This window comes from Methylomonas sp. 11b, from assembly GCF_000515215.1.
Lineage (GTDB): Bacteria > Pseudomonadota > Gammaproteobacteria > Methylococcales > Methylomonadaceae > Methylomonas.
This window is the reverse complement of the sequence record NZ_KI911557.1, coordinates 2693177-3615922: the sequence shown is the minus strand read 5'-3', so window position 1 is coordinate 3615922 and position 922746 is coordinate 2693177. Positions and strand designations below refer to the sequence as shown.

851 protein-coding genes, 3 tRNA genes, 3 rRNA genes, 1 other RNA gene, 6 pseudogenes and 2 riboswitches (2 of these 866 only partly in view) are annotated in these 922746 nt (G+C 51.7%); of the genes and pseudogenes, 435 read left to right on the top strand and 429 right to left on the bottom strand.

Translation table 11 applies throughout. The features are described from left to right. The 6 genes from metK to rpsU all read right to left on the bottom strand — a co-directional run. Nucleotides 1–609 carry the 5' portion of a methionine adenosyltransferase gene (gene metK, locus METH11B_RS0117385; protein WP_026603105.1) on the bottom strand. The gene continues 552 nt to the left of window position 1, outside the view, so the window shows 609 of its 1161 coding nt (coding positions 1–609); the start codon lies at nt 607–609; the stop codon falls past the left edge of the window. 68 nt (nt 610–677) lie between these two features. Beyond that, a tRNA-Ile gene (locus METH11B_RS0117380) sits at nt 678–754 on the bottom strand. 33 nt (nt 755–787) lie between these two features. Then, nucleotides 788–2599 (bottom strand): RNA polymerase sigma factor RpoD, encoded by a 1812-nt coding sequence (gene rpoD, locus METH11B_RS0117375; RefSeq protein ID WP_020483608.1) that lies wholly within the window; start codon nt 2597–2599, stop codon nt 788–790. 76 nt (nt 2600–2675) lie between these two features. Beyond that, complete coding sequence (gene dnaG / locus METH11B_RS0117370) at nt 2676–4415, bottom strand: DNA primase (RefSeq protein WP_036276119.1); 1740 nt, start codon at nt 4413–4415, stop codon at nt 2676–2678. Between the two features lie 15 nt (nt 4416–4430). Next, nucleotides 4431–4880 (bottom strand): GatB/YqeY domain-containing protein, encoded by a 450-nt coding sequence (locus METH11B_RS0117365; protein WP_020483610.1) that lies wholly within the window; start codon nt 4878–4880, stop codon nt 4431–4433. A gap of 8 nt (nt 4881–4888) precedes the next feature. Beyond that, the gene (rpsU, locus tag METH11B_RS0117360; protein WP_020483611.1) at nt 4889–5122 is read right to left on the bottom strand and encodes a 30S ribosomal protein S21; all 234 of its coding nucleotides are present in this window, start codon (nt 5120–5122) and stop codon (nt 4889–4891) included. 104 nt (nt 5123–5226) lie between these two features. Here rpsU and tsaD point away from each other — a divergent pair, with 104 nt between their 5' ends. Next, nucleotides 5227–6237, top strand: coding sequence for a tRNA (adenosine(37)-N6)-threonylcarbamoyltransferase complex transferase subunit TsaD (gene tsaD / locus METH11B_RS0117355; protein WP_026603103.1), 1011 nt, complete (start codon nt 5227–5229; stop codon nt 6235–6237). Here tsaD and plsY read toward each other — a convergent pair whose 3' ends face one another. Next, the gene (plsY, locus tag METH11B_RS0117350; protein WP_026603102.1) at nt 6238–6810 is read right to left on the bottom strand and encodes a glycerol-3-phosphate 1-O-acyltransferase PlsY; all 573 of its coding nucleotides are present in this window, start codon (nt 6808–6810) and stop codon (nt 6238–6240) included. It abuts the gene before it with no gap. 89 nt (nt 6811–6899) lie between these two features. Between plsY and folB the strand changes: the two genes are divergently transcribed. Next, nucleotides 6900–7253: a dihydroneopterin aldolase gene (gene folB, locus METH11B_RS0117345; RefSeq protein WP_026603101.1), complete on the top strand. Its 354-nt coding sequence runs from the start codon at nt 6900–6902 to the stop codon at nt 7251–7253. A gap of 2 nt (nt 7254–7255) precedes the next feature. After that, on the top strand, nt 7256–7738 hold the full coding sequence (gene folK / locus METH11B_RS0117340; RefSeq protein WP_026603100.1) for a 2-amino-4-hydroxy-6-hydroxymethyldihydropteridine diphosphokinase: 483 nt from the start codon (nt 7256–7258) through the stop codon (nt 7736–7738). 13 nt (nt 7739–7751) lie between these two features. Here the strand turns inward: folK (METH11B_RS0117340) and METH11B_RS0117335 are convergent, their stop codons facing one another. Together METH11B_RS0117335 and METH11B_RS0117330 are read right to left on the bottom strand one after the other, a co-directional pair. Further along, entirely contained in the window at nt 7752–8483 is a 732-nt protein-coding gene (locus tag METH11B_RS0117335) for a pteridine reductase (protein ID WP_026603099.1), read from the bottom strand. Then, nucleotides 8484–8771, bottom strand: a complete 288-nt coding sequence (locus METH11B_RS0117330; RefSeq protein ID WP_020483617.1) for a hypothetical protein — start codon at nt 8769–8771, stop codon at nt 8484–8486. A 175-nt stretch (nt 8772–8946) separates the two neighbouring features. Between METH11B_RS0117330 and METH11B_RS0117325 the strand changes: the two genes are divergently transcribed. Beyond that, entirely contained in the window at nt 8947–9357 is a 411-nt protein-coding gene (locus METH11B_RS0117325) for a hypothetical protein (protein WP_026603098.1), read from the top strand. 59 nt (nt 9358–9416) lie between these two features. On the opposite strand, the gene METH11B_RS0117320 is transcribed toward METH11B_RS0117325, so the two are convergent. The 8 genes from METH11B_RS0117320 to METH11B_RS0117285 all read right to left on the bottom strand — a co-directional run bounded on the left by METH11B_RS0117320 (nt 9417) and on the right by METH11B_RS0117285 (nt 17320). Beyond that, the gene (locus METH11B_RS0117320) at nt 9417–9770 is read right to left on the bottom strand and encodes a DUF2782 domain-containing protein (RefSeq protein WP_033194224.1); all 354 of its coding nucleotides are present in this window, start codon (nt 9768–9770) and stop codon (nt 9417–9419) included. A gap of 161 nt (nt 9771–9931) precedes the next feature. Then, the gene (locus tag METH11B_RS0117315) at nt 9932–11332 is read right to left on the bottom strand and encodes a hypothetical protein (protein ID WP_026603096.1); all 1401 of its coding nucleotides are present in this window, start codon (nt 11330–11332) and stop codon (nt 9932–9934) included. A 79-nt stretch (nt 11333–11411) separates the two neighbouring features. Continuing rightward, nucleotides 11412–11696: a hypothetical protein gene (locus tag METH11B_RS0117310; protein WP_026603095.1), complete on the bottom strand. Its 285-nt coding sequence runs from the start codon at nt 11694–11696 to the stop codon at nt 11412–11414. A gap of 77 nt (nt 11697–11773) precedes the next feature. Then, nucleotides 11774–13789: a transketolase gene (gene tkt / locus METH11B_RS0117305; RefSeq protein WP_026603094.1), complete on the bottom strand. Its 2016-nt coding sequence runs from the start codon at nt 13787–13789 to the stop codon at nt 11774–11776. Nucleotides 13790–13938: 149 nt separating this feature from the next. Continuing rightward, on the bottom strand, nt 13939–14586 hold the full coding sequence (gene hxlA, locus METH11B_RS0117300) for a 3-hexulose-6-phosphate synthase (protein WP_036276114.1): 648 nt from the start codon (nt 14584–14586) through the stop codon (nt 13939–13941). 221 nt (nt 14587–14807) lie between these two features. Then, the gene (locus tag METH11B_RS0117295; RefSeq protein WP_020483624.1) at nt 14808–15389 is read right to left on the bottom strand and encodes a UbiX family flavin prenyltransferase; all 582 of its coding nucleotides are present in this window, start codon (nt 15387–15389) and stop codon (nt 14808–14810) included. 11 nt (nt 15390–15400) lie between these two features. After that, nucleotides 15401–16345 (bottom strand): prolyl aminopeptidase, encoded by a 945-nt coding sequence (pip, locus tag METH11B_RS0117290; protein ID WP_026603092.1) that lies wholly within the window; start codon nt 16343–16345, stop codon nt 15401–15403. A 69-nt stretch (nt 16346–16414) separates the two neighbouring features. Next, on the bottom strand, nt 16415–17320 hold the full coding sequence (locus METH11B_RS0117285) for a hypothetical protein (RefSeq protein WP_026603091.1): 906 nt from the start codon (nt 17318–17320) through the stop codon (nt 16415–16417). A 314-nt stretch (nt 17321–17634) separates the two neighbouring features. Here METH11B_RS0117285 and METH11B_RS0117280 point away from each other — a divergent pair, with 314 nt between their 5' ends. Then, nucleotides 17635–18738, top strand: a complete 1104-nt coding sequence (locus METH11B_RS0117280; protein WP_026603090.1) for an NAD(P)/FAD-dependent oxidoreductase — start codon at nt 17635–17637, stop codon at nt 18736–18738. After that, the gene (locus METH11B_RS0117275) at nt 18735–19751 is read left to right on the top strand and encodes a quinone-dependent dihydroorotate dehydrogenase (protein WP_026603089.1); all 1017 of its coding nucleotides are present in this window, start codon (nt 18735–18737) and stop codon (nt 19749–19751) included. The genes METH11B_RS0117280 and METH11B_RS0117275 overlap by 4 nt, the downstream gene beginning before the upstream one ends. 78 nt (nt 19752–19829) lie before the next feature. Here METH11B_RS0117275 and METH11B_RS0117270 read toward each other — a convergent pair whose 3' ends face one another. From METH11B_RS0117270 to METH11B_RS0117240, 7 genes are all read right to left on the bottom strand, one after another. Further along, nucleotides 19830–20591 (bottom strand): ABC transporter permease, encoded by a 762-nt coding sequence (locus METH11B_RS0117270; RefSeq protein ID WP_026603088.1) that lies wholly within the window; start codon nt 20589–20591, stop codon nt 19830–19832. After that, nucleotides 20588–21532, bottom strand: a complete 945-nt coding sequence (locus tag METH11B_RS0117265) for an ABC transporter ATP-binding protein (RefSeq protein WP_026603087.1) — start codon at nt 21530–21532, stop codon at nt 20588–20590. The genes METH11B_RS0117270 and METH11B_RS0117265 overlap by 4 nt, the downstream gene beginning before the upstream one ends. A 108-nt stretch (nt 21533–21640) precedes the next feature. Continuing rightward, a complete protein-coding gene (locus METH11B_RS0117260) occupies nt 21641–23098 on the bottom strand; it encodes an efflux transporter outer membrane subunit (RefSeq protein WP_026603086.1) in 1458 nt (485 codons plus the stop codon). 120 nt (nt 23099–23218) lie between these two features. After that, complete coding sequence (locus METH11B_RS0117255; protein ID WP_026603085.1) at nt 23219–26305, bottom strand: efflux RND transporter permease subunit; 3087 nt, start codon at nt 26303–26305, stop codon at nt 23219–23221. Further along, nucleotides 26302–27639 (bottom strand): efflux RND transporter periplasmic adaptor subunit, encoded by a 1338-nt coding sequence (locus METH11B_RS0117250; protein ID WP_026603084.1) that lies wholly within the window; start codon nt 27637–27639, stop codon nt 26302–26304. The genes METH11B_RS0117255 and METH11B_RS0117250 overlap by 4 nt, the downstream gene beginning before the upstream one ends. A 3-nt stretch (nt 27640–27642) precedes the next feature. After that, a complete protein-coding gene (locus METH11B_RS0117245) occupies nt 27643–28098 on the bottom strand; it encodes a PaaI family thioesterase (RefSeq protein ID WP_026603083.1) in 456 nt (151 codons plus the stop codon). Between the two features lie 96 nt (nt 28099–28194). Continuing rightward, complete coding sequence (locus METH11B_RS0117240; RefSeq protein WP_026603082.1) at nt 28195–29010, bottom strand: oxidoreductase; 816 nt, start codon at nt 29008–29010, stop codon at nt 28195–28197. 102 nt (nt 29011–29112) lie between these two features. On the opposite strand from METH11B_RS0117240, the gene METH11B_RS0117235 reads away from it, so the two are divergent. Both METH11B_RS0117235 and METH11B_RS0117230 read left to right on the top strand, forming a co-directional pair. Next, entirely contained in the window at nt 29113–29556 is a 444-nt protein-coding gene (locus METH11B_RS0117235; protein WP_026603081.1) for a winged helix-turn-helix transcriptional regulator, read from the top strand. A gap of 92 nt (nt 29557–29648) precedes the next feature. Next, on the top strand, nt 29649–30374 hold the full coding sequence (locus METH11B_RS0117230; protein ID WP_026603080.1) for a glutathione S-transferase family protein: 726 nt from the start codon (nt 29649–29651) through the stop codon (nt 30372–30374). Here METH11B_RS0117230 and METH11B_RS0117225 read toward each other — a convergent pair. Next, the gene (locus tag METH11B_RS0117225; protein ID WP_026603079.1) at nt 30335–31291 is read right to left on the bottom strand and encodes a LysR family transcriptional regulator; all 957 of its coding nucleotides are present in this window, start codon (nt 31289–31291) and stop codon (nt 30335–30337) included. The two genes, METH11B_RS0117230 and METH11B_RS0117225, sit on opposite strands and share 40 nt — an antisense overlap. A gap of 430 nt (nt 31292–31721) precedes the next feature. Here METH11B_RS0117225 and METH11B_RS0117220 point away from each other — a divergent pair, with 430 nt between their 5' ends. Then, nucleotides 31722–32201 carry a tautomerase family protein gene (locus METH11B_RS0117220; RefSeq protein ID WP_026603078.1) on the top strand — a complete coding sequence of 160 codons (480 nt, stop codon included), beginning with the start codon at nt 31722–31724 and terminating at the stop codon, nt 32199–32201. Between the two features lie 102 nt (nt 32202–32303). On the opposite strand, the gene pmbA is transcribed toward METH11B_RS0117220, so the two are convergent. From pmbA to METH11B_RS0117190, 6 genes are read right to left on the bottom strand one after another with little or no spacing between them, the layout of a single operon-like run. Then, a complete protein-coding gene (gene pmbA, locus METH11B_RS0117215) occupies nt 32304–33635 on the bottom strand; it encodes a metalloprotease PmbA (RefSeq protein WP_026603077.1) in 1332 nt (443 codons plus the stop codon). A gap of 58 nt (nt 33636–33693) precedes the next feature. Further along, nucleotides 33694–35133: a metalloprotease TldD gene (gene tldD, locus METH11B_RS0117210; protein ID WP_026603076.1), complete on the bottom strand. Its 1440-nt coding sequence runs from the start codon at nt 35131–35133 to the stop codon at nt 33694–33696. A gap of 43 nt (nt 35134–35176) precedes the next feature. Further along, nucleotides 35177–35641: a hypothetical protein gene (locus METH11B_RS0117205; protein WP_026603075.1), complete on the bottom strand. Its 465-nt coding sequence runs from the start codon at nt 35639–35641 to the stop codon at nt 35177–35179. Between the two features lie 2 nt (nt 35642–35643). Continuing rightward, nucleotides 35644–36510 carry a 23S rRNA (adenine(2030)-N(6))-methyltransferase RlmJ gene (locus METH11B_RS0117200; protein ID WP_026603074.1) on the bottom strand — a complete coding sequence of 289 codons (867 nt, stop codon included), beginning with the start codon at nt 36508–36510 and terminating at the stop codon, nt 35644–35646. A 38-nt stretch (nt 36511–36548) separates the two neighbouring features. Next, nucleotides 36549–36899 carry a DMT family protein gene (locus METH11B_RS0117195; RefSeq protein ID WP_026603073.1) on the bottom strand — a complete coding sequence of 117 codons (351 nt, stop codon included), beginning with the start codon at nt 36897–36899 and terminating at the stop codon, nt 36549–36551. Further along, nucleotides 36896–38143, bottom strand: a complete 1248-nt coding sequence (locus METH11B_RS0117190) for a multifunctional CCA addition/repair protein (RefSeq protein WP_026603072.1) — start codon at nt 38141–38143, stop codon at nt 36896–36898. Before METH11B_RS0117190 ends, METH11B_RS0117195 begins: the two co-directional genes overlap by 4 nt. A 45-nt stretch (nt 38144–38188) precedes the next feature. On the opposite strand from METH11B_RS0117190, the gene METH11B_RS0117185 reads away from it, so the two are divergent. From METH11B_RS0117185 to pqqE, 7 genes are all read left to right on the top strand, one after another. Next, nucleotides 38189–39025, top strand: coding sequence for a sulfite exporter TauE/SafE family protein (locus METH11B_RS0117185; protein ID WP_026603071.1), 837 nt, complete (start codon nt 38189–38191; stop codon nt 39023–39025). A gap of 154 nt (nt 39026–39179) precedes the next feature. Further along, nucleotides 39180–39254: a pyrroloquinoline quinone precursor peptide PqqA gene (pqqA, locus tag METH11B_RS28730; RefSeq protein ID WP_054760176.1), complete on the top strand. Its 75-nt coding sequence runs from the start codon at nt 39180–39182 to the stop codon at nt 39252–39254. A gap of 109 nt (nt 39255–39363) precedes the next feature. Then, nucleotides 39364–40275 carry a pyrroloquinoline quinone biosynthesis protein PqqB gene (gene pqqB / locus METH11B_RS0117180; protein ID WP_026603070.1) on the top strand — a complete coding sequence of 304 codons (912 nt, stop codon included), beginning with the start codon at nt 39364–39366 and terminating at the stop codon, nt 40273–40275. 11 nt (nt 40276–40286) lie between these two features. Beyond that, the gene (gene pqqC / locus METH11B_RS0117175; RefSeq protein ID WP_026603069.1) at nt 40287–41015 is read left to right on the top strand and encodes a pyrroloquinoline-quinone synthase PqqC; all 729 of its coding nucleotides are present in this window, start codon (nt 40287–40289) and stop codon (nt 41013–41015) included. Beyond that, nucleotides 41015–41578 (top strand): Uma2 family endonuclease, encoded by a 564-nt coding sequence (locus tag METH11B_RS0117170; protein ID WP_026603068.1) that lies wholly within the window; start codon nt 41015–41017, stop codon nt 41576–41578. The genes pqqC and METH11B_RS0117170 overlap by 1 nt, the downstream gene beginning before the upstream one ends. A 33-nt stretch (nt 41579–41611) precedes the next feature. Beyond that, complete coding sequence (gene pqqD / locus METH11B_RS0117165; RefSeq protein WP_026603067.1) at nt 41612–41884, top strand: pyrroloquinoline quinone biosynthesis peptide chaperone PqqD; 273 nt, start codon at nt 41612–41614, stop codon at nt 41882–41884. Next, a complete protein-coding gene (gene pqqE / locus METH11B_RS0117160) occupies nt 41862–42986 on the top strand; it encodes a pyrroloquinoline quinone biosynthesis protein PqqE (protein ID WP_026603066.1) in 1125 nt (374 codons plus the stop codon). Before pqqD ends, pqqE begins: the two co-directional genes overlap by 23 nt. A gap of 44 nt (nt 42987–43030) precedes the next feature. Here the strand turns inward: pqqE and msbA are convergent, their stop codons facing one another. Further along, nucleotides 43031–44803: a lipid A export permease/ATP-binding protein MsbA gene (gene msbA, locus METH11B_RS0117155; protein ID WP_026603065.1), complete on the bottom strand. Its 1773-nt coding sequence runs from the start codon at nt 44801–44803 to the stop codon at nt 43031–43033. Between the two features lie 78 nt (nt 44804–44881). Here msbA and METH11B_RS0117150 point away from each other — a divergent pair, with 78 nt between their 5' ends. The 5 genes from METH11B_RS0117150 (at nt 44882) to METH11B_RS0117130 (ending at nt 49605) form a co-directional block, all read left to right on the top strand. After that, complete coding sequence (locus tag METH11B_RS0117150) at nt 44882–45985, top strand: glycosyltransferase family 9 protein (RefSeq protein ID WP_036277739.1); 1104 nt, start codon at nt 44882–44884, stop codon at nt 45983–45985. 90 nt (nt 45986–46075) lie between these two features. Then, nucleotides 46076–46801 (top strand): glycosyltransferase family 25 protein, encoded by a 726-nt coding sequence (locus METH11B_RS0117145; protein ID WP_026603063.1) that lies wholly within the window; start codon nt 46076–46078, stop codon nt 46799–46801. A gap of 11 nt (nt 46802–46812) precedes the next feature. Beyond that, nucleotides 46813–48033, top strand: coding sequence for an O-antigen ligase family protein (locus tag METH11B_RS0117140; protein ID WP_231499630.1), 1221 nt, complete (start codon nt 46813–46815; stop codon nt 48031–48033). After that, nucleotides 48026–48775: a glycosyltransferase family 2 protein gene (locus METH11B_RS0117135; RefSeq protein WP_026603061.1), complete on the top strand. Its 750-nt coding sequence runs from the start codon at nt 48026–48028 to the stop codon at nt 48773–48775. The genes METH11B_RS0117140 and METH11B_RS0117135 overlap by 8 nt, the downstream gene beginning before the upstream one ends. After that, a complete protein-coding gene (locus tag METH11B_RS0117130; protein WP_026603060.1) occupies nt 48772–49605 on the top strand; it encodes a glycosyltransferase family 2 protein in 834 nt (277 codons plus the stop codon). The genes METH11B_RS0117135 and METH11B_RS0117130 overlap by 4 nt, the downstream gene beginning before the upstream one ends. On the opposite strand, the gene METH11B_RS0117125 is transcribed toward METH11B_RS0117130, so the two are convergent. The 29 genes from METH11B_RS0117125 to hxlA (METH11B_RS0116985) form a co-directional block, all read right to left on the bottom strand. Then, nucleotides 49602–50024 (bottom strand): DUF2802 domain-containing protein, encoded by a 423-nt coding sequence (locus METH11B_RS0117125; RefSeq protein WP_026603059.1) that lies wholly within the window; start codon nt 50022–50024, stop codon nt 49602–49604. The genes METH11B_RS0117130 and METH11B_RS0117125 overlap by 4 nt on opposite strands. Beyond that, entirely contained in the window at nt 50024–50188 is a 165-nt protein-coding gene (locus METH11B_RS29210; protein ID WP_155931137.1) for a hypothetical protein, read from the bottom strand. The genes METH11B_RS0117125 and METH11B_RS29210 overlap by 1 nt, the downstream gene beginning before the upstream one ends. Nucleotides 50189–50216: 28 nt before the next feature. After that, nucleotides 50217–50690, bottom strand: a complete 474-nt coding sequence (locus METH11B_RS0117115; RefSeq protein WP_020483661.1) for a chemotaxis protein CheW — start codon at nt 50688–50690, stop codon at nt 50217–50219. 21 nt (nt 50691–50711) lie between these two features. Further along, entirely contained in the window at nt 50712–51443 is a 732-nt protein-coding gene (locus METH11B_RS0117110; RefSeq protein ID WP_026603058.1) for a chemotaxis protein CheW, read from the bottom strand. Then, on the bottom strand, nt 51440–52243 hold the full coding sequence (locus METH11B_RS0117105) for a ParA family protein (RefSeq protein WP_026603057.1): 804 nt from the start codon (nt 52241–52243) through the stop codon (nt 51440–51442). The genes METH11B_RS0117110 and METH11B_RS0117105 overlap by 4 nt, the downstream gene beginning before the upstream one ends. Continuing rightward, nucleotides 52240–53121 carry a flagellar motor protein MotD gene (motD, locus tag METH11B_RS0117100; protein ID WP_026603056.1) on the bottom strand — a complete coding sequence of 294 codons (882 nt, stop codon included), beginning with the start codon at nt 53119–53121 and terminating at the stop codon, nt 52240–52242. The genes METH11B_RS0117105 and motD overlap by 4 nt, the downstream gene beginning before the upstream one ends. Before the next feature lie 10 nt (nt 53122–53131). After that, nucleotides 53132–53878 carry a flagellar motor protein gene (locus tag METH11B_RS0117095; RefSeq protein WP_020483665.1) on the bottom strand — a complete coding sequence of 249 codons (747 nt, stop codon included), beginning with the start codon at nt 53876–53878 and terminating at the stop codon, nt 53132–53134. After that, nucleotides 53878–54972: a protein-glutamate methylesterase/protein-glutamine glutaminase gene (locus tag METH11B_RS0117090; protein ID WP_026603055.1), complete on the bottom strand. Its 1095-nt coding sequence runs from the start codon at nt 54970–54972 to the stop codon at nt 53878–53880. The genes METH11B_RS0117095 and METH11B_RS0117090 overlap by 1 nt, the downstream gene beginning before the upstream one ends. A 9-nt stretch (nt 54973–54981) precedes the next feature. Then, nucleotides 54982–57186 carry a chemotaxis protein CheA gene (locus tag METH11B_RS0117085; protein WP_026603054.1) on the bottom strand — a complete coding sequence of 735 codons (2205 nt, stop codon included), beginning with the start codon at nt 57184–57186 and terminating at the stop codon, nt 54982–54984. 10 nt (nt 57187–57196) lie between these two features. Next, the gene (locus tag METH11B_RS0117080; protein ID WP_020483668.1) at nt 57197–57919 is read right to left on the bottom strand and encodes a protein phosphatase CheZ; all 723 of its coding nucleotides are present in this window, start codon (nt 57917–57919) and stop codon (nt 57197–57199) included. A gap of 17 nt (nt 57920–57936) precedes the next feature. Beyond that, on the bottom strand, nt 57937–58323 hold the full coding sequence (gene cheY, locus METH11B_RS0117075; protein ID WP_020483669.1) for a chemotaxis response regulator CheY: 387 nt from the start codon (nt 58321–58323) through the stop codon (nt 57937–57939). An 87-nt stretch (nt 58324–58410) separates the two neighbouring features. Next, nucleotides 58411–59157 (bottom strand): RNA polymerase sigma factor FliA, encoded by a 747-nt coding sequence (locus METH11B_RS0117070; protein WP_026603053.1) that lies wholly within the window; start codon nt 59155–59157, stop codon nt 58411–58413. Next, nucleotides 59154–59987 carry a MinD/ParA family protein gene (locus METH11B_RS0117065; protein WP_033159408.1) on the bottom strand — a complete coding sequence of 278 codons (834 nt, stop codon included), beginning with the start codon at nt 59985–59987 and terminating at the stop codon, nt 59154–59156. The genes METH11B_RS0117070 and METH11B_RS0117065 overlap by 4 nt, the downstream gene beginning before the upstream one ends. A 31-nt stretch (nt 59988–60018) precedes the next feature. Then, nucleotides 60019–61425, bottom strand: coding sequence for a flagellar biosynthesis protein FlhF (gene flhF / locus METH11B_RS0117060; RefSeq protein WP_026603051.1), 1407 nt, complete (start codon nt 61423–61425; stop codon nt 60019–60021). A 15-nt stretch (nt 61426–61440) separates the two neighbouring features. Then, nucleotides 61441–63546: a flagellar biosynthesis protein FlhA gene (gene flhA / locus METH11B_RS0117055; protein WP_026603050.1), complete on the bottom strand. Its 2106-nt coding sequence runs from the start codon at nt 63544–63546 to the stop codon at nt 61441–61443. A gap of 19 nt (nt 63547–63565) precedes the next feature. Continuing rightward, nucleotides 63566–64693, bottom strand: a complete 1128-nt coding sequence (gene flhB, locus METH11B_RS0117050; protein WP_026603049.1) for a flagellar biosynthesis protein FlhB — start codon at nt 64691–64693, stop codon at nt 63566–63568. After that, complete coding sequence (fliR, locus tag METH11B_RS0117045) at nt 64694–65470, bottom strand: flagellar biosynthetic protein FliR (RefSeq protein ID WP_026603048.1); 777 nt, start codon at nt 65468–65470, stop codon at nt 64694–64696. Beyond that, nucleotides 65467–65739 carry a flagellar biosynthesis protein FliQ gene (gene fliQ, locus METH11B_RS0117040; RefSeq protein WP_020483676.1) on the bottom strand — a complete coding sequence of 91 codons (273 nt, stop codon included), beginning with the start codon at nt 65737–65739 and terminating at the stop codon, nt 65467–65469. Before fliQ ends, fliR begins: the two co-directional genes overlap by 4 nt. Nucleotides 65740–65748: 9 nt before the next feature. Further along, nucleotides 65749–66468 carry a flagellar type III secretion system pore protein FliP gene (gene fliP / locus METH11B_RS0117035; RefSeq protein WP_409521203.1) on the bottom strand — a complete coding sequence of 240 codons (720 nt, stop codon included), beginning with the start codon at nt 66466–66468 and terminating at the stop codon, nt 65749–65751. A 19-nt stretch (nt 66469–66487) separates the two neighbouring features. Then, nucleotides 66488–66931, bottom strand: coding sequence for a flagellar biosynthetic protein FliO (gene fliO / locus METH11B_RS0117030; protein WP_026603046.1), 444 nt, complete (start codon nt 66929–66931; stop codon nt 66488–66490). Further along, nucleotides 66931–67383, bottom strand: coding sequence for a flagellar motor switch protein FliN (gene fliN / locus METH11B_RS0117025; RefSeq protein WP_026603045.1), 453 nt, complete (start codon nt 67381–67383; stop codon nt 66931–66933). The genes fliO and fliN overlap by 1 nt, the downstream gene beginning before the upstream one ends. An 18-nt stretch (nt 67384–67401) precedes the next feature. Further along, nucleotides 67402–68382 carry a flagellar motor switch protein FliM gene (fliM, locus tag METH11B_RS0117020; protein WP_020483680.1) on the bottom strand — a complete coding sequence of 327 codons (981 nt, stop codon included), beginning with the start codon at nt 68380–68382 and terminating at the stop codon, nt 67402–67404. After that, nucleotides 68383–68931: a flagellar basal body-associated FliL family protein gene (locus tag METH11B_RS0117015; protein WP_026603044.1), complete on the bottom strand. Its 549-nt coding sequence runs from the start codon at nt 68929–68931 to the stop codon at nt 68383–68385. 283 nt (nt 68932–69214) lie between these two features. Then, entirely contained in the window at nt 69215–70294 is a 1080-nt protein-coding gene (gene fbaA, locus METH11B_RS0117010) for a class II fructose-bisphosphate aldolase (RefSeq protein WP_020483682.1), read from the bottom strand. Nucleotides 70295–70397: 103 nt separating this feature from the next. Beyond that, on the bottom strand, nt 70398–71384 hold the full coding sequence (locus tag METH11B_RS0117005; protein WP_020483683.1) for a transaldolase: 987 nt from the start codon (nt 71382–71384) through the stop codon (nt 70398–70400). 284 nt (nt 71385–71668) lie between these two features. Next, nucleotides 71669–72349, bottom strand: coding sequence for a hypothetical protein (locus tag METH11B_RS0117000; RefSeq protein WP_152428860.1), 681 nt, complete (start codon nt 72347–72349; stop codon nt 71669–71671). Between the two features lie 71 nt (nt 72350–72420). After that, a complete protein-coding gene (gene tkt, locus METH11B_RS0116995) occupies nt 72421–74436 on the bottom strand; it encodes a transketolase (RefSeq protein WP_026603043.1) in 2016 nt (671 codons plus the stop codon). Nucleotides 74437–74638: 202 nt separating this feature from the next. Further along, nucleotides 74639–75172 (bottom strand): 6-phospho-3-hexuloisomerase, encoded by a 534-nt coding sequence (hxlB, locus tag METH11B_RS0116990; protein WP_020483686.1) that lies wholly within the window; start codon nt 75170–75172, stop codon nt 74639–74641. 3 nt (nt 75173–75175) lie between these two features. Further along, on the bottom strand, nt 75176–75823 hold the full coding sequence (gene hxlA / locus METH11B_RS0116985; protein WP_033159179.1) for a 3-hexulose-6-phosphate synthase: 648 nt from the start codon (nt 75821–75823) through the stop codon (nt 75176–75178). Nucleotides 75824–76256: 433 nt separating this feature from the next. Here hxlA (METH11B_RS0116985) and thpR point away from each other — a divergent pair, with 433 nt between their 5' ends. Next, complete coding sequence (thpR, locus tag METH11B_RS0116975) at nt 76257–76763, top strand: RNA 2',3'-cyclic phosphodiesterase (protein ID WP_026603040.1); 507 nt, start codon at nt 76257–76259, stop codon at nt 76761–76763. Nucleotides 76764–76786: 23 nt separating this feature from the next. Next, nucleotides 76787–77134 carry a phenylpyruvate tautomerase MIF-related protein gene (locus METH11B_RS0116970; protein WP_026603039.1) on the top strand — a complete coding sequence of 116 codons (348 nt, stop codon included), beginning with the start codon at nt 76787–76789 and terminating at the stop codon, nt 77132–77134. A 95-nt stretch (nt 77135–77229) separates the two neighbouring features. Here METH11B_RS0116970 and METH11B_RS0116965 read toward each other — a convergent pair whose 3' ends face one another. From METH11B_RS0116965 to METH11B_RS0116950, 4 genes are all read right to left on the bottom strand, one after another. Further along, a complete protein-coding gene (locus tag METH11B_RS0116965; protein WP_026603038.1) occupies nt 77230–77556 on the bottom strand; it encodes a ComEA family DNA-binding protein in 327 nt (108 codons plus the stop codon). A 133-nt stretch (nt 77557–77689) separates the two neighbouring features. Beyond that, nucleotides 77690–78661 carry a tRNA 5-methoxyuridine(34)/uridine 5-oxyacetic acid(34) synthase CmoB gene (cmoB, locus tag METH11B_RS0116960; RefSeq protein ID WP_026603037.1) on the bottom strand — a complete coding sequence of 324 codons (972 nt, stop codon included), beginning with the start codon at nt 78659–78661 and terminating at the stop codon, nt 77690–77692. Beyond that, nucleotides 78658–79389, bottom strand: coding sequence for a carboxy-S-adenosyl-L-methionine synthase CmoA (cmoA, locus tag METH11B_RS0116955; protein WP_036277736.1), 732 nt, complete (start codon nt 79387–79389; stop codon nt 78658–78660). The genes cmoB and cmoA overlap by 4 nt, the downstream gene beginning before the upstream one ends. Nucleotides 79390–79450: 61 nt before the next feature. Further along, complete coding sequence (locus METH11B_RS0116950) at nt 79451–80098, bottom strand: MlaC/ttg2D family ABC transporter substrate-binding protein (RefSeq protein ID WP_231499629.1); 648 nt, start codon at nt 80096–80098, stop codon at nt 79451–79453. A gap of 139 nt (nt 80099–80237) precedes the next feature. Between METH11B_RS0116950 and hemB the strand changes: the two genes are divergently transcribed. The 8 genes from hemB (at nt 80238) to METH11B_RS0116910 (ending at nt 89123) form a co-directional block, all read left to right on the top strand. Beyond that, complete coding sequence (hemB, locus tag METH11B_RS0116945) at nt 80238–81254, top strand: porphobilinogen synthase (protein WP_026603034.1); 1017 nt, start codon at nt 80238–80240, stop codon at nt 81252–81254. 22 nt (nt 81255–81276) lie between these two features. Beyond that, complete coding sequence (locus tag METH11B_RS0116940; protein WP_020483696.1) at nt 81277–81852, top strand: hypothetical protein; 576 nt, start codon at nt 81277–81279, stop codon at nt 81850–81852. Further along, a complete protein-coding gene (gene aroE, locus METH11B_RS0116935) occupies nt 81839–82687 on the top strand; it encodes a shikimate dehydrogenase (RefSeq protein ID WP_036276102.1) in 849 nt (282 codons plus the stop codon). The genes METH11B_RS0116940 and aroE overlap by 14 nt, the downstream gene beginning before the upstream one ends. A gap of 73 nt (nt 82688–82760) precedes the next feature. Then, a complete protein-coding gene (locus tag METH11B_RS0116930) occupies nt 82761–84041 on the top strand; it encodes an HDOD domain-containing protein (protein WP_026603032.1) in 1281 nt (426 codons plus the stop codon). A gap of 4 nt (nt 84042–84045) precedes the next feature. Then, nucleotides 84046–85335 (top strand): HDOD domain-containing protein, encoded by a 1290-nt coding sequence (locus METH11B_RS0116925; protein ID WP_026603031.1) that lies wholly within the window; start codon nt 84046–84048, stop codon nt 85333–85335. Between the two features lies 1 nt (nt 85336). Next, nucleotides 85337–86701, top strand: a complete 1365-nt coding sequence (locus METH11B_RS0116920; RefSeq protein WP_026603030.1) for an HDOD domain-containing protein — start codon at nt 85337–85339, stop codon at nt 86699–86701. 34 nt (nt 86702–86735) lie between these two features. Then, nucleotides 86736–88775 carry an oligopeptidase A gene (gene prlC / locus METH11B_RS0116915; protein WP_026603029.1) on the top strand — a complete coding sequence of 680 codons (2040 nt, stop codon included), beginning with the start codon at nt 86736–86738 and terminating at the stop codon, nt 88773–88775. A gap of 60 nt (nt 88776–88835) precedes the next feature. Further along, the gene (locus METH11B_RS0116910) at nt 88836–89123 is read left to right on the top strand and encodes a hypothetical protein (RefSeq protein WP_026603028.1); all 288 of its coding nucleotides are present in this window, start codon (nt 88836–88838) and stop codon (nt 89121–89123) included. Between the two features lie 63 nt (nt 89124–89186). Here METH11B_RS0116910 and tssJ read toward each other — a convergent pair whose 3' ends face one another. Next, nucleotides 89187–89693: a type VI secretion system lipoprotein TssJ gene (tssJ, locus tag METH11B_RS0116905; RefSeq protein ID WP_026603027.1), complete on the bottom strand. Its 507-nt coding sequence runs from the start codon at nt 89691–89693 to the stop codon at nt 89187–89189. A 198-nt stretch (nt 89694–89891) separates the two neighbouring features. Between tssJ and METH11B_RS0116900 the strand changes: the two genes are divergently transcribed. Next, complete coding sequence (locus tag METH11B_RS0116900) at nt 89892–90188, top strand: antibiotic biosynthesis monooxygenase (RefSeq protein ID WP_026603026.1); 297 nt, start codon at nt 89892–89894, stop codon at nt 90186–90188. A gap of 2 nt (nt 90189–90190) precedes the next feature. Next, nucleotides 90191–91387, top strand: a complete 1197-nt coding sequence (locus METH11B_RS0116895) for an iron-containing alcohol dehydrogenase (RefSeq protein WP_026603025.1) — start codon at nt 90191–90193, stop codon at nt 91385–91387. Between the two features lie 601 nt (nt 91388–91988). Here METH11B_RS0116895 and METH11B_RS0116880 read toward each other — a convergent pair. The 22 genes and pseudogenes from METH11B_RS0116880 to METH11B_RS29525 all read right to left on the bottom strand — a co-directional run. After that, the gene (locus METH11B_RS0116880; protein WP_155931136.1) at nt 91989–92627 is read right to left on the bottom strand and encodes a hypothetical protein; all 639 of its coding nucleotides are present in this window, start codon (nt 92625–92627) and stop codon (nt 91989–91991) included. Further along, the gene (locus METH11B_RS0116875) at nt 92617–96993 is read right to left on the bottom strand and encodes an RHS repeat-associated core domain-containing protein (RefSeq protein WP_026603023.1); all 4377 of its coding nucleotides are present in this window, start codon (nt 96991–96993) and stop codon (nt 92617–92619) included. The genes METH11B_RS0116880 and METH11B_RS0116875 overlap by 11 nt, the downstream gene beginning before the upstream one ends. A gap of 151 nt (nt 96994–97144) precedes the next feature. Continuing rightward, a complete protein-coding gene (locus METH11B_RS0116870) occupies nt 97145–99097 on the bottom strand; it encodes a type VI secretion system Vgr family protein (RefSeq protein ID WP_026603022.1) in 1953 nt (650 codons plus the stop codon). Between the two features lie 46 nt (nt 99098–99143). Then, a complete protein-coding gene (locus METH11B_RS0116865; RefSeq protein WP_026603021.1) occupies nt 99144–99392 on the bottom strand; it encodes a PAAR domain-containing protein in 249 nt (82 codons plus the stop codon). A gap of 55 nt (nt 99393–99447) precedes the next feature. Then, nucleotides 99448–100041 (bottom strand): DUF6931 family protein, encoded by a 594-nt coding sequence (locus tag METH11B_RS0116860; RefSeq protein WP_026603020.1) that lies wholly within the window; start codon nt 100039–100041, stop codon nt 99448–99450. Between the two features lie 77 nt (nt 100042–100118). Continuing rightward, nucleotides 100119–100652 (bottom strand): papain-like cysteine protease family protein, encoded by a 534-nt coding sequence (locus tag METH11B_RS0116855; RefSeq protein WP_026603019.1) that lies wholly within the window; start codon nt 100650–100652, stop codon nt 100119–100121. A 469-nt stretch (nt 100653–101121) separates the two neighbouring features. Further along, the gene (locus METH11B_RS0116850) at nt 101122–101682 is read right to left on the bottom strand and encodes a hypothetical protein (protein WP_026603018.1); all 561 of its coding nucleotides are present in this window, start codon (nt 101680–101682) and stop codon (nt 101122–101124) included. Between the two features lie 36 nt (nt 101683–101718). Continuing rightward, a complete protein-coding gene (tssH, locus tag METH11B_RS0116845; RefSeq protein WP_026603017.1) occupies nt 101719–104415 on the bottom strand; it encodes a type VI secretion system ATPase TssH in 2697 nt (898 codons plus the stop codon). Nucleotides 104416–104448: 33 nt separating this feature from the next. Next, the gene (gene tssG, locus METH11B_RS0116840; protein ID WP_020483715.1) at nt 104449–105504 is read right to left on the bottom strand and encodes a type VI secretion system baseplate subunit TssG; all 1056 of its coding nucleotides are present in this window, start codon (nt 105502–105504) and stop codon (nt 104449–104451) included. Next, nucleotides 105486–107372, bottom strand: coding sequence for a type VI secretion system baseplate subunit TssF (gene tssF, locus METH11B_RS0116835; RefSeq protein ID WP_026603016.1), 1887 nt, complete (start codon nt 107370–107372; stop codon nt 105486–105488). The genes tssG and tssF overlap by 19 nt, the downstream gene beginning before the upstream one ends. Nucleotides 107373–107374: 2 nt before the next feature. Further along, nucleotides 107375–107878 carry a type VI secretion system baseplate subunit TssE gene (tssE, locus tag METH11B_RS0116830; protein WP_026603015.1) on the bottom strand — a complete coding sequence of 168 codons (504 nt, stop codon included), beginning with the start codon at nt 107876–107878 and terminating at the stop codon, nt 107375–107377. Further along, nucleotides 107878–108684 (bottom strand): type VI secretion system accessory protein TagJ, encoded by an 807-nt coding sequence (locus tag METH11B_RS0116825; protein ID WP_026603014.1) that lies wholly within the window; start codon nt 108682–108684, stop codon nt 107878–107880. The genes tssE and METH11B_RS0116825 overlap by 1 nt, the downstream gene beginning before the upstream one ends. Nucleotides 108685–108744: 60 nt before the next feature. After that, nucleotides 108745–109227 (bottom strand): type VI secretion system tube protein Hcp, encoded by a 483-nt coding sequence (locus tag METH11B_RS0116820; protein ID WP_026603013.1) that lies wholly within the window; start codon nt 109225–109227, stop codon nt 108745–108747. Nucleotides 109228–109393: 166 nt separating this feature from the next. After that, nucleotides 109394–110881 (bottom strand): type VI secretion system contractile sheath large subunit, encoded by a 1488-nt coding sequence (gene tssC, locus METH11B_RS0116815; RefSeq protein ID WP_026603012.1) that lies wholly within the window; start codon nt 110879–110881, stop codon nt 109394–109396. Between the two features lie 3 nt (nt 110882–110884). Beyond that, nucleotides 110885–111415 (bottom strand): type VI secretion system contractile sheath small subunit, encoded by a 531-nt coding sequence (gene tssB, locus METH11B_RS0116810; RefSeq protein WP_026603011.1) that lies wholly within the window; start codon nt 111413–111415, stop codon nt 110885–110887. 45 nt (nt 111416–111460) lie between these two features. Then, nucleotides 111461–112492 (bottom strand): type VI secretion system protein TssA, encoded by a 1032-nt coding sequence (gene tssA / locus METH11B_RS0116805; protein ID WP_020483722.1) that lies wholly within the window; start codon nt 112490–112492, stop codon nt 111461–111463. A gap of 713 nt (nt 112493–113205) precedes the next feature. Then, entirely contained in the window at nt 113206–114753 is a 1548-nt protein-coding gene (gene tagF, locus METH11B_RS28720) for a type VI secretion system-associated protein TagF (protein ID WP_026603010.1), read from the bottom strand. After that, the gene (tssM, locus tag METH11B_RS0116795) at nt 114750–118262 is read right to left on the bottom strand and encodes a type VI secretion system membrane subunit TssM (protein ID WP_231499628.1); all 3513 of its coding nucleotides are present in this window, start codon (nt 118260–118262) and stop codon (nt 114750–114752) included. Before tssM ends, tagF begins: the two co-directional genes overlap by 4 nt. A gap of 45 nt (nt 118263–118307) precedes the next feature. Continuing rightward, nucleotides 118308–119564, bottom strand: coding sequence for a type IVB secretion system protein IcmH/DotU (icmH, locus tag METH11B_RS0116790; protein ID WP_231499694.1), 1257 nt, complete (start codon nt 119562–119564; stop codon nt 118308–118310). Between the two features lie 70 nt (nt 119565–119634). Then, on the bottom strand, nt 119635–120975 hold the full coding sequence (gene tssK / locus METH11B_RS26930; RefSeq protein WP_036276097.1) for a type VI secretion system baseplate subunit TssK: 1341 nt from the start codon (nt 120973–120975) through the stop codon (nt 119635–119637). A gap of 79 nt (nt 120976–121054) precedes the next feature. Continuing rightward, nucleotides 121055–122422, bottom strand: a complete 1368-nt coding sequence (gene tagH, locus METH11B_RS0116780) for a type VI secretion system-associated FHA domain protein TagH (protein WP_197026973.1) — start codon at nt 122420–122422, stop codon at nt 121055–121057. A gap of 397 nt (nt 122423–122819) precedes the next feature. Continuing rightward, nucleotides 122820–122972, bottom strand: a pseudogene (locus METH11B_RS29525) (IS3 family transposase); the annotation flags it as partial. A 400-nt stretch (nt 122973–123372) separates the two neighbouring features. Here METH11B_RS29525 and METH11B_RS29205 point away from each other — a divergent pair. Next, nucleotides 123373–123534 (top strand): annotated as a pseudogene (locus tag METH11B_RS29205) (IS3 family transposase); the annotation flags it as partial. 12 nt (nt 123535–123546) lie between these two features. Beyond that, nucleotides 123547–123714 (top strand): annotated as a pseudogene (locus tag METH11B_RS28710) (IS5/IS1182 family transposase); the annotation flags it as partial. Between the two features lie 14 nt (nt 123715–123728). On the opposite strand, the gene METH11B_RS0116760 reads toward METH11B_RS28710, so the two are convergent. From METH11B_RS0116760 to amoC (METH11B_RS0116745), 4 genes are all read right to left on the bottom strand, one after another. Next, the gene (locus METH11B_RS0116760) at nt 123729–124133 is read right to left on the bottom strand and encodes a hypothetical protein (protein WP_026603004.1); all 405 of its coding nucleotides are present in this window, start codon (nt 124131–124133) and stop codon (nt 123729–123731) included. Between the two features lie 115 nt (nt 124134–124248). After that, nucleotides 124249–125493: a bacterial ammonia monooxygenase, subunit AmoB gene (gene amoB / locus METH11B_RS0116755; RefSeq protein WP_026603003.1), complete on the bottom strand. Its 1245-nt coding sequence runs from the start codon at nt 125491–125493 to the stop codon at nt 124249–124251. An 89-nt stretch (nt 125494–125582) separates the two neighbouring features. Then, nucleotides 125583–126332, bottom strand: a complete 750-nt coding sequence (amoA, locus tag METH11B_RS0116750; RefSeq protein WP_026603002.1) for a bacterial ammonia monooxygenase, subunit AmoA — start codon at nt 126330–126332, stop codon at nt 125583–125585. Between the two features lie 117 nt (nt 126333–126449). Beyond that, complete coding sequence (amoC, locus tag METH11B_RS0116745) at nt 126450–127202, bottom strand: bacterial ammonia monooxygenase, subunit AmoC (protein ID WP_020483731.1); 753 nt, start codon at nt 127200–127202, stop codon at nt 126450–126452. 989 nt (nt 127203–128191) lie between these two features. Here amoC (METH11B_RS0116745) and METH11B_RS27925 point away from each other — a divergent pair. Beyond that, the gene (locus tag METH11B_RS27925; protein WP_026603001.1) at nt 128192–128416 is read left to right on the top strand and encodes a hypothetical protein; all 225 of its coding nucleotides are present in this window, start codon (nt 128192–128194) and stop codon (nt 128414–128416) included. A 259-nt stretch (nt 128417–128675) separates the two neighbouring features. Here the strand turns inward: METH11B_RS27925 and grxD are convergent, their stop codons facing one another. The 16 genes from grxD to METH11B_RS0116665 all read right to left on the bottom strand — a co-directional run bounded on the left by grxD (nt 128676) and on the right by METH11B_RS0116665 (nt 143861). Beyond that, on the bottom strand, nt 128676–128996 hold the full coding sequence (grxD, locus tag METH11B_RS0116735) for a Grx4 family monothiol glutaredoxin (RefSeq protein ID WP_026603000.1): 321 nt from the start codon (nt 128994–128996) through the stop codon (nt 128676–128678). 133 nt (nt 128997–129129) lie between these two features. Then, a 5S ribosomal RNA gene (rrf, locus tag METH11B_RS0116730) occupies nt 129130–129245 on the bottom strand. Between the two features lie 153 nt (nt 129246–129398). After that, nucleotides 129399–132294: ribosomal RNA gene (locus tag METH11B_RS0116725) — 23S ribosomal RNA — on the bottom strand. A 315-nt stretch (nt 132295–132609) separates the two neighbouring features. Next, nucleotides 132610–132685, bottom strand: a tRNA-Ala gene (locus tag METH11B_RS0116720). A 118-nt stretch (nt 132686–132803) separates the two neighbouring features. Further along, nucleotides 132804–132880, bottom strand: a tRNA-Ile gene (locus tag METH11B_RS0116715). A gap of 60 nt (nt 132881–132940) precedes the next feature. Next, nucleotides 132941–134474: ribosomal RNA gene (locus METH11B_RS0116710) — 16S ribosomal RNA — on the bottom strand. Together the 16S, 23S and 5S rRNA genes with 2 tRNA genes alongside form the textbook arrangement of a ribosomal RNA operon. A 400-nt stretch (nt 134475–134874) precedes the next feature. After that, nucleotides 134875–135765, bottom strand: coding sequence for a tyrosine recombinase XerC (xerC, locus tag METH11B_RS0116705; RefSeq protein ID WP_036277729.1), 891 nt, complete (start codon nt 135763–135765; stop codon nt 134875–134877). A 5-nt stretch (nt 135766–135770) separates the two neighbouring features. Next, on the bottom strand, nt 135771–136460 hold the full coding sequence (locus METH11B_RS0116700) for a DUF484 family protein (protein WP_026602998.1): 690 nt from the start codon (nt 136458–136460) through the stop codon (nt 135771–135773). Further along, entirely contained in the window at nt 136457–137284 is an 828-nt protein-coding gene (gene dapF, locus METH11B_RS0116695; RefSeq protein ID WP_036277727.1) for a diaminopimelate epimerase, read from the bottom strand. Before dapF ends, METH11B_RS0116700 begins: the two co-directional genes overlap by 4 nt. Before the next feature lie 5 nt (nt 137285–137289). Further along, nucleotides 137290–138540: a diaminopimelate decarboxylase gene (gene lysA, locus METH11B_RS0116690; RefSeq protein ID WP_026602996.1), complete on the bottom strand. Its 1251-nt coding sequence runs from the start codon at nt 138538–138540 to the stop codon at nt 137290–137292. Nucleotides 138541–138543: 3 nt separating this feature from the next. Beyond that, a complete protein-coding gene (lptM, locus tag METH11B_RS28705) occupies nt 138544–138669 on the bottom strand; it encodes an LPS translocon maturation chaperone LptM (protein WP_081607937.1) in 126 nt (41 codons plus the stop codon). 141 nt (nt 138670–138810) lie between these two features. Next, nucleotides 138811–141048, bottom strand: a complete 2238-nt coding sequence (gene pilQ / locus METH11B_RS0116685) for a type IV pilus secretin PilQ (protein ID WP_026602995.1) — start codon at nt 141046–141048, stop codon at nt 138811–138813. Between the two features lie 2 nt (nt 141049–141050). After that, nucleotides 141051–141608, bottom strand: coding sequence for a pilus assembly protein PilP (locus tag METH11B_RS0116680; protein ID WP_026602994.1), 558 nt, complete (start codon nt 141606–141608; stop codon nt 141051–141053). Beyond that, nucleotides 141605–142231: a type 4a pilus biogenesis protein PilO gene (locus tag METH11B_RS0116675; RefSeq protein ID WP_020483741.1), complete on the bottom strand. Its 627-nt coding sequence runs from the start codon at nt 142229–142231 to the stop codon at nt 141605–141607. Before METH11B_RS0116675 ends, METH11B_RS0116680 begins: the two co-directional genes overlap by 4 nt. Further along, nucleotides 142228–142800, bottom strand: a complete 573-nt coding sequence (locus METH11B_RS0116670) for a PilN domain-containing protein (protein WP_026602993.1) — start codon at nt 142798–142800, stop codon at nt 142228–142230. Before METH11B_RS0116670 ends, METH11B_RS0116675 begins: the two co-directional genes overlap by 4 nt. Beyond that, a complete protein-coding gene (locus tag METH11B_RS0116665; RefSeq protein WP_020483743.1) occupies nt 142800–143861 on the bottom strand; it encodes a pilus assembly protein PilM in 1062 nt (353 codons plus the stop codon). The genes METH11B_RS0116670 and METH11B_RS0116665 overlap by 1 nt, the downstream gene beginning before the upstream one ends. Before the next feature lie 212 nt (nt 143862–144073). Between METH11B_RS0116665 and METH11B_RS0116660 the strand changes: the two genes are divergently transcribed. Beyond that, a complete protein-coding gene (locus METH11B_RS0116660) occupies nt 144074–146437 on the top strand; it encodes a penicillin-binding protein 1A (RefSeq protein WP_026602992.1) in 2364 nt (787 codons plus the stop codon). 70 nt (nt 146438–146507) lie between these two features. On the opposite strand, the gene rpmE is transcribed toward METH11B_RS0116660, so the two are convergent. The 3 genes from rpmE to nhaD form a co-directional block, all read right to left on the bottom strand. Beyond that, on the bottom strand, nt 146508–146708 hold the full coding sequence (gene rpmE, locus METH11B_RS28700) for a 50S ribosomal protein L31 (RefSeq protein ID WP_081607938.1): 201 nt from the start codon (nt 146706–146708) through the stop codon (nt 146508–146510). A 198-nt stretch (nt 146709–146906) separates the two neighbouring features. Next, complete coding sequence (locus METH11B_RS0116655) at nt 146907–148298, bottom strand: AmpG family muropeptide MFS transporter (protein WP_026602991.1); 1392 nt, start codon at nt 148296–148298, stop codon at nt 146907–146909. Nucleotides 148299–148558: 260 nt separating this feature from the next. Beyond that, nucleotides 148559–149866, bottom strand: a complete 1308-nt coding sequence (gene nhaD, locus METH11B_RS0116650) for a sodium:proton antiporter NhaD (protein ID WP_231499692.1) — start codon at nt 149864–149866, stop codon at nt 148559–148561. A gap of 212 nt (nt 149867–150078) precedes the next feature. Here nhaD and METH11B_RS0116645 point away from each other — a divergent pair, with 212 nt between their 5' ends. Then, nucleotides 150079–151731 (top strand): nitrite/sulfite reductase, encoded by a 1653-nt coding sequence (locus tag METH11B_RS0116645; protein ID WP_026602989.1) that lies wholly within the window; start codon nt 150079–150081, stop codon nt 151729–151731. Further along, a complete protein-coding gene (locus METH11B_RS0116640) occupies nt 151718–152173 on the top strand; it encodes a DUF934 domain-containing protein (protein WP_026602988.1) in 456 nt (151 codons plus the stop codon). Before METH11B_RS0116645 ends, METH11B_RS0116640 begins: the two co-directional genes overlap by 14 nt. Nucleotides 152174–152287: 114 nt before the next feature. Here METH11B_RS0116640 and METH11B_RS0116635 read toward each other — a convergent pair whose 3' ends face one another. Together METH11B_RS0116635 and METH11B_RS0116630 are read right to left on the bottom strand one after the other, a co-directional pair. After that, nucleotides 152288–153652: a S41 family peptidase gene (locus METH11B_RS0116635; protein ID WP_020483749.1), complete on the bottom strand. Its 1365-nt coding sequence runs from the start codon at nt 153650–153652 to the stop codon at nt 152288–152290. A 37-nt stretch (nt 153653–153689) separates the two neighbouring features. Then, entirely contained in the window at nt 153690–154931 is a 1242-nt protein-coding gene (locus tag METH11B_RS0116630; protein ID WP_026602987.1) for a murein hydrolase activator EnvC family protein, read from the bottom strand. Between the two features lie 369 nt (nt 154932–155300). Between METH11B_RS0116630 and METH11B_RS0116625 the strand changes: the two genes are divergently transcribed. The 24 genes from METH11B_RS0116625 to METH11B_RS0116510 all read left to right on the top strand — a co-directional run bounded on the left by METH11B_RS0116625 (nt 155301) and on the right by METH11B_RS0116510 (nt 181464). Beyond that, nucleotides 155301–155612: an ArsR/SmtB family transcription factor gene (locus METH11B_RS0116625; RefSeq protein WP_020483751.1), complete on the top strand. Its 312-nt coding sequence runs from the start codon at nt 155301–155303 to the stop codon at nt 155610–155612. A 179-nt stretch (nt 155613–155791) separates the two neighbouring features. Continuing rightward, nucleotides 155792–156082: a rhodanese-like domain-containing protein gene (locus METH11B_RS0116620; protein WP_331280416.1), complete on the top strand. Its 291-nt coding sequence runs from the start codon at nt 155792–155794 to the stop codon at nt 156080–156082. Nucleotides 156083–156115: 33 nt separating this feature from the next. Further along, complete coding sequence (secB, locus tag METH11B_RS0116615; RefSeq protein WP_020483753.1) at nt 156116–156589, top strand: protein-export chaperone SecB; 474 nt, start codon at nt 156116–156118, stop codon at nt 156587–156589. 5 nt (nt 156590–156594) lie between these two features. After that, on the top strand, nt 156595–157596 hold the full coding sequence (gpsA, locus tag METH11B_RS0116610; protein WP_026602985.1) for an NAD(P)H-dependent glycerol-3-phosphate dehydrogenase: 1002 nt from the start codon (nt 156595–156597) through the stop codon (nt 157594–157596). A 393-nt stretch (nt 157597–157989) separates the two neighbouring features. Continuing rightward, nucleotides 157990–158457: a division/cell wall cluster transcriptional repressor MraZ gene (gene mraZ / locus METH11B_RS0116605; protein WP_026147052.1), complete on the top strand. Its 468-nt coding sequence runs from the start codon at nt 157990–157992 to the stop codon at nt 158455–158457. Between the two features lie 5 nt (nt 158458–158462). Next, nucleotides 158463–159392, top strand: a complete 930-nt coding sequence (gene rsmH / locus METH11B_RS0116600; RefSeq protein WP_026602983.1) for a 16S rRNA (cytosine(1402)-N(4))-methyltransferase RsmH — start codon at nt 158463–158465, stop codon at nt 159390–159392. After that, a complete protein-coding gene (gene ftsL / locus METH11B_RS0116595; RefSeq protein ID WP_020483757.1) occupies nt 159392–159664 on the top strand; it encodes a cell division protein FtsL in 273 nt (90 codons plus the stop codon). Before rsmH ends, ftsL begins: the two co-directional genes overlap by 1 nt. Beyond that, complete coding sequence (locus tag METH11B_RS0116590) at nt 159665–161392, top strand: peptidoglycan D,D-transpeptidase FtsI family protein (RefSeq protein WP_020483758.1); 1728 nt, start codon at nt 159665–159667, stop codon at nt 161390–161392. Further along, nucleotides 161389–162840: a UDP-N-acetylmuramoyl-L-alanyl-D-glutamate--2,6-diaminopimelate ligase gene (locus METH11B_RS0116585; RefSeq protein ID WP_026602982.1), complete on the top strand. Its 1452-nt coding sequence runs from the start codon at nt 161389–161391 to the stop codon at nt 162838–162840. Before METH11B_RS0116590 ends, METH11B_RS0116585 begins: the two co-directional genes overlap by 4 nt. Next, nucleotides 162837–164201 (top strand): UDP-N-acetylmuramoyl-tripeptide--D-alanyl-D-alanine ligase, encoded by a 1365-nt coding sequence (locus METH11B_RS0116580; protein ID WP_026602981.1) that lies wholly within the window; start codon nt 162837–162839, stop codon nt 164199–164201. Before METH11B_RS0116585 ends, METH11B_RS0116580 begins: the two co-directional genes overlap by 4 nt. Continuing rightward, the gene (mraY, locus tag METH11B_RS0116575; protein ID WP_026602980.1) at nt 164201–165283 is read left to right on the top strand and encodes a phospho-N-acetylmuramoyl-pentapeptide-transferase; all 1083 of its coding nucleotides are present in this window, start codon (nt 164201–164203) and stop codon (nt 165281–165283) included. Before METH11B_RS0116580 ends, mraY begins: the two co-directional genes overlap by 1 nt. 2 nt (nt 165284–165285) lie before the next feature. Further along, a complete protein-coding gene (murD, locus tag METH11B_RS0116570) occupies nt 165286–166656 on the top strand; it encodes a UDP-N-acetylmuramoyl-L-alanine--D-glutamate ligase (protein ID WP_026602979.1) in 1371 nt (456 codons plus the stop codon). After that, entirely contained in the window at nt 166650–167816 is a 1167-nt protein-coding gene (ftsW, locus tag METH11B_RS0116565) for a putative lipid II flippase FtsW (protein WP_026602978.1), read from the top strand. Before murD ends, ftsW begins: the two co-directional genes overlap by 7 nt. Next, complete coding sequence (gene murG / locus METH11B_RS0116560) at nt 167813–168877, top strand: undecaprenyldiphospho-muramoylpentapeptide beta-N-acetylglucosaminyltransferase (RefSeq protein WP_026602977.1); 1065 nt, start codon at nt 167813–167815, stop codon at nt 168875–168877. Before ftsW ends, murG begins: the two co-directional genes overlap by 4 nt. Continuing rightward, complete coding sequence (gene murC, locus METH11B_RS0116555) at nt 168874–170301, top strand: UDP-N-acetylmuramate--L-alanine ligase (protein ID WP_026602976.1); 1428 nt, start codon at nt 168874–168876, stop codon at nt 170299–170301. Before murG ends, murC begins: the two co-directional genes overlap by 4 nt. Next, the gene (murB, locus tag METH11B_RS0116550) at nt 170301–171179 is read left to right on the top strand and encodes a UDP-N-acetylmuramate dehydrogenase (RefSeq protein ID WP_026602975.1); all 879 of its coding nucleotides are present in this window, start codon (nt 170301–170303) and stop codon (nt 171177–171179) included. Before murC ends, murB begins: the two co-directional genes overlap by 1 nt. After that, the gene (locus METH11B_RS0116545; protein ID WP_026602974.1) at nt 171176–172126 is read left to right on the top strand and encodes a D-alanine--D-alanine ligase; all 951 of its coding nucleotides are present in this window, start codon (nt 171176–171178) and stop codon (nt 172124–172126) included. Before murB ends, METH11B_RS0116545 begins: the two co-directional genes overlap by 4 nt. Continuing rightward, nucleotides 172113–172856: a cell division protein FtsQ/DivIB gene (locus METH11B_RS0116540; protein ID WP_026602973.1), complete on the top strand. Its 744-nt coding sequence runs from the start codon at nt 172113–172115 to the stop codon at nt 172854–172856. Before METH11B_RS0116545 ends, METH11B_RS0116540 begins: the two co-directional genes overlap by 14 nt. Before the next feature lie 20 nt (nt 172857–172876). Next, the gene (gene ftsA / locus METH11B_RS0116535) at nt 172877–174103 is read left to right on the top strand and encodes a cell division protein FtsA (RefSeq protein WP_020483769.1); all 1227 of its coding nucleotides are present in this window, start codon (nt 172877–172879) and stop codon (nt 174101–174103) included. Nucleotides 174104–174126: 23 nt separating this feature from the next. After that, on the top strand, nt 174127–175287 hold the full coding sequence (ftsZ, locus tag METH11B_RS0116530; RefSeq protein WP_020483770.1) for a cell division protein FtsZ: 1161 nt from the start codon (nt 174127–174129) through the stop codon (nt 175285–175287). 108 nt (nt 175288–175395) lie between these two features. After that, nucleotides 175396–176322, top strand: a complete 927-nt coding sequence (gene lpxC, locus METH11B_RS0116525) for a UDP-3-O-acyl-N-acetylglucosamine deacetylase (RefSeq protein ID WP_026602972.1) — start codon at nt 175396–175398, stop codon at nt 176320–176322. A 421-nt stretch (nt 176323–176743) separates the two neighbouring features. Next, a riboswitch (cyclic di-GMP riboswitch) is annotated at nt 176744–176818 on the top strand. A gap of 445 nt (nt 176819–177263) precedes the next feature. Beyond that, nucleotides 177264–178013, top strand: coding sequence for a VPLPA-CTERM sorting domain-containing protein (locus METH11B_RS0116520; protein ID WP_026602971.1), 750 nt, complete (start codon nt 177264–177266; stop codon nt 178011–178013). A 195-nt stretch (nt 178014–178208) separates the two neighbouring features. Beyond that, nucleotides 178209–179045 (top strand): hypothetical protein, encoded by an 837-nt coding sequence (locus tag METH11B_RS29515; RefSeq protein WP_026602970.1) that lies wholly within the window; start codon nt 178209–178211, stop codon nt 179043–179045. Between the two features lie 217 nt (nt 179046–179262). Beyond that, nucleotides 179263–181464, top strand: coding sequence for a cytochrome-c peroxidase (locus METH11B_RS0116510; protein ID WP_026602969.1), 2202 nt, complete (start codon nt 179263–179265; stop codon nt 181462–181464). Nucleotides 181465–181715: 251 nt separating this feature from the next. On the opposite strand, the gene METH11B_RS0116505 is transcribed toward METH11B_RS0116510, so the two are convergent. From METH11B_RS0116505 to METH11B_RS0116490, 4 genes are read right to left on the bottom strand one after another with little or no spacing between them, the layout of a single operon-like run. Further along, on the bottom strand, nt 181716–182183 hold the full coding sequence (locus tag METH11B_RS0116505) for a DciA family protein (RefSeq protein ID WP_026602968.1): 468 nt from the start codon (nt 182181–182183) through the stop codon (nt 181716–181718). Beyond that, a complete protein-coding gene (locus tag METH11B_RS0116500; protein ID WP_026602967.1) occupies nt 182180–183829 on the bottom strand; it encodes a hypothetical protein in 1650 nt (549 codons plus the stop codon). The genes METH11B_RS0116505 and METH11B_RS0116500 overlap by 4 nt, the downstream gene beginning before the upstream one ends. 25 nt (nt 183830–183854) lie before the next feature. Next, nucleotides 183855–184220: a membrane protein gene (locus tag METH11B_RS0116495; protein WP_026602966.1), complete on the bottom strand. Its 366-nt coding sequence runs from the start codon at nt 184218–184220 to the stop codon at nt 183855–183857. Between the two features lie 3 nt (nt 184221–184223). Continuing rightward, the gene (locus METH11B_RS0116490; protein ID WP_026602965.1) at nt 184224–185663 is read right to left on the bottom strand and encodes a UbiA family prenyltransferase; all 1440 of its coding nucleotides are present in this window, start codon (nt 185661–185663) and stop codon (nt 184224–184226) included. Between the two features lie 290 nt (nt 185664–185953). On the opposite strand from METH11B_RS0116490, the gene METH11B_RS26915 reads away from it, so the two are divergent. Together METH11B_RS26915 and METH11B_RS0116480 are read left to right on the top strand one after the other, a co-directional pair. Next, nucleotides 185954–186709, top strand: a complete 756-nt coding sequence (locus tag METH11B_RS26915; RefSeq protein WP_026602964.1) for a pentapeptide repeat-containing protein — start codon at nt 185954–185956, stop codon at nt 186707–186709. Between the two features lie 13 nt (nt 186710–186722). After that, a complete protein-coding gene (locus METH11B_RS0116480) occupies nt 186723–188117 on the top strand; it encodes an amino acid permease (RefSeq protein ID WP_026602963.1) in 1395 nt (464 codons plus the stop codon). A gap of 625 nt (nt 188118–188742) precedes the next feature. On the opposite strand, the gene METH11B_RS0116475 is transcribed toward METH11B_RS0116480, so the two are convergent. From METH11B_RS0116475 to speA, 3 genes are all read right to left on the bottom strand, one after another. Beyond that, nucleotides 188743–190062 carry a UDP-glucose dehydrogenase family protein gene (locus METH11B_RS0116475; protein ID WP_026602962.1) on the bottom strand — a complete coding sequence of 440 codons (1320 nt, stop codon included), beginning with the start codon at nt 190060–190062 and terminating at the stop codon, nt 188743–188745. 16 nt (nt 190063–190078) lie between these two features. After that, a complete protein-coding gene (locus METH11B_RS0116470; protein ID WP_026602961.1) occupies nt 190079–190945 on the bottom strand; it encodes an NAD(P)-dependent oxidoreductase in 867 nt (288 codons plus the stop codon). A 118-nt stretch (nt 190946–191063) separates the two neighbouring features. Further along, on the bottom strand, nt 191064–192890 hold the full coding sequence (gene speA, locus METH11B_RS0116465; RefSeq protein ID WP_026602960.1) for a biosynthetic arginine decarboxylase: 1827 nt from the start codon (nt 192888–192890) through the stop codon (nt 191064–191066). Nucleotides 192891–192973: 83 nt separating this feature from the next. Here speA and speE point away from each other — a divergent pair, with 83 nt between their 5' ends. From speE to METH11B_RS0116445, 4 genes are all read left to right on the top strand, one after another. Further along, a complete protein-coding gene (speE, locus tag METH11B_RS0116460; RefSeq protein ID WP_026602959.1) occupies nt 192974–193819 on the top strand; it encodes a polyamine aminopropyltransferase in 846 nt (281 codons plus the stop codon). Nucleotides 193820–194076: 257 nt separating this feature from the next. Beyond that, nucleotides 194077–194991, top strand: a complete 915-nt coding sequence (locus METH11B_RS0116455) for a GGDEF domain-containing protein (RefSeq protein WP_026602958.1) — start codon at nt 194077–194079, stop codon at nt 194989–194991. Between the two features lie 161 nt (nt 194992–195152). Next, nucleotides 195153–195590, top strand: coding sequence for an exosortase system-associated protein, TIGR04073 family (locus METH11B_RS0116450; protein ID WP_020483869.1), 438 nt, complete (start codon nt 195153–195155; stop codon nt 195588–195590). A 35-nt stretch (nt 195591–195625) separates the two neighbouring features. Further along, nucleotides 195626–196321: an OmpA family protein gene (locus METH11B_RS0116445; protein ID WP_026602957.1), complete on the top strand. Its 696-nt coding sequence runs from the start codon at nt 195626–195628 to the stop codon at nt 196319–196321. Nucleotides 196322–196403: 82 nt separating this feature from the next. Here the strand turns inward: METH11B_RS0116445 and METH11B_RS0116440 are convergent, their stop codons facing one another. The 6 genes from METH11B_RS0116440 to METH11B_RS0116415 all read right to left on the bottom strand — a co-directional run bounded on the left by METH11B_RS0116440 (nt 196404) and on the right by METH11B_RS0116415 (nt 202891). After that, on the bottom strand, nt 196404–196607 hold the full coding sequence (locus tag METH11B_RS0116440) for a hypothetical protein (protein ID WP_020483867.1): 204 nt from the start codon (nt 196605–196607) through the stop codon (nt 196404–196406). A gap of 42 nt (nt 196608–196649) precedes the next feature. Further along, a complete protein-coding gene (locus tag METH11B_RS26910; RefSeq protein WP_020483866.1) occupies nt 196650–196925 on the bottom strand; it encodes a late competence development ComFB family protein in 276 nt (91 codons plus the stop codon). Nucleotides 196926–197062: 137 nt separating this feature from the next. Further along, nucleotides 197063–198262, bottom strand: coding sequence for an ABC transporter permease (locus METH11B_RS0116430; RefSeq protein WP_026602955.1), 1200 nt, complete (start codon nt 198260–198262; stop codon nt 197063–197065). A gap of 1 nt (nt 198263) precedes the next feature. Then, entirely contained in the window at nt 198264–199469 is a 1206-nt protein-coding gene (locus tag METH11B_RS0116425; protein WP_026602954.1) for an ABC transporter permease, read from the bottom strand. Nucleotides 199470–199619: 150 nt separating this feature from the next. Beyond that, entirely contained in the window at nt 199620–200834 is a 1215-nt protein-coding gene (locus METH11B_RS0116420; protein ID WP_026602953.1) for an amidohydrolase family protein, read from the bottom strand. Between the two features lie 65 nt (nt 200835–200899). Next, entirely contained in the window at nt 200900–202891 is a 1992-nt protein-coding gene (locus tag METH11B_RS0116415) for a TonB-dependent receptor (protein ID WP_026602952.1), read from the bottom strand. 298 nt (nt 202892–203189) lie between these two features. Here METH11B_RS0116415 and METH11B_RS0116410 point away from each other — a divergent pair, with 298 nt between their 5' ends. Next, entirely contained in the window at nt 203190–204155 is a 966-nt protein-coding gene (locus tag METH11B_RS0116410) for a helix-turn-helix transcriptional regulator (RefSeq protein WP_026602951.1), read from the top strand. Between the two features lie 148 nt (nt 204156–204303). Then, a complete protein-coding gene (locus METH11B_RS0116405; protein ID WP_026602950.1) occupies nt 204304–205218 on the top strand; it encodes a DMT family transporter in 915 nt (304 codons plus the stop codon). A 32-nt stretch (nt 205219–205250) separates the two neighbouring features. Here the strand turns inward: METH11B_RS0116405 and METH11B_RS0116400 are convergent, their stop codons facing one another. The 6 genes from METH11B_RS0116400 to METH11B_RS0116375 all read right to left on the bottom strand — a co-directional run bounded on the left by METH11B_RS0116400 (nt 205251) and on the right by METH11B_RS0116375 (nt 210672). Beyond that, nucleotides 205251–206150 carry a hypothetical protein gene (locus METH11B_RS0116400; RefSeq protein ID WP_026602949.1) on the bottom strand — a complete coding sequence of 300 codons (900 nt, stop codon included), beginning with the start codon at nt 206148–206150 and terminating at the stop codon, nt 205251–205253. Between the two features lie 65 nt (nt 206151–206215). After that, the gene (locus METH11B_RS0116395; protein WP_026602948.1) at nt 206216–206626 is read right to left on the bottom strand and encodes a hypothetical protein; all 411 of its coding nucleotides are present in this window, start codon (nt 206624–206626) and stop codon (nt 206216–206218) included. Between the two features lie 113 nt (nt 206627–206739). Further along, a complete protein-coding gene (locus METH11B_RS0116390) occupies nt 206740–207411 on the bottom strand; it encodes an ABC transporter ATP-binding protein (protein ID WP_026602947.1) in 672 nt (223 codons plus the stop codon). Then, complete coding sequence (locus METH11B_RS0116385) at nt 207408–208544, bottom strand: efflux RND transporter periplasmic adaptor subunit (protein WP_026602946.1); 1137 nt, start codon at nt 208542–208544, stop codon at nt 207408–207410. Before METH11B_RS0116385 ends, METH11B_RS0116390 begins: the two co-directional genes overlap by 4 nt. A 107-nt stretch (nt 208545–208651) precedes the next feature. Then, nucleotides 208652–209107, bottom strand: a complete 456-nt coding sequence (locus tag METH11B_RS0116380) for a DNA polymerase III subunit chi (RefSeq protein WP_026602945.1) — start codon at nt 209105–209107, stop codon at nt 208652–208654. An 80-nt stretch (nt 209108–209187) separates the two neighbouring features. After that, nucleotides 209188–210672, bottom strand: coding sequence for a leucyl aminopeptidase (locus METH11B_RS0116375; RefSeq protein WP_026602944.1), 1485 nt, complete (start codon nt 210670–210672; stop codon nt 209188–209190). 91 nt (nt 210673–210763) lie between these two features. On the opposite strand from METH11B_RS0116375, the gene lptF reads away from it, so the two are divergent. Together lptF and lptG are read left to right on the top strand one after the other, a co-directional pair. After that, nucleotides 210764–211897, top strand: a complete 1134-nt coding sequence (gene lptF, locus METH11B_RS0116370; RefSeq protein ID WP_026602943.1) for an LPS export ABC transporter permease LptF — start codon at nt 210764–210766, stop codon at nt 211895–211897. Next, a complete protein-coding gene (lptG, locus tag METH11B_RS0116365; protein WP_036277702.1) occupies nt 211897–212964 on the top strand; it encodes an LPS export ABC transporter permease LptG in 1068 nt (355 codons plus the stop codon). Before lptF ends, lptG begins: the two co-directional genes overlap by 1 nt. Before the next feature lie 79 nt (nt 212965–213043). On the opposite strand, the gene METH11B_RS0116360 is transcribed toward lptG, so the two are convergent. Genes METH11B_RS0116360 through METH11B_RS0116350 form a run of 3 tightly spaced genes read right to left on the bottom strand, consistent with a single transcriptional unit; the run spans nt 213044 to nt 214134 of the window. After that, entirely contained in the window at nt 213044–213430 is a 387-nt protein-coding gene (locus METH11B_RS0116360; protein WP_026602941.1) for a hypothetical protein, read from the bottom strand. 59 nt (nt 213431–213489) lie between these two features. Continuing rightward, a complete protein-coding gene (locus METH11B_RS0116355) occupies nt 213490–213954 on the bottom strand; it encodes an RDD family protein (protein ID WP_026602940.1) in 465 nt (154 codons plus the stop codon). After that, the gene (locus tag METH11B_RS0116350) at nt 213955–214134 is read right to left on the bottom strand and encodes a hypothetical protein (protein WP_020483849.1); all 180 of its coding nucleotides are present in this window, start codon (nt 214132–214134) and stop codon (nt 213955–213957) included. Nucleotides 214135–214521: 387 nt separating this feature from the next. On the opposite strand from METH11B_RS0116350, the gene pcnB reads away from it, so the two are divergent. The 5 genes from pcnB (at nt 214522) to panD (ending at nt 218403) form a co-directional block, all read left to right on the top strand. Next, on the top strand, nt 214522–215772 hold the full coding sequence (pcnB, locus tag METH11B_RS0116345) for a polynucleotide adenylyltransferase PcnB (RefSeq protein ID WP_409521202.1): 1251 nt from the start codon (nt 214522–214524) through the stop codon (nt 215770–215772). Continuing rightward, nucleotides 215759–216262, top strand: a complete 504-nt coding sequence (folK, locus tag METH11B_RS0116340) for a 2-amino-4-hydroxy-6-hydroxymethyldihydropteridine diphosphokinase (RefSeq protein ID WP_026602938.1) — start codon at nt 215759–215761, stop codon at nt 216260–216262. The genes pcnB and folK (METH11B_RS0116340) overlap by 14 nt, the downstream gene beginning before the upstream one ends. Further along, nucleotides 216259–217068, top strand: coding sequence for a 3-methyl-2-oxobutanoate hydroxymethyltransferase (panB, locus tag METH11B_RS0116335; protein WP_026602937.1), 810 nt, complete (start codon nt 216259–216261; stop codon nt 217066–217068). The genes folK (METH11B_RS0116340) and panB overlap by 4 nt, the downstream gene beginning before the upstream one ends. A gap of 4 nt (nt 217069–217072) precedes the next feature. Next, entirely contained in the window at nt 217073–217924 is an 852-nt protein-coding gene (gene panC, locus METH11B_RS0116330; RefSeq protein WP_026602936.1) for a pantoate--beta-alanine ligase, read from the top strand. A gap of 98 nt (nt 217925–218022) precedes the next feature. After that, nucleotides 218023–218403 (top strand): aspartate 1-decarboxylase, encoded by a 381-nt coding sequence (panD, locus tag METH11B_RS0116325; RefSeq protein WP_020483844.1) that lies wholly within the window; start codon nt 218023–218025, stop codon nt 218401–218403. Nucleotides 218404–218449: 46 nt separating this feature from the next. Here the strand turns inward: panD and fliW are convergent, their stop codons facing one another. Next, nucleotides 218450–218908, bottom strand: a complete 459-nt coding sequence (gene fliW / locus METH11B_RS0116320; protein WP_020483843.1) for a flagellar assembly protein FliW — start codon at nt 218906–218908, stop codon at nt 218450–218452. Between the two features lie 137 nt (nt 218909–219045). Next, nucleotides 219046–219263: riboswitch (cobalamin riboswitch) on the top strand. A gap of 119 nt (nt 219264–219382) precedes the next feature. Here fliW and METH11B_RS0116315 point away from each other — a divergent pair. The 4 genes from METH11B_RS0116315 (at nt 219383) to cobD (ending at nt 223842) form a co-directional block, all read left to right on the top strand. Next, nucleotides 219383–221206, top strand: a complete 1824-nt coding sequence (locus METH11B_RS0116315; RefSeq protein WP_026602935.1) for a TonB-dependent receptor domain-containing protein — start codon at nt 219383–219385, stop codon at nt 221204–221206. Between the two features lie 19 nt (nt 221207–221225). Then, nucleotides 221226–221801 carry a hypothetical protein gene (locus METH11B_RS0116310; RefSeq protein WP_026602934.1) on the top strand — a complete coding sequence of 192 codons (576 nt, stop codon included), beginning with the start codon at nt 221226–221228 and terminating at the stop codon, nt 221799–221801. A 111-nt stretch (nt 221802–221912) separates the two neighbouring features. After that, complete coding sequence (gene cbiB / locus METH11B_RS0116305) at nt 221913–222830, top strand: adenosylcobinamide-phosphate synthase CbiB (RefSeq protein WP_026602933.1); 918 nt, start codon at nt 221913–221915, stop codon at nt 222828–222830. Continuing rightward, nucleotides 222823–223842, top strand: coding sequence for a threonine-phosphate decarboxylase CobD (gene cobD, locus METH11B_RS0116300; protein ID WP_026602932.1), 1020 nt, complete (start codon nt 222823–222825; stop codon nt 223840–223842). The genes cbiB and cobD overlap by 8 nt, the downstream gene beginning before the upstream one ends. Here cobD and METH11B_RS0116295 read toward each other — a convergent pair. Continuing rightward, the gene (locus METH11B_RS0116295) at nt 223813–224535 is read right to left on the bottom strand and encodes a hypothetical protein (protein WP_026602931.1); all 723 of its coding nucleotides are present in this window, start codon (nt 224533–224535) and stop codon (nt 223813–223815) included. The genes cobD and METH11B_RS0116295 overlap by 30 nt on opposite strands. Before the next feature lie 216 nt (nt 224536–224751). Next, nucleotides 224752–225546, bottom strand: coding sequence for an RMD1 family protein (locus METH11B_RS0116290; protein ID WP_026602930.1), 795 nt, complete (start codon nt 225544–225546; stop codon nt 224752–224754). Nucleotides 225547–225652: 106 nt separating this feature from the next. Here METH11B_RS0116290 and aroG point away from each other — a divergent pair, with 106 nt between their 5' ends. The 6 genes from aroG to trmB all read left to right on the top strand — a co-directional run bounded on the left by aroG (nt 225653) and on the right by trmB (nt 230367). Beyond that, nucleotides 225653–226732, top strand: a complete 1080-nt coding sequence (gene aroG / locus METH11B_RS0116285; protein WP_026602929.1) for a 3-deoxy-7-phosphoheptulonate synthase AroG — start codon at nt 225653–225655, stop codon at nt 226730–226732. Between the two features lie 3 nt (nt 226733–226735). Beyond that, nucleotides 226736–227713, top strand: a complete 978-nt coding sequence (gene thiS / locus METH11B_RS0116280) for a sulfur carrier protein ThiS (RefSeq protein ID WP_026602928.1) — start codon at nt 226736–226738, stop codon at nt 227711–227713. Nucleotides 227714–228222: 509 nt separating this feature from the next. After that, nucleotides 228223–228414, top strand: a complete 192-nt coding sequence (locus METH11B_RS0116275; protein WP_020483833.1) for a (2Fe-2S)-binding protein — start codon at nt 228223–228225, stop codon at nt 228412–228414. 13 nt (nt 228415–228427) lie between these two features. Next, nucleotides 228428–228745 carry a hypothetical protein gene (locus tag METH11B_RS0116270; protein WP_026602927.1) on the top strand — a complete coding sequence of 106 codons (318 nt, stop codon included), beginning with the start codon at nt 228428–228430 and terminating at the stop codon, nt 228743–228745. Between the two features lie 188 nt (nt 228746–228933). After that, entirely contained in the window at nt 228934–229455 is a 522-nt protein-coding gene (locus METH11B_RS0116265) for a hypothetical protein (RefSeq protein ID WP_020483831.1), read from the top strand. 222 nt (nt 229456–229677) lie between these two features. Beyond that, entirely contained in the window at nt 229678–230367 is a 690-nt protein-coding gene (trmB, locus tag METH11B_RS0116260) for a tRNA (guanosine(46)-N7)-methyltransferase TrmB (protein ID WP_026602925.1), read from the top strand. A gap of 73 nt (nt 230368–230440) precedes the next feature. Here the strand turns inward: trmB and METH11B_RS0116255 are convergent, their stop codons facing one another. From METH11B_RS0116255 to METH11B_RS0116245, 3 genes are read right to left on the bottom strand one after another with little or no spacing between them, the layout of a single operon-like run. Further along, nucleotides 230441–230995 carry a DUF2058 domain-containing protein gene (locus METH11B_RS0116255; RefSeq protein WP_026602924.1) on the bottom strand — a complete coding sequence of 185 codons (555 nt, stop codon included), beginning with the start codon at nt 230993–230995 and terminating at the stop codon, nt 230441–230443. Nucleotides 230996–231049: 54 nt separating this feature from the next. Further along, complete coding sequence (locus tag METH11B_RS0116250) at nt 231050–232228, bottom strand: hypothetical protein (RefSeq protein WP_231499627.1); 1179 nt, start codon at nt 232226–232228, stop codon at nt 231050–231052. Nucleotides 232229–232273: 45 nt separating this feature from the next. Then, entirely contained in the window at nt 232274–233119 is an 846-nt protein-coding gene (locus METH11B_RS0116245) for an outer membrane protein assembly factor BamD (RefSeq protein ID WP_020483827.1), read from the bottom strand. Nucleotides 233120–233202: 83 nt separating this feature from the next. Here METH11B_RS0116245 and rluD point away from each other — a divergent pair, with 83 nt between their 5' ends. From rluD to METH11B_RS0116230, 3 genes are read left to right on the top strand one after another with little or no spacing between them, the layout of a single operon-like run. Further along, the gene (gene rluD, locus METH11B_RS0116240) at nt 233203–234156 is read left to right on the top strand and encodes a 23S rRNA pseudouridine(1911/1915/1917) synthase RluD (RefSeq protein ID WP_026602922.1); all 954 of its coding nucleotides are present in this window, start codon (nt 233203–233205) and stop codon (nt 234154–234156) included. Further along, a complete protein-coding gene (gene pgeF, locus METH11B_RS0116235; protein WP_026602921.1) occupies nt 234137–234862 on the top strand; it encodes a peptidoglycan editing factor PgeF in 726 nt (241 codons plus the stop codon). Before rluD ends, pgeF begins: the two co-directional genes overlap by 20 nt. Before the next feature lies 1 nt (nt 234863). Beyond that, entirely contained in the window at nt 234864–235739 is an 876-nt protein-coding gene (locus tag METH11B_RS0116230) for a ZIP family metal transporter (protein WP_026602920.1), read from the top strand. 74 nt (nt 235740–235813) lie between these two features. Here the strand turns inward: METH11B_RS0116230 and METH11B_RS0116225 are convergent, their stop codons facing one another. Further along, nucleotides 235814–236278 (bottom strand): hypothetical protein, encoded by a 465-nt coding sequence (locus tag METH11B_RS0116225; RefSeq protein WP_026602919.1) that lies wholly within the window; start codon nt 236276–236278, stop codon nt 235814–235816. Between the two features lie 871 nt (nt 236279–237149). Between METH11B_RS0116225 and METH11B_RS0116220 the strand changes: the two genes are divergently transcribed. From METH11B_RS0116220 to glgC, 3 genes are all read left to right on the top strand, one after another. Further along, nucleotides 237150–239042, top strand: coding sequence for a transketolase C-terminal domain-containing protein (locus METH11B_RS0116220; protein ID WP_026602918.1), 1893 nt, complete (start codon nt 237150–237152; stop codon nt 239040–239042). Nucleotides 239043–239345: 303 nt separating this feature from the next. Then, nucleotides 239346–239819, top strand: coding sequence for a hypothetical protein (locus tag METH11B_RS0116215; protein WP_026602917.1), 474 nt, complete (start codon nt 239346–239348; stop codon nt 239817–239819). Nucleotides 239820–239920: 101 nt separating this feature from the next. Then, nucleotides 239921–241186, top strand: coding sequence for a glucose-1-phosphate adenylyltransferase (glgC, locus tag METH11B_RS0116210; protein WP_026602916.1), 1266 nt, complete (start codon nt 239921–239923; stop codon nt 241184–241186). A gap of 55 nt (nt 241187–241241) precedes the next feature. Here the strand turns inward: glgC and METH11B_RS0116205 are convergent, their stop codons facing one another. The 3 genes from METH11B_RS0116205 to METH11B_RS0116195 are packed head-to-tail and all read right to left on the bottom strand — an operon-like array spanning nt 241242 to nt 244025. Next, nucleotides 241242–241829 carry a phosphoheptose isomerase gene (locus METH11B_RS0116205; RefSeq protein WP_020483819.1) on the bottom strand — a complete coding sequence of 196 codons (588 nt, stop codon included), beginning with the start codon at nt 241827–241829 and terminating at the stop codon, nt 241242–241244. Between the two features lie 5 nt (nt 241830–241834). Continuing rightward, nucleotides 241835–242203, bottom strand: a complete 369-nt coding sequence (locus METH11B_RS0116200) for a YraN family protein (RefSeq protein WP_020483818.1) — start codon at nt 242201–242203, stop codon at nt 241835–241837. A gap of 1 nt (nt 242204) precedes the next feature. Next, entirely contained in the window at nt 242205–244025 is a 1821-nt protein-coding gene (locus tag METH11B_RS0116195) for a penicillin-binding protein activator (protein WP_026602914.1), read from the bottom strand. 21 nt (nt 244026–244046) lie between these two features. Between METH11B_RS0116195 and rsmI the strand changes: the two genes are divergently transcribed. Next, nucleotides 244047–244898 carry a 16S rRNA (cytidine(1402)-2'-O)-methyltransferase gene (gene rsmI, locus METH11B_RS0116190; protein WP_026602913.1) on the top strand — a complete coding sequence of 284 codons (852 nt, stop codon included), beginning with the start codon at nt 244047–244049 and terminating at the stop codon, nt 244896–244898. 7 nt (nt 244899–244905) lie between these two features. On the opposite strand, the gene METH11B_RS0116185 is transcribed toward rsmI, so the two are convergent. Next, complete coding sequence (locus tag METH11B_RS0116185) at nt 244906–245091, bottom strand: YjfB family protein (RefSeq protein WP_026602912.1); 186 nt, start codon at nt 245089–245091, stop codon at nt 244906–244908. 345 nt (nt 245092–245436) lie between these two features. Here METH11B_RS0116185 and METH11B_RS0116180 point away from each other — a divergent pair, with 345 nt between their 5' ends. Continuing rightward, nucleotides 245437–246462, top strand: coding sequence for an HD-GYP domain-containing protein (locus tag METH11B_RS0116180; RefSeq protein WP_026602911.1), 1026 nt, complete (start codon nt 245437–245439; stop codon nt 246460–246462). Between the two features lie 117 nt (nt 246463–246579). Next, nucleotides 246580–250707, top strand: a complete 4128-nt coding sequence (locus METH11B_RS27920; protein ID WP_026602910.1) for a PAS domain-containing protein — start codon at nt 246580–246582, stop codon at nt 250705–250707. 85 nt (nt 250708–250792) lie between these two features. On the opposite strand, the gene METH11B_RS0116170 is transcribed toward METH11B_RS27920, so the two are convergent. Continuing rightward, on the bottom strand, nt 250793–251038 hold the full coding sequence (locus tag METH11B_RS0116170) for a glutaredoxin family protein (protein ID WP_026602909.1): 246 nt from the start codon (nt 251036–251038) through the stop codon (nt 250793–250795). Nucleotides 251039–251049: 11 nt separating this feature from the next. Next, nucleotides 251050–254721, bottom strand: a complete 3672-nt coding sequence (gene metH, locus METH11B_RS0116165) for a methionine synthase (RefSeq protein WP_026602908.1) — start codon at nt 254719–254721, stop codon at nt 251050–251052. A gap of 76 nt (nt 254722–254797) precedes the next feature. On the opposite strand from metH, the gene METH11B_RS0116160 reads away from it, so the two are divergent. Next, the gene (locus tag METH11B_RS0116160) at nt 254798–254989 is read left to right on the top strand and encodes a DUF2970 domain-containing protein (protein WP_020483809.1); all 192 of its coding nucleotides are present in this window, start codon (nt 254798–254800) and stop codon (nt 254987–254989) included. A gap of 55 nt (nt 254990–255044) precedes the next feature. Here METH11B_RS0116160 and METH11B_RS0116155 read toward each other — a convergent pair whose 3' ends face one another. After that, nucleotides 255045–255446 (bottom strand): hypothetical protein, encoded by a 402-nt coding sequence (locus METH11B_RS0116155; protein WP_020483808.1) that lies wholly within the window; start codon nt 255444–255446, stop codon nt 255045–255047. Nucleotides 255447–255677: 231 nt separating this feature from the next. Between METH11B_RS0116155 and METH11B_RS30010 the strand changes: the two genes are divergently transcribed. The 3 genes from METH11B_RS30010 (at nt 255678) to METH11B_RS29510 (ending at nt 258087) form a co-directional block, all read left to right on the top strand. Then, the gene (locus METH11B_RS30010) at nt 255678–255806 is read left to right on the top strand and encodes a hypothetical protein (protein ID WP_020483807.1); all 129 of its coding nucleotides are present in this window, start codon (nt 255678–255680) and stop codon (nt 255804–255806) included. A 134-nt stretch (nt 255807–255940) separates the two neighbouring features. Beyond that, entirely contained in the window at nt 255941–257848 is a 1908-nt protein-coding gene (locus METH11B_RS0116145; protein WP_026602907.1) for a DCC1-like thiol-disulfide oxidoreductase family protein, read from the top strand. A 101-nt stretch (nt 257849–257949) separates the two neighbouring features. Further along, nucleotides 257950–258087 carry a hypothetical protein gene (locus tag METH11B_RS29510; RefSeq protein WP_020483805.1) on the top strand — a complete coding sequence of 46 codons (138 nt, stop codon included), beginning with the start codon at nt 257950–257952 and terminating at the stop codon, nt 258085–258087. A gap of 383 nt (nt 258088–258470) precedes the next feature. On the opposite strand, the gene METH11B_RS0116135 is transcribed toward METH11B_RS29510, so the two are convergent. Genes METH11B_RS0116135 through glyQ form a run of 4 tightly spaced genes read right to left on the bottom strand, consistent with a single transcriptional unit; the run spans nt 258471 to nt 262725 of the window. Further along, complete coding sequence (locus tag METH11B_RS0116135; protein WP_036276077.1) at nt 258471–259235, bottom strand: lysophospholipid acyltransferase family protein; 765 nt, start codon at nt 259233–259235, stop codon at nt 258471–258473. Next, a complete protein-coding gene (gmhB, locus tag METH11B_RS0116130; protein WP_026602905.1) occupies nt 259201–259743 on the bottom strand; it encodes a D-glycero-beta-D-manno-heptose 1,7-bisphosphate 7-phosphatase in 543 nt (180 codons plus the stop codon). The genes METH11B_RS0116135 and gmhB overlap by 35 nt, the downstream gene beginning before the upstream one ends. Next, nucleotides 259740–261809 carry a glycine--tRNA ligase subunit beta gene (glyS, locus tag METH11B_RS0116125; protein ID WP_026602904.1) on the bottom strand — a complete coding sequence of 690 codons (2070 nt, stop codon included), beginning with the start codon at nt 261807–261809 and terminating at the stop codon, nt 259740–259742. Before glyS ends, gmhB begins: the two co-directional genes overlap by 4 nt. Before the next feature lies 1 nt (nt 261810). Further along, nucleotides 261811–262725 (bottom strand): glycine--tRNA ligase subunit alpha, encoded by a 915-nt coding sequence (glyQ, locus tag METH11B_RS0116120; protein ID WP_026602903.1) that lies wholly within the window; start codon nt 262723–262725, stop codon nt 261811–261813. Between the two features lie 324 nt (nt 262726–263049). On the opposite strand from glyQ, the gene METH11B_RS0116110 reads away from it, so the two are divergent. The 13 genes from METH11B_RS0116110 to METH11B_RS0116040 all read left to right on the top strand — a co-directional run bounded on the left by METH11B_RS0116110 (nt 263050) and on the right by METH11B_RS0116040 (nt 285225). Next, nucleotides 263050–265215: a zeta toxin family protein gene (locus METH11B_RS0116110; protein WP_026602902.1), complete on the top strand. Its 2166-nt coding sequence runs from the start codon at nt 263050–263052 to the stop codon at nt 265213–265215. 96 nt (nt 265216–265311) lie between these two features. Then, entirely contained in the window at nt 265312–266028 is a 717-nt protein-coding gene (locus METH11B_RS0116105) for a VPLPA-CTERM sorting domain-containing protein (protein ID WP_026602901.1), read from the top strand. 241 nt (nt 266029–266269) lie between these two features. Next, entirely contained in the window at nt 266270–268042 is a 1773-nt protein-coding gene (locus tag METH11B_RS27915) for a DUF1175 family protein (RefSeq protein ID WP_026602900.1), read from the top strand. Beyond that, complete coding sequence (locus METH11B_RS0116095) at nt 268012–269700, top strand: hypothetical protein (RefSeq protein ID WP_026602899.1); 1689 nt, start codon at nt 268012–268014, stop codon at nt 269698–269700. Before METH11B_RS27915 ends, METH11B_RS0116095 begins: the two co-directional genes overlap by 31 nt. Then, a complete protein-coding gene (locus METH11B_RS29195) occupies nt 269697–270491 on the top strand; it encodes a hypothetical protein (protein WP_026602898.1) in 795 nt (264 codons plus the stop codon). The genes METH11B_RS0116095 and METH11B_RS29195 overlap by 4 nt, the downstream gene beginning before the upstream one ends. Before the next feature lie 519 nt (nt 270492–271010). Continuing rightward, a complete protein-coding gene (locus METH11B_RS0116085) occupies nt 271011–275705 on the top strand; it encodes an MG2 domain-containing protein (protein WP_231499626.1) in 4695 nt (1564 codons plus the stop codon). 255 nt (nt 275706–275960) lie between these two features. Then, entirely contained in the window at nt 275961–277133 is a 1173-nt protein-coding gene (locus METH11B_RS26895; RefSeq protein WP_026602895.1) for a hypothetical protein, read from the top strand. A gap of 196 nt (nt 277134–277329) precedes the next feature. Next, on the top strand, nt 277330–277866 hold the full coding sequence (locus METH11B_RS0116070) for an REP-associated tyrosine transposase (protein ID WP_026602894.1): 537 nt from the start codon (nt 277330–277332) through the stop codon (nt 277864–277866). Between the two features lie 197 nt (nt 277867–278063). Then, nucleotides 278064–279314: a dicarboxylate/amino acid:cation symporter gene (locus METH11B_RS0116065; protein WP_026602893.1), complete on the top strand. Its 1251-nt coding sequence runs from the start codon at nt 278064–278066 to the stop codon at nt 279312–279314. Nucleotides 279315–279475: 161 nt separating this feature from the next. Beyond that, nucleotides 279476–279991, top strand: coding sequence for an RNA polymerase sigma factor (locus METH11B_RS0116060; RefSeq protein WP_026602892.1), 516 nt, complete (start codon nt 279476–279478; stop codon nt 279989–279991). Between the two features lie 120 nt (nt 279992–280111). Then, entirely contained in the window at nt 280112–281116 is a 1005-nt protein-coding gene (locus METH11B_RS0116050; RefSeq protein WP_331280433.1) for a FecR family protein, read from the top strand. Nucleotides 281117–281331: 215 nt separating this feature from the next. Further along, a complete protein-coding gene (locus METH11B_RS0116045; protein WP_026602889.1) occupies nt 281332–283848 on the top strand; it encodes a TonB-dependent siderophore receptor in 2517 nt (838 codons plus the stop codon). Between the two features lie 144 nt (nt 283849–283992). Next, nucleotides 283993–285225, top strand: a complete 1233-nt coding sequence (locus tag METH11B_RS0116040) for a PepSY-associated TM helix domain-containing protein (protein WP_026602888.1) — start codon at nt 283993–283995, stop codon at nt 285223–285225. On the opposite strand, the gene METH11B_RS0116035 is transcribed toward METH11B_RS0116040, so the two are convergent. Further along, complete coding sequence (locus METH11B_RS0116035; RefSeq protein WP_036277675.1) at nt 285222–285827, bottom strand: Uma2 family endonuclease; 606 nt, start codon at nt 285825–285827, stop codon at nt 285222–285224. The genes METH11B_RS0116040 and METH11B_RS0116035 overlap by 4 nt on opposite strands. A 167-nt stretch (nt 285828–285994) precedes the next feature. Between METH11B_RS0116035 and polA the strand changes: the two genes are divergently transcribed. The 3 genes from polA to METH11B_RS0116020 all read left to right on the top strand — a co-directional run bounded on the left by polA (nt 285995) and on the right by METH11B_RS0116020 (nt 290631). Beyond that, nucleotides 285995–288772 (top strand): DNA polymerase I, encoded by a 2778-nt coding sequence (gene polA, locus METH11B_RS0116030; RefSeq protein ID WP_026602886.1) that lies wholly within the window; start codon nt 285995–285997, stop codon nt 288770–288772. Between the two features lie 22 nt (nt 288773–288794). Then, nucleotides 288795–289694, top strand: coding sequence for an MBL fold metallo-hydrolase (locus METH11B_RS0116025; protein ID WP_026602885.1), 900 nt, complete (start codon nt 288795–288797; stop codon nt 289692–289694). A gap of 400 nt (nt 289695–290094) precedes the next feature. Beyond that, nucleotides 290095–290631 (top strand): REP-associated tyrosine transposase, encoded by a 537-nt coding sequence (locus METH11B_RS0116020; protein ID WP_026602884.1) that lies wholly within the window; start codon nt 290095–290097, stop codon nt 290629–290631. 56 nt (nt 290632–290687) lie between these two features. On the opposite strand, the gene METH11B_RS0116015 is transcribed toward METH11B_RS0116020, so the two are convergent. From METH11B_RS0116015 to METH11B_RS0115995, 5 genes are all read right to left on the bottom strand, one after another. Next, nucleotides 290688–291197, bottom strand: coding sequence for a PEP-CTERM sorting domain-containing protein (locus METH11B_RS0116015; protein ID WP_026602883.1), 510 nt, complete (start codon nt 291195–291197; stop codon nt 290688–290690). 791 nt (nt 291198–291988) lie between these two features. Continuing rightward, nucleotides 291989–293170 carry a lytic murein transglycosylase B gene (mltB, locus tag METH11B_RS0116010; protein WP_026602882.1) on the bottom strand — a complete coding sequence of 394 codons (1182 nt, stop codon included), beginning with the start codon at nt 293168–293170 and terminating at the stop codon, nt 291989–291991. A gap of 17 nt (nt 293171–293187) precedes the next feature. Further along, the gene (locus METH11B_RS0116005) at nt 293188–294321 is read right to left on the bottom strand and encodes a PilT/PilU family type 4a pilus ATPase (RefSeq protein WP_020483880.1); all 1134 of its coding nucleotides are present in this window, start codon (nt 294319–294321) and stop codon (nt 293188–293190) included. Nucleotides 294322–294336: 15 nt separating this feature from the next. Continuing rightward, a complete protein-coding gene (locus tag METH11B_RS0116000; RefSeq protein ID WP_026602881.1) occupies nt 294337–295374 on the bottom strand; it encodes a type IV pilus twitching motility protein PilT in 1038 nt (345 codons plus the stop codon). Between the two features lie 116 nt (nt 295375–295490). Further along, nucleotides 295491–295832: a TraR/DksA family transcriptional regulator gene (locus METH11B_RS0115995; protein ID WP_020483882.1), complete on the bottom strand. Its 342-nt coding sequence runs from the start codon at nt 295830–295832 to the stop codon at nt 295491–295493. 146 nt (nt 295833–295978) lie between these two features. Here METH11B_RS0115995 and METH11B_RS0115990 point away from each other — a divergent pair, with 146 nt between their 5' ends. Genes METH11B_RS0115990 through METH11B_RS0115980 form a run of 3 tightly spaced genes read left to right on the top strand, consistent with a single transcriptional unit; the run spans nt 295979 to nt 299786 of the window. Beyond that, nucleotides 295979–296884: an AAA family ATPase gene (locus METH11B_RS0115990; protein WP_026602880.1), complete on the top strand. Its 906-nt coding sequence runs from the start codon at nt 295979–295981 to the stop codon at nt 296882–296884. Beyond that, nucleotides 296881–297831: a DUF58 domain-containing protein gene (locus METH11B_RS0115985; protein ID WP_026602879.1), complete on the top strand. Its 951-nt coding sequence runs from the start codon at nt 296881–296883 to the stop codon at nt 297829–297831. The genes METH11B_RS0115990 and METH11B_RS0115985 overlap by 4 nt, the downstream gene beginning before the upstream one ends. Before the next feature lie 2 nt (nt 297832–297833). Beyond that, nucleotides 297834–299786, top strand: a complete 1953-nt coding sequence (locus METH11B_RS0115980; RefSeq protein ID WP_026602878.1) for a transglutaminase TgpA family protein — start codon at nt 297834–297836, stop codon at nt 299784–299786. A gap of 168 nt (nt 299787–299954) precedes the next feature. On the opposite strand, the gene METH11B_RS0115975 is transcribed toward METH11B_RS0115980, so the two are convergent. Then, nucleotides 299955–300218, bottom strand: coding sequence for a hypothetical protein (locus METH11B_RS0115975; RefSeq protein ID WP_020483886.1), 264 nt, complete (start codon nt 300216–300218; stop codon nt 299955–299957). Nucleotides 300219–300319: 101 nt separating this feature from the next. Here METH11B_RS0115975 and METH11B_RS0115970 point away from each other — a divergent pair, with 101 nt between their 5' ends. The 9 genes from METH11B_RS0115970 (at nt 300320) to rimK (ending at nt 307051) form a co-directional block, all read left to right on the top strand. Continuing rightward, complete coding sequence (locus METH11B_RS0115970) at nt 300320–301240, top strand: SPFH domain-containing protein (protein WP_026602877.1); 921 nt, start codon at nt 300320–300322, stop codon at nt 301238–301240. 2 nt (nt 301241–301242) lie between these two features. Further along, nucleotides 301243–301689, top strand: coding sequence for an NfeD family protein (locus tag METH11B_RS0115965; RefSeq protein ID WP_026602876.1), 447 nt, complete (start codon nt 301243–301245; stop codon nt 301687–301689). A gap of 173 nt (nt 301690–301862) precedes the next feature. Beyond that, nucleotides 301863–302081 carry a hypothetical protein gene (locus METH11B_RS29190; protein WP_155931134.1) on the top strand — a complete coding sequence of 73 codons (219 nt, stop codon included), beginning with the start codon at nt 301863–301865 and terminating at the stop codon, nt 302079–302081. Nucleotides 302082–302802: 721 nt separating this feature from the next. After that, nucleotides 302803–303444: an FMN-binding negative transcriptional regulator gene (locus METH11B_RS0115960; RefSeq protein ID WP_026602875.1), complete on the top strand. Its 642-nt coding sequence runs from the start codon at nt 302803–302805 to the stop codon at nt 303442–303444. Nucleotides 303445–303907: 463 nt separating this feature from the next. Next, an RNA gene (gene rnpB, locus METH11B_RS28190) (RNase P RNA component class A) lies at nt 303908–304257 on the top strand. A gap of 33 nt (nt 304258–304290) precedes the next feature. After that, nucleotides 304291–304917: a methylthioribulose 1-phosphate dehydratase gene (locus tag METH11B_RS0115955; protein ID WP_026602874.1), complete on the top strand. Its 627-nt coding sequence runs from the start codon at nt 304291–304293 to the stop codon at nt 304915–304917. Next, nucleotides 304914–305471 (top strand): 1,2-dihydroxy-3-keto-5-methylthiopentene dioxygenase, encoded by a 558-nt coding sequence (locus METH11B_RS0115950; RefSeq protein WP_026602873.1) that lies wholly within the window; start codon nt 304914–304916, stop codon nt 305469–305471. Before METH11B_RS0115955 ends, METH11B_RS0115950 begins: the two co-directional genes overlap by 4 nt. Beyond that, on the top strand, nt 305468–306142 hold the full coding sequence (gene mtnC / locus METH11B_RS0115945; protein WP_026602872.1) for an acireductone synthase: 675 nt from the start codon (nt 305468–305470) through the stop codon (nt 306140–306142). Before METH11B_RS0115950 ends, mtnC begins: the two co-directional genes overlap by 4 nt. Before the next feature lie 18 nt (nt 306143–306160). Continuing rightward, nucleotides 306161–307051, top strand: coding sequence for a 30S ribosomal protein S6--L-glutamate ligase (gene rimK / locus METH11B_RS0115940; protein WP_026602871.1), 891 nt, complete (start codon nt 306161–306163; stop codon nt 307049–307051). Nucleotides 307052–307137: 86 nt separating this feature from the next. Here the strand turns inward: rimK and METH11B_RS0115935 are convergent, their stop codons facing one another. From METH11B_RS0115935 to METH11B_RS0115925, 3 genes are read right to left on the bottom strand one after another with little or no spacing between them, the layout of a single operon-like run. Then, nucleotides 307138–307548 carry an ExbD/TolR family protein gene (locus METH11B_RS0115935; RefSeq protein ID WP_026602870.1) on the bottom strand — a complete coding sequence of 137 codons (411 nt, stop codon included), beginning with the start codon at nt 307546–307548 and terminating at the stop codon, nt 307138–307140. A gap of 4 nt (nt 307549–307552) precedes the next feature. After that, a complete protein-coding gene (locus METH11B_RS0115930) occupies nt 307553–308233 on the bottom strand; it encodes a MotA/TolQ/ExbB proton channel family protein (RefSeq protein ID WP_020483896.1) in 681 nt (226 codons plus the stop codon). A gap of 15 nt (nt 308234–308248) precedes the next feature. After that, nucleotides 308249–309040 (bottom strand): energy transducer TonB, encoded by a 792-nt coding sequence (locus METH11B_RS0115925; protein WP_231499625.1) that lies wholly within the window; start codon nt 309038–309040, stop codon nt 308249–308251. 225 nt (nt 309041–309265) lie between these two features. On the opposite strand from METH11B_RS0115925, the gene METH11B_RS0115920 reads away from it, so the two are divergent. Beyond that, nucleotides 309266–311152, top strand: coding sequence for a potassium transporter Kup (locus METH11B_RS0115920; RefSeq protein ID WP_026602868.1), 1887 nt, complete (start codon nt 309266–309268; stop codon nt 311150–311152). A gap of 25 nt (nt 311153–311177) precedes the next feature. Here the strand turns inward: METH11B_RS0115920 and METH11B_RS0115915 are convergent, their stop codons facing one another. Together METH11B_RS0115915 and METH11B_RS0115910 are read right to left on the bottom strand one after the other, a co-directional pair. Then, entirely contained in the window at nt 311178–311630 is a 453-nt protein-coding gene (locus METH11B_RS0115915; protein WP_026602867.1) for a hypothetical protein, read from the bottom strand. Nucleotides 311631–311703: 73 nt separating this feature from the next. Further along, the gene (locus METH11B_RS0115910) at nt 311704–312579 is read right to left on the bottom strand and encodes a fumarylacetoacetate hydrolase family protein (RefSeq protein WP_026602866.1); all 876 of its coding nucleotides are present in this window, start codon (nt 312577–312579) and stop codon (nt 311704–311706) included. 337 nt (nt 312580–312916) lie between these two features. On the opposite strand from METH11B_RS0115910, the gene mmoX reads away from it, so the two are divergent. From mmoX to METH11B_RS0115840, 14 genes are all read left to right on the top strand, one after another. Beyond that, complete coding sequence (gene mmoX, locus METH11B_RS0115905) at nt 312917–314500, top strand: aromatic/alkene monooxygenase hydroxylase subunit alpha (protein WP_026602865.1); 1584 nt, start codon at nt 312917–312919, stop codon at nt 314498–314500. A 28-nt stretch (nt 314501–314528) separates the two neighbouring features. Then, nucleotides 314529–315707: an aromatic/alkene monooxygenase hydroxylase subunit beta gene (gene mmoY, locus METH11B_RS0115900; protein WP_020483902.1), complete on the top strand. Its 1179-nt coding sequence runs from the start codon at nt 314529–314531 to the stop codon at nt 315705–315707. Nucleotides 315708–315716: 9 nt separating this feature from the next. Next, nucleotides 315717–316142 (top strand): methane monooxygenase regulator MmoB, encoded by a 426-nt coding sequence (gene mmoB, locus METH11B_RS0115895; RefSeq protein ID WP_020483903.1) that lies wholly within the window; start codon nt 315717–315719, stop codon nt 316140–316142. Nucleotides 316143–316151: 9 nt separating this feature from the next. Continuing rightward, complete coding sequence (gene mmoZ / locus METH11B_RS0115890) at nt 316152–316649, top strand: aromatic/alkene monooxygenase hydroxylase subunit gamma (protein ID WP_026602864.1); 498 nt, start codon at nt 316152–316154, stop codon at nt 316647–316649. A 156-nt stretch (nt 316650–316805) separates the two neighbouring features. Continuing rightward, complete coding sequence (mmoD, locus tag METH11B_RS0115885; protein ID WP_026602863.1) at nt 316806–317066, top strand: soluble methane monooxygenase-binding protein MmoD; 261 nt, start codon at nt 316806–316808, stop codon at nt 317064–317066. Between the two features lies 1 nt (nt 317067). Next, a complete protein-coding gene (mmoC, locus tag METH11B_RS0115880; protein WP_026602862.1) occupies nt 317068–318105 on the top strand; it encodes an aromatic/alkene monooxygenase hydroxylase FAD-binding subunit MmoC in 1038 nt (345 codons plus the stop codon). A gap of 115 nt (nt 318106–318220) precedes the next feature. After that, entirely contained in the window at nt 318221–318514 is a 294-nt protein-coding gene (locus tag METH11B_RS0115875; protein ID WP_026602861.1) for a hypothetical protein, read from the top strand. A gap of 20 nt (nt 318515–318534) precedes the next feature. Then, nucleotides 318535–320217 carry a chaperonin GroEL gene (gene groEL / locus METH11B_RS0115870; protein WP_026602860.1) on the top strand — a complete coding sequence of 561 codons (1683 nt, stop codon included), beginning with the start codon at nt 318535–318537 and terminating at the stop codon, nt 320215–320217. Between the two features lie 212 nt (nt 320218–320429). After that, nucleotides 320430–322217 carry a sigma-54-dependent Fis family transcriptional regulator gene (locus tag METH11B_RS0115865; protein ID WP_026602859.1) on the top strand — a complete coding sequence of 596 codons (1788 nt, stop codon included), beginning with the start codon at nt 320430–320432 and terminating at the stop codon, nt 322215–322217. Between the two features lie 108 nt (nt 322218–322325). After that, the gene (trpE, locus tag METH11B_RS0115860; RefSeq protein WP_026602858.1) at nt 322326–323810 is read left to right on the top strand and encodes an anthranilate synthase component I; all 1485 of its coding nucleotides are present in this window, start codon (nt 322326–322328) and stop codon (nt 323808–323810) included. Beyond that, entirely contained in the window at nt 323807–324397 is a 591-nt protein-coding gene (locus METH11B_RS0115855) for an anthranilate synthase component II (RefSeq protein ID WP_026602857.1), read from the top strand. The genes trpE and METH11B_RS0115855 overlap by 4 nt, the downstream gene beginning before the upstream one ends. 62 nt (nt 324398–324459) lie before the next feature. Further along, on the top strand, nt 324460–324633 hold the full coding sequence (locus METH11B_RS28675; protein WP_197026970.1) for a DUF4160 domain-containing protein: 174 nt from the start codon (nt 324460–324462) through the stop codon (nt 324631–324633). Beyond that, nucleotides 324593–324862 (top strand): DUF2442 domain-containing protein, encoded by a 270-nt coding sequence (locus METH11B_RS28670; protein ID WP_081733824.1) that lies wholly within the window; start codon nt 324593–324595, stop codon nt 324860–324862. Before METH11B_RS28675 ends, METH11B_RS28670 begins: the two co-directional genes overlap by 41 nt. 289 nt (nt 324863–325151) lie before the next feature. Beyond that, nucleotides 325152–326384, top strand: coding sequence for a TIGR03862 family flavoprotein (locus METH11B_RS0115840; protein WP_081733823.1), 1233 nt, complete (start codon nt 325152–325154; stop codon nt 326382–326384). Between the two features lie 217 nt (nt 326385–326601). Here the strand turns inward: METH11B_RS0115840 and METH11B_RS0115835 are convergent, their stop codons facing one another. Next, nucleotides 326602–327444 (bottom strand): hypothetical protein, encoded by an 843-nt coding sequence (locus METH11B_RS0115835; RefSeq protein WP_026602855.1) that lies wholly within the window; start codon nt 327442–327444, stop codon nt 326602–326604. 448 nt (nt 327445–327892) lie between these two features. On the opposite strand from METH11B_RS0115835, the gene trpD reads away from it, so the two are divergent. The 4 genes from trpD (at nt 327893) to trpC (ending at nt 331196) form a co-directional block, all read left to right on the top strand. Beyond that, nucleotides 327893–328900 (top strand): anthranilate phosphoribosyltransferase, encoded by a 1008-nt coding sequence (trpD, locus tag METH11B_RS0115830; protein ID WP_026602854.1) that lies wholly within the window; start codon nt 327893–327895, stop codon nt 328898–328900. A 26-nt stretch (nt 328901–328926) separates the two neighbouring features. Then, a complete protein-coding gene (gene brnA, locus METH11B_RS0115825; protein WP_026602853.1) occupies nt 328927–329166 on the top strand; it encodes a type II toxin-antitoxin system BrnA family antitoxin in 240 nt (79 codons plus the stop codon). Between the two features lie 427 nt (nt 329167–329593). Next, a complete protein-coding gene (locus METH11B_RS0115815) occupies nt 329594–330055 on the top strand; it encodes a GNAT family N-acetyltransferase (RefSeq protein ID WP_026602851.1) in 462 nt (153 codons plus the stop codon). A 343-nt stretch (nt 330056–330398) separates the two neighbouring features. Beyond that, nucleotides 330399–331196, top strand: a complete 798-nt coding sequence (gene trpC, locus METH11B_RS0115805; protein ID WP_026602850.1) for an indole-3-glycerol phosphate synthase TrpC — start codon at nt 330399–330401, stop codon at nt 331194–331196. Nucleotides 331197–331420: 224 nt separating this feature from the next. Here trpC and METH11B_RS0115800 read toward each other — a convergent pair whose 3' ends face one another. Next, nucleotides 331421–332164 carry a methylenetetrahydrofolate reductase gene (locus METH11B_RS0115800; RefSeq protein ID WP_026602849.1) on the bottom strand — a complete coding sequence of 248 codons (744 nt, stop codon included), beginning with the start codon at nt 332162–332164 and terminating at the stop codon, nt 331421–331423. Between the two features lie 261 nt (nt 332165–332425). Between METH11B_RS0115800 and METH11B_RS0115795 the strand changes: the two genes are divergently transcribed. Genes METH11B_RS0115795 through METH11B_RS0115785 form a run of 3 tightly spaced genes read left to right on the top strand, consistent with a single transcriptional unit; the run spans nt 332426 to nt 338129 of the window. Next, complete coding sequence (locus METH11B_RS0115795; RefSeq protein WP_026602848.1) at nt 332426–333826, top strand: efflux transporter outer membrane subunit; 1401 nt, start codon at nt 332426–332428, stop codon at nt 333824–333826. Then, nucleotides 333823–335001 (top strand): efflux RND transporter periplasmic adaptor subunit, encoded by a 1179-nt coding sequence (locus METH11B_RS0115790; RefSeq protein WP_026602847.1) that lies wholly within the window; start codon nt 333823–333825, stop codon nt 334999–335001. The genes METH11B_RS0115795 and METH11B_RS0115790 overlap by 4 nt, the downstream gene beginning before the upstream one ends. Continuing rightward, nucleotides 334998–338129: an efflux RND transporter permease subunit gene (locus METH11B_RS0115785; RefSeq protein ID WP_026602846.1), complete on the top strand. Its 3132-nt coding sequence runs from the start codon at nt 334998–335000 to the stop codon at nt 338127–338129. Before METH11B_RS0115790 ends, METH11B_RS0115785 begins: the two co-directional genes overlap by 4 nt. 150 nt (nt 338130–338279) lie before the next feature. Here the strand turns inward: METH11B_RS0115785 and METH11B_RS0115780 are convergent, their stop codons facing one another. Next, nucleotides 338280–339233 (bottom strand): IS110 family transposase, encoded by a 954-nt coding sequence (locus METH11B_RS0115780; RefSeq protein WP_026602845.1) that lies wholly within the window; start codon nt 339231–339233, stop codon nt 338280–338282. A 677-nt stretch (nt 339234–339910) separates the two neighbouring features. Between METH11B_RS0115780 and METH11B_RS0115775 the strand changes: the two genes are divergently transcribed. The 10 genes from METH11B_RS0115775 (at nt 339911) to METH11B_RS0115725 (ending at nt 350416) form a co-directional block, all read left to right on the top strand. Further along, on the top strand, nt 339911–342208 hold the full coding sequence (locus tag METH11B_RS0115775) for a PKD domain-containing protein (RefSeq protein ID WP_026602844.1): 2298 nt from the start codon (nt 339911–339913) through the stop codon (nt 342206–342208). Between the two features lie 290 nt (nt 342209–342498). Beyond that, the gene (locus METH11B_RS0115770) at nt 342499–344385 is read left to right on the top strand and encodes an ATP-binding cassette domain-containing protein (protein WP_026602843.1); all 1887 of its coding nucleotides are present in this window, start codon (nt 342499–342501) and stop codon (nt 344383–344385) included. Nucleotides 344386–344387: 2 nt separating this feature from the next. Beyond that, entirely contained in the window at nt 344388–344897 is a 510-nt protein-coding gene (locus tag METH11B_RS0115765; RefSeq protein WP_026602842.1) for a hypothetical protein, read from the top strand. An 8-nt stretch (nt 344898–344905) separates the two neighbouring features. Continuing rightward, nucleotides 344906–345349: a universal stress protein gene (locus METH11B_RS0115760; RefSeq protein ID WP_026602841.1), complete on the top strand. Its 444-nt coding sequence runs from the start codon at nt 344906–344908 to the stop codon at nt 345347–345349. Next, complete coding sequence (cobU, locus tag METH11B_RS0115755) at nt 345342–345869, top strand: bifunctional adenosylcobinamide kinase/adenosylcobinamide-phosphate guanylyltransferase (RefSeq protein WP_026602840.1); 528 nt, start codon at nt 345342–345344, stop codon at nt 345867–345869. Before METH11B_RS0115760 ends, cobU begins: the two co-directional genes overlap by 8 nt. Nucleotides 345870–345876: 7 nt before the next feature. Continuing rightward, nucleotides 345877–346917 (top strand): nicotinate-nucleotide--dimethylbenzimidazole phosphoribosyltransferase, encoded by a 1041-nt coding sequence (gene cobT / locus METH11B_RS0115750; RefSeq protein WP_026602839.1) that lies wholly within the window; start codon nt 345877–345879, stop codon nt 346915–346917. 176 nt (nt 346918–347093) lie between these two features. Further along, nucleotides 347094–347507, top strand: a complete 414-nt coding sequence (locus METH11B_RS0115740) for a TM2 domain-containing protein (RefSeq protein WP_026602838.1) — start codon at nt 347094–347096, stop codon at nt 347505–347507. Between the two features lie 2 nt (nt 347508–347509). After that, a complete protein-coding gene (locus METH11B_RS0115735) occupies nt 347510–348232 on the top strand; it encodes an adenosylcobinamide-GDP ribazoletransferase (RefSeq protein WP_026602837.1) in 723 nt (240 codons plus the stop codon). Continuing rightward, entirely contained in the window at nt 348229–348942 is a 714-nt protein-coding gene (gene bluB, locus METH11B_RS0115730) for a 5,6-dimethylbenzimidazole synthase (RefSeq protein ID WP_026602836.1), read from the top strand. Before METH11B_RS0115735 ends, bluB begins: the two co-directional genes overlap by 4 nt. Beyond that, the gene (locus tag METH11B_RS0115725) at nt 348914–350416 is read left to right on the top strand and encodes a cobyric acid synthase (RefSeq protein ID WP_026602835.1); all 1503 of its coding nucleotides are present in this window, start codon (nt 348914–348916) and stop codon (nt 350414–350416) included. Before bluB ends, METH11B_RS0115725 begins: the two co-directional genes overlap by 29 nt. A 102-nt stretch (nt 350417–350518) precedes the next feature. Here the strand turns inward: METH11B_RS0115725 and METH11B_RS0115720 are convergent, their stop codons facing one another. From METH11B_RS0115720 to amoA (METH11B_RS0115705), 4 genes are read right to left on the bottom strand one after another with little or no spacing between them, the layout of a single operon-like run. Beyond that, nucleotides 350519–351754, bottom strand: a complete 1236-nt coding sequence (locus tag METH11B_RS0115720; RefSeq protein WP_036277660.1) for an MFS transporter — start codon at nt 351752–351754, stop codon at nt 350519–350521. A gap of 54 nt (nt 351755–351808) precedes the next feature. Continuing rightward, nucleotides 351809–352582: a bacterial ammonia monooxygenase, subunit AmoC gene (amoC, locus tag METH11B_RS0115715; protein WP_026602833.1), complete on the bottom strand. Its 774-nt coding sequence runs from the start codon at nt 352580–352582 to the stop codon at nt 351809–351811. Between the two features lie 16 nt (nt 352583–352598). Beyond that, the gene (gene amoB / locus METH11B_RS0115710; RefSeq protein ID WP_026602832.1) at nt 352599–353837 is read right to left on the bottom strand and encodes a bacterial ammonia monooxygenase, subunit AmoB; all 1239 of its coding nucleotides are present in this window, start codon (nt 353835–353837) and stop codon (nt 352599–352601) included. Nucleotides 353838–353848: 11 nt separating this feature from the next. After that, complete coding sequence (amoA, locus tag METH11B_RS0115705; RefSeq protein WP_026602831.1) at nt 353849–354601, bottom strand: bacterial ammonia monooxygenase, subunit AmoA; 753 nt, start codon at nt 354599–354601, stop codon at nt 353849–353851. Between the two features lie 251 nt (nt 354602–354852). On the opposite strand from amoA (METH11B_RS0115705), the gene METH11B_RS0115700 reads away from it, so the two are divergent. Beyond that, nucleotides 354853–355788 (top strand): LysR family transcriptional regulator, encoded by a 936-nt coding sequence (locus tag METH11B_RS0115700; RefSeq protein ID WP_026602830.1) that lies wholly within the window; start codon nt 354853–354855, stop codon nt 355786–355788. Here the strand turns inward: METH11B_RS0115700 and METH11B_RS0115695 are convergent. The 4 genes from METH11B_RS0115695 to METH11B_RS0115680 all read right to left on the bottom strand — a co-directional run bounded on the left by METH11B_RS0115695 (nt 355785) and on the right by METH11B_RS0115680 (nt 358250). Beyond that, complete coding sequence (locus METH11B_RS0115695) at nt 355785–356879, bottom strand: L-dopachrome tautomerase-related protein (RefSeq protein ID WP_026602829.1); 1095 nt, start codon at nt 356877–356879, stop codon at nt 355785–355787. The genes METH11B_RS0115700 and METH11B_RS0115695 overlap by 4 nt on opposite strands. A gap of 386 nt (nt 356880–357265) precedes the next feature. Continuing rightward, nucleotides 357266–357487 (bottom strand): hypothetical protein, encoded by a 222-nt coding sequence (locus tag METH11B_RS0115690; RefSeq protein ID WP_020483943.1) that lies wholly within the window; start codon nt 357485–357487, stop codon nt 357266–357268. A 168-nt stretch (nt 357488–357655) separates the two neighbouring features. Next, nucleotides 357656–357817: a hypothetical protein gene (locus METH11B_RS29505; protein WP_020483944.1), complete on the bottom strand. Its 162-nt coding sequence runs from the start codon at nt 357815–357817 to the stop codon at nt 357656–357658. Nucleotides 357818–358013: 196 nt separating this feature from the next. Then, nucleotides 358014–358250 (bottom strand): hypothetical protein, encoded by a 237-nt coding sequence (locus METH11B_RS0115680; protein ID WP_026602828.1) that lies wholly within the window; start codon nt 358248–358250, stop codon nt 358014–358016. Between the two features lie 671 nt (nt 358251–358921). Here METH11B_RS0115680 and METH11B_RS0115665 point away from each other — a divergent pair. Both METH11B_RS0115665 and METH11B_RS28660 read left to right on the top strand, forming a co-directional pair. Further along, on the top strand, nt 358922–360355 hold the full coding sequence (locus METH11B_RS0115665) for a hypothetical protein (RefSeq protein WP_026602826.1): 1434 nt from the start codon (nt 358922–358924) through the stop codon (nt 360353–360355). 68 nt (nt 360356–360423) lie between these two features. Continuing rightward, nucleotides 360424–360585: a GNAT family N-acetyltransferase gene (locus METH11B_RS28660; RefSeq protein ID WP_081733819.1), complete on the top strand. Its 162-nt coding sequence runs from the start codon at nt 360424–360426 to the stop codon at nt 360583–360585. 499 nt (nt 360586–361084) lie between these two features. On the opposite strand, the gene METH11B_RS29185 is transcribed toward METH11B_RS28660, so the two are convergent. The 4 genes from METH11B_RS29185 to ileS form a co-directional block, all read right to left on the bottom strand. Further along, complete coding sequence (locus METH11B_RS29185) at nt 361085–361261, bottom strand: hypothetical protein (protein ID WP_155931133.1); 177 nt, start codon at nt 361259–361261, stop codon at nt 361085–361087. Between the two features lie 35 nt (nt 361262–361296). Beyond that, nucleotides 361297–362883, bottom strand: coding sequence for an anti-phage dCTP deaminase (locus METH11B_RS0115655; RefSeq protein WP_026602825.1), 1587 nt, complete (start codon nt 362881–362883; stop codon nt 361297–361299). A 485-nt stretch (nt 362884–363368) separates the two neighbouring features. Next, nucleotides 363369–363848 carry a signal peptidase II gene (gene lspA, locus METH11B_RS0115650; RefSeq protein WP_026602824.1) on the bottom strand — a complete coding sequence of 160 codons (480 nt, stop codon included), beginning with the start codon at nt 363846–363848 and terminating at the stop codon, nt 363369–363371. After that, nucleotides 363841–366672 (bottom strand): isoleucine--tRNA ligase, encoded by a 2832-nt coding sequence (ileS, locus tag METH11B_RS0115645; RefSeq protein WP_026602823.1) that lies wholly within the window; start codon nt 366670–366672, stop codon nt 363841–363843. The genes lspA and ileS overlap by 8 nt, the downstream gene beginning before the upstream one ends. Before the next feature lie 327 nt (nt 366673–366999). On the opposite strand from ileS, the gene METH11B_RS0115640 reads away from it, so the two are divergent. Then, nucleotides 367000–367602 (top strand): nitroreductase family protein, encoded by a 603-nt coding sequence (locus METH11B_RS0115640; RefSeq protein WP_026602822.1) that lies wholly within the window; start codon nt 367000–367002, stop codon nt 367600–367602. 46 nt (nt 367603–367648) lie between these two features. Next, entirely contained in the window at nt 367649–369046 is a 1398-nt protein-coding gene (locus tag METH11B_RS26885) for a sensor domain-containing diguanylate cyclase (protein ID WP_026602821.1), read from the top strand. Here METH11B_RS26885 and METH11B_RS0115630 read toward each other — a convergent pair. Then, a complete protein-coding gene (locus METH11B_RS0115630; RefSeq protein ID WP_036277650.1) occupies nt 369043–370116 on the bottom strand; it encodes a TIGR03790 family protein in 1074 nt (357 codons plus the stop codon). The genes METH11B_RS26885 and METH11B_RS0115630 overlap by 4 nt on opposite strands. A gap of 170 nt (nt 370117–370286) precedes the next feature. Between METH11B_RS0115630 and METH11B_RS0115625 the strand changes: the two genes are divergently transcribed. Next, nucleotides 370287–370718 carry a DUF2721 domain-containing protein gene (locus METH11B_RS0115625; RefSeq protein ID WP_036277648.1) on the top strand — a complete coding sequence of 144 codons (432 nt, stop codon included), beginning with the start codon at nt 370287–370289 and terminating at the stop codon, nt 370716–370718. Between the two features lie 75 nt (nt 370719–370793). On the opposite strand, the gene METH11B_RS0115620 is transcribed toward METH11B_RS0115625, so the two are convergent. Next, a complete protein-coding gene (locus tag METH11B_RS0115620) occupies nt 370794–371420 on the bottom strand; it encodes a DUF998 domain-containing protein (RefSeq protein ID WP_026602818.1) in 627 nt (208 codons plus the stop codon). Between the two features lie 213 nt (nt 371421–371633). On the opposite strand from METH11B_RS0115620, the gene METH11B_RS0115615 reads away from it, so the two are divergent. The 4 genes from METH11B_RS0115615 to METH11B_RS0115595 all read left to right on the top strand — a co-directional run bounded on the left by METH11B_RS0115615 (nt 371634) and on the right by METH11B_RS0115595 (nt 375529). Beyond that, complete coding sequence (locus METH11B_RS0115615; RefSeq protein ID WP_026602817.1) at nt 371634–372314, top strand: SDR family NAD(P)-dependent oxidoreductase; 681 nt, start codon at nt 371634–371636, stop codon at nt 372312–372314. Between the two features lie 47 nt (nt 372315–372361). Further along, nucleotides 372362–373621 (top strand): NAD(P)/FAD-dependent oxidoreductase, encoded by a 1260-nt coding sequence (locus METH11B_RS0115610; protein WP_026602816.1) that lies wholly within the window; start codon nt 372362–372364, stop codon nt 373619–373621. 253 nt (nt 373622–373874) lie between these two features. Then, nucleotides 373875–374291 (top strand): hypothetical protein, encoded by a 417-nt coding sequence (locus METH11B_RS0115600; protein WP_026602815.1) that lies wholly within the window; start codon nt 373875–373877, stop codon nt 374289–374291. 284 nt (nt 374292–374575) lie between these two features. After that, on the top strand, nt 374576–375529 hold the full coding sequence (locus METH11B_RS0115595) for an IS110 family transposase (protein WP_026602226.1): 954 nt from the start codon (nt 374576–374578) through the stop codon (nt 375527–375529). A gap of 170 nt (nt 375530–375699) precedes the next feature. On the opposite strand, the gene METH11B_RS0115590 is transcribed toward METH11B_RS0115595, so the two are convergent. The 6 genes from METH11B_RS0115590 to METH11B_RS0115570 form a co-directional block, all read right to left on the bottom strand. After that, nucleotides 375700–376344 (bottom strand): DUF6928 family protein, encoded by a 645-nt coding sequence (locus tag METH11B_RS0115590; protein WP_026602814.1) that lies wholly within the window; start codon nt 376342–376344, stop codon nt 375700–375702. Between the two features lie 67 nt (nt 376345–376411). Then, entirely contained in the window at nt 376412–376903 is a 492-nt protein-coding gene (locus METH11B_RS0115585) for a DUF4240 domain-containing protein (RefSeq protein WP_026602813.1), read from the bottom strand. Nucleotides 376904–377003: 100 nt separating this feature from the next. Next, a complete protein-coding gene (locus METH11B_RS28650; RefSeq protein ID WP_081733818.1) occupies nt 377004–377414 on the bottom strand; it encodes a GFA family protein in 411 nt (136 codons plus the stop codon). A 25-nt stretch (nt 377415–377439) separates the two neighbouring features. Continuing rightward, nucleotides 377440–378681, bottom strand: a complete 1242-nt coding sequence (locus METH11B_RS27905) for an alpha/beta fold hydrolase (protein WP_026602812.1) — start codon at nt 378679–378681, stop codon at nt 377440–377442. Beyond that, a complete protein-coding gene (locus METH11B_RS0115575; protein ID WP_026602811.1) occupies nt 378656–379243 on the bottom strand; it encodes a hypothetical protein in 588 nt (195 codons plus the stop codon). The genes METH11B_RS27905 and METH11B_RS0115575 overlap by 26 nt, the downstream gene beginning before the upstream one ends. Nucleotides 379244–379286: 43 nt before the next feature. Beyond that, a complete protein-coding gene (locus METH11B_RS0115570; protein WP_269319501.1) occupies nt 379287–379919 on the bottom strand; it encodes a class I SAM-dependent methyltransferase in 633 nt (210 codons plus the stop codon). Nucleotides 379920–380034: 115 nt separating this feature from the next. Between METH11B_RS0115570 and METH11B_RS30050 the strand changes: the two genes are divergently transcribed. Together METH11B_RS30050 and rep are read left to right on the top strand one after the other, a co-directional pair. Then, complete coding sequence (locus tag METH11B_RS30050; RefSeq protein ID WP_313733074.1) at nt 380035–380190, top strand: hypothetical protein; 156 nt, start codon at nt 380035–380037, stop codon at nt 380188–380190. A gap of 36 nt (nt 380191–380226) precedes the next feature. Next, entirely contained in the window at nt 380227–382233 is a 2007-nt protein-coding gene (rep, locus tag METH11B_RS0115565) for a DNA helicase Rep (protein WP_026602809.1), read from the top strand. A gap of 2 nt (nt 382234–382235) precedes the next feature. On the opposite strand, the gene METH11B_RS0115560 is transcribed toward rep, so the two are convergent. Continuing rightward, nucleotides 382236–383576, bottom strand: coding sequence for a DegQ family serine endoprotease (locus tag METH11B_RS0115560; RefSeq protein WP_020483970.1), 1341 nt, complete (start codon nt 383574–383576; stop codon nt 382236–382238). 152 nt (nt 383577–383728) lie between these two features. Here METH11B_RS0115560 and METH11B_RS0115555 point away from each other — a divergent pair, with 152 nt between their 5' ends. Further along, nucleotides 383729–385060: a cyclic nucleotide-binding domain-containing protein gene (locus tag METH11B_RS0115555; RefSeq protein WP_026602808.1), complete on the top strand. Its 1332-nt coding sequence runs from the start codon at nt 383729–383731 to the stop codon at nt 385058–385060. 59 nt (nt 385061–385119) lie between these two features. Here the strand turns inward: METH11B_RS0115555 and rpmG are convergent, their stop codons facing one another. Then, a complete protein-coding gene (rpmG, locus tag METH11B_RS0115550; protein WP_013816853.1) occupies nt 385120–385275 on the bottom strand; it encodes a 50S ribosomal protein L33 in 156 nt (51 codons plus the stop codon). A gap of 11 nt (nt 385276–385286) precedes the next feature. Then, complete coding sequence (gene rpmB, locus METH11B_RS26875; RefSeq protein ID WP_026147067.1) at nt 385287–385523, bottom strand: 50S ribosomal protein L28; 237 nt, start codon at nt 385521–385523, stop codon at nt 385287–385289. A gap of 139 nt (nt 385524–385662) precedes the next feature. Here rpmB and gshB point away from each other — a divergent pair, with 139 nt between their 5' ends. The 18 genes from gshB (at nt 385663) to METH11B_RS0115455 (ending at nt 409129) form a co-directional block, all read left to right on the top strand. Then, complete coding sequence (gene gshB, locus METH11B_RS0115540; protein WP_036276050.1) at nt 385663–386613, top strand: glutathione synthase; 951 nt, start codon at nt 385663–385665, stop codon at nt 386611–386613. 1 nt (nt 386614) lies between these two features. Then, nucleotides 386615–387508 (top strand): energy transducer TonB, encoded by an 894-nt coding sequence (locus METH11B_RS0115535; protein WP_026602806.1) that lies wholly within the window; start codon nt 386615–386617, stop codon nt 387506–387508. A gap of 16 nt (nt 387509–387524) precedes the next feature. After that, nucleotides 387525–388091, top strand: coding sequence for a YqgE/AlgH family protein (locus METH11B_RS0115530; RefSeq protein ID WP_026602805.1), 567 nt, complete (start codon nt 387525–387527; stop codon nt 388089–388091). Further along, nucleotides 388084–388530 carry a Holliday junction resolvase RuvX gene (gene ruvX / locus METH11B_RS0115525; RefSeq protein WP_026602804.1) on the top strand — a complete coding sequence of 149 codons (447 nt, stop codon included), beginning with the start codon at nt 388084–388086 and terminating at the stop codon, nt 388528–388530. Before METH11B_RS0115530 ends, ruvX begins: the two co-directional genes overlap by 8 nt. Before the next feature lie 100 nt (nt 388531–388630). Next, nucleotides 388631–389152, top strand: coding sequence for a bifunctional pyr operon transcriptional regulator/uracil phosphoribosyltransferase PyrR (pyrR, locus tag METH11B_RS0115520; RefSeq protein ID WP_036277634.1), 522 nt, complete (start codon nt 388631–388633; stop codon nt 389150–389152). Beyond that, nucleotides 389149–390114 carry an aspartate carbamoyltransferase catalytic subunit gene (locus tag METH11B_RS0115515; protein ID WP_026602802.1) on the top strand — a complete coding sequence of 322 codons (966 nt, stop codon included), beginning with the start codon at nt 389149–389151 and terminating at the stop codon, nt 390112–390114. Before pyrR ends, METH11B_RS0115515 begins: the two co-directional genes overlap by 4 nt. 70 nt (nt 390115–390184) lie before the next feature. Continuing rightward, entirely contained in the window at nt 390185–391474 is a 1290-nt protein-coding gene (locus METH11B_RS0115510) for a dihydroorotase (RefSeq protein WP_026602801.1), read from the top strand. Between the two features lie 55 nt (nt 391475–391529). Then, a complete protein-coding gene (locus tag METH11B_RS0115505; protein WP_020483980.1) occupies nt 391530–392234 on the top strand; it encodes a TIGR00730 family Rossman fold protein in 705 nt (234 codons plus the stop codon). A gap of 66 nt (nt 392235–392300) precedes the next feature. Further along, the gene (locus METH11B_RS0115500) at nt 392301–393287 is read left to right on the top strand and encodes an AAA family ATPase (protein ID WP_026602800.1); all 987 of its coding nucleotides are present in this window, start codon (nt 392301–392303) and stop codon (nt 393285–393287) included. Next, nucleotides 393288–394205: a DUF58 domain-containing protein gene (locus tag METH11B_RS0115495; protein WP_026602799.1), complete on the top strand. Its 918-nt coding sequence runs from the start codon at nt 393288–393290 to the stop codon at nt 394203–394205. Nucleotides 394206–394223: 18 nt separating this feature from the next. Beyond that, nucleotides 394224–398381: an EAL domain-containing protein gene (locus METH11B_RS0115490; protein WP_026602798.1), complete on the top strand. Its 4158-nt coding sequence runs from the start codon at nt 394224–394226 to the stop codon at nt 398379–398381. Nucleotides 398382–398390: 9 nt separating this feature from the next. Beyond that, nucleotides 398391–398858: a DUF4381 domain-containing protein gene (locus METH11B_RS0115485; protein WP_026602797.1), complete on the top strand. Its 468-nt coding sequence runs from the start codon at nt 398391–398393 to the stop codon at nt 398856–398858. Continuing rightward, nucleotides 398855–399841 (top strand): vWA domain-containing protein, encoded by a 987-nt coding sequence (locus METH11B_RS0115480; RefSeq protein ID WP_026602796.1) that lies wholly within the window; start codon nt 398855–398857, stop codon nt 399839–399841. The genes METH11B_RS0115485 and METH11B_RS0115480 overlap by 4 nt, the downstream gene beginning before the upstream one ends. After that, nucleotides 399838–401625 (top strand): vWA domain-containing protein, encoded by a 1788-nt coding sequence (locus METH11B_RS0115475; protein WP_026602795.1) that lies wholly within the window; start codon nt 399838–399840, stop codon nt 401623–401625. The genes METH11B_RS0115480 and METH11B_RS0115475 overlap by 4 nt, the downstream gene beginning before the upstream one ends. 103 nt (nt 401626–401728) lie before the next feature. Then, a complete protein-coding gene (locus tag METH11B_RS0115470) occupies nt 401729–403027 on the top strand; it encodes a hemolysin family protein (protein ID WP_026602794.1) in 1299 nt (432 codons plus the stop codon). 135 nt (nt 403028–403162) lie between these two features. Further along, nucleotides 403163–404299 (top strand): efflux RND transporter periplasmic adaptor subunit, encoded by a 1137-nt coding sequence (locus METH11B_RS0115465; RefSeq protein ID WP_051427008.1) that lies wholly within the window; start codon nt 403163–403165, stop codon nt 404297–404299. A gap of 3 nt (nt 404300–404302) precedes the next feature. Then, nucleotides 404303–407428, top strand: a complete 3126-nt coding sequence (locus tag METH11B_RS0115460) for an efflux RND transporter permease subunit (protein WP_026602792.1) — start codon at nt 404303–404305, stop codon at nt 407426–407428. 12 nt (nt 407429–407440) lie between these two features. After that, the gene (locus METH11B_RS0115455; protein WP_036277630.1) at nt 407441–409129 is read left to right on the top strand and encodes a BatD family protein; all 1689 of its coding nucleotides are present in this window, start codon (nt 407441–407443) and stop codon (nt 409127–409129) included. Nucleotides 409130–409182: 53 nt separating this feature from the next. Here the strand turns inward: METH11B_RS0115455 and nudE are convergent, their stop codons facing one another. Together nudE and METH11B_RS0115445 are read right to left on the bottom strand one after the other, a co-directional pair. After that, nucleotides 409183–409734 (bottom strand): ADP compounds hydrolase NudE, encoded by a 552-nt coding sequence (nudE, locus tag METH11B_RS0115450; RefSeq protein ID WP_026602790.1) that lies wholly within the window; start codon nt 409732–409734, stop codon nt 409183–409185. 71 nt (nt 409735–409805) lie between these two features. Then, the gene (locus METH11B_RS0115445) at nt 409806–411317 is read right to left on the bottom strand and encodes a methyl-accepting chemotaxis protein (protein WP_026602789.1); all 1512 of its coding nucleotides are present in this window, start codon (nt 411315–411317) and stop codon (nt 409806–409808) included. Nucleotides 411318–411494: 177 nt separating this feature from the next. On the opposite strand from METH11B_RS0115445, the gene yrfG reads away from it, so the two are divergent. Then, the gene (yrfG, locus tag METH11B_RS0115440; RefSeq protein WP_026602788.1) at nt 411495–412151 is read left to right on the top strand and encodes a GMP/IMP nucleotidase; all 657 of its coding nucleotides are present in this window, start codon (nt 411495–411497) and stop codon (nt 412149–412151) included. Here the strand turns inward: yrfG and rhlB are convergent. Beyond that, nucleotides 412090–413430 carry an ATP-dependent RNA helicase RhlB gene (gene rhlB / locus METH11B_RS0115435; protein WP_026602787.1) on the bottom strand — a complete coding sequence of 447 codons (1341 nt, stop codon included), beginning with the start codon at nt 413428–413430 and terminating at the stop codon, nt 412090–412092. The two genes, yrfG and rhlB, sit on opposite strands and share 62 nt — an antisense overlap. 101 nt (nt 413431–413531) lie before the next feature. Between rhlB and trxA the strand changes: the two genes are divergently transcribed. The 5 genes from trxA to METH11B_RS0115410 all read left to right on the top strand — a co-directional run bounded on the left by trxA (nt 413532) and on the right by METH11B_RS0115410 (nt 418750). Further along, nucleotides 413532–413858 (top strand): thioredoxin TrxA, encoded by a 327-nt coding sequence (trxA, locus tag METH11B_RS0115430; RefSeq protein WP_020483995.1) that lies wholly within the window; start codon nt 413532–413534, stop codon nt 413856–413858. 174 nt (nt 413859–414032) lie between these two features. Next, complete coding sequence (gene rho / locus METH11B_RS0115425) at nt 414033–415289, top strand: transcription termination factor Rho (protein WP_020483996.1); 1257 nt, start codon at nt 414033–414035, stop codon at nt 415287–415289. Nucleotides 415290–415539: 250 nt separating this feature from the next. Continuing rightward, nucleotides 415540–417210, top strand: coding sequence for an ABC transporter ATP-binding protein/permease (locus METH11B_RS0115420; protein WP_020483997.1), 1671 nt, complete (start codon nt 415540–415542; stop codon nt 417208–417210). Nucleotides 417211–417251: 41 nt separating this feature from the next. Continuing rightward, nucleotides 417252–418355 (top strand): glycoside hydrolase family 5 protein, encoded by a 1104-nt coding sequence (locus METH11B_RS0115415; protein ID WP_026602786.1) that lies wholly within the window; start codon nt 417252–417254, stop codon nt 418353–418355. Between the two features lie 134 nt (nt 418356–418489). Further along, on the top strand, nt 418490–418750 hold the full coding sequence (locus METH11B_RS0115410; protein WP_026602785.1) for a hypothetical protein: 261 nt from the start codon (nt 418490–418492) through the stop codon (nt 418748–418750). A 5-nt stretch (nt 418751–418755) separates the two neighbouring features. On the opposite strand, the gene METH11B_RS0115405 is transcribed toward METH11B_RS0115410, so the two are convergent. Both METH11B_RS0115405 and METH11B_RS0115400 read right to left on the bottom strand, forming a co-directional pair. Further along, the gene (locus METH11B_RS0115405) at nt 418756–419211 is read right to left on the bottom strand and encodes a molybdenum cofactor biosynthesis protein MoaE (RefSeq protein WP_036277627.1); all 456 of its coding nucleotides are present in this window, start codon (nt 419209–419211) and stop codon (nt 418756–418758) included. A gap of 4 nt (nt 419212–419215) precedes the next feature. Continuing rightward, nucleotides 419216–419449, bottom strand: a complete 234-nt coding sequence (locus METH11B_RS0115400) for a MoaD/ThiS family protein (protein WP_036277624.1) — start codon at nt 419447–419449, stop codon at nt 419216–419218. Between the two features lie 53 nt (nt 419450–419502). Here METH11B_RS0115400 and moaC point away from each other — a divergent pair, with 53 nt between their 5' ends. Further along, nucleotides 419503–419991 carry a cyclic pyranopterin monophosphate synthase MoaC gene (gene moaC / locus METH11B_RS0115395; RefSeq protein ID WP_036276046.1) on the top strand — a complete coding sequence of 163 codons (489 nt, stop codon included), beginning with the start codon at nt 419503–419505 and terminating at the stop codon, nt 419989–419991. Between the two features lie 15 nt (nt 419992–420006). Here moaC and METH11B_RS0115390 read toward each other — a convergent pair whose 3' ends face one another. From METH11B_RS0115390 to rlmH, 6 genes are all read right to left on the bottom strand, one after another. Further along, nucleotides 420007–420588 carry an outer membrane protein assembly factor BamC gene (locus METH11B_RS0115390; RefSeq protein WP_026602781.1) on the bottom strand — a complete coding sequence of 194 codons (582 nt, stop codon included), beginning with the start codon at nt 420586–420588 and terminating at the stop codon, nt 420007–420009. A gap of 5 nt (nt 420589–420593) precedes the next feature. Next, entirely contained in the window at nt 420594–421412 is an 819-nt protein-coding gene (locus tag METH11B_RS0115385; protein WP_026147072.1) for a carbon-nitrogen hydrolase family protein, read from the bottom strand. Nucleotides 421413–421480: 68 nt separating this feature from the next. Further along, the gene (locus METH11B_RS0115380; RefSeq protein ID WP_026602780.1) at nt 421481–425284 is read right to left on the bottom strand and encodes a YhdP family protein; all 3804 of its coding nucleotides are present in this window, start codon (nt 425282–425284) and stop codon (nt 421481–421483) included. A 9-nt stretch (nt 425285–425293) separates the two neighbouring features. Next, complete coding sequence (gene rng / locus METH11B_RS0115375) at nt 425294–426751, bottom strand: ribonuclease G (protein WP_020484006.1); 1458 nt, start codon at nt 426749–426751, stop codon at nt 425294–425296. Further along, nucleotides 426751–427323 (bottom strand): Maf family protein, encoded by a 573-nt coding sequence (locus METH11B_RS0115370; protein WP_026602779.1) that lies wholly within the window; start codon nt 427321–427323, stop codon nt 426751–426753. Before METH11B_RS0115370 ends, rng begins: the two co-directional genes overlap by 1 nt. A gap of 4 nt (nt 427324–427327) precedes the next feature. Then, nucleotides 427328–427792 carry a 23S rRNA (pseudouridine(1915)-N(3))-methyltransferase RlmH gene (gene rlmH / locus METH11B_RS0115365; RefSeq protein WP_026147073.1) on the bottom strand — a complete coding sequence of 155 codons (465 nt, stop codon included), beginning with the start codon at nt 427790–427792 and terminating at the stop codon, nt 427328–427330. Between the two features lie 283 nt (nt 427793–428075). Here rlmH and METH11B_RS0115360 point away from each other — a divergent pair, with 283 nt between their 5' ends. From METH11B_RS0115360 to METH11B_RS0115305, 11 genes are all read left to right on the top strand, one after another. Then, a complete protein-coding gene (locus METH11B_RS0115360) occupies nt 428076–429548 on the top strand; it encodes a complex I subunit 4 family protein (protein WP_026147074.1) in 1473 nt (490 codons plus the stop codon). Further along, nucleotides 429545–429889 carry a hypothetical protein gene (locus METH11B_RS29180; RefSeq protein WP_155931132.1) on the top strand — a complete coding sequence of 115 codons (345 nt, stop codon included), beginning with the start codon at nt 429545–429547 and terminating at the stop codon, nt 429887–429889. The genes METH11B_RS0115360 and METH11B_RS29180 overlap by 4 nt, the downstream gene beginning before the upstream one ends. Before the next feature lie 19 nt (nt 429890–429908). After that, nucleotides 429909–433106 carry a DUF2309 domain-containing protein gene (locus METH11B_RS0115350; RefSeq protein ID WP_026602777.1) on the top strand — a complete coding sequence of 1066 codons (3198 nt, stop codon included), beginning with the start codon at nt 429909–429911 and terminating at the stop codon, nt 433104–433106. A 2-nt stretch (nt 433107–433108) separates the two neighbouring features. Next, nucleotides 433109–434680 (top strand): proton-conducting transporter transmembrane domain-containing protein, encoded by a 1572-nt coding sequence (locus METH11B_RS0115345; protein ID WP_026602776.1) that lies wholly within the window; start codon nt 433109–433111, stop codon nt 434678–434680. Next, on the top strand, nt 434677–436218 hold the full coding sequence (locus tag METH11B_RS0115340; RefSeq protein WP_026602775.1) for a complex I subunit 4 family protein: 1542 nt from the start codon (nt 434677–434679) through the stop codon (nt 436216–436218). The genes METH11B_RS0115345 and METH11B_RS0115340 overlap by 4 nt, the downstream gene beginning before the upstream one ends. Continuing rightward, complete coding sequence (locus METH11B_RS0115335) at nt 436211–437782, top strand: complex I subunit 4 family protein (protein ID WP_026602774.1); 1572 nt, start codon at nt 436211–436213, stop codon at nt 437780–437782. Before METH11B_RS0115340 ends, METH11B_RS0115335 begins: the two co-directional genes overlap by 8 nt. 148 nt (nt 437783–437930) lie before the next feature. Beyond that, nucleotides 437931–438563, top strand: a complete 633-nt coding sequence (gene can / locus METH11B_RS0115330; RefSeq protein WP_020484014.1) for a carbonate dehydratase — start codon at nt 437931–437933, stop codon at nt 438561–438563. Nucleotides 438564–438595: 32 nt separating this feature from the next. Then, nucleotides 438596–440155, top strand: a complete 1560-nt coding sequence (locus METH11B_RS0115325; RefSeq protein ID WP_026602773.1) for a SulP family inorganic anion transporter — start codon at nt 438596–438598, stop codon at nt 440153–440155. A 247-nt stretch (nt 440156–440402) separates the two neighbouring features. Continuing rightward, nucleotides 440403–442766, top strand: coding sequence for a penicillin acylase family protein (locus METH11B_RS0115320; protein ID WP_051427007.1), 2364 nt, complete (start codon nt 440403–440405; stop codon nt 442764–442766). A gap of 340 nt (nt 442767–443106) precedes the next feature. Beyond that, a complete protein-coding gene (locus METH11B_RS27900; RefSeq protein ID WP_026602770.1) occupies nt 443107–443595 on the top strand; it encodes a DUF4410 domain-containing protein in 489 nt (162 codons plus the stop codon). After that, a complete protein-coding gene (locus METH11B_RS0115305; RefSeq protein ID WP_155931131.1) occupies nt 443546–443998 on the top strand; it encodes a hypothetical protein in 453 nt (150 codons plus the stop codon). Before METH11B_RS27900 ends, METH11B_RS0115305 begins: the two co-directional genes overlap by 50 nt. A 464-nt stretch (nt 443999–444462) precedes the next feature. Here the strand turns inward: METH11B_RS0115305 and METH11B_RS0115300 are convergent, their stop codons facing one another. The 4 genes from METH11B_RS0115300 to METH11B_RS0115285 are packed head-to-tail and all read right to left on the bottom strand — an operon-like array spanning nt 444463 to nt 447829. Next, nucleotides 444463–445527, bottom strand: coding sequence for a phosphotransferase enzyme family protein (locus METH11B_RS0115300; RefSeq protein ID WP_026602769.1), 1065 nt, complete (start codon nt 445525–445527; stop codon nt 444463–444465). Then, the gene (gene rdgB / locus METH11B_RS0115295) at nt 445524–446111 is read right to left on the bottom strand and encodes an RdgB/HAM1 family non-canonical purine NTP pyrophosphatase (RefSeq protein WP_020484021.1); all 588 of its coding nucleotides are present in this window, start codon (nt 446109–446111) and stop codon (nt 445524–445526) included. Before rdgB ends, METH11B_RS0115300 begins: the two co-directional genes overlap by 4 nt. A gap of 5 nt (nt 446112–446116) precedes the next feature. Next, complete coding sequence (rph, locus tag METH11B_RS0115290; protein WP_026602768.1) at nt 446117–446866, bottom strand: ribonuclease PH; 750 nt, start codon at nt 446864–446866, stop codon at nt 446117–446119. A 57-nt stretch (nt 446867–446923) separates the two neighbouring features. Continuing rightward, nucleotides 446924–447829, bottom strand: a complete 906-nt coding sequence (locus METH11B_RS0115285) for a serine/threonine protein kinase (RefSeq protein ID WP_020484023.1) — start codon at nt 447827–447829, stop codon at nt 446924–446926. A gap of 55 nt (nt 447830–447884) precedes the next feature. On the opposite strand from METH11B_RS0115285, the gene METH11B_RS0115280 reads away from it, so the two are divergent. Next, on the top strand, nt 447885–448736 hold the full coding sequence (locus METH11B_RS0115280; RefSeq protein ID WP_026602767.1) for a YicC/YloC family endoribonuclease: 852 nt from the start codon (nt 447885–447887) through the stop codon (nt 448734–448736). Nucleotides 448737–449092: 356 nt separating this feature from the next. On the opposite strand, the gene METH11B_RS28635 is transcribed toward METH11B_RS0115280, so the two are convergent. Further along, nucleotides 449093–449740: a TnsA endonuclease N-terminal domain-containing protein gene (locus METH11B_RS28635; protein WP_081733816.1), complete on the bottom strand. Its 648-nt coding sequence runs from the start codon at nt 449738–449740 to the stop codon at nt 449093–449095. Nucleotides 449741–449907: 167 nt separating this feature from the next. Continuing rightward, nucleotides 449908–450372, bottom strand: a complete 465-nt coding sequence (locus METH11B_RS0115270) for a helix-turn-helix domain-containing protein (protein ID WP_231499624.1) — start codon at nt 450370–450372, stop codon at nt 449908–449910. Between the two features lie 71 nt (nt 450373–450443). Between METH11B_RS0115270 and METH11B_RS28630 the strand changes: the two genes are divergently transcribed. Then, on the top strand, nt 450444–450611 hold the full coding sequence (locus tag METH11B_RS28630) for a helix-turn-helix domain-containing protein (protein ID WP_081733815.1): 168 nt from the start codon (nt 450444–450446) through the stop codon (nt 450609–450611). A gap of 39 nt (nt 450612–450650) precedes the next feature. Here METH11B_RS28630 and METH11B_RS28625 read toward each other — a convergent pair whose 3' ends face one another. The 5 genes from METH11B_RS28625 to METH11B_RS0115245 all read right to left on the bottom strand — a co-directional run bounded on the left by METH11B_RS28625 (nt 450651) and on the right by METH11B_RS0115245 (nt 454679). Beyond that, on the bottom strand, nt 450651–450821 hold the full coding sequence (locus METH11B_RS28625) for a hypothetical protein (protein ID WP_197026968.1): 171 nt from the start codon (nt 450819–450821) through the stop codon (nt 450651–450653). 162 nt (nt 450822–450983) lie between these two features. Continuing rightward, the gene (locus tag METH11B_RS0115260) at nt 450984–451469 is read right to left on the bottom strand and encodes a 3'-5' exonuclease (protein WP_026602764.1); all 486 of its coding nucleotides are present in this window, start codon (nt 451467–451469) and stop codon (nt 450984–450986) included. Continuing rightward, nucleotides 451462–452373, bottom strand: coding sequence for an ATP-dependent nuclease (locus METH11B_RS0115255; RefSeq protein WP_026602763.1), 912 nt, complete (start codon nt 452371–452373; stop codon nt 451462–451464). The genes METH11B_RS0115260 and METH11B_RS0115255 overlap by 8 nt, the downstream gene beginning before the upstream one ends. 19 nt (nt 452374–452392) lie before the next feature. Continuing rightward, nucleotides 452393–453076: a restriction endonuclease gene (locus METH11B_RS0115250; protein ID WP_026602762.1), complete on the bottom strand. Its 684-nt coding sequence runs from the start codon at nt 453074–453076 to the stop codon at nt 452393–452395. A 508-nt stretch (nt 453077–453584) separates the two neighbouring features. After that, nucleotides 453585–454679 (bottom strand): Fic family protein, encoded by a 1095-nt coding sequence (locus tag METH11B_RS0115245; RefSeq protein WP_197026967.1) that lies wholly within the window; start codon nt 454677–454679, stop codon nt 453585–453587. Between the two features lie 60 nt (nt 454680–454739). Between METH11B_RS0115245 and METH11B_RS28620 the strand changes: the two genes are divergently transcribed. From METH11B_RS28620 to METH11B_RS0115230, 4 genes are all read left to right on the top strand, one after another. Beyond that, on the top strand, nt 454740–455195 hold the full coding sequence (locus tag METH11B_RS28620) for a hypothetical protein (protein ID WP_081733922.1): 456 nt from the start codon (nt 454740–454742) through the stop codon (nt 455193–455195). 140 nt (nt 455196–455335) lie between these two features. After that, a complete protein-coding gene (locus tag METH11B_RS0115240) occupies nt 455336–456901 on the top strand; it encodes a recombinase family protein (RefSeq protein ID WP_026602760.1) in 1566 nt (521 codons plus the stop codon). Next, complete coding sequence (locus METH11B_RS0115235; RefSeq protein WP_026602759.1) at nt 456898–457797, top strand: plasmid partitioning protein RepB C-terminal domain-containing protein; 900 nt, start codon at nt 456898–456900, stop codon at nt 457795–457797. The genes METH11B_RS0115240 and METH11B_RS0115235 overlap by 4 nt, the downstream gene beginning before the upstream one ends. 2 nt (nt 457798–457799) lie before the next feature. Then, the gene (locus tag METH11B_RS0115230; protein ID WP_036276038.1) at nt 457800–458681 is read left to right on the top strand and encodes a plasmid partitioning protein RepB C-terminal domain-containing protein; all 882 of its coding nucleotides are present in this window, start codon (nt 457800–457802) and stop codon (nt 458679–458681) included. Between the two features lie 284 nt (nt 458682–458965). Here the strand turns inward: METH11B_RS0115230 and METH11B_RS29175 are convergent, their stop codons facing one another. The 5 genes from METH11B_RS29175 to dnaA form a co-directional block, all read right to left on the bottom strand. Continuing rightward, entirely contained in the window at nt 458966–460117 is a 1152-nt protein-coding gene (locus METH11B_RS29175; RefSeq protein ID WP_026602757.1) for an ATP-binding protein, read from the bottom strand. Between the two features lie 146 nt (nt 460118–460263). Further along, entirely contained in the window at nt 460264–462669 is a 2406-nt protein-coding gene (gene gyrB / locus METH11B_RS0115220) for a DNA topoisomerase (ATP-hydrolyzing) subunit B (RefSeq protein ID WP_026602756.1), read from the bottom strand. Between the two features lie 120 nt (nt 462670–462789). Beyond that, nucleotides 462790–463863 (bottom strand): DNA replication/repair protein RecF, encoded by a 1074-nt coding sequence (gene recF, locus METH11B_RS0115215; RefSeq protein WP_026602755.1) that lies wholly within the window; start codon nt 463861–463863, stop codon nt 462790–462792. Between the two features lie 14 nt (nt 463864–463877). Further along, nucleotides 463878–464981 (bottom strand): DNA polymerase III subunit beta, encoded by a 1104-nt coding sequence (gene dnaN / locus METH11B_RS0115210; protein WP_020484043.1) that lies wholly within the window; start codon nt 464979–464981, stop codon nt 463878–463880. 189 nt (nt 464982–465170) lie between these two features. After that, nucleotides 465171–466487 (bottom strand): chromosomal replication initiator protein DnaA, encoded by a 1317-nt coding sequence (gene dnaA / locus METH11B_RS0115205; RefSeq protein ID WP_036276035.1) that lies wholly within the window; start codon nt 466485–466487, stop codon nt 465171–465173. Nucleotides 466488–466608: 121 nt separating this feature from the next. Here dnaA and gmk point away from each other — a divergent pair, with 121 nt between their 5' ends. The 4 genes from gmk to METH11B_RS26860 all read left to right on the top strand — a co-directional run bounded on the left by gmk (nt 466609) and on the right by METH11B_RS26860 (nt 469752). Continuing rightward, nucleotides 466609–467223, top strand: coding sequence for a guanylate kinase (gene gmk, locus METH11B_RS0115200; protein ID WP_020484045.1), 615 nt, complete (start codon nt 466609–466611; stop codon nt 467221–467223). 17 nt (nt 467224–467240) lie between these two features. Further along, on the top strand, nt 467241–467684 hold the full coding sequence (locus METH11B_RS0115195) for a hypothetical protein (protein WP_026602753.1): 444 nt from the start codon (nt 467241–467243) through the stop codon (nt 467682–467684). 111 nt (nt 467685–467795) lie between these two features. After that, nucleotides 467796–469076 carry a glutamate-1-semialdehyde 2,1-aminomutase gene (hemL, locus tag METH11B_RS0115190; protein WP_026602752.1) on the top strand — a complete coding sequence of 427 codons (1281 nt, stop codon included), beginning with the start codon at nt 467796–467798 and terminating at the stop codon, nt 469074–469076. Nucleotides 469077–469152: 76 nt separating this feature from the next. Then, a complete protein-coding gene (locus tag METH11B_RS26860; RefSeq protein ID WP_026602751.1) occupies nt 469153–469752 on the top strand; it encodes a hypothetical protein in 600 nt (199 codons plus the stop codon). 140 nt (nt 469753–469892) lie between these two features. Here the strand turns inward: METH11B_RS26860 and METH11B_RS0115180 are convergent, their stop codons facing one another. Continuing rightward, nucleotides 469893–470402, bottom strand: a complete 510-nt coding sequence (locus tag METH11B_RS0115180; RefSeq protein ID WP_026602750.1) for a phosphate-starvation-inducible PsiE family protein — start codon at nt 470400–470402, stop codon at nt 469893–469895. A gap of 212 nt (nt 470403–470614) precedes the next feature. Between METH11B_RS0115180 and METH11B_RS27890 the strand changes: the two genes are divergently transcribed. The 5 genes from METH11B_RS27890 (at nt 470615) to METH11B_RS0115155 (ending at nt 478313) form a co-directional block, all read left to right on the top strand. Then, nucleotides 470615–471238 (top strand): hypothetical protein, encoded by a 624-nt coding sequence (locus tag METH11B_RS27890; RefSeq protein WP_026602749.1) that lies wholly within the window; start codon nt 470615–470617, stop codon nt 471236–471238. Nucleotides 471239–471268: 30 nt separating this feature from the next. After that, nucleotides 471269–472609 carry a DNA recombination protein RmuC gene (locus METH11B_RS0115170; RefSeq protein ID WP_231499622.1) on the top strand — a complete coding sequence of 447 codons (1341 nt, stop codon included), beginning with the start codon at nt 471269–471271 and terminating at the stop codon, nt 472607–472609. Between the two features lie 556 nt (nt 472610–473165). Continuing rightward, nucleotides 473166–474092, top strand: coding sequence for a hypothetical protein (locus METH11B_RS0115165; protein WP_026602747.1), 927 nt, complete (start codon nt 473166–473168; stop codon nt 474090–474092). A gap of 40 nt (nt 474093–474132) precedes the next feature. Then, nucleotides 474133–475200, top strand: coding sequence for an efflux RND transporter periplasmic adaptor subunit (locus tag METH11B_RS0115160; RefSeq protein ID WP_231499621.1), 1068 nt, complete (start codon nt 474133–474135; stop codon nt 475198–475200). Continuing rightward, a complete protein-coding gene (locus METH11B_RS0115155) occupies nt 475197–478313 on the top strand; it encodes an efflux RND transporter permease subunit (protein ID WP_026602745.1) in 3117 nt (1038 codons plus the stop codon). The genes METH11B_RS0115160 and METH11B_RS0115155 overlap by 4 nt, the downstream gene beginning before the upstream one ends. A gap of 156 nt (nt 478314–478469) precedes the next feature. Here METH11B_RS0115155 and METH11B_RS0115150 read toward each other — a convergent pair whose 3' ends face one another. The 10 genes from METH11B_RS0115150 to hldE all read right to left on the bottom strand — a co-directional run bounded on the left by METH11B_RS0115150 (nt 478470) and on the right by hldE (nt 488529). After that, complete coding sequence (locus METH11B_RS0115150) at nt 478470–478859, bottom strand: lipocalin family protein (RefSeq protein ID WP_026602744.1); 390 nt, start codon at nt 478857–478859, stop codon at nt 478470–478472. 102 nt (nt 478860–478961) lie between these two features. Then, entirely contained in the window at nt 478962–479609 is a 648-nt protein-coding gene (locus tag METH11B_RS0115145) for a glutathione S-transferase family protein (RefSeq protein ID WP_026602743.1), read from the bottom strand. Nucleotides 479610–480004: 395 nt separating this feature from the next. Further along, the gene (locus METH11B_RS0115140; RefSeq protein WP_026602742.1) at nt 480005–480454 is read right to left on the bottom strand and encodes a nucleoside deaminase; all 450 of its coding nucleotides are present in this window, start codon (nt 480452–480454) and stop codon (nt 480005–480007) included. A 241-nt stretch (nt 480455–480695) separates the two neighbouring features. After that, nucleotides 480696–481559 (bottom strand): 4-hydroxybenzoate octaprenyltransferase, encoded by an 864-nt coding sequence (gene ubiA, locus METH11B_RS0115135; RefSeq protein WP_026602741.1) that lies wholly within the window; start codon nt 481557–481559, stop codon nt 480696–480698. A 56-nt stretch (nt 481560–481615) separates the two neighbouring features. Continuing rightward, nucleotides 481616–481816 carry a hypothetical protein gene (locus METH11B_RS0115130; protein ID WP_026602740.1) on the bottom strand — a complete coding sequence of 67 codons (201 nt, stop codon included), beginning with the start codon at nt 481814–481816 and terminating at the stop codon, nt 481616–481618. Next, the gene (locus METH11B_RS0115125; protein WP_026602739.1) at nt 481813–482250 is read right to left on the bottom strand and encodes a PIN domain-containing protein; all 438 of its coding nucleotides are present in this window, start codon (nt 482248–482250) and stop codon (nt 481813–481815) included. The genes METH11B_RS0115130 and METH11B_RS0115125 overlap by 4 nt, the downstream gene beginning before the upstream one ends. 39 nt (nt 482251–482289) lie before the next feature. After that, nucleotides 482290–486282 carry an NACHT domain-containing protein gene (locus METH11B_RS0115120; RefSeq protein ID WP_026602738.1) on the bottom strand — a complete coding sequence of 1331 codons (3993 nt, stop codon included), beginning with the start codon at nt 486280–486282 and terminating at the stop codon, nt 482290–482292. 119 nt (nt 486283–486401) lie between these two features. Beyond that, the gene (locus tag METH11B_RS0115115) at nt 486402–486761 is read right to left on the bottom strand and encodes a helix-turn-helix domain-containing protein (RefSeq protein WP_026602737.1); all 360 of its coding nucleotides are present in this window, start codon (nt 486759–486761) and stop codon (nt 486402–486404) included. Beyond that, nucleotides 486758–487012 (bottom strand): type II toxin-antitoxin system RelE family toxin, encoded by a 255-nt coding sequence (locus METH11B_RS0115110; RefSeq protein WP_026602736.1) that lies wholly within the window; start codon nt 487010–487012, stop codon nt 486758–486760. The genes METH11B_RS0115115 and METH11B_RS0115110 overlap by 4 nt, the downstream gene beginning before the upstream one ends. Before the next feature lie 86 nt (nt 487013–487098). Next, nucleotides 487099–488529, bottom strand: a complete 1431-nt coding sequence (gene hldE / locus METH11B_RS0115105) for a bifunctional D-glycero-beta-D-manno-heptose-7-phosphate kinase/D-glycero-beta-D-manno-heptose 1-phosphate adenylyltransferase HldE (RefSeq protein ID WP_026602735.1) — start codon at nt 488527–488529, stop codon at nt 487099–487101. Nucleotides 488530–488601: 72 nt separating this feature from the next. On the opposite strand from hldE, the gene arsC reads away from it, so the two are divergent. Beyond that, nucleotides 488602–488949 carry an arsenate reductase (glutaredoxin) gene (gene arsC / locus METH11B_RS0115100; RefSeq protein WP_036277603.1) on the top strand — a complete coding sequence of 116 codons (348 nt, stop codon included), beginning with the start codon at nt 488602–488604 and terminating at the stop codon, nt 488947–488949. Then, nucleotides 488949–489536 (top strand): NAD(P)H:quinone oxidoreductase, encoded by a 588-nt coding sequence (wrbA, locus tag METH11B_RS0115095; RefSeq protein ID WP_026602733.1) that lies wholly within the window; start codon nt 488949–488951, stop codon nt 489534–489536. The genes arsC and wrbA overlap by 1 nt, the downstream gene beginning before the upstream one ends. 13 nt (nt 489537–489549) lie before the next feature. Here the strand turns inward: wrbA and blaOXA are convergent, their stop codons facing one another. The 9 genes from blaOXA to METH11B_RS0115050 all read right to left on the bottom strand — a co-directional run bounded on the left by blaOXA (nt 489550) and on the right by METH11B_RS0115050 (nt 494200). Continuing rightward, on the bottom strand, nt 489550–490332 hold the full coding sequence (gene blaOXA, locus METH11B_RS0115090; RefSeq protein ID WP_026602732.1) for a class D beta-lactamase: 783 nt from the start codon (nt 490330–490332) through the stop codon (nt 489550–489552). Then, on the bottom strand, nt 490333–490806 hold the full coding sequence (locus tag METH11B_RS0115085; RefSeq protein WP_026602731.1) for a VOC family protein: 474 nt from the start codon (nt 490804–490806) through the stop codon (nt 490333–490335). Nucleotides 490807–490852: 46 nt separating this feature from the next. Next, a complete protein-coding gene (locus METH11B_RS0115080) occupies nt 490853–491329 on the bottom strand; it encodes an SRPBCC family protein (protein ID WP_026602730.1) in 477 nt (158 codons plus the stop codon). After that, on the bottom strand, nt 491326–491886 hold the full coding sequence (locus METH11B_RS0115075; protein WP_026602729.1) for an SRPBCC family protein: 561 nt from the start codon (nt 491884–491886) through the stop codon (nt 491326–491328). Before METH11B_RS0115075 ends, METH11B_RS0115080 begins: the two co-directional genes overlap by 4 nt. 35 nt (nt 491887–491921) lie before the next feature. Further along, nucleotides 491922–492404 (bottom strand): DUF1579 domain-containing protein, encoded by a 483-nt coding sequence (locus tag METH11B_RS0115070; RefSeq protein WP_026602728.1) that lies wholly within the window; start codon nt 492402–492404, stop codon nt 491922–491924. A 24-nt stretch (nt 492405–492428) separates the two neighbouring features. Continuing rightward, on the bottom strand, nt 492429–492782 hold the full coding sequence (locus tag METH11B_RS0115065; RefSeq protein ID WP_026602727.1) for a YciI family protein: 354 nt from the start codon (nt 492780–492782) through the stop codon (nt 492429–492431). An 11-nt stretch (nt 492783–492793) separates the two neighbouring features. Beyond that, nucleotides 492794–493201 (bottom strand): VOC family protein, encoded by a 408-nt coding sequence (locus METH11B_RS0115060; RefSeq protein WP_026602726.1) that lies wholly within the window; start codon nt 493199–493201, stop codon nt 492794–492796. Between the two features lie 9 nt (nt 493202–493210). Continuing rightward, nucleotides 493211–493702, bottom strand: a complete 492-nt coding sequence (locus METH11B_RS0115055; protein WP_026602725.1) for a VOC family protein — start codon at nt 493700–493702, stop codon at nt 493211–493213. Nucleotides 493703–493822: 120 nt separating this feature from the next. After that, complete coding sequence (locus METH11B_RS0115050) at nt 493823–494200, bottom strand: YciI family protein (protein ID WP_026602724.1); 378 nt, start codon at nt 494198–494200, stop codon at nt 493823–493825. A 231-nt stretch (nt 494201–494431) separates the two neighbouring features. Between METH11B_RS0115050 and METH11B_RS0115045 the strand changes: the two genes are divergently transcribed. Beyond that, nucleotides 494432–494926, top strand: coding sequence for a YchJ family protein (locus METH11B_RS0115045; RefSeq protein ID WP_026602723.1), 495 nt, complete (start codon nt 494432–494434; stop codon nt 494924–494926). After that, entirely contained in the window at nt 494923–495687 is a 765-nt protein-coding gene (locus METH11B_RS0115040) for a YkgJ family cysteine cluster protein (RefSeq protein WP_026602722.1), read from the top strand. The genes METH11B_RS0115045 and METH11B_RS0115040 overlap by 4 nt, the downstream gene beginning before the upstream one ends. A gap of 43 nt (nt 495688–495730) precedes the next feature. On the opposite strand, the gene METH11B_RS0115035 is transcribed toward METH11B_RS0115040, so the two are convergent. The 4 genes from METH11B_RS0115035 to METH11B_RS0115020 form a co-directional block, all read right to left on the bottom strand. Beyond that, nucleotides 495731–496222 carry a DUF4411 family protein gene (locus METH11B_RS0115035; RefSeq protein WP_026602721.1) on the bottom strand — a complete coding sequence of 164 codons (492 nt, stop codon included), beginning with the start codon at nt 496220–496222 and terminating at the stop codon, nt 495731–495733. Further along, a complete protein-coding gene (locus METH11B_RS0115030) occupies nt 496219–497358 on the bottom strand; it encodes a helix-turn-helix domain-containing protein (protein ID WP_026602720.1) in 1140 nt (379 codons plus the stop codon). The genes METH11B_RS0115035 and METH11B_RS0115030 overlap by 4 nt, the downstream gene beginning before the upstream one ends. A 537-nt stretch (nt 497359–497895) precedes the next feature. Beyond that, nucleotides 497896–499122: an RNA polymerase sigma factor gene (locus METH11B_RS0115025; protein WP_026602719.1), complete on the bottom strand. Its 1227-nt coding sequence runs from the start codon at nt 499120–499122 to the stop codon at nt 497896–497898. A gap of 6 nt (nt 499123–499128) precedes the next feature. Then, nucleotides 499129–499611, bottom strand: a complete 483-nt coding sequence (locus METH11B_RS0115020) for a MarR family winged helix-turn-helix transcriptional regulator (protein ID WP_197026966.1) — start codon at nt 499609–499611, stop codon at nt 499129–499131. 71 nt (nt 499612–499682) lie between these two features. On the opposite strand from METH11B_RS0115020, the gene METH11B_RS0115015 reads away from it, so the two are divergent. Continuing rightward, nucleotides 499683–500843: an aminotransferase-like domain-containing protein gene (locus tag METH11B_RS0115015; protein WP_026602717.1), complete on the top strand. Its 1161-nt coding sequence runs from the start codon at nt 499683–499685 to the stop codon at nt 500841–500843. 1 nt (nt 500844) lies between these two features. On the opposite strand, the gene METH11B_RS0115010 is transcribed toward METH11B_RS0115015, so the two are convergent. Beyond that, complete coding sequence (locus METH11B_RS0115010) at nt 500845–501651, bottom strand: helix-turn-helix domain-containing protein (RefSeq protein ID WP_026602716.1); 807 nt, start codon at nt 501649–501651, stop codon at nt 500845–500847. A 127-nt stretch (nt 501652–501778) separates the two neighbouring features. On the opposite strand from METH11B_RS0115010, the gene METH11B_RS0115005 reads away from it, so the two are divergent. From METH11B_RS0115005 to METH11B_RS0114985, 5 genes are all read left to right on the top strand, one after another. Further along, nucleotides 501779–502249: a hypothetical protein gene (locus tag METH11B_RS0115005; RefSeq protein WP_026602715.1), complete on the top strand. Its 471-nt coding sequence runs from the start codon at nt 501779–501781 to the stop codon at nt 502247–502249. A 106-nt stretch (nt 502250–502355) separates the two neighbouring features. After that, complete coding sequence (locus METH11B_RS0115000) at nt 502356–502760, top strand: MbcA/ParS/Xre antitoxin family protein (protein ID WP_026602714.1); 405 nt, start codon at nt 502356–502358, stop codon at nt 502758–502760. Next, nucleotides 502760–503458: an RES family NAD+ phosphorylase gene (locus tag METH11B_RS0114995; RefSeq protein WP_026602713.1), complete on the top strand. Its 699-nt coding sequence runs from the start codon at nt 502760–502762 to the stop codon at nt 503456–503458. The genes METH11B_RS0115000 and METH11B_RS0114995 overlap by 1 nt, the downstream gene beginning before the upstream one ends. Nucleotides 503459–503467: 9 nt before the next feature. Then, a complete protein-coding gene (locus tag METH11B_RS0114990) occupies nt 503468–503944 on the top strand; it encodes an MEKHLA domain-containing protein (protein WP_026602712.1) in 477 nt (158 codons plus the stop codon). A gap of 40 nt (nt 503945–503984) precedes the next feature. Continuing rightward, nucleotides 503985–504461 (top strand): CreA family protein, encoded by a 477-nt coding sequence (locus METH11B_RS0114985; RefSeq protein WP_026602711.1) that lies wholly within the window; start codon nt 503985–503987, stop codon nt 504459–504461. A gap of 14 nt (nt 504462–504475) precedes the next feature. Here METH11B_RS0114985 and METH11B_RS0114980 read toward each other — a convergent pair whose 3' ends face one another. The 5 genes from METH11B_RS0114980 to METH11B_RS0114955 form a co-directional block, all read right to left on the bottom strand. Beyond that, nucleotides 504476–506404: an ATP-binding protein gene (locus tag METH11B_RS0114980; RefSeq protein WP_026602710.1), complete on the bottom strand. Its 1929-nt coding sequence runs from the start codon at nt 506402–506404 to the stop codon at nt 504476–504478. After that, nucleotides 506401–506910 carry a YfiR family protein gene (locus METH11B_RS0114975; protein WP_026602709.1) on the bottom strand — a complete coding sequence of 170 codons (510 nt, stop codon included), beginning with the start codon at nt 506908–506910 and terminating at the stop codon, nt 506401–506403. Before METH11B_RS0114975 ends, METH11B_RS0114980 begins: the two co-directional genes overlap by 4 nt. A 17-nt stretch (nt 506911–506927) precedes the next feature. Then, the gene (locus METH11B_RS0114970; protein ID WP_026602708.1) at nt 506928–508955 is read right to left on the bottom strand and encodes a TonB-dependent receptor plug domain-containing protein; all 2028 of its coding nucleotides are present in this window, start codon (nt 508953–508955) and stop codon (nt 506928–506930) included. A gap of 286 nt (nt 508956–509241) precedes the next feature. After that, nucleotides 509242–510090 (bottom strand): aldo/keto reductase family protein, encoded by an 849-nt coding sequence (locus METH11B_RS0114960; RefSeq protein WP_026602707.1) that lies wholly within the window; start codon nt 510088–510090, stop codon nt 509242–509244. A 154-nt stretch (nt 510091–510244) separates the two neighbouring features. Continuing rightward, a complete protein-coding gene (locus tag METH11B_RS0114955; protein ID WP_026602706.1) occupies nt 510245–510757 on the bottom strand; it encodes a hypothetical protein in 513 nt (170 codons plus the stop codon). Nucleotides 510758–511660: 903 nt separating this feature from the next. Between METH11B_RS0114955 and ltrA the strand changes: the two genes are divergently transcribed. The 7 genes from ltrA (at nt 511661) to METH11B_RS0114915 (ending at nt 519505) form a co-directional block, all read left to right on the top strand. Beyond that, nucleotides 511661–512950, top strand: a complete 1290-nt coding sequence (gene ltrA / locus METH11B_RS0114945; RefSeq protein ID WP_026602705.1) for a group II intron reverse transcriptase/maturase — start codon at nt 511661–511663, stop codon at nt 512948–512950. A 381-nt stretch (nt 512951–513331) separates the two neighbouring features. Then, entirely contained in the window at nt 513332–515821 is a 2490-nt protein-coding gene (locus METH11B_RS0114940) for a hypothetical protein (RefSeq protein WP_026602704.1), read from the top strand. 6 nt (nt 515822–515827) lie between these two features. Further along, nucleotides 515828–516163 (top strand): J domain-containing protein, encoded by a 336-nt coding sequence (locus METH11B_RS0114935; protein ID WP_020484094.1) that lies wholly within the window; start codon nt 515828–515830, stop codon nt 516161–516163. Then, a complete protein-coding gene (locus tag METH11B_RS0114930; RefSeq protein ID WP_026602703.1) occupies nt 516160–516810 on the top strand; it encodes a nucleotide exchange factor GrpE in 651 nt (216 codons plus the stop codon). Before METH11B_RS0114935 ends, METH11B_RS0114930 begins: the two co-directional genes overlap by 4 nt. Nucleotides 516811–516827: 17 nt before the next feature. Then, on the top strand, nt 516828–518564 hold the full coding sequence (locus METH11B_RS0114925; protein WP_026602702.1) for an Hsp70 family protein: 1737 nt from the start codon (nt 516828–516830) through the stop codon (nt 518562–518564). After that, entirely contained in the window at nt 518561–518968 is a 408-nt protein-coding gene (locus METH11B_RS0114920; protein WP_026602701.1) for a hypothetical protein, read from the top strand. Before METH11B_RS0114925 ends, METH11B_RS0114920 begins: the two co-directional genes overlap by 4 nt. A 66-nt stretch (nt 518969–519034) precedes the next feature. Further along, the gene (locus tag METH11B_RS0114915) at nt 519035–519505 is read left to right on the top strand and encodes a hypothetical protein (RefSeq protein ID WP_026602700.1); all 471 of its coding nucleotides are present in this window, start codon (nt 519035–519037) and stop codon (nt 519503–519505) included. Nucleotides 519506–519529: 24 nt separating this feature from the next. Here the strand turns inward: METH11B_RS0114915 and METH11B_RS0114910 are convergent, their stop codons facing one another. Continuing rightward, the gene (locus METH11B_RS0114910) at nt 519530–520279 is read right to left on the bottom strand and encodes a hypothetical protein (RefSeq protein ID WP_026602699.1); all 750 of its coding nucleotides are present in this window, start codon (nt 520277–520279) and stop codon (nt 519530–519532) included. A 143-nt stretch (nt 520280–520422) separates the two neighbouring features. On the opposite strand from METH11B_RS0114910, the gene METH11B_RS0114905 reads away from it, so the two are divergent. After that, on the top strand, nt 520423–520944 hold the full coding sequence (locus tag METH11B_RS0114905) for a GNAT family N-acetyltransferase (protein WP_026602698.1): 522 nt from the start codon (nt 520423–520425) through the stop codon (nt 520942–520944). Nucleotides 520945–520989: 45 nt separating this feature from the next. Here the strand turns inward: METH11B_RS0114905 and METH11B_RS0114900 are convergent, their stop codons facing one another. The 4 genes from METH11B_RS0114900 to METH11B_RS0114885 all read right to left on the bottom strand — a co-directional run bounded on the left by METH11B_RS0114900 (nt 520990) and on the right by METH11B_RS0114885 (nt 525475). Then, entirely contained in the window at nt 520990–521907 is a 918-nt protein-coding gene (locus METH11B_RS0114900; protein WP_026602697.1) for a response regulator, read from the bottom strand. 299 nt (nt 521908–522206) lie between these two features. Next, on the bottom strand, nt 522207–524591 hold the full coding sequence (locus tag METH11B_RS0114895) for a Lon protease family protein (protein WP_026602696.1): 2385 nt from the start codon (nt 524589–524591) through the stop codon (nt 522207–522209). Nucleotides 524592–524599: 8 nt separating this feature from the next. Beyond that, the gene (ribA, locus tag METH11B_RS0114890) at nt 524600–525208 is read right to left on the bottom strand and encodes a GTP cyclohydrolase II (protein WP_020484109.1); all 609 of its coding nucleotides are present in this window, start codon (nt 525206–525208) and stop codon (nt 524600–524602) included. A gap of 27 nt (nt 525209–525235) precedes the next feature. Next, nucleotides 525236–525475: a DUF7230 family protein gene (locus METH11B_RS0114885; protein WP_026602695.1), complete on the bottom strand. Its 240-nt coding sequence runs from the start codon at nt 525473–525475 to the stop codon at nt 525236–525238. Nucleotides 525476–525529: 54 nt separating this feature from the next. Here METH11B_RS0114885 and mnmG point away from each other — a divergent pair, with 54 nt between their 5' ends. The 16 genes from mnmG to METH11B_RS26850 all read left to right on the top strand — a co-directional run bounded on the left by mnmG (nt 525530) and on the right by METH11B_RS26850 (nt 540479). Then, nucleotides 525530–527398, top strand: a complete 1869-nt coding sequence (gene mnmG, locus METH11B_RS0114880) for a tRNA uridine-5-carboxymethylaminomethyl(34) synthesis enzyme MnmG (RefSeq protein WP_036277597.1) — start codon at nt 525530–525532, stop codon at nt 527396–527398. Beyond that, nucleotides 527398–528024: a 16S rRNA (guanine(527)-N(7))-methyltransferase RsmG gene (rsmG, locus tag METH11B_RS0114875; protein WP_026602693.1), complete on the top strand. Its 627-nt coding sequence runs from the start codon at nt 527398–527400 to the stop codon at nt 528022–528024. Before mnmG ends, rsmG begins: the two co-directional genes overlap by 1 nt. Next, nucleotides 528017–528793 carry a ParA family protein gene (locus tag METH11B_RS0114870; protein ID WP_026602692.1) on the top strand — a complete coding sequence of 259 codons (777 nt, stop codon included), beginning with the start codon at nt 528017–528019 and terminating at the stop codon, nt 528791–528793. Before rsmG ends, METH11B_RS0114870 begins: the two co-directional genes overlap by 8 nt. After that, nucleotides 528790–529638 (top strand): ParB/RepB/Spo0J family partition protein, encoded by an 849-nt coding sequence (locus tag METH11B_RS0114865; RefSeq protein WP_026602691.1) that lies wholly within the window; start codon nt 528790–528792, stop codon nt 529636–529638. Before METH11B_RS0114870 ends, METH11B_RS0114865 begins: the two co-directional genes overlap by 4 nt. A gap of 310 nt (nt 529639–529948) precedes the next feature. Further along, entirely contained in the window at nt 529949–530317 is a 369-nt protein-coding gene (locus tag METH11B_RS0114860; RefSeq protein WP_026147084.1) for an ATP synthase subunit I, read from the top strand. A 17-nt stretch (nt 530318–530334) separates the two neighbouring features. Next, the gene (gene atpB, locus METH11B_RS0114855; RefSeq protein WP_026147085.1) at nt 530335–531099 is read left to right on the top strand and encodes a F0F1 ATP synthase subunit A; all 765 of its coding nucleotides are present in this window, start codon (nt 530335–530337) and stop codon (nt 531097–531099) included. 42 nt (nt 531100–531141) lie between these two features. Beyond that, nucleotides 531142–531426 carry a F0F1 ATP synthase subunit C gene (gene atpE, locus METH11B_RS0114850; RefSeq protein WP_020484117.1) on the top strand — a complete coding sequence of 95 codons (285 nt, stop codon included), beginning with the start codon at nt 531142–531144 and terminating at the stop codon, nt 531424–531426. Between the two features lie 84 nt (nt 531427–531510). Next, nucleotides 531511–531984, top strand: coding sequence for a F0F1 ATP synthase subunit B (locus METH11B_RS0114845; protein WP_026602690.1), 474 nt, complete (start codon nt 531511–531513; stop codon nt 531982–531984). Between the two features lie 3 nt (nt 531985–531987). Then, nucleotides 531988–532518 carry a F0F1 ATP synthase subunit delta gene (locus METH11B_RS0114840; RefSeq protein ID WP_020484119.1) on the top strand — a complete coding sequence of 177 codons (531 nt, stop codon included), beginning with the start codon at nt 531988–531990 and terminating at the stop codon, nt 532516–532518. 21 nt (nt 532519–532539) lie between these two features. Then, nucleotides 532540–534081 (top strand): F0F1 ATP synthase subunit alpha, encoded by a 1542-nt coding sequence (gene atpA, locus METH11B_RS0114835; RefSeq protein WP_020484120.1) that lies wholly within the window; start codon nt 532540–532542, stop codon nt 534079–534081. A gap of 11 nt (nt 534082–534092) precedes the next feature. Continuing rightward, a complete protein-coding gene (atpG, locus tag METH11B_RS0114830) occupies nt 534093–534956 on the top strand; it encodes a F0F1 ATP synthase subunit gamma (RefSeq protein ID WP_020484121.1) in 864 nt (287 codons plus the stop codon). A 44-nt stretch (nt 534957–535000) separates the two neighbouring features. Then, nucleotides 535001–536374 (top strand): F0F1 ATP synthase subunit beta, encoded by a 1374-nt coding sequence (gene atpD, locus METH11B_RS0114825; RefSeq protein WP_026602689.1) that lies wholly within the window; start codon nt 535001–535003, stop codon nt 536372–536374. A 24-nt stretch (nt 536375–536398) separates the two neighbouring features. Continuing rightward, entirely contained in the window at nt 536399–536821 is a 423-nt protein-coding gene (locus tag METH11B_RS0114820; RefSeq protein WP_026602688.1) for a F0F1 ATP synthase subunit epsilon, read from the top strand. A 72-nt stretch (nt 536822–536893) separates the two neighbouring features. Further along, complete coding sequence (glmU, locus tag METH11B_RS0114815; protein ID WP_026602687.1) at nt 536894–538315, top strand: bifunctional UDP-N-acetylglucosamine diphosphorylase/glucosamine-1-phosphate N-acetyltransferase GlmU; 1422 nt, start codon at nt 536894–536896, stop codon at nt 538313–538315. 1 nt (nt 538316) lies between these two features. After that, nucleotides 538317–540146, top strand: coding sequence for a glutamine--fructose-6-phosphate transaminase (isomerizing) (gene glmS, locus METH11B_RS0114810; RefSeq protein WP_026602686.1), 1830 nt, complete (start codon nt 538317–538319; stop codon nt 540144–540146). 54 nt (nt 540147–540200) lie between these two features. Beyond that, nucleotides 540201–540479, top strand: a complete 279-nt coding sequence (locus METH11B_RS26850) for a hypothetical protein (RefSeq protein ID WP_036276024.1) — start codon at nt 540201–540203, stop codon at nt 540477–540479. Nucleotides 540480–540844: 365 nt separating this feature from the next. On the opposite strand, the gene METH11B_RS0114800 is transcribed toward METH11B_RS26850, so the two are convergent. Further along, nucleotides 540845–541900 carry a hypothetical protein gene (locus tag METH11B_RS0114800; RefSeq protein WP_026602684.1) on the bottom strand — a complete coding sequence of 352 codons (1056 nt, stop codon included), beginning with the start codon at nt 541898–541900 and terminating at the stop codon, nt 540845–540847. Nucleotides 541901–542140: 240 nt separating this feature from the next. Between METH11B_RS0114800 and METH11B_RS0114795 the strand changes: the two are divergent. Then, a pseudogene (locus METH11B_RS0114795) lies at nt 542141–542685 on the top strand (REP-associated tyrosine transposase). A gap of 598 nt (nt 542686–543283) precedes the next feature. Continuing rightward, nucleotides 543284–543754 (top strand): hypothetical protein, encoded by a 471-nt coding sequence (locus tag METH11B_RS0114790; protein ID WP_026602682.1) that lies wholly within the window; start codon nt 543284–543286, stop codon nt 543752–543754. A gap of 745 nt (nt 543755–544499) precedes the next feature. Here the strand turns inward: METH11B_RS0114790 and METH11B_RS0114775 are convergent. From METH11B_RS0114775 to METH11B_RS0114765, 3 genes are all read right to left on the bottom strand, one after another. After that, nucleotides 544500–549134: an EAL domain-containing protein gene (locus METH11B_RS0114775; RefSeq protein ID WP_026602680.1), complete on the bottom strand. Its 4635-nt coding sequence runs from the start codon at nt 549132–549134 to the stop codon at nt 544500–544502. A gap of 69 nt (nt 549135–549203) precedes the next feature. Continuing rightward, a complete protein-coding gene (locus METH11B_RS0114770; protein ID WP_026602679.1) occupies nt 549204–549893 on the bottom strand; it encodes a tetratricopeptide repeat protein in 690 nt (229 codons plus the stop codon). Nucleotides 549894–550124: 231 nt separating this feature from the next. Beyond that, nucleotides 550125–550598: a CYTH domain-containing protein gene (locus METH11B_RS0114765; protein WP_026602678.1), complete on the bottom strand. Its 474-nt coding sequence runs from the start codon at nt 550596–550598 to the stop codon at nt 550125–550127. Nucleotides 550599–550722: 124 nt separating this feature from the next. Here METH11B_RS0114765 and sodB point away from each other — a divergent pair, with 124 nt between their 5' ends. Continuing rightward, on the top strand, nt 550723–551304 hold the full coding sequence (sodB, locus tag METH11B_RS0114760) for a superoxide dismutase [Fe] (protein ID WP_020484147.1): 582 nt from the start codon (nt 550723–550725) through the stop codon (nt 551302–551304). 223 nt (nt 551305–551527) lie between these two features. Here sodB and METH11B_RS0114755 read toward each other — a convergent pair whose 3' ends face one another. Next, a complete protein-coding gene (locus tag METH11B_RS0114755; RefSeq protein ID WP_026602677.1) occupies nt 551528–552178 on the bottom strand; it encodes a glutathione S-transferase family protein in 651 nt (216 codons plus the stop codon). A 115-nt stretch (nt 552179–552293) separates the two neighbouring features. Here METH11B_RS0114755 and METH11B_RS0114750 point away from each other — a divergent pair, with 115 nt between their 5' ends. Next, nucleotides 552294–552866 (top strand): TetR/AcrR family transcriptional regulator, encoded by a 573-nt coding sequence (locus METH11B_RS0114750; RefSeq protein ID WP_026602676.1) that lies wholly within the window; start codon nt 552294–552296, stop codon nt 552864–552866. A 105-nt stretch (nt 552867–552971) separates the two neighbouring features. Beyond that, entirely contained in the window at nt 552972–554453 is a 1482-nt protein-coding gene (locus METH11B_RS0114745; RefSeq protein WP_026602675.1) for a polysaccharide biosynthesis C-terminal domain-containing protein, read from the top strand. Here METH11B_RS0114745 and METH11B_RS0114740 read toward each other — a convergent pair. Beyond that, the gene (locus METH11B_RS0114740) at nt 554450–554680 is read right to left on the bottom strand and encodes a DUF1289 domain-containing protein (RefSeq protein ID WP_026602674.1); all 231 of its coding nucleotides are present in this window, start codon (nt 554678–554680) and stop codon (nt 554450–554452) included. The genes METH11B_RS0114745 and METH11B_RS0114740 overlap by 4 nt on opposite strands. After that, nucleotides 554677–555621 carry a bifunctional riboflavin kinase/FAD synthetase gene (ribF, locus tag METH11B_RS0114735; protein ID WP_026602673.1) on the bottom strand — a complete coding sequence of 315 codons (945 nt, stop codon included), beginning with the start codon at nt 555619–555621 and terminating at the stop codon, nt 554677–554679. The genes METH11B_RS0114740 and ribF overlap by 4 nt, the downstream gene beginning before the upstream one ends. A gap of 156 nt (nt 555622–555777) precedes the next feature. Here ribF and METH11B_RS0114725 point away from each other — a divergent pair, with 156 nt between their 5' ends. Beyond that, nucleotides 555778–556368, top strand: coding sequence for a TIGR00730 family Rossman fold protein (locus METH11B_RS0114725; RefSeq protein WP_026602672.1), 591 nt, complete (start codon nt 555778–555780; stop codon nt 556366–556368). 107 nt (nt 556369–556475) lie between these two features. Then, nucleotides 556476–557360 carry a PilZ domain-containing protein gene (locus METH11B_RS27885; protein ID WP_197026965.1) on the top strand — a complete coding sequence of 295 codons (885 nt, stop codon included), beginning with the start codon at nt 556476–556478 and terminating at the stop codon, nt 557358–557360. Nucleotides 557361–557438: 78 nt separating this feature from the next. Here the strand turns inward: METH11B_RS27885 and METH11B_RS0114715 are convergent, their stop codons facing one another. Continuing rightward, complete coding sequence (locus tag METH11B_RS0114715; protein WP_026602670.1) at nt 557439–557795, bottom strand: hypothetical protein; 357 nt, start codon at nt 557793–557795, stop codon at nt 557439–557441. Between the two features lie 409 nt (nt 557796–558204). Here METH11B_RS0114715 and METH11B_RS0114710 point away from each other — a divergent pair, with 409 nt between their 5' ends. From METH11B_RS0114710 to METH11B_RS0114675, 8 genes are all read left to right on the top strand, one after another. Then, nucleotides 558205–559197: an SPL family radical SAM protein gene (locus METH11B_RS0114710; protein ID WP_026602669.1), complete on the top strand. Its 993-nt coding sequence runs from the start codon at nt 558205–558207 to the stop codon at nt 559195–559197. Next, complete coding sequence (locus METH11B_RS0114705; protein ID WP_026602668.1) at nt 559185–559898, top strand: SDR family oxidoreductase; 714 nt, start codon at nt 559185–559187, stop codon at nt 559896–559898. Before METH11B_RS0114710 ends, METH11B_RS0114705 begins: the two co-directional genes overlap by 13 nt. A gap of 6 nt (nt 559899–559904) precedes the next feature. Further along, the gene (locus METH11B_RS0114700) at nt 559905–561509 is read left to right on the top strand and encodes an NAD-binding protein (RefSeq protein WP_020484158.1); all 1605 of its coding nucleotides are present in this window, start codon (nt 559905–559907) and stop codon (nt 561507–561509) included. Beyond that, on the top strand, nt 561506–562210 hold the full coding sequence (locus tag METH11B_RS0114695; RefSeq protein WP_026602667.1) for a potassium channel family protein: 705 nt from the start codon (nt 561506–561508) through the stop codon (nt 562208–562210). The genes METH11B_RS0114700 and METH11B_RS0114695 overlap by 4 nt, the downstream gene beginning before the upstream one ends. Continuing rightward, entirely contained in the window at nt 562191–562688 is a 498-nt protein-coding gene (locus METH11B_RS0114690) for a disulfide bond formation protein B (protein ID WP_026602666.1), read from the top strand. Before METH11B_RS0114695 ends, METH11B_RS0114690 begins: the two co-directional genes overlap by 20 nt. Nucleotides 562689–563119: 431 nt before the next feature. After that, on the top strand, nt 563120–565327 hold the full coding sequence (locus tag METH11B_RS0114685) for a primosomal protein N' (protein WP_026602665.1): 2208 nt from the start codon (nt 563120–563122) through the stop codon (nt 565325–565327). Nucleotides 565328–565502: 175 nt separating this feature from the next. Further along, nucleotides 565503–566255, top strand: coding sequence for a DUF5765 domain-containing protein (locus METH11B_RS0114680; RefSeq protein WP_026147088.1), 753 nt, complete (start codon nt 565503–565505; stop codon nt 566253–566255). Between the two features lies 1 nt (nt 566256). Then, on the top strand, nt 566257–566928 hold the full coding sequence (locus METH11B_RS0114675; protein WP_026602663.1) for an NAD(P)H-dependent oxidoreductase: 672 nt from the start codon (nt 566257–566259) through the stop codon (nt 566926–566928). On the opposite strand, the gene METH11B_RS0114670 is transcribed toward METH11B_RS0114675, so the two are convergent. The 9 genes from METH11B_RS0114670 to METH11B_RS0114630 form a co-directional block, all read right to left on the bottom strand. Next, on the bottom strand, nt 566925–567419 hold the full coding sequence (locus tag METH11B_RS0114670; RefSeq protein WP_026602662.1) for a C40 family peptidase: 495 nt from the start codon (nt 567417–567419) through the stop codon (nt 566925–566927). The two genes, METH11B_RS0114675 and METH11B_RS0114670, sit on opposite strands and share 4 nt — an antisense overlap. A gap of 353 nt (nt 567420–567772) precedes the next feature. Then, nucleotides 567773–568282 (bottom strand): hypothetical protein, encoded by a 510-nt coding sequence (locus tag METH11B_RS0114665; protein WP_026602661.1) that lies wholly within the window; start codon nt 568280–568282, stop codon nt 567773–567775. A 72-nt stretch (nt 568283–568354) separates the two neighbouring features. Beyond that, the gene (locus tag METH11B_RS0114660; RefSeq protein ID WP_155931130.1) at nt 568355–569365 is read right to left on the bottom strand and encodes a hypothetical protein; all 1011 of its coding nucleotides are present in this window, start codon (nt 569363–569365) and stop codon (nt 568355–568357) included. Between the two features lie 368 nt (nt 569366–569733). Continuing rightward, nucleotides 569734–571158, bottom strand: coding sequence for a hypothetical protein (locus METH11B_RS0114655; protein ID WP_026602659.1), 1425 nt, complete (start codon nt 571156–571158; stop codon nt 569734–569736). Further along, on the bottom strand, nt 571158–572549 hold the full coding sequence (locus tag METH11B_RS26840) for a bifunctional glycosyltransferase family 2/GtrA family protein (RefSeq protein WP_026602658.1): 1392 nt from the start codon (nt 572547–572549) through the stop codon (nt 571158–571160). Before METH11B_RS26840 ends, METH11B_RS0114655 begins: the two co-directional genes overlap by 1 nt. Nucleotides 572550–572647: 98 nt before the next feature. Then, on the bottom strand, nt 572648–573742 hold the full coding sequence (dinB, locus tag METH11B_RS0114645) for a DNA polymerase IV (protein WP_026602657.1): 1095 nt from the start codon (nt 573740–573742) through the stop codon (nt 572648–572650). 6 nt (nt 573743–573748) lie between these two features. Further along, nucleotides 573749–574051 (bottom strand): DUF4389 domain-containing protein, encoded by a 303-nt coding sequence (locus tag METH11B_RS0114640; RefSeq protein ID WP_020484170.1) that lies wholly within the window; start codon nt 574049–574051, stop codon nt 573749–573751. Nucleotides 574052–574058: 7 nt separating this feature from the next. Continuing rightward, nucleotides 574059–575078, bottom strand: a complete 1020-nt coding sequence (locus tag METH11B_RS0114635; RefSeq protein WP_020484171.1) for a DUF2333 family protein — start codon at nt 575076–575078, stop codon at nt 574059–574061. A gap of 108 nt (nt 575079–575186) precedes the next feature. Further along, complete coding sequence (locus METH11B_RS0114630) at nt 575187–575459, bottom strand: YcgL domain-containing protein (protein WP_026602656.1); 273 nt, start codon at nt 575457–575459, stop codon at nt 575187–575189. A gap of 86 nt (nt 575460–575545) precedes the next feature. On the opposite strand from METH11B_RS0114630, the gene METH11B_RS0114625 reads away from it, so the two are divergent. From METH11B_RS0114625 to METH11B_RS0114590, 7 genes are all read left to right on the top strand, one after another. Continuing rightward, complete coding sequence (locus METH11B_RS0114625; RefSeq protein WP_020484173.1) at nt 575546–576136, top strand: CPBP family intramembrane glutamic endopeptidase; 591 nt, start codon at nt 575546–575548, stop codon at nt 576134–576136. Nucleotides 576137–576145: 9 nt separating this feature from the next. After that, nucleotides 576146–576613, top strand: coding sequence for a hypothetical protein (locus tag METH11B_RS0114620; RefSeq protein ID WP_036276016.1), 468 nt, complete (start codon nt 576146–576148; stop codon nt 576611–576613). Nucleotides 576614–576707: 94 nt separating this feature from the next. Beyond that, complete coding sequence (guaB, locus tag METH11B_RS0114615; protein WP_026602653.1) at nt 576708–578174, top strand: IMP dehydrogenase; 1467 nt, start codon at nt 576708–576710, stop codon at nt 578172–578174. 87 nt (nt 578175–578261) lie between these two features. Beyond that, nucleotides 578262–579221 (top strand): class I SAM-dependent methyltransferase, encoded by a 960-nt coding sequence (locus METH11B_RS0114610; RefSeq protein ID WP_231499620.1) that lies wholly within the window; start codon nt 578262–578264, stop codon nt 579219–579221. Nucleotides 579222–579294: 73 nt separating this feature from the next. After that, on the top strand, nt 579295–580881 hold the full coding sequence (gene guaA, locus METH11B_RS0114605; RefSeq protein WP_026602651.1) for a glutamine-hydrolyzing GMP synthase: 1587 nt from the start codon (nt 579295–579297) through the stop codon (nt 580879–580881). 1364 nt (nt 580882–582245) lie between these two features. Beyond that, on the top strand, nt 582246–582752 hold the full coding sequence (locus METH11B_RS0114595; protein ID WP_026602649.1) for an RNA polymerase sigma factor: 507 nt from the start codon (nt 582246–582248) through the stop codon (nt 582750–582752). A 151-nt stretch (nt 582753–582903) separates the two neighbouring features. Beyond that, nucleotides 582904–583848, top strand: a complete 945-nt coding sequence (locus METH11B_RS0114590) for a FecR family protein (protein WP_026602648.1) — start codon at nt 582904–582906, stop codon at nt 583846–583848. A 110-nt stretch (nt 583849–583958) separates the two neighbouring features. Here the strand turns inward: METH11B_RS0114590 and METH11B_RS0114585 are convergent, their stop codons facing one another. Continuing rightward, nucleotides 583959–584459 (bottom strand): septal ring lytic transglycosylase RlpA family protein, encoded by a 501-nt coding sequence (locus METH11B_RS0114585; protein ID WP_026602647.1) that lies wholly within the window; start codon nt 584457–584459, stop codon nt 583959–583961. A gap of 272 nt (nt 584460–584731) precedes the next feature. Between METH11B_RS0114585 and METH11B_RS0114575 the strand changes: the two genes are divergently transcribed. From METH11B_RS0114575 to METH11B_RS0114550, 4 genes are all read left to right on the top strand, one after another. Beyond that, a complete protein-coding gene (locus tag METH11B_RS0114575; RefSeq protein ID WP_026602646.1) occupies nt 584732–586033 on the top strand; it encodes an NAD(P)/FAD-dependent oxidoreductase in 1302 nt (433 codons plus the stop codon). A gap of 25 nt (nt 586034–586058) precedes the next feature. Beyond that, the gene (locus tag METH11B_RS0114570) at nt 586059–586580 is read left to right on the top strand and encodes a YcxB family protein (protein ID WP_020484184.1); all 522 of its coding nucleotides are present in this window, start codon (nt 586059–586061) and stop codon (nt 586578–586580) included. Nucleotides 586581–586773: 193 nt separating this feature from the next. Further along, the gene (locus tag METH11B_RS0114565; protein WP_155931129.1) at nt 586774–587355 is read left to right on the top strand and encodes a hypothetical protein; all 582 of its coding nucleotides are present in this window, start codon (nt 586774–586776) and stop codon (nt 587353–587355) included. A gap of 821 nt (nt 587356–588176) precedes the next feature. Further along, nucleotides 588177–589697 (top strand): fumarate hydratase, encoded by a 1521-nt coding sequence (locus METH11B_RS0114550; protein ID WP_036277585.1) that lies wholly within the window; start codon nt 588177–588179, stop codon nt 589695–589697. A 43-nt stretch (nt 589698–589740) separates the two neighbouring features. Here the strand turns inward: METH11B_RS0114550 and METH11B_RS0114545 are convergent, their stop codons facing one another. Beyond that, entirely contained in the window at nt 589741–590310 is a 570-nt protein-coding gene (locus METH11B_RS0114545; RefSeq protein WP_026602642.1) for a Uma2 family endonuclease, read from the bottom strand. A gap of 151 nt (nt 590311–590461) precedes the next feature. Here METH11B_RS0114545 and METH11B_RS0114540 point away from each other — a divergent pair, with 151 nt between their 5' ends. From METH11B_RS0114540 to METH11B_RS0114520, 5 genes are all read left to right on the top strand, one after another. Next, nucleotides 590462–591466, top strand: a complete 1005-nt coding sequence (locus METH11B_RS0114540) for an AraC family transcriptional regulator (RefSeq protein WP_026602641.1) — start codon at nt 590462–590464, stop codon at nt 591464–591466. Nucleotides 591467–591629: 163 nt separating this feature from the next. Further along, nucleotides 591630–592919, top strand: a complete 1290-nt coding sequence (locus METH11B_RS0114535; RefSeq protein WP_026602640.1) for an NAD(P)H-binding protein — start codon at nt 591630–591632, stop codon at nt 592917–592919. Then, on the top strand, nt 592916–593389 hold the full coding sequence (locus METH11B_RS0114530) for a DUF2269 family protein (protein WP_026602639.1): 474 nt from the start codon (nt 592916–592918) through the stop codon (nt 593387–593389). The genes METH11B_RS0114535 and METH11B_RS0114530 overlap by 4 nt, the downstream gene beginning before the upstream one ends. A gap of 3 nt (nt 593390–593392) precedes the next feature. After that, on the top strand, nt 593393–593974 hold the full coding sequence (locus tag METH11B_RS0114525; RefSeq protein ID WP_026602638.1) for a DUF4166 domain-containing protein: 582 nt from the start codon (nt 593393–593395) through the stop codon (nt 593972–593974). A 223-nt stretch (nt 593975–594197) separates the two neighbouring features. Continuing rightward, a complete protein-coding gene (locus tag METH11B_RS0114520) occupies nt 594198–594692 on the top strand; it encodes an SRPBCC domain-containing protein (protein WP_026602637.1) in 495 nt (164 codons plus the stop codon). A gap of 76 nt (nt 594693–594768) precedes the next feature. On the opposite strand, the gene METH11B_RS0114515 is transcribed toward METH11B_RS0114520, so the two are convergent. Then, the gene (locus METH11B_RS0114515; RefSeq protein WP_026602636.1) at nt 594769–595845 is read right to left on the bottom strand and encodes an alkene reductase; all 1077 of its coding nucleotides are present in this window, start codon (nt 595843–595845) and stop codon (nt 594769–594771) included. A gap of 494 nt (nt 595846–596339) precedes the next feature. On the opposite strand from METH11B_RS0114515, the gene METH11B_RS0114510 reads away from it, so the two are divergent. Next, nucleotides 596340–596603, top strand: a complete 264-nt coding sequence (locus METH11B_RS0114510; RefSeq protein ID WP_197026964.1) for a hypothetical protein — start codon at nt 596340–596342, stop codon at nt 596601–596603. A gap of 211 nt (nt 596604–596814) precedes the next feature. On the opposite strand, the gene METH11B_RS0114505 is transcribed toward METH11B_RS0114510, so the two are convergent. The 5 genes from METH11B_RS0114505 to METH11B_RS0114485 are packed head-to-tail and all read right to left on the bottom strand — an operon-like array spanning nt 596815 to nt 601919. Continuing rightward, complete coding sequence (locus METH11B_RS0114505) at nt 596815–597033, bottom strand: DUF3820 family protein (RefSeq protein ID WP_020484197.1); 219 nt, start codon at nt 597031–597033, stop codon at nt 596815–596817. A 58-nt stretch (nt 597034–597091) separates the two neighbouring features. Further along, nucleotides 597092–598138 (bottom strand): NUDIX domain-containing protein, encoded by a 1047-nt coding sequence (locus METH11B_RS0114500; RefSeq protein ID WP_026602634.1) that lies wholly within the window; start codon nt 598136–598138, stop codon nt 597092–597094. Between the two features lie 11 nt (nt 598139–598149). Then, the gene (locus tag METH11B_RS0114495; protein ID WP_026602633.1) at nt 598150–599850 is read right to left on the bottom strand and encodes an NAD+ synthase; all 1701 of its coding nucleotides are present in this window, start codon (nt 599848–599850) and stop codon (nt 598150–598152) included. A 20-nt stretch (nt 599851–599870) separates the two neighbouring features. Beyond that, a complete protein-coding gene (gene pncB / locus METH11B_RS0114490) occupies nt 599871–601061 on the bottom strand; it encodes a nicotinate phosphoribosyltransferase (RefSeq protein ID WP_026602632.1) in 1191 nt (396 codons plus the stop codon). Between the two features lie 9 nt (nt 601062–601070). After that, a complete protein-coding gene (locus METH11B_RS0114485; RefSeq protein WP_026602631.1) occupies nt 601071–601919 on the bottom strand; it encodes an isochorismatase family protein in 849 nt (282 codons plus the stop codon). A gap of 75 nt (nt 601920–601994) precedes the next feature. Between METH11B_RS0114485 and METH11B_RS0114480 the strand changes: the two genes are divergently transcribed. After that, entirely contained in the window at nt 601995–602756 is a 762-nt protein-coding gene (locus tag METH11B_RS0114480; RefSeq protein ID WP_231499619.1) for an NUDIX hydrolase, read from the top strand. On the opposite strand, the gene yfbR is transcribed toward METH11B_RS0114480, so the two are convergent. The 4 genes from yfbR to METH11B_RS29170 form a co-directional block, all read right to left on the bottom strand. Beyond that, nucleotides 602751–603374, bottom strand: coding sequence for a 5'-deoxynucleotidase (gene yfbR / locus METH11B_RS0114475; protein ID WP_026602629.1), 624 nt, complete (start codon nt 603372–603374; stop codon nt 602751–602753). The two genes, METH11B_RS0114480 and yfbR, sit on opposite strands and share 6 nt — an antisense overlap. Next, on the bottom strand, nt 603374–604159 hold the full coding sequence (locus METH11B_RS0114470) for a retropepsin-like aspartic protease family protein (RefSeq protein ID WP_026602628.1): 786 nt from the start codon (nt 604157–604159) through the stop codon (nt 603374–603376). The genes yfbR and METH11B_RS0114470 overlap by 1 nt, the downstream gene beginning before the upstream one ends. A 421-nt stretch (nt 604160–604580) precedes the next feature. Further along, a complete protein-coding gene (locus METH11B_RS0114465; protein ID WP_020484205.1) occupies nt 604581–605036 on the bottom strand; it encodes a hypothetical protein in 456 nt (151 codons plus the stop codon). Between the two features lie 488 nt (nt 605037–605524). Further along, the gene (locus METH11B_RS29170; protein WP_155931128.1) at nt 605525–605809 is read right to left on the bottom strand and encodes a hypothetical protein; all 285 of its coding nucleotides are present in this window, start codon (nt 605807–605809) and stop codon (nt 605525–605527) included. Between the two features lie 281 nt (nt 605810–606090). On the opposite strand from METH11B_RS29170, the gene METH11B_RS0114450 reads away from it, so the two are divergent. Continuing rightward, nucleotides 606091–606903, top strand: coding sequence for a sulfite exporter TauE/SafE family protein (locus tag METH11B_RS0114450; RefSeq protein ID WP_020484207.1), 813 nt, complete (start codon nt 606091–606093; stop codon nt 606901–606903). 68 nt (nt 606904–606971) lie between these two features. On the opposite strand, the gene typA is transcribed toward METH11B_RS0114450, so the two are convergent. The 4 genes from typA to METH11B_RS0114430 form a co-directional block, all read right to left on the bottom strand. Next, nucleotides 606972–608780 carry a translational GTPase TypA gene (gene typA, locus METH11B_RS0114445; protein WP_020484208.1) on the bottom strand — a complete coding sequence of 603 codons (1809 nt, stop codon included), beginning with the start codon at nt 608778–608780 and terminating at the stop codon, nt 606972–606974. Nucleotides 608781–608887: 107 nt separating this feature from the next. After that, nucleotides 608888–609280: a rhodanese-like domain-containing protein gene (locus tag METH11B_RS0114440; protein ID WP_026602625.1), complete on the bottom strand. Its 393-nt coding sequence runs from the start codon at nt 609278–609280 to the stop codon at nt 608888–608890. A gap of 12 nt (nt 609281–609292) precedes the next feature. Next, a complete protein-coding gene (locus tag METH11B_RS0114435; protein ID WP_026602624.1) occupies nt 609293–609862 on the bottom strand; it encodes a class I SAM-dependent methyltransferase in 570 nt (189 codons plus the stop codon). After that, nucleotides 609859–610761: a LysR family transcriptional regulator gene (locus tag METH11B_RS0114430; RefSeq protein WP_020484211.1), complete on the bottom strand. Its 903-nt coding sequence runs from the start codon at nt 610759–610761 to the stop codon at nt 609859–609861. The genes METH11B_RS0114435 and METH11B_RS0114430 overlap by 4 nt, the downstream gene beginning before the upstream one ends. Before the next feature lie 527 nt (nt 610762–611288). Here METH11B_RS0114430 and METH11B_RS0114420 point away from each other — a divergent pair. The 8 genes from METH11B_RS0114420 (at nt 611289) to METH11B_RS0114385 (ending at nt 616748) form a co-directional block, all read left to right on the top strand. Then, nucleotides 611289–611609 carry a phosphoribosyl-ATP diphosphatase gene (locus METH11B_RS0114420; protein WP_026602623.1) on the top strand — a complete coding sequence of 107 codons (321 nt, stop codon included), beginning with the start codon at nt 611289–611291 and terminating at the stop codon, nt 611607–611609. A gap of 23 nt (nt 611610–611632) precedes the next feature. After that, the gene (gene tatA / locus METH11B_RS0114415) at nt 611633–611848 is read left to right on the top strand and encodes a twin-arginine translocase TatA/TatE family subunit (protein WP_026602622.1); all 216 of its coding nucleotides are present in this window, start codon (nt 611633–611635) and stop codon (nt 611846–611848) included. Between the two features lie 8 nt (nt 611849–611856). Further along, nucleotides 611857–612180 (top strand): Sec-independent protein translocase protein TatB, encoded by a 324-nt coding sequence (gene tatB, locus METH11B_RS0114410; protein ID WP_026602621.1) that lies wholly within the window; start codon nt 611857–611859, stop codon nt 612178–612180. Beyond that, a complete protein-coding gene (gene tatC / locus METH11B_RS0114405; protein ID WP_026602620.1) occupies nt 612155–612910 on the top strand; it encodes a twin-arginine translocase subunit TatC in 756 nt (251 codons plus the stop codon). The genes tatB and tatC overlap by 26 nt, the downstream gene beginning before the upstream one ends. Next, nucleotides 612903–613586: a YggS family pyridoxal phosphate-dependent enzyme gene (locus METH11B_RS0114400; RefSeq protein WP_026602619.1), complete on the top strand. Its 684-nt coding sequence runs from the start codon at nt 612903–612905 to the stop codon at nt 613584–613586. The genes tatC and METH11B_RS0114400 overlap by 8 nt, the downstream gene beginning before the upstream one ends. A gap of 57 nt (nt 613587–613643) precedes the next feature. Next, entirely contained in the window at nt 613644–615401 is a 1758-nt protein-coding gene (argS, locus tag METH11B_RS0114395) for an arginine--tRNA ligase (protein WP_026602618.1), read from the top strand. Beyond that, a complete protein-coding gene (locus tag METH11B_RS0114390) occupies nt 615401–616042 on the top strand; it encodes an SPOR domain-containing protein (protein WP_026602617.1) in 642 nt (213 codons plus the stop codon). Before argS ends, METH11B_RS0114390 begins: the two co-directional genes overlap by 1 nt. 145 nt (nt 616043–616187) lie before the next feature. After that, a complete protein-coding gene (locus tag METH11B_RS0114385; protein ID WP_026602616.1) occupies nt 616188–616748 on the top strand; it encodes a FlgO family outer membrane protein in 561 nt (186 codons plus the stop codon). A 91-nt stretch (nt 616749–616839) separates the two neighbouring features. On the opposite strand, the gene METH11B_RS0114380 is transcribed toward METH11B_RS0114385, so the two are convergent. After that, a complete protein-coding gene (locus METH11B_RS0114380; RefSeq protein ID WP_026602615.1) occupies nt 616840–617856 on the bottom strand; it encodes an asparaginase in 1017 nt (338 codons plus the stop codon). Nucleotides 617857–617912: 56 nt separating this feature from the next. On the opposite strand from METH11B_RS0114380, the gene METH11B_RS0114375 reads away from it, so the two are divergent. The 6 genes from METH11B_RS0114375 to phoU all read left to right on the top strand — a co-directional run bounded on the left by METH11B_RS0114375 (nt 617913) and on the right by phoU (nt 625276). After that, nucleotides 617913–618419, top strand: a complete 507-nt coding sequence (locus tag METH11B_RS0114375; protein ID WP_026602614.1) for a dihydrofolate reductase — start codon at nt 617913–617915, stop codon at nt 618417–618419. A gap of 119 nt (nt 618420–618538) precedes the next feature. Beyond that, nucleotides 618539–619528: a PstS family phosphate ABC transporter substrate-binding protein gene (locus tag METH11B_RS0114370; protein WP_026602613.1), complete on the top strand. Its 990-nt coding sequence runs from the start codon at nt 618539–618541 to the stop codon at nt 619526–619528. Nucleotides 619529–619744: 216 nt separating this feature from the next. Further along, a complete protein-coding gene (locus tag METH11B_RS0114365; protein WP_026602612.1) occupies nt 619745–622024 on the top strand; it encodes an ABC transporter permease subunit in 2280 nt (759 codons plus the stop codon). Continuing rightward, nucleotides 622021–623676 (top strand): phosphate ABC transporter permease PstA, encoded by a 1656-nt coding sequence (gene pstA / locus METH11B_RS0114360; protein ID WP_036276009.1) that lies wholly within the window; start codon nt 622021–622023, stop codon nt 623674–623676. Before METH11B_RS0114365 ends, pstA begins: the two co-directional genes overlap by 4 nt. A gap of 36 nt (nt 623677–623712) precedes the next feature. Beyond that, nucleotides 623713–624546 carry a phosphate ABC transporter ATP-binding protein PstB gene (gene pstB / locus METH11B_RS0114355; RefSeq protein ID WP_020484227.1) on the top strand — a complete coding sequence of 278 codons (834 nt, stop codon included), beginning with the start codon at nt 623713–623715 and terminating at the stop codon, nt 624544–624546. Nucleotides 624547–624556: 10 nt separating this feature from the next. Further along, nucleotides 624557–625276, top strand: a complete 720-nt coding sequence (phoU, locus tag METH11B_RS0114350; RefSeq protein ID WP_020484228.1) for a phosphate signaling complex protein PhoU — start codon at nt 624557–624559, stop codon at nt 625274–625276. Between the two features lie 199 nt (nt 625277–625475). Here the strand turns inward: phoU and METH11B_RS0114345 are convergent, their stop codons facing one another. From METH11B_RS0114345 to METH11B_RS0114330, 4 genes are all read right to left on the bottom strand, one after another. Then, entirely contained in the window at nt 625476–625976 is a 501-nt protein-coding gene (locus METH11B_RS0114345; RefSeq protein ID WP_026602610.1) for a YfiR family protein, read from the bottom strand. Between the two features lie 66 nt (nt 625977–626042). Next, the gene (locus METH11B_RS0114340) at nt 626043–628031 is read right to left on the bottom strand and encodes a TonB-dependent receptor plug domain-containing protein (RefSeq protein WP_197026963.1); all 1989 of its coding nucleotides are present in this window, start codon (nt 628029–628031) and stop codon (nt 626043–626045) included. Between the two features lie 98 nt (nt 628032–628129). Further along, on the bottom strand, nt 628130–628747 hold the full coding sequence (locus METH11B_RS0114335; RefSeq protein WP_026602608.1) for a class I SAM-dependent methyltransferase: 618 nt from the start codon (nt 628745–628747) through the stop codon (nt 628130–628132). Between the two features lie 6 nt (nt 628748–628753). After that, nucleotides 628754–629725, bottom strand: a complete 972-nt coding sequence (locus tag METH11B_RS0114330) for a Tim44 domain-containing protein (protein ID WP_026602607.1) — start codon at nt 629723–629725, stop codon at nt 628754–628756. Nucleotides 629726–629865: 140 nt separating this feature from the next. Between METH11B_RS0114330 and METH11B_RS27880 the strand changes: the two genes are divergently transcribed. The 6 genes from METH11B_RS27880 (at nt 629866) to METH11B_RS0114300 (ending at nt 636963) form a co-directional block, all read left to right on the top strand. After that, on the top strand, nt 629866–630261 hold the full coding sequence (locus tag METH11B_RS27880; RefSeq protein ID WP_026602606.1) for a hypothetical protein: 396 nt from the start codon (nt 629866–629868) through the stop codon (nt 630259–630261). A gap of 127 nt (nt 630262–630388) precedes the next feature. Then, nucleotides 630389–631699 carry a TolC family protein gene (locus METH11B_RS0114320; RefSeq protein WP_026602605.1) on the top strand — a complete coding sequence of 437 codons (1311 nt, stop codon included), beginning with the start codon at nt 630389–630391 and terminating at the stop codon, nt 631697–631699. After that, the gene (locus METH11B_RS0114315; protein ID WP_026602604.1) at nt 631696–632787 is read left to right on the top strand and encodes an efflux RND transporter periplasmic adaptor subunit; all 1092 of its coding nucleotides are present in this window, start codon (nt 631696–631698) and stop codon (nt 632785–632787) included. The genes METH11B_RS0114320 and METH11B_RS0114315 overlap by 4 nt, the downstream gene beginning before the upstream one ends. Then, nucleotides 632787–635849 (top strand): efflux RND transporter permease subunit, encoded by a 3063-nt coding sequence (locus METH11B_RS0114310; RefSeq protein ID WP_026602603.1) that lies wholly within the window; start codon nt 632787–632789, stop codon nt 635847–635849. Before METH11B_RS0114315 ends, METH11B_RS0114310 begins: the two co-directional genes overlap by 1 nt. Further along, entirely contained in the window at nt 635846–636151 is a 306-nt protein-coding gene (locus METH11B_RS0114305) for a DUF3240 family protein (RefSeq protein WP_026602602.1), read from the top strand. Before METH11B_RS0114310 ends, METH11B_RS0114305 begins: the two co-directional genes overlap by 4 nt. 98 nt (nt 636152–636249) lie before the next feature. Beyond that, nucleotides 636250–636963, top strand: coding sequence for a DUF3240 family protein (locus METH11B_RS0114300; protein ID WP_020484238.1), 714 nt, complete (start codon nt 636250–636252; stop codon nt 636961–636963). A 94-nt stretch (nt 636964–637057) separates the two neighbouring features. Here the strand turns inward: METH11B_RS0114300 and fdxA are convergent, their stop codons facing one another. The 5 genes from fdxA to METH11B_RS0114275 all read right to left on the bottom strand — a co-directional run bounded on the left by fdxA (nt 637058) and on the right by METH11B_RS0114275 (nt 641838). Beyond that, nucleotides 637058–637381, bottom strand: a complete 324-nt coding sequence (fdxA, locus tag METH11B_RS0114295; protein WP_020484239.1) for a ferredoxin FdxA — start codon at nt 637379–637381, stop codon at nt 637058–637060. Between the two features lie 147 nt (nt 637382–637528). Continuing rightward, a complete protein-coding gene (fusA, locus tag METH11B_RS0114290; protein WP_020484240.1) occupies nt 637529–639634 on the bottom strand; it encodes an elongation factor G in 2106 nt (701 codons plus the stop codon). 220 nt (nt 639635–639854) lie between these two features. Then, the gene (locus METH11B_RS0114285) at nt 639855–640793 is read right to left on the bottom strand and encodes a ketopantoate reductase family protein (protein WP_026602601.1); all 939 of its coding nucleotides are present in this window, start codon (nt 640791–640793) and stop codon (nt 639855–639857) included. After that, nucleotides 640790–641482, bottom strand: a complete 693-nt coding sequence (gene hda, locus METH11B_RS0114280) for a DnaA regulatory inactivator Hda (RefSeq protein WP_026602600.1) — start codon at nt 641480–641482, stop codon at nt 640790–640792. The genes METH11B_RS0114285 and hda overlap by 4 nt, the downstream gene beginning before the upstream one ends. Nucleotides 641483–641493: 11 nt before the next feature. Beyond that, nucleotides 641494–641838, bottom strand: coding sequence for a DUF2069 domain-containing protein (locus METH11B_RS0114275; protein WP_026602599.1), 345 nt, complete (start codon nt 641836–641838; stop codon nt 641494–641496). 106 nt (nt 641839–641944) lie between these two features. Between METH11B_RS0114275 and METH11B_RS0114270 the strand changes: the two genes are divergently transcribed. Continuing rightward, nucleotides 641945–642511 (top strand): YceI family protein, encoded by a 567-nt coding sequence (locus METH11B_RS0114270; RefSeq protein WP_026602598.1) that lies wholly within the window; start codon nt 641945–641947, stop codon nt 642509–642511. Nucleotides 642512–642587: 76 nt separating this feature from the next. After that, entirely contained in the window at nt 642588–643046 is a 459-nt protein-coding gene (locus METH11B_RS0114265; RefSeq protein WP_331280432.1) for a GNAT family N-acetyltransferase, read from the top strand. 272 nt (nt 643047–643318) lie between these two features. On the opposite strand, the gene METH11B_RS0114255 is transcribed toward METH11B_RS0114265, so the two are convergent. The 3 genes from METH11B_RS0114255 to METH11B_RS0114245 all read right to left on the bottom strand — a co-directional run bounded on the left by METH11B_RS0114255 (nt 643319) and on the right by METH11B_RS0114245 (nt 647365). Continuing rightward, nucleotides 643319–645679, bottom strand: coding sequence for a TonB-dependent siderophore receptor (locus tag METH11B_RS0114255; protein WP_026602596.1), 2361 nt, complete (start codon nt 645677–645679; stop codon nt 643319–643321). A gap of 97 nt (nt 645680–645776) precedes the next feature. After that, entirely contained in the window at nt 645777–646766 is a 990-nt protein-coding gene (locus tag METH11B_RS0114250) for a FecR family protein (protein ID WP_197026962.1), read from the bottom strand. A 77-nt stretch (nt 646767–646843) separates the two neighbouring features. Then, nucleotides 646844–647365: an RNA polymerase sigma factor gene (locus METH11B_RS0114245; protein WP_026602594.1), complete on the bottom strand. Its 522-nt coding sequence runs from the start codon at nt 647363–647365 to the stop codon at nt 646844–646846. Nucleotides 647366–647734: 369 nt separating this feature from the next. Between METH11B_RS0114245 and METH11B_RS0114240 the strand changes: the two genes are divergently transcribed. After that, the gene (locus tag METH11B_RS0114240; RefSeq protein ID WP_026602593.1) at nt 647735–648001 is read left to right on the top strand and encodes a hypothetical protein; all 267 of its coding nucleotides are present in this window, start codon (nt 647735–647737) and stop codon (nt 647999–648001) included. 71 nt (nt 648002–648072) lie between these two features. On the opposite strand, the gene METH11B_RS0114235 is transcribed toward METH11B_RS0114240, so the two are convergent. From METH11B_RS0114235 to METH11B_RS0114215, 5 genes are all read right to left on the bottom strand, one after another. Continuing rightward, nucleotides 648073–650454 carry a TonB-dependent siderophore receptor gene (locus METH11B_RS0114235; protein ID WP_026602592.1) on the bottom strand — a complete coding sequence of 794 codons (2382 nt, stop codon included), beginning with the start codon at nt 650452–650454 and terminating at the stop codon, nt 648073–648075. 159 nt (nt 650455–650613) lie between these two features. Further along, nucleotides 650614–651597: a FecR family protein gene (locus tag METH11B_RS0114230; protein WP_026602591.1), complete on the bottom strand. Its 984-nt coding sequence runs from the start codon at nt 651595–651597 to the stop codon at nt 650614–650616. 71 nt (nt 651598–651668) lie between these two features. After that, the gene (locus METH11B_RS0114225; protein ID WP_026602590.1) at nt 651669–652196 is read right to left on the bottom strand and encodes an RNA polymerase sigma factor; all 528 of its coding nucleotides are present in this window, start codon (nt 652194–652196) and stop codon (nt 651669–651671) included. Between the two features lie 372 nt (nt 652197–652568). After that, nucleotides 652569–653792, bottom strand: a complete 1224-nt coding sequence (locus tag METH11B_RS0114220; RefSeq protein ID WP_026602589.1) for a sialidase family protein — start codon at nt 653790–653792, stop codon at nt 652569–652571. Nucleotides 653793–653882: 90 nt separating this feature from the next. Then, the gene (locus tag METH11B_RS0114215) at nt 653883–654434 is read right to left on the bottom strand and encodes an RNA polymerase sigma factor (RefSeq protein ID WP_026602588.1); all 552 of its coding nucleotides are present in this window, start codon (nt 654432–654434) and stop codon (nt 653883–653885) included. A 543-nt stretch (nt 654435–654977) separates the two neighbouring features. Between METH11B_RS0114215 and METH11B_RS0114205 the strand changes: the two genes are divergently transcribed. Both METH11B_RS0114205 and mtgA read left to right on the top strand, forming a co-directional pair. Continuing rightward, nucleotides 654978–657386, top strand: coding sequence for a TonB-dependent siderophore receptor (locus METH11B_RS0114205; protein WP_026602586.1), 2409 nt, complete (start codon nt 654978–654980; stop codon nt 657384–657386). Nucleotides 657387–657887: 501 nt separating this feature from the next. Continuing rightward, a complete protein-coding gene (gene mtgA, locus METH11B_RS0114200) occupies nt 657888–658628 on the top strand; it encodes a monofunctional biosynthetic peptidoglycan transglycosylase (RefSeq protein ID WP_026602585.1) in 741 nt (246 codons plus the stop codon). Nucleotides 658629–658635: 7 nt separating this feature from the next. Here mtgA and yjgA read toward each other — a convergent pair whose 3' ends face one another. Together yjgA and METH11B_RS0114190 are read right to left on the bottom strand one after the other, a co-directional pair. Further along, on the bottom strand, nt 658636–659280 hold the full coding sequence (yjgA, locus tag METH11B_RS0114195; protein WP_026602584.1) for a ribosome biogenesis factor YjgA: 645 nt from the start codon (nt 659278–659280) through the stop codon (nt 658636–658638). 1 nt (nt 659281) lies between these two features. Continuing rightward, nucleotides 659282–659464, bottom strand: coding sequence for a hypothetical protein (locus METH11B_RS0114190; protein ID WP_020484262.1), 183 nt, complete (start codon nt 659462–659464; stop codon nt 659282–659284). 482 nt (nt 659465–659946) lie between these two features. On the opposite strand from METH11B_RS0114190, the gene rdgC reads away from it, so the two are divergent. Next, a complete protein-coding gene (rdgC, locus tag METH11B_RS0114185; RefSeq protein ID WP_026602583.1) occupies nt 659947–660855 on the top strand; it encodes a recombination-associated protein RdgC in 909 nt (302 codons plus the stop codon). Continuing rightward, nucleotides 660855–661817 carry a L,D-transpeptidase family protein gene (locus tag METH11B_RS0114180; RefSeq protein ID WP_026602582.1) on the top strand — a complete coding sequence of 321 codons (963 nt, stop codon included), beginning with the start codon at nt 660855–660857 and terminating at the stop codon, nt 661815–661817. The genes rdgC and METH11B_RS0114180 overlap by 1 nt, the downstream gene beginning before the upstream one ends. A gap of 66 nt (nt 661818–661883) precedes the next feature. On the opposite strand, the gene METH11B_RS0114175 is transcribed toward METH11B_RS0114180, so the two are convergent. Then, nucleotides 661884–662162 (bottom strand): Lpp/OprI family alanine-zipper lipoprotein, encoded by a 279-nt coding sequence (locus METH11B_RS0114175; protein ID WP_026147103.1) that lies wholly within the window; start codon nt 662160–662162, stop codon nt 661884–661886. Between the two features lie 84 nt (nt 662163–662246). Next, complete coding sequence (locus METH11B_RS0114170) at nt 662247–662801, bottom strand: L,D-transpeptidase family protein (protein ID WP_026147104.1); 555 nt, start codon at nt 662799–662801, stop codon at nt 662247–662249. Between the two features lie 72 nt (nt 662802–662873). Here METH11B_RS0114170 and METH11B_RS0114165 point away from each other — a divergent pair, with 72 nt between their 5' ends. Further along, nucleotides 662874–664508 (top strand): alpha-D-glucose phosphate-specific phosphoglucomutase, encoded by a 1635-nt coding sequence (locus tag METH11B_RS0114165; RefSeq protein ID WP_026602581.1) that lies wholly within the window; start codon nt 662874–662876, stop codon nt 664506–664508. Nucleotides 664509–664554: 46 nt separating this feature from the next. Here METH11B_RS0114165 and METH11B_RS0114160 read toward each other — a convergent pair whose 3' ends face one another. Next, a complete protein-coding gene (locus METH11B_RS0114160) occupies nt 664555–666666 on the bottom strand; it encodes a hypothetical protein (RefSeq protein WP_036275996.1) in 2112 nt (703 codons plus the stop codon). A gap of 295 nt (nt 666667–666961) precedes the next feature. Between METH11B_RS0114160 and METH11B_RS0114155 the strand changes: the two genes are divergently transcribed. After that, the gene (locus tag METH11B_RS0114155) at nt 666962–667168 is read left to right on the top strand and encodes a cold-shock protein (RefSeq protein ID WP_020484269.1); all 207 of its coding nucleotides are present in this window, start codon (nt 666962–666964) and stop codon (nt 667166–667168) included. Between the two features lie 212 nt (nt 667169–667380). Then, nucleotides 667381–667647, top strand: a complete 267-nt coding sequence (locus tag METH11B_RS0114150) for a hypothetical protein (RefSeq protein WP_020484270.1) — start codon at nt 667381–667383, stop codon at nt 667645–667647. Between the two features lie 228 nt (nt 667648–667875). On the opposite strand, the gene METH11B_RS0114145 is transcribed toward METH11B_RS0114150, so the two are convergent. Next, on the bottom strand, nt 667876–668556 hold the full coding sequence (locus tag METH11B_RS0114145; protein ID WP_026602579.1) for a zinc ribbon domain-containing protein: 681 nt from the start codon (nt 668554–668556) through the stop codon (nt 667876–667878). A gap of 260 nt (nt 668557–668816) precedes the next feature. On the opposite strand from METH11B_RS0114145, the gene mutY reads away from it, so the two are divergent. From mutY to METH11B_RS0114130, 3 genes are all read left to right on the top strand, one after another. Next, entirely contained in the window at nt 668817–669884 is a 1068-nt protein-coding gene (gene mutY, locus METH11B_RS0114140) for an A/G-specific adenine glycosylase (RefSeq protein WP_026602578.1), read from the top strand. Next, the gene (locus METH11B_RS0114135) at nt 669868–670137 is read left to right on the top strand and encodes an oxidative damage protection protein (RefSeq protein ID WP_036275993.1); all 270 of its coding nucleotides are present in this window, start codon (nt 669868–669870) and stop codon (nt 670135–670137) included. The genes mutY and METH11B_RS0114135 overlap by 17 nt, the downstream gene beginning before the upstream one ends. Nucleotides 670138–670293: 156 nt before the next feature. Next, nucleotides 670294–670827: a hypothetical protein gene (locus tag METH11B_RS0114130; protein ID WP_026602576.1), complete on the top strand. Its 534-nt coding sequence runs from the start codon at nt 670294–670296 to the stop codon at nt 670825–670827. A gap of 59 nt (nt 670828–670886) precedes the next feature. Here the strand turns inward: METH11B_RS0114130 and METH11B_RS0114125 are convergent, their stop codons facing one another. The 4 genes from METH11B_RS0114125 to aceE form a co-directional block, all read right to left on the bottom strand. Then, nucleotides 670887–671333 (bottom strand): hypothetical protein, encoded by a 447-nt coding sequence (locus METH11B_RS0114125; protein WP_020484275.1) that lies wholly within the window; start codon nt 671331–671333, stop codon nt 670887–670889. Nucleotides 671334–671430: 97 nt separating this feature from the next. Further along, a complete protein-coding gene (gene lpdA / locus METH11B_RS0114120) occupies nt 671431–672846 on the bottom strand; it encodes a dihydrolipoyl dehydrogenase (protein WP_026602575.1) in 1416 nt (471 codons plus the stop codon). A 10-nt stretch (nt 672847–672856) separates the two neighbouring features. Further along, nucleotides 672857–674152, bottom strand: coding sequence for a 2-oxo acid dehydrogenase subunit E2 (locus tag METH11B_RS0114115; RefSeq protein WP_026602574.1), 1296 nt, complete (start codon nt 674150–674152; stop codon nt 672857–672859). A 13-nt stretch (nt 674153–674165) separates the two neighbouring features. Next, complete coding sequence (gene aceE, locus METH11B_RS0114110; protein WP_026602573.1) at nt 674166–676838, bottom strand: pyruvate dehydrogenase (acetyl-transferring), homodimeric type; 2673 nt, start codon at nt 676836–676838, stop codon at nt 674166–674168. A 284-nt stretch (nt 676839–677122) separates the two neighbouring features. On the opposite strand from aceE, the gene METH11B_RS29500 reads away from it, so the two are divergent. Then, a complete protein-coding gene (locus tag METH11B_RS29500) occupies nt 677123–677734 on the top strand; it encodes a VPLPA-CTERM sorting domain-containing protein (protein ID WP_020484279.1) in 612 nt (203 codons plus the stop codon). Nucleotides 677735–677796: 62 nt separating this feature from the next. Here METH11B_RS29500 and METH11B_RS0114100 read toward each other — a convergent pair whose 3' ends face one another. Both METH11B_RS0114100 and METH11B_RS0114095 read right to left on the bottom strand, forming a co-directional pair. Further along, on the bottom strand, nt 677797–679632 hold the full coding sequence (locus METH11B_RS0114100) for a retention module-containing protein (protein WP_026602572.1): 1836 nt from the start codon (nt 679630–679632) through the stop codon (nt 677797–677799). 112 nt (nt 679633–679744) lie between these two features. Further along, a complete protein-coding gene (locus METH11B_RS0114095) occupies nt 679745–681349 on the bottom strand; it encodes a protein adenylyltransferase SelO (protein WP_026602571.1) in 1605 nt (534 codons plus the stop codon). 110 nt (nt 681350–681459) lie between these two features. Between METH11B_RS0114095 and bamE the strand changes: the two genes are divergently transcribed. Both bamE and METH11B_RS0114085 read left to right on the top strand, forming a co-directional pair. After that, a complete protein-coding gene (gene bamE / locus METH11B_RS0114090) occupies nt 681460–681804 on the top strand; it encodes an outer membrane protein assembly factor BamE domain-containing protein (protein WP_026602570.1) in 345 nt (114 codons plus the stop codon). Between the two features lie 12 nt (nt 681805–681816). Further along, entirely contained in the window at nt 681817–682758 is a 942-nt protein-coding gene (locus METH11B_RS0114085; RefSeq protein WP_026602569.1) for a peptidoglycan DD-metalloendopeptidase family protein, read from the top strand. Here the strand turns inward: METH11B_RS0114085 and METH11B_RS27875 are convergent. Both METH11B_RS27875 and METH11B_RS0114075 read right to left on the bottom strand, forming a co-directional pair. Beyond that, on the bottom strand, nt 682755–684995 hold the full coding sequence (locus METH11B_RS27875) for a PAS domain S-box protein (protein ID WP_026602568.1): 2241 nt from the start codon (nt 684993–684995) through the stop codon (nt 682755–682757). The genes METH11B_RS0114085 and METH11B_RS27875 overlap by 4 nt on opposite strands. A gap of 143 nt (nt 684996–685138) precedes the next feature. Continuing rightward, the gene (locus METH11B_RS0114075) at nt 685139–686338 is read right to left on the bottom strand and encodes an MFS transporter (RefSeq protein ID WP_026602567.1); all 1200 of its coding nucleotides are present in this window, start codon (nt 686336–686338) and stop codon (nt 685139–685141) included. Between the two features lie 156 nt (nt 686339–686494). Between METH11B_RS0114075 and METH11B_RS0114070 the strand changes: the two genes are divergently transcribed. Further along, nucleotides 686495–687280: a dienelactone hydrolase family protein gene (locus METH11B_RS0114070; RefSeq protein WP_026602566.1), complete on the top strand. Its 786-nt coding sequence runs from the start codon at nt 686495–686497 to the stop codon at nt 687278–687280. Here METH11B_RS0114070 and METH11B_RS0114065 read toward each other — a convergent pair whose 3' ends face one another. Beyond that, nucleotides 687281–687976, bottom strand: a complete 696-nt coding sequence (locus METH11B_RS0114065; protein ID WP_026602565.1) for a TetR/AcrR family transcriptional regulator — start codon at nt 687974–687976, stop codon at nt 687281–687283. Nucleotides 687977–688112: 136 nt separating this feature from the next. Between METH11B_RS0114065 and METH11B_RS0114060 the strand changes: the two genes are divergently transcribed. After that, on the top strand, nt 688113–689282 hold the full coding sequence (locus METH11B_RS0114060) for an efflux RND transporter periplasmic adaptor subunit (protein WP_231499618.1): 1170 nt from the start codon (nt 688113–688115) through the stop codon (nt 689280–689282). Next, a complete protein-coding gene (locus METH11B_RS0114055; RefSeq protein WP_026602563.1) occupies nt 689282–692344 on the top strand; it encodes an efflux RND transporter permease subunit in 3063 nt (1020 codons plus the stop codon). The genes METH11B_RS0114060 and METH11B_RS0114055 overlap by 1 nt, the downstream gene beginning before the upstream one ends. Before the next feature lie 19 nt (nt 692345–692363). Here the strand turns inward: METH11B_RS0114055 and crp are convergent, their stop codons facing one another. Then, nucleotides 692364–693017, bottom strand: coding sequence for a cAMP-activated global transcriptional regulator CRP (gene crp / locus METH11B_RS0114050; protein ID WP_020484290.1), 654 nt, complete (start codon nt 693015–693017; stop codon nt 692364–692366). Nucleotides 693018–693145: 128 nt separating this feature from the next. On the opposite strand from crp, the gene METH11B_RS0114045 reads away from it, so the two are divergent. Both METH11B_RS0114045 and speD read left to right on the top strand, forming a co-directional pair. Then, entirely contained in the window at nt 693146–693565 is a 420-nt protein-coding gene (locus tag METH11B_RS0114045; protein WP_026602562.1) for an OsmC family protein, read from the top strand. Nucleotides 693566–693569: 4 nt separating this feature from the next. Further along, nucleotides 693570–694349, top strand: a complete 780-nt coding sequence (speD, locus tag METH11B_RS0114040; RefSeq protein ID WP_020484292.1) for an adenosylmethionine decarboxylase — start codon at nt 693570–693572, stop codon at nt 694347–694349. A 57-nt stretch (nt 694350–694406) separates the two neighbouring features. Here the strand turns inward: speD and METH11B_RS0114035 are convergent, their stop codons facing one another. The 3 genes from METH11B_RS0114035 to apaG form a co-directional block, all read right to left on the bottom strand. Further along, nucleotides 694407–694727 (bottom strand): periplasmic heavy metal sensor, encoded by a 321-nt coding sequence (locus METH11B_RS0114035; protein ID WP_026602561.1) that lies wholly within the window; start codon nt 694725–694727, stop codon nt 694407–694409. 75 nt (nt 694728–694802) lie between these two features. Next, nucleotides 694803–695636 (bottom strand): symmetrical bis(5'-nucleosyl)-tetraphosphatase, encoded by an 834-nt coding sequence (locus METH11B_RS0114030; RefSeq protein ID WP_026602560.1) that lies wholly within the window; start codon nt 695634–695636, stop codon nt 694803–694805. Further along, nucleotides 695636–696013 carry a Co2+/Mg2+ efflux protein ApaG gene (apaG, locus tag METH11B_RS0114025; protein WP_020484295.1) on the bottom strand — a complete coding sequence of 126 codons (378 nt, stop codon included), beginning with the start codon at nt 696011–696013 and terminating at the stop codon, nt 695636–695638. Before apaG ends, METH11B_RS0114030 begins: the two co-directional genes overlap by 1 nt. Nucleotides 696014–696084: 71 nt before the next feature. Between apaG and METH11B_RS0114020 the strand changes: the two genes are divergently transcribed. The 4 genes from METH11B_RS0114020 (at nt 696085) to METH11B_RS0114005 (ending at nt 700345) form a co-directional block, all read left to right on the top strand. After that, complete coding sequence (locus METH11B_RS0114020; RefSeq protein WP_026602559.1) at nt 696085–696606, top strand: ankyrin repeat domain-containing protein; 522 nt, start codon at nt 696085–696087, stop codon at nt 696604–696606. Nucleotides 696607–696668: 62 nt separating this feature from the next. Then, complete coding sequence (gene mpl / locus METH11B_RS0114015) at nt 696669–698039, top strand: UDP-N-acetylmuramate:L-alanyl-gamma-D-glutamyl-meso-diaminopimelate ligase (protein WP_036275987.1); 1371 nt, start codon at nt 696669–696671, stop codon at nt 698037–698039. 3 nt (nt 698040–698042) lie between these two features. Continuing rightward, nucleotides 698043–698330 (top strand): SelT/SelW/SelH family protein, encoded by a 288-nt coding sequence (locus tag METH11B_RS0114010; RefSeq protein ID WP_026602557.1) that lies wholly within the window; start codon nt 698043–698045, stop codon nt 698328–698330. A gap of 44 nt (nt 698331–698374) precedes the next feature. Beyond that, on the top strand, nt 698375–700345 hold the full coding sequence (locus tag METH11B_RS0114005) for a serine/threonine protein kinase (RefSeq protein ID WP_026602556.1): 1971 nt from the start codon (nt 698375–698377) through the stop codon (nt 700343–700345). A gap of 153 nt (nt 700346–700498) precedes the next feature. Here the strand turns inward: METH11B_RS0114005 and METH11B_RS0114000 are convergent, their stop codons facing one another. From METH11B_RS0114000 to METH11B_RS26825, 3 genes are all read right to left on the bottom strand, one after another. Then, nucleotides 700499–704542: a hypothetical protein gene (locus tag METH11B_RS0114000; RefSeq protein WP_026602555.1), complete on the bottom strand. Its 4044-nt coding sequence runs from the start codon at nt 704540–704542 to the stop codon at nt 700499–700501. A gap of 374 nt (nt 704543–704916) precedes the next feature. Continuing rightward, nucleotides 704917–705312, bottom strand: coding sequence for a diacylglycerol kinase (locus tag METH11B_RS0113995; protein WP_026602554.1), 396 nt, complete (start codon nt 705310–705312; stop codon nt 704917–704919). A 3-nt stretch (nt 705313–705315) separates the two neighbouring features. Beyond that, nucleotides 705316–705951: a phosphatase PAP2 family protein gene (locus METH11B_RS26825; protein ID WP_026602553.1), complete on the bottom strand. Its 636-nt coding sequence runs from the start codon at nt 705949–705951 to the stop codon at nt 705316–705318. Nucleotides 705952–706036: 85 nt separating this feature from the next. On the opposite strand from METH11B_RS26825, the gene METH11B_RS0113985 reads away from it, so the two are divergent. Next, nucleotides 706037–706354 carry a hypothetical protein gene (locus tag METH11B_RS0113985; protein WP_026602552.1) on the top strand — a complete coding sequence of 106 codons (318 nt, stop codon included), beginning with the start codon at nt 706037–706039 and terminating at the stop codon, nt 706352–706354. A gap of 15 nt (nt 706355–706369) precedes the next feature. Next, nucleotides 706370–706675, top strand: coding sequence for a hypothetical protein (locus METH11B_RS0113980; protein WP_026602551.1), 306 nt, complete (start codon nt 706370–706372; stop codon nt 706673–706675). 109 nt (nt 706676–706784) lie between these two features. On the opposite strand, the gene METH11B_RS0113975 is transcribed toward METH11B_RS0113980, so the two are convergent. From METH11B_RS0113975 to METH11B_RS0113965, 3 genes are all read right to left on the bottom strand, one after another. Further along, nucleotides 706785–707489, bottom strand: a complete 705-nt coding sequence (locus METH11B_RS0113975) for a DUF2490 domain-containing protein (protein ID WP_026602550.1) — start codon at nt 707487–707489, stop codon at nt 706785–706787. A gap of 396 nt (nt 707490–707885) precedes the next feature. After that, a complete protein-coding gene (locus METH11B_RS0113970; RefSeq protein ID WP_020484306.1) occupies nt 707886–708320 on the bottom strand; it encodes a hypothetical protein in 435 nt (144 codons plus the stop codon). A gap of 186 nt (nt 708321–708506) precedes the next feature. Next, a complete protein-coding gene (locus METH11B_RS0113965) occupies nt 708507–710069 on the bottom strand; it encodes a bifunctional aminoglycoside phosphotransferase/ATP-binding protein (RefSeq protein WP_026602549.1) in 1563 nt (520 codons plus the stop codon). Between the two features lie 317 nt (nt 710070–710386). Here METH11B_RS0113965 and METH11B_RS0113960 point away from each other — a divergent pair, with 317 nt between their 5' ends. The 6 genes from METH11B_RS0113960 (at nt 710387) to METH11B_RS0113935 (ending at nt 717656) form a co-directional block, all read left to right on the top strand. Next, nucleotides 710387–711214 (top strand): undecaprenyl-diphosphate phosphatase, encoded by an 828-nt coding sequence (locus METH11B_RS0113960; RefSeq protein WP_026602548.1) that lies wholly within the window; start codon nt 710387–710389, stop codon nt 711212–711214. A 61-nt stretch (nt 711215–711275) separates the two neighbouring features. Further along, nucleotides 711276–712259, top strand: a complete 984-nt coding sequence (locus METH11B_RS0113955) for a calcium/sodium antiporter (protein ID WP_020484309.1) — start codon at nt 711276–711278, stop codon at nt 712257–712259. A gap of 2 nt (nt 712260–712261) precedes the next feature. Beyond that, nucleotides 712262–714928, top strand: a complete 2667-nt coding sequence (locus tag METH11B_RS0113950; RefSeq protein WP_026602547.1) for an MMPL family transporter — start codon at nt 712262–712264, stop codon at nt 714926–714928. A gap of 116 nt (nt 714929–715044) precedes the next feature. Then, complete coding sequence (motA, locus tag METH11B_RS0113945; RefSeq protein ID WP_020484311.1) at nt 715045–715890, top strand: flagellar motor stator protein MotA; 846 nt, start codon at nt 715045–715047, stop codon at nt 715888–715890. Nucleotides 715891–715901: 11 nt separating this feature from the next. After that, nucleotides 715902–716873, top strand: a complete 972-nt coding sequence (gene motB / locus METH11B_RS0113940) for a flagellar motor protein MotB (protein ID WP_026602546.1) — start codon at nt 715902–715904, stop codon at nt 716871–716873. Nucleotides 716874–716915: 42 nt separating this feature from the next. Next, entirely contained in the window at nt 716916–717656 is a 741-nt protein-coding gene (locus METH11B_RS0113935; RefSeq protein ID WP_026602545.1) for a hypothetical protein, read from the top strand. A 99-nt stretch (nt 717657–717755) separates the two neighbouring features. Here METH11B_RS0113935 and METH11B_RS0113930 read toward each other — a convergent pair whose 3' ends face one another. From METH11B_RS0113930 to pyrF, 10 genes are all read right to left on the bottom strand, one after another. After that, nucleotides 717756–719594, bottom strand: a complete 1839-nt coding sequence (locus METH11B_RS0113930; RefSeq protein WP_026602544.1) for a polysaccharide biosynthesis protein — start codon at nt 719592–719594, stop codon at nt 717756–717758. Continuing rightward, nucleotides 719591–720622 carry an MraY family glycosyltransferase gene (locus METH11B_RS0113925; RefSeq protein WP_026602543.1) on the bottom strand — a complete coding sequence of 344 codons (1032 nt, stop codon included), beginning with the start codon at nt 720620–720622 and terminating at the stop codon, nt 719591–719593. The genes METH11B_RS0113930 and METH11B_RS0113925 overlap by 4 nt, the downstream gene beginning before the upstream one ends. Before the next feature lie 7 nt (nt 720623–720629). Then, entirely contained in the window at nt 720630–721583 is a 954-nt protein-coding gene (locus tag METH11B_RS0113920) for an NAD-dependent epimerase/dehydratase family protein (RefSeq protein ID WP_026602542.1), read from the bottom strand. 71 nt (nt 721584–721654) lie between these two features. After that, on the bottom strand, nt 721655–722113 hold the full coding sequence (locus METH11B_RS0113915; RefSeq protein ID WP_026602541.1) for a DUF411 domain-containing protein: 459 nt from the start codon (nt 722111–722113) through the stop codon (nt 721655–721657). Between the two features lie 10 nt (nt 722114–722123). Next, complete coding sequence (locus METH11B_RS0113910; protein ID WP_020484318.1) at nt 722124–722543, bottom strand: secondary thiamine-phosphate synthase enzyme YjbQ; 420 nt, start codon at nt 722541–722543, stop codon at nt 722124–722126. Between the two features lie 156 nt (nt 722544–722699). After that, the gene (gene hemE, locus METH11B_RS0113905; protein ID WP_026602540.1) at nt 722700–723764 is read right to left on the bottom strand and encodes a uroporphyrinogen decarboxylase; all 1065 of its coding nucleotides are present in this window, start codon (nt 723762–723764) and stop codon (nt 722700–722702) included. Nucleotides 723765–723787: 23 nt separating this feature from the next. Continuing rightward, nucleotides 723788–725350 (bottom strand): AAA family ATPase, encoded by a 1563-nt coding sequence (locus tag METH11B_RS0113900; protein WP_026602539.1) that lies wholly within the window; start codon nt 725348–725350, stop codon nt 723788–723790. Continuing rightward, entirely contained in the window at nt 725340–726422 is a 1083-nt protein-coding gene (aroB, locus tag METH11B_RS0113895; protein WP_026602538.1) for a 3-dehydroquinate synthase, read from the bottom strand. The genes METH11B_RS0113900 and aroB overlap by 11 nt, the downstream gene beginning before the upstream one ends. Beyond that, nucleotides 726394–726948, bottom strand: coding sequence for a shikimate kinase (locus tag METH11B_RS0113890; protein WP_026602537.1), 555 nt, complete (start codon nt 726946–726948; stop codon nt 726394–726396). Before METH11B_RS0113890 ends, aroB begins: the two co-directional genes overlap by 29 nt. A gap of 237 nt (nt 726949–727185) precedes the next feature. Continuing rightward, nucleotides 727186–727911, bottom strand: coding sequence for an orotidine-5'-phosphate decarboxylase (gene pyrF / locus METH11B_RS0113885; RefSeq protein WP_020484324.1), 726 nt, complete (start codon nt 727909–727911; stop codon nt 727186–727188). A gap of 301 nt (nt 727912–728212) precedes the next feature. Here pyrF and METH11B_RS0113880 point away from each other — a divergent pair, with 301 nt between their 5' ends. The 14 genes from METH11B_RS0113880 to METH11B_RS0113810 all read left to right on the top strand — a co-directional run bounded on the left by METH11B_RS0113880 (nt 728213) and on the right by METH11B_RS0113810 (nt 744470). Beyond that, nucleotides 728213–729634 (top strand): undecaprenyl-phosphate glucose phosphotransferase, encoded by a 1422-nt coding sequence (locus METH11B_RS0113880; RefSeq protein WP_020484325.1) that lies wholly within the window; start codon nt 728213–728215, stop codon nt 729632–729634. Between the two features lie 1021 nt (nt 729635–730655). Continuing rightward, on the top strand, nt 730656–730808 hold the full coding sequence (locus METH11B_RS29160) for a hypothetical protein (protein WP_155931126.1): 153 nt from the start codon (nt 730656–730658) through the stop codon (nt 730806–730808). Between the two features lie 188 nt (nt 730809–730996). Next, on the top strand, nt 730997–731407 hold the full coding sequence (locus METH11B_RS0113870) for a VanZ family protein (RefSeq protein ID WP_026602536.1): 411 nt from the start codon (nt 730997–730999) through the stop codon (nt 731405–731407). 366 nt (nt 731408–731773) lie between these two features. Continuing rightward, a complete protein-coding gene (locus tag METH11B_RS0113865; RefSeq protein ID WP_026602535.1) occupies nt 731774–732766 on the top strand; it encodes an acyltransferase family protein in 993 nt (330 codons plus the stop codon). 148 nt (nt 732767–732914) lie between these two features. Further along, nucleotides 732915–734405 (top strand): lipopolysaccharide biosynthesis protein, encoded by a 1491-nt coding sequence (locus METH11B_RS0113855; RefSeq protein WP_081733808.1) that lies wholly within the window; start codon nt 732915–732917, stop codon nt 734403–734405. A gap of 10 nt (nt 734406–734415) precedes the next feature. After that, the gene (locus METH11B_RS0113850) at nt 734416–735468 is read left to right on the top strand and encodes a glycosyltransferase family protein (protein WP_155931125.1); all 1053 of its coding nucleotides are present in this window, start codon (nt 734416–734418) and stop codon (nt 735466–735468) included. 23 nt (nt 735469–735491) lie between these two features. Further along, entirely contained in the window at nt 735492–736709 is a 1218-nt protein-coding gene (locus tag METH11B_RS0113845) for a glycosyltransferase family 4 protein (RefSeq protein ID WP_197026961.1), read from the top strand. A gap of 20 nt (nt 736710–736729) precedes the next feature. After that, nucleotides 736730–737347, top strand: a complete 618-nt coding sequence (locus METH11B_RS30005) for an acyltransferase (RefSeq protein ID WP_026602531.1) — start codon at nt 736730–736732, stop codon at nt 737345–737347. Between the two features lie 58 nt (nt 737348–737405). After that, a complete protein-coding gene (locus tag METH11B_RS0113835) occupies nt 737406–738677 on the top strand; it encodes an O-antigen ligase family protein (protein ID WP_026602530.1) in 1272 nt (423 codons plus the stop codon). Nucleotides 738678–738682: 5 nt separating this feature from the next. After that, nucleotides 738683–739570 carry a glycosyltransferase family 2 protein gene (locus tag METH11B_RS0113830; RefSeq protein WP_026602529.1) on the top strand — a complete coding sequence of 296 codons (888 nt, stop codon included), beginning with the start codon at nt 738683–738685 and terminating at the stop codon, nt 739568–739570. An 8-nt stretch (nt 739571–739578) separates the two neighbouring features. After that, the gene (locus METH11B_RS26815; RefSeq protein WP_026602528.1) at nt 739579–740526 is read left to right on the top strand and encodes a glycosyltransferase family 2 protein; all 948 of its coding nucleotides are present in this window, start codon (nt 739579–739581) and stop codon (nt 740524–740526) included. 261 nt (nt 740527–740787) lie between these two features. Next, nucleotides 740788–741933 (top strand): glycosyltransferase family 4 protein, encoded by a 1146-nt coding sequence (locus METH11B_RS0113820; RefSeq protein WP_026602527.1) that lies wholly within the window; start codon nt 740788–740790, stop codon nt 741931–741933. 286 nt (nt 741934–742219) lie between these two features. Beyond that, a complete protein-coding gene (locus tag METH11B_RS0113815) occupies nt 742220–743380 on the top strand; it encodes a glycosyltransferase (RefSeq protein WP_026602526.1) in 1161 nt (386 codons plus the stop codon). A 40-nt stretch (nt 743381–743420) separates the two neighbouring features. After that, nucleotides 743421–744470, top strand: coding sequence for an acyltransferase family protein (locus METH11B_RS0113810; protein ID WP_197026960.1), 1050 nt, complete (start codon nt 743421–743423; stop codon nt 744468–744470). A gap of 450 nt (nt 744471–744920) precedes the next feature. Here METH11B_RS0113810 and METH11B_RS0113800 read toward each other — a convergent pair whose 3' ends face one another. From METH11B_RS0113800 to METH11B_RS29155, 6 genes and pseudogenes are all read right to left on the bottom strand, one after another. Beyond that, entirely contained in the window at nt 744921–747002 is a 2082-nt protein-coding gene (locus METH11B_RS0113800) for a right-handed parallel beta-helix repeat-containing protein (RefSeq protein ID WP_197026959.1), read from the bottom strand. Further along, nucleotides 746992–747153, bottom strand: a complete 162-nt coding sequence (locus METH11B_RS29495) for a hypothetical protein (RefSeq protein WP_197026958.1) — start codon at nt 747151–747153, stop codon at nt 746992–746994. The genes METH11B_RS0113800 and METH11B_RS29495 overlap by 11 nt, the downstream gene beginning before the upstream one ends. A 259-nt stretch (nt 747154–747412) precedes the next feature. Next, nucleotides 747413–748392: pseudogene (locus METH11B_RS29800) on the bottom strand (IS5 family transposase); the annotation flags it as partial. Nucleotides 748393–748561: 169 nt separating this feature from the next. Further along, nucleotides 748562–750667 carry a right-handed parallel beta-helix repeat-containing protein gene (locus tag METH11B_RS0113785; protein WP_026602521.1) on the bottom strand — a complete coding sequence of 702 codons (2106 nt, stop codon included), beginning with the start codon at nt 750665–750667 and terminating at the stop codon, nt 748562–748564. A gap of 274 nt (nt 750668–750941) precedes the next feature. Further along, nucleotides 750942–753053: a right-handed parallel beta-helix repeat-containing protein gene (locus METH11B_RS0113780; RefSeq protein WP_026602520.1), complete on the bottom strand. Its 2112-nt coding sequence runs from the start codon at nt 753051–753053 to the stop codon at nt 750942–750944. Between the two features lie 647 nt (nt 753054–753700). Then, nucleotides 753701–753871, bottom strand: a complete 171-nt coding sequence (locus METH11B_RS29155; RefSeq protein WP_155931124.1) for a hypothetical protein — start codon at nt 753869–753871, stop codon at nt 753701–753703. A 396-nt stretch (nt 753872–754267) separates the two neighbouring features. Between METH11B_RS29155 and METH11B_RS0113770 the strand changes: the two genes are divergently transcribed. Next, on the top strand, nt 754268–754888 hold the full coding sequence (locus tag METH11B_RS0113770; protein WP_026602519.1) for a hypothetical protein: 621 nt from the start codon (nt 754268–754270) through the stop codon (nt 754886–754888). A 355-nt stretch (nt 754889–755243) separates the two neighbouring features. Then, nucleotides 755244–756023, top strand: a complete 780-nt coding sequence (locus tag METH11B_RS0113765) for a WecB/TagA/CpsF family glycosyltransferase (protein ID WP_026602518.1) — start codon at nt 755244–755246, stop codon at nt 756021–756023. 245 nt (nt 756024–756268) lie between these two features. On the opposite strand, the gene gltA is transcribed toward METH11B_RS0113765, so the two are convergent. The 9 genes from gltA to METH11B_RS0113720 all read right to left on the bottom strand — a co-directional run bounded on the left by gltA (nt 756269) and on the right by METH11B_RS0113720 (nt 765888). Further along, nucleotides 756269–757564, bottom strand: a complete 1296-nt coding sequence (gene gltA, locus METH11B_RS0113760) for a citrate synthase (protein ID WP_026602517.1) — start codon at nt 757562–757564, stop codon at nt 756269–756271. 346 nt (nt 757565–757910) lie between these two features. Next, on the bottom strand, nt 757911–759035 hold the full coding sequence (locus tag METH11B_RS0113755; protein ID WP_026602516.1) for a HupE/UreJ family protein: 1125 nt from the start codon (nt 759033–759035) through the stop codon (nt 757911–757913). Beyond that, entirely contained in the window at nt 759035–759661 is a 627-nt protein-coding gene (locus METH11B_RS0113750; protein ID WP_026602515.1) for a hypothetical protein, read from the bottom strand. The genes METH11B_RS0113755 and METH11B_RS0113750 overlap by 1 nt, the downstream gene beginning before the upstream one ends. A 69-nt stretch (nt 759662–759730) precedes the next feature. Next, complete coding sequence (locus METH11B_RS0113745) at nt 759731–760108, bottom strand: copper resistance CopC family protein (protein ID WP_026602514.1); 378 nt, start codon at nt 760106–760108, stop codon at nt 759731–759733. Between the two features lie 23 nt (nt 760109–760131). Next, nucleotides 760132–761322: a sialidase family protein gene (locus tag METH11B_RS0113740; RefSeq protein ID WP_026602513.1), complete on the bottom strand. Its 1191-nt coding sequence runs from the start codon at nt 761320–761322 to the stop codon at nt 760132–760134. 373 nt (nt 761323–761695) lie between these two features. Continuing rightward, nucleotides 761696–762250, bottom strand: coding sequence for an HXXEE domain-containing protein (locus METH11B_RS0113735; protein ID WP_036277543.1), 555 nt, complete (start codon nt 762248–762250; stop codon nt 761696–761698). A 200-nt stretch (nt 762251–762450) separates the two neighbouring features. Continuing rightward, the gene (locus tag METH11B_RS0113730) at nt 762451–763863 is read right to left on the bottom strand and encodes an ATP-binding protein (protein WP_026602511.1); all 1413 of its coding nucleotides are present in this window, start codon (nt 763861–763863) and stop codon (nt 762451–762453) included. Next, complete coding sequence (locus METH11B_RS0113725; protein ID WP_020484350.1) at nt 763863–764522, bottom strand: response regulator; 660 nt, start codon at nt 764520–764522, stop codon at nt 763863–763865. Before METH11B_RS0113725 ends, METH11B_RS0113730 begins: the two co-directional genes overlap by 1 nt. A gap of 136 nt (nt 764523–764658) precedes the next feature. Continuing rightward, complete coding sequence (locus tag METH11B_RS0113720; RefSeq protein WP_026602510.1) at nt 764659–765888, bottom strand: NADP-dependent isocitrate dehydrogenase; 1230 nt, start codon at nt 765886–765888, stop codon at nt 764659–764661. Between the two features lie 291 nt (nt 765889–766179). On the opposite strand from METH11B_RS0113720, the gene METH11B_RS0113715 reads away from it, so the two are divergent. From METH11B_RS0113715 to METH11B_RS0113690, 6 genes are all read left to right on the top strand, one after another. Continuing rightward, nucleotides 766180–767937 (top strand): GMC oxidoreductase, encoded by a 1758-nt coding sequence (locus METH11B_RS0113715; RefSeq protein WP_026602509.1) that lies wholly within the window; start codon nt 766180–766182, stop codon nt 767935–767937. A 23-nt stretch (nt 767938–767960) separates the two neighbouring features. Further along, the gene (locus tag METH11B_RS0113710; protein ID WP_026602508.1) at nt 767961–769700 is read left to right on the top strand and encodes an alpha/beta fold hydrolase; all 1740 of its coding nucleotides are present in this window, start codon (nt 767961–767963) and stop codon (nt 769698–769700) included. A gap of 11 nt (nt 769701–769711) precedes the next feature. After that, nucleotides 769712–771310: a hypothetical protein gene (locus METH11B_RS0113705; RefSeq protein WP_026602507.1), complete on the top strand. Its 1599-nt coding sequence runs from the start codon at nt 769712–769714 to the stop codon at nt 771308–771310. Nucleotides 771311–771376: 66 nt separating this feature from the next. Continuing rightward, nucleotides 771377–771961, top strand: coding sequence for a MarR family winged helix-turn-helix transcriptional regulator (locus tag METH11B_RS0113700; RefSeq protein ID WP_026602506.1), 585 nt, complete (start codon nt 771377–771379; stop codon nt 771959–771961). A gap of 5 nt (nt 771962–771966) precedes the next feature. Next, the gene (gene ubiK / locus METH11B_RS0113695) at nt 771967–772218 is read left to right on the top strand and encodes a ubiquinone biosynthesis accessory factor UbiK (protein WP_026602505.1); all 252 of its coding nucleotides are present in this window, start codon (nt 771967–771969) and stop codon (nt 772216–772218) included. A 6-nt stretch (nt 772219–772224) separates the two neighbouring features. Further along, entirely contained in the window at nt 772225–773733 is a 1509-nt protein-coding gene (locus METH11B_RS0113690) for a YifB family Mg chelatase-like AAA ATPase (RefSeq protein WP_026602504.1), read from the top strand. Between the two features lie 19 nt (nt 773734–773752). Here METH11B_RS0113690 and METH11B_RS0113685 read toward each other — a convergent pair whose 3' ends face one another. The 4 genes from METH11B_RS0113685 to METH11B_RS0113670 all read right to left on the bottom strand — a co-directional run bounded on the left by METH11B_RS0113685 (nt 773753) and on the right by METH11B_RS0113670 (nt 780495). Continuing rightward, entirely contained in the window at nt 773753–775036 is a 1284-nt protein-coding gene (locus tag METH11B_RS0113685; protein ID WP_020484358.1) for a TolC family protein, read from the bottom strand. After that, on the bottom strand, nt 775033–778140 hold the full coding sequence (locus METH11B_RS0113680) for an efflux RND transporter permease subunit (protein ID WP_026602503.1): 3108 nt from the start codon (nt 778138–778140) through the stop codon (nt 775033–775035). The genes METH11B_RS0113685 and METH11B_RS0113680 overlap by 4 nt, the downstream gene beginning before the upstream one ends. 12 nt (nt 778141–778152) lie before the next feature. Beyond that, nucleotides 778153–779292 carry an efflux RND transporter periplasmic adaptor subunit gene (locus tag METH11B_RS0113675; RefSeq protein WP_026602502.1) on the bottom strand — a complete coding sequence of 380 codons (1140 nt, stop codon included), beginning with the start codon at nt 779290–779292 and terminating at the stop codon, nt 778153–778155. A gap of 600 nt (nt 779293–779892) precedes the next feature. Beyond that, nucleotides 779893–780495, bottom strand: coding sequence for a peroxiredoxin (locus METH11B_RS0113670; RefSeq protein WP_020484361.1), 603 nt, complete (start codon nt 780493–780495; stop codon nt 779893–779895). A 250-nt stretch (nt 780496–780745) separates the two neighbouring features. On the opposite strand from METH11B_RS0113670, the gene METH11B_RS0113665 reads away from it, so the two are divergent. Beyond that, nucleotides 780746–781258, top strand: coding sequence for a hypothetical protein (locus METH11B_RS0113665; RefSeq protein ID WP_020484362.1), 513 nt, complete (start codon nt 780746–780748; stop codon nt 781256–781258). Nucleotides 781259–781274: 16 nt separating this feature from the next. Here METH11B_RS0113665 and nadC read toward each other — a convergent pair whose 3' ends face one another. Further along, nucleotides 781275–782102, bottom strand: coding sequence for a carboxylating nicotinate-nucleotide diphosphorylase (gene nadC / locus METH11B_RS0113660; RefSeq protein WP_026602501.1), 828 nt, complete (start codon nt 782100–782102; stop codon nt 781275–781277). 105 nt (nt 782103–782207) lie between these two features. Between nadC and ampD the strand changes: the two genes are divergently transcribed. Then, entirely contained in the window at nt 782208–782825 is a 618-nt protein-coding gene (gene ampD, locus METH11B_RS0113655) for a 1,6-anhydro-N-acetylmuramyl-L-alanine amidase AmpD (protein ID WP_026602500.1), read from the top strand. Between the two features lie 56 nt (nt 782826–782881). Here the strand turns inward: ampD and METH11B_RS0113650 are convergent, their stop codons facing one another. From METH11B_RS0113650 to METH11B_RS30000, 14 genes are all read right to left on the bottom strand, one after another. Then, nucleotides 782882–784813 carry a dynamin family protein gene (locus tag METH11B_RS0113650; protein WP_026602499.1) on the bottom strand — a complete coding sequence of 644 codons (1932 nt, stop codon included), beginning with the start codon at nt 784811–784813 and terminating at the stop codon, nt 782882–782884. Between the two features lie 102 nt (nt 784814–784915). Beyond that, nucleotides 784916–785554 (bottom strand): orotate phosphoribosyltransferase, encoded by a 639-nt coding sequence (pyrE, locus tag METH11B_RS0113645; protein WP_026602498.1) that lies wholly within the window; start codon nt 785552–785554, stop codon nt 784916–784918. A gap of 48 nt (nt 785555–785602) precedes the next feature. Next, complete coding sequence (gene hemW / locus METH11B_RS0113640; RefSeq protein WP_231499617.1) at nt 785603–786778, bottom strand: radical SAM family heme chaperone HemW; 1176 nt, start codon at nt 786776–786778, stop codon at nt 785603–785605. Next, on the bottom strand, nt 786745–787185 hold the full coding sequence (locus METH11B_RS0113635) for a VOC family protein (protein ID WP_026602496.1): 441 nt from the start codon (nt 787183–787185) through the stop codon (nt 786745–786747). Before METH11B_RS0113635 ends, hemW begins: the two co-directional genes overlap by 34 nt. 276 nt (nt 787186–787461) lie before the next feature. Beyond that, nucleotides 787462–788292 (bottom strand): CheR family methyltransferase, encoded by an 831-nt coding sequence (locus METH11B_RS0113630; protein ID WP_026602495.1) that lies wholly within the window; start codon nt 788290–788292, stop codon nt 787462–787464. A gap of 185 nt (nt 788293–788477) precedes the next feature. Continuing rightward, a complete protein-coding gene (locus METH11B_RS0113625; protein WP_026602494.1) occupies nt 788478–790391 on the bottom strand; it encodes a HAMP domain-containing methyl-accepting chemotaxis protein in 1914 nt (637 codons plus the stop codon). Between the two features lie 72 nt (nt 790392–790463). Beyond that, nucleotides 790464–791039 carry a chemotaxis protein CheW gene (locus METH11B_RS0113620; RefSeq protein ID WP_026602493.1) on the bottom strand — a complete coding sequence of 192 codons (576 nt, stop codon included), beginning with the start codon at nt 791037–791039 and terminating at the stop codon, nt 790464–790466. Between the two features lie 9 nt (nt 791040–791048). Beyond that, nucleotides 791049–794051, bottom strand: coding sequence for a methyl-accepting chemotaxis protein (locus METH11B_RS28585; protein WP_026602492.1), 3003 nt, complete (start codon nt 794049–794051; stop codon nt 791049–791051). 55 nt (nt 794052–794106) lie between these two features. Then, nucleotides 794107–794292, bottom strand: coding sequence for a hypothetical protein (locus METH11B_RS0113610; protein ID WP_026602491.1), 186 nt, complete (start codon nt 794290–794292; stop codon nt 794107–794109). A gap of 184 nt (nt 794293–794476) precedes the next feature. Beyond that, entirely contained in the window at nt 794477–799414 is a 4938-nt protein-coding gene (locus tag METH11B_RS28580; protein WP_026602490.1) for a methyl-accepting chemotaxis protein, read from the bottom strand. Nucleotides 799415–799457: 43 nt separating this feature from the next. Next, nucleotides 799458–801632 (bottom strand): chemotaxis protein CheA, encoded by a 2175-nt coding sequence (locus METH11B_RS0113600; protein WP_026602489.1) that lies wholly within the window; start codon nt 801630–801632, stop codon nt 799458–799460. 12 nt (nt 801633–801644) lie between these two features. Further along, nucleotides 801645–801932 (bottom strand): STAS domain-containing protein, encoded by a 288-nt coding sequence (locus tag METH11B_RS0113595; RefSeq protein WP_020484375.1) that lies wholly within the window; start codon nt 801930–801932, stop codon nt 801645–801647. Between the two features lie 70 nt (nt 801933–802002). After that, on the bottom strand, nt 802003–802371 hold the full coding sequence (locus tag METH11B_RS0113590; RefSeq protein ID WP_020484376.1) for a response regulator: 369 nt from the start codon (nt 802369–802371) through the stop codon (nt 802003–802005). Between the two features lie 11 nt (nt 802372–802382). Next, nucleotides 802383–803465: a methyl-accepting chemotaxis protein gene (locus tag METH11B_RS30000; protein WP_269319480.1), complete on the bottom strand. Its 1083-nt coding sequence runs from the start codon at nt 803463–803465 to the stop codon at nt 802383–802385. 264 nt (nt 803466–803729) lie between these two features. Here METH11B_RS30000 and METH11B_RS0113580 point away from each other — a divergent pair, with 264 nt between their 5' ends. Next, nucleotides 803730–804065 carry an ASCH domain-containing protein gene (locus METH11B_RS0113580; protein ID WP_026602487.1) on the top strand — a complete coding sequence of 112 codons (336 nt, stop codon included), beginning with the start codon at nt 803730–803732 and terminating at the stop codon, nt 804063–804065. On the opposite strand, the gene METH11B_RS0113575 is transcribed toward METH11B_RS0113580, so the two are convergent. From METH11B_RS0113575 to nth, 5 genes are all read right to left on the bottom strand, one after another. Beyond that, entirely contained in the window at nt 804043–804801 is a 759-nt protein-coding gene (locus METH11B_RS0113575; RefSeq protein WP_026602486.1) for an HvfC family RiPP maturation protein, read from the bottom strand. The two genes, METH11B_RS0113580 and METH11B_RS0113575, sit on opposite strands and share 23 nt — an antisense overlap. Further along, nucleotides 804801–805652, bottom strand: a complete 852-nt coding sequence (locus METH11B_RS0113570) for an HvfB family MNIO-type RiPP peptide maturase (protein ID WP_026602485.1) — start codon at nt 805650–805652, stop codon at nt 804801–804803. The genes METH11B_RS0113575 and METH11B_RS0113570 overlap by 1 nt, the downstream gene beginning before the upstream one ends. Nucleotides 805653–805655: 3 nt before the next feature. Beyond that, a complete protein-coding gene (locus tag METH11B_RS0113565; RefSeq protein WP_026602484.1) occupies nt 805656–806228 on the bottom strand; it encodes a DedA family protein in 573 nt (190 codons plus the stop codon). Between the two features lie 29 nt (nt 806229–806257). Continuing rightward, complete coding sequence (locus tag METH11B_RS0113560) at nt 806258–806830, bottom strand: hypothetical protein (RefSeq protein WP_026602483.1); 573 nt, start codon at nt 806828–806830, stop codon at nt 806258–806260. 107 nt (nt 806831–806937) lie between these two features. Beyond that, complete coding sequence (nth, locus tag METH11B_RS0113555; RefSeq protein ID WP_026147118.1) at nt 806938–807573, bottom strand: endonuclease III; 636 nt, start codon at nt 807571–807573, stop codon at nt 806938–806940. Between the two features lie 211 nt (nt 807574–807784). Here nth and smbP point away from each other — a divergent pair, with 211 nt between their 5' ends. Beyond that, nucleotides 807785–808120, top strand: a complete 336-nt coding sequence (gene smbP, locus METH11B_RS0113550) for a small metal-binding protein SmbP (RefSeq protein WP_026602482.1) — start codon at nt 807785–807787, stop codon at nt 808118–808120. An 81-nt stretch (nt 808121–808201) separates the two neighbouring features. Here the strand turns inward: smbP and METH11B_RS0113545 are convergent, their stop codons facing one another. Further along, nucleotides 808202–809035 carry a thymidylate synthase gene (locus METH11B_RS0113545; protein WP_026602481.1) on the bottom strand — a complete coding sequence of 278 codons (834 nt, stop codon included), beginning with the start codon at nt 809033–809035 and terminating at the stop codon, nt 808202–808204. Nucleotides 809036–809537: 502 nt separating this feature from the next. On the opposite strand from METH11B_RS0113545, the gene METH11B_RS0113535 reads away from it, so the two are divergent. Next, complete coding sequence (locus METH11B_RS0113535) at nt 809538–810380, top strand: PEP-CTERM sorting domain-containing protein (protein WP_026602479.1); 843 nt, start codon at nt 809538–809540, stop codon at nt 810378–810380. 334 nt (nt 810381–810714) lie between these two features. Here METH11B_RS0113535 and METH11B_RS0113530 read toward each other — a convergent pair whose 3' ends face one another. Next, entirely contained in the window at nt 810715–811182 is a 468-nt protein-coding gene (locus tag METH11B_RS0113530) for an EAL domain-containing protein (protein ID WP_269319479.1), read from the bottom strand. A gap of 89 nt (nt 811183–811271) precedes the next feature. Between METH11B_RS0113530 and METH11B_RS0113520 the strand changes: the two genes are divergently transcribed. The 3 genes from METH11B_RS0113520 (at nt 811272) to METH11B_RS0113510 (ending at nt 813237) form a co-directional block, all read left to right on the top strand. Continuing rightward, entirely contained in the window at nt 811272–811862 is a 591-nt protein-coding gene (locus tag METH11B_RS0113520) for a DUF4124 domain-containing protein (RefSeq protein ID WP_026602477.1), read from the top strand. Then, nucleotides 811859–812692 carry an SDR family oxidoreductase gene (locus tag METH11B_RS0113515; protein WP_026602476.1) on the top strand — a complete coding sequence of 278 codons (834 nt, stop codon included), beginning with the start codon at nt 811859–811861 and terminating at the stop codon, nt 812690–812692. The genes METH11B_RS0113520 and METH11B_RS0113515 overlap by 4 nt, the downstream gene beginning before the upstream one ends. 68 nt (nt 812693–812760) lie before the next feature. Next, nucleotides 812761–813237, top strand: coding sequence for a hypothetical protein (locus tag METH11B_RS0113510; protein WP_231499616.1), 477 nt, complete (start codon nt 812761–812763; stop codon nt 813235–813237). 81 nt (nt 813238–813318) lie between these two features. On the opposite strand, the gene METH11B_RS0113505 is transcribed toward METH11B_RS0113510, so the two are convergent. After that, nucleotides 813319–814140, bottom strand: coding sequence for a 5'-methylthioadenosine/S-adenosylhomocysteine nucleosidase family protein (locus tag METH11B_RS0113505; RefSeq protein ID WP_026602475.1), 822 nt, complete (start codon nt 814138–814140; stop codon nt 813319–813321). 109 nt (nt 814141–814249) lie between these two features. On the opposite strand from METH11B_RS0113505, the gene METH11B_RS0113500 reads away from it, so the two are divergent. Beyond that, a complete protein-coding gene (locus tag METH11B_RS0113500; protein WP_026602474.1) occupies nt 814250–814687 on the top strand; it encodes an Rsd/AlgQ family anti-sigma factor in 438 nt (145 codons plus the stop codon). A 37-nt stretch (nt 814688–814724) separates the two neighbouring features. On the opposite strand, the gene METH11B_RS0113495 is transcribed toward METH11B_RS0113500, so the two are convergent. Both METH11B_RS0113495 and METH11B_RS0113490 read right to left on the bottom strand, forming a co-directional pair. Next, nucleotides 814725–817361: a UPF0182 family protein gene (locus tag METH11B_RS0113495; RefSeq protein WP_026602473.1), complete on the bottom strand. Its 2637-nt coding sequence runs from the start codon at nt 817359–817361 to the stop codon at nt 814725–814727. Nucleotides 817362–817821: 460 nt separating this feature from the next. Continuing rightward, a complete protein-coding gene (locus METH11B_RS0113490) occupies nt 817822–819552 on the bottom strand; it encodes a multicopper oxidase domain-containing protein (RefSeq protein ID WP_026602472.1) in 1731 nt (576 codons plus the stop codon). A gap of 255 nt (nt 819553–819807) precedes the next feature. Here METH11B_RS0113490 and METH11B_RS0113485 point away from each other — a divergent pair, with 255 nt between their 5' ends. Next, a complete protein-coding gene (locus METH11B_RS0113485; RefSeq protein ID WP_026602471.1) occupies nt 819808–821508 on the top strand; it encodes a glycoside hydrolase family 17 protein in 1701 nt (566 codons plus the stop codon). A gap of 237 nt (nt 821509–821745) precedes the next feature. After that, nucleotides 821746–822432: a hypothetical protein gene (locus tag METH11B_RS0113480; RefSeq protein WP_026602470.1), complete on the top strand. Its 687-nt coding sequence runs from the start codon at nt 821746–821748 to the stop codon at nt 822430–822432. A 126-nt stretch (nt 822433–822558) separates the two neighbouring features. Here the strand turns inward: METH11B_RS0113480 and METH11B_RS0113475 are convergent, their stop codons facing one another. The 4 genes from METH11B_RS0113475 to METH11B_RS0113460 form a co-directional block, all read right to left on the bottom strand. Then, nucleotides 822559–823869, bottom strand: a complete 1311-nt coding sequence (locus METH11B_RS0113475) for a GGDEF domain-containing protein (protein ID WP_026602469.1) — start codon at nt 823867–823869, stop codon at nt 822559–822561. A 15-nt stretch (nt 823870–823884) separates the two neighbouring features. Further along, nucleotides 823885–825411, bottom strand: a complete 1527-nt coding sequence (locus METH11B_RS0113470; RefSeq protein WP_020484399.1) for a diguanylate cyclase — start codon at nt 825409–825411, stop codon at nt 823885–823887. A 125-nt stretch (nt 825412–825536) separates the two neighbouring features. Continuing rightward, nucleotides 825537–826142 carry a thiol:disulfide interchange protein DsbA/DsbL gene (locus tag METH11B_RS0113465; RefSeq protein WP_026602468.1) on the bottom strand — a complete coding sequence of 202 codons (606 nt, stop codon included), beginning with the start codon at nt 826140–826142 and terminating at the stop codon, nt 825537–825539. Nucleotides 826143–826516: 374 nt separating this feature from the next. Then, complete coding sequence (locus METH11B_RS0113460; RefSeq protein ID WP_026602467.1) at nt 826517–827200, bottom strand: c-type cytochrome; 684 nt, start codon at nt 827198–827200, stop codon at nt 826517–826519. A gap of 110 nt (nt 827201–827310) precedes the next feature. On the opposite strand from METH11B_RS0113460, the gene yihA reads away from it, so the two are divergent. The 4 genes from yihA to METH11B_RS0113440 all read left to right on the top strand — a co-directional run bounded on the left by yihA (nt 827311) and on the right by METH11B_RS0113440 (nt 829833). Further along, a complete protein-coding gene (yihA, locus tag METH11B_RS0113455) occupies nt 827311–827931 on the top strand; it encodes a ribosome biogenesis GTP-binding protein YihA/YsxC (protein WP_026602466.1) in 621 nt (206 codons plus the stop codon). A gap of 501 nt (nt 827932–828432) precedes the next feature. Continuing rightward, nucleotides 828433–828819, top strand: a complete 387-nt coding sequence (locus METH11B_RS0113450) for a hypothetical protein (protein WP_020484403.1) — start codon at nt 828433–828435, stop codon at nt 828817–828819. After that, the gene (locus METH11B_RS0113445) at nt 828819–829214 is read left to right on the top strand and encodes a glycine zipper family protein (protein ID WP_020484404.1); all 396 of its coding nucleotides are present in this window, start codon (nt 828819–828821) and stop codon (nt 829212–829214) included. Before METH11B_RS0113450 ends, METH11B_RS0113445 begins: the two co-directional genes overlap by 1 nt. 103 nt (nt 829215–829317) lie before the next feature. After that, the gene (locus METH11B_RS0113440) at nt 829318–829833 is read left to right on the top strand and encodes a septal ring lytic transglycosylase RlpA family protein (protein WP_026602465.1); all 516 of its coding nucleotides are present in this window, start codon (nt 829318–829320) and stop codon (nt 829831–829833) included. 235 nt (nt 829834–830068) lie between these two features. Here the strand turns inward: METH11B_RS0113440 and METH11B_RS0113435 are convergent, their stop codons facing one another. The 5 genes from METH11B_RS0113435 to METH11B_RS0113415 all read right to left on the bottom strand — a co-directional run bounded on the left by METH11B_RS0113435 (nt 830069) and on the right by METH11B_RS0113415 (nt 837291). Next, nucleotides 830069–831538, bottom strand: a complete 1470-nt coding sequence (locus METH11B_RS0113435) for a methyl-accepting chemotaxis protein (RefSeq protein ID WP_026602464.1) — start codon at nt 831536–831538, stop codon at nt 830069–830071. Between the two features lie 3 nt (nt 831539–831541). Then, a complete protein-coding gene (locus tag METH11B_RS0113430) occupies nt 831542–832081 on the bottom strand; it encodes a PAS domain-containing protein (RefSeq protein WP_026602463.1) in 540 nt (179 codons plus the stop codon). Between the two features lie 157 nt (nt 832082–832238). Then, nucleotides 832239–833033, bottom strand: coding sequence for a response regulator (locus METH11B_RS0113425; RefSeq protein ID WP_026602462.1), 795 nt, complete (start codon nt 833031–833033; stop codon nt 832239–832241). A gap of 3 nt (nt 833034–833036) precedes the next feature. Continuing rightward, the gene (locus METH11B_RS0113420) at nt 833037–834479 is read right to left on the bottom strand and encodes an HDOD domain-containing protein (protein ID WP_026602461.1); all 1443 of its coding nucleotides are present in this window, start codon (nt 834477–834479) and stop codon (nt 833037–833039) included. A 4-nt stretch (nt 834480–834483) separates the two neighbouring features. After that, nucleotides 834484–837291 carry a valine--tRNA ligase gene (locus tag METH11B_RS0113415; RefSeq protein WP_026602460.1) on the bottom strand — a complete coding sequence of 936 codons (2808 nt, stop codon included), beginning with the start codon at nt 837289–837291 and terminating at the stop codon, nt 834484–834486. Between the two features lie 534 nt (nt 837292–837825). Between METH11B_RS0113415 and METH11B_RS0113410 the strand changes: the two genes are divergently transcribed. The 3 genes from METH11B_RS0113410 to METH11B_RS0113405 all read left to right on the top strand — a co-directional run bounded on the left by METH11B_RS0113410 (nt 837826) and on the right by METH11B_RS0113405 (nt 839302). Then, nucleotides 837826–838143: a hypothetical protein gene (locus METH11B_RS0113410; protein ID WP_026602459.1), complete on the top strand. Its 318-nt coding sequence runs from the start codon at nt 837826–837828 to the stop codon at nt 838141–838143. A gap of 171 nt (nt 838144–838314) precedes the next feature. Beyond that, on the top strand, nt 838315–838557 hold the full coding sequence (locus METH11B_RS30180) for a PEP-CTERM sorting domain-containing protein (RefSeq protein ID WP_442919033.1): 243 nt from the start codon (nt 838315–838317) through the stop codon (nt 838555–838557). Nucleotides 838558–838744: 187 nt separating this feature from the next. After that, complete coding sequence (locus tag METH11B_RS0113405; protein WP_026602458.1) at nt 838745–839302, top strand: MOSC domain-containing protein; 558 nt, start codon at nt 838745–838747, stop codon at nt 839300–839302. 110 nt (nt 839303–839412) lie between these two features. Here METH11B_RS0113405 and METH11B_RS0113400 read toward each other — a convergent pair whose 3' ends face one another. The 6 genes from METH11B_RS0113400 to METH11B_RS0113375 all read right to left on the bottom strand — a co-directional run bounded on the left by METH11B_RS0113400 (nt 839413) and on the right by METH11B_RS0113375 (nt 842919). Then, complete coding sequence (locus METH11B_RS0113400; protein ID WP_036275967.1) at nt 839413–839685, bottom strand: BrnA antitoxin family protein; 273 nt, start codon at nt 839683–839685, stop codon at nt 839413–839415. Next, nucleotides 839660–839938: a BrnT family toxin gene (locus METH11B_RS0113395; protein ID WP_026602456.1), complete on the bottom strand. Its 279-nt coding sequence runs from the start codon at nt 839936–839938 to the stop codon at nt 839660–839662. Before METH11B_RS0113395 ends, METH11B_RS0113400 begins: the two co-directional genes overlap by 26 nt. Before the next feature lie 110 nt (nt 839939–840048). Then, nucleotides 840049–840810, bottom strand: a complete 762-nt coding sequence (locus tag METH11B_RS0113390) for a hypothetical protein (RefSeq protein ID WP_026602455.1) — start codon at nt 840808–840810, stop codon at nt 840049–840051. Nucleotides 840811–840813: 3 nt separating this feature from the next. Next, nucleotides 840814–841236 (bottom strand): YqaA family protein, encoded by a 423-nt coding sequence (locus METH11B_RS0113385; RefSeq protein WP_026602454.1) that lies wholly within the window; start codon nt 841234–841236, stop codon nt 840814–840816. 59 nt (nt 841237–841295) lie between these two features. Further along, complete coding sequence (locus METH11B_RS0113380) at nt 841296–842192, bottom strand: multicopper oxidase (RefSeq protein WP_036275964.1); 897 nt, start codon at nt 842190–842192, stop codon at nt 841296–841298. Nucleotides 842193–842325: 133 nt separating this feature from the next. After that, complete coding sequence (locus METH11B_RS0113375) at nt 842326–842919, bottom strand: hypothetical protein (protein WP_020484418.1); 594 nt, start codon at nt 842917–842919, stop codon at nt 842326–842328. 311 nt (nt 842920–843230) lie between these two features. On the opposite strand from METH11B_RS0113375, the gene pgi reads away from it, so the two are divergent. Next, nucleotides 843231–844868, top strand: coding sequence for a glucose-6-phosphate isomerase (gene pgi / locus METH11B_RS0113370; RefSeq protein ID WP_026602452.1), 1638 nt, complete (start codon nt 843231–843233; stop codon nt 844866–844868). A gap of 226 nt (nt 844869–845094) precedes the next feature. On the opposite strand, the gene METH11B_RS0113365 is transcribed toward pgi, so the two are convergent. After that, entirely contained in the window at nt 845095–845928 is an 834-nt protein-coding gene (locus METH11B_RS0113365) for an alpha/beta fold hydrolase (RefSeq protein ID WP_026602451.1), read from the bottom strand. Nucleotides 845929–846078: 150 nt separating this feature from the next. Further along, nucleotides 846079–846825, bottom strand: a complete 747-nt coding sequence (locus tag METH11B_RS0113360) for an Lcl domain-containing protein (protein WP_081733802.1) — start codon at nt 846823–846825, stop codon at nt 846079–846081. 198 nt (nt 846826–847023) lie between these two features. Here METH11B_RS0113360 and METH11B_RS0113355 point away from each other — a divergent pair, with 198 nt between their 5' ends. The 9 genes from METH11B_RS0113355 to METH11B_RS26795 all read left to right on the top strand — a co-directional run bounded on the left by METH11B_RS0113355 (nt 847024) and on the right by METH11B_RS26795 (nt 855498). Next, a complete protein-coding gene (locus tag METH11B_RS0113355; RefSeq protein ID WP_026602449.1) occupies nt 847024–848082 on the top strand; it encodes a hypothetical protein in 1059 nt (352 codons plus the stop codon). Nucleotides 848083–848227: 145 nt separating this feature from the next. Beyond that, nucleotides 848228–848620 (top strand): hypothetical protein, encoded by a 393-nt coding sequence (locus tag METH11B_RS26800; protein WP_026602448.1) that lies wholly within the window; start codon nt 848228–848230, stop codon nt 848618–848620. Nucleotides 848621–848741: 121 nt separating this feature from the next. Next, complete coding sequence (locus METH11B_RS0113345; RefSeq protein WP_026602447.1) at nt 848742–848942, top strand: hypothetical protein; 201 nt, start codon at nt 848742–848744, stop codon at nt 848940–848942. Nucleotides 848943–849147: 205 nt separating this feature from the next. Next, a complete protein-coding gene (locus tag METH11B_RS0113340) occupies nt 849148–850101 on the top strand; it encodes an IS110 family transposase (RefSeq protein WP_026602446.1) in 954 nt (317 codons plus the stop codon). 330 nt (nt 850102–850431) lie between these two features. After that, nucleotides 850432–851082 carry a response regulator transcription factor gene (locus METH11B_RS0113335; protein WP_026602445.1) on the top strand — a complete coding sequence of 217 codons (651 nt, stop codon included), beginning with the start codon at nt 850432–850434 and terminating at the stop codon, nt 851080–851082. Next, nucleotides 851082–852899, top strand: coding sequence for an ATP-binding response regulator (locus tag METH11B_RS0113330; RefSeq protein ID WP_026602444.1), 1818 nt, complete (start codon nt 851082–851084; stop codon nt 852897–852899). Before METH11B_RS0113335 ends, METH11B_RS0113330 begins: the two co-directional genes overlap by 1 nt. 91 nt (nt 852900–852990) lie before the next feature. After that, nucleotides 852991–853395 carry a hypothetical protein gene (locus METH11B_RS0113325; RefSeq protein ID WP_026602443.1) on the top strand — a complete coding sequence of 135 codons (405 nt, stop codon included), beginning with the start codon at nt 852991–852993 and terminating at the stop codon, nt 853393–853395. A gap of 134 nt (nt 853396–853529) precedes the next feature. Beyond that, nucleotides 853530–854585 carry a MerR family transcriptional regulator gene (locus METH11B_RS0113320; RefSeq protein WP_026602442.1) on the top strand — a complete coding sequence of 352 codons (1056 nt, stop codon included), beginning with the start codon at nt 853530–853532 and terminating at the stop codon, nt 854583–854585. Nucleotides 854586–854700: 115 nt separating this feature from the next. Then, complete coding sequence (locus tag METH11B_RS26795; RefSeq protein ID WP_026602441.1) at nt 854701–855498, top strand: hypothetical protein; 798 nt, start codon at nt 854701–854703, stop codon at nt 855496–855498. Nucleotides 855499–855549: 51 nt separating this feature from the next. Here the strand turns inward: METH11B_RS26795 and METH11B_RS0113310 are convergent, their stop codons facing one another. After that, nucleotides 855550–856623 carry a class I SAM-dependent methyltransferase gene (locus METH11B_RS0113310; RefSeq protein ID WP_026602440.1) on the bottom strand — a complete coding sequence of 358 codons (1074 nt, stop codon included), beginning with the start codon at nt 856621–856623 and terminating at the stop codon, nt 855550–855552. Nucleotides 856624–856753: 130 nt separating this feature from the next. On the opposite strand from METH11B_RS0113310, the gene METH11B_RS0113305 reads away from it, so the two are divergent. Then, nucleotides 856754–857770, top strand: a complete 1017-nt coding sequence (locus tag METH11B_RS0113305; RefSeq protein ID WP_026602439.1) for a GlxA family transcriptional regulator — start codon at nt 856754–856756, stop codon at nt 857768–857770. 22 nt (nt 857771–857792) lie between these two features. On the opposite strand, the gene METH11B_RS29490 is transcribed toward METH11B_RS0113305, so the two are convergent. Together METH11B_RS29490 and METH11B_RS26790 are read right to left on the bottom strand one after the other, a co-directional pair. Beyond that, nucleotides 857793–858116: a helix-turn-helix domain-containing protein gene (locus METH11B_RS29490; protein WP_269319500.1), complete on the bottom strand. Its 324-nt coding sequence runs from the start codon at nt 858114–858116 to the stop codon at nt 857793–857795. A 36-nt stretch (nt 858117–858152) separates the two neighbouring features. Then, on the bottom strand, nt 858153–858920 hold the full coding sequence (locus METH11B_RS26790) for a GlxA family transcriptional regulator (protein ID WP_026602437.1): 768 nt from the start codon (nt 858918–858920) through the stop codon (nt 858153–858155). Between METH11B_RS26790 and METH11B_RS0113290 the strand changes: the two genes are divergently transcribed. Then, complete coding sequence (locus tag METH11B_RS0113290; RefSeq protein ID WP_026602436.1) at nt 858919–859719, top strand: sterol desaturase family protein; 801 nt, start codon at nt 858919–858921, stop codon at nt 859717–859719. The genes METH11B_RS26790 and METH11B_RS0113290 overlap by 2 nt on opposite strands. Nucleotides 859720–859861: 142 nt before the next feature. Here METH11B_RS0113290 and METH11B_RS0113285 read toward each other — a convergent pair whose 3' ends face one another. From METH11B_RS0113285 to METH11B_RS0113265, 6 genes are all read right to left on the bottom strand, one after another. After that, nucleotides 859862–860443 (bottom strand): DUF2452 domain-containing protein, encoded by a 582-nt coding sequence (locus tag METH11B_RS0113285; RefSeq protein ID WP_026602435.1) that lies wholly within the window; start codon nt 860441–860443, stop codon nt 859862–859864. A 140-nt stretch (nt 860444–860583) separates the two neighbouring features. Further along, complete coding sequence (locus METH11B_RS0113280) at nt 860584–862146, bottom strand: cryptochrome/photolyase family protein (protein WP_442919032.1); 1563 nt, start codon at nt 862144–862146, stop codon at nt 860584–860586. Further along, a complete protein-coding gene (locus tag METH11B_RS30175; RefSeq protein WP_081733800.1) occupies nt 862110–862259 on the bottom strand; it encodes a DUF2256 domain-containing protein in 150 nt (49 codons plus the stop codon). The genes METH11B_RS0113280 and METH11B_RS30175 overlap by 37 nt, the downstream gene beginning before the upstream one ends. Continuing rightward, nucleotides 862259–863779 (bottom strand): FAD-binding domain-containing protein, encoded by a 1521-nt coding sequence (locus tag METH11B_RS0113275; RefSeq protein WP_026602433.1) that lies wholly within the window; start codon nt 863777–863779, stop codon nt 862259–862261. The genes METH11B_RS30175 and METH11B_RS0113275 overlap by 1 nt, the downstream gene beginning before the upstream one ends. Nucleotides 863780–863782: 3 nt before the next feature. Next, nucleotides 863783–864019: a TIGR02450 family Trp-rich protein gene (locus METH11B_RS0113270; RefSeq protein WP_020484438.1), complete on the bottom strand. Its 237-nt coding sequence runs from the start codon at nt 864017–864019 to the stop codon at nt 863783–863785. Nucleotides 864020–864104: 85 nt separating this feature from the next. Further along, nucleotides 864105–865238 (bottom strand): S1C family serine protease, encoded by a 1134-nt coding sequence (locus METH11B_RS0113265; RefSeq protein WP_026602432.1) that lies wholly within the window; start codon nt 865236–865238, stop codon nt 864105–864107. Between METH11B_RS0113265 and METH11B_RS0113260 the strand changes: the two genes are divergently transcribed. Both METH11B_RS0113260 and METH11B_RS26785 read left to right on the top strand, forming a co-directional pair. Further along, nucleotides 865230–865505, top strand: coding sequence for a hypothetical protein (locus METH11B_RS0113260; RefSeq protein WP_026602431.1), 276 nt, complete (start codon nt 865230–865232; stop codon nt 865503–865505). The genes METH11B_RS0113265 and METH11B_RS0113260 overlap by 9 nt on opposite strands. Nucleotides 865506–865604: 99 nt before the next feature. After that, nucleotides 865605–865871, top strand: coding sequence for a hypothetical protein (locus METH11B_RS26785; protein ID WP_026602430.1), 267 nt, complete (start codon nt 865605–865607; stop codon nt 865869–865871). Nucleotides 865872–866090: 219 nt separating this feature from the next. On the opposite strand, the gene tadA is transcribed toward METH11B_RS26785, so the two are convergent. From tadA to METH11B_RS0113235, 4 genes are all read right to left on the bottom strand, one after another. Beyond that, a complete protein-coding gene (gene tadA, locus METH11B_RS0113250; RefSeq protein ID WP_026602429.1) occupies nt 866091–866555 on the bottom strand; it encodes a tRNA adenosine(34) deaminase TadA in 465 nt (154 codons plus the stop codon). Between the two features lies 1 nt (nt 866556). Continuing rightward, complete coding sequence (locus METH11B_RS0113245; protein WP_026602428.1) at nt 866557–867525, bottom strand: L-threonylcarbamoyladenylate synthase; 969 nt, start codon at nt 867523–867525, stop codon at nt 866557–866559. Nucleotides 867526–867676: 151 nt separating this feature from the next. Next, complete coding sequence (oadA, locus tag METH11B_RS0113240; protein WP_026602427.1) at nt 867677–869500, bottom strand: sodium-extruding oxaloacetate decarboxylase subunit alpha; 1824 nt, start codon at nt 869498–869500, stop codon at nt 867677–867679. Between the two features lie 16 nt (nt 869501–869516). Continuing rightward, the gene (locus METH11B_RS0113235) at nt 869517–870935 is read right to left on the bottom strand and encodes an acetyl-CoA carboxylase biotin carboxylase subunit (RefSeq protein ID WP_026602426.1); all 1419 of its coding nucleotides are present in this window, start codon (nt 870933–870935) and stop codon (nt 869517–869519) included. 436 nt (nt 870936–871371) lie between these two features. Here METH11B_RS0113235 and METH11B_RS0113230 point away from each other — a divergent pair, with 436 nt between their 5' ends. The 3 genes from METH11B_RS0113230 (at nt 871372) to METH11B_RS0113220 (ending at nt 874147) form a co-directional block, all read left to right on the top strand. Continuing rightward, nucleotides 871372–871836 carry a hypothetical protein gene (locus tag METH11B_RS0113230; protein ID WP_026602425.1) on the top strand — a complete coding sequence of 155 codons (465 nt, stop codon included), beginning with the start codon at nt 871372–871374 and terminating at the stop codon, nt 871834–871836. 238 nt (nt 871837–872074) lie between these two features. Beyond that, entirely contained in the window at nt 872075–873157 is a 1083-nt protein-coding gene (locus METH11B_RS0113225; RefSeq protein WP_026602424.1) for a GNAT family N-acetyltransferase, read from the top strand. A 39-nt stretch (nt 873158–873196) separates the two neighbouring features. Then, nucleotides 873197–874147 (top strand): glycosyltransferase, encoded by a 951-nt coding sequence (locus METH11B_RS0113220; RefSeq protein WP_026602423.1) that lies wholly within the window; start codon nt 873197–873199, stop codon nt 874145–874147. 10 nt (nt 874148–874157) lie between these two features. Here METH11B_RS0113220 and METH11B_RS0113215 read toward each other — a convergent pair whose 3' ends face one another. After that, nucleotides 874158–874757, bottom strand: a complete 600-nt coding sequence (locus METH11B_RS0113215; protein ID WP_026602422.1) for an arylesterase — start codon at nt 874755–874757, stop codon at nt 874158–874160. Here METH11B_RS0113215 and METH11B_RS0113210 point away from each other — a divergent pair. From METH11B_RS0113210 to METH11B_RS0113190, 5 genes are all read left to right on the top strand, one after another. Beyond that, entirely contained in the window at nt 874756–875448 is a 693-nt protein-coding gene (locus tag METH11B_RS0113210; protein ID WP_026602421.1) for an ABC transporter ATP-binding protein, read from the top strand. The two genes, METH11B_RS0113215 and METH11B_RS0113210, sit on opposite strands and share 2 nt — an antisense overlap. Next, a complete protein-coding gene (locus METH11B_RS0113205; RefSeq protein ID WP_026602420.1) occupies nt 875445–877925 on the top strand; it encodes an ABC transporter permease in 2481 nt (826 codons plus the stop codon). Before METH11B_RS0113210 ends, METH11B_RS0113205 begins: the two co-directional genes overlap by 4 nt. A 124-nt stretch (nt 877926–878049) precedes the next feature. Further along, a complete protein-coding gene (ubiD, locus tag METH11B_RS0113200; protein ID WP_026602419.1) occupies nt 878050–879513 on the top strand; it encodes a 4-hydroxy-3-polyprenylbenzoate decarboxylase in 1464 nt (487 codons plus the stop codon). A gap of 40 nt (nt 879514–879553) precedes the next feature. Then, on the top strand, nt 879554–880690 hold the full coding sequence (locus METH11B_RS0113195) for a PP2C family protein-serine/threonine phosphatase (protein ID WP_026602418.1): 1137 nt from the start codon (nt 879554–879556) through the stop codon (nt 880688–880690). Between the two features lie 207 nt (nt 880691–880897). Beyond that, a complete protein-coding gene (locus tag METH11B_RS0113190) occupies nt 880898–881983 on the top strand; it encodes an HD domain-containing phosphohydrolase (protein WP_026602417.1) in 1086 nt (361 codons plus the stop codon). Between the two features lie 91 nt (nt 881984–882074). On the opposite strand, the gene METH11B_RS0113185 is transcribed toward METH11B_RS0113190, so the two are convergent. From METH11B_RS0113185 to rlmKL, 6 genes are all read right to left on the bottom strand, one after another. Then, the gene (locus METH11B_RS0113185; protein ID WP_020484454.1) at nt 882075–883310 is read right to left on the bottom strand and encodes a heme biosynthesis HemY N-terminal domain-containing protein; all 1236 of its coding nucleotides are present in this window, start codon (nt 883308–883310) and stop codon (nt 882075–882077) included. 12 nt (nt 883311–883322) lie between these two features. Next, nucleotides 883323–884489, bottom strand: coding sequence for a uroporphyrinogen-III C-methyltransferase (locus tag METH11B_RS0113180; RefSeq protein WP_026602415.1), 1167 nt, complete (start codon nt 884487–884489; stop codon nt 883323–883325). Continuing rightward, a complete protein-coding gene (locus METH11B_RS0113175) occupies nt 884473–885255 on the bottom strand; it encodes a uroporphyrinogen-III synthase (protein ID WP_026602414.1) in 783 nt (260 codons plus the stop codon). Before METH11B_RS0113175 ends, METH11B_RS0113180 begins: the two co-directional genes overlap by 17 nt. Continuing rightward, entirely contained in the window at nt 885252–886178 is a 927-nt protein-coding gene (gene hemC / locus METH11B_RS0113170) for a hydroxymethylbilane synthase (protein WP_026602413.1), read from the bottom strand. Before hemC ends, METH11B_RS0113175 begins: the two co-directional genes overlap by 4 nt. A 202-nt stretch (nt 886179–886380) precedes the next feature. Next, the gene (locus tag METH11B_RS0113165) at nt 886381–886653 is read right to left on the bottom strand and encodes an acylphosphatase (RefSeq protein ID WP_020484458.1); all 273 of its coding nucleotides are present in this window, start codon (nt 886651–886653) and stop codon (nt 886381–886383) included. Then, nucleotides 886650–888845, bottom strand: coding sequence for a bifunctional 23S rRNA (guanine(2069)-N(7))-methyltransferase RlmK/23S rRNA (guanine(2445)-N(2))-methyltransferase RlmL (gene rlmKL / locus METH11B_RS0113160; protein WP_026602412.1), 2196 nt, complete (start codon nt 888843–888845; stop codon nt 886650–886652). The genes METH11B_RS0113165 and rlmKL overlap by 4 nt, the downstream gene beginning before the upstream one ends. 364 nt (nt 888846–889209) lie before the next feature. Between rlmKL and METH11B_RS0113155 the strand changes: the two genes are divergently transcribed. Further along, nucleotides 889210–889845 carry a chemotaxis protein CheD gene (locus METH11B_RS0113155; protein WP_026602411.1) on the top strand — a complete coding sequence of 212 codons (636 nt, stop codon included), beginning with the start codon at nt 889210–889212 and terminating at the stop codon, nt 889843–889845. A 418-nt stretch (nt 889846–890263) separates the two neighbouring features. Here METH11B_RS0113155 and METH11B_RS0113145 read toward each other — a convergent pair whose 3' ends face one another. The 3 genes from METH11B_RS0113145 to METH11B_RS0113135 form a co-directional block, all read right to left on the bottom strand. Continuing rightward, the gene (locus METH11B_RS0113145; protein WP_026602409.1) at nt 890264–890686 is read right to left on the bottom strand and encodes a hypothetical protein; all 423 of its coding nucleotides are present in this window, start codon (nt 890684–890686) and stop codon (nt 890264–890266) included. Nucleotides 890687–891365: 679 nt separating this feature from the next. Beyond that, entirely contained in the window at nt 891366–891851 is a 486-nt protein-coding gene (locus tag METH11B_RS0113140) for an FKBP-type peptidyl-prolyl cis-trans isomerase (protein WP_026602408.1), read from the bottom strand. Nucleotides 891852–891887: 36 nt separating this feature from the next. Beyond that, nucleotides 891888–892478, bottom strand: coding sequence for a transglycosylase SLT domain-containing protein (locus tag METH11B_RS0113135; protein WP_081733799.1), 591 nt, complete (start codon nt 892476–892478; stop codon nt 891888–891890). Nucleotides 892479–892544: 66 nt separating this feature from the next. On the opposite strand from METH11B_RS0113135, the gene METH11B_RS0113130 reads away from it, so the two are divergent. Continuing rightward, complete coding sequence (locus METH11B_RS0113130; protein ID WP_026602406.1) at nt 892545–893177, top strand: PilZ domain-containing protein; 633 nt, start codon at nt 892545–892547, stop codon at nt 893175–893177. Between the two features lie 31 nt (nt 893178–893208). Here the strand turns inward: METH11B_RS0113130 and METH11B_RS0113125 are convergent, their stop codons facing one another. Both METH11B_RS0113125 and cyoE read right to left on the bottom strand, forming a co-directional pair. Beyond that, complete coding sequence (locus METH11B_RS0113125; protein WP_026602405.1) at nt 893209–894207, bottom strand: glycosyl transferase family protein; 999 nt, start codon at nt 894205–894207, stop codon at nt 893209–893211. Next, nucleotides 894204–895094, bottom strand: coding sequence for a heme o synthase (cyoE, locus tag METH11B_RS0113120; protein WP_026602404.1), 891 nt, complete (start codon nt 895092–895094; stop codon nt 894204–894206). Before cyoE ends, METH11B_RS0113125 begins: the two co-directional genes overlap by 4 nt. A 107-nt stretch (nt 895095–895201) precedes the next feature. Here cyoE and METH11B_RS0113115 point away from each other — a divergent pair, with 107 nt between their 5' ends. The 22 genes from METH11B_RS0113115 to METH11B_RS0113010 all read left to right on the top strand — a co-directional run bounded on the left by METH11B_RS0113115 (nt 895202) and on the right by METH11B_RS0113010 (nt 916389). Continuing rightward, complete coding sequence (locus tag METH11B_RS0113115) at nt 895202–896572, top strand: M16 family metallopeptidase (RefSeq protein ID WP_026602403.1); 1371 nt, start codon at nt 895202–895204, stop codon at nt 896570–896572. After that, complete coding sequence (locus METH11B_RS0113110) at nt 896562–897860, top strand: M16 family metallopeptidase (RefSeq protein ID WP_026602402.1); 1299 nt, start codon at nt 896562–896564, stop codon at nt 897858–897860. The genes METH11B_RS0113115 and METH11B_RS0113110 overlap by 11 nt, the downstream gene beginning before the upstream one ends. A 2-nt stretch (nt 897861–897862) precedes the next feature. Continuing rightward, nucleotides 897863–898447 carry a 16S rRNA (guanine(966)-N(2))-methyltransferase RsmD gene (gene rsmD / locus METH11B_RS0113105; RefSeq protein ID WP_026602401.1) on the top strand — a complete coding sequence of 195 codons (585 nt, stop codon included), beginning with the start codon at nt 897863–897865 and terminating at the stop codon, nt 898445–898447. Between the two features lie 26 nt (nt 898448–898473). Beyond that, nucleotides 898474–898959, top strand: coding sequence for a pantetheine-phosphate adenylyltransferase (gene coaD, locus METH11B_RS0113100; protein WP_026602400.1), 486 nt, complete (start codon nt 898474–898476; stop codon nt 898957–898959). Between the two features lie 2 nt (nt 898960–898961). Further along, nucleotides 898962–899207, top strand: a complete 246-nt coding sequence (locus METH11B_RS0113095) for a YfhL family 4Fe-4S dicluster ferredoxin (protein ID WP_020484474.1) — start codon at nt 898962–898964, stop codon at nt 899205–899207. 86 nt (nt 899208–899293) lie between these two features. After that, nucleotides 899294–900343: an NAD(P)-dependent alcohol dehydrogenase gene (locus METH11B_RS0113090; protein ID WP_026602399.1), complete on the top strand. Its 1050-nt coding sequence runs from the start codon at nt 899294–899296 to the stop codon at nt 900341–900343. 198 nt (nt 900344–900541) lie between these two features. Next, the gene (locus METH11B_RS27870) at nt 900542–904504 is read left to right on the top strand and encodes a CHASE domain-containing protein (protein ID WP_026602398.1); all 3963 of its coding nucleotides are present in this window, start codon (nt 900542–900544) and stop codon (nt 904502–904504) included. Between the two features lie 133 nt (nt 904505–904637). Continuing rightward, entirely contained in the window at nt 904638–905264 is a 627-nt protein-coding gene (locus tag METH11B_RS0113080) for a glutathione S-transferase family protein (protein WP_026602397.1), read from the top strand. Between the two features lie 28 nt (nt 905265–905292). Beyond that, nucleotides 905293–906141 (top strand): glutamate racemase, encoded by an 849-nt coding sequence (gene murI / locus METH11B_RS0113075; RefSeq protein ID WP_026602396.1) that lies wholly within the window; start codon nt 905293–905295, stop codon nt 906139–906141. A gap of 57 nt (nt 906142–906198) precedes the next feature. After that, nucleotides 906199–906675: a cupin domain-containing protein gene (locus tag METH11B_RS0113070; RefSeq protein WP_026602395.1), complete on the top strand. Its 477-nt coding sequence runs from the start codon at nt 906199–906201 to the stop codon at nt 906673–906675. A gap of 15 nt (nt 906676–906690) precedes the next feature. Beyond that, a complete protein-coding gene (locus tag METH11B_RS0113065) occupies nt 906691–906972 on the top strand; it encodes an antibiotic biosynthesis monooxygenase (protein ID WP_020484480.1) in 282 nt (93 codons plus the stop codon). Further along, nucleotides 906962–907300 (top strand): DEAD/DEAH box helicase family protein, encoded by a 339-nt coding sequence (locus METH11B_RS0113060; protein ID WP_026602394.1) that lies wholly within the window; start codon nt 906962–906964, stop codon nt 907298–907300. The genes METH11B_RS0113065 and METH11B_RS0113060 overlap by 11 nt, the downstream gene beginning before the upstream one ends. Then, on the top strand, nt 907297–907980 hold the full coding sequence (locus METH11B_RS0113055) for a TIGR04283 family arsenosugar biosynthesis glycosyltransferase (RefSeq protein WP_026602393.1): 684 nt from the start codon (nt 907297–907299) through the stop codon (nt 907978–907980). The genes METH11B_RS0113060 and METH11B_RS0113055 overlap by 4 nt, the downstream gene beginning before the upstream one ends. Then, complete coding sequence (locus METH11B_RS0113050; RefSeq protein ID WP_026602392.1) at nt 907980–908771, top strand: sterol desaturase family protein; 792 nt, start codon at nt 907980–907982, stop codon at nt 908769–908771. Before METH11B_RS0113055 ends, METH11B_RS0113050 begins: the two co-directional genes overlap by 1 nt. Before the next feature lie 224 nt (nt 908772–908995). Beyond that, a complete protein-coding gene (locus METH11B_RS29485) occupies nt 908996–909145 on the top strand; it encodes a hypothetical protein (RefSeq protein WP_197026957.1) in 150 nt (49 codons plus the stop codon). 157 nt (nt 909146–909302) lie between these two features. Further along, complete coding sequence (locus METH11B_RS0113040; protein ID WP_020484488.1) at nt 909303–909578, top strand: DUF5710 domain-containing protein; 276 nt, start codon at nt 909303–909305, stop codon at nt 909576–909578. 25 nt (nt 909579–909603) lie between these two features. After that, entirely contained in the window at nt 909604–909990 is a 387-nt protein-coding gene (locus METH11B_RS0113035) for a hypothetical protein (protein ID WP_026602391.1), read from the top strand. A gap of 84 nt (nt 909991–910074) precedes the next feature. Next, nucleotides 910075–911520: a site-specific integrase gene (locus METH11B_RS0113030; RefSeq protein ID WP_026602390.1), complete on the top strand. Its 1446-nt coding sequence runs from the start codon at nt 910075–910077 to the stop codon at nt 911518–911520. Nucleotides 911521–911527: 7 nt separating this feature from the next. Beyond that, complete coding sequence (locus tag METH11B_RS0113025; RefSeq protein WP_026602389.1) at nt 911528–913432, top strand: hypothetical protein; 1905 nt, start codon at nt 911528–911530, stop codon at nt 913430–913432. Continuing rightward, on the top strand, nt 913429–915441 hold the full coding sequence (locus METH11B_RS0113020; RefSeq protein WP_026602388.1) for a hypothetical protein: 2013 nt from the start codon (nt 913429–913431) through the stop codon (nt 915439–915441). The genes METH11B_RS0113025 and METH11B_RS0113020 overlap by 4 nt, the downstream gene beginning before the upstream one ends. A gap of 1 nt (nt 915442) precedes the next feature. After that, nucleotides 915443–915826 (top strand): hypothetical protein, encoded by a 384-nt coding sequence (locus tag METH11B_RS0113015; protein ID WP_036275947.1) that lies wholly within the window; start codon nt 915443–915445, stop codon nt 915824–915826. A gap of 56 nt (nt 915827–915882) precedes the next feature. Beyond that, complete coding sequence (locus METH11B_RS0113010) at nt 915883–916389, top strand: YgjP-like metallopeptidase domain-containing protein (RefSeq protein ID WP_026602386.1); 507 nt, start codon at nt 915883–915885, stop codon at nt 916387–916389. A gap of 405 nt (nt 916390–916794) precedes the next feature. Here the strand turns inward: METH11B_RS0113010 and METH11B_RS0113005 are convergent, their stop codons facing one another. Further along, nucleotides 916795–917121, bottom strand: a complete 327-nt coding sequence (locus tag METH11B_RS0113005; RefSeq protein WP_026602385.1) for a helix-turn-helix domain-containing protein — start codon at nt 917119–917121, stop codon at nt 916795–916797. Nucleotides 917122–917211: 90 nt separating this feature from the next. On the opposite strand from METH11B_RS0113005, the gene METH11B_RS0113000 reads away from it, so the two are divergent. Continuing rightward, nucleotides 917212–917493, top strand: a complete 282-nt coding sequence (locus tag METH11B_RS0113000) for a transposase (protein WP_026602384.1) — start codon at nt 917212–917214, stop codon at nt 917491–917493. Nucleotides 917494–917958: 465 nt separating this feature from the next. On the opposite strand, the gene METH11B_RS0112995 is transcribed toward METH11B_RS0113000, so the two are convergent. Together METH11B_RS0112995 and METH11B_RS29795 are read right to left on the bottom strand one after the other, a co-directional pair. Continuing rightward, nucleotides 917959–918294 carry a hypothetical protein gene (locus tag METH11B_RS0112995; RefSeq protein ID WP_026602383.1) on the bottom strand — a complete coding sequence of 112 codons (336 nt, stop codon included), beginning with the start codon at nt 918292–918294 and terminating at the stop codon, nt 917959–917961. A gap of 87 nt (nt 918295–918381) precedes the next feature. Then, nucleotides 918382–918943, bottom strand: a pseudogene (locus tag METH11B_RS29795) (IS30 family transposase); the annotation flags it as partial. 577 nt (nt 918944–919520) lie between these two features. Here METH11B_RS29795 and METH11B_RS0112980 point away from each other — a divergent pair. Then, nucleotides 919521–920474 carry a retron St85 family effector protein gene (locus tag METH11B_RS0112980; protein ID WP_026602380.1) on the top strand — a complete coding sequence of 318 codons (954 nt, stop codon included), beginning with the start codon at nt 919521–919523 and terminating at the stop codon, nt 920472–920474. Then, a complete protein-coding gene (locus METH11B_RS0112975) occupies nt 920474–921415 on the top strand; it encodes a retron St85 family RNA-directed DNA polymerase (protein WP_026602379.1) in 942 nt (313 codons plus the stop codon). The genes METH11B_RS0112980 and METH11B_RS0112975 overlap by 1 nt, the downstream gene beginning before the upstream one ends. Nucleotides 921416–921524: 109 nt before the next feature. On the opposite strand, the gene METH11B_RS0112970 is transcribed toward METH11B_RS0112975, so the two are convergent. Then, nucleotides 921525–922746, bottom strand: the 3' portion of a protein-coding gene (locus tag METH11B_RS0112970; protein WP_026602378.1) for a hypothetical protein. Its footprint extends 230 nt past the window's final position; only the last 1222 of its 1452 coding nucleotides appear in the window; its start codon lies beyond the right edge, outside the window; the stop codon is at nt 921525–921527.

Sequence of the window (922746 nt, the reverse complement as noted above, 5' to 3'; positions counted from 1 at the left end):
CGCTTCTTCAAGCTGTTTGCCACCGATCTCCGGGGAATGCTGGGTAGACAAAACAACTGCATCAATGGCGACCGGTTTGTTGTTTTCGTAACGGAAAGTCACCTGACTTTTTGCGTCCGGACGTAGCCATGTCAGGGTTTTATTCTTACGCACCAAGGCTTGTCTCTCAACCAAGCGATGCGCGTAGGTGATGGGGGCCGGCATTAATACATCGGTTTCGTTGCTGGCATAACCAAACATTAAACCTTGGTCGCCGGCGCCTTGTTCGTGGTCTTCGGATTCATCGACACCCATCGCAATATCCGCCGATTGTTTACCAATGGCATTCAATACCGCGCAGCTATTACCGTCAAAACCGATTTCGCCGTTGTCGTAACCGATATCGCAAACTACTTTTCTTACCAATTCTTCGGTATCCACCCAAGCATTCGTGGTAATTTCGCCGGCCAAAACCACCATGCCGGTCTTGACCAATGTTTCGCAGGCTACCCTGGAACGCGGGTCTTGAGCCAGCAAGGCGTCAACAACAGCATCGGAAATTTGGTCAGCAACTTTGTCCGGATGACCTTCCGAAACAGACTCTGAGGTAAAAAGGTAGTTTTTATTCACGGTTACACCCTCGCCAAAATTAAAACTTGCGCGTATAAAAAAAGGCCGCGCAAACGGCCTGTTATCTGTGGTGGGCCCTGTAGGACTTGAACCTACGACCTGCCGATTATGAGTCGGAAGCTCTAACCAACTGAGCTAAGGGCCCTTAATTATCTAGCCTACGAATAATAGAAACGCCTTACTCGCCGTCAAGAAAACATCTCAACTGCTCTGATCTGGAAGGATGTCTTAATTTCCGCAGCGCTTTCGCTTCGATCTGACGAATCCGCTCACGGGTCACGTCAAACTGTTTACCAACCTCTTCCAACGTATGGTCGGTGTTCATGTTGATACCGAAACGCATCCGAAGCACCTTGGCCTCTCTAGCTGTCAAGCCCGCCAATACATTTTGAGTAGACTCGCGAAGGCCGGCGATTGTAGCAGACTCTACCGGCGAAAGCATCTTGGAATCTTCAATAAAATCACCCAAATGCGAATCTTCGTCGTCACCAATCGGTGTCTCCATTGAAATCGGCTCTTTGGCGATCTTCAACACTTTGCGAATTTTGTCCTCGGGCATTTCCATACGCTCAGCCAATTCTTCAGGCGTGGCTTCCCGACCCAATTCTTGCAAAATCTGTCTGGAGACGCGATTCAGCTTGTTAATGGTCTCGATCATGTGCACCGGAATACGAATAGTTCTGGCCTGATCAGCAATGGAACGGGTAATCGCCTGACGGATCCACCATGTTGCGTATGTAGAAAATTTGTAGCCGCGCCGATATTCAAATTTATCGACAGCCTTCATCAGACCGATGTTACCTTCCTGAATCAAATCCAGAAACTGCAAGCCGCGATTGGTGTATTTTTTGGCGATAGAAATAACCAAACGCAAATTAGCTTCGATCATTTCCTTTTTAGCGCGTCTCGCCTTAGCTTCACCTAGGGAGATACTACGACAAATACTTTTCAGGACCGCAATACTCAAGCCGTAGCGAGACTCGATATCGGCCAATCGCTGCTGTGCAGCCCTAATATTATCGCGGTGACTGCTGAAAACCTCGGAAAAATTAGGCCTCGCAGCGATAAACTGATCCAGCCACTCAAGGTTAGCCTCATTCTCCGCAAAAGCGTTGATAAAGTCCTTACGCGGCATTTTTGCTTTCTTAACGCAAACATCCAGTATAAAACGCTCTTCTTCGCGAATAGCTGAAATCAACTCTTCAGAAATCGATACCATTTTTTTCAAATACTGCGGCGTCCATTTAAACTCGCAAAATATTTCGTCTATCGCATCGAACAGTTTTTCGGTTTTGTCATGGCCGTAACCATGCTTTTTAACTGAGGTTGTCGCGGCTTTTAAAGCCTTTCTGAGTAAATCGACTTTTTGCTTAACTTCTTCGTAATCGACTGTTTTGCTCTCTTCTTCAGCATCCTCAGCGGGCTCTTCAATCTCAATACCGCTGACGTCAATGTCCTCAACCTCTGTGAGATCGACAAAACCCAACACCAAATCGTTGAGTCGCACGCCGGAGTCTTCAACCTGAACGGAATCAAAGGCGTCTATAAAAGACTCTACGATGAATCCGGAGCGAGCAATAGCACCTACTACTTGGCGCTGCCCCTCTTCAATCCGTTTCGCAATCTTTAGTTCTTCCTCACGAGTCAACAACTCGACCGAACCCATTTCGCGCATATATAAGCGCACGGGGTCAGTAGTTCTGCCGAACTCGCTATCGACAGACGCCAAGGCCGCGACTTCAGCCACTTCCTCGTCGTCATCTGCAGTGACTACGGCATCAGAGGTGATCAGTGAGTCGTCGTCATCCGGCGCCACCTCATAAACCTGAATCCCCATATCATTGATCATGCCGATAATATCGTCGATTTGCTCGGGATCGATAATATCGCTAGGCAAATGGTCGTTGACTTCCGCATAAGTTAAATAACCCTGCGCCTTACCTTTTGCTATCAGTTGTTTCAGTTGGGATTGCTGTTGTTCTTGATTCATTCTTTACTCACAATACGTTTTCAGCACCAAGCGCCGCAGAACAGGAAATTATAACGGCAAAAATTAATGCGGTCACCTAAGCCTTGTCCCTTAAAAGCTTCCGCAGTACCTCTTTTTCTTCAATCATTAAGCCTTCTCGACTCTCCTTCTCGATCAATCGGGTTAGCATAGCTTCCTTGGCCTGTTTGCAAAGTTGTTGCAACGCACCGCAAAACTCGGACTCTTCCCCGCCCACCGGCACATCGAGATCTAAACTAGCTAAAGCTTTTACAGCTTTTTCCTGGGATGTTCCTCGGAAAGACTCCAACAAGATGGCGCTATTTTCTGGCTTTTCAAGGGCGATCCGCTGCAAAACCTCTCTTAATAACTCGACCCCGGCAAAACTCAGATCATCGAGCACGACTCCCTCACGCTCAATCAAACTTGCAAAATGCGGGTGTTGAAGTAACAACCCTAAGACCTTGCGAGCCAAACTGATTCTTGGCGAGGAGATGCCTTTTTTGCCGACATCAAATTTAGACTTAAGTCTAGCCTGATTTTCGACAACATCCACAGCAATTCGGGAACCCGACAACTCCTGCAAACGGGTAAACATCATTTCCCTAAAAAACCCGGCAGGGACCTTTTCCAGTAAAGGTGTTGCCGCCGCCAGCAACTGAGACCGCCCCTCAACGGTTGTCAATTCCAATTGACCGACAATATTCTCGAAAAAGTAATCAGACAAGACCTGCGCATTACCAATTCGTTCCATAAACGCGGATAAATTTTCAGCGCGCAACAGAGAATCAGGATCTTGCCCCTGCGGCAATAGCATTATTTTGATTTGCCTACCATCACGCAAACAAGGTAAAGCAGCATCGGTAGCCTTCCAGGCCGCCTGCCTACCGGCATTGTCACCATCGAAACAAAACACCAATTCGGAGGTAAATCGGAACAATAAATCGATTTGCGCTTTCGAAGTCGCAGTACCCAGAGCAGCGACCGCATTGAAAATACCAAACTGAGCCAGGGCAATCACATCCATATAGCCCTCTACCACCAGTATCCGGCTGGGCTTACTATTCTTTTCTAAAAGCTCACAAAGCCCATAAAGCTCCTTACTTTTAGAAAAAACCGCAGTCTCGGGCGAATTAAGGTATTTTGGCAAAGAGTCATCCAGTACTCGGCCACCAAACCCCACTACCCGCTTCCGTTTATCTCGAATCGGAAACATCAATCTCCCCCGAAAGCGGTCGTAAACCTTGCCATCATCCCTGACCACCAGCATACCAGCGTCGATCAACTCCGCTTGACCGAAACGCGCCACCAGAGCATCCCATTTATTCGGCGCATAACCCAGGGAAAAATCTCGCGCTACCTCACCACTAATGCCCCTGGCTTTCATATACTCTACAGCTTGCCGACCTTCCGGATTTCCGCGCAATTGCTCCGCATAAAACCCGGCGACCCCCGCCAAAACCTCGTAAACATGCAACACATTTTTTTTATCAGGCAGCCCAGACTCGCCATCAATCAAATCCCTAGGCACATCCACGCCTGCAAAGGCCGCCAAATCTTCGACCGCCTCGACAAAGCCCAGATGATTAAATTCCATCAAAAAGCTGATCGCGTTACCGCCGGCGCCGCAACCGAAACAGTGATAAATCTGCCGACCGCGATTGACTGAAAAGCTTGGAGTTTTTTCCGTGTGGAATGGGCAGCGCGCCATAAAATTGCTGCCGGATTTTTTAAGGGGGACGCGCGAATCGATTAGATCGACAATATCGACCCGCACCAAAAGATCATCTATAAACTGACGAGGTATCCTGCCGGACATGTTACCGACAAGATATTAAGCGATAAAACAGGCCTTAATTCTCGCACTGACATTCGCCATGTCAGCTCTACCTTGCATTTGCGGCTTAAGCAAAGCCATCACACCACCCATGTCTTTTACCGATGTAGCGCCCACTTCAGCTATAGCATCGGCGACCATGCCATCGATTTCAGCATCGCTAAGCGGTTGCGGGAGAAAATCCTGAATAACCAACACTTCAGCCTCCTCGATTTCCGCCAGATCGTTGCGACTGGCATCTCGGAATTGCTTGATGGACTCGCGCCGCTGCTTCAGCATTTTGTCGAGCACCAGTATGATTCTCTCATCACTTAGCTCGATACGCTCGTCGACTTCAACTTGCTTGATGGCAGCCAAAATCATGCGGATCACGCCCAACCTAGCTTTTTCGCCGCTTTTCATCGCGGCTTTCATATCGTCCGTGATACGTTTTTTTAACGCATCCATTGTCTTCCTTAAATTTGCGGACGACCGCGACGTAAGTTTTTCAACGCATAACGCTCGCGTGCCAGCTTTTTCAAATGACGTTTAACTGCCGCAGCACCTTTGCGCTTACGCTCGGTGGTTGGCTTTTCATAAAACTCGCGACGACGTACTTCAGCCAAAACACCGGCTTTTTCGCACGCACGTTTAAAGCGACGAATCGCGATGTCAAAATGTTCGTTTTCTTTAACTTTAACTGATGGCATTATCAATAATCCGATTTATGTTAGTATCTTTTGACGCTATCGGCGATAGCAAGCCCGCCGAAAACGGCCGATTATACTCATAAAATTCTTTTATTCAAAAACTAATGTACGTTTTAGGCATAGAAAGCTCTTGCGACGAAACGGCAGTCGCCGTGTACCATGCTAGCAAGGGCTTAATTGCCCACACCTTATACAGCCAAATTGCCACGCATGCCGAGTATGGCGGCGTCGTTCCTGAGCTAGCCTCAAGAGACCATATCCGCAAATTGGTTCCGCTGATCAAAACGCTATTAAAAGAAGCCAAATTAACCGCCAAAGACATTGAAGGCATTGCCTATACCGCCGGCCCCGGCTTAATGGGATCGCTACTAGTCGGCGCCGCCACAGCTCAAAGCTTAGCCTGGACCTGGCAAATACCTGCTATTGCCGTGCATCATATGGAAGGCCATTTATTAGCACCGATGCTGGAGGATAATCCGCCCGCCTACCCGTTCGTCGCATTACTCATTTCAGGCGGCCATACCCTGCTTATCGAAGTCCGCGCGATTGGCAAATACCGCTTACTTGGCGAATCACTGGACGATGCCGCGGGCGAAGCTTTCGACAAAACCGCAAAGCTCTTAGGCCTGGACTATCCGGGCGGCCCCAAATTGGCTGAGTTAGCGCGCAGCGGCCAAAACCGCTTTAAATTCCCAAGACCAATGACCGACAGACCAGGATTGGAATTTAGTTTTAGTGGCCTGAAAACCTTCACAATGAACGCCCTGCATGCCACCGAGCAAACCGAGCAGGACAAAGCGGATATCGCTTTCGCATTTCAACAAGCCGTTGCGGAAACATTAAGCATCAAATGCAAAAGGGCTTTACAACAGACGCAGTTGAAAACACTGGTAGTGGCTGGCGGCGTGAGCGCCAACCACGAAATCCGGAAACAATTACAACAGATGGCCGTAAAAGAAGGAGCAGAAATACGCTTTCCCCGTCCGGAATTTTGCACCGATAACGGCGCGATGATTGCCTATGCGGGATGCCAAAGATTAATGGCGGGGCAAACCCAAAATCTGGAAATCTTTGCCCGGCCGCGCTGGCCGATGGAGCAGCTAATCAGCCTTTGATCAAGACTCTTGCCCAGCCAGTAGCCGCTGAATATTACTCTTATGCCGCCACAGCAAAATCAGAGAAATAATGGTGAAGGTAGTGGTCAAATTGACATCGCCGACAATCAGCCAAACATACAGAGGCGTTAATGTTGCCGCCACCAAAGCGGCCAACGACGAAATTTTGCCTATTTTGTAAACGACAAACCAGGTGGCGGCAACCACCAAACCCAGCAGCCAAGCAACACCGAGCGTCACACCCAGCGATGTTGCCACGCCTTTGCCACCTTTAAATTCAAAAAAAATCGGATAAAGATGCCCCAAAAAAGCGGCAAACACCACCAAGGACAGCACCTGGCTGTCTACAGCCAATGCCTTCGCCAATATCACCGGCAACAGCCCTTTTAAAGCGTCACCCACCAAGGTAATCGCCGCTGCCTTCTTACCGCCGATACGCATCACATTGGTTGCCCCCGGATTACCGGAACCGTTTTCCCGAGGATCCGCCAAACCCATCATCTTACATACGATAATCGCGCTCGACACCGAGCCGGTTAAGTAGGCCAAAGGCACCAACAACCAATCCATCATTTAATCAACCTCTCGTCAATACTTGTACAGCGGCGCTATTTACTCGATACTGCCGCCTCTTCAAGAAATATAATAACCGGAAAGCAACGATGGACATCATCTTTTTAGGCGGGCTTGAAATCGATACCGTAATCGGTATTTACGACTGGGAAAGGAAGATCAAACAAAAAATCATCCTGGACATCGAAATGGGCTTTGACATCCAAAAAGCCGCCGCCAGCGACGACATCACACACACACTAGACTATAAAGCCGTTTCGGATCGCGTTGTCAGCTTTGTCGAGCACAGCGAATTTTATTTGGTGGAAAAGCTGATAGAAGAAATTGCCGGAATTTTACGCAGCGAATTTGCGATTCCGTGGGTAAAGATCACCCTAAACAAAAAAGGCGCCATTAGCCGCGCTCGTGACGTCGGCATCATCATCGAACGCGGCGAAAGATAGTCATGCCTACCGGATTTATCAGCATCGGCAGCAATATAGATAAGGAAATCCACATTCCCTCCAGCCTGGAAACACTACGTGAACTGTTCGGAGAACTGACAATTTCCAGCATCTTCGAAAGCGAGCCGGTGGGCTTTGTTGGCGACAGCTTTCATAACCTAGTCGTGCAATTCGAATCGACATTATCCGCGAAAGAAGTCGCCAAATTGCTAAAACAAATCGAATTGGACCATGGCCGCAGCAGGGAGAGCCAAAAATTCTCCGCCAGAACGCTGGATTTGGACTTGATTTTATACGGCGACCAAATTATCAGCGACGGCAGACTACAAATTCCACGCGATGAAATAGAACACTATGCCTTCGTGCTGGAACCTTTGGCGGAAATTGCGCCAAACGCCACTCATCCGATAAGCAAGCGTTGTTACAAAGATCTTTGGCATGATTTCGACAAACGCGATTTACGCCAAACCAAACTCGAGAAATAACGCTCTGAAACCTTTACCGAAACAGAGTCCGTCCACCATCCACAGTCAATACTTGGCCGGTAATATAATCGGCGTTTCCAACCAAAAACCTTACTGCTTTAGCAATATCGTCTGCTTCGCCGCAACGCTGCAAAGCCACTTTTTTTAAGATTTCCACCCGCTCCGCGTCAGCTACATCTTGTTCCGGCCATAAAATGGCCCCCGGAGCCACCGCATTAACGCGAACTTCCGGCGCCATTTCCCTGGCCAATACCTTCGTCATCGCCACCAAGCCGGCTTTAGCCATACTGTATACCGGATAGCCCGGCAATCCTGTTTCCGCGTGAATATCGGCGATATTGACGATACAGCCCCGTTTAGCTTTTAGTGACGACCACAACGCTTGCGACAAAAAGAACGGCGCTTTCAGATTGCTGGCCATTGTCAAATCCCAATCCTGTTCCGTAACCTGCCCGATGGGCACTGATTGAAACAACGACGCGTTGTTCACCAAGACATCGACATCACCCCATTGAGTAAGCGCTTCTTCAGCCAACTTCTGGATGCTACTGAATACCGATAAATCGGCGTTTAATAACCTTGCCGAATCGGCTCGCACAGCATTCAACTCAACGGCTAAACGTAAAGCGTCTGCATCGGAGCGGTTGTAATGCAAAATCACATTACACCCCTCACTGTGCAGTAACCGGACACACGCCGCGCCGATACGTCTTGCCGCACCGGTAATCAGCACATTTTTAGACACTTATTGACCAGCGGCAGGCAAACTGGAGATCAATTTTTTTCTGATAAGATAACAAGCAGCCAGCGCGACGAACACCGGTAATTGGGTTAGCAAAAATTCAGTCACCGAATGCTTGGTTACCATGCCAGCCAGAGGCACCACGATCAGCATCTTGGATAACCACCAAGTCAGCCAGTACCCTATCAGACCAATCACAGACCAATTAATTAACGGACCGCCGTGATTTTTAGCCGTCAAATAAAACCAAACCAAGGTCAAAATACCGCATAACTTAGCCAGAAATAACATCTTCTCCCCCATTTTTATTGTTGTAAAAAGCAAACCAGACCGTAACTCAATGTAAACCAATCCCGGCAGAAAGATCAAATCAATACCATCAGACCGCTTATAGCTTGTGCTTCAAACTTGCAGACTTAGAACATATAATCGCCGCCATCCTAAAACAAGAACATGAGGAATACCCATGCACGCACGTCTTTTTGCCATAGCATTGCTAACTATCGGTTTTGGCAATTCTGCTTGGTCGCAATCCACACCGAGCCATGGCGGCCACGGCGGAGCGAGCGGCGGAGATGCTGGCGGATGCATCAATGCTAAAATTAGCCGCTATACGCCGGAACATTTAGCCACAGTCAGACCGGGCTCAGAGTTTTCGTTCGCGGTTTCCGGCAGCAATGGCCCAGGCCACATTCACGTCAGCATTAAACAGCAACCGGTCTCGGTTCAAATTGAAGACAAGGACACGTTCTATTTGGTAAAAGGTAAACTGCCTGACGAGCTTAAAAACACTGTCGTCAGAATCTCGGTAAAAGCCAAAGCAAAAGTCAGTAAATGCGATGCGGACGGCGGCTGGCTGTTAAAAGTTTCCGAATGATCTCAGGTGCAATGCCGGCAAGATACACTCAATTAGATAAATTGTTTTCGATCACAAGATCAGTTGAAATCCCATTCGAACAGTGTCCACTTGTTGATATTGGTGTTTTCGTCCAAATCATTTTTCTTCACATCCATCTGCTCATCACCGTTAGTATCCAACATATAGTAGGCCGGCCCTACCTGGGGCTGGATTTTCACCATGTATAGCTTGCCGTTGCGGCGAAACTCCTGGATAGTGTCTTTGCCTTTACGAATAATGGTAATGTCGGGCTCCATCTCTTCCCCGGACTGCACCGGAGCCGGCAAATCAGGCGGCTCCGGAACCGGCGCCAATTCATTGGCATCAGGGCCTGCGGCAAAAGCAAAGATCGGTAAAAACAGCATCAAGCTAAAACCCAATAAACGAGACATCAAGATCCCTGCAAAAATTTGAATGTGGGCGGTCATGATAATACAGATTCGGTAATGCCGCATAAATCCCTGGCTTGCCGACACCCTTCGACGCACTAAAACTAGCAGGCATAAAAAAGCCGGCACTACCAAAAGGAAGTGCCGGCTTAATCAGCTAGACTTTAGGCTTGTTTACGTAAGTACTTCTCTACACCCGTCGTTCTAGCCACAACCTCGTCCTTGGACTGCAAGGCTTGCTTTGCCATGTAACGCGCGACACCCGACACGCCAGGCGCATCCTTCGCTAATGCATCCTGTTTGGACATATATCTGGCTACACCAGTGAGTTCTTTCGAATCCTTATCCAGCAACTCATGTTTAGTGACATATCGGCTAACCGAGCTCACTTCGGCAACAGGTTTTTGCGCTAATATTTGCTTGGCTAAATACTTGCTGACACCCGTAGGCGGCGGCAACTGTCTGGTCAATATTGCCTGCTTGGCAAGGTAACGGGCAACACCGGTTAAAGGCTCTGCCTGACTTTGCAATTGCAACTGTTTAGCCAGATATTTGGCAACACCGGTTGGCTTTGGTGCTTGCTGAGCAGACGCAGCCTGTCTGGCAAGGTAACGCTCAACAGCGGAACCCTCAAATGCCAACTCCTCGGCCAATTCTTGCTGAGCATTTTGTTCTTGATTCAACTGGGCCTCCGCTTTTTCCTGTTGAGCTAGCGCTTCCGCTGCAACATATCGTGCAATCAAAGCCGCAGCGGCCGCTTTTCTCTCCGCCGCCGCCTGTTCCGCCAAAAATTTAGCCACGCCGGTTAAAGGGGCCTGTTCTTTCAATAAGCGTTCCTGTTGAGCGACATACTTAGCCACACCGGTTACTAATGGCGCATCTTTTGCCAACAAAGCTTGTTTGGTGACGTATTTGCTCACACCAGTTGCTATTGGCGCTTCTTTTGCCAATACATCTTGCTTCAATACATATTTGGCAACGCCTGTAACCAATGGCGTCGAACCGATCTGCATATTTTGCCGAATGACGTATTTAGCGACATTGGTCACCGCATGGTCTTCGCGATCATTTTTGGTAATGTATTTAGAAACCCCAGTCACCGGCGCTTCTTTAGACAAAATGGACTGTTTGATCAGGTATTTAGCCACCCGAGTAACCGGGTTTTCCGCTTGTTGAGTCAAATATTTATCGACGCCTGTCGCAACCGGCTCGCTCTCGGTAAATTCTTCGACAACTTCTTCCACTACGTCTTCGATAACTTCTTCAACTTCTTCTTCTACTGCTTCCTCGACAACCGGCTCCACAACAGCCACCTCTTCGGCGGCTTTCCGGGCAGCTTCCAATTGTGCTTGTAAGGCTAGATATTTCGCCACCCCGGTCAACGGCTGGCCGTTTTCGTCCAGTTCCGGCTTAGGCGGCTCAAGTTTTTGCAGATAACGGGCTACACCGGTCAATTGCGCGTCTTCGCTGTCGACACGAGAATAAGCTTCTGACCGACTATCACTACTGCTCGAATTGTCGAACAAAAAGCCGAATAAGCTATTCATCAAACTGTTTGTTGCCATTTGAGAATACTCCTGAATGTAATAATTGTTATGTGTCTAGACGACGAGTTCATCAAATTCACGGTATAGCCTAAAAATACTAGGAACCCGCTGCGCTGAATACTACTTTAGGCTGAAAATTGGCTGCCGGGTACTTGGCGTCAATTTCTGAGGTCTGCTCATGCTTTGTTTCGGCGCAAGGCGCGCTAGAATTACTGGTAGCGGCGACCGGAGAGCTGGCCTTGGCTACTTCAGCAATAGCCGGATCTCTATAGACAACCTTAGGTTGAAAATCCGCAGCAGGATAATCTTGAGCACTGACCGCGGCCGATACGGCTAACAGCAAGCCCGTTAAAAACTTCTTAATCAATTGCGTGTTTATCATGATTCCACCTTACTCTATTGATTAAAGACAAGCCCGCCGGCAACATTGTCACCGACAGGCCTTTTACTTAGTGCCTATTAAAGCACAGCTTCCACATTAGCGACGACATTGTCCACGGTGAAGCCGAACTCTTTGAAGAGTTGACCTGCCGGGGCCGATTCGCCGAAACGGTCCAATCCTACGACTCTACCCGCGCTGCCGGCATATTTCCACCAGCTGTCGGTTACTCCCGCTTCTACTACCACGCGCTTGGTGACGCTTGGCGGCAATACGCTGTCTTTGTACGCTTGGTCTTGCGCTTCAAAGACGTTGGTCGATGGCAAGGACACCACGCGGATGTTTTTGCCTTTGGCTTCCAGCGCTTCAGCGGCTTTAACCGCCAATTCCACTTCAGAGCCGGTGGCAATGATGATGGCATCCGGGGTACCGGCACTGTCTTTCAGGATGTAGCCACCTTTACTGATGCCGTCAATCTGGGCTTGGCTGCGCGCCATGTGCGCCAGGTTTTGCCGGGAAAAGATCAGGGTGCTTGGTCCGTCAGTGCGTTCGATCGCGACTTTCCAGCACACGGCCGACTCGACGGCGTCGCAAGGACGCCAGACCTGCATGTTCGGAATCATGCGCAGGGTGGCGGTTTGTTCGACGGGTTGGTGAGTCGGACCGTCTTCGCCCAGACCGATAGAGTCGTGGGTGTAAACGAAGATGGTCGGAATTTTCATCAACGCGGCCATGCGCAGGGCGTTACGGGCGTATTCACTGAACATCAGGAAGGTAGCGCCGTAGGGCTTGAAGCCACCGTGCAGGGTGATGCCGTTCATGATGGCGGACATACCGAATTCACGCACACCGTAGTAGACGTAGTTGCCGTCGAAGCCCGGTTGGTTGACGTCTTTGCAGCCGGACCACAGGGTCAGGTTGGAGCCGGCCAAGTCGGCGGAACCGCCCAGCAGTTCGGGCAACAAGGGGCCAAAGCCGTTCAGGGTGTTTTGTGAGGCTTTACGGCTGGCGATGGTTTCGCCTTTTTCGTTGACGGCGGCGATGAAGGCGCTGGATTTTGCCGCCCAATCGGCTGGCAGTTCATTTTTGATGACCCGACGTTCGAATTCGGCCGCCAGTTCAGGATGTGCGGCTTTGTAGGCAGCAAATTTGGCGTTCCAGGCGCTTTCCAGTTGGGCACCTTTGGCGTTGGCATCCCAACCGGCTTTGATGTCGGCAGGAATGTCGAACGGCGCATGCGGCCAACCCAGATTTTCACGGGTCAGGGCAATTTCCGCTTCACCTAAGGCCGCACCGTGGCATTCTTCTTTGCCTTGTTTGTTCGGCGAACCGAAACCGATGGTGGTTTGGCAGCAGATAATGCTCGGTTTGTCGGTGACTTTTTTAGCGGCTTCGATGGCGGCTTTGACAGCATCGGCATCGTGACCGTCGACTTTAGGGATGACATGCCAACCGTAGGCTTCGAAACGTTTGGGGGTATCGTCCAGGAACCAGCCGGCGACATTGCCATGACCACGCACTTCACCATCGATAGAGATGTTGTTGTCGTCGTAGAAGGCGATCAGTTTGCCCAGCTTCATGGAGCCGGCCAGGGAGCAGGCTTCGTGGGAGATACCTTCCATCAAGCAGCCGTCACCCAGGAAGACGTAGGTGTGGTGGTCGACGATGTCGTGGCCCGGACGGTTGAATTGACCGGCCAGGGTGCGTTCTGCCAGGGCAAAACCGACCGCGTTGGTGATACCTTGCCCCAGTGGACCCGTAGTGGTTTCGACCCCTTCGGTGTAGCCGTATTCAGGGTGTCCTGGGGTTTGCGAGTGCAGTTGGCGGAACTGTTTCAGTTCTTCGATCGGCAAATTGTAGCCGGCCAAGTGCAGCAAAGAATAAATCAGCATAGAGCCGTGGCCGTTGGACAGGATGAAGCGGTCGCGGTTAGGCCATTTAGGGTTGCTGGGGTTGTGCTGCAGAAAATCGTTCCACAATACTTCTGCGATGTCGGCCATCCCCATCGGTGCACCGGGGTGCCCGGAGTTGGCTTTCTGTACGGCGTCCATGCTGAGTGCGCGGATGGCGTTCGCTAAGTCTCGGCGCGAAGGCATGTTTAATTCTCCTTTGAATCTGGTAGTGCGAGCCGGCTCATGATCGACCGTGCCCGGTAAAAACTGGGGGTTATAACGAACGAAAGGACGAGTGGCGTTAACCACCCGTCCTTAATATTTCCTAAAAACTAGGTATTGCCAAAGCTGGCTTATGCAGCAGCAGCGTCAACCAGTTCGCGGATTTCGCGAGCAGCTGTTGCTGGGCATGGCGCGCCATAGATAGCAGCACCGACAACGATGATGTTCGCGCCAGCTTCAACGACTTGTTGTACAGTCGCTTGTTTGATACCGCCAGCGACAGAGATACGCACATTCAGGCCCAAACGAGCGATGTCGTTCAGATCGGTAAATGGTGTATGACCGGCTGCTTGCGCGTCCAGACCGGTGTGAATACCAACGATTTGCGCGCCCAATTTAACGGACTCTCTCGCGCATTCGGCTTTGTCGGCAACGTTGATCAAGTCGATTTGAGTTTCAGCGCCGTGTTTTTTCGCGGCTTTGATAACGCCGGCGATAGTGGCCAAACCGGATACGCCCAGTACGGTGCAGATGTCCGCGCCAGCAGCATAGAAAGCACCGGCTTCGTATTCGCCTGCGTCCATGGTTTTCAGGTCAACCAACAACAATTTATCTGGGTAACGCTGTCTCAGTTCTTTAACCAGATTGATACCGTTGTATTTGATGCAAGGAGTGCCGATTTCAAAAATATCAACATAAGGCGCTACTTTATCAGCCAATTCGACAGTTTGGTTGAAATCCAGTGAATCCAACGCCATTTGAATTAATGGTCTTGCCATATTTATGTGCTCCGATTGTTATAGTTACAGTTATTGTTTTAAGACCCACCCCCCGACCAAAACGCCATTTTCAGGTCATTAAGTCGAGAGCGCCGCAAGCCTTTGTCGATGGGCAGTTTTCGCGAGTGCGGCAACTCTAAATCAGAATAAGGCACCCTGTCAATTGAAGACCGACTATTTACTCAGTAAAAACCTTGTATTCAGTCCGGACCGATAAAAACTTAACCGTCCAGACCGGTCCATGGTTTGAAAAGACCGGTCGCATCAACCCCAAACATATCCAGGATTCGACCCACACCTTCATCAACCATCGCCCTTACGGAATCGGTCTTGTTGTAAAAAGCCGGCATCGGCGGATAGATAATCCCGCCCATTTCCGTGACGCTGGCCATATTGCGGATATGCGCCAAATTTAACGGGGTTTCACGAGGCACCAGCACCGTTTTGCGGCGCTCCTTCAATGCCACGTCCGCCGCCCGAGAAATCAAGTTGTCGCCAAACCCATGCGCCACAGCCGCCAGGGTTTTCATCGAGCATGGCGCAATCACCACGCCCTCGGTCTTGAAAGAACCGCTGGCAATACAGGAGGCAATATCGTTTATGCCGTGCGTAACATCCGCCAACTCATACAAGGTAGCGCGATCCATATCCAGCTCGTATTTTAGATTAACGAAACCAGCTGTCGATACGACGAGATGAGTTTCCCATTCGTCTCGCTCCCGCAACACTTGCAGCATCCGGACGCCGTAGATGGCCCCGGTAGCGCCGGTCATGGCAATAACCAGTCGTTTTTTGTTGCTCATAATTCCCTTGTCTACGCTAAAAGCTTGGCCATTTCATCGGTCGCGGATACCAAAGCATCGATCATTTCGTCGCCCCGCGCAATGTGCCCGGCATTCGGCAACACTACGTAACGAGATTGCGGTAAGGCCTGATGCAGGCGCCAGCCGGCTTCTATAGGACAGGTCAAATCGTTTCGGCCGTGAATGATGATAGTCGGTATCGCCTGTAACCCTGCACAGTTTTCCAGGATTTGATTTTCGCGGATGAAATAATCATGTATGGCATAAGACAATTCCATTTTTACTTGCCGCAACATCTGCTCGCTGACCGACTCCATACTCTCCAAATAGTCATTCCCCAGAGCCACTTGTCCGCTCCAAGCCTGCCATTGTTGAGCAGCGCGCCTGGCGGCGTCCTGATCGGCACCGAAAATTGCCTCCACCAATCGCTCCAAAACATTGGCGTCCGGCAAATTGGGCAAATTATCCAATAAGACCTGCCAACGCTCCGGATAGATTTTATTGACGCCGTTTCCCAGAAACCACTCCATATCGGCCTGCCTCGCCAAAAACACGCCGCGCAAGATCATTGCCAACACGTGACTCGGATACTGCTGAGCGTAAAGTAACGCCAAGGTCCCACCCCAGGAACCGCCGAATAACAACCATTTTTCAATACGTAACTGACTGCGGATACGCTCCATATCCGCCAATAAATCCTGAGTGGTATTGCCTTGCAATTCACCAAACGGCTCCGATAATCCGCAGCCACGCTGATCCATCAAAATAATATGATAGTACTCGGGATTGAAAAACCGCCGATGATCCGGCTTGGTACCGGAACACGGACCGCCATGCAAAAATATCACTGGAATGCCGGCCGGATTGCCGGATTGCTCGACGTAAACGCGATGCTCGCTATCGGTTTCCAGAAAGAAAGTATGGAAGGGCGAAACGTCCGGATAGAGGGTTTTCATTGTTTTTCATCCATAAAAAAAGGGAAGGCTGTTACGCCTTCCCTTTTTGCGTGCTAACTAAGCGTCAACTTAGAATTTGAAACCTAAATAACCGCCAGCACTGAAACCGTCGGTAGGTGTACCGTCCAATTTGCTGGTTGAGTAGTGGTAACGCACATCTGAACCCAATACGATGCCTCTGAAGATGTCGTATTCGGCACCGGCGCCGAAGTTCATGCCGGCGTTCAGCACGGAAACCGCGTTGGATGGAACGCCCAGGATGTTGATATCCAGACCGACCGGAATGATCCATGGACGCAATTTGCTGTCATGCATGAATTTAATTTTTGGTGAAGCATTGATTCTCAAGCGGGCATCGGTTGCTTGAGTGTTGTCTGTAATCGCCGTAGCATTGCCGAGTGACGGCACAACGTAACCACTTGATACGGTGTTTGCACCAGTACCGTATTGGGCATATTCAATACCCAACTCAACTTCAAAAGAAGTGTCGTCCATCAAACCGAACAGATCGTTGTTGACGTTAAAATCAAATGCACCACCGAAGTAAAAGCCTTCGTTGTTTTGGTTATTCGACAAAAATGCGCCATTATGCGTTGGAAAAACAGTGCTTCCTCTGGCATGATCCAAAGCTTGCCAACCGCCACGAACCGCAACCAAGTTGTCTTTAGCAGACGCTTGAGCAGGTGTTGATTTAACAGAGGCCATCCATTGATCCAGCTCTTGAACTTTTGCACTGGCAGCAGTAGAACTAGAAGTTGAAGATTTAACGCGGCTCAACTCGGCTTGCATGGCTTGCATTTGATCAGCCATTTGTTGCATTTGCGCTTCCAGAGCTTCGGTTTTTCTCGCCGCCGCATCAGCTACGCGCTCAGCGCTGGAACCAGCTGCTTGTGCTTGTGGGGCAATGAATGCTCCAGCCATTGTCAAAGTCGCTGCGGCAACGCCCAGCGCTAATTTGGTTTTAGTAAAACTCATTGTTGTTCCCCCCAAGGGTAGTTATTGTTAAGACTGAATTGGCTTTATAGCAACACAGGATTTCTTCACGTGGGCAATAATAGCAGCAAAACACTAGCCTTACAAGTTTTAAGTCTATTTTTTTTACTCAAAAACTTTGTTTTATATCAATAAGATACAAATACTTTATAAACTATAATCCATATTTGTCAAAAATTAACAACAGCCATTTGCTTTTTTACACACCCATCGACAATCGGCAAACCCTATCTAAATACGCCGGCTTCGTGTTACCTTAAAAAAGCCTTCTTACACCCGTTTTCCTCGGCATTTGCATGACCACACACCTGGATATTCTGATCATCGGCGGCGGTATCAGCGGCCTGTTAGCCGCACGAGAACTGCGCCTTGCCGGACGCGACGTGACGATCCTCGACAAATCCAAACCGGGCCTGGAATCCTCATGGGCCGGCGGCGGTATTTTGCTGCCGATTTATCCTTGGCGCCAAGCCGCTGCGATCTCCGAATTAGCCGTCAACAGCTTAAAAAAATACCCCGCCTTAAGCCAGGAACTGCTGGCCGCTACCGGTATCGATCCCGAGTGGTATGACTGCGGCATGCTGATCTGCAAAAACCCGGACTACGAACAAGCTATACAATGGTGCGAACGCTACCGCATCGACTGCCAGCCTGCCGCACCGAGATTAACCGAGCCGTTTACCAGCAATCTCGACCAACCGCTGTGGCTGCCGGGAATTGCCCAGGCCCGCAATCCAAGATTGTTGAAATCGCTCCACGCTTACTTAATCCAAGCAGGCGTGCAATTTCTGGACACTACCGAAATTCGTAAGATCAACATCGCCAACCGCCAAGTTGAGAGCATTGAAACCACCGACCGGCGCTACTCCGCACAGCACCTGATCGTCAGCGCCGGCGCCTGGACGACCGATTTAATGCAGGATTTATTGCCCGATTGGCCGGTAGACTTGCAAATCAAGCCGGTCAGAGGCCAGATGCTGCTGTTCGACGCCACGCCAACCACCCTGCCTTATATGGTGTTGGACGGAGATCAATATTTGATCCCACGCCGCGACGGAAAAATCCTGTCGGGCAGCACCGTGGAGCAAGCCGGCTTTAATAAGATCACTACCGAAGACGCCAAACAACAGCTTTACCAATTCGCCACCGAATTACTGCCGACCTTGAAAAACTATCCGGTTTGCCATCATTGGGCAGGCTTGCGCCCCGGCAGTCCGCAAGGCATCCCCTCTATTGGACAGCATCCCGACATTGACAACCTCAGCATCAATGCCGGCCATTTTAGAAATGGTTTGGTAATGGGGCCGGCATCCGCAAAATTGTTGGCGGATCTGATTCTGGATCGCCCCACCGAAATAGACCCGACCCCGTATTCGCTAACTCGAGCAACCGCACCATGAACCTTTATCCTTTGCTACGCCCCCTACTGTTCTCCCTGGACCCGGAAACCGCGCATCATGTCACGCTGGATTTGTTAAAGCTGGCCAAGCAAACCGGCTTGTCGGCTTTGAGCAGACCAAGATCCAGCGGAAAGCCGGTTAAGGTGATGGGCTTGAACTTTAAAAATTCGTTGGGACTGGCAGCGGGCTTGGATAAAAACGGCGACTATATCGATGCGCTGGCCGAGCTGGGTTTTGGCTTTATCGAAATCGGTACCGTCACCCCGCGCCCGCAACCCGGCAACCCCAAGCCACGCCTCTTCCGCCTACCAGAACATCAAGCCATCATTAACCGGATGGGCTTTAACAATCTGGGTGTCGATCATTTACTGGAACAAGTCGACAAATGCCAGTATCGCGGAATATTGGGCATCAATATCGGTAAGAACGCCGACACCCCGCTGGAAAACGCTACCGAAGATTATCTGATCGGCTTGCGCAAAAGCTACGCGGCAGCAAGCTATATCACGATCAACATTTCCTCGCCCAACACCAAGAATTTGCGCCAATTGCAGCAAGGTGACGAGATCAAGCAATTGTTAAACGCTTTGAAGGAAGAACAACTGAAACTTCAGACGGCGCTGGGCAAATACACGCCCATCGCGGTGAAAATCGCGCCGGATTTAAGCGATGAGGAAATTAGCCACATCGCGGCATTGCTGTTGGAATTTGCTATCGACGGCGTGATTGCCACCAACACCACCATCGCCCGCGATAAAATCCAGGGGCATATCCACGCCAACGAAGCCGGCGGCTTGAGCGGCGCACCGGTTAAAGACAGTTCGACTCGGGTAGTGAAAGGCTTGGCGGCGGAATTGAACGGCAAACTGCCGATTATCGCGGCCGGCGGCATTCTCAGTAGCGCAGACGCCCAGGAAAAACTCGCGGCCGGCGCCAGCCTGGTGCAGATCTATAGCGGCTTGATTTATAGAGGCCCGGCGTTGATCGAAGAGATACTGAGCGCCATCCGATAAACCAAAGGGTACGCGGTGCGTACCCTAACAAGCTATTCCTTGGTGGAGTGATGAAGCGCCGTCTAGGTTGCTTCAGACTCAATTTCTGATCTTGTACCCGGTTTTAAATACCCACCAAACAAAAATCAAACAGACGCTCAGAAAGCCAAACGTCATGCCTATGCTCATTGCCACATCCACGTCGGCCATGCCGTAAAAGCTCCAGCGAAAGCCGCTAATCAAATACACCACCGGATTGAACAAAGTGACGTTCTGCCACAAGGGCGGCAGCATATTGATCGAATAGAACGCGCCGCCCAGGAAGGTCAGCGGAGTCACAACTAACATCGGCACTACCTGCAATTTCTGAAAACTGTCGGCCCACAGGCCGATAATGAAACCGAACAGACTGAAGGTCACGGCCGTCAGCAGCAAAAAGCCGATCATCCACAGCGGATGAGCTATCTCGTAAGGCACGAATAGGCGGGCTGTGCCCAAAATCAGCAGGCCCAACAGCACCGACTTGGTCGCCGCCGCCCCCACATAACCCAACAGCACTTCGATCCAGGACACCGGTGCCGACAGCAACTCGTATATCGTACCCGCCCATTTGGGCATGTAAATGCCGAACGAGGCGTTGGAGATGCTTTCGTTGAGCAGATTCAGCATCACGAGGCCGGGAATGATGAAGGCGCCGTAGCTAACGCTGTCGATGTCGCCCATCCGCGAGCCAATGGCTTTGCCGAAGACGATGAAGTACAACGACGTGGTCAGCACCGGCGCGGCGATGCTTTGCGCCAGCGTGCGAAAGGTGCGGGCCATTTCGAAGCGGTAAATGGCGCGGATGCCGTAGATGTTCATGATTGCGTCCCTTGTGATTGGTGGACCAGGCTGACGAAAATGTCTTCCAGCGAGCTTTCGCTGGAGCTAAGGTCTTTGAAATCGATACCGTGCTCGCTTAGCCGGCGCAGCAGTTCGGCAATACCGGTCTCTTCTTCCTGAGTGTCGAAGCTATAGACTAAGCGTTGGCCGTCTTCTGTCAGCGTTAACGCCCAGGCGTCAAGCTCAACCGGGATCTCGGTCATGGGCTGGCGCAAAGTCAGCGTGAGTTGTTTCTTGCCAAGCTTACGCATCAGTACGGCTTTGTCTTCCACGACGATCAGTTCGCCCTTATTGATGACGCCGATGCGGTCCGCCATATCTTCGGCTTCTTCGATGTAGTGGGTAGTTAAAATGATGGTGGTGCCATTGGCGCGCAGTTCGCGCACCATGCGCCACATGTCGTGGCGCAACTCCACATCGACCCCGGCGCTAGGCTCATCCAAAAACAATATCGTCGGCTCATGCGCCAGAGCCTTGGCGATCAGCACGCGGCGTTTCATACCGCCCGACAGCGACATGATTTTCGCATCGCGCTTGTCCCACAACGATAAATCGCGCAGCACTTTTTCCAAATAAGCATGGTTGGGCGGCTTGCCAAACAGTCCGCGGCTGAAATTAACCGTGGCCCACACCGACTCGAAGGCGTCGGTGTGCAGTTCCTGAGGCACCAGGCCGATGGCGGCGCGCACGGCGCGGTAGTCCCGCACGGTGTCGTGGCCGTCGGCGATGATGCTGCCGGCACTGGCGTTGACGATGCCGCAGATGACGCCGATCAACGTGGTTTTGCCGGCGCCATTGGCGCCGAGCAAAGCAAATATCTCACCGCGCTTTATGTCCAGGTTGATGTTTTTCAGGGCTTGCAAACCGCCAGCATAGGTCTTGTTTACGCCGCGTATGGAAATAATGGGGTCGGCATTCATGGACAATTCGTGTTTAAGGGTTGCCGATAAGGTTTCGTCATGTGGTTTTCCTGTATATATGATCTTGAGATGACTTTCGTTGATATTGCTATTACTGGTAACGGCTAGCTATCGAGACCTTGTCGATCCGCCCACCGATGAATCGACTGTCCAGCCGCCGCCGAAAGCTCGGTACAGCGACACCATTGCCACGCCGACCGCGGTTTCGGCTTTGGCGCGTTCGTCGTCAGCGGCGAGCTTACTGCGTTGGGCATCCAGAACGGCCAGATAATTCCCCGCTCCGCGACTATACAACGCATCGACCAACCGGTAAGCTTTTTCCGCCGAGGCTTCCGCTTCAGTCAATCGGCCGAAGCTATCGGTCGCGGCACGATGGGCGACGAAGGCGTTTTCCACATCCTCCAATGCCAACAAAAAAGTCTTCTCGTAATTGGCCGCGACTTGTTCCAGCCGGGCATCGGCGGCGGTAATGTGGGCGCGGATGCGACCGGCATTGAAGATAGGCGCGGAAAGGCCGGAGCCCAGCGCATAAACGCTATCGGCCAGACTCGGAAAACCGCCGACCGCCAATGCGCCGACGCCACCACTGACCGACAGCACTAGCTTTGGATAGAGATCGGCCCGCGCCGACCCAAGGCCGGCCGCCGCCGCGCTGACTTCGGTTTGCGCCAGGCGCAAATCGGGCCGCTGTGTCAACAAATCCGCCGGTAGCAGGTTCGGCATGGCCGGCGCTTGTTTCGGTAACGGGCCAACAGCGGCCAAGCGGTTTCCTAGGCTTTCCGGCGGCTCGCCCAATAACACGCCCAAACGATGGATCAGGTTTTGCTCGGCGTTGGCCAGTCCCGGCAGCGTCGCTTCGGTGCCCTGCAACAGCATTTCCTGGCGGGCAAGGTCCGCCTCGTTAGCCAGTCCGGCTTTAACAAATGCCTGCAATGTCCGCAAGCGTTCGCGTTGCAAGGCGATATTGTTTTGCAGAATGCCGGTGCGTTGCTGCACGCCGCGCAGCTGCAGATAGTTGCTCGCCACTTGGGCCAGCAGACCGACTTGCGCCGCATGCAAGCCTTCCTGGCTGCCTTCGGCTTGCGCGGCGGCGGCTTCCGCTTCCAAATGCCGACTGCCGAACAAGTCGATTTCCCAGCGCGCCGCCAAGCCGCCGCTGACCGCATCGGCGGTAGGTGTAATCAATTTGATGCCCTGCCCGCTTGGTACGCCGACGATGCGGTCGATGCGTTTTTCCCGGCCGCCGGACAGCGAGAAATCGAGGCTGGGATACAGCGCCGCTTCGGCGACGGTGACCATCGCGTTGGCTTCGCGAACGCGAGCGGTGGCGATTTTCAGATCGTGGTTGGCGGCCAAGGCTTTGTCTATCAACTCGTTCAGCAAGGGATCGTTGAAACCTTGCCACCAAGTCGTCAGGTCAACCGCATCGGTGGCTTGAGCATTAGCCGCGTGTTGCCATGCTGCCGGGCTATTGAGCGCTACCTGGTCCCCGACGCGGGTCGGCGTACAGGCGATTAGACTAGCCAGGGACAGTATGGTTAGCGATGTTAAATATCGATTATTCATTGTAAAACTCCGTGGTCGCATCGCGCGGTACCCGCGAGGATTATCGTAAAAGCGGGGTTTATTCCTTCTCCCCTTGGGAGAAGGTTAGGATGAGGGCATATAAAACAAAGCCTTATCCCCTCACCCCAACCCTCTCCCGGCGGGAGAGGGAGTTTTTGCGTCGGTACGCTCCACCCTGAACCAAGCCGCATACAACGCCGGCAGGAAGAACACCGTCAACACGGTCGCCACCGTCAGCCCGCCCATGATGGCGATAGCCTGCGGGCCGAAGAAATCGTTACGCGACAGAGGTATCATCGCCAGAATGGCCGCCGCTGCGGTCAGCATGATCGGCCGGAACCGCCGCACCGTCGATTCGACGATGGCCGACCAGGTGTCTAGCCCTGACTGTTCATCCTGATCGATCTGATCCACCAAAATCACCGAGTTGCGCATGATCATGCCGGCGAGCGCCAGAATGCCGAGTAGGGCCATGAAACCGAACGGCGCGCCGAACAGCAGCAAGGCAAAGGCTGCGCCGATTACGCCCAGCGGTGCGGTGCTGAACACCATGAACGTCCTGGACAGGTTCTGCAACTGCATCATCAACAGGACCAGCGTGACGATCAGCACCAGCGGAATCCAGATCAAAATCGATTTTTGCGCGGTCCAGGCATCTTCCTTGGCCGCGCCGGTCTCAATGAAATAGCCGGCCGGCAACTGCTTTTGTATGGTCTCAAGCTTGGGAACGATTTGCGCCGCCACATCGGGTGCCAGCATGCCGTCGGCCACATCGGCGCGCACCGAGATGGCTGGGAAGCGGTTGCGCCGCCAACGCACGCCGTCCTCGAACACGGTCTCGAACTTGACGAACTGCGACAGCGATACCGACTTGCCATTGGCCGTACGAACCGCGACGTCCTGCAATTCGTCGGCTGCGCTGCGCAATTCGGGGCTGGCCCGCCAGACGATGTCGATCAACTTATCCTGCTCGCGCAGTTGCCCGACCGGTATGCCGGCGTAATGCGCCTGCAAGGCTTGCGACAGGCTGGCGGTCGACACGCCAAGCGCCCGGGCTTTGTCCTGGTCCAACATCAGGCGAAATGAAGGCATGCGCTCATGCCAGTCGTCGTTGACGTCCACGGTATTGGGATTGGCGCGCACGACCTCGGCTACCCGGTCGGCAATGCCGCGCACGATGTTGGGGTTTTCGCCGAGCACGCGGAACACCACCGGATAATCCATCGGCGGCCCGACATTCAGGCGCATCACCCGGCCGCGCACGTTCGGGAAATCCGTGGTTAATGCCTGCCGGACGCGCTGCATCACCCGCTCGCGGGCCACGTTATCCTTGGTCATTACTACCAATTCGGCCAGATTGGTGTTCGCCAGTTGCTGCACGATCAGCAGGAAAAACCTCGGCGTGCCGCTGCCGACATAGCTGGCGACATGTTCCACGTCCTCGTCCTTGGCTAATAGCGCTTCCATCCGCTTGGCCGCGGCTTCGGTTTGTTCGAAGGAACTGCCCTCCGGCAACCACAAATCGACGATGACTTCCGGCCGATTCGACAAAGGGAAGAACTGCTCGGGAACATGAGCTAAGGTCACGATACCGAGGCCGAACAAAGCCAGCGTGGCGATAATGACTTTTTTGCGGTGTGCTACGCAGGCATCCACCCAGCGGCGCAACCGGTTATAAAAAGGCGTATCGAACAAGTCGTGAACCGGACCGTCGGCGTTGCTGTGTGTCTTGAGGATGAGAAATCCCAAATACGGGGTAAACACCACCGCCCCTATCCATGACAGCAGCATCGAAATACCCACCACCTGAAAGATCGACACCGTGTATTCGCCGGCTTGCGACTTAGCTAAACTAACCGGTAAGAAACCGGCGATGGTGATCAAGGTGCCGGTCAGCATCGGAAAAGCGGTAGCGCTGTAGGCATAGGTCGCCGCACGAATCCGGTCCCAACCTTCTTCCAGCTTGCGGGCCATCATCTCGACGGCAATCATCGCGTCGTCCACCAACAGGCCCAACGCGAGGATCAATGCACCCAAGGAAATCCGTTGCAGATCAATGCCGCACAGCAGCATGACCAGCAAGGTGGCGGCCAGCACCAGCGGCACGGTCAGCGCCACCACGGAACCGGTGCGCCAACCCAGGCTCAAGAAGCTGACCACCAACACGGTCGCCAAGGCTTCGAAGAAAGTGCGACCGAATTCCGCCATCTGGTTTTTCACCACATGCCCTTGATTGGCGACCGGCTCCACGTCCAGTCCGATTGGCAACTCGCTTGTTACGCGGGCCAGCGTCTCATCCACGGCTTGCTCCAGGTCGATCACGTTGCCTTTCTTGTTCATCGTCACGCCCAGGCCAAGGGCCGGCTTGCCGTTGAAACGCATCTTGAATTCGGCGGGATCGACATAGCCGCGCGTTACCTGGGCGAAATCTTTGACCTTGAAGGTCCGATTTGCGATGCGTACCGCCATATTGGCGACGCTGTCTTCCGAGTCGAACGAGCCAGTCAGGCGTATCGGCAGATTGCGTTGCGCGGAAAACACCGTGCCGGCCGGCGCCATGCCGTTCTGGGCCTGCAAGGCCTGGGCAACCGCCGCCGTATCCAAGCCCAGTTCGGCCAGCTTTTTGTCGGAAAACTCGACGAAAATCTTTTCGTCCTGTACGCCGATCAGATCAACCTTCTCAACAGCCTTGACCCGCAACAATTGTTGGCGCACCGAATCGGCAGCCAACTTCAGCTCGGCATAACTAAAACCCTCCCCGGAAAAGGCGTAGATCAGGCTATAGGTATCGCCGAATTCGTCGTTGAAAAACGGCCCTATGCTGCCGGGCGGCAAGGTCATGCGAATGTCGTCGACCTTTTTGCGCACCTGATACCAAAGCTCGGGAATCTCCTTGGGCGGCGTATCTTCGCGAGGCGTGACAAAAATCACCGATTCGCCGGGTTTGGAATAACTGCGCAGATAATCCAGATTGGGCAGTTCCTGGATTTTCTTTTCCAGTCTGTCGGTCAACTGTTGCTCGACTTCCAGCGCGGTGGCGCCGGGGTAGAGGGTTTTGACCACCATGATTCGAAACGTGAATGGCGGATCTTCCTGCTGGCCCAGCTTGTAATAAGCGAACACGCCGCCGAGCACCACCAATGCCAGCATAAAACCGGTGAAGGAGCGATGCTTGAGCACCCATTCGCTGAGGTTGAATTCTTTCATAGCTGTGCCTTATTTAGATTTTCCTGGCCACCGTGATTCTTAGGCAATCCCGATCCTTCCGGCAAGCGAACAGCTTGCCCCTCGGCCAGACGTTGCACGCCGGCGCTGACCAACAATTGACCGGCGGCGAGGCCCTCGACGGCAATGCGTTCGCCGGCCAGTGTTTCGCCCAGCTGCACCGGCACGGATTTGACGGTGGCAGCCTGCTCGTCGACCAACCAGACAAACGGATGATCGGGCTGATTTTGCGGGGTATAGACGGCGGAAAGCGGGATGGCGATGCGGGAAGCGGTGTTCGCCGCGATATGAACGGTCGCCGACATGCCTAATTGTGCGGCGTCCAGGCCTTCCAGCAAGCTTGCCTTGACGCGGTAGGTGCGACTGGCCGGGTCGGCCGCCGAGGCGATTTCACGGATTTTAGCCTTGAGCACCCGTTCGTCGTCCAACCACAAAGACACGCTAACGGCTTGTTGGCGTTGGATTTCCGTCAGGCGATGCTCGGGCACGTCGAAATGGATTTCCTTTTCGTCGAGCTGGGCCAGCGTCACCACGGCCTGACCGGCAGCCATTACTTGCCCCGCCTCGACAGCCAAGGCCGTGACCACGCCGTCGCGGTCAGCATGCAATTCGGTATAACTCAGCTGGTTGTTCGCCTCGGCCAATTGCGCTGCCAGCGCCGCCGTCCGCTCCCGCGCCGTGTTATAAGCGGTTTCGTGCCGCTCGAACTCCGGCTGACTGATGACTTGCTGGGTCAGCAATTCGCGGTATCTCACCAGATCGTCCCGCAAGAAAGTGCTGTCGGCCTGCGCGGCAGCCAGTTGAGCCTTTAGACCTTGCACGGCAAGGTGGTAATCGTTGCCGTCCAGTATGGCCAGCAGTTGGCCTTTACGTACCGAGTCGCCAACATCAACTTTGCGCTCCAGCAGTTTACCGGCCACTCGGAAGGATAACGGCGTCTCGATTCTTGCCCTGACTTCCCCGGCAAAGCTTCTAGCACCTGCAACGGCATGGTCCTCGATCCGAAACACTTTCACCGGGCGGGCAACCGCTGGCGCTGGTTTGTCCTGGTCGCTGCATCCGACGCTGATCGTCAGTGGCAGCAACAAAACGGCCAAAAACCGGGCATTGGCTGCGCATCGGAACTGAGGCCGGTCACGGCGGGTGGGCATTAACGGGATGTTGGGTTTCGGCATGTTGCTTCCTCCTTCGGCAAAAGGTTCGGTACTATTCGAAATAATCATTCGATGCTGTTTGCTATCAGTATCTCGGCGGCCAACCGGCATCAATAGCCGCGCCGAAATAGCGCTGTAATTGTTCGGAAAAGAAATGGTCATCACTTAGCCTCTTCGCCCGAAGATCAATAATGTCGATGTGGCCGAGGCATAGAGTCGGTCTTCAGCATCAATGAGACGTGCCTCGGCAAAAGCAGCCCGCCTCCCTAACGACAAAACCCTGCCTTCCGCTCTGACTAAGCCCGTGTTCTTGGTCATGGCCTTGTGATAGGAAACCTTCAACTCCAAGGTGGTGTAGGCCTGTCTCTCGGTTAGTCTGGAATGGACAGCGCAGCCGCAGGCGGAATCCAGCAAGGTGGCCGCATAGCCGCCGTGAACGGTGCCCAGAGGGTTATAAGCATGTTCGCCGGGCTTGCCGGCAAACACGGCTTTGCCTAAGTCGACCTCCACCAGCTCAAAATCCAGCGACACCAGTATCCCCGGCTTATCCCCCGAGGCCATCAGCACCCGCAACTGGTCAAGGCCATTGCGCTCGACATCGGTTTTGATCACTAAATTCATACGGCTACCGTCCCTTCTCCGATATGCAGAATCGCGGCGGGTACAGTCGACGTGGCATTGTTTGAACAATGAATCATGTCCTTATCCTTCCGTTATTCAGACTATCGGCAGCTGGTTAAACTTGCGTAAGCTCTTGTCTACCAAGGCTTCCGGGAGGAAACGACGCAGAAAACGCACTTGGCTTGCCTGTTTTCCGGCGGTGTAACGTCTTCTGGGTAGTGCGTCAGTCGCGGCTTTTAATATCGTACTGGCCACTACGTCCGGCGCATCGCCCGCATTCACCCCTTTACGCATCAGTGCCGCCATGTCGCTACGCACAGAGTCATAGACGGCAAGCGGTTGATCGGGCTTGGTTAAGCTTGCTTCGAATGCGGTGCGGGTAAACGCCGGTTCAACCAGCACCACCCGGATGCCGAAGGTGCGCAGTTCGTGGTCTAGCGATTCGGAGTAACCTTCGACCGCATGCTTCGTGGCGGCATACAGAGCGTTGTAGGGAGACGGAATCAGACCCAAGACCGAGCTGATATTGATGATGCGGCCTTTCCCCTGCCTGCGCATGGTCGGCAACACGGCATTAGTGACGCGGGTGATGCCGAACACATTCACGTCAAACAAAGCCTGAGCCTGCGCGGTGGAGGACTCTTCCGCGCCGCCGAGTAGGCCGACACCGGCATTGTTGACCAGCAGATCGATGCGTCCGGCCTGCTTCATGACCTCGGCGACCATGTTGCTTACCGATACTTCGTCGGTGACGTCGCAGGTCAACATCGTGATGCCGTCGGCGCTGGCAAGCACTTTGCGGCTGGTGCCAAATACTCGATAACCTGCTTGTTGCAGGGCATTGGCGGTTACCAGCCCAATTCCCGAGGATGCGCCGGTGATCAGGGCTACGCCAATGTCTTTATTGCTCATATCAAATCTCCTTCTGAGGTGGATAGTCTGTCGACTAAGTGTTACTATCATTTTGAAAGCAATGTTACTATCAAAATGAAACCAAGTCACTACTAAAAGCGTATGAACGATAAAAATATTTGTGATGAGCCGTGTCCTATCGCGCGTAGCCTGGCTTTCCTCGGCGATGAATGGAGCTTATTGATCCTACGAGACGCCCATTTCGGTCTAACCCGATTCGATCAATTTCGGAAAAGTCTCGGCATCGCACCGACGATGCTGACCCGGCGCTTGGCGACGCTGACGGAGGAAGGCATGTTGGAAAAACGGTTGTATTCTGAGAGGCCGCCGCGTGAGGAGTATGTGTTGACGGCCGCCGGCCGCGATTTCCTGCCGGTGCTGATCATGATAGGCGCCTGGGGTCGCCAATACCGTAGCGGCGGCAAGCTGGTATATATCGAGGACGCCGAAACCGGGCAGGAAATTAAACCGGTGGCCATCGACGAGGTCACGGGCGCAAAGATAGGTTCTCGGCCGATACGCTTTGTGCTGCCGGAAAATAGCTAATTTTTGGCCGATTTCTCAGTATTGGCTGGCTATGTCTAACATTTCTAAGAGACATGTCGCCGATTTTTAGAGAGGCATAAACAAAGTTCCGCATGATTACGTTGTATCAATTTCCCAGAGCCTGGAGCATTCCCAATCCGGGCCAGTTTTGCGTAAAGCTGGAAACGTATCTGCGCATGGTCGGCATCGAATATCGAATCGCCGAAACCCTGCCGCTTTATGCGCCATTGGGCAAGCTACCTTTCATAGAAGACAACGGCTATAAACTTGCCGATAGCCGGATGATTATCCGCTATCTGCAACAACATTATGGCGATAGCCTGGATGCGCATCTGTCAGCCGAGCAAAACGCCCTGGCCCTGGCTTGGCAACGCTTATTGGAAGAACATTTGTATTGGGTATGCATGTATAGCCGTTGGCAATACGGAGCGGAGAACTGGCAAATCAATAAGCAGGCGATCTTCCAAGGCCTGCCGCAACCCATGGCGGACATGGTAGCCGCGATCTATAGGCTGCGGATTCGCGGACAGATGCGCGGCCATGGGATTGGCCGGCTAGCCGCCGCCGACATTTTCGAATTGGGCAAGCACGATGTGGTGGCTCTTTCCGCCGCGCTTGACGGCAAGACGTTTTTGTTGGGAAACCGGCCCAGCAGTATCGATGCCTCGGCCTTCGGCGTATTGATCAATCTATTGGCCTGTCCGGTCAGCTCACCGGTTAAGGACTATGCCTTAACGCAATCTTCGTTAGTCGATTATTGCCGGCGCATCCAGACTCGCTATTTTCCTGAGCTGGGCGAACCGAAGTTTGGCGAATGATGGTCCAGCGCGGCGCAAGCGGCGCGAATTTCATCGCGTAGCCAGCGGTTGGCAAGATCCTGGTCTTGTAGCGGATGCCAGACCATGACCGTGTCGTAATGCGGCAAATCTAACGGCAAGGGCACCAATTGCAGCGGCAAGTTCCGGGCGAATTGCTCGGCAGTGCGTTTAGGAAAAGCCATGACCATATCCGTTTGCGCCACGATCAACAATGCGGACAGAAAATGCGACACAGTCAGCGCCACCCGCCGCTCCCGACCGCGTTCCGCCAACCAGGCGTCTACTTGTCCCATGCTGGCCCCAGTTCTGGATACCAGAATATGCGGCAGGTCTATATAGTCTTCCAGCACTAATGCCGCAGTGACCCGGGGGTGACCAATGCGAGCCATGCAGACCATGAAATCGTCGAACAAGCGTTCGGAATTTAGATGCTTGGGCGCATTCAGCATCACGTCAAAACCCAGTATCAGGTCTATATCGGCTTGCTCCAGCGCATTGAAAGGAAAACGGCTGCTGGTACGTTTGAAGTGGATATCCACGCCCGGTGCTTGCCTGGCAATACGCGGCGCCAATATGGGCAACAATAAGGCTTCCACGTAATCCGTCGCCGCAATATTAAAGGCGCGCCGGCAAGTGGCGGGATCGAACGGCGCCGGTGCGCGAATCAAACTTTCCACCTCTTTAAGTACCGTCGCCACGGGTTCCACCAAAGACAGGGCCCGCAGCGTCGGCGTCATGCCCGCCGGGGTTTTTACCAACAACGGGTCTTCCAATTGTTGCCGCAAACGCTGTAGTACGTGGCTCATCGCCGATTGGCTAATAAACATTTTTTCCGCCGCCCGCGACACATTGCGTTCCTTCATCAGCAGATCGAAGGCGATCAATAGATTCATATCAAACGTTTTTAAGTTGGCCATGGCTGGGATTCCAAAATGTAAACGCGGGTTATGTTATCGAAAATACCTGGGGTGTTTGGCATCAAATATTTTCATAGGCGCATGAATACAAAGCATTTTACCGTTTGCCTTCTCAGGCATAGATTTATCCCCGACGCAGCCGCCAACGTTTAGTTTCTACTCAAGGAACCTGCATCAGTTTCCCCCAAGGAATTTGCAAGTTAACGTGGCTGCGGCGTCGCCTCGCTCTCTATCGTGCAGCAAGCGTCTGATATTGCCGGGAGGTATATGGCAAACGCGTTTGCCAATCATGATGTTGAGCCGATGGTCGGAGAAAGGGCGCTCGCAAAACATTGACGATAAACGTCGGGTTTTGCCGGAACGCTAATTCGGAAAAACAAGGTGGTCAATAGGATCGCCAACACTTAATTTCAGTTACAGGAGAATCATCATGCCTTTGTGGAAAGTCTATCATCCCAGCGCAGCCTTCAGCGCGGACGACAAACAAGAGCTGGCTGAACGAATCGTAAACATATATGCGGCTGTACCAATCCCAAGATTTTACGCGGTAGTCATTTTCGAAGAAGTGATTAAAGGCAATTGTTTCGTCGGTGGTGTGCGGAATGACAAGTTTATTCGCTTCAAGGTCGACCAAATCGCTCGAACGCTACCGGGTCCCATCATACGAGAATGGTGGATGCGAACGCTTGACGAAGTCATTGCACCCTTTGTTAAAGAACGCGGTTTCGATTGGGAAATTTCGATTGACGAAACCCCATTTGATCTTTGGTCACTACAGGGCGAATTGCCTCCGCCCTTCGAATCGATAGCGGAAAAGCGCTGGGTTGAAGAAAACAAGGCCAGCCCTTACACGTACCAAGAAAAACTACCCTCAGGTCACTTTTTATTGACCCCAGGCGTAACGGGTTGATTGATGATTAATCCGTGATAAATAGGGCTGGGTAAATGATTCCAAAGGGGGCTGGGGCGCTTAGACATATATTATCGGCCGCACAGAGAACCCAGAGAACATTTACTCGCCCGCAATCGCCATCCGCTCCAGCAAGATCGAACCAACCCGGATATTGCCGCGCAAATCCACATCGTTGCCGATGGCGACGATATTGCGCAGCATGGACTTTAAATTGCCGGCAATGGTGATTTCTTGCACCGGATACTGGACTACGCCGTTTTCCACCCAAAAGCCGGATGCGCCGCGCGAATAATCGCCGGTCACCCGATTAACGCCCTGCCCCATCAACTCGGTCACCAACAAACCGGTATCCAGCAATTTCAGCATGCCGGCAAAATCGTGACTGCCGGGCTCGACGGTCAGATTGTGCACGCCGCCGGCATTGCCGGTGGTTTGCATGCCCAACTTACGGGCCGAGTAGGTGCTGAGTACGTACGATCTTAAAATACCGTCGCTGACAATATCTCTGGCTCTGGTCGCGACACCTTCGGAGTCGTAACTGGCACTGCCCAGCGCACCGCGCAGGAACGGTTGCTCATGAATCCGCACGAAGTCCGGCAAAATTTGCGTATCCAGCGTATCCAGCAAAAACGAAGATTTGCGATATAAACTGCCGCCGCTGATCGCACCGATCAACGCGCCGATCAAACCGGACGCCATTTCCGACGCGAATAATACCGGACATTGCCGCGTACTGAGACTACGCGCATTGAGGCGGGCTATGGTGCGTTGCGCGGTTTTTTCGCCGACTTGTCTAGCCGATTCCAGGCCGTTGGCATTGCGGGCCACGCTATACCAATAATCGCGCTGCATCGCATCGCCGCTGCCGGCCAACACCGAGCAACTCAAAGAATGCCTGCTGGACTGGTAACCTTGCAAAAACCCCAGGGAATTACCGAATACCCGCGTGCCTTGATGCGTGTTGACCGACGCGCCTTCGGAATTGCTAATCGCCTTATCGTAGCCGCGCGCGATGTTTTCACATTCGATGGCAATGTTTATCGCCTGTTCGGCATTAATGTCCCAAGGATGATTCAAATCCAAATCAGGGAACTCGGTAGCCAGCAACTCGGCATCCGGTAAGCCGGCATAGTCATCGTCGCTGGCGTAACGGGCGATGCTGCAAGCAGCCTTGACGGTTTCTTTCAAGGAATCGGAAGAAATATCGTTGGTGCTGGCGGAACCTTTTTTCTGCCCGAAATAAACCGTGACGCCTATGCCTTGATCGCAGTGATACTCGACGGTTTCCACTTCCCCCAAACGCGCCGACACAGACAGTCCGTTGTCGACACTGAATGCTGCTTCAGCGGCACTGGCACCTTGATGCTTGGCTTCGTCCAACAGCTGCTGAACGACATTTTTTAAGCGATTAATTTCTTCCTGATTTTGCACGGTAAGTCTCTTAGAATTCGATTACATGTGTGGGCCGAAGCATGTTGGCCCGGGGCAATTAAACGCTGGTGCCGCCGACGGTCAAGCCGTCGATTTTCAAGGTAGGCTGACCGACGCCGACCGGCACGCTTTGCCCGTCCTTGCCGCAGGTACCGACGCCGCTATCCAGGGCCATGTCGTTGCCGACCATCGATACTTTCGTCAATACGTCAGGACCGTTACCGATCAGCGTCGCGCCTTTCACTGGGCGGGTAATTTGGCCGTTTTCGATCAGATAGGCTTCGCTGGTGGAAAACACGAATTTGCCGGAGGTAATATCGACCTGGCCGCCACCGAAATTCCTAGCGTACAAACCTTTTTTAACCGAGCGGATAATCTCCTCCGGGTCGCTGCTGCCGGGCAACATGTAGGTATTGGTCATGCGCGGCATCGGCAAATGCGCATACGATTCGCGGCGGCCATTGCCGGTGGGCTTCACGCCCATCAAGCGGGCATTGAGCTTGTCCTGCATATAGCCTTTCAAAATGCCTTTTTCGATCAACACGGTGTTTTCGGTAGGCGTGCCTTCGTCGTCGATATTCAAGGAACCGCGCCGCCCAACTAAGGTGCCGTCGTCGACCACGGTGCATAAATCTGAAGCCACCCGTTCGCCGACGCGACCGCTAAATGCGGAAGTGCCCTTGCGGTTGAAATCGCCTTCCAGGCCGTGCCCGATGGCCTCGTGCAGCAAAATGCCCGGCCAGCCCGGCCCCAACACCACGGTCATATTACCGGCCGGCGCTTCCTGGGCCTGTAAGTTGACCTGTGCCAAGCGCACCGCTTCGCGGCCGTATTCAAAAGCCCGGTCGTTTTCCAGAAAGAAACTGTAATCACTGCGACCGCCGCCGCCCATGCTACCCGGCTCGCGCCGACCATTTTCGACCATAATCACCGTCACGTTCATCCGCACCAAGGGCCGCACATCGGCAGCCAGGGAACCATCCTGATTGGCAATCAAGACACTGTCATAGGCCGCAATCAAACTGACCATCACTTCTTCGATACGACTGTCCAACTTGCGAGTTTCGCTGTCGACGCGTTTCAATAAATCGATTTTTGCTTGATCGTCCAGTGACTTTAAGGGGTTCAGCGGCTGGTACAACTGCGGCCAGCTCTTGGCAACTTCGATCTGACGCTGCGCCTGCTGTCCTTGTCTGACAATGGCTTTGACGTTGTTAGCGGCTTCCAGCAAAATCGGCAATTCGATGCGATCACTGTAAGCAAAACCGGTTTTGTCACCGCTGACGACTCGCACACCGGCACCGTGCTCTATGGAATGACTGCCTTCCTTGATGATGCCGCCTTCCATGGACCAGGATTCGAAATGACTGGACTGAAAGTAAATATCCGCCGCATCGACAGGTACGCTGAGCAGCGTCGCCATCACTCGATCTATATCCTGGGTTTGCAAGCCATTGACGGCAAGAATGGATTGGGTAACTTGTTCTAGTAATGGCATAAGAAAATTAAAAATAAAACGGTTTCGTCAAGGATGCGCATAATCACATCACGAAAAATGAAGCGATATAAGCAACAGCCACGGCAGTGACGGCAATAGCCACTTTGTCCCTTATCGTCAGCGACAGCCAGTACAACTCTAATTCGGTTTTCCGCCGCACCCAGGTATTCAGCAGCATTTGTTTAAAAGATGCCCAAAGCCGGGGCACTAATTTCGAGAGTCGATAAAACCCAAACCAAGCAATGGTGACCAAAATATAAAACGTCACCACCTGGCTGCCGTGGCGGTCGGACTCGAATAAATACTCGATGATTTCACCGATATCCAAAACGTGGAATACCAGTTCGACCGCTTCTTCAATGCCTAGCTCGACGTACTCGAAGACTACATGAAATCCTTCGAACACCAGATGCATCAATTCACCCAGCAGCTCCAGCGTCACATCGTACATGACGATAGCAAGTACCACAAAACCGACGATGATCAAGTCGAGATTCTTTCTAATCATGACTAATTCCTTACCGCACTCGCCGCTATCGACTCCGGCACCTGCCATTCGACTTTCCAATACCCCTTGCTGTCCGCCAAGGCTTGATTCAACCAAGGCAACAAGGCTTCCGCCTGGCTATCCAGCTGCCAAGGCGGATTGATAAACAACATGCCGGAACCGGTCATGCCGCGCCCCGGGCCATCATCGGCTATGCAGTGCTCGATCCGCAACTGGCGGGGTATACCGGTTTGCGCCAATTGCCGCATAAAGTTTTCGGTCGCCGCGCGGTCGATGACCGGATACCACAGCGCATAAATACCGGTAGCAAAGTGCTTATGTGCGGTGGTTAAAGCCGCAACGATTTTTTTATATTCGTCGCGCATTTCGTAACTGGGATCGATCAAGATTAAGCCGCGCTTTTGGATAGGCGGCAACTTCTTGCTCAAGTTTTGCAAGCCATCTTCTTTGGCGACAGCCACCTGTTTGTCGCCGGCAAACAATTGCTGGAGAGCTTCTACATCGCTACTGTGCAATTCCGACAATACCAATCGGTCTTGCGCCCGGACCAAGCGCTTTACCAATTGCGGCGAGCCAGGGTAGCGCACTAGTTGCCGCCCGGTATTTTCCGCGCGCACCGCGGACAGATAATCTTTCAATTCCGGCGGCGCATCCTGACTGTCCCAAAGCTTGGCTATACCTTGCTGATATTCGCCGGTTTTTTGGGCAAACTCGGATTTAAAAGAATATTTACCGGCGCCGGCGTGGGTATCGATGTAAACAAAAGGTTTATCTTTTTGCTTGAGTGTGTTGATCGCCAGCGTCAGCAGACTGTGCTTTAACACATCGGCAAAATTGCCGGCGTGGAACCCGTGACGATAACTAAGCATGCTGTCTACCCATTTTTATTATTCCAATCCGTTCAAATTCAGCTTAATTTGGCTCTGAACATAAAAAACACCGCACCCAGCAAACATAAACCGGCCCAGAGATAATCCAGTTTCAACGGCTCTTTCATGTAATAAACCGAGAAAGGTACAAAGACGCTCAGCGCAATCACTTCCTGCATAATTTTCAGCTGGGCGACACTGCACTGCGTGTAACCGATGCGATTGGCGGGCACTTGTAACAGATATTCGAACAGCGCGATGCCCCAACTGATAAATGCGGCCAGCAACCAGGGTTTGTTATTCAGTTCCTTCAGGTGCGCGTACCAGGCAAAGGTCATGAAGACATTGCTGCAAATCAGTAATCCGGCGGAGATCAGGATGGCATTCATGCTGATTCTACTGTTGGGTGCTGATAGCCTTGTTTGTAATCGCTGATGGCTTGGGTCCGCAACTTCCGGATGGCAAGACCAATCTGTTCGCCTTGCAAGCCTTTCAGCAAAGCAGCCGAGGTATCGACGGCTGCCGCGGCCATGGCCGCCGAACGAATGTAGTCAGCTTGCGGGTAGGGCCTGTCTTCGAATCCGGTTCGGCCGCGCGCGTCGGCTTCGCAAGCCTGCAAAAATTCCTCCAAGCGACTATCGGGCTTGAACGCGCCCAGGGTTTGCAACATATCGGTCAAGGTATCCGCACGTAATTCCAAAGCCCTGTGGCAATGTGTGTGATATTGCATGACCTGCGCGCACAGCGATTTAAAATTATTCGGCACCCGCAATCTTTCGCACAGTTTGGTCAGCACCGGCAAACCTTTTTGCTCGTGGCCGTGATGGCTAGGCCAATGCTGGCTGGGCGTCAAGGCCTTGCCTAAATCATGCAACAAGGCCGCCAAGCGCACCTCGGCCTTATCGGAAAGCCGCGCGGCTTGCTCCAGCACCATCAATGAATGCACGCCGGTATCGATTTCCGGATGATATTTCTCCGGTTGCGGCACCTCGAATAAAGCATCGATCTCCGGAAAAACCACTCTCAATGCGCCGCAGTCTTTCAGTACCTGAAAAAACGCCGCCGGTGTCCGCTCCAGCAAGGCTTTATGCAATTCCGCCCACACTCGCTCGGCAACCAAAAAATCAGTTTCGCCAGCGGAGACCATCTCGCGCATCAGTTGCAGTGTTTCCTCAGCGACAGAAAAGCCCAAATGGGCGTACCGGGCCGCAAAGCGGGCCACGCGTAAAATCCGCACAGGATCTTCCACAAATGCCGCAGACACATGTCGCAGAATCCGACTATCCAAATCCCGCCGCCCGTTGTAGGGGTCGATCAATGCGCCGTCGGCATCAATTGCCATTGCATTGACGGTTAAATCCCGTCGCAACAGATCCTCTTCCAATGTCACATCCGTAGCCGCATGCACCGCAAATCCCTTGTAACCGGGGGCAGTTTTACGTTCGGTGCGCGCCAAGGCATATTCTTCGTGATCGATAGGATGCAAAAATACCGGAAAGTCTTTGCCAACCGGCCGAAAACCGGCGGCCAGCATGCTGTCCACAGTCTCACCGACCACCAGCCAGTCACGCTCCTTAACCGGATAATCCAGCAAACGGTCGCGAACTGCGCCGCCGACCAGATACGTTTTCATGCCTTACCAACTCGCCTGCTAAATGGATCAAAAGACACAGTATAAATGAGTCGCTATCATAGTGCTTTGCTTATTCCCCAGCCATTATTCATCATGACGGAAATTTTTTTAGCCAGCCTTTTATTGGGCATTCTCGCCGGCATCTCCGCCGGTTTATTCGGTATAGGCGGCGGCGCATTGATCGTGCCGGTCCTGGTCTGGCTCTTTCAATCTCAGCAGTTCCATCCCGAACAAATCATGCTGATTGCCGTCGCCACCTCATTGGCAACTGCGATATTTACGTCAGCGGCCTCGGTGCGAACACACCACAAACTGGGAAACATCGATTGGCGCCGGGCTTGGCACTTAGCCCCAAGCATGCTGCTGGGCGCCGGCGGCGGCGCGGTGCTGGCCGAATATATCAGCGCAGATTTACTGCGCTGGTTTTTCGTTGCCTATCTACTTTATACCAGCGTACAAATGGCAATGCCCAAGCCAATCAAAGCCTCATCCCACCCCGCCAGATCCTTTCTGGATTATCCGATGGGTCTGTTGATCGGTTTGTTATCGGCCATTTTAGGCATCGGCGGCGGCACCATGACCGTACCTTACCTGGTGAGCAACGGCTTAATCATGAAAAACTCGGTCGCCACCTCCAGCACCTGCGCAATCCCCATCGCCCTGTCGGCTGCAACCAGTTACGCGGTATTAGGTTGGCAAGATAGTGAATTACCCGCCGGTAGCCTAGGCTATCTGTACCTGCCGGCATTTGCCGGCATCGTGCTAACCAGCGTATTCACCGCACCGTTGGGCGCCAAATTGGCTCACCGTTTGCCGGCACAAAAATTGAAACGTTACTTCGCGATCGTGCTGTTGGCGCTTGCGCTGAAAATGGCCTGGTAAGGCAGGGAACTTAAGCGCAGAGACATCGCTCCAAGCAGTGCTAGTTCCGGTTTGATTGCTCTGTTGCGCAAAGAAAAACTTCATCGTATACTTCGGCGCAGCTTTCTCGATCAAGCTATCGCACACAACAACAAAACCTCTGGAGGGTATATAAATGAAATGGGAAACACCAGCTTATAACGACATGCGTTTCGGTTTTGAAGTTACCATGTACATCTACAACCGTTAATCCTTAGGGTTGACGATAAGAAAGGGGCATTTTCCTGCCCCTTTTTTTTGCCTGGCGTTTTTTAATCCCGTATCATGCCCCGCTCGTTCACCAACCCTTATAAGCGAACATGAAGATAAGAGTTCTCGGCGCCGGTGCCGGCGGCGGTTTTCCGCAATGGAACTGCAACTGCGACAATTGCCGACGCTTGCGTAACGGCCAATTCAACGGCAAAGCCCGCACCCAATCGTCCATAGCAATCAGCACCGACAACCGCAACTGGCTGCTGTTTAACACCTCGCCGGACATTCGCGCTCAATTGGAAGCGTTTCCCGCCATTCAGCCTAAAGAAGGCATCCGCGATACCGGTATCAAGGCTGTACTGTTGATCGACAGCCAGATCGACCACACCACGGGCATGCTGATGCTGCGCGAAGGCAAGCCGTTAAACGTGTACTGCACCGAGATGGTAAAGCAGGATCTGACCAGCGGCTTTCCGCTATTCAATATGCTGAAAGACTATTGCACAGTCAATCATCATCCGATTGCCTGCGACGAAACACCCTTCGAGATTCCCGGCATCGATGACATCCGCATATACGCCCATGCCCTGAAAAGCAAAGCGCCGCCCTATTCACCGCACCGCCACGACCCGCACGACGGCGACAACATCGGCGTGATCGTCGAGCAGATTTCCACCGGTAAAAAACTGTATTACTCGCCCGGCCTTGGCGAAATCGAACCACACGTATTGCAGGCGATGCTGAATGTAGACTGCCTGATGGTGGACGGCACGTTTTGGACCGACGATGAAATGGTCACGCGCGGTATCAGCCACAAACGTGCGCGCGAGATCGGCCATTTGCCGCAATCCGGCCCCGGCGGCATGATTGAAGTTTTAAATGGCGTACCCAAGGCCAGGAAAATTTTGATTCATATCAACAACACCAACCCGATTCTCGACGAAGATTCGCCGGAGCGTAAAACGCTGGATGCCAACGGCATCGAAGTGGCTTACGACGGACTGGAAATTGACTTATAAAAAGGTGTTACATGACTGCTGATAATCAACCCTGGAGCCGCGAAGAATTCGAAGCGAAACTGCGCGGCATGGAAAAGTTCTACCACATTCATCATCCGATGCACACGCTGATGAACGAGGGCAAACTAACCCAACAGCAATTGCAGGGTTGGGTCGCCAACCGCTTTTACTATCAGGTGATGATTCCGATCAAGGACGCCAACATCATGGCCAATTGCCCGGACCGCGAAACTCGCGCCAAGTGGGTACAACGCATTCTCGACCACGACGGCCACCCTGGCGACCCAGGCGGCATCGAAGCCTGGATACGTTTGGGCATCGCAGTTGGGCTAACCCGCGAAGAGATCACTTCGCTGGAACACGTGCTGCCCGGCGTGCGTTTTGCAGTCGATGCCTATGTCAACTTCGCCCGCCGCGCCGAATGGCACGAAGCCGCCAGTTCCTCTCTGACGGAACTGTTCGCCCCGAAAATTCATCAACAACGCTTGGATAACTGGCCCGACGTCTATCCATGGGTGGAACAAGAGGGTTACACTTACTTCCGCAAACGCCTGACCGAAGCCCGCCGCGATGTCGAGCACGGTCTGGAACTGACGCTGGACTGGTATAAAACCCGCGAGCAGCAAGAACGCATGGTGCAAATTCTGAAATTTAAACTGGATGTGTTGTGGAGCATGGCCGATGCGATGTATCTGGCTTATGTTGCCGACATGCCGCCGTATTTCAATATCGAGCAATAATGCAGACAGCCGAACAGCTTCGTTTTAACGCTACCGATTTTCTAGCTTGGGAAGAAACCCAAGTCGAGAAGCACGAATTCGTGGCCGGTGAAGTATTTGCGATGACGGGCGCTCGGCGTGAACATGTTGTCGTCAGCCTAAATATTGCCTCGGCCTTGAAAGAACGCTTGCGCGGCTCATCCTGCCAAGCCTATATCGCCGATCTGAAACTACGTGTCGAGGCCGCCGACGCTTTCTTTTACCCGGACGTGATGGTGTCCTGTCACCCGGAAGATAACAAAGCCAAACAATTTATTTCGCAGCCGACATTAATTGTCGAAGTACTGTCCGATTCAACAGCAGACTACGACAGAGGCGGCAAATTCGTCGCTTACCGCAAGCTGGAGTCGCTTCAGGAATACCTGATCGTCGACATCGACGCCCGCCGAGTTGAATGCTTCCGCCGCACTCCGGACAACGATTGGCTGTTGCACGATTACCTCGGCGAAGTCGATTGCCAACTGCATAGTTTGAGCCTAAGCCTGCCGCTGGCGGAAATTTTTGAAGACATCGACGTTGCTTGAATCTGCAGCCGTTTGCCTAAACACCGGAACTCTATGACCATCACCCCCGATCAACTTATCCAGTTCTCGCCGCTGCATCGGCTGCAATGGGAAGAAGCCCAGCAAAAGTACGTGATTCTTTATCCCGAGGGCATGGTCGAGTTGAACCAAAGCTCGGCGGAAATACTCAAGCTGTGCGACGGTAGCCGGATGCTGGAACAAATCGTCGCCGAATTGGAAGAAAAATTCGCCACGTCCGGCCTGACCAATGACATCACTAACTTTTTGAACGTAGCATTACAAAATGGCTGGATCAAGCAAGCTTAATATCACCCCGCCCCGCTGGCTGTTGGCCGAGCTGAGCTACAAATGTCCGCTGCAATGCCCATATTGCTCCAATCCGCTGGATTACGTTAAATATCCGGACGAATTAAGTACCGAGGATTGGAAACGCGTATTGAGCCAAGCCCGCAAAATGGGTGCGGTGCAGTTGGGGTTTTCCGGCGGTGAACCACTAACCCGGCAGGATTTGACTGAATTGGTCGGCTATGCGCGCGAGTTGGGTTATTACTCCAACCTCATCACCTCCGGCTACGGCTTGAGCGAAGAAAAAATCGTCGAATTGAAGCAAGCCGGTTTAGATCACATCCAAATCAGCATCCAGGCCAGCACCCAGGAACTGAACGATCATATCGCCGGCACCGCCACTTACCAACACAAACAGGACGTGGCAAAACTGATTAAAAAACACGGCTATCCGATGGTGCTATGCGTGGTAATCCACCGCGAAAACATTCACCAAATGCCGCAGATACTGGAGATGGCCGAAAACCTAGGCGCCGATTATCTGGAACTGGCCAACACCCAATATTACGGCTGGGCACATTTGAATCGCGACGCCTTGCTGCCAACCAGGGAACAATTCGAAGAAGCGGAAAAAATTGCGCAGGCTTACAAGGAAAAAGTCGCCGGTAAGATGAAGATTTATTACGTGGTGCCGGATTATTACGAAGACCGGCCGAAAGCCTGCATGAACGGCTGGGGTACCACCTTTTTGACCATCGCCCCCGACGGCACCGCGTTACCCTGCCATTCAGCGCGCGAGTTACCCGGACTGGACTGCCCGAACGTGAAGGATTTCAGCATAGCCGAGATATGGAACGAATCGAAAACCTTCAATTTCTTCCGCGGCACGGAATGGATGCAGGAGCCTTGCCGCAGCTGCGACGAGAAACTCAAAGACTTTGGCGGCTGTCGCTGCCAGGCGTTCTTGTTCAACGGCGATATGTACAGCACCGATCCGGTATGCAGCAAATCTCCGGAACGGCACCGAATTGACGCGGCGATCAATTCAGCGCGCGAAATAGCCCTGTCGGATCGGGAAAAGCCGTTGATATTTCGCAACAGCAAAAACTCCAAGCAATTTTAAACAGCTACTCAGTCGGCTGCGCATCCATTCGACCGACTGATTCGTCACTCCGGCAACGCCGGGCTTGCCGATTGCTCCACTGGTGCAGTTTGACCAACATCCTGAAACTGCATCTTGTGCAATTTGGCGTAAGCACCATCGCGAGCCAAGAGTTCGCGATGCGAACCTTGTTCGACTATCCGGCCCTTATCCATCACCAAAATCACGTCAGCACTTTCTATAGTGGATAAGCGATGCGCCACCACCAAGGTAGTACGGCCTTGCATCACGCGATTCAGCGCGGCCTGGATGTAGCGTTCGGATTCGGTGTCCAAGGCCGAAGTCGCCTCATCCAAAATCAAAATCGGCGCATCCTTCAATAATGCTCGCGCCAGCGCTAAGCGTTGACGCTGGCCGCCGGACAATTTAACGCCATTCTCGCCAATTTCTGTCTCCAGCCCTTGCGGCATTTTGCTGATAAAGTCCATCGCATAAGCATCGACCGCGGCCTGCTCTATTTGCTCTCTGGCCGCACCTTGTAACGCGCCATAGGCGATATTGTTCGCGACGGAGGCGTTGAACAAGGTGACGTTTTGCGTGACCAAGGCAATCTGCCGGCGCAAACTGTCCAATCGGTAACGTTTCAACTCCACGCCATCGATCAAAATCTCGCCCTGCTCGTACTCGTAAAAACGCGGCAACAAGTTAATCATCGTGCTTTTACCGCCGCCCGAAGCACCCACTAACGCCACAGTCTGACCAGGCTCGATAGTCACATTGATATTATTCAAGGCCGGGTTTTCGCTGCCGGGATAACTAAAACTAAGATTTTTGAATTCGATGCGTCCTTGACTGCGCTCGACCTGATAATCGCCGCCGTCGATTTCGGCTGGTTCGTCCAACACTTCAAACAAAGACTCCGCCGCCGCGATACCGCGCAAAATCTCGGAATTCGCATCGCTTAATTGGCGAATCGGTTTTGGCAACAAGAACGCCGCCGTAAAAAAGCCGACAAATTCACCCGGGCTGGATGACTTCATCATGATCAAGGCCAGATACATCATGCCGGCCAAAGCAAAAGAAATGACTAACTGCATCAGCGGGTTATTCAGCGACACCGTCATGATCAGTTTGCGGTACTGGGCACGATTATCCAGGCTGGCCGTTTTAAAACGCTGCCGTTCGTAATTTTCGCCGCCAAAACTTTTCACGATTCGGTTTCCGGAGACCATTTCCGAAGTGATATGCGTCAAATCGCCGACCGTATCCTGCATATTGCGGCTCAAGCGTTTCAAACGCTTGCCGACATAACGCACCATGATCGCCACTACTGGCGCAATCGCCAAAAATACCAGCGATAGCTGCCAGTTGGTATACGCCAGATAACCCAGCAAACCCACCGCAGTAAAACCTTCCCGGACGAACGAACGTATCGAATCGGAGGTAGCGCGCGTGACTTCGCCGATATTATTGGTAATCCGCGAAATCATGTAACCGCTGTTATGCGCATCGAAATATTGCACCGACAAGCGGGTGTACTGATTAAAAATCTCGCAACGCAGCTTGTGAATCAAATTGCCGGAAATCCGCGCCAGATAGTAATTACCCAAAAACGAGCCGATACCGCGGACCAGAAACAACACCACGAAGGCCAGCGGCAAATACTGAATATCACTTCTGTCCGGCGCCCCAAAGCTGTCGATGATGCGTTGAATAATCATCACCACCGCCGGCTCGGTGGCGGCGTAGATCGCAAAACCGATGGCGCAGACCACAAATAAACGCCAATACGGCACCACAAACGCCAGCAAACGCTTGTACACCTGGCCGTCCGTCATTGTTTTGCGCGAATTTTCTAACGTGTTCAATACTGTTTACCTTTAAAATGTACAGCCATGTTGATCAGCCAACGCTCCATGCCCAACCAAAAACCGCTCAATATACAACCTAAACGCATTTTGGTGATAACCCTGCGTTATTTGGGCGATACCCTACTGGTGACGCCATTAATTTCTTCGCTGAAGCAAGCCTATCCGGATGCGGAAATCGATGTTTTATTGCCTGCAAGTAACGCGGGCATGCTGGAAGGCAATCCCGACGTCAAGCAGTTGCTGATCTTGGAAGGCAAGTCCAGCGGGCTGGCATTCGCCAAACTGTTATTTAACCAGTTTCGCCGATACGATTTAGCCATCTCCACACAAGCCGGCGACCGACCCACGTTACTTGCGGTGATAGCTGGCAAGACCAGCATAGGCTTTGTGCCTGACGATACAGGCAAGGCTTGGTGGAAGAAAGCACTACTTAACCGCTGGTTGTTATTTAGGACCGATTACGGCCACGCCGTCTTGGAAAATTTGCGCTTCTGCAAGCTACTCGGAATAGCCCCTTACTATCGCCTGACTCCGCCGCAAAGCTCGACACCGATACCAGCCATAACCACCCCATACGCCGTACTGCATATTATGCCGCAATGGCGCTATAAACAGTGGCATGCCGACGGCTGGCGGGAGCTCGTCGCCTTTTTAGGCCGGCAAGGCCTCCAAATCGTATTGACCGGCAGTGGCAACCCCGCCGAACTCGACGCGTTGCGAGAATTACAGCAACGACTGCCATCGGATGTAATCAATCTTGCCGGTCAACTGTCACTCGGGCAATTGTCCGCCTTGATCGGCAAAGCCAGATTATTCGTGGGTCCCGACACCGGTATCACCCACTTGGCTGCGGCCACCGGCACACTGACTTTTGCCTTGTTCGGCCCCACCGACCCGGAGAAATGGGCACCCTGGCCGTATGGATACAGTGAGAATAAAACGCCTTTCCCGTCTCGTGGTTCGGGCCAAGTACATAATGTGTATCTGCTGCAAGGCCAAACCGAACAAAATTGCCTACCCTGCCAACTGGAAGGTTGCGATAGGAACCGCAATAGCCACAGCGCCTGCCTCGATCAGTTATCCGGGGCCCGGGTGATTGAGGTAATCGCGCAAACATTGCAAGCCAAACAGCCATCCGCATCGCGATGATTACCGGACAACAGTAATGACGTTGATGTTATTTTCCACAAAACCGTCGATAATCGCGGCTTTTCGTCAGCTACCTGATTCCAAATTCGCATGATGCTATCGCCAAGCCTTGACCGCATTTTGGTTTTGAATGTTAAGAAATTCGCTCAACGCCGTATTTTCATGGAACAACAGTTGCGCAAATTCGGCTTATCGGCCGAATTTATTTTCGACTGGGACATTGAAGACTTGACTGACAGCGTAATGGCCGAATTTTTCCGCGACAACCAGCTTACGGCCGGCCAACAATCCTGCGCATTAAAACATGTGGCAGCTTTACAAAAAATTGCCGATGCTGGCGGACAGGGCTATTCATTAGTGCTGGAAGACGACGCGGTGTTTGGCAAGGATATTAAGCTTGGTTTAGAGCGGGCTATCGCCCAAAGCGCTCGCTTTCCGGGTGACAAAGTGATCTACATTGGCTCCGGCGGTAATTTTTTTACCCCCAAGAGCCAACGCGAACCCGGTCAATACCTTTATCTAGGTCATCGCGGTCGTTTTGCCGACTCGTACTTGATCGATGCCAGTACCGCTCGCCGGCGACTGGACTGGATTAAAGCTCACAAAATCGCTGAACCGATAGACAATCAATTCGAAAAGATCGACAAACAGCTCGGCATTCAAATGATTTGGCTGGAGGACCCGGTCATCGAACAAGGCAGCAAAAACGGCTTATTCAAAAGCGCATTGGAAGCCGATCCGCCCACCTGGCTGAAAGGACTGTTTTTCCGCTGGGAAAAACTCAAGCGTAAACATATCTACCAATTATGGCGTTAAGACCACAAAACATGTTTGCATCCCCCCTGACGTCCGAGACATCACTCAATATCTGTCGCAGCATGACTATTGTTGCAGCCATCGCCGCGCCCATTTCCACGGCCATCGCGAGCATAGCCAGTGTGGCTTTGTTAGTATTCTGGCTACTCTCCGGCCAAGCAGTGCAGACCCTCAAGCTATCTTGGCGGCAACCTCTCGGAAAAATGATCTTGCTATTCATTGCCTGGTTGATAATTGGCACTCTTTACGCGGATACAGACTGGCACAGCAAATTGGAGACATTATCCAGCTGGAAAAAGCTGCTATATGTGTTCCTGCTAATCGGCATTTTTCAGCAACAGGCTTGGCAAAAACGGTTTGTCTACAGCTATTTCATCGCCATGGTTGGAGCTGGCATTATCGCCATACCACTTTGGGCTTTCGATCTTGTAGTGAGACAAGACCGTGAAGTCGGCATTTTCATGACCAATCACGCCACACAGAGTACCGCTTTTGTGGCGGCCCTGCTCTGCGCTATCTTCCTGGTGCAAGAACCGCTAAACACCCGGCAAAAATATGCAGTTTGGGCCGGAATAGCCATCTTTCTATTCAATATTTTCTTCGTTAGTACGGGTAGAAGTGGCTATTTAGCCGTACCCATCGCCGCAGTTTTTGCATTGGGCTCAATATATGGCTACAGCAAACTACCACAGATTATTGGGATAGCCGCCATCGTGCTGGTGGCATTTGGCCTTAGTTCCAGCACATTGCAAGAACGATTCAGACTGGCTTGGGACGAACAAGCTAGTTATCAAAGCAGCCAGGATTTAACCTCAGTAGGCATTCGGGTGGTTTTTTATCAAAACACCTTAGAGCTTATTGAGAAAGCGCCTTGGTTCGGGTACGGCACCTCATCGTTCAAACCGACCTACAGTAATTATGCCTCGGCGAAAAGCCAGGGATGGCAGGGTACCAGCACCAGCGATCCGCATAATCAATACCTGTTCATTTGGCTGGAAAATGGCTTGGTCGGCTTGCTGCTGTTTTTTGCTTACATTTATGTCGCATTGCGCCAAGGTATGAATAACCTACCCTACGGTCCAATTGCCGCCAGTTTTTTAGTAGCCATCTGTGCTTCAAGCCTGTTCAACTCGCATTTCAAAACTTTTGCTGAAGGTTATTTGCTGGCGTTTTTTCTCGGCGCCTTGCTAAGTCGTCCGGCCGATTCCAGCCTTCGTCAGGCCGATGCTTAGCGTTATCGTCATCACCAAAAACGAGGCGCAACATATCGGCCGCTGTCTGGCATCAGTTGCCTGGGCCGATGAAATCATCGTTCTCGACTCGGGTAGTAGCGACGAAACGGTGGCGATTTGCCGACAATTTACCGATAAAGTCTTCATCACCGACTGGCCCGGATTTGGCCCGCAAAAGCAGCGAGCATTGGATAAAGCGTGCGGCGACTGGGTATTTTCTATCGATGCCGACGAGGAAGTCGGCCCGACCCTAAAAGCCGAAATCCTGCAAGCCATGCAGCAAAACGACGTGCAAGGTTTCGAAATCCCCCGTTTATCCAGCTACTGCGGCAAGCAAATCAAACATGGCGGCTGGTGGCCGGATTATGTGCTAAGGCTGTTTCGCCGCGATGTCGGACGTTTCAGCAACGAAATCGTGCATGAGCGTATTGAAGTTAAGGGGACTATCCGTCAACTTAACAATCCACTTTTGCATGAAGCCTTCGTAGATCCGGCGGAGGTACTGAATAAGATCAACGCTTATTCTTCGCTGGGCGCCGAGAAACTGTTCACCAACGGTAAGCGCGCCAGCTTGGGTAAAGCCATCGGCAAGGGTTTGTGGACGTTCATCCGCACTTACTTCGTCCAGGCAGCTATTCTGGACGGCGAGGAAGGCCTGATGTTGGCCATCTCCAACGCCGAGGGCAGTTATTACAAATACCTGAAACTACGCGAGCTTTGCCGCAAAACAGCCAGCAAATGAACGGCTTGATCTCGGTCATCGTCACCACCTATAACTGGCCGGAAGCGCTTTCCGCCTGTTTACTCGCACTAATGGCTCAACAAGATCGCCGGTTCGAAATTATCGTCGCCGACGACGGGTCCGGCGCTGCAACGCAGAAATTGATCAAAGACTTTATCGAAACCAGCGAAATTCCGTTGCGGCATATTTGGCATGAGGATCAGGGATTTAGGGCCGGCACCATTCGTAACAAGGCGGTTGCCGACAGTCGCGGCGATTATCTGCTATTTATGGACGGCGATTGCGTAGCGCTACCGGATTTTATTAGTCATCATCGACAATTGGCCGAAACCGGTTATTTCGTTCCGGGCAACCGGCTATTATTGAACGAAGCTTACACATCACTGGTATTAGGGCAAAAAATACCGCTGCATGAACAGTCCCTTGGCTTTTTTTTATGCCAATGGCTGCGAGGCCGCATCAATCGTCTGTTGCCTTTGCTGTATTTACCGCTATACGGCTGGCGTTATTGGCAACCGCAGAATTGGCAAAAAGCCATGACCTGCAATCTGGCGGTCTGGAAAGACGATTTCCTGGCAACAAATGGTTTTGATGAAGTCTTCGAAGGCTGGGGATATGAAGACTCGGATCTGGTGATCCGTTTGATTCATTACGGCGTCAAACGCAAGGAGGGCCGCTTCGCGGTGCCTGTGTTACATCTTTGGCACCGACATAACGATAGAAGCCAACACGATGAAAACTATCAGCGTTTATTACAGCGAGTTGCGGATACAACGATGATGCGCGCGGAACTGGGGGTGGATCAGTATATGGAAACGATCCGCAGCTAACCCAAGCCGGAACGCTTACCGCCGCCATGTAAGCGCATCAATAAAACCGCTTCGTCGCGGGTTAGCCCGCAATCCCTGACCAATTCTTCAATACCGACGCCATTGCGGATTTTTTGGATCACATCTTCATAGCCGCTTGCGGGGATAGGTTCTGCGGGCGCGACGTTAGTAACAGTTTGCCGCTGCGTATTGACTTGATCCACAATGCTATTTAAGCGCGAGTCGTTCGCGGCCAGCCGCCGATCAACAGCCACAGCGGCGGAACAAAGGCCGGCGACGTCGTCGTTGCTACGCTGTACCCGCTCTTCAAGGAGTTGAAATTGCTGTTTTAGTGTTTGCTGCTGACGCAATAACCAAACCAAGATCGCTAGTACAAATACGACTATACCCGCCAAAACCAGCAATAAATATTCACTCATCACACTATTTCGTCAACATGCTCGGCAGGCTGTTTATTGTTTTTGTTCTGGTCGGGCTTGGTTTGCGGTTGTTTTTGCGGTGGGCGTTTTTCACGTTCTTCCCGCTCTACCTTGTATATCGTATGCACTGGAGAAAAAGGCGTGATCGGTGTTATCTGGGTCATGTTGCACCTCGCATGCCTAGTCAGGCAATCAAAACATATCCAGCTCGGCTTTTTCGTCGTCGCTGAGGAATTTATTCAAATCCACCAGAATTAACAAATGATTGTCGCGACTGGTAACGCCTTGAATGTATTTTGAGCTTTCTTCATTGCCGACGTTAGGCGCGGTTTCAATCTCGGAAGCGCGCATTTCCACGACTTCAGCGACACTGTCCACCAGAATGCCGATAATATGCCGGTCGGTTTCGATAATCACCACCCGCGAAGCATCATCGGTGTCCTTGGAAGGCAAGCCGAAACGGTTACGGGTATCGATGACCGTCACCACGTTACCGCGCAAATTGATGATACCCAATACGTAGGAAGGCGCGCCGGGCACCGGGGCAATCTCGGTAATACGCAACACCTCTTGCACCTGCATAACATTAATGCCGTACTTTTCGTCGCCTAGACAAAAAGTCACCCACTGCATGATAGGGTCGCCTTGTTTTTTATCTTCGCTCATTTTGCTGTATCCAGATGCTGTTTAACTATTTTTTCTATGCGGTACCAACTGTTTAACATCGATAATCGCTGTTAACTCGTCTATTACCGTACCAATTAACCATGGCTTTTTTTGTCTGGCCGTTCGCCACCTGACACCGTCCGGCTTTACTTTACCGATGGAGAGAATTTCATCACACACTAACCCCCACTTTTTGTCCTGGGTTATTAGAATGCGCTCGAACGGATATTCTTCGCTATCCGGCTGCAAGCCTCGGCTTTTGCCGAAAATCAACTGCCGGGTATCAAGCACGCCGATACGGCTATCATGCTCGTCCAGCAAACCCAAGAACCAAGAGGGTTGTCCGGGAATTTTCGTGGGTTTGCGATCGATTTTTATCGTTCTGGACAACTCGATCAGCGGCGTTGCCAATATCAGCTTATCAACCTTAAAAAACAAAGCCTGAAACTCGTACTGCGACCAATCCGGCATTATAGACAGTGCCTGTAGTTTAGCCGGGATTTCCGGCTCTACAAGCTTGGGTTGTCGGTTCCTGACTAATGCTTTGGAGCTTGCTTTTGGACTGCTGGTCACGACCGGAACAGGATCCGGCAACTTGATCGGCTCCTCAACGACAAGCCGTTCCAGCGCTATCGCCGGTTTTACGCTAACAGCTTCCTCTGCCTCGGGCACCTCATCCAACAGAGTCTGCAAATAAACATCGAGCGCTAACTGTTGATGAACGATACTGGGGGGTGGTTTTGCCTGAGTCATTTATGCGGCGCCAAGTTTTTGTCTGGACTCTTATCAAGCAATAACAGTTCCAACAATTCGGCATACGCTTCCGCTGCACGTGCACTTTTGTCATACAGGGGTAATGGAATACCGGCCTGGCTAGCATCCCGCACTTTAGTATCTACCGGTACCACAGAACTCCAGGCATTCTCCGGGTACTGCTGATGTAACGCCGCTAAACTGTCACGGGCCGCCTTGGTGCGTTTGTCAAACATGGTCGGCACGATAGTGAATTTAGGCGGCGTTTTCCGGGAATGGAACACCATTTTTATGGTGTGCACCATTCTATCCAGACCTTTTAAGGCCAGAAATTCGGCTAAAACCGGAATAATTAAATGATCGCAAGCCGCCAACGCATTGATCATTAACACCCCCAACATCGGCGGACTATCGATAATCACGTAATCGTATTGGTCGGCCACTTTGTTTAATGCGGTAGCAACCACCAAGCCCATGCCGCCGATTGCGGCGACCTGCCTATCCAAAGTGGCGATAGCAGTCGATGCGGGCAAGACATCGATTCCATCAAAGTCGGTCTTGGCGATATAGACCTGAGGATCGATGTTTTTCTTTTTCTCGCTGGCATCGAGAAATAAATTGTAAACACCAAGCTCGATCTCATCCGGATTCATCTTGAAATAGCTGGTCAACGAACCGTGCGGATCCAAATCGACCAGCAGAGTCCTAAACCCCCAGGAAGACAGCAAGCCACCCAGCGTCACCACGGTAGTCGTTTTACCGACTCCGCCTTTTTGATTGGAAACTGACCATATTTTCATAACTGAGCCGGCAGTTCCGGCGACTTTTCAACTGCGGTTTCAGGTGGAGGGCTGGGCTGCGACGGCGCCAAATTAAGCACTTTCGCGCGTTCATCGTCAGTCATACCGTAACGAGCAAAGGCTTGCGACATCAACACTAATACGACTCGCCGATTCTTAAAGCGCCCTTCTTCGTCTTTGTTATCGGCGATCGGATGAAATTCTCCATAGCCCACCGCCGATAATCGTGTCGCCGGAATATTGTTTTTTACCAATTCCTTGACCACGCTGGTCGCCCTGGCCGAGGATAAGTCCCAATTGGACGGGTAAAAGCCAGTGGAAATAGGCACGTTATCCGTGTAACCCTCCACGTTAATCACATTAGGCACATCTCGTATCACTTCCGCGACTTTTGCCAGCACGGGGAGCGCTTTAGCGGACAGTTCGGCCTTGCCGCTGGCGAACAGCAATTCGCTGTTCATTTCCAATTCCACCCAGAAATCGTGCTTTTTAATACCGACGAGCTTGCTTTCGACATAAGGCTGCAAAGCGCCTTGAAACTGTTCGGAGACTTCGCTAAGCCGCTGCTTTTCTTGCAAAATCTCCTCGCTTAGTTCACGTTCTTCGGCTGTAGCCAAATTAGGCAGCTCGATAGGTTGGATCGTAGTAGGAATCACACCGATCTGAATCGGCTCGGCTTCCTTTTGAATCTTCTCGTTGTGAAACAGTGCCTGGTCCAGCGATTCGGAGAATGTTTCGTATTTACCCTTATTAACCGAAGAAATCGAATACATCACCACAAAAAAGGCAAAGAGCAAGGTCACAAAATCAGCGTAAGACACCATCCAGCGATCGTGATTATCGGCCTCTTGCAATGGCCTGCGTCTGCGCCGACTCATAAGGCCTCCATTATTTTTCCAATAAAAAACCGGATAATTTCAATTCGATATTACGCGGGTTTTCGCCCTCGGCTATCGAGGAAATGCCTTCTATCACCATCTCCCTGGCTTGCGATGCTTCGAAAATCAGACTCTTCAGCTTATTGGCTATGGGAATAAACAATAGATTGGCTAGGCCGACACCGTAAATAGTCGCGACGAAGGCTGTCGCGATGCCGCTACCCAACAACTCCGGTTTGGCTAAATTCTGCATGACATGAATCAAGCCTATTACCGCACCAATAATGCCGATAGTCGGCGCATACCCGCCCATTGCCTCGAAAACCCTGGCAGCCTGGATATCCAGATGCTCTTTTGTCGTTAGCTCAACCTCAAGGCAATCGCGTATCACTTCCGGCTCGTTACCATCGACCAGCAACTGCAAACCTTTTTTGGCAAAACTGTCTTTTTCGGTTTCGATAACGGATTCCAACCCCAGCAAGCCTTCCTTGCGCGCCAGAGAGCTCCAGCGTACGATCTTGTCGATTTGCTTTTTAAGCTGCAAATTTTGCGGCACAAAGATCCAACTCAAAATTCGTAAACTGCGCAGAAATACCTTGGGCGGAAATTGCAACAGCGTGGCTCCCAGCGTACCCCCCACCACAATAATGAAGGCATGAAAATTGATTAGGGACCCGAGCTCTCCTCCGCCCATTAGGTTACCGCCGATAATCGCGGAAAAACCTATCAACACGCCCAAAATACTGAGAATATCCATCAATGTAATTTTTTAAATTGGTTGGCAATCTCTTCCAGAGAATAAATATGATCCGCCAGACCGGCTTCTGCGATGGCTTTAGGCATGCCATAGATAGTACTTGTCGCCTCGTCCTGCGCCCAGATTTGCGCGCCGCGCTGCCTTAACTTCATAGCACCAGCCTTGCCGTCGGCCCCCATGCCGGTCAACACCACCGCCAACACATGCCCGGCGAACACCTGGGCAAGCGAGTCAAAAGTAATATCGACGCTGGGACTATAAATTTCCCCGCTTTGCTTGGCCCTCAATGCAATCCGCCGCTCACCGGCTACTTGCTTTACTTGCATCTGCATTGCCCCTGGCCCTAATAATGCGGTACCCGGCTGCAATACGTCACCATCTCGCGCTTCCCTGACATTAATGTTGCACAGCAAATTCAAGCGTTCGGCAAAGCTTTTGGTGAAATTAGGCGGCATGTGTTGCACCAGCAATATGGGTATCGAACACTCAGCCGGAATTTTGCTCAGCACGTATTGCATGGCGACCGGACCGCCGGTCGAGGCGGCAACCACTAAAAGCTCGATTTTGCCGCTAGTTGCTGTCTTGGACCACGCCGACGCAGCGCGTATCGGCTTAGCTGCGGGGCTTTCTGCGGTTGAGCTCTGATGTTCTTCTAGGCTCGCGCGGGCCAGAGGTCGAGGGGAAGTCATTCTAGTAGCCTGAGAAGCCACCATCCTCACCCGATATCTCAGCAAGTAGCGGGCCGTTTCACGATTAGCATCGATGTCTTCCAACTGCTTGGGCAAAAAGTCGATAGCGCCGGCATTTAACGCATCCAGAGTGGCTTGAGCGCCGACTTGTGTCATTGCCGAAAACATCAGAATCGGACAGGGCCGGGTGCCCATGATTTTTTTGACTGCCGTGATACCATCCATGATTGGCATCTCCACGTCCATGGTTATAACATCCGGTTGCAGACTTGCCGCAAGCTCTATGGCTTCGCGACCGTCATGGGCGACGCCTATCACTTTAAACTCTTGATCCTCTTCTAAAATTTCCCGAATTCTTTTACAGATAAAATTGGAGTCGTCGACGATCAGCACCCGAATGGTCATATTGCCGCGTCACATCGCATACTTCTTCATTAGACCCGGCACATCGAGTATCAGCGCTATCTTGCCGTCACCGGTAATGGTTGCTCCCGCCAACCCTTCCAATCCATGTAACTTGGCACCCAGCGCTTTAATCACCACCTCTTCCTGACCGATCAATTGATCCACCACAAAACCAACATGCCTGCCGCCGGCGTTCACCACCACCACATGATTGGTCGGCTGCGTTTCGCCCGTGAAATAAGAACCCCTGACCAGCCATTCGCTTAAATAAAACAGCGGTAAGGCCTTGTTTCTGACCATTACCACCAATTGACCATCTACCTTATTGGTTTTGCTCAAATCCAGATCGAGTATTTCCAGAACGCTGGCCAAGGGCAACGCGAAAGCCTGTCCGCGCAGCTTCACCATAAGGGTCGGCATGATAGCCAAAGTCAGCGGCACCTTGATCAGAATAGTGCTGCCCTTGCCTTCCACCGAATCGATTTCCACCACGCCGTTCATTTGCGCGATACGGGTCTTCACCACGTCCATGCCGACACCGCGACCGGATACGTCGGAAATTTCGGTTTTGGTGGAAAAGCCGGGTAGAAAAATCAGGTTGTAACATTCCTTATCGTCAAGACGGGCGGCGCTTTCTTCATCCATCAAGCCTTTTTCCACTACTTTGGCGCGCAGTATGTCGGGGTTCATACCCTTGCCGTCGTCTTTGATGGACAACTGGATATGATCGCCTTCCTGAGAAGCTTTCAATATCACCACGCCTTCCCGAGGTTTGCCGTTGGCTTCGCGCTCATCCGGCGATTCGATACCGTGATCTACCGCGTTTCTGACCAAATGCACCAAAGGATCCGCCAGGGCTTCGACCAGATTTTTGTCGAGATCGGTTTCTTCACCCACCAACTCCAGCCTGATTTCTTTTTTCAGACTTCTAGCCAAATCGCGTACCACACGCGGAAAACGCCCGAAGACTTTTTTGATAGGCTGCATCCGCGTTTTCATCACCGCCAGTTGTAAATCGGCGGTCACCACATCCAGATTGGATATAGCCTTGGACAACTGTTCGCCAGCTTCGGCATTGGCTTTAAGGGTTTGGAAGCGATTGCGTACCAGCACCAACTCCCCGACCATATTCATAATATCGTCCAAAATCTGGGTATCTACCCTGACAGTGGTATCGGCTTGCGGTGTTGCGGCTTTACTTTTGTCGGAAACGGAATCTACTACCGGCGCTACTTTGCCGAGGTTATTTTCGGGTTCCACATCGGCGGGCGGTTTCTCGACCGGCTCGGGTTTAGCAGCCACCACCGGTTTCTCGACAGGCGCCGCCACATTTTTAATTGGTGCGTCTTTTTCACCCGCAGCTTGCTCGTCAATCTTGCCCAAATTGGCAGCATCGAACTTACCCTTACCGTGTAAAGCATCGAGTACTTTATCGAACTCCTCGTCGGTAATATCGCCCGAATCGTTGGCTTGAACAGGCGCCTCGGCTTTTACCGAAAACTTGCCTTTGCCATGCAACTCGTCGAGTAAATTTTCAAACTCGTCTTCACTAATTTCGTCATCCGCCGCCGGGGCTGCCGATTGCGGCGCTACGTGTACAGTAGGAGAACCACCTTTACCATGCAAAGCATCTAGCAAATCCTCAAATTCCTGTTCGGTAATTTCGTCGGCATCTTCCGAGGCGGATTCGCTGGCCAATAACTCCTCGGGATCGAGCATCGCATCGTAATCTTGCGCTGCGGATTCTTGAGGGGATAATTGATGAGATTCCGGAGTTTCATTCACTATAACCGTTTCTACCGCAACCTCAGCAGCGGTAGCTTCGGCCGGACCAGCGTAGGCTTTCAAGCGTTTTAAAAGGCCTTGATCGGCCGATTTTGGCGTATTGCCTGAACGGACTTGCCCGAACATCTCGTTGACGATGTCCACTACTTGCAAAATCACATCCATCAAATCCGGGGTGACTTGGCGATCACCCTGCCTGAGCACGTTAAAAACGTCTTCGGCGTTATGACAAACATCGACCAGAGCGCTGATAGCCAGAAAACCGGCACCGCCCTTTATGGTGTGGAACCCGCGAAATATCGAGTTGAGGAGATCAAGATCGCCGGGTGATTGCTCCAGTTCTACCAGTTGTTCACCCAGTGAATCGAGAATCTCCCCGGCCTCGACCAGAAAGTCCTGCAATATTTCGTCGTCCAGATCGATCGCCATGTTGTTTTCCTCAGAAACCTAGACTAGACAGTAAATCATCAACATCGACCTGACTGGTGGCGACATCGCCGGCTCTGTCATCTACTCCGGGGACAACCGGTCCGGGCACTTCGGGCTGCAACGCCGCTCCGCTGCTTGGCGTGATTTTGCGACTGGAAATTTTGATCAGATTAACCATGCTGCCTTCTAGATCCTGCACCAAATCGATAACCCGGCGGATAATCTGCCCGGTAATATCTTGAAACCCTTGCGCCATCAAAATATCGTTTAAACCCGCCTGGATTTTTTCCAGAGACACTTGCGATTGCTCAAAATATTGACTGAGGTCGGCGCTCATCGCCTTAAACTCGTCGAACGGCATTTCCCGATCCAAAAAGCGATTCCATTGCGCCGACAATTGTTTAACCTGCCCGTTCAGTTCATCCGATACCGGCAACAACTCTTCAACGGCGGTTAGCGTCTGATCTGCGGCTTGTTCGGTCATGGCGATCACATAATGCAGGCGCTCCTTGGCGTCCGGAATATCGTGCTCAGCCATGGCCGCTATTTTAGAATCGACGGAAAAACTAACCATGGTGTCGTGCAATTGGCGAGTTAGGCGGCCAATTTCTTTAAACAATTGTGTTTCTCTTAATCCGGCTACTTGATCGAGAATTTCATCGGCAGCCGCTTCGTCGCATTTTTCTAATGCTGCGACCAAATCTCGGGCCAAACTCAGCAGGTCAGTATTCATCGTAATCTCCCTGTGCTTCAGCCGTCGATGCGTTCAAAAATCTTTTCGATTTTCTCTTTAAGCGTAGCAGCAGTAAAAGGCTTGATGACATACCCATTTACACCGGCCTGCGCAGCCATAATGATTTGCTCGCGCTTGGCTTCGGCTGTGACCATCAACACCGGCAGATTGGCCAAACTGGGAGTAGACCTGACGGCCTTCAATAAATCGATGCCGGTCATACCCGGCATATTCCAGTCAGTAATCAAAAAATCGATACCGCCTTTTTCCAAAATAGGCAGTGCCGTTTTACCGTCGTCCGCTTCCACAGTGTTGGTAAAACCCAGATCTTTCAACAGGTTTTTTACTATTCTCCGCATTGTCGAAAAGTCATCGACAACCAGAATACGCATATTTTTATCCAAGGATAATCTCCACCCAGATTACTTTATTGTTAAGAAACCTCTAATTTGTGGCTAATAATTGCGAAAAATTCCTGCAATAACCACATATTAGCTGCACTTTTCATTATCTTTCCCTTCCACCCAATCCGCAAGTCTAGCGCGTAAGCGCAACATCGCCTGACTACAAATTTGGCTAACCCGCGATTCGCTGACATCAAGCACCTTGCCAATCTCACGCAAATTCAGCTCTTCGTCGTAATACAGCGATATCACCAAGCGCTCCCGTTCCGGTAATTCCGAGATGGCCTTGGCCAGGGCTTTTTGAAAATTCTGTTGGATCAGCACCTCATCCGGCTGCTGATTGCCGTGCACATCGTCAATGACGCTGTCTTCGCCTTGCACCAATTCTTCGACGCTAAAGGTCTTGCAAGACACCGCGTCTTGCAGAATATGATGGTATTCGGTCAGATCGATACCCATATGCCCGGCCACTTCGGTATCCTTGGCGTCGCGACCCAGATGGTTTTCAACCTCGCGTATCGCCTCCGCCACCATCCGGGCTTTCTTGTGCACCGAACGAGGCGTCCAATCCGAACGGCGCAATTCATCCAGCATAGCCCCGCGAATGCGGATGCCGGCGTAAGTATCAAAGCTGGCACCCTGGCCGGCATCGTAATGTTTCAGAGCTTCCAGCAAACCCAGCATGCCGGATTGAATCAAATCATCAAGCTGCACCGTATCGGGCAACCGGCCCATCAAGTGGTAGGCAATGCGTTTTACCAGCGGCGCATGTTGAATGACTAAAGCATCAACATTTCCAGCCTGCACGGCAGCATACATTGCCGCTCCGCTCATGCAACATCCTCTTTCGCGCTGTACTGGATCATCCGTTCGACAAAAAACTCCAGGTAGCCGCCCGCTTTGGGCTTGATGGGCCAGCTGTCGATTTTCCGCGCCAGATTCTTGATGGCCAGTGCCGCTTTACTTTGCGGGAACGCTTCCACCACCGGGGTTTGCTTTTGCACGGACTTTTTCAAATATTCGTCCTGCGGTACTGCGCCGACAAACTGCAAGGCCACATCCAAATAACGGTCCGTCACTTTACTCAACTTATTGAACAAAGCCTGTCCATGTTCTGCGGACTGCACCATATTCGTAATGATGTGAAAGCTGTTAAGCCCGTAATCTCTATTCAACAATTTGATGTAAGCATAGGCGTCGGCCAGTGAAGTCGGCTCATCGCAAACCACCACAATGATTTCCTGACAAGCACGGGCAAAATTCACCACGCTTGCCGAAATACCGGCAGCGGTATCGACGATCAACACATCCAACTCTCGGTCGATTTCGCTAAAAGCCCTTATCACGCCGGCTTGCTCGATACTCGACAAATCGGACATCCGCTGAATACCCGACGAAGCCGGAATGATTTTTAGCCCGGAAGGCCCGGTCATCATGATTTCCTTCAGACTTTTTTCGCCGCTCAATACATGCGACAAATTGAATTCGGGAAACATCCCCAACAAAATATCGACATTAGCCAAGCCCATATCGGCATCGAGTATCGCCACGCGCCTGCCCATTTTGGACAGCGCCACGCCGATATTCACGGAAAGATTGGTTTTACCAACCCCACCCTTGCCACTTGTTACAGCGATTACTCGCACCGGTTTCATATGTCTCATTTGTCTAATTCCAGCTGCCTGATCGAATGACTTATGCATGGCTTTCCGCCAGCCAATCTTCAACATTCACGTCGTCGCCATAGCCATGGTCCTGATCGACATTTTCCATACACTGCTGAATCAAACCGTTGGCATCGGGTAAGTAAATATCCTCTGGAACCTGCTGACCGTCAGTGATAAATGACAATGGCATTCGCCGCTCGATAATCGCCGACAACGCGGTACCTTTGCTAACTGCCTCATCAAACTTCGTTAGTATAGTCGCTTGTGGTTCGAGTATTCGGAACGCGTCCATAATTTCCAGCATTGCTTTATATTGCGTGGTGGCGGACATCACCAAATAGGAGCGTATAGGCAAATCGCCATGTTGCAAGGTTTTCAGCTGCTCCGCCAAGCGCATATCGCGCTGACTCATGCCGGCGGTGTCGATCAAAATCAGGCGTTTGTCGGAAAAACTATTGATATGCCTGCGCAATTCCTCCGCATCGCCCGCCACTCTGACCGGCACATCCAGGATTCTGCCGTAAGTATTGATTTGCTCGTGGGCACCGATCCGATAATTGTCCGTGGTAATCAGCGCAATCTGCCGGGAGCCGTGTTTTAAAATAAACTGAGCGGCCAACTTAGCGACTGTCGTGGTTTTACCAACGCCGGTCGAGCCGACCAATGCAGCAATACCGCCTTGATCCAGCAAGTTGTCATCGGCTATCGGCACGAGTCTAGCTAACATTTCCTGGGCTTTGCCGATGGCCAAATCGAATTGTTTATGACTACCAAGCCGGTTGGCTATCTTGCCCGCCAAATTTTTCGAGAAGCCGCACTCCAGCATCCGATCACGCAAATCGTCGTGTAAAGGTAGTCCGTGTTGGGGCATTTGCATGACTATATTCGACAGCTTACTATCCAACATGGTCCGCAGTTCTTTCATTTCCGCACGCATTTCGTCGATGAATTTATCGCCATTGTGCGCTTGCACCGGACGCGGCTCGGTCAACGGTTTTAATTTTGGATCGGCATTCGCCCACGCTGGTTTTTCGACTTGGCGAACTTTTTCGGAGATTTTCTGCGCGTTGTTATGACCGACCTGGAGTTTTTCGGCATAACCGACGTATTGATCCAGATTACGGCGTATCGGATTTTCCGGAATACTGCCTTCTGCGCCGCGTTTTCTGGCGCTGCTTAAAACATGCAACGATTTTTTTTCGGCTTCGAGATCAGGCAAATCGACTTTTTTAACTTCATTAGGCGGCGATTTTTCATCTTCGCGTTGCTTGAGATTTTTATGAATGACCTGCTCGTCAAAGTCGCGGGCCGCCACGATTTCCACGCCGCCATCCACCGAACGGTTGGACATAATCACTGCATCGGCGCCCAATTCTTCTTTGACCATGCGCATGGCCTGCCGTATGTCTGCTGCAAAAAAGCGTTTAATTTTCATCGCGCAACCTCTGTTTTATTGTCCACGCTGTCCCACTGTGGAAACCACTCGGATCTGCCGATCTTGCGGGATTTCATTATAGGCCAGCACATGTAAGCCGGATATCGAATGACGAACGAAGCGAGCCAACCAGGGGCGGATATAAGAGGACACCAACAATACTGCGGTTTGTCCTTCCATTTCCATCCTTTGCGCACTTTCCTCCAGGGATTTGTGCATCTGCTCGGCCAAGCCAGGCTCTAAACCCGCACCACCTTCGCCCGCCGTCTGCAATGACCTATGCAATATCTGTTCCAACCCTGGATCGAGCGTAATAACCGGGATTTCCGTCTGTACGCCATTGATTTCATGGACAATTGAGCGCCCCAAGGCCGCCCGTACCGCCGAAGTCAAGATGTCCGGATCTTGACTCTTCACCCCGTACTCCGCCAAAGTTTCGGCGATGGTCCGTAAATCGCGAATCGAAACCCGCTCTTGCAGCAAATTTTGTAAAACCTTCACCAAAATACCCAAGGGCAAGGTTTTCGGTACCAGATCCTCGACCAGCTTCGGTGCCACTTTGGACAAATTATCCAGTAACTGCTGCGCCTCTTCGTAACCAAACAATTCGTGCGCATTGCTTTGCAGAATATGACTGAGATGCGTGGCAACCACGGTGCTGGGATCGACTACCGTGTAACCCAGAGTTTGCGCCTGGTCTTTTTGATTGGCATCGATCCAGATAGCATCCAAGCCAAAAGCCGGGTCTTTACAAGGCGCGCCTTGCAATGTGCCGAACACCCGGCCTGGGTTAATCGCCATTTCTTTCTCGGGCATGATATTGGCTTCGCCGACGCTCACCCCCATCAAGGAAATCCGGTATTCGGTAGGCGACAAATCCAGGTTGTCCCGAATATGCACCGAAGGAATTAGAAACCCCAGCTCTTGCGACAATTTCTTGCGCACGCCCTTGATGCGCGTCATTAATTGCCCTCCCTGATTTCTATCTACTAGCGGAATCAAGCGATACCCCACTTCCAGACCAATCGCATCGACCGGCATCACATCGTCCCAGCCTAATTCCTTGATCTCGGTTTTCGCCAGCTGTTGCGGCGAGACGATGCGTTCCATTTCCAGGGCTTTTTCTTCCTCCAGCTTACGGCGTCTGTCGATAAGATAAGCACCGCCGACCAGTGTCAACGCCAGCAAGATGAACACTAGATTCGGCATGCCGGGAATGATGCCTAAGATGCCCATAACCGCCGCAGTGACCAGCAGCGTGCGCGGATCTTCGAACAGTTGCGAACTCAACTGCTTGCCGATGTCCTGCTTGCTGCCGCGAACCCGAGTGACCACCATCGCGGCAGCGACCGATAATAATAGCGATGGAATCTGCGCCACCAATCCGTCGCCGATGGTCAGTAACACATACACATTGGCGGCATCGGCGAAGCTCATGCCGTGCTGGCCCACGCCTATCGCCAAGCCGCCTATCATGTTTACGAACAAAATGATGATGCCCGCTACCGCGTCGCCGCGCACGAATTTACTGGCGCCATCCATCGATCCGTAAAAATCGGCTTCGGCAGCCACTTCTTCGCGGCGGGCACGAGCTTCATCTTGGTTGATCAACCCGGAATTCAAATCGGCGTCGATAGCCATCTGCTTGCCCGGCATCGCGTCCAAGGTAAAACGGGCGCTCACCTCCGCTACCCGTCCGGCACCTTTGGTTACCACCATAAAATTGATGACAACCAAAATCGCAAACACTACGATACCCACCGCAAAATTGCCGCCGATGACGAACGAACCGAAGGCTTCGATCACTTTGCCGGCGGCATCCCCACCCTCATGGCCGCGAATCAACACCACCCGGGTGGAAGCCACGTTCAAGGACAGCCGCAACAAGGTTGCCACCAAAATCACAGTGGGGAAGGACGCAAACTCCAACGGTTTGAGGGTGTAAATCACCACCAGCAGGATAATCAGCGAGAACGCAATATTGAAGGTAAAAAACAAATCCAGCACAAACGGCGGCAGCGGCAAGATCAACAATGCCAGCAACATCACAATCAACAGTGGCGCACCCAAGCCCAAGCCGGTCAATGCTTTCAGTGCGTTGAGTAGTTTCGTAAAATCCATAATTCAGTTCGATACCGGGCTATTGCTTAAAGTCGTCGGGTACTTGCACATCGGTGGGTGGAACCGGTTTGTTCCAGCCGTATTGCGTCGAAGCCCGTAATTGAAAAACGTAGGCCAATACTTGGGCGACCGCTAAGAATAAGCCGCGCGGTATTTCCTGATTCAGGTCGGTGGAATAATATAAAGCTCTCGCCAGCGAAGGGGCTGCGACCAAGGGTACTTGCGAGGCCATTGCCAGTTGCCGAATCTGCGCGGCTACCAAATCGGTACCTTTGGCAACCAGCAAGGGCGCGCCATTGCCGCTCTGATCATATTTTAAGGCTACCGCGAAATGGGTGGGGTTGGTGACGATGACATCGGCACTAGGCACTGCATCCATCATCCGCCGTTGTGCGGCCTCCATCTGCATCCTGCGAATTTTGCCTTTAACTTCCGGATTACCCTCTTGATCCTTGGCTTCATCGCGAACCTCCTGCTTGGTCATTTTCAATTGGCGCTGGTGATTCCACAATTGATAGGGCGCATCCAGCATCACCAACAGCAAAAAGGTAGCGCTTAAAATCACCAAACAGAAGGAAATAATATCGCCGACATGATGGATGGCTTGATCGAGGGGCAAGCGGCTCAAACCCATAAAATCGTCGAAGTACAGTTTGAACAAATTCCAGGAGACAATCGCAACCAGTATGGTTTTGATGATGGCCTTGACCAGTTCGACCAAGCCTTGAATTCCGATGATTTTTTTTATCCCGGTCAGCGGATTCAGCTTGGAAAACTTCACCTCGAAGGCTTCGCTGGTAAAGTTCCAACCGCCCAACATCATCGCCGCAGCCAAATCGGCAACCACCAATACCACCAAAAACGGCAGAATTACCCACAAACCTTCGGCAAACGCCGCCTTCAAATAAATCAAAGGCGTCGCCGGATCGAACACAGCCTCCCGCGACAACTGCAAGGGATGCCTCATCATCTCCAGCATGCTACGCCACATACCTTGCCCGAAATAGAAAAATAGCGCCGAACTGGTAATCAATGTTACAAAGGTGTTGAGTTCCTTGGACCGCGGAACCTGGCCTTTTTTACGTGAATCGGTAAGTCGCTTACCGGTGGGGTCTTCGGTTTTATCTTGACCGGAATCTTCTGCCATTTATTGCAACCTCAACAATGCACCGACCAGCGCGAAGCCGTTGTGCAGCATATCGCTAAAGCCTTCCAGCATGGTCGGCAGGCCAATCCAGATTAAGCCCATACCCAGCATGATGGTGATTGGGAAACCGACACCGAATATCTGTAACTGCGGCGCCGCTTTTGACGCAACGCCGAAACTGATGTTGACGAATAACAATGTCGCCATCACCGGCATGGCCAGCAGCAGGCCGTCAGCAAATATCAGACTGCTCCAACTGATTACCCGCCACAAGTCAGTCTTATCCATACCGATACTACCCACCGGCAAAGTATGGAAGCTTTGCGCCAACATCTCGATCAGCAATAAATGACCATCCACCGCGAGAAATAACAAGCTGCCGCTAATTACAAATAATTGGGCAATCACCGGCACCTGCACCCCAGTTGCCGGATCGACCATGGATGCAAAACCCAAACCCATGCTGTAAGCGATAGTCTGTCCGGCAAACAACATTATGGAAAAAACCATCTGTAGGATAAATCCAGTGGTCAGGCCCAAGGCAACCTGCTGTACCGCCACCAGAAACCCTTGGTAGCCAAACATTTCAATGTCCGGCATCGCCGGCAAAGTCGGCATAATTACCCAGGTAATCAATAGGCTGGCGATTAATCTTACTTTGGCCGGCACCGCTTTGACGCTAAAAACCGGCACGGTGATAAACATGGAACTGATGCGAAAGAATGGCCAGACAAACGAAGCAAGATACCGCAGTAACTCGTCTTCGCCGAAGTTCATCCTATTAGCGTAGGAATATCGCGCATCAAATCTTGGAAATAATCGATGAGCATTTGCAACATGCCGGGACCGGCTATCATCAATACCGCGATAATAGTCGCCAGCTTGGGGATAAAGGTCAGAGTCTGTTCTTGAATCGAGGTTGCGGCCTGAAACATGGACACCAGCAAACCAACAACCAAGGATGCAATCAAGATGGGCCCCATTAATTTTAAGGAAATCAATACGGTGTCCTGGGCTATTGCCGAGATGGTTTCCGGTGTCATCATCGGCTTGGCCTATACGTAAAAGCTGGCTGCCAGCATTTCCATCACCATGGTCCACCCGTCCGCCAGCACAAACAACATAATCTTGAAAGGCAACGAGACGATCATCGGCGACAGCATCATCATACCCATGGACATCAATACACTGGCTACCACCAGATCGATGACCAGGAACGGCAGAAAAATCAGGAAACCTATCTGAAAAGCAGTTTTCAACTCACTGGTCACATAAGCCGGCACCAACAAGGAAAACGGCACATCTTCCGGTTTATCGATTTGCTCGCGGCCGGAAATCCGCACAAAGGTATCCAAATCCGCCTCGCGGGTTTGCTTGAGCATGAACTGTTTGAACGGCTCCGAGGCATTTTGCAACGCAGTTACGGCGTCAATTTTTTCTTCCATATAAGGCTGCACAGCAGTTTCATTAACCTTTTCTAACACTGGCATCATGATGAAAATAGTTAGAAATAGCGATAGCCCCAATAACACTTGATTGCTTGGCGCTTGCGCGGCACCTATGGCTTGGCGCAGCAGGCCCAGTACGATCATGATGCGAGTAAACGAAGTCATGGATAATAACAATGCCGGCAACAAGGTCAGCATCGTCATCAACGCTAAAATCTGGATGGTGACCGTGTAGGTTTCGCCGCCTTTAGGGTTGCTGGTCACCGTAATGGCATCTATGCCTACTGCGGCGTAAACAACTTCCGGTAAAAACAGTAAGCTGATCATCAGGCACGAAAAAATCAACTTAATCATGGTGCTTACCTTGCATGACTTGCAGCAATTTCTTGGCAAATACGCTGGTTTCCTGCCCCTCTGCGCTATTCATAAACAAGCGCTGGTCGCCTTCGAGCTCAAGCAGTTTATCGATACGTCCGCTACTAACACCTAACAGTAGCTGTTTCTCACCGACTTTAACCAACACCAATTTTTCGCGCATACCCAACGACAATCCGGCCAACACCGCTAGCTGACTTTTACCGACAAAAGCCAAACTACCGCTTTTACGTAATAGCCACACCGACAGAAAAAATAGCGCCAATACCAATAACAATGCCAACAGCCATTGTGCGACATCTCCGGAAGTCACTACTTTCGCGGTCTGCCTGGGCAACGCAGCGGTTTCGTCAGCCCATACAGCAGGTGCAATTAATACCGAAATAATTTGGGTAGCCAAGCGAGATAAAGACATCAGCCTAGCTTTCTGACCCGTTCCGACGGACTGATAATGTCGGTCAGCCGAATACCAAACTTGTCGTTGACCACCACTACTTCGCCGTGAGCGACTAAAGTACCATTCACCAGCACATCCATCGGTTCGCCTGCAAAACGATCCAACTCCACAACTGAGCCCTGGTTTAGCTGCAACAAATTTCGAATATTGATTTTGGTTCGACCGATCTCCAGCGACACCGTCACCGGCACATCGAGAATGACGTCCAGTTTGACTTCATCATTGCTAGGACCGTTATTTCTGGATTTTTGCTCGCTAAACTCGGGGAACTCGGCGGCGGCAAAACCTTGCTGAGAGCTCTTGGCGGCGTTTGCTTGTTCCTTCAGCGCGTCGCCCCAATCAGCTTCAGCATCGGCTTGCTCGTTCATCGCTGCGGCCCAGTCGTCGCCGATTTCGTCGTTTTCACTCATGCTTATCCTTCCCTGCTGTTAAATATTATCCAGCGTCATTTTTTCTGTAATTTCGATGGCGTAGTTACCATCCGAAAGACCCAATTTGCCTCGAAAAACCGGTACGTCTTCAACTTCGAGTAATACGGTTTCCGGCATTTCTATAGGAATCACGTCGCCCTTTTTAAGTTCAATCACTTCACTGATAGACATTTCTTTTTCTATCAGTTTACTGTTGACGATCACTTCGCTACGCATAATTTCGACTCTTAGCGAATCTTGCCAACGGCCATCGACCTCACCTCGGTCGCTGGTTACCGCATCCAGCAACTCTCTAATCGGCTCAATCATGGAATAAGGCATCGCGATATTGATATCGCCGCCGCCGCCTTCCAACTCCACATGGATAGTGGAAATCACCACTATTTCCGAAGGACTGACGATGTTAGCAAACTGCGGATTCACTTCCGAATTGATATATTCAAAGTCGATATCCATTACCGGCTTCCAGGCTTCAGCCAAATCCTTGAAAATCATATCGATAATCAGCCGAATAATGCGCATTTCGGTTGGGGTAAACTCCCTGCCCTCAACCTTGTTATAAAACTGACCGCCACCGCCGAAAAAGTTATCGACAGCGGTAAAAACCAAACGCGGTTCCATTACGATTAATGCCCGGCCGCGTAAAGGCGACATCCGAATAACATTCAAATTTGTGGGTACGAATAAGCCCTGAATGAATTCAGAAAACTTCTGTACCTGAATCCCGGAAACGGAGATTTCCGCAGCGCGCCTTAAAAAATTAAATAACGCTATCCGGAAATGGCGAGCAAAACGCTCATTGACCATTTCCAAGGTGGGCATCCGCCCCCGGACAATCCGTTCCTGACTATTAAAATCGTAGACTCTAGCCGTGCCCCGACTATAGTCATCATCAACTCCTGTATCGACATCACCGTCGTCCACGCCATGCAGTAACGCATCGATTTCGTCTTGTGATAATAGATCGGCGGTTGACATTTATTGCATTACAAATTCAGTGAAGTACACATCTTTAACGGTATTTTTACCGGCCATTTTTTCCAAAACTTTGCCAATTTCTGCCTGCATCATAGCTTTTAGTTCTTGCTTTCCTTCCAAGGTTTTCGCTTTTTCCGCACCCACCGCACTAATGGCCATCAACAAATTATTGCGTATCATCGGCTCATGTTTTTTCATTGCATCCTTACTCGCCTCGCCTTTCATCAGTATTGTCAGGGAAATTCTGATCACTTTTGCGCCAGAGCCGGCGGGAAAATTAACCAATAAGGGACTTGGTAAATCATAATAAACATCAGGCTCAGCGACTTTTTCATGGTCGGCTTCTTCTTCATGCGCGGCTTCTTCCTTGTGCTCCTCCTTGCCGTGCTTGGCATCACCTTCTTCTTTATGCTCGGCGTCAGCTGGCTTATTCAGAAAGAAATAAGCCCCACCTCCTGCGCCAGCCAAAATCAATATAACCGCGGCGATTATTATGATTATTTTCTTGGAAGACTTCTTACCTTCGTCTTTCCCATGGGCTTCTGCCATTTTCCACCTTTTAAATTTTTACAGCACAATACGCGCCAAAATACTCAAGTTCAATCAGACCACAGCCCTAAAAACAGCTGGATTTGATCATACAAGAAAAAACATCGTTTTAGAATAATAGTATAGCCGTCACTTGAAAGCAGTTAGGCATAAAGCGGAGTTCAGGTATGCAAAATATACCTGGAAGAATTGTAGCTCCTAAGTCAAATTTTTGACTCAGATTGTGAATGTTTTACAGAAAGGACTGCAAAGACCTCATGGCCTTTGCAGTTTTATCAAGATATTACAGCGAATTAACGGCGTTTAATTCTTGGAAGGCTTGCTCTAAACGAGTCACCATGCCAACTTGGCCGGCACGTTGCCAAACCCGTGGGTCATAGTATTTTTTGTTCGGCTTATCAGCACCTTCCGGGTTACCGATTTGGCCTTGCAAATAAGCTTCGTTTTTCTTGTAAAACTCCATCACACCGGCCCAAGATGCCCATTGAGTGTCGGTATCGATGTTCATTTTAACGACGCCGTAGCTGATAGATTCTTTAATCTCTTCTGGAGAAGAGCCGGATCCACCATGGAACACGAAGTTCAATGAGTTTTGCGGCAAGCCGAATTTTTCTGAAACGTATTTTTGCGAGTTAGCCAAAATTGTCGGCGTCAATTTAACGTTGCCCGGAGAGTAAACACCATGAACATTACCGAACGACGCAGCAATAGTGAATCTGTGGCTGATTTTGCTCAGTTGCTCGTAAGCGTAAGCAACATCTTCCGGCTGGGTATACAACGCAGAATGATCCATACCGCTGTTGTCGACACCGTCTTCCTCGCCGCCGGTACAACCCAGTTCGATTTCAAGAGTCATACCCATTTTGGACATGCGCTCCAGATATTTACCGCAGATTTCAATGTTTTCTTGCAAGCTTTCTTCGGAAAGATCCAGCATGTGCGAGCTGAACAATGGCTTGCCGGTTGCAGCAAAGTGCTTTTCACCCGCATCCAACATGCCATCAACCCATGGCAACAATTTTTTCGCCGCATGGTCGGTATGTAAAATAACAGGGACGCCATAATGCTCAGCCAAAGCATGCACGTGATGAGCGCCAGAGATCGCACCAACAATTGAACAACCTTGCCCTTCCAACTTCAAGCCTTTACCGGCAACAAATGCCGCACCACCATTGGAGAACTGAATCACAACCGGCGACCTTACTTTCGCCGCTGCTTCCAATACCGAGTTGATCGTATCGGTGCTGATCACGTTCACAGCAGGTAAAGCAAATTTATTTTCTTTGCAAATTGCAAAGATTTTTTGTACATCTTCACCGGTTACGACACCGGGCTTAACAACATCTAATATTTTTTGAGACATGCCATAAATCCTGCTTAGAAATCGGGTTGCTCAATAAACAGGCAACCCGAGAAATTCGTAATGGAACACTGGCAACAAGAACAACTCGCTGCCAGCTATCTTTTTAAGCTTCCAAACTAGCCAAACGCTCTGACAACAATTTTTCCAAAGCTTCCAAAGCTTTGGCGAAGCCGTCGATGCCTTCAGCCAATTTTTCTTTGGCCATACGGTTTTCTTCGTGCATCCGCTCAAAAGTTGCTTTATCGACAGTGATTTTTTCGATTGCGGCGTTCGCTGCATTAGCAGGATCCAGTTTACGCGGCAGGTCACCTTCAACGGATTGCAGTTCAGCCAACAGCGATGGAGCAATAGTCAACAAATCACTACCGGCCAGTTCGGTAATTTCACCGATGTTTCTGAAACTTGCACCCATTACTTCGGTTTTGTAACCGAACTTTTTGTAGTAGTTGTAGATTTCAGTTACTGACAATACCCCTGGATCTTCAGTCGGGGCATAAGAGTCGCGGCCGGTGTCTTTTTTGTACCAATCCAGAATGCGACCGACGAATGGCGAAATCAGTGTGATGCCGTTTTCTGCGCAAGCAATCGCTTGATGCAAGCCAAACAACAACGTCAGGTTGGTGTGAATGCCTTCTTTTTCCAATACAGCAGCAGCTTGGATACCTTCCCATGTTGCAGCAATTTTGATCAGCACGCGCTCTTTAGAAATACCGGCGGCTTCGTATTGTTTAATCAGGTCCCGGCCTTTGGCAATGGTTCCTTCAGTATCGAAAGATAAGCGCGCATCTACTTCGGTTGATACACGACCCTCGATGATTTCCAGTATTTTTAGGCCAAAAGATACCGCCAAACGGTCAAATGCCAAAGAAACGACATCCGCGGCAGCGGCGGCAGCACCCAAGGTTGCTCTTGCACCTTTCAACGTATCATCAACGATACCTTGATACTGCGGCATTTGCGCGGCAGCGGTAATCAATGATGGATTAGTGGTCGCATCGCGTGGTTTAAATGTTTCAATCGCTTGAATGTCACCGGTGTCGGCAACAACAACAGTCATTTCGCGGAGTTGTTCGAGTAAATTTTTTGCCATAGGATTATCCTCAGATGTGTTGTTAATTTTTCCCCCTCGTTTGAACCGAGCTTTACAAGTAAAAGATGTTCAGCAATTCTTGCAGGAGATTGATTGCAAAAGAGTCCCTGGTGATGAAACTCTATTTTTAGATAATTTGATAAGACTGAATCGCCACTTGGCATATATTCAAAGCCGAAACAAACGCTTTAAAACATACGAAGTGGCGATCATTTAAATCTGCCGGATAAGAGTTAACGCTTAACCCTTAAGTTCCCGCGATCAGCATCATAAATCAGATGCTATTAAGCTTTATCACGTAAATACTTTTCCACGCCAGTCGCTTTCGCAGCGGCAGCTTCCCGATCTCTTACGATTTGCTTTGCCATGTATTTAGCAACGCCTGTAGCAGGATTGGAATCTTGTTTTTCCAAGTATTTGGCAACACCGGTTTTATTCGCACCCATCTTTTCCAAATACTTTTCCACGCCGGTAGCACCAGATGCAACTTGGTAATCATTAGCTGAAGAACCTTTGGCACTTTTAGGCGATTTTTTGTTGTAAATAAAAAATCCTGCTACCGCCAGCAAAACCAAGCCAATGTAGGAAAAATCTGAGGACGCGGCTTTTTCTGTTTGTATAACATCTACCGCTGCTTCCGCAGAAGTTGTGGAGGCAGATGAGCTTGACGATTTAGCCGCACTTGGTGCTGCTGCGCTGTGCTTATACTCAGCATCGCTGTATAACACTTTAGGTTGAAAATTCGTCGCAGGGAAAGCTGGATCCGCTTCAACTTCTTTTGCAGCAGGTTTCGCCGCAGGTGCTGGAGCAGCAACTGGCGCCGATTTGCTGTCGTTATATTCAGGATTGGTATAGAGCACCTTTGGCTGATAATCAGCCGCCGGATAATCCGATCCCGCCATAGCTAAGGAACTGGTCAGCATTAGAGCTGCCATCACGCCTTTCGTTAATTCATTTCTTTTCACGTCTATCACCTATGCTGTTAGAAACGTGAGGCTTCGGTCATTTAACCCAAGCCTCACCTAAGTTTACAAAATTAAAGAACGGCTTCCACATTAGCGACGACATTGTCCACGGTAAAGCCGAACTCTTTGAAGAGTTGACCTGCCGGGGCCGATTCGCCGAAACGGTCCAATCCTACGACTCTACCCGCGCTGCCGGCGTATTTCCACCAGCTGTCGGTTACTCCCGCTTCCACTACTACGCGCTTGGTCACACTCGGTGGCAATACGCTGTCTTTGTACGCTTGGTCTTGCGCTTCAAAGACATTGGTCGATGGCAAGGACACCACGCGGATGTTTTTGCCTCTGGCTTCCAGCGCTTCAGCGGCTTTAACCGCCAATTCCACTTCAGAGCCGGTGGCAATGATGATGGCATCCGGGGTACCGGCACTGTCTTTCAGGATGTAGCCACCTTTACTGATGCCGTCAATCTGGGCTTGGCTGCGCGCCATGTGCGCCAGGTTTTGCCGGGAAAAGATCAGGGTGCTTGGTCCATCTTGACGCTCAATCGCGGCTTTCCAGCACACAGCCGACTCGACGGCGTCGCAAGGGCGCCAGACCTGCATGTTCGGAATCATGCGCAGGGTGGCGGTTTGTTCGACGGGTTGGTGAGTCGGACCGTCTTCGCCCAGACCAATGGAGTCGTGGGTGTACACAAAGATGGTCGGGATTTTCATCAACGCGGCCATGCGCAGGGCGTTACGGGCGTATTCACTGAACATCAGGAAGGTAGCGCCGTAGGGTTTGAAGCCACCGTGCAGGGTGATGCCGTTCATGATGGCGGACATACCGAATTCACGCACACCGTAGTAGACGTAGTTGCCATCGAAGCCCGGTTGGTTGACGTCTTTGCAGCCGGACCACAGGGTCAGGTTGGAGCCGGCCAAGTCGGCAGAGCCGCCCAGCAGTTCGGGCAACAAGGGGCCAAAGCCGTTCAGGGTGTTTTGCGACGCTTTACGGCTGGCGATGGTTTCGCCTTTTTCGTTGACAGCGGCGATGAAGGCGTTGGATTTATCCGCCCAATCGGCCGGCAGTTCATTTTTGATGACCCGACGTTCGAATTCGGCTGCCAATTCCGGATGTGCGGCTTTGTAGGCAGCAAATTTGGCGTTCCAGGCGCTTTCCAGTTGGGCACCTTTGGCATTAGCATCCCAACCGGCTTTGATGTCGGCAGGAATGTCGAACGGCGCATGCGGCCAACCCAGGTTTTCACGGGTCAGGGCGATTTCCGCTTCACCTAAGGCCGCACCGTGGCATTCTTCTTTGCCTTGTTTGTTCGGCGAACCGAAACCGATGGTGGTTTGGCAGCAGATAATGCTCGGTTTGTCGGTGACTTTTTTCGCGGCTTCAATGGCAGCTTTGACGGCGTCGGCATCGTGGCCATCCACTTTAGGAATGACGTGCCAGCCGTAGGCTTCGAAACGTTTGGGCGTGTCGTCCAGGAACCAGCCGGCGACGTTGCCATGACCGCGGACTTCGCCGTCGATGGAGATGTTGTTGTCGTCGTAGAAGGCGATCAGTTTGCCCAGCTTCATGGAGCCGGCCAGGGAGCAGGCTTCGTGGGAGATACCCTCCATCAAGCAACCGTCACCCAGGAATACGTAGGTGTGGTGGTCGACGATGTCGTGGCCCGGACGGTTGAATTGGCCGGCCAGTGTACGTTCCGCTAAAGCGAAACCGACGGCATTGGTGATGCCTTGGCCCAAAGGACCGGTAGTGGTTTCGACGCCGTCGGTGTAACCGTATTCAGGATGACCTGGGGTTTGCGAGTGCAGTTGACGGAACTGTTTCAGTTCTTCGATCGGCAAATTGTAGCCGGCCAAGTGCAGCAAAGAATAAATCAGCATAGAGCCGTGGCCGTTGGACAGGATGAAGCGGTCGCGGTTGGGCCATTTAGGGTTGCTGGGGTTGTGTTGCAGAAAATCGTTCCACAATACTTCTGCGATGTCGGCCATCCCCATCGGTGCACCGGGGTGCCCGGAGTTGGCTTTCTGTACGGCGTCCATGCTAAGTGCGCGGATGGCGTTCGCTAAGTCTCGGCGCGAAGGCATGTTGGTCTCCTTTTTATTTTGTTATTTTAGTTGCGACATTTGATTACTCAAACATCACTCTGGCTGAGGCTGGTAAATACAAGGAAGACCAAAACCACACTCTCGTTCATTCAGACTGCTGGAATCGGTATCGCCTTGACACCCGAATGTAATGTAAAAAACCCGTGACCGAATTGCTCCGGCCACAGGTTCACACGCTAAGTTATTCCAAATTGGCGTGTCTTGATCTCATTTCTTCTTCTGCAATACCTTTATCGTGGATTACATGCGAAATTGTCGCTTCCAGGAAAAACAAGGTAGATAATTCAAACACAGTACCCATAGGCATGCCTTTGACTTTACCGTATTGTTCGGATCTGCCGATTTGCAAAGTGACATCAGCCATGTCGCCAATCGTTGAATCGTCCTTAGCCGAAATCAACACAATCTTTGCGCCGACTTCTTTGGCTTTTTTGGTAAAGGCAATCAACTGCTCGGTTTCACCGGAGCCGGAAATAATGATCAACAAATCGCCAGCTTTGATGCTTGGCGTAACAATTTCACCGACAACGCTAACGTCATAGCCGCCATGCATCAAACGCATAGCAAAGAAATTGCCGACTAGCTTTGAACGGCCAGCGCCCGATATAAAAATGCGCTTAGCCTGATCCAGCATGTCCACCAAGGTTTTGTCATGCGAGTCGGGTGTCGCTTCCAGAATCCCTGAGATTTTGTCAATAATTAACTGCTGATGCATGACTTATACCGCCGCTGCGTCAACCAATTCACGGATTTCACGAGCTGCTTCAGCAGGTGAAGGAGCACCGTAAATAGCTGCACCAACAACGATGATGTTAGCGCCAGCTTCAACGACTTGTTGTACAGTCGCTTGTTTGATACCGCCGGCAACAGAGATACGCACATTCAAGCCCAAACGAGCGATGTCGTTCAGATCAGTAAACGGTGTGTGACCGGCTGCTTGCGCGTCCAGACCTGTGTGAATACCAACGATTTGCGCGCCCAATTTAACGGACTCTCTAGCGCAGTCTGCTTTGTCGGCAACGTTGATCAAGTCGATTTGAGTTTCAGCGCCATGTTTTTTCGCAGCCTTGATAACGCCTGCGATAGTGGCCAAACCGGATACGCCCAATACGGTGCAGATATCCGCGCCAGCAGCATAGAAAGCGCCGGCTTCGTATTCGCCAGCGTCCATGGTTTTCAAGTCAACCAACAACAATTTGTCCGGGTAACGTTGTCTCAGTTCTTTAACCAAGTTGATACCGTTGTATTTAATGCAAGGAGTGCCGATTTCAAAAATGTCGACATAGGGTGCTACTTGATCTGCCAATGCAACTGTTTGGTTGAAATCCAGTGAATCCAACGCCATTTGAATTAATGGTCTTGCCATGTGATGTGCTCCGAAAGTTTTAATTTTTAGTAATAGCCGATTCTTGCAAATTGCCACAACCCGCTAGGCTTGTCACGTACGTGTGATGCATTTGTAACTGTAAGGTAGAAATGGGATATATGTCAATGCTTAGCAACTACGCGCAGTCTATAGGTTATGCGGACAAATTGTTACTAGACAATTCCGCGACGGAACCTAAAGCTGAACAAACCCACAGGCAAGCCGAGCAAAATTCAATTTCCATTTTAGGATTCACCGCTTACGAGCTGATAAATCTTGATTTTTTTTTGGCGAATTGCCTATCCTCGCAGCAATTGAACAGCATCCTTTAGCCTGATCGCCAGCTCTCGGCACCCAAATCGCAGTATTTTGCCTACCATCGAAAATATGAAAAAGTCATACCTCCATCTAACAACAACCGGAGAAGGACAGCTTGAAACGTCTCTTTTTTGCCTTATGGCCGGAACAAAACGCCAGACAACAATGCGCGGCGTTAATCAACAAACTAAACCGGACCGGAAAACCTGTTAAAGAAGCAAATTTACATGTCACCGTGTTGTTTTTAGGGAGAATTTCTCCAGAACAACAGGCCGTAATCACCGGGGAAGCGGGAAAACTGCCATCGCCGCCGATAACGTTGAGTTTTGACCGCCTGAGTTTCTGGAAAAAACCTGCCGTACTATGCCTGACTGCCTGTCAATTCGATCAAAGCGTGTCGATATTGAACGAAAACTTGGCCCGCATAGCCGAACAACAAGGCATACCCATCGAAAACAGACCGTTCAAGCCGCATGTCACTTTAGTTAAAAAGGCTAATTCGGCAATCGATCTCGATTTCGCCCCCATTCTTTGGCGGTCAAACGGCTTCTGCTTGGTAGAATCCTGCTCAGGTTCGGATGGTGTTGAATACCGGATCATTCAACGCTGGCCGACAATCTAGCCCCAAAAAACAGGAGACTAATCATGCCTTTTTTAAAATTGAACACCAATTCAACGCTCGACACGGAACTGAAATCAAAATTGCTAGGCGAACTATCGCAACTAGTGTCCAAAGAGACAGGCAAGCCGGAGCGCTACGTCATGATTAGTATTGAGGAACACAACGCCATGCTGTTTGCCGGCAACACATCGCCCTTGGCATATCTGGAATGCAAGAGCATTGGCCTGAGCAGCAGCCAAGCCAAAAGCTTGTCCGCATCAATATGCCAATTGCTCAATACCCGGCTTTCAATCCCTCAAGATCGGATTTATATCGAGTTCAGTAACTGTCCGGCTGATTTTTGGGGCTGGAACGGCTCGACATTTGGCTAAACTACCCGGACGTCGAATAAATACGAGCGCGCATTTCAGACAAAACAGACTCAATGAGTTGGCGAGCCAATACCAAGCACGCCAACTCAGTCGCCTTATTTTGATTTTTTGGCTTCTTGGAGTTTTTCCGGCTTCTCTGGCTTATCGGCTTTCACGGCAGTAGCGGGGGCTGGATCGCCAATCAAGATATTCTTTTCATTCTGCTGGATGGTTTTCTCACCAATTCCCGGCACATTTTCCAGATCTTTCAATGATTTAAAATCACCATGCTCTTTCCTGTATTGGACCACGGCCTCGGCCTTCTTCGGACCTATGCCGGTCAGCGTCTTGGCAATAGTGTCAGCATCGGCTTGGTTGATATTGATAGGATCGGCCAAAACGACAAAAGAACACAGCATTAAAAGCATAAATAACTTTTTCATGGATTTTCTCCGACTGTAAGATAAATAAAGAACGCCCGGACTAATCAGCGCATGAAAAATCAGCTGATCTTGTGAGCTAGGCAATCTTAGCCCTTTCTTTCAATTTTACAATTCAAAAACAAAAATCCACTGATTAATCGACGCTAGCCACAATCACAGCCCGAACCGGCGCCGGCAAGCCTTCGCAAGTCACATCCGGAGAATGCGGATCGAGAAAATCTGCCAAGGAATGAAACCGCATCCATTCGGTACTGCGCTGCTCCTCAAGAGAGGTTTTGGAAACATCCGCTAGGCGAATATTTTTAAACCCGCAACGACGCATCCATAACATCAAAGCTGCGCAGCTAGGCAAAAACCACACATTGCGCATTTGCGCATAACGCCCCTCCGGCACCAACACTTGTTCCGAATTGCCTTCAACCACCAGAGTCTCCAAAATCAATTCGCCGCCCGAACGCAAACAGCCCTTTAATTCCAGCAAATGATCGATCGGCGAGCGACGGTGATACAACACCCCCATCGAAAACACCGTATCGAACAACCCCATGTTGGGCGGCACATCTTCTATCCCCAGCGGCAACAGATAAATCGGCGCTTCGCCGTGCAGCTTACGGATAGCCTGAAACTGCATCACGCTGAGCAAAGTAGGGTCAATGCCAACCACCAGTCTCGCTCCCGCACCGAGCGTGCGCCAACAATGATAACCATTGCCACACCCGACATCCAAAACCAGTCGATTCCGTAGTGGTGCAATCTGTTCTTTCACCCTATCCCATTTCCAATCCGAGCGCCATTCGGTATCGATGTCGATGCCAAATATCCAATAAGGCCCTTTCCGCCAAGGATGCAACTGCATCAATTGTTCGCGCAAACCGGCCCGCACCTCTTCGGAAATATCCTCTGCCTGACCTATTCTGACACTCTCCAACAAATCGACACTGGACGGCATCAAGTCCGGCAAATCCTCTACCGCCTGTTGCCAGCGCCTTAGATCGCCATGCGACGAATCCGCAAAAGCCGCCGCCAATTGCTCAGGCAAACGGTTTACCCAGACTTCGTCGCCGGCCGCCGCCAATGCTTGATAAAGACCTTCGTAAAGCGTCATTTCAATGCAATCATCGAAGCGAAGTTGAAATACTGAAACCAAACTTCCGCGCTGGCGAAACCCGCCACTTTCAAGCGCTGTTGATGCGCAGCAAAGGTTTCCGGAATCAGCACATTCTCCAAAGCGCTGCGCTTCTGGCTGATTTCCAGCTCGCTATAGCCTTGGGCTTTTTTAAATAAATGATGCATATCAATCTGCAAAGCCTGCTGTCGAGCATCGTCGAACGCCAGCTTTTCGGACAAAATCAAAATCCCGCCCGGCAACAAACCGCGATAGATCTTGGCCAAAAAAGCCTGCCGATCAGCCAACGGGATAAACTGCAAGGTAAAATTCAGCACAACCACCGAGGCATTGCTAATCGGCATGTCGCGAATATCCGCACATATGATTTCTATCTCGGCTCCTTCGGAGGCAACCGACAGATTTTTCCGACATTGTTCGACCATTGCGGCGGAATAATCCACAGCAACGATTCGGCAATTCTTAGTAGTGATTTGCTGGTGCATAGCTAAGGTTGCAGCACCCAACGAACACCCCAAGTCGTAGCAAACACTATCTTCCTTGGCAAAGCGCGCCGCCAATAAACCGATCGCCGAGATGATAGTGCTGTAACCGGGAACCGAGCGCTGAATCATGTCCGGAAAGACTTTGACGACAGCGTCGTCGAAGGTAAATGCTCTGATTTCGCCCAGCGGACTGGCGTAAAGAGAATCTTTAACGGATTGCATACTGATGATCATTCCCGGCTGCCCTGAACGGCACAACCGGGAACACTAAGAGGGGAAAAGCTTATGAATTATTCTTGCTGTTTAACGCTTCGGTATTGCGCTTGGCCAATTGGTTGATAACCTCTTGCAACGAACCGGTGCGCTCCACTTCGTTTTTGAAGCTGGTGCGATAGTTGGTCACCAAACTTACGCCTTCGATCATGATGTCGTAAGCTTTCCATTGGCCTTTGACGTTCAGCATCCGATAGTTAACAGCGATAGGCTGCAAACCGGGTTGCAGCACTTCGGTTTTAATCAGGACTTTTCTTTCGTCTTCTTCCGGGGTGATCGGCAAAAACCGCACGGACCAATCTTTAAATTCAAAGAAAGCTCGGGAATAGGTCCTGATCAACAACACCTGAAACTCTTTTTTAAAGCTTTCTTTTTCCGCCGGCGAAGCATCCTTCCACATTTTCCCCAACACCAGCGAAGAAATCAGATCGAAATCCACATTTGGATAAATCACTTCCTGGACGAAGGCATTGATTTTTTGGAAATCATGCGGAAAGGCAGGATCCTGCAAGCGTTGCTTCAACTTGTTGGACGCCTCCTCAATAGTGCGTTGCGGCTCGCTCAGATCAGCCGCGGCAGCAGGCAAAGACAAAAACATGCCGGCAAACAAGCTAAAAACCACTACAAATATAAAATGCATATGACGTTTGATATTCATAAAAACCATCTCAAAAAAGTATCGCCGGCTAATTTCAACCGCCTTCATTCGATACACTGCTAAAATAAAGGCCGAAGCACTAAACCGGCTCCAGATTCTAGCCAGCCCACGGGGCCGGCAAGTACCCCATTATATTACTATGGAAGAGATGTCATACCCTAACGACTTTTTCCCGGCCACCCGGATGCGCCGGATGCGTTATCAGGCATTTTCCCGACGGTTGATGCGGGAAAATCGCTTAAGCAGCGACGACTTAATCTGCCCGCTATTTGTTATCGAGGGCAATAATAAACAAGAAGCTGTCGCCTCCATGCCGGGCGTCAGTAGATTATCCATCGACCTGGTGCTACGCGAAGCCGAAACCTTATTAAATCTGGGCGTACCCGCCATTGCCCTATTCCCGGCGACCGATCCGGACAAAAAATCCTTAAGCGCGGAAGAAGCTTACAACCCTGACGGCCTGGCACAACGTTGCGTTCGGGCTTTGAAAGATGCTCTGCCGGAATTGGGCGTAATCACCGATGTGGCGCTAGACCCTTTTACCTCACACGGCCAGGACGGATTGCTGAACGACCAAGGCTACGTCGTCAACGACGAAACTGTCGAAGTGCTCTGCAAACAGGCCTTGTCGCATGCCGAAGCCGGTGCCGACATCGTCGCCCCCTCCGACATGATGGACGGCCGTATCCGTGCGATCAGAACCGCCCTGGAATCACATGGCCATATCAATACCCGAATTCTGGCCTATTCGGCCAAATACGCCTCCAGCTTCTACGGCCCGTTCCGCGATGCGGTTGGCTCAGCGGGTAATCTCGGCGGCGGCAATAAATACAGCTATCAAATGGATCCGGCCAATTCCGATGAAGCGTTACGGGAAATTGCGCTCGATTTACGCGAAGGCGCCGATATGATCATGGTCAAACCCGGCATGCCCTATTTGGACATCATCCGCCGCGCCAAGGATCAATTCGGCGTACCGACCTTTGCCTATCAGGTCAGCGGCGAATATGCGATGCTGAAAGCGGCATCCCAAAACGGCTGGCTAAACGAACAACAAGTGGTGATGGAATCCCTGCTGGCATTCAAGCGCGCCGGCTGCGACGCCATACTGACTTACTACGCGAAATCCGCTGCCCAGTGGCTAAAACAACAATAACAACTACACAAATGGACTCGGCATGAACGACGACCTAGATTTCGATGACAACAACTCGACCGACGAACCGCCTGAACAGCGCCGACGTTACTTCGGCCTGGAACAGGCGGTATTTATCCTGCTGGTTGTTTTGTCGCTGCTTGGCATCGCTATCACCGAATTCAACCCACACGATGGCTATGGCTATTGGTTATTCATGGTGATCGTGTTTGGCATGCTGTCTATTTTCGTGTCCTGGCTGCAAACCAGAACCAACGACAACGACTTTGGCGACATCGTCAAAGCCCAGGGTCTGCATTGGTTGCACACTCTGGTAGTCGTGATTGCAGCCGCATTACTTAACAAATCCGAAGAGTTGTCCGACAGAAGCGCCAGCTTGGTGATTTTGTTGATCCTGGCCTTGGCGACGATGCTGGATGGCATACGCATCGGCTGGCAATACAGCTTACTCGGCTTTTTCCTCGCGACCTGCGCGCTGATCGTCGCCTATTTTGAGAACTTTATGCCTATCAGTATAGGACTGGGCGTGCTGGTGACAGCCTGCACCTTCCTCTGGGAATATTGGCGCAGCAAATACAGTACCGATGATGAAAATTGACAATTACGCGGTATTCGGCCAACCGATCAGCCACAGTAAATCACCGCGCATCCATAAATTATTTGCCGAGCAAACCGGCCAACTCATGGATTACGTCGCCCAGGAGGTCCCTGCGGAAAATTTTACAGCGGCGACAACCCATTTTTTCGCCGAAGGCGGCAAAGGCCTGAACTGCACCGTCCCACTCAAGGAACTGGCTTGGCAATATGCCGATCATTTGACAGAGCGCGCTCTTCAAGCAAAAGCCGTCAACACCTTAGTCCGCCAAGCGGATGACAGCATTTTGGGCGACAATACCGACGGCATCGGCTTGCTTAACGACTTAACAATAAACCATGCCATCACGCTGAAGGACGCCAAGATTTTGATTCTAGGGGCTGGAGGCGCCACACGCGGCATCGCCCCCCCCCTACTGGAACAACGGCCATCGACATTGGTCATCGTCAATCGCAATGCGGGCAAAGCCCAAGCGATTGCCGAGGATTTCGCGGAACTAGGCGCGGTGCAAGCTTGCGATTACGCTAATCTTATAGATCGCCAATTCGATTTGATCATCAACGCCACGTCGGCCAGCCTCAGCGGCGATTTGCCGCCCTTGCCCGCCGCGCTGTTGAAAGCGGGCGGTAGTTGCTACGATCTGGCTTATGCCAACCAAGCCACTGCATTTGTGACATGGGGCTTGGCGAATAACGCTGCTCACAGCCTGGACGGCTTGGGCATGCTGGTAGAGCAGGCCGCCGAAGCGTTCTTTATTTGGCGAGGCGTGCGTCCGCACACATCGCCGGTGATTGGCCTGTTAAACGCCGAAAGAGAATTAAACAACACGAACGGATGAAATTATTGACCGGGGCGATGTCCATGGTAACAATCTCCCCAAACCGCCCGCCATTAACGTTTACTGGAATACTATGAGTGGAATTAGAGCTTTTTTTGAAAAATCCCAAGCTAAAGGCAAACCGCAGAGCGGTGGGCAACGCATTACGCCGGAAACTCTAAAACAGTTATTCCCCATCAGGAATTTAAGCGACGAGATATTACAAACTTTCGCCACTGAAAATCACGTCGAAACCCTGCCAGCCGGCAGCACCTTGTTCAGCGTCAATCAGCAGGCGACTTGCGCAATGTATTTGTTGCGCGGCACAGTGATCCTGGCCGACCACAACGGCAAAAGCTATGAAATATCGGCAGGCAGCGCACAAGCCAAATTCCCGATATGCAGCGGTATCAAGCACACCGCCACCGCGACCGCAAAAACCGAGATAGACCTGTTGCGGGTATCCCTGAAAATCATGCTGACGCCGAGCCGCCAAGACCACGGCAAACTATCTATCCCGGAAGAGTTGCATCACAATCGGCTATTGAGCTTATTCGTCGAACACTTCGAAAATAACGACCACGAGATAGAAATCCCCTCATTACCCGAAGTGGCGATCAATTTACGCAAAGCCATCCAAAAAGATGTCAACATCGACGAAGCCGTCAAAATCATCCAACTGGACCCTGCCATCTCCGCGAAATTGATCGAAGTCGCCAATTGCCCGTTATATCTGACCAACGTACCGGCGAAAAACTGCAAAGACGCTGTCGTGCGTATCGGCTTGAATGCCACGCGCAACCTGGTAACAGCGTTGAGTATGAAGCAGATTTTCAAAAGCAAATCGCCGCTGATTAAAAATCATTTGGAAGATCTGTGGAAGCAAAGCCTTTATCTGTCCGGCCTGTGCCATGTGCTGGCCAGCCACAGCATGCAGCAAAATCCGGAGAATGCCTTACTGGCCGGACTGGTCTGCGACATCGGCGTGATTCCCTTTCTGAGTTTTACCGCCAACTTACCACCCGAATACCATAATGACGCCGAAATCATGGAAGCCATGCCCATCATCAAAGGCCCGGTCGGCGCCGTGGTGTTGAAAGAATGGGATTTTGCCGAAGAATTCATCGACGTGGCCAAGTCGTCCAGCGACTGGTTTCAAAACAGCGGCGATACCTTGACGGTGACCGATATAGTAGTCCTGTCCAGACTCCATGCCTTGATCGGCAAAAAAGCCACCGCCGATCTGCCGGCGATTACCGCCATCCCCGCCGCGGCCAAATTGAAAAACTTCTCTTTGTCTCCGGAAAATACGCTGGCAATCTTGCACGATGCCAAAACTAAAATTCACGAAGCATTGAGCATCTTTTCGTCCTAGCCGCATGATCTGGAAATTTTTAAAAAAATCACCGGACAAAACGCCGACAGAGAGCAGCCCCCCCGCAGCAACCGTCAACCAATTGCCCTTGAGCTACCTGCAAAAGCTCATCCCGCTGGGGGACTTGCCGGCGGCAGACTTGTTGGCAATACCGGTGACCATGCGGAACTTCAACCCCGGCGACATCATATTTAACCGTGGCGCCGAGGCCGAACAATTAAGCTATCTGTACACCGGCAACGTCTATCTGGAAGCGAATAATGGCGCCGGTTATACGGTCGAAGCCGATACTTTTAAAGCCTGTTATCCGCTGGCAACATCCGGCGAACACGCGTTCAGCGCGATTGCCAAATCACCGACCCAAATCATCTACATGCCGCTGTCCAACTTGCAGCACAGCAGCAAACCCGTCAACAATCCGCTGATCAACCCGGAGAGCATTCCGCCCAAGCTGCGAGACAGCTTTTTTTTCGACAGCTTTTGCGATGCGTTCAGAGCCGACAATCTGCATGTTCCCAGCCTACCGGATGTTGCCTTGCGTTTGCGCAGCGCCTTGCAAAAAGACATCAGCATCGCCGATGCGGTCAAAATTTTAAACCTGGACCCGGTTATATCCTCCAAATTGATTCAGGTCGCAAACAGCCCAATCTACCGCGGCAGCAACCCGATCACCAGTAGCCATGATGCCGTGAACCGGCTGGGGTTTAAAACCACGCAAAACCTGGTGACCAGCATCAGCCTGCACCAGTTGTTCAGAAGCCGCAACCGGCAATTGAACAACATTATTCAGACACTTTGGAAACAAAGCATCCAGATTGCCAGCCTCAGCCACACCTTGGCCGGACTAACCCGAAAAGTGAACGCCGACGAAGCCTTACTGGCCGGGTTAATTCACAATATTGGTGCTTTACCTATCGTCACCTTTGCCGAAAGCCTTGATATTTCAAAGTATACCGAAGAAGAATTACAGGCTAGCATCGCCTGTCTGCAAGGTTTGTTAGGCACCTATATTTTGAAAAAATGGCATTTCCCCGATAGTTTTCAGCAAATTCCCGTCAATACCACAAATTGGTACTTCGACGACGGCCAGGGTTTGCAGTTGTATGACGTCGTTTTGTTAGCCAAATTTCACAGCCAACTCGGCGGCGCCAATACCCAAAAACTGCCGCCACTCAACACCTTGCCGGCCTTTCAAAAACTGGACGATAGCGCACTGACGCCAGATATGTCGCTGAAAGCGCTACAGGACGCAAAACAACAAATTGCCGAGGCCATAAACTTTTTCAGGACATAAGATGAACTGGTTTTCCAAGCTACTGGAAAAAAATACCGCCGCCAAAAGGCCCACCCCGAGAGCAGTGACACCTGGCGCTGAACGCCCGTATAGTCAGCCAACCGACAGCGCGGCATCCAAACCCAACACCACCCATCAGCAAACTCTTACAGTCGCACAACTGAAAAAATTCGCTCCCTTGCGTGATCTGGATGACGCCGCCTTAAGCTCATTGCCGCATCTCAGTTTGGCCTACGCCAAGGGGGCGATTATTTTTACCCTGGGGCAACCGACCAGCAGCGTCCTGTATTTGTTGGCCGGACAACTGTCTATGCAGCCGGATAGTGCTAGCCGCTATCAAATCGACGCCGATTCCACGTTAGCCAATCTGCCGCTGAACAGCGGTAGCCGCTGCGGCGCTACCGCCACGGCGCTCAGCGATGTGCGCATTTTGGAAATCCCTATCCAACTCAACCGTTTGTGGACGGATAAAAGTCAGGAAAGCGCCAATTGCGTGGAACTGGTCGATATTCAACTGCCGGAACCGATTAACGGCAGCCGCTTCTTCAACAGCTTCGCCCAAGCCTATCGGGAAAACAAACTCCGCCTGCCCTCCTTACCTGACGTAGCACTGAAACTGAAAGATGCGGTGCAAAAGGACATCGGTATCCGTGGGGCCGCTGACATTATTCAACTGGACCCGCCTATCGTGGCAAAATTAATCCAGGTGGCGAACAGCCCCTTGTATGCCACAGAAATACCGATCAACAATTGCCATGACGCGGTAGCCCGCATCGGCCTGAATGCGACGCGGAATCTGGTGATGGGCATCAGTATGAAACAATTATTCAGCTGCACCGACCCGGAACTCATGAAAGGCATGCAGACATTATGGAAAAACAGCCTATATGTCTCAAGTTTAAGCTTCGTGTTGGCACAGGAGTGCAGCAACATCAACCCGGAGGACGCCCTGCTGGGCGGTTTGATTGCCGACATCGGCGCGATTCCCTTACTGCATTTTGCCGAACAATTTCCCGACGGCGGCCCCAGCTTTCAGGAACTAAAAACCGCGCTGCCCTATTTACGCGGCCCGGTCGGAGTGCTGATGCTGCATACCCTCGGATTTCCCGAACAACTGGGCAACATTCCGCATCAAGCAGAAAACTGGCTGTACGACAGCGGCCCGGAACTAACGATGACCGACATCGTCATCCTCGCCAAATTGCACAGCTATTTCGGTTCCGGCAATGCCCGGGATCTGCCTTATATCAACTCGATTCCGGCTTACAGCAAACTAAATCACGGTAAACTGAACCCTGACTTTTCCTTGATGGTGTTGAAAAAAGCCCAAAACCGGGTCAACGCCGCCATGCATTTATTATCCTAATCATCCCGATATTCATATCAGACTGGCTACCGACATGACCAATCCTTTGCTTGAAAACACCGAACTGCCGCAATTTTCTAAAATTCTGCCCGAACACGTGGAACCTGCGATCAATCAGCTGCTTAGCGACGCTCGACAAACCATCGCCCGACAGTTGGCAGCCGGCGGACCTTACACCTGGCAAAACCTGATCGAACCGATTGAAGCCGCCGAAGATCGCCTCAACAAAGCCTGGTCGCCGGTCAGCCATATGAATTCGGTGGTTAACAGCGAAGCGATGCGCGATGCTTATAATGCCTGCCTCGGCAAACTCAGCGAATATGCCACCGAAACCGGCCAAAACCGCGCCTTGTACGAGGCCTACCAAGCCATCCACGACAGCGCGGACTTTGCCAAACTCGATCAAGCGCAGCAAAAAATTGTCAATAATGCCTTGCGCGATTTTCATTTATCCGGCGTGGACTTACCGCCCGAGCAACAAGCGCGTTACAAAGACATCAACCAACAGCTATCAAAACTAGCCAGCCAGTACGAAGAAAATTTGCTGGATGCCACCAACGCCTGGCATAAACAGATCACCCATATCGAAGACTTGGCCGGACTGCCGGAATCGGCCCTGGCGCAAGCCAAACAAGCGGCAGAAACCGAAGGCAAGGAAGGCTGGCTGATCAATCTGCAATTTCCATCCTATCTGGCGGTAATGACCTACGCTGATAATCGGGAACTGCGCCGCGAACACTACGAAGCCTTTTGCACCCGCGCCTCCGATCAAGGCCCCCATGCCGGACAGTGGGATAACTCGGAGATCATGGAGCAAATCCTGGCCTTGCGCCATGAAAAAGCCCAACTGCTGGGATTTAACAACTACGCCGAATATTCGTTGGCTACCAAAATGGCCAAATCCACCGACGATGTCGTGAAGTTTCTGGAAGACCTGGCCGATAAATCCTGGCGTCAGGCCCGCCGCGATTTGACCGAACTGAAAGAGTTTGCCGCCGCCGAACACGGCCTCAGCGACTTGCAAGCCTGGGACATCGGTTATTATTCGGAAAAGATGCGTCAGCACTTCTATCAGTTATCACAGGAAGAAGTAAAAGCTTACTTCCCCGACAATAAGGTCGTACCCGGCCTGTTTGCCATTGTTGAAAAACTCTACGGCTTGCAAATCAGCGAGATCAAAGACTTCGACGCCTGGCACCCGGACACCCGCTTTTATCAGATTTTGGACAAGAACGGCCAATTGCGCGGTCGCTTCTTCCTGGACTTGTACGCCCGCGCCAAAAAACGCGGCGGCGCCTGGATGGACGATTGCGTCTGCCGTAAAAAAATCGGCGACGCATTACAAACACCCGTCGCTTATTTGACCTGCAACTTTACGCCGCCAACAGTTAGCGATCCGGCTTTGCTGACGCACGACGAAGTGGAAACCCTGTTTCACGAGTTCGGCCACGGTTTGCACCACATGTTGACCCAGATCGACCACCTAGGCGTATCCGGCATCAACGGTGTCGAGTGGGATGCGGTGGAACTGCCCAGTCAATTCATGGAAAACTGGTGCTGGGAAAAAGAAGCGCTGGGTTTAATTTCCGGCCACTATCAGACCGGCGAACCGCTGCCCGATGCCTTGTACGACAAAATGCTGGCGGCGAAGAACTTCCAAGCGGGGATGATGATGGTAAGGCAACTGGAATTCAGTTTGTTTGATTTCAAGATGCACCTGGATTACAGTCCAGCCAAGGGAGGCCAGATTTACAGCGTCCTGAAACAGGTTCGGGATCAGGTGGCCGTGGTTAAGGTGCCGGAATTCAACCGTTTCGCCCATAGCTTTTCGCATATTTTCGCTGGTGGTTACGCCGCCGGTTATTACAGTTACAAATGGGCGGAAGTGTTGTCGGCGGACGCATTTTCCTTGTTCGAAGAGAAAGGCATTTTCGACCGCGATACAGGCGAGTCATTCCTGCACAACATCCTGGAACAAGGCGGCAGCAGCGATGCGATGACCTTATTCAAAAACTTCCGCGGCCGCGAACCCAATATCGACGCCCTGCTCAGACATAACGGTATCGCTGCGTAAATGTTTCCTGCATTGCCTTGATGCTCGTCATCAAGGCAATCGAGTTTTTCAGGAGCAAAAATGAAAAACTGCCCACAATGCGGCCAGCCCAGGTTGGGCGAGGCATTTAAATGTCCGAGTTGCGACGTGTTTTATTCCCAGCTCGACGAACTGCTTTACGCAGAACAGCAAAAACAGGAAAGTCTGACCCTAAAAGGCGCGTTTAAACGCATCCGCGCCGCCGAAAACCATTCGCAAGCCCTGCGAGATGAGTTGAAAACGCTGTGGCGCAACACGCCTCTGAAAACCAAGATCGTGATTTGGACGGTAATCGCCTTCGTATTTGTGCTGGTCGTGCCGATTTTTTAAACGCTTTTAACGATCAGGGACTAAGGGTGTAGAAACCGATAGTCCCGCAAATTTTCTCTCCGGCTAATCTTCTTTAGGTGCCGCAGGCGGTGGCTCGGTTGGCGTATTGGTGACGGTTAAGGTATTCCCATCCAGCGTCAGTTCAACCGCGTTGTTCTGATGAGCCTTCAACTCGGTCAACGAGCGCCAGCCGGCGTTATCCAGTTTACGAAAAGCCGCGAAAAAACCCAGTATCCGCGTATCGGCGGCTGGCTCGATCCGCAAGGTTTTAATCTCGCCGGGTTTTAACACCAACTCTTGCTTACGGACCAAATCCGCGCCCAAAGTGGCCTGCTCTTTATCGAATATGGCAAAAAAATCGGCTCCGCTAAAACCGCTCTGCTCCCTTAACTCATAGACTCTTAACACCACCGGCGACGCTTTGCCGTCGGCGTCGGGGTTAATTGAAGCGGTACTTTTTAGCGTCAACTCCACTACTGTCGGCGGTGGCGGGGCCGGTTGCTCGGGCACATCGGCACATGAGGCAAGAATGGAAGCAAACAAAATCGGCAGCATTCTGGGTAACAACATACGATCTTCCCTTAAAAACATAAATGAATACATTCTGCCATAGACGGCCTGAGTTGGCGTAAGGATTCGAGCAAACGCACGCACAAACAACCGAATTCAGAAATTTTGCAAGATCGGGGCTTGGGCAGCCTGGCGTTGCCATCGCCGCCGGTTTTCGCCTATGCTTAGCGGCTGGTATCACTTCTTAATTCGTTAGCCATGCACGTTACCCTCGTTCACGTCCACGTCAAACCCGACCACATCGACGATTTCATTACCGCCACCCGCCTGAACCACTTGGCTTCGGTACAGGAATCCGGCAACCGCCGCTTCGACGTGCTGCAAGTCCCAGACAACCCCAGCCAGTTTATCCTGTACGAAGTCTACGCAACCGCCGAAGACGCGGCGGCGCACAAACAAACCGAACATTATCTGGCCTGGCGCGACACGGTCGCTGACTGGATGGCCCAGCCGCGCCAAGGCGTTCCTTATAAAGCCTTGTTTCCGGAGGCTTGAGCATGCAGGCTTTCAAACCGTTTTACATTGCCCGCTTGCCCAGGATTTTGTTCGGCCGCGGCCGCTTAAACGAAGCGCCGGCGCTGATCGCCGGATACGGCCGCAAAGCATTGCTGGTTACTGGCAAACAGTCTTTTTTCGGCACGCCGCGCTGGCAAAGCTTTATTGACGCGCTGGCCGGGCAAGGCGTCGAATGGCGGCATTGCGCGGTGTCCGGCGAACCGTCACCGCAACTGATAGACGACACAGTGGACCAATTCCGTAACGAGCATATTGAAGTCGTGGTCGCTATTGGCGGCGGCAGTGTATTGGATGCCGCCAAGGCCATCGCCGGCTTGCTACCCAGCGGCGACTCGGTGCTGGATTATTTGGAAGGCGTAGGCCGCAACAAACCGTATCGCGGTCCCAGCACACCGTTCATCGCGGTGCCGACCACCGCCGGCACCGGTAGCGAAGCCACCAAAAATTCGGTGCTCAGTGTCCAAGGCCCGCAAGGCTTCAAAAAATCGTTTCGCGACGAATGCCTGGTACCCGAATACGCCATCCTCGACCCGGACTTGTTGGCCAGCTGTTCGCCGGCACTACTCGCCGCCGACGGCATGGACGCATTGACGCAATTGCTGGAATCCTACGTCTCGGCCAAGGCCAATCCGTTCACCGACGCGTTGGCCTGGAGTGGCATGCAGGCCGTCAAAGACGGCTTTTTCGCAGCCTGGCACGGAGCCGAACCGGAAGCCGGCGAAGGCCGCGCCGCGATGGCTTACGCCGCGCTGTTGTCCGGCATCACGTTGGCACAAGTGGGCTTGGGTTCCGTGCACGGCTTGGCATCCCCCCTGGGCGCCTTCTTCCCGATCCCGCACGGCGTGGTATGCGGCACGCTAGTCGCTGTCGCAACCGACGTCAACATCCGCGCAATGCAAGCCCGCGAACCGGCCAATCCGGCCCTCGCCAAATACGCCGCAGTCGGCCGGTTACTAAGCGGCCAAAACGAACTAGACGACCAATTGGCCCGCGACGCATTGATCGCGCTGCTGGCCGACTGGAGTAATAGGCTGAAACTGGACCGTCTTAGCGTCTACGGTATTACCGAGGCCGACTTCCCGCACGTCATCGCCAATGCGCGCGGCAGCAGCATGCAGACCAATCCGATTGTGTTGGCGGATGAGGAGATTGGTGAAATTTTACGAAAAAGACTTTAATTCTGGCTAGCCTTGATGAATGCCGAGATGATCCAGATGGTAGTGGTAGAGGCATTCCCGCTGGCTTGGGTGTTGTCCTGTTCGTGCAGCGCCAAGGGCCGGAAGCTACCGGGTTCGAATAGATAGGTGCGGCTGCGCTGGCTATCGGTTTCTGCGAGCAGGCGCGGGCCGTCGTATCGAAACAGGGTTTCGCCTTGCGCGGTGTGTTTGGCGATGCGCCGGCCCAGGGCATCGTAGCTGTATTGGGTGATGCCGTTTGGCGTTTCGGCGCGGACTAGGCGGTTGTCGCTGTCGTATTGGTAGCGGGTGACAATGTGGCCGGCCTTGCCGCGTTTTTCTTATATTCGGTTGCCGTCCGAACGAGAACCAAGCTTTCTGATTCAGGGCTTAACTGCGAATCAGTGCACTTCCTTGCGCACGATTACGCTGACGCTAACCGTACCTGCGGGCTGAATGCCTGGCGAGGTGGGGCAGATGGAGGCTTACATAGCTACAATCTGAAGCACAAGGTGAGCCGAATATCCCCTTAGCCTGACAGACACCTATAAAAATCCAGTAACTACCAGATTAAGTTTTAACCACTACAAATTATAGGTCTGAATTAATTCAGCAATGTTCTTACAAGTTCCGGATTACCAAGCACCAAAAACCCGACCTCGCAATCATCAAATTCACCAATTTTCTTAAAAATCAATGCACCCTTATTTTGTAAGGAAACAAGCATTTTAGAATCCTCGTTAAGGTCACCGCTCCATCCCATTTCTAGCACATCTCGAATTCCACAATGACCAGGGAAGGCAACAATATAAGCGCAACGCTCATCCGCAATAGCCTTAATAACATCCTCGATTGCATGTTCATAGAATTGAGTTGCTCCAAAAAATTTCACTTTCCCATTGCTTTCCATGAGAATCTCAAGTGAATTTTCTGAATCAGGTATAACCATTCCCCTAGCTTTCAGTGCTCCCCAAAGCTTTCGATAACGAACAACACGCGTATCGGGCTGCCAAGCGGAATTACCGATCAATAGCCAAACATCGTATTCCGGAATATTTTTCGAAAATAAACCAAAAATAAAGCGCAAAATCATACAAAGCGAGTCACGGGAAGGAACATTCTTAACAGTCCAACTGGCCCCTGCAACAACATGGTCGCTCGGCCATACACCTTCCTTGAAATTAAAAACTTCGTTTTTTTCTGATAGATCATCAGTAACCCCAACCATGATTTCAGTAGTCATAATGGTTACCTGCTTCGTCATTGAAGTGCGCCCCCCGATTTTGAGAGTTGCCAACTCCGAAATCATGACCACCTGCGTCATCACGAATCCTAACGGTTTTAGTACCTCCACCCGATGTGGGAACCTCATATTCGTATATCCGACCTGGTTGGGTGTTACCCCGCCGATCCACATTCGGCAGTACCCGGCTCGGTTGTTGACTCGTAGGAACACCCGATTGACGCTTAGCCTCATTGAAAGCGCCGCTCCGTCCTGAACCAGGGGGGCTCATGTTGGGAGGCCTTGTCTCGTCCTGAAGCCCGCAATCCTTTCCGGTCAATCCTAAAGGATCAATCCAGTTCACTGGATTCTGAACATATTGGTAAAGATTACTTCCACCGGCCAACCCAATCGGATCCTGATGAACAAACCGCCCCGCATTAGGATCGTAATACCGGTTCAGGTTGTAATGCAAACCGGTTTCGGCGTCGTAGTACTGGCCTTGAAAGCGTAGCGGATTGTCGATTTCCTCAATATCTGCCAGGGCTAGGTTGCCGTAGGCGCGGTAGCGGGCAGACCAGACGATGTGGCCTTGACCGTCGGTCAACTCCCTAGGGGTGCCGAGATGATCCAGGTGGTAGTGGTAGGTGGTGCCGCTGGCATGGGTGTTGTCCTGTTCGTGCAGCAACAAGGGTCGGAAACTGCCGGGTTCGAATAGGTAGATACGGCTGCGCTGGCTATCGGTTTCTGCGAGCAGGCGCGGGCCGTCGTATTGAAACCGGGTTTCTCCTTGCGCGGTGTGTTTGGCGATGCGCCGGCCCAGGGCGTCGTAGCGGTATTGGGCGGTGCCTTGCGGGGTTTCCGCGCGCACCAGATGGTTGTCGGCGTCGTATTGGTAGCGGGTGACGATTTGACCGGCCTTGCCGCGTTTTTCTTCGATCAGGTTGCCGGCGGCGTCGTAGCTGTAGTGGCGGTCGCCCATCATCAGCAAGCGGTCGCCTTCGATTCGGCCGCCTTCCGCGCTGGCACCTAGCAGGTTTCCGGCCGGGTCGTGAACGAAGCTTTCCGGGCTGAGGCCTTCGCTACGGATCAGGCGGGCGGCGGGGTCGTAGTGGTATTGGCTGCGGCCCTGGCGCAGGTCGTCCAGTTCGCGGAGTTTGCCGGCCGCATCGTAGTTGTACTGGCGACCGATGAGCACCGCTTGGCCTTTGAGCGCGGCGCGTTGCCGCAACAAGCGCCCCAGCGGATCGTAGTCGTAGTCGGTGTTGAGTTGGCCTTGGCTACGGCCGATTTCCCGGCCCAGTTCGTCGTAGCGGTGGCTGGTGAGGGTTTGGCCGTCGAATTCGATGCTGTCCAGGTAGCGCTCGCCGAAACGGTAGTCGATGCGATGCCGGTCCGGGGTTTCGGTGTGGATGCGCCGGCCCAGCAAGTCGTATTTGTGGCGGACGATGGCGCCGTTCTGGTTTTCCTGGTTGATCTGACCCAGTGCGTTGTACCCCAACAGCACCAGGCTGTCGGCATTTTTGGCTAGTTGCAAGCGGCCCAGCGGATCGTAGCCGTATTGGCTCAGGCTGCCGTCGGCGGCATGCTTTTTCAGCAAGCGGCCGAGACGGTCGCGTTCGAAGCGGGTGACGCTCCAATCGCCGTCGGCGCCGGGTTGCAGGTAGGCTTCCAGCGCACCGGCGGCGTTGTAGCGGTAACGCTGGATACGGCCGTCGAAGCCGATTTCTTCGACCAGATTTTCGTCGCGGTCGTAGTTAAGGCTGTAGGTTTCGCCTTTCGGGTTGATCAGGCCGATCAGATTGCGTTCGCTGTCGTAGCGATAACGCATTTCATGACCCAGCGGATCGATGCGGGCGGTAGGTTGGGACAGGCCGTCGTCGTAGCGATATTCGGTGGTGTTACCCAGGCCGTCGAGGTAATGGGTCAACAAGCCGGCGGCGTTGTAGCGCAATTGCACAGTGCTGCCGTCCGCGTGCTGCACGGCCGTGACCCGGCCTGCGGCATCGTAGCCGTAACGGGTGGTGCGTTTGTCCTGATCGACGATGGCGACAATTCGATCGTCATCGTCGTATTGGTAGCGAGTCTTGATGCCATCGAAGCCGATCTCGCCGACCAGGCGCAACTGTTCGTCCCACAACAGCGAACGCGTCCGACCCAGCGCATCGGTGATGCGCACCGGTACGCCTTGGGCATTATATTGATACTGGGTGACCGCGCCGTTGGCGGCGACGGTTTCTTCCAGCCGGCCGCTAGCGTCGTAGCGGCGCAGCCAACGCTGATCCAAGGCATCGATCAGCTCTACCGGATTGCCTTGTTTGTCGTACTTGACGCGTTGACTAAAACCCAGCGCATCGGACACGCCGATCAAGCGGCCTTCTTTATCGTAACTAAAGCTGGTGATACCGCCGTCCGGCGCCACGGTTTGCGCCAGTTGATTGTCGGCGTTGTAGCTGTGGCGGGTTTCCCGGCCTTCCGGGCTGCGCTCCGAGAGTAACAGGCCTTGCGGATCGTGCCGATAAATCGCGACGCCGCCGCGCGAGTCGATGGCGTGGCTAACGCCGTCCGGCAACCATTCGAAACGGTAATCGTAGACGCCGTTATCGCCCCAGTTGTGCAGGCATTTACCTTGCGGCGTGTCTTGGTCCCATTCGAAATAAAAGTTAAAGCCGCTAGCCAGGGTACGGCGGGCGATGACGTGGTTGCGATAGGCGTAGTTCTCGCCTTGCTCGAGCCGATCGCGAGCGCCGATTAAATCGCCTTCATCGCTATACAGATAGCTCACCAACGGCTCGCCGGCCGCTTCGAATCCGCTTCCGCTACGCTTGCCGGGACGAATCGCGACAATGCGCCGGCCTTGGCGTTCCAACAGTAAATGTTTGTTCCAGCTGGCGGAGATGCGCTCGACGTCGCCGTTGGCGTCGCGGTGAAAATACAGGCTTTGGCCCTGGCTGTTGTGCCAGGCCCGCAGAGGGCAACGGCCAGACCGACCGGTGAAGGTTTTCGCCAAACCGCTAGGATCGACGATGCGATACTGGCCGTTTTCCCGGTACAGGCGAACCTGTTCCGGTAGATTAATGCTATAGGCTCCGGGCTTGGGCAAGGGCAAATCGATACGCTGACCATCGGCATTGCAGAACGTCACGCGCTCGCCGATTTCCAGCCATTCGTCCAACGGCGTCAGCCAACCATAGCCCAATTGATGATCGACATCGGATTGGCTGCTACGGTAATAACGCCGCCAAGCCAAGGGCAATGGGCCATCCCAAGTAAAGTCGATTTTTTCCAGCATTTCCTCGCCGGTGAGCATGCTGATCGGCTCGCCGGCGGTTTTGCAATCCTTACCCGGACATGCGGTTTGTTTGGAGGTGGAGGCCCCGCCAGCGGCTTCCCCCTCCGCCGCCGCGCCCGCGCGTGCCGGCGCTTTACCGGATGCCGATTTGCCGGTTGCTTGCGATGGCGTTACTGCTTCCGAGGCGGCTCCCGATTCGCGGGCCAAGCCTTTTTTTCCGCGTAAAGAACGCACTTTTGCCAACAGCGCGACGAAGGCCGCTACACCGATCACCGCGATGGCGTCCGCCAGATGCGTGGCAGCTTCGTCTAGATCTTGTTCATTGCCGGCAGTGGCCGTGATCGCCAAAAATTCGCCCAAATCGCGGGCGACACCGAATACCGCGAGCCCGAACATCAGGATGCCGCCGACCAGCATCAGAATATCGACGATTTCGCCAACCCCAAACACGTGGGCGCCAGCCCAAATAACCAATGTTGCGGCCATGATCGCCAAGCTTTCCGGACTGAGCAGCGCTTCAAACTCGCGGCGCATACTGCCGGGCAGTTTCGGCGCGGTTAAACGCAAGACTTCGGAAAATTTGCGTTCCAGCGTCCAGCTCCCCACCGTTTCCACCGGTATCGGCATAGGCATGTTAGGCGCGGGAGCCGGTTGGACCGCGCTACTACTGGCACTTGCGGGTGGCGGTGGAGGCATCGGTGCAGCGACTTTCGCTTTATCCCCCTTCAGCAGATAAAACCAGGTGTCTTTGCCTACGATGCCGTCGGCGTTAATGCCGACGCTTTGTTGATACTGGCGCACGGCATTCGCAGTAGCCTGAGCAAACCGCCCATCAAGGGCCAGGTTTGGCGACGGACTAAGACAGGCGTTGAGTAAGCCTTGCAACTGCCGAACCTCGGCACCTTGCGAGCCGGGCTTTAATGTCGATAAACCGCTACGACTCGGTACTATGCGCGGCGCGGCCTTGGCCGGTTGGCCGGGCAATACGCCTATGGGTGCCGGCCGTGGCGAAGCATCGCGAATCGTCGTGCCGGCATCGATGTTGCGCGGCCTGATTTCGGAACCCGTTGGCCTGGGGTCTTTCCATCCGGCCATCTATGCCATCCTCGGAGGCAATGCGATAGAGAAGACTGACGAAGCCTCCTCGCGCTCCAGCCTGACGCCGGTCCGGCGCCGCTTATCCCTAAAGTATCCCAGCATAATCCTTACTCAATCCGTATTGTTCTGCGCGGCGGCAAAATGACCATCAGTTAATCATGACCATCCCGCCTTTAAGGGTCAGCATGCCATCACCACTCACCGTGGTCTGCAAGCCCTTCAATTCGGCCTGGGTGTCTGCCTGGATTTTAACGGTCATACCTTTGATCGTTACGCCGCTTTGGTCGATTTTGATGCTGTTGGAGCCCACTTTAAGCTCTATGGACTGCCCGGCTTCCTCGGAAATGCTGCCGGCATTGACTTTGATGGTCCGGTTCCCCTGAGTGACTGTCAAACTATCGTTGCCTTTGTCGATTTCAACGGTGTGATTGCCGGTTTTGACCGTCAATTTATCGTTGCCTTGGTCCAGCGTGATGGTGCGGTGATTGTAGATGTCCACGGTTTGGTCGCCGGCATCTTTTTTCTCGAAGCCGATTTTTTGCACATCGTTGTTTTCAACGATACGCGTAAAGTTTTTCTCGGCGTGGATATACAGCTCTTCGTTATCTTTCTTGTCTTCGAAACGAATTTCGTTGAAGTTTTCAGCAGCCCCATTCGGCGTACTGCGGGTCTTGATACCGCTTTGGGTTTTGTTGGCATCCAAGGCATACGGCGGCATTTGTTGGGCGTTGTAAACTCGCCCGGTGATGATGGGGTTATCCGGATTGCCTTCCAGGAAATCGACGATTACTTCCTGGCCGACGCGCGGAATAAACATAGACCCCCAATTATTGCCGGCCCAAATCTGCGCAACCCGCACCCAAAATGAGCTATTTTCATTTTTTGTGCCGAGCCGATCCCAGTGAAATTGCACCTTAACCCGTCCATATTGATCGGTCAGGATTTCGTCGCCGCTTGCCCCGACGACAATCGCGGTTTGCACCCCTTGCACCACCGGCACACGGGTCCGCCGCGGCGGACGGTAGGCATATTCGGTACTGATAACGGAATAGGTACATTGAAACTCGTCCATGCCGCCCGCTTCTGCAATACCATAATCATTATTTTGAATCTGGAATTGGGTGGATACCGTCAGGTATTCGCGGTTTTGATCGGCGCGCGGAAATTCCGACAAGGTGAATTTTTGCCCCACGGCCAGCGTGCGTATATTGCCGAGGGCAACGGTTTGCTCGTGCTCCGCGCGTAGCTCTTCCATACGCAAGCGCGAGTAGCGTTCACCTTCGCTATCCACTTTGAACTCCCCCGGATAGTCGTAGACCGACTTACTGGCTTGAGCATGTTCGCCAGGCAGCTCTGTGACTTTATCCAAAGGCGCGGTCGTCGCCTCGAAATCGAAATCCTTTAAGCGGTAACTGCCGGAACGAATTTGCCGTCCGAGCCGCCATTGGTAAAAATGCTCCTCGTCGCGCCCGCCCTGATTTGCGGCTGGGTAGTATTTGACCGTGGCCGGTGTCGCTGCCGTCAACTTGGTAATGTCGTCGCATAAAACCAGGGAATGAATGCTGTCGGTATGCGTGAAGTAATAGTAGATACCTTCTTCTTCGAGCAGCCGGCTAATGAAATTGAAGTCGGTTTCCCGGTATTGCACACAAAAATCGCGGGGCTGGTAAGTGGTGGAAAATTTTGTCGTCACGTCGGTATAACCGTGCTCGGCGAGAACAGCCTTGACCATGTCCGGCACGTTTTTTGTTGCCGGCGCCGGCGATAATACTCGGCAGTTACTGGCTTGCGTCAGTAACCACACTTTCGGATGCACAATAGCCCGGTAGAAATACAGATCGCCGAGCATGCCGAATTGGTTAATCTGCGTGACAATGCCGTTGAACGGGCGTAGCGCGCCGTTATCAAGTTGCAATTTGACGGTAATGCTGGTGCCCAACACCGTTTGCAGATCAATATCGCCGTTCTCGCTCAGCAATTCCAACTCGTACTCAAACAAACTGCTCAATTGTTCTTTACCAGTCATCCGATACAGCACAAAGGTATCCGCACCGGCGGCCGTAACCACCGAAGCGGTGCGAGATTCTTGAGAAAGTGGCATGGTGAAATCCTAACGCTAAAACGATAATTTTTTGATAAAGCCGGCGTCAGCCACCGATCAATACCGTAGGGTAACCAAGGACAATGGTGCCGCCATGGGCGCACATATCGCCCATCCTGGCGGCCGGCATATTGGCTATCAAAACCGTCGCCGAGCCTTTGGCAATAGTATCCGGCGGGCCGACGCACGTCGCCATGTCGGTAGCGCGTGCTGCCGGCATTTTGCCTATCATCACCGTCGGCGCACCAGGAGGCAAAATCGGGCCACCGACGTGCGGCACGGGGCCGGTAAACATTGGACAAACATGCATATCAGTTATACGTGCAGCTGGCTGTCCCATCGCAATCTCCTTAAGCAGCCTGCCAAAGTCGGCCATTACCGCCGTTGGCAATATCAATAGCCTGATCGATAAAAAACTGGTATTTCTCATAGGCTTTTTCCGGCTGGGTCAATACCGCCGCCAACATCACCGCACCGGCCACCGCCTTGGCCGTCAGATTGTCCGCCGGAGGAACCGATGGCGCATCTTCCGGCGCCATGCTGCCATCGCTCCAAAACGCCGCCATGGCTGCCCATGCGGCAGGATTTTCGAAAGACGCACTGTGCGCGGCCTCGTTGGCGGCCCGGCGATTCGGTTCGGTTGGCTTAAATACCCATAACTCCGCAGCATCAAGCGCTTTAACGACTTCAGGGGCAGTTTGCGGGCTAACCACACTGCGCGCAGAAAGACAGGCCCACCAGGTCGCTTCCCGCTTGGGTAGCGCTCTGGCCAAAAACCGCACTGCATCGGGATAAAGTTTCTGCTCGAGCAGCGTATTCAAAAAGTCAACCGGAGCAGGATCGGCAACCAGACCTGCAACTGCCTGCTGATCCAATTGAATATCCCGGCAAATCGCCGAAGCTTTAGGAATTGATACTTTTGTTAAGGATGCCGCGCCTGCCATGTATTCCCCACTTTCCGTTCACCTTGTCGATATAAATCTGAAAACCATTCGCTAAATTCACAGTGTCTACGGCTCTTTTACCTTTTTTGGTGTGGCTGGCCCTTTCTACGTATCAATGCTCTATTTCCCCACATTAACTTAGTGTTGAAATCATTTAGCGACATCCGGGAGTTTGGCGCATTTTCCGGGTCGTGGTAGATCACTTGATTCTTATCAGTGTCCACACCGATGACAACGGAAACATGTGCTCCGGGAGCTCTCCATGACATCATCAAAGGTCCATATTCTTTAAGCAATTTAGCAAGCTGCCAACCTTTCCATTTTTTGTCAGCGGGCTCTGGAACTTCTTCCAATCCTTCGTTCTGCATCATTTTCAATTCAGCAGCGCCGCCGATAGGAAAATGACCAACATCTGTGCCGTGTATATTTTTATCGAGCGGCTTATTAAATAACTCAGGATTACCTAAACGAGGGCCTGCTTCAAAGTAATAACCCACCATACATAAACTAGCATACCAGCACCCAGTAGGGTCATCTCTGGCTGTAGCAGGATCGACATGTGCGCCAATGCCGAGTTGCGTTACAAAAGGTAAATCTAAATAAAATGACATGGCAGTTCTCCAAATTTATAACAAAACTAATGGGGATTGCCCCAGTTGGTTTGGCCCCAAAAATAGCCTTATCGGCTACCCATAAAAAACGGAATTAAGCCTTAAGGCGGTTTCACAACAGCAAATCGTCATCCAACCCAAAATAAATCGATACCGTCTGAGCAAACAGCCGGAACAAATTGCCGCCAGCCTATCCCCAGGTGGATTGTCGTACGGCGAATCCTCCATACGACCGTTTTCAAAAATTTGCACGGGGCTAGCGGTTTTTCTGCATGTATTCAGCATGCGTGCCTCGAAAAGACATTCCTCCAAGCTAGGTAGAAAATCTCATGCTATCTGCTTTTGTTTCGGAATGTGCCGGGGCCCCAGTTCTTCGAAAACATCTTGTAACTAATGCATATAAAGCCTGTTAGGCGAAAACGATCTGCCAATCAGCCCAATATGCAACCCTAAATAAAAAACCAAGTTGTTATACCAATTTGGTTTTGCCGTCTATGTAACTTTGGGATGAGGGAAAGTGCGTCACTATTTGAGCGTTGGCCGCACCACCGCCGGACTCAATCGCCACGGCGATATAATTACAAGCCGTGGCGGCTCCTCCGTTTCCGTAAAGGGTCTGTCCGCCGTAACCATCCGGGAACGTTATAGCAACAACAAATCGTGTCGCGGTACCTCCTTCCCGGAATTCACCAGAACCTTTTGAAGCCTCCCCCAAGGCATGGCTAAGAAGCTTCCAACAATCATTTATGTCGACAGGATGGTATGAGGTCTCTATCGTCATTTCATATTGCTTGAGCTTCTTGGGCGTAGGTCTTACATACAACACATCGTTATCCGTCTTTCTGGTCCACTTTTCCTTGACCTCTTTTCTCCAGTAGTAGCCACACACCGGTTTGTGATTCAAGGCAGCAATCGCGTTCTGCTTACTCCAATGACTCTTGTCATGGAATTTGGCATTATTGGCTACAGCATTGACAGAGCCGTTAAGCGCCTTGGCTGCCGCGATTGCATCACTTTTAGATACTGGCATCTCAAACTCCCCTATAAAAAACTCTTAGTATTCGCATTACAAAGATTCAAAGTCATAGCCAAACTCCCCACCAATAACCTGTACATGTACCCGTCCAATCTCGCGGCCCTCCATCATCCTTGTCAAAAACTCCTCGCTAATCTTCGGCAACACAGTATTGGTCAGGATCGCGTCTATCATCCGGCCACCGCTTTCCAACTCGGTACAACGGCTGGCGATAAGTTTGATGACCTCGTCGTCGTAAGTGAACGGTACTTTGTGCGATTCTTCGACGCGCTTTTTGATCCGGCCCAATTGCAAACGGGCGATTGCGCCTATCATTTCGTCGTTGAGCGGGTAGTACGGAATCACTACCAAACGGCCCAGCAACGCAGGCGGGAACACTTTTAACAAGGGCTCCCGAAGAGCCTTGGCAATGCCTTCCGGCTCCGGCATTAAATCCGGGTCTTTGCACAAGTTGGCGATTAGGTCAGTGCCGGCGTTGGTGGTCAGCAAGATCAAGGTATTTTTAAAATCGATGACCCGGCCTTCGCCATCTTCCATCCAGCCTTTGTCGAACACCTGGAAGAAAATCTCGTGCACATCGGGATGGGCTTTTTCCACTTCGTCCAGCAACACGACGCTATAAGGCCTGCGGCGCACCGCTTCGGTCAACACCCCGCCTTCGCCGTAACCGACATAGCCCGGAGGCGCACCTTTCAAGGTGGAAACGGTATGCGCTTCCTGGTATTCGCTCATGTTGATGGTGATGACATTTTGCTCGCCGCCATATAAGGTTTCGGCCAGCGCCAGCGCGGTTTCAGTCTTACCCACACCGGAAGTACCGGCCAGCATGAATACTCCAATTGGCTTGTTTGGGTTATCCAGGCCGGCTCGGGAAGTCTGGATGCGCTTGGCAATCATCTCCAGCGCATGGCGTTGGCCAATGATGCGTTGCTCCAGCAAATCCGGCAGTTTCAACACGGTTTCTATTTCATTTTTGACCATGCGCCCAACCGGAATGCCGGTCCAATCTTGCACGACCGCACCTACCGCCTGTTGATCGACGGTTGGCAAAATTAGCGGCGACTCGCCTTGTTGCGCATGTAATTGGGCCTGCAAGGCTTTCAATTCAGATAGCCAGGCATCGCGGTCATTGGCCGCGGCATCGGCATCTCCGGACGGTTCGGCTGCATCAACGGCATGCCCAGCCGATCTGAGTTTGCCGCGCAATTCCAAAATTTTTCCGACCAACTCTTTCTCAGCATTCCAACGCTCTTCCAAACCGCTTAGGCGCTGTTGTTCAGCTGCCAGTTTTTCATTCGCCACCTGCTCCCGCACAGTCACTTCGACACCTACTGCTTTTTCCCGGCCGATGATCGCTAACTCGGTTTCCAAGGCTTCTATGCGTTTACGGCAGTCGTCCACTTCGGCGGGCACCGCGTGTTGGCTAATGCCAACCCGGGCACAGGCGGTGTCCAACAAACTGACGGCCTTATCCGGTAATTGCCGGGCAGGTATATAGCGGTGGGATAGTTTGACGGCAGCTTCCAGCGCTTCATCCAGAATCAACACCTGGTGATGTTTTTCCTGCACTGACACCACGCCGCGCATCATGCCTATCGCTTTGGCTTCACTAGGCTCCAACACTTGCACGACTTGAAAACGACGGGTCAAGGCCGGGTCTTTTTCGATATGTTTTTTGTATTCTGCCCAGGTCGTGGCCGCGACGGTGCGCAATTGCCCACGCGCCAAAGCCGGTTTTAATAGATTGGCTGCGTCGCCGGTACCGGCCGCGCCGCCGGCGCCGACCAAGGTATGGGCTTCATCGATAAACAAAATGATGGGTTTGGGCGAGGCTTGCACTTCTTCAATCACTTGCCGCAGGCGGTTTTCGAATTCGCCTTTCATACTGGCGCCGGCCTGCAATAAGCCGACATCCAAGGTGCGCAAGCTCACATCGCGTAGTGACGGCGGTACGTCGCCGGCGACGATTTTCAAAGCAAAACCCTCGACGACCGCAGTTTTGCCGACGCCGGCCTCACCGGTCAGAATCGGATTATTCTGCCGACGGCGCATCAGAATATCGATGACCTGTCGAATCTCTTCCTCGCGACCGACGATAGGATCGATTTTGCCGTTACGCGCCTGCTCGGTCAGGTCGACCGTAAATTGTTTCAGCGCTTCCTGCTTACCCATCGCCGCCGGCGCAATCGCGCCGCTGGCTTCACCGGGGGTAGCACCGACCAACGAACCATCATTGGCAACCAAACCGTCTTCCGGTGAACCCGACACAATCTTCGGCAGCTCGTCGGAAACGGTATCCGGTTTGAGTTTCTCAAACTCTTTGGAAATGCCTAGCAACTCGTTGCGCAAGGATTTGGTTTTCAACATACCGACCAACAAATGGCCGCTACGTACTTGGGCTTCGCCGAACATCAGCGTGCCGAATACCCAGCCACGTTCGACGCTATCCTCGATATGCGGTGAGAAATCGGAAATAGCCGTGGAACCGCGCGGCAGGCGGTCCAGGGCGGTCGTCACGTCCTTGGCAATCACCGAGGCATCCAAACCGTAATGTTTGACCAAGCGGTGCAAATCGGAGTCTTGCAGTTGCAACAGTTGGCTCAACCAATGCACCAGCTCGACATAGGGGTTGCCTCTCAGTTTGCAAAACACCGTCGCGCCCTCGACGGCTTTGTAACAAACCTTGTTCAATTTCCCAAACAACTTGACTCGGCTAATTTCCGCCATGGTGTTTATTCCTCGCTAAAGTTTAAGTGTGGTTCAGCAGGCAGCATCAGCCTGTATAAACGGATTAAGCGTTAAATCATCGGCATCGCTTTCATCGCGACGCGGCCCCAACCAAGTACTCCAACCCAATTGAGCATCACCGTTCATGCTATTCGCACCAGTCGTTTCAGGTTTTCCTAAGGCCAGCTCTTCCGGTACTTCGGTTTTTTCCAGAATCAATTGTGCGTCCCAGACCATTTCGTCACCGGCATAATTACGGACAATAGCCACCAATTTGGGCAACAGCGCCCCTCCCGGCAGCAACGCCAAATACAGGCTACGGCGCAACGGCCCTATCACGACACGAAATTTATGTTGGCAACCCCAGACGCTGGCGCCGATTACGACAGAGCTCCCCAGAGAACAGGTGTCTGTGCTCCAGCCCAAACGCGTTTGCTCACGGGGCTGAATGTCCATCCACTCGCCAACGAATTCAGCAACGCGGACCGGCACTTTAAAAATATCCGAGACAATGGCCTGTAAACCTTCAGGATGTTTGGTCTGTGCGGCAAAATGCCCGGCATAAAACAATTTCCCCCGGTCTGTCAATGCGTCCCGATTCTGAAACGGCGCACCGGAAAGACCCAGCATGGCCCCAACGTAAAACCCGAAGCGATCGGAGTCCGGCCGGTCGTAATGCACTTCAGGCCGGGCGTTGGCCCAAGCCCGGTAAAACAAACTAATCATCCGATGATGGAATACATCGGCGAAACGAGAGAAAGTCGGATCGTGATGGTGGCGCTGTCGCTCCCGGGCGTATTCGGTCAAATGCAGCGGCAACGGACCATTGGGACCGAACAACCCCATAAAATTGACTGCCAATCTCGGTTTAGCCGAACCGATGCCGGCTGGAGAATAGTAATCGACTGCGGTAGCAGGAAATTCCAGCTCCGGCTCCTGGGAAAAACGCACTGCGTCATCAACCGCTTTGACGCTGGTACCGAAACGCGGTTTGTCCCTGTTCATGCATTCGATCAAGCGCACCGCCTCAAAAAAATCGAAGCGCGACGCATCCTTCGTCAATTCACCGATTAAATCGTGTGCCGACATCCCATCCTCGCAGGCCAGCGCGCCACTTCACCGCGGTCGGTGGTACGAACCACCGTCTCGACGAAAGAATTGATCGATACATACCGAGCGAAAAAGCGCTCCAATACCGTTGCCAACAGAAAATAGCCGCCACCTTCAAACGCCGACTCGTCCAGCGTGACAGTAATTTCCAAACCGCGCCCGAACACCATCGGCCCCTTGGCATCGATGCGTCTGACTACATTTTTGGAGGCTACGGAAATCACGCCCTCGATCTGCTTCTTGATGGCCGGTTCACGTTGATCGGCATACAGGCCCAATAATTCCCGCAATGCCGCCGCGCCGGTCTTGGCATCGGTATCCAGCAGCGACAGATAGTTCAGTGACAAATGATTGATTAGCCGCCACACGGTATCCGCCTCATAAGCAGCGGGCAACGGCCGGGTCGGGCCGGCGATGCAACGTATCGACTTCACCGGCGCACTAACCTGCAAAGTAAAGTCGGTATCACCTTGACCGACAGGCATCACCAGCGGCAAATCACGGTTAGTGCATAATGTTTCCAAACCCAATTGCGCCAATTTACTGGAATAAGGTGTCTGAGCCGCATCGACCAACGACACAAAAACTTCGCTGCCGATATAACTGGAACGTACGCCCTTGCGACGCTGATTGGATGACAGCACCCGATTCACGCGCCGTAGACTGAAAAATGCGGTTTCACCTGCGTGTTGGTAGGACGCTTTAGAGCCGTAAAAGGGCAAAAAGACCTGCTCATTACCCTGATCAGCACCAAAACCAGTGGCTTCATTGACACTATGCACTTCGTAATCCATCGGCCGGCTGCGATCCACCACAACGTGATATTCAGACTGACGCTGGTCGATATGGATCCGGTCGGCACGTTTAGGGAACAAGTTGATAGCCGGCACGCAGAACAAAGCCAAATTGTTCTGATCCAATACGTTAATCAGTTGCGGCTCGCTGCGGTCAAACAGCACGAACAACTCAATTTGTTCGCTATCGCAGGCGGCCGCCAGATCGCCGAGTCCGCTAAGTTCGACAAATAGATAACGATCCGGGAAAGCGAAATATTCCTGCAATATTCGATAACCGTCGAACGAGCGCGGCGTCTGTCTGAGTAAAGCCTCGTCCGGTTCGAAACCCAGCCCGCGTATTGCGCCAGCAGATAGCGCACGAATTTCCGTCGAGGCACCGTTATGGAAACTGCCGACGATGCCGCTGGCATTCGCCAGCAGTTGTTCGTACAAGCGATACGGGATATTACCGACACCGCGCAGAAAGAGCGGCAGCCGGTCCAGGGCAATTTCGTTGAACTTTAAACCGCCGACACTGTTCAGGACGATACGTAATGCCGCCTTGACCGGTCTGCGAAAATGTTTGGCCGTCAAGCCGCGACTGGAAACGGCGGCCAAACTCGGCAGATATTCAATTTGGCCTATTTGCAACGGCAACAGTTGCACGTCTTGCGACGTACGGTACTCGCAGGCGGTTTGTTCGCCTCTGGCGATCTGGCTGCGCAACACCGTATCCTTGGTTATCGTGACCCCCTCTGCCAGAGCCGCTTCGGCAAAATCCGGTTTTAACTCCACCACGGTCATCGAAGGCGTAGCCGACAAATAGTGTGGATAGATAATCTGCAATAATTGCTGGGTAAAGTTGGGGAATTCGGAATCGACCTTCAATTGCACCCGAGCAGCCATAAAGGCAAAGCCTTCGAATAAGCGCTCTACGTAGGGGTCGGAACATTCGAACGTATCCAACCCCAAGCGATTGGCTATTTTCGGAAACTCTGCGGCAAACTCCGCGCCTACTTCACGGACGTATTGCAATTCGCGGTTATAGTATTTAAGCAGCCGGGGATCCATCGTTAACCGTCCAGTTCCTTCACGCTGATTTCGCCGGTTTCCAAATCCAGATCGCTGCGAATGTATAAATGTATCGGCAACGGCTGCGCCCACAAATCGCCTTCGATACGAAACGACAGCGCCTTGTGATTCATTTGATCATCGGCTTTCGCCAATTCCACCGACAGCGAGTCCGCCAAGATTCTCGGCTCGAAATCGTTAATCGCCTGCCTGACTTTGCGTTCGATCTTTTTAACGTCAATCCCGGTCAGCGAAACGCCGGAAAGGACCGGCGTTCCGTAATTCAGTACCGAACGCGCTACAAACGGATAGTCGGCCAAATTGACCATGCTCTCAAACGCCGCGGTATTAAGCAGCCAGCTTAAATCACGTAATACGCTTTGCCGCAACTGGCGTAAGGACATCACGCGTTGCTCGCGGGTTTCCGCGCGTTTGTCGGGAGCTTCATCGGTCAACCGATCCAGCAGGGATGGTTGAAGACGTTCCGCATGCAGTAAATCGGCCATTATTCAAGCCCTGCCGGCGCATTGAATTCTATAGTACGGACATCCAGCAACGCGTAATCGTCGACGTCGGTGGCCAATAAGCGCTGTCCCTTACCATGCATTACAGCGTCGGCGACTTCGTTCCATTCGGTTAGACGCGACAGGCGGATGCGAGCGTCCGAGTCGGCTTCCGAGCCCGGATAACGGCAAGGTATCAAGCCGCTGGCTTCGCCGCCATTGATCCAGGTAAATTGCGCCGGTATCCATACCAAATCGCGTAAATCGGTGGGTTTTTCCAGCTGTATCTTGCTGATCTGCATAAACGGCACCCAGTAGTAGCGGCCATTGACGATGGCCTCCAACACCGGCCCCAAACGGCTATCAGCGTCCGCTAACCACTCAAACGGCGTACCGTCCAGCGCTCCGGCAGTAGCCGGTGCCTGCTGCAAAGCCTCTGTTCGTAACGCTGCGGCCTGCTGAAAATCACCGTTGTTTTCCCGTATTAGGGCTTCTAGCAGTAAAGCCAACCACGCTGGCGGCTCGCCAAAAATCAGCGGCGTTTTGCGTGCGGCAAACACGTCCTTGCGCAACGCTTCGCAGAGTAAAACTTGTTCGTAGGTACTAACCATCAATAAGGTGGAGGCGTCCAAGTCGCGCAGCACATTAAGCTGATTTAGCGCCTTGTCCCATAAGCCCTGCACGCAATACAGCTGAAACAGCAGGATCCGAGATTTAGGATCGGCCGGATTTTGTCTGATGTGCTGCTGGGTCTGCTGCAATGCCGCGTCCAGCTCGCCTTCGGCGATAAGACGTGAAACGTCCTGCATACGATTCTCCGATGAGTGTAAAAATAACCCCAGTGGTGTTGGTTCCACCGGGGTCGGGGATTACACGGTTTCGTTTTTCATCAAGTTCCAGCCTTTGAATGCGCCGGCGGCCGGTGCTTCGCCTTCGCCGAAAGTGTTGTACTTCATTTTTATTTCGTTGAAGTTGATGGATATGCTCTCGTGAGGGCGGTCACCGCCGCTGGATTGGCTGTAGCCGCTGATGATAGCGTCGGCCAGTTCGATTTCCAGATACACTTGACCCTTGGCATCTGCGCCGCCGGTTTGAATGAAATGGAATGTTGCTGTGCCTAAGCTTTTGCCGCAGATAGACTGCATCCACAGGTCCACGGACGCGATGTCCATGCTTTTAGTCAGGGTGACTTCGGAAAACGAAGGATTGCTGGTATCGCGGTCTTTGCCGACGCCGCTGGTGGAAATAGAACGACCTACGCCCATTTGCAAACTGTCTACGGTAATCCAGTCCGTATGGCTGGCTACGGTGCTATCGCCTTTAATTTCTGTCGCGAATTTTAATAAGATCATAATGCTCTCCTTTCGAAGTTAGTGATAAAAATATAAACGGGTATCCACCCACTGATTTACAGCTCCGGCAAGCCGGGATATAAAACGACTTACCGCCACTGCCGGGAATTTCGTATTACTACCCCGGCAACTAGCGTACTTCCTAGCCTTATTCAACGAATAGGACCTAACCTTTTTGCGACGGTAATTTAGATGTCAGTCGCAAGGAAACCGTCAACCCTTCCAACTGATAGTGCGGCCTCAGGAAAAACTTAGATTGATAATATCCAGGATTACCCTCGACTTCCTCGACCACCACTTCCGCGCCAGCCAATGGTCGACGCGCTTTATCTTTTTCGGTGGCCACAGCCGGATTGGTCAACACGTATTGGCTAATCCAGGTGTTCAACCACGCCTGCATGTCTTGGCGCTCCTTGAACGAGCCGATTTTGTCTCGAACGATGCATTTCAGGTAGTGCGCAAACCGGCAGGTAGCAAACAAGTAAGGCAGACGCGCCGCCAGATTGGCGTTGGCGGTAGCATCCGGATCAGTGTATTCAGCCGGTTTTTGCAGCGATTGCGCACCGATGAATGCGGCGAAATCGGTATTTTTTTTGTGCAACAAGGGCATGAAACCGCTTTTGGCCAATTCCGCTTCACGGCGGTCGGTAATGGCGATTTCGGTCGGGCACTTCATGTCGACGCCGCCTTCATCGGTCGGAAACGAATGCACCGGTAATCCTTCCACTGCGCCACCCGATTCAATACCGCGAATCTGCGAACACCAACCGTAATATTTGAACGAGCGATTGATGTTGACTGCCATCGCGTAAGCAGCATTAGACCAAGTATATTTACTGCTATCGGCCCCAGAGGTATCTTCTTCGAAATCAAACTCTTCGACCGGATCGGTTTTCGAGCCATAGGGTAAACGGCTCAGGAAGCGCGGCATAGCCAAACCGAGGTAACGCGAATCTTCGGACTCCCGCAACGAGCGCCACGCCGCGTATTCCGGCGTTTGAAAAATTTTGGTCAAATCGCGTGGATTGGCCAATTCAGACCAACTTTCCATTTGCAGCACCGATGGCGCCACGCCGGAAATGAACGGGGTATGCGCGGAGGCGCTGATTTTTGCCATCTCGCCCAACAATTCCACATCTTGCGGACTGTGATCGAAATGGTAGTCGCCCACCAAGCAACCGAAGGGTTCGCCGCCAAACGTGCCGTATTCTTCTTCGTACAATTTTTTGAACAGGGGGCTTTGGTCCCAGGCAGTACCTTTGAATTTTTTCAGCGTTTTACCCAGCTCGTTTTTGGTGATATTCAACACCCGAATTTTCAACATTTCGTCGGTTTCGGTGTTGTTGACCAAGTAATGCAAGCCGCGCCAAGCGCCTTCCAGTTTTTGAAAATCGGGATGGTGTATGACGAGATTCAATTGTTCGGTGATTTTCTGATCCAGGCTGGCGATAATCGACTGGATCGTTTTAATGGCATCGTCGGATACTTTGGAAACATCCTGCAACGCGTATTGCGCCAGCGTTGTTACTGCGGTATTGACCTGATTGGCTGCCTCGGTGCCTGGTTTGAACTCCTTGGATAATAATGCGGAAAAATCGTCCAATTCCAGGGTTTGGGTAGCGCCTTGTCCGCCTTGGGTTTCTAATTCAGCCATGGCTTACTCCCCTTTTCCTTCAGCCGCATCACCGCCTGCTTCCGCCGGTTTCGCCGAAGCAGCCAAGGTTTGTAACAACGCGGGGTCGTTAACTAACTTCGCGATTAATTCCTCTGCGCCGGTTTTGCCGTCCATATAGGTAATCAAATTGGACAACTGGGTTCTGGCTTCCAACACTTTGTCCAAACCTGCCACTTTTTTGGCAACGGCTGCCGGAGAAAAGTCATCCATACTTTCGAACGTAATGTCGACGTTCAAATTGCCTTCACCGGTCAAGGTATTGGCAACTTGAAACGCGACCCGCGGTTTCATCGATTTCAATCGATCATTGAAATTATCGACATCGATTTCCAACAATTTACGATCAGCCACCGGTGCCAACGGTTCAGCCGGCTTGCCGGACAAATCCGACATGACGCCCATCACGAACGGCAACTGCACCTTTTTCTCGGAACCATAGAGTTCGACATCGTATTCAATCTGCACCCGGGGAGCCCGGTTTCGTTGTATAAACTTCTGACTACTTTCAGCCATTGTATTCTCCGCTTGACATTAAGAAGGACTACCAAAAATCAGTTTCTAACTCGGGTCGGGACCCTTTATCGCAGTTATTTGGGAAAGCGCATCCGGCATTAAGTTTTGGACGATTTCCAGGAAATCCGCGTTTGCCAGATGCTTGGCCCGGCGCAACAAAATGGGCACGGGACTAGACGGCTCGTAATCCGCATAATATTTACAAAGCGCATCCAAAGTTCTCACCACATCTTGACGCGACTCAATAGCACCGCCCACTGCTTTGGATTTGACTGGCTTTACATCATTACCTGCCTCGGCGGTGCTGCCATCGTCGATTGCCTCACTCTCGACATCGCTAGACAACCGCGACCCGGCGTAATGATCGAAATCATCCCGGACTTCCTTCAGTAAAGCTTTCAACGGCGTCAATACCGCGCCTTGGCTGGCTCCGACTTTTTCGTTAACGAAAGCGTCGATCCGCTCGACAATTTTGATGCTATCAAGTACCGCCTGATAATTATCGGTTAACGCCGCGTCATCCATATCCAGAAAAGCCGCGTTGATAGCGCCATTGTCTGGCTTTGCAAGGCCCTTGGGCACTTCCAGCCGGTCGGTTGCATACTGAATGTCACGCAAACAAAACCTGCCGATTGCTTTCGACTCAACCAGCACCGCCAAACTTAGGGGCCTGATTATCAGGTCGAAGCTGGCAAGCTCTTCCAAAATATTGATTCGCGACGTCGGATCCATACCATCGTCGGGATCAAGCTGAGGGTGTATGGAATCCCAATAACGAGTCAAAGATTCTTCCAGAAAGCCCAGTCCATCGCGAAAACCTCTCCAACCTTCAACGTTGATCAGTGTCCGGATCAAGTACAAAATGACTTGCAAATCTTTGGAACGTTGCAACAACGCCAAGGCCTCTTTATAGACCTCGCGCCAGTTAGGCGGTAGCGCTTTCTCTCCAGAAAACTGATTTTCCGGGGTCCCTAAAATATTGGTGTCCAACGCCACTCTGGCATTGTCATACTCAAGGTTATCGCCACAAGGCTGCTCGGCCGAAACAGGTTCTAGTAATCCGGACAAATCCGCCATTTTTACGCCTCTATGGTCATGCAATTGTTAACATCAACCGATTGAAAAGCTGCAACGAAACCTTGTGCCTGGCGCCCCGTTTCTTACAATCGACCCAATTCTATACTGCCCCGGACTTGTTACGCCTTTATTAAGCCCAAAACTAATTCGCATTAGTCTAGTCGGTTTTTCATGTCACGCTTTAAACTAAAACAACCCTAAATGTCGCAGAATCTTATACCTATCAATTTGCATTTGCTCATCAATAGGTAACTCATCTTTATCATTTAACATGCCAACTTATGAACCCATCGCCAAGCAAACTATAAGACATTGAAATAAAATAACTTACAACTGAATCAGCGTATTAAATCGCAACATGGACACACCATTGCAAAGACAAGTCGGCACGATATTTCGTAACGGATACGATATTCGGTACTTGCGGATGGGCTACCGAGATGGGAAATACCGTTTTCCATTGAGAAAATCCGTCTAGTGTTTCGTGGCGCTAAAACCTCGCGGTCTTAGCGTCGCCAAATGATCACATCGGCTTCTTCACGTCATTTGGTCTATCTGCACTAAGCACTCATTGACAGACATTACCCAAAGACACCACCGAACACCGCCGCCCGTTCGGGAATTCACGCGTTTATACAATTGTTGAATCGTATTTTCCCAAAGATGCTTGAAACCTAAGATTCCGGACTTTAGGACAACATCCTGATTTCGGCTTAACCACTAAATTCGGCGACTAATACGGTAATGTTATCTCGGCCGCTTCTGCTTAACGCCTGGTTAATCAGGGCTTCGGCGGCCGACTGACAACTTCCTAAGCCCATCAATTCCGCAATCTCGGCTTCCGATAACTCTTTATCCAAGCCATCGCTGCATAGCAGATAACGATCACCGCCGGCCGCCTGAAAGCGCAGCACATCCAATGCCAGCGTCAATTGCCCGCCCACCGCGCGGGTAATCACATTCGCGCCAACTTGTTGGGCCGCGACTTCCCGGGTCATCACACCGGAATCCATCAATTCGTCAATTAAGGTATGGTCGCGGGTAATCTGCGTAAACTCGCCTTGGCGCAATTGGTACAAGCGACTGTCACCAGCCCAAATCGCCGCGCACTTGTCCCCCTTAGCCAGTAAGGCCACTACCGTGGTTCCGACAATACTGCCTTGCTGAATGCCCGAGGCAAAGCGGCATAAATCTTCGTTGATCTTATGTAATTTGCGGGAAACCTCTTCGACCTGATTATCCAGGTTTTCGGTAAATTCCAACGTCGATAGAGAATCCACCACCAAGCGGCTGGCAACATCGCCGGATTGATGCCCACCCATGCCATCAGCAACCACCCATAAGCCCAGTGACGGGCAATCGAGCAAGGCATCTTCATTATGCTTGCGCTTATTGCCGACCACTGTAACCCCGTAGGACGCCCACATTGTCGAGTTAGGCGGCGTTAAGACCTGACTCGCCGCAGCGCCTACCGCAGATGCACTTGGCTCGCTCTCGATTTTTTTGACACTTTGGTCTTGCCGATAACTCTGCATATGCCAAGATCTGCCAGCCTGCGGCATACCCTGCAAAAAACTCGCATAAGCATCGATAGGCGGCAAACCTTCGCAAACCAGCAAACTCGGACGATTCGTCTGGCCGCCTTCACTCGCCCAAATGCTGTAACCGGGCATAAAGCGTTCCAGCAAACTCTGACTCAAGCGTGGAAACACTGCATCCGTCTGATCCAGGCCCTCCAAATCGAAACGAAACGCGGGCTTGCCGTTGGATGCAGCCAAGCCGCCGTTAGAATCAGCTTGAAAACGCTGCGGCGTCAGGCTGTCAGCCGAACCGATTTCCATCAGCCCCTTATCAAACCGATCCAGATCGCAGGACTCGTTCAACACCGATAGCGCGGCGTCTTCCAATTGTGCAAACCAATCCGATTCCGGCGAAAACAATGACAGCAACGATTCCGCACTTACAGCTTGCGCCAAAGTCAACGGATAATAGCGGCCCACCCTATCGACGCTGGGCATCATGACACCGGCCCAGGCACTCGCACCGCACACACCCGGTCTCAGAGCAAAACGCCAAAGCGGGCTAACCAAAAACAAGGATAACCAGCTCTCTCCTAATGTTTCCTGGCTGGAACGCATAGAGGCTTGTAACCAATTATCCCATGGCTCGATAAAGTGCCTGGGCAAGCGCCGACTGACAAAATCCCCCAATCCCGGTACTTTCCCAAAAAAGCCGACGCTCAGCCCATCCATAGAATTCATAGCGACTCCGGGCAACGGAAACTTTGATATTCACTGATGCCAAATGGATTATTGACGCTGGCTGCGCGCAATTCGAACTTAGCGGTATAGCCCTCCAGTTGTACGGTCAAATTAAAGCGGTCCGGCAAGCCGGTAGGCTGGATATTGAACTCGTCGAACATTCTAAATAGTGCCCAAGCCCCTTCCTTGGACTTGCTAAGCTGTTTGCCATCCAAACCTTCAAACACCACTCTGACACCGGCACTGTTATTGGTGCCGGGCCACTGAAACTTGGTAAGTTGCTCAGGACCGTGGCGATAAACCAACTCCTGGCCTTCGACATTTAATCTGAAGGTACTGACTTTGTCGTCCAATGCCAAGGGTTTTAACTCGAATTGCACTTGCGGCACCGCGCCACCACCGGGAAAAAATGCGTCACGAATTTTCGCGGCGATCTGAAACTGGCGAATACTGGCTGCCGATAAACCTAAAGCCTTATCAGAGCTGAGTTCCTGCCATTGCACCGCTGTAGTATCGACAAATGCCTTGAGATTCGTGTTAAAAAATTGATCGACAATCCCGTTAGCGGCAAACACTTTGCCGAAATCAGCCATCAACACGTCCTGCTGAGTATTTTTTGCAAACGGATAACGGCCGGCCAAAGCGCTTTTGCAGGGCATCGTCACCGCGGTTTTCAACATTTCATTGAGTTGCCCTTTCGCGCCGGTTTTGATTTGTTGTCCGCCCGTGCTGGTCAACGCGTTCAGTGAGGCTGCAACCGGACCAGGTAAACGGGCAAATTCCATTTTTGCGGATTGCAAAGGATCGACACCACCGCCGGCAAACCGCGCCGCCTCAGTAGACAAGGCTTGGCCACCGCTATTGGGTGCCGAACCAATCTGCATCAGATAATCGTGCAGATTTTTGATACTCGCCATCGTCGCATTGATCGGAGCCGGCCTATCGGCTGCACCCCGCACTTGCATATTGTAAGGTTCGAAGTAAGTCTCCAAGGCCTTGACCGGGTCAACACCGCCGTCACTTTGCTTAGCCATTGCCAACAGTTTTTGGGTAGCGGCTTCCGGAACCGCCAAGGCGCCGCCTGTGGATTTTGCCAACGCATCGGCCAATTCGGACGAGAGCTTGCTTAACGCGGTATTTTTTTCGACCAGTTCCAATAACAACTTCAATGGCGAATCTGGACGCGACAGCAGATCCAGCGTATCTACCAGCTGATTATTGTTGAGTTGCGGACGGAATTTAACCGCCGTCAGCACGCCATCCCAGGTCTTTTGATAATCCCCCAAATACAGGCGTTTGAAATCGCTATATAAACGATCCATTTCGACAGGCGTACTTGCTCCGTTTACGCCGAGCACCCAATTCTGTTCACTGACTTCCTTGACGTAAACCATGCCTTTTTTCAGAAACAACTCCGTATAACCGTAACTGCTAAACAGACCGGGCACAACCAAGGTATCCAATTCCTTGCCGTTCGCAGTAAACACTCGGCCGCCGTTCGGTGCCAACTGCCCGGCGACCGAAATGTCGTGACTGCGATCAAATAGCGCCTCGCTTTTAAAGCGGCTATACAGTTGATTGACCAAGGGAATTTGCGTCAATTTATTGCGCACCGCGTCAACAAAGCTGCTGTCTAGTGCGGCCGGATCCAAATTCAAAGCCAACAAATTATCCAGATGTAACTGCAATTTGGCTTGAGTCTCCGGGTCGGTGGCAAACATTTGCTCCCAATCCAATTTCACCCAAGGCTGCGCAACCTTGGCGTCCATCCGTTGCGGCTCGCCGAACATCAAATAGACGCGCAACAGTTGATAGAGTACATCCAGATTCTTGCCTTCATCGCTTTGCATACGTTCTTTCAAGCGCAGCGTAATCAAGGCCTGAAAATTTTCGCGAAGTAAGCGTTGATAGGCAATATCGATAGCAGAATCGATTTTATCGCCCTGATATAAGCCAAATCCGCTGCTCCAGCCGGTTTGAGCATAAACATCCTTGGCGGCTTGCAGGGCATTTAGCTTCGGCAGCAACGCCAAGAAGCCGGAACGTGAATCTGTTGGAGAAAGATTACTGGCTCGGTAAATTTCTATCTGTTTTTCGACATCGGCAATCGCCGACTTATTGGTGGCAAAACTGACCATCCACATCACTACAGCTATCGCCACAATCACAAAGGTGGCAGCAAAGCCGGCTAGGTTCATCAAACGAAAACGCCGCTCGACCTTTGGATCCACGCCAACCAATTCGGCTTCGGGAAACACTACTTGCTTCAGAAGCTTAGTCAGAAAATAGCTTTTACCGCGCCCGCTCATTAACGGTGTTGCTTGCCTTTCCAATCTAAAGCTTGAGGCCAACGCCGCCATCACCCGGTCAATCGGTGTCCCTTCCTGGGTGCCGCTGCTGAAATACACGCCGCGTAACAAGAAAGGCTCTTCGTAGCGATTGGTGGAAAACGCGGCATCCAGAAACCCGATTGCCACCGACTTAAACAGCATCATTTGTTGCGGAAAGTCGAAAATAGCCGTACGCCGCTGCACATCGCGCTCTTCCTGGATACGCTTCAATCGGCGTTGTACCAACCTTTCGGTCAATTCGTCATAGGCCTTTTCAAATTGCAGTAAGTGAGCGGCCAGATCTTCTTTATCGTTATCTGCACGAATAAACGTCTCACCCCACACCTGGCTGCGCTCGTCTTCCGTTAAATTGGCGAAAAAATCGCTAAACCCCGCCACGAGGTCGACTTTCGTAAACAATACATAGACTGGCAATTGCACACCCAGTTGCGCATTAAGTTCCGTAATCCGCCGCCGAATTGCTGCGGCATGTTGGCGTGATTCTTCCTCAGTCTGCTGGATTAAATCGCTGACGCTCACCGCCACAAATACCCCGTTCAGAGGGCGGCGTGGTCGGTATTTTTTTAACAGCTGCAAGAAACCGTGCCAGGCCGTAGCATCCACTTCTTGATGGCTATCTTGGGTGGTATACCGACCGGCGGTATCCAATAACACCGCTTCGTCGGCGAACCACCAATCGCAATCCCGCGTGCCGCTGACGCCTTTTACCGAATGCTTGCCCAAGCGTTCGGCCAAGGGGAAATGCAATCCGGAATTGATTAGCGCTGTGGTTTTGCCGGAGCCCGGTGCACCGATAATGGCGTACCAAGGTAATTCGTAAAGATACTGCTTCCGGCCGCGCTGTTTGGAGCTGGTGGTTTTCAGTAATGCCAAAGCCTCATCGAACCCCCGACTCAACACATCCAGCTCGGCTGCGGAGGCCGTTTGCGCATCGTTTGCATCGGCTCCGCCAGCCAAATCGGCCATTAAACGCTGCTCGCGCTTACGCGATAACAGCCACGCGACCAACCGGTAAAGCAACCAACATCCGAATATGAAGCTTATGGTTATAATCCGGCTTAAATCGGTTTCCAAGGGCACACTGCTGGCAATTGCGATTAAAGGCCCGATAAACCAAATCAGTACCGACAAAATCACGATACCGATCAGTTCAAGCACCCACTTTGTTATAAAAAAACTGATTATCCGTTCCACGCGGTATTCTCACTTTATCAGGATGTCGACGCGCCGATTTAAGGCTCGATGTTCAGGAGTGTCATTCGGTGCCAAAGGCTCGCCGTCGGCCCGGCCTTCAGCTCTGGCCGAACCTTTTAATTGGGCGGATGCGGTCAAAATCGCCAATACGTTTTTAGCGCGTGCCGCAGACAAATGCCAATTGGACGGAAAGCGGGCGGATACGATGGGTTTATCATCGGTATGCCCCGTTACCAAAATCGAGTCTTGTTCATTCTCAAGTTCCTTGGCGATTTTTTTCAACATGGGCAGAAACTCCGGTTTGACTTGATCGCTACCCGATGGGAAGGAATTACGAACGCGAATGATGCTATCGTCCACCACTTCAACCATATTTTGGGAAATTTCATCGCGCAATAAAGGTTTAAAGCGTTCCAATCTGTTGGCAATATCCGGTGCAGGTGCAGGTGCAGGTGGCGCTATCGTTGCGGCCGCTGCAACCTGCACTGGCTCCTTGGCCAGTTTTAGCAAATCCCGATACGCCGGATCGGATGCCGAATTAATAAAAAACGCAAAACCTAAATAACAAAGCAACAATATCCCGCCTGCCACGCTGGCGAACACCCATAGCGGCACTTGCGTGATCAACGAGCTATTTCCGCTTTTTTGCCCATGCCAGCGCGGCGACAGCTCCGCTGGAAAATCTCCTCTTACTCGCTGAATCAATTGGTACAACTCAAGCCGTTGTTTTTCCAATTCGTTGGCGCCATTGGCCATGACCCGATATTTGCCTTCGAATCCAAAACTTAACAACACATAGCAAAGCTCGATGAGCGGTAAATTTTGCGCGGGTTGTTTCACCAGATGTTCGAGTATTTGGAAAAAGCGTTCGCCGCCCCAGGCTTCTTTATGAAAAAGGATAAGCAGGCTTTGATGCCCCCAATTACTCTGCGAACCCCAAGGCGTGTTTTGGATAATTTCATCCAGAAAAGTACATAAATCGTAGCTCGCCATTCGCATAGTTTCTTGCTGAAACCCTGCATTCAACCCACGGTTCTCAAATTCCCTGACCTCTTTAGCCAACTTTTGCTTTAGTTCATCAACCCCTGAATAGCTAACGGTTGTTCTTAGTCTAGCTGCCAAGGACAAAATACCCGCTGATAGGGTCAGTAATGAACCGCTATCCGCTCCGGAAAGCAAACTGAGCGCGGGAATATTGATATTTGAAGTCGGCTGCTGGGGCGGCGGGGATGGCGGTATTTGCGTAACTGAAGGCTGCTGCGGCATTCTTCCACCAGGCGAAGGCCGTAACACTGTTTTGTCGTCGTCGCCGAAAGGTCCTTGTTGCACCATGTCATCACCCTTTTTTTATTGCCCAGAATTCCAACTCCAATCCCGGAAAATTACCACCAATATGAAACGCAAAACCGCCGGAATCCATCATCTTCTTCCAGTACGGGCTTTGCTTATCCAATTCGAAATAAGAGCATCCGGCGTGATACGGCAATTGCCTGGGGGCAACGGGCAAAGGATGAATTGAAATACCGGGCAGTGCAGCAGTGACCAACTGCGTGATCTCTTCCACCGGACCAATTTTCACCTGCGGAGGAAAATGCGTGCGCAACATCTCCGAAGATACTTGCGCGCTGGCAGCCAAGATGTAAATTGCCTGCTCCAATAATTTCACATCGGGGCGACCCGAGTAATAAACCGACTGACTATGTTTGGTTAAAGGAATTTGGATCGCATTTTGTTCAAGCACCATGCTTAGCAGGCGTCGTAGCTCATCAATTAACGGGATAAAGCAAATACGCAAGTCGTCATGTCTATATTCGGGCAGCACTGCGGGTCGTTTATTTTGACGGTAGAAGGTCGCTAGATCTCCCATCAACTGCAAGCACAACGAAAACAATGTTTCCGGATGCAACAGCGCATCTCCAGCCAAATGTGCCAGCAATGGCTCATAACGATTAATGGTTTGCAGCAACATAAAGTCTGCAACCTCCGCCACCCCGGCACCTTGCGACGTTCCCGCCACTCGGGCCGCCAACGCCTCCCCTCTGGTATGCAACAGGCCTTGCAGTTCCCGGACGAAGCCGTTCAAAATATTACTGGCTGACGATTGCAACACTACGGGAATGTATTTGTCATCCAGTACGACTGTTTTGTCGGCGCGCACCTCAATGATATTGGCGACCCCTAAGCACAGATAGCCTGATCTTTCTTGGTTGCCAAGCATAAGTCTCGGACGAATGCTGCCTATTTGTACTGGATAACGAGCGTCGTAACCCGCATTGTTGTCTCTGACGTCCCTATGAGTAATTCGATATCTCGCCAATCCATCGGGGTTTTGATCGCTATCAACTTCGACAGCATCCGGACGACTCAGCGGCAATGCTAAATACACCACTTCATTGGCGATATCTTCTGAGACATCAAGTGGTAGCGGCAGTTCGTCCTCGTCTGGTAAATGGAATGGGGTACCGTCCTGAAAAATCCCCCTAGCAGCCGCCAGAGTTATTTTTCCAATCGCCAATTGCCCACCATCCAGCTTTAACGAAGAAAAACCCCAATCATATGCCCTGATTCCATAACAACGGCCATCAATACGGCTTTCAAGATAACGATCATGTTGTTGAAAGTGCTGAGGTCTAAGGAACATGCCTTCCGACCAAACAATCCTGTTATTGATTGACATACTCTATTAGGTACCGTTTATTATTTAATAACAATGAGTTATGAAAATTGCATTACTAACTCAATTGAGTTGCAAACTTTCACCGCCTCGCAAATAGACGCATCTGCTTTTCATAAGCTTCAGCGAACTCTTCCCCAAAAAATCCTTCAATTGCTTGTGTTTTCAGTTCCGGATATTTTTCGCAAAAAAGCTCCCAACACTTGGCTTTTCGCTGAAACACAATCCCTTCGCCCAGAACTTTTTCGAAAGTGTCAGGATCGAAACGATGCAAAATCTCCCCTAATGCGGCCTGTATACCCGCCGTCATCGCCAATTGATGAAACTTAACATCCTTGAACGCTTCAGTTACCGCATCATTTGAATTTATAAACGCGGGATTATTCGGCGCGAGCATCAGCTTGAGTACACTTTCCACATCAGGATTGAATTTTAGCGGGTTATTGTCAAATGAGCGGATTGTGGTGACAGAAACTCGAAATTCACTTTTCATTTCTGCGCGTGCGCGTAAAACATCCATCAAGCCTTCGATCAAATTTCGGAATAACACACCGCTCGCTTTCATCGCCTCCGGCCACTGCTCTTCTGTCAAAAACGATTGATCTTTTATTCCCGCACCATCCAGAAACATCTTCATGAGCGCCGCATCACCCGATTTAGGACTGATATATGGCTCCTTATTCGGTGTTAGCGCAATCCCTACATCGGCTTGCGGAGCTTTCGGCTCATCCTCGCGCTCAATATTAGACGTATTTTGGAATAGGTCTTTAGAGTCTAAGGCGATGTTCGAAGAACTAGGCTCGGATAAATTTATTGCTTCCGAATTCGGGAACTCTAACTTGGGAGGCGCTGTGAATGGTGTATCCAACGCACCTAAGGAATCTAAGCCTTTTAAGAATTCGGCAATATCTTTACCATCGCTCTCGGGAGATAACACCTCTGGCGCCGCAAAGTGATCGTGAAAAGGGGAAGCAGGGGGGCGCTCTCCGAAGGGAGAACTCGCTGCGTTATGGGGAATCGAGAAATTCAGAGGTTCGTTGACTATTGACTGTTGGTCATTTTGAAACGATTCGGCGAATGGTGAAGGCGAAAGACTCTCAATGCTAATGGGTGAAACTGGAGATATTTCGCCTGATGACAGTTCCACAATAATTTCATATTCGCCGATGCGCAAAATTTCACGATCTAGCAATCTTGCTTGAGTATCATTTATATTCAGTCCGGCATTTGATAAATATGTACCATTTTTGCTTGTGTCCTTTATCAAATAACCACCGTCCTCATAAATGATTTCAGCATGATGGCCTGATACAAAGTTTTCCGCATCAGGTAACACCAAGGTATTTCCTGCTTTTCTGCCTATTGTTCCGCCTAACTGACCGAATTCGGCACTCAATTCAGCAGGTAATGGCAAACCTTTGTAAGAAAGTACTTTCAAGATAATTGGCACGATTGTCGTCCTACCGTTAGCATTAGTTAAATAGCTTAGCAACTTACATCAGCTTTTATCTAAAAACTTGGTTATTTTAGCAGTCTAACCTTGATCTTACCCCCTAACTCCAAGGCACCCAGCTAAGAGAGTAATCTCGCAACCTGAGGAGCCTTATGAAAACCAATCAATCCAAGCCATCATCACTCAAGCGAACTCAATTGTAGTGGTTCAATAAAAATTGACACCAAAATAGATTGATAAACTATCCACCGTCAGGGTGGAACGAATGAAACGAGAAAGGCAAAGTTTTGATGCGGCGTTCAAGCTGCAAGTGGTAAATATTTTCCAGGAGCAAGGGCTGAGGTTGGATCAGGTTTGCCAGGAACTCAAACTGGGTGGGACTGCGGAGGTGTCAGACATGCTCCATTTTTAAATTGAGAAAGAAGCGCCCCATTACCGGATTATCCCAGCAGCTGCCCTCACGACTCATGCTGCCTTGAAAGCCGTAGCGCATCAGTAAATCCCGTTTCTCTTGACTGGCGTACTGGCTGTCACGGTCGGAATGCACTTATTCAGGCCTGGCGACTGCCATAGCATTGACCGATGGCTTCGAACGGACTGCGCAAGCGAACCCGCGTGCCGAAAGGCGTTTTGGGCTGATGAATTCGCCTCCGAGCCGCATAAAATCCCGAACGGCTGACGCCCAACAACTGGTAACCCTGCTGCACCGTGACGACCTTATCTGCCGTTAACTAGTGGATCACTTGGTGTTTCATCGCAGTTCCTTGGCAAAGATACCCACAGGGCATAAAAGGCCGAAACCGTTTTTAGTACTTAGTTATCCGTACGCAGTTGACAATTTTCTTGTTCCAACGGCCGAAAACGCTGCTGATCCGGCATTAACGGCTTGCCAATGCCCGATTGACCGGATTGTTCAGACTGCACCTGCTTCAGCCAAAAACGTACCGCAGTATGCCAACCACAGCGGGGCTATCCGCGACATCACCGACTATATCGTCAATTTCTACAACAGTCGGCGCTTGCATTCGTCATTGGGCTACCTTCCGCCCAATGGCTATGAAATGAAAATGGCAGAACAACAATCTATTGGTGTGTCCGAAAAAAGTTGACCACTCCACATTGGCAATGATGCCGTGGATTGGTGGCTCTATAAGTATCACCACCTGGTTGAAAATGAATTTGCTAGACTGAAACATTTCAGAGCCATTGCAACACGGTATAACAAACTGAAACGCAATGTTGGAAGCGCCATCGCTTTGGCTTGTGCTTTTATATGGCTACCCATGTGAAACGGCAACAGCCCCTATTTTGCATTTTTCAATTTTTCCTCTCCGCCAGTCACTAAACCGGACATACATTCGACTACGCTTTCGACATAATTTGAATGTGCTTCTGCGAGCTCTTTAGCTGCACCGAAACTTTCTCGTAATTCGATTAAGGTCTTTTGTGGATCCGTTGACTTATTAAGATCTAACATCTTCGCGTAATTTTTATATGCTTTGCGCCTTTCAGGATCTAATAGGAACAACCCTGGCATATCATTAGACGAAGTATCGACGACACATTTTGTCATTACTTCCGGCTCAATTCCGTAGTCCTTAATATCTTTATCTTGCTTCATCTGCTCTAAGACTACGGACTGATATTCTTCCTTCTCCGAGCAACCGCTTAGTACTAATATTCCTACAATTACTAACATCTTTTTCATTTTTTACATCTTCCTGCATTTTCAAAGCGTATTTTCCAAAAAAAACCCCCGCTATCTTTCAATAGCGGGGGTTTCAATTTCTTCCTAAGTATTTCGACTTAGAAAACTTTCAGTATTAGATGAAAGTTGGAATCAGAGGAGCATCAACTGTTACCAATTGACGGTTACCTTTTTCATCCCAGAAGAACAACAGACCTGCGAAGCGGCTGTCTGGATCGTAGATCAAGTCAGCTAAACGATATACTTCCCAAGCAGCATCAGAAGCAGTAACTTCGACAGTGCGTGTTTCGCCTGGAGCCAGAGGGCTGTTATCGCTAACAGTTAAGCCTTCTTCAGCCAACAAATCATCTGGGTAAGCAGTATCATCTTCATGAACCGCTGGATCTAAGAAACGGACACCTGCTGTGTTGAACTCACCCAAACGAACAGCTGAATCGCCGTTGTTTGTGATGGTCAAAGTCATTTGCATTGCACGACCTGGAACACGGTATGTAGCATCATCAACTTTAACTGAAACGTTAGCTTCAGGCATTTGATAAGTTTTCATACCACGCAACAAACCAGCTTGCAAAGGAGTAGTTACAGGATATTTTTCGTTGGTAGCGCCCATAGAAGCAGCAACGATAACCATAGTACCTACACCGAACAGCATACCGATTTTTTTGTCGCCGGCTGAGATCAGAGAATCTGCTTTGCCAGTGCTAACAGCGATATGACGTGGAACGAACAATGGACGTTTGATCCAGAACAACAACCATGCGAACGCGATTGCGAACCATACTGCGTGCCAGAAATAAACGTTGTCCAGAGCATAGTTTTCCAAGTTAATTGTTTGACCAGTCAAAGTTGTAACTGGGTTAACAAACTCGCTCATAGAACCAGTAATGGTTACCCATTTGCCTGGGCCGATGATAGGGCCACCGCCTTGTACGTTCATCATAGAGTGAACGTGCCAGTCGCCTGGACGACGAGCTTTCAACAGAACTTTAAACTCGTAAACTTCGCCCAATTCCAAAGACACTGAACGAGGAACCAATTGACCGCCGATCCAAGAACCTGCACGGATAAATACAGGACCAGGGATACCAACGTTCAAAAATGAAACTTCTGGTTTATCAACAGTTTCTGGCCAGCCTGCGAATACCAGGAATTTACCAGAAATTGTCATAGTTTCATTAACAGGCACTTCTTCTTTTGACCAGTTCAGGTCAAACCAGTGAATCGTCCGCATACGCATGAACGCAGCCTGTGATTTTTCACCATGAGCAGATGCTGTTGGAGCATAGAACATCGCTGCTGTCATTGCGACCAACAGTGCGACAAAGGACAGTTTTGCAACTTTGTCTTTTATTATTTTCATATTTCCTCCTCTATCACTAGAGAATTTTAATTAAGACTTTCTGGCAGCTATCTAGAACCACCAGGTTCATTTTCTTACTATTCTTCTAATTAAGACGCGTCGTCAGCGATGAAGTCGGTTTTAGCGAACCATCTGCCGAAGAAGTGCCACAAGAAGTAAATAATGATAGAAACGAATCCAGAGAAGAACGCTGATACTGGAGCAACGTCTTTACCGAAAGTTCTTAATGTACCTTTCTCTACCATACGGATGTACTCAGGTGTACCGGTACGAACATAGTGGTAACCTTGTAAGTCAGCCAAAGTCATCATCATGCCGTTGTATTCTACAGGCACGTGCAACGGAGCGATAACAGGCCAGTTACCTGGGTAGAACAACAGGCCATAAGCCAAGCCACCAACAACAGCGGTCAGAGTCATGCTGTTACCCATCATCAGGATAACGTCAAGAACGATCGCACCTGGCAACAGGTTAGATGGGAAGCAAATGTTTACTGGGAAGTAAGTCCAGCCCCAGAAGTTCATGTAACGGTTAATCCACTCACCAACCATCAGAGCAACTACAGAAAGAGTTGCGCCAACTGGCAAACGGTATCTCCACCACAAGCAAGCTTGAACAGCCGCAGGGAATGTAATAGAAACGATAGGAGCTACGGTTACCCATAGACGTCTATCTTTCCAGTCGGTCCAGAAATCCCAGTCACCGCCAGTCAACATATAGTGAATGTGATAACCGCCCAGAACCGCTGTGAACAGTGTAAAAAGAATCATCCAGTCGAACGTACGGGAAACTTGTACCGCTTCCGCACGTGAACGTACAGCTGATTGAGATGCGCTCATTAGCTTACCTCCTAAAGAATTAAAATTATATTTTTTTCACTTCTCTTTATCCTACCGCCACTTGAAAAAAGCAGCGGCAGGAAAGGAGATAGTATTTTTACTTTTAAAGATAAGCTATTAAGCCAAATCTTTTTTCAGCAATTTTGCAATTGCCATTACTTCGGTGTTCACAACACCCATTATAGCCAGAGCAGCCCAACCAAAGAATACGAAACCGTAATGCAATGGAGCAACGAACAACTCTTCCATAAACCAGAATGTGTGACCCCACTCATTCAAGCCTACGTTAGGCAAGATCATGAATGGACCGATAACCGCAATCAGATACATCAAGTGCAGACCTTCGTGGTATGTAGGCAATCTTGTTTTTGCATACATGAAAGAAGCTGAACCAGTGATGATGTAGATTGGGTATGACAGGTAGAACTCGATGATGTGACTTGGAGTAAAGTCAGTATCACGAACGATAGTTTGGTGCCATGTACCGTCTTGCTCTGTGAAGTAAGAAGCACCCCAGTAGATAGCCCAGCCGTAGCAAACCAACCATGTCCAGTGTGTAAAGTGTCTTCTCAACTCTTCACGTGGAGTGATTGACATAACTTTACGGTCACGAGTTTTCCAGATATAGCCGTTGATACCAGCAAACAACAGTACTTCGATAACGATCTCGATATACAGCATGTTCATCCAGTATGTTTCAAACTCTGGAGCAAAAGAGTCTAAGCCAGCTGACCAGCCGTAAACACCTTCGTACCAACGAATGAAAGAATAAAAAACCAGGTATAAGCTGATGCCAGCCCACAGGTTTTTTTGATTTAAAAGCGGTGCTTCCGCAGCATCAGCCTTAACTGATTCAGTTGTAGCAGCCATTTCTACCTCCTAAAAGATTATCTAAATCCCCGATCAAATCGGGAGTTCTTTGTTTTTCCATGTTATTTAGCCTTCGTATCGAAGACACCCCGGTCCCTTGAGGTGCGTGGCAGTCTACCACTTGCCAAATCCTTGTCAAGATAAATTAAGCTATTTTATCTGAGCGCTTGAGTCTGTAGTGATCAACTTTTTTCGTACACCGAGATAGGTCGATACCCATCACTCTTCAAGGTGGAACGAATAAAACAAGAAATAAGGAATTGCGATGAGGTATTCAAGCGGCGATTCGTGAAGATGATCCAGGAGCAAGGCCTGAACAGTGACCCTGGCTTGCCAGGAACTATAGCTGGGCGATAAAGGAGTGCGTCGCTGACTAAAGCATGTGTAAGCCGAGTAGTTGAGCCAACCCGTTAACCCTGGAGAAGCAGCGTATTCGGCTACTGGAACAGAAAAGTTGGCAACTGCGGGCGAATAACGAATTACTAAAACAGGTTTTGGCCTATTATGTACCATGGATATCTTTGCCAGGGAACAGCAATGAACATCAAATGATTCGGACGTAAACAGGGGAGAAGACCATCTCGGCGCAACAGGGTTCTTAGCTGTTGGACAAGCCTTCGGGATTTTATGTGGCCCGGCAGCTAGTTCGTTAGCCTAAAACGACCTGCATCACGCGGCTTCAGCTGGGCAGAGCGTTCGGGGCTAGTAGTCAGTCATATGGTAGCCGCCTACTTCGCAAGGCATTGGCAGAGCAGAGCATCAAGATCCGGCGCTATCGTTTGCGCCGGCTGATGAAGGAACTTCAGCTCGATCCAAGCTCGAAGCCTTAGTTCGGGCATACCCCGACAGCAACCAAAGCCTGCCGCTGTAAGATGATGCGCTGGACGCCAGTCTGAGCAAGTAGCCGCTAATCGAGCCAGACTTTCAGACATCAATTGCACGCGGACACTGAGTGGTTGATCTAGTCCCCTTGGGTATATTTGGCGGCCGTGTTAGACCTGTATTCGCGTAAATTCGCCGAGTGGACTGGTGCCCACCATGCCAGCAGAGCTGGCTTGCAGGTCTTCTTGCGGGTTACCATTGCCTGGTTTCGTCCGCAGGGGCTGTCAATAGCTAGTCACGAGTACCAGGATTTCCTAAGCCGCCATGAGATTCAAGGCAACATGAGTAGCAAGGACAACTACCGGGATAATGCGGTCATGGCACGATTCTGACTCAATCTAAAAATAGGGCGCGCCTAGCGCCTCCAGCATGCCAATCACGCCGAGACTATTCGTGCGTGACTTGACCGAATATATCTTCAATTTCTACATCAGTAAGCCTTGCATTCATCATCCGACTAACTGAGTCCCAAAGGCTTTGAGATAAAAATGGCAGACAACGGCCTATACTTATTTCGCCTCGCGGATTTTTAGCGCTGGATGCTCAGAATAGCGTTTCCTATAAACGGAGCACAGAACTAAGACTGCACACCTATTGCGCTACGGTCACGTTAGCCAGCATATTATTCAGTTCACCTTTATTAAACAGATCGATAACGATGTCGCAGCCGCCAACTAATTCGCCGTTGATGTAGAGCTGGGGATAGGTAGGCCAGTGCGAGTATTCTTTCAAGGCTTCACGCACTTCAGGATCTTCGAAGATGTTGACGTGAGCATAATCAGCGTTGCAAGCATCCAAGGCTTGCACCACCCGACTGGAAAACCCGCATTGGGGGAAATCAGGGGTGCCTTTCATGTACAAGACGACGGGATGACTGGCTAGTTGGGCTTGGATTCTATCTATTGCACTCATGACTTTTCTCGCTAAACATTGATGAGACGGGATTCTAACAACCACTACTGCAAAATTGAAGCGTGATTATTGATGAGGGACTTTAGAGTCAAAAAAAAGCCCTGCTAGCGTTAGCAGGGCTTTTGGGATAGGCGCTTGGCGATGACCTACTTTCACATGGCAACCTGCCACACTATCATCGGCGCTAAGCGGTTTCACTTCCGAGTTCGGGATGGGATCGGGTGGTTCACGCTTGCTATGTTCACCAAGCAAACTGGTTAGGCTGTTGTTGCAGCCGTCATGCGCAGGTTTTAAGCGTTTCGCTTTGACCTGCTTTCATGGAAATCTGTATTGAGTTTGTCGTTCTCTTGCGTGTTCAGCTACTGTTGTCTTTTGACTTTACCCAAACGCATTGGGTGTTATATGGTCAAGCCTCACGGGCAATTAGTACACGTTAGCTTCACACATTACTGCGCTTCCACACCGTGCCTATCAACGTCGTAGTCTCCGACGGCCCTTCAGGGGACTTAAAGTCCCAGTGAGATCTCATCTTGGGAGGGGCTTCCCGCTTAGATGCTTTCAGCGGTTATCCTGTCCGAACGTGGCTACCCGGCAATGCCATTGGCATGACAACCGGAACACCAGAGGTTCGTCCACTCCGGTCCTCTCGTACTAGGAGCAGCTTCCCTCAAATCTCAAACGCCCACGGCAGATAGGGACCGAACTGTCTCACGACGTTCTGAACCCAGCTCGCGTACCACTTTAAATGGCGAACAGCCATACCCTTGGGACCTGCTTCAGCCCCAGGATGTGATGAGCCGACATCGAGGTGCCAAACACCGCCGTCGATATGAACTCTTGGGCGGTATCAGCCTGTTATCCCCGGCGTACCTTTTATCCGTTGAGCGATGGCCCTTCCATACAGAACCACCGGATCACTAAGACCTACTTTCGTACCTGCTCGACTTGTCCGTCTCGCAGTCAAGCACCCTTATGCCTTTGCACTCATTGCCTGATTTCCGACCAGGCTGAGGGTACCTTCGTGCTCCTCCGTTACTCTTTAGGAGGAGACCGCCCCAGTCAAACTACCCACCAGACACTGTCCCTAACCCGGATAACGGGTCGAGGTTAGAACTCCAAACATACCAGGGTGGTATTTCAAGGTTGGCTCCACGAGAACTGGCGTTCCCGCTTCAAAGCCTCCCACCTATCCTACACAAGTAGGTTCAAAGTCCAGTGTCAAGCTATAGTAAAGGTGCACGGGGTCTTTCCGTCTAGCCGCGGGTACACTGCATCTTCACAGCGATTTCAATTTCACTGAGTCCCAGGTGGAGACAGTGTGGCCATCGTTACGCCATTCGTGCAGGTCGGAACTTACCCGACAAGGAATTTCGCTACCTTAGGACCGTTATAGTTACGGCCGCCGTTTACTGGGGCTTCGATCAAGAGCTTCTCCGAAGATAACCCCATCAATTAACCTTCCAGCACCGGGCAGGCGTCACACCCTATACGTCCACTTTCGTGTTTGCAGAGTGCTATGTTTTTGCTAAACAGTCGCAGCCACCGATTTTTTGCAACCCCCTTCCGCTCCAGTCGCGAGGACCTTCACGTAATGAGGGCATACCTTCTCCCGAAGTTACGGTATCATTTTGCCTAGTTCCTTCACCTGGGTTCTCTCAAGCGCCTTAGAATTTTCATCCCACCCACCTGTGTCGGTTTAGGGTACGGCCACTAGTAACCTGAAGCTTAGAGGTTTTTCCTGGAAGCAGGGCATCTATCACTTCGCTGTTCTTTCGAACCGCTCGTCATCACGTCTCGGCATAAAGCACCCCGGATTTGCCTAAGATGCATGCCTACCTGCTTAAACTGCCACTTCCAACCGACAGCTGATATAGCCTTCTCCGTCACCCCATCGCAGTTACTACTGGTACAGGAATATTAACCTGTTTTCCATCGACTACGCTTTTCAGCCTCGCCTTAGGTGCCGACTAACCCTGCGTCGATTAACGTTGCGCAGGAAACCTTGGGTTTTCGGCGAGGGGGTTTTTCACCCCCTTTATCGTTACTTATGTCAGCATTCGCACTTCCGATACCTCCAGCCCACTTCTCAATGAACCTTCGCAGGCGTACGGAACGCTCCTCTACCACTCACGCTTAACGCGTAAATCCGTAGCTTCGGTACTATGCTTAGCCCCGGTAAATCTTCCGCGCAGACCGACTCGACCAGTGAGCTATTACGCTTTCTTTAAAGGATGGCTGCTTCTAAGCCAACCTCCTGGCTGTCTGTGCCTTTCCACATCGTTTCCCACTGAGCATAGATTTGGGGACCTTAGCTGACGGTCTGGGCTGTTTCCCTTTTCACGACGGACCTTATCACCCGCCGTGTGTCTCCCGTGCTTGCACTTGCTGGTATTCGGAGTTTGCATCGGGTTGGTAAGTCGGGATGACCCCCTAGCCGAAACAGTGCTCTACCCCCAGCAGTGATACACGAGGCGCTACCTAAATAGCTTTCGAGGAGAACCAGCTATCTCCGAGCTTGATTAGCCTTTCACTCCGATCCACAGCTCATCCCCGTCTTTTTCAACAGACGTGGGTTCGGCCCTCCAGTTAGTATTACCCAACCTTCAGCCTGGCCATGGATAGATCGCCCGGTTTCGGGTCTACACCTTGCGACTAAACGCCCTATTAAGACTCGCTTTCGCTACGCCTCCCCTATTCGGTTAAGCTTGCCACAAAATGTAAGTCGCTGACCCATTATACAAAAGGTACGCAGTCACCCCACGAAGGGGCTCCCACTGCTTGTACGCATACGGTTTCAGGTTCTATTTCACTCCGCTCTCCGCGGTTCTTTTCGCCTTTCCCTCACGGTACTAGTTCACTATCGGTCAGTAAGGAGTATTTAGCCTTGGAGGATGGTCCCCCCATATTCAGTCAAAGTTTCACGTGCTCCGACCTACTCGATTTCACTAAAAAAAGGTTTTCGTGTACGGGGCTATCACCCTGTATCGCCGGACTTTCCAGACCGTTCCACTAACCTTATCCTAGCTTAAGGGCTAGTCCCCGTTCGCTCGCCACTACTTAGGGAATCTCGGTTGATTTCTTTTCCTCCGGGTACTTAGATGTTTCAGTTCTCCGGGTTCGCTTCAGTGAGCTATGTATTCACTCAAAGATGACGTGCTGATGCACGCCGGGTTTCCCCATTCGGACATCTCTGGATCACAGCCGGTTTGCAGGCTCCCCAAAGCTTTTCGCATGCTACAACGTCCTTCATCGCCTCTTACTGCCTAGGCATTCACCGTATGCGCTTATTCACTTGACCATATAACCCGAATACGTCTGTACTTTGGTTATACTGTCAGCTGACATTTTCGCTGATTTTTTCTGCTTGAGAACGACATGCTGCTTGCTTTCCATCTTTATCTTTCGACATTGACTTCATTCAAACCGCAACTCGTTTCAGTTTCGATCATTGCTGATCGTTACTATAGTTACAGATTTCCATATTGTTAAAGAGCTATCGGTACGAATACCAATGCTATACAGTCTTTATCATGCGATAAAACCGTATAGCGCTGATGTCCACATCCAAGTGCTTACATTTGACGAACTGGTTTACCCTCAGCGTTCAGCGTGATGGTGGAGCCAGGGAGGATCGAACTCCCGACCTCCTGCGTGCAAGGCAGGCGCTCTCCCAGCTGAGCTATGGCCCCTAAAACAGACTAAAGACCAAGACTCAAGCCGGAATCCAACTATGCACAACCCTACCCATTTCTAACCAGGAGTGTTGTCTGATCGTTTTCCGCCTTATTGCTTTCGCCTTTTATGCGTTGGTGGGTCTGGGAGGAGTTGAACCTCCGACCTCACCCTTATCAGGGGTGCGCTCTAACCAACTGAGCTACAGACCCAGGTGCGTCTTTCAATCGAAATAATTTGTTGTGAGTACGTGTAACGGTGTGCCGTCTTTGTAAGGAGGTGATCCAGCCCCAGGTTCCCCTAGGGCTACCTTGTTACGACTTCACCCCAGTCATGAATCACAAAGTGGTAAGCGCCCTCCCGAAGGTTAAACTACCTACTTCTTTTGCAACCCACTCCCATGGTGTGACGGGCGGTGTGTACAAGGCCCGGGAACGTATTCACCGCGGCATTCTGATCCGCGATTACTAGCGATTCCGACTTCACGCAGTCGAGTTGCAGACTGCGATCCGGACTGGGACCGGCTTTTTGGGATTCGCTTACTCTCGCGAGTTCGCAGCCCTCTGTACCGGCCATTGTAGCACGTGTGTAGCCCTACCCATAAGGGCCATGATGACTTGACGTCGTCCCCACCTTCCTCCGGTTTATCACCGGCAGTCTCCCTAGAGTTCCCGGCATGACCCGCTGGCAACTAAGGATAAGGGTTGCGCTCGTTACGGGACTTAACCCAACATTTCACAACACGAGCTGACGACAGCCATGCAGCACCTGTCTCAGAGCTCCCGAAGGCACTCCGCTATCTCTAACAGATTCTCTGGATGTCAAGGGTAGGTAAGGTTCTTCGCGTTGCATCGAATTAAACCACATGCTCCACCGCTTGTGCGGGCCCCCGTCAATTCATTTGAGTTTTAGCCTTGCGGCCGTACTCCCCAGGCGGTCAACTTAATACGTTAGCTCCACTACTAAGTTCTTTAAGAACCCAACAGTTAGTTGACATCGTTTACGGCGTGGACTACCAGGGTATCTAATCCTGTTTGCTACCCACGCTTTCGTACCTCAGCGTCAGTTTTAGTCCAGGGAGCCGCCTTCGCCACTGGTGTTCCTTCAGATCTCTACGCATTTCACCGCTACACCTGAAATTCCACTCCCCTCTACTAAACTCTAGTTGCCCAGTATCAAATGCAGTTCCCAGGTTAAGCCCAGGGCTTTCACATCTGACTTAAACAACCGCCTACGCACGCTTTACGCCCAGTAATTCCGATTAACGCTTGCACCCTCCGTATTACCGCGGCTGCTGGCACGGAGTTAGCCGGTGCTTCTTGTATAGGTAATGTCAGTCTACCGGGTATTAACCGGCAGGTATTCCTTCCTATTGAAAGTGCTTTACAACCCTCAGGCCTTCTTCACACACGCGGTATTGCTGGATCAGGCTTTCGCCCATTGTCCAATATTCCCCACTGCTGCCTCCCGTAGGAGTCTGGGCCGTGTCTCAGTCCCAGTGTGGCTGATCATCCTCTCAGACCAGCTATGGATCGTCGCCTTGGTAGGCCTTTACCCTACCAACTAGCTAATCCAACATAGGCTCATCTATTAGCGCCAGGTCCGAAGATCCCCAGCTTTCCCCCGTAGGGCGTATGCGGTATTAGCGTGAGTTTCCCCACGTTGTCCCCCACTAATAGGCAGATTCCTATGCATTACTCACCCGTCCGCCACTCGTCAGCGCCCGAAGGCCTGCTACCGTTCGACTTGCATGTGTTAAGCATACCGCCAGCGTTCAATCTGAGCCATGATCAAACTCTTCAGTTTAATTTTAACTTGTCACTAAATAAGATTAGTGACCAATCTTGGCTCGACTACAGAACATCTTTTCTTGCGAATTGACGTGGTTTCTGTGTCGACTATTTTTAAACAGCACATAGTCGCTACACATACCCACACAAATTATTTCGATTTCGTTTGTTAAAGAGCCAGAGCATTTCGCCCTGTTGAGCCGACATATTCTACAGCGTTTTCAGTTCCTGTCAAATTTATTTTTAAGCCATTTCAAAAACCGAAACACTCAAAACAAACCCGCCACTCACAACCTTAAACCCGCCGAACCCAGCCGACTCCTTCACCGCCAAACCCAAAAAGCTAAAGCAGTGAAGAGCCGCGCATTTTAATCACCCATACACCCCGCGTCAAGAACTTTTTTATCCAACAGCCTTCAACCCTTGCGTGATCGCGGATGTGCTTGATCATATACGGCCGCTAAATGCTGAAAATCCAGGTGCGTGTATATCTGCGTAGTAGATATATTGCTATGCCCTAATAACTCTTGCACAGCCCTAATATCTTTACTAGCTTCAAGCAGATGGCTTGCGAACGAATGTCTTAACATATGCGGATGAAGGTGTTCGGCTATACCGTTTTTTTTACCCCAACGATCCAATCTAAGCTGCACACTTCTTCGAGATAATCGACGACACTGCAAGGAAACAAACACCGCTTGCCCCCCCTCAGGCCGATTTGTCAGCCAAACCTTAAGCGCATCAAGTGCTTTACTACCAACAGGCAATTGCCTTTGCTTGCCGCCTTTACCAAAACGCACTCTCAAAAAGCCTTCGCTAAGATCAATGTCCGACAAATCAAGCATCACTAACTCGCTCAGTCGCAACCCTGATGAATAGAACAATTCGAACATCGCCAAATCGCGGACTTCCAAAACCGAATCTGGCGTCGCATTTAACATCCCCATCATCTGATCAACATCCAACACATGAGGAAGCCTTTTTGACACTTTAGGCGCCTGCACATGCTGAGCAGGGTTATGCGTCACTTGGTTAGTTTTGAGCAAAAATCGATAAAAACTACGTAGCGCAGCAAGTTCGCGCTGAATCGTCTTGCTTCCTATCCCGTTTTTATGGCGTCCAGCAATATAGTTCCTCACATCGCGATCTTGAACTTGCTGCCAAAGCCTAAGCTCTTGCACATTGCAAAAACTTCTAAAACGCTTTAAATCCCGCTGGTAATTCGTCGACGTATGGTCGGCAACACGCTTTTCCGAAACCAGATAGCAAAAATACAGCTGCAAGGCGTCATCCGCTTCGGCATGCATAACAATCAATCCGTTTGTTGTAGCAATGAAATAAGACGCGTCCCGATAATTTCGCTCATTTGGGTAAGAAATATACTGCCCATACTATAGTGAAACCGCGATTCATCGCGGCTGCCGATTGCCAACAGCCCATCAAGCTGAGTGAACACCATAGGAATGATTGCACAAGAGCGAACTTCCGCAGCCACATCACCAAATAAAAACCTCGCTTGAGGCAAGGTCGGCCGACCGCATTTCGGCTGGTTTGTGGTTAATTCATTGGAAAAATGCTTCAAATTAGCATCATCCGCCCCGACAAATAAATTACTGATCGGCGATAGCGGTTGCTCTTTAATGATTTTAATGGCCACGAAATCAGTGAAAAAACATTCAGCCAACACCTCGCTTAAATTAGCGACCGCATCCTCCAAAGAATTTGCTTCCAGCATAGCTAAGGTCAACTCATGCATGCGATTGAACGACGCGTCGTTTTCCCGAGCAATATCAATCAATGCGGTTAGTTGATTTTCTTGTTCCTGGTGCTTCGCTCTGAAAATTTCCAGTTGCTTGGAGATTAGCGATATTGCATTTCCGCTGGGGTGAGGGATATGCATCTTCTCCAGCAAATCCAGGTGATTCTGGAAAAACTCAGGGTGGTCTTGCAAATAAGCCTTAACGTGGGCTTCGGTCAATAAGACTTTTGGTTCGCTGCTCATAACTTTACTTGTCCCTCAAAAACCGTGGTAGCCGCGCCCGTCATCAGTACAGGATGACCGCTGCCGATCCAACTAATAGTTAGCTCCCCGCCAGGCAATTGAACCTGAACAACCTGATCCAACAATCCCTGTTCGATACCAGCGACCACGGCGGCACACGCCCCGCTACCACAAGCTAAAGTTTCGGCTGCACCGCGTTCGTAAACTCGCAATTTGATGTGCCGGCGATTAACAACTTGCATGAACCCGATATTAGCTCGCTCTGGAAACAACTCATGACACTCCAGTCTAGCTCCGATAGTCGAAACAGGCGCGTTCGCCACATCATGGACCTGAATAACTGCATGAGGATTACCCATGGATACCGCGGCGAACTGAACTTCTGTTTCCGCCAACTTCACTTTATACAGCTTGGACTGTTCGGAAGCCTTCAGCGGTATCTGCTTAGGCTCAAGTGCCGGGACACCCATTTCAACGGTGATCAAATCTCTTGCATCGAATCGCAGTGTCAGTTGTCTTGCATCGGTATCGACAATAATTTCGTCATTATTGCTTAAGCCTTTGTCACGCACAAAACGAGCAAAGCAACGCGCACCGTTTCCACACTGAGAAACCTCGCTACCGTCAGCATTGAAAATCCGGTATTTAAACTCGGCGTTATCACTAATCGGCTTTTCCACCAATAACAATTGATCGCAGCCCACGCCAAAATGGCGATCCGCCAAAAATCGAATCTGTGCGGTCGTCAATTGTATTTGCTGGTTTATAGCGTCGATCACGACAAAATCATTTCCCAGCCCCTGCATTTTGGTGAAGTTAATTATCATAGCTACTCCGGCAAAAGCTGCTCGCCAACCCACAATTGATCCAGAGTTTCTCGGGCTCGAATAAGATGTGTTTTATCGCCATCCACCATTACCTCCGCCGCTCGAGGCCTTGAGTTATAGTTTGAACTCATCGTAAATCCGTAGGCACCGGCTGAGCGAACCGCTAATAAATCACCTTGTTTTAGCTTCAATGCCCGAGCCTTTCCTAGAAAGTCACCCGTCTCGCAAACTGGCCCAACGATGTCCCAATCCAACTCGGGCTGATCACTTTCGGCATTCGCCGGAATGATTGCCTGCCACGCCCCGTATAAAGCCGGTCTGACCAGATCATTCATTGCCGCATCAACAATGGCAAAGTTTTTATTCTCTGTCGGCTTAAGGTATTCCACTCTGGTTAACAATATTCCGGCATTGCCAACGATTGCTCGCCCCGGCTCCAATAAGATTTCGAAGTTTCGCCCATCCAGACGCTGCAGCAACGCCGCGATATATTCAGAAGGTTGCGGGGGACACTCATCGCGATAACAAATACCCAGCCCTCCCCCTAAATCAAGGTGGTGCAATTCAATACCTTCCGCCTGCAGTTCGTCGACCAACGCCAACACCCTATCCAACGCGTCCAGAAACGGCACGGCTTCCGTTAGCTGGGAGCCGATATGGCAATCAATACCGACTATTTCGATATTCGGCATCTGGGCGGCTCGCCGATATTCGTGAATAGCTTGCTTGATATCGATCCCGAATTTATTCTCTTTCAAACCAGTGGAAATATAGGGATGCGTCTTGGCGTCAACATCGGGATTAACCCGAAAAGACACGGGTGCGACAACCCCCAACTCACCGGCTAAACAGTTGATACGATCCAACTCACCGCTGACTTCCACATTAAAACAGCGTATACCTATTTTCAGCGCTGCCAAAATTTCATCTTCGCGCTTGCCTACTCCGGAAAACACAATTTTGTCCGGACTTCCGCCCGCAGCTAGCACGCGCTGCATTTCGCCAAGCGACACGATGTCGAACCCAGATCCCAGTCGTGCTAATAAATTGAGAATAGCAATATTTGAATTTGCTTTTACGGCATAACAAATAAGATGAGGGTGACCGGCAAAGCCTTGATCGAAAGCTTGCCAATGTCTTTCCAAGGTAGCTCGCGAGTAGACATAACAGGGAGTGCCGTAGTTTTCGGCAATTTCGTCAACAGGAATGCTTTCGGCAAACAGTTCATGTTGCCGATAATTAAAAAAATCCATGGCTTATTTATCTTGTTTGGGTACGTAAATTGGCGGCGGGCTATCCGGCATATATAAAGGCCCTGTCTGACCGCAGGCCTGCAACAACAGCGCCCAAAGAACTAGAGTTAAAATATTGTTTGTCGTCATATTCGTAACGATTGTCTGGTGAACGCGGAATATAGCATAGCCGGCGGCTTAAAAGAACGAACACGAGGTGGCCGCCCAATCTCGGCAAGCCACAAAAAAAGGGGCATGAAGCCCCTTTTTGCCACTAAGTCAAACGACGCTTCACTTTGCCGTCATAGACTCTTTCACCACTTTAGGCGTGATGAACACCAATAACTCTTTTTTGGTATCGTTTTTTACACTTTTCTTGAACATCCAGCCTATCACCGGCAAATCCGACACCCAGGGCACGGTATTAAACGATTCCTGAACGGTTGACTCGTAAATACCGCCCAACACTACCGTCTCGCCATCTTCAACTTGAACTTTGGTTTTCAACTGCCGGGTATCGATGGGTACGGTAGCATTACCGCCCGTAGCAAGCGGCGTTCCCGGAGAATCTTTTTTGATGTCGAGCAACATGATAACACTGCCGCTTGGCGTAATCTGCGGCGTGACATTCAGCTCCAACACCGCATCGACCAGCTCCGTCACCGGACCTGTTGCCTGGCTTTGGGTTTGATACGGAATCTGTACACCTTGTTTGATTGAAGCTTGCACCATATCGCTAGTCATTACCCGCGGATTGGATACCAACTCGCCTTTGCCGTCATCCTGCAAGGCACTTATCTCAAGATTCAACAGATAATCCGCACCGCGCGCCAAAGTCAATGCCAAGGCACCACCACTGGAGGCAGCCAATGCGGACCCCAAATCCGACAAAATTTGAGAATTTTCACTTGTTTCAACACCGGCACCAGTCATCCCATATTGGGTGCCACTATTGACATCGGCTTTATGCGCCACCCCAAATTTGGTACCCAAGTTCTGCGCAAATGATGTATCAGCTATTACGATCCGCGATTCGATCAATACTTGGCGTACTGGCACGTCCAATAGCTTGATCATTCTTCTTACATCTTCCATAGCCTTTGCAGTGTCTTTGACAATCAGCGTGTTGGTCCTGGCATCGACAATCGCCGTACCGCGTGGCGACAGCAAGCGCATACTTGCCGAGCCACCGCCTTGACTATTCTGCCCGGCTCCGGACTGTTGCGAGGCTACGGAAGCACCTCCTCCTCCGCCGCAACCACCACCTCCGCTCGCGCCTGCCCCCGACTGCCCACCCTGCGAGTTATTACCTACCCCCATTAATACACCGCAAATCTCCCCTGCTTTCGCGTAATTGATTTGAATATTTTCGGTTTTTAACGGCTCCAACTCTTCAAATATTTTTTTCGAATCCAGCTCTTCCTGCTCTATTTTCATGATTTCGGCAACCGGCGCCACCATCACCACATTACCATTCTGTCTTTTTGCCAATCCTTTAGCTTTTAGAATCAATTCCAAAGCCTGATCCCAAGGTACATCGTTCAATCTAAGCGTCACGTTGCCCGCCACAGAATCGGCGGCAATGATATTAAGCTCGGTAAAGTCGGCAAGAATTTGCAGGACCGAACGCACTTCGATATCTTGAAAATTCAATGACAACTTGTTACCGATATACGGGAATTTTTCTTTTTGCTGCGCTTCCTTTTCCGCCGGCGTCAACGGTCGAAACTCAACCGTCAATAGATTATCGGACTGATAGGACGAGTAATCGTAATTACCGTTGTTAGGTGTTATGACGATGTTGACGCTATCACCTCTTGGAGAGGCTTCGATTTTTTGCACGGGTGTCGCAAAGTCCGATACGTCGAAACTTTTAACTAACGACTCCGGCAACCTGGTATTTAGGAAACTTAATACCACTTTACCGCCATTTTGCTTAGCGTCCACGACAGTATTCGCCGCTGATAAACCCAGCAACAAGCGTCCCTCACCGTTGGGGCCGCGTCTAAAATCAATACTTTTTATGTTTTGTTCCGGCAAAAACTTACTAATCACCGAATCCTTCGCGGTGGGCGCTTGCTGTACCGCCCGATTTACCGCAGCGACAGTTCCACTAGACCTCAAAACCACATAAAATTTATTGCCCTCAATTTTGGTTTCGTAAGGCACTTTTTCTATCAGATTGATAATAACCCGAGTCCGCCCCGACGCCTCTACTACATAAACCGTACCCGCGGCTCCTTGGTTAATAGGAAAGCTTTTTTTCGCCAAATTACTTTTTACCCCGGCAAAGTCCAAGGCGATTCTGGAAGGATTATCGGTCTGAAAAATTTTTGGCGCCACTATCGGCCCATCCATTTCCAGTTGCACCTGCACTTGGTTTCCGGCCAAGGTGGAAAACTCTAAGTTGTTTATAGCTCCGTCATCAGCGCGCACCAGCGCAACGTGCATAAAACAACCCAGCAACACTGAACACCAGAAACCGAAGCCGGCCGCTTTCCACCCGTTTTTATTTTGTTTAGTACTCATTTCTATAACCCTTTTTCATCGGCCAATGCCAGTGAAGACTGTTGTTCGCGCCAAGTGCCCGGCTTATCAGGTACGATTTCCATTAGCTCTATTTTGTCGTCGAGAATTCGCAGAATCTTGCCGTAATTTTGCCCCATATGATGCCCGACCTGGACCCGATGGATAGTCCCGTCCCTAGCCCTTATCAAGCCCCAATAGCCTTTATCGTTACGTAGCGTTCCAACCATGCGCAGGCTATCAAGCGGATAAGCTTCCAACTCTTCCTTCCGACGCTCTATATCGGGCTTAACACCGTTTATGCCGGAAACGTCGATACTGCTATCGTCATCCTTTCTTTCGATAGACCGAAAAGGATCCCGCAAACCATCGGGTTTAAATATGAATGATTCCACCACTTTAATCTCGGGCAATGGTTCGATAGGAGCCTTGGGGCGGGCTTTTACTTCTTGAATATATTTTGTTAGATCGCTGACATCATCCCCACCGCAACCCGTCATACCGATCAAAAGCACACTCAATACCGGCAGAGTCGAATACACTTTCACGCTACCGCACCTCATTGACCTCTCCTTTTCTTAGCTGCCGATCCGCCAGCGGCTTGCGCTGTTTCACCCTCGTTATAGGTTTTTATGGTTGCAGTCATACTCATACCATCTTTGCCTTCTTTACCCAGCGGTGTCATCACCACATCATGCACCGTCACAATCCTTGGTAACGAAGCCAAACCACTGACAAACAATCCCAATTCTTCATACTTGCCGACAACATGGATACCAATCGGCAATTCGGAATAAAACTCTCTGTTAATTTCGGTGCTGGGTTGAAACAATTTAAACTCTAAGCCACTTGCCAAACCGGTTTGAGAAATATCGACCAACAAGCTGGCCACTTCAGCCTTGGTGGGCATTTGCTTTAACATCTCACCTAGCGACGCTTCGATTTGATCCAGCTGGTCGCGGTAATCCTGGAGGTTGACAGCCTTTTTCTGCTTAACTTCAAACGCACTTTTCAAACTTTCTTCTTGTTTTTCAAGCACATCCAATTCATCCAGCTGCGGCACCGTCACAAAGTACACGCCCGCAGCCGCTGTTAATACCGAAAAAATAAGTATGACAATGATTTTTAGCGGCGTCGGCCAGCTACCCGCCGAATTGATGTCCCAATTTATTTCAGACAAATTCATTTGACGGCTCCTTGTTGCGGCTTATCGGTCTTCTTACCTTGCTTGGCAGTCATCGTGAAGTCGTTCATCTGCCCGTCTTTTTTACCTTCACCTTTGATTACAGTCAGCACAGAGGTATTCATCCACGGCGAGTTATCGATAGCCCGCATGTATGCAGACACCCGCGCATTCGATTCCGCCTTCCCGTCCAAAGTCAAAACCGACCCGGCTTGGGCGAATTTCGTCAGGTAAATACCATCCGGCGTGGTTTTAGCCAATTCATCGAACAAATGCACCACCTCGGGCCGACTTTCCTGCAATTTTTGGATCACTTCAATCTTGGTCAATAACCTATTTTTCTTGTCTTCAATTTCCTTGATTTCTTGAATTCGCTTATCCAAGATGGCTATTTCGTTTTGCAGAAGCGTGTTTCTACGGGTCTGATATTCTTTGATCCCTTCGATATACATAAAGACGACGACCAAAATCAGTGCTGTCACCAAAATACCGGCACCGATACCCGCCACAAAATCCTGCTGCTTTTTTTTACGTAGCTCTTCTCGCCAGGGGAGTAAATTAATTCTTGCCATTAATCAAAACTCCTTAACGCTAACCCGCACGCTATCATCATCGCCGGCGTATCGTTACTCAGACTTTGCGGCTTGACCCGATTAGAAAGCGCCATATTGATGAACGGATTGGCGATGTAAGACGGGATGCCCAGATCACGTTCCACCAATTTGTCCAAACCGGCGATGGATGCGCAACCCCCGGCAAGCACCAACGCATCCACACCTCGATTAGCGCTAGAGGAAACGAAGAATTGCAACGATCTGGCGATTTGCTGCAACATGGCTTTTTTGAAGGGTTCCAGCACATCGGTTACGTAATTGTCCGGCAAGCCGCCGTGCTTCTTGGCCAAACCGGCTTCTTCATAAGACAACCCGTAGCGGCGCTGAATCTCTTCGGTTAGCTGTTTTCCGCCGAAGCCCTGCTCCCGGGTATAAACAGTTTTACCTTCATGCAGAATGTTCAGAGATGTCATGGTTGCGCCAATGTCGGCGATTGCGACAGTCATATTGCCGGCACCTTCCGGCAACTGATCCGCCAACAAGGAAAACGCATTTTCCATCGCAAAAGCTTCCACATCGACCACAACAGCCTTCAGGCCGGCATAGGCCAGCGCGGCCACCCTGTCCTCGATATTTTCCCGCCGAGAAGCCGCCAGCAACACATCGACCATATCCGGATTATTTTTGGTGATGCCCTGAACTTCGAAATCGAGATTGACTTCGTCCAACGAATAAGGAATGTACTGATCGGCCTCCACCATGATTTGCTCTTCCATGTCCCTATCGGACAAGGAGGCAGGCATCGAAATAATCTTGGTCATCACCGATGAACCCGCAACCGCAACGCTCGCCTGTTTTGCCCGAGTACCGGATTGCTTTACCGCCGCTTTTATTACCGCGCCGATTTGCTCTATATTGGTGATGTTCTTATCGACTATCGCATCCTGAGGTAACGGAGCCACCGAGTAACTTTCTACCCGGTAACGCGCACCAACCCGGCTCAATTCCAACAATTTAACCGCAGCTGTACTAATATCCACACCCAGCACAGCCGACGGATTCCTGCTCAACCAGCTCATGAATGAACCCTTTTTAGATCGAATATGATTGAATTTGGCTCAAGCATGCTCAGACGAGGCTTGCAGAACCCACATGGGCCTGAAGTATAGTAGATTTTTTTATTTTCATCCTCTTAGATAAACCACTTTACAAGTAACTTTAGGTTGTTCCTAAAATCAAAAGGGTTTATTTTGACCGGCAATTTGTATTTTAGCAGTGCGTTTGAATTTCAGTGCCCATTAAGAAAGCCCCCAAACCCAAATCCCTGATCAAGACACTTTTTAAGTGGCTGGCCTTCTGCTCGTTGGCTTTTATCGGCACATTTCTGATTGCTGTTTATTTTTTCCTGCTCGAACTCGACAAGGAGTTGCCGGATATAGACCAGTTACAACACGTTCAATATCAGATGCCGTTGAACATCTACAGCCAAGATAACCTGCTGATAGCTCAGTTTGGCGAGAAGCGCAGAATCCCGACCAGCATCGCGCAAGTGCCACCACAATTGATCAAGGCTTTCATCGCGGCCGAAGATGATCGTTTTTATAAGCATAACGGCGTCGATTTCAAAGGCCTGCTGCGCGCGGTAAGCCAATTAGCCCTCACCGGCAAGAAGCGGCAAGGCGGCAGCACCATCACCATGCAAGTGGCCCGTAATTTCCTGCTCAGCAACGAAAGAACCTACTTACGCAAACTCAAGGAAATCATTCTTGCACTGAAAATTGAGCGGCAATTTTCCAAAGATCAGATTATGGATCTTTATTTAAACAAAATTTACATGGGTCAACGTGCCTATGGTGTAGCAGCAGCCGCACAAACCTATTACGGTAAAGATATTTCCGAGTTAGCCCTACATCAACAAGCGATGATTGCCGGCCTGCCGAAAGCACCATCCATTTACAATCCGATAGCCAATCCGCAGCGCGCCATAGAGCGGCGGAACTACGTGTTGCGCCGAATGCTGGATCTAAACTACATAAGCCAGCACGATTACGAATTTGCCGTGCAAGCAGTTGATAATGCGGAGATTCAGCCGATAAATGTCGAGCTGCAGGCGCCATACATCGCGGAAATGGTTAGGCAAGAAGTCATGTCCAAATACGGCGAGACAGCCTATACCTTGGGTTTGAAAATTTTCACCACCGTCCCTAGTCAATTTCAGTTAGCAGCAGAAGACGCTTTGCAAAAAACCCTGCACGAATATGACGAGCGCCACGGCTATCGAGGCTTTCCCCATAAAAATACGCAAAAAAACGGCGCTCAGCTAACCGACAATGTTGTTGGAGATACCCGGCAAGCCCTGATAACGGCAGTAGCCGATTCCGGTGTTACCGCAAAACTCTACGACAACACGCAAATTGCCATCGCCTGGAAAAATATTGAATGGGCAAAACCTTACCCGGAAAAAAATATCGGTACCGCAAAAGCATTTCTTAAGCCGAACGACATCATCTGGGTTAGAGAACTCGTAAAGGACGAATGGGCGCTCACGCAAATTCCGGACGCCGAAGCTGCTTTTGTAGCGCTCAATCCCAACAACGGCGCAATTTTGGCCTTATGTGGCGGCTTTGATTTTTATCACAGCAAATATAACAGGGCTACTCAGTCCAAACGCCAGCCTGGCTCGGGATTCAAACCTGTTATTTACACAGCCGCATTAGAAAAAGGTTTCACCGCAGCCAGCATTATTAATGACGCACCCATCGTGATCGAGGATCCTTCACAAGAAAACGACTGGCGCCCGGAAAATTATAGTCGCCGTTATCTGGGCCCGACATCACTGCGGGTTGCGCTCCGGGAATCGATCAATCTGGTCTCAGTGCGCTTGCTGCAGGAAATCGGCGTATCCCAGGCAATAGATACGGCCATGCGCTTTGGTTTCGACAAAGAGCAATTACCCGGCACGCTGTCTCTGGCCTTGGGTAGCGGCTATGCCTCACCATTGCGCATGGCATCGGCCTATGCGGTCTTTGCCAATGGCGGTTTTTTGGTAAAACCCTATCTCATCGAACGCATCGAAGACCACAAAGGCAACTTGTTGTTTCAGGCAAACCCACCGCTGGCATGCGCCGATTGTCCGGATCAGGACCCGCGGCCGCCAAACCGCGCGCCTCGCGCCATTTCAGCAAAAATCAATTTCCTGGCAAACAGCTTGCTAAGAGATGTTGTACAACGCGGCACGGCAACCCAGGCCAAACAATTGGGCCGTAACGATTTGGCCGGCAAAACGGGCACCACGAACGAGCAAAGAGACGCTTGGTTCAACGGTTTTGCTACGGATATAGTGGCCTCTGCATGGATAGGCTTCGACAATTCATTACCGCTTGGTCACGGCGAGACTGGCGGCAAAGCGGCCTTACCGATGTGGATTAAATTCATAAAGGCCGTACAACAAAACTTCCCGGAAAAGCCATTAGCGCAGCCGAGCGGTATAGTCCAGGCATACATTAATCCGGCGGACGGATTATTGCTCGATCAGGAAGCGAGAGGCGGTATTTGGGAATATTTCAGTGAAGAGACGGTACCAACGGCAAAATCTGCACCTAAATCTGAAGACCCTGCAGAGGAAGAGATTTTTGCTGAAGAAGCGTTATTTTGAAGGTGTTATATAGTTCGGAAGAATCTGGCCGCCAATTGACCGACGGCCGAACAAGACTTCTCGAAAATCTTTATTTCCCGAATTTTTTACGGAATTTATCAACACGACCCGACGTATCAACGACGCGCTGTTTACCGGTATAAAACGGATGGCAAGAAGAACACACCTCAATGTGTAAATCAGAAGCCAGCACAGAACCGGTTTGAAAAGTATTGCCGCACCCGCAGGTGACGGTAATTTGTTTATATTCTGGATGTATTTCTGGTTTCATAGCGCTCACATACCCGTTCCGGGCTACATACTTGATAGAGAACTGCTTATGATACGATCTCGTAAGGCGATCTGCAAGAACTTTGGCTATTCACTTAGGATTCGAGAGTAGCACTGTTATCAGCCATGCTCATCAGCAACGCCAATAAAATCACTACCGCTAGACCAATTGGCTCAAAACCAGGTAAAGACCAGAGTTCTATCGTTTAATATTCTGCACACGCCAAAGCAGCAGCAATAACAGCAGGGGCGGCACCGCAGTCAGACCAGTGGCCACAAACGCGGTAGCATAGGCTCCGAGCAACCCGTAGATCGGAGTGAGCGTTTCAACCGCAATCCCGGAGAATCCTTTCAGAAATTTGCCAAGCAAGGCATAGGTTGAGGACAGCATGGCGTACTGAGTAGCGGTATAGCCCAGACTGGTCAGGCTCGACATATAGATTACTAGGGCCACGCCAGCGAAGGACTGGGCAAAAGCGTCGAGCGTCATGATTGCGGCGAAAATTGCCGTGTCAGCGTTGACGCTGAGCAAGGCGAATGCCGCAGTGCCACAACCCTCAAACACAAGCCCCGCGATCAGTGTTGGTAATAGACCTAGTCGAGCCGCACTGAGACCCGCAGCGGCAATACCGAAAAAAGTGGCAACCAGCCCGAATGAGCCGCGCACCCAAGCCACCGTATCCTTGGAGAGCCCCAGATCGTGATAGTACGGATTGTACATTGGCCCCATCACAAAGTCGGGCAGACGATAGAGCGCCACCATCAGCAGCATAAGCAATCCGGCCACCTTGTGGTTGGCGAAGAAATCGATAAATGGGCCGATGACCGCATTGGCGAGACCGCGCAAGGTCAATAACGGAGGCTTCTGGTGCAGCACCACCTCGGCGCGGACTGGCTCAGAGGCAAACAGGGTTGCCATTGTGCAGAATGCCATCAACATTGCCATGGCAGCGTAGGACATGCTCCACCCGATACGGGCCGCCGCAGCAATGATCAAGGCATCGGTAATGATGAGGGCGACGCGGTATCCGACCTGCGCCGCCGAAGTCATCAAACCCACTTCGTCGGTGTCGGAAGCGGATTCGATTCGCCAAGCGTCGATGGCGATGTCCTGAGTAGCTGACGCGAAGGCCGTCAACAAGGCGAACACACCAATTGCCACCAACCCGCCTGCCGTCCCGACAGTGGCCATGCCAAGCAACCCGATGGCGACCAGAATCTGGCACAGTAGCATCCAACCGCGACGCCGTCCCAGACGCCCCAGCAGCGGCACATCGACATGGTCCACCAGCGGCGACCAGTACACTTTGAAAGCGTAGGCGAAGCCAACCCAGGAGATAAACCCAATGGCAACCAGACTAGTACCATCGTCCCGCAGCCAGTAGCCGAAAGTGTTGGCCGTCAGCAGGAAGGGCAGGCCTGAGGCGAAACCCAGCGCCAGCATGACAGCGACCTTGGGCTGTTTAAGCTCACGCATCACTTCCAGCGCAGAGCGTTTACGGCGCGCGGCGGAGCTAGTCGCGGTTATTGAATGGGCTTCTTGCGACGACTTGTCAGGCAAAGAGGGAGTACCGTTCGTTGGCGTGCTCATGCAGAAACAATACTTTACCCGAGCAAGCTACGTCCGCCAGACCGAAAAAACTAATAGTTAACAGCGAAACCGGTCCATCGACCAGCCAGACAGATAAAGACGAAGAACCCAACGAGAACGGAGGCCGGCCGAAATGCCGAGAAAAGTCTGCTGCACACGCTCTGTGCGAAGCAGAAACAGAGAAAGCGCTACTCCAACTTTTGACAGCCTTTGTCACGCGCTTTCCCTGGTTTTAATACAGCTTTATCAAAATCGACGAATTAACCGTTGATCAGATAGTGAGTAACGATACTCGCCGCATAGCCTGCAGCGATAACTGGCGTCCATTTCAAGTGACTGAAGAAGGTATACTTGTGATTGGATTGCCCCATCAACGCTACGCCTGCCGCAGAACCCACCGAGAACAATGAACCTCCGACACCAGCAGTCAATGTCACCAGCAGCCATTGGTACAAATCCATATCCAGATTCATGTTCAGTACCGCAAACATTACCGGGATGTTATCAACCACCGCAGAAATGATACCCACCAGGATGTTGGCGGTGGTTTGACCCAAGCCGTCATACATTGCACTGGATAACAACTCCAGATAACCGATATAACCCAGGCCGCCTACCGCGAAGACCACACCGAAGAAGAATAACAAGGTATCCCACTCAGCTTCTTTTACGCGGTCAAATACATCAACGCGGGAACCATCTTCCGCAGGAAAGCGAACTTTCAAGTAGTAGCTAAACAGCATCAATATCGACAGACCAAACATCATTCCCATGAATGGTGGCAAATGCAGCAACTGCTTAAAGCTAACAGCCAAACCGATAGTGACGCCAAATAAGCCGCAAACCACCCAGCCACCTGGCTTCAATTCCACGGCTGCTTCATTGGTTGCCAACGGTTGACCGTTTGGAATCGCTTGCGCCATGAAGAATGCAGGCACCACGAAGTTCACAACTGACGGAATAAACAGCTTGAAGAAGTCAAAGAATTCAGCGTAACCAGCCTGCCACACCATCAGAGTAGTGATGTCTCCGAAAGGACAAAACGCACCACCAGCATTGGCCGCGATCACCAAGTTTACAAAGCCGATAGACACGAATTTCTCGTTGTCAGCACCGACCGCCATCACCACAGCCCCGACCAATAACGCGGAAGTCAGGTTGTCGGCAACTGCCGACAGAAAAAATGTAATGATGCCAGTGATCCAGAACAATTGCTTGTAGCCGAATTGTTTTCTGATAAGCCAAGAACGCAACGCTTCGAATACATTGCGTTCCGCCATGGAGTTGATGTATGTCATCGCCACTAGCAAAAACAACATCAATTCGGCATATTCTTTTAAGTCATGTTCGAAAGCCTTGTGTAGCTCCTCACCTGACACACCGGCTTCCTGAGCCAGTATCGCTACATGCCCCCAAATCACAGCTGCGGCGAAAATGACTGGCTTAGATTTACGCAAATGCGTAAATTCTTCGGCCATCACGAAACCATAGGCCACCAAAAAGATCAGAACGGTGTAGATGCCCCGCTCGGTTCCGGTTAAGCCGAGGTTGTGAAACTCTTCAGCCATGGCGATTTCCGGCAAAAACAGCAAGCCGGCCAAAATTAACAGTAAGCGCAACAAGATAGCCCCCTTTATCCTCTATGTTTTAGTCATTATTGAAAGCGGAAAAAACTAACCGGGCATGTTATCACCATACAATATTCTTTGTCATTTAATCCCGGCCAGTATATTATTCAGATACCTAGCAAAATAGTATGTAAACCAAGCATCGCCTTTAAATGTATCAATATAACAAGCAAGATCAAACACTTATCGAGGAGCGCGTCAATGAGTTTCGCGGTCAAACCCAACGCTTTTTAAGCGGCGAACTCGGCCCCGACCAATTCAGAGCCTTACGCCTAATGAACGGCTTGTATGTGCAAACTCATGCGCCCATGCTTCGTGTCGCAGTACCTTACGGACTGCTCTCGTCCAAGCAATTACGCAAGCTGGCATCGGTAGCTCGCGACTATGACAAGGGCTATTGCCACTTCACAACCCGCCAAAACGTCCAATACAACTGGCCAGAGCTTAGCCGGGTACCCGACTTGCTTGCCGAACTGGCGACCGTGCAAATGCACGCCATTCAAACCAGCGGCAACTGCCTGAGAAACACAACCTCCGACCCCTTAGCCGGCATTTGCAAGGACGAAATCGAAGATCCGCGTCCGTATTGCGAGATCATCCGGCAATGGACGACACTGCATCCGGAATTTGCCTTTTTGCCGCGCAAATTCAAGATCGCAGTTAGCGGCGCCACGCATGATCGCGCAGCCGTGCAGTTCCACGACATTGGAGTGTATCTGGTAAAAAACGAAGCGGATGAAATCGGTTTTAGAATCCTAGCCGGCGGCGGCCTGGGCAGAACGCCCATCATTGGCCAAACCGTTAGACCCTTCCTGGAAAAACAACATCTGCTGTCGTATTTAGAAGCGATTTTAAGGGTCTACAACCTGTTCGGAAGACGAGACAACAAATATAAAGCCCGCATCAAAATCCTGGTCAAGGAAACCGGCCTGGAAAAATTTACCGCCATGGTCGAAAAGGAATGGCTGCGCATCAAAGATGAAATGCTGCTGAGCAATGAACGTATAGAAGAGATGAAAGCGCAGTTTGCACCACCGCCATACGATGCGTCGGCAAGCAACGATAACGCCTTCAACGCGCACTTAGCCGCTGACACAGCCTTTGCAAAATGGGTTAAATACAATACCGTCGAGCATAAAATCGTCGGCTACCGTGGCGTTTACGTTTCGCTAAAAGCCCCTGACTCGCCTCCGGGCGACATGACCGACAAGCAACTCGAAGCTGTAGCCGATTTAGCTGATAAATACAGCTTTGGCGAAATTAGAAGCACGCATAGACAAAACCTGGTCTTGGCTGATGTGAAACAAGCCTACCTGTTTACAGTATGGCAGCAACTAGACGCCATCAAATTGGCTACGCCTAATATCGGCACCGTCACCGACATGATTTGCTGCCCGGGCCTGGATTTTTGTTCCCTGGCCAATGCCGGCTCTATCGGTGTAGCGAAAGAACTCAACGAAGCATTGGATGATTTGGATTATATCCACGACATCGGCGACCTTAAAATCAACATGTCCGGCTGCATGAACGGCTGCGCCCATCAAAGTGTCGGCCATATCGGCATTCTCGGCGTCGATAAGCATGGCGAGGAGTGGTATCAAATCACCTTGGGCGGTTCTTCTGAAAACGAAGCGGCAATAGGCGAACGTTTAGGGCCATCGGTTCCCAAGGACCAAATCACTTCTACCATCACAACGATATTAGACGTTTACCTCAAGCAACGCCTTGAAGACGAAGCATTCTTAGAGACCGTCAAACGCGTTGGCCTGGAACCATTTAAAGAAAGAGTTTATGCAAATCATTAAAGATCGACAGTTGGTAGAAAACACCTGGACTTTTATTGCCGACGACAGTCCGCTGCCAGAAAATGGCGACATTACAGTCACATTAGCTCGTTGGCTGGCAGATAAAGAACAACTAATCAAACGTTCCAGCCAAACCGGCGTTCGACTCATCCCCAGCGATCAAATTGAACCGCTGACTGACGACCTGAGTAAAATTGGTGTAATAGAGCTTAATTTTCCGATATTCGGCGATGGCAGACTTTTTTCGCAAGCACGTTTGTTAAGGAGCCGCGACGGTTATCAAGGGGAAATTAGAGCCGTCGGCGATTACCTGCCTGACCAAGTATTTTATTTGGCGCGCGTGGGCGTGAATGCGTTTGAGTTTTCCGATCCCAACCATATCCAAGAGGCCCTGGCAGCCATGAACAATTTCTCGGTACGCTATCAGGCATCGACGAACTAAGCCAAAGTCGGAGAATTGCCTTAAGCACCTGACAAGAAGTACAAAAAACAGACAATAAAAAACCCGCTTGACGAATATAGCCAAGCGGGTTTTTATTTGCCTAATACATTTAGGTTACTTTCTCATAATACTGATACCTTTCAGCAGATTCAACGCTTCATGCAAAGGGTAGTCGCGAATTTCCGCTTCTGAGGATTCGTTAGTATCTCCGTCTTTTTCAGACTGATCTTTCGCATCATCTTTATCCTCTTCTTCGGATTTTTTCTCAGGCTTCGCGTTACCATTAGTCAAGTGGTGCGTCAGATCAGCTTCTTTAATCGACTCGATCTTGGCTTTTTCCAACGACTCCAACTTCACTCTTGCCAAAGTCACATCAGGCTCAATGCCCTGCGCCTGAATGGAGCGACCGGATGGCGTAAAGTACCGGGCTGTGGTCAACTTCACCGCCGCGCCATTACTGGTCGGCAGTATGGTTTGCACCGAACCCTTACCGAAAGACTTTTCGCCCATGATGATGGCTCGTTTGTGATCCTGCAACGCACCCGCAACAATTTCCGACGCGGAAGCCGAGCCGCCATTAATCAGCACCACAATCGGCGCACCGTTGATAATATCGTCAGGCGTGGCACTAAAACGCATTTCTGAGTTTTTGATTCTGCCCTCGGTATACACGATCAAACCGGACTCGATAAACGCATCACTGACATCGACAGCAGCATTCAATACACCGCCCGGGTTGTTACGCAAATCCAACACAATACCTTTCAACGGGCCTTCGTTTTCTTTTTTCAGTTCGTCGACCGCGTCCACCAAACCTTGCCCGGTACCGGATTGAAAACTACTGATTCTCAAGTAACCGTAATTTTTTTCCAGCAGTTTGTTTTTCACGCTTTTGACTTTGATGATGTCACGGGTCAACGTAAATTTCAGCGGCGCCTCTTCACCTTCGCGAACCACGGTCAACACGATATCGCTACCCGGCTCGCCGCGCATAATTTTTACCGCATCGGCCAGTGTCATACCCTTGACCGGCTTATCGTCCAGACGCACGATCAAATCGCCCGCCTTGATGCCGGCTCGCTGGGCAGGCGTATCGTCAATCGGAGAAACGACTTTAACAAAGCCGTTTTCCATGCCCACTTCAATTCCCAAACCGCCAAACTGCCCAGTAGTGCCTTCTTGCAACTCTTTGTATTCTTCGCTAGCCAGATAAGCCGAGTGCGGATCCAGACCGGACAACATACCGCGGATCGCATCTTCCAATAGCTTTTTGTCGGATACGGGCTCTACATAATCCTGCTTGATTCGCCCGAATATCTCGGTAAACGTCCGCAACTCATCGAAAGGCAAGGCCTGTAAATCATCCACCTTCGTCGAAACGGGCGATTCCTTTTCCGCCAGGACACTGCTGCACAAGCTCAGCGTCGCACCCAAAATAAAACCGACCAATAAAATCAAAATATTTCTGTTTTTTAGCATGTGTTTTAAAACTCCAACAACCTGTTCCTGTAAATGATTAACCCTTGGCCGGCTTACGGCACCATTGCTCGGGATCAATGGGCCGACCTTTTTTCCTGATGCCGAAGTACAACGCCGCATCCGCACGCCCACCGCTACGTCCAACCGAAGCCAGTGTCTCGCCGGCTCTAACATGCTCTCCCACGCTTTTATGCAAACTTTGATTGAATGCATACAAACTCATATACCCTTTACCATGATCGACAATGATCATCAAACCATAACCCCGCAACCAATCGGCGTAAACAACTCTCCCGGCATTAACCGCATGAATATCGGCACCTTCACGAGCGCTAATCACCACACCGTCCCAGGTTGTCTCGTAGCGGCGACTGCCGAAACGATCAGTTATCGCACCTTGCACCGGCCAAGGCAGCTTTCCTTGCAACTCGGCAAAAGATAGACCCACCGGCTCGCGAACCGGGTTGGCTTCGGATTTTTTAGGCGGTTCGGGTTGTTCGGCAGGCTTTTCGCGTTTCTCAAGCACGCGCTCCGGCTCAACCGCGGGCTCATGAGCTTCATTATCATCAGTTTTCTGTAATGATGCTACCAAGGCCTGCAATTTTTTCTCGTCATGCATCAACCCAGCCAGCTGAACACTTTTCGATGCATAGTCTTGCTGAATGTCGGCAAGCAATGTTTCTCGCTGTTTTTTCAGCGCCTGCATCGCCTCGGTTTCTTGCTGTTTCTTCTCGAGAGACACTTGCAACAGCTGAGTTTCCGTGTCTTTTTGTGCTTCCAACTGCCGCAAAACCTTGAAATCCTCAGCCATCGCCTGCAGCTTTTGTAAGCGGGCCTTACTAATGTAATCGTAGTAAACCAACATTCGGCTTGATACCGCCGGATTATGCTGATTGAGAATAACCTTCAAGCCTTCTTTATCGCCGCCCATCGCATAAACCGACTTGATCAGCCCCTCAAGCTCCTTCTCCTGGCTACGCATGTCTTTTTGGGTGGCAACGCTTTTATTACGCACTTCCTGCAATGCCTGCTCTTGCTGCCTGATTTCGGCTTTGATGCCGCGCAGACTATTTGCAAGCTCCCCGTATTGCCGCTCCAGTTTTTGCAACTGCTCTAACAATCGAGACTTTTCAGCTCCCAGGCTTTTCACGTCATAGCCAACTTGCTGAATTTGCGATTGCACCTCTGCCAAACTGCGGGCTTTTACGGAATCGCTCTTAGCGGGCAAAGCCCAGACAATCGCAACCCAAGTGAGCAAAAAATAGCTGCCGACACGCATCGACTAGGCAACCAACAATGACCGTCCAGTCATTTCCACGGGTAGCAACAGTAACAGTTTTGATTGGCGGGCCATTTGTTACAGACTCCAAACATTAAATGTGTAGGCGTTAATGAAGATAAAATTTGGCCTCATCAAAAAGCGAGTCCACCCGCGCAGCCCCGAGCTATTTTCCTAAGCCTCTAGCCGAGGGTATTGAACAATAAAGCCCACTCTGTTAGATTTGCTCACCTTTTATTGCGTTAGCGCAAGCAATTAAACCCACTTGCACCATAGCGACATTATACCAGCACAAGGATGTCGTCATAGTTCGAAAAGTACCATTGTTCGCTCACTGTTCTTAACCTTAGCCACGATCATCGTTAATAAATGGAAGACAAAAACGATACCATCCACTACGACGACAACGATATTAATCGGGCTGCGCGCTGTTTGAAAGCGATGTCTCATCCGTTGCGCCTAAAAATCCTGTGTGTGCTCGGTAATAATTCGATCAGCGTACAAGACATCGTTGAGCAAGTAGGTACGAGTCAAAGCAATATTTCCCAGCACCTGGCAATCCTGCGAGACAAAGGCATTCTCGATTACAAAAAAGAAGCCAATCGGGTTTACTACTTTATCGACGATGAGCGCGTAATACATCTGATTCAAATGATGCGCAGCGTTTTTTGCGGCACGTAAACAGCATTCCATAACCACTAAAATAAACCACCGCGATGGACCAATATATAGAATTTGCCACCAATCACTATTTGCTAGCATTCTCGCTGGTATGCGTTATTTTCTTACTAATCCAGGACTTGCTCGCGAACTCATTCAATAAGTACGAAAGCATTTCTCCACTGATAGCCGTAACCAAAATGAACAGCGACGATGTCGTTGTGCTCGACGTCCGGGAAACCAACGAATTCGTCAAAAGCCACATCGAAAATGCGATCAATATCCCCTTAGGCAAATTAGAAGAACAAATTGGCTCTTTGGAAAAGCATAAAAATCATCCCATGATCGTTACCTGCCAGACTGGCGCCCGCTCCGTAGCCGCTTGCAAAACGCTCACCAAAGCCGGATTTGATAATGTATTTAATATGACTGGGGGCATGCAATCCTGGGAAGACAACAAACTCCCCATCAAAGTCAGCAGTAAAAACTAAAGATTAATCAACCAAACCCAACAAATAATCATCATGGCCGAAATCAACACATCCAGCGAAAAGCAATTCGCGATTCAAAAGATTTATACCAAAGACATTTCTTTTGAGACCCCCAACGCTCCAAAGATATTCACCCAAAAATGGGAGCCCGCGCTGGATCTTAATCTCGGCACACACGTTCAACCCATCGAAAACTCGATGTACGAAGTATCCCTGACATTAACTGTCACCGTAAAAATAGCCGACAGCACTGCCTATTTAGTTGAAGTAAATCAATCTGGGATTTTTTCGATAGCCGGCTTCACCGAACAAGAAATGGGCCCAATGTTAGGCAGCTTTTGCCCCAACGTCTTGTTCCCGTATGCGAGAGAAGTAATTTCCGATCTTGTCAATAAAGGCGGCTTTCCTCAGTTAATCTTGGCGCCGGTCAATTTCGACGCATTGTATATGCAGCACCTGCAACAAGCACAAGCTGAACAGGAACCTGAAGCAAAAACGCTAAATTAAGCGGGATGCCACCATCAATCAGTATTCTTGGCGCCGGCTCATGGGGGACCGCTTTAGCGGTACAGGCAGCCAGAAATGGCTGCGATACCCTTTTGTGGGGCCATAATCCCAGACATATAGCCGCACTAAAGCAAACCGGCGAAAATAAACGGTATTTACCGGGCGTACATTTTCCAGAAAACCTGCAATTCACCGACAATCTTGAGGAAGCAGTGGCTTTCAGCTCGGTATTGCTTATTTCAGTCCCCAGCCACGCCTTTAGGGACTCATTGGCGCAAATCAAACCCATGCTCAGCGCAAGCTCGCGGATTGCCTGGGCCACCAAGGGTTTCGATTGCCAAGATGGCGCCTTGTTAAGCGAGGTAGCGGCACAAGTGCTGGGCGCGAATATCGAAAGCGCCGCACTCTCCGGCCCTACGTTTGCTCAAGAAGTAGCCGCCGACCTGCCAACCGCACTCACCATTGCCTCTACCTCAGAAAGCTTCGCCGCCCAACTCAGCGAACGATTGCACAACCAACGTTTTAGGATCTACACCAGCAACGATATAATTGGCGTTCAGGTAGGCGGAGCCTGCAAAAATGTTCTGGCAATCGCGGCGGGCATAGCCGACGGCCTTGGCTTTGGCGCCAATACCCGAGCCGCACTGATCACTCGCGGCCTAACCGAAATCATGCGCCTCGGCATCAAACTTGGCGGCCAAGCCGACACCTTCATGGGGCTAGCCGGACTCGGCGACCTGATTTTGACTTGTACCGACAATCAATCCAGAAACCGCCGCTTTGGCTTGGCATTAGGCCAAGGCAAAGACCAAAAATACGCTTTAAGCGAAATCAATCAGGAAGTCGAAGGCGTATCGGCCGCCCGAGAAGCGCACCGCCTATCGCAAAAATACGGCGTCGAAATGCCAATTACCGAACAAGTCTATAAGGTGTTATTCGAACATCTCCCGCCTAAACAAGCCGTCCAAAACCTGCTGACACGCGATCAAAAGCCGGAAAGTTTGTAAGCTTTGCCTTACTATTCAACGATATTGAGCCCAATGGCTCGATGGCCACTACCCAAACCCCAGTGACCACCAAACTTTTACCAAGCAAAGCCAGTCTCGCGCCAAGCGATTCAATCTGCTCACTACAACAAATCGCCTTCAAAAAAGTGAGAATTAGCACTTAATAACTGCAATCCACATCAAAAACCATCATTAACTTTTTGATAAAAATCATTTTTACCCAAAACCCTTACCCCTAGCACCCAACACACCTCAACCCTGCGTAAGTCCTTGTAGAAAAAGAAAGAATTTAATTTAAATGCCTCTTGACTAAGCCCCCTTTGAAAACTATAGTGGTGCAAAAGTGATGTAAAGTGGTTAGAAATGGATTTTTTTGGAATTTTGAGGTTCATCTTGTTTCGAGGCATAAGTTCAATCAGTTTGGATGCGAAAGGGCGCATTGCAATTCCTACCCGCTATCGGGAGGAGTTACAGGAATCCTGCGACCGCCAAATGGTTGTGACTGTTGCCGTTGACGACAAATGCGTCGGCGAGCCGGGCTGCCTATGGTTATACCCGTTACCGGAATGGGAAAAGCTCGAACAAACCATCAGCAAATTGCCGACTCTAAACAAAATGGCCGGCAAACTGCGGCGTTTTGTGATCGGTAACGCCTCGGAATGCGAAATGGACAGCCAAGGCCGCCTGCTGCTGCCGGAAACCCTCAGAGAGTTTGCCGGCATGGAAAAACATATCATGCTGGTTGGTCAGCTGAATAAGTTTGAAATCTGGAACGAAGCGGCCTGGAAGGCCAAAGAACAGGAATGGATGGACGGTAACGACACAGAGGGCCTTGAAGAACTTGGCTCGCTGTCGTTTTGACGGAGATGCCCGCCCATCAGACGGTTTTGTATGAAGAGGCCTTAGAGCAGCTCAACATAAAACCGGAAGGTATTTATCTGGACTGCACTTTCGGACGCGGAGGACATAGCAGCGGCATTCTGAAGTTACTGAATAGCTCCGGCAGATTACTGGCGCTTGACAGAGACATGGACGCCATCGCGAGCGACGAAGCCAAACGCCTTTCGGAAGACAGCCGTTTTAGTTTACATCACGCCAGCTTTGCCGATCTGAGCGCCGTCATTGAACAGCAAGGCTATACCGGCAAAGTCGACGGCATTCTGATGGATTTGGGCGTATCGTCCCCGCAACTGGACAATGCGGAACGCGGGTTCAGTTTTTTACGCGATGGTCCTTTAGACATGCGTATGGATAGCAATCACGGTCTATCGGCGGCGGATTATTTGGCACGAGTCGAGGAAAAAGAATTGGTTCGCGTGCTGTTTGAATATGGCGAAGAGCGCTTTGCCAGACGAATTGCCAACGCTGTTGTCAGCCAACGCCAACAGCAGCCGCTGCAGACCACTCTGCAATTGGCAAAATTGATCGAAAATAGCGTGCCGTTTCGCGACAAGCACAAACATCCTGCAACTCGCAGCTTCCAGGCAATCAGGATAGAGATTAATCAAGAACTCGAGCAGATTAAAACCGGATTGAAACAAGCAGCGAACGTATTGGCACCGGGCGGACGTTTAGTGGTGATCGCCTTCCATTCATTGGAAGACCGCATCGTCAAACGCTTCATTCGCGACCAAGCCGGCCCGAAAACCAATCCCGGCAAGCTGCCGATTAAAGAGCAGGACATCGAACAAGGCCAGTTACGCAAAATAGGAAAGTCGATACGGGCACAACAACAGGAATTGCAACAAAACCCACGCGCACGTAGCGCGGTAATGCGAGTTGCGGAGAAACGTTAATGGCGATTGCAAGAAATATCCTGCTGACATTGCTGGTGGCGATGCTGATGATCTCCGGAATTGCCGTGATTTACAGCAAATACCAATCGCGACTGCTGTTTATCGACATTCAGAAAAAAGAAAAAGAGCTCGACGACTACGAAGTGGAATGGGGTCGGCTACAACTGGAATTGACGACGCTCACCGAAGAAAACCGGGTTGAAATCGAAGCAAGGACACGGCTGATGCTGACTTTGCCGGCCCAAGACAAAATTATTTATATAAAGCCGTAAATGCGAATTGCCACCGGTGCGGGCACGATACCGCGCCAAAATACAGATTTTGTGATCCGGCGCAGATTGCTGCTTTCGGTGATGTTGTTGGCCATGTTGGCCTTGGTGGGCCGCGCGGTATACCTGCAAATTCTCGATAAAGAATTCCTGCAGGACAAAGGCGATATGCAGCACGTCGGCGTGGTGTCGGTTTCGGCTTATCGCGGGCAGATTAAGGATAGGAACGGCGAACCGCTGGCGATCAGCACTCCGGTGCAGTCAATTTGGGTCAACCCGCGGCAACTGCGAGATGCCGAACAGGACAAATTGACACCGATGGCAAAGATCCTTGGCTTTCCGGAAAAGGAACTTCGAGCCCTCTTGAAAAAGGAAAAAGACGCCAACAAGCGTTTCGTCTATTTGCGCAGACAGATTAACCCGGATATAGCCGAAAAAGTCAAAGCCCTGGAAATTACCGGTGTGTACTTCGAACGGGAGTTTAAGCGTTACTACCCGGCCGGTGCGGTATCAGGGCATTTATTGGGCTTTACCAATATCGACGACATCGGCCAGGAAGGCATAGAGCACGGCTACGAGCACATTCTGCGCGGCCAGCCCGGCAAAAAGCGCGTGATTAAGGACGGCAAAGGTCAGATCATCAAGGACGTGGAAAATATTGAAGAAGCCATCCCGGGCCGCGACCTGGTGTTGACTATCGACGAGCGTCTGCAATACCTGGCTTACCGGGAATTACAGAATGCAATGATTCAGAACAAAGCGCATTCGGCATCGCTGGTGGTGCTGGATGCCAAAAACGGCGATGTATTAGCGACTGTCAGCCAACCGGCTTTCAATCCCAATAATCGCAAAGAATTGAGCAGTAACCGCTACCGCAACCGGGCCATGGTGGACAGTTTTGAACCGGGCTCGACGGTCAAACCCTTTGTGGTGGCGGCGGCACTGGATGGCGGCTATATCAAGCCCAACGTAATGATAGAAACCCATGGTGTATATCACTTGGGCCGCAACGTGGTTAAGGATGTGCATAACTACGGCACGATGGATTTGACCCACGTGCTGCAAAAATCCAGCAATATCGCGGTCACGCAAATCGCGATGACCATGCCACCGGAGTATTTTTGGGGCGTATATAGCCGGTTAGGCTTTGGCACCTCCGCCGGCGTCGGTTTTCCGGGAGAAGCTAGCGGCTCCTTACTGGATTATCAAGGCTGGCATGAATTCGACCAGGCGATTTTATCGTTTGGTTACGGGGTTTCCACCTCGATTTTACAATTGGCCAGAGCCTATACCGCTTTGGCGGACGACGGCATCATTCATTCCGTGGCTTTACTGAAGCGCGACGAAGATCCTGACGCCCAACGGATTTTCAAACCCGAAACCGCTAGAAAGGTTCGGGAAATGCTGGAACACGTGATCAGCAAAGAGGGCACTGCGTATCAGGCCAGAGTCGAGGGTTATCGGGTAGCGGGTAAAACCGGTACCGTGAAAAAGGCCGGCGCCGGCGGTTACAGCGAAGACAAATATTTATCGGTATTTGTGGGCATGGCGCCGGCCAGCAATCCGCGCTTCATTATCGCAATTGTGGTCGACGAACCCACCACCGGCCAGTATTACGGCGGCCTGGTGGCGGCTCCGGCATTCTCTAAAGTGATGGCGGGTGCTCTAAGAGTTTACGGCGTTGAGCCTGACGGCATGGACAACATGCATTTGTTGTTGAGCAAACAATGAAACTGGCCGAATTGCTAAACGGACTGACAGTATCGCCACCGGATTTGGAGATTAGCGGCTTGTGTTTGGATAGCAGAAACATAAAGACTGGGGAGGCTTTTATTGCACTGAACGGCGCAATTCAGCATGGCATCGCACATGCGGAACAGGCCATTACCAACGGTGCGATAGTAGTGCTTTACGACCCAATCGGCGCCAATGTTGATAAGTTGAAAGTACCAAGTTTGCCGATAACCGACTTGCCCCAAAAGCTGGGCGAGATTGCTGCAAGATTTTACGGTAATCCATCGCAATTATTGGATGTGATCGGCGTGACCGGCACCAACGGCAAGACCACCTGCAGCCAATTAATCGCGCAGGCTTTGCCCGCGTGCGGCGTAATAGGCACATTGGGCTGGGGCGATGTTGGCAACTTGCAGCCAACCGCCAATACCACACCCGATGCACTGACGGTGCAGCAGATGCTGAGTGAGTTTGTAAAGCAAGATAAGCGTAACGCGGCCATGGAAGTTTCCTCGCACGGCTTGCACCAGGGCCGGGTTAACGGGGTCAGATTTAAAGGCGCGGTATTTACCAATTTGAGCCGGGACCACCTGGATTATCACGGCAGCATGGCGGAATACCTGCAAGCCAAACTGGCGTTGTTCAAGACACCGGGGCTGCAATTTGCGGTGGTCAATCTCGACGATCCGAGCAGCGCCGAGGTTTTGCAAAGCGTACCGAACGCCGTTGAGAGTTGGACTTTCAGCGCGACCGGCCGACGCGGTATTGCTAAGGAAGCCGTAAGCGCCGAACAAGTAAAACACAGCGCTGGCGGCATTGAATTCGATGTCGTCTGGCGTGAGCAAAAGTGCCGGGCTACAACATCGCTGGTTGGTGGCTTTAACCTGGATAACGTGCTGGCGGTGCTTTGTGTACTACTGGCGACCGGCAGCAAATTCGAAGCCGCCGTCGCGCAGTTGGCCAAATTAAGTGCCATTGCCGGCCGCATGGAAAAATTCGGCGGCCACGGCAAGCCTACGATATTTGTGGATTATGCGCATAGCCCGGACGCACTGGAAAAAGTGCTGAAAGCCGTCAAAGGCGCAAACCGGTTAAGAGTCGTGTTTGGCTGCGGCGGCGACCGTGACAAGGGCAAGCGCCCGCAGATGGGCCGGATTGCCGAAACCTGGGCGGATCAAGTTATCGTCACCGACGACAATCCGCGCGGTGAAGTACCAGCAGCAATTATTAAAGACATTTTGAGCGGCTGCCAAAGCCAAAAAATAACGGTAATTAACGATAGAACCACGGCCATAAACACAGTGATACGACAAGCAGACCCAGACGATTGCGTAGTGATAGCCGGCAAGGGCCATGAGGACTACCAAGAAATCGGCGGCGTGAAGCAGCCGTTCAGCGATAGCGCTGTCGTCATGCAAGCACTGGCGGCGTGGAGCAAGCCATGAAACTGCTACTTAGCGAAATCGCCCAAGCCGTCAACGGCAAACTGATAGGCGAAGACAGAGAAATTAGCGCGACGGGTATCGATACCCGCACCTTACCACCCGGCGCGCTGTATATCGCCATCAAAGGCAAGAATTTCGACGGCCACAGCTTTATCGATAAGGCTGAGCAAGCCGGCGCGGCAGCGCTGTTAATCGAACAGGCCTGCTCATCGGCGTTGCCGCAACTCATCGTCACCGATACCCATTTGGCATTGGCGGAACTGGCCGGTTTTTGGCGCAAGCAATTACCTGTCAGAGTAGCCGGCGTCACCGGCAGCAACGGCAAAACCACTGTTAAGGAGATGATTGCGGCGATTTTCGCCACCCAAGGCCACACGCTTTCGACTCAAGGCAATCTGAACAACGACATCGGCGTGCCGCTGACGCTCCTGAAACTGGACGATTCCCATCGCTACGCAGTGATTGAAATGGGCGCCAATCACCCCGGCGAAATTGCCTATACCAGCCGCTATGCGCAAGCCGATGTCAGCGTCATCACCAATATCGGTGCCGCCCATATCGAAGGTTTCGGCAGTATTGAAGGCGTCGCCGAAACCAAAAGCGAAATCTTCAAAAGCCTCGGTGAAAATGGCGTGGCGGTATTAAATCGCGACGACGCTTTTTACGATTTCTTACTAGCCGTGGCCGGCAGCCATCGAAGCGTATCCTTCGGCTTGAGCCCCGCGGCAGACATTACTGCTTTAAATATTGACACATCCTTAGACTCCCAAGGCTTTAACACCTATTTCGAATTAAAAACGGCGACTGACGTTTTACCAATCCGATTGCATCTGGCCGGCGCCCACAATGTGAAAAACGCCTTGGCTGCAGCGGCAGTTGCACTGCAATTCGGGATCAGCCTATCAGACATTAAACAAGCCCTGGAACAACTCCAGCCGGTTACCGGCCGCATGCAACCCTTATCGGGCCGTAAGGGCAATATCGTCATCGACGATACCTATAACGCCAACCCCAACTCCTTGAGAGCCGCGTTGGACGTACTGACCGATTGCGGCAGCGAAGCGTGGGTGGCCCTGGGCGCTTTCGGCGAACTCGGCCCGGACAGCCCGGCGATACACCGGGAAATGGGCGAATTAATCAAGGCAAAATCGGTGAAGCGTTTGTTTGCCACCGGTGCATTGGCAAAACATGCCGTTGAAGCCTTTGGCGACGGCGGCCAGTTTTTCGACGATCAGGAACAATTAATAGACACACTGACGACAGCCATCACAGGGAAGGAAACCCTATTGGTTAAAGGCTCGCGCGCCCAGAAAATGGAAAACGTGGTAGCGGCGATGGTCAACAATTTCAGAGCAGCCTAATGTTACTTTTACTCGCGGATTATTTAAGCAATATCGACAGCGGCTTCCGGGTGCTGCACTACCTGACCTTTCGCGCGATTTTGGGCGTACTGACGGCACTCAGTATTTCCTTGATGGTCGGCCCGGCCATGATCGAAAAATTGACCCGAAAAAAAATCGGCCAAAGCGTGCGCGACGACGGTCCGCAAAGCCATTTTTCCAAATCAGGCACACCCACCATGGGCGGTGCGATGATTTTGTTCGCGGTAGCGATCAGCACCCTACTCTGCGCCGATCTCAGCAATCGTTATGTCTGGGTGGTGTTGTTGGTGACACTAGCCCACGGTGTAATTGGTTTTATCGACGACTATAAAAAAGTCCTGCTCGGCAATAGCGACGGCCTGTCCGCCCGCGCCAAATATTTCTGGCAATCGCTGGTAGCGCTGAGCGCCGCCTTATACCTTTACAACACCGCCCAGGTCGCCGCGGAAACCCAGTTTATCGTGCCGTTTTTCAAAAACGTCACCGTGGACATCGGCTGGGGCTACGTAGTGCTGACCTATTTCGTCATTGTCGGCTCCAGTAACGCGGTCAATCTGACCGACGGCCTGGACGGCCTGGCCATCATGCCGACCGTGATGATCGCCGCCGCCTTGGCGATTTTTGCGTATTTATCCGGTCACGTTAATTTCTCGCAGTATCTGGCTATCCCGCACATCCCCAAAGCCGGCGAGCTGGTGGTATTTTGCGCGGCCCTGGTCGGTTCCGGCTTGGGCTTTTTGTGGTTTAACACCTATCCGGCCATGGTTTTCATGGGCGACGTCGGCGCGCTGGCCCTGGGCGCTGCGCTGGGTATCGTCGCAGTTCTGGTTAGACAGGAAATCGTCTTGGTGATCATGGGCGGCATTTTTGTGATGGAAACCATCTCGGTGATCATCCAGGTCGCCTCTTTCAAAACCCGCAAAAAGCGGGTGTTTTTGATGGCCCCCATTCATCATCATTACGAATTAAAAGGTTGGCCGGAGCCGCGCATCATCGTCCGATTCTGGATTATCTCGGTCATCCTGGTGTTGATCGGTCTGGCCACGTTGAAACTGAGATAAGCATGAACACCACCGCCCTACTCAGTAATCTGGAAACCCATTTCAACTTAAATCCGGATAGCGCTCGCCTATTGATCGTAGGTCTGGGCGCTACCGGCTATTCAGCTGCGCAATTTTTGCAAAAGACGCCGATTAAATTCGCGGTGATTGACAGCCGAAAAAACCCGCCGCTGATCGACAATCTACGCGAACAGATGCCGGACGTGCCGGTGTTTTCCGGCGGTTTCGACCAATCCGCGCTGGATGTCGCCACTCACTTGCTGGTCAGCCCTGGCGTGTCTTTACACGAAGCGGCCATCCAAAAAGCCGTACAGGCGGGCGTTACCGTACTCAGCGACATCGACTTATTCGCTTGCGCCACTGATAAACCTGTTATCGCCATCACCGGCTCCAACGGTAAAAGCACCGTTACCACCATGCTGGGCGAAATGGCTAACGCCGCCGGCGTCAAAACTGCCATTGGCGGCAACCTCGGCACACCGGCTCTGGATTTGCTGCAACAAGACGCCGAACTTTACGTATTGGAACTCTCCAGCTTCCAGCTGGAGCGCACCAAAGCGTTAAACGCCAAAGTCGCCACCGTATTAAACGTCAGTCCGGATCATCTGGATCGCCATGACGGCATGGCGGGCTATGCGGCGGAAAAGCAGCGTGTATTCCGGGGCGACGGCGTGATGATCTTGAATGCCGACGACCCGATGGTCATGGCCATGCGCGATCCCGCCCGGCAAACATTGACTTTTTCCACGCAAACTCAAGCCGACTTTTATCTGCGCCGCGGCGAAACCGATACTTTGATGCAAGGCGAACAAGCCCTAATGGCGGCAAGCAAATTGCGCCTGGAAGGTAGCCATAACATCGCCAATGCGTTGGCAGCGCTGGCTCTGGGCACGGCTGCCGGCCTAAGCATCACCAAAATGTGCGATGCGCTCAGACAATTCAAAGGCTTGCCGCACCGCATGCAAAAAGTCGCGGAAAAAGGCGGCATCAATTGGGTTAACGATTCCAAAGCCACCAACATCGGCGCCTGTATCGCAGCCCTAAACGGCTACGAGCATAAAGTGATTTTAATTGCCGGCGGCGAAACCAAAGGCGCGGACATGAGCGAACTCGTACCGGTCGTCACCGAAAAAACCAAAGCCGTGGTGCTGATAGGCAAAGATGCACCATTGATTGCACAGGCTTTGAATAACTGTGTGCCTGTCCATTTCGCCGGCAATATGAAAGAAGCAGTCACCATCGCCGCCAGTTTGGCCAGCGCAGGCGACAGCGTACTGCTATCACCGGCCTGCGCCAGCCTGGATCAATACCGCAGCTATGTTGACCGCGGCAACAAATTCGCCGAAGCAGTGATGAGCCTGCCTTTATGTTGAAACCCACCACCAAGCCCCGCGCGCAAAACCGCCTGCACATCGACCCGGTGTTGATGTTGGCGTGCTTCAGCCTGCTTGGCATCGGTTTCATGCTGGTCACCTCGTCCTCTCTGCATTTGGGCGTCAAAATGGCCGATGACATTTCGCACTATCCGTTCAAGCAATTGATACATATTGCGTTCGGCTTGGGCTTTTCCGCGATCATTTTGAACATCCCGATGCAAAGCTGGGAAAGAATGGGCCAAACCCTGTTTATCGCCGGCCTGGCTTTGTTATTGGTGGTATTGATTCCCGGTGTAGGCATCCGGGTTAACGGCAGTATCCGCTGGCTATCCATTCTGGGTTTGCGGATCCAGGTATCGGAAGTCGTGAAATTCATCTCGGTGATTTACATGGCCGGTTACGTCACCCGCCACTCGGAACATGTCCGCCGCTCCGCATTCGGCTTGGTCAAACCGTTGATGCTGTTTTCGGTCGCTTGCGTACTGTTATTGCTCGAGCCTGACTTCGGCTCCGCAGTGGTCATTCTGATCATTGCCATGGGCATGATGTTCCTGGGCGGTGCCCGTATTTCCCAGTTCATTATCTTATTGGGCCTGGTCGCTAGCTTGGCGACGATATTGGTCATTGAGTCGCCCTATCGATTGGCGCGGGTCACCAGCTTTATGGACCCCTGGGCCGACGCCAGAGATACCGGCTTTCAGCTAACCCAGGCCTTGATTTCTTTCGGTCGCGGCGAATTTTTCGGCGTTGGCTTGGGGAACGGCTTGCAAAAACTGTTTTATCTGCCGGAAGCGCACACCGATTTCCTGTTTTCTGTGCTCGGTGAAGAACTCGGCCTGCTCGGCGTGCTGCTGATCATCGGCCTGTTCGCCGCCTTGGTGGTCCGCGCCTTTGCGATTGGCGAACAAGCCGAACAAGCCGGCCTGAAATTTTCTGCCTTGGCGGCATACGGCCTGGGCATTTGGTTTGGTTTCCAATCCTTCGTCAACATGGGCGTGAATATGGGCATGCTGCCCACCAAAGGCCTGACCTTGCCGCTGATGAGCTACGGCGGCGGCAGTATGATCGTCATGTGCGGCGCGATGGCGGTATTGTTTAGGATTCATTACGAAGTCACCGAACACAATAAAAGCAATGTGAAGGGGAAACACGCATGAGCGGCCGCATCGTCATCATGGCAGGCGGCACCGGCGGACACGTGTTTCCGGCACTGGCAGTTGCGCAGGAGATGCGCGAACGCGGCTGGCAAGTCAGCTGGCTGGGTACCGAGAAAGGCTTGGAAAGCCGGGTAGTGCCCGCCAACAATATCGACATAGACTGGCTGGCGGTAGCCGGTATGCGCGGCAAGGGCTTGCTGTCCAAACTGGGCGCCGGTATTAAATTGATTCAAGCCTGCCTGCAAGCACGACGCATACTGAAGCAACGCCAACCTAACGTGGTATTGGGCATGGGCGGTTTTGTGGCCGGACCGGGCGGATTGATGGCCAAATGGCTGGGCATCCCGCTGGTGATACACGAACAAAACCGGATACCGGGCACCACCAACCGTTTGTTGGTGAAACTCGCTGCCAGCAAAGTATTGGAAGCGTTTCCGGATAGCTTCGCCAAGTCGGTACACGCCATCTGCACCGGCAATCCGTTGAGAGATGCGTTCATTGACCTGCCTGAAAAATCCGAATGGCATCCACAAGCCGGACGCAATTTAAGGATTCTGACCTTGGGCGGTAGCCAGGGCGCTAAAGTCCTGAACGACACTGTGCCGGAGGCCTTGGCCGGATTGAGCAATCTTGACGTAAAACACCAGACCGGCAGCGCCATGCAAACTGAAGTGGCCGAGCGTTACCGCAAACTGGGTCTGAACGCCGAAGCCTTGGCCTTTATCGAGGATATGGCCGCCACCTACCAATGGGCCGACTTGATTATTTGTCGGGCCGGTGCGATGACGGTCAGTGAAGTGGCGGCCTGCGGCTTGCCGGCGATTTTCGTGCCCTTGCTGCACGCCATCGACGATCACCAGTCCGCCAACGCCAAATATTTAACAGAAGCCGGTGCCGCATTGTTGCTGCCGCAACCCGAATTAAACGCGGACAATCTGCGTAAAACCATAGAACAAGCCATGACATCATTAACATCCATGAGCCGGGCCGCCAAAGCCAAGGCCAGACTCGCCGCCACTCAGACTGTGGCCGATATTTGCGTTGCGGAGGCCGCCGTATGAACCGCCCCAACATCGAAAACCAAGCGCTAGGCGACATCGACAAAATCCATTTTGTCGGTATCGGCGGCACCGGCATGAGCGGCATCGCCGAAGTTCTCTCCAATCTAGGTTACACCGTGTCCGGGTCGGATATTAAAGGCTCGGCGGTTACTGATCGCCTGCAGGCCATGGGTGTGAAGGTCTACTTTGGCCACCACGCCGACAATGTCATTGATGTCGATGTGGTCGTGACTTCCACCGCCGTCGATAGAACCAATCCGGAAATCGTCACCGCCTACGAAAATCGCATTCCGGTGATTCCGCGCGCGGAAATGCTGGCCGAATTGATGCGCTTTCGTTTCGGCATCGCCGTCGCCGGTACTCACGGCAAGACTACCACCACCAGCCTCACCACCATGATGCTGGCAGAGGGCGGCCTGGACCCCACTTTTGTAATCGGCGGTCGCTTGAACAGCGCTGGCGCCAACGCTAAATTGGGCTTGGGTAAATATCTGGTCGCCGAAGCGGACGAAAGCGATGCGTCGTTTTTGTATTTGCAACCGATGATGGCGATTGTCACCAACATCGATCAAGACCACATGGAAACCTACGGCGGCAGTTATAGCCGTTTGAAGGATACTTTCATCAAGTTTCTGCACCAATTACCTTTCTATGGCTTGGCGGTTTTATGCAGCGACGACCCCGGCGTCTGCGCCATTTTGCCAAACATTTCCAAACCGGTGAAAACCTACGGCGTCAATGAAGACGCGGATGTGCGCGCCATCGACATCAAACAGGATGGTTTGCGCACGCATTTCACCGTGTTGCGTTGGGGCGGACAACCACCGCTGAAAGTCACGCTAAATCTACCCGGCTGGCACAACATGCTGAACGCCTTGGCGGCCACGACTATCGCCACCGCATTAGGGGTAGACGATGCCGCTATCGTCAAAAGTCTGGCCGAATTCAAAGGCGTGGGCAGACGTTTTCAAATCAACGGAGATGTGGATTTCCAAGGCGGCAAGCTGACATTGGTCGACGATTACGGCCACCATCCACGTGAACTGGCCGCCACGCTGGAAGCCTTGCGCCAAGCCTGGCCGAGCCGGCGTAAAGTCGTCGTGTTTCAACCGCATCGCTACACCCGCACCCGCGACCTGTTTGAAGATTTCGTCGAAGTGTTGTCCAGCGTCGATGTATTGATTTTGTTGGATGTGTACTCGGCTGGCGAAACACCGATTACCGGGGCCGACGGCAAAGCGCTGAGCCGCTCAATTCGGGTGCGCGGCCAAGTTGATCCGGTATTCGTGCAAAACCGTGAAGACTTGGCCACCATTCTGGCCGGCATCGTCGAAAAAGACGACGTGGTATTGACCATGGGCGCCGGCAATGTCGGCCAGATCGCTGCTGAATTGCCGCAACAATTGGCTGAGGCCCTGAGGTAATGGTGACCAGAGGCACTTTATTAAACAACGAGCCGCTGGCGAAATACACCAGCTGGCGCGTCGGCGGTCCAGCCCAACACCTGTACATTCCGGAAAACAAAGCCGACCTGATCGAATTTATCGCCAGCCTACCCGCTGGCGAGCCGCTGTATTGGATGGGCTTAGGTAGTAACTTATTGGTGCGCGACGGCGGCATTCGCGGCACGGTAATCAACACCCGTGGCCGTCTGAAAGAAATGTATCTGGCCGACTCCGAACGAGTTTACGTAGAAGCCGGCGTACCTTGCGCCCATGTCGCCCGCTTTTGCGCGGATTTAGGCCTGACCGGCGCCGAATTTTTAGCCGGTATCCCCGGCACGATGGGCGGTGCATTGAAAATGAATGCCGGCGCCTTTGGCGGCGAAACCTGGAGCATTGTGGAACGGGTGGAAATGATCAACCCGCGCGGCGCAGTGACCGAACGCGACCATCACGAATTTGAAGTGGCCTACCGTTCGGTAAAAGGTTTGGCCGACGAATGGTTTTTATCTGCTCAGCTGAAATTGAGCAAAGGCAACAGCGAGGCCAGCCAGCAACATATCAAAGCCTTGCTGGAAAAACGCAACGCCTCGCAACCGACCAACAAACCGACTTGCGGCTCGGTATTCAAGAACCCGCCCGGCGATTACGCGGCACGCCTGATCGAAGCCTGCGGCCTGAAGGGCTTTGCAATAGGCGGCGCGGTGGTGTCGGAAAAGCATGCCAATTTTATCGAGAATCGCGGCAACGCCAGCTCTGAAGATATAGAGACCTTGATCGAACATATTCAAACTCAAGTACAAACGCAATTCGGCATCAGTCTGCAAACTGAAGTCTGCCGGGTAGGTGATAAAGCATGAAGCCATTACGCATCAAAAATGCCGCCGATTTCGGCAAAGTCGCGGTCCTGCTGGGCGGTTCGGCCGCCGAGCGCGAAATATCCTTGAACAGCGGCAACGCAGTGTATCAGGCCCTGAAGGCGCAAGGCGTTGACGCGGTCGCGATAGACGTCACCGCTAGCCCAATCGATGCGTTGGCAGGCGTCAAAGCCGACAGAGTGTTCAATGTGATCCATGGTCGTGGCGGTGAAGACGGTGTCTTGCAGGCCGTCTTGCAAGTAATGGGTTTGCCGTATACCGGTTCCGGCGTGATGGCTTCGGCATTGAGTATGGACAAATTACGCACCAAGTTGTGCTGGCAAGGTCTGGGCTTGAGCACGCCGCTTTGGTTCATACTGAAAAACGAGACCGATATTGACGCCTGCATCGCCAAACTGGGATTTCCGGTGATCGTTAAACCAGCGCAGGAAGGGTCCAGCATCGGCATGAGCAAAGCCACCAACCGTGACGAACTGGTCGCCGCACTGCAATTGGCCAAGCAGTATCTATGCGACGTTTATGCCGAGCAGTGGGTGCAGGGTCAGGAATACACTGTCGGCGTGCTGGACGGCGAAGCGCTGCCGGCAATCAGATTGGAAACGCCGAATACCTTTTACGATTTCGATGCCAAGTATCGAGCTAACACCACGAAATACCACTGCCCCTGCGGCTTGAGTGCGGAGCGCGAACAACAATTACAAGCCTTGGCGGTACAAGCCTGTCAGGCATTGGACGTGAAAGGCTGGGCGCGTGTCGATGTATTTATCGACGCTAACGACCGGTCGCAACTGATCGAAGTGAATACCGTACCCGGCATGACCGACCACAGCCTAGTGCCGATGGCGGCCAAGGCGGTGGGGATTAGTTTCGAAGAATTGGTTTGGCGCATTTTGGAAACCAGCATGGCAGGTGCAGGTGAGCCGGTTTAGTGTGATCTTGATGACCGCGCTGTTGATCGGCGGCGGCTGGTGGGCTTGGCAGCAATTCGGCGCCAGCGCGCTGAGCAGCAAGCCGATCCGCTACGTCAAGATTGAAGGCGCGTTCCAATACACCAGCAAGGACAGACTGAAAGAAGTGTTGGCGCCGCAAATGAAACAAGGCTATTACCAGGCAGACATGAATGCAATTCATCAAGCGATTAAAGCCCTGCCCTTGGTAGATAAGGTCGATGTAAAGCGGGTGTGGCCGGATGCGGTGCATATAAAAATTACCGAGCAAAAGCCGGTGGTGCGCTGGGGCAAATCGGCACTGCTGAACAAACAGGGCGATTTGCTGGTACCGGACAATATCGACGAATTTAAAAATTTACCGCTGATTACCGGCCCGGACGGCCAGGAAAAGAAACTGTTGGAGATTATGAAAGGCGTCTACATCGTCTTGAAGGATAAATCGATGCAGCTCGCCGAGTTTCACGTCAACGAACGACGAGCCTGGCGGATCAAGTTAGCCAGCGGCATGGAAATGCAGTTGGGCAGAAAGGCGCCGCTGGAAAATATGCAGCGCTTTCTAAGAACCATGGATTTATTGGGTGAGGAACAGCTAGCCATGATAGCGAGCGTGGATACCCGATACCCGAACGGCTTTGCAGTGACCTGGAAACCGGAAGTCACCAATATCGATTGGAAAGCAATCGTGGAAAAAAACAAAAACCTGATTTAAACGCTTACCGAGCATAAACAATGGCCAAAAAGACAGATCGAAATTTATTAGTGGGGCTGGATATAGGCACGTCGAAAGTCGCTGCCATCGTCGGTGAATACCGAGGTGGCGACGAAATCGAAGTGATCGGTATCGGCACCGCACCGTCCAAGGGCCTGAAAAAAGGCATCGTGGTCAATCTGGAATCGACCGTGCATTCCATCCAACGGGCGATTGAGGAAGCCGAATTAATGGCGGGTTGCCAGATCAAATCGGTGTTTGCCGGTATCGCCGGCAGCCATATCAAAAGCCTGAATTCACACGGCATAGTGGCGATCAAGGAAAAGGAAGTCACCCAACACGACATCGATAGAGTAATCGATTCGGCGCGGGCGGTGGCGATTCCGGCCGATCAGAAGATCCTGCACATCCTGCCGCAGGAGTTTGTGATCGACCAACAGGAAGGCATCAAAGAGCCGATCGGCATGTCCGGCATTCGTTTGGAAGCCAAGGTGCACATGGTCACCAGCAGTGTCAGCGCCGAACAGAACATCGTCAAATGCATCCGCAAATGCGGACTGGATGTGGATGACATCGTGTTGGAACAACTGGCTTCCTGCGCGGCGGTTTTGACCGACGACGAGAAAGACTTGGGGGTGTGTCTGATCGACATCGGCGGCGGCACCACCGATATTGCGATTTTCTCGGAAGGTGCGATCAAGCATACAGCGGTGATTCCCATCGCCGGCGATCAAGTCACCAACGACATCGCCGTGGCGCTGAGGACGCCGACCAAAAACGCGGAGGAAATCAAACGCCAATACGCTTGCGCGTTGACGCAATTGGCCGATCCGCAACAAACCATCGCGGTCCCCAGCATCGGCGACCGTGAGCCGCGCAAGATCTCCGCGCAAAACCTGGCGGAAATTGTCGAGCCGCGTTACGAAGAATTAATGCTGCTGGTACAAGCAGAGTTAAGAAGAAGTGGGTATGAAGATTTAATTGCGGCCGGCATGGTAATTACCGGAGGCAGTTCGCAAGTAAGAGGATTGGTCGAGTTGGCGGAGGAAATATTCCATATGCCGGTTCGCATGGGTGTACCGCTGCATGTATCCGGCTTGACCGATGTAGCGGAAAACCCGATTTATTCGACCGCGGTGGGTTTGTTGCTGTATGGCAAGGATCATCACGGCCGGGCGTTAGGCATGAACGATGATGGCGCGGATCTGTTATCAAAAATCAAGAGCTGGTTTCAAGGAAATTTTTAATTTTTTGTCTGGAGGGTGTGAAAATGAAATATGAATTATTGGATAGTAGCGGCACCGCGGTTATCAAGGTCATCGGCGTCGGTGGTGGTGGTGGCAACGCGGTTAATCACATGGTGGAAGATGGTATCGACGGCGTGCAATTTATCTGTGCCAACACCGATGCCCAAGCCCTGCGGGAAATGAGCGTAGAGTCCATTGTGCAACTGGGTGTAGAACTAACCAAGGGCCTGGGAGCAGGCACTCGTCCTGAAGTAGGCAGAGCCGCAGCGGAAGAAAATCGCGACCGCATCCGCGAAGTAATTGCTGGCGCCGACATGGTATTCCTGACTGCCGGCATGGGCGGCGGTACCGGTACTGGTGCTATCGCGGTATTTGCCGAAGTAGCCAAAGAACTGGGCGTACTGACCGTAGCCGTCGTATCCAAACCTTTTGATTTTGAAGGTTCCAAGAAAAAAGGCGTGGCCGATGCCGGCTTGCGCGAACTGGAAAAACTGGTCGATTCATTGATCATCATTCCAAACCAAAAATTGCTGCCGACTTTGGGCAACAATAAATCGCTGGTGGAAGCGTTCCGAGCGGCTAACGACGTATTGCGCGATGCGGTGCAAGGTATTACCGAGCTGATTACTCACCCAGGCCTGATGAACGTCGACTTCGCCGACGTCAAAACCGTGATGTCCAATATGGGCAGCGCGATCATGGGTACTGGCGTCGCCAGCGGCGAAAACCGCGCGCGTTTGGCAGCAGAAAAAGCCATTGCCTGCCCTTTGTTGGACGACAACAATCTGCAAGGCGCACGCGGTATTTTGGTGAACGTTACCTCCAACGGCGACTTGGGCTTGAACGAGTTCGACGAAATCGGCAGCATCATGCATGCATTCGCTTCCGAAGACGCCGACATGAAAATCGGTATGGCGGTCAATCCAGCCATGGGTCAGGAAATTAAGGTCACCGTCGTCGCCACCGGCATGGGCGAAAAAGCCAAGCAAGCCGCTTCGCCAATCAGCTTGGTGAAAAAAGTCGCGGCCGGCGAGATCAATTACGATCAATTGGACAAACCGACCATCGTCCGCCAGCAAAAACAGGAATCGGCTCGGGAATCTCGCTTTGGCGCGCAACCTAGAAACGATGTGGACCTGGATTACTTGGACGTACCGGCCTTCTTGAGACGCCAAGCAGACTAAGGGTCGCTTGCGGCACGTCTATGAGGCAGCTGAGCCAAGTTCGGGGGGAGCTATCGCATAATCTGTGATAGACTCCCCGACTTTGTTTTACCTATTTGTCGGCATTTCATGATTAAACAGCGTACTTTAAAAAACACCATCAGAGCCACCGGCGTCGGTTTGCATACCGGCGATAAGGTCTATCTGACCCTGCACCCCTCCGAGCCCGATACCGGCATCCGTTTTCGCCGCGTGGATTTGGAAACGCCGGTGATGATAGCCGCGCGCCCAGAAAATGTTGGCGAAACCAAGCTGTCCACGACTTTGGTCCGCGACGGCGTTAAGGTGTCCACCGTCGAACATTTGCTGTCGGCTTTGGCCGGCTTGGGCATAGACAACGCGATTGTCGATGTCAGCGCCGCCGAAGTACCGATTATGGATGGCAGCGCCGGACCATTTGTGTTTCTGTTGCAATCGGCTGGCGTGGTCGAGCAGGATGTCCCCAAGCAATACATCCGCATCAAACGGGCAATCCGCGTGGAAGACGGCGATAAATGGGCCGCGTTCGAACCGTTCGATGGCTTTAAAGTCACCTTTACCATCGATTTCGAACATCCGGCGTTTTCCGAACATCTAAAAACCGCTGTGATGGACTTTTCTTCGACTACGTTTGTGAAGGAAGTCAGCCGGGCCCGCACTTTCGGTTTTATGAAGGACATCGAGTTTTTGCGTGAAAACAATCTGGCGCTGGGCGGCAGCCTGGATAACGCCATCGTGGTGGACGACGACAAAGTATTGAACGAAGACGGTCTGCGTTATGCCGACGAATTTGTGAAACACAAAATCCTCGATGCCATCGGCGACTTATATTTGCTGGGCTACAGCCTGATCGGCGAATATCAAGGCTTCAAATCCGGCCACGCGCTGAACAACAAGTTGTTGCTAAGTCTAATGAACGACAAAGACGCCTGGGAAATGGTGACTTTCGAAAATGCCGAAGAAGCACCCATATCCTTCATGCATTCCGCGCAAACTTCGGCTAGAGCTACCGGCTAAGACCAACCCCGCCAAATACCCGGAATAAACGGCGGAGGCCCAAGCCTCCCCGTCCCTTCCAGCCAATTTTTAAAGAATTTTCCAGCTAATATTGCCCTAAATGAGTAGCCATGGCCCTTTCAGAAATGGCCGACTCTCTAGGCTGGCTCTAATTCATCTGCTCATCCCGATGGCAAAGTCTATCCCTGCAAAAAGTAAGGGATATAACTCAAAATACGTGAAATAACTCATCCCCTAGTATTAAAGCCAGCTGGAGCCCCGGAAAACAGCCACGCTTATTGCAGCCCCACCATCTCAAAGCAAACCATTTATCCCCTTGTTTTATATATAAATATTCATACAAAAAAGCTGACCACCCACACTTAGCGTTATTCTGGCGCATATTTTGCTTAGCTATTAATGCTGCACCCTCTGGGCGCAGCCAACAAGTCGCCACACTCGTCGCAAGGCGGGGCCGGAAAGCTGCGGATCTGATTCAGATAGTCGAGCTACCTCTTTTGAGCAGGCAAGAGAAGGGATTAGCGGGTCGATATGGAAACGACGACAACTATCCCCTAGCAGTCGCTCACTGGTCAGGAATAGTTTGTTATATCACCTGATTGGTCTGAACCCATTGTTTAACACACTGTGCAAACTAGCCCGGTATTTCAAACTCTTTGGACTGCTTCTCTCGCAAACATAGCGCGGCATGATCAATCCGGGAATATTGAAATACTTAGTGGTTTTAAGACCGTTCAAATTGCGCGGGAAGCCGTTGGTCAAACGGCCAGCCCTAGGCCCTTACCGTACGAACAGGATCGAACAGTAAGAGCCTGGCATCGCGGCAGCGGGCACATGTGCGTTAGACAACAACTCGTAAAGGGAAATACGAAACCTTGAATGTCGCCGGTAGAGACTACCGGTAAAAATCTACGTCTTACTCTATTTAAAGGAATTGAATTATGTCTGTTAACACTAGAAATGCCCAAACCTTAAAAAAGGTGGCTGCAACACTTGCCATTTCACTTTTAGGCCTAAGCAGCGCACAGGCCGAGGTCGTAAACGGAACCATCTATAAGACCGTCGACCCGGTTCACGGCGCCGGTACCACAATCGATTTCTATTCGTTTTCGTTGTCATCGGCTGCCAATGTTGTCATCGATGTGCTGGCGAATGAAGGCTACGCAGCGGGCTGGGGCGCACATCCCGGCGCCTATGTCGATATCAACGGCGACGGCGAACTAACCCTGGCGGATAGCCAATTCCGCATTTTTCAGGATACGGTCTCACTCACTACGGAAATAGTCAGCGGCGACGACAGTCCAGCCTACACCATACCTGGCAATACCGGCGGATGGGCCGACGGCAGCTTGTTGAGCCGAGACTCCTATCTGGCGACTGCTTTGGACGTAGGCAATTACATTATTGCTTTTGGAGATTACTCTCTCACCATTGAAGAAGCCGTGCTGGGTTTCAATAAGGGCGACACGATTACCGGTGCAACTGGCCTCAACCCTGTAACTGGCACCACAGGTCAGGATCATTTTGACTATCAAATAACCCTTACCGCTAACGACTACGTCACTGGAGCCAACCTGCCTTTAACCATAACTGCACAGGGCGTTAGCGCAGTACCGGTGCCAGGGGCCGTTTGGTTGTTTGGTTCTGCGTTAGCGGGATTAGGCGTATTCGGCAAACGCCGCACCGCATAAACCACAGGGAGTAAGAGCGAGTAGGTAAACCGACATCAGCTATCGACTTACCCCTCGCAATGCATATTAAAACTTTGGAATCGTCCACTTTTGGCTGCCAGGCCCGAAACACCTCAGACGAATCCAGATTAAACAGCAACTTAAATCTACCACAATCGTAAACCGCGATGTGGTGGATATTGGAGACACTCAAAAATGAACATCGATTTACAAAACATTTTCAAAATCACCCTATCTTCCGCTGCCTTATCCTTTGCCTTCGCTCAACCCGCCGCGGCGGCTTGGACAGGTGCCGATAACACCCTTGAGTTGGGCACTAGCATCTCAAACCCCAGTTTCAATTCCAGCAATCTGGGCTTCGCGGGCAATCCGGCTCTGTCCAACGATGGCTGGGGCATGCAAGGCGCATTTACCAACTTCTATCTAAGCTCATCAGCCCAATCCGTGACCGTAGACGCGCGCTCATCCGCTGCAAACTTTCCGGCGTTTTCAATCTTCAGAACCAATGTGGCTTATTCGGGCGAAACGGTCGGCGTCGATACACCGGCAGAGCTAACCGGCCAAATCCATAAATTCAACTCGGTCGGCCAAGCCGGAGATCCAGGCATCATCTGGGCAACAGGCGCTGACGGCATTGTCGAAACGCTGGGCTACGTCAGTTCCTCCAGCAAAAACTACGTTAACTCGTTCGGCGACGTCATCGACTCCGGTGCACACGATGTCAGTATCGACGACCTCTATGAAACCGGCGTATCCGGCTCGACAGGTGTCACCGGTAACCCTGCGTTTGCCAACACCAAAAGATACGCTACCTTGACGCTGAACGATTTGCAGGCCGGCTGGTATGCAGTGTTCGTCGGCGGCGCAGACGTCCTCGGCTCCAGCGCCGGTATCTCCTTGAACATTTCCGCGTCGGCGGCCGCCTCTACATACACCCCACCTGCCGCGGTACCCGTGCCTTCGGCTGTTTGGTTGTTCGGTAGCGCGCTGGCCGGCTTTTTGGGCATAGGCCGAGGCAAACGCAACGCTTAAGCGTTAACCAACACACAAGGAAGCGCTTAAACCCAAAAGACTTAAGCCTGTGTTCGTGTAAATACGGAATTTGGCGAGAGACTTCGCTAAAGGAATAAGGATGGCCGATAAATTACTTGCTGTGGTTTATCGGCCTTTTTTCGTTCACGCCCGCCCGTTGTAAGCGGTTTGGGCAGTATTTTTTCGCCACTTAACCATTTCTCAGTGGAGTTTCACCATGACATTGTTTCGTCATAGCCTATTAGCGATTGTCTTAGCCGGAACTGCGCTGCTCAGTTTCAATGCAGCCGCGTTCGAATTGGCGCTAGGGCCGATGCCGATAAGCCTGAAGCATTTGCCCGTTCCGCCCGTCCCTGGATTATTGGACGGCCCGGACCCTATTGTCGTCAACAAGAATGCCGCGATTGTCTTGGGCAAGGCGCTATTCTGGGATACTAACGTTGGCAGCGACGGCATGGCCTGCGCATCTTGCCACTTTCACGCCGGCGCCGACGGCAGGGTAAAAAATCAGCTTGCACCGGGCGGCCAATCCAGCCCTTTAAGCAACCAAGAATTCAGCAATGCCATGACTGGTGCGTCGTTGGGACCGAATCATACCCTCAGCGCCGGCGACTTCCCGTTACATCAACGAGAAGACCCACTACAGGAACATTCCACGATCCTCTACGACACCGACAATGTAGTCGGTTCGTCCGGTACTTTCGGCGGGGATTTCAGAGCAGTAGACCGCTACACCGCCCCTAACGACTCGTGCAGCCGCAGCGCCGATAGTCTATTTCATGCCGGCGCCGTCGGCACCCGCAAAGTGACGTCGCGCAACGCGCCCAGCGTCATCAATGCGGTGTTTAATCATCGCAATTTTTGGGACGGTCGCGCCAACAATGTGTTTAACGGCAGCAGCCCCTGGGGCGACCGCGATCCCAACGCCGGCGTCTGGGTAAAACAGAACGCCACGACGCTCAGCAAACAACGCCTGCATTTGCTCAATTCCTCGTTGGCGTCATTAGCGGTAGCTCCACCGCAAAACACCACCGAGATGGCCTGCCGCAACCGGACCTTGATGGAGCTCGGCAGAAAACTGCTGTTACGCCGCCCTTTGCAAAACCAGAAAGTGCATCCTGAAGATAGTGTATTAGGACCTTACAGCCTGAATACGAAACCAGGCATGAACACCATGTATAAGCTGCTGGTCATGCAGGCATTCAATCCCAAATACTGGTCGTTCAACGGTAGCACGCCAATTCCGGTACCCAAAGGGTTGGCGCCATACAATCAGACCGAAGCCAACTTTGGGATGTTTTTTGGTCTGGCCATCCAACTGTATGAAAGCACATTGATTTCGGATGAATCGCCCTTCGACAACAGCGCCCGCGACGCCGGCAATCAACCCATAGAGCTAAGCGCTTCGGAGTTGAACGGCTTGAAACAATTCAGAAAAAATCAATGCGCACTCTGCCATCTGGGCCCCAACTTCAGCGCCGCATCGATCAACGCCAACGCAGCCATTGCTAAAACCCATCCAGAAGCATTTGGCGAGCCGGCCTTCTACATCAGCGCATCAACCAATGTGGTGAATCGCATCCCCTTGTTTATCCAAAACGCGCCAGTCACGGCGTTTTTCGATACCGGCTTCTCCTCCACCGGGGTAACCGAGGCAGCCGCTGATATTGGCGTGGGCGGCATCGACGACTTCGGCAACCCGTTATCGTTCAGCCGGCAATATTTACAGTATCTGGCGGGGAATAGCGCCGGCGTGCTGGAAGAGGATGTCGAGAAAGTCCGCGCCTGCGATTTTCAGGAGGCGCTTGCCCTAAATCTGAAGCTGCCTTATTCACTGCCGAGTTTGTTTGCGATTACCGACGGCATAAGACCCCAGCCGCAAAGTACGGAAAACTGTTTTCTACCGGCCAGCAATGCCTTTTTGCCCACCACAGCTGCCGCTTTAGCGGAGTTGAACAAGCCCAACAGCAAGAAAATGGTTGCCGCCGTCGATTCGACATTTAAAATACCGTCGCTACGAAATATCGAGTTAACCGGACCGTACATGCACAACGGCAGCATGGCCACGCTGGAACAAGCGATAGAGTTTTATTCGCGAGGCGGGAACTTCGCCTACGACAGCAAGCAAGTTACTCGGGTGTTTCCGCAGCCCAATTTACAACTGGATGCACAAAACCGAGCCGACCTGATCGCCTTCCTGAAGACCCTGACGGATGACAGAGTCCGGTACGAAAAAGCGCCCTTCGATCATCCTGAAATCAAAATACCTCATGGTCACGTGGGCACTGAGCAGGCAGTAAGCGGTGGCAATCCGCTGGCCAGCGTTCTCGCTAAAGATCAATTCCTGACCATTGAAGCGGTTGGCGCGCAAGGCAACTCATCGCCGATACGGCCTTTCGAAGAATATTTGGCACCATAGCGGGCTTAAACTTCAATCCACAGTCACCGGCTTTGGCCGGTGACTTCTGAAAACGGCGAGATTAAAATCATCGGGGTCTTTATCTCAAAACGCTAGGCTGCAAGTGCAGCCCCTGACTACTAGCCGCAATCAATCCCTCAGAGCGCTCATTCTGAGCTTATTCCAGTTTGATAGTAGATCCGACAACTGCGGCCAAAGCAGCCGTATGTTTTTTAGGGTGATCGCCCATATCTACGAAGCAAGCTGACTACCTACCTGCCTTCCATCAATCGCTTGTTAAGTGTCGCCCCTAAGCGCGCCAGAGCTGCGCCCAACACGTCTAGCTCATCGCCTCGCTGCGCTTGATCGCAAATCAAACCGATATTTTCAACCGACGGTAAACACGGCACGCGTTTCGGCTGAACCGGCTCGGCTATCGGCGGAACGATGCGCACTTGCAATCGGACAATATAGGGATGCCCTGCGCCATGCAACTTGTCTAAAATCGCTCGATTGAAAAACCGTATTTGCGATGCCCAGCTGGCCGAATCGCAGTACAACAGCAGCTGCGAACCGGAGGCCACGCAATGTACGGCGTGCGGGGCAATATCAGCCGGTAACGCCGTTCTAACAATAGCAAGCAAGGCTTGTTGCTTGGTAATTTGCGCCAAACACAGATTCAGCTGCTTGTTGTCAAAATCCAGCGCAGTTTTAAATGCATTTTTGCGATAGCGAGTCATAGCGCATCCATTTGCTGGATGCCGACTTTTGAATATTCCAGAATCAGGCCCTGTTGATCATTTTTAATAATTTGCCAGCCTTTTGCCGCTACTTGCCGCTCATCAACGGCTGACAAAGGCAAATTTTCAGGCCCCACACCGAATCGGCCCGGAAATAAACCGACGCGTATTGGTCTGCTGCCAGCTTGCTGTTTTATATCGCTGACAGCATCGAGCACTGAAACATACCCATCGCCGGCGGACATGAATGCTCGCATTTCATCGCCCTTTGCCCCAGCCGTAATTGCCTCAATCTGGCGGACTCGTGCGCCGCACTCTATCCGAAATACATGCGCCCAATTAGACACCAAGTAAGTGTCTGCCTGATTGCCGCACAAATAGGCTTTTCCCGTTGAAAATGCCTTCGCCAATTTCGGGTATTCGTTATCGCTATTGCGGAAACTCTCCGAATTGACCGCATAGTTAACATGGAAAAACACCAAGCAGACAGAAATCGCCAACTTGGCCTTCTTCCAGCCATTAAGATGAAGAACGGGCTTCTTGCCATAATCTGCCATCAGCGCAAACATTCCAGCCAATAAAAAGGGGGAATATTGCAGGGTGTGGCGAAGATTAATCAGTTCCCCCCATTGATAGCGGGTACGGGCGGCGACGACCACACAGGATCCCATAGCCAGATAAATCGTTGAAATAGCGAAGGCTTTTTTGCCGGAAGTCGGTAGATTGGACCAGCGGTATTTATAAACCGCGTAGGCAGCGGCGATAATTACCCCCCCGAAACCCAGTAAACCCGGTAGCGACCAAGCCACATAACGGGCACATTCGCTGCAAGCCGTTCCATCCTTTAGCAAAGCCTCGATATAAGTGCGCAGATTCTCGACAAAACCTATCGTGCTTGGCCCCATCAAATACGGATTCGGCGAGCCGAATATCACTATATTTCTGAGTAACAGCGGCGCTACAATCACGGCCATACCGAACATCGTCGCGACAGCCTGTAGCAAAACAGCGCGCCGTTCCCCCGCAGCGCCGCTTAACCAGCCATAACAAAAATATAAAACAATGGTGACCAACAATGCTAAATGGGCATTTCTGATCGCATAAGCCACACCCGCGAGCAAACCGGCGAAGATAAAGCCGGAGATAGACCGCGAATTCAGCATCAAACCAATCACAGCCACCGCTAACCATAAACCGAATACATCGGTCAGCCCCATCAGCGAATGCTTGAGCACACCCGGCGATAACGCAGCCAGTCCGGCCAACAGCAAGGAGAGGATGGGACCTATGCTACGGCGAAAACTAAAGAACAATAGCCAAGGCAGCGTGATCGCGGAAAAATGCGCCAGACCTATAGCCGCATCTTTCGCATCGATACCAAAACTGGAAACGGCCGCCAACACCACGGCAAAGCCGATGGGAAACAAGCGATTCTCGATCTGATCCTGGTCGCCCGGCGCCAAGCCATACGGGGTAATCAGCAAGCTGCCGGAATCGAGAAAGTTTCTGGCTTGTTCGATATAACTGGCGCTATCCGGCGTAAACGGAAAACTCGGCGACCTGTAGTGCAAATGCACCATCACCAGTAGCGATATCGCCGACAGAATGAATAATTGATGTAACAGTGCTCTAAGTTGCCAAGTCATACTTGTTAAATATCTCGGAACAGAATTAGGAATTGGCCACCAACCAAACGCCCTCGCAAATCAACAAAATGCCCAAGACGCGGAAAGCGGTGACAGTCTCGCCGAGCAGCATCCCGATCAGCACGGTTAACGCAAAGCCCAAGCCTACTAAGGGATAGGCTTTACTGACATCCCATGATGCCAACACCTTCAACCAAACTATGGCGCCGACGCCGTACAAGGTAAAACCAGCAAACACAAATTTGTTGGTAAATACGATCCAGGGCAGACGCGGCGTCAGCGGCCCGGCCATGGCCTGTTTGACATCCAAACTGGACATACCGAGTTTCAACATGAATTGCGCGGCAACAGACAGCACGATGCTAAAAATGGCGATCAGTAGAATTTGCATGAGTTATTCCCAAGGTAAAAAATGAGCGGCAAGCGTAGCGAATAGCATCAACAGAACTGTCATCCGGCTACCGAAATCGCGAACCGCAAACACCAGCGGGTCATCGTGCATTTCCCCGCGAGCGGTTTTAATCCACAGGCGCGCCAACCAGTAAATCAGGCCTATCGCGACCAACCACAATAGTTGCGGATTTAAGTAACGCGCCTGCGTGTCTGCCGAGGTAATAAACAAACCAAACACCACCACCGCGCACAATGCGGAACTGACGCCCAAGGGCCAAAGCACTACCAGATCCACCGCCCGGTAATCTCGACCGTGCGTGCTTTCTCGCCCCTTTTGTTGTAAGGCCACGAGCTCGGAACAACGCTTGACTAAAGCCAGACTGAAAAAGATAAACACCGAAAACGCCAACAACCAGGAACTGGTCGCTACCGCCGCAGCCACGGAACCGGCAATAATCCTGAGTGTATAAAGCAACGAAAGCACCATCACGTCAATCAATACATAGGATTTCAACAGCCATGTGTAAGTAGTGGTGACGAATAAATACAGCAGCAGCATGCCCAAAAAAGCCTGCGATACGGTCAGAGCTAAAACCAGGCCGATCAGCAATAGTCCACAAGCGGCTGCCAGGCCTTTCAGAATGGGCAATTCGGCGCTGGCAAACGGTCTGAATTTCTTGCGTGGATGGTTGCGGTCGCTGTCCAGATCCCACAAATCGTTACCCATATACGTGGCGGAAGCGGCCAAGGAAAACCCGAAAAAGCCCAGCACAACAGTGCCTAGCTTATCCAAATCGTCAAACGAAAAGGCCGTTAACAGCGGTACGAATATCAATAGATTCTTCATCCATTGATGCACCCGCAACGCCCGCAGCCACAAGCGGAGTTGATTGACGCCGGAAGTAAACTCCTGTTCTATCCGGGTATTTGTCCGCACAGTTTTAGCGACGGACTTTGAGGTATTGACCAGTATCGCCGCCTGCGCAGCCTGCCAAATCGGCAAATCGGCCTTGCTGTCGCCCGCATAGACAAAATTAGGCCCCACAGCCTCGCGGATGGCCTCCAGCTTGTTGACGCCTTTTAGGTTATGGTTTTCATCGCTACCTAACACCTTATCGAACAAATCCAGATGCTTGGCAACCGCATCGGCAATATCGGTATGCGCTGCGGTAGCCAGCACCAACTGTCTGCCCCGGCGCTTTTCCGCGCGCAAATACTCCAGCAAATCAGTCCGATAAGGCAAACTCTCGACATCAAGAGACGATGCTTGCGCTACGCGGGTTTTAAAAACTGCCCGCCCCTTCATTAACCAAAACGGCAATTTGAATATAGCGTGCGGCTGCCGTTTGCAGACCTGTAATACCGATTCGACCAGGGTATCGGTGGGCGTCAGCGTGCCATCCAAATCAACGACAAGCGCGGCTAGCGAAGTTTCTGTCATGTTATTTTTCTATAAGGCAATTAATGCAACGCTGAAAAGTCGAAAACACCTGGGCTATCAAACACATTGTAATGTAACAGCAATTCCGCAAGCTACGTTTAACTGGGCCGGCATCACAATGCAAAGCCATTCCCCCTGCCAGGTTCCGCATAATCCCGATAAAAACCCAAGGACAATCCCCGCCGCATTTTTCTCGTTGAGTCTGTCTGTGACCCTGTTACTATCAACGAAAATACGGTCCTGAGCAGCGGATTATCCGAATCAACAATGACAATATTGCGGAGGTTTTAATGACAAACTTATCGATCAAAACAGTAGTAACGCTATTTCTGGCTAGTCAAAGCATAGCCTATGCCGCCGATCTCACCCGCGCCCAAGTCGAGCAAATGCTGGCCAAAGCGGACAAACAACATCCCGCCGACCTGCGTCGTAAGGATTTGACCGACCTGGACTTGTCCAATCTGGATTTTCGCAACGCTGATTTATGGGGCGCCGATTTACGGCGTTCCAATCTGAATAAAAGTAACCTGCAAGGCCTGACCTTGGATTTAACGGTGATGACCAATATCAAGCTCAGCGCCGCGAATCTAGCCAACACCAGCATCTTCGGCGTCAGCCTGATGCACGCCGACCTCAGCAACGCCGACATGAGCGGCAGCCGCGTGGTAGCAATCATGGACGGTGCCAATTTGAGCCACGCCAATCTCAGTAACGTGCAATGGGCGGCGGATATGAAAAACCAATCAATGGGCTTGATGCGCGCCAGCTTGAAAGGCGCCAATCTGACCGGCGCCAACCTCAGCAATGCCCAGCTCGGCCGAGCCATGTTGAAACACGCCAAACTGAATAACGCCAACTTGCAAAACGCCGACCTGTATTCCGCCGAGATGGATGGCGCAAATCTGACCGGAGCCAATCTGACCAATGCCAATTTCTCGCAAGCCAAATTGCACGATGCGATTTTCACCGAGGCGGTGACTACCGGCACCCGTTTTGACGGCGCCCAAAACCTGCCCGATTCAGTAAAGCCGGCCCCTTCCAAATAATCGAGACCACTTCATGCAAATCCCCAAGCAATTACTGCAACGTAAATCCGTCGAAGCCTTGACCGATGTTCAGCACGGCTTAAAGCAAACCCTCACCGCCAAGGATTTAACCATCCTGGGCATAGGCGCGGTGATCGGCGCCGGCATCTTCGTCCTGACCGGCATTGCCGCGGCCAAATACGCCGGCCCGGCCATCGTGGTGTCGTTCATTTTGGCCGGCATCGCCTGCGGCTTAGCGGCGATGTGTTACAGCGAACTGGCGGCGATGATTCCGGTATCGGGCAGTGCCTACAGCTATGCGTATGCGACGATGGGCGAACTGATGGCCTGGATCATCGGCTGGGATTTGATCCTGGAATATGCCCTGGCCAGCAGCACGGTGGCGATAGGCTGGGCCGGCTATCTCACCAGTTTTCTGGAAAATCTAGGGATACATTTACCCACCTATCTGACCACTGCTTATCTGGCCAATCCGGAGGCCGGCTTCATCAATTTGCCGGCCGTGACGATCATTTTATTACTGACCGGCTTGCTGGTGATCGGTATCCGCCAGTCGGCGATCTTCAATTTCGTCATGGTCTTGATCAAACTGTCGGTAATTGTAGTGTTCATTGTCGCCGGCTCAGGACATATCCAAACCGAAAACTGGGCGAATTTCACACCCTTTGGTTTCGGCGGCGTCTTGACCGGTGCCGGGGTAATTTTCTTTGCCTATATCGGCTTTGATGCGGTATCCACTGCCGCCCAGGAAGCCGTTAACCCTCAGCGTGACGTACCCATCGGCATTATCGCCTCGCTGGCCGTCTGCACCCTGCTCTACATACTGGTAGCCGGCGTGTTGACCGGCATCATCCCTTACACCGAATTGAACGTCCCGGCCCCCATTGCGCTGGCGGTCGATCATGTCGGCATGAACTGGCTGTCACCGATCATTAAAATCGCCGCCATCGCCGGCTTAACCTCGGTAATGCTGGTATTGCTGATGGGCCAAAGCCGCATATTCTTCTCGATGGCCAAGGATCAATTGTTGCCGCCATTGTTCGCGCAAGTCCACCCCAAGTTCCAAACTCCGCATTTATCCACCATCCTGGTCGGGGTGGCCGTGTCTTTGCTGGCCGGCTTCATGCCTATCGAAAAACTCGGCGAACTAGTCAGTATCGGTACTTTGTTTGCATTTGTGCTGGTGTGCGGCGGTGTTTGGATCCTGCGCAACAGCCACCCGGAAATGGAACGCCACTTCAAATGTCCGGCCGTGCCTTATGTGCCGATTGGCGGGATTTTGGTGTGTCTGAGTTTGATGGCGGGATTGCCGATTGATACTTGGATTAGGTTATTTGTTTGGTTGCTGATTGGGTTTTTGATTTATTTTGGGTATGGGGTGAAGCATAGTCAGCTTCGGTCTTCTTAGGTTTGTGTCGCTAGCGCGACGGCTATGTTGAAGTCGGGTCTCGGCCCGACGGCCGAGATACTTTCTTTTGCTCCGCTAAAAGAAAGTATCCAAAGAAAAGGCGGCGCGGCATTCGGGGGAAGAAACCACCCCGCAATTGCAGCTCAAACCAATCTATCTCGTTCTCTCACCCCGAGAGGGAACGAAGAATTTTATCCGCGTTGAACCTAGTTAGGCTGGTGACATATGCCAAGATTGCCTGCCATATTGCCTTTTCTACCTGGACTATCTCCGTACTTCGCCCTACAAAACTTCGTAAACAATAAGCTGCGGATTTGGGGCGGGGGGTCTCCCGTATGCCGCGCCGAGCACCGGAGCTTTTGGCGGGATCAGCCCGAAGGGGTGCGGCAGGGATGCCGCACGTTGACGAAGGGGCAGGAAGCCCCTTTCGTCACCCCCCGGCGAAAGCTTCGGAGCGCAGGGAACAAGCGGCATCCGGGCCGCCTTTTCTTTGGGTACTTTCTTTTGGCGGAGCAAAAGAAAGTATCGCGGTTGTCGGTCCGCGAACCGACATTAAATCAAGCCGTCGTGCCAGCGACACCAAAATCTCCTCACCCCAACCCTCTCCAGCAAGAGAGGGAGAGTATTACCGCCCGATCGCGTAATACTGCAACCCAAACTGCTTAACCAACCTCGGCTCATACATATTCCGCCCATCAAATATCACCTTGTCTTTCAACAAGCGGCTCAAGTCATCGAAATCCGGGCTGCGGAATTGTTTCCATTCGGTAACGATGATCAACGCATCCACATCGCTTAAGGTGTCTGCCTGTTTCGCGCAATACACCAATCCGGTTTTGTCGCCATAGATGCGCTGCGCTTCTTCCATCGCTTCCGGGTCGTAAGCGCGTACTGTCGCGCCGGCATCGATCAGGGCTTCCAGCAATACCCGGCTAGGGGCTTCGCGCATGTCGTCGGTGTTGGGTTTAAACGCCAGGCCCCACAAGGCAAAGGTTTTGCCTTTCACGCCGCTTGGGTAATGCGTGGAGACTTTTTCGAATAAGCGGTGCTTTTGCCGGTCGTTAACGTTTTCGACCGCGCTAAGCAGCTCGGCTTGATAGCCGTAATCTCGGGCGGTGCGTTCCAGGGCTTTGACATCTTTCGGAAAGCAGGAGCCACCGTAGCCGCAGCCCGGGTAAATAAAGCTGTAACCGATGCGGCTGTCGGAACCAATGCCATGGCGGACGTTTTCGATGTCGGCACCCAATCTTTCCGCCAAATTGGCCAGCTCGTTCATGAAGCTGATTTTGGTCGCCAGCATGGCGTTGGCGGCGTACTTGGTCAATTCTGCGGAACGTATGTCCATCGTGATAACTCGTTCGCGGCTGCGATTGAACGGCGCGTAAAGCGCTTTCAACAATTCGGCAGTTCTGGGGTTGTCGGTACCGATGATGATGCGGTCCGGTTTCATGAAATCGTCCAGCGCAGAGCCTTCTTTCAAAAACTCGGGATTGGAGACGACATCGAATTCCAACTCCTGGCTGCGCTCGGCCAAAACGTCCTTGATGGCCTGTTTAACTTTGTCAGCGGTGCCGACCGGCACGGTGGATTTATCGACGACGATTTTGTAATCGCTCATGTGTTCGGCGATGCTTTTCGCCACCGCCAACACGTATTTCAAATCGGCGGAGCCGTCTTCGTCCGGCGGCGTACCCACCGCAATAAACTGAAACAAACCGAAATCCACGGCTTCTTTGACGTCGGTGGTAAAGCTCAAACGGCCGGCAGCGACATTGTCCTTAACCATTTCATCCAAACCAGGCTCATAAATCGGAATGACACCTTGCTTAAGTTGGTCGATTTTGCGCTGGTCGACATCCATGCACAGCACTTGATTACCCACTTCGGCCAGACAGGCGCCCGTCACCAAACCTACATATCCACTGCCAAACACCGTAATTTTCATCGTTACACCTTGTAAACTAATTGGAAGTTCGTTTCTGTTTTAATCGATACAACGCGGAAATGTCCTCGTCGCCGTAACCTTTGGCCATCAGTTTGGCATAATCGGCCAGCGTAGTAATGGTTAGCGAGCAACCTACGCCGGCATGCTGAGCCATATGCTGAGCTATTTTTAAGTCTTTATGATGAAGCGCTAGTTTAAAACCCGGCGGGAATTGGTTTTGCGTCATGGTCTTGCCGCGATGCTGCAAGAACCAATTACCGGCCGCGCCACCGCTAACAACATCGATGACTTTTTCCATCGGTAATCCCTGAGCCTCGGCAAAGGCCAAGGCTTCCGTCACTGCCTGGTTAATCCCGGCGCACATGATTTGGTTCACCGCCTTGCAGGCTTGCCCGGCGCCGACACCACCCATATGCTCGATACGTGCGGTCATTGCCGCCAACACTGGGCGAACCCGTTCCAAAATTTGTGCGTCGCCGCCGACCATCATGGCCAACGTACCTTTGTTGGCGCCTTCCACGCCGCCGGATACGGGTGCATCCAGGAAGGCAGCCTGTTTTTCCGCTAGTTTTTGAGCCGCCACAGTCGCCGTCTCGCCGCTAACCGTGGACATATCCACCACCACGCAGCCGGGCCGGATAGTTTTGGCGATAGCATCCACCACCATCAACACGTCTTTATCGGCCGACACACAGATCAACACGACATCGACTTGACCAGCCAACTGTTCGATAGTCTCGCAAGCCTGGATTTGCAATTCCGCCGCTAACGTCTCGGCTTTACTAGCGGTCCGATTGTAAACCGTAGTCAAGCATCCTGCCTTGGCAAGGTTGCGCGCCATGCCCTGGCCCATTGCCCCCAATCCGATCAAGCCTACCCGCATGTCATAACCCCTTTAATGTTTTGGGAGCCATTATAGCGCCTTGGTCTGGCCCTGACAGACCGCACTGCGATTTACAAAACGCCACGCTGTCGCAGTACCGAAACTGCAATCGTCGCGCTTATTTTTCCAAGTAGGTATAAGCGTTCAATCCGGCCAGCAACTCTTGCTCGAAAGCCTGCTTTTGCCCGGCCGACAATCCGCTGCCGTCTAGCTTTTGCCGATAGGCGGTTTTCAAAGCTTCGGTATTAATATGCACATAATCCAGCAATTCGCTGACATCCTCGCCTTCCATGAAGTCGCCGAAGCGATAGCCCTGTTCGTCCAATTCGATATTAATCGAATGCGTATCGCCGAACAGGTTATGCATATCCCCCAAAATTTCCTGATAAGCACCGACCATGAAAAAGCCGATCAGATAATCCTGATCTTCGGCGATGGTATGCAACGGCATGGTGTTGGCGATGTTCTGATGATCGACGTATTGATCGATACGGCCGTCCGAGTCGCAGGTCAAATCCTGCAACACCGCGCGCCGGGTGGGTTGCTGGTGCAACTGGTGAATGGGCATGATCGGGAAAATCTGGTCTATACCCCAAATGTCGGGCATCGATTGAAACAGGGAAAAATTGCAGAATACCTTGTCCGCCAGTTTTTCGTCTAATTCCTGCAAAATCTCCCGGTGATGATGGTTATCCAGGTTCAACTCGCGCTGAATTTGCTGGCACAAGCTCACATAGTATTTCTCGGCTTCCGCCAGTTCGGTCAACGACAAATCGCCTTGCACGAACTGAGCGCGGGCTTCGGCCATGTTGAATTGGGCGTTGTGATAGGCTTCCGCGATATTTTGCCCGGATATTTCCACCGGCGCAGCAGCGCCTTGAAGACTTTCCACTTCGGTGACATTGGTAATCAACACCGCGTGGTGAGCAGTGATGGCTCGGCCTGATTCTGTGATGATATTGGGCTGCGGCAAACCCTGTTGCTCAGCCACTTCGGCAAAAGCGCGGACGATGTTTTCTGCGTATTCGTTGACGCTGTAATTGATCGAACATTCGCGCCGCGAACCGCTGCCGTCGTAATCCACGCCCAAACCGCCGCCGGCATCGACGGTGGTAATGTTGGCGCCGAGTTTATGCAATTGCAGATAAAACTGGCCGGCCTCTTTCAAGGCCAGCTTGATGTCGTGGATATTGGCAATCTGCGAGCCCATATGAAAGTGCATCAGCTGCAAGCAGTTCAACATATCCAGTTGCTGCAAGCGGGCGATGAGTTGCAATACTTCGCTGGCATGCAAGCCAAACTTGGATTTTTCGCCGCCGCTGTTTTGCCATTTGCCGGCGCTGATAGTCGATAGCCGCACGCGCAAACCGATCATTGGTGTTACTTGCAGTTTAGCGGCCTCTTCGATAATCATCTCCAGCTCGGAAGGCTTTTCAATGACAATGAACACCGACAAACCCATCAACTGTCCCATCAAGGCCATGCGGATGTAAGCCCGGTCTTTATAACCGTTGCAGACAATAGTGCCGCTGGGTTTGGCCAGCCCTAAAATCGCCAATAATTCTGGTTTGCTGCCGGCTTCCAGACCGATATGCTCGGCGGCAACGATGCTTTCCACCACATTGCCTTGCTGATTAACCTTGATCGGATACACCGGTGTGTAATGCCCGTTGTAACGATGTGAGGCTCTCGCTTGATCAAATCCCTGCTGTAGCTGGCGGATGCGGTCGCGCAAAATGTCGGTAAAACGCACCAGCACCGGAAAATTTAAACCTTTGTCCCTCAGAGCCTGGGCGATGTCGAACAGATCGATTTCCGTTGCACAATCGGCTTGCGGCTTGACGCAGACATGACCTTGGTCGTTAATCGAAAAATAACCGTTACCCCATTGCTGGATAGCGTAAAGCTGCTTGGATTGTTCTATCGACCAGGGTTGTGTTGGCACGCGTTCTACTCGGACTGTCATAAAGAGGTAGAAATTCTAAAGTATAATGATGAACGTTATATGACTTTTTACAGGACTTCATCATGCTCGACGACCAATGGTTCAGCGAAGCGCAAACCGCTACCGGTACTGCCTTTTCATTAAAAATCACCCGTAAACTCCATGAGGAGCAATCCGAATTTCAGTTTCTGGAAATCTACGAGACCGAACAATTCGGCAACCTGATGGTGATCGACGGCTGCACCATGGTCTCTACCCGCGATAATTTCTTCTATCACGAGATGATCAGCCACCCGGTGTTGTTTACTCATCCCAATCCGAAAAACGTGTTGATCATCGGCGGCGGCGACTGCGGCACCCTGCGCGAAGTGTTGAAACATCCCGGCGTTGAATCAGCTGTGCAAATCGACATCGACGAGCGCGTCACCCGCTTGGCGGAAATCTACTTTCCGGAATTGTGCGAGTCCAACAACGATCCGCGCGCCGACCTGAAATTCATCGACGGCATCAAATGGGTAAAAGAAGCCGCGCCGAACAGTGTGGACATCATCATCGTCGACAGCACCGATCCGGTCGGTCCGGCGGAGGGCTTATTCAGCGCCGATTTTTACAGAGATTGCTATAAAGCCTTGAGCGCGAACGGCATCGTTGTGCAACAAAGCGAATCCGCCTTGCTGCATATGAAAATCCTGAAAGAAATGCGCGCGGAAATGCGGACCGCCGGCTTTGAACACCAGCAAACTGTGTTCTTCCCGCAATGCATTTATCCCTCGGGCTGGTGGAGCGCGACGATGGCCAGCAAAACCAACCTGTCTTCGTTCCGCGAACAGGACGCCGCCAACAAGGGCTTCGAAACTGTTTATTACAACAGCGACATTCACAAAGCCAGTTTGGCAATGCCGGAGTTTTTCAAAAAAGCCTTCGTTTAAACCACAAGGGAGCCGAAGCGGATCCGCGCTTCGGCTACTGCTGAGCAACATTCCACGCCGCACACTACCCTCAATCGCTTTTCTACCTTCAGCTCGACATCGCTAACCTTGATAGCTGTCCGACTATCTGAGACACTACATTTTGTAGGGTTGCGCCTACAGCCCTTACCCGCTCGACCACATAATCTTCCGGTTAGTCGAACAATCGAAAAAGCTTATTTCATTAGTCACGCCAGGAGATGATTAGGAATCAACCGATGACCACGCCTCCTGACAAAACCCAGGTAATCTTGTCCAACACCTTAGTCGGCAAACTATCCGAAAACGGCCGCGACCTTTCGGAGCTCGAGCCGTATTTGGTGGTTTTATCCGGTAGCGAACAAGGCAAGCAATTCAAATTACTCAATCATCAGCATGTGTTGGGCCGCGAACCGTCCGTGGATATTCTGATTCCCGATCCTAAGGTCTCCCGGCGCCACGGCAGGCTTTGGGTTCAAAGCCAGCATATCCTGCTCGAAGACTTAAACTCCACCAACGGCACTTACGTCAACGGCAGGCGCGTCGCAAAACATAAACTCGAATTACTCGACAGAATCCTGTTGGGCGACACCTACCTTAAAATCGATTACAAACGCTTCAACGAAGCCAAATCCGAACAGGCGCTTTACGCGGCAGCGAATCTGGATGCGATGACCAACATCCTTAACCGCAACGCCTTCATGCTGCGCGCGCAACAAGAATTGTCTTTTTGTAAACGTAACGAAACCCGATTGACGGTGATGATGTGCGACGCCGACCATTTCAAGCGCACCAACGACAATTTCGGCCACCTCGCCGGCGATCAGGTCCTTAAAGAATTGGCGAAAATCCTGAATGCGGAAATGCGTCAGGAGGATTTTCTGGCCCGTTACGGCGGCGAAGAATTCATCATGTTATTGCGGGAAATATCCAGCGATGCCGCAGCCGCCTTGGCGGAACGCATCAGACATACGGTGATGCAGCATACGTTTCAATACCAAAATAAGCACATACCTACCACCATTTCGATTGGCGTCTGCTCGTGCAGGATAATGGCCGACACCTCCCTGGAAGCGATTATTCAAGCTGCCGACGACGCACTTTACCGCGCTAAGAAAAACGGCCGCAATCGCGTAGAAATCGACGCCCGATAACTTTGGCCTGCCAACCTGGCAATACAAACACCAAGCCTCATAAGGTATTTGCATTTATCCGCGCCGTGCGTTACTGTCCAACTTCCAGTGTTTTCGGCGTTCTGCTGCTATGCTTAGCACGTCAGTAGAATCAAATTTGTAACACCACGGGAGTATCCAACATGAATAAAAATAAATTCCTCACCACCTGTTTGCTGTCAGGTGCATTGTTAGCAAGCCAAACGGCAATTGCGGACGAAAACCATACGGGTTATTTGGCGGGTTTCACTTCCAGAGTTAGCCAAGGCTTTGCTAACACCGCCTTCAGTTTTATCGAAATCCCTAAAAACGTGACTAACATTACTCACGACCAAAACTTCCTGCTTGGCTCGACTTGGGGCGTGCTACGTGGCGTGGCGCACACCGTCAGCCGCACTGTGATAGGCGTGGCGGAACTGATTACCTCGCCGATACCCACCGATGAATTTATCTCTCCGCCATACGTCTGGGACCGTTTTAGCGAGGATACCCGTTACTTCGGCCTGCATTTCCCCGGCTACTGGACGCATTTCGGCCCGCTGGATCACGGCTATTCCGACACGCTGGATCATGGCAAGTAACGCGGACGATACCGCTCGATTTAGAGGATAAGATCATGAAAAAAAAATACGTATACATCCCGCTTGCCGTTCTGGCCCTCTCGCTGACCGCCTGTTCCACTCCGAAAAAAGATGTAGCGGGACTTAGTGCGGAAATTGATGCCGCATCCAAAGGTCATTACGGTCAAGCCTTGCTCCACGCTTCAGCGGCTGAACAAGACTTAAAAACGGCCAACCATGTGCTGAAACACTGGCAAAACGATTACTACTGGAACATCGACGAGAGTCTAAAAGCGCAAGAGGCTGCAAAATCAGCCGCCGCACACATTTTGGCCTCGGAAAAAGAGTATTGCCAATGGCTAACCGAGGTGCATTCACAAAATCACCACAACGTGGAAACCATTCATGAAACCGTAGCCTACTTCAAAACCGGTAGCCACGTGCCGTTCAAAACCAAGGAAGACACCATCGGCCACATTGGTCACTTTTTGCACGACCACCCCGATGCCACAGCGACCGTAACAGCTTCCACCGACACAGTAGGAAAGCCAGCCTATAACCAAGCCCTGTCAGAAAGAAGGGCTAAATCCGTTAGCGAACTGCTGATTAAAAATGGTGCCAGAGCCTCGCAACTGGTCTCTAAAGCTATCGGCGAAGCTCACGGCCCCGATAATACGGCTGATCAAAGTCACCGCGTTGCCGTGGTTATTTCCGCGCACCCTGACTATCTCGACTGCCCTAAACTGAAGTAAGTCCAACCCGCCCTGCACGCGCCAGCGGCAGGGTACTGGCGGCGGAGATTCAATAACATCGCTTATCGAATCTCTGCCCACCTTACATCTCATCTGCCTGCCGTTTCTGCCGGTCCGCACTTTCAAGAATCTGCTTTTCCGCGTCCCGGGCCTGATCCATGGGCTGCTTGATTGCATCCACAAGCGGCGGCTGGACTGCTTTAGGCGGGTTGGGTTTATCGGCCGGAGCCGAGTCGCAAGCCTGCAAACCGCAAGCCACTAGTAAAAAAATCAAAGCGTTTTTCATGGTTTTACAGAATCGGCGGATTCAGTGGCTAATGGCAAAAACTCAATCATTCCGGTGCTCGCGCGGCCGGCGCAAAACCTGCTGTATCGCCTGCTCCACCGCCATATCGACAGCACCGGCCATCTCCTGATATTGCTGCTCGCTGACATTAATACCTTTATCGATGGTGTTCCGCACATAACACGGCGGTAATTTATTCAGCGCCAGACAAGCCACGTCTTCCTGAAATGCTTGACTGAATGGCTCGTCGGCCTGCTCAGCAAGCTTCCAAAGCCGGTCTATCACCAATCGCTCGTAATAATTACTAATATTCAGCATAAAGGCCTCTTGAAAAACATTGGCTACAAATGCTGATAAGCATAGCCCAGAATCCGACTTGGCCGAATCCATTCGCCAAGCTGACAGACGCCCCGATAACCATCATTTTTTTACAGTGGGGATGGACATTATGCAGATCACTCGGCCCGTAAAGCTTCCAGCGGATTCAATCTAGCGGCCTTGATGGCCGGCACCACGCCTGCCGCGATGCCGATAAACAAGGAAATCGCAAAGGCGGCAACGATGTAATTCCAGGCCAATTGCACCGGTAGCGCGGGAACAAAAGCGGCGGCGAGCTTTACCAGCGCCACGCCCAACAAAACACCTCCAGCCCCGCCGACCAAACTCAGCAACATCGCTTCACCGAGAAACAAGTTGAACACCATCCCGCGCTCGGCGCCGATGGCCCGCAACAAACCTATCTCCGACACCCGTTCCGATACCGCAATGGTCATGATAGTGAGAATGCCTACCGAGCCCACCAGCAGCGAGATACTACCCAGCGCCGCCACCGCCAAGGTCAAGACACTCAATACCGAATCCATTTTTTCCAGCATCTGGTTCTGGGTAACAATCGTAAAATCTTCAGCACCGTGTCTGGCGATCAAGCGGCGTTTGATGGCTTGCTCCACCGTTTCCGCACTGGTCTCGCTGCTGTATAGCAGATCGATTTCCATCAAACTTTGCCGATCGAACATCTCCATGGCCTTGCCGCTGGCGATGAACACCGTGTCGTCCAGGTCAAACCCCAACATCTGACCTTTGGCCTGCATCACGCCGATCACCCGAAACCGGTCACTGCCGATACGGATGCGCTGCCCCAAGGGGCTAGCGTTAGCAAATAATTCGGTGCGCATCTTACTGCCCAGCACCGCGAAAGCGCGCGGATTATCCAGGCCATCATTGGGCAGAAAGCGGCCGCTATCGACTTTCAACTGCCATACCTGCGGCAACGCGGCACCGACACCAAACACATTGGCCCGGCGCTGTTTAGCGCCGGCCTCGATCCGGGCATTGCCTTGTACCATAGGCATCGCCGCCAACACATGATCCAGATTTTCCAGACTGGCAGCATCGGCGGTGGATAAAGGCCGCACCGTGCTGATGGTGGCGCCGGACAACCCGAAGGTAGTGGTTTTACCGGGATAAACCGCGATCAGATGCGTACCGAACTGGGTAAATTCCGCCAACACGAAACTATGAATGCCCCGACCTATCGAGGTCAAAATCACCACGGCGGCGATGCCGATAATCAAACCCAACGCGGTGAGTAAAGAGCGTTGTTTATGACTACTAATGCTGCGCAGCCCCAGTTTGGATAAATCCAGCCAATTCATCTTAGCGCCTCGCCAAAGCCGCGACCGGGTCCAGCCGCGCCGCCTTGCGGGCCGGCATTACCCCGAAAATCAAACCGGTGACCAGCGCCACCGCCAAGGCGGACAATCGGGCCCAAAGCGGCAAAGCGACCGGAAAATTAGGATACAGCCATTGCAATACCAAGATACCGAACTGGCCTATCACGCTACCGACCACTGCGCCAGCCAGGGATAGCAGGGCCGCTTCGCATAAAAACCAGCGTTGCAACTGGCCTTGGGTGGCGCCCAAGGCTTTCAGCAAACCAATTTCCGCGGTGCGTTGGCTAACGCTGACCAGCATCACATTCATCACCAACACGCCCGCCACCGCCAGACTGACCGCTGCAATACCGGCCACGGTAAAAGTCAACGCGGTCAGGATTTTGTCGAAGGTATTCACCACGCTGTCCTGGGTAATCACCGTCACATCGTCCTCGCCTTCGTGGCGTAATTTGATGATGTTGCGGACCTCGTCAACGGCCTTGTACATGGCTGCTTCCGAATGCGCCTCAATTAAAATCCGAAACAAGGAATGGCTGTCGAACAAGGCTTGCGCGGACGCCACCGGCACGATGATTAATTCGTCAAAACCGGTGCCTATCGATTGGCCTTCCTTGGCTAACACGCCAATCACTCGAAACCGGCGGTCGTTGATGCGCAGCCACTGCCCCACCGCTTGCTGGTGCGCAAACAATTCCTCACTGATGGTTTTGCCGATCACGCACACCGAAATTTCCTTATCGGCGTCGGCTTCCGGCAAAAATTGGCCTTGGGCCATCGTCAAGTGCCGCACGCGCAGCAAAGCGCGCGTAGAACCCATCACATTGGTTTCCCGCTCCAGACCGCCGACCGACACCGGCGCCGAGCCGATGCTGACCGGCGCAATGGCCGCGACGTGCCGGCTGCGGAACAAGGCGGCAGCATCGTCCAACGTCAAATCGCGCGGCGTTTCGCCAAATAGGGGTGGGTGGCCGCCGGTGGTTTCGGTGCGGCCGGGCAGGACGATGACCAGATGCGTGCCCAACGACTCGAATTCGTGGACTACATAATTGCGGGCACTATCGCCCAATGCGGTCAACACGTTCACGGCAGCCACGCCTATGCTCATCGCCAAAATTATCAGCGCGGCGCGTAGGGGTTGAGTCCGGATGGCTTTGCCGGCCTGAAGGAGTAAGTCTTTACTGAGCATGGCGATTGGGTAACAAGCTTACTTGGCAGTTTAGCCGGAACCGCCAACAAATACCCAGCTAAAACGCAAGCGCTCCATAGACAGCGAGATTAGAACCTTGAGCTTAGGTTTTCCAGAAGCTGAGCGCAGCCCCTATAGAACCGGAACCGATCAATTTCCGAAGTAATTGATTATCAGCTTGCCACCGGACATCACCAAATCAGGGTATTCCAACAATTTAAGCTTTTGCGTCGGATCACCTTTTACCGCGATCAGGTCGGCGGGTGCGCCGGGCAGCAGAGTGCCCAGTAGAGGTATATTCAGATACTGACCGGCTTTGGAGGTTGCGGTCCGCATCACATCCAACGGCGCCATGCCCGCCAGATGTTGCAGGTACAGCAATTCCTGGCCGTCTATGCCCCAGGGAATGTCGGGATGCGCGATTTCCGCGCCATACAAAAACTCCGCTCCCAACTCGGCTAAGCGTTTGACATTGCTGCTCACGCCCGGACATTTGGACAGGGTATCGATGGTACTGACGATTCTGACATGCTGTGCCACGGCTCGCTGCAATTGCGCATCCGGCAATGTGTTGCAGGGCTCGTGCGCCCATTCGTCGACGCCGGCATCCAAGGCCAATTGTGCGCCTTTAGACTCGGCAAGATGCGCCGCCACCCGACGACCCAATTGATGCGCTTCGTCGACGATGGCCGTCAACACAACCGGAGATAACATCGGCCAGCTACGAGGCTTATCGTGCGTGTTGGTGTGCGAGTGTTGGGAGTGAGCGTGAGCGTGCCCGCCAGACCAGGGCGCGCCTGCTTCGCCACCCGGCTCCAACGCCACTTTGATCACGACTGCGCCGCCGGCTACCAACTTCTGCACCGCTTGCCGAGCTTGCTGGGCATCGGCTACCGGCAAGGCAATATCGGATTCGCCCAGATTCGGTATCGGATAGCCTGCCGGCGCGGTTAAAATCGGCCCAGACGTCATCAGCCTTAAACTGCCGTCGCCGCCATAGGGTGGATGCAGAGGCCCGCCGACATCGCGCACCGTGGTGATGCCATGGCGCAACACGGTATCGGCCGGGACATGTTGATAGCTTAAATGCGCGTGCAACTCGATAAAACCGGGCAGTAGGGTTGCATCGCCGAGATCGAGCCGGGGCGCATCGCTATCGTTAAAGGCTTCCCGGTCGTCTATCCTGGCAACCTTGCCTTCGCTGATCAGCACCGCTGCATCGTTTCGGAGCCTATAGCCATCGAAAACCCGCGCTGCCGCGATGAGCAACGGTTGGTCTTGGGCGAAGGCGACGCTGCCCGGCAAGGTCAGCACCAGCGCGGAAAGCAATTGGAGGCAGCGGTTGAAACTAGATTGAGATTTCATGGCTATTTCGCAAAAAGCAGTGCCGGCGAAAGCCGGCGCTGTCGAGTTGATGGGGATTAAATCGCCTAGAAGCTAGCGGCAATACCGATTTGTCCCCAAATACCCGGCATTTGATAACCTGGGCGATAGACGTAGCGTTTGTCGAACAAATTTTCCACACTGACAAAGACTTCGCCTTTTTTGCCTAACTCGGCAATCGGATAGGCCAGCCGGGTGTTTGCCACGGTAAAGGCGTCGACACGCTGGTTATTCACTTCGCCGACATTCCGGGCTCTGTTCAACGCCCAGGTTCTTGATTGGTATTGCAGGTCGAAGGAAAAGCGCAGCGGACCGATGGGGCCGTTGATGCCGGCGGTCACCGCTTGCTCCGGGGTGTAGGGCAAATTCGGGATGCTGGGGTTGAGCAAAGTCAATCCGGCAAACATGCTCCAGTCCGCGATCAGCTCTTGTTTTACAGACGCTTCCAAGCCGCGCATCCAGTACGAGCCGTAATTGAGATACGCACCCTGGGTTAAATCGAATACGTAGCGGTTCTTGACGTTATCGATGAAAAAGCTCAGATCGATTTGCGTGCTTTTGAACGGCGAGGCTTTCAAACCCACTTCGGCATGATCGACGTTTTCCGGCGACAAGTTTTGCCAGCCGTCGGCTGAAAAATTCGGTAAAAAGCCGCCGGAAAACAGATTGAGGGGCACATTCGACAAGGCCCCAGAGTTAGCCGCCGCGTCAATGCCGGGATAGTTGACGCCATTAGAGACGTTGCCGAACACGGTTAAATCTTCGGAGACAAATGACAAACCGGCATGCGGCGAGGCTTTGGATTGGTAGTGGCTGTGATCGTAAAAACGGACGCCGATAGACGGCACCATCACCCAGTCTTTACTCAAGACAACATCATGATTCAACGCCACATAAGGACTGGTCAGCCTGAAAGTGGGTGTCGCGAATTGATAGACTTGGTTGCCGGTTTGCGTGCCCAGGTTAGTCACTTTACCGTTCAGCCATTCGTTATCGATACCGGCCAGTAAGGTGCCGCCCTGCCACGGCGAAAACTGTTCTTTCCAGCGAAAACCGTCCATGCTGTATTGACTGAGCAGATTGGAACGGTTGTCGGCAAAACCGGTGAAATAAGTGTTTTGACTCAACCAGTTACCGTCGCCGCCGTTATGGTAGAGGGTGAATTTACCCTGCCAATCGCCGTGCTCATGGCTAACGCTGGCGGCGACCATACCCGCAACCGTATCGTACTCGCCGATAGGCGGCGTTACCCCGTATTGTCCGGGGTCGCCGGCTTTGTTATCCGCGTAAAGAAACGTCACATCCGAGCGCCATTGCGGATTCAGTTGATAGCCGGCTTTACCCATCACATTGCGCAATTCGCCATAGCCATTTTGGCGATGGCCGTCCGATTTGGCATAGCCTTGCGCCAGCGAGAAATCGAAATCGCCGTACTTGCCCTGCACATCCGCTTGTTCGGCAATCGTGCCGAAAAAGCCGCCGGACAAACGACCGCTCCCGTGGATCCCATCCTCAACCGCAGTTTTGGTTTGCAGGTTGATCGAGCCGAAGTTGTTGCCGTTGATATGCGGTTGCGGGCCCTTGTACACCGTAATCGATTGCATGCCGTTGACGGGCAACAAATCCAGTAAGGGGTGGTTCCAGGTAGCCATATACATCGGAATATCGTCGATATAGGTTTTAATCTCGCTACCCGGACGGCCCGAGCCCTGACCGCGAATCGAAACCGCTCCGCCCTGGTCGCCGCCGAACGCGCCGACCGGGTTATAGCGCGAGATTTGCACACCGGGGGTTCTTTTCAATACGGATGCCAAATCCAGCGCATTCTGATCGCGGATTTGCTCTTCGGTCACGACCGCGGATACGCCGGAGAACTCGTCCACATGGTTTTCTTCGATAATGGGACTGGCGACTACCTCGGTGGAATCGAGCTCGTCAGTCTTTTCCTCCGCCATCACGGCGGCACTGGCTTGTAGTAGCGCCAAGGAAACCAAAAAGGGCTTGGGTAAATTCAGTAGGGGCAGCAAGGCGTATTTCATGATAATTCCAGTCAACATTCGGCAAATATAAAACCCGATCCACCGAACCTTTAGCGATTAATGTTCGAATATGGAAAGCGTTTATCACAACGTTGATTTTAACGAATCACCCGCAGCCGCCTAAGCTCCTTTCATATGCTAAAAGTAATATTTTTTATGCTATAAGTAGCAACCGATCATGCCTAGTTGTTCGATTATTTCATCCAAAAAACTCGACAGCCTATTTAATAACTATTAATTAAGCCAAATAACATAGTTTAAATAAAATTTTCTTATTGGTAACAACACAGAAATTACGATGACGAAAAAAACGGCGGGACGCTGGCGTATCAAAAACGAAGAATTGCAGTCCCAACAGCAAGGCAATTGCCTGACTGAGTATCTACCGCATGAAATGGGCAAAGGCCACTCGACTCTGTTTCCGCTCGATCAAGATCTTAACTATATCGAAACCCATTATCAGCCCAGTCAGGATTTAGCTATCCTGACCCGGATGGATCAGCACAACCCTCGTCTGGTCGTGACGTTGGGCATGCAAGGGCAGTCGCGATTCGTCGATGCGCAAGGCCGCGAAATTACTTTTAATGAAGGCTATACGTCGATAACTGCATTTAGCTCCAGTATTGGCGAGCGCCAATATCAAGCCAATAATCCGATGGCTCAAGTGCGCTTTTCGATGAGTAAATCCTGGTTAACTAGATATTTCGGCGAAAATACCGCAACGCGATTTTTTAATAAGAATGGTATTAGTTTAATAAGCTATAAACCGATTTCGAACGCGGCATTAATTGCCACGCGACAGTTATTAAATTGCGATCCGGACAATCCGGTAAAACATCTGTTTATGCACGGCCAAGCCATGTCGATATTAGCCGCCGAAATGGGGCATCTATGGCAAGACAATCAGAAGAGCTCGCCGGTATTTTCGCAAAAAGACAAGGCCATAGCCCAAGCCGCGCGTAGTATTCTATTAAATGAATATAAAAACCCGCCGTCTGTTGCGGAATTATCAAAACGTGTCGGCACTAATCAATTTAAATTAAAGCAATTGTTTCATCACTTTTTTGATACTACGCCGTATGGCTTATTATTAGAGATTCGAATGAAAACCGCATATCAGTTATTGGAATCCAGCCGTTGCCAAATCGACATTGCCGCCGCCCACGTCGGATACAATCACGCCAGCAATTTCAGCAGCGCTTTTAGCAAATATTTCGGAATAGCCCCCGGCAATATTGCCAAAAACCACACATCCAAACCTTAAGGGTTTAATATAGACGCGGCTCCGACTAAATTTGTGTGTCGGTAAGCCGGCGGGATCATAGATATTCTGGATTTGCAGGCCATCAGGCCGAGCCGACACAGTCTGATTATCGACTACTTAGCCCTTACCTCTCTTAAACCAAGCATCAGTGCCCGCCGCCACTAATCAGCCGCAATCTATTCAAAAACCCAAACCTATCTTGCCGCCGTCTAACAGCCGCCTCGGCCTAATCTACATGCTGGTCGCTTGTGTGTTGTTTTCGGTTATGAACGCCGGCGCATACGCGATTGGTCTACTCGATCCCGGCTTGCCACCCAGCATGATCAGCTTTATCCGCGTCCTGGCCAATTTATTGATTCTGATAATCCCGGCGCTGATCGGCGGCCGACTGATAGGTCTGTTCGGCGACGCCCGCCCTTCGCTGTGGTTGCGCGGCTTGTTCGGTAGCACAGCCTTGATGCTGTCATTCGCCGCCATCGCCCGCATCGGTCCCGGCGAAAGCGCGTTTCTTACCGCCAGCAGCGGTGTGTTCGTAATGCTGTTGGGGCCGTTGGTACTGGGCCAGAAAAACTCGCTGCTGGTTTGGCTGGCGATTATTGGGTCGTTTTGCGGAGTATCTTTGCTATTTGACCTGCACAATAGCCATAACCTGTTTGGTCAAGCCATGGCGTTGCTGGCCGGTCTGCTGTCGGCGCTGGCATATTTGATGGTGGCGCGCGCCGGGCGCAGTAATACGCCGCAAACGGTGATTTTCTATTTTTGTTTGGTCGGCTTGGTGTTACACGGTTTTTATTTTGCGCGCTTTGGCTATCGCCTACCTGGTTCGCCGGAAAGCTGGGGCTTATTACTCTTGGTAGGTCTATCGGGCAGCGGCGCGCAACATTACATGACCCGGGCTTATCAAGCGGCGCCCGCGGCCTTGGTCAGCTCCATCGGTTATTTGGCCCCGGTATTAAGCCTGGCCTGGAGCGTCGTGCTGTTCGAACAAATTCCCGGCCAAACGGCCCTGCTCGGCGCCGCGCTGATTTTAGTGTTTGGCGTGATGTTGCCGTTTTTACGTTAGCCCAGATTGGCCGGCGCTTTCGAGACCAGACTTTAAGCAGCAACCTTGCAATAAGACGGAATCCAACTGCGGGCGATCATGTAGTCCGGCAATTCATTAAAATCAAACGCTTCGCCATGGGCGATCATTTGTTTGACATCGAACAATTCGCCCACTTCCGGAATGTCCTGGTAGAACAGGATATAAAAGGGTTTAACCAGAAAACGGGCTATTTTAATGCCCAACGGGCCGATGAAATTACGACGCTGGCCGACATGCGCGACCTCGTCGATGGTGATTTCGTCCAGCAAGGCTTTCAGACGATCCCGAACTTCCGGCTCGTCGGCCAATAACTCGTCGAATAACTGATACAGATGGCAATAGAAGCTGACGCCCATCAACTCCGTGACGAAGGCCGGCGTATCCATCAATACCCCCGGCAACTTGGGAAACTGTTCGTAGATCATTTCTTTAAACGGGGTCAACGGTTCCCAGACCACCCGCTCTAATCCGCAGGTTTTCAGCATTTCATCGAACAAACGCCAATGGCAAAATTCTTCGGCCAGATGCACTCGGGAAATTTTGTCTTCCACGCTATGCGAATTAGCCATATCCGGCACCACATCCCAGGCACCTTTGATCCCCACCCATTCGTGGCGCGCAAATTTATAGATACCGCAGAGTAACAAGGTCAGCTTGTCCAGGGATTTTGGCTCGTCCACCATCTTCACATAATTGCGATAAAACGCTTCCGGATCCGCCAAGGGTTTGTGCAAGCGCACCGGATTATTTTGAAAATACGCCAATCGTTCGCGCTTTTTTGCCAAATCCCGGTCCGCTTCCAATAACTCACCACCATGTTGTTGGGTAAACAGCCAATAATCGGCAAAATTTTCCTGCCGTTGCGCGTCGCTGGCTGGCGTAAAAATAGAACGATATTTGGCCTGAGTCACAAAAAATTTCCCAATCTGTGGATAAAGACGCAGATTCTAACGAATTAATGACTTAAGGGTGGATTTTAAAATTTTTCCGTCAAAGACATTGCTTGATGATTCGATTCCCGCTGCATTCCCAACCAAATCAACGCATCGTCGCGATTATTGAAAATCCGATAAACCCAATCGGCATCCCGCGGCATTGACAACATAACTTGGGTGGTTAGCTGGCTGATATGGCTATACACCACAAATGCCGCCGCTTTAATACCGAGCAAAGTGCCCATAGCGGTTTGCGAGGCAAAGTCATAGTGGTAGGCGTTTACTTTGTGCACCAACAGCAAATAGGGCCTCTGCAAATGCGCCACGATCCAAGCATGATATTCGTCGACAAGAGCCAAGTTCAGTTCCACACCCTCATCGACAATAAACTCCACCAAATCCTCATCCAGCTTGATGGCATTACAAAAACTTAATCTATATCGCTCCATCATCCCTCCTCGGCCCACTGGCGCTTTAACTCTGCGGACAGTATCGCACAACCAGGAAAACTCTAACGACAAAGTTATCGCTACCAAGCATTTTCAGCACCGCCCAAACTGAAAAACTAAACCGAGCGATCTGCCAAAAGTCCATCGACAATTCGCAATTGCCGCTTAGCCCTGCCACCGATATTTTGATCGTGAGTGATGATGATCAAAGTCACGCCTTGCCGATTCAGATTTTCCAACAACTCGATAATGTCCTGACCTGACTTGCTGTCCAGATTACCGGTCGGCTCATCGGCCAGCAGGATACCGGGCTGCATGATCATTGCCCTGGCGATGGCTATACGTTGCAACTGGCCGCCGGACAATTGATTGGGCTTATGCTCTGCCCGATCCAGTAAATTAACCGAGGCCAACGCCTCTAGCACGCGTTGCTTGCGCTGCTTGCTATCGACCCCGGCCAATATCATCGGCATTTCGATGTTTTCCGCTGCGGTGAGCCGGGGTATCAAATGAAAAAATTGAAACACGAAGCCGATATTGTCGCGGCGAATCCGCGCCAGCTCGTCGTCACTTTGCCGGGTGACATCGGTGCCGTTTAGTAAGTAATGGCCCGACGAGGGCTGGTCAAGCAGTGCGACAATGTTTAACAGCGTCGATTTACCTGATCCGGACGGCCCCATCACCGATACATATTCGCCGGGACCGATAGACAGGTCTATACCGTTCAAGGCCTGTACGGTCTGCTCGCCCACCTGAAATTCCCGGCGAATGCCGCTGAGTTGAATCATGGCTTGACGCGGACCGTGACGCCGCCCGCGACTCCTTCCTTGCCAACCGATGTCACCACCTGGTCGCCCGCCTTCAATCCAGAGAGTACTTCGGTGAAACTCCAGTTGGACAGACCCGGCTGGAAGCTTTGTTCATGCAGCACATTATCTTTGTCTATCAACAACACGCGGTGATTGTCCAGAATCGCCTCGGCGGGCAAACGCAGCGTGCGGTCTTTTTGGCTGAGTAATACTTCGATGTCGGCGCTGTAACCCGGCAATAGTTCTGCCAAATCTTTGGGATCGCGCAAAGTTACTTCCACTTCTACCGTGCGCGCCTGTTTTTCCTTTTCCAACACATAGGGCGCGACCCGGGTAACAACGCCGGAACAACGCTTATCCGGGAACGCATCCAGCGATACGCAAGCACTCATGCCGGTCTTGATACTGGCCGCGTCCACTTCGTCGATGGGTGCCGAAACCGTCAAACAACTCACGTCCAACAAATCGATAGGGGGCAAGGTTGGAATCCCCGGTGGCGACGGCGTGACAAACTCGCCCAATTCGGCATTCACCTCCGCCACTGTGCCATCGAACGGCGCTTTAACCAAAGTGCGCTGTACAGCCGCCTCGGCGACGCCCAATTGCGCCTCAGCCACTTCAATGGCTTGCAGCGCTGCCTTGCACCCGGCGCGTTGCGATTTGCCGCCGGTCACCGACTTATCCACCTGCTCTACCGAAACCACATTTTTGTGTTTCTGCAATTCGGTCATCCGCGCCGCTTCCCGCTCCGCGCCGCCTGCCAACTGGCAAGCCTGTTCGGCACTGGCCCGGCTGGCATTGATTTGGGCTTTTTGCAAAACCACTTGCGCTTTCAAATCCTGATTCCACACTTCCAGCAACACCTGCCCCTGCTTAACCTTGTCGCCTTCCTTGACCAACAAACCCGCCACTTGCCCACCCGTGGCCGGCGCCAGATACGCCCGGCGACAGGCTTTCACCGTCCCCACCCGCGTATTCGCCACCGTCGCCCGCACCTCCCCTTCCGCCACGGTATAAACCTCCACATCAACCGGTTGCGGGCGGCGGCTATAGAAAAATAGTGCGGCGATGGCTATAAGCAAGGCGGCAACAATCAGCGTTTTACTTTTCATGGAGCAAGTGGGCGGATAAGGGGTAGACCGGTAGCCTACATCGACAACGCCTGATTGCCAAGCGGTGAACTAATTCCTCTTCACCACTTGCTCACTAGGATATCCCCCTACATTTTGTGGGTCGTAATCGCCAAATCGGCTTGCTGGTAATGCCGGTAACGTTGCCGGCCGGCCTGCTTACACTCTTCACTGTTATCCAATATTTCCAGAATGCGTTCGGTCGGAGCAGTGGTAGGAGGGTAAAGACTCGAGAGGTTGACGACGATTTTCTGCCAACCGTCCGGGATGTTTTCACCGCCAATCAGAATGGTGCTGGTAAATGCCGGGATTTCACCGCGATAGATTTGGTGGGGAATAAAACTGCCGGCCCGAAAGGTCCACAGGACTTTATCGATTTGCTCGGCTTGTTCCGCCGAGTCGGTCATTACATACGGAAAGTGGCCGCTGCGATAGATTTTCTCGATTAGCTTGCAGGCAAAGTCTTGGCGTTGCGCTTGGTCGTGCGTCGCCAGCACGTAGAAGCTGACTTCGGGGAGAGATAGCGAATGACTATGCTCTGTCATGTCGTTTAAAGTTTGTGGAATGAAAGAGGGACTTTTGCCGCGACCATTGATCGCAACTAAAGCCCCTCTTGCAGCCAATGTTAAACCGCAGCGCGGTTCAACAAATATTGACTAACCAAAGGCACAGGCCGACCGGTAGCACCTTTGTTGGCGCCGGTGCGCCAGGCGGTACCGGCGATGTCGATATGCGCCCAGCGGTATTCTTCGGTAAATTTGGATAAAAATACCGCCGCCGTGATGCTGCCGCCGTCCGGGCCGCCGATGTTGGCCAAATCGGCGAAGTTGGATTTTAATTGTTCCTGATATTCTTCCCAGATCGGCATGCGCCAAACTAAGTCACACGCGGTGTCACCGGCGCTCAACAAATCATTACACAGCTTATCGTCATTACCGAACAAGCCGCTGGGTACCCGGCCCAAGGCGACGATGACTGCGCCGGTCAGCGTTGCCATGTCGATGACGACATCCGGATTGTATTTTTTGGCATAAGTTAGCGTATCACAGAGAATCAAGCGGCCTTCGGCATCGGTGTTCAAGATTTCGATGGTTTTGCCGGACATGCTGGTCCAGATGTCGCCGGGTTTGTTGGCTGCGCCATCCGGCAGGTTTTCCGAGGCCGGAATCAGACCAACGATGTTCAGCTTCAGATTCAACGTTGTCGCCATGCGCATTAAACCTAACACGCTGGCCCCGCCGCACATATCGTATTTCATTTCGTCCATGCCCAGGCCCGGCTTCAAGGAAATTCCACCGGCGTCAAAGGTCAGACCTTTGCCGATCAAGACGATAGGCTTGGCGTTGCTGTCGCCGCCTTGGTAATCCAGGCAAATCAATTTAGCGGGCTGGCGGCTGCCGCGCGATACGGACAGAAAGGAACCCATGCCCAGCGCTTCCATGTCGCTTTCTTCCAGGATCTCGCAATTCAATTTGTCGTGCTCGCCGGCCAGAGCCAGGGCTTGTTCGGCCAGATAGGTAGGGGTGCAGATATTGCCGGGCAGATCGGCCAAATGTTTGGCCAATTCCATGCCTTTGGCGATGGCGACGCCTTGTTGCAGGCCGGATTCGGCCAAAGCTTTTTGACTATCATCGGCCACTACAGTCAGCTTTTGCAGCGGATTTTTGTCGTCAACTTTTTTGGTGGCGTTGTATTGGTACAGGCCATCGTTAAATACTTCCACGACTTGGCGGGCTTTCCATTGGCTGTCAGCGCCGTTGACATCAATATCCAGCAGCGCACAGCTGGCGGCACCGACTTTGCTGTCCTTGATGGTTTTGATCGCTGCGGCCAGGGCTTTGCGGTATTGCTTGCGGGTGACTTTGCCGCGCTCGCCAAACCCGAGCAACACGATGCGGGCGATATTGCCTTCCGGCAGGTTGTTGACCAGCAGGGTTTCGGCGTTTTTGCCCTTGATGTCGCCGCGACTGATGAGTTTAGTCAGCAAACCACCGAAGAGGCTATCCAATTGGGTTGCCGCCGGGCTGAGTTGTTGATTTTCGTAGATTCCGACCAGCAGACAGTCGCTTTGCAGTTTGTCTAAGGGTGAGCTTTCTATAGAATAGTCCATGAGAATAGTCTGTAAGTGTCTGGGATTGAGGGTTTGCGCCGGGTGCAGCGGTCTGTGGTTCGATTATACCTTAGAAATTAGGAGTGAGTTGTTGAGCATTGAGCGAGGATTACCCAGCGCGGGCCGACCTTTCCGGCTGTTGACGGTGCTGGATAAAATGATAATCAAGGAGCTGTTTCAGACAGTCACCGCCGTATTGGTGGTATTGGTGGTGATCATCGTCAGCCGCAAATTTATCAAGGTGTTGGCGCAAGCTATCGAGGGCAATATCGCCAACGATACGGTGATGACCTTATTGGGTTTGAAAATCATCATCGCCACTACTACCTTCTTGCCGGCCGCGCTGTTCATGGCAGTGTTAATGGTGTTGGGCCGCATGTATCGCGAGCAGGAGATGGCGGCGATTTCGTCGGCCGGCGGCAGCGTGTTTACCATTTATCGGGCGATATTCATGCTGGTGGTACCGTTAAGTCTGGCGGGTATGGCGCTATCGATGCTGGCTTCGCCGTGGGCGGAGGCCAAAACTGAGCAGTTGATGCATCAGGATAAACAAAATGCCGATATTCGCGGCATCGCCGCCGGCCGCTTCAGCGAGTACAGCGACGGCGAGTTGATTTTTTACACCGAAAACGTCGACGACGAAGGCCGCATGCATAAGGTGTTTGTGCAAAACAAACAAGGCGACAAAACCGGCGTGGTGAATGCCGAATACGGCTGGTTGAAAAATCTGCCCGGCGGTTTGTATCTGGTGTTGGAAAATGGCGAGCGAATTCAAGGCGTACCCGGTAACAAGGATTTCACCATTGAGGCGTTTAAAGAATATGCCGTGTTGATCGAAAAAAAGGTCACCATTTTGAATTTGGGGCGCGAGGCCGCTGCCACCGAGAATTTATGGCTGTCGCCAGAATTGCGGGATGTCGCCGAATTGCAAGACCGTTTCAGCACGCCGTTGGGGGTGTTTTTATTGGCTTTTCTGGCGGTACCCTTAGCCAAACTGTCGCCGCGCGGCGGCATATACGGCAGTATGCTGGTGGCTTTCGGGATTTATTTCGTGTACGGCAATTTGCAACGGGTTAATCACAGCTGGGTGATCAGCGGGGCGTTACCGTCCTGGTTGGGCTACTTCTGGGTGGATACTTTATTACTGGTATTGGGTTTATTGATGTTGATGCGCTTATACGGCTGGCAATGGTTGTCGCAACGTCTTAAGGAGAAGCTGGCATGATCAACGTATTGACCATTTATATCGTCAAGGAAGTCGTCAAGGGCTCCTTGATTGCGGTGTTATTGCTGTTGACTTTGTTCAACCTATTTAGCTTCAGCGATGAGTTAAAAGATTTGGGGCAAGGCGGTTACGGCTTGAAACAGATTTTGTGGTTTTTGACCTTAACCTCGCCACGGGTGTTTTACGAATTGGTACCGTCGGCGGCTTTGCTGGGTAGCTTGTTCGTGGTGGGCTCGATGGCGAATAATCGCGAAATCGTCGCGATGCGCGGCGCGGGTTTATCAATCGCCTGGATCATCAGAACCATTATGCTGGCGGGTTTGTTGCTGGTGACTGTTGCCGTGCTGGTGGGCGAATTCGTGGCGCCGTCATGCGAGCGCGCCGCGCAAGTGCTGAAAACTACGGCACTACATGACGGCGTGGTGATGCGCTCCCAATATGGCATGTGGCTGAGAGAGGGCAACAGCTTTATCAACGTGCGGAAAATTCTCGATGACGGCTCGCTGGCCGACGTGCGGATTTACGATGTCGATGAGGCGCATAAACTCAACCGCATCACGCAAGCCGAGCATGCGCAGTTTTTAGGCGATAAACAATGGCGTCTGGAAAGCGTCAAACAATCAGAAATCAATCGCCAGCAAATATTTGCCGGCACCCAAGCCGAACAGGCGTGGAAATCCAGCATCGATTCGGATTTGTTGAAAGTGGCCGTAGTTAAATCCGACAATCTGTCGCTTTACGATTTGTTCATGTACATAGACTTCCTGAAACAGAACAATCAAAAATCGCAAATTTACGAGTTGGCATTCTGGAGCCGTTTGATCAACCCGTTTGTGACCTTTGTGATGTTGATGGTGTCGGCGCCGTTCGTGATCGGCATCGGTCGCGGCACCAGCACCGGCGCGCGCATCATGATGGGCATCGTGATTGGGATGACCTTTAACATTTTCGACAGGATTGCCGGCCATGTCGGTCTGGTTTACGACATGAATCCGATGTTGATGGCAATGTTGCCCAGTGCGTTGGTATTTTGCGGGGCGCTGATCGCGGTTAGGCGGGTCAGCTAGTTGGAATTAGTGGCCCCTCTGCGGAACGGAAAACAATTGCTTCCGTTCCGTGGAGAGTCGGCCAACCTTATGACTGCCGTTATTTGCGAGTCATGAACAAATAAAGAAATTTACATTTCAACACCACATTTTTGTCGTCCATTTCCACGACAGCGCAATCTTCGTATTTTTCCCTGCCTGGCGTGATTTGTTTTTTGATCACACCATCAGCCACGCTATATTTGATCGGAATGGTCATTTCGCCAATGCCGCTACGCGCATCTTCACCGGTGGTTATCAAGGTGCCGTCCTTTTGAAATTCCCAAGTCACATGCAGGGGCTTCTTTTCGCGATCAAGAGCCAAGGCTTCGTGTGTAACCTGCCATTTGCCCAGCAGCTTGGAATTGTCTTGCAGTTTGATCTCGGCACTGGCTGTAGATGTCGCCAATGCAGCAAGCAAGGATAAAAGTGTTGTTATTGTTTTCATTGTATGCTCCCGGGTGAGAGATTGATCGAGCCGCGAATATAGCATATCCGCTTTTGCCGTCAGCGCTTTTCTTCCTGAAAAACCAAGCGGGTTTTTGACAGAGAATCGTGCCAGCATTGGCCGTTTTTATCGAATAGACACCAGAAAAACCCCAGCCCCAAACAAGCCCAGGATAACAAGCCGCCCACGAAGCGCATGCCGGCCTGCCGCCAATCGAGAGATTGACCGTCCAGAGTACATACTTTTATTTTCCAGGCGCGCAAACCCAGGGTTTGGCCTCCGTGAGTCCAAAACCAGCCGTAAAAAACAAAGCTGATGACCAGCAGATAGAGCGGATAAAAAAACTGATCACTGGCGAATGCCTGGCCGGCGTTGAAGGGCAGAGCGATGGCTGTGGCGAAAAACCATATCGCCAGCAGTAAGAAAGCGTCGTAGCCAGCGGCTGCCAGCCGACGCAAAAAACCCGGCGCGGACGGTGAATCCGCGCCGGGTTTTGGGATACTTGATTTAGAGGATTGTCGCAATTATTTGTCGAAAATCGCCAGTTTTTGCCCCATATACATGCTCATGCCCACCAACGCGCCGATCATGACAATGGAAAACAGAAAGGGCGGTCTATGGAAAACCAACAACGCGAAATCGGCGACGAATAGACTAGTAAATACAGGCTGGTCTACAAAACCCAGTAAAATTTTTTTAAACATACGCTCCACTCTCCGATATAAATTCCCCGTCGCCGGCCTAAGGGCGACAAGTACAGCCAATTTTTATGTTATTACACCAAAATATTCGGCGAATGGCGAAATTCTACATTTAACACAAGGGAATGTAAAAGAATGTGCTGGATTGAGCTTAAATCTGGCGAGGTGTTATGATAAGCCCGCTAGGACGTTCGCGCCCGAAGCCTCGAAAAATCTGGCACACGTCATTCTAAAATAAGGGATAAAGTCATTTTTAGTTTCTTCAAAAAAATCTTTTCACCGGTTGAGCAAGTTGCCGAACCGGTCAATGAGTCGGCGGGGTCGAGTGCCGTGAAGATTTATCCGCGTTCAGAGCATTGCATTTCCCGTGCGCAAATCAGTGAAAATGCCCTGAAAGTATTGCAACGCCTGAAAAAAGCCGATTACGAGGCCTATCTGGTTGGTGGCTGTGTCAGAGATTTGCTGCTGGGGAGGGAACCCAAAGATTTCGACGTCGCGACTAACGCCAGTCCGGAACAAATCAAGCAAGTATTTCGCAATTGCCGGATTATCGGCAGGCGCTTTCGCTTGGCGCATGTGTTTTTCGGGCGTGAAATCATTGAGGTGGCGACCTTTCGCGGCTCCGAGCAGGAAGAATCCGACCAGCATGTGGTGCATGAAGACGGTCGCTTACTGCGTGATAACGTGTTCGGTACGCTAGAGCAAGACGTCTGGCGCCGAGATTTCACAGTTAACGCGCTGTATTACAACATCCGCGATTTTTCCGTGGTCGATTATACCGGAGGCATGCAGGATCATGCCGCAGCGGTGATGCGCCTAATCGGCGACCCGGAAGTACGCTATAGAGAAGACCCTGTGCGGATGCTGCGCGCCATCCGTTTTGCCGTGAAGCTGGGTTTTACGCTGCATCCGGATACCGAAAAACCGATTTACGCCCAAGCCGATTTGTTGAAGAGCATCCCTTCGGCGCGTCTTTACGACGAAGTCATCAAGTTGTTTCTGTCCGGCTACGGCCTGCAAACCTTCGAAATGCTCAGACATTACGGCTTGTTTGCGATTTTATTTCCGGATACCGACCGCTGCCTCGCCAGCGAAGACCACGATTTTCCGCGCTTGTTCTTGATCCGGGCCTTGGAAAATTCCGACACCCGCTTCAACGACGGCAAAACCCTGACACCTTATTTTTTACTGGCTGCCTTGTTGTGGGAACCGCTGCAATTGGCTGCGCAAAGACGCATCGCCCACGGCGAAAACGAAACGCTGGCCTATCAGAACGCCGCCAACGAAGTGCTGACCAGACAAATCAAGGTGACCGCACTACCGCGCCATATCACCCAATCCATGCGCGAAGTGTGGTTCTTGCAGAACAAGTTCTCCAGAACGGTTGGCCCCCGGCCTTATCGTTTGCTGGAGCAGCCCAAATTCAGAGCGGCGTACGACTTTTTGCGGCTACGCGCGGAAACAGGCGGCGCCGATCCGGAACTGGTTGAATGGTGGACAGGTTTTCAAGAAGCCGATGACGCGGAGCGGGAAAGAATGACCGCGCCGCCAAAATCCGGCGGCGGTAAACCCCGTAACCGAAAAACCGGCCGGTACCGTTCTCGAGGCAAACCAGCCCCCGTCGGCAATGACGCTAGCTAAGTCAGCTGCCGAGGCCTATATTGGCTTGGGCAGCAATCTCGAAGACTCTGTCGATCATGTCAATCGGGCCAGGCTGGAAATTTCGGCCTTGCCGGGCGTGGCCGAAATTGCCTTTTCTCCCTTGTACCGTAGCACACCGGTTGGCCCGCAAGATCAACCCGATTATGTCAATGCGGTAATGCGAATTTCTACTGAGTTGGAGCCCCTGGCTTTGCTCAGACAATTACAGCAAATCGAAAACCAGCATGGCCGGCTGCGCAGTGTGCGTTGGGGAGCTAGAACGCTGGATTTGGATGTATTGCTTTACGCGCAACAGAGCATTAATGAACCGGACCTGATTGTGCCGCATCCGGAGTTGTCCAAGCGCGCCTTTGTGCTGTACCCCTTGGCTGATGTGGCCAGCAGCGATTTGAAGATTCCGGGCCTGGATTCATTGTCGCAACTCTTGGCAGCTTGTCCACCCGACGGCTTGCGGAAAATAACCGCATGAGTTTATATGCCGATACCTTAAAAACGCTGACTATCAGTGATCTGGCGGCGATGAAACGAGCCGGTGAGAAAATCAGTTGCCTGACTGCTTACGACGCCAGTTTCAGCGCGCTGCTGGACCGGGTCGGCATCGATGTACTGCTGATCGGCGATTCATTGGGCATGGTGATTCAAGGGCATGGCAGCACTTTGCCGGTCACGGTGAACGATATGGTGTATCACAGCCGTAGCGTGGCAATGGCCAGAAAGCGAGCTTTTATCGTTACCGATTTACCGTTTGCCAGTTATGCCACGCCGGAGCAAGCATTGCTTAATGCGGCAAGCTTGATGCAGGCTGGCGGTGCGCAAATGGTTAAACTGGAAGGCGCCAAGATCGACGTCATCCGCTTTCTAGCTGATCAAGGCATTCCGGTCTGCGGCCATCTGGGTCTGTTGCCGCAATCCGTAAATCGCTTAGGCGGTTATAGAGTGCAGGGGCGTGAAGAACAGCAAGCCCGGCAAATTGTGGCGGATGCGGAAAAAATCGAGCAAGCGGGCGCCGGTCTTTTAGTGTTGGAATGCGTGCCAGCGCAGCTAGCCGCCGAAATAAGTCAGCGGCTGAGTATTCCCACTATCGGCATCGGCGCTGGTGTTGATTGCGATGGCCAGGTGTTGGTGCTGTACGACATGCTGAATATCAGCACCGGCAAGCGGCCGCGCTTTTCCAAAGATTTTATGGCCGACGCCTCCAGCATAGAAGAGGCGGTGCGCCTGTATCATCAAGCGGTAAAATCCGCGCAGTTTCCAGCATCCGAACACAGTTATTAAGCGTATGCAAATAGTCACCAGCGTCGCCGCGTTGAGAGAGGTAATCCTGCAATGGCGGCAAAACGGGCAAAGCGTCGGTTTCGTGCCGACCATGGGCAATCTGCATGCCGGGCATATCAAACTAGTTAGCACCGCGAGGCAAGGGGCCGATAAAGTGGTGGTCAGTATCTTCGTCAACCCCACGCAATTTGGACCGAACGAGGATTTTGCCAGTTACCCGCGCACCGAACAGCAGGATCAGGAAAAACTGCTAGCCAGCGGTGCTGATTTACTGTTCTTGCCGTCGGTGACTGAAATGTATCCGCAAACCACGCAAACCGGTATTTCAGTCAGCGGCTTGTCGGCCCTGCATTGCGGGGCCAGCCGGCCCGGGCATTTTGACGGCGTGGCATTGGTGGTTTGCAAGCTATTGAATATGGTGCAGCCCGATGTGCTGCTGCTGGGGGAGAAGGATTTTCAACAGCTGACGCTAATTCGGCAAATGGTTGCTGATTTGAATATACCGGTTACCGTCCAAGGCGTGGCAACGGTTCGGGAAGATGACGGTCTGGCGATGAGTTCTCGCAATGGCTATTTATCCGAACAACAAAGACAACAGGCACCTAAGCTCTATCAAGCCTTGTGCGCAGCGCGCGATGATATTTTGGCAGGCTATGACGATTATCCGGCGGTGGCTGAAAAGCAGCGGCAGAATCTGCAACAAGCCGGTTTTGCCGTCGATTATTTCAGTATCTGTCGTAGCGCGGATTTATTGCCTGCCTACGCTAGCGACTCTAATCTGCTGATTTTGGCTGCTGCCAGACTGGGCAAGACGCGTCTAATCGATAACCTCTACTTTTCTAAAACAAGTATCTGACGTTACTGTTTTTTTGCCTGTAAAAGCTAATGCTTAAATTTGATAGCAGGGTTAAATTCAGGCATAATCGCCGGCCCTAGTATTCGACCTTGTTTACCATGAACATAAACATGCTTAAAGCTAAGTTACACCGTGCGCGGGTAACGCATTCCGAGCTGGATTACGAAGGATCGTGTGCTATAGACGGCAAAATTTTGGATTTTTCCGGGATTAGGGAATACGAGCAAATCCATATTTATAACATTAACAATGGTCAGCGCTTCACCACATACGCGATTCGCGCCGAAGAAGGTTCCGGTGTGTTTTCGATTAACGGCGCAGCTGCAAGGTTGGCGTGTCCTGGCGATTTGATTATCGTCTGCGCGTTCGCTAGCCTAGATGAGAAGGAACTGAAGAACTACAAGCCGACTTTGGTGTATTTCGACGGCAACAATCATATTAGCCATTCCAGTCATTCCATTCCTGTTCAGGCCGCCTGATTTAAATAACCGCCGGCGACTCAGTCTCCGGCGGTTATTTGCATTTTTAAGCTTCCGATACGTCTATTTCGCTGACTTTCTCGGTCAGGGTGATGCTTTGCTCAATAGCCACCAATACTTTTTGCATGCCGATGCGTTTGTTGGCGTTGATCAATATCGGCGACTTGATTGAGCCTTTGATAGTCGGCTTGCCGTTATCCTGCTCGTTGTCCTTGTGCAGTAGAATTAAAATCACCAACTCGTCGCCCGGCTCTATTTGCAACAGCGCTTCTTCCGGATCAGTTACCGTAAAGTTGTAATTGATGTTGAAATTGGCCGGATGCGCCGCGGAAAAGGTTAGCTCCGCGTTATCGACCGATTGCAGCCAAAACACTATTTCGCTGCCTTCCTGATGAAATAACTTAAAGCGGGTCTGATCTTCGAAACCGGGTAGGCCGCGCGGAAAATTGATGATAGTGTCCGGATTGATGTCTTGGTTGCCTAACAATTTCGATTGAATTTCCATAGTCCCGCCCGTATTCGTTGAAGTCTAAGTTAACAGCATTAATCAATGCACCAATGTATAGCACGGAAAGGGGTATTTGCAATGCGGATTGTCGGTAACTACCAGGTATTCTTGCTTTATCGCGGCCGACTCCCTACAATTGCGCGCTTCTTTCAGGTGTTTGCGCCGTTTTCTCGGCCAAGCTTAAACAGGAAGTCGGTGCGGCGGTTTTAACCGCCCATGCCGACGCTGCCCCCGCAACGGTAGATAAGTAAAGAGCTGCGTTTTTGCCACTGTGCGCTTTGCATGGGAAGGTCGTAGATCAGGCGTAAAGCCACTTATAAGCCCGGAGACTGGCCCGGAAGATCATTCGAGACAGCGGAGGGCTGTTTACGGAATGGTCTGAGTCCATGCCTAGCCTGCCTCCGCCTTTTTCGTTTTCCGTTTTTCCTCTGTCCTTTTTCACCCGGATGCGCGGCGGGCGCAGAGGACAATATGCAATCAATTTTATACAGATCTTTATTTCTGGCGAGTACGCCTTTTACGGTGTTGGCGGCGACTAGCGACGAGTCGATTAACCTTGCCGAGACAGTTGTCACGGCTACTCGAACCGAAACTCGTCAGAACGAGTTGGCCACGGCGATGACGGTTTATACGCGCCAGGATATAGAGAAACTTCAGGTTAGAACCCTACCCGAGTTACTGAAAGGCACGCCGGGTGTCGATATGGTGCAAAGCGGCGGTTACGGCAAGGACACCAACGTCTATCTGCGCGGCACTAACTCCGATCATGTACTGGTTTTAATCGACGGCATCAAGGCCGGCTCGGTGACCACCGGCACCAGCGCGTTTCAGTTTATTCCCATCGATCAAATCGAACGTGTGGAAATTACTCGCGGCCCGCAATCCAGCCTTTATGGCTCGGAAGCGATTGGCGGGGTGATTCAGATATTTACCCGCAAGGGCGGCAACAGCGAGCGGCCGAACATCGCACTGGAAGCCGGCGGCGGCTCTTACGACACATATAATGGCTCGGCGGCCGTCAACGGCAAATGGGGCAAAGCGTGGTATAGCTTGGGTGCCGCTCAATTGGGCAGCCAGGGCATCAATGCATTGAGTGGTGTCAGCGTTGCGAATGGTTATAATCCGGATCGCGACGGCTATAACAACACCAGTCTGAATGCCAAAACCGGTTATCGGTTCGACAACGGCGCGGAATTGGAAGCGTTTTTCCTGCGGGCCGAAGGCGAAACCGAGATCGACAACTCCATCAGTAGCACCACTGAGTTTGTCAATCAGACGTTGGGGGCGACCGCCAGCGCTAATTTCAGTGATATGTGGCGATCCACATTACGCATAGGACAAAGCGTGGACGATGCCGATCAATTTCGGCATAACGGTCGATTTACCAGTCGTTTCAACACCACGCGCTGGAATGCGAGCTGGTTGAATGAATTGGCCTTGCATAAGGATCACCAATTAACGCTGGGCACCGACTACCGTTTTGATGAAATCGACAGCACCACGCGTTACGCGGAAACGTCCCGCTACGATGTAGGCGCATTTGCCGAGCTGCATAGCCGGGTCTTCGATAAGCATTTTTTGAATGCTTCTTTGCGTTGGGACGAAAACCAAGCCTTCGGCGACAGCGTCACCGGCAATTTCGGCTGGCGGTTCAATTGGGATTACGGTCTCAGCGCTTTTGCCAGTTTCGGTAATGCCTTTAAGGCCCCGACTTTCAATCAGTTATACTTCCCCGGTTTCGGTAACCCTGGTTTGCGGCCGGAAAAATCCACCAGTTTCGAAGCCGGTTTTGCCGGACGTCACGATTGGGCAAATTGGGAACTGCGCGCTTATCACACCAATATCGAGGATTTGATTGTATTCAGTGGTACGCCATCCACCGCCAGAAATATCGGCAAGGCGCAAATAGACGGCATAGAAGTGGAAGTGTCCACGCAAATTTTCGGCTGGAACAATAAGTTGAGCATGAACCTGATGACGCCTAAGGACAGGCAGACCAATTTACGCCTGCCGCGTCGGGTGACGGAAAGCTTGTCCTATGATGTCTCGCGTTCGTTCGGCGACGTTGATATTGGCGCCTCCGTGCTGGCTCAGGGCGAACGTTTCGATAATAGTACCAATACCGTGCGGTTGGGCAGCTTCATGACCGCCGATCTGCACACCGCTTATCGCATCGACAAAAATTGGATGTTAAGCGCCAAACTGAATAATATGTTCGACAAACGCTATCAAACGGTTAACACCTATAACAGCTTCGGTAGAAATTTCTATTTTTCGATCCATTACAATTACTAAACCTTTTCTGGAGAACCCTATGAATCTGAATCAAACCCTGGCTGTCAAACCCGGCGTGGTAGCGCTGATGGCGTTGATGGCTGCCACCCGCTTTCACCATTTCGGTACGCCGTTTGCGTTGCCGGACGCTTCGCTGGCGGTGTTTTTTTTCGCCGGCTTATGGCTAGGCGGTCGCTATTTGTTCGCCTTTTTGCTAGCTGAAGCGGTGCTGATTGATTATTTGGCGATCACTAAACTCGGCGTCAGCGATTTTTGCGTGTCAAAGGCTTACGGGTTTCTGGTGTTTTCTTATGGCGCAATGTGGCTGGGTGGCAAATGGTGCCGACAATTCACTGCGCTGTCAGTTGCCACAGTTGCACAGCGTTTGATGGCTCTGGTAGCGGCTACCTCCATCGCGTTTTTGTTTTCCAACGGCAGCTTTTACTGGCTGTCCGGCCGCTATCCCAACGGCTCATTCACACAATATATTGAGCGCGTCGCGATGTATTATCCGCCTTACCTGACGAATACCTTGATCTATGGCGTGGTCATTTTCGCTCTGGTCAGTGCTGTAAAATCCTTGCTGGCCGCCAAAGCCACTCGCGAAGCCATCTAAGCATTCAACCCAGCGGGGCGATTTTCATCGCCCCGCAATCGAGATCGTGTCAGTTTTGTTAACCCCAGCCGTTCTTCCAGTTTTGCAATACCTGTTTATCCAGCGTTAATCATGATTCTCACCATCAGCATTTTGCTGGCCGTCGCTATCGATTTTTGGCTGGGCGAGCCGCGTAATGCCTACCATCCATTAGTGATGTTCGGCAAATGGGCGAGCACTGTGGAAATGCGACTGTTAAACAACGAGCAAGCGGCTGTTCGCCAGCGCGTCAGCGGTTTTTTGGCGGTGGCGATAGTCTTAATGCCTTGCCTGCTATGGTTGCTGCTTTTGCCGAGTTGGCCGCCACTGCAACTTGCTGTCGAGGTACTGGTTTTATATTTTTGTATCGCTGCCCGCAGCTTACAACAACATGCGCTGGCCGTTCATTCCGCCTTGTCGGATAGCGATTTACCATTAGCGCGGCAACAGGTGGGCAAAATCGTCAGCCGTGAAACCAAAGCGATGACCGAAATCGATGTACGCCGCGCAACCATCGAATCGGTGCTGGAGAACGGTGCCGACGCGGTATTTGCGCCCTTGTTCTGGTTTGTCATATTGGGGCCGTTCGGCGCCTTGCTCTACCGCTTCAGTAATACCCTGGACGCCATGTGGGGTTACAAAAATCAACGATATTTATATTTCGGCTGGGCCGCTGCCCGCTTCGACGATTTGTTGAATTGGCTGCCGGCACGCTTGACGGCATTGAGCTATGCCCTGCTCGGTAACACCGCACAGGCCATCAAGTCCTGGCAGACGCAAGCGCATCTATTGGAAAGTCCAAACGCCGGGCCGGTGATGACCGCTGGCGGTGGCGCGTTGCTGCTGCAACTGGGCGGGCCGGCCTGTTATCACGGCCAACTGAAACAAAAGCCCTGGTTCGGCGGCTCCCAACTACCGGAAAACGACGATATTAAGCGCGCATGCAACCTGATGTACCGGGCTCTGCTGTTGTGGCTGATCGTGATTGCTGTGGGAGATGTAATTGCTTGAGCACGGTGGGCGCTTGCGGCTAGCCGCAAGCCAATATGGTATTGCTCTGACAGATTGGCTGGATTTGTCCACCGGTATCAATCCCAACGGTTGGCCCGTGCCGCCTATACCCACCGAATGCTGGCAACGCCTGCCGGAAGATGATGACGAGTTACTTGCGGCGGCACGGGCTTACTACCAAAACGACTCCTTGCTGCCGGTAGCCGGGTCGCAAGCGGCGATTCAATCATTACCTTTGTTACGACCAAAATCGCGGGTTGGCGTACTGCATCCTGCCTATGCCGAGCATGCCGGCAGTTGGCAAAAAGCCGGGCATCAAGTTGTCAGAGTCGAGGCGGATGCAATTGACGACCGTCTGGAAGAGCTGGATGTGTTGATTCTGGTCAATCCCAATAACCCCACCGGCCGACTATGGAGCCGGCCACAGCTATTGAGTTGGCATGAAAGTCTTAGCCGGCGCGGCGGCTGGCTGCTGATCGACGAAGCATTTATAGACAGCCTGCCTGTTGAATACAGTCTAGCGCCATTAGCGGTGCGGCCTGGCTTGATCATATTGCGTTCGGTGGGTAAGTTTTTCGGCTTGGCCGGCATTCGTTGCGGCTTCGTGATTACCCAGCCGGATTTGTTGGCGAAACTTGCGGAGTTGCTGGGGCCATGGACTATCAGTCATCCCGGCCGCTATGTCGCGGCGCTGGCGTTGGCCGATCAAAACTGGCAATCAGCCAATGCTGCATCATTAGCAATGCTAAGCCTGCGCCTGAGACAGCTTTTGACCGACTGCGGCTGGCCACCGGGCGGTGGCTGCGATTTGTTTCAATGGGTGAAATGCGAACAGGCGGCTAAGCTACACGATCTATTGGCTGGGCAGGGTATTCTGACCCGCTTGTTTCAGGAGCCTGCAAGTCTGCGTTTCGGCTTACCGAAGGACGAGTCAGCCTGGCAACGCTTGGCTCAGGCGCTGACTCATCCTGATATCAGGCAATTAAGCTGGTTTGCGCATCCGCAAACCTAATCCGGCGATAACGCTTGCAAATAGCCACGCCGCGCCAGGTAACGGCACGGGGGTAAACACGTGAGTGTCGACAATGTCACTGGCGGTAATGATGCCGGCGCCACGAAAGTCTTCGCTGTCGCCTAATTTTCGGTTCACTTCAAACACCAAAAACTTCAAATTATCGGCAAAGGCTAAGCCAAACAGGCTGGGCAATTTAGTGGGATCAAGGTCTACCCCGCCCAGTAATAGCTGATTAAAAAAAGCTGTCACCGAAAATTCCGCACCGGATACCAACAGGCCATTTTCATCGTATTGGTTGCTCGCCGATTCCATATGGAGCGTCAGGATGTCATAAGTACCCGGCATTACTTGGGCGGCGGTAAATCCTTGACTGTTTATCTGAGCTTCACTGATAGTGGTGTTATCGACGATATTTAGCACAGCATGGTCGTTATCGATCTCCAGCGCTTGTCCGTTAGCTAATATGGAAAGCGGAGCGCTTAGCGAGTAGCCCAAACGTAAACTGGCGGATTCGCTGCCTGACGCCGGAAAAACGTCGCTGGAGCTCGGTGACAAGACATCAACGGTTACTTGCCCTGAAAAATTGCCGGTGCTGAAATTGACGAAATCGCCTGAAAAAGTAAATTCAAGAGCCGCAGTCGCGTTAGCCGAATACAAAAACGTCGCTAATAGGGCAGATAGTATTTTCATGGTTTGTCCTTAAAGTAAATTTAGTGATACGACTTCTTAGACTTAGCAGCAAGACTAAGTGGAGGCGCAGGGGATACCAATATTTTTGTGAGCGAGTTCAATCTCTGTGCCGATTATCGCGGCAGCCGGTCGATACCGTCAACCCTTGATTTTCCTGGGCAAGCGTTAGCTTGCTACAAACCAGTTGTCAAATTGGGACGCTGAGAGTCGGGCTAACTAAAAAAGCTTGTCCAAAATCGACATCACAATCTCCACGGCAATCAGCCAGATAATGATCCACTCCAAGGCCGAGGAATGCTGGTGTTTTTGTTCATCTGCCAGCATTTCCAGCAGCTCATGTATCGTCTCAAGCTTTTTTGACAATACGTCGGTGCGTTGCTGAATTTCCAGGTAATTGGCTGCCATTGAATAAATATGCTGGTATTCGGGATGTTCCCAAAAAAATTCCGGGGTATCCAGCAAGTCGTAATTCAGGATGATGTCACTCTTCGTCAGGAACAGCTGGCCGCGGATCATGGCCATGGTTTTCCGGTTGAGTTTGATCTTGCCTTCCCGCGCCAGCGATTGCGGTAAATGGCTGGTGGCGCGGATCGTGTCGATGGCATGACCTTCGAAAGCCGCCAACTTGATCGATTGCGCCATCGCGTGCGACAGCGCCAACAGCACTTTGAAGTCGGCCGATTGGAGCTCCAAGTGATCATGCTGAAAACGGTCTTGCTCGCAGCCCACTTCGTAACTGAAATTGTCTTCCTGCGGTTCGGCGTCAGGTTTGATCGCATAATCCAGCAACAAATCCTGCAAGGCCCGGCGGTCGTCGAGATTGAGGTTCCAACACACCATTACGCCATAGGAGAACACAATCGCGCAACCGGTTTTGTAATCAATCACCAGGGCGTTTCTGAACAGTTGCGCACGGGTGGTATCCAGCAGTTTTTCCCGCAATTGTGCGAATTCGAACGATTGCGCCAGGCATACCGTCAGGCAGCGTTTAATGGGTCTGTCGTCTGTCATGTCCGGGTTGTCTTAGGTCGGTTTCGGCATTAGTTTGTAACACCGACAGGCAAAACGGTTAAAATAGCCAATTAATCCATCTACTGAAAGCGTATTGCTGAGTGTCATGCCAACTAACTATAACACCGATGATTTAAGAATTTGTGAAACCAAGGACGTGGTGGCGCCGATTCAGGTTCATGAAGAAATCCCGATGACCGAGCAGGCCGCAACCACCATTCTGCATACCAGGGAAGCGATTCACAACATTCTGACCGGTGCCGACGACAGATTGCTGGTGATTATTGGCCCTTGCTCTATCCACGACCCGGCAGCGGCGGTGGAATACGCCGGGCGCTTGAAACTCATCATGGACGAATTGAAAGATGACCTGGTGATCGTGATGCGGGTGTACTTCGAAAAACCGCGCACCACGGTGGGCTGGAAAGGCCTGATTAACGATCCCGACCTCAATTCCAGCTTCAACATCAACAAAGGCCTGCACATGGCCCGGCAGTTATTGTCGGATGTGAACAACCTGGGTGTGCCGGCCGCTACCGAATATCTGGACCTGATTACACCGCAGTATGTCTCCGATCTGATTTCCTGGGGCGCCATCGGTGCCCGCACCACCGAGAGCCAAGTGCATCGGGAATTGGCGTCTGGATTATCCTGCCCGGTCGGCTTCAAAAACGCCACCGACGGCGGCATTAAAATTGCCATCGACGCGATCAACGCCGCGATGAGCCCGCATCACTTTTTATCTTTGACCAAAGAAGGCCGCTCGGCGATTTTTTCGACGCGCGGTAACGAAGACGCCCACATCATCCTGCGCGGCGGCAACAACCGGCCGAACTACGACGAAGTTAGCGTCGAGCAAGTAGCCGAGGGCTTGGTGGAAGCCGGCCTACGCCCCAACATCATGATCGATTTCAGCCACGCCAACAGCTCAAAAAAATACGAAAGGCAAATGCTGGTAGCGCAAGATGTGGCCGGGCAAATCCGCGGCGGCGATACCCGCATCATCGGCGCGATGGTGGAAAGCCATCTGGTTGGTGGTCGGCAGGATGTCGAGGAAGGCAAGCCGCTGACTTACGGGCAAAGCATTACCGACGCCTGCTTGTGCTGGGAAGACAGCGCGGAATTGTTACATCACTTGGCCGGTGCCGTAGAACGCCGCCGCGCCGCGAAAACACACAAGGTTTAAAGCATGAAAATACAGGTCAATGGCGACAATCGCGAATATGGCGAGAACGCCACCGTTGCCGACGTAATTGCCGATTTGGGCTTAACCGGCAAACGCATCGCCGTGGAATTGAACAAGGAAATTTTGCCGTTTACCCAACACGCCAGCCAGCGCTTGCAAAACGATGACCGCCTGGAAATCGTCCAGGCCATCGGCGGCGGTCAAGACGACTATTTCACGCTGGCCGGCAAAAACTATCGGTCACGGCTGTTGGTCGGTTCCGGTAAATACAAGGATTTGGAAGAAACCCGCTTGGCCACCGAAGCCAGCGGCGCCGAGATCATCACTGTCGCTATTCGCCGCACCAATATCGGCCAAAATCCGGGAGAACCCAGCTTGCTGGATGTGATTTCACCGGACAAATACACGATTTTGCCCAACACCGCCGGCTGTTACACTGCCGAAGATGCGGTGCGCACCTGTCGTTTGGCGCGCGAGTTATTGGGTGGTCATAAATTGGTCAAATTGGAAGTATTGGCCGATCAACTGACCTTGTTTCCCGATGTGGCCCAAACCTACATAGCCGCCGAGTTGCTGGTCAAAGAGGGGTTTGACGTGATGGTCTACACCAATGACGACCCGATTGCCGCCAAGCGCCTGGAAGAAATTGGCTGCGTGGCGGTAATGCCGCTGGCCGCGCCAATCGGTTCCGGTTTGGGCATCCGCAACCCTTACAACATCCTGACCATCGTCGAAAACGCCAAGGTGCCTATCCTGGTCGATGCCGGCGTCGGCACAGCGTCCGATGCTGCGATGGCGATGGAGTTAGGCTGCGACGGCGTGTTAATGAACACCGCCATCGCCGCAGCCAAAAATCCAGTGTTAATGGCCTCGGCGATGAGAAAAGGCATAGAAGCCGGTCGCGAAGCCTTCCTGGCTGGACGGATGCCGCGTAAACGTTTTGCTTCGGCCTCTTCGCCGATTGATGGCTTGTTTTTGTAAGCTCGTATTAGATTAGGTAGTGGAGGAAACTATAAAATTTGTTCTAAAGTTGGTCCACTTAGCTTTTACTGTTTTTTTGCAGAAACTTGGCTATTCCGAAAACGATGCTGAAAATGTTTCTAACAGAATTGGTTGGGGCGTTTTAGCTGGTTTTATGGCGTTGTTGGTTTTTGTGACAATCAAATACGGAACGTAGGTCGGGTAAGCGGAGACTCCGTGGAAATATCAGAGCGCTTAGTAATAAAACTTCTGATTTTAGCGATTACTCTTGGGGTCTATTTTTTATTAAATACTATAATCCCAAATTTGGATTTCGAGAGTTTACAAAAGAGAGTAATACTGATAGTTGCAGTAACTTCAATTGGATTTTTTATCTTTGTAACTTTTAAATACGGAATGTAGGTTGGGTTAACAATCCCATAGGGCTTGTTGAGCCAACATTTCAAGCCAAACATGTTGAGTGAAACCGCCGTAACGGAACTTGCCTCGATACGCTAAATGCCTAGATTATGAACGCCGTTCAACCAAACACTGAGAACAATGTGCTTTGCTATTGCAGCGGCACCACCGAGCAGCAAATCAAAGCCCTGCTAGCCGAGGGTATCGTCGATCCCGAAAGAATCTCCCGCATCACCGGCGCTGCGTCGGGATGCGGTGGTTGCGAGTTCGAATTGCAGCAACTTATATTCGATCATACTTAAGAAGCATAAGGTAATGGCCTGTTGCGATGATCCCACCGAACCGAAAAAACTCGATCGCCGCGACTTGATCCGCTTACAGGAACAATACGGCGAATTGGTAAGGGATTTGTTTACCGAAGATCCGGAAAAGGTCGTTCTGAAGCTGTTAAACGACGCCAATACTTATTTGACGGAGTTGGCGGCCTTGCATGCCCATCATCCCTCTGTGCGCTTAAGGGCTGTTGAGTTATTGGCACAACCTAGTGCATCGGTGTTGCAACAAATTCTTCAAAAAGAGCCGGATTCCCCGTTCGGTATGGCCGCTCAAGCCCGGCTAACGCAATTGAGGTAGATCATTCGCATACAAACTTCGTTGAATAGCTTGATACTTGTGTTATCTCAACTACATTAGTGAAGCGCTCAACGTAGACTGATCAAATGCTTGGTAGCATGCTATCGCGCATTTCGCGCATGACTTGTCATGATAACCTGCAACAAGATCAGTCACCTCTCCCATCTTAAAGTCTTAAGGATTTCATCATGAAATTGTCGACAGTTACAATTGCGGTGCTAATGTCTCTAGTATCCGGAAATTTATATGCAGACCAATATATATGCAAAAATATTAGTGGGACAATACAGCCGTCCACTGTTGACCCGGATTGCAATATTCTAAAATTCAGGGATCGCCAGTTTCCCGATGTAACTTTTTTGGGACCACTACCTCCCGGCGCGCCACCAGTTTGCTTTATCGGCACCTTAACCGCCACATTAGGCAAAAACCTGAAGCTGACCGGAACGGCATTCTCCGGGCTGTTTGCAAATGGACTGGGTCAATTAACCGGAGCGTCGGCAATTAAATTGAGTGCCGGGCCGGTTGATCTGGGGCGGGTTTTTACTAAAGATCTGATTTTTAATCCTGAAGGTGCGACGACAGAATTATTAACGATGGTTGGCGGCAGCAAAACCTTTAAAGACGGTCGGGGACAATTTGAAATTACCGGCAACATTCTTTATGAGAGCGCGCCATTTACCGGCCAGTTGTGTGTAGAGGACGACTGATTCGGTTTGTACAATTTAGATAAATACGTTTCTAATATGTGTTTTTCGGCAGCTTATCGTTGACGAAAAACACACTTTTTTGCTGACGGAATGCGGCACTAATTTGCTGCAATAGTTACAGGAAACGCTTTTCGCTTCCCTGGACATAGCGGATGTTTAAACTTCAGCTGATATACTCGGCAATCCATATTTAGTTTCACCCGTTTAACGGTCGCTATTCCGATGATTGAACTCCAAAAAATCGACCCTACCCGAATCAAAAGCTTCATCCGCCGCCAAGGCCGCGCTACCGCCGGCCAAAAGCTGGCACTGGAAAGCCATTGGGATAAGTATTGCCTATCGCCGCAAGCTGATTTTGATGCCGAGCGAGCCTTTGGTCGGCAGGCGCCGTTGATCGTCGAGATCGGTTTCGGTAACGGCGACAGTCTGGCGGCGATGGCGGCAGCCAATCCGGATTTGAACTATTTAGGCATCGAAGTACATCGGCCCGGCGTCGGACATTTAATGATGTTGCTGGAACAGCGCGGCATTAACAATGTACGGATTTACCATCACGATGCCATCGAGATTCTGGAGCAAAAAATCGCCGACCACAGCCTGGCCGGTGTGCATTTGTTCTTCCCCGATCCCTGGCAAAAGCGCCGCCATCACAAACGCCGCATCGTCCGTCCCAGTTTCGTGGAATTGCTGAACAAAAAATTGCTGGCCGGCGGCTATTTTCACGCCGCCACCGATTGGGAGCATTACGCCAAAGATATGCTGGGGATTTTGTCGGCGGGCACCGGTTTGCAAAACAGCAGCTCCAGCAACGATTTCTGCGAGCGGCCTATTTATCGGCCCTTAACCAAGTTCGAAAACCGTGGTTTGGGTTTGGGTCACGGGGTTTGGGATTTGATTTTTCGCAAGGTTTAAACGGGGCGAGACGCGATAACCCGGTCGCTGAGCGGAGCCGAAGCAATTGCCGGCGCTGCTCAGCCGGCGGTCTTCACCACATCAAATCGTCCGGAATCTGAAACTCCGCATAAGGATCGTCGGCGGCCGCCACGTCTTGCGTCGCTTCGTTCAACACCACAATACTAGCTTTATCCCGCGCCTGTACTTTACGGGCAACTTCCGCCGGCACAATCTCGTAATGTCCGTCTATTTTGGCGATGCCGGCCCGGCCGTTGATCATGGCCTCCCGCACTTTTTCAGCCACGTATAGGGTTTTGACTTTGTTGTCGTCGGTGAAGTTGTAAGCCAAGCCGTTTACGTCCTGAGCGATACGGTTCATGTCGACGATTTGCTTGATTTGCGCGCCCAGGGCTTTTTGTTCCTCGGCCAGCTTGCGTTGCCGATTCAGTTCGCGGTCGCGCTCTACTTGTTGCTGGCGCAGTTGTTCCGCGCTGAGTTTGACCTCATCGACGATTTCGACGCCATTATTGCGTTCCAGCTTGCCTTGCTTGCGCTTCTCGGCTTTGACTTGTTTGAGCTTGGCGTCGTTACTTAGACCGGATTTAAGCAGTTGTTCTTGCAGGGATAGGGTTTGCGGTTTTTTCATGGCTAGACAGCAGTTTAGCAAGGTTAAAATTCCAGGTCAGCATAGCACAAAGTATTACTGGCCCAGCATCTTGCCGGTGGCGTACTGCCACCAGCTCAATGGTTTGGTCAGCGGCACCTCGCAGCGGTCGTAACCACGGTATTCGATACCGCGAAAAATGTCTTCGCGCAGCCATTGATAGGCGGCCGGCGCGCTTTGTTGCAAGCGTTCCGGGATCAGGATGTATTGCGCCACCAACTCGGCGAGTTTTTCTTGCGTGGTACCGTCGTAACGGCCTTCGTTCACTTCACCCAGATATTCGAAAGCCTCAAACCATTTCGACGGCCACAACGCCAATTTGGCCTCGGCGATGATTTTCATGATGTCTTCGTCGTTGGAAATCTTGTGGTATTTGTAGAAAAAATACAGATCGTCCTGGCCATTCCAGAAATGGAAATTATCGATGGTGTGAGCGATTTCATGCACCACGATAGGCAAGCGAAAATCCACCAGATATTGCACGCCGATGTCGCGATAGGTCCCGCCTTCCTTGCCTTTGTCGAAAGCCTTCACGGTAAACACGATCAGATTCTGACCGCTGAATACCTGGGCCACGGTTTGCGAGCGAAAGCCTATGCCCGGCACCAGCGTCAACGGGTGAGTGTGATCCTGCCAGATGCTGTTTTTGTAGTCTTCTTGAAACGCATCGCGTATCAGCTCCTGCATCACCGTCGGTTTATCGGCAATTTCCTGTTCCAGATTATCTACCGGTTTGGCTTTGCTGATGCTTTGTCTTAAAAAGGCCGGAATCTTGCGAATGGCTTTTTCGAACAGGCGCAGGTGGTCGGCGTTGAAGCGCCGCACTTCGTAGCGATAGTCATCGCTGTGTTTGACCACAGTTTTGGTGTCGTAGAACAAGGCCAATGCCCGCCACGCGGCTTCACGGTCATCCCAATATTTTTCCAGTACGCAGAGTTCGCCGGCGGTGTTGTTGGCGCAGTCTTCGCGGTAATCGGCCAAATCGTCGAGATGGTCCTGATTCTTATGATCGGTCAGCACGGCCACCGCTTGTTTACGCAGGCCGGGATGGTCGGCTTCGTAAAAACGGATGATGTCTGCCAGCGCTGCGGTGGGAGTAAATTGTTGCTGGCTTGTAGCGCAAACCAACTCGGTGTTTTGCGACAGCGGGAAAAAGCGGTTTTGAAACAGCGGCGCCGGTTCGGCGGCGTTGACAGCGCCAGCATATAACAGCAACCATCTTAAGCAAGCGCGCCGCAAAACGCTCAAACGGCGCAAACCTTATTTATCCAGACCCATGGCGTCCCACACTTTTTGAATGGCGCCTTCATCCTTGTAATTGGCTTGCGGCGCACCGGCCGGGTAATTCAAGGTGTAAATCCGTTCAGCATCGGCGGCCAATTCGTCCATACCCAGCTGCCGATAGCCGTCCTGCATGATTTGCAAGGCAAACGGCACTGCCGGAGTGCGTTGATATTCCTTGATGATGTGATTGGCACGATTTACAGCGGCGACATAGGCTTTACGGCGCATGTAAAAGTCGGCGACATGGACTTCGTACATTGCCATATTGTTACGGAGTGCGATCATCCGCAGTTTGGCGTCGGCGACGTACTGGCTGTTGGGGTAGCGCCGAATCAGCTCTTGAAAATTATCGTAAGAATCCTTGGCGGGGCCGGGATCACGCTGTGACGAGTCAGTGGGCAGGAAGCGATCAATAAAGCCGATGCCGCGGTTGTAATTGATCAGGCCTTTCAAGTAATAGGCATAATCTACATTTGGGTTACGCGGATGGATTTTAATGAAGCGGTCGGCAGCGGCCAAGCCCGCTTCCGGATCGTCGTTTTTATAGTAAGCATACGCAACATTTAATTGCGCCTGAGCCGCGTAATCGCCGAACGGATACCTCGATTCCAGGGCTTCGTAGAGGGTAACGGCTTTTTGGTAGTTTTTATTGTCCAGCGCTTCCTTGGCTTTTTCATGAAACATCTTGTCATCCCAGCCGGCGTACTCTTCCTCTTTGCCGGCGGAAGAATCCTTGCTCATAAAGGCGTCCAGGGTTTCGCAGCCTTGCAGCATCCAAGCCAGACTGGCGATAAAAACGGTTTTTACTAAAACTAATCGCATACGTTTATCAACACGTTGTAATATTGCGGGTTTTTTGCAGCTTTTGGCGGCGTTCTGGCCGCGAGTATAACTTAAAAACGACTATGACGATATTGACGGCAAGGGTTCCAGAGGAACTGGCGGGTATGCGACTGGACCAGTGTCTGGCCGAAGTGTTTCCGGATTATTCGCGCAGCAAACTGCAAACCTGGATCAAAGCCGGTCGGGTATTGGTGGATGGCGAGATCATGAAAGGCCGCGAAAAATTGGATGGCGGCGAAGAAATCGAGCTGGATGCCGAAGCCGAGCGTGTCATCGAATACGCGCCTCAGGAAATCCCGCTAGACATTATTTATGAAGACGATTCTTTACTCATCGTCAACAAACCAGCCGGCTTGGTCGTGCATCCCGCGGTCGGCAACTGGGACGGCACTTTAGTCAATGCCTTGCTCAATCATGTACCCAGTTTGGATACTCTGCCGCGCGCCGGCATTGTGCATCGCATCGACAAAGACACCAGCGGTCTGTTGATGGTGGCCAAAACCTTACAGGCTCATAACAGCCTGGTCGAACAACTGCAGGAGCGCAGTATCCACCGTGAATATCTGGCGCTGGTAAAAGGCTGGATGACTGCCGGCGGCACCGTGGACGAGCCTATCGGCCGCCATCCGGTGGACCGTAAACGTAATGCGGTGGTGCGTCGCGGCGGAAAAGAAGCGATTACCCATTACCGCCTGGAACAGCGCTTTAAGCGCCATACTCTGATTCGCGTGAAGCTGGAAACCGGCCGCACGCATCAGATTAGAGTGCATATGACGCACATCAATTACCCGCTAGTGGGTGATCAAGTTTACGGCGGTCGCTTTCAAATGCCCGCCGATTGCAGTCCGGCACTGGCCGACGCCTTGCGCAATTTCAAGCGTCAGGCCCTGCATGCCGCCAAACTAGGTCTGGAGCATCCGGAAACTGGCGAGTATTGCGAATGGGAGCAACACATCCCCGAAGACATGCAAAATCTATTGAAACTACTGGCCGAAAATGAATTGGATCAAGCCTGATTGGCCGCTGCCGGCGCATGTGCACGCCGCCGTCACCTTGCGCACCGGCGGCGTCAGCACTGGCCCTTACGCCAGTTTGAATCCGGCCAGCCACGTCAACGACGACCCGCAGCACGTTAAAACCAACCGCTACATCATCAAGGATATGCTGCAACTGCCGTCCGAACCGGTCTGGCTACAGCAAGTGCACGGCACACGCGTGGTGAACGCCGACGAAACCGAGGGTCTGGAGGAAGCGGACGCCAGCTTTGCCGATCAATCCGGCACGGTGTGCGCGATACTGACGGCGGATTGTCTACCGGTACTATTCTGTGGCGACGACGGCGAAGTGGTCGCCGCCGCCCACGCCGGTTGGCGCGGCTTGCAGGCCGGCATCATCGCCGAAACCCTGTATGCAATGAGTTGTCAGGATGTGCATGTTTGGCTGGGTCCGGCGATAGGCCCTGATAATTTCGAAGTCGGCGACGAGGTGCGGGACGCTTTTATTAAAGACAACCCGATTACCGCAGTGGCATTTCGTGCCAGGCAGCCAGGCAAATGGCTGGCCGATATTTACCGCTTGGCGCGCATTAAACTTGCTGAACTGGGCGTGGAACAAGTGTACGGTGGCGACTTCTGTACAGTCGCCGATCCTCATCGTTTTTACTCGTACCGCCGCGACGGCGCGACCACTGGCCGCATGGCCAGCCTGATTTGGAGAGACTAATTTGACTGTGTTGTTGTCGATTATCTTGTTTACCGCGCTGGGTGGTGTGCTTAGCGTGCTGGCTGCTGCGGTCTTTTTATTGCTGCCGGAACACAAGCAAAAGCATGTGCTGCCGCACGGCATCAGCTTTGCGATTGGGGCTTTATTGACCGGCGCATTTTGCGGCTTGATCCCGCACGCTTTCGAAGAAGTGCCGGTCGAGGATATGTCTAGCCTCTCAGCGACGATTCTAGCCGGCATCCTGCTATTTTTTGTGTTGGAAAAACTACTGGTGTGGCGGCACTGCCATTCTCACGCCTGCGAAGCCCACGGCGAAGAATCGCACGACCACCAGCATCACGACCACGGCCATAGTCATTCTGTCCAACCCGCCGGCCACCGCCCTGCCGGCATGTTTATCATCCTCGGCGACAGCATCCATAATTTTGTCGATGGTGTGCTGATCGGCGCGGCGTTTCTAACCGACGTGCAGTTGGGTATCGTCACCAGTCTAGCGGTGGCGGCGCACGAAATTCCACAAGAAGTTGGCGACTTCGCCATATTGCTGCACAGTGGTTACAAACGCGGCGAAGCTTTGTTTTACAACGTTCTTGCCAGCTTAAGCACGGTGGTTGGCGGCGTGTTGGCGTATTTCAGTCTGGGTGACCTGCATCACATCTTGCCCTACTTTTTAACTTTGGCGGCCTCCAGTTTTATTTATATTGCGGTTGCCGATTTGATCCCCTCTTTACATCAAAAGACCGACATCAAAACCTCATTGCAACAGATTGGTTTTATTTTGGCAGGGGTGGTGTTGATTTTGGTGATGCAGAGCATAGCGCATCGGTTTGAAGGCAAAATTGACGAGGGTAGAGTGGAGCAAACAGGTATTGTTTGATCCAGACTTTATAAGGTCACGATTCAGCTATCTCTTCGCCGTACGGACAAAACTTAGACTGCCAGTGCCGTGGCTTAGTAATCATAAGCGTCATCTCGCAATCGGCGGCTAATTTGATAAATGTTTTCGGTATCGAATACATTCGTGTAAGCAGCGGCTTGCCCTTCATGCTTGATATTGCAGCGCCGTTCGCCTTTACGCTTTTCGAGTATGTCTGTCGATACCGGCTTTTGCGTTAAGCGTCTGTCGTTTTTGTGCGAACGAATAAAATATTCTCTGACTTCGACGATTTTATTTTTGAAGCGCTTGCCATGCAGTTTTTTGATGGCAAGTTTACCGGCTTTTTCATCGTCAATAAAAATACGGCCGTGAAACGACAGCACATTGGTCTTGATATTTTTAAGACAAAAGATGTCCGTTTTCAGAATATTGCCAAGCTTGAAGGGAAGTAACAGACAAAACTTGAGGGCGGGGGCGACAAATTCCCCCAACTCGCTTTCTTGCGTAATAGACGGGATATTTTTAATAATCAATATCATAAAGACGCTCTGGTAGTACTTAGCTGTATCCCTCGGATGTTTAATAAGGTCTGGGCCAACACTCACTGCCCTCAATGCGGGAAACATGAAAATCAAGTTGCCGGACTGCTCCCATTGCCCGTAAGTTGATTGGCTTTGACCGTCTTGCTTGTCCTATATAGCGTCAACCAGTCGTTTTACTTTAGGTGCTGGAAACATAGTCCACGTTTCGGATAAATACAACTAATGTGACCTTTCCTTTTGGACAAACCACGTGCGCCGTTTTGCGATTCCTTGCCGCCCCCTTGTCTTGGGCTAGAGTCATCTTTGAACTTACCTATTAGAGCTAGAACGAAGCTAATGGTTCCAAGGCCGCGCTCTTATCCCGCCGATGAGCTGTTTGATATTTTTCTGCTTGCGATTTGGGGTTGTGTATAGGTGAGGCGTATTTCGGCAACACACTACAATCCATTCAATTTGTCCCGCAAAGCCGCGCCGCCGCAAAAAATAAAATAAATTTTTTGCAGCTTATAATCCCCAGGTAGTAGAAACGGCTTGAATAACTAATTGATTTTCCATAGAACGTATTCTGTTACTTGTCTCACAGCTATACAGGCTATCCGTTTCAATTTATATACAGATTAGTAGGTATTTAATAAGTCTTGCAAAGCCCGTTTTAATGGGTGTAAGGTTCGATATGACGGCATGAAAAACAAATTTGAGACTACAAAATAGCAACGGCTTGTGTAAAAAAGCAGCGTTATTGTAGTTAATTAGCAACGGATATTTGCCGGGGCTAAATATTATCTTTGTTCTATGTCGCGTTTAAAAATGACAGCGTAACAACTAGATACGCGTCTATAAAAATAATGTCCTCACCATGAGATTAGTTATGTCCAAATTTCCAATCGATCTTGGCGCTTATCAGCGCATCAGCTTAGATCCAAAAAACCCAACCTTGACCGATGCACAACGTGCCAGCCTGAAAGCCAACATTCAGTTGTGCCGTGATGCGATTGTCTATTTCACAGCCAACGGTGCAGCTCGCGGTGTAGGCGGTCATACCGGCGGTCCATACGATACCGTGCCGGAAGTCATGATCATGGATGCACTATTCCATAGTTCCAATGATTTTGTGCCTATCTTCTTTGATGAAGCCGGTCACCGTGTCGCCACCCAGTATTTGATGTCCACCCTGAACGGCGATTTACCGGCAGAACGCTTGATAGAATACCGTGCCGCACATTCGCATTTGCCGGGCCACCCGGAATTGGATTTCACCCCCGGCGTGAAATTCAGCTCTGGTCGTTTGGGCCACATGTGGCCGTATGTCAACGGCGTAGCCATCGCCAACCCGGCCAAAACCGTTTTCTGCTTGGGTTCGGACGGCTCACAACAGGAAGGTAACGACGCCGAAGCCGCGCGTCTGGCTGTGGCGCAAGACCTGAACGTTAAACTGATCATCGACGACAACAACGTCACCATCGCCGGCCACCCATCCGAGTATTTGAAAGGCTGTAGCACCGCCAAAACCTTGGCCGGTCAAGGCGTCACTGTGCTGGAAGGCGACGGCGAAGATCTGGACGATTTGTACAAACGCATTATCACCGCCATTAACACTCCAGGTCCGGTTGCGGTCATCAACCACCGCCCGATGTGCCCTGGCATTGTCGGTTTGGAAGGCTCGACCCACGGTCACGACGTTGTGTCGGTGAAAGTGGCGCTGGAATATCTTGAATCGCACGGCCAACAAGCCGCTGCCGATGCATTGCGCGAAGTCAAAGCACCGAAAAACGACGCGGTATTTTTGGGTTCCAGCGATAAATGGGATGCCAACCGCAACGTCTTCGGTGATGCTTGCGTTGAAGTGCTAGGACGCTTGAGCGAAGCGGAACGGGTTGCCAAAGTGCGGGTAGTGGACAGTGACTTGGAAGGCTCTTGCGGGCTGTTCAAGATCCATAAAGCCTTCCCGGAAGTGTTTATCTCCTCCGGCATCATGGAGCGTGGTAACTTCTCCGCTGCAGCCGGTTTTGGTATGGAAGCAGGCAAACAAGGTATTTTCGGCACCTTCAGCGCATTCTTGGAAATGCTGATGTCCGAAATCACCATGGCCAGGTTGAACAAATCCAACGTGCTGAGCCACTTCTCGCATTCCGGTATCGACGACATGGCCGACAACACCTGCCATTTCGGTTTGAACAATATGTTCGCCGATAACGGTTTAAGCGACGGCTACGAAACCAAACTGTATTTCCCTGCAGATCCGTTGCAAATGAAAGCGTGCGTGGAAAAAGTCTTCTTCGATCCGGGCTTGCGTTTTATCTTCTCCACCCGTTCCAAAGTGCCGACCATTCTGGATAGCAACGGCAATGAGTTCTTCGGCGGCGATTATAAATTCGTGCCCGGCAAAGACGAGGTCATTCGCGAAGGTACGGCGGGTTATATCGTCAGCTTCGGCGAAGCCTTGTACCGAGCCCTGGATGCCGTCGAGCGTCTGAAACAACAAGGCGTCGATGTAGGCTTGATCAACAAAGCGACCTTGAACGTCATTGATGAAGACATGCTGGCCAAAATCGGCAAGTCACCGAAAGTGATGGTGGTTGAATCCTTCAACCGCAAAACCGGTTTGGGGAGCCGCATGGGCACATGGTTGCTGGAGCGTGGCTACACACCAAAATACGCTTATATTGCGACGCATAAAGAAGGTTGCGGCGGTTTGTGGGAGCAATTCCCGCATCAAGGTATTGACCCGGCGGGCATCATGGCCAGCTTTTTAAAGGGTTAATCCTCCCTCTCTACTTGGGGCGCAAGGAAGCGCCCATATTTTTCTGCTGCGGTTTGGGAGCAACAGCCATTTGCAATCAGCAATTGCCGCCAGGCAAATTCGCAGTAAAACACTCAGCTCTCACCGGGACCGAGCCATGCCGACATTCCTTATTTCTAAACAGCGCGATGTTAGGCATGCGGTGCTTACCTATTCAATTACGGAGCAATCGCACTCAAGTTAAAGATTTCAATCAATCCCGACAAACAAAAACCGGATTCAAATCATTTCGACTGATTAACACAGTCCTACTCCAGGTAAACCATGCAAAAAAGAATTATCGGTGACAGTCGGCTCGACACAGCCTGTTTAATGACAGAGCAGTTGAATTTAGATGCACTTGTTGACGTTGAAGTCTCGTCCGAGGACCAGGAGCACCCTATCGAAGCCGCGCTACTGCCTGGCTTTAGCGGCGGGTGGAGGGCGGGCATGCCGGGATCACAAGTTATCCGGTTACTGTTTAAGCAGGCCCAGCCTGTGCAATGTATTCAACTGGATTTTTTGGAATCGGCTATAGCCAGAACACAAGAATACGTCCTTCGTATTTCTGCAGATAACGGACAGCTGTTTCGCGAAATCGTCCGCCAACAATGGCATTTTAATCCGCAAGGCTGCACAGCGGAGTCGGAACAACACGTTGTCGACTTGCCCGCGGTAAGTATTATCGAACTACATATCACTCCGGATATTAGCAACTCAAGCGCGTTTGCTTCGCTTGAAACAATGCGTGTATTTTGAGTTTTCGCCGTTAATTTTTAGGTTTGAAAAAGCCTTGGGAAAACCTGATACACCCTATAAAACCTATTCGGCCAGCAGTTTATTTTTCTGAAGATTTAACCATGTCAGCGCCCACACACAATATCCATCAATTAACCAAAAATACTATCGCTTTAATTCTTGCCGGCGGACGCGGTTCGCGGCTAATGAATATGACGGATTGGCGGGCTAAGCCAGCCGTACCTTTTGGCGGCAAGTTTCGGATTATCGATTTTCCCTTGTCCAATTGCGTTAACTCCGGCATCCGTAAAATCGGCGTGATGACGCAATACAAAGCCGATTCGCTGATCCGCCATATCCAAAAAGGCTGGGGATTCATGCGCGGCGAATTTGGCGAATACGTCGACATAATGCCGGCGCAACAACGCATAGACGAAACATCCTGGTATAAAGGCACTGCCGATGCTGTATTGCAGAATATCGATATTCTGCGGGCCCGCCGGCCAGATCATATTTTAATCCTGGCCGGCGATCATATTTATAAAATGGATTATGCGGCAATGCTAATCGACCACGTCGAAAAAAATGCCGACTTAACTATAGGCTGTCTGGAAGTATCGTTAAAAGACGCGTCTGCTTTTGGGGTGATGGACGTGGATGAAAATCGTCGGGTCAGAGCCTTTGTCGAAAAGCCTGCCAATCCGCCTGTCATGCCGGGTAGAACCGATACGGCACTGGCCTCGATGGGTATTTATATCTTTAATGCCGATTTTTTATGGCAGCAATTAATTAAAGACTCTCAAATTGAAGATTCCACCAACGATTTTGGCAAAGATATTATTCCCGCCGTCATCGACGATCATATTGTTAATGCCTATCCCTTTTTGGATTTACAAAGCGGTCAACAAAGTTATTGGCGGGATGTAGGGACGATAGATGCCTATTGGGCTTCCAATTTGGAATTAATCGGCGTCGAGCCGGATTTGAATTTATACGACACGACCTGGCCCATATGGACTTATCAGGAACAAACGCCGCCAGCCAAATTTGTCTTCGATGATAACGGCCGGCGCGGTCTGGCCGTGGATTCGATGATTGCGGGCGGTTCTATTATTTCTGGTGCAACCATCAAGCACTCCATGGTGTTCTCCAATGTCACGGTGAACGAATCATCGCTTATCCAAGACAGCATCCTGTTGCCGCAAGTACGCATCGGTCAAAATTGCCGTATTACCAAAGCCATCGTCGAGAAAGGTTGTGAAGTGCCGGCCGGCACGGTAATTGGCGAGAGTCTTGAAGACGATAAAAACAGATTTTATGTCAGCGAGGGGGGGGTCGTGCTGGTAACTGCCGAAATGTTGGGGCAAAAACTACATTACGTCAGGTAACAAGCTATGCAAAGCGCCCGTTTATCGGCTCGGATGATAACGGGCGTATAAGGCCTTAGCCGCCAAATAACTGGTGGTCGATTAAATCGCATAGGCAATGTGAAATCAACAGATGAACTTCCTGAATGCGGGCGGTGGAATAAGACGGTACGCGGATTTCGATATCGGCTTCGTTTAACGCACCGGCCAGTACGCCGCCGTCTTTACCGCTTAGTGCAATCACCGTCATGTCGCGGTCGTGAGCCACTTTCACGGCCTTGATAATATTGCCGGAATTGCCGCTGCTAGTGTAGACCAGCAAGATGTCGCCAGCCTGCCCAAGCGCCCGTAACTGCTTCGCGAAGATTTCGTCGTAGTGGTAGTCGTTGGCGATGGAGGTGATGGTCGAGGTATCGGTACTCAACGCTATTGCCGGAAGAGCGGGACGTTCGCGTTCGAAACGGTTGAGCATTTCCGAGGAAAAATGCTGAGCATCCCCAGCCGAACCACCGTTGCCGCATGTCAGCACTTTTTTATCATTGACCAAGGCCTCGACGATTTTTTGCGAGGCGAATTCGATCAGCTCGCACAAGCTGGCCATCGCATCCTGTTTGGTTTGAATGCTGTCGGAAAAGTGGGCGATGATGCGGTCTTGTAAACTCATAGTACTCAGGTTTGAAAAGCGTTTTTGATCCATTCCAGACGGTTGTCGCCGGATACAGCAACTACGTCGAAGCGAATCGAGACGTTGCTCAGGTTGTTGATTATGACATAGTGTTGTGTGGCAGCGACAATGCGCGCCTGTTTTTGCCGGGTGATACTGGCTAGAGCGCCGCCGAATTGCTCGGATTTTCGAAAGCGTACTTCCACAATCACCAGCGCCGCGCCGTCTTTCATCACCAAATCCAGCTCGCCCATTTTGCAGCGGAAGTTGCTGCACACCCATTCCAGGCCTTGCTTTTGCAAATAGGCCGAGGCTAATTGTTCGGCACTATCGCCCTTTTGCAAGTGGGCTGGCTTGGCTCTGCCGAATAACATGCTATTCGATAAAGCCCGAAGCGACCGGCACGCCGCCTTTAAACTGCGCACAGACCAGTTTGCGGGTAACGCGATTCTCGTTGTTTAAAGACAAGCGACCGGTTGCGCCGGCGTAAGACGATCCGGCCAACTGCGGTAATTGGCCGATGATGTTATAGGCATCTATGCCCAAAGCCACCAGTTTAACCTGGCTATCGCTGAGACTTTGCCAGGTATTCTGCACGGCTTGTTGGCTGAGCGCGCCAGTATAGGCGTCGGCAAACACCCAGGGTAAATCGCAGAAATTAATCTTGCCCAATTCGCTGTCGCGAATCGGGTTTTGCCGGCCGCTGTAGATATTCGGCATCGCATAAATCGACAATTCGCTGCTTTGTGAGTACTTCAGTTGCGGCGCCAGCTCTCTAGCCAATTCCGGGCTGGCGCTAACAAACAAGGCCAATGATTGTTTCTGACCATTCGCGCTGACGTTGGTGCTGAGCAAGGTTTTTACAATAGCTGCGAAATCGTGTTGTTTCGGATCATAGCTTTCCACTCCAACCACTGCGCCGCCGACCGCTTGCCAGGCAGTCATCAAATAATGGCGCACGCGTTGGCCTTGTGTGGTATCGGGCGTCAGCAGCACTGCGTTCTGTTGGCCATCGCGCTTGGCTTTTTGCACCAATTGTTCCGCGTCGTCTATCGGGCTAAGGCCGAATTGATACAGATTGGTTTTGCTCAGATTTTCCACATGATTCAGCGCCAACACGGGCACGGATAAGTCGGTGGATTGCGCCAGACTTTGGATTTGTTCTTTCACCAAGGGCCCGATCACCTGTTTGGCGCCGTCGCTGACGGCTTGCCGATAGATATTGGCTATATCGTCTTTTTCGCTGTCGTAATACTTTAACGGCATTTGCGGCGCGGCACTGGCGGCCAGACGATGGGCTACCGTTAATCCTTCCCTGATGGCTTTAGCCGCGCTGGCATAAGAACCGGAGTTGGGCAACAACACGGCAATGCTTGCGCCCGGAGCAGGTGGTTGCGCGGGTTGTTCCGGTTCTTGGGCTACTTGCTGAGTGACGGGTGGTGGATTCAGATAGGCTTGCAGATAATCCGCATTGGCGGGATGACCGGGATACATTTGCCGCCATTGCTGAATTTGTCCGGCTGTGTCGAAACTTGCCACATTGCGTTGCTTAAGAATTTTAGCCAAGGCCATCCAGCCGCTCAGTTCGTCGACAATGGGTGACGAACCGCTTAGCGTTTCCAGTGGCAACACGCTGAGCGCGTCCAGGATAGCGATGATGTTTTGTTTTTGTTGCTCGGGTTTTTGCAGCAGACGGCCCAGTTTAAGACGAGCCCTGACGCTGGGTAACACATCGCCCAACAGAGCATGTACGAAGGCGACGGATTGGTAATAAGCAATTTGATCAGCATCGGTGAGTATTGCTGGGCGCACGCCCTCTAGCTTTTTCAAGGCTTGCTCGGCATCGCCCATGCTCAACGCCACTTGAGCTTGGAGTAATTTGTATTTGCTGAATAACTCCGGTGGCAACTGTTCGGCGTTGATTTTATCCAGGGCTTTTTGCGCGGCTTGGCTGTCGCCGGCTTGCAGACGGGTGTCGGCATCCAGCAGATGCAGGCTGTTTTGATTGTCGGCCATCCGGTAACTGCGCGGCGGTTCGGCCGGTTTGGCTTTCCGGGCACTGGGTTGCGGGCGCACTTCCAGCTGGGTCTTGTTTTTGACAGGCTGTTCGCTGCAAGCAGCCAGTATCAACAGGCCGAAAAACCAGCGGTTTAAAACACGACGCGGCATAATGGCGGCAAATTTGCGATCAGACATAACACGGGGCCTGAAGAATAAATGTACGGAAAATTATACGTGGTTGCCACGCCAATAGGTAATCTGGCCGATTTCAGTTTTCGAGCGGTGGACATATTAAAACAAGTGGACTTGATTGCCGCCGAAGACACCCGCCACGTCAAAATGCTACTGCAACATTACGGTATCAATAAGCCGCTACAATCGCTGCATCAACATAACGAAGAACATGCGTCGCAAGGCCTGGTCGACAAAATTCGCGCTGGCCAGTCGGTGGCCTTGGTGTCAGATGCCGGTACGCCGATGATCAGCGATCCCGGCTTCCCTTTGGTGAAATTGGCCAGGCAACAAGGTGTGGATGTGTGCCCCATTCCTGGTGCCTGCGCACTGATCTCAGCTTTATCGGTGGCGGGATTGCCAACCAGTCGTTTCAGTTTCGAAGGCTTTCTGCCACGAACAGGCTCGGCGCGGCGCAGCTTTTTCGAAACTAAGCTCGCCGACAATTCAACTTGGGCTTTTTACGAGTCCAGCCATCGCATCCAAGCTGCGTTGGAAGATATGCTGACGGTATTTCCGGCTAACCATCAAATCGTCGTGGCCAGGGAAATCACCAAATTGCATGAAACGATTGTCGATGACGCACTGGCCAAGGTATTGGAGAAAGTCCAGCGCGACGAAAACATGCGCAAGGGTGAGTTCGTGGTGCTGGTAGCCGGACGCGAGCCTAGCGAGCAAGATGACGAATTAAACGACGAGCAGCGGAGGATTTTGGGAATATTGCTAACGGAATGCTCGACCAAAACCGCCGCCGCGCTGGCTGCAGAGATTACCGGCCAACGCAAAAAGACACTGTATCAGGCGGCGTTGGCGATGCAGGACAAGCAGGCCGGTTAATTTGCCATCAAACCCGGATATCGATACCGCTGTTCGGCACACTGGCCGACTCCAATAACTTCAGGGCGTTTTGCCCTTGTTGCTCCTGCATTTCCTTGGCTTTAACCAGCATGGCCACTTCGACTTGCTGAGCGGTTTTTTGGGTGGACATTTGCGTCGCCAGCGCGGCGATGGAAGAGACGGAATCAAGCATGACGTGGCCTCGTCGGGTTGGTTTAGGAAAGCGGTCGCAGTAAGGCAACGCGCGGGTACGCTAGGTTATCGAACAACAAGCCGATAACTTTAGAATATTTACAAAAATAGCCGCATACCGGCACTATGGATAAACTTACTCGCGACCTGCGGGGGCGTGGGGCGTAAACTATAATGGCGGGCGGAGCTGGATACATCGGCGCCATTTAGAATCGAGCTGCGTCCAAACAGTGCCGAACGAATTGGCCTTCTGGCACCGCAAACTATGGGCATTGGCATTTTTTGCTGAAAACTGCGTTTGGCAGGGTATCCTGGCAGCGTTACGGCAAACTGATTAAAGATTTTTATGACACATAAAGGCAATATTCTCGCCGTGGACGATACCCCGGCATCCTTAAAGTTGTTAACGGATATTCTGAAGGACGAAGGCTACGAGGTTCGTTCCGCTATTAGCGGTGAATTGGCCCTGAATTCCGCTCTGAAAAACCCGCCGGAACTGGTGCTGCTGGATATCCGCATGCCGGAGATGGATGGCTTTGAAGTCTGCCGGCAACTGAAGGGTAACCCGAATACTTGCGATGTGCCGGTCATCTTCGTCAGCGCGATCATGGATATCGACGAAAAAGTGCGCGGCTTTGACATGGGCGCAGTGGATTTCGTCACCAAACCTTATCAGCGCGACGAATTATTGGTTAGGGTACGCACTCATTTGGAGTTTGACCGCCTGCGCAACCACCTGGAAGAACAGGTGGAAGAGCGAACCCGTAAACTCATGGAAAGCGAGAAAAAGTTGCGCGCCGGCATGCTGGATTTCGTCACGGCGATTGCGGCCACTATCGAAGCGCGCGACCCCTACACCGCTGGCCATCAGCGCCGCGTTGCCCACCTCGCCACCGCTATCGCCCGCGGCTTGCAATTGCCGGAAGAGCGGATAGAGGGGCTGACCTTGGCGAGCGTGGTACACGATATCGGCAAAATTCGGATCCCCGCCGAAATACTTTGCAAGCCCGGACGGCTGGACGATTTGGAATTCAGCCTGATCAAGCGACACGCCGAGACTGGCTACGACATCCTCAAATCCATCAATTTCCCCTGGCCAATCGCGCAAATCGTCTTGCAACATCACGAACGTCCCAACGGCAGTGGTTACCCGTGCGGCCTAAAAAAAGGTGAGATTTTACTGGAAGCCGAGATTCTGGCGGTTGCCGATGTGGTGGAAGCGATGAAGTCTCATCGCCCCTACCGAGCCGGTTTGGGCTTGGATGTCGCTTTACAGGAAATTTCCGACAATCGCGGTGTGTTGTATAACTCCGAGGTAGTCGAGATTTGTTTAAAGCTCTTTCGGGAACGGGATTACAGCCTGCCTGCTTGATCGGCTCCTTACGCGTTTAGCCGCGCGCTTTGGCGAATGTAAGGAATACGAAGAGACCGTTTGCCCGAAACTACCTCAGGGCAGCCCGTAAACCACAACAGTCTTGTGAGTTCAGCTATGTCAGGTCAGCTTGATTTTCCAAACAATATCTCCAGGCGGCTGGTTGCCGGGGTGGTACTGCTTAATCTGTTGGTTATCGTCACCGTGGGATTTGCGCTGTATCGCAGCTTCGACAAATATCAACAGCGCGCCGAAATCACGACGCAGAACCTGACCAAGGTTATCGCGCAAAACTTAGATAGCCTTATCGAAAAGGTCGACTTAGGCGTGTTGGTGGCTGTGGAGGAAATCCAGCGGCAACAGGCTTTGGGGAGCGTTGATGCTGAGGCGCTGTCGGTTTTTATGCAGCGCTTACAATCGCGTTTGCCATGGGTTATCGGTCTTCGGGCTACCGACGAGCAGGGTTGGCTAGTCTATGGCGTGGATGTGCCTAAAGATACGCGGCTCAGCATGGCGGATCGACTCTATTTTTCTAGTTTGCGCGATAACCCGGCGCTTGGGCTATTTATCAATAAACCGGTGATGTCTTATGTCAATAAGGTTTGGGTGGTTAATTTTGCGCGCCGCCTTAACCGTGCCGACGGCAGTTTTGCCGGCGTGGTTTTTGCCAATGTTTCATTGGATAACCTGGGAAAAGCGATTTCCAACGTTGATATTGGCAGTCGCGGGGCGATTAACCTGAGAGATGCGGACATGGGCTTGATCGTTCGTCATCCCGTCCATGCAGAGCCCGGCAGCGTGATTGGTGATAAAACCATTTCGCCGGAATTTCGCCGGATGCTCGCATCCGGACACACCTCGGGTGTCTTTCACACGCCTCTCAGCTTCGACAATACCGCCAGGGTGGTATCTTTTCGCAAACTAGACGCCTACCCGCTATGGGTGAGCGTCGGCCTGGCTAGGGACGATTTTCTGGCGGAGTGGTGGAATGAAGTCCTGGAAATGGCCGGCCTGGTTCTTCTGTTTGCCTTGATTTCGGTTAGTAGCGCCCGGTTCATCGTCGGTGCGTGGCGAAAGCAATTGCAGGTTGCCGCCAAGTTGGCGGCCGAAGAGGAAAAGTTCCATACCGTCGCGGACTACACCTACGACTGGGAATATTGGGAAGGCGACGATCAGCAGATTTTGTATATGACACCTTCCAGCTTGCGGGTTACCGGCTATGCGGCCGAGGAGTTTATGGCCGATGCCGGGTTATTGCCGAGCATCATACATGCCGACGACCGGCACTTAATGACCGATCATCGCCACGATGTCGAGCATTTACGCCTCGCTGAAGTAGACTTTCGCATTGTCCGCCGCGACGGCGAAATACGCTGGATCTCGCATTGTTGCCAGGCCGTGTTCGGGGCGGACAATAACTACCGAGGCCGGCGCATCACTAACCGCGACATTACAGAACGCCACCTATTCGCCACCGAAATCAATCGGCTGGCGCAAGCGGCGGATCAGAATCCGACCGGCATCCAGATTACCGACCTTCAGGGCATATTGACCTATACCAACCACGCTTACACGCGCATTACCGGTTATACGTTCGGCGAGGCTTACAAAATGACGCCTCGCGCATTATTGTCCAGTGAAATAACTGCCGACGAATACCAAGCCTGCCAGGCAAAATTGGCAGCAGGCAAACTATGGAAATCCTCGCTGACCAATCGCCACAAAAACGGCGAGTTGCGCTGGGAACAGATCACCGCGTCACCGATTTACGACGAAGCCTATCAGGTTTGCAATTATCTTTATTTACGCACGGACATCACCGAAGCCAAGCGAACGGAAGCGGCCTTATACAAGCTCAATCGCGAGTTGCGCGCGATCAGCAATTGCAATCAGGCCTTGCTGCGTAATGACGACGAACCTAGCCTGCTCAAAGAAATCTGCCGTATCGTCTGCGATGAGGCCGAATATCGCATGGCGTGGGTCGGCTACTTGGAAAATGGCTATCCCAAAACAATACGCCCGGTGGCCTGGGCCGGTTTTGAAGACGGCTACCTGGCAGCCACCGATCACAGTTGCGGAGATCTGGCGGGGGCACACAGTCCCGCGGCGGCCGCCATTTGCAGCGGCGAAAAAGTCTATGTTCAGGATGTCTGCACCGATACGCTGATGGCTTCGGCACGAGACGCTGCATTGCTACGCGGCTATCGCTCGGTTATTGCCTTGCCTTTGGCCGATCAAAGCGCGGATATTTTCGGCGCGCTGACGATTTATTCAGCAGAACAAAACGCGATCACGGCAGCGGAGATTCGTTTGTTAGAGGAGTTGGCCGGAGATTTGGCCTTTGGCATTTCCGTGCTCCGCGATAAGGCTGAGCGTTTACGCACAGAGGAACATTTACGCGACTCGGAGGAGCGGTTGCGGTTGACATTGGAAGCCGCCCAGGTTGGGATTTGGGACTGGGATGTAAAAAACGACCAATGGTATGCTTCGCCGACCTATTACACGATGCTCGGTTATCCTGCTCGGACCGGCATGGCTGATCGGCGCGAATGGTTCGAAAGCGTTCATCCGGAAGATCAAGCGGAAGTCAGCGACAACATGAGCGCCGTGTTGTCCCCGGATTTCACGGAATATCAATATCAAGCGCGCATGCGCCACGCCGACGGCAATTATCGTTGGCAGTATGTGCGCGGTTTCGGTATTCAGCGCGATTCGGACGGCAAGGTCATTCGCATGCTGGGTATTCGCATGGACATCAATGATCGCAAGCAAAACGAGGAAGAATTACGGCGCTATAAAGAACACCTAGAAGATGAAATCCAGCAACGTACCGCCGACTTGATAGTAGCGCGCGATGCGGCAGAAGCGGCAAATAGGGCCAAGAGCGTATTCCTGGCCAATATGAGCCACGAATTGCGTACTCCGCTGAACGCAATTCTCGGTTTCTCGAAATTGATGCGGAAAAATCCCCAACTGTCGGACGAGCAAAGGCAAAACCTCGATATTATCAATCGTAGTGGCGAACATTTGTTGGCGTTGATTAACGACGTATTGGAAATGGCTAAAATCGAAGTAGGCCGTCTGCATCTGGAAAACGCGCCTTTCGATTTGGGCAATATGGTGCGCGATATTACCGATATGATGAGTGTCCGCGCCGCCGAAAAAGGCCTGAGGCTATTGATAGACCAGGCATCGCAGTTTCCGCGTTTCATTGTCGGCGACGAAGCCCGCTTGCGGCAAGTGCTGATTAATCTGGTGGGCAATGCCATTAAATTTACGCAGCAAGGCGGTGTTACCTTGCGCCTAGGCACCCGTAAAAATCGCATTTCGCATCTACAGATCGAGGTCGAAGATTCCGGTGTGGGGATCCCGGCGGCTGATCAGCAACGTATTTTCGAACCGTTCGTACAGCTAGGCGAGCAAAGGGATAGCCAAGGCACCGGGTTGGGATTGACCATTACCCGCCAGTTTGTGGAACTGATGGGCGGTACGCTTACGTTGGAAAGCCACCCGGATCAAGGCGCTTTATTTAGAATAGATTTACCGCTCGCCGAGGTGAATCAGGCGGATATTGCCGACCGCAGCTTCGATAAAGCAGAAGCCGGTGCCGTCATCGGCTTAGTTGAGGGGCAAAAAGATTACCGCATATTAGTTGTTGAAGATCAGCCTGAAAATCAGTTATTGCTAGCCAAGTTGATGGAATCGGTCGGGTTTTCCTGCAAGGTAGCCGGCAACGGTTCGGAAGGCATAGAGTTATTTCAAACCTGGCAACCGCACTTTATCTGGATGGATAGGCAAATGCCGGTAATGGACGGCTTGGAGGCTACGAAAAGAATCCGTGAATTGCCGGGCGGGCGGGAGGTCGTCATTGTTGCCGTCACAGCCTCGGCATTCCTGGAGCAGCGTAGCGAACTACTGGAAGCCGGTATGAACGACTTTGTGCGCAAGCCTTATCGCTTCAGCGAAATCTATGACTGTCTGGCTAAGCACTTGGGCGTGCGTTATGTCTACGAGGGCATTCCAGAACAAAACCGGCCAATCGCGCTATTAACGCCGGATATGTTAACCGGCTTGCCGGCATCGGCACGCGAGGAATTGAAAAATGCACTGGAGAGTCTGGAGCCGGAACGTATAGCAAATGCGATAGCTCTGGCAACGCCGCAGGATCGTGAATTGCGCAAAACCCTGGCCTATTTGGCTGATAACTTTGACTATCCGGCCATTCTGAGGGCTTTGCCCAGCTGATTTTATCGTTCGCCGCTTTGCGTTGCGATGTTCCGGCAGTTGCGATTTGACTACCGCTAAACCGATACTGCGTCCGGCATGCTGGCTAGTATTCGACTGTATCGATGGCGGTGCTAAACGCTTTTAATTGTAGGCTATCGAATGGCCAATTCAGTTGATTTTGGCTTTGGGCGTGCCACAACACCGGAATCAACAAACCATACTCCACCTGCCATTGCTCGTTGTCCATAATGTCCCGACTCATAAAATCCAGCCCGGCGGCTACCAATAACGCTTCCGCCTCTTCGCACAAATGACAGCCTTCGGTGCCGAACAGGATAAAATCCGTCATTACTTTAGCGGTTAATGGTTTAAATGCGCCGCCAACCAACGTTCTGCCACTTCGATCTTCAAGCCTTTGCGCCGCGCATAGTCCTCCAACTGGTCCTGATCGATCTTGCCGACGTTGAAATACTGCGAATCAGGGTGCGAGAAATACCAGCCGCTAACCGCCGCAGTCGGATACATAGCAAAGTTTTCGGTTAGTTCGATGGTGGTGTTTTCGGTGACGTTCAGCAACTCGAACAACTTGGCTTTTTCGGTGTGGTCTGGGCAAGCCGGATAGCCAGGCGCCGGACGGATACCTTGATACGCTTCCTCGATCAGCGCGTGGTTATCGTGTTGTTCATCTTCGGCATAACCCCAGTAATCCCGGCGTACGGCTTGATGCATGTATTCCGCAAAGGCTTCGGCTAGACGGTCGGCTAACGCTTTCAGCATGATGGAGCTGTAGTCATCATGATCTTTTTCGAACTCGGCCAGTTTGGTTTCGATGCCGATACCGGAGGTCACCGCGAAACCTCCCAGATAGTCGGCAATGCCGCTACCGATCGGAGCGATGAAATCGGAAAGACAGTAGTTTGGCCGACCCGGCGCCTTGACGTTTTGCTGGCGCAAATGGTGCAGCGTTTCGCGTGGCTGGCTACGGGTGTCGTCGGTATACAGCACGATGTCGTCGCCGTCGCTGTTGGCCGGGAAGAAGCCTATGACGGCCTTGGCTGTCAACCATTGCTCGCGAATCAGGTGTTTCAGCATCTCCTGAGCGTCTTCGAATAGCTTGGTGGCTTCGACGCCAACCACGTGATCGCTAAGAATGGCCGGATAGCTGCCGGACAATTCCCAAGTCTGGAAGAACGGCGTCCAGTCGATGTACCAAACCAGCGTATCCAGCGGGAAATTATCGACTACCTTGGTGCCGAGGAACTTAGGTTTAACCGGCTGATGGCTGGCGTAATTGAATTTGTTCTGCCGGGCTTTTTCCAGATTATGTTGTGGATTCTTAGCGTGTCGCCCCTTGTGACGCTCGCGCACCACTTCATACTCGGCACGGGTTTTTTCCACGAAATCGGCTTTTAAATCGTCGCTGAGCAGGGAGCTGACCACGCCGACACTGCGCGATGCATCGGTGACATAGACGGTCGGCGACTGATAGTGCGGTTCAATTTTTACGGCGGTATGCGCGCGCGAAGTCGTCGCGCCGCCTATCATCAATGGAATCGTGAAGCCTTGGCGTTGCATTTCTTTGGCGACATGCACCATTTCATCCAGCGACGGCGTGATCAGGCCGCTGAGGCCGATCACATCGACATTTTGCTCGCGGGCAGTTTTCAGAATCGTCTCGGCCGGCACCATCACGCCCAAATCGATGACTTCATAATTATTGCATTGCAATACCACGCCGACGATGTTTTTGCCGATGTCGTGTACGTCACCCTTGACGGTGGCCATCAGCACCTTGCCGTTGGTTTGCCGCTCGCTGCCGTCTATTTCAGCGTCCATAAACGGCATTAAATACGCCACGGCTTTTTTCATGACTCGCGCCGATTTGACCACTTGCGGCAGAAACATCTTGCCTTCGCCGAACAAGTCGCCGACCACATTCATGCCGTCCATCAAAGGCCCTTCGATGACGTGTAACGGTTTTTCTGCTTCCAGCCTTGCCGCTTCGGTATCTTCTTCAATGTAATCGGCAATGCCTTTCACTAACGCATGTTCCAGGCGTTTAGTGACCGGCCATTCCCGCCATTCCAGGGTTTCCACCTTGGCTGCCTGGCCGCTGCCGCGATATTTTTCGGCGATTGCCAGCAGTTGTTCAGTGCCCTCCGGCGTGCGGTTCAGGATGACGTCTTCGACGGCGTTACGCAGTTCTTCCGGGATGTCGGCGTAAATCGCCAATTGGCCGGCGTTGACGATCCCCATGTCCATGCCGGCTTGTACGGCGTGATACAGGAATACCGCATGGATCGCTTCGCGCACCGGATTGTTGCCGCGGAACGAGAACGACACGTTGGAGACGCCGCCGGAAATTAAGGCGTGCGGCAGAGTCTGTTTGATGATGCGAGTGGCTTCGATGAAATCGACGCCGTAATTGTTGTGTTCTTCGATGCCGGTGGCGACCGCGAAAATATTCGGATCGAAGATAATATCTTCCGGCGGGAAGCCGATTTGTTCGGTCAGAATTTTATAGGCGCGGGTGCAGATTTCAACTTTGCGCGCCATCGTGTCTGCCTGACCTTGTTCGTCGAACGCCATCACGATCACCGCCGCGCCATAACGGCGCACCAGCTTGGCATGCTTAATAAACGCTTCCTCGCCTTCCTTAATGGAGATCGAGTTGACAACACCCTTACCCTGGATGCATTTCAGACCGGCTTCCAGAATCTCCCATTTGGATGAGTCGAGCATGATCGGTACTTTGGCAATGTCCGGCTCGGCTGCCAGCAGGTTCAAAAAGCGCACCATCGCGGCTTTAGAATCCAGCATGCCTTCGTCCATATTGATGTCGATGATTTGCGCGCCGTTTTCGACCTGCTGTTTGGCAACGTCCAAGGCTTCTTCATAACGCTCTTCAATGATCATTTTTTTGAACACTGCCGAGCCGGTGACGTTAGTGCGCTCGCCGACGTTAACGAACAGCGTTTCCGGACCGATGCTCATAGCTTCCAGGCCAGCTAGGTGGCAGCGTTTTTCCAATTCCGGAATCCGGCGCGGCGGATATTTGTCTAGCGCGGCTACGATGGCCCGAATGGTATCGGGCGAGGTGCCGCAACAACCGCCGATGATGTTCAGATAGCCGCTGGCGGCCCAGTCGGCCAATTCGGCGGCCATTTGCTCCGGCGTTTCGTCGTATTCGCCGAATTCGTTCGGCAAGCCGGCATTAGGGTGAGCGGAAACGTAGGTATCGGCGATGTTGGACAGTTCTTCTATATACTGGCGCAATTCCTGGGCGCCTAGCGCGCAGTTGAAGCCGATCGAGATCGGTTGCACGTGCTTCAACGAATACCAGAACGCGGCAGCGGTTTGTCCGGACAGCGTGCGGCCGGAGGCGTCGGTGATTGTGCCGGAGATCATCACCGGCAGTTTGTAGCCGAGTTTGTCGAAGGTTTGTTCGACCGCGAAAATCGCCGCTTTGGCATTCAGCGTATCGAATACAGTTTCTATCAGGATGATGTCGGCACCGCCGTCGATCAAGCCTTGGGTGGCTTCGCTGTAGGCTGCAACCAAGTCGTCGAAGGTAATGTTGCGGAAGCCCGGATCATTTACATCCGGTGACATTGAGGAGGTGCGATTAGTTGGTCCCAACACGCCGGCAACGAAACGGGGTTTGTCCGGCGTTAACGCGCTGACTACCTCTGCGGCCTGTTTGGCAACCCGTGCCGAAGCGACATTGATTTCGTAAGCCAGGTCTTCCATCCGATAATCGGCCATCGCGATACGGGTGGAATTGAAAGTATTGGTTTCCAGAATATCCGAACCGGCATCCAGGTAGGCGCGGTGAATCGCCTTGATTACCTCCGGCTGAGTAATCGATAATAAATCGTTGTTGCCCTTAAGATCGACAGGCCAGTCGGCGAAGCGAGCGCCGCGATAATCCTTCTCCTCCAATTTGTAGCTCTGTATCATGGTGCCCATCGCACCGTCCAGAAACAAAATCCGCTGAGATAATAACTGGTGTAATCTTTGTGTGCTGTTCATACTGCCTGATGGTCGCAAGGGTGAATGTACGGTGGGCTAGTCCGTATTGTTATCAAACCAATTTTTGAGGGAAATCATGTCTAAACCCAGTCTATTGCATGTCGTAAAAAGCGTAATTGCCGCCGTGATCGGCGTGCAAAGCAATAAGAACAGAGAGGTTGATTTTCAGCATGGCTCTTTGCCTGCCTATATTGTCGTGGGGCTGATTGTGACTGTGTTGTTTATTTTAACAATAGTCAGCATCGTATCCGCAGTTACCGGCGGCTGAGGAATTTCGGTCGGTAACGAAGCCCAAGCAACCTTGGGCTTCGGAGTCAGCCTGTTTAGTTGCTGGAGGTTTTAAAGCTGTTTTTGATGCTGACGAACAACTCTTTGATACCGCTGAACAGATTGGCCGGAGTCAACGCTTGTTTCAAAATAAACTGACAACGAATCAAAGCCACGGCCAGCACACCGGCAAACGGCGGCAGTAATTCGAAGAAAACCGGCATGAACCAGCCGCCGGCACCTTCCTGGGTTTTTCTATCACCGACGCTGGTCAGGTCGCGATCATATTCGCCGCCGACATCTTTACCGTCCAAACCGTCGATGATCATGATGTTGATGTTGTAGAACATCACCTGAATGACCAAGAACACTATGGCACAGCCGGCTACCCACATCAGAACATTACCCGTTTTGGCTTTTATCAGGGTTTGATATACCCAGATTGCCGTCAAAATCATTATTACGCCACCAATCATCTCTATTCCCCTTGTTGTAACTGTTTTTATAATTCTCAAAATTCAGGTTGAGAAGGCATACTACCATAATCCACCTGGATGGCAATTGCGGTCGGATGTTTCCGCGATAGCCATGAATCGCTTGACTTTGAAGGTGGCTAAAGTAACATATGAAGCTCGACCGCCAAAGACATGGCAAATTTTATAACAACTAACTAAAGGTAGGAGGCACCCATGGGAGCGATCTTAGATTTAACAGAAATGCTGAAAGAACCGTCGGGCATGATTGGAGCGCTGGTTATCATCGCTGCAGGATACTTTTTTGTAAAATGGGTTTTTGCTGAGCCTAAAGACGAAGAGTAAGCTACACCCCTCGCTTACAAAGCTTTTCTGGAAAAAGCGGCTACGGATAGATCCCGTAGCCGCTTTTTTTTTGCCTGAAGCATGCCTAGTTTAAATACCTTATAATCCGTGGCCTTTTGGCCTGCCGACCCGCTATGTACAAACTGTTAGTTCAGAAAATAAACGCGCTTTATTCCAAAAAAGTACCCGCTACCGGCGTAGGCCTTTTCAGGCTATTGTTCGGGTTGGTGACACTACAGGAAGTATTCTTTCTGCTGTATTTCAACCACTTGATATTCGATCCCATCCCGTTCATGGATGTCGAATTTCCGATGATCCCGTTCTTTTTATGGCTATGGGCAGTGGTGGCGTTTTGCTTGGTCATCGGCTACCGCTGCCAGGCGGCCAGTATTGCAAATTACATTTTTTGGTTGCTGTTCGTCAATTTCACGCCAATGCAGCGCGATTTCGACGGCGGCTTTGATTTGTTCATGATCGGCGCCAATTTTTTTCTGATCTTCATGCCGATGGATCAGGCTTTCTCTGTGGATAGCCTCAGAAAAAAATTGCTGCGCCCGTTCGTGCATTACTCTCAATACCAGGCTTCAGAAGTGTCTGCATTGACCTATTATCTGCCTGTCGCGATTTGTCTGGGATTTTTATACTTCGATTCGGCGATCCACAAGATGTTTGCCGAACATTGGCGCAACGGCTTGGGTGCCTGGCTGCCGTCTTCGATTCCGTATTACATGTCCGCGCTGGATTTGTCCTGGTTGTTGAACATCGAGATTTTGCAGAAAATTATCGGTTACACCATCATCGTGTTCCAGTTTACTTTCCTGTTGTTTTTCCATCGCCGCCAGTTTAGATGGCTGTATTTTCTGCTGGGTATCTCGCTACATATCGGCATCACGCTGTCGTTCAATATTTACCCGTTTGGCATGGGAATGTTGATTTTTTACGTTTTAGTGATGCCGTTTGCCTGGTATAGAAAAATCGGCGTCTTTCTGCGGGTCAAACAGCCGCTATTGACGGTTTTTTACGACCAGCAATGCCCTTTGTGTAACCGTACGGTTTTAACGCTCAATCATTTCGACGTTTTGCACGGCGTCGATTTCAAACCCGCACAAGTGTTTGCAATCGACTATCCAGCTCTAGCCGAGTTGGGCGAAGAGCAGCTACTGACTGATTTGTACGCGGTGGATAGTGACGGGCGGGTTTATGCCGGCGTTGATACTTACGCGCAGATTTTAATCTCGATGCGCTATACCGCGATGATAGGCTGGGCCATGAAGCTACCACTGCTTTATCAGTGGATATGCGGGCGTTATCGGGCAATTGCCGATTCGCGTGCACGTTTGGTTTGCGATGTGAGTTGTCTGCCTACATCAGCCGAAAGCCTGCCGCCGAGCTTCTACGAACGAATTTTCGAGGCGGAGCATGCACTACCCGCCAGAAGTCGCGTACACAAAATCAGCAAAGTGCTGTTGGTATTGATCTTGTTTCAGTTCAACAGCAGCTTTCACTATGGCTTGTTGTATCGACTGCATGTCAACACCCGTCAGTCGCCGATAACCAGCATGCTGGCGGATATGAGCAATGCTGTTTTGATGATGTCTCACACGTTTTTAGGTATCACTCCGCATGCCTTGTATTTGCACGACCATTTCGAAGGCTACGACCGTTTACTGGCCATTACCTACTTGGATGCCAACGGCGAAGAGCAATGGTTACCGTTTGTTGATCGGCAAGGCCGCCTGTTGGCGCCGAATTGGGGACGGGTGCATTCCATGTGGGCCAACATTGCGGTAACGCCGAATATCGACGAGCTCCGCTTGAAAAAATTCATCATGAAAGTTACGGCGTTCTGGGGAAAAAAAACCGGTTTAGAGCTGGATAGCACACAATTTATCGTCAAAATGAAGAGAATTCGAGCACCGTTTGTGTGGGAAAAAGACCTCAGGAACAGCAACTTGGCCGGAGAATGGCAAGCAATAGGCTCCGCACAGTGGGCAGGAAAGGACATAAAGATCAATCTGCCGAAAGACATCGATATTTTGTAAACATCTAGGGTATTGCATACTCGGTTTTGTCATGCTATAAATTTTGCGTGCTTGAATTTGAGTACACACAAAAATAAAAAACCTTTAAATCGGAGGATGTTATGAAAAAAGTATTTTCTGTCTTGGCTATGGTGATGATGATTGTAAGCTTGAGCGGTTGCATGGACGACCCAGACCAAGGCAATCCAAAACCAAAAGGCTATGGTTCACCTAGCCAACAAGGTTCAGGGGTTAAATAATCCTAGCCCTGGCAGGATATTCCTTCCTGAGTAAGGCCCACGCAAGTGGGCCTTATATTCCAGATTTTTTTCCTCCAAACAGATTTAGTTTGCGCCAAACTGCTTCGGCATGTTTAAATCTCGCCGTGCTTAATTTTTTGTTTAGATTCAGTACACGAAAAAATATAAAAAACTTTTATTTGGAGGATGTTATGAAAAAAGTATTATCTCTTTTAGCTATGACCCTGATGATTGTTGGCCTGAGCGGTTGCATGGACGATCCAGATGCGTCAAAACAAAAAGTTTCTAGCTCTACTTCTGTAGCGCTTTAATCTTTAAGCTTGAAAAAAGGCCCGCGAAAGCGGGCCTTTTTTGTGGGTCAAGTTTTAATACCCTATTTCGATTTACCCCTCAGTTCGTTCCTCGTCGATTTCCTGCATCGCTTTATTGATCCATGCCTCCGCCTCTGCATTTATATCTTTCGATTTTTTATCGATGCTGCTAATGGCCGGCCCAATCTTTACCTTAATGACGCCCGGATATTTCAAAAAGCTGTTACGTGGCCAATATTCGCCAGCATTGTGCGCTAAGGGGATCACCGGAAAACCCGATTTTTGCGCCAGCATAGAGCCGCCGGCGTTAAATTTTTTATGCGCTCCCGGCGCCACTCTGGTTCCTTCAGGAAACACCACTACAAACAAGCCTTCCTGCAAACGCTCGATACCCTGATCGATCAGCATTTTTAATGCTTCTTTTTGATTCTGCCGATCAATCGCAATCGGCTTTAACGTCGCCAAGGCCCAGCCGCCGAATGGAATTTGCAGCAACGATTTTTTCAGAACCGCGGTTTGCGGGGAAATAAATTGCCGCAAGGCCACCGTTTCCCAGGCCGATTGATGTTTGCTGAGGATAATCGCCGCGCTATCACGCGGAATGTTTTCTAGGCCTTCCACTTCATAACTTAAGCCGCAACACAACTTCAGCATATACAGCAGGCAGTTGATCCAAATGTCGGCGATTTTGTAGCGCATCGGAAACGGTAGAAAAAAACCGCCCAAGATGGCCACACCGACGATCAGTGTCGAGAATACTATGTAAATGAACAACAATGTCGAGCCTAAATAGACTCTGAAATCAGGCTGTCGAGACGATGTGCGTGGCTGCGTCATAAAGATTATCGAAAATAGGAACGTTGAGGTGGGGATTATCAATAGCGGTTTTTTCGCCTTTCCCGGTTCTGACCAAAATCGGTTTGGCGCCGGCTGACTCGGCGGCCTTAATATCGCGTAAGGAGTCGCCAATCGCATAAGTCCGACTCAGATCGGCTCGCGTGTCGAAGGCAAAACGCCGAAACAGACCGTCCAGGGGTTTGCGGCAATCACAACTGTCGTTTGGGCCATGAGGGCAAAAATAAATGGCTTCTATGCTCCCGCCCGCCTTGGATGCTAATTGCAGCATTTTGGCGTGTATCGCCTCCAACATCGCCAAATCGAACAAGCCTCTGGCAATCCCCGACTGATTGCTGATCACCACGACTTTGTAACCGTGCCGATTCAACAAAGCGAGTGCTTCCAGGCTGCCGGCCAGCGGCAGCCATTCCTCCGGAGATTTGATGAATGCGTCGGAATCGACATTGATAGTGCCGTCCCGATCCAGAATAACGTAACGCTCGGTCACGATTGCAGTTTAGATATATCGGCAATTTTCAGGAATTGATTGGACAATTTGGCCAGCAATGCCAAACGGCTATTGCGTAAAGCCTCGTCGTCGGTATTGACCATGACATTATCAAAAAACGCATCAACGCTATCGCGCAATTGCGCTAAACGGCTCAAGGCCAGCGGATATTTCTGTTCTGCCAGCAAGGGCAGAATGTCGGTTTCCGATTGCTCGGCCGCCGCAAGCAGGTTTTTCTCGGCTGCCTCGACCAGGGCGCCAATGCTCTCGGTAGGCGCTTGATCCGATTTTTTCAGGATGTTGATAATGCGCTTGTTCGCGGCCGCCAGACTTTCCGCTTCCGGCAAGGCTCTAAAGCTTTGCACGGCGCGAATACGTAGCATGAAATCCAAGGGGCTGGTCGGATTGACCGCTAGCACCGCTTCGAATTCATGGCTGGTGTAGCCCTGATCCAGACAATAGCCTTTTAAACGGTCGAACAGAAAAGCGATTACCTTTTGCCGGGTTTCGGCTTTGTTAAAGCTATGGCTGAACTGATCCAGCGCTGCATCCAGCAGTTCGACAACATCCAGCGCAATACCATTTTCGATCAGTACCCGCAAGATACCCAGTGTGGCTCGGCGCAAGGCGTAAGGATCTTTATCGCCAGTTGGAATCAAGCCGGCGCTGAAAATGCCGGCCAGGGTGTCTATTTTTTCCGCCAGCGCCAACACCTGGCCGATTTGGCCGCTCGGTGTCGCGCCGCCGGATTGCTTGGGATAATAATGTTCTTCCAAGGCCAACGCCACGTCGGCATGTTCACCGTCTGCCGCCGCGTAATAACGGCCCATCGTACCTTGCAGGTTGGCGAATTCGCCGACCATATTGGTCATCAAATCGGTTTTGGCCAACAGTGCAGCGCGCTTCGCTAATTCGACATCGGCGCCCAACTTCTCGGCGATCAAGGCCGCCAAGCTGGCGACGCGCTGGGTTTTATCGAACAAGGTGCCCAGATCTTTCTGAAAAACGATACTTTTCAGACTCTCGACGCGCTCGGCCAGCGACTGTTTCCTATCCTGTTTCCAAAAGAACTCAGCGTCAACCAAGCGTGGCAACACCACGCGCTCGTTACCTTGACGAATGGCGTCAGGGTTGAAGCTTTCGATATTGGCGAAGGTAATGAAATGCGGTAACAGCCGGCCCGCCGCATTCTTCACTGGGAAATATTTCTGGTTTGATTGCATCGTGGTGATCAACACCTCCTGCGGCAACGCCAGAAAACGCGCGTCAAAATTACCCACGACCGGTACCGGCCATTCGTTTAATGCAGCCACTTCTTCCAGCAAATCGTCTTCGATATGGGCGATACCGCCAACGTTGCTGGCAGCTTGATTCGCGGCGTCGCGGATAATGGTCATGCGTTCTTCGAAGTCGGCAAGCACCTTGCCATACTGTTTCAGAATATCCACATACTCATGCGGGCTGCCGATGCTCAAATCCAGCGGTGAATGAAAGCGATGGCCGCGGGTAACTCGGCTGGTGGTGCGACCGAGAATATCGGTAATTAGAATCTCGGAACCAAACAGCAAAACCGCCCAATGCACCGGCCGGGCAAATTCAGCGTCGAAACTGCCCCAACGCATGCGTTTGGCAATCGGCAGATTGACCAGGCTTTTACGAATAATGTCCGGAATCAATTCTGCGGTTGCCTGACCTTTTACCGCCTGTTTGAAGACCAACCAAGAACCTTTGTCGGTTTCCAGCTTTTCCAATTCCTCAAAGCTGGCGCCGCAACTGGCGGCAAAACCCAGCGCCGCCTTGCTCGGTGAGCCGTCTGGACCATAAGCCGCCTGAATTGCCGGTCCGCGTTTTTCCACGACTTTATCGGCTTGAAAGGTTTGTAGATCGTCGATCAAAACCGCCAACCGACGCGGCGTGGCATAAGCCCGGCCTTGGTCGTAGCTCAAACCGGCTTCCTGCAAGCCTGCCAGAATGTTGTCCAGCAAGGCCTGACTGAGTTTTTTCAAAGACTTCGGCGGCAACTCCTCGCAGCCCAGTTCGAACAATAAATGATTAGTCTCGGTCATGTTACGCTCCCTGTCTGGCGAGAATCGGAAAGCCTAGCGCTTCCCGGCGGTTGTAATAGGCTTCGGCGACCGATTTTGCCATGTTCCGTACCCGTAAGATGTAACGTTGACGCTCGGTGACCGAAATGGCGTGGCGGGCATCGAGCAGGTTAAAGGAATGCGAAGCTTTTAACACCATTTCGTAAGCCGGCAGCGGCAGATTTTTCTCCAGCAACATCAGGCATTCGCGCTCGTAAGTGTCGAAGCACTGAAACAGGAAATCAACGTTAGCGTGATCGAAGTTGAACTCCGACATTTCCACTTCATTTTGATGGAACACGTCGCCATAGGTCACCACGCCTTGCGGGCCGCGCGTCCACACCAAGTCATACACACTTTCCACGCCTTGCAGATACATCGCAATCCGCTCCAGGCCATAGGTTATCTCGCCGCTCACCGGCCGGCATTCCAGGCCGCCGACTTGTTGAAAGTAGGTAAATTGGGTGACTTCCATGCCGTTAAGCCACACTTCCCAACCCAGCCCCCAGGCGCCCAGCGTTGGCGACTCCCAGTTGTCCTCGACGAAGCGAATGTCGTGTTCCAGTAAATCCAATCCCAAATGGCGTAGTGAGCCCAGATATAGCTCTTGAATATTATCCGGCGACGGCTTCATGATCACCTGAAACTGGTAATAATGCTGCAAGCGGTTGGGGTTTTCACCGTAACGGCCATCGGTCGGACGGCGCGAAGGTTGCACGTAAGCGCTGTTCCATGGCTCCGGACCGATGGCGCGCAAGAAAGTGGCGGGGTGGAAAGTGCCGGCGCCGACTTCCTGATCCAAAGGCTGCAACAACACACAACCCTGATTCGACCAGTATTCCTGCAGGGTCAGAATCAGGCCCTGAAAAGTAGAGACATCGTTTTTGCTATTCGACACGTCGGGAGCCACTTGATAGATAAAAAATGAGTTTATTGTACCTGAAAAGCGCTCGCCAGACAGGCGTCAAGGGGCTTTAAAGAATCCTGCCCAAGCCCGCTAACATCGCTCCAGGCAAGCAGAATCATCTGTGCACTGATGCGCCGAATCCCCACTAGCGTCGTCATACACCGGATCGCCATAACGCAACGCAACGGACTTACTCAGCTGCCAACAATAGCGGTTCTCCGTTGAAAGACATTCAGCCAATATTCCTTCTCCGTCAATAACCAGTTAAGATCAGCTCCCAGAAAATAATAACTATAAAAAATAAGAGGGTGGATCATGCAAAACCCCTGCCGGCACATTCCCGGTTACCGACCGCTAAAACGCCTGCGTACCGCGTTAGCTATTGCTCAAGGTGCCGGATTATTGTCGACCTTGTTGCAAGAGCTGGAAATCACCGTCTCGCACGATCAGACCAAACGGGTTACATATATGACCGGCTTGTACTCGCGCATTCATCGCGAGATGTTCAGCGATTGGAAAGAACAGCCTACTGTCACCCACCGACCCGGTACCATGCCGGATGCCGGCAAGCGCAAACAGTTCCGCGAGGCGATCGAGCGCTTGGTGTTGGATGGCGACAGCAATGCCGATAGTGCGATTTTCGATAACAACGGCTTTGTCATCCACAGCGAGGACATCGCCGAGCGACTGGCCAGCTTTTATCATTCCCTACGGGTGATTCGGCCTTTTGGCTACGGCAATCGCATGACGCTGGATTTTTTCATTTCCACACTCGGTAATTTGCCGGCCTTCAAGGCCGTATATGAGCAAGGCATTGATTTTCGCCGCCTAACCGCCGAAGATGCTTTGGTGCTGCACGATCACAATAGCCAACACCGGGCGCTGAGCCGCGCCTTTGCCCATGCGCTGGATCCCCGCCGGATTAAAAGCCTGCATAACCAAGCCAACCGCTATGGCAAATGGCCGGAGAACAAACGCTTTTTGCTGGGGATTCCGTTTCTATCGCATATCACCAGCGACGGAGTGGAATGCCTGATCACCGTGACTGGCGGCCTGGTGCCGCTGAGCAGTATTACCGCAGAACAATTGATTGCCGGCCAGCATTTTGCTGACAATCCCTTAAGTGTGTCCGAGCACGTGATCGGTTATCTGCCGGGCACCGAAGATTTGCGCGCCCCCGGCAAAAACGAGATCGACGCGATCCCCATCCGCGAGGACGGCGTTGCGCCCTTGTTTTGCTTGGACGTGAACATGCTCACCGGTTTGCGCTCCCCCAGCCAAGCCGAACTAATAGACTTATTGAAACAATGTGCCGGCGAGCAGGCCAATTTGTTTTTATTAGGGGACAACGAAGCCTTAAAACAAAGAATGCTGGTCGCCGCTCGCAACGAAACCCGTTTGCGCCGCACCGTGGAAATTGCCTACGAGCGTTTAGGTAAGATCACCCGGATTTTATTGGCGGCCCGCGACGCGATTTTCGCCGGCAAAACCCCGGTCGATCAACCGCAGTTTTTGATGAGTATGGGCGGTGCCGGTGTCGGCAAAACCGCAGTCGAGGAAATCGCCACCGCATTGTGTGGCGACAATTTCGTCATCGCTTCCTTGGACGAATTTAGAAAGCTCAGCGATTTGTACCGACTGCTGACTGCCGCCAATCACCACAGCGACGACTACGTTTATGTCGAGCCTTTTGCGAACCGACTGCGCGACTTGGTAGCGCAGCATGCCCGCGAGCTGCGGATCAATATTTTGTACGACGGCACCGGCATCCCCTACTCTCCGCGTTATTCCACCGCCATCAAGCACTTTCAGGCCGCCGGCTTTCGCACCCAAATTGCCGCCGTCGATGCTTTTCTAGTCAAGCCGGCGGGCCGTGAACAAGAGCTCTCGCGTTCGGGGGTCATCGGCAGCGTTAAGTCGCGGTTTGAAGCGACCGGTCGCGCCTTACCATGGGTAGTGACCATCGATAAGCATATCCGCTCCCCGCAAGAATTTCTCAATGCCTTGGAGGATACCGCGGTGGCGAAAATCTCGCTGTTCGCCAATGACGGCGAGCGCGATCGGCATTATTTGGTAGCAGAAAGCTTTTTATGCAGCGACACAGAGCTAGAGCAATTGCAACAGCAACAACTGGCCGGCAATTTGGTCGAGCACCTAGTGAAATTGATACGCTTGCATCCGGATTCGGTATTGAAAAGCCTGGCCGGCGATTGTGAAACCAAATTGACAGCGCTGATTACCCGAAACCCGGATTTGAGCGAAGACAATGTCGGCTACTTAATCTACAAAGGCAGCGAGGGCAATCGAGTACTACTGGTTTATCACCTAAGACGCTTGATCGACTTTGTAGAAAAACGCCAACTTAATCCCAACGCCTCCGGCGAAGAAGGTTTGTTGCACAAACCGGTGGCGCTGGCGTTTCATGTCGACCCGAATGCTAAAGATGCTTGGATTACCCGGCTGCAAGGGACTCTCGAATAAATTTATCCTTCGTTTATGCCCTTTTGGGAGGGTTGTGAGTGATTTGCTTAGTCTATAGAATGAATCATCGCTTTTTAATTCATTAGGAACCTTGCAATGAAATCGTTCGTTTTAAGCAAATCGTTTGTAGCAGCTGGAGTGTTGCTGTTATCCAGCACCCAAGTTTTTGCGTCGCCCATAAGCTTGGATTTTACCCGTGTTACTAATAACAGCAGTCAAAACGTGGCTAGCCAATTGAGTGTTGAGGTATACAATTCAGCCGATGCTCTAACATTTTTAAACCAAAGTATTGGTGCCACTGACGTGTTATTCACGTTTAAAAATGCTGTTGGCATTGCTTCCAATATCGCCGAGATCTATTTTGACGATAGCAACTTTCTGCTGTCTCAATACGCCCCATTTCTGCAGCTTGGAGGCACTACCGATTTCGGTACTACCCTGAACCCAAGTAATTTGCCAGGTGGCAACACAATCGGTTTTGTTGCAACTTCTGGTTTTGGTGCCGATGTTAATCCAGGCAATCCCAATAAAGGGATCAACGCCAGTAACGATTTGCTGGGTATTCGTATAGCCTTACAGACTGGTGTTAGCTTTTTGGACCTTGCGCATGGCCTGCAAGACGAAGCTTTACGCATCGGCTTACATGTCAGATCAATTGGTACGGACGGAGACAGTGATTCATTTGTTAGCGATGGTGACACAGCCGGCGGCGGCGGTTTAGGTTCTCCGGTGCCTCTGCCAGCAGCGGCCTGGATGTTCTTGACTGGCTTGGTCGGCTTTTTGGGTCTGCAACGACGTCGGACTGCCGTTTAATCCTGACCATGGAGTAATCGGCCCAGCTTAAAGAGTCGCCTGTCGGCGTTCTTTCTTTTGTCGTTTATCTCTTGATGAAGAAGATCCCTCTCTCCAGCCGGAGCGGGGGATTTTTTTTTGCGCCAAAAAAATGTGGCCTGTCCACGTTATGCAGAACAACCGGCAGTTAGATTTGCCGTTAGCGGATTTGCTTGCTACATTTCCAGCACTTACAAAATCCGGTAGACCGACGGAGGCCTTAATGCGGATACCTCACTTGTTCGATATTCGCTGGCTAGGCGGGGTTACAGCCTTTCTGCTGGTTTTATCGGCTCAAAGCCCCGCCGCTCCTAGCGACGATCCAGATATTCTGGCCAGGCGTGGCAGACAGCATCCAGTAACAACCGAACCTGCCACAGCCCCCACGCTGACGCTGAGCAAACCAGCCGGCGGTTGGACCGGCGGTTTGCAAATCGCCGTGGCCGGCACCTGTTCCGACCCGACTGCCGATCCGATTGTGGTTAACATCAACGGCGTGCGCTATTACGTGCGCAATGTCAACGGCAGCTTTGCGCGCGCGTTTCCCGCCGCCAAAGGCAAAAACACCGTGATTGCCGAATGTGCCAACAGCGCCGGTGTTGCTAAAGCGTCGACTACGGTCGATGCGGTGATTTCATCGATAGGTTTAAAAGTAGTACTCACCAGCGATAGCGACGGCGTTTATACCGATTTACACATTTACGAGCCGGATAACAGCCACGTCTATTGGGCCGACACCAATTCCAACAGCGGCGGTATCTTCTTTTTAAATCAAAGCGGCGACAATTTCGACCAGGCGGGCTACGGGCCGTATTTATATGTGCATCCGGCCCCGCCGCTCGGTGTGTTCCGCATCGACACCAATTACTGGCCGGGCGGCGCAGTGCAACATACCTTGGCTAATCTGGATATTATTCTGGATGAAGGTTTACCCACGGAAAGCCGGCGCCGAGTGCAAAAACCCTTGGCTCGGCCCGGCGAAACCAAAACCCTGGCTTATGTAGTGATCCAAGGCAATCGCCAGCCGGCGAAAATCTATGTGCCGGGGCAGGATGCCGAACGGGATATGCCAATAGAAGTAAAGGAATACATCAAACACGAACCCAAGCGGGAAGGTGAAGCCGAGGACAGCGCTGAAGAGTTGGGCTATCTGGACCCGCCTGAATCGGGAAGCAACGCAACTCCATCTCCCGCTGGAAACGAGCTTCTCGTAAAAGCCAAAATAGAACCCTCTCCCTCCGGGAGAGGGCAGGGTGAGGGTTTGCAAATAAATGATTCACCTTATTTGATTTCCCTCACCCCAACCCTCTCCCAAGGGGAGAGGGGGCTGTCACAGCAGCCTATAGAGGGCGGTGGTGTGGCGCATGTAAACAGGCAAACTTACTTGCCGGCACAAGATGCCGAAGCTCTGCGCAAAGTCGTCACCGACATAGCCTTGCTGCAAGCCCGTAAACTCAGCCCGCTCTGGGAACCGAAGCAACGCGACTGCGCAGGCTTGGTGCGTTTTGCCTACCGCACCGCTTTAGAGCCACGCGATGCCGCGCGCACCGCCAAACTCGGCGTACCGGCCAAACTGATGTTGCCGCCCTTGTCCGAACAGGCTCGCAAAGCCGTCCCCGCCTACCCGCAAATCTGGCAAACCGGCTTGAACAACGGTAAAGCGCGCTACGGCCATTTCGCCGACGCGGAAACCCTGATCGGCTACAACTTTCGCTTAAAATCCCGCGACCTGGCAACGGCAAAAAGCGGTGATTTACTGGTGTACCAAAAGCCCCTAATCAACGACGAGCCATATCATCTGATGATGTTCGCCGCCGGCCATCCGGAAAATCTAGCGGTGTACCACAACGGAGCACAGGGTGCCGACGCCCAAGTGCGGGTGGTCAGCGTCGCCGAATTATTGCAATCGCCCGATCCGGTGTGGATCCCCCGCGCTGAAAACCCCTATTTCCTTGGAGTGTACGAATGGAACCGCTTAGCCCCGCAAAACGCCTGACCGTGATTGCCTCGGCGGTGGTGCTAACCGCTACCGCTGGTATCGTCGGCTATCAGGATTATTCCCGGCAGCCAATAAGCCGCTTGATGCGTGCCGGCTTGCCCTTGCTGGATTTGACCGTGAAATTGCGCGACTCCGCCAATAACGACTTGGATGCCGGTACCTCGCTGGTTGGCAGTAACGACGAGGTGCCGGCCGGCGACGACCATTGTCCGGCCCTGACTGGCGGCGATGTCGGCTCGGGCACCACCATGGATGTCACGGTACAGCGTCCCGCCGATTGTCCGAAGCAGGCGACTTGGTATGTGAAAAAACATCCGGTGGCCTTTACCTTGAACTTCAATGACGGCGAAGCGTTTTTAAAATGGTGGGATGCCCAGCCGCAAGTACAAAGCTTGCTCGGCAATCGCTTCGTGCAAGGTTTGTTTTTTGGGTTATTGCAAAGCCTGAAAGTGAAAGCCGAGCAACTCAATCTGGAAGGCCTGCAAGGCGAGTTTCTAGCGCAGCTGCTGCGCGATGCCGTCGCCGCCAATGCCGAGCTGCATTACGACATGGCCCATGCCAGCCAGGGCTGGGTCATCAGCTACTCGCGTAGCGACAGCCAGTTTGCCGATCAAGCCATGCCGGCCTTGGCCGGCGTGCTGGCCAGCAGCGGTTACCGTCTCAACAAACTGCCGGAACCGATCCTGGAAGCCCGGATTGGTTTACAGAAGCTGTTTTTTACCCAGTTCCGCGAGCGGATTTATCTGGCGCAAAGCCTGGAAGCGTTATTGAACGTGATCGACAGCATCGCCCCGCAAAGCCGCCGCAGTGATGTGCCCTTGAGTTTAACGCTGCGATCCGAAGCCTTTATCGATAATTTGCTGCCGGTGCTGACCGGCGCACCGACCTATCCGCTGCAATGGGATTTTGCCTTAACAGACGGCCAACTGGGTACCTTGAATCTGCCGGCGGCGGCTTGGCAAAGCCAATTACACGGACAATTGTTTGAAGGCGTTTTAGCCAGCATTCCGCATGATGCCTTTGCCGGCGTCGCTGCCAGTCTGGCCTTATCCCCCGATTTAACCACAGCCGACTGGCAAACACTGGCAGCCAATGGCCCGTCAACTAATCCCCCCAGTGCCGAGCCGGCTGGCGTGGGTTTGGTTTGGGATTTCACCGCCGATAGCCCGACCGGCGCGGTGGGCATCATCGTCGCCAATCCCCAGCAGCCACAAGCCAGCGCCGCGTATGCGCAATATTTAAAAGACCCGGACTTGGGCGCGGAATGCGCCGGCGGCAGTTTGTTTCTGGCTGCCAGTTCGGAAAGCTTGCTGACCCGGATGAAAGACGCCTGCAACAAACAGTCCTTAAGCCCCTTGGATTGGCAACGCGGCATCGAAAAACCACGCTGGCAAGCCGCGCAGCTGACAGCCTTCGTCAACCCCGGCGCGGCAGTGCGCGAACTATTTCTGGCCGGCGGTGCGGGTAACGCGCAGGAAGCCAATGAGTTTGCCCCGCGCTGGCAGCAAGACTACGAAGCCGCCAAAGCCGCGATGCGGCAGGAGGGGGATAAGTTGTTTTTCGGCTTGCCGATTTTGAGTTATGCGGGGCGGGTTGAGGGGGATTCTGGTGCGCGTTTGGAAGGTAAGTTGATAGCTCAGGAAGGTGGGAAATGATTATTTTGACTTTGCTGTTTGGGTTGTTGTTATTGAAAGTGTCGCTAAACGCGACGGTTTATTTAATGTCGGTGCTCGGACCGACAGCCGAGATACTTTCTTTTGCATCGCCAATAGAAAGTATCCAAAGAAAAGGCGACCCGGATGCCGCTTATTCCCTGCGCTCCTCGCTTTTGGTGGGGGTTGCCGAAAGGGGCTTCCTGCCCCTTCGGCAACGCGATGCATCCGTGCATCGCCCCTGCGGGCTATTCCCACCAAAAGCTCCGGTGCTCGGCGCGGCATACGGGATTCCCACTGTCTCAATCGCAACAGTCACCTATCTAGTGTTATTGGTATTTCTGGTTTGGTCGAATGTTGGTTCTGCCTGTAAATCACTGTACTACCCGCCTACATTTCCATTAGAGAAGTTGAAGGCGTATGACCAAGTCTACGTGATAAACGTTGATACAGTTAACTATAGCAAGCCCCTTAGTGATAGTTGGTATGCGCCAAATTTTGACTTCGAAGGTCGAATCGTTGAGGTTTTGAAGGGAGCGGGAAAGCCTGGAGATGTCGTTCAGGGGGCAACAGACTCAACTGAGCAGGCTAACGCAAGATGCCCCGTTTTCCTAGAAGCAGGAATAACCTACCTGCTATTCCTGCTAGGTGATCGCTCACCTTACGTACTACCCCGTTTTGGCTCTCTGTATACCCCATCGTCGGATTCCTATGATTCATCCACAGCTGCGCTGTTTCGTCACTATGTCACTGAAATTCGTCGTGCTCAAAAAAGGCGGCATAAAAAACAGTAATGACACTAACAAACATTGGGGTCGAAAATGCCTAAGCACAATTTAATAGCAATAACCAGTATCAGTGTTGCGATTCGGAAAGTTGGAGTAGGTTTTCTCCCGTATGCCGCGCCGAGCACCGGAGCTTTTGGCGAGAATTGCCCGTTAGGGGAGCGGCAGGGATGCCGCTCGTTTTCGGAGGGGCTGGGAAGCCCCTTCCGAAAACCCTCGACAAAAGCTTCGGCGCGCAGGATCAAAGCGGCGTCCGGGTGGCCTTTCTTTTGGATACTTTTCTTTGGCCAAGCAAAGAAAAGTATCGCGGTTGTCGGTCCGCGAACCGACATTAAACAACCCGTCGCGACAGCGACACAAAATCCCAGCGCGCTACTCAAAGCCATCAGCCATTTCTTACTGCTTGTAACATTACTAACCGCAACCGCTTCATGGGCTGGCAGCCCATTCTACCTAACCGCCGAACGCAGCTTCACCAACACCGAAGCCCCCAACATTCGCCTCGATTACACCCTCACCGACCAGCCGATGCTACTCCGAGTGCTAAAAGCCAATAACCTGGAAAGCTTTCTGGATGGCCAGTTCAACGTCAGTCGCAGTTACGAGCAGCCGGTCAGCGAGCTGAACCCCGGCCATTATTTCGCCAAGGGTCTCAACAATGCGCAATCGCCGTTGAAGCTGTTGCGCGGCATGCTGGATGTCGAGTTTCGCAAGTCTTTGAAAGAAACCAATTTCAGCGGCTCGGTGCTCACCGTCACAGAAAAGCCGCTGGTGTCGGTGCCGCAGCAGGTTTTAGTCGCGCCGCCGAAAGGGTTTACGGTGGTGAAAGAAAGTTACCTGGATTTGCTGCGCAACGGTCAGCAAACTCATGATTTGGGCTGGTGGTTTAACGAAGATACCTGGAGCGAGCATCGCTATAAAGTCCGTCAAGTGGCGCTCGACCCATTGCCGGACGGCATTTATTTGCTGCAAGCGGTGCAAGGCAAAAACGAAGCGCAGTGTCTGATTCAGGTCAGCAGCCTGGCGGTGCAGGTCAAACAGTCTAGCGAGCAATTGCTAGTGCGGGCGATGAACCGCGATTTACAGCCGGTGGCCGGTGCCAAAGTCAGTTACCGCGATGGGCGTGGCCGCTGGCAAACCTTGCCGGCCAGCACCAACGCCGCCGGCGAATTGAGTTTTAACAACCTGGATGGCGTGTTGGATGGCAAATTGCTGGTGCGGGTCGATGCGCCGCCTGCTAAGCCTAACGAAGCGGCGCGCACCGCCCTGACTGCCACCGACTTCTTGCCGACGCAAGCCAAGGACGACGCGGTATTCGTGATGACTGACAGGCCAATCTTCAAGCCCGGCGAAACCTTTTATTACAAAGGCATCGTGCGCAATTTACAGGACGGCCAGTTGCGGATTCCGGCGTTTCAATCCAAACAAACCGATGTGTCTCTGATTCGTGCCGACGGCAACGCCACCGGTTTGCAAGGCCAAACTCAGCTCAGCGATTTCGGTTCGTTTTCCGGTAGTTTCGATCTCGATCCCAGCCAGACGCCGGGCTTGTATCGCTTACTGGCCGAGATAGACCACAAAGCCTACGGTGGCGAGTTTCGGGTGCGCGATTACATTAAACCCACGTTTTACCTGGAATGGCTGGATCGCAGCCCGGTGGTACAGGCCGGCCAGCCGTTTAAACTAAAATTCCGCGCCAAACGCTACAGCGGCGGTGTGCCGCAGAACGTCAAATTTGAAGTGTTTCTGTACCGGAAAAAGTTCGAAGCGCCGCAATTTGTCACCGAAGCCGGCGCGGGTTTAGCCGCCGGCAACGACTATTTCGGCCAGGTCAAATCCGCCGCGCCATTGACCCAACCGCAACGGTTGTATAGCTCTATCGAAGAACGCCAAGCTGTCGATGCCAGCAACCCTTGGGAAACCGCCGCCAAGCTGGATGAAAGCGGCGACGGCAGTTTCGAGTTTACCGTACCGGCAACCGACCAGGAAAAGTCGGATCAGGAATGGATTTATTCTTTAATGGTGCGCGCTCAGGACGCGGCCGGCGGCAATGCGATTTTGACCGACAGCATTTATGCCACCTTGTCCGAAGCGCAGCCGGCCGTGCGTTTTAATAAAACCGTCGCGGCGGTTGGGGATCAGGATTTGCAATTGCTGTTGCAATCCAGCTATGCCGACGGCAAGCCGGCCGCCAAAGCCGGCGGCGTGGTCGATGTGATGCTGGAACAGCCGGGTAGCGGCAAGCATAGCCTGGTGAAACTGGATTTCGCGACCGACGAGCGCGGTCAGCAAAAACTGACCATTCCGGCCTTGAAAGAATTTGGCCGGCTCACTGCCGTCGCCCGCTTGGAAAGCCTGGATGGCCGCAATTTAAACCATCCGGCCAGTTCTCAACCCGGCACCTTGATCGTCGCCGGCAGCGGTGGCGAAGCGGTGGCTGATAATCAGGAACTGGAACTGTACACGCCCACCACCATCCTCAGCCCCGGCGAGCAAGCCAAGGTGTTTGCCTTGTTGCCCAAGGCCTGGGGCAATAATGAGAGCGGCGCGATTTGGGAAACCGTGGCCGGCGCGCGCTTGTTCGACAGCCGCAGCGCGCCAGCCCAAGGCCGCAGCCGCTGGTTTGAAGTAACCGCCAAACCCGAATACGGCACTGGCTTTTACCACACCGTGACCGTGCCGGTGGCCGGCGGCAAGTATAAGGAGCAGACGCTGGGTTTTAGAATCGTGCCGTGGGAAAAGCGATTGCAGATTGCTATCGAGCCGGAAAAAGCCGAAACCGAACCGCTGAAACCCACCCAAATCAAGTTGCAAGTCAAACGCGCCGACGGTAGCCCGGCGGCGAATACCGAAATCGCGGTATCCATCGTCGACCGCGCCGTGTACGCGGTGCAAGCCGAATTCCGCCCCGGCATTTTCGATTTTTTCTATCCGCTGCAACGCAGCAATTTAGCGACCTTCTATTCCGACGATCTGCAAGGCTACGGTTACGCCGACTTGCTGCGTAAACCCAATTTCTCGCTCAGCGCCTTGAAGAGCCAAAGCAAATTGGCGAAAAAAGCCATGCGCGATACCGCCGGATGGTTTCCGCACGTGATCACCGACGCGAAAGGCAATGCCACCATTGATGTGGACATGCCGGCTAATGTCACCGAATGGCTGGTCACGGCGGTCGCCAGCGACAAGGACGGCCGCATAGGCGAAACCACCGGCCAATTCCGCAGCGTCACCGACGTGGCGGTGGATATGGTCGGCCCGCAATTTTTACGGCAGGGCGACGAGGTGGACGTGGCGGTGAAACTGACCAATCACTTGGCCCAGCCAGTGAAATTGACCGGTAGCATCAGCTTGCCGGACGCCTTGCCTGTGCAAAGCGGCGAGACCGCACCCCAAGCCGAACTGGCGGCTAAAGCCGAGCAATTGTGGCCGTTACGCTTAAGCGCCAACGACCGGCAAGGTGCGCCGGCACTGAAGGTGGCTTTGACTGCGCCGGCTGGTGTGCGTGTCGGCGGTGCCGAGGAATTCGAGATCCCGTTAAAAGCCGCCGCGCTGCCGCAGGTTTATAGCAGCGTTCAGCAGGACAATCTGCTGCGCATCGACTTGCCTGAGCAAGCTCAGCCGCGACAGGTGACGGTACGGGTCAATTCCGGCCTGCTGGGGGCCGCATTGCAAGCAGCGTCCACGCTGGTGCAATACCCTTACGGTTGCACCGAGCAGTTGGCGCACAGCACCGTGCCGAATCTGGTGTTAATGGACTTGATCGAGCGCGCCGGTCTGAAATCCGAGCAATTGGGGCCGCTGGAAAACACCTTGCAACGCGCCATGCAGAACGCGGCCTTGGGTGTGCGTAAACTGATTCAAAATCAAAAAGCCGATGGCGGTTTTGCTTTGTGGCCCAGCGATAGCGAACCCACCGTGCCGGTGACCTTGATTGCCCTGCAAGCCCTGAAATACGCCAACGACTTGCAAGTAGAAGGCGTGAATAACGCCTATTTCAAAGGCATGGATTGGCTGAACAATCACGCCGAGGGCAACGCGACGGCGGATGGTTTTGTGTTGAGCGGTTTTGCGACAGTTGGTTATGCTTACAACGCGCCTTGGCAACAGCAGGCCGATTTTGTCGAAAAACTGCTTGCCGATGCCCATGCCGGTGCGGGTGATTTGATAGCCGCGTTGCGTATCGTCAAAGCTTACGAGAATCAAAACTGGCATAGCTTTAATCAGCAGTTCAAAGACCGGCCGCAGCTGAAAACCGATTTGCTTAAGCGCTTGCAACTGGCGCTGGACGCGCTTGATCCAGCGAACTATCAGCAGCAACGCGGCGAGTTGTATAACAGCTTGGGTTTTGGATTTGGCCTACCCAGCTTGATTTCTGCCGGTTTGGGCACGTTGAACGATGCCCAGGCCTTACCGCCGGCCTTGGAAGCCAAACTGAAGCGTTTGCTATTGCAATCCCAGCAAAACGGCTATTGGCAATCGACTTACGATACCGCGCAGGTGATCTTCAACAGCCGCGAATTGTTATCTAAGGAAGCGGCGGCAGCGGCCAAGCAAAACTCCCGCAGTATTTCGGTCAGCAGCAAAGACGGCTTTGCGCTGGGCACATTGCAACGCATACCCGGCGGCTATCTGGGCAACTTCAACCGCTTTGGCGACAGTCCCGACCTGAGTGAGCTTCATCTCGCTGAGTTGAATGCCGACGAAATTGCCAGCGCCACAGTCGCTGTTGAAGTGCCGTATCAAGCCGTCGCCGCTCGTGCCGCCGGTCTGGAGGTGCAACGCAACTTCCGCCGCATCACCGCCAAGGGCAGCGAGTTGATCGACATGAGCCAGGCCTTGAAATCCGGCGATGTGGTGGTCAGCGAAGTGCGCGTCAAACGTAGCGCCGATGCCGGTCGGCCAGCGCCTGGTAGCGAGTATGTGGTCATCGAAGACGGTATTCCCAGCTCGGCGGAAGGCCAGGAAAACGATGAAACCTATCTGGCCGACGCCAAAATCCAACCCAAAGACGACAGCTACTGGGCCAACATCAAGGAAACTCAACGCTACCCGGACCGCATTGTCCGCGTCGCCAAGCTCCAAGTCGGTGGCGAATTGACCTTGTATCAAGTCTGGCGCGTCGCCAGAGCCGGCAGCGCCGCGATTCCGCCGGCCAGCGGCTTTGATATGTATAACGAAGCGGTGCAGGGGAATAGTTTGGCGGGGCGGGTGAATGTTAGGTAGGGGGGATGCCGTGAGGCGATCCGCCTTACGGGTTAAAATTAGCTGTGAATAAATTCTTTAAACAAAAGCGCAGGAATAAGGCCCATATGAACACGGAAATTGTGAAAGAAACTTTGAGTCAATTGGCTAGCGTTCTCCAGGAGCTTGGCAATGCAGTAATTAAAGTTTCGACGGATGATAGAACATTTATGGATATGTACGGATTAGCCGCCCCCAGCATTAGATCGTCACGATTTAGCTGAAATTGCTTTTAGTATGGCGACCACCATTAAGCAGATTAGCGAAGATACTGAGTTGTTATCCAGACTCGAGGAGTTTCCATCGGCCTTAAAAACTCAGGTTGAATCCCTTCATCGGAACGCAGTGCCGAATCTATTCAACGGTAATTGGGCTCAGTCTGTTCCTTCTTATATCAATACTTTATTGGGAATCAATGAGCGAATAGTTCCTTATTTAGCAGTGTCGTGGTCGAAACTCGACGATCCTAGTTTTATGCCAAAAAATTTGGCTAAGCGCGTTCGAGGCTATACCGCAGCGCTAAATCAGATTGCCCCTGATATTGATAAACTCGCTGAAACTATTCGCGAGATTCAGGATGCACATGAGGCTGCTGTTTCTTTACCCGCTGACATGGATATTTTGCGGGAATCACGTGACCAGTTAGCGCAAATCCAGAAACAATCTTTGGAGAGATCTACAAGTATCAGTGTTTTGCTAAAACAGGCAGAATCCGACCGAGAAACTGCAAAAAATCATGTAATCGAGGCCGAGAGACTGATTACGCAAATTCGCGAACTGCATAGGGTAGGAACCTCTACAACTTTATCTGGAGCATTCCAAGTACGTGCAGATGCACTCTCCCGTACTGTATGGTGGTGGTTAGGAATTTTAATGCTGGCACTTTTTGCAGGCGCTTATATTGGGAATTCTAGAATCGCCGAAATTGCGTTAGCAATGAGAGCCTTAGAAATAAACTGGCAGGCGGTCTGGGTAAATGTTGTTTTAACCGTTCTGAGTGTGTCTGCTCCAGTTTGGCTAGGATGGATTGCTACAAAACAAATTATTCAAAGGTTTAGACTTTCTGAAGACTATGCATATAAAGCTTCAATCTCGAATGCATATGAGGGCTACCGGCGGGAAGCAGTGAACTTAGATCCAAGTTTTCAAGCAAGATTATTTGGGTCTGCATTATCCCGTTTAGACGAACTTCCAGGTCGCTTGGTCGAGTCCACCACTCATGGCAGTCCTTTGCATGAATTTGCATCTTCTGATCTTGCTCGGCAGGCGCTTTCGATGTTTCCCGGATTTATTGACAAAATCAGTGATACGGCAAAAGAAATTATTGCAAAGTCGCCAGCTACACAGAGCCCAGTAAAGAAAAAGGCTGATGCCATTGTTACTGACTCCAACTCAATCCAGGATGATTAAAAATCCGCAATGAGCAACTCAACCCGATAAGCCGCACTCAAAGGGTGCAATAGGCATTACGCCGTATTGCACCGAGTGTTGGCTTTCGAATTGGTGCAATACGCTGGCGCTATTGCACCCTATACTGTCCGACCGGGTAATATAAAAAGCGTAATACTCTGTAATCCTCTACCTTTTCGTCGGATATGGATCATTTATGTCCAACTATCGCCGTTACCGCATACCTGGTGGGACTTATTTTTTTACCGTCAATCTGCTGGAACGTCATTCCAACGACCTGCTGGTTCGGCATATCGATACGCTTCGAGAGGTTGTTAGGCACACCCGTAAACGTTGGCCGTTTCACATCGATGCCTGGGTGGTTTTGCCGGATCATTTGCATTGCGTCTGGACACTACCTCAAGGTGACGAGGATAACGCTAACCGTTGGCGAGTCATCAAACAAGCATTTTCCAAAGCTTTGCCAGCCACGGAAAACCGATCCGCCTCTCGAATTGCCCGAGGAGAAAGAGGCATTTGGCAACGCCGATTTTGGGAGCATATGATCACCGATGAAGCGGATTATGCGGCCCATATCGATTATTGCCACATTAATCCGCTAAAACATGGTTTGGTTAAACATGTTAATGATTGGCCGTATTCGACATTTCATCATTACGTGGCGCTTGGACTATATCCCCCCGATTGGGCAAGTGCTCCGGCTTTGCTGGATATCGATGAGGAATGGCACTAAGCCCGCCAGTACATAGGGTGCAATAGCGCCAGCGTATTGCACCACTTCGAAAGCTAACACTCGGTGCAATACGGCTGTCGCCTATTGCACCCTATGCATTAACAACCGATGAACAAAGCCTAGCAGCGATAAATCGAGCAAAATCCCCGCAAACCCCCTAAGATCAAGCCATCCCGACTAACAGTTCTTCAACCGCCATGAAAAACCACCACCGATTGCTACTGAGTTTAGTGCTCGGCGCTTGCGCCGGTTTGATCTGTCATGGCTACGCCGACAGCGAGGCATTACAGGTTTTCAACCGCTACTTGATGGAGCCCATCGGCCAAATCTTCTTGAGGTTGATTTTTATGATCGTGGTGCCGATGGTGATGAGCGGTTTGATGCTGGGGGTGTATCAACTCAGTAATCATCATGGTTTGGCGCGGGTGGCCCAGCGCACTTTGTTTTTTACGCTGTTGGCCAGTTCGGCGTCGGTGGCGGTGGGCATTTCGTTGGTCAATCTGGCCCAGCCTGGGGTGGGGCTGGATATTTCGCAGATGTTGGGGGATAACACCGGCGTGCATAAAATCCAGCAAAACGCCGCCCAAGCCAAGCCGGTGGTGCAATCCTTGTTGGAGATCATTCCCAAGAACCCCTTTGCCAGCGCCACCCAAGCGCTGGAAGGCGAGATGCTGTCTTTGATGTTTTTTTCCTTGGCTTTCGGCGCGGCGCTGGCGGCAACTAATGGCGACAAGCCGTCGCGCTGGGTTGGCTTATTGGAAGAAACCTATGCCGCCTGCTTGCTGATCGTCGATACCGCGATGAAACTGGCACCGATTGCAGTATTTGCCTTGGTGTTTCAATCGACCTTCAAATTCGGGCATCACATTTTGTTTTCCTTGGGGTTTTACGTGCTGGTGGTGGTGACCGGTCTGCTGCTACAGCAAGTCGTGGTGTACAGCATGCTGCTGCGCTTTTTTACCCGGATCAAACCGCTGAGTTTTTTCCGGCAGTGTCGGGATGTGTATCTTTACGCTTTCGCCACCGCGTCATCCAACGCCACCTTGCCCCGCTCGCTGGAACTAGCAGAACAGGACTTAAAACTTAGGCCGGAAGTGGCGCGATTTGTGTTGACGATAGGTTCCACCGCCAATCAGAACGGCACCGCGTTGTTCGAAGGCATTACGGTGCTGTTCCTGGCCCAGGTATACGGCGTGGATTTGTCGCTGGGGCAGCAGGTACAGGTGGTTTTGATGTCCATCCTGGCCGGCATCGGCACCGCCGGCGTGCCGGGCGGCTCGTTGCCATTGATCATGATTTTGACTCAACAGGTCGGGATTCCACCTGAAGGCATGGGCTTGATTTTGGGCGTGGACCGCTTTCTGGATATGTGCCGCACCACTTTAAATGTTAGCGGCGATTTGGTGATTGCAGCCTTGGTCGACCAACCCGAACAGCAGCGAACCTAACAAAATAACTATGTCATATCGCGCATAGGATTGGTCATATGCCTTAGTTTTTAGCCCCAATTCAACGACCCCGGCTACTCGAATACTCCATATTGCCGGCATTTCGCCGCTATGGCATGTGGCTTGCTGAAAAAAGGGTTCTTGCATGAATTCGATTTGGCATGACTCAACCACACAACACCGCCACCAGTCAGGAATTGGCCGATTTTTTTCACGCCAGCCACCCGCAACTGCAAAAATATCTGTATTGGCAGGTCCGCTCGCGGGAAGTGGCCGAGGAATTGGCGCAGGAAACCTATCTGCGGTTTTTGAAACAAGAGCCGCGACAAATTCTGGATCTGAATGCCTTCATGTTTACCATCGCCGCCAATCTGGCGCGTGACCATCTGCGCGGTATCAAACGCGAGCAACATCGCGAGATGGTGCCGCTGGATACGGACATCGCCGACTCGAAACCCCACACGGAAGACATCGTTGCCAGACAATATCTGGGAGAACAATTGCAACAAGCCATCGCCAGCTTGCCGGACAGAACCAGGGAAATTTTTCTGTTATACCGCGCCGACGAACTGAGCTACAAACAGATCGCCGCGCGACTGGATATTTCCGAACGAACCGTCGAATATCATCTGCGCCAAGCGCTGCTGCTGTGCCGAAGTTTTTTGACCAATACTTGAGCGCTGTTTAAATAGCACTCGGCGCAGCCCCCCACATTCGCATATCCCTTGCTAACGATATACCTGGTCGAACAGGCTCGGGCTTTGCTTTACAATCGCGTTCAACCGAGCTTTTAGCCGCTGACTACCCGGAGTCCCGCCATTAACCCGATCGCATCCTCCTCCGCTTCCGACCGCATCTTTACCGAAGCCAATGCCTGGTTTTTTCGGCTGCGCGCGGACGATGTCGATGCTGCTGAGCGAGAGCGGTTTGCCGGGTGGCTGGCCGCCAGCCCCTTGCATGCCGAGGCCTGGGACACGGTGCAAGCGTTGTTCGCGGATTTGGAAGCCCCCGCCAAGGCCGTTCGCCGGCAAGCCGAAGCGGCCTTAGCCGCCAACTCGGCAACCACCACCAAACGTCCTCGACGCCGGCGAACCGCTAGCGTAGCGGCGGCCATTGCCGCTTGTGTGGGCTTGATCGCCGTGCTCCTGCAACCGGCACTCGTGCAAAACCTGCAAAGCGATTATCACACCGCCACCGGCGAACAGCGCCTAGTGACACTGACCGACGGCTCCCGGCTGCTGTTGAATACCGACAGTGCGGTCGACATCGAAATGACCGCCGCTCAACGCCGGGTTACGCTGCTGCGCGGCGAAGCGTTTTTCGAAGTGGCGCACGCGCCGCAACGGCCGTTTTGGGTGGTGGCCGGCGACGCCCGCGCCCGAGTCACCGGCACCGCGTTCAGCGTCGGCCGCCGTTCGGAAGATGTTGCCGTCACCGTCGCCGAGGGCCGTGTGGAAACCAGCACCAAAAGCCATCCCGACCAGATCACACCCTTGACGTCCGGCGAATCGGCGCATTATCGAGGCGCCCGGCTCTCCGCCAAGCAAACGGCCGACATACCGCGCGAATTGGCCTGGCGCCAAGGGCAAATGGTCTTCGTACAAACGCCGCTGGCCGAGGTGGTGGCGCAAATCAATCGTTATCGCCCCGGCCGTTTGATCGTCACAGACCGGCAGTTGGAGAATCGGCCGATCACGGCGGTGTTTAATATCGACAAGTTGGACGATGCGGTATCCGCACTGGAGCAAACCTTTGGGATTCGGGCCCGGCGTATTGCCGATTATTGGGTGTTGCTGGGATAAAAAGTTCTGCCGTAGGCGCAGAATCACGCACATCTACAATAAGTGCCGAGCAACGGAGGTTTTCCTGTCTATCGCAGATAGTTTCGATCATGCCTATCCGCCTTGAATAATTTTTTCAGTTCTCCCCAGGGATTTTTCGCAAGTCATCGTCCTTGATGGTTAATGGGCCGAATTGCCCAGCAACCCTGACGACGATTTATCTTGCGGAGATGTAAATGCCTGATCAACGACCTATCGCCACCCGCTTGCCGCGGCGCAAGTCCAAAACACCTGCCCGGCTGCCCGGCGGCCTGTTGCTACTTTCGCTGGCCGCATCCCCTGTCGCGCACGGTGTAGAACCGGCCTCGACAGCTCAGGCCGGGCAAACGGCCGACTACCGGATTCGCTCGCAGACTCTGGACAAGGCCTTGGTGGAGTTTTCGCTGAAATCCGGCATTCAAGTGGTGGCCGACGGCAAATTGACCGCCGGCGTTATCTCTCCTGGCGTATCCGGCCAATATGCGCCGGAGCAGGCTTTACGGAAATTGCTGGCGGGTACGGGCGTGGCGGTGCAATCCAGCCGCAACGGCACGGTGACTTTGGAAAAAGCCGCCGCACCCGAGCCGCAGTCTGGTGCCAATACCTTGCCGACGGTGACGGTGGCGGCTTCGGCTGCGTATGATCTCACCGATCCTTATAGCCGCGACTACAATCGTCCCATCGCCAGTACCGCGACCAAAACCGATACCCCCATCATGGAAACGCCGATGTCGATCCAAGTGATCCCGCGCGCGGTGCTGGACGATCAACAAGCGATTTCGGTCGGCGATGCGTTGAAAAACGTCAGCGGCGTGCAATCGGGGGGCTATAGTTTTTACGATAACGCCACGATCCGCGGCTTCGATGCCGGGCAAAGTACTTATCGTAACGGGCTGCGCCAACCTTATATTACCCATCTGGAAACGGCCAATCTGGATCGGGTGGAGGTCCTGAAAGGGCCGGCATCGATCTTATTCGGCCGCATCGAGCCCGGCGGCTTGGTCAACCTGGCCCCTAAGCGTCCGCTCGACACGCCTTATTATTCCGTACAACAACAATTCGGCTCTTACGACCTCTACCGCACCACGGTCGATGCGACGGGACCGCTATTGGCGGATAAGTCGCTGTTGTACCGGATGAATATCGCATACAAAGACAACGATACCTTTCGCGATTTCGCGCATCAGGAGCATGTATTCGTCGCGCCTTCGCTAAGCTGGCGCCCCAACGACCGTTTCGAAACCAATCTCGACATCGAATATCAGCACGATACCTGGGTGGAAGACGGCAGCGATAGCGGCATACCGGCTATCGGCAATCGTCCGGCCAATCTTCCGATCAATCGCTATCTGGGCGATGCGGTGTTCAATCGCCAAAACCCGAATACTCAGGATAAGGTGCTGTTGGGTTTCGATTGGTCGTATCAGTTCAACCAAGATTGGAAACTGAAAAACCGCTTCCAATACATCGACGCGCAATACCATCAATCGATACTCTGGGCGGATAGCCTGGCGGATGACAATCAAACGCTTTCTCGCGGCTTGTGGCATACCCCCATACACCGGATGACTTACAGTACCAATCTGGATTTGACCGGCAAGTTCGACACCGGATTTGCACACCATGACGTACTGGTCGGCTTCGATTTAAATCGTTTTAACAGTCAGGATGGCGGCGGATTTTCGGGCTATGCCGATACTTATACGGACCTGGACATCAACATCAACAACCCGGCGTACGGCGTCGATCTGTCGGCGCTGGCCGGCGCGAAGAACTTTTACTATAAATCCCAAGACAACTGGTACGGCGTCTATTTTCAGGATCAGATCACCTTGTGGGACAAACTGCATATTCTGGGCGGCGGCCGCCACGACTGGGCGGAAAATGGTAGCGGCGAATCGTCGAATTCGCATGCCGCAATCTCGATGAAAAATACCCGTAGCGAATTTTTCAGCCCGCGGGTTGGCATCCTGTATCAACCCTGGCAGTGGCTGGCGCTTTACGGCAATTACGTCGAATCGATCGGCAGCAATAACGGCGGCCTTTCCGCCTCCGGCCAACCGTTCGGACCGCAAACCGCGACACAATTCGAAGGCGGCATCAAAACCGAGTTTTTCGATGGCCGGCTGAGTTCGACGTTGGCGTATTACCATATAACCAAACAAAATTCGCTGGCCACCGACCCGAATAATCCCCTATACAGCGTTGCCGTCGGCGAAGCCCGCAGCCGCGGCGTGGAGCTCGACATAACCGGCAGGGTGACCGAGAACTTAAGTTTGATAGGCACCTATGCCTATACCGATACCAAAGTCACCAAGGACAGCGGCACGGTCTACGATGCCGACTTCAATCCCGTAGGCACCAATGCCGGCAATACCGGCCACCAACTTGCTTCGGTACCGCGTCATTCCGGAAGTCTCTGGGCAAAATACGATATCGACAGTGGATTTTTGCGAGGTTTGAACTTTGGCACCGGCGTTTATGTTCGCGGTCAGCGGCAAGGCGACAACGCCAACAGCTTTCAATTGCCCGGTTATGCGCGTTGGGATGCCAGCATTAGTTACAGTTTCAAACACGGTGGCACCAAAATCACCCCGCAACTCAATGTCTACAACTTACTCGACAAAACCTATTACGACCATTCCAGCAATCGGCTGAATATTCGCCCCGGCGAACCGTTGACGTTTTTAGGTTCGGTGCGGGTGGAGTTTTGATTCCAAACGCAATAGCGGATCGGGGCTTCCAACTCCGATCCTAAGGTTTCTTTGACTAGGCCGGTGGGAATTTCGCTGACTCATACGTCTTATCCGATGATGGCCGGTACTTTGCCGGCTTGAAATGGAAATCCTGGAGCCGTTATGAAAATTCGTCCCTTTTGGGTATTGGTGCACCGTTATGCCGGTCTGGCGATGACGGTGTTTTTGATCATCGTCGGCCTGACCGGCAGTCTGTTGGCGTTTTATAGCGAACTGGAGCATTTGATCAGTCCGCAGCTATCGGCGCCAGCATCGTCTTTACCGCGCTTGAGCCCGCCTTTGCTAAAAGCCAAGGCCGAACTGTTGGTGCCTCAGGGTAATGTTGTTTCAACATGGCTGGAACACGATGCCGCGCATCTCGATGTGGCGCCGCGCACCGATCCGGCTAGCGGTAAGCCTTACGAACTTGGCTTTACGCAACTGATTCTGAATCCCTACACCGGCGAAGAGCTGGGTCGCCGCACTTGGGGCGCGATTTCCGAAGGCTGGATCAACCTGATGCCCTTCGTCTACAAGTTGCATTATGCGCTGGCACTGGAAGAAATCGGCGGCTGGATTTTAGGCATTACCGCACTGGTATGGACGCTAGATTGTTTTGTAGGTTTTTATCTGACTTTGCCGGCAGCGAAAAAAACCAAAATGGTCGCGGTTGCCGGCGAATCGCGTTCGTTTTGGCAACGCTGGGCACCGGCCTGGAAAATTAAATGGCAGGGTTCGAACTATCGAATCAACTTCGATCTGCACCGGGCCGGCGGCTTGTGGCTGTGGGCCATGTTATTGGTGTTTGCCTGGTCCAGTGTGTACATGAATCTGTCCGATACGGTTTACGCGCCGGTGACTCGGGCGGTATTCACCGATTATCACGAACCGTGGATCGATTTCCCCGATCTCGAAAAGCCGCTGGAACAACCGGCGGTCGCCTGGGTTGATGCGTACCGTATCGCCGTTGATTTGATGGATCAGGCAGCCCGCCAACAAGGATTTACTATCGAATCTCAGCAAGGCTTCCGCTACAATCCAGCCAAGGGCTTTTATGTGTATAACGTACGCAGTAGCGCGGACGTCGAGGAGAAGCATGGCAGTACTCGCGTAGTAATAGATGCGAATACCGGCGTCCAAAAACTGTTGCTGCTCCCCACCGGCCAATATGTCGGCAACACCGTCACCAGCTGGTTGGCGGCCTTGCACATGGCCGATGTGTTCGGCATGCCGTATCGGATTTTCGTTTGCGTACTGGGTTTGGCGATAGTGATGTTATCGGTGACCGGCGTGGTGATCTGGCTGAAAAAACGCCGGGCCAGACTGCAAAAAGCGGTTTTGCGGGAAGAGGTTTAAGACGCCGATTGCAAGGCTTCTTGCTGTTTTTGCTCTAAGAAACTCAGGACATCTTCGTTGTCGACTCGCTCGTAAATGTCTTCGACAGCGATGCTGATGCCTAAGGATGCAAAACTAATCTGGTCACCCAGGTAATAATAAAACGATTGCCAGTTGTGCGCGCGGCTAAACAGTTGAATCTCGCCTTTGTCCTGTTCTATTAATACATATTCTTGCAAGCTTGGGATATTCTGACAGCGCAGGCGCTTGAGGGTTTGATCAAATTTTCGGGTGGTTTTGGAGAGCACCTCGATGATGATCGTGGGTGCGGTTTTATAGTACGGATCTGCATTATCATCGCTGCAAACTACCATTACGTCGGGATAGAAAAAATCGTCGGCCACGCGCAACTTCATGTCGGATATGAAGGTTCGGCAAGGCGTTCCTTTTAGGTTGCTTTTAAGTTCGCTAAAAATATTGCCGGAGAGCAAATTGTGGTTTTCGCTGGCGCCCGCCATCGCATAAGCTTCCCCATCGATTAACTGATGTTTAACTTCGGACTCTAGTTCTCCCTGAAGATACTCTTCCAGACTAATGTGGCGTTGGGTTTGGGGTAATGCCATGGCTGAACTCACGAGGAAAGCGGATTGAAAGCAGTGGAGTTCCAACATAGTCGATTGCAGACATGCCAGTCAAGCATTCAGCACCGCCACCTGGTAATAACACACTTGCAGCCGTTAGCGTGGCCCTGTATCGTTGCGACACCCCTACTGTTGCTTGTTGACTCTACATGTCCGATTCCGCTGCTAACAAATTGATCCTGGTCGACGGCTCGTCGTTTCTGTTTCGCGCCTTTCACGCGGTTCCCCCCTTAACCAATGCCCAAGGCGAACCGACTAACGCTGTGTACGGGGTGTCCAATATGTTGCGCAAGCTGATCAACGACTACAACACGCCGTATATCACCGTGGTATTCGATGCGCCAGGCAAGACTTTTAGACATGATTTGTACGATCAATATAAAGCCCATAGACCACCGATGCCCGACGATTTACGCGTGCAAATTGCCCCTTTGCACGACTTGATCCGCTCTCTGGGTTTGCCGCTGATTATCGAACATGGCGTGGAGGCCGACGACGTGCTGGGCAGTCTGGCGCAAAATGCCGCGCGGCAAGGTTTTGAGGTGGTTATTTCCACCGGCGATAAGGATATGGCGCAATTGGTGAACGCGCAAATCACCCTGGAAAACACCATGACCAATACCCGCATGGATATTCAGGGTGTGCAGGACAAATTCGGCGTGAAGCCGGAGCAAATCATCGATTATCTGGCGCTAATGGGCGACGCGGTGGACAACATCCCCGGCGTACCGAAAGTCGGGCCGAAAACCGCCGCCAAGTGGTTGCAGGAATATGGCACCCTGGATAATTTGATCGCCCGCGCCGACGAGATTAAAGGCAAGATTGGAGATAATCTACGTGAGGCCTTGGATCAGCTACCTTTGTCCCGCGAACTGACTACCATCAAATGCGACGTGGCTTTGCATTACAGCCTGGACGATTTGAAGCGCAAGGAGCCGGACATGACAGCGCTGAAAAATCAACTGGGGCATTTGGGCTTTAGCAGTTGGTTGAAAACCTTGAACGGCGATGGCTCAACCCCCTCTCCAGCGGGAGAGGGGGGGGTGAGGGGAAATCAAAGTAGCCCCCCTTCATTTCAGCCTTTACCCGCGGAGGAGAATGAGCCGAAGGCCGCGCTTACCAGAAATTACCAAACCATCCTCACCCAAGCCGATTTCGATACCTGGCTGGAAAAACTCCGGCAAGCCGAACTATTCGCGTTCGACACCGAAACGACCAGCCTGAATTACAGCGACGCCCAAATTGTCGGCGTGTCGATTGCAGTAGACGCCGGTCAGGCTGCCTATCTACCCGTGGCGCACGATTATCCCGATGCGCCAGTTCAGCTCGACCGGCAAGCCGTATTGGACGCCTTGAAACCCTTACTCGAAGACCCAAACAAAGCCAAGCTGGGGCAAAACCTGAAATACGACAGCCATGTGTTGGTCAATCACGGCATCGCCTTACGCGGCATCCAACACGACACCATGCTGGAATCGTACGTGTTAAACAGCACCGCGACCAAGCACAATATGGATGATTTGGCTAAGCATTACCTAGGCGTGGACACCATTCATTTTGAAGACGTGGCCGGCAAGGGTGCCAAGCAGATTGGCTTTGCCGAAGTGGCTATCGAACAGGCCAGCGAATATGCCGCCGAGGATGCCGACATCACCTTACGCCTGCATCAAACCTTGTCCGCGCAACTGCAACAGCACCCCAGGCTATGGGCTTTGTATAACGATATTGAAGTGCCGCTGATTAGCGTACTGGCGCGCATCGAGGAAAACGGCGTGCTGATCGACAGCGCGATGCTGGCCCAGCAAAGCCTGGAGCTGGCAAACCGGATGATAGGCATCGAGCAGCAAGCCCACGATCTGGCCGGCTCGGCGTTTAACCTCGGTTCGCCCAAACAGATTCAGGAAATCTTGTACGACCGCCTGAACCTGCCGGTGCTGAAGAAAACCCCGAAAGGCCAACCGTCCACCGATGAATCGGTGTTGCAGGAACTGGCCGTGGATTACGCCTTGCCCAAGCTGATTCTGGATTTTCGTAGCATGAGCAAGCTCAAATCCACTTACACCGACAAATTGCCGCAACAGGTCAACGACCGCACCGGCCGGGTGCATACGTCTTATCATCAGGCCGTGGCCGCGACCGGGCGTTTGTCTTCGTCCGACCCTAATCTGCAAAACATCCCCATTCGTAGCGAAGAAGGTCGCAAGATCCGGCAGGCCTTCATTGCCCCACCCGGCTATAAAATTGTCGCCGCCGACTATTCGCAGATCGAGCTGCGGATCATGGCCCATCTCTCCGGCGATGCCGGCTTACTGGCAGCGTTTTCGCAAGGGGTGGACGTGCATAGCGCCACGGCGGCGGAAGTGTTCGAAGTGGAGCTGGATCAGGTTACTCACGATTTACGCCGCTCGGCCAAGGCCATCAATTTTGGCTTGATCTACGGCATGTCGGCGTTTGGTTTGGCGCAGCAGTTGGGCTTGCCGCGCAATCAGGCTCAGGCCTATATCGATCTGTACTTCAGCCGTTACCCCGGCGTGAAGCAATATATGGATAACACCCGCGAACTGGCTAAGCAGCAAGGCTACGTAGAAACCATTTTCGGCCGACGCCTGTATTTACCGGAGATTAATTCCCGCAACGCCGCTATGCGTCAATATGCCGAGCGCACCGCCATCAATGCGCCGATGCAAGGCACCGCCGCCGACATCATCAAACGGGCAATGCTGGCTTGCGACGCATGGATCGGTCTGGATAACCCGGACGTTAAAATGATCATGCAGGTACACGACGAACTGGTATTCGAGGTAGCGGAAGCGCGCTTGACGGAACAGATGGAAACCATACGCGGCATCATGTCCTCTGCCGCCGAGCTGCATGTGCCTTTGCTGGTGGAAGTGGGTAGCGGCGAGAATTGGGACGAAGCACATTGAGCGTTGCGGAGGCTGTTAGGCCATGAAATTCAAGTTCTGGGGAGTGCGCGGCTCAATCGCCACGCCGGGGCCGAGCACTGTTAAATATGGCGGCAACACCACCTGTATCGAGGTGACCAGTAGCGCCGGCGATTTAATTATTCTGGATGCCGGCACCGGTATCCACGCGCTGGCGCAGCGCTTGCCCAAACATCCGCTGACCGCGCACATCCTGATTACCCATACCCATTGGGATCATATTCAAGGCTTGCCGTTTTTCCTGCCGATGTTCAAGGCCGGCAATATCATCAACATCTACGGCGGCCTGGAGCCCTTGACTCATCAAGGCATCGAGCGGGCGATGCATGTGCAATTGCAGCACAGCTATTTCCCGATCAGCGAAGCCCAGTTGAAAGCCGAGGTGCGTTATTTCACACTAAAAGCCAATGCGCCTATTACCGTGGGTAGCGTGCGCGTGACGCCGACGGTGCTGAATCATCCGGTTTACAATTTTGGTTATCGCCTCGACGACGTCGACGGCAGCTCCCTGTTTTTTACCGGCGATTACGAACCGCAACTTAATCCCTATCAGGCCGATCATCCCGGCTACCCGGCCATGCAGGAATTGATCGAGCAAAAGCACGAGGAAGTGATAGCGGCGATGGCTGGTGTCGATGCGTTGATCATGGACAGTTCCTACACCGACGCCGAGTATGCCAACCGGCATGGCTGGGGGCACGGTACTTATCGCTCAGCGATGAATTTCGCGGCGCAAGCGGGCGCTAAGAGCTTGTTTTTGACGCATCATGAGCCGACGCGGAGTGATGCGGATTTGGAGGCGATTTTTCAAGCGCTTTTGCAGGTAGGCGGGAGTGAGGTTTCGGTTTGTTTGGCTCGGGAGGGGGAGGGGTTTGACTTGTTGGACTCTGGGGTTTCTAAATAAGTTTGTTCTGATTTTGCGGTAGTGTTTTGTGTCGCTAGCGCGACGGTTTGATTTAATGTCGGTTCGCGGACCGACAACCGCGATACTTTCTTTTGCTCCGCCAAAAGAAAGTATCCAAAGAAAAGGCGGCCCGGATGCCGATTATCTCCTGCGCTCCGAAGCTTTCGCCGGGGGTTGACGAAAGGGGCTTCCTGCCCCTTCGTCAACGTGCGGCATCCCTGCCGCACCCCTTCGGGCTATTCCCGCCGAAAGCTCCGGTGCTCGGCGCGGCATACGGGAGAAAACCGTCCGGTGATTTGAAAGTTGTTTAGCATTTCCTTGTTCCCACGCGCCGCGTGGGAATGAAGTCTCTCCGCGCCAGCGGTAACATACGACGAAGCTACCGAAAGAGGTCAAACCCATGGGCCGCAGCCGTTACCGCATTCTCCAATCCCAACAGCCACATTTCATAACCTGCACCGTCCTGAACTGGATACCATTGTTCACCCGACCGGCTACTGTACAAATCGTGCTGGACGCCCTGTTTTACCGCCAACAACAGCACAATTGGCGAATTTACGGCTACGTCATTCTGGAAAACCACTTGCACTTGCTGGTACAAGCTGACAATTTACCCAATCAACTAGCTCACTTTAAATCTTACACCGCACGCCAGTTGATCGATTATTTGCAAGCCATTAACTCCGAACGCTTGTTAATGCAATTGAACTGGTTCCGCAAGGCGCATAAAACTGATCGGGATTACCAGTTATGGGAAGAAGGTAGTCATCCACAGTTGATCGATAACCCCGACGTCTTGCGGCAGAAACTGGACTATATCCACCTGAATCCGGTCAAACGCGGTTATGTCGATTTACCGGAGCATTGGCGTTATTCGAGTGCGCGGAATTATGCGGGGCAGGAAGGATTGTTGCCGGTTTATAGGGATTGGTTTTGATCTGACCGCGGCGCGGCTGGTTTGCATTCCCACGCGGCGCGTGGGAACGAGGTGAACTAATCAGGCTTTCTTTTAGATGCGGCAAAACCAAATACTCCTGAGATTAACAACGCAATAGACGTAGGTTCCGGAATTTGGCTTACAGTAGTTTGATAGCCGAACCACTGGTGATCCGTGCTCCCATCGTTTACAGCGTAGTTATAGCTGGGGAAGTTACTCGTATTTGGAAGGTTATTATTGCCAGTTAACATGAAAAAAGCGAATAGCCCCGAAAAATCCTTAAATATCACTGCGCCAACTGTTGGGACTGGAGTCAAGAAAAGATTGGGGTTCCATGTAAACTCTGGTTCGAAAAGCTCCACGGATGGAGTAAGACCATTATCGTTGTATTCTATGTAGGATTGAATACCAGTTACGGAATTGGTCGCGGTGTCCCATGAGAAATTAAATACGAAGCTGTTACCGTCGCCGTCATTTCCAATTTCTATAAATTTAACAGATGCCGCGTTTGTTACGAATGGAAAGATAATTAGTACGGTAAGCAGTATATTATTGAATGTTTTCATGGCTTATCATCCTTAAAATTAAAATATTTGCGCGTAAAATATCATTGATTTACATGCATGTTTGTTATCGTTTTATGACATGCAGTAGATTTCTAAAGCATCCTAGCTTGATTGCTAACTCGTCGCAAACTTAGGGTGTAATATGCGTTAGCCGTATTACCAGATGTAGGTCTTTGAATTGGTGTAATACGCTGGCGCTGTTGTACCCCACGATTTCCAATACTAAACAAATTCCAAATCACGGGACGGTTTCCTCCCGTATGCCGCGCTGAGCACCGGAGTTTTTGAACGGAACAGCGCGGTAGGTCCGATTAGCACAGCGTAATCGGACGCATGTTGAATTAAATCTTTGGGAGTATGTACTGCTGCTAATAACGCAAACGATGATTGGAAGCCCCCTCATTCCTCCGAATACGCTTTGCTATTCGGAGCTACTCCACCAATCCCACGACGGAGGTTCTCCCGTATGCCGCGCCGAGCACCGGAGCTTTTGAACGGATTAGCCCTTTAGGGGCGATGCAGGGATGCATCGCGTTGCCGAAGGGGCAGGAAGCCCCTTTCGGCGACCCCGTTCAAAGGCGAGGAGCGCAGGGAACAAGCGGCATCCGGGTGGCCTTTTCTTTGGATACTTTCTTTTGGCCACGCAAAAGAAAGTATCTCGGCTGTCGGGCCGACAAATCGGCAGGATAGCCGATTTGCATGCGGAGCACCCGCAGGGCGAAACGCATGGATGTGTTTCGTGAAACCGACATCAAAACCAGCCGTCGCGCCAGCGACACAACCCCCAAACCCTACCCAGCATCAGACCGATTAACAGCCACCCTCTGATACCCTTTCCTAATCGCCAACGCCAACTCATGTACCGCCATCGCATAATGCGTGCTCTGGTTGTAGCGCGTAATCGCATAGAAATTAGGATGCCCCAATAAATATTCATCCTTGCTTTGATGCCTGAGCAACAAAAGCCGCAACGGATAATCGCAAGCACAGGTGTCAGCCGGTTCTACACCGGCTTTAACCAAGGTATCCAAAGGATAAGCGTGGTCCGCGCCCGGCTCCAAACTGTCGATGCCGCTAAAGCTGCCGCGCGTGGCCGAGACGATGGGTTTGCCGGCTTGCCAGCCGTGCTGGGCAAAGTAGTTGGCTACGCTGCCGATGACGTCCTCCGGGTTCCACAGGTCGCGGCGGCCGTCGCCGTTAAAGTCTACCGCCCATTGCAGAAAACTGCTGGGCATGAATTGGCCCAGGCCCATCGCGCCGGCGAACGAGCCGACCGGTTTGCCGGGGTCCAGGCCTTCTGTGCGGCTCATTACCAGAAAGTTTTCCAGTTCGCTGCGGAAATACTCGCCGCGTCGCTGATAATCAAAACCCAAGGTGGTCAAGGCATCGATGATTCTGTGGTTACCGACGAAACTGCCGAAGGTGGTTTCCACCGCCATGATACCCAGGATGTATTCGGCCGGTACGCCGTATTGCTGGCTGGCGCGTTGCAGGGTGGCATGATGCTGTTGCCAGAAGCTGATGCCGGCGTTGATATGCCGGTCGTCCAGAAATTGCGCGCGATAACGGGTCCAGCCGCCTTTGCTGGGTTTGCCTTTCATGCCCTGGTCCGATTTGGCCAGGTAATCCAGCGTCCATTGCTTGCGTTTGGCTTGCGAGAATAAGCCTTGCAGATATTCACGGTTGAAGCCGTGTTTCTGCACCATTTGCTCGATGAATTGCGTCAGGGCCGGATAGCCGGCGTAATCGCCACTGACTGTCGTGGCATGATAGCCGCCGACGCTGGCAAACGGCCGCAGGTCAGGCGTGGCTTGGCGCGACTGGTTGGGCGCGGTTTGTTGGGTAGGCGTACGGACGCGAGAATTTACTTTATCGCCGGCCGGCGGCTGCGAGGCGCAGCCCGCCAGCAATGCAATTAACAGTGCCGAACCGGCGTTTTGTAGCGAGACTTTACTAGGACTAAATGTATACAAGCGAGCTATATCCAGGATTATTTAAAAAGACTGCCTCCCTCGTCGTCGTTTTCGGCCAGCGTCATGCCGGCGGTTTCGAAATTGACGTTCTCGGCGCCCAACTTGATCATCAGGCGCACCTCATTACGGGAGTCGGCAGCGTGCAACGCGTCATCGTAACCAATTTTACCCGCTGTATACAGATCGTAAAGCGCTTGATCGAAAGTCTGCATGCCGTGCTCGCGCGAGCTTTTCATCAGCTCTTTTAGTTTGTGCACTTCGCCCTTGCGGACCATGTCCGATACCAAAGGCGTATTCAGCAGAATCTCGATGGCCGGGTAGCGGCCCTTGCCGTCGGCGCGTTGAATCAATTGCTGAGCGACAATGCCGCGCAGATTCAGCGACAAATCCATGAACAACTGGCCGTGCATTTCTTCCGGGAAGAAATGCAGAATGCGGTCTATGGCTTGGTTGGCGTTATTCGCGTGCAAGGTACAGACACACAAATGGCCGGTTTCGGCGAAGGTGATGGCGTGTTGCATCGTGTCCCGGCTTCTGACCTCGCCGATCAGAATCACGTCCGGGGCTTGGCGTAAGGTGTTTTTCAAAGCCACTTCGAAAGACTCGGTATCCAGCCCCACCTCGCGCTGGGTAATGATGCAGCCCTTGTGCGGATGAATAAACTCGATAGGGTCTTCGATGGAAATGATATGGCCGCTGCTGTTTTCGTTGCGGTGCCGAATCAAGGCCGCCAGCGAGGTGGATTTACCGGTGCCGGTGGCACCGACGAACATCACCAGACCGCGCTTGTACATGATCAATTCTTTCAACACCGGCGGCAGATGCAAGTCCTCGGCGCTGGGGATGGTGGTTTCGATGCGGCGCAACACCATGCCTGCGGAGTCGCGTTGGGTAAACGCGCTGACCCGGAACCGGCCCAACTCGTGGACGCTCAAAGCAAACTGGCATTCGCGGGTGTTTTCAAACTCGTCGCGTTGGCGTTGCGACATGATGCTGAGGACCAGCATCATGGTCTGTTCGCTGTTCAAAATGGTTTTGGACACTTCGATGACTTTGCCGTTGACTTTCATCGACGGCGGCCGGCCCGCGGTGATAAACAGGTCGGACGCTTTCTTTTCAACCATCAGGGCCAATAGCGCTTTAAAGTCCATGACGCCTCCTTAAAATTAACGGAACATGTCTTTGTTGACGGCTTTAACCATCGCGCCTTTCGCAGTAATCAAGCCTTTGTCGACCAATTCCTTCAGGTTTTGATCCAGGGTCTGCATGCCGTCTTTGCGGCCGGTTTGGATCGCGGAATACATTTGCGCCACCTTGGCTTCGCGGATCAGGTTGCGAATCGCCGGTGTGCCGACCATGATCTCGTGGGCGGCGATCCGGCCGCCGCCGACTTTTTTCAACAGGGTTTGCGAGATAACCGCTTGCAAGGACTCGGACAGCATCGCCCGGATCATGTCTTTTTCGGCGGCGGGGAACACGTCGATGATCCGGTCTATGGTTTTTGCGGCCGAGGTGGTATGCAGCGTGCCGAACACCAAGTGGCCGGTTTCCGCGGCGGTTAAGGCCAGGCGGATGGTTTCCAAGTCCCGCATCTCGCCGACCAGGATGATGTCCGGGTCTTCCCGCAGTGCCGAGCGCAAGGCTTCGTTAAAACCCAGCGTATCGCGATGCACCTCGCGCTGGTTAATCAAGCATTTTTGGCTTTCATGGACAAACTCGATCGGGTCTTCGACCGTCAGGATGTGTGCGTAATCGTTGGTGTTGATGTGATTTACCATCGCCGCCAGCGTGGTGGATTTACCGGAACCGGTCGGGCCGGTCACTAGAATCAGGCCGCGCGGTTTGGTGCAAAGCTCGGCGAAGAACTTGGGCGCATCCAGTTCTTCCAGTGTTAATACCTTGGACGGAATGGTCCGGAATACTGCGCCGGCGCCTCTATCCTGATTGAAGGCGTTGACCCGGAAGCGGGCCACGCCGGGCAGCGCGAAAGAAAAGTCGGTTTCCAGAAACTCTTCGTAATCGCGGCGCTGCTTGTCGTTCATGATGTCATAAATCAGCGCGTGGACTTCCTTATGATTTAACGACGGGATATTGATGCGGCGGATGTCGCCGTCCACCCGGATCATCGGCGGCAAGCCGGCGGAAAGATGCAAGTCGGAGGCTTTGTTTTTGACGGAAAAGGTCAATAGTTCGGCGATATCCATGATTTATGTCCCGGCAATAAAAGGAATGATCGTCGGCAAGGATAGTACACAATTCAAAACCGGCCGGCTTATTCGTCCATGGCAGCAACCCTTATGCTGGCGAGAGGTCTATCGGCTTAGCGGTGCTGGCTTTTTTCGGCGCAGCGAATGCATTGATTGGCGTAGGGCACCGCAGCCAAGCGTTCCTTTTTAATGGGTTCGCCGCAGCTCAGGCAAATGCCGTAGGTGCCGGCATCGATACGGGAAATGGCTTGTTTGATTTTTTCGACTTCGTCGCGCGTGGCGTTGCCCAGAGCGTCCAATACCTCGTCGTTTTCGGTTTCGACAGCCTGTTCGGAAAAGTCCTGGGCCAGCGGTTTATCGGTGTGTCTGACGTCTTCGGTGATTTTCCCCAGTCTATCGTCCAGGTCTTCCAGCATGTTCAATAATTGGTCGCGTACATCTGCATAGTCTTTCATGGCACTCTCCGCAGCAGGGCTGCATGGTTTAATAACCGGCTTCTGCCGGCCGGATAGTCAATCCCTGGTTTATACAATGAAGCCGATAGCAGGTGCAACCAAGCTGATCTATACTCGAGTCATTGACCTTTCTTGCCTTTTGCACAATGGACCTTGCTCTCGATCGCTTACTCGCCGCCGCCAATCAAGTCATTCTCGGTAAACAGCAACAAATTCGCCTGGCGGTTTGTTGTCTGTTAGCCAGGGGACATTTGCTAATCGAGGATATTCCCGGTGTCGGCAAAACTACGCTGTCTCACACGTTGGCGCGCTTGTTTGGTCTGGAATATCAGCGGATTCAATTCACCAGCGATATTTTGCCGGCCGACATCGTCGGTTCCTCGGTATTCGATGCCCATCAGCAGCTATTCAGTTTTCATCCGGGGCCGATTTTCAAACAAATGATCCTGGCCGACGAAATCAACCGGGCCACACCCAAGGCGCAAAGTGCCTTGTTGGAAGCGATGGAAGAACGGCAGGTGACGGTCGAAGGCCGTACCTATCCCTTACCGCAACCGTTTTTCGTCATAGCCACCCAAAATCCGGCCCATCAAATCGGCACTTTCCCATTGCCGGAATCGCAAGTAGACCGGTTTTTGATGCGCATTGAACTGGGTTATCCCAGCCGGCAGGCCGAACGCGAGTTGCTGAGTGGCCAACCCCGGCATGTATTGATCGACGAATTGCCAGTCGCGTTACTGCCCGCGCAATTAACGGACTTGCAACAGGCGGCGGATCAGGTGCATGTGTCGCCGGCCTTACTGGATTATCTGCAAGCCATTCTGGCCTTCAGCCGCCAATCCACGGACTTTGCCGCTGGTCTCTCGCCGCGCGCGGGCCTGGGATTGTTGGCCGCCGCCAAGGCTTGGGCGCTGATCGATAAGCGCAAGGCCGTTCTGCCAGAAGACTTGCAAGCGGTATTGCCGGCGGTGGCCGGGCATCGTTTGAACGTGGGCGCCAACGACTCGGCGGCCATCGTCGCCCCTATTCTCAAGCATGTGCCGGTACTTTGACCGAAGCGGCCTTATCTTTAAAACAGCGCCTTAAACTGTCGCGCTTTTTTAGCGGCGAGGCTCCAACCGCCGGGCCGATTGTGTTGACGCAGCGGCGGGTGTTTATTTTGCCGACGCAACGCGGCTTGGCGTTTGTATTGTTGATTTTGTTGCTGGTACTGATCGGCTTTGTCTACAACAATAATCTGGCTTATTTACTGGGGTTTTTGCTGGCCAGCATTTTTTTCGTGACCATCCTGCACAGCTTTAAAGCCTTGGCGGGATTAACAATTCAACCCGCCCGCCAGCAGGCAGTGTTTGCCGGCCAAGCCGGGCCGTTTCGTTTTCAGATCAGCAATCCGGGTTCCCAGCCGCGTTTTGCTGTCGATCTGACTTTGCAATCCGAGCTGTCTATCAGCTTAGCCGCCGAGCAAAGCCAAACCGTCACACTGTATCAATCCACCCAGCAACGCGGCTGGCAGTTGCCGGGTACGCTGACCCTTTCCAGTACCTACCCCTTGGGTTTATTTCGAGCTTGGGCACCGCTGCGGTTTGATAGCCCTCTGCTGGTGTATCCCAAGCCGGCCAGCCAGCAACTGCCGTTTCCAGATAGCGACGGAGGTCAGGATAGGCCAGGTCAAAACCGCCGCAGCGGCGATGAGTTTGACGGGGTAAGAGTTTATCAGAGGGGCGACGCGATTCGGCAAATCCATTGGAAAGCCTTCGCCAAAGGCCAAGGTGTGCACAGTAAATACTACAGCGGTGCCAGTTCCAGCGAGTTGTGGCTGGATTATCAACAGGCACCGGGCCATCACACCGAAGAGCGCCTCAGCCAGTTGTGCCGTTGGGTGGTGGACGCCGAACAGACCGGGTTACGCTACGGCTTGCTGCTGCCTGGCTTGCGTCTGCCGCCGGACAACGGCGCCGCGCATTATCGTAGCTGTCTGCAAGCCTTGGCGCTGTTTTGAGCATGCCGTTTCTGCCTTCCACGCGCTTGATGTTGTTTATGCTGGGTTCGATAGGGCTAATCACGTTGCCGCATGCCTGGCATATCCCGCCGCTATTGTTCGGTTTTTTTACGCTACTGCTGCTTTGGCGCTTGCTCTGCATCTGGCGACCTCACTATTTACCGAACCGGTTCGCGGTATTTTTGTTGATGTTGATCGGTATTGGGTTGCTTTACAGTCAGCAACACTCGGTATTTGGCCGGGATGCCGGTACCAGTTTGTTTGTGGTGGCGCTGGGTTTAAAGTTGCTGGAAATTCACGGCAGGCGCGATGTGTATGTGATCGTTTATCTGGCTTTCATCGTTGCCGTGACGCAGTTTTTGTACGAAGAAAGCATTTTGATGGCGCTCTACATTCTGCTGGTATGTGGGGTGCTGCTGGCTACTTTGATTACGCAAAACAGTCAGACGCCGCAAACGCTGGCGGCTTTAAAAACTTCGGCGGCAATTATTATGCAAAGCCTGCCGCTAGCTTTGGTGCTATTTGTGTTGTTTCCGCGTCTGGAAGCGCCGCATTGGAGTTGGCTGGACGACGATACCCGCGCCAAAAGTGGTCTGAGCAATACCTTGGAACCCGGCTCGATTGCCGAATTAAGTCTGTCGCCGGAACTGGTGTTTAGGGTCAAATTCGACGGGAATCTGCCGCCGCCATCCCAGCGCTATTGGCGCGGACCGATTTACGCCAGTACCGACGGAGTAAGCTGGCGCGCGCCACCGGTGTTGGGCCGCGAGAACAACCCGGATCAACTCACGTTCAGCGATCCGAGCTATGCTTACACGCTGATGATGGAGCCGCAGAAGCAAAACTGGGTGTTTGCGCTGGAGATGCCCACCGAGTTTGGCGGCGGGTTACGCCGCAACGGTTTATATCAGCTAATCACTAATAAAAACCCCGGCGACCGCGCCGAGTATCGGCTTAGCTCGTCGCCTATTTATAACACTGGCGGTATCAGCAAATTCGAGCGCCGGGAAAACCTGCAACTACCTGGCAAACCATCGGACAGAGTGGTCGAACTGGTTAAGCAGTTACAAGGCCAGCCAGCACAGCCCGAGTTATTTATCGGCAATCTGTTACAGCATTTTCGCCAGGAACATTTTCATTACACCCTTAGTCCGGAGGCGATGCCGGATAAACCCATAGAGACCTTTTTGTTCGAGCGCCGCGCTGGCTTTTGCAGCCATTACGCCACGGCCTTCGTGTATTTGCTGCGGGTGGCGGAGATTCCGGCCCGGGTGGTGGGCGGTTATCAAGGCGGACAGATCAACGACGTCGGCGGCTTTCTGGAGATCAGGCAGGCCGACGCGCATGCCTGGGCGGAAGCGTGGTTGGACGGGCGCGGCTGGGTACGATTCGATCCGACCGCCGCCATCGCCCCGGAACGCATCGAACGCGGGGTGAATGTGGATTTACAAATCGCCAGCGGCGCGGTTAATTTCAGCCCGATCCAACTCGACGCAAAAACCTTATCCTGGCTGCAACGCGGCCGGCAACTCTGGCAAAGCGTCGATTACAACTGGCAACGCTGGATCATCAATTACGACACGGTTAATCAGAGAGCGTTTTTACAAAGCCTGGGGATAGATAATTTCGTCAAGCTCGGTTATTGGCTGTTGATTAGCGTTGCCGGTGTCGGCGGGGTATTGGCTTGGCGCTTGTTGCGGCCCAACCTGCGCCGCCAAGACCCTGCCCTGGTGTTGTACCGGCAGTTTTGCGCCAAGTTGGGTAAAGCCGGCTTAAGAGTTGAAATTGGCGACGGCCCGCAAACCGTCGCCGAGCGCGCGAAAGAACTGCGCCCGGATTTGGCCGAAGCAATTGAGCGGATTGCCGCGACTTATATTCGCTTACGCTACCAAAACGACAGCAAAATCGAGGATTTGCGGGTTTTAAAAATGCTGGTCACTAGCTTTCGGGTTTAATTATACCTTTCCCACTTCAAGTTTCGGCACATCTGCTCCCTCTCCCTTTGGGAGAGGGCTGGGGTGAGGGAATCAAAAAAGCGAAATTTGCAGTGCGATGACTATAAATTGATTAGGTGAGACTTCATTCGCACTAAACAGAGGTCGGATAAATTCGTCCCTACCGGATTAATGCAAATCCGGCACCTCTTCACCCGCTTTTTGCGCAGGTTGCTTGGCCGCTGCAGCGGCTTGTTCCTGTTGTTTTTGTTTATTGCCTTCGCCGAACATCACCGCACCGGCCATAAATATCGCGCCGGCGATAGCCATGATAGGCAGGCGGCCGGGTTTATCCATCCACAGCAGTATCCACTTGGGCTTGATCATACCGACGATCAATATAATCACCGCCAAAATCATTACGTTAAAACTGTAGTAGATCAAAGTATTCATGAATCGGAACCCTGTTTCCAGCAAGTTAAAGAGACATACATTATTATTAGCCGCGTGACCGTTGGCAATACACAATTCATTTTCACAACTTAGGAGGCGCTATGGGCGGCTTTGGTTTGTTAGCAATAGTGACGGTAGCGTTTGCCGTAATTCTGGTATACAAGAGCGTGCAATCGGTCCCACAAGGGATGGAGTATACCGTGGAACGTTTTGGAAAATACACGAGAACTCTGAGTCCAGGCTTGGATTTTATTATGCCCATCGTCGAGAGTATCGGCCGCAAACTTAATATGATGGAACAGGTGTTGGACGTGCCGTCGCAGGAAGTAATCACCAAGGACAACGCGATGGTGCGGGTCGATGGCGTGGTGTTTTACCAGATCATGGATGCCGCCAAGGCCGCATATGAGATTACTTATCTGGACATGGCCATCATCAATCTGGTCATGACCAATATCCGTACCGTCATGGGCTCCATGGATCTGGACGAACTGCTATCGCGTCGCGACGAAATCAACGCCCGCCTGTTGACCGTCGTCGATGAAGCCACTTCGCCCTGGGGACTTAAAGTCACCCGTATCGAAATCAAAGACATTGCCCCGCCCAAAGACTTGGTCGACTCCATGGCCAGACAAATGAAAGCTGAGCGGGAAAAACGCGCGCAGATTCTGGAAGCCGAAGGCTTGCGGCAAGCAGAAATTCTCAAAGCCGAAGGCTTGAAACAAGGCGCGATTCTGGACGCCGAAGGCCGTAAGGAAGCCGCGTTCCGTGACGCCGAAGCCCGCGAACGTTTGGCCGAAGCAGAAGCCCGCGCTACCATGATGGTGTCCGAAGCCATATCCAAGGGCGACGTGCAGGCCATCAATTACTTCGTCGCGCAAAAATACATTGAGTCTTTAAAAGAAGTCGCCTCGGCCAACAACAGCAAGCTGATCTTCATGCCGCTGGAGGCTTCCAGCGTGATCGGGGCCTTGGGCGGCATCGGTGAATTGGCTAAAGAAGCTTTAAATAAAAAGGCCTGATTATGTGGGAACAGGACATCGTGTTTTGGTACTGGTGGGTGCTGGCGGTGGGCTTTCTAGCCTTGGAAATTGTCGTCACCGGTTTCTTTTTCCTGTGGCTGGCGGTGTCGGCGTTTATCGTCGGCGCGGCGGTGTTGTTAGTGCCGGTTACACCGTTCAACGTGCAGTTGCTGCTGTTTTCCTTGCTGGCAGTGTTGTCGGTGCTGGCTTGGCGTAAATACGCCCGGAATCGGGCAGTGACCGTTACGGATCATCCTTTATTAAATCAGCGCGGGGCTCAGTATATTGGCCGTACCTTTTTTCTGATCGCACCGATTGAGAATGGTCAGGGCAAGATTAAGGCCGACGATACGGTTTGGAAGGTGCATGGGGAGGATAGTCCGATGGGGGCGAAAGTAAGAGTTGTGGCGGTTAAGGGGACTGTGTTTGAGGTGGAGGTTTGTGGGTGATTTTGTTTTTTCGTAGCCCGGATGCAATCCGGGATTGATGGCCTTCAGCCCTGGATTACGCTTTGCTTCATCCAGGCTACCTGCTATATCGTATTTTGCCAAAATGAAATCAAAATCAATTTGTCGTGCACGGATAATTTCTGCTTTGGATAAACATATGCAACCAGCAACTTATGGGGGTTGCTGGTGTTATCCAACTTCCAGCTCGATCTGTTATGCAAGGGTTAGATAAAAATCAACGTAATTCCTGGGTCGTCAGTAATCGCACACTACTACCAACAGGATATAGCGATACTCAAATCCATCCTCAGCATCTCTTAAATTCTGAAATCATCGAAACTCCAGAAGAACTTGCAGCTTGGTTAAAAGAGAAACTGGTTGATTTAGACTAAATAATGCTTTGCATGGTAGGGTGGGCACGGTTTTTGTGCCCACGTGGGAAGTATCAGAAAATATTGTGTCGCTGACGCGGCGGCTTGATTAAGTGTCGGTTCTCGGACCGACAACCGAGATACTTTCTTTTGCTCCGCCAAAAGAAAGTATCCAAAGAAAAGGCGGCACGGATGCCGCTTGTTCCCTGCGTTCCTCGCTTTCGCCGGGAGTTGCCGAAAGGGGCTTCCTGCCCCTTCGTCAACGTGCGGCATCCCTGCCGCACCCCTGCGGGCTGATCCCGTCGAAAGCTCCGGTACTCGGCGCGGCATACGGGAGAAACCCCGTCCCACAAGCATATTCTTCGCATTATTTTTAATGCTGTATACCTGACAAGGCTGCGGGTGCGGGGTTGATGCCGTCATTCCGGCATGGATTGCCGGAGTTTCGTAGGGTGGGCACGAATTTTGTGCCCACGCGGATTTGCGCCCACCCTTAATTATTGGTGGGCGAAAAACGTTACCCGCCATTTTGGAATCACATTCGCGTGCCCACCGCTGTGGATGGAGATCGCAGATACTTCGGGTGACAGGCTTATTAACCCGACCTATTTATCACTGGTATTCCGTTCGGGCTGAGCTCGTTGACGCCCAGGCTGGTGCGCCCTTCGATAAACTCAGGGCGAATGGTATTTAAGGGTCGGGTTAAAACTTATTTATTATCAATAGACTACCTTCAAACAACATGTACTGCCCTACTCACTTTCAAGAAGACAAGCCTGCCGAACTGGTCGGCCTTATCGAGCAGTTTCCTTTGGCAACGGTGATTTATCAGGGTGATGATGGCCTGACTGCCGAGCATATCCCACTGCTGTATGAAGCCAGGCCTGGCGGCCTTGGCAAGCTTATGGGGCATGTCGCCAAAAACAATCCACTTTGGCAAGTTGCACCTGAGCAAGAGCTCTTGCTTGTGTTTCAAGGGCCCTCGACGTACATTTCGCCCAACTGGTACGCCAGCAAAAGCCAAGCGGGCAAGGTGGTGCCTACCTGGAACTATGCGGTTGTCCATGCTCACTGTACGCTCAACGCCACCCACGACCCAGCGCAAGTGCTCCGCATCATCACCGAGCTAACCGATAAAAACGAAGCCGCGCAGGCGCATCCTTGGCGAGTCACGGATGCCCCTGCCGAATTTACCAAAAAGCTGCTGGGCAACATTGTCGGCATCAGCCTTGAGATTAAACGCTGGCAGGGCAAATGGAAGGTCAGTCAGAACCAGACACAGCAGAATCGGCAATCGGTTATCGAGGGCTTGCGCTCAGAAGACTCGGATGCACAACGTCAAATGGCGCTGCTGGTGCAGTCGCATGCTACAAGGAGCGATTAGCGAAGCGTAACCGTGCGCAAGATTCACACGTGGATTGCCGAGCTTTCAGCGGCATATCGAACAGAATAATTACGCTGTAAACGCCGGTGTTAATTCCGGCCTAAATGGCTAACATCATAAATATTCCCTGGAGTCTGGATTCCGACAATCCATGCCGGAATGACGGCGTTAACCCAGTGTTCATAGCCTTGCTAGGGATTCAGCATTAACAACAATGCGAGAGTTTTCTTGTGGCACGAAGTTCTTCAGTATACCGGCCTACGTGAGCTTGCGGCGGGATCGGCCCCGCTGGTGGGCCGCACGGGTGCGGCACGCTGCCTGAGGGTCAGGAAGGGCCTTTCGTCACTCTCCGGCGCACACGCCTGACATTTATCGAACCTCAATCATTCGATGTCCTTCCACCCCCGATAAACATGGTGCGCAAATGCCCCTATTTCCCGGCATTGCCTGTATAATCCTCATCAGAGTTGGCCGAACAGTCGCCGTTTTATGCAAATAAAAGGGAGGAAAGTCCGGGCTCCATAGGGCAGGGTGCCAGGTAATGCCTGGGAGGCGTGAGCCTACGGAAAGTGCCGCAGAAATTATACCGCCTGGTTCTTCGGAACTCGGTAAGGGTGAAATGGTGCGGTAAGAGCGCACCGCGCAACTGGTAACAGGTGTGGCAGGGTAAACCCCACCCGGAGCAAGATCAAATAGAGGAGCATTGGCGTGGCCCGCGCTGCTCCTGGGTAGATTGCTTGAGCGTCAGAGTGATCTGACGCCTAGATGAATGGCTGTTCAAGACAGAACCCGGCTTACAGGCCAACTCTTTCTCTTCTTTTTCTTTTGCAATCCGCAAAATACTCCATGACAGCAAAATCCGACGAATTTTTCCGCAAGGCAGATCAGTTGATTGCCGCCGGCCGCTTCATCGACAGCAAGGGCTGGGTGCCCGCTACCAGCGGTAATTTCTCCGCCAAACTCAGCGACGGCAATATTGCCATCACTGTGTCCGGCCGGCATAAAGGCCGCTTGCAAGCCGATGACATCATGTTGATCGACAGCAAAGGCAATTCCCTGGACGGTAAAAAACCGTCGGCGGAAACGCTATTGCATACTTCGCTGTACCAACGTTTTCCGGATGTTCAGGCGGTTTTGCACCCGCATTCGATCAACGCCACGTTGACAGCACGCTTGTTCAAGCATGAGATCGTGCTGAAGGATTACGAACTGCTCAAAGCGTTCACCGGCATCAACACCCATGAAACTCGGATTTCCATCCCCATTTTCGGTAACGATCAGGATATTCCCAGATTAGCCGACAAGGTAGAAAATTATCTGGACCGCCATGACCATGCGGTTTACGGCTATATTATCGCCGGCCACGGTTTTTACACCTGGGGCGCATCGGTCGACGACGCCTTGCGCCACCTGGAAGCACTGGAATTTTTATTTGATGTTGAAATTCGCCTACATGGAGTAACACGATTATGAGCGCATTAACCCTCTACCCTGCCAATCAACCGCAACAAGGCAATACTTTCCGGGACTTTGCCGACATCGCCGAGCAGTTGCAAGGGATTGGCGTACAGTTCGAACGCTGGCAGGCCGATTGCGAGTTTTCGGCGGCGGACGATGCCGAGGCAGTATTAAAGGCTTATGCAAGTTCGATAGACAAACTCAAGCAAGAATACGGTTTTCAGTCGGTGGACGTGATCAGCCTGAACGCCGACCACCCGAATAAAGATGCGTTACGGCAGAAGTTTTTAGCCGAGCACACGCACAGCGATTTCGAAGTCCGCTTCTTCGTGGAAGGCAAAGGGCTGTTTTATCTGCATGTCGGCGACCAGGTTTATGCGGTACTGTGCGAGCAAGGCGATCTGATCAGCGTGCCGGCCAATACTACGCACTGGTTCGATATGGGCGAAAACCCGGCGTTTAAATGCATCCGTTTGTTCACCACCGAAGACGGCTGGGTGGCCGAGTTTACCGGCGATCCGATTGCCGAAAGCTTTCCGACGCTGGACCAATATCTGACGACCTTATGATCAAAGCCATCGTCACCGATATCGAAGGCACGACTTCATCGCTGTCGTTTGTAAAAGATGTGTTGTTCCCGTATGCCCGCTCCCGCTTGCCGGATTTTATTAAAAGTCATCAAGGGCAAGACGCGATAAAGCTAATATTGGCTGAGGCCAAGCAAATTGCCGGCGGCGAACTGGACGAGGAAGCGCTGGTTGCGCAATTTATTCACTGGATTGATACCGATCAGAAAATTACGCCGTTAAAATCCTTACAGGGCTTGATCTGGCAGGAGGGCTATCGCAACGGCGATTTCACCGGTCATGTCTACGAAGATGCCGTGCGCAACTTAAGAAACTGGTTTGGCCTGGGCTATAAGCTGTATGTCTATTCCTCCGGCTCGGTGCATGCCCAAAAACTGCTATTTGGTTACAGCGACTTCGGCGATCTCACGCCAATATTTTCCGGTTACTTCGATACGCACATTGGCGGCAAGAAGGAGGCCGTTTCCTATGAGCGGATTGCCGCCGAGCTTGGCTTGCCGGCCGAACAGATCCTGTTTTTGTCCGATATAAAGGACGAATTGGACGCTGCCCGTCAGGCCGGCTTGGCTACTTGCTGGCTGGTGCGCGAGCAGACGCCAGATGGCGGCGCCGAGCATGTGCAAGTCAGCGATTTTGACGGCATTCATCTGTAAACCCGGCACTATTTGCCTATGAAAATAGCCATCCTGTCGCGCGACGCGACGCTGTATTCCAGCGTCCGGCTGCTGGAAGCCGCCGCCGCTCGCGGCCATGAGGCCAGGGTATTGGACCCGACTCACTGTTACATGAACATCACTTCCATGAAGCCGTCCATTCATTACATGGGCGAAAATCTAGTGGGCTACGATGCGGTTATTCCCCGCATCGGCGCCTCTATAACCTTTTACGGCACCGCGGTTTTGCGGCAGTTCGAGGTGATGAATACTTTCGTCCTCAACAATTCCGCATCCATCAGCCGCTCCCGCGACAAACTGGCGTCCAGCCAGTTGCTGGCCCGCAAGGGCATCGATCTGCCGATTACCGCGTTTGCCCACAATCCGGACAATATCGAAGATCTAATCGCCGAAGTCGGCGGCGCACCGCTGGTGATCAAATTGGTGGAAGGCTCGCAAGGCATAGGCGTGGTACTCGCTGAAACCCATAACGCCGCGCATAGCGTGATTCAGGCGTTCATGGGCCTTAATGCCAATATCATGGTGCAGGAGTTCATTCAAGAGGCTGCCGGTAGCGACATCCGCTGCTTCGTGATTGGGGATAAGGTGGTGGCGGCGATGAAGCGGCAAGGCCGCGAGGGCGAGTTTCGTTCCAATCTGCATCGCGGCGGCACGGCCACGCTAGTCAGATTGACTCCGCAGGAACGTTCGGCGGCAGTACGTGCCGCCAAAATCATGGGCCTAAATGTCTGCGGCGTCGACTTGCTGCGTTCCAAACGCGGCCCGCTGGTGATGGAAGTCAATTCCTCGCCTGGTTTGGAAGGCATAGAAAAGACCAGCGACAAGGATATCGCCGGCTTGATGATCGACTATATTGAAAAGAACGTCGGGAAAAATAAATCCGGGTAATCGGCAACCCGGATTTAAGAAATTGAATAATTAAAGCGGTCGAGGGTGGATAGCTGGTTGGGCTATCAGCACCCTGTCGAGTTTGTCTATTTTTCCAGCGAAACAAATGCTAATTTGGAAATGCCGGCATGCTGTACGGTGGCCATCACTTCCGCAACCTTGCCGTAATTCACGCCTTGATCGGCATAAATGTGAACGATTAGCTCGGGGTTACCGGCCAATTCATTTCTTAACGTCGTATCCAACGCCGCTAAATCCGCCACGGCGTTTTTATTCAGGGTCACGGCGCCTTGCGCGTCGATACCCAATTGCATCGGCTGTTTTTCCAAATCCGGCGTAGTGGAAGCCGTTTTCGGCAAAGCCACATTGACCGATTGGGTCAACAACGGTGCGGTGACCAACAAGATAATCACCAACACCAACATCACATCTACCAGCGGCGTAACATTAATCTCGCTAACCGGCCCGTCGTCGTCTGAGTTTGTTTTAAATCCCATGTAATTAATCCTTGCTTTTACTGGTATTGATGTTTGAGTCGCCGAAGGCGATGTGGAGAAAACCCTCGACGAAATTTTCCAGCGAAGCCCGATGGTGCTTGGCGCGACGCTGGAAGAAATTATAGGCCAACACTGCCGGTACGGCTACGGCGATACCGATGGCTGTGGCAATTAATGCATCGCCGATAGGCCCGGCAACTACGTCCAAACTGGCCGAACCGCTGGCGCTGATGTCGTGCATGGCATGCATAATGCCAAGTACGGTGCCGAACAAGCCGACAAATGGCGCGGTACTGCCGATGCTGGCCAGCATGGTCAAGCCGCTTTCCATCCGGCGCTGCTCGTCCTGCGTCTGCTTACGTAGGGTTTGTTCCAGTAAATCTTGAGGGGATCCACGAAATTTCAGGCTGGTGCAGGTTTCCGGATGCGTCATTTCCGCCAACCAGGCAAAGCCGCAGGCTGCGACGCGAGCTTTCGGGCCGCGCGCGGTTTCGGCGGGCAGTTGCTCGGCGGCATTTAAATCGGTAGTGTCCCAAAAAGCGCTGTCGTATCGTTTGTTGTAATAATTATTCTTGGCAAACTGCCAGATTTTGAAAAAAATCAACGTCCACGTTATCAACGAAAACACTAGCAATGTGTAAAGGGTAGCGTCGATAACCGCTTCCGGGGCTATATGGTAGGGCATTAATCTCTCCGATTTTTATTCACGCAAAGTAAAAATTATTGGCACAATCACCGAACTGGCCACCGGCGTTTCGCCGCGTTTGGCCGGAATGAATTTCCATTTTTTCACGGCTTCCACCGCCGATTCGTCAAGCATCTCGTGACCGCTACTGTGCTCAACCGCCACCGAATCGCTTAAACCCTCCGCCGAAACTTGCACCCGTAACATCACCTTGCCCTGCCATCCGCGGCTTTTAGCAATCATCGGATATTCAGGCTTGGGGTTGTGGGCGTAATTAGCTCGAAAATTAGCTTCGGTAAACTGCTCGGCGTTGGTAGCGGTAGTGCTGGTTGTCGTAGTCGTCACCGGCGTGCTATTCGCGGTGCTGGTTACCGGTGTCGGTTGCGGCTCGGAAACAGGCTCCACCGGCGCATATTCCGGCGCCTTTTGCACTATGGGCGGCGCTTTTTTGGGAACCGGCTTCGGCTGCGGCTTTTTCGGCGGCGGCTCTTTTTTGGGTGGCGGCGGTGCTGGAGGCGGCGGAGCGGCGGCGGGCTTTGGCGCGGACATCGCTATCATCGATACTTCCATCATCAAAGGCTGTGCCGGCGTGACTTTTTCCTCGGGTTTCAATAATTGCTGCAAACCCCAAATATGCAGCAATAATACCAACAGGGTTAACAACCTCAGCATGCTGGCGGGCCGCTCTTCTCCCAATAGCCTTCGCCAAAATGATCCGGAACCGCTTGCCACTGCCGGCAGATAACCGCCGAATGACGCTAACTCTTTATTTTGCAAAGCATCCTCGTGGTTTTTAAATAAATACATATAAACTGTTGAATACAAAATTAAGCGCGATTCGAATTTAGCCGCGCATTGTAAATTAATACGTCCTAGCGCGACAGCCATCCTTACAGGAGATGATGCTATCTAACCATTCCCTACTAAGACGTTTCAGCCGCTAAAATCCCCACCGGCTAACGACGATTTCGGGCTAAATTACAATCTGTGGCATAATTTCCGTTCCCGTCTTGTATCTCCGATTCATTCCATATGTCCGTAAAACAATCCGATCATACCCAGGGACAAGTCAACACACTGGCTTTAAGTGCGATAGGCGTAGTGTTTGGGGACATCGGCACCAGCCCATTGTATGCGGTAAAAGAGGTTTTTCACGGTGGCTTGCCGACCGACGCCACCCATGTGCTCGGGGTGTTGTCCTTGATCTTTTGGGCCATCACCTTGGTGGTCACCACCAAATACGCGATTTTTATCATGCGCGCCGACAACAAGGGCGAAGGCGGCATCATGGCCTTGATGGCCTTGGCGCTGCACGGTTCCAAGGACAATCCAAAACGTAAGGCATTTATCGTCACCATTGGCCTGCTTGGTGCTTCGCTGTTTTACGGCGACAGCATGATTACGCCGGCTATTTCGGTACTCAGCGCCGTGGAAGGCTTGCAAATCGTGGCGCCGCGCCTGGAACACTACGTTTTGCCGATTACCATCGTTGTGCTCAGCGTGCTGTTCTTTATCCAGACCAAAGGCACGGGTAAGGTCGGCAGAATGTTCGCGCCCATCATGTGTTTCTGGTTTGCCACGCTCGGCGTTCTGGGCGCCGTGAATATTGTCCAACATCCCGATGTGTTGATGGCCGTCAATCCCTATTATGCGGTCAGTTTGTTGTTCGAACTGGGCTGGAAGGGTTTTTTGATCATGGGGGCTGTGGTACTGGCGATAACCGGCGCAGAGGCGCTGTATGCAGATATGGGCCATTTCGGCTTGAAACCGATTCGGCGGGCTTGGTTTGGTTTCGTATTTCCGGCCTTGCTGCTGAATTACTTCGGTCAAGGCGCATTGCTGATCGGCAACCCGCACGCCATCGAAAACCCGTTTTACTTGATGGCGCCAAATTGGGCGCTATATCCGATGCTTATTCTCTCGACCTTGGCCACGGTAATTGCCTCGCAAGCCGTGATTTCCGGGGCTTTTTCGGTAACTCGACAAGCTATCCAGCTTGGTTACTGCCCAAGAATGAATGTCCGCCATACGTCCGGCGACGAAATGGGCCAAGTCTATTTGCCTGCCGTCAATTGGTTGCTGATGGTCTCGGTGTTTATTTTAGTTTTGAGCTTCAGATCTTCGTCCGCATTGGCATCGGCTTACGGTATTGCTGTGACCGGCACGATGATCGTCGATACCATCCTGGCGTTTATCGTGATCCAGGCGCTGTGGCAATGGAACAAAGCTACCAGCATTACCTTCCTGTCGACGTTTTTGATTATCGATTTGATGTTCCTGTCTTCCAACAGCCTGAAAATTCCGCACGGCGGCTGGCTGCCGCTCGTTGTAGGCACCGTGCTGTTTCTGATCATGACCACCTGGATCAAAGGCAAGGAATTGTTAGCCAGATACCTGGACGAAAAGCGGGTATTGTTCGAGGAGTTAGACGAACGCTTGAAAGACCGACCCCTGGTTACCGTACCCGGCACCGCAATCTATATGGCCCGCAGCGTCCATGGCGTGCCGCAGGTTTTACTGCATAACCTGGAGCACAACCATGTGATGCATGAAAAACTCATCGTGTTGACCATCGTGACTCGCGAAGAACCTTATGTGGATGAAGCGCATAGGGTGAAAATCCGCATGTTCGGCGATAGCGGCGGCTTTTACCGGGTGAAATTGTATTTCGGCTTTCAGGAGGAGCAGGATGTGCGCCGCGCCCTGCAACTTTGCCGCCATGAAGGCTTGGATATCGATCAAAAAACCGTATCGTTTTTTATCGGTAGCGAGCGGCTTTCGTTCCGTCGGAAAAGCCCGATGCCAAAATGGCGCCGCTCCTTGTTCAGCTTTTTGACGCATAACTCCACCAGCGCGATCGAATATTTCAAAATCCCCGTCGAACGGATAATCGAGCTGGGGATTCGTATCGAATTGTAGACATTTACTGGCCGCCTCGGCGCGGTTAGTCGCCACGCCTGCCGAAACGGCCGCCCCAACCGCCGTGCTGTTGACGGTCACCGTCGTTATCCCTATGACCGAAACCCCGTTCTTGCCGATCCTGCATAGATTGTTCGTGATGTGGCATTTGTTCGGCATGCCGTTCACGACCAAAGTCCCGACGCCCGAAATCCCGTCCTTGCCAACCGCCAACACGATGATCGAAATGCGGCGCAGGTTGATGCCAGTCATGGTGATCGTCGTGATGATGCTCCGAGCGATAATTGGGCTGCACGTAGTAACGGCCATACGTGATGCTGGTGCTCGGGCTGGCATAGCCGCGACCATAATTTTGCGAATAGCTGGGCGATGAATAGCCGCCGCCGTAACCTACATAGCCACGCTGATAATAGCCCGTCGCGCAGCCCGACAGGGTTAATACGGCGATGGTGAGAATGGCGACTTGTATGGTTTTCATGACTGCCTCTTGGCTGGTTGGCCCTCTAATCTAAAGTTGGGCTTAGCATATCCGAGTCAGACTTAATCGATGCTTAACCTGAGGCGCCAACCAGAAAATGTTCCGGCTCGGCTATCACCGGATTGCTCAGCGCGCCAATGCCTTCGATCTCGATGCGAACCGTCTGCCCTGGTTTCAGATAACCGCGCGGCTTCATTTTTACCCCCACACCGGCCGGCGTACCGGTGCTGATCACGTCGCCAGGCTCCAGCGTCATTACTTGCGTCAGATACGCGATTAACTCGTAACAATTAAAAATCATCTCGCTGGTGTTGCCGTTTTGCCGCAACTCCTCGTCCACCCAGGTTTTTAAACTTAGCTTGTGCGGATCGGCGATTTCATCGGCCGTGACCAGCCATGGCCCCAGCGGGCCATGGGTATCAAAAGACTTGCCCAGCGTCCAGGTCGGGGTGCGTTGCTGCCAGTCGCGCACCGTCACATCGTTGCAAATGGTGTAGCCGGCTATCACTTCATGTGCCTGTTCTACGGGTACGTGTTTGCAGCGCTTCCCAATCACGAAAGCCAGCTCGCCTTCGTAATCCACTTTGTCCGATACGGGCGGCACATGTATCGCGTTCCCGTCGGCGATGACACAAGTACTTTGCTTGGTGAAAAAGGTCGGATATTCCGGCTTTTCCATACCTGTTTCACCGATGTGATCGGCGTAATTCAAACCCACGCCCAGCAACTTGCCGGGACGCGGAATCGGCGCCAGCAGTTGCACATCGCTGAAGGGTATGCGCTTGCCGCCGGCATCGATCAGCTTTTGCAGCGCTTGTTTTGCCGGCTCTCCGGCCGCCAGAAAATCGAGCATATTGTTGGGCAAATCCGCGCCAGCGGGCACGATTTGCTCGGCAACCAGCGCGCCAACTTGTACCTGACCATTGTATTTATAGCTCAGTAGTTTCATACCGAATCAACTCTTCATCCAACCAAAATCCGCATTGTATCGCAGTGCCGGCATCACCCAGCAAAACCCGCTAACTAGACGTCTTATTTCTAAGCAGTGTCCAGTTATTGGACGTTCATTCTTAAAAAGCGCTGCCTCAAAGCCACGGATACCTTTCTCTAAGACATTGTTAGTAAAGACTAAATCAAAATTCTAAATACTGGCACACGTGTTGCTCCTTGACCTCCGAGGCTGGCGTCAGTCCAGGCCAATCAGCGCTTTAAGGCAACGGAAAGTCACCGCTTAGCTGAATGACGACAGCCTCGCCATTCTTATAACACCACAACGAGGATTCAATATGGCTATAAGTACCGCCACAAAAGCCGCTACCGATGCGTTGGCCGCCAATCCGGCGCCTGTCAGCGTGGGTGCACAGGAAGTTCACCGCTGGATGCAGAGCTTTACCTGGGATTTTGATAAAAATCGCACCAAATATTCGACCAAATACAAAATGGCCAACGATACCAAGGAGCAATTCAAGCTGATCGCTAAAGAATATGCGCGCATGGAATCGGTCAAGGACGAACGTCAATTCGGCAGTTTGCAAGACGTGTTGACACGGGTGGATGCCGCCAATCGCGTGCATCCGAAATGGAATGAATCGATGAAGGTCATCTCCAACTTCCTGGAAGTGGGGGAATACAACGCAATTGCAGCGACCGGCATGTTGTGGGATTCCGCGACCGCGCCCGAGCAAAAAAACGGTTACTTGGGCCAAGTGCTGGACGAAATTCGTCACACCAACCAATGCGCTTACATCAACTATTACTTTGCCAAGCAAGGACAAGACGCCGCCGGTCATAACGATGCCCGCCGCACGCGTGCGATTGGCCCGCTGTGGAAAGGTATGAAACGGGTATTCTCCGACGGCTTTATTTCCGGCGATGCGGTGGAATGCTCCATCAACCTGCAGTTGGTCGGCGAAGCCTGCTTTACCAACCCATTGATCGTGGCCGTGACCGAATGGGCCTCCGCAAACGGCGACGAGATGACTCCGACTGTGTTCTTGTCCATTGAGACCGACGAGTTGCGCCATATGGCCAACGGTTATCAAACCGTGGTATCCATCGCCAACGACGAAGCGGCTTCGAAATATCTGAATACCGATTTGAACAACGCTTTCTGGACCCAACAAAAATACTTCACACCGGTATTGGGCATGATGTTCGAGTACGGCAGCCATTTCAAAGTCGAGCCTTGGGTGAAAACCTGGAACCGTTGGGTGTATGAAGATTGGGGTGGCATCTGGATCGGCCGGCTGGGCAAATACGGTGTGGAATCGCCACGCAGCTTACGCGATGCCAAAAAAGACGCTTACTGGGCGCATCACGACTTGTTCCTGATTGCCTACGCCCTGTGGCCTACCGGTTTCTTCCGCTTGAGTCTGCCAACCCAGGAAGAAGCGGAATGGTATGAAGCCAACTACCCAGGTTGGTACGACATGTACGGCAAAGTCTACGACGAATGGCGTGCACGCGGTTGCGAAGACCCAAGCAGCGGCTTCCTGCCCATCCAATGGTTCATCGAAAACAACCATCCGATCTATATCGACCGGGTTTCTCAAGTACCGTTCTGCCCTAGTTACTGCAAAGGCGAAAGCACTTTACGGGTTCTGGAATTCAACGGCAAAAAACATTCATTCAGCGACCAATGGGGCGAAAGAATGTGGCTGTCGGAACCCGAGCGTTATGAGTGCCAAAACATCTTCGAACAATACGAAGGCCGCGAACTGTCGGAAGTGATTGCCGAAGGTTTTGGCGTGCGCAGCGACGGTAAAACCCTGATCAGCCAGCCGCACACCAATAAAGACGGCAAGCTATGGACGCTGGACGACATCAAACGGATTAACTGCGTGTTTTCCGATCCATTGAAAGCCCTCTAATCGTTTCAACTCTTTAAGGAACTAGCTTATGACTATAGAAGTGAATGGTGGCAGACGTGGCCTGACCGACCCGGAAATTGCCGCAGTAATCATGGCCGCCGTGCCGGATAAACCGTTGGAAACACAACGGAAAATGAATTATTTCATGAAGCCGCGCGGCAAGCGAATCAATGAATACGAAGTATTGTGCTGCTACAGCCAGCCGACACCGGACTGGATTCCCGGCGGTTTGGACTGGGGCGATTGGACCCAAAAATTCCACGGTGGCCGTCCATCCTGGAGCAACGAATCCACCGAAATGCGCAGCTCGGATTGGCTGGCGCACCGCGACCCGGCTTTCCGTTGGCATGCGCTGTATGTCAAGGATAAAGCCGAAGAGTGGCGTTATACCGACCGCTTCCTGAAAGCTTATTCAGCCGACGGTCATGTGCGTTCGATCGATCCGGTCTGGCGTGATGAAGTGTTGGGCGATTATCTGGGAGCATTCGGTTTTTACGAGTATGGCTTGTTCAATTCGCATTCCTCGGTGGTGCGTGATTGTCTGGGCGACACGCTGCGGATGAGTAGCGCCATGATTGGCTTGGACAAGGTCGACAACGCACAGATGATTCAGGCGGAGAGAACCTTTTTGTCTAAATTGGTGCCGGGCTTTCCTGAGTCTACTGATATACCCAAACAGGAATGGACGAAAGGCGCAATTTTCAAGGGTGCGAGGGAACTGGTTCAGGATATTTGGCAAGCGACTTATGACTGGAATGAAATCTTGTTCTCGGGTCATATGATTTGCGATCCGATCTTCGGGCAATTTGTACGCAGAGAGTTCTTTATGCGCTTGTCATCTTATTACGGCGACAACTTGACCCCGTTCTTTATCAATCAAATGCAGTTGTATTTCTCGCAAACCAAAGGCATTACCACCGACATGTTCCATACCTGTCTGGGGGCCGATGTGGAATTCGGCGATTACAACAACCGTTTGATGCGGGCTTGGGCCAATAAGTGGCTACCCAGAACCGTCAACGCACTGAAAGATTTCATGGCTATTTACGCCACCATTCCGGAAATCAAAGGTGTCAGCGACAAAGCAGCCATTGAAGCGGCGCTGGTTAGGGTATTTGCCGATTGGAAGCGCGATTTTGCCGATCCGATCAACTACAAAGTGGATACCGCCGCCCTCGTCAAAACCGTGTTAAGCGGACTTAAATAAGGAAATATCATGTCTAAAAGTTCAAATGCTTACAACGCAGGCATTATGCAAAAAACCGGCAAAGCCTTTGCCGATGAGTACTTTGCCGAAGATAACCAGGTCGTGCATGAAAGCCACGAAGTGGTGCTGGTCTTGAAGAAATCCGACGAACTCAACACCGTGGTGGAAGAAATTCTGCAAGGTTCGCACAAGGCCGACAACCCGACACTGGTGGTGGAGGATCGCGCCGGATTTTGGTGGCTGAAAGCGACCGGCAAAATCGAGATCGACTGTATCGAAGTCTCCGAATTACTCGGCAAGCATTACAGCGTTTACGACCTGTTGGTGGACGTTTCCTCCACCATCGGCCGCGCCTATACGCTGGGCGAAACGTTTACCATCACCTCCGAATTGATGGGTCTTGATGTCAAACTGAAAGACTTGGCAGCAGCATAGGAGATAACCATGGCAAATATTCATGACAATCCGACCCGTAATGCCTGGATGGCAAAAATCGCCACATTGGATACCCTGGCAAAAGCGCACGCTTTCATTACCGATTTCCGCGTCAAGCACATGAGTCCGTTCAAAACCGACTGGTCGTTGGAATTGGATGGGCTGTGGATCGAGCTGAAAATTGAAGAGAAGCTGGCATTATTGAAACACAAGGAATTCAATGACACTCAACTGCTCAACAATTGCACCTGCGGCGCGAATGCCCAGCAAGTCGCCAATGAAGTGATCAGCAAAATGGACGCCTGTGAGGACATGTACGAAGCAGAGCGCATTCATATCAACTTCAGACTGGCCTGCAAACCGCCGGTCATGCCGGTCAATGTGTTTTTAGACACTGATCGGCAACTGGGTACGAAGTTGATGGAACTGCGCAACACCGACTACTACGCCTTGCCGTTAGAGGAATTGCGTAAGAAACGAGGCGTGAAAGTGGTTACCTTACAGTAAGCCGCCCGGCAGGACCGCCACGCAGTAAGCGTGGCGAATCCTTTACAGCCAATAAACCGATAGCGGACCAAACCTACTGCTAGCTTACGTAGCAGTGAGCAAGGCTGCGTTTGTGTGCGCTTCGATCTCAACGAACCATTTCATAGAATCAGTATCATGGATTTTTTCTCAAATTTTAAGTCGGCGGTTACGCCCGCTTTTCCGAGTGAAGCCGACAAGCTCACCAAGCTATACGACATCGAGCCCTACGCTGCATTCTGCGAAGATCTTGAGTTTATGTGGCGCTGGACCATCTACCGCGACCAAAAACTGGTGCAGGAAGGGTGCTCGCTAACCCTGGACGCATCGAGACGCGCGGTTGACCACGTATTGGCGTTTTTCAGCGTGTCGGCCAAAAGCCAATGCCTTGGAGAATGACATGAGCGCCCATCAAATTAAAATCATTACCCAAGACGGGGAATCCGTTTGCTTTGATTGTTACGAAGACGAGGATGTCATCACTGCGGCGGTACGGCAGGATATTTATTTGATGTCGTCGTGTCGCGAAGGCGGTTGCGCCACCTGCAAAGGATTTTGCGCGGAAGGCGATTATGTTTTGGGCAAATGCAGTTCGCAGGCCTTGCCGTATGAAGAAGAAGAGGCCGGCGAAGTATTGTTATGCCGCTGCTACCCCGTAAGCGATTTAGACGTCGAAGTGCCTTATACCTACGACAGGATTTCGTTCTCACCGGAAGGTTTGACGTTTGTAGCGGAAGTGATTGAGTTGTCGCAAATCTCCATTAACGTGATGAAACTTCTGCTGCGGCGCACGGGGGACGATCAAACCATTAAGTTCGACTCCGGGCAGTTTTTCGATTTGGAAATTCCCGGCACGACCATCACTCGTTCCTATTCCCCCGCCAATACGGCCAATAAAACCGGCGATCTGGAGTTTTTGATTCGCATCGTGGATGGCGGCAAATTTTCAGAATATTTAAAAAACGACGCCAAGCTGGGTCAGAAATTAAATGTCAAAGGCCCATCGGGCATTTTCGGTTTGAAAGAAAACGGCTTTACCCCACGCTATTTTGTGGCCGGCGGTACCGGGCTGGCGCCGATCTTATCGATGGTGCGCCGCATGCAGGAATGGGAAGAGCCACAGAAGTGCATCATCTATTTTGGCGTGAACACCGAAGCCGAAATTTTTCATCTGGATGAGTTGAATCAGCTGGCGGCGCAAATGCCGACACTGGAGCTGAGAAACTGCGTCTGGAAATGCTCGGACGACTGGCATTGCGAAAAAGGCAGCGTGGTGGACATCCTGCGCCGCGATCTGAAGGATACCGGTGCCAAGCCCGATTTATACCTGTGCGGGCCGCCGGGCATGGTCGACGCCACTTTTGCGGTGTGCGCCGAAATGGGCATCCCCAAGGAACGCATCTATCTGGAAAAGTTCCTGCCTAGCGGCTCGCCATAACGCCACTGGCAAACAGGGTGCTGCGCAGCCGTTTCGACGCTCGGTAATCCTGTTTGCTGATCCAAATCAGCCTTTTTTCCCTGCCGAAAAAACGCGCAACCACGCTGAGGCGACTATGAAAGCCGACGATGTAGAGTTTCTGGTTGGTATGGCTGTGCAACTGGACGAAACGATCAGAAAACTGCTGATAGAAGAGCAGGAGATTTTTGAAAAATTAGGCGATGCCAGAGTTCAGGAATTAAGGGAGTTCTGGAATCAGGAATTCACTGGTGAAGAAGAGGTGGACTTTAAACGCAGCTTGGATTACTGGGACAAAATCCTGATTCGTACCTGGGCCAATGCACAACGTGCCCGTCAAACCCGTGCCCAGGTGGGGCAAACCTTGATGAAATTAAATTCGCACCTCTAACCGATTGAGACATCCCAGAAATGAGTAAACACGTTATTTACAACCCGGAAGCTCGCCAGCGTCTGCTGCAAGGCATCAATGCGGTGGCGCGAGCAGCGAGCGTTACGCTGGGTAGCGCCGGCCCCGCGGTGATGATTCAACATCGAACCGACGGCATCATGCCCATCTTTACCCGAGATGGCGTTACGGTTGCCAATGCCATCGTCATGGAAGATCGGATTGCCGATTTGGGCGCTCGCATGTTGCGGGATGTCGCCGGCGCGGTGTCCAGAGAAGTAGGCGACGGTACTACCACAGCAATTGTTTTGGCACAAAGCCTGGCGGTCGAAGCGTTGAAAAGCGTCGCGGCCGGCTTTCATCCCATGCAGTTGCAAAAAGGCATGGAGTTGGCGCTGATCTTGGTGGAGCAGCATTTGCAAAAAACCGCTGTCACCGACAGCACGGATGACTGGGTCGAAAAAATCACCCTGGTCGCTACTAAAGGCGAAGCCGGTGTCGGCAAGTTGTTGAAACAGGCTTTGGCCGAGCTTGGCGAAGCGGGCACATTGACCTTTCAGCTGGGCAATGGCCGGGAAGACCAGCTGGAGATAGTGGAAGGTATCTATTACGAGCAGGGATTTTTATCGCCCTATTTCATCACCGATAAAACCCGCGCCGAAGCGGTTTTGGAGAGGCCCTACATTCTGTTGTACGACCGGGAAATCAGCGACTTTATGGATCTGGTACCCACTCTGGAAGAAGTGGCCGCGGAAGGCCGGCCGTTATTGGTGATCGCCGAGGCCGTGGCTGAAAAGGCTTTAACCGGGTTATTGCTGAATCATGTGCGCGGTATCTTCAAAGTGGTGGCGGTCAAGCCGCCCGGCTTTGGCGACAAGCGTATCAATCGTCTAAGCGATTTGGCCTTGTTGACGGGCGGCACCGCCATTTTGGAAGCGCATGCCATGCGCCTGGAAGACGCGACGCTGGCGCAACTGGGTCAGGCGCAGCGCGCGGTCATATCAGAAGGCAATACGACGATCATCGGCGCGACTGGTTCGCGCGAACTGGTCAATACACGCATAGCGGCGCTCCGGCGCGAGTTGGCGCGGGTTCGTGCCCGCAAACCCGGCGAAGGTTCAGCCACGGGAAATTCGCACGAAGCCGAAGAACTGGAAGAACGCATCTCGATGTTATCGGGCAAGACCGGCACATTCAGTGTCGGCGGTATCACCGACGTGGAAATCAAAGAGCGTCTGGTGCGGATCGAAAATGCTTATTTGTCCGCCAAGGCAGCGCTGCAAGAAGGTGTTTTACCTGGCGGCGGTGTGGGTTTGTGGCGTTGCATGGCGGTGTTGGACGAAGTGATTGCCGAAAACGCCGAGCAGCAGCAAGGCATCGCCATCGTCAAGCAGGCGCTGGGCGCGCCCCTGCGCCAATTGTTGAGTAATTGCTGCCTTAATAGCGAAGACATCCTGACGCGCTTAGCCAGCCAGGATGACCCGGCATTTGCCGTGGATATGCAGCTTTTGAACTACGGACATTTTCTGGAGATTGGGATTATCGATCCCGTGAAAGTGGTACGCATGACCTTGCGCAATGCAGTGAGCGTGGTGGCTACCTTGATCAGCAGCGAGACGGTAATCATGAATGTGCCGGATTTATCCATCATGGCCGGCTATTCGCCGGAATGGGCCGCCGCCACTCGCGAAGATCCCCGTATGTAATTGTTATTCCTACCTCAACCTCCTCTATCCGAAAGTTAGAGCTATCCATTATTCTGCAATGGAGTAAGGCAATGTGACGTTATGTCGCATTGCCTCTTTTTTTGATTTTGTTATTTTGGACGACATCGCCGTAAAAAGCAGCTAAACCTCTGTTTTTTATATTTTTGTTTTGTGCCGATACTAATTTGGCGCACCAAAATACAAGAGGAAAAATGGATATTGCCTTGCACTTGCCCCACAACGTTAAAATCATCAAAGAAGCCTGCGCGTTCAAAACCTCACTAGCGTTTGAAGTTGACCGACCGATACAGGCCTGGCGCTGGATGGCACAAAGCCGTTGCGTACCCGATCATGCGGACTGGGTACGCCCGGAGGTTTCGGAATCCTGGCGCCGCTGTCTGGAAGAATACCAATTGCCTTTGGGCAATTACGCACGCTGGGATCATTGGCGTTTGATCACCGATTCGGAGCCGCTTATCCACCGCGCCGCTCACGATATTTCAGAAATGCTCCGGCATTTGGGGCATCAATTCGACGTGTTTTTGAAGGAAGCCGGCGTCATGTTGGTATTGACCGATGCCGACGGGCGCCTGTTACAAGTGTTGGGCGAAAATCCGTTTGCCAGCCCTTTCATGCTGAGTTTGTACGAAAAGCACAGCCGCTGGAGCGAAGCGGTGTTGGGTAATAACGGCATCGGCACCGCCGCGCAACTGAAAAAACCGATCGCCTTTCAGGGCATGGAGCATTTTGTCAGTCTGTTACACCCCTTCACTACGGTCGGTTACCCCTTGCTGGATGAGGACGACAACGTACAAGCCGTGATCGGCTTGATCAGCGATAGACAGGAAAGCATGAACTCGTTGTTCGCGTTCCTACATTTGTTGTGCGTATTGCTGAATACCAATCTGCCCTTAACCCAAAGTCCGGTTGCGCAAGCGCGGGTGTTGGAAAAAATCCCGTTCAAACCGGCCAAAAGGCCGCCCAGCCAATACGAATCAGCGATGTCCGAACAATTGACGGCCTTGGTGGATAAAGCTGTGAAACTGCAACGCCATAAGATTCCCATGCTGATTACCGGCGAATCCGGCGTGGGCAAGGATCATTTCGTCAATCTGCTGAAACACGCCGGACCGCGAAAGAATCAGCCTTTGATTGCGATCAACTGCGCGTCGATTCCGCATGACTTAATCGAAAGCGAACTGTTCGGTTACGAAGCCGGCAGTTTTACCGGCGCGCGGAGTGCCGGCAAACCGGGGAAGTTTCTGTTAGCCGACAAAGGTATTCTGTTTCTGGACGAAATCGGCGACATGAGTCTGGATTTGCAATCGACTTTGCTCAGAGTGCTGGAAACCTCGGAATTCACGCCAGTCGGCGGCAGCAAACCGATCAAGGTGGATGTGCAAATCGTCGCGGCTACCAACGTACCCTTGTTGGAAGCAGTCGAAGCCGGCCGTTTCCGCCGCGATTTGTATTATCGTTTGAATGGCGCACAAATTCATCTGCCGCCCTTGCGCGAGCGCGACGACAAGTTGGGCATCATTCATCACATCTTGCAGCGCGAACTGGCCAATCTGCCCAACCCGCAGGCAATCAGTATTTGCCCCAGCGTCATTGCCTTGATCGAGCAACACCCGTGGCCGGGCAATATTCGGCAGCTGATCAACGTCATCAGGGCGACGCTATACACCGCCGGCGACACGCTGATTACCCGGCAGGATTTGCCGTTGGATTTTGTCGAAGAACTCGGTAAGGTGCTGCCGGGTATCGACAATAAAACCTCGGACAACACGCTAACCTACCCGATACCGGCGGCTCCGGGCCGCGCGATGACGCTGGAAGACTGGGAACTGCACGGTATCAAAGCCAGCCTGCGGGAGTGTGCGGGCAATATTTCCTTGGCGGCGAAAAACCTGGGGATAACTCGTACTACGCTGTACCGGAAAATCGAGCGCTTCGGTCTGGATAAAATCGATTGGCGGGAGCATTCCAAGGTCGGCTAAACCTTGCGCTAATTCGCCGCGCATAGTTTTAAGCCGCGCGGGTCGCTGCTGGGCGCGTTGTGCGTTACAATCGCGAGTCGCACAACCGGTTGCTTCAAGAGAATAATAATGACACCCGCCGAATTTACCGCATACGCCCAACAAGGCTATAACCGCATCCCGATCTGCCGCGAAGTGCTGGCCGATCTGGATACGCCGCTCAGCGCATATTTAAAGCTGGCCGACGGCCCTTATTCCTATTTGTTCGAGTCCGTGCACGGCGGCGAACAGTGGGGACGGTATTCGATCATCGGCTTACCTTGCAAAACCCGCATTAAAATCAGCGGCCATAGCATCACGGTCGAAAAAGACGGCCAGGACACGCAAACTTTTGAACACCCGCAGCCGTTGGAATGGATAGAAGAATTTCGGCAAAACTACAACGTGCCGGACGTGCCGGGTTTGCCGCGTTTCAATGGTGGCCTGGTCGGTTATTTCGGTTACGAAACCATCGGCTACATCGAACCGCGCCTACAACCCAGCGGCAAACCCGACCCTATCGGCGCGCCGGATATACTGTTGATGGTGTCGCAAGACTTGCTGGTGTTCGACAACCTATCCGGCAAAATGCTGTTGCTGACCCATGCCGATCCGTCGCAGGCCAATGCCTACGAGAACGCCAAAGCCAGACTCGACGAACTGGTGGTAAAACTGCGCGAACTGCAAGCCAATCCGCAAGCGCATCCGGCCGTTAAACACGTGCACGAACACGATTTTGTCTCCGGCTTTACCCAGCAAGGCTATGAAGACGCGGTGCGAAAAGCCAAGCAATACATCACCGACGGCGATTGCATGCAGGTGGTATTGTCGCAGCGCATGTCGATTCCGTTCAGCGCCTCGCCGCTGGATTTGTACCGGGCTTTGCGCTGCCTGAATCCGTCGCCGTATATGTTTTATCTGAACCTGGCCGATTTTCATATCGTCGGTTCCTCACCGGAAATTCTGGTGCGCCTGGAAGACAATGAAATCACTGTCAGACCGATTGCCGGTACCCGCCGTCGGGGCGAGACTCACGAACAGGACTTGGAACTGGAAAAAGACCTTTTGGCCGATCCGAAAGAAATTGCCGAGCATTTGATGCTGATCGACCTGGGCCGCAACGACACCGGCCGGGTAGCGAAAATCGGTAGCGTCAAACTCACCGACAAGATGATCGTCGAGCGTTATTCGCACGTCATGCACATCGTTTCCAACGTCACCGGCGAATTGCAGGAGGGCAAAAACGCCTTCGACGTACTGGCTGCCACCTTCCCAGCCGGCACCGTCAGCGGTGCGCCGAAAATTCGGGCGATGGAAATTATCGACGAACTGGAGCCGGTCAAGCGCGGCATTTATTCCGGCGCAGTCGGTTACATCTCCTGGTCCGGCAATCTGGATACCGCCATCGCCATCCGCACGGCGGTGATTAAAGATCAAACCTTACACATTCAAGCCGGCGCCGGCATCGTTTACGATTCCGTGCCGCGCAGCGAATGGGATGAAACAATGAACAAAGGCCGCGCGGTGTTCCGCGCCGTCAGCATGGCCGAAGCCGGCCTCGGAGGCAAAGCATGAGCGGCGTCAGATTGGTGATGGTCGACAATTACGATTCGTTCACCTACAACCTGGTGCAATATTTCGGCGAATTGGGTGCCGAGGTGGTGGTGGTGCGCAACGACGAAGTGACGGTGGATGACATCGAAGGGCTGCGCCCGGACAAGATCGTGATTTCCCCCGGCCCCTGCACACCCAAAGAAGCCGGTATTTCCGTGGAAACCATCCACCGCTACGCCGGCAAATATCCGATTCTGGGCGTCTGCCTGGGACACCAAAGCATTGGTTACGCGTTCGGCGGCAACATCATCCACGCTAAGCAGATCATGCACGGCAAGACCTCGCCGGTTTATCACAAGGATGCCGGCGTATTCAAAGGCCTGAGCAACCCGTTCACCGCCACCCGCTACCACTCGCTAGTGATAGAACAAACCAGCTTGCCGGATTGTCTGGAAGTGACAGCCTGGACCCAGGACGAAGCCGGAAATATCGACGAAATCATGGGCGTAAGGCATAAAACCCTGGATATAGAAGGCGTGCAATTCCACCCAGAGTCGATTCTGACCGAACATGGGCATGATATGTTGCGGAATTTTTTGGCGCGATGACTCCGACGGTCTTTAAAGAAGCGGGCTACCGCTTCTTTTTCTTCTCAAGGGAAGAACCTAGAATGCACGTGCACATCGTTTCCGAAGACGGCGAGGCCAAATTTTGGCTTAAACCGGAAATTGAGCTGGCAAAAAACTATCGATATTCCAGAAAGCAGCTAAAAGAAATCGAATCTTTAGTGGAGAAACATTACGATGAACTCATTAGCGCTTGGCAACAACATTTCCCCGGCTGAAGTGACACACATATCCAGTCACGGCGTATGGTTGCTGACTCGGACCGAAGAGTTATTCATGTCTTATGATGACTTTCCGTGGTTTAAAAATCAGCCTATCAATGCCATTCTCCGTGTTGAAGAGCCTTCACCCAATCATTTTTACTGGCCAGAAATGGATATCGACTTGACTGTGGAGATGATCAAACATCCGGAGAGATTTCCATTGCAAGCCAGTAGTCAGTCCTAAATTAACTGCATGACATCTCGATTTGCAATCCGTATCGACCGTTCATTCAAACTATCAAGGCACTACTTCGTAAAACATGGATGAGCTCTTTTCCTTGATTTGGGGAGCAATACATTGGCGATTTGTATTGTGCGTTCTAATCTCCATCGGCTTGGCGTTTTTTCTTTCATATTCTATCGAACCTTTTACATCGGGATATTGCGTGAGCTTAGTCGGTGTCGGAGCGCTCCTGGGCATATATTGGCAAGGAAAGGCTGGTTAGAACATGAAACTTTAGCCTCGCCACGCATTGACTTCCTTTAACCACTCTGTCGCCATCATCGGCGCTGGTCCTGCAGGTCTGATGGCCGCCGAAGTATTGAGCCAAGCCGGGCTCAACGTCACCGTTTACGATGCGATGCCCTCGGCCGGGCGCAAGTTTTTGATGGCTGGCAAGGGCGGCATGAATATTACCCATTCTGAATCGTTCGAGAGGTTTTTGTCCCGCTACGGTGCGAGGCGCGCCGAACTGGAACCGTTGCTTAACGAGTTTGCGCCGGACGCTTTGCGAGCCTGGGTACAAGGCTTGGGTATCGAAACCTTTGTCGGCACATCCGGCCGGGTGTTTCCCAACGAAATGAAAGCCGCGCCGTTGTTACGAGCGTGGCTGCACCGCCTGCGTTCCAACGGCGTACAGTTCCGCATGCGCCATCGCTGGCTGGGATGGACGAAAAATGAACTACGCTTCGATACGCCGGACGGCGAGCGGATTGTCCAGGCCGATGCGGTTATTTTAGCTTTGGGCGGCGGCAGTTGGCCGCAACTGGGTTCGACGGGTGTTTGGCAATCAATGCTAGCGCAGCGCGGCATCGCCGTTGAACCGCTAAAGCCGGTCAACTGCGGTTTTGAAATTGCCTGGAGTGACTATTTTCGCGAACGTTTTGCCGGCCAGCCGCTCAAGCCGGTTAGCATCTTATTCACAAATCAGAACGGCGAGACATTCAACCAGCAAGGCGAACTGACGATAGCCGAGTACGGTTTGGAAGGCGGCTTGATTTATGCGCTGTCCGCGCCGCTGCGTGATGAAATAGCCGCCAGCGGTTCGGCGTTGATACAGTTGGATTTACTGCCGGATCGCAGTTTGGCAAACATCATAGATCGTCTGGGCAAGCCGCGCGGCAAGGACAGCTTGGGCAATCATCTGCGCAAACGTTTGGGTATTAGCGGCGCCAAAGCTGCTTTACTGCGCGAAGTCTTGTCTGCCGCCGAAATGGACGATCCGAGCAAACTTGCCAAAACCTTGAAAGCGTTGCCTATCACGCTAACGGCTACCCGGCCTATTGCAGAAGCGATCAGTAGTGCCGGCGGCGTCTGTTTCAATGAACTGGACCAACGCCTGATGCTTCGAAAGTTTCCCGGTGTATTTGTAGCGGGCGAGATGGTGGATTGGGAAGCGCCGACGGGTGGTTATCTGCTCACCGCCTGCTTGGCCACCGGTCGCACGGCAGGCTTAGGAGCCTTAGCTTGGCTACAGCAACAATGAGATGCAGGAGTTTTCGCGGTGGCTGTTGACCGAGTCCGTCCGCTTGAATCGCTCGGCTTTTTGAAAAATAAACGCCTGCTAAATAACCGGATCAAGGATGCCAACCGGCAAATACGAAAGTCAAATGACGGTAGGACAAAATGCCCGCCGAGGTGATCATTAGGCCAGTACAATTCGAAAAAAAGGGGTAGACGGAAGCTACCCCCAAACATCTTGCTTAGCTCGCGACTTTTGCAAATGATTTCATCATGCGGATAGTATTAGCCGACCGCAGTGAGGCGGCTGTGACCAATGCGCTGCCGAATAGCCAGAAAGCGCCCGGTAAAGGTACGCTTCCGCCGCCCCCGCTGCCGTAGTCATAACCGGAAACAGATGCGCTGGTATTCGCGGAAAAATTTCCGGTCCAGCCGTCTTTAAAGACCAAAGCGACAGACAAGACATCGGTTTCCGCAACGGGCGCGGAGCCGTTTGAAATATAACGGTTGATATTTTGGTTAACCGACCCGGAATTCCCGCCATTGTAATAACTCAAATTGAAGCTAATGTTGGAACTTGCCGAAGCGTTGCTCGACGTACCCACGTCTTCCGTCAAACTGTAATTCGCCTCAAAAAGTAAAAGCCCGCTACCTTGCACGGTGAAATTGCCGGACCGTTGGCTGTTGCTACTAGCGGATAAGCTATATGGAAAGGACCCGTCGATTAAAGCATTGGATTTTATTTCGCTAATCGATGTGGAGCTGGAAGCAGACTTGCTATAGCTTGATGTGGATACTCCTTCAGTGGCCATAGTCCCGGCGCTCCAATTTGCCACGCTGTCGTAAGCATTATAGTAGTAACCATAATTGACTTGGCTGTTGTCGCCCTGGTTACTCCAGGTCAAGGTCGGCAGGCCATTCCCGATATCGATAGCTGTAATTTTAAAGGTACTCCAGTCGATGGCCGCGCTCGCGGAAATCGTGGCCGCCCCAGCGGATTGCACGACGCAAAGAGGTAGCACCAGTAAACTAAACAGGTAAGTCTTAATGCAAGGTCGCCGAATCGGCTTAAAAAGGTGTTTCATGGTCGTTTCTCCATTGATTAACGGGAACAGGTTTTTAGCGCATCACCAAACGGCCAAAGGCCATTGTCATGCTTGATAAGACTAGCTAGCAGCATCACGCCGCTTACTTGAAAAGCTAGTCTTTAGCGTCATTTAGCAGCTAAATTAGCCACCGTCAATTGCCATGGAGACAATACGGAATAATCAATGCGCAAAGTCAAAAAAACGTGAAATTTAAAAACCACCTTGGATTAAAACGGCCTTTTTTACCTACCAATAGCGATTCCCAGACACCTGATTTCAGTCCCACCGTCTGCTTTTTTGGCATGAGATACTCACCCGCCAAATGCAACGTTCGCGAGACCGTATCGACCGAAGCGGTCTCGGGATTTAGCGTCTTCCAGGTTTTCTATAATTGCCGGCGTTTGTTATCATCCCAGACTCGACGAATATACCGGCTACCCACTCCATGCAAATCCAAGCCACGCTGCAAAAACTTCTGGATAAACAAGACCTCAGCACCGAGGAAATGTGCGCTGTAATGCGTACCATGATGCAAGGCGAGCTGACCGATGCGCAAATCGCCGGCTTCTTGATTGCGTTGCGCTGCAAGGGCGAAACCATCGAAGAAATTGCCGCGGCGGTTAGTGTGTTACGCGAACTGGTCCGGCCGGTGCCGGTGCATGGCGAACACGTGATAGACACCTGCGGCACCGGCGGCGACGGCGCAAATACCTTTAATATTTCCACCACCGCCGCCTTCGTGGTCGCGGCGGCGGGCGGCAAAGTGGCCAAACACGGCAATCGGTCGGTATCCAGCAGTTGCGGCAGCGCCGATGTGCTGGAAGCCGCCGGCATCAACCTGGATATGCCCGCCGAACAAGTGGCGCAATGCGTAAATGAAATCGGCGTCGGCTTTTTGTTTGCCGCCAAACATCATAGCGCGGTGCGGCATACGGTGGGCCCGCGCAAGGAAATGGGCGTGCGCACCTTGTTCAATCTGATCGGCCCGCTCTCCAACCCGGCGAATGCGCCGCATCAATTGATCGGTGTGTTCGATAAACAATGGCTGGTGCCGGTCGCGGAAGTCCTGAAAAAACTGGGCAGCAAGCATGTGCTGGTAGTCCACGCGCGCGATGGTCTGGATGAAATCAGCATCGCCGCCCCGACCGACGTTGCGGAGTTGATAGACGGTATCGTGCACTGTTACACCGTCACCCCGGAACAGTTCGGCTTGCCACGCGCCAGCCTGGAAACCTTGTCGATTACCTGCGCTGCGGATAGCCTGGCGATCATCCGCGCGGTATTGAATAACCAGACCGGCCCGGCCCGCGACATCGTGGCCTTGAACGCCGGCGCGGCGATTTACGCCGCCGACTTGGCCGATTCCCTGGATGCCGGGATTCGGCGGGCGCATCAGGTGTTGGCGGATGGGAGTGCGTTGGGTAAGTTTGAGGCATTGGTGAACTACTCTTAGCTCCGGCATTGAGGTAGATACACAGTATGATAGCTAAAGACTTTGAACAGCAGTTTGATGACGATGTGGATATTACCGCCGCGTTGGATACATCCAAGGCCAAGCGAATATTGCAAGAGCAGAAACGAGTCAATGTCGACTTTCCGACTTGGATGATTGAATCGCTTGACCGGGAAGCTGGAAAGCTTGGGGTGACCAGACAATCCATCATCAAAGTCTGGCTTGCTGAGAGGCTTGAGAAGGTTTCTTCGAACGAAGTGAGGTAGATCAGTAGCCCAGGATATTCTTTGGGGGTTGTGTCGCTAACGCGACGGTTATTTTAAAGTCGGGTCTCGGCCCGACAGCCGAGGTACTTTCTTTTACTTGGCCAAAAGAAAGTACCCAAAGAAAAGGCCACCCCATGCCGCTTGTATCCTGCGCGCCGAAGGGTTTGAACGGGGTTTTCGGAAGGGCTATCCCTAGCCCTCCGAAAACGAGCGGCATCCCTGCCGCTCCCCTGCGGGCTAATCCGTCCAAACCCTCCGGTGCTCGGCGCGGCATAGGGGATTAACACCCATCGGCTTACCCAAAGTTTTGTATGAATTTGAAAGAATTGATTAATGTTCTATTGAAGGATCGCCGACGTTGTGAGGTGCATCATAACGACCGATGCGCTCCACTTCGTTCCCAACAACCCGCGGCCCTAAAAGAATAATGAACAAAGTATTCATTACCCAGGACATCAAATCCTATTGTGAAGAATACATTGAGTTGGAGTTTGATCCAGATGTTAGAAAATATCTTGGTGGGCTGCCTAGAAAATCTAAAGAGGAAATGCGCATACACATAAACCTTGGAGAGTATGACAGCCAGGGGATATATGCCATTGTAGATGTTTCAACAGGCGCTTTTGTTGGGCGCTGCGGGTACCTTGATGACAATGGCGAAAAAGAAATATATATAGTTATTTCAAAAAAATACTGGGGAAATAGGTTAGCAAAACCCGCTTTGCAAGAGCTATTCAAAATCATAGGCAGAAAAAACATTACCGCCATAATCGATCCAGAAAATATCAAAAGCATAAAGCTGTTTCGCTCGTTAGGCTTCCAAGAAAGTTGTTGCGTAATATCAAATTGTTGGCAACAAAAGCATATAAAATTTAGGCTAGATGATTAATATCTGCCCAATAGCGCTTTGCTATGGGTACTTACCGATTCTCATTCTATTAAGTTGTCATACTCGGATGGTTTCATCCCCTATGCCGCGCCGAGCACCGGAGGGTTTGGACGGATCAGCCCGAAGGGGAGCGGCAGGGATGCCGCTCGTTTTCGGAGGGCTAGGGATAGCCCTTCCGAAAACCCCGTTCAAACCCTTCGGCGCGCAGTTTCAAAGCGGCATCGGGGTGGCTTTTTCTTTGGATACTTTCTTTTGGCCAAACAAAAGAAAGTATCTCGGCTGTCGGGCCGAGACCCGACTTTAAAATAACCGTCGCGTTAGCGACACAAACTAAACAAGAACCATGACCGATACACCAGATATTCTAAAAACCATCCTAACCAAAAAAGCCGAAGAAGTAGCCCGCCGCAAAAGCAACACGCCGCTGTCGCTACTGCAAGAACTAGCCGGCACCGTGCAAGGCCCACGCGGCTTTTATTCGGCGTTGCGCAGCAAGGCCGACCAAAAAAAACCGGCGATCATCGCCGAAATCAAGAAAGCCTCGCCCAGCCAGGGCGTCATTCGCGAGAATTTCAAGCCGGTGGAAATTGCTGTCGATTATGCGTTTAGCGGCGCGACCTGTTTGTCGGTGCTGACCGACAAAGAGTTTTTCCAGGGCTCGGAAGCCAATCTGCAAATGGTGCGGCAAAATTGCCCGCTGCCGGCGATTCGCAAGGACTTCATGATCGATCCGTATCAAATCCACGAATCGCGCGCCTTAGGTGCCGATTGTATTTTGCTGATCGTTGCCGCGTTGGACGATGCGATGCTAAAAGAACTGGCCGACACCGCCACGGGCTTGGGCATGGACGTGTTGACCGAAGTGCATGACGCGGAGGAACTGGAACGAGCGCTAAAGCTGAACACCAATATGATCGGCATCAATAACCGCAACCTACGTACGTTTGATGTATCGTTGCAAACCACGCTGGATTTGAAAAACACCATCCCAGCCGACAAATTGATCGTCACCGAAAGCGGTATTCACACTCCTGCGGATGTGAAATTGATGCAAGGCAACGGCATTTATACCTTCCTGGTCGGCGAAGCGTTTATGCGCGCTGAGTCGCCGGGACAAAAAATGCGCGAGTTGTTTTTTTAGAAAAACGGTAGCTATTCAGCGAACCTGCTGTAGGGTCGAATTTATTCGACCTAGCGCTGCAATACCGGCAAAAGGGCGAATGAATTCGCCCCTACACCGGCGCTTAACCAGATGAAAGCCTATCAGAACGGGGACCCAGGAACATCAAAAGCGTGGGGATCCCCGCTTTCGCGCGGAAAACGGATGTTTCTGAGTACAAAAGCAAGTCTGTAACCTGTTTGAGATTACCCGCCCAATTTAATCTCACCAAAATACCGCGCCAAATCAATCCGAATCGGCATGAAATAGACATTCAGGCCATTATCCGCCGCCGAGGTGATTACGCTGTTGGCAAATTGGACGTTCCAGTCGTAATCCGGCTGGAAACTCTTCGGAAACTTCACCTTATTTTTGACTTCCCAATAATTCATCGAGGCCTTGCTGGTGATAGGGCTGATGCCAATGTAGGTTTCCAGGTCTTGCATATGTTCGGCGTAGATGTCGATCATGCGACTGTCATAGAACGGCTGAGAGAAAAACCCGCCGGCTCCGGCATCGACCTTGCGCTGGATGTAATCGCATTCGTCCTGAACGCCGCTACGGTGCGGGTCGAAGCCGGCATAAATATGCAGGCTTGGGAAACGCTGACGCACAGCCCGAATCAAATCGACCACATCGGTATTGTAAAACGACCGCTTCAGCCCCTCCGGCGGATCGCCGGACACCAACAGAACACTGTCGAGCGCATAGTCTTCGATGATGCGGTAGAGTTCGCCGCTTTCGATTTTGAAATCTATCGCGCGAAAATGCGGAATAAAGCGGTATTTGCTTCGATCGACGCGGGTCGCTAATTCCCAGCTGCGGGTATCGAAGCGCTGGATATCAGGAACATTGATGATGTTGATACCTTTGTCCAGAGTTTGTACAAAGCCGTATTGCTGGTCGAAGGCCTCTAGGCTGCGAGGGACGATTTCAAACGAAATATTCATCGTGTGGCTGGGTAGTTAAAGAATTGACTGGAAACGAGCGCCATGCGCAAAGTATGGATTGTAACGCAGTAAAAACAAATCCCGGCGGACATGACCGACTTCTTTGGTCGAGCTTAAGCGGCTTACCCGTCGATTGCCGCGCGGGGTATTGCCTCTATTATTTTTCGGTTGCGGTGGGGATTTAGCCGCCTTGAACGTCTTACTCAATAGCCTCCCTATATTCATCAGATTTATTTAGCCATTCCCGCCCATCCCGAACTAATGCTCGCCAAACCCCGCCGCCCGATGTTATGGATTGTTTCAGCCCTATCGGCGCTATGGGCCGTAGGCTGCGAATCGCCTGCGCCTCGGGATGCACATGCTTTGGCGTTTCAGGCACCGCAAAACTGGAGCAGCAACGGCCACTTTGCCGAACCGGCCGCGACTGGCTGGTTGGCAGCGTTTAACGATCAGAATTTAACGATCTTGGTGCAGCAAGGGCTGAGAGATAACTTCGATTTAAAAAGTGCCACTGCTCGTGTCGATGCGGCCCGCGAGCAAGCCATTATCGCCGGCTCCGGCCGTTGGCCACAACTGTCGTTAACACCCGGCTATCAACGCGCAAAGACCAATATGGGCGGCGAAAGCAGCGAATACGGCGCGTTTACGGCGCTGTTCAACCTGAGCTGGGAGCTAGATGTCTGGGGCCGGATCAAGGCCGGACAACAAGCGGCTGAAACCGAAGCCGAGGCGACTGGCGACGATTATCGCGCCGCGCAATTATCGCTGGCGGCACGGATTGCCCAAGCCTATTTCGAATTCAGTGAAGCCCAATTGCAAGCGACGGTGGCGGCACAGTCGGTCAAAGACCGCGGCACCATTGTCGATCTGGTGCGCGGCCGTTTCAACAGGGGGTTGACCCGCGGCCTGGATTTGCGCTTGGTGCTGACCGATCTGGCGAATGCCGAAGCGCAGCTGGCGCAAGCCCGTAATGATGTGCAATTGTTGGGCAAGCGCCTGCAAACCTTGCTGGGCCGGTATCCGGGGAACGATCCAATCAGGCAAGAATTCGACGCTACATTTCGATTACCGCAGCCGCCGGAAACCTTGAGCGCCGGTTTGCCGGCCGAGCTGTTGGAACGCCGCCCGGACGTCATCGCCGCGTTCAAACGCTTGCGGGCCGCTGATTCCCGATTGGAAAGCGCCGAAAAAGCCTTGCTGCCGCGCGTGACGCTGACCGGTGCCGGCGGCGCCAGCAGCGCGGCCTTGACCGAGATCATCGACCCGCGCGCGGCGGCCTGGAATTTGGCCGCCGGCCTGGCGCAGCCGCTGTTTACCGGCGGCCGGCTGCAAGGCGAGATTCGTTATAACGAGGCTAAAGTCCAGGAAGCCTTTAACCAATACCAAAGCGTGGCCTTGAACGCCTTTCGCGAGGTAGAGCAAGCACTGGCCGCCGAGGCCTGGCTGCGCACCCAGGAACAAGCCTTACGCGAAGCCGTCGAGCAAACCGAAGCCAGCCGTAAGCTGGCGGTGTATTCCTACCGGCAGGGATTGATCGAAATCCTCACCTTGCTCGACAGCTACCGCAGCACCCTCAACGCCCAAAGCGCGCATTTGGCCGTGCAACGGCAATTATTGAACAATCGTATCAATCTCTATCTGGCATTAGGCGGTGGCGTTTGAATCCGCAAGTACTCAATTTAAAAATTCTGTTACCGATCCTGGTCTTGCTGGCGGCGGCCGGCGCGGCTTGGGCGATTATCGCCGCCAAGCCGCAAACCGTTCAGCAGAGCGCCGAACCGACTGCTCCCAAGGTCAACGTGGTCCGCGCCGAACCGCAAAGCCTGCGGCTGAACGTGATGTCGCAAGGCGTGGTGGCGCCGCGCGAGACTATCGATTTGGTGACCGAAGTCGGCGGCAAGCTGGTGCAAGTCCATCCGGCCCTGGTTGCCGGCGGTTTCTTCGCCGCCAACGAATTGCTGCTGACCATAGACCCGCGCGATTACGATTACGCCATCGTCACCGCCGAAGCCCAGCTGGCCGAGGCCCAGCGGGTCTTGATCAACGAACAGGCCCAAGTCGAGCAAGCGCATAGCGAATGGCAAGCGTTGGGCGAAGGCGAGCCGACTGCGTTGGCGCTGCGCAAGCCGCAATTGGCCGAGGCGCAAGCCAAGCTCAAAGCCGCCGAGGCCGATCTGGCCAAGGCCAAACTCAATCGCAGCCGCTGCGAATTGCGGGCGCCGTTTGCCGGCCGGGTACTGAGCAAGCAAGCCGGATTGGGGCAATATATTCAGTCCGGCGCAGCCGTGGCGCGAATTTACGCCAGCGATGTCGCCGAAATACGCCTGCCGATCGGCACCGAGCAACTGGCCTTCTTGGAACTGCCTTTGGGACAAAACGGCAAGGTCGGTCGCTGGCCGGCGGTGACCTTGCGCGCGGATCTGGCCGGCAAACCGCAAACCTGGCAAGGCCGCATCGTCCGCAGCGAAGCGGCGCTGGACGACAACAGCGGTCAGCTCTATCTGGTTGCGCAAGTCGCCGAGCCGTTCCGGGAAACCTCGGATAGCCCGCCCTTGCTGAGCGGCTTGTTCGTACAAGCCGAGATTGAAGGGGTGCGCCGCGACGGTCTGTTTGCGCTGCCGCGCACCGCATTGAACGGTTTGCAACAAGCCAAGCTGGTCGACGCTGAGCAACGTTTGGAAATTCGCCAGCTGCAAGTGCTGCGCCACGAAGCCCAGCGCGTCGTCGTCAAGGCCGGTTTAAATGCCGGCGAACGGGTAGTGGTGTCGGAAATGCCGGTGCCGGTGGCGGGAATGAAAGTCAACGCAGTCGAAGCGCAGCCTGAAGCCGCCCAATGACGTCAGCCAACCAGCGTTTAGGCCTATTGGCCTGGTTTGCCGGCAACCCGGTCGCCGCCAATCTGTTGATGCTATTGATCCTGACCGGCGGTGTGCTGGGCATCCTCGGCGTCGATAAGGAAGTATTTCCGCGTTTCAGCCCGCATAAAATTCAGATCGAAGCGGTTTTTCCGGGCGCCGGACCGGCGGAAGTCGAGGAATCGGTGTGCGTACCCATCGAGGAAGCCATCCACGATGTGCCTGGCGTCAAACATCTGCACGGCGAAATCAGAGGCGGTAGCTGCGAGATCGATGTGGAGGTGCTGCCGGACCACGACCGCAACCAGATGATGGCGACGCTGCAAAGCCGGGTGCAAGCCATTCCGCGCCTGCCGAAACAATTGGAAAAAATCCAGGTGTTGCCGGCCGACCGCGAGGACGACGACGGCGTGATCTGGCTGGCTTTACACGGCGCCACCGATGCTGCCACCTTGCAGCGTTACGGCGACCGGATCCAGGAACAACTCGCGGCGATACCCGGCGTCAGTAAAGCCCGCAATTACGGCGAGCTGGCCTACGAAATCGACATCGAAGTCTCGCCGCAACAATTGCGCAAATACCAACTGACGTTGGACGAAATGGCTCAAGCGGTGCGCAGGGCCTCGGTAGATCTGCCGGGCGGCCTGATCAAAAATCCGGACGGCGAGCTATTGCTGCGGGTCAGCGGCCGGGCCCGCGATGCCGACGCGGTCGGCGCCTTAATCGTCAAGACCTTGCCGGACGGCAATCGAGTGCGCTTGGATCAAATCGCCACCATTAAAGATGGTCTGGAAGAACGCTTGTGGACCTGGCATCACAACGGCCAGACCGCGCAGGGTTGGGAGATTCACACCGAGCAAGACAGCGTCGCGGTCGCGCGGCGCGTCAAGGCGTATGTCGAAGAGATGCGCACACAATTGCCGGAAGGCCTGCGCCTGATTACCTGGTGGGACGATTCGCAAGCTTACGACGAGCGCATCGGCACCTTGCTGGAAGACGGTTTGAGCGGTTTCGTGCTGGTCTGTCTGGTGCTGACCTTGTTCTTACGGTTACGAGTAGCGTTGTGGGCCGGCGTCGGCATTTTTACCTCGGTGCTAGGTGCGTTCTGGCTGATGCCGGCCCTGGATATTTCCCTGAACATGCTGTCCTTGTTCGGCTTTCTGTTGGCGATGGGGATTTTGGTGGACGATGCCATCATCATCGGCGAAAGCGTGCATAGCAGGCAGATTGAAGGCAAGGAGTCGCCATTACAGGCCACGATACAGGGCGTGCGGGAAGTGGCACTGCCGGTCAGTCTGTCGGTGTTGATCGTCTTGGTGGCGTTTTTGCCCGGTCTATTTTTGCCCGGCTGGGCCGGACAGATGATGCGGCCGATTTGCCTGGTGATGATCTTGACGCTGGTATTCTCGCTGGTCGAAGCCTTGCTGATTCTACCGTCGCATCTGGTCGGCGACACCGACTCAAAAGCAAACCCGAGCCGCTTACAACGCTTGCGCGAGCGCATGAATCGGGGCTTGGATCGTTTCGTCGTGCGCGTTTATAAGCCTTTACTGGAAACCGCGCTGGCCTGGCGCTATTTGACCGTCGCGATCTTCATCGCGCTGCTGACTATCTGTGCGGCGTTGGTGCTCAGCGACCGGGTGCGGCAATCGGTCAATCCCGATGTCACCAAGGACAGCTTTTGGGTATCGATGAAGCTTCCACAGAGTGCGCCGTACAGCGAGACTCAGGCATTGGCGACCCAGGTGGAAAAAGCCTTGTTTGCCTTGCGCGACGAGCTGGACGGTGTCGCGCAAACCGGTCAACCCGCCGCCGATAGCGTTGCCGCCGCCCATGCCAACGACGATAGCGTCATCGTCGGCGTGGAAACCGCGATCTGGGACCATGGCGCCGGCATCTGGCTGGAGTTCTCGGCGGAAGGCCGCAAGCGCTTGAAAGTGGAGCAGTTCATCCGCGACTGGCGGCAACGGATCGGCGACATCGGCCGCGGCAAGGTCGATTTTATTTATAAGGAAGGCGACGTACCTTACGACATCGAGTTGAATCTAGGCGCCGGCGACCCAAGCCTGCTGCAACCCGCCGCCGAGCAACTTAAAAAGATACTGGAAGCCTTTCCCGGCGTTTACGATGTGATCGACTCGTCCGAACCGGGCAAACCGGAAGTGCGGCTGGCGCTGAAGCCGGAAGCCGAACGCCTGGGCTTGCGCCTGGAACAAATGGCCGAGCAAGTCCGCCAGGGTTATTACGGCGAGGAAGTGCACCGCTTCCTGCGCGGTCGCCGGGAAGTAAAAGTGATGGTGCGCTATCCCTTGGAACAGCGGCAATCGCTGGATACACTGAAGGCGCAACCGGTACGCCTACCGAACGGCAGCAGCGTGCCGCTAAACGATCTGGCCGAGATCAAATTGGTGCAAGGCTATTCCCGGTTGAACCGCGAAGACCGGCATCGGGTGTTGAAGGTACAAGCCCGCGTCGATCCGACCAAGGCCGATGTCAACGGTATTTACGCCGCGCTGGAAAACGGCGCCTTGCCGCTTCTGGAGCAGGCGTTTCCCGGCTTGAATGTGCAAATCGGCCAACAGCGCCAGGAACAGGAAGCGATGCTGGCGGCCTTCGGCAAAAACACCTTGATCGCACTGTTGGTGATCTATGCTTTGATCGCGGTGCCGTTTAAATCTTACAGCAAACCGCTGATCTTTCTGTTGGCAGCGCCGGTGGCCTGGAGCGGCGCAGTGCTGGCGCATTGGGCGGCCGGATTGCCCTTGTCGATGGAGTCCTTGGTGGGCATGATCGCCGCCAGCGGCGTGGTGGTGAACGACAGCCTGGTGCTGCTGGATTATATTCGTCAACACGGCGACGAGGATACCTCGGTGGAACACCTGATCAGCGCCGCCTGTGTTGCGCGGTTTCGCCCGATTTTGCTGGCCTTTCTGACTAACTTTGCCGGTTTTTTGCCGACGCTACTCGAGACCAGCCAGCAAGCGCAATTCCTGATTCCGATGACCTTGTCGCTGTCGGCCGGCCTGCTGATCGGCATGGCCGCCAGCTTGATTTTGACGCCGGTATGTTATGCGATTTTGGGGGCCAGGCGACAAGCAGCATCGATGTGAAAACCAAAGCTGTAAGTTTGGCTAGATGCCTTGGTGGAAGTGGGATTTTCGCAGGTACCGATGTTGCCACCGCTGCCTGAATTATTAACCCGGCCCTTAAATACCGTTCGCCTTTATGCCCTTGAGGGTATTGAGATTCTATGGTTTTCGTCAAGCTGCATTGTTGAGGCAAGCAATTTTCTGAGCGTCAAATCGGGCATCGGCTTGTTGCCAAAGCGAGAATGCGATGCGTAATAATTTTCTGGCGATAATCACTAGCGCCTGAGTTGCCGAGAACTCTCTGGCTCTTAACTCTTGGTAATAGGGTTTCCACACAGCCGTTTTGGCGGCTGCCTGGGCGCAGTTGTATAACAGCCGTCTCAGTTCACCCGGTCCCCGTTTGGATACGCGTCGGCGGCCCCGCTTTTGGCCTGAGTCACAGGCTCGGGGATCCAGCCCGACAAAGGCTACTACGGCATCGCTGCGGCTTAACGGGACCCGATCAAACAAGACAGCCAGCTGTGTTGAGGTTTGCCGGCCAATACCCGGTATGCTCTCAAGACGTCGGGCCTCGGCTTTCAGTGCAGGCTGCAAAGTTAATAAGTCATCCAGTTGCTGATCGATATGCTTGAGCAATCCGTCCAAGGCGGCCACGGTATCAATGAGTGGCGCTTCAAGTTCCTTCACGCTTCGCAAGGCTTTTTGCAGGGCTTGACGATGCTTGACGACCGTCGCACGGCGCCGTTGCAGTAAAGCCACTTGGTGCTGCATCGCCGAAGCAGGTTGATAGGGACGTAAATGACCCCGTTCAGCGGTGATAAATCGCCGGATCATTTGGGCGTCCACTCGATCCGTCTTGCCCCGTCTGCCCAAACCCAGGGCATAATGGCGCATATCCCGTGGGTTCAGCACATAGACGACCATGCCCATCAATACCGCTTGCTCTGCCATGAGTTGATGATAATCGCTGGTGGCTTCCAGGCCAATATAACTCCCGGTCGGTAACGTCTTCAGCCAGGCATTGATGGCCTCTGCCGTATTGGCAAGCGTCAACAAACCCTGCTCTGAATCTATCACCAGTTCATCTTTTGCTACATCGATACCGATCAACATTTCGCTTGTCATACGTCCTCCACCTGTTGAAAAATAAGAGAGTCGGGGTGGTGCGTCTGCCGAGTAAGCTTGTGCACAAATCGGCGGCCTAACCGCTAGATTCTTCATCGACTCTGGAAGACGCGATGGGATGATTTCTCAGTGAGGTCTGTCTTAGCAGATGCTTGTCGATGTCCCTCCATCCCGACAACCAAAGTCTCCCCGATTCTCTTAACCTTTACCATACAAGCCTGTCGATGTGCGCACCCGCCTGGGCTCCGACGAGCTCAGCCCGAACGGAATAGCAGTGATAAATTCAGGTCCGGGTTAATAGCGGCTGATTCGCGTTGTAAGGAAATCCAATCACGCCGGTGCTATGCTGAAGGTACGGTGGCAGCGACGGGGCTTTTCAACTACTACCATCATAGCTTTGGGGAGGTCTGAAAAAATTGTCATCGTTGTGTATGCGCGGATCTAGTAATGTGATTGCAAAGGGCTCGCGCTTTCTGGGGAGCGGCGATTGGGTATTGTTATAAATTACCTTGGGGAAAGGTCGGCGCCGCTCAGTTTTTCCGTTCTTTTTTAAATTAGCCACTCTGTTCTCAGAATTTTTGGGCACGTTGTTCTTTACTTTGTCGTCAGTATTACTAGCCTGTGCCTGCCAATTTTGAGAATGGGTACAGTGATCTTTTCATGCACGGGAGTCCACCATGAACAAACAGACATTCATCGCATCCGCTGTCATCACTACTTTAGTGGGTTGCGCCACACCACCGATTGAACAGAAAGCAACAATCGAAAATGATTTGAGTACCGAATTACCCGCCTCAGCCGCCGGCATATCTGCAGAGCCTTTGTACTTTTCTTCGCAACAAGAAGCCGAAGGCGCTTTGATCGGTTATAACTACGGGCTGACCCTGCTTGCCGATGGCCGAGTTCAAGCATTCGTCTCCGGTTTAAATGGGTCGGGCATGGAAAACCCATTCGACGTGGTTAGGGCAAAAGCGCAAAGTTCGTCAGCCAAAATTACCGACTTGGCCGAGGCGGAAACTGAAATGGCATTTCCGCAAATTACGCTAGCCGAGAAAAAGAACGGCCAGGCAGCTATCGACGCATTGGGCGATAAGCTGGGGGATGTGGCTAAAGCCTACGACATGTCCAGCGAGCGCCTGGAAGATATATTGCGCACCGATGCGTCGGCCTGGATCGATGAAAGCGGCCGCCTGCTCTATATCGACGAACATACCAATGTTACTCAGGGGCAAGGCGAACAAGAAACCGCCACGGTAACCAGCACGGGTAGCAGCGTGGCAAGCGCGGCAACGGCCGACCCGTTCGCCCTGCACAGCAAGCCAGGTTCGAATCGCGTTATCTATTTGGATTTCAACGGCCATGTAGCAACGAATACGGCGTGGAGTACGACTGCGCTTAATGCCCAAGCCTACGATATCGACAGCAACCCAAGCGCTTTCAGCAGCGCGGAATTAAATAACATTCGCGAGATCTGGCAGCGGGTAGCGGAAGACTACGCGCCGTTCGATGTTGACGTTACCACGCAGGAACCCGTTTTGGATGCTCTGAGACGCACCAGCACCAGCGATGTGCAGTACGGCACTCGAGTAGTCGTTACCCGTTCCATGCCGCAACTTTGCAACCAAACTTGCGGCGGTGTGGCTTACGTTAATGTGTTTTCATATTATTCAGCCGCCTACCCGGAACGCTATCGGCCCGCCTGGGTATTCTTCGACAAACTGGGCAACGGTTATCCCAAATACGTTGCCGAAGCCGTATCGCACGAAGTCGGGCATAACTTGAACCTCAATCATGATGGCAATGCCTCCACCGGCTATTATGCCGGCCACGGTAGCGGTGCAACCGGCTGGGCGCCAGTCATGGGGGTGGGTTATTACAAACCTGTCGCACAATGGAGTAAAGGCGAGTATCCGGGCGCTAACAATCTACAAGATGATCTTGCGGTGATAAATGCTGCGGGTGCTCCAGTACGACCCGATGACTTCCCCGATACAACAGCCAGTGCGGCACCATTGGCAGGCGACGCCGGCACTGTTTTGCAAAATGGCATCATCGAACGCACGACGGACGCCGATATTTTCGTGTTTTCAACCGGCGGGGGAAGCGCGCAGTTCAATGTCACCCCCGATGCAGTAGCGCCCAATTTGGATGTGTTATTAAAGTTAATTGACGCGCAAGGCAATACCGTGGCCCAAGCCAATCCGGTGGACAGCTTGGCGGCATCCTTAAGCGTTTCGCTCAACGCCGGAAAATATTTCCTGAAAATCGAAGGGGTCGGTAAAGGCGACTTAACTACTGGCTACTCTGACTACGGCAGCCTCGGTCAATATCAAATTACCGGCAATTACCCCATTTTGGCTGCGGTGCCACCCGCAGCAGTCATCACGGCTCTGCCAACTGTCGGCGACGCACCACTCAATGTGACGCTGAATGGTTCCGGCTCCAGTGCTAGAAACGGCTCAATCTCGTCATACGCATGGAATTTCGGCGACGGTTCCGCGGCAACTAGCGGCGCATCGGTCAGTCACATCTACAACACCCCTGGTGCCTATACCGCAACACTGACCGTTACGGATAGCAGCGGTTTGAAAACCAGTACTTCGCAAAGTATTCAGGCGGCACAAAGTGTCGTGGCAATGAATATGAAAGTTGCCGGTACCGTGATGACTCGAAAATTGTTAAGCGGAGGTAAATCGCAATGCGTTGCTAACATTACCGTTAAATCCGGAACAGCATCAGTTATCGGTGCCAGCATCTATGGCACTTGGAGCGGTTCGGTGGCCTCGGGTACGACAAAAACCAATGTGACCGGAGCGAGCTATTCCATTAGCGGCACAAAAGGCTCGGCTGCCCTGAGCAGTGCGCCGCTGCCCAAAAATAGCAAGGGTACCTGCGCGTTTACCGTCACCAAGGTCGTCAAGAATGGCTACTTGTACGATGGCAGTGGTGCCATTTCACGCAGTTTGTCCTGGTAAATTAATGCTCGGGGGCGGCTGATTCTTGGCCGTCCCCGGCTTATTTCGGAGTTATCCCGGTTGACGATAATTGATTCGAATCGGGATAGCCTTACAAACATTTCCACGTCTGCTTGCATTCCCTGGCTGCTTATCCCTCCTCTCCCAAAAGATTCTGTTGCCTGGTTCAACAACAAGCCTTCAAATCGCCGGCTCTGCGTAGCCACGTAAACTGCAAAAGACGCGCAAGCCCCTCCCGCGCTAAAATTCCCCTATTGTGCGGCGTCGCACTCAGCCAACTTTTTACCATCATGCTCAATTTCAAAAACATCGCCATCCGTCGCGGCAACCGTTTGCTGTTTAGCGAGGCCTCTTTCACGATACATAAAGGCCAAAAAATCGGTCTGACCGGGGCCAATGGCGCTGGCAAATCCAGCCTGTTCGCGTTACTTCGCGGCGAATTAAATGCCGACGAAGGTGATTTTTCCATGCCGCCGAATCTGGAAATCGCTCATGTTGCTCAGGAAACGCCTGCTTTGGAATGTTCAGCCATCGACTATGTGCTGGACGGCGACAGAGAGCTGCGTGCGTTGCAGGCAAAGTTACATAAGGCCGAGCAAGCGCATGACGGCATCAAATTGGCGGAGCTACATGCGGCCTTGGATCATGTCGGCGGTTACACGGCCCAGGCTCGGGCGTCACGTTTGTTAAACGGCCTGGGTTTCAGCACTGAGCAGGAAAGCCGGCCGGTCAGCTCTTTTTCCGGCGGTTGGCGCATGCGGTTGAATTTGGCGCAAGCGCTGATGTGCCGCTCGGATCTATTACTGCTGGACGAACCCACCAACCATCTGGATTTGGATGCGGTGATTTATTTGCAGGATTGGCTCAGCAAATATCCCGGCACTTTGTTATTGATTTCCCATGACCGCGATTTTCTGGATACCATCACCGACCATATCGTCCACATCGAGCAGAACCGCGCCGAAATATACACGGGCAATTATTCCGCCTTCGAACGCATGCGCGCCGAAAAACTGGCCCAACAACAAACCGCCTACGAAAAACAGCAGCGTGAGATTGCCCATATCCAAAGCTTTGTTGATCGTTTCAAAGCGCAAGCCACCAAAGCCAGACAGGCGCAAAGCCGTATCAAAGCCTTGGAGCGGATGGAGCTGATCGCGCAGGCCCATGTCGATTCGCCGTTTGGTTTCAGTTTTCCGCCGCCGAAAAAAATGCCCAATCCGCTGCTAAAAATCGAAGAAGCCGACATCGGCTACGGCGATAAAGTGGTGATTAAAAACGCCAGCCTGTCGATCGCGCCGGGCGACCGTATCGGCCTGCTCGGGCCCAATGGCGCCGGCAAGTCCAGCTTGATCAAAGTACTTTCCGGGCAAATGCCGGCATTGACTGGTAAGCTACAGACCGCTCAGGATTTGAATATCGGCTATTTCGCCCAGCATCAACTGGAATTGCTCAATTTGGAAGAAAGCCCGCTTTGGCATCTGCAAAAGTTGGATAAGCAAGCTACTGAAAAGGATTTGCGCAATTTTCTGGGCGGCTTTGATTTTCGCGGCGACAAGGTCAACGATCCGGTCGGACCGTTTTCCGGTGGCGAAAAAGCCCGCTTGGTGCTGGCCATGTTGGTTTATCAAAATCCCAATTTGTTGCTGTTGGACGAGCCGACCAACCATTTGGATTTGGAAATGCGCCACGCTCTGAGTGTGGCCTTGCAGGAATATCAAGGTGCTCTGGTCGTGGTGTCGCATGACAGGCATTTACTGCGCTCGGTGACCGACCAACTGTTGTTGGTGGCCGGCGGCAAGATGCAGCCATTCGACGGTGATTTGGACGATTACAAGCAATGGCTTGCCGAGCAGAAAAAAGCGGGCGACGAACCGGTCGCGAACGACAATGCCGGCGGGGTGTCGCGCAAGGATCAGCGTAAACTCGATGCGGAGCGGCGGCAGCGCTTAAAACCGTTGTTAGACGCGGTGAAAAAAGCCGAAACGGCGGTAGAAAAGTTTCATCAGCAACAGCGCGATCTTGAAGAACAATTGGCCGATCCGGCTATTTATGCCGAGGAATACAAGGAACAATTAAAGCAGTTACTGAGTCGGAAAGGCCAAATCGATAGCGCGCTGGAACAGGCAGAAATGGATTGGCTGGCAGCGGAGGAAAACCTACAACAAGCGGAGTGATCATGTACCAACTGATGGTGTTGTTTTTTGAGATTTGCATTATGCGCAAAGGGCCACAGGATGTGCCGGCGTCGCCTTGGCTAGTGCGGCTGATGTTCATACCCTATTTGCTGGTTAATCTACTGATTTTGTTGTTGGACAGCGATTGGGCGCATGCTTTGCTGCAAATCAGCGCGGAGACCGTATTAATGGTCGGTTTCTGCTATCCGCTTCTGTATTTTTCCGGGAAAACCGCCCGTTTTCCGCAAACCCTGACGGCATTATTGGGCTCTGATGTGGTGATTAGTTTGTGCGCCATTCCGGCGGTCGCCAGCCTGAATACCCAGATCAGCCAGGTGGCATACATTGCGATGATCGTGCTGATGGGCTGGCATTGGTTGGTCAATGGCAATATTTTCCGGCATGCCCTGGATAGACCGTTATTGTTCGGCTTGGCGCTGGCTTTTTTATATATACTCATTTCCACACAAGTGATGACCTTGTTGTTTACCGAGATTGCCGCTAGCGATTAGGAGGATGTATGACGATTTATAAACATATTTTATTGGCTGCCGATTTTTTTGAACATGGCGGTCAAGTGGCCGAAAAAGCCAGGCAAATCGCCGCGCAAAACGCTGCCCAGCTGAGCTTGGTACATGTGGTCGATAATTTGCCGATTACCGATCCCGCTTATGGCCCCATCATTCCATTCGATGTGGATTTGACCCAGGAATTGATGGAGGCCACCAAGAAACGCCTGCACGAGCTGGGCGAGAAACTACAGGTTCCCGCCGAACGCCAACATCTGGAAATGGGTAGCCCTAAACTGGAAATCGTCCGGGTAGCAGAAGAAATTCAGGCCGATTTAATCGTCGTGGGTTCGCACGGCCGTCATGGTTTTGCGTTGTTGCTCGGCTCAACAGCCAACGGCGTGCTGCATCATGCCAAATGCGACGTACTAGCGGTGCGATTAGCGGATGATTGAGCTGGTTTTGGGCGGCGCCCGTTCCGGTAAAAGCCGCTATGCCGAGCAACAAGCTTTGGCGTCCGGTATGCCGGTGGTGTACATCGCCACCGCCGAAGCGGGAGATGACGAGATGCACAGCCGCATCCAGCATCATCAACAGCGCCGTCCAAAGCATTGGCTAACCGTTGAAGAGCCTATCGCATTGGCGGATGTGATTAGCGAATACGCCGGCAAACAGCATTGCTTGCTGGTCGATTGCCTGACGCTTTGGTTGTGCAATGTGTTATTCGACAAGCAAGGTAATCTGCAAGAACAGCGCTATCAGCAACAAGCCGATGCCTTATGCGCAGTGCTGGCGGCAGGCCGGCAACGCGTGATCATGGTCAGCAACGAAGTGGGCCTGGGTGTTGTAGCCGCCGACGCGATGACCCGCCGATTCGTCGATGAAGCCGGCTTTTTACATCAAAGACTCGCGCAAATTAGCGACAAGGTGGTGCTGGTCAGCGCCGGTTTGCCGCAAATCCTCAAAAACGTCTAATTTCCTTATGAACAGTTTATCCGCGCCAATTGCCGCGCCCGATGCACACTATTACCAACAAGCGTTGGACAGGCAAGCGCAATTGACCAAGCCGCCCGGCTCCTTGGGCTTGCTGGAGGATTGCGCAGTAAGGCTGGCGGCAATGCAACGCCGGGAAATGCCTAAGCTGGAAAAAATCCATGTCAGCGTATTTGCCGCTGATCACGGCATTGCCGAGGAAGGCGTCTCAGCCTTTCCGCAAGTGGTGACGATGGAAATGGTAAAAAACTTCGCAGCCGGTGGTGCGGCGGTAAATGTGCTGGCCCGCCATGTCGATGCGTATTTCGAAGTTGTCGATGTAGGGCTGATTCAGCCAGTGGCTTTAGCCGATGTCATCAGTCATAGAGCCGGCGCAGGCACTGCCAATTTCAAGAGGACGGCGGCGATGAGTGACGAGCATTTAGCTATCGCCTTGGCCGCAGGCCAGGCTGCCGTCGAACGGGCTGTAGCGAAAGGGGCCGATTTGTTTATCGGCGGCGAAATGGGCATCGCCAATACCACCAGCGCCAGCGCACTGGCGGCAGCCAGTTTGCGGATACCAGCTGCCGACATTACCGGTGCCGGCACCGGCTTGAATGCCGGACAAATCGATCACAAAGTCGGCATTATCGACTTTGCCTTACAGAGGCACCAAGCCGCTTTGCAGTCGCCTTTGGATATTTTAAAAACCTTGGGTGGTTTTGAAATCACCGCATTAACCGCTGCCTATATCAGCGCCGCCCAACTTGGCTTGCCGGTGTTGATTGACGGCTTTATCAGTAGTGTCGCGGCTTTGCTGGCGAGGGATATTAATCCCGGCTGCGTGGACTGGTTTTTTTACGGCCATTGTTCCGCGGAAAAAGGCCACGCCCGAGTCCTGCAAGCGTTAAATGCCCGGCCATTGTTGAATCTGGAGATGCGCCTGGGCGAAGGTAGCGGTGCGGTATTGGCGGTACCCTTGCTGAAAATGGCCTGTCATTTACACAATGAAATGGCCACATTCAGTCAGGCCAAAGTATCTACCGCTTAAATAGGCTATCCATCGGCAATCCGTTTCGGATGCAATAGCGAGGTGTTTAGCTTTCCCGTATCATTGGCCGCGAAAAATAAGCTTGGCGGATGGTCGAGCTTGCTTTGCGACCGGCAGCTGTCTCCGATGGCATCTGCACATAATAATAAAAACATACAACTGATTTGGTAAACAACATGCTAGGACACATAGAAAGTTACGATGAAAGATGCCAGACCGGCGTAATCAAACACGAAGGTCAATTCTACGAATTTCACCTGGATCAATGGACATCGGATGCGCCGCCCAAAGTCGGCGACGATGTGGATTTCGATCACGAAGAAGACAAAGTCACCGACGTCAGCCTGGTCGGCGCTTATCTGATGGAAGCCAAACCGGTCAAAAGCAAGCTGGTCGCAGCACTGCTGGGTATCGTGTTCGGTGCGATCGGCCTACATCGCATTTATCTGGGCTTTTATTTCCTCGGCTTCACCCAAGCCGTGGTCACGCTGATTACCGGCGGTTTTGGCGTCATGTGGGGCTTTATCGAAGGCGTATTGATCGCTACCGGTCATATCTACAAAGATGCCAAGGGACGCCACCTGAAATAGTCGTGGATGCCTTTCTTGTTGCCTTGCAATTTCTGACCCGCATACCCGTTAGGGTTCGCTACGAGGCTGGCGCCCCCTTATTGGGGCGTTCGGTTTTGTACTATCCGGCGGTGGGTTTGCTGCTGGGTATGCTACTAAGCCTGCCGCCGATGTTGTTTGCCGGTAGCTCACCGATGCTGCTGGCTGCTATCATCTTGGCCGTATGGGTGTTGCTGACCGGCGGCTTACATTTGGACGGTTTGGCCGATTGTGCCGATGCCTGGGTCGGCGGCCACGGCGATAAACAGCGCAGCCTGCAAATCATGAAAGACCCGGCTTCCGGGCCGATTGCGGTTAGTGTGCTGGTGTTGGTTTTAATCCTAAAGTTTGCCGCACTGACTGCCATGTTCGAGCAAACTCGCTTCGCCCCCCTGTTGCTGGCACCCGTTTTAGGGCGCGCCGCAATTCTAGGCTTGATGCTGACAACCGATTATGTTCGCCCGCAAGGTCTAGCGGAAGCACTATTGCAACAACTGCCAAGGTCCCTGGTCCGATGGGTGTTGGCAACGAGTGTATTGATTACGCTGGTCTTCTTAGGCTTTCCGGCTGTGCTGTCTGCCGGCGGCATATTATTTTGGCTACGGCAATCTGCCTTGTCGCGCTTGGGCGGCGTAACAGGCGACGTTTACGGTGCGGCGGTCGAATTGACGGAAACCGCCGTGTTAATTGCTGCCACGCTGCAATGACACCGCAATCCCCGCTGTCGACTGCAAATCCTGAGTCTATATTGAATCCGAACGACTCCTCAGCTGCGCACCGTTTTCCCGACCAACAACTTGCCGGCGTCTATCGCGCCATCGCCGAACGCCGCGATATGCGACACTTTCTCGCCGATCCGGTCGATGCCGAGGTCTTGGCTCGTCTGTTACAAGCGGCGCATCAAGCCGGCAGCGTCGGTTTGATGCAGCCTTGGCGTTTTATCCGCGTCACTGATCGCCGTTTGCGTATTGATATTCACGCGCTGGTCGAACAAGAGCGCCGGCTCACTGCCGAAGCATTGGCCGAACGCCACGACGAATTTATGAAGCTTAAAGTGGAAGGCATACTCGATTGCGGCGAATTGCTGATCGTCGCGTTGCCGGATCGACGCGAGGAACATATTTTCGGTCGCCGGACATTGCCAGAGATGGATTTGGCCTCGGCGGCCTGCGCGATTCAAAACCTGTGGCTGGCGGCCCGCGCGGAAGGCCTGGGGTTGGGCTGGGTATCGCTGTTCGATCCGGACGCATTGGCGCAATTATTGAAAATGCCAGCCGGCAGCAGGCCAATTGCGGTACTTTGCCTGGGCCATGTCGCCGAGTTTTACCCCAAGCCAATGTTGGAACTGGAAAACTGGGCAACGCCGCAACCCTTATCGGCCTTTGTCTATGAAAACGGCTGGCCCGATGCATCCTAAACCGCCGTTTCCAGCGTTGATGGTGCAAGGCACCACCTCCGATGCCGGCAAGAGTACTTTGGTGACAGCATTGTGCCGTTACTACCGGCGCCAAGGCATTGCCGTCGCGCCATTCAAACCGCAAAACATGGCACTCAATAGTGCGGTAACCGTCGACGGCGGTGAAATCGGCCGCGCCCAAGCCGCACAAGCCGCGGCCTGCGGTTTGCCGCCGCATAGCGATATGAATCCGGTGCTACTCAAGCCCAATACCGATACCACCGCGCAAGTGATCATTCACGGCAAAGTCCTGCAAAACCAGTCGGCCAGCCAATATCACGAATATAAAAAAATCGCCAAACAAGCAGTTCTGGAATCGTGGCAACGCTTGAGTGCGCAGTACCAGATGCTGATCGTCGAGGGTGCCGGCAGTCCAGCCGAGATCAATTTACGCGCCGGCGATATTGCCAATATGGGCTTTGCCGAAGCGGTGGATTGTCCGGTGATTCTGATCGCCGACATTGATCGCGGCGGCGTGTTTGCGCACTTGGTCGGCACGCTGGAACTGCTCTCGGCCAGCGAGCAACAACGCGTGATCGGTTTTGTCATCAACCGCTTTCGCGGCGACATCGCGCTATTAAAACCTGGCTTGGACTGGCTGGAACAGCGAACCGGCAAGCCAGTCTTGGCCGTGCTGCCGTATTTGCATGATCTTTATCTGGAAGCCGAGGATGCCTTATCCACTCGGCATGCCCAACAGGGCCAAACCGGCGCTTTTCATGTCGTCGTGCCGCATCTACCCAGCTTCAGCAATCATACCGATTTTGATCCACTGCAATTGCACCCTGGCGTTCAGGTCAGTTTTGCGAAAAGCCCCGATCAAGTAACCGGCGCCGACTTGATCGTGCTGCCCGGCAGCAAATCGGTACGTAGCGATTTGGCCAGGCTTAGAGAGCAAGGTTGGGACACATTCATTGCTCGCCATTTGCGTTACGGCGGCAAACTGCTGGGGATTTGCGGCGGCTTTCAGATGCTGGGCAATAGCATAGACGACCCGCTGGGGCTGGAAGGTCCGGCCGGTAGCTCTGTTGGTCTGGGTTTGTTGGATATGCAGACTGTTTTACAACCGGAAAAATGCTTGCGGCAAACTGCGGGCGCATTCTATGGGCAAGCTACGCAGGTGGCGGGCTACGAGATCCATCTGGGCATCAGTAGTGGTCCTGCGCTGGCACAACCCTTATTTTCGCTGACGGAAGGCGACGACGGCGCCGTTTCGGCAGACGGTCAGGTGGCGGGCAGTTATCTGCACGGTTTATTCGATTTGCCCGCCGCCTGCGATGCGCTGTTGAATTGGGCAGGCTATCGGCAAGCGCAAGCCCTGGATTTCGACGCTGTGCGCGAAGCCGGTATCGAGCGTCTGGCCGATTGTTTAGCAAGTCATTGCAATTTCGCCCAGCTCGAAGCTCTGGCCGCATCTACCCGACGTGCTTGCTGACGGTCAGCCATTGCAGCCGATAGCAGAATTATATGCAATTTCCGACAGCGGATTTTGAATAAATCCATTTCTTTGTTTAAAAATAGCGCTTTCATTGCGCCCTTAAAAAACAGCAGGATAGGGTTCTTTTATAAAAAGAACGATGCCGGTTGCGACAAAAGCGAATAGGCCCGAGGCCACAAAAGCCAGGTGGTAGTCACCCATCAGACTATGGACGTACCCGGCACTGTAAGCAGCAATGGCCGCTCCGATTTGATGCGCGAAGCAAATCCAGCCAAACACCACGCCGACGTTTTGCTTGCCGAACAAATCGGCAGTTAACGCCGAGGTTGCCGGAATCGTGGACAACCAATTCATACCGTAGATAATCGAGAACATCGTTAATTGTCCGGTCGTATCTATGCTGGGCAGCAGTATCAGCGTTGCGCCTCTGACGACGTAATAAAACGCCAGCGGCCAGCGCTTGCCGTACCGGTCGCATAACCAGCCGGATAAAATAGTGCCGAACACATCGGCCGCGCCCATTACCCCCAAGGACATGGCCATGGTCATGTCGGTAAAGCCGTGTTCGATGCCGTGCGGAATCAAATGAGTCTGAAATAAGCCGGAGGTGGTTAATCCGCAAATGCCAAAACTCAAGGCCAACAACCAGAATTGCGGACTGCGCATGGCCGAGCGCATGGGATTTTGATCAGGCTTAAGCATTGTTCGATGAACACCATGGTCGCCATAGGCCGACAGTCCTTTTGATTCGGGATCGTCTCTTAAAAATTTCAGCACCAAAGGTAAAGCCACCAAACCTAAGGCTACGGCGATAAACAGCGTCGCCGCACGCCAGCCTTCATGAACATTGATCTGCATTAGCAGCGGGGTAAACACCAACTGGCCGGAGGAAAAGGCGGCCCCCAATATGCCTAATGCTAGCCCCCGGTGTTTATGGAACCAGCGATTGATCAACGCCGATCCCATAATCATGGAAGTGCCGCCCGAACCTGCGCCAATCAACAATCCCCACAACAAATACAGTTGCCAGGATTCCTGCATAAAAACGCTGCCACCGGCGCCTGCCACCGACAAAATCAAGGTGATAACACTGATCCGTTTAGCGCCGTAGACATCCATCAATCGACCTAGAAATGGCCCTGCCAGGCCAAATAACAGCAGGTTGACTGAAATCGCGCCGCTAATGGTTTCCCGGTTCCAAGCAAACTCCTGTTCCAGGGACAGCATAATGATCCCTGGAACGGAGCGCAGTGCCGATGCCATAAACAAGCACAGAAACGTGACTGCAAGTACTACCCAAGCATAGTGAACTGAATCGGTAAGACTCTTGGGCATGATGACATCGGACTTTGGCTGAAACATGGTTGTGTGGATGCAGAGAAAAAAGTGTTATTCGGCGTCTGGAATCCGATCGAGTAACTCGATCAAACGAGTCACGCCCTGTAACAAAATGCCGCCGACGCCCAATGCAAACCACACCCCGATCACAAAGCCCCAATGAATCGGCGCGGCGAAGAATTCCTCTCTAAACCAGAAGGTATGTCCCCACTCGTTGAAGCCGACGCTGACCAAAATCATGAACGGCCCGAACACCGCCAAGGTCAATGGCAAGGAAATGCCTTTGGCGTACAAAGGCAAGCGGGTTCTGGCATACAGCCAGGCGCAGCCGCCCAGGATCACGTACAGCGGGAAGTTGAAATAAAACTCGATGATATGATTAGCGGTAAACGGCGTATCGCGAATCGCCACTTGGTGCCAGGAATTGTCCTGTTCGGCAAAATAGCTGCCCGCCCAATACACGGCAAAGGTGTAAATGCTGATCCACATGGTCAAGGTGAAATAGCGGCGTATCTCTTCCTTGGGTGCCAGTTGATCCAGATTGCGGTCGCGCGTGGTCCATAAGTAACCCCAAAAGCCGCTGGCGACGGCAGCGATCACCACTAGTTCGATATAAAACAGCCGCATCCAGTATTGTTCGAATGCCGGTTCCGAGGAATCCAGACCGTGCGCTATGGCAAAAGCACCCTGATACAGTCGTAAACTGATGTACATAACGGTTAAAAAGCCAAAGCCCTTTAAATATTTGGGTAAGTCAAGCAAATACCAAGGCAATGATTTGGGGTTTTCGGTGCTTAAGCTAACGTGTTCTGTCGTGGTAGCCATGATGTGTGCTCCTGAATTAATTGAATTTGGGAATGACGGCAGAGGAAATGCTGGAGATATAGCGTTTTCCCATCACGTCGTCGTAAAGAAACAGCAAACCACCTACTCGGCTATCCGCGTCTTTGATTAAACCGTCCAGCTTTTCCGACTCCCAAGCCGCATCGCGCACTTCTACGGTGACGGTGCGTTGTTCGCCGGGGGCGATAGGTGTATTGTCACTCAAGCTCAGACCGTTATTACTGACGTCATCCTTGCCGGGTTTGCTGTTGACGCTCGCTAAATCAGCGTTCATGAAATGCACGTTGGAACTGGAAAATTGGCCGATCCTGACCGCGCCTTGGCTGCGATTGTCGATACTAAACTGCAACAGCATCGCGCGTTGCGCCACGTTGTATTCCGCTTTTAGCGTGTCGACATTGACCATGCCGGCATTCACTTGAGCCGGCAGGGGCAAAATCCGATCCAAGCCCGCTTGCAATGGGATGGCGTCCGGATACTGGTTGGCGGTGACGGCATTCAGCGCCAATACCAATACCGGCACGCCGACTAACACCGCCTTGGCGATGGTTTTATCCTGATCGGTGATCAACTCCTGTTCCAAACCGGCATCCAGCATGCGGTAGCGGCTGATGAACAAGGGCCGACGCACCCACCACAGCAACCAAGCAGCCGCCAACGCGCCCCAGAACAGATGCCAGAACACGCCGTTGGCAAAGCCGAAGCTCTCCATGTCGATCATTTCACCGTTGATGGTTTGAATCGTATTGCTAAAGTCGGCGGGATCGCCGCCAATTTCGAGCCACACACCTGGGCCCATCACCTGACCCGCGTCTTTTAAATTAAAAAACGGGTGAATGTGATAACGCCCCGGCAAACGGCCTTTCAAGACCACTTTGAACTCATAGTCGCCGCCCGGCTCTAGGGCCACCGAGTTGGTCCAAGGTTTACCGTTCAGGTAGCGCTCGGTACGGATCAGCACCGGTCCTGGGGTGGAGATATTCAAGAAGCTGGCTTCCGGTTTCGGCACACTGATCGGCCAGTCTTCGGCAACATGAAACTTGCCGCTGACACTCACTTCATCGTTGACGTTGAATTTTTGCGTGGACCATTGCACGTCGTACCACTGGATGGTGCGCATCCTAATGAACGGCTCCAGGGCTTTTTCGCCATGGGCCTGCGCGGTGGGTACTGCAAATATCGACAATACGTTGATGCAAAGCACTGCCAACAGCCAAGGTTTAAAAAGTGATTTCATGACTGTGCTCCTTAAATGCTTTTCAGATAACGGGTATCAGCGAACAATTTGCCGATTTTCCACCACAGCGGATACATCAACGAGCACAACAACGCTGAACAAAATGCCGACAATGGCGTGGCGTACTGGCCATAGGTGCGCAAGGTGCCGCGTTCGATGATGCGCAGGTATTCCGGCATACCGGTGCGGATGTATTGAAAACCGAACACATCGGCCACCGTCAGCTGGCTGTTGTGGTAATCGACCGCTTGGTGGAACATGCCGAAAATCGGCCAGTTGGTGGGGTAAAACAACAAGGCAAACGCGCCGCCGCCAAAAATCGAGGTGATGGTCAGGCTATTGGTGAGCATCAACAAGGTATCCAATACCAAAGCGCCCGGAATCATCGTCGCCGGCAACACCATGTTGATGGGGAAATAGTTCCAGTAATGGTAGGCAAACACCCGGGTTACCCAGGTACCGATCAATAGGGCCGCTACGCACAGAGTGGCGCCCAACGGTAAACGGAATTTATCCCACAACACCGCCTGAACGGCGGCTGGAAAGGTAATGCCTATCAGCGGCGTGACCAAAGGCCACCATTGCCTGTCCTTCCAGTCGATCCAGAAGTCCCAGTCGCCGACGGTCAGGGCAAAATGTAGATGAAATGAGCCAATGAACAGAAATAACGCCAGGACCAGTATCAAATAGTCGTAGGCTCTTGCCAACCGGGCTTTCTCGCCGCGGTAGGGTTTGAACGTGGAAATTGGAATTTGTGCGGACATGTGTGCTTCCCCCGTAAAGTTTTATAGTGAATGACGGCGATAGCCATCGAAACTGGGCGTGTCGCCAACCGAAAGCTACCCTTGGGGGAGTAAATCTGTGTGGGCTGATCGACACGCTCGCGATATAAGTTAGGGGGAATGGGTTGAACTGTGAAATGGTGAAATTTCATCCGCTACCATCAAGACTGTTCATACCGGCCAGCAACGATTTTGTTTAGTATGCAGCTAGTTTCTTTGGGGGGAATATCCACATGGCCAATCTACGTACCTTCGACTTAAACCTGTTACTGGCCTTCGACATATTGATGCGGGAGCGCAATGTCACCCGCGCGGCGGAATGCATGTTCGTCACCCAGTCGGCGATGAGCCACACCTTGCATCGCTTGCGCCAGCAATTGAACGATCCGGTCCTAGTTAAATCGCCCGCCGGCATGCAGCCGACGGCATTGGCGCTGGCATTGGTGGAGCCGGTACGCAGTCTTCTACAGGAAATGGAACGCTTGCTGGAGGCACCCCAGGCCTTCGATCCAGCATCCAGTCAGCGCCGTTTCACCATCGCCGCGACCGATTACATGGAGTTTTTAATCTTGCCGGAGCTGTCGCAATTGATTGAAGAGTCGGCGCCAGGCGTGGATATTCATGTCAAACGCACGGAATCTGCTTTTCCTTTGCCGCAGTTAGAAAACGGCAGTCTGGATGTGGTGTTGGGTTTTGCTTCGGTACTGAATCCGCCTGCGCATTTGCATTGCGAACATTTATTCATGGATCGCATGGCTTGTGTGGTGAGGCAGGATCACCCGAGCATAAAAGCGGCGCCGTCGCTGGAGGAGTATTTGGCGGCGACGCACATGCTGATTTCCAGAACCGGCGATAAACTGGGCGTGATAGATGAAAAATTGACCGAGTTGGGCTTGGAGCGGCGCATTAATTTCATCGTGCCGCATTTTTTGTCGGCACCCTTGATCGTGGCTCAGACCAATATGATTTTGTCCTTACCCTATCGTTTGGCCATCGCCTTTCAGAAATTGGTGCCACTGCAAGTATTGCCCGTGCCGGTGAGTTTGCCGGACTACGATTTGGCGATGATTTGGCATCCGTTATGGGAAAAAGACCCGGCCCATGGCTGGTTGCGCGAGCAAATCAGCAGCATAGGCCGGAAAATAAGCGCATCCCAAATCAATTTTTAACGTCCTGGCAAGCCTGCGGCTAAGGACTTGACCTTCAATAAGTAGTACGGCGGTTTGGATTGATCATCGCCGCCGTTCAGCGTGGCTGAGCGATGCAAGCGATTCACCACGGCATAGAGTTGCCCATTGGCGCCAAAACTGAAGGAATCGACCCAAGACAATCTTGGGCATTGCGCCAATTGCCGGTAACTACGGTCGGGCGCTATCACGCCAATCGCATTATTGGCTAAATCCCCCAGATAGATATTGTTGTTCTCATCGATACTGATGCCGTCCGAGATCGGTTTGTCGCTATAGCGTTCAACATGCTGAGCAAGTTCTTGAGGCGTTAAGGACTCGTTGATCAAGTCGGCGGCTTTAATCCGGTAAAGGCTAAGGCCGTGCATCGGTCCGAAATAGACCCATTCGTTGGCTAAATCTTCGGTAATGGGATTTACGCCAATATGCGGTTTCACCAACTCGCCCGACGGGGTTTTCACCTGAATCGGCACATTATCGATGACCAAATCGACGTTTTCCGGCACCACACTGTGATGTCCTTCCAACACCCGCCGCGCCGCGCCGGTAGACAGGTTGACCACGATCAAGGCGGCATTCGCACCACCCGCCGGATCGCTGATAAACGCATGATTGTGGTTGGCATCCAACGCAAAGTCGTTAACGAACGCATCTTTCGGCGCAATCGGTGCGGGTAAATAAATCAAGCGCTGTAACTTGTTGGTTTTAGTATTCCAGCCCACCAGTTTGGGTGTCACTCCGCTGCGCATGCCGTTGTCCAGCATCCAGACGATACCGTTACTGTCGGAGCGGATACCCAGCACCGAGTCGAGTTTGATCGGCGCGGTTGAATCGGCCGCGGACAGCTCCTTATTCGGAAAAGGTAGCAAGGCTTGATCCTTGTACTCCATCACGGTGTATTGCGGTTGATAAAACTGATGTTGGCTCATGATGATCCGGCCGCTGGCTGTCGCCGTGACATTGCCCGGGCCGGTATCGAGGTTGGCGAATACCTCAAAATTAGAATTGCCGTCCGCCAAAGCCTCAAAGGCCGTAAACACCATGGCGGTGCAAAATAGGATCCCACGGTTCATTGTCATCTCCAGTATGTTGTTGGGTTAGGCAACACCATACTGGATCGTTAAACCCCTGTTAAATGACATCAATTCATCACGGACCATTCAGTAAATTGATGAAGACTTTTAGTCCCCGATAGCCGCAGCGCCAAGTCATCGGAGAATCTAAGTTCAAGCCCTTGTTGGAGCTGAACGAGGTATCACAGGTATAGGCGGTCGCGTCGTTTTGCCGATTTTTCCTGCGGAGACGCTCGAAAAAATCATGGGTTATTAACCCGGCCCAATTTATGACTGGTATTCCGTTCGGGCTGGAGTGACCGTCGATAGACTCAAGGCGAACGGTATTTAAGGGCCGGCTTAATAAATAGCGACTCCCGGAAAAACGCCGTATTTGAATTTATCCATTACATTTCAACATCCAATACGTTCAACACATCCGGCCTTTGTTGCACGAACACTTCTGGTCGCTGAAGTATGCGATGCCAATTGCGACGAGTCATTTGTTCAATCCAGTCCAATACGTTATCAAACTCATCATCGTTCCATGATTCGATAATCGCCAGGGTGACGGGAGGGGCATATAAAAATTCAAGCGCACTTTTCATATTTGCGTAACGTAAATTCATGGTATTTCTCCTATGGCTTTATGCTTGGCAGTGAATGACTGTAAGGGTTTTAATTTGTCGCTAATTTGGCTTTGGTTATAAAAATTCCAATAAGGTTCCGACTTGATTAGCAACGCAGGCCTTTGAGTTTGCGACCACAAGTTTGCCGCTAGAGGTCAGACGACACTCTTAAATATGCGCAGGTGTTGCTTGATTCAAGTTACTGGCCAACGATGCGGAACCAAATAAAAGTGTGGATAGGATAAATTGGCCGGAGACGAAGCTGAGCACGCCGGTGACAAAAAACAAGCCAATCATCACGTCTCTATAAATGTTTTTTGAAATATTCATGGGGTCCACCTTGACTAGGTTTAGTCGCTTTGTAAGTACGACTTCACTATATACCTGCGGAAAATATTTACAATCAGGCGTTTAATGCATGATTTGTTTCTTTTATGGAAACAAATTGCCCGGAACTTTTGCAATCTGTAGCGCAAAATAGCTACCGTCATTCAAATTCGCGGCATTGTGCGAGTGGAGAGAATGGTTAGCGGTTTGTTTGACCGGGGATTTTTGACCTTAGCGCGGCAGGGTTTGCGTTCCCAATTTGCCCAAGCTCAAGATTGCCAGCTGATGGGGCGGTCAACTGACAAGGATAATTTTTCTGCGCGACGGTTCCGCGGGCGGGATTTGAGATTTCGGGGATGATGCCAATGCGGTTGGTGTTATAGGTGTCGCTAGCGCGACGGCTTGTTTTTATGTCGGTTTCACGAAACACATCCATGCGTTTCGCCCTGCGGGTGATCCGCATGCAAATCGGCTATCCTGCCGATTTGTCGGCCCGACGGCCGAGATACTTTCGCTACGAAAACCGTCCATGGTTTTCGCCCTCCGGGCCAGCCTACCGGCTGTTCAAATTCGCTCCAGGCGAATTTGTGCGTGGCCAAAAGAAAGTATTCAAAGAAAAGGCCACCCGGATGCCGCTTAGCTCACTCGGCACATCCCTGTGCCTCGCCCTTCGGGTGCGATGCATGCAAATGGGCTATCCTGCCGATTTGTTCGTTCAAAAGCTCCGGTGCTCGGCGCGGCAAGCCGGAGAAAACCCGTGTGCGATTTGCAGGGTTTGAGCTTACAAAAATTGTAGCCATCTTGGGGTAGCTCCGAATAGCAAAGCGTATTCGGAAGAATGAAGGGAGCTTACAATCATTGTTTGCCTGCCTTATTAGCGGCAGCGCATACTCCTAAAGATTTAATTCAACATGCGTTCGATTACGCTGCGCTAATCGAACCGTGCTTAAATCAGGGTAAGACCAAAATGGATTGAGCGGTTTTTCTGCGATAGTCAGTCTTCTAGTGAAAGTGATTTAATCACACGTTTTGAGTTACCTAATTGATAGTCCAAGGTTAGCTTTTGGTTTTAATCTGGGCCACACCAACCAAAATTAGGAGTGATCCATGGCTACCATCTCAAAAAGTTTCTTCAATTCGGGCGCTTTCAATTCGAAAGTGATGGTTTTAATTGTTGGTTTGATTGCATTTAACAATGCAACTGCTCTCCAGAAAACGACAGTTCTCAATTCAGCCGCTACGGGTCAATTTATATCGGTTGGGCCGACAATTGATCCTGGCGTGTATCCAGTCCAGGATTTCACACTCGGCTCTCCCAACCCAACTACCGTCGGTTTACGTTGGTTCAACCAGCAAGCGCCACAAACGCAAGTGATAAGAAGCATTAATGGTTCTGCTTGGCAAACGATCCAAACCTTTGCGGCGCTTCCTGACAATAAATATGCTTCATTCCTTGATGAAAATGCATCTGCAAACGCAGAAAATTGCTATGCCATTATTGTTTCGGATGCGACTGGTTCGGGGACGAGCTTAACGTCACCCCAACGTTGCTACATTACCCGCGATGGTAGAGATGAGTTAGTCGTGCACCGGCTACAGCTGCGCATTCGCGTTCCGGATGTCAAAAATGCCGGAACCGATAACGGTGTCGAGGTACTTTTGCAGACCCCGACTGGATTGGTGACAACCGTAACCAATTGGTATCCGCGCGGCAATCATACTTGGCTGGACTCGACCGATGACGACCTGGAGCGAGGCACGAATAAAACCTATGATTTGATGCTGAACAACATTTCCCAGGCATCGGATATCACTCTAATTTCACTCCGAAAACCGGGCAACGATAGTGTTTGTATCGCCGAATTTGAACTGTTAATCGATGGGCAATCGGCATTCCAAAAAAACTTTGGCACCAGTCAAGCACCATGCCAGTGGCTTAATAGCAATAATCAACTGACTGCTTTTAGGAGCGAAATCCGTTCTTCTAGCGCATGGAATAATCTGGACCTGCCCTTTTTCTTTGGTATTGATGGCGATTGGCTGCGTTCCAGAATTGAAGCGACGTTTGGCCATAGTCTCCACGGCAAAGGTGAATTAAGAAATGGCAGTACGACGACGTCTCGTTTTGTGAGCGAAAGCAAGCTTGCGATGAGTGTTCCAATTATCGTTCATGATGCCAGTATCTTGGGTGATGTTGATAGTACCGTTCATTTTGACCTGGTGTTGTCGCCGACGGAAGATGCCAATGGAGATCCCGTTACAAAACTTTCTATCGAAAACATTGATGCCGATAGCTTTGATTTAGCGGCAGTTCTATTACCTGTCGTTTCACCGATACTTTATGGAGTTTCGACAGCCATTGAGGGACAAGTGCAACAATTCGCACCCGTCATTATCGGGGATGCGCCGGCTGGCACCCACCCTTGCTTTAGCCCAGAAGGCGGTATCAGAGTGTGTTCGGGTAGCAGTCCACGTCAAGTTGAAGCAGCGCTGTTAACGAAAGGGCGTAGCATCACCGCTAACAGATTAACGCAACCATAAACGAACCGACTAAGAGACGGAAAGTCTTTAAGTTAGTGCAAAAGGGGGCTAGCTCGTAGGGCAATGGCGTGGGTTCGGTGTTATTGGCGCATGCTTTGGAATTTGGCAAAGCTCATGGGTGTCTGCTGATTACGTTGCTGACGGATGCCGATAATCTTTCGGCGCAGCGGTTTTATGGGCGGGCGGGGTTTCAGGTTTCCGGGATGATGCCAATGCGGTTGGTGTTTTGAGTGTCGCTATCGCGACGGCTGATTTTTAATGTCGGGTCTCGGCCCGACGGCCGAGTGACTTTTCTTTGTTTGGCCAAAGAAAAGTCACCAAAAGAAAGGCCACCCGGATGCCGCTTAAATCACTCGGCACATCCCTGTGCCTCGCCCTTCGGGTGCGATGCATGCAAATCGGCTATCCTGCCGATTTGTCCTGCGCTCCTCGCTTTTGAACGGGGTTGCCGAAAGGGGCTTCCTGCCCCTTCGGCAACGCGATGCATCCCTGCATCGCCCCTAACGGGCTAATCCGTTCAAAAGCTCCGGTGCTCGGCGCGGCATACGGGAGAAAACCCTCCGCGGATTTGAAATTCAATCTGGTACGATCAACGCGAAAAGTTGCGCATCCATAGGTTGTGCCGAGCCAGCGGCGAGGCGCAACGGTCGCGATCAATGCGCCTCGTGCCTCGGCAGCATCCTATAAGCGCATCGTATGGCCGTAATCAAACAATGCAGAATGATTTCTTTATTTATTTTGCCCAGTAATTTGATGTTTTTTTAGGTTCAACTTTTCGTTTGTTTGACGATTCATAAAAATGTCAGACCCTTCTAAACGCATATTAGATAAATGGGAAGGTGACCAGCTGGCAACGATGTTCCGTGCTTGGTTTATTTGTTGCTCGAAGCTACTTGGTTTTTTCATATGTGCCTCTTAGGACTTATATTTATTTTTCTCATTTATTTTGTAAAACTTATGCCGAGTTTCTCTGCAAGAATAGGGATTTCATGTGCAACAATAGCAGTTTCAATATCGATGTACGTAATCTTAAACCTTAAAAATCGTGGCTTTAGAGATCCGGCTCTCCAATCTATTGCACGACCTTCTGAATCCTTCCTACAGTCACGAGCATCAAAAAAATCCTGATACAGCCGAGGAGCAATTCCTTCAAACGGTTCAAAGTTTACATGATCCACTGAGGGAACGGAAGGATCGACACTAATAGAGTCTTGATGTAAAAGTTTAGCTTTACTTTTTGGATATGGCTCAACATAGACAACTCTTTTGATGCCACTTGCTACGATATGCCTAGCACACATATGACAGGGAAATGTAGTACAGAACAAAGTTGCACTATGAACAGAGATACCTAACCTTGCCGCCGACATCAATGCAGCCATCTCTGCATGGACGCTTCGACCAAACTCTAGCAAATTCATGACTCTAGTACCCTTAAGAATAGCTTTCTTATCTCCAGATACTAATTCCTGAACTAACTTGGATATGCTATTTTTCCCTGAGGCTCCTGAAAGTAGTCCATTTTTCTGAAGTCTATCAAGTAGTTCACCGAGGACTTGAACACGTTCGCTAGCCATTGCATCAATCCCTTTTATGAAATCTCTCGCATCACCTTTGTCTCCAGGCCAATACAAATCTCCTCCTGATTTAGGTACCTCGTTGCAACCAACTGCAATGAGGTCACCCTCAGGTTTGAGTATTGAAGCGCCAACCTGTCTATTCAAATCGGCGGATCGCAAAGCTGCCGAACGAGCATAATACATTCCATGTTCGTCGCGAGTTGGCGTGTGAAAAACATTGCCAAATAACAACTCAAGAAATCGATTAATCTGTTTTTCGAGGGATGCTCTGTTTCTGCTATCTACAAAAAGATCGGCGAGCGGAAATGCATCTTTTACATCTTGACCAAGAGCTGTACTTTCTTCCACCTCATCCCGTTCGACAATTTCTTCTGCTTTCGATCTGGCATTGGTACCAGAACTAAATTGCGATCTAAGTATTCGGTCTGCTAAGGCAGTAACACGCAGATCTCTTGGGGAATACACAGAGATAAGAAAAAAGCCTTTACCATAGATGTTTCGCAAAGTCTCAATTTCGTGAGGATGCTTTAATGAGTTCAAAATGTATGCGTTGGATTCAGATGACCCATTTAATTCTTCATCTCTAATCCGTTTAATTTCCATCACGCCTAAAAGAGCAACAGCATCCCCTCTTTCACTTTCTGATCTAAGTTTAGTCCCTTCATCCATCAACTTAGTAATTCTGACGTCCTCTGGTTCATGGCTATGATCTGTATTAAAAAATGCTCCGATTTGCCTGCTTAACCGAATGACTTTTGGTTTGTAATTCAGTTGCTTTAGTTCTTTTTTTAAACAAGAAATAACTGGATCAAGATTAACACCAACGGGGCCAACCAATCCAAAAACCAATTCAGGGTGTTCAAGTGGTGTAAGAGGAGATAATTTGATAGCAGCTGATGCTGATTCTTCTGATTGAACAGCAGTTTGTTCGTTATTGTTTTTTTTCATTAGTTTACTGTTGGTTTTGTATAAATAAATCAACCTGGAATGATGTATTTTCTAACTTCGCTAACAGTCTACAATCTAGAGTAATTCTTATGGATTGCCAATAAAAAAACTAATTTAAGGTGTTTGGTTTCTCCCGCATGCCGCGCCGAAGCACCGGAGCTTTTGAACGGAACAGCCCGCAGGGGCGATGCAGGGATGCATCGCGTTGCCGAAGGGGCAGGAAGCCCCTTTCGGCAACCCCGTTCAAAAGCGAGGAGCGCAGGGAATAAGCGGCATCCGGGTGGCATTTTCTTTGGATACTTTCTTTTGGCCAAGCAAAAGAAAGTATCTCGGCTGTCGGGCCGAGACCCGACATTAAAACCAGCTGTCGCGCTAGCGACACCTCAGACTTGACAATCTCCCCTAGCCCCTCTTTTCCAAAGAGGGGAAATAAGCAGAATTCACAGTTTTTGGCTAACGTTTGATCAAAAAGTAATTCGAAAAGCCTATTCCAAAACGTCCACGGCTTTGCGCCCAAAGCCAAAACTCTCCAACAACATCAACCCCACCCCAATACAAATCGCCGAATCAGCAATATTGAACGCCGGCCAGTGCCAGTCCTGGTAATAAACATCCAGAAAGTCGATCACATAACCGTAAGCTACCCGGTCGATCAGATTGCCGATGGCACCACCCAATACCAACGATAAAGCAACAGCCATCAAGGTCTCGTGCTTTTGCAGGCGATACAGCCAGACGGCGATGATGCTGCTCATCACTACCGCCAAGCCAGCAAACAGCCAGCGCTGCCAGCCGCCGGCTTGAGCCAGGAAGCTGAACGCCGCGCCGGTGTTATGCACGTAGGTCAGGTTGAAGTAGGGAATCAGCGGAATCGACTCGAACAACTGCATCGAGCCGTCTACCGCCAGTTTGCTGGCCTGATCCAGCACCAGCGTCACCGCAGAAATCCACAACCACTTAAGCATAACGACGGATCTCGCCATTGCCGGCGACGTTTTCCACGCAGCGTCCGCACAATTCTGGATGCTCAGGGTTTTCGCCGATGTCGTAGCGTTGGTGCCAGCAACGTACGCATTTAGGATGCTCGGATACCGTTACTTTCAGTTTCACGCCGTCCAGTTCGGTCGCTACCGCATCGTCCGGGCAGAATTGCATGTCGGCAACGCCGGCGTTGGAGGTGATAAAGACAAAATGCAGCTCGCTGGCTAGTTTGTTCAGCTCCGCGCCATAAGCTTCGTCGCAATACAGCTCCACTTCCGCATTTAGAGACGCGCCGATGGCGCCTTTGCCGCGCAATTGCTCCAGTTCCTTGGAAACCACGGTACGCACTGCCATTACTTTGTCCCAGGTGTCGCGGCTGATAGCTGCGTTGGTGTCCAGCGGGAACAAGCCTTCGTACCAGGTTTCCAGAAACACCGATTCGCCGCGTTGGCCGGGAATGAATTGCCATAATTCGTCGGCGGTGTAGCTGGTGATAGGCGCCAGCCAGCGGGTCAGAGCTTCGATGACATGGTACATCGCGGTTTGCGCGGAACGCCGGGCCAGACAATCTTCCTTGGCGGTGTATTGGCGGTCCTTGATGATGTCCAGGTAAAAGCCGCCCAAGTCTATGCTGCAGAAGGTCAGTACTTTTTGGTAAATGCTTTGGAACTGATAGGCGGTGTAAGCGGCTTTGATGTCTTCCTGCAACTGCCAGGCTTTATCGACCGCCCAGCGGTCCAGTGCCAGCAAATCGTCCTTGGCCACCAGATGTTTCGCCGGATCGAAGCCGTCCAAGTTGGAGAGCAAGAAGCGGGCGGTGTTGCGCAAACGCCGATAGCCGTCGGAGGTGCGTTTCAAAATTTCCTCGGATACTGACATTTCCCCGCGATAATCGGTGCCGGCCACCCACAAGCGCAATACGTCCGCGCCCAGCGATTTCATCACGGTTTGCGGCAAGACCACGTTGCCTTTGGATTTGGACATTTTCTTGCCCTCGGCATCGACGGTAAAGCCGTGGGTCAAGACTTGTTTGTACGGCGCGACGTCGTTCATCGCTACCGACGCCAGCAACGAGGACTGGAACCAGCCGCGATGCTGATCCGAGCCTTCCAGATACAGGTCGGCAGGGAAGCGCAGTTGTTCGCGCCGCTCCAAAACCGCCGCGTGGGTCACGCCGGAATCAAACCAGACATCCAGCGTGTCGGTCATTTTTTGATAATGCTCGGCATCGGTACCGATCAGCTCGGCCGCATCCAGTTCAAACCAGGCGTCTATGCCTTGTTGTTCGATACGTTTGGCGACCTGCTCGATTAACTCGCCGGTACGCGGGTGCAGTTCGCCCGTTTCTTTATGCACGAAAAAGGCGATTGGTACGCCCCAGGTGCGTTGGCGGGAGATACACCAGTCAGGACGGTTATTCAGCATCGCTTCGATACGGGCTTGGCCCCAATCGGGGATCCAGTCTACGCGTTTGACTTCATTCAAAGCCGTGTCGCGCAGGCCGTTTTTCTCCATGGAGATGAACCATTGCGGGGTGGCGCGGAAAATGATCGGGGTTTTGTGGCGCCAGCAATGCGGATAGCTGTGCAGCAAGGCGTGGTGATGCAGTAATTTGCCGCGCTCGCGCAAGACTTCCAGCACTTTTTCGTTGGCGGTGAACACATGCAGACCGGCGAACAGTTCGGTGCTGGGTAAAAATACGCCGTTGCTGCCGACCGGATTGTCCACCGGCAGACCGTATTTCATACCAACCACATAGTCTTCCTGGCCGTGACCGGGGGCGGTATGCACCGCACCGGTACCCGCATCGGTGGTGACGTGGTCGCCAAGGATGATAGGTACTTGCCGGTCGTAAAAAGGATGTTGCAGCAATTGGTTTTCCAGGGCCGCGCCTTTGCAGTAACCGACGATGTGATGTTCGCCGATGCCGTAACGGAGTACAGCATCTTTGAGCAAGGCTTCGGCGATGACTAAGCGCTCGGTTTGGCCGTCGATCTCGCATTGCACCACGGCATATTCCAAATCCGGATTCAAAGCAACGGCTTGGTTGGCTGGCAGCGTCCAGGGCGTGGTGGTCCAGATCACCACCGACAGCGGGCCTTTGCCTTCGCGGTCGCCGGCGTGGTGGCACTTTTCCATGAATGCATGTTCATCCACCACCGAGAAGCGCACATCGATAGCCGGCGAATGTTTGTCTTCGTATTCCACTTCCGCCTCGGCGAGCGCCGAGCCGCAATCGGTACACCAATGTACCGGTTTGGCGCCTTTGCTCAGATGGCCTTTGGCGGCGATTTTGCCCAAGGCGCGGACGATGTCGGCCTCAAACGCAAAATCCATGGTTAAGTAAGGATTATCCCAATCGCCCAATACGCCCAAGCGGATGAATTCTTCTTTTTGAATATTGACCTGTTTTTTCGCGTAAGCCCGGCATTCCTTTCGAAACTCGGCGGGCGTGACTTTGACGCCGGCCTTGCCGACCGATTTTTCCACCATCAATTCGATAGGCAAACCGTGGCAATCCCAGCCCGGCACGTAAGGCGCATCGAAACCGCTGAGGGTTTTGGATTTGACGATGATGTCCTTCAACACCTTATTTACCGCGTGGCCGATGTGAATTGCGCCGTTGGCGTAAGGAGGGCCGTCGTGCAAAACAAATTTAGGCCGGCCGGCGCAAACCTCGCGAATTTTTTGATACAGCTGGTTTTCGTTCCATTTTTTCAGCATCTCCGGTTCGCGTTGCGCCAGATTGGCTTTCATCGCAAACTCGGTCTTGGGGAGGTTCAGGGTTAGTTTGTAATCCATGGTCATGATGTTGTCTGCGTTGCATTCCAGCGGCTGGGTTGCGGACTTAGGCCGCTGAAAATAACGGTTGCGCCGATTAGCCGAATGATTCTAAGGATGATAGTAAACGCGCGATTTTAGCACCAAGTGCCAAGCGGCATAAAGCCTACTCGGCGCTTGGCGGCGAACCGTGCTAAAAATGGACGGAGCGGCGTTGGCGAGTTACCATCCGTTGCCGTATCCGGTTTGCTGATTTACGAAATTTACCGGCGGGTTTATGCGTGGCACACGGTTGGTAATAGGCCGCTTCGGCACGCGCTAAAAATTACTTAAGCACACACGAGGGGCTCAGCCATGCAACATAAACGCGCCACTACTCAGGTAGACATCCACGACTTAATCGCCAGCCGCTGGAGCCCGCGGGCTTTCGATCCGGATAAAGCGGTAAGCCATCAGGATTTGACCGCCGTTTTGGAGGCCGCACGTTGGGCGCCGTCCTGTTTTAACGACCAACCCTGGCGCTTTGTGGTTTGCGACAAATCCAGCAATCTCGCCGCCTGGCAAAATGCCTTATCGGTGATTGTCGAAAAAAATCAGCTGTGGGCCAAAAATGCCCCAGTGTTGATCTTGACGGTGGCGATGCAGAATTTCAATCACAACGGCAAAGCCAACCGCTTTGCCGCTTACGATACCGGCGCTGCCTCCTTGAGTTTGTGCCTGCAAGCCAATGCATTAGGCTTGATTACCCATCAAATGGGCGGTTTCGATGCCGATAAAGCCCGACAAGTGCTGAATTTGCCTGACGACTGCACGCCGATGGCGATGTTGGCGTTGGGCTATCAAGGGGAGACGAGATCCTTAGCCGAAGACTTTCAAGCCGGCGAGCAGGCGGAACGCAGCCGCGTGGCTTTGGAGCAGCGATTTTATCTGGGGCAATGGGGCGAGGCGTTTAGATAGGTGTTGTCGTCCACTTCCGAATTTTCGCCGTAATTAAGTGGCGCCAATGAAGAGCGTGAAAACTTCCTACGCGCGTAGTCTGATCGAGGCCAGTCTCGATCCGCTGGTGACTATCAACGCCGACGGCAAGATCATGGACGTGAACAGCGCTACCGAAAAAGTCACCGGCGTGCCGCGCCAACAGTTGATCGGCAGCGATTTTTCCAACTACTTTACCGATCCGCAAAAAGCCCGCGACGGTTATCGCTTGGCGTTTTCGCAAGGCAAAGTCACCGATTACCCGCTGGCTATCTGCCATACCTCCGGCCAGATCACCGAAGTGATGTACAACGCCTCGGTTTATCGGGATGAGAACGGTGATGTCGCCGGGATTTTTGCCGCAGCCAGGGACGTTACCGCGTTAAAAAAAGCCCAAACCGAATTGGAATCCGCGATTTTGCATATGCAATTGATCCGCGAAATGACCGATCTTTTGCAGAGCTGCCAAAAAATGGACGAGGCCTATCCGATCATTAAAGCAGCCTTGGTGCGCTTGTTTGCCGGTTCCGTTGGCGGTCTTTATATGCTGGATGCCGCCGGTAACTCGCTGGTGCTCGTCGATGCCTGGGGCAGCAGCGAAAGCGAGCTGGAAACGGTGTTTACCCCGGATGAATGTTGGGGCATGCGGCGTGGTTGTATTCACATGGCGCGGGTCGGCCAAAGCATCAACCCGGTCTGCGGTCATGTAAAGCAAGGGAGCTATCCTTATCTCTGCATTCCGCTATTGGCCCATTCGCGGGCCTTGGGCTTGATTTACATCGAATCTCGTTTTGCCAGCGAAACCCCGGAAGATATTCAACGCGAGCTGTCGATAGCCGAAGCCACAGCCGACAGCGCCCGGCTGGCTTTGGCCAATTTGACCCTGCGCGAGGAATTGCACGAATTATCGATCCGCGATCCGCTCACAGGTCTGTTCAATCGGCGCTTTCTGGAAGAAGTGCTGGATAGAGAACTGTTGCGGATGAGCCGCAGCGGCAAAATGCTGGCCGTGGCGATGATCGACATCGATCATTTTAAAACCTTCAACGATAACTACGGCCACGATGCCGGCGATGAAGTATTGAAGAAAACCGCGCAATTGATGAACGGCTTTCGGGAAGGTAGCGACATGGTGTGCCGTTTTGGCGGTGAAGAATTTGTGGTGGTCACCACCGAAATCCAGCCGGATAAAATTTTGCAACGCCTCGAAGCATTGCGTGCGGCCATCGAAAGCTTGTCGCTAAAATTCGGTAATCATCAGTTGCCGCAAGTCACCGTATCGATAGGTGTGGCGATTTATCCGGTCCATGGCGGCAATCGGCTCGATCTGTTAAACCGTGCCGACCAGGCACTTTATGTCGCCAAGGAAGCCGGCCGCAATCGGCTTGTCGTCGCCGATGATGAAGCGGATGTCGCGCGCGATTAGTTCGCCGGCGTTTGGTGTGCTTGATAGGCAAACGGTTTCGCTAGCGGTTCGCCGACAAAAATGCCCTGGCCGGGTTGGGCGACGCTTTTCCAATACGCTTCGATCAAACTGCTGCCACGCAGATAGAAATACATTAATACGCCGGGGTTGGGAAATTTGGCCGGGAAATTACAGGGTTCCACGACCGCGCCATAGCTGGCAGTAGCGCCAGCGCTCAGCCATTCGGTGATATTCATCTGGTCACTCCCCGACATCACACCGCCCGCGGAGGTAAGATGATCGGCAACGGCGCCTGGTAAATAGCGGTTATCCGCCAGATGCGGCACTTTGGTCAGACCGGTGAAATAAAACATCACGTCCTGGCGGCCTTCAATGTAGTCTTGCTCCAGATAATTCACCGGCCAGAAACTGCTTAACGATTCGGCCACTTTCGGAAACATTACCGCTCTGGAGCTACGCGCCTGGTCCGAGGTTTTTAACAGATATGCCGAGCCTCGCGGATGCGAATAATCCGAGGCAACACCGGTATCGATCAGTCTTTTCGCCTCCGCGAAGGTTTTACCCGCCACGGCCATGGTGGGCCGCCAGCCGTGCGTTTTAAACGGTTTATCGGTTTCGGAGGTGAAATAAGGGCTGCTATGGGTTTGAACGCAGCCTTTCGCGCAAAATGATTCGCTAAAACCGGCCGCGAAGGCCGTGGTGATAGACATGCAATCGACGCGAAACGGTTGTAGCCAGGTCAAGGCAAAGGCCTGTACATGCGCCGGCGTTTTTTGATCGACTTCCTGTTTAACCTGTTCGAATTGTTGTTTGGACAACACCGCCTGTTTCGGCGCAAACCGCACATGTATCATCTGCTCGGCTGGAATTTGCCGCTGTTTTTGGTAATAAGCGGCAATTTCCACACTTAACGGGTCGGCGTCGTTGACGATGACCGCCAGATCATGACCGGTCAGCGCCGAGGAAGGCCGGTACATAGGTGAGACGGGAGCGGCCAGGGTCGGCGTGAAAAGCAGCTGGCTGAGGATAAGCCCTTTCAGGGCAAATTTGCATGATTTGACGGTAAACACGCGGTACTCCGTGAGATTGGCGGTCGAATTTATCGGATCGGCCACTGTAACCGGACACCGTTTAAATGCAACACGCCTGTTTAAATTATTCGATAATCGACAAATTTGCCGTTTCGCATGTCCTAGAGGATAGGGTATTTTTTAAATTCTTAACTTTGCGGATCATCATTATGGATGTCATAGCCAACATACCAACCGTTGCTCATGTGATTCAACAGGCAGTCGCTCCAGTGTTTCTGTTGACGGGTGTGGCCGGCATTCTCGGGGTGCTGACCAGCCGCCTGGGCCGAACTGTGGACCGGTTTCGCTTACTAGGCGAGCTAAAAGGCGTCGAAGCCGAAGCGCACCATGTCGAGATGCGGACGCTTGCGCGGCGAGCGCATTGGACTCATTGGTCCATTACCTTGTGTACCACTTGCGCCTTACTGGTTTGTATGTCCATCGTCGCTATGTTCGTAGGCGTGGAGTTTGCCATCGATTTGTCCGATGCGGTTTCCTTATTGTTTATCGCGGCGATGTTGGCGTTAATTGGCGGTTTGCTGTGTTTTCTAAGGGAAATCTCGCTGGCCACCGGCATTATCGTCTGGCGCAAGCGTTCCTAGCCTATCGATCGCCCCGATGTTGTTTGTCGCAAATAAGCGGCTAAGCCTTACCAATTGCCGTTTGGAGTTGCGGCGCTATTCATCCGACAAAGCAGATGAGCGGAATAAACACACGGCAAACACCAGCGTCCAGATGGAGAGCAAGCCGGTTGCCAAGTGTTCGAACAGACCGAGAGTTTGGATGGGATTGGCTTCCCAAGTCATCAGCAGCAGCAAAGTTGCCGCCAAAAGACCGCTGCCTATCGAGTAAACACTAAGAATGCTCAGCCAAGCATGGCGCCGGAACAGCATGCCGCAAGCCAGTGCCGCCAGAATAGCCGCGGAAAACCCGGTCATGGCAAATAGCCGATGTAATTCTTGACTGGACGACAAGCCATCACAGCCTGGGTCGCAGGCGAATACGCCGGCTCCAATACGCCCTATTCCGTCCAGACCGATCAGCGTGGCCAGCAGCGCCGCACGCCAACCTTCGCGCAGAGTTGCAGGGACCGCAGCGGCAAAACTCACATACAAAAAGCCGGCGAACCCGAAGCCAATGTAGCGCATCGGAACTTCCGTGACGCTGCCGCGTTCGCCCAACTCGCTGATGTACTGGTAGCTGTGGCTGAACTCCGGGCGCATGGTGCCGGCCAGACCAATCAGCGACAGCCAGATTACCGGAGCCGCGATGCCGCAGCTAATACCCAAACGGCTTAGATTCATTCGCAAATCTCGTAACTAAAAACAATAGTTTATCCCGCCCAGCTTCGCAGTGCGCAGCGCATTGACTAACCGCATCCGCAAGGTAGCCTTGAGGACACGGGGGGCTAGTGGTGCAAAACTCAGTCTGTTACGGCGCATACAAGAAGAAATCATTAGCACCCCCACCGCAAAATACCGATTTTGTTTGGATTCACGGGCTGACAGAGGCACAACATGCGTAATGTTTTGATTGTAGGAGCCAGTAGCGGAATTGGCGGCGCGCTGGCCGGTTTGGCTCAGCCACAATGTCAGGTGTATTCCTTGAGCCGCTCTGCTGTGGTGGCAAACGTATTCAGACATTTTAGTTGTGACGTGTTAAGCGACTCATTGCCCGTCATCGATGAACCCTTGCATGGTTTGGTCTATTGCCCCGGCAGCATCAACTTAAAACCGTTCGCCAGGATCAAGCCCGAGGAGTTCAGCGCGGATTTGGAATTGAACTTAATCGGCGCCGTGCGCTGTTTGCAGCACTACCAACGTAATCTGCAAGCGGCAGAGGGGGCTTCGGTCGTGCTGTTCAGCACCGTGGCAGTGCAAACCGGTTTTCCTTACCATGCCACGGTTTCTGCTTCCAAGGGAGCGATAGAAGGCCTGACCCGTGCCTTGGCGGCGGAATGGGCGCCGAAAATCCGAGTAAACGCAATTGCGCCGTCATTGACCGACACACCGTTGGCGGAAAGTTTGCTGCGCGAAGATAGCAAAAAACAGGCTGCTGCCGCGCGGCATCCGCTTAAGCGCTTGGGCGAAGCGAAGGATATTGCGCAGATGGCTTTGTTTTTATTATCCGAAAATGCCGCCTGGATTACCGGGCAAGTCATGCATGTCGATGGGGGAATCTCGGCTATCAAGACTTGATAGCCGCTGGAAAACTGATTTGCAGCGCCAGGCTGCACGGAGATTTGATGAATAGGCACTATCATACCGTGGTGATTGGCGGAGGCTGTCTCGGCGCGGCATGCGCTTTTTCGGTGCAACGCCGGCTGGGCAATAAAAGCGGTAAAGTCGCGATTATCGAAAAAAAAGTCCTGGGTGCCGGACTTAGCTCCCGGCATAGCGCCATCGTCCGGTCCGCCAACGCCTCGCCGATGGCGGCCAGGATGGCCAAAATGGCAACCCAATATTGGAAAAATCTCAAACCCCTCTGGGGTGTCAACATCCCCTACGAGCAATCGGGCGCTATCTGGATTGCGGAAAATGCCGCCGACAGCCGCGCTGAAAGTTGGACTGCGCTGGAGCACATGCTGCAACAGGAAGGCATAGACTTTGCGATGCTTGCCCATCGCGACGTGTTGGAACTGAGCCGCCAAGCCCTTAAAACCGTGCCGGACGAAATTTACTACTACGAACCGGACGTATTGCAGCTGGATTCGCCGCAGATCTTAAACGCCATGCAAACAGCGGCCAAAAAGACTCGCGTTGACGTGCTGGAGCATTGCGATGTGATCGATTTTGAACATGCCGGGCAAGGTATCACTGCCCTGCATACCAGTCAGGGCAAAATTTTTGCCGAACATGTGATCAATGCCGCCGGTGCGTGGAGCGCGGATTTATTTGCCGGTATCGGCTTGAACATCCCGGTGGCATTGGAACCCGTGTATGCAGCCAACTTTCTAGTAAGCGTCCATGACATTCCCGAGGGCATGCCCATCATTGCCGATTACGTGAATCAAGCCTATTTTCGTCGCTGGCGCGGCAGCATTTTACATATGCATCAACCTCGCAGCCGTAACGCCAAGGATATTGCCCGCTCATTTAGCCGAACCGCGATGAATCCGGAGGGCGCCAACGTCATTTACGACGCGCTGAGTTTCAATGTTACCCAGCAACAGCTGGATAATTATCTAGGCAAGGTAATTAATCGTTTCCCGAAAATCGGAAAACCGGTTTATGCCGGCGGCTATCATTCGTTTTTCGATATTACGCCTGATTTGAAATTTATCCTCGGTGCAGATACCCAGTTTACTAATTTGTACCACTGTTTGGGCGCCGGTCAGGCATTGAAATATGCGCCAATTTTCGGAGAGATAATTGCTGACTTAATTACTGAAGGCAGTGTGATTTCAAATGCCATTGATATTGAAGAGTTTTCCATAGACAGGTTTTCAAACAATGATTTATCCCGGTATTGGCAGGCCAATGCACTGACGCAAAACGGTTTGTAAGCCCTGGTTATTATTAATCGAGTATTTAATTGACTTGGGTATTATTTTGCTTATTATTTTTATTAAATTTTTTAATAGGCTGAAGGTGGATTTGTAAATATTCGACAAACATATTTTTCATGGAATAGTGAGTCTGCGTAAGCTGGTAACCAAATACTCTAGCTATCGAGTATTTTATTAGCGAGCCAAAAATATAGTTTTTAGCTAATAAATTATATTTAACATCAATATTAAAAAATGCAGGGAATTACTCATGAAAATATCAAATACTATTTACCGTTTTATCCGCATCTCGATTGCCATTGGCTCAATTGCTTTGTTTTTTAATCCATTGACCGTTCAAGCATCCGATCACGAATCGGAATGCTTTAACTCGGTGCAAGGCAAAATCCCTTGGAATGACGATAAAAATATGAATTGGGAGCCAAAAAACGTCAAGCAACTATGTGCGGGAACGACCAAGCCAGCCGAGCCGGGCGCTTGCTTTCTAAGTGTGCTCGACGGCCGGGTGAACTGGGGTAAAGGGATAACTTGGGATTGGCAAAACATAATCAACCTCTGTGCCGGCACCAATAACGCCAAAAACACAGTAGATTGCTTTCAAAATGCCACAGGAAAAGGTTTGGATTGGCGAGACGCGATATTATTTTGTCAACGTGCCGATAAGTAGCAACTAATCCTGACCTACTTATTATTGATATTCCGTTAACACTGAGCTTGGCGATCACTTCGACAGGCTTGTATGGTAAAGGTTAAGAGAATCGGGGAGACTTTGGTTGTCGGGATGGAGGGACATCGACAAGCATCTGCTAAGACAGACCTCACTGAGAAATCATCCCATCGCGTCTTCCAGAGTCGATGAAGAATCTAGCGGTTAGACCGCCGATTTGTGCACAAGCTTACTCGGCAGACGCACCACCCCGACTCTCTTATTTTTCAACAGGTGGAGGACGTATGACAAGCGAAATGTTGATCGGTATCGATGTAGCAAAAGATGAACTGGTGATAGATTCAGAGCAGGGTTTGTTGACGCTTGCCAATACGGCAGAGGCCATCGATGCCTGGCTGAAGACGTTACCGACCGGGAGTTATATTGGCCTGGAAGCCACCAGCGATTATCATCAACTCATGGCAGAGCAAGCGGTATTGATGGGCATGGTCGTCTATGTGCTGAACCCACGGGATATGCGCCATTATGCCCTGGGTTTGGGCAGACGGGGCAAGACGGATCGAGTGGACGCCCAAATGATCCGGCGATTTATCACCGCTGAACGGGGTCATTTACGTCCCTATCAACCTGCTTCGGCGATGCAGCACCAAGTGGCTTTACTGCAACGGCGCCGTGCGACGGTCGTCAAGCATCGTCAAGCCCTGCAAAAAGCCTTGCGAAGCGTGAAGGAACTTGAAGCGCCACTCATTGATACCGTGGCCGCCTTGGACGGATTGCTCAAGCATATCGATCAGCAACTGGATGACTTATTAACTTTGCAGCCTGCACTGAAAGCCGAGGCCCGACGTCTTGAGAGCATACCGGGTATTGGCCGGCAAACCTCAACACAGCTGGCTGTCTTGTTTGATCGGGTCCCGTTAAGCCGCAGCGATGCCGTAGTAGCCTTTGTCGGGCTGGATCCCCGAGCCTGTGACTCAGGCCAAAAGCGGGGCCGCCGACGCGTATCCAAACGGGGACCGGGTGAACTGAGACGGCTGTTATACAACTGCGCCCAGGCAGCCGCCAAAACGGCTGTGTGGAAACCCTATTACCAAGAGTTAAGAGCCAGAGAGTTCTCGGCAACTCAGGCGCTAGTGATTATCGCCAGAAAATTATTACGCATCGCATTCTCGCTTTGGCAACAAGCCGATGCCCGATTTGACGCTCAGAAAATTGCTTGCCTCAACAATGCAGCTTGACGAAAACCATAGAATCTCAGTATTGATGGGACGTCTGCTAAAGTCAGCAATCACTGGAACCGCATGGGGTTCTAAATCAGACCAATGCCACAACACGACTATCCAACGTTTGAATTCACAGGACTGCGCGGCTTTTTGCGCAAGTCCGGCGAAATAATGGGTTGGGCTTTTCACCAGAACTTCCACCACGGAGAGCGGTAACGTTTATAGCGAACGAGCGGAACTGACTCAGGTTCAAGCAGCGAGGCATCGATATAGCCCTCAAGCTGATAGCCGAACTGATCCTTCAAAGTTGCCTCCCCAAGATCTAGGGGGTGAAACGGGAGTGGATAAGCAGCCGCTTCGTCGTCATCAACAGCTGGATGATTCCCTGACCAGAACGGTTCTTCAAAAGGCAGGCGCTGCCCAATGTCTTCCATGATGCCGCTGTCTGGAGCGAGGCTCAGGGAGCGCACTAGCTTTCCATTTGCCCATGTCGCATACGCAAACCAATCAACGACGCTGTGCATAGCGTGAAGCGTGGCTATTCCGTTCTCACCTGCATCGATGAACCGCTGAGGTAATTTCGATGGGTAGTCGATACCAAACTCTTTGGCCGCGACGACCGATACCCCCGGAAAGCAGCCTATATGCACCTCATCATCCGGCGGACAGGTATAGGACAGATCACCATCGCCGATTTGTTCCAGTTTTTCGCCGGGGAATAGAGTACTGGCAAGTTTCTGGGTTGCCTCCCAGTCCAAAGTAGGCTTGGCAGCGAGTGCCTCACGCGCATTGGCGTTTGCCAGTACGAGCATCCAAGTTTTCGCGCCCATAGATCAGTTCCTGTAGGTTAAAGAGGCCCAAGTTAGAGGTAACCGACCACGCCGGTTAAATGCCATGTTATGCGAACTTTTCGGCGAGCTGCGGATAGAGCTCATAGACGTTGTCTTCATCCCATGCTTGACCAGATGGCTCATCGGGATGGGGACTTTCCCGACTGATGGCTGAACCCACGGCGGCCTTGACACCATCTGTTACGGCATACTGATATCCCTCGTAGAACCAGGCATCTTCGTCAAAGTCTTCTGTTGCCAATGAATCCGGATCGGCGAGTGCGCGCGCAAACGCAGTGCGACCGCGAGAAATAAGCGAAGCTCGAAAATCAGAAAAGGTGTCGTCGCCGCAACCACCGTTAATCACATATGACGCGCCCCATAATGGCCAGGAATAGGCACGATCCATCATTGCACGGAAATGAGCCGAAAACGCTCTCGCATCATCTTTGGGTAGATTGGAGAGCGCTGTGCGAATCAACTCGCACTTCTCGTCCATATCGCCGTTAGATTGCTCGTGCGCCGAGTCGATGATCGTCCAGAATTTCATTTCATCCATAAGCACCTCCTTGAGTGCGCATAATGTGAAGTTTTGGTGCCTGCGCGGATTTTTGCGCAGGTCGCCTCGAATGCAATGTTAGGCCAACTACTGTAACTACTCATGGCTTATAACCTAAAGATGGCGGGCCTTCTGGATATTGAGGCAGGTTATCCGTGATTTTTAGCCACGGTTGCTTTGAAGCTACCCAAAAGTGCATGTCAGGTTTGAACAGTGACGGCTCGTCGAGGCTACCGGCTGTTAAGCCGATGACTCCGGCAGAAACACGCCGCGAGAAAATGCTTGAACCGCAATACGAACAAAAGCCGCGCTCAAGAGTTTCTGAAGAGTGAAAGGTGCTGATTGGGCCAGAGAGCGCAACATGTTCGATGCGCATGAGTACGCGAGCATTGAAAGCAGCGCCGATAACTTTTTGACAAGCCCTACAGTGGCATACCCTCTGGTTCAAAGGATCAGCGGTCGTTTCATAGCGCACGGCACCACATAGACAGCCACCACGGAATAAAGTCATTCAGCAAGCCCCTTTCTGCAACAGTTTAACGTTTGAATTGATTGGACAGCGCGCCTTTATTGCGCAGTTCGGTGGAGTGCATGGTTGGGCGTTCACCTTCCAATTTCACAGCAATGGGTTTTACAAATTCGCTCACGGCACTGACAAACTCCTCTGCCCGATCTTGCATGATGAAGTGTCCGCTATGTTTGATAATGATATGCCGTGAATTGCTGGACAAGCGGGCTAGGTCGTCCTGCTCAGTCTGTTGAATTCTGGCGAGCGCTTTTTCAGTTTCGATATTTTTACCCGATTTCTCTGCTTCGCGCTCGACCAAGCTCTGGTCTACCAAGTTTCCGGCAGTCAGTACCAATAAGGGCAGATTTCCCAAATCGGTTGGAGGAGGTGTGGTTGGACTTAGCCCTAGGCGCATGACGGCAATTTCATTGACAACCGCACGCGCGGTATCACTGCGGTTTTGTACAGCTGTTTTCGCTGCCAGCACTTCCGCCGGTAGCGGGGAAGGTATGCGGTCGGCGTCAGCAAGCCCTATCAGCCTTACTAGGCCGACGCGCGACAACGGCTCGGCAATTGCAATCTGCATAGCTTGTTTCCAATAGTCCCATACGGCATACGGATACTGGTGCATAGGGCTTTGCTCATGAGTCGAATCGACAAGGACGATACCCCGCGTCTCCGCAGGAAACTGACGATAGAAGGCACGGACATATATGCCTCCTCGGGAATGTCCGACTAATACATAAGGCGGAGAAATACCCGCATTGTTCAGCAGCGTATGTAGATTCTTGGCGACATCTTCGACATGGATAGGAGCATTTATTAGATCGCTCCAGCCAAGCCCTGGACGGTCATAGGAACAAACTCGCATGCTCTGAGCAAGCTTGGATTGAACTGGATGCCAACTCAAAGAGTTTTCGCCAAGACCCGCTTCGAGAGTCAGCGTTGGAAAACCGGAGCCCATGCAGAATAGGTGAAGGTTTACGCCGTTTACTGAAATCATGCGCCCGGGAGGTGGGAATGCGGCCAGGTCTGCTGTAGTCCTTTGGAATTGATAAACGGCTCCTGCCAGCATGGCAAAGCATACGATGGCAAACCCGAAGATTAAGAAGCGAAAACGCTGCAAGAAAGCGAAATCCATGACGCCCAACTTAGAGGTAACCAGGCACGGCACGGAAAACTGAAAAACAAAACCGCATATAACCGCGCTCCGGTTGAGCGCCACGTTGGGTATTTTTTCTGCATCATGATGTTTTCCTTTGAAAGCCATAGACTAGGCCTAGGCATGTATAAAATAACCAAAATGCGCCAGGAAGCGGAACTATAGTTATTGAAGGCTCAGGCAATCCTACAATATCCGATAACCAGTAACGAACAGAATTTCCGCCACGAAAACTAAAGCTCAAGTAAGACTCTCCGTTGTCCACAGCTGTTTGCAAAAGTATTGAGGTGTCAATGGATAGAAATCCTCCATAAACATCAGTAAAGACGTGAAAAAGTGTCCCCATATTCCATTCGTCAGTACTGACGACCCCATCGCCAGCAAAGGAATATATCTTAAATATACCTGGTTCTGGATCGAGACTTTCTATAGGGATACTGAGTGACGAACTCGGTAATATTCCAGTTAATCCACTAATATCAAAATGAACTAACGTACGATCTTCTGTACCAAGTTTTACAGCGTCAAAACCCAGAAGTAAAACGTTCGCACCACCGTCAAAGCTTCGTAGTCCCGTCATATCAGTTGGCGTAATCGTCGCTGCTTCTATTTTCATCGTTGCCGAGAAAAAAAGAATGGTAGCTATTGCAATAATGTTTTTGGGGTTCATGACTAATCTCCTATGTCTAGTCCTGATAAGACCTAACGTGGCGCTAACCGGCCTGCGCGGCTTTTCGCGCGGGTCCGGTTGAGCGCAGTGTTAGACGCTTGGCGACAACACGAACCATACCTGCAAGCCCAGGCTCGATGCGGACCGTAAACCCTTTGGCTTGAAGTTTCGAGGATACCCACTCCGGCGAAAGCCTGAGTTTTCGATAGGAGCTGACGCTTAGTTGCCAGATAGAACCACTGCGCTCGTGAAGCACATCGTGAACGGTAACGTAGTCGGGAGAGTACTCAAGAAAGCAAGTCAGGATGCGATCATTGTCACTTTTTACGGGGATAAAGCGTCCATCCCCAACTAGGGCTGAGGTGTAGTCTCGAAAGGTGGTAATGAACATGCCGTCTGGGTGTAACGACTCTGCGACAAGAGAAAACAATTGCTCGACGGACTGCGTATCTGACAGATGAGTCAACGTGTCGCCCATGCATAGGATGAGGTGCGCCTTCGCGTTCAAGTACTTTTGAAAGGCCAGCAAATCGTCCTCCACCGTTTGAATGGGCAGCGACTCGATGTGGTCTTGTAGTACTTCAAGAAGCTTTGGGGAGCTGTCTATAGCGACCACCGAATAGCCGCAACGAGCCAACGGAATGGAGTGCATACCGAAGCCCGCTCCTAGATCAATAGCAGTAAAAGGGGCGCGTTCCTCGAATTAGACCAAGTGCGTGCCAAAATTCGTTTGAGGCTCTAAAGCATTCGCACAGAAAAGGCCTTACGCGGACTGGATTAAACGATTTATTTTGTATTTTGGCAAGCAACATCCGCGCGACCTGGGTGCTAGAGAAATTGAGCAGTTTTTGACGCATGTCTACTGTCTCCCAAGTTCCAGTTTGGTAATCCAGTGCTTGGGTATAGCCCACGAAATCAGAGAATCAACATTATCGTCCTTAGCCTGAGATAATAACCTTCTTGTTATTCACTTAGCTGTTGTCGTGTCCCCCAAACTCAACCCCCAACAACTCGCCGCCGTTAAAATTATCGATAGACCGCTACTGGTGCTGGCCGGCGCTGGCAGCGGCAAGACGCGGGTGATTACCGAGAAGATTGCGTATCTGGTGCAGCAAGGCACTGCCGCGCGGCATATTGCGGCGGTGACTTTTACCAACAAGGCGGCGCGGGAAATGAAGAGCCGGGTTGGCCGTTTGTTGGATGACAAGCAGGGGCGTGGGCTAAGAGTCTCGACTTTCCATTCCCTGGGTTTGGATATTTTGCGCGCCGAGCACAAGGCTCTGGGTTATAAGGCCGCGATTACCTTGTTCGACGAGCAGGACCGGTTGACTTTGCTGCGTAATCTAATCAGTCACGGTGTCGGCGGTTGCGATATTGATAACGTCGAGCAGTACAACTGGCAAATCGGCCAGTGGAAAAATGCCTTCATCACCCCGCTACAAGCCTTGAGTCAATCCGACGCCAACAGCCTGCCGACGGCGCTGCTTTACGAAGCATTTACCCGTAGTTTAAAGGCTTATAACGCCACCGATTTCGACGATCTGATTTTGTTGCCAGTGCTGCTGTTCCAACAACATCCGGATGTGCTGGAGAAGTGGCAAAACAAAATTCGCTATTTACTGGTGGACGAATACCAGGACACCAATATCACTCAGTATCAACTGGTCAAGCTATTGGCTGGTAATCTCGGCCGCTTTACGGTGGTCGGCGACGATGACCAATCGATCTACGCCTGGCGCGGTGCGCAACCGGAGAACCTTGGACAACTGCAAAAAGATTACAGCCGCTTGCAGGTAATCAAGCTGGAACAAAACTACCGTTCCGCCGGGCGGATTTTGAAGGTGGCCAACCAATTGATCGCCAACAACCCGCACGCCTTCGAGAAAAAACTCTGGAGCGAACTGGGTTATGGCGACCCGTTGCGAGTGCTTAGTCACAAGAACGACGTGGCCGAGGCTAAGCAAGTTACTGCCGAAATTGTGCATCATCGCTTCAAGACCGGCGGCAGCTATGGCGATTACGCGATTCTGTATCGCGGCAATCACCAGTCGCGTTTGTTCGAGAAGGAATTGCGCGAGAACAATGTGCCCTATTTCATCAGCGGCAGCGCCTCGTTTTTTTCCTATGCGGAAATCAAGGACGTACTGGCGTATTTGCGCTTGCTGGTTAATCGCGACGACGATGCGGCCTTCTTGCGGGTGATCAACACGCCGCGCAGGGAGATTGGGCCGACCACGCTGGAAAAGCTCGGCGCCTACGCCAACGAGCGGCATATCAGTTTGTTTGCGGCCTGCAACGAGTTGGGCCTACAACAGCGGCTGCCGGAAAAATCGGTACAACGTTTGAGCAAATTTTGCGATTGGTTGAAAGAGACGGCGATTAAGGTTGAGCGCGAGGATACCTTTGTAGTGATCAACAAGATGATCGACGAGATCAACTACTCGGCCTGGTTGCAAGAAAACAGCAAAACCCCGGCAGCGGCGGAACGCAAACTGAAAAATGTTTACGAGTTGATCGAATGGCTGCAACGTCTCGCCACTAAAGACCAAGGCGCTCAGCAGTCGCTGGCGGATGTGATTGCCAAGGTGATGTTGCTGGATATTTTGGATCGCAATCAGGAAGACGAAGCCGGCGATCAGGTGAGCTTGATGACCTTGCATGCTGCCAAGGGCTTGGAGTTTCCGCATGTGTTTTTGATTGGCATGGAAGAAAACCTGCTGCCGCATCAGAACAGCATCGAAACCGAGAATATCGAAGAAGAGCGGCGTTTGGCCTATGTGGGCATCACTCGCGCCCAACAGACTTTAACCTTTAGTTATTGTACGCATCGCAAGCGTTACGGCGACATGGCCGAGTGCGAACCCAGCCGGTTTTTAAACGAACTGCCGGAAGAGGATCTGGAATGGGCCAACAAAAAGCAGTTGCCGCCGGAAGAGATTAAGCAGCGCGGCAAGGCTAGTCTTGCCGCACTGAAGACGATGTTGAATTGAGCCTATTGCAGGACTACGAAAAACCCCTCGCCGCCGCGTTGCAGATTGACCAGCAATGGCGCATTGGGATTGACCACCTGCTTGATTTCATCCAAATTTCTGACCCGGTAACGGTTGGCGGTGACGATGATGTCGCCGGGCCGCAAACCGGTTTTCCAGGCTTTGGAATTCTGTTCGACTTTTTCGATCATTACGCCTTCCACCTGATCCTTGGGGGTTACGCCGAGCACGGCTCCGCTTAGAGTCGGATGCAGTTTATTGCCGTCCAGCTCCGGCCGTTTCGGCTTGCCGATAGTGGCTTGTAGCGACTTGCGTTCTTCGCCGCGCATGATCTCCAGGTTGGCGGTGTCGCCGATCTGCAGCAAACCCACCGCATTACGAATTTGGGCGCTGCCACCTTTGACGTCCTGACCGTTGATTGCCAGGATAATATCGCCCGGCTCTAACCCTGCTTTTTCCGCAGGCGATCCCGCCTCTACCCGGCTTACGACCGCACCGTGTTGGCTTTTCAGGGCAAAGGCTTTTACCAGTTCCGGCGTCAAATCTTGCGTGGTTACACCCAACAAACCGCGGCGCACTTCGCCGTGCTGCACCAGCGACTCCATCAGCCGAGTCGCCATATTCGAGGGAATCGCGAAACCGATGCCGACGTTGCCGCCGGTGGGCGCCAGGATTGCCGTGTTCATGCCGACAAATTCGCCGCGTAAATTCACCAAGGCGCCGCCGGAGTTGCCGGGGTTGATCGAGGCATCGGTCTGAATAAAGTCTTCGTAGCCTTCAATCCCCAGCCCGGAACGACCCAGGGCGCTGACGATACCGGAGGTAACGGTTTGGCCGAGGCCGAACGGGTTACCTATGGCGACCACGAAGTCGCCGACTTTAAGCTGGCTGGAGTCGGCGATTTTCAAGGCGCTCAGGTTATCGGCGGGGATTTGAATCACCGCGACGTCGGCTTCCGGATCGGTACCCAATAGTTTGGCGTTAAGCTGCCGGCCGTCGCTGAGGGTGACGGTGATTTTATCGGCTTTATCGATCACATGATTATTGGTCAACACATAACCTTGATCCTTATCGATGATCACGCCCGAGCCCAGGCTGTTTTTTTGCTGTTGCCGCTGGTTTTTGGGGATATTGAAAAAACGCCGAAGCGCCGGATCGATCATCAATGGATTTTCCTGTACCCGCACATTGGTCGAGGTGGAAATGTTAACGACGGCGGGCATGCTTTGCTCCAGCATCGGTGCCAGGGAGGGTAATGGCGCGCCGTCGACTTGTCCGGGTAATTCTGCGCCGGCTCGCCAGCTGCTCAGGCCAAACAAGATAATCAGGAATAGTTTGTTCATGTTCGTCATGGTTTTTGCATTCCAGGCAGTTAAGTTGCCAGCATGGACACGCTGGGTGGCTAAATGTTTCACTGAGAGTTTACTTAATAATCGACTATCATAGATTAAGTTTTCTTGTTGGTTTCCCTTCACTTTTTATTCGCGACGAGTACGTGGCTGTCGACATCCATTCCGCTGAGGGCCGTGTCATTCGGCAATTAATTCCGCTATCCACCTTGCCCTTCAGTAAGTTTGAGGCGCTGTGCGCACAAATCAAGATAGAGGATGCGGAAGAGGGTCAATTTTTGTTCAAATGCGGGGATGAACGTAACGATCTGGTTTACTTGATCGACGGTAGCGTGACCTTGCAGACCGATCTGTTAAAGATAGAAACGATCAAGTCGGATAGTCCTTCGGCGCGCTTCGCGCTGGCGCATCAAATCCCCAGAAAAGTGCATGCGGTTGCGAGTACCCGAATTCGTTTTTTGCGATTGAATGCTGATATGATGAAATCGGTTCAAGATGTCCCGTATGAAGAAGCAGAGAGTTTTATGGTAGTTGAAGAGGTGGAGGACAATGACGACTGGATGACGACCTTGTTGAAGTCGCCGGTATTTCGGGCGTTGCCTCCGGCTAATTTGCAAAAAATTTTGATGGGTATGCAGGAAGTGCGCGTGGATGCCGGCACCGTGATTGTCAACCAAGGTGAGCCGGGCGATTTTTACTACATCATCAAAAGAGGGCAATGCTTGGTGAGCAGGAAGCCGGCACCGAATGCCAAAGAGATCAAGTTGGCGCAACTCAGCGATCAGGATACTTTTGGCGAGGACGCGCTGATTTCAGGTGAGCCTCGTAATGTTTCAGTCAGTGCTTTGACCGATGTGTGTTTGTTGCGTTTGGGTAAGGAACAGTTTCTAACCTTAATCAAGCAGCCAACGCTTAAATATATCAGCTATAAAGATGCCCAGGATTTAGTCGCCAAGGGCGCCGATTTGATCGATGTGCGCGAGCCCGACGAATATAAGCCCAAGCATTTGCCGTACAGCATCAATCTGCCGTTTTTTTCCTTGCGCATGCAGTTAAAAACCTTGAATCGTCAGCATCCCATCGTCGTGGTTTGTCAGAACGGCAAGATTAGCGAAACGGCGGCTTTCATCCTGATGCGGCATAAATTCAATGCGCTGATTTTAAGCGGCGGTATCGACAGCATTAACCCGGATGAGCTGAAAGCGCCTTCGTCATTTCCGATCGACGACGGTATTGAGACTAGTAATTTTAGAGGAGCCGGTGGCGAAGGCGAGACGAATCACTCGTTCACCGAGCAATCCTCAATACAAGACGACATGGAGCGTTTACGGCGCTTTCTGCAACAGCTTAAAACCAAATACAATATTTTGGAAGCAGAGAAAAAGGCTTTGGAGATGAAATATTTGGCACTTGCCAAATTTACGGAATCGCTAAAAGCCGAGCTGGAAGCGATGAAGAAGGCCGGTGGCGGTGGCTAGTCGGAAAAAACCTTGCTACTAGCCCGCCAACGCCTGAAAGCGGATCAATAAAACGCTGTTTATTTGATTTTAGCTTCTTTGTACATCACATGCTTGCGAACCACGGGATCAAATTTTTTGATCTCCATTTTTTCAGGCATGGTTTTTTTGTTTTTGGTGGTGGTGTAGAAATGGCCGGTGCCTTCGCTAGATACCAATTTGATTTTGTCACGCATGTTCAGTCTCCTTAAAATTGTTCGCCGCGTTTACGCATATCGGCCAGAACAGCATCGATGCCGTTTTTGTCGATGATACGCATACCTTTGGAAGATACTCTCAAACGAACCCAACGGTTTTCGCTTTCAACCCAGAATCTGTGGTGGTGCAGATTAGGCGTAAAACGTCTTTTGGTTCTGTTCATGGCGTGTGAAACGTTGTGCCCTGTTACTGGGCGTTTACCTGTTACTTGGCATACTCTGGACATGACTACCTCAATGCGAGCTTTTAATTCAAAATAGCCGCGCTTTATAACAAAAAAACTTTTGTTGGTAAACAACAGCCTGCAAAATAAATTTGATAAAATCGGTTTTATTTCCCCTTGCTTCGGAATTTACAGGACTTTAATGACTATTAAACTCGGCGTGGTCATGGACCCCATCGGCCAAATCAATATTAAAAAGGACACCAGTTTCGCGATGCTGCTGGAAGCCCAGGCGCGCGGATGGGAACTGCATTACATGGAACTTTCCGACCTGTATATGCGCAACGGCGATGCGTACGCTCGCACCCGCCTGCTGGAAGTCGAGCGCGACGAAAAACAATGGCATCGGTTTCTCGGCGAAAAGCAAATCGCCTTGTCCGAATTGGACGCGATTATCATGCGTAAGGATCCGCCCTTCAACCAGGAATATATTTACGCCACGTATATGCTGGAACAGGCCGAGCGGCACGGCGTTTATGTCGTCAACAAACCGCAATCGCTGCGCGACGCCAACGAAAAAATGTTCACCGCCTGGTTTCCGCAATGCTGCACCGACACCTTGGTAGCCCGAGACCCTCAAAAAATCCGCGACTTCTTAAAAGAGCACCAGGAAATCATCCTGAAGCCCTTGGACGGCATGGGTGGCGCTTCGATCTTTTACGTCAAAGAACACGACCCCAATCTCAGCGTGATTCTGGAAACCATGACCCAGCACGGCAACAGTTACATCATGGCGCAAAAATATTTACCCGCTGTAAAAGATGGCGACAAGCGGATCCTGGTGGTCAATGGCGAACCGGTGCCGTATTGTCTGGCGCGGATTCCCGCCAGCGGCGAAAGCCGTGGCAATCTGGCTGCCGGCGGTCGTGGCGAAGGCCGGCCTTTGAGTGATCGTGATCGCTGGATTGCCGAACAAGTGGGGCCGACCTTACGCGAAAAAGGCCTGATATTTGTCGGCTTGGATGTCATCGGCGATTATCTGACTGAAGTGAATGTCACCAGCCCGACCTGCGTACAGGAGCTGGATAAACAGTTCGGTATCAATATTAGCGCGCAACTAATGGATCACATCGCCGCCCAATGCCAGGCCTGATATGCACGCGCCGGAATTGACTCCCACGCCGCTCTCGCAAGGCGATTCGCTACTGACGGCTTTGTTTGTGGCGGCGGTGCTGCATGTGATCGTGTTATTGGGGGTTAATTTCACCGCACCGCAACCGCCCAAGATTAACCGTTCCATTGAAATCACCGTGGCTCATGCGCCGGTGAAAAAGGCGCCCAAGGATGCGAAACATCTGGCGGCAGAACATCAAATAGGTGCTGGCGAGGAAACTCATAAACCGGAGCCGCCGCAGCAAAAAATAGCCACGCAGGAACAAACGATCAGCCCGCCGGTAAAGAAAATCATGCCGCATCCGGCGGTTCCGCAAGTCAAGCCGGTCGCCGAAAAACTGCTTACTCAAGCAAAAGCCCCGGTTAAGGTGGTGACGGAGCCCGAGCAACCGGTAGAATTACCGGAAGCTGTTGAAGTTCAGGAATCCGCCCCCAAATTATCGCCTGAAGCGCTTCAGCAACAAATCGCTCAACTCGGCGAGCGCATCAGAAATACCCAGCAAAGCGCGCAAGATACTAAGATTAAATTCGTCAACTCGATTAGCACGCATAAGTATCTGGCGGCGCAATATGTCAAGGATTGGGAGGACAAGGTTGAGCGCACCGGCAATCTGAATTATCCTGAGGCCGCGCGCAAAAAAGGCGTTTCGCAATCCTTGACCATGGACGTGGGGATCAATGCCGACGGCAGCATTTACAGCATGCGAATCGTCCGGTCTTCGGGCAATTCAGCACTGGATGACGCCGCGAAACGGATTGTGAAAATGAGTGCGCCCTTTGCCGCTTTACCCGATGATTTGTTGAGAGAAGTGAACGTTTTGGTGATTACCAGGGTCTGGAAATTCTCAGACGAAACCGGCATGACTGCCCGCTAGCCCATACAGCACTCCAATGACAGACGTTACTTATTTAAATAACCAGTTTTTGATTGCGATGCCCGGCTTGGCCGACCCGCATTTTTTCCACACGGTGACTTATCTGTGCCAGCACAACGAAGAAGGTGCGCTCGGCATCGTCATCAACCGGCCGACCGGCATGAAACTACGCGATATTTTCGAGCAAATGGGGATTAAGACCGAGCTGGAAAATGTGTTGGAAACCCCGGTATTCGCCGGCGGCCCGGTACAACAGGAACGCGGCTTCGTGATTCACGATGCCTGCGACCAGCGCTGGGATTCCAGCATCAGCACGGCCGAGAATATTACCCTCACCAGTTCCCGCGACATTCTCGAGGCTATCGCCGAAGGCAAAGGTCCCAACCATTATTTGATCGCGTTAGGTTACGCCGGCTGGGGTAGCGGCCAACTAGAGAAAGAAATGGTCGAAAACGCCTGGCTGAACACGCCGTGCGGTGAAGAGATACTCTACGAAACGCCGATCAGCCAGCGCTGGAATGCGGCGGCGGGACAATTGGGTATCGATATTAACCGTCTGACCACGCCGGCAGGTCATGGTTAAGGTCGATCCGCTGGCGGCAAAATTCAGCAGTGACGCGTATTTAGGGTTTGATTTCGGCAATAAAAAAATCGGCGTTGCAGTGGGTCATGCCGGCGCCGGTATTGCCAGTCCGCTGCAAACCATACAGTCGCTTAATCAGGTTCCGGACTGGCATAAAATCGGTCTGTTGATCGCCGAATGGCGGCCCATAGGCCTGGTGGTCGGCATTTCCCGGCAACAAGACGGCTCGGATAATATTATTACTCCGCGCATGCAAAAGTTCTGCCGCCAGCTGAATGGTCGTTACAATCTGCCGGTGCATCAAATCGATGAAACGCTAACCACGTTCGCAGCCAAACAAATGCTGTTCGACGACCTAAAGGTTAGCGCTGCTAAACTGTGGTCCGTGCAAGATCAACTGGCCGCTCAGATAATTCTGCAAAGCTGGTTTGATCAGTAAAAAGACGAAAACGGTTTTACGGCCAAACAGCCTTTTATCCTGTCGCTTTTGGCTATTTCCCGAATTTTATAACAATAACAAGATTCCCCCTGTAACCGCCATGCCCATCACCACTCTGAACATCGATATCCTGCTCGACACTCTGGAAGCCGCGATTCGCCGGCAAATTAGCGAGCGTAAGCTAAATAACCCTTTGTTGATCGGTATCCATAGCGGTGGAGCCTGGATTGCACGCCATATGCATCAACGCTTGGGTATGAGTGAACCCTTGGGCATGCTGGACATCACGTTTTATCGCGATGATTTTTCGCAAATCGGCATGCATCCCAAGGTCAAGACCAGCCAATTGCCGCCGCATCTGGAAGGCCGCGACATCATTCTGATCGACGATGTGTTTTACACCGGCCGCACCATCCGCGCCGCGCTAAACGAGATTTTCGATTACGGCCGCCCCAATCAAGTGGTGCTGGCGGTATTGATCGAGCGTAACGGCCGGCAGATTCCGTTGCAACCTGACTGTTACGGTATCCGCATCGATCTGGCCGGCGATCAACGTATCAAACTGACCGGCCCCGACCCATTGGGTATCGAGATTCAATCCCCGCAAGTGGTGGCGGCATGACCCGACATATTCAGCTTACCGAACAGGGTAAGCTCAAGCATTTTCTCACTATCGAAGGACTGGATAAGGAGCTGCTGACCGAAATCCTGGATACCGCCGAATCGTTTGCCGGCATGTCAGAACATCAAGTCAAAAAAGTACCCTTGCTGCGCGGCAAGACCATCGTCAACCTGTTTTTCGAAAACAGCACCCGCACCCGTACCACCTTCGAACTAGCCGCCACCCGGCTGTCGGCAGACGTGCTGAGCATGAATATCGCCACCTCCGCCACCTCCAAGGGCGAAAGCCTGCTGGATACCATTCATAACCTGGAAGCGATGCATGTCGATATGTTTGTGGTCCGCCATGCCATCAGTGGCGCTGCGCATTTCATCGCCCAACACACCGCGCCGCACATCAGCGTGATCAATGCCGGCGACGGCCAGCATGCGCATCCCACCCAGGCGATGCTGGATATGTTCACGATCCGGCAACATAAGAAACAATTCGAGGGTCTGAAAGTGGCTATCGTCGGCGACATTCTGCATTCGCGGGTAGCGCGCTCGCAGATTCTGGCTTTAAACACCTTAGGTGTTGCGGAAGTGCGGGTGATTGCGCCAAAGACCTTGCTGCCGGCACAAGTCAAAACCATGGGCGTAATACCCATGCATGATATGGACGAAGGGTTGGATGATGTGGATGTGGTGATCATGCTGCGTTTGCAAAAAGAGCGCATGAACTCGGCGTTTTTGCCCAGCGAAAGTGAGTTCTTCCGCTGCTTTGGTTTGACAGAAGCCAAGCTTAAACGCGCCAAAGCCGATGCCATTGTCATGCATCCCGGCCCCATCAACCGGGGCGTGGAAATTGCCTCCAGCGTCGCCGACGGCCCGCAATCAGTAATCTTGCAGCAAGTCAGTAATGGCGTGGCAGTCCGCATGGCGATCATGTCGATGGCGATGCACAGTCAGGGAGGTGCGGCATGACAAAATTACAGGATAGTAATTTTGCACCGCCAACGGCGGCCCGTAAGGGTGACGCACACGGAGGTGTGGCATGAGTAAAATACTGATTAAAAACGGCCATGTCGTCGATCCGGCCAATAACATCGACGCCATCGGCTCGGTCTGCATCGCCGACGGCAAGATCATCTCGGTATTGGAGCAAGCCGCCGATTTCACGCCCGAGCAAATAATCGACGCCAGCGGTCAGATCGTTTGCCCCGGCTTCGTCGACCTGAGCGTGCGCTTGCGCGAACCCGGTCATACCCAAAAAGGCAGTATCCTCAGCGAAACCCGTGCGGCTCTGAGCGCCGGCGTTACCTCGCTATGCCTGCCGCCCGATACCAAGCCTTGCATCGATAGTCCGGCGGTAGTCGAGTTTATCAAGGACAAGGCAGAAAAGGCCGACTACCCGCAAATCCACAGCATAGGCGCATTGACACAGCGCTTGGCCGGCAGTGAACTGAGCGCGATGTTTGCGTTGAAGCAGGCCGGCTGTATCGCCGTCAGCAATGCCAGCGAACCGCTCGGCAATCTGTTGATATTGCGGCGGGCGATGGAATATGCCGCCACTCACGACTTATTGTTGATGTATCGCGCTAATGAACCCGCCTTATCCGGCAAGGGCTGTGCCCACGAAGGCGCGGTAGCCAGCCGTTACGGTTTGCCCGGCATTCCGGAAGCCGCCGAATCCATTGCCTTGGCCCAATGCCTGGAGTTGGCGGAATTGACCGGTTGCCGCGTGCATATCAGTCAGATTAGCTGCAAGCATTCGGTGATCAAGTTACAGCAGGCCAAGAAATACGGTCTGAACGTCACGGCCGATGTGGCGATTCATCAGTTGCATTTAACCGAAGACCACATTACTCCGTTCGACAGCAATTATCACGTGATACCGCCGCTACGTAGCGCCATCGACCGTCAATATTTGCGCGAAGGTCTGGTCAACGGCACTATCGATGCGATTTGCTCCGATCACCAACCGCACGATCTGGATGCCAAACTCGGCGCATTCCCGGAAACCGAAGCGGGCGCTGCCGCACTGGAAACCTTGTTGCCGTTGACGCTGGCGTTAACCCAGCAACATCGCATCGGTTTGTCGCAAGCCATCGCCAACCTGACCTGCAAGCCGGCACAAATTTTGGGTCTGGCAACCGGTGCATTAACGCCGGGCTATGCGGCCGATGTGTGTATTTTCGATCCGCAAGCCAGCTGGCAGGTTAACCACAACAACTGGCTTAGCGCCGGTTGCAATACGCCGTATTGGCAACAGACCTTGAGCGGACGCGTGACCCAGACCTTGCTGGCCGGTAAGCCGGTGTATCGCTTGGCAGAGTTGCCGTGACTAGATTATTTCGTCCCATTGTAAGTAGCACAGCGTGCTCAGTAAGGAATAAATCATGAGTTGTATCAAAAACCGCCGCGCCGACGGCTCGATGTCCTCCAGTATCATCGACGACCTGAAAGGTGATCAATCCTGGCGCATTTTTCGCATCATCAGCGAATTTACCGAAGGCTTCGACGAACTGTCCGGTTTGTGCGACGCGATTTCGATTTTCGGTTCCGCCCGGTTGCCACCCGAGCATTTTTATTATCAAAAAACCGTGGAATTGGCGGAAATGCTCAGCAAGGAAGGCTTTGCCGTCATCAGCGGCGGTGGCCCTGGCGTGATGGAGGCCGCCAACAAAGGCGCCATCCTGCACGATCAACCGTCCATAGGCTTGAACATCGAATTACCGATGGAGCAAACGCCCAACCCGTACCAAAATATTTCGCTTAATTTTCGCTATTTTTTCGTGCGTAAAGTGATGTTCGTGCGATATTCGATTGGTTACGTCTGCATGCCGGGCGGCTTTGGCACGCTGGACGAGTTCTTCGAAGCGTTGACCTTGATGCAAACCCACAAGATCTATCCGATTCCGTTGGTATTGTTCGGCACCGATTTTTGGAGCGGCCTGATGGATTGGATGAAAGCCAAGATGATGGAATACGGCACCATTTCCGAGGAAGATTTGGCGCTGATCACCGTCACCGACGATCCGCAAAAAGTGGTCGATATCATGGTTGCGCATCGCGAGTGGAAAGATTTGCAGCGCAAAAATTAAGCGCAGCGCAACTTTCAGGACTCAACTCGGTCACATTTTTGTTAAACATAAGGATTTTTCATACACATGACTGCGACAAGTCTTAGCCCCAGCCAAGCCGCCTTACAAAATCTCAAAACCCACATCAATACTCAGATCATCGGCCAGGAAGTACTGGTCGAAAGAATGCTCATTGCCCTGCTGGCCGATGGTCATTTGTTGGTGGAAGGTGCGCCGGGTTTGGCGAAAACCCGCGCGATCAATGTACTTAGCCAAGGGATAGAAGCCGATTTCCATCGGGTGCAGTTTACCCCTGACCTGTTGCCGGCCGATTTGACCGGCACCGAAATATACCGGCCGCAGCAAGGCAGTTTCGAATTTCAGAAAGGCCCGCTATTTCATAATCTGATTCTGGCTGATGAGATCAACCGTGCGCCGGCCAAGGTGCAGGCCGCCTTGCTGGAAGCGATGGCGGAACGGCAGATTACGGTCGGCAAAGCCACGTATCCATTGCCGCCCTTGTTCATGGTTATGGCCACGCAAAATCCTATTGAGCAGGAAGGCACTTACCCCCTGCCGGAAGCGCAACTGGATAGATTTTTGCTGCATGTGAAAATCGATTATCCCAATGCCGAACACGAGCAAGCCATCTTGCATCTGGCTCGCGCCGAAGCCAAGGGCGCCTTGCAAAACCAGGGCGGCGCACAACCAAAAGTCAGCCAGCAAGCTTTATTCGCGGCGCGCGGCGAAGTGCTGGAGTTATATCTGGCCGACAGTTTGGAGCAGTATCTGCTGCAAATCGTGCTGGCGACCCGTAATCCCGGGGTTTATGGCCAGGATTTGGCTGGCTGGATTCAGTACGGCGCCAGCCCGCGCGCCAGCATCGCCCTGGACCGCTGCGCTCGCGCCAAAGCCTGGTTGCAACAGCGCGATTTTGTCGATCCGGGCGACATTCAAGATATGGCTTACGACGTGTTGCGCCATCGCCTAATTTTGTCTTACGAAGCGGAAGCGGAAGGCATTAGCAGCGATTATGTGATCAAAGAACTGATAGCCAGAATTGCCGTACCCTAAATGACTAAATCGCCAGCGACCGACAACCCCCGGGTTACGGTCACTCTCAAAGCCTTGGTGGATCTGGCCAAACCGGCCGGCATGCTCAGCCTAGGACACGCCAATATCCGCGCCGCGCAAAGCGGTAATTATCTGTCGCATCTGAAAGGGCGCGGCATGGCTTTCGACGAAACGCGGCTCTATCAACCGGGCGATGATGTGCGGCGTATCGACTGGCGCGTGACGGCCCGCACCGATAAGCCCCACAGCAAAATTTTCAAGGAAGAACGCGAGCGCCCAATGTTCATCGCGGTGGATTACCGCGCAACCATGGCATTTGCCACGCGCGGCGTGTTCAAGTCCGTGCAGGCAGCCCGCTTGGCCGGTTTGCTGGCTTGGGCGGCATTGAAGCAAGGCGACCGGATTGGCGGACAGATTTTCAGCGATGACGGTTGCCAGGAATTGAAACCGCAAACCGGCAAACCGGCGCTGTTAAGATTTTTGAATACTCTGGTCAATCCGGACTATAACGGCGCAGCCGTGGTCAATCTGGCGCAACCTTTAGCCAGATTGCTGCATCATGCCCGACCTGGCAGTCGGGTCTATATCCTCAGCGATTTTCGCGGGATGAATGGCGCGGCCGAAAATCATTTGGCTAATCTGGCCCGACATTACGAAGTAGTGTTAGTGCACATCGCCGATCCGCTGGAGAGCAGTTTGCCGACCCAAGGCCGCTACCGCTTTACCGACGGCTGGCGCGAAGTGCTGTTCGATAGCGGTGACAAACAGCGTCTACAAGCCTATCGGCAACGTTTTCAGGATCGGCAGGAGTATCTGCAAAAGCTGGCCAATAAACTGCGTCTGACCTTGATACCCTGCACGACCCAGCAAGCGCCTTTGGACGCATTGAACGGCACCCGCGCGCATCCGGCGGCCTAAAAAGTTCTCAATCAGGCCATGCAAATTTCCAAGTTGTTCAACTCAGCCGATGTATCGTCGCAAAAGCCAGACCGCCGAAATACCGCGCCTATTGGGCCTTTAATACGGCTGGTACATATCGGCATACTGAGTTTGTTGATGTTTGTCGGCGGCTGGCTGGGCGTCAAAATGATCATTCCGCCCGGCTATGCCAGTCCGCTATGGCCGCCGGCCGGGATCGCACTGGCCGCGCTGTTTATCGGCGGCCGCAAGCTTTGGCCCGGAATCTGGCTGGGCGCAGCGCTAAGCAATTTCCTGGTGACTATTGAGTTTTCCGGTCAACTCACCGCTCAAACCGCGATGTCTTCCTTTGCAATTGGTGGCGGCAGCGCCTTGCAAGCGCTGGTGGCCCTGGCCTTATCCAAAGCCTACGTAGAGCCGGGTTTGCCAAAATTGGATAGTCCTGCCGCCATCCTCAAGTTTTTTGTCCTGGCCGGACCGGTAGCCTGTCTGATAGCACCCAGCGTCGGCGGATCCGTACTTTATTCATTGGACTTGATGAGCCATGCGCAACTCTGGTCGTCCTGGCGAAACTGGTGGGTTGGCGACAGTTTGGGCGTGATGATTGTGACGCCGCTATTGTTTTGTTATTTCGGACGCCCCCGTGCGCTTTGGCAAGCGCGGCGCTTGAGTGTAGCGCTGCCTTTATTGGGCACACTGCTGGCATTGGTACTGGTATTTTTGCAAGCCTTTCAAGCGGAACGCACGCGCATTCAACAAGCTTTCGATAGTCGGGCCGGCGAGATAGACCGGCTGCTGGTGGAATATGCCATTGATGTAATCGACAGTACGCTGGCGCTAAGAGATGTATTTTTGGCATCCGGGCAAGTGAATAGAGCCGAATTCAGCGTATTTTCCCAGGGTATCCTGCAACGCCATCCGGAAATTCAGGCCCTGGAATGGCTACCTCTGATCGCCCAAGCCGATTTGCCTGCCTTCGAACAAGCAGTCCGCGCCGAAGGATTTCCTGATTTTCGGGTTATCGAACGAGACAGTACCGGTCAATTGGTGAAAGCCAGCGCCAGACCGGAGTATTTTCCAATCATGTTTGTGGAGCCGATGGCCGGCAACGAAAAAGCCTTCGGCTTCGATTCCATGACAAATCCACTTAGCCGCCAAGCAAAAAATCTGGCCCGCGCCAGCGGTAAACCTACCGCCTCGCAAAAACTGACGCTGATACAGCGTGACGATACGGATCCCGGCATTTTGGTGTCCATTCCGGTTCGCCGGCGTAACGCTGACGGCGACGCCTTGGATATTGCCGGCTATGTCACTGCAATCGTTCTGCCGACCAAAATGGTGGAAATAGTTACCAGGGGGCTTAACACCGATACGCTGGGCATCAGCATTGATGATCTCAGCGCGCCCGCCGGAGAAACTGCTTTGTATGTAAAACCGGTACGCAAGCAGGTGTCGTTAAACTACGACTTGAAAAAATGGCAGCGTAGCTTTGCGTTTGTGGATCGTAATTGGCAAATTACCGTCACTCCGGATAGCGATTTTGTCAACGAACAAGGTTCAACGCTACCTTTGATTACGCTGATCGGCGGGCTCTGTTTTACCAGCTTGCTGAGTATTTTATTGCTGATCATCAGCGGCAGAACCGCCTCCGTGCAAGCGTTGGTGGAAGAACGCACCCAGGCATTGGCCGATGCGGTTGCGGAGTTGGAAACCGCTGCCAATATCGCCAAGGAATCGGAATTAAAGCTGCGCACTATCGTCGATTCTGAACCGGAGTGCGTGAAACTGCTGGGACGGGACGGCAGCTTATTGCAAATGAACCGCGCCGGTCTGGACATGATAGAGGCCGACACGCTGGAACAAGCCCAACAAGGACGCCTGGGAGACTTGGTGTTGCCCCGATACCGGACTGCTTTTGAAAAATTGACTCGACGGGTGTTTGCCGGCGCATCAGGCACACTGGAATTTGAAATCGTCGGCCTGAAAGGCCGGCAACGCTGGTTAGACACCCACGCGGTGCCAATGCGCGATGCTGAAGGTAATATCGCGGCCCTGTTGGGTTTGACCCGCGACATTACCGAACGCAAGCAGGCCGAAGAACATCTGAAACTGGCCGCGCGGGTATTCAGCGAGGCGCACGAAGGCATTTTAATTACCGATCCCACCGGAATCATCGTCGATGTGAATCCGACTTTTTCCGAAATTACCGGCTATAGCCGGGCCGAAGTGATAGGCCGAAACCCCAGTATCTTGCAGTCCGGCAAATACGGTGCGGATTTTTACCGGGATATGTGGCAAGCCTTGCGTGAAGCGCAACATTGGCAAGGCGAATTGTGGAACCGCAAAAAAAACGGCGAGTTGTATGCGCAATGGCTGACGGTTTCCGCCTTGTGCGATGCCGACGGCAAGGTCACTCACTATATCGGGCTATTTTCCGATGTCACGCAGGCCAAGCAGCAGCAACAGCTGCTGGAATTGTTTGCTCATTACGATCCGCTCACCCGCCTGCCGAATCGGATTTTATTCGCTGATCGCTTGAATCAGGCCATCGCCCACAGCAAGCGGGAAAACACCTTGCTGGCGATTTGCTTTCTGGACCTGGACGGCTTCAAGCCGGTCAACGACCAATTCGGCCACGACATCGGTGATCGGGTGTTGGTTGAAGTGGCCGAACGAATCAAAAACGCGATTCGCGAGGAAGACAGCGTATCCCGGCACGGTGGTGACGAATTTGCGCTGTTGTTGGGCAATGTAGACTCGATCGAGCAATGCGAACAAACCATCATGCGGATTCATCGGGCGATCGCCCTGCCGTATGTCATCGACGATCAGCCTATTTCGGTCGGCGCCAGTAGCGGTTTTACCGTGTATCCGCTGGATGATGCCGACGCCGACGCCTTATTGCGGCATGCCGACTATGCCATGTACCAGGCCAAATTGGCCGGTAAAAACCGTTGCCAGTTGTTCGATGCCAGCCACGACCAACAAGTCATGCATCGCCACCAACAGTTGCGCGACATCGAAGCGGCGTTTTTAAATAACGAATTGTGCATGTATTACCAACCCAAGGTCGACATAAAAACCGGCCAGGTTAAAGGCGTGGAAGCCTTGATCCGTTGGCAGCATCCGCAGCGCGGCATGGTGCCGCCGTTGGAGTTTCTGCCGGTGATTGCCTCCACCGATCTGGAAATCCGCATCGGCAATTGGGTCATTGCGCAAGCCTGCGAGCAGTTGGCCGGTTGGCACGCGCGGGGGCTATTGTTGGAGGTCAGCGTCAATATCTCCTCCTATCATCTGCTGTGGTCCGGCATCGGCGCTTATATAGAAGAAACGTTGCGCCTTCATCCGGAACTGGATGCCCGTTATCTGCAATTGGAAATTCTGGAAAGCACCGCATTGGATGATTTGTCGGCGGTGAACCGGATTATCAAAAGCTGCCGGGAACAACTGGGGATCAGCGTGGCCCTGGACGACTTCGGTACCGGCTACTCCTCGTTGACGCATTTGCGGCATTTATCGGTAGATACCGTCAAGATCGATCAGACCTTTGTCCGCGATATGCTCGACGATCCCGACGACTACGCCATCATCGAAAGCGTGATCGCACTCAGCCAGGCTTTTAACCGGGAAGTCGTCGCGGAAGGCGTGGAAAGCCAGGAACAAGGCATCGTGCTGTTGCTGCTGGGTTGCCATCTGCTGCAAGGTTACGCGATTGCCCGTCCGATGCCTGCTGCGGCGATTGCGGACTGGGTGATTGCTTACCGGCCTTTCGGCGACTGGCAAATTTATGCGGAGGCCGAGCTGTCGGCAGAACAGATCGACATTGCGATTCGCCGGTTCGACACCCGGCAGTGGTTGCAACGGGTACAAGCCTGTCTATTCGCGGAGCCGCAAGGTGTCGTGAAAAGCTGGCCCATCATGGACCAGCGCCGTACCCATCTGGGCCGTTGGTTGAAGCAAGTACAACACGACAAACAGTATGCCCATGATTGGCTGGAAAGTATCGAACAATTACAACGGCAACTACATGTGCTGGCCGAGAGTCTGCTAAAGCGCTACGAAGCTGGCCAGCGCGATGCCGCGCGAGCAGGATTTAACGATCTGCGGGCTATTCAGCTGCAAATCGACGACCTGCTGGTTTTGTATACCCCACTCCCCAATTTGGACGAGATGTAGACATTCAACATGGAACCATTGCCTTTAAAAGATATTCATTTGCCCGATTCGGTGACATTTTGGCCACCGGCGCCGGGCTGGTGGTTGTTAGTGGTATTGCTGCCGTTACTGATTTTTTTGTGCCGCTATTTTTATAAACGCATCCGCCGCCAGACTGCGGCCAAAACTGCCGCCAAGTTGTTGTCCGCCATTCGCCGGGATAGCGGCGCCGATACCAGACAGACTCTGGCGGCCTTGTCCGCCTTGTTGCGGCGCGTAGCCATCAGTACTGCGCCGCGCAGCGATGCTGCCAGCTTGCGTGGCGAGGCTTGGCTAAGCTACCTGGACCAATCCCTACCGGATGCACCGTTTAGTCAAGGTCCCGGCCGTTGTCTGGCCGACGGCCATTACCGGCAAACACCACCGTCCGACGCAGAACTGGAGGCGTTATTCGAGTTGTGCGAACGCTGGTTGAAGCAGCAGGCGAAAAAAAGATGATCGAATTGCACTGGCCTTGGTTGTTATGGTTGTTACCGCTACCGCTGTTATTGCGTTGGCTGTTGCCGGCACGTGCCGTCGCCCAACAAGCGGCATTGAAAGTACCGTTTCTGGACGATTTCGGCCCCGGCGCCAGTCGGGTGGTTAGTAGCGAGAAGCGCTGGCCGCTGTGGTTGGCGGCTCTGGCTTGGCTGTGTTTGCTGGTGGCGGCCGCTCGTCCGCAATGGCTGGGCGAACCCATCGAGCAAGCAGTCAGCGGCCGCGACTTGATGCTGGCAGTGGACGTATCCGGCAGTATGCAGGAGGAAGATTTCATCCTCGGCAAGCAGCGCGTGGATCGCTTAACCGCCATCAAGCAAGTGGCCGGCGATTTTATTCAACGCCGGGTCGGTGACCGCTTGGGTTTGATCCTGTTCGGTACGCAAGCTTATTTACATGTGCCGTTGACTTTTGATCGCAAGACCGTGCAAACCTTGTTGCACGAGGCGTTTATAGGCATTACCGAGGACGACCCGAAAACCTCGATAGGCGACGCTATCGGTTTGGCAATCAAACGTCTGCAACAGCAGCAAGATGCCAGCCGGGTGTTGATTTTGTTGACCGACGGCGCCAATACCGCCGGGGAGTTGACGCCTTTGAAAGCGGCTGAACTGGCTGCAGAACACAAACTGAAAATCTACACGATAGGCATAGGCGCCGACGAAGTGTTGGTGCGCAGCCTGTTCGGCACCCGCCGCGTCAACCCCTCCGCCGATCTGGACGAAAAGACTCTGACCGCGATTGCCGAAGCCACCGGTGGCCATTATTTCCGGGCTCGAAACACCGAAGAGCTGGAAAAAATCTACCGCATGCTGGATCAACTGGAACCGGTTGAAAAAGACAAACAATACTTCCGGCCGCGCAGCGAATTGTTTTATTGGCCGCTGGGCCTGGCCTTGTTATTGACGGGCAGGTTAACCTTGGCCCGATTGAGGTGGTCATGAATTTTGCCGATTTTCATTTCCTGCGGCCCTGGTGGTTGCTGGCTGTATTACCGGCCGCGCTGTTTTTGATCTTGTTGGTGCGGCATCGGCATGGGCGCGGTAACTGGAGCGAAGTCTGCGATGCCGAGTTGTTGCCCTTTATTTTGCAAGACAAACCGCTGCAACAATCGCGCGGGCATCTGTTCGGCGCCGGTTTTGCCGCGTTGCTGACCATCGTTGCATTGGCCGGTCCGACCTGGCAGCGCCTGCCCGGCCCGGCCTTTAGAAACGATGCTGCGCTGGTGATTGCGCTGGATTTGTCCAAATCCATGGATGCCGCCGACATCAAACCCAGCCGTATCGGCAAGGCCCGCTACAAAATCGCCGATTTACTGAAGCAACGCAAGGACGGTCAAACCGCGCTGCTGGTCTACGGCGGCGATGCCTTTACCGTCACACCGTTGACCAACGATACCGCTACCATCGATAGCCAGCTAACCGCGCTGACCACCGACATCATGCCCAGTCCGGGCAGCAACACCAGTCTGGCATTGAATGCGGCGGTGGCTTTGCTGCGCCAGGCCGGCCTGGTCAAGGGACATATCCTGCTGGTCACCGACGGCGCCGATGCCGATGTGGCCGAGCAGGCCGAACACTGGCTGGGCGATTATCGGCTCTCGGTACTGGCGATGGGCACGCCGGAAGGGGCGCCTATCCAGTTACAGGGGGCCGGGTTTTTAAAGGACAGTAATGGCGCTATCGTGGTCGCGAAGTTGGACGAGGCCGCGCTGAGCACGTTAGCCCAGCATGGTCGCGGTATTTATCAGCCGGTGACCGCAAACGATGCGGATGTCGAGAATTTGGGGCGTTTGTTCAATAGCGCCGACACTGGTGGCGAAAATTTGGATAGCAATCTGTTGTTGCAACAATGGGATGAAAAAGGTCCCTGGTTGCTGTTGCTGGTATTGCCTTGGGCGGCTTTGCAATTTAGAAAAGGTTTGTTATTGGCCTTGCTGTGTTTATTGCCGTTGCCGAAAAATAGCTACGCCCTGGACTGGCAGAGCCTGTGGCAAACGCCCGATCAACGCGCCAAACAGGCTTTCGAGCAACAGCAATATCAGCAAGCAGCCGAGCAATTCGATAATCCAGACTGGCGCGCTGCCGCGCAATATAAGGCCGGTCAATATCAAGAAGCTGCCGAGACCTTGAAAAACACCCAAAGTGCGGAAGGTCATTACAATCGCGGCAATGCCTTGGCTCAGGCCGGCCAGTTGCAGAAAGCCGTGCAAGCCTATCAACAGGCGCTGCAACTTGATCCTAAGCATCAGGACGCGAAATACAATAAGGAACTGGTCGAGAAGAAGTTGAAAGAACAGGAACAAAAGCCACAGGACAAAAATCAGCAAGACGAGCAAAAACAGGACAAACAGAAATCGTCCGATCAACAGCAAAAACAGCAACAGCAGGACGGCAAGTCTGATCAAGCCGATAAAGACTCGCAGCAGGAGCAAAAGCCGCAAGACCAGCAAAAAGCCGACGCCAAGCAGGACGCGGAACAAAATAAGGCAAAAGAAGAACAACAGTCCGAAGCGGAGGCCAAACAACAAGCTGAGCCGCAGCCGCCCAAGCAAGAGCCGACAGACCAGGAAAAAGCTGCGCAAGCCACGGAAAAAAATGAAACAGAACGTGCCAACGAGCAATTATTGAAGCGCATACCGGACGAGCCGACCGGCTTGTTGAAGCGTAAATTCAAATATCAATACGGTCAGCGCAATCGAGCTAACCAGTCCGGTCCGGCATGGTAAATCCCGGTAGGAATACAGACTGAAAATTCAAGGTGGCTTTGGTCTTGATTAAAACCAGGCACCGTAAGCCCGACACTCTAACAACTCGTGGTGCTATGAAACGATGGATATAGGCTTAATACTGATTTTGATCCTGATCAACGGCGTGTTTGCGATGTCGGAAATGTCGCTGGTCTCGTCCGGGCTGGCCCGCCTACAAAAACTGGCCGGCGAAAAACGCGCCGGTGCACGTACCGCACTGAGGCTACATAAAGATCCGTCGCGGTTTTTATCCACGGTGCAGGTCGGCATCACGTCTGTCGGTATTCTCAGTGGCGCGTTGGGTGAGGAGGCTTTGACCGAGCCTTTGTATCGGCAACTGCTGAACATCCCCCTGCTGACGCCCTACGCCCAGAGTATTGCGCTAATCGCCACAGTCTTTCTGATTACTTATTGTTCCGTAGTCATCGGCGAACTGGTGCCCAAGCGGCTGGCTTTGCTGCATCCGGAGCGGATTGCGGTGTTTATCGCCCGGCCTATGCATACGCTGTCGCAGGTTGCCAGTCCGGTCGTTTGGCTGCTGTCGTCGTCTAGTACGTTGATACTACGGCTATTCGGCGCGCATCGGCCGCCGCAGACCAGCGTCACCAACGAAGAAATCAAACTGCTGATGGAAATCGGTGCGGAATCCGGCGTGTTTCACGCCAGCGAAAGCCATTTGGTCGGCAACGTCTTGCAACTGGATGAACAAATGCTCGGCGCGGCCATGACGCCCCGGCAGCAGATATACGCTATCGATTTAAGCGATCCGGAAGCGACAGTGCGCGCCGAAATCGCCGACTGCCCCTACGCCCGGGCGGTAATCTGCCGAGACGGTCTGGAAAATGTGGTCGGAATCTTGCAAAGAAGCGATCTGCTGAAACCGGCAATGGCCGGTGCAGCCTTGGATATTGCACCTATCCTGCATGCGCCGTTATATGTGCCGGAAGCCATGACGCTAAGGCAATTACTGGAATTTTTCCAGGAAAAGCGAGCCGATCTGGCGCTGGTCGTAGACGAATATGGCGACATTGAGGGCTTGGTGACGCTCAGTGATGTGCTGAAAGCCATCGTCGGCCACCTGCCCAGTCGCACCAATCTGGACATCGATGTGGTGCAACGTAGCGATGGTTCGTGGTTGGTGGATGGCGGCTTATCGATTCAGCGTTTGAAAACGGTGATCGGTATGGACGGCAATTTACCCGGCGAGGCCGACAATGCCTATCACACTGTGGGCGGCTTCATTCTGTTTTACCTGGAAAAAATTCCCCAAGTAACGGACAACTTCGAATTCCGGCAATGGCGTTTCGAGATCGTCGATATCGACGGCACTCGCATTGACAAGGTGTTGGTTAGCCAAATGCCGCCCGAGGCCGCAATTTAGCGCTTCGTTAAATTGCGTTTGTCGGCCAAAAGCGCAATAGGCGCCAACCAAGCTATCCGCTAACGTGGCTTGCATCCGGCATAGTCCGTTATTAGTTAATTGCTTGAAAAAATTATTTTGTTTAAAGGAAAGACCATGACACCCACGCTCCAGACTCCACTTCACTCCTCGTCGCTTACGGCAGCACTGTTTTTGCTGAGTTTTGCCTTACCCGCCTTTGGCGCCGATTTGAAACCGGTCCTGGAAGCCTCGCCCGCCTTGTTAAAGCTGCTGAGCATCGCCGAGGTTAAACCCGGCGAAGTCGGTGAATCTCTGAATCTTTCGGCCAGGGTGGAATTGGATCAACATAGGGTCGCGCGCATCGGTGCCTCGGTTACCGGGCGGATTACCGAAATCGATGCCATGCTCGGTCAAGCAGTGAAAAAGGGCGAACGTCTGGCGCTACTGAACAGTACCGAGTTGGGCAAAGCGCAGTCCGACTATTTGAAAGCCGCGTCTCAAGTCAATTTACGCCGGATTACCGTCAAACGCGCCGAGCGCTTGCTGGAAAGCGGTGTGATCGCGGAGGCCGAGTTTCAGGAGCGGCAGAGCGTGTTGACCGAAGCGGATGTGGATTTACGCGCTGCCAGCGATCAGTTGCGGGTGATGGGCATGAGCGAAGCCGATTTAAAACGCCTGGACAAACAACGCAGCATTCATTCTTACTCTCCGGTCACAGCCAGCATCGATGGGGTGGTGATCGAACGTAACGTCGCCATCGGCCAAGTGGTACAGCCGGCAGACGCCTTGTACACCGTTGCGGACTTGTCGCAGCTGTGGCTGGTCGCGGAAATTCCCGAGCAACAAGCGCATTGGGCGCGGCAAGGCGATCAAGCTTTCGCCGAGGTGCCGGCGTTGCCGGGGCAGGAGGTTAGCGGCAAGCTGATTTATGTCGCCGATATGGTCGATTCCGACACGCGTACGGTGACGGTGCGGATGGCCTTGGCCAATCCGCAGCGATTGTTCAAGCCGCAGATGCTGGCCACCTTGAAAATCAGCAAGCCCGGTTCGCAAACTTTAATCGTCCCCAGTCAGGCAGTGGTTAGGGAAAATGATAAGGATTTTGTGTTTGTCGACACCGGCTCGGCACGTTTTGAATTACGCCCGGTGCGGCTGGGTCGCGAAGAAGCCCAGAAACGACCCTTGCTGGAAGGCTTGAAAGCGGGTGAAAAAATTGTCGTGGGCGGTGCGTTTCATTTAAATAACGAACGCCTGCGCAGCACCTTGGAGTAAAGCATGATTAATAGCCTTATTGCAGCCGCTCTGCATCAGCGCGTTCTGGTGGCGGTGCTGGCGGTGGCGGTCACGCTGTTCGGTGTGCGTGCCGTGCAGCAGTTGTCGGTGGATGCGTTCCCGGATGTCACCAATATCCAGGTCCAAATCGCCACCGAAGCCACCGGCCGCTCGCCGGACGAAGTTGAACGTCTGGTCACCGTACCCTTGGAAATAGCGATGGCCGGCCTGCCCGGCCTGGAAGAAATGCGCTCCATGAACAAAAACGGCCTGTCGTTGATTACCTTGATTTTCACCGATAGCACCGAAGTGTATTTCGCCCGGCAATTGGTGATGGAACGGCTGATCGAGGTAAAACAGCAAATGCCGGAAGGTATCAATCCGGTGCTGGGGCCGGTGTCCACCGGTTTGGGCGAGGTCTATCAATATACCTTGGAACGTGACGACGATGGCCAACGTGCCTTGACCCAGGAGGAATTGCAGCAACGCCGCGAAGCGCAGGACTGGGTGGTGCGGCCGCTGTTGCGTGGGATTCCCGGCGTCGCGGAAATCAATTCCCAGGGCGGCTATGTCAAGCAATACCAGGTGTTGGTCAATCCCAATCGCCTGCACCACTATCGAATTTCCTTGAATGAAGTATTCGAGGCGCTGGCCAGAAATAACGCCAACAGCGGCGGCGGCGTGTTGCCGCATTATGCCGAGCAATACCTGATTCGCGGCGTCGGCTTGATTAACGAGGTCAAAGACATCGGCAATATCGTCTTGAAGGAAGAAAACGCCGTGCCGGTGCATATGCACGATGTTGCCGAAATCAAAATCGGCCATGAAGTGCGGGTTGGCGCGGTCCTGAAGGACGGTTATACCGAAGCCGTCGGTGGCGTGGTCATGATGCTGCGCGGCGGTAATGCCAAGGAAGTGGTGAGCCGTATCAAGGCGCGAGTGGCGGAAATCAACGCGAAAGGCATGCTACCGCATGGCCTGAAAATTATCTCCTATTACGACCGTAGCGATCTGGTCGATGCGGCCTTGCATACCGTGACCAAGGTTTTGCTGGAAGGTATCGTATTGGTGGTGATCGTTTTGTTTCTGTTTCTGGGCGATGTGCGTTCCAGCTTGATCGTGGTCAGCACCTTGATCGTGACGCCCTTGGTCACCTTTATCGCGATGAATCAGCTCGGTCTTTCCGCCAATTTGATGTCGCTGGGCGGCTTGGCGATTGCGATTGGTTTAATGGTGGACGGCTCGGTGGTGGTGGTGGAAAACGCGTTTCGACTGCTCGGCGAACGCAAGGGCCGCGCCACCAGCCGGGTGAAAGTAGTAATGACCGCCGCCCAGGAAGTGGCGACGCCGGTGCTGTTCGGCGTGGGTATCATCATATTGGTATTTTTACCGCTGATGACGCTGCAAGGCATGGAAGGCAAGATGTTCGCGCCGCTGGCGTATACCATCGCGATAGCGTTGCTGATTTCGCTGATCGTGTCGCTGACCTTGTCGCCGGTACTGTGCGCTTTTTTACTGGAGGGGCACGACGGCGAACACGACACCCGGCTGATCGCCTTAATTAAGCGGATTTATCTACGCATGCTGGATTGGTCTATGGCCAATCGGCTGAAGGTGGTGGGCGGCGCGGTCGGCGTGTTCGCTGCGACACTAGCCTTGTTGCCTTTGCTGGGCACGTCGTTCATTCCGGAAATGAAGGAAGGCTCCATCGTGCCGGGGATTAACCGGATGCCGAATATTTCGCTTGAGGAAAGCATCAATGTGGAAATGCAGGCGATGAAGATGGTGATGGAAATTCCCGGCGTGAAAACCGTGGTCAGCGGCGTGGGTCGCGGCGAAAGTCCGGCCGATCCGCAAGCGCAAAACGAATCGACGCCCATCGTTACGTTGAAGCCCCGCGAAGAGTGGCCGAAAGGCTGGACTCAGGACGATATAGCCGATGCGATGAGCGCGAAACTCACCGAAAATCTGCCCGGCATGCAGGTGGTGATGGCCCAGCCGATTTCCGACCGGGTGGACGAAATGGTCACCGGCGTGCGCTCCGATGTAGCGGTGAAAGTGTTCGGCGACGATCTGGCTGAACTGAAACGCCTAGCGGACGCTATTGCAGGCGTAGCCAACAGCGTGAACGGTGCCCGCGATATTCGGGTTGAGCGCCTGACCGGTCAGCAATATTTAAATATCACCGTCGATAGGCAAGCCATCGCCCGCCACGGTTTGAATGCAGCGGACATTCACGATGTCATAGAAACCGCGATAGCCGGCAAAGTGGCAACCGAGATTTATCAAGGCGAACGGCGCTTTTCGGCGGCGGTGCGCCTGCCGGAGCAATTTCGGAATAATATCGGCGCCATCGACGCGTTGATGCTGACCTCCGCGAACGGCGCGCGCGTGCCGCTGGGCGATGTCAGCAACATCACCTTAAACGACGGCCCGGCCTTGATCAGCCGGGAAATGGGTAAACGCCGCATCGTGGTAGGTATTAACGTTCGCGACCGGGATTTGGGCGGTTTTGTGGCCGAGCTGCAAAAAGCCGTGGCCGACAAGGTGCAATTGCCGGAAGGCTATTATTTGCAATGGGGCGGCCAGTTCCAGAATATGGAACGGGCTTTGGGGCATTTGCAGATGATTATTCCGGTCACTATCGCGGCGATATTCTTTTTGCTGTTTATGTTGTTTAAATCGCTACGCTTTGCCGCATTGATTATTCTGGTGCTGCCGTTTGCGTCGATTGGCGGCATCATCACGCTGTTTCTCAGCGGCGAGTACCTGTCGGTGCCGGCTTCGGTGGGATTCATCGCCTTGTGGGGCATAGCGGTGCTGAACGGCGTGGTATTGGTATCGTATATCCGTTCGCAGCGGGAAAGCGGCCTGAGTCTGGATTATGCGATACGGCGCGGTTGCGAACAGCGTTTTCGGCCGGTGATGATGACGGCCACGGTGGCCTTGCTGGGTCTGGTGCCGTTTTTGTTTGCCATCGGCCCCGGTTCCGAAGTGCAAAAGCCCTTGGCTATCGTGGTGATAGGCGGCTTGATTAGTTCGACGCTGCTGACGCTGGTGGTATTGCCGGTGTTATACGGATGGTTCGATGATCGCCGCGATATACATAAACCTTTTTCGATGAAGTAATTGATCAATTGTATGCATAGACATAGTTACTCGTGGCTGCTGTATGGCCTGTTAATGCTGCTCAGCACTGCGATACAGGCGGCAGAGATTCAAGTGGCGGTTGATCGCAATCCGGTCGGCCTTAACGAATCGTTTCAGATTACCTTCACGGCCAGCGAAGATCCGGACGGCAACCCCGATTTCGCGCCCTTGCAGGAAAATTTCGAAATTCTCAGTCAGCAACGCAGCAGTAATTCGTCGTGGGTGAATGGCAAGAGCAGTCGTAGCGAACAGTGGGTTTTGCGGGCGATGGCCAAACAAGCCGGCGAGTTGTTCATTCCGCCGATTGCCTTCGGCGCCGACAGCAGCAAGCCTTTGAAACTGGTCGTCAACGAAAACACCGCTGCCCCGCAAGGCAACGACGACATATTTCTGGACGTGACAGCCACGCCCGAGCAACCTTACGTGCAGTCGCAGGTGTTGTACACGCTGAAGTTGTTCCGCAAAGTACAGATTACCCAGGCCAGTCTTAGCGAGCCGGAGATCAAGGATGCGCTGGTCGAAAAACTGGGCGAGGACAGTACCTACGCCACCCAGATCAAGGGCGTGGATTATTGGGTGACCGAACGGAAATATGCCATTTTTCCGCAACAAAGCGGCGTATTTACCATTGCGCCGCTGATCCTGAATGCCGAATACCTGAGCAATCAACGCCAACCACGTTTTAACGGCTTCTTCAATCGACCAGACACCGAAACTCGGCGGGTGGCTTCCAAAGCCATCACTTTAAACGTACAAGCGGTGCCGGCCAGCTTTAAAGGCCCGAACTGGTTGAGCGCCGAGTCATTAAAACTTAGCGAAACCTGGTCCGACTCCAGCCTGCAAACCAAAGTCGGCGAACCCCTGACCCGCACGCTGACGCTCAGCGCGAAAGGTGCCACGGTGGGCCAGTTACCGGAGCTGCTCGATAAGACCGCTATCGACGGTATCAAAACCTATCCGGATCAACCAGTGCTGAAGGAAGATAAGGAAAGCGACGGCTTGACCGCACTGCGCGAGGAAAAAATTGCCTTCATCCCTTCCAAGCCCGGCGAATACAGTTTGCCGGCGCTGGACATCGTTTGGTTCAACACCAAAACCCAGAAAATGGAAACGGCACACCTGCCCAGCGTCAAGCTCACGGCCTTGGCCGGTGCAACGGATGCCCATGTGCCGGCTCCGCCCGCTACATCGACTGCGCCGCAAGAGCCGGCAACCAGCCCAGTGACCACGTCGCCGATTACTGTTACCAGCAGCAGCGATACCCGTATTTGGCAAGCTGTATCGGCGACTTTGGCACTAGGCTGGTTACTGACCATCGTCGTGTTGTATCGTCGCCCATCCACCAAAGGTTCAACGGCCAAACGCGTTGAGCTTGTGCCGGAAACCGCGCTGGAAAAGACCCTGAAACGCGCTTGTTGGGAAAATAACCCGCAGGCCGCCAAACAGGCCTTGCTGCAATGGGGTAAGGCCGAGTTCGGCGCGGAGAGTTTAGGGGCGATTGCGGCGCATTGTACCGGGGCACTCCGTGAAGAGATTTTGGCACTGAATCGCTTGTTATATTCCGGACGGAATCAGGATTGGCAAGGCCGGAATCTTTGGCAGGCATTTTCGACTAAACCCGCAGCGACCAGCGGCGAGGGGAAAAGCAATGACGGTTTGGAGCCCTTGTTCAAGATCTAAGGTTCGAAGCTGTAGAGGTGCAAGATCTTGTCTATCCGCAGCTGTACGACAGCTCAGCCGCGCCCGTTCAGATGCGCCAAAGCCATATACAACGCGGCAATCGAACGGGCTTCACTGCATTCGCCGCTCGCTAACAAGGTATCGATACTATTCAACGGCCAAGGCACCACTTGCAGCTCTTCCGGCTCGTCGCCGACCAGTTTTTCCGGATACAGTTCTTCGGCGAGAATAATATCTATCGTGTGCTCCAAATAGGCCGGCGCCAGCGATACGCGGTGCAAATGGCGTAATTTGGCGGCGCCGTAACCGATTTCTTCTTTCAACTCGCGATTGGCAGCGTCCAACATGTCTTCGCCGGCATCGAGCTTGCCTTTGGGTAACCCTAGTTCGTAGCGATGAATGCCGGCGGCATATTCCCGAACCAGCAGCACCGTGTCGGGGTCCAGCATCGGCACAATCAGCACCCCGCCATGCGAGGCGCTGCGGGCCAGGCGCTCGTATTGGCGGCGCTCGCCGTTACTAAACTCCAGGTCCAGGGCTTCGATGCAGAATTGCCGGGTTTGGGCGATGACGGTTTGTTTCAGAATTTTCGGTCTGTTGGGCATCGGCTCAGGTTCTACAACTTGGTTGCTAAAGTGGGTTTGCTTTTGACGCCAAGATCAGCGCAAAAGCACTTCTAACTGTTGGCTAACTTGAAAAAACCAACCACGTTTTGCAGTTGTTCGGCTTGGCCGTTCAATTCCTCGGCGGTTGCCGCCATTTCTTCCGAGGCGGCCGCGTTTTGTTGAGTAACTCTGTCCAGTTGACGCATGGCCTCGCTGATTTGTTTGATGCCGCTGGCTTGTTCGGCAGACGCTGCATTGATCTCTTGCACCAGGTCCGCCGTTTTAACGATGTCCGGTAGAACATGGCCGATGAGTACGCCGGCTTTTTCGGCAATCGAGACGCTGTTGGAGGCCAGTTCGTTGATTTCCGCCGCCGTGGTGCGGCTGCTTTCCGCCAGTTTACGGACTTCCGCCGCTACCACGGCAAAGCCTTTACCGTGTTCGCCGGCGGAAGCGGCTTCGATTGCCGCGTTTAAGGATAATAAATTGGTTTTGTAGGCAATATCTTCGATTAGCCCGATTTTTTTGGCGATGTGTTTCATGGCGTTGACAGTTTCGATCACCGCTTCCCCGCCTTGTTTGGCCTCGCTGGCGGATTTGCCGGCCATCTGTTCGGTGACGTGGGCGTTTTCAGTATTTTGTTGCACCGACGCGCTGAGTTGTTCGATGGAGCTGGTGGTTTCTTCGACACTGGCCGCCTGCTCGGTGGTGGCCTGGCTGATCGATTGCGCGGTAGCGCTGACTTCCTTGGACGCCGAGCTTAATACGTCGGCGTTACCCAGAACTTGCTGGACAACGTTACTGAGCTGGTCGCGCATGCTTTTTAAATCGTACAGCAAACTGCTGCTGTCGCCTTCCCGTAGTTCTATCGCCACGGAAAGGTCACCGGCGGCCATGGTGTTGACCGCTTCGGCAGCATAGCTGGGTTCTCCGCCAAGCTGCGTCATTAAGCTTTTAGTGATCAGATAGCCGGCAACGCCGCCAATTACCACGGAAATTAGCGCCAATGTGGTAATCAAGTTAACGCTTTGATTAACCGTTTCCTTGGCTTCTACTCCGGATTGTTTCATTAGTTTGGTTTGAAACTCGATTAGCGCGGCTACTGAATCTATATACTCGGTTTGTAACTTCCTGACTTGAGTCAGCAGGAAATCCGTTGCTTCCGCTTGCTTACCCTCTCCGGCCAATTTGATGAACTGATCCTGGGCGGTCACGTAAGGTGTACGGGCATCCAGCACTTTTTTGAGTACGGCTTTACCTTCCACGCTGCTAATACTCTGGTCGAGTTTATCCAGGTTTTCCTTGATGGTGCGGCGCGCGTCTTGAATACGGGCCAATTCCTTATCAATGGCGGCGCTATCTTTGATAATCAGGGTATTACGCATCGAGCGGGCAATAACGTTAATGTTGCTGATGACATTATTGGCCCAGACCGTTTTCGGAAATTTATCGTTGACCATATTGTCGATGTTGGACAGCAGGTCGTTCATGCCGTTGATGCTGATGCCGGCAATAATGGCCAATAACAGTAGGACACCGCTGAATCCCAGGCCTAAACGGGTCCGCACTCTCATGGTACTCATGAATTTAACTCCTTCTGACGGCCGATGCCGGAACAAAACACATATGAAAGCTTTTAATCCTTTTTCTTATAGACATCAAGCCTAGCTGAACTTGGAGATTTTCCGGTTAGAATAAAAAACTCATTAAGGCTGTGTTTGGGAACGACAAGCGCTATTGAATGATAAGGATAAACTGACATGCTCGACTGGAAACAAATCGATACCGTGCTGTTGGATATGGACGGCACTTTGCTGGATTTGAATTTTGATAATCATTTTTGGCAGGAGTTTGTGCCCTTGCGCTTTGCTGAACTGCACAGCCTAAGGATTGAGGACGCCAAACAGCAGTTGGCACCGCGTTTCAAGGCGATGGAAGGCAAACTGGAATGGTATTGTCTGGATTATTGGACCCAGGAATTGGCCTTGAATATCGCCGGACTGAAGCAGGAGTTGGCCGGCTTGATTGCCGTGCATCCGCATGTCACCGAGTTTTTGGATGCGGTGCGCGCCAGCGGCAAGCGTTTATTGCTGGTGACGAATGCCCATCGCGACAGCTTGAACTTGAAGATGGAAAAAACCTGTCTGCACGGGTTTTTCGACGAAATCGTTTCGTCGCACGATTTTGGTTTTGCCAAAGAGCAGCAAGGTTTTTGGCAAATCCTGCAAGACAAACATCTGTTTGCAAAGGACAGAACGCTGCTGGTCGACGATAGTGTTGCCGTGTTGAACTCCGCCCGGACGTTCGGCATTGCTCATCTGGTGTCGATCAGCAAGCCGGATAGTCAACGGCCGGTTAAGCAGGTTGCTGAGTTTGTGGCGGTGGAGGATTTTCGGGCGTTGATGCCTGGTTTGTAGCAGTTGTGGGGCGCGGCGGTCGGTGCTCTCTGGGTTTGTGCTCTGCGCGCGGCGGGCGTTTGTCGCGCTGCATGACCCGTTCGCGCGGTTCGCGGCGCTGGGGTTTGATTACGTCTTCCACCATCAATTCCGGCGTGATGGTTTGCACCGGCACTTTCTCGCCAATGTAATCCTCGATGTCCGGCATTGAGTAAGCGTATTCCTCGCAAATAAAGCTGATAGCCTCGCCGCTGGCGCCGAATCGGGCGGTACGGCCGATACGGTGTACGTAATCTTCTACATCTTGCGGCAAGTCGTAATTGAACACATGCGATACGTCCGGAATGTGCAGGCCACGAGCCGCTACGTCGGTCGCAATCAAGAGTGTGACCCGATTTTCCTGAAAATCATTGAGCAAGCGCTGGCGCTTTTCCTGCGGCACGTCCCCGCTGAGCATGGCCACTTTGTGGCCGTTGGCAGCCAGATAATCGTCCAGCTGCTCGGCGCAGCGTTTGGTGTTGACGAAGACGATGCTGCGCTGCGGTTGGTGATGTTTCAGCAAGCCCAGCAACAGCGGGATTTTTTGCTCGTTGGCCGGACAGTAAGCCACTTGATTGATGGCTTTGGAAGTCACTTCCTCGGATTCGATGCGTATCAGCACCGGGTTGTTCATGTGCTCATAAGCCAGTTCGGTGACTTTATAAGACAACGTAGCGGAAAACAGCATATTCAAACGCTTTTCCGCCGGCGGCATGCGGCGCAGCAAGAAGCGGATGTCCTTGATAAAGCCCAAATCGAACATACGGTCGGCTTCGTCCATCACGGTGACCTGGATATTATCCAGCGTGAACGCGCCTTGCCGGTAAAAATCGATGATGCGGCCCGGCGTGCCGATAATGATGTCGACATTGCCTTTGATTTTATCCAACTGCTTTTGGTAGTCGGTACCGCCGTAGATCAGCGCAAACTTCAGGTTCAGATACTTGCTCAGAGCAACCGCATCTTTGTGAATCTGGATAGCCAGTTCGCGGGTTGGTGCGAGAATCAGCGCGCGCGGGTTCTTGATTTTTTCGCTTTCGTCGTTGATCAAATGCTGAAAGGTGGCCAGCAGAAACGTGGCTGTTTTGCCAGTGCCGGTTTGGGCTTGGCCGGCAATGTCTTTGCCCCGCAACGACAAGGGCAAAGATTTATCCTGAATCGGCGTGCAGTTGATGAATCCTGCTTCTTTCAGACCTTTGATGATGGAGTCGGACAGCTCCAAATTGCTAAAACGCGTTTCCGTTAAATGTGTTTTCTTCATAGCCCGATAGAATAAACTAAAAAGCCGCGCGGTTGAAATCGATTGACAATTAAAGCGCCGCGAAACTATAGTCTTGACTTTGTAAACTAATGGAGAATGGCGTGAGCGACCTAGTCCTTCATGTATCAGACGCTGATTTTAATGAAACTGTGTTGAAAGCCGGTACGCCGGTATTGGTCGATTATTGGGCAGAATGGTGTGGTCCGTGCAAAATGATCGCCCCGGTTTTGGATGAAATTGCATCCGAGTATCAAGGCAAACTCACTGTTGCCAAGCTGAATATCGACGAAAACCCCAAAACGCCTCAGCACTACGGTGTACGAGGTATTCCGACTTTGATGCTTTTCAAGGGCGGCGAAGTGGAAGCGACTAAAGTTGGCGCCTTAACCAAATCCCAATTGGCTGCGTTTATCGATAGCAACCTCTAAATCGAGCCGAATCACCGGATTTATTAAAAATGTTTTTGATAAGTCCGGTTATTGCGCTAGAATTTTCTCCGCTTGCTTCTTCGCATTCTGAACGTCCTTAATTAATCCAACAACTACCTGCCGCTGTAAACAGCACTCTGCTGTTTTGCATTTCTTTCATTTCCCTTAATCAACATGAATCTTACCGAGTTAAAACTTAAACAAGTCACTGAAATCATTGCAATTGCCGAGTCCTTGGGGCTGGAAAATATCGACAGAGCCCGAAAGCAGGAATTGATTTTTGCGATTTTGAAGAAACAGGCTAAGAGCGGGGAAGATATTTTTGGCGATGGGGTTTTGGAAATACTGGCGGACGGATTCGGTTTTTTAAGAACCCCCGGTTGTTCTTATTTGGCGGGCCCCGACGATATTTATGTATCGCCCAGCCAGATCCGACGTTTCGGTTTGCGCACCGGCGATACGGTCAGCGGTAAAATTCGCCCACCCAAGGAAGGTGAACGTTATTTCGCGATGTTGAAGGTGGAAAGCATCAACTTCGAATCGCCCGAGCAATCCAAAAACAAGATTTCCTTTTCCAACCTGACACCGCTGTTTGCCAACAAACGCTTCCGCCTGGAGCAAGGCAACGGTACCAGCGAAGATTTAACCGCCCGTATCATCGACTTGATTGCCCCTATCGGTAAAGGCCAGCGCGGCCTGATCGTTTCTCCGCCGAAAGCCGGTAAAACCATGATCATGCAAAGCATTGCCCATGCCATTGCCGAGAATAATCCCGAATGCTACCTGATCGTACTGCTGATCGACGAACGCCCGGAAGAGGTGACCGAGATGGAGCGTTGCGTGCGCGGCGAAGTGGTCTCCAGTACCTTCGACGAACCGGCCACCCGCCACGTGCAAGTGGCCGATATGGTCATCGAAAAAGCCCGGCGCATGGTTGAGCACAAGCACGACGTGGTTATACTGTTAGACTCGATTACCCGTCTGGCCCGCGCTTACAACATGGTGGTGCCTTCATCCGGCAAATTGTTGTCCGGCGGTGTGGATGCCAACGCGCTGGAAAAACCCAAACGCTTTTTCGGTGCGGCGCGGAATATAGAAGAAGGCGGCAGTTTGACCATCATCGCCACCGCACTGGTCGAAACCGGCTCGCGGATGGACGAGGTGATCTTCGAAGAATTCAAAGGTACCGGTAACATGGAACTGCATCTGGAGCGGAAAATCGCTGAGAAACGGATCTATCCGGCCATTAACATCAACCGCTCCGGCACCCGCCGTGAAGAATATCTGGTTGATCCTGACGAACTGCAAAAAACCTGGATTTTGCGGAAAATCCTGCAACCGATGGACGAACTGGCGGCATCCGAATTTCTATTGGGTAAACTCAAAGACTTTAAAACCAATGCCGCGTTCTTTGAGTCGATGAAACGATAATTACGCAACGCCCGCCGACGAGCGGTAATCATCGCTCGTCGCAAACCGGCTAAACCAAGCTGGCCAAACAATCTCCAATCCTGATTTGTCCCTCTGTTTTCTCCATAAAACACAAAAACCTATCCTTAGCCTGAGGCGCAGGCAGCTGCATACCAATACATTTGATGGTTATCGATGTGTTTAATTTTGTTATATTGCGCGACGACCTTAAACGAGGAGTACGGCCTTGCGAACAACCAGCAAATTTTTTATGCAATTCGTCCGATTAGCAGGCCCGTTCTGGTGCTCGGAAAATAAGACGACCATCCGGACCTTATCGGCGTTTTTGGTCGCGTTGACAGTGGCGCAAATTGCAGTGTCGGTGATTATTACCGAATGGAGCGCGGATTTATTCGATGCCTTGGAGCAGCGCTCTATGTCCAGACTGTTTACCCAGGTTGGCCTGATCGTCTTGATTTTTATCGCGAATATGGCGATTACAGCTACCCATCTGGTCGTCAAACGTCGTTTGCAATTGAGTTGGCGGGGTTGGCTAACCGACAAATTGATCGGCCAATGGATGCGAGACGGCCGACACTATCTGGTTACTCATTTGCCGGGGCAGCATGATAATCCTGATGGCCGGATCGCTGAAGATGTGCGCATTTCCACTGAATACGCAATTGATTTGTTACACACTTTTTTTTATTGCTTACTGTTGTTGACCAGTTTTACCGAGATACTGTGGACCTTGTCGGGGACCGTTACGGTAAATTTAGGTTTGGTCGAAATCCCCATTCAAGGCCATCTGGTCTGGTTGGCGCTGATTTACGCCGCTAGCGCATCCACGCTGGGTTGGTGGATCGGTAAACCGCTCACCATGGCTACCGACAACAGACAGACCGTGGAAGCCAATTTCCGCTTCGCGCTGGTTAAAGCCCGTGAGAATGCGCAAGCCATTGCCTTGATCCACGGTGAGCGCCATGAGAATCCGCATTTTCACCGCTTATTCGGGAATATTGTCGACGCCTGGAATCAGCAAACCCATGCTTGGCAACGTATCACCATGTTCAGCTCAGGTTATTCGATACTGTCGATGGCGTTCCCTATTCTGGTGTCGGCACCGCGCTTCATTCTGGGTACTATCAGCCTGGGGGCATTGATGCAATCCGCGCAGGCTTTCCAGCAAATGGTCGCGGCTTTGTCCTGGCCGGTTGACAATATGGGTAAGGTTGCGGAATGGCGCGCCTCAGTCGAGCGGGTATTGGGATTGAGCAAGGCTTTGGAACAATTGGAACGGGAAATCGCCAAACCCGATCCGTATCGAATTCGGTTAGTAAAAAGTGACAAATCAGTATTGGCATTTCGCGATTTATGCATTTCGCGTTTAGACAGAATTATCTGCGTGTCTACCCTTAACGAAGAAATCAAGGCCGGAGAGCGGGTGTTGATTGCCGGTAACGCCTTTTCCGGTAATAAGCTGTTCAAAGCCATAGCAGGCCTTTGGCCGTGGGGCGAAGGCGTGATCGAATTGCCGAATGATGAAAGAATGTTCTTTATGCCGCCGCGTCCGTATCTACCGACCGGCACTTTGCGCGCGTCAATTTGCTACCCATCCGACCCTTCCGCTTTCGATCAGCAGGTTTTGGAAAATACCCTTGAACTGGCCGGTGTGAAAGAGCTGGAAGAGCAGCTCGATCAGGTTGCTGATTGGGAAAAGAATCTTGAGCGTGAACAGAAACAACGTTTGGGCCTAGTGCGGCTGTTGTTGCACAAACCTAAATGGATATTGATGCAGGAAGCCTTCGATTCACTCGACCCCGAAGGTGAAGTGGATATGGTTAATATGATTCATAAAAGACTCTCGGATTCGGCGGTACTGACCATCACCAAGCAGCCCAACATACAGGCCTTGTACAAACGGCGGATTACCCTCTGTTAACGGGTAACGTGCTCTAGGACGTCTTTGTCTTGGGAGTTGCCATGATGTCTGCTAACAAGCTGCGCGGTGTGAATCTGGGCGGTTGGTTGGTTTTAGAAAAATGGATGACGCCCAGTTTGTTTGCCGGGTTGAATGCCAGGGACGAGACCAGTTGGTGCGTCGAATTGGGCCGCGAGGCCGAAACCCGTTTGCAGCAGCATTGGCAAACCTTCATCACCCGCGCCGACTTTGCCTGGTTGGCGCAAGTCGGGGTCAATGCGGTGCGCATCCCGGTTGGCTACTGGCTGTTCGCGGCCGATTACCCCTATCATCATAGTTTCGGCGCGGCACGGCATCCCTTTGTCGGCGGCGGCGCAGAGGTGCTTGATCGTGCTTTCGATTGGGCCGAAGAATTTGGGTTAAAGGTCGTTGTCGATCTACATGCAGCGCCCGGCTGTCAGAACGGCTTCGATAATGGCGGTATCCAGGATGTCTGCGAGTGGCATACCCAAGACGCCTATATCGACTATTCCCTGGATACTCTGGAACGATTGGCCCAGCGTTACGGCAAGCGCCCAGCTTTGCACGGGATTGAGGTGTTAAACGAGCCGCGCTGGGATGTGGATACGGAATTGTTGAAACGTTACACCGATGCCGCTTATTGGCGCATTCGCCGCCATTGTCCGGCCGAACAGGTGGCGGTGATATTTCATGATGGTTTCCGGTCGTTTCGCGAATACGCCGGTTTTTTACAGCCGCCCAATTATGGCAATGTGATCTTCGGTATACATCGTTATCAATGTTTTGTGCAAGACGATATCGACAGGGATATTTATCGGCATCTGCAAAAAGTAGTTTGCGACTGGAAAACCGAAGCCGACGAGATCATCGGCGGCCTGGGTCTGCCGACCTATGTCGGCGAATGGAGTTTGGGATTGGATGCAAAACTGGCGGCGCTTTGGGCCGAGGGGCCTTTCGATCATGGCCATAAGCGGATGGACGACATTCAATTCGATATCGCTTGTCGCGGTTACGCGGCCGCCCAGCTGACCGTGTTCGAAAAGTATCTGGGGTGGTTTTTCTGGAGCTATAAAACCGAGAATATGCCGCAATGGAATTTTCGGGAATGCGTCGAGCGTGGCTGGTTGCCGGGTAAGTATGCTTGACGACAGGAGTGATTGCTAAAATATTTGGTATTTTAAGTGGGGGATTTGCGTTCTGGAACGTCTTACTATTAACAGCATCATAGCAATCATGCCGAATGGGTATGCTTTAGCCGATAATGATGATTAGGTGTAATATGAAAACAAGACGATCTCGAACCAAATTGGACAAAATGTCGCCGGAAGCCTTGGATGCCTGCTTCCCGTCGGCGCGCTATTTTCAAGTTCACTTCGAATATCTGCATGAAACCATAAATGAATTGAAACAGCAGCTTACTCAATCCAACCAGCAAATTGCCGAACTGCAACAGCAGCTGCAAGCCCAGTCATTGGGCGAAATGCCGACGGTAAATTATGCTGCCGATACAAAGTCTACGGGTAATTTGCGCCAGTCTTGACAGCATCACGGTTGCTTTAGATAGCCGTTACTGTTTTTTTCTACCCAGCGGATTTGCCCGGATTCCAAGGTTTCCCGTTTCCAAAACGGCGCCTGGCTTTTCAAATTTTCCATAATGAAGCGGCTGGCGTCAAAAGCATCGCCGCGATGCGCGGACCACACCGCCACCAGCACCAGGGTATCGTTGGGTGATACCTGCCCGATGCGATGGATCAGCAACACATCCAACAACTGCCACTGGCTTTGGGCTTGTTCGACAATATGCTGCAATTGTTTTTCGGTCATGCCCGGATAATGTTCCAAGTACATGCCGCGTACCTCGTCACCTTGATTAAAGTCGCGCATGGTGCCGACAAAGACGCCGGTAGCGCCGTATTTGCCGGCCATGTCGACAGCTTGGGCTTGAAAATCGGCCAGTTCTTGCCAGGGATCGAAAATCTCGCCGCTGAGTTTGATGGTCATCATTTCAACCTCCGGTCACCGGTGGAAAAAACGCCACTTCGTCGCCGTCGTCAACTTCAGCATCCAGCCCGACATACTCCATATTGATCGCCGCCAACATCGTATCGGGCATGTCCACGTTCGGATTAAGCCGTTGCCAAACCTCAAGTACCGTCAGCGGCGCCTCGATTTTGAGTTCGTCGCCGCTAAGGCCTAAGCGGTCCTTCAAGCTTGCAAAGTAAAGCACTTTAATCGACATCTTCATTCACCCGGTAATACAATGCTTGGCTGATTCCACTTGCCTAGTATGCCATGTCCAATTCGCCGCTCACTCATTTTAATGCCGCCGGAGAAGCCCATATGGTGGATGTCGGGGATAAGGCCATCACCCAACGTCAAGCGGTTTGCGAGGGTTACATAGAGATGCAGCCGGAAACTTTGGCGCTGATTGTGTCCGGCACCCACAAGAAGGGTGATGTGTTGGGCATCGCCCGCATTGCCGGCATTATGGCCTGTAAAAAAACCGCCGATTTGATTCCGCTCTGCCACCCTTTACCGATCAGCCATGTCGAGCTTAGCCTGCAAGCCCAAACCGACTTGAGTCGGGTCTATTGTCAAACCACCGTGAAGACCACCGGCCAAACCGGCGTGGAAATGGAAGCGCTCACCGCGACTCAGATTGCCTTGTTGACTATTTACGACATGTGCAAAGCCGTGGACCGCGGCATGACGATTCAAGGGGTGCGCTTGCTGGAAAAAAGCGGCGGCAAGTCCGGGCATTGGCGACGGAACGATGCTTAACTCAACCCTTCCCGCTTATTCGTCGGTCTTCTTGTCAGGTTGGCGGTTGATGATTTTTTCGTCTATGGCCTTGTGTAGCAGGCGTATCAGCTCTGCCGAGCCATCTTCGCCAAACTCCAAGTCGTCCGGTTTTGTTAGGTTGGCATTGACGGTTAAGCCTCGGCGCTCTTCTTTCAACTTGATGGTGTACTCGGCTTCGTCGTAATCATTATTCAATAAGGAGCGCAACAAGCCGACATCCTTGCCGCTGGTGTCCGGGTCATAACGCACCTGGAAGCGTTGATCTTCCTGGCTTTTATCCAGCACTTCGATATTGCTGATTTTCAATGCCGTGGCGACCATTTCCCAAGCCCGGTCGGGGCGGGTTTTTAAGGTAAGCACGGGCTTGCCCCCTTCGTCGGTAAACGCCATCAAATCGGCCAGAGCCGACTTGGGCTTTAAATCGTCGGCAGCCACTGCCGGCTGCGGATTGGTGTGTTCTATCGGTAAAACCGGCGGCAGTTCCAGGTGATGGGTGTCGCGGTATTTGTCCGGCGCATCCGCGCAAGCTGTCAGCAACAGGCAAGGCAGGCCGTAAGTCAGCTTTCTTAACAACATAAGGCTCACTCGCAAAAAAAGCGTCTATGTTCCAGCACCGGGAAAGACAGGCGGGTTTTTTCCAGGCGGCTTTTATCGATCTCGGCGCTGACAAAGCCAGGACCGGTTTTATAACAATCCAGTACCACGCCCCAAGGATCGATCACCATGCTGTGGCCGTAGGTTTGCCGACCGTTCATATGAAAGCCGCCTTGATTCGGCGCGATGACGTAGCAAAGGTTTTCGATGGCGCGGGCCCGCAACAACACTTCCCAGTGCGCAGCGCCGGTTTTGGCGGTAAATGCGGAAGGAATGACCAATATATCCAGGCCTTGCCGGGTCATTGGCCGGAAAAACTCCGGGAAACGCAAATCGTAGCAAACCGCTACACCAAGTCGGCCAAACGGCGTATCAATCACGCAGGAGGCATCGCCGGCTTCCACCGAATCCGATTCGCGGTATTCTTCGGCGGTGTCCGGCACGCTGACGTCGAACAAATGCACCTTATCGTAGCGGGCAACCCGGTCGCCTTGTTCGTTGTAAATCAAACAGGCGGCGCGGACTTTGTTGGGGGCGGTGGCCTGCATCGGCATCGTGCCGCCTATCACCCAAACCCCGTATTTTTTCGCGGTGGTGGCCAGAAAATCCTGGATAGGGCCTGAGCCATCCTGTTCGCTGACTTTCACTTTGTCGTATTCGTTCATGCCCATGATGGCGAAATTTTCCGGCAAGGCCACCAGTTTCGCGCCGGCTTTTACGGCTTCGGCGATCTGTTTCTCGGCTTCGAGCAAATTGGCGCTGACTTGCGGTCCGGAGGCCATCTGGATGGCGGCACATATGGTCATGAGGTGTCCCTGATTTTAATTGTTTTCGATAGTTTTAACTGTTGGGGAAGCTTGGTTGGCAGGGCCGCTCATTTGCTCAGCGATTCCAGCCAGCCGCCGGTTAGGCCGCGCCAGGCTTTTTGCACTAGGCCGTCCTGATCGTGCAGCGGCGTAACCTCGACATTACCCCACGGCCCGGCAAGTTTGTATTGCGAGCCGAAAAAATAACCTTCTTTGTAATCGTCCGTCACTACCTGGGTAATGATGGTGGCGATACCGCCGACGATTGTACCAGCAATCGGCACAGCCCCGGAACTCTTGGGCACGACGGCGACGCGATGGTCCATGGTCTTTTTTACCAGGTCGGCGGTGCCGGCTATGCTGAGTTTTGCCGATACTGCGTCGATCAATAAATTGTCGGTATAGGCCAGACCGTTGCTGATTTTAAAATCGCCGGTAATCTGGTCAAAGGCCAGACCCTGCCGGTAGACGTCGGTAAAATCCAGACTCAAGCGTTTGGCCCATTGCTCCATGGCGATCAAGCCCAACAAGCGACCAAAGCCGGGTTCGATGCTGGAAATGCGGCCGTCGCTGAATTTCAGTTGCATTTGTCCGGTCAGGTTGGCCGTGGCAAACTGCTGCGGGGCGCCGTGCCAGCCGCCGTTGAAATTGATTTCGGCATGGGTGCCTCTTAAATCATCGGTAAAACCCAGCTGCGACAAGAACAAGCCAAAACCGTTCATGTTCAGCTTGCCGGTCAATTGCGTCGAGCTGCCGCCGACCAGTTTGATCCAGTCCGCGCTGAAGTCTATCGTACCGGCCACGCTGGCCAGTTGCACATGTTTGAAATGAATGCCGTTGATCAGCCGCTCGGTATGCAGTTTTAAGCTGCCCAAATCCACGCCGCGCCATAGCAGTTGTTTACTGTCGATGTCGATTAAGGGCAAGTCGGTGACCACTTCTTCCGCCGCATCGAAATTCAGACCGTCCATCGCCGACAAATTCAGATAATCCATCTGTAGCTTGATAACATTGGCGCCGCCGCGTTGATCGGGTAAGATCAATTTACCGCGCGCCATCGGGCTATCCAACGTGGCTTGCCACGCCTGATTCAGATGCTGGAGCCGGCATTTCAGCGCGCCGATATTCTGGCCCTGCCAGATCAGTTGCTCGGTATCCAGCATCACTTCTTTTAAGGCCGGCAAGCGTTGCTGAGTTTCGGTATCGGAGAATGCGGCAAGCGCATCGGATAATTTGAATTGCGGTTGCCGGATTTGCAATTTCAAACCGGCCGGTTCAAAAAAGTCCGCCGGTTCTTGGCCGAAGACGATATGCCCGGAATGCAGCTGATTTTGTTTGCCGTCTATCAACAGTGCTGCGTTCAATTCCTTGCCGTAAGCAACTTTTAAGGGCAAGTAAGCGCTGCTGTTTTCGAGCGTAAATTGCAGATTCAAGGCTTGCTCTTGATCTGCGGATTTGGCCAGTGCGTCTTGCGTATTGATCGTTACGCCCTGCAAGTTGCTGCTGATGTTCAGGGTAGACGGCCGAGCCGCATCGTAAGGTAGTATCAATACGGTTTGATAGTTAAAGCTACCGTCGGCAACCTGGTTTTTCAGGAAACTGAATTGTTTTTCCAGGCGGTTGATGTCGGTCGTGCCGTCTATCAGGATTTGCGTGGCGCTGGCATCGCTTTGCAGTACGGCGTGTATTGGATAACCCAGGGTACTGCCTTCCAGGCGGTTGCTGCTGACCCTATCTTCCGTAAAGCGCAGTACGCCGCTGATGTCGTTAACCGCAAGATCGACCGGCCTGACCAGCAAGCGGGCCTTATCCAGATGCGCATCGACTTTAACGGTGGTCGGTAGCGTTTCGTAGTAAGCGATTTTCAAATCAAGATCGACCTGGGTGTTGCCATCCGGGGCCAACACTTTGGCCAGCGGATCGATTTTGGCGCGTAACGGGGTTTTTTGCAGATACTGCAAACTGTGCGGTAACTTGCTCTGCACCTGGCCCAACACGTAAACATAATCGCTATTGGCCAGATCCGGAATCGAGACCACGGCTTGATTGATATCAACGTTTTCGCTACGGCCGCCATTGATCGCCACCTTCAGGTCCGCACCGAGGAATTGCACGTCGGCATGCACCGCTCGCAAATGCGGCCATAAGGCGTTGAACTGGATTTCACCGTCGTCTATCGCAAACACCACCTCAAACCGGCCGGGACCATTGCTGAACGGAAAGTCCGCCAGCTTGCCGTTCAACAGCATTTCGCCCTTGTCGATATGCCCGCCGATAAAGGCGTCGTCCAGCCAGGCGACCGCATCCTTACCCATAATTTTGGCCGGCAGGTATTGCGGTACGTTACTGATGTCTTTGAAATTGCCGAAACGGGTGCGCATATCGATAACCGCACTATCGTTATTTTTCGGGATACTGAGTTGCAGATTGGTTTGGGTGTGGAAGGCGACGCTGTCGAGTTGCAGATTTTCGCTGGAAATTTGCCAGTCGGTATCGGTTTGCCGCCAGTCGATTCGGCCTTGCAAGCGCGGGACGTCCAGGCTACTTCTGAACATTTGCGGCGCATTGAATTTGGCGTTCACGCTATCGAATATCAATTGCCCGCCTTGGTCGCCGGCGATGATAGAGCCGCTCAGTGCCTGTATTTGCGGCAGGTCGCCTTGCGCATCGTTGCCAAGCTGGCTGAAACGGCCATTAAGCGCATAGCGTTGCTGGTTGCCGTCAAAGTAAAACGCCAAGTCTTGCAAATTGCCTTGCGGATTGAGTTTCAGCCATTTAGCCCAATCGGTTTGCTCTGCCGGTAGAAACGGCGGTATCAGATGCATCAAGGCTTGCAAATTCAACTGTTTGATCACACCGCTGAGATTGCCCTGCGCGTCCTGCTGTAGATAGACCTCACCATCCCGCCAGCGCTGATGATTTGCGAAGACATTAACGTCGTAGGCACTCCAGCGTTGCCGGCCATTTTGCTCGGTCCAAGCCAGATTGCCTTCAAAGGTGTCGAGTTGCAGCGGTTTGCCTTGCTGCCTGCTGAGTTTAATCTGTTGACCTTGCAGATAACCGCTGACTTGGTAAGGCATGGAGTCACGCCATTGGCTCCAGATCCGCATATCGCCCGAGCCGGATTCCAAATGCAAGCCCAGCGGTAAATCCTCGATCAGCCAAGCCGGCCCTTGCAGATTGCTGCCTTCCACATAAATTTGACCGTTAATCGCGTTGGCCTGGAAAATATTGCCGTTAAGCCGCGCGGAAATGCGCAAGCTATCGCCGTATTGCTCGGGCAGGCTGCTGAGCAGATGGATCTCGTGGCTTTGATCGAGATAGTGGTTTTTGATCAGCAAATCGAAGTGTTCGACAGTCACCGGCGGTCGATGCCGCTTCAGATCCTGCCAGGTCACCTGGCTTTGCAGAATCTCGTATTTGCCCCCCTGTAACAGCCATAGTGGTTGCTCGTCGCTACTTTGCAGGCCTTTGATACTGAGGCTACCGTCCTCGTTACGCAGAATATCCAGTTTGGCGCCCACCAGCGTCACCCAACTGGCGGCCATGGGGTCCTGGGTGAATAACCATTCCAGTAAATCGATGCCGATCCGCACTTCTTGCAAGCGGATAGCGGGCTTCGCGCCGGCTTCGCTGCCTTCGATAGCGATTTCCCGCAGCAAGAATTCCGGGCTGAAGCCGCGCATATTCGCGCCCAGTTTGCCGATATGCAGCGGAATGCCGGTGGTCTCGCGGACTTTTTGTTCGAGTGCGCTACGGTAATCGGCAATATCGATCAAAAAAACCCGTACCGCGCTCAAGACGAGGGCTATCGCGATCAGTGACCAGAACAGCAGGTGTCGGGTGGCCCGGGTGACGTGGTGAATAACCAAAATAGCCGCCTATAACAACACCACGTCGTAGTGCTCCTGATTGTATTCGGCTTCGGCGCGTATTTTGATGCCGACTTTCAAGAACATTTCCAGCTCCGCCAGCATATCGGCTTCTTCGTCGAGCAACATCTCCACGACTTGCTCGGACGCCAATACCAAGATTTGTTGGACATTGTATTGCCTGACCACGCGAATAATTTCCCGAAATATTTCCAGACAAATCGATTCCGGGGTTTTCAGGACGCCGCGGCCGCCGCAAGTCGAGCAAGGTTCGCAGAGGATATGTTCCAGACTCTCGCGGGTGCGCTTGCGGGTCATTTCCACTAGGCCCAGTGCCGACACTTCGGTGATTTTGGTTTTGGCGTGATCCTTGTCCAGATTGCGCTGCAAGGCGGTCAACACCTGTTTTTTGTGATCCTCGCTTTGCATATCGATGAAATCGATAATGATGATACCGCCCAAATTGCGCAGCCGCAGCTGGCGGGAAATGGTCTGGGCCGCTTCCAGATTGGTCTTGAAGATGGTCTCTTCCAGATTGCGGCCACCGACATAGCCGCCGGTATTGACGTCCACCGTGGTCATCGATTCGGTTTGATCGAACACCAAATGGCCGCCGGATTTGAGTTTGACCTTGCGGTCCAGGGCCTTGCTGATTTCGTCTTCGACATTGTATATATCGAACACCGGCCGTTCGCCGGAATAATGTTCGATCACCGAGACGATTTCCGGGACGAAAGTTTCGGCAAATTCGACCAGCCTTAGAAAGGTTTCCTTGGAATCGACGCGGATTTTTTCGATACCGTCTTTGTATAAATCCCGCAAGGTGCGGATGCTGAGCGGCAGGTCTTCATGGATCAAGGTTTTGACTTTGGCTTTGCTGCTTTTTTCCAGGATGGATTCCCAGAGTTTGTGCAAAAAAGTCATGTCGGAATACAAAATCACGTCTTCCACGCATTCGGCGGCCGTGCGGGCGATAAAGCCGCCAGGCACCTGGTGCTTCAGCTGATAGGCTTCGATGCAAGCCCGCAAGCGGGTGCGCTCGGATTCGCATTCGATGCGTTGCGAGACGCCGGAGTTGCCGGCATAGGGCATGTAGACCTGATAGCGGGAGGGGATGGAAATGTCGGTGGTCAGCCGCGCCCCTTTGTTGCCGAGCGGATCTTTGGTGACTTGTACCACCAGTTTTTGGCCTTCCTTCAGGTAATGCTCGATATTTTCCGAGGCTTTTTCGGCCAGTTCCTTACTACTGAAATCGGATAAATGTAAAAACGCGGCTTTTTCCAAACCAATATCGACAAAGGCCGCCTGCATGCCCGGCAAAACCCGACACACCTCACCTTTGTAAATGTTGCCGACCAAGCCCTTTTGCCGGACCCGCTCGATAATCAGCTCTTGCAGTACGCCGTTTTCGATCACCGCTACTCGGGTTTCCGGCGGCGTGACGTTGATTAATATTTCTTCGCTCATTAGATGATGTCTATGCCTGCTAGGCTTAATAATTGCGCGGTTTCGAATAGCGGTAAGCCCATCACGCCGGAAAAACTGCCGGTGATCGATTCGATAAACACGCTGGCCAAGCCTTGAATTGCATAGGCTCCAGCCTTGTCGTGAGGTTCCCCAGTCTGCCAATAGGCGACGATTTCCTGGTGGCTCAAGGGTCGGAAACGCACTTCGCTGACGCTAAGCGCCTGCCAGTGTTGCTCACCGCGTAAGGATACCGCGCTATACACTTGATGCTTGCGTCCCGACAAATGACTGAGCATTTCAATGGCGTGCTGCAAATCCTCGGGTTTACCCAGGATACGGCCGTCGCAAATCACGCTGGTATCCGCAGCCAGTACCGGTAAATCGGTAGCGGTCGATGCCAGACAGAGCGCGGATTTTTCCGCGGCTACCCGCTCGACGTACGCAGCAGGTTCTTCGCCCGGCCAAGGCGTTTCGTCAATATCGACCGCCATGATACTGTGACGGATGCCGATTTGCTTGAGCAATTCGCTACGGCGCGGCGAAGCGGAGGCCAGGATCAGTTGTGGGTGCATGCGCTCAACGATGATAAGGGTGGTTATTCAGCAGACTCCAGGCCCGGTAGATTTGTTCAGCGACAATCACTCGAACCAAAGGATGCGGAAAAGTCAGCGGCGATAAACTCCAGGATTCCTGCGCCAGGTCGCGCACTTGCTGAGACAAACCTTCCGGTCCGCCTATCATCAGCGCAACCGGCTGACCGTTGCCCAGCCAGCGTTGCAGGGCTTGCGCCAGATTCGGCGTGGTCCAGGGTTTGCCGGGAATATCCAGCGTCACCACGTGTGCCCGGCCCGGCAATGCCGCTATCATGCGTTCTCCTTCATCCTTGGTTATCCGGGCAATGTCGCCGCTGCGGCGTTTGTCCGGGGCGATTTCCTTCAACAGCAACTCGCATTCTCGCGGTAGCCGCTTGGCATATTCATTATAACCTTGCTGTACCCAGTCCGGCATTTTGTTGCCAACGGCGATCATGTGTATTTGCATAGCGCTTAAAAGCTTTGTCCTTGCGGCAAACCTGGATGAATAAACTGGGTGGCATTCATGGGCAGCCCTTGCTCAGTAACATGACGAATTGAACCCCGAAATCCCGTTATTTTTGATGCGCGTAGGGTACACGAAGCTTTTGGCTTTGCGAAATCGACGCTACGGTCAATGGAGTGAGGCCCTGTATTTAGCGATGGTTTATTTAAACCAATTTTTTGCCGGATTGGCTTTTTTCAACCAAATGTCGTTAGAATGTTTGCTGTATTGGACTTTGACGATAACAATGGTGATGCTAAGCGCGCTGTTATGGACCCCGGCGCTGGGGGCAATATTGCTGGTACTGGTCTCCGGCCAGAACAGCCGATTGATCAGAATTGTAGCGAATCTATTCAGCCTGGCGGCTTTGCTGATGGCTTGTTTGCTATTGGCCCAGTTCGACGTCAGCGACACCGCGTTGCAGTTCAGCGAGTTTTACCCTCTGAACCCCAAACTCGGCAGCGCATACGCACTGGGCGTGGACGGCCTGTCGATGCCGATGCTGGTGCTGGCTACTCTGTTAACTTGTATTTCCCTGTTGGCTTCCTTCTCCCTGTCCGATAGCATCAAGGGCTATCACATTTCCATTCTGTTGTTGGAATTCGGCATGCTCGGCGTGTTTATGGCACAAGACTGGGCGTTGTTTTACATCTTCTGGGAAGTGACCTTAATCCCGCTGTTTTTCCTGATCGACCGCTGGGGCGGTAAACGCCGTCACGCCGCCAGCCTGAATTTTGTGCTGTACACGATGGGCGGCTCGGTGTTCATGCTGCTGAGTTTACTGGCGATCAGTCAATACGACCTGGAAAACCAGGGCTCACTAATGGCATCGATGGGGCAAGCCGCGCAAAACATGCCGGTGGTCGAGCAAGTCCTGGTGCTGCTGGGTTTCCTGATCGGTTTTGGCGTAAAAATGCCGATCTTTCCGTTGCATGGCTGGTTGCCGCTGGCTCACGTCGAAGCGCCCAGCCCGATCAGTATCTTGTTGTCCGGTATCCTGCTGAAAATGGGCGCCTATGGCTTATTGCGCTGCGTGGTGATGTTGCCGGTTGCCGCCAAACTCATCCAGCCCTTGCTGGTATTTCTAGCGCTGTTCGGCATGATTTACGGCGGCTTGCTGGCCTGGCGACAGCGCGACTTGAAAGCCATGGTGGCCTACTCGTCTTTGAGTCATATGGGCGTGGTGTTGCTGGGCATCGCCGCGCTGAATCAAACCGGCTTCACCGGCGCGATATTGCAAATGACCGCCCACGGCCTGATTGCCGGCGCATTGTTTCTGTTGGTGGGCCTGCTCTACGAACGCACTCATACCCGCAACATCCAGGATTACAGTTCGCTGGTACAAGTCATGCCGCGCTTCGCCACTCTGACAACCTTAACCTTACTGGCGGCGATGGGATTGCCCGGTTCTGTGGGTTTTATCGCCGAACTGCACACGCTGATCGGCGGCTTTCAGCAATGGGGCGGTTTGATGGTGTTTTTTAGTTTGAGCATCTTGATCAGCGCCGCCTATGCGATGCGCACCATCGGCTTGCTATTTACCGGGCCGGTGAAACCGCAGATGCGCGACATCGCCGATTTAAAATCGCTGGAATTGATGGCCTCCGGGGTGTTGGTAGGCGGGATTGTGTTGTTTGGTTTGTTGCCGGCGCCTTTGATTGATTTGTCTACGGCGACAGTAGGGAAGATGTTGGCGGTGATGGGGGAGAGGTTGCCGTGATGTTGTTTTTTCTTGAGTTTGCAGCCTATTCAATGATTGGGTGTCGCTATCGCGACGGCTTTTTAAAGTCGGTTCTCGCACCGACAGGCGAGATACTTTCTTTTGCTCCGCCAAAAGAAAGTATCCAAAGAAAAGGCGGCCCGGATGCCGCTTATTTCCTGTGCTCCTCGCTTTTGACAGGGGTTGCCGAAAGGGGCTTCCTGCCCCTTCGGCAACGCGATGCATCCCTGCATCGCCCCTTCGGGCTGATCCTGCCAAAAGCTCCGGTGCTCGGCGCGGCATACGGGGTAAACACCCTTACCAACTTAAGAGACAACGTTTATCGTCCGGTGTGTCAATGAATATGGAATTGATTTGATCATGCAAGATTCCTTACCGAATATCGCCTCGCCGCGCGACACAATCCTCGATGCAATCCATCACCTGGATCACGTATTACCGGGGCAAGCACCGATTCACGACTTCGTGCATCACAATACCTTGCATGGCTTTCAGCATTTGCCGTTTGAAGAGGCGCTTGCGGAATTCACCTCGTTGACCGGAATCGACTGCTATCTGCCGGCTACACAGTTTCGCGAATTTTATTTACAGGGCAGGATAGCCGATCAAGATATTGATTGCGCATTGGTGCAGCAATTTGGAGATGCGCTGGAGACTGAGATTTGCAAGGTCAATGGCAAATCCATTATTCAGCAAACGCTTTACCGGCTGGCCTTGCTGCACGATTTGCCGCCGCTGACACCCGGGCAATTCGATTGGCAGGTGCGAGAACTCGGTGTGTTGGATACGCCGGCCGCCGCTGGCGAAACGGCTCGTGAATTGTGGGATGCCTTGCTCACCAAGCTGGAACTGCAAACGCCGGATTTACATCCGGAAGATTTGCTGGATTTGTCCGCCGAGCAGATCCGGCAATGGCTGCCGGACACAGCAGATGCCGGCGCGGAGCAGCAGATGCGCCAATACGGCATGGAGAGCCTGACAAATCTGTTTGCGCAGGTCGGCGATAGTTTAACCTTACGCGGCTTACTATTGACATTAACCGGCAAGGATATTCTCGACTCGGTGCGGCCAACGTTAATTCGCTTATGCGCGTCTTTGCTGGACGAAGGCTTGGCGGCCTGGCGTTTACCCAAGCGGGAAGAGCTGGGTCTGTATGAAGCCTGGCGCGAGAGTTTGATCTACGATGCTCAACCGGTTTTTCTAGAACTGAACGATTGGCAAGCGATTACGGCGGCACTCCCGGCCGGTGCCATCGACGCCATCGCACAGCAGTTGACGGCACTGACTGTACCCGAGCAACGCTGGGCTGGCTATTTGCGAAGACTGGCCTTGGAATTACCGGGATGGTCTGGCTTGATCAACTGGCGTCAGACCCACCCGGATTATCAAGCAGACGACGACACCAAGCCCTTATTGGCGGATTACTTGGCGATACGCTTGACCTTGGACCGACTCTACGCGGAACAGCTATGCAAACAATGGCATTGCGAGGCGCAACTAGACCGGTTAAGCGGCTATTTTGCGAAAAATCTGGCGGAGTTTTCGGTCAGGCAAGCCTTGTTTCAAGGCCAATTGCCCGAGTATCTGGCACTGGCAGCGCAGTCTTTGCTTAACGAACCGGCGCGGGACAAGCAGGCCTGGCAGACCTTGGCCGAACGGATTTGGACCTGGCAACTTAGCCCGTTGGCTCCCTCAGCCCTCAGTATTTATAACCAGGGTTGGCGCCTGTTTCGCCTTTGCCAATTGCTTGGATTAACCGCCAGTGACGTGCAGCGTTCAGAGCCGGCGCCGCTGCTGGGATGCTTGGCCGTCATCGACACTTTCAGCGAGGCTGATCGCAGCACTATTTGGCTGAACGCCTACGAACGCCACTATCAACAAGCGCTGCTGCAAGCCCTGCACGCCAATCACAATCGGGGGCGTTGGGCGCAACGAGACAGCCGCCCCGAGGCGCAAATCGTGTTTTGCATGGACGACCGCGAGGAAGGCATCCGCCGTCATCTGGAAGAACTCAATCCGGCTATCGAAACACTGGGGGCTGCCGGATTTTTCGGGGTGCCGATGAATTATCAAGGCCTGGACGACAGCAAATTGACGGCCTTGTGTCCTGTGGTCGTGGTGCCTGCGCATAATGTTCAAGAATGCAGTCAACCCGGCCAGGAAAAAGCCATGGCTCGCCACCGGCAAGGCCGTAATCTGAAACAACGGCTTGCCAATCTGCTCCATCATGGTTTGCGCCGCGATGCGCTGTTGGCGTATCCGATGATCAATGCCATGGCGCCGTTTACCTTGCTCGGTTTGCTGGCGAAAAGCTTCATTCCGCAAACTCAGCATCAGCTGTTGGCTGCGACGGCAAAATCGATGGCGCCTGACGTGGTCTCGCAATTGAATTTTACCGCTGCCGAAGGTGCCACCCCGGCTACACCGGAACGGCCAAGATTGGGCTTTACCGACCAGGAACAAGCCGACCGGATCGCCGGATTTTTGCGCAATACCGGCCTGACCTACGGTTTTGCCGAATTGGTGGTGCTAATGGGTCACGGCTCGATGAGTCAAAACAATCCGCATTTATCCGCATACGATTGCGGTGCCTGTAGTGGGCGGCACGGCGGACCGAACGCCCGGCTGTTCGCGGCGATGGCCAATCGCCCTGAGGTGCGGCAGTTGCTAGCTGCCAGAGGTATTAAGATACCGGACGATACTTGGTTTATCGGCGCAGAGCACAACACTTGCGACGAAGACATCACGTGGTACGACAGCGCTGCCGTGCCGACCGAGCGACGAGCGGCTTTCAACAAATTCAAGCAGCAGATGCAACACGCTCAGCGTATGTCTGCTCACGAGCGTTGCCGGCGTCTGGCTTCCGCACCGCGCCGGCCAGAACCGCAGCAGGCTTTACGACATTTTCTGGAACGCGCTACCGACTTTTCCCAGGCTCGCCCGGAGCTAGGGCATGCCACCAACGCTGCCGCGCTGGTCGGCAGACGCTCGTTGACGCAAGGCGCGTTTTTCGACCGCCGCTTATTTTTGATTTCCTACGATCCCAGCCAAGACCCTGAAGGGTCGGTGCTGGAAGGCATCTTGTTGGCAGTCGGTCCGGTCGGGGCCGGCATCAATCTGGAATATTATTTTTCCACCGTGAATAACGAACGGCTGGGTTGCGGCTCCAAAGTGCCGCACAATCTGACCGGCTTTTGCGCGGTGATGGAAGGCGCCGGCAGCGACCTGCGCACCGGTTTGCCGCGACAAATGATCGAGATTCACGAGGCCATGCGCTTACAAATCATCGTCGAAGCCAAAACCTCGGTGCTGGAGCAAATTTATGGCCGGCAGGAAAGCTTGCGGGAATTGATCGGCGGCGGCTGGGTGCATTTAAGCGCTAAAGATCCGGATAGCGGCGAGATATTTGTGTTTCAGCGCGGCGTTGGCTTTGTGCGCTGGCAGCCCGACGACAGCGACCTGCCGCTACGGGACAACTCACCGGATTGTTATCGCGAGGAAACCCAGCCGGTGGCGCCAATGCTGATCAAACAGCCCGAGTTCATGGGAGTGGCGTGAGTATGGCAGCCTACGCAACCCTGATTCCCTTATTCCCGTTATTGGCCGCGCTGCTGATCGGCGGCCTGCATTTTTGCCGGATTATCGACGGCGAGGCCGGCGAGAAAACCACGGCGCGGCTGGCTTTAACGGCTATCAGCCTATCGGTGCTGACGGCCTTAAGCTTATTGATAGCTGATTTATCCGGCCAGCTTCCCGACTCAGTCTCATACGGTACCTGGCTGCGCAGCGGTTCGCTGATCATAGATTACAAACTGACTACCGGCGGTTTCAATCTGGCTCTGGCGAGTGTGTTTTCCTTGCTGTTGCTGGTCGCGATACGTTTCTCGGTGAATTATATGCACCGCGAGACCGGCTTCCATCGTTTCTTTTTCATTCTGAATTTATTCGCGGCGGCGATGCTGTTATTGGTGTTATCCGGCAACGCGGTGTTTACCTTTATCGCCTGGGAGATAGCCGGGGTTTGTTCTTACTGGCTGATTGCTTATGCCTACGACCGCCCCATCGCCGTGCATAACGCCACTCGGGTGTTTGTGACCAATCGCATCGGCGACGGCGGCTTTATTCTGGCCATCTGCCTGGCTTTGGCCTGGCTGGAAAATGCCGACTGGCAGACTATTAACCTTAGCGCGGCCGATCTGGAGCCTGGCGACGCCACTTTGCTGGCATTGAGTTTTGCCGTGGCGGCATTTGCCAAATCCGCGCAGATTCCCTTCACGCCCTGGCTGGCGCGGGCGATGGAAGGGCCGACGCCGTCCAGCGCCATTTTCTACGGCGGGGCCATGATCCATGCCGGCGTGTTTTTGATTATCCAGTTAGAGCCCCTGTTTATGCAGGCGCCGCTGGCGATGTCTTTGTTGACTGTGCTCGGCGCGTTGACGGCGATTTATAGCTATTGGGTAGGCTTGAGCCAGACCGATATTAAAAGCTCGCAAATCTTTGCCACCTCCGCGCAACTGGGGTTGATGTTTGTTGAATGCGGCTTGGGCTTTTGGACTTTGGCGGCTTGGCATCTGTGCGCGCATGCCGTGGTGCGGTGCTATTTACTGCTCACCGCCCCCTCCATCTTGCACAACACCCACGGTCAAGCTATCCGACCGGTGGCACCGGCGTTGGCAAATTGTCGCTGGGCATTTATCGCGTCCTTGCAGCGCGGTTGGCTGGAACCGGCCATGGATTGGTTGCTAGTTAAGCCGGTTTTGCGGTTAGCCAAGGATGTGCGGTATATCGACGAGCACATCGTCGATCCTGCCCTAGGTGCGCCGGCGCCTGCGATCAAAGCCGTGTCGTCCTTGGCGCAATGGGAAGAACAAAAAATGGGTGCCAACCTGAATAGCCAGGAAGATAGTTTCGCGCAAGGCAGCGGTTTGGCCGGCAAACTGGCACAGTGGACGGCAGCCTTGCTGAACTGGTTTGAATATCACTTTATTCTGCGCGGCATCGGCCGTGATTCGATTCGGCTCGGCCGGCGTCTGGGTCAGGCCGCCAACCGTTTCGAGCAATTATTGTTACAGCCGCGCTATCTGGCGTTGTTTGTGTTGATCACCTTGATGGTAGCGCTGGGATACCGATGAATACCCCTATTGTTTTCTGGCATGCAGTGGCGGCTGTGCCGCTGTTAACGGTGTTGACGTTGGTGCCGTTGCTGACCATGTTGGCGGTGGTATTCGCCAAGCCGATTTATAGCGTACGGCTGGCCTTTGGCGGCGCGCTGCTGAACGTGTTGCTGAGTATTTATCTCTTACTGATATTCGACTCGGAAACGCCCGGCATCCATCTTGCCGAACATTTTCAATTGCTGGGGATGAACTATCGGGTTGGTGTGGACGGCACCAATATTCTGTTTATTCCGCTGACGGCAATTTTAGGTTTACTGGCGCTGGTGTATACCTTGATCACCCGGCATCGTAATGATCGCCTATTCATTGCCTGCCTGTTGGCTTATCAAGGCATTTTAATCGGTGCCTTTGCGGCGCTAAACACCCTGCAATTCTGGTTCTGGTGCTTGCTGGAAATGGTGCCGGTGGTGTTATTGACGGTATTTGCCGGTACCGGCAAACAGCGCAATCAGGTAGTGAAATCGGTATTGCAATACTGGCTGTCCGGTCTGGCGATGAGTCTGGCCGGTTTTGTGCTGTTGAGCTTTGGTTTGGCGCAAAACGGGCTGGATCTAAGTTTTGATTGGTTAACCTTGAAACATCACAACCTGGCGATTCCCAACGAAACCCTGATCTTTATCCTGCTGTTTTTCGGCTTTGCCATCCGCATGCCGCTGTTTCCGTTTCACGCCTGGCTACCCTTGCTGGCCGAACACGGCACGGCTGCCAGCGCGGCGATTTTTCTAACCGGCTTGAAGCTGGGCATTTACGCCTTGATCCGCTTCATTCTGCCGCTAGTGCCCGGCGCCGCCGAGCAGTGGGTGCATTTTGTCGTCGATCTGGGCTTGATAGGCATTTTTTACGGCGCCTTGCTGGCACTGATGCAAATCAATATGCGCCGGCTATTGGCGTTTGCGGTGATCAGTCATACCGGCATGTTGGTGATAGGTGTGTTTTCCTTCAACGATTTTGCGTTGGAAGGCAGTATTCTGCTGTCGATAGCTTACGGTCTGGCGACTGCCGGCATGCTGTTCAGTATCGGTTTGATTTACGAACGCACTCGTACGTCCTTTCTGCCGCGTTTGGGCGGTTTGTTCGAGACCAATTCGACTATCGCCTTGCTGTTTTTGATTTCCGCGCTTAGCACCATGGTCATGCCCGGCACGCCAGGTTTCGACGCGGCGCATTTGCTGATCGAAGGCACCATCGAGGAACACGGTTGGTATATTGCGATTGCGATTTTGCTGGGTAACGTGCTGGGCGCGGCTTTTTTGCTCTGGGCGTTTCAGCGGCTGTTCATTGCGCATCCCAAACGCTTCGTACAGCCCTACGGCAGCATTCATCACCCGGTGTTAAAAGAACGGATTATTGCCGTCACCATTTGCGGCTTGCTGATCGGCACCGGTTTTTACACCACCCCCTGGCTGAAATATATCGATCAGGAAGCCAAGGAAATCGGCGAACATTATCCGGAACATCACAGCCACCACATGAACGGCCCGCACCATGATTGATAATTTCCCTTGGCTGTCCTTGTGTCTGGCTTGGCCGCTGCTGGGAGCGCTGTCGCTGGTATTCATCCGGGATGGCCAGTTAGCCAAGCGCGGTGCATTACTGGTAGCCGTTGTCGAATTGCTTTTTACCATTGCCGCGGCTCGGGTTTTCGATACCGCGCGCGGCGATTTTCAGTTGCTGGAAGACTATCCCTGGATACCCGGCCTGAATATTCACTATCAACTCGGTGTAGACGGTATCTCGATACTGTTTTTGCCGATGACTGCCTTGCTGACGCTGATGACTTTGTTGGCCAGCTGGAATAGCGTACAACGACTAAACCGCTTTCAACTGGCACTGATGCTGGCCTTGGAAAGCGTGACCATCGGCGTGTTCACGGCTCTGGACCTAGCCTTGTTCTTCCTGTTTTGGGAGCTAACCTTGCCGCCGATTTTCTTCCTGATCGGTTTATGGGGGATCGGCGCCGAGCGACGGCATGCGGCGATGAAATATACCTTGTACATGTTATTCGGCGGTGTGCCCTTGTTGTTCGGGATTATTTTGCTGGCGATCAATCATGCGCACTATACCGGTGGGGCAATCCCGCAGGATTTGGCTTTCAGTCTGCCGGTGTTGTTGAACACACCGATACCCGAATCGGCGCAAGGCTTGATTTTTTTGTTGCTGATTTTGGGGTTTGCGGTAAAAGCGCCGCTGTTACCGTTTCACACCTGGTTGCCGACCACGGCAATGGAGGCACCGACTTTTCTGAGCGCCTTGCTGGTCGGCTTGAAACTGGGCGTTTACGGCATCATTCGCTTTGCGATACCTCTGGCTCCGCAAGCTGCGCTGGAGCATCGCTGGCTGTTGGCGATACTCGGTGCGGTGACGCTGATTTACGGTGCCTTGATCGCGTTGCAGCAAACCAATCTGCGCCGCTTGTTGGCTTATTCCAGCATTAGCCATGTCGGGTTGGTGATTGTCGGTATCGCCACTTTTAATCTGCAAGGTTTACAGGGCGCGGTCATGCAGTTGCTGAATTTCGGCATTGTCGCCGGCAGCTTGATGCTAATCGCCGGCATGATTCAGCAACGTTTGGGTAGTACCGATTTGGTTCATCTCGGCGGCTTAGCCAAGCCCATGCCGCGCCTGACCGTCTTGTTTTTTGTATTTGCGCTGTCCAGCATCGGCGTGCCCGGCACGAATGGCTTCCCGGCCGAATTGCTGATGGTTCTCGGCGCTTTGCAAGCCTATCCGGCACTGGCGATGGTGGCTTTGTTCGGTGCGGTATTGGGCGCGGCGTATCTGTTGGGTTTTGTCAGACGGGCATTTTTCGGCCCGGTTATGCACGACAGCGTAGCCAAAGCACAGGATCTGCGTCCCCGTGAGCTGGTTCTGCTGGTCGTGCCCGCGCTGCTGGTATTGGTGATAGGCCTTTATCCGCAATGGCTGTTGTCCTGGCAAGAAACTAGTTTGCAGTCCTGGTGGCAGCGGTTAAGCGTGGCGGTTCCGCAGGCGACAACGGAATCGAAACTCACGCAGAGAACCACAATTTCAGGCGCGCAGAACGATGGTTCAATATAACTTTTGCTTTAGCGCAGATTTAGATCGCAAAGCAATTGCCATATAGTTTCGATTCGATATAGTATTACCGATAAAGGCACATTCTTTTGAATAACCCGTTCCGGATACGCTCCAGAACGCATAGTGATAGAAAATAAGGACACCCATTATGATTACACCCACGAAATTACTACTTGAAAACAAAGCCTGGTCGGAAGAAGTCAGTAGAAAAGACCCGGAATTTTTTGTCCAGTTGGCCAAAGAACAAAAGCCCGACTTTTTGTGGATAGGCTGCTCGGATAGCCGAGTGCCCGCTGAGACAGTCGTCAACGCCAAGCCCGGCGAAATTTTTGTGCATCGCAATATTGCCAATCAGGTCATCGTCACCGATTTCAATTGTCTGAGCGTTTTGCAATATGCCATTTCGGTCTTAAAAGTTAAGCACGTTATCGTTTGCGGCCATTACGGCTGCGGCGGCGTAAAAGCGGCCTTGCAGCCGCAAAAATCCGATCTGGTTATCACCAATAAATGGTTGCTGCACATTAAAGATATATACCGTTTGCATCAGGAAGAGCTTGAGTCTATTCCGCCTGAGAAAAAAACGGATCGCCTGATCGAGCTGAATATCATCGAGCAAGTTTATCGCCTAGCGCACACCTCGATTATTCAGTCGGCCTGGAAACACGGGCACAAACCCACTTTACATGGCTGGGTATACGGCCTGAACGACGGCTTGATCAATGAATTGATCAAACTCGACCATAACACGCAAATCAATCCGATTTACCGCTATGCCGACTAGCATCCGGATTTTCGCAACGACTGGGTAAACCAATGAAATCTCAATTGAATTCTTACATGAAACATCTGCACCAGGACTTACCGGCCGGTATCGTAGTCTTTCTGGTGGCTTTACCGTTATGCCTGGGGGTTGCATTAGCGTCCGGTGCACCGCTGTTCTCCGGCATTATTGCCGGCTTGGTGGGCGGTATTCTGGTTTCCTGGGCTAGCGGCTCGCAATTGAGCGTTTCCGGACCGGCAGCCGGATTGACGGTTATCGTCTTCGAAGCCATCGAAACCCTGGATGGCTTTGGCGGTTTTTTGCTGAGCGTGGTGCTGGCCGGCGGCTTGCAAATAGTGCTGGGCTTTTTGAAAGCCGGGGTGATTGGTGCATTTTTTCCGGCTTCGGTAATTAAAGGCATGCTGGCGGCGATAGGCTTGATTTTGATCATCAAGCAAACGCCGCATGCCACCGGTTACGATACCAGCTTCGAAGGCGATGAAAGTTATATGCAGGAGAGCGCGGAATCGAGCTTTTTTGAATTGTCGGAGGCCTTGGAAGCGATAACCCCCGGCGTTACTATCGTCAGTGCCGTAGCGCTAATGATTTTGATCGTTTGGGATTCCGGATTTATCAAGCAGTTTAAGCTTTTAAAGCTGATTCCCGGTCCGTTGCTGGCCGTTATTTGGGGTGTCAGTTTCAACGCGCTGGCTTTGCGTTTTGCGCCCGATATGATGATTGGCGAAAAACACCTGGTATCGCTTCCCGAGTTGGGCAGTACCGCCAACTTTATCAACCAATTGCGCCTGCCGGATTTCAGTTATTTCAGCAATCCGAAAATTTACAGCGTAGCGGTGACCATTGCGATTATCGCCAGCCTGGAAACCTTGCTGAGCATAGAGGCGGTCGATAAATTGGACCCGCACAAACGCGTTGCGCCTACCAATCGGGAGCTTAAAGCCCAGGGCCTGGGCAACATGGTCAGCGGCTTGATGGGCGGCCTGCCGATTACCGCCGTGATCGTGCGTAGTTCGGCCAATATCAATGCCGGCGGCCAGACCAAAATAGCGTCATTCTTACACGGCGTTTTGCTATTGGTCAGCGTGCTGTTTTTTGCGAAATATTTGAACATGATTCCGCTGGCCTGTTTGGCGGCAATTCTGCTGCAAACCGGCTACAAACTAGCCAAGCCGGCACTGTTCGTGGAGTTTTACCGGAAGGGCTGGAATCAGTTCGCGCCGTTTGCGATTACCGTTGTGGCGATTTTATTCACTGACCTGTTGCTGGGTATTGCCATTGGTATGGCTGCCGGATTCTACTTCGTCTTGAAAGCCAACTTCCATGCGGCGATTACCTTGACCCAGCACGGCGACCATTATTTATTGCGCCTGCATAAGGATGTCTCCTTCTTGAATAAGGCCTTGCTACGCAAGCATCTATCCGCCATACCCAATGATTGTGAATTGCTGATTGACGGCTCCAAAGCGTTGTTCATCGATCAAGACATCATTGAAACCATCGCGGATTTTCTACTGGCCGCGCGGGATCGTGGTATTAATTTAGAAATCCAGGGCTTTAGCGTCTCATGTGACATTTCTTCGTCCGCTCACTAATGTAAAACCGGCTACTTTAAGCCGCTACCAATGCAAAGTTGCTAATCGGTTTCGGAAAAAGCCGCGCCGAAACCGATTTTTTGACGCATGTATTTCGGGTGTTTTTGATAGCGGAGTCTAGTTAATAAACTCCGCCTTGCTAAAAATCTGGTCAGTCTGCTTTTAATCGCTTAGCCCTATAATAGCCAGGGCGGTTGGCGACTTTCGCCTCGCCAATTTTTCCGATCTCCCCGAGGCTATATCAACCATGTCCAGAATGCGCGTCGCCTTCTTGTCGATTACCGGTGTTATTTTCAGCGGAATTGCTTTGATAATAGGGCTGTTGCTGGCATCTCTACCCGCCGAAAATGGCGAGGTGGTTTTGCCCGGCCTTTCCAGTCAAGCCAGCGTCAAATGCGATACGTTCGGCGTGCCGGAAATCGAAGCAACCCAGCGGAAAGACGCCTATCGTGTCCTGGGCTACTTGCATGCCCGCGACCGTTTGTTTCAGATGGAATTGATGCGCCGCAAAAGCGCGGGACGCCTAGCCGAGCTGTTTGGCGCCAAGGCACTGGATGCGGACCGCAAACAACGCGTCTATCAAATGGACCGCGCCGCGCAACGCATCGTTACCGATTTGCCGCCGGCCCAACGTCTGGCATTGCAGGCTTATGTCGATGGGGTGAATCAATTCATCGACCATGCCCGTGTCCTGCCGCCGGAGTTTCTGGTGCTGCGCCACCGCCCCGAGACGTGGCGCCCCGAAGACAGCATTCTCGTGGTGTTGGCGATGTTTCAAACCCTGAACGGCCAGGAACAGGACGAGCGCATGGTCAGCGTCATGGCTCGCGCACTGCCTCAGGATCTGGTGACGTTTTTGACGCCGGATACCGATCCCTACGCCAAGGAATTGGTCGGCGGCAGCCAACCGCGCCGCTTCCAGCCAGCGATTCCGCTTGAGGCGCTGGCCAGCCTGCCCGGCAGCGATTCAACGCTGGCACTTAATCAAGCAGTGGATGCCGAAAACGTGGTGTCCGGATCCAACAACTGGGTGGTCGCCGGCAGCAAAACCAGCGATGGCCGGGCGATGATTGCCAACGACATGCACTTGGCGCTGAATGTGCCCAACATCTGGTACCGCGCCGATCTGAACTACGACAATCGCCATATCTACGGCATCACCTTGCCCGGCGTACCCGCCGTAATCGTCGGCGGCAACGATGATGTGGCCTGGGGCTTTACCAATGTCACCGGCGACTTTCTGGATTTGATCCGCCTGGACATCGATTCGGCCCATCCCGGCCAATATCGCACGCCGCATGGCTGGCAAGCGTTTACCGAACACCAGGAAACCATTCGGGTTAAAGGCGAGCCCGACGTGACGCTGACCTTGCGCGACAGCGAGTGGGGGCCGGTATCCGATCAGGACTTGCTGAGCCAACCGGTGGCGATCAAATGGACTGCGCTTGAGCCGCACTTTGTGGACCTGGGCCTGATGGATATGGACCAAGCCCGTAATACCCAACAAGCCGTGGCGATAATGAATCGGTTCGGCGGGCCGCCGCAGAATGTGGTGATTGCTGATCGTGACGGCCATATCGCTTGGACTTACATGGGGCGCTTCCCCAAGCGCCGCGGGTTCGAGGGTCTGATCAGTCAGTCTTGGGCCGATGGCAATCTTGATTGGGCTGGCTCTATCCCTCCCGATGAATTGCCACGGCTGCTAGACCCGGCGGACGGTTTTATTGTCACCGCCAACAATCGTACCCTGGGCCGGGATTATCCTTATGTGATCGGCCATAACTGGTCCTTGAGCTATCGAGCGCACCGCATCGAGGAATTGCTGAAAAGTCGCAACGGCCTGACCGAACAAGATTTGCTGGCAATCCAACTGGATACCCGCAGTGAAGTTCTGGCGTTTTATCGGCAATTGGCACTGGACGCTTTAGACCATCTGAGCGACGCGGACGACGGTTTGCAAAAAGCCCGCAACGCCATCGCGGCCTGGGACGGCTATATGCAAACCGATAGCCTAGGCGCGCCAATCTTGAGTGAATTCCGAACCCGCCTGGCCGGCGCAGTATTTGAGAAAGTGGTCGCTGCCAGCCAAACGCTGGACCCGCAATTTCGTTACGCCTGGCGGGAAATGGAAACGCCGCTCCGGCAATTGCTGACACAACGGCCCAAGGGTGTGCTGAATGGGCGTTATCAAGACGATTGGCAGGCCATGATCGTGGCAACCTTGCGGCAAACCGTGCAAGTGCTGCGTGAGAAATATCCCGCTGTCGAACCCGATCAACTGACCTGGGGTATGACCCACCCGGTTAATTTACGCCACCCGTTCAGCAAAGTAGCGTCTGCTTTGAGCGGCGTGCTGGACATGCCCGCCTTCGACAGCGACGGCTGCGCCAGCGTTTGCGTCAAGGTCATGGACAACGCCCATGGCGCCAGCGAGCGGCTGGTCTTGTCGCCCTCCCACCCGGAAGCCGCCATATTCCACATGCCGGGCGGCCAGTCCGGCCACCCTTTATCGGCACATTACCGCGACCAGCAGAATTTTTGGCGGGATGGAGTGGCCTTGCCGTTGCGGTCGGTGGCGGTTGGGGACGTGTTGCAGTTTGTGCCGCAATGACGGTAGTGGGGCTGATTGAATATCGGTGGTTTGGCAACTAGAAAACGACAAACCAGAGCTGCCAGCTAAAATTAATCTGAAACACCAAGAAAAGGCCAACAAGCTGACGTTTGATGGGTCCGCACGACTTACCCTAAAACGCATAAAAGCTTACGTACCGACAAGTTTCGAGCCGGATTCCTCCAATTACGCTGACGGCGTTACGCGTGCTGAGGACAGACGGTATTGGGGCTAACACTCGAACGCCAAGCAGATGTAGTCTTAGCTTTTTGGGTTATCCTAGTAGTGTTTTTAACTGTTAAATTGACTAAATAAAGGTCCAGCAATGAATCACGGAAAAATGAAAAGATACCTGTCGGGTTTCAGCCTCTCGGTATTGGTTTTAATGTTGTATGGGTGCGCTTCGGCCAATTTGAGTGTAGTGCAGGCAATGGCTGCTAAACCGGCTTCAGCATCACTTATTCTGATTGATAACACCGGAAGCAAGGTTTCTAATGAGGACATTGGCAATTTGAAATCTGCTTTTTCCGATTCATTGCAAAAAGCCGGCGTCAAGATTGTATCGACCGAGAATAAAGACGTAGCGGCCATCGTTGGTCAAATTCAACAATACGATAAAGGCAGTAAAGCGCTTCGGTACTTTGTCGGCTTCGGCGCTGGCACAGGTAAAATGAAAACGGCGTGGAAAGTGTCTGATCAGACCGGTGGCGAAATCGGCAGCTGTAATATCGATGGCAGTATTTCGATGGGGGTGTTTGGCGGCGATTTTTATAACGTCCATGAAAAAGCCGCCGAGGCATTCTCGCAATTTTTCACCGGGACCAAGTAATGTGGGCCTTATCAAGTTGCGGCGGTTTTATATCTCTTTACGCTCAGCATTCTTGCTGTTAGCCTTGAATGGCTGCGGCACACTATTTGGCGGCCTGACCCAAGACATTAAATTGACAAGCGATCCTCCCAACGCGCAAGTGATTGACACCGATACTGGCGTGAAATACAACACACCTGTCATTGTTTCTTTGGAAAAAAGCATTTCGCATTCCCTTGAATTTTCTAAAGAAGGTTATAAAACCGAGGTTGTACCTTTAAGAAGAGAGGTCCGGTTTGTTTGGTGGTTTCTTGATGCGTTTTCGCTCGGAGTGGGGAATTTGATCGATGCTGCAAGCGGCGGGTTATTCGATATCAAACCCGAGCAAGTACATGTCGCACTTGACCCAAAGTCTGGAAGCTAGTATGACTCGCCGGAAAATGAAAACAACATTTCAAGGTGGCTTTGCATGCTATTTTTCTAACCGGTTGCGCCGAGGTCGTTAACCTCTCTGACCGGCCCCCCTCAGTGGACGTTGGGCTTCCTCAAGGCAGGTTACTTATACATGCATAAGACTTTTCGCCAAACGTCCAGATACACTGAGTCACTCGATAAGGAGAAATACCATGAAACAACACGAAAGTTTTAATAGCCACCAGAATCCGCTAGTACTACCGTTCCATTTGGCGCTCCGCCACCTTCACAAGAATGAGCGATGGATTTTGGTTTTGTTCTCAATTCTTTTTCTGGTGGATTGGTGGCTGGGATGGCCGATTTAGCTTAGTAAGGTACTGATTGAACGCATTGGATGCCATACGTGTTTTATGCGCCTGTCCCTTACATCTAAGCCATTAGCCCGGTGATTTCATGTAACCAAAAACATTCAAGTTACCCGCCTTTGCATCGAGCAATTAATCCCTCCAACAAATCCTTCTGCCGCTCGATACTGCCGCACAAAACAAATAGCGCCTGCGCCCGTTCCAGGTTTTGCCGGGGCGTGCTGACTTTGAAGTATTGGTTGCCGTCCAGGTAATCGCTGAAAAAGCGCAGGCCCAGTTCAAACGGAATCAGCCAGATGGCCGGGTAGAGATAGTCGTAGTCGTTGGCGGTGAAAAACTCGCCGGCTTCTTGCAGGTAGCTTTCCAGTATGGTCTGGCAGCGGGCCAGGTCGAATTCGTTGTTGCTGGGGTTGTGGCAGCAGGAGCGCAGGCAGTCGCCGATGTCGTAATGCACCAGGCCGGGCTTGACGGTGTCCAGATCGATCAGGCTGACGATGCGGTCGCTGCCGGTTTCGAATAGAAAATTGTTCAGTTTCGGGTCGCCGTGTATCACCCGTTCGCGCAGTTCGCCGCGCTGTTTGGCTTGCTCCAGGACGGGGATTCGTTGCTGCATCCGGTCGATAAAATCCCGACATTCGTTAAATGCCGTATCGCAGGTGACTTGCAACGGCTGCGCCAGCCGTTGCCGATAAGTTTCAAAGTAGCTTGGCGTGATATGGAAGCCCGGCAGGGTGTCGTGCAGCTCAGCGGCGGGCAGAGTGGCGCATAGCTTGTGAAAGTGTGCCAGGGCAAAGCCGACTTGGCTGGCTTCCGCCGGATTGCTGATGTACTCGCGGCTCTCGGCGGGCTCGATCAATTCCAACGCTCGCCAGACTTGACCGCTGTCGTCCCGATAACTCGCTGATCCAGCCACAGTGGGCAGCGTGACAGGTATTTTCAAACGCACATCGGCGGCACGCTGCGAGCCAATGTGCCGATTCAGCCGTTGCAGATTGGCGATGACCTGTTCCGGTTGCGGAAATACCCTGCCGTTCAGGCCTTGCAATACAAAACGATTGCCGTTGCTTGGGGTGACGAGATAGGTGTCGTTGATCAGGCCGTTACCGAGCGGGCTGATCTGCGGTGCGCTGCCGAGGCTGGTAAATTGTTCGGCTATCTGCTGTAGCCGAATCACAGCCCGGCAAGTTGTTGACTAAGCGCCCGCAAAGCTTGGCCGCGATGGCTGAGAGCGTTTTTTAATTCCGGGGCCAGTTGCGCCGACGAGCATTGGTACTGCTCAACCCAGAACACCGGATCGTAACCAAAGCCGTTTTCACCCACAGCTTGCCGCAAAATCCGGCCTTCCCAAACGCCTTGGGCGATGATGGGCGTCGGGTCCAACGCATGACGTAGATAAACCATCACGCAGATGAAACGCGCGCTGCGTTCTGTGTCCGGCACGTCGCGCATTTCTTCCAGTAACTTGTCCAGATTCGCTTGGTCCGAAGCGCCGACACCGGCATAACGCGCCGAAATCACGCCAGGCGCGCCGCCCAACGCATCCACCGCCAAACCCGAGTCATCGGCAATGGCCGGCAAGTTGCAATGCGCCGCAGCGTTGCGGGCCTTGATGATGGCGTTTTCGATAAAGGTCGCGCCGGTTTCTTCCGGCTCGACCACATTAAACTGCGATTGCGGCAGGATTTGGTCGTTTTGCAGGATGGCCTGAATTTCCCGAATCTTGCCGGCATTACCGCTGGCCAAAACTATCGAACTCATTTCTTTTACAGCACGACTCGCAGCGGGGCTGGCTTTTTCGCTTCCCGCAATGCCGCTTGCTGTTTTTCCAGCAGCTGATTGATGCCGAACTCGGCCAATTCCAGCATCGCGTTAAGCTCGTCTTTTCTAAACGCATGACCTTCGGCGGTACCTTGCACTTCGATGAAGTGGCCGGCTTCGTTCATCACCACGTTCATGTCGGTTTCGGCTTGATGATCTTCAGCATAGTCCAGATCCAGCACCGGTACGCCGTTATAAATCCCCACCGATACCGAAGCCACTTGCCCATGCAGCGGGTTTTTCTTGATTTTGTGAGTTTTTAACAGATGTTCAATAGCAATCGACAAAGCGACGAAGCCGCCAGTGATGGACGCGGTGCGGGTGCCGCCGTCGGCTTGAATCACGTCGCAATCGATGGTGATGGTGCTTTCACCCAGGGCTTTTAAGTCAATGGCCGCGCGCAAGGAGCGGCCGATCAAACGTTGAATTTCCAGGGTGCGGCCGCCTTGTTTGCCGCGGCCGGCTTCGCGGTCCATCCGGCTGTGGGTGGAGCGCGGCAACATGCCGTATTCCGCGGTTACCCAGCCCTCACCTTTGCCTTTCAAGAAGCGAGGAACGCTGTTGTCGACGCTGGCGGTGCATAGAACCCGAGTATCGCCGAACTCCACTAACACCGAGCCTTCGGCATGTTTGGTGTAATTGCAGGTGAAGCGTATTTCGCGCAGTTGATCGGGGTTGCGTCCGCTTGGTCTCATATTCATCTCGCTGGTATATAAATTGCCGGCATTATACTGGCTTTACCGGGCGGATTTTTAACTATTGCCGGGACTGAGAGCCTGCTGTAACTCTGCCACGCTTTGCGGTCTATTCTCTGGAAAAACCGCCATGGCCCAATCGATGGCTTTCAGTAAATACTCGGGAAAATGCCGTTTATGCGCCTTCACGGCCGGTGCTAAATCGTCCTGTTTGATGCGATCCGGCGAGGGCTGCGGGATTTTATAATCCAAACAGGCGCGCATACTGGCGCCCACCGCATAAATGTCCGACCAAGGCCCAAGATTGCCATTGTTATCGTATTGTTCGATAGGCGAATAACCGTTAGTCAGCACCTTAGCCCGGTTGCGCTGCGGGTCCAGCGTGATTTTACGGATAGCGCCAAAATCCAGCAGCAAGGGGTCGTTTTCGCTGCGGATCAGAATATTGGCGGGCTTGATGTCCAGATGCACCAGACCTTTTTGATGCACCGCTTCCACGCCGGTCAGCAATAGCTTGAATACGGTCAACAGGAAGTCTTCGTTAATCGGCAGGCTGCGTTTGTGCAGGATTTTGTCTAGCGTGATGCCATAGTCGTAAGTCATCACCATATACACGGTGTCGTTGGCCTGGAAGAAATTAATCACATCGACGATATTGTGGTGCTTCAGCATCGCCAGCACTTTGGCTTCTTCAAAGAATAACGAGCGGCCGCGCATGAACAGTGTCTTGGCCTCCTCATTATTGGGTACGACCAGATTATTCCAGGTGCGGTGCGCCAGCTTGCGGGGTAAATATTCCTTAATCGCTACCTGAATCTGATCGGCCAACTGCCTGGCCAGATACACCGAGCTAAAGCCACCATGCGCCAATTCCCGCTCGATCATGTACTGATCTATAATGGTTCCCGATTGAAGGTAATTCCATTCCTTGGGATAAGTTTCTGGATCGTAGTATTCGGCCATGTGCAAAGCTGGGCGGGTTAAGCGTAACGATTATAGGTGAAAAATGATAAGAAGCATGACCGCTTTCGCGGACGGCGAAATAAGCGCCGACAATCTGACCATCCTTTGCGAATTACGTTCGGTCAACCATCGTTACAGCGATCTTAGCGTCAAGTTGCCCGAGCGACTACGCTTTGTGGAAGCCGACGCCCGCCGCCTGATTGCCGACAAACTGAAGCGCGGCAAAATCGAATGCGCCTTGAGTTACAAAAAGCAAGCCAGCGATAACAGCTTCAATATCAATCGGGAAATAATCGAAAAGTTGCTGACGGCTACCGCGGGTATCGAAGCGTTGATGAGCAATCCGCAGCCGTTTTCCGCATTAGAGGTGCTGGCGTTTCCGGGAGTGCAACAAGAAACCGAAACCGACAAGGAAGCGCTACGCGAAAAAATTGTCCAGTTGCTGGACTTAACGCTGGATAAAATGCTGGAAACCCGCGCCCGCGAAGGCGCGCAACTGGCGCAACTTCTGGAAGACCGCTGCCAAAAGATTAATTTGTTGGTCGAAGCGGCCCACAAACGTATGCCGGATGTGTTGCATAACCTACGCAGCAAGCTTACCAGCCGGGTGCTGGAGATGGTGGCCGAACCTAATTTTGATCGCTTGGAGCAGGAGTTGGTGTTGCTGGCGCAAAAACTTGATGTGGCCGAAGAACTGGATCGCTTGGAAACCCATGTCGCCGAAGTGCTGCGCACCTTGAAACAACCGGAACCCACCGGCCGCCGTCTGGATTTTTTAATGCAGGAAATGAACCGGGAGGCTAACACCTTGGGCTCCAAGTCCGCTGACCGGGAAATGACGCAGATTTCCATCGATTTGAAGGTGCTGATCGAGCAGATGCGAGAGCAAATTCAGAATATTGAATGATGTTTCAGACTGTCCCGGACAGTTTCGACACCACACCAGAGGCCGCGTAAATCGCGGCTTTTTTATGCCTGGCAGTTTCATGTTATCCCTGGGGAGCGCCTGACAGACGAGCATGGGAATGCCTCGATCAACCTTTTGCCGATGTTAAACGCCAGCCTTTGATTACGACACCACAAAGCGGCCGGACCACCAGCTGACGCAAAGCCGAGAAACTGCACACGTTTTTATTAACCCGGCCCTATTTATCACCGGTATTCCGTTCGGGCTAAGCTCATCGAAGCCCAGGCTGGCGCGCCCTTCGACAGGCTCTGTTCCCTCAAGGGCGTTAAAGCCTACGGTATTTAAAGGCAGGGTTACTAATCGCAGCTATGCAATTGCGCAAGAAGGGCAAAGGCCGTAGACCGGAAACCCAAAAATCGACTTAAAGCCTCCAAGGTTGGATCAGTTGCCTGTTCCACCCAAGCCTTGGCCTGTTCGGAAATATGAGCGGGAATCTGGAAACGCAGGTACGGTCTTAGATTTGAAAAATTCCGGATTCGATGGGGAAAATTCAATTCGTCTTCGGTCAAGACGATGAAGTGGTAGCCTTTTTCGGCTAGAATCTGGTGGGCTACCTGTAGCCGCTCCAGTACTTTCGGCGTGAACAACTTAGATAACGGCTTTACTTCAACATAACAAATTTCGCCGTTATGCAAGATCAGCTCAAAGTCCGGCGTATATCGGAACATTCCCATTGAGGCTGGTAGGTAGAAGGTTTGCGGCTGCTCTCTAAATGCCTTGACCACTGGGGAAAACTCAAAGTGGTAACAAGCTTTTTGTTCCAGTTGTGATTCCCACCCAATCATGCAATTCATCTTGGTCGATGAGTGTTGACCACGGACCAGTCCACGAGACCGTGTCACGGGCTCTCTTGCCCGCTCCGCTTTGGGTTGTGGCGTAATATTCAGGCGCAATGCGGCACCCTGACCGGCGCTATTGCGCCCACCATACGAATTTATAGACATAACGATTCCTTACCGTGTTCGGTAATGACTTTTTCTGTTAGTGGTAAGTTGTGCCAGGATAGGCTTGACGAGAACTACGAGCGGGGAGATACTAAGCTTTCCGAGGGCGAGGTATCTACTTCGCTTGCAGTGCGGGGCAAGCCGACTGGTTTGTTCCGTGCTGCACTTTACATATCGATTCTCCTTACTTTGGATTGTTTACTTGTAGGTGTACCTAGGGCGAGGACATTCAAGATTATCGCAACTTGTAATTCGGTTAACCTTCCCAGTTGTTTCCGCAATTCGTTGATCATCCGATATTCAACAAGCATCATGCCATCCGGTAATTGAAATGACTTTTGGGACTGTTCTACACTGTCCCATAAGGAAGCTTGCTCATCTTTGTCCAAATCCAAAGCGATAATCAGCTTATTCAATACTTGTTTCGATGGCGGTGCTTTTCGGCCTTTTTCCAGTGAACTGATGTAACAAGCCTGAACACCCAAGTCTGCAGCCAATTGTTTTTGTTGCAATTGGCGACTACGCCTGATTTTCTCTAAAAAGAGACCGAATGGGGTCACAATGCTTCCTAATCCAAGTAACATGCGACGAGGGTAATGAATTTTTTTCTGATTTGCAAATTCAATTTTCAAAAAAAATTATTTGTCAAGTATTTTTACCTGACAAGTAAGCTTTTTTACCGGACAAGGTCCAACTCAGAAAAATGCGTGGCTGGCCTCAAGAACAGCTCACACCGGCATGCGGCATGGCACGAAGTTATTTAGGCGGAGTAGAGTGGGGAAAACGAAATATTGCCCTGCTGAATATTTGCAAGTTGGCGGACGCGTTATCGGTCTCGCCGGCGGAGATGTTGAAATCTCAAAAGGGATAAATACGACCTAAGGATCAAATTCGATTAGATCGGAAGTACTCAGTAATACTGTCGAATGTAGCTATACGCCTTCTCAAACAGCTCCTCATCGGCATGCAGTTTGTATTTGAACAAGGATTTGCGTAGCGCCTTTTTGACCTCCCGCTCGCCGGCCAAGGTATTTTGCCAACCGGGAAAACGCACCAGCCGGACGATTTCGTCGATGTCCACCAGCAGGCGTTCAATAATAATTGGTGTATCGGCGATGACAAACCTTCGTTACAGTTGTAGAGCTGGGTTTGAAATGGCTTACTGGAAAATTTTCTTCACTTAAGAGGCTGTTACTTAGGTAGTAAAACCCAGTTTCAACAATAAAAACTCATTTAATTTCAGTTACGTAGCCGCTCTAATGGAAGTAATCAATGGTGATTCTACGGAATCGTAGATAAGATGAACCTGTGTTTTAGCACGGGTTAAGCCAACATAGAAAAGGCGTGATGCCTCTTTCAACTGCTCGTCGGTTCTATCCAACCCACTTGGGAATACACCATTCTCCAACCCTATCATTATGACCGCTTGGAACTCTAGCCCTTTCGAGCTGTGCAGCGTCATCAAGTTGAGCTGATCCGGACTCTTACCCTGATTCCCAAAGATTTCGACCGTGAAACCCTGCAAAATCCCACCTTTCGCTGCGGCATTTATCAGTTCTTCGAGGTTGTCTTTCTCGTCGGCGAGACCAGGCTCTTGTTCGAGCATTTCATTCAGCACATCACGACGTAGCGCCAAGAGCCAACGGTGCAAAGGCAACGCGCCGCCCCGTAGCGAAAACAGGGCCGTAATTAAGTGCTTGCGTGCGGTCAACAATTCGGACTCATTCATCACTGAGCGGTACATGCGCCGCCATGCTTTTAGCAGCTGAGAAAGAGACACTTCTCCAGTCTGCCAACCTCCCGAGCACCAACGTGCTGCATCCATGAGCCACTCGCTCAAGCGTGGCCTCGGCCACACCGCGCTTTCCACCATCGATCATCATTTGCAGTGCGCGCAGTAAACGTTCCGGATCAGTCGGCGAAAACCCCAGGGCTGTTTCCACGGCATGTTTATCGCCTACCATGGTAATCAGTTGATCGTTGACTTGGCTGACGACACTGGAAAGCTCAGGGAGTGCAGCAATCTTTGAAGTTATTGTGTGAACCTCGCCGGCGATCGCATTGAGCTCTTTCACATCCACCGTCTTAGCAGCTCGATCCAACAATGGTCTCAGCGGAGACCTCGACCAACGCGCCAGGTCAGACTCGGCGTCGCGCAAGGCCGGGAACAGGTCCATCGGCATCCATCGCCTTAATTCATAACCGATCGAGTTTTCTGGCCGATCTCCACCGAAGAGAATGAATTCGTAATCCGCTTCGCTACGCGGTGCTCTTTCAAGCCCCTGCACTGGCTGATAGCGATAGGTAACTCGCGCTACCATCGGGTCTGGCTTCACCAAGTGATCTGCTAGTACCGCCAACAGATTCTCGTTGCCTTCAAAGTCCCGAAACTCGACGGACACCTCAATGATGTCTTCCGCTTTCAGTGGGCGGGTCAGCCCATCCCAAAAGTCATCAAGGCGCAGCTTACGCAATGAATCGGGAAGTGTTGGATCAAGGATCAACCGAAGTGCAAACAGGAGATTGGTCTTGCCGACCTTATTCTCACCAAGAACAACAGCATGCTCGCCAAGTCTGATATCAAGGTGCTTGAAGTTTCTAAAGTTTTTGATAATGATACGGCTTAGTCGCATAACAGTCTTGTCTCTTCCTCTAGATCTTTTTCTCAGAACCTGAGATCGGATGCGCATAGATGAGGCCTCTGGTCTGAGCGGCTTTCACTTTGCGGTCGATCATGTCACGCATGGTAAGGTGTCCCTCCAACACTAGAATTAGGTCCTCGCCATCAACAAAGAGCGTCTGAATCTCTTTGCCGATGACGAGGCTGTGAATTACTTCGGGACTAAAGCCGTTCACGGAAATGAACAGTCCACGTCCGTAAAGCTTACCTGCCACCTTTCCAGCGAACTGATAAACCGGCTCGTTGCTGGCAGACCTCTCCTGCCACTTGGCCTCAATGAGGTAATGCTCTCCGTCAAACTTCACAGCACCATCAACTTGTTCTCCGTTGACGCGGAACGCTTCCGTCGTTTCTAGACGGGAAAGTTCGGCGAGGATACGTTCTAGTGCGTAGCCGCGCTGCTGTCGTGACGTTTTGTTTGCAAGCAGATCGAGATATTCGCTGCGTAATTGTTCCAGCGAAGCGGTCGGCTGCTGTCGAACGGCGTCTTGAAAGACACGTCGTTCACGATCGGATTTGATCTTGGAATCTCGAATCTCCTGCAGTTGGCGCAAGTGGTCAAGGTTCTCAAAGAAACCGACGATTTCCTTGCGTGGCCAAAACAGCGACAAAATGCAGTCCTTCATGCAGCCTTTAATGTCAGCTGGAAAATTCAACTTAAAATTTCCACTTAATCTACCAAACTAGTCTTTACTGATTCGTTTCATAAAATTTGAGATTTCATTTCACAATTGTGAGATTTATTTCATTAATTATGAGATCTGACAAACACTGTCGGATCTCATAATTTCTGAAAAACTGACCTTCATAAAAATCAACCAGTTGCATTAATTATGAGATTTTCATTTCTTTAAAAAATCTCATAATTAATGGTTCAAACCTAACAAAATCTCATAATTTTTGATAAATTGATTTTAATCATTAAAATTCAATATCTTACAAAAAATAAACCAATCTAGTAACACATTCCGTGTGCATAAACCCGCATGAACTCGCAGTAACAGGCAATAAAAAAGTCCAACTGAGATCAGTTGGGCTTTGATAATTGGGGTGGTGCGCCACTTGAAACAAACCGCGTCTGCTCAGCTATTGCGGGTCGATGCAGGCTAGTTTGGCAGGAGTTCAATTCCTCGATTCCGAAATTGAACCGCGGTCCATTTTGGGTCAGCGAAGCTCATACCAAACACCCCGACCACTACCAAGCTGATTGAGGTGTCTCTGCTCAACCAGCGCCCTGAAATGTTGTTTCAGGGTATTTCGACTACTTCCAGTTAGTCTGATGGCATCTGCCATCGTCATGCGACCGTGTTCTCGAGTGAATTCGACAATCTGCAGCGATAGCTCGGGCAACGGCGCCAGAACCAATTTTTCACGCTCAACTTTTTTGTTGAGGCGACGCATTTGCTCGGCAAGCGAACGCAAGAAAAACAAAAGCCAAGGTAGCCAGTTCGGCGCTTCGGTTCGAATCGTTCCCTGGGTCTGTCTTAACGCCAGATAGTAGGCTTCCTTGTTCATTTCGATGACGCTTTCCAGCGAGCTATAAGGCACGTAGCTATAACCTGCTTGTAAAAGCAGCAATGTGGTCAACACCCTACTCAATCGGCCATTACCATCTTGAAAAGGATGGATTTCAAGGAAAATAACTACCCACAAACCAATCAATAGCAACGGATGCAATTGCGCTAAACTGCGTTCTTCCTGAGTCCACGTGACCAATTCGGTCATTAATCTTGGGGTATCAAAGGGCGTAGCGGTTTCGAATACCACACCAAGTTGCAATCCGTTTTCGTCAAAAGCAACCACGCTATTGGAGGACGATTTGTAGTTACCACGATGCCAGGCATCCTTTTCGCTGTAGACCAGCAGGTCGCGGTGCAATTGCTTGATATGGTTCTCGGTCAGCGCCATGTCCGCCCAGGAAGCAAATACCAAATCCATGACTTCGGCATAACCCGCCACTTCCTGTTCGTCTCGTGTGGTAAAGGTCTTGATCTGCAAATTCGACAACAAGCGCTCAACATCGCGGTCCGATAATTTGCTGCCTTCAATGCGAGTGGATGACCCGATGCTTTCAATCGTTGCGACTCGTCGCAATGCGGAAAGGCGATCAGGCGCCAGTGTGCCCAATGCACGCCAGGCACCTTTGAACTCATCAATTTTGGCGATTAAGCCAAGAATCTCCGGGGTAATCTGGATGGTGTCAGAATTTATCATGTGACCAATCTTACGCCCAATAACACCCATTATCCATAAATACACCCATTTACACCCAAAAGCGGCAATTCCATGCTCTATACAGGTTTTTGCGTGGAGTGTTTCATGGAGAACAAACAATGCCCTGCATGTGGCCAGCTATTTCAGCCTCGACCACAAACCCCACATCAATCCTATTGCTCAGCTATCGGTTGCCAGCGCCAACGTAAAAAGCAGTGGCAGCGGAACAAATTGCAGAATGACCCAGATTATCTAGATAACCAGAATCGCGCACAGCAGGCCTGGATTGATCGCAATCCGGACTATTGGCGTCAATATCGCAAATCACATCCAAAGTATGTCGAGCGAAATCGAGCTTTGCAACGGGGACGAAATCGGCAAGCGACTACCCGCTCAATTGCAAAGAGGGATGCGTCAATCCCTGTTAATTCAGTACCTCCAGGCATCTATCAGCTGAGCCGCAAGTCAGACGACCCTATTGCAAAGATGGACGTGTGGATCGTAGAGATCACGGTGCATGCCTGTGTTTGCTCGGGTTCCGTGAAAATTGCAAAGAGATGACCTGATAGACATTACCAATGGCTGATATTACCGTTACACGTAAATAAGTCCTTGAAACTGGACACATCTGATCCGAATTGACTGGCTTTGGATCAGGCTGAACAAGGACAACATGCAAATTGGCGCTTACGGGATGGGCTATGCAATCAGACGATACCAATGAAACCGATAGTGGGCATCCTCCTGCACTTAAAGCCGCTCAATACGTGCGGATGTCGACGGAATACCAACAATATTCCACGGAAAATCAGGGTGACAAAATTCGAGAATATGCCGCCCGACGTAACCTGGTAATCGTGCGAACTTACGCTGACGAGGGTAAAAGCGGATTACGGATTGATGGTCGACAGGCTTTACAGCAATTGATCAAGGATGTCGAAGCCGGTACTCAGGAATTTCAAGTCATCTTGGTTTATGACGTTAGTCGCTGGGGGCGGTTTCAGGATGCCGACGAATCCGCTTACTACGAATATATTTGTCGCCGCGCCGGCATCCAGGTCGCCTATTGCGCTGAGCAGTTCGAAAACGACGGCTCACCGGTATCCACCATCGTCAAAGGCGTCAAACGCGCGATGGCCGGCGAATACAGTCGCGAACTATCCACCAAAGTATTTGCGGGGCAGTGCCGACTGATAGAGATGGGCTTCCGCCAAGGCGGACCTGCCGGTTATGGATTACGCCGGGTATTGATTGATCAATCGGGCGCACACAAAGGCGAACTGGCCAGAGGCGAACATAAAAGTCTACAGACCGATCGAGTCATTCTGATGCCGGGTCCGGATAATGAAATTGAGTTCGTCAATCAGATGTATCGATGGTTTGTTGATGAAGGCATCAGCGAAACCGAAATAGCCAATCGGCTTAATGAGCGAGGTATCCGTACCGACCTGGATCGTCACTGGACGCGCGGTACCGTCCGCGAAGTCCTAAGCAACGAGAAGTACATCGGGAATAATATTTACAACCGCATATCCTTCAAGCTAAAAAAGCTCCGCATCGTCAATTCACCCGACATGTGGATCAAGAAGGAAGGCGCTTTTGAAGGCATCGTTTCCCCGGAGCTGTTCTACACGGCGCAAGGCATTATTCGGGCGCGGGCACATCGATACAGCAAAGACGAACTGATCGAAAAACTGCGCAATCTCTACGAACGCCGAGGCTTCCTGTCCGGGCTGATCATCGACGAAGCCGATGACATGCCGTCCAAAGCCGCCTACGTTCACCACTTCGGCAGTCTGATCCGTGCCTACCAAACCGTCGGTTTTAACCCTGACCGGGATTACCGCTATCTCGAAGTGAATCAGTTCCTTCGCCGCCTCCACCCGCAGATTGTTTTGCAAACCGAACAGAAAATTGCCAACCTCGATGCCAGTGTCGAGCGCGATCCGGCCACCGATCTGCTGCTGATTAATCACGAGTTTTCAGTCTCTGTTGTCCTAGCTCGGTGCCAGTCTCTCGATAACGGCCATTATCGCTGGAAAGTCAGATTCGATACCAGCTTAGCCCCAGATATCACCATCGTAGTCCGTTTGGACCAACCTAATCAGGCGCCTCTGGATTACTACTTATTGCCGAAGCTGGATTTCGGCATACCCAAGATCAGTCTCGGTGAACACAACGGCATTGAATTCGAAAGTTACAGGTTCCACACACTTGATTACTTGTACGGCATGGCCGAACGCAGCCGGATCCGGAGAGCGGCATGACCAAACAACATCGGCAAGGTAGTGTCCACATGATTCCCCTTGAACTGATTGTGGTACTCAACCCGCGCGATCGCAATCATCGAATCTTTGGCGAGATCGTAAACAACATCAAAACCATTGGCCTCAAGAAGCCTATTACGGTGACACCCCGCCGCACTGCTGATGGTCAGGATCAATTCCTGCTGATTTGTGGCGAAGGGCGCCTCAAAGCCTATCAAGAACTCGGTGAAACCAAAATCCCTGCACAAGTCGTTCAAGTCGACGATGAAGAAGCTTTCATCATGAGTCTGGCGGAAAATATTGCCCGCCGCCAATGTCGGCCGCTTGAGTTATTGGCCGGCATTCAGCAATTGAGGGATCAGGGTTATGACAAGGCAATCATTGCCAAAAAAACGGGGTTAAGCGCCTGTTATGTCCAAGGCATTTTGATGTTACTGGATCAAGGAGAAGAGCGGTTGATTGTCGCCGTTGAAAGCGGACGAATCCCTTTAAATACCGCGCTAGAAATTGCAAACGTCGGCAACGCCGAAAAAGATGTACAAGTCGCTCTCCAGGAGGCTTACGAATCGGGTGAGTTAAGAGGCAAGCAGTTGACTCAGGCGCGGAAGGTTATTTTACAACGCCAAAGTCTAGGGCGATCCATCGCACATGCAGCCCCGCGCAAAACGCCCAAAGAGGTTACGACGATCAGCTTGGTGAGAAGTTATCAAAAGGAAGTCGACCGCCAAAAACTGATGATCAAAAAGGCGGAATTTGCCCAACAACGTCTGATGTTCGTCGTCGGCGCCTTGCGAGAATTGCTCGCGGATGAAAATTTTACAACATTGCTGCGCGCCGAAAGCTTGGAAACGCTGCCGAAATACCTGGCAGAGCGTGTATCGGCGGGAGGCCATTAGCTGTGACAGAATTACCCCTCGGTTTTGAAATGTCACAATTGGTGATTCCGCTCGATCGGATTTTACCTTCTCGAAAAACGCCAGAGGGTTTGCTGAACTCCCGGAAGTTTAAGCAAATTCAATCATCAATTGCCGAAGTCGGCCTGATAGAGCCTTTGACCATCGGCAAGGCTAATAAAGCGACGGGGCACCACATTCTGCTGGATGGCCATATTCGGTTGATGGTGCTGCGCCAGTTTGAATATGACGATGCCCCCTGTCTCATAGCCACTGACGACGAATCCTATACCTTCAACAATCGTATCAACCGGCTTTCTACCGTGCATGAACATTACATGATTCGTCGAGCAGTGGAACGCGGTGTCTCCCGGGAGCGGCTCGCCATTGCGTTGAACATGGATATCAGTTTCGTGGACAAAAAGCTCAATTTACTGGATGGCTTATGCGCTGAGGTAGTTGAGCTCTTGAAGGACCAGGAATTCTCGGCTTATGTGAGTCCGGTGCTGCGGAAAATGAAACCCATTCGACAATTGGAATGCGTGGAACTTATGGTGTCAGCCAACAATTTGACCGTGCCCTACGCCCAGGCATTGTTGATGGCGACGCCTGACAATTTATTGGTCGAACCCAGCAAAGCCAAGCGAATCAATGGCGTAACGCCCGAGCAAATCAGCAAAATGGAACGAGAAATGACTAATTTACATGGGCAGTACAAATTGGTCGAGCAAACGTATGGTGAGGTCATTCTAAATTTGGTTCTGGCCAAGGGATATTTGTCCAAACTACTCGATAACCCGCAAGTGTCGCGTTACCTGCGGCTTCATCAGCCTGACGTACTGGCCGAGTTTGAAAACATCATCCAGACGGTATCGCTGGATAAATAATGTGCATTGTCGGACACGGCCATGAGCGGGCAAACCATGATTTGCAATACATTACATGACGAACAAGATTTTGTTCCAGCTACGCCTAATCATGACGATTTGGAGATACATCGAAATCCACCTCAACCCGCCGAAACCTGTTTATATGGGTTGGTGGGTGATGTGGCGAGGGCAGGCAGTGCTGAAACAGAGACCAATCCCTACGCGATTGCGGCAAACTTCATGGCCTATCTTTCCTGCGCCATTGGCCGTGACCCCTATCTGCCCATTGGTAATACCTGGCATCACGCCAGGCTTTTCGTACTGCATATTGGCCGCTCGGGTCGCGGCCGCAAGGGTGATGCCGTAGCACTGACCATTCGACTAGCGCAGGCGGTGCAACAACTGAAACGGGAATTCGTAGCTGGTTCGATGAGTGGGAAAGTCCCCTTCAAGGTAGTGACTGGACTTTCCTCTCGCCCAATCAATTTTTTTCCTAATGCTTCACGACTAACACACTGTAAATGGTGATCGACTCGAAACGCCAAATGGGGAATATTAAGTCGCCGAAGATCTTCGATGGCAGCGCGAACTACTCCAGATTTTCCCGAACCAGCAACACCGGCAAGTAAAATCAATTCAGGCCCATTGTCAGTTAGCAGTTCGTCAATTAGTGATTGTGTCTGCGGCCTTGTAATAATTTCATTACCGGCGCCGAAAGGGGAGTAGGTGCCGAGATAAGCATCGGTTTCTTCGTGCAATCGTTGTCGGATAGTGGGATCGAAAGCCCATTCCTTAAATATCAAAACGCTTTGTTGTTTCAGGATTTCACGAAACGTTTCGGTCGATAATTGTTTATTGAAATTCTTTTCGAGAATGTCGCGCAGCAGGGGAAAGGCGGATTTACCTCCTTGTTGGAAATACAGATCGCCATATGATTCATTGATAGCGTCTAGCTGTCTGTCTGGCATGACTTCGACATGACAGCGTTTTAGCCATTCAAATGCAATTTCTGGTGTTTGACACCAAAAACCATAGAGTTTCGGAAATGTCTCATCTCTTTCCTCTTTCGCAAGTGCATCGTCAATGAATTGACTAAACGACTCGGCTAAGTGGGCTTTGTCTGTCAGCGTCCTGAAGTCTTTAGCACCGTCTTGCGAAACAAAAAAACAATGCGCGTTATGATCTACCGATAGCCGTTCTGAAAACGCCTTCAATATACCTTCACGATTTAGAACATTGAGCGTCCAGTTTCCGGAAGGCGCATTGATCTTTGTCTGATGCCATTCGGTACTATCGCCACGCGAAAGGGCAAATTCAAAACCTTGATATTCGGTATCAATGCCTTCAAATTTAAGCCAATTTGCCTTACCGGCAATTACGTCCATCAGGCAGCGAACCAGCCATTTGGCTTCATACCGATTGCCAAGTTTGTCGGGTATTCCACCTATAATCATTTAGAAAGGGCATCCCAACAAAAAAAGTTGTTTAAGTCCAACCTAAAATTTCAGAAGCGAGAAAGTTTCGGATTTTTTCATTTTTTGTGTCATTAGTTTTTCACTTATTTGGCACACTTTTCATTAATTGTGGCATTCGACAACAGCTATACGTCCAAATTCGCCACATCCAAGGCGTTCTTCACAATGAAATCCCGACGTGGTTCCACGACATCGCCCATTAGGGTGGTGAAGATTTCGTCGGCGGCGACTACGTCATTGATGGTGACTTGCAGCATGCGGCGGCTGTTGGAGTCCAGGGTGGTTTCCCAGAGTTGTTCCGGGTTCATTTCGCCCAAACCTTTGTAGCGCTGGATATGCTGGCCTTTTTTGACTTCTTTCATCATCCATTCGAACGCTTGTTTGAAGGTATCCACTTGTTGTTCGCGCTCGCCCATGCGCATGACCGAGGTTTCGCCGAACATGCTGAGGGTTTTTTCCACGAAGCGGGCGATTTTTTGATAATCATTGCCGGCGAAGAACGGCGCATGCAGGACAAAGCTTTTGGTAATGCCGTGCAGGCGCTTGCTAACTTCTATATCAAAGTCGTCGCTGTCGCGATATTTTAGCTGGGTGCTGAATATGGCTTTGTGGCCGCCCTCGTTCAGATTTTTTTGCAGCAAATCGAACCAGGCTTGCAGCTTTTGCTGATCGGCTTTGATGTCGTCGCTTAACACCTGCATGTAGGTCATTTGCTCCAAGTACAGGTCATCGTAGCGTCTGGATAGGCGATTGATGATGCTCATCACGTCGGCAAATTCTGTCGCCAGCTTTTCCAGGCCTTGGCCTTGGATGACCGGGGTGTCGGCATCAGTTTGTAATTGCGCTTTATCCAAAGCCAGTTGGATTAGGTATTGGTTTAAAGCGTTGTCGTCTTTGACGTAATGTTCTTGTTTACCTTTTTTGACTTTGTACAAAGGCGGTTGGGCGATGTAGATGTGGCCTCGCTCGACCAGCTCCGGCAATTGCCGATAGAAGAAGGTCAGTAACAGGGTACGAATGTGCGAACCGTCGACGTCCGCGTCGGTCATGATGATGATGCGGTGGTAGCGGAGTTTGTCGATGTTGTATTCGTCTTTACCGATACCGCAGCCCAGCGCGGTAATCAGGGTACCCACTTCTTCCGATGAAATCATTCTGTCGAAGCGGGCGCGTTCCACGTTAAGGATTTTACCTTTCAACGGCAGGATGGCTTGGGTGCGGCGATCACGGCCCTGTTTGGCGGAGCCGCCCGCCGAGTCCCCTTCCACTATGAACAGTTCGGATAGGGCTGGATCTTTTTCCTGGCAATCTGCGAGTTTTCCGGGTAAGCCGGCAATATCCAGCGTGGTTTTGCGGCGGGTCATTTCGCGGGCTTTTCTAGCGGCCTCGCGGGCTCTAGCTGCATCGATGATCTTGTTGACGATGGCTTTGGCGACTTGCGGTTGCTCCAGCAGGAATTCCTGCAGTTTTTCGTTCATGGTCGATTCGACCAGCGGTTTTACTTCCGATGAAACCAGTTTGTCTTTGGTTTGCGAGGAGAACTTAGGATCTGGGACTTTCACCGATAACACCGCGGTCAAGCCTTCGCGTGCATCGTCGCCGGTGGTGGCCACTTTCTCTTTTTTAGCCAGGCCGTTGGTTTCGATGTATTGGTTAATGGTGCGGGTTAATGCACCTCTAAATCCGGCCAAATGCGTACCGCCGTCGCGCTGCGGGATGTTGTTGGTGTAGCAGAACACGTTCTCTTGGTAGGAGTCGTTCCATTGCATCGCCACCTCTACCGTTACGCCTTCTTTTTCGGCGATAAAGTGGAAGACTTTTTCAAACAGCGGGGTTTTGTTTTTGTTCAGATGCTGGACAAAAGCGCTGATGCCGCCTTCGAATTCGAATACATCTTCTTTGCCGGTTCTTTCGTCGCGGAGGGAGATTCTTACACCAGAATTCAAAAACGACAGTTCGCGCAAACGCTTGGCGAGGATGTCGTAGTGAAATTCGATATTGGTGAAGATCGTAGGGCTGGGTTTGAAGTTTATGTAGGTGCCGCTGCCTTCACAGTCGCCTATCACGGCTAAGGGCGCTACTGGCTCGCCGAGGATGTATTTTTGCATGTGCAGCTTGCCGTTTTTACGAATCTTCAGCGTTAGCTCTTCAGACAAGGCATTTACTACCGAGACGCCTACGCCGTGTAAGCCACCAGAGACTTTATAGGCGTTGTCGTCGAACTTACCGCCGGCGTGCAGGATAGTCATAATCACTTCAGCAGCGGAACGGCCTTCTTCTTTGTGTATATCAACCGGAATGCCGCGACCATCATCGTAAACGGATATCGAGCCATTTTCGTGAATCACGACATCGACGCCTTTGCAGTATCCGGCTAATGCTTCGTCGATGGAGTTATCGACGACTTCGAATACCATGTGATGCAAGCCGGAGCCGTCATCGGTATCGCCGATGTACATGCCGGGACGTTTTCTGACTGCATCCAATCCTTTAAGTACTGTGATATTCGAACTGTCGTAATTTTCACTCATGGGTATATCCATTGTGTTGTGTTTTACCGCAACGATGCCTGGCTTTCATATCGCACATGAAGCCGTTGTATCGTGTGTGATGGGAGTTGTTAATTTTTATTATTTGTTCCACGTGAAACATTAAAGTTGTTTTACATCGCCTTGTTCCACGTGAAACCATTTATAGTTTTCTACTGAACTTAAGTCACCAAAATCAGCTATATCGGTACTGCTGATAAAAACCTGGCAGTTCAATCCAGCGAGGTATTTTATCAATTTTGCCCGGTTTTCTGTATCCAATTCGGACGCGAGGTCGTCTATTAAGATGCAGCAGGAATATGGGCTTTCCTGATTCAATAAGGTCACTTGTGCCAACATAAGTGCCAAAACTAAGAGCTTTTGTTGTCCGCGTGACAGATAGTCTTTAGCCAGTCTTTTGTTTTGGTAAGTCTGAAAGTCCGCTCGGTGCGGTCCGCTATGGGTAAAGCCGTAGCGTATGTCTCGCACCAGATCGTTTTTCAAAATTAAGTCTAGGGATTGCCTATCATCCCAGCCGGGCAAGAAGCGTAAATCAACATCCTCCTTATTTAAGAAGTGGCTAGCCATTTCTAAAAACACCGGTTGCAAGCTTGCTACATAGGCCAAACGAAACTCGTTAATCACCTGCCCATATTCCACAAGTTCCTTATCCCAAGCCGGAAGCTGTTTCAGTTGCCGGGTTTTCAACAAAGCATTACGTTGTTGCAAAGCCTTATTAAACTTGCGCCAACAGGGCAAAAAGTTTTTGTGTTGATTAAAAATACCCCAATCCAAAAACTCTCTACGGATTTGCGGTCCGGAGTCTAGCAAGCGATAACTCTTGGGATGAATCAATTGCACTGGCAATGCGTACGCCAAATCAGCTTTTTGTCGATCTTCCTGATCGATGCGGATCTGGCACTGTTTGTTATCAATCTGTATCCCCAGCGTACTGACCGAACCGGACTGTTCCCGATTTTGCGCGGAAACGGTCAATTGCGACTGCTCGAAAGCAATGGCCTGCTTGGTATGGGTAGTTCTAAACGAGCGAGATCTACCCAAAATAAAAATGGCTTCCAGCAGCGAACTCTTGCCGCTGGCATTGGCGCCGGTGATCAAATTAATGGCGGGCGACGGCGAGATGCTTGCGGAATGGATGTTTCTAACCGACAGCACATCCAGCTTTAACAAGGTCATAATCGCTAAACGACCTACATCCGCATTGGCATGACAATAAATTTAAACAAAGGTTGTTCAGGTTCTTCGATGAAACAACTGCTGGCGTTGCCGGCTATGGTCAGCACCGCCATTTCTGAATCCAAGTTGGATACTGCATCCAGCATATATTGCGAATTAAACGAGATGCTCAACGGCTCGCCTTGATAATCGATGATCAATTCTTCCTCGGCCTCGTCATGCTCGGGATTATGGGTACTGAGTTTCAACAAATCGCCGGAAATATCGAAAGTCACACCTTTGTACTTTTCATTGGACAGAATCGCTACCCGCGTTAACGCATCTCTCAAGACTTGTTTTTGGATCAACAACGGACTCATAAAACTTTGATTGAACACTTTACTGAAATCCGGGAATTTGGCATCGATCAGCTTTGACGAGAACACTACATCCTTGTAATAAATTCGGATGTTGTTGCTGGAAAACTGGATGTTCAATTCTGCGTCTGCATCGTCCAGCAAACGACTCAATTCCTGCACCGCTTTTCTGGGCATGATGATGCGGGATTCATAGCCGGTCGCTTGGCCAATATCGTCTTCATAAATCGACAAACGATGGCCATCGGACGCGACCAGTTTAAGTTTGGAATTGCTGACATTCAGTAACAAGCCGTTCAAGTAATAGCGTACGTCCTGATTGGCCATGCAAAACACGGTTTTATCCAGCGCTTTCTTGAATTTGCCGGCATTGAGCAAAAAGCTATGTTCAAACTCGGACTCGTTGAACTCCGGATAATGTTCCGCCGGTAAAGTACTCAAAGAAAACCGGCTGCGGCCGGAAACGACCTTAACTTTATCGTCTTGCAATTCAAAGTGAATTTCCGCGCCGTTTGGTAATAAGCGGCAAATATCCAGAAACTTTCTAGCAGGAACCGTTATTTCCCCGGAATGCGCTATTGATTCGATATTTAACTTAGCAACAATCTGAATTTCCGTATCTGTACCGGTCATCACCAACTGCTCGTCGCTAGCCTGCAACAACACATTGGACAGAATCGGCATGGTCTGCCGTTTCTCGATAACGCTGACGATTTGTTGCAGCGGTGGCAAGATTTGATCTCTGCTAATAATAAATTTCATATAAATATCTTTTATATATTGTTACTACTAAGTAAACAAAAAGCTGTGGAAAACCGGTTTTATCTAATTTAAATCAAAATCTTAGCATGTATCAAACATTGTTGTCAGATACCGTTTTAGCTTGTATGGGGTTTTTGGATAAGCTGGATAGGCTATTTTCGGCACACTTTATCCACAACTTACACGCAATTAATGCGATAAGGTTCTCAACAGGTTTTTGTAATCTTCCGCCATCTTCACATCGTCGTCTTTCAACTCAGCCACACGCTTGCAGGCATTGATGACGGTAGTGTGGTCGCGTCCACCAAAAGCATCGCCAATTTCCGGATAACTGTGCGAGGTCAGTTCTCTGGCCAGGCACATAGCTACTTGTCTAGGACGGGTGATGGATTGTTTGCGGTTTTTTGACGATAAATCGGCCACTCTAATCTTGAAATAGTCGGCTACGGTTTTTTGAATGTTGTCGATACTGATCAACTTGTCTTGCAAGCTGATCAAATCGTGCAGCGCTTCCTTGGTAAATTCCAAGGTGATATCGCGACCGGTAAATTGCGAGTTGGCTACTACTCTACGCAACGCACCTTCCAAATCTCTAACATTGGAAGGTATGCGTTTCGCAATGAAGAAGGCTATGTCTTGATCCAGATCCACGCCAACTTGTTGCGCTTTTTTGATCAAAATCGCCGCACGAGTTTCCAGATCCGGCGGTTCTATCGCCACCGGCAAGCCCCAACCGAAGCGCGATTTCAAACGGTCTTCCAAGCCATCGATTTCTTTCGGATACTTATCGCAGGTCAAAACCACCTGATGTTTGTTATCCAGCAGGTTGTTAAAGGTGTGGAAGAACTCTTCCTGCGAACGTTCCTTACCGGCCAGAAATTGGATGTCGTCCATCAATAAAATATCGATGCTGCGGTAGTACTCTTTAAATTGGTTGATGCTGTTTTGTTGTAGCGCTTTGACCATGTCCTGCACGAATTTCTCGGAATGCAGATAGACGATATTGGCATCGGGTTTTTTCAGTAACACCGCGTTGCCTATGGCATGCATCAAATGGGTTTTACCCAAACCGGAACTGCCGTAGATAAACAGCGGGTTGTAGACCTTGCCGATGTTATCCGAAACCGTCATCGAAGCGGCTCTGGCCAATTGATTGGATTTACCTTCCACAAAGCTCTCAAAGGTGAAGGCTTTGTTTAAAAAATTCGGTTGATTCTTCTTTTGGGTCGGACTCTTGCTGAGTGTTGGTGCTTTGATAGCCGGCGATTTTTTACTACCTATTTCAAACTGCACCGCCAAGGTTGCATTGGAAAACTCGTTGACCGCATCTTCGATGATCGCGAAAAAATGCTGTTTGATATGGTCGATAATAAAGCGGTTGGGAGCAAGTAATTTTAACTGGCTGTCGGTTTCCACTGCTTGCAGCGGCCTGATCCAGGTGCTGAAATCGGTACTGGGAATTTCATGTTCAAGCTTGGCCAGGCAGTTGTTCCAAATCACACTCATCGGCATTCAAGAAGGGGCTTAGAAAGGCCTTGCATGATACCACAGTGACCGCTTAGGGCTTGACTCTGTGGACGTTATCAGAAAAGAATGACGGCCGCATGGATTAACCTCATAAACACACATGATTTCGGGCAAACTTTATATTATTTCTGCGCCATCCGGGGCGGGCAAAACCAGTCTGGTTAAACAACTGATTGCCGAGACTGACGATCTGGCCGTGTCGGTGTCGCACACTACCCGGGCAATGCGCAGCGGCGAGCAAGATGGCGTCGATTACTTTTTCGTCTCTGTTGACGAATTTAAAGCCATGATCGAACGGCAAGCCTTTTTGGAGCACGCGCAAGTGTTCGATAATTTCTACGGCACCGCACAGCAGACCGTGGAAGATAATCTGGCCAAAGGCTTGGATGTGATCTTGGAAATCGATTGGCAAGGCGCTCAGCAGGTAAGAAGAATGTTGCCGGAAAGCCTGTCGATCTTCATCCTGCCGCCATCCATCGAGGTATTGAGCCAGCGTTTGCAAAATCGCGGTCAGGATAATCCTGAAGTGATTGCCCGACGCATGCGCGATGCGGTGACTGAAATGAGCCACTATCCGGAGTACGACTATCTGATCGTTAACGACGATTTCAATCTGGCTTTGCATCAACTAAAAAGCATTGTTACCGCAAACCGCTTAACCCAAAGTCAACAACAACAAACCTTGGCGCCATTGCTGCAAGATTTACTTAACTAATAAAACTAACAACACTTATGAAAACTAGAAAAACTTCTTATCTCTTTGCGACGTTGATTGTTTCAGCGTTGACCATTGCCGGCTGCTCCAGTGATGAAGCGGAAACCCCAAAAGCCAGCGCTAGCTCCGGCACTGCCAAAAAAGCGGTACACAGAGTAGATACCGGCGAAGCCACTGAACCCGAGAAACGCCAGTTCGAAAAAGAGTTTTCCGCTAAATGCGTTGAACGGGAACTGAAAAATTCGAATAACAAAGACGTCGATGAAAAACGTTTTGAAGAAAGTTGCGACTGCATCGCCGAACACATCATGAAAGACCTATCGGAAATCGATGCCGAGAAATATCTGGAAGACCACGAAGACACCCACACCTTGCAGATCAAATTCGACGCTGCGGCTTATTTCTGTTTGCAAAACAAACCGCAACCCAAAGGCCCGCATTTGTTTGGCAAACCGCAATAACAATGTAGGTTGGGTTGGTTCGATAACGCACAACTCAACATTCAAAGCCCCCGTGTTGGGTTACGGCTAGTGCCTAACCCAACCTACACGATTTCTCTATCCTTCATCCCCATGACCCAATCTTCCGAATTATTTTCTCAAGCCAAACAATACATTCCCGGCGGCGTCAATTCGCCGGTGCGTTCCTTCAGCGGCGTCGGCGGTACCCCGGTATATTTTGATCGCGCAGCCGGCGCTTATGTTTATGACAGCGAAGGCAAGCGTTACATCGATTATGTCGGCTCCTGGGGACCAATGATTTTGGGCCATGCGCATCCGGCTGTGATCGAAGCGGTTAAGTTAAGCGCTGAAAAAGGTCTAAGTTTTGGTGCCCCCACCGAAATCGAAACGCTAATGGCGCAAACAGTTTGCGAACTGCTGCCGTCGATAGACATGGTGCGCATGGTTAGTTCCGGTACCGAAGCCACCATGAGTGCGTTGCGTTTGGCGCGAGGTTACACCGGTCGCGACAAGATCGTAAAATTCGAAGGCTGTTACCACGGTCATTCCGATTCCTTGCTGGTCAAAGCCGGTTCCGGTGCCTTGACCTTTGGCGTACCCAGCTCACCCGGCGTACCGGCCTCCGTCGCCGCCGACACCCTCACCCTGACTTACAACGATAGCGATGCAGTGCGCAGCACCTTCGCCGAACTGGGCGACAGGATTGCTTGCATCATCGTCGAACCGGTGGCCGGCAACATGAACTGCATCCCGCCGGAACCGGGCTTTTTGCAAACCCTGCGAGAAGTCTGCGATCAATATGGCAGCGTACTAATTTTCGATGAAGTAATGACCGGCTTTCGTGTCAGTTTGCAAGGTGCGCAAGGCCTGTATGGCATCAAACCGGATTTGACCACGCTAGGTAAAATCATCGGCGGCGGCCTGCCGGTCGGTGCTTTCGGTGGCAGCCGCAAGATCATGGAATATCTGGCACCGCTGGGTCCTGTCTATCAAGCCGGCACATTGTCCGGCTGCCCGGTGGCGATGGCCGCCGGCTTAAAAACCCTGGAACTGATCAATCAGCCAGGCTTCTACGAGGCCCTGACCGCTAAGACCGCAACACTGCTGAAAGGCCTTCAAGCCGCCTCTGATCAGGCCGGCATCGCCTTCACTACCAACCAGGTCGGTGGGATGTTTGGTTTGTTCTTTAGCAACGAAAAATCTGTCAGCCGTTTTTCCCAAGTGATGGCTTGCGATGTCGACCGCTTTAAACGTTTCTTTCATGGGATGTTGGATAAAGGCTTTTATCTGGCGCCTTCGGCGTTCGAGGCGGGATTTGTTTCGGCCGCGCATTCGGATCAGGATTTGCAGGTTACGGTGGATGCGGCCGGTGAAGTGTTTAAAAGGTTCTGAGTTGCTAGTGGCAGAGGGCCTTTGCTAAGTTGCCATGCCTCTTGATATTCGATAGTTAAAATCTCCAGGTTATTCCATGCGCTTATCGTTAGAAAATGTTGTTCTCGTCTTAACACTGCTTCTTACTGAAGCGTGGTTTCTAAATGGATACTTCTCGAATCAGCCTGAATTTGAGCCAGCGATAGCGTTTTTAGTAGCCTTCGCAACAATTTTTGCGAAAGACAAAATCAAGGAAAAGCTTGGTTTGGGAAACAACACAACAAGTCATGACCTCCAGCTTTTTGAGGAGTTTCAGCGTGCTCTTCCGATTGAGCCAACAATTCGGTTGTTAAAAGAAGCGGATTTTGGCGATTCGTTTCCAAAGAGCCATATTCAACCACTTTTTTACTTCGTTGAAACTTGGGATTCCGTGGATAAAGAGTTTCTAAACAAGAAACTCGAGAAGAAAAGGAAGTCCCTTTACGCTAAGGCTAAGGAATTAGCGGGGGAGTTTGCCAAACACACAGTACCCGTTGGCGCAGGAGATTTTGCTTCAGTTTTCCCTGATAATCTTCGTGGCGGCCAGCGGCCCGAACACGTAGTTAGCTCAGCGAAAGTATTAAACGAAAAATCGACAAAATTTATACCAATGTATGAGTCATTTATTCGAGCCTGTAAGGCTGTGTTGAATTCATGATTTCCCGCGTAGCCCGGTAGGTCAGGGTTCGCGATAGCGTTCCCTGACAACATAGATCGGTTTGTCACGTAGCCGCTCGGCAACTGCTCCTGCGTTGCCCTACCTCCTGTATCCATACAGTCGTATTGCGCCAACGTGACCTACGAAACCATCCGGGTATCTGCTCCCGATTTAGACGAATTTGTCTCAACCAACCGGTCATCACGTTCACGCATCAGCCAATAGGTGATGCCCAACACCAATGTCACTGCCGCCAAGGCTAACAATACGTCGGCGGAGATTTTGCCGATGTCCAGCACGATAAACTTACGCGCCAACGCCAGCAAGGCGATTAAGAGTACAACCTTAGTTTGAATGACACTTTGCTCGCGGGTGACGACGTATTGCAGGGTGTGGTTAAACTCCAGCGCAATTAACAAGGTCATGATCTCACCAAACACCTGTTGGAATATTTCGTGGTCCAAAGGATTCAATGCATCGAATACCAATCCGCCAATTACGCCGACGAATAATCTAAACAACGCAACGCTGACGACCAACATCACCAAAAAAGTCAGGGCAAAGGCGACCCCGCTTTCAAAGCGTTGATAAAACGTCAGTGCATTCCAATCCTTACCCAATATTCGCCATCCGGATATTTGATTTTTCATACCATGTACTCCGTGATCTTCAAAAGATAAATGCAAAATATGAATATGCGCGAAAGTGGTTGCCGAGAGGTAGAATTTCAATAGTTCCTCCGTCTACGAGCAAGACTGGTTTTAGTTGCTAGCACTGTAGGTTTGGGTTCGCGATAGCGTTCCCTGACAACATAGCTGATCGCTTAGACGGCATAGCATTTAACTGACTTGGACCAAAATAGATGAATAGACAGAGCAAAAACGCTGGATCGATTAAAGAAACACTCGCGTATCGGCATGGCAAATTAACCGGACCTTTGCTTTTGGTGCTCGGCTTCGCAACGTTGCCAAATTTGAGCCATGCCGATTTTGTTACCCATCCGCTAAGCGACGCACCGTCTCCACAGCCATCGGAACCCGCAGCGCCAGCCGTACCGGAAGCCGCCGATACCAGCCAACCTAACCAAGCCGAGATTGACTTTAACGAACAATTCGGCGAGAAGAAATTGGGTACTTGTAGAATGACCTACAAGCTGGAGGGGTTTTCGCTAGCTTACAAGCAATACGACGGTACTGGGGAAATAAGCTGCCGCAATGGGCAAAAAGCCAAGGTGGCGCTGTCGTCAAAAAGCATTGGCTTTACGATTGGCTATTCCGTCATAGAAGGAGAAGCCTATTTCACCGACGTCAAATATATCAGCGAAATATTCGGCAATTATGTTTCGCTGGGCAATCACTTTGGGTTTAAAAACTCGGTGGATAGGCAAGTATTGACCCGCGGCGAAATTTCCTTGGTTATGCTGGGCAAAGGCAAGGGGTTTGATATTGGCTTTACCATTGGCGATTTGTCCATCAAGCCGCGTTAACCCGCACGTTTTAGTAAGCAAGAGGTTGTGATGGAAGAGATATGGATGACGCTGGCAGCACTACCGCTGGCGGCGTTGCTTGGCTATGGCGTTTGCGCCTGGCTAAGCAGTAAGCGGCATCGCGGGTTGCAAAGTCAGTTAGAGCAACAGCAACAGCAGCTCCAACAACAAGCAGTCAAATTGGCGGTAGCGGAGGAGCGCACGCTATTGTTGACTCAAAAGGAAACCGAACTGCACAGTTTGCAACACCAGTTGCTGGCATTGAAAACCGAGAATGCCGAACTGAACACGCGCCAGCAGGAACAGCACAAACATAACGAAGAGAAAATCCGTTTACTGCAAGATGCGGAAAATCAGTTAAAAACCCAATTCGAGAATCTGGCGCATAAGATCTTTGAAGAACGCGGCAAGCAATTTGTCGAACATAACAAAGTCAGTATCGAAAATCTGGTCGCACCGTTGAAGGAGCAACTCGGCGAATTCAAAAGCCGCGTCGAAAGCGTTTACGACAACGAAACCAAAGACCGTATTTCCCTGCGTGAGGAAATTGTCTCCCTACGCCGCGACACAGCCAAGATGAATCAGGAAGCGTTGAACCTGACCCGTGCTTTGAAAGGCGATCATAAAACCCAAGGTAACTGGGGCGAGATGATTCTGGAAAAAGTCTTGGAACAATCCGGCCTGCGCAAAGGCATTGAATACGAAACCCAAGGCGCATTCCGCGACGAAGATAATCGCCTATTCAAACCCGATGTGATCGTCCGCCTGCCGGAAAACAAAGACGTGATCATCGATTCCAAGGTCTCGCTATTGGCTTACGAGCGTTACTGTTCCGCTGAAGACGACAAGCAACGCATCGAAGCTTTGAAACAACATACTGAAGCGGTCAGAAACCATATCAAAGGCTTAAGCAACAAAGACTACTCCAGTTTGAAAGGTCTAAGGTCATTGGATTTTGTGCTGCTGTTCATGCCCATCGAAGCTGCATTCATGGCCGCATTCCAAGCTGACGAAAAGTTATTCAATGATGCTTTCGAGCACAAGATCGTCGTCGTTACCCCAACGACGCTGCTGGCAACCTTGCGTACCGTGCAAAACATCTGGCGCTACGAGCAACAAAATGAAAACGCCCGCTTGATCGCCGATAAGGCCGGCAGTCTGTACGACAAGATCCGAGGTTTTGTAGAAGACATTGAAAAACTGGGCAACCAACTCAACACGGTGCAAAAAACCTACGATGGCATCGTCAACAAACTCAGTAGCGGTGGCGGTAATTTGCTGCGCCAGGCCAGCGCATTAGAAGAATTGGGCGTGAAAGTCAAAAAGAAGCTACCTAAAAGCCTAACCGAACAACTGTCCGCAGAAGATTGATGTTTCTTGGGGACTTAATAGCCAGAATCTTGTCGCAATAATAGTAATAATTTTATAAAGATCTTAAGATTATTATTACTACTAGTGCTGAAAAATCTGTGGAAAAGCACATTTAAGTATTTTAATTCAAAGTGTTACTAACAATTAACACTGTTATAAGTTGGACTTTCTAGTTGTTCACAGTCTGGGGATAACTAAAACAGTGCTTTTTACCGGTAATTTATCCACAACTTGTTGGGTGATTAGCCAACAGGTTTTCAACAACGGCCAGGGCTTGTTGTGTCACTGTGGGAAGTGTTAAGCGATAGTCCGCTGGTGAGTTGTTTTGCTGGACATGATCGGCACGATAAAGCGAGCCATCCGATGGCCGCCTTTGCCACTATTCTGCAATATGCTAAAGACCTGACGCAGGTAAGCTCCCGTCTGTAAGCTTTGGATGACGACGCTCGGCAAGCTTGATTGGGATACAACCATTGCCGGTTTGTGAACCCGTTGATAGGTGGTAGCATGCGGCGAGTTGAAACGCCATATTCAAAGCCCAGCGGAGGCCGCCTCTATGAATCCAATCAATGCCGATGTTTTCAGTCAGCTGCATATCGACATCGCCCGCAACTCCACAGACGATTTCAATCTGTTCCACGATAGCCGGAAGTGGCAGAACATCAACGGCAATCCGTTTAATGGGCCGATTACCTTGGGGTTTCAGCTGGAGTCCTTGATCGAAGGCAAGATCGCTGACTATCGCCTCCAACATGACGAAGAAAAATTGTTAGCCGAACAGGGCTTGAACTTCAGCAATTACCAATTTGCCTTTGCCAATGCCATTAAGCCGAACCAGGTGATTGAAGTAGATATTAAAGAGTCGATATTTAAGAACGAACCGTCGCCAAGCTTGAGCAACCGGATTGTCGTCAAAGCAGACGGTAAACTGGCCTTGACCGGCTATAAAAAAGAAACCGCCGACCCGTTGTTTTTAGACCAGCCGGATTTGTCTAGGGTCGGCGAATTAAAAATCCAGCCTGACCGTTGTTTTTTGAATAATGGTTTTTTTCTTAAGCGTAAGTTCATGATGACCAGCAACGCCAAGAACTTTCTCTGCGCATCGCTACGCGATCAAACCCGGTATTTCGACGAATTGCAGGATAAGGTGATTTTCCCGGAGATGTTTCCATGCGCGCTGCTCTCCAGCGCTTTGTTGGAAAAAGCTTTGAAATGGCTGCACGATTTCGAGCGTAACCCCATGGTCTATACTTCGCACAAAATTTCTATCGACAGACGTTGTTTGGCGCAGCTTAAAAGTAACGACGCGGTGCATATTTTGATCAAACCCACAGCGGATAGCGCCGCGCACGATTTTGGCGATTTAAACGCGACACCCTTGGATTACGAATGTTACGGCCTCTTCAACAACAATAATGCCTTGTTGTTTAGAGCATTGATTTCGTTGGTGCCGTTGGAGTCGATCCGCAAGGCAATGGCATAAGTAAAGCTGGATGCAGTTCGGTCTATTTAAAGGGGATAAGATGAAACATTTGTTGTTGATGTTGCCGCTGTTGCTGGTGGCTTGCGAAAAACCAGCGCCCACGGCATCGGTGCCCAGACCGGCTTTGGTGGTGACAGTAGGCGAACAGACCGCAGCCGCTCCCATCATATTGGTGGGTGAAATTCGCTCCCGCTACGAAAGTGCGCAAGGTTTTCGTATCAACGGCAAAATCATCGAACGCAACGTCGATACGGGGGCGGTAGTGACGAAAGGTCAGTTGCTCGCCAAGCTCGATAGTATGGATACCGGTTTATCGACTCAAGCGGCTCAAGCGGAAGTCAGGGCGGCGGAAGCGGATTTGGCCTTAGCCCAGGCCGAACTGGACAGACAACGCCAACTGCATGCCAGCAAATTCATTTCCAACCAGGCTTTGGATATTAACGAAGCGCAATTCAAGGCCGCGGCGGCCAGGGTAAAGCAAACCCGCGCGCAAGCCGCGGTAACCGGCAATCAGTCGCGCTACACGCAATTACTGGCGGAGCGGGATGGCGTGGTTACGCAAATTCATGCCGAACCTGGCCAGGTGGTTGCCGCCGGCGAGCCTATCGTTCGGATCGCGGTGCCGGAGAATAAGGAAGTCGAAATTGCCGTGCCCGAGTCGCGCATGTTGGGCATTGCTGTTGATGTGCCGGCGGAAATTAGGCTGTGGGCCAATCCCAATACCGTATATCACGGTAAAGTCCGGGAAGTGGCTCCGGCTGCCGATAATCTCACACGTACTTTTCAAGTGCGTGTGGTTTTGCTAGATGCGGACGCTTCGGTGCGTTTGGGCATGACGGCGGGCGTCCGTTTTTATCATCGGGAAACCAAGGATTTTTTATTACCCACCACAGCGGTTACTCAGCGTGACGGTCAATCCGTAGTTTGGGTGGTCAATCCGGCCAGCGGCGAAGTTCAGCCGAGAGCGGTGCAAGCCGGCGCGTTTCGCGAAGACGGCGTCTTGATCGCTAGCGGCATACAAAAAGGCGAGCAAATAGTGGTGGCCGGTGTGCAAACTTTGGTACCCGGCCAGATAGTCCGGGCAACGCCGTTGCGGAGCCAACTATGAAATCGGGCTTCAATCTCTCCGAGTGGGCCTTGCGTCACCCGGCATTGGTTTTATATGCCATGTTGATGCTGACCTTGGTGGGGATGCTTTCGTATACCAGGCTGGGCCAATCGGAAGATCCGCCTTTCACTTTCAAAGTGATGGTTATTCGCACCGGTTGGCCCGGTGCCAGTGCCCAGGAAGTGGAACAACAAGTCACCGATAAGCTGGAGAAAAAGCTTCAGGAAGTACCCTGGCTGGACAATTTACGCAGCTATTCCAGGCCGGGCGAATCGTTAATTTTTCTGTCGGCCAAGGATTCCACACCGGCGGCGCAAGTCCCGGACATTTTTTATCAAGTTCGCAAAAAAGTCGGCGATATTGCTTATACCCTGCCGGCCGGCGTCGAAGGCCCGACGTTTAACGATGAGTTTGGGGATGTATACGGAAACTTGTATGCCTTGACCGGCGACGGCTACGACTATGCGGAACTGAAGCGTCACTCGGAAACTTTGCGCGCCGAGCTGCTCAGAGTCAACGACGTCGCCAAGGTCGATTTTTTCGGTGAACAGAAACAACGCATTTACGTCGAGTTGTCCAATGCCAAATTAGCGACCATCGGCATCGACATTGCCACCTTGCTCCGTACCTTGCAAGCGCAGAATCTGGTGACAGGCAGCGGTAGTTTCGATTCTGAAAACGAGCACATTCGGATTGCGGTAACCGGTCGTTACGATAGATTGGAAGAGCTGCGCGATGTGCGTTTTCGCGCCAATAACAACGAATTTCGCCTGGGCGATGTCGCCAAAGTCAGTCGCGGCTTTGAAGATCCTCCCAAAGATAGGGTGCGCTATAAAGGTCATGATGCGCTGTTGATCGGCGTAGCGATGCGTGCTGGTGGCGATATCATCAAGCTGGGCCGAGATCTGGACCAGGCCGTCATAACGACCCAGGCCCAATTGCCGGTGGGTTTGGAATTGCATACTGTGTCTTCGCAGCCAAAAGCAGTGCAGCGCTCGGTTAACGAGTTTGCCAAATCGCTGACCGAAGCGGTCGTCATTGTATTAGGCGTTAGCTTGCTGTCTTTGGGCTTACGCACCGGCATCGTGGTAGCGATCACGATCCCAGTGGTGTTGGCGGTTACTTTTTGGCTGATGTATCTGTTTGGCGTTGGTCTGCATAAAATTTCCCTGGGTGCACTGATCTTGGCCTTGGGCTTGTTGGTCGACGATGCCATTATCGCTGTGGAAATGATGGCCTCTAAGATGGAACAGGGCTGGGATCGGACGCGTGCGGCCGCATTTGCGTATACATCCACTGCGATGCCTATGTTGAGCGGCACATTGGTAACGGCTGCCGGTTTTTTGCCGATTGCCACGGCTGCGTCCTCTACCGGCGAATACACCCGCTCGATCTTTCAAGTGGTTGTTATCGCCTTGCTGGTCTCATGGTTCGCGGCGGTAGTATTTGTACCGTATTTGGGCCATCGCTTGTTGCCCGACTTGAGCAAGGGGCAAGAGCAAGAGTCGAGCTGGGCGCGGATTTGGGCCAAGTTGCGGAAAAAACCACAGTCCGAACCGTCCAATAACCACGCCCACGATCTTTATCAAACCCCCTTTTATCTGCGTTTCCGAAAACTGGTAGCCGCCTGCGTTATCCACCGTTGGCTGGTAATTTTTTTGACCATAGGGATGTTTTTTGCCGCTATCTTCGGTTTTAAGTTCGTCCAGCAACAGTTTTTTCCGGATTCCACTCGGCCGGAGTTAATCGTCGATTTGCGCTTGGCGGAGGGTGTGTCGTATGCCGCCACCGAAGCCGATGTGAAAAAACTGGAGGCATGGCTGGATAAGCAAAGCGGCATCGATAATTACGTCGCTTATGTCGGCAACGGCAGTCCGCGCTTTTATTTGCCTTTGGATCAGCAACTACCGCAACGCAGCTTTGCGCAGTTTGTGGTGTTGACCAATGGCCCAGCGGAACGAGAACAACTGCGCGATAAACTCATACATTTGTTTGAACAGGATTTTCCGGATATGCGCGGCAGCGTATTGCGTTTGGAAAACGGCCCGCCGGTAGGTTTTCCAGTGCAGTTCAGAGTCTCCGGGCCGGATTTGCTGACACTGCGCACTATCGCTCGCCAAGTGGCGGATGTGATGCGCGCCAATCCTTATCCGTCCAATGTGCAGCTGGATTGGGAAGAGCCGGTGAAAGTTGTGCGCGTCAATGTTGAACAATCCAAGGCCAGACTGCTGGGAGTCGGTTCCAACGACATCGCCAATATTATCAACGGCGCCCTGCAAGGCTTGTATGTCACTGAATTTCGCGAAGGCATCGAGCGCATCGACTTATTGGTGCGTGGCGCCGAAATTGAACGTAAGCATTTATCGCGTCTGCAAAATTTGATGATACCGATCCCCGGCGGACGCAGTGTGCCTTTGTCGCAAGTCGCTGAATTGGAATACGGTTTTGAGGAAGGTTTGATCTGGCGGCGCAATCGTATTCCTACCGTCACTGTGCGAGCAAATTTGTACGGCAACATGCAGGCGCCGATGGTGTCGGCGCAGATAGAAGAACAACTGGTCGACATAAAGCGCCAATTACCGCCAGGTTACCGCCTGGAGACCGGCGGTGCGGTGGAAGAATCGGCTAAGGGCGGCGATTCGGTGGCTGCCGGTATGCCTTTGTTCTTTCTGACGGTATTGACTGTGCTGATGATCCAGTTGCAAAGTTTTTCGCGGATGGCCTTGGTGTTATTAACAGCGCCGCTCGGTTTGATCGGCGTGACGTTGTTTTTGTTGATTTTTCAGCAACCGTTCGGCTTTGTGGCGATGTTGGGCACCATCGCACTTTCCGGAATGATCATGCGTAACTCGGTGATTCTTGTCGATCAAATCGATCAGGATAAGCTGGCCGGGCGTTCGGATTTTGATGCCATAGTCGATTCGACGGTGCGCCGGTTCCGGCCTATCGTATTAACGGCGGCGGCGGCGATATTGGCCATGATTCCACTCACCCACAGCGCGTTTTTCGGGCCGATGGCGGTAGCGATTATGGGAGGTTTGACTGTCGCGACTGCATTGACCTTACTGTTTTTGCCGGCTTTGTATGCCGCTTGGTTCAGAATCGCGGTTTAATTTTTAGGACCAAAATTGCAGCGCTTATGCGGGGATTCGTTATTTCAGGGTTCCCGCGCCCCGGGGTGAACAGGGGAAAGCTTGCGGGAACAAATTATTAATGGCTAGCCAAGTGTTATTTGTATTTTTAGGCTAAGAAATTACGGATGCTGGTTTTCAGTTTTTATTAAAGTGATAAACGTCGCCGAATTTGCCTTTTAAGGTCATGGATTTTTCGGTTTTTTCCTGCAAGGCAAAGATGTCGAATTTATCCGGTCTACCTAAAATGGCGATTTTCAATTTACCCCCTTCAATTTCATAAGCAACTGGCGATTGGTCATAAAAAGTACCTTCGCGCGGGATGTGGGTGATGGTGACTTTGCCGTCTTTAAAGGTCCAGGTATCTTCGCGCTTAATGGTTTCCGTGGAGGTGGCGGATTTTTTGGTATATTCCAACTTCCACACGCCTTGTACTTCTTCATTGGATTGCAGCGGAACATCCGCAAAACTCAGGCCGGAAAATACTGATAAGCCGAGTAAAACAGCGGTTAATTTGATTTTTTTCATAGTGCTCTCCCGTTGGTAAATAACAAGAGAATCATTCTACGCTCAGGTAGTAGCAAAGTATCTTTAAATTATTGTGGTAAATCGGCAAGGTCTTAACACTGCTTATTCAAACGCGCTGATGACCTCGCTTTCCAACTTGCCGGCTTCTATCCAGGCGTTTACAGCCGGGCAGGCTAATACCGAGTCCACATAGGCTTGCGCCTCTTTATTGGTTTCCAGTTGATAGCTGTGAAAACGTAAGGCGACGGGGGCGAACATCGCATCGACTATGGTAAATCGGCCAAATAACCACGGACCGTCATGGCGGTGGAGTTGCCGATAGTGTTGCCAAATTTCGCCGATGCGTTCGATGTCCGGATGCACCGCTTCCGGTAAGGGTTTGGCTGAGGGTGTGCGCTTGCAATTCATGCCGCAATAGGTGCGTAGCGCAGTAAATCCGGAATGCATTTCGGCGGCTAACGAACGGGCCGCGGCGCGTTCGGCGAAATCCTCCGGCCAGCCTTGGGTTTGTGGAAAGCGTTCCGCCAGATATTCTAATATTGCCAGCGAATCCCAGACCTTAAGCTCACCATCCAACAGAACAGGTACTTTACCGGTCGGCGAGTATTGCAATAGTTTGTCTTTCGAATCTTCGCGATATAGCGGAATTCTGATTTCCGCGAAATCGATGTCGTGATATTTCAAAAACAGCCACGGCCGCAATGACCAGGATGAATAGTTTTTGTTACCGATGACTAAGGACAGACTCATGAACGGAAACTCCTGTGCAGATTAAGGATCGAGAATTTTTCAAAATCGGGTTAGCTGCCGTCAGCCTCCCCATTCAATGCAAGTTGTGATTGATTAGAGCCTTTTGGTTACTCGCACAACCTGTGAAAGGGGGGCTTCAAAAAATGGGTATCGTCGTTCCTGCGAATTCTGGAACCCAGGACTATCAAAAGCCCGGACTTGCGTCTTCGCGAGATTAACATTAAATGTTGCGTTTAGGTCCAAGCGCATCATTCCCGCCGTTTTATAATAATTCACCGCATAGAGCAATGTCATTTTGTAATGGACGTTTAGTTGGGGGTGGTTGGCGGTTATTTCGGATGGGTAGAGCCTGAGCGCAAATCTTCGTTTGTGGAATTAACTTATTCAGAATGTCCTTAACAACAATCCTCACCGATGTCTTCAAACCAAATCCGTGGCGATTGGGCAATAAAACGGCTCATCAAATCGATACAAGCCGCGTCGTTTAATTCCACGATCTTAACGCCAGCCTCTCTTAGCCAATCCAGATGCCCCGCAAAGTTGACAGATTCACCGACCACCACCGTGCCAATATTGAACTGTCGAATCAAGCCCGAGCAATACCAGCATGGCGCCAAGGTCGTGACCAGGATTTTGTCGCGGTAACTGGTTTGCCGACCGGCTTTGCGAAAGGCATCGGTTTCGCCGTGTACCGATGGATCGTTGTCCTGCACGCGGCGGTTGCGGCCCCGCCCCAACAATTTGCCGTCGGCGGCGAACAACGCCGCGCCGACCGGCACGCCACCTTCGTCAAAACCGGCTTTTGCTTCGGAAAAAGCAACCGCTAGCATCTCGTGATAGTTCATCGCAAATCCTATAATCTATTGGATAGGCTTAAAAATCTCCTATCAGGGCTTTAAATTAAGCTCCCTCTCCTGCTCGACGACTGCATGGATGCAGGAGGTAGGGCTACGCTGGGAGCAGTTGCCGAGAGGGTTGGGGTGAGGAGAATCAAACCAGGCGAATGACCTGTTTTCATCCTCTCAATCTAACCTTCTCTGTCACGTCAATGAGGCTAGCGTTAGGAGGAGTAATTGATCCTAAACACTACAGCCGATAAGCCAACACAATCCCAACAAACACCGCCAAACCGAACCAGTTATTATTCAAAAAAGCTTTAAAACAACTGGGTTTATCGAAATGAAAAATCAGCTTTTGCTGGTAAATCGCCAAGCCGGCGGCAACCGCCAAACCGGCGTAATACGGCCAGCTCAGTTGTTGCATCGCGCCGATTGTAATCAACAGGCCCATAATCACGACTTGCAGACTTGCAGTAATTTCCCGCACCCGCTTGCCGAATAGAATTGCAGTGGATTTCACGCCGATTTTCAAATCATCGTCGATATCGACCATCGCATACATAGTGTCGTACACCAGCGCCCACAGCAGCACCGCCAGATATAAAATCCAGCCGACTGCTGGAATTTCGTTGGTTTGCGCGGCAAACGCCATCGGTACCGCAAACCCAAACGCTGCGCCCAGATAAGCCTGCGGCAGATGGGTGAAGCGCTTCATGAACGGATAGCTGGCCGCCAAAAACGCACCGATGAAGGACAAGCCGATGGTGTGCCAGTTCATCAGCAACACCAAACCAAACGCAGTCAGACACAGCACCATAAACACCATCAGCGCTTCCTTAGGCTTAACCTTGCCGGCGGCAATCGGCCGCAGTTTGGTCCTGTCGACATGCGGGTCGAAATCCTTGTCGGCGTAATCGTTGATCACACAACCGGCCGCGCGCATCAACACCACGCCCAGCGTGAACACGATCAACACCAATACGTCCGGCTTCCCGTTACCGGCTATCCACAAGGCCCACAGCGTCGGCCAAAGTAGAATGAAAATGCCGATGGGTTTATCGAAACGGGCTAGAAGCCAGTATTGGTGGAGGCGATCTTTTAAGTTAATCATTCAAAGAGAGATTCTTATGGGAGGGCGATTGGTGGTTATTCAGGTTAACGGCAAATTCAGGAAGATTGTTCCCAATCCCGCTGAGCTTGTGCAGATAAAGACTCTACAGACTCGTTTGACCAGAGCTGTTTTTGCCACTGTGTGTAATCGAATTTGTCGCGCTTAATCAGCATGATAAACCGCTCGGCATCAACCATGCCCAAGGTTGAAAAAATCGATTCGAATCCGCTATGGATGATTTCGGCGTCAGTTTTCATGAATTGCCTTCCTCTTGAATGAATGTCAGTGGATTAACCGCATGTAGCCCCTTGATGTTGCGAGCGGTTTTAAGAAGTTGTTTGTCGGTAGTGACAAAATAATTGGCATTGGCCGACACAGCGCAGGCGCAATGTAGCGCATCTTTTACTCTCAGCCCGAAAGATTGAAACCGCTTTGCCATCTCCACAATATCTGGCGAAGCGGTAACCAATATACTGGCCTGTTGTTTCCATTTACGAATTTCGTGCTTATGGTCGATATAAGGGTTTTGCTCGTTTTCGTATTGTAAAATATAAGACCAAACCAATTGATAATTCCCGCTGAGAATATTTTCCTGAATATATAGTTTCGCCTGAGTTTCCAGAAAAATATTGGAATGTGATTGGTCATCATATGGGCGATTAAAGCAACAATTATCTAAGTAAATCAGCATTTATATAGTTTTGTAGAAACCAATATTAAAAACGGAAAATTAAAACTCTATCCTGCCCGTTGGAAAAAAATAATATTTCGTACGTACATCAACATCGGGCCGTAAAGACTTAAACTTCTCCAAGTCCGACTCCAATATTGCAGTTTTTCCTAGATAAAGATTCTTGAGTGATTTTATGCCAATCAGGGGTGAAAGATCGGTAATATTAATTTGGTGTAGTATGAGAGTCTCAAGAGATTTTAAGTTTTCAATGGATGTCAAATCATTAATTATTTGATACCCAAGAACCAGTCGCTTGAGAGAACTCAAATTGGATAATGGCGTTAAATCAGTAATTTTTGTTTCAGATATATCCAAATCTCTAAGATTTGTGAATGAAGCCACTTCATCCGCATTTTCGATATTAGTTTTTGCTAAATTCAAGCGCTCAAGCAATGAAAGACCGAGTATAGGTTTCAGTCGTAAAACTTTTGTATTTGCTAAATTCAGATACTTTAGTGACCTAAGATTTTTCAGTGGTGTTATGTCGTCCAATGGAACAGATTTCAGACTTAAATGCTCGAGACCAATCAAATTTTGTATTGGGTTTAAGGATGGGAGCAGAAGGCCATCTAAGCGCAAGTATTTAAGATTGCTTAAACCAGAAATTGGTGTCAAATCAGTTGCATTGGTTAATCCACAATCAAGCCAATTTAGTTTTTTTAATGTGATAAGAGGAGTTAAGTCAGTAACGCGAGTGTTGCTGAAGTCTAAATGCTCTAGATTTGTTAATTCAGTAACCGGACTTAGGTCGCTAACGAGGGTTCTCCATAGTGACAATAAAGTTAATGACTTCATGCCAATTAAAGGATGTAGCGAGGTTACTCGTGTATCGAATATATATATTGATTTAAAGCTATTTATACCTTTAAGAGGATTAATATTTGTGATTCGATAGGAAGTCAACCATGCCACTTCTTTATCGAATGGCCATTTTAATGATTCGTCCGGACAGAGTTCGTTACAGGCTAAAGTCCATTCGTTGGCAAGCGGAGTTGAGCTTTTAGGTAGAGCATAGATCGTTCTCAAAGCAGTTTGTGCCTTTTGTCCGCCAACTAAGCGCAACAAACGCAAGCAACGCATTGCTATATAGCTACTTTGTGTAGCCCACCATTTTCCGTTTTCAAGAGTTGAAGAACCGTAATTCAATATGCGCGAACCAAGCTGTGCAAGCGCTTCGGCTTCGTTCATTGAAGCGGGTGGTAATAAATGCTCCAAATACTTATCGATTTTCTTCGAGAATTTTTCGTCCAATCGTTTTGCTGCCGCCCGGCATCGAACCAGAAAAAACTGGCGCGCCTTAATCGTCGCTAAGGTTTTACGTTCGGCTTTGGTAAGAGCGCCAACCTTACCCGTCGGGTTTTTTAGAGATTCGGCGCATTTGAGTAACTCGCCAACTAGATTGGAACTGAAGGATTCCGGAGCTAAAGCAAGAGCGAATAGAATAACCGGCTGCCACGCGGGGTCATCGGCATAGTTGACCAATAACTTCCAATCGCCTTTCCCTACGATACAATTCGCCGCTAGATATTCTTTCAACGTGTTGTGAATAAAGTCGATACGATCGACTCCGGCAGGTCGCAGCATGCCGCTTCTTTCCACCAAAGCTTGTAAAATATCATCAGCTTCTTCCTGACTTCTTCCAGGGATTGAGTAAAGCGTTTCAGCGACTAAGGCTTTTGCATCGCTACGTTCGATAGATGATCTGCCTTTACTGACCATACGCCATGCCAGTTCGGCCAACAGCTCCTCTTTCTGTGCATACTTTAGTTCGCGCCAACTGGTTAAAAAATGTTTGTCGGCTAAGCCTGGCGTTTCCCGTTCCCGACGGTGCAAAAGCATTTCGCAAAGGGCTTTGGATAATTCTGCAGGCGTTTCCGGTAATTTTTCTTGTCGTTCTCGATAAAGCGCACAAATCATGGCGCATAACAGCGGATTGGTTGCTAATAAACCCAGTTCGGATTGTTCGGCTAACTCGGATTTCAGATTTACCGCGGTTTGCGCTAGATCTTCGCCGGGTCGTGGTTTTAGTTTTAATTCCAAGGCTGCCGAGCGGTACCATTTATCGATGAACTCCTCTCGGTCTTGCCGGCTCAAAGGCTCAACTCGTGCTTCGACGAAATTCAAACGCGATAACCAACCGGGAGTGACTGCACCCGGGCGAGTAGTAACCACGTAAGTGCAATCCGGATAAGTACGAATCAGTTCACCGATTTCTTCTTCGAGTTGACGCCGTTGATCACGGTGGATTTCGTCTACTCCGTCAAATAAGACCAAAGCCTGCCCTGAACCGAGCAGATTCGTCATCCAATTTCTCGGAGCGGACGGCAAGTGTTTGGCAAGAAAAGTCGGTAACTCATTGGCTGCCGGTAACTGACCATTCGGACAGTCACGCAATCGAATTAGAAACGGGACTTTTTTTCGCCAACTGTGCCGTTGCACTCTCCCAGGCTTTTGGACGTTCCATCTATCTGCTGGATTAGATGGGCTAATTGGAGTATTTGGTGAATATATTTGTTCGGTCGGATTATTCAGAATTTGGCCCGCAGCATGGATGGTACTCCAGCGCATTAGCGTACTTTTTCCAGAACCGGCAGGACCATTTATCAGTAGTCGGCTGGTTTCTGTCGAAATTTTGTCCAAAACATCTTCCAAAGCTGTGCTTGATTCATCGAAAATATGCTGCTGCCGTTTGTCGTCTTCTAATACATCCTGAATTAGCTTTTCTGATGGATTTTTTAAGGGTAGTGGCTGGCGTTTTTTCGTCGGATAAGCATCATCTTCACGGGTCAGGTTCAGCGAAACATAAGCAACAGATAGTTGATGGCGCTGAAGTTCACGAGGAATGTCACAGCCAAAGAGCTCTAGGCCATCGTGGTGATTGATTACGAAGTGGCAATATCGTTGTGTGTAATGGGTTTCGGCCGATTCCTCTGAGTCGGATAAATCGTGGTTGTTGTTAATTTTCGATTCTGCTGCGCCTGCATCAACGACGGAGTCAGTAAATCCAAGCCACGAAAGATTAGACAAACTCCAACAACCATCCTGCGTTTTTCCTGCCACATTTCTTGCTACCCATCCTCTGCCTGTTGGGTCCCATTGCCGCAAATAAATATTGGTCTGGAGATTATCGAAGTCCACGCAACCAAAGCTGTAGCCATTTTTTGATGAGTCGTAACATGCACCGGCCGAAAGGACCAAGCGGCCGGCAAAGTCCGACTCAACCCACTCCTGATGCTCATGTCCATGCAATACAAGAGCAAACTCTTGTTTTAAACGGCGCATGGCTGACGGGTCTTCTTGTTCTTTTAACCAATTTCCGGGATGGTGTATGAGAGCAATTGCAAAATCGACTGGCCCCATTCGCTCTTTCAGGTTGGCTATTTGCCAATCCGAACCTAACCAGAGATTCGCTTTGTCGCTATCGTCGGCGCAGGACCAGGCAGAATTCAGACCTGCTATACCAATACGAATACCATGAACCTCTCTGGAATCCGCCCATATCAGATGGGAGTCATTTGGTTCCAGATGAGTTAGGCCGTAACTGGTGAGAAAATTTCGATAACTTATCAGTCTTTCCATCCACGAGCGCCATTGCTTTCTTCCATCCCGCATTGCGGCAATAATTTCTTCTAACTTTCTATCTTTTTGCCTTAGCCATTGGGTTTGCTCGGGCAGGATTTCGTCCCGATCTACATCGTGGTTGCCAGGAACAAGATAAATATCACGTGTGGATATTTGCGGATCAAAGGCCGTGCGAACAGCTTCAATGAACTGACGGGCTATCTGGTACTGATCAGCCATGCTTTCGCCATTAACCGTACCGTAGACAATATCTCCCGTAAAGAAAATAAAATCAGGACGAAGTCCGTGAAGGCTCTGCATGCCTTTCAAATCACGTACAAGTGCATCGGTTATTTGGTTAGCCTCCCAAATATCACGTTTTCGGGCATGGAAGTCAGAAATGTGTAGCCATGTGAGTTGACGAGGCATCTTAATCCTTCAGGTGCGCAAGAGTGTAGTCGAATAAAGCGCCGGCATAGCTTGACTTTTCAATCGTATCCGTACTGTTTTAACGATTTTTTTAGTGTCCTTCTACGAGATTCTAAAATCTAAACCAAATCATCCAAATCCACATTCAATGTTTCGGCTATTTTTTTCAGTGCGCCAATGGTTCCGGTTCGCTTGCCGCTTTCCATTTGGGCGATACTGGCTTGGGCCATATTGCAGCTCTCGGCGAGTCCCGACTGAGTCAGGCCACGATGTTCGCGCCATACTTTGATTTTATTCTCGCCGTTCAACAGCCGATTGACGATTTCGGCAGGAATCAATTCGTCTTCGCTGGCCAGGGCTTGGTCATATGCCGTGATGTCATCCAGCATTTCCGCTTTTTCCAACAGTTTCTCGTAGTCGGAGACGGGCACAACCGCGTATTGTTTTTGGCCGTTTTGTTCGATAAATTGCACGCTCATTTGTAAATATCTCCCCGGCTACCAATCTTAAGCACTTCTATAATCAGCACATCGTTCAATTTGCGGTAAATCGCACGGTAACCGCCAATCCGCAATCTAAAGCCTTCTCGACCTTCCAGTTTTTTGATGTCCAGTCCGTCTTCGTCATCCATTGCCATCTGCTCGAATGCTGCTTTGAATTGTTCGGCTACTCTAAGCGGCATTTTGAGTAATGCTTTGGCGGCCGTTTTTCGATAGATTATTTGATACATTAGCCGATAATAGCATTTAGCTATAAAAAACAGCTAAAACAAATAACAATATTTAAGTCGCATTTGTATTCCTTGGGCCTTAGTGGTTAGTTGCCGGTTTTATCCTTAATCGTCTGAATAATCGCCGTAGTCGAATGCCCCTCAATAAACGACAAGATCTTCACCTCGCCGCCGTTGGCCAACACGCTTTCGTGACCGGCGATGCTGGTGATGTCGGTGTAGTCGCCGCCTTTGACCAGGATGTCGGGTAGTAATTGGTCGATGACTTCTTTCGGGGTGTCTTGTTCGAATTCCACCACCCAGTCCACGCATTCCAGCGCGGCGAGCATTTCCATACGGTGATCTAGTTTGTTCACAGGTCGCTCCGGGCCTTTCAGGCGTTGCACCGAGGCGTCACTGTTGACCAACACCACCAGTCGGTCGCCCAGGGTTTTGGCTTGTTGCAAGTAGCGGACGTGGCCGGGATGCAGGATGTCGAAACAGCCGTTGGTGGCGACGATTATTTCGCCGTTTTGTTTGGCGGTGGCGCGTTCTGCAAGCAGGTCAGACAAACTGCAGACGCCTTTGTGATGGGCGCGCGGCCCTTGCAAGGCGGCATGCAATTCGTCGGTATTGACGGTGGCGGTGCCCATTTTCCCGACCACGATACCGGCGCCGATGTTGGCGAGTTGGGTGGCTTCGGCCAGCGGTTTTTTTGCGGCCAAACTGGCGGCTAATACGGAAATCACGGTGTCGCCGGCCCCCGTCACATCGAATACTTCACGGGCGTGAGTCGGTAGATGCAAGGGATCTTCGGCTTTGCTCAGTAAGGTCATGCCGTTTTCGCCGCGGGTGACTAGCAAGGCCTGCAAGTCCAGTTCGTTCAGCAAATTCATGCCGCGTTCGACGATTTGCTCTTGATCGGCGCAACGGCCAACCACCGCTTCAAACTCGCTGAGATTAGGCGTGATTAGGGTGGCTTCCCTGTAGATAGAAAAATCGCTGCCTTTCGGATCGACCAGCACCGGTTTGTTTAATTGTTTGGCGAGGCGGATGAATTGTGGCACTTGGCTCAAGGTGCCTTTGCCGTAATCGGACAACACGATCACCTGCGATTGCATCATTTCCGCATGATACAAATGCAATAGCGCATCGCTATCGACTTGCTGAAAGCCGTCTTCAAAATCCAATCTGATCAATTGCTGATGGCGACTCATCACCCGCAATTTGGTGATGGTGGGATAACCAGGCACTGCCTGAAATAGGCATAAAACCTTGGCTTGTTGCAGCAATTGTTTCAGGGCCGTTGCGGCTTCGTCCTCGCCGGTAAAACCCAACAAAGATACTTTTGCCCCCAGCGCAGCAATGTTTAAAGCCACGTTGCCCGCACCGCCGGCGCGTTGTTCGTCTTGTTTGACGTGAACCACCGGCACCGGCGCTTCCGGGGAAATCCGCGAGGTGGCGCCGTGCCAATATCTGTCAAGCATCAGGTCGCCGACCACCAGCACGCGGGCGGTTGAATAGTTGGGTAATTGCATGGCTTTGGGGGCATATCCGTGATTCGAAGGGTGCTATTATAGCCGCAACTCGTCATGATTAAGGTGCAAACCATGAGCGTCAAAATCTATCACAACCCGCGTTGCGGCAAATCCCGCGACACCTTAAAACTACTGGAAGCGCAAGGCCTCACCCCGGAAGTGGTTGAATATCTTAAAGCCCCGCCGACCGCCGCTGAACTACAAGACATCCTCAGCAAGCTAAACATCAAGCCGCGCGAATTGATGCGCACCAAAGAGCCGGAATATAAAGAAAACGGCTTGGACGATAAATCCTTAAGCGATACGGATTTGATCGAAGCGATGATCAGAGTCCCCAAATTGATCGAACGGCCCATCGTATTGAAAGACGGCAAAGCCGCCATCGGCCGGCCGCCGGAAAACGTGTTGGCGATACTCTGATGGCGAAGATCTTGATCCTGTATTACAGCCGCGACGGCAGCACCGCGCGCATGGCCCAGCAGATCGGCCGGGGTGTGGAGTCGGTGGCCGGTGCGGAAGCGGTGTTGCGCACGGTGCCGGAAGTATCGGCGGTGTGCGAGAAAATCGCCGACAGCATTCCCGATGCCGGCGCGCCGTACGCCAGTTTGCAGGACCTGGAAACCTGCGACGGCTTGGCGCTGGGCAGCCCGACGCATTTCGGCAATATGGCGGCCTCGTTAAAGCATTTTCTGGATGGCACGACCGCGTTGTGGTTCTCCGGCGCTTTGTCCGGCAAGCCCGCCGGCGTGTTTACCTCTACCGGCAGCATGCATGGCGGTCAGGAAACCACGCTGTTATCGATGATGCTGCCTTTGATGCATCACGGCATGTTGTTGATGAGCCTACCCTGTAACGAAATTGCACTGCGCGAAACGGTCAGCGGTGGCACGCCTTATGGTCCCAGCCATGTCGCCGACACCGATGCCGAACTCACCGATCATGAAAAACGTTTGTGTTGGGTGCTGGGCGAGCGTTTGGCTAAGGCGGCTTTGGCTTTGAGAGTCTGATAATAAGTTGAGCTTAGAATATCCCCAAGGCCTTAAGACAGGCCTTGCCCAACTCCACGCGCTTGGGCGCATCGGCAGCCTGGGTAATGTCGATATTCAACGCAAAACTGTATAGATGGCTGCCGTTCTTGACCCAGCCCACCCACCAGCCGATACCGGCATTCGGGGCGTTTAACCAGCCGGTTTTGCCGTATAAAGTCCGTTCGCCGCTCTGCTCAAGCATGACAATTTCCCGGACTTTGGCCTGAACATCACCTGAGAGCGGTAATTGATCCCGCGCCAGGAGGGCCAAAAAAACTGACTGTTCCACTGAGCTGATTCTTAGCGGCCCGTCCAGCCAAAACCTATCGACCTTATCGCCGATTTCGGCGTTGCCGTAGTCAAGGTTGGCAAGCCCTTCTTGCATGCGGGCATGGCCGATACGACGGGCCAGCGCCTGATAAATCGGCACATTCGACAGCTTGATCGCCTCGCGCAAGCCCATATCCCGTTCCCAGTCTTTGATCATTTGCGGCTGACCGCCGTATGGCAACGGCTCGTCCACGCTGCCAATCGCACCTACCGACAAGCCGATCAAGCTATTGACTATCTTGAACGTGGAGGCTGGGATGAAGCGGGTTTCCGCGCGGAGCCGGTCATGGACTATCAGGCGTTCGGCATCGACGTCGTAGAGTACGAAAGTGCCTTGCACACCGGCGTCTCTAAACAATTTGCCGAGCTCAGGACTGTCCAGCCATTCAATAGCATTAGCTTGACCGGCAAATAGCAGTATGAGGATGGCGAATAGATGTTTCATTCAGGATTGCTCGTAGGCTTGTTTTAAAGTGTCAATGTCGATTTTTGTCATTTGCAGCATGGCCTGCATCACTCGTCCGGCTTTTACCGGATCGGGATCGCTCAGTAACTTGATCAGGATATTCGGCACGATTTGCCAAGTCACGCCAAATTTATCGTCCAGCCAGGCACATTGATGTTCTTTCCCGCCTTCTGAAAGTTTCTGCCAATAGTGGTCCACTTCCGCCTGAGTTTCGCAATGCACGACAAAGGAAATCGCCGGCGAGAACTGGTAGACCGGTCCGCCGTTGAGCGCGGTGAAAACTTGTCCGTTCAGCTCGAAACTGGCGGTCATCACGCTGCCCTTCGGTCCCGGTCCGGCGTCGCCGTAGCGGTTGACACTCAAGACTTTGGAGTCTTTAAAGATCGACAGGTAAAAATTCATCGCCTCTTCGGCTTGGTCGTCGAACCATAAAAATGGGGTGATTTTGGGCATGGTGTTTACTCGGTAAGTTATAAAAAATAATGGCCGGATTCCTGGCTTACAAGCTGGCTACCAGCTCGACCAGTTGGTCCGTGGCCTTGCCCCAGCCTTCGTGAAAGCCCATTTCCTCGTGGGATTTCCGGTCTGCTGCACTCCAATGCAACACGCGAGCGCTGTAGCGAGTCTTTCCGTCTTCAGGCGTAAACGTGATGATGCCGGTCATGAAGGGTTTGGTGGAGGGTTCCCAGGCGCTGGTGTAGGCATCGGTGAAGACCAAACGCTCGTTTGGCACAACTTCAAGATAGATGCCTTGGTTGGGAAACTCCTGACCGTCCGGGCTACGCATCAGAATGCTGCTGGTGCCGCCGGCTCTCACATCGAGATCAGCTGAGGCCACGGTCCAGGGCTTCGGACAAAACCACTGCTTGAGTAGTGCCGGTTCGGTCCAAGCTCTAAAGAGTTTCTCGGGTGGCGCATCGATCAGGCGCGTCAGCACCAGTTCCCGCGATTCGGCTGTTTGTTCAATTGGCTTCATGGCTTTTCCTCTGAAATTGAAATAGCTGATTGCTTTTCGGCGATGGTCTTTAGCTCGGCCAAACTTTCTGCGAATTTCCCGCCTATCATCTTGTCCATACTGAACACCAGGCTCATGACTTTGGAAATATAGGGGCTAGGGCCGAAAATCGCTTGTGTCACCCGAGTGGAGCCGGCTTCGGCTTGCAGAACAAATTCCAGGGTGTTTCGCGCCGGAAACGGTTTGATGAAATCCATCCGGATGGTTATTTTCGCAGGTGCCGCCGCGTCGAGAATCTCTATGCGCCCTTGGCCGATTTCCTGGTTGCCTTCCCATTCATAAATTGAGCCCGGCCCGCTGGCAGCGCCGCTGTAAGTCCGCTTCATGCCAGGGTCCACTTTTTCCCAAGCCGACCAAGTCTGCATGCTGTGCAAATCGTTGATCAACGGAAAAATCGTTTCCGGGGTTGCTCTGATAGAGATCGAACGTTGTACGCGGAAGTTATCGGGTTTGGTCGCCGCATAAATAAGTATGCAGACAATTGCCATGGCCAAGACAATTAGTATGGTTTTGATCATCGGGTTTTCCTCGATAGTGCAATAGACCTAAGAAACTATGTTTTGCGCCGATACTGCGCCGTCATGAATAGCTGCCATTGGCCTTCGTCGTCGAGTAGATAGGAAGTCAATAAGCGTTGCTGCGGACTCTGCAGGCTGATCACGTCGCGCTGCTTGGCCAACTTGCCTTCGCTAGCGCAACACGGACCTTCGGTATTCAGCGTTAGCACAGTGCCATTGGCGTCCAGCGCGCCGTCGTAAATCCAGAGATGGGTCATCATCGAGCCTATCCAGGTGCCTACAAAGCGCTGCTGCCGAGCGTCGTAACCCAATGTCATCAACATAGTCGCAGTGCCGCCGCCCGGCATTTCGCCGCAACCCTCGCACAATAGCCACAATCCGCCCAAGCTGCGCACGCTTTCGGTGCCTTCGAATTTCTCGGGCGGCTGGCCGGGCTCCGTTACGCATTCGGACACATAGGTCCATTCGCCAAGCAGTTGTTGTAGCCATTCGTGTTCTTTCTGCAGTTCAATTTTCATTGCTTGCTCCTCTTCGGTTGCGTTTTACAACGGCAGGCTAGGGATCTCGATCAGCGGCCGCACTTCGACGGTACCCTTGCGCGCCATCGGAATCTGCTCGGCGATAGCGATGGCGGCGTCCAGATCCTGAGCCTCGACCAGATAGTAGCCGCCCAGTTGTTCGCGGGTTTCCGCAAACGGGCCGTCGGTGACGAAGCGCTTGCCGTCGCGCACCCGTACACTGGTCGCCATGGTCGTGGGCTGTAAGGGGCTGGCGGCCAGGTATTGGCCGTTGGCTTTGAGCTTGTGCGCGAGTTGGGTGGACTCCACATAACAAGCTTGCCGATCGGCTTCGTCCAGGCTGTGTTCTTCAAGATAAATCAGTAACATATATTTCATGCCGGTCTCCTTTAGCCTTGGCACACCGCGCCGGGCTCCATGTAACAATATTCCCAGATGTGGCCATCCGGATCCTGAAAGCCGTGAGCATACATAAAGCCGTGATCTTGCGGTTCCTTGTACAGCGTGCCGCCGGCAGCGATGGCCGTGCTGACCATGGTATCGACGTTTTCCCGGCTTTCCGCCGATAGGCATAACAACATTTCCGTACTTTTAGTGGCATCGCAAATGGCTTTGGGCGTGAAGGACTGGAAGAAGTTCTCGGTCAGCAACATCACGAAAATAGTGTCGCTAACGACCATGCAAGCCGCGTCGTCGTTGGTAAATTGCGGATTGAAGGTGTAACCCAGTCGGGTAAAAAAGGCGATGGAGTTAGGTAGGTTTTTTACCGGAAGATTGACGAAAATTTGAGTGTTCATGTCAGCTCCTTATTGCGGTTCGGCACTAGCCGCTTGCGCCGCGAAGAATGCAGCCATACGACTGGGCATTTCGCTGGGATCGACATCTTCGATATGCGTGGCAATCAGCCATTGATGGCCGAACGGATCGCAAACCGCGCCCATCCGGTCGCCCCAGAACTGATTGGTGGGCGGCATCGTCGATGTGGCACCGACCTTTATCGCGGCGGCAAACACCGTATCGACATCAGTGACGTACAAGAATAGTTTGACCGGCGTACCGCCCAGCAATGCTGGCGAAAGATCGGTACAGTGCGGATTTTCGTCAGCGAGCATGAATATCGAATCGCCGATCTTGAATTCGGCGTGAGCTACGTTGCCATCCGGCGTATTCAGGCGGGATAGTTCACTGGCTGCGAAGGCATTTTTATAAAATTCCAGTGCCTGCGCGGCGCCTTGCACTACCAGATAAGGGGTAAGCGTGTGGTAGCCGTCGGGTATGGGTTTAATGTTGGCGGTCATGGGGTTTTCCTCGATTGGGGGTGAGTACTGATAACTATGGCTTGCATCCTTAGTCGAACGGCCTTTACTTAAATCGACATCGCGTAAAATTTTTTTCGTCCGCCAGGTCCGGGCCGCATTTCATTTAACCAGTCCCAGCGCTTCTAAAGTCTTTGGATCTTCCGCTACCGGCCGGATTTCCACGCAACCCAACTTCGCTCCGGGTATCCTTGCGGCTACCTGGATGGCTTCGTTCAAATCGTCGGCTTCGATCAGGTAATAGCCGCCGAGTTGTTCCTTGGTTTCCGCGAACGGGCCGTCGGTAACGCTCACTTTACCGCCGCGCACTCGCAGCGTGATGGCGGCATTGGCCGGCAAAAGCCGATTGCAGCTCAGGTAATGGCCGCTGTCGCGAATGGCTTGGGTAAATTCGGTGTATTCATCAAAATGTTTGGCTGCCGCGTCATCCGACATCCCCTCCATCACGGTTTCGGCGCAAATCAGGCATAGGTATTTCATGGTCAACTCCTTGGGCTAAAAAATAGGGTTCGTACCGAATGGTCGTTCGGGGCTGGGCAAATTCGACAACGAATATGCTTTTTTGCTTTCACCGGTAACTCGCTGAGATAAATTGCTGAAAATCCATGTGGGTGAATATTTTCCCGCGCCTTGCCATTGAGCAGAAGCCCGGCTGTCGCTTACCATGGCTAGATCGACCTCAATTTTTCACAATCTGACCGGAGATCAACGATGACGCTATGCCCTTGCGGCTCCAAACTGGATTATGCCGAATGCTGCGGCCCTATCATCGATGGTGTGCCGGCGCCCACCGCCGAAGCCTTGATGCGTTCACGTTACACGGCTTTCGTACAACGGAAGCTGGATCATATCGAGCGTACCCACGCCCCGGAAATTAAGGAGGATTTCAATCGAGCGGAAGCCGAGCGCATGGCGGAAGAATGCGAGTGGCGCAGCCTGGAAATTCGCAATGCCACGGAAATCGGCGATACGGCGCAAGTCGAATTCACCATAAAATTTCGCCGCGACAAACAGGATTTGGTGCAAACCGAGTTAGCTAGTTTCCGCCGCGAAAACGGCGAGTGGCTGTATGTCAGCGGCGATCTCAATCCCAAAGTCACGCAGCGGGTAGTCAGCAAAGTGGGCCGTAACGACCCCTGTCCGTGCGGGTCGGGCAAAAAAGCCAAAAAATGCTGCGGTACCACGACTGAATTAGAGCAGGAATGACGCAGCGTTTTCACTGTACCGCGTGCGGCAAATGCTGTTATGGACAATTGCCACTGACAGTAAACGATGCGTTTAAGTATGCGGACCGCTTCCCATTAGCCATGGTCTGGACGCCGGTGCGGCAAGGCGGTAAAGACTTTACGATGGTGTCCCAGCTAGGAGCCACGATAAAACTGGCTAACAGGAAAGAATTAGCGGTATTGATTGTGCCGACTGCCTATATTCCGCCGTCGTTTCCGTGTCCGGCGCTGGCGGCCGATAATCTGTGCGGCATTCACACCGATAAACCCGCGCGTTGCCGAACCATGCCGTTTTATCCGTATCGGGACGAGCAATTTCAAGCCGAGCTATTAACGCCGCAACCTGGTTGGGCCTGCGATACTTCAGAGTCTGCGCCGTTGGTGTTTGCCGACAAAAAAATCGTGTTTCGCGAGGACTTTGATGCGGAACGCCAGGAACTGGAGGATCAGATTCCGCAGATTCGCCGCTATGCGGACTATATGTTGAAGTACACGCCGCAGTTGGTCGATAGTCTGGCCAAAGTGTCGCTTAAACCCAAAGGCGGACAAGTGGTGACCAGCCTGTCGTCATTTTTGACCGCGATTCGCCATCCCAATGCCCAGCAGATTGCTCAGCAGCAACTGCCGGTGTTGAACGGTTATGTAGAGAAAACTGCCTCCGAGCCAAGCCTGGCGGAATTCCATTGTCATTACCTCAGCGGGGCTAAAGAAATGCAGTATTTAGCCGGCCAAGCCAGATAACTATTCTTCGATTGCCGATTGTCACAACTCAGTGCATTTTGCTTTAGTGTTCCAAAACAAACCGCGCATTCAATTCCCGCAGAAACTGAAACGTGTCCAGGCAAGGCACACCGAATTGCAGGCAAATGTTGGGAACTTTGACTTTCTTGGTGTTCGGTGCAACCAAGGCTTCGTGGGTGACCACCGTTGCCCCAAGGGTTTTAGCTTTGGCGATGAGCCAGGGATCGGCTTTTGCTAAGAAGTTGTCGCGATTGCCGGGGTTATAGTCGCCGGCTGCGACACTTTGAACAATTTCGGAAAACACCGACTGGGTTTCGGTGTCGTCGTTGTTGATGAAGTGTTCTGATCGCGCCTTGGCCCATGCGGCTAGTTCGTCGTGACCGTCTTTAAGTTCCTTGCCTATCATCTGAACACTGGCGACCAAACCCGCTTGAAATTGCCGATCCAGCCAATCCCAATAAGCAGGACAGATGTCCATGCCGTAATAGAAATTCTTGGCTTGAATGTAGGTATTGGAATCGAGAAGATATTTCAAACGCCCAACTCCTTGGCAAAGGTGGCGATTTTGTCGGGTTTGATACCGCCCAATAACTGACTAGCTTCGCGGAGTAAAAGTTGACCGCTGAGAGCCTCACTGACGACCGCGCGGGAAAAACGCTGGCTAATCTGGGCTTTTTTGGTCCGGTAATAACCGGGGCCGCCGCTGTCGTCGCGATCCCGATAAGCCGCTTGCTGGGCGTTGATATAACGCTGGTATTCGTCCTGAGTTATGTAGTTTAAAGCCAGCGCGCGGCGCGCCAAGGTCCACGTGCTGACGTGGAAATGCGATTCCAAAGTCGCCAAATTGGACTGCCAGTTGTCCAGACCATGCCTCCATATGGTCTGAAATTCGGTGGCCGGGACTAAAAACTCGGCGGCTACCGCATTACAAAGAATCTCTTCTGCCCGATGGGTTTGCGTGCTAGCGTCGGAAATGCCAGACTGGCCGATCCAGATATGGCAGAGTTCGTGGACCAGGGTGAACAGCCGTGCGCCCAAGGCATCGGCATGGTTGACGAAAATGATCGGCGCGTAATTGTCAGCAATTGCAAAACCTCGAAACTCTTCGACGCGCAATGGTCGCGTGTAGTGGCCCACATCGCTTTGGCGCATCACCAACACCCCTACAGACTCGATACGGTTGACCAGATCGCGGTAATAATCTTCCCAGTTGCCGCGTTGCGGGTGATTGCCGACGCCGAGTTCGGTGCGAATGTCGCGCACGATGGCGGTTACCCCATCTTTGACGGCAAAGCGGCCAACGATAGGATTTGGACCGACAAGATGCTGTTGCAAATAGTCTTTGTACCATTCCTGGCGCTGTTGCATCAGCTTGATCAGATCGAGCAATTCCGCGCTGAGTCTCCGGTTGGTTTGGCCCTCGATCGTTCTTAAATCGGGAATAGGCAATTCGTCGATTGGAGGCTGGGCAAGGAACAAATAGCCGAATGGGATATGTGCCTTTTCGGCGTAAGTCATAGCCTGCTTAAAGGTCAAAGAGCGGTGGCCGGACTCCCATTCGCTGAGCTTGTCTAGGCTGACACCGCACTTCCGGGCAAATTCAGACACGGTGACGCCGGAGCGCTCGCGCGCCCAGGTCAGCATGGTCGTGTTGATGTTGGCGGTGGTCATAAGTCTATTTTTTCTTCCAACTAATCGATTATTAATGCATTTATACCAACTTGTCGATACCGAATGCTGCGATTCGTTTTGTATTGATGCCGCTGTGCCAACGCGGCGAGATTGGCAGGCCTCATTATAGGCAATACTTTGAACCTAAACGCATGAATTACAAATAGTAATTATTTCTTCATAATGAGATTGTCTGAGCTCTACTTGTTTGATCCACGGGCAATTAGCAAGTAGCCTCGATGGAATCGAGGTTTCGAAGGCCAGCTTCTTTTAATTGCCGATGTGGGTTTGATGGCCGGCAGGCCTACGCCCTCGATTCCACTAACGCTGCATCGAGGCTACAATGGCCCGACTTCAATCGACGCAATTTCATGGCGGATGGCACCTTTTTAAGTAAGGGGGCTTTGGCCGAACTTGCTCTATCAGAATGGCGCGGCGCGAAACTTTTCATTTGTTGTGTCAGAAAGTGGGTATGGCGCGTGACTAAAACAATGAAATAACACTTTAAAATCAAGCGCCCATGTTTCACTAATGGTGTCACTCGACACGGATTTCCCGCAATCTTCGCGCCAAAAAGCGCCGTTCCGGTTCCTGGCGTGTCAAAGTCAGGGCTTGCTCGTAAGCTGCGATCGCTTCGTCGGTTCTTCCCAGACGCCGGAACAAGTCAGCCCGCGCCGCGTGCGCCAGGTGATAATCGCTAAGGTCACCGTTCTGTAAAATCGCATCGATCAAAGCCAGCCCGGCCGCCGGTCCATCCCGCATTGCTATCGCCACGGCCCGGTTTAATTCGATCACCGGCGAAGCATCAATACGTAATAAGACTTCATAGAGCGCGACGATTTGCGGCCAATCCGTCGCGGCGGCATGGCTGGCGTTGGCATGCACTGCAGCGATGGCGGCTTGCACGGCGTACTGGCCATAGCGCTGTGATACCACGGCCCGCTGCACCAGTGCCGAGCCTTCCGCGATGCGTTCCCTGTCCCACAAACTGCGGTCTTGGTCGTCCAACAAAATCAGTTCGCCGTCGGCGCCGGTTCTGGCGGCGCGGCGGGATTCGTGCAGCAGCATCAACGCCAATAAGCCTTGGGCTTCCGGCTCCGGTAGTAATTCGACCAGTAAGCGTCCCAAGCGTATCGCTTCTTCCGATAAATCGTGCCGGGTTAGCGCGTTGCCGGACGAAGCGGAGTAGCCTTCGTTGAACACCAGATAAATTACCCGTAACACCGAATCGAGGCGTTGTGGGAGTTCTAATGGCGATGGCACCTGATAGGGGATGCGGGCGTCGCGGATCTTGGTTTTGGCGCGGACGATGCGTTGCGCCAGCGTCGGTGTCGGCGTCAGGAAGGCGCGGGCGATTTCCTCGGTCGCCAGGCCGCAAACTTCGCGTAGCGTCAATGCGACTTGGGCATCCGGGGACAGCGCTGGATGGCAACAGGTAAAGATCAGCCGCAGGCGGTCGTCTTCCAGGCCTTCGTCATCGGTGTCGTCCGTTTCGCTGGACGGATCGGCCAAAGTATCGGCATCTTCCAGCACGTCGAAGCGGGCTTGCCGGCGCATACCATCAATGGCCTTGAAGCGGCCGGCCGAGACCAGCCAGGCGCGCGGATTGGCCGGTACGCCGTCGCGCGGCCATTGTTCGAGCGCAGCCCGAAACGCATCGTGGAGCGCTTCCTCGGCCACATCGAAATCGCCGAGCAGTCGGATCAAGGTTGCCAGTACGTGGCGAGATTCGCTTTGGTAGATGGCGTCGATTCTCTCGCGCATCGCTGGTCAACCTTGTGCATTCAAGCTACGCATCACTTGATGCCAGCCGGCTTCGGCCTTGGCGCCGACATGTGTGAATACCGTTTGCAGCTGTTGCATTTGCGTGCCGGTCAGTTGTGCTTCCAATTCCGCGCCGGCCGGCGTTAAGCTGAGTTCGCGGACCCGCTTATCGTGCATGGCGGTGTCTATCATGACCAACTGCATGTCCATTAACTGCCGCAGCGGCGCGTTCAAGGCTTGTTTGCTGACGCTGAGCATGGCCAATAACGCGTTCACGGAAATCCGCGGATTGCGGCCGACGAAATACAAGATCCGGTGATGCACTCTCCCCAGTCCACGCTCAGCCAGGATGCGGTCTGGCTGTACGGTAAAGGCGCGATAGCCGAAGTAAAACTGTTCGATAGCCAAGCGCAACGCGGCTTCGCGCATGTCCGGCGTCTGTGTTGCATCAAGGGAAGGATTATTGATGTGAGTTAATTGGTCAAGCATGTTGACATTATAGGCAGGGAGCTATTAGCATGGCTATAGGTCAACTTTATTGACATTTATCAGCGCTCGCCATGAACTCATTTTTACTGCAACATCCTATCCGCTTTTCCACTCGTACCCAAGACCTGCATCCGTCGCCGATCCGCGAAATCCTGGCTGTTGTCGACCGACCCGGCATGATTTCCTTTGCCGGCGGCTTACCATCGTTGGAAAGTTTTCCGCAATTCAACCTGCAAGCCATGCCGCAGCACATGCTGCAATACGGCGCCAGCGAAGGCGAAGCGGAATTGCGCGAGCGGATTGCCGAAGACATGCAAAGCCTGGGCGTCGAATGTTCGGCTGAACAAGTGTTGATCTTGTCAGGGTCGCAGCAAGGCATCGATTTGGTCGCCAAGTTATTCATCGATCCCGGCACGCCGGTAGCCGTGGAAGCGCCAACTTATCTGGCGGCATTGCAGGTGTTTCGCTTTTTCGGCGCCCGTTTTGTGTCTTACGATGCCGGTGATCCCGGTCTGGATACTTTTAAGCGGGAAAAGCCGGCGTTTGCCTATGCGATACCCACGTTTCAGAACCCCAGCGGCCGCTGCCTGGATGCATCGGAACGTGCCGCCTTGGCCGCTGCCTGCGATGCAGCGAATATTCCTTTGTTCGAGGACGACCCTTACCGCGATCTGGTATACGACGACTGCGAGCGCACGCCGGTGTGTGCTCTGTTGCGGCACGCGCCGTGGATTTACCAGGGATCGTTTTCGAAAAGTCTGGCGCCGGGCTTGCGCCTGGGCTATCTGGTGGCGTCGCCGGAATTAATGCCTTTTTTGACCCGGCTGAAGCAGGCTGCCGATTTACACAGCAATCGCATCAGCCAATGGTTGGTGCTGCAACAGCTGAACGATCAAGATCGCAGCCAGCAGCTAGTGGAACTGGCCGGACATTATCGCCAGCGCCGCGATGCGTTTGAAGCCGCGCTACGCCGGCATTTTTCCGATCTGGCCGTTTGGCAAACGCCGCCCGGTGGCTTATTTTTCTGGCTGACGCTGAACCGTCAAATCGACACTCGCAAACTGTTGCCCAAGGCTATCGAAGCCGGCGTGGCCTTCATGCCCGGCGAACCTTTCCTACCGATGGATGTGCAGGCCTGCGGCCAGCTGCGTCTGAATTTCAGTCACGCCGACGCTGGACAGGCCGAGCTGGGCTTACGGATTTTGGCAGGTCTGGTTAGAGAGGTTGCTTGAGTTAGCGTTGCAGCCGCGCCAAATTATGCAGGCCTACGGTGGGCGCGGCGCCGAAGGTCTTACGAAATTCGTGGCTGAAATGGGCGGAATCGGAAAACCCGCTGGAATGGGCGGCGGTCGTGAAGTTGTGGCCCTTGATCACTTGTTGTATGGCCTGTCGCATTCTGTTCCAGCTGCGATAACGGCGAAACGGCACGCCGATCTGCTGGCTGAACAGATGTTGTAGCCGGGACGCGGATAACCCCACGTTTGCGGCCAGCGTAATCACCGAAGTCAGGTCGTCGCCTTGCGTGAATAAAAATTCGACGATTTGGCTGATGCGTGGGTCTAAGCTGTCGGCTTGAGACCGGCGTTTCGAAAAATCCAGCAAATCGGCTAAGGGCTGCGCGCTCCAATGCGGATCGTAACGAGCCTCGTACAGATCGCGCATGAAGGCGATTTCACCGCCGTAACCCACCAAAGCGCCGTTGACCGAGCGGGTGTTGCGGGTCAAGGGCAGTAGTGCTTCGACGCCGGCAATGGTCGGTTCGATGTAAAACACCGCCAGCGGATCGCCGCCCACATCCAGCTCGTGCCACACACCGGCCGGAATCACCGCAGTACGGCAAGACAGCCAATCGCTACCCGCTATTTTCAAACGAAACTTGCCATACAGTCCGGCCAGAAACACCGGGGCACCGTGTTGATGGTTGGCGTTGTAATACAGCGGGCCGCAAAAAAACGTGCGGCCGTCGCTGATGTCCCACAGCGCGTCGAACGGATTGGCGATTACCGCAGCACGTTCATACAAGCGAGAGGTATCGGTCATTGTTTATGCTCCTTGTGGCGTCCGGCCAGTCTAGTCAACGCGCTTGCGCTTGGCAACGGGGTTCGGGCGTTTGCCCTTGGCGGCATTCGATAACCTGGACTAAGTCCCTTTTAAAACGAGGATAAACATGAGCAATCAAAAATTTCCACCCGAACCCATGGCAAACGTCTTTTTGCTGGCGTTTGCGATATTGTGTCTGGCGATAGCCTTGAGCATTGCCTGGGTGTTAGGCATCACGCTGTTTTTTCCCGACGGTGTGCTGGCCGGTCATCTGGTCGAGCGCGCCGACATCATCCGCGCCCACATCGATTACTTGATGATGGCCCAGTTTCTGTTCATTTTCTTTTTATTGTTTCGACAGTATGCGGTCACGCCGCCGATATGGGTGGTGAGCGCCTGTTGCTTTGGGGCGTTTTTCAACCCGTTGTCATTTTTATTGAGAGGCTTGGCGGCGAAGCCAGATGCCACGGCTTTACCGGTCGAACCGCACTTCCCGATTCAGGCCGGCATCAGTTTTACATTGACGACGGTCGGTTTTCTAACCGCGACGATTTTGGTGGCTAGGGCGGCCTGGCTATCGAGATTGGATCGACACTGATGCAAAACTATCGTTAGCTCATGGGGGATGGCCCAAGGCTAGGTTGACAAAGTCCACAAATAGACTTATTTTAAAATAAAGTTTAGATAAGTTGTTTGGAGGGTTTATGTTGTCAACCGCTCATGCGCAATTACCCGCCGATAGCGCCATGGTGGCGGGCGCAGCTTTGCGTACCTTTTTCAATATCGCCGACATCTGGCGGCTGAATGTCGAACAGGCCATGGTGTTGCTGGGATTGGATTCGCGCAGCACTTATTTTAAATGGAAGAAAAACCCGGAAAGCGCCAGTCTTAACGCCGATAAACTGGAAAGGCTGTCTTATATCTTTGGGATTTACAAAGCCTTGCAGATTTTACTGCCCAAAGCCGAAGCGGCGGACGGCTGGTTGCACCAAGCCAATCAGGCCGCGCTGTTTTCCGGGCAAACCGCGTTGCAACGCATGCTGTCCGGCCGAGTGGCGGATTTATATGTGGTGCGCCAGTATCTGGATGCGCAGTGCGGTTGGGCCTAATGTTGCCTGCCAAAATCAGTCGGATAGACTGGCGACCCTGCTGGCGCTTGGTGCCCAGCCGGTTTCCGCCGGCAGGTTTGTTCGACAGAGTCGCAGACCCGGCTGACCTGGACGTGGTGTTTGCCATCGAAGCGCTGACTAACGACCGTTTGCGCGACGAAGCCGGTGAAATCAGCTTAGTCGCCGCGGCGGACCGGATTGCAGGGCCGGGGACTACGCCCATCATGGCGGCGTTCACTCACCTCAATCCAGAAGGCAGCCGGTTTTGCGACGGCAGTTATGGCGTGTATTACGCCGCCAAGGACATCGATACCGCGATAGCTGAGACCTGTTTTCATCGCAGCCGGTTTCTGGCTGCGACCCAACAGGCACCGATTGACATCGACATGCGCAGTTATGCATCAGATTTGAATGCCGATTTGCACGACATTCGCGGCCGGCAAACCGAATTGCCGGAAATTTACGATGCCGACACCGGCAATTATGCTGCCGCGCAGGCTTTGGCCCGGCAGTTGCGAGCGGACGGCGCGGACGGGATCGTCTATTCCAGCGTGCGGGCGGTGGGCGGCGAATGTGTGGCGGTGTTTAAACCGCGCTTGCTGGCGCCGGTCAAACAAGGCGCGCATTATTGTTATGTGTGGGACGGCCGGCAAATCAGCGCGGTTTATAAAAAAGAACTTTACCATCCCGGTGTGTAACGGATAGCCATGCTTGATTTGCCAGCACCCAGCCGGGAAAACGATTTTTACGAAACCCATATCCAATTGTTAGTGGACAGCTATCGGCGTTTATTGGGTAGACCGCTATTAGAAGAATCTTCAGCTTTGTCGCTTGGTCAGCAAGCCTATCAAGCTGATTTTGTTTTGCTGTCGCATAACACCGACGCCGATCCTGTATTCAATTACGCCAACCAAACCGCGCAGAATTTATTCGAGCTACCTTGGCCGGAATTCATCGGCATGCCTTCGCGTTTCTCGGCGGAACCGGTGAACCGCGAGGAGCGCGAACGTTTGCTGAATCAAGTCGCCAGCCAGGGTTATATCGACCATTATTCCGGGGTGCGTATCGCCAAATCCGGCAAGCGCTTTTTGATCGAGCGGGCTGTGGTGTGGAATGTTTATGATAGCGCGCAACGCTATGTCGGTCAGGCGGCTTGTTTTAGCGACTGGCGCTTGTTACCCTGAGCCCGTCCATTCCGATCAACTCATTGTCTGCGAGAAATTTATGCTGAAAACATCCTTAAAACGTGGCGGCCGCTTATGCTGCGGCTTGTTGCTGACACTGGCCGGCGTGGCGCAGGCCGATGAAGTGGGTTGCGTGACCACCGCGTGGAAACTGATCGGCGCCAATCACAAGGTTTGCGTTGATGTGTTCGAAGATCCGAAAATCCCCAATGTGATTTGCCATATCAGTCAAGCGAGATCCGGCGGGATTTCCGGCGGCTTGGGTCTGTCGGAAGATCCGTCGGAATTTTCCTTGGCTTGCCGGCAAATCGGCCCGATCACATTGCCGGCTAAACTGGGCTCCGAAGAAACCGTGTTTTCGGAAAGCACCTCGCTGTTTTTCAAGTCCACCAACATTACCCGTTTGTGGGATGCCAAGCACAACACCCTGGTTTATCTGGCGATTAGCCGGCGAGTGATCGAAGGCGCGCCGGCCAATAGCGTATCGACTGTGCCGATTATGCCGTGGGGTAGATAGGGCGTTGATTAACGCTACCCGATGTCCAAAGGCTGGTCGGCAACGGGTTTAATCCATTTCAATAAGGCCTCGTAAAGCGTGGCCGGCAGAATCGGTTTGCCGATGAAGTCGTTCATGCCAGCCGCCAGGCAGTGTTGATGATCGCCGTGCATCACGTTGGCGGTCATCGCAATGATCGGCAGGTCGCGGCAAGCCGGGATTTGCCGCAACAGCCGGGTCGCTTGATAGCCGTCCATGACCGGCATCTGTACATCCATCAGCACGCAGTCGTAGTCGTTATGCCGTAACTTATCTAAGGCCAGTTCGCCGTTTTCGGCAATATCCACCTGTAATTGCGCTTGTTCCAACAGCTCGATGGCGACGATGCGATTGATTTCGTTATCTTCCACCAGCAACACCCGTCGCCCATGCAGTCGCGCCAATTTACCGATGTCTAAGCTGGCGTGGTGACGGCGAATTTGGAAATTGCGGATGGTGTTAAGATCGGTAGCCCCCAGCAGCACGTTAAAGGTAAAGGTGGAACCTATGCCGGGTTCGCTGCTGACTTCTATACTGCCGTCCATCTGCTCTATCAATTGTTTAGAGATGATCAAGCCCAAGCCGGTGCCGCCGTAGTTGCGGGTTACGCTGCTGTCGCCTTGGCTAAAGGCCTGGAACAGCTTGGTTTGCTGTTCGGCGGTGATGCCGATGCCGGTGTCGCTGATCGCAAATTGCAGACGCACCGAGTGAGCGTCGCGGCTGATTTCGCTGAAGCTGACCACTACCTCGCCGTGTTCGGTAAACTTGATGGCGTTGCCGATCAGATTAATTAAAACCTGCCGCAGCCGTTGCGGGTCGCCGATTACCGCATGATACTCCGGCCCGGCCGGCGGCCTGATGAGTTGAATCCCCTTGTTGGCGCTCAGTTGCAGCATCGTGGAAAACACATGCTCCAGCATTTCTTCCAGCAAAAAAGGGATGGTCTCCATCTGCATCTTGCCGGCTTCCATTTTGGAGAAATCCAGAATGTCGCCGATCAGCGTCATCAAGGAATGCGCGGACGACTCCACCCGTTTCAGATACTCGCGCTGTTTAAAGCTCAGTTCGCTATTCAGGCACAGTTCCACCAAGCCGACAATTGCGTTCATCGGCGTGCGAATTTCATGGCTCATATTGGCTAGAAACTGGCCCTTGGCCTGATTGGCGGACTCCGCATCCCGTTTGGCAAGCTCAAGCTCCTGCGTGCGGCTTCGCACCTGGCTTTCCAAATCGGTCTCGTGCGCCTGGATTTGTGCCAGCATATTATTAAAGGCTTCGGCCAAATCGCTGATTTCGTCGTTACCGGAATAATCCGAGCGCCGGCTGTAATCGTGATCTTTTTCAATTTGCCGCGCGGTATTGGCCAATTTCAACAACGGGCCTAAAAACGAACGCTGCAAGCGCTGCACATACAAGGCCACTACACTCAAGGCGATCAAGATAATACCGGTGTTAATCAGGGTATTGAACAGCAAGGAGTGGTAGGAGCGTTTCAGATCGGCAACCAAGGTAATGTGGCCGACAATCTGTTTATTTTTATGCAAAATCGGCTGCGTGATCTGCCGAGTTTTCGACAGCCAGGTTGGCCACCAGCCATGCCAATTGGTGGCGGGTTTTTCATAACGGACCAGCGTGACGCCGCTGGGGGTTTGGATTTGCCCGGCGATGATGTCCGGATCGTGGGCCAGCGCGTCCAGTACTTCCTGGGCGGTTTGATTATCGTCGAACAACAAGGCAAAACTGCTGTTTTGGCCGATCATATTGGCGGTCAAGGTCAGTTTCTGGCCGATGGTCTGCTGTAAAGCCGAATATTCGCGAATCGACAGCGATACCGTCGCCACCATCAGGCTTAACATGACCATCACTCGCAGGATTTTACCGAGCTTGCGGCTGATGGAAATGCGAGGATCTGTTGACGCTGTCATTCTATTATTTCGGCCATCCGCAGTAATTTCGAACTCAGCTTTAAATCGGCTGATTTCACCGCCGCTAAATTTACCACCAGTTTTAACCTGTTGTCGCGTAACGTAAATTGCACCATACCCCCGTGGTTAGCGAAGTTTTCTACGTCGCCGACCAACAACACATGATGTTGTCTAGCTTGCTCGGTCAAAACCGGCGTTAACCCGGCCAAGTCGCTTAGAAATAAGATGCTGCATTGGGCGATGTCGGGGGCGTCGGCTAGATTGACATGAACCGCACTGCCGTTGATTTGCTGGCCTTCCAACACCGGCAGATAGGCGCGTAACAAGCTGTGACCGTGCAAACAAATCGTCACCGGCTTGGTCGTCGGCCATTGCGCCAATTCTGCAAAATGGAACAAATAGGCAGTCTTTAATTGAAACTCGCGGCTTTGGCTATTTTCCTCCGCGTGCGCGAAACCGGCGAACCAAACGCAGACACTGAGTAGCAAAAGGGTGTGCAGACGCATTGGCGCAATCAACCGTCTTAAAAATGCCAGGATATTTGCGCCAGATAGCCGCGTTGAATCTGGCTGGCGACCGGTATGTAAAGCACGTCGCTGAATTCAGGATGTTGATCATCCAGCAGATTTTGCCCGCTTATCGATAACTCCAGATTTTTGTGCGGATGCCAGCCCAGCCGCAAGTCCAGTGAGATATAGGCCGGAATGCTGCGTCTATCGATATACAGTTCATCGACGTACCGTGCCCAGGCATCCAGTTCGATTTCGCTGGTCAGGTTGTACAAAGAGCGCAGCGAAACATTGTGTTGCGGATTGAAATGTTCTTCGGTGAGCGGATCGCGAAACCAGGGCTGGTTTTTATCGTAATTGACCGAGAATTGGTTGGCGCTGTAAGACGCTTGCAGGCGCCAATCGTGGTTTACCCGATAATTGACAGCCAATTCCAGGCCGTAACTGTCCACCTGCCGGTAATTGGCCACGGTGGCCTGCTTGATATTGCCGAATATCGGGTCGTTATAGGTGACGCCTGTGAATTTGGTGCCTTGCATCCGGTCGTAGATGTTGTAAAACAAGGCGCTATCGACATCCAGATTATTGGAGATTTGCCAGCGCCAACCCAATTCGTAGGCCAGCAGATTTTCGGTCAGCATGTCCGGATTGGCTTTGGCTTCGAAAAAACGGTTGGTGTTCGGGATTTGTTTGAACAAACGAATGCTGTGTTGGGCCCGATTCGGCAACACCACGGCTCGCGACACCGCCGCCCACACGCTGTGTTGTTTGTTGGGCGTCCACAGTAGCCGGGCGTTGGGTTCGGTTTCCCAGCCGGTGAAGGTGAAATGCTCCACCCGGTTGCCCAGCGTCAGGGTCAGATCGTCGGTCAAGCCGATTTGATCTTGTAGAAACACGCCGACATTATATTGAGTGAGTTGATTCGGCTCGAAACCCAGGGTGAGCGTATTGTCGAAACTATCGTCGATGTTTTGGTAATTCAAACCCCACATCAGCTTATGGTTTTCGATGGCCGGCAGGGTGTGTTGAAAATCCAGATCGTAATGCGAGCGGCTCATCCGATTCACCGCCAATTGCCATTCGGTTTGGGTAAACGCCATATTCAGTCGCCAGTCGTGGCCGCTGTCGGTGCGATGAGACCAATTGCCCTGCAAACTGCCGGTCACGCCGTCCCGACCAAAGTCGTCGTTTTGCCACAGCGGTGCTGTCGTTGAGGTTTTACCGATATAGTAGCCGCCCAACCGGTAGCGGGAGACGTTGGCTTCCACCATCAGTTTGTCCTGGGCGCTGAGTTGGCTGTCCAGGCGAAAATTGGCGGTTTCGGTATCGCCGGTGTCGTGGGTGTCTTGCCTGCCGGCCAGATCGATGCTGGCGTCGCGCACCATCGTACTGATCGTGCCGCGCAGAAAGGTGGATTCGGATAATCTCTGGCCGTAACGAATCCCGCCGAAGCCGCGTTCCTCGGTGCCACCGCCGGCATTAAGCAAACCGCCCTGAGTATCGCGAGCCGAACGGGTGATGATGTTGATGGTGCCGTTCACGGCATTCGCGCCCCACAAACTGCCACTGGGGCCGCGCAACACTTCGATGCGTTCTATATCCGGCAGCGACGGATTTTGCTGGCCCCAATAGACCCCGCTGATCAGCGGATCATAAATGCTGCGGCCGTCTATCATCACTTGCAGCTTGTTGGCATATAGATCGTTAAAACCGCGCGCGCTGACCGCCCAATTCCAGGCGTTGATTTTAGCCACATTCATACCAGGCACCATGCGCAGAACTTCCGGCAAGCTGGTGGCGCCGGAGCGGCGGATGTCCTCCGAAGTGATGACGAATGCCGCGGCCGGGCTGTCCTTGACCGTTTGTTCCTGCCGGGCCAGGCTGGATACTTCCAGCTCGGTAAGTTCCTCCCAACTTAGCGGCAGCAATTCGTTGGTCGCTTCGATGTCCGCCGGATTGCCTTGAGCAAGTACGTTCATATGCACCAGGCAAAGCCCGCTGCATAAGTAGGCGAATTTACGCAGGTAACGGTTAATCAGCATGACAATAAGCGTTTGGAGAGGCAAGGTTGCCGCTATTATAAAAGCCTTGACCGTTAACTGGGCAAATCAGTTGATAACATGCCTTATGAATGGAAAGACATTGCAAACTCCCCAACCTGTCTGGGCTTTAGTAAAAGCCCCCTCTCCTCGCGGGAGAGGGCTGGGGTGAGGGGGTGAAAACTAAATAAACTGTTGTTTTATATCTAATAATAACGTTGTCCCTTTTTACGAGATGCTCAGGTGGAAGGGAGTTTGGCTATTGATTCTTAGCGCTGTAGAACCATGCTTAAAGCAAGGCTGCCACTGCTGCGCATTCCGCGCTAGTCAACTCAAACTCGAAAATAGCCAAATCCTCATGGATATGTTCGGCGGATGTGGTGCCGGTTAAAGGCACGATGCCAATCTGCGTTAAATAGCGGAAGAATATTTGCGCCGGGCCGCGCCGGTATTTTTCCGCCAAGGCTTTCACAGCCGAGTCAGCCAGTATTTTGGGGTTGGCCGTCAGCGTCCAAAAGCTCTGATAGACGATTTGCTGTTGCCGGCAAAACGCCCGCAGCTGTTTATCGTAGCCGGTATCGGCATAAAACCGGTTTTGCAACACGGCGGGTTTAACTGTGGCGTTGTCGTACAAAAACTCGAACAAGGCCGGATCGTAGCAATTGCTGATGCCCAGCTGCCGCGCACCGCCGCTTTGCTGGATGGCTTCCAACGCTTGCCAAACTTCGAGCAACTGTCCGCGATCCGCCAGCGGTGAATGCAGCACCAAGCCATCCAGATAATCGGTTTGCAGATTTTTTAACGAAACCTGGAAGGATTGCGCGACTTGTTCGGGCAGACTGGCCTTGGCATCGTAAGGAATGCGCAGCGGATCGTGGCCGTTTAAGGGCGTGAATTTGGTTTGTAAATAAAGATCGGAGCGCTGCAAACCCAATCCGCGGCAAGCGGCCAGCACACCTTCGCCAACCCCGGCCTCGTGATAATGCTTGGGCTGGCAAGCCGTGTCGATACCGCGAAACCCTAGCATTATGGCCTGTTCCACTAATGCGGCGGTCCGCTCCTGCTTCCAGGCCGTCCCGTAAATAATGCCCGGCATACGTACCCCGGCGGCGGAGAGAATAAAGTCGTTGTCACTCATCACAGCTCCAGAAAAAGCCTTGATCTTCGGCGATCGCGGCCTGGGCGTCAATTGTTGGGCGCTTGATATTCGGCTGAGTTCGGCCAGGAGAAGTCATTAGCGCTTTTCAGATAGAGCGGTTTGAATGGTGATGTGTTGGTAGCGGCTTAAATTCCTAAGGCAATAAAAGCGCAACAAGAAACATACCACCTCCAAAGAGTGGAAGCCATGTTTTACACCAACGAAGTAACTTGCTAAGACTGATAATTTTGTTAGAAAACGGCCAAGAATTAGATTTACCGAATGTTTCACTAAACTCTGTATGCCATCTATTAGGATTAGCTTCTGCGTATTTGATACGCTCGTCGTGCCATTCACCAAGTATCTTGCAACCAATCAAATTAATACCAAGTAAAAGGAGGATCAATGCAATTGATCCTTTTGCCCAATGATTTGTAAGGATTTTGTCTACAGAGCCAAATACAGCCCAGTTTGCTGCGATCAGCGCTATTGACAAATTAAAGCTACTATCCGTCAGTCTGCCCGTCCAATAATTATATTCCTCCCGCAATACCTTGAGAGCCTCGTCTGGAGTCGTATATAACATGCCTGTAGGTGGCTGTATCGTGTTTTTGGGCTTTGTTAGTGTGCCTCTAATCCTCCGGATTAGTTGTTTATTTTTATTCATACTTTTATCACTATTCTTATTGCCCAGAAACGCCACATGGTCTCAGCGTTATTTAGTAGGACCTCGAACAGGGCCACGACCGCCGCCGCCGCCATGATCTTTGCTGGGTTGACGTCGAGGCTCACCGGGTGAGGGTACGGGGGGCTTGCTAGGACCTTTACCACCGTCTTGATTTTTGATGTCTACTTCTCTTAATAAGGAAAGCCATTTCTGTATTGGCTTTAGATGTTCTAGGGATCTTTGTTTTATCATTTAAATTCACTCAATAGTTTTAGATGTCAGTCGTTGATCGATATATTGATTTTAACTGAAAAACAGCTGATTATTAATGACTGCTTTCGGACATACTGACTGGCCGGTTAGGGTGTGCGCCGTGCAAAGGCGGCGCTTTACCAGTGGGTGAGAGACCCACCCGGCTAAATCGCTCCGGCCGGAAGCAATCGGAGCAGTCATGGAGGTAACGAAGTGGCTGGAGCCTCCGATGTAAAGAGATCGCTTTAGGCGATTCAGCGAGTGTGCAGGCCGTAATGTGAGTGAACACCGAGCAAGCCTCGAAAAGGTCGATGCGCAGGCCGACCCGACAACCCTTTCGGGGAAGGCTGATACGGCTGGGAAATCGAGCGAAGAGTATTTCCAGTCGCTGCGCCGGGGCAGTGGTGACAGCATGTACACAAGGTAAGCGCACGCAACACGGGAAGCCCTGTGGCGTGGCCAGCGATGACCAACCGGATGCCCGTGAGGGACAGGCCGGGCGCTGCAGGGTGGCGGAGAGGCTTGTAGTACCGAGGAAGCCGGGTAATGCTGGTGGAGGGAAGGTGCCTTAGTTCAAAATCAACGCAATAAGTGGAAAAGGACAGGAGATTGGGCAACCTATCAACTCCGTTAAGCGTTCAGAAACTACAGATGGCGTTACACGCAAAAGCGAAGGCTGAAACTGACTATCGCTTCTATGCGCTGTACGACAAGCTATACCGAGAAGACATCTTGGCGCATGCCTATGCCTGCTGCCGCGCCAACAAGGGTGCACCGGGTGTGGATGGTCAGAGCTTTGCGGATATAGAAGCGTATGGCGTGGAGCGGTGGCTTGGTGAACTGGCGCTTGCGCTCAGAGAGGAAACTTATCGACCAGATCCCATCAGACGAGTCTACATCCCCAAGCCGAATGGCAAACTGAGGCCGCTAGGTCTATCGACGCTACGAGACCGGGTCTGTATGACGGCAGCCATGCTGGTAATAGAACCGATCTTCGAAGCCGATCTGCCGGACGAGCAGTATGCTTACCGTTCGGGCCGCAATGCTCAACAGGCGGTGATCGAGGTGAAGGATCATCTCTATCACGGTCACCCGGATGTCGTCGATGCCGACCTTGCAGATTACTTTGGGACAATACCCCATGCCGAGCTACTCAAGTCGGTAGCACGCCGGATTGTGGATCGGCGTGTGCTGCATCTGATCACGATGTGGCTGGAATGTCCGGTAGAGGAAACCGATAAGCGAGGACGGACGAAGCGCACAACCGAGGCCAAAGATCATCGGTGTGGTATTCCACAGGGATCGCCTATCTCACCGCTGCTGTCGAATTTGTACATGCGACGGTTTGTGCTGGCGTGGAAGAAACTGGGCCTGGAACAGCGGCTCGGCAGTCGGATTGTCACCTATGCCGATGACCTAGTGATCTTGTGCCGACGAGGTAAAGCCGAAGAAGCATTGCAATGGATGCGCAAGGTCATGGGGCAAATCAAGCTGACGGTAAACGAGGATAAAACGCGAGTCTGTAATGTGTTGGAAGATGAGTTCGACTTTCTGGGTTACACATTTGGCCTGCAGTATCGGCCGCAAAACGGTAAGGTCTATTTGGGCTTCCGGCCATCGAAGAAAAGCATCAGGCGCATGGTCGAAAAGATCCATGCCTTGACGGCCTATTCAATGGCGTGGCATGACACCACGTTGCTGATCTATAAATTGAATCGCATGCTACGCGGTTGGGCAAACTATTTTAAGGTAGGAACCTTCAATCGCGCCTATCGTGCGCTGGATAATTACACGGCAGCGCGGTTGCGTCGGTGGTTACGCAACAAGTATAAGGTAAGAAAGCGATCAGGCGGAGGCTATCCACTTCCGTACCTCTATCAGACTCTTGGTTTGATACGCCTAAGCCGCTTGGGGTGTGACGAACCGTGGGCGAACGCGTGATATTTTGTCCGAGAGCCGGATGCGGGAAATCTGCCAGTCCGGTTCGATGAGCGGGGTGTGGAAACGGGGTTAAGGCAAGGCTATTAGGACACCGTCAAACGAAAGGGACGGCAACAGCAAGCCAAATCTAATGCTACCGCGCCACATCTCGACTCTACCGATTTTGTTGGTTCGGTTCTGAAAGAAGTCAGTTCGGCACATAGCCGGTTCACAAGGTCTTCCCCTTAACATCCAATAGCTCGTGAACATCTATGGTTCACGAGTAGCCAATCAAGAAAATTCGGATCGAATGGAATTCTGGGTAAGAAAGCTTAAGAGGTGGTATATCCCGGTGCTGTTTTATAATGCCTTTTTGAAGTATCGGCTAATCCCGAAACAGCCATGAAAAAAATCATCCAGAAAATTTCCGCCGCGATCTCCGAATCGACCTTACCGGAAAAAGCCAGGGCGCACTATGCCGCCGGGCGCTATAAGGAGGCGAGCGATTTATTCAAGGAATTGTTAAAACAATCGAACGACGCCGAAACCCAACGTTGCTTGGCCGATTGCTATTTGCAAAGAGCCTGGGCGATGGCCGGCAAGGGCATGTTCAAGGAAGCCTGCGTGCTTTGGGAGAATTACGCGGCTCAGGCGCAAATGCCGCTGCAAGCACAGCATGTTTACGTGCTATGGCTGATGGCCGGCAAAAACGAGCGCAAAGCCTATGCGGCGCTGGATGGCTTCAACGCGCGGCAGTTGGATGAAGAGTTTCCGACGCTTTCGGTATATCTGGGAGCGTTGCTTGTTTCCGGTAGTACCGAACTATTGCCGCATTTGCCCAAGGATTCCGCCCTGCTCAAACATTGGGAATGGGTAGTCGCAGCGCTCGCGGCATATCGTAACGGCGAGCGGGAACGTGGCGAGCAGGCTCTGAAACAACTGCCGTTCCGTTCGGCGTTTCGCGATTTGCGTACCCTGCTGAAAGCGCAACTGCTGGCTGTTGCGGACAACGAGCAAGCGCCGGCTCTGTTAGCCAAGATCCCCGACGAATCGCCCTATCAACCGCTGGCTAAGGCCTGCTTGGCTTACCGACAATCCGGCGCGGACTTCGTCGCCAGCTTGTCGGGCCTGGAGCACAATCAACGCCGCATCGTTGCTCAGGCCAAAGGTCTCAGCGTCCGCCAAGCTCAGTTACTGGAAACGCTGATCAAGCACAGCGGCGAGTTGGACGCCAAAACTCGCTTTAATCTGGTTTTGCAATATCGCGACGTATTCGGCGTCGATGCCGCGCAAGCCTATTGCTTGGGAGCGCTGGCCGAGTATCCGGGCGGCGAAAAAGACTACTTCAAACACTTCGCCAGCAAGGACCCGTTCGAGGAAAACCGCGTGCAGGCCTTATTGCACGAGCAAGCCGAAAACAGCTACGACGCCGGTTTTTTTTGGCAGCGCTGCATCGATATACTGAAACAAGACCGGCCGGCCAACGACCGAAAAATTGCGTTGATCCTCAGGCATATGGCCGACAAGGCCTATTCCGCCGAAGCGGCGGCTATGTTGGCCGACGGCCTGGAATACGACCCGGACGACCGGCAAAGTTACCTGAAGCTGCTAACGATTTATCAGGAACAGCGGCCAAACATGGCTCAGTACGCATACTGGTTGGAGCGCGGTCTGCAACGTTTCCCCAACGATAGCGATTTGCTGGTGCGGGCGGCCAAATCCGCTGCGGCCAGAAAAGCCTTTAAAAAAGCTGCGGCGTATGCCAAAGCTTTGTTGCAGATCGATCCAGTGAATACTTTGGCTAAACACTTGTTGTTTGCGAATCACATGGCCCATGCCCGCCGCTTGGTGAAAGCCGAGAAATTTCATTTAGTGGAAAAGGAAATTCAAGCGGCCGAACAATTGACCATCGATAAAAGTCTGCGCCGCCAGGCTGAACTGTTGCGCGGTTTTTACCTGTGGCAGGCCGAGGACAAAGCCCAGGGCTTGCAACGTATCGTCGATACTTTGGCTACTTTGCATGACGATCCGGTCAACATGCATTTTCAGGCGCAGATCGAAGCCGGTCTATTGGAGCTGCCGACGCAGGGGATTAGCCGCGCGCTGCCGGCGTTTAAGGACTATCTGCTGTCAGCCCCGCAATTGCAGCGGCTGATCGCGTCGCTCGATTATTACGATGAGCAATTGGACGATAGAAGCTTGTTGTTCAAAGCCTTGGATAAAGTCAAAGCGCCGCTGAAAAAGTCGGTGGAATGGCTGTTGGAGCACGAAGCGTTATTGTTATCCTGGTGCCAGGCTTTGGAGGCCATCGGTCATTTCGAGCTATTGAAGCACTGCGCCAAAGCAGCTCAGGCCCGCCGGCACGCGCCAGCCTGGATGTATTACCGGACGTTGGCCGAATGCCAAGGCGATGCCAGCCACTTGGACTTCATGAGCTTATACCGCTTGAAAATCGCCTTGGAAGACGCGCGGGTGGATAACGACAATAAGACTGCCGGGTTGATCGAGCGCCTGCTTGAGCGGGCCAGCGGCGCTCCCGAGCCGCTCGAAGATGAAGCTGAGGACTTCGACCAGCCGCCCATCAGCGACGATCCGATAGAGGATTTGTTCGGCCCCATTCCGGATGCCATGTTCAAGCGCATCGAAAAGAAAATCGAGGAAATCATACGCAAGCGCGGCCCCGATTTTTTCACCGCCCAAATTATGCGTGAATATGGCGAACAGCTCGGCCAGCAACGGCTGGCGATCTTGTTTATGAACCAGGATTTCCTTTGGTCGGTGGCTATACTCGCCGGCGCGGAGGAACTTAAGATCGAGATCGGCGTCGGTTTCGACGACATCCTCGCGCGTTTCGAGCATAACTCCCCGCAATATTCATTGCCTTTCAATTGAGTACCGATGATTTCACCGTACCGTATTCTGGGTGTGTCCGAACAGGCCGCCGACGCCGACATCAAACAAGCCTATTTGCAGCGGGTCAAGGACAATCCGCCCGACCGCGATCCCGCGCGCTTTCGGCAGATTCAAGATGCCTACGATGCGATCAAGGACGAAGACTGCCGCCTGCGCCACGCACTATTTCATGTTCCCAGCGTCCAATTCGATGCGCTGCTAGAGCAAGCCTTTAGCCGAGACGATGCCATTGGGCCGATGGCTGCGGACGACTTTTTAAAACTGTTGAGCACGATTTCCATCGAAAAACCGCTCGCCAAACTCGCTAAAACGCCATCATGACCACGGAAACCCCGCAAGACGAATTGCTGGCAGCCTTGCAGCACTATCTACAGGAAACCGATTTTGCCCATTTGACCTCGGTCGACCAACCGGATTTGACCGCGTTATTCAGCGATCTGGCCGGCCTGAAAACCGAAGTCAAGGCCGAGTCGCGGCAATTCAAGGCCACGCTGGACAGCTTGAGCGATGCCGTCGAAACCTTGAAAGCCGACAACCAAGCTCTGGCTGGCGAACTGGCGAAAGCCAACGAACGCCTGCAACAACAACGCCGAGACGTCGAGCGGGCTATGCTGCTGGAATGGCTGGATATTTACGACCGGCTCGATGCCGGCTATCGGGCCTTGCAAAATTATCGGCCGGTCGATGGTTTGTTCCGGCATTCCAAACAGCAGGACGTGCGCTTCGTCGCCAGCATTGGCGAAGGCCAGGAAATCACCTTGAAGCGCCTGGAACAAATGCTGCAACGCCGGTGGGTGTTTGCCATCGATTGCGTCGGAAAGCCGTTCGATGCGCAAACGATGACGACCATCGCCGTCGGCAACGATCCTACGCAGGAAAACGCCGTCGTTCTCGAAGAACTGCGCAAGGGCTTTTTAATCGAAGATCAGGTACTGCGTTTGGCGGAAGTCAAGGTCAATAAACTTTAAGTATTCAGGGAACGCATATGAATGACATCATCATCGGTATCGATCTAGGGACCACCAATTCAGAAGTAGCTATCGTCGAAAACGGCAAAGTCACTGTGATCGCCGACAACGGCAACAAGATCTTGCCGTCTTTCGTCGGACTCGACGATAACGGCGAGATTCTGGTCGGCACCAGCGCACGCAACCAATATCTGATTTACCCGGAGCGCACGGTCAAGTCGATTAAACGCTTGATGGGGCAGGATACGCGAGTCACGATGGCCGGTCAGTCGTACACGCCGCAGGAAATTTCCGCGATCATTCTGAAACGCTTGAAAGGCATTGCCGAACAGTACGTCGGTCGGTCGATCTCCAAGGCGGTTATTACCGTACCGGCCTATTTTTCCGACGCCCAGCGCCAGGCCATCCGCGAAGCCGGGGAAATCGCCGGGCTGGAAGTGGTGCGGATGATCAACGAACCGACTGCGGCGGCCTTGGTGTACGGTGCCGGCCAGGACGAAGCCAAGCGCATGCTGGTCTACGACTTGGGCGGTGGCACCTTCGACGTGTCGGTGGTCAACGTGCAGAGCGGTGTCGTCGAGGTGCTGGCCAGCCATGGCGATAATCATCTGGGCGGCGACGATTTCGACCAGTTGATCGTCGATCGCATCCTGGCGCATATTCGCGAGCAATTCGGTATCGAAGTCGAGCCGCACGGCAAGGCGATGGCGCGCATCGTGCGGGCGGCGGAACAGGCGAAACTGGTCTTGTCCGACGAGCCGTTTGCGACGATAGAGGAAGAATATTTGCTGGAACGCCAAGGCACGCCGCTGCATTTGACGATGGAGTTGGCGCGCTCGGACTACGAAGACCTGATCGCGGACCATATCAACGCCACCATGGACGCGATCCACATTGCGCTGAAGGGTGCCAAGCTCACCGCGTCCGACATCGACGAAATCATTCTGGTCGGCGGATCGACGCGCACGCCGTGTATCCGCGAGCGCCTTTTCGATGAATTCGGTTTCGAACCGCACGGCGAAGTCGATCCCGATCTTTGCGTGGCGATGGGCGCAGCGATGCAGGCGGCGATGATCAACGGCGAGGACATCGGCACGGTATTGGTCGACGTAACGCCGTATACCTTCGGCACCTGCGCGGTCGGTTATCTGGACGGCCTGCCGTATCCCTATCAGTTCGTGCCCATCATTCATAAAAACAGCGTGTTGCCGGTACGCAAGGCGGAAGCTTTCGAGACCTATCACGACAATCAACGCGAAGTGAATGTGCGGATTTTTCAAGGCGAGGACCCGGATGCGCTGAACAACGTCGAAATCGGCGAATTTTTGGTCGAAGGTTTGTTGGATGTGCCGGCCGGCAATATCATCACCTTGACGCTGGACCTGGATTTGAACGGCATCTTGCACGTCTCGGCGCGGGAAAAAGCCTCCGGCAAAGAAAAGGCCATCACCATCAATAACGCGATTTCCCGCTTCGATAGCGGAGAACTCAGTAGCGCCAAACAGCGTATCGACGGCTTGTTCGGCGAAACTGCTGGTGAAGCTGAAAAGGTAGCGGACAGTCCTGCTGTCGCCGCTGCCCGTCACGCGATCAAGAAAGCCGAAGCGCTGTTCGAAACCGTCTCCGCCGAAGACAAGGAAGACATGGTCGATTTAATCGAAACCATCTCGACTTGTCTGGAAAACGGCGACGAGGCCGGGCTAAGCGTGCCGGTCGAGCGCTTGAACGACATCATCTACTACCTGGAATCGTGATACAGCGCTGCCCGGCCTGCAATGCCCGGCTCGGGGCGGCCACGCTCTGCCCACGTTGCGGTGCCGAGCTGAAGCAAATTGTTCGGAGCGAACGAGTAGCTCAGCAGTGGCTGAGCGTGTCCTTACAAAGCGCGGAGGCCGGCCGGTTGGATTTGGCGGTGCCGGCCGTGTTGCGCTCCTTGAGTTTCAAGCAAACCCCAGCCGCCAAGCTGCTTAGAGGCTTTTTGGTTCAGCGCCTATATCGGACGCTTTATGATACTGTAGCGCAGCAACGCTGGCCGGAAGCGCGCGATATTCTAGGCCATTTACAAATGTTGGAAGGTCAGAACGAAACCTTACGCCGGTTTGACGAGATGATAGGCCATCTGTCGGTTAAATCGGCGGCAAATTCCAGTAGTGATTAGCGGTGCGTGTTGCGGCCGGGCCTCGCTAAGCTAACGTGCCTTGCGTTTAACTTTCGGTAGATCACCATGAAAAAACTCCTGCTTACCCTGCTGGCTATCCTGCTGATCATTGAGGAATGGTTGTGGGATTTTCTGTCGGCCTGCGGTCATTATTTGGCTTTGCTGCTCAGGCTGGAAAGCGTCGAGCGCTGGTTGGCGCAAACCTCGCCGGCCATGGCTTTGCTGGCATTTACAATTCCGGTGCTGATTGTTACGCCTATTAATCTGGCAGCTTTGTCTTTGCTGTTGCACGGCTTGTTGTTGCAGGGCATTTTGCTGGAAGTGTTCGCCAAGTTGCTGGGTACTTTGCTGGTGGCGCGGGTGTTTAAATTGACCAAACCGCAGTTACTGACCTTCGGGATTATCGCTTTTGTTTATCACACTGTGATGGGTTGGCTGCAATGGGCGCATGCCAAGATTGTCGATACCGAGATTTACCGTTGGTCGCGACAGGTAAAAGCGCAGGTGAAGGCGAAAGTTAAAGCGTGGTTGGGTTAAATTCTCGGGAGATATGAATCGCTCCTAGTCCGGATTGGCCCCGGTCAGCGCTTGCCGTTGTTTGAACAGCACGTAGCCGCAGACTATCAGCGCAGCGATCATCAATATCGCCCCCAGCAACTGGGATAGTTTTGCCAGAGTATGATCCTGCGCCAACAGGCCGGATTCTGTCAGCAAATATTCCCAATCGTGAAAACCGTATGGTGCGGAATGGCCGAAATTGCCGCCTAACAAGGGTAGTTGTCCGGCGCGCGCGTCATTGATATAAGGCGCAATATCCAGAAAATTCTCGCCCACCCACCATAAACACAAGCCGGCCCCGAAAGGATCGCGGGTTTTTAGCAATAAGGTCAGCATGCAAATTGCCGGCATCAGGAGTTGTCCCAGTGTGCCGCCCAGCGAGGTGATAAATTGCCCGAAGGGCCGGAAAATTACATGGCCGGCTTCGTGAAACGGCAGATTGACCAGGTGCAGAAACGATTCGCCGACCGCATTGCTGGCCAAGCCCGGGGTAATCAGCAACCAGCTCCACAGTAAAAATCCTGGTAATAATAGGCAGCGGCCAACAAAGATGGCTTCGTTGTCTGCATAAATGTCGTTGCCGAATACCGTGTCCGCCGGCGGCTCGATGTGAATCACAACTTGAGGCCTATCTGTAGCCGGCGAGCTTGAGATACCGTGGTATTTGTAATATTTGGCAAAGACGATGCCGCAGTGCCGGCAGGTATCTGTGGCGGGCGGCACGTCCCGATTACACTTGGGGCATGGCTTCATTTTTGGCTCCAGGCTTGAGGGTAAGGATGGGTATAGATTCTGCGGTTAAACCTTAGCAGTTGGGCCGGGATTTTTTTCATTCCGGCAACATTTTATTTGTGTGTTAAGCGGATTACCGGACAAGCGAGATTTTGAGGTTACTCATGTTGGAACTGATATTTTCCAGGGCCGAACCAGCCGACGCGGAGCAACTGGTGGCATTGATCAATTCAGCGTATCGCGGCGAATCCAGCCGGCAGGGCTGGACCACCGAAGCCGATTTGCTGGACGGCCGGCGTACCGATGCCGCGGATATTCTGGATTTAATCGCCGGGGCGGAGTCGATGATTATGCAGTGCCGGCGGCAGAACGAATTGCTGGGCTCGGTGCATTTACAAAAGGTCGATCAGCAGGTGCAGATCGGCATGTTGGCGGTCGCGCCGGCTATGCAAGGCCTGGGGATAGGCAAGCGTTTGTTGGCGGCGGCGGAAGCGGAGGCCATGCAAGCCTGGCGGGTTAAACATTTGGTGATGGCGGTGATCCCTTGTCGGACCGAGCTAATGGCGTTTTACAAACGGCGCGGCTATCAGCGCACCGGGACTATTAAGGCGTTTCCGGTTAATCCGGCATTGTGGCAACCTAAAGTGGCCGGTTTGTCTTTGGAATTATTGGAGAAGCATCTCTAAGCGGTTGCGCCCGGCTTGATGCCTTTGATGGTAAATTTAGCGCGATCAATTACTTGCGCTGTTCACCGTGGCAACGACTTGATTGCCGTTTCCAAGATAATCAAGTGAGTCGAAACTCAACATCCGGGATAAAGCAATGCCCCGGCCGTGCAGGTCGGTTGCGCGCTCCGGCGAGAAGGTCAGGAAATTCGAAGGATCGAAGCCCTGGCCCTGATCTTTAATCGTAAAGGTGGTGCGGGTTGGTTCTCTGACAATTTTAACCACCACGAATTTATCTTCATATTCAGGCTGATTGAGCCGGCGTTCGATTTCTTCACGCCAACGGCCCTGGCTAACCAATTCGGTTTTTTCTTGATAGCTGATGCCGAGATTACCGTGTTCGACAGAATTTAGCAGCAACTCGGAAAGTCCGGTGGCGACTTTTTCCGGGTTGCATGACAAGTCGGCAAGCAGCGTGGTCAAACCTTTGATTTCATTTAAGGTCCGGAAGCCAAATTCCGCTTTGCGCAGCAAGCTTAGCGCTACTCGCTTATTGGTAATCCGGGTTTTCAGCGCTTTGTGGCGACGGCTGTCATCAATAGCTGACGCCACAAAAGCCAGTAGAACTTTTTCGTCGTAAGGTTTGGTCAAATAATGATAAACCCCGGCATTGATGCCTTCCACAATGGCGTCCCGCGACGAAATTCCGGTCTGAAAAATCACCGGCAGCTCGGCAAACCGCGGATCGCCTTTGATTTTGGCCAACAATTCCATGCCATCCATCTGCGGCATATCCCGATCAGTCACGACGATATCGAAGGGTTGTTCGCTGCCGTTAAGTAATTGCCAGGCCTCTAAACCGTTGCTGGCGGATTGAACCAGGTAACCGTCTGACTCCAAGAATTTGCGGAGTATTTCCCGCATAAGTTTCATGTCATCGACGATCAATACCTTAGCTTTAAAGTCATGGTCAGAAAATTTCAACGCCAATTCTCCTAAAGGCAGCGGTTAAAGTAAGTTGACGAGAAAATTAACCTAGTGGCTTAAATGATGCTATCCGCGTTTGGGCAAATAAACAACTGTATCGATTTTGCGGACTATCGTTGAGTGATTGGTTTGGCGGGGCTTAGCGATGAATAATTGTTTTGCAATTGTTTGGTTGCGCGGCATTCGACTGAAGCAGCTTGCAAATCAGTTGCGTTTTTATGCTCCCTACTGGAAGCGCTATCGCATGATTTTACCTCTCAATCGGGCCATTGCGCCGACCAACTGCTGTGGCTGGTTTAGCCCGTTTCGGTTTCCTTATCTTCGTCGGTGGACATATCGGAAATTTCCTTTAAACGGGCAACGGCCTTGAAGTTGACGCTGCCTTCCGGGTACTGGCCTTCCGCGTTGATGGTGCCGGCTTCTTGTCCGGTCAGCAGGCTCAACGCTTCATCGACGCTGGATACTGTGTAAATGGCAAATAGGCCCTGCTCGACCGCGTCTACTACTTGCTGTTTCAGCATCAAATTGCGTTTGTTGGATGCCGGGATGATCACGGCTTGTTTACCAGTCAATCCGCGCGCGGCGCAGAGCTCGAAAAAGCCTTCGATTTTTTCGTTGACGCCGCCGATGGCTTGCACTTCGCCGTATTGATTGATAGAGCCGGTCATCGCGAAGCCTTGTTGAATCGGCGTACGCGTCAGTGCGGAAATCAGGCAGCACAGCTCGGCCAGCGAGGCGCTGTCGCCGTCGATGTGGCCGTAAGACTGTTCCATCGCAATGCTGGCGGAGATGGCCAACGGAAATTGCTGAGCGTAACAGTGCCCAAGGTAACCGCTCAAAATCATCACGCCCTTGGAATGGATGGGTTGGCCCAGTTCCACTTCGCGTTCGATGTCGACAATGCCTCTGGAGCCGGGATGCACGGTGGCGGTGATCCGCGCTGGCGCGCCGAAGCTGCTGCCGCCAATGTCCATCACTGTTAAGCCGTTGACCTTGCCGATGGCTTCGCCGTCGGTGTCGATCAGAATGGTGCCTTCCAGCATTTCTTCCAGGATCGCTTCGGCGATGCGGCCGTTGCGCTGTTCGCGAGCAGATAGCGCTAGTTCGATTTCGGCCTTATCGATGTTAGCTGCGTTGGTTTGGCTGGCCAACAAATTGGCCTCGGCGATGATCTCCAGGCAGCTGTTGACGTGAGCAGACAGGCGCTGCTGGTTTTCCGCCAGCCGGCAACTGTACTCGATCAAGCGTAGCAAAGCCGCATCGGTCAAGGCTTTGGCGCCGGAGTCGGTGGCGTGGCGTTTTAGCAATGTCACAAATTGGCCGACATTGTCCGGGCTGCGTTTGATGTGATCATCAAAGTCGGCCAACACCCGGAACATCTCGTTGAATTCGCTATCCAGCTCTTCCAAAAGATAATAAATATCGCGCGAGCCAACCAAAATGACTTTGACGTTAAGCGGAATCACGCCGGGTTTCAGCGTGATGGTGTTGATGCCCAGCTCGGAATAAGGCGACTCGATTTCGATGCGGCCGGCTTGCAGCGCCCGTTTCAGGCCTTCCCAAACGAAAGGGTAGGTCAGGACTTTTTCCGCATCTAAGATCAGGTAGCCGCCGTTGGCGCGATGTAAGGAGCCGGGGCAAATGCGCCGGTAACTGGTCACCAAGGTGCCTTGGTCGCTGATGTACTCAATGCGGCCGAACAGGTTTTGATAGATCGGATGCGGTTCGTAAATCACTGGCGCGCCGTTGCCGTCGTGTTTGCAATCTACGAGGATATTGGGCAGATATTGCTCGATTAGCGCCAAGCGCTTGGCGATGATCTCCCGGCTATCCTGGCTGCGGCTGGGCATCAGCAACTCGCCGATGGTGTTGCTTAGGCTTTTTTCGATCTCCGCCAGATAAGTAATCACGTCATCGACGTTTTGGTATTTGTGGTTCAGCTCGGCCAGCAGCGGCTCCAAGGCTTGCTTGATGGTGTCGTTGTCTAGCTGGCGTGTTTCTTCCACCAGCGTGCGCCGCCACTGCGGCAGTTCCAGCAATACGTCGCCGAGAAATTCTTCCAATTCTTCAGTGTGTTGATGAAAGGCATCGCGTTCGGCTTGCGGCAGCAAGGTGAATTGGTCTTCGTCCAGTGCCTTGTCGTTGCGGATGGGTAGAAAAGTGATGGTATCGCTGTCGCGGTAAAGCGCTACGCTCATCTCGCGCGCTTTGCCGTCTACCAGGTCAATGGCGGCGTTGTAACGCTGGTTAAAGCGGCGCTCTATCGCCGTCTTTTTTTGTTGGTAACTAGGGCTTTCGAAGGCGGCCGGAAAGGTGGCCAGCACGTCGTCGATCAGCTTTTCGATGTCCTTGGCAAAACTGTGCCCTTCGCCGGACGGCAGTTCGATAGCCACCGGCTCGCGCTGATTCTCGAAGTTATCGACGTAAGCATAAGACAGCGGCGATTCTTGCTGTTCGGCATAGGTGCTTAAATAATGGCTGACCATGGACAAGCGGCCGGTACCGGGATCGCCCATCACGAAGATGTTGTAGCCCGGCGCCTTCATTGCAATGCCAAAGGCCAGAGCCGATTGGGCGCGAGTTTGGCCGAGGATGGCGTTGGGTTGTTCGGTTGGCGCTGCGCTGGGCAAATCAATCGCCAGCTTCAAGGCCGAGACCGGCAATTTCAATTGTTCAAGCATGATGCGGGTTATTTGCTGTTAGGCATCGACAGCATGTGGCTCATGCGTTCGGCTTTGGTTTTCAGATATTCAAGATTGTCTTGATGAATGCGGGTTTCGATAGCGATACGGTTGTTAACCTTAATTCCCAGCTTGGTCAGTTCGTCGATTTTCAATGGATTGTTGGTGATCAGTTCGATAGAGCGGACTTGCAGGCTATTCAAAATCAGTGCGGCAATGTCGTATTGGCGTTCGTCGGCCAGGTGGCCAAGCTTGATGTTGGCATCGACGGTATCCAGGCCTTGGTCTTGCAGATTGTAAGCCTGGAGTTTTTTCAGCAAGCCGATGCCGCGTCCCTCCTGGCGCAGATAAATCAAGACCCCGCAGCCGGCAGTGTTGATCAAATCCAGGGCCATATCCAGCTGTTCGCCGCAATCGCAGCGCCGTGAGCCCAGCACATCGCCGGTAAAACACTCTGAATGGATGCGTACCGGCACGTCTTCCTTGCCGGCTACTTCGCCTTTGACGAAGGCTACATGTTCTTTTTTATCGAGGCTGTTGCTGTAGTAGTGCAGAATGAATTCGCCGTGTTTGGTGGGAATCCGGGTTTGAACTTTATCTTCTATGCTTGCTTTCACTGCTGTGGAAATCCTCAATCTGCGGCATTAAGCGGCAAGTGCCCGCGACTGTTTGTTGACAGCAGCGATGGCGACTGGCCTGGAGCCTTTCGTAATTGCTGAGTAGGCAACGATTACGAAAGGCTCCAGGCCTGTATGTTTGGCTTTGCGACGATACCGGGTTTTGTCGGCGAAAATCTGCGCTTTGTTGAACTGATGGGCGAATTTCGCCACCGGGTTTTTGCAGGGCTTGGCTTGCAAGTCCTTGCTGGGGTTTTGTTTTCTCATGCTTTTTTCTCCGCAAGCTATTAAAATAACGTTTTATTTGAACATAGAATGCCTGTGAAATTCCAGAAAGACTTTGATGTGATCGTAGTGGGCGGTGGTCACGCCGGCACTGAGGCAGCCTTGGCTGCTGCTCGTTCTGGTGCGCAAACTCTGTTGTTATCGCAAAACATTGAGACCTTAGGGCAGATGAGTTGCAATCCGGCAATAGGCGGGATAGGCAAAGGGCATCTGGTCAAGGAAGTGGACGCGCTGGGTGGCATTATGGCGCAGGCCATCGATAAAGGCGGTATCCAGTTCCGTATCCTCAATGCTAGCAAAGGCCCGGCGGTACGGGCGACCCGGGCGCAGGCGGACCGGATGCTTTACAAGCAAGCGGTGCGCACTGCGCTGGAAAATCAGCCCAATCTGGCTTTATTTCAGCAAACCGTTTCCGATTTGCTGGTGGAAGGCGAACGCGTGGTGGGTGTAAAAACCCAGATGGGTCTGGAGTTTAATGCTCGAGCCGTGGTGTTGACTGCCGGTACCTTCTTGGCTGGCCGTATTCATATCGGTCTGGAAAATTACAGCGGTGGCCGCGCCGGCGATGCTGCTTCGATTGCGTTAGCCGAACGCTTGCGGGAACTGCCCTTCCGCATCGGTCGTTTGAAAACCGGCACGCCGGCCCGCATCGACGGCCGCACTATAGATTACAGCAAATTGCAGGAACAACACGGCGACACGCCGTTGCCTGTGTTTTCGTTCATGGGTAGCCGCGAGCAGCATCCGCGGCAAATCTGTTGCCACATCACCCGAACCAACGAACAAACCCACGACATCATTCGTTCCGGTTTGGATCGGTCGCCTATGTATTCCGGCATTATCGAAGGTGTTGGCCCGCGTTACTGTCCGTCGATTGAAGACAAAGTCGTGCGCTTTGCGGACCGCGATTCGCACCAAATTTTTGTCGAACCGGAAGGCTTGACCACCAATGAAGTGTATCCCAACGGCATTTCCACCAGTTTGCCGTTCGACATTCAATATCGCTTCATCCGCACCATGCTCGGTTTCGAGAATGCGGAAATTGTTCGTCCCGGTTATGCCATCGAATACGATTTCTTCGATCCACGCGATCTGAAAACGTCTTTAGAAACTAAGCATATGAACGGTTTGTTCTTCGCCGGCCAGATCAACGGCACTACCGGTTACGAAGAAGCCGCCGCCCAAGGTTTGATTGCAGGCTTAAACGCGGCGCGTCTGGCTAAGGGCTTGGAAAGCTGGTGCCCCGGTCGCGACGAAGCCTACATTGGCGTGATGATCGACGATCTGATCACGCGCGGCACTGCCGAGCCGTACCGCATGTTTACCAGTCGCGCCGAATACCGCTTACAACTGCGCGAAGACAATGCCGATTTGCGTTTGACCGAACAAGGCCGGGAGCTGGGTCTGGTTGATGATGCCCGCTGGCAGCGCTTTGAAGAAAAGCGCGAAGCCATTGCTAATCTGCAAGGTAAGCTGGCCAAAAAGTGGATACGCACCGAATCCGACGAAGCTGCTTTGGCCGAGGAATTGTGGGGTAAAAAACTGTTGAAAGAAGCCAGTCTGATGGAAATGCTGCGTCGCCCGGAAGTGGATGTCGAGAGTCTGCTGCGATTCAGCGACGAAACCGAAGTGGATGAGCAAGTGGCCGAACAGGTAGCGATACAAGCCAAGTACGCCGGCTACATTGATCGCCAGCAAACTGAAATCAACCGTACCTTGCGTTACGAGCATTTGAAACTGCCGGACAATGTTGATTACAGCCTAGTGTCCGGTCTATCTAACGAAGTCAGCGAAAAATTGAAAAAGCAGCGACCGGAAACCTTGGGCCAAGCCTCGCGGATTCCTGGCATTACCCCTGCAGCGATTTCCTTGTTGTTGGTGCATCTGAAAAAGAAAAGCGCTTGATGGATGCTTGTCGCGATAAGCTGGAGCTCGGCCTAAAAGCGCTCGGGCTGGATATCGGTGAGCACGGTAACGATGCGTTATTGCGCTTTATCAAGTTGATTGCCAAATGGAACAAAGCCTATAACCTGACGGCGGTGCGCGATCCGCTGGAAATGGTCAGTCTGCACATCCTGGATAGCTTGGCGATTCTGCCGTATCTTCACGGTTCGCGCGTCGCGGACATAGGTACCGGTGCCGGTTTGCCGGGCATTCCGTTGGCGATTTGTCGGCCAGATTGCCATTTCACCTTGGTCGATTCCAACTCCAAGAAAACCCGCTTTGTACAGCAGGCCGTGCTGGAGTTGAAGTTGAAAAATGTCGTGATAGTGCATAGCCGCGCTGAACTGCTGCAACCGGCTGAGTTGTATTCCACGGTTATTTGCCGAGCCTTTGCCAGCATGCCCGATATCCTGCAACTCACCGGTCATTTGCTGGCTGACGATGGCGTACTGCTGGCGATGAAAGGTCAGCAGCCCGAGCAAGAGCTGATAGACTTGGCCGCAACATACAGCGTGATTCCGCTGATGGTGCCCGGCATAGACGCCGAACGCTGCCTGATTCGACTGGAGAACCCCAAGCATGGCTAAGATTATTGCGATTACCAACCAAAAAGGCGGAGTCGGCAAAACCACCACCAGCGTCAATCTGGCGGCGGCTTTGGCGGCAACTAAGCGCAAGGTGTTGTTAATCGACCTGGACCCGCAAGGCAATGCGGCTATGGGTTGCGGGGTGAATAAGGAAGAAATCGAATATTCCAGCTGTGAGTTACTGCTGGAAGAAGTGCCGGTTTCCGAGATTGTCGTGAAAAATAAGCAGCTGGGTTTTGATTTGATCCCAGGGAACGCCGATCTGACCGCAGCCGAAGTGCAGTTGATGAGTGCGCAGCATCGCGAGCGCCGCCTGGCCGATGCTTTACTGACGATAAAAGATCAATACGATTACATCTTGATCGACTGTCCGCCGTCTTTGAATATGCTGACCTTGAACGCGATGGTGGCTGCTAATAGCGTGTTGATTCCCATGCAGTGCGAATATTATTCGCTGGAAGGCTTGTCTTCATTGATGTCGACCTTACGCAGCATCCGCGATAGCGTCAATCCGGGTTTGTATCTGGAAGGCATATTGCGAACCATGGTGGATAGTCGCAGTCGCTTGGGTAAGGATGTTTCCGATCAGTTAATCGAATATTTTGGCGACAAAGTTTTCCGAACTACCATTCCCAGAAACATTCGTCTGGCTGAGGCGCCCAGCCATGGCGTGCCGGTGTTGGCTTACGATAAATCCTCGCGCGGCGCGATGGCATACATCGCGTTGGCGGGTGAAATGATCAGAAAAGAAAAAGCGGCAAAAAAATGATGCAAAAAAAACGCGGTTTAGGGCGAGGTTTGAGCGAATTGCTGGGCGACGTTAGCGCGCCGGTGCCCGAAAAATCTCAAGACTCGCAAAGTTTGCCCATCGAGTTCCTACAGCGCGGCAAGTATCAGCCACGCAAGGACATGGACCCGGATAAGCTGAAGGAGTTGTCCGATTCGATTGCTGCGCAAGGCATCATCCAACCGATCATTGTCCGCAAAATAGACGGCGAGAAATATGAAATCATCGCCGGTGAACGCCGTTGGCGGGCGGCGCAATTAGCCGAGTTGCAGGATGTGCCGGTGCTGATCAAGGATTTGGATGATCGTTCGGTGATGGCGATAGCCTTGATCGAAAACATTCAGCGCGAGGATTTGAATGCGTTGGAAGAAGCCGAGGCACTGCATCGTTTGCAGGACGAGTTCGAGCTCACCCATCAGCAGATCGCTACGGCGGTAGGCAAGTCGCGTACGACGATCACCAATTTGTTACGCTTGCTGGAGCTTGCTGGTGAAGTGAAAGGCATGTTGGGCAAGGGCTTGTTGGAAATGGGGCATGCTCGAGCATTGCTGGGGCTGGACGAAGCCAAACAAGTCGAAATTGCCAACAAAGCCGTCAAACACGGTTTGACTGTCAGGGCGGTAGAAAAGTTGGTGCGCGAACAGCATGAAGATAAGCCGGCGGCAGTGAAAAAAATCGACCCGGATACCTTGCGGTTGCAGCGGGACTTGAGTGAAAGAACCGGCGCCAAGGTGGAAATCAATCATCAGAGCAGTGGCAAAGGCAAATTGATTTTTACATACACCAGTTTGGAAGAGCTGGAAGGCATCATAAAAAAAATCAATTGAGTGCTTCGATACTGGCAAATGTCGTATTTCGGCCATGGTACGGCGCTTTGTCGGATTTGCTACAATATCGATTTGGACAATATTTCAGAAAATCAGTGTGTTACGAAATGGCATGTGTATTGCTGTAAGCGTTGGGATTGAAAGTTCGATATAAAGCCTCTGTGCTTGCTGTTGATCGAGTGTTGGGCAGGGATAGTCTAGCCAAATCAACAAGGTGGCAATGCCAATTGGTTCCTGCCGGACGTGCTTACCTTGCTTTAGAAGTGCTGGCTGGATATAATCGCCCAGCTCAAGACGAAAGGGGAAGTGAATGACAGCTAGAAATGATTTTTCTACTGTCAGAAAAGTAGTTTTTGGACAAGTCCTGATGGCTGCATTGGTGGCGTCGGGATTTTTGTTGATAGGCGGTTGGAAAAGTGCAGTATCTCCGTTATTTGGAGGATTCGTGGCTTTGCTGCCTAATCTGTATTTTGCCTACAAAATCTATCTTGCCAAGGATTTGGGCGCGCAGGGTATCGTTAATGCATTTTATGCAGGCGAAACGGTTAAGTTAATTTTGACGGTAGCCCTGTTTTCTATCGTGTTACAGATTCCCTCTGTTGATTTCTTAACGCTGATGGTGGGTTACATCGCAGTGTTGTCGGTTTTTTGGTTTGCGCTGTTTTTGTGGCGTGATTAGTTTTTTTGCGAGGACAAATGAGTACTGAAGGTGGCGCAACAGGTTATATAGTCCATCACTTGACACCATTGTCGGTGGGTGAGGGATTTTGGACATTGCATCTGGATACCTTGTTTTTCTCCGCGTTTTTAGGCGGATTGTTCATTCTGTTCTTCAAAACGGTGGCGGAAAGAGCGACATCCGGGGTGCCTGGCTTGGCGCAAAATATTGCGGAAACCTTGGTAGAGTTCGTCGATACCCAAGTTAAGGACAGTTTCCACGGTCGCAGTCCTTTGATCGCGCCGCTATCGTTGACAATCTTCTGCTGGGTGTTCATGTGGAACGCCATGGACATGTTGCCGGTGGATTTGTTGCCGATGATAGGCAGCTTGATGGGCATGGAATACATGCGTGTGGTGCCGAGTACCGATTTGAACGGTACCTTTGCCTTGTCGATCAGCGTATTTTTCCTGATCTTCTTTTACAGCATCAAGGTTAAGGGATTGATGGGGTTCGCCAAGGAAATGACTTGCACGCCTTTCGGTCCGAAAATGATGCCGTTCAATCTGCTGCTGAAAACAGTGGAAGAATTGGCGAAACCCATCTCGCTGGGTCTGCGGTTATTCGGTAACTTGTATGCCGGTGAGTTGGTATTTATCCTGATCGCGTTGCTACCGCCTATCGTTCAGCCATTGCTGGGCTTTCCTTGGGCTGTATTTCATATTCTGGTTATTACTCTGCAAGCCTTCATATTCATGGTGTTAACCATCGTGTATTTGAGCTTGGCCCACGAAGATCATTAATAGTTTTATTTTCAACTTTCATATCAATATTTAGGAGACACTATGGAACTCGCATCATTAATTGCCAACGTACAAGGCTTCACCGTTATCGCAGTTGGCATCATTTTGGGCTTGGGCGCAATCGGTACTGCTATCGGCTTTGGTCTGCTGGGTGGTAAATTCCTGGAAGGCGCTGCTCGTCAACCTGAGTTGGTTCCTATGTTGCAGGTCAAAATGTTCATCATCGCCGGTTTGCTTGACGCGGTAACCATGATCGGTGTTGGTCTGGCGCTGATGTTGACCTTCGCAAACCCATTCCTTTCAGCCGTTCAATCTGTCGCAGGTTAATTAGCAATTATCGGATCAAGTTGAATGGGTTAGTCCCTGTTCGCATACCGATAGAATGACAACGGCATTACGAGGAAAGCATCAATGAGCATCAATGCTACTCTGATCGGGCAGATGATAACTTTCACACTTCTGGTTTGGTTTACCATGAAGTATGTCTGGCCACCGATCATTGCCGCTCTGGAAGAGCGCAAAACCAAAATTTCCGAAGGTTTGGCCGCGGCCGAGAAAGGCCAGGAAGAAATTAAATTGGCCGAGAAAAAAGCCAAGAGCCTGCTGAAGGAAGCCAAAGAACAATCGGCGGAAATCGTCAGCGCAGCGCAGAAACGCGCCAATCAGCTGGTTGAAGAGTCGAAAGATCAAGCCAAAAAAGAAGGCGAGCGTTTGCTTGAAGCAGCAAAAGCCCAGATAGAGCAGGAAATGCTGCAAGCCAAAGAGAGCTTGCGTAAAGAAGTATCCTCACTGGCTTTGCGTGCAGCTGAACAGATTTTGAAAGAAGAAATCGACAAAGCCAAGCATCAAGACATTCTCAGCAAAGCAGCGGATCAATTGGGTTAAGCAATGGCTGAATTATCGACATTAGCAAGACCTTACGCGGAAGCGGCTTTCAAGCGCGCCAAGGAAACGGGGTCGTCCAAGCAATGGTCCGATTCGTTGACGTTTTTGTCTTTGGTCATTCAGGATGAGGCATTGGCTAACATTGTCAAAAATCCTCGGGTTGGCAAACAGCATACAGCACAGTTGATTCTGGATATATGCCAGGATCAGATACAAGACGAAGCCAAGAATCTTCTGAAAGTGTTGATAGAAAATGACAAGCTGCCCTTATTGCCGCAAATTTCGGTGATGTTCGAGCAGTACAAAGCGGATGATGAAGGCTACGTCAATGTTGATTTATACAGTGCGTACTCGCTAACAAAAGCCGAGCAAGGCAAATATGTCGCCATGCTGGAAAAGCTTTTGCATAAAAAGGTCAATGCATCCGTTTCTGTCGATAAATCGTTAATTGGGGGCATCCTCGCTAAAGCGGGCGACAAAGTCATCGACGGTTCTATCAAAGGCCAGCTTCATCAATTAGCTAAAAGACTTTAAGAGTTAGAGCGGGAAAATAAAATGCAATTAAATCCATCAGAAATAAGTGATCTGATCAAAAAGAAGATCGAGAACTTCGACGCCCATATTGAGGCACATACCGAAGGCACCGTAGTCAGTGTCACCGACGGTATTGTTCGGGTTCACGGTCTGTCGGAAGCAATGCAAGGCGAAATGCTGGAATTCCCTGGCGGCTCTTACGGCATGGCTTTGAACCTGGAAAGAGACTCGGTCGGTGTGGTAATGCTCGGTGCTTACCAACATATTACCGAAGGCGATACCGTTAAATGTACCGGTAGAATTCTGGAAGTGCCGGTTGGTGAAGCCTTGCTGGGCCGAGTGGTCGATGCCTTGGGTAACCCAATCGACGGCAAAGGCGCTATCGAAACTAAATTAAGCTCGCCTATCGAAAAAATTGCTCCAGGCGTTATCGCCAGACAATCGGTAGATCAACCGGTGCAAATCGGTTTGAAAGCGATTGACTCGATGATTCCAGTTGGTCGCGGCCAACGTGAGTTGATCATCGGGGACCGACAAACCGGTAAAACAGCCATTGCGATTGATGCGATCATCAATCAAAAAGGTACCGGCATCAAATGTATCTATGTGGCTATCGGCCAAAAACGTTCTTCTATTGCCAACGTGGTTCGCAAACTGGAAGAGCACGGCGCGATGGAGCACACTATCATCGTGGTCGCTTCGGCTTCTGAATCGGCGGCGCTGCAATTTATTGCACCCTACACCGGTTGCTCGATGGGCGAATATTTCCGCGATATCGGCGAAGATGCACTGATCATTTATGACGATTTGACCAAGCAAGCTTGGGCGTATCGCCAAATTTCCTTGCTGTTGCGTCGTCCGCCAGGTCGTGAAGCGTATCCAGGTGACGTGTTCTACATTCACTCGCGCTTGCTGGAACGTGCGGCTCGGATCAACGCGGTTGAAGTAGAAAAATTGACCAACGGTAAAGTGAAAGGCAAAACCGGTTCATTGACTGCGTTGCCGATTATCGAAACGCAAGGCGGCGACGTGTCGGCTTTCGTTCCGACCAACGTAATTTCCATCACCGATGGCCAGATATTCCTGGAAACCGGTCTGTTCAACTCAGGTATTCGTCCAGCGGTTAACGCCGGTCTGTCGGTATCCCGGGTTGGTGGCGCGGCACAAACCAAGATTATCAAAAAGTTGGGTGGCGGTATTCGTCTGGATTTGGCGCAGTTCCGCGAGTTGGCGGCGTTTGCTCAGTTCGCTTCCGATTTGGACGAAAGCACCCGCAAGCAAATCGAGCGCGGACAACGCGTTACCGAACTGATGAAACAAAATCAATACGCGCCGATGTCGGTTGCGGATATGAGTGTTTCCTTGTATGCGGCTAACGCTGGTTTCCTGGATAGCCTGGAAGTTAAAAAAGTACGCGATTTCGAAGCGGCCTTGCTGGACTTCATGCATGCTGACGAGTCAGCTTTGATGGCTAAAATTAACGAGAAAGGCGACTATAACGACGAAATTCAAAAAGGCATTCACAGTGCCATTGAACGTTTCGTCAAGACCGGTAGCTGGTAAAGGGTCCGCACATGGCTGTTGGCAAAGAGATACGTACCAAGATCGCGAGTATTAAAAATACTCAGAAGATTACTCGGGCCATGGAAATGGTGGCCGCGAGCAAGATGCGTAAAACCAAAGACAGAATGCAGGCCACCCGGCCTTACGCGAAGAAGATAGGCCAGATCATCAAACATCTGGCTTATGCCAATCCCGAATACAAGCATCCTTTTTTGATCGAACGCGAAGTCAAGCGCATCGGCATCATCGTAGTGAGTTCAGATAGAGGTTTGTGTGGTGGTCTGAATGCCAATTTGTTCCGGAAAGTTTTGGGCGAAATGCAACAATGGCAAAGCCAGCAAATCGCAGTAGACGTCTGTACTATCGGCAGCAAGGCTGCGGGCTTTTTCAGCATGATCAAAGCCAATTTGATCGGACAAGTCTCCAAATTGGGCGACACACCGCATCAGAACGACATCATCGGCACGATCAAGATCATGTTGGATGCGTTTACTGCCGGCGAGATTGATGAATTGTTTTTGATCAGTAACGATTTCGTAAACACTATGACGCAAAAACCGGTCGTGCAAAAATTGTTGCCGGTTGCTGTGGGCGATTTAGGCGAAGAGTCCAAAGGTCGCTGGGATTACTTATACGAACCTGATGCTAAAGAAGTATTGGATAGTTTATTGATCCGATATGTGGAATCCGCGGTTTTCCAAGGTTTAGTGGAAAACAACGCCTGCGAGCAGGCTGCCCGAATGGTGGCAATGAAAAGCGCATCCGATAACGCTGGGAATATCATTAAAGAATTGCAACTGGTTTATAACAAAGCCAGACAAGCGGCAATTACGCAAGAGATTTCCGAGATCGTGGCCGGCGCTGCTGCTGTTTAGAGCATCACGACAAGTTTAGATAGATTTTAAAAGAGGACGACATAATGAGTTTGGGTAAAATCGTTCAGATCATCGGTGCGGTCGTAGACGTGGAGTTTCCACGCGATAACCTGCCGAGAGTATATGATGCGTTGAATGTTAAGGGCGGTCTGGTATTGGAAGTTCAGCAGCAATTGGGCGACGGCGTAGTCCGGACCATTGCGATGGGTTCCACCGATGGCTTGAGCCGAGGCGTTGAAGTCAGCAATACCGGCGAAGCGATCAAGGTGCCGGTCGGTCAGGCGACACTGGGACGCATCATGAATGTCCTCGGCGAAGCTATCGACGAAAAAGGTCCTATTGGTGAGAAAGAGAAGTGGACTATTCACCGCGATGCACCTTCTTACGATGAGCAAGCGCCAGCTAACGAACTGTTGGAAACCGGTATCAAGGTTATCGACTTGGTCTGCCCTTTCGCGAAAGGCGGTAAGGTCGGTCTATTCGGCGGTGCTGGCGTAGGTAAGACCGTTAACATGATGGAGCTGATCCGTAACATCGCGATCGAGCACAGCGGTTTCTCGGTATTTGCCGGTGTAGGCGAGCGGACTCGTGAAGGTAACGACTTCTATCACGAGATGACCGACTCCAACGTTATCGACAAAGTATCGCTGGTTTACGGCCAAATGAACGAGCCACCAGGCAACCGTTTGCGTGTCGCGCTGACCGGTTTGACCATGGCTGAGTTTTTCCGTGACGAAGGTCGTGACGTACTGTTCTTCGTTGACAACATTTATCGTTATACCTTGGCGGGTACCGAAGTATCGGCGCTGCTGGGACGTATGCCTTCCGCGGTAGGTTATCAGCCTACACTGGCTGAAGAGATGGGTGTGTTGCAGGAACGGATTACCTCGACTAAAACCGGTTCTATTACCTCTATCCAAGCGGTATACGTACCTGCGGACGACTTGACCGACCCGTCGCCTGCTACTACCTTCGCCCACTTGGATGCGACCGTAGTATTGTCTCGGCAGATCGCCGAGCTGGGTATCTATCCGGCTATCGATCCGCTGGATTCCAGCAGCCGTCAGCTTGATCCTTTGGTGATCGGCCAAGAGCATTATGACGTTGCTCGCGCGGTACAGGGCATTTTGCAACGCTATAAAGAACTGCGCGATATTATCGCCATCTTGGGTATGGACGAATTGTCTGAAGACGACAAGCTGACTGTATCCAGAGCGCGTAAAATCCAACGTTTCTTGTCGCAACCGTTCTTCGTTGCCGAAGTCTTTACCGGTTCTCCTGGTAAATACGTCTCTTTGAAAGATACCATTGCTGGATTCAAAGGCATTATCAGCGGTGAATACGACAGTCTTCCCGAGCAAGCTTTCTACATGGTCGGCACAATCGACGAAGCCATTGAAAAAGCCAAAGGCATGTAAATCAGCTCATAGGAGAGTTTTAACATGGCAATGACAATTCATGTGGATATCGTCAGCGCGGAGCAGGAAATCTTTTCCGGCTTGGCTGAAATGGTCTTCGCACCGGCTGAAATGGGCGATGTCGGTATTGCGCCGCGCCACGCGCCGTTGATCACCAAGCTAAAACCCGGTGAAGTACGGGTTAAGTTGAGCGACAAGGAATCGCAGGCGTTTTATGTCTCGGGCGGTTTTCTGGAAGTTCAGCCGCATTTGGTGACCGTTTTGGCGGATACTGCGATTAGAGCAAAAGATATCGACGAAGCCGCAGCCTTGCAAGCCAAAGCCCGAGCGGAAGAAATGCTGAGCGATAAATCGGGTAAATACGATTACGCGATTGCACAAGCCGAATTGGCGCAAGCTGTAAACCAGTTGAGAACTTTGGAAAGACTAAGAAAACGTGGTGCGTAAACCATTCATTACGTAAAAATATAAGCCCGATGACGATTCGTTATCGGGCTTTTTTTGTTTTAAGGAATAGCAATGTCGATTAAAACCATCATCTTGGCAGCCGGCCAAGGCACTAGAATGCGTTCGTCGCGGCCCAAAGTACTGCATGAAATCGCCAATAAGGCGCTGCTGCAACATGTCTATGAAACCAGCCTCTCGCTCGAGAATAATCAGATTTTCATCATCTACGGTCACGGCGGCGAGACGGTCAAACAAACCTTAAGCAGTTTGAGCGCCACCTGGATCGAGCAAAAGCAGCAGCTAGGCACCGGACACGCGGTACAGCAAGCGATCCACCATGTGGACGATCCGGATACTGTTTTGATTCTGTACGGTGATGTTCCGCTATTAAAAGCCAAAACCATCCAAACCTTATTACACAAGGTCAGCTTGACGTCTTTGGCTTTGCTAACAGTCAATCTAGACGATCCAACCGGTTACGGGCGCATCGTTCGCGACAAAGATCACGCCGTCGTCAAAATAGTTGAGCAAAAAGACGCCAACGAAGTGGAATTGCAAATCACTGAAGGCAATACCGGCATCTTGGCCTGCAAAGGTAGCCAGTTAAAGCAATGGTTGTCCCGGCTGAGCAATAACAACGCCCAAAATGAATACTATTTGACCGACATTATCGAAATGGCCGTGGAAGATGGCTTGAGTGTAGAAACTACACAAGCCGGCAGCCAGGATGAAGTGCTGGGTGTAAACAATCGCAGCCAATTGGCGCATCTGGAACGCGTGTATCAACTGGAACAAGCGCAAGCGCTAATGGAAAAAGGCGTCACGCTACGCGATCCGGCCCGGGTAGATGTGCGAGGCAGTTTTGCGGAGATTGGTCAGGATATCGATGTGGACGTCAACGTAATCTTCGAGGGCACAAATCGTATTGGCTCCAACGTTAAAATCGGTCCCAATTGCCTGATTAAAAACGCCAGCATCGCCAATGATGTCGAGATATTCGCCAACAGCGTGATCGAGGACGCCACAGTCGGCGTCGGTAGCCGAATCGGCCCATTCGCCCGTCTACGTCCGCAAACCGAACTGGCCGATCATGTACATATCGGCAATTTCGTGGAAATCAAGAAATCCACCGTCGCCACCGGCAGCAAAATTAACCATTTAAGCTATATTGGCGATAGCGAAGTGGGTAGTAAAGTCAATATCGGCGCCGGCACGATCACCTGCAATTACGACGGCGTGAATAAATTTAAAACCATCATCGAAGATGGCGCGTTTATCGGATCGGATACCCAATTGGTGGCGCCGGTGACGGTGGGTAAAAATGCTACGATTGGTGCCGGTTCGACCATTACTCGCGATACGCCGGAAAATCAGTTAACCCTTAGCCGGACCAAACAGCTTAGCGTGCCGACCTGGCAGCGTCCGGTTAAACAGGCGGAGATTGTTCCCGACAATTCTCCGCACTCCTTACCTCCTTGTAAGTCGGAGAAATAGTATGTGTGGGATAGTCGCGGGAGTTGCACAGCGTAATGTCGTGCCGATTTTGCTGGAAGGCCTGAAGCGCCTGGAATATCGCGGCTACGACTCAGCCGGTTTGGCCGTGGTCAGTCAGGGCGAAATATTCCGAAAACGTGAGTTAGGCAAAGTTAAAGGGCTGGAAGCCTTAATCGCCGCCGATCCTATCGAAGGGACTATCGGTATCGCGCATACGCGCTGGGCCACCCACGGCAAACCCAGCACCCGCAACGCTCACCCCCATGTTAGTCGCGATAAAGTGGCGGTAGTGCACAACGGTATTATCGAAAATCACGATCATTTGCGTACGGCCTTGCAACAGAACGGTTTCGAATTCACTTCAGAAACTGATACCGAAGTCATCGTGCATAAAATTGCCGAAGATCTGCAAACCACCGACAGCCTGTTAAGCGCGGTAAAAGCCACGGTCGCCACTTTACGGGGTGCGTATGCGCTGGGCGTGGTATTCATCGACTGCCCGGATACCTTGATCGCCTGTCGCAAAGGCAGCCCCTTGGTGATTGGCGTCGGCATCGGCGAATATTTCATTGCATCCGATATAGCCGCCCTCTTACCGGTTACCCAGCGCTTCATTTTCCTGGAAGACGGCGACATTGCCGAACTGAAAATCGACAGTCTGGTGATTTATGATGAAAACGATCACCGCGTTGAACGCCCTATCGTCGAAAGCCAATTAAAAGCCGATTCGGTCGACAAAGGCAAATACCGCCACTACATGCTCAAGGAAATTTACGAGCAAGCCTGGGCGGTGTCGGAAACGCTGGAAGGCCGTTTCATCGACAACCGGTTGCAGGACAATGCGTTTGGCCATAACGCCGCCGAAGTATTCGACCAAATCAAATCGGTACAGATTCTGGCTTGCGGCACTAGCTATCATTCCGGCTTGGTGGCTCGTTACTGGTTCGAAAAACTGGCTCGCGTGCCATGCTCCATAGAAGTGGCTAGCGAATTCAGGTATCGCAATCCCGTTATATCTCCCGATACCCTGGTCGTCACCATTTCCCAATCTGGGGAAACTGCGGACACACTGGCTGCGCTATTGGAAGCCAAACGCCTGGGCGTCAAACATTCGCTGGTGATATGCAACGCACCGGAAAGTTCGTTGGTGCGCGAATCCGATCTGGTCATGATGACCCGTGCCGGCCCGGAAATTGGTGTGGCCTCCACTAAAGCCTTTACCACCCAATTGGTGGCTTTGTTGATGTTGATCATCGCCGTCGGCCGCCGCTTTGCATTGACCAAGGAAACGGAAGACCAAATCGTCTCCGAATTGTTCAGCCTGCCCGGCAATATCGAAAAAGTACTGAAACTGGATAACGCCATCGAATTACTGTCGCAGCGCTTTGCCGACAAGCACAACGCGCTGTTCCTCGGTCGCGGTACGCATTACCCAATCGCGATGGAAGGGGCATTGAAGCTGAAGGAGATTTCCTATATCCACGCCGAAGCCTATCCGGCCGGCGAGTTGAAACACGGCCCGCTGGCGTTAATCGACGCGGAAATGCCGGTCGTGACCGTGGCGCCCAACAACAACCTGCTGGAAAAACTGAAATCCAACATCCAGGAAGTCAGCGCCCGTGGCGGCCAGTTGATCGTATTCATGGATGAAGAACTGGCGGAAAACAGCGACGAAAACGTGCAAATCGTCAAAATGCCCAGCGTCGCCAACATCATCTCGCCCATCGTCTACACGATACCGTTGCAGCTGCTGTCCTACCACGTCGCCGTGCTGAAAGGCACCGACGTCGACCAGCCGCGCAATTTAGCCAAGTCGGTGACGGTGGAATAGCGGACAATTGGAAGGAACGGGTTCTTCTAGAATAACTATTACAGCGAGGTCGTTATGTTGAGCATTAAATCAAAAGAAAGTAGATTGGCAGTATGTCTTTGCACACTATTAGTACTGTTCACTCCAGTGGCAACCCAGGCAGACACAGTAATGTTGTTGGCTGCGGCAGAAACCGGGTCGGTAGCGGCCAGACAGGCTGCTGATCAGAAGGCCGCGTTGGCAAAAAAGGCGGTGGAGAGAGAGGCAAAAAAGGCAGCTGAGGCACAAATGCCAGCTGAGGCGGTAGTGCCTGCCGAGAACAAGGCGCCTGCCGAGGTACAAAAGGAAAAATAATCGGTGTGTAGAAACCAATGGAGTCAGACTCCATTGGTTTTGACTTGTCGCCTAACTCAACGCTCCAGGGAACTGCGCTAAACATAGCGTTATTTCGAAGCCGATTTTAGTTTCAAGTCTGTGCTGAATGGCGGTTTATCGCACGGTTGCCAGCCGATGTATTGTCGCCGGATAAGATTTAATTTGGGGTGACCGGTAAAAGACCATTTCACTGTCATTCAAAATGAAGGTGCGATTAGTTTGCGTAATCGCACATTTCGAAGTCAACATTCCTCCGATTACGCTATCGCTAATCGGAACTACGCGGGCTGGCACGCCGTCACTTGTGCGGTTCAGCGAGTGGTTAGGTTTTGTGTACAAGTGAATTAATTACCCCAATAATGTGTGAATAGGATATTTGAGACAATTCCAGTAGCGATGCTAACGCCAACTGATCCAAGAAATGACAGCCACCGGACCCGATACCGGCTCTCCAATTCAATTTTGTTCTGTTCCGCCTTCTTGGTAAGTAATAGATGGCTTGGCCTGACAGTGTCAGCTGATGTCTCTGTCCATACCGCGAGAGCAACTGCTGAAATCAGCGAGAAGACAATAAAGATCATCACTGAGAAAAAGTACTTTCCCCAAAATCCCTCAGCATTCATCTCGAGAATTCTATTTAACTTAAGGTCGAGTGCGTTAGTAGACTGAATCAGTCCACTTACAGCCTTCAACTGTTCCGTGGCAAGGTGATTGGCAGTGACTAGGCATGCTGCAATGCTGGCCACGAAGAAGGTAACAGCAAGAAGCGCGGCAAGTTTCCCGCTGTTCCTGCGGACAAACTTTCGTGCTGGGGCTTCAGGCAATAAAAGGTGCTTTGCATGACCGCTAAGGAGGCTCTCGATATCCGCTCCCCATGTGCGGGCAGTATGACGAATACGAAACGCAATTAGCCCCCCTCTGGAAAGTCCCCGCATTGAGACAAACTCGATCTCAACATCATCTCCGGTTAAGAATGCGCCAGAGCCGTTTGTGAGGAATGAGAGATCAATGTCCTGCTTTTCAGGATGCGATCTATCTTGAAACTTGACTATGAAGGCCCATGATAAGTGAGCTTGTGTTGGAAACACAGGGCGAACTTCCGAGTAGCTAAGGAATTCGTCGAGGCTATTGAGCAGAACCGAACTGTCGTCATTGAACACTAGCCTTACAGTGAACTGAAGTAGCTGACCCTCATTCTGCTGTTGTACACGTTGGACAAGGAGATGGTAAGAGTTGACAATGTCTTCTCGGCGTATCTCGAATGAGCCACGTTCCGATGTGGCGATTGTTTGAGGCTTGCCGAGTAGGCTTCCAATGAAGCTAGCGAAGTTTTCGGGTTCGCAGGGCAGAGCGATGACGTATTTGGAGTTGGAATTGTCAGCTTGCAGAGGTTGGTTCATTGCGTGGGCGTGGTTGGATGGCTAGTGGAGAAAACTAACTAGTTATTAGATAGCGTCTGTATATGTACCAAAAAAAATTATACCACTGCAATAAGGCCGTAAGGCGGAACGCATCGCGGTTCCGCCGAAAGATACTTTTCTGGTTGGAATGTTGTTTGATTTTATTCGGCTTTTGTTGACACGATTTGGGGTTTTCTGTTTGATTGACGACTGATTTGGCGGAACTACGAAGGGGGCGACATGCCGGATTATCGGCGGTATCGGGTGCCGGGCGGGACGTATTTTTTTACGGTGAATTTGCTGGAGCGTCGGCTGGACACGTTGGTTCGGCATTCGACGTGCTGCGCGATTCGGTGCGAGTTACCAAACGGGAACGACCCTTTCACATAGACGCCTGGGTGGTGTTGCCGGACCATATGCACTGCGTGTGGACGTTGCCGCCGGACGACGTCGATTTTTCCAACCGCTGGAAAGCCATCAAAATCCGCTTCGTGCAAAAACTGCCCGCCACCGAGCGGCGTTCCAAGGTGCGAGCCGCCAAAGGCGAACGAGGCGTCTGGCAGCGACGCTTCTGGGAACACGCCATTCGCGATGATCGGGATTACGCTAATCACATCGATTATTACCATTGGAATCCGATGAAACATGGTTTGGTGCGGCGAGTCGCCGATTGGCCTTACTCGTCATTTCATCGCTACGTCGGACAGAGTTTACTGCCGGAGGATTGGGCTGGAGCCGAGTTTGATGGTTACGACGAATTTGGAGAACGCGATAATGTACGCTGATAAGATGCTGTTAATGCTTACTAAATCTGACTCCTCGTTCCCATGCGCAGGGCATCATCACTACGAGCCTATTGCGTAGGCTAGGTTAAATAGGACCATAGGATGCGCTGAACAGCATGAAGTGCATCTCTCGCGATTGGTGCGGTTCTTAAGCTCAACCCCCTTTTTTCGGCTAGGCATTTGTCGGTGACATAATTGTATTCGCCTGGCGGATTTGGCCGCTTTAAGGACCATAGGATGCGCTGAACAGCGTGAAGCGCATCGTTCGCGAATGGTGCGATTCGTAAACTCACCGCACGCTACGCCTGCTTTTGGCTAGGCATTTGCCATTGGTACTATTGTCTTCCTCCGGCAGTTTTCGCCGCTTTAAACCTTTCCTCTCAGGCCACAGCAAGTATGGCCTGAATCAAGACAAACCATCAAATGTGACTCTCAACCCCGGATTCCGTTCCACTCAATCCCGATCACGAGCTTCGCCGAATAAAAACGCCAATATCTAACATATACAATCACTCCTTTTTAGAAAAATAGCCTACGCTTTTTCTCTACGGACCGGCGCTGTCGGTTCGCGTATTCGGCAACTAGAAAGGAGATTGAGATGAGTCAGAATTTGTTATCGTTAACGTTCAGCGATGCGGCATTGGCGGAGATCGACGCGGCTTTAAATACCTTGGAAACCCACTTCGTCGGCTTCGCGTCGCTTTCGCCCGACCAGCGCCGTAATATTCTCAAGATGGGCGATAAAACCGAAGCTTTCTGTCGGCAGACCATGTTGCTGGCCGCACAAAACGCTCAGGCGATTCCGCCCAATCTAAATATGCCCGAGGCGCAAGCGGACATGACCAGCCTCGACCAACTGCGGCCGAGATTGCATAGACTGCGAGATTTGCAGGCGCGCGGCGACGATACCGATATGGCGCTGGGCAGCGATATTTACAGCTTCTGCCTGGACGCCTACGCTTCTTTAAAAATCGCCGGCAAGGGCGCGGCGCTGGAGACGCTGCGCCAAGCCATGGCGGTACGCTTCAATCGCGGTGCCAAGAGCAAAGTCGAACCGGCCGCCGGCTAAGCTTTTCGGTGGAATTGACAGCCGGCCGCGCGGGGGGGGGGGGGGGCGGCCGTAATGCTAGGCCGCTTAGTTTCAACGCTACTGATGCCAGGCTTTTTGCCCCTGCCGAATACCTTTTATCCTTAAGCGCCAAGCGTTGTGAAATACCGTCAAGCCAAAAAGCCATGCGAGCAAGGCGAATAGCTTTAATCGCAAGCCGCGATAAGTTTGCTCGCAAAGTAAAAAGCTATTCGGGCAAACCAAATCGGTGCAAACCCAAACCTGAACAAGCTTGCGTGCAGGCCGACAAGCCGATCATGCAAGGCAATTTGCTTCAATCGCAAGCCACCATAACTTTGCTCGCCAGGTAAAAACTCAAGCCGCTAAGCCAAATTGGTTTAAATCCCAACCTATAAGACCTCGCGCGCAGGGCAAAAGGCTGTTCGCGCGCGGCAAATCGCTTCACTCTCAAGCTGTCCCGCCTTGCGCGAAAGGCCGGATGGTGCCGCCCAATTTCAAAGAAATAGCGCGTGGTCAAGGTACTACGCAAGGTAGCGCTGAACAGCGTGAAGCGCATCGTTCACGATTGGTGGCGGTTACCCAGCTGGGCAGGCCGATCACGGATGCTATGCCCAAAATTGTCTAACTGATTTGTGGGGGGCTAAGGGGTAGTTTGGTTTTCGCAGGAATTATGCAACAAAGTCCGAACACAGCAAGACCAAGGTCAGATCGCCGCAAACGAAGGCTGCATGTGATCAAAATAGGCTTAGGCCGCTGATTCTAGGCGCTCCAGTAACTGTACTATTTGCAGATTGGCTTCGCGTAATTGGCTGAAATCTGCGCTATCGCCGCTCTTGCCTTCCAGCCGATGCCGCTGGAGATTTTCCGCCAGCATTTGTTGTCGGGATTGCGCCCGCTCCAGTTGCTCCAGTAAACGCACATCGATGCCGCGTTCGTGTTTGAGCTGTTCCAGCCACCGACCCAGATGCGATTTTTTTGAGTTCAGGATAGGCCAGCGCGGACTGCTTCCGGCTGGGGGATGCAGACATTGTTCCAGACGGCGTAACCAATACTGCTGCTGAAGTTTCAGTAATTCCAATTGGTTTTGCCAATTAGTCAGCGAAAGCCTGGCGCAATCAGTCCAGGCTGGATGGTTGCGATAATTGTTGACCCAACCCAACACCGCGTCGGCCGGCATCGCTTCGGCGATGGCGCAACCTTGGGCGATGCTGCACCCCAAATCGATCAGAAAAATGCCGTGTTCTATATCTTCCACGCCTTCCGCAACCGCTTCGCGTTTGAAGGCCTTGGCCAAAGCAATCACGCTTTCGACAATGGCCATATCATCCGGGTCGTCTATCATGTTGCGTACAAAACTTTGATCGATCTTTACCGTGTTGATGGTCAAATGCCGCAAATGCGCCAGCGACGAATAACCGGTGCCGAAATCGTCCAGCGCACTGGGTACTCCCAGGTCGTGATAGCATTGTTTCAGGGTCTCGCCCACCGAGATCAAATCCTCCAGTACGCTGCTTTCCAACACTTCCAATTCCAATTGGCTGGAAGGAATTTGCGGGTATTCCGTCAGCAAGGTTTCCAGGGTTTTGATGAAATCCGGCCATTGCAGATGGCGTGGCGATATGTTCACGCTAACTTGCAGATTCAAGCCTAGATCGTGCCAGATCTGCAATTGCTTGAATGCTTGTCTTAGTACCCAATTGCTCAGGTCGATTTCCAAGGTGGTGTTTTCGACTATCGGCAGAAATTCGGCCGGCGGCAACACACCGCGTTCCGGATGGTGCCAGCGGATCAGGGCTTCCGCTCCCACGACTTCACCGGTTTTGATATTGACCCTGGGTTGGTAGTACATGCAAAACTGATTATCCATCAGCGCCTGACCGACCTCGGCCAAGGCTTGCTCCAGACGGCTGGGGCGATGATTGATGCTAGTCGATTGTCCAGACAAATGATCGTAAATTCGATAGCGATTGCGACCGTCCAGTTTGGCTTGATACATCGCTTGGTCAGCATGACGCAACAGAATATCCGGATCTTCCAGGTCGAGGGGATAGATGGTCACTCCGCTACTTGCGGCAATCCGCACATGGCGGTTTTCCAACTCGAAAGGTTCGGCCATGGCCTGATGAATGCGGGTTAAGGCATCTTCGCATTGCTGCACCGATTGCAGATTTTCGAATAATAATGCAAATTCGTCGCCACCCAGCCGGCAAACCGTGTCGCCTTCGCGCAGCTTTAACTTGATGCGTTTGGCTACTTCCACCAATAATTGATCGCCGGTCTCGTGGCCGAAGTTATCGTTGACTTGCTTGAAGCCGTCCAAATCCAGATAGCACACCGCCAGCAACGATTCGGCCCTTTTGCTGTGGGCTATAGCCTGGGCAAAGCGGTCGGCAAACAGGGCGCGATTGGGGAGTTGGGTGAGCGGGTCGAAATGCGCCAACACTTCTAGCGCCTGCTGCTGCTGTTTGCTTTCGGTGATGTCCGAGAACAAACCCAGATAATTGATGATATTACCGGCATCGTCGCGCAAGGCCGAAACCGTTAACAATTCGGCATACAAATCGCCGTTTTTTCGGCGATTCCAGACTTCGCCTTGCCAATGCCCGGTCTGGTTTATGATTTCCCACATGGCTTCATAAAATTCCGGCGCTTGCCGGCCGGATCTCAGAAAGCTTGGATTTTGCCCAAGTGCTTCCTCACGACTGTAGCCGGTGATGTCGGTGAAAGCGGCGTTGACATCGATAATCGACGCATTGATGTCGGTGATGATGATACCTTCGTGAGCGTCCGAAAATACCCGCGCCGATAGCCGCAGTTTCTCCTCGGCCGCTTTGCGTTTGCTGACATCATGGACAATCCCGCGCATCCGCACCGGTTTGCCGCTGCCGTCTCGCTCGACCTGACCAACGGAGCGCATCCAGCGCTTTTCGCCGCTAGGGGTTTGGATACGATATTCCACATCGTAATTGGCGCCGCATTCAAGATGTTGGCGGGTGGCCTCCAAGATTAAAGCCCTATCTTCCGGGCAAACCACTTCCAGGAAATCGTTCCAGGTATGCAGTGCCTTATGCGGAAAACCCAATTCAGTCGTGACAATTTCCGACCAAAACTGGCGGTTTTTCAATAAATCCGCTTCCCAGATGCCCACGCCGCCATAGATTTGGCTGATACGAAAGCGTTCTTCGCTTTCTTTTAGCGCCAGTTCGGTCTGTTTGCGCGCGGTAATGTCCTGGACCAATACCACAAAACGGTCGGGACCGGCTTTATAGCTATCGATGGCATACCAGCGGCCCAGATCGGTCACGCAGTTTTCAAAATGTTGGGGCTCGCCACTGGTGTCCAGACCGTCAAAGCTAGCGATCCAGGCTCCCTCGGTATTCGGCAACACCTGCTTAACGGTTTTGCCTATCCAGTTGTCGCGGGCAATGCCGGTCATTTTTTCAAAGGCCGGGTTGATATCCAGATAGCGATAATCGACGATTTTACCGCTGTCGTCGCGTATCACCTGATGCAATGCAAAGCCCAGCGACATATTGGTGTAAAGGCGGGCGAGGTCGGCCTCGCTACGTTTGCGGGCCTTGATTTCCTTCCGTAGCCTGAACACCCAATAGACGAAAAACAACAGGGCCAGCAGGACCACGGCGGCGGATCGTAACAACGCGTCAATGCGAATGCCTTGCTCGACCTTTAGTCCCATCCAGCGGTTAATAATGGCATCGTGTTCTGCTTGACTGATACTGGTCAGGGCCTTTTCCAGCAGCGACAGCAATTGTGGATGGGATTTTAGGACTGCCATCCGGGTTTCGTTGACATACCCAGGTTGGCCGGCAATATGCAGATTTAATAAACCTTGTTGCTTGATCACATAACTGGCCGAAGCCGCATCGCCGATATACGCATCCACCTTGCCTTCGGCCAGCAGATTCAGCGCTTCTTGTACCGAGGGGGCGGTCAGCAGTTGTATCCCTGGGTAGTCTCTGCTCAGCAATTCCTGAACAAAATACCCCTGTTCGATGGCTACACGTCCCCCCGTTAGCAATTGCAGGGAATTAATATAACCACTGTTTTTGTCGCCGATGATCACCGTCGGCGTACTGATATAGGGTTGGGTAAAATTCAGATATTGCTCTCGCTCGGGGGTTTTGGTTGCCCCGGCGATCATGTCCAATTCGCCGCGCTTGGCCATGTCCAACACTTCCTGCCAGGATTTGTCCATGATCAGAACAAACTTAACCCCCAGTTTCTGCTCGATTAGCTTTAGATGTTCGGCAATCATGCCTTGATGCTCGCCAGCCGCATCCAGCCATTCATACGGCGGAAAATTTCTATCTATACCCACTCGAATTTCAGCATGCTCGGCCAGCCATTGCCGTTCCGCGTCGTTCAATTGCAAATCGGCGGATTTACTGCCGCCGTAGACAAACTCATTGAGCTGGCCGTCGCTTAAAGGACGCGCTAATTTCAGGTTGGCATAAATGTCGGCTACCCGGCGTAAGCGGGCAGCTTCTATCTGGCCCAGCGGGATGTAGTCCGGCATGATCAGCTTACGGGTTTCTTCGGCTTCGTAGCGCAGTTGCTCCGGACTGAGTTTGCTTGGGTATTTGTGTTGGATCAGCTCGATCAGCAAATCGGGGTGAGACAGCACATATTCCCAGCCTTTCAGGCTGGCCCGGCGGAAGCGCTCGGCACGGCCGGGATGTTGCTGTAGCTCTTTGCGGCTGGTGAAAAGCAAGTCGCCGTAAAAGTCGATACCGTAATTTTGCGGATTGATAATGTTGAATTTGATGCCGGCGGCGCGAAAGCTAAATGGCCGGTCGGTGATATAGCCGGACATCACATCGACTTTATCCGCGATAAAGTCGGCGTTGTTAAAGGTCTCGGCAACTTTTTGATAGCGGCTTTCGTTTAGATTGGCTTCGGCGAGTAAGGCGCGAACCTGAGCATTGTTCTCGCCAACCACATCGTACATGATGCGCTTGCCGGCCATTTCGTAGGGGCTGACGATGCCGGAAGCTTGTTTGCTGAACAGCACCAGCGCATCGTGCTGAAAAATGGCGGCTAGGGCCGCGATGGGCTTGCCGTTGGCATACTGGGCGATGATGCCGGAATCGCCGATGCCGTATTCGGCTCCCCCGGATGCGACTTGTTCTACGTAGTCCTGGTCAGGATTGCGCTCGCGTATCTCTACCTGCAAGCCTTCCTCGGCATAATAGCCTTGCTCGATAGCAGCGTAATAACCGGCAAATTGGAACTGGTGAAACCACTTTAATTGCAGCGCTACTGTTTCCAGCGGTCGATTTGCTGTGGGTGTGTCTGCGGCGCTGGACGTACAAAACAGTAAAAAAAATACCGCGGATAGTCCGGAAATGGTTTTTTTCATAAATGCCAGTCGTGGCCCGTTTTGAAAGTAGGGTTATTCTACAGCCAAAGGCAAACGGGCCAGGCGGATTTAGTCGGCTGTCGCGGAAGTGAACAACGATTGAAATTTATTTTTGCCGGCGTTGGATTTACGTTGCTGGGTATGTGCCAGTGCAAGTTTGGCTTCGTTTTGCAACTGGCTATCGGCAAATACTTGCTGCTTGCGCAGCGGGGCCTGGACGGCCTTGTACAAATATTCCTCGGCTTCCGCGTTGCGATCCTGTTGTAGTAGATAATCGGCGTAGAAGTAATTGGCGTCGATACCGTTGGGGTTGATTTTCAAGCTGGCTTTCAACATTTGCTCGGCAAGCTGATTATCCCCAAAAGATACCGGCCAGCCAGGCACCATGTAATACAGCGTGCCCAGCGTGACATAGGCCGCGCCATCCAGCGCATTGGGATTTTGGGCAATGGCTTCTTCCAAAAGGGTCTTGGCGGTTTGCAGGCTGGACAAGGCGCTCAGCGAAGATTGAAACGCCGCATTGGTGGCGATAATCGTTGCTTGCCAGATTTTCGGCTCGGCCGCATTCGGATAGCGTTTGGTCAATTCGGCGGCTTTCTCCAGCAATTGCGGATAAGTTTGTCTTTGCCGGGTTTCGTCGCTTTGATAATAAACGCTGGCCCAGTCGCTTTCCAAACGGGCGATAGCGGTCGCCAGCTCCGATGCATGCAGCGGACCGGCAAAAAGTATCAATAAAACAACAATAGTAGCTTTGCTCATACATTTAATATAGAGCATTGCATTTTGGATTTCAATACGTCCTTTAAATTATTGTTTTAACAAAGTATTGCCTGTAGCAAAAATTCGCTAAGCGCCAGGCTTTAGTAAGGCAGCTTAGGTCTGTGTTTGTAGCGCTGTAGCGACTCTGCGAATATCTTGTCCCAGTTTTGCAACAAGCGCCGCAAACCTCTGAAAACGGCAACTTTTATCGCCTGTCTGGATTGTTGCCAGTTATTTGCCCCAATCCTTGAACGGATGCTTGCAGAGATTATTGTTGTAGTAACGTAAATCGTCGGTAACTTCCATTCCGACCCAGTCCGGTTTAACAAAGGCCTCGCCTACTGTCGACAATTCGATTTCCGCGACAATCAAACCTTGGTTATCGCCCATGAACTCGTCAATTTCCCAAACGTGCCGATCCCGATAAACAAAATGACGGGTTTTTTCCACCAACGGCTTGTGGCATAGTTCGTCGAGAATACTGTTGGCATCAGGCAAAGGGATTTCATACTCAAATTCTTGACGATGGGTGCCGATAGTGGCGCTCTTGATATTCAGCCAAGCCTGGCTATCGGAAATCCGCACCCTTACTGAGCTAAGCGGACTGCTACTCAAATAGCCCTGTTTGTAGTGTACGGAATGATCGATTTCGCCGCGCCAGTCGCCGTTCGCCAGTAAAAACTTATGTTCAACCTCAAGTGCCATCGTTGTTTTCCTTAGATTAGGTAGTGTTAAGCAATAATTCTTTATTATAATGCTGGGTAATTAGGTTTGGGCTGTAAGCCCGCACCTAATCACTGCTGCTGTTCAATCAATCTGGAGAATAAAGATGGCTTTTGAATTACCTGCATTACCGTACGCAAAAGACGCATTGGCGCCGCATATTTCCGCAGAAACAATCGAATTTCACTACGGCAAACATCACCAAACTTATGTCACCAATCTGAACAATCTGGTTCCCGGCACCGAGTTTGAAGGCTTGTCTCTGGAAGAGATCGTGAAAAAATCCTCTGGCGGTGTATTTAACAACGCAGCGCAAATCTGGAACCACACCTTTTATTGGAACAGCCTGTCTCCCAACGGCGGCGGCGAACCTACCGGCGGTTTGGCGAATGCCATTGAGAGAACTTTCGGTTCTTTCGAGAAATTCAAAGAAGAATTTACCAAATGCGCGGTCACCACTTTTGGCTCAGGCTGGGCGTGGTTGGTGAAAAATGATAAAGGCGGTCTGGAACTGGTTAGCACCAGCAACGCCGGTTGCCCGTTAACTGCCGGCCAAACGCCGTTGTTGACTTGCGATGTTTGGGAACACGCTTATTACATCGATTTCCGCAATCTGCGTCCTAAATATCTGGAAGCTTTCTGGGCATTGGTTAACTGGGAATTCGCCAGCGCCAACTACGAAGCCTAAGCACTAAAAAGGCGCGGGCCGGCGTCCTCACAGGCTCGTCCGCGCCATTCTTACTGTCGTGCTAGTTCAGCCGGCTTCATTGCTCAACGTCTATTCAGTCTTGGCTGGATCATTTCTTTACCCAAGCCTATAGTCGTCGACAGACTTGCTGGCCGGCGGCTGGGCTCGGATGATTAGGCAGCGCTAAACCTAAGGTGAAACGCGGCATAGGGCCTATAGGCCCCTATTTGCTACTAAAAAACGCCTCCAACGCCTTTGCCCGGCCTGCACCGACTATTTGTGCGTGCGGTCGGCTTTCGATCAGCTGTATATAAGCCTCAATGCCCGGAATATGCGTAGTCACCAAATTCTCGCCGTAAATTTTTTGCGTGGCAAAGCCCACCAATTGCAGATGCGGCCAAGCCACGATGTCTGCCGTACTAAAACTGTCGCCCAACGCATAGGGAGATAATTTCAGCAGCTTGGCTAAACCGGTTAAACCGGTATCGAGTTTGGCTCTGACTTCGTCCTTGGTTTCTTGCGACGCGGTGCTGCCGAACAGGGCTTCTCCATAAAGACGGCGGGCGATCAGTTCGACGTTCAGTTCAAGATGCTGGATAAACTCCCGACATTTGCCTCGTTCGTAAGCATCGGCCGGATACAGGGGATGCTCCGGAAATGCGTCTTCCAAATATTCCAGAATCGCTTGCGATTCGGATAGATAACCCTCGCTGGTTTTGATGAAGGGGACTTTTCCCAGCGGTGAACGTTGCAATAACTCCTCGTTCTGGCTGGGTGCGGTAAATTCTTCAATGAACGCTATATCCTTTTCCATCAACGCAAATTTAACTTTGTTGTAATAGTTGCTAATTGCCACGCCATACAAAGTAATCATCGAATAATCTCCAGTAGTTGAATTAAAGACTGCGCCATAACAGACCGGTCAGTCTATTGAAATAATACATACCGGTCTGTATAGTTGCAACATGTTTTTTCCCCGGTACTCAATTATGGCCCGCAATCTCCAAGATCACATTTTGCAAACCGCCTCTGCGCTGTTTTACAGCCAAGGCATTAAGGCCACCGGCGTCGATGCGATAGTAAAAGCCGCCGGCACCACCAAGATGAGCCTGTATAAGTACTTTCCATCAAAGGACGATCTGGTCTTGGCGCATCTAAGCAAAAGCCGAGAGGCCATGCTCAATCGCATCCTGGCCGGCGTAGAATTGCGCGCCAGCGAACCCAAGCAAAAGTTGCTGGCGGTGTTTGCGGTATTCGAAGAATTATTAGCCAGCCCGGAGTTTCGTGGCTGCCCTTTCATCAATGCCTCCGCCGAATTTGCCGAAGCGTCCAACCCGGTGCAACTGGCTGCTGCTGAATTTTCCGACACCTTCCGGAAAATATTGGCGGATTTGGCCCGGCAAGTGGGTGCATGGAACCCGGAACAACTTTCTCAACAACTAGCAATGCTGATCTCCGGAGCCATCGTCAGCGAACAAGTGCGCAGACAATCCGGGGCGATGCATATCGCTTCGGCGGCGGCGGAAATCCTGATCGAACAGAGTTTAAGCTACGCCGGTTAGATTCAGCCGAGCCGGAGACAACAACCCTCTGCCCGCAACTGACTTACAATATCGCCACCCTAGACCTCACCGAGAGGTTCCATCATTCTTTGGACTTGACCGCTTTTGAGCTCACTACGCCAACTCGTTTCTCAAACCGCCATTTACGGTCTCAGCAGTATCGTCGGCCGTTTTTTGAATTATCTGCTGGTGCCGCTGTATACCTACACCTTCAGTGCCGGCGAATACGGCGTGGTTTCCGAGTTTTACGCCTATGCCGGATTTTTTGCGGTGCTCTTAGTACTGGGTTTGGAGACCGGCTATTTTCGGTTTCGACAACGACAAGAGTTTAGTAGCGACGAAGTCTATCGCAATGCCCTAGGCTTTCTGTTGATTACCAGTCTCGGCTTTATCGCGGCAATCTACTATTGGCAACAGCCGCTGGCCGACTGGCTACAGTATCCGCAACATCCGGAGTATTTGCTCTGGTTCGGCTGGCTTTTGGCGCTGGATGCCTTGTCGGCGCTGCCGTTTGCCCGGTTGCGCGCCGAGAACCGGGCCTGGCGTTTCGCCGGCATCAAAATGACCGAGATTTTCATCGCGATCGCCTTGAATCTGTTGTTTTTGCTGGTCTGGCCCAAGTTGCAAAGCCTCTGGCCGGATAGCGAACTGGCTGCTTATTACGACCCTGAACTGGGCGTAGGTTACATCTTTTTAGCCAATCTGGCCGCCAGTGTTTGCAAGTTGCTGCTGTTACTGCCGCAATTTCGCGCGGTGCGCTTCCAGCTCGACCCGCGCGTGCTCGGACCGATGCTGCGTTATTCTCTGCCCATGGTCATTATCGGCTTTGCCGGCATGGTCAACGAGATGCTGGATAGGGCCATTCTGAAAGTCTTGTTGCCTTACGATTTGCCCACCAATCTGAAGATGCTGGGGATTTACGGTGCTTGCTACAAGCTGTCGATTTTGATGAGCTTGTTCGTACAGGCCTTTCGGTATGCCGGCGAACCGTTTTTCTTTTCCTATGCCGGCCGCGCCGACGCCAAGCGAGCCTATGCGTTGGTGATGCAGTATTTCGTGATTGCCGGGGTGTTTATATTTTTAGTGGTGATGCTGTTCATCGATCTGTTCAAATATTTTATCGGCGAAGAATACCGGGTGGGCCTGGAGGTAGTGCCGATTTTACTGATGGCCAATCTGCTGCTGGGGATTTATGTGAATCTGTCGGTCTGGTACAAGCTCAGTGACCGCACCGGCCTGGGTGCCTGGGTGTCGCTGGCTGGGGCAGGCCTGACGATTGTTTTGAATATCTGCTGGATACCGGTTTGGGGCTATGTCGGCTCGGCGTGGGCGACGCTGGCTTGCTATCTGTTTATGGTGGTTTTATCTTGGGCTTTGGGCCGGCGCTATTATCCGGTGAGCTATCCGCTCTTTAAGATCGCCGGTTATTTCGGGTTGGGTTTGGCGCTATATTTTGCCAATCGCTATCTGTTGGATACTTATCACTGGAATGTCTGGCTGGCCGGTGCCGCAGGCTTGTTGCTGTATTTGAGCATTGCGGCTTGGTTGGATGTGCGACCGCTATTGCGCAGCCGCCGCCCGCATTAAATGCCCGGCAACTGTTCGGAGTAGATAGGCCCGAGTCGGCGCGTTTTTAAAATATCGATGCGGCGCTCCGCAACGCGCTGCAAAAACAAATGACGTGTTTGCGCGTCTGCGGTAGACCAAAGGCGGATTTCATCCAGGGAACGAAAGCAGCCCAGGCAAATATCATCGTCGTTCAGGCAACAGTTTCTGACGCATGGCGATGCCGGAAGATTTTCGGAGTTAATCATTGCCTTTCCACCGTTTGACTAAAAAATTGCTGGGCCTGTTCGACATCCCGACTGATTTGCAGTTTCAACTCGCTCAGCGAGGCAAAACGGATTTCATCGCGCAGCTTCTTTTTAAAATGTACTTCAACATAAAGCCCGTAAATATCTTGGTTGAAGTTAAATAAATGCGTTTCCAAAACTACTTTGGCGCCGCCGTCGAAAGTGGGCCGAGTGCCGACATTGGCCACCCCCTGATATTCGTTACCGTCAACCCCGGTCATCGTCACCGCAAACACGCCGACGATAGGCGTGTTTTTCCGAAACATCCGCACATTAGCAGTCGGAAAGCCCAGTTCCCGGCCGCGCTTGTCGCCGTGCGCGACCCGGCCACAGACCGAATAATCCCGGCCCAGCATCAGTTTGGCTTGCTCCAGTTGGCCTTCGCCTAGGGCATCGCGTATCAAGGTACTACTGACTCTTAGCCCGGCCAATTCAAAAGAATGACTGTCTTCCACCGCAAAGCCGTATTCCTGGCCGCGATGCTGCAACAGCGCAAAATTGCCGCGCCGCGCCTTGCCGAAGTGAAAATCGTCGCCAACCACCAAATGCTTGACGCGCAAGCGCTCGACCAAAATGTCGCGAATGAAATGCTCGGCATCGCAATCGGCGAGGTTGCGGTTAAAGGGTAAAACCAGTAATTCGTCGACAGGTAATTTAGCAAATTGAATCGTTTTCTCGCGCAACCGGGTCAATCTGGACGGCGCATGATCGCCAAGAAAATACTCTAAAGGCTGAGGTTCGAAGACCATGGCTACGGTCGGTAAGTTCAGACGCCGGCCGTGCTCGGCCAGCTTTTCGATCACCAGCCGATGCCCAAGATGCAGGCCGTCGAAATTGCCTATGGTCAACACGCAGCCGTCGCGTAACGGCTCAAGATGATTCAAACCCCGAATTAAGCGCATGATGCCTGTCTGACTAAAAAGCCTAATTCTATCAGTAACAGCCGGTGAGCGGCCATGTCGGCAGTGACCAACACATTTGGCGGCAGTAAAATTCGTCTTGCCGCCTCATGGTTTTCCACCGAATATAAGCCACCCTGATTTTTCGGCATACCCGACATGACAACGATAAACAGTATTTGTATCTATTGCGGTTCCAGCCCTGGACGGATTGAGTCATACGGCACGGCCGCGCAAGCCTTGGCCGCCGCGCTGGTCAGCCGTAATATCCGCTTGGTATACGGCGGGGCCGGGATCGGCATTATGGGTATGGTCGCGGACCAGGTCTTAAAGCTCGGCGGCCAAGCGATTGGCGTTATTCCCAAAGCCTTGGCACACAAGGAGGTCGCCCATCCCAATCTGACTGAATTGCACGTCACCGAATCCATGCACGAACGAAAGATGCTGATGGCCGAACTAGCGGACGGCTTTATCGCGCTGCCCGGCGGAATAGGTACGTTGGAGGAATTATTCGAAATTTGGACCTGGGCGCAGTTGGGTTTTCATCAAAAACCCTGCGGCGTATTAAATGTGGCGGGCTATTACGATGCCTTGATTAGCTTTCTGGATCATGTTGCCGCCGAACAATTCGTCAAACCGCATCATCGGGCCATGTTAATGGTGGAGGCCGATCCAAATTTGTTACTGGATCGCTATGTCAATTATCAGCCGCCTGCTGTAAAACATTGGGTGAATAAACACGAAACCTGAACAAACGCGCCAGTCTGCGTCCGGGTTATTTTTATGCGGATTGAGAGTTTGCAGTCTTGGACTATCATCGACAGTATGTAATACGCGATTTTTAAGGTTTGATGGATATGGCTAAGGTAAACGGCAAAAAATTGAATCGCAGAGTGGCTTTTCGCATTTATGAGCAAGCCAATCTTTTCTACCGCAAGCTTGATTATGATGGGCAACTGCAAGCGCCGGAAAACTTCGATGATTTGCTACACAATAATCCGCCGGACATCGACCAAGCGTTACCCGATTCGCAAAGCAGGGAAAACGACACGCTAAACGTCAATATCAGTGCCAGCGGCATCGCCTTTACCTCGCAAGAGCCGCTGCAAGCCGGCGATTATCTGATGCTGCGGATATTGCTGTTATCCAGCATGACCGCAATCATGACCTGCTGTAAGGTGGTGTATTGCAAGCCCAGCAACCCCTTCGAAAACGACCGTTATCCGTATTTAATCGGCGCCCAATTCGTCAATCTGACGCCGGAAGATACGGCGCTGTTAAGCAAACATATCGACAGAACCAAAAAACAACAGTGGGCCGTTAACGGCGTACTGCTAAGCCTGGTCTTATTTGTCCTGGCGATGCCGGATGCCGCATTCGGGCTGTTAATGGGCTTGGTTCATCATATTTTCGAAGTGGTTTTACACGTCATACATTTGATCTTTGAGTATGCCGAATACAATCTGGACCATGTCATCGAGCATGCATTCCATACCGATACCCACACTACCCAAGTCATCGTGTTTTATATTCTGTGTACGGTCGGCCTGATCGGTCTTTTCTTTCTTTGGCGGATTGTTCCGCATAACTGTCGGCGGGCGGGCAATAGTCTGATAGCCTTCTGGTGCCGCAAAAAAGCCAGTTGTCTTTACTTTTGGGGCCAGCAAGCGCTGGTGGATAAGGTCAAGATTGTCGGAATCGGCGTTATAGCCGTTACTGGCTATGCCTATTTTGGGATGTGACTGTGTTGCTTATTAGGGGTTGCGTTTCTCCCCTGAATTTAGGCTGGACCGACGTAACAGCCCAGCCCTGTTCAAGCTTTAAAGTGCTTTATACAGTTCGATAGTCTTGGTCAATTCTTCGGTTGCTTTGGCTACGTTACCGCTTTTAGACAGGATCTGTCCTTGCATCAAAGATGCGTGGGCTTTTTTCGCGGCTTCGGAGTTGCCGGCAATTGCTTCGGAGCTGGTTCTGGCGGCTTTCAGATGAATCTGCGCGGCGGAGAAATCACTTTTGCTGATTTCAACCAGCGCTTTTTCGATGTGAGCGATAATGCCGGCGCTACCGGATTGCGCTGCGGCAGCTGGTGCTTCTTCAGCAGCAAATGCGCAAACGTTGGTCAGACTTAAAGAAGCTGCCAATGACAAGGTTAATACTGCTTTTGTAAATAATTTCATTAAGTAGATTTTGTGTGATGGTTAATAGGTCCAATGCCCTAAAAAACACGTCATCACAGAATAGATTTTTTGTACCGGCAACTTATTAGGTCTAAGTTCGTCTTGAAATAGCACCGGCACAGCACCTTTTGCCATATAGCCGACAAGAGGCTTGAAGCAAATCCATGCTGATGGGAAGTATCTTTTTTCCTACTGGGTCCAATTGAAAAACTTTATTGTTTCTCAGGGACCATCATAACGGATTTAGCGCGCCTGCAACGGACCATTTGCACAGGGTGGTTGCGACAAGTTGCCGCAGTGCTCCGATTCGCTGTTTTCTAAGGTGCAATTCGCGCCCTATCGCCGTCACCACGCCCTGTCCGGCAATCATTTATAATGCCCAACCGCCTTTTTGCCGCATTCAGTCATCATGATAGACACCCTTTATATAGAATCCGCTATCGAGCAGCATCCGCGCGTAGCGACGATTCGGCGGTGTTTTCCGCAAGCGCGGACGGTGGTCTGCGAGCGATTCGGCGAGGTGTTTAATCCCAAGGCGCAAAACTTTCGTTTACAAAAACAGCATCCGGCGCTGATTCTGGCGGAAAAATACCAAAAGTTCGTGTTGCCGGCGCCGGCCGGTTACGGCATCGGCGGCCAGCGCAATTATTACTTTTCGCACATGCTGAATTGCTTGTACGACTGCCGATATTGCTTTTTACAGGGCATGTATCAGTCGGCCAATTACGTGCTGTTTGTGAATTACGAGGATTTTCAGGAACAGATTCGCCAAACCTGCCGGGAAACGCCGGATCAGGATGTGTATTTTTTCTCGGGCTACGATTGCGACAGTCTGGCTTTTGAGCCGGTCACCGACTTTGCCGAACAATTTTTGCCGGTGTTTGCCGAATTACCCAACGCCTGGCTGGAGTTGCGCACCAAGAGTACGCAGATCAGAAGTCTATTGAATCGCGAGGTCGTGCCGCGCTGTGTGGTGGCTTTCAGCCTCTCTCCGGATGCGGTGGCCGATAAGGTGGAAGCGAAAGCGCCGAATGTGGCCAAGCGTATCGAAGCGGCGGCTAAATTACAGCAACAAGGTTGGCAAATTGGTTTGCGTTTTGATCCGTTAATTTATCAGTACGACTACCGCCAACAATACCGGGCCTTGTTCGAGCAAGTATTCGCGGCAATCGATGCCCAGGCCTTGCACTCGGTCAGCTTGGGTGTGTTTCGATTGCCGGAGCAATATTTCAAAAAAATCCATAAGCTGTACCCGGATGAAAAACTATTCGCCAGCCCGCTGCAAACCGCGTCCGGCATGGTGTCTTACCGTGCCGACCTGGAGCAGGCGATGATGGCCGATTGCACGCAAATGCTGCTGGAATACATCCCGCAAACTGCTTTTTTTCCATGCACGCTCTAAAGCGCACGGTACTGGTGACGGGCGCCAGTTCCGGCATCGGCCGGGCAATTGCCCGGCAATTGCTAGCGCAAGGTCACCAAGTGATTGGCACGTCCCGGGACTGCCGGCGGTTTGCCAAACTTCACCCCAATTTTGTCGGCGTCGAGTTGGATCTGGCTAAATTAGCCGGCGTTCCGCCGTTTGCCAAACAACTGCAAAGTGATTTCCCGGCACTGGATGCGGTGGTCTTCGCCGCCGGTTTCGGCCAATTCGGCGGCCTGGAGCAATTTTCATACGCACAAATCGAAACCTTGATGACCGTAAACTTCACCGCCCAGGCCTGTCTGACGCGGGCGTTGTTGCCGACACTAAAGCAAAAATCACATGCCAACCTGGTGTATATCGGTTCGGAAGCGGCTTTAAAAGGCAACCGCAACGGCAGCATTTATTGCGCCAGCAAATTTGCGTTGCGCGGGTTTAGCCAAGCCTTGCGCGACGAGTGCGGCAAAAGCTCGGTGCGGGTGTCCTTGGTCAATCCGGGCATGGTCGATACCGCGTTTTTTGATACATTGTCGTTCGCACCCGGTAAACAGTCCGGCCAAGCCCTGATGGCTGAGGATGTTGCAGATGCTGTTGCTTATATCCTGCAAGCCGGCTCGCATTGCGTGATAGACGAAATCAATCTAAATCCCTCCAGCAAAGTGATCGAATTTAAGAAATAAGCCCAGATGCTAGCCAAACTGATTGTTTATTGCGCGTACTACTTAAAATCCGCCGATTGGTATCGGTCAGCCAAGCTGTTTTTTTACGATCTGCTGGAAAACAGTCATAGCCGGAAGAAGAAGTATTTCGACGCGACGATGATAGCCCTGCTGATTTTGAGCGTAATTTTTCTGATTTACGACATCGAACACGAAGACAGCAAAATGGGCGGCTATTTCGAGCTGGCGATTCTGATGGTGTTTATCGTCGAATATTGCCTGCGGGGCTGGATTTATTCCGACACTTATAAAGTCATCATCGAGGAATATGAGAAAGCGCTGTATTTAAACCTGGATTTCAATCTGCTCGGGGTGTTTCGCAAAGCCTTTGTCAGAGATATGGAGTACATCACTTCGCCGTTTGCGATCATAGACATCTTGGCGATTCTGCCCAGCTACCGACCGCTGGCGATCTTGCGCATCTTCATCATATTCCGGCTGTTTAAGCTGTTTCGTTATTCCAATAGCGCCAAATTGTTTGCTGACGCCTTGGCCAGTAAGCGCTTCGAATTGATGACATTGTTGATCTTCACCTGCTTTCTGGTGTTTATCGCCAGCGTGTCGATTTATATGTTCGAGTACCAAGCCACCAACAGCGGTATTCATAATTTATTCGACGCCTTTTATTGGACCATCGTCACCTTGGCCACTGTGGGCTTTGGCGACATTACCCCGCAAACCACCGGCGGCCGCTGGGTGACGATTTTTTTGATACTGGCCAGCTTGGGGGTGCTGTCGTTCTTCACCTCCATCCTGATCGCCGCGTTCAGCGAGAAAATGTTGTCAATGCGCGAGAGCCGAACCTATGCCCAACTTGAGCGTTACGATAGCTTCATCATCATTTGCGGTTTCGGTCGGGTCGGCCAGGAGATCGCCCGCCATTTGCAGAACGACCGACAGAAGTTTTTAATCATTGATCGAGTCCCTGAACGAATCGAGTTAGCCAAGAAGCGTGGTTATCTGGCGATAGAAAGCGATGCCAGTAATAATGAAGTGCTGATCAACGCCGGTATTTGCCGCGGCGCCAGCGCTATCTTGTGCATCACCGGCGACGATGTGATAAATGTTTATGTGACGTTAACCAGCCGGCATTTAAATAAAAACCTGCGCATAATTTCCCGTGCCAACCGCCACGATAATGTCAATAAACTCTACCAGGCCGGCGCTGATAACGTCATCAGGCCGTTTGAGATTGCCGGTTTGCTGGCGGCGGAATTTGTTGGGCAGCCCGTCGCTTTCGAGGCCATCTCCGGTATTTTGCATAACCAAACCGAGACGGTAATGGAGTCGGTATTGGTCAGCGAAAAGTCGCCTTTGGATAATCAACAAATCGGTCAACTGGATTTACAGCAACGTAAGCTCACCTTGTTGGGCGTGATCAGCGACAATCCGATTCATCTGAAACATAAGAATAAATACCAGGTTAAGCAGCAACATTTTTATTTCAATCCGGAAGTGGACTTTATTCTGCGGCATGGCGATATGCTGGTGTTATTGGGCCGTAAGTACGGCATCGATCATTTTCGCGATCAAGTGGAACAACGCCGTCTATTCAGCAGGAAGCCCAAATGAAAAACATCGCCGTATTCGGTTACAACCGACTGTCGTTCGAGGCCATTAGCCGGTTGGACAAAGAGCTGTATCAAATCACCGTCATCGATCACGACCCGGCCAAAGCTACGCTTGCCCGTGAAAACGGCTTTGAAACCGCCAACATCGATTTCCGTAGCGATGACGATTTGAAGCTGATCGGCATCGGCGCGCATATCGATACACTATTTTGCTTTTTCGACACGGACTCGGAAAATGTATTTCTGACACTGTCGGCGCGGGCGCTGGATAAGCAGTTGAATATCGTCGCGATTGTCGATAGCCCGGAGTCGGCGGAAAAGCTGTTGGCGGCCGGCGCCAACAAGATTATCGACCCTTACGAAATCTGCGGGCGCAAGATTCACGACATGCTGAAGCGGCCGGATATCAACGATATTTTTGATCATACGGTGTTCGGCAGGCACGATTTGCATCTAGCCGAAGTGACGATTCCAGAAAACAGTTATCTGGAAAACACTCATGTCACAGAGTTACAGCTGAGTTCGCAGTATAATTTGATATTGATCGGTATCGTCAATAAGCAGGTTAGCGAACAACTACACTTTGTAGTTGAGGAGTTCGACCGCCGCCTAAGCGTTGGCGATATCTTGGTTATTTTGGGTCCCTCGCGGGAAATTAGAGCATTCAAAAAAGACGTCGAAAATGAATTTAGTAAAAATTAATCCGCGTATTGGTTTTTTTCTGGGCTTTGCCGCCTGCGCTTCGCTGTTGGGGGTTGGCGCGTATTTACAGTTTGTCGAAGAGTTGGAGCCTTGCCCGCTCTGCATTTCGCAACGTTTGGCTATTTTGGCAACAGGCGTCATTTTTTTGATGGCCGGTTTGCACAATCGTGGCCGAAAAGTCTATGCGGTGTGCAGCGCGGTTGCGGCCTTGATCGGCGCCAGCGTCTCGGCCCGCCATGTCTGGTTGCAACATCTGCCGCCCGAAGAAGTGCCGGAATGCAGTCCGGGGCTGGAATACGTATTTCAACATTTCCCGCTGGCCGATACCATCAAATTGATGCTGACCGGCACCGGCGAATGCGCGAAGATCGATTGGACCTTGCTGGGCTTGAGTATTCCAGCCTGGACCTTGTTCGCGTTTTTGTTGTTGGCGGGTTGGGCGGGCCTGCAATTTTTTAACGATGCCGATGCCGTCTAGCTGCGCGATTGGCAAGTTGCTTGGGGAAATCGTTCCTGCTGATAAAGAAGCTTAAGCCATGTCAAGAGTCTTCAGAGTCGGAACCCTGATTTTTTCGGGGCACCCAATTGATGGATCTGCCGCAGTTACCGCGTCGAATCGATACAGCTCCGCAACAGGTTATGCACAAAAACGGGGCATAGCCTGCGCAGCATTGCAATAGCGCCTGCGATATTTAACACAGATTAATTTTTTACGTAAGTCATTGATTTATAATTGGCAAATCAGCTGGCTTAAATTTGCACAATTTAACAAATGTGTAATAAAAACCGACACTAAGCGATTCTCTCAAAAGCCTATCCACAGAGTTATCCACAGTTTTTGTGGGTAACTCAGATTCCTCAATCCTGTTAACGACTTAGCGATCTAATATCAAAAAAACATCACGAGACATGCCTAACTGTGACACTTCCGGCAATTTAATTTTGAAAGTTGCTGTGCCAGTTCCGCTGGACCGGTTATTCGATTACCTGCCGCCAGACGGTGTTAGTGTGACCGCATTGCAAGTCGGTATTAGGGTGTTGGTGCCCTTCGGTAAGCGTCAGCAAGTAGGGGTTTTGCTGGCTGTCGCGGACCATTCCAGCGTCCGGGTGGATAAACTTAAACCGGCTATCGCCATTCTGGATACCCAGCCGCTATTGGCTGACACCGACATCCAGTTATTACGCTGGGCCAGCCGATATTATCACCACCCCATTGGTGAAGTGCTGGCCGCAGCGTTTCCGGTGGCCTTACGCCAAGGCCGGCCGGCTTTGCTGCAACGGCAGCCCTGCTTCGGCCTCAGCCCGCAAGGTCGGTTGGTTGCCCCGGAACAGCTACGCCGCGCGCCCAAGCAACAAGCGCTATTGGCATTGTTGCAATCTACCGGTAGCGCTATGACCGCTGCCGCGCTTAGCGCCTACAAACCCGCGCTGAAAGCCTTGCTCGATAAGGGCTTAGTCACGGCGCAAGACCCAATTCCAGGCTCTGAATTAGCCTTGACCAAAACCGCGTTACCGGCCAATCCGGAGCAACAAGCAGCTATCGCTGCGGTCATCGCCAATCTGGGTCGCTTTGCCGTATCCCTGCTAGAGGGCGTTACCGGAAGCGGCAAGACCGAAGTGTATATGCAGATCATCGCTAAGGTGTTGGCGCAGGGCAAACAAGTCCTGGTTTTACTGCCGGAAATTAGTCTGACGCCGCAATTGGAGCAGCGCTTTCTAAAGCGTTTTGCGGTGAACATGGTGTCCACGCATTCCAAACTAACCGATAACCAGCGTTTGCAGGCCTGGCTGAGTATGCAGCAAGGTGAAGCTGCGATTATGCTCGGCACCCGTTCCGCGCTGTTCACACCAATGCCGCGTCCCGGGCTGATTATTCTCGACGAAGAGCACGATAGCTCGTTCAAACAACAGGAAGGCTTTCGCTTTTCGGCGCGGGACGTCGCCATCGCCAGGGCCAAGGGCTTAGGCATCCCGGTATTGCTGGGCTCGGCAACGCCGTCGCTGGAGAGCATGGCGAACGTCGCCCAGCACCGCTACCAACTGCTACATTTGCCCAATCGGGCCGGCAATGCCACAGCGCCGAGTTTTCAGCTACTGGACATTCGCAATAAACGAATGCAAGCCGGTGTGTCCGAACCGCTGCTGGCAGAAATCCACGCCACCTTGGACAAGAAGCAACAAGCACTGATTTTTCTCAACCGGCGTGGCTATGCGCCGGTGCAGATTTGCCATGGTTGCGGCTGGGTCTCGCGCTGCCGGCGCTGTGACGCCAATCTGGTGATTCACGCCGCCGACCGGTTGTTGAGGTGCCATCACTGCGGCGGCGAACAACCTTTGCCCAAGCAGTGCCCATCCTGTAAAACCGGCGAATTACAGGCGCTGGGTTTAGGTACCGAACGTATCGAACAGACCCTGGCAACCTTATTTCCGGACAAGACCATCGTGCGCCTGGACCGGGATACCACGCAGCGCAAGGGCTCGCTGGAGCAGTATCTGGAGCAGATTCACGATGGCGGGGTCGATATTATTCTCGGGACGCAAATGCTCGCCAAGGGCCACCATTTTCCTGGGGTGACGCTGGTAGCCATTCTGGATATAGACAGCGGCCTGTTCAGTATTGACTACCACGGTAGCGAAAGACTGGCGCAGTTGATTGTGCAGGTGGCGGGGCGGGCCGGTCGGGCGGATCAACCCGGTAAGGTTATGTTGCAAACCCGGCATCCGCAACATCCTTTGCTGGATACCTTGCTAAGCTCGGGCTATCGCGCTTTCGCGCAAAGCGCGCTGAAAGAACGGCGGCAGGCCGGCTTGCCGCCGTTCGGCCATCAGGCTTTGCTTAGGGTGCAAGCCGGCAAGGCCGAGGAGCCGCAGCAGTTTTTACAGGCCGTTTGCCAAAAAATCAGCGAACTGAACCCCGGCATAGTACAGGTCTTGGGGCCGGTGACGGCGCCGATGGCCCGGCGTGCGGGCTTGTTTCGTTACCAGTTGCTATTGCAGAGTCCGCAGCGTAAAGAGCTGCATCATCTGCTGGATAGTTTGTTGCCGGCCATTTATGTCTTGAAGGAAGCCAAAAAGGTGCGCTGGTCGCTGGATGTCGATCCGGTGGATTTGTACTAGTCTGATCCGCCAAAATCCGGCGATTTAGTCCGGTTTATGTAATAATTCCCGCCCTTTACGACGGATCGTAGCAAAACCCATAGACATCTGAATCGGTAAATTAAACGCCGTTGGATTGCACGGTTATAAAACTAGATGCCTATGCCTATAACTAAAATAAAGAAGGTATTTTTCAATGTGTTGGAGTGGAGAAGCGTCAGGCGTTTTGGCTGCCGCAGGTTTAACGACCGCTGTTTACGTGGCCTACAAAGGCGAATCCAAGGAACTGTGGATTCCTTTAACTTATTTTGCCTTGATGGAACTGTTGCAGGCATTAACGTATGTGTACATCAATCTGTGCGATAACCCGAATAACCAGGTGCTCACTCTACTCGGCTATTTACATATCGCCTTCCAGCCGTTTTTCGTGAACATGGTGGCGATGTACTTCATTCCGGAAAGCGTCAAACTAAAGATCAGAACCACGGTTTACACCTTGTGTGCGATCAGTTCGCTGGCGATGTTGATTAAGATGTATCCCTTTGCATGGGCCGGCGACTGTGTGCCAGGTACCGAGGGTTTCTGCGGCGTGCAAACTTGCTCGGTGTCCGGGGATTGGCATATCGCCTGGCAAATGCCTTTAAACGGTTTGATGTCGCAACCGGTGACTTGGCTGTTGGGTTTCAACTGGGGTTTGCATGCGTTTTCGTATATTTTGGCGGCGTTTTATCTACCTATCATGTATGGTTCCTGGCGCTTTGTGGCTTTCCATTATTTGATCGGACCCTGGATTTCAGACGTTACCACCAACGATCCGAACGAGTATTGTGCGGTATGGTGTCTCTTTTCGATCGCGCTGTGCGTATCGGTGATCAAAACCCCGATCAGAAAACATCTGCACGTGAAGAAATGGCCGTTCTATCAACGTGAAGTAGGCGACAGCTTGTAAGATGACCATTAGTAAACAGGACATTCTCGACGCGTATCAATTTCGTCACGCCTGTAAGGAATTCGACGCCGAGCGCAAAATCGCCGGCACGGATTTCGATTTTATTTTGGAAGTTGCCCGGCTCTCGCCCAGTTCCTTTGGACTGGAGCCTTGGCAGTTTCTGGTCGTGCAAAATCCGGATTTACGCGAAAAACTCCGGACTGTTACCTGGGGCGGGCAAAAGCAGCTGCCTACTGCCAGCCATGTGGTGTTGACCTTGGTGCGGAAAAGCCATTTCATGCGCTACGACAGCGCCTATCTGCAACATATCATGCGCAACGTGCAGCAGTTTCCGGAAGACATCATCCAACTGCGTAGCGGTCTGATCGAGAAATTCCAACGTAGCGATTTTGACTTGCTGGGTTCCGAACGCACTTTGACCGACTGGGCGACCCGGCAAACTTATCTACCGTTGGCTAATATGATGACCGCGGCAGCGATGATAGGGATCGATTCTTGTCCGATTGAAGGTTTCGAGCGCGCGGAAGTGGAGCGGATCTTGGCGGAAAACGCCAACGTGAATTTAGAGCACTGGTCCGCCGCTTACCTGGTTGCGTTCGGTTACCGGAAAAATCCGCCGGCTAGACCGAAAACTCGGCAAGAGCGCGATGCGGTAGTGCGCTGGTTGGACTAATTTATCCTACAGCTATTGTTGTCGCTGTCGTTTAGCGACAGGGAATAGCGAGCTACGGGGCGGCGCACCCCGATAAAGCGCTCCCGCCAATACGGCTGCCGGAGGTCGGAGACCATCACCTGGCCGGTCCGGCTACTGGGCGCATGCACGAATTGCTCGCCGCCGATGTAAATCCCGACATGTGAAAACGGTCGCTCAGTGGTGAAAAAGAGCAGATCGCCCGGCTGCCTTTGCTCAGGCTGCACTGCCGGCAGTTGCCGGGCCAACGATTGGGTGTCGCGCGGCAGCCGCACTCCCTGGCGGTTATAGACGTAATAGACCAAGCCGCTACAATCGAAGCCTTGGCTAGGTGACTCCCCCCCATAGACATACGGCGCACCTCGCAATTGTAACGCGTCGTTGGCGGCGATCCGGTTGCCGCCTTCGGGAGCAGGCAATACGGTTAGCGGTGCTTTTTCTTTGCTGGCGCAGCCGGTAAGCTGACTCAGCATGACAACCGCCACTATCTGACCCAGCAGTAATAAAGCACAGCGGTAAGATAGACACGTAGACATCGGATTTATCGGCAAAAAATTTATCAATTTGCATATTATAGACAGGCTATTCGCTGCCCGCTCGCTGTTTGTCGCCAACAGGCACTGCTTTGCGCTTACCGACGTGGCAAACACCAGCCTCCGGGATCACATGTGCGTATTGCGAACAAAACAGCCGCTCCTTACGACTTCAAAACCACCACCAATTCCAATGTAAATCCTGCCAGATTTTGAACGTCTTGGATCGACTATTTGCGGCCTACATGGCTTTCATTTGTCTGGGGATACAGCTTTTTTCATGATCGTTAGTATCAATGAACAAATAATTTTTCGATTTTTGTAATCAGTTGCGCGGCTTCCGCTGGTTGATCGTTAACGATAGTCACGCATTTTTGATAATCGGCGAGTTGAATGCACAGCTTCTTACTGCTGGTATCGGCCATTTTCATGGCCGTGGTTGCAACTAGAAAGTTATCGCGCAGCAACACTTGCTTTTTTACTTGGTAGGTATCGGCTAATTCAAAGAAATGGATGCGATAAAAGTCGTTGAGCATATCGATCAAGGTGACGCTTGAAATGTGCAGTTCGGTTTTTAGCGCATTTTGTAGATAAAAGCCGTTGCCATCGCCCTGAATGGCGATTTCGTAACCGCCCGGAATGCCGTGGCCGGTCTGATGTAGTATCGAAATGGCCACTTGTGCCAACGGATATTGTGTTGGCGGGGCGCTTCGCGCTAACGTTTCGTCTGCTTCCGCGAGATTGAACATGGCTATAACGCCTAACAGCAACAAACTGGAAAGTGACGATTTATACATTTTCATGGACAACTGGAAGGCAACTGGGAAATGAGGTTCCCGAAAAAACCTCATCTTCTAATAGACAGACGAAACCGATCAGACGGCTCTACGTTGGCGATTGACGCCAAACAAACCGAGTAGGCCACTGAGCATTAACCAAGCTGCGGCCGGTACGGGAACTGCTGCTGGCGCGGCGATTTGGGTGTAGCCGATGTCTTTCAGTATACCAAGCTCTATAGCCGATATTTCGCGAGTTTTTAATCCTTCGGAGACGGTTGATGCCATGATCAACTGAGAAAGAGCCGGTGTATCGTCGTCAAGATGCGCAATACTGCTGCCATCAGTCCAAGTAGTCGGTGCATATACGTTAACGCCCACGCCGCCGTTGGCAGCAACGGCATTGGCACCGCTAAACAATACACTGCCGCTACCACCGGTCAGAGCTGCGACCTTAGTGCTATCGAAAACACCGTCGGTACTGATCAGTCGATTTCCTGATGCATCGGTTAAAAAGTTTTCAAATTTGGACCAGGTGTCCGGGGTGCCAGGAGCGTTGCCACCAAATCCTGCACCGGTAGCGTTACCAAATGTAGTAAACCCAAATGAGTGCAATAACTCATGCATGCCGACTTTTTTGAAGTCATACGCATTTGCCGCGACGTTATCAGTCAACCCCCAGTTATAGAAAAAATTCCAATCAATGCTGCCATCGGCATCGCCACCGTTGCCGTCAGTTGCGCCATTAGTCAAAATTTTTGTTTGTACAATGGTTTGTTGAAAGGTACCGGGAACGATGAATGAATCGCTACCCGCCGACGCTAAGGTGTTTTTATTGATACTGTATGAAGTCACGTCATAGGTTAAGTTTGCCGTGTAGTTGCTGAAATAAGCCCCTAACATGCCTGCGGCTTCATTTAGCGCGGTTTTTCTGGCCGCACCAAAAGTGGGGTCATCAAAACCTTGGCCCGGATTCAGATAATTAAAGCTGAAGGTCAACGCTGCTTGCGCCGGTTGAGCCAACAGCCCGAGTGCTAAAACCCCCGCCACGATGACTGGTTTTGTCTTACTTAGCGATCTGTCGTGGTTCTTGTGTCCAATAATATTCATATTTGTTACCTAGGATAAATGTTAGAGTCTGAAGTATAGGTTAACCAAATCAAGAAAACCAATGACAGTCGTGTGACACGGCGTGAGGACATTCATATAGCCCATACATCCCTCCGATTAGCGAGGGCGTAATCGGGGGTGCTGGCTTCACAATGTGCGATTACACCAGCTAACCTACATTTTCAAAGACAGCGGATTTACCTTTCCCTGTCCCCCCAAATTAAATCTTATTTGTCGGAAATGGATCGATTATGACAATTCGTCACTTCCAGAAGCCGTCATTCACTACTGGCACAATTGGCGGCTGACCGTAAATTTGGAACAGAGACGGTTTGGGGCGGTATACGCAATATGCAAAAGCCAAATTATTATTTGGCTTTTGCCATCCAAGGACGCGCCAGCAACAATAAGCTCAGCAAGCTGCAAAAAATCATGTAATGCGAGTAACGAAAGTCCGGTGAGGGTGCGGCCAACATCAAACCCAATTCATGCAAGATGGCGCTGGAAGTTAGGCAAATGACTTCGATATTGGCCGTCACGCGGCGAAACGCAGCGGCAAAAAATAGATAAATTGTCAGGACAAAATAAGGCCAGGGTTGAAAAAACCAGTATTCGACATACTTGGTCATACCTGCCTCAAGCCACTCTTGCAATTTGGTCGCTTTTGGATGAGATCCATAAAAACGTTCTAAGTCGCTGGGAAAATCTTTAGCCATCATCACCGGGCTCCAACTGTTATCCGGCACCAAACCCAGGACATATTTCGATACCGCCAAGCGGTGGCGCGCCCATAAAATCGGCTCCGCCAGTACGGTTTGTATCCACAAATCATGCAGCGTTTGCCGTTGCGGGTCGGTGAGGCTGGCAAAGCCATGTATCTGCGATTCCATAGAATTTTTCGGCAACTCTAACGTGGGCGGCTTAGTCCGGAAAATTTCCCGCCAATACATAGGCGTATAGGCTTTTAGCAGGGGTTCGACTGAGCCACTTGAATTCAAGGTGCCGGCCAGTTGATCGAAAATAACTTGTTGCCGGCCTTTATCGTCCAGCCGTTTGATCACGCCGGCAATATCAAATGAGGCGTTGGCCACCCAGGGATAGGTGTGTCTATCGGCGAGCCGGGTGTTTATCGCTCCCGTGACTGCAAATAATACAAGAGCTAGCACCGCGCCCGAAACTGCCGCGCGTACCAAGCCGAATACGCTGTGTTTTGGAAATAAGCGAAATATGGCAAAGCTGAGTATGGGTATTGTTGCGAAAAATGCATTGTGCCTCATCAGGATCGCCAACCATAAAACCAATATCGTTAGTCCGAATAGCAGAAACGCAAACTGCTGGCTTTGCTCGGCGTGGCTTTTTATATGCCCCGCGATACCGAAAGCAGTAAATAGCGCGCCCCACATCAGCATGTCTTTCAAAATTGCGCCGCTGATACCGAACAGTGGTGGCAAAAATAGTAAAACGCAAAGCCATGGTGCGGCAACCTTTGCGCCGTACGGTTTAAAATAAGCCTGAAAGGTCAGATATGCGCCGGTCCACACCAAGCCGAGTTGCAGAAACAACATACCCGCCGGCCCAGGCGTCAGGCTATCGCTGAATCGCCAGATAATAGCCATTAAAGGTGGATGCCAGTCGGAAAAGCGGCCTTCGCGAGCTTCGAGGATTTGATTGACCGCGTCATAACACAGGAAGCCCGGATACATGATGCCGAAATGGATCAGGAATCCGCTGATAAAAATCCATTCGATTGGCAGCGCTCCGGCCAGACTATTTATTTTTTTGGTAACCGTCATCAGGCTTGACGAATTTTCTTAAAAACGATTAATCGTGAAGCCGAAAAATTTAATACCATACCGGCCAATGAACCCACGGCAACAGCCAATGCGGGATGCTGATAAGCAAGGGGTACGCTGAAAATCATCCACAAGTAAGCGCCGTTATTGGCTGTCCAGCCCAGCATATTGGCCAGCACATAACGCAGCCACTCATGATGCATGGCGTGGTGGCTGGCACCAAAGGTAAAGCGCCGGTTAAGCCACCAGGTGACGGTAACGGCTGCCGGAAAAGCCAACATTTGCGCGCGTAACGGCCCCATGTTCACTACTAGGGACTCTACCAAGCCGGCATTCACAATATAGCCGACTACTCCGACCAGTCCGAAGCGCCACATCTGTCCGAGCAGATCATCGTTACCAGCAGATAAAGCAGTATTGTCGGCAGATAGGATAGCGGCGGAATCGGCAAAAGCGTTCGGCACAAAGACCGGTGGCGGATATTGTAAATAGGTCAGCATACGCAACTCCTTGCGCCCGCGCGTCACTGTATCCAAAATCGTGCCGGTAAAAACGCTCAACGACGCCAGCAGCATAATACCCATGGCAAGAAAGGCTGTCGGGAATCTAGGCACCAGCCCCGTATCCAGGTAAGTCAAGATTACGGGCCAGATCAGCAGCAAGGCTAATGCCACCAGCAAACCGGCCAGCCCCCCAAAAAACACCATGGGCCGCTCATGTCTAACCAATCGGATAATCAACATTAGGATGCGCCAGCCGTCGCGATAGGTGCGCAATTTACTTTCCGAGCCTGCAGGGCGTCCCCGGTACTCCCCTTCGATGTGTGCGGCCGGCATCGACAACTCGAGTGTATGCACGGTTAATTCGGTTTCAATATCAAAGCCGGTGGACAGCGCCGGAAAGGATTTAACGAAGCGCCGGGAAAACACTTTGTACCCGGAGAGCATATCGAGAATCCGGTTGCCGAAAATTTGCCGTACCACACCGGTCAACAGCCGGTTTCCGAAGCGGTGTCCGCCTCGGTATGCAGCATCGCCGGTTTCGCGGCGGATACAATTCACCAAATCGTAAGGCCCGCTCATGGCCAACTTGATCATGTCCGGCGCCAAATTGGCGTCATAGGTGTCGTCGCCATCCACCATCAGGTAAAAATCGGCATCTATATCTCGGAACATGCGGCGTACGACATGGCCTTTCCCTTGCTGGGTTTCATGGCGGACCATCGCGCCCGCCGACCGCGCTGCGCTGACGGTGTTATCGCTGGAGTTGTTGTCGAACACGTAAATAGCCGCATCCGGCAAAACCTGTCTGAAGTCGCTTACTACTTTCGCAATAGACACTTCTTCGTTATGGCAGGGAATAAGGACGGCAATTTTTAACTGATTGAACATGTTTGGTAAGTTAGCTTCCAGTGAAAGAGAGTGAATGTATCAATACGGACAAGATTGGGGCAGGCCTATTCCTGCGGGCCTTGCTACGGCGAAGTAGTTCAACCATCCAGGTCGAACAAATCCATTTGCCTATATTGGCGCAGGCGGCTGTCGCCATTTTCCAGACCCGATAAGGTAACGCCCAGTAGTCGCACTTTGGTGGTGCCGATGCCGGTATTTTTCAGTAATTCGCTCAATAGCATTCTAGTAGTTGGGCTATCGCTGATCGGTTCCGCCAAGGTTCGCCCGCGGGTGATCTGCACGAAATTTTGATATTTTATTTTCACAGTCAGCGTGTAGGCCGTCAGCTGTTTTTCGGCCAATCTGCCCAGGGCTTTTTCCAGCAAATCATGTAAATAGCGCAGAATGCTCGTCTGGTCGGCGATGTCTTGATCAAACGTGGTCTCGATGCCCACCGATTTGCGGGCTCGATTGGTATTGACCTGGCGCGGATCAATACCCCGGGCAATGTTGTAATAGTGTTGGCCGGCTTTGCCGAAATGCCGTTGCAATTCCGCTAGCGGCAATTGTTTTAGATCTTTGCCGGTAACGATGCCCAAGTCGTACATTTTCTGTTCGGTAGCGCGGCCGATGCCGTGAAACTTGCCTATAGCCAGATTTTCCACAAACGCCGGGCCTTGTTCGGGTGTAATGAGGTACAAGCCGTCCGGCTTGCCCAGGTCCGAGGCGATTTTGGCGAGAAATTTATTGTAGGAAATGCCGGCGGACGCCACTAACTCGGTTTGTCGGCGTATCTCCTGCTTGATGTGCTTGGCCAGCAAAGTCGCCGAGCCTTGATAAAGCTCGCTATCGCTAACATCCAGATAGGCTTCGTCCAGCGACAAGGGTTCGAAACGTTCACAGTAACGAGCGAAAATCCCACGGATAGTCTCGGACGCTTCCCGGTAAACATCAAAACGCGGCTTAACGAAAATAGCTTGCGGGCAGAGTCGGTAAGCATGCGCGGAAGGCATGGCCGAACGTACGCCAAACTGGCGGGCTTCATAACTACAGGTGGCGACTACGCCGCGCGAATCAGGCTTACCGCCGACAATGATGGGTTTATTTCTAAATTGGGGATGGTCGCGCTGTTCAACCGCCGCATAAAATGCATCCATGTCTATGTGGATGATTTTGCGCGGCGCTGCTTCCATGGAAAATCACTGCTTGCCGATCAATTCCAGTTTGGCGGTTTCGTTCCAATCGGAAAACGGAAACGGCAGCTGCTCGGTATTGAACGTCAAAAACAGCAAAATATGATAATGGTAAGTTGACAGGCTACGGCCAAAGTTCAGGATATTCGCGTTAGCGTCACCGGTAAACAGCACCGAGCCGACCTGCAACAAAATCACCAGCCACAACAATAGTTTAACCAAGCTATCGATGGCCGCGAAAATCAGCATGAAAATGATGCGTTTCCAGGTCTCGATTTTTTTCAGATTTTCGTTAATTTGTTCCTGCATGATGGCATTAACCTCTGTTCATCACGTCCCGCAAGTCCAGCGCAGCCGCGTTGGCACGAGCAATGTAGTTGGCCATCGCCAGCGAATAGTTGGCGAATATACCGAAGCCGTCGCCGTTTAATACTACCGGGCTCAAGGTTGGTGATAAGGCGTTTTCCAGGGCTTGGATCATATTGTCCAGGGTGTTCATCGCCCGCTTGTCCAACAGAATGTCGGAAAAATCGTGTTTGATGGCTTTCAGAATATGTAATAACGCCCAGCAGGAGCCGCGCGCTTCGTAGAATACGTTATCGATTTCCATCCAGGGCGTTTGGCCGATGGTCGGCATATTGATGTCGATCGGATTGGATGGATCGCCGTGGGTTGCACCGGAAAATTTGTCGGTACTGGCCGCCAAGCGGGTCGAGAGACCGCCGAGTCGCTTGATGACAACCTCGGTATATTGCCACAGGTTATCCGCTCTGGAGTGGAACTGCGCGGCTTTTGAAGTGGAAGACGGGTTTTGCAGGCGAACCATATAAGCGTGCAGCGCTTCGATACCTTTTACATATTCCGATTCGGTGGACGGCAAAGCCCAGGAATTGCGTTCGTAGTAAAAGTACGGCTCGGCTTTTGCCAAATCAGGGTCTTCCGCGGATTGCGATTGGTCGCGAGCGAAATGGTTACGTAATGCGGTGGTGCCGTCGCGCAACATGACCAGCGCGCCGTACTCGAAGTTTTGAATGTTATCGCAAAACAGGCCGGGCGGGGCCACGTCGTTGGAAAGGTATCCGCCGGATTTAAACAGAATCACGTCAGCGATGTGCGCCAGCGTGTTGGCATACACGTATCCAATCGGCATCTGATCGGTATGCGTGACATTCATCCGTTCGATCGCTTCGTCCTGAACGCTAAATTGCTCGGGCTCGCGGCTCCACCATTCGCCTAAAACCAACATGACAATCAGAACAACGCCTAACAGCGAACCAAAACCCCAAAGTATGCCCTTAGACTTTGCGTCTTCGTAAGCTAATGGATTATCTGACATGTGGTGCGTATCCTGGTCTGACTAAATAAGTGAGCAAAAACCGTGCTTTCCGATAAAGATTTTTTGTGAGCATGTTAGCACGGATATACCAATATGGCGCGTGCGATTTCAGTGCAGCTGCTTGTCCAGCGACGTTGGCAAGGCGCTGATCAATGTCGGTGGCAATTGCACGAAAAAGCCTTTGCTTTGCAGGCTGGCGATTACTTTTTCCGGATTTTCCCTGGCTAATTTGCGTTCCGGGGTCAATTGCAACTCCATGACAAATGTTAAGCGGCCAAGGCTTTTGAACAAGGCTTCCGGCACTGCGGAAAAGTCGTCTTTTTTATCCAGATATAAATAAAGTTCGTCTTTTTTTAGGCTTTTATAGATAAAACATTGCATGATGATGACCCATGATCGCTAATGCTGCCAATTCTAATGGTTTTTGTTTAGAATTTTCAGCCCCCGTTTACCTAAAGCCCGATGCCATGGAAAACCAGCCCGCCGCTTCAAACGCTTTTTTCAGAATTGCCTGTTATTTCGAGGGTTCTTTAGCGGTATTGGCGCTGGCTTTAGGCTGGCTTGCCGACCTTGATCCGTTTGCCAATCTGGAGTTTTCCGAGTCGGCATTGGGTATTGGCTTATTCGCGACCGGGCCGCTACTGGTATTATTTTTTGCGATGCAACAACTGACCTATCCGCCAATCCAAAAAATTCGTGATTTACTGCTGGAAACCTTGGGCGCCAGACTGGCCTACAGACATTGGACCGATTTATTGATACTGGCTGCTATCGCCGGTTTTGCCGAAGAGGCCCTGTTTCGCGGCTTTCTACAACCTTGGCTGGAAAATGGCTGGGGCGCGAGCGTAGGCTTGTGGGTTAGCAATCTGCTGTTTGCATTGGTGCATGCGGTCACGCCGCTTTACGCGGTTTTAGCGATGTTGATGGGCTTGTATATGGGGGTGATGCTGGACTATGGCGGCGAACGCAATCTATTGGTGCCCATGGTAATTCATGCGGTTTATGATTTTGTGGCGTTTGTTGTTATTCTCCGCGATTACCGCAACCGCTCTCGTTAGGAGTTATCGATGTCCGCTCACCCCCAGCCATCAGCCGAAGATCTTAGGCCGCACTGGCTCATCTGCGCCGCCATGCTCTTGACGGTGTTAGGTTATAACCTGGTTTGTCATTTTTGGGCTAGCGAACTGCAAATCGGCGTTGATGAAGCGCAACGTGTGCTGATTAGGAGCGTGCTCTACGGCCTGGCTATTTTGTTGTTTCCGTTCACCAAGTTGCTAAGGCATATCCTGCTGCGGCTAAACCAGACCATGCCGGGGCCCAAAACCGCTAGGCAACGCTATCTGTCGACTATAATCATCACGCAAACTTTGATCGAGTTTGTGAGCTTGTCCGGTTTAGCGATGTTTATTTTGGGCGACGGCTTCAACACTTTATATATTTTCAGTGTGATGGGCGTGCTAGGGATTTTCCTGCATAAGCCCAATCCCAGCGAATATTTGGGCATCGCGGCGGCGCTCTCAATCGAAGACAAATAGAGACCTAAATACCATTGACTATTTCCGATTTTTCGGAATGCGGGTTAGGTTGTACAATGGCTGGCTTATTTACGATTAGCCACCCGGTGTGATTATGCAAATCATTCAAGAAGCTCTCACCTTTGACGATGTTCTATTGGTGCCCGCCCATTCCAGCGTACTGCCGCGCGAAGTCGAACTGAAAACCCAACTGACCCGCAAGATTAAGCTGAACATCCCACTGGTTTCGGCGGCAATGGATACGGTGACCGAAGCGCGCCTGGCTATTGCGATTGCTCAGGAAGGCGGCATCGGCATCATCCATAAAAACATGACTGTTGAGCAGCAAGCCGCGGAAGTCAGACGCGTTAAAAAATACGAAAGCGGCGTGATCAAGGACCCGATTACCGTTTCACCTAACGTGACGGTTCGCGAAGTAATGGAATTGACCCGCGCTAAAAATATTTCCGGCGTACCGGTTGTTGACGGCGAAGAATTGGTCGGCATTGTCACCAGCCGTGATTTGCGATTCGAAACCCGGCTGGACGAATCTATTAGTTCGATTATGACGCCTAAGGAAAAGCTGGTTACTGTCCACGAGTCGTTTAAGCATAAAGAAGTCATCGACTTGCTACACAAACACCGAATCGAAAAAGTGCTGGTCGTCAACGATGCCTTTCATTTGCGCGGCATGATTACCGTCAAAGATATCCAAAAGGCCAAAGACAACCCACAAGCCTGCAAGGACGAACAGGAAAGGCTGATCGTCGGCGCGGCGGTCGGTACCGGTGCGGACACCGGGGAACGGGTTGGCGCATTGGTGGAAGCTGGTGTCGATGTCATCATCGTCGATACCGCTCATGGCCATTCCCAAGGCGTGTTGGATAAAGTGCGCTGGGTAAAACAAAACTTTCCGCAAGTTCAGGTTATCGGCGGCAATATAGCTACCGCTGCGGCCGCATTGGCATTGGTCGAAGCCGGCGCCGACGGCGTTAAGGTTGGTATTGGTCCCGGCTCTATCTGCACCACCCGGATCGTTGCCGGTGTCGGCGTGCCGCAAATTACTGCCGTTAGCAATGTGGCGGATGCGTTAAGAGGAACAGGCGTGCCTCTGATTGCCGATGGTGGCATTCGCTATTCGGGTGATGTTGCCAAAGCCTTGGCGGCGGGGGCGCATGCCGTGATGCTGGGTGGCTTGTTCGCGGGTACTGAAGAAGCACCTGGCGAAGTGGAGCTGTTTCAAGGTCGCTCTTACAAATCCTACCGCGGCATGGGCTCATTGGGCGCGATGTCGCAGTTGCAGGGCTCCAGTGATCGATACTTTCAGGAAGACACCGATCAGGTCGAAAAATTGGTACCGGAGGGTATTGAAGGGCGAGTGCCGTACAAAGGCAGCGTGTTGGCGATTGTGCATCAGCTACTGGGCGGTATCCGCTCCAGCATGGGTTACACCGGCAACAGCACGATCGCCGCGATGCACGAAAATGCCCAGTTTGTGCGCGTCACCAGTGCCGGTATGCGCGAAAGCCATGTGCACGACGTGACGATTACCAAGGAAGCGCCGAATTACCATATGAACTAAGGCCGGCCCAGCGGCGTTTACTCATCAGGTCCGCGTATTTTGCGCGGACTTGGACTTGTTTACAGAAAGCAACCAAAATCCATCGCAATGACCGAAACCTCCTCAACTCCATGCAATCTTTGCGGCGGCAACCACGTTGCCGTGTTATCCATGCGCAGCCGCAGCGGCGCCGAGTTGCGTAGCGTAATTTGCAAGGATTGCGGACTGGTCTGGAGCGATCCGTTTCCGCACGATCCTCGCCAGTTTTACGAAGAAGATTATCGGCTGGAATACAAAAACACGTATGCCCCCAAGACCAAGCATATCTTGCGCGCCGGCCGAGTCGCTGTTACCAGGCATGAGAAAATCAAGCATTTGCTACACAAACCGCAAACCATGCTGGATGTGGGCACCGGCGGCGGCGAGTTTGCCTATTTAATCAAATCGCTGGGACATGATCTGCACGGCATAGAGCCGAACAAGGGCTATGGTCAGTATTCGGCCGCGCAGTACGATTTGAATTTGCAGTTTGGCTTTATTCAAGATGCGCAGTTTACAGAAAGCAGTTTTGACGTGATTACCATTTGGCACGTACTGGAACACACGGAAGATCCGTTTTTTGTCCTCGGCAAGTTGCGCAGTTTGTTGAAGCCGGATGGTGTGTTGGTAGTGGAAGTGCCAAACATAGAAGCCACCTGCCAATCGCCGAGCAGCACCTTTCACGAGGCGCATCTGTACAACTTCAATTTGGCGACGCTGCGGCGCATGGGCGAAAAAGCCGGTCTAGTTGAGGATAGACATGTGTTTTCCGAAGATGGTGGTAATGTCACGCTGTTTTTCAAAAAAGCCGAGTCGTTGGCCGATCAAGCCGCTGGCTGGGGAATTCCGGAAAATGCCGAACGCATTACCGCCATTGTGCGCGGCCATACCAATTTACGGCATTACATGCGTGCGGCGCCCTATTTGCGGTTCATCAAACGTATGACTCGTTCGCTGCTCGAAAATCGGCACGTAAAAGGTTTCAAAGACAATAAAAGCCTGCTCGATCAGTTGTATCGAGGCTTGTAGTACGCTCGTAATTTAGATTTTCCGGTGGGTGCTCGATGCTTGCCCACCCTACATTTTTGAAAGGTTTCCCGTCATGTCATCCCACGCGACCAACATCCATTCCGACAAAATCCTGATTCTCGACTTCGGTTCGCAGTACACGCAATTGATCGCCCGCCGTATCCGCGAAATTGGCGTGTATTGCGAAATCTATTCCTGCGATTGCAGTGCTGACGAGGTCAAAAACTTTGCCCCAAAAGGCATTATCCTGTCAGGTGGTCCGGAAACGGTGACCAGCAGCGACACCCCTCGCGCGCCGCAAATTGTTTTTGAGTTGGGTGTGCCGGTACTAGGCATTTGCTACGGCATGCAAACCATGGCGGAGCAGTTGGGCGGCAGAGTGGAATCGTCCGATCACCGCGAATTCGGCTATGCGCAGATTCGCGCTCGCGGCCATTCCAAATTGTTGTTGAATATCGAAGATCATGCCTCGCCGGAAGGTTTCGGCTTATTGGATGTCTGGATGAGTCACGGCGACCGCGTCGTCGAATTGCCGACCGGCTTTAAACTGATCGCCAGCTCCGACGGCGCGCCGATAGCCGGTATCGCCGACGAAGACAAACATTTTTACGCGTTGCAATTTCATCCCGAAGTGACCCACACTAAACAGGGCGGACGGATCTTGAGCCGGTTTGTGTTGGAGATTTGCGGCTGCCAAGCGCTTTGGAACGCCAGCAATATCATTGAAGACAGCATCACTGCGGTGCGCGAAAAAGTAGGCGGCGACCAAGTTATTCTGGGCCTGTCCGGCGGTGTTGATTCATCGGTGGTCGCGGCTCTGCTGCATCGCGCTATCGGTGAACAACTTACCTGCGTATTTGTCGACACCGGCTTGCTGCGTTTACACGAAGGCGATCAGGTCATGGCGATGTTCGCCCAACATATGGGCATCAAGGTGATACGCGTCGATGCCGAAGACCGCTATATGGCGGCACTAGCCGGCGTTAACGACCCCGAACAAAAGCGCAAAATCATCGGCGGTCTGTTCGTGGAGATATTTGACGAAGAAGCCGGCAAACTGACCGACGCCAAATGGTTGGCACAAGGCACCATTTATCCGGATGTCATCGAATCGGCCGGCGCCAAAAGCGGCAAGGCGCATCTGATCAAATCGCATCACAATGTCGGCGGCCTGCCGGAAAACATGAAGCTAAAACTGGTCGAGCCCCTGCGCGAACTGTTCAAGGACGAAGTACGCAAACTGGGTCTGGAGTTGGGCCTGCCCGCCGACATGATTCACCGCCACCCCTTCCCCGGTCCGGGCCTGGGTGTGCGCATCCTCGGCGAGGTGAAAAAACCATACGCCGATTTACTGCGCCAAGCCGATGCGATATTCATTGAAGAACTGTATCGCCATGATCTTTACCATAAAGTCAGTCAAGCTTTTGCAGTGTTCCTGCCGGTAAAATCCGTCGGCGTGATGGGCGATGGCCGCAAATACGACTATGTTGTCGCCATCCGCGCTGTAGAAACCATAGACTTTATGACCGCGCGCTGGGCGCATCTGCCTTACGACTTCCTGGATTTGATCTCACGCCGAATCATCAATGAAGTGCCCGGTATTTCCCGCGTCACCTACGATATTTCCGGCAAACCACCCGCGACGATAGAGTGGGAGTAGCCGCTTCAAATTAAAATGGAACTTTGAAAATGTCTTCCGGTCATTGCAATCGCGGAGTGTGAAAATTTGCTCCGTGCAATAGCTTATTCATTGTTTCTCCCAAGCCGGTAGTCAATTGTTTTGACTACCGGTTTTTTTTGCAATGTATGAGCAATCTTGGTCGCTATGCCGAACTGAAGTTAATAAAAACGCGGCTTGCCAACGTTAGTTTTTACAGGCAAATGTCCGTCAACTCTCATAACAATCAGCCATTTGCGCACTTCGGTCTTAGCGGGTATGGGCTTGGTCCGGCCATGTCGATGCTGACAGCTCCTTTCTTGAGTATTGAGTTTTTCGTAGCTGGGCTGCAAGTGTTGCACGTTACGAAAAAACCTTAAGTTGAGGAGTTGTCCTAGTAATTTCCTTTGCGGCCGATAAAGGTTCGCCAAATCAACCAGCCATCCACGATTTGTTGGCGATATTAACGTTGGTCAAGCCATCGAATAAACAGCCAGTGTGCGATACGGCAATTAGTGGGTATTTAATGACAATAGCGTGAATATACCCTGGCAGTTTTAGAATGGTTTCAGGTGGAAAACGGATAGATTATTTAGGCAAAAATGCAAGGGATTAATTTTAATTATGCACAAAAAACTACTTGACACTGTCGGCAGCCAAAGAATGCCTGGCCGTAGGCTCTAATGTCCGCATATTGCATGTAAGTTATTGATTTTAAATTGTATAAACTGTTGTCTAAATTTGAGTCAATCTAAGCAAAGGCCCCAAAAATTAGGCATTTAGAGCGTGAAAAAACTTTTTATCCCCAAGGTTATCCACAGCTTTTGTGGATAACACCATAACTTAGTTGCCTGTCAGACAGTTAGCTCTAAAAGCTATATTCCCGTGCAGGTTTTTGTCTTATTTCCGACACGGTCGCAACCTGGCTTGACTTGGATCGGGTAAAGGGATGTAAGGGTATCGCTACAGTGGTGGAGGTCTTGGGATTACAGCATATTAAATGCGGGAATCGTCGCGTTGTTGTTGCTGATTCTAGCGTTATTAACCCCGCCCTTAAATACCGCCGCCGGTTACAGAGCCTGTCGATGGGCACACCCGTCAGGGCTTCGACGAGATCATCCCGAACGGAATAGCAATGATAAATGGGGCTGGGTTAATCATCTATCGGCTTCAACTGCGCCCGATTCAAATTAACTATGTTAAATAACTTTTCTGAATAGGCCATATCCCGCATTGTTTGAAGTGCGCTGCTCCGGTAATACTGGTCAATTTGCTGCGAAATGCCCTAAATACCGCTAATTTAGTGCTCTGGCATGAATCTTGGTAGTTCGCCCAATTAACGACACCAAAATTCGCAGATCCTAACCATGAGCAACGCTCTCCACATCTCCCGCCTGATTGAGGCTTACGACGAGGAATTACGCCGGGTGATGTTTAGACGCTGTGGTTGTCTCGATACCGCCGCCGACATCGTGCAGGAAACCTATCAGCGTATGTTTGCCGGCAATTTATGGCAGCAAGCCGATAACCCGCGCGCCTTGCTGCATCGCATCGCCGCTAATCTGGCTACCGATTACGAACGCCGCCGCAATACTCGCAATCAGCATGTAGACCATGATGATACTGGCGACGCGGCCTTGCAGGTTAGCGACGGCATCGATCCGGAGCAAATCAGTCTGGCGCGCGAGCGCTTGGACCGCTTGGTCGCGGCGATAGATAGACTCCCCGCGAAATGCCGGACGGTTTTCGTGCTGCGCAAGTTCGAAGAACTCAGTCATGCGGAAATCGCCCAACGCTTGGGCATATCCCGCAATATGGTGGAAAAACATCTGCGCAATGCTTTAGCCGCCTTGCAAGAGCTAGACGATCTTTAGCCGATTCGCTCCTGTTTTCACAGGGTTATGCGTCCTATAATGGCAAGCCACCAAACCCTGAATCGCGCCCGATGAAAATTTTCAGCCTTTATCGCTCACCGCTAAGCAGCAGGATGCATTGCCGCATGCCGGCTCTAAACGGACATAGGCAATGAAAATTTCTGCCGAGATTAAAGCGGCTGCCCGCGCCTGGTGGGTCAGGCTGGATAGCAGCAAGCTTAGCCCTAATGAACACGCCGAATTTACCCGCTGGTTGGCCGCCGATCCCTTGCATCGTCAGGCTTACGATCAGTTACGCGAATTATGGGGAACGCTGGATGCTATCGCATCGAGAATGACGATTCCGGCCACAAGCAAACCCAAGCCGGCTTTTTGGCGATGGCAGTGGGCGCTGCCTGCATTGGCGGGCGGCTGCCTGGCCTTGTGGATGTTTAATCCTTTGTGGACGATATTGCGCGCCGATTTTCATACCGGTTTCGGCGAGAGGCGTGACGTACATCTTAGCGATGGTTCGACGCTACATTTAAACAGCAATAGTGCCTTGGATGTAAATATTGACGGCGTACAGCGGCAATTGACGCTGCTACAAGGCGAAGCCTGGTTTGAAGTCAGCCCCGACAAAGCCAGGCCGTTTCGGGTAAATACCCAGCATGGCAATGTCACCGCGTTGGGTACGGCGTTTAATGTGCGGCTGCGTGACGGCAAAACGGAAGTCAGCGTCACCCAACACAGTGTGGCGGTAGATTTGGAACAAGCCGACGGCAAAGCACTGCACACCGTTGTCGCCGAGGGCCAGCAAATAAGCTACAGCGCCGAATCCGGATTGGGCAATTTGCAAAACATCGATAGCCAGGCCGTTACCGCCTGGCAGCGCGGCAAACTGGTGTTCGAGAACCGGCCTTTGGGCGAAGTGCTTGCCGAGCTGAATCGCTATCATCGCGGATTTTTGCTTATCAACGATGCTGAACTGGCCCAACGCCGCGTCAATGGTGTGTTTCGTACCGACCAAGCCCTATCGGTGCTGGCGGCCTTGGAAACCTCACTGCAACTGCGTTCCACGCGGTTTGGCGATTATCTGATCGTGCTGCACCGCTAAATTTAAGGGCCGGGTTGATAGTTGCGGGTTGCGGTTTCTGGCTGGCTAATGCTTTCGACCAGGCGGGATCGCGCAACTGCACCAGCCAAAACCCTCTCCGCCGCCTGCCCTCATTCGCCACCGGACGGCACTGCTAGATAACTTACCTCTACCTCCGTCAAACCGCTGACGCCGATTTGCCTGGCCGCGCCTTGTGATAAATCGATCAATCGATTCGGGCTGAACGGGCCTCTGTCATTAATCAGCACATCGACAAAGCGGCCATTGCGCAAGTTGGTAACCCGAACTTTCGTCGGTATAGGCAAGGTTCTATGCGCCGCCGAAAAGCCTTGCGGATCAAAGCGACTGCCGTCGGCGGTGCGATTGCCCGATTCCGCGCCATACCAGGAAGCCAGGCCGGTCTCCCGATAACCATTCGCCGATGCCAGCGGATAATAAGTGACGCCTTTGACGGTGTAAGGCTTGTTGTAGGCAGCGTTGCTTTGATAGGTCGGCAGTTGGGCAGGCCCCGGAGACCGCGGCGGCTCTGATGCGCAGCCCGCCAGTAGCCCAAGTAAAGCCGGCAAAAGGCCTGGATTGGCAAGCATCTGGACTAGTTGGTTTCGCGGCATTCGATAACTCCACTGGGCACACTTTATTTGGCGCCTAAGCGCAGACAATATCTAAGCATAATTTGAAGCTCTCGTTAAAATCCGTTCGCTTTGCCCGCACCTTTCCAGGCTTCATGCTAGCAGACCACAGTCGACACGAGTCCATCCCGTCAAAATCGGCCGGCCCGGACAGGTTTGGTTATAATGCCGGCATCAGGAAATAGACAACTAAGGCCGGGATAGCGATTTTTTTGTTTGCCGACGCGGCAAACAGCACTTGAGGGGAAAGATACATGGCGAATGCATTACCTAAAATCTTGATCGTCGGCGGCGGAGCGGCGGGGCTGGAATTGGCCACGGAATTGGGGCATAAACTCGGCAAAGCCGGAAAAGCGGAAATCACCTTGCTGGATGCCGCCTCCACCCACATCTGGAAACCCTTGCTGCACGAAGTGGCGTCCGGCACGCTGGCCGAGGCTGAGGAAATCGAATATCTGGCGCAGGCGCACAGTAACCACTTCCGTTTCCTGTTCGGCAAAATGGAAGGTTTGGATAGAGCCAATAAGGAAGTCATCGTCAGCGCGATTACCAGCAAGAAAGGCGAAGAGATCATTCCGCAACGCCGCTTCAAATACGACACCTTGGTGATGGCGGTCGGCAGCGTCAGCAACACTTTTGGCATCAAGGGCGTGGATAAATATTGCCGGTTTATCGATACCACCAAGGAAGCCTTCCGCTTCCAAAAACAGCTGGTGGAAACCTATTACATTCAGTCCTACGCCAACCAAAGCCGGCAGCGCGACAAGCCGCTGTCGATAGTCATCATCGGCGCCGGGGCGACGGGTGTGGAATTGTCCGCCGAGTTGCACGAAGTCACCAAATTGCTGGCAACCTACGGCCTGGAAGGTTCGATAGACGTCAACATCACCATCATTGAAGCCGCGACTAAATTGTTGCCAGCCCTGCCGCCACGGCTGTCGCAAGCTACCCAGGAGCAATTGATCAAGCTGGGCATCCAGTTAAAACTGGGCCGCAAGGTCACCGAAGTCACCGAAACCGAAGTGCATACCTACGACGGCGAAGTCTTCGATGCGGATTTAAAAGTTTGGGCTGCCGGCATCAAGGCGCCGGACTGGATGAAAAACCTGGATGGTTTGGAATCCAACCACATCAATCAACTGGTGGTCGATCAGACTTTGCAAACCAGCGACCCCGACATTTTTGCCATCGGCGATTGCGCCGCTTGTGAGTGGGTCGGCCACGGCGGCAACGTGCCGCCACGCGCCCAGTCCGCTCACCAAATGGCCTCAACCGTGGCCAAAACCATCGTCAATCGCCTGAAAGGCAAACCGGCTGCGAAGTTTGTTTATCGCGACTACGGCTCGCTGGTGTCGCTGGGTAAATTCAGCACCGTTGGCAGCTTGATGGGTAGCTTGATGGGCACGGTCAGCGTCGGCGGTTTGATTGCCTATGGCGTGTATTTGTCCTTGTACAAAATGCACCAGGTCGCGATCCACGGCTACTTCCGCACCGCGATGCTGACCTTATCCAATCTGTTCCGGCGTAGTACCCACGCCAAAATGAAAATGCACTAACCCACAACTCCACCGAGCGATACACATGTTAGAAATCGAATACGAATTCCGCGAAGAAGACCTGGTCCACTTTAATGAGGAAAGGCTGAAAAGAGATCCGGAAATGCAGAAAAAAATCCGCCAAAACCGCATCTTCGCGCCCGGCGTGATGATGGCGATCGGCTTGTTTTATTACGTTTACTACGTGGACATGACCACCACAGCCTACATCACCATCCTGGCGCTGGCCTGGTCGTTTGCCTCGCCGTTTATCATGAAGATGGATTTACGCCGGCAGTTTTTTGATAAATACACTGAAGCGGAAAAAAAGGCTTTATTCGGCATTCATTGGCTGAGCATCGAGCCGGAATTTCTGCAAGAACGCGCCCCCGGCGGCAAAAGTAAAACCCCCTGGAAAGACATGTTGCGGGTAGAGAAGCATAAAGACTACGTTTACATCTATGTGGATATTGATGCGGCGATTGTGATTCCGCGCGCCACGGTGAAGAAAGGCGATTTGAAGGCGTTTGCCAAGCAGGCTGAGGGGATGATTGAGAGGGCGGGTTGAGTTTTACTGGCGGTTATTGGTGGCATGTCGTTCATTCCGCATACTTGGGTGATATACAGAAACTATTTGATGACTTATTAGATCCCGCATGCGCATGCCCCACCTAATTGCTATCGTCCTTTTAGTGTGCTCGAGTCTCAGTACGTTTGCTAATGGCCTAAAAGATGACCCAATTGAAATTAGATCGTCCTGGATGAGCAGTAAAGCATTATGCAATGATGCCTCAAGAATCCTGAGTAACATTCCAAGGTATAGATTTTGGAATGGTCAGTGGCGGGAAGCCTTCGGCTCAGTTGAATGGGACAAGGATTTTTATCCTTCAATTGACTCCGAAGGAAAGCAACGAGAAAACAAATACGAATTCAGGTCTATTGATATAAACAATGACGGCCAGAGCGACGTTGTAATAAAAGAGACCGGCATGCTCCGCTCAGCTTTGTGGGACTGGCTTTACGTTATGGCACCAGACGAGTTTCGCTCACTCAGAGCAAATCGTACTATCGGAAAATCATTAGGAATAATCCAGCAATTAAATCCGGGCAACGCAGTGATATTTACGAATAAGCAGGAAGCCGTTCCGACCGAGATGCAGATTTGGAGGCACGGCTCCAAGAACTACATTGTGATGCGAGAGCTTCAGTTTTCAACAGAAGAGCACAAAGATCCGGCCTCCGCATATGTGGCTGAGTTACGAGGGCCTTTAGGGGCACCTATAAACCGTCGTGGAAACAGAACGTTGATCCCACGTATGGTTTGTAAGTTTAAACAAAAATGAACACGTCTAACCCCCCGGACAAGTCGTCTAGGGTGGGCACGGTTTTTGTGCCCACGCGGTCAATAGGCTTTCATTTTTGGTGTCGCTAACGCGACGGCTGGTTTTAATGTCGGTTTCACGAAAAACATCCTTGTTTTTCGCCCTTCGGGTGCGGACGCATGCAAATCGGCTATCCTGCCGATTTGTCGGCCCGACAGCCGAGATACTTTCTTTTGTGTGGCCAAAAGAAAGTATCCAAAGAAAAGGCCACCCGGATGCCGCTTATTCCCTGCGCTCCTCGCTTTTGAACGGGGTTGCCGAAAGGGGCTTCCTGCCCCTTCGTCAACGCGCCGCATCCTTGCGGCGCCCCTAGCGGGCTGTTCCGTTCAAAAGCTCCGGTGCTCGGCGCAGCATACGGGAACAAAACCATCCCGATTTCACGATTACCCGTAGATACTGTTAGCAAAGCTTAATCGTACGCAAGATTCAACTCATTCCCCCGATTACGCTCCGCTAATCGGGGCTAAGTCCTTATGTAAAAGTATGAGTAATATCGCCGTCCGCGCATTTTTCCGTGTTCGTCTCTTTTGAGAATGGTCGGGCTGTGCCGATTATGAATCTCGCACGCTTAGCCAGCAATGCCCAGGATTTAACCGGAAAATCAGCGACTCCGGCAGCTTAGCGCCTATAGCTGGGGGGCATGACGCCGCCTGACATCCAACTTGCCGTTTTAATTTTTATGCCGATGGCTTGCACTGGTTTCGGCTACCAGATTTTGATTCAGGGCGGTAGCGGTTCGTGATAAATTTCCAAACATTCTCCTTCATAGCCCGATGACCACCATGACCACCATCCGCCAAACCGAATTTATTCAAAGCATCGCCGATGCTTTGCAGTTTATCTCTTATTACCATCCCAAAGATTTTATAGACGCGCTGTATGCGGCTTACCAAAAGGAGGAAAGCCCGGCGGCGAAAGATGCGATGGCGCAAATCCTGATCAATTCCCGAATGTGCGCCGAGGGCCGGCGGCCGATTTGTCAGGACACCGGTATCGTTACGGTATTTTTGAAGATAGGCATGGACGTGCGCTGGGATGCGGCATTGAGCGTGACCGAGATGGTTAACGAAGGTGTGCGCCAGGCTTATTTGCATCCGGACAACGTCTTGCGCGCGTCGATTCTGTCCGATCCGGCCGGCAAGCGCATCAATACCAAAGACAACACTCCGGCGGTGGTGCATATGGAATTGGTGCCGGGTGACAAGGTGGACGTGGAAGTGGCGGCGAAAGGCGGCGGCTCGGAAGCCAAATCCAAATTTGTGATGTTGAACCCGGCCGACAATATCGTCGATTGGGTGTTAAAAACCGTGCCGACCATGGGCGCCGGCTGGTGTCCGCCGGGCATTTTGGGTATAGGCATAGGCGGCACCGCCGAGAAAGCCATGATATTGGCCAAACAGGCTTGCATGGGTTCAATCGACATTCAGGATTTGATCGCGCGCGGCCCCAGCAATGCGCTAGAAGAATTGCGGCTGGAGTTGTACGACAAAGTCAACGCGCTGGGCATCGGCGCCCAAGGCCTGGGCGGCCTGACCACGGTGCTGGACGTCAAAATCCTGGACTACCCGACCCACGCCGCCAATAAGCCGGTGGCGATGATCCCCAACTGCGCCGCCACCCGCCACGCGCATTTTGTATTGGACGGCACCGGCCCAGCGCTGCTGACGCCGCCGAAACTAAGCGACTGGCCGGAAATTACCCAATCGGCCAGCAGCGCCCGCCGCGTCAATATCGATGGTCTGACCAAGCAAGACGTTGCCGACTGGAAACCCGGCGAAACCTTGCTGCTGAGCGGCACCTTATTAACCGGCCGCGACGCCGCTCACAAGCGCATCGTCGATCTGTTGAACAAAGGCGAGCCCTTACCGAACGGCGTCGATTTAAAAGACAAATTCATTTATTACGTCGGCCCGGTCGATGCGGTGCGTGACGAAGTGGTTGGCCCGGCAGGTCCGACTACAGCCACCAGGATGGATAGCTTCACCGACACGGTGCTGGAAAAAACCGGCTTGCTGGGCATGATAGGCAAATCCGAACGCGGCCCAGTAGCGATAACGGCCATTGCCAAACACAAAGCCGTGTATTTGATCGCGGTTGGCGGCGCGGCTTATTTAGTGTCAAAAGCTATCAAACAAGCGCGTGTCGTGGCGTTTCCCGAGCTGGGTATGGAAGCGATTCACGAATTTGTGGTGGAAGACATGCCGGTGACGGTGGCGGTGGATAGTCGTGGAGAGTCGATTCACAATACCGCACCGAAGGAATGGCAATCAAAAATCGGCAAAATTCCGGTAGTGTTGGCGTAAGTTCTAAGTAGATCGGAAAATTAGAGACGCAGGGATTGCGTCTCTAAGCCACATCGTCGAACGCTATCCCCTCATAAATTTCGGCAACGGCCAATTCCAAGCCGATAGACTGCAACACTGCCCGATCACCGGCTTGATAAAGCCGTAAATCCCATTGATTGTCGCGGCTATAGCATTCGACTCGTTGTGTATCTTGAGCTATCAGCACGTATTCTTCCAGACTGGATAGTTTGCGGTAATGGTGAAACTTTTCGGCGCGGTCGTAGCGTTCGGTGGTGTCAGATAACACTTCGATAATCAACTTCGGCTGGCTGTTGTAATGTTCGGCGGTGTCGGTGGCAGAGCAGGTAATATGTAAATCCGGGTAGAAGAAACAGTCATCTTGGGCGGTTTGGATATGCACCTTCATATCTGAATTAAAAACCCGACAGGGTGTGCCGCGTAAATGCGCAAAAACCAATCCCGACAGGTTCATGCTGATAATGTTGTGTGACCTTTTCGCCCCCGCCATCGCATAAACATCACCACTAATATATTCGTGCTTGATGTCACTAACTAATTCGCCTTGCAGATAATCCGCGACGCTGATCGATAATTTTTCCGCTAACGCCATGTGTATTTCCTCTTGTTCGCCTGTCCGGGATTTTAACCAACAGTGGCGCTAAGCGATAGCACCGATAAACATAGATTCCAAGCCAGCGGTCTTTTGTGCGGCTTGGAAAACCAGGTCTAAACTAAAAACTCATTTTCCCGCTTGGTCTGCCATGCAAATCGCTTCTTTATTATTCATCGGGTTTTCTTTAGGCGCGGCACTGTTGTTAATCATCGGTAAGCTCTTGCAGCGTCAGGAACTGCAACGCGGCTCTGCGCCATGGGCCGGATTTTTGTTGATCGCCGGCTTGGCAGGTATTCAAATCCTGCATCTGGGCTGGATATTAAGCCGATTCGATTACCTGCACTCTGTGCTGTATTTGCTACTGCTATACAGCATCGCCCCCAGCTTTTATTTCTACAGTCGCCAACTATTGCTTACCCAAGTTCACTGCCGCTGGCACGACGGCCTGCATGTTTTACCGTTAGTATTGTGCTTTTGCTTGCCTTACCCGATGGCTTTGCCCGGCGCATTTTTAATCGGCAGCGGTTATTTGCTCTGGCTGGCAAAAACGGTCTATGCGTTGCGCGAACAACGCCGGCGTTTTCATCTGGAACTGTTGGCGTTGGGGACTTTGTTTGCGATTGCCCTGGCGGTGTTGGTGTTGGGTTTTATTTGGCCCTTGCTCAATGAAACCGACTTTATCGGCGCTTACAGCATCTTGATCGGTATGGCCTTTTTCGCGGTAGCATTGACCTTGCTGCGTTTCCCCGGCATCGCCGCCGACGTGTCGGAAGCGGTGCAAGCGGCTTATGCGGAATCGACATTAAAAAATGTAGATAAGTCCGCAGTGTTGGCCAAGCTCGACGTGTTGATGACACAGGACAAACTATATGCGCTGGAAACCCTGAATCTAGCCCTGCTGGCCGAGCAATTGGAGGTGAGTCAGCATCAGTTGTCGGAGCTGATCAATACCGAATTTCAACAAGGCTTTTCCCGCTACATCCGCGAGCAGCGCATAGCCGCAGCGAAACAACTTTTATTGGCAGAGCCCAATGCATCGGTATTGTCGATAGGCTTGACGGTGGGCTTTAGTACCCAGTCCAATTTTTACGCGGCGTTTCGCGACATTGTCGGTGTGGCGCCCGGGCAATTTCGCAAAACGCACGCCGGCTAAAGAAAAAAACTCCATTTTTATCATTTTGTAAATATATATGACGTTGATATTTATGGGTTTATATCCAGCGTAAATTATTTATATTCCTGTCCTATCAATCTGGAAGTTCGTCCAGTTTGCTGTCGTTAACCTGCTCCTGCCTCTCAACTTTTGGAGCAAAACCATGAATATTCTATTAACCGGCGCGACCGGTTTTATCGGCAACGCCGTACTATGCGAATTGCTGCGACAGGGTCACAGGATCACGGCCTGTTGTCGTCACCCCGAACAGCTGCTGATCGATCATCCAAACCTGACCCCATTAAAATTGGACTTCGCCAAGGCCGGTGCAATCGACTCCTGGCTGCCGCATCTGCAAGCTGTCGATGCAATCGTCAACTGCGTCGGCATTATTGCCGAGAACAAAAACCAGAGCTTCGCCCAATTGCACACCCAAGCGCCGGTAGCCTTGTTTGAGGCAGGTGCCCAAGCCGGAGTAAAAAAGATCGTGCAACTTTCAGCTCTGGGTGCCGATGCGGATGCGGAATCGGCTTACCACCTAAGTAAAAAAGCCGCAGACGTCGCCTTACAGGAATTGGTCGTGGATTGGTTTGTCTTGCAGCCGTCGCTGGTTTACGGCCAGGGGGGACAAAGTAGTGGCTTGTTTCATGCCTTTGCGGCCTTACCAGTGCACTTGCTACCGGATGGTGGACACCAGCTTTTACAACCTATTCATATCGATGATGTAGCCGCTACCGTCTGTCGTTGTCTCGAGCCCGCTGTATCTGGCCGTAAGACCTTGGCCTTGGTCGGCCCCAGTCCGATAACTTATGCGGACTGGCTGCAAGGGCTTAGGCGGCGACTGGGCAAACCCAAGGCCAAAACGTACTCTATTCCTTACCACTATGCGTTAATCATGGCGGGTTTTGGCAAATGGCTGGGCGAGCCGATTTTGAGCAAAGACAACGTAGCGATGCTTAATCGCGGCAATTGCGCAGATCCGGGCCCTCTCACTCAGTTTTTAGGTCGAGCGCCCGTCAACTTGAACGAACAATGGTTCGAACAAGCGGCCAGCCAAGCCGAGCGTTGGCATGCCGGCTTGTATTTTCTCAAGCCTTTGCTGCGATACACGATTGCCTTCGTCTGGTTATGGAGCGGTATCACCTCGCTGTTTTTCTATCCGCATCAACTCAGTTACCAATTGTTGGCGCCGCTCGGGGTCAACGGCTTGGGCGCGCCAATAGCTTTATACGGTTTGGCGGCAATGGATATTGCCTTGGGTCTGGCAACTTTAGTGCGGTTTATGATCAACAAACTGCTGCTCTGGCAGTTCTGGATCGTATTGGGCTATAGCCTGGTAGTGGCGTTGTGCTTGCCGGCGTTTGTATTCCACCCGTTCGGCCCACTATTGAAAAACCTGCCGTTTTTAATGTGTTTGTTGATGTTTAGAGCAATGGAAGGAGAACAGTCATGATGTATTTATCGTTAAAATTGATCCACATCCTCAGCGCCATCGTACTGTTCGGCTTGGGTTCCGGCACGGTGTTTTACAAAGTAATGGCTGACAAAAGCGGCGATCATGCGGCAATCGCGACAACCAGCAAACATGTAGTGTTGGCCGATTGGTGGTTCACCACGCCGACCGTGATTATCCAGCCGCTAACCGGTGTCTTACTGGCCGACCAATTGTCGGCCTCGTTCGGCGACGGCTGGCTGTGGTGGACATTGGTGCTGTATTTAATCACCGGGCTGTGCTGGTTGCCGGTGGTGATTTTGCAGATCCGCATGCGCGACATCGCCACCGAGTCACTGGCCCAAGGCCGAGCCTTACCTTATCTGTATCACTATTATTCCAAGATCTGGCTGTGGCTGGGCGTGCCGGCCTTCTTCGGCATGATAGGCATCACCACCTTGATGGTATTTCACAACTCACTCTGGAGCTAAGCCATGTCCGTGTCATTAATGCAAAAAGTATTGGGCGACGATTGGCAACAATTGCCGCAAGTGATTCAAAGACATTACCGAATTTGCAACGGCCAACAAAGTCGGCTCGTGGGTAAAATGGAGATAGGCTATCCAAACTATCTGTTTCCATTGATCTGGCTGATTCATTTGTTCGGCGGCTTGTTGCTGTGGCGCGGGCAGGCGGCACAGGCCGAAGTGGACAAGACCGCCGACGGCGAACTTTTGCATTGGCATAGGACGATGACTTACGCCGATGGTAAAACTGATTGCTTCAGTTCCAGGATGAGTTATGCGGCTGACCACGAGTTAGTCGAGCTGATAGGCTTTGGCTTTGGTTTGTGCTTGAACGTCAGCGTCAGGAACGGCGAATTGCTGTATTGCAGCAATGGCCATTTCTGGCAATGCGGTTCGCTACGGATGAACATTCCGGATTGGTTGTTACTCGGTTCGGCAAGCATCAGCGAACGTGCAATTTCTGAGGACGAGTTCTATCTGGACTTCAGCATCCGCCATCCCTGGTGGGGTGTGAGTTATTACTACCGGGGTCACTTTCGTTATCGATGATAGGTTTATCTACGATAAAGGCGTGGATACAAATGATGCTCTTCCCAGGCGTGATGCTTGGCGTGCATATCCATTAGGCCTCTGTGTTCCAGTTTTTGCAAGCTATCCAGAATAATCGCGGATAGGTCGGAAAAGGCTGTTAAGGTGGGGGTTAAATCGGCTGTAGAAATATTTTCTGGACGATACCGATCAGTTAAAAGTTTTACATCAGGAGGGTTACCTTATGAACGACCAATCATGCATCCAATGGCCAGAGTATTACCGTCCGCAAAATTGCCCGGTGCATGTGCGCAACGAACTGGATATGCCGGCTAAACCAGAGCGGGTTTGGGCTTGGCTGGTGCGGGCGCCATTGTGGCCAAGCTGGTATGTCAACTCGGCCAATCTGCGCATCCTGGAAAAAGCCGGTACAGAACTTAAGCTGGGCACGCGGTTTCGTTGGAAAACCTTTGGCGTCACCATTACTTCCACCGTATTGGAGTATGTGCCGAATGAGCGACTGGCTTGGGACGCGAAGGGCATAGGCGTCGATGCTTACCACGCCTGGCTGTTACGACCAAGCGCGAAAGGTTGCGATGTACTTACCGAAGAAACCCAACATGGTTGGCTGGCGCGTCTCGGCCAACTGTTTTTACCGAAGCGGATGTCCAAATATCACCAAATTTGGTTGGAGTCATTGCAGGAAAAGGCGTTGTCCGGGCTTCCGGGTGGCGATTAAAATCGCCTTGCGAGCATCGCAACCAACTGGCGCGTAGAATTTGTGGCTCCCGCTTGTGCGGGAACCACAAGATTATTTAACCCACTTCTGCTACCAAACTCGGGTAATCGGTATAGCCAACTTTCGGATCTTGCCCCGCAGCGCCATAAAAAGTTTCAGCATGGTAGGGGTTAAGCGCCACATTCAGTTGCAGGCGCCGGACTAAATCGGGATTGGCAATATAGTCCTTGCCAAACGAGACGGCATCCGCTTCGCCGGCGGCAATGACTTGTTGCGCGGTGTCGCGATTAAAGCCTTCGTTGGCAATCAGCACACCGCCGAAACGCTTTTTCAACGCCGGGCTGATACGATTCTCTCCGAGCGATTCCCGGGTAAAAATGAAAGCAATACCGCGTTTGCCTAATTGCTCGGCTACATAGCCAAATGTATTTAATGGATCTGAATCACCCATCGTATGCGAGTCTCCTCTGGGCGCAAGATGCACGCCGACCCGACCCGGCCCCCATATCGAAATGGCCGCATCCGTCACTTCCAGCATCAGGCGGGCGCGGTTTTCAATCGAGCCGCCGTAGGCATCGGTTCTTTTATTGGTGCTGTCCTGCAAAAACTGGTCTAACAGATAGCCATTGGCGCCGTGAATCTCCACACCATCGAAGCCGGCAAGTTTGGCGTTTTCCGCGCCTTTGCGGTAAGTCTCGACAATGCCGGGGATTTCGCTGATGTCCAAGGCTCTGGGTGTCACGTAGTCGCGCATTGGCCGGAGCAGACTAACATGCCCCAAGGGCGCAATGGCGCTGGGTGCGACGGGCAACTCGCCGTTTAGGTAATCAGGGTGCGACACGCGGCCGACGTGCCAGAGTTGCAGCAAAATTCGTCCGCCGGCTGCATGTACCGCTTTGGTCACCTTGGTCCAGCCTGCCACTTGCTCATCCGACCAAATACCGGGCGTATCGGGGTAACCCACACCTTGCGCGGAGACACTGGTGGCTTCGCTTAAGATCAGCCCTGCATCCGCTCTCTGCGCGTAGTATTCGGCCATCAACTCGTTAGGCACGCGGCCGACACTAGCCCGGCAGCGCGTTAAAGGCGCCAGCACGATGCGGTTAGGTAAATTGATGTCTCCAACTTTGATGGGCTCAAACAGGTTGCTCATGTAGTCTCCGTATTAAATGCAATTGTTAGTTGTTTTACCTTACAACACGCTATCCAGTCAGGTATTTTATGGAAAGATGAAATGAGGAGGAACCATCGATCAATACCTGCCACCAAAAAAGTCAGTTCAAGAATAATCGTCAGTTAAGAGATGTTTAAGCCTGCGAGAGAACAATGAGCCGCAACTGAAGATCCCGGATAAGGAGGGTTTATGTTCAGGCTTACCACACTATTAGCAATCATCTTGCTCTTTTCGAGCGCAACCTTTGCACATGAAGGCAATTGGGGTGGCAGACATCATCCTAATTATCAGCGTGATAACTGGGGGTATACCTATAACACCCCGTATTACCGGACATATGCGCCGCCGCCCGCAGTGGGCTATTACCAAGCACCGGCAGATTATTATGGGTTGCCGCCAGTAAGAGGATTTGTTTACCAACAACCCATCCGTGCGCCGCGTTGTGACCGGAATATACGGCGAGGTTGGTAGTCGTGAACACTAGAATCCGCTTGGCACTAATTTTTTTGAGTCTGACGATGTTGAGCGGCTGTGTGGCTTACGCGCCCTATGCCGATTCCTATCCAGCAACGTACACGCCCTATGGGTATGGTAGCTATGGCTATAGTTACGGTTATTCAGCGCCGGTTGTGCCGGTACCCGTACCAATGTTTCGCGGCGGCTGGGGATATGGAGGCTATAGGGGCTATGGCGGGCATCACGGTCACGGGCACTTTGGTCACCACGGGCATCATTAAGCCGAGTATTAGCCAAGTGGAGCGTGACATTATGTCGCATTCTCCGCATTAGAAAACACTGATACTATATTGGCCATTGCAGAGATGTTCAGCGCAATAACTTCCTCCCTCAATCCGACCTAGTGTCGGAATTTTTTTGCCTAAAAATCAAGCCATCTGATATGGGGGAAATGCCGCTCAATGCAGTTGGTACAGATATCCGACCGACTAATCAAAACCTTATTTGTCTGAGCGGATCGAGCAGAGGTTTCAGGCCGTTATGATCCATTTCCTGCATCAATGCCAATAGTCTGCCTAGTTCGCCGCCAGGAAATCCCTCTCGCGCAAACCAGTTGAGGTAGTGACCGGGCAAGTCGGCGATGACGCGACCCTTGTATTTGCCATAAGGCATAGTAACACTGACCAGCTTTTGTAAATCTTCGGGTTTCATTGATGAGTTTCCCTGGCTATTCCGTCCGACCTGTTAAGCTTAAATAAAGTACATCGTTCTAATTGGCTTGAAATGACAGGAAGTTGCACAAGATAGCGAAATGGTCTTCAAACAGCGCTTCTTCCAGCGCTGGCAGCTGCGTGATTGGCACCCAGGCCACGCTTTCAAGATCGTCCGCAGCTTTAATCTCAGGCCAAGTCTTATCCGGCCAAGGGGTTGCCAAAGCAAAGTGATGCGCATGAGTAATGACGCGTCCACGGCACGATCTTCTTGGGTGGGAAAAAACTTTAACGTGTTGCAGACAATCTCGCAAACTGGCATCCGGCACGTTCAGGCTGGTTTCTTCCTTTAACTCGCGTATCGCACCTTGTAATAAGGATTCGCGTTTTTCCAGGAAGCCACCGGGGATAGCCCATAAGCCTTTACCGGGATAATACTTGCGTTTGCCAAGTAATACATGATCGTTGTAGGTAACCACGGCATCCACTGTCGTCGAAATAACATCCCAGGGAATGCCGGCGTAGACTTGATTCTCTTGGTCGATTTTGGCGTATTCGGCTTTTAATATCGTGTATTCAGGACTATTGGACCAATCATTTAGAAATTCCCGCACTGGCATAGAAATGCGACTGGCGATATTTGCCAAGGCTGTCCCGGCACTTTCCGCTGCAAAAAGCTGGTTGCGCAACGCCGTGGCATCGATATCAAGCTCGGACTCTATCTCCACCATCGACCAATCGGGAAAATTATTCAGATAATAAGTGGACTCGTCCTTTTTAAAACCGACCAACGCGACCCGGTCGGCGTCGGAAACATATTCCGCAACCTGCCGTCTGACATCGGCATTCCAAAGTGTGTCGTCATAGTAATCCCGCACCGGCAAAAACCGCAGGCGGGCTTGATCTCTCTGCGGCAGAGTCGTGGTGATCATAGCCGCCCGCTCGGTCCATTTGAACGGATTGCGGATGTTTCTGGACTGAAACGACGAACCGACGATCACCAATACCTCATCGGCGATTTCCAGCGCCCGGTTGGTAAGCTGCTCGTGACCCTTGTGATAGATTTGGTAACGGCCAATCACAATGGCTTTTTGGTATTTGGTCATCGCGTTTACCCTTAGTGCTTGGCCGCAATCGGCATTTGCCGGCCGGCGCCGAACGCTCTGGGCCGCACCCGAATAATCGGCGGCGCTTGCCGGCGCTTGTACTCGTTGCGCGCTATCATGCCGACGATGCGCTGGTACACCGCTTCGCCGGCGGCGGTGGCTCTATAGCTTGCCACAAACTCCCGGGCTTGTTGATATTCCCGCGCAGCCAACTGCTTGCCTTCGATCAGCAGTTTCAAGATTTCATCCAACACCTCGTAAGGCGGCAAGCTATCGGTGTCTTTTTGATCGGGCGCCAATTCAGCAGAAGGCGGTTTCGTTAAAATCGCTGCGGGAATGATTTCTCGCCCCGCACGCTGATTGATGTAAGCAGACAAGCGATACACCTCGGTTTTGTAAAGGTCCCCGATCAGGCCCAAACCGCCGTTGGTATCGCCGTACAGCGTGCAATATCCCACCGATATTTCGCTTTTGTTGCCGGTGGTAAGGACCATTGCGCCGGTGTGGTTGGAGTACGCCATCAGGATGGTGCCGCGTAAACGTGCCTGCAGATTTTCCAAACTCAAACCACGCAGTTCGTCGGTAAAACTGCTTAGAAATTGCGAGCCAAAATCATTCACCAGCGTCTTGATCGGATAGCTGTAAAGCGCTACGCCCAAGGCATCGCAGAGCAGTTGCGAATCGCTCACCGAACCGCTACTGGAAAATGCAGACGGCATCGTGATCGCTATGACATTCTCCGGCCCCAAGGCCTCGGCGGCAATGGCAATCGTTAATGCCGAATCGATGCCGCCCGACGAACCCACCACGACTTGCTTGAAGCCGCAACGCCGCACATAGTCCCGTAAGCCCAACAATATGTGTTGCAGAATGAATTCCTGATCGTTATCAATTTGGGATTGGGCCGGTTGCGCAATGGTTTGAAATTCGCCCTCTGCAAAACGCAGCGTGTCTATCACGGTTTCGAAAGCCGGCCATTCGCGCGCAATTTCGCCATCGGCATTCACCGCAAAGGAAGCACCGTCGAACACAATACTGTCTTGCCCACCGACTTGATTGACGTAAAGTATCGGCAAGCCATGTCGGCGGGCCGCGCCGCAAATCACCTGATGCCTTTGTGTGCGTTTACCAATATTGGACGGGCTGGCATTAATGCTGACCACAAAATCCGGGTGAGTTTCAGCAAGCGCTTCGTAAGGATTGACCGGATAATCGTCGGTATTGTCGTTCCAGCCGTCTTCGCAAATCATCAGCCCGACCTTGTAGCTGCCGATCTCGATGCTAACCGCGCCTTGCTGGCCCGGTTCGAAGTGACGGCGCTCGTCGAAAATATTGTAGGTAGGCAGTAGTTGCTTATGATATTCGGCAATCATTTCGCCGTTATGAACGGCAATCAGCGCGTTATACAGCGGCTTGCCTGGCCCGGTCGACTTTATCGGCATGCCGACAATGGCGCTGATGCCCGGATACTGTTTCGAGAAAGCGGCCAGGTCCGCCAGCGCTTCGTAGGCTTTACGGATAAAAGCCGATTCGTTCAACAGGTCGCCGGGGTAATAACCACACAAAGACAGCTCCGGAAATACCAACAGTTGCGCCTTCTGCTCGCTGGCTTGCCGGAAAGCATCCTGGGCAATCTCAAGATTGCCGGCAAAATCGCCGACCATCGGATTAATTTGCGCGATGGCGACAGTCAAGGCATTACGTGTAGACATAAAAAATTCCTATGCAGAACTTAGGCGTAGTGATTAAAAATCTGCCGCAAATAGGCAATAAAGGTTTGGTCGTTGCATAAGGTCTTGCCGGGGGCGTCGGACAATTTCGCCACCGGGTCGCCGTTACAGCGCACCAGCTTCATCACAATATTCAAAGGTTTGGGACCGCCAAGATCGTTAGTTAAATGGGTGCCGATGCCAAAGCCCAGCTGAATGCGATCCGCAAAGTGTTCATACAGGCCAATCGCCTTGGGAATATCCAATCCATCCGAAAACACCAGGCGCTTGCTGTGCGGATTGATGCGTAGTTTTTGATAATGGGCGATGGCTTCTTCACCCCAAACCACCGGGTCGCCGGAGTCATGCCGCAGGCCGTCAAACAACTTGGCAAAATACAAATCAAAATCGCGCAGAAAAGCATCCATGCCGATGGTGTCGGTTAAAGCGACGCCTAAATCGCCGCGAAACTCCTGCGCCCAATCTTCCAAAGCCATACGTTGAAATTCTCGCAGCCGCACCACATGCGCTTGGTACGATTGCAGATATTCATGCGCCATCGTCCCAATCGGCGTTAAACCGAACTGTTTGGCCAGATACACATTGGACGTACCTTTGAACAAACTCGGCACCTCGGCTTGAAACGTGCGCACGACTTCTTCTTGCCAACTACCCCAGGCGCGCCGGCGTAAACCAAAATCGAAAATCTCAAAGGCGTGGGTTTTTGCGGGCTGTTCGGCAAAGGCTTTTAACGTTGCCAATTTTTCCTGTAAACGCCGCCGGCCTTCAGCGAGCAGCACAGCCTGATCGAAGCGGCGAAAATATAGTTCCGAGACGATGTACAGACAAAAAATCTCGAAATTCATCACATGCACTTGCGGACCCTGGGCTTGAATTCTCAGGGTGTCGCCTTCGGCAAATGCCTTGATGTATTTGCTTCTGAACCGAAACAAGGACAGGAACTCGATGAAGTCCGGCTTCAAGTAACGCAGCTTGGCTAGATAGGCCAGTTCGTCGTCGGCAAATTGCAGGGAACAGAGCTGATCCAGTTCTTGTTTGACATCGCCTAGCAACTCAGCCAGCGGATATTCCGGTGTGCTCCGACAGATAAAATCGTATTCGGCACTGGCTTCCGGGCGCTTATGCAGCATGGTTTGCCACATCGGAAATTTGTACAAATCGTTTTCTAGCAGGCTTTTGACGATGGCAGTCATGAGCATTCCTTATTCTTTAGGGTTTGCGGAGGCGAGTTCTAAGGCAATTTCGGTGCTGGTCGCCAGACGAATGCCCTGTGCGTGCAGTTCGGTAAAAAATTGCTCAACTGCCGCTTCGAATCCACTCACAGGACTCATGCAGTCAGTCAGAATTACCAGCTTGTGTTTTAGCTCTGCGGTACCGAACTGCAAGATGTCGCAAATCGTTTCTTTGACGCAATGACTGCTGGCTTGGCCGGCGATTATTAAACGATCCGACTGAGCGAGCATTTTCAACACGGCCAGATTCAAGTGCGTAGCCTGATCGGCAGGATCGGGAATTACCGCCTTTAACGCCGAAAAGCTTTCCGTCCAAATGTTTTCGCCTTTTTGCACGAGCGTAACGGCTTTGCAGGTCCGCGTTTCCCAGTCGCTCAAGGCTTGCGCCAACTCGGGGTTAAGATTGTGTCCCGGTGTGCCGATTAAACAATGCGGCGGCCAAAGGATAAAAGGCCGCTGCATCTGTTCCAGTTGTTGCAGATAGTTTAGAACATAATCGTTTTGCTCCGGTGACACCGGTGTGGCGGCCAGGCGATAACGGCCAGCTAAAAAATCAGCAGCAGTGACCACGGAAAATGGCGGCGGTGCTGCGCCGTGTTCAGTTAGCCAAGATGTGTTGTGCGCTAGATCGATCATGTGATGGGTATCGAGCGTGGCGATAATGCCGCTAATGGCAAGTCCAACTTGCTCAATCAGCTGCGCCAGTCTCAGGCAATCCTGATAGGCGCCGGGCACGGGTAGGGCCGGAACGTAAGCCTCTTTGGAGTAATCGCAAAAGTCGTTTTGCGCATCGATGATCAGTAATTGAGTATTGGCCATGGGCGTTAACCTGCGAAGATATTTGAGATGGGCTTAGCTTAACCAAGTTAGTTTAATAATGCAACTAACAAAAATATGTCAGATACAGCTTTGTATATGGGTATTGATAGAATTGTTTATAATTCTTTACTAAGTTTGATCCTCAACATCACCCAACTTAACATTGATATGCTCGAAGCTATTATTTCAACCGTCGATATCGTCTTACTGATCATCAAAGAAGATCGCTTGTGCGTCACGCTGTCCAAACGCGACAAAGAACCCTACGCAAACCAGGAAGCCTTGCCCGGCGGTTATATTCATGCCCAAGATGATAGGGATTGCCTGGACGCCTCAGTACGCATCCTGCAACAAAAAACCGGCTTGCTGCCGCCCTATTTAGAGCAACTAAAAACATTTGCCGGCGCAGCGCGAGATCCACGCGGCTGGTCAATCTCGGTAGTGTATTTTGCCTTGGTCGATGCCGATTTGATCCTGTCCGCAACCAATCCGGGCCTAATGATTTGTCCGGTGGATGCCTTGCGGCGTTTACCGTTTGACCATAACGAAATCATTGCCGCTGCCGTGGATCGGATTCGTAACAAGTCGCAGTATTCCTCCTTGCCTTGTTACTTGGCCGGTGAAACCTTTAGCCTGCCAAGATTGCAGAAGATTTACGAGGCCTGCCTAGGCGAAACGTTGAATAAAGTCAGCTTTCGGCGAAAAATGGATGAATTAGGGGTGTTGGAAGCGGTCGCTGGGCAGACCGAATCCGCCGGCGCGCATAGGCCGGCGCAGCTTTATCGGTTGAAAAGCGAATTTAAAAATCAGTTGAAACTACTGGAGCGCGGATTATAGAGTCCGGTCTTTTTCGGAATCGCTTTTTTGTATTAAGCCATCCAGGGTTAAGCCACAACTGGGCGCAAAGGCCTGCATAAAAAACACCACTTCCGGCTGCTGCAATTCATGAATATTCTTAGCCAACTGCGCGGCGGCCATTTCAAACTCGGTGTTGCCGGCCTTGAGTTCGGCTTGGCATTTTAAGTAGGCGGAAATCTTGTCGGCCGCTTTAATGATGTGCTGATGAGCATCCGGCAGGTTTTCGTGTTGAATAAATGATCGAAAATCCTCGCGCAATGCGTCCGGCAACAGGTTCAACAGTTCGGTTTCGGCCTGCTGTTCGATTTGCTTATACGCGCCAAGTATCGCCGGCGAATGGTATTTGATCGGCGTCGGCAAATCGCCGGTAATCACTTCGGTTACATCATGATACAACGCGGCGGTGGCCACGGCATTGGCGTCGACTTGACCACCAAAATAGCGATTTTTGATCAACGCCAGGGTATGGGCAATCACCGCTACTTCCCAGCTATGCTCCATGACGTTTTCTTCATGGGCGTTGCGCTTCAAACCCCAACGCTTGATCCAACGCAGACGAGAGAGGTACGCATAAAAACTGCTGCTAATGGCTGACATCAATGATCGCTGTAGGTTGTCGTGCAGACCTTACGTTCATCGCAATGCACGGTTTTTTTGATGGGCGTGGGCTTTTTAACCGGCTGATTGGCGGCCATAGTTTCCAGACTGGTCACGGACTGATTCGCGGGTCTGTTGCCGGCTTGGTTATTGGCTACCAAGGTCAGCGTATTGCCGGTTTGCGTCATCTGGAAATATTTTAAAGTATTCATGCCAATCAACACTTCATCCAAATGGTCGTTGATGTGCGCATCGAGATTTTTGATGACGGCGCTACCCAAAACCAAGCTTGTGATTTGAGTTGCGCGATCCGCTACTTTGCCGCCGGCGGTATTCGATTGCACCACGCCGCCGAAGGGCAGACCTGCTTCGATTGCCATACTGCTCGGAATCACGGTTTTGGTCGCGCCGGTATCGATCAGAAAAGGCATGGGCACATTATTGACTAACACCGTACCGCGAAAATGGCCTTGCGGGTCGGTTTTTAAAACCACGCCACCGGCTTTTGGGGAAATGAGATTGGATTGTGGTTGGGCTTGCGGAGCAATAGCCACTGGTAGCGGTATGTCAGCCTGCCTTTTGGCCTTTTCGAACCGCAAAAAGGCATCGGCGCCGTACCACAGCGCGGCAATGGTTAAGACCGGAAACAAAAGATAGCGAATGCCGCTGTTACTTGATTTTCCGCGACCCTGCTGCATCGTCTGATTGGCGACAAAATCGGGACTACTGCCTTGCGACGCCTGTTTATATTTTTCCCGGTAGTAGTCGCGATCCTGTATACCCATGTTCTGTTCCGATAATCTACATTCAGCGATAAAACTCGTAACATTCTCAGCTACGTGCCGATTATTACCTAAAACACATCATGCCGGTGAGCGGGAAGTGAGAAAACTGCATATCGATACGGAGCATCCGAGACCGAGAGATAATCAAAAATCTGGGTCTCCGCCTGAGTGTGGCGGGCGTTTCAGGGAAACCAACTATTCGAAGTTAAGGACAGAATTAGAATTCAAGGTCGATCATGGTTATTCCAAACTTTATATTAGCCAAGCCCTTAAATTCCCTGATACCGTCATTCCCGCGTAAGCAGGAATCCAGTGTGAAAACAGGGCTCCTGCTTGCGCGGGAGCGACGATATTTGTGGGCCGGGTTAATAAACTGGGTTTTGCTTGGCTCAACCCAGTTCTATGCCGATCAATCCACCGGTTACGCGAAATACAACGCACGCAGCTCACTCTGCGATGCAGCGCTTAACTCTTTGCCATCGCTTTTGCGGGTGACTGTGTACACACCTTTGCCGAGAACGATTTCCTCGCCATCGCTGGCAAAGCCGACGACATTATGATTGGCGTCGAAAGGAATACGATGCAGACCGCCGTTGTGGCTGTTGAAGTCGGCGATAATGCCCATATGCGGCGGGTTTTTTACCGAATCCCACCAAGGCAGTTTGCCGGCATCCTGCGCCCAAGTTTCACTCAAGGCTTCCGGAGGCAGGCAACGTTCGACCAAGTACTGGCCGATCACAGCAAATTGCATACGGGCGATTTTCTCGGGTTCGGTGCCGACCATATCCCGAGTTTCCAGAATATCACCGCTTAGAAACGCATCGCTTTTTGAAACAACGCGGTTCCAAGTACCGTCAAGATTTTTGTGTTCAAACATTTTATTCCCCTTAGTCGATTTGATTTGCACAGGCATTAACCGCCAAGCAAAATCATGACCAATTTCCGCCGGGTCCAAAATTCGGAAATAACTGTTTGTTTTTAAAACTTAACGCGGCTCTGAGTAAGTCCATCACCAGGCTCAAGGCGAACCATATGTTATTGATTCCGTTCGTGGTGAGCTTGTCGATCCACTAGTGCGACCAGTGTGTTCAGCGTGTCCTTGTAAACAGAAAGTCGGCACTTTCATGGCAACCCCCAAGCCCGCCAAAAAGCCTATCTCCGGGAACGCTTGCCAACTATCCGACAATTTATCGAATTCCCGACAAAAACGCTCAGAATCATAAGGTAAATCTTAGTGAAAAAATGTCGAAAGCCTGATGCCATTTTTCATGCTAAGGATCAATTAGTTTTACAGCTACCAGCGTCCGCGAGGGTGATTCTCGAACCCCGGCATTTGCTGCGGTTGCGGTGGGTAGACGAACCCCCTTACTGGCGGTAATCCATAATAATCGGCTGGAGCCTGATAGCCGGTCGGAGGCTGAGGAATATAGCCCCGATAACCACCTCGATAGCCCTGAAAATCTTGGTTGCCTTGATTTCTTTGATAGTCTTGATAATCACGATCACGATCACGATCACGATCACGATCACGATCACGATACTGGTCATGGTCATTGCTGTAATTGTCTCGGCGATTGTATTGCCGCTGTTCGGGTTGCTGCCGGTATTGTCGTTGCTGCGGCTGTTGACGAGGCGTGTAGACCCAGTCATCTTGATCACCGAAGGCCGTACCTGACAAAAACCAGCCAAATACTAAAACTATTGCATGCCTAACCATAAATCCTCCTAAAGTTGGATTTTAGCGAATAAGAGTCAGTTTACTAGAGGATGGCGTCGAGCTCAGTCATTTAGGTGTTGAGTAAATTGCGCTCAGGCAGATAAATATCTAAAAATTAAATATACATATGCAATTTAATCATTAATAAGCTGAGTGACTGGGCTGGCATAATGAGGTCACTTATCGAATATTATGAAGTTTAAGGTGATTGTCTATGAATTTAATGTATACGGCATCCGGATTTGTCGTGGGTATGCTGGTCGGTGTTACCGGTGTTGGCGGCGGTTCTTTGATGACGCCGCTTCTGGTGTTTTTGTTTGGCTTTAAACCGGCCGTCGCGGTAGGCACGGATTTACTGTATGCGTCGATTACGAAAACCGCCGGGGTGTTTGTTCATCACGGCAAGCATGGTTCGGTGGACTGGAAAATCGTCGGCTGGTTGGCACTGGGTAGTTTGCCGTTCGCCGGTATCACTTTGTATGTGCTGAAAAATCTGATGGAGGTCGGCAAGGAAGTGACCGGCGCGATTACGTTTACTTTGGGTGTGGCCTTGTTACTGACGGCTCTGGCTTTGCTGGTTCGCAGTATTCTGTTGCGTAAAGCCGCCAAGACGGGGGCAATCGATGATGAGCATAGCAACCAGGAAAATAGCGGCCGTTTTTCGCCGCGCTGGGAAAAAGTTGCGACGGTGTTTACCGGTGCGGTACTTGGAGTGTTGGTCACTTTATCCTCGGTTGGCGCCGGCGCTTTAGGAACTGTGGCTTTGTTATTTCTGTATCCCAGAATGACCACGTTGAAAATTGTCGGTACCGATTTGGCGCATGCGATTCCTTTGACCGCAGTGGCCGGTTTGGGGCATTTGAGTTTGGGGAATTTCGATCTGGATTTGTTGATCAGTTTGTTGCTGGGGTCGGTGCCGGGAATCTGGATCGGCAGTCATCTGAGTGCCAAGATTCCGGAATATTTTCTGCGTCCGGTACTGGCAACCTTGCTGCTGGTGATAGGTGTTAAGTTTGTATTGCAGTAGAGCCGGAATGAATGGTTTAGTTTGAAAAAGCCGTTCTCGTTACTGACGAGAACGGCTTTTTAGTTTGACTATTTCGGGGCGCGTTTGCGTTCGTTTTCAGTCAATAAGATTTTACGTAGACGAATGGATTTTGGTGTCACTTCAACCAGCTCATCATCGCTGATAAACTCCAAGGCTTGTTCCAACGTCATTTTTTGAATTTTGGCGCAGGTCAAGCTGTCGTCAGTACCGGCGGCACGAATATTGGTTAAAGGCTTGGGTTTGGTGGGGTTAACCACTAAATCGCTGCTGCGTGAATGGATGCCGACTAATTGCCCTTCGTAGATTTCATCACCATTCACCACCAGCAACTCGCCGCGAGCTTGTAGCGGATACAGTGAGTAATCGACCGCTTTACCTTTAGCCATGGAAATCAACACCCCACGCACGCGACTGCCGACCGCGCCTTCTTTCACAGGGCCGTAATGGTCGAAGACGTGGTAGAACAAGCCCGATCCAGAGGTTGCGGTCAGGAATTCGGTCTGGAAGCCCAATAAGCCGCGCGAAGGCACGACATATTCCAGGCGGATACGGCCTTTGCCATCGGGCACCATGTCTTTCAGGTCGCCTTTACGCTCGCCCAATTTCTCCATGATGGTGCCTTGATGTTGTTCTTCTACTTCAATCGTGACGTTTTCAAACGGTTCCGATTTAACGCCATCAATTTCGCGAATGATAACTTGTGGACGCGATACGCCCAGCTCGAAGCCTTCGCGGCGCATGTTTTCGATCAAGACCGATAAATGCAACTCGCCGCGACCCGATACTTTAAATTTGTCTGGATCATCGGTGGTTTCAACGCGCAGAGCCACGTTGTGCTGCAATTCTTTTTGTAAACGATCATAAATTTGGCGGGTGGTAATGAATTTACCTTCTCTGCCGGCAAACGGTGAGTTATTAACCTGGAAGGTCATGCTCACGGTTGGCTCATCTACGGATAGCGGCGGCAAGGCAACTACGTTATTAGGGTCGCACAAGGTTTCCGAGATTTTCAGGTTTTCAATACCGCAGAAAGCAATGATGTCGCCCGCTTGCGCACTTTCCACTTCGACGCGTTCCAAGCCGTGGAAACCATACAGTTTCAACATCCGACCGCTACGATTTTTTCCTTCGTTGTCCACGATGGTTAACGGCATATTGCGCGTGACTTTGCCGTGTTGAATGCGACCGATACCGATAACGCCGACATAGGAGTTGTAATCCAGGCTGATGACCTGCATTTGGAAGGGCGCGTCCACTTCGACCGGCGGCGGGGCTACTTTATCGACAATAGTTTGAAACAGCGGTGTCATATCGCCGCCGGATACGTCGGCTTCCAAACCGGCAAAACCGTTCAACGCGGAGGCGTAAACAATCGGGAAATCCAGCTGCTCATCAGTGGCGCCGAGGTTATCGAACAAATCAAAAGTTTGATCGACGACCCAATCAGGACGAGCGCCCGGGCGATCGACTTTGTTGATGACGACGATGGGTTTTAAACCCAAAGCAAAGGCTTTTTTTGTCACAAAGCGGGTTTGTGGCATCGGGCCGTCAACGGCATCCACTAGCAATAAAACCGAATCCACCATCGATAAAACCCGTTCAACTTCGCCACCGAAGTCGGCGTGGCCCGGAGTGTCGACGATGTTGATGTGATAGCCGTTCCAGTCGATCGCGGTGTTTTTTGCCAAGATGGTGATGCCACGTTCTTTTTCCAGCGCGTTGGAGTCCATCACCCGTTCGTCGACTTTGGTGTGCGCGTCGAAGGTGCCGGACTGTTGCAACAATTGATCGACGAGGGTGGTTTTGCCGTGGTCGACGTGAGCGATGATCGCGATGTTTCTAAGTTTTTCTATCACAATAATTTACTAGATGATTTTTAAGGAACAGATAGGCCGAACGGACAAGCCGCCCAGCGGGATTTAGTTTTGGTTTCCGCGCTGGCGCGGACCGATTGGCTGAGGGATTAACTTTGTTGCCAAGGCAAGCCGTGAAAACGCCAGCCACCAGTATTGCCGCGGTGTTTGTTTTCATCCAGCGGGCCTTCGAAGCCTTCCAGAATGTTGATCAGATGCTCGTAGCCCGCTGCTTCCAGGGCTTTGGCGGCGTCTACAGAGCGCTGTCCGCTGCGGCACAGCAGCAGAATCGGCGTGGCGTTATTCGGGGCGTACTGCCGCACTTGGTCTACGAAACCCGTGTTTAACTGCATGCCCGGAAATTCTTTCCAAGCGACATGAATCGCTTGCGGCGGATGGCCGACAAAGCTGTGTTCGATGGCTGTTCTGACGTCGATCAGTACCGCGGCCGGATTAGTTTGTAATACAGCCCAGGACTGTTTGGGGTCGAGATTTTCTATCATTAATTTACCGCTTCATTTTTGCCCGATAAAACAGGCTTCGTTTCTATTGCCGAATCGCACATCGCCGAGTTTTGCGTATTCTTGGTAAAAAACCACTTTTAATGGGCTGAATAGCCGCAATAATTCGTTGTTTTCCAGTAAATACTCGGGATTGCTGGGGCCTTGTTGGTCTAGTTTGTTGCGGGTAAATGTTTGGTAAAACAGCAGGCCGCCCGGTTTCAAGGCTGCCATTATCGCATTACACAGGGTTCGGTCAAGAAAACGACAGATGACAATCACATCGTAAGTCTGCTGCGCCAGCGTTTCGGCGCTGATATGGCATTGCTGAGTGGTGATTGACAGGCCTTTTTCGGTAGCTTGTTGTTGCAATATTTGCAAAGCAACGGAGGAAATATCCCAAGCGTCCACATCAAGGCCGGACTCGGCTAGGAGGACGGCGTTGCCGCCCAGGCCGCAGGCCAAGTCCAACGCTTTACCCTGCTTGGGTAGCAAGTACTGGTGTTGGCTCAGCACCTCGGCAGGGAGTGGCGGAGAGCAGGCATTTCGGTAAATGGTATCCCACTTGTCTTGCAAATCGGTCATGGGTTCATGCCGATCCGATGCGGTAGCCAGGCTTGAATAAACTCTAAAAACGAACGTACTTTGGCCGACAAATATTTGCGGTGCGGGTACACCGCATAAATTTCCAGCGGTGCGATACCGTATTGCTCCATCACTACTTGCAGCCGGCCTTGCTCGATGTCACGGCCGACGATATAGCGCGGCAACATGATCAGGCCCAAGCCATTCACCGCGGCGTTGCGGATCGGATCGGCCATATTGGCCTGCATCCTGCCCGTGACGGTGACAGTGCGCTCCCCAAGAATGCCCTTGAAACGCCATTTGTTCCGCGGTGGGATCGCCCAATTGATCAGACAGCTATGGTCTTCCAGGTCTTCCGGGTCTTGCGGAGTACCGTGTGCTTTAAGATATTCCGGGGACGCGCAAACGACCAGCGAGGAACTGGCCAACTTTCGGGCTACCAGGCTAGTGTCGTTGAGTTGTCCCAAATAAATAGCCAGATCGACGCCCTCATCGATTAAATCGACTTGTCCGCCTTTCAGCACCATCTCTACGGAGAGGTCGGGGTAGTTTTTTAGATATTCGGTCAAGCCCGGCGAAATATGGCTGGCACCGATGACCGGCGGCGCCAGAATTTTTAGGGTGCCGCGCGGCTCTGTTTGTAGGTGAGTGATCGCCGATTCCATCTCCGCTACGTCCAGTAGAACTTGCTGGCAACGCTCCAGGTAAGCCTCGCCGGCTTCCGTCAGGCTTAAGCTGCGGGTTGTGCGATTGAATAAACGCGTGTTCAGCTCGCTTTCCAGTTGCATAATATGTTTGGTAGCCATGGCTCTGGAAATATCGAGATCTTTGGCGGCTCCGGCAAAGCTGCCGGCTTTGGCGACGCGGACAAAGACATTCATGCTGGTTAGTTTGTCCATGGTATCTCCTGGAAAGTAAAAAAAATCACCAAAAAGCGTTGACATTTCTATTGTTTCTAAATTGTATACAATTTATTTAGTAAAAGCCTAATTGTAAACTTTTTTCTATCCTGTATAGTGCGCTGCAACTGAAGAGCAAGCACATGAAGTCTTGTCAAGCGCAAGATTTAAAAATAGAGAATTTGAGCACAATGAACGACTTTAAAAAAGACATCTTGATCGGCGTTCTTTTTATTGTCGGTGTTTGGAGCTTTATTTCCGGCTTGTTCGTCATCTCCACAATGTTATTCGCTGCCACTTCCATATTTAGCAATATGTCGACTAAGGCGCTGCTGAATAGCCGATCCAAGAATTTGTAACTACCTCCTGGTGTTGTAATAACGAGCGGAACCTCCTTCTAAGCACTCCGCTGGTTTTTTTGCCTTCCTCTGCGCAAGCATAGGGAGGCTTTTTTTTGCCGATAGATTTTTTTTGGCTGTTTCGGCAACGTGCTATGATTTTGCAATTTTCAATCTAAACAAAAGCTAATGAGCGAAGTTTTACAGCAATTGGCCCAGGTTCTTGAACAGCGTAAGCTGCAAACTGCCGATCAGTCCTACGTAGCCAGTTTATACGCCAAGGGATTGGATCATATTTTGAAAAAAATAGGCGAGGAAGCCACCGAAACGGTGATTGCCGCCAAAGACGGCGATAAGGATAAAATAGTGTATGAAACCGCCGATCTTTGGTTTCACTGCATGGTGATGTTGGCGCATCAGGAACTCGGGCCGGAACATGTGATCAATGAGTTGCAAAGGCGCTTCGGATTGTCCGGTTTACAGGAAAAAGCGCAGCGCGATCTTTCCTGATGGTTAAAATTAAGGAGTGAACAATGGGTTTAAGCATCCCTCATTTATTAGTAGTGTTAGTTATCGTGATCTTGGTGTTTGGCACCAAGCGTCTGAAGAATATCGGCGCCGATCTCGGCGAGGCGATTAGGGGATTCCGTTCGGCTGTTAAGGAAGGTAGCGAAGATAAGGCGATTGCAAGCAAGGAAGAAGAGCCTTTGGAAGGCGAAGTGACTAATAAAGAAAAAGACCGAGTTTAGTCTGCGATATGTTCGATGTCGGCTTTTCAGAATTGTTGATGGTTGGGTTGGTGGCGCTATTGGTGCTAGGCCCGGAAAAATTGCCGAAAGCGGCCCGCTTGGCTGGGTTTTGGGTAGGAAAAGCCCGTACTGTGCTGGCGACTGCTAAGGCGGAAATTAAACAGGAATTGCACGCCGAGGAGATGCGCCAGTTAATCCAGCAACAGTCCATAGCCGGCGAATTGCAGAAAGTGGTGCAGGATACTCAGTCGGCCCTTGACGATATTAACTTCAATGCTCAGGCAGCGACCGAAATCAATCAGGACGATGACAAACCAAGCGCCGCTGGATAACGAGCAGTCTTTTTTTAGCCATTTAGTCGAACTGCGCGACCGCCTGTTAAAGGTAGTGTTGTGCGTGCTGCTGGTGTTTGTCGCTACCGCAAGCTACGCCAACGAGATTTATGCCTATCTAGCCGAGCCGCTGTTGCAGCACATGCCGAAAAACAGCACGATGATCGCCATCGATGTAGCATCGCCGTTTTTCACGCCGTTCAAACTCGCATTCGTAGTTGCGGTGTTTATTTCCATTCCCTTCATTCTTTACCAGTTCTGGGGCTTTGTGGCGCCTGGCTTATATCGTCATGAAAAGCTGATGGTGGCGCCGTTGTTATTGGCTAGCACGTTGTTGTTTTACAGTGGCGCGGCCTTCGCCTATTTTCTGGTATTCCCGTTGGTATTCGGCTATCTCACGTCGGCGGCGCCGGCCGGGGTGGCGGTGATGACCGATATAGCCACTTATCTGGATTTTGTATTGGCGATGTTTTTTGCCTTCGGGTTGTCGTTCGAAATTCCGATTTTCACTATCGTATTGGTCTGGACCGGCATCATCACCCCCGAGACGCTGTCTGAAAAGAGGCCATATGTCATTGTCGGAGTGTTTGTCATCGCGATGTTTTTGACGCCGCCCGACGCTTTGTCGCAAACCCTGTTGGCAGTGCCGATGTGGCTGTTGTTTGAATCCGGATTGCTGTTTTCACGCTTATTTGTCAAAAAAGAATCGGCGGCTGAGGATCGTGAATAGTATCGCTCAGCGTTTTGCCAATGTAAGCAAGCAACTCCGCCAGGCCGAAATAGATGCGCAACGTCCGCTTGGTAGTGTGCAACTATTGGCCGTCAGCAAGACCAAGCCAGCGTCTGATATTGCTGCCGCCTACCGATTTGGACAGCGCCATTTCGGAGAAAACTATTTGCAGGAAGCCCTGAAAAAGCAGCAGGAATTGGCGGCATTCAATATCAGCTGGCATTTCATCGGGCCGCTTCAATCCAATAAAACCAAGCCAATTGCCCAGCACTTTGCCTGGGTGCACAGTGTTGATCGTCTGAAAGTAGCCGAGCGCCTCAGCGAGCAGCGTCCGGACTATTTGCCGCCGCTGAATATCTGTTTGCAAGTCAACATCAGCGACGAAGCCAGCAAATCCGGCATTGAGTTGGCCAATTTGCCGGAGCTGATTGAGCAAGTTAGCAAATTGCCGAATTTGCGTTTGCGCGGCGTGATGGCGATTCCGGAGCCGCAGCAGGATTATCAGGCCCAATGTCAGCCCTATCGCCGGCTTTATCAGACGGTGCGGCAACTTGATCGTAACGATCTCGATACCTTTTCGTTTGGGATGAGTGGCGATTTGCAGGCGGCGGTTGCCGAAGGTTCAACATTGGTGCGGATTGGCACGGCGCTGTTCGGCGAGCGTCCTAGCCAATAATTTGTTTTTAATGGATAATGGCGGCTATTTTCCGATAAATCCCCATTTTTCAACGCGATGAAACAAAAGCTGGAATCCCTGTTACAACAAGCCGTTACAGTCCTTAAAACTCAAGGTATTCTCGAAAACGATTTTATTGCGCAAATCAATTTAGAGCGCACTCGCGATGCGCAACACGGCGACTTCGCCACCAACCTGGCGATGTTACTGGCCAAGCCGGCCAAACTTTATCCTAGACAACTGGCCGAAAAAATCGTCGAGGCTCTGCCGAGCGATGCGCTGATCACCAAGGTTGATATCGCCGGCCCCGGATTTATCAATTTCTTCATCAATCCCGACAGCCAGTTCCAGATTGTCAAACAGGTACTCGATGGCGGAGCGGAGTTCGGTTTAAGCAAGATTGGTGCGGGCAAACGTGTCCAGGTCGAATTCGTTTCCGCCAATCCCACCGGGCCTTTGCATGTTGGCCATGGTCGCGGCGCGGCTTACGGTTCGGCTGTGGCGGATTTGCTGGCGGCGGCCGGGTTTCAAGTCGAGCGAGAATACTATGTGAACGATGCCGGCCGGCAGATGGATATTCTGGCTACCAGTGTCTGGCTGCGGTATCTGGAAGCCTGCGACGAGGTTATGCCTTTTCCAAGCAACGGTTATCGCGGCGAATATGTCCGGGAGATTTCCGCGAATTTGCATAAGAAAGCCGGCGATGCCTACCGCCGAGCCGCCGCGCTAGTGATGGCGGATTTGCCCGCCGACGAGCCGCAAGGCGGCGACAAGGAAAAACACATCGATGCGTTGATCGATCGTGCCAAAGCCTTGCTCGGCGACGCTTATAAAGAGGTATTTCAAGCCGGTCTGGACGAAATTCTGGACGATATCAAAAACGACTTGGCCGAATTCGGCGTCAGCTATCAACAGTGGTTTTCCGAGCGCTCGCTGATGGACGATCATTCCGTCGAACAAGCCCTAAAGCGTCTGGATGCGGCCGGGTACCTTTACCAGCAGGAAGGCGCTACTTGGTTTGCCTCCAGTCGCCTGGGCGACGAAAAAGATAGAGTGGTGGTGCGTGATAACGGTCAGACCACCTATTTTGCTTCCGATATTGCCTATCACATGAACAAGCTGGATCGCGGCTTCGATCAAATCGTCAACATTTGGGGTGCAGATCACCACGGTTATATTCCGCGCGTGAAAGCGGCGATGCAAGCCCTGGGCGCCGACGAATCCAAGCTGAAAGTATTGCTGGTGCAATTTGCGATCTTGTATCGCGGCGACGAAAAAGTACAAATGTCGACCCGTTCCGGCGAGTTTGTCACCCTAAGGCAGCTGCGCAACGAAGTCGGTAGAGATGCGTGCCGCTTCTTTTACGTGATGCGTAAATCCGAGCAACATATGGATTTCGATCTGAAGCTGGCTACTTCCAGAAGCAACGAAAACCCGGTTTATTATGTGCAGTATGCGCATGCCAGGGTGTGTAGCGTGTTGCGCCAGATCGACGAAAAAGGTCGGCAACGCAATCCGCATTTGGGTATGGAGCATCTGAATCTGTTGACCGAAGAGCAGGAAGCCGCGTTACTGACTACACTTTCCAAATACCCGGAAGCTTTGGAACGTGCTGCTGTGAATTACGAGCCTCATCAATTGATTCATTACTTGCGTGAGCTGGCCAATCAGTTCCACAGTTATTACAACGCACACCAGTTTCTGGTAGACGACGACAAACTTTGTAATGCCCGCATTAATTTGATTTGTGCCGTCAAGCAAGTATTGGTCAACGCCCTATCCTTATTGAAAATCAATGCACCTGAAGCGATGTAATGGCCAGAGACTATAAGCACCGCGTTCAAAGCCCCAGTTACACCAACAGTCGCAGAAAGCCGAAAAAATCTTCGGTTGCGCCTTGGCGTTGGTTGCTGGTCATCGCGCTGATTGTAGCTTTTGGGGTGTTTCTGAACATGATCCGCAAAATGGTGCCGGAGTTGGTGGCAGGCAAGCCGGAAGCGGAAATCCCGCAAGTAGTGGAAAAGTTAAAGCAGGAATTACCGGTCAAACCGCAAACTCAAGCGGTCGTCGAGCCGGAAAAACCGGCGGAGCCGTCACAACCTGCGGAACCGGAAGAGCCTCGTTACGATTTTTATACCATACTGCCACAGGCGGAAGTCGTGGTGCCCGATTACGAAATCAAAACCCGGGTACGTGAGCAGCTGGTCGGTAAAACCAAGGCTGCCAAATACATTATGCAGGCCGGTTCCTTCCGGGAAGCGTCAGAAGCCGAGCGCCACAAGGCTAAGCTGGCATCGCTCGGCATAGAGTCCCGGGTCGAGAAAGCTAAAGTCGGCAATGTTATCTGGCATCGCGTTAAGGTCGGTCCCTACGATAATCCCGCCAGCGTTTCCACGATCAAGGAATTGCTGCAGAAAAACGGCATCGGTGTGATTGTTACCGAAAGCGGTCAATAAGCGTTCAAAAATATCCAGGGTTTTGCCTGGCGTCGTTCAAGCAATTCTCCAGCGCAATGCTGTGTATACTGCGGTAGTAAATTAGATTGACTGGCTTGCTGTTTTAAGCTCTGATAACTTCAACAATTACGAGAGGAGAGGTCTTATGGTTAACAAAAAGACGATGGTGCTGATGCTGTTGGCGCTGATGATGCTGAGCGGTTGCAGCCGAGGGTTTCGGGCTAGCGAAGTCAAAGATGACGACTTGGTCGAGGTAAGCTACGAGGCGGTCGATCAGCTGATTCTCGATTTGCGCGAACCTTTACCTAGAGGTAGTTTGGTGGTTATCAATTCGCTGGTTAATGTCGGCGAACTGGAGCAAACGCTGGCGTTTGGCCGCATTGTCTCCGATCAAATTTCCTCGGCCTTTCATCGTTCCGGTTACCGGGTGATGGGTATGGAGTTGCCTACCGAAATTTTTGCCAAAAACGAAGCTGGCATTCTGCAACTGCCTGATAAAACCAAGGAAGCTTTAAATAACGTCGGGGCTAAAGCGGTCGTCGTAGGATCGTTTGCGCCAGGCTACAACAACGTCTACGTTTCGCTAAGGGTTGTGGACATTGCCAGTCAGAACGTAATTTCCTCCACCGACTATTCTGTGTCGATGGGGCCGGATGCCAAGGTTTTGGTTAAAAAACCGCCAGTACCCGCGCCAGCTAAGCCATAGTACCCAACTATTAAGCGGATTGCCTTTTGGCAATCCGCCCCTCGCTACAGTTGAGCCGTCAGGCTCGACGCACTATAAAATCCAACCGTAATTACAGTTGTTCGTGGGCCAAGTTCTGTGGCAAAAACCCAGAAATTGCCTGCGGTGTGTCGAAATTGCCGTAAGCCAATAGTAATTTGGCGTAAGCCGCTTCCAACGACGTATTCCAGATCATTTCCGCGCCCACATCCAACAGCTCGCGAGTTGAGGCGTATGCGCTTTCTGAATATAGCGCCGGTGTCAGATAAATTTTGACACCCTGTCTGATGCAATGTTTGACGAACTCCACCAGGCTGTATTGCTCTCCTGCTGCACTTGACGCGCAAGCCGTCCCGGAATGGTACAGGTCGTGCAGCACTGCATCGACCTTGTCGAGATGGTATGCCGAGTAATCCAGACCGGGATAAGGTCTGATCAACAATATGCGTTTGGAAAAGTCGGGTTTAAGCGAAATTGGCGAACGGTCGCTTAGTGCCAAATCTTGCAGAGGCTGGAATCGCCCGCCCTCGAAGCGCATCCAGGCCTGCGACTGCACGCTGATGAAATCGCTACTCAGCGGCAGGCAGGATGATAGACGGCTGCCGAGATGAATCTGCATGACTTGCCCCGGATTTCGATACGGCACAAACACGCCGGCCAGACCGAGTTGGCGGATAAATTCCACCGCACAAAGAAAGTTCGCCGCGCCGTTTGCGTGCGAGTTGTCCAGCGGCAAATCGCTGGAAACCAGCAGCAGCGGAATCGACAAGCCATTGAAGTACAGGCTCAGTGCCGCAGCGCTAAAGGCCAAGCTGTCAGTGCCGTGGGTGACGATGATGCCGTCAAATTGGCTTAGATCCTCGGCTTCAATCGAAGCGATGATTTGCGGCCAATGACTGGGATGCAGGTTTTCGCTGAGAATCTGCAAGGGCTGCAAGGTTTTGAAGCTTACGGAATTGGGCTTGGGGTCTTGTTCTGCAAAGCCTTGCAATAATTTAAAGCCGGCTTTGCCGTCGGTATTGATGGTGTCGCCGCTAAGCTGCGAGCCAATGGTGCCGCCGGTAAACACCAGCAGGATGTTTTTCTTCATAAACGATGGTTTCTAGTATGATGTTTTGCTTACAAAGCCCATCTTAAACACTCCGCATGAAAATATCACTGATCGTGGCGATGGCCAGTAATCGTGCCATTGGCCTGAACGGCCAAATGCCTTGGCATCTCTCGGCCGACTTGAAACGCTTCAAGCAAATCACTATGGGTGCGCCGATCTTGATGGGCCGTAAAACGTTTGAGGCTATCGGCCGGCCTTTGCCGGGACGGGAGAACATCATTATCAGCCGCGATCCGAGTTATCAGCAGCCCGGTTGCAGGGTGTTTGGCGACATCGATAGCGTGTTGCAACGCTATGCCGATAGCCCGGAATTATTCGTGATTGGCGGCGCCACCTTATACGAAGCAATGCTGTCGTATGCCGATTATTTGTACCTGACCGAAATCCACAAAACTTTCGCGGGCGACACTTTTTTCCCGGAGATCGATGCCAGTCAATGGCGGGAAGTTGCCAGGGACGATGTTAAAAACGATCAAGCCGTTGATTTTAGCTACAGTTTTTTAAAGCTGGAATACATCCGGGTTGGATCTGGCGGGCGCTAGATTTTAGCGGCCGGTTAGAATTGGGTGTTTTTGTCATAAAACTGTCATATTTGCTTCATACTATTGTCACGCTAGGTTGGCAATATGAATCTTAAGTTTTAAACATTTCGAGAAAATATATGAAAAATACATTCAAGCTGAAATCGCTGGTTTTAGGATTTGGTTTTGCATCGGCTGCTTTGCTCGGCGGTGAAGCAGTGGCGGCTCCCGCGACATTGGATCCGGCTTTGCCTGAATATGCGGCAGCCAGCGGCGTGTCCGGCAACATCTCCAGCGTTGGCTCGGATACTTTGGCTAACTTGATGACCTTGTGGGCCGAAGAATTCGGCAAGATTTATCCCAACGTCAACATTCAGATTCAAGCAGCCGGTTCTTCGACCGCTCCACCAGCGTTGACCGAAGGTACCGCTAACCTGGGTCCGATGAGCCGGAAAATGAAAGATAACGAAATCGACGACTTCGAAAGCAAATACGGTTACAAACCGACCGCGATTCCGGTTGCTATCGATGCCCTGGCGGTTTTCGTTAACAAGGACAACCCGGTTAAAGGCTTAAGCATTCCGCAAGTGGATGCGATTTTGTCCTCAACCCGTAAATGTGGTTATGCCACTGATATCACCACTTGGGGCCAAGCCGGCCTGACTGGCGGTTGGGCAAGCAAACCTATTCAGTTGTATGGCCGTAACTCGGTGTCCGGTACTTACGGTTTCTTTAAAGACGAAGCACTGTGCAAAGGCGATTTCAAAAGCAACGTCAACGAACAGCCTGGTTCCGCTTCGGTTGTGCAATCGGTTACGACCTCAGCAAACGGCATCGGTTATTCCGGTATCGGTTATTCCACCTCGGGTGTAAAAGCCGTGCCGCTGGCGCTGAAAGACGGCCAGCCGTTTGTTGAAGCTTCTCCTGAGAACGCTACATCAGGTGCCTATCCGTTGTCACGTTTCTTGTATATTTACGTAAACAAAAAACCTAACGAGCCGCTGGCCCCTATGGAAAAAGAGTTTTTCAAAATGGTCTTGTCCAAAACCGGCCAACAAGTCGTGATCAAGGACGGCTATATTCCGCTGCCAGCCAAGGCAGTCGAAAAAGCTTTGACTCTGATTCAGTAATTACATCAGCCAAGGATGCCTGATAAAGGGACAATTCTGCATGGATGCAGCAAGGGATTGGCTAATACCAACAATGTCATTGCCCCTCTCGCCAAGTAATGGCGGATGATCTTGTATAATATCAAGCCGATAATTCTCCAGTTTTATCGGCTTTTTTGTCTCTGACCGCGTTGCGATTGTTCGGCGCCGCTTTTTGTTAACCCACGATACCTTGTTATGACTGAAGCCCATTCCACTCAAGCGAAAGCCACGCTGTTTCAGACGGCGACTAGTGAGCGCTATCAGCGTTGGCGGCTAGTAAAGGACAAAATGGTGGCTCGCGGCGTCGTAGCCGGCGGGTTGAGTATTATCCTGGCAGTGGTGTTAATCTTTTTTTATCTGTTGTATGTGGTTTTTCCGATACTGCTGCCCTCTCATGCGGAAGTGATCGGCCGTTACGACGTACCCGAGCAGGCGCTGGGCAATACCGTTTTTCTGTCGATGGAAGAGCAGAACGAAGTGGCCGTGCGTTTTACCGATACCGGCAAAGCGATATTTTTTAGCGTCGCCACCGGCCAGCTGATTCGCACCGAAGCATTGCCGATTCCCGAGCAAGTGCAAATCACCAGCTACGCGCACGGCGGCGTCGATAAAGGTGTCATCGCCTTTGGTTTGTCGGATGGCCGTGCCGTGGTCGTTAGGCACGATTACAAACTGTCATATCCCAATGGGAAGCGGGCAATTACCCCGGCTATTCAATATCCGCTAGGCGCCGAACCGCTGGTGGTGGATAAGCAAGGCCAGGCGCTAACCAAGCTGGCGGTGAAGTTAGGCGATAAAAACAGCACTTTGCTGGCAAAAACCGCTGATAACCGTATGGTGTTGAGCAGTCTCAGTAAAAAAGAATCGCTGTTCGACGACGAAGCGACTTGGGAGGCCACCGATTCGGTGATCGAGATGGCTGCTGACGGAGTCGATTTCATCCTGCTGGATAAAGAACTGCACAATCTTTATCTGGCCAGCCGTTCCGGGGATTTGACGGTGGTGGACATTCTCGACAAGAGTAAGCCCGAGATCAAACATAAACTGAATGTGCTGAACCAAGGTGTGCAAATCAGCAGCATGGAGTTCTTGAACGGCGATATTTCGCTGTTGATAGGCGATACCAGCGGTGTGATGGCGCAGTGGTCCATGGTCCGCGACCAGCAAAACCATTTCAGCATTGAAAAATTGCGGGCGTTTAAGGTATCCGACGCGCCGATTATTACCATTAACCCGGAACAGCGCCGCAAAGGCATGTTGGCAGCCGACGCCAACGGCGAGATCGGGATATACAGTTCCACCGCCGCACGGGAATTGATCAAGGAAAAAATCGCCGGCGGAAAGCCTGTTTCCGTCACCTTGTCGCCGCGCGCCAACGCGATGTTACTGCAAACCGAAGACGGCAAAATCAATCATTGGACTATCGAAAACGAACATCCGGAAGTGTCGTGGAGTTCGTTATGGAACAAGGTTTGGTACGAAAGTTATCCAAAACCCGATTACATCTGGCAATCATCGGCGGCCAGTAACGATTTCGAACCGAAAATGAGCTTAACGCCGCTGGTGTTCGGCACCTTAAAAGCTTCGTTCTACGCGATGTTGATGGGCGTGCCGCTGGCTTTGTTTGGGGCGATTTATACTGGCTATTTCATGGCGCCCAGCGTGCGCCAGTACGTGAAGCCGGGCGTGGAAATCATGGGCGCTTTGCCGACCGTGATTCTGGGCTTTTTGGCCGGTTTGTGGCTGGCGCCTTTCGTGGAAGCCAATCTGACCGGGATTTTTGCGTTGTTGATGATCGTGCCCTTGTCGGTGATGATTTTTGCTTATTTTTGGCAATTCGTACCGGAACAAACCCGTCACAAAATTCCGGACGGCTGGGATGCGGTGGTGCTGATCCCGGTGGTCATATTCGGCGCCTGGTTGTCTTTTCAGTTAAGTCCGTCCATCGAAGCCTTGTGTTTTCACGGCGATTTGCGCACCTGGATGCGAGAGGAATTCGGCATCGGTTACGATCAACGCAATACTCTGGTGGTTGGTTTAGCGATGGGTTTTGCTGTGATTCCGATGATTTTCTCCATTGCCGAAGATGCGATTTTCAGCGTGCCCAAACATTTGACGACCGGTTCGTTGGCGTTGGGCGCTACGCCTTGGCAGACCATGACCAAGGTGGTGTTACTGACCGCCAGCCCCGGTATTTTTTCGGCGATCATGATCGGTTTCGGCCGCGCGGTCGGCGAGACGATGATTGTGTTAATGGCCACCGGCAATACTGCGGTGATGGATTTGAGCATCTTTCAGGGTCTGCGCACGCTGTCCGCCAATATCGCCGTAGAGATGCCTGAATCGGAAGTGAATAGCACCCACTATCGGGTGTTGTTCCTGGCGGCCTTGGTGCTGTTCATGTTCACTTTTGTAGTCAACACGCTGGCTGAAGTCATTCGGCAGAATCTAAGACAAAAATACAGCTCATTATGATGAAAGCATGGTTTAAGAGCGGTTCGCCCTGGATATGGATGACCGCCGGCGCGGTCAGTTTAAATCTGATACTGGTGGTGGGCTTGCTGCTGCTAATTGCGGTGCGGGGCTTGGGCCATTTCTGGCCGGCCGACATCATTGAATATCGTTATCAAGATCGCGATGGCCCGGAAAGCGCCATCATCGGTGAAGCGGTGGCGACTTCGTTACTGCCCGCAGCGCAAGCCAGGGCCGCCGGCCATGAGTTGCTGGATAACGGCGAATACTTGGTGCAGCATCTGGTAAAAACCGGTAACCGCGATATTCTCGGTAGCGATTTTCGCTGGATCCAGCAGCAATACATTCACAGCCAATCCACGCCGGACGATTTGATCATGGTCGAACGCCGCGAGTGGGGCAATTTCTACGGCAGATTGCTGGCGGTGAAGGAAGATGGCGTGGTAATCGCCCAAGGCGAGCAGGCCTGGCAGGTGGCGCAGCAGAAACTGGCGACAGTTTTGGAACAACACGACGAAATCGATAGCTTACAAGACCATGAAGTTGGGGCGATTAACTATGAATTGGAGCGTCTGCGTCTGAAGCAACGCGGCTTGGAACTGAAAAATGCCTGGAACGATACGGCTAAGCAGGAGTTTGCCGCGCAAAAACAGACTTATGAAAAACAATACCAAGTCATCCAGCAACAAATCGGCAAGCTGAGCAAGGAAAGCAAGCGCTATAGCTTGGTGGTTGCGGAAGCCGGAAACAAGGAAATTAGTCTGCCCTTGAATCGGGTGGTGAAAATGACCCGCCCCAACACGATGAGCGTGCTGGACAAATGCGGCGAATATGTCGCTAATTTCGCCACTTTTGTGAGCGACGAACCGCGTGAAGCCAATACCGAAGGCGGTATTTTCCCGGCTATTTTCGGTACTGTGTTGATGGTGATGTTGATGGCGGTCGTCGTCACGCCGTTCGGGGTAATCGCTGCGGTTTACCTACGTGAATACGCCAAGCAGGGCTTTATTACCCGAGTGATCCGAATTGCCGTTAATAATCTGGCCGGCGTACCGTCCATCGTTTACGGTGTGTTCGGCTTGGGTTTTTTCGTGTACATCATTGGCGGCAATATCGACCGCTTGTTTTTCCCGGAAGCCGCGCCCGCCCCGGTCTTCGGTACGCCCGGTTTGCTGTGGGCCTCGTTGACGCTGGCCTTGATGACCCTGCCGGTGGTAATCGTGGCCACCGAGGAAGGTTTGTCGCGGATTCCCAAATCGATTCGAGAAGGTAGCTTGGCGCTGGGCGCAACCAAAGCCGAAACCCTATGGCGCACCGTATTGCCGATGGCTAGCCCGGCGATCATGACCGGCTTGATTTTAGCGGTGGCGCGCGCCGCCGGCGAGGTAGCACCCTTGATGCTGGTCGGCGTAGTGAAACTGGCGCCGACTTTACCTTTAGACGGCAATTTTCCTTATTTGCATCTGGATAGAAAGTTTATGCATTTAGGGTTTCATATTTACGACGTCGGCTTCCAGAGTCCGAATGTCGAGGCCGCCAGACCTTTGGTTTACGCGACGTCATTATTACTGGTGATGGTGATTATCGGTCTGAATATGTTCGCTATCTCGATACGTAACAATCTGCGGGAAAAATACCGCGCCCTGGAAAATTAAATTCGCATATCCATCCGGAAGACTGGACCCCATACCATGACAACAGCCCAAAAGAATACCCACGCCATTGACATTAGTGCGTTGAAAAGGGAAGACAGAAAAAGCGCCGAACAGCTAGAAACCTGCATCAAAGTCGAAAACCTGGACTTGTTCTACGGCCAGAAGCAGGCCTTGCATAGCGTGAATATGGAAATGCCGCACAAGAAAGTGACCGCTTATATCGGTCCCAGCGGTTGCGGCAAATCGACGCTATTGCGCTGTATCAACCGGATGAACGATCTGGTCGACGGCGTCACCATCAAAGGCAAGATTCTGCTGGATGGCGAGGATATTTACGATAAATCGGTGAATGTCGCGGCTCTGCGCCGGCGAGTGGGGATGGTGTTTCAAAAGCCCAATCCGTTTCCGAAAACCATTTACGAAAACGTCGCCTACGGCTTAAGGATTCAAGGCATCAACGACCGCCGTATACTCGACGAAGTGGTGGAAAAATCCTTGCGCGGCGCGGCGCTTTGGGATGAGATGAAGGATCGACTGAACGACAATGCCTTGGGTATGTCCGGCGGTCAACAGCAAAGGTTGGTGATTGCCAGGGCGATTGCCATTGAGCCGGAAGTGATCCTGTTGGACGAGCCGGCTTCGGCGTTGGATCCAATCTCGACCTTGAAAATCGAAGAATTGATTAACGAATTGAAAGAAAAATATACGATAGTGATCGTCACCCATAATATGCAGCAGGCGGCGCGGGTATCCGATTTCACCGCTTTTATGTACATGGGCGAATTAATCGAATTTGGTGAAACCAGCGAGTTGTTTACCAATCCGGCGAAAAAACAAACAGAAGATTACATTACCGGCAGGTACGGCTAGGAGGTAGACAATGGATAACAGCAAAATCAAACAGCACATTTCCCGTCAATTCAACGAGGAGATGGAAGATATTCGCAACAAAGTGCTGACCATGGGCGGCCTGGTTGAGCAGCAAGTCGATTTGGCGACCAAGGCTTTCATGAGTAACGACATGGAAAATGCCGAAAAAGTGGTGCAGCAAGACCAGTACGTCAACGAGATGGAAAAAGACATCGACCATGAGTGCACCGAAATCATGGCCAAGCGCCAGCCGGCGGCTTTTGATTTACGGATGTTGATCGCGACGATCAAGATCATCACCGACTTGGAGCGAATTGGCGACGAAGCGGCGCGTATCGCCAAAATGACCATGCGTCTGGAAGGTGCCGATTATTATCAGGACAAGTATTACGAAATCGAACATCTGCTGAATTTGGTCAAGGATATGCTGAACGGCGCATTGGATGCTTATGCCCGAAACGATGTTGAGGAAGTGATTGCCATCACTGAACAGGACGCCAAGGTAGACCGGGAATACACCAGCATCACCCGCCAATTGATCACGCAGATGATGGAAAACCCGCGTAACATCACCAGAGCCTTGGATATGTTGTGGGCAGCCAGGGCTTTGGAGCGGATAGGCGACCACTCCTGCAATGTCTGCGAGCAGGTGATATACATGGTGAAAGGCAAGGATGTGCGCCATCTCAGCCGCGAAGAACTGGAACGTACCGTTAATTCGGTGCGCTAGTTATAAGGCCAATTTGATTCAGGGTAACGGTTAATCCTGTACCCTGATTTACTTGTTCAGATACTTGGGTGTGCCGCCCATCAGTTCCAAAGTCGCTCATATGCATTCGACGGCACAGATACAGACCCGTGCGCGGCGGCGAGTTCAGTAACTCTCGTTGAGCCATGTTCAAAATTGTCCAGAGAATTGCTACCGGCAGCTACTCAATCAGCCGCGAACTGCGCAATAGCTTGGAACTAATCGCCAGCCCTATTCGCGTCACATTTTTCAGTTGTATAACCGGTTGAACCCGAAGGCCGTCGTTAGCCAGACGGATCATGCCGCCTCGGTGTTCGAAATCGGCGATATCGCTGACCGTCAACACCGGAAATGGTCTGACAAACTCCAGGGTCGCGGCGAGAATTCTTTCCTGTTGCGCCGGAATATAAATCACTTGGCATTCGTGCAATTGTTCGGGTATTGGGTCGATAATCAGCTGAATCGGTAAATCGTTTACCCGCTCGCCTTCGATCAGTTTTGCCAGTATGCCGGTGACCGGCGAATTGGCGTAACTGCAAAACTGAAACGCCTTATTGGCTGTCGGCCAAGTAACGAAGTAGGCAAAGTTGTATAAATACGCTGCTTTAAGTTCTGTCTCGTTAAAGCGCGGCTCGTCCGCTCTGCCCGACTGCGGCGATGGTAAACAGCTTAGCAACAGCATTAACACACACCGCCGCGCCACTGCGCCGGTGTTTGCCAAGAACCTGTGTAGGCTCGTATACCGCATTTAGTAGCGTACCGTCGCTTTAAGGTAATAATTGCGTTCGAATTCGCTACTGATCACCGCGTTATCTATATTAGGGCTGAACTCCAGATGCCGATTGTCCAGCAAATTCTGCGCACCGACAGCCAATTCAAAATGTAGATTCGGCTGCCAGCCCAAGCGCAAGTCCAGACGATGATAGGCCGACACCTGATTGATCAGGTGATCGGTGTAATACCAATGCGCATCGAATTCCAGTTGATACGGCAGATTGAAGTAGGAGCTGAGGTTGAAACGGTTGCGGGCGCTATTGCCTTCAGCCACCGTCGCGGCGCTATCCAGGCTACCGTCGCGCTGGTGCAAGGCAATCGCAAACAGGCTGTAACTACCTTGCAATCGCCAGCGTTCGGAAAGCCGCCAATTCAGTGCTGTTTCCCAACCATAAGCTTCACCGTTTGCCTTGTTGGCAATTAGAAACGGGATAGTGATGTTTTCGCCGTTGATAAGCGGCGTTTGCGGTTCGGTGGTGCTGAGCCGGCCGTAATCGCTATAAAACAGCGTAGTATCCAGGTTAAAGATGTCGTTGGGGAAAAAGCGGTAGCCCAATTCGTAAGTGACTGCGCTCTCCGAGTCGAAATTATCGTCGCCCATAATGTTGGCTGTGGTTCCGGGGGCTACGTTGAACAAGACATTGACGTCGTGATCGGCTCTTGCCGGCACGCGAACTGCTCTGGATACCGCGCCCCACAGGCTGTGTTGTTGATTGGGCACCCACAACAGCCGGGCGGAAGGCTGGATTTCAAAGCCGGTAAAATCGTTATGCTCGACTTTACTGCCGTATATCAAGCGCAGTTCGTCTGCCAGAAATCGCCACTCGTCTTGAGCAAAGACGTTGAACAAGTGCACATCGCGCTCGGACGGATCGAAGTGTAACAACACCTGTTTTTGCTGAAGTTGATCGCTATTGAAGCGATAACCGGCACCCCACGTTACGTGATGAGCGTGCCAATTGAAATCATGCTGTAAATCCAGGTCGAAGGTGCTGCGCCGATAATCCAGTCGGCTTTGGTTGCGGACGGCATGATCGAAATAACTGCGGATTTGTAGGCGGCTATCGTTTTCCAGGGTTTGTTGCCAACGTAACAGCAGGTTACCGCCATATTTTTTGGTGCTGTCGGGGCTAATGGGCGAAACCGGGTCGAGGCTATTCAGCGACTGCTGCATGTCGCCATTGAAATAGTCGCCCTGCACGATCAGGTTTTTGCGGGGGTCCGGGGTCCAATCGCTGCGAAAACCGGCGCGGCCCATGTCCAGGCTGTCGTTGGCTTTTTCGCCGTTACCGAAATGAAAAGCCTCGCGATGATTGTATTTACCGTAGACTCGATAATTAAAATCCGGACTGAGTTGACCGCCATAACGAAAGGTGCCGAATCCGGGTTCTTCTTTGCTGGTGCCGCCTGACAGCAATACGCCTTGCGATTCCTGCGCGGAACGAGTGACGATATTGATGACACCGTTGACGGCGTTGGAGCCCCACAACGTTGCGCCGGGGCCGCGAATCACTTCGATACGGTCTATGTCTTCCAACGGGTAATCCTGCTCGTTCCAGTAAACGCCGGAGTTCAGTGGGTCGTAGACGGTGCGGCCGTCCATCATTACCAACAGCTTGTTGGCATTTATCCCGTTAAAGCCGCGGCTACTGATCGCCCATTGATTGCCATCCACCCGAGCGACTTCCAGGCCTGGCACCTTGCGCAGCAGTTCCGGAATCGACTGCATCCCGGAGCGTCTGATTTCTTCGTGGCTGATGACGAATACCGCCGACGGGGTTTCGCTGATAGGTTGTTGGTTTTTCGAGGCGATGGAAACGGTGGACGCACTCAGCTCTTGGAGAGATAAGGTTTTTAAATGGGATAGGGTATCGTCCGCCCCGGCAGGCGCGGCAGTCCGCAGGGTAATACAGAAAAGCGCCAAACGCTTATTTTTGCTCGCCAATTTTAACTTGTTTGCCATAATTTCCGTCATTTACGCCCGATTAAGCACGCGTGCATTGTAGACGGCGGCGATTAAATAGTAAAAACCGCCCGAATGAGCGGCCTTGCGAAGAAGATTTATTTGATGGCGCGGATCAGTTTGATCATGTCGCTGCTGGCGGGATCGACGAATATTTTTTGGAACGGGCAAGCTTGCACGCTTTTTAACGTCTGCCGGTTAATATTGGCGCCCAAAGTATTCAAAATCAGCGGGTTGAACAAATTCATCATCATCGCCAAAGCTTTGTTGGAGCTTAATACGTGTTCCAACAACAGCACTTGACCGCCAGGTTTGCAAACGCGATAGAGCTCTTTCAGGCCTTTTCTGGGTTTCGGTACCGAACAAAACACAAAACTGGCAATGACCGTGTCGAAGCTGTTATCGGCATAATCCAGAGCCTGCACATCCATCAAAGTCAGATCGACAACAATCTGTTTACGCTGTTGTTTGCGGCGGGCCATTTCCAGCATTTTCGGGCTGAAGTCGATAGCTGTGATCCGGCCATCATCAGGGTAAAACGGGAAGTTCTTCCCCGTTCCGACCCCGACTTCCAATATATGGGCGCCGCTAGCCTGCGACCAGAGCTTTTTACGTAAACGGCGAAACAGCAAGCCTTCCAGAAAGCCTTCCAGACCATCGAAATAGGGCGCAAGCCTATCGTAACGCTGTCTGACTTTAGTGCTGTCCGCCGTCATGCCGGATTATTCTGCAAATTGCTGAATGCCGTCCAGGAACCAGCGGGTTTGATTGCTGTTTATGGGTTTGACGAAATGCCATACTTCTTTGATCGGTTCGGCTTTCGCGCCATCTTCGCTGATCAATGCGTCGAATAACACTACCGCTTCCAACTCCGAGCCGGCTTCGCGGACATCAATTAATTCAGCGTTGAGTTTCAGAACCTCAGTTTTGTTGCTGGCGCTGGATGCTTGCAATTGCTCTTGAATTTCCACAAATACCTTGTCCGTGGTTAAGCCGCGGATTTCCGCCAAGTCGCGACTATCCCAAGCTGCTTGCAGGTAGCGGTACGCACTTTCTGCGCCGCTCAAAAAGGCGCGCTGATCGAATCCAGCCGGCAGGTTGTTCGCGTCGAAGCCAGCGGGCTGTTGATAGTCGCTGCTATTTGATCCCGCCGTTCTGCCTTTTTTGAACAGCACATCGGTATCGAAGCCGGAGCCGCCAGCTGCCGGTTGTTGAGTTTCGCGATAATAATTTTGCGATTCCGCTGGTTGTGAGTGAGCTGGTCCGTAACCGGTCGGTGCGGCGGGTTGCTGACGTGATCTGGCCGCAAACAAGCGATACAGCAGATAGGCGACGCCGGCAAACAGCAGCATGTCCATCAGATTGATGTTTTCGAATGCGCCACCGAAGAACAATGAGCCCAATAGTCCGCCTAAAGCCAAGCCACCCAGCATACCCATCAGGCCGCCGCGACCGGCCCAATTTTGTCTGGCTGTTTGATTTTGTGCGGCGGCTTGTTGCTGGCTAGCCGAACGGGTAGGCTGGCTGCTGGCTCCACTGGGAGAGGTGGAGCGTTGAAACGGTGTGCTATAGCTCGGTTTGCTGCCGAAAGACTTTCCGCCGCCCATGCGTTTCGCCTGCGCTTCCTGGACACTGCCTAGCAGTAAGGCCAGCGCAATGAATAATGTTGCCAAGGTACCGATCTTTCTGTTCATAGGTGTTTGCCTAAAGTGAATAAATGTATGCCGATATTCGGGGTAAAATCGCGTAATTCAAGTAGAATAGCCTTTCGTATGGTCCTATACAACCGCCGTCTACTGATTAACGACATCCAACAGACATTCTGAAAACATAAATGGTTGCATATTTGCGTCAATTTCTAGTTATGTTTTTGCTGCTTTTGCAAGTGGCAGCGCCGCTGGTGCATGCCCATGTCGGTAGAGATGCCATGCAGGGCGGCCTGCATTTGCACGAATTCGAGTCGCTACATATCGACCATGATGGCGACCCCGCCTTGATGGCTGTCGAGCACGACCTGCAAATTCAAAATAGTATTGTCAATCTGGGCTCCGCGATCAAACAGCAGCAATGGCTGGACAGGCTGGAGCCGGTTTTCTACCTGCTGGTCAGCGTGGTTGCCGATTTGGCGGTTACGCGGCAAATCCAAGTCGTTAATTTTTCTCCGCTTATACCGCTGTTCGCGCCAGACCCCGTACTTAGTCACAATCCATCCCGCGCGCCGCCGCTCTGAAAGGGGTTGGCTTCGTTGTTGAAGTACGCTTATTTAACACGTAACAGCCCCTCGTTCTAAAAATGGTCAAAAGCCCATTAGGCCTTTGGCTGCTCAGCCCTATTCAATTATTGCTTTGGAGTGCTCCATGAATGGATACCGTTATCTGAAATGCGGTTTACCTGTTTTACTGCTGGTTACGGCGCCTTGCCTTGCCGAAATAAATCCTGTCGGAGAGAGCTTGGCGGCGACTCGCGGCGAAATGTTTTCGGAAAATTTGATTGTCGAGCACATGGATCCTATCGAAACCGATCAATCGCTCAGCTTGTCGCAATTAGTCGAAATAACCTTGGAGAAATACCCGGATCGATTGGTTGGCGAAGCCTTGACCCAGGAAGCCAACGCCTTGGCCGAACGCAGCGATGCTTGGGTGGCCGGCTCCACGGCTGTTGGTTTAAATTACATGGATGACCGAATTGCCGACGACCTGGGTTCACGTGAGGCCTCGGCCCAAGTCGAAATCACTACCTGGAAATGGGGGCAGCGCGATGCCGGCCAGGCCGTGGCGGAGCGGGCCGGCGTTTCCGCGCAAAAGCAATCGGCGGCGGTTAAGCTGGAAGTCACACGCTTGATCAGAGATGCCTTGTGGAATATGGAAATCGCCAATATCGGTTTGCAACAGGCGCAAAATGCTTTGTCGATTTCCGAGCAATTGATGAAGAAAGTCGAACGCCGGGTGGAACTGGGCGATTTGCCGCGCGCGGATTTGTTGCTGGCCAAGGGTGAATATCTGCAAAACCGGGCGTTGGTAACCCAAGCTGAGGCGGAGGTAATGCATAGCCGTAAAGCCTATGCCAGCTTGACTACTTTGTCGCGGGTGCCGGGCAATTATCAGGAAAAACTCAGCGATATTACCTCCGTGACCAGCAACCACCCGATGTTGGAAGCTATCAATGCCATCATTGACCGCAAACAAGCAGAAATTGAATGGACCAAATCCACCGATCCTATCAATCAACCCAAGCTCAGTGTAGGCGCGAAAAGCCAACGGGATGGCCGCAGCGGGCAAGACATCGAGAGTGTCGGCGTCGGCGTGGTGATGCTATTCGGCGGAGAGGCCTATAACGCGCCGGAAATCGCGAAGGTGAATCTGGAGCTGAACAATGCCAAGGCGCAACGCGAACATCTTTACCGGCAGTTGGAGAAAAATCTGCACGAAGCCGAGCATGCTCTGGAAGTGACGCGGGCGGAGCTGGCAATAGCCAACGAGTTGAAACAAATCGCCGAAACCCATCTGAAAATGACCGAAGTCAGCTTCTCGGCCGGCGAAATCAACCTGTTGGATCTCTTAAAAATCCAGGCTCGCAGTCTGGAAGCGATTCGCAATGCCAAATTGCAGGAGGTTAAATTACAGCGCAACATCGCTTTCTATAATCAAGCGGTAGGCATACAGCCATGAGGCGGTTAATCTTCGGCCTGTTATTGACGCAGGCGTTAAGCGTGTTTGCTCAAGATACGCAGATCAAAATTACTCAGCAGCAGATCGACAATTTGGATATAAAAGTTGCGCAGCTTACCGCTAGCCAACAGATTCCGTTGTTTTACGCGCCGGGCAAAGTGGTGGTGCCGGCAGATCGGGAGGTGTTGATCAGTAGCAGCCAGCCCGGTTTGGTTACCCAATTGCCGGTCAATATTGGCGACAAGGTACACAAAGGCCAACTGTTGGCACAGTTGAACAGCCCGGAACTTGTCGGGTTACAACAAGCATTTTTAACCGCTGCTAGCGAACTGAATTTATCCGGCCAAGAGCGCAGCCGCGATCAAAAATTATTGCAGGAAGGTGTGATTGCGCAGCGGCGCTGGCAGGAAACCCAAATGCTGTACAGCAGCAAATCGGCCAAGGCCGATGAGGCCCGGCAGTTGTTACTGTTGGCCGGCATGTCGGCCGCCGAGATTAAAAGTTTGGGTCAAAACCACAAGCTGGACAATCGTTTGACTATTCGGGCGCCCATCGACGGGGTGGTGTTGGAGCGTCTGACCAATTTGGGTGCCCGCTTGGATATGCAGGCGCCGCTGTATCGGATTGCCGATTTGTCTGAGCTGTGGCTGGAAATCAATATTCCGCAGGAGCGCTTGAGCGGGATTCGGCTCGGCGATTCGGTGTGTCTGAAAGGCAGCGAGATCACTGCCAAAATTAGCTTGCTGGGTCAAAGTGTCGATCGCGATAACCAAACGGTATTGGCCAGGGCGGTGATTGACGGCAAAGCCGAGGGTTTACGCGTGGGACAGAACGTCAATGCGCAGATCATGCAAAACAGCTTAGAGACCGGCTTCCTTGTACCTAATACCGCCATTGCGCAGAACGAAGGGCGCGCTTATGTATTTGTGCGCAATCAAGACGGATTTGCCGTGACCGAAGTGACGGTTACCGGTAAGCAGGACGCCAATTCCTTGATCAGCGGACCTTTGTCCGGCAACGAGCAAATCGCCATAAAAGGCGCGGTGGCCTTGAAAGCCAATTGGTTAGGTTTGGGAGGCGGCGAATAATGGCTGGGTTAATTCGCTTTGCGTTGACCCAGCGGCTGTTGATTTTACTCGGCGTACTGTTGCTGGTGGGCGGCGGTTATTATGCGGTCAAGCATATTCCCATCGATGCCTTTCCCGAGGTGTCGCCTACGCAGGTCAAGATCATCGTCAAAGCCAATGGCATGACGCCGGAAGAAGTGGAAGCTCGGATTACCGCGCCGATTGAAGTTGAGTTGCTGGGCATTCCGCATCAAACCATGCTGCGCTCGTTGGCTAAATATGCCATTACCGATATTACGCTGGACTTTGAAGAAGGCACTGATATTTATTGGGCCAGGCAACAAGTCGCGGAACGGTTGAACGCCTTGTGGGGCAATTTGCCGGAGGGCGTACAAGGCGGCATCGCGCCGATGACCACGCCACTAGGAGAGATGTTTATGTTCGCCATAGAAGGCGGCGATTTAACTCTGATGCAGCGGCGAGAGTTACTGGATTGGACCATCCGCCCTGCTCTGCGTACCGTAAGCGGCGTGGCGGATGTGAATGCGCTGGGCGGGCTGGTGCGCAGCTTTGAAGTGGTGCCCGACAATATTCGCATGGCGTCTCGAAATATCGATACCCAGCAATTAAGAGCGGCTTTGCAAAACAATAATCGCAACGACGGTGCCGGTCGGCTGAGCGAAGGCGAGGAAGCGCTGATAGTGCGCGCCGAAGGCCGTATCAAGAACGAGCAGGATGTGAAGGCCATTGTGGTGGCGCAACACGAGGGCTTGCCGACGCGAGTGGACGATATTGCCGAGGTAAGAATCGGCGCATTGACTCGTTATGGCGCGGTCAGCAAGGACGGTAACGGCGAAGCCGTGACAGCGGTCGTGCTCAGTTTACGCGGCGCCAATGCTCGGCAGACTATCGAGCAACTGGAAAGCAAGTTGGCGGAATTACAACCAAGTTTGCCTGAAGGCGTGCATCTGAATGTGTTCTATAACCGTGGTGTATTGGTTGGCAAGGCAGTAAACACCGTTTCCAAGGCGTTGTTGGAAGCCATCGTTTTGGTAGTGGTGCTGCTGATTCTGTTTTTAGGCGATTTACGCGCGGCCCTGACTGTCGCATTGGCCTTGCCATTGGCGGCGCTGGTGACCTTCATCCTGATGCACGCGTTCGGTATGTCGGCTAACCTGATGAGCCTGGGCGGTTTGGCTATCGCTATCGGGATGTTGGTGGATGGTGCTGTGGTAGTTGTGGAGAACGTGATTACTCAGCTGGCCGATCATCAAAAGGCCGAAAGGTTGCCGCGCCTGCATCTGATTTATCGGGCTACCCGCGAAGTAGCGGTGCCGGTGACATCGGGCATCTTGATCATCATCATCGTATTCTTACCGCTGTTGACCTTGCAGGGGCTGGAAGGCAAGCTGTTCGGGCCGGTGGCAATGACTATCGTATTTGCCTTAAGCGGTTCCTTGATATTGTCATTAACCGTTATTCCGGTGCTGGCGTCGCTGTTGCTGAAACAGGTATCCCATGAAGAACCCTGGTTGCCGCGCAAACTGTTGCAGTGGTATCAGCCAGTTCTGGTCTGGTGTCTGGCTAACAGCACAAAAGTTTTTATCGGCGCCGGCGCCATGTTGGCGGCGAGCGTATTGGTATTCACCCAAATCGGCAGTACCTTCATGCCGACGATGGACGAGGGCGACATCATCGTGCAGTTGGAGAAATTGCCGTCCATTACCTTGCTGGATTCGGTGGCCTTGGATGGCCGCGTGCAGAAAAACATCCTCGAGCATATCCCGGAAGTACAGACTGTGGTGTCCAGAGTCGGTACCGACGAGTTGGGTTTGGACCCGATGAGTTTGAACGATACCGACACTTTTCTGATTCTGAAGCCCGAAGCGGAATGGCGCATGGAAACCAAGGAAGAGCTGATCGAGGAAATCCGGAAGATTATGGACCATACGCCGGGCATTGCTTTCGGTTTCACTCAGCCCATCGAAATGCGGGTTTCGGAAATGTTGACTGGGACCCGCGGTGACGTGGCGATCAAATTATTCGGCGCCGATCTGGATACTTTGAATCATAAAGCGGAGCAAATCGAAGCCGTGCTGAAGACCATACCCGGTGCCAGTGACGTGTTTACCCGTAAAAATGAAGGCATGCAGTTTCTGCAGTTGAGTATTGATCGAGAAGCTGCCGGCCGTTTCGGTTTGGATAGTAATAGCATAGAAGATATGTTGCGCGCGCAGATTGAAGGTGTACAACTGGGTATTGTCCAAGAGGGGGTGAAGCGCACACCTCTGCTTCTGCGCGGCGACAGTAACACCGCCAACTTCGATAATTTACAAATCAGTTTGCCGAATGGCGACCATGTGCCGATTACCGCAGTCGCGAAAATTCAAGCGGTAGAAGGGGTGGTGTCTATAGATCGGGAAAAAGGCCAGCGCTTCGTGGTGATCCGCTGTAATGTTGAGGGCCGCGACTTGGTCGGTTTTGTCGACGAGGCGCGCAAGGCGGTGGCCGAGCGCGTCAAATTGCCGGGCGGTTTCCATGTGGCGTTCGGCGGGCAGTTTGAAAATCAACAACGCGCTTCCGCGCGTCTGTCTCTGGTGATTCCATTATCGTTAGGTTTGATATTTCTGTTGCTGTTTTCCACCTTCGGCTCGGTGCGGCAGGCGGTGCTGGTGTTGTCCAATATCCCACTGGCCATGATAGGAGGGGTGTTTGCCTTGTGGATGTCAGGCGAATATCTGTCGGTGCCGGCTTCGGTAGGCTTCATCGCCCTGCTCGGTATCGCGGTATTAAACGGGGTGGTGATGGTCAGTTATTTTAATCAGCTGTGCGCGACCGGTATGGAACTGTCGCGGGTGGTGATTATCGGTTCCGGGCGGCGGTTGCGGCCGGTTCTGATGACGGCCAGCATCGCTGCCTTCGGCTTGATTCCATTACTGTTTGCCTCCGGTCCCGGTTCGGAAATTCAACGGCCATTGGCTATTGTGGTCACCGGCGGTCTATTGTCTTCGACATTATTAACCCTAATCCTGTTGCCGATACTCTATCAACTATTCGGCCGCCATCCGGAGCATTGCAGATGAGTCACGAAGCATTTTTACTGACTGTGAATGTGCCGCCCAGCCTGGAAGAGGCGTTGGTCGATTGTTTGCTGTCATTGGAATGGTCTCAGGGTTTTACCAGTTTTCCGGCCAATGTTCACGATCACAATCGGCAGGGTTTGTCGCTGGCAGAGCAGGTCGCGGGACATCAACGCAAAATTCGTTTTCAAATGTATGTGGAAAGACAAAACATTTCCGCATTATTGACTAAGCTAAAGGCGGATTTTAACGGTTCCGGACTTCATTATTGGCTGGTGCCGGCTATCGAACAAGGCATCATCTAAGCATAAAGCATGCAGAAAACGACTGGGGATGCTACAGTTCGGACAAACAGCAGTTAAACATTTTTGAATGAGCTATTTTTCTTGCCACACATAGCCCTATGAACATCTTTTTGCGACGCATTCCTGCTAATACCAGGCATACTGAAATTTCCGAGTTTGTGGCCCCTGCTTTGAAAAGTGGCTTATTCAGAAAATCCGGCCGTATAGTCGATGTGGAGATTCTGGCCTTACAGGATACCCGCATAGGTACTATCGAATATCACGGTGTGGTAACGCTGGATTCCGAGCTTTCCGTGCAAAGAGTTGTTAAAGGTTTAAAAAATCGCCGGTTTAACGGCAGAATGGTGGTGGTTAGGCCTTATTACCATCGTAGCTGGTACAACGACCCTCGCCAAAATCAGACGCCTGTGTCTGCCGATATTATCGAAAAGCGCAAGGGTGATCGCAGGCGCGGTAAGTATCTACAAGTAATCAAAAATGCGTCTGATCGTTTTAACAGTGAAGATGATTTTTTCCGAACCGTGCATCATCAACAGTTCTCCATATCATTTATCGTGCCACCTGTCATGGAGGGGCCGATGATGGAGTGCCTGATCAGTTTTGAGGAAGAGCTGCTCAATAGTGATACCGGCGAGCACAAAATCACCAAATTTCTCACCGAAGCCGACGATGCCGATCAGCAAACCGCGCGCTTTCAGATTTACGCCGAGAAAATGGCTATTTCCGCCTTGCTGGAAAAATTGAAGTCCGAATTTGCCGGCTCCGGTATCCATTACTGGATTATGCCAGTGGTCGAGAAGGGTGAAATCTAGTTATTAAGCGGATGCTTTAACGATGGGTTGAACCTACTGCCCTTCCGGTTAGGAAGGGCAGTAGGTTCGGTATTGCATTAAATAATGACAGTTCTTACTTTTCCAACAACGCAAGTTTGCCGGGTTTGCCGTTCCACTCGTCGGCGTCCGGCAAAGAGTCTTTCACTTCCGTAATGATAGGCCATTGTTTGGCCAGTTCCGCGTTCAGTGCTGCGAAGTGCTCTTGACCTTCCGGTAGCTCGTCTTCGGCGTGGATGGCGTTGGCTGGGCATTCAGGTTCGCACAAGGTGCAATCGATACATTCGTCGGGGTCTATAACCAGAAAATTGGGACCTTCATGAAAGCAATCGACGGGGCATACGTCAACACAGTCGGTAAATTTGCATTTGATGCAGTTTTCGGTGATTACAAAAGCCATATTGTTCTTCCAAGGTTAGGTAAATGAACAAGTGTCCGTGCATAGCGGATACTGTATGGTAAAAATGCACCTGCCGCTTAACGCGGCAGGTGGCTGATCGGCAAAACTAAGCAGGGTAAGGGCCGACAAGGTCAGCCCCTATGATGCTTATTTGTCTTTGTTGCGTTCCTTAACTTCTTTGATCACTTCTTCCGCGACGTTACGAGGGCAGGCGGTGTAGTGCGAGAACTCCATGGAGAACTGGCCGCGACCTGAGGTCATGGTACGCAAATCGCCAATGTAACCGAACATGTCGCTCAGTGGCACATCGGCTTTGATACGTACACCGGTAATGCCTGCATCTTGCGATTTGATCATGCCGCGACGACGGTTCAAGTCGCCGATCACGTCACCGACGTGCGCATCCGGGGTGAATACGTCAACTTTCATGATCGGTTCCAGCAATTGCGGATTACCTTTTGGGATCGATTGACGATACGCGGCGCGAGCAGCGATTTCGAAAGCGATGGACGAGGAGTCAACTGCGTGGAAGCCGCCGTCGGTCAGAATGACTTTGAAATCCAAGCAAGGGAAGCCTGCCAACACACCTTTGTCGATACTGGCTTTAAAGCCTTTTTCAACAGCAGGCCAGTATTCGCGAGGTACGTTACCGCCGGTAACTTGCGATTCGAAAACAAAACCGCTGCCTGGCTCGCCTGGCTCGATGACGTAATCGATTTTCGCGTATTGACCTGAACCGCCCGATTGTTTTTTGTGGGTGTAGCTGTCTTCGATACGTTGAGTAATGGTTTCGCGGTAAGCCACCTGTGGTTTGCCAACGTTGACGTCCACACCGTGGGTACGGCGCAAAATGTCGACTTTGATGTCAAGATGCAACTCGCCCATGCCTTTGATGATGGTTTCGCCGCTTTCTTGGTCGGTTTCGACGCGGAAAGACGGGTCTTCCTGCACCATTTTGCCGATCGCGATGCCCATTTTCTCGTTGCTGCCTTTGTCTTTTGGCGAAATGGCAATCGAGATGACGGGATCTGGGAATACCATCGGTTCCAGAGTGGCCGGTTGGTCTGGGTCGCACAAGGTATGACCGGTTTGTACGTTTTTCAAACCGATCAAGGCCACGATGTCACCGGCTTGCGCGGTTTCGATCTCGTTGCGGTCGTCGGCGTGCATTTCCACCATACGGCCGATACGCTCGGTTTTACCGGTAAAGGTGTTCAGCAGGGTGTCGCCTTTTTTGATGCGGCCGGAGTAGATACGGACAAAGTTCAAGGCGCCGAAACGGTCGTCCATGATTTTGAACACCAGTGCGCGCAATGGGCGGTCGGCATCGACGATCGCGTGCTCGCCGGTTGGCACGCCTTCCAGGTCGGTTTCAGGCTGTGGATTAACTTCGGTTGGGTTCGGCAAATACTCGATCACGCCGTCCAGTACCAATTGCACGCCTTTGTTTTTGAAAGACGAACCGCAGAAAGTCGGGAAGAAATCCATCGCGATGGTACCTTTACGGATGCAACGTTTGATTTCTTCGATGGTTGGCTCTTCGCCTTCCAGATATTTTTCCATGATGTCGTCGTCTTGATCAGCCACTTGGTCGATCAATTTCGCGCGCCATTCTTCGACTTGCTCTGCCATATCAGCAGGGACGTCTTGAATTTCGTATTTCAATGGGTCACCGGAGTTATCCCACACCCAGGCTTTACGGGTCAGCAAATCGACCACGCCGACAAAGTTTTCTTCTTCGCCGATAGGCAGGGTCATTACAACCGGTTTCGCGCCCAATACTTGTTCGACCTGTTTAACGACGCGATAGAAGTCCGCGCCCAATCTGTCCAGTTTGTTGACGTAGATGACGCGAGAGACTTTGGAGTCGTTCGCATAACGCCAGTTGGTTTCGGATTGTGGCTCAACGCCGCCGGAACCGCAGAATACACCGACGCCGCCGTCCAACACTTTCAAGGAACGATAAACTTCGATAGTAAAGTCAACGTGCCCAGGGGTGTCGATGATATTGAAACGGTGCGGTTGAAATTGGTTGGTGCTGCCCGGCCAAAAACAGGTGGTCGCAGCCGATTGAATGGTGATGCCGCGTTCTTGCTCCTGCACCATGAAGTCTGTAGTCGCCGCGCCATCGTGCACTTCGCCGATTTTGTGGATTTTTCCGGTCAGCTTCAAAATCCGCTCGGTGGTAGTGGTTTTACCGGCATCGACGTGAGCGAAGATGCCGATGTTTCTGTAAAGCGATAGATCAGTCATGGTTATACTCTAAAAATGGACATAAAAACTTTTAAACCCCAGCACCATTGCCACGGTTGGTTGTGGATCACATAGCTGCTAGTCTAGCGAAATATGCGGCCGGTCTTCGCTTTGCAAGGGTCTGAGGCGAAATTCACACGGCTTCTTCAAAGACAAGGTCAATGAAAATCTTCACATTCTAACCGAAAAATAACAAAAAGCAGAATGTCAATTGTGTGAATTAGTTAAGAAGGCTATTGGAACGGATTTGCAGCTCCCGGAGTTGCATCAATACATAAAGCGATTGTAGGCAGGGGCAGTCTACACCTTGCCGCTGGGCGGCGCGCACCGCGTTACCGAGAATGGCCTCGGTTTCCATGGTATGTCCACGTTCAAAATCCAGCAGCATGCTGGTTTTGTAGGGCGGCATATCGCGTGTCAGGGCAATGTGATTTTCGACAATATTGGCCGGTAGCGGATGGCCGCAAGCGTCGGCAATACTACAGACTTCCTGCATGACCCGGCGCACAAAATTCTCCTGATTCTGCAATATCGCCTGAGTTGCCAATCCACCGGACAGCACCGATAGCGGATTGAACGGCGCATTCCAGACGCACTTTTGCCAGCGGCTGGCGACAATATCTTCACTAACCAGACATTCGATGCCGGCCCGCAGGAACAAGTCGCGCAAATACTGCGTTTTCGGCTCATCAGTCTCCGACAGATTGCCCAGGATCAGTTTGCCGTAAGCCAAATGGCTAATCTCACCGGGGGCCAGTCGATTACAGCAGATAAACGCCAAGCCGCTGATTAACAGATTATCCGGGAAAGCTTGTTGCAGCTCTGGTTCAATCTCGACGCCGTTTTGGATCAGCACAATCGCCGTGTGCGGCGTTACTGCATCGCGAATCAGCGCCACCCGATCAATGTCGGCGGTTACCTTAGTGCATAAGATCACATAGTCGGCTCGGCCTTGGTAATCGGCTACATCGAGCAATACCTGGTTAGGCATAAAATGCCAACAGCCCAACGCATGGCTTTCGATATGGTAACCCTGCTGCTTGACCACGTGATAATCGGAGCGGCACACCACCGAGACATCGGCACCAGCCTTAGCTAGCAGGCCGCCATAAAACCCGCCGATGGCACCGGCGCCAACAATCAATACTTTGCTGTTCATGTTTCGTCAGCCAGAATTTGCTTTAAAAACGGAATGGTTAATTTGCGTTGCGCGGCCAAGGTGGCGCGGTCGATTTTTTCCAGGAGCAACCATAGCGCCGCCAAATCGTGAACGTAATGATTCAACAAAAACCGCCCAACTGCCGGCGGAATGTCAAAGCCCAGAAAATGGGCTTTATACGTCAGCGCCTCGATTAACTGATCATCGCGCAAGGGCTGAATTTTTAAGGTCAGCCCCCAGGCCATCCGGGTTTTTAAGTCGGGCAAGGCAAAGCTTAAAAACTTCGGCGGGCAATCGGCGGCCAGCAGCAGTTTATGGTTGTTTTGCCGATGGGTGTTGTAAAACGCGAATAGCGCGTGCTCCCAATCACTATGGTCGGCAAGCAATTGAATATTGTCGAAACAGACCAACTCCAGGTCTTCCAAGCCTTCCAGCAAGGTCGGTGACGGCAGTTTGTCAGCGTTAAAAGCCAGATAAAACGGATCTTTCCCCGCCAGCTTGGCTTGCTGACAACAGGCCTGTAATAAATGGCTCTTACCGCTACCGGCATCGCCCCAAACAAAAATCTGTTGCTCCTGGCCGTTTGTGGCCAAGGCCTGCAACTGAGTGACGATTTCGGCGTTATCGCCTGGAAAAAAACTGGCAAAGGTCTGATCGTTCTGAAACTCGAATTGTAACGGGACTTGCATGCCGATTATGCTCAGGCTTTTTCCGCTGTGTAGACATACAGGCCGGCGCCGAAGCACAGCAGCAGGCTGAAAAACACTTCCAGCAGCGCATACGGTCGTTCGATTTGACTGACATAAGCTTCGGCGACGCCATGCGCAAAATACGGCAGGCTTAAATAAGTCATCCAAGTACAGCTTTTCAGGTCGCGGTTCAATAAACCTTTAAATGGCAGCAATAGAGGTCCGACTGAGATTAACAATAGCAATGCGGTTGGTAACTGGTTGGATGGGAACAATAGCGTGTGCCAAGCCATCATTAACAAAAACAGGCCGAAAAAGCCGATCAAGGCCGCGTAATAGTAATAGATTCGTTGCATGAGAGCGGCAAATGGCCAGAGTGATGGAGTTAAAGCTGATCTATTATCACAAAGTCTCTGCAATAATGCAGTGCCACTGGTGTTTTAACCCACAAAGGAGATGATCATGATTAGAAAACTAAGTACCGCAACCGCCGCCTGTCTGTTAAGTTTTAGCGTGCTGGCCGCCGATAGTTATACCATCGATAGCCATCACACCTTTCCCAGCTTCGAAATCAGCCATTTGGGTTTTTCCACGCAACGCGGTCGGTTTAACGAAACCAGCGGCAAAGTGACATTGGATGCCGCGGCGGGTAAAGGCAGCATAGACATCAGCGTCAACACCGCGTCTATCAGTACCGGTTTGGCGGAGTTGGAAGAGCATTTGCGTGGCAAGGAGTTTTTTGACAGTGCGCAATATCCGGTGATGAGCTTCAAATCCGACAAGCTCAGTTTTCAAGGCGAGAAACTGGTCGGAGCGGACGGCATCTTGACCTTGCACGGCATCAGCAAGCCCGTACACCTGAATGTCGAACACTTTTACTGTGGGATGAATATCATCAGATTGAAAAATACCTGCGGCGCCGATGCGGTTGGCACGATAAAACGCTCTGAGTTTGGCATCGACAAATATGTGCCGGCGGTGGGGGATGAGGTCAAGGTACTCATCCAGGTTGAAGCAGTTAAGGACTAAGTTGCCAAGTGGTTTGAGCTATGCGGAACGACTCTTTACCAATGTGCCGAACAGTGCGCTTTAAACCCTTGGTCGGATACGGGAGATAGAAGTGGAAATAATCCTGGCCAGTCCTGCCGACATCCCGGCGCTTTGCCATCTTTTGAGCGAACTATTCAGTCAAGAAGCAGAATTTCAGCCTGATTATGAGGCTCAGAGTCGGGGATTGACGCGCATCATTACCGACCCGAACATTGGCCATATCTTTGTCGTGCGCCGTGACAGCCAAATTGTCGGCATGGTTAATCTGCTTTACACAGTCTCCACCGCGCTGGGCGAACGGGTGGCCTGGCTGGAAGACATGGTCGTGTCAAGCGATGTTCGCGGCCTGGGCGTTGGTAGCCGGTTGTTGGAGCACGCAGTGGAGTTTGCCCGGCAAAATGGTTGCCGTCGACTTAGCTTGTTGACCGACGCCGATAATCTGCAGGCGCAGCACTTTTACCAGCGACAGGGCTTCAGGGCGTCGGAGATGCTACCCATGCGCTTGGTTTTTTGAATGTCAGTGGCTAATTGCGCAAAAAAGTATGCCTTGATGGCCCAGGTCAAAGTGCGGATAGGTAAGGATTATGGTTGTGGCGATATATCCGTGGATTGCAGGAAAACGGCAGGCGATGATGTTTTTTGAGCGATGCGGTGACTTTTGAATCCATAGTCGGAGTGGGAATGACGAAATTTAGGTCGGGTTAGCTCCTTAAAGCGTAACCCGACAAATCGAAGCCGGCGTGTTGGGTTACGCGGGCACCTAATCTAGTCTACGCGGCTCGCCTTTTAGAATTCATATTTCAACGAACCCATTACATTGATTGGGTAACCGGGGATGGCGCCAAGGCTACCGCCGTCCGAATTTGCGTAATACTCCTTATCTAAAAGATTGTTGATATTTAGCTGGGCGGTCAGTCTGTGTTGACCGATGCGATGCGTATACGCCGCCATCGCATCCAGTCGCGCATAACCCGGCAGGACGAAGGTATTGTTGGCGTCGCCGGACCGTCTGCCGACGGTAACCACACCCAAACTCGCTTTAAAGGCATCGTTGAACTGCCAGGTGCCCCAGAGGCTGCCCTGGTGCCGGGGCACATTCTCCAGGCGATTGCCCTGCAAGCCGTCGAAATCTTCGATGTAATTGGCTTGAGTGTAAGCGTAGGTCGCTAATAGATGGAGTTGATCGGTAATTTGTCCAGCCAAGTCCAACTCGATACCTTTACTTCTGATTTTTCCCGCGAGTATCTGGAAATTCGGGTCGGCTTGGGTTGGGTCGTCAGTGAGCAGATTGCTTTTGGTCAATTCGAAAAACGCCAGCGTCGACGAAAAGCGTTTATCTTGCGACTCCATTTTTAGTCCTATTTCGTATTGTTTGCCGATCTGCGGTTCAAAGCGCTGATTGCTGGCGCTTACGCCGTTATTGGCGGAGAACGATTTTGTGTAACTTCCGTAAATCGATAGCCAGTCTTGAATTTGGTATAACAAACCGGCTCTGGGACTGAAGGCATTATCTTCAAGCGCGACCCGCCCGGCTTGAGCCGCGGTCAGCGATGTGGGCGAAAAGTGCGAACCGGTTGTGACGTTATCGTAGCGGCCGCCCAGCAACAGATGTAGTCTTTCGAAGAACGTAATCTGATCCTGAACATAGGCGCCCACCCAGGATTCTTTGCGATAGAAAAAAGCATTGTCAGTTGTCAGCGCCGCAAAATCGACTTGGCCATACACCGGATTGAATATGTCGATAGCCGCTGCCGGACCGCTTCTTGCCGCTGACTCTGTTATCGCATGAAACCCATCCACACCGATTAACAAATCGTGCCGGCTGCCCAGGAGTTCGAATTTCCCGTTCAAATCGATATTGCCGGAGTGAGTCATCACGTCTTGCCCGGCGATTTGGGTGGAACGATTCAATAAGCGGTTATTGGCCTGCAAGCCGCCATAGTTGAAGAGCGTTGGCCCTGTCAGCGACCAGTCCTTAAACAGATAGCGTTGGGTTAATTTCCAGTCGTCGTTGAAACGATAGGTCCAGTCGAAGCCGACCAGCGCACTTTCCACTAACATGCGCTGCGCGCCATCCTTCAGTGTGCGGGTGACTGGAATGGCCGCCGGACGCCCGCCAATGGCCGGAATACCGTAATCGGAATTGAAGCGGTCATGCTTGTATTCCAGCTCAAGATTGGTCTCAAATTTTTCGTTCGGTCGCCAAGTGACCACCGGTGCGACAAAAAACCGCTCGTTACCAACAAATTCTCGGAACGATTGATTGTCCGTGTATGAGCCATTCAGCCGATACAATAGCGTCTTGTTATCGTCAAGCGGCCCAGTGGCATCAATCAAGGTGCGATATTGGTCGTAAGAACCGAACTGCTGTTGCAACGAATAATAGGGGGTAGCCAACGGTTTCTTAGTTACGTAATTCACCAAACCGCCGGGCTCGATCCGACCGTACAGCACCGCCGCCGGGCCTTTGAGCACTTCAATCTGCTCGATGTTGGCAATATCATAAATGTCCTGGCGGTTATACAAGCCGTTGCGGTAGGCATCGCCAAAACCGGAGCCCGCCAAACCACGAATGATGAAGTTATCGTACAGATAGCCGCCGCCGGTGCGGCCTAATACACCACTGACATGACCGTTCACGGCGTCGGGCAGCGTCATCGCCTGTTTGTCCGCCAGCACCGCCTTCGGCACGACTTGTATCGAAACCGGCGTTTGCATGATCGGCGTATCGGTCTTGGTGGCGGTCGTGGCGTTGGGGCGGTTGTAATCGGTATTGTAGGGATCGGTGGCATCGTAAACCGTCTGACCGATAACGTTCACCGGTTGCAGCATCGTTGCGTCCTTGTTGCCCGCTCTGATCGATACCGAACCGTCGTCGGCAATCGCAAAGCTCAGGCCGCTGGCGGATAACAGCCTGCTCAGAGCCTCGTTTAGCGTCATCGTGCCTCGTAACGCCGGTCCGCTGCGGCCGGTCACGCTATCGTGAGCGTAAAAAATTTGTACGCCGGATTGCGCCGCCAGTTTTGGCAACGCCGCCGCCAATTCCTGGGCCGGGATGTCAAAGCTATAGGTGGTTTCGGTTGCCCGCACTTCGCAGGCTGAGGCCAACAAGGCGCCGAACAATAGCGATTGGGTTAAACACTTCATCCATCTTCTCCTTTTGCGTGGGTTTTCAGAATGAAACGCACCAAGCCGAAAAAGACGCCAAAATTTATTCGGGAAGAAGAACGGGGCCTAACGAGGCTCAGCGTCTGATCAATAGCGCCTGCCCCGGCGCGGGATGTTGAATATTGACCGGCAGGGTCATCGCGATCACATTCAGCGCGCCATCAAGGTTACCGATATGGAAGGTACCGCTGACCTTTAGCTTGGCCAGGCTTGGGTCGGCCAAAGTCAAGCGCGTGTCGTGAAAGCGTTCCAGTTCGCTTAGCACTTCGTCCAACCGCCGGTTTTCGAACACCAGTTGACCGCGCAGCCAGGCAGTGAGGTTGGTCGGATTGCCTGGACTGTCCTGAAAATTGCCTTGTGGATCGTAGCTGAGTACTTGGTTGGCCTTGAGTTCCCGGCTGCCGTTGGTTTCTACTTTAACAACGCCTTCCAGCACCGCGACGGCTACCTGCTGGTTTTGCACCTTTACGTCGAATTGCGTGCCGATATCGACAATGGTGCCATTGCCGGCTTTGACCTCGAAGGGTTGTTGCGGATTGTGAGCCACGCTAAAAAATGCCTCGCCCTTGATCAGTTCGACCGAGCGCCGCCAACGGTTGACCCGCAGATTCAACTCGGTATCGCCACTCAGCTCCAGGCGCGAGCCGTCGGCCAGTTGCACGGTCTGGCGGCCGCCGCGTTCGGTCTCATAGTGGCTGCGATGACCGTACCAGCCCTGTTCAGAGAAAGTACCCACGCCCAAACCCAGCAACAAACAAGCGGCCAGTGCCAGTTCGGTAAAACGGCGTAGAAGCTTGCGCGGCGGGCGGTAAATTAAGGCTTGCCGGCGCACCGGAAAATCCCCGCCCTTGAAACGATCCAGCTTGCGCCATTTGTCGGCCAATTGCCGGTAAATACGTTGCCGGTCCTCGCCTTGCGCCAGCCATTCCTGAAAGGCCTGGCGCTCCGCAGGCGTGCAGGCAGCCGAATCCAGTCGCAGAATCCACTCTATGGCTTGCTGTTGCAGATCGGGCGAAGCTTCGGTTTTGGGCATGTTAAACAGGGGGCGATGGGTTGCGCTAAGCACAGGCATTCTATCCTTTAGCCGCCCGACATTTAAAATCCGGCTTCAGAAACAATGAAAAAAACCCGCCAGCCACGGGCTTAGTCATCCGTATAGTCGAAACGCAGCAGCACATGCTGCGCGGCGAAGCCGACTAGTCTTACGGAATTGCGTTCGGAAATTCCCAGCCGACGACCGATTTCCTTATGTGACAGCCCTTCCAGTCGGTACAGCACGAAGGCGTTGCGGGTAGTCTCCGGCAGTTCCAATAAAATCCGATTCAAGGATTGCAGTTCCTGTTCGGAGGCCAATTGATCCTCGGGCAGCGGCTCGGCGGCCGTTATGTCATGCAGTGTCTGGTCGTCACCGGCTTCCACATGAAAACGCTCCCGAACACTCTGACGGCGGTGTTGATCGACGCTGAGATTGGCAATCGTGCGGTATAGAAAGGCCCTGGCATTGTCGATCGACTCCGGCTCGGGATGTTGCATCAAGCGCAAATACGCTTCCTGCACCAAATCCTCGGCCAACTCATTGCCGCCGCGCAGGCCGGCAAAGACCCGGAGCTCATGGCTATGCCGCTGAAACAGCCGATCAAACAGCGAGGGTTTGGATGTAGGCACTAACAAGTCTCGATGACAAAAGAAGTAACGGTCTGGGGCATAAACCCCTGCCGGACCTATTCCGGTTTGGCTGCGTAGGCAGAACGGAACACCGCGCAAAAAGCATTCCATCCGGTCGAATCCAATTTGATCTATAGGTTTTAAATGCGATTACATCTTTTAAAACAATTGTTTGAATTAGCCGTAAAGGTGCGACTTATGGTAGGACGACGGTAGTTTTTGCGAAATCCGGTGCGGCAAATCACGCAAAATCGCTTTTAGATACGCCAAATCACATAGCCCTGCCCGAATTACCGATTTCAGTACCGATTGCTGAGTGCGGCGTGATAAAAACCTACCTGATTACGTATAAGCTTCAGCCGAGTGGAGGTGCTGTCCCGCTCCACCCGCAAAACCGACACCACCACCAAACTACTACGCTACATCAATCTACCGTCCTTGCAGGAGTACGTGTTGATCGAGCAGGACATCGTTCCGGTGCAGGTGCTGCACCGGAACAAGCGTTGGTTATCGGAATATTATTTTTTGGGCGATGCAGTAAGTATCGAATCCATCGGTTTGACCTTAAACGTCGAAGACATTTACGACCGGGTCGATAATCGCGATATGAATGAATTCAGGCAAGATAAGGTTTAATCCGTCGTCGGCGTGGGAATGATGAAACGTAGGTCGGGTTAACGCGATAGCGCGTAACCCGACCTACGTGACTAAAACTCCACCTTAACCGAGCCCAAGAAAGTCCGTGGTGCACCGGGCATGGTTTGGTAAATAAAATTACCGTAACCATTGCTGGATGCGATGTATTCCTTATTCAAAAGATTTTCTATGTTGAATTGCCAGGTTATACGGGAAGGTCCGGCTTTGTGCTGGTACTTCAGCATCGTATCGACGCGGGTATAGCCGGGTATTTCGAAGCTGTTATCGACATCCCCCGAGCGCTTGTCAACCACGTAAACGCCTGCGCCGGCACTGAAGCCCTGTGCCCCCAGACCTGAAAAATCATAGGTGGACCATAAACTGGCGGTATTTCTGGGGATATTCTCTAGGCGATTGCCTGCTTTGCCCACGCCGCTGAACGGCGACTCGTTGCCGCTGGTGACGACTGCGCCTATGTAGGTATAAGTGCCAATGATGTTCCAGTAATCGGTCAACTGCCCTTGCAAGTCGAACTCGATGCCTCGACTGCGTGCCGCGCCGATTGTGGCGTAAAAGCTGTTGTTAGGGGCCGGTAGTTGCGATTTAATATTGGTTTTGGTTAATTCGAAGAAAGCCAGATTGGCGCGCAGTTGTCCATCCAACCATTCGCCTTTCAAGCCAAACTCCATTTCCTTGGATTTTTCCGGGGCGAAGGCGGAACCGTCGATAGGCCGTCCTGCATTGAAGGCGTTGAAACCATTAACGTAATTAACGTAAGCACCTACCCACGGTACGGGTTGGTACAACAAACCTATGCGGGGACTAAAATTGTCGTCGTCTGTGTGATTGGTGGAAACGCCTTGCGCATCGTAATTGCTGTGCATGGCATTATCGAACCGCCCGCCCAGCAATAAATGCCATTGATTCCACAACGAGATTTGGTCCTGAATGTAAATGCCATACCACTCATTGACGGTATCGTTCTGTCCTCCTAGCGGCAGGTCCAGCAGCTCGGTAAATCCGTATTGTGGGTTGAAAACATTGATATTGGGAGCGGTCGTATAAGCGCTAAACAGATTTCTGTTTTTGGAATGGTAGTAATCCGCACCCAGCAAAACAGCATGTTTCAACGGTCCCGTCTCGAAATGACCGGTTATGTCCACGGTGCCATATTGATTTTGAAAATCGTCGCTGGTCTTGATAAAACCTCTAGCCAAATTACCCAGAAGATCGACGTTTTCATTCGAGGAAGTCTGCGCGGTTAAAAAAGTTTGGTGATGCGTCGAGTATTTTGCCCGTACTTTCCAGTCTTGATTAAACTCGTGGGTCAGGGTTAAGCCGCCGGTATAAGCCTCTTTGTCTGCAAAGTCGGTCGGTTCGTTGCCGGAAAAATGCAATGGAATTTTGCCGGGAATCGCCCCGGACTGCTGCAAGCTGTAAGGGATGCCGGAATCGGCGACATCTTTGATGTTCTGATACATAAAATCCAGATCCAGTCGGGTTTTGTCGCTAATATTCCAAGTCAGGCTCGGCGCCACAAAGTCACGAGTGACCGGATGGTTATCCCTGAATGTCGCGCCGTCCAAATGTTCGTAATTCAGACGATAGGCCAATGCACCGTCTTCGGTGATTTTATTGGTGGCATCTAGCAAGGTGCGGTAAGTATCGAAGGAACCAAATTGCTGTTGTAGCGAATAATATGCATCTGTTCGCGGTCGTTTAGTCACGATATTGACTAGACCTCCGGGTTGGGCACGACCGTAGAGCATGGCCGAAGGCCCTTTCAACACCTCAATACGCTCGGCATTAGCCAGTGAAATGGGCGTATTGGGTGTTAATACACCGTCACGATAAATATTATTGGTATTGGTGAAGCCACGAATATAGAGATTCTCATCTTTATCGTTACCAAACCCCCAGCCCTTGGCAACGCCGCTGACGTTTTTCAGGGCATTTTCCAGCCCGATGGCTTGCTGGTCGTCGATGATGGCTTTGGGTAGCACTTGCACGGAAATGGGGGTGTCGAACAAAGGCGTATCGGTTTTGGTGCCGGTCACAGCGTTGGCGACTGCGTAATCCTTGTTGTAAGGATCGCTCGGGTCACGCGTGCCTTTGACTAACACAGCGCCTAACGTTGTCGCATCGCTGCCGGAGGGTGCTGGTTTCAACGTCACAGTACCATCCGCGCCAATACTATAAGTCAAGCCGCTACCGCTCAACAGTTTGCGGACCGCGTCCTCTATCGTGTAGTCGCCTTGCAGCGCCGGACTGGTTTTGCCGGCGGCGGATTGCTCCGCATACAACATCGCCGCCCCCGATTGTGCGGATAGCTGTTGCAATGCACCCGCCAAGGACTGGGCCGGTATATCGAAATGGTGTTTGCCGTCCTCGGCGTAGGCTTGCGCCGAGATCAGCGCAATGGCCGTGGCGAGGCGTTTGATTGTCAATGTCATGCTCCATGTCTCCATTATTTTTTTAGGGTTCATGGGCATAGACGCGGAGGCTTGAAAAAGCCGCCAGCCTTTGAATGTTTTTTCCCTGACGCCGTTAGCGCCAGCCTTCCGTAACGGAGTAGATGCGAATTGGAGCGTCGGAATAAATCCGCACCTTCATTAGCGCTTGCCCGAAGCGGCTTCCAAGACGATTTCCCGCTCGCCGATACGCTTGACGTTGACCGGCAATAAAGCGGTAACCGCATTCAACATCCCATCCAATTGCTCGGTGCGGAAACTGCCGTTGACGCGTAGCTCGGCCAGTTTCGGATCGGGTAGACGAATCTGCACGTCGTGATAACGGCCGATTTCCGCCAAAACCTCGACCAACCGCCGACCGTTAAAAATTAATTGCCCTTGGCGCCAGGCCGTCGCGGCGGCAATATCGCTTGCGATGACCGGCACGAAGCGATGATCGTCGCTATACGCCAGTTGTTGTCCCGCATGCAATTCGCGATGTTCGCTCTGAACGGACATTTCCACCACACCTTCTTGCACCGTGACACTAACCCGGTCGGCTTGCTTATACACATCAAAAGCCGTGCCTATGTCGCGCACGCTGAGATTGCCCGCCTGCACACTAAACGGCCTGTCGGCATTGTGAATGACTTTAAAGAACGCTTCGCCGCGTATCAACTCAACGCGGCGTTGGGCATGATTGAAATGCACCCGCACTTCGGTATCGGTATTCAATTCCAGCTCGCTACCGTCGGATAAGGCCACCACCTGTCTTTGCCCCTTAGCCGTGTTGTAGCTATGCGGCAGGCCGTACCAGCCTTGCGGCGAAAATATTGCCAAGCCGACGCCGAATAGTAGAGCCGCCGCCGCGCTGTATGCCGGCCATTGCCGCCACGTGGAATGATGAGTTTGCGGTCGATAGCGCAAGGCTTCGTCACGGGCACGAAACGCCTGATCTTTAAGCGGCTCCAGCCAGTCCCATTGTGCCTGCACCTGCCGATACGCCGTTTGATGGGCGGGATTGATCGCCAACCAGTCCGCGAAAGTACGCTGGAGTTGCGCGTCCGCGGGCGCATCGCGCAAGCGCAGCAGCCAGGCTATTGCTTGGTCGCGCGTGGTTTGGCTGGTAGATTCGCTGTCTGACACGCTGAGTGACTGAAATGTGTTTATCAAAGGAACAGTTTACCGGACTTTTTCATAGACGGGCCAGGCGGCAATCACCGCCAATCATGATCCGATTCTGTGCTGAGCTTGGCGCTGATATGTTGCATCGCCAGCATCACGTAGCGTTCAGAGCAGCGTACTGAAATGCCCAAACGTTTAGCTATTTCGGCATGCGAGCAGCCTTCTATGCGGTATAACACAAAGGCATGGCGGCGCAATTCCGGCAATTCGTCCAGCCAGGCGGAGAATTTCTCCAATTGTTGATGAGTTTGCCAATAATGCTCGGGCGAAAGGCGCTGGTCGGCAACATGCTCGATGTCTGCGTCGGGTTCATCGAAGCGTGCGCGCGTTTCGCGGCGGCGATGTCGGTCAACCGTTAGATTGGCGGCGGTCTGAAATAAAAACGCCCTGGGGTTTTGAATGGTTTGCGGCTCTGGATATTGCGATAGGCGCAGAAAAGTTTCCTGCACGATGTCGCTTACATCGGGTTCTCGCGGCCAACGGCCGCGTAAAAAGCTGCCGATTTCGTGCGCGTGTTGCAGAAACAGCGTGTGCAGAAATCCTGGTGATTCTTTGGACATTGAAGGCATTCGTGGCCGGGGCAAGTAAAGATGCTTTTCAGCAATAACCAAGCCAAGCCAGCCGTGTTGTCATTAGACACCGCGCGTTAGCGCGACTATGCCGTCGGTAGTAATGTTTTGGCGGCGCTTAAAAACAAAGTAGATGCGTGATATGACCTGTTTTAAGCGGGAATTGCGGCATATGCCGCAGTCTTTGGCAGAGTCCTTGCCTTAAGTGAGCTGGTGACAATTAATCGTGACCATTAACCCGGCCCTTAAATATCGTTGCTCCCGCGAAGGCGGGAGCCCTGCGGCTATATTGGATTCTCTGTGCGGTTTAACGGCTCCAGGGAATTTAAGGGCTGGGTTAATAATTACCTTCGATCTCTTGTCTTAGTCGATGGTTAAAGAGACTAGCCGCACTTTCTTTTGCATCGGATCGGTCCAGGCGACAAAAGCTTGCTTGCCGACGCGGGCCATCGCCAGGTATTTGCTGGGCCATTTCGGGAAGCTGCCGTGATACACCGTGGTTTGCCGGCTGACTTTGCCGTTGGTTGTCACTTTGGCGACTCGTAACTCATCTTCTGGCCCATTGCGGCCGCGCCAGCTGACCAAGGCTGAACCGTCGTCCAGCAGTAAGGCGTTGGTATAGCCGCTGGCGTCGGCATCCAGCTCGATAGGTGAATTAAAATGCGCGCCGTTGTCAGTGGAGAAGGCCAGTTTCACCCGGCCTTTACCGTCGGCGGCAGTGAACCAGGCCGCCACGCCAGCGGTTGGCGTTAGATCGATGGATGGCCCATTGCTTGGGCAACCGCCGATCACCCAGCCGTCCGCATGAACGCTAGCGATTTTCGGATCTCCGCCGGCTTGCCAGCGCACGGCGCTAATATCGCGAATTTCGCCGACAGCATGGTCGCGATAAACGGTGACCAATTGTTCGCCCAGCGCGTCGGTAAAACTGCGGCAGCAGGAGCAAACATCGTCATCCAGCGTTAGCTCCGGGCTGGCGCGCCAATTTTTGTCGATTACGCTCGCCATCAGTTGGTAGCGGTTGGTTTTCTTATCGGCCGCCGGGTCGTGGCTGACATTGCGCATGTCGGTCCAAACCAGCGCCAGTCGTGCATCGGGAAGTGCGGCCAAAGACATTTGCGCATCGTAGATACGCGCAGCATCGCCGTAAGGTTTTAGCGGTGGGCTCCAGCTTAAACCGCCGTCTATCGATCTGGCCAGATAGATGTCTGCCGCATAGCGGTCCGGAGAGTCCTTCACATACCGCATCCAGGCCGCCGCCAGGCTGCCGTCACTTAGTCCAAGCACTACCGGTGGGTCGGCCAATTTACCCTCGACCTTGATCACCGTTAACGGCATGCTCCAGCCCTGTTTTTCCAGTATGGCAAATTTAGCGGTGCTGCTAACGCCGTCGGTTTCCACCCAACTGACGATTAACTCGCCGGTGGCGGTCTGTGCCAGATGGTGTTGCTGGCTGACACCACTGGCCGGGATTTGCAGTTCGCTAATCCGCAACGCATGCGGCGGTTTGGCAAATGCGTTGTGTGCGCCTATAAAAAGCAAAAGCAGCCCGCCGATTATGGTGAGAAAGACCTTGATAGTATGCATTGGGCGACCATGGGTAGAAGAAAATGAATCATCTTTTTAACTTGAGAGGACTTGATTTGTAAACTCGCCCGGCGCAAGGCTTGTCAGCCTTTAGCTGGCTGCTCTGTAGTACTCCGATTGCCGACAACTTGGGGTTGGCAGAAACGCGATTGCCAGTTGCGCACGCTGCTTTCGACAGTGCACCAAGCCTTTGACGATGTGCTTTTCCACTGCGCTTTCGGAAATATCCAGCACACCAGCCACTTCCCGATAACTAAGACCGCGAATTTTATGCAGGATAAATGCATCCCGACAACGCGGCGGCAGTTCGGCGATGGTTTGGTACAACAAGGTCCGGCATTGCTGGCTGGCAATTGCGCTTTCTGCGCCGGGCTGTTGTGGTTCTTCCACGAGCGGAGCCGCTTCCTGATGGCGTTCGACGATTTTATTGTGGCGCAGATGATCAAGAGCCAGATTGCTAGCGGTCCGATATAAAAAGCTGCGCGGGCTTGCGATTGCCGTGGCATTGGCGGTGCGGGCCAAAATCAGATAACTTTCTTGCACCAGATCTTCTGCGGTTTCCTGGCATTTGACTATGCGCAGCAGGTGATGCAACAGCTCCTTGCAATGCAGGCGATAAAGCGCGCTTATGTCCAAGTTCATATTGAGGGATTTGCCCGGTACGGTGATTTTTCACTCATAAGGTAAAGCCAAATTCATGCCAAACAATAACCTCAAACGCAGCAAGTGCGGCAAGAGCCAGGGAATCCGGGGCTTTGGTGCCGATTGGTTTGGTATTCGTCGAGTTTGGAGACAAAGATTAAGGCGCAAAAAATCGATGGGATGCCGTATTGAGTGCGGCATATAACCTATTTTTTGGTATTGATGCCGTAATCAACTCGCACGCCCGGCGCCTTCAAAACCCTTGATGGTTGGCAAGCTGCTTAATCTGAATGTCTCGCGCATCCGCAAAATGCTCATTTCGATATACCTCCGAGGTAAAACGGAAATACCGAAATCCAGACGACATGGACAGCTTGAAGCTCGCCATCCATGGCACATGCCCCCTTTTTTGCCCTTTGGGTATCCCGGCGGGCATGACGGACTTTTCTAGTCAGGAAGAATTTTGATCCCTCACTTCCTGTTTTATGCCTGTCGTGCGTCAAAACAACGATAGTCATCATTTAACAACAGCGAGGGAAATTCATGACGTTGAAACAAACATTTAGCGGCGGCCTGTTTGGACATGCTTCGGCACTGGTATTAGGGGCTGTGCTGGCGGTTTCCGGCACCGCGGTTGCAGAAAGCGCCAGTCGGGCTTTCAGTATCCCTGCAGGCTCTCTGTCTACCGCGCTGAATCGCTTGGCGGAATCCGGCGGCTTGCAACTGGTCTACGACACGGCAATCACTGAGGGTTTGCAAAGCAAGGGCCTTAGCGGCCATTACACCCCGGAAGCCGCGTTGCAACATCTGCTGGGAGGTAGCGGTTTGAGTTACCGCATCGCTGAAAACGGCAATATTTTGATCGAAAGACAGTCTCTGAATTACAAACAGGACCCTACGGCGTTGCCGGCGGTGAATGTGGTTGGCAAAAAGGTATATGACCCTAACGACCCTTTCAGCCAAATCTATGCGGTGCCGAATGCATCCACTGCAACCAAAACCGATATTGCGATTATGGACACCCCGGTATCCATCCAGGTCGTCCCCAAATCGATCATGAACGATCAGCAAGCGATCCGCATCGAAGACGCCTTGACGCAAAACGTCAGCGGCGTGCAGCGGGCTTACGGTACGGCGGATATGTACGAAAGCTTCATTATTCGCGGCTTTGCTTCCGACGACCAAATGTATCGCAATGGTTTCAGGCGCTCGATGGGCAAGTTCGATCCGGCGAATATCGAACAGCTCGAGGTATTGAAAGGTCCGGCATCCGTGCTGTATGGTCGGTTGCAGCCCGGCGGTATGGTCAACTACGTGACCAAAAAGGCGTTGGATGTGCCTTACTATTCCTTGCAGCAACAATTCGGCTCTTTCAGCGAATTTCGTACCACGGTCGATGCAACCGGACCGCTGGATAAAGATAAAACCCTGTTGTACCGGTTTAATGCCGCTTACGACGAAGGCAATTCGTTCAGAGATTTTGTCGATCACGAGCGGGTATTTATTGCGCCGAAATTGACTTGGCGGCCCAACGACCGCTTCGAGGCCAATGTCGAAATAGAGAAACGCCATGAAAATTACACGGAAGATTATGGCGTGCCGGTATCGGGCAATCGGCCTATTACAAACCGCAGATCCTTATTTACCGGTGATCCGGCCATCAAACCCAGCCAAGACACTACGCTGATTTATGCGGATTGGAGCTTCAAATTTAATGATGACTGGGGGCTAAGGCATAAATTTCAGTGGGACGAGACCGACATCGTATTCGGCGGCGTCGCGCCTAACAGTAAAATAAACGCGGATGGACATACTCTGGATAGATTTGGCATTCTCGGTACCAGCAACCGCCGCTCTTACTCTACTAGTCTCGATCTAACTGGAAAGTTTCAAACCTTTGGCCTTAAGCATGATGTTTTAGTAGGGGGAGATTGGTTCTTTTTTAACCAGGATGCGCCGGACAATAACTTTAGTTACGGCACCATCCCTACCTTCGATATCGATAATCCCCAATACGGCAATTTCGATTTAGCGGCCCTGCGCGCCGAGCCCGCCAACTGGTTTTGGCGCTCGCGCGACGATTGGTACGGCGTTTACTTCCAGGATCAAATTACGATTTTGGATAAGTTACATATCATGGGTGGAGGCCGTTACGATATGGCTGGCTACGGCGGTTACGGCGGTACATCCTGGGACGAAACCAAGGCCGGATTCAGCATGCAGCATGAAGATAAATTCAGTCCGCGGGTAGGTATCGTTTATCAGCCTTGGGATTGGTTGTCTTTGTACGGCAACTACGTCGAATCGTTCGGCACCAATAACGGCCGTTCCGCCACCGGTGGCAATTTTGCACCGCAAGCTGCCGAGCAGTACGAAATCGGTTTCAAAACCGAGTTTTTCGACAAGCGGCTATCGTCAACTGTGGCGTATTATCATTTGACCAAAAATAATCTGATGACCTTCGACTTGAGTACGCCGGACCCCACCGATCAAAAAACTATCGGCGAAGCGCGTAGTCAGGGCATTGAAGTGGATATTAAAGGTCAGATCACCGACGAATTCAGCCTGGTGACGACCTATGCCTACACCGACGCCAGATATACCAAGGATTACAGCGGTTTGCAGGGCAATCGTTTGTTGAATGTGCCCGAGCATCAAGCCAGTCTGTGGGGTACCTACCAATTCACCGAGCAATTTAAGGCTGGCTTGGGCGGGGTGGTTGTCGGTAAGCGCGAAGGCGACAATACCAACACCTATCAATTGCCTGGATATACTCGCTTGGATGCGATGCTGGCCTATGTACAACCCATCGGCAAAACGCGTCTGACGGCGCAAGTCAATGTCTATAATCTGTTGGATAAGGAATACTACACTGGCTCAACTTCTTGGTTGCCTACAGCCAACGTCGGTGCGCCCATTTCCGCCATGGGATCTTTGAAATTGGAGTATTAATTCAATACTGGTTGACGGCACTGCTGATAGAGCAGTGCCGTTAGCCACCTTTGAATATCGTCGTGCGAAAGCTTCGCTAGGGATAGAGGATGGGCATATGGACAATTCAGCCCTGCGGCTCATCGCTAATTTGATTTGGCTTTTTACTGATTATATTGCAGCAGGCAGGAGGCATAACGAGCTTGGAATCATCCCTGCCTGGATAAAAGCGTTTTTCCGCGCTTCTATCCAGGTATCCCTGGCGTCCTGTTTTCCATGTTCACGGGGGAGAGAACTTAAACATCCCTGACACCGGTCTTTATATAACAATATCCGTGCCAAGCCCTTGAGACTACATGATTCAGGGGCTTACGCTAAAATCGACAGCTACCATATTAATTTCTATGTTATTTGCCACAATAATGGCTTTGCTTTACGGCATTTCCCGCAAAAACCGTAGTTAGTCAATTCCGCGTTCAATCATGGATAATAAACATCCCAGTCACAACGCTCGAATCGCCCGTGAAGCATTTCCGCCATCCGGCTCGCTATCGCCAATTTTGGCGCCAACCCAAAACGGCGCTTTCTTTGCTGAAACGTTGCAAGCGCGGACTGGTCTATGCGGCGCTGTTTTTTGTACTCAGTTCGCTGGTGCTGGTAGGCGTATTGCGGTATCTACCCCCGCCGACGTCGGCGTTCATGCTGCATCAGCATGTTGATGATCTGGCCGAAGGCCGGCGCTATAAGGGTATTGATCAACGCTGGGTCAGTCGCCGGCATATTTCGCCGCACGCCTTTGCTGCGGTGATCGCATCCGAAGATCAATTGTTCTATCAGCACAACGGCTTCGATGTTGACGCCATCGCCAAGGCTTTTAACCAATATTTGCGCGGCGGTAAACTGCGTGGGGCCAGTACGATCAGCCAGCAAGTCGCGAAGAATTTGTTTTTAAGTCCGGCCAAAAACTTCGGCCGCAAGGCCTTGGAGATTTGGTTTACGTTGTTGATCGAGGCGATCTGGGATAAGCAGCGGATATTGGAAATGTATTTGAATATTGCCGAGTTCGGCGATCATTTATTCGGCATAGAAGCGGCCAGTCGCCGTTATTTCGGTGTTTCTGCCCAACAGCTATCTGCCAATCAGGCTGCGCTGTTGGCGGCTACATTGCCGAACCCTATATTGCTAAAAGCCGATCAGCCCAGCGCTTATTTACATAAACGCCAAAGCTGGATCTTGGGCCAGATGCGGGCGTTGGGGAACTGATCGCGAGTTAATCCTCTGCATCCTGATTGTCCTGCGCGTCCTCTTCAAAAGGTGGCAGGCCGGATGCCTCGGCAATCAGTTCTTTCAGATACTTGTATAGCAAGCGCGCCGACTTGGGCGGTTTGGCTTCCTTGGCTTCTTTCTGTGCGTTGCGCTGTAACTGGCGCAGGTGCTGACTGTCCGCGGTAGGAAATTCTTCAATGAATAGGGTCAACTGTTGATTGCCATTGGCTGCCAGCAGCTGGTCGCGCCAGCGCTCGGCCTGGTGATGTTCTCTGACCGCATGGGCGCTGCGGTTTTTCATCCGCGCCAATTTTTCATGAATCGCGGCGGTATCCAGCTTTCTCAGTTGCGCGGTGATATATTTCAACAAGCGCTTTCTGGCGGAGTTATGCCCCATCTTGCCGGCATCGCGCATGGCTTGTTCTATGCTCTCGGGCAATTCGAATTCGGCGATATGCGCAGGGGATAGCGCGCAAATTTCCTCAGCCATCGCAAACACTTCGGCTATTTCTTTTTTGATGCGAGTCTTGTTGGGGCGTACCGCGTAATGATCGGCTTCCTCGTCTTCGCTGTCGCCGTCGTACTCGTCCTCGGGTTCGTCGTAATAATCTTCTTCTTCGAATTCTTCTTGGTAATCTTCGTCGTTCATGTCAAACCATTGCTATTAAGAAAAGCACGAACATCACTACCATCAACAGGGGCACAATAACGCTGGGCCAATCGGAGGGTGTTTGTTTGCTGCGCGCGATTGCGGCTTTGATGCCGGGCTGCATCCAGAACAAAAGCAGCAGCGCCAGGGCGCCGAGTATCAGGTTTTCCCAGGTTGACAGCATGATGTGACCGCTTTGTTATGAGTGAGGGACTTGCTACGCGTCATTCTAACAAACCTTGCCATGCAATAAGACATTGCTTGCTGCTACAAATTAAAAGTTGTTTCTCTGGATTTATCGCTAAGCGATTATTGCGGCTGGGTAAATTCAGTTATTCACAGAAGCTGTGGATAACTCTGTGTATTAAATGTAGAAAGCCTTTGCTGTTCCCCGGTAGTGCTGGGCTGGGCTCAAATTGTACAGCATTAAGTCATTATAATTAATTGATTATAATCAATAGCTTACAAATGATGCTTTGTATTTCAACGAGTTATTTTGTCAAGCGTTTTATGATCTTGCCGTAAACAGTTTAATGTGCATAACTTGTTTACATGCTAAGCAAATTTGCTGCCAAACTGCATTTTTTGGCTAGGCTTTAAGCGGGTCAGCTTATATGGTCTGCGCAAATTTGCGATAATGGCCGGTTTTTAAAAAAGAGTCATATCATGTGGTTTAAAAATCTTGCCGTCTACCGTTTTACCGAGCCATTTACTTTGGATGCTGTTGCTTTGGAGCAAAAACTGCAACAACAGCCGTTCCGATCTTGTGGTAGCCATGATGAGTTCAGTTTTGGCTGGACTGCGCCGCTAGGCAGGGCCTCGGACGCACTGGTGCATGCCAATAACGGTTTCTTGATGCTATGCGGCAAGAAGGAAGAAAAGGTCGTGCCGGCATCGGTGATCAACGAAATGCTGCAAGAACGCATCAACGAAATCGAAGAACGCGAGGCCCGCAAATTACCAGCGAAAGAGCGTAGTCGGATCAAGGACGAATTGATATTCGAACTGTTGCCGCGGGCGTTTTCGTTTTCACGGAAAACCTATGCTTATATCGATAGTCAGGGCGGCTGGCTGGTCGTCGATGCGGCATCGGCTAAAAAAGCCGAAGACATGCTCAGCCAGTTGCGTAAATGCTTGGGGTCTCTGCCCATAGTGCCGCTCACCGCCACCGCCAAACCGGCTAGCGTGATGACGCAATGGTTGATCGACAACACCTCGCCGAAAGATATTTTGATCGAAGACGAGTGCGAGCTGCGTTCGCCGGAAGAAGAAGGCTCGATTATTCGTTGCAAACGCCACGACTTGGCGTTGCCGGAAATCAAGAATCATCTGGATAGCGGCAAGCAAGTGATTAAGTTGGCGATGAGCTGGGCCGAACGCATTTCGTTTGTATTGGACGAGAGCTTGGCTGTCAAGCGGCTAAAGTTTCTTGATCTTATTCAGGAGCAAGCCGCCGATATCGAGGCATTCGACGAAGTCGAACAGTTTGATGCCGATTTTTCTATTATGACTGCGGAACTTGCTCAGTTTTTGCCGCGTCTGCTTGAATTATTTACTGCTGAAGGTAACGCCTAATGAAAACCCGTTTGTTATTCAGTTTGCTGCTGACAGCCAGTACGGCGGCGTCGGCGCTAACGCTGCCGGCACCGGATAGGCCGGGTGACAGCCTGATAGGCAATCCGCCGCATGAAGTTAAATATGTCGCGGCGAAGCATGAAGACACTCTGATCGATATCGCGGTAAATTTTCGGCTTGGGCAAGATCATATCGTATTGGCCAACCCCTATGTGGACCGCTGGTTGCCCCGCGAAGGTACGCAGGTGCGCATCCCCAGCAGCTTTTTGTTGCCGAATGCGCCAAGAGAAGGGATCGTGGTTAATTTGCCGGAAATGCGGATTTACTATTACGCGGATGCCGGCCGGGTTGTGACTTATGCAATCGGTATCGGCCGGGAAGATAACTGGAAAACGCCGTTGGGTAAAACGAAAATTACCGGCAAAACCGACAAGCCTTCCTGGACGCCGCCGCCATCCATTATTGCCGAGCATTTGGCTGATGGCGATGTGCTGGATCCTTATTATCCGCCTGGTCCGAATAATCCCTTGGGTTTGTATGCGTTTAAGTTAGGGATACCCGGCTATCTGATTCACAGTACTAATGTTGTTAATGGCATTGGCATGCGGGTTAGTCATGGGTGCATGCGGATGTACCCTGCTGACATTGAGCAGTTTTTTCCAATGGTTAAAGTGGGCACCACGGTCAATATTGTTAATCAATCGATCAAAGTGGGCTGGTATCACGATACCTTGTACATGGAAGTGTATCCAGAGTTGGAAGAAACGCCGGCAACCTATGAGCAGCGCTTGCATACGGCGTTGAATTTGATAGAGCAAGCCAATGGTGGGCAAATGCCTGTAATCAAAGGTTCTGTTTTAAAAGCGGCAGTAGAAAAAGCGACTGGTATTCCGGTGGCTATTTATGAGCGTCCTACCCAGACGCCTCCTGTGGTTCAAAGCCAAGCGGCACCTGCGAAATAGAGGCAATAAAAAAGCCCGTGGCCTTGCGGCTCACGGGCTTTTTAAAATCAACAACAGCAATAAAGCTTATTTGTGTTGTGATTTTTTGAACATACGGTCCAATTTGCTGTTGGTATCTTGAGCATATTGGGCAGCACGGTTAGCAGCAGCTTCAGCAGCAGCAGCTTTTGCAGCAGCTTCAGCAGCAGCGGCTTTAGCAGAAGCAGCGTCAGCAGATGCAGTAGAAACTTTGCCTTCCAAAGTGCCTACTCTTGCGTCCAAAGCTTCCAGGTCTGAAGTGCTTGCGCAACCGGTTGCCAAAGCTGCAATTGCAACAACTGCTGATAATGTAATAGCTCTCATCATGGTTTTCCCCTTGATTGTGGTTTCAAAAAATAATAAATGAAAAACGGTGGTAATTGTCCAACATTTTTTTGGATTTTACCAACATTATTTCACCGTTACGAGTGTCCCTTTTTCTACCCATTGACTTAACTGATCGATTTGATCGTTAGTCAACGCGATACATCCGTGTGTCCAATTCATGGATCTGTGGATGGACAGACTACCGCTGCCCAAACCATGAATACCGATTTGCCCACCGAGATCGGTATTTTGCGGCGGAATTTGTCCGGCAGAATGCGCTCTGGCAATAGCTTCGTAAGTGTCGAGATCGATTTTGCCTTTTTTCAAGGCATTATCGGCATTGTCTACATTGGGATAGGTCAAGCCGAAGAACTTACGGAAGGCGCTTCTTTCATTTATCCAGCCGATCCGATAGTTACCGAGCGGCGTGATGTCATCGCCGCGATGATTTTTTTCACCCGCGCCATTGCGGCCAATGGCGATATTTTCCAGCACGGCAACCGTCTTGTCGCCCTTCCTGACTTCCATGCTTTGCGTCTGCGTATCGACCAGCAACCAAACATCCTCTCCAGCGAAACTGCGCGCCGATACGGTACAGCCCATCACAATCAAAACACCTAATAATTTTTTCTTTATCATGGCAATCTGTAAATAATCAAAGTTTTGGTGTAATTTAACCCTTTCGAAACGAGGTATTACAAAGGGTAGCATATGACAACAACAATCACCAAAACGACTCCCTACGATGATCAAAAACCCGGCACATCGGGCTTACGCAAAAAAGTCAAAGTCTTCCAACAACCCAAATATCTGGAGAATTTCGTCCAATCCATCTTCGACAGTCTGGAGGATTTTCAGGGCAAAACCTTGGTGATTGGCGGCGATGGCCGCTACTTTAACCGTAAAGCCATCCAGATTATTATAAAAATGGCGGCAGCCAACGGTTTCGGTGAGCTCATTATAGGCCAAGGCGGCTTGTTGTCCACTCCTGCCGCATCGAATATTATCAGGAAATACAATGCGTTCGGAGGCATTGTTCTATCAGCTAGTCACAATCCCGGCGGCCCTGAAGAAGATTTTGGCATTAAGTACAACGTCAGCAATGGTGGCCCGGCTCCGGAAAAGTTCACCGACAAACTGTACGAGAATACCAAAATCATCACCGGCTACAAAAAAGCCCGTTTCGGCGACATAGATTTAGACGTTATCGGTGAGGTCGAAAAAGGCGGCGTGAAAATTCGGATTATCGATTCGGTAGCCGATTACGCTGAATTAATGGCCAAGATATTCGATTTCGATCTGCTCAAACAAAGCATCCATAACGGCTTCATCACGCTACGTTTCGATGCGATGCATGCCATCACCGGTCCGTACGCCAAGCATATTCTGGAAGATACGCTGGGCGCTACACCTGGCTCGGTATTTAACGCCGTGCCGCTGGAAGACTTCGGCGGCGGCCATCCCGATCCAAATATGGCCCATGCTCACGAACTTTGTGACATCATGTTCGGGGCCGACGCACCCACTTTCGGCGCGGCCTCGGACGGCGACGGCGACCGCAACATGGTCATGGGCGCAAACATCTTCGTTACTCCTAGCGATAGCTTGGCGATTATGGCCGCCAACGCCAAGTTAATCCCAGCTTACGCCAAAGGCATTAGTGGTGTGGCCCGCTCGATGCCGACCAGTCAAGCGGTTGACCGCGTTGCCGACAAACTAAGTCTGCCTTGCTACGAAACCCCAACCGGCTGGAAATTTTTCGGTAACCTGCTGGATGCCGATAAAATTACCATCTGCGGCGAAGAAAGCTTCGGTTCCGGCTCCAATCATGTCCGTGAAAAAGATGGATTATGGGCCGTGCTGTTCTGGTTGAATTTAATCGCGCGCAAACGCGAATCGGTGGAAGACATTGTTCATGAACACTGGCAAAAATACGGTCGCGACATTTACTGTCGTCACGATTACGAAGCGGTCGATTCCGAGATTGCCAACGGCATTGTCGAACATCTGCGTAGCCAGTTAAGCAGCTTGCCCGGTAAAAGTTGGGGCGATTACGAAGTCAAGTTTGCCGACGAATTCAGTTACACCGATCCGGTCGACGGTAGCGTCAGCAGCAATCAAGGCATCCGCATTGGCTTTGTGAACGGCTCGCGTATCGTGTTCCGGCTGTCGGGTACCGGTACGGTCGGTGCGACTTTGCGTATTTATTTGGAGCGCTATGAGCGTGATGTCAGCAAGCACGATCAGGACGCTCAGGTTGCGCTTGCGGAATTAATAGAAATTGCCGAGCAGTTGTGCGAAGTCAAAAAACGTACTGGCAGAACCGAGCCTGACGTTATCACTTGATCGATCCCGGATGAATAAAACGTTAGGTCTGGCTTAACTGCCTGACCTAACGGCTCTGTCCGTACGCATCGCGCAAAATCTGTTCTGCGTCACGACCTGCCTCCGCCAAAGCTTGAGCTCTGGCGATGGATAAGCCCAGGCCGTGCCCGGCACCTATGCCTGTAAATTGCCAAGTCTGGTCATCGGCAGCTGTTACCGAATCAGGACAAGAAGGTAGTTTCAGGGTATTGCGAAAAATCTCGCAACTGAGCAGCTCTTCGCTGGTCGGATAAAATAATCTGATAAACAACTCGCCATCTTTGTGCCGTTCGCGGCGAATATCCAGAATTTGATTTTCCGTAAACACCCGGCGCAACTCCTCGCTTGAGAGCTGCCTTTGCCAGCGCTGATCGCCGCCGTTGGCAAACGGCAACCAGTTCAATCCGGATTCGGTCGCCAACTGGTCCAAAAGCTGTATTAAAGCAATATCGATATGACTGCTACGACGTAGCTTGTTCCCAGGCAACTCGCCGAGATAGACCATGCAATGCGTGGTATCGCAAAGGGAGCTTGATTCATTATGCCTATGGTTACCGTGACTGCCGTTCCAGGCGATCACCGCTCGCATCGCTTCGCGGGCGCTACCAGCCAGATTTTGTGCCTCGGCAGCCAATACGCCATCCACATAGCTATCGACATCGGTTTCCAGCACCGTCGGCCCCTGTTCGTTTGTTTGTCGCAGAACACCTTTCACCACCCGCTCGGATCGGCTGCCACGTGCGCTGGAAACGATCCTGATTTGCCCGCAAACCGTAAAGCGCCCGTGTTGGTTAGCGACTAACGGACAGTCCGGCTCCTCATTCCAGCTATCTGGATCGGTAGGCGTTAACAAACTAACCCTAACCGCAGCAAAACGGGCCGGATAGTCGTGCTGCCAGTTTCTTAACAAGGCTGCGGCTTTACTTAATATTGACGCGCCATTGACGCCGCGTTGCCTAAATATCGCCAGAAATACCGGATTCGTAGCCGGCCAGGCCAGCAGTAAATGACCAGCCAAGGGGTGGCCGTCAACAGTCGAAACCGTGCCGGTTTTGGCTAGAACTTGAAGTTGGCGCAACAGCTTTCTATCTGTCTCGCTTTGCCCCGCCAAGGTGGAGTTGGGCAAGATACCGTTTTGGCTCAAGCCACGAAAATAATCGGGCTTGGATAGCAAGGCTGCCCGCATCGCCAAGGCCAATTCCGGCAAATTGGCTTGTAAGGCAAAATCGCCGTCGGCATTGCGTTCGCCCAGATAAGAGCGCCAGGCTTGCGGATCCGATGGAGCCACTTGAGCTGGAAGATTTTGCTCTTTAATCGGCGACAATAACAGACGATAGCGCTCGATTTGAAATTGCTCGCGACGCTGCAATAGCTTTTCAGTCTCGCTCGCCGCCAGTTCTGCACCCAGCAAATCAGCATCGGCTTGTGCCAATGCCGCAGCATACGGAATTTTCAACAGCGACCCAGGAGGTAAACGACTGGATTGATCCCCGCCGCTCGTCAATATCCGCCCGGACAGTAGGCTCATCAACAGATACGAGCTATCTCCGGCATCGTCGAACGCCACGCCCAGTATTTCAGTTAATTTTGTCGACACGGTACAAGGTTCTCGGGGCCAGCCGGCATTAACCAACAATCGCGCCAATACCGCCCGGTCATTGCCATCTAATTCGGCGCCCTGCCTAACCCGATTCTTGATGCTTTGTAGTTCAAGTTCACTGGGTAAACGTCCGGGCTCGAGATCAGCCAACTCGCCGCTGAAATGCATCGCCCCGGCTTCTTCTGCCCAAGCCGGTAGACGACCGCCACAGCTGCGATGACTGGCTTCGTGAAACAGTTCGTGACGCAGATACACCGCTTCGCTCAGCCCGCCCTGTGGTTGTTGCCGCAGATAAATACTGCCTGGCCGCCAGCCCCCGGCATGACTGCCGCTAAATGCCCCGCTAGTCAACGCGGGAAACACCCGCACCGGATCATCCTCGCTAGGTATCTTGTAGCCCTGTGCCGCGAGTTCGCTAGCGGCAACAGTTGCGGTTTGCCGTAATTCAACTTGCTGTGTTAGCGCCCCGAAAAACAAAATAGCCGCACCAACATCAAACAAATATTGCCGCCTGATGCATCGTTTTAATGAAGCATTCATTGGTAGTTGGAGGTTTAAGCTGAGCATGGGTAATCCCGCAAATTGCCGAATAGCGAAGATAGACTAGGAAGTGTCTAAATACTGGATTTTACGATTTAAATTGACAATCAGTCGAATCAGCCTAGAATGCAAGCCAGCTAGAAAATACGATTTACCCTTTGTTTACCAGCTCGATGTCTCTACAGTAGTCCTTCGTCCTAGTTTTTCATTAAGTAATTTCCACATTTACCAGCGTGACCCGCCTTACTTTAGCTAAGGCTTTATCTAAATTTTTATAGGACTTATTATGTCTACAATGACAACTGGCGTCGTAAAATGGTTTAACTCTGACAAAGGCTTCGGCTTTATCGAACAAAAACAAGGCCCTGACGTTTTCGTACATTTCAAAAACATTTTGAACCCAAACAACAGCTACAGAACGCTGGATGAAGGTCAACACGTACAATTCAAATTGGGCCGCGGCCCTAAAGGCCCTCAAGCCGAAGAAGTAACCATCGTTTAAAGATTAAGCCGTAGTTGCCAACAGACACCTACGGCTTTTTTGTTAGATAAAGTGGAAATCAATCGCGGTTTCCACTTTCGTTCTCCCCGTTTCATTCCAGCACACTGGGTAGCTTTCAAAAGCTTCTAGCAAAGCATACAGCAGACTAAACTTTAATTGTCTGCAATGGTCCAACAGCCGTTACAAATTTCAATCAAGCAAAGAGGTGAATCATGTCGTTAAAAAACGAATTCGAAAGTTTGCTCGTTAATCTGGATTCGGTTCGCGAAGAACTGCAACTGAAGCTGCATTTGGCTTCCATGGATGCCAAGGATGAATTTGCAGAAGCGGAAAAACAGTGGTTGCAGATTAAAAGTAAAGCCGCTGAAATTGCCGACGAGTCGATAGAGACTTCTGAAGAGTATATCGCCAAGGCCAAAATTGTTGGAGAGGAGTTGAAGGAAGCTTACCAGCGAGTAGCCAAGCGTCTTTCCGAGTGAGCTGCCTAAACTCAAAAAGCTACAGCTTTAATTGATTTAGTGCAAGCCTTGCCGTTAGTGCACGCTGGTTAATAAGGTTGTCGTCTTTGGGTATGCAAGACGTTGGTACAGGTGGTCAGCAATTTTGCTGACCATTGCGGCTTGAAACCAGTGAACTCAACGTCGATTTTGCAGTGTGGCTAAGATATTGAAGTAGCGTCGCGATTTCCGCTGTAAATCCAGCTTTCCTCAACTGTCAGTAACTGTTGTCTTGCCAAGCTTCGATCCACAATTCTGGCAATATTGTTGATCAACCGGAACAGTGGTTTCGCATGCGGGACATGTATTGGATGACTGGGTTTTGTGTCCGCAGGTATTACAAAAATGAGTGTTTGCGGTAATGTCGGCGCCGCATTGCTGACAGGTCAATTTTTGTTGGGGGAGAAACCTTGATAACATTTCAACCAGCTTGGCAACGGTATCGACCAAGTAAGTTGCATGGCTATACGCCCTGACCACAAACCAAATACTGACGCTTACGATCAGAATGATCGCGCTACTATGGTAAATCGTTCTACCTAAGCTATCGACGAACGGCGCCAATAACTCCCAAAACAACGCCTGCACTGTAATCAAAATCAACAGAGCGGTTAACGGCTCCGCAATGCCTTTGGCAAACGACAACGCACCGCCGCTATTGGGAATGGCTTCTATAACGTAGCCGGCAAAAAAATAAAACAAGATTAATCCCGCCAGCCTGGCGAAAAACCAGACTACGGCCGCAGCCTTGAATACACCAGCCACTTCCAATTCCGTCATTACTGGTACTAGCGTAATTAATTTGCCTATTGTCAGAATGCTGGCAATCGTAATGAATAGCTGGGCGGCCCGCTGCCATGCGTTGCTCGATGAGGAAATCAAAGAAAACATAGGCGTTCAACTCCTGTTTTTTAGGGGACTGAATTTGAATCAATCATTAGCTCGTTGAACGAGCGTGATTCCTTGGGTAGAGAATATCACACAAAAAAGCGGATAACCCTCGCTGCTAAAACTGTAGAAGTTCAAACACTGTCTGGCTATTTACGGCTTGGAGACCACAGTCGAAAAACGGTTTTTTGCCTTATCTAAATCCTTTACGGTACTATTCAGTGGCAATGCGTAATTGATTTTCCCTTCTCCCAAACGACATCATGTCCCCCGAACAATTCCAACAAAAACTCTTTAGCTGGTTTGATAATCATGGTCGCAAGGATTTGCCATGGCAACGGGACATTAATCCTTATCGAGTTTGGGTGTCGGAGATTATGTTACAGCAAACGCAAGTCGTCAGCGTGATTGCATATTTCAATCGCTTTGTCGCCAGATTTCCAACGGTGCAAAGCCTGGCAAGCGCAGAACTGGACGAAGTCTTACAGCACTGGTCCGGGCTTGGCTATTATGCGCGCGCCAGAAACCTACACAAAACGGCACAAATCGTTGCCGACAATGCCGGTATATTCCCGCAAACCGTCGCAGAACTCAGTGCCTTGCCCGGTATCGGCCGCTCCACTGCGGGGGCGATACTTAGCATTGCTTGCGGGCAAAGTCAGCCCATATTGGACGGCAACGTCAAGCGCGTACTGGCGCGGTTTCACGCCGTGCATGGCTGGCCAGGCGACAACAAGGTTGCGGGGCAGCTTTGGCAAATTAGTCAGCGCTATACGCCGACGCAAAGAACCGGAGACTATACGCAGGCGATGATGGACTTGGGGGCCACGCTCTGCACCCGCAGTAAGCCGCTATGCGACATCTGCCCTATCGCAGACAGCTGTCAGGCCAGGCAGATGGGTGTAATAAAACAATTGCCAGGCTCCAAGCCTCGCAAGGATGTACCGGTCAAACAATTATATTTCCTGCTGTTATTAGATAAGGAAAACCGGATATTGCTGGAAAGGCGGCCGCCGATCGGTATTTGGGGCGGACTATGGAGTGTGCCGGAATTTGCCGATCCGCAGGCTTTGCAAGAGTGGTGTCTGCAACGCAATTACAGAATTGATGTCTCGCAAACTTTACCAGGCCAGCGCCACAGTTTTTCGCATTATCATCTGGATTTCATCCCGGTGCTGGCGAAACTGGAAAACCCCATAAACAATGTGATGGAAGGCGAGCGGGCGGTTTGGTATAAAACCGCCGAGATTAATACTTTAGGTTTGCCGGCGCCGATCAAGCGTCTGCTGCAACAACATTTCACAGAGGATCAAAATGACGAGAATGATTAAATGCGTAAAACTGGGCGTTGAGGCTGAAGGTCTGGATGCCCCGCCGTTTCCTGGTGCCAACGGCCAACGCATTTTCGATCATGTATCGAAACAGGCCTGGAAGGACTGGCTAGCGATGCAAACCATGATAATTAACGAGCAGCGGCTATCCAGTTTCGATCCGGCCGCAAAAAAAATATTGGAAGCCGAGCGTGAGAAATTTTTATTTGCAGGAGGGTTCGAGTTGCCGGAAGGCTATGTGCCGAAAAAATAGTGCCGGGTGGGCTTTAGACGCGTTGTCAGATTGGTAGTATTAAAAGGCTATCTGTACGGCTTTTGTATAATGTTAATGCGGTTAAAGCATTGACAAAAATGGTTGTGACTGGAAAGCTCAGGATGTATATCAAAAACTATCCTCCGGAGAAAAGTTATGAGCGCAACTGTAGCAAATCAGATTCATGCCTTGCGCGCCACTCTCGGCGATCATGTCCTGGTCGGTAAAATACTGGATGTGTTTTATGCAAAAATGCTGGACGACTATCGGATTAACCGCTTCTTCAGCCGCCCGGCTGCTGAGCAGGCCGGTACCCTAAAAGCTTATTTGAAAGCTTACTTCAATAGTGCCGATGAGAGAGTATTAAAGGCATTGGACGGGTATTTTACTACAGCGTTTGCCCGCACTAACGCCAAACCGAGTTTGGTTACCGGTAACGATTTTGCCTTCCTGCTGGATATCGTTGGCGGGCAAGAGATAAGAAGCATCACGTTGTTAACCCCTGCTCATTGTTTTTTGATAAAGCTCGGTCCTGACGATTTCCATTACGACATAGTGATGGAGCATTTGGCCGCCTCTTTAAAACAATTGAATATCGCCGAAGATTTGGCTTATCAAATCATGGCTTTGGCGGAGAAAGGTAGAGATGGTTTGTTGGCTAGAGGCGTTGAAGTTAAGAAAGCCGCTTGAATAGCGTTTTAGTAGCTCGGGTTTCTCTCTCTTAGGGATTGCCTAAGAGAGCATTATCACTAGCTGTCGTCCTTGATCATTGCAACAAGAAAATCTACGAAGCTATGAATGGCTAAGCCGGTGCCCACTGCGCTTGCCATGTTTGCCAGTAATTTGCCGACAACGCCTAAAAGTTTTTCAAGCAGTTTGTGGCCGCCGATAATTTCTATTCCGTAGAGCAAAAATTCGCCTAAAAAATGATTGATGACGGCGAGCTTTAGATTTAGCTGGGTTCCCAATAAGCCTTGCGCTAACAAAGTGTGGGTTTCGGCACGTTGCAAGCCGTCTTTTAACGCCGAAAAATTCGGATTAAGTTCCATCCAGGCTTTTTTATAATCGTCGCGAAATTTCGGTTGAAAATACTCGCCGTTATTTATCACCTTCTCTAAAAACTGCTGCAGAGCATCAACGAAATTCAGCAACCTTTTTCTGTCATCCTCGCCAGCCCCAAAGACAAATTTTTCCACTGCTGTTCCTTCTATATGATGTCTGCGTTCTCACCGAAAAAAAATTGCAGGCTGACTTTTAACCCGCTCACGAATTTTGCGCTTAGCAAAATAAGGACTATTTCTTTACATATAGGTCGGTAATCGTCCCCTCTATCATTTCCGCCGCAAACGCAAAGGTTTCGGATAAAGTAGGATGCGGGTGGATGCTCAGGCTGATGTCTGTCGCATCGGCACCCATTTCCAAAGCCAGCACGGCTTCTGCGACTAATTCGCCCGCACCAGGCCCGGTAAAGCCGGCACCGAGAATACGGCCGGTGGTTTTGTCAGTCAGTATTTTGGTAATACCTTCGCTACGGCCCAGCGCCAAAGAGCGACCACTGGCGGCCCAAGGGAATACGGCTTTGTCGAATTCCACACCTTGCTGCTGTGCCTGGGTTTCGGTTAAGCCCATCCAGGCTACTTCGGGATCAGTATATGCTACGGACGGAATGGTCAGCGCGTCGAAACCGGCTTTATGGCCGGCAATGACTTCGGCGGCGATTTTACCCTCGTGCGTGGCTTTGTGGGCCAGCATCGGATTGCCGACGATGTCGCCGATCGCGAAAATATTGCTGACGTTGGTGCGACCTTGCTTGTCCACCGGAATGAAACCACGCTCGTCAACATTGACGCCCGCTTTGTCGGCATCGATCAGCTTGCCGTTGGGACGGCGACCCACAGCAACCAACACCGCGTCGAACACTTCCGACTCCGGTGCGCCTTTACCTTCCATCGTGACTTTGATGCCGGTATCAGTTGCTTCCATGGCCTTGACACTGGTTTGCAGCCACAGGTTTTCATACTGTTTTTTGATCTTGCGTTGTAGCGGTGTAACCAAATCTTTGTCGCAGCCGGGGATAATCTGATCCATCAATTCCACGACGCTGATTTTCGAGCCCAACGCATGGTAAACAGTCGCCATTTCCAGACCGATAATACCGCCACCCACGATCAATAATTTTTCCGGGATCGATTTCAACTCCAGCGCATCGGTCGAGTCCCAAACGCGTGGATCGTCGTGCGGAAAGCTGGGGATTTTGGTCGGCTGCGAGCCGGCGGCGATAATTGCGTTGTCGAAAGTAATGGTTTGCGCGCCGTCTTCACCGGTCACGGTCAAGCTGTTGGCCGTGGCAAATTTACCCACGCCATGGATTACGGTGACCTTGCGTTGCTTCGCTAATTTGCCGAGGCCTTGATTCAAGCTTTGGCTGACGCTTTGTTTCCAGGCACGGATTTGGTCCAAATCGATGTTAGGCTTGCCGAAAGTGACGCCGTGTTCCGCCATGGCTTCCGCTTCATGTATCACTTGCGCGGTGTGCAGCAAAGCTTTGGACGGGATACAGCCCACATTCAGGCAAACCCCACCCAACACCGGATAGCGCTCAATCAATACCACTTGTTTGCCCAAATCGGCAGCGCGGAACGCAGCCGTGTAACCACCTGGGCCGCCGCCAAGTACCAGAACTTCAGCATGCGTGACAGAATCGCTCATATCCTTACTCCTACAATAACAGCCGGCGAATGTCGCCCAGATAAGATTTCAATGCTTCCATAAAACGTGCGCCTTCGGCACCGTCTATGACGCGATGGTCGTAAGTAATATCCAGCGGCAACATCAGTTTCGGTTCAAACGCAGAGCCATTCCAAACCGGCTGCATCTTGGAGCGGGTGACGCCCAAAATCGCTACTTCCGGCGCGTTGACGATGGGGGTAAACGCGGTGCCGCCGATGCCGCCTAAGCTGGAGATGGTCATACAGCCGCCTTGCATGTCGGCCGGTTTCAATTTGCCGGTTCGGGCCAATTCGCTTTTCTCTGCCAGCTCGTTGGACAATTGGAAAATACCTTTTTTATCGACATCGCGAATCACCGGCACGACTAAGCCGTTCGGGGTATCCACGGCAATACCGATATGGAAGTAATGTTTGAAGATCAGTTTTTCGCCGTCTGGAGACAATGAGCTATTGAAGGACGGGTATTTTTGCATTGCCGCTACCAGCGCCTTCATGATGAAGATTAGGCCGGTAACTTTAACGGCGTCTTTCGCTAAGCCAGCGTTGACTGATTTGCGGAAGTCTTCCATCGCATCGATAGCCACCTCGTCGTGATAAGTCACCAGCGGCAGGTTTAGCCAGACACGGGTCAGGTTTTGGCCGGTAAGACGCTTGATTTTACTCAGCGGTTTTTCTTCAATTTCCCCGAATTGGGTGAAATCGACCGCTGGAATAGCCGGTATGCCTGCGCCGCCGCTGGTCGAACCGCCGGAGGCCATGACTTGCTTGACGAAGTTTTTCACATCGTCTTGCAGGATACGACCTTTACGGCCGCTGCCGGTCTGGATCTTGCTTAGATCGACACCCAATTCACGGGCAAAGAGTCTGACGCTAGGCGTGGCGTGCGCTTTAAAACCTTCGTTACTTGTTGCGACTGGAGTAGCAGGTGCTGGCGCAGGCTTGGTCGGTTCTGCTTTTGGTGCTTCCGCAACCGGAGCAGGGGTTGGTTCGACTGGGGCTGGCGTGGCTGGCGGCGCCGGTTCGGCAGGAGCCGCAGCGACTGCTTCACCGGCTTCAAGGGTGGCGATCAGCGTACCCTCTGAGACTTTATCACCCGGTTTAATGTGTACGGTTTTAATGGTGCCGGCCGCGCTGGACGGTAAATCCATCGTTGCTTTATCGGTTTCCATCACCGCCAAAGTTTGTTCGACAGCGACCACATCGCCAGGTTTGATCAATACTTCGACGATGTCGATTTCAGGGACGTTACCGACGTCAGGGACCTTTATTTCAATTACAGAACTCATATGTCGCTTTCCGTTAAATCAACCAAGGAGCGGTTGCGTCAGGGTTGATGTTGTATTTCGCGATTGCCACTTCGACCTTGGCAGCATCGAACTCGCCGGCTTGCGCCAGGCTGTGCAATGCGGCGACGGTAACGTGGTACCGATCCACTTCAAAGAAGCTCCGCAGTTTGGCGCGAGTGTCGGAGCGGCCAAAACCGTCGGTTCCCAGTACCGTGTAAGACGCTTTTACCCAAGGCCGGATTTGTTCGGCAAACGCCCGCATGTAATCGGTAGCGGCAATAATTGGACCTTTGCTGTTGTCCAGGCAATGCGCGACATGCGTGGTACGCGGCTTTTCAGTCGGATGTAAGCGGTTCCAGCGCTCGCAGGTTTGGCCATCGCGAGCCAGCTCGGTAAAGCTAGGGCAGCTCCAGATATCGGCGTCCACACCCCAATCATCGTGCAGCAATTTGGCGGCTTCGATCACTTCGATAAAAATGGTGCCGGAACCCAATAACTGCACGCGCGGTTTTTTGCTGTTCGGGCCTTTTTTGAACAAATACATCCCTTTCAATATGTCGGCTTCCGCACCTTCCGGCATGGCCGGCTGGTCGTAGTTTTCGTTCATCAAGGTGATGTAGTAAAAAATGTCCTCCTGTTCGACATACATCCGGCGCAAACCGTCCTGAATGATCACCGCCAACTCGCAAGCGAAGGTGGGGTCGTAGGAGTAGCAGTTGGGTACGGTAGCCGACATCAAGTGGCTGTGGCCGTCTTCATGTTGCAAGCCTTCGCCATTGAGGGTGGTTCTGCCGGCGGTGCCGCCTAGCAGGAAGCCGCGCGTGCGTTGATCGGCCGCAGCCCAGATCAAATCGCCGACGCGTTGGAAACCGAACATCGAGTAATAGATGAAGAACGGAATCATCGGTACGCCGTGAGTCGAATACGCGGTACCTGCCGCGATCCAGTCGCACAGACCGCCCGCTTCGTTGATACCCTCTTGCAACACCTGACCGTGCTTGTCTTCCTTGTAAAACATCAGCTGCTCGGCGTCTTGCGGCGTATAGAGCTGGCCAACCTGCGACCAGATACCCAGCTGACGGAACATGCCTTCCATACCAAAGGTGCGTGATTCGTCGGGAACGATAGGCACCACACGTTTACCGATTTGTTTGTCCTTGACCAGAATGTTCAGTATGCGCACAAAGGCCATCGTGGTGGAAATTTCGTGCCCTTCGCCGGTGCCCTCTAACAGACCTTTAAAAGCAGATAAGGCGGGGATTTCCAAGGGATAAGCTTTTGCGCGGCGAGCCGGCAAGTAACCGCCCAGATCAACGCGCCGTTGACGCAGGTAATTCAGTTCCGCAGAGTCTTCCGCAAAACGCAGGTAAGGCAGATTGATCAACTCTTCGTCGCTGACCGGCAATTGATAGCGGTCGCGGATATATTTGATCGATTCCATGCTCATCTTCTTCTGTTGATGGCTGGTGTTTTGCGCTTGTCCCGAATCGCCCATGCCGTAACCCTTGATGGTTTTAGCCAGAACTACAGTGGGTTGGCCGGTATGGTTGACAGCAGCATTGAATGCGGCGAAAACTTTGATTGGGTCGTGGCCGCCGCGATTCAATTCCCAGATGTCGCGGTCAGTGTAGTCTTTCACCAATTCTTGCAATTCCGGGGTGTTGAAGAATTTTTCCCGGACGTAAGCGCCGTCCTTGGATTTGAAGGTTTGATAATCACCATCGACGCATTCCATCATGCGTTTTACGATAAGGCCATCTTTATCGCGGGACAAGATAGCATCCCAACGACGACCCCAGATAACTTTGATCACGTTCCAGTTCGCGCCGCGGAAGTTGCCTTCCAGTTCCTGAATGATCTTGCCGTTACCGCGCACCGGACCATCCAGGCGTTGCAAGTTGCAATTGACGACGAAAATCAGGTTATCCAGTTTTTCGCGACCGGCCATACCAATCGCGCCCAAGGTTTCTGGTTCGTCGGTTTCCCCGTCGCCCAAGAAGGCCCATACTTTACGACCGTCGGTATTGGCAAAGCCGCGATTTTGCATGTAACGCATGAAGCGGGCTTGGTAAATGGCCATGATCGGGCCGAGGCCCATCGATACGGTGGGGAATTGCCAGAAGTCCGGCATCAACCAAGGATGCGGATAAGACGATAAGCCGTTGCCGCCGACTTCCTGCCTAAAGCTGTCCATTTGTTCTTCGCTCAAACGGCCGAGCAAGAAGGCGTGAGCGTAAGTGCCTGGTGCGGAATGGCCTTGCGAGAAAATCAGGTCGCCGCCGTGTTTGTCCGAGGGCGCGTTCCAGAAATGATTTTGCCCTACGTCGTACAAGGTAACCGCGGAAGCGAAACTGGCGATATGGCCGCCGACATTGGTGTATTTATTCGCGCGCAAAACCATCATCATTGCGTTCCAGCGCACGTAAGAGCGGATGGTGCGCTCGATGTCGGTATTGCCTGGGAATTTGGGTTGTCGATCTATGGGGATGGTGTTGATGTAAGGGGTGTTGGCCGAGAACGGAATGTCCATGCCGGCTTGTCTGGCGGTACTGAGCAGAGTTTCAATCAAAAAGGTGGCGCGGTCGCCACCTTCTTTTTCTATCACCGCTTGCAGTGCCTCCATCCATTCTAGGGTTTCAGCAGGATCAATATCGTGTTTGGCGGCAATATCGGTATTGTTGGTCATTACGGAACCTTGGAAAACGTTGGATTAGCTTAAAAAGGATACCCGAAATGACTGGTTTGAGCATACTTTTTTAGCAATCCGCTGCCAGCAAATCTGGCTAGAATCCAAGTAAAACCTGGATGTGGACAAAAACCGCAGCGGTTTAGTTTTTCCAAACCGGCAAATGGCTGTTGCATGGTTAGAATTGAATTGGATTTAATCCGTTTCAGCCCTTAAGTACAGGTGGCTTTGCAAGCCGACATGACGTAAAATTTGTGCCAGTACTCATTTTTAAGGAAATCCCTATGCGTAATCAACTAGTTAAACCCTTGGTTGCCTTGTTTCTTTCTACGGCAAGCATAGAAGCTAGCGCTGGGCTGGTCAGTTTTACCTCGACTGAGTTCCAACAAACCCAGGATGGACAGCTCTTTACCTTCACGATTGATAATGCGCCTTTGGCGGATTTAGTGACCGGCAGCTTCACTATCCATGCGCGTGGAGATTATTCCATCAACGCATCTACTGCCAATCCTGAGAACATCGCCGTTACATTCGAAAGCGTTATCAGCAATCTGAAATTCGCCCCTATTGCTCCACCAGTTAACTCTAGTTCTGTCTTTGTCGACGCCAACAATTACAGCACGGTTACAAACGCCGATTTGGTCGAGTGGTCGCGGAGCACGCCGCTACCGGGTGCTTTATTGCAGAGCTGGACACAGGACAACAAAATCCTTATCACCTTGGCACTGTCACCTGATGTGACCGCGGACTTGAATGCTGGACAAGGCAGCAACCCTTTTGTCCAAGCCACTATCACGTATACGACTTCGGCAGTACCTTTGCCGGCTGCAACATGGCTGTTTTTGTCTGGACTGATTGGTATGGTAGGCTACGGAAAACAGCGCAAAGCAGATTAAAGCTTGTTCCCAGGCAACAAAAAGCCGGCTTATGCCGGCTTTTTGTTGCGAAATGCACTTGATTAATGAATAACGCTATCGGGGTGTTGCAAATCAGGCAGCACACTGCCGATGCCAGTATTGAGCAATGCGCCGGTATCGACGGTAAAGCTACCAACGCCGGTGCTATCGCCATCACCATCTGTTGCACTAAAACCAAACTGTAATTGCAGGTTTTGTGGCGCTACGCTGCTATATTGCAGACCTCCCACCGCGAGTTTGCCAAAATTAACCTGGATTTCCAATCGGTCATAACCACCAACCACATCAATCGGGTCCGTAAGCCCACCTCCAGCAGGCGTGCTAAATACAACCGTTCCAGTATCAACTTGGGTTAGCCCCCTATAAGCTGTCCAGGTAAAAACATCCAAAGCACTACCAACATCGGCTTCATTGAGTTGCACCGAGTTTACTAATTGCGGGGATGTAATATCGAAACCGCCGACAGTACCAAATCTGTAGGTTATTACTTCCGATGTATCCAAAAATCTATCACCCACACCGACGTCATTGTTTGTTGAGTCGATAAACAGGTTGCTGCCCTCAACAAGTAGAGAATTCCCTACAGCAACTTTTCCGGCACCGAAAGCCAGCGCGGCACTGCCAAAATCTAGCGTGGTGCTCGGCGCAGCAGGCAAATCCAAAACATCGTGTAATTCCAATTTGTACGCACCATCTACGGCGCCGTTAACTGTCGGCAGCAGCGAAAATACCATGCGGTCAGCACTGAGGTCGGCAAATGTGGTCGTCAGGGCACCGTTATCGACAAAAGCATAAAGCTCTTGTAACTGGTCGCCGTTGCTATCGACAATCAAATAAGAAATACCGTCCGCTCGAGACGTTAAAGCCCCATTATTGTTTATCAAATTTACACCACCGGCACTTCCAAAGCCATCAAAACCCAGATCGTAATCAATCAAGCCCGTTAATGTTTGACCTGCGGCATCTTGTAAAATCCCGTTGCTGTTTTTGACGAAGGGTGCGTCATCAAACACGTTCGCGCTAAACGTCGTATTCGCGACTCTACCGTCCTGATCGGTTAACGTCGCGGAGAATGTAAAGCCAATAGCCGGCGATTCCGGTGTGCCCGTGTTTATGTGGGTCAAAGCGTTTAGCAAGGTGAAGGTATAACTGCCATTGTTCACAACTACCTGATAAGAGCCGTCGTTAGCTGTCAGGGTTTGCGTATTACTATCCCAAGTCGCTCCAGTTGCCGACAAAGCTACTGATAACGGCGTTTGGCCGTTAATGCTTAGCGTACCGGACTGAGAAAGTAGCTGGCTGGCACTGCTTTCGTCCACAATGACATTAGTAGCGCTGCCGACTATCGGGGTAGTGGCAGTGGCCTGGTCTGGATTCAATATCAAAACTTCCTGCACAATCGGCGGAAATGCCACCTCTGGCCCCGTGGTGTCGAAACCGTTAGTGACAGGTGCCACGGGGTTGAGGTATTCGACAGTAACCGGCACATGGCCTTCGTTACCTGCTCCCGGTGCGCCTCCGGCACCCGGCGCTCCGCCGGCGGCGGTAGCTTCGGCTATTGCCGTCGGATCTGCGCCGGCCAGTAAGGCGGCTTGAATTTCTTCGGCGGAGAGTCCTGCCGGTTGCGGGTTTTGCGCGGTCTGAGTGGCTTCGCCCTGTTCTTGCAATACGGCACCCAGTTGCATGCTGTCATTGCCGCCCATGTCAACGAAGGAGCCATTGGCAAGCTCTATCATCACCGTGCTGCCTTCGGCAGTGGTCAAGAGATCGGTCGGGTAAACGCGGTCGCCCACCTGCAAAATACGTTTACTGCCGTCGGCGGCAATGGCGGTAACGGTGCCGGTTGCGATTTTAACGATGCCGATTTCTTTGGCCATGCTTTGCTCCGGAGATTATTCCAAGTAAATAACGTGATTTAGTGGCCGAATAATAAGCTAATTTGAACAAGTTGACATAGTACCTTGGTTCGAAATTTGCCTAGACGAGTCGTTAGGAGCTGCACGACAACATGGAACAGCCGGCGCGCTGCTTAGCCCAATCGGGCCGTTTAGCTGCAAAACTCTGTTTATCCGGTTGTTCGGCGTAAGGGTGGCGCAACACATCGAGCAATTCCCGGACTAAAGAAAAATCGCCTTGTTCCGCCTGGTCAATAGCCAATTGCGCCAGGTAATTACGCAATACGTATTTCGGATTGACCGCATTCATTGCTGAACTGCGCTCAAGCGGTAGTCTAGCGTAGCGTTGACTGCGCAGGCGATAAATGGCGAACCAGCGGGTGGCTTGCGCCATGATGTCGTCGGTCAATGGCTCGTAGCTGGTTCGCTGCAAAAGCGCTAAAAATTGTGCCGGCGAATTGGATTCCGCACTTATATCGACATTGGCCAACTGCCGATAAAACAAGGTCATATCGGTTTCAGCGGCTTGCATTAGCTGCGTTAGTTCGTTAACCAAGCCATCGTCTTCGCTGGGTTCGAACGTTGTTAGACCCAATTTGGCGGCCATCATCGCCTGCCAGCCGGCGTCGAAGGTTTCGGTGTAAGCCAATAAGGCTTGCTGCAAACTTTCGGCACGCATAATCAAGGGATACAAAGCGTTGGCGAGTTGTACCAAATTCCAATAGGCGATTTTCGCCTGATTGCCGAACCGGTAGCGCCGGCCTTGCGCATCAGTGGTGTTGGGTGTCCAGTCCGGATCGTAATTTTCCAGCCAGCCGTAAGGACCATAATCGATGGTCAAGCCCAGTATCGACATATTGTCGGTGTTCATCACCCCGTGCACGAAACCGACCCGCTGCCAGTGCACGATCATTTCGGCCGTCTTGCGGCACACTTGTTTAAACCAATCCAGGTAGACAGGAATCGATGGCTCACCCAGCTCCGGAAAATCGGTACGAATGGTGTAATCCACCAGTTTTTTCAGCGAGTCGATGTCATCGCGCGCGGTGAATATTTGAAAACTGCCGAAGCGGGTAAACGACGGAGCCACCCGGCAGACCACTGCGCCAGGTTCCATTTGCGGATTACCGTCATAGAACATGTCGCGCACCACTTGCTTGCCGGTCAGGATTACACTCAAGGCGCGGGTGGTCGGCACACCGAGATGATGCATGGCTTCGCTGCACAAAAACTCGCGTATTGAAGAACGCAGAACCGCCAAGCCGTCGGCGCTACGCGAATACGGCGTGACGCCGGCACCTTTCAGTTGCAAGGTATAACGTTGGTTACGATTGTTAACGACTTCGCCCAAGTTGATGGCCCGGCCATCGCCGAGCTGACCGGCCCAATGGCCGAATTGATGGCCGCCGTAGCACATCGCGTACGCTTCCATGCCTTTTGCTAGCCGGCTGCCGGCGAATACTTGGCAAAAATCTTCCGATTCGCAAATCTCGGCGGATAAGCCCAAATCTTCCGCGACTTCTCTGGAATAAGCGACTAACCTGGGTTGCTGCGCCGGTGTCGGATTGGCCCTGGAATAGCACGCTGCATAAACTTGGCGCCGAAAATTGTCCGGTTCGGGATCACCTGGCAACTCGCGGATAAAACGATTGTCGAAGTTCAGATTATCGAGGGCTGAATTGTGGTTTTCGGTAGGCATGATGACATCTTATCGGTGGCTAAAAAATTTTCGAATCGCGGCTGGAACCGGCTAAGATAAGCCACTAACAGCTAGTTTATATCAATCAACTTTTCAATTAGGGAATACAAATGAACAATTTTCTTGCAAAACGCGGACCACGCGCTTTTGGCTTTAGTTCACTTCTATTAGTCGCCAGCCTTGCGACTACGCAATTGACCGGTTGCTTTACTGTCGGCCAAGAGTTTTCCCCCGTCAGAGTGCCGGAAATCAAGGTCGGCCAAACCCGTAAGCAAGATATTACCGAAATGTTCGGCACGCCTTGGCGCACCGGCATGGAAGATGGTAAGCCTACCTGGACTTACGGGATCTACAAATATGCCTTGTTCGGCGGTAACGATTCCCAGGATTTGTTGATTCGCTTCGACGCGCAAGGTGTAGTGCGGTCTTACACCTTTAGTTCTACCCGCAAATAATCGTGGTGGCCGGTGCTTGCGCGCGGCATTTTAGCGGTTTCGCTGTTATTGGCGTCAGGTAGCGGTGTAGCGAAAAAGCTTTATAAATATCAGGATGCCCAGGGTAACTGGTATTTTACGGATCAGGCCCCGGCATCTAGCCAGCCGGTAGAAGTCAGGCAATTAAAAGCCGCCAATCCTAAACGCGTTTGGCTGGAAAAAACCGCCGATGACTTGCAGCCGAGTTTTTTTGCGCTGAACGCCTATCCGGGGCCTATAGAGTTGGCAGTCGATTGGCGAGAGCGGGAAAATGTCCGCGCCAATCCGGATTTGCCGCGCCGCTTTGTCGTTGAATCCGGACAGTCCGGCAGCTTGTTTTCGCTTATTCCCAACGAGAGCGCCGGATTTTATAGCGTCAATCTGCAATATAGCTATGTGGTTGGGCGGCCGTTACCGGGCTATGTGAGCCAAACGCTTTATAAACCACCTTTGCCGGCCGGTACGCAGTTTCAAATTACCCAAGCTTTTAATGGTCCTTACAGTCATCACGATCAACAAAATCGTTATGCGGTAGACATTATGATGCCGGTTGATACACCGATTTACGCGGCTCGCGGCGGTATCGTGTTGGAAGTGGAAAACGATTACACCGGCAATGGCACCAGCCAGGCTTACGCCAGCAAGGCCAACAGCATCAGGATCTTGCATGAGGACGGCTCCATGGCCGTTTATGCGCATCTGGCGTTGGAAAAGGCTCAAGTCTCGCCAGGAATGCGGGTGGCCACCGGACAGTTGATCGGTTACTCCGGCAATACCGGCTTGACGACCGGGCCGCATTTGCATTTTGCGGTGCAGATTAATCACGGTATGGAGCTGATTTCGGTACCGTTTCAATTCGCCGATGCGGCGGGGGTGGCAGTGGAGCCAAGGCTTGGTCTGTGGCTATATGGGCCTTTGCAGGTAAACGGCAATTAGCCTTCTGCTGCGGACCTAAAAAACCGGAAACATCCGCGACCGGCGCATTTGGCTTGATACATGGCATTATCGGCGTTTTTCATCAGGGTATGTGCTTCCAAGCCGTCATCCGGATAAACGGCAATACCTACGCTGGAAGAGATATCCAGGGTGTGTTGTTGAATCACAAATGGCTGATTCAAACTAGCCAAGATGCTTTCCGCTACCAATCCGGCCGCCGATTGTCTGTCTAATTGACTGAGCAAAATCACAAACTCGTCGCCACCCAAGCGCGACACGGTATCCGTTTCGCGCTTTACGCATGCTTCCAGGCGATTCGCCACTTCCTTCAACAATAAGTCGCCGACATCGTGGCCGAAGCTGTCGTTGACCGGCTTGAATTTGTCCAGATCCAGATAGAGCAAGGCCAGCAAACCGTGCTCGCGTCTGGCCTGAGCGATAGCCTGATGTAGACGGTCGATCAGCAAGGTGCGATTGGGCAGATCGGTTAGTGCGTCAAAGTGGGCCAGATGATGAATGTGTTGCTCTATGGCTTTACGCGCCGTTATGTCCATCATCGTGCCGACATAATGAGTAATTTTGTCATCCGCGCCTTTCACGGCGCTGATGGTGAGCCATTCCGGGAATATATTGCCGTTCTTACGCCGATTCCATATTTCGCCTTGCCAGACGCCCTTGCTATCGATTGATTGCCACATCTCTGCAAAAAACAGCGCGTTGTGAATGCCGGAATTGAGTAAATTCATTTTTTGACCGACGGCTTCTTCGCTGGCGTAGCCGGTAATTTCGGTGAACGATTTATTAACCTTTAAAATCACGGCATTGGCATCGGTAATCATCATGCCCTCTTGCGATTCGAAAGCCGTAGCGGCAATCCGCAGTTCGGTGTCCAGGCGTTTACGTTCGCTAATGTTTTGCACGAAGGTAAAACTCAGTTCCAAGCCATTGTGAGCGATGTAGTGGCAGGTGAGTTCGACAGGGAAAATCGTGCCGTCCTTACGCCGATGCCGACTTTCGTGGCTGACGATTTCGCAGTCGCGCAAACGCCCCCAAATGCTCGACCAGGCACTGGCCGGAAAGTCCGGATCGAATTCCCAAGGGCTCATACCCACCAATTCGTCCCGCGAATAGCCCAAGGACAGACACGCGTAATCATTGACGTACGTCACCATGCCCCTGGGATCAAGACAGAAGAAAGCGGTCTTGCTTTTATCGACCATGGTTTTGGTCAGCCACAACTCGTTTTCGATCTTCTTTAGTTCGGTGATGTCATCGTATACCCCCAATACCCCGATGGTTTCACCCAGACTGTTCCGCAGTGGCGCTTTGGAGGTTCGCAGCAGAATCTCCCGGCCATCGGGAGTGGTTTGCGGCTCTTCGTACGCCAGCTTAGGCACATTGGATTGCATTACGAGGCGGTCATCGGCACGGTAGATTTCCGCCTGATCCCGCCAGGACAATTGGCTATCGACTTTGCCGACAATGTCTTCAGCTCTGGCCAAGCCGCAATCTCCAGCAAACTGGGAGTTACAGCCGAGATAGCGCGATTGCGGATCTTTCCAAAACACCCGCGTGGGTATGGTTTCGATCACCGACTGCAACAGGCTACGCGACTCGGCGAGCGCGTTCATTGCTGCGATGCGTTTGGAAATATCGTAGAGCAACACCAACTGCATTTTATGATCGGCTCCACCTATACGCGTGGCGGTGGCCATTGCGTGTTTGGTCAGACCGTTTTTGCAGCGGATTTTGATTTCCAGGGGCTGAAATTCAAGGTCGTCATTTTTGAAACGCTTTTGCCATTCCGCGCTGATCGTTTCACGGTAAACAGGATCGGGGAAGGCCTGTAGTTGCCATTCGGATAGGTTGGGAATATCCCGGAGCTCGTAGCCGAAGACCTTGGTAAATTCCGGGTTCAGCATTTGCAGGTTGCGCTTGTCGTCGAATAGTGCCAGCGGAATGGGCAGTGCGGTGACGATAGTACTCAACTGGGTATTATCGTCGTTCAAACTGCTCAGTTGATCTAAAAAGACAATAATCATCGCGCAGATCAACGAGGCGACAAGCAGCGATGCGACCAAGCCGGTGAGTAGGTAATCGATGCTGATTTCGCCTTTCAGCAGCAAATCCATCATCGCCACAATCGATTCGGTGAGCACTGTCGCCAGAACCACCGAAATCAGCCAAAGCTGGTATTTATTGATACGCTGTAAACGGCTGAGAAGGATGTATTTCAAACTAGGCTTTAGGTACTTATTCGGCTGAAAAGCTCGGCCATTTACGAGATTATTTGTACGCTAAAGCTTACATGCTTGTAAGCTTGTTGCAAAATTTTTCGGGAATTTTTCCTTTTTTTAGTCTATGGCTATGCAAATGGCGGTCAATGATCAGCTTTATCTCTACGCTGAGTGATGAGGATGAATAGCGCAATCAAACAAAATCCGGCCCCGGCGTAAAACGTAAATTCGGCGCCGTAGCTATCCCACAGTAAACCCGCCATGACGCTAGCCAACAGCATGGCGATGCCGCCCACCAGATTGAAAAACCCGTAAGCGGTGCCGCGCAGGTCGGCCGGCGCAGTGTCCGCGACCATTTTTGCCAGCAAGCCTTGGGTCATGCCCATGTGTACCCCCCAAAGTCCCACGCCGGCCAGCACGATTCGCCAGTCGGCGCTACTAGCCAGCACCAAGTCGGCGGCGATTAGCACGACCAGTCCCCAGCCCAGCAATTTGCGATGCGATACGCTGTCGGACAGGCGGCCGAATGGGTAGGCCGTGGCCGAATAAACGATATTCATCGCCACCATTGCCAAGGGTAACAGCGCAATTGGAATACCGCTTTGTTGTGCGCGCAGCACCAAAAATGCCTCGCTGAAACGCGCCAGCGTGAATACCGCGCCGATAATCACTACCCGCCAATAGCCGGCATGCAAGCGTTGCAGATTGGCGCGTTTTATCGGATTACCGTGTTGCGAACGCTGTATATGCTTGGGTTCCCGCACGCCAAACAGCAACATCATGACCGATAACAGGCCAGGAATAACCGCCACCCAAAATACCTCCCGAAAATCATTAGCCCACAGCAGCATTAGCGCCACGGCCAGCAATGGCCCGAGGAATGACCCTACCGTGTCCAGCGATTGCCGTAGGCCAAAGGCCGCGCCGCGAATTTCCGGCGGGGTAATGTCGGCTACCAGCGCGTCGCGCGGGGCGCCGCGAATGCCCTTGCCGACCCGATCCAGCAAGCGCGCCGTCAGGACCATACCGCTGCTGCCGGCAATCGCAAACAGGGGTTTGGTCAGTGCGCCCAGGCTATAGCCGATCAAAGCCAGGCTTTTACGCTTGCCCAGATAATCGCTGAGCACGCCGGAAAACACCTTCACGATTAGCGCAGTCGCTTCCGCAGCGCCTTCGATTAAGCCGATGCTCAAGCTACTGGCATGCAAGGTGGTGAGCATGAATATCGGCAGCAGGCTGTGGATCATTTCCGAGGAAATATCCATCAACATACTGACAAAGCCCAATGCCCAAACGCTTTTGGGGATTTGCCGCCAGATAGGTTTTGCGCCGGAGTGCGTCATGGAATTTAATTTGCTGTTCGTTTAAAGGAAATCAGTGCGTCTAGTTTGCTGTAAAACACGCCGCAAAGGTGGAATTTTATCGTCGCAAGGCCCGAGAGATTGACAATGCCCGTTAGCGGTGTAAACGTAAGCCCATTTTTTGAACGGGAGGTTTTCATGATGCGCGGCTTATTCTTTTTGGCTTTATTGTTCAGTTCCGGTTTGCAAGCGGCATTGCAGGAACAAACCGTCAGTTATACCGCCGGCGATACCACGCTGAAGGGCTATCTGGTATGGGACGATGCAAAGGGCGAAAAACAGCCCGGCGTGTTGGTGGTTCACGAATGGTGGGGCTTGAACGACTATGCCCGGCAGCGTGCGAAGATGTTGGCTGAGCTGGGCTATACCGCGCTGGCTGTCGATATGTACGGCGACGGCAAATCCAGCGAGCATGCCGCCGAAGCTTCAACCTTCATGAACAGCGTCGTGGAGCGGGCCGGTGTTTCGCAACTGCGTTTTACGGCGGCTTTAGCCTTTTTGCAAAAACAAGCCAGTGTCAATAAGGGCAAGATTGCGGCTATAGGCTATTGTTTCGGCGGCGCGACAGTCTTGAATATGGCGCGGCTGGGTACCGATCTGGCGGCGGTGGTGAGCTTTCACGGCAATCTGGCAACGCAAACCCCGGCGCGGGTCGGGCAGGTGAAGGCGCGGGTATTGGTGTTGAACGGCGCGGCCGACGAATTCGTCAGTGCCGATAGCATTACGGCTTTTGAAAAAGAAATGACCCAAGCTGGTGTGGATTATCGTTTTGTCAACTATCCCGGCGTACGCCACGGTTTCAGCAATCCCGATGCCGACAGGTTGGGCAAAGCCAACAATTTACCTATTGCTTACAATGCCGACGCGGATAAACAATCCTGGGAAGCCATGCAGCAGCTGTTTCGCGAAGTTTTCAAGCAATAGCTAGTCTTGATTCAAATCGCCGGCAGTCGGCGCGTAGGCTCTGATAAACACGCTGACGGCGCGTTCGACTGTCGCTTTAACTTCTTTGGGTTTCAATTCCCGGCGGGCGTTGAACAAGCCCGATTCGTACACTTCCGATTCCAGTAGGCCGCGAAAATGCGCGGCCGCCACATGAGGATCGGCACGCCGCAACTGGCCGGCATTCATTGCTTGTTCGAAAAATTGCGCAGTAAATTGCATGCCTTTGGCCGGACCGTTTTCGAAAAACAGGCGGCCGGCTTCCGGCTGATTGGCGGCTGCGGCGATCAACATGCGCCGGGCCGCCAAGCTTTTCAAGGTCAGAAAATTACTCATCACACCTTCGCCGAAACGTTGCAAAGTTGCCGTCAAGTCGTCGGAAGGTTGCAATAGCGCCAGGACCTGGTTGACCTGGTCTGGCAACGTATCAAGAGGCGCACTGCCGTTGTTCGGCATCAGCAACGAGAATAATTGCTCACTGTGGCGATCTGCGGAACGCCGCGCCAATTCCAGGAACAGCTGTTCCTTGGAGCTGAAATAGTTATACAGCGTGGCCTTGGAGTGGCCGGCGGTAGCGGCGATTTCCGCCATGGTCGCTTGTTCGAAACCGACTTTTTCAAACATGGTTTTTGCCGCATCCAGAATGGCTTGGCAACGTTCTCCACTTTTTTTCCGCATGGAACCTCCCTTATTCAAACGTGTCGGCTGAGTTTCGAGCGATAGGCCATTGTTTGGCTTATTCTAAACCCGATGGTTCAGTTTTAAATTGTCGTATAGACTTGGAGCTGAGTAATGTTTGCCGAGATTTTTCGTCATGATGACACACCTAACGCGTTCTATTAGCTTTTATACCCTTCATTCCCAGCGCGGTATGGCACGCGGCTCATTACTTATCGGGATTTTTACCGTACTGGCATGCTGTGCGATGCTTATAGTTTGGTTGTTAAGGCCGGAAAGTCCAGATGCTTCCACTCCGGTGAAAGCGGTGCCGGCGCTAACGGTGACGCGGGCAATGCCGCAATGGCGGCAATGGCCGACAACCATAGAGGCGTCCGGTGCGATTGCGGCTTGGCAAGAAGCCGTAATCGGTGCCCAGCAGACCGGATTGCGGCTAATCGAAGTCAATGTCAATGTCGGCGATCAAGTAAAACGCGGTCAACTACTGGCCCGTTTCGATGCTGATATGCTGCGCGCCGATCTGGCGCAATTGCAGGCCAATCTGGCACAGGCACGGGCCACCGCCGCGCAAGCCGAAATCAACAAACAGCGGGTGTTAAAACTGAAAAACGCAGCGACGCTAAGTCAACAGGAGTTGTTGCGTTACGAAACCGAAGCGGAAACCTCCCGCATCCAGGTCGATGTCATCAAGGCCCAGTTGGCAGCTAAGCAGTTGCAACTAAGCTATGCCGAGGTGCGGGCGCCGGACGACGGCGCGATTAGCGCGCGAATGGCAACCCTGGGCGCAGTGGCCGGCAGCGGGCAGGAATTGTTTCGGTTAATTCGGCAAAATCGCTTGGAATGGCGCGGTGAATTGACTGCCGGGCAAATCGCGCAAATCCAGACAGGGCAAGCGATTCAACTCAGTTTGCCGGACGGCAGCGTTGCCCAAGCCAAGGTGCGGCAACTGGCGCCAGCCTTGGACGAGCAGTCGCGGTTGGGCGTCATGTACGCCGATATCGTGCCCGGTAGCCAGGCGCGGGCCGGTATGTATGCCAATGGCCGAATCGAGTTAAGTCAACGTCCGGCGCTAGTGGTGCCGGCAGCCTGCGTGGTGATCCGCGACGGACGCAGTTATGTGCTGAGGCTGCACAGCGATGCCGATACCTCGCCGGTTAGTTTACAGTCAGTCGCTACCGGCCGGCGGCAGGGCGTGGAAATCGAAATTGTCCAAGGCTTGAACGAAACAGACCGGGTGGTGGTAGAGGGCGCCGGTTTTCTCAACGATGGCGATCTCGTGCACATCGCGCCGGCGAGGGTGGATTGATGAGTTTTGCCTCTTGGTCGATTCGCAACCCCATTCCATCGATTTTACTGTTTATCTTGCTGTCACTGGCCGGACTGCGCGGTTTACAACAGCTATCCATACAGAGCTTGCCTGACCTGGATTTACCCAGCGTAATCGTTAAGCTCAATCAACCGGGCGCGGCGCCGGCACAGCTGGAAACCGAAGTGGCGCGTAAAGTCGAGGATTCTATTGCCACCCTATCCGGGTTGAAGCATATCCGCACCTCGATTACCGATGGCTTGGTGCAAATCAATGTCGAATTTATCCTGGAAAAAAAGCTTTCCGATGCCTTGATCGAAACCAAGGACGCGGTGGACCGGGTGCGCTCGGATTTGCCGAGCAGCGTGCTGCAACCGAGTATCAGTGCGGTGACAGTGGGCGGTGCGCCGATTTTGACCTATGCGATTGCCTCGACCAAGTTGGACGAGGAAGCCTTGTCCTGGCGGGTGGACGATAATGTCAGCAAGGTCATGTTGGGTGTGGCCGGCGTAGGTCGCTTCGAACGCTTGGGCGGTGTGCAGCGGGAAATACAACTGGAAGTCGATCCGGTGCGGTTGGCGTCGCTGGGCGTCACCGCGACCGATGTGTCGCGAGCCTTGAAACAGGTACAGCAGGAATCTTCCGGCGGTCGGGGTAATGTGGGTTTGGTGGAGCAATCCGTGCGCACGCTGGCCACGGTGCGGCAAGCCGACGAATTGGCGGCTTTGCCCGTGGCAATTGCCGGTGGCCGCGAGGTGCGATTGGATCAAATCGCCACCGTTCGCGACACCGTTGCCGAGCGCACGCAATTGGCAGCCTTGGACGGCAAGCCTTTGATCGGTTTCAACATCTACAGGGCCAAGGGGTTTGACGAAACCCGCATCGCTAATGATGTGGAACAGGCCTTGGCGCGGATGCGGGAAGCCGATCCGTCCCTGAGTTTTACCCTGATTTCCGGTTCGGTAGCGTATTCGCAAGAGCAGTATGAAGGCTCGATGATGATGCTCTACGAAGGCGCGCTGTTGGCTGTGCTGGTGGTGTGGTGGTTCTTGCGCGATTGGCGGGCGACTTTAGTGTCGGCTTCGGCCCTGCCTTTGTCGATTCTGCCGACCTTTGCGGTGATGCATTGGCTGGGGTTTTCCTTGAACATGCTGACCATGCTGGCCTTGGCTATCGTGGTCGGGATCTTGGTGGACGATGCGATCGTGGAAATCGAAAACATCGCCCGGCACGTGCGGATGGGCAAAAGCATCCGTCAGGCCGCCGCCGAGGCGGTTGATGAAATCGCGCTGGCGGTGATCGCCACCACCTTGACGCTGGTGGTGGTGTTCATGCCTACCGCGCTGATGAGCGGCGTATCAGGATTGTTTTTTAGACAATTCGGCTGGACGGCGGTGGTGGCGGTGCTTGCGTCTTTGCTGGTTGCGCGCTTGCTGACGCCGATGCTGGCGGCTTATTTACTCACCGAAGGGCATCATCCGGCCAGCGTCGATGGCAGATTGATGCCTATTTACCTGCAAGCCGTGCAGTGGACCTTGCAGCATCGTCAGGCCACGATGCTGCTCTCCACGCTATTTTTTATCGGAGCTTGCTTATTGCTGCCCTTGATTCCGGCGGGTTTCGTACCACCTGCTGATCGCGGCTACACCACCGTGCAACTCGAGTTGCCGCCGGGCAGTTCGATAAACGATGCCGGTCGAGTTGCCGAAGCGGCGCGAACTGTTCTGCAAGCGCTGGCAGGTGTCGAACACATTTTTACCGCAGTCGGCAGCAGTCAAATAGTCGGTGGCGGCGTGACCAGGCCGGGCGAACAACGCAAGGGGGCGCTGACCTTGACCTTGAGCGAGCGGGGGCAGCGGCCGCATCAATCGCAGATTGAACAGGCAGTGCGGGCAGTATTGCGCGATGTGCCCGGCGCCCGATTTTCCATTGGCATTGGTGGCCCCGGCGAGAAAATGTCTTTGATACTGTCCAGCGATAATGCGGGGGCCTTAAAAGCCAGTGCACAGGCATTGGAGCGCGATTTGCGTACCGTGGGTACCTTAAGCAGCATCAGCTCCACCGCGAGCCTGGAGCGGCCGGAGATTGCGATTCGGCCGGACTGGCAGCGCGCTGCCGAACTGGGCGTGACGGCCGAGCTGATCGGTGAAACGGTGCGGATTGCCACCAGCGGCGATTTCGATGCCCAATTGGCCAAGCTGAATCTGGATAACCGCCAACTGGCGATTCGGGTAAGGATAGCCGATGCCGCGCGGCAGGATTTACAGGTGCTGGCCAATCTAAGGGTTAGGGCCGGGGATAAGCTGGTGCCGCTATCCAGTGTGGCTGAGTTGTCGCTGGCTAGCGGCTCAGCACAGGTGGATAGGTACGACCGGCGCCGCTATGTCACGGTCAATGCCGAATTAGGGGGAATGTCCCTGGGTGAGGCGCTGGCCGCCGCCAAAACTTTGCCGGCGGTGGTGAATATGCCGTCCAGCGTTAAATTGATTCGTACCGGCGATGCGGAAATTATGGCAGAACTGGTTAGCAGTTTTGGTATGGCGATGCTGACCGGCTTATTGTGCGTGTTTTGCGTGTTGGTGCTGCTATTCAAGGATTTCTTTCAACCCCTGACCATCCTGTCGGCGATACCCTTGTCGATGGGTGGCGCGTTTATCGCCTTATTGCTGACCGGCGGCGAGTTGAATATTCCGTCGATGATAGGCTTGATCATGTTGATGGGCATCGTCACCAAAAACTCGATCTTGTTGGTGGAATATGCTTTGTTGGCGATACGCGAACACGGCCTAAGTCGGCACGAGGCTTTATTGGATGCCTGTCATAAACGCGCCAGGCCGATTGTCATGACCACGGTGGCAATGATTGCCGGCATGTTGCCGATTGCGTTGGGTTGGGGAGCCGACGCCAGCTTTCGTCAGCCGATGGCGGTGGCGGTGATCGGCGGCTTGATCAGCTCCACTTTGTTAAGTCTGCTGGTGGTGCCGGTGGTGTTTACCTATGTCGATGGTGCTCGGCAAAGTCTGGTAAAACAGTTTTTCGGTAGTGTCTCAAAGGGCGAATGATTTCGCCCTTAACTCGGCGTTAACGCGTGCCGAATACCACGATGGTTTTACCGTGGGCGGTGATTAAGCCCTTGTCTTCCAGTTCTTTCAATACGCGTCCAGCCATCTCGCGGGAACAACCAACTATACGGCCGATTTCCTGACGGGTGATGTGCAACTGCATGCCGTCCGGATGAGTAATCGCGTCAGGTTCCTTGGCTAGATCCAACAGCGTGCGGGCAATGCGGCCTTCCACGTCCATAAATGCCAGGTCGCGGTATTTGCGGCTGGTGATCAACAAACGGGTCGAGAGTTGTTCACCGAGTACGGTCAGAATCTCCACGGCCTGATCGCGCAGTTCGGCGTTGAGCAGCAATTTGAAACGTTCATAACCAATTTCCGCCATCTGGCATTTGGTGCGGGTTTTCACCAGTACGCTCCGCGTTTCGGCGTTTTTGAACACCCCGATCTCGCCGACGAAATCGTGCTTGTTCAAATACGCCAGTATCAATTCGCGGCCTTCCTCGTCTTCTACGCTGACGCTGACCGAGCCATCGACCACAAACAATAGTTTGTCGCCGACATCGCCAGGGCGAACGATGGTGATTTTGGCTGGATAGCTCCTAACATGGCAGAAGCGTAAAAAGGCGTCCAGGGCGGATGGTGAAATCTTGTTTTGTTTAACGAAGCTCATAATTTGTAATAATTCTGTGAACTAGATTGGTTACCCTATCAAGGTGCAGTAGTTTTACAAAAAAATCAAGACATTTGACGGGTTCGTTGTAAAATTCCCGACAATTTTGATTTTGGTTGGGATATGTCATGCAGGCAACGATTAAATGGGTCGACGGTAGATTGTTCGTCGGCGAGTCCGGCAGCGGGCACACGGTAGTGATGGATGGACCGCCGGATCACGGCGGCCGCAATCTCGGGGTGCGCCCTATGGAAATGCTGTTGTTGGGCGTGGGTGGCTGTTCGTCGTTCGACGTCGTGGATATTCTGCAAAAAGGCCGCCACGAGATTGTACATTGCACTGCCGAGCTGACGGCGGAACGCGTAGACACAGTGCCGGCGGTATTCAGCAAAATTCATTTGCACTTCAAGGTGACGGGTAAAAATCTGCCGGTTACCGCGGTGGAACGGGCGGTGAAGTTATCCGCCGAAAAATATTGCTCGGCGTCCATTATGTTGGGCAAAGCGGGTGTGGAAATAAGTCATGATTTTGAAGTTATAGAGGGTTGATCGGTTGAGCAAATTACAGTTACACGGGTTTAATAACCTGACCAAATCGTTGAGTTTTAATATTTACGACGTTTGCTATGCGCCGAAAGAGCAAGAAAAAGCCTACATCGAATATATCGACGAAGCCTATAACGCCAAGCGTTTGACGCAGATTTTAAAAGACGTGGCCAATATCATCGGCGCGCAAATTCTGAACATCGCTCATCAGGATTACGACCCGCAAGGTGCCAGTGTGACGATGTTGATTTCCGAAGGTGCGGTCATTCCCGCCGGCATGAACTCCGAGTCGCCAGGCCCCTTGCCCGATACCATCCTGGCGCATTTGGATAAAAGCCACATCACTGTGCATACCTATCCGGAAAGTCATCCGGATACCGATATTTGTACGTTTCGAGCGGACATCGACGTGTCAACCTGTGGTCAAATTTCACCGCTGAAAGCCTTGAATTATTTGATTCACAGCTTTGAGTCCGACATCGTCATCATGGACTACCGAGTGCGCGGTTTTACCCGTGACGTGTCCGGGCAAAAGCATTACATCGATCACAAAATCAATTCTATCCAGAATTACATCGCGGAAAGCACTAAAGAGCTGTACCAGATGATCGACGTTAACGTGTATCAGGAAAACATCTTCCACACCAAGATGATGTTGAAAGAAACCGAACTGGAAAATTACTTGTTCGAGAAGGAAAGTAATTTCAGCGACGAAGAGCAGGAAGAAATCCAAGGCATGCTGCAGGAAGAAATGGCCGAGATTTTTTACGGTCGAAATTTCTCTTAAAAAAGCTAGATCAAGCAACGGCCTCAGCAGTAACAGTTACTGCTGAGGCCGTTTTGTTTATGGTGCCGGCTTACGAGGAGCTTGCTCGCGCATTTGTTCCTGATGTTGTTTGCGCAAGTCGTCCATTTTCTGCATTTGTTCCGGACTTAACACCTCTTTCATCCGGCTGTGCGACTCTTCGTGGATGGCGCGGAATTTTTCGTGCTGCTCTTTAAATATCGCTTCAAGCTTGGATTTTTGCTCCGGGCTGAGTTGCAGCAGTTTGTTCAAATGTTCTAGCTTGTGATCTACCGGTTGGCCATAGTCGTTTTCACTGGGGTAAGCGAAGGCGGTCAAAGGCAAAGCCAGGATGATGGCGAGGAACAGGTTTTTTAGCATGGGCTATTCTCGGGTTAAGTTGATGTGGTGCTTGGTGTGAGAGCGAAATGATGCCGGAACGCCGGCAAAAGTTCACTACTCTGAAAAAGTCTTGGGATTATGTGAGGCCGCGCAGTCGATGCTGAAGCGTCTGGGTTGTTCGCACAGTTCTAGCGCCGTCAACTGTCCGCCCCATAAACAGCCGGTGTCTATCGAGTAACAGTTGTAGCCGTCGAAATAACCCAGCGTCGACCAATGGCCGAAGATAATGCGCATATCGATACTTTTTCGGCCCGGCACTTCAAACCAGGGTATTAAGTGATCTGGCTGGCTACCGGGTGCGCCTTTTGGTCCAAAATCCATGACGCCGTCTACGGTGCAATAGCGCAGCCGGCTGAAACAATTGATGGCAAAGCGCAGCTTTTCGGTTTTCAGCAAATCGTCGCGCCAGACCACGGGTTTGTTACCGTACATGGAGCGGAAAAAGCGTTCGTGATCCGGGCTTTGCATGGCCTGTTCGGTTTCACGCGCCATGCGCAGCGTGGTTGCAAAATCCCACTGCGGCGGCAGGCCGGCGTGCAACATGCAAAATTCATCATTGTGATGAAACAGTTTTTGATGGCGCAGCCAGTCTATAAGCTCTTCGCAATCCTCGGCTCTTAAAATGTCGCCCAGCGTGTCTTTTTTACCGGCCTTGCCTAGCGACACCACGGTGGCGATCAAGTGCAGATCGTGATTGCCGAGCACGGTAACGGCCGCCGAGCCCAAACCCTTCACAAATCGTAGCGTCTCTAGCGATTTTGGGCCGCGGTTGACCAAGTCGCCGGCCAGCCACAGTTGATCCTGATTCGGATCGAAGCTTATATGGTCCAGTAAGCGGCGGAACTCGTCGTAGCAGCCCTGAATGTCACCAATTGCATAAATCGCCATTAGTGCAGGGTTCTGGGTATCGATAAAGTGAATTTGGGAATGGCTGCGTTAAAATTTTCGCCGGCGTCCGACTGCATTTGATATTTGCCCTGCATCACACCGACCGGCGTTTCTATCATCGCCGCACTGGTATAGCGGAAAGAGTCGCCGGGGCTGAGATGCGGGTTTTCTCCCACCACGCCGTCGCCGTTTACTTCCTGTACCTTGCCGTTGGCATCGGTGATCAACCAGTGCCGGGTCAGCAATTTGGCCGGGGTGGAACCGACGTTGGTGATGGTAATGGTGTAGGCAAACACATAGCGGTTCTGTTCGGGGGACGATTGGGCCTCGATGTAGTAGGGCTGGGCTTCAACTAAAACTTTGTTTTTTTCGCTCATTGATAGATGATGTAAATCAGTATTTGCCTTATTTCAACCCAACTCATACCCAAACGCAAGCAAGCAATCCGATGAACATCCGCAGATTTCTAAGTGCCGGGCTAATCGCCTGGTCCGTGCAGGCGCTTGCCGAGGACAATAAGGATTTATTTGCCGCCGCAGCCACCGGCAAGCTGGAGCGGGTCGAGGCCCTGTTGGCGCAAGGACTGGACGTCAACGGTAAGCTGGAAACGGAGCGCACAGCGCTTATGGCCGCAAGTTTTAACGGCAATTTACGGATTGTCAAGGCGCTGCTGGCTTATGGTGCCGACGTGAATTTGGCCGATAAACTCGGCTCCACCGCGCTAACGGATGCGGTAATGTTCGGCAGTGCCGAGATTGTTGGCGTGTTAATCGCCGCCGGCGCCAATGTCAATGCCGCCGATAGCCAGAGTGTGAAAATACTCGATAAGGCTAAAAAGCTTGGTCGTGAAAACATCGTAAAACTGTTGGAAGCGGCCGGCGCCAAGGGTTCGGAAGCCAAGGTCGAAGAAAAAATCGAAGGCGAGCCCAAACCCGCCGAGGAAAAAAAGCCGGAAGAACCGAAAAAATGATGTAGCAACTCAAGCCGCATTTCCGCATTTGCATCTATTCAAACCCCGTTAAAATTATCAGAATGACAGACTCACAAAAGCCACTACACATTCACATCCTCGGCATTTGCGGCACCTTCATGGGCGGCCTGGCCTTAATCGCCCGCGAATTGGGCTATACCGTCAGCGGTTCGGACCAGAACGTCTATCCGCCGATGAGCACCCAACTGGAAGAACAAGGCATCCGGCTGATGAACGGTTATAAAGCCGAAAACCTGGATTGCAAACCCGATTTGGTGGTGGTGGGCAATGCCATGTCGCGCGGCAATCCGGAAGTGGAAGCTGTATTGAACTTAGGCTTACCGTATATCTCCGGCCCGCAATGGCTTGCGGAACATGTGTTGCAGCACAAATGGGTACTGGCGGTAGCCGGGACCCACGGCAAGACCACTACCAGCAGCATGTTGGCTTGGGTGCTGGAATACAACGGTTTCAAACCGGGCTTTCTGATCGGCGGCATTCCGCTGAATTTCGGCATCTCCGCTCGCTTGGGCGAGTCGGATTTTTTCGTCATAGAAGCCGACGAATACGATTGCGCCTTTTTCGACAAACGTTCGAAATTCGTACATTACCGGCCCAGAACGGCGATCTTGAACAACCTGGAATACGATCACGCCGACATCTTCGAAAATTTGGACGCGATCAAAAAGCAGTTTCATCATCTAGTACGCACCATTCCCAGCCAAGGTCTGATCATCGCGCCGGCTTGCGAACAGCATGTTTCAGAAGTACTAGAAATGGGCTGCTGGACGCCAGTTGTGAAAACTGTGATCGACGGTGAGGGCGATTGGCAAGCGCACTTGTTAAAAGCCGACGGCAGCCGTTTTAGCGTCAGTTTTGCCGGTGAAGAGCAAGGCACGGTTGATTGGACCTTAACCGGCCGCCACAGTGTCTATAACGCCTTATCGGCCATCGCCGCCGCCCGGCATATCGGCATTCTGGCAAAAGATGCGATAGCCGCCTTGCAGCAGTTTCAAAACGTAAAGCGGCGGATGGAAGTCATCGTCAAAAGCGCGGGCGTCACTGTTTACGACGACTTTGCGCACCATCCGACCGCAATCAAGACCACGCTGGATGGCTTACGTAAACAAGTTGGGAGCGAAAAAATTCTGGCCATCGTCGAGCCCCGCTCCAACACCATGCGCCTAGGTGTGCATACCCAATCGTTGGCCGAATCCTTGGGACAAGCCGATCAGGCTATCGTTTATCAGCCGGATAATCTGGGCTGGGATTTAAGCCAGCTACTGAAATACGCCAACAATATCGAGATTTGCAACAGTCTGGAAACCATCATCGCCACCATCAAAGCCCAGGCTGGTGGCGTCTGCCACGTGTTATTGATGAGTAACGGCAGTTTTGGCGGGATTTATAAACGTCTACGGGACGAGTTGTAAGCTATGACTCGCGTCGAAATCCGCTACTGCACCCAATGCCGCTGGCTGCTGCGCGCAGCCTGGATGGCGCAGGAATTGTTAAGCACCTTCGAGCAGGAGTTAGACGAACTAGTGATGCAGCCGGACACCGGCGGCATCTTTGAAGTGCGCGCCAACAGCGAATTAGTCTGGTCCCGCAAGCAGCAAGGCAGATTTCCGGAGATTACCGAGTTAAAGCAATTGGTCCGCGATCAGATTGCGCCAGAGCGCGATCTGGGGCATGTCGATCGCAAGCCCGCGCAGCAGTCTTGATCCCGCTGCGCAGACATTAAACAAGGCCAAGGCTGTCTGAGATCATGCTCCCGGAAGACGACGCCACCATCATCAAACCAACAGACGACGATCCGACCCGGATCAAACCGCGCCCCTATCCGCAGATATTGGCGGACAATCCGGCGTTGGACGGTAAATTCAACGACGATTATTCTTTGCGCGGCGCTGTGGGGGTGGGCGGCGGCGGGCAAGTGTTGCTGGGTTTTGACGAGCGCATCGGCCGGGAAGTGGCGATCAAGGAATTGCTGGATCAGGCTGCGAATGAGGATGCCGAACTAAGTGCGCGTTTTCTGCGCGAGGCCCGCATTACCGGTCGACTGGAGCATCCAGGCATTGTGCCCGTTTACGATCTGGGCAAGAAACAAAGCGGCGCACCCTATTACGTGATGCGCTTGGTGCGCGGGGATACGCTGGCCAAGGCACTAAAAGCCTGCAATGCCGAGATGTTGGCCGAGCATGCGCTGGCGCGGCGCCTGAGTTTGCTGGACAGACTGATCGACGTTTGCGAAGCCGTGGCTTATGCTCACTCCAAAGGCGTGATTCATCGCGACATTAAGCCCGGTAATATCGTGCTGGGTCCGTTCGGCGAAACCATCGTCCTGGATTGGGGCTTGGCCAAGGTCGAAAACGAAGCCGATCTGGCGCCGCTGCTGCATGCTGCATCCACTCAGGCTGCCGACGATGGGGAACTGACCCGGATGGGCGACATTCTCGGCACCCCCGCCTATATGGCGCCGGAACAAGCCAATCCCGATTTCGGCATCGTGGATACGCGTTCAGATGTGTTCGCGCTTGGGTGCATTCTCTATTATCTATTGGCCGGCCATCCGCCGCTGCGCGGCAGCGCCGATGAGATATTGGCACGGCTTAGCTCGCTGGCACCCATGCCCTCGGCGCGGGATCCGAAGCTGCCAATGCCGCTGGAATTGATCGCCATCTGCGACAAGGCCTTGGCCAAGGACAAATCGTTACGCTTTCCCAATGCGGCAAGCCTAGCCGACGAATTGTGCGCCTATCGCGACGGTCGTTTGGTGAGCGCCTATGCCTATTCACGCGGCGAGCTGGTGCGCCGCTTCATCGCCCGCAACAAGGTCGTGTTGGCGGCTAGTCTGGCGGTATTGCTGGCGATTTTGATCGGCGCCGGGCTGGCCTTCAAATTTGGCGTGGAGGCGCATAAAGCGCGGAATTTGGCGGTGGCTGAAGGCGAAATCGTCAAGCAGGAAAAGAAAAAGATCGAGCGTGCGCTGGCCGATGTCACCCGCATTTCCAACCACAACCTGACGGCCGCCAACCAAATCGCGGACAGCATCTTGGGCAACCTAAACGAGATGCGCATGGGTATGCAGCAAGCAACCGAGTCCTTGCGTACCAATGCCGATTTAGCCGCATCCAGTGGCTTGCTGGATAGCTTGCGGCAACGTTATCCGCGCGGCGAAAGTTTTGCCACGACGCGCGCGCCCGGCACTATCGTGGCGGTGGTTCCGGGCAAATATCGACAAGCGTTGGGTGCCGATACCTCGCAACTTGAGCACAACCGGATGACTTTGGAACGGGGCGTGCCGATTCTGAGCCGGATTTATCAAGCTCCGGAAGGCTTCGCCGCCGTCACGATGGTGGTGCCGATCAAACAGGGTAAAACTATCCCGGGCTTTATCTCTATGCGCATCAAGCCGGTCGATTTTCTCGGTGGATTGTTGACAGAGGATACGCAGAGCAAAAAACGCACAGTGTGGGTCGTGCAGGATGATGGTCTGTTGCTTTACGATACCGATCCTCAGGAGATTGGCCTTAATTTGTTCCGTGAGGAACGCTTCAATCAAATACCGGAACTTCGGCAGCTCGCCGCTGAAATCGCCGATCAAGATGCCGGAGTGGGCTATTACCAAAGCCAGTCAGCCGGTCAATCCGAGCCTTCGCGGCAGATCGCAGCCTGGGTAAGCTTGCGTCCGGCGGAGAATCGGGGGTGGAAAGTGGTGGTTTTGGAGGCGTGGTGACGAGTTTTTATTCCAAAATGCCGCTGTTGGAACTTGTAAAAGTTGTTGCGAAAGCATTTAAGTGAAGTGTTTCGGGGATTAGCCAGTTAGAGACAATCTTGCAGGTTATTGCTCGTGATAAAGCCCCCGGCTTTGCCGGGGGTATTTACGATGTTAAGAGCCTGATTTCGGCACGATAGCTTGGACCGGTGATTTTTTCCAAAGCCCGCCGCCGGCAAAACAGTTCCAACCCCAGCGCAGCCAATTCAACAAGGCTGCGGCCATCCACAACGACCAAGCCAGCATCAAAATCCGGTAGGCCAGTAAAGGCAGGCTGACTACCGTGGCAATGGCCAACTGCGGACCATTGCGATCCTGATACCAATTTAGCAAGGTCGCAGACGATTGATTCCCGGCAATTTGCATATCCGGATTACCCAACAAACCTTGCTCGACCGCTATTGCTATCAGCAACAAGGACAGCAGCGTCAAACCGGCCAAACAGATTTGCGCCAAATTGAACCAGCGCGGCCGTTCCGGTGCATGCTCGGCGCGGAAACCCAGAGCAAACAACCAGCCCACCACCAAAAATGCAGCGGCAATATGCAACTGGCTCAAGCCGATCAGCAACAAAAACCACTGCCAATGCTTTAGCGGCGTGATACTCAGCTTACCCAAGCCCAGCGCCAATACGGCCAGCACTATCAATAAGCCCCAGATCAACGCGGCCGGCCCGAACTTCGGCCCAAAGGTCCACAACAACCAACGCTCTTGCGGCATCAGCAACTGAATACGACTGTTCACGCTGGCAACGCCGAGATCAACCAGCGGCGTGCGTAACAGCAAACCGGGTTCTTGCGCTGTCTGCCAATTCAACACAATTTGCTGAGTGCCGGGATGTATCGGCAAACTCACCACAGCACCTAGCTGACGAATCGGCTGACTCACGCCGTCTATCGTCACACTTTGCAGTTCCGCCTGCTCCGGCAGTTTCACGGGGTGTTGTCCACCTTTGGAACTACGGATGCTCAAGGTCAATTCCACCGTTTCGCTGCGTTGCCCGGGTTTGACCGCCAATTCGCTTCTATCAATAGTCAAGGTCGCCCCGGCCACCGCTTGCGGACGGCTGATAGTTAGATTGACCCGCTCGCCCGGCCAGGGCCGCCATTCCGGTAGCCATTGTCCTTGACTATCCTGATGATGCACCACCGCGATGCCGTCGGCCTGCAAATGCCAGATAGGGCTAACATCGGCGCGCCATACCTCGTGCCATTGCGGCGTATCGGCGGCCTGCAATAACAATTGCTCGGTTTTAGCCAATGCGGACTCCCATTCCATAGTCGCCTGGCCGGCCGCCATGTTGACTAATACTTTCCCGTCCTTGACCCGCACTTGCGGACTGGTGACGGCTTCACCGGGCAACAACGGTAGCTCCAATAACACCGGACTGAGAGCGCCGGCCAATTGCTCGACTCGGGTGGTCACGCGCCAATCCAAACCCAAATGCAGGGTTCTTTCCACCCGTACAAACGCCGGCAAGGCGGTTTGTTGTAGCTTATTTTTGGGCCCGCTATCGAGTTGCAAGCGGCTGAACTCCAGTTGCGGACCCACCTTGCCGTCTTCATATAAACCGTCCACCCGCCAACCGTCGGCATTGACGCTGGCATGCTGCGGCGGCAACAGCAACGGCACACTGAATTTATCCTGTGCGGCATAGCGGCCTTGCATCGCCACCTTGTGAACACCTTGCGCCACCATCAACCATAAGCTGCCATCATCCTGTCTGATCAAGGCTTGCGCCTCACTGCCATCGACAGTAACCTGCTCTGGAAACCATTGCTCAAGCTGAGCCGGCAGCGGTACCGCCAGATCCTGTTGTGTGTGCAATTGCAATTCGATGCGCAGCAGCTCAGGCTTAACCCATAATTGCATGTCGGCTATCTGCGCGCAGGTGGGCAGACATTGCGGTGCTTGCAGCAAGCGGGTTTTCAATTGTTCGAGCATTGGCGCGTCAGGCAGATCGGCATAGGCCTTGTCGCTGGGCGCCATCAACAGCGGCAACAGCAACAGGCAGGTCAAGCTCGGCAAGGACAAGCGCCAGTTGCTGGCGATAGCGCCGAGCATTTTCAAAACCAAAACCGTCACCAGCATGGCTTGGGCAAAGTGCAGCAACATCATCAAAAATGGCGACAAATACCAGAGCCGGATTTGCTGCCCGCTATCGACCGCGCCGTTCCAGCTCAACTCCACGCGCTGCCAGCCCCATTGCGGCAGGCCGGGACCGGTTTGCAGATTGGCTTCGGGATCGATACGTTGCAAACTGGCGGCGCTGCCGCCGTAAGAACTGGATGCCTTGGGTTTAGCTGAATACTCGGGCTCCGTTTTGGCAAGTTCCCTTATTTCCGGCTCCGGCGCCATCGCCGAATCCGCCATCTGTTCTACCTGCAACGCCATCGGTGCAGCGGCAGCCACCACCGAATGTAGGCGCTGAATGGACTGCCCGGGCAGTTCCAGCTGCGGGTAAATACCGATGCGAATCTGCTCTATCATGAACGGAATGGTCAGCATCAGCAGGGCCAGCCAACTGACGTTGCGATACCATTTCAACCATTGCCAAAAGCTACCCGCCGGCAATACTCGCAGCAAGGCGATCACTGCCAGCACGTTCAACCAAATCAAGCGCGGCGCATCCGCCTCATGCCAAATCAGTGCCAAACTGAGCAACGCAAACCCGCCCCATTGCGGCGACCACAGCCGCCCGACGGCCAATGCGGCGATCAAGACCAAAAACAAGTCCAGCAAAGTCCAGCGGTTCAACCAGCTATTCGGTACATTGTCCACACCGCTGACCGCCAGCAAGCGCCAGCCGGGCGGGATATTGAGTTCGGCCTGCACCTGTTGAAAGCGCTGCTGCCAGCCGCTGGCGCTGAGCACATGCAAATCGGCTTCGATTCGGCTATCGGCGTTGAGGCGAATAGCGCCGCGCCGCACTTCCACACCTTGGCTGCCATCCGCCAACTGGGTAATCAATTGGCTCTGGCCATCCAGTTGCACCTGACCCAGCCCCAGTTCCGGCACCGCATTCAGGCGCCAGTCGCGGCTCATGTTGCCGGTAATGTTATCGCTGACGGTATAACCGCCGCCTTCGAAATCCAGCCACAGCGTGCGCTTCAGTTTGAGTTGATTCGGCTCGGGTTCAGGGTCGCCGCGGCGCACCACTTTAAACCTCATACTCTCGCCCTGTTTCAGTTGATAGGTAGGCAAATGCTGCCATTCGGCGGGCAGATTGGTTTGGCTGCCGTCTATCGCAGTCAAATTCTCGATTTCCACCAAGCGCAAGGCCGGCATGGCCTGGAACGCCCATAACTCCTCCGCCGGCCAGTTCTGGTCTGTTACGGCCAAATCCAGTTGCGTCAGGGCTTGCGGGTGGCGGCCATGAATATCGATACTCCAGCGCCCCGGACGCACTTGCACCAATAGTCTCCCGTTACCGTCCAATCGAGCCGGTAAGGGGCTATTCAGGGCCACCGGGATAAAGTTAGGCAACAAGGCATAAGGAAACTCGATCTCCCGCGCCTTGCCGGATACTTCCAGATCCAGGCGCGTGATGACCTGTAGCGGCACCTCGTCCAGCACCTGCCGGAATACTTGCAGGTCTAGCCTGTCTTGCTCCCGGTCAGCGGTGTCGGCTTTCTCAATATGCAGCCACAATGCACCTTGTTTGATTGATGGATAAGCGACCGGCTTATCGTTGACGCTGAGCTGAATCAGGCCGCTGGCCTCCGGCAAGGCTAATTGTTCCGGTAAGTTTTCCCAGAAAAATTCGCCGCTAATTTGGTAGCGACCTGCCGACAATTGCAGGGCAGGCTTACCGTCTTTTTCCACGACCGGCTGCGTTTGTTTGTTGACGGTGACGGCTTGCGGCCAATGTTGCGTGTCGCCCGGCAAGATAATCCAATCCTTGCGGTACACGGTCCAATCGGCAACGAAGCTGCCGTGCTTAGCTTGTAAATTCAGGTGCAGCGCACCGGGCCAGGAGCAGCGTTTTTGTTGAAAATCGTCGAAGAAAAACGGGCAACGGTACTGGGATTCATCGGCCAACACCCAGTTGACCCAGGGCTTTAGCGGTTCAGGAACATCTTGCATGTCCAGCGCCCTTGCCGTCTGCAACGACGCCTGCCCAACCAATAGCCACAGCATAAAAACAAATCGTCCCATAGTATCCTCCAGCCCTAATCCCATTTAAGGGACTTATAAACATCATAGAAAACTCTCTCCCACTGCACCCAGGGGCATAAAGGGATCTATGTATCTTAACATTCGCCATGCTTATATAGCGTGGGAGCGACTTGTCTTCAGCCTCAGGGCTAAAGCTGGTGAAATCGACCAAGTTCAGGTTCTTGCTGTTGAGGCGGGCTAAGACATTGCACAGTCTGCTTCTATGTGTACAAGGCAAGTGGCCTCAGTTGCCTTGCTATTTGTTCGATTATTCCAGGGAAGTCTCTATCAACGTAGGTAGGCCGTAGGCAAAACCACGACATTCAAGCTCCGATACCACAGGCCACATTGATTACGCTGCTTGTGATTGATGTCTAGGAGGACCAGCCGACTAATGACCCTAAGTAGCTGAGCTCCGATAGCATTACCACTGCCCAAATCAGGATGCTGATGCCGGCGGCGGCTGCGGCAATATCCTTGATGACGCGTATTTTTTCATTTTGCCGCGTTTCCACGAAATCGCAGAGGGCTTCTATGGTCGTGTTAAACATTTCGCATATCAGCATCAGGCCGGTGGCGGTAAGTACCGAGATGAAATCCACCCATTGGCGAAAATAAAAGCATACGGCTAAAATCAAAACGGAAAGTATGACTTTATAGGCCACACTAAAATCATACACAACCGCGTAGCGCAGACCTGACAAACAGACCTTCAATTTTCTTAAAGGGTGATAACCGCTTTGTCCGGTATTAAGAAACTTGTTTCGCATGACTCACCTCATGAAGATGCCGCCGTTTTGCAGCAGATTAATTAATCCCAGCACCCACAGCAAGCTCAGCAAGGCGCCACCTAGTACATCCGAGGGAAAATGAACTTGCAGATAGACCCGAGAGACGGCAACCAGGGATACCATCAAAAGAGCAAACCCCGTCAAAGCGTAAAAATTAAGCCCCAGTTTGTCGGGTTTGAGCATCCACCATAAGGCCGCAGCAAAGGCAACGATTTGCGCTGTGTGGGCGCTAGGGTAAGAGGCGTCCAAGGGGATTTCACCCACAACGGGGAAAAAATCGGGGCGTGGCCGGGCGAACCAAAGTTTGGCAAGCCGGCTGAACAAGGCAACACCGGCTAGGCTCAAGACTATCAGCCAAGCCTCTTTGGTTCGGCTATTTCTCGCCAGAACACCGCTTAGCACTGCGGTTATCGGGGCCAGAACAAACAGCGAACCAGCCCAAGTAATCACTGCAAAAAAACGATCAAGCAAGACACTTCTAATGCCGTGCGCGGTACTAAGTAAAAAGCGATCCCATTGGCTCCAGTGCGCACTGAAGCGCTCGATAAAAACCATCACTGCGATTGCCGCTAACCAAAATCCAAACGTCGGGAGATATTTCAAACCTAAAATTTTCATCGTTTTGCCTCCGCGTTGGCCAACTACTATTAACCCGGCCCTTAAATACCGTTCGCCTGTATGCCCTTGAGGATACTGAGATTCTATGGTTTTTTGTCAAGCGGCACCTTTGAGTCTCGCTGCTTCCGTGCAGTCGGGGATCCTATTGATACCATGGATTCCGGCTTTCGCCGGAAACATCTACCTCCACACCGCGGCTTTTCGCTTCGCCTGTCGTGCGCCTTGGCGTATTACCGACAAATTGTTTGGAAAACGGCAGGGTTTTAGTCGGTGGCAAATTATTTTTTACTTATTTAACAGTGCTTTATGTGTGTTAGGTGGTGGCATTTTAATTGCTAAGCAAGAGTCGCCGGTGCAGGCCGGGTTGACTTGGCAACCTGGTTTGGCCGGTATTCTTTATTAGTCATGAGGTGTTGATATGTTCGAAGCCATTGTATTGTTCATACTGAGCGGCCTGGTCGCTGCGTGCGCATACTCGTCTCAGGGTTGCGGACTTTCCTTTTTCGGCAAACTATTCCGTTCCGCTAAAGGCCAAACGCTAGCGACGTTGACCAGCCAATCTCTCGCTATTGACAGCCCAGAGCCAACCTCTAGTTTTCTGGAGCAACTGCAAAGCGAAATTGAAGCCACCTTATTCCCGCGTCCTACCGACTCGGTATTGCGGCGTCATTACGACGCCTTGGTCGCTGTGGAAGTGAAAAACCGGTTGAGCTTTTTTAGCTGAGAGCCGAGGATTCTATATGCAGCCCAGTCGGGCTGCATATAGAGTCAGTCCTAAGCTCAGTCTTAGAGCCTCGCTGGGGTTAGCGAAAAATCCCCGCATTTTTTCTGACTTAGAAATTGACATTAATATTGGTTAGCCAGACGTGATTGGTTACATCGGGCGAGCCATAGTTATGGATGTATTGCAATTGATAGCCGGTATCGACATTCAAATTTTTTGTCACTTTGTAGCCCACCCCGACATAGCTGCGATTTTGGTTGATACCGGTTTGCACTGATCGCGCCAGTCGTCCCTCGTCTATCGAGTTGAAGTACACAAACAGCTCATCAAGCGCGATTAGATAAGCTTGGCTGTCCGGTATTGAATAGACTAAACGGAATCGGTGCCGCATGCGATGGCCGACGTCGCCTTCGTGGGCAAAGAAGCGTTGCTCGAGACGAAACCGGTATTGAAAATTCAGTTGTGGCGTCCAGTTGTCTATCCACTGCACCTGCTGCATCGCATCGTTAGTGGCCATTTCAAAGTCGGTTTGCTCGTTGAATTCGCCCTGCCAGGTATAACCTAGCCAGAGTTGCAATTTGTTAGTTAGCTTATAGCCGAGCAGGGGACGGACAATAATTTGATTAAACAAGGTATTGTCGGTTTTGGTGCGAGGTGCCAATTCCAGAAAAGCCAAATAGGGGCTGCCGCCGAAATCGGTTTGGTAGGTATTGCTGATCCAGGTGCTGAAATCGTCTTGTACAGGGCCTGCCTCTGTCGGAAGCGATGTCAGCGTAAGGCCGGTGAACAGCAGGGCTAAGTGAGTTTTTTGCATGTTTTTATACCGAAGAACTGGATTTGAAACGAACTGCGTCACGGTCAGCGAGGCTTTGCGTGTGAGGGTGCACGGTTTATCTGCTGGAGATAAGCTTATCTCAATTCTTGATAAATGTGCTTAATCAGGACTGGTATTCTGCGTGTTGCGCGGCAGGCTAGTTTATAAGTTGTTTGATTCAGGGTGTCGAGCGCAAGTCATCTACTTGCCGGAATGCGGCTCAATGTAGGAACGGGAAACCCTAAAAGATTATTCAGGCTGGGTTGCATTGCAAATCAGCGGGTTGCCAAAGAGGCCGGCAACAGGAAAAGATATTGAGCGGTGACGTGGTGCGGACCGAGTTATAGACAAACCCTCCGGTTGCCGGAGGGGATGTGTCAGCGAAATGAATGCGGCTTAATCGGTCAATCCGCTTACACCTTCAATAGACCAGTTTTCGAAATCGTTTGCTCCGGAGGTGTCGTCGCCTTTGCCGTATTGGATCCGGCAAGCGTAGTGACGCATCACGTTGGGGCTGTCTTTGCCGCTGATTTCCACGTCGGCATTCACAATATATTCGTAGTTGCCGAGAGTCCAGGCGTTGGTAGGTTGGCTGGCAAATGACAGGCTTTGATCTTCGTCGGCTTCGTTTTTGATGTAGGTGTTGCAGTGAGCGAACGCCAGAGCGGTCATGTCGGTACTAATGGACATTGGGTTGGCCGCGTCCTTGCTTTCCACCAAAAATAAATCGGAAGCGGCGATGTCGTACATAAACGGCAGGAAGAACTTGATCTGGACGGCAAGCAGGGCTGCCAAACAGACGGCAAATAATATAATTTTCTTTTTATTCATGGCTCAAATGGTGGTTTTTATTGGTTTAATTATCTAACGATCACCCGCGATTCTAACAAAGAACGCGTACTGTAGGAAATTCCAACCCTCGCCGGCTAATTTACCGTAAATTTAATATTGTCCAAGCGTGTGCTTTTATAGCGCCCTTTGCCGCAAAGGCCGGGCAGAGGCAGTCAGCAGCGTAAATTATTCCAGTGTTCGTTCCAGCTCGCGCCAAGCTGCTTGTTGATCGTTTCTATCCAGGCCATCAGTGTTGTTAGTCAATATTACGTTGTACGGCAGCTCCTCGGTTTGCAATGCTTCGGCGCCGGCTGTGGCCTTGTCCAGCACCGTCAAGTCGGCTTCCGACGCATCGCGACCTTGTTCTTGCCGGTGCCGAATGCGTTGTCGTAACACTTTATCTTTGGCCTGTATCGAGAGAATGACGAAAGGAATTCCCAAATTCTGCGCCAACAGCTGAAACGGGCGACGTTGTGCGTGTTTTAAAAAAGCGGCGTCGACAATAACCGGAAACCCGTAACCAAGTAGGGCTTGTGCCAGGTCTAATAAATGTTGGTAGGTTTTTTGGCTCGCTTGCGGATCGTATATGCCGCTATTGATTGCCGAACCGCTTTTTTGCAGAGCGTTTAAGCCAAATAGCCGTTTTCTTTCGACATCCGAACGCAAGCGGATTAGCTGATGTTTTTCCAATAGTATTTGCGATACCGCGCTTTTGCCGCAACCGGGCAGGCCGTGGGTTAGAATCAACGCCGGTTTACGCGGGCATAAGCTGCTACCGGCCAAGTCTAAATAAGTTAGACATGCTTGTCTGGCCGATCCCTCAGCGGTTTGCGCGAACCTATACCCGGCAATTTTCGCGCGCACGGCAGCTCGATAACTGAGATAAAAGCGCAGCACGCCAAGGCCGGCGTAATCGCCGCTGATTTGCAAATAGGCGTTCAAAAACCGGTATGCCAAATCGCCGCGGCCGCGATGGAGCAAGTCCATGATCAAGAATGCCGCATCGCTGATCGTGTCTATCCAGCGCAATTCCGGAGAAAATTCGATACCGTCGAATGCGACCGGCCTGTCTCTTAACAGCACGATATTGCCCAGATGCAGATCGCCGTGGCATTCGCGAATAAAGCCTGATTGTTGGCGCTGCTCAAACAGGTTTTCGGTTGTCAAAAATGCTTGCCGGCAACGCTCTTGCAGCAGCTTAATTAATGTTGCATCTTCGGGTTTCATCAACTCAAGCAACTGCTGGAAATTTTGCCGGGCTGGCGCTTCGATAACGGTCGGAGAGCCGTAGTTCGAATCTGGAGTTGCCGGCGCCAAGCCCATATGAAACCGGGCGATAGTGTCGGCCAAGCTGTCAATATGCGCCGGCGTCACCTCCCCGCGGGTCAGCAGCGTATCCAGCAACTTGCCAGCCGCAAATCGGCGCATTTTTACCGCATATTCAAATGCCGGTTCGGCGTTGATTCCGGGTTGTCCAGGGCTGCCGCCAATGGCTGTCACTTGTAAATAAATGCCGGGTGCCAGACGCCGATTCAGGCGAATCTCTTCCTGGCAATAAAAATGTCTTTGGCTGAGTTGGCTGAAATCCAGAAAGCCCAGATCGACCGGTTTTTTAATCTTGTAAGCGTAGCGGCCGGCCAGCAACACCCAGGAAATATGGGTTTCCAGCACGGTGACCCGTTTGACCGGATGCGGGAAACAAGCCGGGTCGCAAAGCGCGGCTATCAGCGGTGGGTATGCATTGGCCATGGTTAAATACCTTTACGCGGATTGAGCGCGACTGACACCGCAACGGCAGTATCAGTATTGTCGACAATTCTGGCAGATCGGCGAGTGCTATGCAAAGCAGGTCTAAACCTAAATTACTGCCGGGCATGTAAGTCATAAATGCCAGGATTTGCCGTGGCTTACAGGGTAAAGTTACGTAATGGTTGAGATTTCGACTATAATCCCGCCCCGCTTATATGGCTTTTTCATAGGCTTACCAAATTCGACTGGTTTACATCAACTTCATCGACATGCTGATTTCGACCCTGGTACCTGACTGGTACGGAGCCTGATAAAAAATGGACATTACCCTCATCATCAAATCCCTGATACTCGGCGTAGTTGAAGGATTAACCGAATTTCTTCCCATTTCCAGCACCGGCCATTTGATTCTCGCCGGCGATTTGCTGGATTTTAACGACGACAAGGCCAAACTGTTTACCATCGTGATTCAGGTTGGCGCGATCCTGGCGATTTGCTGGGAATATCGGGCCAAGATCGGCTCGGTGCTGAGCGGTCTGACCAGCGACAGGCAGGCGCAAAAGTTTGTATTAAACCTGATGATTGCCTTTATGCCGCTGGCGACGCTGGGCTTGTTGTTTGGCAAGCATATCAAGGCCGCGCTGTTCAAACCGGTGCCCGTGGCGTTGGCGTTCATCATCGGTGCGTTCGTGATTATCTGGGCGGAAAAGCGCGAGCATAAAATTCGCGTTGAAAGCGTGGACGATCTCAGTCCAATGGATGCATTGAAATTGGGTATTGCCCAAGCGTTTGCGTTGATTCCCGGCACTTCCCGTTCCGGTGCCACCATCATCGGCGGCTTGTTGTTTGGGCTGTCGCGCAAGGCTTCTACCGAATTTTCTTTCTTTTTGGCGATTCCGACCTTGGTGGTCGCCAGTCTTTACGATTTATACAAACACCGCGACTTGTTGCATGTCGAGAGCGACGCACTGTCGTTCGCGGTCGGTTTGATCGCAGCTTTTATCAGCGCCCTGCTGGCGGTTAAGGGTTTACTGCGTTACATCAGTCATCACGATTTCATTATTTTTGCCTGGTACCGGATCGTGTTTGGCGTGGTGGTGATAGCCAGCGCCTATAGCGGTCTGGTGCAGTGGACAGTGGATTAACATCCGGCGTTACGCGGGGCAGTATTTCGATTTTTTTGATCTTAAAAATTAAGGGTAGGTTATGGCTTTGCCACTGTTGATGATAGTCATCGGTCTGATTGTGTTGGTTTGGAGTGCCGATATTTTTGTCGAAGGAGCTGCCGCGATAGCGCGTTTTCTGGGTATGTCGCCGTTACTGATCGGCATGGTGGTGATCGGTTTCGGCACGTCCGCGCCGGAATTGACGGTGTCCGCCCTGTCGGCCTGGCAAGGGAATCCGGGTATCGCGTTGGGTAATGCTTACGGGTCGAATATTACCAATATCGCCTTGATTCTGGGGACGGTGGCATTGATCAGCCCGATTATCGTCCATTCGCAAATTGTAAAAAAAGAGCTGCCGGTATTGTTTGCCGTCACCTTGTTCGTGCTGGCGCAGTTATACGACGGCGAGTTGTCGCGAACCGATGCGATTCTGGAGCTGGCGGTATTTATCGGGGTGATGACCTGGATGGTGCGCCAAGGTCTGAACAAAAAGGCCGAGACAACTGATGTGTTGGGCGAAGAAGTCGCCGACGAGATGGAAGAACATCCGATGTCCTTCGCGCAGTCTGTGATTTGGTTGGTCGGCGGCCTGCTGTTCTTGATGCTCAGTTCCAGGTTATTGGTTTGGGGTGCGGTAACGATTGCCCAGGATTTGGGGGTCAGCGATTTGGTGATCGGCTTAACCATCGTCGCCATCGGCACCTCTTTGCCCGAGTTGGCGTCGTCGATTGCCGCTGCCCGCAAAGGCGAGCACGATCTGGCCTTGGGTAATATCATCGGTTCCAATTTATTCAATACGCTGGCGGTGGTCGGATTGGCCGGGGTCATTCATCCGATGTCGATTCCACTGGAAATCGTTAATCGCGATTGGCCGCTGATGGCCTTGCTAACGTTATCGCTGTTCTTTTTGGGATACGCCAGAAAAGGCGAGCAAGGCCGGATCAATCGGGTCGAAGGCGGCATCTTGTTAGCCATTTACGCCAGTTACACCGTGTATTTGATTAACACCGTCGTGAGCGCTTAAGCATGTCCTTGGAAAAACGTTTGGGAAATATCGCCTTTCGTTGGGGCAACTGGCTGCTGTATTCGCCGGGATTGGTGTTACTTGCCTCGATAATCTTGGCCTATCTGGCCGTGCAGTACACCGGCAATCATCTGACCGTCAACACCGATACGGCGGAACTGATCGCTCCAGAAGCGCCGTTTCAGCAAAACCGGCGTAAATTCGAACAGCAATTCGGTCAGGAAGTGCATACGCTGCTGCTGGTGATCGAGTCCTCCAGTCCGGAATTAACCAAGGCCGCTGCGCAACGCTTGAGCCGGGAGCTTAGAGCCGATACCGAACATTTCACCAAGGTCTATCGGCCGGATGAAAACGCGTTTTTCCAGCGCAATGGCCTGTTATATCTGGATACTGATAAGTTGCAGGATTTTTCGGTGACGCTGGCGCAAGCCCAGCCGTTTATCGGCCGAATCTCTCAAGATCCCAGTCTGAACGGTTTTTTCTCTATCTTCGAAGACGCGCTGAACGCGGAAACCAAGACCGAAGAAGTACCCATCGACCTGATGTCGCTGATCGACAAGGTCAGCAATTCCCTGCATAAAACTCTGAACGGCGAAACAGATTTACTGTCCTGGCAAAAACTGATCGCCGAAAACAAGATCAGCGAAGAGCAATCGGACAAGGCCTTTATTTTCGTCACGCCGAAATTCGACTACAGCCAGATTTTGCCCGTGGAGCCGGCGATCAAGGTTATCCGTCAGGCCGCCGACAAAATTCAAGACCCCAATATGCCGGCTGTCAAAGTTTGGGTGACCGGCGAAGTCGGTTTGGAGCACGACGAAATGGCCGGGATGAGCGAGGGTACCTTCACCGCCAGCATTTTTTCCATCGTGCTGGTCTGCGGCATTTTATTGGTTGCGTACCGCTCCTGGCTGTTGATGCTGGCTACCTTACTGACATTGGCCTTGGGTATGGTGTTTTGCGGTTTGTTCGCCTCCGTGGCGGTGAAACAGCTGAATCTGATTTCGGTGGCCTTCGCGGTGTCCAATATTGGTTTGGGCGTCGAGTATGCGATCCATTTTTGCCTGCGTTATCGCGATAATCTGGATTTATACGGCAGCGACAAGGGCAAGGCGATTCGTTCGGCCTTATTGGCGACCAGTCCGTCTTTGATTCTGTGCGCCGGTACTACCTCCATCGGTTTGTATGCCTTTATTCCCACCGATTACCAAGGCATTTCCGAGTTGGGTTTGCTGGCCGGTACCAGTTTGTTCATTTGCCTATTCATTACGCTGACCGTGTTGCCGGTACTGCTCAAGGTCTTGCCCAATCCGCCCGTGCATCAATTGCATGGCGAACAACCGGGCGAATCGAAATTTACCCATCTGCTGGCGCACTTTACCTTGCACTATGCCAAACCGATTTCCTTGCTGACTTTGCTTGGCGCAGTGGTTGCCGTGTACTTCGTGTTTCAGGTGCAAACCGATTTCAATCCGTTAAATCTGCGCGATCCGCACACCGAATCGGTGATTGCCTTCAAGGACTTGATGAAGGAGCGCGATACTTCACCGATGACGTTGACCGTTTTGGTAAAAAACGAAGACGAAGCCAGGGCTACGCAGAAAAAACTGGAGAGCCTGAAAACCGTCGATAAAACCGTCAGCTTGTTCGATTTTGTGCCTGACGATCAAGAAAGCAAATTGGGTATCATCGACGATATGGTGCTGACGCTGGGCCCGCAAAGTCAATTTTTCCCGCAACTGAAAACCGGCACCGATCCATTGCCGGCCATCAAGCGGATGATTGCCGCGATTGACAATAATCTGCCGAAAAAAACCAATCCGGCTGACATCAAGTCGCTGCAAACTTTTAAACAGCAGTTGCAAGACGTGATGGTGGAATTGGAAGCCAGATTTCAGCCTGACCGCGGCGTGTTTATCGAGAAGATTCAAACCTCGTTGCTCGGCACTTTGCCCACTGTAATGAACCAGCTTCTGATCGGTTTCCATGCCGAGGAAATTGTACCGACCAGTATCCCGGCGGAAATCAAGGAACGCTGGTTGAGTAAAGACGGTTTGTACCGCATACAGATTTTTCCCAAGGAAGATTTGAACGATCTTGGTAACTTGCAGACCTTCATTACCGACGTGCAGGCCGTGGCACCCAATGCCACCGATTTGCCGGTGATGTATTGGGAGTCCATGAAAGCCGTGATTGGCGCCTTCCAGGAAGCCATCATCATCGCGTTGGTAGCGATCGCCTTGCTATTGATGTTCATTCGCCGCAGTATCGTTGATACGCTGCTGGTGATGACACCCTTGGTGTTGGCCGGCTTGTTCACGATGGCGACTACCGTATTTACCGGTACACCGATCAACTTTGCCAATATTATTGCTTTGCCTTTATTAATGGGTCTGGGTGTCGATAACGGTATCCATATGGTTGAAAAACTGCATCACTCCCTGTCGGAAGATCAGAACATTTATCAATCCAGTACCGCGCGCGGCATGTTCTACGGCGCGTTGACCACCATTTCCAGCTTTGTCGGTCTGGCATTTTCGCCGCACCAAGGAATATCCAGCATGGGACTGGTGATCACTATCGGCATTTTCTGGATCATGACTTGTACCTTTGTGGTGCTGCCGGCTATCAGCAAGCTGGTTTTAAAAAAAACTGAGCATTTAACCTGAGAGTTTGAAAACCATAGCCTAGACTTATCCGGCAACTTACATGGCGGCCGATAAATCGAGTGAATCCAGGGTAAGTTTGATTTTTATAATTAACTTTTAGTTTTTTAGAGGCAACCATGTTTGTAATCATTGGTTATGTGATCATTTTGGGCTGCGTATTGGGCGGCTTCATGATGGCTGGCGGTCATTTGGGGGTACTTTGGCAGCCGGTGGAGGTGCTGATCATCGTCGGCGCCGCCTTTGGTTCCTTTTTGGCCAGTAACTCTTTGGCCAACAGCAAGGCGGCGATGGCTGGCGGTACTGCCACATTGAAAGGCAGTACCTACACCAAGGAATACTATATGGAGCTGCTGATGAGCTTTAACGCGCTCAGTCAGAAGGCCCGCAAGGAAGGTTTATTGTCCCTGGAAAAAGTGGTGGACGATCCGGAAGGCAGCTCGATTTTTGGGGAAAAAATCGTGCACGACCACCATCTGATGGAATTTATTTGCGACAAGCTCAGGCTGATCCTGACCGGGGTTGATGTCAACCAACTCGAAGACATCATGGATGCGGAAATTGAAGTGCACCATGCCGAAGGCAACGAGCCAATCAAGGCCGTGCAAAAAGTCGGTGACGGTATGCCCGCTTTCGGTATCGTCGCGGCGGTAATGGGGGTGGTGCATACGATGGAATCGGTGGGGATTCCGCCGGCGGAATTGGGCAAACTGATCGCCGCGGCGCTGGTCGGTACGTTCCTGGGTATTTTAGTGTCATACGGCTTTATTGGCCCCGTGGCATCGGTGATGGAAGCCCGGCTGGAAGAAGAAAGCAATGCCTATAAATGCACCCAAAAAGGCCTGCTGAACTGCGCAAAAGGTACTTCGCCGGCGATGACCGTGGAGTTCATGCGCACCGCCATTCCGCATAATGCCAGACCGAGCTTTACCGAGCTGGAAGAACAATTAAAAGCCGGTAAATAGGGTAAACAGCGATGGCCGAACAACCCATAATCATCAAAAAAATCAAGAAGGCCGGTCACGGTGGTCATCACGGCGGCGCCTGGAAAATTGCCTATGCCGACTTCGTGACGGCGATGATGGCTTTCTTTTTGTTGATGTGGTTGCTCGGATCCACCGATGAAAAAACCAAAAAAGGTATTTCCGAATACTTCCAGAATCCGTTCGGCGTCGCGATTACCAATAGTAGCGGCGAGGGTACGGGTGATCGGACTAGTATCATTCAGGCTGGCGGTCAGGACTTGAAGTCGCAAGAGGAGGGGCAAGTGCATCAGGGGGAAAATACCCCTGCCGAACCAACCCCCGAGGATATTGAAAAACTGGCGGAAGAGCAGGAAAAGCTCAAGCTGGAAAAGTTGCAGGAAAAAATCGAGGACATGCTGAAAGCCAATGACAAGTTGGCCGAATATAAGGATCAGATCAAGCTGGAAACTACGCCGGAAGGCTTGAAAATCCAGATTATCGATGCGCAAAACCGGCCGATGTTCAAGCTGGCTAGTTCAGGCATAGAAACCTATGCGCAAGCCATCCTGCGCGAACTGGCGCCGGTTATCAACGAATTACCGAATAAAGTCACCATCAACGGTCATACCGACGCGCTGCCGTTTCCCAGCAATCGCACCGGCTATTCCAACTGGGAGTTATCCAGCGACCGGGCCAACGTGGCGCGCCGCGAGCTAAATCAAGGCGGTCTCAGCGAAGAGAAAGTTTTACGGGTGGTCGGCTTGGCGTCCAGCATTCCTTACAAGGGTGATGTGCCGAACGATCCGATGAACCGGCGGATATCGATCGTGGTGATGAATAAAAAGACCGAAAATCAGGTGTTGCACGATGGCGCCGAAGATAAGCCCGGAAGCAGCGATACCTCGGTTCCCGGCCTGCCGGCCATATCGCCAACGATTCAGAAAAATACCAAAATTACCGGGGCGGACGGCGCTGCGCATTAGCCTGACTCGGTCAATAATCGGCTGACAGCCCGGTAAGGATTGATGCAGTTATTCAAGGCGCTGTTCAGTCAGCTACTAGCCTGCGTTGTAGTGCTGGGTCTACGCACCACATTCCCTCTGTCCGTTAGCGTTTGGCAAGCTGTCGCTATTCAGGCTGGCTTGGCCGCACTGTTCTCTCGCGGTTTTCGCCAGCCTGTCTGGTGGCTACCGATTCATTTGCTATTTATACCGACCGTATTACTGGGGCTTAGCTGGCAAGTGCCTGCTTGGGTGTATCTGCTGATGTTGCTGCTGCTGACTCTATTATTTTGGGGAACAGTGAAAGGCGATGTGCCGTTGTTCTTATCGTCTTCCGCCGTCAGCCAGGCGCTGATCGAAATAGTAAGCCGCGAACAGGCGCAAGCGTTTGTCGATATTGGCGCCGGTCTGGCTACCGTTGTCGTGCCGCTTGCAAAAGCCCGGTCGGATATGGCTGTAGTGGCCTTGGAGCGAGCGCCGCTGCCCTGGCTTCTGGCAACATGGCGTTGCCGCAATCTGGCCAATGTCCGGGTCGGGCGATCCAGTTTCTGGGAGCAGGATTTACGCGAGTTCGATGTGGTGTTCGCCTTCCTGTCGCCACTGGTGATGGCGAAAATAGGCGAAAAAATTCGGCGGGAAATGCAGACCGGATGCTTGTTTGTCTCGTCATCTTTTCCGATACCGAATAGCCAGCCCGAGTCGGTGCTCGAACTGAACGATAGCCGGAAAACCAAGCTGTATTGCTATCGGATAGGCCGGTTATAGACGGTCCCTGGTAAGTTAAAACCCCCAACCTTCTTCAGCAGGAGAGGGAGCTTAGTCCAACGACATTGCCTGGTGGAGACAGTGTGAATTTTAGCGCTGTTATTTAGGCGCCGGCGTACTCGTAAACTCGGGGACCAACTGTTTCAAGTCGGCCAACAGTTGCCGGTTATCGTAGTTCCGGCACACCTTCTGCAAATCTTCAATCTGTTTAGCCCATTCCACGGAGTCGTAGAGTCGCGCTTTGGCCAGGCGCAATTTCGCATGGCTGGTTGCCAGTAATTGTTCCTGATCGTGGAATAGCTCTTCGTAGAGTTTTTCGCCGGGCCGCAAGCCGACAATCTTAATCGCTATGTCCTTATTCGGCACTTTCCCGCTCAGCCGGATCATTTGTTCGGCCAGGTAAGTAATTTTGACCGGTTCGCCCATATCCAGCACGAATACCTCCCCGCCCTGGCCTATGGTTTCTGCTTGCATGATCAGCTGGCAGGCCTCCGGAATCGTCATGAAGTAGCGGGTAATATCCGGATGCGTCACCGTGATAGGGCCGCCGGCCTTGATTTGTTCCCTGAACAGCGGCACCACGCTGCCAGCCGAATCGAGCACGTTACCGAACCGGACGGTGGTAAAGCGGGTATTGCCGGTCTGATTCAGGTTTTGACACAGGATTTCCGCCGCCCGTTTGGTCGCGCCCATCACGTTAGTGGGATTGACGGCCTTGTCGGTGGAAATCAACACGAACCGCGCTACGCCGGCGGCAATCGCTGCTTCCGCCAGTATCTTCGTGCCGATCAGATTGTTATGCACCGCCTCGCGGATTTGATTTTCCAATAAGGGCACATGTTTATACGCCGCAGCATGAAACACGATTTCCGGCTGCTGCGTGGCAATTAACTGTTTTACCGCAATCGGATCGGCGACGTCGCCCAGCACGGCCTGATGCGCTAGCTCCGGAAACAGTCGGCTCAAGTCAGCATTGATTTTGTACAAATTAAACTCGCACTGATCGAACACGATCAGCTTGCGCGGTTGGGCTCTGGCCAGTTGCTTGCAAAGTTCGGAGCCTATGGAGCCACCACCGCCCGTGACTAAAATAACTTTGTCGCGCAGATGATTTTTTATGCCGGGCCAATCCAGCTTTACCGGTGTGCGGCCCAAAATATCTTCGATGGAAACGCTACGCAGATTGGCGGTGGTGACCGCGCCGCTTAGCAATTCTTTAACCGAGGGTAGGGTCTGAAAATCCACCGAGCAGTTTTCGCAGATTTCCACGATACGGCGCATTTGCTGATCGCTGGCCGACGGCACGGCAATCAGCACAGTTTCGATATTCCAGCGTTCGATTAATTCGGGAATTTGCTCGACCGTGCCGGCAACGCGGATTCCGCGAATTTCGCGCTTGTATTTGCCATGGTTGTCGTCGACGAACACTATCGGCACATAATCGCTATCGACATTGGCCAATAAATCCCTCACCAGCATTTCGCCGGCGGAACCGGCACCGACGATCAATGCGCGCTTACCCACGCGCTCCGCAAACGTCTGTTCCTTCCAAAAGCGATAAACCAGACGCGGAATGCTGAGCAAGGAAAACAGGATCAGCACATACAACGGTACGACCGAACGCGGTACACCGTGCAGGCGGTCGTATAAAAACAAGGCGGAGGCAATAAAAAAAATCCCGGTCAACACGGCCTTGCCGATGCGGATCAGGTCTGGCAGTGAGGAAAACCGCCAAACGCCGCGGTACAAACCATACACCCAGAATAAACTGACCTGGATGGCGATGACCCAAGGCAGGAATAATAATGCTGAATAAAAAAAATCGTCAGGGATGTCTTGCAGATTAAAACGCAGCCAGTAAGCACCGAACCAGGCCAGAGGGATCATGGCCAGGTCGTGCAAAAAAATGGTGGTGCGGGAGCGGAATCTTAAAGTCACGAAATAACCAACTCGGATTGGCCGGCCTTAAACCGGTAAGCCAGATAGATTAAGGGCAGATAAGCCAAGGCAATCCCGGCCAAAGCGTGGCTGGGATGCTTAAATATCCATAGAGAGATAGGCAACAGCCAGCCGCAATTGATTACCCAGGTTGCCAATAACACCGGCAAATGCCCGTAACGTTTGGCAGCGTGTTGATAAGTATGCGAGCAGTGCGCCGCATACCATTTTTGTCCGCTGAACATTCTAACCGCCAAGGTATAGCTGGCATCCACGATAAACACGCCGAATAAAACCAGCCCGCAATACAGCAGCACGGCGGCCTGTTGTGCGGCCAGTAAAATCAATAAACCCAGCAACAGACCGATAAAACCGCTGCCGACATCGCCCATGAAAATCTTGGCTTTCGGCCAATTCCACAGCAAAAAGCCAGCGCAAGCCGCCGCCAAACTCAAGGCTACCGCGCACAGGTTTTGATCGGTAAAAAACAGATAGCCGGCCAATGCCGAGGATACGAACAGCGCTTCCGACGCGGCAATGCCGTCGGTACCGTCCATGAAATTGAACAGATTGAGAGTCCATACCAAAAACAGTGCCCCCAAGGGATAGCCCAGCCAGCCAGGATTAAAGCTCAATCGCCCGAAGATGGCGTCGAATGGCGCGGGGATCAATATCACAGGTAGACCATTCAATAATTCCAGAGCGATGATGGCTGCCAATAAATGCGTCAAAAACCGCCAGCGCGCGGCCACTTCGCCGTGATCGTCACAGAAACCGATAACGGCTACCAATAGCGTGGAGCTCAGCAAGGCCAAGAAACTACCTGTTAATTGATCAGCAAAAAACAGCCAGAGAGCGGCCGTAAAGAATCCCAGCACGATAGCCAATCCGCCGCCGCGCGGGGTTGGTACGCTGTGTGAGCTGCGTTGGTTGGGAATGTCCAGCACCTTGTAAGTTAAGGCGTAGCGGCGAATCAGGCCGGTCAATACGGCGGCGAGCAGCAAGGTAACAGTAAAAAGCAGTAGCACGCAGGATTTAACTTAGATGGCGAATAATATCGGGCAGGGCTTTCCAGAGAGTATGGCGAGGTTGAAAACCCAATTCGCGAGCGATTTTAGCAGACGAATACCAAGCCGAACCGGTTAATTTTTCCAGGCTATCGCTATCGATGGGAAAGCGTCGCCCCGTCAGTTGGCCAAAGCCATCACCCAATTTGGCTAAGCTGGTTAGCAACGGCATCGGTATCGACCAGGCAACAGGCGGCTTGCCGAGAGCGGCTCTGATCGCGTCGTAAATCTGCCGGGTGGAATAGCTTTGTTCATCCGTGACGATATAAACCTGCCCGGCGGCTGCGGGTTTCTCGGCCGCCAGCAATGCCGCTGCAACTATATCTGTTACATGCACCATAGAGCGCTGGTTACCGGACTCGGACAATGGCGGAAATATCCCGCGCCGGACTGCTTTGATCATCCTCGGCAAGTTACCTTTCTCGGAACCGCCATAGACCATGCTGGGCCGCAACACCACCGGATGCCGGACATAGCCGCCATTTAGCACCAGTTGCTCTGCTTCGTATTTGGATAAGCCGTAGGGATCTGTGGCCGGGTCGTTAACCGTTTCATCCATGGGTTGTTGGCTAGCCTGGCTAACGGCTTTGACGCTGCTGAAGAACACAAAGCTTTTTACCCTGGCTTGTTGTGCGGCTTCCAGCAGTTTGCGCGTGCCTTCGGTGTTGACCTGCCGGTATTCGGCCGCATCTTGCCGACTTTCCGCCAAGGCGTGGGCTTTGCCAGCCAGATGAAATATCACGTCTATGCCGGCGCACAACTCAGGGGGGCAAGCTCCCGGTTCAGCCAAATCCAAGGCGATGTTGTCCGGACCATGCCCGGCGCGACTGCACGTTTTGACCGCGTAACCCTGGTTTACCAACGCCTGGCATAGTTGCGTGCCGATAAAACCACTGGCGCCGGTAACGAGGGCCTTAGTCATGCTAGATGTTGCCAAAAAGACATACTGCTTGGCGGCGAATTAAGCGGACGGCTGAGAGTACGTAAGTTGAGTTATTGCTTAGTGCCATGCTCTGCAAACACTTCATATTTACCTTCTTTATCGAAGGAAACCACCTTGTACGCATCTTGCTGCCCGCCCATTTCCATACCGGGGCTGCCCATCGGCATGCCCGGCGCGGCGATACCTGCGATGTTGGATTTGCTTTGTAAGAGCTTCTGAATGTCGGCAGCAGGCACATGGCCTTCGATAACGTGGCCGTCCACGATGGCGGTATGGCAGGACGCCAGCTTTTCAGGCACGCCGAAACGGGCTTTGATGGTTTCCATGTCGTCGCTAACCACGTCGTTGATTTTAAAACCGTTTTGTTTGGCATGTTCCAGCCATTTGCCGCAACAACCGCAAGTGGGGCTGCGATAGACGGTCATTTCCAGCGGCTTTCCGGCTTCTTCAGCGGACAGGCTTTGGCTGCAAGCTGCCAGTAATAAAACGATTAGTTTTGCTGCTCTCATAAATACCTCTTTATTCGCCGTGTAGTGTAACGATGATAGTGCGATTGCCGGCATGATTGCGATGCTCACATAAATAAATGCCTTGCCAAATCCCCAAGGCCAATTGGCCGTCGCTGATCGGAATGCTCAGCGAGCTGCCTAAAATAACGGTTTTAATATGAGCTGGCATATCGTCCGGCCCTTCGAGCGTGTGGCGGTAGTATGGTTCATTTTCAGCAACCGCTCTGGAGAAATAACTTTCCAGGTCCCTGCGTACATCCGCATCCGCGTTTTCGTTGATAGCCAGCGATGCCGAAGTATGTTGCAAAAACACATGGGCCAAGCCTATTTCAATTTTATCCAGTTCGGCCAACTGACCGACGATTTCCCGCGTGATCAAATGAAAGCCGCGCGGTTTGGCGGCAAGCTGGATGCGTTTTTGGATCCACATATGGAATACTAAAAATTGGTAACTATTCAGTGTGAAGGACCGTTCCTTCTCCCCTCACCCCAACCCTCTCCCGCGAGGAGAGGGGGCTTTTTACAAGACCCGCCGGTAAGAGGTGCTTAACTTAACGGCATTCCCCTCAAGTATAAACGCCCTTATTTAGCGATGATATTGTGGACTCAATTCCCGCACCGCATCGACCATGGCCTTGACATGTTCCGGGTTAATATCCGGCAAAATGCCGTGCCCCAGATTGAATACATGCCCCGAGCCATTACCGAAACCTTGCAGCACTTTGCCAACTTTTTCGCGGATTACGTCCGGTTGCGCGTACAAAGTGATAGGGTCCATATTGCCCTGCAAAGCGACCCGGTCGCCAACCCGGGCGCGGGCTTGGCCAATGTCGGTTTGCCAATCCAGACCCAGAGCGTCGTAGCCGGTGTCGGCCATCGCTTCCAGCCATAGACCGCCGCCTTTGGTAAACAAAATGGTGGGGATTTGCTTGCCGTCATGGCGGGAATTTAACAACTCGCGAACCTGCCGCGCATAGCGCAAGGAAAACTCCAGATAATCGTCATGGCTGAGCATGCCACCCCAGGTATCGAACACCATCACCGCATCCGCGCCGGCAGCAATTTGCGCATTCAAATAGGAGGCAACCGATTGCGCCAGCTTATCCAGCATCTGGTGCATGAGCTGCGGTTGTTCGAACATCAGGCTTTTTACTTTTTGAAAGCTTTTGCTGCTTTTGCCTTCCACCATGTAGGTGGCCAGCGTCCACGGACTGCCTGAGAAGCCGATCAAGGGTACCCGACCGTGCAAATTGGTTTTGATCAAGCGCACTGCGTCAATCACATAGCGCAATTCGGTTTCCGGGTCGGGAATCGGCAGTTTGGCGATGTCGGCGGCGGATCTGACAGGGTTGGCAAATTGCGGGCCTTCGCCTTCGGCAAACGAGAGACCTAAGCCCATCGCATCGGGAATGGTCAAAATGTCGGAAAACAAGATGGCCGCATCGAAATTAAAACGCTCCAGCGGCTGCAAGGTTACTTCGCAGGCCAATTCCGGATTGGTACAGAGCTGCATGAAGCTGCCGGCCTTGGCGCGCACTTCCCGGTACTCGGGTAAATAACGTCCGGCTTGGCGCATCATCCAGACGGGGGTGCGGTCGACGGGCTGTCTTAACAGGGCTTTTAAGAATAAGTCGTTTTGTAAGTTGGTCATTCGTTTTGATTGGGGGGTGAGAATCAGCGGCGGCTTTCTTTTTGTACGGCCCGGAAGCGCTTTTCCATGGCCTGCTTAAATTCGCCGGGCATGACGGCTTTAAGCTGGATCGCTTCGGCGGCGGTTTGGAAAGAGCCGTAAATTACCACGTATTTTTCCTGCTCGCCTTGTTTGATGGGATAGAACTTCAGGCCGTCGCGGTAATCGGCGTATTTTTTTTGGAAACGCAGCGCCGCATCTTTACTGGACAGTACCATGACTTGCAGCGTGAAGTTGCCAGCTGGTTGCGCCATGATCCAATCTTGATCGCTGCCTTCGAATACTGGTTTAGCAGGTTTGCGTTCGATAGGCTTAGCCACAGCTTGGACGGGCGGCGGCTCCACAGCAGGTGTTGCGTCTGCGGCAGGTGTCTCGGGTTTTTCAATCGGCGGCTCGGGTTTGGCTGGCACCGGGTTGGCGACGACTGGTGTACTGATAATTTCGCTGGCAACGGGTTGGCCTACCGGTTGTTTTGCCGGGTCATTTGGAACAGGGGCGACCGGCTTGGGCTTATCGGGAACGGGAACAACGGGGACCACAACATTGGTTGGCGCTGGTTCCGGCTCGGGGACTTTGGGTTCGGGCAAGGCTGGAGCAGGAGGTGGCGCGATTGCTACCTCGTTGGGCAGTATTGACGCCGATGGCTTTATTGATTCCGGCATCGCCGGTGCGGGCAGACTTTCGATCGCCAGTTTGTTGGTGCTGTCGTTTTGGCCGCTAATCGGCGAATTGCCGGTTGTTTGCTCAATGAGCTGGTCAAGCGGTATTAACGAGTTTACCGCGTAGCCGGTGCCTGCTAATACGCCGGAGATTGCCAACCATAAACCCAGTTTGCTGCGTTTATGGCTTTGGGAATTAGCCAATTTAGGTAATTGCCCGAGAATCTTGCCGGGGATGCCGTTGCTGGCGCGGTATAAATCCTCGATCAGGCTGTCGCTGATGGCATTGAACGACACCACTGCGCCCGGCTGCGCCGACAGGTTTTGCAAATACTCGCCGCATTGTTTTTTGCTGAGCGGCGGCAGTTCGATGAAATGGCATTCTTCCACCAGTTTGTCGGTACCGCTTTTGATGTGGAATTGATCGTGATTCATCGCAAATACCAACCGCAAGCCGGGCAGCGAATCGGCAAATTCGATCAGCATCGTCGTCAGGCCGGGTACCAAATTGCCGGCATCGTCGATTAACAGCACTACTTTTTGTCTGGCGCATTTGTCGCGCAACGCGCTCAGATCGAAAGCCGAAGCTTTGGCGATGTTCAGACCGCGCAACAAATCGTTAATCAGACTTTCGAAGCTGGAGTCTGGCGAGGCCGGCAGTAACACGACCTCCCACATATCCTTACGGCTTTGCTTGACAGCCTCCAATAAGGTGGTTTTACCGATGCCTTCCGGGCCGCAGACGATCAGCGATTGCTGCAAATTGGCCAGCAAGTGCAACAACAAATCCAGTTTTTGCGAGCGCTCCAACGTAATCAAGGCCCGCTCGCTGTTGTTGACCACCGAGCGTTTTTGGTAACTGTAAGTCAGGTCGTCGTTATCCAGCATAGCTGTTCAAGGTTGCCTGCAATTGCGCCAGATCGACGTTGACGGGGAGAGAGGCTTTGCCGACCGCTTCCAATAAAATGACCCGAATTTTGCCGTCGACATTTTTCTTATCCACGGCCATCAAATCCACATACTGCTCGGTCGTCATTTCCTTAGGCGGAGTGACAGGCAAATTGGCGGCCTGGAAAACGTCGATAATTCGCTTAACGTCGGCATCGTTCAGCCAGCCCAGGCGCCGCGATAAATCGGCTGCAAAGCAGGTGCCGATAGCTACCGCCTCGCCGTGCAGATAGTGGCCGTAGCCGCTGCCGGTTTCGATGGCGTGGCCGAAGGTGTGACCGAGATTTAGCGTAGCGCGCACGCCGGATTCGAACTCGTCTTCGCCGACCACTTCGGCTTTATTGATGCAGGATCGCTCAATCGCATAAGCCAAGGCATCTTTATCGCGCGCCAGCAATTTCGGCATATTCGCTTCCAGCCATTCTAAAAAGCCGGGGTCGCGGATCAGACCGTATTTAATGACTTCCGCCAAGCCAGCCGAAAGCTGTCTGTCGTCAAGAGTATCCAGCACGTCTGCGTCGGCGATCACACATTGCGGTTGATAAAACGCGCCTATCATGTTTTTACCCAGCGGATGGTTCACGCCGGTTTTGCCGCCGACCGAGGAATCGACCTGGGCCAACAAAGTGGTGGGGATCTGGATAAAGGCGATGCCGCGTTGATAGCAAGCTGCCGCAAAGCCGCCCATGTCGCCGATCACACCGCCGCCCAATGCAATCAAAGTGGCGTTGCGGCTAAATTTTTTGGCGAGCAATTGATCGAAGACTTTCTCCAAATATTGGAGCGTTTTGTATTGCTCGCCGTCCGGCAGGATCACCGTTTCGACTTGATAATCGCCCAATGCCGTTTGCAATTGGGCTAAGTAAAGCGGGGCGATAGTCTCGTTGGTAACGATCAATACCTGCTTGGAGCGAATATGCTTGGCCAACAGTGCCGCTTGGGCCAGTAAGCCGGCGCCAATGTAAATCGGGTAACTTCTGTCGTTATTTAGTGCAACTTGCAATTCTTTCATGATCTTCTAAAGCAGCCTGATATTGCTGCAAAATGGTTTTAACCACGGTTTTAGTGGGCAGGACGCCGGAGTCGATTTTAAAATCGGCGCATTCCGCATACAGCGGGTCGCGTTGCGCCAGCAGGGTTTGCAGGCGCTGCCTGGGGTTGTCGGTGCGCAATAGCGGGCGTTGCGTATCGTGTTTGGTGCGGTGCAGGATTTTATCTATCGAACAGTGCAAATAGACGACGAAGCCGTTTTCCTTGATTGCCGCCCGATTCTCCGGCATTAAAACCGCGCCGCCGCCGGTGGCCATCACTATCCCTTGCAACGCCGATAAATGCCGGATCACAGTTTGCTCGCGCATCCGAAAACCCTCCTCGCCCTCGTAGGAGAAGATAGTCGGAATATCGACACCGGTGCATTCCTCGATGACTCTATCGCTGTCGTAGAACGGCCATTGCAAGGCTTTAGCAAGCTGTTTGCCTATGGTGGTTTTACCCACCCCCATCAGGCCGATCAAATAAATATTTGCCGCTGGTTTCATCGCATTGGCTGGTTGCGCGCATTAAAAACCGAAGCATTATGCCCACTTTTTGCAGGGAGTTAAATTTTAGATGTTGGGCGTTATCTTTTGAGGGGCTATAAAAATTACACAAGCCCCTTTCTCCCTAAGGGAGGGAGATTGGGATGAGGGGAGTTAAAAGTCCCGGCAAAATTAAATTTTTGCTCTTCAAGCAAACAATACCCAGAATAAAATTCCAGAAAGCTTTAGCGCAAATACTCAACCAAACTGCGCTGCAATCTGTCCCTGAATTTTTTCCGCCATGGCTTTACGGTCAGCCGCGTCGCGGATGGGTCTGCCTACTACTATATAATCCGCACCGTTTTGAATGGCTTGTTCGACACTGACCGCGCGTTTTTGATCATCGTCTTCGCGGTTATCCACCGGCCGGATGCCGGGAGTAATCACCAACAGTTTTTCCCCCAACTGCTCCCGAATCATTGCCACTTCCAAGCCCGATGAAACAATGCCGTCGCAGCCTATTTGTAAGGCCCTTTTTGCGCGTGACAACACCAAGTCGCGTACATCGCATTGAAAGCCCAAGTCATCCAAATCGCCGCGATCCAGGCTGGTTAATGCGGTGACGGCCAACACTTTTAAGTCGCCTTTCGCGGCTGCCGCTGCTTCCATAATGGAATCGTTGCCGTGGATAGTGGCCAGATCCACGCCTTTGTTACTAAGCGCTTTAATTGCCCTGCCCACTGTGGCCGGAATGTCGAAGAATTTAAGATCGACAAACACTTTTTTGTCGCGGGCCTTTAGCCATTCGATAAACCCGAAATAATCGCCCGACATGAACAGCTCCATGCCCACTTTGTAAAAAATCACCGCTTCCCCCAGTTCTTCGACCAAGGCTTGCGCTTCAGCGATGCTGGAAACATCCAGAGCCATGATCAGGCGTTCGCGGACGGGAATGGCTTTATTTGATATGAAAGATTCTGTCATAAGGATTATGAAATAGTCTGTTTACTTGGTTAAGAGTAGCGTTTTTATTGGTGAGCTTGGCAAGACCTGCTAAAGTGGTTTACAAGCAACGTTGATTTTTCAGCCGGTTTTTGAGTGTCAATTGTCGCGCTTGCGATGTCGCTAAGAAGTGGCATGCAGGAAGAACTTGTAAGCGCCGAACGGTTTATATGCCGCCGCCGGTGTTGCATTAAACTTTCATTAAGCTGAAATAATTTTGGCTTAAAGTCCTATAATCAGGCAGGCAAATGATCGACTCATTAAGCTAACCAGTATATTTGATATGAATCAGTTTCGCCCAAAAGGATTTATCAGGCCGCTGCAGCCCGAATTGCAGAGCATTAAGCGGGCCATGGATACCGCGTTGATTTTTATCACGCTATACATCTCGCTACACATCTATGGCGAGCCGTTCGACCGTGAATACCTGGGCTTATTTATTGTCTGTACCGTGTTGTTCGGTATTTTTGCCGAGCATCAAGAGATCTATCACGGCTGGCGCGGTGACCCCCTGTTTGACGACGCCGTGCGGATATTATTGTCGTGGATAGTGGCCTTTGCACTGATTGCCAGCAGTTTTTTCGTATTTGACCTTGGCTTTGAATATTCGCGGCAAGTCTTGGAATTGTGGCTGCCGCTGGCGCCGCTCAGCATCATCATGCTGCACTCGCTGCGCCGCTCGACATTGTCTTATTTGCGGATGCACGGCCTCAATACCCGCAACTACGCGATTTTGGGCGGTAATTCGCTAGGCAAACGCCTAAATGCCGCGCTGACTGAAATGCCTTGGCTGGGCTATAGCTTTGTTGGTTTTTTTGACGACCGCATCGAGAACAAACAGCGCAGGCAGGATGAAGACATGGTCGACGTCATCGTTGGCGACTTTAAAGAGCTACTGGAAAGAGCGCAGCGTGGAGAAATCGATCATATCTACATCACCTTGCCCTTGCGTGCGGAAAAGCGAATCAACCAATTGATTCGAGAGCTGGCCGATAGTACGGTGTCGGTAAACATAGTTCCGGACTTTTTTACCTTTAACCTGATGCAATCCAAGCTCAGCAGCGTAAAAGGGATACCGGTGGTCAGCGTCTTCGATACGCCGTTAAATTCGTCGCTGGATGGCGCGGCCAAACGGCTTGAAGATTTGTTGTTATGCGCGATCATCTTGCCGATTATCGCTATCCCGATGCTGATCATCGCCATTGCGATCAAGCTTACCTCGCCGGGGCCGGTCATTTTTAAACAGATGCGTTATGGCGTGAAGGGTGAGCAGATTGAAGTTTGGAAATTTCGGTCGATGTCGGTGTGTGAAAATGGCGACAGCATCAAACAAGCCACCGCCAACGACAGCCGGGTGACGCCGCTAGGCAACTTTTTGCGGCGTACCTCGTTAGATGAATTGCCGCAGTTTCTAAACGTACTGAGCGGCACTATGTCCGTGGTCGGTCCAAGGCCCCATGCAGTGGCGCACAATGAATACTACCGCAAGCAGATCCAGGGCTACATGCTGCGGCACAAAATGAAACCCGGCATCACCGGTCTGGCGCAAATCAGCGGTTGCCGAGGCGAAACCGAAACCATCGACAAAATGGAAAGGCGGATTCATCACGACCTGGAATACATTCGCCAATGGTCAGTCATTTTAGATTTAAAGATTGTGGTATTGACTGTTTTTAAAGGGTTTGTGGGGCAGCAGGCTTACTGACTAAAAGCTCCTCTCTTTTGAAAAAAGAAAGCTATTAAGTTTAGCCCCCTCTCCTTGCTTGGGGCGAGGGGAATTAAAAAGGAAGCTATGACTAAGTCCTTAGACAGGCTAACCACGAACAGTATTTTATTAATTCCGGTCGGGGTAGCCTGTCGAACCACCTGTACTCTGAGGGTCTGATCGGAACCAACTTGTTTAGAGCGTCCTAAGGCGAATTACTCGTTTTGATTCCCTAACCCCAATTTCCATTTTGTGCCCTTTGGGTATGTATGAAGGCAATGTAGTTAAGTTAAGAGTTGAATATGCTGTAGGGTCGAATTTATTCGCCCTTTGGCGCCCATAGCGAGAATAAATTGGCACCTACAAGTTTTAACTTAGCGGCATTTAGTATGAAGGGAGAAAAGGTTACTTTAATTTTTAAGCGGACCTTTTCATAAGCTTTAATTCGACTTTGTCAGATTTGGGGTATCACATTGCCGAAGGTCGTTATTCCGGCATGGATTGCCGGAACCTAGGCTTCATGGATGGTTAGAAGCCCGCCATTCATGGCACTGGACACCAGCTCTTGTGACCTTTTGGTGTCCCGGCGGATATGACGGACTTCCTTTCTAATCTGACCAAATAGAATTAAGAACGCCCAACAGAAATTGGTAGCTGGTGTGTGAGGCCAAAAAATGAATCAAGGACATCCAAGGCCAAGTTACCGCGCCGCAACATACGGATATAAACCATGCGATTAACGCAACAACAAGCCGACATCTTAAAGAGCATTGCCGCTGAGTGTGTGGAGCGCAAGCAAGCTTGAAATTGTTTGGCTCTAGTACAGACGATAATAGACGTGGCGGAGACATAGATTTGTGGGAACCTCTAAAAATCTCCTCTTCCTCCGGGAGAGGGGTAGGGTGAGTGGGTGTAAATAAGTGATTTTAATCCGCTCATCCCAACCTTCCCCCAAAAAAGGAGAAGGAGGTTTTTTAATTTTTAGAGGTCCCCTTGTATATAAAAAGATTTAATCAAAATCTTGAAAAAACCTTTGGTTGCCAAACTGCGCTTTCTGGTTAAAGCCAAACAGGCACTGGGCGAACAGCGTCTCGACCTAGTATTTGCTCCGGCAATAGGGGAAGAGCAAAAGCCTATTAAGCGTATTGCGAAACAGACAGCTATTCCGTTATGAGTAAACACGAAGGCATTGAATTTAAACTTCGGCCAGCACTACAGGAATGTTGGCTGCATAGACTACATTGTATGCGGCATAGCCAAACTGCAGCATCTCGCGACACATATACCCATGCTCGCACAGACAGTTTTTGCATTTAGCGGACGCTGCAAATGCGCGGATTTTAACCCCAAATAAACAAGACAATGGCTTACTTTGAAAGCAATCGCAATCTAGCAATGGTGTTTATCGCGTTGAGCATCGCATGGATAGCGATACTTTTCATCGAATCATCACAGCCGCCGGCTGCAATAATGGGTGAAGTTTCTGGTCTGGATAAAGTGGCACATTTTTTGGCATTTGGCGTACTGGCCTTATTAGTATTTGGGGCTTCGTTTAATTTGGGTTTGGGGTGGCATTTGCCAGCGTTTTTTATGCCATTATTGATTGTGACAGTTATTGGTGTGGCCGATGAGTTATATCAGTTATCCAATCCTAGTCGTGCTTTCGAGGTATTAGATTTGGTCGCTGATATTAGTGGTGCCTTTATCTGTTTGTACATTTGTAAATTAATATTTAAGAGCAGATTGATGCGTCGTTTCAATTTTTCAAAATGATTTATATATTTGTTCTGGTGGGAAAAATGAAAAAGCGCTCAAAAAATTAAAGAAACCGCCTTCTTTCTCCGTGCCTGCAGGGCGTAAACGAGAAGATTGAGTATTTATTAATTCTGCCCTTAAATTCTCCGGATTCGTCAACCCCGCGAAGGCCGGAATCTATTCAAACTACTGGACTCCCGCTTTCGCGGGGGAGGCAATATTAAGGGGGCGGGTTAACAAGTAAATATTTAGCACCTCTGTATGAGGCGATGCCGATAAGTTTATTCATTTCTATTGCCATCATTGGATGGCCTGTTGTTATGTTATTTTAATCGGCCCCCTCAAGCTATTTTTCATTAATATTTAGAAAAGCGGATAATCAGGTTGGATAAAAAAAGCAGACTCGTTGACATAGATAAAGCTAAAGGCCTTGCTATTTTTCTTGTTGTGTTCGGACATATTGTTGCAACGGATATGCCTGCTAACAATGAATGGTACGCAGTGCTTAAGTTTTATATTTATAAGTTCCATATGCCATTTTTTATGTTTATATCAGGGATAATAATGGCTTATACCTTTCCTGTTATGGAGGGTGCTAAGGGTTACTTTAAGTACGTATTTAAAAAACTGAAAAGACTAGCTCCTGGGTATGTCTTATTCGGATGTTTAATCTATGCCGGCAAAATCGCTTTTTCTAAAATAATTCATGTGGATGGCTTGCCTAGCGATCTATATACTGAACTTTATAATCTTTTGCTGGTGCCTTCTCAAAGTGCCGGTGGCTCTCTGTGGTTTATCTATGTATTGATGGAAATGTATATAGTGTTCCCTCTGATTATAGGGCTTTGTTCTCAAAAGCCAGTGTTGGCTTTAGTTGCTGGAGTAATTATTCAGTTTGTGCCGGCTACTAATGTTTTTATGCTAGATAGGTTTTGCGAATATTTTTTATTTTTTGCACTAGGGGTTGTTGTTGTTAGTTTCTATGACAAATACTTAAATGTTATTGATAAGTATTGCTACGTGTTTTTTATTTTATTCTTCTTGTCATTTTTTACGGTATCATATTTTTCGCCGCTAGTTTCAAAAATTGTTATAGGCTTTTTTTCGTTGCCGGCATTACAAGCACTAATGCGGAGTGGCTTTTTGTCGAAAACTTCTATTTGGGGCATGCTAGGAAAATATACCTACAGCATATATCTGATGAATACTATTTTGATTGGCCTTGTTAAAGGCGTCTTACTAAAATTTATTGCCTGGGATGGCCATAATTTTTTAATATTTGCGCCTATATTGTTATTGTCTGGGGTTTTTGGTCCAATTTTTATAAAGAAATATATCTTAGGTCGAATTCCCTTTGCGAACAGTATTACAAGCTAAAACGACTTTTATGCGAAGCTTGAGGGGCGTCTGTCCCAGTGATATGTTTTTATAGACGATTGCAATCATATTTTAGGCCTTAAGGAAAATTTAGATAAATGATCAGACTATTTGCTTTAAAAAAAACTAGCGTAACCTTGGTTTTAATATGTCAAAAATAAAAAGCCTAGTTTCTGGTATTGGCTGGGGTACGTTTTCAACAGTTACGGTAGTTGGTTTTCAATTGGTTTTTATGGCAATAATGGCGCGCTTGCTTGAACCAGCAAACTTTGGCCTTGTTGCTATCGCCAATGTGAGCCTGCGTTTTTTTGGATATTTCGCCCAAATGGGTACGGCACCCGCGCTTATTCAGAAGCCTAAGTTGGAAGATGGTGATATAGCCGCTGCACTTACTGTCTCTCTTGGTATCTCCTGTTTATTTTTTGGAGTTGTTCAAATTGCAACCCCGTATATCGAAGTATTTTTTCAAATGGACGGCCTAGGTTTGGTGATTCGGGGATTATCGATTAATTTCATCATAGGTGGTTTTTCCGCCGTATCTATGGGGCTATTACGGAGAGACACTGCTTTCCGTGCAATATCAATCATCGAGATAGTTTCATATGTGTTCGGCTATGGATTGGTAGGAATTGGCGCTGCTTACCATGGCTTGGGGGTATGGGCCTTAGTTGCAGCGTTTATGACGCAATCAACGTTGACTGCTATTTTCAGTTACGCAGTCAAACGGCATTCCTTGAGTTTGCGACATACTGCTGCGCAACGTAGGCATTTTTTCAGTTATGGAGGGCGTTATTCGCTGATTGGGTTTACTGAATTCCTGAGTTCAAATTTGGATGCATTGCTAATCGGTAAACTACTTGGAGCAGCACCTGCGGGCTATTACAACCGCGCTTTATTGCTTGCTAATCTGCCGGTTCAGCAACCGGCAAATATATTGACCAAAGTCCTATTCCCAATCATGAGTTCCGTTAGCGACCAGCATGATAAGCAAATAATTAGTTTACAACTTAGTACTCTACTGGTTGGCAGTTATGCTTTCGCTGTCGGCTCGGGTATATTCGTCTCTGCCCCGGATATAGTAAAAGTGTTACTAGGGAGCAAATGGCTGGATTCTATACCGATTCTTGAAATGTTATCCTGGTCTGTGGGGCCACTTTACATATCCCATGTTGCGGGTGTAACCCTAGATTCAATGAACAAGCTTAGAATAAAACTACGGATCCAAGTAACCATGTTAGTATTTTTAGTCGCTTTAATGTTGTGGCTTGCACCAACAGGAAGAGCACTAGATATTGCCACGGCAGTGGTAGTAACAGAATGGGTGCGTGTAGGGGTTATGGCGATAAAATTAACCCGGGTCCTGCGGATACCTGTTAGAGATGTTGCGTTAATCTCAGTATGCATCGTAATCATCGCATTAGCTAGCGGAGCAATGATTCAATTGATAATCCATTTAATAGGATCAAGTTTTAATATCCAAATTAGGTTAGTTGCGGAAATATTTGCCGGTGGTGCTGGATTATTGTTTGGCGCCTTTATAGTTCGCTACATTGCTGTACACTTATCTGCGATTCGTTTTTTAGCCGGACGATCTGGAGTTTTCAGTAAATTCCTACCTAAATATTCTCAATTAACCTAAAAGGATTTCAATGCGTTGGTTTTATATACCTAATGAAAATATAGAAGGGGATCAAATTGGCCCCCGAATGGCGTTTGAAAAACTGCATCGGGAAAATGCGTTTTCAGCATACACCGCGTATTCATATCTGGTGCGCCAGAAGGCCTTAAGCAGCCACGCAGAAGCGTTGGCAGAACTTCTTGAAGCCGCTAGAACATTTCGGCCTGATATTATTTTTATTCAGCATCCAGGTAATAGTTACCCAATGGACCGTGAATATCTACAACAACTTAAACGCATACCCAGCTCACCCAAACTGGTCTTGTACGAAGAAGACCCTTATGGACATTTTGTAAAACGCTTAAACGCCACAATTTCCGCAGTTCTTGCCGAGTCGGACATGTGCTTTTTAGGCGGCACAGGCTATCTTGCGGAATTGGCCTACAAGGCAGGGGCGAAATTTGTGCGCTATGCGCCGCATTCCTACGATAGTCGTCGTTTTGGTACTCCTTGGCAGCCCACGCTTTCTCGGAAAGCAGATGCGGTGATGATCGCCAATCTTCCCTGCCTAAAGCGTATTCCTTGGCTATTTATGCCGGGTGGTCGCAGTCGCAAAATTGCTGCCCAAGCCCTATACAAGCAACTTGGGGAAAGATTTGTCTTGTATGGGGCGGGCCAGGGTTGGCAGGGAGAGCCCTATTGCAAAGGCAGAATTGCTTTTGATAAACAAGGTGAGGCAATAAGAGATGCTTGGATGAGCGTTAACTGGGGCCAGTTCGATAAAATTGCCATGTATTCTTCTGATCGGTTACCGATCAGCTTGGCTTGCGGCGTTCCGCATATCACGAATTATCAACCAGGCTACGAACAGGTTTTTAACGACATACCGGGGCTATTCATCATCAAACACCCGCTGGAAGTAGCTGATGTTGCCTTATATATACTCAGCCTGACAATAGAGCAACGCAACGAGCTGGGTTATCTTGCCGCCCAGTATGCACAAAAGCATCTGGAGGCGACGGTGGTTTATGGGAATATTGTTGCGGTAATACGCGAACAATTGTTTGTCAATTCAGAGCGCTAAGCCGGTATTAGTCGGAGATGAAATTGCATATAGGCATCGCGGCTCCAATAGCCACAGAACATGTTGCAAGCCTACTAAGCTGCGATACTAGCGAATTGCCCAAAGGCTATCCCGGGGCACCATTTACGGGTGTGCTGATTGGCGAATTGTTAAAGCAGGGGCACAGAGTATCCGCGTTCACCACCGACTCTTCGCTTTATCCAAATAAGGGCATCGTAAAAGTCAGCGGGGCAAACTTTGATTTTTATATTTGTCCTTCCCGACCGCGGGCATGGCGCTTAAATAACCATCGCTTAGGCAGAGCGGTGGACGGTTTTGCTTACGAAAGGCAGCAGTTATACGACGCCATGCAGCTTGCAAAGCCGCTGATTATTCACGCACACTGGACGTACGAATTTGCGCTCCCTGCCATTAAAACAGGCTTGCCGCATTTAATTACCTGTCATGACGCGCCAGCGGTGATTCTGCGATATACGAGAAGTGTTTATCGGGCCATACGCTATTTGCTGGCGAGACAGGTCTTTCGTAAAGCAAGGAACTTGTCAGCAGTATCTTCGTATATGGCGTCGGCCGTCCAGCATTACACTAGCATTCCAATTTCGCTCGTGCCTAACCCGCTGGCAGATTACGTTTTGTCGCAAGGCAAACCACGTAATGCGCCAAAACACAAACGAATCGGGATGATATGCAATGGCTGGGATGAACGTAAGAACCCTGAACCTGCGCTAAGAGCGTTTGCCAAATTAAATCGCGAACATCCCGCAGCGCAACTACACCTTTTTGGTATGGACTTTGGTCCCAACCAAACTGCTCAGCAATGGTGTGAGAAAAACGGTTTGGCCGGTGGCATGGTTTTTCACGGTAGTACACCGCATCAACAACTTATCGACAAGTTCAGCAAACTGGAATTATTACTACACCCGTCATTGGAAGAGTCATTTGGCGTAGTCATTGCCGAGGCAATGGCGCTGGGACTGCCGGTTGTTGCCGGGCGGCGCAGTGGAGCAGTGCCTTGGGTAGTGGGTTTTGACGAAACTGCTAATAAAATCTGCTGCGCCGTGTTGACTGATATGACAGACTCAGACGCAATTGTGTTAGCTATCAAGCAGGCCTTTGATGAGCAATATGGGGAACGATCAGAAATGGGTTATACACGAGCAAGGCAAATGTTCGCGCCGGATGTGATTGCCGGCAAATATTTATCTTTATATGAAAATATTTTGTTCAGCAATGCTAATTAAAATGGGCCAGGTTAATTGATATGGTTTATAAATTATTTTTTTTTTTATTACGGGTTAAAACAGCCATTTTAAGGCGATGGTGGAAGTTAAGTGGTCGGCTATTGTTTAAAGCGAATGGCATTGTTGCAGACGTTATGCCGACACTTTATGGTCTACCGATAATCTCTGTAAAGCCAAATAGCAAAATATCAATCGGTAAAGGCGTTGTACTTTGTTCGGATCCTAGGTTTACGGATTTAGGTGTAACCCACCCTGTTATAATCAGAACATTACGCCCCAATGCAAAGATTTCTATCGGAGCCGGCAGCGGGATTAGTGGTGCAGTAATATGCGCAGCCGTGGCAGTAGAAATTGGCTCTGAATGTTTGCTGGGTGCGGATGTGCAAATTTTTGATACTGACTTTCACCCGGTTGCGGCCGAAAATAGACGTTTTAATAAGTCCTCCGATAATGTCAAATGCGCACCTGTGGTTATAGAAGACAATGTGTTCCTTGGTGCAGGCAGTAAAATCATGAAGGGTGTTCGAATTGGCCGAAATAGCGTTATTGGCGCGGGTGCTGTGGTTGCTAAAGATATTCCGAGTAACTCTATTGCCGTCGGAAACCCAGCAAGAGTGATTGGCCAGGTGCCTACTTAAAGCTGCAGCAGCTAACTTGCAATTATAAAAACTCGTGCGGAGTTAAATAAACTTAAACATGATTGAAATAGCTGTTTGCTTAATTCTTTTGGTCGCTGTTGCATTTAGGCCAACAGTAGTGCCTTATTTTGCCTTGCTGTATTTATTCACAACTGGGCTTGCAAGTAGGGAGTTTATTGATAGCTTTAAGGTCTCGCTTGGGCCTGTAAATATATTGCCATTAGATTTGTTTTATGCGTTAGCGCTACTTTATTGCTTTCAGTTTTTTATAAAGAAAATTACAAATCCTAGGTTCAATAGTCAAAATGCACCAGAGACAAAGTTAACAGCAATATTTATATTGTTTTTTTTAATCTTCTTTGTTGGAAAATTAGTTAACGGCTACCTTAACCACATGGCATTAGATAATGTTTTAAGGTTTTTTATGGGTGATACGCAAGTGTTATATTTTTTTATGCCGCTTGTGATGTATCAAAACGTAGGTCAGCTAAAGTCATTAATTAAATTCACAATATTGATTTCTCTCGTTTTTCCACTTTGTCAGCCGCTGTTGATTCATTCAAAATTGACGCAAACAATACTACAAGGGCAGGGTACGTTACGATTAGGATTTGGAGATGCCAATATTTTATTGGCTTTTGGTTGTATTGCCTTATTCTCGTGGGAATATAAAAAATATTTAGCTTTTTTGCCTTTATCTGGAATTATGATGCTTGCACATCGTTCTGGATATATAGGGATAGTTCTCGCATTATTTGCTGTGTCATTTCTCAAAGGTAAAAAAGTAAAAACGCTCATTGTAATGGGTGTTGCGGGTGGTTTGGTTATTGCCTTATTAGCAATTCTGCAATCTTTAACAAATGTTAATTTAGTCGAACAAAATTTAAATCGCGCAGGAGAAACATTTAAGTCGACGGGAACTACTGCGGGGAGAGCAAGTGTTATTCCTCTCGCGTTTGAAGAGTTACAAAAGCGTCCGTTCACCGGGTTAGAATACAAGGAGATCCGCGACAAGCTAATTCTATCAGAGTATAACGCCAGAGACTTCAATATTGTTCATCCACATAACTTTGTGCTATCTGCAATAATGAGCTACGGGCTAATTGGCACGATTTTGCTAGCAGTATTACTTATTAGGTCAATGAGAACTGCTTATAAATTAGCTAAGACCGAAAGGTTTAAGTCTGAAGGTGCTTTTTTATTTAGTTCTATTCTGTTTTTTGTTATATTTTCGACCATGAATACTACAATGGGTACTGTAGGATATGCGTTGTGGTTTGTATGTGGAGTTACCTTTTGGTTTCATAATCAACTTAAAATGGAGAATTAAGCAGCATGAAGATATGGATTTGTATCCCCGTTTATAACCGCATAGAATTTACCTTGCAATGTCTACAGACATTACAGGAACAAACATTCAAAGACTATGCTGTCGTGATTTGCGATCATGGTAGTACAGATGGTACTACGGCTAAAATAAAGTCCCGATTTCCTGATGTTGTTGTTATCAATGCTGATGACAGCTTATGGTGGACTGGCGCAATAAATATTTGTGTTAAGTATGTTTTGCAACAAGCTGCGCCAGATGATTATCTGCTTACTTTAAATAATGATAATGAATTGCCGATAGATTATTTGGAAGAGCTTGCAAAATATTCTAAAAAGTATCCCCATTCAGTATTGGCATCAGCGAAGTATGATATTGCCACAGGAAAACTCGCAGCTGAAGGCCATTGGCAAAGCTGGCTTACTGCAAAAGCCAAGGTTGTTACCTTTGCAAAGAATCACTTGCCTAGTGATGAAAATGTGATTGAGGTAAATCACACCTCTGGAAGAGGGGCTATGTTTCCTATCAAGGTTTTTCAAAATTTGGGTTTATACGACGAGGCACATTTACCGCATTATGGTGCGGATTATGATTTTAGTCATAAGGCGATGCGGGCTGGATTTCCGATTTACGTATGCAAAACTTGTCGTGTGCTAGCACATGTCGATGCCACAGGTATGACTGCTGTGCGCGATCAATTTTCTATAAAGGGTTTTATCAATTATTTAACCAGCATCAGGTCACCGGCAAATCTTAAAGTACATTGGTGGTATGGTTGGAATAATTGCCCGAAAATATTATTGCCAAGTTATATCTTGTTGGATGTCGGGCGAGTAATTGGCAGTTATTTCAAATATTTCTTTAAGGCAAAACGCCAAAACACAGCGAATATTTGAGGCTAGCTATGATAACTGTGGTTATTCCCTTATATAATAAGGCGTCAACTATCAGTAGAGCGATTGATTCCGTTATCGCTCAAAGCGTAAAAGACTGGGAATTGCTTATTGTCGATGACGGATCGAAGGATAATGGCGCTGAACTGGTTGATGCCTATAATGACGAACGTATCAGATTATTTAAACAAGCCAACGGCGGTGTCGCTGCAGCGCGTAATAAAGGCGTCGAACTGGCGACAAACGATTTCTTGGCATTTTTAGATGCTGATGATTACTGGGCACCAACGCATCTTGAAAATTTGCAACAGTTAATCGTCCAGTTTCCAGATGTTGCCTTATACGGAACGGCTTATTTTGGGGTCCGTGGTGATGGTGTAGCCAAAAGAAGTAAATTTCGTAATCCTGATGCTAAACCTGATCAATTATTAATAGTCGATTATTTTGCGGATGTTGTTGAGTTTGGGCATTTTGTTTTTACGTCATCAGTTGCTATTAACCGAGCATGGTTAGAATCAGTAGGTGGTTTTCCATTGGGGATAAAGTCAGGCGAAGACACTCTGACTTTTGCCCGTTTAGCATGTGCTGGTGATGTGGCGTTTTCAAAATTGCCGACAGCCTATTATATGTTGCCTCCTGTCGCTATCGGCGACAGAAAGAATTTCTTGCGGCGTCCGCAATGCCCCGATTATGTGGCATTAGAGTTATTAAAATTATTAGAAACAACAACAAAATTTAACGCAAGCCTTCGTCGATATTTAGCGCATTGGCATCGCATTAGGGCAATGATGTTTCTGGAATTAAACGAACGGTTGTATAGTTTTCCTGAAATATGGAAAGCGATACGGTTTGATAAAGTTACATTCAAAGATATTTTGTGCTGCTTTTTACTTATGCTTCCAGTCGCTATCAGGCGCTATACGCTTGCAAAAATACGAAAGGTACGAGGTCGTGTTTAAATTGGCTGCTAAATATAAAAAATCTACATTTGTCGAGGGAGTCTGTCATAAACGAAAATTTTAGCTTGGGCAGAGCGGCGCGAAGCCCAACACCCTTAAGCTTGTGCGCTTTATATGTGCATGCATTCAGTCCAACCTAATTTTGATAATACCGTCTTCGGGGAAAGCGTATTGTTAAAGGCTTCCTCGCCCTGGCCCAGAGATCGAGGGGATTTTTAGAGGTTTACTAATGTTAATTAAATTTCAATTGTTATCAGGGATATGAAAATAGTTATCTTCCAACCCATGCTGAAACAATACCGTATGCCATTGTTTGACCGGATGGGGCAATTACTGGCGGAACAAGGACATACGGTAAGAGTTGTCTGCGGTACACCGCCTGCGCATGAAATAAGCAAAGGAGATAATATAACCACCAGCAGCGGCATTTGTATTGTTGAAAATAGCAATTGGATGTTAAAAGGAAAGTTGCATTTTTTACACCACGCACTAGCACATATTTTATGGGCAGATTTTGTTATTACCGAACAGGCTAATAAACATATTCATAATTATATTCTGATATTATTCCGTTTTTTAGGGTTTAAACGTTTTGCTTATTGGGGGCATGGGCAGAATAGGCAGGGTAATTCCCGTAGTTTGGCAGAAAAAATGAAGAAAATACTGTCAACTCAATGTGATTGGTGGTTTGCGTATACGCAGGGCGTTGCAAACTATATGGCAGAGTTGGGTTACTCGGTTTCTAAAATTACTGTATTAAACAATAGTATTGATACTTCCGAGTTTAAAAGGCAGTTGGCTCTGCAATCGCTGGACAAAATAGCGCAATTTAAGGGGCAATTAGGTATTGGTGAGAATGCTAGAATTAGTCTTTATTGTGGCGGGCTTTATTCTGATAAGAAGCTTGATTTTTTATTAAAATCAGCGGTTGAAATAAATCAAAAAAATCCTGATTTTGTGCTGTTGATTGTTGGTAATGGCAGTGATAAAGCAATGGTGGAACACTTTGTCAAAGCGCATCCATTCATTAAATATCTGGGGCCTTTATTCGGCGAGCAAAAGGCTTTAGCCTTTAGGTCAGCAGAATTATTCCTGTGTCCCGGTTTGGTTGGATTGGCTATTTTAGACGCCTTTACCGCGGGATTACCCTTGGTTACCAGTAATATTCAAAACCATAGTCCTGAGATCGAATATCTGCAGCACGGCCACAATGGATTAATAACCGAACATATTGCAGATGAATACGCTCAGGCTGTCGCCAGCATTCTTGGCAATTCCGATGAGTTGATTAGGTTAAAAATAAACGCGCTAGAAAGTGGTAGTCAATTTTCAATAGAGAATATGGCGTCGAATTTTGTAGGGGGTATTCAAGCCTATTTTAAAAGCAAAGCTTTAGGGAGCGTTTAAAACTGCCAGATCCCAAAGGGCAATACGGTTTAGCTATGTGGCGGAGGTGCGAATGTATTCGCGCAGTCGCTGGTGTCAGGTCAAATCAATTAACTGCTCAGCTTAACGGTTGTGGGTTAGTAGTGATGGATTTTGCTCTCCTAACCCCGGCCTTCTCCACAGTACCCACTGGGCATAAAGGAGATGGGGGTAAAGGTTTTCACCAATGATAGTGTCGTAGTTTAAACCGAAGCTGCAACAAACTAGCCGCATTTGTGTTTTTTTCCAATATTGCTCGAGTGTTTTAATGAAAATCTTGTTAGTTCATAACCGTTATCAACAGGCTGGAGGGGAAGATAATGTGGTGGCTGCTGAGGCAAAATTATTGGCAGAGCATGGTCAAGAAGTTGAATTATGGAGTGTCGATAATAAGGATTTGCCCGCTGGATTAAAGGGCAAAATAAATACCGCGATTACTACAACTTATTCAGCGGCTAGTTTGGCGATAGCACAGGACTATTTACGCACATTTAAACCCGCCGTAGTACATGTGCATAATTTTTTCCCGCAAATAAGCCCGTCAATTTACGACGCATGTATGACTCAAGGCGTGCCCGTGGTACAAACACTGCACAATTACCGGCTAATTTGTCCGGGTGCCATGCTGATGAGGGATGGCAAAATATGCGAACAATGCATAGCCGGTTCACCCTATCAGGCAGTCAGGTATGGATGCTATCGTGGGTCAAAACTAGGTAGCCTGGTAGTCGCACATATGGTGGCGACACATCGTAAACAGGGTACGTGGTCTACTAAGGTCAACCGCTTTATCGCGCTGACGGATTTTGCCAAAAGCAAGTTTATCCAAGCCGGCTTTCCATTAGAAAAGATCGCTGTAAAGCCCAATTTTCTACATGATCCGTACGCGGGAATAAACCGACTTGCTAGAACTAATCCCGCTTTTGGATTATTTGTGGGCCGCATCAGCGAGGAAAAAGGTATCAAAACCCTGCTCAGCGCCTGGTCGGGATTGGCAGGGCACTCGGTATTAAAGGTCGCTGGTAGCGGGCCTTTAGAGGATTTATTACAAGATGAAACCAATATTAAGGCATTAGGTCGGCAAAATGCATCGGATATTAGTCAGTTGATGCAGCAGGCTGCGTTCTTGGTACTGCCATCAGAATGGTATGAGGGTTTTCCGTTGGTTTTGGTTGAGGCACTTGCCCATGGCTTGCCGATTCTGGCATCTAGATTGGGGAGCATGGCTGACATTATCGAAGACGGTAAAACCGGATTATTTTTTACGCCGGGTGATGCAAACGATTTAGCCGAGAAAGCACAATGGCTATTAGAGCATCCTGAGCAAGTCGAAGAACTCGGGGAAAACGCTAGGCGGGTTTTTCTTGAAAAATATTCCTCTGAGCAAAATTACGCCGAATTAATGGCTATTTATGAGGCCGTGCAATGATATTTAACCTCTCAAGCCTATGAAAACCAGAGAAATATATTTGGACTTTATTAGAGGAATAGCCATTTTGCTTGCTATGGGCTGGCACTTTAACAGCACAAATACGGGCGTATGGTTAGTTGATGCATTACTGATACCCGGTCGGGTGCTGGGTTGGGCGGGTGTTGATTTATTTTTTGTGCTCAGCGGGTTTCTAATCGGCGGACTTATATTTAATGAGTATAAAAAAACCGGAGGCTTTCGAGTAGGGCGATTTCTGATTAGAAGAGCATTTAAAATTTGGCCTATTTTATATGTATATCTCATGCTATTGCTAATTAGTGGTCGCTACCCTTGGGAGTCCTTTCTTATACAAAACTTATTTCATGTGCAGAATTATTTCCTTACGCCGCTCGCACATCTTTGGAGTTTGGCTGTTGAAGAGCATTTTTATTTGCTATTTTCATTTTGTCTTTTGATTTTGACTAAATCAAATGCGAAAAGCATGAAATTTTTTGTAGTAATTATTCCAATGGTTATGCTGTCCTCCCTTTTACTTAGATTTGCAGCGTTCGCTTATCCGGTTGATCTTAGTAAAATATATATTCAAACCCAATATAGGGTTGATGCGTTAGCTTTTGGTGTCGCTTTGGCCTACCTTAAAACCTTTCATCAAGATAAATTTGAAAGTTTGGCTGCGCGCAAAATAACACTGGCGATCTTATTTATTATAGGCGTTACTAGCCTGATTTTGTTTCAAGAAGAAGTTTATTTTAAAGTAACAATTAGGTACACGATAACTTATTTAACAGCAGGGGTAATGCTATTATACTGTTATCGCCTTAACTTTGTGTCAGAAAAAAATTTTATGGTAAAAGGTTTCGCTTGGATTGGAGTATATTCTTATGCGATGTATGTATATCAATTTGTGATGATGAGAATGGTCGAGGCTTTGTTAAAAAGACTCGGAATAACCTCCGTGCCTGGGGTAGTGGATTTGCTTATTAAGTATGGCGGTGCGATTGTTTTGGCCGTGGTACTTACAAAGTTAATTGAAAGGCCATTTTTGTCTTTACGAGAGAAGATGTTTCCGTCTTACGCAGGCAGTTAAGCATTGGAATGGCAGTAAACTTTTTCTGACGGCGAGATAAAAATGTAGGTTGAGAAAAGCAGAGCGAAGCCCAACAAAATAAACCGGGGAGTCGCTATTTTTGCCGAAAGATTTTTTCGGGCATCCTGCTGGAAAAAATCGGCAAAAATTACGCGACCGCTTATGCCTTCGGCGCCCCGATTCGTCCGCGTCACCTCGTTCCGACCCAACAAGGGGTCGAAAGATCGGCTCTCGCATGACTTAACGCCGTGTCGCGATGCCTTGCAGGTTTTCTCCGCTTCGCTGCGAAAACCTGCCCGGCGCTACGGCTATCGGGGACTAAAAATCTTCACTTCGCTGGCGCTCCGTTTCCAAGATTTTCAGCGATTGCTGGGCTTCATTGCAATCAGTCCAATCTACCATTGAATGCGCACTCTTTGGGAAGAGTATATTTTTGGAGGCATCCTTAAGTTATTTGAGCAATCCAATATCCGCGGGTATCGGCTGAAATCCGATTTGCTTAATCGGCGATTGCTGGCAAAAACTCACTTTATTAGCTGTTATAGTCACGCAGGGGTCAGCGTAACTACTGCCAGTTTCAAAGCCTTGGCTGAGCCATTCTTGCCAAGGTGCTCCCCCCCGTTTTGCTAGTCCATCCAATATGTTGTAATCAACGCTAAATTGTCCTGTAGTGCTCCAGGTTAAATTGTTAGCTATGATGTTATTTTGTTTAGGCAGTGAATAGCGTAACGATAAGCCGCCCGGTTTGCTGGTAATTATAATATTACGCTGCAGGCTATTGCCTTCCGGCCAATCTTGATTAGTTATTGGGTTGCTAAGTTTTGGATATTTCTTAATCCAGGCAGTATTTTGGATGGCTTGGGCGAATCGTTTTTTAACCTCAGTCGTTGCTGGGCGATTATCGGCCCATATAGCGTAGCTATCAGTTTTAATGACGTTGTTCTCGATAATATTGTCGCGGCCACCTGCCATTTGAATCGACATAGCGCCGGCGTTATTGAATAGATTGCCGGTTACGGTAAAACCACTCAGGAAATCGTCTAGATATACGCCGCGTACCCCGTCAGATTTACCGTACACTATGGTATTGGTGGCTATATTAATATTTTTAAGTCCATAGCCGAATAAGTCGTGGATACTGTTATTGCGAATAATATTGCCACGATAAGTCCACTCGCGTCCCGAGTATATCCCGCCGCAATCGGATGCTTGCTCACAGACATGATGTATTTCATTCTTTTCAATTAAATGATCATTACCGTGTATCAAAATTCCGGTCCCCGGCGCTTGCTCGACCAGATTGTGGGTAACGCTAGTACCTACTCCAGCGACTTCGATGGCAGGAGTGTAAGTCAGTATTATTCGGCCAAAATTATGAATATGGCAGTTATGGACAACATTATTAGAAGCCTCAAGTGAGTTTCTATCACCTCCACTCAACAGAATGCCGCCCTCGCCTGTGTCATGAATGAGGCTGTTAGTGACTTTAATGTCATTGCTGTTCTTAGCTTCAATTGCTCTACTACCAATATTACTAATTTCAACGCCATCTATTACTACGTGATTTGACTTGTCGATGATAATAGCCACATCAGTGCTGTACTGAAAGGTTAAATTTTTTAAGGTGATGTAGTTTGCACCATTTAGCGAAAGTATATTTTTCTGAGCGGAAATGATGATGTCTTTTGGGGCTAAATTGTCCAGAGGAATAAATGAGATTTTATTGCCCAAGCGATCATAAAACCATTCTCCCGGGGCATCCAGCAACGACTGGATATTTTCTAGATAAAACCGTCGGCCGCTTGCCAATGGATAGGTCGTATTTTTTGCCAAACTTATCTGGTTTAGATTGGAGTCAATAGACGATACAGGAGTATATTCATCGAACCAATCATTGCCCGCGAATATATGTACTTGAGCTTCGCTAAGGACGCTTAACTGTGGCAATTGCTCAAATGTATCGAAGGTGGTTTTTTCTGCCAACGGTGTTTTTATGTGCCCCCAATCAGTATTCGGCCACCGAGAAAGATGCAGCGGTTTCTGGTTTATAAATAATTCAAATCCCGGCGCGCTTCCCTGTTTGCGGGAATTATTTTTGTATTTGATTTTATCTAAGGGTAAGCTTGAAGTAGCGCAACTCCATATTAGGGGGTTGTCTTGGTCCTTTGCACAGTTTTGCAATGCAATTCCGCCACTGATGACTACCGCACCGCCTTCTGCTTTCCAAGTGATTTGCCGGCCTTCAAAACCAGAATCTCTTAAATCAAATTCGAGTGGTTTTTGTAGGACATAATTACCCGTTTGTATATGAATGGTGACAGGTTGATCAAGTTGACCATTTTTTTTTAAATCTCTGATCGCCTGCTGAGCCCGTCCAAGAGTCAAAAAAGGTCCGTTAGTGCCTAGTTGGGTTTTACCCATAGATAAGCCGTCAAATTGATCGTTGCCTGATTGGGCAATATAATACTCTAGTGTCATCCCTGGGAGGGGGACACACATAATGACTAAGCTGAAAATTGCTCTAAGAAACATAAGCATCTTTTATTTGACCAGTAAATTGAGTTAGGGCATATAAAACCTGCCCAGGCAGATTCATGTTTTTATTTTCCCGGTACCTGGTTTTCTTAGGGGCAACTTTAAAAGAGGTTTTCAAGGTCACTATTATAGATTCAATAATTTTCAAAGGCCGCTTCCGATGAAATTGGGTTTATGGATCGATTTGGTCGAGAGTGGGCTTACAATAAGTTAAGGGAGGCCTCTAATAGTTAAAATTTAGATTCCCCAAAACTAACTGGAGGAAAGTTTTTCGAATTTTTTCAAAATTATCCTTTATTTTGGCTGTTTGAAGTAAAAAACGCTGCACATGCTCTGGTCTTTGGGTTCTTTCTCCCTATTTAGGCCATTCAGGCGCACCTTCCCTGTAAGGGGCCGTTAAAGCGCGTTTAGCCGCGTTCGTGTCGCGCTGAATGAAGTTGCACCAAGCGCTTCATGTTGTAAACAAAATTTATCAATCCGATTTTGACTTTGGCTCGTTCCAAACCGATAGTGCGCACCAGATACCAGATACCAGATACCAGATACCAGATACCAGATACCAGATACCAGATACCCACCCATTGCCGCTTGCGCGCCAAACACATGTTCGAATCGGCTCTGACTTTCGATTTAGTCCGGTTTGATTGTTTTTGCTCTTCGGTTAACGACTTTCCGCGCGTGCCATTTTCACAAACTTGGCTGGCTATTTTGTGTCGGCTTCTCGCTATTCCTGGGCTTCAGAACGATAAGTGCTGTCGGCGTAAACTGCTCGCTTGTTTCCATCCTCATCGCTTGTATGGTCGAGCAACTCATCAAATAACTGACTATCGTGAACCGCTGCATGAGTCACTGAATAGCTCTGTATCAGTTTGTTTCCCTCATCGACGTTGATGTGATTTTTTGTATCCTAAAGGGCATAAATAGCGGTAATGCTTTTCCTCGTTTTTCTTCGTCCAGCGGGCCTGAATATCTTTCTGCCAACGTTTGGCTCGCGCTTCCGGTTTATCCCAGGCCTCAGGAACTTGCCCCTCTTTAATCAGAGTATTTTCTTCTGGGGGGTATTGCTTTGCTTTGGCACCTTAACGAAGGTGGCATCGATTATTTGCCCTGCTCTCTGCGTAACCTTGTTCTGCCAGTTGGGCATGAAACCGCGCAAACAACACATCAACCAAGTCTAAATTTTTAAGTGCTCCCCGAAACCTACAAACCGTTTTTGAATCCGGTACCCGATCTTCTAATTGCAATTCCAGAAACCGCATGAAACTGAACCGATCACGAATTTGATATTCGATGCCGTCATCCGATAAATTGTGCAGTTTTGGAGCACCAAAATCTTGAACATTAGCACCACATCAAACGGTTTGGCTCCCGTCTGACTTTTTCTTTCCTAGCAGTTTGCTTGCTAGTATTATCGCATTTCAGCCGTTTTGCTTTTCGCCAAATAGCCGGTGGGAGTCGCTGAATTTTTAGAGATGCCCTTAAGGTATTTGTGAATTCTGATTTAACGGTAATACTACTAAATTCTTTAAAAAAGCGTATGAATATTTTTGAACTGTTTATTGTATAAGGCCTATATCAGTTGGTAAATTATTGAAACCTATTTTTGATAATGGGGAGCTATCGCAAGTTATATTGATTTTACTGCCCATTAAATTTATGCAAGGGTCTGTGTTAAGGCTGTTAGTTTCAAACCCCAGGCCAGCCCAGTTACTCCATTGTGATCCACCTCGGATGTTTGAGTCTAGAATATTGTAATCAAGTACTATATTTGTCTTAGCGTTCCAAACAATATTGTTGGATATAATGTTGCTTTTTTTGGGTAAAAGATAGCGTATAGCGTAACCGTTGCTCGCTGTTGATATAATGACATTTCGTCGAATGATATTGTCTTCTGGCCAGATGTCTTTATTCATCGGGGCCGATAGCTTAGGATATTTTTTAGCCCATAAAATACTTTTAATAGGCATGCTCGCTAAGCTTTCTCTATTAACGCTCCAATTATAAGTTGGGCCGCGATCATCAACCCATATTGCGCGCTTATCAGTTTTGATAACATTGTTCTCAATAAGCGTATCACGCCCGCCGCCAAGTTGAATAGATAGCATGCCGGCATTTACTAATATATTTCCAAACACCGTAAACCCGCTCACACCGTCGTCAAGATAAATGCCACGTGCACCGTCATTTTTATATTGCAGAATATTTTTAGCCACATTTAGAGTGTTTGTGTCTAACATATAGCCAGTGTAGTCATGCACATAGTTGTAGCGAATTATATTGCCGCGAAATGTCCAATCTCTACCGGAATAAATCGCACCACAGTCACTAGATTGTTTGCATATATCTGAAATCTCATTTTTTTCTACTAAATGATCATTGCCTATAATATTAATGCCGCTGCCGGCTCCATTTTCAATCAAATTGTAAGATACGCTTCCTCCTACACCGCTTAGTTCGATGGCTGGGGAATAACTAAGCAGAACATTGTCGAAATCATGAATATGGTTGTTGACCATAGTATTCCCCGACGCCTGTAAGTTTGGCCTATTTCCTCCTTCAAGCAGAATTCCTCCGATACCTGAATCGTGGAGGTGGCTATTGGAGATAGTTATATCGGTGCTTTCTGTGGCCAGTATGCTTTTGTCTCGTGCATGGCGAACTTCTAGGTTATCTAACAAAATATTTCCTGAGTCGTCTATGGTGATAGCGTTGCCATTAGTATATTTAAATGTAAGATTCCTATAGTTTATATATTTTGCCGAGTTTAATTTCATTAAATTAGGTAATGATGATATTAAAACTTGCTTGGCTGGTGATCCTGCTGGTGGGATAAATTGAATTCTTGCATTGCTTTGATCGTAAAACCATTCGGCAGGCATATTCAGCGCTGATTGAAAATTCTGTAGATAAAAGCGCCTCCCACTTGTCATTGCTGCTTTTGTTTGCGATGCTAATATTATCTCATTATTTACCGTGTCAACCTTCTCAACACCCAGATATTGGTCATAATAATCGCTATTTGGATAGATGTGTACTTGGGCATTGCTTAAATCGCCAGTGAATTTTGGCATTTTTTCAAAAACACTGAAATGGGTTTGCGCATTTAATGGTAATTTGATGTGCGCCCAGTCACTATCGGGCCAACGTGCTAGATTCATTTTGATGTCATCTACGAATAGCGCGAATACTGGAGCGTTACCTGAAATACGTTCGTTATCTTCTGCACTAATATTTGACGCGATACTGGCGTTTAACTGGCAGTTCAGTATGCGATTTGGGCTAGTGGAGGAATAGGATTGGCAATTATTAAGCGCTATGCCGCCGGAAATAATACTGCCGCCATTTTCTCCCTCCCAGGTAACTTCCTGGCCAGGAAGCCCTGAGTCTTTGTCGTCAAACTCTAGCGGGGCTTGCAATTGATATGTGCCTTTGCCAATATGTACAGTGATAGGTTGGTTAAACTTGCCTGCTGCTTTAATTTGTCTGATAGATTGTTGAGCTCGAGCCAGTGTTTTAAAAGGTCCGGTTTTTGTCCAAAAGTTTATACGTGGAGATAGCCCGTTTAATTTGTCACTGCCGGTGGGGGACACGTATATGTCTTGCGCAGTAGCCGTAAGGGAGAAAAAAATTAAGGCAATTGTGGATCCGTTTCTGTTTAACATTGGATACTCTCCGGTTAATAGCTAGATTAAGTTTTGAGTTCTTTAGATAATTACATTTAGTAGACTCAATGATATATATCGAAAATTTGATGATCATAGTTTAGTACTTTCAATTGGGACAGTCTTGTGCAGGGTCTGCCTAATTAGTTTACGCTTGTTCTAAATTTCTAATTGTAGAGGCTAAAAAGAAGTTTTGTACTTACAGTTATCAAAACTGACGCCGGCAATGACATGCCGACGTGGGCAGTAAGCTCTCGATTTTGGTTAGAGTAGTCTATTTTACAAGTCCAATGTCGGATGGTAGGTTAGTTTGAAAGCCTAGACTATAAATAGGTGAATTAGCGCATGTTATGCTAATTTTGCTACCTGATATATTCAAACAAGGGTTGACATTTAGGCTATTTGTTTCGATGCCCTGGTTAAGCCAGTCGTTCCAAAGCGCTCCTCCCACACTATAACCGTTGTCCAGGATTGTGTAGTCGAGCCTTATGCCACTGCTCGCATGCCATAATAGATTATTGCCTATAGCATTGCCTTTTAAAGGCGCAACGTAACGAAGTGAATATCCCAAGTATCCAGTGCTGATTATTACGTTTCTTTGAATACTATTGCCTTCCGGCCAAGTATCGTGTTCCATTTGAACGCCGAGCTCAGGATATTTCGCTAACCAAAGGTCACTGTTGACGGGCATGGTTTTCAAAGTGTTTCTCATGTTATCCCAGTTAAAACCTGGGAATCGCTGGTCCATCCATATAGCCCTACCCGTAGTTTTAATCACATTGTTTTCAATGCGATGATCTCGGCCGCCACCTATTTGGATTGACATGGTGCCTGTGTTAACGAGAATATTGCCGAATACGGTCATTCCGCTTACTGCGTCGTCAAGGTAAATACCTCTTGCACCCTTATAGCGGTAAATAATGTTGTTTTTGGAAATATCAGTGAAGGTAAAATCCATCTCGTAACCGTAAAAATCGTGAAGATAGTTGTAACGGATTACATTGCCCCTATAAGTCCAGTCCCTTCCTGAATAGATTCCTCCGCAGTCGGCGGATTGTTGACATATTTGCGTAATTTCGTTTTTTTCGATCAGATGATCATTCCCACTAAGGTCGATGGCGTTGCCATTCGCATTTTCTATCAGATTATGCGATACAGTTGATGCTACGCCACTAGTATCGATTGCTGGAGAGTGATTGAATAGTATTGCGTCAAAATTGTGAATATGGTTATTATCAATAAGATTTCCAGACGCTTTTAGAGTTGGCCGATCTCCACCATGAATCAGAATTCCGCCCTGTCCAGTATGATGAATGTAATTGTTTGAGATAGTTATGTTCGTACTTTGGCGACCATATATAGCTTTACCAACAACATTATTTATTTCTAAATTGTCCAGCAATATATTATCTGATTTTTGAATTTTGACGCCATGGCCTGAGCTGTGTCGGAGGGTCAAGTTACTAAAGTTAATATGAGAGGATTCATTGATTATTATGAGGTTAGTGGTCCCAGAAATTACAATACTTGAGGGAGGGACGTTATACGGAGGGATGAATAAAATTCTGTTATTGGCTTTGTCATAGAACCATTCTCCCTCTGCATCAAGGGCAGCCTCGATGTTTTGCAAATAAAAGCGTCGAGCGGCAACCAGCGGATATGTGGTTTTATCAAGCAATGTTATTTTATTGTTAGTTAAATCGATATTTGAAACGCCCACATATTGATCGAAAAAGTCGTTGTTCGCATACATGTGAGCCTGAGCAGTGCTTAAGTTGCCCGTAAATTGAGGCATTTTTTGGTAGACGCTAAATTGTGTGAATTTATCAAGTGGTTCTTTGATATGCGCCCAGCCTGAATTTGGCCAGCGTGCCGGTTGCATCCATTTTTCATTAACAAAAAAACCAATCTCGGGGTTATTCCCCAATATACGATCATTGGCTTCGTTTTTTATTCTAGACACTGTGGTTGAGTCTAGCGGACAACTCAATATTTTTAATGGGTTGGCTGTGTCATATGCCTGGCAGTTTTTGAGCGCAATACCGCCGGATATTATTGTGACCCCCTTTTCGCCCAGCCAAAGGATCTCTTGCCCTGGTAAGCCTGAGTCGAGATTATTGAATTCCAGAGGGGTACTAATTGGATATATCCCTTTGCCAACATGTACAGTTATCGCCTGGTTAAATTTTCCAGCCGCTTTTAAACTTCTGATGGCTTGTTGGGCGCGAGAAAGGGATTTGAATGGGCCTGTATTAGTCCAGAAATTGGCCCTTGGAGAGAGGCCGTTGAACTTGTCGCTTCCAGATGGAGAGACATAAAAATCCTGTGCCTTCGCGGCGGTACAGAAAGTAGTGAATACCAGGGTGATCAAAGCTTTAATTAACATTTTTTCTCCTTTTCTTAATTTGCGCTCCAATTGCTTATTAAACAACGGAATACAGTCAGCTAGTTCAGTTAATATTTGAGGTATGGTTCCGGTCCGTGGATCCGAGGATACTTTGAAATTGTTTCAGAATTGGGTCAACAGTGGGGCTTACATATAATCTGTATCGCCAAGTTGCATAAAATGCTAGCACCTCTTTTCAATAACGATGGACAGAGGCTCTCGAAAAACGCTTTTCAATTGGTGTCAGGAGGCTCTTAGCGTTGGTCTGCCAATTTGATGCATGGTCCTAGCGTTAAAGCTAAAGCACGTCCTGAGTTGTAATTGAGCCGTATTGCTAAAAACCTGTGTAAATTATGGATTTGAGAATAGCTATTTTATGTATCCATCCAAGCATTATCCGTAATGTGCCTCTGAGTATTTCAGTTTGCTAGGTTCGGTGCGAATGGTGTCGCTAAGATACTATCCGTTCGTGTCCAGGCTGCCAAAGTACAAACGGATAAATTTGGAGGCTAGGTACAGCCTAAAACATAATGGCTTGATAACCAAGCCATTTTTTTATTTTAATTAAATCTTAATGGTGTACCGAAGTCTGTTTTCTGGTCTGATCTGGACGACTTGGGAGTATTCACAGAGGGCTAGGAGGCACGCTACAGGCCTTGATTGGCAACGCCGGAGGCTTTATAGGCACCGATGAAGTGTCTGGGATTACCGCCAGGAGCGTTGTTGGCGCCGATGAGCCTTCTGTGGGTACCTCCAGGTGTTTTGTGGGTGCCGATGAACTTTTTATGGTTGCCGCCAATTAGTTTGTCGGCAACCATGAGCTAGTCGTGGGTGCGGACGCGACATTTAGCCGCACCACCAAAGGCTTGTAGAGCTTCTTATAATGTATATAGAATTAATTAAGCCGTTAGAGTTATGCCGTTGATTTTGGTTAGCTCTACGGTGAAGTCTGCCGCGCCGATGTCTGTGCGGTATTGCGTTTTTTAAGCGTCTAAAAATCCCTTCTCCCCCGCTCCCACTGGGCATAACGGAGCGGGCTAGGGTGAGAAGGCAATAAACTAGTGTTTTATATACCCTCTTCCTAACCTTCTCCTTTATGCCCTGAGGGTACTGGGGGAGAAGGGACTATTTCGTTTTTTACGACATCCCCCAGAGTGAGAAGGCGGTTTCTTAATTTTTGAGGTTTCCTCTGATAACAATATGGAGAATTCAAAATGGCTAAATCCGATTATTTTCCGCACCCTGATAGCGATTTATTGATTTGGCATGATCGTTTTAAGGTCAATCTCGCCGCGCGTCAGGCGGAATTTGGTTTATCCGCCGAGGATATTGCTAGTGTCGATAGCGATAATCAGGAGTTACATACCAAGATCAGCGAAGTAAATGCCGCTTCTGCGGCAGCAAGGCATGCCACGGCGGCTAAAACTGCCAGTCGCAATAATATCGAAAGCCGAGTGAGAGCCCTAGTCAGACGCATCAAGGCGCATCCGGCTTATTCCGATGCTTTGGGTAATTTGCTCGGTATCATTGGCTCGGAAGATACAACCAAGCTTACCGACGCTAAACCGGTTTTGACCGGTGTAGATCAAACGGGTGGCGTGGTGGTTCTCAATTTTGTTAAATCCAAGAGCGACGGTATCAATATCTATTGTCAGCGCGAGGGGGAGGCGGAGTTTGTGTTTTTAGCCAGGGATACGATACCGCCTTATATCGATAACCGGCCTTTACTGGTTGCCGGCAAGCCGGAACTGCGCCGCTATACAGCGGTTTATATCTTGAAGGACGCCGAGGTTGGTCAATATAGTGATGAGCTGGTGGTTAATTGTGCACCTTGACCGCGCTGGTTTTCTGAACGCTTTAGCTATGGCAGCGCTCCTTAAACTTATAGGAGACTGCTAAAAATTTAAAAATCTCTTATCAGCAAGCCACAAAGGAGAAAGTTGGGATCGGGGGTTAAAATCATTATTTACCCCTCACCTTAGCCCTCTCCCATAGGGAGAGGGATCTATTATGGTTCAACTTAAGTTAATGGCATTGTCCGCAGGCGGAATACAGGCGTACTTGATTGATACCTCGTTGATTTAGTCGAATTGGTCTGCTCTGAATTGACTCCGGAGGCAAATATAGCGATGCTAGGGGTGACAAAATTAAAAACATCACTTTTCAATTAACCGCCCGATGGAGCACGGAATGCAAGCAATCAAGTCAGTAGATATTTTCGGAATACGCTTCCCTATCCTGGATTACGAGCTTACGTTACAACTATTTCAGGAGTGGATCGCCAGCGGCCAAGCCCATCAGGTCTGTATCGCCAATGTGCATACCACCGTGGCCTGTCTCACCGATCATGAGTTGCGTGATATTTCCAACAACGCCTTGTCCACCATGGATGGCCTGCCTTTGGTTTGGTACGCCAAGCTGGTGCATCAAGCGCCGATTAAAACCCGAGTTTGCGGGCCGGACTTGATGTTGAAATGCCTGGATCACGGGCAGCAGTTGGGCTGGCGGCATTTTTTTCTCGGCGGTAAAGACGAGGTCTTGGCGGATTTGGTCGCCAACATCCGCAAGCGTTATCCGCAAGCAGAGCTTGTGGGCTGGCATTCTCCGCCGTTTCGGCCCTTGTCCACAGAAGAAGATCAACAATTGGTCGATTTGATCAACGCCGCCAGGCCGGATTTTCTCTGGGTGGGCTTAGGCGCGCCCAAGCAGGAAAAATGGATTGCGGCGCATCTGGACAGAGTGCATGTGCCGGTGCAATTGGGGGTGGGCGCGGCTTTTGATTTTCACTCCGGACACATCAAGCGGGCGCCGCTGTGGATGCAAAAAAGTGGGTTGGAATGGTGCTATCGGATGGCTAAGGATAGGCGGCTGGTTAAGCGTTATTTTTCCACCAACCCGGTGTTTCTACTACGTTTTGCCTGGGATTTTTTGCAGATTAGAGTGTTGAAGCGCTCGGCGGTTACTTCTTGAAGGTCATCAACCAATGCGCTAAATAACCTCCAAAAAATCCCCCTTACTAAGGGAGAGAGCTAGAGTTAATACCGTTTAGTTAAGCCCCCTCTCCTGCTGGAGAGGGTTGGGGTGAGGAGAATAAATAAGGCAAAGAACTTTATTGATCCCCTCATCCCAGCCTTCTCCCTGAGGGAGAAGGGGCTGCCCGTCTTTAAGTTAGGTGCAGTTGTCCAGAAGGATAGGGGACTTAACTATTTGTTTTATCACCGATTAGAAATCGATTTCACGTCCCTAGTCGTCACGCCTTTATATAACTGCCGCGGCCGGCCGATTTTCAATTCGGGATCGGAGATCATTTCATCCCATTGGGCTATCCAGCCCACCGAGCGGGCCAAAGCAAAGATGGCGGTAAACATTTCGGTCGGGATGCCTAGAGCGCGCAGGACGATGCCGGAATAAAAATCGACGTTGGGGTAGAGTTTTTTCTCGACGAAGTATGGGTCTTCCAGGGCAATGCGCTCCAGTTCCATCGCCAGTTTGAACAGACGGTCGTCGTTCAGATTCAATTCGTCCAGCACTTCGTGGCAGGTTTGCCGCATCAGTTTGGCGCGCGGATCGTAGTTTTTGTAAACCCGGTGACCAAAACCCATCAGGCGGAACGGATCGTTTTTATCCTTGGCTCTGGCGACATATTCGCCGATTTTCGACACATCGCCGATTTCTTCCAGCATGTTCAACACCGCTTCGTTGGCGCCGCCGTGTGCCGCGCCCCACAGGCAGGCAATACCGGCCGCGACGCAAGCGTAAGGGTTGGCGCCGCTGGATCCGGCCAGTCGCACGGTGGAGGTAGATGCGTTTTGTTCGTGGTCGGCGTGCAGAATCAGGATTCTATCCAGCGCTCTGACCAAAACCGGGTTGGCCAGATAATCTTCGCCGGGGTCGCCGTGCATCATGCGCATAAAGTTTTCCGCATAGCCCAGTTTGCGTTTGGGATAGATAAACGGCATGCCGATGCTGTATTTGTAGCACATCGCTACCATGGTAGGCATTTTCGCGATCAGGCGGATCGCGGAGATATAGCGGTCTTCCTTGCAGGTGATGTCCATCACTTCGTGATAGAACGCCGACAGTGCCCCGACTACACCTACCAATACCGCCATCGGGTGCGCGTCGCGGCGGAAGCCGCTGTAAAATTTGATCAACTGTTCGTGCACCATCACATGTTGGCTAATGGTAGTGACGAAGCCTTTCATTTCCGAGCCGTTGGGTAAGTCGCCGTTCAGCAGCAGATAACAGACTTCCAGAAAATCGCATTTTTCCGCCAGTTGTTCGATCGGGTAGCCCCGGTACAACAGCACGCCGGCGTCGCCGTCGATGAATGTGATTTTTGAAGTACAGCTGGCGGTGGAGGTAAAACCGGGATCGTACGTAAAATGGCCGGTCTGTGCGTACAAGGAACGAATATCGATGACGGACGGACCCATGGTGCCGGGTGTGACCGGTAATTCGATTACGCGGTCTTGGTCTTCCTGTTTTAACGTCACTTTTTTATCAGTCATGTCAAATTCTCCGGAGAGCTAGCTGTTGAGAAGGGGATGGTTTGTATTCTATTGCAAATAGCGAATAAACACAGCTTTAGATCGGGATTGTTTACAATTTAACGAAAAACGAGGGCCTGATTGATGGGTTTCGCGTTGCGCTACCCGTCCTAAGGGACTGGGATGACAAATTTCGAGGATGGGTAGCGCAATGCGAAACTCCTCGCCTGCGCTGTCACAGTTGACGGAGCAGGCGTCTTTGCAGACGGCAAGGGCATTGGATATTCAAACTTTCCGGAGTCGCTAATATCTTGGGTCAACCGGGTGTTTGCCTCTTCTCGTGCTCGGCAACCCAGCCAAGGGCGGTTTACAAAACCGTCCGCTCCAATAGCCAATAAGCCCCCATCAAGGCCACCATGGCCGAACAACCTTTCAAGAATTTCTCGGCAAAAGCCGGCTTGTTGTTTAGCCACCAGATGATAGGCAACACCACCGACGCCACCGCGATTTGGCCGGTTTCTATGCCTAGGTTAAACGACAGCAAGGGCAACAAGATGCCGGTGTCGCCGCTGGAAATATTCATTTCCCGCAGCACACTCGCAAAGCCAAAGCCGTGAATCAAGCCAAAGCCGAAGGTCAGCCACTGCCGGCCTTTCGGGTGATCGCCACGTATAATGTTTTCTACCGCCACGTAAATGATGGTCAGCGCGATTACCGGTTCGACAAAGCTGCTGGGTAACTCGATGATATTAAGCCCTGCAAACGCCAAGGTGATGGAATGGGCGATGGTAAAGAAGGTGACGATCTTGATTGCCGGCCAGAAACTATGCGTGACGGCCAGCAAGGCAAACAAGAATAACAGGTGGTCGTAACCGGTGAGGATGTGCTCGATGCCCAGCTTCAAAAAATCCGCAAACGCGGAAAATCGGGAATCGTTTTGCGCCACGGATTGATCCGCAGGGGACAATACCAATTGCAACTGGTCGTCCGCCCTGCTTAGCATCTTCTCGCTCAGTGTTTTACCGGCGGCGTCGCGTACCGTGACATACTGCTGATGCCCGTCAGGTAGCCAGGCCAATAACTTGGATTGCACCTGCAACTGTTGGTGCGGCACCGATTGAAAAATAAATTCGACATGAGCATTGTTCTGTTCATCGTAAACGACAGTCCCTGGCGCCGCGGCTTGCACATCAGCGCCATCAATATTGACCCGCAACTGCGCAGCCAGCATTTTGGCGATGTCCGGCTTGGCGGCTTCACGCTCGGCAGCGCTAACCTCTGCATCCAGGTCGCTGTCCATCGGCGCAAAGGCTTCGATGTCTTGCAGGGCAAAGGTCAATTTAGCTACGACTTGCTCGGATTTGACAGACACATCTATCGAACTTAGACCAGGATCGTGCGCGGCTGCCCAGCCCGATTGCAGCAGCAAACAAACCAGCAGCAGGCATTGCCAGCCGGCAAACAGCCTATGCATTTTCAATCCGCTCGTCATTAGGGCTGTTCCCCATTACCATTGATTTGCGCAGCTTTTTTACGTTTGTGCAGATAAACCAAAAATCCCAGCACCAGCAACACCAAGGCCACGACGCCACCTATTGCCACTAGTGGTAAATCGGCGCCATTGGGATCAACCCCCACTTCCAGCGCAATGCGGAATTTATCATCGTCTTCCATCGCTTCGCCGATCAATAGATACAGCACATAATCGCCGTTTTTATCGACATCGGCTTGCGCTTCTACCGCGCCTTTTGGATAAAGCTTGGAAGGGATTTCAGTGACGGTGCGAATTTCGCGCACATCATCCGGGGCTTTCTGGCCGGTTTTTTCCACTTCCACCAACTTAATGCCAATCGGCGTGGCGCGAATATCGCGGTCTATCAAATCGGCGGTGAAAAACATCTTGCCGGCTCTGGGGATTTTCTGACAAAACGGCACGAAAGCGGCTTTAGGATCGGGATTTTTATCGTTCTTATCCGGCTGCAAATACGCACTGAAATGCACGGCGTAAAAATCGTTGGCGATGATGCAATCCAGGTCCGGGCGGTTGCCCAGTGCATTGGATTGTTTGGTACCGAAGCCGAGTTTGTCGCAGCCGCTCAGTAAAAAGACGCAGGCCATGAGCCCGGCTAACGCAAGAGCGGGAAGTCGCTGAATAGTCATAGATTTAAGCCGATGGAAGAATGCAGACTAGGGTTTGATGGTAAATTCGAACTTACCGGTGACGATATGAGTATCCTCTGAGACTACCCGGTAGCGAATGGTATACGTGCCGGGCGCCAGTGTCGGCACCGTCGCGTAAATGTTGGCACCATTGGTCAGGCTTTGCGCGACATCATGGTTATCCACGCGTTTGCCGGTGCTGTCGATGACGGCCAGGGCTTTGTATTCGCTACGCACTGCGTCGTTAAACCACAGGTCGATTTGCTTGGGTGATTCTGTGACGACTTCGTCTTTGGCCGGTTGCGATTTCACCAGAATAGCGTGCGCAAATGCCGAGACCGGGCTGAATAACGCGAGCGCCAACAAGCCGGGTTTTATTATTTTTGTTATATCTAACTTGGGCATGACCACCTCTTAAATTATAAAAATCACTGTAAAACCGCCGCCGACCATTGCTTGCCGGCCGCTGTTTGCTCTAACCACATCGCCAACAATCCAGTCGGCGTGGCGACGATGCGCGGGAAGGTCGCCGAAGCGTTGGCGGATGATAGCAACTTGCTTGCCGACCACTGCTCGCCATTATCGACGGATTCCGAGACAAACACTTTAGAGCCTTCCGGTCCCAGTGCATCCCATACCGCGACTAAGCGCCCGGCCCCGAACGCGATGTCCGCATGAAACGCGCCGGCATCGCCGAGCCGTTGCGGCGGTGTCCAGCTTTTGCCGCTGTCCGCTGATTGCATATGATACAACCCCACCTGATTTTCCGCGCCGGTCCATACCAAACTATGTAAGGCACCGTCGCCGGCCACACTCAAGCCGCCGCCATTATGCGGACAGCCGTCGAAAGTCCAGTTGAACTCACCAACCGTACTCAGGTGTTGCCAACTGACGCCGCCATCGGCGCTTTGCGCCAGCGCCATGTCGCGCGGCTGCATATCCCGATACAACAGATTCAGCTTACCGTCTGCACTTAAAGCCATGCGGTTCCAGCAGCAGGAGCAACTGGAATCGTCGATAGTCTGCGCCAACTCCCAGCTTTTGCCGATGTCGCTGCTGCGCGCATAGCGCACGCCCTGGTAACCGTTTTCGTCTCTATCGTCCAGCCACACCGCATGAAAGCGGCCTTCCTGGTCTGCCAACAGTTCATGATGGGATTGGTCCGCGTCGCTGCCGGTTGGCTTGGCGCCTTGTTGCCAAGTTTTGCCGGCATCAGTGGAATAAGCCGTCAATAGTGGGCCCATGCCGGGCAATTCGCCGGTAGTTTGCCAGACGATCAACAATTTGTCGCCGGCTGCGGCAATTTGTATATCGTTGCCGATTTTCGCCTCAACAGGCTGGTTAAATTGCGGGCTTAAAGCGTTGGGTTGCGACCAATGCAGGCCGCCGTCTTCGGAATGCAGATAGCCGATATAAGATTGTTTGCTGCCGGTTGGCATCGCGACGAAGGCTGCATGCACGGTCTGCCGATCAACATAGACATCGAAACTGACCACGTTTTGAATCGCCAGCGCTTGTGGGTCGATGGGGCTGATCAGAGTGACTCCTAGTGATGGCTTGGTTGCAACCGACTCAGTGCCTTGCTCAGCGCAGCCACACAAAACCAGGCTGGCTGTCATAACGTAGCCTAAATAATTCGCCTTGAAATTCGGCATAAATGTCACAAGTGCTTAACGGAAATGGCGCAGATTAGACCATATTTAAAGGGTAATGCAGAACAGGGGATTGTTGATTACTGGTCGGTAGATTTAAGGGGGGCGAAACGTCATACACTTGGGAGGACGTTCTAAGGGGGGACCAGTAGCCCGATTCTCAAGTTCCAGCTTATTGTCTGGTAGTCTGGTTAGTCTGGTTCCCAAGCTCCAGCTTGGGGAACCCACGCCTCGGAAGCTCCAGCTTCCGGAATGAGGGAAGCTAGAGCTTGAGAGTCAGGTGAGTTGTGCGGAATATCGATACTATTTCGTTTTCCTAAATTCCGTATCTTCGTCCGGCCTAAAGCTGCCGCCGCACATGCAGCAAAATAGCCGCGTGGATAGTAATCGCCGTTACCAGGCCTATCGCATGAAATGTCGGCGTTCCTCCGCCCGCGATTTGCACCTGCCGCCAGGCATATGCGCCAAAGGGGATGAACAGCGCCAGCGCAGTACCGAGGCCGGGATTGTAGCCGCGAAAGACGAAGGCATGGATGACGTGGACTAAAGCATTGACCAACACCAGATATACCGCGATGAGTGCCCAGCCAACATGGCCCTCCGCCGCCAAATACAACGACAAGGTGATGACACCCCAAACGCCGGGTACGTTGGTGATAAATACCGCAGTTGGCGAGAGCACATCCTTGCCTTTGCCTATCGTCGCATTGAAGAACAGGCGGAAACGATCACGGTCGTGCTCTTCGTATTGATGCAGCATATAAACCGGCAACAAAATAAACGTCGCGGTCAATGCTGCGGGCCATGCTGCTGTCAGCAAGGGCGCAAGCAACAGCAAAAGCAGGCCGGCCATGAAGCCCCCATAAACCCAGTTTAGGATGATTCGATTAAGCATGATCAAGATCCGAGGCGTGATGATGGATAAGCACAATGCTGGTCGGTGGCTGGAAAAATCCAAAACGCCTGAAAAGTATAGTCGCACTTTTCGCCTAGTTTCCAAGCCCCCCAACTTCCCAAATCCAACAGAAACAAGAGCTTCCAAGCGTTGGATTCCCAAGCTGGAGCTTGGGAATCAGCGGATCGGTGGAAAAGGCCCTACTTCACAGACGGAAAACCCGCCAAATCCATTTGTAACCGCGCTTGCAACCCACCCAACCCCGACTTGGCAAAATCGATCTCTGCCGCATGCAAGGCCACGATGCGTTGCACAATCGATAGCCCCAAGCCGCTGCCCTCAACGCTATTGGCGGTTTCCACGCAACGGTAAAAACGCTGGGTGATGCGCTGGTAATCGTCGTCGGCAACACCGGGGCCGCTGTCGTCTACCGTCAGCTGCAAGCGGTTTTTTTCGCGGCGACAAGCTACTTTGATGTGTCCTTCAATCGGCGAATATTTAATGGCGTTATCGATCAAGTTGCGTATCAACACTTGAAATAACTGCGGATTGGCGTCGATCAACAGACCCGGTTCGCCTTGCAGTTCTATATCGATACGCTTGTCACGGGCGGCGTGGTCCAGGTCGGAAATCACTTCGATCAAGGCTTCGTTCACGTCTACTGCCTGCTTGGCAATCCCGGCCTGCTGATGTTGCACCCGTGACAAGGTCAGCAATTGCTGTACGGTATGTGTCATCCGCGATACCGCTTGCTGGGCTTTTTGCAAGGCTTGGTCGCGCATTTGCGTATCGGTGGTTTTTTGTGCCACCTGAATTTGTGTCAACAGACCCGCCAATGGCGTGCGCAGTTCGTGGGAGGCGTCGGAGGTAAAGTTGCGCTCATTAGCAAAAGCCTGTTCCAGCATCGCAAACAAGCTATTGATTTGCGTGACCACCGGCAACACTTCGTCCGGCAAACTATCAACCGACAGCGGTTGCAGATAGCCGGCGGCGCGGCTGGCCAGTTGTTCCTTGACCTGATTGACCGGCGACAAGGTACGACTGACGATCCACCAGATCATCATGCCCAATATCGGCAATGCGATCAAAAAACCGATCACTTGCTGGCCGGCGATGCCTTCCACCAATTCCCGGCGGATATCGTCGCGCTGGCCAACATGAATCACATAATTGCCGTTTTCCGTACTCAAACTAAATACGTGCCATAGCTGCCCATCCAGCATGGTTTCGCTGTAGCCGTTTCGCGTCAAGGACAGCGCAAATTCCGGTGCGCTTTCCGAGCGCAACACCAGCCCCTCTTTCACTGAACGTAGCTGAAAGGCAATCTTGCGTTCGTACTTGTGACCGAGGATGGGCGTGTCGAACAGCTCCGGAGTTTTGTCGCGCTCCCAGAGCTTGGTCAGGGCCCGTTGCCGGACCATGTTCTCGACAAAGGCGTGTACCACGCGTGCCGACTGAGCTAATTCGGCGTTGAATAGTTCGGTGATTTCGTCGCGGGTTTGTTTGTAACTGATGTAGGCGGTCACGCCCCAAACCAGCAACAGCGAGGTGAGGAGCGACAGCAGCAGCTGCTTTTTCAGCGAACGCGGCGCCAGACGAAAACGTTTGGCCATTAGTTCTCGTCGATGATGTAACCGACCCCGCGTATGGTGCGAATCAGATTGGTATCCAGTTTTTTCCGCAGATGATGGATATGCACTTCCACGGCATTGCTTTCCACTTCCGAGCCCCAAGCATACAAGGACTCTTCCAGGCGGGCCCGGGAAATAACCTGGCCGATATGGCCCATTAGATAGCTAAGTACTTCAAATTCCTTTTGCGCCAAATCAATGGGTTTGCCATTGAAGTACACCTGATGCGCGGCGGGGTCTATGGTGACGCCTTTATGTTCGACCAAGGGCAGGTTATGACCATCGTGACGCCGGGCCAAGGCCCGCAAGCGCGCGCAAATTTCCGCTAGGTCGAAGGGTTTGGTGACAAAATCGTCGGCACCATTATCCAATCCGGCCACCCGTTCGGCGACGCCTTCGCGAGCGGTCAATACCAAAACAGGGGTACTGTCCTTACGGCGGCGCAGGTTTTTCAACACGCTCATACCGTCCATGCGCGGCAAGTTCAGGTCCAACACCACTAGGTCATAATGGTTCAATTTCAGGGCTTCGTCGGCTTGCGCGCCGTCGATCAACCAATCCACCGCATAACCTTCCAGCGTCAAGCCGGCTTTCAAACCATCACCGAGGATGGCATCGTCTTCTACCAATAATAAGCGCATGATCTGTATACCTATGGGCTGAGTGATTAACTTAGCCTGGATTGTAGCAATGATTCCGTAGTGTTCTGTGAGCGAGTAGGCAACTTAAAAGTTCGCTGGGCTTACGGCTAAAACCCAGCGAATTACTAAAACTGCATCAGGCGGAAAGGCTTTGCTCCAGGTTGACGCGCAGGGCCTCCAGAAAATCCTCAGTCGTTAAGTAATGCGAGTCGTTTAAATCGTCGCCGTAGATGCACAAGGCCAAATCCTTGGTCATTTGCCCGGCTTCGACGGTATCGACACAAACTTTTTCCAAGGTTTCGCAGAAATTGATCAACTCGGCGTTGTCGTCCAACTTGCCGCGAAATGCCAAGCCACGGGTCCAGGCAAAGATCGAAGCGATTGGATTGGTCGAGGTTTTCTTGCCCTGTTGATGCATGCGGTAATGCCGGGTAACAGTGCCGTGCGCGGCCTCTGCTTCCATGGTTTTGCCGTCCGGCGTCACCAAGGTAGATGTCATCAAACCCAGCGAGCCGAAGCCTTGCGCGACGGTATCGGATTGCACGTCGCCGTCGTAGTTCTTGCAGGCCCAGACAAAGGCGCCGTTCCATTTCAACGCCGATGCCACCATGTCGTCGATCAGCTTGTGTTCGTAGACGATGCCTTTGGCTTCGTATAAATCTTTGTATTCGGCCTGGTAAATCTCTTCGAAGATGTCTTTGAAGCGGCCGTCGTATTTTTTCAGGATGGTATTTTTGGTGGATAGATACAAAGGCCAGCCTCTATCCAGCGCCACGTTGAAACAGCTGCGGGCGAAGCCGGCGATGGATTCGTCGGTGTTGTACATCGCCAAGGCCACGCCATCGCCTTCGAAGTGATAGACCTCAAAGGATTGTTCGGCACTGCCGTCGTCCGGGGTAAAGCTGATCTTTAATTTACCCTTGCCTTTGGTGACAAAATCGGTAGCGCGGTATTGGTCACCGAACGCATGCCGACCGATGCAGATAGGCTGTGTCCAATTCGGCACCAGGCGCGGCACGTTATTGCAGATGATCGGTTCGCGGAACACCGTGCCATCCAGAATATTACGAATGGTGCCGTTGGGCGATTTGTACATTTTTTTCAAGCCAAACTCTTCCACCCGCGCTTCGTCTGGAGTGATGGTGGCGCACTTGATACCCACACCATGCTTTTGGATAGCGTGGGCGGCATCGATGGTGACCTGATCGTCAGTGGCATCGCGCTGCTCTATGCCTAAGTCGTAATAATCGATTTGCAGATCCAGGTAAGGCAGAATCAATTGGTCTTTGATGAAATGCCAGATGATGCGGGTCATTTCATCCCCGTCGATCTCCACCACCGGATTTTTGACGGATATTTTCTTCATAATCGCTCCTCACCTATCGCTAAAAATGGCCTCAAGTATAGCCTGCCTGCCTCTGAAGCACGGAATGTTTAACGTCTTACTCCCCACTGGCGACGACGCTTTTCGCATTAATCGAATCACGACACGAACTAGGCTATACTGCCGAAACAGCGTCGGCGCATGACGCTGCAAGGCATTGTTCTGTACAGGGTTTTAGCGATAAGCTTAGCTTGGCAACACCGCTTTTTTTAACTTTTTACCGGCAGCACAATGAACCAAAAATAATAAAAAATCATTCTTGAGGAGGTGTACATGGCTAATCAGAACTTCGATTACGAAGCGATAGTCATCGGTAGCGGCTTCGGTGGCTCCATCAGCTTTTGCCGACTGGCGCAAAAGTGGGGCTCCAAGGTGCTGTTACTGGAACGCGGTAGGCATTATCCGATGGGCTCTTTCGCCCGCTCACCCAAGCAAATTTCCGACAGTTTTTGGAGTGTGGAAGGCGACGCGGTAGACCGACCGCGTCACATTCAAAACAAAAATTTGCGTGGCCTGTTCGACATCCGTAACTACAAGAAAATGGATGCGGTAATTTCGGCGGGCCTGGGCGGCGGTTCGCTGATTTACGCCAACGTCTTTCTGGAACCACCTGAACAAGTATTCGAGCAAGGCTGGCCGACCGGCTTAGATAAAACCACCCTCGCTCCCTATTATAAAATAGCCAAACAAGTCTTGGGTGCCCGCCCGGTGCCATCCTGGCAAACCGACGACCGCCGAAAAATCGTCCGTACCGAACTTTTTCAAGAGTTTGCCGCCCACGATAACCGCACCAGCAAATTGGCCGACATTTGCGTGTTCTTTGGTAACGATTACAACTACCAAGGTTCAGACACACCTATCCCTATCGGTTTGCAAGAAAAAAATCGTTACGGCGCCACGCAAACCTCGTGTACCTATTGCGGCGAATGCGATGTGGGTTGCAATACCCACTCCAAAAATACCCTGGATCTTAACTATATCCACGCCGGCCAGCAGACCCATGGCGGCCAAGTATTTACCGACTGCCAAGCCGAAAAAATTATTCCTCTCAATCAGCATGGCGATGACGACAGCTCCGCTGGCGGGGAATTCGGTTATCGGGTGGAATTTCAAAATTTCGCCTCGGGAAAGCTGGAAAGCCTGAAAACCCGCCGCGTGGTGGTATCGGCGGGCACGTTCGGCAGCAATGAGTTGTTGCTGCGCTGCCGCGATGTGCATCGCAGCCTACCCAAACTCAGCGAACAACTGGGACGCTGGTTCTCCGGCAACGGCGACTTTTTATCGTTCGTGATCGAAGGCAAAAAAGACGCCGATCCCAACTACGGACCGGTGATTACCCAATACACCGATTACAACCTGTTCGACCGCTTCAACAGACAGCAGGCTTTTGTATTGGAAGATGCCTCCTATCCGGCTTCACTGGCCTGGTATATCGAAGGCGTATTCCCGACCAGCACCTTGCGCAAGCTGGTCCGCGCCGCGAAAGCCCTGATCGAATGGCTGAAAAAATACCTGAGCAACGGCGTGTGGAACGGCACTTTGGGGTTCTCGCTGCACGAGATATTAAAGGACGATTTATCTTCAAAATCCGTAGTGATGCTGTGCATGGGCCTGGATAACGGCGACGGCACACTGACGTTGAATAAGGCAGACCGTATCGATTTGGACTGGCCGCAAGATACCAGCATGAGCTTGTATCTTGCCATCCTCGCCGTCGGAGAGCGCTTCAAAAAATTTGTCAAATCCAATTGGTTTTTCCCGCTGCCGACCTGGGACTTGCCGATCCGCCACAACGTGACCGTACATCCTTTGGGCGGCTGTATCTTGGCCGACTCGCCGGATAAGGGCGTGGTCAGCGGCCATCCCGAGCAGCGCGGCCAAGCCTTCGGTTATCAGGGCTTGTATGTGGTGGACGGCTCGATCTTGCCGAGCGCGGTCGGTGCCAATCCGGTAGCGACCATTTCCGCGACCGCGGAATGGATTGCGGAAGGCATCACCGGCATCAAACCCGATGCCAGCCTGGGCGTGTAAACCCAATTCACAGGACTACTGACATGACAAATACCAACAAAACCTCGTTCGAATTCACCGAAGAAATGAAAGGCTATCTCAGCCTGGGCCAAACCGCTTTTGAAGACGGTTACAAGCAAGGCAAAGAGGACAACCATTACTTCATGTTTCATCTGACCATCCAAAGCGACGATTTGGATACTTTTTTAGAATCCGACGCCCACGAGTCGGCGGCCATCGGCTATGTGGAAGGCGATTTGATCGGCGGTCGCCGTACTGTCGATAAAGGCGTGTTCAATTTGTTCGTCGATAGCGCCGATGCCGACCGTAAACAAATGCTCTATCGGCTGTTTTTCACCGATGCCAACGGCCAGGCCTTGACCTTAAGCGGCAGAAAGCAAATTCAAAACAACGTCGGCCCGGATTTGTGGGCAGACACCACCACCCTGTTTACCAACCTATTCAAAGGCCATGTGACAGCCGATAAGGAAGCCAAAGCCAAAGTCTACGCCACCGGCTTGCTGTATATCGAAGTGATGGACTTTGCCAAGCAATTGACGACGATACGGGCCAGCGGCGAGACCTTAAAAGACCGCTTGCACGCGGTGGAACGCTTTGGCGGTTTCTTTTTGGGCGCGCTATGGGAGGTTTACAAACCGTCCATGACGCCCAAAATGGGCAGTTTCGAGCGAGAAATTCCGCTATACACCTTGGAAGGCGTGAAGGATGCGGAGATCAGCACCCACCCGTTCACCACTGCCGACCGGCTAGGCCTGAGTTTGTTGCGCTTCAAGCGGGCGGCGTGCGACGACGTGGTGGTTCTGGTACCGGGCCTGACTGCCGCCAGCGATATGTTCATCATGCCGGAACATTACAACCTGACCAGCTATCTGTTGGACCACGGTTTCAGCGATGTCTGGACGCTAGACGGTCGCATCAGTAATCGTTATTCCTATAACCTACATCGCCACCATTACAACGTCGACGATCTGGCGCTATACGACATGCCGGCCGCCATCGCCACCGTGCGCGCAGCGGTCGGGCCGTCTGCTCGCATCCATGTCATCAGCCACTGCTTTGGAGCTTTGGCGTTTACCATGGGTTTGTTCGGCAAAGCCGTCACCGGCGTGCGCAGCTTGATTGCCAACGGCGTGGCGCTGACGCCGTGCGTGCCGATGCCGGCCAAGATCAAGCTGTATCTGGGGCCGCTGGCCGCCGATTATATTTTGGGCGTGGATTATCTGAACCCCTATTGGCGGCGCGAACCGGGTTGGGGCGCAGGTAAATTGCTGGCGACGGCGATTTCGGCTTTTCACAAAGAGTGCGACTCGCCGGAATGTCATATGCTCAGTTTTATGTGGGGCTGGGGTTTTCCGGTGTTGTACAAACACGAAAATCTGCACGATGTGACACATCGCCGCTGCGGGGATTTATTCGGCGGTTGTAGCGTCAATTACTACCGGCATGTGTTGAAAATGGTCAATGCCAATAACACCGCCGTGAAATATCAGCCTAACGAACCAAGCTATCGCAGTTTGCCGGACAATTATTTCCAACATGCCGCCGAGATCGACACGCCGTGCCTGTTCGTCGCCGGCCAGGACAATGCTTTATTCCGCAATTCCAATATCGTCTGCCACCAACGTCTGGAACAAATCGTGCCGGGTCGCCACGAATTGCATCTGTTCCCCGATTATGGCCACGCCGATGTGATTATGGGCAAAAACGCCGCGCAAGACATCTATCCGCGCTTCGTGGAATTTTTACAAAAACACCGTAATTGAGGAGCGCAGTGATGACCAGCACCCAAGAAGATTTACAACTGACACTAGCCACCCTGCAGCCTACGCGAGCAACGCCGACCGCCGGCCAAAACCGCTTGTGCGTCTGCATCAGCGATGTGCATTTCACCGACGACACGGTCGGTAGCCAGAGCGCGGAAGAAACGGTCTGGCCGATTTTTTTCGACGAAATGGTCACAGTGTGCACTAAGCAAAACATTAATGAACTGACTTTAATTCTGGATGGCGACGTGGTGGACATCATTCGCAGCGCAGAATGGGCCATGGCCGGCGTCTACCCTTGGCAACGTGCGCATCCGGAGTTTAAGCCCTGCTTGCGCCGTATTATGGCCAGTATCATAAAGATACATTGCCGTGCCCCTGACCCCAGCGACCCCGATGGTGCTTGCGGATTTTTTTATCGTTTGCGGGAAACGGTAAAGTTTTTAAAAAAACAGCATATCAGCGTTGAAGTGTTGACTTTGCTGGGTAATCACGACAAAGAAATTTTTGCCGACCCGGACGTGCTGAAAAGGTATTACAAAGACTGCGTGGGGCAGCCGATTGAAGAGCTATCGGCAGCTTATCGCAGTTGGGTCGGCAAGATGTATTTCAACGACGAGCAACATTTCGCTGCGCCCGACAGCGTACCCTGGCTGCCGTTTTACTGGGGCGACGCGGAACTGCGTACCTTCATTACCCATGGTCACTGGCGCGACCGCGACAACTGCTTAAGCATTAGTGCCGCAGATGGTCAACCGGGCTGGACGACTAAAGACGGCTGGCGCGCGCACGCTTGGCAACAACTGAACTACCGACCTTTTACCGAGCCATGTTTCGGCGACACGGTTGCGGCTGGTGCCTTGTCGACCTTCATTTACCGCTGCCAACTGGCACTGGAAGACTACCGAATAAGCAAAAACGACCCGCAGCTCGATTTAAGCCGCATCAAGCGCATTCTGGCAGAGCTGGATTTGTATCGGCCTACCTCCGCGGCGGTGAGCAGGATACTGGAAGAAACCCGCAATAAAGCCAGTGAGGAATTACGCGACATCATCGAATCCGAGTTGTATAAAGCCTTGTGCCTCTGGCTACGTGACGATTTTACGCTGGAAAGTTCGCCGTCAGGGCGCCGGTTGGGCCTGAAAATAGCAAGGGTATGGCTGATGCTGACCGGCCGGTTTGATAAGGTTCGAATCCAGTTGCATTTAGTGCGTGCGGTGTTGCTGATCGCGGATATGCTGGAAAAAATCCAACCCGAGTCGGTTTACAGCGAAGACGGCGCCAGCTTTAAGAATCTGCAAGCCTTTCCGACCTTTCAGGACGCATTTCTGGCCCAAGGTTTTCATCTGCACGGCGAAGGCCACACACACATTCCACTGCAATCGGAAGCTGACATGGATTACCCGCCAGACCATTCGTATAACAACCTAACCTACATCAACTTCGGCACCTGGCGCGATCAAGTTGTCGATAAAGAGAAGGGAGGCTATCGGCGGCGCGGTATTGGTCGCACGCTGTATGTGTTGAATTTGCAAAATCGACAACCTCCGGAGTATCGCTATTTCGTCAGAGACAATTTAAATTGGAGCGACAATATGGATCGCCTATAGGGGTCTAAACCTATATGCCGCGCTGCTTTAAGGCCAGGCTGCGCGGCATGTGGTAGAATCCGGCCAATGCAGGATTTAGACACATTTAAGCTGATCGAGCGGATTAGCGCCTTACTTCGCTCGGAAGAACGCAAAAAATACGCGGCGATCGGTTTGCAACCGGTACATGGTCAGGTATTGGAATATCTGGCCAAGTGCAACAAATACAGCAACACCCATGCTGCGGTAGCCGAATATTTGGGCTTAACCAAGGGCACGGTGTCACAGACTATTCAGATTTTGGAGCGTAAACACTATTTGGATAAGACCACGTCCGTTTTGGACGGCCGCGTGGTACATCTAAGCCTGACCGAGGCCGGTAAGAAGTTGATCGACGAGTTAAAACCGCTGGATATTTTCAAGCAGGCCGAATCCAAAGTCAGTCGCCAGGAATTCGATACCATAGGCCAAGCACTGCAAACCACGCTGGGCGTGCTGCAGAAAGTCAATGACTCGAAGAGTTTTGGTTTATGCCGTTCCTGCCATTATTTTTCGGTGGAACAGCATCACTATCAATGCGGCTTAACCGAACAACCCTTGGATCGTGAGGATACTGATAAAATATGCCGCGATCATTTACCCATTCCCAATTCATTCATAGACCAAGAGTAGCCACCATGTTTGATCCTAAAGCCATAGACAACCTTGCCGAGCGTATCGCCGGCGCCATCCCTCCCGGTTTGACCAATCTGAAAGACGACGTGGAAAAAAACATCCATGCCTTGCTGCAAAGCGGCCTGTCCAAACTGGACCTGGTCAGCCGCGAAGAATTTGAAGTGCAAAAAGCGGTATTGGCGAAAACCCGCGCCCGTTTGGAAGAACTGGAAAAACGCGTCGCCGAACTGGAACAACGGATTCCGCAAGCCTAAAACGCCATGTCGCTGGCCGTCGTTTACAGCCGGGGCCGCTCCGGCATAGACGCCCCGCAAGTGACGGTGGAAGTGCATGTCAGCAGCGGCTTGCCGGCTCTAAACATAGTTGGCTTGCCCGAGACCGCAGTGAAAGAAAGCAAGGACAGAGTGCGCGGGGCGATCATTAATTCGCACTTCGAATTTCCGTTTCAACGCATCACTATCAATCTGGCACCCGCCGATCTACCCAAAGAAGGCGGCCGTTTCGACCTGGCGATAGCGCTGGGCATCTTGGCCGCTTCCGGGCAAATCCCCAAAGACGGGCTGCATGAATACGAATGCATAGGCGAGCTATCGCTAGGCGGCGAGTTGCGACCGATTCCCGGCGCACTACCGGTGGCGATTCATTGCCGCAATGCTTTTAGGCAACTGATCCTGCCGGCAGGTTGTGCAGCGGAGGCCTCGTTAATCAAGGATGCACAATTGCTGCCGGCCAGGACTCTGCTGGAGGTCTGCGCCCACTTGGCGGGCCGGCAAGTGATCACGCCACCCGACATTAATCTCAGCTTTGAGCAAGCGGTTCACACCGTGGACTTTGCCGACGTGCACGGCCAGTTTCACGTCAAACGGGCCATGGAAATCGCCGCCGCTGGAAAGCATAATTTACTGATGCTAGGTCCGCCCGGCACCGGCAAGTCGATGTTGGCGGCACGTTTGCCGACCATTTTGCCGGAACTCAGCGAACAGCAAGCCCAGGAAACCGCCGCGCTGGCTTCGATCAGCGACCACGGCCTGGACGTCAGCCGTTGGCGGCAGCCACCCTATAGAGCGCCGCATCATACCGCGTCAGCTGCGGCGTTGGTTGGCGGCGGCAGCAATCCCAAGCCCGGCGAAATATCCTTGTCGCACAACGGGGCGCTATTTTTGGACGAACTGCCGGAGTTCGATAGAAAAGTCCTGGAAGTACTCCGCGAACCCCTGGAAACCGGTCATATCACCATTTCCCGTGCCAACCGCCAAGCCGATTTTCCTGCCAGTTTTCAATTGATTGCCGCGATGAATCCTTGTCCATGCGGCTACCTAGGCGACGCTTCCGGCCGTTGCCGCTGCACCTCAGAACAAGTGGTGCGCTACCGCGCTCGCGTTTCCGGGCCGTTGCTGGACAGGATAGACATGCATATGGAAGTGCCGCGCGTCGCACTGGAGGTATTGCGCAAAGGCTCGGCGGCAGGCGAAGAAACCAGCGAGACCATTCGTCAACGCGTCGTTGCTGCGCGAGAAATTGCTTATCGACGCCAAGGCAAAGCCAACGCAGGGCTAAGCGCTGCGGAGGTAAAGGCTATATGCATCTTGTCCGAAGCCGGCCACCAGCTACTTGAACAAGCGCTGGAGAAATTCGGCCTGTCACACCGCGCTTACCACCGGATTTTGAAACTGGCGCGAACAATTGCCGATCTGGCCAATTCGCCGAATATTGAAATCTCCCACCTCAGCGAAGCCATTGGCTATCGCAAGCTAGACAGGACGCGATAAGCTGGCGAACGCGGTAGCGTCATGCCGGATTTTCGAAATATACCGCCAACAAGCCCGACGCATTCATTACATCCAACTCCGCTTCGATTTCATTTTGAATCAATTCCAAATGATTCAATTTAATTTCGGTACGGGTACGCGATGAATCCAGCAATTCGATCAGACCGGTTTGCCCCAGGCGGTAAGCGTCCTCGGCCATTTGTTTCAAAGTTGGCAATGGCGCCACCACTTCTTTTTCAGCCTTTGCCAACGTCGCCCGACGGCGCGCCAGTACGTCTACAGCGCGCTCCAATTCCTGGCGCGTGGCCGCCACCAGCAATTCGCGCTTTAACTGGCTGGCATGGACTTCGGCAGCGGCGCGGGCCATGCCGCCTTGGCCGCGATCAAAAATCGGCAGATCGACCGATACGCCAGCGAAAGTAGTGTTGCCATACGGCTTATCGGTGAAAGCGGTACCGAACATCAGCGAAGGCACCGGCCAGCGTTCCCGCTCAGCTTTTGTCAAACCAGAATCCGCCGCGATCATTTCCCGACGCGCCGTTTCCAAATCCGGATTGTTGTGTTCGGCTTGTTGCCATAACTTATCGATGTCCGTGGAAACACCAATCGGCTCCAGCGAGCCGCTGGCTTGCGGCTTCCAGTGCGGGAAGCCCAGTAAGCTGGCTAACTCGCCAATAGTGCTAGTCAGATTGGTTTGCGCATTTTCCAAACGGGTATTCAGACTCTGTACTTCCTGGGTGATACGCAGCACATCGTATTGGCTGGCGGTGCCGGCGTTTTGTTTGCCGGCGATGATGGTTTGCAAGCGCTCCAGTTCAAGCCTGGCCTCATCTAGTAAAGATACACGCTGCTGGTTGGCCAGCAATTGCGCAAACAGCCGCCAGGATTCACGAATCAACTGATTGTAATCCGTCTCGACCCGGGCTGCTGCAACATCGACCTGCCGTTCGGCACTGTCCTTGCGCGCGCCGCGCTGTCCGGCCAACAGCATCGGTACTTCAACAGTAATGTTTTGTTGGGACGGACCGTCGAATTGAGTATTCCTCCGTCCGCCAGCCTGATCGAAACGGCCATAGCTGACCTTGGGATTGGGCAGCACATCGGCAGCCACTACTTCCGCTTCGGCCGCTTCGATTTGGCTGCGAGCCAACGCGTATCTGGGGCTTTTCTCCCGGACGATTTGCAGTAAATCCCGAATCGTCACCGTTTCCGGTAAGGCTGAACTGGCCGTGTCAGACTCGGCATAACCCAGCGGGCTGTTTAACAGGGCAATCAGCAAAATCAGGCTGGCTTTGGGGTTCATACTTGGCTGTCCAATAATTCGTCGGCTTCTTCGGGCGTGAGGATTTGTTTGCTGGTCACGAATGAATAAATCACCGGCAGGATAAACATAGCCACCAAAAAGGTGGTCAACATACCGCCGACGATCACTACGGCAAACGGCCGCTGGGTTTCGCTACCGATGCTGGTCGATAAAGCCATCGGTAATAGTCCCAGCAATGCCAACAGCGAGGCCATCAATACCGGACGCAAGCGCTGAGTCGCACCTTCCTTGATCGCTGCCAGCAAGTCCATGCCGCTGCGGCGCATTTCCTCGGTCGCACTGAGTACCAGTAAACCCATCAGGCATACTTGGCCGAGCAAGGCGATAAAGCCAATTGCCGCGCTGACCGACAGCGGAATATTGGTGAACATCAGCGCAAACACACCGCCGGTCATCGCAAACGGCGTGGCAATCAGGATCGCCGCCGCGCTACGCCCTGATTGCAAAGCACTATACAACAAGCCCAGTACGATCAATACCGCTATCGGCACCACCACACCCAAGCGGGCCGTCGCCCGCTGCTGATTTTCAAACTCGCCGCCCCAGCTCAGGAAATGGTCTTCCGGTACTTTGATATTGGCAGCGACCAACTCCATGGTTTCATGTACCACCGAGCCTAAATCGCGGCCTTCCACGTTAAATTTCAAGGCCATGTAACGGCTATTGGCTTCGCGTTCGATGGAAGTGCGGCCTTGGGCAATATCGATAGTGGTCAAATCCCGCAGCGGAATATAAGCTCCGGAAGGATTGACCACGTTCATATTGCCGATTTTCTCAATATCGCCGCGTTCGTTCTCCGGCAAAATCAAACGTATCGGCACCGGCCGCTCGCCTTGCCACAATTCGGAGACTATCCTGCCGGCCATGCCGATTTCGATGGTGTCTTGCACTCTGTCCACGTCAAAACTATTGCGGGCCAGGGCGGCGCGATCCAGTTTGATTTGTAATTGCGGCACCCGCGATTCGCGGTAAAGATCCAGATCGATCACGCCATCGACCTTGGCCAGCAGGAGTTTGATGTCTTCCAGCGTGGTACGCATTTTTTCCAGATCGGGGCCGTAGATTTTCAAGACCACTTTGCCGCGCACTCCGCTCACCGCTTCTTCGACATTATCCTTGATCGGTTGCGAAAAATTGAATCGCACGCCCGGTATTTCTTCCAACGAAGCCCGCATCGCATCTACCAGCTTTTCTTTGTGCCAGCCAGGCCGCCATTGCTCATGGTGTTTGAGATGCACGAAGGTTTCGCTCATGTTCACGCCTTCGTTGTCGGTGCCGTCCTCGGAACGACCTTGCTGGCTCAAAATACCCAACACTTCCGGAAATTTCAGCAAGCGTTGGCGCATGTCCAATAGAATTTCCTGACCTTTATCCAGCGAAATACTCGGGGGCATTTCCACAAATACATGGATGTCGCCTTCATCCAGTTCCGGTAGAAATTCGGTGCCCAGCCCAGCACCGGCCAAGCCGGCGGCAAACAACAAAATGCCGGCAAAGACCAAAGCCAGGGTTCGTTTACCCAGCACCTGGGCCAATAAGCGGGAATACCAATTCCGCAAGCGTTCCAAAAACTTAGGCTCGGCCACCAAGGCATGTTTGGGTTGAATGAAGGTAGCGCACAAGGCCGGCACCAACAGCAACGCAAAGATCAAGCCGCCGGAGAGGGCAAAACTATAGGTCATCGCCAGCGGCCGAAATATCCGGCCTTCTACGCGTTCCAGCGTAAATACCGGAGTCAACGCGGCGATGATAATCAACATCGCAAAAAACGCCGGCTTGGCCACATCCACAGCCGCGTCGGCGATTAGGTGCAGCATTTCCCGCCGCGATTGCGGTTTGCGGTGCTGGGCTTGGTGCATGACATTTTCCATCAGCACCACTGCGCCATCGAGAATGATGCCGAAATCGATCGCGCCCATGGAAATCAAATTGGCGGGCATACCCAGCTGATATAAACCTAAAAATGCCACCAGCAGCGACAACGGAATCACTGTCGCCACAATCAAGGAGCCGCGAATACTGCGCAGAAACAACCAGACCACGCCCACAACCAAAGCAAAGCCGTGCAGCAAGTTGTCGAATACGGTATGCAGCGTGCTGCTGACCAATTCAGAGCGATCCAGAAACGGCAAGATCTTCATGCCCGCTGGCAAAATCCCAGCATTTAATTCCGCGACTTTCTCGTGCAAGGCGTCCAACACCCGCGACGGGTTTTGGCCGCGCCGCAGCAGTACGATACCTTCCACCACGTCTTTGTGTTCGTCCAAACCTACCGTGCCGCGCCGTGGCGTATAGGATTGCACCAGGCGGCCAACGTCGCCGACGGTGACCGGTGTGCCTTCGTGGTTTTTCAGGACGATTTTTTTGATGTCGTCCGCAGACACCAGGTTGCCGACACCACGCACCACCATTTCCTGATCGCCATAACTCAGGAAGCCGGCACCGACATTTTTATTGGACTTTTCCACGGCAAGCCCGATGTCTTCAAGCGTCAACCCTACCGATTCGACGCGAGTCGGATCGATTTGAATATGAAACTCCTTGTAATAACCGCCGAAAGTCAGTACGTCAGCAACCCCCGGCACCTGGCGCAATTTGCGCGACACGTTCCATTCCATTTCCGAACGCAGCTCGTAAAGCGAATGCCTGTCACTGGTCAGGGTGAATTTGTAGATTTCGCCCAGCGGCGTGTAGTCCGGCGCCAATACCGGCGTGACGCTGCTGGGTAATTCCGCACCCGATATACGTTGGGAAATCTCGGTGCGGGAATGGAAGCTGTCAATATGGTCTTCAAAGGTAATCGTCACCAGCGACAAGCCGAACAAGCTTTGGCTACGCATTTGCAGCATATTTGGCGTGCCGTTCAATACTCTTTCCAGCGGCACGGTTACCTGCCGCTCCACTTCTTCAGGCGCATAGCCCGGCATCAGGGTAATGACGGTCACCTGCGTGTTGGTGACATCCGGATAAGCTTCTATCGGCGTTTCCATAAACGCGTGGATACCGAAAATAGCGATGATCACCGCCACGATAATCACGAAAAGACGGCGGTGAACGCAATGCTCAATCAAGGGGCGCAGCATCAGTACCCTCGATTAAAGCAGCATAGATGCGGAGGAATCGAGCAGCAACGCCCCCGAAACCACTACTTTTTCGCCATCTTTAAGCCCGTCCAGCACCGGCACCTGACCGTCGCGTGCCTGTCCAATTAGTACCTGCCGTGGCTCGAAGCGGCCATCGCTGGTTTCCACGTAGACCATGGTATGTTTTTTGTCTCGAATCACTACCGCAGTGGTAGGCAGGACGATATGGTGAGGACCGGCAGCTTCGATCAGGCCTTTGGCAAACATGCCCGGCTTTAACACCAAATTGGGATTGTCGAATTCGATATACACCGCACCCCGGCGTAAATCGGACTGCATCGCGGCACTGACCGCTACTACCCGACCGGTTACAGGCTCGGGTAAGGCGCTGATCTGCAATGTCGCTTTGGCGCCTTTTTCGATCAGCGGCAAATCGTTATCGAATACATCGGCAACGATCCACAACGATTGTGGTTCGCCGATTTCGATGATGGTGTCGCCGGCGGCCAACGCCGAGCCTTTCGAGGATTTAATCTGTAACACCACGCCATCTTCGGAAGCGCGCAATACCACGGCCTGATCCGTGCCATCTCCGATCATCTGCAAAGCTTGTTGGCTGCGTTGATAATCGGCCCGCGCTTCGCGCAATTGCACATCGGCTTCCGCACGCTCCACTTCCAGGCCAACACCGCTTTTTTGCATCATCTCCTGGCGACGCATACGGTCTTCGGCACGTTGCAGAGCGGCTTTCGATTCTGCAACGTCGGCTCGCATCTTGGCGGCGTCGGCGCTTTCCAGAATGGCAATCGGTGTGCCTGCTTTGACGCGGTCGCCGACTTGTATATTAATTTTTTTCAGCCGTCCAGCCACCACCGCGCTTACCGCTGATAGGGCTTTGGTTCTGAATTCGACATGCGAGGGCGCTTGCACCATAGCCGAGAAATTTTGCGGCGTGACCGTGGCGACGCTGATATACGGCCTTGATTCGGTTGGAATTGAAATCAGCCCATCATGTTGGTCAGTGGCTGTAGCCTTAATTGCCTCAGCAGATGCATTGGAGACTTTTTGATTTGCCGGGTGCTTGTCGGGTGGAGCGGAACAACCGATTAAAAGGGTTGCTGCCAGTATCGAAACGATGAAATTGAGGTGCATGAATTATTATTTTTATGTAAACGCTATTTTTACGGTCAAAGCCGGAAAGTTGCACGATGTTCAAAAAGAACGCCCCTTAACGAAAAGGAGGGTTAACTGCTGCCTGTATAATATCGTATCAATATTATATCATCTTGTGCTCTTCATTTTTGTAAAACCGTTCTCTTTGCGTGGCGCTTTAAACCGGAAAAAATTTTCCATGCTAACTTGTCGTCAGCGAGAAACATGCCATATATGACAAAGCGCACTCGCTCAGTAACAATAGGCAAGGGGGAGGGCTAAAAGCCAATGACTTGGTTCAAACAACCCTGTTTAGCGGGCTATTTAAACCACAGATGTAATGGGTATAAATAATGCCGGGTGACGATTATCAACCCGGCCCTTAAATACCGTTCGCCCTGAGTCTACGAAAGGCGCGCCGGCCTGGGCTTAGAGGAACTCAGGCCGAACGGCATAGCAGTAATAAGCGGGGCTGAGTTAATAATAGAATCAGTACAGAACTAAATTCGCAGGCGTGGGAGAGGAAAACAGAGAAAATTCAGGCAATAAAAAAGGCGCATTGCCTAGACAATGCGCCTTGTCTCAAAGTAAAGCTAATGCTTACAGTTTGTCAGCATTTTTACTCAGGTATTCAGCCACACCGGCAGGGTTGGCATTCATGCCAGCGTCACCTTTGTTCCAACCGGCTGGGCAAACTTCGCCATGCTCTTCGTGGAATTGCAGCGCGTCAACCATGCGCAACATTTCGTCAAAGTTGCGGCCCAGTGGCAGGTCGTTGACAACTTGGTGACGGACAACACCTGCTTTGTCGATCAAGAAGCTACCGCGGAAAGCCACGCCACCAGCGGATTCAACATCATAGTCTTTACAGATGCTATGTGTCATGTCGGCTGCCAGGGTATAACGGACGGGACCGATACCGCCTTGATTGACGGGGGTGTTGCGCCAAGCGTTATGAGTGAAGTGCGAGTCAATTGATACGCCGACCACTTCAACGCCGCGGCTTTTGAATTCGTCGATACGATGATCCAAAGCAATTAATTCGCTTGGGCAAACGAAGGTAAAATCCAATGGATAAAAGAAAAGTACTGCATATTTACCGCTAGTCGCACCCGAGAAACTGTACGAGTCAACAATTTGACCGTCGCCTAATACCGCAGGAACTGTAAAGTCAGGGGCTTGCTTACCTACTAAAACGCTCATCAATTTTCTCCAAAATTATTTACAAAACAAAAGGTTAAGAGGATGTTTGCGCCTCTGCGAGAAGGCTGAGTCCTATTCTACACCAATTTAGTTGGTATTCACCTAATAATCCCGGCAAATTCCGCTTGCAAGACAGCCGATTTCGCGCTAATTTGTAATCCATAGCTTACACAATTAACAGGCGGTCTGCGTGCTTCGCGCTGCTTAAATTCACTATGCAGACCTTTGTGAATTTTTTAGGGTACGACAAATGGCAAAAGTAAAACACATTACAGAACCCGATACTTTCGGCTTTCAAGTTCGTATTGTTCGGCGCGGCAAGGAGAGCAGCCGTTATTTCTCTCACAAGCTCTGGGGCAGTAAAACCAAGTCGCTGAAAGCCGCGATTACTTGGCGCGATCAGATGCTGGTGGTGTTGAAAGGCAGTAAGACTCGTTTCTTGAAGCCGCCGAAAAACAAAACTACTACCGGTGTGACCGGCGTATCCAGGACTATCAAGTTCGATCACCGCAAGGATAAAAGCTATCTTTGCTACACGGTGTTTTGGGTAAAAGATGGAAAATCCCGGAATAAAACCTTCCAAGTGGGCAATGTAGACACGGTAACCGCCGATGACGAATTACACGCGTTTCGGACTGCCCGCCTATTTCGTAGTTGCTACGAGCACGCCATCGACCACGATGCGCCGTTCGACGACAGCAAATTCGCGAACTGGAAAAAACTGCGCTTATACGAAAACGAGATGCTGAACGCAGTCAACTGAGCGCATCAGCATGTGATTAATCGATGCGCATCTCAATGCGCATCGACAGATCGACCGCAACTACGTTTTTCGTTAAAGCACCTATCGAGATAAAATCCACCCCGGTCTCGGCAACAGTTCGGATATTATCCAAAGTAATATTTCCAGACGCTTCCAGCTCCAGTCGTTTCTGATTTAGCTCTACTGCTGTACGCATATCCACCAGCGAAAAATTATCCAGCATGATCCGATTCGGTTGCGCGGCAAAAGCCTGAGCAAACTCGTCAAGATTTTCCACCTCTACCTCGACTGGCACATCCGCATAGCCCCTAGCCAGCCTGATCGCATTGGCGATTGAGCCGGCCGCGAGGATGTGGTTTTCCTTGATCAAGATAGCATCGAATAAACCGATACGATGATTGAAACAACCTCCGCATTTGACCGCGTATTTTTGCGCCAAACGTAAACCGGGCAGAGTTTTGCGGGTATCCAAGACCTTGCAGCCAGTACCTGCCACGGCCTCCGCATAGTGGCGAGCAACAGTCGCCGTCGCGGATAAGGTTTGCAGTAGATTCAGCGCCGTACGCTCCCCAGTCAGCAATGCCCGAGCAGGGCCATGCAAGCGGCATAGCAGGGTATTGGCAGAGATGCTCTCGCCCTCAGCACATTGCCAATCGACGATGACCTGAGGGCTCAATTGTCGAAACACCTCATCGAACCAGGCTCTACCGCACAGCACCATGGGTTCGCGAGTTACCACTGCGGCATTAGCTTGAGTCTCGGGCGAGACGATGCTGGCGGTAATGTCGCCGCTACCGATATCTTCAGCCAGATAAAGCGCGATTTCCTTTGGGTTTGGTTGCATGGGCGTTTAATTGACGATGAACAAGGTGGGTAATTATAAACCGCATGCGGTGACAGCTGAATCAAACTCGGGCCAATCAAGTAGGGCAACTAAAAGCGTAGGGTTATGGCTGGCAAAGCTTATAAAATACCGCATCACTTACAACGCTTGAAAACCATGATAATTCGCGGCCACTACTTGAGCAGCGCTTGCCAGGTCGCTTCGCCGAACTGCGACGACAGGCCGGACTCCGACGATATTTCGTTGTTGGTAATCCATTGCATCAGCCTGCCTCCGGAACAATTCGCGGGCGACTACATCGATGACTTGTTTTGTAACAGGCTGGATCCCAGCGCACATCCTTATTTCCAGGACATATATCAGCTAAAGGTGTCCTCGCATTTGCTGATTCGCCGGGATGGCAGTATCAGGCAATATGTACCGTTTCACCGCAGGGCCTGGCATGCAGGCGTCTCCAAATACCAAGATCGGGAACGCTGTAACGACTTTTCTATTGGTATTGAGCTGGAAGGAGCCATCAGCGTGGCTTACACGGACGTTCAATATCGGTGTCTTGCCGATGTAGTTAGAAAATTACTGGAAGATTATCCGAAATTATCGAGCAGGCGCATTGTCGGCCATAGCGACATCGCCCCGGGCCGAAAAACTGACCCTGGACCATATTTCGATTGGCACTACTTTCACAAGTTGCTGGACTCTTGCGCCGCAAATCCATCACCATAAGCTGATGCGCGCAACACAAGCAACAGACAATTAAACTGCGGACAGAAAAAGCCGAACTAATCGGCTTTTATTTCCAAATGCACAGCTTTAAGGATCTCGAGTAACTCTTGGTACTGAACTTGTAGCGGACCCAGTTCGCTCTCTAACTGGGCAATGCTTTCGTTGACATTGCCTTTGGATTCGTTGATTTTCCTGAGCATGATCAAGCGGCTTTCGATTTGTTTTTTGTGGTCCTTGATCTGGTGCATCAGCGGCGACAGCACGCTATTACTCCAGGTAACCGCATCGCGCTGGGCTTGTTGCAAAATGTTTCTCGCCTTCGCAATCAGCGTACCGTATAGCTTATTGACCACTATGCTTTGCTCTGTCATCGTGGTTTTGGCGCTATTGCGAAACGCTTCGCCTTCATCAAAAATCTGCTCCAGTTCGAACTGGTGTTGTTTGATCGAAAACAACTGCGGCTCGATTTCCTTAAAACCGTATTCGTCCTGAAATTTCTTATGGATAGCCTTGATCAAGCGGCGCGTTTCTTCGGTCATATCGACTGAATCCTGGAGCAAATCGCGCAACTCGTCAAACAACCTACGCATGTTCTGTTTCATGCCGTAAGTAGTCAGACTTTTACTCATATCGTCTTTGGTGCGCCGAATTATGTCGTCGATTTTTTCTTTGGCAAACGAATCGATCAACATTTTCGCTTGTACCGCAAACACTTTCCGGCTGGCCTGAAAGTTCTCGATATTAGCCATGTAAGCGTTTTGACGGTCACGGGTCTCAGCCATCAATTTGCCGGTCAACTCCTGATTCTCGAAATCGACCTGTTTGAATTCATCGAGCTGCTTTTGCGCGTTGGTAATCTTGGAATCCATCAGCTTGACAGACTCACTGACCAGAAAACCGATCTCCTTATCAACCACAGCTTTCAGAATGTCGCGGCGTTGATCAAGAATATCGTCCGACAGATAACTTTCCAGCAGATTGAGACGACTTTTTTGCAGCAAGGCATCATCGCCTTTCACCTTAGCCAATAGCGCCTGTTTCGCTGAGACCGGAAAAATAACTTCTTTCTCCAGATTCAGGATCATCGCCGAGGTATCGATTTGCTTTTGAATCGCGGCTTCATAGCCGGTTTCGCCGGCCAAATCGTCCCACATCGAGTCGATTTTATTCATCACCACAGCCAAACCCTGACGTCGGTTACCCCTGGAGCTACAGACGTGGCTTTTCCACATTTCTAAGTCGCTTTTGGTTACGCCGGTATCTGCGGCCAACACGAAAATAATCGCTTGAGCGCTGGGTAACATGCTTAAGGTTAACTCTGGCTCGGTACCCAAAGCATTTAGGCCCGGCGTATCCAGAATACATAAACCTTCTTTCAATAAAGGATGCGGAAAACTGATCATCGCATGCCGCCAACACGGCACTTCAACGGTTTCCGGATTGATGATGCCTTGTTCGGCAGCTTCTCGCTCGTTCCACAAGCCAAGCTTATCGGCCATTTCCCGAGAAACTTTTTTCGTGGCAATCAACTCTCTGAATGCTTCCTGCATTTGTGTGGGCGACTCGCAATTCAATTCGATTTGCGTCCACCGATCAGGATTGCGCTTGTAATCCATCAAGGAAATATCTTCCAAGCGGCTCTCGATGTTGAGCAGCCGAATGTAGCTGCCGCCTTTTTCATCCCAGAACAGCTCTGTGGGCGACATCGTGGTGCGGCCCGGCGACGACGGCAACAAGCGCACGCCCGTTTCAGCAAAAAACAGTGCGTTGATTAACTCGGTTTTACCTCTGGAAAACTCCGCCACAAACGCCAAGGTGACTCGATCGTTGTGTAATCCTTGCAATATATTTAACAACGTATCAGTACTTTGTGGATCACTGAAGCGATAACGATTGCGCCAGTCCCGATACAATTCGATTCCCTGAATCAGTTGTTCGCGCCAATGCGTGTATTCGTGCAACTGTTCTTTAAATTCCAGATTTCTCATGGCTCGCCTTTGTTCCGACTGTACTCAATATAAGGGGCAAATTGTAACGGCTAAGTGTAGACCAATAATCCATAAGCAAAAGCCTAAGGCACGCATGACTACTCAAATTCCGTACTGCTGTCGATAGGCCTGAATAATAGCCAACTTATCCGCTGAACCGTTCTGTTGGGAAATAAACTCAATGATGTCGGCCAAGCAGATTATCGCCAACACCGGAATGCCGAATTGTGCCGACACTTCCTGGACGGCCGACAATTCATTCTGACCTTTTTCCTGACGATCCAACGCAATTACCACACCTGCCACTGTTGCGCCGGCGGCATTGATAATCTCCACTGATTCGCGCACCGACGTACCTGCAGTAATCACATCATCCAGAATCCAGACTTTGCCTTGCAGGGGCGCGCCGACCAATACGCCGCCTTCGCCATGATCCTTGGCTTCTTTGCGGTTAAACGCAAACGGAATATCGCGCTGCAAGCGGGAATAGGCAATCGAGGTGGTACTGACCAAGGGGATGCCTTTATAAGCCGGCCCGTACAATACATCGACCTCGACACCGGCGCTAATCAGCGCCTGCGCATAAAACTGCCCCAATTTATCCAGCTGAGCGCCGCTGTTGAATAGGCCGGTATTAAAGAAATAAGGACTGACTCGCCCGGACTTTAAATGAAATTCGCCAAACTTTAATACGCCGCAATCCAAAGCGTACTGAATAAACTGTTTTTGGTAATCGAGCATTGTGGAGTGTTACAAATCTAAAATGAAAGCAATTATACCCGTGCGTGTTTAATCGATGAACTTTTCTAGGACTACGTCCAGAAAATCCCAACCTTTTTCGCTACAGCTATAGACCAAGCCATCCCGGTGCAGTAGACCTTGGGCGAGACAGCGGGATAAATTAGGCTCCAAGCTATCTGCCGCCAATCCGGTAGTCAGTTCAAAATCCTGCAGACTAAAGCCCTTCTTTAGTCGCAATTGGTTCATCAGAAACTCTAACGGCAATTGTGCGACCTCAATAGCTTCGCATTGTGATCGACCGGGTTGCGATAAATACTGTTCCGGGCTTCTCGGCTTAATCGTGCGCATTATCTCATCCGGCAAGGCGCGGCTGATTTTGCCATGCGCGCCTGCGCCTATCCCCAGATAATCGCCAAATTGCCAGTAATTGCGATTATGTCGGGATTGCTTGCCAGGCTTGGCATACGCAGACACTTCGTACTGCTGGTAACCGTTTTCCGCCAACAGTTGCTGGCAGCGCTTTTGCGCGGCGAATATCACGTCGTCTTCCGGCAATTTCGGCGGAAACTTATAAAAATACGTATTGGGTTCCAGCGTCAGTTGGTAAAAGGAAATATGGGTTGGAGCCAAGCTAATGGCAATTTCCACATCGCTCAAGGCCTCGCTCTCGCTCTGATCCGGCAAACCGAACATCAAATCCAGATTGAAATTATCAAACCCGGCTTTACCGGCGATGTCCACCGCAACCATGGCTTCGGCAGCGGAATGCACCCGTCCTAATGTCAGCAAATGCCGATCCTGAAAGCTTTGAATTCCTATCGATAGGCGATTAATGCCTAAAGCCCGAAACTCATGAAATTTTGCGCTTTCGAAGGTACCGGGATTGGCTTCCAATGTGAACTCGCACTGTTCGTCAACAGGCACTGACTGCCTGACTCCGGCCAACAAACGGTCTAACGCTTCAGGCGAAAACAAGCTAGGCGTACCCCCCCCCATAAATATACTGTTGATGCTTCGTTGCCCACCCAGCAGTTCCAAATCAGCATACAGGTCGGTCAGCAAGGCATCGATGTAAGCCTGTTCGGGAATCGGGTTTTTAACGGCGTGGGAATTGAAGTCGCAATACGGGCACTTCTGGATGCACCAGGGGAAGTGGATATATAGACTCAGAGGCAACAACTCGGCAGACCTTACCACACGCCGACATTCGCCATGGACGCCCACGGCTCTTGCGGCGGCAAAGCCTGGTGTTTTTGTAACAATTCGATAGAAATTTGGTCGGGCGAGCGCAGAAATGCCATATAACCATCACGCGGCGGCCGGTTAATCGTTACCCCTTTAGTCATTAAGTCTTGGCAAACCGCATAAATATCGTCCACTTCGAAGGCTAAATGCCCAAAATTACGGCCACCGCCGTAATTCTCCGTATCCCAGTTGTAAGTCAGCTCCAGTAATGGCGCGTCAACCGCTACAGCGGTTTGCCGGTCGCCAGGTGCAGCGAGATACACCAAGGTAAAACGTCCGGTTTCGCTTTCCATGCGCCGCACTTCAACTAAACCCAATTTATTGCAATAAAAATCCAGCGATTCGGCAAGATCCTTTACCCGAACCATGGTGTGTAAATAACGCATATTTGCCGCCCCAGAAAATAAAAGTGCGATTATGAACGAGTCGGCGGTGGAGAATAAAGTTTCCTGGTCAATAACAGGCTTCCGCTCAACCAAGAAAGCTCGCCATGCCCGCCATCCAGGGCTATGGATGGCAAGCTTCGAACTATTCATGCGGCCTGGATTTCGGTATTCGCTGCCAAAATGACGATTTCAAGGATGGGGGCAGCGTACACTTGAAGCGGCTTGCTGATCAGGTAACGTTATACTCGCAAGCCAGACGAGCTCGCAGCAACCCAATTAATCCAAAGCTTTGCGATACACCGACGGCATGATGGTTTGCAGTTCGGTTTTCATACCACTTAACGACTCAGAATGGCTAATGAAAAAATAGCCGCCGGGCCGCAGGTATTTAACAATTTTTTCCAGCAGGCGTTGCTTGGTTTCAATATCAAAATAAATCATTACGTTACGTAAAAAGATCACGTCGAAGCTACCCAAGTCCGGCAGCGTTCCAATCAAATTGGCATATTCGAACTTAACGCGACTGCGTAGCTCAGGCGCCACCAGCAAAAAACCGTCATATTCACCTGTACCTTTCAGACAATACTTTTTCAATAACGGAAGAGGAATTTTTTCGGCGGCATTACTGGGATACAGGCCACGCCGGGCTTTTTCCAGAATTCGCGTGGAAATATCTGTTCCGACAATATCCCATTGCCGGGATCTCAAATACTCCGCCAATAGCATCGCCAGCGTGTAAGCTTCCTCGCCGCTAGAGCTGGCCGCGCTCCAAACTCGAAACGGCTTGGCCGCGGAGTGCTGCGGCAAAATCTTTTCAACCACATAATCGAAATGCTTGGATTCGCGGAAAAAATAGGTTTCATTGGTGGTTAGCAAATCGATAGCCATTGTCGTTTCATTTTCGAATCCCGGCTTACCGAATTGCCGAAAATACTCGCCATAGCTATCGATGCCATGATGACGCAAACGCTTCTCTAAGCGTCCCATCACCATGGCCTGCTTACTATCGTTTAAGACAATACCAGCGTGCTTGTAAAGATAGTCTCTGATCCAGGCAAACTCTTGCTTATGCAATATCGGCGCGCCGACACGATGGATTGACGACACTCTATACTCCTATTTCTACAATACGCACACGAAACCATCCTTCCGGGCAGAAGAGCACCGGTCTTAAATTTAAGTAACCTATATCTCTAATATTCAAAATCAAAAGCCCCAAATTTCAATTCTGCCAGCCGCTCCCGCCCTCATTCAATTGAGCGGTGGTTGCGATGGCTGTCATGACTGCGCTCCTAGAAGCGTTCGAAATGGTTTAAATCGAAGTCATTACCGATACTCTTATGGCTGTTGGTCTGCTCTTGCGGCTTTTGCTTATCGGCTTTTTTTACCGGCTTGTCCGGGGCTCGGGCAAACGTTTTTTTGCCGTTGTTTTCCAGCCTGAAAAAATTCATCAGCGATTGCAGTTGTTCGGCCTGACCGGTCATTTCTTCAGCGGTGGCCGCCAATTCCTCACTAGCAGAGGCATTTTGCTGCGTAATCTGATTCATTTGGTTCATCGCAAGATTTACCTGCGCCACGCCGGTGGATTGTTCCTGCGATGCGGCAGTGATTTCCTGCACCAGATCGGAGGTCTTTGCGATGCTGGGCACGATTTCATCCAACAGCTTGCCTGCGGATTCGGCAGTTTCTACGCTGTTTTCCGCTAACTCGCCGATCTCCTGCGCCGCAATTTGGCTGCGTTCCGCTAGCTTGCGAACTTCCGCGGCCACGACCGCAAAGCCTTTGCCGTGATCGCCGGCTCGAGCCGCTTCGATAGCGGCATTCAGCGCCAGCATATTGGTTTGATAAGCGATGTCGTCGATGATGCCGATTTTTTTGGCGATCTCGCGCATGGCGTCTACGGTTTGCTTAACCGCCACACCGCCTTGACCGGCTTCCGTCGCTGCTTTGCTGGCCATGCCGTCGGTCATCTTGGCATTTTCGGTATTCTGATTGATGCTGGCCGCCATTTGCTCGATGCTGGCGCTGGTTTCCTCTACGCTGGACGCCTGTTCGCTGGCGGCTTGCGACAGCGACTGCGAGGTTGCGCTTATCTGTTCGGAGGCGTTGCTGAGTTGGTCGGCTGCGGAAATGACTTCGGAAATGGTCTGCGAAAGCTTGGCAACCGTGTTATTGAGGCTTTGTTTGACTTGGTCGAAGTCGCCTTGATAGTCGCGGGTGACGGTTTTGGTCAGATCGCCCTCTTCCAGGGCTTGAGCAACCAGAATGGTGTCCTTGAAGGCAATATCGACGGTGTCGGACAGTTGGTTGAGCAACTCGGACAAGTCCTTGGTGTAGCCGGCCTTGCCGTTCAGATTAATTTTGCTGTTGAAGTCGCCTTTGTTGGCTTGGGCTACGAGGGTTTTGATTTCGCCGACGATGCTGGTCAGGCTGTCCTGCATGGTTTTCATCGCCGCCATCACGCTGTTGGCGTCACCGGCTCTAAGGGCGATGGCCGTCGAAAGGTCGCCGATAGCGATTTTGTTGGCGATGTCGGCTACGGCACCGGGCTCGCCGCCGAGTTGTTTTATTAAGCCTCTGGTAATGAACCAGGCGATAACGACACCGAGCAGCAGAGCAACCACTATGGTAGAAATAGTCCAGCTTTGAGAAGAAGCGTACATCGCATCTCCTTTGGCGCTGGCCTCCTCGCCGCCTTTGATATTTATTGCTACCAATTTGAGTAACAGGTCGGACGCTTCATTGTATAGTTTTTCCGATTCGCCGTTCATGATCACCATAGCTTCGTTGGTTTTCAGCGCTCGCGACAGCGGAATCATCTTGTCGTGTTGAAGCAGATAGGCGTCGTACTTACGTTTGAATTCGTCGTAGATGGCCTGTTCTTCCGGCGAAGAAATCAGCTTGACGTAGGTCGCCTCATTCTTACGGAAAAATTCCATGACAGTCTTCATATCACTTTCGGCAGCGTCCATCTCTTCCGGTTTCTCGGCGACGACGTGCTTGAGTTCGGCGATGCGGTAATCGGATATGTTGGTGTTCATCTCTTCGACATAACGTATCGAAGGCATCCAGTTAGTGGCAATTTCGGTCGACATGCCGTTGATGTCGCCCATTTGAATCAGCGAGAAGATACCTAGGAAGCAAAGCAGGGCCAGAAGCGACCCGAAGCCCAATGCCAGTTTTAATGCTATGCCCATGTTTTTCATGGTTTTATCTCCTTTGTAGTGTTTTACTGGTTCCCCACGCCCTGGCTTTGGTCGCCCAAAAATTTCCAAATTTCAACTCTGCGAGCCGCTTCCGTCCTCAAGTAGGGTGTGACGGCCATGACCGCCTTTACTCAAAGCCGCCATTTCATCCACCGACAGTACCTTACTGACGTTCAATAAAATAACAAAGCGGCCATTCCGTTTGGCCATGCCGTTAATAAAATCAGGTCTAATCCCCGCCCCAAAACTTGGCGGCGGCTCGATGTCCTGTTGAGCGATTTCGACCACTTCGTTGACTGCATCCACGATGATACCCAGATCCTGGGATACGCCATCCTCAGTTTCGCTGGCGGTCTCGACGATAACGATACCGGTGCGCTTGGCAACAGGCGTCGTTCCCTTACCAAAGCGCGCTAACAAATCCACCACCGGCACCACGCTACCGCGCAGATTAATCACGCCGCGCACAAACACCGGCATCATAGGTACTTCGGTAAGATTGCCGTAATCGATGATTTCCTTACTACTCAAAATGCCCAGTGCGTAAAGCTCGCCCCCAAGGGTAAAGGTTAAGTATTGACCCGCCAGCGCAGTCTGTTTGCTCTGCGCGGCCGGTAATTTTTCCTGAGTTGTTGCAAGTTCTGTCATGGCCCGCTCCTAGAAACGTTCAAACTGGTTTAAATCGAAGTCATGATCGATATTCGCACTTGCCTGAGCGACGGGTTTTACCTTGATAGTCTTTTTTGTGGCTTTGACTTCAGTTGGCGTCGTAGCTCTTCGACCTCCATTGTCGAGTCTAAAAAAGCTCATTAGCGATTGCAGTTGTTCAGCCTGACTGGTCATTTCTTCCGCAGTTGCCGCCAATTGTTCGCTGGCCGAAGCATTTTGCTGAGTAATCTGGTTCATCTGGTTCATCGCATTGTTGACTTGGCTGACACCGGCAGATTGTTCTTGGGACGCGGCGGCAATTTCCTGGACCAAATCGGAGGTTCTGGCGATGCTGGGGACAATTTCATCCAGCAGTTTGCCCGCACTTTCCGCGGTCTCGACGCTGTTTTCCGCCAACTCGCCGATTTCCTGCGCCGCCACTTGGCTGCGTTCGGCCAGTTTGCGCACTTCCGCCGCCACCACGGCGAAGCCTTTGCCATGATCGCCGGCGCGCGCCGCTTCGATGGCGGCGTTCAACGCCAGCATGTTGGTTTGGTAGGCAATGTCGTCGATGATGCCGATTTTCTTGGCGATCTCGCGCATGGCGTCAACGGTCTGTTTAACCGCTTCACCGCCTTGGCTGGCTTCGGTAGCGGCTTTGCTGGCCATGCCGTCGGTGACTTTGGCATTGTCGGCATTCTGGTTGATGCTGGCCGCCATTTCCTCGATGCTGGCGCTGGTGATCTCGACACTGCCCGCCTGTTCGCTGGCGGCTTGCGACAGCGATTGGGAGGTGGAACTGATCTGCTCGGAGGCATTACCCAGCTGATCCGCTGCCGAAATAACCTCGGAAATGGTTTGGGAGAGTTTGGCGACGGTGTTATTCACGGTGTCTTTAAATTCACCCAACTGGCCTTTGTAGTTACCTGTCACGTTGCGGGTCAAATCGCCTTGTTCAACCAACGCCAGCACTTCGACGGCTTCATTCAGCGGCAAGATCACGCCATCCAAGGTGTCATTGACACCTTCGACGATTTTGCGGAAGTCGCCTTGGTGCTTACTGGCGTCGGCGCGCGTTTGCAGACGGCCTTCGACGGCGGCGGTGGCCAGCATATTGGCGTCGGCCACCAGTGCATTGACCGCATCGATACAGGTATTGAGGTTGTTTTTAATCGTGTTGAAATCGCCGTTGTAGCTATCGGTGATTTTGGCCGGAATGTGTCCTTTGGAAATGTTATCGACATAGTCAGCCGCTACATTCAACGGGCCTATGACCGCATTCAGGGTCAGGTTCACGCCCTCGACAATCTTGCGAAAATCGCCTTGGTGTTTAGTGGCATCGGCTCTAGTTGCCAGATGGCCTTCTACGGCCGCGGTCGAGAGCATATTGGCGTCGGCGACCAGGGCGTTCACCGCGTCGATGCACGTGTTCAGATTGTTTTTGATGACGTTGAAATCACCGTTGTAGTTATCGGTGATTTTGGCCGGGATCGCCCCTTTGGCGATATTGTCCACGTACTCGGCAGCGACGTTGAGCGGCCCGATCACGGCGTCCAGGGTGTTGTTGACGCCTTCGACAATCTTGCGGTAATCGCCTTGGTATTGGCTGGCATCGGCGCGGGTGGCTAAGCGGCCTTCGATGGCCGCTTTTTCCAGCGCAGCGGCTTCGGCCACCATGCTGCTAATCGCGTCGATGCAGTTGTTCAGGTTGTTTTTGATGGTGTTGAAATCACCGTTGTAGGTGTCGGTGATTTTCGCCGGAATAGCCCCGCGAGAGATGTTGTCCACATATTCGGCGGCCACGTTCAAGGGCCCGATCACGGCGTCCAGGGTGTTGTTGACGCCTTCCACCAGCTTACGAAAATCGCCATGGTGTTTGGACGCGTCGGCGCGAGTAGACAAACGGCCTTCGACAGCGGCTTTGGACAGCAGGTTGGCGTCGGCCACTACCGCTTTCAAGTTACCGCGCACCAGTTCAATCGTCTCGTTGATAAACGCTTTTTTACCCGGCAGCTTTTCAATGGGGGCGTCGAAATCGCCTTCGCCAAATGACTTGAATACACCTACCGCCATTTTCTTAACTGCAATATGGCCGTTAACCATATCGTTTACGCCTTTAGCGACGGATCTGAAGCTACCATGAAATTTTTGCTGATCGACAACCACATCGATATCGCCCTTTTCATGCTCGCTAGCCATGTGATCCATCTCGGCCAATAGTGCCTTAATGTTGTCGCTAAGCTGCTTCATATTCGCCAGAACGCTAGTTTCATCGCCTTGTTTAGGTTGAATGGCAGTAGATAAATCTCCTTGCGAAATTTTATAGGCTAAATCCGCAACAAAATCCGGTTCGCCACCCAATTGCCGCATTAAGCTGCGTATGATGATCGTGGCAACTATGACACTCAAAATCAGAGCAAACACAGCCACAGCCAACATAATATTGAAGCTGGAGCCGTAAAGATCGTCGGCATCTTTGGCTTGCGAATTTATTCTCTGCTCTTGAAATTCGTTGATATCCGCCAAAGCCTTTAATAAAGCGGCATTTGTCGGTCTGAAGTCGTTCAACAGAAAATTGATAGCCTCCTGTTTACCCTTGCTGTTCTCTAGCAGATCGTAAAAGGTATCGTATTTTTTGCCGACTTCCTGGCGTCTATCGCTCAATGTTTTCAGCAATGAACGCCCAGCTTCGGACTTTATAGTCGCTTCGAGCTTATCCATAGATGCTTTGTTTTCGTCCCTATTTTGTTGGATATCCTGCCTGGTTTCTTTGATCTTGGCTTCATCGTCCAATAACAGCAGGACATTCATATTGCGGGCAATCGACAGGGTGTTTTCGATCATCTCGCCGGTAATTTTGACTTTGGCGTAGCCGTCGTTAACTATGTCTTGCGTGATATCCGATAGCGATTTCATGTTATTCAAACCAATGCCGACAACAAGCGCCAGCAAACTTAAAACAAAGCCAAAGGCCAGCCCAAGCTTTGTAGCAATTTTCATATTGGTAAACATACGATTTTCCTTACGGTATTTGACTGTTTGTGAAGACTTTCAGTGGAATAGAAATTCATCCTGGGAATCGGTTATGCTCCTGTTGGCGAATCAAAGTGGGGACATCGAGAATTAATGCGACTCCACCGCTACCGAGAATGGTGGAACCGCCAACGCCCTGCGCGTGAATGACGCCCGCCAAACCGGCCAAACCCAGCACTTCTGAACCGATTAATAACAACAAACGTTGTGTGACTGTCATTGTTGTACCCTCATTAGTGTTCTTAAATGCATAACGTCGCTCACGCGATAAAGTAGTACGGCATTCCTTACCGCGCTGATCTCACAACTTTAGGCTGACCACTTCTCTTTTAGTCGCCCGTTGCTTGAGTCATTTCGCTCAGCTGATTCCTGTTACCAAAACCCAAGTTCTGCAAGCTGCTGTTTTACAACTTCGCTTGTTTTTTTAATGTCACGATTGCAACACTGACTTGGCTGGAGGCCAATGCAAATGCGCTGCCCGCATCTAACAAGGACTCGGCTGTTTCATATTGGCCGCTATTAATAACCTCGGCCACTTTTCCGGCTTCACGATGAAACTGCGCATGTCTATGCAGACAGTCCTGAAAACCCGACAAATGTTGGTATTGCCGTTGGCCTCCACCGTGTAACCATTTGCCCAACTTGCAACAATCGTCCCGGCCAATGGTGACGGCATCCATGTGCTCATGTTGGCTGATACCCCGTCGCAATTTAACTTTCCACTCGCTGTGCGCTTGAATGGCTGCATCCAAATCGATAGTGTCATCCTCTGCGGCTTTCGCGCTTGTCGGCTTTGCACTTTCTGACCGACGCGATGTTGCCTGGGTCGTAGACCGACTAACACCATGTCCGGAAGAGGTGATTTTGAAAAAACTCATCAATGTTTGCAGTTGTTCGGTTTGGCCCATCATTTCTTCCGCAGTTGCCGCCAATTGTTCGCTGGCCGAAGCATTCTGCTGGGTAATCTGGTTCATCTGGTTCATCGCATTGTTGACTTGGCTGACACCGGCCGATTGCTCTTGCGACGCGGCGGCAATCTCCTGGACCAAATCGGAGGTTCTGGCTATGCTGGGGACGATTTCATCCAACAGTTTGCCGGCCGATTCGGCTGTTTCCACGCTGGTTTCCGCTAATTCGCCGATTTCCTGCGCGGCCACTTGGCTGCGCTCGGCCAGCTTGCGGACTTCCGCCGCCACTACCGCGAAGCCTTTGCCGTGATCGCCGGCCCGCGCCGCTTCGATGGCCGCATTCAGTGCCAACATGTTGGTCTGATAAGCAATGTCATCGATGATGCCGATTTTCTTGGCGATCTCGCGCATGGCGTCAACGGTCTGCTTAACGGCTTCACCGCCTTGGCTGGCTTCGGTAGCGGCTTTGCTGGCCATGCCGTCGGTGACTTTGGCATTGTCGGCATTCTGGTTGATGCTGGCCGCCATTTCCTCGATGCTGGCGCTGGTGATCTCGACACTGCCCGCTTGTTCGCTGGCGGCTTGCGACAGCGATTGGGAGGTGGAACTGATCTGCTCTGAGGCATTACCCAGCTGATCCGCTGCCGAAATAACCTCGGAAATGGTTTGGGAGAGTTTGGCGACGGTGTTATTCACGGTGTCTTTAAATTCACCCAACTGGCCTTTGTAGTTACCTGTCACGTTGCGGGTCAAATCGCCTTGTTCAACCAACGCCAGCACTTCGACGGCTTCATTCAGCGGCAAGATCACGCCATCCAGGGTGTCATTGACGCCTTCGACGATTTTGCGGAAGTCGCCTTGGTGCTTACTGGCGTCGGCACGCGTTTGCAGACGGCCTTCGACGGCGGCGGTGGCCAGCATATTGGCGTCGGCCACCAGTGCATTGACCGCATCGATACAGGTATTGAGGTTGTTTTTAATCGTGTTGAAATCGCCGTTGTAGCTATCGGTGATTTTGGCCGGAATGTGTCCTTTGGAAATGTTATCGACATAGTCAGCCGCTACATTCAACGGGCCTATGACCGCATTCAGGGTCAGGTTCACGCCCTCGACAATCTTGCGAAAATCGCCTTGGTGTTTAGTGGCATCGGCTCTAGTTGCCAGATGGCCTTCTACGGCCGCGGTCGAGAGCATATTGGCGTCGGCGACCAGGGCGTTCACCGCGTCGATGCACGTGTTCAGATTGTTTTTGATGACGTTGAAATCACCGTTGTAGTTATCGGTGATTTTGGCCGGGATCGCCCCTTTGGCGATATTGTCCACGTACTCGGCAGCGACGTTGAGCGGCCCGATCACGGCGTCCAGGGTGTTGTTGACGCCTTCGACAATCTTGCGGTAATCGCCTTGGTATTGGCTGGCGTCGGCGCGGGTGGCTAAGCGGCCTTCGATGGCCGCTTTTTCCAGCGCAGCGGCTTCCGCCACCATGCTGCTGATCGCGTCGATACAGTTATTCAGGTTGTTTTTGATGGTGTTGAAATCCCCGTTGTAGTGGTCGGTGATTTTCGCCGGAATCGCCCCGCGAGAGATGTTGTCCACGTACTCGGCGGCGACGTTCAAGGGCCCGATCACCGCATCCAGGGTGCTGTTGACCCCTTCGACGATTTTCCGGAAATCGCCTTGGTGTTGGCTGGCATCCGCTCGGGTGGCCAAGCGACCTTCGACGGCGGCAGTAGACAACCGGTTGGCGTCGGCCACCAGGGCGTTCACCGCATCGATACAGGTATTCAGGTTGTTTTTGATGGTGTTGAAATCCCCGTTGTAGGTGTCGGTGATTTTGGCCGGAATCGCCCCGCGAGAGATGTTGTCCACATACTCGGCCGCGACGTTGAGCGGGCCGATCACGGCGTCCAGCGTGTTGTTGACGCCTTCGACAATCTTGCGGTAATCGCCTTGGTATTGGCTGGCATCGGCGCGGGTGGCTAAGCGGCCTTCGATGGCCGCTTTTTCCAGCGCAGCGGCTTCGGCCACCATGCTGCTAATCGCGTCGATGCAGTTGTTCAGGTTGTTTTTGATGGTGTTGAAATCACCGTTGTAGGTGTCGGTGATTTTCGCCGGAATAGCCCCGCGAGAGATGTTGTCCACATATTCGGCGGCCACGTTCAAGGGTCCGATCACCGCATCCAGGGTGCTGTTGACCCCTTCGACGATTTTTCGGAAATCGCCTTGGTGTTGGCTGGCATCGGCACGGGTGGCCAAGCGACCTTCGACGGCGGCAGTAGACAACCGGTTGGCGTCGGCCACCAGGGCGTTCACCGCATCGATACAGGTATTCAGGTTGTTTTTGATGGTGTTGAAATCCCCGTTGTAGGTGTCGGTGATTTTGGCCGGAATCGCCCCGCGAGAGATGTTGTCCACATACTCGGCCGCGACGTTGAGCGGGCCGATCACGGCGTCCAGCGTGTTGTTGACGCCTTCGACAATCTTGCGGTAATCGCCTTGGTATTGGCTGGCGTCGGCGCGGGTGGCTAAGCGGCCTTCGATGGCCGCTTTTTCCAGCGCAGCGGCTTCCGCCACCATGCTGCTAATCGCGTCGATGCAGTTGTTCAGGTTGTTTTTGATGGTGTTGAAATCCCCGTTGTAGTGGTCGGTGATTTTCGCCGGAATCGCCCCGCGAGAGATGTTGTCCACGTAATCAGCGGCGACGTTCAAGGGTCCGATCACGGCCTCCAGTGTGTCATTAACGCCTACGACGATTTTCCGATAATCTCCCTGGTGTTTAGTGGCATCTGCTCGGGTAGACAGTTGGCCTTCTACAGCAGCGTGAGACAGCATAACGGCATCGGCAATCAAAGATTGCACGGAGAATACCGCGGCTTTGACACCTTCATTCAGTTGATTGAATTCCAAGCCATAGTTATTACTATCGTTTTGCGGCATTTGACCTCGGCCGAACAGGGTCATGGCATGAGTCATCGCACTCACGGGACGGAGTACGCCCATAACGATGTACCAACTCATTGCCAGGAAACCGAATAGCAGCATCGACAACACCATCAATGTGGTGTTTAGAATCTCATCTAATCGCGTCACACGTGCATCCAAACCTGTGTACAACTGCTTGCTGAATCCGGATGACAGCGCGAAGTTTTGTTGGATGGCTCGAGTAAAGGTACTGAAATATTCATTTACCGAAAACTCGAGCTTTGCGGCTTGCAAAATTTCGGTTTCGACCAATGTCAGAGCTTGTTTGGCATCGGCGCTAGCTTTAAGTAATGCCGAGCGGAATCCGGCATCCATATTGCCGATTTTGGCAGCACTCTCGTCGATAATAGTCAGGGTTTCTTCGGTATTCGCAATAACCTCACGCAGATAAGCTGCTTCCGCAGGCGTAACCGTTTTTCTGAGCAAAATCGGCGATCCTACCCCTCTTAGCATACCCAATTGCTCCGACAGGTCGGGAAATAAGCTAATCGCCAACACTTGTGCATAATACGTATCGATTTCAGGGTCCAACGCTAACCCGGAAGCGTCTGTCACCTTACGGTTGAATGCATGCAATTGCTTGATAAATTCGCCGTGTTTGGCAAGGTTAGTCTGAGCATCGAATGTGTTAGCCGAAGCCGCCAACTCCTGCCACTTTTCCCGTAAGGCTTGCCAGGCCAAAGTCAGCTTTAATTCAGCCAACCGCCCGTCCAATGCGGATATACTGGTGATTTGCTGATTGACTTCGTTGCGTTTCGCTTCCCGGCGACTCGCTTCCTGTGCGTTGCCGGCGATCACCATCGCGTTCAAGCCACGGTGCTCCACCACCTGCTGCATCAATTTAATAGTCTCGGCGGCGTAATCGACGCCTTGTTTTTCCTTTAATGCAAAGTCCTTATCTACAATGCTGTCTACTACCAAAAAGTAGGTTGGCACTGCGAACATAGCAATAGCCAGAACCACTAAGGCAACAAACTTTTGCCAGAGCTTAATTTTGCTAAATACGCTAGAAATCTTTCCGTCTTTAAAGGGGTTTTTAACTCGACCGGCTTTGATATCAGCATAAAGTGCGGCCGCCGCATCAACTTCGCTGCGTGCTGGTTTGAAGCGGATAGACCGGTAACCTATCAACTGGCCTTCGTTGTAAATTGGCGCGACATTGGCTTCCACCCAATAAAAATCGCCATTTTTGGAACGGTTTTTTACCAAACCGCGCCAAGTACAACCGGACTCTATGGTTCGCCACATCCATTCATAGGCCTCTTCCGGCATATCCGGGTGACGCACAATGTTATGCGGCTGCCCCAGTAATTCCTCTTCAGTGAAACCACTCAATTTGATGAAAGCTGGGCTGACACTGGTGATATAGCCACTCAAATCGGTGGTAGAGGTGAGAATGTCTTCTTCGGAAAAATGTAATTCGACGTCAGTAACGGGTTGATTATTTCTCATGGCTATATTCCTTAGTGTGTAATTGGCGTTTTCCCAATTTGGCTCAAGCCTGAGCTAAGTGCATATTGCCCTGAAGTTTATGTTCAAAGGCACTCACCAAGACCGGTACATCCAGAATTAAAGCGACTTCGCCACTGCCTAAAATAGTGGATCCACCCAGCCCCTCCACATGGCCGAATAACTTGCCAAGCGGCTTGATAACAGTCTGAAACTCGCCAATTAAGCGATCAACGACCAGTCCCGTCTTGACACCCGCTGCATGCACCACGACGACATTAGGTCTACGCGGTTGATCTCCGCTAATGTTGAACAGATCGCGCAAGCGGATAAAAGGCAACACTTCGCCGCGCAAATCCATGTAATCCCTATTATTCAAATCGCCGGACAACTCCAGGCACTCGACAACCCGGTCAAGAGGAATCACATACGATGACTTACCCACCCCCACCAGGAAGCCATCGATAATGGCTAATGTCAGTGGTAAGCGAATACGGATGGTGGAACCTTGGCCAGGCCGGCTTTCGACTTCGATATCGCCGCGTAAATCGGTAACGTTCCGCTTGACCACATCCATGCCCACGCCGCGCCCGGACAGATTGGAAATTTGGCTGGCGGTGGAAAAACCGGGTTCAAAAATCAAGCTATAAATGTCTTGATCGCTTAGCTTCGCATCGGGTTGAACCAAACCTTTTTCGATGGCTTTTGCCAAAATACGATCACGATCAAGGCCGCCACCGTCATCGCTGACTTCTATGGCGATACTGCCCGACTCGTGGTAGGCGTTTAATCTGAGTTCGCCGCGACTTGATTTGCCACGCGCGGCGCGGACTTCGGCAGACTCGATACCATGGTCCATGGCGTTGCGGACCAAGTGCATCAGCGGATCGCCGATTTTTTCGACAACTGATTTGTCAACTTCGGTATCGCCGCCGGTAATGACCAAGCTAATATCTTTGCCCAGCTCTTTGCCGACATCGCGCACCACTCTCTGGAAGCGGCTGAATGTGGCGCCTATCGCCACCATGCGTAGTTGCAATGCACCGTCGCGTACTTCTTCGACCAATCGCATCATTTCGCTGGTGGCTTCCAATAGCCCGGAATCGCTGGTCTGTAAGGCACGCAGATTAACGCCCGCACCCGAAATAACCAGTTCGCCTATCACATCGATTAGTTTGTCCAAGCGCTCGGCGTCGACGCGTATGGTTTGGTTTTCTCGGGCTTTGTTGTCTTTAATCTGCTGTTGCTTTTCCAGCGCCGCATTCACCAGCGGCTGTTGCACCACTTGTTGATCGACCAAGATTTCGCCGAGGCGTGTGTTCGGTTGCGGTACTTGCGCTTGTTGCGCATTAAGCCCTTCTTGTAGTTCGCGTTGGGTAATTACCCCGCTTTTCAGCAATAGCTCGCCGAGTTGGGCATTGTCTTCGCCCAACGAATTGATCAGTTCGACGTAGTAGGGGATTTTGTCTTCCAGCGGCAAAATGTGGATGTAACTGCCTTCGCGCACAAAATCGAACACGCTTTCGATAGCGGCTTTGTCTGCATCGCTTTTTAAGACAATTTCAAACCCCAGGTAGCTGCTTTCGGGATCCATGCTTTCGGCATCCGGCATCGCGTGGCTGAAAGTAGTCAGCGACATAATTTCACCCAGCGTTGCCAAATAACGGATGAAAGATAATGGATCCATACCGTCGCGTAGACAGTTTTCGCCGAATTGAATAAACAAATGCCAATTGCCGCTGTCGATTACACCGCCACCGCTGACTTCGAACTGCTCGCCAGCAGTCTGCGCGGTAGTCATCGCCTGCTTCGGCTCCGGCTTCAAAAAAGACTCTAATCCATCGAGCAACTGTCGTTCAGCATTCGTCATTGATGGGTTGGCGCTGACATTACCGTCGGCCACAGCTTGAATCAGCTCGATCATATGGTCGCAGCAAGGTAGTAGGATGGCGACCAGTTCCGGTGAAACGCTCAACTTTCCGTCGCGCAAGGTATCGAGCACGCTTTCCACCACATGGGTGAAGGCAACGATGTGATCCAGTCCGAACAATCCCGCCGAACCCTTGATAGTATGTGCGGCTCGGAAGATGGCGTTAATTCGTTCGGATGGCTCCTGATCGTCTTCCAGACCGAGTAAGCCGTCTTCCATGTCTTGCAACAACTCCAGACTTTCAATCACAAAAGTCTTCAGAGCATCCCGCATTTGGTCATCAAAACTCATTTCGCATACTCCTTAATTTTGGGTCAGTACAACCTGATCGCCAAAAGCACCCGTCAGATTCGCTAGTTCCAATACATCCAACACGGCTTTGCTGTGCATCACGAAGCGCAGGCTTTTGCCTAAATGCGCGGCTTCCCGTTTGATTAGAATCAACAACTGTAGGCCGGCAGTATCGATTTCGGTGACGTTGGCAAGATTGATTTCCAAATCGTCACCCGCCGTTAGAAACATCAGCAGGTTGGATTTCTGATCCGCCGCGGTATAAATGGTTAACTCGTCTTTAATAGTTAGGCTTGGCATGGGCGATCTCGATGGAAATGGCTGAAGTAACAGCATGAAACAGCGGAAAACTCCGCCCTTCATACGCCTATCAAGGCAAAATTAACTTGGAAACCGCCGCTAACATTTGCGCGGGCTGAAACGGTTTGACCACCCAGGCTTTGGCGCCCGCCGCCTGGCCTTCCTGTTTTTTGCCTTCCTGGGATTCGGTGGTCAGCATAATTACCGGGGTAAATTTATAGGCCGGCAGCTGCTTGAGTTCCTTAACGAAGGTAATGCCATCCATGTTAGGCATATTGACGTCGGATATGATTAGATGAATCTTCTGGCCGTTGAGCTTACTTAGCCCATCCTTGCCGTCACACGCTTCTATCACCTCATAACCGGCGCCCTTCAGCGCAATACCTACTACCTGACGGACTGAAGCCGCATCGTCTACTACCAATATCGTTTTTGCCATATGCTTAAATCCTAGAAAAAAGTAATTTCTTGCGTTTGAGGTTCAACTGTTCGACCGCCATGACCATGGGCTTGGTGTTCGGATTCCATGGTGTAGGTACTGGTCAAGCCGCTTAAAATGTGATCCGCATCTATCGGCTGCAATGCAAATACGCCACCGGCATGGCTGCGGTTGAGTTGCTTGGGGAAATCGGCAATGCTGTCTTTGACGTGTTGCAGAATTTGGCCGATCCGATCTTGAAATTGAAAATGCACTAAGGATTCGTCTATCTCACCTTTTATGGCGAGCGCCGAATGGCTTAGGTTGCTGGAATAGCTCTGCAATTTGGCAAACACATCATGCAAGTTATCCATTACTGTTTGAATATTGCCGTTACAGGTCGATACGGCTTCGGCCTCGTTTTGCGCACTTTTTTCCACCGCTACCAACGCGGTTTGAATAGCTGAGCTAACTTGCTCAACTTTGGAGCCGATCTGCTTACCGGTTTCGCCGGACAAGTTGGATAGCTTTCTAACCTCATCCGCTACCACGGCAAAACCGCGGCCGGCTTCGCCCGCTCGAGCCGCTTCGATAGCGGCATTTAAGGCAATCAGATTGGTTTGTTCGGCAATCCGCGCCACCTCCTTGGCCATCTGTTTTAATTCATCTATAAATCCAGCCAAGGAGCGGATTTTTTGCAAGACCGCCAAATTCTCTTGCAAGGCCGCATCCATGGAGCTAACTACTTTTTGCAAATGGGCGTTGCTGTTTACGAATACCTCTTCGCCATTGCCACCGAGAGTGGAATGAGAAGATCTCAAAGCCGTATCCAGATTACTGGTGATCCCGGCAAAGCGTTGGGTCAACAAAGTAATCGCCTGCTCGATTTGTTGCCGGGTCGAATCGATTTGCGCTGCCCATACCGGCGTGACTTGCTCGGCAAACCGATCCAGACCGCAAATATATTTTTCTACTTCGGCTATCGATAAGGCGGGCGCTTTGTCGGCCAAGGTGTTTTGGGCGGCGGTAATACAGCGTCCTTTGGTGATCCAAGCGGCGATTCCTGCCGAAATCAATGCAACGCAAATCATTATTGCGAATTGAAATATAGACATGTTGGCTTAATCTCCCTGGTTTTTTATGATTTCGCAGCACACTTGCCGCCGATCATTTCGGTTCAGTGGCCTTGAATTCAACTTGGAAAAAAAGTATAGGCAGGAAAAGTAGGTTTATCTACAAAGCCTCCGTTAAACTGTAGTTCTAATCCCACAACTTATATTTAATTTGCGAACTTGCTAACGGATGTCGCTTGCAATGCGTGTTCAAGGCTTTTAAAGTGCCGAGCTGTTTTATCCAGTATTACAAGGACATTCGCTTTCATGACTCAATACCCCGAAAAATCTTGCAGCATCGATCGATTGGTTCGTCACCCGAAATTGGTGGCGGCAACGTTGGCCGGCGAAAAAACCCAGCAACGCCGCGACGGTTTATATGCTTACCCCGGCGAAACCTTTGTATTGGAAGACGTAGTATTTGAAATAACTAGCGTGGAGCGGCAGAGAATAGGGGATATGAGCGATGCGGATGCCAGGGCGGAAGGTTATCCGAACTTGGCAATGTATAAGGACTTAATACTGAAAATGCACAGCGGCATGGAGTGGAACGAGGACGGACTGGTCTGGGTACACAGCTTTAGGCGTCAACAGCTGGAATAAGAATACCTTTCTCGGCTAACTCCCGCAGCATGGGGGGACCGTTGACCATTAAGGCTTGGCTATCGAGTTGTGGGAATTCCGTGGTGACCGTTCGCAAACAACTCTCCCCCGTCATTGGCCCTTTATCTTGCAAAATTTGCAGCAGGCGTATCGTCAAACCGGTGGTTTTCAGAAAATGCACGCTGTCGAGACTGTCGCGGTAAACGATCAAACAAGTGGGTTGCTCCGGCGGCTCTAACGGTAAAAAGCCTGGGCCTATTGCCTGCACCGGATAGCGGTACAGCAGCGGCCAGGCCAAGGGCGATAACGCCATGTTGCGCGGCAATAAGTTCTCCAGAAAATTGCTGTCGCCCAATATCGGTGTGTCCTTGGCAATCGACAAGGCCATTTCCACCCATTCGTAATGCGCCAACTCCAGCATAAACGGATAATCGTCCGGGTTGTGTCGTTCGTTTTGCAGATAGGCCAAAAACTCTTCGGCAATTTCCGAGAAATAGGGCGTTTCGCAGCGATGCCGGGTAAAAAAATCCTGGGTGATTTCCAGCCATTGCGTGTCATCGAGGATAGCTCGTAATACTGGAAAATTACTGGCAATAAAACTGTCGATATTATTGAAAAACAACTCCCGATACATCGCCATGCGCCGTGGCTCGACATCTGCTGGCGGTGGGTTATTTTGCGGATCGCGAATATAAGCGGCAAATTGGCCTTGGGTAGCCTGAAAATCGGCAGCCATCAGGCCACCTGTTTTTGCCGGTCAGCCGCATAGTGCTGCTGTATGGCTTGGATGGTATCGACTTCCCTGCTTAACTCAAGCAAGGAAGGAATGTTGAAATCCCGCTCAAGCAGGGTAGGGAATACGCCGAACAGCTCGTAAGCCTTGCCCAGCAAAGTCCAGACCGGATCGATCACCGGCGCGCCGTGGGTATCGACCAGAAAATCCTCTGCTTCCACATAATGACCGGCAATGTGTGCGTAAGCGATGCGCTCGGCAGGCATGGCCCGCAGAAAGGTCTCGGCATCGTAGCCGTGATTGACGCTGTTAACGTAGATATTGTTGATGTCGATCAGCACATCGCAGTCGGCTTCAGTGACTACCGCGTTGAAAAAATCGATCTCGGCCATTTCCTGTCCCGGCGCGGCGTAATAGGAAATATTTTCGATAGCCATGCGCTGTTCCAGAATATCCTGCACCCTGCGGATACGCGCGGCGACATGCTTAACCGCGTCTTCGGTAAACGGCATCGGCATCAAGTCATACAAGTGCCCGCCGTGACTGCAATAGCTGAGGTGCTCGCTGTAGAACTTGATACCGTGTTCGCGCATGAACAGTTTAAGTTCGCGCACGAACTGTTCGTCGAGCGGATCGCTGCTGCCTATCGACAGAGACAAGCCATGACAGACAAAATTAAAACGTTCGGTCATGGCCCGAAACTGCTTGCCGAACTTGCCGCCTATGGTCATCCAGTTTTCCGGCGCCACTTCGTAAAAATCGACGTTACCGGGCGGTTGCTCGACAATCTCACCCAAAAATGACCGCCTTAAACCCAAGCCGGCACCGTGAACGAGATTGCGAACGCTATCCATGGCTTACTCTTCCGGCGCTTCTGGTTTGTGCGTAGACCGCCAAAATAAGGCCACGCCAATGGCAACCAGTACGCCGAGGATATACATTTCGTATTTTTTGACCTGGCCCATGATGGACTCGGCAAATTCGCCGAAGGTGTAGCCCAGATACCCGACAGCTATCGCCCAAATGCCGGCGCCGAGGAAGTTCAGCAAGAAAAACTTCAAGGGATGAATCTTGCTGGCACCGATCACAAACGGCGTGACGTTACGCACGCCGTAGAGAAAGCGAAACCCCAATATCACCGGTATCTGATGCTTGTGCAGCAAATCGAAAACCTTGTCGGTTTTGCTGTGCCAAAGCGGACGTTTCTCCAGAAAAGCGATACCTTTCCAACGGCCCAGATAGAAAAAAGTCTGGTCGCCGGCAAAGGTACCTAAAAACGCCGTCAGCATCACCCATTCCAGCTGCAAATAGCCGCCATGCGCCAAAAAGCCGGCGATGACCAGAATGGTTTCGCCTTCCAGATACGTACCGATAAACAAGGCTAGATAGCCGTAATCGATAACCAGCTGCTGTAAATCATTAAAATCCATAGTGTCGGTCTATTGGCGATGAGTCGAAATTAATGGCTGGCCGCTTTGTCGGCATCCATTTTGCTTCCGCAACTGCCTTCTTCGCCTTTCATCATGGCACCGCAGCTATGTTCGCCGGCTTTTTTGTCGCCACCCATCATAGCGCCGCAACTGCCTTCTTCGGCTTTTTTAGATTTGTCGGCACCGTGATCCATACCGCCCATGCTGCCCATACTCATCATGCCGCCGCCAGTCATCATGCCCATGCCACAAGCACCTTCTTTACCCTTCATCATTGCCCCGCAAGCGCTCTCCATGCCTTTCTTCATTTTGCCGCCGCTCATCATGCCGCCGCACATGCCTTCACCGCATGAGCCTTCGGTTTTCTTGACTTCGGCTTTTTTAGCGTCGCCTTTTTTAACGCCGTTGCCGTCAATCGCGTTGGAACCGCAGGCGCCTTGGCTAATTTTGCCGTTGGAATGATTGTCGGCAACTTGCATATAGCCGCTGGACAGCTCGGAAACAGCGAATGGGTTGGCATCGGCTTGCACGTTGACAGCCATACCGGACAAAAGCGCACCGCCCATCGCGGCGGCCAGCGGAGATTTATTAAATTTTTTCATGCGTTTATCCTCTCGTGTGATTTTTTAATTATATTGCTCCAGCATATAACTGCCGGGGCTTACGACTGACGCGTAATCTTTATGGCTCTACTCTGATTATTGCATATTCAGTCTAAATTCTTTGCCTTAAATTCGCAGACATCGGCGATGCAGCAAGCACCGCAACGCGGCTTCCTGGCCACGCAAATATAGCGACCGTGCAAAATCAATAAATGATGTGCGTCTTTCTTGTATTGCTTGGGCACGGTTTTATCCAGCTTCCGCTCGACTTCCAGTACATTTTTGCCCGGCGCCAGACCGATTCGGTTGGCAACCCGAAAAATATGCGTGTCCACGGCAATGGTCGGTTCGCCAAATGCTGTGTTTAAAATCACATTCGCGGTTTTGCGGCCCACTCCGGCCAGCGCCTCCAAGGCTTCCCGTTCTCGCGGCACTTCTCCGCCATGCTGTTCCAGCAGAGTCTGACAAAGTTTTATGACATTTGCCGCCTTGCTGTTGAATAAGCCGATAGTTTTGATGTGCTCCTTTAAACCGTCTTCACCCAAGGCCAGGATCGCCTGCGGGGTATTCGCAACGGGAAACAGCTTGGCAGTCGCCTTGTTGACGCCCTTATCGGTCGCTTGCGCCGACAACACCACCGCCACCAATAATTCGAACGGGGTAGTGAAATTTAGTTCGGTGGTCGGATTGGGCGTGGCTTCTGCCAAGCGCTGGAATATCAACAGGCGTTTTTCGTTATTCATGCTCAAAAATGGATTCAAAGCCAAGCTTTCCAGGATTATCCCGGCTTGCAAGGTAAACATTGGTAGCGTCCTTATTCGCCCGCTAAAGCGATAAGAAAACGAGTAATTTAAATTGCCACATTTATTTTGGAACCAATCTCCCGCGCATCAAGTCACTAGCTAGCACTCAGAACGGGTGCGAAAAATCACAACAATTCAATTCGGGGGAATTATGAAAATATTTACAGCTATTTCTATTAGTGCATTACTGTTCGCTAGCACCGGCGTATTCGCCGAAGAACACGCTGCCGCGGCACTGGAGCACGCAAATCAGGCGGTCACTCACGGTAAAGCCGGCCATAGCCCGATTTTGGTGGAACATGCCGAAGCCGCCTTAACCCATGCCAAAAAAGGCGCCGAAGTCGCCAAGGGCGAATATAAAACGCATCTCGATGCCGGGGTAAAATCGTTGGAAAGCGCGATCGAGCACGGCAAAATGGGCCATGCCGACGTAGCTACGAAAGCGGCGGAAGAAGCCGTCGGCCATATCAAGGCCGGCAACAAGTAAATTCTCAGTAACAAACCGCTAGATCCATTAGTGATTAAAAATTAGGTAGAGACGCATGATTCAGCGTCTCTACCTACTTCCCTAAACTGAAACAGCACCGGCGATATGCCGATGCGCTTGATAACCCAGCAACTCGAAGTCGGCAAATTCATAGGAAAATAGCGATTCCGGCCGGCGCTTGAATTGCAGTTGCGGCGGCGCCAACGGTTGCCGGCTGAGTTGTAATGCAACTTGCTCGAAATGGTTGCGATAGATATGCACGTCGCCGAACGACATGATCAACTCACCCACGTCCAAGTCGCATTGTTGCGCCAGCATATGTGTCAACAACGCCACACTAGCCTGATTGTAAGGCACACCCAAAAAGCAATCGGCACTGCGCTGGGTCATCATGCAGGACAACTTCCCGTTCGCCACATAAAATTGATACAACACATGGCAGGGCGGTAGGGCCATGCGCCCGGCAGCAGCATTCTCGCGCGGGCCTACGGTTTCATCCGGCAAAAATGCCACATTCCAACCGCTGACGATATGCCGGCGCGAATCCGGTTTGTTTTTTAAACCGTCCAGCAAAATCTGCATCTGATCGTAACGCTCGCCATGCGGCCCCAACCAGTTACGCCACTGTGCACCGTATACCGGCCCCAGTTCGCCGTCCGGCGTGGCCCATTCATCCCAAATCGTTACACCGTGATCGTTCAAATATTGGATATTGGTATCGCCCCGCAAAAACCATAGCAATTCGTAAGCAATGGATTTGAAGTGCAACTTCTTGGTGGTCAACAGCGGAAAGCCGTTCGCCAAGTTGTAGCGTATCTGCCGACCGAACAAGGAGCGAGTACCGGTACCGGTGCGATCGCTTTTGTCGATGCCGTTAGCCATGATGTCGGCGAGGAGATCCAGGTAGGGTTGCATAGTGCTCTTAGGTCGAAAATTGGCGGGCAGTATAACTTGCCGGCTTGATGAATACGACTGTCACATGGTGGTGTTTAAGCAGCGCTGATGGCTGCCACCGAGAAGCTTAGCGGCACGGCAAAACCGCTTGTCGGTAGCCATAAACGTTTCGTGGGCACCGCCAACGGATAAAATGGCGCCGCTGAAAAGCTCGGAGGCAACAACCGAGCGTTGGCGGTTGTTGCCGGGATGCTCATCGACACCATTGAACGAAGTGGCGGTACCATCAATCAATTCGCTGTAGCATCCAAGCGAAAGTGTTGGTTTTTTTTACACTGGCGACCAAAATCAACGCGGCTTCCGCTGCCGCTCTTCAATAACCCGATTAGTTTTAAACACTTAACCATGAGTGGCGCCAATTTTGCTGGTGGTTTTACGAATAGTCGAAAACCTTTAGGCACTGACTACGCAAACCCTTGAAATCAAACGATAGACCAACAGCGCAGCAACTTCGGAGAACGCCATGCAATTTAAAATTTTATTACCTTCAGCTTTATTGGCACTTTCCGCCATACCGACCGCAAGTTCCGCGCAAGGTGTGAGTTTGGCAGCGGGCTTTACAGACTTCAGCACATGGAGCCTTTATGGCTCGGCAACTGCAATCAACGCGACTCCCGGCAATGGCTTTACCTACAGCAACTTGGAGTTGACCGTACCGGGAACTGGCGGTAGCGCCGGCGCCGGATTTGCTCCGGCCGCGATCACGCTAGACCTCAACCAAGCCTTCAGCTTTGACTTTCATTTCTTTATTCCGGCCAACACCGGTATTCGCGGAGACGGTTTAACTTTCACGTTATCGGATGCACCCGGTATTGGCGGCGGCGGTTCGGATTTGGGCTACGCCGGACTATCAAACAGCCTGGCATTCGCTGTCGATACATTTAATTTCGGCGGCGAACCGGAATCTCCCAGTATTCAGATTCTACAAAATGGCGATGTCAATCCGCTGGCCTACACCGAAACAGGCTTGGGGGATTCAATCAGAGACCCAAACTGGCAATGGCGCGCTACTTTTACCTACACGCCATCGGGTTTGCAGGATGAAACTGGCGATCTGACCGGCACTATTTACCATGCAGATTTGGGCACGTTTTCTGTCACCGCTACGTCAGTGGATTTAAGCAACCTGGGTACGGCAGTGGCAGCTGGTCATCAGTTGTATTATGGCTTTACTGCCGGGAACGGTTTAGCCGACGACGGCCATTTTGTCACTTCGGCGACCCCCGTGCCTGTTCCGGCTGCGATATGGTTGTTCGGCACTTCTATCGCCGGGTTGTTTGGGTTCAACCGTCGCCGTTCGGCATAACAGCTTTCGAACTCTTTCCCATTAGCCAAATTGGCGTGATTTTCACGCCAATTTGTTTGGTTGGACTAAATCATTAGGCTAGCAAAAACAAATAGCCGCCATTACGGAAACTCTGAAGAAGTTGATTCCACAGATACCCTAAAGGGCACAAGTGACTTCACAAGCTCTCGGCAACTGCTCCTGCGAACTCCCGCATTCTTGCAGTGGATCACGAACGGAATCAATAACATACCTCGTCTCCATGCCCTGCGGGTACTGAGCCTGTCGCAGGACTAAGCACGTTGGACTCAACAATTCCGCTAAAAGCTCAACCGTTGGCAGATAGAAATATGCCTCAAAGTGTCTCAACCAAAGCCCTGGAACTCCTAAATTCCAGCAATTTGCCATAGGCCATCGGCTTGGCATGCGGATAACCCTGCCCAAATTCGCAAGCCATTTCCCGCAAAATCAATTCTTGCGCGGGCCGTTCGACGCCTCCGGCTATGGTTTTTAGTCCCAGGCTTTTGACCATGGCCGAAATCGCCCGAATAATGGCTTTACTTTCCGCGGCCATATCAGCGTCCGAAACAAGGGATTTGTCGATTTTCAGAAACTCCAATGGCAGACGGCGAAGATTATTCAAAGAAGAATAGCCGGTGCCAAAATCGTTGATCGCGGTCTCAACCCCGTGCGACTTTAATTCCCGCAAACGATCAGAGTTTGAAGCGGCTGGATATTGCCGAAAAGACTGATACACTTCGCCGTCAAGCTCATGCCCGGAAATTAGTAGCCGGCAAAACCACCGCTTTTTTGCGCGATGCAAGACTGGCGCTGAGCAATAGAAAAAATTTATTTACACTGATCGCGAGCTGAGTAATAGTTTTGCCCTAGCGTTTAATCAACAGGAATCCAATGAAAAATCTGTTCTTCGTTTTTGCCCTGTTCCTGTCCGTCGACAGTTGGGCCGGGGTTTTTAAATGCACTGACGCAAGCGGTCACACTAATTATCAATCGTCGCCCTGCACGGTGGAACACAAAGCGGTGCAGATGAATACTAAAACCGGCAGCAGCGTCGATTTAAATGCGCTGGAAAGGCAGCAAGCCGCGGAAGCCGAATTGAAAAAGCAGCAGTCTGCGCAGGAACAAGCCGAGCACCAGGCCAAACTCGACGCCATCGCCAAAAATAAGCAAGATGCCAGAGTTCAGAGTGAAATGACCCAGACGCTAATTAAGCAAAACCCCATGCAATTTTCCGCATTCGCCATCCCACCTTACGACCCGGAAAAACTACCCGCGCAAGTCAAACCCTTCGAAACGCGCCTGCCGGATGTCGAAAAATTCCGAAGGCTGGCCGCACAAAAAGCCTTAGCCAGCGGCGAGTGTCAACGCATCGAAGCCGATGAACTAACCGGGAAAAGCAAACCGGATCAGCTAAATTTTCTGATTAATTGCAGCAGCGGCAAAACCTTTTTGTTCAACGAGGCTGATCTCGTTCAACCATGATTGTCGGCAAAACGCTGTTTATCACCGGCTGCTCTTCCGGCATCGGTTATCACACCGCTCTGTTTTTGAAACAGCGCGGCCACCGGGTGATTTGCTCCGCGCGTAAGCCCGAGGATGTAGAGCGTTTGCGTGGTGAAGGCTTCGAATGTCTGCAACTTGATTTGGCGGATTCTTGTAGCATTTGCCAAGCAGTGAGTGAGCTAATCGCACTGACCGACGGCAAGATCGATGCGCTGTTCAACAACGGCGCCTTTGGTCAGCCGGGTGCCGTGGAAGATTTGAGTCGGGATGTGCTGCGGCATCAATTCGAAACCAATCTGTTCGGCACCCACGAATTAACCAACCTGCTATTACCGCTGATGCGCAAACAGGGCCATGGCCGGGTGATCTATAACAGCTCGGTACTAGGGTTCGTGGCGATGAAGTTTCGCGGCGCGTATAACGCCAGCAAATTCGCGTTGGAAGGCTTGGCGGATACCTTGCGCTTGGAATTGCGCGGCACCGGCATTCATATCGTGTTGATCGAACCGGGACCGATAGCAAGCCGTTTCCGGGAAAATGCCTTTGCTTTGTATCAAAAACATATCGATGCCGAGCATAGTTTTCATAAAGACACCTACAAAGCCATGGAAGCCCGGCTGCAAAAGCCCGGCCCGGCCGCACCGTTTACGTTACCGGCCACCGCAGTCGCGGAAAAAGTGGCGCATGCCTTGGAGTCGAATCGGCCGAAAATTCGCTACCGGGTGACAGTGCCCACACATTTGTTTGCTTGGTTGAAACGGCTGCTGCCCAGCGCATGGCTGGATAAGCTGCTAGTCAGCGTCGAATAAGGCCGCAGCGGCATTTTTCCACCGCCGAAAAAACCATAAAAACCGCTATAAACAGACTAGCAAACAGAATGAACTGTGCTATCATCCCGGCCCAACATGTAGTGGTTAAAGCGGTTGGGTTAGCAGCTATATGTTCTTATAAAAATAACTGTGAGGTTCAATACATGAAAATTTTAAAAAGTGCTGTTATCGCGTTCTCTTTAGCTGCTGCCATGGGTTCTTTCTCTACCGCTGCGGTTGCCGAAGCAGGCAGAACTAGCTACAAACCTATCGATGCAATCAATATGGTTCTGGAGCGTATTGCTACTGCCGAGACTGCGATTAACAATGGCGCTGAAGACGCTGAAGTTGCAGGTCTGATCAAAAAAGCGGCTGATATTTCCGAAGAAATCAATGCCAACGATAAAGTTGCCAGAGATAACTCTAAAGTTAGACAACACCTGAAAGCAGCCATCTCTTCTGCTAAAGCTGCTAATTTGCAAGAATCCAAAGAACATTTGGCTAAAGCGAAAGCAGGCACAGAAGCTTTGAAAAAATTGCTGTAACTCATTACGCGCAGGGTGTCTTGCTTCAGGACACCCTGTTTTTTCACCTCCGCCAAGCTCTCGTCGCCTGATCAGGCAAATCTACAAATAAAACAGTTTTTTCTCTATCTGGCTTTCCAGCCAAACCAACAGCTCTGCAGCGCTTCCAGCGTTCGCCTCACCTGAATCAAACACCGCACCAGCACTTAATACTTGCCAGCGATTCAGCAACGTATTTAATTTGGCCGCATTAGTCGCGGTGAAATGAAACTGACGAAGCACCTGTTTGTATAACTCGGTTCCCGTTGCCGGCAACGCTCCCCTGAGCTTAGTCAGCGCAGAGATCATAGCTTCCACGCTAGCTAAACGCGCCTGCACCCACGCAGTCACCGATTCTTCATTGATATTCTCCAGTGCCGATTCGGCATTATCCGATACCACTTTTAAACAGTGAATCAATTCGCTGGAGCTGAATTTAACGGCTATTTCGTAAAACGCCGCAGCCTCCATATCGCGCAGATTGTCGTCGCTATACTCGGCATCGGCTCTGGACAAGGTAATTAGCGGTAGAGTCTGGCAAGGAGCCTCGAAAGCCAATTGCGGATAAAAACGCCGTTGGGTTTCAGCGTCGGTGATTTTATCGGCCAAAAAACAACTGCCTAGCGCCTGGTGGCGATGCCCGGCGATACCGAAATTGAGCAGAATAGGTTGGGTAACTTCGGGAAACTGCGCCAGCGTATAAGCCACCGCGCCAGCCATCGCAATTTTGCCCACACCGCTAATCACCACAGCAATGTCAGCGTTACGGTATATTGCGAAGGGTCGTTTTTGCGGCAGTTTTTTTAACCGCCAAGCCTGGATTAACGGCTTGGCCTCACAGGGCAATGCGACAAAGATAAAAGTTGATGGTGCAAAGTCAATCACAGTTTTTAAGAAAAATTCCCTTATATTTTAATCAATTGTTGAATATTCATGATAATTCACATAAATTTAAGGTTCGTCAATTTTCAAAGGGAGACGTGCCGTGACTGAAATGAATTCCGTAGCTAACAACACCAGTTCAAATAACTTGCATCTGGTGACAGCATTGCAGGAAGAACGCTCCGCCGTATGGGCTTTGTATTGCCAACTTGCCGAAATGAAACCATTCTCCAGCGAGAACGCGATTAGGCCGATGCTGTCCGAGTTTTCGCAATTGCTGATAGATTACATATCGTTTGGTCACTTCAGCATCTACGAACATCTAATAGCCGAAAAGCAGCATCAAACTTCAGCGCTGTCTCACGCTGAACAGATATATCCGGCATTCTCCAGCACTACCTCGTCGGCTGTCACTTTCAGCGACACTTACGATGACGGCAGGCGTAAATTTAATACCGAGAATCTGGCGCAGGATTTATCCATGCTTGGCGAACGGCTGGCTGAACGAATGGAGTTGGAAGACCGGCTTTGCTCCATGCTGCTGCATTGATTGGCTGATATTGCCCCTGAGAAGGCAGCTGAATCGCCTATTTGCCTTCGGCTGCCGAAATCCCTGAAACAGATCCGGCTGCGCCCTTAATAAACAAGTCCTTCAACCGACTGAAGGCCGCCTGCAAGGTTTTGTCCATCACCACTTGATTGCCTACCGACACAATTACCCGCGCCAGCTCAGGCATCTTGGTTTTAGTCGCCAGCATATAAATAGGCTGCACATATAAAATCGAATTACCCATAGTCAATATCACCATCCGGCCTTTTTTAACTTCCGAGCCTTGTTGATTCCATAAGGTAAACTGCGAGGCAATTTCCGGATTTTGATCGATCAGCGCATTGACCTGAGATGGTCCGTTAACCTGCACAGCCTTAGGAAATTTGAAAATAGTGATACCCGGCTTGTAACTGTGGTCGCAACTTTTTTCGTCAACTGTGCCGGCAATCCCAACCATGCTTAAATTGTCCCTATGGATCGGGGTCATCGGATTAATCATCACAAACTCCTCCAAATCGTTGCAACGATCAAAGTCCATCGTAATGAAATAGGGCAATACCGGCTGACCATCCACGGAGGCGAATTGCCAGGTTTCCGCCTGCTCATAAAACAACTCCGGGCTGTTTTGATGATATTTAGCGTAAATTTTCATCTGCATATAGTACAAGTCGCGCGGATAACGCAGGTGCTGCATTAGCTCGTCGGGCATTTCCCGCAAATTTTTGAAAACGCCCGGATACGCGCGGTTATAAGCGTTGATGATCGGATCCTTTGGGTCGGAAATATAGTAATCGACGCTGCCGTCATAGGCATCGACCACAATTTTTACCGAGTTACGGATGTAATTGAACTTGTGCTGGCCGTCCAGATAATCGTCGGCTGCCGGTTTGGAGACCGGGTAATAATTGGATAAGGTATAGGCGTCCTGTATCCAGTAGAAGCGTTCTTTGTTAACGACTAAATACGGATCTTTATCCAGATGTAAAAACGGCGTTAGCGCGGTAATTCGCTCGTCGATATTACGACGCAGCAGTAACTTGCTTTGCGCGGATATGTTTGGCGAGAAAAAGATTTTTTCGTCTTTCAGATAAAACGCGAACAACATTTTTCTGAACAGCGACGGAATCGGTATGCCGGAGATACCCTGATAATCCAGCGATTCCCCTGGCGCGGTGCTGGAAATGTCGGTGACAGCCAAATTGTTTGGCACGATCGCGTAGCGATATTTCTCCAAGCCGTAATAAATGTCGGGATATTTCACGGAAAATCCGACATCCGAGGTCATGTTCAAATCGCGCAAGTACCAAACGATAGGAATGCCGGCATCCTGAGCAGCCGGCGATATGACCGCGCCGTACCCATGGGTGTAGCGCAAATGGGTGTTTTCCCAGTTTTGCGCCTCTTTGGGTAGTTTGTCGATGTTGACTTCACGGGCCGCCAAATTGACCTGTTGATGATGTCCGTTAATGAAATATCGGTCTTCATCGACAGTCGGAAAGCCATAATAAGGCCGAATTCCTTGTAGCTGCATATAGCTGTCGATCAGAAATTCGCGATCCCATACCGGAATATTTTCGAAATGCTTTTTGGTCGACCAGGCTTCTATATCTTTGGTGGCGTCCAGATTGACCTGAAAATCGACGGTTTTAATATTGTTTAAATCGAATGCCGCCATGGTGGCATCAATGTTATGCCGAATCGAATCACCTTCGGTGCGGGTAAAATTAGGCTTGACGATAAATTTTTCAATCAACTCCGGTATGGTATGGGAGCCTTGCAAGCCCCAAACTGCCAAAAACCCTAAGGAGGCAACGATTACCGGGGTTTTGCTACGATGTCTCTCCGACAAGGCGTAAAAAACTACCGATATGGCAATCGCCAAAAAGAACAGGACTTCAAGCCAAATCATCGGCAACTTGTAACGCAATTCGACAAAACCGGGGCCAAAAAACACCGGCTCATTACCCGCCGAATATAACAAGGCGAAGCGTTCCAGCAAAAAGCCCCAAATCACAAATAACACTACAAATGCAAATAGCATCGTCAAATGGATCTTCGCTCCCAGTGGAAATTCCTTGCTTTGATTGGGTACAAACACATGCTCCATCCAGTACAGCACACCGGTCGCCAAGAACACAATAACCGCCGTGGTTAGCAACTCCTTCTGAATCAGCATGTAAATCGGATAGGAAAACATGTAGAAGCTGACATCGTTGCCGTATACCGGATCGACGATACCCGATGCGCTACCGAAGAAAAACAGCAGCGCCTGCTCCCATTGCAAATAGAACGGTACAGCAATAACTACGGCAAGTAGCAATGAAATGGGGGTATAGACTCGGGCCGAACCGCTCATGAACACATCGGCAAAGCGTTGAAAACGCCGACGCTTGGAATCGTCCATCAATATTTCATCGGGTGGGTTCAGGCCCAGGTAGCGAGAGGCAATCCAGAAGTGGAACAGGAAAACAGCAAAGAAAAATGCAGTAACCGCACCGGAAAAAATAAATCGGTAGAGTAATTTCAACCAAAAGTAAGCTTCGAATTCCAGCGAACGGAACCACCATAAATCCACGAAAAAATCGAGAAACACGAAGTAGAACGCGACGTATAGCACAATAGCAGCCGCCAGGGTTGCTAAAGTGATCGCCGGCAACAGTTTCCAGTTACGCATAATTTCCTCTTTACTTAGATATCCGAGCGCCTACTTGCGGAACATGGCGCCAACCAATGGCCGACAATGTCCCCTTAACATCAATGGCTGAGCATTCTAACACCCAAATCCCGATTGTGATTGTCCGGCATATTGCCTGATTGTTGACTGGATTGCCGAGTTGTTTGCCGCGGGGAAAAGAGGCGCGATCAAACCGATATCAAAAAGTTGATTGTCTCGGTCAAATGACAGGAAGCGGGAGATGTGCCAAATGAGAGCAACGGCAGTAGGTCGCCAATTTTTGCCGGATTTTAGGGCGCAGGATGGTGAACAATTCGACATGATCATAACAATACAGCCTTGTTTTGTATCACCGTCACAGCTTAAGACATCATGCGGCTTTCATGTAGGCCGATAGCAAAACGCCGCTGCCGGGCTTTAGCTCGGCAGCGGCGCTGGTTTGACGCGAAGCAGTGACAGACTACTTTTTAAACATCGCCATGATCCGCTGGCGATTGGCAAAGCCGACATAACTCAAGCCACCCAATATCAAGCCATACAGCAATTGCCCGAGAAATGACGACTGAGTTCCGGCTGCTTCCGCTTTCGCTGCAGCGTCGCCCGTATTCAACGGGGGAGGCGGTGGCGGCACAAAAGCCACTTGCTTTTTATTATTGATTTCCGGCAAGCCTAAGCTTTTCCAGGCATCGTAATCCTGCCAGGCCGGATATTTACCTTGCCAGAATTCTCTGGTGAAGTAAGGCGCTAAGCTCATGCCATGGACTTTTGGGATACCTTTCTCATCGGAAAAGCCTTTGTATACCACCAAACTGATGTCGCCGCCCTCGCCGATACCGTTAGTAGTGAAGGATTTCTCGACGTGGTCGTGAAACATCCAAACGCCTTGGCCGAAGCTGTTCAAACCGTCATCGACCCCGCTCAATTCCAGATCGATACGCTGGGCCGGCACCATGCCGTGCACGTCGCGTTTAATATAAGAGGATGGACCGTTATCGACGCCGTCGTAATGGGTCACCATCGGCTTGTGACCGTGCACGTGCAGTGCAAATGCTTCTTCATGACCGTTCAACACCCGCAATTTGACCTTTTTGTTTTCTTCCATCAGGATCAGCGATTCCCTTAAGGTATAAGGAAATGAGCGACCATTCAGCATGAAATAATCGGGGGTAGCATCAGTAATGTCATATTCCTGATTCATCCGCCGGGCAACGATCCGCGGATCATTAGCGGATCGCACCATTTCATGCAATTCCTTATCAACCGATTGATAGTGTAGATCGAACTCGGCCGCATATTTTTCTTTGACCGCTACCGAGGGATGGCGAACCTGTCCATTACCGACATTGAAAACCTGTACCCAGTTATTGGGGCGATTTTCCTCGACCACAAACATACCTTGCAAACCCATCGGAATATGGGTGTGCGGCTGTACATGGCAGTGATAATACATGGTGCCGGGTTGGCGCGGCTTGATCACATAAGTTTTGCTTTGGCCGGGCAAAACATCCATCTGCCCGGTTTGACCGACACCATCGTTACCTTCACCACTATGATCCATGTACGGATGATCCACACCATGCAAGTGGATTGAGTGCGGAAAGTAATGGCTGTTTTCCAGAACCAACCAAACAATATCGCCTTGTTCGACCCGTATCGTCGGTGATGGCGCGCGCAATAAAGGGTTCGCCACCGGCTCGTACAAGCTCAAGGTAGACATATCGCGAGTTTTCGGCGCGTAGACCCAGAAAGTCGGTTGGATGCCGGGGGCAACGTCAAAAGTGGTGGTGGGATCTTTCATGTCTGGCGAATGGCCGTTCAGTTCGGCAATTTCCAGCTTAATAATATAGTGGTCGGGGTCGCCGTCGCCGTCCATATCTTCGCCGAGCGTGATGGCATCAGCGGCGAGTTGTGTCTCCATTAGGGTAGACATTGAAATGTTATTGGTGCCTTTAACAAAAGCAGCGATTTCAGCAGGATTATCGGGGTTACACATCCGTGATTCTTGTATTTCGACTCCGTCGATCACTTGCGCATCACGCCACTTGGCATCGGTAAATTCGGAACAAACTTCCTCTGCCGCACCCATCTTGACGCTATTGGTCGCCGGTAGTTTGTCTACCGCTGCCATAGCCCATTGCGACGCCGGAAGCAGGATGGCGCCACACAGAATGGGGATAACCTTTTTATGCATACAAAACCTCATAAAACAGACGAATTGACGGAAGCCTTAAAAAGGTTTCCGAATATCAGAAAAGCCAGATACTGTAACCAGAACCCATGGGTAAAGTACAGTAATTATTTAATAAACTCGCGACAATCCTGACCGTTATTACACAGCTACCAAACGATGTAATTCGGGAAGGCGGCTAATGCCTTATAATTCCATGACGAGCGATTATTGCCAGTCAATCCGCGACATTTTTGCAACAGACCACTCAGCCAGATTATGCCCAGCATCAGAGTATTGCTTTGTTTGATTTTCATTTTTTTAGTTCACGGCAGTTTCGCCTGGTTGAACAATCAGCCGCAAGACGCTGGTACTGACGTACCCTCCGGCAAGTTGATGAGCCTGTCCTTCGCGCCGTTCCGGGAGGGCTTTAGTCCGCTGGAGGAAAAATTCCCGTTGCCGGAGCATATCGATGAAGACTTGCGCCTGCTGGCCGACAAAACCGAAAGCATCCGCACTTACTCCAGCCTTGGCGGCCAGCAACCCACCCCGGGGTTAGCCCGCAAACACGGATTGAAAATGATCCAGGGCGCCTGGCTTGGTTACGGTTACAAAGACAACAGTAATGAAGTCAATGCGTTGATCAAATCGGCCAATGAAAACCCCGACGTCGTGAAACGAGTGATCGTCGGCAACGAAGTGCTGTTGCGTGGTGATATGGATGTCGACCGACTGATCGGTTATATCCGCGAAGTGAAGAAAGCGGTCAAGCAACCCGTGTCTTACGCCGACGTTTGGTCGATGTATATGAAATACCCCAAACTGATCAATGAAGTGGATTTCATCACTATCCACATTCTGCCGTACTGGGAAGACGAGCCGATTTCAGTGGAAAACGCTTCGCAGCATCTGGAAAAAATTGTCAAACAGGTGGAAGACGAAGCCCGCGGCATCGCCCCCGGCAAACCTATATTGATAGGCGAGTCCGGCTGGCCCAGTGCCGGCAGGCAGCGCGGCATGGCCATTCCCGGCGTAGTCAACGAAGCCAAATTTATTCGCGGCATGATTCAGGTCGCCAATCGCCATGGTTTTGATTACAACATCGTCGAAGCGTTTAACCAACCCTGGAAAAGCGAGTTGGAAGGTGTAGTCGGCGCCAACTGGGGCTTGTTCTCGGCGGACCGCGAACCGGTATTCCCGTTGACCGGTCCGGTCAACGAAACGCCCAATTGGCCGATCCGCTTTGCCGTCGCCTCGCTGATCTGGTTGCTGGCAATCGTGAAGTATGCCAAAAAGCTGGAGCAGGTCTCGCTGATCCGCATGTTAGCGTTTTTCACTCTGGCGCAAGTCTTTAGTGTTTGCGTGGTGACATTGGCCGACTTTCTTTGGTACACCAGTTATAGCACCTGGCAAAGGCTTTATACCGTAGCGCTGGTAATCGCGAATACAATTCTCGGCGCGCTACTGCTTGAGCGTGGTAGCGATATTTTGATTGATAAATCAGGCTGCATTAAGTTGGCCAATAGCTTGAGAGCCGGTTATTTAATCTTTATATTGCTAGCGCTTTATAAAACCTACGGACTGGCTATGAATGGCCGTTATTTGAGCTTTCCGATCGAACAATTCACCGTTCCGGCTTTTGGGGTAATCGGTTTGATTGCTTGTTTATGGCTAAGTGAGCGCAAATTCAATGGCCGAGTTTTGGCGTTTGATAGCCTAATTGGCGGGGGGTTGCAAAGCCGCCGTGACCGGTTCTTTGCTTATTTACTTAGTTTTGGCGCTATCGCACTGATACTGGGAGAAGCCAAAGCCTTTCTGGATGGTCGCGATTTCATTCAAGCCCATCCCGGCTTATCCGAGGGCCTTCCCGTTGCGTTGAGCTATACCCTATATAACCAACAACTCCTTGGCTGGCTTGCTTGCCTGCTTATCCTATCCTTGCCGTTCTGGACTAACAATCCTAGTAAGCAGGACGCTTAAGTTTTCCGTTAACGGGTATTACGCCGTAATACCCGTTTTTTCCCGAACAAATCGCATCCAATATCGAGTGACAGTTTGCCGCGCGTCAATTTGTCACATTTTCAAAACACACATCCGCCATTAAACTGTATGCAACTCTTATGTATGCGCTCCCTCTCCTAAAGGGTAAAGAGTTTTAATATCCTTCCTCAATGCGGCCTCTGGGCCGCATCTTTTTTCTGGATGAGGTCGCTGTCTATGGAACGAAACTACTACTCGACTACGTCAACTTTCGTGCATCCTAACGAACTAAATTGGCGCACAGCTTTTCATGAAGCCGGACATGCTGCGGCTATCCATCTTGGCAATCGCCAAAAACAATTACCTCCGGTATTTTTCGAAATACATGTCAAACGGCCAGTTAACGCTTACGACGATTTTTTTGCGAAAGTCGTAGACGGCAACTTAATCCAAAACTTGCCGATTGCCGTCGTGGAAAGCTTTAACGACTTATCTGACGACAATCAGCAGCACGCCTGCCAACGCGCTTACGAAGCGGATGTAGTCAACTTATTGGTTGGGCCGTTGGCTGAAGCAAAATACGTGTCCATTCGCGACGACGAAGTTTTTAATATTAATCTAATAAGTTTCAATGCTTTACATAACTACGGCGGCTACAGTGATTTGGAAAAGGCGCTCAGCTACCTGGATCACTTTATCGCGTCAAAAACCCAGCGCGAAGAGAAAATGCAGGAATTGTTGCTCCAGGCTTATCGCTTTATCGACAATCGCCGCCATTGGAAATGTATCCTTAATTTAGCCCACTATATCCTGGACAGTCAGCAGGAAATCATCTCCTGCGATGAGGCAATCGGCATATTTGATCGCTGCCTGACTGCCAATACACCGTTCAGATCGGTTCGTTACCCATTTCTGTTTGGCTGAAAGTAAGCGAACAAATTGTTCAGGTGTGGGGAGCGATTTTGTAGGGGCGGCGCTAAAAAACTAACTTTTCGCGCTAGATAGTCTGAGAGTCTAAACGAACCGCCAAAAAGTGGGCGTCAGTAAAGACTATGGCTCGAACACCGTACAGCGATTACGCCCGCCTTGTTTTGACTGATAGAGCGCCTGGTCGGCCCGCACGAACACATCGTCATGCATATCGCCCTCATTAAACTCACTGATACCGCAACTCAGGGTTAGATTGACATTTTCGCCGTTAGAATTAAATCCGCAACTCTGAATCATCTTGCGGGTGTTTTCCGCCATTTCCAGCGCCTGAAACGCATTAGTATTCGGCATCAGCATGACAAACTCTTCGCCGCCGTAGCGAGCCACGAAGTCTGTTTCCCGACAGTTATTCAGTAATAATTGCGCAACCAAAGCCAGGGTTTTATCGCCGGACTTGTGGCCGTAGGTATCATTGATTTGCTTGAAAAAATCAATATCCCAAATGATCAGCGCTAGCGGCGCTTTATAACGCTTCCAACGCTTCAATTCCATTTCCGCGCGATTGTTGTATGCCAAGCGATTCGGCAAGCCGGTCAAGGAGTCGTTTAGGGCTTTGTCGTGCTCTATCTTGAGTTTAACGCGCAGGGTCTCGGTCTCGGTTTCCAACTCCTGCAATTTTTGCGTCATTAACTCAATTTTTTCTTGCGCATCCCGCTGCCTTTCATCTTCTATTTGTTTATGCTCAAGTAACCGCTCCAATAACCGATCAAGATGCTCGGCTGTCTGGTTCTTTAACATATCAAGTTCATCGGCAGCTTGTGTTGAGTCCTTTAGACTGCCCACTTGCCTATGAATTTCTGTATTCATAATCTCGCGATCATCAATCAATGCTCGATTAGCTTGCCCAGCTGTTTCTACGTCTTGTCCGAGCTCGTCCAGCTTCTCGCTCAAATCGCCTAGAAACACATCGATGCCTTTCTGCTCGGATGCGCTGTAATCTTTGATATTCAGCAGCAAGGTAATCGCCGAGTCGATGACTTTCTTATACGAATCCTCACTGAGATTAGCCCTGACCCGTTGCTTTAACAGCGAGGTCTGTTGCTGAAAACGCAAGGGAACCTCGGCATCGCTGAGCAGTTCATCCAAACGCTCCAGCAAATAGTTGTTTTGCAACGCAGGACCATCGTCTTCCCCCGCGCTAACATCCTGCTTGGCTTGCTTGGAAATGTGTAACAAAGTTTTAGATACAGCTTGCAATTCGGACAGTAGTTCATGGGAGTTCGCACCGCTCCGCAATTTGGCGCCTATCGCAAGCAGATGCGGCTCCAGCAACTTGTGGCTGCCTTGGCAAAAAATCAACAGCTGGATGACCAGCTTGTATAAAAACTTTTCGTTATCGAGCGGAGCGGAGTAAGGGGTAGCAGTCGCCATGTCTATCCGACTTGGTTACACGACAACACAGCGGTTACGGCCGGTTTGTTTGGCGCGGTACAAGCCTGAATCGGCTCTGTTGAAAATCGATTCATTATTATCTCCATCGATAAACTGGCTAATTCCGCACGATAAGGTAATAGACACTTTGTTGCCATTCGCATTGAAACTACTTTTTTCCACGGTTTTTCGAAGTTTTTCCGCTATCACTAAGGCGGATTTGGCATCTGCGCCGGGCAATATCATCACAAACTCCTCGCCGCCGAAACGGGCTACAAAATCGGTTTCCCGGCAGTGTTTGAATAATAATTCGGCAATAACAATCAGGGCCTTATCCCCGCACTTATGTCCGTAAGTGTCGTTGATGTTCTTGAACAAATCCACATCCCAAACCATCAGCGTCATCGGCAATTTATGCCGTCGGCAACGCGCCATCTCATCCGCCAAACGATCCTCGAATGCCAACCGATTCGGCAGATTAGTCAACGGATCGCGGGTTGCGCGATGTTGAGCAAGATCCAGCTTCGAGCGCAAATCAGAAGACTCGGACTCCATTTCCCGCAGCCTTTGCGACAAGATCTGCATTTCGCGCTGGGCCTTATCCCGTTCCTGTTGTTCCTGAAGATTGTGCGCTTGAATTTGTTGCGTGATAGTGGTTAATCGACTACTGACAATTTGTTTCAGCGGCTCAAGCTGCGTCGCGTTCTCCGACTTTTCGCGTAGCTCCATGATTTGCTCGGATACGGCCTGATCCAGCAGATTACGCTTCTTAACTCTTATTTCGTTTGCGGCGTTAACGCCGGTCGCTTTTACACCTAACTCGGTTAATTGCTCGGTCAATTTCGACAAAAATGCCGCCATCTCCTGCTGTTCCGATTCCAAATGTTTTTTTACCGCCAACAGCAAGGCAACCGTATCGTCAAAAATAGGCCCTAAGGCTTGATCAGCATGCAGCCGGTTTTTGATCTTTTCGGCATCTTCGGCAAACACCAACGGAATTTCAGCATTGTCCAACAAGCGGACCAGTTGAATATTGATAGCTTTAGCATCTGCCCCGGTCAGTTCCAAGGCCAAGTCAATGTTGGCAGGCGGCTTGTTGTCTTCTATAAGCTCCAACAGGGCCAGATAAAAGGCCTGATTGTTACTGAAGAGGCGGTTTTCGTATTTTTCGCGAATCTCATCGAGCTGATCCAAGTGTCGGGGATATTGCTTGCCAAGAAACTCGAACAGCAATGAAGCGTCCATGAGGGTAGGCTCAGGCGATTCTTCCAGCATTATCAGCGCGTTGGAAAATGCCGATAGCTCTTTCTGCAATTGCTGACTTTGCAGGCCGCTTTTTAATAAATTGCGAATACGGTTTAAGTGAGGGTCGAGTTGCCGGTTCAGGCCTTTAACGGCCAGCGCAAAACGGACGATGGTTTTGCACAACAACTCTTCGTTGGCTTTGTATTGTTTTTCAGTGTGTTCCTGGTCGTCCAACAGCTTGAGGTATTTTTCCTTCCACCTGTCCGGACCCTCATCCTTGTTTTTAAAAAAAACCATGAAACGTGCCCTAATTCTGAAATTCTTAGTCGCTTGATTATAGACTATCGTTGAATTTGTGAAGAATATCCTACAATCAGCATTCGCCCCTCACGTCCTTGTGCGGCAATTCGTTAGTTGGCCGTTTATTTTTTCTGACTTTCTTGTGCTATCAATTGATTAACAACGGTCAACATATTGGCTTGGGATTTGGCGGACTGCGCAGTGACTTTGTATTTACCGTTGACGATCAACGCAGGTACACCGCTAATACCATAACGCGGACCGGTAGACTCGGCCTGACGCAATTTGGCATCGACTAAAAATGAGTTAAAAGCGCTACGAAACTCCTCGTCCTTAACCCCATGATCGGCAAAAAACTTCGCGAGTTCGTCTTCGCTGACTAATTTTTGCTTCTTGTTTTGAATCGCATCGAACAGATCGGCATGGACTTTATCCAAAACGCCCAACGCTTCGGCAGTAAAATAAGCCTTGGCATGCTTGCCCCACAGATCGCTGAATACCGCCGGTTGACGGATAAACTCAACATGGGCCGGCTTGGTTTTCAGCCATTCCACCATGGCCGGCTCCAGGCTATAACAATGTGGACAGCCGTACCAAAAAAATTCTATCACTTCGATCTTGTCCGGATTTTGTACCGGCTGCGCCGGCGTTATGGCTTCGTAACCGCCTTCAGCATTTGCCAGAGAAGAAAAGCTCAACAGTCCCAATAATGCGATTATTTTTAACATCAACGTTCTCCGTAATAATGTATTCCCGATAAAAAACCATGTTCACGCTAAAATGCGCAAACAATTTGACAACAAACCGAGCGCAACCATCAAGCCAAGGACTTGTCATATCCACGCTTCGTCAAGCTCTCACGCAGTCATACCGCATCTTTCAAGCAAATGACAATCCCACAATCTATCGGCAATAAACCCCTGCGAAGACTGACCTTACCCAATTTTCAAGGGTAGGCTAGTTACGCTCCAGCCGTCAGGGATAGCGGTATTCAGTGCGAGGACGGTAGATTGCGACATGAATGAGGAAGAGAGTTTAATCCTTGTGAATTAAGGACTGGATCAAATCCGGCAGAGCAGCGGCTCCGCCGGACAACGAATGCTTATTTCATCGTGGAGATGTAGTAAGCAACCGCTTTAATATCCTCGTCAGTCATTTTGGTGGCGATCATGTGCATCATGTTTTCCCGATTATTGCTGCGCGCGCCGGTTTTGAAATCAGTCAGACTTTTAATCAGATAATCAGCATGCTGAGAATGCAAGGACGGGAACGAGGCCGGCTTATTGCCTTCCGCATAAGGGCCGTGGCATGCCACGCACGCCGATACTTCGCGGCTGATATTACCGTTACGGTATAAATCGCTACCTTGCGTAATTAAGGCGTCCAGCGCGGCTTTTTCTTGCTCGGGTGTTTTAGCAGGCGCATCGTCGTCATCACTCGGCGGCAGTTTCGGCGCCGGATTGGTGGAAATTTTGTTGCCGGCATAATAACTGGCAAGTTCCTGAATTGTCTGATCATCAAGGCCCGCCGCCAATGGTGCCATCATAGGCGCCAAGCGCGCGCCACTCTTGAACGCTTGTAATTGTTTAACCAAATAAGTTTGGTGCTGTCCCGCTAATTTCGGAAACGCCGGCATCGTGCTGTTACCGTCTTCGCCATGGCAGCCCGCGCAACTGGCGGCTTTGGTTTTTCCGGCGCTGGCGCTGGCATTACCTTGCGCGTTTACATGGCCGGCGGCGGTTGCCAACAACAAAGAGATGGAAACAGTCAGCAATTTTTTTATCATTATGGGCCCCTGCTCAGGAAGGTTGATCGACATTAAGCAAGCTGATGTCAGCCGCCGGACGTTATAATGCCCGGATTCTAACCGATTTATAAACACTAAGCGAGACTGTGATGAATCCCATCTACCACCAGGCCAAGTTCATCAACAGCGCCCCCAAACTGAAGGACGCACCGCCCGACCAAGGCATGGAGATCGCTTTCGCCGGCCGTTCCAACGCCGGTAAATCCAGTGCGATCAATACCCTCGTACAACAAAACGCCCTGGCACGCGTCAGTAAAACCCCCGGGCGCACGCAATTGCTGAATTTTTTTGAAATCGACGCGAAGCGCAAACTGGTCGATCTACCCGGTTACGGCTACGCCAAAGTCCCGGAAGCCATCAAAAAAGAGTGGCGGCACATGATGGAAAGCTACTTGCACGACCGCCAAGCTCTGTGCGGCATCGTCCAGGTCATGGACATCCGTCACCCGCTCACCGACTTCGACTGGCAAATGGTCGAGTGGTGCGAGCACCGTAAACTGCCCTTGCACATCCTGTTGACCAAGTCCGACAAACTGAAATACGGTGCGGCCAAGACGACTTTACTACAGGTGCAACGGGATTTGAGTCAGGCGGATATTGTGGTGACCTTGCAGTTGTTTTCGGCTTTGAACAAAGTCGGGATTGACGATGTGCACCAGGTTTTGGATGAGTGGTTTGGATTCCGGAAGATGGTGGTTTCAGAGGATTAGGCTTCCCTGTTCTAACGAGAAACCCAATATCTCCTTTCAAATACCAAATATCTTCTTGCTGAAGCGACAGGAGATTGAGAACAGCGGCCCTGAAACCGCCTGAACGACCAGCAAACCTTTCAACTTCGAATGCATGCTAAAAAAACAGATCTAACTGTTTTGCAACCCAGCGCGACTGTATGCTGATATGGTCCGTCCCGGTTAATTGCGAATCATGGCATCGAGGTCAGTCAATATTATGTCCGGGTTGTTACTGATTTCCTTGCTTAGCTGACTGTTAACCAAGCCCTAAAATTTCCTGGTACCGTCTTTCCCGCGGAAGCGGGAATCCACCGTGACAACTGGGCTCCCGCCTACGAGGGAGCGACAATATTTGCGGGCCGGTTTAATAGTCGGCGCGGCGATATTCTTAATCCGATCATAATCTGCCCTTAATTCTGTTTTAAGCCAGCCTCCCTAGAATTTGCCGCAACTGAATAATTTCCCAACAAGGAGTCGTATATGTTCAGAATGACAAATATCATGTTGATCGGTTTGTTGTTTTCGTCAATGGCTTTGGCCGACGACGATTGGGGCGAGCATCGCCATCATCGGCACCATCATCATCATGGGCACGGCTACGGCCGCGAGTATTATCCGGCTTACCCGGTGGAGCGCGTGTACGTGCCCGAGCGAGTAGTAGAATACGTGCCCATGCAACAGCGCTATTACGCGCCACCGCCACCCCCGCCCGTCAGATATGGTGGTTACGACCAGCGTTCTCCGCAGGGCTTGGTTGGCGGTTTGGTGGGCAGTGCTATGGGTTATGAAATGGGTCGGGGCGACCCATTGGCGGCCGGTATCGGTGCTGCGGCCGGTTCGTGGATTGGCAATGGGATGAATAGATAATGAAGAAGCTCACAGTCTGTTCAGTCACTGCTGCTTGTCTGTTGTTATCGGCTTGCGCTTCGCAAACCGGTTGGACGCCAACCGTCGACACTTACAATAACCAGAACTCTTATCGCTTGAATCAGGATATGCATGAGTGCCAGCAATTGGCGTCGCAAGCGTCCGGGGGCACCGCGAAGGAAACCGCAATAGGCGCCGGCGTTGGCGGTCTGATTGGCGCGGCCGGTGGCGCCGCTTTGGGTGCTGTGCTCGGCAGCCCTGGAAAAGGTGCGGCTATCGGTGCGGCTGCCGGCGGTATCGGCGGGGCATCCAAACAAGGTATTCAATCCGAAGACCGCTATAAAAACGCCTACAACAACTGCTTACGCCAACGCGGCCATCGAGTAGTTAACTGAGCAATCCGTCAAGACAAACCTGCTCGGCAATCTCTTCTGAATTTTTCAAGTCAATCCATTGAAGGCTGCTTGTTTAAGCAGTCTTCCTCGCGGAGAAACAGTTATGTTTTTAGATACGGTATCGGTTTTTTCAAGCCGATTTAGCCTCAACGTGCGGCGATGGCGCGCGGTTATGCCGCTGATGTTTCTTAGTCTGCTTAGTGCTTGTTCCGGTATTCCAACGCTGCAACGCAATGATGATCAAGCGATGCTGCCCGGTACTACCAAGACCACTTACACTAAATCTTACAAAGTTAAAGGTAAAACTTATTCACCCATGCAAAGCGCGTTGGGTTACAAGGCGCAGGGCTTGGCTTCCTGGTATGGCGCAGAATCCGGTAATTTTACTGCCAACGGCGACCGCTTCGATCCGCGGGGTATGACGGCGGCGCATAAAACGCTGCCGATTCCCTCTAAAGTTCGGGTGACCAATCTGCGTAACGGCCGTTACGTGGATGTGGTGATTAACGACAGGGGGCCTTTCAAAGCTAATCGACTTATCGATCTGTCCCAGGGCGCGGCGGAACAGATCGGCATGCGCGGATTGGCGGAAGTGACGGTGGAATATTTGGGAAGTTAGTTTGGTTCAAGCCCGTTGCAGAATGTGTAACTATTCAGCAAGGAGCCCAGCGACTCTTTCCCGGACGGGGATTAGAGGTTACCAATTGTTATTGACCCGGCCATTAAATTCCCAAGATTCGTCATTTTTGCGAAGTTAGGAGCCGTTAGACCACAGAGAATCCATTCTAGCCCCTAAGCTCCAGCCTGCGCTTGGCGCCGAAGCTACTTGCGCGACGATTTCGTTCAGCTAAGTGCTATACGTTTTTGTGTCTTTCTTCCACCATCGCATCGATATATTGCATCACCTCGGCGCTGGCGGCCTCGGCCAGTTGCATTTGCCGAATGATTTCATCGAGCATGCCTGGATCATCCACCCATCTGTCGCGAGAAACTTCATAAGCCTTTTGTGTAGTCCTATGCACATCGGCATGCGGTTGATTCAATTTAGCGTAAGCGCTGGTCGAGCGGAATTTTTCATAACCCAGTCCCTCGTAATACCATTTTCCTAAGCGGCAATTATGGTTGTCTACCATGATGGCTTGGTGATGAGGGCATTCGTTGGCTGTTTCGACGGCCACATAGCCGTTTTGTTTGTAGACCACATGATCGAGTTTAGCCAGGACGCCGAAAGATTTGTCTTTGGCATAAGAAATGTAATCGACCGAGATCTTTGCGGACCGGGATAAATTGGAAAATTGTTGGCGGAAGGAATTGACTTGCGCCAGTATCTCTTGCGAAAGCGCGGAGGAGCTTTCCGCTTCGGTTTGCATTTGTTCAACCCGCTTATTGAACGACTTGAGGGTTCTGGACACCTCAAGTGCGGCGTTCTTGGTGTGTTCGGAGAGATTTTTGACTTCGTCGGCGACCACCGCGAAGCCTCGGCCGTGCTCGCCGGCGCGTGCCGCTTCTATCGAGGCGTTTAAGGCCAGCAGGTTGGTTTGATCGGCAATCCCGGTAATCATCGATAAGGATTCGGTAATTTTTTTACTGTCGTTAATTAGCGCGCCGATTACATCCGATACCGAATGTACATTGGAGTTGATGTCCGACAGGGAATTACTGATGGTTTCTACGGCGGATAGGCTGGCGTTGGCGTTCTCGCCTGTTTCCACAGCAATATTCTCTACCTTCTGCATTTGCTCGGTGATATTGAGCAAGTCGCTTTGATTACCTTTCAGATTGTTGAGCAGATTGTTGGTGTTGAGCGCATGCAGGCCTGCCGATAAACGCCGTTTGATCGTCAGTTTGTCGTTTTCATCCATTAATTTGATGGCGTCGTTCATATTCTTCGCCGACTTTTTCAGTATGCCTGGAAAGCCGTCAACCAGCGCATAACGATCATAATTGCCTTCTGCGGCGTGTTTAAAACAAGAGTTCATTTCTTTGAAGTAAGACTCCATGATGTCCAGGGTCTCATTCAGCTCCCAGGCTATCTTGCCGACTTCGCCCATGCCGCGCGTTTTGGTGACGCGATGATAGAGTTGGCCTTGATTAGTGTGTCTTAACACTTCTTCGATCCGCTCTAAGACCAGCAGGCATTGTTTGCCGGCGTGCCAGGCATCGAAGGCCACCACCGGTAACGGCAGTAGCAAGCCAAGCATGAGCCAGGAAAATCCATGCGTGATAAGCGTGTCGATGAAAGCGGCAACAGTGAAAAATATAATGGTTGCCACCGCATAATTCAGCTTGGTTCTTAAAAACGGAATATTGGCGTTTGAATTCATGGCTTACACTCCGTTGGGTTTATACAGGCTTAACACCAGGCTATTGTAATTTTTAACGCCGGCTTGCTGAACCACGTCGAATAGGTATTCCAGCGATTTATCCGGGGCATCTTTAACTGAATGGCGTTTCTCGATGGCCAACATTTCCTGATAAATCGGTATGATGACCCCAAGTGCGTTACGGGGCGGGTTACGGCGCACCGAATAGTAACCCTGCAATTTACCGTCTTTGTCATAGTCCGGAGTAATGTTGGCAAATACCCAATAATATCCGCCATCCCGGCATAGATTTTTGGCAAACCCGAAAAACTCGTCACCGGCTTTTAAGGTATTCCACATGAATCTAAACACGCCGCGCGGCATATCCGGGTGTCTGATGATGTTGTGTTGTATGCCCAGCAATTGGTGTTCCGGATAGCCGGCGATTTCCATAAAAATGCGATTAGCGTAAGTGATCCGCCCCGAGGTGTCGGTCTTGGAAACGATAAAATCGTCATCCGCGAGTTTTTTTTCGTTATTGTTAGGCGTGATAGTCGGCTTCATATTCCGTACCTTAATTTGGGGCTATTGGTGGTCAGTCCAAGCATATTTTGCGCGAAAACCGGATGAGCTTGATCATGAACGCATCGGACATTGCTTCGATCCGGGGTTGCGATAGCCGCGCATGTTGTGTGGTATTCGCTCGCCACACAAGATTAGCTCAATTGAGCAAATTAATCAGGAGGCGTTTGATTGAAGTGGCTTCGAAGGGCTTGTCAAGTATGGCTGATACTTCGGATTTCTCTATCGCCGCCAGGCGATTTTGGTTTTGCTCGCTGGTGACCATGAGAATGGGCACCGAGCCGCGCTCGGGATGATTGCGGATATGGTCTATCAACTGCAAGCCGTCCATCTCCGGCATGTTGTAGTCGGTAACGACCAGATCAAAATACTGCTGATTGAATATCTGTAAACCCTGTTTGCCGTCATGAGCCGTAACGATCTGGTAGATGCCGATGTTTTCGAAAACCCTGGTGAGATATTTCAACGAGAATTCGCTGTCGTCCACCAGCAGTACTCGCAGGTCTTCGACATCCAGGTGCGTCAGGTTAAGTTTTTCCGGGCGAACATATTCCAGCGTGGAATGCAGGGCGGTTTCCAAGGCCTGACGGGTAAACGGCTTGGGTAATATGGCAATCGCGCCGGCCTGGCGGATCGGTTCAAGGTATTTGATATTCGTCTCGCTGGAAATGAGCAAAAAGGCCATTTCATACGAGGCATCGTCGTTGCGCAGTGCGTGCACCAATTCCACGCCGGTCATGTCCGGCAGGTACATGGAGCTGATAATCAGATCGGGGCGGGAGTGCTGTAAGCGTTCGAATAGCTCGGCGCCGCTTTGCACACAGGTAATATCGTTTATATCGCAGTCGAGTAAAAAGTGGGAGATGATCTGCTGCTGAGTATGGGACGGTTCGACGAGAAAAACCTGTAAATTGGCAAGCTGATGGTCTGTCATGGATTAGTGGTTTTTCATGCAGTATAGGGTTAAGCCGATATGCGCTTGTTTGGCAAAGTGCTTGGCTGCGATGAAGTCCTCGCGAGTTAAGGGTAGTCCATGAATAGAGTGGTCGCAATAAATAAGGCCTACGGTCTTTTTTTCCGCATAAACCGGGAAAACGAAGCACTCGTATTCGCCGATATGCTGGCGGATCTGCGGGGTGTAAAGCTCATGATGTTGCTGGGGAAACAGCCAGACGCCTTCTTGCTGTTGTAGGGCGTGAAACAGTAAGTTTGCCGAGGGTTCGGAATTGTATATGCGGATTTTTTGGTCGAGCGCGATTTTGTGCCAGCCCAGGGAAAATTTTTCGTTTAGCGTCTGTTTATCCGGACTGAGCAGCATGAATAGGGTTCTGTCCATTTCCACACCGCGATGTATGCCTTCCAGCACCATCTCAAACAGGCCGTTTAGATCGATTTGTCCGCTGATGTGGCTGCTGATGTCCTGCAAAATTTGAAATTGCAGCTGCTTCTTATCGGCCTTTTCCTCTTCAGCGTCTTCGAATTTGGCGATGATAGCTTCGGTGCTGATGAATTTGGAGGCGTCGTTAGCGCCGAATTGCCGGGCAATGTGCACCGCTTCCAAAGTGTTTTTGTCGATCTTGGCTTTTAGGGTTGCCGGCGACAGGCCGGAAAATTCAGCAACTTTTGCCAGACAAGCCTGCATGGCTTCCGAGTCTTTGCCCGATTTAAGCGCCGCGCAGATCTGATGACCCAGTTGCACCATTTGCACCCGTCTCTCCGCGGAATCCGGTTTGGCGATGGCCTCTTCTATCAAGCCGCTCAGGCACCAGGATTTGCTCAGTTTTTTGCCCAAGTCCTGCAAGGTAAAGCCCAGTATTTTTTTCTCGGCTTCGCGATTGTTCAGCCCGCTCTTTTCTATCAGTTCGTGGACTTTTTTGGATTGCGGATTGCCGGAGCACCAGAAGGCAATATGGCCGATATTGTGCAGTAGGGCAGCAATAAACACTTCTTCTGGCGAAGTGTCGCCCATGCTTAGCGCCAAGTCTTTGGCTTGCACCGCAGCATGCAGAGCCAGCGCAATCTCCCGGTTGGCTCTGTCCTTGTTGGTGGACGACAGCATCGCTTCGAAAAACGAACAGGCCAGCGTCAGTTCCCGTATTACTTCTGCACCCAGCACGACAATGGCCCGCGATACGGTGCTCATCTTTTGCTTGGATGGATTGTAATAGGGACTGCTACCGACCTTAAGCAGTTTGGCGGTGAGATTGGGGTCTTGCAGAATTACCGTCGCCAGCTCGATGGCCCCCTTGTGCCTGTCGTCCAACGCCGCGTAGATGTTATGCGCGGTGTTGGAGAAGATCGGCATTTCCTGCACGCGGAGCAGCTCTGTCCATTCGTCCAGAGTTTGCGGTGGCTTTTGCGCGGTGCCGGTGGGGGTCATATGTTTACAAAGCTTTGATTTTGGCGAATTGCTCGTTCAGGCTTTTTAAGGATGATTGTAAGCCCGCTAGTTTCTCGCGCTCTTTGTCGATGACTTCCGGCGGCGCTTTGTCGACAAACGCAGCATTGCCGAGCTTGCCTTCGATACGCGGCAGTTCTTTCTCGATACGCTGGATTTCCTTGTCCAGTCTAGCCAGTTCGGCGTCTTTATCAATCAGACCCGCCATCGGAATCAATATTTTCATGTCGCCGACCAAGGCGATTGCCGATTCAGGCGCGTTGTCGTCCGTTGCCAGCCAGGTAATGCTCTCCAATCGGCCCAGTTTTAACAGGTAGCTTTCACTGTCTTTTAAATAGGCTTGATCGGCGGGGCTACCGTTTTGCAACAACACGTTCAGCGGTTTGCCTGGTGCGATGTTCATCTCGCCGCGTATCCGGCGGATGCCGAGGATGAAGCCCATGGCCCATTGGATTTTGGTTTCCGCGTCTGTGTTGACCGCCGCACTGTCGCTTTCCGGATACGGCTGCAACATGATGGTGGCGGCAGTAACCCCGGCCAGCGGTGCGACCCGCTGCCAAATTTCCTCAGTAATGAACGGCATGATCGGATGCGCCAACCGTAAAACGGTTTCCAGCACGCGCAACAAAGTTTGGCGAGTGCCGCGTTGCAAGGTTTCATCGTCGCTTTGCAGCGAGATTTTCGCCAACTCCAGATACCAATCGCAGTATTCGTTCCAGGTGAATTCGTAGATGGCTTGCGCGGCCAGATCGAAGCGATAGCTGTTGATCGCATCGGTCGTCGTCGCGATGGTGCGATTCAAGCGCGACAGAATCCACAAGTCGGCTTGGCTGTAAGTGCATTCCGCGCAGTCGATGCCGTTATCGTGATCCTCGGTGTTCATCAGTACGTAACGCGCCGCGTTCCAGAGTTTATTGCAGAAGTTGCGGTAGCCTTCGGTACGCTGCAAATCAAAGCGAATATCGCGGCCGGTGGAAGCCAAAGAAGCAAAGGTGAAGCGCAGCGCGTCGGTGCCGAACGATTGAATGCCATCCGGGAATTGCTTACGGGTGGCTTGCTCGATTTTTTTGGCCAGATGCGGCTGCATCATGCCGGACACGCGTTTGGCAACCAAGTCTTCCAAAGCTATGCCGTCGATGATGTCGATCGGGTCCAGCACATTGCCCTTGGATTTGGACATTTTCTGACCTTCGGCGTCGCGCACCAGGCCGTGGATGTACACTTCCTTGAACGGCACTTCGCCTTGGAACTTCAGGCCCATCATGATCATCCGCGCTACCCAGAAGAAAATGATGTCAAAACCTGTCACCATTACACTGGTGGGATAATGCTTCGCCAATTCCGGGGTTTGTGCCGGCCAACCCAGAGTCGAAAACGGCCATAACGCCGACGAGAACCAGGTATCCAGTACATCTTCGTCTTGCTTCAATGTGTAATCGGAGGCCAAGCCATGTCTTTCCCGAATTTCCGCTTCCGAATGGCCGACATAGGTATTGCCCTGGTCGTCGTACCAGGCCGGGATGCGGTGGCCCCACCAGATTTGCCGGGAGATACACCAATCCTGGATGTTGCGCATCCATTCGAAATAGGTGTTTTTCCAGTTGTCGGGTACGAATTTGATTGCGCCGGTTTCCACCGCTTCGATGGCCGGTTTGGCCAGTGGGGCGATTTTCACGTACCACTGATTGGTCAATAACGGCTCGATCACCGCGCCGGTGCGGTCGCCGCGCGGCACCATTAATTTATGGTCAGCGATTTTTTCCAGTAGGCCTTGGGCATCCAGATCGGCGATGATTTTTTTGCGGGCTTCGAATCTGTCCAGGCCGATATAGGCCTCAGGAATAATAGAAAAGCCGTCGTCGTTGCCGCGTATCGCCGCATCGACGGTAAAAATATTGATTAAGCCGCCATGCGGTTGATCGGCAATCACTGACATTTGTTTATGGCGAGTCCAGACTTCGTAGTCATTAAAGTCGTGAGCCGGGGTGATTTTGACGACGCCGGTACCGAATTCCGGATCGACGTATTCGTCGGCAATGATGGGAATGCGCCGACCAGTCAGCGGCAGTTCGACGAATTCGCCGAGCAGATGTTTATAGCGCTCGTCATCGGGATGTATCGCCACTGCCGCGTCACCCAGCATGGTTTCCGGGCGGGTGGTTGCCACCAATAAATGGCCGGTGCCGTTGGTCAGCGGGTAACGCATGTACCACATAGAACCGTTTTCTTCTTCCGATAACACTTCCAGGTCGGAAACGGCGGTGTGCAGCACCGGATCCCAGTTCACCAGGCGCTTACCGCGATAGATCAGGCCTTCTTCGTACAATTTGATGAACACTTCCTGCACCGCGTCCGACATGCCATCGTCCATGGTGAATCGCTCTTTTTCCCAATCCAGCGACGAACCCATGCGCCGCAATTGCCGGGTAATCGTGCCGCCGGACTCTTCCTTCCATTCCCAGACTTTCTCGATAAACGCCTCGCGGCCCAAGTCGTGGCGGGTTTTGCCGTCGGCGTTGATGATGCGTTCCACCACCATTTGCGTGGCGATACCGGCATGGTCGGTGCCCGGCTGCCACAGTGTGTTGTAGCCTTTCATGCGGTGATACCGCGTCAACGCATCCATGATGGTGTCCTGAAACGCATGCCCCATATGCAAACTGCCGGTGACATTCGGCGGCGGAATCATGATGCAATAGGAGTCGCCATCTTGCTTGGCCGCGAAGTAGCCACTCTCTTCCCAAAGTTGATACCAGCGTTGTTCGATTGCGTGCGGGGAATAGGTTTTTTCCATGTTTTTGTTGGATGAGCTTGGGTTGAATTCTAAAACCTTATTTTAACCGTAAATTGGCTGCGGACTGGAATTTAACCGGCAATGTAGCCGCTCTTCATCGAAAGCACTCGATGCGAGCGCTAGAGTAAATTACTCCGGCACTGCTTGGGAAATGTATCTTGTCGAAAAAATTTACATTTAAATCGGATTTTAGCGAGGATAGCGGCAAAGTTGGCTTGTTAGGCGATTTAGATAAAGAACGGTTAGCTCGGATTAGGCTATTGCAAGAAAGGCGTGCTTTTATATCTGATTGACTTTTCGTGTTTTTTGACTGTGAGTTGCCCATGACTCTGGCGCACTATCGTTAAATAAAACTAACTGGTTAGCTGCTTTTTTATTATTGGCCCAGTAAATGCTAAAGAAATTTCGGTCAACGATCTAAGGTGCGAGACTCAATAGCGGCACGTGTTATTCCATCAGGGATTTCCTGCACACCCACAAGTTCGTGGCTTGGGCAGTCGTCAATCATGTCGAATTTTTTTACAGGAGATATCCATGCAAAACAATAAACAAACGATCAATTCAGCTAACAAATTGTCTCGCCGAGCTCATAACCGCTCAGTGGCTGCTTTATTGGGCGCCGTTTGCATTCTAACTTCATCGTCCAGCCAAGCCTCTGTCTTGGACTTCAATTACACCACCAAACAAATTGCTAGCAGCAATGTTTTCGGATTGGGTCCCTTGTTAGCAGTCGGTCAAGCCGGCTATATCAGCCAATCGTATGGAGACCAGGCCGGAATAGACGTTTCCTATCGCTATTACAACACTGGCGGGGTCCATACCAGTACCCTGCAAACCTGGACTACCGGTTAAGATGATCTTCCATTTGCTGCTTGGACAGGTTCAAGTAGTGGTGGTGACAAAGCCCAGGTCGAGCTTGCTTCGGTCGGAGGCAGCAGTGTAACTTTGAACAATTTCCGATTAGGGTCTTGGGATAGCAGTGGAGCAGGCAGAGCTGAAACCGTTAAAGTCTACGAGTTGGGCGTGGCAGTTCCGGTGTATGAATTCTCCGGATTGATTGGGGTAAACAATTTATCGAATCTATTCAGCTTCAGCAACTTGACATCAACCAGTGGTTACTTGATCGAATGGAGTAACCCATGGTGGACCGGTATCGGTTCGGTAAGCTACGATGTGGTGCCAAGTTCTGTGCCCGTACCTGGCGCTGTTTGGCTGTTCGGGTCTGCCTTAGCGGGCATTGTGGCTCGCAGTCGCCGTTCAGCATAGGGCCCCAAGGATGTCCTGAACAAAGTGAAGCGCACCTGTCGCGACAGATGCGCTTCCTAACGTCGGCACACCCTTTTAGGACCACTGGGTTGAACAGCGTGAAACCCAGCACCGAAGGCGTTTTGCTGGGTATCGCTATCGCTCAACCCAGCCTACAGAGCTAAACGCACCAAATCCCCACCCAATCATGACTCTCCACGATCTCACCCAACAATTCGCTTCAGAAGGCCGGATCGAAGCAATTATCATCCGTCCGGCACGTGGCGAGCCTGCGGTTGTGGTTGATGAAGCCCGCGCAGAGCTTGGGCGAGGATTGCTGGGCGACCGGCGGGCAACCGCTGCGCGTTCCGGCAGGCAATCGTCAAAACGCGAACTGACTTTGTTTCAGGCCGAACACTTACCTGTTGTCGCCAATTGGTGTGGCCTCGTGGAATTAGAGCCGATTCAACTGCGGCGCAATCTCGTGGTTTCGGGGCTTAATCTTATCGGCATGCGCTCACCGTTCCCGGATGCGATATTGGAATGGGCGGTGGGCGATGAGGTGATTATTCAAGTCACCGGGCCTTGCGATCCGTGCTCGAAAATGGCTGCGGAATTGGGCTTGGGAAGCTATAACGCGCTACGCGGTCACGGCGGGATGACGGCGCGGATTTTGGCCGGCGGCTTGATTCGAGTAGGTGACCGGGTACGCTTGAATGCGATTCAAAATGTGGAACCGAAGGCTAGGCTGGGTCAAATAAAGTGAAACCCAGAACTGGTAGCTCCGATTGGCGATAGCGTAATCGGAGGAATGGGATGTTTCAAATTCGTGCGATTGCAAATGCCGGGCAAATTTTGCTAATCAGCCATTTGATATCAAACCGGCGAATGTTCCTTGAGCCATTCTTTCAAAGCGTCGTTCATCCGAGTTTGCCAGCCGCTCCCTGTCGCGCGGAAAGCAGCGATGACATCGGCGTCAAAACGAACAGTCGTGGAAACCTTGGTTGGTGCCTGTTGTTTGCCTCTGCCGCGCAACACATTCTGTAACGACTCTGGCAATTCGGAAAACTTTGATGCGTTTTTAAAATCGTCGGACGTCAATTCACGGACTTCACCATCCGCATCAGTCAAGGGTAAGGGATTTGCCATGTTTGCGAGCCTCTCTCGAGTTAGCTTTGCGAAAACTGATCACCCGGATGCCATCGGGAATATATACAAAGCACAGAATATGGAGTCTATCGTCGAGATAACCAATTGCGATCCAGCGAATTTCGCCATAGTCGTGCCGGTCATCGATCAAATAGACAGCGGTTTCAAAGTCGAATTCGTCGGCTCGTTCAAAGCTTAAGCCACGTTCCCGCAGGTTTTTATCGCTTTTAGCGTGATCGAATTCGACGAGCATGGCTTACTGTAACGGTCATAAGCGCAATCGGGCAACTATTTTGTTACTACATGCTTGTGATGTAGTAATTGGTAAAAAGAAGGAATAGGGGCTAGCTGGTTTGGCGCTTGTCAGGCCCGTTGCCGCTGCAACACCAGTGCGGTTTTGGTGAAGGCCTGCAATACCGGGCCGGCGCCAGCAATAGCCACCGCATCAACCAAACAATACCAGGCGGCAACACCGCTGGGCGGGTTGCCTTGCGGCAGGTGCGACGCGGGGTCAATCTCGGCCCAGGCCCAGGTGCCGGCGCTGGTGCCGACGATTTCCAGCCAGGAGGTGATAAAGAACGCGCCCAAGTAAACCATAGGCGAGCGGCCTTTGAACAAGTAACCCAGGAACACTACAAACAATACTGCGCCGATAATGTCTAGCCGCCCAATGCCACTGAGGCCCCAAGCCACCCAGGTGCCGCAGACAGTAACAACGAAAACCGCGATGCGCCGGGCGTGTTGCTGAAACAAGCCGGAACGGCCCAGCGCCACGGCGGTTAGATAGACTAGGCCATGCCCGGCAGGCACGTAGGCCGGGACATTGCCGAAGCGGTAGATATAGCCTTTCATGTATACGGAAGCGAAATATTCCCCAATCACCGCAAAGGTGACAGCCACCGCCACTTGAGTGCGTACATACTTACATTCACCGCGCAGCCAGGCGATCAAAAACACCCAACCGAAAAACGCCAGCACGTATTGCATGAATTGCGGCGCGAAGCCATCCATCGTCAAACAGATGGTGGTGGTGACAAAGGTAAACCCGGCAATCTGATAATCGCGTTTGCGGTGCTCGGCAACGGTATTGGCGGCGGGGAAGTGCGGTAAGGAAAAGAAACTCATAGCTCAGACAAAGGCGTAGGCAACGGCGACATAGCGCAACACTTTACCTAAAAAAATCGCCAACAGCGAGGACAGTATGGAAAGGCGCAGCCAGCCGCCGGCAAAACACAGGCCATCGCCAACTAACGGTAGCCAGGAAAATAGCAAGGCCCAACTGCCCCAGCGGCGCACGGTGTTTAATGATTTTTGATGTTGTTTGGCTAAAGCCTCGGCGGGATATTTTTTCGCGGCCCATAGTCCCAGCCACCAAGTCGTCATTGCGCCCAGTGTGTTGCCGATGCTGGCGATAGCCACCAACTGACTGACCGAATGTTGTTGACTGTTAACCAGATAGGCCAGTATCGCTTCCGAACCACCCGGTGCAACAGTCGACGAAATGAAGGCGCTGATAAATAATCCCAGAGGGCCGAGCGATTCTAACTGCATTTGTTTAGCCCATAAAAAAGCCCCTGAAACAGTTGTTTCAGGGGCTTTTTGCTTAGTATTTATTTATCCGGTAAGGCGATGACGTTTTTGCCGGATACCATTTTGATCAGCTTGCCGATCAATTGCATGACATAGCCAACGCCATGCGCGACTTGTTCCAGCACGGTAGCGATAATTTCGCCTGCGCTCATGCCTTTAAAGCGTTTTGCCAGCCAAGGCGCGGCGATAAAGCCGATAGCCAAACCAATCACGGTAGTGCCGGACACAATCGAGTCGTCAGCTACGGGAGCCGGAGCGGGTGCCGCTGCCACTACGGGCGCCACCACAGCTGAGCTGGGAGCCGGCGCATCGAGTTTAGGATCGTAAGGTCTGCCGCTGTAATCGTCGGGGAAAATCGCTGCGGTTACGCCAGGGATGCTGGGTAAGTCTTCGCTGCCTTTGCCGACTTTTAGTTGGGCTTTCATGCCTTTTTCCATGTGCTGTGCTATGTCGCAATGCACTAAGTAGGTTTTGTCTCCCGGTGGCAGGATTAGCGTGCCGGATACTTTGCCCGGACCGCTGACTTCCAAATGGAACATACCTTTAGGGTACAAATATTTCGGTAAGCCGTGCATCATCCATTGATGGCGGATTTCATCTTCGTTGATGAAATGTACGGTGAGTTTGGTGCAAGGTTCGAATTGAAATTCCTGCTGATCGAACGCAAACATGGTGCCTGGGAATTTCTCTGAATACTTGTGTCCGGCATGCACGGTAATTTCCTTGGTCGCGGCAATTTTATCGCAGCCGCCGGGCAAGGTGTCGGTGTTTTGGCCCATGACCATGCCGCCATCCATATCCATCAAATGACCGTCGCCGTGGTTCATCATCTGATTGTGATCCTGCATTTCTTTTGCGGACACAGTAGTAACAGACAAGGCACAGACCAGTGTGGCAAGTGATACGAATTTGACCATTATTGCATTACCTCGAAGGGGCGTTATGTATAGCGTCGATTATGCCGCGATAGTTCTGATTGACAAGGCTGCCGGAAAGTACGTTATTCCGCCTCGCAGCATAGGCGGAATAACGGGTCTTGCGGCGTATTTCTTAGATTTCTTTCGCTTTACCGATCATCTCGTCGACTTTACGTTTGAAGCCGGCGTTAGACAGATAAAAAATGTACAAGCCAGCGAACAACACCAATGCATACAAGGCATAGCTGCCTTTGCTGGTCGGTTGACCTGCGCCGGCTTTAAAGCTCATGTGGGCATCCAATCTTTCGCCGTTATCTTGCAGTAGCGTGATGTGGATCAGATGTTTGCCGGCTTCTTGTACGCCTGATGGCAGGTTCAATATGACGGTGCCGGATTTGTGTTTTTCGGCTGCTTGGAAGAAAACCCGTTTACCTTCCGGCTCTTTGGTCACTTCAAATTCGATAGCCATGCCGCGATAGCGTTGGTCTTGATAGTCGAAGACCAATTGAGTCAATGTATTGACATCGGGAATATTGCCGCAGAACTCTTCCGCCGGGTAGGCATTAGGCTGGTAAGCGGTGTAATGGATCCAGTGGTCTTTTTCCAGTTCGAACTTACATTGGTCAGTATCGGTACCCGCCGCACCGCCGTGCGCCAATACTGCTGATGAAAAAATCAGGCCCAACAAGCCCAGTAAACCGTTTCTTAATATGCGAGAGCTTCTCATAAATACCCTTCCCGTGTTAATAAATGCTGTAGTTTTTATTATTTTTCATGTGGTTATACATGAACGTGTTTAAATCATTGGCGAACGTAACTGCCTGATTTCGATCAAAACAGCGCCTAACTCTAGCACATCGCCCTAGCCAAAGAAAGGCTATCGTGCCGTAGTTGAGATGATCGATTCAAGCTGTAATTTTTTTTGTCAGCGATCAAAGACAATCCTTATAATGGGGTTATGAATCATTCCTTTAAATTGTCTCTGCCTGTTCAGGTCTACTGAAATATCCCCTATCCGGTTAATTAAATAACAACAATATGTCCAAATTAATAAACTCTGCCGAATGGAATGCCGTTAAGCAACATCACCGCGAGATTGCCGGCAAATTTTGCATGAAGGATGCGTTCGATAAAGATCCGCAACGCTTCGACAAGTTTTCCGTGACATTTGACGATTTGCTGTTCGATTTCTCTAAAAATCTAATTACCGAAGAAACGTTGCCTTTGTTGATTGAATTGGCAAGCCGCGCGGAGCTTTCCGCCAAGACCGAAGCTATGTTTTCCGGTTCCATTATTAATACCACGGAAAAACGTGCTGTCTTGCATACAGCCTTACGCAACCGCAGTAATAAGCCGGTATTTTTTCGCGGCGAAGACGTCATGCCGGAAATCAATAAAGTTTTGGCAAAAATGCGGGTATTTACGGAACAAGTCCGTTCAGGCGCCTGGACCGGCTACACCGGCAAAACCATTACCGACATCGTCAATATCGGTATCGGCGGTTCCGACCTGGGACCGAAAATGGTCGATACCGCGCTGGCGCCCTACGGTAAAGACGGCTTGAAAGCCCATTTCGTTTCCAACGTCGATCAAACCGACATCGTCGAAACGCTGAAACCGCTCAACCCGGAAACCACTTTGTTTTTGATTTCCTCAAAAACCTTTACCACGCAAGAAACCATGACCAACGCCCGTTCGGCGCGCAACTGGTTCTTGCAGGCGGCTGTCGATCCCGCGCATATCTCCAAACATTTCGTGGCCATCTCGACCAATGTCACCAAGGTGAAAGAATTTGGCATCGACCCGGACAATATGTTCGAGTTCTGGGATTGGGTCGGTGGCCGCTATTCCTTGTGGTCCGTGATCGGCATGTCGATTGCCCTTTACATAGGTATGGACAATTTCGAAGAGTTGCTGATGGGCGCGCATATTGCCGACGAACATTTCCGTAGCGCGCCGTTCGAAAAGAACATTCCTGTGATCATGGGCTTACTAGGTATCTGGTACAACAACTTCTTCGAAGCGGAAACTTACGCGATTCTGCCTTACGCCCAGTCCTTGAAATACTTCGCCGATTATTTCCAGCAGGGCGATATGGAAAGCAACGGCAAAAGCGCCACGATCAGCGGTGACAAGGTCGACTACAACACCGGCCCGATTATCTGGGGCCAGCCCGGTACCAACGGCCAGCACGCTTTTTTTCAGTTGATTCATCAGGGTACCAAACTGATTCCAGGCGATTTCTTGGCGGCTGCGCAAAGCCAATACAATTTACCGGATCATCACGATATCCTGATCTCCAACTTTCTGGCGCAAGCCGAAGCCTTGATGCGCGGTAAAACCGAAGCCGAGGTTAGAAAAGATTTGAGTCACGAGCCTAATCTGGACGACGCTTTGATTGCCTCGAAAATTTTCGAAGGCAACAAACCGTCCAACTCGTTTTTATTCAAAAAACTTACTCCCAGAACCTTGGGCACCCTGATCGCGTTTTACGAACACAAAATCTTCGTGCAAGGCGTAATCTGGAATATCAATTCCTTCGATCAAATGGGCGTGGAATTGGGGAAAGTGTTAGCGCGGGCGATTCTGCCGCAGCTGAAAAACGAAGACGTTGTCACCGACCACGACAGCTCCACCAACGGATTGATCAATGCTTATAAGCGCCTGCGTAAATAAGCTTACCCAAGCGGGTAGGCTAATTTAGGAGGCGAGCAACCAGTCTGTGTTGGGCAAAGCCGTTATCTAAACCTGAAGGTTGCAGCATATTTCCGCAACCTTCAGGCGCCTTAACCCCTCCAAGTAATTATTTGTATCGTTATCCTTGCCGGTCGCACCCTGCGCGGGCGCGCAAATTGATTCAAAAATGAGAACCTAGGTTGAGTTACTAATTGGCAGATCCCGCTTAGGGCTTGTTGGTTACAGCATTGGGCTTAGTGGAATTCGGCTGCGTGGTCAACAAGACTTCGCGGATCGCGGAAATAATAGACTCCGGCTTCTCCAGCGGAATGACGTGGCCGCTATCTACCCAGCGTTGAATTGCCCCTGGATATAGCTGCGCAATATCCTTGCGTTTTTGATTGGCATCGAGCGCCAACTCCGAGGTGTCCTCCAGAGGTTGCGCAGCGCTCAGCACTATGATCGGTCCGCCGCTATAGGGCGGGGCGGCCAATACTTCGTCACCGGTTAGATCCAGCGCCGCCAGCTCTTGTTCGGCAGTTGCCGATGTCAGCATATCGAACAGCAAACGCACCCAGAGCGGCCAGTTTTCGATTGCCCCGGCGCCTTTGAGTTGAGCAGGGTGAGTCGAATCAACCAGAATCAAGGCCGCCACGTCCTGTGGGTGATGCCGGGCATACCATTGCATATACAAACCGCCCAGCGAATGCCCCACCAGCACATAAGGCGGCGTTAGACCCTGGCTGGCAAGCAAACCGCGCAACTCTTCAATAATATGCCGGCCGTCCCTCGTCGTTGTCGCCGCTGCGCTATTCCCGTAGCCGGCGCGGTTATAAACCAAGGCCGTGGCATCGCGCGCTATCGTGGGATAAATTTCTGTCCAATATTCGAAAGTCCCGCCTAGTCCGTTTTCGAAGATGACCGGTACAGTCTGGTGCTTGCTAAGCGCAAATTCCACCTGCCGGCCGGTGACTTCTGCCGTTGTGATGTCGGGGATGGTGGCGGCGCAGCCGCTCAGCGAGAGCAACAAAACGGCCATTAGTGGTGATTTAAATTTCATCGGTTCAGTAACGGGTTTTGGCTGATTCGCCCTTTTTACTACAGATTGCTTCCGAGACCATTCGCCCCAAACCGTTCATGCATCGATTGGGTTCTCGGCTATCGCTCCTGCATCCATGCAAGCCCAGCACGAACGGTTTGGCGGGAAAAGTCATTTCGGGAAGTTGTTTTTAGGGAAATCCTCAGCGATTTTGCGGCGGGAAGCGTTGATCGAAAATCCCGCCAAGAGGCTGCCGAAGAACAAGGCCGTGCCGGGCAGCGGCACCGCGGTTACGTCGCCGCTGCGGACTGCCAGAACATAAAATTGGTTGCCCTTGCTGATGTAGTTTTGCATGCCGGTGGCGGTGTTCAAATACCAGGCTTTGTTGGCATCATTGTAATAGCTGCTGCCCAGCCAATAGCTGAAGGATTGCAGGTTGCTGAACAGGCTTTCGTCATTGGGCGTGGACGGGTCGTCGACGAGGCCGTGGCCGGGTTGGGGCAAGCCGCGCGAATCGGCGTATCCCTTATTCGCGAAATCGCCGTAGAACAGATGCGCCAGTTCCGAGCTGGCTAAATCGACGTTGTAACCACAGTCTGTGCCACTGTAACCATAGTCGCAGCCCTGGGCGCCCAGGTCGTGAAAGGTCGGCAGACGCCAATCGCTGTAGGTGGTGCCGCGCACGCTGTCCGCATAGCTTAGGCCTTCCACCCAGGCCACGGCGTTTTGCCAGCTCATTTTGCCTGGATTATAGGAGCCGCTAGTATTGGCGTAGTTGGCGTCTGCCAGCCAGGTGACGTTGAGCTCGCTGTCGTAAATCAGGCCGCCGCCGCGGTCGAACAACTGGGCTTGGGCACTACCTGCCGCCAATATGCAGAGCCCGGATAGCGCGGCGTATATAGCTTTCTGTTTCATCATTTTCCCCCCAAAAAGTAGTTCTCGAACGGATGTAAATACTCGGAAACCTGCCTAGCGGAGCCGAGTTTGGGCGGCATTATCGGAAGGCGCGTGTAGCCAGGGAACCCTACCGGAGTAGGGTGTTGGAACGTTAGAGAGTTTTGTTAACATGTATTTCTAATTCAACTATTAGCTCGATAATTTAAAGAGGAATTTACAATGAAACGCAGTCTGAGATGTCTTGCCCTGGGCTTAATGCTGCCGGTATTACCGGCACACGCCGGTGTTTTGTATACGTTGGTGGATCTCATGCCGGATAGCCCGTTAGTCAGTTCGGGGGCGGTCTCTATCAGCGATGCCGGGCATGTTCTGGGTTTTACGGGGGATGGTGAAAGCTTTGTTTACAAAAACAATAGTGTGAGTTGGCTGTCCGTACCCAGATATTCAAGTCCTACCGGGATCAATTCAAGCGGTGTGGTGGTGGGCAATTCTGGCGGGCGCGGGATTGTGCACAGTAATGGTGTCACCCAAATAATCGGTGGTTTCAGCGGCAGTCCTTATTCCAGTGTGGCCTACGGAATCAATGATGCCGGGCAAATAGTCGGCAGTGCATGGAATGCCGAGGGCAACCAACGAGCCACTATTGCCGGCAACGGCAGCTTGACTGATCTGGGAACTTTGAATGGTGGTCACTGGAGTGCGGGTAATGCAATCAACAATAGCGGTCAGGTCACTGGCGAGAGTCAAACACCTAATGGTGGTCACGCTTTTATTACCCGTAATGGCCAAATGGTGGATCTGGGCGCGCTTGCCTGGGGTGTCAGCAGAGGTTATGCCATCAACGACCTCGGCCAGGTGGCCGGCACATCCCTTGTCACCAACGATGAGAAGCACGCGTTCATTACAACTGTTGACGACCAGATGATGGATATAGGTTTGTCCGGCTATAGCAGCGAGGCATTGGGTATCAATAACGCCGGACAAGCCGTGGGATATTTCGGCGATAATTTTGGTGGATCGAAACGTGCTTTCGTTACGCTCAATGGCGTCATGACAGACTTGAACACGCTGATTGCAGCCAACATCGGCTGGACGCTGATGACAGCTTACGATGTCAACAATAGTGGACAAATCGTTGGGGTGGGAATTGCCGCGAATGGCGTGCAACGAGCCTTTCTATTAAATCCGATTGCGTCCGTGCCGATACCAGGCGCCATCTGGTTGTTTGGTTCCGCGTTGCTGGGTCTCGTTCCGCGTCGTCTGCGTGCTCGACTCTGAAATCACATGGAGGTTTTAGAGATAGCGTTTAGCTGCGTTGTATTGGTCGCCGAACGGCACTAGAGCGCCTTTGGTTACCTGCGTTAGGCATATTTTTCGCTCCTATGCCCAGCGTTTCTATCACTCGGAGCGCTGGAGAATCAAAATGCTGCAAAAACTTGTAACGGTAACTTTCTTCTTGATCCTTTCCGGCTGTGCAACAACGGCAAGTAACCCTTCCGCCCAGGGAAGCAACAAAGCCGAAAGCAAAATATCAATGGCCATTGGTCGTGAAATTGGCAACTTCAAAATCACCAATTCGCAGGCAACCGAAGCTCCCGCTGGTTATAACGGCATGCAGTACACCGTTAAAACCGACGACGGAGCGACCTTTAAATGTGAGATTTTAGAGCCATCCGGTTTCGGGAAAGTCGCAACTTGGGGCATGGCAAGTGGGGCGGACGCCATGTGCACCGATTTCACCAAAGGGTCAAGCGACGTAGGTAAAACCAACAAGGCAAGTTGCAACGCTTTGCTGCAGGCGGCGGGCAAATGCTGACTTAAAGCCCCGCGCGGCCTAAGTAGACTGCTCTAATTGGTCAAAGGCGGTTAGGGCAAGAAACAATGTTTTCAAATAGTTAACAATTCATCGCGCAGCTCTAAACCGTAGGCGTACAAAAATGCATCTAAGAGATACCGCTATCCAATACTTTTTGATGTTTATCCTGCTACTCGCGCCCGCTTCAAAAGCAGCGATTGCAGCGCCTGTAATTGTTGATTTATTAACCCGGCCATTAAACACCGTTCGCCTTTATGACCTTGAGAGTACTGAGTTTATCGAAGGGAGCACCAGCCTGGGCTTCGACGAGCTTGTATGGTAAAGGTTAAGAGAATCGGGGAGACTTTGGTTGTCGGGATGGAGGGACATCGACAAGCATCTGCTAAGACAGACCTCACTGAGAAATCATCCCATCGCGTCTTCCAGAGTCGATGAAGAATCTAGCGGTTAGACCGCCGATTTGTGCACAAGCTTACTCGGCAGACGCACCACCCCGACTCTCTTATTTTTCAACAGGGGAAGGATGTATGACAAGCGAAATGTTGATCGGTATCGATGTAGCAAAAGATGAACTGGTGATAGATTCAGAGCAGGGTTTGTTGACGCTTGCCAATACGGCAGAGGCCATCGATGCCTGGCTGAAGACGTTACCGACCGGGAGTTATATTGGCCTGGAAGCCACCAGCGATTATCATCAACTCATGGCAGAGCAAGCGGTATTGATGGGCATGGTCGTCTATGTGCTGAACCCACGGCATATGCGCCATTATGCCCTGGGTTTGGGCAGACGGGGCAAGACGGATCGAGTGGACGCCCAACTGATCCGGCGATTTATCACCGCTGAACGGGGTCATTTACGTCCCTATCAACCTGCTTCGGCGATGCAGCACCAAGTGGCTTTACTGCAACGGCGCCGTGCGACGGTCGTCAAGCATCGTCAAGCCCTGCAAAAAGCCTTGCGAAGCGTGAAGGAACTTGAAGCGCCACTCATTGATACCGTGGCCGCCTTGGACGGATTGCTCAAGCATATCGATCAGCAACTGGATGACTTATTAACTTTGCAGCCTGCACTGAAAGCCGAGGCCCGACGTCTTGAGAGCATACCGGGTATTGGCCGGCAAACCTCAACACAGCTGGCTGTCTTGTTTGATCGGGTCCCGTTAAGCCGCAGCGATGCCGTAGTAGCCTTTGTCGGGCTGGATCCCCGAGCCTGTGACTCAGGCCAAAAGCGGGGCCGCCGACGCGTATCCAAACGGGGACCGGGTGAACTGAGACGGCTGTTATACAACTGCGCCCAGGCAGCCGCCAAAACGGCTGTGTGGAAACCCTATTACCAAGAGTTAAGAGCCAGAGAGTTCTCGGCAACTCAGGCGCTGGTGATTATCGCCAGAAAATTATTACGCATCGCATTCTCGCTTTGGCAACAAGCCGATGCCCGATTTGACGCTCAGAAAATTGGTTGCCTCAACAATGCAGCTTGACGAAAACCATAGAATCTCAGCCCGAACGGAATACCAGTGATACATCGGGCCGGGTTAATGACCTCTGGTGCTTGGCTGGTCTTAGGTGTTGACTCTAAAGGGGTTACTTGGAATAGTTCGACTCTGATTTTTGAAATACATGCAGCAATCGGGGACGACTTCGCCTTAACCCAGTGTGAAAATCGGGCTCCCGCCTAAGCGACAATATGTAGGGGCTGGGTCAAGACAAGATGGCGTTTTTGCATTTGCTATTCGCGTGTGTTTAGGCTCTAAACCGGAAACCGGAAACGACGCCAGACGTCGTCTATCAATGTTAATGAGGGGATTTGCGTGAAAAACGGGTTGAGCGCACTGGTGATAGACGATCATCCTTTGTCGGCCAGCGGCATTGCGGAGTTTTTGCTTTCCCATTGCGGATTTAGCGCGGCGCGACCGGTGTCTGCCGTCGCCGAATTTTGGGCTGCTCTTAATCCTGTCAACCCGCCGACTTTGGCCGTGGTGGATTTCTGGTTGCCAGACGGCGCGTCTCTGGGCTTGCTGGCAGAATTAAAACAGCGCAGCCCGGCCACACGCCTACTAGCCATCAGCGCCGACGACGACGCGGCGGTGCTGGACAAAGTAAGGCTGGCGGGGGCAGACGGCTTTTTGCATAAACAGGAGTCGCCGGAGGTTTTCGGTCGGGCCATTGCCGCGCTGTTGCGGGGTGACAGTTGGTTTTACGGCGGTGTAAAGTTCGCCGGGCGCGAGTTGCAAAATAAAGAATTGCCTGTCACCGCGCGCGAACTCGGCTTGACCGCCCGCCAGGGCCAAGTGCTGGCGATGATGCTCAAGGGTTTGCCGAACAAGCGCATCGCGCTGAATTTGTCCTTATCCGAGCAAACCGTCAAGGAACACGTCACCGGCATTTTGGAGCGCTTGGGTGCGCGAAATCGGATTGAGGTGATCACTATGTTGCGCGGCAAAAAGCTGGAAGGTTCCTGATGCAAACCGCCCAGCCTGAATCTACTGCCGACAAGCTATTGCGCTTTGCCGACATCAGCCCGGCCGGCCAAGCCCGACTACTGGACATGACGCATAACCGGCTGGTGTACGGCATCACCATTATCCCGTTTGTAGGCTTGCCCTTCGTGTACTGGAAGCATCAACTCGATCAAAACGTCTTGGGATTGCTGGTTTGGACGGTGTCGTATTTTATCGTCGTGCTTGCCGTGCGCCTGCAACAGCGGCAATACCTGCTTGATAGGGCCCGTCTCGATCCGCTTGCGGCAGTCGCCCATTGGCTGCCCGTCATTCTGCGCATGGCCTTAGCGCATGGGCTGGGCTTGGCGGCGCTGGTGCTTATCGTCGCCGGTCGGGTCCCATTCGAATATACGTTGCTGCTTTACATGAGTTTGGCGGCAATCATGGCCGCCAACGCCACCCACCAATCACCCGTATTCAGTGCGTTTCAGCGGTTTTTCGGTGCCGCTTGGGGCGGCTGTACATTGTTGACGCCTTGGGCGTTTCCCGAGCACTGGCATTTAATTATGCCCTTGTGCTTCAGTTACGTCTTGTCGATACACCGGCACTCCTCCATTGCCCATGGTTTTTTCCTGCAACAAATAAAACTGGAAGAAGATAGCGCCAAGTTGGCCGAGAATTATCGGCGCGCCAAGGATGAAGCCGAAGCCGCGTTGCATGCCAAAATCCAATTTCTGACCACCGCTAGTCATGATCTGCGCCAGCCGGTGCATGCCATGGGCTTTTTGATCGAATCGATTTCCCGCCGCAATCAGGAACCGACTTTGCAGCCCGCTTTGCAAGATCTGCAACAAAGCGTGCAATCGATTACGCAGATGTTCAATTCGCTGCTGGACTTGTCGAGAATTGAGTTGGGCGCCCAGCCGGTCAATCTGCAAACTGTGGCGCTGGACCCGCTGATGAGCGATGTCGCCACGCTGTTTCGGGAAGAAGCCCGCTCACGGCAAATCGATCTCAGAGTGCGCTTGAGCGGCGGTCGGGCGCTCGTCATCGCCGATGCTATGTTGCTGCGCCAGTCCATGATCAACCTGATGCAAAATGCCTTGCGCTATACCCAGCAAGGCGGGGTGCTGATGGCGGCGCGGCGGCGTAACGCTTGCTGGCAGTTCGAGGTGTGGGATACCGGCGTCGGCATCGCCGAAGACGACCAACAGCGGATTTACTCGCCGTTCTTTCGTCCCGAGCATGCCTGGCGCATCGACAACGCCGGTCACGGCTTGGGCTTGGCGGTGGTGGCGCGTTGCGCCGATTTGATGGGCGCCAGCCAGGGCCTGCGTTCTCGGGAAGGCCGCGGTTCGCGCTTCTGGTTGCGGTTGCCGGCCGCCGCTCCCAGTCACGAGCGGTGGGCTATGGCGGCAGACCAACACGTCGCACCTGCCGAGCAAGCCGCAACGCTTAGCGGCCGCTGCCTGGTGATCGACGACGAACCGCAAGTGCGCAACGCCTGGCAAGCTTTGTTGAGCGCCTGGGGCGTGGAAACGGCTTGCGCGGCATCCGCCAACGAAGCGCTTGGCTTGCTTGATGGCGGTTTCGTGCCCCACGCCGTTTTTTGCGACCAGCGCCTGCGCTCCGGCGAAAGCGGTTTCGAGTTGTTGCAAGCCTTGCTGGAACGCTGCCCTGACGCCGCCGGGGCCATGATCAGCGGCGAATTCGATTCGCCGGCTTTGGCCCAAGCCGAGCAGGAGGGCTATCTGGTCTTGCACAAGCCGTTGGACCCGGAGGCCTTATACACCTTGCTGAGTAGGCTCTTGCCGGTGGCCGACAACGGCTACTCGTAAAAAGACGCCGCTTCGATTATCCCAAGCCGCAACAAATGGCGCCTATTTTGCTGGGTGCGATGGATACTCACCCTTAAATCAGGAGTTTGCGATGAATATTTCGACTATAGGAACCAACCTTGCCGCTAACCAAGCAGTCAGCGGAAAAACTTTGCCGCCTCAGTCCATCGGTAAAGTTGTCGAGGTAGCCGAGCAAAGCCAAGCGTCGCGGACCGTTAATATGCGCCAGGTCTCGCTCAATGAAATCAACGCGTTGATCAAATCCGGCGTGGACGGTTTGCTGGACGTAGTGCCTTATATTCCAATCTCCACCAGCAACCCATTCGCCGCACCGGATGCCGGCGACCTGAAGGTAGATTATTTGGGCCAGATCGAGGGGATGATCGACTTCCAGAAAAGCCGTCACGAAGACACCACTTTTCTGGAAAAAGTGTTGAACAACGTTAAACGTATCGACGGCATGGCCTTGCCGCCGAAACTGGATGTGATGGCTTGAGGCTCAGGGCCCGGGCCATCAAAACCTGGCTAACCCAACGCCAATCGGCAATCGATTTATCTTAACCATGGCCCTTGACCCTGACGCAACGTCACGCTCTATGCTAGCGGCACGCATAAGGAAGGAGCTAATCCATGTTGCTTAAAGTGGGCGATCTCGCCAAACGTTGCGGACTGACGGTCCGTACCCTGCATCACTACGACAGCATCGGTTTGCTTAAGCCTTCCGCGCGTTCCGATAGCGGCTACCGGTTGTATAACCGGGCCGACATTTCCAGATTGCATCAAATTCAAGCCTTACGGCGGTTTGGTTTGTCGCTGGCCGCTATCGGAGACATTTTGGCAAACTCCGGACTGAATCTCGCGACTATCGTCGAACGGCAGATTGAAGCCTTGGACCAGCAGATCGCGCAAAGCAAAGCCTTGCGCGACCGCTTGTCCGGTCTGCAACTGCAATTGACGCGCGGAGAAGAACCGGAGCTTGCCGATTGGCTAACCACACTGGAGATGATGACCATGTACGATAAATATTTTTCCGCCAACGACTTAAAGCGCTTGCCGCTGCTTGATATAGACGAGAACTCCACCGCCGGCGAATGGGCGGCACTGGTTCAAGCGGTGCACGAAGCTATGCGGGCTGGGCTCGTGCCGGAGAGTGCCGAGGCCCAAGCGTTGGCAAGGCAATGGATAGGCATGCTGGTGCGCGACACCCAAGGCGACCCTCGGTTGCTGGTCAAACTCAATGCGATGATGTATGGCGAACCGTCGGTACAAGCTAAAACCGGCGTGACGCCGGAACTCGTCACTTACATCCAGCGCGCGTTCATCGAGACCAAATTGACGATCTACGAAAAATACCTCGCACCGGATGAATTTGACTTCATGCGTGAGAACTACGGCAAGCACGCCGACGACTGGCCGCCGCTGATTGCCTCCATACGCCAACATCTGGAAGATGGCACGCCGCCGAACGATCCACGCATGCAGCAACTGGCGCGGACCTGGCTGGATTTGTTCCGCGCCTACGCCGGCGATAACCCGGAAACTCATGCCAAAATTCGAGCCGCCAATCAGGCAGAGCCTTATCTGTTCTTCGGTACGTTTATCGACCAGCCGCTGCTGGCTTACGTGTTTCAGGCGATGGCCGAACTGGGTCAAGCCCGATTGCCGGGGAGCGGTGAGGCCTATTAATCCGGCCTTGAAACTCTCTGTAGCCGTCATTTCCGCGAAAGCGGAAATCCACCGTGGTAACTGGACTCCCGCCGGCGCGGGAGAGACGATATTTCTCTTAATTTACGGAGTATGCATGACCCTAATAAATCTGGTTCGCAAGTTGGCTGCCCGAAAGATAATTACCGGTTGGCCTTTGGTTTGGGTGCTGATGGCCGGGTTGGCAACTGGCGCACAGGCGTCTTATATCTGTCCCAACGGGCCGGGGCCTGGCGAAGTGCAGCTGGGCATCACGGGCGGTTCGCATGGCGTCGCCGCGATGCCGGTCTGCGAAGAGAACATTAACAACGTCTACGAATCCGCCGAAGATGCCGAAGCACCGGCACCGCGCCCCGATCCGCTGCAAACGCGTATCGGGGCGATGAGTTCGGTGCTGGAAACAATGTCCCTGGGCTATGACCGCTTACATACCGCACTCAACAAAGATCCGGAACTTAAAGCCATGGGCAATGGCATGTGGCAATATCAGCAAAACGGTCAGCCGCCGCGTCCTGGCGAAGGTTGCAGCGCGCTGTATACCAACCTGAAGGGCGCGCTGGTACTGTCGGGCCCGGATGGCGACTACAAAGGCGCGCTGATGACTTTTTGGGGACCGGATATTCCCAGCCCCCAAGCGGTCGGCACCATCAAAGTGACGCTGGATCAAGCGGACGGCCAGCCGCAAACGGTAACCGCCTTTAACTATTCCTCGCCAAACGGCAAGGTCGGCGCTATTGCGCTGGCGGTGCCGACCATACAAGCGCTATTGGATAATATGACGGACCGGCAATCCTTCGATATTGCCATTGAAGGTAAATCCGTAATTCATCTCGAATGGCAACACGGACTGGCGGCACGCGACCGATTACGCCGTTGCGTGGCTGGGCGAGGTTGACCATGATCGGTTCGCTGTCGATAGGACTGACTCATCTCATCGGGCAACTTGCTACACTTTGGCCTCCAAAATCAGGTTGAACGGCGTTTCCGCTGCCCTGCGCAGACTGTTGAAACCGGCCTCGCGGAAGATGCCGGCCCAGCGCGCTTCGCCGGCTTGTGCGCCCAGAGCCAGACCTACGTCTTCTGACAACGAGTGGGCGCAGCAAATCGTCGTGGAGGCGGCGTAAAACAGGCGGCCGACGGTATTCAGGTTGTCCTCGACACGGTCGTTGGCGTAAGGTTCCACCAGCATCACCGTGCCGCCCGGAGCTAGGGCTTCGGCGGCATATTTGGCCGCGCCCAGCGGATCGCCCATGTCGTGCAAGCAATCGAAAAAGCAGATCAGATCGAAGCCGGTCTGCGGGTATGCCTGAGCATGCGCGACTTCGAAACGCACCTGTTCAGCCCGTCCCTGGCGCGCGGCATGCCGTTGCGCAGCTTGGATCGAACCGGCATGGCTATCGAAACCGTAAAATCGGGATTTCGGAAATGCAGTAGCCATTTGCAAGGTGGAATGGCCGTGGCCGCAGCCAATGTCGGCCACATTGGCGCCGGTGTGCAGGCGTTCTTCGATACCGGCCAAGGCAGGCAGCCACTGCGATACCAAGTGCGCCTGGTAATAATTGCGGTAAAACGCCGAAACGCCGCAATACAGCCTGTCGTGGTGGTCGCCCCAGCCGACGCCGCTGCCGGTCTTAAATGCATGCAGGGTTTTCTCCTCATCCAACCACATCGACGCGGCGACGTTCCAGGCCGGCGCCATGAAAAACGGGCTGTCCTCATCCGCCAAAACCAAGGCTTGTTCCGGCGTCAGTTCGTAGCTTTGGCTGGCCGGATGATACAGGACATAGCCGGCGGCGGCTTGGCTGTTGAGCCATTCGCGGACGTAGCGCTCGGCACAACCGGCGTTTCGGGCAAGTTGTTGCGGACTCAACGGTCCCGCGTTGGCCATGGCCTGGTACAGCCCCAGCCGGTGGCCGAGGCTGACCATCACGCCGCCGTACGAGGCGGCCAGATCGCCGACCGCGCGGTCAAGAAAGTGTTGTAATTGTTCCGGATCGGGTTGCTGCGCAGAAGCGGCCATCTGTCCTCCTATTAATCGGGTAAAAAGTGGTGACCATAGTTTGCGGCTTCTAACTTCACCGGGCGAGTGTCAAAATGACCAAGTTCGGTTCATTTATGCCAGGGTATGCTCCCGGCACGAGGTTTTAACCATGGCCAAGATTCACGTCAGTATCGTTGCGATCCCCGATGCTATGTTTTCGACACTCAGCGGGATTTATGATGTCTTGAACGCCTTTTCGATGTTGAGCGGCTATGACGATGTAGTTCCCGAAACCTCGCCGTTTCAAGTCGATATCGTCGGCCCTTCCCGCGAGGCCTTTCGCACCGCCAGTGGCTTGACGCTTCAGCCGCACCGCACGTTCGAGGAGCTTCGCGCCAGCGACGTGGTGATAATTCCGTCGGTTGCGGTCCCGGAAGCCATCTGGAACAGCGGGCGTTATCCCGAAGCCGTGGCATGGCTGCGGGCGATGCATGCGCGGGGTGCGATCTTGTGTTCGGCCTGCTCGGGCGTGTTATTGATGGCGGAAACCGGCTTGCTGGACGGCAAGCCGGCGACGGTGCATTGGGCTTTTGCACCGACCTTTCGGCAAAACTTCCCGCAAGTGTCGCTACGCCTGGAGAAAATGTTGGTGATTGCCGGAGACCGCGAGCAGTTCGTCATGTCCGGCGCCTCCGCGTCCTGGCACGATCTGGTGCTTTACCTGGTCGCGCGCTTCGCCGGCCCCGCCACCGCGCAAGCTTTCTGTAAGTTTTTCGCACTGGAATGGCATCGCGACGGTCAAACGCCGTACTTGGTGTTCGAACAACCCGCCGACCATCAAGACGCCGTGGTGAAAGACGCGCAAAGTTGGCTGGCGCGGTATTTTGCGGTCGCCGCGCCGGTCGCGGCACTGGTAAAGCGGGCCGGGATTCCGGAACGCAGTTTCAAACGCCGTTTCAGCCAGGCCACCGGTTATTCGCCGATCGAATACGTGCAGCAGCTGCGCATTGAAGATGCCAAATGCCGCCTGGAAAGAACCGACGCCACGGTCGAACAGATTAGCTGGCTGGTCGGCTACGAAGACTCGGCTTCGTTCCGCCGTTTGTTCAAACGCATCGCCGGTGTGGCGCCCCGGGATTACCGCAAAAAATTCAGTTTGCCCCGTTTCGTACAGGACGCCGAATAATTAGTGCCGGGCCGGCTTGGATTTACCCTCGAGCCGGCCCGTCCAACGACAGCCGCAAACCGCGAAAGCGCTTGCGGTACTGGGCCGGCGTCAGTTTGACCTGGCGTTGAAACAGCCTGTTGAAGAAACCGGCATCTTCGTAGCCGACATCGCGGGCGATGGTTTCGACCGGCTGGTCGCCGGCTTCCAGCATCTGCTTGGCTTCTTCCAGACGTAGCGTATGTACATATTCCAACGGCGACAAGCCGGTCGCGGCTTTGAAGCGACGATTCAGGCTGCGCTCGCCGAGGCCGCTGAGCCGGGCCATCGCCGTAACCGGCGCAGGGCTACGGTAGTGTTCTGCAATCCAAACCTGACAACGCGCGATAAGCGCATCCTCGACCTAGCGAGTCTGCGCCAACCGGGCATAAGGCTGTTGGCCGATTTGGTGCCAGTCGATCAGATTCAGTCTGGCGACCTGCATCGCTGCTTCCACCGACACCAGCCGGGCTATCAGAAACAAGGTCAGATCCAACCAGGAAGTACCGCCGCCGGCCATGATCAGGCGCTGACCGTCGCCGGAACACACCAGCGAACGCTGGCCGTGCACGTTGACCTTGGGAAAGCGTTGCCGCAATGTCGCGCAATAGGCCCAGTGGGTGGTGGCATCGTGGCCGTCCAGCAAACCGGCTTCCGCCAGCAGCATTGCCCCGGAGCAGGAAGCGGCTAAGGTAGCGCCGGCTTGATAGCGCTGTGTCAGCCAGGCAATTTCCCGGTCGAACAAGCCGGCCATCGGCTCGCTGGGCGGAATATTGACTTCCGGCACGCACACCACTGCCACCGGCGGGCAATCGGCCAGCGCGTGATCGATCGACACTGGAATGCCATTGCAGACAGTTAGCGGGCCTGAGTCGGCAGCCACCAGCAGCGGCCGGATGGCTTGCGGGCCGGCTTGACCGCTGACGATTAACGGCCAGTCCCGACCTACCGACAGTAATAAATCGTACAAACCGAAAATCACCGATGCACTGGCGGCCGGAAAAACCAGAATTGCCACCGGTATGGGCGCAATGGCCGATTCGTCGGTTTTCGCGCCGATTTGGCGATGGCCCGGTGCATCGGCTTGGGCTAAGGTATCGCCTGTATTGGAATCAATCGAGTGTGTCGCCATGCCTACCCCTATCGAATTATTGCTGGACCCGATTTCGCTAACCCTGTTTGCGCTGTACGCGCTGTTGATGGCCTGGGAAGCCTTGCTGCCGGCGCGGCCGTTACCGACCGTGCCAGGTTGGCGCTGGCGCGGTATCGCCGCGTTCGTCTGCTACTGGTTATTATCGTCTTATCTGCCGCTGCTGTGGAATGAATACCTGTTGCCGCATCAGAGGTTCGATCTGACCGGCCTCGGCGATGTTTACGGTGCGTTGGCCGGACTATTGCTGTACGAGTTTGGCGTTTACCTGTGGCATCGGGGCATGCATGCGTCGAACGGCTTGTGGCGTAGTTTTCATCAATGGCATCACAGCGCCGAGCGGCTGGACAGTTACGGCGCGTTCTGGTTCAGTCCGCTCGACATGCTGGGCTGGACGGTGTTGTCCAGTTTGACGTTGACCTTGCTGATCGGCATTACGCCGCAAGCCGCAACCTGGGTGCTATATGCGACGACGTTTTGCAGCGTGTTTCAGCACACCAACGTCAAAACGCCGTGCTGGTTGGGCTACCTGTTGCAACGGCCGGAAAGCCATTCCGTGCACCATCAGCATGGGCTGCACGCCGGCAATTATTCCGACCTGCCGTTATTCGACATCCTGTTCGGCACGTTTCGCAATCCGGCGGATTTTGCCGAGCAGACCGGTTTTTACCCCGGCGCTTCGAACCGACTCCGGGATATGCTGCTGATGCGCGACGTCACGCGGCCGCGATTCTGCGCGCCGACTATGATTACCGACAACGAGCGGAGGAGTCCGTCCTGAATTATTGGCGACAGTGGCGATCTATATTTTCGCCCTGATTGGGAAGGGTTGGGCATATGCAAGTGTTGGCCGAAGCCCGCCGCCGACGCTAGCACGTAGGCTTTCATTCTGTTCACGCAGAGTATTTTGGTAGAACTGCTCGCTACACTGATTGATCGCTACGGTTTATCAGTAACGTCTCCGCTTGCCGAAAACTCAAACCCAAAATACCCGATTTTTGCATGGATTGCTTCAGCGAAAAAGCCAGCGCCGCCGCAAGCACTCGGGAGTAATACGGCAGGGTTTCCAGATATACCGGCATTACGTCGTCGATTTTTTCGGCCTGTTGCATTTTCTGTTCAAGTTGCAGACTGCGATTTGCTATCTCTTGGATAAAAGCGTCATCGTTGGCGCAAGCGTTGGATAACGCCAAGGTCCAGGTTAAATCCGACTGTAATTCGCAGGTGCCTATGAAACGGCCGGATTGGCTTGGCGCCCATTGTTCCGGCGCAATCAACGATAGGCGGTATTGGCCATCCTTAAAATACAGCCAATACGCTTGTCCCGTGGTCGGTTTAAAACGAATTTGGCTATTTAAAACAAACAACGAGGTAAATAAATCGTTAGTAATTTGCTGAATGTTTTTGGCGGGTGCGATCAGCTGCTTTTTGGCTTGCTGCAAACTGTCCAATACAGCAACAGCTCCCTTTCCCTGAGGATTGGCCTGTTTAATTGTTAAATTCATAAATCGTATTCGGTAAGTTTATTAACGCAGTATGCAGCAGGTTTGATCAACGCAGCGAATTCGGACGAACATTGATGGTTTTTGTTCCCCTCATCCCAGCCCTCTCCCGGAGGGAGACGGAGATTTTTCTGTCGATGTTTTCAAAGCCTCTCCAAATCCGCTAAAACCGTTTCCGCACACCGGGCTATCGCATCATGCTCAGCAACTGCAAACCGATCCAGATTTCGATACACCATACCCAGGCGCGGATTGTGGTTTAGCTTAGCGCGATGACGAATGAAGAAATGCCAATACAGAGCATTGAACGGGCAGGCGCGATCGCCGGTACGGGCTTTTTTGTCGTAGTGGCAGCCCTTGCAGTAATCGCTCATCCGGTCGATGTACGCGGCGCTGGACACATAAGGTTTAGTCGCCAACACACCGCCGTCGGCGAACTGACTCATGCCCAGCGTGTTAGGCAATTCCACCCATTCGAAGGCGTCGATATGCACCCCCAGATACCAGCGATGCACCGCCTCGGGCGCCAAGCCTGCCAACAGAGCGAAATTGCCGATCACCATCAAGCGCTGGATGTGGTGGGCATAGGCGTACTGCAAGGATTGGCCGATGGCCGCTGCTAGACAATTCATTCGGGTTTCGCCGGTCCAGAACCAGGAGGGCAAAGGTCGGTCATGACCGAAATAATTGTGCTCGGCGTACTCCGGCATCTTTGCCCAATACACGCCGCGCACATACTCGCGCCAACCCAGAATTTGGCGGATGAAGCCTTCGGTGGCTGCCAGCGGCGCTGCACCCTGGCGATACGCCGTTTCCGCCCGCTCCACGACTTCCCGCGGATTGAGCATTTTGGTGTTCAGCGCAAACGACAGCAGCGAATGAAACAGCCGCCAGTTCCGCCGGCTCATCGCGTCCTGAAAGTCGCCGAACTGCGGCAGGCTGTTGGCGATGAAAGCATCCAGTTGCGGCAAGGCTTCTGCGCGATTCAGCGGCCAGCGGAAATCATCGGCGTCGGCGGCACCAAAACTGTTCACGCCAGCTGCAACGATGTCCCTCCAAAGCCTGGCATGGTTATGACGAGGCCGAGTGTCAACAGGCACCGCCGGCGTGCCGGGCCACGTCTTACGGTTGTCGTGGTCGAAATTCCATTGTCCACCGATCGGGCGTTGATGGTCTTCCAGTAACACGCCATGTTTGAGTCGCATGCGCCGGTAAAACATTTCCATCAGCCAATGCAACTTGGCGCCGAACAGCTCTGCCGCTTCGTGCCGTTGACTGTAAAAATGTTCGCTGTCGCAAGCTTGGCTAGGGATAGCCAGCGTTTGACAATAAGTCTGCAATTGCTGATCTAGTCGCCATTCGTCGGGTAGCTGGTACTCAAAATGTCGCACCTGGTAAAGCCCGATCAAGTCATCCAGATTGGTAGTCAGCGACTGCCTGTTCGCGTTATCGTCGATTTTTAAATAATGCACCTGATGGCCTTGGGCCTTCAAACTCTCAGCAAAATCGCGCATCGCCGCGAAAATACCGATGATTTTTTGTGCGTGGTGCAGCACGTAATCGGTTTCCTGGCGGATTTCCATCAGCGCGTACACCACCTTGCTATCGGTTTGCGCAAACCAGCTGTGGAGTGGGTTTAGCTGATCGCCCAGAATCAGGCGCAAGGTCGTCATACTGTCGCCAGCGTGCTCCGCTGCCGGCGGCAACGCTCTGAGCAGTATTTCACCGCATCCCAATCCCTGGCCCATTTTTTACGCCACACGAAGGGGCGGGCGCAGACGACGCAGGTCTTGGCGGGTAGCAGGGCTTTTTGATGCATTAAAACTCCAACTGGGTTTGTACCCAGTCGCCGACAGTATTTTTGGTTTTACGGCGGCTCGGTTGTTTGCGTGAGCCGTGTTTTTCGACGATAGCGGCCTTGGCGGCTTTGACTTCGGCGCGGCCGCGTACTTGGTAAAGACGGGCTTTGGCCTGCCGGGTGGCGCATTCAAGATCGACCTGCGGTTCGGGGATATCGGCACCGACGATTACGCCGCATTGTTGTTGCCGTTTTACAGGCATGCGCCACGGTTCGAACAGCCACTCTTTAGGCGCCCGGCGTAAGGCCGGCAGCCAATGTCGAACAAAGTGACCTTGCGGATCATGGTCGCGGGCCTGTTTGATTGGGTTATACACCCGCGTGGTGTTGATGCCGGTGGTGCCGGCTTGCATTTGCATCTGGCTCCAGTGGATGCCCGGTTCGTAATCCAGAAATTGTTGTGCCAGCCACGTGCCGACCGGTTGCCAGTGCAACCAAAGTGGGTAACTGGCTACCGACACTAGCATGGCGCGCATCCGGAAATTCAGCCAGCCGGTTTGAGCCAGCATCGCCACGCAGGCATCGACCAGCGGCCAACCGGTTTGGCCTGCGGTTAAGGCCTGAAAATGCGCTGGGTTCCAGTCCGCTTCGCGCAAACCGTCATAGCCGCGATGCAGATTGGTAAATTCCAGTTCCGGTTCGCTTTCCAGCTTTTGCATGAAATGGCAATGCCAATACAAGCGGCTGACGAAGGCGGTCAAGCCGGCACGACGGACATCGCTGCGAGGTAACACATCGAGCTGGCGACGGGTGGCTTGCACCACTTCACGCAAACTCAAACATCCAAAGGCCAGGTAAGGCGATAGCCGCGAACAGGCCGTCGGTCCCGACAATGGCGAAGAGATGCCGCCTCGGTAAGCACCGCAACGGTCGAATAGAAATTCGCGTAAGGTTTCGATGCCTTGGCGGCGACCGCCTATTTGGCGCAGCGGCGGGTTGGGCTGGATTAATCCCAGAGCTTGCGGCTCGGGCAAGATCGGCAGTTGAGGTGCTGCTAGCCAATCACAAGAGGGAGGATCTAGGCAGGGTTCCGCCATCAGCGTTTCCCAATGCGCTTTCCACAAGTCGCGATTTTGCAAGCGCCGCACCACACCGAATTGCGCAAACTCATGCCACTTTAAGCCGTGCGACCGGCACCAGCGTTGCACGGCCAAGTCGCGCTGAAAGCTCAGCCAGTTGCCGGTTTCCTGGTGCGAATACAGTGCCTTGAAGGGCGCTTCGTGCCAAAGCCGGTCCAACACGTCCACTGCTTCGCCTATCTCGATACACAAGCCGCCGCCGCATTTGCGCAAGGCAATATCCAAATCAAGCAGGCTTTCCCGTAAAAATAGATAGTGTTGCGTAGCCGCATCGGCTGCCGCCCACAGACTCGGTTCGATGATAAACAAGCATACTACCGGCCCGTTGCGGCTGGAGTGCATTAGCGGTGCATGGTCGTGCACCCGCAGATCGCGCTTGAACCAGACTAGGTTGTAGCTCATCGCTCAAAGCCAGCCCTGGCGCCAAATGCTGGAGTCGCGCAAATCCCGCCACGGCATGATTTGCACCCGTTTGCTAAACACCGCCTCCAATTCGATCATTTCCAGCGGCGCGTCAGGGTCGTCCGGCAGCAGCAATTTACTGACGATAAAGTGTTTTTCCTTGTTTTGCGGGGCAACGGCGGTCCATTTGCTGAGCAGCAATTTGTTTGGGTTCAGCCTGGGTGATTTGGCGGTCGGCATGGCTTGGTCTGCTTGAGGAATGTAGTTTCCGAGCATACCAGCCGATCCCGAAATGGCGAGATCGGCTGCCACGCAGCGGAATAAATCAATTCCCCGGTTGCAAGGTTACTTCGACTTCCCTTGTCTGACCGTTGTTGAACACCCGGACTTTAACGACATCGCCAACCTTCTGGTCGTCCAGGCGGGCGAACAGTTTGGATAGCGAATCGACTTCCTTGCCGTTGATCGCGACGATGATGTCGCCAGGGATCACGCCGCTCGCCGAAATTTTCACACCCTGCAAGCCGGCTTTTTCAGCCGCAGAACCGGGCTGTACCCGCAACACCGCGACACCGGTCTTGCCAGTCAAGGCGGCCAACTGTTCGTTCATTTGTTGATCTATTTCGATACCTAAAGCCGGGCGGATATATTTGCCTTGCTTGATCAATTCCGGCACCACCCGCATCACCGTATCCACCGGCACCGCGAAACCGATGCCGGCCGACGCGCCGCTGGGACTGTAGATTGCGGTATTGATGCCGATCAGGCGGCCGGCGGAATCCAACAGCGGACCACCGGAGTTGCCCGGATTAATGGCGGCGTCAGTTTGGATCAAGTGCTCGACTGCCGGCCCATCCTGGCCGCCCAGCGAGCGGTCCAATGCGGAGACGATGCCGCCGGTTAAAGTCCAGTCCAAACCAAATGGGTTGCCAATCGCGAATACTTTCTGTCCGACCTTCAGATCGCGGCTGGTGCCGACCGGTACCGGCGGCGGCCGTTTGAAGCCGACGCCGATTTTCAACACCGCAATATCATGCACCTGGCTGGCACCGACCAGCGCGGCCTTGTAATCGCGGCCGTCGGCTAGTTTTACCGTGGCTTCATTGGCGCCGGCAATGACATGAAAGTTGGTCACCACATGGCCGGCTTCATCCCAGATAAACCCGGAGCCGGTACCCTTCGGCACCGAGAACACGTCGCGGGTCCAGACATTGCGCACCAAGGCGGCGGTACTGATGTAAACCACAGAATCGCGGGATTTTTCGAACAATTCGATGGTGCTCTTTTCGTCCGCCGCCAAGTCGCCGCGCGCGGCGACGGTTCTGACCGGGTTGGATTCGGTCGCCGGTGCCCTCGACTGCCAATGCCAAAGCAATATCAGCACAGCCGCCACTGCGCCGACGGCGAATACGCGTTTAATGAATATATCGGGCGAATGGGGATGGTTGGGATGTTGCATGTCGGCCTCCGGTTTGTTGGTTCCTACCCAGAATCGTGCGAACTGATCAAAGCTATTTTAAATGGCGGCACTGCTGGACATTCAATTCCACTGAGCCACTACGTCGGCAAAGTGGGAGCGCGTTTATCAAATTTCAAGCGAGTCGGTGCGCGTGCTTTTATTCACCCGGCCCTATCTATGACTATTATTCAGTTCTGGCTGATCTCGTCTAAGCCCTGGCTGGTGTGCCATTCGACAGGCAAGGACATTAAGGCGAACGGTATTTAAGGGCCGGGTGAATAATCAACAGTGGATTTAGGAACTATAGTCAATTCGCAAAGTCTCGAAAAAGCCTGGATCGTTTGCTACTGGACAGGAGTGATCATTATGAAAAGAGTTAACAACACCATAAAACTGGTCATATTTGCATTTTTGAGTATGGGGTTAACCAGCGCTGCTATCGCGGAACATCATGAAAGCGCCAAGCTAAAAGCGCAATTACAAACCGAGGACGAGGCTGAAGTGGAGCTTTACGATTACCATTCGGGTGTTACGTATACCGGTACGCTACAACGTTTTATGTTTCATCGGCATTTAGAAAACCTAGTCGAAGAGCCAGAGGATAAACATGCAGAATCGGTGCGAATTAAGTAACACCGCTGTCGAATTCAGAGGTTCCGACACTTACCGCCGTGATTTCGGCTAGTACATACCAATTAAAAAGCCGGCTCACCAAGTAATTACAGATTTAAGAGGGTTGTTATTAGAGTATTTAACGCATCAATAACTGCAAGCGGATCCAGGCAATCGGCAGGCAGCTATTTGCAACGATAGCAGAGTGGTAAATTGAACACATTGTCCGGGTCGGATGTGTTATCGACCTTTCGACTGATTGCGTCTGGCTTTGAAAAAATCGCTGAGCAGCTCCGCGCAATCCACCTCCAGAATTCCCCCCGTCCACTCCACGCTATGATTTAAAAACGCGGCATCGCTGAGTTGCAACGCGTGGCAGACTGCGCCGCGCTTGGGATCGTAGGCGCCGAATACCAGACGTTTGACGCGGGCGTGGGCTATGGCGCCCATGCACATCACGCAGGGTTCCAGCGTCACATAGAGCGTGGTGTCTATCAATCGGTAGTTGTTTAAGGCTTGGCCGGCTTTGCGCAGGGCGACGATTTCGGCGTGCGCGGTGGGGTCGTTGGTTTGGATCGGTTGATTCCAGCCTTCGGCGATGCAGCGGTTGTCATGCACCAGCACCGCGCCGACCGGGACTTCGCCCTGACTTTCGGCGCGCTGCGCCAGGCGGATGGCATGGCGCAGCCATTCCTCGTCGGTCATTTTAAACCGTGGCTTTGTTCAGGCGGTCGTTGACGGCTGCCCAGGCTTCGTTGTCGGGCGGCTGTTCGATCAAGATGGTATCCAGTTGCAGATTATCCAGGGCACGTAGCGAGCTGTACAAAGCCGGTTCGTAAAGTTCGGCATCGGCCGGTAATCTCAGCAAATGCAGGCAGGGAATCTCGGCGATTTCGGCACTGAACGCCAGGATGCCGATATGTTTGCCTTGTGCGCACAAATCGTCAGTCATCGTGATTAGGGTATCGGCCGGGCACAGCAAGGCCATTGTATTGGGTGCGTAATGCACCGCCATCATACCCGGCGCGCGGATTTTGCTTTGAGGGGACAAACGGACATCGGTTTGCAGCACGGCTTTGAGTTGGCTACGGGTAATCCGGCCGGGTCTGAGGATGGCGGGAACGCCGTCGCTAAGATCGATGATGGTGGATTCCACGCCTACGGCGCAGGGGCCTCCGTCCAGAATGCAACCGACTTGATCGCCCAGCTCTTCCGCGACATGCTCGGCTTGTGTGGGGCTGATATGGCCGAAGCGATTGGCCGATGGTGCGGCTATGCCGCCGCCGAAGGCCTGTAATAGTTGTAAAGCAACCGGATTGGCTGGCACCCGCAAGCCTACCGTATCCTGGCCGCCGGTAACGGCAGATGGTACCGTCGATTTTTTGTTCAAGATCATCGTCAGCGGGCCGGGCCAGAAGTGTTCGGCCAGCCGCAGTGCCGTCTCCGGCACGGCTTCCGCCCAATCGTGCATTTGCGCGGCGCTGGCGATATGCACGATCAAGGGATGATCGGCCGGCCGACCTTTCGCGGCAAAAATTTTGGCAACCGCATCGGGGTTGGAAGCATCGGCGCCCAGTCCGTATACGGTCTCGGTCGGAAAGGCGACCAATTGGCCTTGCCGCAACAGTTCGACGGCGTGGCGGATGGATTCTTCGGTGACTGGTTTAGGATTCAAGGTAATCAGGCGAAAGATGAAAATCTAAAAAGACGGGCAGCCGACTTAATTGTAGTGGCGAATTCATTTGCCAAAGCAAACAGCCGCAAATATATAAAAGCCATCCTCACGACAAACGCGCCATTTTACCTTTCGCCTGTAGTCTTTTCTCCTAATTAATTTCCACCAACACTTCATTAGGGTTAACCGCGTCACCTTTTGCAACATAAATTGCCTTGACTATGCCGGCTACCGGTGCAGTGATCTCGGTTTCCATTTTCATTGCTTCGGTGACCAGCAAAGATTGCCCGGCATTGACCTTCTGGCCTTCCTTGACCAAGACATCAATGATATTGCACGGCATGCTGGTCACCACATCTCCCGGCTGGCTGGGCCGGCGGCGTTTGCTGGCGATGGCGCTTTGCACTGCGCCTTGCGCGCCGCCGTCCAGGACGATTTCGTCCAGGGTTTCGATGACGATCTCTTCGGGCATGCCGTCCACTGTGAAGTAAAAATGCCGCAAGCTCTGGTTTTTCGGGCCTGCGCCAGTCACTTTGACGTGATAGGACTCGCCGTGCAGCGCGACATTGAACTCGGTTGGCGCCTTTTTAACTTCCGCGGATGCCGGGGTTTCGTCCAATTCCAAGGGTTCGGCGACCAGGCTGTCGGTGGAGCGTAGTTCCAGAAATTGTTTACCGATTTCCGGGAACATGGCAAAGCTCAACACATCTTCGTCATTCATTGCTAGATGAGCGATTTCGTTACGCAGGTGTTCGAACTCAGGTTTGAGTAAATCCGCCGGACGGCATTCGATCACTTCTTCTTTACCGACTGCTTTGGCTTGCAGTTGCGGATTCACCGGAGCCGGGGCCTTGCCATAACCGCCGTGCAGGTAGCGTTTCACCTCGTTGCTGATGGTTTCGTAGCGTTTACCGGTCAACACGTTCAATACCGCTTGGGTGCCGACGATTTGCGAGGTAGGTGTCACCAAAGGCGGATAGCCCAGGTCTTTGCGCACTTCGGGGATTTCTTTGTACACCTCGGCCATGCGGTCCAAGGCGTTGCGTTCCTTTAGCTGATTGGCAAGATTGGAGATCATGCCGCCCGGTACCTGAAAGATATGCACACGGGTGTCGATACCGGTAAATTCGCTTTCGAAGCGGCGGTATTTTTTCCGCACTTCCAGAAAATATTGATTCACCGCTTGCAGTTTGTCCAAATCCAGCCCAGTGTTGTAGTCGGTGCCGCGTAAGGCGGTGACCAAAGATTCGGTAGGCGGATGGCTGGTGCCGCCGGCCCAGGAAGATAGAGCGGTATCGACATGTTCGCAGCCCGCCTCAATGGCCTTGAGCTGACACATTTCCGCCAAGCCGGCGGTGGCATGGCAATGCAGATGCAAAGGCAGGTCGATTGCGTCTTTCAGGGCTTTTACCAGTTCGCCGGCAATATACGGGGTCAATAGACCGGCCATATCCTTGATGGCAATCGAGTCGCAGCCTAAGTCCGCCAAACCTTTGCCCAACTTGATGAAACTGGCAATGTCGTGCACCGGGCTGGTGGTGTAACAGATCGTGCCTTGGGCGTGCTTGCCGGCTGCTTTGGTGGCTTCGATGGCGGTTTCCAGGTTGCGGATGTCATTCAGCGCATCAAAGATACGAAACACGTCCATGCCGTTACGGGCCGCAGTCTCGACGAATTTACGCACCACATCGTCGGAATAATGCCGATAGCCCAGCAAGTTCTGGCCGCGCAACAGCATTTGCAGGCGGGTATTGGGTAGAGCGGCTTTCAACTTGCTCAGCCGTTCCCATGGATCTTCTTTTAAAAATCGCAGACAGGCGTCAAAGGTCGCGCCGCCCCAGCATTCCAATGACCAATAGCCGATGTCGTCCAGCATTGCACAGGCTGGCAGCATGTCTTCGGTGCGCATCCGAGTGGCGATGAGTGATTGGTGGGCGTCGCGGAGGATAACGTCGGTTACGTAAACTTTGCTCATTGGGGTTTCCTTGGGTTTACAGGCCAGTATGGGAGGCGACAACCGCCGCCAGCACGCTAGCCAGAATTTCCGGTCGCGGCTTGTTGGAATAGTTGACTAGGTCTGGATTAGCTTCGACAAAGCCGGTGTTAAAGCGGCCACGGCGAAAATCCGGATGACCGAGAATTTTCAAGTAATAGGGGATCGTGGTTTTGATCCCGAACAAGCCCATGTCTTTCAAGGCGCGCTCGCCGCGATTAATCGCGTCTTCCCAGGTCATCGCGCTGACGATCACTTTAGCCAGCATCGAGTCATAAAACGGCGGTACCTCGTATCCGGTGTAAATCGCCGTGTCGGTCCGGACGCCGGGTCCGCCGGGGGCGTAGTAACGGGAGATGTGGCCGAAGCTGGGTAGGAAATTGTTTTTCGGGTCCTCGGCATTGACGCGGAATTGAATAGCGTAACCGCGTCTGACGATTTCTTCCTGCTTGAAACGCAGCGGCAAGCCGGCGGCTACGCGAATTTGTTCTTCGACAATGTCCACACCGGTGATGGTTTCGGTGATGGTGTGTTCAACTTGCACCCGGGTGTTCATTTCCATGAAATAGAAGCGACCGTTAGCATCCAGCAGAAACTCCACGGTGCCGGCATTGGTGTAACCCACAGCTTTGGCTGCCATCACCGCCAAACCGCCCAGGTACTGGCGTTGCGCTTCATCCAGTTGCGGGGACGGGGCGATTTCGATCAATTTTTGATTGCGGCGCTGTATCGAACAATCGCGTTCGTAGAGATGAATGGTGTTGCCAAAATGATCGGCCAGCACCTGCACCTCGATATGAATGGGGTTAACCACGCATTTTTCCAAAAACACGTCAGCGCTACCGAAGGCCTTGGTGGCTTCGGAAATCACCCGCTGATAGTTTTGCCGCAACTCGTTGGGATTATCGCAACGCCGGATGCCGCGCCCACCGCCACCTGACGTAGCTTTCAGCATGATGGGGTAACCGATCTGTTCTGCCACCTGCAGGGCATGCTCGACGCTGTCCAGATTGCCATCAGAGCCGGGGGTGACCGGCAGGCCGGCGGCGATCATCGCGCTGCGGGCTTCGGTTTTATCGCCCATGCGCTGAATCACTTCCGCGGAAGGGCCGATAAACACCAAGCCGCGTTCCTGGCAGGCACGCGCAAATTGGGCATTTTCGGATAAAAAACCATAGCCGGGATGGATGGCATCGCAGCCGGTGCGTAATGCTAGATCCACTAAACCATAGATGTTCAAGTAGCCGGCCAGCGGCTCACTGCCGATGTAATGGGATTCGTCAGCCTTCTTGACGTGTAAGGCAAAGCGATCGGCTTCCGAATAAATAGCTGCTGAACGAATACCCATTTCCGCGCAGGCCCGAATGATACGGACAGCAATTTCGCCGCGATTGGCGATCAGTATTTTGCGTAACATGATGCTCCCGTGTCCTTAAGTTTAGTAACTCGCCTATTACTCTAACAAGTTATGGCTATCTTTCAACAGGAAAACCGCCGCTTGCCGATTGGGGATTAACCTTTAGTTTGGCTGGTGGCGGTATTGCCGGCTACTGGGTTCGGTCAAAAAAACCGGCTAATTCGGCGATATTTGCTGCTTAGGCTTTGACGAAATTTCCAGCCGCTAAGTTGTTGTGTTAGCGGCATTTAATCGGCTTTTTGTGGTTTCTGTGTCAACAAGTTTTAAGGGTGAATGGGAAATATTGATAGAAAACAGCCTCTTGCAATTGGCACGCATAGTGCTATTCTCCTATGCATGGACGCCTATACCATGAGCCGCAGCCTTCCGTAATCGGTCCGGTTTGTGTGAATAGGGCTTCACCTCTTAACTAATTGATTAATTCTGGGGTTTTAATATGGACACAAACAAGCCGTTACTTTCCGCATTATTTTTTATCGGTCTATCGTTTTGGGGGATTCAGCTGGCGCAAGCAGCTACTACCGCAAACACGCTAAACCCGCTCGAATCCTTCAAAACCGTTTTGCCGGATTTGCCAAGCGCTTATCAGGAGCAGCCATCGAATCCATCAGCGGATAAACCGTTGCAGGACTATGCGTTAACGCTGTTTACGCGGGTCAAAACTGGAGCAGTAGCGACATTTCAGCAAGCCTTGGTAGAAATTGAAGGGCTTGGCGACATTGTTTCGCAAACAGGTTTGCTCGGGTTGCTTGGTACTGTATTCCAGCCAGTGATGGATGAGAGCAAAACAGCTGAATTGAAAGCTGCCTTGCCTACGGCTGCCTGGTTTTTTCTCAGCGGCATGCTGGGCATTCTGGGCTTGAAAAAACGCAGCAATTTGCTTGATGCCAAATCGGTTTGAATACAGTCCGCTAATGCTGTCATAGGCTTGGGCACCCAACGTAGGTTGGGTGCCCAAGCCTAAATACTTTCCGCTTCGCCACATCAAACGTCTTCGCCGAATCGACCCTTTTAAAACTAAGCTGTAGTTTGGTAATACAGCGAGTTTACGTCGATAATAGTTTTCGATTTTCGGTGATGCCTCAGCTAAACATGTATTGGCCTCGCTAATAATTTTCCGCACTTTTTCGAGAAAGCCTATGTCCGCTGTTGCCGACCATTTTGTTTATGGACCTATCCAACTGGCGGATATTCCGGATTGCATTCGGATTGCTGTCGCCAATTTCGATGAGTTTCAGCAACACCCCGAATATATCCAGCAATGGTTCGAGCGCCGTATCGTGCAGAATCCTTGGCAGGACGCCTTGCCGTGCGTCGGCGTCGGGGTTTGGCACAATGGACGCTTGGCCGGTTTCCGCGCTATGTTCGTGCAACCCTGGTGGTTGAACGGCGAATCCGTATCCATTGCTTTCGGATCCAATACCTGCGTCGATGAACAGTTTCGTGGTAAGGGCTTGGCCACCAAGCTGATCGAACACAGCCTTGAGTCTGCGCGATTCAACGGTACCGTGACTGCCGGCGTGATTACTCAGAAAGCCTTTAAAAAATGCGGCTTTGTCGAGATCGGCGGCAGCGATAATGATTTTTACCGTTTGCGCGTTGGGTATCGTGGCTCTTGGGAGAAACGCGCCGGCAAATTTTTGGGCAATTTGTTGGGCAGCCTATTTGACATCAACTTGCGCTTACGCAATGTCAAATTGCATAGCGGCGGTTTTAAATTTGCTGAGGTTTTGCATTGCGAGACTGAGTTTGACGAGTTGTGGGAGCGGGCCAAAGCGGGCTATACATCATGTCTGGAACGCAGCAGCCGTTATTTAAACTGGCGTTTATTCGATTTTCCTACCTGTCCTTTAAGACTTTTCGCGCTGCGCGATGCTACAGGCAAGTTGCGTGCCTATGCTATCTGGCATCAGCAAGGTTTTGGGGATGCTATCAGCATGGCAGTATTGCGCGACGTGTTTTTTCCTTTGGACGATGAGCCGGCCTTAAAGACCCTGTTGTATTACCTATTTGCCTATTGGCGAGAGAACGGGATTAGCTGGGGCAGTCTGGAAGTCGCCTCGCCGTCATTGACCAGTCTGTTTCGCAGTCTCGGTTATGAAGCGGTGCCGTCGCGCGGCAATCGCTATCTGATCTATCGCCAGCCGCCGCTAGCCGACAATATTTTGCAAAATTGGTACCGCAGCGGGATCGATGGCGATTATTTTGATCATCCGCTGTAATATTGCTTAATCCAACATTCTAAACTCGGCCTGTACCCTATGTTAAACGCCTCCGTGATTATCAGCACCCGCAACAGAGCGTCGATATTGCCGCGCTTGTTCGACGCATTGGCCGCCATGCGGCTGAATAGCGAGACCCGCTGGGAATTGCTGATGGTTGATAACGGTAGCAGCGACGATACTGTTGCGGTGATCGCGGCCGAAGCGGAACGTGGTCGACTGCCGGTGCATTGCGTCTCTGAGCCGATTCCCGGTAAGTCCCGTGCTTTGAATCGCGCCATCAAGCAAGCGCACGGCGAATTGCTGGTGTTCACCGACGACGATGTCGAACCGCAAGCAAGCTGGTTACAGGCCTATATCAATGCCGCCGCCGCGCATCCGGAAGTCGACGGATTTGCCGGCAAAGTGTTACCCAAATGGCTGGGCGACATCCCCGCCTGGCTGCATACCGAAGGCGAATTCGCGTTGCCGCGCGGCATTACCAATACCCGCGATTTTGGCACGTCTCAGCAATTTTTGGATGAACAGGTCATTCCGGGCGGCGTAAACACCGCGTTAAGAGCCGAGGCCGTGGCCAAAAACGGCTGGTTTCGCGAGGAACTGGGGCCGGGCACTTCGGTGCCGTTTACGGAAGATACCGAATACATGGGTCGTTTTCGGCGGGGCGGTGGCGAGTTTTGGTATGTGCCGGAAGCGTTGCTGTATCACTGCAACATACCGGAGCGGATGACGAAAGCCTATGTGTGCCGCTGGATGTTCGACGTGGCTCGTTGCCAGGTGCTGGCGTATGCCGATGTGCCTGCCGGGAAGAATATAGCCGGTATCCCGCTGTATTTGCTGCGGCATTATCTGAGTAGAATCGTGAAGTTTTGGCTGGAGCCGCGCGAGCAGCAACGCTTACAAAAAAAAATGAAATGGATGTTTACGGCCGGCGAAATCGCCGGTTACCGGCAATTGCCGGCGTTTAAACAAGCGTTGGCGGCAAATTAGCGCTTCGCGTTCATAGCAACGCTTGTAAATATCCCCATACTTTCTCTGCAATCACCGGTTGCGCCAGCTCATTTGGATGTAGGCCGTCAGCCTGCATCATCTCCGGGTTTAACGCCACTTCTTCTAGGATAAACGGCACATAAGGAATCTTCAATTCCGCAGATAGCTGCGGAAAAACCTCGTAAAACATCTCGACATAACGCTTGCCGTAATTGGGCGGGATTTTCATCCCCAGCAGCATGACTTTGGCGCCGACGTTTTGCGAGCGCCGGGTGATTTCGGTCAGATTATTTTTCATTTCCGCCGGCGATAAACCGCGCAAACCGTCGTTGGCCCCAAGCTCCACCAACACAATATCCGGTTTATGCCGGGATAAAATTTGCTCTAGTCGCGCCAGGCCGCCTGCCGAAGTATCGCCGCTGATGCTTTCGTTACTGATAACATAACCGCTATGCAGGTCGGTCAGCTTGTTTTGCAACAAAGCTACCCAGCCAAGCTGAACTTCGATGCCGTAACCGGCACTAATACTGTCACCCAATACCACTATCGATTTCGCCATTGCACTTATCGGTAGTAAACCCAGAATTACGGCAAGGACCACGCTATACATGTTAAATACTCATATTGATAAGACCAGTTCCCCGATCATCGTTACCGAACAACTCGGTAAATCGGTGCCAACGTCCGAGGGCATTTTACACATCTTGTCCTCGGTGAATTTAATCATCAATCCGGGCGAGAGCCTGGCCATCGTCGGAGAGTCAGGTTCCGGCAAATCCACCTTGCTCAGTTTACTGGCCGGCCTGGATACGCCCAGTACCGGTCGAGTGGTCGTCAGTGGCCGCGATCTGACCAAACTGGACGAAGACGGCCGTGCCTTGTTGCGGAACGAATTGGTCGGCTTCGTGTTTCAGTCGTTTCAATTGCTGCCGGGTTTGACGGCCCTGGAAAACGTGATGCTGCCGCTAGAACTCTGCGGTCACGCTCAAGCGGATGCGGCCGCCCGAGCCTTGCTGGACAGAGTAGGCTTGTCGCAGCGCTTGACTCATACACCCAAACAATTATCGGGCGGCGAACAACAGCGGGTGGCATTGGCACGCGCCTTTGTCACCGGACCAGCCATCCTGTTTGCCGATGAACCGACCGGCAATCTGGACAGCAAGACCGGTGCGCACATCATCGATCTGCTGTTCGAGCTAAATCAAGAGCAGGATACCACCTTGATTTTGGTTACTCACGACATGTCTTTGTCCGCGCGTTGCCAACGCACCATCCGCCTGGATGCCGGGAGCATGGTATGAAACGCTTCAATCTGGCGCTGAAGCTGCTTTGGCGCGACAGCCGTTCCGGAGAGTTGACCTTATTGTTGTTGGCGTTACTGATTGCCGTGAGCAGTTCCACCGCCATTTCACTATTCGCCGACCGCTTGCAGCGGACCATGACGGTACAAGCCGCCGAGTTTTTAGCCGGCGATCTGGTGGTAGCCGCACCAGCGCTTATCGACGAAATTTGGCTAGCCAAAGCCGGCGAATTGGGCTTATCTCGTTCGCAGACCAGCGAGTTTGCCAGCGTTTTATTGGAAAACCAGGAAATGTTGTTGGCCTCGGTAAAATCCGTCAGCGGCGGCTACCCGCTACGCGGCAAATTGAAAACCAGCGATGCCGAGTCGCAGGATGAAACCGTCGTCAGCCAGGGCCCGGAGCCGGGCTTCGCCTGGGTGGACAAACGCATTCTGCCGGCATTGCATTTAAAAATTGGCGACACGCTGACGGTAGGCGAAAAAGCGCTGACCATAGGCCGGGTCTTGAGCTACGAGCCGGACAAGCGCGGCGATTTTTACAGCTTTTCGCCGCGGGTGATGATTAATCAAAGCGACTTGGCTGCCACCGGCGTGATTCAACCCGGCAGTCATGTGCGTTACGCCTTCCAGTTCAGCGGCGACGAGCAGGCCTTGGCTACCTTCAAGACTTGGTTGAAACCGCAGCTGAATTCCTCGCAAAAAATCCTGGATATACATGAGGACCGCCCGGAATTGGGATCGGCGTTGCAGCGCGCCGAGCGTTATCTGGGCCTGTCCAGTATCGTGGTGATCCTAATTGCCGGCGTGGCGATTGCGATGGCCACCCGCCGTTATACCGAGCGACATTTCAACGCCACTGCCTTGCTGCGCTGTCTAGGGTGTAAACAAGCGGAAATTATCTGGCTGTACGGTTTGCAGTTTTTGGTGCTGGGCCTGCTAACCAGTGGCGTCGGCTGTGGCCTTGGCTGGTTGGCGCAGTTCGGTTTATTCGAACTGCTAAAATCTTTGTTGCCGCAAGAGTTGGCCAGCCCCAGTTGGTTGGCAGTGTTTTTTGGCTTGATTACCGGCTTGGCAATATTGCTGGGTTTTGCCTTACCGCCGTTGCTGCGCTTGCAAAAAGTCTCGCCCTTGCGGGTATTGCGCCGCGAGTTAGAACCGTTACCTACTAGCGGTTGGTTGATTTACGGTTTGGCGCTGGCGATTATCGGTGGCTTGATTTGGCGCTATACCGAAGACCCGCAAATGACTTCCCTCATATTGGGTGTGGGAACGCTGGCATTATTGGGCTTAGGGGCGGCGATATACAGTTTGTTATTGCTGGCGCGCAAGCTGTTGCCGAAGATGGGCTTAAATTGGCGTTTTGGTTTGCAGGGATTGCTGAGGAACAGCCAGGCCAGCATAAGTCAAATATTGGCTTTCAGCATCACACTAACCGCCATGGCCCTGAGTTTCACTGTGCGCAGCGACTTGATCGATAACTGGCAACAGCAATTACCGGAACAGGCGCCGAATCATTTTGCCTTGAATATCCTGCCGGAACGCCAGCAGTCGTTTCATGACGAATTGCAACAAGCCCAAATAGCCAGCAGCCAGTTTTATCCTGTGGTGCGCGGGCGCTTGGTGACGATCAATAACGAAGCGGTGCAAGGCCGGGTCAGCAAAGACACGCAGGGCGAAGGCGCTACCCAACGCGAGTTGAGTCTAACCTGGGCGGTACAATTACCGGACGATAACAAAGCCATTGATGGCGGTGCTTGGCAAGCCGATCAGCCGGGGCAGGTATCGGTGGAACAAAAACTGGCGGAAAGCCTAAAAATCAAGGTGGGCGATGAATTGACCTTTACGGTGGGGAGCGCGCAATTCAGTGCCAAGGTATCCCAACTTCGTAGTGTGCAGTGGGATACGATGCGGCCCAATTTTTACATGATCTTTTCGCCCGGCACGCTCGACAATTTTCCGACCATGTACATGACCAGTTTCTATCTGGCCGACAATCAAAAGATTCTGCTGAATACGTTGCTGAAAAAATATCCGGCTATCACGATATTGGAAGTCGACCAGATCCTGAAACAGTTCAAGATGATCCTGACGCAGCTGACCAAGGCTATCAATCTACTGCTGTATTTTGCCTTGGCGGCCGGTTTTACCGTGTTGTTCGCCGCCGTTTATGCCACGCTGGATCAACGGATCTACGAAGGTGCGTTGATGCGCACGCTGGGCGCTCGGCGCGGCTTTTTGCGCGCCACGCATGTGATTGAGTTTGGCTTGCTCGGCACCTTGGCTGGCGTTTTGGCGGCATTGGCAAGCGAGGCGATTCTGTATGCGCTGTATACCCGCGTTATGCATATCGACTACCGTCCCGGCTACTATTTGTGGGGCGCATTGCCAGCCATAGGCGCGACAACCGTGGGGCTGGCAGGTTACTGGGGTGTTCGCCAGGTGGTCAATCAGCCGCCCTTGCAAGTGTTGCGGCGTTAATCTCCGTCGCTTTGGTTTTACTTTCCGCCCTCGGCTTCCTCGCCCGGCTTATCTCAGCGTATGATTGCCGCTTTAATTTTGCACCTCCATGGCACGAAGTTCGGCCCCTTTCTAAGGATAATGCATGAAATATAGAGATTTACGAGACTTTATCGCCCAGCTGGAAAAACAGGGCGAACTGAAGCGCATCAAACAGGAAGTCGATCCGGTGTTGGAAATGACGGTGATTTGCGACCGGGTATTGAAACAGGGCGGGCCGGCTTTGCTGTTCGAAAACCCGAAAGGTTCCAACATTGCCGTACTTGGTAACCTGTTCGGTACGCCTAAGCGGGTGGCGATGGGTATGGGGGCCAAAGACGTTTCCGAATTGCGCGGTATCGGCGAGTTACTGGCCTATCTGAAAGAGCCGGAGCCGCCGAAAGGCATGAAAGACGCGCTGGAAAAGTTCCCCGTGTTCAAACAAGTGCTGAATATGGCCCCGAAAATAGTCAGTTCCGCGCCTTGCCAGGAAGTGATTCGGGTTGGTGATGAAGTCGATTTAAGTGTTTATCCGATTCAAACCTGTTGGCCGGAGGATGCCGCGCCGTTGATTACCTGGCCGCTGGTGATTACCAAAGGGCCGAATAAAGACCGGCAGAACCTGGGGATTTACCGCCAGCAAGTCATCGGCAAAAACAAAGTCATCATGCGCTGGCTGGCACATCGCGGCGGTGCCTTGGATTTTAAAGAATGGCAGCAAGCGCATCCAGGCAAGCCGTTTCCGGTGGCGGTGGCCCTGGGTGCGGACCCGGCAACAATATTGGCATCGGTCACACCAGTGCCGGATTCTTTGTCCGAGTATGCGTTTGCGGGCTTGCTGCGCGGCAGCAAAACTGAAGTGGTTAAATGCCTGTCCAACGATTTGCAAGTGCCGGCCAGCGCGGAAATTGTCCTGGAAGGCTTTATCTATCCCGGCGAAACCGCCCCGGAAGGGCCGTATGGCGATCATACCGGCTACTACAACGAGGTCGACGAATTTCCGGTATTTACCATCGAACGTATTACGCAGCGGCAGGTGCCGATTTATCACAGCACTTACACCGGCCGCCCGCCAGATGAGCCGGCGATTTTGGGTGTGGCGTTAAACGAAGTCTTCGTGCCCATCCTGCAAAAACAGTTTCCGGAAATCGTCGATTTTTATCTGCCGCCGGAAGGCTGTTCCTATCGGATGGCGGTGATCAGTATGAAGAAGCAATACGCCGGCCACGCCAAACGGGTGATGTTGGGTACCTGGTCGTATTTGCGCCAGTTTATGTACACCAAATTTGTCATCGTAGTGGACGACGATGTGGATGTACGAAACTGGCAGGACGTGATTTGGGCGATTACCACTCGGATGGACCCGGCTCGGGATTTGACGATTTTGGAAAACACGCCTATAGATTATCTGGACTTTGCTTCGCCGGTGTCTGGCTTGGGGTCCAAGGTCGGTTTCGATGCTACCAACAAATGGCCAGGCGAAACCAACCGGGAGTGGGGACGTCCGATTGTAATGAGTGAGGACGTGATCAAAAAAGTGGATACGATGTGGGATACCTTATTTAACTAGGGTAGACTGCCGGTTGGCTTGTAGAACGGTACAAATCCTAATGAAAATATTGGTTGTCGACGATATCTACGAAAACAGGTTATTGCTCGATAAATTACTGAGCAGAATGCAGCATGAAGTCATTTCGGTCGAAAATGGGGAGCAGGCGGTTCAAGCTCTGACCAGCGTTAATCCCGACCTGATTCTGATGGATATTATGATGCCGGTGATGGACGGGCTGGAGGCTATCAAAGCGATTAGAGGGCTGACCCAGGACAAGTGGGTGCCGATTTTTGTGCTCAGCGCGTTAGCCGATGACCAAAACGTCCTGGATGGGCTGCAAGCCGGTGCTGACGATTATCTGCAAAAACCGTTCAGTCGGGCCATTCTTGCCGCCAAGTTAGGCTCGGTGCAACGCGTGATCGATATGCAAAACCTGATTATTGCCGATACCCAGTTACTTAAAGCCTATCGCGACGAAAATGAAGCGGAACAGCAGTTTTTGCAGAGTATTTTTGAGAGGTTAATTAAACAGAGCGATCTGAAAGACGATCATTTGCAGTTTTGGTTATTGCCGGCTAAGCGTTTTAGCGGCGATTTGATTTGCGCCAGACGCGTCAGCGACCAACAAATTTACTTTATGCTCGCCGATTCGACCGGCCATGGTTTGGCGGCGGCGCTGCCGACGGTCATTGTCAATCAAGCGTTTCAGGCGATGACCAAAAAAGGTCTGGCCGTCTCTATTATCGTTCGCGAGATTAATCGCCTGCTTTACAGTCAGATGCCGCCGGGCCGTTTCGTGGCATTGGCATTGGGCATGATAGACAGCGAAAAAAAGTCGGTGGAGTTGTGGAATGGCGGCTTACCGGATGTTTTTGCGCTGGATGGCGAAGGCAATCCGGCTCACGCTTTTCGTTCCACACACCCCTCTGCCGGCATTCTCGACAACCGGCAATTCGACGATACATGCGAAATCTGGCATTGGCGGGAGGCTTGCGAGTTATTTATGTACTCTGACGGCTTGACCGATGCCCAGGATCCTGACGGCGGTTTATTCGGCCAGGAGCGCGTACTGCAAATTCTCAGGACTGCACCGCCCGGTGCTGAAGTGACGGCGATACAATATGCCTTGGAAGCGCATATGCTGAACCGGGAAGCACAAGACGATATTTCCTGTATGGCAATTCGCTGTCGTTGAATACTTCGATGTTGGGCCAGTTAGTTTTTGTTTTTGGAATCTTTTTGGCTGTTAGATTGAATGTTTGGGTCAGGTTGTAAAAAGCAGACTCAGCTAATTTGTCTATACTCAGAATTTCGCGAATAACCCACTCAGCAGGGACGGCTCGGCACGCGCCGGACTGCTAGGTTTTCGCTCCCAACTTGATGATCCTTTGAAAACAGCAACGTGGACTTAAAACAGCATATTCTGCAAGCCGCCATTCTTATCGTCGACGACGAACCCGCTAACGTCAAATTGTTGGAAAAAATTTTGCAGCGCCAGGGTTATCGGAATATTCAATCGACCTGCGATTCTCGCGAAGTGACTTCTCTGTGCGATACCACTCGTTTCGATGCCTTTTTATTGGACATCCGCATGCCGTATTTAAGCGGCTTCGAGGTCATGGAGCAGCTGCAACAGCGCTTTAGGGACGACTATTTACCCGTGTTGGTGCTCAGTGCGCAACCGGATATGGAGACCCGCTTGCGAGCGTTAAGTTTGGGCGCGAAGGATTTTTTGACCAAGCCCTTCGATCAATTGGAAGCCGTCACCCGCATCCACAATCTGCTGGAAGTGCGCTTGATGCATAATCAGGTTCGCGATCAAAACCGTCTGCTCGAACAACAGGTTAAATCCAGAACCGACGAGTTGTATCGTACTCGTCAGGAAGTCATACGCAGATTGGGGCTGGCCGCCGAATATCGGGATAACGAAACCGGCAACCATATTATTCGTATGAGTAAATATGCGCAGTTGTTGGCTTTGGCTTATGGTTTAACTGAGCAGGATGCGGAAATTATTCTGAATGCGGCACCGATGCACGATATAGGCAAGATCGGTATTCCAGACCGGATTCTGTTAAAAACCGGCAAGCTGGACCCCGAAGAATGGCGGATCATGCAGACCCATGTGCAAATGGGCGCAAATATTTTATCCGGCTCACCGACCGAATTGATGCGCGCCGCGCGCACCATTGCCCAGCATCACCATGAAAAGTGGGACGGTACCGGTTATCCGAATGGCTTGAGAGAAGAGGATATTTCGATTGCGGGCAGGATTTGCGCGCTAGCCGATGTGTTCGACGCACTGACGTCGCAACGTCCGTATAAGCCGGCCTGGAGTGTGGAGGATACTTTGACCTATATCGCGTCCGAGTCCGGCAAACATTTCGACCCTAAATTAGCGCCGCTGTTAAAAAGGAATTTGCCGGAAATTTTGATTATCAAAAGCGAATACGCCGATGCCGAGGTTATTCGGGATTTGGACTATTAACTCGGCCTTGCTTATCGCTGGTATTCCTTCAGGATGAGCTCGTCTAAGCCCTGGCTGGTGTGCCCTTCGATAGACTCGTTGCGAACGGTATTTAAACTGCGCGAATGGATTCTACACCGCTGATTAGCTCGGCTGATGCCAACTCCATGCCGCGTTTGAAGTAATCGCAGGCTTGATCCTTGTCGCCTTTGCTAAACAATAATTCCCCTAGTAATTGGTAGGTCGCCACCGACGCTTCGGTATTCAGGCTTTTCAACAAATATTGTTCGGCTTTCTCCATTTGCTCGGCTTTCAGAGCCAGCTTGCCCAGCACTCTTAACAACACTGCATTGCTGGGGTAAACCGCCAGCCATTGTTCGATCGACTGCAATTGCTTGGCTTTATCTTCGGCTTCAATGTTCGAAACCAACACCAACAAGGTGTCGTCCCAATGCCGGCCCAATTGCTTGAGCATGGCCGATTCGACGCTACTGCCGGCGCCCGCTGCAATCATCGCCGCAAAATAGATATTGGCGATACCCGGCAGGGCTTTGATGTGATCGGGGATGCCTTCCCAGCAGGTTTGGATCGCTTGGCGGTCGCCCTGGGCGATGGTCTGTTTCAGCAAGCGGCTAAAGGTTTCCGTTTCCAGCAATTTAACTTCGGTTTCCATCAACACTTTATGCTGTTGTAGCGAGGGCAATATCTTGCTCAAGCCTTCCCAGTCGCCCAAATGTTGATACGCCTGATGCATCATTTTCAAAACCCGGGCATGGCCGGGATTGATCGAGTGCAATTTGCCCAGTGTTTCCAAGGCTTGCTCGAATTGTTTTTCAGACAGATGCAATTCGGCTTGGGTCAAGCCGACGGTCATATTGGTGTCCGAGGATTGTTCGCTGGCTTTTTGCAAATATTCGTCGCGCTTGTCCAGTGCGCCGCGCGATTGCGCCGCTCTGGCGGCAGTCAAATAATGCAGTAATGGTGCACCGCTATGTGCGGCATGCTTGATCAGCACTTTCTCCGCGCGCTCCCAATTACCGTCTGCCGCGTCGAATAAGCCGGCCACCAGGGCTTCCTGTGAACGATTGAAACGAATATTGCGGCGGCGCTTGGCAAATTGGTTGGGCATGCGAATCAACACACCCATCAAGCGGAAAAAATTGTAGAGAACGAAAAAGCCGATCACTTGCGCTACCGCAAACACGGTCAAAGAGGTTTCCAACGACCAGTGGCCGAAACCGATCAACACATAACCGGGATCGTTTTGTTTGACCAGCCAGCTATGCAGCAAAAACGCCACCAGAATGGCGCAAAGCAAGGAGCCTAGAAAATACATGAGATTTTTCATAATGCCACTCGCTTATTGCTGGCCGGCTGTGGGTGTTGCCGGCGAGGCCGTTTCCGCTGGCGGATTATTCAGCACCGCTTTATCCGACTCGATGCGCAATTTGCTGATGTCTTTCAACAGTTTCAATGAACCGCTAACATCCGGGTATTGGCTGCGGATTTGCACATTGGCCAGTTTGTCGAGTTCGGCCACGAATTTATCGGTTTGTTGGTTTTCCGCGAAATTTTTCTTCAGCCATTGTTTGGCGTCGGCGATGCTGCTGGAAAACAAGGTGTCGTTTTGTTGCACCAGGGCGATTTCGATCATTTCCAGCCTGACCTTCAACTGCTGCTTGATAAAGTGCGCTTCCTCCGGAGTGAGGATAGCGTTGACCGGTTGCTCGGTGTGACGCAGCACTACGTAGCCTTCCAGTTGTTTGGCTACAGTGCTTAAAATTTCATGACCATGTTCGGACAGGTCGCTGTTGGGTTCAGGCTTTTCCGGTTGCTTGCCGGCATGCGGCAGAAACACCGATAAGCTTTCTACGGCATCCTGTAAATGTTGAATGCCGCTGTAGATGCCGACGATATCCGGCACGGTGGCGCCGTTTAACAAGGCAATTTCCTTGGCAATTTGCTCGCGGACTTTAAATACCGCCGCGTCGCCACTTTCTCTAAGCCTTTGATCGGCAGCTTCCAACGCTTCGCGGGTGGTGGTGACGTCGCCGACTAAATGCAAACGCTGATTGGCAACGGTCAACAGATATTCGGCATCGGCCAGCAACCAGTCGCCGCGGGTTTTGCCCAGCTGCCGTTGCAAGGCCACTATCGAGGCTTCCAGCTCTTTGCGCGCCGTGCTCAGGCGCTCATCATGTAGCTTGGAGAAATCGGCCAAGGTTTCATTGAAATGGTTGTCTTTGCCGGTCATTTCGGCGTTGACGTTGGCGATTTGGGTTTGCACGCCATTCAGCTGTTCGCGCAGGCCGTTGAGTTCCTTATCTAGCTCAAGCAGTTTCAGGTTGTCCTGATTGTTTTCGGTATCTTGACTGAAACGCAATTGCTGGAAAAAGAAAAAACCTGCGCCAGCCAAAGCAATCACCAATACGATAGAGGTAATGCCTATCCACAATCCGGCGTGAGACTTTTTAACCACCACCACCGGAGCTGGATTTTCTTGTTGTTCTTCAATTACTTCGGCCACTGTTTTCCCCGTTCAATAACGTCGTCAAGGTCTCTAAAATCGCTGCATCCGTGGGCTGTGCGCTCACTGCAATCTGGTTAAATCCGAAATCTTCGGCCGCTTGGCCTATCCGCTCGCTCATGACGATTAAAAGTATCGATTTCAACAATACTATCGACTCGTCATCCAGCATCGCCAACAAGTTTTGTAAAGCTTCGACACTGGTGATCGTTACTGCGTCCAGCCGCCCTTGGGATATGTCTGTCCGCAAATCCGTGCTGTTCGCCATTGGCTGGCGGCGGCTATACACTTCCAGATAACTCGCTTCCGCGCCGCGGCTACGCAAGCTTTCCGCCAGTTTTTCCCGGCCACCGACACCGCGCACAATCACGCAACGCATGCCAGCTACCGTTTGTAATTCAGGTTCGGCGAGCAAGCCCTCACTGTTAAATTCGCTGGCCGGCACGCAATCCACCGGCCATTCCGCTTGCTGCAATGCGCAGGCGGTTGCGGCACCGACAGCCGCGACTTTGAATTTACGCAAGGCCGGCATTTTGCCACCGAACGCCTTGATAGCAAAATCCACAGCATTGGTGCTGGTAAAAATCAGCCAATCGCTGGCGGCGGCTTGGCTTAACAAATCCGGGTCGGGCTGGGTTGCGACGATTTCCAGTGTCGGAAAGCGTATCGGCACACCGCCGTGTTGTTCTATCAAATGGCACAGATTTTCAGCCTGCGCCGCGGGTCGCGTCACCAAGATCCGCGCGCCGTTTAAAGCCTGATTCACTGGTATAGCTCGCGCAATATCCGGTCCGCGCCTTGCGCTAATAAATCCTCGGCCACAGCCTTGCCCAACGCTTCAAAGTCGGTGAGGCTGCTTTCCGCTTCGGCCCGATATAATAAGGAACCGTCCGGGCTGCCAACTAGGCCACGCATGAACAAACGCTGGCCTTTGATTTCCGCAAAACCGGCAATCGGCACCTGACAACCGCCGTTGAGTCGGGCATTCATCGCCCGCTCGGCGCCGACTCGGATGCTGGTGTCTTCGTCGTGCAATACCTTTAAATACTCATGAATCTCGGCGTCGTCGATCCGGCACTCGATGCCGATAGCACCTTGGCCCATCGCCGGCAAGCTTTCCGTCGGTTCCAGTTGGGCCGTGATACGCTTGCCCATCCCCAATCGTTTCAATCCGGCGGACGCCAAAATAATCGCATCGTATTCGCCGGCATCCAATTTTGCCAAGCGAGTGTTGACGTTGCCGCGCAGGCTCAGAATTTCCGCATTTGGGAATTTTTCCTTGATTTGGCATTGGCGGCGGAGACTGGAAGTGCCGATCCGGGCATTGGCAGGTAATTCGGCCAAACTGCGATAATTGTTGGAAACAAAGGCGTCGGTCGGATCTTCGCGGTCCATGATGACTGCTAGATGCAGGCCTTCCGGAAATTCCACCGGCACGTCTTTCATGGAATGCACCGCGATATCGGCCGTGCCTTCCAGCATGCCTTGTTCCAGTTCTTTGACAAACAAACCCTTGCCGCCGACTTTCGCCAATGGCGCGTCGAGGATTTTGTCGCCGCGGGTGACCATTTTTACCAGCTCGGTTTGTAATCCCGGAAACGCCTGCTCAAGCCGCGCCGCGACATGCTCGGCCTGCCACAAGGCCAGCGGGCTTTGCCGGGTAGCGATACGAATAATTCTGTCTGCCAAAACTGCTCCTGCCGATTGCTGGCGGGCGTCTAAGCTGCGCCCTTTGTTGGGAATAAATGTTCGCTATTGTAATCCGATTTGGGGGGGAAGGTGCTTAGAAGTTGTTTGCATAGATAAGTAGCAGGTAACCGGTTGCCAGGTTAAAGATTGAGACGTAGCTATTAAGTTGAGCGAATCAAAATGTCGCCTGACATTAGAGCACCTACCTAACCTCAAACACCTCAAAATGCTCGCCTGCATCATAAGTGTTAGCAATTACCTCTGAAACCTTAGCCAATATCGGCCCTTTATGGCACCAAGCCACTAGTTTTTGTAGTTCCTCCGCATGGCCGCTGGCGACGATTTCGACACTGCCGTCGGCCAGGTTTCTGACAAAACCTTTTATATTCAACTTCACGGCCTGTTTTTGGGTGTAGGCACGAAAATACACGCCTTGAACTCGGCCCTTGACGATGATATGCAAACACTCGCTCATCGAGTAATCCTCCAGCAATAATGAATTTTTTGATCGCGGGCGAAATCCTCCGGAATCGTTTTCGCGCTGATGTCTGTTATCTGCAAATCCGCCAAGGCTTGCCTGTCCAGTTTGAAGCGGCGGAAATTAGTCGAAAAATACAGCACGCCGCCCGGCGCAAGCAGGGCAACGGCACTGCGCAGCAAATGCAGATGATCGTTCTGAATATCAAAGGCTTCGTCCATTTTCTTGGAATTGGAAAAGGTCGGCGGATCGAGAAAGATCAGATCAAATTGCAGTTTGTCTTTGGCGCCGGCCTGTTCCGCCAGCCATTCCACACAATTGGCGCGCAGCAGCTTGTGATCGCCTTGAATGCCGTTCAAATCAAAATTGCGCTTGGCCCAGTCCAGATAGGTGTTGGACATATCCACCGTGACGCTGGAGGCCGCGCCGCCCACCGCCGCATGCACGCTGGCGCTGCCGGTGTAAGCAAACAGATTCAGGAAGCGCTTGCCTTTGGCTTGTTGTTGTATCAATAAACGGATCGGCCGATGATCCAGAAACAAACCGGTATCCAGATAATCTTCAAAATTCACCCAAAACTTGCAACCGCCTTCCTCGACCACATGAAAGCGGCCGGATTCGCCTTGTTTCTCGTATTGATCGGTGCTTTTCTGCTTGCGGCGGATTTTTAAAAACACCTGCTCTTTGGGTATTTCCAATACTTTGGGGATTTCCACCATCGCCCCAGCCAGGCGTTGATTGGCCTTGGCCGGATCGATGGTTTTCGGCGATTCGTATTCCTGCACATTGACCCAAGTTTTCTCGCTTTGATAAACGTCCACCGCCACCGCATATTCCGGCAAATCCGCATCGTACAGCCGGTAGCAACTGACCTGATTTTGTTTGGCCCATTTGCCGATTTTTTTCAGATTCTTACGCAAGCGGTTGGCGAACATCTCCGCCTGATTGTCGGGTTGCTCAGTCTCCGTACGCCGGCTGATTTGCTCGATGCGTTCTTGCTGGGATTTGGCTTTGGGTTCGAAGAAGGTCTGTTCTTCGATATTAAAACGCAGCAATTTGCACTCCAGCGCGCCGTTGAACAAGGTAATCGGCTTTTGCGAACGTACGCCCAAGCGAAAACCCAATTCCGGATTGCTGATGATCATCGCCACCTGCCAGCCTACAAAGCGCTGTTTCAGCACCTCTCCAAAGCGCCGATACAACTCGGAGGTTTCCGCCTCGTCGCCCAGCCGTTCGCCGTAGGGCGGGTTGCAGGCGATCAAGCCTTTGGGCCAACTTTCCGCCGTTGTTGCATCGCCGATGTCGCGCCGTTCGATATGAATCTTGCCTGCCAAGCCGGCATTTTCCACGTGCTGCAAGGCGGCTACCACGGTGCGCCGGTCCTGATCGAAACCGACTATAACAGGCATTTTGCTCAAGCCAACATCCCGGCGTTGCTTGGCTTCGTCCAGCAGGCTTTGCCAAAGCGCGCCATCGTGTTTTTTCCAGCCCAGAAAGCCGAAATAATCGCGTTGTAAACCCGGCGCATAATCGGCGGCAATCATCGCGCCTTCTAACAACATGGTGCCGGAGCCGCACATCGGATCGAGCAGCGAACCGCCTTGCTCGGCAATTGTCGGCCAGCCGGCGCGCAGCAAGATCGCCGCTGCCAGGTTTTCCTTGATCGGCGCGGCAATGTTGACGTCACGGTAACCGCGTCTGTGCAAACTCTCGCCGGATAAGTCCAGACTGAGTTGCGCAGTTTCGTTATGTAGATAAACATTCACGCGAATACTGGGCCGGTCGGTGTCGATATTGGGCCGTTTATTAAACTTGGCGCGCATCTGATCGACGATGGCGTCCTTGACTTTCAAGGCACCGAAATGGGTGTTATTGATGGCTGGGTTGTTCTTGCTGCTGAATGATACCGCCAAGCTGTCGTCGGGCTTGATATGCTCGAACCAGTTGATTTTTTTGACGCCATCGTACAAATCTTGCTGCGACTTGACCTCGAAACTGCTCAAGGGCAGAAACACCCGGTTAGCCGTACGCGACCACAAACAAACCCGGTAAGCCAGCGCCAGATCGCCATCGAAGGAAACGCCGGCCATTTTTTCGCGGACGTTCAGTCCGCCCAGGGCTTTGATTTCGTTGGCAAGAATACCTTCCATTGCTTTGGGCGTGGTGGCGAACAATTGGTATTGGGTCATGGTCTACGGGCTGGGTACGGAATGGCTGGCTAGGATACTAAAATGTGTTGCTACTGCGGCGGATATTTTTATAGCAAAACTGCAAACAACGGCGCCATTCGACATCGTTCGCCCGGTCCGCCGAAGAATTTGCCGGTAACGACTCGGGTGGGGTAATAGCAAAATCAGTCTTGCGCCAATCGGGAGCGCTACGCACCACTCCGGCTCGAGGGTAGTTCTGAGTGTCGACCACCTTGGCGCCTGCGTTTTGCGCAACCAAGGCAGATAGCTAAACCAATCATTCGTTGTCGAAGCGTTTTACAATCGATTCGGCAAGCGCGCGCGTTGAAATGCTAAAGATTTGAGGCGGATAGCAAAACGCGTAGTGGCCGATTTATTGCTTGATAAGCATCAATGTTCTACAACTCTGAAGACGGCCCTGGCTATGCATCCGCAAAAATACTCCGAAACCTACTACGACCCGCACCAACGCATCCGTGCCTGCAAAATCACTCCCGGCGAATATTGTGTTACCGATTCCGGCGAGCTTATTGTTACCGTGCTGGGGTCCTGCGTGATTGCCTGTATTCGCGATTGGCGGCGGGGCATAGGCGGGATGTATCAATTCATGGTGGTGAACGTCAACGAAGACCAGCCGCTCAACCAACGCATGGAGAACATGGCTAGTGCCGGTATGGATAATTTCATCAACCATCTGGTCGACAGGGGAGCAGAAGAGAGCGAGCTGGAAGCCAAGGTATTCGGCGGCGGCAATATACTTAACGGTATGCAGCGCAACAATGTCGGCGCTCGTAGTGCTCAGTTTTTACGCAGTTATCTGGCTGACCGGAACATTCCAGTCCTCGCTGACGACATGCTCGGTATCTATCCTCGCAAGGTGTATTTCTTTCCGGAAACCGGGGAAGTGTTGGTGAAAAAACTCAAGGATATAAAAAACGAAACTATCTTGCAGCGGGAGCAGGAATATTCTCACAGGCTGTTTGCTAGGGTGTTGGCGTAGAGTTTTGTGTCGCTAACGCGACGGTTTTTTTGAATGTCGGTTCGCGGACCGACAACCGCGATACTTTTCTTTGCTTGTCCAAAGAAAAGTATCCAAAAGAAAAGACACCCGGACGCCGCTTATTTCCTGCGCTCCGAAGCTTTCGACGGGGGTTGCCGAAAGGGGCTTCCTGCCCCTTCGTCAACGCGCCGCATCCCTGCGGCGCCCCTACGGGCTATTCCCGTCAAAAGCTTCGGTGCTCGGCGCGGCATACGGGAGAAAACCCTCGCGCGATTTGCAGGGTTTGAGTTTGCAAAGATGTAGCCTTAGGGGAGTAGCTCCGAATATCGAAGCGGATTCGGAGGAATGATGGGGGCTTCCAACCATCGTTTGGCTTATTAGCCGCGACGCAGCGGAATCAAACATGCGTCCGATTACGCTAATCGGACCTACCGATCTTGGTAACACAAGCCCCAACAAAGATTAGAAAAACAAAATCTAAATAAATGGCTATACCAAATACATCCGGGCCATCTGAGCCGTTTGTTATATCGTGTAACTCGCTCACTGCTACTAAAAGGAATTCAATGATAACTGTAAAAAAAACGCCGATACTAAAAAAGAAATGACGCCGAATCTCTGTTAGAGCGGGGACAGCAGCAAATACAAGAGGACTGAAGAAGAGAATTTTAAAGTAGACGGACTTTCCAAGTCCTTTAAGTTTACTACAGCTGTTCTTCAAGTCTGAGTTTACGCAGTCAGAAATTAACGTATCAATAACCCAATCAACAACAAAAGCTAACACAGGAGTTATAATTAGTGTGATGAAAACTAATTTGAATATTGAGTCGAATCGACTCATTAACAATTTTCTTATTGGTTTTCGTGCTGGCAGTAGAATGGGCAATAATCCAGTAGGCGAAAATTGTGTGCCGCAATTAAGGCAATTAGAAGCCTCCAGAGACACTGGCGATTTACATTTAGGACAAATTACTAAATCATTCGAATCGACAAGATACATAGCAATCCTAACAAGTGAATAGATAGTTTCTGTATATCTCCCTGAATTGGGTGATATACATGTTATGTCAATTCATGGGGAAGTCTAGCTGGAAAAAGGATTCAGATTTTGTTCGAGCCAAAAACAATATTCCCGCATGCTTAAGGACGAAGCTCGACGTACGTTAGTTTGATCTCGAATTATGGAATGGGTTTGCCCTGTATGCCGCGCCGAGCACCGGAGCTTTTGGCGGGACAAATCGGCAGGATAGCCGATTTGCATGCGCAGCACCCGAAGGGCGAGGCACAGGGAGGTGCCGAGTGAATAGCCCGAAGGGGCGCCGCAGGGATGCGGCGCGTTGCCGAAGGGGCAGGAAGCCCCTTTCGGCAACCCCCGGCAAAAGCGAGGAGCGCAGGGAGCAAGCGGCATCCGGGCCGCCTTTTCTTTGGATACTTTCTTTTGGCGGAGCAAAAGAAAGTATCTCGGCTGTCGGTCCGAGACCCGACTTCTAAACAAACCGTCGCGTTAGCGACACCAAAAATCAGTTGACCTTAATCAACTCAACATCAAAAATCAACGCCGCATTCGGCCCAATATCCCGCCCGGCACCACGCTCACCATAAGCCAGGTTAGAAGGAATAAAGAAGCGGTATTTCGCGCCTTCTTTCATCAATTGCACGCCTTCGGTCCAGCCGGGGATGACGCGGTTCAGAGGGAAAGTGGCGGGCTCGCCGCGGCCGTAGGAGCTGTCGAATTCCTTGCCATCTATGGTGGTGCCTTTGTAATGGACGGTGACGTTGTCGGTGGCTTTGGGTTGCGCGCCGGAGCCTTCGGTGAAGACCAGGTATTGCAGACCGCTGGCGGTGGTTACCACGCCGGCGGTTTTGGCGTTTTCGGCCAGAAATTTTTCCCCGGCGGCTTTATTTTCGGCTGGGGTTGGGGCATTGGCGTTGGCCAGTGAGAACATAGCAAATCCTGTAATAAATGCGATTAAAATGGCGATAACACGTTGTTTCGTGGATTTCATGAAAACTCCCGTTAGATGATTGGGGCGGCTAGTTTATCAGTTTTTTTGTTCCAGCTCCTGTCGGCAGCTTGCCAGTTGCGCGTCGTAACGCAAGGCGCGTTGGTGGACTTTTTGCGCGGTGTTCATCAGCCACTGCTTGGATAAATAACTGCTGCGCTGATAGCCGCCTAAGCCTTCGTGGTAGGTTAGATATAATTTGTTCGCGTCGGAGGTGGGGATACCCAGCTTGCGGTTGCTGGTCGCGCAATACCAGGCTACAAAATCGCAGCTGTCGGCAAAATCCTCTCTATCGGCCCAGCCGTTGCCGGCTTTTTGCTGATAGTCGGCCCAGGTTTCGTCCTTGGCTTGCGGATAGCCGTAAGCGCTGCTGGCACGAAACCAGGGGATAAACCCTAAAATCAACGGCCTTGGCGGTTGGGCGTCGGCGACGAAGCTGGATTCCTGGTTGATGATGGCCATTTGCACCGCGATGGGTACGCCCCAGCGCCGCGCGGAACTTAAGGTTGCTCGATACCAGTCGTCTTTTTCCCGGAAAATTTGACAGATATTTTCCGGGTTTTTCGGCGGCATGGTTGTGCAGGCCGATAAAACCGCTAGACTTGCGAGACAAATTGTTCTGCTTTTCATATCCCAACGCATCAGATTGTAAAATGGGCTCGCGCTTAGAAGGCCCTTTTAAATATAAGGATTATTATGCCAACGACCGAAAATCGCGCCTACCGCAAAAATCTGACCAGCCAGGGATTATTGTATCTGGGCTTTGAAGAGCACGAGATTTGGGTCGTGAATCTGTCGCTGTCCGGGTTGCTGGCGGTGTTAAAGGTTAATCCCCAGGTCAACGACATCAAAGACATTTTCAATGCTTTGCAAGTTTCGCCGATAGTCGATTTTTATCTGCCGGACATGCGCTTGGCCGGCGAGGCTGAAATGGCGCGCGCCGAAGCGACCGAAGACGGGTTTGAAATTGCCATCGAGTTTCGTAACCTGTCCTACGATACCGATAACTTACTCTACAGCCGCCGGGCCTATCGCAAAAATATGACCGCGCCCGGCCATATCGTTTTCAACGATACCGACTATGCGTTCAACACCGAAAATGTCTCGGTGGACGGCTTGATGATACGCATGTTGGGCAGAGTTGAAGTGCCGGACGGTACGGTGGCCAGATTCGACTATAAGCATTTGAATCTGGAAGGCGAGGTGAAAGTGGTCTGGATCGATCATGACGATATTTCCACGCTGATGGGTCTGCAATACCTGCATATGCAGCGCGACTACATCAAGGGGATTCCTAACTTCAGCCACCCGCCGCTGGAGGCTGGTTAGAGCTGTTTCGCTCTCGCTAAACGTCCGCGCATTAAAAACGCTGCCGATTTCGCGCCGCCCAAAAGTCCGTCGCCAATTGCTGAGCTTGTTCTTGGTCGTCGGCTTTGCCCAACAACTTCAATGCCACCGCCGCAGTCGCTATCACGGTGGCCTCGCCAAATTCGTCGTTAAACTCGCCTCGCCAGAATTGCGCCAATAACTGCGGGTCCATGTCTTCGGCTTTCATGTGCCGGCGTTCAAATAAGGCCGGCCAGGTTTCATCGTTAAGCTCACCGTCATTGACGCTTTGCACCAGGCATTCCACATCGGGATTACGCTCGGTTTCGCCACCTTCGCCTTTTAGCACCGCCATGTGTTTTTGATTAAGCAGCAATGCGGCTTTTTGATGCACTTGCCGGTAGCTGGGATGAAAGATGCCTTGAATGCTGGCTGTGGCGTCGAACGGATTCAACAATCTAACCAAAGTATGTACCGGCGAACGCAAACCCATAATCGGCCGTAGATTGATCATGTCGTACAGTTTTGGGCAAATATATTCCAGTGACAGATAGCTGAAATTGTCTTGCTCCAACTGCTGGCCGGCTTCGATTATCGAGGTTGCGGCCTTAATCCCTAAGGCTTGCAGCGCATTTTCGGTATACAAACGGCCTTGGGTGTGACCTCCGGCGCCGTGCATGAATACTCGGATGCCGTTCTCGGCCAGCAGCAGCGTGGACAATAAAAACCAGGGCAGATGGCGGCGTTTGCCGGCGTAAGACGACCAGTCCAGATCCACAGCTACTTTGGATTCGAAGGCAAAACTTTCCCGTGCGGCCTGCACGAAGCCGGCCAGTTCTTCGCAGGTTTCTTCCTTAACGCGCATCAGCATCAAAAACGCGCCGAGTTGAATCGGCTCAACCTGGCCGTCGGCCAAAATCATTTGCATGGCTCGGTAGGCTTCGTCTTGGGTCAGGGGTCTGGCGCCTTTTTTGCCTTTACCAAGTATCTTGATAAATTCCGCGAACGGATGTTCCTGGGTAGACAAACTCATGAGAATGACAGTGGGAAATAATGATCGATCAGCAATGCCGCGAAAATCAGCATCAGATAAACAATGGAATAGCCGAAGGTGCGCATCGCGGTTTTATTGTCTTTCTTACGCATCATTTGAATCGCGTAATAGATAAAGCCCAAGCCCAGCAATACCGCAGCCAGTAGGTAAATCACACCGCTCATGCCGGTCAGATAAGGCAGCAGGGTGGAGATCAGCAACAGGATGGTGTACAGCAAAATTTGCAGACGGGTGAACTCCACGCCGTGAGTTACCGGCAGCATAGGAATGGCAACTTTGGCGTATTCTTCGCGCTTGGCAATCGCCAAGGCCCAAAAATGTGGCGGGGTCCAAACGAAGATAATCAAAAACAACAGCAAAGCATGCGGATGCACTTCGCCGGTAATCGCCGCCCAACCCAATACGGGAGGCGCCGCGCCGGCCGCGCCGCCGATGACGATATTTTGCGGCGTCATTTTTTTAAGGTATACCGTGTAAATCAGCGCGTAACCAATCAGCGACAAAAAGGTCAGGAAGGCGGTCAACACGTTGATCTTGACGGTTAAGATGGCCATGGCGACAAAGCCGATCAAGCTGGCGAACACCAATACTTGGTGAGAGTTTAAATGTCCGGTGGGTAGTGGTCTATTCTTGGTGCGGCCCATTTCCGCGTCGGCTTTTTGATCGATGAAATGATTGATCGCCGCTGCTGAGGATGCTGCCAGGGCGATGCCTATGCTGCCGTAGAAAAAGTTAGCCAGCGGCGGCATGCCGGGAACGGCCAGCAGCATGCCGACAACGGCGGTAAACACGATCAATGCCACGACTCTGGGCTTACAGAGTTCTAAGTAGTCTTTCCAGGATAGCGCGGAGGTTGTGTCGGTCATCAAGTACCAAATGGATTTGCAGGTCTTTAAACATATAGAATAACAGTGAACCATTGATTATTAAAATAATCACAAGCGCTCACCATCTTTTAGTCAACGAGGGATTTATGAACTATAGGCTCGCGGCGTTAGCGCTGCTTTGCCCTGCTGTCGCGGCACATGCCGAGGCTGGCAAGGTACACGAACATGTTTTTAGCAACGGCTTGAAACTATTGGTAAAGGAGGATCATCGTTCGCCGGTGGTAGTATCGCAAGTCTGGTACAAGGTGGGCTCCAGTTACGAGCCCGGCGGCATCACCGGACTCTCGCACATGTTGGAACACATGATGTTCAAAGGCACTCAGAAGTATCCGGCCGGCGAGTTTTCCCGGATCATCGCCGAAAACGGCGGCAACGAGAACGCGTTCACCGGGCAGGATTACACCGCCTATTTCCAAACCCTGGAAAAATCGCGCCTGGAAATCAGCTTTAAACTGGAAAGCGACCGGATGCGCAACCTGGATTTAAAAGCCGAGGAACTGAAAAAAGAACTGGAAGTGGTCACCGAAGAGCGGCGCATGCGCACCGATGACCAGCCGCGCGCCAAAGTGCATGAGCAATTCATGGCGACGGCTTTCACTAACAGCCCCTACCAAAATCCGGTTATAGGTTGGCCGTCCGATATTGCCAATTATAAAGTCGAAGACCTGCAAGCCTGGTATCAGCAATGGTACGCGCCGAATAACGCCACGCTGGTGGTGGTGGGCGATGTCGATGCGCTGCAAGTCGAAAAACTGGCCGAGCAATATTTCTCTCCGCTGCAACCTAGCGTGTTGAAACCGGTAAAACCGCAAGACGAAAGTGAGCAACGCGGCGTACGCCGGATTACCGTAAAAGCGCCAGCCAAACTGCCCTACCTGATGATGGGCTATAAAGTGCCGGTTCTAAAAACCGCCAAGCCGGAATGGGAAGCCTACGCTTTGGAAGTATTGGCGGGGGTACTGGACGGCGGCGATAGCGCCCGCTTGTCTTCGCGTCTGGTCAGGGGCAAGCAAATCGCAGTATCGGCTGGTGCGGGTTATGATTTTACCTCGCGCTTACCCGAGATGTTCCTGCTGGAAGCCACCCCTGCGGAAGGCAAGACCGTCTTCGATCTGGAATACGCCTTGCTGGACGAAGTCTATCAATTGAAGAACGAACTGATAGCCAAGGACGAATTGCAACGCATCAAGGCACAAGTATTGGCTAGCGCGGTGTATCAAAAAGATTCCAACTTCTATCAAGCCATGCAACTGGGCACGCTGGAAACGGTGGGTATCGGTTGGCAGAAAGCCGACGAGTATGTAGACAAGATCAATCAAGTCACCGCCGAACAGGTCAGGGACGTGGCGCGGAAATATTTGATTGAGGACACGCTCACCGTCGCTTATCTAGACCCGCAACCGATCACCGAAGCCGCCAAACCCGCAAAAGCCATAGGAGGCCATCATGCGTTTTAATTTAATCGGCTTGGCGCTATTGCTGTTGAGCCAAACCGTCTGGTCCGCCGCCAAAATCGAAAAATGGCAAACTCCGCAAGGCAGCCGGGTTTATTACGTGCGCACAGCCGGCTTGCCGATGGTGGATGTGCGGGTGGTATTCGATGCCGGCAGTGCCCGCGACGATGCGCAATTCGGCGTCGCCGCGTTGACCTCTGCCTTGCTGGACAGCGGTGCCGGCGAGTTGAGTGCCGACGACATCGCGCAGCGTTTCGAATCGGTAGGCGCCAACTATTCAGCCGGCGTGAGTGAAGATATGGCCTGGCTGGCGGTTCGGACGTTGACCGAGAAAGCCTTGTTTGACAAAGCTCTGGCGACTTTTGAAACCGTGTTGAGCAAGCCGGCCTTCAATCCAGCCGACTTTGAGCGGGAAAAAGCCCGTACCCTGGCTGGCTTGAAACATCGGGAAGAATCGCCGGGCGAGTTGGCCGGTATTGTTTTCAACAAAGCCTTATATGGTGATCATCCTTATGCGCATCCCGAAACGGGGGTGGTGGAAACCGTGGCCGGTTTTAGCGCCGATGATCTGAAAAACTTTTATCAAAAGTACTATGTGGCCGCCAACGCGATGGTGGTCATCGTTGGCGACGTGAGTCGCGAACAAGCAGAGCAAACCGCTAACCAGGTGCTAAGCAAATTGCCGGTCGGGAGCAAGCCCGCCGAAATTCCGGCGGTAACAATGCCGAGCAAAGCCAGCAAACAGCACATCGAGTTTCCGTCCACACAAACCCATGTCCTGGTCGGTTTGCCCGGCACCTATCGCAAGGACCCCGATTATTTTGCGCTATATGTAGGTAACCATATTTTAGGTGGCGGCAGCATGGTTTCCCGTCTGTTTGAAGAAGTGCGGGAGAAGCGCGGTTTGGCCTACGGTGCTTATAGCGTGTTCGCGCCGATGTATCGGCAAGGGCCGTTTATGATGAGTTTGCAAACTCGCAACGATCAGACCGAGCAGGCCTTGGATGTCTTGCTGAAGACCTTCAACGAGTTTCTGGATAAAGGCCCCAGCGATAAGGAACTGACCGCCGCCAAGCAAAACATCACCGGCGGCTTTGCTATGCGTTTCGACACCAACAGCAAGTTGACCGACTATGTAGCGATGATTGGCTTTTATCAGCAGCCGCTGGATTATCTGGAGACTTTTCAGAGCAATGTCGAAGCCGTCAGCATCGAGCAAATCAAGGATGCGTTCAAACGCCGGGTAAAACCGGAATTGTTGCAAACTGTGACGGTCGGTGCCGGTAAGTAAGTATGTCGAATCAAGTCCGCATCATCGGTGGCGAATGGCGCAGCCGGCAAATCGTATTCGACGACGCGCCTGGCTTGCGGCCGACGCCGTCGCGGGTGCGGGAAACTTTGTTCAACTGGCTGCAAGCCGACATCCTGAATAGCCGCTGCCTGGACCTTTACGCCGGCAGCGGTGCCTTGGGCGTGGAAGCGGCATCCCGAGGCGCCAAGCAAGTGGTGCAAGTAGAAAATAATCCTGCCAGCTGCCAAAAACTGCGCGAGAACGTCGCCAAATTGGCGGCAACGCAGATTCAGGTGGTGCAGCAAGATGTCGGTCAGTTTTTAAACGGACCGGCGCAGCCTTTCGATTTGATATTTCTGGACCCGCCGTTTGGACAGAATTTGATCGGTCAGACCTGTCATCTGTTGGATACCAACGGTTGGCTGGCCAATTACGCCAAAATCTACCTGGAATGTGAGCGTCATCGACCGCTGGACAATTTACCAGCCGATTGGCGATTACTGAAAGCCAAGACGGCCGGCGAAGTCAGCTATAGCTTGCTGCAAAAGCAATCGGATACTTTTGCCGCGGCGAATGGTTTAAAATAAGCCGCTTTTGCCTGTTTCTAAAGCCGATGAACATTACCGCGATTTATCCCGGCACCTTCGATCCCATCACCAACGGTCATCTGGACTTGATCCACCGCGCCTCAAGGCTTTACCAACACGTGATTGTTGCCGTTGCGGTCAGTCGTGGCAAAAAGCCGCTGTTTACCTTGGAAGAACGCGTCGCTTTGATTCAGGAAGTGGTCACCGAATTCAGCAACGTCAGCGTGATTGGTTTCGACATCTTGCTGGTCGAATGTGCCAAACAACATCAAGCCAGCGTGATTATCCGCGGCTTGCGCGCGGTGTCGGACTTTGAATACGAATTTCAATTGGCCGGTATGAATCGCCGCCTGTCGCCCGATATCGAAACGGTGTTTCTGACCCCGGCTGAACAATACGAATTCATCTCGTCCAGCATGATCCGCGAAATCGCCCAACTGAACGGCGACGTGTCCAGCTTCGTGCCGGACGTCGTCAAACAACGCTTAACCGAAAAATTTTCCGAGGAGTAATTATGGCGCTCATTATTAGTGACGACTGTATCAACTGCGATGTCTGCGAACCGGAGTGCCCGAACGGCGCGATTTCGCAAGGCGAAGATATTTACGTGATCAACCCGTCCCTATGTACCGAATGCATAGGTCACCACGACAAACCGCAGTGTATGGAAGTTTGTCCGGTGGATTGTATCGATAAGGATCCGGATGTGGTCGAGGATAAGGACAGCCTGTATCAGAAGTATTTGAAATTGACGAGTTAGCACCCGGAATTGGCTGTTGCCCCGTCCGGTCAAGTTAATTGGCTAGCGCGGGCATTAAGTGCACCCTCAAAACGCTGGAGATCGATATGCTTAAAACGGTTGGCTATGCTGCCTACAACCCGCAAACCCCACTACGCTCTTTTCATTTCGAGCGGCGGCAACCCGGCCCAGAGGATGTGCGTATCGAAATTCTCTATTGCGGGGTTTGCCATAGCGATCTGCATCAGGTGCGCAACGAATGGCGCGGCACCACGTTTCCGATAGTGCCGGGCCACGAAATTGTCGGCAAAGTTGTGGAAGTCGGCTCCCAAGTCACCAATTTCAAGCTGGGTGATTTGGCCGGGGTGGGCTGCATGGTCGATTCTTGCGGTGTCTGTCCCGATTGTCAGGATCATCAGGAGCAGTTTTGCGACCACACCATATTTACCTACAACAGCCCGGATAAGCATACCGGCAAAATGACTTACGGCGGCTACTCCAATCAGATCGTGGTCGATCAGGGTTTTGTGTTGCATGTTTCCGATAAATTGGAGCTATCAGCGGTAGCCCCCTTGCTATGCGCCGGCATCACCACCTATTCGCCGTTGCGGCACTGGAAAATCGGCAAAGGCCACAAAGTCGGTATCGTCGGATTGGGCGGGCTGGGTCACATGGGCTTGAAGTTTGCCCATGCTTTCGGTGCGGAAGTGGTTTTGTTTACGACTTCGCCTGGCAAGGAAGCCGATGCCAAACGCTTAGGGGCTAGCGAGGTGGTAATTTCCAAACATGCCGACGAAATGGAAAAGCATTTAAATAGCTTCGATTTCATTTTAAACACCGTCGCCGCGCAGCATGATCTGGATCAATATCTGAGCCTGTTGAAGCGCGACGGCACGATGTGTCTGGTCGGCGTGCCGTCCGAGCCGCATCCGTCGCCGAATGTCGGCAACCTGATATTCCGCCGCCGGGCATTGGCGGGATCGCTGATCGGCGGCATTCGCGAAACTCAGGAAATGCTGGATTTCTGCGCCGAGCACGGCATCGTTTCCGACATTGAGCTGATCCCGATGGCCGGTATCAATGATGCCTATCAACGCATGTTGAAAAGCGACGTGAAATACCGCTTTGTGATTGATATGGCGACCTTACCAGGCTAAGCGCCTGTCTATAAAACTATCCCCGCTCCTTAAATATCGTCGCTCCCGCGCCGGCGGGAGCCCAGTTGCTAAACTGGATTGGCGATGAGGCTTTCTAATATCGGATGGTTCAGGTTTTGGCCTATCCGCATCTCTAGCAAAGCATTTGACCTATAATCACCTTCTCTCACTTTTCTTAGCTTGTTGGGCAGAGAAGGAATGCGTTTGAGCTTTTACCGATATATTTTTGTGACAGTAAGTATGGTCGTGGCGGGTTGGGCCGCACTACGCCTGGCATTACCGCCGGGCTATGCCAGTCCGATCTGGCCGCCGGCCGGGATTGCATTGGCTGCGTTATTGCTTTGGGGTAAGAAAGTCTGGCCGGCAATATGGTGTGGATCGTTCCTGACAAATCTGTTCTATGGATACGATTTAAGCGACTATTTGACCCCACAGACGGTTTTTGTGGCGTTGGGCATTGCTGTCGGTAGTACTTTGCAAGCATTGTTCGGTGCTTGGCTGTCGCAACGCTTTCTGGAGCAAGGCGCACCGCGTCTGGATAACGGCAAAAAAATTTTTCGGTATGTGTTATTAGCTGGCCCTTTGAGTTGCTTGATCGCCGCCTCCGTCGGGGTCAGCACCTTGCTTGGATTTGGTGTTTTAAGCCATGCCAACATTTTGGTTGCTTGGTGGAATTGGTGGATAGGCGATTGTTTGGGGTCCATCATTATATCCCCCTTGGTTTTTTGCTTGTTTGCAGAGCCAAGAGCACTCTGGCGGCCAAGGCTGATAGGCGTAGCTATGCCTCTGGTGGCCATGTTGGCCGGGCTGATCGTTACGTTCCTGCTGGTTTTGCGAGCGGAAGACAGTCGGCTGCAACTGCAATTTGACAGCAATGCCACTGCGATCAATAAAGCCTTGGCGGAGAATTTTTCCGCAGTGCTAAACGCGTCTTTTTCACTCAATAGTTTTTTTCAAGCGGCGGGGCCGGTTGACCGGGATAAATTCGGCGTTTTTGCGAATGGCGTGCTGACACAGAATACGCACATTCAAGCGCTGAGCTGGGTACCGCAGATCACCAACGAACAGCGGGCGTCTTACGAACAGTCGTTCCGCGATGAAGGATATAAAGATTTTACGATCAAGGAGCTGGGTGCGGATCGCCAGTTTATCAAGGCTAATGAGCGTGCCGAGTATTTCCCGGTCACCTACATCGAGCCTTTATCAACCAATAAACCGGCGTTGGGTTTTGATTTGAATTCCGAGTCCAATCGCCGAGAAGCTCTGACGGCAGCCAGGGCCAGTCAAGCAGTCAGCGTCACCCGGCCTATTCAACTGGTACAAGACGGGCAAGCCAACCAAGCCTTATTGTTGATGATGCCGGTATATCTTGCTAATGCCAAAAGCTCGGAGCCGGCGTTTAGCGGGTTTTTTTCCACAGTGGTGCGTATCGATTCCTTAGTGAACGCGGCCATGCAAGGCTTAAATCTTGACGATATGAACGTGGCGTTACTCTATTACGATACGGAAAACCACGCCATAGCGTTACACGGGGTGCTGAAATCGTTGACGCCCGGCCTAAACGAGTCCAGGCATTCCATCCGTTTTGGCAATCGGTTGCTGGAAATTGTTGTCCAGCCGGAAGCCGTGTTCATTTCGACACATGCCTCTTGGCTACCGTGGATGGTGTTACTAGGCGGATTGCTGTTTACCATGCTGTTAAGCGTGTACTTGTTATCGGCCACCGGCAGGGCGGCGATGGTGGCGGCACTAGTCGATCAGCGTACCGCCGAGCTTGATGCGGCAAACTCAAGCTTAAAAAATGCGTATATCCGCTTGGCGGAGAAAGGCCAAAAGCTTCGAGATTTATACGAACTATCGCCCTTAGGCATAGCTTTGCTGGATGTACACGGCAAATTCGTTGAATTCAATCATGCTTTCCAACGCATGACGGGGTACACGGAAGAAGAACTTAAACGGCTCGATTATCTGAGCTTATCCGCCGATAAAGAGCAGAGTTTGGACGAGCAATTAAACTGGTTGGCAAAAACCGGGCAATATGGCTCCGACGAAGCTACGTTTATTCATAAAAGAGGGCGGCCGGTGTCATTGCAATTGAGCGGTACCAAGGTCGCCGGCAGCGAGGATCACAATTATATTTGGTTCATCGCTGAGGACGTTACGCAAGCTAAAGCCAATAAGGAAGTGCTGCGGCAAAGTGAGTTGAAATATCGGAAGCTGTTCAATAGTTCGCATGATGCGGTGATGATGGCCGACAACAGCGGATTTCTGGATTGTAATCAAGCCACCTTGGATTTATTTGGTTACGACGCCGTTTCCGAGTTCTGCCGCTTGCACCCAGGTAAGGTTTCCCCGCCAAACCAGGCAAACGGCAGGGATTCAGTAGAATTGGCGAACGAGTATATGACTACGGCGATCAAAAACGGCCACTTGGAGTTCGAGTGGCTACATCGGCGTGCCGACGGCAGTATTTTTCCGGCTTTGGTGACGCTGGCGCGAGTTAGCCTGGACGGCCACCTGGTGTTACAAAGCGTGGTTCGCGATCTTAGCGAACAGAAGCGGGTGGAACAGGCCTTGATTGAAGCTAAAGAAGCCGCCGAGAGCATGGCGGCCTTCAAATCGGAGTTTCTGGCGAACATGTCGCACGAAATCCGCACGCCGATGAACGCAGTGATCGGTTTGTCGCAGTTGGCTTTGAATAAGCCGGTATCCGATGAGGTAAGGGATTATCTGCAAAAGATTCACAGCAGTTCGGTCAGTTTACTCGGCATACTCAACGATATTCTCGACTTCTCCAAAATGGAGGCGGGTAAACTGGGTGTTGAGCAGGTCGAATTCAACCTGAATAATGTGTTGGATAATTTGCATAGTCTGTTTGCCTTGTACGCAGCGGAAAAACGTCTGGACTTCAAGATAGAAGTCGCGCCGGACGTACCCTTAAGTTTGGTCGGTGATGCATTGCGTTTGCAACAGATTCTCTCCAACCTGCTGGGTAATGCGCTCAAGTTTACTGAGCGCGGCAGTGTCAGTTTGCGGGTGGCCTTGCTGGATTTAAACGAGGCTCAAGCCAGGCTAAGATTTAGCGTTGTGGATACCGGTATCGGCATTCCCGAGGCGGATCTGCCCAAGTTGTTTCAATCCTTCAGTCAACTGGATGCGTCGATTACCCGCCGCTTCGGTGGTACCGGGCTGGGCTTGAGCATCAGCCAAAAGCTGCTGCAATTGATGGGCAGCGATTTTCATGTCGAAAGTACTCCGGGGCTGGGGTCGAATTTTAGTTTTGACTTAGTGCTTGGTGTTGCCGCGCAGCAAGCCGACTTGTCGGCGGTGCGGCCACATACCGAAACCCAGGCCGCTGGCTTAACCAAGGCGCTTGCCGAGCAAGGTAGCGCATTGCGGGGCATGCGTATCTTGGTGGCCGAAGACCATGCTATCAATCAGAAAATTTTGCAGGAATTTTTGGCCTTATGCGGGGTTAGTGTCGATCTTGCCGGCAATGGTCGCGACGCCTTGGCCTTGCTGGCAGAGCACGCTTATGATGCGGTGTTGATGGATATTCATATGCCGGTGATGAGCGGTCTGGCCGCCACCGAAGAAATCCGCCGTAACCCGGATTATAAAGCGCTGCCGATTATCGCGCTGAGCGCCGGCGTGACCGAGGAGGAGCGGGACAAATGCCTGGCCAGCGGCATGAACGAATTTGTGGTTAAGCCGATTCAACCGATGCAGTTGGTTGAGGTGTTGTGCCGGCAGATAGGTCGAGGCCCGGCCGGCGATTCGGCAAACGGGGCCGTTAAAAATGAGCGTGACGTTTCAGCGTTTAGCTTACGAGATTTGCCCGGTTTTGACTTCAGCAATCCCCTGGATCTGTTGGATGGCGACGAAGGTTTTTTGAGCGAGTTGCTGGGTAGTTTCAGAGATAGCACCGCAAGCACGTTGATAGAGCTGGGTGATTTGCTGGATAAGCGGGATTTTCAAATGGCGCGAGATATGCTGCACGGTTTGAAAGGCGTCGCCGCTAACTTGGGGGCAAGGCGTGTGGAACAGGCCGCGACTAAATTTTGTATTTCGCTCGAGCAGGACAGTTTAAATCAGGCCGACTACGCCGAGTTCAAACGGGTAATGACCGAAGCACTGACTGCACTGGAGCCGCTGGGATAGTCGCTCAATATTTTTCCTGATGGGTCAAAATCTACGCTGGCCCCAAAATATCGTCTGAGTCCGGTCAAGTTTATCGGTGTAAAATCCCGCGCCATATTGGCTTTAGTTCAACATCCCCCAAGGAGAACGCACAATGAATGATCTGGTGTTTTATACCAATCCGCAGTCGCGTGGCCGTATCGCCCACTGGATGCTGGAAGAACTGGGCGAGCCTTACGAAACGGTCTGGCTGGAGTTCGGCGCCGCGATGAAAAACGCCGACTATCTGGCTGTTAATCCGCTGGGCAAAGTGCCGGCGCTGAAACACGGCGCTGCGCTCGTCACGGAAACCGCCGCCATTTGCGCGTATTTGGCTGATCGTTTTCCGGAGAAAAATCTGCTGCCGGCCGTCAACCATCCCGCGCGCGCCGATTATTTTCGGTGGCTGTTTTTCGCGGCCGGTCCGCTGGAGCAGGCCGTTACCGCCAGAGCGCTGGGTTGGCAGGTGCCTGAGGGTAAGAATGGCTTTGTCGGCTTTGGCAGTTACGAGGCAGCAATCAATGCTGTCGAAAAAGCGCTGTTGCCCGGACCGTATATTTGCGGTGAGCAATTTACTGCGGCGGATGTGTATGTCGGCTCGCAGCTGGGGTGGGGCATGATGTTCGGCAGCATCGACAAGCGCCCGTTGTTCGAAGATTATGTGGCGCGGATCTATGCGCGTCCGGCAGCGCTGCAAGCCATCCGCCTTAACGAAGCGTATTTGCAACGGCGCCAAGCCTGATCAACTTAATATAAGGCAGTATCCATTGATGACAGCGTCGCACACTGATGCCCCCATTGGCGTATTCGATTCCGGTGTCGGCGGCCTATCCGTGCTGCGGGCAATCCGCGCGGAACTGCCTAGGGAAGACTTGCTCTACGTGGCGGACTCCGGCTATGCGCCCTACGGCGACCGGGATGCGGATTTTATTGCGGATAGAGCGACAACGATTACCGAACTGCTGCTCGATGCCGGCGTGAAGGCTATCGTGGTGGCTTGCAACACCGCCACGGTGGTCGCAATCGAAAAACTGCGTGCTTGGTGTCCGGTGCCGGTGGTGGCGATGGAGCCCGCCATCAAGCCGGCCGCGCAAACCACACAATCCGGGGTGGTCGGCGTGCTGGCCACCAGTCGCACACTAGCCAGCCCCAACGTAGCCAAGCTGTGTGCTGCCTACGGTAAAGACATTGAAATATTGTTGCAGCCTTGCCCCGGTCTGGTCGAACAAGTTGAAAAGGCACAATTACACAGTGAGGCCACGCGGGAGCTTTTGGTCGGTTACCTGTCGCCGCTGTTGCTGGCCGGTGCCGATACCATCGTGCTGGGCTGCACACATTACCCGTTTCTGGCACCGCTGATTCGCGAAATCGTTGGGCCGGACCTGACGATAATCGACCCGGCCACCGCCGTGGCAAAAGAGCTGGCGCGGCGTCTGCAAGGCAATCTTCTGCCTGTTTCCGCTGAGCGAGCCGCAGAGGTCAACTTTTTTTCCAGCACCGCTGCCGAACAGGCGAGCTTGATCATATCGGCGCTCTGGGGTAGCGGTGTGCTTGTTCAGGAGGCCAGCCAACTCGGCCATCGCGGTCAGAGGCCTGGGCTAATATCCACCGGATTTTAAAAAAACCGGGTGTGAGGCCTTAGGCTCTGCGCGCGGATTTCTACTTGCAGGATAAGCATGAACACTAAACATACTCCAATCGCCGTGCCGGCGGCAGATGTGACGGCACGGACTACATCACTCTACCCGGAGCCGTTTGCCTCGCGCATAGCGGGGCGAGAAAAGCGCCGCCTCGGCGAGGTATTTGGCCTGGCAAATTTTGGTGTCAACCTAACCACGCTGGCGCCCGGCGCCCGTTCAGCTTTACGCCACGCGCATTCGCTGCAAGACGAGTTTATTTACATACTCCAAGGGCACCCGACACTCGTCACAGATGAAGGTGAAACACTGCTTGCGCCGGGTATGTGCGCCGGATTTAAAGCCGGCACCGGTAATGCCCATCAGTTGCTGAACCGTTCAAACGCAGACGTACAATACCTGGAAATCGGCGACAGGACCGCTGGGGATGCGGTCATTTACCCGGACGATGACTTGCAAGCGCTGCTGGTTGACGGCAATTGGCGATTCACCCACAAAGACGGCGAGCCATACTAAAAAGCGGGAGTCTGCATGCCACACGTATTAATCATCCATGAGGTTGCCGCCTATCCGGCCTGGAAGCAGATTTTCGATCAGGCCGCCGAGATCAGAAAACGTGCCGGAGAAATCAGCTACCAACTGCTGCGCTATGATGACGATGTTAATAACATCGTCCACTTTTCTGCTTGGGACTCGCTGGACAATGCCCGGCGTTTTTTCGAGTCTGCGGAGTTGGTGGAAATCAGAAAACAGGCCGGCGTAAAAGCGCCGGAATTTATCTATTTGCAAGAGATAGAACGGGGTGTACTTTAATCGCGGCTTGGCTCAGCGCGGTTGGCGCAACAGTCGTGGGTGCTTAATTGTTTCCGCTAGTAAGGGTTCCGGCAAAACCTGCACCGCGATGTATCGCTTACTGAAGTTCACCGGCGCCAGACGCATCCTGTCTTTGCTCGATACTCGCAACCTGGGCGAACAAGCCGAGCAGGAAATGATGAGCTATACGCGTAGCCGAGATTATCGAAAACGTGGAGGCGGGGCTGGCGTGTTTTCGAGAGATTGCCGGGGTGTTGGGTTAAATGCAAAGCGCGGCAAGGCTTTAGGCGAAATCACTTCAAGTAACATCACCATGCACACCCAGTGAAAGCGCAAATCAGCATCATCATGCCGGTGATCAACGAGGCTGCGCAACTTGCGGATAAATTGCAAGCCTTGCAGGCGCTCAGAACGCGCTGCGAATTGCTGTTGGTCGATGGCGGCAGTAGTGATGCCAGTCCGGCTATTGCCAAACCTTTGGTCGATCTGGTTTTGCCCAGTCAGCGTGGCCGGGCCAGGCAAATGAATCTGGGGGCGGAACATGCACAAGCGGAGGTGTTGTTGTTTTTGCACGCCGACACCCGGCTGCCAGAACGGGCTGCGGAGCTGATTATGTCGGCGGTGGCGCAGGGTGCCGCTTGGGGCCGTTTTGATGTGCAATTCGACAGCCCGCAAGCTATTTTTAAGTTGATCGCCTACCTGATGAACGCGCGCTCCCGGTTGACCGGTATCGCTACCGGCGACCAAGCCATCTTCATCACCCGCCAGGCCTTTCGGGCCGTGGGCGGTTTTCCGCAGATTGCCTTGATGGAAGATATTGCCATCAGCGCCGCACTAAAAAAAATCGGCAAACCTTGCTGTCTGAAGGCTGAGGTAGTGACTGCCGCGCGACGTTGGCAACAACACGGTATCCTCAGAACGATTTTATTGATGTGGTGCTTGCGGCTGCGGTATTTTTTCGGAGCCCATCCGGATGAGTTGGCGGCGCGGTATTATCGGAGGCTGTGATGGAAGCAATGGTGCGCTTGAGCGTGTTTTTGGGGATATTCTTGTTAATGGCGGCTTGGGAGTGGTTTCGACCGAAGCGCCAATTAAGTGTGGAGCGACGCCGCCGCTGGCCGGTCAACCTGGGCTTGGCGATTTTGAATGTCGGTGTGATGCGGCTCAGTATCGGTGCGGCGGCTTGGCTGGCGGCCAATTGGGCTGCCGAACAACAAATCGGCTTATTCAATGTGTTGCCGGTGCCGCGTTGGCTGTCGATAGTGCTGAGTCTGTTGCTGCTGGATCTGGCGATTTACGCTCAACATATCGCCGCCCATCGCTGGCGTTGGTTCTGGCGCTTGCACCAAGTGCACCACAGCGATATGGATTTCGATACCACGACTGCGGTGCGCTTTCATCCCTTGGAGATCGTGCTGTCGATGCTTTATAAGGTCGCGCTGGTGATGTTACTCGGCGCCGATCCGTTCGCGGTGATCGCTTTTGAAGTGATATTGAACGGTTGCGCGTTATTTAATCACGGAAATGTCGGCCTGCCGCCCGCGGCCGAACGCGGCTTGCGCTATTTGCTAGTGACACCGGATATGCACCGTATTCACCATTCCGCCTTTCAATCTGAGACCGACAGCAATTACGGCTTCTCGCTGTCATGTTGGGATAGATTGTTTAAAACCTATTGTCCGCAAGCGCGAGAAGCGCAGACCAAAATGACGATAGGTTTATCCGAGTTTCGCGATAGTGCCCAGTTGGGCTTTGTTGGCCTGTTGGCGCTGCCGTTTCGGCGTCTAGGCGGTAGATAAGCCAAGTTAACCGGCCTGCAAACCGCCTGGAGTGCCACGCAAGCTTTGAGGTGTCTATGTCGCTGATCTTAAAAGCGTGATTGGGCTTAAGTTTTGAATCGGCTTGGGGGTTGATTTATTTGATTGTTTCCTTTTAGCGATCAATCAATGTATTTTTAGTATCATTGTTAATTAATGTGGTCGGGCATATAGTCTAAATGCATTAATTACTTCGGGAAGCGAACATGAACCGCTTACACAAAGATATTTTGACCGGGCTGGTGTTCGTCACTGGCGTTATCGAATTTATTTCGGGCGATTTTATTATTTCCTCGGCATTGCTCGCAGCGACCACGTTTGCCAGCACCATGGGTTCGAATCGCAAAAAACCGTAGGCTTTGATTTTTCTGCGGCTTGGCCGATCCGGCCGTTGTTTCGTCAAACTCACTCAGCGCCAGGTTTTCAACAGGTAAGCTTGGATTATCCGCGTCGTTTGCCTAAGCAATGATTTACAATATTGCGATGCAATTAATCTTGAACCGGCTGCGGTAAATGGCTGACGCGAAAACTTACCTGAACGTACCCTATGCCGAGAAGGATGCGGCTAAAGCGCTGGGCGCCAGATGGGATGCTGCTGTCAAGAAATGGTATGTCCCCGCCAATAAAGACATGGCGCTGTTTGCCAAATGGCAAACCGAGCCTGGTCTTGCTCAATTGCCCAGCGACGAATCGAGAAAACCAAAAGCCGATAGCGTAGTCGGCGGCACTACCCGCTCCAGCGATAAAAACTTCGTAGCCTATGACGGAGACGAGCCGCCATGGGACTGAGCCAACGGGTGCGTGGTTTTAGCTTATGCGCCCGTTAAAATACCTGGCCGGCTATGCGCCTGCCATCACCGCGCAAGTGCATACGCTGATCGACAGCGACAAACTGCCCGCGCTGCTGCTAAAAAAATACCCCCGACCGCACGACATAAAGACCGACAAGGCGCTTTATGCCTACACGATGGCTCTTAAAAATCAATTTCTGCGGCAATCCGGTCCGCTCAGTAAAGTCGTTTACGACGACAAAATCGATGTATTACATCAGGCCTTGGGGTTGCACTCGGTGGTTTCGCGGGTGCAGGGCGGCAATTTAAAATCGAAAAATGAAATTCGCATCGGCGCGATCTTTAAACTTGCGCCGCCGGAGTTTTTGAAAATGATCGTCGTCCACGAGCTGGTACTCACAAGTAAATGACGAATTGATATGATCTTCAAGTCTTATTAATATGGACATCAAGCCATAACAACTCGCTCTGGCCCAACTCAAAAAATCATTGATATGAAACGAGAAGCCAGAAGAATATTGCTACCAATTCTAGAAATAACTGAAATAGCCTCCCCCTCTGATAAGAATGCTATAAAGGTTCCTTTATCAAAAGGGGGGACATATTTCGAGTATTACGTTCGCAAAAAACACGATGAAGTAGAGGGTAATCGCACAGATCATAAGCCATCATGGATGCGCTCAGAATTTAATCTATATCCAATAGTTTTAGATAAGAATGGAGTCCCCTGGGCTGAAGCAAATATTTATCTCCTATCTAGAATTGAATCAAGCATTTCACCAACAATGTCGACATATGCGAGTATTGCTGACTCGCTAGCAGCTTTTCGTCGTTTTCTAGATGAAACTGAAATCGACTGGACAGATTTCCCTTCACATAAACTTAAAAGACCAACCTATCGCTATCACAGCTACCTAAAGCTTGAGATTGCGTCTGGACGACTTAAAGCGTCCACAGCAAAGCGTCGTATGAGTGCAGTTATATCGTTTTATTCATGGCTAAAACAGGAAGGCACTTTAACTCCTACAAATTTGCCTTGGAAGGAATCAGATCGGTACATTCAGCTAGTAGACTTACATGGTTTTAAATTTTCAAAACATATAACGTCCACAGATGTATCAATTAAGACGACGCAGTCACAAGACCCATACGATAAACGAATAGACGATGGCGGAAAACTTAAGCCGCTAACAACACAAGAACAAGAATGGCTAATAGATTCCTTGATTTCTTTAGGAAATACCGAAATGTTACTGATTCATTTGCTTGGATTGGTAACTGGCGCAAGAATACAAACAATTTTAACGATGAGAATTAAACACGTGTCCGCCGAGTTTAATAGTGGAACCGCTGATGAAGTCAGACTTCCCGCAGGGCCTGGAACCGATATAGATACTAAAAATGATAAAAAAATAATTATTCACATTCCCATATGGCTTTATAAAAAGCTAAATATTTATGCAAAAAGTGAACGAGCTAAAAAACGCAGAGCTAGATCAGATGTGGGCGAAAATGAAAGTCAATATCTGTTTCTCAGCGTAAGAGGATCGCCATTATATAAAAGTAAATCGGATAGCCTTATGTTCAATCAATCTTATTCAATACGTCATGCCAAAGCTGGGCAGGGGGTAAGACAATTTATTACTGATAGAGTTATCCCATTAATTAGAACTAAAAATAACGCCCCAGATTTCCATTACCAATTTCATGATACAAGAGCATCATATGGAATGAACTTAACTGATAGACAATTGGAGCGAGTAAGTATAGGCGAAATAACATTGCACCAAGCTAGAGAGTTTGTAAAAGCACGTATGAGTCACGAATCTTCTGCAACTACGGATAGATATCTCCAGTACCGCTCCAACCTTGAGATAGTCTCAAACATTAACGCTAGGTATGACGAACATCTAAAAAACTTGGTCGATATATGCCTGTAAATCCAAGATGAAAAATGAGCGAGACACTACAGTTTACGAATTGCCACTTCCTGAATATGACGACATCCAACACCCTCATTTGGTTATCTTAAAATTCCCAAAAGGAAACACCGTTGACTTTGGTGCCCTTTGCTATTTTGATAGAGAAGAAACCAAAAAATACAGCGAAGCCAATAAAAGAAGAAAAAAGGCCGGCGGGAGAAAAGTAAATCTAAGCAGCCTAAGTGCAGATAGAAAGCATGCTGTAAGAAAGCTTATTAGATACGTATCTGACGAAGTATTGTACAGTGGTAATAGGCCAGAAACTGTGCGAGATTTCGCAGCTCGATTTATTCCATTCATGGACTGGGCAGATCAAAATAACTATAGAGAAGCAATCAGCGATGTGGATAACGCGAAATTAGCATTTCGAGACTATGTGAAAAACCTCAGAGAGAGGGTAAATACAAACGCAATATCAGTAAATGGCGCTGCTCGCCAACAAATAACAGTATTAAAGGTACTAGAGGGGTTTTTCAATACAGACAGCTTTTCGCATGGTATTAATTTAATAAGAACAAACGCCGCATTGAGAATCAGCACCTCACCACCAAATGAGAAAACCCAGTCCGAAATACTTTGCTTATGCGAATGCTTGTTCGAAAGTATAGTGCCGTTTGTAACCAGTTTTCAGTATTACCCGTTCCAGCTGAGTCTTCCGTCCTTCGCAAATTATCCTCAAAATAAACTATGGATATTCCCTACCACGATTTGGTTTAAACATTATTTGTCAACTGATAATAGATCGTTCGCATTCAATTACAAAGAAGGTAGAGTTTCTACTCTTGCTGAAATAATGAATATTCCTGGGTTTTCAATTAAGCCAGAAAATCAAATAAAAGTGGCAATAAAGGAAGCTAATAAACAAATAAATAAATCCAATAGAAATTACCACGATATTCATAGGCTTAACCAAGGAATGAACGCGCTAAACTTTTTTGTTATTCTGTTTTTAGCGGAAACTGGAATGAATTGGTCGCAAGTGGTAAATCTAACTTGGTCAGATGATTACACTATTGAGCCATCGAGGCAGTTATTTAGAACAATAAAATGGCGCGCTAATAATAAAGATGTCAGTTTTGAGCTTCCAAGTTCTTTCATGCCGAAGTTTGAAAAATTTTTATCATTGAGAAAATACTTACTTCAAGAATTCCAGTGTGAATGGCTATTTTTTCAAAGAGGCTGTAAACGAACATCCGAACCTACTCAAATAAAAATTACACTTATCCACACCTATAATTCTCTAAAGAAAATACATCATCCTTTAAAACCTATAAATGCTCGCCAGTGGAGAGCAGCCAAAAGTGACTGGCTGATTCGAAATACTGATCCAGCAACTACAGCATTAATTTTACAAAATACCGAAAAGACAGTCTTGGCTTCGTACATCTCTGGTTCAGAAAATACGCAGATCCAAGAGGTATCAAAATTTCTTAATGAGGTTTCGAAAACAGTAGTATCAAAAGATACCAAAATTACTGGAGGAATCACCCAGTCATTAGGTACCTGCTCAAGCTATGGATCACCATCAAGGATAATTTCTACCAATAGTGTAGATTTGGATTGTAAAAAACCCGAAGGTTGCCTATTCTGCGACAAATTTAAGGTTCACGCGGATGAAATTGACACTAGAAAGCTAATCAGTTGCAGATATTGCATTCAACAATCCATTCGTTTATCACCTACAATTCAATATCATGAAGAGACAATAATCCTTGTTCTAAATAGAATCAATAAAATTTTGGACAAAATTCGAGAGCATAATACAGAACTAGTAGAAAAAATAGCTAAAGAAGTGGACGAATTTGGAGAGCTTGATTCTTATTGGGCTAGAAAACTCGAAATGCTTATTGATTTGGAGTTAATCCAATGAGGCTGATGTATGAAGCTAAATTAGATATTCCTGTAGGCGCGGTGTCGCCAGACACATTCCATGATTCACATAATGAGCAACCTAACAGTAGCTTCGTAGTCAGTCGCCACCGCAACGGCTCAGTTGCATCTGTATATGGCGATAATACTTGGAACTTATCTGCTTATCATCCTGAAGAAAAGCCACGCATACTAAGTTTTGAATTTTGGGATAACGGAGAGATAACGTTTCGACGAAAGGAGCTAATGGATGAGTCTCGACAGATCCTATTTTTATTAATGTGGCTCCGTAATGGCCCTTCGTTAAGCATAGGAACTCTACAAAATTATCTCACAACAGTTAATGCTCTAGCTCGCTTTTGTGATACAAATAAATTGTCGATACGCGATTTACTAGGGGATGAAAAAAAATTATGGAATTTCGTTGAATTACAAAAATCAGGGTGGATCGTACAATCTTTAGGCTCATTATTACCGCAATTAACTAATTATAAATATGGTTTTACAATAGTAGGGCATAAATTTCTTCAGGCAATACGCACCCGTGGAATGCAGTATAGAGATACACTTAGTCAACATTCACCAATTCCAACTAGGATATATTCAATAATTATTAGTCAACTTACCTTATCACTATCCGACTGGGATAAAGTGGCGGAAGATATGCTGATTACTGCTGAAATTTGTAGAAAAAATCCCTTTGCCGGAAGAAGTGTTCGTGGCCAATTTCACATAGCTAGAAAATTAGGTATTCCATATAGGAAAAACTTAACATTTCCTCAGCTCGCTTCGGAAATCTGCTTAAAATATATAACCGAAAATGGACTTAATCATAATGTTAAGAGCTTATCGACTTTAATAGCAGAAACTCAGTTGGCAGCGAAGTTAACAATTCAACTGTTTACCGGGATGCGGGATGACGAGGCATTTTCATTGCCATACAATTGCATAGAAACAAAGACTATCAACGGTATAGAACATTACATTGTTTTAGGCCGTACAACAAAGTTAAACAACAGTCGCAAAAAGCAAACACGATGGGTTACCAACGCTGAAGCATACAAAGCCATCAAGACAGCACAGAAAATTGCAGAGAGCATATATTCAACATTCGGAGTTAATGCCGACGACTTAAAAACGAACATAAAATACTATCCCTTATTCGTCTCTGTAGGCTACCTCTCCTTAGCAGGCGGCTCAGTAGTACCTGAAGACGGGCGCTTTAGGCCTAACAAAATTGATTTAAGCCGCATGCCGAGATTCCGTAAGACAGTGCAGCCATTAATTCAAGAGGAAGATGTTTGTGAGCTAGAGCAGATCGACCCTCATAGAGCTTGGAGGGCTGATGATAAATTCTCCCCAGGGAACGCGTGGACATTTACTTCGCATCAATTACGTCGATCTCTTGCCCTTTATGCTCAACGTTCTGGCCTTGTTTCATTGCCATCTTTACGGCGGCAGCTCCAACATATCACCAATGAAATGTCTCTCTATTATGCTAAAGGATCTATTTACGCCAAAAATTTTATAGGCAACGACAAGTTACACTTTGGTGCTCTATGGCAGGAAACAATGCCAGAATCGGAGGGGTTGAGCTATATACTAAATGTTCTATTATCAGATGATATTTTGTTTGGTGGTCATGCTTCATGGATTAAAAATAGAATCATAGGTGTTGACGGTGAAATATCATTTGATAGGGAAAAAACTCTACAGCAATTTAAAAGGGGAGAAATAGCCTACCGTGAAACACTTTTAGGTGGATGCACTAGCACGGAGACTTGCAAACAACCAGCTTTAAAGTGGATAAATACGGACTGTCTTCAAAATGGGTGTAAAAATTTGGTATGTAATATTAATAAGCTTGAAAGAGTTATTGCGGCACAAGAAAAGCTAGTTAGCTCTTTGGATAAAAATTTAGTTGAATATAGAACTGAACAAGCTGACCTAGATATATTAATTTCTGCAAGAAATCGAGCTATAAAGATTGATCTGAACAACGGTGACTAAAATGCCAACTTCTTCTCTAACCGACTATTTTGATGCCTTGGATAGAATTAAAAATGGAACTCCTATTAATGTTCGGAAAGGTGTGAAAATCACTAATGACGCAGTAGCGTTAGAAGCAAGCAGAAAAAAGGGAAGCATTAAAAAAGCGCGAGATAGCTTCTCCGACTTTATAAATGCGATAGATGTAGCTGCTGCGGAGCAAGCTAAAAATTCAAATCAATTTGAAGATAAGTTAATAAAGTCAAGACTCAAAGCAGAACAGTACCGGCTCGAATTGGAAGCAGCATTAGGCAGAGAGATTTCCCTTTTAAATGAGCTATATGAGGTGAAAAAGCAACTTGCCCAACTTGCTGGAACAAATGTTATTCCATTGCGCAAGATCTAAAATGAACGATTAAGCTATTCTACTGCCTGAAAATAAACATATTGTGCAGATCATTTATGCATTCATTAAAGTATCTAATTGGCTATCCAGCAGAAACCCTCGAACAAGTACAAGAAACAATCAACAATGGTAAATTAACGGAAATTCTTCTCAAGAGATACCCTGTGCCTCACAATATACGCACGGACAAGCAACTATATGATTACACAATGGGTCTTAAGAGTCGATATTTAGGAAAATCACAGCCGCTTAATCGCCTAGTTTATGACTCGAAAATAAAAGTTATCCAACATGCATTAGGGCAGCACCATTTTTTTACTAAAGTCCAAGGCAATAAAACTAAAACGGTAAATGAGATTAAAATCGCAAGTGTGTTTAAAAATGGACCAGAAGAATTTTTGAAAATGATAACAACCCATGAGCTTGCCCATTTTCGTGAGAAAGAGCACAACAAAAGCTTTTATCAACTGTGCCGACATATAGAGCCGCAATATCATCAGTATGAATTCGATTTGCGCCTGTATTTAACTCACCTTGACTTGTATGGAGAGCTTTACTCGTAAAATCAACCATAAGGTTAGAAATCGCTTGGTAAGGTCTATATTAAGTTTTGGGGATACGAATACAGCGCAAATTGTCTAACCCCAAAACAAGAATGGCTAGCTATCTACCGGAAACATAACTTCAATCTGATTGAACTTAGAGCTAAAGAGGTATTTAATTTGTATGATATTTTACCCAGATTGCTATTCAAGTTAGGCTTACAGGCATGTTGATTTTAGTATGTTAGCTAGAGATTGCTTGCGACAAGCAATCAAGAGAAATAATTGCTATCTACATAGGGGCGATAACGACAGTTAGAGTTGCCAAAAAATCCCATCGGAACCGGGGCAATGATATAGAAATAGGGCAATTTTCGATGGTAATAGATGGCCGACTTTTTGTTGGAATGGGTGGTAAATTCAAATTCAACTTTTCTTTGATTCTTGGATTAGCTTTTCTATAAATGAAAGCAAGTGCTGTTTTTGTTCGACATCCAAATGGTGAACAGCTTCTGCAATTTCTGCCTCAACATCGTCTTCACAATAAAAATATGCAACGGGTACATCAAGAATTTCAGATATTCGTCTAATTGTAGTGAAATCAGGACTGTGCTTGCCTCGCTCATATTGATTCATGCGGGCACTTGCATTATTTGGGTCAAGCCCCAACAGCTCTCCAAGTTTTTGTTGCGTCATGTCTTTTCTGGTTCTTGCCTGCTTTAGACGTTCGGGTATCGGGGTTTTTAAAGACATGGTTTTGCCAGAGGCATAATCGACATGTCTAAGATTCTCTTAGAGTGGTATCATAAGATATACTAAGGACTTCTTAGTATTGGTGTGCGAATGAAATTAGCCTATTCGAACGAATTCAAGATCAAAGTACTGAAGTACCTGGAAAAGGTTGGAAGTGTTGCGAAAACAGCGCATGAATTTGGTGTCCATCCATCGACGATTTATGGCTGGAAAGCTATTGGTGTAGAAGGGTTTAGCAGACATTTTGCGAGTCAGTCAGATGCGCCAATTGAAGACTTGCAAAAACGCATACGCCAACTTGAACGGGAAAACTCTGTACTTAGAGAGGCAGCAAAGCTTTTTTTGAATAATGATGAAGCTTGGTACATCTAGGCAGAATTTTCTGGGCAGAAATTGTGCTAAAGCCCACCATATTGTTCTTCGGTTTTTGCTGGTTATGGTGAAGACAACCCCGTACCCTTGGCCTTGTGTCGGAGAATCTAGGATATTGCACTTGGCTTTACCCAGAAATGAACTCATCGGCGGGCGTTTTTGATAATTCTTGAACGTACATCCCTTATGTATGGAATCAACTCAATTCCATACGCTTAGATTGCACGATGGCGCCAAATGTAGGAAATTTCACCCTTACTCGCTCCTTTCGCCGGTCGCTAACCGATAACCTCGCAGTGTTAATCGCTCATACAAGGTTAACCACGCTTCAACCTTCGTCGGCGGCAGCTTTCAGGTCAGTCAACTACCGTTCTACTACTGTTGATAAAAAAGCGTTATATGCTGAAGTGGACTAGATCTAAAGTAAACGCGCTGAGTTGTGTTTTTAGCCGCTTATAAATGTTGTTAGTGCTGTTTTGCTGAGATCAATGCTTCCAGCTCTAAACGATCAACATCGCTAAGTTGGCTTACAGCACCTAGCCCAGTGATGTTACATAGGTGTTTTGCAATCTGATGGGCGGCAAGCAAGAGCACTTGCTCATCCTTTGTTCCGTAATCAAGTGCAGCCTTGGCTTTCTTGCCAGACATAAATTGAAACGCTGCGGTCTCCGACCAACCAGTGCCGAGCACTGATTTAAGCGCATCATCCGATTCTTTGATTTTTGCCGGATTATCATTAAATCGAGCTAATACCACTGCGGCGCAAAGTCTGGTTTTGGCTAAGTCATATTGGTTTGCCATGCTTGCGTTCGATTCTGGAGATTAAATTAGTATTGTAAGCAATTTGTCCTGGATTTGATCGATACAATCCTACTTAACCATCGGATCGTCACCAATTTTTCTCAACCTTGATTTTTGGTCATACCGTTCCACCAAGGTGCCGACGGCACTGGCATTGCCAGCGCCTTTGATGAGATCGCCTTCCCAATGCCCCGGAAACTGGCGGTCTTCGATTTCGGGTGGTCGCAGGTGGATGCTGAGCATGTCTGGTATCTGGCCGTGACGATCTTGCCCCTTGCTACGCGGCAGCTGTTTGTTTTTAGCCTGGCGTAGGTAGGCAATCAGGTCGCGCTTTAGTTCGCCGACCGGTTGGGCGTAGATGCAGTTGTAGATGGTTTCGTGTGACAAGCGACACTCATGGCCTTTGGGGTAAAGCGCGGCCAATTTGCTTGGGCGACCAGCCTTGCCGAAGGAAATGCTGAACAACGCCAAACAATACGCTATCGGCATGCAGATTGTGTCGTGGTCGTGATTGTCGCCGTCGATGCTGACGGGCTTGCTGCGCTTGGGCACTACCGTAGTGATCAGCCTTGCTATTACGACGCAGTTCTCGACTAATGGTACTGGCTGGGCGTTGAAGAATTCGCGCAATGGCGCGAGTTGTGCATTCAAAGGAATGGGTGAGGAAGATTTGCGGCAGCATTTTTTAGTACAGCTCAACGGTCAATTCGAATGTGCCGCTACCGGAAAAACGTTTAATGTTAATTGCGTGCAAAATTGCATGTTACTTGCACACCAAAGACTGTATGAATTGCACAGCTCCTGTTTTTCTTGTTGCACACTCATTGAAATTAACAAAAGCGGGCACAGGCACTGAGTAAAATAAAGGTTGGTTGACAGACAAAAACCGACCCAATACATAAGATGGTATATTTATTTTGAATGTCCGGTTAGAAATTTAAATTCGACATATAGGCCACGAAAGTGTAAGGAGGATAAGCGAATCGCCATCCTCCCTACGCCCCTCACCATAAATTCATTGACAAAATAAAAGCCAACAATCGATAATTAATAGGTTCTTTACGCGAATAAAGCTTAAAAGTATAAACATACTTAGCTTAGTCGGGCGTTTAGCCAGACTCTTTAGAATTGCTTGGACTTATTCCGCAGATACACTCTGCGGCCCTCCGTTTGCACTCCGGTCCACAGAGTGTATCTGCGGTTGATCTTGGTAAAGAACAATTTTCATGCAAGAAGATTCTTCAGATTTCAGAGCGAAACTGCTGTCCACTATCGACTTCTCGAAGAGTAGGGTCGAGTTTTCAGAAACTCCGATCGTACTTCTTTGCGGAGGTCAAGTTGCGCCCCCCAAAAATAATCCAGATGATCCAGATCCACCTGTAAAGTCTCTTCGAGATGCAATTAGTCGTTCGCATGCTAAATATGAAATTTTTAGACCGGAAGAGATTTCGTCATGGGATTCCGATGGAATATTTAAAGATTTGTTGGCGTTTGAAACTGATTTGGCCAATATATGCTCTCTTGTAGTTATTATTCTTGAAAGTGCTGGTTCATTAGTCGAATTAGGGGCCTTTACTCAAATAGTTGATGTCAATAAAAGGGTAATCGCAATAAGGTCAAGTGAATTTGATAATGAGAAGTCCTTTATAAACCTAGGGATACTAAGGTGTATTTCTGAGCGCAACGAATCCGGCGTAAAAAGCTACCCATGGGAAATAAGATGCCCTCATTCTATAACTGATGAAGTGGTTTGTGATGTTATAGTTGATATAGAAAAGGAACTGGATAAACAAAAAAAATCAGAAGTATTAAGGTTTGAGAAATCAGCGCATATATTTGTTTTAATATGTGAAATTATTAAGTATTTCGCTGCGCTAAAAGAGCATGAGGTGTTTGATTATTTAATTTTAATTGGTATTTCAATAACAAAAGAGCAATTGAAATCAAAATTATTTCTTTTAGAAAGATTTCGAATAATCATAAAAAAACATTATAGTGACTCAATTTTTTATTTGCATAGCAGTCAGGGGTATCATAGGTTAAGGATCTGTCTAAATAATGGTGATTATCCAGATACATTCAGGATTTCGGTCGAATGTATAGATTATTACAATAGCGAAAATTTAAAGCACCGACATCGACTTAGAGTTATTAAGCAAGTTCTAGGAGTCAGTGGCTAATGAGCACTAATTTGAGGCGAGAAATAACAGGTTCACTAGGAATAAGTGACCTGCAGATTAACAGGATTATTACGCGGTCACCATATGCTTATAAAACATATTCAATTAACAAGAAAAGCGGTGGAAAAAGAATTATTTCGCAGCCCGCAAAAGAGACAAAATTCATCCAGAGATGGTTAGTGGAAAATGTTTTTTCAAAACTACCAATTCATCAGTCTGTAACAGCGTATAGAGCTGGATCTAGCATCAAGAAAAACGCGTCTATTCACAAAAATAACAAGTATTTTGCGAAATTTGATTTTAAAGATTTTTTTACTTCTATAAGATCTGATGACCTAATAGCGCATTTAAATAAATATTTATCCGATAAATACTCTTATGAAGAGATCATGGATATTGCAAGGATATCATGTAAGAAAAACAAGAGATCTGGAAAGCTTTTTCTTACCATTGGCGCCCCAAGCTCACCGATTATCTCCAATACCGTTTTGTTCGACTTTGACACTCTGCTGTATTCGTGGTGTTGTCAAAATAATATTACATACACAAGATACGCAGATGATCTTACATTTTCAACAAACGAAAAAGAATCAACAAAAAATATAGAGAAAAATATTAGATCTATTATTCGAGCTATTGAATACCCAAGATTAATAATTAACTCTAAAAAAACCGTGCACTTATCAAAAAAAAGCCAAATAAGAATAACGGGTCTAATTATTGATAATAATAAAAACGTATCTATTGGAAGAAAGAGAAAACGAGAAATAAGTAGCTTGATTCATAGTTTCTCTCTAGGCGCACTTCCGAATGACGAGGTTTACAGATTGCAAGGACTGCTTGGGTTCGCTAATGATTCGGAACCTCAGTTTTTAGAAAGAATGCGATCAAAATATAGCTCCGAGAAAATAGATAATATCCTTAAAATTAGGAAACAATAATTTTATATTAAGGAACCTCTGATTAATTCAGTTTTTCAAGGCATCAAATGTGCAAGTGACTGATTTAATTGATGCAAAAATTCTAGGTTGCGAATTAATCAGAGGTTCCTTAAGCCATTGAAAGAAACATGTTTTGTTTTTCTCCAGGATATAATGGATTCCATTCCTTATCATTTTCATCACCAACATAATGATATTCGGTGGTAGAAAATATAATCTGTAAATTTAATTTTTGGCATAGTGATTTCAGCTCTTTCAAATAATGATCCAGATCATCATTATGAATTTCATGTTGTTTTGGCGTATCTAAAATCATGAATCGAAAGTGGGGCCTGGAATCACTTAAGATTAACTCTAAAATGGCGGCATGGTAAGCTAGAACAGCTCTTGTTCTAGTGCTTCCTTTTAGTTGTGAAATTGTTTCGTTACCTAATACTGGCGTAAAGTCATCCTTAAAAGTAATATCCCTGCTAATATTTTTTGTTAGCAAGATATCCAACCAGTTTAAATAGTACTGTCTCATGTCAGCCCTAGCCCTGACCAATTCTGGAATTGATGATCTGAGTTTCGAAAAAGACTCGTATTTATCTAAAGCTCTATTTCTATCAGATAAAATTTCGACATGCTTTTTCTCTAAGAATTCAACTTTATCAATATCCGCACATTGACTTTGCAATGAGAAAATTTGATTTTTGAGCTCAGAGATCGTATCAACTAGCACAGAAATTTCACTTTTTTGTAAAGCTGAGTTTCTTTCTTCAACTAATAATTGCAACCCGTTTTCAAGAATTAGCTTTTGGTTTAATAGCTGTTCAGATTTGATTTTGTCAATTTCTGAATTTCTCTCCAAATCTTTAATTTGATCCTTTAAGTACAATAGGTTTTTGCTGTAAGACTCCGAACTGAATGAAAATAACTGGCAATGACTAGCGCTACATATTTCTTTAAACGACAAAAAAACACGTTTTGCTTCTTCGTTTAGGTTCAGAGCTTCTACTTCAGTATTGATTTCATGAATGATTCTAGACACACTTTGCATTCGTTTAGATATTTCATTAAATTCGCTGGAAACATCTCTGATGGCCTCAATGTTTTTTGAGATCAATCGATCAAGTACATTTATTGAGTCATCATGATTAGCGCCTGTATCTTTTAATCGATATATATCAGATTCAATAACATGGATTTCCTCATTTAATTCTTTTGATGTTTTGGAGATCGCCGCTACATTTTGTTTAGCCAGCTCTATTTGTCTTGCATTAGACTCAACTTGCCTATCAAGGGAGTCTAACTTTTCTTTTGCTTTGAATTGTTCCTTTTTCGCATCAAAT

Coding starts and splice junctions, on each gene's coding strand:
- rpoD (WP_020483608.1), bottom strand. CDS start 2,599: ATGAATCAAGAACAACAGCAATCCCAACTGAAACAACTGATAGCAAAA.
- dnaG (WP_036276119.1), bottom strand. CDS start 4,415: ATGTCCGGCAGGATACCTCGTCAGTTTATAGATGATCTTTTGGTGCGG.
- METH11B_RS0117365 (WP_020483610.1), bottom strand. CDS start 4,880: ATGGATGCGTTAAAAAAACGTATCACGGACGATATGAAAGCCGCGATG.
- rpsU (WP_020483611.1), bottom strand. CDS start 5,122: ATGCCATCAGTTAAAGTTAAAGAAAACGAACATTTTGACATCGCGATT.
- tsaD (WP_026603103.1), top strand. CDS start 5,227: ATGTACGTTTTAGGCATAGAAAGCTCTTGCGACGAAACGGCAGTCGCC.
- plsY (WP_026603102.1), bottom strand. CDS start 6,810: ATGATGGATTGGTTGTTGGTGCCTTTGGCCTACTTAACCGGCTCGGTG.
- folB (WP_026603101.1), top strand. CDS start 6,900: ATGGACATCATCTTTTTAGGCGGGCTTGAAATCGATACCGTAATCGGT.
- folK (WP_026603100.1), top strand. CDS start 7,256: ATGCCTACCGGATTTATCAGCATCGGCAGCAATATAGATAAGGAAATC.
- METH11B_RS0117330 (WP_020483617.1), bottom strand. CDS start 8,771: ATGTTATTTCTGGCTAAGTTATGCGGTATTTTGACCTTGGTTTGGTTT.
- METH11B_RS0117325 (WP_026603098.1), top strand. CDS start 8,947: ATGCACGCACGTCTTTTTGCCATAGCATTGCTAACTATCGGTTTTGGC.
- METH11B_RS0117320 (WP_033194224.1), bottom strand. CDS start 9,770: ATGTCTCGTTTATTGGGTTTTAGCTTGATGCTGTTTTTACCGATCTTT.
- METH11B_RS0117315 (WP_026603096.1), bottom strand. CDS start 11,332: ATGGCAACAAACAGTTTGATGAATAGCTTATTCGGCTTTTTGTTCGAC.
- METH11B_RS0117310 (WP_026603095.1), bottom strand. CDS start 11,696: ATGATAAACACGCAATTGATTAAGAAGTTTTTAACGGGCTTGCTGTTA.
- tkt (WP_026603094.1), bottom strand. CDS start 13,789: ATGCCTTCGCGCCGAGACTTAGCGAACGCCATCCGCGCACTCAGCATG.
- hxlA (WP_036276114.1), bottom strand. CDS start 14,586: ATGGCAAGACCATTAATTCAAATGGCGTTGGATTCACTGGATTTCAAC.
- METH11B_RS0117295 (WP_020483624.1), bottom strand. CDS start 15,389: ATGAGCAACAAAAAACGACTGGTTATTGCCATGACCGGCGCTACCGGG.
- pip (WP_026603092.1), bottom strand. CDS start 16,345: ATGAAAACCCTCTATCCGGACGTTTCGCCCTTCCATACTTTCTTTCTG.
- METH11B_RS0117285 (WP_026603091.1), bottom strand. CDS start 17,320: ATGAGTTTTACTAAAACCAAATTAGCGCTGGGCGTTGCCGCAGCGACT.
- METH11B_RS0117280 (WP_026603090.1), top strand. CDS start 17,635: ATGACCACACACCTGGATATTCTGATCATCGGCGGCGGTATCAGCGGC.
- METH11B_RS0117275 (WP_026603089.1), top strand. CDS start 18,735: ATGAACCTTTATCCTTTGCTACGCCCCCTACTGTTCTCCCTGGACCCG.
- METH11B_RS0117270 (WP_026603088.1), bottom strand. CDS start 20,591: ATGAACATCTACGGCATCCGCGCCATTTACCGCTTCGAAATGGCCCGC.
- METH11B_RS0117265 (WP_026603087.1), bottom strand. CDS start 21,532: ATGAATGCCGACCCCATTATTTCCATACGCGGCGTAAACAAGACCTAT.
- METH11B_RS0117260 (WP_026603086.1), bottom strand. CDS start 23,098: ATGAATAATCGATATTTAACATCGCTAACCATACTGTCCCTGGCTAGT.
- METH11B_RS0117255 (WP_026603085.1), bottom strand. CDS start 26,305: ATGAAAGAATTCAACCTCAGCGAATGGGTGCTCAAGCATCGCTCCTTC.
- METH11B_RS0117250 (WP_026603084.1), bottom strand. CDS start 27,639: ATGACCATTTCTTTTCCGAACAATTACAGCGCTATTTCGGCGCGGCTA.
- METH11B_RS0117245 (WP_026603083.1), bottom strand. CDS start 28,098: ATGAATTTAGTGATCAAAACCGATGTCGAGCGCAATGGCCTTGACCAG.
- METH11B_RS0117240 (WP_026603082.1), bottom strand. CDS start 29,010: ATGAGCAATAAAGACATTGGCGTAGCCCTGATCACCGGCGCATCCTCG.
- METH11B_RS0117235 (WP_026603081.1), top strand. CDS start 29,113: ATGAACGATAAAAATATTTGTGATGAGCCGTGTCCTATCGCGCGTAGC.
- METH11B_RS0117230 (WP_026603080.1), top strand. CDS start 29,649: ATGATTACGTTGTATCAATTTCCCAGAGCCTGGAGCATTCCCAATCCG.
- METH11B_RS0117225 (WP_026603079.1), bottom strand. CDS start 31,291: ATGGCCAACTTAAAAACGTTTGATATGAATCTATTGATCGCCTTCGAT.
- METH11B_RS0117220 (WP_026603078.1), top strand. CDS start 31,722: ATGCCTTTGTGGAAAGTCTATCATCCCAGCGCAGCCTTCAGCGCGGAC.
- tldD (WP_026603076.1), bottom strand. CDS start 35,133: ATGCCATTACTAGAACAAGTTACCCAATCCATTCTTGCCGTCAATGGC.
- METH11B_RS0117205 (WP_026603075.1), bottom strand. CDS start 35,641: ATGATTAGAAAGAATCTCGACTTGATCATCGTCGGTTTTGTGGTACTT.
- METH11B_RS0117200 (WP_026603074.1), bottom strand. CDS start 36,510: ATGCTTAGTTATCGTCACGGGTTCCACGCCGGCAATTTTGCCGATGTG.
- METH11B_RS0117195 (WP_026603073.1), bottom strand. CDS start 36,899: ATGAATGCCATCCTGATCTCCGCCGGATTACTGATTTGCAGCAATGTC.
- METH11B_RS0117190 (WP_026603072.1), bottom strand. CDS start 38,143: ATGAAAACGTATCTGGTCGGCGGCGCAGTTCGCGACCGTTTGCTGGAT.
- METH11B_RS0117185 (WP_026603071.1), top strand. CDS start 38,189: ATGAGTCGCTATCATAGTGCTTTGCTTATTCCCCAGCCATTATTCATC.
- pqqB (WP_026603070.1), top strand. CDS start 39,364: ATGAAGATAAGAGTTCTCGGCGCCGGTGCCGGCGGCGGTTTTCCGCAA.
- pqqC (WP_026603069.1), top strand. CDS start 40,287: ATGACTGCTGATAATCAACCCTGGAGCCGCGAAGAATTCGAAGCGAAA.
- METH11B_RS0117170 (WP_026603068.1), top strand. CDS start 41,015: ATGCAGACAGCCGAACAGCTTCGTTTTAACGCTACCGATTTTCTAGCT.
- pqqD (WP_026603067.1), top strand. CDS start 41,612: ATGACCATCACCCCCGATCAACTTATCCAGTTCTCGCCGCTGCATCGG.
- pqqE (WP_026603066.1), top strand. CDS start 41,862: ATGGCTGGATCAAGCAAGCTTAATATCACCCCGCCCCGCTGGCTGTTG.
- msbA (WP_026603065.1), bottom strand. CDS start 44,803: ATGACGGACGGCCAGGTGTACAAGCGTTTGCTGGCGTTTGTGGTGCCG.
- METH11B_RS0117150 (WP_036277739.1), top strand. CDS start 44,882: ATGCCCAACCAAAAACCGCTCAATATACAACCTAAACGCATTTTGGTG.
- METH11B_RS0117145 (WP_026603063.1), top strand. CDS start 46,076: ATGATGCTATCGCCAAGCCTTGACCGCATTTTGGTTTTGAATGTTAAG.
- METH11B_RS0117140 (WP_231499630.1), top strand. CDS start 46,813: ATGTTTGCATCCCCCCTGACGTCCGAGACATCACTCAATATCTGTCGC.
- METH11B_RS0117135 (WP_026603061.1), top strand. CDS start 48,026: ATGCTTAGCGTTATCGTCATCACCAAAAACGAGGCGCAACATATCGGC.
- METH11B_RS0117130 (WP_026603060.1), top strand. CDS start 48,772: ATGAACGGCTTGATCTCGGTCATCGTCACCACCTATAACTGGCCGGAA.
- METH11B_RS0117125 (WP_026603059.1), bottom strand. CDS start 50,024: ATGAGTGAATATTTATTGCTGGTTTTGGCGGGTATAGTCGTATTTGTA.
- METH11B_RS29210 (WP_155931137.1), bottom strand. CDS start 50,188: ATGACCCAGATAACACCGATCACGCCTTTTTCTCCAGTGCATACGATA.
- METH11B_RS0117115 (WP_020483661.1), bottom strand. CDS start 50,690: ATGAGCGAAGATAAAAAACAAGGCGACCCTATCATGCAGTGGGTGACT.
- METH11B_RS0117110 (WP_026603058.1), bottom strand. CDS start 51,443: ATGACTCAGGCAAAACCACCCCCCAGTATCGTTCATCAACAGTTAGCG.
- METH11B_RS0117105 (WP_026603057.1), bottom strand. CDS start 52,243: ATGAAAATATGGTCAGTTTCCAATCAAAAAGGCGGAGTCGGTAAAACG.
- motD (WP_026603056.1), bottom strand. CDS start 53,121: ATGAGTCGGCGCAGACGCAGGCCATTGCAAGAGGCCGATAATCACGAT.
- METH11B_RS0117095 (WP_020483665.1), bottom strand. CDS start 53,878: ATGGATATTCTCAGTATTTTGGGCGTGTTGATAGGTTTTTCCGCGATT.
- METH11B_RS0117090 (WP_026603055.1), bottom strand. CDS start 54,972: ATGACCATTCGGGTGCTGATCGTCGACGACTCCAATTTTATCTGTAAA.
- METH11B_RS0117085 (WP_026603054.1), bottom strand. CDS start 57,186: ATGGCGATCGATCTGGACGACGAAATATTGCAGGACTTTCTGGTCGAG.
- METH11B_RS0117080 (WP_020483668.1), bottom strand. CDS start 57,919: ATGAATACTGACCTGCTGAGTTTGGCCCGAGATTTGGTCGCAGCATTA.
- METH11B_RS0117070 (WP_026603053.1), bottom strand. CDS start 59,157: ATGAGCGGAGCGGCAATGTATGCTGCCGTGCAGGCTGGAAATGTTGAT.
- METH11B_RS0117065 (WP_033159408.1), bottom strand. CDS start 59,987: ATGAGACATATGAAACCGGTGCGAGTAATCGCTGTAACAAGTGGCAAG.
- flhF (WP_026603051.1), bottom strand. CDS start 61,425: ATGAAAATTAAACGCTTTTTTGCAGCAGACATACGGCAGGCCATGCGC.
- flhA (WP_026603050.1), bottom strand. CDS start 63,546: ATGGATTTTACGAAACTACTCAACGCACTGAAAGCATTGACCGGCTTG.
- flhB (WP_026603049.1), bottom strand. CDS start 64,693: ATGGCAGAAGATTCCGGTCAAGATAAAACCGAAGACCCCACCGGTAAG.
- fliR (WP_026603048.1), bottom strand. CDS start 65,470: ATGAACTTCGGCGAAGACGAGTTACTGCGGTATCTTGCTTCGTTTGTC.
- fliQ (WP_020483676.1), bottom strand. CDS start 65,739: ATGATGACACCGGAAACCATCTCGGCAATAGCCCAGGACACCGTATTG.
- fliP (WP_409521203.1), bottom strand. CDS start 66,468: ATGATCAGCTTACTGTTTTTACCGGAAGTTGTTTACGCCGCAGTAGGC.
- fliO (WP_026603046.1), bottom strand. CDS start 66,931: ATGTCTTTATCTCGCTTGGCTACCCAAATTATTTCGGTATTAATTGCA.
- fliN (WP_026603045.1), bottom strand. CDS start 67,383: ATGAGTGAAAACGACGAAATCGGCGACGACTGGGCCGCAGCGATGAAC.
- fliM (WP_020483680.1), bottom strand. CDS start 68,382: ATGTCAACCGCCGATCTATTATCACAAGACGAAATCGATGCGTTACTG.
- METH11B_RS0117015 (WP_026603044.1), bottom strand. CDS start 68,931: ATGGCAGAAGCCCATGGGAAAGACGAAGGTAAGAAGTCTTCCAAGAAA.
- fbaA (WP_020483682.1), bottom strand. CDS start 70,294: ATGTCTCAAAAAATATTAGATGTTGTTAAGCCCGGTGTCGTAACCGGT.
- METH11B_RS0117005 (WP_020483683.1), bottom strand. CDS start 71,384: ATGGCAAAAAATTTACTCGAACAACTCCGCGAAATGACTGTTGTTGTT.
- tkt (WP_026603043.1), bottom strand. CDS start 74,436: ATGCCTTCGCGCCGAGACTTAGCGAACGCCATCCGCGCACTTAGCATG.
- hxlB (WP_020483686.1), bottom strand. CDS start 75,172: ATGCATCAGCAGTTAATTATTGACAAAATCTCAGGGATTCTGGAAGCG.
- hxlA (WP_033159179.1), bottom strand. CDS start 75,823: ATGGCAAGACCATTAATTCAAATGGCGTTGGATTCACTGGATTTCAAC.
- METH11B_RS0116970 (WP_026603039.1), top strand. CDS start 76,787: ATGCCTTTTTTAAAATTGAACACCAATTCAACGCTCGACACGGAACTG.
- METH11B_RS0116965 (WP_026603038.1), bottom strand. CDS start 77,556: ATGAAAAAGTTATTTATGCTTTTAATGCTGTGTTCTTTTGTCGTTTTG.
- cmoB (WP_026603037.1), bottom strand. CDS start 78,661: ATGACGCTTTACGAAGGTCTTTATCAAGCATTGGCGGCGGCCGGCGAC.
- cmoA (WP_036277736.1), bottom strand. CDS start 79,389: ATGCAATCCGTTAAAGATTCTCTTTACGCCAGTCCGCTGGGCGAAATC.
- METH11B_RS0116950 (WP_231499629.1), bottom strand. CDS start 80,098: ATGAATATCAAACGTCATATGCATTTTATATTTGTAGTGGTTTTTAGC.
- hemB (WP_026603034.1), top strand. CDS start 80,238: ATGGAAGAGATGTCATACCCTAACGACTTTTTCCCGGCCACCCGGATG.
- METH11B_RS0116940 (WP_020483696.1), top strand. CDS start 81,277: ATGAACGACGACCTAGATTTCGATGACAACAACTCGACCGACGAACCG.
- aroE (WP_036276102.1), top strand. CDS start 81,839: ATGATGAAAATTGACAATTACGCGGTATTCGGCCAACCGATCAGCCAC.
- METH11B_RS0116930 (WP_026603032.1), top strand. CDS start 82,761: ATGAGTGGAATTAGAGCTTTTTTTGAAAAATCCCAAGCTAAAGGCAAA.
- METH11B_RS0116925 (WP_026603031.1), top strand. CDS start 84,046: ATGATCTGGAAATTTTTAAAAAAATCACCGGACAAAACGCCGACAGAG.
- METH11B_RS0116920 (WP_026603030.1), top strand. CDS start 85,337: ATGAACTGGTTTTCCAAGCTACTGGAAAAAAATACCGCCGCCAAAAGG.
- prlC (WP_026603029.1), top strand. CDS start 86,736: ATGACCAATCCTTTGCTTGAAAACACCGAACTGCCGCAATTTTCTAAA.
- METH11B_RS0116910 (WP_026603028.1), top strand. CDS start 88,836: ATGAAAAACTGCCCACAATGCGGCCAGCCCAGGTTGGGCGAGGCATTT.
- tssJ (WP_026603027.1), bottom strand. CDS start 89,693: ATGTTGTTACCCAGAATGCTGCCGATTTTGTTTGCTTCCATTCTTGCC.
- METH11B_RS0116900 (WP_026603026.1), top strand. CDS start 89,892: ATGCACGTTACCCTCGTTCACGTCCACGTCAAACCCGACCACATCGAC.
- METH11B_RS0116895 (WP_026603025.1), top strand. CDS start 90,191: ATGCAGGCTTTCAAACCGTTTTACATTGCCCGCTTGCCCAGGATTTTG.
- METH11B_RS0116880 (WP_155931136.1), bottom strand. CDS start 92,627: ATGACTACTGAAATCATGGTTGGGGTTACTGATGATCTATCAGAAAAA.
- METH11B_RS0116875 (WP_026603023.1), bottom strand. CDS start 96,993: ATGGCCGGATGGAAAGACCCCAGGCCAACGGGTTCCGAAATCAGGCCG.
- METH11B_RS0116870 (WP_026603022.1), bottom strand. CDS start 99,097: ATGCCACTTTCTCAAGAATCTCGCACCGCTTCGGTGGTTACGGCCGCC.
- METH11B_RS0116865 (WP_026603021.1), bottom strand. CDS start 99,392: ATGTTTACCGGCCCCGTGCCGCACGTCGGTGGCCCGATTTTGCCTCCT.
- METH11B_RS0116860 (WP_026603020.1), bottom strand. CDS start 100,041: ATGGCAGGCGCGGCATCCTTAACAAAAGTATCAATTCCTAAAGCTTCG.
- METH11B_RS0116855 (WP_026603019.1), bottom strand. CDS start 100,652: ATGTCATTTTATTTAGATTTACCTTTTGTAACGCAACTCGGCATTGGC.
- METH11B_RS0116850 (WP_026603018.1), bottom strand. CDS start 101,682: ATGCCAGTATCTAAAAGTGATGCAATCGCGGCAGCCAAGGCGCTTAAC.
- tssH (WP_026603017.1), bottom strand. CDS start 104,415: ATGGCGGAAATTAGCCGAGTCAAGTTGTTTGGGAAATTGAACAAGGTT.
- tssG (WP_020483715.1), bottom strand. CDS start 105,504: ATGTCGGCACACGATTTAATCGGTGAATTGACGAAGGATGCGTCGCGC.
- tssF (WP_026603016.1), bottom strand. CDS start 107,372: ATGGATCCCCGGCTGCTTAAATACTATAACCGCGAATTGCAATACGTC.
- tssE (WP_026603015.1), bottom strand. CDS start 107,878: ATGGCCGATTTACTGCATGCGGAACGTCTTCAACCATCCCTGCTGGAT.
- METH11B_RS0116825 (WP_026603014.1), bottom strand. CDS start 108,684: ATGCAGGACGTTTCACGTCTTATCGCCGAAGGCGAGCTGGACGCGGCA.
- METH11B_RS0116820 (WP_026603013.1), bottom strand. CDS start 109,227: ATGATCTTATTAAAATTCGCGACAGAAATTAAAGGCGATAGCACCGTA.
- tssC (WP_026603012.1), bottom strand. CDS start 110,881: ATGGCTGAATTAGAAACCCAAGGCGGACAAGGCGCTACCCAAACCCTG.
- tssB (WP_026603011.1), bottom strand. CDS start 111,415: ATGGCTGAAAGTAGTCAGAAGTTTATACAACGAAACCGGGCTCCCCGG.
- tssA (WP_020483722.1), bottom strand. CDS start 112,492: ATGGCGGATTTGTCCGGATTACTAGAACCTGTTTCGGCCGAGCAGCCT.
- tagF (WP_026603010.1), bottom strand. CDS start 114,753: ATGAATTCTATGGATGGGCTGAGCGTCGGCTTTTTTGGGAAAGTACCG.
- icmH (WP_231499694.1), bottom strand. CDS start 119,564: ATGCCGCAGCAGCCTTCAGTTACGCAAATACCGCCATCCCCGCCGCCC.
- tssK (WP_036276097.1), bottom strand. CDS start 120,975: ATGTCAATCAATAACAGGATTGTTTGGTCGGAAGGCATGTTCCTTAGA.
- METH11B_RS0116760 (WP_026603004.1), bottom strand. CDS start 124,133: ATGAAAAAGATGTTAGTAATTGTAGGAATATTAGTACTAAGCGGTTGC.
- amoB (WP_026603003.1), bottom strand. CDS start 125,493: ATGAAAATAATAAAAGACAAAGTTGCAAAACTGTCCTTTGTCGCACTG.
- amoA (WP_026603002.1), bottom strand. CDS start 126,332: ATGAGCGCATCTCAATCAGCTGTACGTTCACGTGCGGAAGCGGTACAA.
- amoC (WP_020483731.1), bottom strand. CDS start 127,202: ATGGCTGCTACAACTGAATCAGTTAAGGCTGATGCTGCGGAAGCACCG.
- grxD (WP_026603000.1), bottom strand. CDS start 128,996: ATGAGTGCAATAGATAGAATCCAAGCCCAACTAGCCAGTCATCCCGTC.
- xerC (WP_036277729.1), bottom strand. CDS start 135,765: ATGCATGCCGAAGCGGATGACGCCTTGCAGCTGTATTTTTGCTATCTG.
- METH11B_RS0116700 (WP_026602998.1), bottom strand. CDS start 136,460: ATGAGCAGCGAACCAAAAGTCTTATTGACCGAAGCCCACGTTAAGGCT.
- lysA (WP_026602996.1), bottom strand. CDS start 138,540: ATGGATTTTTTTAATTATCGGCAACATGAACTGTTTGCCGAAAGCATT.
- lptM (WP_081607937.1), bottom strand. CDS start 138,669: ATGACGACAAACAATATTTTAACTCTAGTTCTTTGGGCGCTGTTGTTG.
- pilQ (WP_026602995.1), bottom strand. CDS start 141,048: ATGAGTACTAAACAAAATAAAAACGGGTGGAAAGCGGCCGGCTTCGGT.
- METH11B_RS0116680 (WP_026602994.1), bottom strand. CDS start 141,608: ATGAGGTGCGGTAGCGTGAAAGTGTATTCGACTCTGCCGGTATTGAGT.
- METH11B_RS0116675 (WP_020483741.1), bottom strand. CDS start 142,231: ATGAATTTGTCTGAAATAAATTGGGACATCAATTCGGCGGGTAGCTGG.
- METH11B_RS0116670 (WP_026602993.1), bottom strand. CDS start 142,800: ATGGCAAGAATTAATTTACTCCCCTGGCGAGAAGAGCTACGTAAAAAA.
- METH11B_RS0116665 (WP_020483743.1), bottom strand. CDS start 143,861: ATGAGCTGGTTGAGCAGGAATCCGTCGGCTGTGCTGGGTGTGGATATT.
- rpmE (WP_081607938.1), bottom strand. CDS start 146,708: ATGAAACCAGAAATACATCCAGAATATAAACAAATTACCGTCACCTGC.
- METH11B_RS0116655 (WP_026602991.1), bottom strand. CDS start 148,298: ATGAGCACGCCAACGAACGGTACTCCCTCTTTGCCTGACAAGTCGTCG.
- nhaD (WP_231499692.1), bottom strand. CDS start 149,866: ATGGCTGAAGAGTTTCACAACCTCGGCTTAACCGGAACCGAGCGGGGC.
- METH11B_RS0116645 (WP_026602989.1), top strand. CDS start 150,079: ATGTATCAATATAACAAGCAAGATCAAACACTTATCGAGGAGCGCGTC.
- METH11B_RS0116640 (WP_026602988.1), top strand. CDS start 151,718: ATGCAAATCATTAAAGATCGACAGTTGGTAGAAAACACCTGGACTTTT.
- METH11B_RS0116635 (WP_020483749.1), bottom strand. CDS start 153,652: ATGCTAAAAAACAGAAATATTTTGATTTTATTGGTCGGTTTTATTTTG.
- METH11B_RS0116630 (WP_026602987.1), bottom strand. CDS start 154,931: ATGCGTGTCGGCAGCTATTTTTTGCTCACTTGGGTTGCGATTGTCTGG.
- METH11B_RS0116625 (WP_020483751.1), top strand. CDS start 155,301: ATGGAAGACAAAAACGATACCATCCACTACGACGACAACGATATTAAT.
- METH11B_RS0116620 (WP_331280416.1), top strand. CDS start 155,792: ATGAACAGCGACGATGTCGTTGTGCTCGACGTCCGGGAAACCAACGAA.
- secB (WP_020483753.1), top strand. CDS start 156,116: ATGGCCGAAATCAACACATCCAGCGAAAAGCAATTCGCGATTCAAAAG.
- gpsA (WP_026602985.1), top strand. CDS start 156,595: ATGCCACCATCAATCAGTATTCTTGGCGCCGGCTCATGGGGGACCGCT.
- rsmH (WP_026602983.1), top strand. CDS start 158,463: ATGCCCGCCCATCAGACGGTTTTGTATGAAGAGGCCTTAGAGCAGCTC.
- ftsL (WP_020483757.1), top strand. CDS start 159,392: ATGGCGATTGCAAGAAATATCCTGCTGACATTGCTGGTGGCGATGCTG.
- METH11B_RS0116590 (WP_020483758.1), top strand. CDS start 159,665: ATGCGAATTGCCACCGGTGCGGGCACGATACCGCGCCAAAATACAGAT.
- METH11B_RS0116585 (WP_026602982.1), top strand. CDS start 161,389: ATGAAACTGGCCGAATTGCTAAACGGACTGACAGTATCGCCACCGGAT.
- METH11B_RS0116580 (WP_026602981.1), top strand. CDS start 162,837: ATGAAACTGCTACTTAGCGAAATCGCCCAAGCCGTCAACGGCAAACTG.
- mraY (WP_026602980.1), top strand. CDS start 164,201: ATGTTACTTTTACTCGCGGATTATTTAAGCAATATCGACAGCGGCTTC.
- murD (WP_026602979.1), top strand. CDS start 165,286: ATGAACACCACCGCCCTACTCAGTAATCTGGAAACCCATTTCAACTTA.
- ftsW (WP_026602978.1), top strand. CDS start 166,650: ATGTTGAAACCCACCACCAAGCCCCGCGCGCAAAACCGCCTGCACATC.
- murG (WP_026602977.1), top strand. CDS start 167,813: ATGAGCGGCCGCATCGTCATCATGGCAGGCGGCACCGGCGGACACGTG.
- murC (WP_026602976.1), top strand. CDS start 168,874: ATGAACCGCCCCAACATCGAAAACCAAGCGCTAGGCGACATCGACAAA.
- murB (WP_026602975.1), top strand. CDS start 170,301: ATGGTGACCAGAGGCACTTTATTAAACAACGAGCCGCTGGCGAAATAC.
- METH11B_RS0116545 (WP_026602974.1), top strand. CDS start 171,176: ATGAAGCCATTACGCATCAAAAATGCCGCCGATTTCGGCAAAGTCGCG.
- ftsA (WP_020483769.1), top strand. CDS start 172,877: ATGGCCAAAAAGACAGATCGAAATTTATTAGTGGGGCTGGATATAGGC.
- ftsZ (WP_020483770.1), top strand. CDS start 174,127: ATGAAATATGAATTATTGGATAGTAGCGGCACCGCGGTTATCAAGGTC.
- lpxC (WP_026602972.1), top strand. CDS start 175,396: ATGATTAAACAGCGTACTTTAAAAAACACCATCAGAGCCACCGGCGTC.
- METH11B_RS0116520 (WP_026602971.1), top strand. CDS start 177,264: ATGTCTGTTAACACTAGAAATGCCCAAACCTTAAAAAAGGTGGCTGCA.
- METH11B_RS29515 (WP_026602970.1), top strand. CDS start 178,209: ATGAACATCGATTTACAAAACATTTTCAAAATCACCCTATCTTCCGCT.
- METH11B_RS0116510 (WP_026602969.1), top strand. CDS start 179,263: ATGACATTGTTTCGTCATAGCCTATTAGCGATTGTCTTAGCCGGAACT.
- METH11B_RS0116505 (WP_026602968.1), bottom strand. CDS start 182,183: ATGACTCGCTATCGCAAAAATGCATTTAAAACTGCGCTGGATTTTGAC.
- METH11B_RS0116500 (WP_026602967.1), bottom strand. CDS start 183,829: ATGACTTGGCAACTTAGAGCACTGTTACATCAATTATTCATTCTGTCG.
- METH11B_RS0116495 (WP_026602966.1), bottom strand. CDS start 184,220: ATGCAAATTCTACTGATCGCCATTTTTAGCATCGTGCTGTCTGTTGCC.
- METH11B_RS0116490 (WP_026602965.1), bottom strand. CDS start 185,663: ATGACAGAAACTTCGCTAGCCGCGCTTGTCGTTGATTTGGATGGCACG.
- METH11B_RS26915 (WP_026602964.1), top strand. CDS start 185,954: ATGACAAACTTATCGATCAAAACAGTAGTAACGCTATTTCTGGCTAGT.
- METH11B_RS0116480 (WP_026602963.1), top strand. CDS start 186,723: ATGCAAATCCCCAAGCAATTACTGCAACGTAAATCCGTCGAAGCCTTG.
- METH11B_RS0116475 (WP_026602962.1), bottom strand. CDS start 190,062: ATGAAAATTACGGTGTTTGGCAGTGGATATGTAGGTTTGGTGACGGGC.
- METH11B_RS0116470 (WP_026602961.1), bottom strand. CDS start 190,945: ATGCGGGTAGGCTTGATCGGATTGGGGGCAATGGGCCAGGGCATGGCG.
- speE (WP_026602959.1), top strand. CDS start 192,974: ATGCTCGACGACCAATGGTTCAGCGAAGCGCAAACCGCTACCGGTACT.
- METH11B_RS0116455 (WP_026602958.1), top strand. CDS start 194,077: ATGACCACGCCTCCTGACAAAACCCAGGTAATCTTGTCCAACACCTTA.
- METH11B_RS0116450 (WP_020483869.1), top strand. CDS start 195,153: ATGAATAAAAATAAATTCCTCACCACCTGTTTGCTGTCAGGTGCATTG.
- METH11B_RS0116445 (WP_026602957.1), top strand. CDS start 195,626: ATGAAAAAAAAATACGTATACATCCCGCTTGCCGTTCTGGCCCTCTCG.
- METH11B_RS0116440 (WP_020483867.1), bottom strand. CDS start 196,607: ATGAAAAACGCTTTGATTTTTTTACTAGTGGCTTGCGGTTTGCAGGCT.
- METH11B_RS26910 (WP_020483866.1), bottom strand. CDS start 196,925: ATGCTGAATATTAGTAATTATTACGAGCGATTGGTGATAGACCGGCTT.
- METH11B_RS0116430 (WP_026602955.1), bottom strand. CDS start 198,262: ATGAATTGGCTGGATTTATCCAAACTGGGGCTGCGCAGCATTAGTAGT.
- METH11B_RS0116425 (WP_026602954.1), bottom strand. CDS start 199,469: ATGCTCAGTAAAGACTTACTCCTTCAGGCCGGCAAAGCCATCCGGACT.
- METH11B_RS0116420 (WP_026602953.1), bottom strand. CDS start 200,834: ATGAAATCTCAATCTAGTTTCAACCGCTGCCTCCAATTGCTTTCCGCG.
- METH11B_RS0116415 (WP_026602952.1), bottom strand. CDS start 202,891: ATGAAATACGCCTTGCTGCCCCTACTGAATTTACCCAAGCCCTTTTTG.
- METH11B_RS0116410 (WP_026602951.1), top strand. CDS start 203,190: ATGACGAAAAAAACGGCGGGACGCTGGCGTATCAAAAACGAAGAATTG.
- METH11B_RS0116395 (WP_026602948.1), bottom strand. CDS start 206,626: ATGATGGAGCGATATAGATTAAGTTTTTGTAATGCCATCAAGCTGGAT.
- METH11B_RS0116390 (WP_026602947.1), bottom strand. CDS start 207,411: ATGATTCAACTCAGCGGCATTCGCCGGGAATTTCAGGTGGGCGAGCAG.
- METH11B_RS0116385 (WP_026602946.1), bottom strand. CDS start 208,544: ATGAAAAGTAAAACGCTGATTGTTGCCGCCTTGCTTATAGCCATCGCC.
- METH11B_RS0116380 (WP_026602945.1), bottom strand. CDS start 209,107: ATGACAGAGCATAGTCATTCGCTATCTCTCCCCGAAGTCAGCTTCTAC.
- METH11B_RS0116375 (WP_026602944.1), bottom strand. CDS start 210,672: ATGGACTATTCTATAGAAAGCTCACCCTTAGACAAACTGCAAAGCGAC.
- METH11B_RS0116360 (WP_026602941.1), bottom strand. CDS start 213,430: ATGAAAACAATAACAACACTTTTATCCTTGCTTGCTGCATTGGCGACA.
- METH11B_RS0116350 (WP_020483849.1), bottom strand. CDS start 214,134: ATGTTTAAAAAAATTTTACTGGGTTTTGTAGACCAGCCTGTATTTACT.
- folK (WP_026602938.1), top strand. CDS start 215,759: ATGACGCTAGCTAAGTCAGCTGCCGAGGCCTATATTGGCTTGGGCAGC.
- panB (WP_026602937.1), top strand. CDS start 216,259: ATGAGTTTATATGCCGATACCTTAAAAACGCTGACTATCAGTGATCTG.
- panC (WP_026602936.1), top strand. CDS start 217,073: ATGCAAATAGTCACCAGCGTCGCCGCGTTGAGAGAGGTAATCCTGCAA.
- panD (WP_020483844.1), top strand. CDS start 218,023: ATGAACATAAACATGCTTAAAGCTAAGTTACACCGTGCGCGGGTAACG.
- fliW (WP_020483843.1), bottom strand. CDS start 218,908: ATGGAAATTCAATCGAAATTGTTAGGCAACCAAGACATCAATCCGGAC.
- METH11B_RS0116315 (WP_026602935.1), top strand. CDS start 219,383: ATGCAATCAATTTTATACAGATCTTTATTTCTGGCGAGTACGCCTTTT.
- METH11B_RS0116310 (WP_026602934.1), top strand. CDS start 221,226: ATGAATCTGAATCAAACCCTGGCTGTCAAACCCGGCGTGGTAGCGCTG.
- cbiB (WP_026602933.1), top strand. CDS start 221,913: ATGATTCTCACCATCAGCATTTTGCTGGCCGTCGCTATCGATTTTTGG.
- METH11B_RS0116295 (WP_026602931.1), bottom strand. CDS start 224,535: ATGAAAATACTATCTGCCCTATTAGCGACGTTTTTGTATTCGGCTAAC.
- METH11B_RS0116290 (WP_026602930.1), bottom strand. CDS start 225,546: ATGACAGACGACAGACCCATTAAACGCTGCCTGACGGTATGCCTGGCG.
- aroG (WP_026602929.1), top strand. CDS start 225,653: ATGCCAACTAACTATAACACCGATGATTTAAGAATTTGTGAAACCAAG.
- thiS (WP_026602928.1), top strand. CDS start 226,736: ATGAAAATACAGGTCAATGGCGACAATCGCGAATATGGCGAGAACGCC.
- METH11B_RS0116275 (WP_020483833.1), top strand. CDS start 228,223: ATGAACGCCGTTCAACCAAACACTGAGAACAATGTGCTTTGCTATTGC.
- METH11B_RS0116270 (WP_026602927.1), top strand. CDS start 228,428: ATGGCCTGTTGCGATGATCCCACCGAACCGAAAAAACTCGATCGCCGC.
- METH11B_RS0116265 (WP_020483831.1), top strand. CDS start 228,934: ATGAAATTGTCGACAGTTACAATTGCGGTGCTAATGTCTCTAGTATCC.
- trmB (WP_026602925.1), top strand. CDS start 229,678: ATGATTGAACTCCAAAAAATCGACCCTACCCGAATCAAAAGCTTCATC.
- METH11B_RS0116255 (WP_026602924.1), bottom strand. CDS start 230,995: ATGAAAAAACCGCAAACCCTATCCCTGCAAGAACAACTGCTTAAATCC.
- METH11B_RS0116245 (WP_020483827.1), bottom strand. CDS start 233,119: ATGCGATTAGTTTTAGTAAAAACCGTTTTTATCGCCAGTCTGGCTTGG.
- rluD (WP_026602922.1), top strand. CDS start 233,203: ATGACGATATTGACGGCAAGGGTTCCAGAGGAACTGGCGGGTATGCGA.
- pgeF (WP_026602921.1), top strand. CDS start 234,137: ATGAATTGGATCAAGCCTGATTGGCCGCTGCCGGCGCATGTGCACGCC.
- METH11B_RS0116225 (WP_026602919.1), bottom strand. CDS start 236,278: ATGATATTGATTATTAAAAATATCCCGTCTATTACGCAAGAAAGCGAG.
- METH11B_RS0116220 (WP_026602918.1), top strand. CDS start 237,150: ATGTCCAAATTTCCAATCGATCTTGGCGCTTATCAGCGCATCAGCTTA.
- METH11B_RS0116215 (WP_026602917.1), top strand. CDS start 239,346: ATGCAAAAAAGAATTATCGGTGACAGTCGGCTCGACACAGCCTGTTTA.
- glgC (WP_026602916.1), top strand. CDS start 239,921: ATGTCAGCGCCCACACACAATATCCATCAATTAACCAAAAATACTATC.
- METH11B_RS0116205 (WP_020483819.1), bottom strand. CDS start 241,829: ATGAGTTTACAAGACCGCATCATCGCCCACTTTTCCGACAGCATTCAA.
- METH11B_RS0116200 (WP_020483818.1), bottom strand. CDS start 242,203: ATGTTATTCGGCAGAGCCAAGCCAGCCCACTTGCAAAAGGGCGATAGT.
- METH11B_RS0116195 (WP_026602914.1), bottom strand. CDS start 244,025: ATGTCTGATCGCAAATTTGCCGCCATTATGCCGCGTCGTGTTTTAAAC.
- rsmI (WP_026602913.1), top strand. CDS start 244,047: ATGTACGGAAAATTATACGTGGTTGCCACGCCAATAGGTAATCTGGCC.
- METH11B_RS0116185 (WP_026602912.1), bottom strand. CDS start 245,091: ATGCTTGATTCCGTCTCTTCCATCGCCGCGCTGGCGACGCAAATGTCC.
- METH11B_RS0116180 (WP_026602911.1), top strand. CDS start 245,437: ATGACACATAAAGGCAATATTCTCGCCGTGGACGATACCCCGGCATCC.
- METH11B_RS27920 (WP_026602910.1), top strand. CDS start 246,580: ATGTCAGGTCAGCTTGATTTTCCAAACAATATCTCCAGGCGGCTGGTT.
- METH11B_RS0116170 (WP_026602909.1), bottom strand. CDS start 251,038: ATGACGGATTTTATCCTGTTCGGCACCGAAGGCTGTCATTTGTGCGAA.
- metH (WP_026602908.1), bottom strand. CDS start 254,721: ATGAACAGCACACAAAGATTACACCAGTTATTATCTCAGCGGATTTTG.
- METH11B_RS0116160 (WP_020483809.1), top strand. CDS start 254,798: ATGTCTAAACCCAGTCTATTGCATGTCGTAAAAAGCGTAATTGCCGCC.
- METH11B_RS0116155 (WP_020483808.1), bottom strand. CDS start 255,446: ATGATTTTGACGGCAATCTGGGTATATCAAACCCTGATAAAAGCCAAA.
- METH11B_RS30010 (WP_020483807.1), top strand. CDS start 255,678: ATGGGAGCGATCTTAGATTTAACAGAAATGCTGAAAGAACCGTCGGGC.
- METH11B_RS0116145 (WP_026602907.1), top strand. CDS start 255,941: ATGTACAAACTGTTAGTTCAGAAAATAAACGCGCTTTATTCCAAAAAA.
- METH11B_RS29510 (WP_020483805.1), top strand. CDS start 257,950: ATGAAAAAAGTATTTTCTGTCTTGGCTATGGTGATGATGATTGTAAGC.
- METH11B_RS0116135 (WP_036276077.1), bottom strand. CDS start 259,235: ATGACGCAGCCACGCACATCGTCTCGACAGCCTGATTTCAGAGTCTAT.
- glyS (WP_026602904.1), bottom strand. CDS start 261,809: ATGACCGAGACTAATCATTTATTGTTCGAACTGGGCTGCGAGGAGTTG.
- METH11B_RS0116110 (WP_026602902.1), top strand. CDS start 263,050: ATGCAAAACCCCTGCCGGCACATTCCCGGTTACCGACCGCTAAAACGC.
- METH11B_RS0116105 (WP_026602901.1), top strand. CDS start 265,312: ATGAAATCGTTCGTTTTAAGCAAATCGTTTGTAGCAGCTGGAGTGTTG.
- METH11B_RS27915 (WP_026602900.1), top strand. CDS start 266,270: ATGCGGATACCTCACTTGTTCGATATTCGCTGGCTAGGCGGGGTTACA.
- METH11B_RS0116095 (WP_026602899.1), top strand. CDS start 268,012: ATGGAACCGCTTAGCCCCGCAAAACGCCTGACCGTGATTGCCTCGGCG.
- METH11B_RS29195 (WP_026602898.1), top strand. CDS start 269,697: ATGATTATTTTGACTTTGCTGTTTGGGTTGTTGTTATTGAAAGTGTCG.
- METH11B_RS0116085 (WP_231499626.1), top strand. CDS start 271,011: ATGCTACTCCGAGTGCTAAAAGCCAATAACCTGGAAAGCTTTCTGGAT.
- METH11B_RS26895 (WP_026602895.1), top strand. CDS start 275,961: ATGGCGACCACCATTAAGCAGATTAGCGAAGATACTGAGTTGTTATCC.
- METH11B_RS0116070 (WP_026602894.1), top strand. CDS start 277,330: ATGTCCAACTATCGCCGTTACCGCATACCTGGTGGGACTTATTTTTTT.
- METH11B_RS0116065 (WP_026602893.1), top strand. CDS start 278,064: ATGAAAAACCACCACCGATTGCTACTGAGTTTAGTGCTCGGCGCTTGC.
- METH11B_RS0116060 (WP_026602892.1), top strand. CDS start 279,476: ATGACTCAACCACACAACACCGCCACCAGTCAGGAATTGGCCGATTTT.
- METH11B_RS0116045 (WP_026602889.1), top strand. CDS start 281,332: ATGCCTGATCAACGACCTATCGCCACCCGCTTGCCGCGGCGCAAGTCC.
- METH11B_RS0116040 (WP_026602888.1), top strand. CDS start 283,993: ATGAAAATTCGTCCCTTTTGGGTATTGGTGCACCGTTATGCCGGTCTG.
- METH11B_RS0116035 (WP_036277675.1), bottom strand. CDS start 285,827: ATGGCATTACCCCAAACCCAACGCCACATTAGTCTGGAAGAGTATCTT.
- polA (WP_026602886.1), top strand. CDS start 285,995: ATGTCCGATTCCGCTGCTAACAAATTGATCCTGGTCGACGGCTCGTCG.
- METH11B_RS0116025 (WP_026602885.1), top strand. CDS start 288,795: ATGAAATTCAAGTTCTGGGGAGTGCGCGGCTCAATCGCCACGCCGGGG.
- METH11B_RS0116020 (WP_026602884.1), top strand. CDS start 290,095: ATGGGCCGCAGCCGTTACCGCATTCTCCAATCCCAACAGCCACATTTC.
- METH11B_RS0116015 (WP_026602883.1), bottom strand. CDS start 291,197: ATGAAAACATTCAATAATATACTGCTTACCGTACTAATTATCTTTCCA.
- METH11B_RS0116005 (WP_020483880.1), bottom strand. CDS start 294,321: ATGGACTTTAAAGCGCTATTGGCCCTGATGGTTGAAAAGAAAGCGTCC.
- METH11B_RS0116000 (WP_026602881.1), bottom strand. CDS start 295,374: ATGGATATCGCCGAACTATTGACCTTTTCCGTCAAAAACAAAGCCTCC.
- METH11B_RS0115995 (WP_020483882.1), bottom strand. CDS start 295,832: ATGAAAGACTATGCAGATGTACGCGACCAATTATTGAACATGCTGGAA.
- METH11B_RS0115990 (WP_026602880.1), top strand. CDS start 295,979: ATGGACCTTGCTCTCGATCGCTTACTCGCCGCCGCCAATCAAGTCATT.
- METH11B_RS0115980 (WP_026602878.1), top strand. CDS start 297,834: ATGCCGTTTCTGCCTTCCACGCGCTTGATGTTGTTTATGCTGGGTTCG.
- METH11B_RS0115975 (WP_020483886.1), bottom strand. CDS start 300,218: ATGAATACTTTGATCTACTACAGTTTTAACGTAATGATTTTGGCGGTG.
- METH11B_RS0115970 (WP_026602877.1), top strand. CDS start 300,320: ATGGGCGGCTTTGGTTTGTTAGCAATAGTGACGGTAGCGTTTGCCGTA.
- METH11B_RS0115965 (WP_026602876.1), top strand. CDS start 301,243: ATGTGGGAACAGGACATCGTGTTTTGGTACTGGTGGGTGCTGGCGGTG.
- METH11B_RS29190 (WP_155931134.1), top strand. CDS start 301,863: ATGGGGGTTGCTGGTGTTATCCAACTTCCAGCTCGATCTGTTATGCAA.
- METH11B_RS0115960 (WP_026602875.1), top strand. CDS start 302,803: ATGTACTGCCCTACTCACTTTCAAGAAGACAAGCCTGCCGAACTGGTC.
- METH11B_RS0115955 (WP_026602874.1), top strand. CDS start 304,291: ATGACAGCAAAATCCGACGAATTTTTCCGCAAGGCAGATCAGTTGATT.
- METH11B_RS0115950 (WP_026602873.1), top strand. CDS start 304,914: ATGAGCGCATTAACCCTCTACCCTGCCAATCAACCGCAACAAGGCAAT.
- mtnC (WP_026602872.1), top strand. CDS start 305,468: ATGATCAAAGCCATCGTCACCGATATCGAAGGCACGACTTCATCGCTG.
- rimK (WP_026602871.1), top strand. CDS start 306,161: ATGAAAATAGCCATCCTGTCGCGCGACGCGACGCTGTATTCCAGCGTC.
- METH11B_RS0115935 (WP_026602870.1), bottom strand. CDS start 307,548: ATGGGATTTAAAACAAACTCAGACGACGACGGGCCGGTTAGCGAGATT.
- METH11B_RS0115930 (WP_020483896.1), bottom strand. CDS start 308,233: ATGCCCTACCATATAGCCCCGGAAGCGGTTATCGACGCTACCCTTTAC.
- METH11B_RS0115925 (WP_231499625.1), bottom strand. CDS start 309,040: ATGTATTTATTTAAAAACCACGAGGATGCTTTGCAAAATAAAGAGTTA.
- METH11B_RS0115920 (WP_026602868.1), top strand. CDS start 309,266: ATGTCCGTAAAACAATCCGATCATACCCAGGGACAAGTCAACACACTG.
- METH11B_RS0115915 (WP_026602867.1), bottom strand. CDS start 311,630: ATGAAAACCATACAAGTCGCCATTCTCACCATCGCCGTATTAACCCTG.
- METH11B_RS0115910 (WP_026602866.1), bottom strand. CDS start 312,579: ATGAAACTACTGAGCTATAAATACAATGGTCAGGTACAAGTTGGCGCG.
- mmoX (WP_026602865.1), top strand. CDS start 312,917: ATGGCTATAAGTACCGCCACAAAAGCCGCTACCGATGCGTTGGCCGCC.
- mmoY (WP_020483902.1), top strand. CDS start 314,529: ATGACTATAGAAGTGAATGGTGGCAGACGTGGCCTGACCGACCCGGAA.
- mmoB (WP_020483903.1), top strand. CDS start 315,717: ATGTCTAAAAGTTCAAATGCTTACAACGCAGGCATTATGCAAAAAACC.
- mmoZ (WP_026602864.1), top strand. CDS start 316,152: ATGGCAAATATTCATGACAATCCGACCCGTAATGCCTGGATGGCAAAA.
- mmoD (WP_026602863.1), top strand. CDS start 316,806: ATGGATTTTTTCTCAAATTTTAAGTCGGCGGTTACGCCCGCTTTTCCG.
- mmoC (WP_026602862.1), top strand. CDS start 317,068: ATGAGCGCCCATCAAATTAAAATCATTACCCAAGACGGGGAATCCGTT.
- METH11B_RS0115875 (WP_026602861.1), top strand. CDS start 318,221: ATGAAAGCCGACGATGTAGAGTTTCTGGTTGGTATGGCTGTGCAACTG.
- groEL (WP_026602860.1), top strand. CDS start 318,535: ATGAGTAAACACGTTATTTACAACCCGGAAGCTCGCCAGCGTCTGCTG.
- METH11B_RS0115865 (WP_026602859.1), top strand. CDS start 320,430: ATGGATATTGCCTTGCACTTGCCCCACAACGTTAAAATCATCAAAGAA.
- trpE (WP_026602858.1), top strand. CDS start 322,326: ATGACACCCGCCGAATTTACCGCATACGCCCAACAAGGCTATAACCGC.
- METH11B_RS0115855 (WP_026602857.1), top strand. CDS start 323,807: ATGAGCGGCGTCAGATTGGTGATGGTCGACAATTACGATTCGTTCACC.
- METH11B_RS28675 (WP_197026970.1), top strand. CDS start 324,460: ATGCACGTGCACATCGTTTCCGAAGACGGCGAGGCCAAATTTTGGCTT.
- METH11B_RS28670 (WP_081733824.1), top strand. CDS start 324,593: ATGAACTCATTAGCGCTTGGCAACAACATTTCCCCGGCTGAAGTGACA.
- METH11B_RS0115835 (WP_026602855.1), bottom strand. CDS start 327,444: ATGAAACACCTTTTTAAGCCGATTCGGCGACCTTGCATTAAGACTTAC.
- trpD (WP_026602854.1), top strand. CDS start 327,893: ATGCAAATCCAAGCCACGCTGCAAAAACTTCTGGATAAACAAGACCTC.
- brnA (WP_026602853.1), top strand. CDS start 328,927: ATGATAGCTAAAGACTTTGAACAGCAGTTTGATGACGATGTGGATATT.
- METH11B_RS0115815 (WP_026602851.1), top strand. CDS start 329,594: ATGAACAAAGTATTCATTACCCAGGACATCAAATCCTATTGTGAAGAA.
- trpC (WP_026602850.1), top strand. CDS start 330,399: ATGACCGATACACCAGATATTCTAAAAACCATCCTAACCAAAAAAGCC.
- METH11B_RS0115800 (WP_026602849.1), bottom strand. CDS start 332,164: ATGAATATTTCGTTTGAAATCGTCCCTCGCAGCCTAGAGGCCTTCGAC.
- METH11B_RS0115795 (WP_026602848.1), top strand. CDS start 332,426: ATGCTCGCCAAACCCCGCCGCCCGATGTTATGGATTGTTTCAGCCCTA.
- METH11B_RS0115785 (WP_026602846.1), top strand. CDS start 334,998: ATGACGTCAGCCAACCAGCGTTTAGGCCTATTGGCCTGGTTTGCCGGC.
- METH11B_RS0115780 (WP_026602845.1), bottom strand. CDS start 339,233: ATGACAAGCGAAATGTTGATCGGTATCGATGTAGCAAAAGATGAACTG.
- METH11B_RS0115775 (WP_026602844.1), top strand. CDS start 339,911: ATGAACAAACAGACATTCATCGCATCCGCTGTCATCACTACTTTAGTG.
- METH11B_RS0115770 (WP_026602843.1), top strand. CDS start 342,499: ATGCTCAATTTCAAAAACATCGCCATCCGTCGCGGCAACCGTTTGCTG.
- METH11B_RS0115765 (WP_026602842.1), top strand. CDS start 344,388: ATGTACCAACTGATGGTGTTGTTTTTTGAGATTTGCATTATGCGCAAA.
- METH11B_RS0115760 (WP_026602841.1), top strand. CDS start 344,906: ATGACGATTTATAAACATATTTTATTGGCTGCCGATTTTTTTGAACAT.
- cobU (WP_026602840.1), top strand. CDS start 345,342: ATGATTGAGCTGGTTTTGGGCGGCGCCCGTTCCGGTAAAAGCCGCTAT.
- cobT (WP_026602839.1), top strand. CDS start 345,877: ATGAACAGTTTATCCGCGCCAATTGCCGCGCCCGATGCACACTATTAC.
- METH11B_RS0115740 (WP_026602838.1), top strand. CDS start 347,094: ATGCTAGGACACATAGAAAGTTACGATGAAAGATGCCAGACCGGCGTA.
- bluB (WP_026602836.1), top strand. CDS start 348,229: ATGACACCGCAATCCCCGCTGTCGACTGCAAATCCTGAGTCTATATTG.
- METH11B_RS0115725 (WP_026602835.1), top strand. CDS start 348,914: ATGAAAACGGCTGGCCCGATGCATCCTAAACCGCCGTTTCCAGCGTTG.
- METH11B_RS0115720 (WP_036277660.1), bottom strand. CDS start 351,754: ATGCCCAAGAGTCTTACCGATTCAGTTCACTATGCTTGGGTAGTACTT.
- amoC (WP_026602833.1), bottom strand. CDS start 352,582: ATGGCTACCACGACAGAACACGTTAGCTTAAGCACCGAAAACCCCAAA.
- amoB (WP_026602832.1), bottom strand. CDS start 353,837: ATGAAATCACTTTTTAAACCTTGGCTGTTGGCAGTGCTTTGCATCAAC.
- amoA (WP_026602831.1), bottom strand. CDS start 354,601: ATGTCCGCACAAATTCCAATTTCCACGTTCAAACCCTACCGCGGCGAG.
- METH11B_RS0115700 (WP_026602830.1), top strand. CDS start 354,853: ATGGCCAATCTACGTACCTTCGACTTAAACCTGTTACTGGCCTTCGAC.
- METH11B_RS0115695 (WP_026602829.1), bottom strand. CDS start 356,879: ATGAACCGTGGGATCCTATTTTGCACCGCCATGGTGTTTACGGCCTTT.
- METH11B_RS0115690 (WP_020483943.1), bottom strand. CDS start 357,487: ATGAATTTACGTTACGCAAATATGAAAAGTGCGCTTGAATTTTTATAT.
- METH11B_RS29505 (WP_020483944.1), bottom strand. CDS start 357,817: ATGAATATTTCAAAAAACATTTATAGAGACGTGATGATTGGCTTGTTT.
- METH11B_RS0115680 (WP_026602828.1), bottom strand. CDS start 358,250: ATGGATGTGTTTCGTGAAACCGACATAAAAACAAGCCGTCGCGCTAGC.
- METH11B_RS0115665 (WP_026602826.1), top strand. CDS start 358,922: ATGGCTACCATCTCAAAAAGTTTCTTCAATTCGGGCGCTTTCAATTCG.
- METH11B_RS29185 (WP_155931133.1), bottom strand. CDS start 361,261: ATGAAAAAACCAAGTAGCTTCGAGCAACAAATAAACCAAGCACGGAAC.
- METH11B_RS0115655 (WP_026602825.1), bottom strand. CDS start 362,883: ATGAAAAAAAACAATAACGAACAAACTGCTGTTCAATCAGAAGAATCA.
- lspA (WP_026602824.1), bottom strand. CDS start 363,848: ATGCTTAAGTGGTTGTGGATTTCTGCGGTGACGCTGGTGCTGGATCAG.
- ileS (WP_026602823.1), bottom strand. CDS start 366,672: ATGACCATGGATTACAAACTAACCCTGAACCTCCCCAAGACCGAGTTT.
- METH11B_RS0115640 (WP_026602822.1), top strand. CDS start 367,000: ATGCAACATAAACGCGCCACTACTCAGGTAGACATCCACGACTTAATC.
- METH11B_RS26885 (WP_026602821.1), top strand. CDS start 367,649: ATGAAGAGCGTGAAAACTTCCTACGCGCGTAGTCTGATCGAGGCCAGT.
- METH11B_RS0115625 (WP_036277648.1), top strand. CDS start 370,287: ATGGATGTCATAGCCAACATACCAACCGTTGCTCATGTGATTCAACAG.
- METH11B_RS0115620 (WP_026602818.1), bottom strand. CDS start 371,420: ATGAATCTAAGCCGTTTGGGTATTAGCTGCGGCATCGCGGCTCCGGTA.
- METH11B_RS0115615 (WP_026602817.1), top strand. CDS start 371,634: ATGCGTAATGTTTTGATTGTAGGAGCCAGTAGCGGAATTGGCGGCGCG.
- METH11B_RS0115610 (WP_026602816.1), top strand. CDS start 372,362: ATGAATAGGCACTATCATACCGTGGTGATTGGCGGAGGCTGTCTCGGC.
- METH11B_RS0115600 (WP_026602815.1), top strand. CDS start 373,875: ATGAAAATATCAAATACTATTTACCGTTTTATCCGCATCTCGATTGCC.
- METH11B_RS0115595 (WP_026602226.1), top strand. CDS start 374,576: ATGACAAGCGAAATGTTGATCGGTATCGATGTAGCAAAAGATGAACTG.
- METH11B_RS0115590 (WP_026602814.1), bottom strand. CDS start 376,344: ATGGGCGCGAAAACTTGGATGCTCGTACTGGCAAACGCCAATGCGCGT.
- METH11B_RS0115585 (WP_026602813.1), bottom strand. CDS start 376,903: ATGGATGAAATGAAATTCTGGACGATCATCGACTCGGCGCACGAGCAA.
- METH11B_RS28650 (WP_081733818.1), bottom strand. CDS start 377,414: ATGACTTTATTCCGTGGTGGCTGTCTATGTGGTGCCGTGCGCTATGAA.
- METH11B_RS27905 (WP_026602812.1), bottom strand. CDS start 378,681: ATGGCTTTCAAAGGAAAACATCATGATGCAGAAAAAATACCCAACGTG.
- METH11B_RS0115575 (WP_026602811.1), bottom strand. CDS start 379,243: ATGAACCCCAAAAACATTATTGCAATAGCTACCATTCTTTTTTTCTCG.
- METH11B_RS0115560 (WP_020483970.1), bottom strand. CDS start 383,576: ATGAACAAACTATTCCTGATTATCTTGTTTGGCCTGAGCAGCTGGCGA.
- rpmG (WP_013816853.1), bottom strand. CDS start 385,275: ATGCGTGACAAAATCAAATTGGTATCTAGCGAAGGCACCGGCCATTTC.
- rpmB (WP_026147067.1), bottom strand. CDS start 385,523: ATGTCCAGAGTATGCCAAGTAACAGGTAAACGCCCAGTAACAGGGCAC.
- gshB (WP_036276050.1), top strand. CDS start 385,663: ATGACTATTAAACTCGGCGTGGTCATGGACCCCATCGGCCAAATCAAT.
- METH11B_RS0115535 (WP_026602806.1), top strand. CDS start 386,615: ATGCACGCGCCGGAATTGACTCCCACGCCGCTCTCGCAAGGCGATTCG.
- METH11B_RS0115530 (WP_026602805.1), top strand. CDS start 387,525: ATGACAGACGTTACTTATTTAAATAACCAGTTTTTGATTGCGATGCCC.
- ruvX (WP_026602804.1), top strand. CDS start 388,084: ATGGTTAAGGTCGATCCGCTGGCGGCAAAATTCAGCAGTGACGCGTAT.
- pyrR (WP_036277634.1), top strand. CDS start 388,631: ATGCCCATCACCACTCTGAACATCGATATCCTGCTCGACACTCTGGAA.
- METH11B_RS0115515 (WP_026602802.1), top strand. CDS start 389,149: ATGACCCGACATATTCAGCTTACCGAACAGGGTAAGCTCAAGCATTTT.
- METH11B_RS0115510 (WP_026602801.1), top strand. CDS start 390,185: ATGAGTAAAATACTGATTAAAAACGGCCATGTCGTCGATCCGGCCAAT.
- METH11B_RS0115505 (WP_020483980.1), top strand. CDS start 391,530: ATGAGTTGTATCAAAAACCGCCGCGCCGACGGCTCGATGTCCTCCAGT.
- METH11B_RS0115500 (WP_026602800.1), top strand. CDS start 392,301: ATGACTGCGACAAGTCTTAGCCCCAGCCAAGCCGCCTTACAAAATCTC.
- METH11B_RS0115495 (WP_026602799.1), top strand. CDS start 393,288: ATGACTAAATCGCCAGCGACCGACAACCCCCGGGTTACGGTCACTCTC.
- METH11B_RS0115490 (WP_026602798.1), top strand. CDS start 394,224: ATGCAAATTTCCAAGTTGTTCAACTCAGCCGATGTATCGTCGCAAAAG.
- METH11B_RS0115485 (WP_026602797.1), top strand. CDS start 398,391: ATGGAACCATTGCCTTTAAAAGATATTCATTTGCCCGATTCGGTGACA.
- METH11B_RS0115480 (WP_026602796.1), top strand. CDS start 398,855: ATGATCGAATTGCACTGGCCTTGGTTGTTATGGTTGTTACCGCTACCG.
- METH11B_RS0115475 (WP_026602795.1), top strand. CDS start 399,838: ATGAATTTTGCCGATTTTCATTTCCTGCGGCCCTGGTGGTTGCTGGCT.
- METH11B_RS0115470 (WP_026602794.1), top strand. CDS start 401,729: ATGGATATAGGCTTAATACTGATTTTGATCCTGATCAACGGCGTGTTT.
- METH11B_RS0115465 (WP_051427008.1), top strand. CDS start 403,163: ATGACACCCACGCTCCAGACTCCACTTCACTCCTCGTCGCTTACGGCA.
- METH11B_RS0115460 (WP_026602792.1), top strand. CDS start 404,303: ATGATTAATAGCCTTATTGCAGCCGCTCTGCATCAGCGCGTTCTGGTG.
- METH11B_RS0115455 (WP_036277630.1), top strand. CDS start 407,441: ATGCATAGACATAGTTACTCGTGGCTGCTGTATGGCCTGTTAATGCTG.
- nudE (WP_026602790.1), bottom strand. CDS start 409,734: ATGCCCAACAGACCGAAAATTCTGAAACAAACCGTCATCGCCCAAACC.
- METH11B_RS0115445 (WP_026602789.1), bottom strand. CDS start 411,317: ATGAGTACCATGAGAGTGCGGACCCGTTTAGGCCTGGGATTCAGCGGT.
- yrfG (WP_026602788.1), top strand. CDS start 411,495: ATGCTCGACTGGAAACAAATCGATACCGTGCTGTTGGATATGGACGGC.
- rhlB (WP_026602787.1), bottom strand. CDS start 413,430: ATGAAGAAAACACATTTAACGGAAACGCGTTTTAGCAATTTGGAGCTG.
- rho (WP_020483996.1), top strand. CDS start 414,033: ATGAATCTTACCGAGTTAAAACTTAAACAAGTCACTGAAATCATTGCA.
- METH11B_RS0115420 (WP_020483997.1), top strand. CDS start 415,540: ATGCAATTCGTCCGATTAGCAGGCCCGTTCTGGTGCTCGGAAAATAAG.
- METH11B_RS0115415 (WP_026602786.1), top strand. CDS start 417,252: ATGATGTCTGCTAACAAGCTGCGCGGTGTGAATCTGGGCGGTTGGTTG.
- METH11B_RS0115410 (WP_026602785.1), top strand. CDS start 418,490: ATGAAAACAAGACGATCTCGAACCAAATTGGACAAAATGTCGCCGGAA.
- METH11B_RS0115405 (WP_036277627.1), bottom strand. CDS start 419,211: ATGACCATCAAACTCAGCGGCGAGATTTTCGATCCCTGGCAAGAACTG.
- METH11B_RS0115400 (WP_036277624.1), bottom strand. CDS start 419,449: ATGTCGATTAAAGTGCTTTACTTTGCAAGCTTGAAGGACCGCTTAGGC.
- moaC (WP_036276046.1), top strand. CDS start 419,503: ATGTCCAATTCGCCGCTCACTCATTTTAATGCCGCCGGAGAAGCCCAT.
- METH11B_RS0115390 (WP_026602781.1), bottom strand. CDS start 420,588: ATGTTGTTAAGAAAGCTGACTTACGGCCTGCCTTGCCTGTTGCTGACA.
- METH11B_RS0115385 (WP_026147072.1), bottom strand. CDS start 421,412: ATGACCATATGTGCCGCCATCCAGATGGCCTCCGGACCGCAAGTCAGC.
- rng (WP_020484006.1), bottom strand. CDS start 426,751: ATGAGCGAAGAAATATTAATCAACGTCACGCCGCCGGAAACCCGAGTA.
- METH11B_RS0115370 (WP_026602779.1), bottom strand. CDS start 427,323: ATGCACCCACAACTGATCCTGGCCTCCGCTTCGCCGCGCCGTAGCGAA.
- rlmH (WP_026147073.1), bottom strand. CDS start 427,792: ATGCAAATACACATGATCGCCGTTGGCAACAAAATGCCGGACTGGGTA.
- METH11B_RS0115360 (WP_026147074.1), top strand. CDS start 428,076: ATGGTGATGCTAAGCGCGCTGTTATGGACCCCGGCGCTGGGGGCAATA.
- METH11B_RS0115350 (WP_026602777.1), top strand. CDS start 429,909: ATGCAAGATTCCTTACCGAATATCGCCTCGCCGCGCGACACAATCCTC.
- METH11B_RS0115345 (WP_026602776.1), top strand. CDS start 433,109: ATGGCAGCCTACGCAACCCTGATTCCCTTATTCCCGTTATTGGCCGCG.
- METH11B_RS0115340 (WP_026602775.1), top strand. CDS start 434,677: ATGAATACCCCTATTGTTTTCTGGCATGCAGTGGCGGCTGTGCCGCTG.
- METH11B_RS0115335 (WP_026602774.1), top strand. CDS start 436,211: ATGATTGATAATTTCCCTTGGCTGTCCTTGTGTCTGGCTTGGCCGCTG.
- can (WP_020484014.1), top strand. CDS start 437,931: ATGATTACACCCACGAAATTACTACTTGAAAACAAAGCCTGGTCGGAA.
- METH11B_RS0115325 (WP_026602773.1), top strand. CDS start 438,596: ATGAAATCTCAATTGAATTCTTACATGAAACATCTGCACCAGGACTTA.
- METH11B_RS0115320 (WP_051427007.1), top strand. CDS start 440,403: ATGTCCAGAATGCGCGTCGCCTTCTTGTCGATTACCGGTGTTATTTTC.
- METH11B_RS27900 (WP_026602770.1), top strand. CDS start 443,107: ATGAAAAGATACCTGTCGGGTTTCAGCCTCTCGGTATTGGTTTTAATG.
- METH11B_RS0115305 (WP_155931131.1), top strand. CDS start 443,546: ATGAAAAAGCCGCCGAGGCATTCTCGCAATTTTTCACCGGGACCAAGT.
- rdgB (WP_020484021.1), bottom strand. CDS start 446,111: ATGAGTTCGATAGTTTTGGCCAGCGGTAATGCCGGCAAGATTCGGGAA.
- rph (WP_026602768.1), bottom strand. CDS start 446,866: ATGAGACCAAGCGGACGCAACCCCGATCAACTGCGCGAAATACGCTTC.
- METH11B_RS0115285 (WP_020484023.1), bottom strand. CDS start 447,829: ATGGCCGAATACTACGATCCAGAAACTTATCCCAAGGAATGGAATTAC.
- METH11B_RS0115280 (WP_026602767.1), top strand. CDS start 447,885: ATGACCGCTTTCGCGGACGGCGAAATAAGCGCCGACAATCTGACCATC.
- METH11B_RS28635 (WP_081733816.1), bottom strand. CDS start 449,740: ATGTCTATAAATTCGTATGGTGGGCGCAATAGCGCCGGTCAGGGTGCC.
- METH11B_RS28630 (WP_081733815.1), top strand. CDS start 450,444: ATGCGTGGCTGGCCTCAAGAACAGCTCACACCGGCATGCGGCATGGCA.
- METH11B_RS0115260 (WP_026602764.1), bottom strand. CDS start 451,469: ATGAATGAGTCCGAATTGTTGACCGCACGCAAGCACTTAATTACGGCC.
- METH11B_RS0115255 (WP_026602763.1), bottom strand. CDS start 452,373: ATGCGACTAAGCCGTATCATTATCAAAAACTTTAGAAACTTCAAGCAC.
- METH11B_RS28620 (WP_081733922.1), top strand. CDS start 454,740: ATGGAGAACAAACAATGCCCTGCATGTGGCCAGCTATTTCAGCCTCGA.
- METH11B_RS0115240 (WP_026602760.1), top strand. CDS start 455,336: ATGCAATCAGACGATACCAATGAAACCGATAGTGGGCATCCTCCTGCA.
- METH11B_RS0115235 (WP_026602759.1), top strand. CDS start 456,898: ATGACCAAACAACATCGGCAAGGTAGTGTCCACATGATTCCCCTTGAA.
- METH11B_RS29175 (WP_026602757.1), bottom strand. CDS start 460,117: ATGATTATAGGTGGAATACCCGACAAACTTGGCAATCGGTATGAAGCC.
- gyrB (WP_026602756.1), bottom strand. CDS start 462,669: ATGAGTGAAAATTACGACAGTTCGAATATCACAGTACTTAAAGGATTG.
- recF (WP_026602755.1), bottom strand. CDS start 463,863: ATGACCTTGTTAAAGCTGGATGTGCTGTCGGTTAGAAACATCCATTCC.
- dnaN (WP_020484043.1), bottom strand. CDS start 464,981: ATGAAATTTATTATTAGCAGAGATCAAATCTTGCCACCGCTGCAACAA.
- dnaA (WP_036276035.1), bottom strand. CDS start 466,487: ATGAGTGTGATTTGGAACAACTGCCTGGCCAAGCTTGAACATGAAATT.
- gmk (WP_020484045.1), top strand. CDS start 466,609: ATGATTTCGGGCAAACTTTATATTATTTCTGCGCCATCCGGGGCGGGC.
- METH11B_RS0115195 (WP_026602753.1), top strand. CDS start 467,241: ATGAAAACTAGAAAAACTTCTTATCTCTTTGCGACGTTGATTGTTTCA.
- hemL (WP_026602752.1), top strand. CDS start 467,796: ATGACCCAATCTTCCGAATTATTTTCTCAAGCCAAACAATACATTCCC.
- METH11B_RS26860 (WP_026602751.1), top strand. CDS start 469,153: ATGCGCTTATCGTTAGAAAATGTTGTTCTCGTCTTAACACTGCTTCTT.
- METH11B_RS0115180 (WP_026602750.1), bottom strand. CDS start 470,402: ATGAAAAATCAAATATCCGGATGGCGAATATTGGGTAAGGATTGGAAT.
- METH11B_RS27890 (WP_026602749.1), top strand. CDS start 470,615: ATGAATAGACAGAGCAAAAACGCTGGATCGATTAAAGAAACACTCGCG.
- METH11B_RS0115170 (WP_231499622.1), top strand. CDS start 471,269: ATGGAAGAGATATGGATGACGCTGGCAGCACTACCGCTGGCGGCGTTG.
- METH11B_RS0115165 (WP_026602747.1), top strand. CDS start 473,166: ATGAATCCAATCAATGCCGATGTTTTCAGTCAGCTGCATATCGACATC.
- METH11B_RS0115160 (WP_231499621.1), top strand. CDS start 474,133: ATGAAACATTTGTTGTTGATGTTGCCGCTGTTGCTGGTGGCTTGCGAA.
- METH11B_RS0115155 (WP_026602745.1), top strand. CDS start 475,197: ATGAAATCGGGCTTCAATCTCTCCGAGTGGGCCTTGCGTCACCCGGCA.
- METH11B_RS0115150 (WP_026602744.1), bottom strand. CDS start 478,859: ATGAAAAAAATCAAATTAACCGCTGTTTTACTCGGCTTATCAGTATTT.
- METH11B_RS0115145 (WP_026602743.1), bottom strand. CDS start 479,609: ATGAGTCTGTCCTTAGTCATCGGTAACAAAAACTATTCATCCTGGTCA.
- METH11B_RS0115140 (WP_026602742.1), bottom strand. CDS start 480,454: ATGAACTATCACGAGATGCTAGCGGTTGCTTTTTCCGAAGCAAAAGCC.
- ubiA (WP_026602741.1), bottom strand. CDS start 481,559: ATGATTAACTTAAAAGATCGCCTCCACCAATACTGGCTTCTAGCCCGT.
- METH11B_RS0115130 (WP_026602740.1), bottom strand. CDS start 481,816: ATGAAAACTGACGCCGAAATCATCCATAGCGGATTCGAATCGATTTTT.
- METH11B_RS0115125 (WP_026602739.1), bottom strand. CDS start 482,250: ATGCTGATTTACTTAGATAATTGTTGCTTTAATCGCCCATATGATGAC.
- METH11B_RS0115120 (WP_026602738.1), bottom strand. CDS start 486,282: ATGCCTCGTCAACTCACATGGCTACACATTTCTGACTTCCATGCCCGA.
- METH11B_RS0115115 (WP_026602737.1), bottom strand. CDS start 486,761: ATGAGCGTGCAATTTATCGAACAAAACGGCCAAAAACAATACGCGGTT.
- METH11B_RS0115110 (WP_026602736.1), bottom strand. CDS start 487,012: ATGTATCAAATAATCTATCGAAAAACGGCCGCCAAAGCATTACTCAAA.
- hldE (WP_026602735.1), bottom strand. CDS start 488,529: ATGCAATTACCCAACTATTCAACCGCCCGCGTGCTGGTGGTCGGCGAC.
- arsC (WP_036277603.1), top strand. CDS start 488,602: ATGAGCGTCAAAATCTATCACAACCCGCGTTGCGGCAAATCCCGCGAC.
- wrbA (WP_026602733.1), top strand. CDS start 488,949: ATGGCGAAGATCTTGATCCTGTATTACAGCCGCGACGGCAGCACCGCG.
- blaOXA (WP_026602732.1), bottom strand. CDS start 490,332: ATGAAACATCTATTCGCCATCCTCATACTGCTATTTGCCGGTCAAGCT.
- METH11B_RS0115085 (WP_026602731.1), bottom strand. CDS start 490,806: ATGCCCAAAATCACCCCATTTTTATGGTTCGACGACCAAGCCGAAGAG.
- METH11B_RS0115080 (WP_026602730.1), bottom strand. CDS start 491,329: ATGAAGCCAATTGAACAAACAGCCGAATCGCGGGAACTGGTGCTGACG.
- METH11B_RS0115075 (WP_026602729.1), bottom strand. CDS start 491,886: ATGATCAAAACCATACTAATTGTCTTGGCCATGGCAATTGTCTGCATA.
- METH11B_RS0115070 (WP_026602728.1), bottom strand. CDS start 492,404: ATGAAAATTGAACTGCAGAAAGAACACGAATGGCTACAACAACTGCTT.
- METH11B_RS0115065 (WP_026602727.1), bottom strand. CDS start 492,782: ATGAAATATATGTTACTGATTTATCTTGAAGAACACAGCCTGGACGAA.
- METH11B_RS0115060 (WP_026602726.1), bottom strand. CDS start 493,201: ATGAACACTCAAATTTTCGTCAATCTTCCGGTAAAAAACCTACCTAAC.
- METH11B_RS0115055 (WP_026602725.1), bottom strand. CDS start 493,702: ATGACCGCCAACATTAAACCCATACCCGACGGCTACCACACGCTTACC.
- METH11B_RS0115050 (WP_026602724.1), bottom strand. CDS start 494,200: ATGAAATACCTATGCCTGATTTGCGCCGAAACCGTGATGGAGGGGATG.
- METH11B_RS0115045 (WP_026602723.1), top strand. CDS start 494,432: ATGACGCTATGCCCTTGCGGCTCCAAACTGGATTATGCCGAATGCTGC.
- METH11B_RS0115040 (WP_026602722.1), top strand. CDS start 494,923: ATGACGCAGCGTTTTCACTGTACCGCGTGCGGCAAATGCTGTTATGGA.
- METH11B_RS0115030 (WP_026602720.1), bottom strand. CDS start 497,358: ATGACCACCGCCAACATCAACACGACCATGCTGACCTGGGCGCGCGAG.
- METH11B_RS0115025 (WP_026602719.1), bottom strand. CDS start 499,122: ATGCGCGAGAGAATCGACGCCATCTACCAAAGCGAATCTCGCCACGTA.
- METH11B_RS0115020 (WP_197026966.1), bottom strand. CDS start 499,611: ATGCTTGACCAATTAACTCACATCAATAATCCTTCCCTTGATGCAACA.
- METH11B_RS0115015 (WP_026602717.1), top strand. CDS start 499,683: ATGAACTCATTTTTACTGCAACATCCTATCCGCTTTTCCACTCGTACC.
- METH11B_RS0115010 (WP_026602716.1), bottom strand. CDS start 501,651: ATGACCGATACCTCTCGCTTGTATGAACGTGCTGCGGTAATCGCCAAT.
- METH11B_RS0115005 (WP_026602715.1), top strand. CDS start 501,779: ATGAGCAATCAAAAATTTCCACCCGAACCCATGGCAAACGTCTTTTTG.
- METH11B_RS0115000 (WP_026602714.1), top strand. CDS start 502,356: ATGTTGTCAACCGCTCATGCGCAATTACCCGCCGATAGCGCCATGGTG.
- METH11B_RS0114995 (WP_026602713.1), top strand. CDS start 502,760: ATGTTGCCTGCCAAAATCAGTCGGATAGACTGGCGACCCTGCTGGCGC.
- METH11B_RS0114990 (WP_026602712.1), top strand. CDS start 503,468: ATGCTTGATTTGCCAGCACCCAGCCGGGAAAACGATTTTTACGAAACC.
- METH11B_RS0114985 (WP_026602711.1), top strand. CDS start 503,985: ATGCTGAAAACATCCTTAAAACGTGGCGGCCGCTTATGCTGCGGCTTG.
- METH11B_RS0114980 (WP_026602710.1), bottom strand. CDS start 506,404: ATGACAGCGTCAACAGATCCTCGCATTTCCATCAGCCGCAAGCTCGGT.
- METH11B_RS0114975 (WP_026602709.1), bottom strand. CDS start 506,910: ATGCGTCTGCACACCCTTTTGCTACTCAGTGTCTGCGTTTGGTTCGCC.
- METH11B_RS0114970 (WP_026602708.1), bottom strand. CDS start 508,955: ATGCTGATTAACCGTTACCTGCGTAAATTCGCCTACTTATGCAGCGGG.
- METH11B_RS0114960 (WP_026602707.1), bottom strand. CDS start 510,090: ATGAGTGACAACGACTTTATTCTCTCCGCCGCCGGGGTACGTATGCCG.
- METH11B_RS0114955 (WP_026602706.1), bottom strand. CDS start 510,757: ATGAATAAAAATAAACAACTAATCCGGAGGATTAGAGGCACACTAACA.
- ltrA (WP_026602705.1), top strand. CDS start 511,661: ATGGCGTTACACGCAAAAGCGAAGGCTGAAACTGACTATCGCTTCTAT.
- METH11B_RS0114940 (WP_026602704.1), top strand. CDS start 513,332: ATGAAAAAAATCATCCAGAAAATTTCCGCCGCGATCTCCGAATCGACC.
- METH11B_RS0114935 (WP_020484094.1), top strand. CDS start 515,828: ATGATTTCACCGTACCGTATTCTGGGTGTGTCCGAACAGGCCGCCGAC.
- METH11B_RS0114930 (WP_026602703.1), top strand. CDS start 516,160: ATGACCACGGAAACCCCGCAAGACGAATTGCTGGCAGCCTTGCAGCAC.
- METH11B_RS0114925 (WP_026602702.1), top strand. CDS start 516,828: ATGAATGACATCATCATCGGTATCGATCTAGGGACCACCAATTCAGAA.
- METH11B_RS0114915 (WP_026602700.1), top strand. CDS start 519,035: ATGAAAAAACTCCTGCTTACCCTGCTGGCTATCCTGCTGATCATTGAG.
- METH11B_RS0114910 (WP_026602699.1), bottom strand. CDS start 520,279: ATGAAGCCATGCCCCAAGTGTAATCGGGACGTGCCGCCCGCCACAGAT.
- METH11B_RS0114905 (WP_026602698.1), top strand. CDS start 520,423: ATGTTGGAACTGATATTTTCCAGGGCCGAACCAGCCGACGCGGAGCAA.
- METH11B_RS0114895 (WP_026602696.1), bottom strand. CDS start 524,591: ATGCTTGAACAATTGAAATTGCCGGTCTCGGCCTTGAAGCTGGCGATT.
- METH11B_RS0114885 (WP_026602695.1), bottom strand. CDS start 525,475: ATGAGAAAACAAAACCCCAGCAAGGACTTGCAAGCCAAGCCCTGCAAA.
- rsmG (WP_026602693.1), top strand. CDS start 527,398: ATGGATGCTTGTCGCGATAAGCTGGAGCTCGGCCTAAAAGCGCTCGGG.
- METH11B_RS0114870 (WP_026602692.1), top strand. CDS start 528,017: ATGGCTAAGATTATTGCGATTACCAACCAAAAAGGCGGAGTCGGCAAA.
- METH11B_RS0114865 (WP_026602691.1), top strand. CDS start 528,790: ATGATGCAAAAAAAACGCGGTTTAGGGCGAGGTTTGAGCGAATTGCTG.
- METH11B_RS0114860 (WP_026147084.1), top strand. CDS start 529,949: ATGACAGCTAGAAATGATTTTTCTACTGTCAGAAAAGTAGTTTTTGGA.
- atpB (WP_026147085.1), top strand. CDS start 530,335: ATGAGTACTGAAGGTGGCGCAACAGGTTATATAGTCCATCACTTGACA.
- atpE (WP_020484117.1), top strand. CDS start 531,142: ATGGAACTCGCATCATTAATTGCCAACGTACAAGGCTTCACCGTTATC.
- METH11B_RS0114845 (WP_026602690.1), top strand. CDS start 531,511: ATGAGCATCAATGCTACTCTGATCGGGCAGATGATAACTTTCACACTT.
- METH11B_RS0114840 (WP_020484119.1), top strand. CDS start 531,988: ATGGCTGAATTATCGACATTAGCAAGACCTTACGCGGAAGCGGCTTTC.
- atpA (WP_020484120.1), top strand. CDS start 532,540: ATGCAATTAAATCCATCAGAAATAAGTGATCTGATCAAAAAGAAGATC.
- atpG (WP_020484121.1), top strand. CDS start 534,093: ATGGCTGTTGGCAAAGAGATACGTACCAAGATCGCGAGTATTAAAAAT.
- atpD (WP_026602689.1), top strand. CDS start 535,001: ATGAGTTTGGGTAAAATCGTTCAGATCATCGGTGCGGTCGTAGACGTG.
- METH11B_RS0114820 (WP_026602688.1), top strand. CDS start 536,399: ATGGCAATGACAATTCATGTGGATATCGTCAGCGCGGAGCAGGAAATC.
- glmU (WP_026602687.1), top strand. CDS start 536,894: ATGTCGATTAAAACCATCATCTTGGCAGCCGGCCAAGGCACTAGAATG.
- glmS (WP_026602686.1), top strand. CDS start 538,317: ATGTGTGGGATAGTCGCGGGAGTTGCACAGCGTAATGTCGTGCCGATT.
- METH11B_RS26850 (WP_036276024.1), top strand. CDS start 540,201: ATGTTGAGCATTAAATCAAAAGAAAGTAGATTGGCAGTATGTCTTTGC.
- METH11B_RS0114800 (WP_026602684.1), bottom strand. CDS start 541,900: ATGAACCAACCTCTGCAAGCTGACAATTCCAACTCCAAATACGTCATC.
- METH11B_RS0114790 (WP_026602682.1), top strand. CDS start 543,284: ATGAGTCAGAATTTGTTATCGTTAACGTTCAGCGATGCGGCATTGGCG.
- METH11B_RS0114775 (WP_026602680.1), bottom strand. CDS start 549,134: ATGAAAAAAACCATTTCCGGACTATCCGCGGTATTTTTTTTACTGTTT.
- METH11B_RS0114770 (WP_026602679.1), bottom strand. CDS start 549,893: ATGAGCAAAGCTACTATTGTTGTTTTATTGATACTTTTTGCCGGTCCG.
- METH11B_RS0114765 (WP_026602678.1), bottom strand. CDS start 550,598: ATGGCACTTGAGGTTGAACATAAGTTTTTACTGGCGAACGGCGACTGG.
- sodB (WP_020484147.1), top strand. CDS start 550,723: ATGGCTTTTGAATTACCTGCATTACCGTACGCAAAAGACGCATTGGCG.
- METH11B_RS0114755 (WP_026602677.1), bottom strand. CDS start 552,178: ATGATTACTTTGTATGGCGTGGCAATTAGCAACTATTACAACAAAGTT.
- METH11B_RS0114750 (WP_026602676.1), top strand. CDS start 552,294: ATGGCCCGCAATCTCCAAGATCACATTTTGCAAACCGCCTCTGCGCTG.
- METH11B_RS0114740 (WP_026602674.1), bottom strand. CDS start 554,680: ATGATTAACTCCGAAAATCTTCCGGCATCGCCATGCGTCAGAAACTGT.
- ribF (WP_026602673.1), bottom strand. CDS start 555,621: ATGCGCTTAATTCGGGGTTTGAATCATCTTGAGCCGTTACGCGACGGC.
- METH11B_RS0114725 (WP_026602672.1), top strand. CDS start 555,778: ATGACAACGATAAACAGTATTTGTATCTATTGCGGTTCCAGCCCTGGA.
- METH11B_RS27885 (WP_197026965.1), top strand. CDS start 556,476: ATGGCTAAGGTAAACGGCAAAAAATTGAATCGCAGAGTGGCTTTTCGC.
- METH11B_RS0114715 (WP_026602670.1), bottom strand. CDS start 557,795: ATGAAATTATTTACAAAAGCAGTATTAACCTTGTCATTGGCAGCTTCT.
- METH11B_RS0114710 (WP_026602669.1), top strand. CDS start 558,205: ATGATAGACACCCTTTATATAGAATCCGCTATCGAGCAGCATCCGCGC.
- METH11B_RS0114705 (WP_026602668.1), top strand. CDS start 559,185: ATGCACGCTCTAAAGCGCACGGTACTGGTGACGGGCGCCAGTTCCGGC.
- METH11B_RS0114700 (WP_020484158.1), top strand. CDS start 559,905: ATGCTAGCCAAACTGATTGTTTATTGCGCGTACTACTTAAAATCCGCC.
- METH11B_RS0114695 (WP_026602667.1), top strand. CDS start 561,506: ATGAAAAACATCGCCGTATTCGGTTACAACCGACTGTCGTTCGAGGCC.
- METH11B_RS0114690 (WP_026602666.1), top strand. CDS start 562,191: ATGAATTTAGTAAAAATTAATCCGCGTATTGGTTTTTTTCTGGGCTTT.
- METH11B_RS0114685 (WP_026602665.1), top strand. CDS start 563,120: ATGCCTAACTGTGACACTTCCGGCAATTTAATTTTGAAAGTTGCTGTG.
- METH11B_RS0114680 (WP_026147088.1), top strand. CDS start 565,503: ATGTGTTGGAGTGGAGAAGCGTCAGGCGTTTTGGCTGCCGCAGGTTTA.
- METH11B_RS0114675 (WP_026602663.1), top strand. CDS start 566,257: ATGACCATTAGTAAACAGGACATTCTCGACGCGTATCAATTTCGTCAC.
- METH11B_RS0114670 (WP_026602662.1), bottom strand. CDS start 567,419: ATGCTGAGTCAGCTTACCGGCTGCGCCAGCAAAGAAAAAGCACCGCTA.
- METH11B_RS0114665 (WP_026602661.1), bottom strand. CDS start 568,282: ATGAAAATGTATAAATCGTCACTTTCCAGTTTGTTGCTGTTAGGCGTT.
- METH11B_RS0114660 (WP_155931130.1), bottom strand. CDS start 569,365: ATGAATATTATTGGACACAAGAACCACGACAGATCGCTAAGTAAGACA.
- METH11B_RS0114655 (WP_026602659.1), bottom strand. CDS start 571,158: ATGACGGTTACCAAAAAAATAAATAGTCTGGCCGGAGCGCTGCCAATC.
- METH11B_RS26840 (WP_026602658.1), bottom strand. CDS start 572,549: ATGTTCAATCAGTTAAAAATTGCCGTCCTTATTCCCTGCCATAACGAA.
- dinB (WP_026602657.1), bottom strand. CDS start 573,742: ATGGAAGCAGCGCCGCGCAAAATCATCCACATAGACATGGATGCATTT.
- METH11B_RS0114640 (WP_020484170.1), bottom strand. CDS start 574,051: ATGCAGGAACAAATTAACGAAAATCTGAAAAAAATCGAGACCTGGAAA.
- METH11B_RS0114635 (WP_020484171.1), bottom strand. CDS start 575,078: ATGTCAGATAATCCATTAGCTTACGAAGACGCAAAGTCTAAGGGCATA.
- METH11B_RS0114630 (WP_026602656.1), bottom strand. CDS start 575,459: ATGCAATGTTTTATCTATAAAAGCCTAAAAAAAGACGAACTTTATTTA.
- METH11B_RS0114625 (WP_020484173.1), top strand. CDS start 575,546: ATGGAAAACCAGCCCGCCGCTTCAAACGCTTTTTTCAGAATTGCCTGT.
- METH11B_RS0114620 (WP_036276016.1), top strand. CDS start 576,146: ATGTCCGCTCACCCCCAGCCATCAGCCGAAGATCTTAGGCCGCACTGG.
- guaB (WP_026602653.1), top strand. CDS start 576,708: ATGCAAATCATTCAAGAAGCTCTCACCTTTGACGATGTTCTATTGGTG.
- METH11B_RS0114610 (WP_231499620.1), top strand. CDS start 578,262: ATGACCGAAACCTCCTCAACTCCATGCAATCTTTGCGGCGGCAACCAC.
- guaA (WP_026602651.1), top strand. CDS start 579,295: ATGTCATCCCACGCGACCAACATCCATTCCGACAAAATCCTGATTCTC.
- METH11B_RS0114595 (WP_026602649.1), top strand. CDS start 582,246: ATGAGCAACGCTCTCCACATCTCCCGCCTGATTGAGGCTTACGACGAG.
- METH11B_RS0114590 (WP_026602648.1), top strand. CDS start 582,904: ATGAAAATTTCTGCCGAGATTAAAGCGGCTGCCCGCGCCTGGTGGGTC.
- METH11B_RS0114585 (WP_026602647.1), bottom strand. CDS start 584,459: ATGCCGCGAAACCAACTAGTCCAGATGCTTGCCAATCCAGGCCTTTTG.
- METH11B_RS0114575 (WP_026602646.1), top strand. CDS start 584,732: ATGGCGAATGCATTACCTAAAATCTTGATCGTCGGCGGCGGAGCGGCG.
- METH11B_RS0114570 (WP_020484184.1), top strand. CDS start 586,059: ATGTTAGAAATCGAATACGAATTCCGCGAAGAAGACCTGGTCCACTTT.
- METH11B_RS0114565 (WP_155931129.1), top strand. CDS start 586,774: ATGAGCAGTAAAGCATTATGCAATGATGCCTCAAGAATCCTGAGTAAC.
- METH11B_RS0114550 (WP_036277585.1), top strand. CDS start 588,177: ATGACCACCATCCGCCAAACCGAATTTATTCAAAGCATCGCCGATGCT.
- METH11B_RS0114545 (WP_026602642.1), bottom strand. CDS start 590,310: ATGGCGTTAGCGGAAAAATTATCGATCAGCGTCGCGGATTATCTGCAA.
- METH11B_RS0114540 (WP_026602641.1), top strand. CDS start 590,462: ATGCAAATCGCTTCTTTATTATTCATCGGGTTTTCTTTAGGCGCGGCA.
- METH11B_RS0114535 (WP_026602640.1), top strand. CDS start 591,630: ATGAATATTCTATTAACCGGCGCGACCGGTTTTATCGGCAACGCCGTA.
- METH11B_RS0114530 (WP_026602639.1), top strand. CDS start 592,916: ATGATGTATTTATCGTTAAAATTGATCCACATCCTCAGCGCCATCGTA.
- METH11B_RS0114525 (WP_026602638.1), top strand. CDS start 593,393: ATGTCCGTGTCATTAATGCAAAAAGTATTGGGCGACGATTGGCAACAA.
- METH11B_RS0114520 (WP_026602637.1), top strand. CDS start 594,198: ATGAACGACCAATCATGCATCCAATGGCCAGAGTATTACCGTCCGCAA.
- METH11B_RS0114515 (WP_026602636.1), bottom strand. CDS start 595,845: ATGAGCAACCTGTTTGAGCCCATCAAAGTTGGAGACATCAATTTACCT.
- METH11B_RS0114505 (WP_020484197.1), bottom strand. CDS start 597,033: ATGAAACCCGAAGATTTACAAAAGCTGGTCAGTGTTACTATGCCTTAT.
- METH11B_RS0114500 (WP_026602634.1), bottom strand. CDS start 598,138: ATGACCAAATACCAAAAAGCCATTGTGATTGGCCGTTACCAAATCTAT.
- METH11B_RS0114495 (WP_026602633.1), bottom strand. CDS start 599,850: ATGTCTACACGTAATGCCTTGACTGTCGCCATCGCGCAAATTAATCCG.
- pncB (WP_026602632.1), bottom strand. CDS start 601,061: ATGACTGCCATCGTCAAAAGCCTGCTAGAAAACGATTTGTACAAATTT.
- METH11B_RS0114485 (WP_026602631.1), bottom strand. CDS start 601,919: ATGGCCAATACTCAATTACTGATCATCGATGCGCAAAACGACTTTTGC.
- METH11B_RS0114480 (WP_231499619.1), top strand. CDS start 601,995: ATGTCAGATACAGCTTTGTATATGGGTATTGATAGAATTGTTTATAAT.
- yfbR (WP_026602629.1), bottom strand. CDS start 603,374: ATGTCAGCCATTAGCAGCAGTTTTTATGCGTACCTCTCTCGTCTGCGT.
- METH11B_RS0114470 (WP_026602628.1), bottom strand. CDS start 604,159: ATGGGTATACAGGATCGCGACTACTACCGGGAAAAATATAAACAGGCG.
- METH11B_RS0114465 (WP_020484205.1), bottom strand. CDS start 605,036: ATGTTTGAACACAAAAATCTTGACGGTACTTGGAACCGCGTTGTTTCA.
- METH11B_RS29170 (WP_155931128.1), bottom strand. CDS start 605,809: ATGACTGGGTCTACACGCCTCGTCAACAGCCGCAGCAACGACAATACC.
- METH11B_RS0114450 (WP_020484207.1), top strand. CDS start 606,091: ATGAATTTAATGTATACGGCATCCGGATTTGTCGTGGGTATGCTGGTC.
- METH11B_RS0114440 (WP_026602625.1), bottom strand. CDS start 609,280: ATGATAGAAAATCTCGACCCCAAACAGTCCTGGGCTGTATTACAAACT.
- METH11B_RS0114435 (WP_026602624.1), bottom strand. CDS start 609,862: ATGACCGATTTGCAAGACAAGTGGGATACCATTTACCGAAATGCCTGC.
- METH11B_RS0114430 (WP_020484211.1), bottom strand. CDS start 610,761: ATGGACAAACTAACCAGCATGAATGTCTTTGTCCGCGTCGCCAAAGCC.
- METH11B_RS0114420 (WP_026602623.1), top strand. CDS start 611,289: ATGAGCGAAGTTTTACAGCAATTGGCCCAGGTTCTTGAACAGCGTAAG.
- tatA (WP_026602622.1), top strand. CDS start 611,633: ATGGGTTTAAGCATCCCTCATTTATTAGTAGTGTTAGTTATCGTGATC.
- tatB (WP_026602621.1), top strand. CDS start 611,857: ATGTTCGATGTCGGCTTTTCAGAATTGTTGATGGTTGGGTTGGTGGCG.
- tatC (WP_026602620.1), top strand. CDS start 612,155: ATGACAAACCAAGCGCCGCTGGATAACGAGCAGTCTTTTTTTAGCCAT.
- argS (WP_026602618.1), top strand. CDS start 613,644: ATGAAACAAAAGCTGGAATCCCTGTTACAACAAGCCGTTACAGTCCTT.
- METH11B_RS0114390 (WP_026602617.1), top strand. CDS start 615,401: ATGGCCAGAGACTATAAGCACCGCGTTCAAAGCCCCAGTTACACCAAC.
- METH11B_RS0114385 (WP_026602616.1), top strand. CDS start 616,188: ATGGTTAACAAAAAGACGATGGTGCTGATGCTGTTGGCGCTGATGATG.
- METH11B_RS0114380 (WP_026602615.1), bottom strand. CDS start 617,856: ATGAAGAAAAACATCCTGCTGGTGTTTACCGGCGGCACCATTGGCTCG.
- METH11B_RS0114375 (WP_026602614.1), top strand. CDS start 617,913: ATGAAAATATCACTGATCGTGGCGATGGCCAGTAATCGTGCCATTGGC.
- METH11B_RS0114370 (WP_026602613.1), top strand. CDS start 618,539: ATGAAAAATACATTCAAGCTGAAATCGCTGGTTTTAGGATTTGGTTTT.
- METH11B_RS0114365 (WP_026602612.1), top strand. CDS start 619,745: ATGACTGAAGCCCATTCCACTCAAGCGAAAGCCACGCTGTTTCAGACG.
- pstA (WP_036276009.1), top strand. CDS start 622,021: ATGATGAAAGCATGGTTTAAGAGCGGTTCGCCCTGGATATGGATGACC.
- pstB (WP_020484227.1), top strand. CDS start 623,713: ATGACAACAGCCCAAAAGAATACCCACGCCATTGACATTAGTGCGTTG.
- phoU (WP_020484228.1), top strand. CDS start 624,557: ATGGATAACAGCAAAATCAAACAGCACATTTCCCGTCAATTCAACGAG.
- METH11B_RS0114345 (WP_026602610.1), bottom strand. CDS start 625,976: ATGCTGTTGCTAAGCTGTTTACCATCGCCGCAGTCGGGCAGAGCGGAC.
- METH11B_RS0114340 (WP_197026963.1), bottom strand. CDS start 628,031: ATGGCAAACAAGTTAAAATTGGCGAGCAAAAATAAGCGTTTGGCGCTT.
- METH11B_RS0114335 (WP_026602608.1), bottom strand. CDS start 628,747: ATGACGGCGGACAGCACTAAAGTCAGACAGCGTTACGATAGGCTTGCG.
- METH11B_RS0114330 (WP_026602607.1), bottom strand. CDS start 629,725: ATGAACAGAAAGATCGGTACCTTGGCAACATTATTCATTGCGCTGGCC.
- METH11B_RS27880 (WP_026602606.1), top strand. CDS start 629,866: ATGGTTGCATATTTGCGTCAATTTCTAGTTATGTTTTTGCTGCTTTTG.
- METH11B_RS0114320 (WP_026602605.1), top strand. CDS start 630,389: ATGAATGGATACCGTTATCTGAAATGCGGTTTACCTGTTTTACTGCTG.
- METH11B_RS0114315 (WP_026602604.1), top strand. CDS start 631,696: ATGAGGCGGTTAATCTTCGGCCTGTTATTGACGCAGGCGTTAAGCGTG.
- METH11B_RS0114310 (WP_026602603.1), top strand. CDS start 632,787: ATGGCTGGGTTAATTCGCTTTGCGTTGACCCAGCGGCTGTTGATTTTA.
- METH11B_RS0114305 (WP_026602602.1), top strand. CDS start 635,846: ATGAGTCACGAAGCATTTTTACTGACTGTGAATGTGCCGCCCAGCCTG.
- METH11B_RS0114300 (WP_020484238.1), top strand. CDS start 636,250: ATGAACATCTTTTTGCGACGCATTCCTGCTAATACCAGGCATACTGAA.
- fdxA (WP_020484239.1), bottom strand. CDS start 637,381: ATGGCTTTTGTAATCACCGAAAACTGCATCAAATGCAAATTTACCGAC.
- fusA (WP_020484240.1), bottom strand. CDS start 639,634: ATGACTGATCTATCGCTTTACAGAAACATCGGCATCTTCGCTCACGTC.
- METH11B_RS0114285 (WP_026602601.1), bottom strand. CDS start 640,793: ATGAACAGCAAAGTATTGATTGTTGGCGCCGGTGCCATCGGCGGGTTT.
- hda (WP_026602600.1), bottom strand. CDS start 641,482: ATGCAAGTCCCGTTACAATTCGAGTTTCAGAACGATCAGACCTTTGCC.
- METH11B_RS0114275 (WP_026602599.1), bottom strand. CDS start 641,838: ATGCAACGAATCTATTACTATTACGCGGCCTTGATCGGCTTTTTCGGC.
- METH11B_RS0114270 (WP_026602598.1), top strand. CDS start 641,945: ATGATTAGAAAACTAAGTACCGCAACCGCCGCCTGTCTGTTAAGTTTT.
- METH11B_RS0114255 (WP_026602596.1), bottom strand. CDS start 645,679: ATGAAGTGTTTAACCCAATCGCTATTGTTCGGCGCCTTGTTGGCCTCA.
- METH11B_RS0114235 (WP_026602592.1), bottom strand. CDS start 650,454: ATGACATTGACAATCAAACGCCTCGCCACGGCCATTGCGCTGATCTCG.
- METH11B_RS0114225 (WP_026602590.1), bottom strand. CDS start 652,196: ATGTCCAAAGAATCACCAGGATTTCTGCACACGCTGTTTCTGCAACAC.
- METH11B_RS0114220 (WP_026602589.1), bottom strand. CDS start 653,792: ATGCATACTATCAAGGTCTTTCTCACCATAATCGGCGGGCTGCTTTTG.
- METH11B_RS0114215 (WP_026602588.1), bottom strand. CDS start 654,434: ATGAACTTGGACATAAGCGCGCTTTATCGCCTGCATTGCAAGGAGCTG.
- METH11B_RS0114205 (WP_026602586.1), top strand. CDS start 654,978: ATGACGTTGAAACAAACATTTAGCGGCGGCCTGTTTGGACATGCTTCG.
- yjgA (WP_026602584.1), bottom strand. CDS start 659,280: ATGAACGACGAAGATTACCAAGAAGAATTCGAAGAAGAAGATTATTAC.
- METH11B_RS0114190 (WP_020484262.1), bottom strand. CDS start 659,464: ATGCTGTCAACCTGGGAAAACCTGATACTCGGCGCCCTGGCGCTGCTG.
- rdgC (WP_026602583.1), top strand. CDS start 659,947: ATGTGGTTTAAAAATCTTGCCGTCTACCGTTTTACCGAGCCATTTACT.
- METH11B_RS0114180 (WP_026602582.1), top strand. CDS start 660,855: ATGAAAACCCGTTTGTTATTCAGTTTGCTGCTGACAGCCAGTACGGCG.
- METH11B_RS0114175 (WP_026147103.1), bottom strand. CDS start 662,162: ATGATGAGAGCTATTACATTATCAGCAGTTGTTGCAATTGCAGCTTTG.
- METH11B_RS0114170 (WP_026147104.1), bottom strand. CDS start 662,801: ATGATAAAGAAAAAATTATTAGGTGTTTTGATTGTGATGGGCTGTACC.
- METH11B_RS0114165 (WP_026602581.1), top strand. CDS start 662,874: ATGACAACAACAATCACCAAAACGACTCCCTACGATGATCAAAAACCC.
- METH11B_RS0114160 (WP_036275996.1), bottom strand. CDS start 666,666: ATGAATGCTTCATTAAAACGATGCATCAGGCGGCAATATTTGTTTGAT.
- METH11B_RS0114155 (WP_020484269.1), top strand. CDS start 666,962: ATGACAACTGGCGTCGTAAAATGGTTTAACTCTGACAAAGGCTTCGGC.
- METH11B_RS0114150 (WP_020484270.1), top strand. CDS start 667,381: ATGTCGTTAAAAAACGAATTCGAAAGTTTGCTCGTTAATCTGGATTCG.
- METH11B_RS0114145 (WP_026602579.1), bottom strand. CDS start 668,556: ATGTTTTCTTTGATTTCCTCATCGAGCAACGCATGGCAGCGGGCCGCC.
- mutY (WP_026602578.1), top strand. CDS start 668,817: ATGTCCCCCGAACAATTCCAACAAAAACTCTTTAGCTGGTTTGATAAT.
- METH11B_RS0114135 (WP_036275993.1), top strand. CDS start 669,868: ATGACGAGAATGATTAAATGCGTAAAACTGGGCGTTGAGGCTGAAGGT.
- METH11B_RS0114130 (WP_026602576.1), top strand. CDS start 670,294: ATGAGCGCAACTGTAGCAAATCAGATTCATGCCTTGCGCGCCACTCTC.
- lpdA (WP_026602575.1), bottom strand. CDS start 672,846: ATGAGCGATTCTGTCACGCATGCTGAAGTTCTGGTACTTGGCGGCGGC.
- METH11B_RS0114115 (WP_026602574.1), bottom strand. CDS start 674,152: ATGAGTTCTGTAATTGAAATAAAGGTCCCTGACGTCGGTAACGTCCCT.
- aceE (WP_026602573.1), bottom strand. CDS start 676,838: ATGACCAACAATACCGATATTGCCGCCAAACACGATATTGATCCTGCT.
- METH11B_RS29500 (WP_020484279.1), top strand. CDS start 677,123: ATGCGTAATCAACTAGTTAAACCCTTGGTTGCCTTGTTTCTTTCTACG.
- METH11B_RS0114100 (WP_026602572.1), bottom strand. CDS start 679,632: ATGGCCAAAGAAATCGGCATCGTTAAAATCGCAACCGGCACCGTTACC.
- METH11B_RS0114095 (WP_026602571.1), bottom strand. CDS start 681,349: ATGCCTACCGAAAACCACAATTCAGCCCTCGATAATCTGAACTTCGAC.
- bamE (WP_026602570.1), top strand. CDS start 681,460: ATGAACAATTTTCTTGCAAAACGCGGACCACGCGCTTTTGGCTTTAGT.
- METH11B_RS0114075 (WP_026602567.1), bottom strand. CDS start 686,338: ATGACGCACTCCGGCGCAAAACCTATCTGGCGGCAAATCCCCAAAAGC.
- METH11B_RS0114070 (WP_026602566.1), top strand. CDS start 686,495: ATGATGCGCGGCTTATTCTTTTTGGCTTTATTGTTCAGTTCCGGTTTG.
- METH11B_RS0114065 (WP_026602565.1), bottom strand. CDS start 687,976: ATGCGGAAAAAAAGTGGAGAACGTTGCCAAGCCATTCTGGATGCGGCA.
- METH11B_RS0114060 (WP_231499618.1), top strand. CDS start 688,113: ATGATGACACACCTAACGCGTTCTATTAGCTTTTATACCCTTCATTCC.
- METH11B_RS0114055 (WP_026602563.1), top strand. CDS start 689,282: ATGAGTTTTGCCTCTTGGTCGATTCGCAACCCCATTCCATCGATTTTA.
- crp (WP_020484290.1), bottom strand. CDS start 693,017: ATGAGCTTCGTTAAACAAAACAAGATTTCACCATCCGCCCTGGACGCC.
- METH11B_RS0114045 (WP_026602562.1), top strand. CDS start 693,146: ATGCAGGCAACGATTAAATGGGTCGACGGTAGATTGTTCGTCGGCGAG.
- METH11B_RS0114035 (WP_026602561.1), bottom strand. CDS start 694,727: ATGCTAAAAAACCTGTTCCTCGCCATCATCCTGGCTTTGCCTTTGACC.
- METH11B_RS0114030 (WP_026602560.1), bottom strand. CDS start 695,636: ATGGCGATTTATGCAATTGGTGACATTCAGGGCTGCTACGACGAGTTC.
- apaG (WP_020484295.1), bottom strand. CDS start 696,013: ATGAGCGAAAAAAACAAAGTTTTAGTTGAAGCCCAGCCCTACTACATC.
- METH11B_RS0114020 (WP_026602559.1), top strand. CDS start 696,085: ATGAACATCCGCAGATTTCTAAGTGCCGGGCTAATCGCCTGGTCCGTG.
- mpl (WP_036275987.1), top strand. CDS start 696,669: ATGACAGACTCACAAAAGCCACTACACATTCACATCCTCGGCATTTGC.
- METH11B_RS0114010 (WP_026602557.1), top strand. CDS start 698,043: ATGACTCGCGTCGAAATCCGCTACTGCACCCAATGCCGCTGGCTGCTG.
- METH11B_RS0114005 (WP_026602556.1), top strand. CDS start 698,375: ATGCTCCCGGAAGACGACGCCACCATCATCAAACCAACAGACGACGAT.
- METH11B_RS0114000 (WP_026602555.1), bottom strand. CDS start 704,542: ATGGGACGATTTGTTTTTATGCTGTGGCTATTGGTTGGGCAGGCGTCG.
- METH11B_RS0113995 (WP_026602554.1), bottom strand. CDS start 705,312: ATGCGAAACAAGTTTCTTAATACCGGACAAAGCGGTTATCACCCTTTA.
- METH11B_RS26825 (WP_026602553.1), bottom strand. CDS start 705,951: ATGAAAATTTTAGGTTTGAAATATCTCCCGACGTTTGGATTTTGGTTA.
- METH11B_RS0113985 (WP_026602552.1), top strand. CDS start 706,037: ATGGTTTTTTGTCAAGCGGCACCTTTGAGTCTCGCTGCTTCCGTGCAG.
- METH11B_RS0113980 (WP_026602551.1), top strand. CDS start 706,370: ATGTTCGAAGCCATTGTATTGTTCATACTGAGCGGCCTGGTCGCTGCG.
- METH11B_RS0113975 (WP_026602550.1), bottom strand. CDS start 707,489: ATGCAAAAAACTCACTTAGCCCTGCTGTTCACCGGCCTTACGCTGACA.
- METH11B_RS0113970 (WP_020484306.1), bottom strand. CDS start 708,320: ATGAATAAAAAGAAAATTATATTATTTGCCGTCTGTTTGGCAGCCCTG.
- METH11B_RS0113965 (WP_026602549.1), bottom strand. CDS start 710,069: ATGGCCAATGCATACCCACCGCTGATAGCCGCGCTTTGCGACCCGGCT.
- METH11B_RS0113960 (WP_026602548.1), top strand. CDS start 710,387: ATGGACATTACCCTCATCATCAAATCCCTGATACTCGGCGTAGTTGAA.
- METH11B_RS0113955 (WP_020484309.1), top strand. CDS start 711,276: ATGGCTTTGCCACTGTTGATGATAGTCATCGGTCTGATTGTGTTGGTT.
- METH11B_RS0113950 (WP_026602547.1), top strand. CDS start 712,262: ATGTCCTTGGAAAAACGTTTGGGAAATATCGCCTTTCGTTGGGGCAAC.
- motA (WP_020484311.1), top strand. CDS start 715,045: ATGTTTGTAATCATTGGTTATGTGATCATTTTGGGCTGCGTATTGGGC.
- motB (WP_026602546.1), top strand. CDS start 715,902: ATGGCCGAACAACCCATAATCATCAAAAAAATCAAGAAGGCCGGTCAC.
- METH11B_RS0113935 (WP_026602545.1), top strand. CDS start 716,916: ATGCAGTTATTCAAGGCGCTGTTCAGTCAGCTACTAGCCTGCGTTGTA.
- METH11B_RS0113920 (WP_026602542.1), bottom strand. CDS start 721,583: ATGACTAAGGCCCTCGTTACCGGCGCCAGTGGTTTTATCGGCACGCAA.
- METH11B_RS0113915 (WP_026602541.1), bottom strand. CDS start 722,113: ATGAGAGCAGCAAAACTAATCGTTTTATTACTGGCAGCTTGCAGCCAA.
- METH11B_RS0113910 (WP_020484318.1), bottom strand. CDS start 722,543: ATGTGGATCCAAAAACGCATCCAGCTTGCCGCCAAACCGCGCGGCTTT.
- hemE (WP_026602540.1), bottom strand. CDS start 723,764: ATGACCAACTTACAAAACGACTTATTCTTAAAAGCCCTGTTAAGACAG.
- METH11B_RS0113900 (WP_026602539.1), bottom strand. CDS start 725,350: ATGCTGGATAACGACGACCTGACTTACAGTTACCAAAAACGCTCGGTG.
- aroB (WP_026602538.1), bottom strand. CDS start 726,422: ATGAAAGAATTGCAAGTTGCACTAAATAACGACAGAAGTTACCCGATT.
- METH11B_RS0113890 (WP_026602537.1), bottom strand. CDS start 726,948: ATGAAACCAGCGGCAAATATTTATTTGATCGGCCTGATGGGGGTGGGT.
- pyrF (WP_020484324.1), bottom strand. CDS start 727,911: ATGACAGAATCTTTCATATCAAATAAAGCCATTCCCGTCCGCGAACGC.
- METH11B_RS0113880 (WP_020484325.1), top strand. CDS start 728,213: ATGAATCAGTTTCGCCCAAAAGGATTTATCAGGCCGCTGCAGCCCGAA.
- METH11B_RS0113870 (WP_026602536.1), top strand. CDS start 730,997: ATGGCTTACTTTGAAAGCAATCGCAATCTAGCAATGGTGTTTATCGCG.
- METH11B_RS0113855 (WP_081733808.1), top strand. CDS start 732,915: ATGTCAAAAATAAAAAGCCTAGTTTCTGGTATTGGCTGGGGTACGTTT.
- METH11B_RS0113850 (WP_155931125.1), top strand. CDS start 734,416: ATGCGTTGGTTTTATATACCTAATGAAAATATAGAAGGGGATCAAATT.
- METH11B_RS30005 (WP_026602531.1), top strand. CDS start 736,730: ATGGTTTATAAATTATTTTTTTTTTTATTACGGGTTAAAACAGCCATT.
- METH11B_RS0113835 (WP_026602530.1), top strand. CDS start 737,406: ATGATTGAAATAGCTGTTTGCTTAATTCTTTTGGTCGCTGTTGCATTT.
- METH11B_RS0113830 (WP_026602529.1), top strand. CDS start 738,683: ATGAAGATATGGATTTGTATCCCCGTTTATAACCGCATAGAATTTACC.
- METH11B_RS26815 (WP_026602528.1), top strand. CDS start 739,579: ATGATAACTGTGGTTATTCCCTTATATAATAAGGCGTCAACTATCAGT.
- METH11B_RS0113820 (WP_026602527.1), top strand. CDS start 740,788: ATGAAAATAGTTATCTTCCAACCCATGCTGAAACAATACCGTATGCCA.
- METH11B_RS0113815 (WP_026602526.1), top strand. CDS start 742,220: ATGAAAATCTTGTTAGTTCATAACCGTTATCAACAGGCTGGAGGGGAA.
- METH11B_RS0113800 (WP_197026959.1), bottom strand. CDS start 747,002: ATGTTTCTTAGAGCAATTTTCAGCTTAGTCATTATGTGTGTCCCCCTC.
- METH11B_RS0113785 (WP_026602521.1), bottom strand. CDS start 750,667: ATGTTAAACAGAAACGGATCCACAATTGCCTTAATTTTTTTCTCCCTT.
- METH11B_RS0113780 (WP_026602520.1), bottom strand. CDS start 753,053: ATGTTAATTAAAGCTTTGATCACCCTGGTATTCACTACTTTCTGTACC.
- METH11B_RS29155 (WP_155931124.1), bottom strand. CDS start 753,871: ATGGTTGCCGACAAACTAATTGGCGGCAACCATAAAAAGTTCATCGGC.
- METH11B_RS0113770 (WP_026602519.1), top strand. CDS start 754,268: ATGGCTAAATCCGATTATTTTCCGCACCCTGATAGCGATTTATTGATT.
- METH11B_RS0113765 (WP_026602518.1), top strand. CDS start 755,244: ATGCAAGCAATCAAGTCAGTAGATATTTTCGGAATACGCTTCCCTATC.
- gltA (WP_026602517.1), bottom strand. CDS start 757,564: ATGACTGATAAAAAAGTGACGTTAAAACAGGAAGACCAAGACCGCGTA.
- METH11B_RS0113755 (WP_026602516.1), bottom strand. CDS start 759,035: ATGACGAGCGGATTGAAAATGCATAGGCTGTTTGCCGGCTGGCAATGC.
- METH11B_RS0113750 (WP_026602515.1), bottom strand. CDS start 759,661: ATGGCCTGCGTCTTTTTACTGAGCGGCTGCGACAAACTCGGCTTCGGT.
- METH11B_RS0113745 (WP_026602514.1), bottom strand. CDS start 760,108: ATGCCCAAGTTAGATATAACAAAAATAATAAAACCCGGCTTGTTGGCG.
- METH11B_RS0113740 (WP_026602513.1), bottom strand. CDS start 761,322: ATGACAGCCAGCCTGGTTTTGTGTGGCTGCGCTGAGCAAGGCACTGAG.
- METH11B_RS0113735 (WP_036277543.1), bottom strand. CDS start 762,250: ATGCTTAATCGAATCATCCTAAACTGGGTTTATGGGGGCTTCATGGCC.
- METH11B_RS0113730 (WP_026602511.1), bottom strand. CDS start 763,863: ATGGCCAAACGTTTTCGTCTGGCGCCGCGTTCGCTGAAAAAGCAGCTG.
- METH11B_RS0113725 (WP_020484350.1), bottom strand. CDS start 764,522: ATGCGCTTATTATTGGTAGAAGACGATGCCATCCTCGGTGATGGTTTG.
- METH11B_RS0113720 (WP_026602510.1), bottom strand. CDS start 765,888: ATGAAGAAAATATCCGTCAAAAATCCGGTGGTGGAGATCGACGGGGAT.
- METH11B_RS0113715 (WP_026602509.1), top strand. CDS start 766,180: ATGGCTAATCAGAACTTCGATTACGAAGCGATAGTCATCGGTAGCGGC.
- METH11B_RS0113710 (WP_026602508.1), top strand. CDS start 767,961: ATGACAAATACCAACAAAACCTCGTTCGAATTCACCGAAGAAATGAAA.
- METH11B_RS0113705 (WP_026602507.1), top strand. CDS start 769,712: ATGACCAGCACCCAAGAAGATTTACAACTGACACTAGCCACCCTGCAG.
- METH11B_RS0113700 (WP_026602506.1), top strand. CDS start 771,377: ATGCAGGATTTAGACACATTTAAGCTGATCGAGCGGATTAGCGCCTTA.
- ubiK (WP_026602505.1), top strand. CDS start 771,967: ATGTTTGATCCTAAAGCCATAGACAACCTTGCCGAGCGTATCGCCGGC.
- METH11B_RS0113690 (WP_026602504.1), top strand. CDS start 772,225: ATGTCGCTGGCCGTCGTTTACAGCCGGGGCCGCTCCGGCATAGACGCC.
- METH11B_RS0113685 (WP_020484358.1), bottom strand. CDS start 775,036: ATGAACCCCAAAGCCAGCCTGATTTTGCTGATTGCCCTGTTAAACAGC.
- METH11B_RS0113680 (WP_026602503.1), bottom strand. CDS start 778,140: ATGCTGCGCCCCTTGATTGAGCATTGCGTTCACCGCCGTCTTTTCGTG.
- METH11B_RS0113675 (WP_026602502.1), bottom strand. CDS start 779,292: ATGCACCTCAATTTCATCGTTTCGATACTGGCAGCAACCCTTTTAATC.
- METH11B_RS0113670 (WP_020484361.1), bottom strand. CDS start 780,495: ATGAGCGTTTTAGTAGGTAAGCAAGCCCCTGACTTTACAGTTCCTGCG.
- METH11B_RS0113665 (WP_020484362.1), top strand. CDS start 780,746: ATGGCAAAAGTAAAACACATTACAGAACCCGATACTTTCGGCTTTCAA.
- nadC (WP_026602501.1), bottom strand. CDS start 782,102: ATGCAACCAAACCCAAAGGAAATCGCGCTTTATCTGGCTGAAGATATC.
- ampD (WP_026602500.1), top strand. CDS start 782,208: ATGGCTGGCAAAGCTTATAAAATACCGCATCACTTACAACGCTTGAAA.
- METH11B_RS0113650 (WP_026602499.1), bottom strand. CDS start 784,813: ATGAGAAATCTGGAATTTAAAGAACAGTTGCACGAATACACGCATTGG.
- pyrE (WP_026602498.1), bottom strand. CDS start 785,554: ATGCTCGATTACCAAAAACAGTTTATTCAGTACGCTTTGGATTGCGGC.
- METH11B_RS0113635 (WP_026602496.1), bottom strand. CDS start 787,185: ATGCGTTATTTACACACCATGGTTCGGGTAAAGGATCTTGCCGAATCG.
- METH11B_RS0113625 (WP_026602494.1), bottom strand. CDS start 790,391: ATGAAAAACATGGGCATAGCATTAAAACTGGCATTGGGCTTCGGGTCG.
- METH11B_RS0113620 (WP_026602493.1), bottom strand. CDS start 791,039: ATGACAGAACTTGCAACAACTCAGGAAAAATTACCGGCCGCGCAGAGC.
- METH11B_RS28585 (WP_026602492.1), bottom strand. CDS start 794,051: ATGTTTACCAATATGAAAATTGCTACAAAGCTTGGGCTGGCCTTTGGC.
- METH11B_RS0113610 (WP_026602491.1), bottom strand. CDS start 794,292: ATGACAGTCACACAACGTTTGTTGTTATTAATCGGTTCAGAAGTGCTG.
- METH11B_RS28580 (WP_026602490.1), bottom strand. CDS start 799,414: ATGAGAAATAATCAACCCGTTACTGACGTCGAATTACATTTTTCCGAA.
- METH11B_RS0113600 (WP_026602489.1), bottom strand. CDS start 801,632: ATGAGTTTTGATGACCAAATGCGGGATGCTCTGAAGACTTTTGTGATT.
- METH11B_RS0113595 (WP_020484375.1), bottom strand. CDS start 801,932: ATGCCAAGCCTAACTATTAAAGACGAGTTAACCATTTATACCGCGGCG.
- METH11B_RS0113590 (WP_020484376.1), bottom strand. CDS start 802,371: ATGGCAAAAACGATATTGGTAGTAGACGATGCGGCTTCAGTCCGTCAG.
- METH11B_RS30000 (WP_269319480.1), bottom strand. CDS start 803,465: ATGTCTATATTTCAATTCGCAATAATGATTTGCGTTGCATTGATTTCG.
- METH11B_RS0113580 (WP_026602487.1), top strand. CDS start 803,730: ATGACTCAATACCCCGAAAAATCTTGCAGCATCGATCGATTGGTTCGT.
- METH11B_RS0113575 (WP_026602486.1), bottom strand. CDS start 804,801: ATGGCTGCCGATTTTCAGGCTACCCAAGGCCAATTTGCCGCTTATATT.
- METH11B_RS0113570 (WP_026602485.1), bottom strand. CDS start 805,652: ATGGATAGCGTTCGCAATCTCGTTCACGGTGCCGGCTTGGGTTTAAGG.
- METH11B_RS0113565 (WP_026602484.1), bottom strand. CDS start 806,228: ATGGATTTTAATGATTTACAGCAGCTGGTTATCGATTACGGCTATCTA.
- METH11B_RS0113560 (WP_026602483.1), bottom strand. CDS start 806,830: ATGAAAAAATTTAATAAATCTCCGCTGGCCGCCGCGATGGGCGGTGCG.
- nth (WP_026147118.1), bottom strand. CDS start 807,573: ATGAATAACGAAAAACGCCTGTTGATATTCCAGCGCTTGGCAGAAGCC.
- smbP (WP_026602482.1), top strand. CDS start 807,785: ATGAAAATATTTACAGCTATTTCTATTAGTGCATTACTGTTCGCTAGC.
- METH11B_RS0113545 (WP_026602481.1), bottom strand. CDS start 809,035: ATGCAACCCTACCTGGATCTCCTCGCCGACATCATGGCTAACGGCATC.
- METH11B_RS0113535 (WP_026602479.1), top strand. CDS start 809,538: ATGCAATTTAAAATTTTATTACCTTCAGCTTTATTGGCACTTTCCGCC.
- METH11B_RS0113520 (WP_026602477.1), top strand. CDS start 811,272: ATGAAAAATCTGTTCTTCGTTTTTGCCCTGTTCCTGTCCGTCGACAGT.
- METH11B_RS0113515 (WP_026602476.1), top strand. CDS start 811,859: ATGATTGTCGGCAAAACGCTGTTTATCACCGGCTGCTCTTCCGGCATC.
- METH11B_RS0113510 (WP_231499616.1), top strand. CDS start 812,761: ATGAACTGTGCTATCATCCCGGCCCAACATGTAGTGGTTAAAGCGGTT.
- METH11B_RS0113500 (WP_026602474.1), top strand. CDS start 814,250: ATGAATTCCGTAGCTAACAACACCAGTTCAAATAACTTGCATCTGGTG.
- METH11B_RS0113495 (WP_026602473.1), bottom strand. CDS start 817,361: ATGCGTAACTGGAAACTGTTGCCGGCGATCACTTTAGCAACCCTGGCG.
- METH11B_RS0113490 (WP_026602472.1), bottom strand. CDS start 819,552: ATGCATAAAAAGGTTATCCCCATTCTGTGTGGCGCCATCCTGCTTCCG.
- METH11B_RS0113485 (WP_026602471.1), top strand. CDS start 819,808: ATGCCCAGCATCAGAGTATTGCTTTGTTTGATTTTCATTTTTTTAGTT.
- METH11B_RS0113480 (WP_026602470.1), top strand. CDS start 821,746: ATGGAACGAAACTACTACTCGACTACGTCAACTTTCGTGCATCCTAAC.
- METH11B_RS0113475 (WP_026602469.1), bottom strand. CDS start 823,869: ATGGCGACTGCTACCCCTTACTCCGCTCCGCTCGATAACGAAAAGTTT.
- METH11B_RS0113470 (WP_020484399.1), bottom strand. CDS start 825,411: ATGGTTTTTTTTAAAAACAAGGATGAGGGTCCGGACAGGTGGAAGGAA.
- METH11B_RS0113465 (WP_026602468.1), bottom strand. CDS start 826,142: ATGTTAAAAATAATCGCATTATTGGGACTGTTGAGCTTTTCTTCTCTG.
- METH11B_RS0113460 (WP_026602467.1), bottom strand. CDS start 827,200: ATGATAAAAAAATTGCTGACTGTTTCCATCTCTTTGTTGTTGGCAACC.
- yihA (WP_026602466.1), top strand. CDS start 827,311: ATGAATCCCATCTACCACCAGGCCAAGTTCATCAACAGCGCCCCCAAA.
- METH11B_RS0113450 (WP_020484403.1), top strand. CDS start 828,433: ATGTTCAGAATGACAAATATCATGTTGATCGGTTTGTTGTTTTCGTCA.
- METH11B_RS0113445 (WP_020484404.1), top strand. CDS start 828,819: ATGAAGAAGCTCACAGTCTGTTCAGTCACTGCTGCTTGTCTGTTGTTA.
- METH11B_RS0113440 (WP_026602465.1), top strand. CDS start 829,318: ATGTTTTTAGATACGGTATCGGTTTTTTCAAGCCGATTTAGCCTCAAC.
- METH11B_RS0113435 (WP_026602464.1), bottom strand. CDS start 831,538: ATGAATTCAAACGCCAATATTCCGTTTTTAAGAACCAAGCTGAATTAT.
- METH11B_RS0113430 (WP_026602463.1), bottom strand. CDS start 832,081: ATGAAGCCGACTATCACGCCTAACAATAACGAAAAAAAACTCGCGGAT.
- METH11B_RS0113425 (WP_026602462.1), bottom strand. CDS start 833,033: ATGACAGACCATCAGCTTGCCAATTTACAGGTTTTTCTCGTCGAACCG.
- METH11B_RS0113420 (WP_026602461.1), bottom strand. CDS start 834,479: ATGACCCCCACCGGCACCGCGCAAAAGCCACCGCAAACTCTGGACGAA.
- METH11B_RS0113415 (WP_026602460.1), bottom strand. CDS start 837,291: ATGGAAAAAACCTATTCCCCGCACGCAATCGAACAACGCTGGTATCAA.
- METH11B_RS0113410 (WP_026602459.1), top strand. CDS start 837,826: ATGCAAAACAATAAACAAACGATCAATTCAGCTAACAAATTGTCTCGC.
- METH11B_RS0113405 (WP_026602458.1), top strand. CDS start 838,745: ATGACTCTCCACGATCTCACCCAACAATTCGCTTCAGAAGGCCGGATC.
- METH11B_RS0113400 (WP_036275967.1), bottom strand. CDS start 839,685: ATGGCAAATCCCTTACCCTTGACTGATGCGGATGGTGAAGTCCGTGAA.
- METH11B_RS0113395 (WP_026602456.1), bottom strand. CDS start 839,938: ATGCTCGTCGAATTCGATCACGCTAAAAGCGATAAAAACCTGCGGGAA.
- METH11B_RS0113390 (WP_026602455.1), bottom strand. CDS start 840,810: ATGAGTTTCTTTTCCTTACCGCACTTCCCCGCCGCCAATACCGTTGCC.
- METH11B_RS0113385 (WP_026602454.1), bottom strand. CDS start 841,236: ATGCAGTTAGAATCGCTCGGCCCTCTGGGATTATTTATCAGCGCCTTC.
- METH11B_RS0113380 (WP_036275964.1), bottom strand. CDS start 842,192: ATGGTCAAATTCGTATCACTTGCCACACTGGTCTGTGCCTTGTCTGTT.
- METH11B_RS0113375 (WP_020484418.1), bottom strand. CDS start 842,919: ATGAGAAGCTCTCGCATATTAAGAAACGGTTTACTGGGCTTGTTGGGC.
- pgi (WP_026602452.1), top strand. CDS start 843,231: ATGTCCAAATTAATAAACTCTGCCGAATGGAATGCCGTTAAGCAACAT.
- METH11B_RS0113365 (WP_026602451.1), bottom strand. CDS start 845,928: ATGAAATTTAAATCACCACTAATGGCCGTTTTGTTGCTCTCGCTGAGC.
- METH11B_RS0113360 (WP_081733802.1), bottom strand. CDS start 846,825: ATGATGAAACAGAAAGCTATATACGCCGCGCTATCCGGGCTCTGCATA.
- METH11B_RS0113355 (WP_026602449.1), top strand. CDS start 847,024: ATGAAACGCAGTCTGAGATGTCTTGCCCTGGGCTTAATGCTGCCGGTA.
- METH11B_RS26800 (WP_026602448.1), top strand. CDS start 848,228: ATGCTGCAAAAACTTGTAACGGTAACTTTCTTCTTGATCCTTTCCGGC.
- METH11B_RS0113345 (WP_026602447.1), top strand. CDS start 848,742: ATGCATCTAAGAGATACCGCTATCCAATACTTTTTGATGTTTATCCTG.
- METH11B_RS0113340 (WP_026602446.1), top strand. CDS start 849,148: ATGACAAGCGAAATGTTGATCGGTATCGATGTAGCAAAAGATGAACTG.
- METH11B_RS0113330 (WP_026602444.1), top strand. CDS start 851,082: ATGCAAACCGCCCAGCCTGAATCTACTGCCGACAAGCTATTGCGCTTT.
- METH11B_RS0113325 (WP_026602443.1), top strand. CDS start 852,991: ATGAATATTTCGACTATAGGAACCAACCTTGCCGCTAACCAAGCAGTC.
- METH11B_RS0113320 (WP_026602442.1), top strand. CDS start 853,530: ATGTTGCTTAAAGTGGGCGATCTCGCCAAACGTTGCGGACTGACGGTC.
- METH11B_RS26795 (WP_026602441.1), top strand. CDS start 854,701: ATGACCCTAATAAATCTGGTTCGCAAGTTGGCTGCCCGAAAGATAATT.
- METH11B_RS0113310 (WP_026602440.1), bottom strand. CDS start 856,623: ATGGCCGCTTCTGCGCAGCAACCCGATCCGGAACAATTACAACACTTT.
- METH11B_RS0113305 (WP_026602439.1), top strand. CDS start 856,754: ATGGCCAAGATTCACGTCAGTATCGTTGCGATCCCCGATGCTATGTTT.
- METH11B_RS0113290 (WP_026602436.1), top strand. CDS start 858,919: ATGCCTACCCCTATCGAATTATTGCTGGACCCGATTTCGCTAACCCTG.
- METH11B_RS26790 (WP_026602437.1), bottom strand. CDS start 858,920: ATGGCGACACACTCGATTGATTCCAATACAGGCGATACCTTAGCCCAA.
- METH11B_RS0113285 (WP_026602435.1), bottom strand. CDS start 860,443: ATGAATTTAACAATTAAACAGGCCAATCCTCAGGGAAAGGGAGCTGTT.
- METH11B_RS30175 (WP_081733800.1), bottom strand. CDS start 862,259: ATGCATCAAAAAGCCCTGCTACCCGCCAAGACCTGCGTCGTCTGCGCC.
- METH11B_RS0113275 (WP_026602433.1), bottom strand. CDS start 863,779: ATGAGCTACAACCTAGTCTGGTTCAAGCGCGATCTGCGGGTGCACGAC.
- METH11B_RS0113270 (WP_020484438.1), bottom strand. CDS start 864,019: ATGCCGACCGCCAAATCACCCAGGCTGAACCCAAACAAATTGCTGCTC.
- METH11B_RS0113260 (WP_026602431.1), top strand. CDS start 865,230: ATGTTGCATGTCGGCCTCCGGTTTGTTGGTTCCTACCCAGAATCGTGC.
- METH11B_RS0113265 (WP_026602432.1), bottom strand. CDS start 865,238: ATGCAACATCCCAACCATCCCCATTCGCCCGATATATTCATTAAACGC.
- METH11B_RS26785 (WP_026602430.1), top strand. CDS start 865,605: ATGAAAAGAGTTAACAACACCATAAAACTGGTCATATTTGCATTTTTG.
- tadA (WP_026602429.1), bottom strand. CDS start 866,555: ATGACCGACGAGGAATGGCTGCGCCATGCCATCCGCCTGGCGCAGCGC.
- oadA (WP_026602427.1), bottom strand. CDS start 869,500: ATGAGCAAAGTTTACGTAACCGACGTTATCCTCCGCGACGCCCACCAA.
- METH11B_RS0113235 (WP_026602426.1), bottom strand. CDS start 870,935: ATGTTACGCAAAATACTGATCGCCAATCGCGGCGAAATTGCTGTCCGT.
- METH11B_RS0113230 (WP_026602425.1), top strand. CDS start 871,372: ATGGACACAAACAAGCCGTTACTTTCCGCATTATTTTTTATCGGTCTA.
- METH11B_RS0113225 (WP_026602424.1), top strand. CDS start 872,075: ATGTCCGCTGTTGCCGACCATTTTGTTTATGGACCTATCCAACTGGCG.
- METH11B_RS0113220 (WP_026602423.1), top strand. CDS start 873,197: ATGTTAAACGCCTCCGTGATTATCAGCACCCGCAACAGAGCGTCGATA.
- METH11B_RS0113210 (WP_026602421.1), top strand. CDS start 874,756: ATGTTAAATACTCATATTGATAAGACCAGTTCCCCGATCATCGTTACC.
- METH11B_RS0113215 (WP_026602422.1), bottom strand. CDS start 874,757: ATGTATAGCGTGGTCCTTGCCGTAATTCTGGGTTTACTACCGATAAGT.
- METH11B_RS0113205 (WP_026602420.1), top strand. CDS start 875,445: ATGAAACGCTTCAATCTGGCGCTGAAGCTGCTTTGGCGCGACAGCCGT.
- ubiD (WP_026602419.1), top strand. CDS start 878,050: ATGAAATATAGAGATTTACGAGACTTTATCGCCCAGCTGGAAAAACAG.
- METH11B_RS0113195 (WP_026602418.1), top strand. CDS start 879,554: ATGAAAATATTGGTTGTCGACGATATCTACGAAAACAGGTTATTGCTC.
- METH11B_RS0113185 (WP_020484454.1), bottom strand. CDS start 883,310: ATGAAAAATCTCATGTATTTTCTAGGCTCCTTGCTTTGCGCCATTCTG.
- METH11B_RS0113165 (WP_020484458.1), bottom strand. CDS start 886,653: ATGAGCGAGTGTTTGCATATCATCGTCAAGGGCCGAGTTCAAGGCGTG.
- rlmKL (WP_026602412.1), bottom strand. CDS start 888,845: ATGACCCAATACCAATTGTTCGCCACCACGCCCAAAGCAATGGAAGGT.
- METH11B_RS0113145 (WP_026602409.1), bottom strand. CDS start 890,686: ATGAGTCGATTCGACTCAATATTCAAATTAGTTTTCATCACACTAATT.
- METH11B_RS0113140 (WP_026602408.1), bottom strand. CDS start 891,851: ATGAAATCCACGAAACAACGTGTTATCGCCATTTTAATCGCATTTATT.
- METH11B_RS0113135 (WP_081733799.1), bottom strand. CDS start 892,478: ATGAAAAGCAGAACAATTTGTCTCGCAAGTCTAGCGGTTTTATCGGCC.
- METH11B_RS0113130 (WP_026602406.1), top strand. CDS start 892,545: ATGCCAACGACCGAAAATCGCGCCTACCGCAAAAATCTGACCAGCCAG.
- METH11B_RS0113125 (WP_026602405.1), bottom strand. CDS start 894,207: ATGAGTTTGTCTACCCAGGAACATCCGTTCGCGGAATTTATCAAGATA.
- cyoE (WP_026602404.1), bottom strand. CDS start 895,094: ATGACCGACACAACCTCCGCGCTATCCTGGAAAGACTACTTAGAACTC.
- METH11B_RS0113115 (WP_026602403.1), top strand. CDS start 895,202: ATGAACTATAGGCTCGCGGCGTTAGCGCTGCTTTGCCCTGCTGTCGCG.
- METH11B_RS0113110 (WP_026602402.1), top strand. CDS start 896,562: ATGCGTTTTAATTTAATCGGCTTGGCGCTATTGCTGTTGAGCCAAACC.
- rsmD (WP_026602401.1), top strand. CDS start 897,863: ATGTCGAATCAAGTCCGCATCATCGGTGGCGAATGGCGCAGCCGGCAA.
- coaD (WP_026602400.1), top strand. CDS start 898,474: ATGAACATTACCGCGATTTATCCCGGCACCTTCGATCCCATCACCAAC.
- METH11B_RS0113095 (WP_020484474.1), top strand. CDS start 898,962: ATGGCGCTCATTATTAGTGACGACTGTATCAACTGCGATGTCTGCGAA.
- METH11B_RS0113090 (WP_026602399.1), top strand. CDS start 899,294: ATGCTTAAAACGGTTGGCTATGCTGCCTACAACCCGCAAACCCCACTA.
- METH11B_RS27870 (WP_026602398.1), top strand. CDS start 900,542: ATGCGTTTGAGCTTTTACCGATATATTTTTGTGACAGTAAGTATGGTC.
- METH11B_RS0113080 (WP_026602397.1), top strand. CDS start 904,638: ATGAATGATCTGGTGTTTTATACCAATCCGCAGTCGCGTGGCCGTATC.
- murI (WP_026602396.1), top strand. CDS start 905,293: ATGACAGCGTCGCACACTGATGCCCCCATTGGCGTATTCGATTCCGGT.
- METH11B_RS0113070 (WP_026602395.1), top strand. CDS start 906,199: ATGAACACTAAACATACTCCAATCGCCGTGCCGGCGGCAGATGTGACG.
- METH11B_RS0113065 (WP_020484480.1), top strand. CDS start 906,691: ATGCCACACGTATTAATCATCCATGAGGTTGCCGCCTATCCGGCCTGG.
- METH11B_RS0113050 (WP_026602392.1), top strand. CDS start 907,980: ATGGAAGCAATGGTGCGCTTGAGCGTGTTTTTGGGGATATTCTTGTTA.
- METH11B_RS29485 (WP_197026957.1), top strand. CDS start 908,996: ATGAACCGCTTACACAAAGATATTTTGACCGGGCTGGTGTTCGTCACT.
- METH11B_RS0113040 (WP_020484488.1), top strand. CDS start 909,303: ATGGCTGACGCGAAAACTTACCTGAACGTACCCTATGCCGAGAAGGAT.
- METH11B_RS0113035 (WP_026602391.1), top strand. CDS start 909,604: ATGCGCCCGTTAAAATACCTGGCCGGCTATGCGCCTGCCATCACCGCG.
- METH11B_RS0113030 (WP_026602390.1), top strand. CDS start 910,075: ATGAAACGAGAAGCCAGAAGAATATTGCTACCAATTCTAGAAATAACT.
- METH11B_RS0113025 (WP_026602389.1), top strand. CDS start 911,528: ATGAAAAATGAGCGAGACACTACAGTTTACGAATTGCCACTTCCTGAA.
- METH11B_RS0113020 (WP_026602388.1), top strand. CDS start 913,429: ATGAGGCTGATGTATGAAGCTAAATTAGATATTCCTGTAGGCGCGGTG.
- METH11B_RS0113015 (WP_036275947.1), top strand. CDS start 915,443: ATGCCAACTTCTTCTCTAACCGACTATTTTGATGCCTTGGATAGAATT.
- METH11B_RS0113010 (WP_026602386.1), top strand. CDS start 915,883: ATGCATTCATTAAAGTATCTAATTGGCTATCCAGCAGAAACCCTCGAA.
- METH11B_RS0113005 (WP_026602385.1), bottom strand. CDS start 917,121: ATGTCTTTAAAAACCCCGATACCCGAACGTCTAAAGCAGGCAAGAACC.
- METH11B_RS0113000 (WP_026602384.1), top strand. CDS start 917,212: ATGAAATTAGCCTATTCGAACGAATTCAAGATCAAAGTACTGAAGTAC.
- METH11B_RS0112995 (WP_026602383.1), bottom strand. CDS start 918,294: ATGGCAAACCAATATGACTTAGCCAAAACCAGACTTTGCGCCGCAGTG.
- METH11B_RS0112980 (WP_026602380.1), top strand. CDS start 919,521: ATGCAAGAAGATTCTTCAGATTTCAGAGCGAAACTGCTGTCCACTATC.
- METH11B_RS0112975 (WP_026602379.1), top strand. CDS start 920,474: ATGAGCACTAATTTGAGGCGAGAAATAACAGGTTCACTAGGAATAAGT.